The following is a 912810-nucleotide window of genomic DNA, read 5'->3' on the forward strand; positions in this document are numbered from 1 at the left end:
CGCCGCGCCGAGCGGGAGGCGCTGGCCGCCCGGAGCCGGGAGTCGGAGGAGGACGAGGAGCTGCGTCTGGCGGTGACGGACGGCATACCGGGGCCCCGCTGAGCCGCCGCAGGACGCGCCGTGCGGGTGATTTGGAAACGTCCGCCGCCGTCGGCTAGTGTTTTCTCTCGCGCCGCTGGAAGCAGCGGAGCAGGCGGATGTAGCTCAGTTGGTAGAGCGCAACCTTGCCAAGGTTGAGGTCGCCGGTTCGAGCCCGGTCATCCGCTCTGAGGCACCACCACCAGATGCCTCACGGTGGAGTGGCCGAGAGGCGAGGCAGCGGCCTGCAAAGCCGTATACACGGGTTCGAATCCCGTCTCCACCTCGCACTCGCGGGTCCACCGCGCAGGGACGATTGGCGCAGCGGTAGCGCGCTTCCTTGACACGGAAGAGGTCACTGGTTCGATCCCAGTATCGTCCACCAATAAGCCCCTGACCAGCAGGTATGCCGGTCGGGGGCTTTGGTGTTCCCGGCGCGCCGATCGACGCGTCGGCGCCATGCGCGAGGCTGTCCCACGGCCCCGTCCACCGCACCGAACCGAGGAGATCCGTTGGGCCATCCGCACCCTGAGCTGGGCGCCCCGCCCTCCCTGCCCCGCAACGGCCTGAGGGTGGTGGCGCTCGGCGGCCTGGGCGAGGTCGGCCGCAACATGGCCGTGCTGGAGCACCGCGGCAAGCTGCTGATCATCGACTGCGGCGTGCTCTTCCCCGAGGAGCACCAGCCCGGTGTCGACGTGATCCTGCCCGACTTCACCTTCCTCCAGGACCGGTGGCAGGACGTCGTCGGCGTCGTCCTCACCCATGGTCACGAGGACCACATCGGAGGGGTGCCCTACCTGCTCAAGGAGCGGGGGGACATCCCCGTCGTCGGCTCGCGCCTCACCCTGGCCTTCGTGAGCGCCAAGCTCAAGGAGCACCGGATCAAGCCCCGGACCACCCAGGTCGCCGAGGGTGACCGGCTCAGCCTGGGTCCTTTCGACTGCGAGTTCGTCGCGGTCAACCACTCCATCCCCGACGGGCTGGCCGTCATGGTCCGCACCGCGGCCGGGTCGGTGCTGCATACCGGGGACTTCAAGATGGACCAGTTCCCCCTGGACGACCGCATCACCGACCTGCGCGCCTTCGCCCGTCTGGGCGAGGAGGGCGTGGACCTGTTCATGGTCGACTCCACCAACGCCGAGGTGCCCGGCTTCACCACCGCGGAGAAGGACCTGTCCCCGGCCATCGACACCGTGTTCCGCACGGCGCCGGGGCGGATCGTGGTCTCCAGCTTCGCCAGCCACGTCCACCGCATCCAGCAGGTCATCGACGCCGCCGCGGCACACCGGCGCAAGGTCGCCTTCGTCGGCCGCTCGATGGTGCGCAACATGAAGATCGCCCAGGACCTGGGATACCTCGAGGTGCCGCGCGGGCTGGTCGTGGACGTCAAGGAGCTCGACAACCTCCCGCCCGAGAAGGTCACGCTCGTCTCCACCGGCTCCCAGGGCGAGCCGATGGCCGCGCTGTCGCGGATGGCCAACCGCGACCACCAGATCCGTATCGGCGAGGGCGACACCGTGCTGCTGGCCAGCTCGCTGATCCCCGGCAACGAGAACGCCGTCTCCCGCATCATCAACGGCCTGACCCGCTGGGGCGCGAAGGTCGTCCACCAGGGCAACGCCAAGGTGCACGTCTCCGGCCACGCCAGCGCCGGCGAGCTCGTCTACTGCTACAACATCATCCGGCCGCGCAACGTCATGCCGGTCCACGGTGAGTGGCGACACCTGCGCGCCAACGCCGACCTGGCCATCGCCACCGGGATGGACCCGGACCACGTCGTCGTCGTCGACGACGGCATGGTCGTGGACCTGGTCCAGGGGCGGGCCACCGTCAGCGGCAAGGTCCGCGCCGGCTACGTCTACGTCTCGGCGGGCAACGTCGGCGACGTCACCGAGGACGAGCTGCGCGACCGGCTCACCCTCAGCCAGCAGGGCACCGTGACCGTCGTCGCCCTCGTCGACGCCGACACGGGCAGGCTCACCGAGGCGCCGGACTTCCTGGCACGCGGTCTGGGCACCGACGAGCGCATGTTCGACGCCTCGGTCCCCGCGATCGAGAAGGCGCTCGCCGAGGCCGCCTCCCAGGGGATCGGGGACGTCCACGAGCTCGAGCAGCGGATCGCGCGGGCCGTCTCGCGGTGGGCGTTCCGCACGCACCGTCGCAACCCGTTGGTGGTGCCGGTGGTCATCGACGCCTGAGGGGCCTCTCCCTGCTCGTCCTGCGACCGTGGCAGACCGCGGCACCCGCCGCGCCACCCGTGGGGGACGCACCCGCTCACCCCGTGACGCCTCGGACGACCCGCACGCCTGTTGGCACCGACGCGAGCAGGGGGAGGGCGATGACGGTGCAGCTGAGCGCAGCCACGGTGACGGGATGGACGACGGGAGCGGTCGCACCCAGCAGGCCGATGCTGACTCCCAGGACTCCCGGCAGGACCGTCACGGCGCCGATGAGCCAGGCCGCGGTCCCCGTGGCGAGGGACTCGAGGAGCACCATGGCCACGAGCTGCCGAGGGGTCGCACCCGTGCGGTGGAGCAGGGCCAGCTCACGGCGACGGCCGGCCGTCGTGAGCACCAGGGTGTTGGCCGCCCCGAGCGCCACGAACGCCAGCAGCATGAGCAGCAGCCACGTCCCCAGGCGTTGCTGAGCCGTCCCTGGCGCGGTCGACGTCGCGACGACGTCCTCGGTGGTCGCCACCGGCAGGTCCAGGGCCTCGATCTCGGCGGCGAGGCGCTCGGTGCTGGTCGGCCCGCCCGACGGTCCGCCGACGAGGAGGGTCGTCGGTTGCTCCGGTGCGCCGTGGTCCCGGGCGGTGGACCCACCGATGAGGTACGGGCCCAGGCCCAGCCCCCGGTCGAAGACCGCGACGACCCGGAACGTGTGCTCACCGTCGGGAAGGCGCACCTGCAGGTCCTCGCCGACGCGGGCGCCGGTCTCGAGCGCGGCGTCGGAGCTGACCGCGATCGTGTTCGGGGCGGAGCGACACCAGCGACCCGTCGGACACCCCGGGGTCCAGCAAGGAGGCGGGCGCGTCCGGGGAGACCACGCGCATGGTCACCGTCTCCCAGGCCAGTCCGGCGAGGTCCTCGTCGTCGGTCCGGACCTGGGCCGGGGTGCTGGACAGCACCGTGGTCTCGTGGACGCCCGACATCGCGGCGACGCGCTCGGCGGTGCCCGCGGGCAGCGGCGACCCTGCGCCGACGACCAGGTCTCCGCCGAGCGAGGCGGCGAGCTGACGGTGGGCGGCCCGCTCCACGGCGGTGTCCGTGCTCGTCTGGATGACGCCCGTCGACATGACGAGGGCGAGCGGCACGACGACCGCTGCGAGCCGTCGCGAGAAGCCCCGCAGGTTGTCCATGGCCAGCTGCGTCGGTGGATGCCGGTGGCCTCCCAGCAGGGGCGTCAGGGCGTCGACGGACCAGGCCACGAGAGCCGGGCCGGCGAGGGCGGCGGCGCCGAGGAGGAGGAGGGCCGACGAGGCCGCCACCGCGCTGCCGATCACCCCGGGGAGGACGAGGGGCGTGAAGGCCGTGGCCAGCCCGAGTGCCGCGGTGCCGATCGCAGCGATCCGACGTCCCGTTCCGAGCGGGCCCTCCTCGACGGCGGAGTCGCGGACGGCGGAGGTCGCGGTCTGGCGGAGGGTCTCGCGCGCCGCCAGCCATCCCGCGGCCAGTGCGGTGGGCAGGAGCACCACCACGGCGCCGAGGACCGGCAGCGGCGAGAGAGCCGGCCGCGAACCCGGCACCAGCAGCCCGGCGTCCACGAGGACAGGAGTCAGAGCCTGGGCGAGCGCCAGCCCGGGCAGGGCTCCGAGGGGCACGGCCAGCAGGCCGACCTGGAGGGTCTCCCTGGCGATGATGCCCCGCACCTGTGCGCGGGTCGCCCCGACGGCACGCAGGAGGGCGAACTCCGGTCGGCGCCGGCGCAGGGCCAGGGACACGGTCGTGGCCACGACGACGAGGACCACGACGAGCGCGGTTCCCGCGAAGGAGGAGGCGAGGATGGTGAGCTGGGCTCCGGCGAGCGCCCCGGGCGACAGCGGGTCGCCCGTGCCGGCGCGGACGCCGGTCTCGAGGAGGACGCCCGTGAGCGTGAGCAGGGTGGCGGCGAGTCCGAGGGCGAGAGCGGTGCCGATGAGCCCGCCGCGATGCGCGCGGGCGCCGGCCCTGGCGAGGGTCCACATGGCGCTCACCGGCCGATCGCGAGGAGGCGGGAGGTGACCTGCTCGGCACTGGCGCCGGTCTCGTCGTGGACGACCAGGCCGTCGGCGAGGTACAGCACCCGGTCCGCGGTCGCCGCGACCTGGGCGTCGTGGGTGACGATGACGACCGTCTGGTCGAACCGGCGCGCGGTGGCAGCGAGCAGGCCGAGGACGTGGGCCCCGGTGCGGGAGTCCAGGGCGCCGGTGGGCTCGTCGGCGAACACGACGGCGGGACGGGCCACGAGGGCCCGGGCGATGGCCACCCGTTGTGCCTGTCCACCGGACAGCTCACCAGGGCGCCGCCCCACGAGGTCGGCGAGCCCCAGGGCGTCGACGAGCTGGCCGATCCAGTCCGGGTCGGCCTCCCGGCCGGCGAGGACGAGGGGGAGACCGATGTTGTTCAGCACGCTCAGGTGGGGGATGAGGTTGTAGGACTGGAACACGAACCCGATGTGCTCCCGGCGGTACCGGGTGAGGTCGTCGGCGGAGAGGCCGGTGGTGTCGTGGCCGCCGATGACGACCCGTCCGGAGGTCGGCACGTCGAGGCCGGCGGCGACGTGGAGGAGGGTGGACTTGCCTGACCCGGACTGGCCCACGACGGAGGTCATGGTGCCCGACGCGAGGTCGAGGGTGACCCCGCGCAGGGCAGCCACGGGTCTGGCGCCGCCCGGATAGGTCTTGTGCACGTCGACGAGACGAAGCGCTGTGGAGGTGGTGACGTCGTACGGAAGGGTGGGCATGGCGGTGATGGCTCCTGGTCGAGGGGGATCGGTCACCATCGACGGTAGGGAGCGGGGGAGGGCGGGACGAGCCGCTAAGGATGGAACCGCGGGGGTTCATCCTTTGGATGGAGGGCCGGCCGGTCCGGGGTGCCGCCCACGGTGACGAGCCCGGTCTGGTAGGCCCAGACCACCGCCTGGAGGCGCGAGGTGACACCGAGCTTGGGCATCATCCGGGCGAGGTGGGACTTCACGGTGGAGATCTCCAGGACGAGGGTGCGAGCGATCTCCTCGTTGGACAGGCCCTCGGCCAGCAGCAGGAGGATGTCGGTCTCACGGGGGTGAGGACGTCGCTGGCCCGCGCCGCGGTGACGGGGAGGGTGCGTCGGCGTCCACTCAGCTCGCCGATGACGCGGCGGGTCAGACCGTCGGTGATGGTGCCGTGCCCGGCGGCGACCGAGCGGACGGCCGCGATGACCTCGTCCGGCTCCGCGTCCTTGAGGAGGAAGCCGGAGGCGCCCGCGTCGAGCGCCCCGAAGAGGTGCTCGTCGGTGTCGAAGGTCGTGAGGATGAGGACGGGGATGGGGGGCGAGGCGTCGGGTCCGGCGAGCTCCCGGGTGGCGGCGACGCCGTCGAGACGGGGCATCCGGATGTCGAGGCACACGACGTCCGGATGCTCGGTCCGCGCCCGCTCCACCGCCTCGACGCCGTCGGCCACGGCTGCGACGACGTCGATGTCCGGCTCGGAGGAGAGCAGCGCCGAGAGACCGGCCCGCACCAGGGGCTCGTCGTCGGCCACGAGGATGCGGATCATCCTCCGTGCCCCGGGTCCGGGTGGTCGGTGCCGGCCTGCGCACCGGGAAGGGACAGGTCGACGCACCACCCACCGTCCTCGGTGGGGCCGTAGGAGAGGTGGGCACCCGTGAGGCTGGCACGCTCCCGCATACCCACGAGACCGTAGCCCGTGCCCGGCGATGTCGGAGCGTCAGCCGGAGCCGGGTGGTTGACCACGCGGACGCGGGTCGTCCGTGCGTCCCGGGTGTCGAGGACGACCTCGCACCGCGCGCCGGGGGCGTGCCGGGCGGCGTTGGCCAGCGCCTCCTGCACGGTCCGGTAGGCGCCGAACTGAGCGAGCGGACCCGACCGGCCGTCGAGGACGTCGCCGGGCCCGGGTCCGAGCACGGTGAGCTCGACGTCGGTGCCGGCTCGCCGCGCGCCCTCGACGAGGGCCGGGAGGGAGGAGAGGGTCTCCGGGGCGGTGGCGCCCGTCGGGCCGCCGTCCTCCCGCAGCAGGGTCACGAGGCTGCGGAGGTCGCGCAGCATGGCCTTGCTCTGGTGCCGCACCTGCTCGACGGCCCGCTTCGCGCCCTCCGGATCGGTGTCGATCTGGCGGCCCAGGGCACCGGTCATGACGGTGATCCCGGAGAGATGGTGTGCGGCGATGTCGTGCAGCTCACGAGCGGTCGCCGTCCGTTCCCGTGCGACGGCGACCTGCACCAGGGCGTCGTGCTCGCGGACGACGGCCTGGGCCTGCTCCGCTCGGGCGGTGACGACGTCGCGGCGGGCCCGGACGAACACGGCGGTGGCCAGGGGGAGGCCCACCGTCCCGACCCCCTGCACCACCGACGAGCCCAGGACCGCGAGGACGGCGCCGGCCTCGCTCCAGGACACGAACGCCTGGGCCGAGCCCACGAGGAACGCCGCGGCAGCGGCTGCCGGCAGCGCCCGGACCACCCCCATGAGCAGGACGGCGGCGAACGCCGCGACGATGACCGCCACGGAGGTGACCCCGGTGCCCGCGTCCATTCCCGCGAGCGCCGCCGCCGGGGCGCCGGCGGCGACGAGCACCAGGACGGACCGGGGGGCCCGTCGCCGCCGCAGCAGGACGAGCGCTGGACCGACACGAGTGCGAGTCCCGCCCACCAGGCCGCGCCTGCCACCGCCGGGAGCGAGTCGGCGGAGGCCGGCTCGCCCGCAGCGAGGAGCGGGAGGCAGAGCAGCACCGTCACGCTGAGGCCCCAGGAACCTGCGGCGACGAGGGCGTCGACGGTGCGGACCGGGTGCCTCGTCATCTCAGCGCATCCCTCCCCGGCGGGGGCGCGCCCGGGGCATCGACCGCCACCAGAGTGTCGTCGTCACGACCTCCAGGGTAGGGGACGACGGTCCGGGGAGACCGGACGGCGCCGGCACCTGCAGGCCGACGCACCCGCGCCGCATCACCCCTCGCGCCGTCGATGGCGGGCCAGACCGGCTTCGCGCCACCGGGGCACGACGCGCACGGCCAGGATCGCGGCACCGGGGAGCGTGGAGAGCAGCGCGAGGATCCCGTAGCCGATGGAGACGGTGACCCCGGTGCCCATGTCGAGCCCCCGCACCATGAAGATCCACCCCGCGGCGGCCTCACGCGTCCCCCACCCGCCGACCGTGACGGGGACCGACATCGCCGCGACGGACACGGTGGCGAGCCCCGGTGCCAGGGACACCTCCACGTCGGGTGCCACGACGACGACGGCCAGCACGAACATCCCGACGAAGGCGGCCCACCCGGCGACCGACAGCAGCAGGACGAGGGCGAGGTCCCGCAGCGGCAGCACCCGCAGCCACCTCCAGGCCACGGCCGCGGTGACGACGCCGCCGGCCAGGCAGGCGACCCCGACCAGCGGGACCGGGCCCAGCAGGGCCACCGCCGCCGCGACCAGCACCACCGTGGTCCCCACCAGGCGCTCGGCGGCGACGGCGGCGAAACCGCTGGCCAGCGCGCGCCGGCCGTCCGGCGCCTCGGCGTCGCTGCTGTCGTCGGCCGCACGGAGCGCGTCGCCGGCGACTCCTCCGGGCAGCACGCTGTTGAGGAAGGCGGCCTGCCAGCAGCGGGCGACGGCCGGACCCACGGGGAGGGAGATCTGGAGGTGCCGGGCGACGAGCCGCCAGCGCAGCGCCTGGAGCACCACGCCGGCCGCCCCCAGGCCGAGGCCGGCCACGACCGCCCACCAGGGCAGGGCACGGGCCGCGGAGGTGAAGGGGCTGAGCCCCCACTGCGTGACGACGAGGCCGAGCAGGCCCAGGGTGAGCCCGACCTGCAGCGTCGCACCGACCACGAGGCGGACGCGCCGGGGCCGTGGCCGGCTGGCGACCAGGGTGTCGCTCACCGGCTCCGCGGCGCCGCCCCGGCGCCCTCGTCGACGGGCTCGGGCGGCAGGCTCAGCAGGTCGAGGTGGCCGACGCGCGCCCGGAGCGAGCCGGCCTCGAGCTGGAGCGACCGCTCCTCGAGCCACCCCTGCACCACGGGAGCGAGCCCGGGGTCGTGCTCCACCGCCACCGCGGCGCGGTCGTGGAGATACCGGCGCAGGAGCGGCTCGTTCTCGGTGCCCAGGAGCCAGTCCGTCGCCCGCAGCTCCACGCGGGCGCCGCGACGGCGCAGGGCGCGGGCCATCACCTCCGCGGCGTCCGGCCCGGGCCGACCCTCCCTCCGCTGGTGCGCGTCGAAGGCGGTCGTGACGACCGCGTCGGCGGGGTGGCCCGGCGTGAGCACGACCTCGCCCGTGACGGTGAGGCTCAGCAGTGCAGCCGCTCCGGGCGCCGCGTCCGGTGCGACCACGTGGGCGAGCGTCTCGATCTCTGCCGCGGACAGCAGGTCGAGCAGGGCTGCGCACGCGAGCAGGGCCGTGCCGTCCTGCGGGACCAGGGAGGGCAGGTCCTCCACGGTCGCGACGGCGCGCTCGGTCGTGATGCGGTCGTCGGCCCCGGTCGAGGTCTCGTGCTCGAGCAGGTCGGCGTCGTGGTCGACCAGGACCCACCGCTGGTGTCCGGGCAGGCGCGGTGCGAGCCAGGCCTGGTTGGAACCGGTGCCGGCCCCCACGTCGACCACCACGAGCTCGTCGACCCCGCGGGCGCGCAGGTGGTGGGTCAGCAGCTCCAGCAGGTCGAGGGCGTCCTCGCGGGCGCGGTGGTCGGCGCGGCGTCGCAGCGCCAGCCAGTCGGCCGGGACGGGACGGGCTACCACCGCAGAGCCCGGGTGAAGTCCGTCGCGGTCGTGGCCCACCCACGGAGTCTATCCCGGTGGGCCGACGCGCCCGCCCGCCAGGCGCGCCTCAGGCCCTGGTCGTCGAGCCACCGGGCCAGGGCCGTGGACCAGGCCTGCGGGTCGGCTCCGTCGACCGTGGCTCCGGCCGGGGGCAGACCGTCGCGCTCGCCCGACCCGTGCAGCGCCTCGACGGCCCCCGTCCGCGCAGGGACCAGCGCCGGTATGCCGTGCGCCAGCGCCTCGGTCACCACCATCCCGTAGGTCTCGGCGCGGGAGGGCAGGGTCAGGAGGTCGGTGGCGCCCCAGATCTCCTCGAGGTCCTCGCCGCGGCACGGGCCCAGCGCCCGGACGCGGCCCTCGAGCTCGGCCGAGCGCTCCCGTACCGTCGCGACGTAGCCCTCGTCCGGGCCCTGAGGCCGACGAGGGAGGCGGTCCAGGGGCGGTCCATCAGCGTCCGCAGCGCGTCGAGCAGGACGAGCGGGTTCTTGCGGGCGGTGACCGCGCCGAGGAGGAGCAGGTGCGGGGGAGTGCTCCCGGCCGCCGGCGGCGCCAGGTCCACGCCGGGAGGCACGGAGCGCACCCCGGCGAGCCCGTAGCGGCGCAGCAGGTCGTCCCGGGCCCAGTCGCTGGTCGCCACCACCGTGCCCGCGGCGTGCAGCGCGGCCCGCTCCGTCTCCTCCAGAAGTCGGCGCTCCGGAGCGCTCGTGCCGCCCTCGGCGGGCAGCGGCAGGTGCACCAGCACCGCGACCCGGACGCCGTGCGCACGGGCCCACGCGAGCTCCTCGGGTGCGGCCGACCCGATGATCCCGTCGACCACCACGTCGGTATACCGTCCCAGCGCCTCGCGCAGCGCCGACCGGTCAGGCTCGGCCGGTCGGGGCCACGCCCCGGGCAGTCGCTCGACCGCCACCGCGAGCCCTCGGGCGTCGAGCTCGCGGACGACCCGGTCGTTGTAGTGGTTGCCCCCGCTGGGCCCGGCGAGGTCTCCGGGCAGGATCAGCGCCCGCGACGGACCCCGCTCACGAGCGGAGGTCGAGGTCATACGTCACCCAGGCCTGCGGATGCTCGCGCACGACGACCCCGATGCCGTCGATGGCGGGGTCGGCGCGGTCGGCCAGCGCGTGCGCGACGTGGGCCGCGACGGCCTCGGTCGTGCTGAGCCGGCCGGCGAACGCGGGGTGCTCGTCGAGGTTCTGGTAGCGCAGCGGGTCGAGCACCGCGGCGAGGTGGCCGCCCGCCTCGCCGATGTCCACCACCACCCCGTGCTCGTCCAGCTCGCGTCGGCGCCAGGTGGCCTCGACGACCAGGGTGGCGCCGTGCAGCCCCTGGGCCGGCCCGAAGAACGGGTCGGGCAGGCTGTGGGCGATCATGACGTGGTCGCTGACGGTCAGTCCGAACATCGTGCTCCTCGTGGGTCAGGGGTGTCGGGCGGGGGCGTCGGTCTCGGGGTCCTGCGCGTCGGGGTAGGACAGGACGACGCACCCGGAGAGGTCGTCGTCGTGCTCCAGCTCCTCGAGCGCTGCGGGCATGGCCGGGAAGGGTCTGACCCCGGCGAGGAGGGTCTCGAACGCGGGGTCGGACAGCAGGTCGAGGGCCGTGGCGAGCCGGGCCGCCGGGTCCCGCCGGTGGCGGCGGGCGTCACCGACCCTCGAGACCTGGCTGGCGACCAGCCGCAGCCGGCGGGAGTGGAAGTCCTCGCCGAGCGGCACCTGCGGTGCGGGGGAGCCGAACCACGACAGCTCGACCACGTCGGCGTCGTCCCCGGCGAGGGCGAGCGCCAGCGCGAGGCCCGGCTCGCTGGCCGAGGCGTGGAAGACCAGGTCGCAGTCGTCCAGCGCCTCCTCCGGCGGCACCGCGTCCAGGCCCGCGTCGACCAGCTCCCGGCGCCGGGTGGCGTCGGCCTCCACCACCTGGAGACGGCTCAGCGGGAAGCGGCGCAGGAGCAGGGCGAGGGCTCCGCCGATGAGCCCGGCGCCCACGACGGCCACGCGGTCGCCCACGCAGGCGGGGCGTCCCAGAGGGCGTTGAGCGCCGTCTCGGTCGGGCCGGCGAGGACCGCGCGGGACGAGGGCACGTCGTCCGGGACCCGGGTGAGGGCCGACACGGGCACGACATACCGGTCCTGGTGCGGGTGCAGGCAGAACACCCGCACCCCGACCCACGCGCGCGGGCCGCGCTCGACCACCCCGACGGAGAGGTAGCCGTACTTCACCGGGAAGGGGAAGCCTCCTTCCTGGAAGGGCGCCCGCATCCGGTCGACCTGCGAGTCGGGCACGCCGCCGCGGCGCACGAGCAGCTCGGTGCCGCGGCTGATGCCGCTGAACGACGCCCGCACGAGGGCCTCGTCCGGGCCCGGCTCCGGCAGCTGCTCCCGGCGCAGCTCGCCCCGACCCGGCGCGGTGGCCCAGTAGGCCAGGGCCGTCCCGGCTCCGCCGCTCACCCGCGCGCCTCGAGGTCGACGACGTCGCGCGCGAACGAGGCCGTGAGCGCTGCCAGGGCGACGGCGGTGCCCGCTGCGGCGAAGGGGGCGGGCACGACCGGCACGAGGGCGACCCACAGGGCGATGCCCTGGACGGCCGCGACGGTCCGTCGCGCCAGGCTCGGGGTCAGCTCTCCCCGCAGGGCCGGCCGCACCCAGGAGGCGAGCACGAAGAGGTAGCGCATGGCGCCGATCGCCACGACCCACCAGCCCAGCGTCACGGCCGCCAGCACCGACAGCACGAGGAGCAGGGCCGCGTCGGACTCCATGTCCAGCCGAGCCCCGGCCGCGCTCGCGGTCCCGGTCGCGCGGGCGAGCCACCCGTCGACCGCGTCCAGCAGCAGCGCGGCGCCGACGACCAGGGCGACGGCCCAGGTGCGGGCCGGCAGCTGGCCGGCGAGGACGAGCACGGTCGCGGTCCCGACCACACCCGTCAGCGCGACCCGGGCGAGGGTGACCACGTCCGGCGGGCTCACCGCCGCGGGACGACGCCGCACCAGCGCCCCGGTGGCCACGACCGGCACCACCAGGCCGGCGGCCACCGCGAGCACCCCCACACCGACACCGGGCCCCACCCGGGTGACCACCCCCACGCACAGGGCCAGGGGGAGGAGGACGACGGCCGAGCCGACCACCCCGCCGCCGCGGAGCCGCGTGGCGGGCGCCTGCGCCGACATCAGCTGGCGTCCGGGACGTCGGCGGCCAGCGCCGAGGGCACGGCGCCCCGGCGCCGCAGGTCCAGCTCGGTGACCATGTCGTCGCCGAGCTGGTAGCGGCGCGCGGGCGGGCGCAGGGCGTCCGAGAGCAGGTCCTCGCCGGCGACGCGCAGCCCCGGTACGCCGTCCCCGATGAGCACGGGTGCGGTGGTGAGGTAGAGCCGGTCCACGGTTCCGGCCCGGACGAAGGCCGACACCAGCCGCCCACCACCCTCGACGAGCACCCGGTGGAGACCGCGCGAGGCGAGCAGGTCGAGCACGGCTCGGGGCTCCATCGGCCCGTCGTCGGGCCAGCGGAGCACCTCGACGTGCTCACCCACCGGGCCGAGGGGGGTGTCGCCCCCGAGGACCCACAGCGTCGGCGCCGCGCCGTCGGTGAGCACCGAGGCGTCGGCCGGGGTCACGCCGCGCGGGTCCAGCACGACGCGGACGGGGTTCGACCCGCGCACCGCTCGGACCGTGAGGCGGGGGTCGTCGCAGGCCACGGTGGCCGCGCCCACGACGACCGCGTCCACGAGGGCGCGCAGCCGGTGGAGGTGCTCCCGGTCCTGCTCGCCGGTGACGAACGCGGCGTCGCCGGTGCGGCTGGCGATGAAGCCGTCGAGGCTCTGGCCGAGCTGGGCCAGGACGAGGGGGCCGCCGGCCCGGTTGAGGTGGCCGTAGCGGTGTCCGAGCTCACCGGACGCCGGGATCCGCCCGGCGAGCAGCTGCTCCCACTCGTCCTGGTCCGCCTCGTCGTGCCCCATCCGCGTCCGCTTGGTGGCCAGGTAGAAGGCGTTCTCCTCGCGGTCCGGGACGACGAGCGGCACCCGCTCCACGACCTCGATCCCGAGAGCGCTGAGCGCCAGCTCCTTGGCCGGGTTGGACGACAGCAGCCGGACGCGTCGCATCCCGAGGTCGAGCAGCATCGCGGCGCAGTGGTCGTAGGTGCGGGCGTCCGCGGGGTGCCCGAGGGCGAGGTTGGCGTCGACGGTGTCGACCCCCCGGTCCTGGAGGGCGTAGGCCCGCAGCTTCTCGCCGAGGCCGATCGCCCGGCCCTCGTGCCCGCGGGCGTAGACGACGGCGCCCCGGCCGGTTCGGGCGAGGAGGTGCAGCGCCTGCTGGAGCTGCTCGCCGCAGTCGCAGCGGCGGGACCCGAGGGCGTCCCCGGTGAGGCACTCGGAGTGCACCCGCACGAGGGGCGGCGGGAGGTCCGGGCCGTCGTCGTCGGTGACCCCGAGGCTGAGGACGACGTGGTCCATCCCCGTGTCGTCGCGGTATGCCGTCATCCGGAAGGTCGCGTGGTCGGTCGGGAGCCGGGTGTCAGCCACCCGTTCGACCCGCCGCGGTGCCGTTCTCGCCTGCTCAGCCATCCTCCACATTATGGTCGTGACCGGCGATCTTCTCCTGCGGAGAGGCGATCCGCGTGTCGACGATGAGTGCTGGAGGTGAGACAGGTGACAGGCTGGGTCCGTCGGACCTCCGAGGGTCGGAGCCGCAGGGAGCCTGCGCCGGTGGCGGTCACCGACGAGGTCGAGTCGCTCGCGGGCAGGGCCGTGGGCGGGGTGTCCGACGCCTGGGCGGTGCTCGGCGTGCGCCTCGTCCGGCGGCTGTGGGTCCCCTGCCTCGTCCTCGGGGTGGCGTGGGTGGTGTGGACCGGGACCACGCAGGACGTGAGCGAGCTGCGCCTCGCCACGGTGCAGGAGATCGTGGGGGCGCTGCTGAGCCCGTTCGTGGGGTGGTCCTGGCCCTGGGCCTGCGGGTGGCCTCGACGGTGCTGGGGGTGGTCGCGGCCCTGCCCGTCGTCCGCACGGACCTGCGACGCGCGCGTCGCCGGATGGCCACGGGGGTGGTGCACGTCGTCTCGGTGGCCATCGGGCTGCGCTGGCTGCGGACGACGACCGCCGCGCGGGACGTGGCGCTGTCGCGACTGCGTCCCCCGGTCGCCCGCACGATGCTCCTCCTCGACCGGGTCGAGACCGCCCTGGTCCCGGTCGCCGTGCTGGTCCTGCTGGTGGTCGTCGCTGTGGCGTCCGGCTGAACGCCCGTCCTACCGCGGGGACACGAGGGCGTCGACCCCGTCCACCGCACCCGCCGCGCCGGCGGCGAGCAGCTCGTGGCGTCGGCCCTCCTCCTCGGCCACCCCGACGACGGCCACGCCCGCCGCACGGCCCGCCTGCACGTCGGTCACCGAGTCCCCCAGGAACACCGACTCCTCGGGGCGATCCGGTCAGCCCCAGCGCCCGCACCAGGAGGTCCGGCCGCGGCTTGAGGTCGGCCACCTGCCCCGCCGACCGGCCCACGACATGCAGGCGCGCGGTGACGCCGTGGCGGGCGCGGTCCAGCACGCCCGCCACGACGGCGGGGGTGTTGTTGGTGACCACGGCGACGGAGGCACCTCGACCCAGGGTGTGCTCGACGAGAGCCACCGCCCCGGTCCGGGCAGACACCCGGGCGGCGGCCTCCAGCTCGAGCTCGGTGACGAGGGCCTCGAGGGGCTCCAGCAGCCGGGGCGAGTGGTCGCCGACCAGCCTCAGGCACTGCACGTGGTCCGCCTCGCCCTCGAGCCGCTGCGCCAGCTCGGGCCCGCCGAGCCTGCGTGCCTCCGCCCGCAGCCGGTCGCCCAGCTCGGCCCACCGGGCCCCGGGGAAGAGTCGGGCGAGGGGCCCGTCGAAGTCGACGAGCAGGGTCCGGGCGTCCTCGACGAGGCGGCGGGCGGTCTCCACCGACCGAGCCTACCCAGGGCCCGGTCACCGACCGGCCCGGGCGGGGTCGCCCGCACACCGGTCGACACCGCCCCGGGCGGTGCCCCCGCTGCTACCGTCGTCGGGTGGCTGCGGCGCCAGGGGACGGCCCGCCGTCGGGTGCTCGCCTCCTGACGGGGCCCTTCCTCGCCCTGGTCCTCGCCGAGCTGGCGTACTTCGTGGGCATCGGCGCGCTCATCCCCCTCGTCCCGGTCTACGCGGCCGACCGTCTGGGGGCCGGCCCCCTCGTGGTGGGCCTCACGGTCGCCACCTTCAGCCTCACCGCGCTGGTGCTGCGACCGGCCGCCGGCCGGGTGGTGGACCGGTGGGGACCCCGGCGTCCCTTCGTCGGGGCCTCGCTGCTCCTGGCGGTCGTGCTGGTCGCGCACACCCAGGCCGGCAGCGTGCCCGTGCTGCTGCTGCTCCGCGCGCTCACCGGGGTCGCCGAGGCGGTCGTCTTCGTCGCCGGCATGGCGGCCCTGCTCCACGTCGCGCCGCCGCGGCGCCGCGGTGAGGCGCTCAGCTACAGCTCGCTGTCGCTCTTCGTCGGCATCGCGCTGGGCCCCGCGCTCGGTGAGCGGCTGGTGGATCTCGGCGGCTACCGCACCGCCTGGCTCGGCGTCGCCGCCCTGGGCGTGCTGGCCGCCGCCGTCGGCACGGCGCTGCCGGGCGCTCGGCCGGGGGAGCCGCCGGACGGCGCCGCGCCGCTCTTCCCCCGCGCGGTGCGGCTGCCCGGGCTGGCGTTCGTGGTCGGGGTGGTGGGGTCGGCGGGATTTCTCGCCTTCGCGGCCCTGCGCGCCCGGGAGGTCGGTCTCGACGGGGCCGCGTGGCCGCTGGCGCTCTACGGCGGCGTCGTCGTGGCCGGCCGCCTGCTCCTGGCCCGCCTCACCGACCGGTATGCCGCGACGCGGCTCTCCGCGGCCGCCCTGGTCCTCAGCGGGGCGGGGCTCGTGCTGCTCGGCCTCGCGGGAGGCGCGGGGGCCTTCGGTGCCGGGACCGTCGTGCTGGCCCTCGGGGCCGTCCTGCTCACCCCGGCCTTCTTCCGGCTGCTCACCGAGCGCCTTCCCGCCGGGCGGCCCGGTGCGGTCGGCGCGACCTTCGGGGTGCTCGTGGACCTCGGGCTGGGCGCCGGCCCGGTGGTCCTCGGTCTGCTGGCCCAGGGCCTGGGACTGCGCGGCGCGTTCGCGGTGCTCGGGGCCGGTGCACTCCTCGGCGTCCTGCTCCTGACCGGCGGCGGGCGAGGCACGATCGCCGCGAGGTGACCGGCGCGAGGGCCTGACGGGCCTCCGGACGTAAATTCACGCAAACCCTTGTACGGCCCCGTCGCGGTGACCTATACCTGTCACGGCACGGCAACGCAAACGTTTACGCACCTTGAGGAGAGACAATGACGTCACGGCTCCGACCACTCCGGTCCCGGAGATGGACAGCCCTCACGCTCGCGACGACGGTCGGTGTCACCGGCCTCGCACCTGCCGCCCTGGCGGTCCAGCCGGCCACGCAGGAGGCCGGAGGGACGGACCAGCAGGCGGCGGACTTCACCGCCCTGCTCGACTTCGAGACCTACACCCCCGGCCCGCTCGACGGCCAGGACGGCTGGGTGGGCTCGGCGGCCGCCTCGGTGGTGCAGGACCCGCTCAACCAGAACAACTTCGTCGGCCGGCTCAACGGACCCGGCGAGAAGACCTACCGGGAGATCCCGCCCATCGAGGAGGGTGACACCGGCACGCTGTTCTTCCGGTTCCTGCGCACGGAGACGGTCGACACCTCCTTCGGGATCACCGACGTCGACGTGCCCGGCACCTACACCGACAGCCGGGCCTACGTGAACAACCAGAACGACGACATCCTGCGCGCCCGCGACGGAGGGGCGTTCGAGTCCGTCGGCATCTGGGGCAAGGACTCCTGGCAGTGCGTGTGGATCGTCGCCGACAACGACGCCGACGAGGTCGCCGTCTACAGCCAGGGCGGCCCCTACGAGGAGCAGACCCGCCTGCCCGACGGCGCCGAGGAGCAGTTCGACTTCCGCGCGCCGGTCTCCGGGGCCCTGGACCGGTTCTTCTGGATCAACGGCTCGCGCAGCCCGGGTGACCTCTACCTCGACGACGTGGGCATCGACACCGCGGGGGAGAACCTCGCCATCCCGAGCGGCAACCCCGCCGACTGCGAGGCCGGGGAGGTCCCCGAGCAGCCGCTGCTGAACCCGCTGCCCGACCCCGAGCCCTCCGTCCTCGGCATCGAGGTGGAGGAGCTCGTCCAGCTCCCGGAGTCCTCGACGACCCCGGCGGCCAGCGACCAGCGGCTCATCCGGCACAACCGCATCACGCACCTGGACGAGGTGCCGGACGGCTCCGGCCGGCTGGCGATCCCGGACATGAACGAGATGCTCTACATGGTGGACAAGGAGACGGGGGACTACACCCCCTACCTCAACGTCCGCGACCAGTTCGTCGACAACTTCCACAACCACGCGGGGCTCGGCACCGGCTTCGGTTTCGTCGAGCACCACCCGGAGTATGCCGAGAACGGCATCTTCTACACCGTGCACACCGAGGCGGGCAGCGCGCTCACCGAGGACGAGCCGGACTTCCCCGCCTTCGGGGGTACCGGCTACCACAGCGTCGTCACCGAGTGGACCGCCGACGACCCCGCGGCCGAGGTCTTCTCCGGCACGAGCCGCGAGCTGATGCGGGTGCCGTTCGCGGGCCGCGTGCACACCCTGCAGCAGATCGCCTTCAACCCGACCGTGAGCCCCGGCGACCCCGACTACGGGATGCTCTACATCCTCTCCGGGGACGGCGGCAACGGCGTCGGCAACGACAACCCGCAGGACCTGGCGACGCCGCACGGCAAGATCTTCCGGATCGACCCGATGGGTGACGACAGCAGCAACGGGCAGTACGGCATACCCGCCGACAACCCGTTCGTGGACACCGAGGGAGCCCTCGGCGAGATCTACGCCGTGGGCCTGCGCGACCCGCACCGCATCAGCTGGGACCCCGAGGGCGAGAACACGATGTACCTCGGGCACATCGGCGAGTGGCAGGTCGAGTCGGTGTATGCCGTCGAGCCGGGCGACAACTTCGGCTGGTCCGACCGCGAGGGACCGTTCGTGGCGCAGAACCGGCAGATCTTCCCGCTGCCCGAGGACGACGCCGAGCAGTTCGACTTCACCTACCCGGTGGCGGCCTACGACCACAACCGCGACCCCGGGCAGACCGGTGACGCGGGCGTGGCGCTGAACGGCGGCTTCGTCTACCGCGGCGAGATCGAGGAGCTGCAGGGCAGGTACCTCTTCACGGACCTGGTCCGGGGCTGGGTGCTCGCCACCGAGGAGGACGAGATGGTCCGGAACGACGGGGACCCCGAGGACCTCGCCGAGATCGAGCAGCTCACGGTCTTCGCCGACGGCGAGGAGACCACCTTCGCCGAGCTCGTCGGTGACAGCCGGGTCGACCTCCGGTTCGGCTCGGACGCCGACGGCGAGCTCTACCTCGTCTCCAAGGCCGACGGCCGGGTCTGGGAGGTGACCGGCGCCCGTGAGGACGTCGTGTCCTCGCCCTACGTCCTGGAGGACCTCGCCGCGGACGTCGTGGCCCGCTACGACTTCGACCACCCGGTCGAGGGCGACGCCACGAAGGAGGCCGATCAGGGCCTGTCCGGCACCGACATCGACCTCGTCAACGGCGGCGTGGAGATGCGGGTCGCGGACGCGGCATACCCCGGTGCGGGTGAGGCGCTGCAGACGCAGCAGCTGAGCCCTGACCAGGCGTCCAACGACGACTGGAAGGCCGGCGTCTACGACGCCGACGGCGTCCGGAGCCTGTCCCGCTTCGCCGGGGCCGAGGAGACCACGGTCATGGGCTGGTTCAAGCCCACGGGTGAGCTGCCGGCACCGAACACCAACACCACCGACCCGGACGACCGCTACAACGCGATCGGCCTGGCGGGCGTGCTCTCGGGCGACTCCGACGGGCACGGCGTGCGCGCGCTGCTGGAGGTCATCGACGTGGGCGGCGAGCAGAAGCTCGTGGCCCTCGGCCGCCGGGTCGACGGGGCGAGCTCGTGGACCTACGCCGCCGACCTGCCCTGGGACGAGATCCTCGAGCAGGGCGAGTGGGTCCACCTCGCGGCGACCTTCGACTTCGTCGAGGGCGAGATGGCGCTCTACATGAACGGCGAGCCGCTCGAGGGCGACTACACCGCGGCCAACCGCTGGGGCTCGGGTGCCACGTCCGACACCGACCCCGCCGGCATCAAGATCGGTGGCAGCTTCCCCCAGGACACGCAGGAGCGGAACCCCTGCGACTGCCGGATGGACGACCTGATGTTCCTCGACGCGGTGCCGACCGCGGAGCAGATGGCCGCGCAGTACGCGTTGTTCGAGGTCCCGGAGGAGCAGCCGGTGTTCGACCCGGGCTGCACCCCCGGCGACACGGTGGTCACCGATGTCATGGACGCCTCGAGCTGGGCGCCGCGGACCCCGGAGAAGTGGGAGTTCCCGGTGACGCGGTGGTGCTGGCCGAGGCCGGTGACAACCCGAACGACGGCATCCGCCGGCCGTTCGAGTACGCCGTGTCACCGAGGGCCCCGAGCTGGGCTCCCTGGTGATGGACGCGCAGGTGCGCCTGGACGAGCCGGTGTCGGTGAACAACCGCGACGTCATCCTCGTCTTCGGCTACCAGTCGGACACGGAGTACTACTACGCGCACCTGTCGCAGGACAACACCATCTACGCGCACAACGGCATCTTCAAGGTGGACGGCGCCGACCGGGAGCGGATCGACGACCAGTGGGACGGCACCATCGGTGCCCCGCCCGCGGTCACCGACGACGCCTGGCACGACGTGCGCCTGGTGCACTGCGCGGACACCGGTCGGATCGCGGTCTACCTCGACGGTCTGGGCACCCCCCTGCTGACCGCCACGGACGACACCTTCGGCTCCGGTCGGGTCGGCTTCGGCTCCTTCGACAACGTGGGCCGGATCCGCGGCGTCACCGTCACCGGTGACAGCGCCGAGGTCCCGGTGGTGCAGCCGAGCGTCACCATCACCGGTGGCGGCGGAGAGGTCGCGACGATCAGCCCGTCGAGGTGACGGGCGAGGCGACCCCGGGCAGCACCGGGTGGCGCGAGGGCAAGAAGTCGGTGTATGCCGAGCTCCAGGACGCCGAGGGCCGCAAGGTCGTCGGGTGCGAGGTACCCGTCACCGACGGCACCTTCGCCACCTCGTTCGACGTCTCCGGGTTCGCCCCCGGCGACTACACGATCAAGGTGTCGGTCCGGTCCCAGGGGCACGGCAACGCCTCGGACACGGCGGCGCTGACGCTGGTGGCGCCGGCTGCTCCACCGACGAGGTGGACCTGCGGGTGTCCGTGCGGGCCCAGTGCTCCAACAAGACGGCCGTGGTCGCGGTGCACGTCGTCAACGAGGACGGTCACCGGGTGGACGTCCGGGCCACCACCGCCTCTGGCGACAAGAAGTGGACCAACGTCAAGGACGGCAAGGCCGTCTACCACGTGTTCCGCTCGGGCGAGGGTGCCGTCGAGGCGGGCAGCGTCACCGTGGCGGGCTACGCCTGGTACGACGGCGAGGGCCACTACGAGCGCTACGAGCTCGACCACGAGGCGGTGAGCTGCTCCTGAGCCGGTCCTGATCCCCTGACGATGCCCCTCGGTGGTGGTGCTCCGCCCACCACCACCGGGGGGCCTCACCCGTGCCCGCCGGGCGGGGCTCCCGTCCGGGTGGCTCGAGAGACCGCCCCGAGCAGGGAGGATGGGGAGATGACTGATCACGCCGACCAGGCCCGCACCCGATGAGCGCCCAGGACGGCGACCTCGACCAGAGCACCGAGCCGGAGGCCGGCGGCCAGGGGGACGACTACGAGACCGTCGAGGTCGGGGGAGTGGCGCGCCGGCTCGAGGAGGAGCTGCACGAGGAATTCAACACCACCGTCTCGGAGGGGGAGGAACGGCTCAAGCGCACGCACCGCGGGCTGGTCGTCACCGGCCTCTTCGGCGGCATCGACGTCGGGCTCGGCATCATGGCGATGCTCGCGGTCATGCACGCCACCGGCAGCACCTTGCTGTCCGGGCTGGCCTTCGGCATCGGCCTGCTGGCGCTGCGGCTGGCGCACTCCGAGCTGTTCACCGAGGACTTCATGCTCCCGGTCAACGCCGTCCTCGCCGGGCACGGCACCGCCGGCCAGCTGTTGCGGCTGTGGTCGGTCACCCTGGTGACCAACCTCGCCGGGGGCTGGGCGTTCATGTGGCTGGTGGTGTATGCCTTCCCGCAGTTCCACCAGCACCTGGTCGAGTCCGCGGTCGGCTACGTGACGGCGGGCTTCACCATGGAGACCGTCGCGCTCGCCCTGCTCGCCGGGAGCACCATCACGCTGATGACCCGGATGAACCAGGGCGCGAGCTCCGACGTCATGACCGCGATCATCTCCTTCATCGGCGGCTTCCTCGTGGTCGGCCTCGAGATGCACCACGGCGCACTGTCGTCGGTGCTCATCTTCGGGGCCATGCAGGCCGGTGCGGAGATCACCGTCGGCCAGTGGCTGGGGTGGTTCTGGTGGGTCACCCTGCTCAACATGGTCGGGGGGCTGGTCATCATGACCGCCCTGCGCATCGTGCGGACCTGGGAGCTGGTGCGCGAGGAGCGCAGCCGCCGACTGTCCGCAGGGCAGGCCCACTAGCCCATGGCGCCGCGTCGCCCGACGACGACTGTCGGTCGTGGGCCTGTCGAGGCCCGTCAGCCCCGGCGCGGCGGCCCGCTGGAGTCCCGCTCCACCAGCGTGGCCGGCATGACCACCCGCCGGGGTCGCTTGGTGGGCGGCCGCAGGGCCAGCTCCAGCGCCTTCTCACCCATCTGCTGCATGGGCAGGCGCACCGTCGTCAGCGACGGCGACAGGTCGGCGGCCACCGGGACGTCGTCGAAGCCCGTGACGGACATGTCCTCGGGCACGCGCAGCGACCGTGAGCGGAGCACCGAGAGGGCGCCGATGGCCATGTCGTCGTTGAGCGCGAGCACGGCGGTGCGGTCGGGGTGGTGCTCCAGCAGCTGCAGGGTGGCCGCCTTGCCGCCGTCCCGGGTGAAGGGGGCCTCGACGACAGGGACGTCCGTGCGGGGGATGCCCGCCTCGTCGAGCGAGCGGTGCACCCCGGCGAGACGGTCGGCGACGGTGGTGAGGCCTCGTGACCCGGTGACGACGGCGATGCGCCGGTGCCCGAGCCCGAGGAGGTGACGGGTGACCGCCTGGGCGCCGTCGGTGTTGGCCGGCAGCACCGCGTCGGTGGCGTGCTGGTGGCGGCCGATCGCCACCACGCGACCTCCCGCCTGGGTGAAGCGGGAGAGCTCGCGCTGGATGCTGCGCTCCGCCTCGGGGTCGAGGTAGCCCGATCCCGCCACGACGATGACCCCGACCCGGTTGGCGATGAGGGTCCTCAGCTGCCGCAGCTCGATCTGCGGGTCACGTCCGCTGTGGCACATCTGGACCGACAGGCCCCGGTGGCCGGCCACCCGCATGACGCCGCTGGCGATCTCGGAGAAGTAGGGGTCGGCCACCTCGTGGATGACCAGGCCCACGCTGGAGCTGGTGCCGCCGGCCAGCGACCGGGCGTGGACGTTGCCGATGTAGCCCAGCGACTCAGCGATCTCCTTGACCCGCTCGGCGACCGCCGAGCTCACCCCCTGCCGGCCGCTCAACGCGCGCGAGGCCGTGGCCACGGAGACCCCCGCGGACTCGGCGATGTCCACCAGGCGTGGTGCCGCGGCTCCGGTCATCCTCGACTCCTCGTGCTCCTGTGCCTGCGCTCGTCGTGTCGCGCTCGGGCGCTGCTGGTGGTCGTCCTCGACCCGGTCGGGGTGTCGTCGCAGGACCTGGGCCGGGACCTCCTTGCCAACACCCACCACGCAGGTTATCGTACAACGCAATCGTTTGTGCAAACGTTTGCGTAATCGGTTGACCTCTCTCCGTGGGCCGCAAAGGAGCGCCAGATGAACGACACCACCCGCCGATCCGTCCTGACCGCCGACGACGACCGTGGGGAGGGGAGGTCGATCACGCACCCCAGCCGCGCCCGTCGCAGCGGCGCCCTGGCCGTCGCGGCCGCCGGCGCGCTGACGCTCAGCGCCTGCGGGCTCGGCGGCGGCGCCGGCTCCTCCGGGGGAGGGGAGGGTGGCGAGGGCGACGAGGGGCCGGTCACCATCGGCATCTCGCTGCCCCTCACCGGCGACTTCTCCGAGCCCGGCAAGGGCGTGCAGCGCGGCTACGAGGCCTGGGCGGAGTACACCAACGCCAACGGCGGCCTCCTGGGCCGTGACGTCGAGCTCATCATCTACGACGACCAGTCCAACGCCGACCGGGTCGCCTCCGACTACGAGAAGCTCATCAACCAGGACCAGGTCGACATCGTCGTCGGCCCGTTCTCCACCCGGCTGGTCGTGCCGGCGGCGCAGGTCGCCCAGGACTACGGCTTCCTCTTCGTGGAGCCGGCCGGCGCCGCCGAGGAGGTCTTCACCCAGGGCTTCGACAACCTCTTCTACGCCGCCCCCGCCATCGCGAACGACCACTACAACTACCTGGCCGAGCACATCCTCGCGATGCCCGAGGGGGAGCGGCCCACCACGGCCGCCTACGCCTCGATGGACGACCCCTTCGCCCAGGGCACCGCCTACGGGCTGAAGGAGAAGCTCGAGGAAGGCGGCATCGAGACCGTCGCCGACGAGGTCTACCCGCCCAACACCACCGACTTCTCCAGCATCGCCAACAAGATCGCCAACACCGACGCGGACATCCTCGTCGGCGGCACGCAGTACCAGGACGCGGTCAACCTCATCGTCGCCCTGCAGCAGCTGGACTACCAGCCGCGCATGGCGGCCTTCTCCACCGCGCCCACCAACCCGGAGTTCCCGGAGGCCATCGGGGAGACCGACGGCATCCTGTCGCCGACCGGCTACACCCCGGAGGCGGAGTACGAGACCAACGCCGAGTTCGTCGACTTCTACACCGAGCAGCACGGCAACCCGCCGAACGAGGACGAGGCCAACGCCTGGACCACCATGCAGGTGGTCGCCGCCGCGGCTGAGGCCAACGACTGCGCCGACCCCAGCCCGGAGTGCCAGCAGTCGATGATCGACTGGCTGCGCGAGAACGAGGTGGAGACCGTCGTGGGCCCGCTGTCCTGGGACGCGGAGGGTCGCCCGCAGGCCGCCCACCTCATCCAGCAGTGGCAGGACGACGAGATCGTCATCGTCCTGCCCGAGGACGCCAGCGACGCCGAGCTCTCCTTCCCCAAGCAGGACTGGTGAGCCCCATCCGCCTCCTGCCCCGCACCCACGACCGTCCAGAAGGGAGCCTCTCGTGACGGCCCTCATCACGCAGGCGGTGATCCTCGGCATCCTGCTCGGAGGCCTCTACGCCCTCCTCGCCGCCGGCCTGACGCTCTACTTCGGGGTGATGCGCGTGGTGATGATCGCCCACTCGGCGTTCCTCATCCTCGCCGCGTACCTCGCGTGGGCGTTCCACCGCGCCACCGGCATCGACCCGTTGTTCTCCCTCGTGGCGACGGTGCCGCTGTTCTTCGTCCTGGGCGTCGTCATGCAGCGGTTCCTGCTGTCCCGGCTCAAGCCCGCCACCCTGACCATGATGTCGGTCCTGCTGACCTTCGCCATCGCGCTCATCATCGAAGGGATGCTCGGCTTCGTCTGGACCGGGACACAGCGCCGGATCAGCCTCAGCTACTCGACCGCCAGCATCGAGGTCTTCGGCGCCAACATCGCCGTGGTCAAGCTGGTGGCCTTCGGGCTTGCGGCGGTCAGCCTGCTGGCGCTCTACCTGCTCATGAAGGCCACCAGCTTCGGCCAGGCCCTGCGCGCGACCATCCAGCACAAGGAGGCGGCCGCGCTGCTCGGCATCGACACCGAGAAGGTCGCCGGCTACGGCTTCGGCCTCGGGCTCGCCACCGCGGCGATCGGCGGGACCGCCCTGGCGCTGGACTCGACGATCTACCCGTCCCTGCACTGGCACTGGATCGGCCCGCTCATGGCGATCATCGTCGTCGGGGGCCTCGGCAGCATCCCCGGGGCCGCCATCGCCGCGCTGGTCCTCGGCCTGAGCCAGAGCCTGCTGCAGATCCCGCTGGGCACCACCTGGGCCCAGACCGTGTTCTACCTCGCCCTGTTCCTCACCCTGATGGTCCGTCCGCAGGGATTCTTCGGAGGTCGCCTTGCCCAACGCTTCTGACCTCGCCACCCCGACCCCCACGGCCCCGGCCACCGGGCGCCCGAACGACAGCGCCGGTCAGCGCTTCGACCGCCGTCTGCGCCTGGCCAAGGCCGGTCTGGGAGCCGTGGCGGTCGTGCTCGCGCTCATGGTGCCCTGGCTCGCGCCGGACGCCTTCATCCTGTCGGTGGCGGTCGTCATCGCCAGCTACGCCGCGTTCGCCGTCGGCTGGAACTTCGTCGGCGGCTTCACCGGCTACATCTCCCTGGGCCACGCCTCCTACTCGGGCCTCGGTGGGTATGCCGTGGCGCTGCTCACCACGCATACCGGCATCAACCCCTGGGTCGCGCTGGTGCTGGGTGCGGTCGCCGTCGCGCTGCTGGCGGTCCCCATCGGCATCGCCTCGTTGCGGGTCCGCGGAGCCTCCTTCGTCATCGTCTCCATCGCCCTGGTCCTCATCCTGCTCCTGGTGTTCCAGAGCTGGGCGTCGGTGACCGGCGGGTCGGAGGGGCTGCGCGTCCCGCGGCCGTTCGACAGCTCGGTGCTGCGCCCCGAGCAGCACACCCGGTTCTACCTCCTCTTCCTGCTCCTCATCGGCATCGCGCTCGTCGTGTGGTGGCTCATCGACCGCTCGCAGTTCGGCGCCGGGCTCAAGGCCATCCGCGAGGACGAGGACAAGGCCGAGGCGCTGGGGGTCCGACGTTCCGCTACAAGCTCGTCGTCTTCGTCATCTCCGCGTTCTTCACCAGCCTGGCCGGCGGCCTCTACGCCCTCTGGTTCGGCAACCTGGACCCGGTCTTCCAGTTCTCCATCCTCACCGGCTCCTACATGGTGCTCATGTCCCTCTTCGGGGGCATCCGCTCGCTCGTGGGCCCGGTGGTGGGTGCGGTGGTCGTCGGCTACGCGATGGAGGTCTTCAAGGCGCAGTACGGCGACAGCCAGTTTCACCTCGTGGCGCTGGGCCTGCTGCTGGCCGTCGTGGTGCTGTTCATGCCGGAGGGGGTGGTGCCCGCGCTGCTCGGCGTGGTGCACCGCTTCCGCCCCGCGGCCACCTCGATCCGCGAGGAGAGCGCCGCCGAGCTGCTCGAGCGCAACCGGGCCATCGACGCCCAGCGGCGGGCGCAGACCGAGGCCGACGCCGAGACCGAGGCGGAGCGCGTCGAGGACGCGCGCCACGCGACGACCGGGAAGGGACGATCATGAGCGTGCAGCAGGACGTGCGCCCCAGCCTGCAGACCGAGGGCCTGTCCAAGGCCTTCGGCGGCGTGCAGGCGGTGAACGGCGCCACGGTGACCTTCCACGAGGGCAAGGTCAACGCCCTCATCGGGCCCAACGGGTCCGGGAAGTCCACCTTCTTCAACATCGTGACCGGCATGATCGCGCCGGACTCCGGCACGGTCCGGTTCCGGGGGCGGGACATCACCCGCCGCGCGCCGCACCGCATCTGCGCCGCCGGCCTGGGGCGCAGCTTCCAGCTGTGCCGCACCTTCCCCCGGATGACCGTGCTGGAGAACCTGCTCGTGGCGGTCCGCCCCACCGGGCTGCGCCAGCTCGCCGGGTCCAGCCAGAACCGCCGGCAGGTGGAGCGGGCGCGCGAGCTGCTGCGGCGGGTCGGGATTGACCACCTCGAGGGCTCGCTGGCCCAGGACATCTCCTACGGGCAGCAGAAGCTGCTGGAGCTGGCCGGGGTGCTCATGGGCGACCCCGACACCATCCTGCTCGACGAGCCCGCCGGCGGTGTCAACCCGGCCCTCATCGGGCGGATCGGCACCCTGGTGCAGGAGCTCAACGCCGAGGGGAGGACCTTCATCATCGTCGAGCACAACATGGACATGGTGATGAGCCTGTCCGACCACATCGTCGTCTTCGACCGAGGTGCCCCCATCGCGGAGGGCACGCCGTCCGAGGTCCAGCAGGACCCCCGAGTGCTGGAGGCCTACCTTGGCGTCTGAGAACCTTCTCGAGCTCAACGACATCGAGGCCGGCTACGGCCGCGCCGCGCTCGTCCTGCGCGGGCTGACCGTCAAGGTGCCCGCCGGCTCGGTCGTCTGCCTCGTCGGTCCCAACGGCGCCGGCAAGTCCACCGTGCTCAAGGTGGCCAGCGGCATGCTGGCCCCCCGCTCGGGGTCCATCGTCGTCGACGGCGAGGAGGTGACCGGCTCCGGCCCGCAGTCGATGATCCGGCACGGCCTGTCGCACGTGCTCCAGGGCCACAGCGTCTTCAAGGAGATGACCGTCGCCGAGAACGTCTCGCTGGGCGCCTACACGGTCAAGGATAAGGCGAAGGTCCAGGAGCGGGTCGAGTTCGTCAAGAACCTCTTCCCCGTCGTCGCCGACCGGTGGGCCGCCCTCGCCGGCGCCCTGTCCGGAGGCCAGCAGAAGCAGGTCGAGTTCGCCCGCTCGCTCATGGTCAGCCCCAAGGTCGTGCTCCTGGACGAGCCGAGCATGGGCCTGGACCCGAAGACGACCTCCGTCGTCTTCGAGCAGGTCGTCCGGATGCGGGAGGCCGGGATCGCGGTGCTGCTCGTCGAGCAGAACGCCCGGCGCGCCCTGGAGACCGCCGACATCGGCTGCGTCCTCGACCTGGGCAGGGTGCACATCACCGGGCCCGCCCCCGAGCTGCTGGAGGACCCGCAGCTCGCCGAGCTCTACCTCGGAGGAGGCGGCGGCGCCCGCGACGCCGACCCGGCCGAGGACCCCACCCCCTCCGAGGCGCGCTCGCCCGAGCTGAGCAGCCCCGCCCCCGAAAGGACCTGACACCATGGCCACCTACACCACCCGCATCATCATGAACGGCGTGACCGGCCGCATGGGCTACCGCCAGCACCTCGTCCGCTCCATCCTCGCGATCCGTGACGCCGGGGGCGTGCAGCTGCCCTCCGGGGAGCGCATCCAGATCGAGCCGGTCCTCGTCGGCCGGAACGCCGAGAAGCTGGAGGAGCTGGCCCGGCGGCACGACGTCGCCGACTGGACCACCGACCTCGACGCGGCGCTGGCCGACGAGACCGCCACCGTCTACTTCGACGCCCAGGTCACGAGCGAGCGCAAGGGCGCCATCCTGCGGGCGATCGCGGCGGGCAAGCACATCTACACCGAGAAGCCCATCGCCGAGACGGTCGGCGACGGCCAGGAGATGGTGGACGCCGCGGCGCAGGCCGGGATCATCAACGGGGTGGTCCACGACAAGCTGTACCTGCCCGGCCTCATCAAGCTCAAGCGGCTCATCGACTCCGGCTTCTTCGGCAGCATCCTGTCGGTGCGGGGCGAGTTCGGCTACTGGGTCTTCGAGGGCGACGTGCAGCCCGCCCAGCGGCCCAGCTGGAACTACCGCGCCGAGGACGGCGGCGGCATGGTGCTCGACATGTTCTGCCACTGGAACTACGTGCTGGAGAACCTCTTCGGCGCGGTCGAGTCGGTCACCGCCCGGGCCGTCACCCACATCCCGACGCGGTGGGACGAGCAGGGGCAGGAGTATGCCGCCACCGCGGACGACGCGGCCTATGCGATCTTCGAGCTGGCGGGCGGGGTCATCGCCCAGGTCAACTCCTCCTGGGCGGTGCGTGTCGACCGGGGCGAGCTGGTCGAGTTCCAGGTGGACGGGACCCGTGGCTCAGCCGTGGCCGGGCTCTTCGGCTGCCGCATCCAGCCGGCCGTCAGCACCCCGAAGCCCGTCTGGAACCCGGACCTGCCGACCGAGGAGGACTTCCGGGCGCAGTGGGCCCAGATCCCCGACAACACCGAGTTCGGCAACGGCTTCCGGGCGCAGTGGGAGCAGTTCCTCACCGACGTGCACGCCGGCCGCCCGCACCCCTACGACATCGCGGCCGGGGTGAGGGGGCTGCAGCTGGTCGAGGCCGGCCTGCGCTCCTCCGCCGAGCGGCGCAGCGTCGACATGACCGAGGTCGCAGCCGCTTCCGTGGAGCCGGCGGCGAGCAGCCCGCGCCGGCGACGGAGCGGCAGCGCGCCACGGAGCCGGTCGGATGAGCACCGCCACCGTCACGGGTGCCGCCGGCACCTCCACCTCCGGTGCGGTGTCGCTGCCCGCGGCCGACGGCTCGTGGCGCACCGTGCACCTGCACGAGCCCCGCAGGTGGGAGGAGCACCCGCAGCCCTACACCCGCCGGGTGGCGTTCGCGGCCGCCCACGTGGTCGCCGACCCCTACGGTGACAACACCCCCGGGGCACCGGCCCGCGTCGACTGGGACGCCACCCTGGCCTTCCGCCGGGGGTTGTTCCGCCACGGCTTCGGCGTGGCCGAGGCGATGGACACGGCGCAGCGCAACATGGGCCTCGACTGGGCCGCGGTGCAGGAGCTGGTGACCCGCAGCGCGGCCCAGGCGCAGGAGCTGGGGGCGCGCATCGCCTCTGGCGCCGGCACCGACCACGCGCCCGGGGCCACCAGCCTGGGCGCGGTGCGGGAGGCATACCTCGAGCAGGTGGACTTCGTCCAGGGCACCGGGTCGCAGGTCATCGTCATGGCGTCGCGGCAGCTCGCGGCCGTCGCCGAGGGGGAGGCCGACTACCGCAGCGTCCTGGACCCGGTGCTGGACCGTGCGGAGGAGCCGGTGATCCTGCACTGGCTCGGGGAGATGTTCGACCCCGCCCTCGCGGGTTACTGGGGCAGCCGGGACGTGCCCACCGCCACCGAGGCCTTCCTGCGCCTCGTCCACGACCGCGCCGACGTCGTCGACGGCGTCAAGGTGTCCCTGCTCTCGGCCGAGCACGAGGTCGGTCTGCGGGCCGCGCTCCCCGAGGGGGTGCGCCTCTACACCGGCGACGACTTCAACTACCCCGAGCTCATCCGGGGCGACGGCACCCACCACTCCGACGCGCTGCTCGGCGCCTTCGCGGCCGTGGCGCCGGCCGCCTCCGCCGCGCTCACCGCGCTCGACGAGGGCGACGAGGAGGGCTACGACCGGGAGATGGCGCCGACCCTGCCCCTGTCCCGGCACCTCTTCGAAACCCCCACGTTCCACTACAAGACCGGGATCGCCTTCCTCTCCTGGCTGACCGGTCAGCAGCCCGGCTTCGTCATGGTGGGAGGCATGCAGTCGGCCCGCAGCCCGGTCCACCTCGCCAGGGTCTTCGAGCTGGCCGACGAGGCGCGCCTGCTGCCGGACCCCGAACTCGCGGCGCACCGGCTGCGGACCTGGCTCGCCGGAGCGGGCCTGACGCCGTGAGCGCCGACGTGCGCGCCGCGCTGGACGTCCCGTCCGGCATACCGGCATCGGTCCCTACGCCCGAGCCCGGGGACGCGCGGCTGCGGCGACTGTCGCTCAACCAGCGGACTTGCGCCGGCTGGTCGCTGCGCGAGGCGATCGACGGCTGCGTCACCGCTGCGCTGCCCTCGATCGGCGTCTGGCGTGAGCCGGTGGCCGAGGTGGGCCTGGACACCGCGGTGCGGTGGGTGCGGGAGGCGGGGCTCCGGGTGTCCTCGGTCTGTCGCGGCGGCTTCTTCACCGTGCGCGACGCCGACGCGCGGGCGGCCGCGCACGAGGCCAACGTCGAGGCCATCCGGGAGACGGCGGCGCTGGGCGCCGCCACCCTGGTCCTCGTGCCCGGAGGGCTCCCCGACGGCGACAAGGACCTCGCCGGGGCTCGGGACCGGGCGGCGCAGGCCATCGCCGACCTGGAGCCGGTGGCCGCCGAGCACGGCGTCCTGCTCGGCATCGAGCCGATGCACCCGATCTTCGCCGCGGACCGCGGGGTGGTCTCCACCCTGGGCCAGGCGCTCGACATCGCCGAGCACTTCGACCCCGCGACGGTGGGGGTCGTGGTCGACACCTTCCACCTCTGGTGGGAGCCCGGCGTCGAGGAGCAGGTCGCGCGCGCCGCCGGGCGGATCGCGAGCTACCAGGTGTGCGACTGGATCACGCCCTTCCCGGCCGACGCGCTGCTCAGCCGCGGGATGATGGGCGACGGTCACATCGACTTCCCGACGTTCACCTCCTGGGTGGCGCAGGCCGGCTACACGGGTGACGTCGAGGTGGAGATCTTCCACGCCGACGTCTGGGCGGCCCCGGGTGCCGACGTGGTCTCGACCATGGCGCGTCGTTACGTCGAGCTCGTGCAGCCCTCCCTCTGACGCAACCCGACTCCTACGCAGACGGTGTACCTCTGCGGTCATGCATCCTCGCAGAGGTACACCTTCTGCGTACGAGTGCGCCTCAGAGCTCGGGCGGCGCCTCGAAGAGGTCGACCCGCGCCGGGGCGAGGATGGAGCGGGAGACGTTCTTGAAGTCGAAGCGGTCCAGGATCCGCGCGGCGTCCTCGTCGCTCAGGTCGTAGGCGTGCGCGAGCATCCGCACGTGCTCGGTGTAGAACGCGTGCAGCTTGTCGACGCCCCTGATGAACTCCAGCTCCTTGGCCACCGGCCGACCGTAGCCAGCGCAGGTGGCGCGGCGGTGGACGCGACGTGAACGTTGGCCCGGCCCGCCGACTGGACACCGGGCCACCCGGTGCAGTGGGGTGATCGACGTGAGCTCGCTCCTGCACCTGCGCTCGGCAGGCACCTCCCTCGTCCTGGACCTCTCCGACGACCTGCTCCCGGTCGTCCGTCACTGGGGTGCCGACCTCGGCGAGCTGGGTGCGGACGACCTCGCCGCGGTGGTCATCTCGACGCAGGTCGCCCACGGCGACAGCCCGTTCGACCGCGCCGACCAGGTGAGCATGCTGCCCGAGCACGCCCGTGCCTGGCTGGGCCGGCCCGGCGTCGAGGGGAGTCGCGCCGGACGGGACTGGTCCCCGGCCTTCCGCACCGACGGGCCGCCCGACCGCACCACGCTGGCGGACGGCACCCAGCGGGTGGTCGTCCGCGGGGCCGACGCGGGCGCATACCTCGCGGTCGAGCTGGAGCTCGAGCTGCATCCGGGCGGGCTGCTGCGCACCCGGGCCACCCTGACCAACACCGGCGAGGAGACGTATGACGTGGGTGCCGTCCGCGTCGCGCTGCCGGTGCCGGAGCGGGCCGGGGAGCTGCTGGACTTCGCCGGACGCCACACCATGGAGCGGGTGCCGCAGCGCCAGCCGTTCTCCGTCGGCGTGCACAGCCGGGAGGTGCGCACCGGACGCACCGGCCTGGACGCGGTGCACCTGCTGTGCGCGGGGGAGCCGGGCTTCGGGTTCGGGCACGGCCAGGTCTGGGCGGTGCACCTGGGGTGGAGCGGCAACCAGATGACCTACGCCGAGCGGCTCTTCAACGGCTCCCGTGTCCTGGGGTCGGGGGAGCGGCTCGAGCACGGCGAGGTCCGGCTCGGGCCCGGGTGAGAGCCTGACCACCCCGTGGCTGTACGCCGCGCACGGCACCGGGCTCGACGAGGTCGCCGGGCGCTTCCACGCCTGGCTGCGCAGCCGACCCCACCACCCCGACCGGCCCCGCCCGGTGACGCTGAACAACTGGGAGGCGACCTACTTCGACCACGACCTCGACCGGCTGACGGACCTCGTCGACCGGGGTGCGCGGGTGGGGGCCGAGCGGTTCGTGCTCGACGACGGCTGGTTCGGCGGACGCCGCGACGACACGAGCAGCCTGGGGGACTGGGTGGTCTCGCCGGACGTCTGGCCGGACGGGCTGGACCCCCTGATCGAGCACGTGCACGCCGCCGGGATGGAGTTCGGCCTCTGGGTGGAGCCGGAGATGGTGAGCCTGGACTCCGACCTGGCGCGGGCGCACCCGGAGTGGATCTTCTCCGCCGGGGGTCGTCGAGGTCTGGAGTCGCGCCAGCAGCACGTGCTCGACCTGGGTCACGCGGGCGCCTACGCCCACGTCCGCGACCAGCTGCGGGCGCTCCTGGACCGCTACGACATCGCCTACCTCAAGTGGGACCACAACCGCTACCTGAACGACGCCGGTCACACCCCGGGCGGCGAGCCGGGGGTGCGGGAGCACACGCTCGCGGTCTACCGGCTCATGGACGAGCTGCTGGCCGCCCACCCCGGGCTGGAGATCGAGTCCTGCTCGGCCGGCGGCGGGCGGGTCGACCTGGGGATCCTGGAGCGGGCGGTGCGCGTCTGGGCCTCGGACTGCATCGACCCGCTGGAGCGCCAGCAGATCCAGCGCGGCACCATGCTCCTGCTCCCGCCCGAGCTCGTCGGCACGCACATCGCCTCGGGCCGCTCGCACACCACCGGCCGCCGCCACGACCTGGACTTCCGCGCCGGGACGGCTCTGTGGGGGCACCTGGGGATCGAGTGGGACCTGGCCACCTGCACCGAGGCCGAGCTCGCCGAGCTGGAGGCGTGGGTGGCCTTCCACCGCGCGCACCGCGAGCTGCTGCATACCGGGCGGGTCGTCAACGGCGACCACCACGACGAGGCGACCTGGGTCCACGGCACGGTGGCCCAGGACCGGTCCACGGCGCTCTTCCAGGTCGCCGCGCTGGCGCGGCCCGCCACCACCGGACCGCACCGGGTGCGGCTGCCCGGACTCGACGCGGACGCGCGCTACCGGGTGACCCTGGAGCGCCCCGGCCAGGATCCGCTGCGGGCGGGTCCCGGGGTGGTGCCGTGGGCCGTGGACGGGGTCGTGCTGCCCGGCCGGGTGCTCGCCGAGGTGGGCCTGCCGATGCAACCCCTGGACCCCGAGCACGGCCAGATCTGGCGGGCGGTCTCGGTCTGAGGCCGGGCCGCTGTCGGCGGTGCGGCCTAGGATGAGCCCATGAGCGGCGCGGGGAGCACGTGGGCCAAGAACCTCACCTACTCGGCGGTCGAGCTGGTCGAGCCCGAGGGCCTGGAGCAGCTGGCGGAGGTGATGTCGTCGGCCCAGCGCGTGCGGCTCCTGGGCTCCCGGCACTCGTTCAACCGCATCGCCGACACCACCGGCACCATGGTGGGCCTGGGTCGGCTGCCGGTCGACGTCAGCGTCGACAGCGACCGGCAGCGCGCCCGCGTCGAGGGCGGCGCCGCCTACGGCGAGGTCGCCCGCCGGCTGCACGAGCAGGGCTGGGGCCTGCACGCCATGGCCTCGCTGCCGCACATCACCGTCGCCGGCGCCGTGGCGACGGACACGCACGGCTCGGGAGACGGCATACCCTCCCTCGCCGAGGGTGTCGCGGCGGTGGAGATCGTCACGACCGAGGGTCGGCAGGTGCGGCTGGAGCGGGGCGAGGAAGACTTCGGGGGAGCGGTGGTCTCGCTCGGCACGCTCGGCGCCGTGGTCGCCCTCGAGCTCGACGTCGAGCCGACCTACGACGTCGCCCAGACGGTCTACGAGGGCCTGACCTGGGACGCGGTCGCGGCCGACCTCGACGCGGTGACCGGCCTGGGCACCAGCGTCTCGGTCTTCACCGACTGGGCCGACGCCGACGCCCCGCACCAGGTGTGGGTCAAGCAGCGCACCGACAGCACCGGCGGCGACCCCCGGGCGCTCGGGCTCACCGCAGCCGACGGGCAGCGGCACATGATGCGCGACGGGCCGGGGGAGCGGTGCACCCGCCAGGGAGGCGTGCCCGGCCCGTGGCTGGACCGGCTGCCGCACTTCCGGCTCGACTTCATGCCCTCCAACGGCGCCGAGGTGCAGTCCGAGTGGCTGCTGCCCCGCTCGCGCGCCGGTGAGGCCATCGACGCGCTGCGCGGCCTGGCCGATGCCCTGGGCCCCCTGACGCAGGCGTGCGAGATGCGCAGCGTCGCGGTAGGGCAGCAGTGGCTCGGGCTCACCCGGGGCGAGGACTGCGTGGCCTTCCACTTCACGTGGTCCCCGGACCAGCGGGCGGTCGAGGCGCTCATCCCGAGGATCGAGGAGGGGCTGGAGCCGCTGGGGGCACGGCCGCACTGGGGCAAGCTCTTCGACGAGCGCGCGCTCGCGCGGCGCATCGAGGAGCTCTACCCGCAGCGTGGACGGATGCTCGGGCTGGCCGCCCGACTGGACCCGCGCGGTGCGCTGCGCAACGACTACCTGGAGAGGGTGGGACTGTGACGGACGAGGTGCGGTGGTCGCCGGCGACGGCCGACGAGGAGGTCGAGCCGGACCTGCGGGCGGCGTTCGCGCGGGAGATCGGAGGTGCCCCCGACGGGGTGTGGGCCGCCCCCGGGCGGATCAACCTCATCGGCGAGCACACCGACTACAACGGCGGCTGGTGCCTGCCCTTCGCGTTGGCCCACCGCACCTACTGCGCGGTGCGGACCCGGCCGGACGGGCGGCTGCGGGTGGTCTCGCGGCAGGCGCCCGGACAGGCCTGGGAGGGCGAGGTGGACCAGATCCGCGCCGGGTCGCCCGGGGGCTGGGTCGCCTACGTCGCGGGCGTCGTCGCCATCCTGGCGCAGCGGGCGGGTGGCCCGGTGGGCGCCGACATCCTCGTGGACGGCCGTGTGCCGCTCGGGGCGGGCCTGTCCTCCTCGGCCGCACTGTCCTGCTCCGGCGCCCTGGCCCTGGCCGAGCTGGTGCCGGGGGCTGGCCGCGGTCGACCGGGCCGAGCTGGCGCAGGTGGGCGGGTGCTGCGCGCGGAGAACGACTACGCCGGCGCGGCGACCGGGGGGATGGACCAGACCGTCTCGCTGCGCGCGGTGGACGGGCACGCCCTGCTCGTCGACTGCGACGACTTCTCGCTCACCCCGGTGCCGTGGACCCTGCCCGGTCACGAGGTGCTCGTCATCGACACCCGGGCCCACCACAGCCTGGCCGACGGACAGTACGCCGCGCGCCGGAGCACCTGCGAGCGCGCCTGCCGCAGCCTCGGGGTGGCCAGCCTGCGCGAGCTGCACGGCGCGGACGTGGACGAGGTGCTGGGCCGGCTCGAGGGGGACGGCGAGGCGCAGCGCCGCGTGCGGCACGTGCTCTCCGAGAACACCCGGGTGCTCGACCTCGTCGCGGCCCTGGGCCAGGAGGACGCCGAGGAGGTGGGCCGGCTCATGGTGGCCTCGCACGTGTCGCTCCGGGACGACTACGAGGTGTCGTGCCGGGAGCTCGACCTCGCCGTCGAGGCGGCCCGGCAGGCGGGGGCGGCCGGCGCGCGGATGACCGGCGGCGGCTTCGGCGGATCGGCGCTGGCCCTGGTGCGGCGCGGCGACGTCGAGGACGTCGCTGCCGCGGTGCACGAGGCCTTCCTCGCCGAGGGTCTCCAGGCCCCTCACCTGCTCCGGGCCACGCCGAGCGCCCCGGCGCACCGGCTCTCCTGAGCCGGCCCGGCCGCATACCCACCGAGCGCCGTGAATGGTTGCTTCTCGGGTCCTCCGGTCGACGACCTCACGGTGCGAGGACGCCACCGTCGTCTCAGACGGCGGCGGTCATCAGGCGTTGTGCCAACCATTGGCGGCGTGCGGTGGGTGGTGTGCCAACCATGGGCGGCGCTCGGTGGGAGGGGGGAGGGGTCAGGTGCGGGTGACCAGAGCGGCGGCCTGCCGGGCGATCTCCCACTCCTCCGCCGTCGGTATGACGTAGCCCGCGACCCGGCTGTCCGCGGTGGTGATGAGGGTCTCGCCGTCGGCAGCGGCATTGGCGGGTGCGTCGAGGAGCACGCCGAACCCGGCCAGTCGCTGCAGGACGGCCGCGCGGAGCTCGACGTTGTTCTCGCCCACCCCCGCGGTGAAGACCAGCGCGTCGAGCCCGCCGAGCACCGCGGCGAAGGCCCCGACGTAGCGCAGCACCCGGTGCACGACCACCTCGAAGGCCAGCACCGCTGCCGGGTCCCCGTCCGCCCGCCGCGCCATGACCTGCCGGAAGTCCGCCGAGCCGGTGAGCCCGAGCAGCCCGGACTCCTTGGCCAGCGCACGCTCGACCTCCTCGGTCGACAGCCCGGCCACCCGGCCCAGGTGCCCGGCGACCCCGGGGTCGAGGTCACCCGGACGGGTGCCCATGACCAGCCCTTCCAGCGGGGTCAAGCCCATCGAGGTGTCGACGCTGTGGCCGCCGTCGACCGCAGCGGCGCTGGCCCCGTTGCCCAGGTGCAGCACGATGCTGCGCACCTCCTCCAGCGGACGGCCCAGGAGGTCGGCGGCCCGTCGGGAGACGTAGGCGTGGGAGGTGCCGTGGAAGCCGTAGCGCCGCACCCGGTGCTCCTCGCGCCACTGCCGGGGCACGGCGTAGGTCGCGGCGGCTTCCGGCATGCCCTGGTGGAAGGCGGTGTCGAAGACCGCGACCTGGGGAACATCGGGGAACGCCTCCTGCGTGGCGGCGATACCCGCGAGATTGCCGGGGTTGTGCAGCGGTGCGAGCGGCACGAGGCGCTCGACGGTCGCGATGACCTCCGGGGTGATGAGCGTGGGGTCGGCGAACTCCGCGCCGCCGTGCACGACCCGGTGCCCCACGGCGAGCAGGTCGACGTCGGCGAGGGTGGGGCCGTGCTCCTGGAAGGCGCGGGTCGCCAGCTGCAGCGCCGCCGCGTGGTCGGGCACGTCGAGGACCTGCTCGTGGGTCCTCCCGCCCACGGTGTGGCGCGCCACCCCGTCGCTCAGGCCGATGCGCTCCACCAGCCCCTTGGCCTGCGAGGCCCCGGTGTGCGGGTCGAGCAGCTCGTACTTCACCGACGAGGAGCCGGCGTTGACGACGAGCACGACCGGGTCGCCTCCCGCGGCGCCGCTCCCAGCGCCGCGCCCCGCGCCGCTCCGGCCGCCCGCCCCAGCGCCCTGGTCCGCGCTCATCGGCCCGCCCCCGCCTGGATCCCCGTGATGGCGACGGTGTTGATGATGTCGCGGACCGTCGCGCCTCGGGACAGATCGTTGACCGGGGCGTTGAGCCCCTGCAGCACCGGACCGACCGCCACCGCGGAGGCGCTGCGCTGCACCGCCTTGTAGGTGTTGTTGCCGGTGTTGAGGTCGGGGAAGACGAGCACGGTGGCCTGTCCGGCGACGGGGGAGTCCTTGAGCTTGGTGGCCGCGACGGAGGGGTCGACGGCGGCGTCGTACTGGATCGGCCCCTCGACCAGGAGCGAGGGCTCCCGCTCACGCACGAGGTCGGTCGCCGTGCGCACCTTGTCGACGTCGGCCCCGCTGCCCGAGCCGCCGGTGCTGTAGGACAGCATCGCCACCCGCGGCTCGACGCCGAACTGGGCGGCCGTCGCGGCCGAGGAGATCGCGATGTCGGCGAGCTGCTCGGCGTCCGGGTCGGGGTTGATGGCGCAGTCGCCGTAGACGAGAACCTTGTCGGCCAGGCACATGAAGAACACCGAGCTGACGACCGAGACGCCGGGGGAGGTGCGGATCACCTCCAGCGCCGGCCTGATGGTGTGCGCGGTCGTGGTGATCGACCCGGAGACCATGCCGTCGGCCCGCCCGGTCTTGACCATGAGGGTGCCGAAGTAGGCCGGGTCGGTGAGGATGTCCTGGGCCTGCTCGAGGGTGACGCCCTTATGTGCCCGCAGCTCGGCATACGTCCGGGCGAAGTCCTCGCGCCAGTCGCTGGTGAGCGGGTCGACGACCTCGGCGGCGTCGAGCCGCAGGCCCAGCGCCGCCCCCCGCTCACGCACCTGCGCCTCGTCACCGAGCAGCGTGAGCCGGGCGACCCCGCGGGCGAGCACGGTGTCGGCCGCCCGCAGGATCCGGTCCTCCCCGCCCTCGGGCAGCACCACGTGCGCGCCCGTCTCTCGCGCCCGGGCCATGATCTCGTGCTCGAACATGAGCGGGGTCACCACGCCGGACCGGCGACCGGTGTCGTCCTCGACGGGGAGCAGCCGGGTGAGGTCGACGTGCTGCTGGGCCAGGGACCGGGCGTGCTCGATCTTGCGCTGCGAGCGGGGGGTGATGCGGCCGACGACGTCGTGCATGGTCATCGCCGTGCGCATGGTCCCGCCCTCGCAGCCGATGATCGGCAGCTCCACCGCGAGGCCCTCGACGAGCCGAGACACCTGCTCGCTGGGGCGCAGCCCACCGTTGAGGACGATGGCCCCGAGCGAGGGGAAGGTCGAGGACCGGTGGGCGAGGATGGCGCCCAGCAGCACGTCCTCGCGGTCGCCGGGGCAGATGAGCACGTTGCCCTCGCGCAGCCGGTCCAGGACGTTGGGCATGGTCATCCCGGCGATGATGAGCCCGGTCGCCTCTCGCTCGAGGAGGGTCTCGTCACCCGCCCGGAGTATGCCGTCGGTCGCGGCCATGAGGTCGCCGACCGTCGGGGCGGCGAGCAGCGGGTCGGCGGGCATCGCGAGGACGACCGGGTCGCTGCCGCCGCCGGCCACCTGCTCGGCGACCGCGTCGCGGACCGCCGCGGACACCTCGTCCAGGTCGTCGTCGACGCGGTTGGCGAGCACGCCCGCGACCGCCGCGTGCCGGCTCAGCGCCTCCTGCACGGTGACGGCCGCAGCGGTGGCGGTGTCCTCCACGCCGCGGCCGGCGGCGGGGATGATGAGCAGCATGGGCGCGCCGAGGTTGGCGGCGATGCCGGCGTTGGTGGAGAACTCGGTGGGGGCGGTGACCCCCGTGTAGTCCGAGCCGACGACGAGCACCCGCTCGTGCTCGGCGGCATACCGGTGGAACCGGTCGACGATGTCGCCGATGGCCGCGTCGTGCTGGCGGTGCAGGTCGTCGTAGGTCACCCCGACGGCGTCCTCGATGGCCGACGCCGACGTCGAGAGCGGGTGCAGCAGGTGCAGGAGCGGGTCGTGCTCCCGGTCCTGCACGACGGGGCGGAAGACGCCGACCCGGCCGCCGAGGGCGCACAGCTGGGCGAGCAGCCCGACCGCCACCGCCGACTTACCGGACCGGGGCTCGGCGGACGCGACATACAGGGAGGTGCTCACGGGTCCCACGATAGCCACGTCTTACGCTGCGTCCATGGACACGTCGAGCTCGTTGACCGCTGCCGGTGGACTCTCCGCGGTGCGGGTGTGGGTCGACGGCGCCCTCGTCGGGCCGGAGGGCTCGGTGCCGGCGCTGGACCACGGGATCACCGTCGGCGACGGGGTGTTCGAGACGTGCAAGGTGGACGGGGAGGTCTTCGCGCTCACGCGGCACCACGACCGGATGGACCGGTCGCTCGCGGCGCTCGGCCTGGAGCCGCTGGACCGGGACCGGGTCGGGGAGGGCATCGCTGCGGTCCTCGCCGAGGGAGGTATGCCGTTCGGCCGCCTGCGCTACACCGTCACCGCCGGGCTCGGGCCGCTGGGCAGCGACCGGGTCCCGGGAGCCGCGACGTATGTCGTCACCGCGGTCGAGCAGGACCCCATCCCGGCGATGACCTCCGCGCTCGTGGTGCCCTGGGTCCGCAACGAGCGGGGGGCGCTCACCGGGGTGAAGTCGACGTCCTACGCGGAGAACGTCGTCGCGCTCGCGGCGGCGAAGGCGCGCGGGCACTCCGAGGCGATCCTCGCCAACACCGCGGGGATGCTGTGCGAGGGGACCGGCACCAACGTCTTCGTCGTGACCGGCGACACCGTGCGCACCCCCGGCCTCGGCTCGGGACCGCTGGCCGGGGTCACCCGCGGGCTGGTCGTCGAGTGGTTGCGCGAGGACGGCGTCGACGTGGTCGAGGAGGCGCTGCCGCTGTCGGTGCTGGCCGAGGCCGACGAGATCTGGCTCTCGAGCAGCATCCGCGACATCACCGCCCTGCACCGGCTGGGACGTCCACGACCCGGTGCTGCTGACGAGCGGTCAAGAGCTGGCCGTGCCCGGGCTGACCCCCCGTGACCTGGGGGAACAGCCGGCCCGATGGCGCAGCGGGCCCTGCGGGTCTTCGCAGAGCGGGCCGCGCGGACCCTCGATCCTTGACGGAGACTTGACCTGTCAGCGGTGACAACCGCACGGGAATGTGGCTACGTTCGAAGGAGCACGTCAGCGACGGCGTCCGTCCCTCTCACGAGGAGTAGACGTGTGCGTCCTGCTGGAAAGCGCACTCTGGCCCTCATCAGCACCGGTGCCGTGGCCTGCGGCGGCGCCAACTACGTGTGCTCGGGCACCGCGACCGAAAGCGCCAACGGCGACGTGGTGACCACGGACTAGGGCCTGACCTTCGACGCCTTCGGCTACCCGGCGGCCAGCCCCTACGACGGGGAGGAGCTGTGGCGCTGCTCCGGGGTCGCCGGACCGGACACGCGCGGCACCACCGACCACCGTCTGCCGTGCTCGATGACCGGCGGCTCCAGCGGGGTGGCTGGATCACCGGCGGCGTCCTCAACTGGGTGAACTCCTTCGTACCAGGTGGAGCGGGACGTCATGTACGGCCCCTACTTCGGGAACGTCGAGCAGCAGGTCTACACCGCCGGTAGCACCAGCTGAGGCACCAGCCGAGGCGATTTCGTCGCCCGGGCACGGGGAGGCTAGACTTCCTCCCCGTGCCCGAGGGCACGTCCGGACGTGTAGCTCAGCTGGTTAGAGCGTTCGCTTCACACGCGAGAGGTCAGGGGTTCGAGTCCCTTCACGTCCACCCGGTTCGAGGTGCGGTATGAGGCCCCTGGCCTGCGGAGACGCGGTCGAGGGGCGTTCGTCGTGGCTGGCGGCCGTCGCCTGTGGGGGCCTCGTCATCGCGTCACGTCGCGGCGCTGACCTCGAGGAGGCTGCGCCAGGGGTCCTCGAAGTGCAGGGTGCGGCCGTCGTGCTGGGCGGGGATCTCGTGGTGGCGGAGTCGCTCGGCGAGTGCGTCGACGTCCTGGGTGGCCGGTACCACGATGGAGACCTGCCCGAGGCCGATGGTGGCGGCCGGGCGCCTGCGCCGCGGCTGCCCCAGCTGTTCATGGCCATGTGGTGGTGGTAGCCACCGGCCGAGACGAAGATCGCGCCGTTCCACTGGGCGGTGACCTCGAAGCCGAGGGCGTCGACGTAGAAGGCCCGCGCGGTGGGGACGTCGCCGACCTTGAGGTGCACGTGGCCCACCTCGGCGGTGCTGGGGGCCTGCTCCAGGTGGTGGTCGCGCAGGAACGCCTGCGGGTCCAGGGGGAGGGAGTCCATGGCCACCCGGCCGCCGTGCCAGCTCCACTGCTCGCGCGGCCGGTCCCGGTAGAGCTCGATGCCGTTGCCCTCGGGATCGGTGAAGTAGAACGCCTCCGAGACCAGGTGGTCGGCGGAGCCGACGAAGATCGAGCGGGGTGCTGGCCTGCCCGGGCGACGACGTCCGCGAGCGCGGCTCGGTCCGGGAAGAGCAGCGCGGTGTGGAACAGGCCTGCCTGGCCGGGTGCCGGGGCGGGGAGGCCGGGGGTGTGGACGAGGACGACGAGTGCGTCGCGTCCGCGACCGAGGACGCTGGTGTCGGCCCGCCCGACGGCGGGGGAGCCACGGTCGACGGCGGTGCGCGCGGCGTCGCCGGGCAGCTCCTCGAGGCCGAGCGCGTCACGGTAGTAGTCCGTCATGCCCGGGAGGTCGGCCACGTGCAGGGTGACGGCGTCCATGGTGGTGGTGCCCGGCAGGAGGAGATCGGTGGTCATGATGGGCCCTCGGAAGTTGTCGTGTCAACTAATTAGGCCACCGTACCACCGCATAGTTGTCGGTACAACTGACCCCGCCTCGTCGGTGGCGGAGGTTGTCCCGTCAACCATCGGTGATACTGGTGCGATGACGACGACGTGGTTGACCGATGCCGAGCGCGCGGCCTGGGTCCGGATGGCAGCCGTGCTGGAGCTGCTGCCCGGTGTGCTCGACACGCAACTGCGGCGGGACAGCGGGCTCACCCACTTCGAGTACTTCACGCTGGCCATGCTCTCCGAGGCAGACGGCCGGACGCTGCGGATGACCGCGCTCGCGGCCCAGACCAACGCCACCCTCCCGCGGCTCTCGCACGTGGTTCGGCGTCTCGAGGGTCGAGGCCTGGTGTCGCGTATGCCGTGTCCCGAGGATGCCCGCGCCACGAATGCCCGGCTGACCGACGACGGGTGGGAGGCGGTCCGGGCAGCTGCGCCGGGTCACGTCGCCGCCGTCCGCGACGCCGTCGTCGACGCGCTGACCCCCACGCAGATCGAGCAGCTGACGGCTATCACCACGGCGATCCTGCGGCGTATCGATCCCGATGGGACCATGCTGGACCGGTCATGAACCGCCGCGGGTGGTCGGTGCACGACGTCGTCGCCCACCTCACCGACTCGGCCCTCACGACCCGGTTCGGCTTCGTGCGTCAGATGGTCTGCGCCCGCTTCGACGTCGACCGGGCGAACGAGGAGGGAGTGGCGGAGCGCAAGGCCACCGACCCGGTCCAGACGCTGGCCGCGTCCCGCGCTATGGCAGACCGCACCTGCAGCCCGCCGCCACCCATAGCCACCCGGCTGGGCGAGGCCAATGTGCACGGTGAGGACATCCGCCTTCCCCTGGGCATCCAGCACGCCTACCCGATGGAGCCCGTCATGATGGCGCTGACGCACATGGTGAGGACCAGCGCCGGGTTCGGTGGAGGCAGGGAGCGTGCCCGCGGCCTCCGTCTCTGCCCCCTTCCGCCCGAGGGTCAGATCGGCGACGGCCCGAGGTCCGCGGCGAGCCCATCGCGTGCATCGAGCCGGCGGCGTCCCCCAGCGCCGGTCGCTCCACCGCCAGCTCAACGGGGTGACGGCGGCCGCGACGACCAGCAGCGGCCACCAGGACCCCGTCGCACCACCGGACGGCCCGTCCGCAAGGGAGCGGCTCACCCCCTGACCACATGCGACAGCCCCGGTCGAGGACCGGGGCTGTCGTGGTGGTGCCGTGCTGGTCAGCGCAGGAACGCGGGGGCGGTCCGTGCCCACCAGTCGCCGAGCCCGAGGGTGCTCCACGCGGCCGGGATGGCGGCGACGGTGAGCAGCACCAGCGCGCCGGTGAGGTGGTCGTCCAGGAACGGGTTGTTCACGGTCGGGATCGCCGCGCCGTACATGAACAGGTACATCAGCGCTCCTGCCAGGGCGCCCACGCGGGCTCCGGCACCGGTGATGAGGGTGACGCCGATGCCCAGCAGGCCGAGCATGAAGAGCCAGTCGATGACGACCATGCCGGCCATGCCGTTGTAGAAGCCGGCGAGCGGACCCTCGACACCGCTGAGGTAGCCGGTTGGGGCTGCCGCCGTTGATCCAGGCGCGCTCGCCCGGGGTCGCGTAGCCCAGACCGAAGGTCTTGTCCAGGAACGCCCACAGGAAGTAGAAGCCGAAGGCGATGCGGGTGATGGCCAGCATCCAGGCACCGGCCACGGGCAGAACCTCGTGGTCCCGTGCCGTGAGGCGGGTGGCCGTGGTGGTGGCCGAAGCTGTGGCGGAGCTCATGATGCCTACTTTCGACGTGTCCGACTAGGTACTACACAGTGTAGCAGTCAGACTACGACGGTATGTAGTGCTTTGGTCGCCCACGCCGACACCTCGGTCGTCAGGGGAGTGCCAGACATGGCGGGGGCGTCCAGCCACGTCATCCCGTAGGTGTCCGACACCTGCGGCAGGCCGCCCGGGCCAGGCTCCCAACCGGGCCGCGGGACGGCGAAGTAGATGAGGTCGATGTGCTGGTGCGGCGGGTCCTGCGAGATGTCCTCCACCTGGATGCCCTCAGGGCGCACGAGCTGCCGGGGCGAGCCCGGTGCGTCGTGAGGTATGCCGGGGGAGCCGACGAGCTCGACCGCCAGGCCGGTCTCCTCGAGGGTCTCGCGCCGCGCCGCGTCGTCGGGGAGCTCACGCGGCTCGATGTGTCCGCCGGGCGGAAGCCACAGGCCGACCTTGGGGTGCGGGTGCAGCAGGACGTGCCCCGCGTGGACGACGAAGACCGCCACGGTGAAGTGCTTGGTGATGCCGTCCTCCGGCTCCCGGTCCTCGACTGCGCCCACGACCAGCACCCTAGGCGCTCTGCCCCGGGCCGGTCCGCGCGCCGTGCGCGACCCGATATCCGGTGCCAACGTCCGCGATCCGGCGGGTAGGGTTGGGCGACCGACGGGCGCGCGCGGCGCACGTCATACCCCATCGCCGAGGAGCACCAGCGTGTCCACCCAGATCACCGTCAGTGTCGCAGGCAGCGAGCGAGCGGTCGAGCAGGGAACGACCGCGGGCGACCTCGTCGGCGACGACCGTCAGGTGGTCGTCGCGCGGGTCGGCGGCGAGCTGCGCGACCTGCACCACGAGCTCGCCGACGGCGACGTCGTGGAGCCGGTGCTCGTCACCGAGCCGGACGGGCTGGACGTGCTGCGCCACTCGTGCGCCCACGTGCTCGCCCAGGCCGTGCAGCAGACGTGGCCCGAGGCCCGCCTGGGCATCGGGCCGCCGGTGCGCGACGGCTTCTACTACGACTTCGACGTCGCCGAGCCGTTCACCCCTGACGACCTCAAGCGCCTCGAGAAGACGATGCAGCGCATCATCAACTCCGGGCAGACCTTCGCCCGGCGCGAGGTCGACGACGAGGCCGCCCGGGAGGAGCTGGCCACCGAGCCCTACAAGCTCGAGCTCATCGGCCTCAAGGGTGGCGCCTCCGAGGAAGCCGCCGAGGGCGCGAGCGTCGAGGTCGGCGGCAGCCAGCTCACCATCTACGACAACCTCGACCGCAGCGGCGAGAAGGTCTGGGGCGACCTGTGCCGCGGCCCGCACCTGCCGAGCACCAAGATCATCGGCAACGCCTTCAAGCTCATGCGCAGCGCCGCGGCCTACTGGCGGGGCAGCGAGAAGAACCCGCAGCTGCAGCGGATCTACGGCACCGCCTGGCCGTCCAAAGACGAGCTCAAGGCCTACCTCGACCGTCTCGCGGAGGCCGAGAAGCGTGACCACCGCCGCCTGGGCGCGGAGATGGACCTCTACTCCTTCCCCGAGGAGCTGGGCGCAGGCCTGCCCGTCTTCCACCCCAAGGGCGGCGTCCTGAAGCGGGTCATGGAGGACTACCTGCGCCAGCGGCACATCGACGAGGGGTTCGAGTACGTCGGGACCCCTCACGTCGCCAAGGAGGGGTTGTTCCACACCTCCGGGCACCTGCCGTACTACGAGGACACGATGTTCCCGCCGATGGAGGAGGACGGTCAGCGCTACTTCCTCAAGGCGATGAACTGCCCCATGCACAACCTCATCTACCGCAGCCAGCAGCGCTCCTACCGCGACCTGCCGCTGCGGCTGTTCGAGTTCGGGCACGTCTACCGCTACGAGAAGTCCGGGGTCGTGCACGGACTGACCCGGGTGCGCGGGCTGGAGATGGACGACTCGCACTCCTACGTCACCCGCGAGCAGGCGCCGGACGAGATCCGGCACCTGCTGACCTTCGTGCTCGGGGTGCTGCGCGACTTCGGCCTGGACGACTTCTACCTCGAGCTGTCCACCCGCGACGAGGTAGGGGAGAAGAAGGACAAGTTCATCGGCACCGACGAGCAGTGGGCCGAGGCGACGGCCGTGCTCGAGGAGGTCGCGCGGGACTCCGGGCTGGAGCTCGTGCCCGACCCCGGTGGTGCCGCCTTCTACGGGCCCAAGATCTCGGTGCAGGCCCGGGACGCGATCGGCCGGACCTGGCAGATGTCGACGGTGCAGTACGACTTCAACCAGCCGGAGCGCTTCGGGCTGGAGTACTCCGCCGCGGACGGGAGCCGTCAGCAACCGGTGATGATCCACTCGGCCAAGCTCGGCTCGGTCGAGCGCTTCATGGGGGTGCTCATCGAGCACTACGCCGGTCAGCTCCCGCCCTGGCTCGCGCCGGTGCAGGTCGTCGGGGTGCCCGTGGCGGAGGACTTCTACGGCTACCTCGACGACGTCGCCGGCAGGCTCCGGGAGCACGGCATCCGGGTGGAGGTCGACCACGGCGACGACCGCTTCCCCAAGAAGATCCGCAACGCCAGCCGGTCCAAGGCTCCGTTCATCCTCATCGCCGGTGGCGAGGACGCCGAGGCCGGCGCGGTCTCCTTCCGCTTCCGCGACGGCTCGCAGGAGAACGCCGTCCCCGTCGACGAGGCGGTCCAGCGGATCGTCACCGCGGTGCGCGACCGCGTGCAGGTCTGAGGTCCGCGCCCGGCGCACCGGCATACCCCTGACCTAGGATCGGCTCACCCGACGGAGCAGGAGCAGGTATGCCGACACTGGGGGAGGCCGCGCAGGGTGTGCGCGTGCGCGCGCTCGCCGACGACGAGGCGCTGCTGCTCGGCGCGCTGCACAAGCAGGCTCTGGTCAGGGCCGGCACCGACCCGGACGCGGGCGAGCCGATGCACGTGCGTGCCTTCGCCAGCGCCTGGCACCGGCGCGCCGACGACCTCCCGGCCTGGGTCGCCGAGCACGACGGCGAGCACGTCGGGGTCGCGGTGGTCCGCCGCACGATGCTGCCCCACCTCGCGGGTGCTCCGCGGCTGCTCGTCCTCTCCGCACTGGGTCCGGCGGACACCGTCGGTGAGGAGGCGGTCTGTCTCGCCCTGGTCCGTCAGGTCATCAGCTGGGCGCGGGAGCGTGGCGACGAGCGGGTCGAGGTCGCGGGCGACGTTGCACTGCCGGCTCCCGTCCTGGATGCGGTCCGCGCGGTGGTGCGGCAGGCGACCTCGGTCAGCCTGCCCACCCAACCCTGAGCGGGTAGGACGCCCGCAGCAGGGTCAGCCGCCGAGTGGCTCGAGGACGAAGACCGGGATGAGCCGGTCGGTCTTCTCCTGGTAGTCGGCGTAGCTGGGGAAGGTCTGCACCGCGCGCTCCCACCACGCGTCCCGCTCGCGGCCCCGCCGAGCTCGCGCGCCCCGCAGCGCCTGCTGGCTGGCGCCGTCCTGGACCAGGACGTCGGGGTTCTTGGCCACGTTGTAGTACCACGCCGGGTGCTCGGGCGCCCCGCCCTTGCTCGCGACGGCGAGGTAGGAGCCCTCGTGCTCGACCCGCATCAGCGGGACCCGCCTGAGCATGCCGCTGCGGGCGCCACGCATGGTGATGACCACGACCGGTCGGTCCTGGATCGTCGCGGCGGCGGTGTCTCCCGCGGCGTCGATGTCGCGCAGCTGGGTGGCCACCCAGTCGCTCTTCTCCGGCAGGTATGCCGCCGGGTCGCCGATCGCGGCGGCGTCGAGGTCGTGCCGTGCGCTGCTGTCGTCCATGACCTGGCCAACTCCGGCCGGGCACCCAGTGTTCCCGCCGGTCACGTGTCGTCCGCACGGATGCGAGCCCTCACGAGGTCGGCCACCGCCGCGGCGCACCTCCGCGCCCCGTCCACGGCTGCGGGACCAGCGCTTCACCACCAGCGGTCCCTCGGCCGCTGCAACCCGCACCTGCTCCCAGGTCTGCACGACCCGGGACCGTGGCACGGGTATACCCCTGGCCACGAGGCGCTGCTCCAGCCGTTCCGAACGGCGGAGCAGCCGCACGCCGGGAAGCGGGTTAAGGCAGGGGATGCCCGCGCCCGCGAGCCGGGCGACCACCTGCTCCAGGCCGCGGTGAGGCGAGGATGAGAGGACGATGACGGCTTTCGCGACGGATCGCGACGGTGTCCCTAGACTGCGGCCCATGACCTCCGTGCCCGAGCCCGAGGACGCCATCACCTTCGCGGGGTCGCAGGACGGTTTCGAACGGCTCTGGACCCCGCACCGGATGGCCTACGTGCGTGGTGAGCGGCCCAGCCCGGACGCCGGCTCCGGGTGTCCGTTCTGCGCCGCCCCCGGTCAGGAAGACGCGGAGAGCCTCGTCGTGCATCGGGGTGAGCACTGCTACGTCGTGCTCAACCTCTTCCCCTACAACCCCGGGCATCTCCTGATCTGCCCCTACCGGCATGTCTCGCTCTACGTCGACATGACGCCCGAGGAGACCGCGGAGTTCACCGAGTTGACCCGGCAGGCGATCCACGCGATCACCGCCGCGAGCAACCCGGCCGGCTACAACATCGGCATGAACCAGGGCGAGGTCGCCGGCGCAGGCGTGGCCGCCCACCTGCACCAGCACGTCGTGCCGCGGTGGATGGGCGACGCCAACTTCCTGCCGATCGTGGCGCAGACCAAGGCCGTGCCTCAGCTCCTGCAGGACGTCCGCGAGCAGCTCGCGGGGCACTGGCCTGCGAGCTAGGTCACCCGTCGTGGCGCCAGGTGGCGGACACGCCATGCGGGTGGCACTCGGCGAGGAACTCGACCGCGCGGACTCCGTCGCGCCACCGGACCAGGTTGAGGTGGGTCGACTCGGGGTGGTCCGCATTCGGGTGCGGGAGGTCGGGCGTGACGTGTGGCGACTCGGCAAAGACCCACGAGAGGCCCCGATCAGCGCCGATCTGGTCGAGAGCCTCGACATAGTCGGACCGGCGTCGAGCGGTCAGATAGTTGAGCACCCACGAGTTCATCACGACCGGGTGGCCGTCGAGGTCGTCGACCGCGCTGGCCAGATCATCAACCGCATCGCCTCGCCGCACCTCGACGGGCTGGTGCTGCGCGATGGCGATGGCACCGTCCAGCCGGTCCAGTCGCTCGAGCTGGTCGGGCCACACGCAGGCTCGTAGCCAGCGGGCGGCGAGCGGGTTCGCCACGTCGACGGGGTGCTGGTCCAGGCCGAGCCTGTCGACGATCGGTGGCATCGCCCTCGGGACCGGGACCGTCCCGTCGGTGCGGCACGACACCCGGACAGCGCTCGGGCCGTCGACCGGATGGACGACACGTCCGTCGTAGTCGTAGGAGTACCGGTCGAAGTTGAGCACGAGGCCGGCGCTGGCACCGATATCCAAGAGGGCGAGCGGCCCGACCTCGTCGGCGAGGCGGGCGAGGACTGGCAGGAAGAGGGCGCAGCGCCCGACCTCGTTGGTCTGCGTGGAACGCGTCGCGACGGTGCGTTCCAGGTGGGTCCGGTGCGCCACGACGGTCTCCACGAAGGCCCGACCGGGGTCGTCGTCGCGCGGATCCGGGGCGATCGAGGGGTACCACTGCGCCAGCGGGAGATCGGGGTGTTGCAGCAGGAGGTCGTGGACCGCCGCGAAGAGGAGCACCGGGGTCCGCTGTTCGGGCACAGGACAGGCGAACAACAGCGACAGCACGTCGTCACGATCCAGGACGTGGCGCGCGATCCGGGTGTAGAAGGGCGCCTGGCGCTGCATCGTCCGGGCCCACTCCCGGAACGGGCGCCGGATCTGATCGAGCTCCTGGGACACCGGGGCCCTCACCCGGCTCGTGGCCGGGCAGAGCTGTCCCCCAGCGAGGGGAGCAGGGGAGGTGCCGAGCGGTGGTCGTGAGCCGGGCGATGGCGGTGTCGTTCGCGAGCCAGGTTGCACCGGTGGCAGAGCCCGCGGCCGTTGTCTGCGGTCGTCGCGCCGCCGTCCGAGTGCCGGACGACGTGGTCGACGTCGCGGATCGGCGCCCCGCACCAGCGGTTGCGGCAGGTCCGGTCCCGGCTGATGACGAACCGGCGCAGCTCGCCGGTGAACCGGCGCCGCCGTGAGTCCTGCTCGACCAGCACGTGGGACACCGGGTCGACCCAGAGCCGACGCAGCCACACGACGGCCTCGCGCCGTTCGGCGGTTGGCTCGGGGTCGCGGTCGGGTTCGCAGGACGGAGCTGGCCTCGAGGCGTCAGGAGACTCGTGGGCCGGCGAGTCGGTGGCGTGGGGAGGGACAGGACGTGACGGGGGAGAAGGGGCAGGAGGAGCAGGGAATCCCGGGTGTGCCGGTGGAGTGATCGGTGGCCCGTGGAGCAGGTCGCAGGACGCGTCCGTGCACCACCCGCTTTCCGGGCAGAGCTCTTGAGAGCTGCTGCCGGGGCCGCTGCCGCCGTCACGACGACTGCTGCTGCCACAGTCACGGCCGTCACCACCACGATCGCCACGGCTACGACTGCTGCTTCGGCCATCGACACCGTCACCGCGATCACCACTGCCTCGGCCATCGACACCGTCACCGCGATCACCACTGCCTCGGCCACCACCATTGCCGTCGCCAACCGCGTCCTCGGGACGCAACAGCTGCCGGGCGACCTCCGCCGGGACAGGGCCGTAGCCCTCGAGCTCCGCCGCGTCCGACGCACCGCCGAACAGCGCCTGGTCGGTGATGACCAGCCCGACCTCGATGTCGATGCCGTCGACGACCGCCCGGCCGGTGAGCCGCTGGTGCAGCTCGTCGGCCATGAGCTGGTTGAGTCCGCGCGGATCGCCGCTGGCGCGCGCCGCCGTGGCGTGCGTGCGCAGCGCCGCGTAGCACGCGACGGCCTGGTGCGCCGGCAGGTGGGCGCTGAGACGTGCCATGACGTCCGGCGCCGGGTGGACCGACACGCCACGGTCCTGCGCCGCCCTGCGGGCCCGCGCGACATAGGCCGCCGGGTCGATCTCGTAGACCAGGGAGCGTGCCGCACCGGTGATCTCCTGGGTCGAGGACCCGGGCAGGCGCGGCGCGAGCCGGCGGTCCACCTCGGCCCGGTCCTCCACCGAGAGACAGGTGGTGGCCTCGGTGTCGGCACGCGCCTGCAGCGCGCCGATGTGGCCACCGGTGAGCGCGGCGAGGGTCTGCGGCATCTCCTCGACGAGGGCCCGCGCACTGGAGAGCTCGCGCGAGCCCCAGTAGGGGGAGGTCATCCGGGCGTGTGCCAGCTCGTCGGCGACCACCTTGCCCCGTCGCGAGCGGGGCACGCCGGCAGCCTGCTGCTGCTCCATCTGGGAGTCGCGGAAGTCGACCTGCAGCCGGGCGCTCACCGCCGCCGCGCTCCGGGTCAGCTCCTCCAGCTGTCGCAGCAGCGCGAGCCGGGCGTCGTCGTCGAGGGCACGCAGGTCGTCGGCGCCCAGCGTCATCAGTGCGTCGCGGCAATCGGTCACCTCGGACAACGACCGAGATGGGCCGGGCGCGCAGGCGGCGGGCGAGGAGGCCCCGGAGCTCTGCTCGGAGGCAGCGCTCCGGTAGCAGGGTTGGACGGTACCGGCCCGCGAGTGCACGACCCCGTGGGTGCTCCCCGCGTCCAGCTCCGGCTGCGGTGCCGCCATCTCGCCCACCCCCTCGGTGCGCTCGGTCGACCAGACCCCCTCGATCTGGTTCCTGTCTCCGACACTACCCGAGGCCACCGACAGACTCGAACATCTGTCCACAGCGTGTCGCGGGGGGCCATCCCGCCCTCAGCATCCCCATCGCCGGCCACCCTGCGTCACCCACGCACCTCCTGGCCCGGTGGCCGCACCACCCCGCCGTAGACTTGACCTCATCCCGGTGAGGCCCACCCGTGCGGCCCCGCCCACGGCATACCCGCACCGCACGAGAGGCCACCCCCGCATGTCCGAGCCCACCCAGCACACCACCGGCACCACGCGCGTGAAGCGCGGCATGGCCGACATGCTCAAGGGCGGCGTCATCATGGACGTCGTCACCCCCGAGCAGGCGAAGATCGCCGAGGACGCCGGCGCGGTCGCCGTCATGGCGCTGGAGCGGGTGCCGGCCGACATCCGCGCGCAGGGTGGCGTGTCGCGGATGAGCGACCCGGACATGATCGACGGCATCATCGAGGCCGTCTCCATCCCGGTCATGGCCAAGGCCCGCATCGGGCACTTCGTCGAGGCGCAGGTGCTGCAGAGCCTCGGGGTGGACTACGTCGACGAGTCCGAGGTGCTGACCCCGGCCGACTACAGCAACCACATCGACAAGTGGGCCTTCACCGTGCCCTTCGTCTGCGGCGCGACCCACCTGGGCGAGGCGCTGCGCCGCATCACCGAGGGTGCGGCGATGATCCGGTCAAGGGGGAGGCCGGCACCGGCGACGTCTCCAACGCGACCACGCACATGCGCTCGATCCGGGCCGAGATCGCGCGGCTCACCTCGATGGCGCCGGACGAGCTGTACGTCGCGGCCAAGGAGCTGCAGGCGCCCTACGACCTGGTGCGCGAGGTGGCGGAGCAGGGCAAGCTCCCGGTCGTGCTCTTCACGGCCGGCGGCATCGCGACCCCCGCGGACGCCGCGATGATGATGCAGCTCGGCGCCGAGGGCGTCTTCGTCGGCTCGGGCATCTTCAAGTCGGGCAACCCCGGTCAGCGGGCCGCCGCCATCGTCAAGGCGACCACCTTCCACGACGACCCCGACACGCTCGCGGAGGTCTCCCGCGGCCTGGGCGAGGCCATGGTCGGCATCAACGTCGACGACATCCCGCAGCCGCACCGGCTGGCCGAGCGCGGCTGGTGAGCTGAGCCCGGGCGTTCAGGCGTCCCGGTATGCCTGTCGCGCCGCACCGGCCTGCCTCACCGCCCGTAGCACGAGGGCGACCAGCGCCACCAGCAGCGCGCCGCGCAGCAGCATGAGCACACGGCCCCGGTCCACCATGCCGGGATCGCCCACCTCGGCCCCGTCGAGCAGGTCGGCGGCGACGGAGATCTCGCCGACCGCGGCGCCGGTCCACCCGGGCTCGGCGACCAGCAGCTCCTGCGCTGCGCCGGAGTCGACGTCGACCGACCAGAGGTGGAGGCGGAGCGCTGCGGTCTCGGTGTCGTAGGTGGAGACCAGGATCCGGTCGGCGGCGAGCCATCCGAGCGGCTCGGCCATCCGTCCCGCACCGGCAGGCCTGTCGGTCGTCACGCTCAGGTCCAACGGGTCGGTCGACGTCACCGCCCCACCGTCGAGCGTGCTGACCTGCACGGACCCCGCGCCCCCCGTGACGACACGTCGCCCGTCCGGGCTGACGGCCGTCGGTCCCAGGTCCAGCCCCAGGTCGAGCCCCGTCGCCACGACCTGCATACCGTCCGCACTGCGCAGCTCGGCGCCGTCGCCGGTGGACACGAGCAGCCCGCCGTCCTGCGGTAGCGGGGCGATGCCCGTGGTGGCGGCGACCTCGGGCAGCCGCACCGGCTCGGTCCCCTCCGGCGCGTCAAGGTCGGCCCGACGCACGTCGTAGACCACCCGCGGAGGCGCGCCGTCCAGGTAGGAGTACCGGTGGGTGTCGTCCTCCACCAGGCCGACGAAGACCGACCGACCATCGCCCGACCACGCCAGGGGAGTGGTGGAGCGCCCGTCGGGCAGCGGCCAGGTGCGGACCGAGCCGTCCTCGAGGGACACCGTGGCGAGGTAGCCGTCGTTGCCGCGCCCACCGACCGCGACGCTGCGCCCGTCCGGTGACAGCAGCATGGGTCCGGGATCGCCCTGGTCGCTCCGCACGCTCGCGTCGTCGGCGGTGTCGAGCCGCCGGTAGGTTCCGCCGTCCGCCCCCACCGCGATCGCCTGCGGGTAGTCCATGAACTCCACCCCGTAGCCATGGGTGAAGCCCATGAGCGCCGGGCCCGCCGGGGACCGCTCCACGGTGGCGGGCAGGTGCGCGTAGGCGGGGAACGGGTCGGGCAGCGTCGACGGTGCCGCCCCGCCGGAGGGCGAGGGCGTCGGCCCGGAGAGCAGCAGCGGCAGCACGAGCAGCAGCGCCGCCACGACCGCGGCGAGGAGCAGCGCGCCGACCGGCCGGCGCGCTCGCGCCCCGCAGGACTGGCGGGCGGCACCTCGCGCAGGTCGGCCAGCAGCCCCCGGAGGGCGCGGAGGGCGCGGTCCTTGCGCGGGTCAGTCACGGTCATCGACAGCCTCCTTCATCCGGGCCAGCCTCCCACCGCGCGAGGTAGGCCCGGTGCCTCCACACACCTCAGTCTCCCGGGTCGGCCGGATCGTTCCCTGATGACCTGTTCCGGGACGACCTCGGTATACCCGCCAGGACCGGGCAGCGACCGCTCTACACTGCGGGCCGTGACCTCTGTGACCGTCGGCGTGCTCGCCGTCCAGGGCGACGTGCGCGAGCACCTCGCCGCGCTCCGGTCCGCCGGTGCCGACACCCGCGCGGTGCGGCGCCCGGCGGAGCTCGAGCAGGTCGACGGCCTGGTCGTCCCCGGCGGGGAGTCCACCACGATCGACCGCCTGTGCCGCATCTTCGGCCTGCACGAGCCGATCCGTGCCCGGATCGCCGGCGGTATGCCCGTCTACGGCTCGTGCGCCGGGATGATCCAGCTCGCCGACGAGATCCTCGACGGCCACCGGGAGCAGCAGACCTTCGGCGGCATCGACATGACGGTGCGGCGCAACGCCTTCGGCCGGCAGGTCGACAGCTTCGAGGCCGACCTGCACCTCTCCGGGCTGCGCGACCCGCAGCGCCCGGTCCGGGCCGTCTTCATCCGCGCGCCTGGGTCGAGCGCGTCGGCGACGGCGTGGAGGTCCTCGCCGCGACCGACGGTCATCCCGTGGCGGTCCGCCAGGGTGGCCTCCTCGCGACCAGCTTCCACCCCGAGGTGACCGGTGACCACCGGGTGCACGAGCTCTTCGTGCAGATGGTGCACGCTCAGCGCAGGTAGCGAGCCAGCCGATCCATCGTCGGTCTCGTGATGCCGCCGGTCCCGCCGAGGACGTACATCGACCGCGGCCGCAGGTGGCTCAGCGCCTGGTCGGCGCCGGCCGCGACGCGGTCACCCGGGGTCAGCACGAGCGGTGCGTCGTGACGGCCCGCCAGCGCGGCAGCCACGAGCGCGTCCGGGAAGTCGGTGCCGAGCGCCACGAAGGCCGGGTCGGGCCGCGCGGGAAGGTCGCCGCGATCCGGGCCGCGGTGCGGTAGCGGTCGTCCCCGGCCCAGCGCACGACGCCGCCGGAGGCATATTGCCGGGCCTGCCGCACGACGGTGTCGGTGACGGCGCCGTCGCCGCCGAGCACGACGATCTCGCGCGGCTGCAGGCGCCGCAGCGCGCGCGGATCGTGGTGCTCGGCAGACCTTCCGGTCGCGTCAGCAGCAGCGGTGCCTGCTGCCCGTTGGCGACCGCGGCCCCGGCGAGCGCGTCGGGGAAGTCGCGGCCGCTGGCCAGCAGCACCCGGTCCACCCGGCTCGGGTAGTAGCCCGCGAGCGCGGCGGCGGTGCCGTAGCGGTCGGTGCCCGCCACCCGGTCGACCCGGCCGGTGCGGGCATACCCGCGCAGGTCTCGCAGCACGCCACCCGAGACGGCGTCGGTGCCGCCGAGGACGACGAGCCGGTCGGGGCGGAGCCGCTCCAGGGCACGGGTCGTGGCGCCGGGCAGCCGGTCGTGGCGGGTCAGCAGCAGCGGGGCGTCGTAGACCCCGGCACGGGCCGACGCCGCCAGCGCGTCCGGGTAGTCCTGCCCGGAGACGACGTAGACGACGCCCACCCCGGGGCTCCACTGCTCGGCGACGCGCGCGGCGGTGCCGTAGCGGTCGGTGCCGCTGAGGCGCACCGGCTTCGTCGGGGTCGGCGCCGCCCCCGCGAAGGTGAAGTAGTCCGATGACAGTCCCTCGGACCACGTCGGCCAGTAGCGGGAGAGCATGAGGCCGGTCCCGGTGGCGTGCGCGTAGGTGTAGGCACCGCCGGAGGTGAAGCCCTCCACCCGGGCGGTGAGGATGCGGCCGCCCCACGCGCCGACCCCGTCCCGGGTGAGCACCTGGACCCGCTCGACGCGATGGATGCCGTAGCGCTGCTGCAGCGCGGTCCGGGGCAGCGATGCGCTCCACCGGTGCCGCGGGTTGGCCGGCGTCGCGTCGTAGGGGTCCTTCTGCGCGCGCAGGTAGTCGTGCCCGTTTCCGGCGGCGATGGTCTGGCCGCCGGTCGAGGCGGAGTACATCGTGGTCGCCAGCCGCCGGCCCTGCGGGAAGGCGAAGGTCAGCACCTCACCGGCGGTGTCGTCGACGGCGGCGTTGTTGGCGGAGTACTCGTAGGAGAGGAGGGAACCGTCGCCGCGGCGCACGCCACGACCGCGGTAGGCCTGGCACGCGGTGCTGTCGCAGATGTCGTAGTAGGAGGTGCTCGCGCTGCGGCGGGCGTAGGTGCGCGCGGCCACGGACTGCGCCCGCAGCGCCTCGGGGTGGAAGGACGGACCCATCTCGGCGGCCACGACCGAGCGCAGGTAGTGCTGCTCGGGCAGGTGGTTGACGGTGGCCAGGGCCGAGCTGCCGTGGTGGGTCGCGGTGAGGGCGCCGCGGTAGACCCGCCGGCTGCCGCCGGGCAGGTAAAGGTCGACCGTCCCCTCTTGCGCGGAGGAGAAGGTGACCGGGCAGCGGCGGGACATGCCCGAGGGCCACCAGGAGGACCAGGTGGAACCGTCATACCCCTCGAGCACGCAGGACGTCGCCGAGGAGGTCGTCGCGCGCACCCGCCACTGGCTGCGTCCGGAGGGCAGGGCGTAGGTGCGGCTGCCCGGTGCGGCAGAGACCCGCAGGCCGGAGCGGTGCGCCACCCGGGTGACCCCGTCGCCGTCGATGGTGATGCCCACCGAGATGTCCTGGGCGGACCAGGTCTCCAGCCGGGTGCCGGGGTAGTAGAAGTCGACGATCTCCTCGTGCGACAGGCCCTCGAGGCCCGCGCCGTGGGCCCCCCACTGCGACATGCCGATCCGGTGGCCGTAGCCGCCGCCGGTGATGTCGTAGCTGCCGTCGGCGGGCACCGGGTAGACCTCCGAGCCCGGCACCGGCGCCGGGAGCACGTCGTCGGTGGTGACGACCGTGGTCTCGCCCAGGTCCTCGGCGCTCTCCGGCTCGGGCGCGGCCTGCGCCTGCTGGGCCCAGGGGAGCGAGCTGCCGGACGCAGGGTCCGCGAGGTCGGGCTCGGGCGCTGCGGGGCTGGCGGACGCGGGGGCACCCGTGAGGGACACCACGAGTGCGAGCGCGAGCCCTGCGACGGAGGGACGTCGCACGATGACTCCTCGTCGAGTAGGGGTGGTCGAGCAGGGACCGGCCCGAGCCACCCTCCACTATGCGGCACCCGGGGGTGGTGGGACAAGAGTGAGGCGTGGGGTATGCCCGGCCCCGGGTCAGCCGGGCGGCAGCTGCATCAGCAGCAGGTCGGGGGCGCCCTCCGGCACCCAGTCCGGCCGGATCGCCCCGATCTGCGCGCCCGGATCTGCACCTCACGAGGGTCCCCCGGCATGCGGGTAGCCTAGGGCGTCGATCCCTGCCGCCGCGTCGAGGTCCCGAGGGACCTGTGCGAGCGGCATACCCCGAGACGACGGATGCGAGGACACCGGATGAGTGGTCACTCCAAGTGGGCGACGACCAAGCACAAGAAGGCCGCGATCGACGCCAAGCGCGGCAAGCTCTTCGCCAAGCTCATCAAGAACATCGAGGTCGCCGCGCGCATGGGTGGGGGAGACCCGACCGGCAACCCGACGCTCTACGACGCCATCCAGAAGGCCAAGAAGAGCTCGGTCCCCACGACAACATCGACCGGGCCGTCAAGCGCGGCTCCGGCGCGGAGGCGGGCGGCGCGAGCTACGAGGCCCTGGTCTACGAGGGGTATGCCCCCGGCGGGGTCGCGCTCTACATCGAGTGCCTCACCGACAACAAGAACCGCGCCGTCATGGAGGTGCGCACCGCGCTCACCCGCAACGGCGGCTCGATGGCCGACAGCGGCTCGGTGGCCTACCTCTTCGAGCGCAAGGGCCAGGTCGTGGTGCCCAAGGAGCAGGAGGGCGGCGAGACCGGCGAGGACGCGCTGCTCGAGATCGTGCTGGAGTCCGGGGCCGAGGAGGTCGAGGACCTCGGCGAGTCCTTCGAGGTCATCTCCGAGGCCGGTGACGTCGTGGCGGTGCGCACCGCGCTGCAGGAGGCGGGCATGGACTACGACTCGGCCGAGGTGACCTTCGTGCCGAGCATGCAGGTGCCGCTGGACGTCGACGGCGCCAAGAAGGTCATCCGGGTCGTGGACGCGCTCGAGGACTGCGACGACGTGCAGAACGTCTACTCCAACGCCGACATCTCCGACGAGGTCCTGGCGCAGCTCGACGAGGCCGAGTAGTCGCGAGCGGCGCGTGCTTGACTGCTCGGAGCAGAAAGGACCCGTGAGCGCAGCGAGGTCCACGCTGTCTCCGATGGTGTGTCGCGGCCGGGGAGCGGCGGCGAGGCTGTGTAGCGTGGAGTCCGAACATCTGTCCACACCTGCGGAACGGGAGCGGAATGCGCGTGCTCGGCGTCGACCCCGGCCTGACCCGGTGCGGTCTGGGGGTGGTCGAGGGGCTCCCCGGGCGCCAGCTGCGGCTCGTCGAGGTCGGTGTGGTGCGGACACCGCCGAGCGAGGACCCGGCGGAGCGGCTGCTCACCCTGCAGACCGAGCTGGACGAGTGGTTCGCCCGGACCCGCCCGGAGGCAGTGGCCGTGGAGCGGGTCTTCGCCAGCACGCGCAACAGCAGCATCATGGGCGTGGCGCAGGCCTCGGCGCTGCCGCTGCTGGCCGCAGCCCGGCTGGGGCTCCCGGTCGTGCTGCACACGCCGTCGGAGGTCAAGGCCGCGGTCACCGGCAACGGCCGGGCCGACAAGGGCCAGGTGACGCGCATGGTCACCCGGATCCTCACCCTGGAGCAGGCGCCCCGACCGGCCGACGCCGCCGACGCGCTGGCGCTGGCCATCTGCCACCTGTGGCGCGGGGGGTCGCAGGCTCGGCTGGAGGGTGAGGCCGGTGGCTCCGACCGCTTGAAGGACGCCGAGCGCGCAGCAGCCAGGGCGCGGCCCAACCGGCTGGCCCAGCTCCACGACGAGCACCGCACGGCGGCCCGGTCCGCTGCCGCCCGGGCCTCGGCCCGCGCTGGCGGTCGCGTCACCAGCACCGTCACCACCGCCACCAGCAGCAGGAGGAACCCCCGGTGATCGCCTCGGTCCGCGGCACGGTCCGCCACGTCGGCCTCGACCACCTCGTCGTCGAGGTCGGGGGCGTGGGGCTGCTCGTGCACACCACCCCCGAGACCGCCGCCGGGGCGAGCAGCGGCCAGGAGGTCTCGCTCGAGACGACCCTCGTCGTCCGCGAGGAGTCGCTGACGGTCTACGGCTTCGACGGCCCGGACGCCAAGGCGATCTTCGAGCGGGTGCAGACGGTCAGCGGCGTGGGGCCACGGCTCGCGCTGGCGATGCTCTCGGTCCACTCGCCCGACGACGTCCGCGCGGCGATCGCCCAGGGCGACCTCGTCGCGCTGACCAAGGTGCCCGGCATCGGCAAGAAGTCGGCCGAGCGGCTGGTGCTGGAGCTCAAGGACAAGATCCTGGCGGTCGGCGTCGACCCGGGTCTGCCGCAGCGGGCCGCCGGGACTGTCGCCTCCGCGGACGACGCCGTGCAGAGCCAGGTGCGGGAGGCGCTGCAGGGTCTCGGCTGGACGGCCAAGCAGGCCGACGGCGCGCTCGCCACCGTGACGAAGGACGAGGCGCCCGCCGACGTCGCCGCGCTGCTGCGCGCGGCCCTCCGGGAGCTGGGCCGGTGACCGAGGCGGCCGGTCGGCCCGACGACGCCTCCGACGACGACCGCTCGTCCGAGGACGGCTCCTACGAGGTCGAGGTGCCGGAGGAGGCGTTCACCGCGGCCGAGCGGGTGGTCGACCCTGCCGGCACCGACGAGGAGCGGCGGATCGAGGCGGCCCTGCGCCCGCGGCGACTGGCGGAGTTCCCCGGCCAGCGGCGGGTGCGCGACCAGCTCGGGCTCGTGCTCGAGGCGGCCCGGCGTCGCGGCAGCCCGCCGGACCACGTGCTGCTGTCCGGGCCGCCCGGCCTGGGCAAGACGACGCTCGCGATGATCATCGCCGGCGAGCTGGAGCAGCCGATTCGGATCACCAGCGGCCCGGCGATCCAGCACGCCGGGGACCTCGCCGCCGTGCTGTCGTCCCTGGTCGAGGGAGAGGTGCTCTTCCTCGACGAGATCCACCGGATGTCGCGGCCGGCCGAGGAGATGCTCTACCTCGCGATGGAGGACTTCCGGGTCGACGTCATCGTGGGCAAGGGCCCGGGCGCGACCGCCATCCCGCTGGAGCTGCCGCCGTTCACCGTGGTCGGCGCGACCACCCGGGCCGGGCTGCTCCCGGCGCCGCTGCGGGACCGCTTCGGCTTCACCGGGCACCTGGACTACTACGCCACCGAGGACCTCGTGGCGATCCTGCACCGCAACGCCGCGCTGCTGGAGATCGAGGCGGACGACCCCGGCATCACCCAGATCGCCTCCCGCTCCCGCGGCACCCCCCGCATCGCCAACCGGTTGCTCCGGCGGGTGCGGGACTGGGCGCAGGTGCACGGACAGGACGTCGTCGACGAGCCGGCCGCCCGCGCGGCGCTGGCGCTCTTCGACGTCGACGAGCTCGGCCTGGACCGGCTGGACCGGGCCGTCCTCGATGCGCTCTGCACCCGGTTCGGCGGCGGCCCGGTGGGGCTGTCGACGCTCGCGGTCGCGGTGGGCGAGGAGCCGGACACCGTGGAGACGGTGGCCGAGCCCTACCTCGTGCGCGAGGGCTTCATGGTGCGCACCCCCCGCGGCCGCGCCGCGCCGCGAGCCCGGCCGCCTGGGCCCACCTGGGCCTCACCCCGCCCGCCGGCGCCGGTGGCGGCGTCCCCGGCAGCACCGGCGGCCGCTTCGGCGCCGACGACGACCCGCCGCAGACGCTCCCGCTCGGCGAGTGACCGTGGAAGTCCTGCCGGGGCAAGATTTCCCCGGTCGGCGGGCATACCGGCAGTGGTGCTGACCGTGGAAGTCCTGCCGGGGCGTGCATTCGCCGGTCGTTGGGCCTACGGGGGATGGCCAGGGCCGCAATCGAGTGGCGGGGACACGGCACACCGGCCTCTTTGATGGCCCCAGCGGACTCACCTAGACTGCCCCGGGTGCCTGCCGCGCGCCTGGGCGCGGGCGGCGGGACGACGGCGTCGCACCCGGCGCCCCACGAGACACGCTTTCGAAGGGTCACTCCATGACACTGGCGACCGGCTCCGCTGCGGGCGCGGGGGGCTCCGGCCTCACGCTGCTCATCCTGGCACTGCCGATCATCTTCCTGCTGTTCCTCATGTTCAACCAGCGGCGGCGTGCCCGCTCGGTGAACGAGGCGCAGAGCCAGCTGCAGCCGGGCCAGGAGGTGATGACCACCTCGGGCATGTTCGGCGTGATCCGCGCGGTCGAGGACGAGGTCATCCACCTCGAGGCCGGGGGAGTGGTGCTGCGGTTCCAGCGGCGGGCCATCCTGCCGATGTCGATGGTCGGCTCCCTGGGCGGCCGGCCCGGCCCCGCCGCCACCGACCAGGGCGACGGCGGCACCGCCGACGGCGACACCCCGACCGACACCGACGGTCCGACCCGATGACGACCTCGACCCCGGCGCCCCGCCGGGACGAGGACCTGCCCGGAGCGGGTGAGGCGAGCGGTCGGCGCCAGCGCCGCTCCGGCGGCGGACGCCGGTCCGGGGGCCAGCGCAGCGCCCGCATCCGGGGCCCGCTGCGCACCCTGCTCAGCCTCCTCGTGATCACCGTGCTGCTCTTCGGCGGCATCGGCGCGGCGCGGCTGTGGGCCGAGCCTGCGGCCTCGCTGACCCCGCAGCTCGGCCTCGACCTCGCCGGTGGCCGCCAGATCGTCATGGAGCCGCTCACCGAGGACGGCACCAACGTCTCCGCCGAGCAGCTCGACCAGGCCATCGACATCATCCGCCGCCGCGTCGACGGCGGTGGGGTCACCGAGGCCGAGGTCACCCGCCAGGGCCAGAACGTCTCCGTGGCCATCCCCGGCAACCCGACCCCGGATCAGGTGGAGGCGCTCAGCCGCTCCTCGCAGCTCCGATTCCGTCCGGTGCTCGTGGCCCAGTTCACGGCGCCGGAGATGGAGATGCCGGAGCAGCGCACCCTGCCGCTGCCGCCCAGCCTCATCGAGGAGCAGCTCGAGGAGTTCGAGCAGCAGCAGCAGGACGCGCAGGAGGACTCCGAGACGCAGGACAGCGTGGAAGAGGGCACGAGCGACGAGGCGGAGCAGACCGAGGAGAACCGCGGCGGCACCCGGCTGCCCAGCTCCGGCAGCGACGACGCGCCCGCCACCGAGGCGCCCGGCGTCCCCGCGGAGGACGGCTCCGACAGCACCGCACCGCCGGTCCAGGAGGGCGAGCTGCCGGCGGCGAGCGACCCCTCGAGCCTGGCCCAGATCACGCCCGAGCTCCAGGAGGAGTTCAGCGCCCTGGACTGTGCCGCCGAGGGCGTCGCCACGCAGGTCGCCGCGGCCCCGACCGACCAGCCGACCGTGGCCTGCACCGTCGAGGGCGATGAGAAGTTCATCCTCGGGCCCGTCGAGCTCACCGGCAGCAGCGTCACCGACGCCACCGCCGGCCCGGAGACGGTCCAGGGCGGCGCGGTGACCGGCCGCTGGCAGGTCGTGCTCACCTTCGACGGGGAGGGCGGCCAGACGTTCGCCGAGATCACCTCCCGGCTCTACGGCTACCCGCAGGGCGAGGCGCAGAACCGCTTCGCGACGGTCCTGGACGGGCAGGTCATCACCGCCCCCACCGTCAACGGCGTCATCTCCGGCGGCACCGCCACGATCTCCGGCGACTTCACCCCGGAGGAGTCGCAGTCGCTGGCCAACCAGCTGAAGTTCGGTGCGCTGCCGCTGAGCTTCGAGGTGCAGACCTCGGAGCAGATCAGCCCCACCCTCGGCGGGGAGCAGCTGCGCTACGGCGTCATCGCCGGGATCATCGGGCTGCTGCTCGTCTTCGCCTACATGCTGGTGCAGTACCACGCGCTCGGCCTGGTCGCCATCGGCTCGCTGGTCGTGGCGGCGCTGCTCGCCTACGGCTCGGTGACGCTGCTCGGGTGGGCCAACAACTTCCGGCTGACCATGGCCGGGGTGACCGGTCTCATCGTCGCGATCGGCATCACCGCGGACAGCTTCATCGTCTACTTCGAGCGCATCCGGGACGAGGTGCGCGCCGGACGGCCGCTGCGGTATGCCGTCGACACCGGCTGGGAGCGGGCCCGCCGCACGCTCATCATCTCCGACGTGGTGAACCTCATCGCGGCGACCGTGCTCTACCTCCTCTCGGAGTCGGGCGTCAAGGCCTTCGCCTTCGCGCTCGGGCTGACCACGATCATCGACCTCGTGGTGGTCTTCATGTTCACCCACCCGCTGGTGAGCATCCTGGCCAACACCCGCTTCTTCGGCGAGGGCAAGAAGTGGTCCGGTATGGAGCCGGAGCGGCTGGGCGCCAAGCGCTCGGCCTACCTGGGCCGGGGACGCGTGCGGGAGCCCGAGGTCATCACCCCCGGGCGCAGACGGCATACCCGTGAAGAACTGGAAGGCGGTGTGGTCTGATGTCGCGCTTCTCCCGCCTCGGCAACGACCTCTACTCCGGCGCACGGTCCTACGACATCGTCGGCCGCCGGATGTTCTGGTACCTCCTGTCCGCGGTCCTCATCGCGGTCTCCCTGACCGGCCTGCTGGGCCGTGGCCTCAACTTCGGCATCGAGTTCAGCGGCGGCTCCGAGCTGCGGGTGAGCCAGGTCAGTGCCCAGCAGATGGAGGACTACGAGCAGCGCGCCGGCGACATCATCGAGGAGGTCGCCCCGGGCGGCACCACGACGATCACGCAGATCGGGGACTCCACCGTCCGCGTCCAGACCGGCGAGCTGGAGAGCTCGGAGGCCGAGACCGCCCGCGGCGACCTCGCCGACGAGTTCGGGGTGGACGTCGCCGACGTCACCAGCTCCTTCGTCGGGCCCTCCTGGGGCGAGACCGTCACCAACCGGGCGCTCATCGCGCTGGCGGTCTTCCTCGCGCTGGTGACGCTGGTCCTGACGCTCTACTTCCACACCTGGAAGATGGCGGTCGCCGCGCTGGTCGCCCTCATCCACGACGTGCTCTTCACCGTGGGCATCTACGCCCTCATCGGGATCGAGGTCTCGCCGGCGTCGGTCATCGGCTTCCTCACGATCCTCGGGTACTCGATCTACGACACCATCGTCGTCTTCGACAAGGTGCGGGAGAACACCGAGCACGCCTTCGAGACCAAGCGGCAGACCTTCGGCGAGGCGGCGAACCAGGCGGTCAACCAGACCCTGGTGCGCTCGATCAACACCTCGCGTCGTGGCGCTGCTGCCGGTCGCGGTCATCCTCGTCGTGGGCGTGACCCTGATCGGTCCGGGCACCCTGGTCGACCTCGCCTGGGCGCTGTTCATCGGCATCGCGGTCGGCACCTTCTCCTCGATCTTCATCGCCACGCCGCTGCTCGTGCACCTGCGCGAGGGCGAGCTGACGATCCGTCGCCACGACGCCCAGGTCACCAAGCGCCGTGCCCGGCAGGACGCCCGCGCGGCCCAGCGCGGCCGGGACCTGGACGAGGACGACGTCGAGGAGGGGTCGGACGAGGCCGACGGCGCGCTCGTGGGTGCCGACGCCACGACGGCCACGACGTCGGCGTCGAGGTCGGAGGGGACGAGCACCGGCCCGGCCCAGGGCCGGCAGCTGCACCCGTATGCCCAGCGCGGCCCGCGTAACCAGCCCAAGCGCAAGCGGCGCACCCGCTGACCCCCGAGGAGCTCCCCGCCATGGCCGATCCCGATCCCCGGCTCGCCGCCGACGTGCTCGCCGGGATGCGCGACATCCCGGACTTCCCGGAGGAGGGCGTGGTCTTCAAGGACTTCACGCCGGTGCTGCTCGACCGCGGGCTGCGTGACCGGATCGTCGAGGACACCGTCGAGCGCCGCCGCGGCCAGGTGGACGTGGTGGCCGGCATCGAGGCCCGTGGGTTCATCCTCGGGGCGATGATCGCGCACGAGCTCGGTGTCGGCTTCGTGCCGGTGCGCAAGGGCGGCAAGCTGCCGGCCGCGGTGCACAGCCAGTCCTACACGCTGGAGTACGGCACGGCCACCCTCGAGATCCACCAGGACGCCGTCTCGCACCACGAGCGGGTGCTCGTCGTCGACGACGTGCTCGCGACCGGCGGGACGTTGGCCGCGACCTGCGAGCTCATCGAGCGCTGCGGCGCGAGCGTCGCGGCCATCGAGCTCGTCCTCGAGATCGAGGAGCTGGCGGGCCGGGACAAGCTCACCGGCTACGACCTGCACTGCCTCACCAGCGTCTGAGCAGCCCTGGGGACCCGGCCTCGATCCGCGGGTCTCTTGCTGGTCACCGGCGTGCTGTGGACCGGTCCGCACCACCTATGATCTGTCCATGAACGAGCCGGCCGCGAGCACGCCCCCCGCCCGGGTGGGTGGTGGCCTGCGGCCGCGCTGGGCCCGGCTGGGCGGCACGCGGGCCTCGACCAACCCGGCGCTGGAGCCGCTGCTGCGCTCGGTGCGGGCGACCCACCCCAAGGCCGACCTGGCGCTCATCGAACGCGCCTACGCCGTCGCCGACGAGATGCACAAGGGCCAGCAGCGCAAGAGCGGCGACGCCTACATCACCCACCCGCTCGCCGTGGCGACGATCCTCGCCGAGCTGGGCATGACACCCTCGACCATCGCGGCGGCGCTGCTGCACGACACCGTGGAGGACACGCCATACTCCCTGGCGCAGCTGCGCAAGGACTTCGGCGACGAGATCGCGATGATGGTCGACGGCGTCACCAAGCTGGACAAGGTGACCTACGGCGACGCCGCCCAGGCCGAGACGGTGCGCAAGATGGTCGTGGCGATGGCGCGCGACATCCGGGTGCTGGTCATCAAGCTCGCCGACCGGCTGCACAACGCCCGCACCTGGCGCTACGTCTCGGCCGAGAGCGCCGCCCGCAAGGCGGGGGAGACGCTGGAGATCTACGCTCCGCTCGCGCACCGGCTGGGGATGAACACCATCAAGTGGGAGCTGGAGGACCTCTCCTTCGCCCAGCTCTACCCCAAGGTCTACGACGAGATCGTGCGGATGGTCGCCGACCGTGCACCGGCGCGCGAGGAGATGCTCTCCCGCATCCGCGGTGAGATCGGTGACGAGCTGCACGGGGCCAAGATCCGGGCCACGGTGACCGGGCGGCCCAAGCACTACTACTCGGTCTACCAGAAGATGATCGTGCGGGGGCACGACTTCGACAAGATCTACGACCTGGTCGGCGTGCGCGTGCTCGTCGAGTCCATCCAGGACTGCTACGCGGTGCTCGGCGCCCTGCACAACCGGTGGAACCCGGTGCCGGGGCGGTTCAAGGACTACATCGCGATGCCGAAGTTCAACATGTACCAGTCGCTGCACACGACCGTGATCGGGCCGAGCGGCAAGCCGGTGGAGATCCAGATCCGCACCTACCAGATGCACCGCCGGGCGGAGTACGGCGTCGCCGCGCACTGGAAGTACAAGGAGCAGAGCCCGGACGGCACCAAGGCCGTCGCCGGTCCCGACGGGGCGCCTGGCGCACTGGAGGGTATGCAGTGGCTCCGGCAGCTCATCGACTGGCAGCAGGAGACCTCCGACCCCGGCGAGTTCCTCGACTCGCTGCGCTTCGAGATGGGCGCCGCCGAGGTCTACGTCTTCACCCCGGACGGCGACGTCATGGCGCTGCCCGCCGGTGCGACCCCGGTCGACTTCGCCTACGCCGTGCACACCGAGGTCGGGCATCGCTGCGTGGGTGGTCGGGTCAACGGCAAGCTCGCCCCGCTGGACTCCGAGCTGGGCAACGGTGACGTCTGCGAGATCATCACGAGCAAGGCCCAGGACGCCGGGCCCAGCCGCGACTGGCTGACCTTCGTCAAGAGCCCCCGGGCGCGCAACAAGATCCGGCAGTGGTTCACCCGCGAGCGCCGCGAGGAGATGGTCGACTCCGGCAAGGACGAGATCGCCAAGGTGCTGCGCAAGCAGAACGCCCCGCTGCAGCGGCTCATGCGGCACGACACGCTGACGGCCGTGGCGCAGGGCCTGAATTACAAGGACATCGACGGGCTCTTCGCCGCCGTCGGCGAGGGGCACGTCTCGGCGCAGCACGTCGTCAAGCAGCTGCTGGCGACGCTCGGCGGCGAGGACGGCACCGAGGAGGACCTGGCCGAGGCGGTGCGGCCGCGCCGCGGCCGGATCGCGCAGGCCGACCCCGGGGTCACGGTCGTGGGCGCGGACGACGTCTGGGTCAAGATCGCCCGGTGCTGCACGCCGGTGCCCGGCGACCCGATCCTCGGCTTCGTCACCCACGGCAAGGGGGTGTCGGTGCACCGCACCGACTGCACCAACGCCGCGGAGCTGCAGAGCAAGTCGCCCGAGCGCATCATCCGGGTGGCCTGGGCACCGACGGCGAGCAGCCTGTTCCTCGTCAACATGCAGGTGGAGGCCCTGGACCGGTCGGCCCTGCTGTCCGACATCACCCGGGTGCTCTCCGAGCAGCACGTCAACATCCTGTCCGCGTCGGTGCAGACCAACCGGGACCGGGTGGCGCTGAGCAAGTTCACCTTCGAGATGGCCGATCCCTCGCACCTGGAGTCGGTGCTGCGGGCCGTCCGGCGCATCCCGGCCGTCCTCGACGCCTACCGGGTCACGGGCACGACGAGCACCGACCCGCACCGCCGGGAGGCTTCCGAGCCCTCCCCGTCGGCGTCCTGACCGGGCGCCTCAGGCGGGGGAGAGGAAGGCGGCCAGGGCTGCGGCATACCCCGCCTGGTCGAGGGTCCCGCAGACCTCCCGGGTGGAGTGCATCGAGAGCACCGGCGCGCCGAAGTCGACCGTCGTCGCACCGGTGAGGGCCGAGGTCATCGGGCCCACGGTGGAGCCGCAGGGCAGGTCCGAGCGGGTGACGAAGGTCTGCATCGGCACCCCCGCCTGCTCGCAGGCCAGGGTGAAGGCGGCCGCGCCGACGGAGTCGGTGGCGTAGCGCAGGTTGGTGTTGACCTTGAGCACGGGGCCACCGTTCATGAGGATCGGGTGACCCGGCTCGTGGCGCTCGGCATAGTTGGGGTGCGTGGCGTGCGCCATGTCGCCGGAGGCGATGACCGAGCCGGCCAGCGCGCGCCAGTAGTCCTCACGGGTGCCCCCGGCGGCCAGCACGATCCGCTCCAGCCAGGACGGCAGGAAGGTCGACTGCGCCCCGCGCTCGGAGGTGCTGCCCACCTCCTCGTGGTCGAAGAGCACGACGACCGGCACCGAGGCGGCCTCGCCGGGAGCGGCGACCGCCTGCAGCAGCGCCCGCACCGCGGCATACGACGTGGCGAGGTTGTCCAGGCGTGCCGACGCCACCAGCTCGCCCTCGCCGCCGATGCGGCGGGCGGGGGTGAGGTCGTGGGTCATGGCGTCGAAGCCCAGCAGGTCCTCGGGCGCGACGTCGACCTGACCCGCGAGCCAGTCCCGGAAGGTCGACGCCTCCGTGCCGGTGCTCCAGTGCGGGGCGAGGTGGTCCTGGTCGTTGAGCTTCAGGCCCTCGCTGCGCACGGTGCGGTCGAGGTGGATGGCGAGCTGGGAGACCCGCAGCAGCGGGTCGTCACAGCGCCACAGCAGCTGGCTGATCCCGTGCGGCGCCGTGGCGTCACGGACCGCGACGCGGCCGGAGAGCCCGAGGTCCCGGTCCAGCCAGGAGTGGGTCAGCGCGCCGCCGTAGACCTCGACGCCGAGCATCTGCCACCCGGCACGGGTCCAGTCCGGCTGCGGCTTGATCCGCAGGTTCGGGGAGTCGGTGTGCGCCCCCACCACGCGGTATGCCGTGTGCGCCGGCCGGTCCGCGGGCAGGTGGGCGGTGGACCAGGAGATGAGCGACCCGCCGCGCCGGACGACGTAGTGGCCCGGGGAGGACGGGGTCGGCGAGGTCTCGTCGAGCTCGGTGAAACCGGCGTCGGTGAGGAGCTGCTGCGCGGCGTGCACCGCGTGGAACGGCGAGGGCGAGGCGTCGAGGTAGGCGCACAGGCCCTCGGCGACCTCGCTCACCTGGGTCGCGAGGCGGGTGAGGCTGCTCACCGGCCGAGGCCGCCGCGCGCCGAGGTCAGCCACAGCTTCTTCGTGGCCAGCTCGGCCTCGAGGTCCTGGGCCTTCTTGTCCTCACCCGCGGCCTGGGCGGCGGCGAGGTCGGCCTCCAGGCCCTGGACCGCCCGCTCGAGCTGGTCGACCATCGACTGCGCCCGGGCGTTCAGCTCGGGGTCGGTGCGCTGCCACTGGGAGTCCTCGACGTCGCGCACCTTCTGCTCCACCGCGCGCAGCCGGTTCTCGACCCGCTTGCTGTCCGCCCGCGGCACCTTGCCTGCGGCGTCCCAGCGGTCCTGGATCTTGCGCAGCTCGGCCTTGGTCTGGTCCAGGTGCGCCTCGTCGACGGTGAGCGCCTCGGCCTCCTCGAGCAGGCCCTCCTTGACCTTGAGGTTCTCGGTGAACTCCGCCTCCTCGGCCGCCACGACCTCGTCCTTGGCGTCGAAGAAGGAGTCCTGGGCGGCCTTGAACCTCGCCCACAGGGCGTCGTCGTCGGCACGGGAGGCCCGGCCTGCCCGCTTCCAGTCCTGCATAAGCCGCTTGAAGGCACCGGCGGTGGCGCCCCAGTCCTTGCTGGTCGACAGCGCCTCGGCCTCGCGGACCAGGCGCTCCTTGGTGGCCTTGGCGCTGGCGTGCTCCTCGTCGAGGTGCGCGAACCAGGTCTTGCGCATCTTGTCGAAGTCGGAGCGCGCGTGGCTGAAGCGCTGCCACAACGCGTTCTCGACCTCCTTGTCGAGACGCGGACCGGAGCGCTGGTGTGCCTTCCACTCCTCGAGCAGCTCGCGGACGCGCCCGCTGCTCTGCTTCCACTGCACCTTCGCGGGCTCGGTGGCCGCGAGCTGCTCGGCCTCCACGACGAGCTTCTCCCGCTCCTGCGCGGCCTGCGCCTTGGCCTGCAGCCGCTCCTCCTGCTCGGTGCGGGAGCGGACCTTGACCTCCTCCTCGAGGTGCTTGACGACCGCGGACAGGGCCGCCAGGTCGCCGACCACGTGCGCCTCGCCGATCTGCTCCTTGAGGTGGGCCAAGGACTGCCGGGCGTCGTGGGCGGAGACGTCGGTGCCCGCGAGCCGGGCCTTGAGCAGGTCCGCCGAGGCGAGCATCTCGTCGTACTTCCGGGCGAAGTAGGCCAGCGCCTCCTCCGGGCTCGCGCCGGGGTAGGAGCCGACCTCACGCTCGGTGCCGTCGGCGGCGACGACGTAGACGGTGCCGTCCTCGGCGACGCGCCCGTGCTTCATGGACTCGCTCGGGTCCGGGTGCGGCTCGGGCGCCGCCACGGCGGCCCCACCGGCGGGACGGGCCGCCGCGGGCCGGCGCGCCGCGAACATCGCGGGGGAGGGCGCGGCCGGCTTCGGCGGCGCCGGGGGTGCGGGCTGCGGGGCTGCCTCGGGCTCTGCGGGTGCCTCCGGCGCCGGCTGCTCGGCCTCGGGCTCTGCGGGTGCCTCGGGTTCCGGCTGCTGATGCTCGGCCTCAGGGGAGGTGTCCGGCTCCGGCTGCGGTTCGACGTCCTCGGTGGCGGCGACCGTCGGCTCGGCGGCCGACTCCTCCGGCTCGGTGGGGGTGGGCGTCTGCTCGGACACGGTGGTGGCTCCTCTGACGGGGACCGCGAGCACGACCGTCGGGGCCGGCTCGACATGGCGTGGACGCCTCGACCCTACCGGTCGAGCCCGCGGTGGCCCTGCCGAGGTGCTCGGCAGCGGTGCGTAGGGTCGGCCCCATGTTCGTCCGCAGCATCGTCGCCGACGCCTTCGCCACCAACTGCTACGTCATGGCTCCCGCCGAGGGGGAGGAGTGCCTGATCGTGGACCCGGGCATCGGGGTGGAGGACCGGGTGCAGGACGTGCTCGCCGAGCACCGGCTGCGGCCGGCCGCCGTGCTGCTCACCCACGGCCACCTCGACCACGTGTATGCCGTCACCCCGGTCTGTCAGGGCACCACGGCGGTGAGCCCCTACATCCACACCGACGACCGGTATCGCCTGACCGACCCGCTCGCCACCATGAGCCCCGAGCTCGTCGCCGCCCTCGAGCAGCAGTTCGGCCGGCGCGCGACGTGGACCGAGCCGGAGCGGATCGTGGAGTTCGGCGCTGCCGGTGAGGACCACACGACCCTCGACCTGGCGGGCCTGCGGATCGAGGTGGCCCACGCCCCCGGGCATACCGAGGGCTCGGTGCTCTTCACCGCGCACGACGTGCCGGACGGCATACCCTCCGACGATCTGGACCGGACCGTGCTCTCCGGCGACGTGCTCTTCGCCGGGTCCGTCGGCCGGACCGACCTGCCGGGCGGTGACGCGGCGGCGATGCGGCGCAGCCTGCGCGACGTCGTGCTCCCGCTCGCCGACTCCTCGCTCGTGCTGCCTGGCCACGGGCCCGCGACCACGATGGCGCGCGAGCGCGGGACGAACCCCTACCTGACCTCGCTCTGACCGTGCAGCTCGCGGTGCAGCCGGTGCATCCGGGCATCCAGCTCGGCGGCGCTGTCCGCGGCGGTCTTGAGCTCGTCGAGCAGTGAGTCGGGCACGTTGCCGTCGTACTTGTAGTGGATCTTGTGCTCGGTGCTCGCCCAGAAGTCCATCGCGATGGTGCGCAGCTGGACCTCCACCGGCACCTCCACGCGTCCGGTGGAGAGGAAGACCGGGATCTCGATGATGGCGTGCAGGCTCTTGTAGCCGTTGGGCTTGGGGTCGGCGATGTAGTCCGAGACGCGGCGGATGGTGATGTCGTCCTGCTGCGTGAGCAGGTCGAAGATGCGGTAGGCGTCGGTGACGAAGCTGCAGGTGACGCGGATGCCGGCGATGTCGGTGATCTCCCGGCGGATCGTCGGCAGGTCCGTCGACAGGCCGCGGCGCAGGACCTTCTCCCGCAGGCTGTCCGGTGACTTGACCCGGCTCGAGACGTGCTCGATCGGGTTGTAGTCGTGCATGTGCGAGAACTCGTCGCGCAGGATCTCGATCTTCGTCTCGACCTCGCGCAGCCCGAACTCGTACTCCAGCAGGAAGCGCTGCAGCTGCGCCCCGACCTCCCGCAGCTGCGCCGGGGTGATGCTCTCCCGCGAGGCCAGCTCGAGGGACGGGGGCAACGCTGCTCCGGTGCTCATGGGGACCACTATGCCCCCTGGACGTGTGCACGGCCTGGGAGAGCGGCGGCATACCGGTCGATAGACTCGCGCGGTGATCTCCCCGCGCACGCCGTCCGGTGTCCTCGAGCTGCTGCCGCCCGAGCAGATCGCCTTCCAGCGGATGCTGGACTCGATCCGCTCCGGCTACGAGCGCTTCGGCTTCCTGCCCGTCGAGACCCCCGTCTTCGAGCGCTCCGACGTGCTCCTCACCAAGACCGGCGGCGAGACCGAGCGGCAGGTCTACTTCGCCCAGTCGACCGGGGCGCTGGAGAAGGCCCGGGCGCAAAGCCCCGCGGAGGGGACGCTGCCCGAGCTGGCGCTGCGCTTCGACCTCACGGTGCCGCTGGCGCGCTACGTCGCCGAGCACGAGCACCAGCTGACCTTCCCGTTCCGGCGCTACCAGATGCAGCGGGTCTACCGCGGCGAGCGGCCGCAGCGGGGGCGGTTCCGCGAGTTCTACCAGTGCGACGTGGACGTCATCGGCTCCGGCGAGCTGTCGGTCCGGCACGACGCCGAAGCCCCGGCGATCATCAACGCGATCTTCACCGACCTGGCGATCGGCGACTTCACCATCCAGATCAACAACCGGCGGCTGCTGCGCGGCTTCTACGAGGACCTCGGCATCGCCGACCCGCAGGCGCAGGCGGCGGTGCTGCGCGAGGTCGACAAGCTCGACAAGCGCGGGCCGGGCTACCTGCGCACGACGCTGACCGGGGACGGCTTCGGGCTGGCCGAGGAGGTCGTCGAGCAGATCCTCACCTTCGTGCAGACGCGGTCCACCGGGCACGACGACGCGCTGGCGCGACTCGACGACGTGGTGGCCGGCTCCGCCGGGAGCGAGGCGCTCGCCCAGGGTGTCGCCGAGCTGCGCGAGGTGCTGGGGCTGGTGCGCGCGCTGGGCGTGCCGGAGGCCAACTACTGCCTCAACTTCTCCATCGCCCGCGGGCTGGACTACTACACCGGCACGGTCTACGAGACGACGCTGGATGAGCACCCCGAGCTGGGCTCGATCTGCTCGGGCGGCCGCTACGACGACCTCGCAGGGCAGTACACGAAGTCGCGGCTGCCCGGGGTCGGGATCTCGATCGGGCTGTCGCGCCTGTTCTGGCAGCTGCGGGAGGCCGGGCTGATCGAGGTCTCGGCGGGGGAGTCGACGGTGCAGGTGCTGGTGCCGCAGGTCGACGCCGAGCTGCTGGACGACCAGCTCGCGCTGGCCTCGCAGCTGCGGCACGGCGGCATCAACACCGAGGCGGTGCTCGACGGCGGCAAGCTGGGCAAGCAGCTGCGGTATGCCGACCGCGCCGGGATCCGCTTCGTCGCGATCCTGGGTCAGCAGGAGGTGGCCGACGGGACGGTCACGCTCAAGGACCTGCGGCGCCAGGACCAGTTCACCGTGCCCCGCGACGAGGTCGTCAGCGCGCTGCGCGTGGAGCTCGCCCAGCCGCTCGTCTGACTCCCGACCGGGCGTCGTGAGTGGTTGCCCTGGGAGCGACCGGGCGTCGCGAGTGGTTGCCTCAGGCGTCGACGCTGACCGAGAGCAGGCTGATCGGCTGCGCCGGGGCGGTGCCGCCGCTGTCGTTGCCCTCGGCCGCGACCGTCTCGACGATGTCGAGCCCTGCGGTCACGCGGCCGAAGATGCTGTAGCCGCCGCCCCCGACGGGCAGCTGGGTGTCGTCGTAGACGATGAAGAACTGGCCGCCGTTGCTGTCCGGGTCCTGGGTGCGGGCCATGGCCAGCGTGCCCGGCGGGTAGAGACCGTCCGGTGGTGCGTTCTCGATGCCGAAGGCATACCCCGGACTGCCCTGCCCGGTGCCGGTCGGGTCGCCGCACTGGAGGACGAAGATGCCGCTGGTGACCAGCCGGTGGCACGCGCTGTCCTCCCAGTAGCCCTCCTGCGCCAGGAACGCGAAGGAGGCCACGGTCTGCGGCGCGTCCCCGGCATACAGCTCCAGCTCGATGTCGCCGCAGGTGGTCTCGATCGTCGCCGCCAGGGTCTCCCGCTCGCCGGACAGGGGCTCGGGCAGGTCGTCCTGGGTGTATGACCTCGGCTCGGCCGGTGGCGTCGGCGGCTGGGTGCAGGCCACGTCCGGCGTCTCGCCGCCCTGTGGTTCGTCCGCGGACGATCCGGGGTAGGTCGCCTCACCGCCGCAGCCGGCGAGCACGAGAGCGGTGACGGCGGGGAGGAGGGCGCGGCGCATACCAGTATCTTCGCATCGGCCGGGGGACAACCATTCGCGGCGCTCGGTGGGGGTGAGGGCAACCACAAGCGGCGCTCGGTGGGGGTGGTGACGTGGTCGGGCGCCCGTGTTAGCGTACTAGCGCGCTACGACATGAGCAGGCGGGACAGAAGCTTCTCCTGACCAGCCGACACCGACCACGACCAGGCGAGAAGGACACGACGAGATGAAGCAGCGGGAGGACGCCGAGGTCGGCGCGCGGGCGCGTGACGGCCTGGCGCGCGTGCTGGCTGCGCTCGACGGGCCGGACGCCGTCGACGCCTTCCTCGACGACCTGTGCACGCCGGCCGAGATCGAGGCCATGGCAGACCGCTGGTCCGTCGTCCCGTTGCTCGCGCAGGGCCTGTCCTACCGCCAGATCCACGACGAGACCGGCGTGAGCGTGACGACCGTCGGGCGGATCGCGCGGTGCCTGGACGCCGGGGCCGGCGGCTACCGCGCCGCCCTGGAGCATCACCACGAGCATCCGGCGGCGTTGCCGACGGTGTGAGGCGGCCGACGGCCCGCGCTGCGCCCTGCGAACCCGCACCCACCACCGAGCTCCCCGGCCGACCGGCCGAGCCACCCACCTGCCACGAAAGGTCCCGATGACCCCGCCTGCCCAGCCGCGCGACCGCCTGCGCGTGGCGATCCAGAAGTCCGGCCGCCTCGGCGAGCCGGCCCGCGAGCTGCTGGCCTCCTGCGGCCTCACCTGGCGCGAGAGCCGCGACAAGCTCTTCTGCTACGGCGAGAGCCTGCCGGTCGACCTGCTGCTCGTCCGGGACGACGACATCCCCGGCCTCATCGCCGACGGCGTCTGCGACCTCGGGATCGTCGGGCGCAACGTGCTCGTCGAGCACGGCCTGGCCCGTGAGGCCCAGGGGCGCGGCGTCGAGCTGACCGAGTGGCGCCAGCTCGGCTGGGGCACCTGCCGGCTGGACGTCGCGATCGCCGAGGACGAGGAGTGGACCGGGCCCGAGCAGCTCGCCGGGCTCCGCATCGCCACGTCCTACCCGCACACCCTGGGCCGGTGGCTCGCCGAGCACGGCGTCGACGCCGAGCCGGTCGTGCTCAACGGCTCGGTCGAGATCGCCCCGCGCCTGGGCCAGGCCGACGTGGTCTGCGACCTCGTCTCCACCGGCGGCACGCTGCGCGCCAACCAGCTCACCCCCGTCACGACGATCCTGCACAGCGAGGCCGTCATCGCCGGCCCTGGGCACCAGCTCGACGACGGGCGGCAGGAGATCGCCGACCTCCTGCTGCGGCGGCTCGACGGGGCGGTCCAGCTCAAGGAATCGCGACTGCTCCTGCTGCGCGTCGAGCGCGAGCTGCTCGACCGGGTCCTGCCGCTGCTGCCCGGTGGGCACGAGCCGACGGTCACGGCGGTCGAGGGCCGCGACGAGGTCGCGCTGCAGATGCTCGTGCACGGTTCGGTCTCGTGGGCCAAGCTCGAGGACCTCAAGCGCGAGGGCGCCCACAACCTCATGGTGCTGCCGGTCGAAGGGATGCTCGCATGAACGTCCTCACCTGGGACGACCTCGACGACACCCAGCGCGCCGAGGCGCTGCGCCGGGGCACCGCGGCCGCGGGCCCCGAGGTCACCGCTGGCGTCACCGACATCCTCGCGCAGGTGCGCGAGCGTGGCGACGACGCGCTGCGCGAGCTCACCGCCCGCCTGGACGGCGCGACCGTGGCCGACCTGCGGGTCACGCCGCAGGAGCGGGACACCGCCGCCGCGGCGCTGGACGCCGACCTGCGCGCGGCGATCACCGAGGCCGCCGGACGCGTCCGGACCTTCCACGAGGCCGGCATGCAGCAGGGGTATGCCGTCGAGACGGCTCCCGGGGTCGTGTGCGAGCGGGTGGTGCGCCCGATCCGCCGGGTCGGGCTCTACGTCCCCGCCGGGTCCGCGCCGCTGCCCTCGACCGCGCTGATGCTCGGTGTGCCCGCGCAGCTGGCCGGCTGCCCGGAGGTGGTGCTGTGCACGCCGCCGCGCCCGGACGGCACCGCCGACCCGGCCGTGCTCGCGGCCGCCGCCGAGTGCGGCATCGAGCAGATCTACCTCGTCGGCGGGGCCCAGGCGATCGCGGCGATGGCCTACGGCACCGAGACCGTCCCGGCGTGCGACAAGCTCTTCGGTCCCGGCAACGCCTGGGTCACCGAGGCCAAGCGGCAGGTCAGCACGGCCGAGGGCGGGCCGGGCATCGACCTGCCGGCCGGTCCCTCGGAGGTCCTGGTCATCGCGGACGCCGGGGGCGGACGCCGAGTTCGTCGCCGCCGACCTACTCTCCCAGGCCGAGCACGGCCCGGACAGCCAGGTCGTCCTGCTCACCGACTCCCGGCCGCTGGCCGAGGCGGTCGCGACCCAGGTGGAGGAGCAGGTGGAGAGCCTGCCGCGCGCCGACATCGCCCGCAAGGCGCTCGCGTCCTCGCGCCTCGTCGTCACCCCCGACCTGGCCACAGCTGTCGAGGTGTCCAACGACTACGCCCCCGAGCACCTCATCCTCGCCCTGCGCGACGCGTCGGCCTGGGTGCCGCGCATCGACCGGGCCGGGTCGGTCTTCCTCGGCGACCACACCCCGGAGACGCTCGGCGACTACTGCTCCGGCACCAACCACGTGCTGCCCACCGCGGGTGCCGCGCGCTTCACCGGCGGCGTCAACGTTGGCGCCTTCCAGATCGCCATGACCGTGCAGCGCGCCACGCCGCAGGGCCTGGCCGCCGTCGGCCCGTGCGCCGTGACGCTCTCCGAGGCCGAGTCACTGCACGCCCACCAGCGCGCGGTCACGCGCCGGCTCGCCCGCACCCAGGGGGAGCTGTGACCACCCGCGGCGACACCACCTTCCCGGCGCACCTGGTGCGCCCGGACCTGCGCGACTTCGCGGGGTACTCCTCGGCCCGCACCAGCGCGCCCACGGGCATACCGGACCGCATCTGGCTCAACGCCAACGAGTCCGGGGTCGCCAGCCCCGCGGACAGCGGCGGCGGGTCCCGGCGCTACCCGGACCCGCAGCCGGCCGCGCTGGTTGAGGCCTTCGCCGACCTGTGGGCGACCACCCCGGACCGGGTCGTGGTCGGCCGCGGCAGCGACGAGGCGATCGAGTTGCTCGTGCGCAGCCTGTGCCGCGCCGGCGGTGACGGCGTCGTCGTGACCTCGCCGACGTTCGGGATGTATGCCGTCTCCGCGCGGCTGCACGGCGTGCCGGTGACCGACGTGCCCCAGACCGACGACGGCCTGCGCTGGCGGGTCGACACCGCCGCCGTCGCGCGGGCGGCCCGGGAGCACGGCGCCCGCCTGGTCTTCGTGGCCTCGCCGGGCAACCCCACCGGCTCGGTCGTCCCGCTGCGCGAGATCGCCGCGCTCGCCGAGGAGCTGGCCGACCAGGCGGTCGTCGTCGTGGACGAGGCCTACGGCGAGTTCGCGCAGCAGCGCTCGGCGATCACCCTGCTCGAGGAGCACCCCACCCTCGTCGTGCTGCGCACCCTCTCCAAGGCGCACGCCCTCGCCGGGGCCCGGGTCGGCATCGCGCTGGCCCACCCGGACCTGGTGGCCGTCCTTCGGCGGGTGCAGGCGCCCTACCCGTTGCCCGCGCCGGTCACCGAGCTCGCGCTGCGGGCGCTGTCCGAGGACGTCCTGCACGCCACCGCGCAGCACGTGGGCGAGGTCCTGCGGCTGCGTGACCAGGTCGGCCGCTGGCTGCGCGACCTCGATGACGTGCGCACGGTCTACGCCAGCGAGGCCAACTTCTTCCTGGTGCGGTGCGACGACCCTGACGCCCTGCTGCATACCCTGGGCGCCGCCGGCATCGTGGTCCGCGACATGCGCCACCTGCCGGGCCTGCACGACGCCCTGCGCATCACCATCGGCACCGGCCCCGAGATGGCCGCCCTGCGCGAGGCGCTGACCGCGTCATCGAGCCCCACCACCAGCACGGACATCAGCACCGACACCAGCACCGAGGAGAGCCCCGCATGAGCCCCCGCCCGATCTGCTTCGTCGACCGCGACGGCACGATCATCGCCGAGCCGGATGATCACCAGATCGACGCGCTGGACAAGGTGGCGCTCGTCGACGGCGTGATCCCGGCGTTGCTGCGCATCCAGGGGGCGGGCTTCGACCTCGTCATGGTGAGCAACCAGGACGGCCTGGGCACGGAGTCCTTCCCGACCGAGGACTTCGAGGGCCCGCAGCAGTTCCTGCTGCGGCTGCTCGCCAGCCAGGGCATCACCTTCCGGGACGTCTTCGTCGACCCGCACCACGGCGGTCCGGAGGCGCCGTGGACCCGCAAGCCCGGCATCGGGATGGTCGCGCACCTGCTCAAGGACCGGGGGGTCGACTGGGACCGCAGCGTCATGGTCGGCGACCGGTCCACCGACCGGGAGTTCGCCGACAACCTGGGGGTCCCGGCATACCTCCTCCCGGGACGGGTCGACGGGACCGACGACCACCAGCCGCGGACCACCTGGTCGCAGATCGCGCACGAGCTGGCCGACGCGCCCCGGACCGCCCGGGTCGAGCGCGCCACCTCCGAGACGGCGATCACGGTGGAGGTCGACCTCGACGCGACCGGCGGCAGCGAGATCTCGACCGGGATCGGGTTCTACGACCACATGCTCGACCAGCTAGCCAAGCACGGCGGCTTCCGGCTGCATGTCGCGTGCGAGGGCGACCTGCACATCGACGACCACCACACCGTCGAGGACGTCGCGCTGGCCGTGGGCGAGGCGATCCGCACCGCGCTCGGCGACAAGCGCGGCATCGGCCGCTACGGCTTCACCCTGCCCATGGACGAGGCGCAGGCGACCGCGGCGATCGACCTGTCCGGGCGGCCCTACTTCGCCTACGAGGGCAGCTTCGACCGGGAGGCCGTCGGCGAGTTCTCCACGGAGATGGTCGAGCACTTCTGGCGCTCCTTCGCCGACGCCATGCGCTGCACCCTGCACCTGTCGGTGACCGGCGGCAACACCCACCACAAGATCGAGGTCGGCTTCAAGGCGGTCGCCCGGGCGCTGCGCATGGGCATCGCCCGCCAGGGCGACTCCGCCGAGCTCCCGACCACCAAGGGCGTGCTGTGAGGGTCGCCCTCGTCGACGGTGGTGGCACCAACATCGGCTCGGTCAGCTACGCCCTGGAGCGGCTCGGCGCGACCGGCCGGCTCACCGCCGACCCGGGCGACATCCTCGCGGCGGACCGGGTGGTCCTGCCCGGAGTCGGTGCAGCCGGGGCCGGCATGCGCCGGTTGCGCGAGCTCGGTCTCGTCGAGGTGCTCGCCCAGGTGCAGGCCCCGCTGCTCGGGGTATGCCTGGGGATGCAGCTGCTCTTCGAGCGCTCCGAGGAGGACGGCGGCGTGGCGACGCTCGGCCTCGTGCCGGGCGAGGTGGTCGGCATACCTCCGGCAGCCGGGGTCCGGGTGCCGCACATGGGGTGGAACGCGCTGACCGACCTCGCCGAGGACCCGCTCCTGGTCGGGATCGAGGAGGGAGACCGCGCCTACTTCGTGCACTCCTACGCCGCGGCGCCCACCGAGCACACCCTCGCCAGCACCGTCCACGGGCGCCCGTGGACCGCGGTCGTGCGCTCCGGGCTGCGGTGGGGCGCGCAGTTCCACCCCGAGAGGTCCTCGGCGGTCGGCTCCCGCCTTCTGCGAAACTTCCTGGTGGAGGTCGATCGATGACGCCTGACCTCCGCACCGACACCGGAGAGATACCAGTGAGCACCACCGGACCGTTCACCGTCTACCCAGCGATCGACGTCCGCGGCGGCGCGGTCGTGCGCCTGCACAAGGGTGACTACGAGCAGGAGACGCGCTACACCGACAACCCCGTGGCCGTCGCGGCGAACTACGCGCGCTGCGGTGCGGCGTGGCTGCACCTCGTCGACCTCGACGCGGCCCGGGCCGGGGGATATACCCTGCTGGAGACCCTGGAGACGATCTGCGAGACCACCGGGCTCCGGGTGCAGACCGGCGGCGGGGTGCGCAGCGCGGACGACGTGCAGCGGCTGCTCGACGCCGGCGCCGAGCGGGTGGTCGTGGGCTCGCTGTCGGTGCGCGAGCCCGCGACGGTCGTGGGCTGGCTGGACCGCTTCGGCGCGGACCGGATCACCGTGGCGCTGGACACCCGGATCGGCGAGGACGGGCGGTGGGTGCTGCCGACCGCGGGGTGGACCTCGGTGGGGGAGCAGGACCTCACGACGACGCTGCACCAGTACCACGGCTCGGGGCTGCAGCACGTGCTGTGCACCGACATCGGCCGCGACGGCACGCTCTCCGGGCCCAATTTCCACCTCTACACGATGCTCACCCGCTCCAACCCCGCGCTGCAGATCCAGGCCTCGGGCGGCGCCCGGTCGGTCGACGACGTGCGGGCCGCGAAGAAGCAGGGGTGCGCCGGGATCATCCTGGGCAAGGCGCTGCTCGAGGGGCGGCTCACGGTGGACGACGCGGTAAGGGAGGAGCAGCCGTGACCCTGGCACGCCGGATCCTCCCCTGCCTCGACGTGCGCGAGGGGCGGGTGGTCAAGGGCACCCGTTTCCGCGACCACCGCGACATGGGCGACATCGTCGAGCTCGCGCAGCGGTATGCCCGGGAGGGCGCCGACGAGCTCGTCTTCTACGACATCACCGCCAGCCCCGAGGGCCGGGGCGTCGACGTGGGCTGGGTGGAGCGGGTGGCCCGCGCGATCGACATCCCGTTCTGCGTCGCCGGCGGCATCCGCTCGGTCGAGACGGCGCGGGCGGTGCTGCACGCAGGTGCCGACAAGGTGTCGGTCAACACGCCGGCCACCCAGCGCCCCGAGCTGGTCGGCGAGCTCGCCGAGGCCTTCGGTGTGCAGTGCGTCGTCGTCGGCGTGGACAGCCTGCGCGACGAGGACGGGCACTGGCGGATCCGGCAGTTCACCGGGAGCCCGGAGGCGACCCGGGCGCTGGAGACCACGACGCTGGACTGGGTCCGCGCGGTCGTCGGTCTCGGCGCCGGGGAGGTCGTGCTCAACTGCATGGGCTCGGACGGGGTGCGCGACGGCTACGACCTCGAGCAGTTGGCCGCGGTGCGCGAGGTCTGCCCGGTCCCGCTCGTCGCGAGCGGCGGCGCTGGGGCGCCGGCACACTTCGTCGACGTCTTCCGGGAGGCGGACGTCGACGGTGCGCTCGCGGCGACGGTCTTCCACGACGGGTCCATCGGCATACCCTTGCTCAAGGCGACGCTGGCCGACCACGGGATCGAGGTGCGCGCATGAGCGACCGGACACCCCGTCTGTCCGGCGTCGAGGCGGACTTCGACGTCGCCGACGTCGACTTCAGCAAGACCGACGGGATCATCCCCGGCGTCGTGCAGCACGCGCGGACCGGGCAGGTGCTCATGGTCGGCTTCCTCGACGAGCAGGCGCTGACGACGACGCTGGAGACGGGGCTGGCGACGTTCTTCAGCCGCAGCCGGGGTGCGCAGTGGACCAAGGGTGAGACGAGCGGCAACGTGCTGCGCGTCGAGGCGGTGGAGCTGGACTGCGACCGTGACACCCTGCTGCTCCACGCCCTCCCGAGCGGACCCACCTGCCACACCGGCGAGGAGACCTGCTTCGACCCTGGCGCGCGCCCCGGCTCCTTCGTGCACGAGCTCGACGAGCTGGTGCGGGATCGCCGTGAGGAGTTGCCGGAGGGGTCCTACACGACCTCGCTCTTCGAGGGTGGGGTGCGCCGGATCGCGCAGAAGGTCGGCGAGGAGGGCGTCGAGACGGCCCTCGCCGCGGTGGCGCAGGACGACGACGCGCTGCTGGGAGAGTCCGCCGATCTCGTCTACCACCTGCTCGTCCTGCTGCGCTCGCGCGACCTCGGTCTGGCGGACGTGGAGCGGGTGCTGCGGCAGCGGCACGGCTGAGCGTGACCTGCTGCCGCGTCCACCGGAGCGCACGGAGGAGCAACGAAGGTTGACATTTGGCGGCCGTCAACGTAGGTTGACGTCATGTCGCAGGACGGGTCCGAGGCGGGTGCACTGATCCAGCAGGCCGTGAGGTCCGCGGACCCGGCCACCGGCCTGCGGGCCGTTGCGCGGCTCCGCCAGATCACCGATGCGATCGAGCTCGAGCAGGTCGAGGCGGCCCTGCGGTCCGGGATGTCGTGGGCGGACATCGCTGTCTGCCTCGGCGTCTCGCGGCAGGCCGCGCACAAGCGGCTGCGGCACCGGGTCCCGCCCGAGCTCGTCCGGGGCAGGAGGGGGAAGTCATGAGCTGGGCCACCACGATGACGTTGTCGCAGACCGCGTGGCAGGAGTGCGCGCTGCTGGGGCACCGCGAGATCGACGTCGAGCACGTGCTGCTGGCGACGATGCAGGACGAGGAGGTGGCCGCGCTGCTGCTGCGGCACGGCGTGACGAGGGAGGGCACCCGGGACGCGATCGACAGGGCGGTGGCCGACGAGGTGTCGGCCCTCGGCGTCGAGGTGGGTTCGCTCGGTGGCCCGCGGCGCCGCGCCGTGGATGATCTGCACCACGCTGCGGTCGGCGATCTGGCTGTGAGCGGGCGGGCGCAGTTGCTGATCGCCGGCTCCTCGTCACCGATCCAGGCGCTCCTTGCGGCGGCCGAGGACGAGGGAGGGACGGTGCGGCGGCTGCTGTCCGCCCAGGGCGCCGATCCGGCGTCGGTCGTCGAGGAGGCGAGACGTCTCTCGGACCGGGGCCCTCACGATGCGTCGGTCGACGTCGGCAGCGTGCCCGGCCTTGAACGGCTCGGTCGGGACCCGGGCCGGGCGGTGCGACGCAGCCAGGTCCTGGCGGTGCCGGCGGGCCAGGTCTGGCCGTTGTGCTCGACGGCCGCGGGCATCCGCCGGTGGCTGGACTCCGACCCGGAGGCCGAGGCAGAGATCATCTCGGAGCGCGAGCTGGTCGAGCGTCCGGCCCCCAGAGCGGTCGGCCGACGTATACCGGGCCTCTCGGTTGTCTCACTCACTCGGCACCGTGTCTTCCTGCAGGACGACGGCGTCGGCGGCGGGGTCGTGCTGTGGAGCGGCGAGGTCGAGGTGCGCAGGTTCGGACGCCGGGCCTCGTGGCCCGGTCGGTGGAACCACCTCACGGTCCGGGCCGAAGGCCCGACGGCGACCCGGGTGGAGGTGGTCTCCGGAGGTGCCCTGCAGGGACGACCGCGATGGCTGCGGGACCTCGTCAACCGCTTCGCGCTCAACGTCAGCACGCGCAACGCGGTCTACCGGTTGGGGCTGCTGGTGGAGGGTCCCGACGCAGACGGCTGAGCGCTACCGGCTGGTGCGCAGGCCGACGTCGGCCAGCTCCAGGTCCGCCAGCACCCGGATCGCCTCTGGGTCGCGGGCACGCCAGGCGGTGACCGGGTCGTCGAGCACCTCCTGGAGCCGCCGCGGGCGCTGGTGCACCAGGGCGCGCAGCGCGAGGAGCTCCTGCGCCTGCGGTTCGCCGAGCTCGTGGCCCAGTGAGCGCGCCCGCCGGGCCCAGGCCAGTCGCAGGGCTGCCCAGATCAGCATCGTCAGGAGGATCGGTGTCCCCGCACTGAGCAGGGTGACCAGCCAGGCGACGGTCGTGACGCCGCCCTCCAGCCGGTCGCCCGCCGTGACCAGGTCGGTCCCGACCCCGGCAGCGCCGGAGAAGGGCGCCTGGAGGCTGTCGCCGACGAGCGGGATCTCGACGACCCGTCCGGCGACGTCGGTCATCCGCGATTGCATGCCCGTCCCCGCCGAGCGTAGCGGGTCGGCCGGTGCGGCCAGGGTCATGACCAGCCCGAAGACCCACCGACCGACGAGGACCCAGAGCACCACCCAGGCCAGGACGAGCAGGTCCGCGGTGACCTGGCGGGACCGGCGGGCGGGAGCATCGGCATACCAGCGCATGGGGCTCATCCTCACCCACCACCCGGTCGGGTGCTGAGAGGATCGCGGTATGACCCCGCCCGAACCGCGCGAGAGCGCCGCCCCGTCCGGTGGCGTCTCCGCGGTGACCGGCACGGCCGGCGCCCCGACGACGCCGCTGGCACGAGCGGTGGGGGACTGGCTCGACCACCTCCGGGTCGAGCGGGGCCGCTCCGAGCACACGCTCGCGGCCTACCGGCGCGACCTGCGCCGCTACCTCGCCTTCCTCGACGCGCAGGGCATCACCGCACCCGACGAGGTCCGCCAGGCGCACGTCACCGACTTCCTGGCGCACCTGCGCAGCGGCGACGCCGACCACCCACCGCTCGCCGCGACCTCGGCCGCCCGGGCCGTGGTCGCGGTCCGCGGGCTGCACACCTTCCTGGCGGTGGAGGGGGAGTCCGTGGACGACCCGTCCCGCGATGTCGCCCCGCCCACGCCGCCGCGGCGCCTGCCGAAGGCGCTGAGCATCACCGATGTCGAGCGGCTGCTGCAGGCGGCCTCGGTCGGGGACACCCCTGCCGCCCTGCGGGACCGGGCGCTGATGGAGCTGCTCTACGGCTGTGGCGCGCGGGTCAGCGAGGCGATCGCGCTCGACGTCGACGACCTCGACCTGGCCCGGCCGGAGGCGGCCGCCGACGGCGAGCTCCCCGGCGTGGTCCGGCTCTTCGGCAAGGGTCGCAAGGAGCGGATCGTGCCGATGGGACGGTATGCCCGGGACGCCCTGGACGCCTGGCTCGTCCGCGGCCGACCCGAGCTGGCGCGGAAGGGGAGCGGGACGCCGGCCGTCTTCGTCAACGCGCGAGGCGGGCGCCTGTCCCGTCAGTCCGCCTGGAACGCCATCAAGGCCGCCGCCGACCGGGCCGACCTCCGGGCCGAGATCTCTCCGCACACGCTGCGCCACTCCTTCGCCACCCACCTGCTCGACGGCGGCGCCGACGTACGGGTGGTGCAGGAGCTGCTCGGCCACGCCTCGGTGGCGACCACACAGATCTACACCCACGTCTCCACCCAGCACCTGCGCGAGGTGTATGCCCAGTCCCACCCGCGCGCGCGGCGCTGAGCTGGCAAGGACTTCGACCTCAGGTCGAGGTCCAGGCGGATGACCGCACCTGGACCTGTGGATTAGGGTCGGACCGATCGGCGGGACGCCGACCACACCCGAACGGATCTGGAGACACCACGTGAGTCACGACCGGCTGCCCGGCACCGAGACCTCGGGCGTGGGCCAGGAGGGCCCCACCGGCCGTCCGCTGCCCGACTTCCCCGTGCCCGAGCCGCTGGCGAGCCACGGCCCGGCCCGCATCATCGCGATGTGCAACCAGAAGGGCGGTGTCGGCAAGACCACGACGACGATCAACCTCGGCGCCGCGCTCGCGGAGTACGGCCGCAAGGTCCTCATGGTCGACTTCGACCCGCAGGGCGCGCTGTCGGTCGGCCTGGGGGTGCGCACGCACGACCTCGATGTCACGATCTACAACCTGCTCGTGGAGCGCGGCCACGACGTGCGCGACGTCATCCAGACCACCTCGGTGCCCGGCATCGACATCCTCCCGGCCAACATCGACCTGTCCGCCGCCGAGGTCCAGCTCGTGGGGGAGGTGGCCCGCGAGCAGGTGCTCGCCCGCACCCTGCGGCCCGTGATGGACGACTACGACGTCGTCTTCATCGACTGCCAGCCCTCCCTCGGCCTGCTCACGGTCAACGCGCTCACCGCCTCGCACGGCGTGATCATCCCGCTGGAGACCGAGTTCTTCGCGATGCGCGGCGTCGCGCTGCTCATCGAGACGATCGAGAAGATCACCGACCGGCTCAACCCGAGGCTGGAGATCGACGGCATCCTCGCAACGATGTACGACGGGCGCACGCTGCACTCCCGCGAGGTGGTCCGCAGCGTCGTCGACCACTTCGGCGACACCGTCTTCCACACCGTCATCAGCCGCACCGTGAAGTTCCCCGACGCGACCCTGGCCGCCGAGCCCATCACCACCTACGCCAGCACGCACTCCGGTGCGGAGGCATACCGTCAGCTCGCGCGTGAGCTCGTCGCGCGCGGCGGCGCTCCCTGAGCAGGATGGGTATGCCGACCGCCCCGGCCGCGGACCCGTCGTCGCAGGCCTCTGGCCAGCCGGGCGAGGCGACCCCGGGCGGCGTCCTCACCGCGACCCGCGGCGGCTTCGAGGTCCACCTCGACGTCTTCTCCGGTCCGTTCGAGCTGCTGCTCGGGCTCATCGCCAAGCACAAGCTCGACGTCACCGAGATCGCGCTGGCCCGCGTGACCGACGAGTTCGTGGCCTACCTGCGCGCGGCGCAGGAGGGCGAGGGGGAGTGGGACCTGTCGCAGGCCAGCGAGTTCGTGCTCATCGCGGCGACCCTGCTCGACCTCAAGGCCGCCCGCCTGCTGCCCAGTGGCCGGGAGGACGACGAGGAGGACCTGGCGCTCATCGAGGCGCGCGACCTGCTCTTCGCCCGGCTGCTGCAGTACCGCGCGTTCAAGCAGGTCGCCGACGAGCTGCGGCTGCAGATGGAGGGCAAGGGACGCATCTTCGCCCGCGACGTCGGCGTCGAGGAGCGCTTCGCCTCGCTGCTGCCCGAGCTCGTGCTGACCGTCACGCCCGAGCAGCTGGCGATGATCGCCGGCCGGGCGATGATCCCCCGGCCCCCGCCCGCCGTCGGCGTCGACCACCTCCACGCCGCACAGGTCTCGGTGCGCGAGCAGGCCTCGATCATCGTCGGCCGGCTGCGGGAGCGGGGCAGCACCAGCTTCCGCGACCTCGTGGCCGACGCCGACTCCACGTTGGTCATCGTCGCGCGCTTCCTGTCGCTGCTCGAGCTCTTCCGCGACACCGTGGTCTCGCTGGAGCAGGACGAGGCGCTCGGGGAGCTCACGGTGCGCTGGACCGGGCCGGACTCCGGCGAGGTCGGTGGGCAGGTCGGGGCGGAGTTCGACGAGGAGGAGGCCGATGAGCCAGCAGGATGAGCAGCCCGACGAGCCCGTGGCGGGTGCCGACCAGGCGGAGCAGGAGCAGGTCGCCTTCGACGTCACCGACTTCCCGGGGGGCGCCCGCTCCGCGATCGAGGCGGTCCTCATGGTCATCGACGAGCCGGTGACCGAGGAGGCCCTCGCCAGCGCGCTGGAGCTGCCGCTGGAGGACGTGGGCGCCGTCCTCGACGAGCTCGCCCAGGAGTATGCCCAGGGCAACCGCGGCTTCATGCTGCGCCGCCTGGGCGGGGGGTGGCGTGTCTACAGCCGACCGGAATACGCGCCGGTGGTGGAGAAGTTCCTCCTGGGTGGCCAGCAGGCACGGCTCACCCAGGCCGCGCTGGAGACGCTCGCCGTCATCGCCTACCGACAGCCGATCAGCCGGGCCCGTATCGGCGCGATCCGCGGGGTGAACGTCGACGGCGTCGTCCGGACGCTGCTGGCGCGCGGCATGGTCACCGAGACCGGGCAGGACCCGACCGGTGGCGCGGTGCTCTACGGCACCACCGACCTGTTCCTGCAGCGCATGGGGCTGGACAGCCTCGACGACCTGCCCGCGCTCGCCCCCTATCTCCCCTCGGCCGAGGTGCTCGAGGAGCTCGCATCGGAAGGACTCGCATGACCAGCGGCAAGAAGAACCCCGGACCCCGTGGCGGGCAGGGCGGACGACCCGGGCAGGGCGGCAGGTCCGGCGGAGGCCGGTCCGGCGGCCGGGGCGGGTCTGCCTCGCGCGTGCCCTCGCAGGGCGGAGGCGCCGGACCGCGTCGCGCGGGTGGCACCCGGCCGCCGCGGCGGCGCCGTCCCAGCACACCGCCGGACCCGGCGACCCGCGACGTCCACACCCCGGACGGCGTGCGGCTGCAGAAGGTGCTCGCCGGCGCGGGCTTCGGGAGCAGGCGAGCCTGCGAGAAGCTCATCGAGGAGGGTCGCGTCGAGGTCGACGGCCAGGTCGTCGTGGAGCTCGGGGTGCGCGTCGACGCGGCCACCCAGACGGTGCACGTCGACGGTGACCGGGTCGTCGTCGACACCGAGAAGCTCTACCTCGCCTTCAACAAGCCGGCCGGTGTCGTCTCCACGATGGAGGACGAGGAGGGGCGGCCGTGCCTGACCGACTACGTCGGGCACCTGTCGCGCCGGCTGTTCCACGTCGGGCGGCTGGACGTCGACACCGAGGGACTGCTGCTGCTCACCAACGACGGCGACCTCGCGCACAAGCTGCAGCATCCGGCCTACGGCGTGCCCAAGACGTATGTCGCACAGGTGCACGGCGTCGTGGCTCCCGGCATCGGCAAGCAGCTGCGCGACGGCGTCGAGCTCGAGGACGGTCTGGCGAAGGCCGACAGCTTCCGGCTCGTCGACGACATCCCTGGCCACTCGATCATCGAGATCGTGCTGCACGAGGGTCGCAAGCACATCGTGCGCCGGATGATGGAGGAGGTCGGCTACCCGGTCGAGGCGCTCTCGCGCGTCCAGGTCGGCCCGATCAAGCTCGCCGAGCTGCGCCCGGGGAAGTATCGCGCGCTCTCGGCCGAGGAGGTCGCCCAGCTCTACCGCGCGGCGGGGGAGTAGGGCCTGCGCACGGCGGCCCGCCGAGGTCGGACCGCGGGCATGGCGGCCAGGGGCGACTCCCGCACCACTCGACGGTGATCGCCGGATGATCGTGCCGGGTAGCCCGCCTCCAGGCGGGTCAGCGTCGAGACGGCGAGGCGGGGATGGTCCCGTGGGAGTCGGGTATATACCCGATATCCACGGGACAGTCATGACATGCCGACCTAGGGTGGCCGGATGAGACCGAGGTTCCCCGCGCCGCTGCGGCCGGGTGCCGTCGTCGGAGTCACGAGCCCCTCCGCCGGCGTGCCAGCCGAGCTCCGGGCACGCCTGGACGTGGCCGTCGAGTCGGTGCGATCCCGCGGTTACCCCGTGGTCGTGGGCCGGTGCATGGACGGCGCGCGCCACGTCAGCGCGCCGGCCGCGGACCGGGCGGCGGAGCTGCAGCGGATGCTGCTCGACCCGGGCATCGCCGCCGTGGTCCCGCCGTGGGGCGGTGAGACGGCCATCGACCTGCTGCCCCTGCTCGACTGGGGCGCGCTGACGGCGGCGGAGCCGACGTGGATGGTGGGCTTCTCCGACATCGCCACCCTCATCACCCCGCTCACGCTCCGGGCCGGGTGGGCGACGATCCACGGGCAGAACCTCATGGACACGCCCTACGCCGTGCCCGACGGACTCGTGAGCTGGCTGGACCTCGTCGCTCTCCCGCGCGGGGCGACCGTGCGACAGACGTCACCGGGGCGCTACCGCGAGGGCTTCGTGGACTGGGCCGAGCACCCGGAGGACGACACCGACGTGCTCGACCACGCCGGGGCTTGGACGCGGCTGGACGGCGGGGGTGACGTCGACGTCACCGGGCGGCTCGTCGGGGGCTGCGTCGAGACGTTGGCGAGCCTGGCGGGGACGACATACCTCGACACCGGCGCCCTGGCGGACCTCGGAGACGGGCTGGTCGTCTACGTCGAGGCGGCGGAGCACGACGCCTTCACGATCTGCCGCCACCTGCACGGTATGCGCCTGGCCGGCTTCTTCGATGGCGCCGCAGCGGTGCTGGTGGGCCGGACGTCGGCACCGGACGGTGCCACCCTGACCCAGCACGAGGCGGTCATGGACGCGCTGGACGTCCTGGGCGTGCCGGTGGTCGCCGATGTCGAGTGCGGCCACGTCGCGCCGCACCTGCCGCTGGTCAACGGGGCGCTCGCCCGGGTCGAGCACACCGCGGCGACGTCCGCCATCACGCAGACGCTCTCCTGACGAGGCGGATCAGCCGCCGGCGCCTCAGACCGAATGCAGGACCACTGAGAGCCGGTATGTCACTCGAGAGCCCCCTCGAGGAGGCTGCCGAGTGACATACCGGCTCCCGGTGCCCCGATCGACCGGCGCGGGGTATACCGGTGCGACCGTTACGCTGGGTCGGTGCCTTCTCGTCCCCTCACCATCGCCATCGACGGGCCCTCCGGGTCCGGCAAGTCCTCCGTGTCCAAGGCCGTGGCGCGGGAGCTGGGACTGGGCTACCTGGACACCGGCGCGATGTACCGCGCGGTCGCCTGGCGGTGCCTCGATGCGGACGTCGACCTGACCGACCAGCAGGCCGTGGCCCAGGCTGCGCGCGACCTCCCGCTGGACATCTTGACCGACCCCGACGACCAGACCCTGCGGGTCGGTGGGACCGACATCACTGACGCCATCCGCGAGACCCGCGTGACGTCGCAGGTCTCGGCCGTGGCCACGAATCTCGACGTGCGCGCCGAGCTGCGCCGGCGTCAGCGGGAGATCGTCGCCGCGGCCCGTGAGCAGCAGGGCGGCATCGTCGCGGAGGGCCGCGACATCACCACCGTCGTCGCCCCCGACGCCGAGCACCGCATCCTCGTCACCGCCTCGGAGGAGGCGCGCCTGACTCGCCGCTCCACCGAGCTGCACGGCGGCGCCGACGCCGAGCAGGTCGCGGCGACCCGCGACCAGATCGTGCGCCGCGACCAGCAGGACTCGACGGTCAGCGCCTTCATGGAAGCCGCGGACGGGGTCGTGACGTTGGACACCTCGGACCTGTCGTTCGACCAGGTCGTGGCGGCCGTGCTCGCGCTGGTCCGCGGCGAGGTCGAGCCGGAGCGCTCACCCGAGCACGCGGGTGAGGCCACCTGACCTGCCGGGCACCGACCGCCTGCGACATACCCCCGACACCGACCTGAGGAGCACCAGATGAGCTCGTCCGCCTCCGACAAGATCTCCGCCTACGCCCACCCCGAGCGCCTCGTCACGACCGAGTGGCTCGCCGAGCACCTCGACGACCCGCAGGTCGTCGTGCTCGAGTCCGACGAGGACGTCCTGCTCTACGACACGGGGCACATCCCCGGCGCACGCAAGCTCGACTGGCACACCGACCTCAACGACCCGGTGACCCGCGACTACGTCGACGGCGAGCGCTTCGCCCAGGTCATGGGTGAGCGCGGCGTCGGTCGGGACACGACCGTGGTCATCTACGGCGACCGGTCCAACTGGTGGGCCGCCTACGCCCTGTGGGTCATGACGCTCTTCGGCCACGAGGACGTGCGGCTGCTGGACGGCGGCCGGGCGAAGTGGGTCGAGGAGGGCCGGGAGATGACGACTGACGCGCCCGAGGTGACGCAGGCGGCATACCCCGTGGTGGAGCGTGACGACTCCCGCGTCCGCGCCTTCAAGGCCGACGTGCTCGACCACCTCGGTCAGCCGATGGTCGACGTGCGCAGCCCCGGGGAGTTCTCCGGCGAGCTCCTGCACATGCCCGACTACCCGCAGGAGGGCGCCATGCGCGGCGGCCACATCCCGGGCGCGACGTCGGTGCCGTGGGCGCGGGCGGCCAACGAGGACGGCACGTTCAAGTCCCGCGAGGAGCTCGAGGCGATCTACCAGCAGGAGCAGGGGCTGGCGACCTCCGACGACGTCGTCGCCTACTGCCGCATCGGCGAGCGCTCCAGCCACACCTGGTTCGTGCTCACCCACCTGCTGGGCTTCGAGAAGGTCCGCAACTACGACGGCAGCTGGACCGAGTGGGGCAACTCGGTCGGTGTGCCGGTGGAGCGCTGAGGTATGCCGGAGACCGAGAGCGGCGCGCTCCCGGAGGCGATGGCCGAGCTCGCCGAGGACTTCCACGCGGTGAGCCAGCCCGAGCGGCTGCAGCTGCTACGGAGCTCTCCCGTGAGCTCCCGGGCTGCCCGAGCGCTACGAGGGCCACCTCGACCAGATGGAGCGGGTCGACGAGTGCCAGTCGCCGTTGTTCCTCGCGGTCGAGGTCGAGGACGACGCCGAGCGCACGGTGCGGCTCTTCTTCGACGCGCCCGCGGAGGCCCCGACGACGCGCGGCTTCGCCGGCATCCTGCACGAGGGCCTGGACGGGCTCGGCGCGCAGCAGGTGCTCGACGTCCCCGACGACGCGCCCTACCGCTTCGGCCTGGCCGAGGCGGTCTCGCCGCTGCGCATGCGCGGGATGGTCGGTATGCTCGGCCGGATCAAGCGGCAGGTGCGGCTGCGCTCGGAGGCCCTCGCGGCCGCGGGGGAGGGAGCATGAGCCAGCAGGACGGCACGCCCGCTCCGCAGGAGGACAGCGACCACGCCGAGGTCGAGGTCGAGTGGACCGCGGGAGACCCCGACGGGCTGCCCGACCTGCATGATGACGACGAGGCCAGCGAGCAGGACGAGGCGCTGGAGCAGGCCCTGCGCGCGGGTCTGGTCGACTTCGAGCTCTCGGACGAGGACCAGGCCCTCGTCGAGCGGGGCGAGCTGCCGCAGGAGGACCGGGAGGACGTGGGCGGTCGCCCCGTCGTCGCGGTCGTCGGGCGTCCCAACGTCGGCAAGTCCAGCCTGGTCAACCGCATCCTCGGCCGCCGCGAGGCGGTCGTCGAGGACGTCCCGGGCGTCACGCGCGACCGCGTGTCCTACGACGCGGAGTGGTCCGGGCGCCGCTTCACCCTCGTCGACACCGGCGGCTGGGAGGTCGACGCCACAGGCATACACCTGCGGGTGGCCGAGCAGGCCGAGGTCGCCATCGAGCTCGCCGACGCCGTGATGTTCGTCGTCGACGCCACCGTCGGCGCGACCGACACCGACGAGCAGGTCGTGCGGCTGCTGCGCCGCTCCGGCAGGCCCGTCGTGCTCGTCGCCAACAAGGTCGACGACCAGCGCTTCGAGGCCGACGCCGCGATGCTGTGGAGCCTGGGGCTGGGCCAGCCGTGGCCGGTGTCAGCGCTGCACGGCCGCGGTTCCGGCGACGCGCTCGACGCGCTGCTCGACGTCCTGCCGGAGAGGTCGGCCGTGGCCGGCGTGGCGCCGGAGGGCGGGCCGAGAAGGGTGGCCCTGCTCGGGCGCCCCAACGTCGGCAAGTCCTCCCTGCTCAACAAGCTCGCCGGCTCCGACCGCGTCGTCGTGGACGACGTCGCCGGGACCACCCGCGACCCCGTGGACGAGCTCATCGAGCTCGGCGACGACGGCCGGGTATGGCGCTTCGTCGACACCGCGGGCATCCGCCGGCGCGTGCACCAGACCAAGGGCGCGGACTTCTACGCCTCGCTGCGCACCCAGGCCGCCCTGGAGAAGGCCGAGGTCGCGGTCGTCCTGGTCGATGTGTCCGAGCCGATCGCCGAGCAGGACATCCGGGTCATCCAGCAGGTCGTCGACTCCGGCCGCGCGCTGGTCGTCGCCTACAACAAGTGGGACACCCTCGACGAGGAGCGCCGCTACTACCTGGAGCGCGAGATCGAGCGCGAGCTGGTGCAGATCACCTGGGCGCCGCGGGTCAACATCTCCGCCGCCACCGGGCGCAACGTCGCCAAGCTGGTGCCCGCGCTGGACACCGCGCTCGGCTCGTGGGACCGGCGCATCCCGACGGCCAAACTCAACGCCTTCCTCGGTGAGGTCGTGGCCGGCCAGCCGCACCCGGTGCGCGGCGGGAAGCAGCCGCGGGTCCTCTTCGCCACCCAGGCCGACACCCGCCCGCCGCGCTTCGTGATCTTCGCCTCCGGCTTCATCGAGGCGGGCTACCGACGCTTCCTCGAGCGGCGCCTTCGCGAGCAGTTCGGCTTCGTCGGGACGCCCATCGAGATCTCGGTCAGGGTGCGGGAGAAGCGGCGTCGCTGAGGGCCCTCGGGCCGCCTCGGCCGGTTGGGTCGGGGCGGTGCCGGTGGGGTAGCATTTCCCAGGTTGCCGCCTTGGCGGTGACAGCCACGGGCTGTGGCGCAGTTTTGGTAGCGCACTTGACTGGGGGTCAAGGGGTCGCAGGTTCAAATCCTGTCAGCCCGACCATCGGATGTCCTCGGACGATCGCACGGGGCCGGACCGACATCGCGCGGGTCCGGCCCTTTCGCATGGTCCCTGGTCGGCCCGGGGCGCTCGATCCGGAGAGGGCTGTTCGGGAGGCTGTGTCTCAGGCCTAGCCAGCAGGTGAATGTCTCGCTAGGGTCGATTGTCGACAAGTAGACAACTACCCTGGGATTCCACGTGGACGCTCTCGCACGACGACTCGGCCTGAAGACCAACCCCCAGATCTTCTTCACCTCAGCCGGCCTGATGGTGGTCATCCTCATCCTGCTGCTGCTCTTCCCCGGAGGCATCGGCGAGGGTTTCGCCGCGGCACGCTCGTGGGTGACGACGAATCTCGGCTGGTTCTTCATCCTCGGTGTCACCGCCTGGCTGATCTTCCTCATCTGGATCGCGATCAGCAAGTACGGCGAGCTGCGCCTGGGCAAGGGCGACGAGAAGCCGCGCTACTCGCGGCTGTCGTGGTTCACCATGCTCTTCGCCGGTGGCATCGGGACCGTGCTGATGTTCTGGGGTGTGGCGGAGCCGATCTCGCACTTCAGCGCGCCGCCGTTCCCGGGCGTCGAGCCCTACAGCGCCGCAGCCGCCGAGGACGCGATGAACATCGCGCTCTACCACCTCGGACTGCATACCTGGACGATCTTCACCCTCCCGGGGCTGGCCTTCGGCTTCTTCATCTACCGCTACGACCTGCCGATGCGGGTGAGCTCGGTCTTTTACCCGTTCCTCAAGGAGCGCATCCACGGGCCGATCGGCAAGAGCATCGACGTCTTCGCGGTGCTCGGCACGCTCTTCGGGCTCGCGGTGAGTCTCGGCCTGGGCACCTCGCAGATCAGCGCGGGGCTCTCGGAGCTCACCGGCGTCGGCGACGGGGTTGTCGTCAAGGTCGTCGTCATCGCGGTGCTCACGGCGGTGGCCACGGTGTCGGTCGCGGTCGGGCTCGACAAGGGCATCAAGCGGCTGTCGAACCTCAACATCGGTATGGCGGTGGGCATGATGCTCTTCGTCCTCTTCACCGGCGGGGCGACTGTCTTCCTGCTCCGCGAGCTGGTGGAGAGCGCCGGCAACTACCTCGCGGCGCTGCCCGAGCTGTCGTTCTGGAACGACGCGCTGGCCAACGAGACCACCGAGGACGGTTGGGGTTGGCAGGCCGGGTGGACCGTCTTCTACTGGGCCTGGACCGTGACCTGGGCGCCGTTCATGGGCGTCTTCCTGGCGCGGATCTCGCGGGGCCGGACGGTGCGTGAGTTCATCGGTGGCGTGCTGGTCGCGCCCTCGCTGTTCACCCTCGTCTGGTTCGTCATCTTCGGGTGGTCGGCGATGAACATCGACGGCATCGGTGGCGACGGCGGACCGATCTCCACCGCGGTCGGCGAGAGCGTGCCGCTGGCGATGTTCACCTTCTTCGAGAACTTCCCCTGGACCCCGCTGCTGCAGGGCCTGGTGGTCGTCATCGTCGCGCTCTTCTTCGCGACCTCGGCGGACTCGGCGGCGCTGGTCGTCGACATGCTCTGCAGCGGTGAGGACGAGGAAGGCCCTGTCGGCCAGCGCGTCTTCTGGGCGGTCTGCCTCGGCGCGCTGGCGGCGCTGCTCATCGTCCTCGGCGGCGACGAAGGGCTCAACGCCCTGCAACAGGTCATCACCGTCATCGGACTGCCGATCTTCATCCTCGTCTTCGCGATGATCCCGGCGCTCTTCGCCGGACTGCGGTCGGAGAAGCTGCGGGTCACTCGTGGGGACGACGACATCAGCCCGAAGGAGCACATCCACCGGCAGTCGGAGGAGACGACGGACGCGTGAGGCTGCGGCTCAGGTGTCGCCACGTGACGGGCCGGGCACGACGTCGGTGACCTCACCCTCGGCGTCCCAGGACACCAGCTCCTGGGACGGGCCGGAGGGGCGAGAGTCCAGGACGGCCACCGTGACGGTCAGGGAGTCGACCACCCAGATCTGCGCCTCCTGCGTGGGAGCGTCCGGGCTGACGAGGGCGGCACGCTCAGTGCCGTCGCGCACGACCCAGGCGTAGATCTGCTCGTCGCTCCACACGGGCGTCGCCTCGCAGGTGAAGGCCAGATCGACCGCGCAGGAGGGAGCGCCGTCGGACTCGATGAGACACAGGGCCGGCTGTCCGTCGATCGCATCGACCTCGAGGGTCCGGCCAGCCCCGCGATCGAGCCTGTCCGCGGCCTGTCCGCCTTCTCCTGCCGCCGGTTGGGTGCTCGGCGTGCCCGAGATGAGGTGGGCGAATGACCCTACGCCGCCTCAGTCGGCGACCTGGGGCGGCTGGCGTCGGCACCGCTGGCCGCCCTCGGTCTGACGTCGACTCTGGTGCCGGTCGGCCAGGGCGTTCACGTGAACGTCAGGGCCGATCGGGTCGGGCGTGTCGTCGGCCCTAGCGTTCACCTGAACGCTGGTGCCGATCGGGTCGGGCGTGTCGTCGAGAGGCCGAGGCCACCATGCGCGACGCCCGGTGGGGTGTGGGGCAACCACTCGCGACGCCCGGTGAGGTGTCGGCGGTGTGTTCAGAGGACGTCGGCGAGGGCCTTGCCCCACAGGTCGCCGGCCTCGTCGACCTGATCCTCGGTGACGACCAGCGCGGGGATGAAGCGCACCACCTGCGACCAGGCGCCGCAGGTGAGCAGCAGCAGCCCGTGGCGCGCGGCGGCCTGCTGGGCCCGGGCGGCCGTCTCGCCGTCCGGCGTGCCGTCAGCCGTGCGGAACTCCGCGCCGAGCATCAGGCCGAGCCCGCGCACGTCGGTGATGGCGGTATGCCCGTCCGCGACCGCCTGCAGCCGTCCCCGCAGCTGCTCCCGCGAGCCGCCGCATTGCCGACGAGGTCCTCGCGGCGCATGACGTCCAGCGTCGCGAGCGCGGCGGCGCAGGCCACGGCGTTGGCGCCGTAGGTGCCGCCCTGCGAGCCGGGCCAGGCCCTGCTCATGAGCTCCTCGGAGGCGGCGATCCCGGAGAGCGGGAAGCCGGAGGCGATGCCCTTCGCGGTGATGAGCACATCGGGAGCGACGCCGAAGTGCTCGTGCCCCCAGAAGCGCCCGGTGCGACCCCACCCGGTCTGCACCTCGTCGAGCACGAGCAGGATGCCGTGCCGGTCGGCCCGCTCCCGCAGACCGGCCAGGAACTCCGCCGAGGCCGGCACGTAGCCACCCTCGCCGAGCACCGGCTCGACGAGGAAGGCCGCGGTGTCCTGCGGGGAGCTGACGGTCTGGAGCTGGTAGTCGAGCTCGCGCAGCGCGAAGGCGGTCGCCTCCTCCTGGCTCCAGCCGTAGTGGGTGGGGTTGGGGAAGGGCGAGACCGCGACCCCGGGCATCAGCGGCGCGAACCCGGAGCGGAACTTCGTGCCCGAGGTCGTCATGGACGCCGCGGCGACGGTGCGCCCGTGGAAGCCCCCGTGGAAGGTGATGACGTTGGGCCGACCCGTCGCCTGGCGCGCCAGGCGCAGGGCGGCCTCGACCGCCTCGGACCCGGAGTTGACGAAGAACATCGAGTCCAGGCCGGCGGGCAGGACCTCTGACATCCGCTCGACGAGGTCGAGCAACGGGCGGTGCATGACGGTGGTGTACTGCGCGTGGATGACCTTGGCGACCTGCTCCTGCGCTGCGGCGACGACGTCCGGATGGGCGTGGCCGGTGCTCGTCACCCCGATGCCCGCGGTGAAGTCGAGGTAGCGTTCGCCCTGCTCGTCCCAGAGGATCGCTCCCTCACCACGGTCGGCGATGACGGGGGTGGCCTGCTTGAGCAGGGGGCTGAGGTGCGCCACGGTCGTCTCCTGCGATTGATAGATTGTTGACAATCCGAACGTACCGCATGAGGAGGCCGCTGTGAGCGAAGGACGAGAAGACGTCGAGGGGCTGGACCGGGACGGTGTCCTGCGACGGGTGCCGACCGACCTGTTCATCGGCGGTGAGTGGGTCCCGGCGGACGCGGGGGAGCGCTTCGACGTGCTCGACCCGGCGAGCGGGCGTGCCGTCGCCAGCGTCGCCGACGCCGGTCCGGACGACGGTATGCGCGCGCTCGAGGCCGCGGCCTCGACCCAGGCCGAGCTGGCGGCGACCTCGCCCCGGCAGCGCGCGGACTGGCTCACCGCTGCCTACGAGGCGGTGATGGACCGGGCCGGCGACCTGGCCCACGTGATGACCCTGGAGATGGGCAAGCCGCTGGCCGAGGCCAAGGGCGAGATCACCTACGCCGCGGAGTTCCTGCGGCACTTCGCCGCGGAGGCGCTGCGCATCGAGGGTGGCTATCAGACGGCGCCGGCCGGCAACGCCCGCTTCCTCACGATGCACCAGCCGGTGGGGCCCTCGCTGCTCATCACGCCGTGGAACTTCCCGATGGCCATGGGCACCCGCAAGATCGCGCCGGCGATCGCCGCCGGCTGCACCAGCGTCATCAAGCCCGCCGCCCAGACGCCGCTGTCGATGCTCGCGCTCGTGCAGATCCTGCACGAGGTGGGGGTGCCGGCCGGGGCGGTCAACGCCGTCACGACGACGCAGGCCGGCGAGGTGATGGAGCCGATGATCCGCTCGGGCCTGGCCCGCAAGCTGTCCTTCACCGGGTCCACCGCCGTCGGCAAGGTGCTCCTCGAGCAGTGCGCGCAGCGGGTGCTGCGGACCTCGATGGAGCTCGGTGGCAACGCCCCCTTCATCGTCTTCGCGGACGCCGACCTCGAGGACGCGGTCGCCGGCGCGATGGCCGCCAAGATGCGCAACATGGGCGAGGCCTGCACCGCCGCCAACCGGATCTACGTGCAGGAGCCGGTCGTGGCGGAGTTCGGGCGGCGGCTCGCCGAGGAGATGGCGGCTTTGACCGTCGGACCGGGGACGCAGCAGGGGGTCACGGTCGGCCCGCTCATCGACGACGCGGCGCAGACCAAGGTCGCCGAGCTCGTGCAGGACGCGATTCGAGCGCGGCGCGCAGGTGCTCACCGGTGGAGAGGTGCCCGAGGGCGAGGGCTACTTCTACCCGCCGACCGTGCTCACCGGCGTCTCGCCGGACGCGCGGATGGCCGATGAGGAGATCTTCGGGCCGGTGGCTCCGCTGACCCCGTTCACCACCGAGTCGGAGGTGCTGGGTCTGGCCAACGACACCCCCTTCGGCCTGGTGTCCTACGTCTACACCCGCGACCTCGACCGTGCCCTGCGCATGGCCGAAGGTCTGGAGTCCGGCATGGTCGGTCTCAACCAGGGGGTCGTCTCCAACCCGTCGGCGCCCTTCGGCGGGATCAAGGAGTCCGGCCTGGGCCGCGAGGGCGGTGCGGTCGGCATCGAGGAGTTCCTCGAGGTGAAGTATGTCGGGATCGCCGGTCCTCGCCCCGCCGCTCAGGACGGCTGAGGCCCGCCCGCCGCGTCGGTGACGGCCCCGGTCGTGGATCCGGTCAGCCGCCGCAGCGCGTCCCGCATGTGGTGCACGATCAGCGCATCGGTCCGACGGGGGTTCCCGTCCGCGAAGGACCGGGCGATCTCGCGGTGCTCGCCGACCCGGGCCTCGTCGACCGCATAGGTCGGCTCGAGCAGGTGGATGCACATGCGGGTCTCGGTCATCAGCGTCGCGTGGATGCGGGAGAGGTGCGGGCTCTCCGCGTGCTCGACGAGGACCTGGTGGAAGTGGATGTCGGCGTGGCTGACGTCCCGGACGTCCTGCCGGCGGCGGCTCGTGCCATCTCCTCGACGACCTCGAGCAGCGCCGCCGAGGTCGCGGCGGGGGTCGTCTCGTGGATCCGTCCTCCGGCGGCCCGCTCGATGGCCGAGCGAGCGAGGTAGAGGTCGCGCACCCGCTCGTCGGTCATCTCCACGACGAAGAGACCCCGGTTGGGGTGGGCGACGAGCAGACCCTCCTGGGTCAGCCGCTGCAGCCCCTCGCGCAGGGGGCCACGGCTGACCCCGAGGCGGGCGGCATACTCCACCTCGCCGAGCTGGCTGCCCGGCGCGATCTCGCCCAGCGCGATCGCCTCCCGGATGCGGGAGGCGACCATGCTCGGGGTCGACTCGCGCGGCACGGGGTGCAGCGCGGCGGAGGCGGACCGCGAGAGGGCGGTCATCGGGCGGCTCCCAGCAGTGCGGCGTCGCCGCCGGCGGGCACCGGGTCGGCGGTGAGGACGACGGTGCCGAGCGCGCTCTCGAGGTCCTCGACCCAGCGCAGCGTGTGCAGCGCGGTGTCCGGCACGAGGACCGCGTCGGCGCCGGTCCGGTCGCTGCCGGAGGTGCAGGCCCACACGAGCGCCGCGCAGCCCGGGGGCAGCTGGTCGGCGCCGGCCGCGAGCCGGTCCGGTCCGCCCAGGTCGAGGAGCGCGTCGACCCGGTGGACGTCCTCCCCGACGCTGGTGTGCACGAGCGCGAGGGCCACGTCGTGGCCGTGACCGCGCAGGTGCTCCTGTGCCCAGCCGTCGTCGTCCTCGGCGCTGTGGCCGGGATAGAGGATCCCGATGCTGGTCATCGCCCACACCCCTGTGCTCGCCGGCCGCCGGGCCGGACCTGGTTGGTGGTCTCGATGGTAGACAATCCGTTCCCCGTCGGCCCCTGCTCGCGCCGCTAGGCCGTCGCGCCCGGTCCGAGGAGCTCCAGGACGGTGCGGGCATACCCCCGGGCGGCGGTGACGAGCTCGTCGACCGCGACCGACTCGTCCGGGCGGTGCGCCTGCTCGGCCACGGACCCGGGCCCCTGCACCACGACGGGTATGCCCCACGCGTCCGCCACGAAGCCACCGTCGCAGGCGGCGGTCCAGCCGGCGAGGGGCGCCGGACCGCGCCCCGCGGCGGACATCGCCCCGTCCACCGCCGTCACGAAGGGGTCGCGCGGCGAGGTCTCGAAGCCGGGCATGTCCATGGGCGAGGAGAGGGTCCACGTCAGGCCACGCTCGTCCAGGTCGAGCCGGTCGAGCCGATGCCGCAGCGCGTCGAGCACGCCGTCGACCGGCTCGCCAGGAAGGAGCCGGCGGTCCACCTCGAGGCGGCACAGGTCGGGGACCGCCGAGCCCGAGGTGCCGCCGGAGATGACGCCCACGTTGAGCGTCGCGGGACCGACGAGCGGGTGCGCGTCGACGCGCAGCTCCTCGTGCCAGCGCTCCAGGTCGGCCACCACCCGGGCGGCGCCGCCGATCGCGTTGCGGCCGTCCTCGGGTCGACCGGCGTGCGCCGCGACCCCGCGCACCTCGACGTGCAGGTAGGACGCGCCCCGCGCCGCCACGACCGTCGTCAGGTCCGTCGGCTCCGCCACGACGCACCCGAGCAGGTCCGGTCGAGGGCCGGCGACGAGGGCCCGGATGCCGAGACCGTTCTGCTCCTCGTCGCACAGCGCGTCCAGGTGCACCGGTCCGGAGGGGACGAGCCGGGCCTCCCGGACCGCGGCGAGCGCCAGCAGCACGGCGGCGAGGCCGCCCTTCATGTCCGCGCTCCCGCGACCGCCCAGCCGTCCCTCGACGACCGACCCGGCATACGGGTCGCCGGTCCAGTCCTTCGGATCGCCGGGCGGGACCACGTCGGTATGCCCGAGGAACAGCAGCCCCGGGCCGTCACCCCCGGGCAGCGTGACGCGCACGTTGGGTCGCCCGGGCGCCACGTCGTGCTCGGCCACCTGCAGCCCCAGCTCGGCGGCCAGCGAGGTGAGGACCGCGGCCGTGGCGGCCTCCTCGCCCGGAGGGTTGGCCCCCGGGGCCCGGACCAGGGCGGTGGCCATCGGCAGCAGCCGCTGCGCGGTGATCGCGTCGAGGACGGCGCCCTCGTCCGGGGTCACCGGTGCGCCAGCGAGTCGACCGCGCGCGCCAGCCGCGCCACGCCCTCGCGGATCCGGTCCGGCGGGGTCGAGGCGAAGCACAGGCGCAGGTCGTGCGGGAAGCGCCGGGCGGGGGAGAAGGCGTTGCCCGGGATGTAGGCGACACCCTCCGCCAGCGCGACCTCGAACAGTGCCTCGGTGTCGACGTCGCCGCCGAAGCTCACCCAGAGGAAGAAGCCGCCCTCGGGGTCGGTCCACGTGGCCCGGCCGGCGAAGTGCTCGGTGAGCGCGGCCTGCATGGCCTCCTTGCGGCGGCGGTACTCCTGACGCTGGGTGACGAGATGATCCTCCAGGTGCCCGGCCCGGAGGAAGTCCGCGACCAGGCGCTGGGCGGGCAGGTTGGTGCAGGTGTCCATGGTCTGCTTGGCGTGGATGAGCAGCTGGCCGAGGCTGGGGTCGGCGTCCACCCAGCCGACCCGCAGCCCCGGGGCGATGATCTTGGAGAAGGTGCGCACCGAGAAGACCAACGGATCGCCGTCGGCCAGCTCGTGCAGGCTGGGCAGCGCCTCGCCGGCGAAGCGCAGCATGCCGTAGGGGTCGTCGTCCAGCACCACGCTGCCCCAGTCCTGGGCCAGGCCGATCAGCTCCTGGCGACGGGTGAGCGACATCGAGGTGCCCGACGGGTTCTGGAAGGTCGGCACGGTGTAGATGAGCTTGGGGGTGCGACCGGCCCGCTCGACCGCCTCCCGCAGCGCGTCGATGGACATCCCCTCCTCGTCCACGGGGATCTCGGCCAGCTCGGCCTGGTAGGCGAGCGCCGTGGCGCTGCCGTTGGTGTAGGTCGGGGACTCGACCGTGACGAGGTCACCGGGGTCGATGAAGAGCTTCGCCGCCAGGTCGAGTCCCTGCATACCCCCGGCGGTGATGGTCAGCCGCTCCGCGGTGGTGGCGTCGGTCGTGCCCTCCAGCATCTCCAGGAGGGCGGTGCGCAGCGGCGGGTCACCCTCGGTGGCGGCGTAGTCGAAGGCGTCGGCGCCGTGCAGCGCGCTCCGGGCTGCCTCGTTCAGCTGGTCGGTGGGGATGGCCTCGGCTGCGGGGCTGCCCATGGCGAAGCGGACGATGTCGTGCGTCTGCTGCGCGAGCAGCGAGGTGCTGGAGTCGATGACCGAGCCGACGAGCAGGTCGGCGCGGGAGGCCAGCGGCAGCGTGGTCGAGGCGGTCGTGACGGGGGTCATGCGTGGATCACCAGTCCTTGGTCGAGGGGGGCGAGCAGTTCGGGTCCGGCCTCGGTGACGAGCACCGACTCGGAGGTCTCGTAGCCCCAGCCGTCCATCCACATCCCGAGGATGAGGTGGAAGCACATGCCGGGCTCCAGCGCGGTGTCGTCCTCGGCGCGCAGGCTCACCGTGCGCTCACCCCAGTCGGGTGGGTAGCCGATGCCGATCGAGTAGCCGATGCGCGAGTCCTTGCGCAGCCCGTGCCGGGTCAGCTCCGCGGTGAAGGCGGCGTGGACGTCGGCGGCGGTGGCGCCGGGGTGCACCGCGCGCAGCGCCGCCTCCAGGCCGAGGCCGGTGGCCTCGGCCGTCCGGGCCAGCCGCGGGGGAGGAGGGCCGAGGCTGACGGTCCGCGCGAGCGGCACGTGGTAGCGGCGGTGGACCCCGGCCAGCTCGATCGTCGTCGCCTCCCCCTGGCGCAGCGGCTCCTCCACCCACGTCAGGTGAGGGGTGCCGGCGGTCTCGCCGCTGGGGAGCATGGGGACGATGGCCGGGTAGTCACCGCCCAGCGCCTCGGTGCCGTGCGCCTGCGCCTGCTGGATCTGCGCCACCACGTCGCACTGGCGCCGGCCGGCCCGCAGGGCGTCGATCGCCGCGGTCATGGCGCGCACGGTGACCTCCCCGGCCGCGCGCAGGAGGGCGACCTCGGTGTCGGACTTCACCACGCGCAACCAGTTGACCAGCTCCCGGCTGTCGACGACCTCGGCCTGCGGGAGCGTGGCCCCGAAGGCGAGGTAGGCGCGGGGGGAGAAGAAGTGGGCGTCCAGCTCCATCGCGATCGTCCCGGCGCCGGAGGGCAGGACCCCGACCTCCCGTCCGGTGCTCGCGATCCACTCCCACGGATGGATGTCGTGCCGGTGCACGTAGTGCTCCGGATAACCGTGGATCCGGTCCCGGGGCAGGGTCGCGGTGTGGTGACCGCCCTTGGCGTCCATCGCCCGCAGCACGAGATGGGCCTCGCCCTGCGCCGGCACCAGGAGAGCCTGGGGCATGTAGAACGACCAGGCATTGTAGCCGGTCAGGTAGTAGAGGTTGGCCGGGTCGGTGACCACGAGGGCGTCCAGGCCGCGCCCGCGCAGCACCTCCTGGGTGCGCGCCATGCGTCGCTCGTGCTCGGGACGCAGCGTGTGGGGATGGGCCGTCTGCGCGGCCCGCGTGATCTCGGTGAGCCCGCTCATACCCTCTCCTCGGCGCTGCTGGTGCTGACGGTCGAGCCGTCCCCGACCTCCGGCCGGTGGCACAGGAGCCCCTGGCCGGGGCCGACCGCCTCGACGTCGTAGGGCACCACGACACCGATCCCGGGCTCCGGCAGTGACGCCCCGGTCGCGACCGGTGCTGCGCTCGCCGGTCGCGGTCGTGCCGCGCCCACCGTCAGACTCTCCTGCACCCGCCCCACGATGCCTGACGGAGGAGATTGTTGACAATCCGACACGACCTTTCTACCGTCGCGCTGTGACCGGACACCGCCCCCGCGTCGTGGTGCTCACCGCTCCCGGCCTCGACCCACCGCCGCAGCTGGAGGAGGTCGCCGCGGAGGTGGACCTCGTGGTGGTCACCGCCGACGATCTGGCGACGGCGCTCCCGGGCGCCCGGGCACTCCTCCTGTGGGACTTCTTCTCCGCCGCGGTCGAGAATGCCTGGCCGGCGGCCGACTCGCTGGAGTGGATCCACGTCGCCGCAGCAGGGGTGGACTCACTGCTCTTCGACGAGCTGCGTGCCTCGCCGGTGATGGTGACCAACGCGCACGGGGTCTTCGACCGCCCCATCGCCGAGTTCGTCCTCGCCAGCATCCTGGCCCACGCCAAGCGGCTCCACGAGAGCATGCGGCTGCAGCGGGACCACGAGTGGGCCCACCGGGAGACCACCCTGGTGCGCGGCCAGCGGGTGCTCGTGGTCGGCACCGGGGGGATCGGCCGGGAGATCGCCCGGCTGCTCCGCGCCGTCGGGTGCGAGGTGCGCGGGGCGGGTCGACGGGAGCGCGCGGCGGACCCCGACTTCGGGACCGTGGTGCGCAGCGACGCGCTGGTGGAGCACGTGGGCTGGGCCGACCACCTGGTCAACGCCACGCCGCTGACGCCGGCGACGCGAGGGCTGCTCGACGCCGCCGTCTTCGCCGCCATGCGCCGTGAGGCCCACGTCGTCAACATCGGTCGGGGGGCGAGCCTGGTGGAGGCGGACCTGCTCTCGGCGCTCCGCGCGGGCCGCCTCGCGGGAGCCTCGCTGGACGTCTTCCAGACCGAGCCGCTCCCGGACGACTCGCCCCTGTGGGACGCGCCGGGGCTGGTGGTCTCCGCGCACCTGTCGGGAGACGTCACAGGCTGGCGGGACCGGCTGGCCGAGCAGTTCGTCGCCAACCTGCGGCGGTGGCGCGCGGGGGAGCCTTTGACCGGCGTCGTCGACAGCCGCCTCGGCTACGTCCCCGGGGCCGAGGCGACTGAGTCGCCATGACGTCCGGGCGACCGACCGTCTCCGAGTTGTCCGCAGCCTTCGCCTACGGCACGTCGACGCCGCTGGAGACGACCGAGCGTGCCCTGGAGGCGATCGACCGCTTCGACCCGGTCGTCCACGCGATGGTCCTGGTGGACCGCGAGGGCGCGCTCGCGGCCGCGCGGGAGGCGACCCGGCGCTGGGCGGCGGGCACCCCGCTGAGCCCGATCGACGGCATACCGACGACGATCAAGGACATCCTGCTCACCCGGGGCTGGCCCACGTTGCGGGGCAGCCTGCTCATCGACGAGGGGCAGCCGCAGGACTGGACCGAGGACGCGCCGGCCGTCGCCCGGCTGCGCGCGGCGGGATGCGTCCTGCTCGGGAAGAACAGCACTCCCGAGTTCGCGTGGAAAGGGGTCACCGACTCGCTCCGTCACGGACCGACGGGCAACCCGTGGGACCCCGGCCTCACCGCCGGCGGGTCCAGCGGGGGAGCGGCGGCCGCGGTCGCCCTCGGCATGGGTGCCTGGTCGATCGGCACCGACGGGGGCGGGTCCGTGCGCATCCCGGCCTCCTTCACCGGGACCGTCGCGCTCAAGCCGACGTACGGCCGGATCCCGCTGTACCCGGCCAGCCCGTACGGCACGCTCTCGCACGCGGGACCCATGACGACGAGCGTGGCGGACGCGGCGCTCCTGCTCGACCTCGTCGGCCGCCCCGACCCGCGCGACTGGTCGGCGCTGCCCGAGGCGAGCGGGTCGTTCCGGGAGGGTCTCGAGGACGGGGTCGCGGGCCTGCGGGTGGCGGTCTCGCCGCGCCTCGGCCTGGACGTCGACAACGACCCGGCGGTCGAGTCGGCGGTGCTGGCCACGGCGCAGCGGCTCGCCGAGGACGGTGCCCGCGTGGAGCAGGTGGACCCCGGCATCAGTGACCCCGTGGACGCCTTCCACGTGCTGTGGTTCAGCGGCGCCGCCAAGGTCATCGAGGGCTACGGTCCCGCAGCCCTGGAGCGGGTGGACCCGGGTCTGCGCGAGGCGGTGCTGCGTCACGGCGCCGGGGCGAGCGCGAGCGCCTACCTGGACGCGACGGCGGTCCGGATGGACCTGGGGCGGCGGATGGGGCTCTTCCACGAGACCTACGACGTGCTCCTCACCCCCACCATGCCGATCCCGCCCTTCGAGCTCGGGCACCAGGCCCCTCGCGGGGACGACGCCCTCTGGACGTCGTGGACGCCCTACACCTACCCCTTCAACATGACCCAGCAGCCGGCGCTGTCGGTGCCGTGCGGGACGACGTCGGAAGGTCGCCCGATCGGGCTGCAGGTGGTCGGGGCCCGGCACGCGGACGCCCTGGTGCTCCGGGTGGGCCGGGCGATCGAGCGGCGGGCCCCGGTCGGGCTGCCCCCGATGCTGTACGCCCCGTCAGCAGAGCGAGGGGAAGAGGCATGAGCAGATTCGTCACCGTCACCCTCGAGCAGCACGGCGTGACCTGCCGGGCCCGCCTCCAAGACGAGGAGGCGCCGCGCACCTGCGCCGCGGTCTGAGACCTGCTGCCGACCAGCGCGCAGGTTTACCACGGCAAAGTACGCCCGCAACGAGATCTACACCCTGCTCCCGCACCCGGGGCGGCAGCGCGAGCCGGACCGGGAGAACACCACGATCACCCCGATCCCGGGCGACCTGTGCTGGTTCACCTTCGACGGCGACCAGCTGGGCAACGCCGCCTACGGCTACGAGACGCAGGAGGCCCACCGGGCCGCGGGTGCAGGTGGCCTGGTGGACCTGGCGCTGTTCTACGGGCGCAACAACCTGCTGATCAACGGGGACCAGGGATGGGTGCCCGGCAACGTCTTCGGTGAGGTCGTCGAGGGTCTGGCCGAGATGGCGGCCGCCTGCCAGGACCTGTGGATGGGCGGTGTCCGCGGCGAGCGGCTCACGCTCCGGCGGGCGGAGGACTGAGGGCGGTGCCGCTGTCCTAGCCCTGCGGTCGCGCTAGCGTGGGCGGATGGCACGTCGTTGGGGATGGATCGCCGGGATGGTCGTCGTGGGTCTGCTGCTCACCCTGCCGCAGGTGGCCCTGTGGCGGCCGACCCCGGACACGCCGCTGCAGCAGGGGCTGTTCTGGGTCGCGGGCCTGTCCTACCACGTGTCGGGGCTGCTGCTCGGCGTGGCGCTGGTCGCGGCCGCGGTCCTGGTGGGCGAACGCGGCGGTCTGGTCCGCCTGACCGGTGGGTCGGCACCACGGCTGCTGCTCCTCGCGATGGCGCTGGTGGTGCTCGGCACGGTCGCCGGATGGGGTGTGCAGGGGCTCGCGCTCGGGGTGGAGGGTCAGGGTCTCGTGGGCTGGTCGCTGCTGCTGATCCAGGTCTTCGCCTGGGTGGTGGGACTCGGCTATGCCCTGGCAGGGGTCTGGCTCGCCGGCAGGCTCCCCGCACCCCACCGGGAGCACGCCCCGGCAGGACCGGTGAGAGACCCGTCACAACCGCGGTAGGGGGCGCGTCGCCGGGTCGGCGGGGTCACCCGAGCGCCTAGACTTCCGGGGTATGACGGGCGTCCAGGGGGATCGGCCCGGTCCGGCGCCGGAGCAGCGCGTGCTGCCCGTCACGGACCGGCTCTGGACCGTGCCCAACCTGCTGTCAATGGTCCGTCTCGCCCTCGTGCCCGTCTTCGTCTGGAGCCTGCTGCGGCACGAGCTGGGCTGGGCGGCGCTCGTGCTCGTGGTGGCGGGAGCCTCCGACTTCGCCGACGGCAAGATCGCGCGGCACTACGGACTGACCAGCCGGCTGGGGCAGGTCCTGGACCCGGTCGCCGACCGGCTCTACATCGCCGCGACCGTGCTCGGTCTCGCGGCCGTCTCGGTCATCCCGTGGTGGCTCGTGGCCGTGCTCTTCGCCCGGGAGGCCTTCATCGTCCTGATGTACCCCGTCGTGCGGCGCCACGCGCTGCCGATCCCCGAAGTGACCTTCATCGGCAAGGCGGCGACCTTCAACCTGCTCGGCGGTTTCCCCCTGCTGCTGCTGGGGCACGTCGAGGGGTGGTGGACGGTGCTCTCCCTGGCCTGCGGCTGGGCGCTGGTGTGGTGGGGCACGGTGCTCTACTGGGTCACCGGTGTGACCTACGGCTGGCAGGTGGCCCACATGGTGCGCCAGCGTCGCGACGCCGGGAGAGTGGTCCGGTGAGGTGGCGACGGGGCCAGGCCGACCCCGACCCTGCGGCGTCGATGGCGCTGCTGAACGAGGTGCTCGACCCGCCGCTCGGCCAGGGCTACGACTCGGCGGCCCGGTCGCGCACCCAGCAGGGGCTCCCCGCGTCGTCCGGCACGCGGACCTGGTTGATGTTCGGCACCACGCTCGTCCTGGGGGTCCTGCTGACCACGGCGGCGGTGACGCTGCGCACCCCCGACCCCGCGGAGGCCGCCGGCCGCGCCCAGCTCGTCGAGCGGATCGAGCAGGTGGAGCGGGTCGGCGACGAGCGGAGCGTGCAGGTGGACGCGCTCCGCGCCGAGGTGGGCGAGCTGGAGCGGGCGGCGATCGTGGCCGACAGCGGGGGCTCCGGTGACGCCATCGCGGCGGCCGCCGTGAGGGCCGGGGGCACCGCCGTGACCGGCCCGGGCGTGCAGATCACCCTCCACGACGCCAAGCAGCCCGCCGACGACACCCCGGGCGAGGACGCCGAGCCGGAGCGGATCAACTCCCGGGACCTGCAGCTGGTCGTCAACGGGCTGTGGCGGGCGGGCGCCGAGGCCGTCTCCGTCGACGGGCACCGGCTCACGAGCACCTCGGCCATCCGGTTCGCCGGGCAGGCGATCATCGTGGACTTCCGGGGTCTCACCCCGCCCTACGACATCGTGGCGATCGGCGCGCCGGAAGAGCTCACGACCGAGCTGACCTCGGGAGCGACCGGGGCCTACCTCCAGGAGATCGATCGCCAGCTCGGTCTCCGCTCCGAGGTGACCGCCGCCAGGGAGCTCACCGTCGGTCCCGGGGTGCGGCTCTCGACCCGGCTGGGCACCATCCCCTCCGGCGAGGCGCCCCCCGCACCGACCCCCGGCGTGCTGCCCGACCGTCACCCTCGAGGCGAGGAGCCACGATGATCCCTGTCCTCGGTCTGCTGGTCGGCGTCGTCCTGGGGCTGGTGATCAGCCCGGAGGTCCCGATCTGGCTGCAGCCCTACCTGCCGATCGCGGTCATCGCCGCGCTCGACGCCGTCTTCGGGGCGGCTCGGGCCTCGCTGGAGGGCATCTTCAACGACCGCGTCTTCGTCATCTCCTTCCTGTCGAACGTGGTCGTCGCCGCGCTCATCGTCTTCCTGGGCAACCAGCTCGGGGTCGGCGCCCAGCTCTCCACCGGTGTCGTCGTCGTGCTGGGGCTCCGGATCTTCTCCAACGTCGCGGCCATCCGACGGCACCTCCTGGGGGCCTGAGGTGACCGACGACCAGGCCTCGGACCTCGCCCCGGTCCCTGAGCGGACCCGTCGCCTCGCCGGGCTGGGCCGCGTCCGGCGACGCGCGGCCCCCACCACCGCGGAGGCCCGACGACGGCTGCGCCGGCTCGGCGGGTTCCGCGCGACCCGGGGGCAGCTGACCGCAGCCCTACTGACCGGTCTCCTCGGTGTCGCCCTGGTGGCCCAGGCCAGGGTCACCGAGCAGGCCGGCTTGGAGCAGCTGCGGGAGTCCGAGCTGGTGGCGCTGCTGGACGACGTGACCAACCGGGCAGCGTCGCTGGGGGAGGAGGTCGACCAGCTCGAGGCCGACCGCGAGCGGTTGCTGGGCGCAGACGGGGACGACGTCGCCGCGCAGGCGGCCCGCCAGCGGCTGGAGTCCTACCAGATCCTCGCCGGGACGGTGCCGGTCCAGGGCCCCGGGATCACCGTCCTCGTCGACGACGGCGGCTCGGTCGTCACCCAGACCATGGTGCTGGACGGCATCCAGGAGCTGCGGGACGCCGGCGCCGAGGCCATCCAGGTCGGGACGGTCCGGGTCGTCGCCTCGTCCTACGTGAGCACGGACGAGGCGGGCGAGATCCTGCTGGACGGGCAGCGTCTGGGCTCGCCCTACACCATCACGGCGGTGGGTGACGCGCATACCCTGGCCGGGGCGATGGCCATCCCCGGGGGGTTCACGGACTCGCTGCGCAGCGTCGGGGCCGAGGTGACCGTCGTCGAGGCGGACACGGTGGTCATCGACGCGTTGCACGAGCCGATCGAGCCTCGTTACGCTCAGCCTGTGCCCGCGACGGGGGGATCCCTGAGGTCGGGCCGCAGCGACACCGCCGTCCGTCCCGGCCGGCGCACCGTGTTCGAGCCGAGGAGAGCGATGAGCAGCCTGGACTACCCCGACGACCTGCGCTACACGACCGACCACGAGTGGATCCGTGACGTCGGCGACGGGACCGTGCGGGTCGGCATCACGTCCTACGCGCAGGACGCGCTCGGGGACGTCGTCTACGTCTCGCTACCCACGGTGGGCGAGACCGTCGCCCCGGGCGACTCCTGCGGCGAGGTGGAGTCGACCAAGTCGGTGAGCGACATCTACGCACCGCTGGCCGGGGAGGTCACCGCGGTCAATGACGCCCTCGACGCCACGCCGGAGCTGGTCAACACGGACAGCTACGGAGAGGGCTGGATGTATGAGATGAAGCTCGCCGACCCCTCGGTCCTGGAGACCCTGCTGGACTCCGAGGCCTACCAGGGCCAGCTCGACTGACCTGTCGGCGGCCTGACGTAGAGTTGGAGCGGACCGACAGACCATCGTCGGCCGGGCAGCAGAGCCATCCATCCCACCGACGAGGAGGTCAGCACCGTGAGTGGCGACGATCGTGACCGTGAGCACCACGACCTGGGTTCGGACCCGACCACGGCCCGGATCCCGGGCGGTACGGACCTTCCCGCCGCGGAGTACACCTTCGACGACGAGGCGCCCCGGCTCTCGGCCGACGACCAGCGCACCGTGGACGCCCTGCGGCCCGGGACCGCGCTGCTGATCGTGCTGCGCGGGCCCAACACCGGCGCGCGTTTCCTCCTCGACGCCGACGAGGTGACCTCGGGGCGGCACCCGCACAGCGACATCTTCCTCGACGACGTCACCGTCTCCCGCAAGCACGCGCAGTTCGTCAAGGAGCAGGAGGGGTATGCCGTGCGCGACGTCGGGTCCCTCAACGGCACCTACGTCAACCGCCAGCGGATCGAGGAGATGCCGCTCAACCAGGGCGACGAGGTGCAGATCGGCAAGTTCCGGCTGGTGTACTACCGCGGGCGCTCGTGACCTCAGCCGCCCCCGACCACGCCGGCGCGGGCAGGTCGGTCGCGCACCCTGGCGGGGTGTCCATCGGTGCGGTGCTCGGCGAGCTGCACGGCGACTTCCCCGACCTGACCCAGTCCAAGATCCGCTACCTCGAGCAGGAAGGGCTGATCAGCCCCGAGCGGCGCGCCTCCGGCTACCGGCTGTTCAGCGAGGCCGACATCGCCAGGCTGCGCTTCATCCTCACCGCCCAGCGGGACCGGTTCTGGCCGCACAAGGTCATCAAGGACGCCCTGGACCGGCTCGACCGCGGCCTGGACGTCCCCGGTCTGACCGGGCCCACCCCCCAGGCCGACGCCTCCTCGCCCGCGCCGCCCCCGGCGCCCGAGCCCGCGGCGCACGCGCCGGTCTCGGACCTCAGCGCGGGCGCACTGCGCCGTCGCCGCGCGGTGCGGCTCTCCCCCCTGGAGCTGCGGGAGCGCACCGGGCTGGACAGCGCGGCCTACACCCAGCTCACGTCCTTCGGCCTGCTGCGCACCGACGCCGGGGGCAAGCACCACGCCGACGACGTCGACGTGGCGGAGGCCGCCGTGGCGCTGGCCCGCTTCGGGCTGGAGGCCCGGCACCTGCGCCTCTTCCGGGTCGCGGCCGACCGGGAGATCGGGCTGACGCAGCAGCTCCTGGAGCCGCTGCGACGCCGGCGCGCCCGAGGTGCGTCAGGTCCGGACCCGGCCGAGCGCGAGGCCGAGCTGCTGTCCCACACGCTCGCGCTGCACGTCGCGCTGGTCCGGTCCGGGCTCAACCAGTCACGCTGAGCGCGGCGCTGCGCGCGCGCGGGGGCGGGGGCCGCGCGGTACCGTGGGAAGGGTGAAAGAGCTCGACGTGCTCGGAGTCCGGGTCGAGATGCCGACCAACAGCCCCATCGTGCTGCTGCGTGAGCGTGACGGACGGCGCTACGTCCCCATCTGGATCGCCGCGCCGGAGGCGACGGCGATCGCCTACGCCCAGCAGGCCGTCGAGCCGCCGCGACCGCTCACCCACGACCTCATGGTGTCGGTGATCGAGGCGTTGGGGCGGCGGCTGGACCAGGTGCGGATCACCGCGCTCCAGGACGGCATCTTCTACGCCGAGCTGCACTTCGACGGGGGCACCGTGCTGTCCGCCCGACCCTCCGACGCGATCGCGCTGGCCCTGCGCTCGGCGACCCCGATCCTCACCACCGAGGACCTCCTCGACGAGGTCGGGGTCACCATGGCCGTCGAGGAGGAGGACGAGGACGAGGTGGAGCGCTTCCGCGAGTTCCTCGACGAGGTGTCGGCCGAGGACTTCGAGGAGTCCCCGGACCGCGGCGACGAGGAGGGGCACCGATGAGGTCCCGGCGTGGCGCCGTTGACCGAGGGGCGACCGCGGCATACCGTCACGGTGTGCACCACACGAGTCACACGAGTCACATCATCGAGGAGGACCGGTGAACGCTGGAGCAGATGCACCGGGCGGACCGACCAGCCGGGCGGGGGAGGGCCCGGCCCAGGGGCTGCTGTTCTCCGACGACACGGCAGCGCTCGACGACGCCATCGGCTACCGCGGTCCCACCGTCTGCGGCGCGGCCGGCGTCACCTACCGCCAGCTCGACTACTGGGCGCGGACCGGGCTGTTGGAGCCCTCCGTGCGCAACCCCTCCGGCTCGGGCACGCAGCGCCTCTACAGCTTCCGGGACATCCTCGTCCTCAAGATCATCAAGCGGCTGCTCGACACCGGCATCTCGTTGCAGCAGATCCGGGTGGCCGTCAACGCCCTGCGGGAGCGTGGCGTGCAGGACCTGGCGCGCATCACGCTCATGAGCGACGGCGCCAGCGTCTACGAGTGCACCAGCGACGACGAGGTCATCGACCTGGTCCGGGGTGGGCAGGGCGTCTTCGCGATCGCGGTCGGCAGCGTCTGGCGCGAGGTCGAGGGCAGCTCGCCGAGCTGCCGAGCGAGCGGGCCGACGAGGTCCCGGTGGACCACCCGGGTGACGAGCTGTCGGCGCGCCGCCGCGCCGCAAGACCTCCTGAGGCGTCCGGGCTGCGGCGACGGTGACGTGGCCCCGGTGCTAGATTGAGCAGGCCGACGACGTCGCGTGGGAGAGTCCTCTCCGGCATGCGGTGAGGCGCCGAAGGGCAAACTCCCCAGCAAGCTCTCAGGCGCCAGGACCACGCGGAGCAGGCAGCTCTGGAACGCCCCGTCGGGGCCGGCAGAGGGGGAGGTGCCCGCGCAGGCCCACGCCCGAAGGAGTCCGTCCCATGAGTATGAGCGTGACCACCAGCCACCCCACCGCCGAGTTTGTCGGTCGTCACGTCGGTCCGCGGCCGGACGACGTCGCACGGATGCTGGAGGTGGTCGGCTACGACAGCCTCGAGGCGCTGGTCGAGGCCGCCACGCCCGAGGGCATCCGTGGCGAGGCCCCGCTCGACATCGAGGCGGCCGCGAGCGAGCAGGCGGTCATCGCCGAGCTGCGAGCGCTGGCGGCCAAGAACTCCGTGGTCACCCCCATGATCGGGCTCGGCTACTACGGCACGCAGACACCGCCGGTGGTGCTGCGCAACATCCTCGAGAACCCCGCGTGGTACACCGCCTACACGCCCTACCAGCCAGAGATCTCCCAGGGGCGGCTCGAGGCGCTGCTCAACTTCCAGACCGTGGTCACCGACCTCACCGGTCTGGCCGTGGCCGGCGCCTCGATGCTGGACGAGGGCACCGCGGCAGCGGAGGCCATGGCCCTGATGCGACGCAGCAGCAAGGTCGCGCAGGACGCCGTGCTGCTCCTCGACGAGCACGTGCTGCCCCAGACTGAGGCCGTGGTGCGGGCGCGGGCCACCGCCATCGGCTGGGACGTCGTGACCACCGACGTCACCACCGTGACCGACGCCGACAGTCTGCGGGGGCGGCAGGGGACCGGGACGTCTTCGGCGTCGTCGTGCAGTATCCCGGGGCCGACGGCCAGGTGCGGGACTTCGCCGCACTCACCGAGGCCGCGCACGGGGAGGGAGCGCTGGTGACGGTCGCCGCCGACCTCCTCGCACTGACCCTGCTCGCCCCGCCCGCCCGGTGGGGCGCCGACGTCGCGGTGGGCAGCAGCCAGCGCTTCGGTGTCCCGCTCGGGTTCGGCGGCCCGCACGCGGGCTACCTCGCGGTGCGCGAGGGGCTGGAGCGCACCCTGCCGGGACGCCTCGTCGGGGTATCGAAGGACGTCGACGGCAAGCAGGCCTACCGCCTGGCGCTGCAGACCCGCGAGCAGCACATCCGCCGGGAGAAGGCGACCTCCAACATCTGCACCGCCCAGGTCCTGCTCGCCGTGATGGCCTCGATGTATGCCGTCTGGCACGGTCCCGACGGGCTGAGCCGGATCGCCGCCCGCGTGCACGCCCAGACCCGGGCCCTCGCCGCCGCGCTGACCGGGCGGGGCTCGAGCTGGGCGTGGACCGCTACGTCGACACCCTCACCGTCCGGACGCCGGGCCGCGCGGACGAGGTGCTCGCCGCCGCCCTCGAGCGGGGCATCAACCTGTGGCGGGCGGACGAGGACACGGTGTTGCTGTCGTTGGACGAGCTCACCACCGAGGACGACCTGCGGGCCGTCGCCGCCGCCTTCGGCGCGGACCCGGACTCGGTCACCGTCGACGAGGACACCGCCCCCGACCACGGCGACCTCGCGCGGCGGGAAGACGAGGCATACCTCACCCACCCGGTCTTCACCAGCCACCGCAGCGAGACGGCGATGCTGCGCTACCTGCGAACCCTCGCGGACAAGGACTACGCCCTGGACCGGGGGATGATCCCGCTCGGCTCCTGCACGATGAAGCTCAACCCGACGACCACCATGGAGGCGGTGACCTGGCCGGAGTTCGGCTCGCTGCACCCCTTCGCCCCGGCCGACCAGAGCCGGGGGTACCGCGAGCTCATCGACCAGCTCTGCGGGTGGCTGGAGGAGATCACCGGCTACGACCGGGTGTCGCTGCAGCCCAACGCCGGCGCGCAGGGCGAGTTCGCCGGTCTGCTCGCGATCCGGAAGTACCACTTGGACCGCGGCGACGACCAGCGCACGATCTGCCTCATCCCCGCCAGTGCGCACGGCACCAACGCCGCCAGCGCCGTCATGGCCGGGCTCAAGGTGGTGGTGGTCAAGAGCACCGGATCGGGCGAGGTCGACCTGGACGACCTCCGGGCCAAGATCGAGACCCACGGTGACCAGCTGGCCGCCATCATGGTCACCTATCCCTCGACCCACGGCGTCTACGAGGACACCATCACCGAGCTGTGCGAGCTGGTGCACGAGGCCGGGGGGCAGGTCTACGTCGACGGCGCCAACCTCAACGCGCTGCTCGGCATCGCCAAGCCCGGCGAGTTCGGCGGCGACGTCAGCCACCTCAACCTGCACAAGACCTTCACCATCCGCACGGCGGTGGAGGCCCCGGCGTCGGCCCGGTCGGGGTGCGGGAGCACCTCGCGCCCTATCTCCCCAACCACCCGTTGGACCCGGAGGCCGGGCCCGAGAGCGGGCCCGGGCCCATCTCCGCGGCGCCCTTCGGGTCGGCCGGCATCCTGCAGATCCCCTGGGCCTACATCCGGCTGATGGGCGGCGAGGGGCTGACCCGCGCCGGGCAGGTGGCCGTCCTCAGCGCCAACTACGTCGCCCGGCGGCTGCACGAGCACTTCCCGGTGCTCTACACCGGCGAGCACGGCCTGGTGGCGCACGAGTGCATCCTCGACCTGCGGGGCCTGACCAAGAGCACCGGCGTCACCGTCGACGACGTGGCCAAGCGGCTCATCGACTACGGCTTCCACGCCCCGACCATGTCCTTCCCGGTCGCGGGGACGCTCATGGTGGAGCCCACCGAGTCCGAGGACCTCGAGGAGATCGACCGCTTCATCGAGGCGATGATCGCGATCCGTGCGGAGATGGACGAGGCCGCGGGGGACGTAGAGCACAGCGCCCTGCGCGGAGCCCCGCACACCGCCCTCAGCCTCGCGGGGGAGTGGGGCGAGGACCTCGCCTACGACCGGATGACCGCGGCCTACCCCGCGGGCGTCGACCCGGACCGGAAGTACTGGCCACCGGTGCGGCGGATCGACGGCGTCTACGGCGACCGCAACCTGGTCTGCTCCTGCCCGCCCCCGGAGGCCTTCGAGGACTGAAGCCCCGGTCTGCCGCGCGGACCAACGTCGCCTTCCTGCAACCTTCATCGCTCTCCAGGGCGATGAAGGTCACAGGAGGCCGACCGCACTCCGGGGCGGGGGATGTGTGGTGATGCAGGCCACAGTGTGTGAGGATTCTGCGCATGGGCCAAGAGGTGAGTCACAGCGAGTTCACGCGGGAGCAGCGCCTGGCGTTCCGGGCGAAGGTCCGTGACGACCTCGACTGCTTCGAGCAGATGCTCGAGGGGAGCAGGTTCGACTTCACCCGACCGCAGATGGGGCTGGAGATCGAGCTCAACCTCGTCGAGGAGGAGGGCCTGACCCCGGCGATGCGCAACCAGGAGGTCCTCGCCGACATCGGCGAGGGCGACTTCCAGGCGGAGGTGGGCCGCTACAACATCGAGCTCAACGTGCCGCCGCGACCCATGGCGGGGGACCAGGCGGTCCGGCTGGAGCGCTGGCTGTCGCAGTCGATGCGACGCGCCGGGGACGCCGCGCGGGCGCATACCTGCCGGGTCGCCTCGATCGGGATCATCCCCAGCCTGCGTGCCGAGCTCTTCGACGCGCCGTGGCTGTCCGAGGGGGTGCGCTACACCGCGCTCAACGACTCGCTCATCCGGGAGCGTGGCGAGGGCTTCGAGCTGGAGCTGGAGGGCCCGACGGGGGAGCGGGTGGAGAGTTTCCACGACACGATCGGGCCGTTGTCCGGGTGCACCTCGGTGCAGCTGCACCAGCAGGTCACGCCGTTGGACTTCCCGGTCTACTGGAACGCCGCCACGGTGATCTCCAGCCTCCAGATCGCCATGGGCGCGAACTCCCCCTACCTCTTCGGCCGGCGGCTGTGGGCCGAGACCCGAATCCCGCTGTTCACCCAGATGACGGACACGCGCTCGATCGAGCTCAAGCACCAGGGGGTGCGGCCCCGGGCCTACTTCGGGCGGTCCTGGATCACCTCGATCTTCGACCTCTTCGAGGAGAACGTCCGCTCCTTCCCGGCGCTGCTGCCCGAGGCCTCGGACGAGGACGCCAAGGCCGTGCTGGCCGCCGGGGAGTGCCGGAGCTGTCCGACCTCAAGCTGCACAACGGCACGGTATGGCGGTGGAACCGACCGATCTACGACATGTCCCAGGGCGTCCCGCACCTGCGGGTGGAGAACCGGGTGCTCCCGGCCGGCCCGACCGCCGTCGACACGGTGGCCAACGCGTGCTTCTACTACGGGTTGCTGGAGTCCTTCACCACGAGCGGGCGGCCGATCTGGACGAAGATGCCCTTCGCCGACGCCGACCGGAACTTCCTGGACGCCGCCAAGCACGGCATCCATGCCACGCAGACCTGGCCGGGGCTGGGGCCGCTCGCGGCGGTGGACCTCGTCGCCGACCACCTGCTCTCCGTCGCGGACGACGGGCTGGCGGCGCTCGGGCTGCGGCGCGAGGTGCGCAACCACTACTTGTCGATCATCGAGGGCCGCTGCCGGGCGGGCACCAACGGTGCGAGCTGGCAGGTCGCGGTCACCGAGGCCTACGAGGACGCCGGCTACGGCCGGGACGAGGCCCTGACGGCGATGTTCGGGCACTACCTGGACAACTCGGAGGACAACATCCCGGTCCACACCTGGGAGGTGCCCACCGTGGAGGCGCGGACGGCTGAGGGCGACCAGCCGGACCGCACGCAGGTGCGTCCCGCCTGACCGCGCCGCTCAGCGGTGGTTCCAGGCCTCGACCGTGGGCTGCTCGCGATGGTGGCCGAGGATGGCGACCGAGCCCACCTGGAAGGTCAGGTGCTGGCCGAAGCGCGGTGCCTGCCGCAGGTAGACGCTGGTGAGGATGCGCAGCGCGTGGCCGTGCCCGACCAGCGCGACGTCGCCGTCGAAGAGGTGCGGCCAGATGCGATCCAGGACGACGCTCGCGCGGGCGGCGACCTGCTCGACCGTCTCGCCAGGCGTGACCCCCGGGACGATCTGGTGGTGGAAGACGTTCCACCGGTAGCCGAGCTCGGACCGGATCTCGGGGGTGCTGCGCCCCTCGTAGCCGCCGTAGTCCCACTCCCGCAGGTCCTCGTCGATCTCGTCGATGCTCAGCCCCGCCAGCTCCGCGGTGCGGCGAGCGCGCTGCAGCGGTGAGCAGCGGACGTGCGAGAAGCTGCGGTCGCCCAGCACCTGCTGCAGACCGGCGGCGGCCTCCTCGCCCTCGGGGAGCAGCGGCAGGTCGGTCAGACCGGTGTGCTGACCGGACTTCGACCACTCGGTCTCGCCGTGGCGGATGAGGATGAGCTGGTGCGGGGGGATGGCGGGTCCGGGGATCTCGGGCGTGGTGTCGCTCATCGCTGGCAGACTACGGGTATGGCTGACGATCCGCACCGTTCGGTGTCCCTGACCCGCACCGGCCCGGGCCACTTCGAGGCCCGCAACGCCCGGGGAGGGAGCATCCCGGTCGGCGACGGGGCGGGCGAGGACGGCACGGCCTTCACGCCGGTGGAGCTGCTCCTGGCCGGGATCGCCGGATGCTCCGGGATCGACATCGACCTGCTGACCTCGCGCAAGGCCCGGCCCGACTCCTTCGAGATCTCCGCCGGTGCGGACAAGGTGCGCGACGAGGACGGCAACCACCTCGGGCCGGTCACCGTGACCGTCCAGGTGACCTTCCCCGAGGGTGAGGACGGCGACGCGGCGCGGGAGCGGCTGCCCGAGGCCGTGGCCATGTCTCGGGACCGCCTGTGCACCGTGTCGCGCACCGTGGCGCTGCCGACCCCGGTCGACTTCGACCTACGCTGACCATCCCGGATGTCCGGGAGCTCGCTGCGCCGCTCCCTGGGGGTCGGTGACGCCGTCACCGTGGGGCTGGGCGCCATGCTCGGTGCCGTTCTCGCCGGGCCGGGAGCGCGTTGCCGCCGTGGTCTCGGTGGTCGTGGTCACCGGGCTCAACCTGCTCGGCGTGCAGCGGTCGGCTGGCGCTGTGGGCGGACCCCGCCACCACGGCGGTCGAGATGGCGTCGCCGGCGCAGCCGCGGGGTGTGCTCGAGGGTGCCGGGCTCTTCTTCTTCGCCTTCGCCGGGTATGCCCGGATCGCGACTCTGGCGGAGGAGGTCACCGAGCCGGGCCGCGTCGTCCCGCGCGCCGTGCTGGTCTCGCTGGGGGTCGGGCTGGGGGTCTCGCGGACCACGGTGGCGATGGCGCGAGACGCGCACCTGCCCCGACGCCTCGCGCGGGTGTCGGGGGAGCGGGGTGTGCCCCGGGCCGCCGAGCTGGCCGTCGGCGTCGTCGTGCTCGTGGTCGTCCTGGTGGCGGACCTGCGTGGCGCCATCGGCTTCTCCAGCTTCGGCGTCCTGCTCTACTACGGGGTCGCCAACGCCAGCGCGCTCACACTGCGCGGCGACTGGCCGGGCGCGCCGGTCGTGCCGGCGCTCGGTCTGGCCGGCGCTCGGTCTGGCCGGCTGCGTGCTGCTCGCCGTGTCACTCCCGACGGCCGCCGTCCTGGGTGGGTCCGGCCTGCTCGCCCTGGGCCTGGTCGGCTGGCTGTTGACCGGGCGCCGGCACGCTGCGGGGTGAGGAGTCCGTGGCATTCTCCGGGCCCTTCTCCGAGGGAGGGGCCGCCCGCGGCTGGTCCGCCGGCCCGGCGTGCAGGTGCCCGGCATCACGCAGGTGCTCCTGCACCCGGTGGGCGCCCTTGACCCCGAGCAGCGCACGGGGGTGGATGGCCTGCCCGGCCCGGACCACGGAGATCTGCCCGTTCGGCTCCAGCACGACCAGCGCGGCCTGGGAGAGGTGGCTGACGCCGGCCTGGCGCAGCGAGCTCCACAGCATCGGCATGGTCAGCCCGTAGATGCGCAGCGCGTCGTTCTGCACCTTGCCGGCGACGACCAGCACCGCCGCGCGTGCCCGTGACTGCGCGTCGAGCTGCGGCAGCGGCAGCCGTCGCAGGTTGCGGAAGGTCACCTCGAGCCCGGCCAGCGTGCCCAGCGCGATGAGCCCGCCGGTGAGCGTCGGCACGTGACCCATCGTCGAGCGACCCACGATCGCGCCGAGGACGGTGACGATCGCGAGGTCGAGGCTGCGAGGGCTGGAGTAGAGACGTTGTCCCCACAGCCGCAGCACGGCGCCGAAGACGAAGTAGATCGTGATCGTGCTGAGCACCACGGCGATCGCCCCGGCGGGCGTGATGCCGATGTAGTGCCACAGGTCACGCATGACCCTCATCGTCGCAGATGGCGACGGGAAAACCGGTGGCGGTGCCGACGTCGTGTCGGGCACGCTTGCACCCATGGCACAGGACACGACGAGCGGGACGGCATACCGCTGGAGCACGCTGGGCGCCGCCGACGTCGAGGCGTGGTCGGACCTGGTGAACCACCTGGCGACCGTGGACGGCACCGAGGAGTTCCTGTCCGCGGAAGACCTGGCCGAGGAGCTGCAGGCACCCGGTCACGACCCGGAGCAGGACACGTGGGCCGCCTGGGACGGCGACACCATGGTGGGGTATGCCTCGGTCAGCGCACCCAGGACGCCGGACCGGGACGGGCAGTCGCGGGGGTACATCGGTGGCGGCGTGCGGCTGGAGCACCGCGGCAGGGGGCTGGGCAGCGCGCTGCTGGACCGGGCCGAGCCGCGGGCCGAGCACCTGGCCCTGGAGCGGCACCCGGACCTCACCGGGTACCTCTCGGCCGACGGCGGGCTGGAGGGGTCCAGCGCCCGTGTGCTGCTCGCGGACCGCGGGTATGCCGTCGCCCGCTACTACAACTACCTCACCCGGGGCCTGGACGACCTACCGGCCGTGGGGGAGGTCGCCGGTGTCGAGCTCGACGACCCCACCGACGCCGACCTGGAGGACACCAGGCTCGCCCACAACGCCGCCTTCGCCGACCACTGGGGGTCGGGGCCGGTCGACGCCGAGCGCTGGCGGGACATGTGGACCTCGCGCAGCTCGCGTCCCGCGGTGTCCACCCTCGCCCGTGGTCGGGGAGGTCCGCTGGACGGGCAGGTGCTGGCCTACGTGCTGCTGGGGCAGTGGGTGGACCGTGAGGCCTACGTGTCGATCCTCGGGACCATCCCGTCGGCCCGGGGCCGGGGGATCGCCGCCGTCGCGCTGGCGCGGTCGATGAGGCTGGTCGCCGAGTCCGGCGACTACGACCTCATCGGGCTGGACGTGGACTCCGAGAGCCTGACGGGCGCCACCCGGCTCTACGAGCGGCTCGGCTTCGGCCTCAAGCTGCAGACGGCGGCGATGCGCAGGCCGCTGCCACCGGTCTGACCCACCGGCCCCGGCGCCGGCACCTGACGCCTAGGGTGGGGCGGGTGAGCACCACTGACCCTGCCGGGCCGCTCGCGCAGACCGTCATCGGCGATCCCGGCAACCCGACCGTCGTCTTCTGCCACGGCCTGCTGGGCCGGGGCCGCAACTTCACCGGTGTCGCCAAGGCGCTGCAGCCAGACTTCCGCTGCGTGCTGCTGGACATGCCCGACCACGGCCGCTCGCCCTGGACCGAGCGCATCGACTACGCCACCGCCGCGGCGCTGCTCGTGGAGCAGCTCGAGCACCTGGCGACCGACGGGCCGGTGCACCTCGTGGGCCACTCCATGGGTGGTAAGACGGCGATGACCGCGGCCCTGCTGGCGCCGCACCTCGTGGACCGGCTCGTCGTCGTCGACATCAGCCCCACCGGGTCCGGGGAGGTGAGCGAGTTCGAGCACCTGCTGGGCTCGCTGCTGGCGCTCGACCTGTCGGCCGTCACCTCGCATGGGCAGGCGGACCGCGAGCTCGCCGCCTCGGTCGGGTCGCCCGCCCTGCGCGGCTTCCTGCTGCAGAACCTGCGGCGGGACCCGGGGACCCAGACCTTCGGCTGGCAGCCGAACCTCGAGGTCCTCCGTCGCGACCTGCCGACGATCACCGGCGACATCCCGCACGAGGACCGCACCTTCGAGGGGCGGGTGCTGTGGATCGCCGGGGGGGAGTCGCCCTACATCACCGAGGCGCACGAGGGGCCGATGCGGGCGCTCTTCCCCCGCACCGTCCAGGTCACCCTCAAGGGCGCCGGGCACTGGGTCCACTCCGAGCAGCCGGAGGCCTTCACCGCGACGCTGCGGCACTTCCTGGGCGGGCGTGCAGCGACCGTGAGAGCCTGAGCCATGGCACGCTTCCTCGACATCCACCCGGTCGACCCGCAGCCCCGGCTCGTCGCGCAGGTGGCGCAGGTGCTGCGGGAGGGCGGTCTGGCGGCCTTCCCCACGGACGCCTGCTACAGCCTCGGCGCGCATCTCGACGACCCGGACGCCAAGGCGCGCATCGTGGCGATCCGGCAGGTCGACGAGCGGCACCACTTCACCCTCATGTGCGCCGACTTCTCCCAGCTCGGGCAGTTCGTGCAGCTGGACAACGCCGTCTTCCGGGCCGTCAAGGCGGCGACCCCCGGGTGCTACACCTTCATCCTGCCCGCCACCAAGGAGGTGCCCCGGCGGCTCCTGCACCCCAAGAAGCGGACGGTGGGCGTGCGCATACCCCAGGACCCGATCTGCCGGGCGCTGCTCTCGGAGATGGGCGAACCGCTGCTCACCAGCACGTTGCTCATGCCGGGGGAGGAGGAGCCGCTGGGCTACGGGTGGGAGGTCAAGGAGCGGCTGGAGCACGTGGTCGACGTCGTCGTCGACGGCGACCAGACGGGCTGCGAGCCGACCACCGTGGTCGACCTCTCGGAGGGGTATGCCGAGGTGCTGCGCGTCGGGTCCGGCGACCCCGCGCCGTTCTCCTGAGCCGGCGGTGGCTCAGGCGAGGGAGAGGAAGAGCTTCTCCAGGCGGGCAAGGTCGACCTCGCCGTCCTCATCGGCCAGGCACTGGCGCAGACCGCTCGCGATGATGGTGTAGCCGGCCCGGTCCAGGGCCTTGCTCACCGCCGCCAGCTGGGTCACGACCTCCTCGCAGTCCCGCCCCTGCTCGAGCATCCGGATCACGGCCGCCAGCTGCCCGTGCGCACGGCGCAACCGGGTGATCGAGGGCCTGACCTGCTCCGGATCGAGCTCCACGGGGTCAGTCCTGCGAGCGTTCCCAGCCCAGGCCGCCGACGTCCGCGCCGAGCTCCTGGTCGACCTCGCGCTCGATGTAGTCGCGGCGCTCGGTCGTGGGGGCCTCGACCTCGAACAGCAGACCGGTCCGCTCGTCCTGCTGGACGGTGATGCGCACCTGCCCGCCGTCCCGGAAGGGCACGGTGTAGCCGTCCTGCTCGCGCAGCGACCCACGGTGCAGCTGCGAGCGCTCCATGTAGTCCTCCAGCACGGCGCCCGGCTCCGGCACCGACAGGAAGGCCGAGCTGCGCTCGTGGCCGGCGGAGGACACGGCCTCGAAGGTGTTGGGCATCGCTCTGGCACTTCCTCGTCGTCGGAGATGTCGCGGAGCCCCCATCATGGCAGAGACGCGGGTCCGGCGAGCGGACGACCCGCCTCAGCGGCGCGAGAGCAGGACGGCCACCTCGTGATGCCGGGTCTGGGGGAACATGTCGAACATCCGCGCCCGCCGCACCCGGTATGCCGGCATCCGGGCCAGGTCCTCGGCCAGCGTGGCCGACGCGCAGCTGGAGTAGACGACGTGGGGTATGCCGGAGGAGTCCAGCCAGCGGGACAGCGTCTCGCCGAGCCCTCGCCGGGGCGGGTTCACCACCACCAGGTCGGGCCGGTCCTGCGGGGGCGCGGCCAGGGCATGGTCGGTCGCGTCGGCGGCGACGAAGCGCAGTCCCGCGGCGGTGTCTGCGCCCAGGTCGGCACGGCTGCACCGGGCGCCGCGGACGGCCTCCGCGGACACCTCGACCCCGGTGACAGCTCGACCGGGCGCGGCCACGTGGACGGCGAAGCCCCCGACCCCGCAGTAGAGGTCCCAGACGGCGCTCGGGGCGAGGTCGGCCACCCACGCCGCGACCTGGCCGTAGAGCGCGGTGGCGACGGCGGTGTTGGTCTGGAAGAAGCTCCGGGTGCCGAGGTGGAGGATGACCTCGCCGACCCGCATGGGCAGGGTCGCCTCGTCGGTGAGCAGCTCCTCCTCAGGGCCCTCGAGCACCGCAGCATGCGCCGGCTGCAGGTTGATGCTGGCCACCCGGAGGCGAGGCAGGTCGGCGCGGGCGCGCACGGCGTCGACCAGCCCGGTCACCCGCCGCCGCTGGCCGGGGGAGCGCAGGACCACCCGCGCCATGAGCTCGCCGTCGGGGGAGTGGGTCAGCAGGACGTGCTTCAGCTCGCCCTGGCGGGTCGGCACGTCGTAGGGGGTCAGCCCGGCGTCGGCGAGCAGGGCGGGCAGGGACTCCACCACGGTGGCCAGGCCGGGTTCGTAGAGGCCGCACCCCCGCAGGTCGATGCCGTGGCCGGCGGCGTCGAGGATGCCCACGGTGGGGGCGGCCTTGCTCCCGCCGATCACGAGCTTGGCCTTGTTGCGGAAGTGGGACTCGCGGCTGGGCACCGCCTCCGCCCACGCCTGCCCGGCGACGTGCGCCGACAGGGTCGCGGCCACGGACGCCTGCTTCTCGGCGAGCTGGGCGGCGTACGGCTGCCCCATGAGGGTGCAGGACTGGCACGCTCCCGCGTCGAAGTAGTCGCACCGCACCGCGACAGCCTAGCGAGCGCCTAGGGGCGACCCCCGGTGCGCAGGCTGTCGACGGACCACCGTCCCGCCCCGGTGAAGGTCAACGGGAGGACGAGGGCCACGAGCAGCAGGACGGTCGCGCCGGTGAGGGAGCCGTCCTCGGCGAGCGGCCGGTAGCCCTCGGCCAGGAACACCCCGAGCGTCCACACCGCCGCGAGCAGCGCGGTGAGGAGGAAGGCGGACGGGCGGGTGAACAGTCCCAGGAGGAGCAGGACGGGCAGCCCCACGGCGGCGAGCATGAGCACCCAGGCGAAGAAGTCCGGGGCCTGGGAGCCGAGCAGGGTCTCGTCGACCCGGGCCGTGAACCGGGGCATGTCGGCCGCCGCGTGGAGTCCCTGCGGGACCAGCAGGAGAGAGCCGGCGCGCAGGAGCAGCAGGCCGAAGTCGAGCGACGCGCCCGTGCGCCTCCACCGGACCGGTGACGGCATACCCCTCGTCCCACAGGTCGCCGACCTCGCGGTGGTAGTCGGAACCGTCGTTGGGCCTGTCGCCGTGCTCGGGATCGGCGCTCTGGGTCATCGCCCCACTGTCCCAGGAAGGCGGCGCCTCGACCCGGGACCCGGCGGCGTGTCCGCGAGGTGGGTCAGGACCGGTTCAGCTCCTCCCGCAGCGCGGCGGCGTCCGCGGCGAGGTCCTCCTGGTCCCGCGGCCCCTTGCGGCCGAGGTCGAAGTCCCCCGGGTCGGAGGTGGGGAAGACGTGGACGTGCGCGTGCGGGACCTCGAAGCCCTGGACGATGACGCCGACCCTGTCGGCGCCGTAGACGCGCTGCTGGGCACGGCCGATGGTCGCGCAGACGTCCATCAGGTGGGCCAGGGTCTCCTGCGGCAGGTCCACCCAGTGGTCGACCTCCTGCCGCGGGACGACCAGGACGTGACCGGGGGTCAGCGGCTCGATGTCGAGGAAGGCGGCGCACACCTCGTCGCCCCACACGACGTGGCCGGGGATGTCGCCCTCGATGATCTTGGTGAAGATGGTCGCCATGCACCGAGCGTAGTGAGCCTCCGGGCGCCTTGCACTGGTAGCGCACCGGTGGTGTGCCTCAGGTGGCCGAGGTCGCGCGACCCGCGCGAGGCACAGCGGCCGGCTGAGCCTGTCGAGCTCGGTCGACCTCGACGCCGCCCAGGGCCTCGGAGGTCGGCGGGAGCGGGTGCGGCGGCGTGCCTGGCGGACCGTGCTCGGCGGGGTTGCCACACTGGGCGCCATGGCGGACCTGACCGAGCCCTGCCCCAACTGCGGCACCCTGATGCGCTGGGAGACCTCGCACGAGCGGTGCGACGGCTGCGGGTGGATCAGGCCCTGCTGCGAGGGCGCCCCGTGCCCGGGGTAGGCCGCGCGCAGGCCCTGGCCGCCGCCCTGGCGACCTGGTTCGTGCTCGTCCTGCTCCTGGGCGCCGTCGGCTTCAGCGTCGGGGTCGCCCTCGCGGCGGCCTGCGAGGGCGGCCTGGAGTGCCTGAACCACCTCTTCGGCGGAGCCCTCGTCGGGGCGCTCGCGGGAGCCCTGGTCGCGGCCGTCCTCGCCCGGCGGTGGATGCGCTGGTGGTGGCTGCCGACGACCCTGGTGCTGCTCGTGCCGGGCGCGATGCTCGCCGAGGTCGACGACACGCTCTCGATCGTGCTGGTCCTGCTCGCGCCCGTCGTGGCCGGACTCACCGCGGTGCGGCCGGGCGAGCGGGACGAGGACACGGGGGAGCGGCAGCCCGGCTGGTGGCCGGGCCTGGTCGCCCTGGGCGTGGCGGCCGCTCTCGCCCTGGGCACGTGGTTCGTCCTGGAGCGGCAGGACCGGCGGGCGGCGATCGCCGAGGTCGAGGCGGTCGAGGCGCTCGGTGTCGAGCTCGTGGCGCCGGTCGACCGCGACGATCTGCGCATACCGACGATGACGGCGCTCTCCGGGGACGACGTGAGGTACACCCTGGCACGCGGGGAGCACCCGGAGGTGTCCTACCTCGACGTGGCACTGCGTCCGGAGGGTGGCGACTGCGCCTCGCTCACCGAGCATCGTCCCTGCGAGCGGCTCGGCGACGGCCTCAGTGTCTACCGGAATCCCGAGAATGACCACTGGGTCGTCTACGTCGACCTCGGCGAGAGCCATGCACGCCTCAGCGACGGCACCGGCACCGGCCGTGCGCCGGGCTGGACCGAGGACGAGGCGGTGCAGCTGGCGCTCGAGCTGGAGCCGGTCGACGCCGCCTGGCTGGTCGACGCGGAGGAGCGATGACGTCGGGACGGGAACCCAGAACAGTCAGGCGACGTCTCGCCGACCGGGTGGCCGGGGAGCGACTCTGTGACGGCGACTTTACATAATGTCGCTTATCGGCGTTATACGCCGACCGGGCCAGTCGGGAGTGACCCACGGTCGCCCCTCACGGACCTGGGCAAGCCTGTGCACCAGATGCAGCGTCGAGAACGGCGCTTCGCGTGCACATCCTTGCCCAGGTGCCGGAATCCTCGTCCGGTGCACACCCGTCCTCAGGCGCCCGGAGGCTGGTCCGGGTCCGCCGGGCCGTCGACGTTGACGGTGGGCGCGCCGGAGCCGCAGCGCACGATGACCGCTCGTGAGGGTTGGTCGCCAGGGTTCGACTCGCGGTGGACCGCCCCGGCGGGCACCCGGACGAAGTCGCCGGGCCCGGCCTCGACCACCTCGGCGCCACCGGGTCCGGACTCCAGCCGGAACGTCCCCGAGACGATGTAGAGCGTCGTCTCGTGCTCGCCGTGGTGGTGCCACCCGGTGACCGCACCGGGCTCGGTGTCCACCGTGCCGGTCCACATCCCGTCGCCGTGCTCGGCCCGCCGTCGGCTCATGCCCGGCGTCGGGTCCGCCGCCACCAGCGACCCGTCCCCGATGAGGCGGCAGGGGGTCGCCGCGCTGCGATCCTGCGTCATACCTCATTCGACCGCAGGCGTCGTCCTGCTGTCCACTCCCCCGTGCCGCGGATCGACCGCCGACCGGGCACGCGGACCCCCGGGCACGGCCGGTATACCTTGTGCTCCGAGGAACGAGCGAGAGGGCGGGACGGATGCCGTAGGAGCAGGACGACGGCGTGGAGCGCAACCTGTTCTGGCGCGCTGTCCACCGGGTGGACACCTCGCGCCCGGTCCGTGCCTTCGTCCGCTACCTGCTCGTCCGGGGCAACCTGTCCGCGGGCGGGGTGACGATCTCGGCGCTGGTCTCCCTGGTCGCCCTCGTGACCATCCTCACCAACGGCTTCCGGGCCACCCTCGGCCGGCAGCCCGAGCTCTTCGACCGGGTGATCCAGGCGATCAACACCGCCTTCCCGGGCCTGGTCGACGACGGCAGCAACGACGGCATCATCGACCCCGACCGGCTGGTTCTGGAGCAGTCGCTCACGCTGGCGACGATCATCTCGATCCCGGTGCTGCTGTGGACCGCGACCAACGTCATGACCGGGCTGCGCAACAGCGTGCGGTCGATGTTCGGCCTGACCGGCGCGCCGTTGCGCCCGGTGCGCGGCAAGGGCTGGGACGCCCTCGGGGTGGTCCTGCTCAGCCTGGCGGTGCTGCTGTCCTCGCTGCTGCTCAGCGGCTCGACCGGGCTGGCCCGCTCGGTCATCGAGGAGCTCGACATCAGCGGCGGCGCCAGCGTGCTCCTCATCCGGATCGCCGCCGTGACGGCGGCCTTCGTCGTCGACGCCGTCGTCTTCTACCTCCTCTTCCGGGTCGCGGCCAAGGTGCGGATGCCGTGGCGCGACGCCCTCAAGGGAGCGCTGCTCGGCGCGACCGGCTGGGGGCTGCTGCGTCTCGCCGGCACCCAGGTCATTGGCGGCTGGGACAACCCGCTCTTCGCCTCCTTCGCCGTGCTGGCGACGCTCATCGTGTGGATCAACCTCGGCTTGCGCTGGGTGCTGTTCACCGCAGCCTGGACGGCCAACCCGCCGCACACCAACCTCCCCGTCGTCCCCACCGAGGTGCACGCCAAGGAGACCCCCAACTACGTGACCCAGAGCGCCCCGCACACCCTCGGCTGGCCGCACCACGAGGTCACCGGCACCCTCATCCCCCACAACGGCGTTGTCGGCCACAACGACACGGCCGCGGAGCCCAGCGACACTCCCCTGCGCGACTCGTAGGCTCCGGTCATGGACGCCGCGACCTACAGCATCTACGCGGTGCTGCTGCTGATCGAGTACGGCCTGAAGATCTGGGCCACCGGCGCCGTCCCGGAGAACCGCCGCCCGGCCGCGTCGTCTGCGTGGCTGCTGTTCATCCTCTTCGTGCCCGTGCTGGGTTTCCCGCTCTACTTCCTCATCGGCAGCAAGTACGTCTCCGGGCGGCGGCACGACATCCAGCGGCAGGCCAACCAGCTGCTGGCCGACCACGCCGACACCCTGCCCGACCTGCCGCAGGTGCAGCCCGAGCCGGACCTGGAGTCGATCCTGGGCATGAACCGGCGACTGACCGGCCTGTCCTGCGTCAGCGGCGCCTGCGAGGGGGTATACCCGGACACCGGTGACTTCTTCGCGGCGATCGCGGAGGCCGTCGACGGCGCGCGGGACTTCGTACACGTCGAGTTCTACATCGTGTCCTGGGACGGGAGCACCGACGTCGTCTTCCAGGCCCTGGAGCGGGCCGCCGCCCGGGGCGTCGAGGTCCGGCTGCTGCTGGACCACCTCGGCTCCCGCAAGTACCCGGGCCGCAGGGAGCTGCGCCGGCGGATGAGCGAGGCCGGCATCGACTGGCACCTCATGATGCCGCTCGAACCGCTGCTGGGGCAGTGGCGTCGGCCGGACCTGCGCAACCACCGCAAGCTCGTGGTCGTCGACGGCGAGACCGCCTTCGTCGGCTCGCACAACCTCATCGACCCGGCCTACGGGAGCGCGAAGAACGCCAGGATCGGCCGCGCCTGGAGCGACGTCTCCGTCGAGGTCAGCGGCGACGTCGTGCTCCAGGTGTCCGCCGTCTTCGTGACCGACTGGTTCACCGAGACCGACGAGGACCTGGACCGGGAGCGATTCTTCCCCGACCAGCCCGACCTCGTCCCGGGTGGCGCGGCGCACGCGATGCAGCTCGTGCCCTCGGGGCCCGGCTTCCCCACCGAGCCCAACTGGCGGCTCTCTTCCGATCCTTCGCGCTGACCTACGAGATCATGCTGCTCGCCTTCGGGGGCCGACCTGGTCCGGGAGCTGCAGACCAACGACGTGGCCTACCGCGCGGCCTCCCGGCAGCTCACGCCGGAGGAGTGGATGGCGCGGCCCTGGCACCAGCGCCACGTCGACAACGTCTGCCGCCTCACCGCCGCGCTGATGTGAGCCGGTGCAGGCGGACGCCCTCCCGCCTGCACCGGCGGCGGGCGCGGCCTACGGTGGGCAGATGCATACCCTCCGCGACGGCACCCCGGTCCCCCACGTCGGCTTCGGCACCTATCCCCTGCGTGGCGAGGAGGGGATCGAGGCGATGCTCTCGGCGCTCGAGGTGGGCTACCGCTACCTCGACACGGCGGTCAACTACGAGAACGAGCCGGAGGTGGGTGAGGCGCTGCGCCGCAGCGGTCTGCCCCGCGAGGACGTGCTCGTGGCGACGAAGATCCCCGGCCGGGCGCACCGGCGCGACGCGGCGATCACCAGCGTGGAGGAGTCGCTGGAGCGGCTGGGCCTGGAGCAGGTCGACGTCGCCCTCGTCCACTGGCCCAACCCCTCGCAGGGCCACTACGTCGAGGCCGTCGAGGCCCTGATCGAGTGCCGCGACCGGGGCCTGGTGCGGTATGTCGGCACCAGCAACTACACCGAGTCCCACCTGCGCGAGGTGCTGGCGGCGACCGGCGAGGCGCCGGTCCTCAACCAGGTCGAGTGCCACCCGCTCTTCCCGCAGCAGGAGATGCTCCGCGTCCACGAGGAGCTGGGCGTGCTCACCCAGGCCTGGAGCCCGCTCGGCAAGCAAGAGGCGCAGTACGACGCCGCGCCGGTGACCGAGGCCGCCGAGCGGGCCGGGGTCTCTCCCGCCCAGGTCATCCTGCGCTGGCACCTGGACCGGGGCGTCATGCCGCTGCCGAAGTCCGGGACGAGGAGCCGCCAGGAGTCCAACCTGGACGTCCTGGGCTTCGAGCTCGTGCCGGAAGAGGTCGAGGCCATCACGGCGCTCGGTCGCCCGGACGGCCGCCTCTTCGACGGCGACCCGGAGACGCACGAGGAGATGTAACGCCCGTCCACAGGGTCGGCCCGGGCCTCCCGCCGTCCACAGATCTCGGCGGTCCTCTCCCCCGCCGCCGTGCCGCGGCCCAGGGTGGTGGCATGGCGACGACGACGGCGGCACCGGCCAACGAGGTGCACCTCGCGGGGAGAGTCAGCGGTGAGCCGACCGAGCGTGAGCTGCCCAGCGGTGACGTGCTGGTGCAGCTGCGCGTGGTGGTCCCGCGACCGGCAGCACGCGGCCGCAGCGCCGCGGGGTCCCGGCAGCGCGTGGACACGATCGATGTGACCTGCTGGAGTGCCCGCTCGCGCCGGGCGGCGCTGCGGCTGGCCGACGGCGCGGGGGTCGAGGTCACCGGCGCGCTGCGTCGGCGCTTCTTCCGGACCGGCGCCGGCGCCGCGTCGCGGTACGACGTCGAGGCCACCTCGGTCCGCGAGGTGTCGCTGGAGTGACCCGTGTCGGGCGGGCCGGCCTGAGCGCGTCGGGACCGTCGCCGACCCGGCGTCAGCAGAGCCGGCGCAGCCCGGGCACCCGCCGCAGCAGCAGCACCAGCAGCCAGACCCGGTCGCGCAGGAAGTCGCCGGAGCCCCGGAAGCGGGCCGGGTCGAGCGCGAGCGCCCCGGACAGCATGACGAAGACCGGCACCACCCACAGCAGCGGCAGGTCGAGCGCCCGTGCGACCCACCCGTCGACCGCGCCCACCCCCGGTGGGTCCTGGGTCGCGGGCAGCCGCCGCCCGCCCCACGTAGCCTGGGCACCATGTCAGCCGAACACCTGCCCGCCCGGACCCACGAGGCCGGGCCCTCCCGTCTGGTGGCCTACGACCACGGGGCGCACCTGGCCACCTGGGAGCTGGCCGGGGCGCCGGTCGTGTGGTGCAGCGAGGAGGCCGTCCTCGACGGCAGCAAGGCGATCCGCGGCGGCGTCCCGGTGTGCTTCCCCTGGTTCGCCGACGGGCCCGCCGGGGACCTGTCCCCCGCCCACGGTGTCCTGCGCACCGCCACCTGGCACCTCGACACCGCGACCGGCGACGAGGTCTGGGCCTGGACGATCACGGACCAGGACGTCGTGGGGAGCCCCGGCGCCGAGCACGTCGCCGGTCCGTTCCGGGTGAGGTATGCCGTCGCGCTCGGGCAGGAGGACGACGCGCCCGCCCTCGACCTGCGCCTCACGGTGCACAACCCTGGCGCGGCGCCGCTCCCGGTGGAGGTCGCGCTCCACACCTATCTCGGTGTCGCCGACGCGACGACGGCCACGGTGCACGGCCTTTCCGGCGCGGAGGCCCTCGACAAGGTCACCGGGCGTCGCGGCCGGGTCGAGGGCGCCGTCGGGTTCGAGGGCGAGACCGACCTCGTCGTCGACTCCCCCGGCTCGCCGGCGGTCGAGGTCCGGGACGGCACCCGCGCGCTGCGCGTGCGCTCGCACGGAGCCACGCAGACCGTCGTGTGGAACCCCGGGGCGGAGAAGGCCGCCGCCATGAGCGACCTCGGCACGCAGGAGTGGCGCGAGTTCGTCTGCGTCGAGACCGCCGCCACCGCGGGCCTGGGCCTGACCCTCGACCCGGGCGCGACGCATACCCTGGGGTGCACGATCGCCGTCCACCCCGCGAGCTGACCCGGAGGCCCGAGCGCATGCAGGAGAACGCCACCGGCGACGACGCCCCGTCGCTCGACGAGGGGCACGGCCTGGCGGGCGACGAGACGCCCCCGGGCGAGGTGCCGCCCGCCGATCCTGCCCGCCGCGACGAGGACGCCAGCGCGGGGTCCTCTCCGACCGAGCCGGAGGCGGCCCGACCGGAGGTCGACCGCGGCGCGCTGATCCTGCAGGGCCTGCGGGGTGCCGCGGCCTGGTCCTGGCGGTTCCTGCTCGTCGTCGCGGCCGTCGTCGTCATCCTCTACGCCCTCGGGCGCGTGTGGGTGGGCGTGCTGCCCATCATCCTGGCCCTCATCGTCAGCTCGGTCCTCTGGCCGCCCGTGCGCTGGCTCCGCCGGCACCGGTGGCCGGGCGGCCTCGCGGCGGCGGCGGTGCTCCTCGCGGCGCTGGGGATCTTCAGCGGCATCATCGCCGCGATCGCCCCCGGCATCACCGGACAGGTGCGCCAGGTGGCCACCAACGCCGCGACCGGCGCCGACCTGGTGCTCACCTGGCTGTCCGGGCCACCGGTCAACCTGCAGAGCGACCAGCTCGACACCTACGTCGCCCGGGCCGCGGACTGGCTGCAGTCACGGGCCAGCGTGCTGGCCGAGGGCGCGCTGTCCACCCTCACGGCGGTCGGCTCGATCATGGTCACGACGATCCTCGTCCTGGTGCTCACCTTCTTCTTCCTCAAGGACGGGCACGCCTTCCTGCCCTGGCTGCGCAAGACGGTGGGTCGCAGCGCCGGGCTCTACCTGACTGAGGGGCTGGCCCGGGTCTGGGTGACCCTCGGCGGGTTCCTGCGCGCCCAGGCCGTGGTGGCTGCGGTGGACGCCCTCTTCATCTGGTGCTCTTCGGTGTGCCGCTGGCCTTCGCCCTGGCGGTCATCACCTTCTTCCTGTCCTTCATCCCCATCGTGGGCGCCTTCGTGGCCGGGGGCCTGGCCGTCCTGGTCGCCCTGGTGTCCAACGGCTGGGTCACCGCGCTGTGGGTCGTCCTCATCGTCATCGCCGTGCAGCAGGCGGAGAGCACCCTCGTGGCGCCGATGATGCACAGCAGGGTCATGTCGATGCACCCGGTGATCGTGTTGCTCGGGGTGGCGGCCGGCGGGACCCTGTGGGGTGTCCTCGGCGCCTTCCTGGCGGTCCCGGTCCTGGCCAGCGTGCTGACGCTGGTGCGCTTCGGCAGCGAGCACCTCGACCTGCGCACCGGTCAGCTGCACGCCGACGACCTGCGCAACGTGACGCCCCAGGGGCGCCAGGCCGCCGCGCTGGCCGAGAGTGCGGCACCCCTCTTCGCGCTCCGCGCCCGGCAGGCATACCTGCAGGCGGAGGACGAGCGCGGCGCGGCCCAGGTGGCCATGCTCGGTCGCACCGGCGAGCTCGCCGCGTCGCTGCGGGACCGCATCCTGTCCCCCATCCTGCGCCGCGACCGGGACCGGCACGCCGCCGACGACCAGGAGATGCGGCCCCCGACCTGACGCAGGACACCCCCGGCCCGAGGGGCCAGGGGTGTCGTGCGTGCGGCGGGCCACTCAGGGCCCGCGGTGGGTCACCGAGAGGAGTCCTTCCAGGCGTCCTTGACGTTCTCGCCCGCCTGCTTGACGTCGGCGCTCGTCTGGTCGGCCTTGCCCTCGGTCTCCATCCGCTCGTTGTCGGTGGCGTCGCCGAAGGCCTCCTTGGCCTTGCCCGAGGCCTCCTCGGCCTTGTTCGAGATCTTGTCGCCGATTCCCATACCGGCTCCTTTCGTCGTGGTCAACGACCTCAGCCTCGTCCCGGGTATGCCCGACCGCAAGCCGAAGAGGCACGTCGCGCCTCCCCCACGCCGGGGCCCGGGTCGCTAGCGTGTGCGCCATGACCTCTCCCCCGGTGCCGCGGGCCGACCCGGCGGCCGAGCGCACCCGGGCCCACCAACGGGCGTTCGGGTGGTACGACTGGGCCAACTCGGCCTACGTCACCACCACCGGCACGGTGCTCATCGCCCCCTACCTGACCGCGCTGGCGCGGGCCGACGCCTGCCCCGACCTCGCGGAGGGGCAGCGGTGCGAGCAGATGCTGTCCGTGCTCGGGATCCCGGTGGCCGTCGGGGCCGTGGCGCCCTACACCATCACCGTCGCGACCCTCGTCTCCGCCGTGGTCCTGCTCTTCGTCGGGGCGATCGCCGACCGCCACCCACGCCCGACCCGGCTGCTCGGCGGGCTCGCCTGGGTCGGCGCGGCCGCGGCCGCGTCCATGTTCTTCCTGCAGGGGAGCAACTGGCAGCTCGGCGTGCTGCTCATCGTCGTGGCGAACCTCTGCCTGGGCGCCTCGACCGTCGTCTACGACGCGCTGCTCGTCCGCGTCGCCGCGCCGGACGACCGCGACCGCGTCTCCTCCCGGGCCTGGGCCCTGGGCTACCTCGGTGGCGGCATCCTGCTCGCCCTCAACCTCGGTCTCATGCAGGCGCACGAGGCGCTGGGGATCTCCTACACCATGGCCGTGCGTCTCAACCTGCTCTCGGCCGGGCTGTGGTGGGGGTTGTTCACCCTCATCCCGGTGATCGGCCTGCGCCGCATCCGCGGCACCACCGCCGCCCCGGTGGAGCGCTCCGCGGGCGTCCTGGGCGGCACGCTCACCCAGCTCCGGGACACCTTCGGGGACCTGCGGGGCTACCCGCACACGCTGCTGTTCCTGCTCGCCTACCTGTTCTTCAACGACGGCATCCAGACCGTCATCTCCTCGGCCAGTCTCTACGGCAGCGAGGCGCTGGGCTTCGACACCAGCCAGCTCATCATCACCATCCTGCTGGTGCAGTTCGTCGCCTTCGGGGGAGCCTCGTGTTCGGCGCGATCGCCTCGCGCCTGGGCGCCAAGCGCACCGTCCTCGGCGGGCTGGTGATGTGGACGTTGGTCGTTGCCTTCGCCTACTTCGTGCCGACCGGTGCCTTCACGATCTGGCTGGTCTGCGCTGTCTTCATCGGCACGGTCATGGGCGGGACCCAGGCGTTGTCCCGGTCGCTCTACTCCCAGCTCGTGCCGGCCGGCAAGGAGTCGGAGTACTTCAGCTTCTACCAGGCGATGGAGCGCGGGACGAGCTGGTTCGGCACCCTCGCCTTCGGCCTGACCTACCAGCTCACCGGCTCCTACCGGCCGGCGATCCTGGTGACCATCGCCTTCTTCGTGCTCGGCGGCCTCGTCCTCACCCGGGTGAACATGCGGCGCGGCATCGAGATGGCCGGCAACGAGCAGCCACGCATCGTCTAGATCGGGCCTTTCGCCCGCCCCCCGGGACGACGAACGGGGCGCGGCACGCTCCTCGCGTGCCACGCCCCGTCCGGTCAGTCGTCCTGGTGCGACGAGCGGTGGGCCTCAGGCCGTGCGCTTGCGCCGCGGCTTCTCCCCGCGCATCTCGCGCAGCAGCCCGAGGCGCTCCTCGAGCAGCTCCTCCAGCTCGGGGATGGAGCGGCGCTCCAGCAGCATGTCCCAGTGGGTGCGCTGCGGCTTGGTCGCCTTGAGCTCCGGCTCCGGGCCGTTCTCGAGCTTGGCGTCCAGCCCGCACCGGCACTCCCAGATCGGGGGGATCTCGGCCTCGACGGAGAACGGCAGCTCGCTGACGTGCCCGTCCGGGCAGACGTAGCGGCTGATCTCACGGTCGCTGAAGGAGACGCCCTCGTCGCTCTCGAAGGACAGCCAGCTCAGGTTGGTGCCGCGAAGGGACCTCTCTGCCATGTGTGTTCCACTCCCATCGTGTCGTGATCGACACGCGTGCTCGGTCGGTCTGCTCTGGCCGGGGCGGCCCGGCAGGCGCGCGGTGTCTAGGCGTGTCAACGCCTTCTGCTCGCCCTGTGTTCCCCACAACGCGCGCTCGCGCTCCGGTATACGGTGCGGCGTCGCCGTGCGGCCCGACTGATCAGTGTAGCGCCGAAGCGGTCGACGGGGCCAGTCGGTGAACCGTCACCGATCGATCTGCGGGGGGCGCTCCCCCCGCCAGGGCGGCGGCTGCTCGTCGACGATCTCGCCGTCGATGACGGTGCCCGAGCCCGGTGCCCGCCGCGCCCGGCCGGGCCCCCCGGTCGGCGTTCCCCCGACGGTCGCCAGGGCCCGGCTGGCGACGAGGGCCTGCAGCAGCCGGCGCGCCAGCGGCCGGGTGAACGGCAGGATGAGGATGAGGGCGAGGATGTCGCTGACGAATCCGGGCAGGAGCAGCAGGAACCCGCCCACGGTCAGCAGGATCGCATCGGTCACCTGGTCGGCGGGCATCCGTCCCGAGCTCAGCGCCTGCTGCAGCTCCCGGTAGGTCCGGCCGCTCTCCCGGCGCGCCAGCCAGGTGCCTGCCACCGCGACCAGGATGATCAGCCCGAGGGTCCACCACAGGCCGATCGCGCGGCCCACCATGACGAGCACGGCGATCTCGATCACCGGGAGCAGCACGAGCGCCAGCAGGACCCAGCGCAGCACGGGTCGGCGTCGAGCCTGCGGTCGTCCGGACATCGCGCTCACGTGGCCTCCTCCAGGTGGTGCCATCGAGAACGGTCGCGGCGGGCCAGGTGTTCCCGGACCTGGCGGGCACGGCGCTCCCAGGCCCAGCCGCCGACCCTCACCACCGCCTCACGCACGATGGCGTCGGTCATCTTGGAGGCTCCCTCCACGCGCTCGACGAAGGCGATCGGCACCTCACGCACCTCGAGGCCCGCGTCGACGGCGCGCAGGGTGAGGTCGACCTGGAAGCAGTAGCCCTGCGAGGCCACTGGTGTCGCGAGCAAGGACGTGAGCCGGGGCAGGCGGTAGACGCGGAAACCGGCGGTGGCGTCCCGCACGGGGATGCCGAGGGACAGCCGCACGTAGGTGTTGGCGCCGACCGACAGCCCCCTGCGGTGCAGCGGCCAGCGGTGGACCGAGCCGCCGGGCACCCAGCGGGACCCGATCACGAGGTCGGCTCCCCCGTCGTCCTGGGCGGCTGCGAGGAGCGCGGGGAGCTGCTCGGGCTGGTGCGAGCCGTCGGCGTCCATCTCGACGACCGCGTCGTAGCCGCGCCCCGCAGCCCAGTCGAAGCCCGCGAGGTAGGCCGGTCCCAGGCCCTCCTTCGCCCGGCGGTGGAGCACGTGGATCTGCGGGTCCGTGGCGGCCAGGTCCTCCGCGAGGGCACCGGTGCCGTCCGGGCTGGCGTCGTCGATGACGAGCACCTCAGCGAGGGGTACGGCGGACCGCAGCCGGGCCACGACACCGGGGAGGGAGGCGCGCTCCTGGTAGGTCGGGATGCAGACGCAGACACGGCGCAGCGGGCCACGGGAGGTCACCGGGGCAGCCTAGTCAGCCGACCGCCGCCGGACCACCAGGCCGAGCAGGGCGGCGACCACGACGAGTGCCGCTGCCGGGACCACCCAGGGGCCGGTCGTCAGGGCCGGCGTCGGTGTCGAGCGCAGCGGCAGCTCACCCTCGAGCAGGGCCTGGCTGAACAGCGTCGTCTCCTCCTCGACCCAGCCGTCGGGGTCGATCAGCCCCGAGATGCCGACGTTGCTGATGTGGACCACCGAGCGGCCGTACTCGACCGCCCGCACCCGGGAGGTCGCGATGTGCTGAGCAGCCTCGTCACCCTCCCCGAACCAGGCGTTGCTGGTGGGCACCACGAGCAGCTCGGCTCCCCCGGCGACGGCGTCGCGGACCGCGGCGTCCACGACGACCTCGAAGCAGATCCCCAGACCCAGGCGCACCTGACGTCCGTCGGGCAGCGCGACGTCCATGACCCCGGGCTCGGTGCCGGGCTCCCAGTCGGGGATCCGGTCGACCCACTCCGACAGGTGCCGCATCACCGGGCGCAGCGGCATCCGCTCCCCGAAGGGCGCGAGGTAGATCTTCTGGTAGGTGTCGTCCACGCCCTGCCCCGGTTGCAGCTCGAGGACCATGTTGCGCGGGGCATCACCGGTGCCGTAGCTCGTCGCGCCCAGGACGACCGGTGCGTCGAGGGCCTCGACGCCCGGCATCATGCGGGCGACCGCCTCCGCGCCGCCGTCCGGGGCAAAGGGGTCCAGGTCGCTGGCTCCCTCGGGCCACAGGACCAGGTCCGGTGCCGGTGCGGCACCGTCGGCCACGTCGGTGGCGAGCCCCTCGGTCATGCTCGTGTAACGCTGGAGCATCGTGCCGCGCTCGGCGCTCAGCGTCCGGGTGAAGTCCGGTGGCAGGTCCCCCTGGACAGCGGCGACCTGCACCGGCTCGCCGCCGGTCGGCCGGGGCAGCGGCGCGGCCGCGCGAGGACCAGACCCGTGGCGAGCAGGGCCAGCCCCAGCGCGCGAGCGCGCCGTGGCTGTGGACGGTGGGCCAGGTGCTGCAGCGCGAGCGCCAGGAGTCCGCCGACGAGCGCCACGACGAACCCCAGGCCCGCCACCGACAACAGCGCCGCGACCCCGAGCATTGGGCTGTCGGCCTGGCTGAAGCCCAGCCTCGCCCACGGGAAGCCGCCGAAGGGGGTGACCGACCGGGCATACTCCATGAGCACCCAGGCGGCCGCCCCGACGACCGGGCGCACGCGACCACCACGCTGGAGCAGCGCCAGGAGCCCGCCCAGGGCGGCGGGATAGAGCGCGGAGGCCACGCTCATCGCGATCCAGGGCGCGGCACCGGCGTAGGTGCTGGCCCACACGAACATCGGGGTGTACCACGTCAGGCCGAGCAGCAGCCCCGCGACGAGCCCCACCCGGATGCCGGCGCCCGCGGTGGCGAGGGCGAGGACCGCGCAGCCGACGACCGCGAGCGGCCAGATGTCGTGGCTGGGGAAGGCGAGGTAGAGCGCACCTCCCCCGAGCGCTGCGAGCAGGAGTCGGAGAGGCCAGCGCACGCATCCAGCGTACGGCCGGGTCCGGACATGGCCGGACCCCGGCACCTTTGGGGCCGGTCCGTGCGCGGCTGGCGGCCCGCATGGTCCCGTTGTCTACTCGGTGCTCGGGGTCCTGGCTCCCCCGTCGGGCGCCATCACGCCCCAGGGACGCGTTCGAACGTAAAGGTCTGCCGGTGCTCTGTCAACACACCGCTGACCTGCGACGATGTGCAACAGAGCAGGTCAGCCACCGGGTCGCACGGCTGGACAGGGAGCCGACTTTCACGCCGCCTCGGCGTGTCGGCGAACGACACGCCGACGGGGCGCGGTGGGCAGGGTGGGCAGCGTCCAGTGAGCCGGATCTCGCCGCGCTCACACGCAGATCATCCGGTCACAAAGCGATACCACAAGAAACTATCCTGCAAACACGTGCATCCACCGGAAATGATCCGTAGCATGCTCGGTATGAGCGCACAGATCGAGCAGCCCTACGTCTACCGACGCCGCGAGCTGGTGGAACCCGACTGGACCCGCTTCCCCGGGTGGAAGGACGTCACCGCCGAGCAGTGGGCCGACGTGCAGTGGCAGCGGGTCAACTGCGTGAAGAACATCGGCCAGCTACGCACCGTGATGGGCGACCTGCTGACCGACGACTTCTACGCCGACCTGGAGCAGGACCAGACGCAGCGGGCCACGATGTCGATGCTGCTGCCGCCGCAGATGCTCAACACCATGGTCAGCGAGATCACCTGGGCCGACGGGCGGATGCCTGCTGCCGGGACCGAGTTCACCCAGGCCTTCCTCGCCGACCCGGTGCGCCGCTACATGCTCCCGGTCTTCTCCGACCGGCGCACCGACTGGTCGAGCCATCCCTACGCCACGCGCGACAGCCTGCACGAGCACGACATGTGGGTCGCCGAGGGGCTCACCCACCGCTACCCCACTAAGGTGCTGGCGGAGATGCTGCCGACCTGCCCGCAGTACTGCGGGCACTGCACCCGGATGGACCTCGTCGGCAACTCCACCCCCACGGTCACCAAGCTCAAGCTCGCGGGCAAGCCGGTGGACCGGCACACCGCGATCCTGGACTACCTGCGCGCCACCCCCGGCGTGCGCGACGTGGTGGTCTCCGGCGGCGACGTCGCCAACATGCCCTGGAAGAACCTCGAGGCCTGGCTGGACCAGCTGCTCGAGATCGAGAACATCCGGGACGTGCGCCTGGCCACCAAGGCCCTCATGGGTATGCCGCAGCACTGGCTCGCGCCGGACACCGTCGAGGGCGTGTCCCGCGTCGCCGGGAAGGCCCGCGAGCGCGGGGTCGGCCTGGCGATCCACACCCACATCAACGCCGCGCAGTCCGTCACCCCGCTCGTCGCCGAGGCGAGCAGGGCGATGCTCGACGCCGGCATCCGCGACGTCCGCAACCAGGGGGTGCTGATGCGCGGGGTCAACGACACCTCCGCGCAGCTGCTCGACCTCTGCTTCGCGATGGCGGACGAGGCCATGATCACGCCCTACTACTTCTACATGTGCGACATGATCCCGTTCAGCGAGCACTGGCGGGTCTCGCTCGCCCACGCCCAGCACCTGCAGCACTCGTTGCTCGGCTACCTGCCCGGCTTCGCGACCCCGCGCATCGTGTGCGACGTGCCCTTCGTGGGCAAGCGCTGGGTGCACCAGGTCGACACCTACGACACCGAGCGCGGTATCTCCTCCTGGCGCAAGAACTACCGCACCTCGATCGAGGGCGAGGACGTCGACGTCACGAGCGCGGAGTACGTCTACTACGACCCGATCGACACCCTGCCCGTCAGCGGGCAGGACTGGTGGCGGCAGCAGGCGGCGGAGGTGCACGGGACCGACGAGGCCGGTCAGCAGGAGAAGGCCGTCGCCGCGGCCGCGGCCTCCCGCCAGGCCTCGGTCGACCAGCTCGTCTGAGCACCCGCCCTACCCTGAAGGGATGGCGCGGACGAGGAGCTCGGGCGGGACCCCGGCGACGGTGGCCCTGGACCGGGCGGGCATCAGGTATGCGGTCCGTGCCTACGAGCACGACCCCGCGGCGGCGTCCTACGGGACCGAGGCGGCGAAGGCCCTCGGGGTGGCGCAGGCCAGGGTGTTCAAGACGTTGCTCGTGCAGGGTGAGCGCGAGCTCGCCGTGGGCATCGTCCCGGTGGACGGACAGCTCGATCTCAAGGCGATGGCGGCCGCCCTCGGGCTCAAGCGGGTCGCCATGGCGGACGTCGCCACCGCGGAGCGGGTCACCGGATACGTGGTCGGAGGGATCAGCCCGATCGGGCAGAAGCGGTCCCTCGAAACGGTGCTGGACGAGTCCGCGCAGCAGCACGATACGATCCTCGTGAGCGGAGGACGCCGCGGTCTGGACCTGGAGCTGGCACCCGCGGACCTCCTCGCCGTGACCCGCGGGACCATCGCCGGCATCGCGCGACGGTCGTAGGCCACCACACGCGACGCCCGGTGGGGTCGGGGGCAACCACAGGCGACGCCCGGTGGGGTGGGTCAGGTCAACTCGGGGGCGTGCACCGGCAGGCTGCCGAGGCGGTCCTCCCACGGGGTGGACAGCACGATGGTGGTGTTGGTCGAGCAGGAGCCCTGCTGCCGGATCCGGCCGAGCAGCTCCTCCAGGTCCTGCGGCCGGGGCACCCGGATGAGCAGCACGTAGTTCTCGTCGCCGGCGACCGACCAGCAGGCGACGATCTCCTCGATGTGCGCCAGCCGCTCCGGGATGTCGTCGTCGTCCGAGGGGTCGAAGGGCGTCACCGACATGAGCGCCGTCAGCGGCAGCCCGACCGAGGCGTAGTCGACGACCGCCCGGTAGCCGGTGATGATCCCCCGCTCCTCGAGCCGCTTGACCCGCTGGTGCACCGCGGACGTCGACAGCCCGACCTGACGCCCGAGGTCGGCGAAGCTGATGCGCCCGTCCTGCGCGAGGACGGTGACGATGTGGCGGTCCAGCGGCTCCATGCCGGTCAGCCTAGTTGTGGGTGCTCCGGATGGTCGGCAGCCACCTCGTGCGCGGCGTCGGTGGCGTCCCGACCGCCCGTCGGGCGCAGCAGCAGGAGCGCGCCCACGAGGGCGCCCAGGGCCAGGGTCGGGAGCGCGAGACGCAGCACCGCCGCGTAGTCGGGCCCAGGGGGACGGGTCAGCGGGTTCTCCCCCTCCGCGGTGTCCCAGAGCGGCCCGAAGAGCAGCCAGGCGCACACCCCGAGGCCCACGACCAGCAGGACGAGGGCGAGGCGGCGAGGCATACCTCACGCTACCCCGGGCCACTAGGGTGAGCGCCATGACCGCACCTGCCGACGATCGTGCCGTCGCCCCGCCGCAGCTGCTGCTGCTCGACACGGCCTCGCTCTACTTCCGCGCCTACTTCGGCGTCAAGGACCTGCGCGAGGCGCCCGACGGCACGCCGACCAACGCGGTCCGCGGGCTCGTGGACATGATCGCCACGCTCGTCGGACGCTTCTCCCCCACCCACCTCGTCTGCTGCTGGGACAACGACTGGCGACCGGCCTTCCGGGTCGAGGCGATCCCGTCCTACAAGGCTCACCGTCTGGTCGAGGGGCCGGAGGGCCGCGAGGACACGGAGGAGGCTCCACCTGAGCTGGAGGTCCAGGTCCCGATCATCCGGCGGGTGCTGGACGCCGTCGGCATCCCGATCCTCGGTGCGGACGGCTACGAGGCGGACGACGTCATCGGCACCCTCACCGCGCGCCACCGCCGGCGGATCCCCGTCGGTGTGGTCACCGGCGACCGCGACCTCTTCCAGCTGGTCGACGACGAGGCGGGGGTGACGGTGGTCTACACCGCCAAGCAAGGTGTCCGGGACGCCGAGGAGATCCACCAGGCCGACCTGATGTCCCGGTATGCCGTCCCCACCGGACAGGCCTACGCCGAGATGTCGATGCTGCGCGGGGACACCTCGGACGGGCTGCCCGGGGTGAAGGGCATCGGGGAGAAGACCGCTGCGGCGCTCATCGAGCAGTACGGCACGCTCGCCGCCCTGCGCGCGGCGGTCGACAGCGGTGACCCGGCGATCAAGGGCGCCCGGCGCACCAACCTGGAGGCGGGCGCCGACTATCTCGACGTCGCCCCGAAGGTCGTGCTCGTCGCTCACGACGCCCCGGTGCCCGACGTGCCGCTGACCCTGCCCCGGGAGATCGCCGACCCGGGCACCCTGCAGCAGCTCGTCGAGACCTACGACCTCGGCAGCCCGGTCGGCCGGCTCATGGCCGCGCTCGAGGTGAGCCCCTAGCGCCCACGCCACAGGCCACCCACAGGTCGCGCTCCTACGGTGGAGGCATGACCACGACGCAGGCTCCGCAGGCCGGTCCGGCCCCGAGCAGCCGGTCGACGACCGCGTCCCGGCTGCCCTGGGTGCTCCTCGTGGGCGCGGCCGTCGGCTTCGGTCTGATGTATGCCCTCGCCGTCCGGACGACGTCGGGCCAGCGCGTCGACACCGGCCTCATGGATGCTGTCACCGTGACCGGTGCGCAGCACCGGGCGCTCGACGCCCTGCTGCCCGACCCCTACCTGCTGCTCGCGCTGGCTCTGGCCGTGGGTGCCGTGGCGCTGGCGCGGCGGGTGCGCACGGGCCTCGCCGTGCTCGTCTGCGTGCCGCTGCTCGTCGGGGCGACCCAGGTGCTCAAGGCCGGGCTGCCGCGACCGCAGCTGGCCGACCCGTGGCTGATGTCGAACTCGCTGCCGAGCGGCCACACCGGGGCGGCCGCGGCGCTGGGGCTGGCCCTGCTGCTGGTCGTGCCCCGGCGGTGGCTGCCCCTCGCGGCGGTGCTCGGGGCCGGCGTGACGGCGTGGATGGGTGCCCTGGTCGTCATGCTGGGCTATCACCGGCCCAGCGACGTCCTCGCCTCCGTGCTGCTCGCTGTCGGCGCCGGTGGGCTCGGCCTGCTGGTGCGCGGCGACACCGGCAGCGGCGCGCGGCTCAGCTGACCCGCTCGAAGACCGCGGCCAGCCCCTGGCCTCCCCCGATGCACATCGTCTCCAGGGCGTAGCGGCCCTCCCGGCGGTGCAGCTCGTGCGCCATCGTCGCCAGGATGCGGGCGCCGGTGGCTCCCACCGGGTGGCCCAGCGAGATCCCCGAGCCGTTGACGTTGAGCCGCTCCCACTGGTCGCTGCCGGGCATGCCCCACTCGTGCAGCACGGCGAGCGCCTGCGCGGCGAAGGCCTCGTTGAGCTCGACGAGATCCATGTCGGCCAGCGTGAGCCCGGCACGCTCCAGGGCTGCCGCCGACGCCGGCACCGGCCCGATCCCCATCGTCTCCGGAGCCACCCCCGCGACGGCCCACGACCGCAGCGCGAGCATGGGCACGAGCCCGAGCTGGTCGGCCCGCTGCCGGGTGGTGACCACGCACAGCGCGGCCGCGTCGTTCTGTCCGCTCGCGTTGCCTGCCGTGACGGTCGCCTCCGGGTCCTGGCGGCCCATGATCGGCCGCAGCCCGGCCAGGGTCGCCTGGTCGGTGTCGGGTCGCACGTGCTCGTCGGTGTCGACGACGGTGACGCCCTTGCGGCTGCTCACCTCGACCGGGACCAGCTCGGCCTCGAACCGGCCCTCCCGCTGGGCGGCGGACGCCCGCTGGTGCGAGCGCACCGCCAGCTCGTCCTGCGCCTCCCGGGAGATGGCGTAGTCGCGTCGCAGGTTCTCCGCCGTCTCGATCATGCCTCCCGGGACGGGGTGGTGCTCGCCGCCCGCGGTCGAGCGCGCCCGGGCGAGCCGGTCGGCCAGCTCGACGCCGGCCCGGACGCCCTGGCGCAGCAGAGCGTAGTGCTCGACGCTGCTCATCGACTCCGCTCCCCCGGCGACGACGAGCCGGTTGCCACCACTCGCGACCTGCGACGCCGCGGTGAGCACCGCCTGCAGGCCGGACCCGCAGCGCCGGTCCAGCTGCATACCGGGCGCGGACTCCAGCCCGGCGTTGAGCGCGACGATGCGGCCGAGGGCCGGGATCTCGCCCGAGGGGTTGGCGTTGCCGAGGATCACGTCGTCGACGTCGCCGTCCTGCAGCCCGGTGCGCTCCAGCAGGACCTGCAGCAGCCGGGTCCCGAGGTCGGCGGCGGACAGGCTCGCCAGGCTGCCGAGGAATCCCCCGACGGGGGTGCGGAGCGGGGAGCAGACGACGATCTCGGCCATGGGCCAAGACTACGCAGCACAGGGACGGCCCGGCGCTCCCTGCGCTCGCGCGTCAGCTCTGTTCCGGGCAACCAGGCTCGCTGCGCGAGCATCCTCACCCGCACCGTTCGGTCCTCGCGTGCTCAGTCGAGCCGGTCGGCGGCGACGACACCGCGGAGCATCGCCGAGGAGGCGCGCCGCGCCGTGGCGGCGACCTCCTCGTCCGCGGCCTGCGCGATCTGCCCGAGCAGGTCGACGACCTGCTTCGCGCGGCGCACGAAGTCACCGGCCGACAGGTCGCCCGAGCGCAGCACCTCCTCCAGGCCACGGCCCGAGGCCCAGCGGTGCACCATCCAGGTGATGCCGGGGTCGAGCTCGCGGTCGCCGGTGAGGTTGTGCGCGAGCTTGCCCGACTGCACCTGCGTCCAGATCGCCGCCATCTCCCCCAGTGCCTCGGCGACCTCGACGCTGGGCGTGGGCGGGTCCCCCGGCTCGTCGCCGCGCGCCTCGTGGACCAGCGCGGAGACGACGGAGGCGAGGTCGGCGGGCGTCAGGCGCCGCCAGGTGCCGCGCCGCAGCGCCTCGGCCACCACGAGGTCGAGCTCGGTGTAGATCCGCCGCAGCCGCTGTCCCTCGAGCGTCACCTCCAGGCCGTCCTCGCTGAGGTAGCCGGTCGCCGACAGCAGGTCGCAGATCCGCTCGAAGGTCGCGGCGAGGGTGCCGGTGCGGTGCGAGACGCGGCGCTGCAGGTCGTCGGTCTCCTTGCGCAGCTTCCACCACCGCGCCGACCAGCGCGCGTGGTCCTCCCGCTCGGGGCAGCTGTGGCACGGGTGCGCGGCCAGCTGCGCGCGCAGCTCCTCCACCTGCGCCTCCACTCCGGCCGGTCTGCCGGCGCCCCGGTCGCGCCCGCGCTGTCCGGGGACCGGCTCGCGCACCGTGCTGCGCAGCGCCGCGGCGAGGTCCTTGCGGGCCTTGGGGCTGCGCTCGTTGAAGTGCGAGGGGATCTTGAGGCTGCCGATGACCTCGGGCACGTCGCGGAAACCCGCGACGGTCAGCCGCTGCACCCGCCCGTGCGAGGTGACCACGGTCGGCTCGGGCCCGGCGGAGCGGCCCTTGGCGCCCTTGACGACGACGGCCATCGTGCCGTGCCGACCGCCGTCGAGCTGCACCACCTGCCCCGGCTCCAGCTCCTCGAGGGCGTGGCCGATGTCGCTGCGGCGCTGCGCCTGCCGCGTGCGGGCGGCCTTCTTCTCCAGCTCGGACAGCTCGTGCCGCAGCCGGCCGTACTCCCGGAAGTCGCCGCGGTCGCACACCATGGACGCGGCATACCCCTCCAGCGCCTCGAGGTTGTGCCGGACCTGCGTCGTCAGCCCCACGACGGAGCGGTCGGCCTGGAACTGCGCGAAGCTCGACTGCAGCAGCTCGTGGGCGCGCTCCCGGCCGTACTGCGCCACGAGGTTGACCGCCATGTTGGAGCTGGGCCGGAAGGAGCTGCGCAGCGGGTAGGTGCGGGTCGAGGCGAGGCCGGCGACGTCCATCGGGTCCACGCCGCGGCGCCACAGGACCACGGCGTGCCCCTCGACGTCGATGCCGCGACGCCCGGCGCGCCCGGTGAGCTGGGTGTACTCCGCCGGGGTGACCGGTGCGTGCTCCTCGCCGTTGAACTTCACCAGCTTCTCCAGCACGACGGTGCGGGCGGGCATGTTGATCCCGAGCGCCAGGGTCTCGGTGGCGAAGACGGACCGGACCTGCCCGGCGGTGAAGAGCTCCTCGACGATCTCCCGGAACAGCGGCAGCATGCCCGCGTGGTGGGCGGCGTAGCCGCGCGAGAGGCCCTCGACGAAGTCGTGGTAGCCCAGCACCCCGAGGTCGGCGGGGTCGACCTCCGCCACCCGCTCGGCCACGAGCGCGCGGATCGTCTGCCCCTGCTCCTCGGGGATGAGCCGGGTGCCGCGCCCCAGGAGCTGCTGGACCGCGGCGTCGCAGCCGGCCCGGCTGAAGATGAAGGTGATCGCCGGCAGCAGCGCCTCGCGGTCGAGCCGGTCGATGACCTGGGCCCGGCTGGCGACCCCGCCAGGCAGGGACCCGCGCGCGAAGCCGGCGTCACCGCTGCTGTAGCGCATGCTCTGCGCGCCGTCGTCGCGGCGGCCGCGCTCGGCCGGGCGCGGGCCCCGGCCCTGAGCGCTGCCACGACCGCCCCGCCGGTCGTCCCGAGCCTGTCTCCGGCCTCCCTTGGCGCGCCGGTCCCCCCGTCGGCCGCGGGGCCCGCCGGCGTCCTCCCGGCGCCACCCGCCCTCGGAGCGGGCGGACCGCTCGGCGGCCGAGATCGCCTGCAGCAGCTCGGGGTTCACCCGGGTGGTGCCGTCGGTGCCGGGGTCGGCCCGGGTGCCGTCGGTGACGAAGAGGTCGTACATCCGCTGGCCGACCATCATGTGCTGCCACAGCGGCACCGGCCGGTGCTCGGAGACGATGACCCGCAGCGAGCCGGCGTCGCCGCGGCCACGGACCTGCCGCAGCCAGTCGCCGAACTCCTCGGCGTTGCTGACCGTCGCCGACAGCGAGATCACCTGCACCGACTCCGGCAGGTGGATGATGACCTCCTCCCAGACCGCACCGCGCCAGCGGTCGGCGAGGTAGTGCACCTCGTCCATGACGACGAAGCCGAGTCCCTCCAGGGTGGGCGAGGAGGCATACATCATGTTGCGCAGGACCTCGGTCGTCATGACGACCACCGGCGCCTCGCCGTTGATGGAGGAGTCGCCGGTGAGGAGGCCGACCTTGTCGGGGCCGTGGCGGGCGACGAGGTCGTGGTATTTCTGGTTGGACAGCGCCTTGATCGGGGTCGTGTAGAACGCCTTGCGGCCGGTCTCCAGGGCGAGGGCCACGGCGAACTCGCCGACCACGGTCTTGCCCGCCCCCGTGGGCGCCGCGACGAGCACGCCGGCGCCGCCCTGCACCGCCTCGATCGCCTCCAGCTGGAAGGGGTCGGGCTCGAAGCCGAGGGAGGCGGTGAACCGCCCCGCCGGGGTGGCCTCCCACCTCGCGCGTGCACGCGAGGCCGCATATCGCTCCGCGGGGGTGGACATGCCTCCAGGCTACGTCAGGCGGGGGTGAGCACCCGCAGGCTCGCGGGGTCGACCCGCACGCCCAGGGGCAGCGCCGCGAGCGGCTCGCCGTCCCCGTGGGCGACGATGTCCGGTGGGCCCTCGACGAGCACCTCCCGGGCCCGGGTGAGGTGCACCGCCGGGTGGGAGGTATGCCGTCCCGCCCGGATCGCGCGCAGCAGCCCGACCGCCTCGGGCGGCGAAACGGGGCTCACGACGACCAGGTCCAGCAGGCCGTCGGCCGGGTCGGCGTCGGGGGCGAGCGGGAGCCCGCCGCCGAGGTAGGGCATCGTGGCCGCGACCACGATGAGGGCGTCGAGGTCGCGAGTCCGGCCGTCGACCTCGAGCCGGTAGTGCAGCGGCGGCTGGCGGCGCAGCAGGGCGATCTCCACGAGCGCGGAGAGCGTGTAGCTGCTGGCGCCGAGCCAGCGTGGCCACTCGTTGGCGCGGGCGCGTTGATCCGGGCGTCCAGCGCGCAGCAGACCGAGCCGAGCACACGTCGGTCCAGGTCGCTGAGGTGCAGGGTGTCCACGGTGCGCGGGGTGCCGGTCAGGAGCACGTGATCGCGGCGTCGGTGTCGCGCGGCAGACGCAGGCTGCGGGCGTTGTCGTTGCCGGTGCCGGCGGGCAGGACGCCCAGCGTCGTGCCCGCGCCGGCGCAGACGTCGGCGCCCAGGCTCACCAGGCCGTCCCCGCCGGCGACCGCCAGCACGTCGACGCCGTCCGCCACGAGCGCCGCACAGGCCGCCCGCACCTGCTCCAGCGAGTCGCCGACGACCTCCACCACGTCGTGGCCCTCGGCACGGAGCCGCCGCACGGCCTGCTCGCCCAGGGCCGCCCCGCCCCGCCGGCCCGAGCGTCGGCCGTGGGCGAGCGCATACCTCATGACAGGGGGGTTGCCTCGTCGGGTGAGAGTCCGGCATAGCGGTCCGGGTTCTTCTTCGCGCGGCGGCGCTCCATGAGGAAGGCGACGCCGACCGCGCACCAGTAGAGGGCGAAGACCGGGGAGGCCATGGCCAGCATGGTCCACGCGCTGGGGTCCGGGGTCATGAACGCCGAGAAGACGAGGATGCCGAAGAGGACGACCCGCCAGCTGCGCAGCATCATCCGGGCGGACAGGACCCCGATCTGGTTGGCGGCCACCAGCACGACCGGCAGCAGGAACGCCAGGCCGAAGGCGAGCATGAAGTAGAGCCACAGCGTCAGGAAGTCCTGCGCATCAGGCAGGTTGGCCGCACCCACAGGGGTGAAGCTGAGCAGGATCGCGACCAGCCGCGGGAAGGTGAAGGCGGCCAGCGCCGCGCCGGCGAAGAACAGCGGGATCGAGATGAAGAAGTAGGACAGCGCGATCCGCTTCTCCGGGCGGGTGAGGCCGGGCAGCAGGAAGGCCCAGATCTGCCACAGCCAGATCGGGCTTGCCAGCAGGATGCCGCTGAAGACGGCCACCCGCAACTGCATGGCGAAGGGCTCGGTGATGTTGCGGAAGCGCAGCATCACCTCGTCATCTCCGCGCTCTCGAGCGACGTTGACGATGGGCGCGTTCACGAAGGAGAAGATCTCGTCGTACCAGTACCACCCCACCACCGAGAGCACACCGATCGCCAGCACGCTGATCGTCAGCCGGTTACGCAGCTCCCGGAAGTGCTCGGCCAGCGCCATCCGACCCTGGGGTCTCGGCGGCGCCGGCTCGGGCGGTCAGTGCGGGCCACGAGGAGGTCTGACGGGAGGCGAGCAGGACGCTCAGGCGCCGGTGCCGGCGCCCTCGCCGCCCTCTCGCCGCTTCATCGCGTCGTACTCGACGCGGGCGGTGTCGGTGTCGTCGCTCTTGCTGCGGTCGTCGAGGGCGGGCCGTTCGGAGTCCTTGGCGTCCTTCCGGGCCTCTCCGTCGTCCTTCATCTGGTCGACCTCGGACTTGAAGACGCGCAGGGATTCACCGACCGACCGAGCCATGCTGGGCAGGTTCTTCCAGCCGAAGAGGATCACGAAAGCGATGATGAGCACGACGATGTGCCAGAGCTTGAGGCCAGCCATGAGAAGTCTCCCTATAGTTCGCGCCACCAGGCGTGGATGCCCTGCAGTCTACGCCGTGGCCGAGCACCAGGTGCGTGGTTGCTGTAGCGCCAGCCTCATGGCAGGTCAGTACGCGCGATCTCGTCGCTGTCTTCGTAGCGGGTGAGTGGTTTGAGTCTGGGCTCTGCACCCAACCCATGGCCGTCGAGCTCATGGGTTGGGCGATTATCGCCGCACCTTCTACCGCGAGATGGTGTCGCGAAGTCCTCGCTTGCGACGTGCCGACTGACTGACTCTGCAGCCAACTTGGCGTGACCCAGACTAGTGCATCCGCCTGATGCCTCGGGATTTAGAACAGACCACGGCTGGCTTGAGTACCCACCTAGACGGTTTCGATTAGAGGGCACCCGGGCTGTCACTCAAGCCCCAATCCCGCACGCGAATGCACCCTTCACGGCATCGCCACGGCGTTCGCAACGGGAAAACAGTCGCCAAGCCGGTTATATGGTCCCATAAACGGTTTGGCACCGCCAACTCGTCCATACATCGTTGGTGTACGAGTTCTTAGATCGGGCGCAGACCTGCGATCCGCTTTGGACACTCGTGTTTATCTCCCACTCGTGGTACGACGAAAAAAGTACCGGGGGCAGGCAGGTGTCTAGATATCGGGTGTAGTAGGTGTATGACGAGTCACCCTTCTTCTTGAACTTGATGCCGTGTGCCCTGTCGCACATGTTGTTCACCGCCCCCCAGCCCGTAACGTACTCGCTACCAGCCCATCCTACGAAATTCTCGTATGTGCTGAGGTGAACGCACTGCCGAGTTCCTGCTGGCCCGGCGGCCCACCCACAGCTCTTGCTATTACCCAGAGCTTCGTAATCGCTCGACTGCGATGGCGGTTCCTGCAAGTCACCTGCTGCGCCACTGCTGGCTTGTGCATGTGCCGGTGACGCAGCGGCAGCCATCAACAAGAGGATAGCAGTACCAGTTGCCAGAGTGTTTTTCATTGCGCCTCCTTGTTGGACTGAGCAGCACTGCCAGCGTTGCGTAGCATGCAGAAGCCCCTTGGACTTACATGCGGCGTAGACGCATGGAGAATGTCTGGCAGCACGTACCCTCGCTTTCCGAACTCTATTAACGCACAGGGTCACAGAATTGGGTGCAACCAGTTTGCCAAAGATTTACTTAGTCTCCGGCTGAACACTTGCGCTAAGGGCAATGAGGGCGCTCTCAAGCACCGCGTCGACGAGGGCCGCCGGCTCGACGACCCGGACTCCCCCGCCCTCGCGCAGCACGAGCCGCAGGAGCCAGCGGGGGTCGGCGACCCGTAGCACCATCCGCACGGAGCCGTCGTCGCGCGTCTCGACCTCCTCGGCCGGGATCTGCTCGGCGACCCACGCAGAGCCGGCGTCGAGGTCGAGGGTGACGGCTTGGTCCTCAGGGTCGGGGCGGTAGACCCCGGTGCCGACGGCACGCTCGGGCAGGTCCTGCGGAGGGGTGGCCGGCACGTCGAGCACCTCGGCGGCCTCGATCCGGTCGAGCCGGAAGAGGCGCACGCCCCGGGCACGGTGGCACCAGCCCTCGAGGTACCACCGGCCGTCGACCGAGAGCACCCGCAGCGGGTCGACGTCGCGCTCGGTGGTCTCGTCGCGGCTGGCCGAGGTGTAGCGCAGGTGCAGTCGCCGTCGCTCGGTCAGGCCGGTGCGCACCCGTCCGGCGAGCTCGTCGTCGACGGGCTGCTCCAGGGCGACCTGCACCTGGGCGGCCCCCGTGGCGCCCTCCCCCGCGGCCGCCTCGAGCTTGGCCAGCGCCCGGTCGATGGCGTCCCGCTCGGCCAGCCCCGGTGTCGCCGCCAGGGCGCGGAGCGCGACGATGAGGGCCAGCGCCTCGTCGCGTCCCAGCCGCAGCGGGCGGGCGATGGTGTCGGCGTTGCCGACGAAGACCCGGCCGCCTTCCCAGGAGGCCTCGATGAGGTCGTCCGGGTAGTGCCCGGGCAGCCCGCACAGGAAGAGCACCTGCAGGTCCTCGACGACCTGCTCCTCGGTGACGCCGAGCTCGGCGGCCGCCGTGGACAGGTCGATGCCCTGGCGGTGCACCAGCCAGGGGACCATCGTCAGCATCCGGGACACGCGGGAGGTCGCGCTCTCGTAGGTGGCCATCAGCCCTCCTGCCCACCGTGCGCCGCGACCACGGCACGGAGCTGGTCGGCGACGAGCGTCGCCAGCTCCGGCGGGTCGACGACGCGGACGTCGGGGCCCGCGGCGCAGACCTCACGCGCCAGGCGCGGCCACGACCCGGCGGCCACGTCCACGAGACTCCAGCCCTCGGGTGCGTCCCCACCCGTCGTGGCCTTCCCCCGGCGGCGCAGCGAGGCCACCGCGCCGTCGCGCAGGAGCAGCCGCGCGGTCCGGTCCGACGGCGGGTCCTCCCCGGCGCTGCGCCGGATCATGGCGAGAGTGTCGAGGTCGTCGGGGACGGCATACCCCCCGGCCCGGCCGGAACGCTTCGGCGTGCCGACGACGCGGTCGAGCCGGAAGACCCGTGGCGCCTCGCGGTCGAGGTCGTGGGCCGTGAGGTACCACCGGCCGTGCCAGCTCGTGAGCCCCCAGGGCTCGACCCGACGGTGCGCGAGGTCGCCGCTGCCGCCGCGGTAGTCGAAGGTGATCGGCGTGCGGGTCAGGACTGCATCCCGGACCGGCTCGAAGGCCGGGTCGGGGGTGTGCAGCAGCGGCTCGATCCCGGCGACCGACGACTCGTCGCGCACCACCCCGGCGGCGTCCAGCTTGCGCAGCGCCTGCGCGGCCGGCCCGGCGAGGCTGGCCTGGCTCCAGGAGCGCGCGGCCAGGCCCAGCACCGCGAGCTCGTCCGGGGCGAAGTCGATCTCGGGCAGGGCGTACTCCCGCTGGTCGATGCGGTATCCCGGCTCGTCGTCGAAGAAGGCGTCGATCGGCTCGGTGCGCAGCGGGATGCCCAGCGCCCGCAGCTCGTCCTTGTCCCGCTCGAACATCCGCTCGAAGGCCTCGACGCTGCCCGCGGCGTAGTCGGGCACCGCCTGGCGCAGCTTGGCCTTGGACAGCGGCTGCCGCGTGTGCAGCAGGGCGATGACGAGGTTGAGCAGGCGTTCGGTCTTCGCCGTGGCAGGGCTGACCCCCGCGCTCGCCTTCGTCGCCATGGTCCGACAGGCTACCGTCCGGGCTCCCCGGACCCGGGCATCTATAGGCTCACCTGTCGTGATGACGTGGCGCGAGGGTCGGGTGCGCGAGCTGCTGCCCGGCTGGGACGGGGTGGTGGTCGTCTCCGTCGACCTGGACGGCGGCGCGATCGTGCGGGCGCTCGCCTACCTCGAGCTGGTCGGCGCCCCGGTGGTCGGCGACCGGGTGCTGCTCAACATCACCGCGCTGGAGCGGGGGCTGGGCACCGGGGGGTATGCCCTCGTCGTCGCGATCCCGGACCGGCCGGACGCCTGGCCGGGGACGACGCCGGACCAGGCAGCGGGTCACCTGGTCAAGGCGCGCTACACCCCGCTGCAGCCGATGGTGCTCGGCGTGGACGACCCCGAGGGCGAGCACCACGGCACGCTGGCCGAGGCCGACGACCTCGAGGGACTGCCCGTCCTCGCCACCGACCTGCACTCAGCGCTGCCCGCGGTGCTCGCGGGCGTCCGCGAACGAGCACCCCGCGCCCGGGTCGCCTATGTCATGACCGACGGCGGGGCGTTGCCGCTGGCGTGGTCGCGCACGGTGGCCGGGCTGCGCGACGCGGGGTGGCTCGCGGCGACCATCACCGCCGGGCAGGCCTACGGCGGCGACCTCGAGGCGGTCACGGTGCACACCGCCCTGCTCGCGGCCCGGCACGTCGTCGGTGCCGACCTCGCGGTGGTCGTGCAGGGACCGGGCAATCTGGGCACCGACACCCGGTGGGGCTTCTCCGGGGTGGCCGCGGGCGAGGCGCTCAACGCCGCGGGGGTCCTGGGCGGACGGCCGGTGGCCGGGCTGCGGGTGTCGCAGGCGGACGCCCGCGAGCGGCACCGCGGACTGTCGCACCACAGCGCCACGGCCTTCGGCCGGGTCCTGGCCCACCCGGCCGACGTGCCGGTGCCGGCGACGACGGACCGCCTGACGGACCCGCTGGCGAGCTGCCTGCGTCGGGTGCGGGAGGAGGCCCGGGCGCTGGCCGACGACGCACCCCACCTCACCGTGGTCGACGTGGACACCTGCGGGCTCCTCGACGCGCTGCGGGACGTCCCGGTGACCCTGTCCACGATGGGCCGCGGCCTGGAGGAGGACCCTGCGAGCTTCCTCGTCGCCGCCGTGGCTGGTCGGCACGCCGCGACGCTGGTCGGGGATCTAGGGTGACCGCCATGGACTCCCCCGGCGCCACGGCATACCTCGTGAAGTTCGCGGACGCCTGAGGCGGGTATGTCCTCCGACCTGGTCTTCCTGCTCGGCGGCGCGGTGCTGCTGCTCGCGGTCGCGCTGCCCAGCCTGCTCACCCGCGCCTGGCTCTCGGCGCCGGTCATCCTCATCGTCGTCGGCGCGCTCATCGGCCTGCTGCCGTTCGGCTCCGGCTTCTCCTTCGACCCCACCGACCAGCGGGAGACGATCGAGCACGTCACCGAGTTCACCGTGCTGCTCGCGCTCATGGGCGTGGGTCTGGCGCTGGACCGGCCGCTGACCTGGCGGCACCCCGGCACCTTCCGCACCTGGGCGGCGACCTGGAAGCTGCTCGGGATCGCGATGCCGCTCACCATCGCGGGCGTCTTCCTGCTGGGCTGGTGGGGGCTGGGGCTCGGCGTGGCCCAGGCACTGCTCCTGGGTGCCGTGCTAGCGCCGACCGACCCGGTGCTGGCGAGCGACGTGCAGGTCGACGGGCCGGCGATCCGCCGTCGCGGGCGCGATGACGAGGGCGGTGACGACGAGGCCTCGGGCGGCCAGCAGGACGCCGGTGACGTCGTCGACCAGCTGCACGACGACGAGATCACCGACCACGACGAGGTGCGCTTCGCGCTGACCTCCGAGGCCGGCCTCAACGACGCGCTGGCCTTCCCCTTCGTCTACGCCGCGATCTTCCTCGTGACCCTCGGGCCGGTCGCGGAGTGGGGGTGGCGGTGGCTGGGCTTCGAGCTGGTCGGCAAGGTCGTCATCGGGCTCGTGGTCGGCCTCGCGGTCGGGTGGCTCATGGCCTACATCGCCTTCCGGTCGCGCCAGCAGGCGCTGCGGCTCGCCGAGCAGGGCGAGGCGCTGCTGGCGCTGGCTGCGATGCTGGTGTCCTACGGCGTCGCCGAGGTGGCGCAGGGCTACGGCTTCTTGTCGGTCTTCGTCTGCGCGATGGCGATGCGCTCCCAGGCGCGCCGGCACGAGTTCCACGAGCACATGCACGGTGTGGTGGAACGACTGGAACGGCTGCTGACGCTCGTCGTGCTGCTCTTCGTCGGCATCGCGCTCACCGACGGGGCGCTGGAGCACCTCGACTGGCGTGGTGTGCTCGTCGGCGTCGCGCTGGTCCTGCTCATCCGGCCGCTGTCCGGGTGGGCCGCCCTGGCGGTCGGGCGCTGGCGCACGGCCGAGGACGTGCACCGACCGCTCGCGCGGCGCGAGCGGGCCATCACCGCCTTCTTCGGCATCCGCGGCGTGGGGACGCTCTACTACCTGTCCTACGCCCTCTCCGAGGCGAGCTGGACCGGCGAGCGGTGGCTCTGGGCCACCTGCGTCTTCACGATCGTGCTCTCGGTCGTCGTGCACGGGGTGCTCGCGACGCCGGTCATGGCGTGGCTGGAGCGCGACCGCGCCCGCCTCACCGACTCCTCCCCCTGACCACCGGGCGCCGCCCATGGTTGCCCCAGACCCGACCGGGCGTCGTGAATGGTTGCCCGGTATGCCTCCAGCTGGTCAGCGGACGTCGACCAGGTCCACGACGAAGATCAGCGTCTCGCCACCCTTGATGGCAGCGCCCGCGCCGCGGTCGCCATACCCCAGGTGCGGCGGGATGACGATCTTGCGGCGGCCACCGACCTTCATCCCGAGCAGACCCTGGTCCCAGCCCTGGATGACCTGACCGACACCGGCGGTGAAGGTGAGCGGCTCGCCGCGGTTCCAGGACGCGTCGAACTCCTCGCCGGTGGACCAGGACACCCCGACGTAGTGGGCCGAGATCGTCGACCCGGCGGTCGCCTCCGCGCCCTTGCCGACCTCGAGGTCCTCGACCTGCAGCTCGGTGGGCGGCTCGTCACCGGGGAAGTCGATCTCGGGCTTGGCCTTCTGGACGCGGCCGAAGGGGGAGTCAGTCATGAGGTGCTCCTTGTCGTGATGATGTCAGGTATGCCGTGCGCCGGCCGACCATTCGCGGCGCTCGGTGGGTTGTGGGGCCACCATTCGCGACGCTCGGTGGGTGATGGGTCAGGAGGCGCCGAGGATGTCGACGACGAAGACCAGGTCCTCGCCGGCGAGCTCGTGCTGCGGGCTCGCGGTCTCGCCCTCGGTCTCTTCCTCGGCCTCGCCGTAGGCCTCGGCGGCCGGGACGACGAGCAGCACGCGGGACCCGATCGGCTGGCCGACGAGCCCCTCGTCCCACCCGGCGATGACCGAGCCGACGCCGATGGGGAACTCGCTGGGCTCGCCCCGCTCCCAGGAGCTGTCGAACTGCTCGCCGTCGGACAGCTTCACGCCGGTGTAGTGGACCCGGATGGTCTGACCGGCGACCACCTCGGGGCGCTCCCCCTGGATCAGCTGCTGGGCCACGAGCTGGTCCGGTGCCTCGACGCCCTCGACGTCGATCTCCGGGCCGGTGTCGCCCATGGTCACGGTGGGTAGGCCCTCCTGCGGCTCGACCTCCTCGCCCTGCGCCTCGGTCAGCGGCTCCCCGGTGTCCTGGACACTCATGTAGAACAGCATCGTGTCGGTCGGGCCGACCCGAGCTGGGCGCTGCCGGCCTCGCCGAAGGCCTCGCTCGCGGGGATCGCCATGAGGAACTCGTCGCCCACAGCCATGCCGGGCAGCTGCTCCCGGAAGGCCGGGAAGAGCGCCTCGTCGCCGAGGTCGAGGGTGACCGACTCGTCGTTCGGGAAGGTCGAGACGAGTTCCTCGCCCGAGGTGCCGTTGACGGCGAGGTACTGCACCTGGACCTCGTGACCCTCGGCCACCTCCTCGCCGTCGCCCTCGGCCAGTGTGCGCGTCTCCGTGCCGGCCGCGACGAAAGGCAGGTCGCCTTCGGCGAAGGGCTCGTCGTCCCACGTCAGGGCCGGGGCCTCGCCCTCGGTGTCGACCTCCACGTCGGCCAGGTCGCCGTTCGGGGCGGCGCTGGTCGCGGCCGCGTCGTCCCCCGGCGAGCTGGTCGCGCTCGCGTCGTCGCCCTCGCCGGAGGAGTTCGGGCTGCACGCCGCGAGGAAGATGAGGGGTGCGGCCGCAGCCGCGAGGTAGCGCAGTCGGGAAGAGCGCACGGAGCGTCCTTTGCAGAATCGGGGAATCGTCGTCTCCCCGCCAGCCTAACCCGGTCGACTGGACGTCAGGTGGGAGCACCACCGGAGGCACGGACGTGCTCGAGCAGCGCGTCCACCCGCTCGTCCTGCCAGGCGAAGGGGTCCTTGCAGATCACCGTCCGCGCGGCGGTGTCGTTGAGCTTGAGGTGCACCCAGTCGACGGTGAAGTCGCGCCGGTGCTCGGCGGCCACCCGCACGAAGTCGCCACGCAGCCGGGCCCGGGTCTGCGGCGGGTCGGTCGTGGCACTCCTGATCCGGTCCTCGTCCACCACGGTCCGGGCGGCGCCCGAGCGCTCCAGGATCCGCACCAGCCCGCGCCGGGCGTGGATGTCGTGCCAGGCCAGGTCGAGCTGCTGCAGCCGTGGGTCCCACGCGTCCAGACCGTGGCGCGCGGCGTAGGAGTCGAGCAGCTTCTTCTTCATCACCCACTCGATCTCGGTGTCAACGAGGTGCAGCCGGTCGGTGGCGATCGCCTCCAGCCCGCGCCCCCACAGCTCCAGCACGTCCCGGTATGCCCCCTCTCTCCCGATCCCGGCGTCCTCGGCATACCTCGTCACCAGCTCGAGCAGCTGCTGCTGGACCTCCAGCGCGGTGACGGTGCCACCCCGGCGAAGCCGCAGCGGCACCCGACCCGTGGGGTCGCGGGAGATGTCGCGGATCGCCTGCATGGGGTTGGCGAGCACGAGGTCGGGCACGACCGTGCCGGCCTCGAGCATCTGCAGCACCAGGTCGGTGGCGCCGAGGCGCAGCAGCGTCGTGGTCTGGCTCATCGTGGAGTCGCCGACGATGACGTGCAGGCGGCGGTGCTTCTCCGGGTCGGCGTGCGGCTCGTCGCGGGTGTTGATGATCGGGCGGGACCGGGTGGTGGCCGAGCTGAGGTCCTCCCACATGTGGTCCGCGCGCTGCGAGACGAGGTAGGTCGCCCGTTGCTCGGTGACGTGCAGCCGGCCGGCGCCGGTGACCAGCTGCCGGGTGACGAGGAAGGGCACCAGGGTCTCGGTGACCCGCTCCATGCGGGTGCGGCGCTCGATGAGGTAGTTCTCGTGCGAGCCGTAGGAGTTGCCGCGCGAGTCGACGTTGTTCTTCAGCACATAGACGGTGGCGTCGAAGCCCTCCTCCGCGAGCCGCTGCTCGGCGTCGTCCGCGAGGTCCTGGACGATGATCTCCCCGGCCCGGTCGTGGGCGACGACGTCCAGCAGGTCGGTGCACTCGGCGGTGGCGTACTCCGGGTGGGAGCCGACGTCGAGGTAGAGCCGGGAACCGTTGCCGAGGAAGACGTTGGAGGAGCGCCCCCACGCCACGACCTTGCGGAAGAGGTAGCGCGAAACCTCCTCCGGCGAGAGCCGGGAGCCGCCCCGGAAGGTGGCGTTGACGCCGAACTCGGTCTCGACGCCCATCACCCGCTGCTTCACTCGCCGCCCTTCTGCACGAAGCCGTGCACGAACTCGGTGGCGTTGCTCTCCAGGACGCCGTCGATCTCGTCGAGGAGGGAGTCCAGCGCGGCGTCCCGCTCGGCGCTCTGCGCGGCCGGGGCGCTGGGAGGTGTAGCGCCGTCTGCGTCCGGGCCGGGTTCGCCGTCGCCGCCCGACTCGCGACCACGACGCTGGAAGTGCTGCTGCGACATGGTCCTACCCTAGGCCAGACCTCCCACGCACGCCCCTGGTCACGCCGTCGTCCCGGCGACACTCCCCTCTCGATCGGCCACAGCGTTCACGTGAACGCTGGAGCCGTTCGTCATGGGCGTGTCGCCGGCACGGGGAGCAGTCCGGGGTCAGACGTCCTCGCTGGCGAGCTCGGAGAGCAGGCTCGCCGCGGAGGTATGCCGGTCCAGCAGCCCGACGACGGCGGCCCGGCTGCCGCTGGTCGGCTCGTCCATGCGCACCCGGCGCAGGCCGCCCCGGTCGTCGACGAGCACCACCGAGTCCCAGGACGCCGCCCGGACTCCCCCGGCCGCGCCGTAGCGCCGCACCGCCTCGCCCCTGAACCAGGCCCGTGTGTCCGGCGGCGGCTCCGTGACGGCGGCGGCGACCTCCTCCGGTGTGACGAGCCGCTCCAGCTGGCCGGCGGCGCGCAGCTTGCGGGCCAGGCCCCGCGCGGGGTCGAGGTCGTGCCACTGGATGTCCATGGCCGCGATCCGGGGGTCGTCCCAGCCCGCGCCCGCGCGGTTCCGGAAGCGCTCCAGCAGCTGGTGCTTGGCCACCCACTCGACCTGCCCCGCGGCCTGCGACGGGTCGCGGCGCAGCGTGTCGAGGACCTCGCGCCAGCGGCCGAGCACCTCGTCGGTCTCGGTGTCGTCCGGGTCATCCCAGGCCTCGTGGCCCGAGGCCGCGGCACGCTCGGCGGCCTCGAGGTGCGCCTCGACCAGGTCCAGGCCGGTCATCTCGCGGCCGTCGGCCAGCGGCACGGTGACCTGCAGCGACGGGTCGTGGCTGAGGGCCCGCGCGGCGGCGACCGGGTGGGCGAGCGGCATACCCTCCAACAGCTCGGGGTGCGTCTCGATGACCCGGAGCACGGCAGACAGCGACCCCAGCGCCAGGTAGGTGGTGACGTCGGCCATCGTGGCGTCGCCGACGATGACGTGCAGCCGCCGGTGCAGGTGCGGGGTCGCGTGCGGCTCGTCCCGGGTGTTGACGATGGGGCGGCGCAGCGTCGTCTCGAGCCCGACCTCGGCCTCCAGGTAGTCCGCGCGCTGGGACAGCTGGAAGCCGGGCCGCTCGCTCGCCTGGCCGATCCCCACCCGCCCGGCACCGGCGATGACCGGTCGCGCGACGAGGAAGGGGATGAGCAGCCGCGCCAGCCGGTCGAAGGGCACCGAGCGCGGCACGAGGTAGTTCTCGTGGGTGCCGTAGGACGCGCCCTTGCCGTCGACGTTGTTCTTGTAGAGCCGCACCTCCAGCCCCTCCTCGGCCAGGGTCCGCACCGCGCCCCAGGCGACCTCCTCCCCCGCCCGGTCGTAGCGGACGGCCGCGAGCGGCCCGGTGACCTCGGGCGAGGAGTACTCCGGGTGCGCGTGGTCGACGTAGAAGCGCGCCCCGTTGGACAGGACGGACGTCGCGATCGTCGGGTCCTCGACATCGGTCAGCTGGGAGCGGTCGGCCAGCGCCCGCGCCATCTCGAAGCCACGGGCGTCCCGCAGCGGCGTCTCGTCGGCGTAGTCCCATCCCGCGCCGGAGGGGAGCGCCGCCCCCGGGGCGGCGCCGGCGGCATACCCCCGGACGACCTGGCCGGAGAGCACCATCGGGGTCACCGGGCGCCCGGCCGGGTCCAGCTGGGTGCTGGTGATCCCCAGCTCGGTCTCGATGCCCATGACCCGGCGGACTCCCATGGCGCCGATCCTGTCACGAGCCGTGCCCGCCCCCCGGTAGCGTGCCCCGGGTGAGCGCGACCTACCGCTACGACGAGGCCCTGGCCCGCGCCCGGGAGGTGCTGCCCACCCCGGTGCTGGAGTACCTCCTCACCGGCGCCGGGGACGGTGCGTCCGCCGCCGAGGCGACGGACGCCTGGGCCGGGGTCCGGCTGCGGCCCCGGGTGCTGCGCGACGTGACCACCGTCGACCTGCGCGCCCGGGCGCTCGGCGAGGAGCTGGCCCTGCCCTTCGCCGTGGCCCCCACCACCTTGCAGCGGGCCGTCCACCCCGAGGGCGAGGTCGCGATGGCGCGGGCCTGCGCCGCGGCCGGCCAGCTGCTCGTGGTGTCCAGCAACGCCGGCTCCACCTTCGCCGACATCGGCGCCACCGGGGTCCGCTGGTGGGTCCAGGCCTACCTCACCCAGGACCGGGACCTGTCGCTGCCGCTGCTCGAGCGCGCCGTCGAGGCGGGAGCCGGCGCGGTGGTCCTCACCGTGGACACCCCGGTCGTCAGCACCAAGAGGTATGCCGGTGCCACCGTCTGGGAGGCCACGGACCCGGCCTTGCTGCGGGTGAACTTCCCGCCCGACGAGCAGCGGACCCCCGGCGCGGAGAAGGCCACCGACCTCTCCCCCGAGGACCTCGGGTGGCTGCGGGAGCGCACCGGCCTCCCGGTCGTCGTCAAGGGTGTCCTGCGTGGCGACGAGGCCGTGCGCTGCCGGGACGCGGGCGCCGACGCCGTGTGGGTCTCCAACCACGGCGGGCGCCAGCTGGACCGGGTCGTGCCGACCGCGACCGCCCTGCCGGAGATCCGGGCGGCGGTGGCACCGGGGACCGAGGTCTACGTCGACGGCGGGGTCCGCACCGGTCTGGATGTGCTCGTCGCCCTGGCCTGCGGGGCCGACCTCGTGCTCGCCGGGCGTGCTCCGGTGCTCGGCCTGGTCGACGGCGAGGACGGGGTGCGCGGCTGGCAGCAGACCTGGGCCGCCGAGCTGGTCGAGGCCCTGCGGCTGGCCGGCGTGGCCGCCGCGGCAGACGTCGCCGAGGCGGACCTCCTCACGCCCTCCGGTGGACCGGGTGACCCCGGTCGGCAGCGACCCTGACCACGGCGGACTCACTCCCCTGCACTGCGCCGCATCGAACGCAGGGCACCCTCGCTCGCGACGAAGCCGGCGGCCTCCATCCGTGGCGTCGGCCACTCGCCGGAGAGGAAGCGGGCCGTCGTCTCCGGCGGGCCCGGGGGCGGCCACGGGAGGTCGGGGTCGCGTGCCTCGGCCAGCAGCTCGCGCCGGGTCTGGTCGGCCCCGTCGTCCTCCAGCTCCTGGGTGAGCTGCCACGCGGGCAGCGTGCCCTGCACCCCGACCTGCCAGGGGTTGGCCCCCGCCTCCAGGAGCAGGCCCGCGGACTCCAGGTCCCCGAAGGTCAGCGCGGACCCCAGCGGTGTCGCGCCGCTGACCGGCTCGGCCCGGTCGGGGTCGGCGCCGTGGTCCAGCAGCAGGCCGACCGACGCCGGCCGCTCGAAGAGGAGGACCTCCTGCATCGGTGGTGCCGTGTCGGGGCCGTGCGCGTCGGGGTCGGCGCCCGCCCCGAGCAGCTGCTCGGCGAGGTCGAGGTCGTCCGCGAGCAGGGCATACGTCAGGGCCAGGCCGGGGGCCTCGCCGTCCGGGTCGGCACCCAGGTCCAGCAGCGTGGCCACCATCTCGCCGTCACATCCGGCGACGGCGAAGGTGAGCAGGTCGCCGTCGTTGCCGTCCCCGGGCCGCACCCCGTCGGGCAGGACCACGCGCGTGCCCAGGAGCTGCTCGTCCCCGCGGACCAGCTCGGCGACGCGCTCCTCGTCCCCGTCCACGACGGCGTCGTAGACCTGCTGGCCCGCGGCTGCGTGGTCCAGGTGGTCCCGGACCGTCTCCGGCGTCGGCAGCGACGGCTGCGTCTGCGAGAAGCAGGGCGGCACCCCGTCCAGCAACCCGCAACCACCCATGGCAGGGGTAGTCAGGCCGACGACGAGCAGCACCCCCACCCCGCGTCGGCCCATGGGTCATGTCTACCGCACCGGAGGTCAGGCGTCCACGCGCGGACGCGGCACCCCGGTGACGATGTCGAGGTCGAGCGTCGTGGAGGTGGCTAGCACGGTGAGGGCACGCGACCGGGTCCGCCCGGTCCCGTGGTCGACCGCGGTGAGGACGTAGCGCCCCGGCGGCGGCAGCCCGATCTCGTAGTGCCCCTCCTCGTCGGTGTGGCAGGTGCCGACGAACTCACCGGAGTGCTTGATGAGCGAGATGAGCACCTCCGCCATCGGTGTCCCGTCGTCGGTGATGTGCCCCGACAGCAGCAGCCGCTTGGCCATCACGACGTCCTCCTCGTGGCCCACGGACAGCTCGACCAGCGCGGACTGCGGCGCCCAGCCGTCGGCCGACACGACGAGCAGATAGGGCCCGGGCTCCGGCAGCGCCAGGGTGTAGCGCCCGTGGTTGTCGGTGCGGCCCCAGTCGATGTGGCGGCCGTCGGGACGCAGCACGGTGGTGACCGCCTGCCGCAGCGGGCGGCCCTGCGGGCCCACGACCTGCCCCCGCACGAGCAGCTCGGGCAGCTCGCCGCCGAGCTTGACCTCGGTGCGCTCCCCCACCGGCTCCTGCGGGTCGCCCTCCACCCCGACGTGGGCCCGCTGCGGGCGGCGGATGAAGGCCGCGATGAGCGCACCTCCGAGCGAGGCCGCGGCGCCGGCCCAGAAGATGAGCTGGTATGCCTCGAAGCGCGGCGCCATCTCCCCGCTGGACGTCTGCACCATCGAGGCCGCGAAAACCGCCGCGACCAGCGCCGAGGCCGAGGAGGTGCCGAGCGAGCGCAGCAGCGTGTTGAGGCCGTTGGCCGACGCCGTCTCGGTGATGGGCACCGCCCGCATGATGAGGGTCGGCATCGCGGCGAAGGCCAGGGCGGTGCCGAGCGAGGCCACGCTGGAGGTGATGACCACCTCCAGCACGCTGCGGTGCAGCAGCGAGCGCCCGATGAAGCCGACGGCGATGGTCACCGCACCGGCGATGAGCACCGCTCGCGGCCCGTAGCGGGTGATGAGGCCCGCCGAGACCGGCGACATGGCGACCATGAGCAGGCCGGAGGGCAGCATGACCAGCCCGGTCGAGACCACGGACAGCCCGAAACCGTAGCCGGTCTCCGCGGGCATCTGCACCTGCTGTGCCGAGGTGAGGAAGTTGGCGAACATCGCGAAGCCGATGAGCACCGACGCGGCGTTGGTGAGCAGCACGGTGCGCCGGGTCGAGGTGCGGATGTCGACCAGCGGCTGCCCGGTGCGCAGCTCCCACGGCACCCACGCGGCCAGCACGAGCCCGGCACCGGCGAGCAGGCTGAGCGTGATCGGCGAGCCCCAGCCCCACGTGCCGGCCTTGCTCACCGCGAGCAGGAAGCAGGTGAGCGCGACCGACAGCAGCAGCGCACCTGTGAGGTCGAAGCGGCCGTGGGTCTTCACGGTCGACTCCGGGACCACGCCGTAGACCGCCACGAGCATGACGACGGCGAAGCCGCCGGAGACGTAGAAGAGGGCGTGCCAGTCGAGGTTCTCGTAGATCACGCCGGCCAGCGGCATACCGATGGCACCGCCGATGCCGAGGGTCGCCGACATCAGCGCGACGCCGGAGCCGACCCGGTCGGCCGGCAGGTGGTCGCGCATGATGCTGATGCCGACCGGCACCAGGCAGGCACCGAGGCCGCTCAGCCCGCGGCCCACGACGACGAGCGCGAGCTCGCTGCTGAGCGCGGAGACGACCGAGCCGGCGATGACGGCCCACATGCAGATGATGAGCATGAGCCGCTTGCCGAACATGTCTGCGAGCCGGGACACGATCGGGGTGCCGACGGCCGCGGTGAGCAGCGTGACGGTGACCAGCCAGGAGGCGTTGTCGCTGGTCGTGCCCAGGATCTCCGGGAAGTCGGGCAGCAGCGGCAGCACGAGGGTCTGCTGCAGCGAGACGAGCGTGCCGCACAGCGCGAGCACGACGATGATCGCCGTGGTGGGGGTGGCGGGCGGCGGCTGCGAGGCTGACCTCGAGGTGGTCTTCTCGTCCGCGCCGGCTGCCATGCCTCAGACCCTATCCCCGCCGCCGGACACACCCGCCCGCACGTCCGCGTCCGCGGGCGGTCCAGCCGCTCAGCGCTCCCCGAGGTCGACCGAGCGGCCCGGCTGGGTGCCGGAGGCGTCGCCGACGAGGGTGCGGATGTAGGTGATCCGCTCGCCCTTCTTGCCGGACACCCGGGCCCAGTCGTCCGGGTTGGTGGTGCCCGTCAGGTCCTCGTTCTCCTTGAACTCGTCGAGGTATGCCTGCTCCAGGTGCCGCTCCCGCAGCCCCTCCTCGCCGCGGGTCAGCACGTCCTTGATCGCCAGCTTCTTGGCGCGGTCGACGATGTTGTGGACCATCGCACCGGAGGCGAAGTCGCGGAAGTAGAGCACCTCCTTGTCACCGCCGGCGTAGGTCACCTCGAGGAAGGCGTTGGCCGGGGAGACGGCATACATCCGCTCCACGACGCCGTCGATGAGCGCCGCGACGCCGACCGCCCGGTCCCCGCCGTGCGCGTCCAGGACGCTGGGGTGCAGCGGGATGTCGGTGGTGAGGTACTTGCCGAAGATGTCACGGGCACCCTCCGCGTCGGGCCGCTCGATCTTGATCTTCACGTCCAGGCGCCCCGGGCGCAGGATGGCGGGGTCGATCATGTCCTCCCGGTTGGAGGCGCCGATGACGATGACGTTGTCGAGCCGCTCCACCCCGTCGATCTCGGCGAGAAGCTGGGGCACGATCGTTGTCTCGACGTCGGAGGAGACGCCGGAGCCGCGGGTGCGGAAGAGCGACTCCATCTCGTCGAAGAAGACCACCACCGGGTCGCCCTCGGCCGACTTCTCCCGGGCCCGCTGAAAGATCATCCGGATGTGCCGCTCGGTCTCCCCGACGTACTTGTTGAGCAGCTCGGGGCCCTTGATGTTGAGGAAGTAGCTGCGGGCGCCCGCCGCGGTGAGGCCCTTCTGCTCCGCCGCCTGCCGGGCGAGCGAGGCGGCGACCGCCTTGGCGATGAGCGTCTTGCCGCACCCGGGCGGGCCGTAGAGCAGCACCCCCTTGGGCGGGCGCAGCTGGTGGCTCTCGTAGAGCTCGGCGTGCAGGAAGGGCAGCTCGACGGCGTCCCGGATCTGCTCGATCTGGCCGCCCAGGCCGCCGATGTCGTCGTAGGAGATGTCGGGCACCTCCTCGAGCATGAGCTCGGTCACCTCGGGGCGTTCGATCCGCTCGGTGACGAAGCCGCTGCGGGAGTCGAGCAGCAGCGCGTCACCCACCCGCACCTGCTCCTGCGCCACCGACCCGGCGCGGTGGGCGATCCGCTCGTCCTCGCCCCGCACGAGCACCGTGAGCCGCCCGTCGTCGAGGACCTCCTTGCAGGTCACGACGTCCCCGGCCCGCTCGTAGCCGGCGACGCCGACGATCGCCTGGGCGTCGTTGAGCAGCACCTCGCGACCGGGGTGCAACGCCGTGCTGTCGACCTCGGAGGAGATCGTCGTGCGGATCCGGCGCCCTGCCACCGAGACGTCGGCGTCGCCGTCGACGAGCCGCAGCACCAGGCCCATGGTCAGCGGCGGCGAGGCGAGGGCGTCCAGGTCCTCGCGCAGCCCCTCGATCTGTTTCTTCGCGCTGGACAGCGTGGTGCTCAGCGCCTCGTTGCGCCCCCGCAGCTCGGTCACCCGGGAGGTGAGGGTCTGCACCTGCTGCTGCAGGTGCCGCTCGCGCGGCGTCGGGTCGGTCACGTCTCCTCCTCCGGCTCGGTGTCGGACCCGGTCACCCGGGTGGCGGTGGCCTCGGCGTCGCGCCGGGTGCGGCGCAGCTTCTTGTCCGACACCGGGCGTTCGCCCAGGTCGGCGGCCTCCCACTCCCCGGTGGCAGGGGTGTAGTCCTCCCCGTAGGCGCCGGGCGCCGGGCGCTTCTTGCGTAGCGGCGCGTCGGTGCCGGGCGCCAGCCGGCGCAGGCTCACGAGGAAGCCGGTATGCCCGTGCATCCGGTGCTCGGGGCGGACCGCGAGCCCTTCCAGGTGCCACCCGCGCACCATCGACTCCCACGCCTGCGGCTCGGTCCAGCCGCCGGCCGCCCTGGCCGCCTCGGCGACCCGCGAGAGCTGGGTGGTGGTGGCGACGTAGCAGATGAGCACGCCGCCCGGGGCGAGCGCCTCCCCACGACGCCGAGGCAGTCCCAGGGCGCGAGCATGTCGAGGACCACCCGGTCCACCGTGCCAGGCTCCACCGCGTCCGGGAGCGCCTCCACGAGATCGCCCACGGTCACCGTCCAGGCCGGGTGGTCCAGGCCGAAGAAGGACCGGGCGTTGGCCCGGGCGATGTCGGCGAAGTCCTCGCGCCGCTCGAAGCTCAGCAGCCGGCCGGACTCCCCCACCGCGCGCAGCAGCGACAGCGAGAGCGCCCCGGAGCCCACACCCGCCTCGACGACGACCGCGCCGGGGAAGATGTCGGCATACGTCACGATCTGTCCGGCGTCCTTGGGGTAGACGACCTGGGCGCCGCGCGGCATGGAGAGGACGAAGTCGGAGAGCAGCGGGCGCAGCGCGAGGTACTCGGCGCCGGAGGTGTGCCGCACGACCGAGCCGTCGGGGGCGTCGATGAGGTCGTCGTGCCGCAGGTGGCCGCGGTGGGTGTGGAACTCCTTGCCGACCTCCAGGGTGATGGTGTGCATCCGTCCCTTGGGATCGGTCAGCTGCACGCGGTCGCCCGCCCGAAAGGGTCCGCGCCGCATGTCGGCGCCCGTCGGCCTGCTCACCTGGTCAGTCTACGAGCGGTGCGCCGGTGAGCTCGTGCGTGCTCACCACGCCCCAGGGCCGGCCGTCGTCGTCCAGCAGGGCGACGACGCCGGACCCGGACCGGCGCATGACGTCGATGACGCCGTCGAGCCTCGCCTCGGGCGCCATCGGCACGGCCCAGCCGCCGGGGAGCCGGACCGCCACGGCCGAGACCGGCGTGCCGGCCCACTGCTCGCGCGGGACCCGCTGCAGCGAGGGCGGGTCGACGAGGCCCTCGGGGCGCCCGTCCGCGTCGAGCACGACCCACACCGGCCGCTCGGACCAGGCGACGGTGTGCAGCGGCTCGTCGTTGCGGACGACACCGGCGGGCAGGGCGGCGTCGCCGAGCCGTCGGCGGGAGGCACGGCGGCCGTGGACGCCGACCTTGATCGCCTGGCTGGCGCCCTGCCACAGGAAGAGCCCCACGAGGGCCACCCACGCGACGCGGGTGAACGGCACGCGATCCCCCTGCAGCAGCGGCGGGAGGAGCAGCGCGAGGGCCACGAGCACGACGACGGCGCGACCGGCCCAGCCGGCGGTGATGGTGCCGACGTGCCGGTCGCCGGACACCTTCCAGACCAGGGCCTCCAACAGGTAGCCCCCGTCCAGCGGCAGCCCGGGGACGAGGTTGAAGACCGCCACGAAGGAGTTGGCCCAGGTGAAGGCATACGCCAGCAGGAGCGGGACGCCGGTGCCGTCCACCAGGGTCCAGGACCACCAGCCGAGCACGGCGAGCAGCCCGTTGGCCAGCGGCCCGACCACCGCGACCGCCGCGCTGCGCCCGGGCGTCCCGCCGGCCCCGTCGTGCGCGGTGTGGCCGCCCCAGAAGTCGGCGACGATCCGGGAGACGCCGAAGCCGACGCGCTGCGCGACGAGGGCGTGCGCCGCCTCGTGCACGAGCACGGACACCAGCAGCAGCAGCACGAAGACCAGGGCGACGCCATAGCTCCACAGCCCCAGCTCGGGCAGGACGCGCCCCACCGTCGGCCCGAAGAGGGCGACCATGACGACGGCGACGAGGACCCAGCTGCGACCGAGGTAGATCGGGATTCCGGACAGGGTGCCGATGCGCCACCCGGGCTGTCGCTCCATCCTCCGAGCGTAGAGTGCGGCGCATGGAGCCGGGCACCGAGGACTGCGCCCGTGCCCTCTCCCCCTCGCGGGCGGCCGACTTCATGCAGTGCCCGCTGCTCTACCGGCTGCGGGTCGTCGACCGCCTCCCCGAGCCGCCGAGCGCGGCCGCCGCCCGCGGGAGCCTCGTGCACGCGGTCCTGGACCGCATCTTCGACCGTCCCGCGCAGGAGCGCACCCTGGAGCAGGCGACCGCCCTGGTCCCCGCCGAGTGGGAGCGCATGGTCGCGCAGGAGCCGGAGCTGGCCGGGCTCGCCGCCGCCGACACCGCCGGTGCGGCCGACGGGCTGCTGGCGCGCTGGTTCGAGCTGGAGGACCCGACGAGGCTCGAGCCGGCCGAGCGTGAGCTCTACGTCGAGGCCGACCTGGACGGGCTGGTCATCCGCGGGTATGTCGACCGCCTGGACGCGGCGCCGGACGGGGCGCTGCGGGTGGTGGACTACAAGACCGGTCGCGCACCCTCGGAGACCTTCGAGGGTCGGGCGCTGTTCCAGCTGAAGTTCTACGCGCTCGCGCTGTGGCGCAGCCGCGGGGTCCTGCCGCGGCGGCTGCAGCTGGTCTACCTGGGCGACCGGACGGTGCTGTGGATCGACCCCACCGAGGCCGAGCTGCGGGCCACCGAGCGCAAGATCCGTGCGCTGTGGGCGGCCATCGAGCAGGTCGCCGTCTCCGGTGACTGGCGCCCGCGGCGGGGCCGGGCCTGCACCTGGTGCTCCTTCCAGGAGCACTGCCCGGCCTGGGGTGGGACGCCGCCACCGCTGCCGGAGGGCGCGACCCTGCTGGCGCTGGACCCGCGGTCGGCGGGGCGGGTCGACACCGGGCAGGACGTGCGGTCAGCCGCGGGGTGAGCCGTCGTCGCGCCGCCGCAGGTAGCGCTCGAACTCCTTGGCGATCGCGTCGCCGGAGGCCTCTGGAAGGTCGGCGGTGTCCTGCGCCTCCTCGAGCTGGCGGACGTAGTCGGCGACCTCCTCGTCGGTCGAGGCGAGGTCGTCCACGCCGCGCTCCCAGGCCCGTGCCGACTCGGTGATCGCGGTGTCGTCGATGACGCAGTCGAGCAGCTCCTCCAGCTGCCCCAGCAGCGCCAGCGAGGCCTTCGGCGAGGGCGGCCCCCCGGCGTAGTGCGGGACGGCTGCCCAGCAGGACAGGGTGGGGACGTCCTGCTGCCGCGCCTCGTCCGAGAGCACGCCGACGATGCCGGTCGGGCCCTCGTAGGTGCTCGGCTCGATGTCCTCGCTGCTGGCCAGCAGCTCGGCGTCCTCGGAGCTGACGCTGACCGGGATGGGTCGGGTGTGCGGGACGTCGGCCAGCAGGCCGCCGAGCACGATCATCAGCTGGACGTCGCGCGACAGCAGGTAGGCGAGCAGGTCGCTGGCGAAGGTCCGCCACCGGACCGAGGGCTCGATGCCCAGCACCAGCAGCACGTCCCGGCCCAAGGGGGTGTTGCGGGCGAGCATCACCCGGGTGCTCGGCCACCGGATCATCCTGCGGCCGTCCACGGTGAGCACCTGCGGGCGGTTGACCTGGAAGTCGTAGAAATCCTCCGGGTCGATCGCGGCGACCACCTCGGCGTCCCACACCTGCGCCAGGTGCTCCACGACGCTGGAGGCGCACTCGCCCGCGTCGTTCCATCCCTCGAAGGCCGCGATGACGATCGGGTCGCGCAGCTCGCCCGTCTCCTGCAGCTCGATCACTGCCTCACCTTCCTGATCGGCACCGTGCGACCACCCTAGACGCTCTGCTCTAGCGTGGAGGCGTGACGCGCCAGCACCCCGACCAGCCCTCGCTGCCCGCCGCCGTCCTGTGGGACATGGACGGCACCATCGTCGACACCGAGCCGTCCTGGATCGCCGAGGAGTACCTCCTCGTCGAGGAGGCCGGGGGCACGTGGACCGACGACGACGCCCACGACCTCGTCGGGCAGGACCTGCTGACCTCGGCCCGGATGATCCTCGAGCGCACCCCGGTCCAGGGGGAGCCGGAGGACGTGGTGCGCAGGCTCCTCACCGGCGTGGTGCGGCGGACCCGGGCGCACGTCCCGTGGCGTCCGGGAGCCGTCGAGCTGCTGCGGGCCGTCCGCGCGGCCGGTGTGCCGTGCGCCCTGGTCACGATGTCGTGGACCGAGCTCGCCGACGTGCTCGTGGATCACCTCCCCGCAGGCACCTTCGACGCCGTCGTCACCGGCGACCAGGTGAGCCGCGGCAAGCCGCATCCCGAGGCTTACCTCGACGCGGCGCGCCGGCTGGGCGTGGAGCCGCGACGCGCGGTCGCCGTCGAGGACTCTTTCACCGGGGCCACCGCCGCGACGGCGGCCGGGGTCCCGACGCTGGTGGTCCCGCACACCGTCGCGGTGCCGAGCCTGCCCGGGGCGATGCAGGTCGGCACGCTGGAGGGGCTGTCGCCGACGGATCTCGCCGAGGTCGGGCGGACGCTGGTCTCAGAGCTGCACCCCGAGGAGCGCGTCGACCGCGCGCGGGACCAGGCCTGAGGCGGGCTCGCCCGCCGCGACGGTCGTCGCCCAGTCGTCGACCGCGTCGAGCGCGCCGGGGGTGTCGAGGTCGTCGGCGAGACGCTCCCGCAGCCGGAGGACGGTGGACCGACCGATCTCGGTGACCGTGTCGTGGGCAGCCATGTCGCTCGCCCGGCGCCACAGCTCGAGCCGTTCCACGGCCTCGCGCAGGACCTGGTCGGTCCACTCCCACTCGGTGCGGTAACGCTTCGAGAGCAGGGCCAGCCGGATCGCCATCGGGTCGACGCCGGAGGCCCGGAGCCGGGACACGAGCACGAGGTTGCCCCTGCTCTTGCTCATCTTGCCGCCGTCGAGCCCGACCATCGCCTGGTGCACGTAGGCACGCGCGAAGCAGTCGTCCCCGCACAGCGCGGCCGCCTGGACGGCGCTCATCTCGTGGTGCGGGAAGACCAGGTCGGTGCCGCCGCCCTGCACGTCGAAGGCGGCGCCGAGGTAGCGCTGGGCGATCGTGGAGCACTCGATGTGCCAGCCCGGGCGTCCCTGGCCGAGCGAGGCGCCGTCCCAGTGCGGCTCCCCCGCGCGTCCGGAGCGCCAGAGCAGCGGGTCCAGCGGGTCCCGCTTGCCCTCCCGGTCAGGGTCGCCCCGCGGTCGGCGAAGACCTCCATCATCTCCGCCCGGCTCCAGCCCGAGACGGCCCCGAAGCTCGGCTGGGTCGCCAGGTCGAGGTAGACGTCCTCGCCGGTGGCTCCCTCGCCGACCGGCTCCCCGTCGGGCACCGCCAGCCGGTATGCCGTGCCGGCCGCGAGCAGCCGCTCCACCGCGCTGACGTCGTCCGGGATGCCCTCGACCGCACCGACGTAGTGGTCCGGCGGCAGCACCCGCAGCGCCTCCATGTCCTCGAAGAACAACCCGATCTCGCGGGACGCCAGCTCGCGCCAGTCGATCCCGTCGCGCTCGGCCCGCTCCAGCAGCGGCTCGTCGACGTCGGTGACGTTCTGGACGTAGGTGACCTGGAGCCCCGCGTCCCGCCAGGCGCGCTGCAGCACGTCGAAGGTGACGTAGGTGGCGGCGTGCCCGAGGTGGGTGGCGTCGTAGGGGGTGATGCCGCACACGTAGAGGCGCGCCGGCCGTCGCCGTCGCCACCGCCGACCGGGACCAGGGATCCGGTGGCGGTGTCATGGACCCGGACGGGTCTACCGTCGTGGTCGATCGGCAGCCGTGGGACGTCGGTGGTCGACCAGGTCATCACGTCGGGGAGCCTAACCCTCGCCCCTGACGCCACCCCAATCGCCCGTCCTCACCAGTCCGTCCCTCCCCCAGAGCCCGGACCAACGGGAGCCGAGGCTGGACCGGGCGCTCACCAGAGCGGCCAGGGAAGGGGGTAACGGTCGGCCGACGGCATCGGCAGGATGCCCGCCTCCAGCAGTCCCTCCGTGCGGTGCCGCAGCGCGGTCAGCTCGGCCGGGCTCAGCAGGGTCGCGAGCAGGTCGGCCGTCTCCCCGGCCTCCGCCAGCACGTCGACCACGGCCGCCACGCGTCGCCGGTCCTCCTCGGGCAACGCCTCACCCGCGAAGCCCCACAGGACGGTGCGCAGCTTGTCGTCCTCGTGCAGCGCGAGGCCGTGGTCGAAGCCACGCAACCGGCCCTCGACGTCGATCGTCAGGTGGGCCGCCTTGCGGTCGGCGTTGTTGAGGACGACGTCCAGGGTGGCCATCGTCCGCAACCGGGGGTCGTCCGCGTGCGCCACCACGACCGGCGAGCCGTGCTCGTCCTCGGCCTGGACGACCGCCCGCCAGCCCGGCTCCAGGTCCTCGGGCGCGAGCACGTCGACCAGCCCGGCCGAGGGGTCGACGAGCCGCTCGGGCTCCTGCTCGACCCACCACTGCACCGACCCCTCCCCGAGCGGGCCGTCACGCAGGACCGTGGGCGGCACCAGGTCGAAACCACCGGCGCGGGACACGGCATACGCCGCGACCTCACGCGCGGCGAGCGAGGCGGGCGGGAAGTCGTGGAGCGGTCGCTCACCCCGCGCCGGCTTGTAGACGGCCCGGTGACCCGTGGCGGCGCCGTCCTGCGCGAGCTCGACGAGGAGGGTGAGGTTGGAGGCATGGGTCAGCCGTCCGACCGGCTCCAGCGCGCAGTCCCGCAGCAGGGCCAGCGACTCGTCCTCCCGCACGTCAGCGGCGGTAGCCGTTGGCGCGGGGGCAGATGTGGCCTCCGGGGTCGAGCGGCTGACCGCAGAACGGGCAGGACGGGCGGCCACCCTCGATCGAGGCGGTGCACCGCTGCGCGAAGGCGCGCGCCCGGCCGGGCTCCAGCACGATCCGCAGGGACTGCGGGGGCAGACCCGCCCACGGCAGGTCGGCCGGCTCCTCCTCGCTGCTCAGCTCGGCGACATCCTCCTCGCTCGGACGGTCGTAGGCCTCGAGCACGATGCGGCGCTGCCCCGCCTCCCAGGCGACGGAGAGCCGCTGCACGCGGAAGTCGTCCTCGATGGGGGTGTCGAGCGGCGCGTTGTCGGTGTAGGCCTCGGCGGCCTCCTCGCTGCCCTCGTCCCCGGCCACGTCGTCCAGCATCTCCACGAGGGACTCCCCCAGCAGGCGCACCTGCTCCTTCTCCAGCGAGACCGTCATCACCCGCTGGCCGTCGCTGGCCTGGAGGAAGAAGGTGCGGCCCCCGGGAGGACCGACGCTGCCGGCGACGCACCGCTCCGGCGGGTCGAAGACGTGCTCAGCCATGCCGTCAGCCTACGTCCTGGGAGGTCGGGAACCGCTGTCGCCACCGCCCCCGTGTCCCGCGCCACCTCCGACGTCGGCGTCCCCCGAGGCTCCCTCGCTGCTCACCCGGGCGACCAGCCCGGAGAGGTCCAGCGGGTCGCTGCCGGTGTCGTTGGTGCGCAGGACGAAGGGTCGGGCGGCCGTGCGGTGCACCAGGCTGAGCGAGGCCGGGTCGACCACGATGCGCTGGAAGTCGTCGAGCCGGGTGGCGAGGGCGTCGGCCAGGATCGCCTTGATGACGTCGCCGTGGCTCACCGCGACCCAGACCGCGCCCGGGCCGTGCTCGGACTCGATCTGCGCGTCCCAGCGTGCGACGGCGCGGACCGCCCGGTCAGCCATGTCGGCCATCGACTCGTGCGCGAAGGCCTCGTCCGCGGGGAAGGTCACCGACGAGGGCTCGTCCTGCACCGCCCGCCACAGCGGCTCGTCCGCCAGCTCCTTCAGCGGCCTGCCCGTCCACGCGCCGTAGCGCGCCTCCCCCAACCCGTCCTCGGTATGCCTGTCGACCGCACGGTCGGCGGGCTGCGCCGCGAGCAGGGCGGCGGCGGTCTCCTGGCAGCGCTGCAGCGGGCTGGCGACCACCGCGGCGAGCGGCGTCGCGGCGAGCCGCTCGCCCACGCGACGCGCCTGCTGGGCGCCGGTGTCGTCGAGCCCGAGACCGGGGCTCCACCCGGCCAGGACCCCGTCGGCGTTGGCCTGGGTGCGGCCGTGACGCACCAGGACGCAGATCGCCATCAGGACCCCCCGAGCCGGGAGTGCGCCTCGACGGCGGCCTCGAGCCCCTGCATGCGGGCCTCGAGATCCGTGCCCCACGGCGCCACCGTGAGGGTGGTGATGCCGGCGTCCTGGTAGCGCCGCATCCGTTCGGTGATCCGGTCGACGTCGCCGAGCAGGCTGGTGTCGTCGACGAACTGCGGCGGCAGCGCCGCCGCCGCCTCGGCCCAGCGCCGGTCGAGGTAGAGCTCCTGCACCTGCTGCGCCTCCCGCTCGTAGCCCATCCGGCAGGCGAGCTGGTTGTAGAAGTTGTGCTCCCGGCTGCCCATTCCGCCGACGTAGAGCGCCGGGTAGGGGCTCACGGTGCGGGCGCAGGCCTCGAGGTCCTCGCCGGTGGCGAGCGCGACGGTGGCGTCGGTCTGGAAGCCACCGTCCGGCAGCGGGTCGGCCCGCCGCCGCATCCCGGCCTCGAGGTGCTCGCGCTGCTCGGCGAAGAAGTCAGGTGCCACGAAGACCCCGAGCCAACCCTCGGCGATCTCCCCCGCGAGCTCGAGGTTCTTCGGGCCGACGGCGGCGAGGTAGATCGGGATGGACGGCCGGTGGACGTGCGTGAGCCGCAGGGCCTTGCCCGGCCCGTCGGGCAGCGGGAGGGTGAAGAACTCTCCCTCGTGGCTCACCGGCCGGTGCCGCAGCGCGGTCCGGACGATCTCGGCATACTCCCGCGTCCGGGCCAACGGCTTGGCGAACCGGACGCCGTGCCAGCCCTCGGAGACCTGTGGCCCGCTGACGCCCAGGCCGAGCCGGAAGCGTCCCTTCGACAGACTGTCCAGGCTGACTGCCGCCATCGCCGTCGCAGCCGGGGTCCGCGCCGGGATCTGCATCACGCCCGCGCCCAACCCGATCCGCTCGGTCTGCGCCGCGAGGTAGGACAGGATCGTCACGGAGTCGGGCCCATACGCCTCGGCGACCCAGACGACGTCCACCCCCAGCTCGTCGGCGCGGCGCACCAGCGCGAGATTGTCCTCGTCGCGTCCTTGCCCCCAGAAGCCGCAGCTCAGCCCCAGCCGCACGGATCAGTGCCGTCCCGAGGTGGTGTCGTCGAGATCCTCGTCGTCGTCCTCCACCTCCGGGTCGTCGAGCTCCTCGTCGAGATCGTCGTCGTCCAGGTCGTCGTCGAGGTCGTCATCGTCCTCGCCGTCATCTGCGTCCTCGTCGTCGTCGCTCGCGAGGTCGTCGTCGTAGACCTCCAGCGGCGTCACCTCGCCGTAGGCGTCCATGAGCGCGTCGTCGTAGGCGGTGAACGCCTCGGCGATCCGCTCATAGGCCTCGATCACCGCCGGGTCGTCCTCGCCGCGGCTGACGGCCGAGGTCTCCAGGTGGGTCTCGAGGGCGGCGACGAGGGCGGTCAGGGCGGCACGCGGGTCTGCGGTCATGGGGTGACGGTAGCGCGGATCGCTTGCGCGCGGCGGGTTGTCTCCCCAGGCCGAGAAGGGGTGCCTATGCTGGGCGGCCATGGTGGAGTACGAGTACCGCGAGCTCACCTTCCACCGCGACCAGGGGCGCGGTGAGGTGCGGCAGGCGCTCACCGAGCACGCGGAGTACGGCGCGTGGGAGCTGGCCCGGGTCCGGGTCTACCTCGGGGGCGTGCGCCGCGTGCTGTTGCGCCGCAAGATCATCCGCGTCCGCCGCACCGCCTGACCGCCTCTCGCGACCGGCCGCACGGTCTGCGACGACCGGCCGCGCGGTCTGTCAGCAGTCAGCGATCAGCTGGCCCAGCACCCGCGTGCCGAACCGGATGGCGTCGACCGGGACGCGCTCGTCCACGCCGTGAAACATGCCGACGAAGTCGAGGTCCTCGGGCAGCCGCAGCGGCGCGAAGCCGTAGCCGGTGATGCCGAGCCGGGAGAGGTGCTTGTTGTCGGTGCCGCCGGACAGGCAGTACGGCAGGACGTGCGCACCCGGGTCCTCCTTGAGCAGCGCGCGCTTCATCGAGTCGACCAGCTCGCCGCTGCTCGGCGCCTCCAGCGCGACGTCCTTGTGCTCGATCTCGACCTCGACGTGCTCGCCGGCCAGCTCCCGGATCGTGCCGAGCAGCTCCTCCTCGTGCCCCGGCAGGAAGCGGCAGTCCAGCGAGGCGGAGGCGCTCTGCGGGATGACGTTCATCTTGTAGCCGGAGTCGAGCATCGAGAAGTTCGAGGTGTCCTGCAGCGTGCCCTCGACGAAGCGGCGCGCCCCACCGAGCCGGGCCAGCACGTCCTCGACCCGCTCCTCGCTCCAGCCCTCCCCGGTGACGCGCTCGACCCCGTCGAAGAGCTCGCGCACCGAGGCGATGTAGGTGCGCGGCCACTCGTGGGCGTCGATCCGGGCGATCGCCTCGGCCAGCCGCACGATGGCGTTCTCGGGGTTGGGGACCGAGCCGTGCCCTGCGCGACCGCGCGCGTGCAGCCGCAGCCACGCGATCCCCTTCTCCGCCGTCTGCAGCAGGTATGCCCGCGTCGGCGCCCCGGTCGCGTGGTCCGGCAGGGTGATCGAGAAGCCGCCGACCTCGCTGATCGCCTCGGTGCAGCCCTCGAACCACTCCGGGTGCTCGGCGACGACGTGCCCGGCGCCCTGGGTGCCCCCGGCCTCCTCGTCGGCGAAGAAGGCCCAGACGATGTCGCGCGGAGGCTTCTCCCCGGACCGGGCGAGCTGGCGCAGGGTCGCCAGCAGCATGGCGTCCATGTCCTTCATGTCGACCGCGCCGCGGCCCCAGATCATCCCGTCCTTCTCCACGGCCTCGAACGGGTCGACGGACCAGTCCTCGGCCGCCGCGGGGACGACGTCGAGGTGGCCGTGCAGGACCAGGCCCGGTCGGGAGCTGTCCCGGCCCGGGGTCCGCACGACGACGCTGGTCCGCTCGGGGTGGTCCGCGGGCGCGGTGACCTGCGGGTCCAGCCCGACCTCCCGGAGCAGCTCTACGACGTAGTCCGCTGCGGCCCGCTCCCCCGGCCCGCTGCCGTCGCCGTAGTTGCTGGTGTCGATCCGGATGAGCTCCTTGCAGATCCGGACCGCCTCCTCCTCGGCGGTGCTGGAGGCGGCGAGGTCGTCGTGCGTCGAGGTCATGGCGCCACCCTAGTCAGCCTGGACACGGCATAGCGCGGAGGACCGGTCCAGCCGCACCGATGCTCACCGGTATGCCACCGCTTCACACGCGATCTCGTCAGCCGTCGCCGTGAACGGCACCGGCGTCCGGCTCACTCGTGCTCCTCGGCGAAGAGCTCGAGGTGGCGGCACTCCCGGCAGCGCAGCGCGCGGACCGGGTGCCGGGCGGCCTGGTCGAGCGCGGCGAAGCCGAAGATCTCGGTCGACGGCGGCTCCCCCACCCACTCCACGTGCCCGGTCGTGCCGTCGCCGCGACCGGCGAGGAACCCCTCGTCCACGAGGCCGACGCTGCCGCAGGCGGTGCACGTCGTCCGCGCCCGCTGCCAGGCGTCGTCGTCGCCGGCCGCCCCGGTGACGAGCCGGTGCATCCCGTCGCCGCGCGCCGGCTCCGCCGGCAGGTGCTCGCTCACGACCGGATCACGCCGTGAGCTTGCCCTCGATGCACTCGACGAACTGGCCGAGCAGCTTGTCCGAGACGCTCTGCATGACGCCGCGGCCGAACTGCGCCGGCTTGCCGGTGATGTTCATCGAGGTGAACACGTCGGCCTGGGTGCCGGTCCCGTCCGGCTCGAGCTGCAGGGTGACCGTCGCCGAGGCGTTGCCCAGGCCCCGCAGGCCCTTGCCGAGCCCTTCGATGACAGCCCGGTGCGCCTCGTCGTCGCGCTCGAGGAACCTGCCCTCGCCCTGGTAGGTGACGCCGATCGGGCCCAGCTTGACCTTGACGTTGCCCGTGAACTCCTGCTCCGTCGCCGAGGTGACCGTGGCGCCGGGGAAGCAGCCGCCGACCTGCTCCAGGTCGGTGAGCAGCGCCCAGGTCTGGTCCGGGGGTGCGTCGACGGTGAAGGTGTGGTGCAGCTCCATCGCCATGGGGTCAGGCCCCTGCCGCGGCCAGCACCGCGCGCCGGGTGAGCACGCCGGCGACGTGCTTGCGGTAGTCCGCCTGGCCGTTGAGGTCCGAGGGTGGATCGGTGCCCTCGCCCACCTGGGCGCAGACCTCGGCGATCGCCTCCTCGGTCGCCTCCTTGCCGACCAGCGCCTGCTCCACCGCGGTCGCCCGCAGCGGGGTGGCACCCATGTTGGTCAGCCCGACCTTGGCCTCGGCGATGGTGCCGCCCTCGGCCCTCACGGCCGCGGCGATGCCGATGATCGCCCACTGGTGCGACACGCGCACGAACTTCTCGTAGTGCGCACCCCACCCGGTGTGCTTCGGGATCTCCACCGCCACGAGCAGCTCGTCCTCGCCGACCGCGGTCTCGAAGAGGTCGACGAAGAAGTCGCTGCCCTCGACGGTGCGCTCGCCGTCCTGGCCCTGGATGACCATGCGCCCGTCGAGCGCGAGCACGGGCGCGCCGACGTCACCCGCCGGATCCGCGTGCGCCAGCGCGCCGCAGACCGTGCCGCGGTGCCGGATCTGCTCGTCGGCGACCTCCTTGAGGGAGGTGTGCAGCAGCGGGAGGTGCTCCCGGACGAGGTCGGAGTCGAGGGCGTCCTGGTAGGTCGCTCCCGCGCCGATCCGGATGGCGTCGCCGACCTCGGTGATGCCCTTGATCTCCTCGATCCGGGAGATGTCGACGACGATGCCGGGCGCGTTGAGCCGCATGCGCAGCACGGGCAGCAGCGACTGACCGCCGGACATGACCTTGGCCTCGTCGCCGTGCTCGGCGAGCAGCGCGAGCGCCTCGGCCACCGTCGCGGGTGCGGCGTAGTCGAACTCGGGGGGGATCATGCCTGACCGCCTTCCTGCGTCGTCGTGATCGTCGACGTCGGCGCGTCACCGGTGCCGGACGGACCAGGTGGGTCCTGGTTGGGCTCACCCTGGACGAAGTGACCGGCGGCGTCCTCCGCCGTCTCGGCCCGTGCTCCGGCGTTCCCCTCCTGGATGGCCCGCCACACCCGCTCGGGGGTGCAGGGCATGAGGATGTCCTCGACGCCGTACTGCCGGATCGCGTCGAGCACCGCGTTGACCACGGCTGGTGTGGAGGCGATGCACCCTGCCTCGCCCACGCCCTTGACCCCGAGGTCGTTCGACGTCGCAGGCGAGGTGGTGCGGTCGGTGACGAAGTTGATGGTGTCCGCCGTGGTCGGCAGCGTGTAGTCGACGAACGAGCCGGAGACCAGCGTCCCCTGGTCGTCGTAGACCGCCTCCTCCCACAGCGCCTGGGCGATGCCCTGGACGAGCCCACCGTGGACCTGGCCCTCGACGATGAGCGGGTTGACCACGTTGCCGATGTCGTCGACGCAGACGTAGGACCGCATCGTCGTCGCCCCGGTCTCGGTGTCGACCTCCATCGCGCACAGGTGCGTGCCGTGCGGGAAGGAGAAGTTGACCGGGTCGAAGGTCGCGTCGGCGTCCAGGCTCGGCTCCATGCCGTCCGGGAGGTCGTGCGCGGCGAAGACGGCGAGCGCGAGCCCCGCGAGCCCGATGCCCTCCTGGTCCTCGCCGGCGCCCAGGACGGTGAACTTCCCGTCGCGGAACTCCAGGTCGTCCACGTTGGCCTCGAGCTGGTGCGCCGCGAGCGGTTTCGCCTTCTCGATGACCTTCTTGGCGGCGTTGATGACCGCCTGCCCGCCGACCACGAGGGACCGCGAGCCGTAGGTGTCCAGCCCCTTGTGGCTGATCTGGGTGTCCCCGTGCAGCACCTCGACGTCCTCGAAGGGAACCCCGAGCTGGTCGGCCACGATCTGGCTCCAGGCGGTCTCGTGCCCCTGCCCGTGGGCGGAGGACCCGGTGATGACCTCCACCTTGCCGGTCGGCAGCATCCGCACCGAGGCGTGCTCCCAGCCACCGGCGCCGTAGTTGAGCGAGCCCAGCACCCGGGAGGGGGCCAGCCCGCACATCTCGGTGAACGTCGAGATGCCGATCCCGAGCTGGACCCGGTCGCCGCTCTCCCGGCGACGCCGCTGCTCGGCCCGCAGCTCGTCATACCCGAAGAGCTCCTTGGCGCGGTCGGTGGCGGCCTCGTAGTTGCCGGAGTCGTACTCCAGCCCGCACACCGTGGTGAAGGGGAACTCGTCGTGGGTGATCCAGTTCTGCTCGCGCACCTCCATCGGGTCGCGCCCCAGCTCGAGCGCGAGCTCGTCCATGATCCGCTCGATGGCGAAGGTCGCCTCCGGGCGGCCGGCGCCGCGGTAGGCGTCGGTCCACGTCTTGTTGGTGAAGACGTTGGTGCAGGCGAAGTGGTAGGCGGGGAACTTGTAGATCGAGTTGAACATGAAGGCGCCCAGGATCGGCACGCCGGGCGTGACCAGGCCGAGGTATGCCCCCATGTCGGCGAGCAGCTCCACCTTGAGCCCGGTGACGGTGCCGTCGGACCTCGCGGCGAGCGTGAGCTTCTGCCACTGGTCGCGGCCGTGGTGCGCCGAGAGCAGGCTCTCGCTGCGGGTCTCGGTCCACTTGCAGGGCCGGCCGGTGTGCCGGGCCATGAGGAAGGTGATGATCTCCTCCGGGGTGACCTGCAGCTTGCCGCCGAAGCCGCCGCCCACGTCGGGGGCGATGACGCGCACCTTGCCCTCGTCGACGCCCAGGGTCATCGCCAGCATGAGCCGCAGGATGTGCGGCACCTGGGTGGCCGACCACATGACGAACTGCTCGCCCGTGGGGTCGACGACGGTCGAGCGTGGCTCCATGAAGGCGGGGATGAGCCGCTGCTGACGGAACTCGCGCTCGACGACGACATCGGCCTCCGCGATCGCGTCGTCGACGCTGGAACCGGTGCCGGCCTCGGCCGAGTCGAAGACCCAGGTGGCCGAGCGGTTGGTGCCGAGGTCGGGGTGCGCCAGCGCCTCGTCGGCGGCCGCGGCCTTGAGGTCGAGCACCGCAGGCAGGTCCTCGTAGTCGACGTCGACCAGCTCGGCGGCGTCCCGGGCCGCCGCGGCGGTGCGGGCGGCGACGACGGCGACGATCTCGCCGGAGAAGGCGACGCGGTCGACGGCGATGGCCGGGTGGGGCGGTGCCTTCTGGTCCTCGGTGATGGGCCAGGCGCAGGGCAGGCTGCCCTGCAGGTCCTTGACGTCCTCGCCGGTCAGCACGGCGATAACACCCTGCGACTCCTGGGCCGCGGTGGCGTCGACGCCGGTGATCCGGGCGTGGGCGACCGGGCTGCGGACCATCGCCAGGTGCAGCATCCCCTGGAGCTGGAGGTTGTCGGTCCACTTGGTGCGGCCGGTGATGAGCCGCTGGTCCTCCTTGCGGCGCCGGTCGCGACCGACCTCCCCGCTCGGGGACGCCGCGTCGGTGGCCGGCCTGTCGTCGACCGCGGTCATGACTGCTCACCTCCGGTGGCGGTGCCCTGGCCGGAGGCCTGCAGGACCGCCTTGACGATGTTGTGGTAGCCGGTGCACCGGCACAGGTTGCCCTCCATGCCGACGCGGACCTCCGCCTCGGTGGGACTCGGGTTGCTGCTGAGCAGGTCGGTGGCCTGCATGATCATGCCGGGGGTGCAGTAGCCGCACTGCAGGGCGTGGCAGTCGCGGAAGGCCTCCTGGACCGGGGTGAGAGACTCCCCGTCGGCCAGCCCTTCGATGGTGGTGACCTCGTGGCCGTCGGCCTGGACGGCGAGGACGTTGCAGGACTTCGCGCTGCGACCGTCGAGCAGGACCGTGCAGGCGCCGCAGTTGCTGGTGTCGCAGCCCACCACGGTCCCGGTCTTCCCGAGGGTCTCGCGCAGGTGGTAGACGAGCAGGGTCCGGGGTTCTACGTCGTCGGTGTAACTGGTGCCGTCGACCTTCACGGTGATCTTCATGCAGCCCTCCGTCGGGCAGTCGGGACGTCGCTGTCCCTGCCGATCCTGCCGTGACCCAGGTCACCCTGCAACAGATGAGCGGACGCCCGGTCGCACCGGCATTCGGGCACGCGAAGGGGCGCTAAATCCGGCTCACGCGGTATGCCGGTGGATCTCGCCCTCGTGTCGCGCAGCGCTCCCCGCGCCCGCCCCAGCGCAGGGCGATCATCTCCGAGGCGATGCTCACCGCGGTCTCCTCCGGGGTGCGCGCGCCGAGGTCCAGACCGATGGGGCTGCGCAGCCGCTCCAGCTGCGGATCCGTCACGCCGACCTCGCGCAGCCGGGCCAGCCGGTCCTCGTGGGTGCGGCGCGACCCCATGGCCCCGATGTAGGCGAGCTCGGGCGTGTCCTCGCCGAGCAGGACCTCGAGCAGCGGCACGTCGAACTTCGGGTCGTGGGTGAGCACGCAGGCGACCGTCCGCTCGTCGAGCGCGCCCGCGGCGACCTGCTCCTCGACATACCGGTGCGGCCAGGAGACCACCACCTCCTCGGCCTCCGGGAAGCGGGACGCCGTGGCGAAGACCGGTCGGGCGTCGCAGACGGTGACGCGGTAGCCGAGGAAGGTCCCCACGCGCGCGACGGCGGCGGCGAAGTCGATCGCGCCGAAGACGAGCATCCGCGGGCGGGGGCGTAGGAGGCGACGAAGACGCGCATCCCCTCGCCGCGACGTTCACCGTCCGGGCCGTACTCCAGGGTCGCGGTGCGGCCCTGGGCCAGCATGCCCCGGGCGTCGTCGGACACGGCCGCGTCCGCCCGGTCGCTGCCGAGGCTGCCCGCGGTGTCCCTGCCCTCGGGGCGGACCACCATGCGGCGTCCGACGTGGCTGCCATCGGGATGGGCGACCACGGTGGCCACGGCCACCGGTCGGCCCGCGCCGATGTCGGCGGCCACCTCGCCGAGCCCCGGGAAGTCGTCCTGGGAGACCCGCTCGACGTAGACGTCGAGGATGCCGCCGCAGGTCAGACCTACCCCCATCGCCTCGTCGTCGGAGACGCCGTAGCGCTGGAGCACCGGGGTGCCGTCGGCGATGACCTGCTGGCCCAGCTCGTAGACCGCACCCTCGACGCACCCGCCGGAGACCGACCCGACGGCCTCGCCGTCCTGCCCCACCAGCATCGAGGCCCCCGGCTGGCGCGGCGCGGAGCGCCAGGTGCCCACCACGGTGGCCATCGCGGCGGTCTCCCCCGCCGCCCACCAGCCCTCGAGGCGGTCCAGGACATCGCGCATGGGTCCAATCGTGCCACGGACCCCCGGCGCCGCCCTGACGGTCCCGTGGGAGTCGGGACCCTTCCCGACTCCCACGGGACGCTGCGCGGTGATCGGATGATGCCGTCCGGGAGCGACGACGCAGGTCAGCGCTGGTATACCTGCGCCATGTCGACACCGCGCCGAGCGCGCCGCCTAGCCACCCCGACCTCACTCGCGCTCCTCGTGGCGCTGACGGTGGCACTGATGACCGGCTCCACCGGCCCCGCCGCGGCCTCGCACGACGACTACGGGCCCGGCGAGGTGATCCTGCGCGACGAGCCGGGCTCGCGCGACCGGGTGAGCGTCGTCTTCCCGGAGGACACCCCGCACGAGGACGCCGAGGCCCGGGTCCGCGACGTCGCAGAGGCGAACGGGCTGGAGGTCGCCGACCTCGACGTCGTCGACAACTCCGGCCCGGACACGGTGCGGGTGCAGGTCACCACGCCGGTCGGCACGGCCACCAGCCTGCTGGGCGCGACCGTGCCGGCGAGCATGGCACAGCAGTGGGCAGGACTGTCCGAGAACGGGGAGGTGCACCTGTCGCTGCCCCGGTGGTCCACCGTCGACGGGGACCCGAAACGGCACGACGGCGACGTCGTCATGGGCGGCGAGGCAATCTCCTATCGCCAGGCGTGGTGGATTCCGGTGCTGCCGGCGCTGCTCCTCGTGGTCCTGCCGGTCGTGATCCACCTCCTGCTGCGCGGGTATGCCCGTCGTCAGGTCGCGAGCGAGGAGGAGCGCGACGTGCGGGTGCACCGGCTGCGGGTGGCCACATCCGCGACGCTGCTCGGGGGGGATGCTGCTCCTCGTGGCCGGCTCCCTGCTGGGCGGCCAGGACGGCGTGACCCTGCTGCTCGCCGCGGTCGCCCCGGAGGCGCCGGGATGGCTCGCGATCGCGGTGCGGTTCTCGCTCTTGCTGCTGGCGCTCGTGCTGGTGGTCCTGGCGGTGCTCCTCGCGGTCGTCCCGGCGGACCGGGAGCTACGGCGGACCGAGCAGAGCACCGGCGGCGCCGTGCGGGAGGCGGTGAGGGCCTTCCTCGTCATCGGCGTCCTGGGAGGCGTGGTCGGCGGCATCGGCGGGGCGGTGATGGTGTGGGACACCTGGGCCTACCTCGCCTTCCTGGTGGTCGTGATGGTCGTCGTGGCGGTTCTGGGACCCATGCTCATCAGCCGCATGATGCGCACCCGGGAGTTGCCGGAACCGCACCGGTCCCGGCTGCGCGAGCAGCTCGAGGCGCACGACGTCCGCGTCCGTGACCTGCGGATGATCGACACCCGCGGCGGCAAGGTGGTCAACGCCGCGATCAGCGGTGTGCTGCCGCAGCTGCGCTACGTCTTCGTCACCGACCACGCGCTGGAGGTGCTCAGCGAGGAGGACCTCGAGGCGGTCCTCGCGCACGAGGCGGGGCACGGCAAGGGGCACCACCTGCTCATCAAGGCCGGCGCCGCACTGCTGCCCCTGCTGCTCATCGTCGGCGGCGGCTGGGCCGCACGTGAGCAGCTCGGTCGGCTGCTGGAGACGGTGCCGCTGTGGGGAGTGCTCGCGGCGGTCTGGCTGGTCGTGCCGGTCCTGCTCATCACGGTCCAGGGTGTGGTCGGCATCGCCCTGGAGAAGCGGGCGGACGACTACGCCGCCCGCACCGTGGGCGCCGAGCAGCTCGCCTCGGCGCTCGACGCCCTCGCCGAGGCCAACGTGGCGAAGCGGCGCACGGGCCGGCTGTGGAACCTGTTGCAGCAGCATCCCGGGCTCGAGGGGCGCATCGCGCGCCTGCGATCCGCGCCGCACAGCGAGGAACCCGCCGACGGGTGAGCGGGAGCCGCGCTGCGACCAGAGCGTCCCGTGAAAGTCGTGACCCTTCCCGACTCTCACGGGACGCTCTGACCGGCGGCGGGTCAGGCGCGCGCGATGACGTCCAGCAGCTCCTCGAAGGTCGCCAGCGAGTGGCCGGCGACGAAGTCGTCGACGTGCGGCAGGGCGGCGACGATGCCCGCCTGGACCGGGGCATACCCCGCCTTGCCGCGGTGCGGGTTGGCCCACACCACCCGGTGCGCCAGCGAGCGCAGCCGTCGCATCTGCTCCCCCAGCGCCTCAAGCGCCTGCCGCTCCCACCCGTCGCTGAGCACGACGACGACCGCACCGCGGGCCATCCCCCGTCGCCCCCAGCGCCGCAGGAAGACCTCGACGGCCTCGCCGAGCCGGGTCCCGCCCGACCAGTCCGGCACCGTCTCCCCCGCGGCCAGCAGCGCCCGGTCGGGGTCGCGCTCGCGCAGCGCCCGGGTGACGTGGGTGAGCCGCGTGCCGACGGTGAAGACCTCGGTGCTGGCCGGCGCGGACTGCACGACCGTGTGCGCCAGCCGTAGCAGCGCGTCGGCGTAGGAGCTCATCGAGCCGGAGACGTCCACGAGCAGCACCACGCCGCGTCGCCGGACCGCCTGCTCGCGCCACCGGATCCGGGTGGGCTCGCCGAGGTTGCGCAGGTGCGCGCGCACCGTCGCCCGGCCGTCCACCTCCCCTCGTCGCGACCGGGTATGCCGTCGTCCGCGCCGCGTGGGCGGGCGCGGGCGCAGCGTCGTGAACTGGCGGCGCAGCGCCGCCCGGTCCGCCGGTGACAGCCCGGCCACGTCGCGGTACCGCAGCACCTCCTGCGCGGACGCGAGCGCGTGCAGCATCTCCTGCCCGTCGGCGTCGTCCTCGCCCCGGCCGTCCTCCAGCGGCGACTGCACCGTCGTGGGCCGCGGCGGCTCCTCGCGGCTCACCGCGTCCAGCGGCACCCCGCCGAACCAGCCGCCGAAGACCCGGTCGTAGGCGCCCAGGTCGGCCGGCGAGGCGGTGAGGGTCGCCCGACCGGCCCAGTAGACCCGCGCCTGCTCCCCCAGCCCGACGGCGGCGCAGGCCTGCAGGAAAGTGCGCTCCCGGTCCGCGGTGACCGGGAGCCCGGCGCCCCGGCAGGCCCGGGCGAAGCCAGCGAGCACCTGGCCGGCGCCCCACCCCTCGGGCCGGGTCGAGCCGTCGGCCCCGGCGTCAGGGGCGTCGGCGCTCATCTCGACCCTCGCCCGGTCCGGATGCATCACGGCATACCTCTCAGCCGGCGAGCATCCGGTCGAGCGCGACGCGGACCCGCTCGGCGTCCTCGCGGTACTTCACCGCAGCCCCCATCGTCGCGGCGGCCACCTCGGGGTCGAGCCGGCTGCGCCCGAGCGCGGCCAGGGCGCGCACCCAGTCCAGCGTCTCGGCCACCCCGGGCGGCTTGACCAGGCTCTCGTCGTCCCGGACCTGCTGGACGAGGGTGACGACCTCGCGTGCGAGGGTCTCCTCCACCTGCGGCAGCCGGGCACGGACGATGGCGAGCTCGCGCTCCAGCCCGGGGTGCTCGATCCAGTGGTAGAGGCAGCGGCGCTTGAGCGCGTCGTGCAGCTCGCGGGTGCGGTTGGAGGTGAGCACGACGAAGGGCGGCGTGTCGGCGGCGACGACACCGAGCTCGGGGATGCTCACCGACCACGTCGAGAGCACCTCGAGCAGGAAGGCCTCGAACTCGTCGTCGGCCCGGTCGATCTCGTCGACGAGCAGCACGCACGGCGCCTCCCGCAGCGCCCGGAGCACCGGGCGGGCCTGGAGGAAGCGCTCGTCGAAGAGCTCGGCCTCGAGCTCCTCCACCCGCTGCCCCGCCGTCGCCTCCTGCGCGAGCGCCTCGACCGCGCGCAGGTGCAGGATCTGCCGCGGGAAGTCCCAGTCGTAGAGCGCCTGGCTCGCCTCGATGCCCTCGTAGCACTGCAGCCGGATCAACGGCACGTCCAGCAGCTGCGCGATCGCCTCGGCCAGCGCCGTCTTGCCGGTGCCGGGCTCCCCTTCCAGCAGCAGCGGCCGCTGGAGCGTGTGGGCCAGCCACGTCACCGTGGCGAGCCCGTCGTCCGCGAGGTATGCCGTCTCCGCCAGCGCGGCGCTCAGCGTGTCCGGGCTGGTCAGGGCGTCGGCGTGCATGTGCGCCAGCATTGCGGACGGCTTCCGCGTTGTCCACGGCGGGTGGTTGCGGGCTGGACGCCAGGGCGCTTATTGTATTAGTCAACAGTGACACAGAAGGGAATGGGGACATGTTCTGGTTCGTCCTGGCGATGTGCCTGGGAGTGCCGCTCGTGGGCTACATGACGCGCCGCTCAGACGCGCAGCGCCAGCTGCAGCCCCTGCGCGCCGCCGGATGGGAGCCGGATCACCCGGTGCTCGGGCGCGCGCGGGCAGCACTGGCCCGGCAGCAGATCTTCATGACCACGGGGGCGGGGCTCGGCGCCCTGCTGACGCTCTTCGCCCTGGAGGCCGCTGCCGAGCCGTCGACCTACGGGCTGCTGGGTTTCGGCTTCGTCACCGGAGCCATCCTCGGCAACGTCGCCGGTCATCTGTCTGGTGGCCGGATCGTGCCGGGACGCCGGGTGGCCGAGGCTGCGCCACGCAGGCTCGGCCACTACCTCGGCCGGGCGCACCTGGTCGCCCTCGCCATCTGGGCCGTGGTGTCGGCGGTCTGCGTGCCCTGGTCGCTCCAGCGCGCCGGCTCGGTGCCGGGCGGGGCCGCATGGGTGGTGCCTGCCGCCCTGCTGGTGGGGGCGATCTGGCTGCTGATGGTGGCCGTCATGGCCGAGGCCGTGCTGCGCCGCCCCACCAGCGCTCGAGCCGAGGGCGACCTGGTCTGGCAGGAGTGGCTGCGGGCGCGGGTCCTCAACGACCTCGCCGGGTCCCTCTGGCTCTCCGTCTGCTGCGTCGGCACGGCGCTGTGGGTCGCGCTGCTCGAGGGTTCTGGTGCGGCCATCGCCATGGAGCTCGCGGGGTGGGTCACCGCCCTGGCCGTGCTCGGTCTGTTCGCGTTCTGGTGGGCGCGCACCGGCATACCCGCCGCGGTGCAGGAGGCGGTGGCGTGCTGATCCGGATCGACCCCGACCTCGCCACCCCCGTCTTCGAGCAGATCGTGGACCAGGTGGTCGCCGGGGTGCGCGCCGGCGACCTCGTGCCCGGCGAGAAGCTGCCCCCGGTCCGTCAGCTCGCCGGCGACCTCGGCATCGCGCCCAACACCGTCGCCAAGGCCTACCGCCAGCTCGAGGAGGAGGGGCACATCGAGACGCGCGGCCGCGGCGGCACGCTCGTGCGGGACGAGCTCGCCCCCTCCCTGCCCAGCCGGGGTGAGGCCGAGGACTTCGTGCGCGCCGCGCGGGAGTCCGGTCTCGACCTCTCCCAGGCGATCGGCCTGCTGCGCCGGAGCTGGTGAGCCCCGTGCCCGCGACAACGGCACGATCGGCACTCGCCCTCGGGGCTCTCGTCGCGCTGTGCGGCTGCACCGGAGGTCAGGACCCACCTGCACCGGTAGGGGACGCCGCGGCCGCCTCGACGGCAGGCATGTCGGCCCTCGAGCAGCGGCACCCGGACGTGATCGAGGCCGAGCTCGTCCCTGCCGACGACGGCACCTACGACGTCGAGGTGACGATCTCCTCGCCCTACGACACGCCGCAGCGGTATGCCGACGGCTGGCGGGTCGTGGCGCCGGACGGCACGGTGCTCGGGGAGCACCAGCTGGCGCACGACCACGCCGGTGAGCAGCCCTTCACCCGGACCCAGCGCGGCCTGACCATCCCGGACGAGGTTGGCGAGGTGACGGTCGAGGGCCGGGACCAGCAGTTCGGCTACGGCGGCGGCACGGTCACCACCGACGTGCCCTGAGCGCTCAACCTGCCGAGTGGCCCGGTGGCGCGCCCGGCGACGCGCTGACCGTGCACCGAAGTGGGCCACCCGGAGACGGATCCGAGCCCGTCCCAGAGCCATCCGCTCATGTCGTCTCCTCCGGCTCGTCGACGTCGCGGCCGCCGGCCAGGTCGCCGCACTCGACGAGAGCCGGCCGGGCGCGACGCAGATACGTCCGGGCTCCTGCGTCGCCGCGCGCTCCCCCGAGCACCTGCTCCCAGTGCTCCTGACCGAGCGCGACCGGGTGCCCCGGCGTGCCCTGGTATGCCGCCCGCGCCAGGGTGGAGGGTCGGGTGCCGCCCTGCGCCAGCAGCCGGGCGACGACCTCGGCGCCGACGTCGGGCAGGTCCACGAGGTGCACCACCGCGACGAGCGGCACGGTGCGACCCCGCGCGACGAGGGACATGAGCCCGGCGCGCAGCGACTCCCCCATCCCCTGCTCCCAGGTGCCGCAGAAGGTGGTCGCGACCTGCGGCATACCGGAGGCGTGGCCGAGCACGCGCTCGACCCGACCCGCCTCGGCCCCGGTGACGACGAGCACGTCCCCGCAGCCCCCGTCGAGCAGGACCCGCGCGGAGCGGACCACCCACGCCTCGGTGTCACCCTCGGTCCTCGCCAGGGCCTTGGGCCCGCCGTAGCGGCGTCCGGCCCCGGCGGCGAGAAGCAGACCGGTGACGCGGGCGGCGGGTGCGGGCATGCACGACAGTGTGCCGTGCCGACCGCGGTGAGGTGCTCAGCCCTGGGTGATCGGCAGGCCTGCGTCCTGCGCGTCGCCGAAGCCCGCGTCCACGTGCACCGGCGAGCCGCCCGCGCGCTGGATGAGGCTGGCGGCCACCCCGGCGCGGTAGCCCGAGCCGCAGTGGACCCAGACCGTGCCGGCCGGCACCTCGTCCATCCGGGTGAGCAGCTCGTGCAGCGGCACGTTGACCGCACCCTCGAGGTGCGCGGCGGCGAACTCGTCCTCGCGACGCACGTCGAGCACGGCCTCGTCGTCGGCCCGGTCGCGGAGCAGCTGCTCCCAGCCGACGCGGGGATAGGACGCCGTCGCGGCGTCCGGGGCGAGCTGCGCGGGGTCGGTGCCGAGCGCGGCGTCCGGGGAGTCGATGCCGATGCGGGACAGGTCGCGGATGGCGGCCTCGACCTGCTCCCGGCTACCGGCCAGCGTGATGCGGTCGTTCCACGGCAGCACCCAGCCCAGGAAGGTGGTGAAGCTGGCCCCGTCGCCGTACTCGAAGCTCACCGCGCCCGAGAGGTGCCCGTCGGCGAAGGCGACGCGCTCGCGCAGGTCGACGACCCACTCCCCCTGCTCCAGGCGCCTGGTCAGCTCCTCGGCGTCCAGCGGCTCGGGGACGGCCAGGTCGACCGGCTGCGGGCCCTTGAGGTTGGCCGGACCCATGTGCGCGTAGTAGGTCGGGTAAGCCGTGAGGTTGGCGATGAGCTGCTCGACGAAGTGGGCCTCGTCCTGGTCGGTGAGGGCGTGGTTGTGCTCCCGCTGCTCGGCGATCGTCGAGCTCTCGGCGCCCGTCGCCGGCCCGCTGGAGCAGAACGACCCGAAGCCGTGGGTGGGGTAGAGCGCGGCGTCGTCCTGGGACTCGCCCACGAGCCGCCGCACGGAGGCATACTGCGCGTGCGTGAGCTCGGTCGTCTTGGCCGCCGCGACGAGGTCGGTGCGCCCGACCGAGCCGAAGAGCAGGCTGCCACCGGAGAAGACCGCCTGCTCGCCCTCGTGCGTGACGACGTAGGACAGGTGGGTCTCGGTGTGACCGGGCGTGGCGACCGCCTGCACCTGCAGCCCGCCGACGTCCACGCTCTCGCCGTCGCTGATCGGGGTGCGGTCGAACTGCACCGGGTCGGCAGCGTTGACGAGGTATGCCGCTCCGGTCGCCCGGGCGAGCTCGAGCCCACCGGTGACGTAGTCGTTGTGGATGTGCGTCTCCGCGACGTGGGTGATCCGCACCCCTGCCTGCGCTGCGGCGGCGGTGACGCGGTCGATGTCGCGCTGCGGGTCCACGACCAGGGCCACCTCGCCGTCGTGCACGAGGTAGGACCGGTCGCCCAGGGCTGAGGTGTCGATGACGGTGACGTCCATGAGGGGTGCTCTCTCTCCTTCGGTTTGGCGGCGTACCTAAATGTACGTACTATTGCTGCCCGGTGCAACAGCACCACCCCTGCACATCTTCCCCACCACTCGAGGAGCGAACGTGAGCAACACCCCCGCCAGCACGAGCACGACCGTCGACGCCCAGTGGCTCGCCGAGCGCCGCGCCGCCGGAGCCGACCTGCTCGTCCTGGACGTCCGCACCCCCGCCGAGTTCGAGTCGGCCCACATCGAGGGCTCCTACAACGTGCCGCTGGACACGCTCAAGGAGCACCGCGCCGACATCGCCCGCCACCTGGACACCGACGTCGTGCTCGTCTGCCGGTCCGGCGCGCGGGCCGAGCAGGCCGACGTCACCCTCAGCGCCGCCGGCAGCGACAACCTCCACGTCCTGCGCGGCGGGATGGGCGCCTGGGAGAGCTCGGGCCAGCGGGTCGTCCGCGGCGCCCAGCGCTGGGAGCTGGAGCGCCAGGTCCGGCTCGTCGCCGGCGGCATCGTCCTCTCCAGCATCCTCACCAGCACCGTCGTGCCGGGCGCCAAGTGGCTCGCCGGCGGCATCGGCGCCGGCCTCACCTTCGCCGCGCTGAGCAACACCTGCGCGATGGGGATGCTGCTCTCCAAGCTGCCCTACAACCAGGTCAAGGGGACCGACCCGGCCCAGCTCGTCGCCCAGCTGACCGGACGCTGACCGTGCTCGTCCTCGTCCTCCTCCTCGCCGCGCTCGTCGGGGTCACCCTCGGCCTGCTCGGCGGCGGCGGCTCGATCCTCATGGTGCCGCTGCTCGTGTACGTCGCCGGGATGAACACGAAGGAGGCGATCGCCACCTCGCTGCTCGTCGTCGGCGTGACCAGCGCCGTGGGTGCGGTCTCGCACGCCCGCGCGGGGCGGGTCCAGTGGCCGACCGGGCTCGTCTTCGGCGTGGCGGGGATGGCGGGGGCGTATGCCGGTGGCCGGCTCGCCGCCTACGTGCCGGGCCACTGGCTGCTCGTCGGCTTCGCGGCCATGATGCTCGCCACGGCCTTCGCCATGCTGCGCGGACGCCGCGAGGTGGACCCGCGCAAGGTGCACGACCACCTCCCCGTCCCCCAGGTCGTCCTGGAGGGTCTGGTCGTCGGGCTGGTCACCGGCCTGGTCGGCGCGGGCGGCGGCTTCCTCGTGGTGCCGGCGCTGGCACTCCTGGGCGGCCTGCCGATGCCGGTGGCCGTGGGGACCTCGCTCGTCGTCATCGCGATGAAGTCCGCGGCCGGCCTGGGCGGGTACCTCGCCTCGGTCCACATCGACTGGACCACGGCCGGTCTGGTGACGGCCGCGGCCGTGGTCGGCGCCCTGCTCGGCGGCCCGCTCGCCGGCCGCATCAGGCCCGACCGGCTGCGCACGATGTTCGGGTGGTTCGTCCTGGTCATGGCCGCGTTCATCATCGTCCAGGAGGTCGTCGTCCCGGCCCTGGCACGGTGACCTCTCCTCTGGAACCTCCCGTGGCTACCCTGGATGGAGTGAGACTCGACCGCACCAGCGCCGAGCCCCTCTGGGCCCAGCTGCACGCCGACCTCCTGCGGCGGCTGGAGGCCGGCGAGTTCACCCACGGGTTCCCCGCCGAGGCCGAGCTGCGCGAGGAGTATGCCGTCTCCCGGCATACCGTCCGCGAGGCACTGCGCCGGATCCGTGCCGCCGGCCTGGTCCGCTCCGGGCGCGGACGGCGCAGCGAGGTGCTGGCGACCACGATCGAGCAGCCGCTGGGCACCCTCTACTCGATGTTCGCGGAGGTCGAGTCGCGCGGGATGACGCAGCGCAGCCAGGTGCTCTCCGCCGGTCTCACACGCGAGGGACGGGCCGCGGACGCGCTGGGGCTGGCGCCGGAGAGCGAGCTCTTCGGGCTGGAGCGGCTGCGCCTCGCCGACGACGTGCCGCTGGCGCACGACTGCGTCTGGATGCCGGCGGCGCTCGCGGGGGTGCTCGTCGGCACCGACTTCACCCGGACCGCGCTCTACGGCGAGCTGGAGCGACACGGCATCCCCCGCCCCGACGGCGGCCACGAGCGGATCGCCGCCGCCGTGCTCGACGAGGATTTCGCGGCGCTGCTCGACGTGCCGCCGCCGGCCGCCGGGCTGGTCATCGAGCGCACCGGGACCCTGCAGGGGTCACCCGTCGAGTGCAGACGGACCACGGTGCGGGCGGACCGCTACGCCCTGACCCTTTCCTTCGACGCCGACGGCTTCACCGTCGGACGCTAGAGGCAGGATGTCCCCATGAGCATCGTGGTGGACATCGACGAACTCGCGGACGCGCTCCGGCGGCACCCCACGGCATACCTCCTGCTGTCCGGGGAGGAGCGCCCGCACGTGGGTGAGGTGCTGGTGAGCATGCGCGAGGACGTCCTCGTCGTCGAGCGGCCCGGACGCACCGCGTCGCGCACCGTCCCCGACCGTCCGCACGTCACGCTGCTGCTGCCGCCGGCCGAGGCGGGCGGCTACTCGCTGATCGTCGACGGCGAGGCGGCGCTGGTGGGCGAGGAGCTGCGGATCGAGCCGAGCCACGCGGTCCTGCACCGTCGCCCCCGGGAGGGCTCGCCGCCGTCCGCGACCGGCTGCGGCAACGACTGCCAGCCGCTGCCGTGAGCAGCGAGGAGGTCGTCGGCGGCACCGTGCTCGACGAGGACTGGTATGCCGCCGAGCTCGCCGAGGCGTCCTGGCGCGACTGCGTCTTCCGGGAGGTCGACCTCACCGAGGCGGTGATGACCGGGTGCCGCTTCACCGACTGCACCTTCGACCGGTGCCGGTTCAACGCCTCGGTGCACCGCGGCAGCGCCTTCGTCGCCTGCACCTTCACCGACACCTCGTTCTTCGACGCCACGCTCGAGGGCTGCCGGCTGGACGGGTCCAGCTTCGGCGGCTGCGACCTGCGGCCGCTGACCGTCTCCGGCGGCTCGTGGTGGGGCGTTTCGCTGCGGGGCGCCGACCTGCGCGACCAGGACCTGAGCGGGCTGCGGCTCACCGAGGCCGACCTGACCGAGGCCGACCTGCGCAAGACCACCGTGCGCGGGAGCGACCTATCGGGCGCGCTGCTGCGCGCGGCCCGGCTCGACGGGGCAGACCTCCGGGAGGCGAGCCTCGTCGGTGCCGACCTCACCGACGCCGCCGTGCGCGGCGCGAGGCTCGACCTGGCCGGGGCGCTGGCGCTCGCCGAGTCGCTCGGCGCGGTCGTCGACGCCTGACCCGCCCGGGCGTCGCGACCCGGTGCGGCACCGGCGCGTCGCCGGTAGGGTCGTGCGGTTGTGACCCCCTCGGCTGCTGCTCCGGTCGCGCCTGCCCCGGCGCGCGCCTACCTGCGGCTGCTCGTGGCGGGTTTCCGGCAGCAGAGCGCCTACCTCGCCGCGGCCGTCGGCGGGCTCGTCGCCAACGCCACCTTCGGCTTTCTCAAGGCGGCCATCCTGCTCGCGACCCTCGCCGCCGCGGGCGGCACCCTCGGTGGCTACGACACCGGCACGATGCTGGCCTACGTCTGGCTCAGCCAGGCGATGCTGGGCCTCGTCAACGTCTACGGTCGCGACGTCCTGGCCGAGCGCATCCGGTCGGGCGACATCGCGGTGGACTTCCTGCGCCCGCTCGACCTGCAGCTCGCCGGCCTGGCCACCTTTCTCGGGAGCCGGCTCTTCACGCTGCTCCCGCGCGGCCTGCCCACCCTGACCGTCGGCCTGCTCACGACGGGCATGGCGCTGCCCCGGGGGGTCTGGCCCTACCTCCTCGGGACGCTCAGCGTGCTCCTGGCGATGACGCTGTCCTACCTGTGCGTCTACGCCCTGTCCATGAGCGCGCTGTGGCTGGTCGAGATCCGCGGCCTGCAGGTGGCCTACATGGTCGTGGCCAGCTTCTGCTGCGGGCTCTACATCCCGGTGGGCCTCTTCCCCGGCTGGCTCGAGACGCTCGCCCGGATCACCCCCTTCCCATCGACGCTCATGACGCCGGTCGAGATCCTGTCCGGGTATGCCGCCGGCACGGACGCGCTGCGCCTAGTCGCCGTCCAGGTCCTGTGGATCAGCGTGGTCGCCGCGGGCGGGCACCTCCTCACCCGCGCCGGGCGCCGCCACCTGGAGGTGCAGGTGGCTGACACGGCAGCACTCGTCGCCGACCTGCGGCATACCGGGCGGTCCTGGCCTCCCGCGTCCGCGCGCAACGCTCCTACGCGACGTCCTTCCGGCTGGACCTGCTCGGCGCCGGTCTCATCACCCTCGTCGAGTTCGGTGAGGTGTGGGTGCTCTTCGGTCAGGTCGACGCGATCGGTGGGTTGACGCTCGCCTCGGTGATGCTGGTCTTCGGGCTGGCCGAGATGACGTTCAGCCTCGCGGACCTGCTCGTCGGGCACTGCGACCGGATGCCGACCTACGTGCGCGCCGGGACGGTGGACGTCTTCTACCTCCGTCCGCAGCCGGTGCTGGCCCAGCTGATGACCAGCGATCTCGACCTGCGCCGGATCGCGCGGGTGCTCGGGGGAGGCGTCATCCTCGTCGTCGGTCTCGCGGTGAGCGGGGTGACCTGGACCCCGGAGAAGGTCACCCTGCTCGTGCTGACGATCCCGGCGGCGACCGCGATCTACGCCGCGATCTTCATCGCCGCGGCGGGCCTCCAGTTCTTCCTCGTCAACGGGGCCGAGACCACCAACGCCTTCGTCTACGGCGGGAGGTATGCCGCGAGCCAGCCCGCGTCGGTGTGGCCGCGGTCGCTGGTGCTGGTCTTCGGCCTGATCTTCCCAGTCGTCTTCACCGGCTACCTGCCCGCCCTGGCGCTGCTGGACCTACCGGTGCCCTTCGGTCTGCCCGGCTGGATCGCCTGGCTCGCGCCGGTCGTGGCCGGCTGGACCTGGCTGCTGGCCCTCGGGTGCTGGCGGCTGGGGATGCGGCACTACCAGGGGGCGGGCGGATGAATCCGACCGGTACCGGCGGTCGTCCGGCGGGTGAGGGCGCCGTCGTGCAGGTCAGCGGTCTGACCCGCGACTTCGTGGTCCGCTCCCGCGGTCACCGGATCCGTGGCCGGCGGGTCCGCGCGGTGGACGACCTGAGCTTCACGATCCGGCCCGGTGAGGCCGTGGGCTACATCGGGGCCAACGGCGCGGGCAAGTCGACCACCATCAAGATGCTCGCGGGCATCCTGGTGCCGACCGAGGGCGAGGTGCGCACCTGCGGGCTGGACCCGGTGCGGCAGCGGCGCGCGCTGGCCCGGCAGATCGGGGTCGTCTTCGGGCAGCGCTCCCAGCTGTGGTGGGACCTGCCGGTCGCCGAGTCCTTCCGCATCCTCGCGGCCATCCACCACCTCGACGCCACGACCGAGCGGGTGCGCACCGGCGAGCTGGTCGAGCGCCTCGAGATGGGGGGCTACCTCGACACCCCGGTCCGGCAGCTCTCGCTCGGGCAGCGCATGCGCGCCGAGGTCGCCGCGGCGCTGCTGCACTCCCCTCGGCTCGTCGTCCTCGACGAGCCGACGATCGGGCTCGACGTGCTCTCCAAGCAGCGGCTGCGCGAGTTCCTCATCGAGGAGCGCCGCGAGCACGGCACGACGCTGCTGCTCACCACGCACGACATGGGCGACGTCGAGCGCCTGTGCCCGCGGGTCCTGGTCATCGACGACGGCCGGCTCGCCTACGACGGCACGCTCTCCGGGCTGTCGCGCACCGTCGGCGCCCGCCGGGTGCTCGTCGTGGACCTGGCGCGGCCTGCCGAGCCGCTCACGGGCATACCGTTGACCGAGCACCTGTCCAGCGAGGGGCACGGGCTGCAGCAGCGCCTCGCCTTCGACCCCGAGCGGACCACGGCTGCGGCCGTCCTCGCGGCGGTCTCGCAGCGTGGCGAGGTGCGCGACCTGGCGATCGAGGAGCCCGAGATCGAGGACGTCGTGCGCCGCATCTACGCCTCCCGGCGCTGAGCGAGATCGCCCCTCCGCCGCCCGCAGGGGTCCGACCCCTGCTCCTCGGCGGTCAGCGCCTGGACGGCGGGCCTCGATGACTTCGACCGCCGGTGCGGGTCGGTGCCCGTGGCGCTCATCACCCGGGAGAGCGGCCTGCCGATGGGCGTGCGGCACTGGACCGACGACGCGGACCGTGCCCACCGTCAGCTGCAGGAGGCGGGGGTGCGTTCGCACGAGAAGGTCCTGCGGCTGGAGGGAATGCCGCCGATGTTCACCTTCGACGACTCCGAGGGCAACGCCGTCATCGTGCTGGAGTTCTACCGCGCCGTCCTCGGCCGGGAGCCGGACGCCTCGCTGATGCCCGGTCTGGCGGAGTGGCACGTCGGCGGCGGTGCCCTGCAGGTCACCGTCGACGAGCGACACAGCGGCGGCGGCCTGGTGACGCTCCAGGTCACCGACCTGGGGCCGACGGTCGCTGCGTTGTCAGACCGGGGTGTGGAGGTCCGCGCGCAGGAGGGCGCGCCGGTGGCGGGGTTCGCCTTCCCCGATGACCCCGACGGCAACCTGGTCAGATTGGTGCAGACGGCCCCCTGAACCCACGGAAAAACCCCCGGACCGAGGGCCCGGGGGTTTCCCTGTCCTGAGACAGGACACAGTGTCCGGAGGGGGACTTGAACCCCCACGCCCGTTAAGGGCACTAGCACCTCAAGCTAGCGCGTCTGCCATTCCGCCACCCGGACAAGGGTGTCGCTGCGGCACCCGTGGGAGGTGCGCAACGACCGTCAAGACTAGCACGGTCACGGGGGTGGATCGCGCCACTCCGGTGGGTCGGCCTGGTGCAGCGCGGGGTCGTCCTCGCGGAAGCTGCGCACCGGGCCCGGCGCGGTGCGCGGACCCTCGAAGCGGACCGTCACGACACCCCGGCCGCTCCCCCACACCCAGCCGGTTCCGTGCTCGTCGTGCCGCACGTCCTGGCCGGTCCGCCCCCCGGCAGCATCCGGCCGGCAACGGCCCGCGGCGGCTCCTCCTCGTCCGCGGCGTCGCCTCCCTGCGCCACGACGTCGCGCGCGTCGGAGGCGTCCTCCAGCGCACCCACCGCGTCCGGGAGGGCGACCTCCCCCAGCTCGGGGTATGCCGTCTCCAGCGACAGCTCCTCCTGCGCGTGGGCGGTGAGCCCGGCGACGCCGAGCCCGAGCAGCCGCAGCCCCGACGTCACATCGACCGAGCGCAGCAACCGCCGACCCTCGCGCTCGATCACGCCGGCGTCGCCGGTGGCGAAGGGCAGCGTGCCGGACCGCGTCTGCGTCGTGAAGTCGTGCTGCCGGGCCTTGACGGTGATGGTGCGGGCGAAGACGCCGGTCCGCTCCAGCCGGCCCGCCAACCCCCGCGACATCCGGGCCAGCTCCGACTCGAGGGCGGACCGGTCGGACACGTCGTGCTCGAAGGTCCCCTCGACCGAGATCGACTTCGCCTCCCGCTCCACCACGACCCTGCGGTCGTCCTCGCCGCGGGCGAGCCGGTGCAGGGCGCCACCGTGCGCGGTGCCGAAGATCGAGACCAGGTCCGGTTCGGACATGCGCGCCAGGTCGGCCACCGTGTCGACCCCGAACCCGTGCAGCCGCGAGGCCGTCGCCGGCCCGATCCCCGGGATGGCCCGGACCGACAGCGCGTGCAGCACCTCCAGCTCCTCCCCGGGGCGCACCACCGTCACCCCCGCGGGCTTGTCCATCTCGCTGGCGAGCTTGGCCATCATCTTGGTGGTCGCCAGCCCGACCGAGGCGGTCAGCCCACCGGTCGCCTCCACGATGCCCTCCAGCAGCTCCCGGCACCACGCCTCGACGTCGTCGTCCCAGCCGAGCGGCCCGCCGGGCGGGGTCAGGTCGACGTAGGCCTCGTCCACGGACACCTGCTCGACCAGCGGCGAGCGCTCGCGCAACATCGCCATCACCACCTCGGAGGTGGTGCGGTAGGCGGCGAACCGCCCCGCCAGGAAGGCCGTCCCGGCGGGACAGCGCCGCCGCGCCTCGATGGTGGGCATCGCCGAGCGGGCGCCGTACCGCCGGGCCTCGTAGGACGCGGTCGCGACGACGCCGCGGCCGCCCAGCCCGCCGACGATGACCGGTCGCCCCCGCAGCGAGGGCTTGTCGCGCTGCTCCACCGCCGCGAAGAAGGCATCGAGGTCGAGGTGCATGATGCACTGACGCGCGTCCTGCGGCATACCGTCCACTGTGTCATGGCGCACCGACGGGCCAGGACGACGTGCGTGGCCGGGGGCACGCGGGTTAGGTTCGGCCCATGGACCTCGACCGCACCGCTCCCCCTCACCCCGTCGACATCCTCCCGGCCGCGCCGGCCTCGCTGGAGGTGACCAGCGAGGACTTCGCCGACGGCGAGGCGCTGCCGGACGACGCCGGCTACGGACACGGCAACACCTCGCCACAGCTGTCCTGGTCCGGCGCGCCCGAGGGCACGAAGTCCTACCTGCTGGTCTGCCACGACCCGGATGCGCCCGTCGTGGGCGGCTTCTCGCACTGGGCGATCCTGGGTATGCCCGCCGACGTCACCAGCCTCGCCTCCGGGGCGGGTGAGTACGGCAACCAGCACGGTGAGGGCGCCTACACGCTGGCCAACGACTTCGGCACCAAGGACTGGGGCGGCTGCGCCCCGCCCGAGGGTGACGTGCCGCACCGCTACGTCTTCACCGTGTGGGCCCTGGACACCGACGACACCGGGCTCGACGCCTCCAGCTCGATCGCCAAGGCGCAGTTCATGACGCTCGGCAACGTGCTGGCCCGGGGCTCGATCACCGGCACCTACCAGCTGTGACCCTCGCCTGGGCGCCCGCCCCGGACCGCCCGGACCTGCTGGCAGAGCCGGTGCGGCTGGCGCTGGAGGGCCTCCGCCAAGAGGGGACCGAGGCAGCGGGCGTCGACGTCGGCGGTATCGAGGTGGCCGAGATCGACCCGGACCAGGCCGACACCGCCGTGCTGGTCGAGGCGACCGGGTGGGCGATGGAGGACATGGCCAACTGCATCGTGATCGCCGGATCGCGCGCGGGGCAGGAGCGCGTGTGCGCCGCCCTGGTGCTCGGGCATACCCGTGCCGACGTCAACACGACCATCCGCAAGACGCTCGACGTGCGCAAGTGCTCGTTCATGGGCATGGACGACGCGGTCGAGCGCACCGGGATGGAGTACGGCGGCATCACCCCGGTCGGGCTGCCGCACGACTGGCCGGTGCTGGTCGACGCCCGCGTGCTGGACCGGGACCAGATCGTCATCGGGTCGGGTGTGCGACGCAGCAAGCTGCGCCTGCCCGGTGCGATCGCGGCCCATCTGCCCGGCGCCCGGGTCGTCGACGGGCTCGCCGTCTGAGAGCGACACCTGCGTCCCGTGGAAGTCGTGAACGGTCACGACTCCCACGGGACGCTCCGTCGTGGTGAGGGGCTGAGCACCCTGTCGCAGCCCACCACCGCCACCACGACGGAGGACCGCAGCGCCTACCGCGCGGTCACCCTGTTCCCGCTGCTGGTCCTGCTCGCCGGGGTCATCGGGTATGCCGTCGCCGGCCCGGTCTCCGGCGGCGCGGGCCTCATCACGCCGCTGCTCGGCCTCATCATGTTCGGGATGGGCCTCACGCTGACGCTGCGCAGCCGCTCGTACTCCTCCCCGCCCTCGGCGAAGCTGCCCAGCAGCCGGCTCATGACCTCCCCCGGTCCCGCACCGCCCAGAAGGCCACGGCGGAGGCGGCCGCCACGTTGAGGCTGTCGACCCCGCCACCCATGGGGATGCGCACGGTCAGGTCCGCGCTCTCCACCGTCCGCGGCGACAGGCCGTCGCCCTCCGTGCCGAGCACGAGGGCGAGGCGGTCGGGCGGGTCCGCCTCGAGCTCGTCCAGGCTCACCGCGTCGTCGGCGAGCGCCAGGGCGGCGACGGTGAAGCCGAGCTCGCGCAGCGTGGCCACTCCCCCGGGCCAGGGATCGATCCGGGTCCACGGCACCTGGAAGACGGTGCCCATCGACACCCGCACCGCGCGCCGGTAGAGCGGGTCGGCGCAGCGCGGGGTCACCAGCACCGCGTCCACCCCGAGCGCCGCCGCGGAGCGGAAGGCCGCGCCGACGTTGGTGTGGTCCACGACGTCCTCCAGGACCGCGACCCGCTGTGCGTCGTGCACCACGTCGGAGATCTCCGGGAGCTCGGGCCGGTGCATGGCGGCGATCGCGCCTCGGTGCAGGTGGAAGCCGGTCATCTCCTCGATCACCGAGGCGGTCCCGACGTGGACCGGTATGCCCGCCGCGAGCGCCGGCTGCACCAGCTCGGTCAGGTCGGCGGCCCAGCGAGGGGTGAGCAGCAGCGAGCGCATAAGGTGGCCGGCGGCGAGGGCGCGCCGGATGACCTTCTCGGACTCGGCGAGGTAGAGACCCTCGGCGGGTTCGAGCACCCGCCGCAGCGCGACATCGGTGAGCTGGAAGTAGTCCCGCACCCGCGGGTCGCGCGGCTCGTCGATCCAGGTGACGCCCTCGGGGACGGGGCGCTCATCCGTCACGCCGCTCACGTCACCAGCAGGTTGACGATCGCGACGGAGCCGATGACGACGATGACCGCCCGCAGCAGCGCGGGCGGCATCCGGCGACCGACCCGGGCGCCGACGACCCCGCCCAGCAGCGAGCCGATGCTGATGAGCAGCACCACCACCCAGTCGACGAGCTCGGGTGCGACGACGAGGAAGACCAGCGCGGCGACGAGGTTGGCGATCGTGGCGAGGACGTTCTTGATCCCGTTGATCTGCTGCAGCCCCAGCGGCAGCAGGATGCTCATGATGCCCAGGAGTAGGACACCCTGCGCCGCGCCGAAGTAGCCGCCGTAGACCCCGGCGAGCAGGATCCCCAGCAGCAGGGCGACCCAGCGCCCCGGGGTGATCCGGTCGGCGTGCTGCCGGGCGGCCCACCGCTGCAGCCGTGGGCCGAAGACCACGAGGAGCAGGGCTAGCAGGATGAGCGCCGGCACGATCGCCTCGAAGGCGGCCGGGGGGAGCCAAAGGAGCAGCAGCGCGCCGATGACCGAGCCCAGCAGGCTCGCGGGCCCGAGCCGACGCAGCATGTGCCCCAGGCTCCGCAGCTCGTGTCGGTAGCCCCATGTCCCGGTGAGCCCGCCGGGGACGAGCCCGAGCGAGTTCGACACGTTGGCGGTCACGGGCGGGTAGCCGAAGAGCAGCAGGGTGGGGAAGGTCACGAGCGTGCCGGACCCGACGATGGTGTTGATGGTCCCGGCCGCGAGGCCGGCGAGGATGATCGCCGCGACCTCGAGGACGCTCACCGCTGCCCGTCGCGGTCTGCGACGTCCGACGCAGGTTCCCCGGCCGGTGCGGCGGCGCGCGCCGCCCAGCGGTCCCCGTGCCGGTCCACCACCAGCGGCAGCCCGAAGGTCTCCGAGAGGTTCTCCGCGGTGAGGGTGAGCTCGATGGGGCCGGCCGCCACGACCCGCCCCTCGCGCAGCATGAGGATGTCGGTGAAGCCGGGCGGGATCTCCTCGACGTGGTGCGTGACGAGCACCAGCGCCGGCGCGTCGAGGTCCTGCGCGAGCACGCTGAGCCGCCCGACGAGATCCTCCCGGCCGCGCAGGTCCAGGCCGGCGGCGGGCTCGTCGAGGAGCATGAGCTCGGGGTCGGTCATGAGCGCCCGGGCGATCTGCACCCGCTTCCGCTCCCCCTCGGAGAGGGTGCCGAAGCGCCGCGTCGCGAGGTGCGCGACCCCGAGCGCGTCGAGCAGCTCACCCGCGCGCTGGTCGTCGGTCTCGTCGTACTGCTCGCGCCACCGGCCGACCACCCCGTAGGCGGCGGTGACCACGACGTCGCTCACCCGCTCCTCGGCCGGGATCCGGTCGGCCACCGCCGCGCTCGACACCCCGATCCGGGGCCGCAGCTCGAAGACGTCGACCGCACCGAGCACCTCACCGAGGACGCCCGCGACACCGGTTGTCGGGTGCATCCGGCCGGAGGCCAGCTGCAGCAGGGTCGTCTTGCCGGCCCCGTTGGGTCCGATGACGACCCACCGCTCCCCCTCCTCGACCGACCAGTCGACCTCGCTCAGCAGGTCCGTGGTCCCACGGCGGACACCCACGCCGGCGAATTCGAGGACGTCGCTCATGGCCGCCTACTCTAGTCGGCGCACCGGCACCTACCATCGCCCCCATGCCCGACCACGAGCTCCCGGCCAGCGTGCGCGTCGCCCTGTGGGCGACCGCCGCCTACGGGCCGGATCGACGTCTCCGGCGTGGCTCCTCGAGCGCTGCCGGACCTGGACCACGTCGAGGGTCTGGCTGAGCCGCTGGCGATGTGGCAGAGCCTCGGCGAGCGCGCCGTCCTCGTCGCCCTGCCCCGGCCCGGGGACCTCTCGGGTATGCCGTCCGCCACCGGCGACCTGCACGCCGCGGCCAGCGCCGCCCGGGAGTGCGTCTTCATCCCCGGCCTCGGGGGCGCGCTCGTGCCCGACTTCGAGCGGTTCGGCCCGGAGGGCGACCAGGGCTGGGCGGTCCGCTTCGAGCTGCACGGGGCCGACCCCTACCCGACGCACCGGGTCGAGGCGCTGGACCTCGGCCAGCTCGAACTGTCGCTGCGCACCGAGCTCGCCGCGCACACGCAGACCCTCGCCGCCACCGGTGGTGCGCCCTTCGGTGCGGCCGCCGACCGCGCCCTGGACCGTCTCCGGGCCCTCGCCGACGCCGACCGTTGGGGCCTACCCCCCGGCCTGCCGGGTCGTGCGGAACGGCTCATCGGGCTGGCGGCGACCGTCCTGCGGCTCACCGAGGCCGGCCTGGACCCCGACCTGGAGTCGGTCGACCTCGCGACCACCAGCGCACGGGGGCAGACCCTCCGCCGGCTGCACGCGCAGGCCGCGACCTCGCTCGCCGACGCGACCAACACCGCGGTGCTGCACCTCGCCGGTTGGCGCTGAGCCGGCGGGGCCCGGGCTCAGTCGGCAACGGCGAGCAGCGTCTCGCAGGCGTCCGCGCAGTCTCGGCAGGCCTGGGCGCACGCCGCGCAGTGGTCCATGTCGTGGCTGCCGCACTCGTCGGCGCACTCGCGGCAGACCGCGATGCAGGCCCGCACGACCTCCTCCCAGCTGTCACCGTTGGGGCCCGGCCGGGACATGACGTCGGCGGCGGCCCGGCAGATCGAGGCGCACTGGTTGCACAGGTCGATGCAGCGCGCCATGCCGCCCGGGTCGTCGCCGTGCAGGCACGCGTCGGCGCACGTGGCGCAGGTCGAGGCGCACGCCGACGCCGCGTCGATCGCGGCCCGCAGCTGCGGCTGGTCGAAGGTGTCCCGCGAGGGGTGGCTGCTCAGGATGTCGCTCATGCCCCGACGGTATGCCCGGGCCTGGCCCTCCGCGCGCCGAAGCGGGATCCTCAGCCGAGCTCGGGCAGGTCGGGAGAGCGACCCTCCAGGACCGCCCGGTAGACCTCGACCGTCCGCTGCGCCACGGTCGTCCAGGAGAACTGCTCGACCGCCCTGGCCCGACCGGCCTCGCCGCGCCGTTGCGCCTCCTGCGGGTCCGAGCACGCCTGCACCAGGGCGCGCCCCAGGTCGGCGACGAAAGCCTCCTCGTCGACCGGGGTGCCGGTGCCGTCCTGGACCTGCTCGATCGGCACCAGCCAGCCGGTCTCACCGTCCAGCACGACCTCCGGTATGCCGCCGGTCGCGGTCGCCACGACCGAGGCGCCGCAGGCCATCGCCTCGAGGTTGACGATGCCGAGCGGCTCGTAGACCGAGGGACAGACGAAGACGGTCGCGTGCGACAGCACGGCGATGACCTTGTGCCGGGGCAGCATGTCGTCGATCCACACCACCGGGGCCGCGCCCTCGCCGCGCTCGTCGCGCAGCTGGTCCACGAGCTCGATCACCTCGGCCTTGATCTCCTCGGTGTCGGGCGCGCCCGCGAGCAAGACCACCTGGACGTCGTCGTCGAGCGCCCGCAGGGCCTTGAGCAGGAAGGGCAGACCCTTCTGCCGGGTGATCCGGCCCAGGAAGACCACGCTCCGGGCCTCCGGGTCGATCCCCTGCGAGCGCACGAAGTCCGCGGCCTGCTCGCTGGTGTCCCGCTGCCACAGCTCGGCGTCGATGCCGTTGTGCACGACGTGCACCGTGGCCGGGTCCACGTCCGGGTAGGCGGCCAGGATGTCCCGACGCATCCCTGCGGAGACGGCGATGATCCCGGCGGCACCCTCGTAGGAGACCTTCTCCGCCATGGAGGAGACGGCATACCCCCCGCCGAGCTGCTCGGCCTTCCAGGGGCGCAGCGGCTCCAGGCTGTGCGCGCTGACGACGTGCGGGACCTCCGCGAGCGCAGCACCGAGGTGACCACCCATGTTGGCGTACCACGTGTGGCTGTGGACCAGGTCGGCTCCCCCGTCCGCGACGTCGCGGGCCATGAGGAGGTCGACCCCGAGGGTGCGCAGCGCCCCGTTGGCGTCGGCGAGGTCCTCGGGCACGGCATACCCCGTGGTGCCGGGCTCGTCGGCCGGCTCGTCGAACGCTCTGACCTGCACCTCCACCCCGTTCAGGGCCCGCAGCGCGCGGGTCAGCTCCGCGACGTGCACGCCGGCGCCGCCGTAGACGTTGGGTGGGTACTCGCGGGTCAGGATGTCGATGCGCACGCTCCCAACGTATCCGCTGCTCCCTCCCCTCGCCACAGGTTGACGGTGCGTCTAGGTTGGTGCCATGGCAGCGCAACGAGGCACACGGCTGAAGGTTCTCGCGATCGTCCTGGCCGGGGGGGAGGGCAAGCGGCTCATGCCGCTCACCGCCGACCGGGCCAAGCCGGCGGTCCCGTTCGGGGGGATCTACCGGCTCATCGACTTCGCCCTGTCCAACATCGTCAACTCCGGGTACCTCAAGGTGGTCGTGCTGACGCAGTACAAGTCGCACAGCCTGGACGCGCACGTCACCAAGACGTGGCGGATGTCGACCCTGCTGGGCAACTACGTGGCGCCGGTGCCCGCGCAGCAGCGGCTCGGCAAGAGCTGGTTCGCCGGGTCGGCGGACGCGATCTACCAGAGCCTCAACCTCGTGCACGACGAGCGTCCCGACATCGTCGTCGTCGTCGGGGCGGACCACGTCTACCGCATGGACTTCGCCCAGATGGTGGAGCAGCACGTGGAGACCGGTGCGGCGTGCACGGTGGCGGCGATCCGGCAGCCGATCGGGCTGGCCGACCAGTTCGGGGTCATCGACGTCAAGCCGGAGGACCCGAGGCAGATCCGCGAGTTCCTCGAGAAGCCGACCGACCCGCAGGGGCTGCCGGACGCCCCCGACGAGGTGCTGGCCTCCATGGGCAACTACGTCTTCACCGCCGAGGCGTTGGAGGCGGCCGTGCGGGTGGACGCGCTGAACGAGGACTCCAAGCACGACATGGGCGGCGACATCGTCCCGGCCTTCGTCAAGAAGGGCGACGCCTGGGTCTACGACTTCAAGGACAACGAGATCGCCGGGGCCACCGACCGGGACCGCGGTTACTGGCGCGACGTCGGCACCATCGACTCCTACTACGACGCGCACATGGACCTCGTGTCCGTGCACCCCGTCTTCAACCTCTACAACGACGCCTGGCCGATCTACACCAACTACGGCCCGCAGCCGCCGGCGAAGTTCGTGCACGGGTCCGGCGACCGGGTCGGGCACGCGCTAAACTCCGCGGTCTCCCCCGGGTGCGTGATCTCCGGGGCCACGGTCACCGACTCGGTGCTCTCGCCCGGCGTCATGGCCCACAGCTTCAGCCACGTCACCGGCTCGGTGCTCATGGACAAGGTCGGGATCGGCCGCTCCTGCCAGATCCACCGCGCGATCATCGACAAGGGTGTTCAGGTGCCCGCCGGGGTGCACATCGGTGTCGACCACGACCACGACCGGGAGCGCGGCTTCACGGTCACCGACTCCGGGCTCGTGGTCGTCGGCAAGGGGACCGTCGTCCCCGGGTAGCCCGCCTCAGAAACCGGTGGCGTGGAAGCCGCCGTCGACGTGCACGATCTCGCCGGTGGTCGCCGGGAACCAGTCGGACAGCAGCGCCACGCACGCCTGCGCCGCGGGCACCGGGTCCTTGACGTCCCACCCGAGCGGCGAGTGCTCGCTCCACCTCGCGAACTGGTCGAACTCCGGGATCGACTTGGCCGCCGTGGTCGAGATCGGTCCGGCCGACACGAGGTTGGAGCGGATGCCTTTCGGTCCGAGGTCGCGGGCGAGGTACCGGCTCGTCGCCTCGAAGGCCGCCTTGGAGACTCCCATCCAGTCGTAGACGGGCCAGGCGTACTGCGCGTCGAAGGTCAGCCCGACGACGCTGCCGCCCGCACTCATCCGCGGCAGCGCGGCCACCGCGAGAGCCTTGAGCGAGTAGGCGCTGACCTGCATCGCCGTCGCCACGTCCTCCCACTGCGCGCCGAGGAAGTCGAAGGCGCCCTGCGGGGCGAAGCCGATCGAGTGCAGCACCCCGTCGAGGTGGTCCACGTGCTCGCCGACCCGCTCGGCGAGGGTGTCCAGGTGCTCGGTGTTCTGCACGTCCAGCTCGACGACCGGCGCCGGCTGCGGGAGCCGCCGGGCGATGGTCTGGGTGATCCGCATGGTCCGACCGAAGGAGGTCAGCACCACCTCGGCACCCTGCTCCTGGGCCAGCCGGGCCACGTGGAAGGCGATGGAGGTGTCCATGAGGACACCGGTGATCAGGAGCTTCTTTCCCTCGAGGAGCATGAGGGGAACTCTAGTCCGTCCTGACGCGGCGGCAGTCGCGACGCGCTGCGGCCCGGCCCACGATCACGCCCGGCCACGGACCCTCGCCTCAGTGCCCCATGCCCAGCCCGCCGTCGACCGGGATGACGGCGCCGGAGATGTAGGCCGCGTCCGGTCCGGCGAGGAAGCGCACCACGCCGGCGACCTCCTGCGGCGTGGCGAAGCGCCCGGAGGGTATGCCCGCCAGGTAGGTCTTGCGCCGGTCCTCGGGGAGCTGCTCGGTCATCTCGGTCTCGATGAAGCCCGGGGCGACGACGTTGGCGGTGATGCCGCGACCGCCCAGCTCGCGGGTGATGGAACGGGCCAGCCCGACGAGGGCGGACTTGGACGCGGCGTAGTTGGTCTGCCCGGGCGAGCCGTAGAGGCCGACGACCGAGGAGATGAGGATGATGCGGCCCGCCCGCGCGCGGATCATGCCCGTGGAGGCGCGTCGGGCGCACCGGAAGGCCCCGGCGAGGTTGGTGTCGATCACCGCGTCGAACTCCTCGTCGCTCATCCGCATGAGCAGGGTGTCCTTGGTGATGCCGGCGTTGGCCACGAGCACGTCCACCGGCCGCCCGAGCAGCTCCTCGGCCTCGCTGAAGGCCTCGTCGACGCTCGCGGAGTCGGTGACGTCGCAGCGCACGCCCCGCAGCCCCTCGGGCGGCTCACCGCTGCGGTGGGTGATGACGACGTCGTCGCCGGCGTCGGCGAAGGCCCGGGCGATGGCCAGGCCGATGCCGCGGTTGCCGCCGGTCACGAGCACGGCTGACCGGGTGGTGTCGGGGGTGTCGCTGTGATTCGTCACGGAGCCACCGTAGCCGTATCCTGGAGGGGTGCCCAGCACCTCGACCACGACCGGCAAGGCGCGGCGTCCCGCCCAGGCGGTGACCGCCGCGAGGCGGTCGGTGGAGGAGGACCGGCGGCGCCGGATGTGGCAGTACCTCCTGGCGATGGGGGTGCGCACGGCGTCCTTCCCGGTGGCGGTGTGGGCCTTCATGACCGAGCGGTATGCCATCGCCTGGGTGGCCGTGGCCCTCGCCGCCCTCATTCCCGCCTTCGCCGTCATGCTCGCCAACGCGGTCGACCAGCGACGCGCACCCGGCGAGGCGCCGCGCTCCCCCACCCGGGGCCTGGGCGCCCCACCGACGCGGCCCGCACCGCGGCCGGGGAGCGCCGACACCGTGCTGACCGGCGAGGTGCTCAGCAGCAGGCATACCCGCAGCGACGCCGACGCGCCGTGACGGGGGCGGCCACCGGCCAGCTCGTCTGCAGCGCCAAGGCGTGCCGTCGTGCCGCCGCGCACGCGGTCGTGTGGCGCAACCCGCGGTTGCACGCGCCGGACCGGCGCAAGGTGTGGCTCGCCTGCGAGGACCACCGGGACCACCTGCGCGACTTCGTCCAGGTGCGCGGCTTCCTCCTCGAGGTCCTGGCGGTCGAGGAGCTGACCGAGGCGGACGGCTGAGGTGTGGCAGGTGCTACGCCGGCCGCGCTGGCTCGGCTATCTCGTCCTCGCCGTCGTCTTCGGGGTCGTCACCGCCGGCCTCGGTGCCTGGCAGTGGCAGCGGCACGAGAGCAAGGTCGAGCGACGTGCTGTCGTCGAGGCCAACTACGGCGGCGACCCGGCACCGGTGGACGCGGTGCTCCCCGTGGGCTCCGACCTCGGGGCCGGGCAGCGCTGGAGCCGGGTACGCGCCACCGGGACCTACCTGTCCGCCGAGCAGCACCTGGTCCGGAACCGGCCGCACCAGGGCGTCTACGGCTACGAGGTGCTGGTGCCGCTGCGGCTGGACGACGGCACGGTGCTGGCGGTGGACCGCGGCTGGGTGCCCAACGCCGCCACCGCCGCGCAGCTCCCGGACGTCCCGGAGGCGCCTGCCGGTGAAGTGACGGTGACCGGCTGGCTGCTGCCCTCCGAACCCGACCTCGGCCTGGACCCGGTGGCCGGGCAGCTCGGCTCGGTCACGCTCGACGGGCTGGCCGAGGCCACCGGACTGGAGCCGCGCGGCGCCTACCTCGTGCTGGAGTCCGAGGAGCCGCCCGCCACGACGCGGCCGGAGCAGCGCGAGGCCCCCGACACCGGCCTCGGCGCCCACCTGGCCTACGCCCTGCAGTGGTGGCTGACCGTGCCGGTGGGGGTGCTCCTGGTGCTCGTCATGGCGCGTCGGCAGGCGCAGGACGAGGGACTCGTGACCCGGAGCGCGACGACGACCACCCCCGCACATGGCCGCCGGGAGAAGAAGGTCCGGATCTGGGACGAGGAGGACGCCTGAGGCGACGGCAGCGACTCAGGTGCGGAACTGCGTGCGGTGGAGCGCGGCATACAGCCCACCCTCGGCGAGCAGCTGCTCGTGGGTGCCCCGCTGCACCACCTGGCCGTCCTCCAGGACGAGGATGAGGTCGGCGTCCCGCACCGTGGACAGCCGGTGCGCGACGACGATCGAGGTGCGCCCGTGCAGCGCCTCGTCCAGCGCCCGCTGCACGGCGGCCTCCGACTCGCTGTCGAGGTGGGCGGTGGCCTCGTCGAGCACGACCACCGCGGGCGACTTGAGCAGCAGCCGGGCGATGGCGAGGCGCTGCTTCTCACCACCAGAGAGCCGGTGCCCGCGGTCCCCGACCACGGTGTCCAGCCCGTCCGGCAGCCGGCGCACGAGGTCGGCGATGCGGGCACCCTCCAGCGCGTGCCAGATCTGCGTCTCGGAGGCCTCCGGGCGGGCGTAGCGCAGGTTGGCGCGCACCGTGTCGTTGAACATGTGCGCCTCCTGGGTGACGACCCCCACCGTGTCCCGCAGCGAGTCGAAGGAGACCTCGCGCAGGTCCACGCCGCCGATGCGCACGCTGCCCGCGGTGGGGTCGTAGAGACGGGTGACCAGGGTGGTCAGGGTCGTCTTGCCCGCGCCGGAGGGTCCGACGAGGGCGACCATCGAGCCGGCGGGGATCGTCGCGTCGATCCCGCGGAGCACGGTATGCCCGTCGCCGTCGTGGGTCTCCGCCTCCGGCCGCTGCTCCAGCGAGGCGATCGAGACCTCCTCCGCCTCGGGGTAGGAGAAGGCGACGCCGGACAGCTCGATGCCGACCGGGCCGGCGGGGATGGCGACGGGCTGCTCGGCCTCCTGCACCAGCGGGCGCAGGTCGAGGACCTCGAAGATCCGCTCGAAGCTGACCAGCGCGGTCATGATGTCCACCCGCACGTTCGACAGCGACGTGAGCGGGCCGTACATCCGGGTGAGGAGCACGGACATCGCGACCAGGGTGCCGGTGGTCAGCTGGCCGGCGATGGTCATGAGCCCGCCGAGCCCGTAGACCAGCGCCGTCGCCAGCGCCGCCACGAGGCCGAGCGCCGCCATGAAGAAGACCCGGTTGACGGCGATCGACACGCCGGAGTCGCGCACCCCGGCGGCGCGCTCGGCATACTCCTCGTCCTCGGTGGCCGGGCGGCCGAAGAGGCGCACCAGCAGCGCCCCCCCGACGTTGAAGCGCTCGGTCATCCGTGCCTGCATGTCTGCGTTGAGCGCCATCTGCCTGCGGGTGAGCGCGGAGAGGCGCGCGCCCATGAAGCGCGCCGGGACGAGGAAGATCGGCACGAGCAGCAGCGCGAGCAGCGTGATCTGCCAGCTCATCGAGAACAGCGCGACGAGGATGAGCGCGAGCTGCACCAGGCTGGAGACGAAGCCGGACAGGATCGAGGTGAAGGCCGTCTGCGCCCCGATGACGTCGCTGTTGAGCCGGGAGACGAGGGCGCCGGTCTGCGCGCGGGTGAAGAAGGCGATCGGCTGGCGCAGCACGTGCGCGAAGACCTCGCGGCGCAGGTTGTAGATCAGCCCCTCGCCGATCCGCGAGCCGAACCACCGGATGACCACCGTCACGACCGCCTCGACGACGGCGAGCCCGGCGACGAGCAACGCGAGCCGGACCACGACGTCGCGGTCCCCCACCTCGACACCCTGGTCGATGATCCGGCCCAGCAGCAGCGGGACGACCGTGACCAGGCCGCCGGCGAGCACGGTCAGCAGCAGGTAGACCACGATCCTGCCCAGGAACGGGCGGCCGTAGCCGGCGACGCGGCGTGCGGTGTCGCGGCCGATCCGGTGGTCCTTGACGGACTGGTCCTTGGCGAAGCTGCGGAAGGTGCCTCCGCGCAGGCCGACGGTCATCGGTGGTGGTCTCCTGACCCGCCCTCAGGCCAGGGCGATGAGTTCCTCGTAGTCGCGCCCCCAGAGGTCCTCCACCCCGTCCGGGAGCAGCAGGACCCGCTCCGGTTCGAGCGCCTGCACCGCGCCCTCGTCGTGACTGACGAGGACCACGGCACCTTGGTAGGAACGCAGCGCGGCGAGGACCTCTTCCCGCGAGGCAGGGTCGAGGTTGTTGGTGGGCTCGTCCAGGAGCAGCACGTTGGCGGCGGAGACGACGAGGATGGCCAGCGCGAGCCGGGTCTTCTCGCCGCCGGAGAGCACGCCGGCCGGCTTGTCGACGTCGTCGCCGGAGAAGAGGAAGGAGCCCAGGACCTTGCGGGTCTCGGTCTCGTCCAGGTCGGGCGCCGCCGACTTCATGTTCTCCAGCACCGTGCGCCGCACGTCGAGCGTCTCGTGCTCCTGGGCGTAGTAGCCGATCTTGAGCCCGTGCCCCGGCTCGACCGCCCCCGTGTCCGGGGCGTCGATGCCCGCCAGGAGCCGGAGCAGCGTGGTCTTGCCGGCGCCGTTGAGGCCCAGCACGACGACCTTGGAGCCGCGGTCGACGGCGAGGTCGACGTCGGTGAAGATCTCCAGGCTGCCGTAGGAGCGGGACAGGCTCTGCGCGGTGAGCGGGGTGCGGCCGCAGGAGGCCGGCGTCGGGAAGCGCAGCTTGGCGACCCGGTCGGCCTGCCGCTCCCCCTCGAGCCCGGCCATCATCCGCTCGGCGCGGCGCGCCATGTTCTGCGCCGCGACGGCCTTGGTGGCCTTGGCCCGCATCTTGTCCGCCTGCGCGAGCAGCGCGGCGGCCTTCTTCTCGGTGTTGGCGCGCTCCCGGTGCCGTCGCCGCTCGTCGGCCTCGCGCTGGGCGAGGTAGGCCTTCCAGCCCATGTTGTAGACGTCCATCACCTGTCGGTTGGCGTCGAGGTAGAAGACCTTGTTGACGACGGTCTCGATGAGCTCGACGTCGTGCGAGATCACCATGAGCCCGCCGGTGTGCGCCTTGAGGTGCTCGCGCAGCCAGACGACGGAGTCGGCGTCGAGGTGGTTCGTCGGCTCGTCGAGCAGCAGGGTGTCGGCGCCGGAGAAGAGGATGCGGGCCAGCTCGATACGCCGCCGCTGTCCGCCGGAGAGCGTGGCCAGCGGCTGCCCCAGGACCCGGTCCGGCAGCCCCAGGCTGCTCGCGATCGACGCCGCCTCGGACTCGGCGGCATACCCCCCGCGGGAGGTGAACTCGGCCTCGAGCCGGGTATACCGCGCCATCGCCCGGTCGCGTGCCTCCTCCTCGGCGCTGGCCATCGTCTCCTCGGCGGCGCGCAGCCCGCGGATGACCTCGTCCAGGCCGCGGGCCGACAGGATCCGGTCGCGCCCCAGCACCTCCAGGTCGCCGGTGCGTGGATCCTGCGGGAGGTAGCCGATCTCGCCGGTGCTCGTGATGGTGCCCGCGGCGGGCTGCCCCTCCCCCGAGAGCATCCGGGTCAGCGTCGTCTTGCCGGCGCCGTTGCGCCCGACCAGGCCGACGCGGTCCCCGGCCCCGACACGGAAGGTCACGTCCTCCATGAGGAGGCGGGAGCCGACACGGATCTCGACACCGGCGGCGCTGATCACGGGCACTCCTCCACGGGCGGACGGCAGCACGACGACGGGCGCTGCAGGGAACGGGTCTGCGGCTCGCCCGGGTGCGTCGGCTACACCTCCGGGGCCGCATGGCTAGTCTACGCGCTAGGCGCCGGTCACCCGACCGGCACGCACCCACCGAGAGGCAGCACCGATGACCTTCAGGGAGAACGCCAACATCGGCAGCGGCCGCGCGAGCCGCGGTGGTGGCGGCGGTGGCGGTGTCGCGGTCGGAGGTGGCCTCGGTGCCCTCGTCCTGGCGCTCGTCGTCATGCTCCTCGGCGGGGACCCGGGGCAGGTCCTGGGCGGCGGCCAGGAGCAGCAGGCCTCCCAGGCGGAGAACGTCGACCTCGCGGAGTGCCAGACGGGGGCGGACGCCAACGCCGACGTCGACTGCCGGATGCGGGCGACGATGGTCTCGCTCGAGGACTACTGGACCGCCGTCCTCCCGGACGCCGACCCGACGAACGCCATCCTCTTCTCCGGATCGGTGCAGACCCAGTGCGGCGGGGCCACCAGCGCGGTCGGCCCGTTCTACTGCCCGCTGGACCGACGCATCTACCTGGACACCAGCTTCTTCAACCAGCTCGAGGGCCAGCTCGGCGCGGACGGCGGCAACTTCAGCCAGATGTACGTCCTCGCGCACGAGTACGGCCACCACACCCAGAACTACACCGGCGCCCTGCAGTACTCCCAGCAGGACCCACGTGGCCCGGAGTCCGGCGCGGTGCGCGTCGAGCTGCAGGCGGACTGCTTCGCGGGGGCGTGGGCCGGCAACGCCTCGCGGACCCAGGACGAGGAGGGCCAGCTGCTGCTGGAGGAGCTGAGCCGCGAGGACGTCGAGTCGGCGCTCTCGGCCGCCTCGGCCGTCGGGGACGACTCGATCCAGGAGCAGATGCAGGGACAGGTCACCCCGCACACCTGGAGCCACGGCAGCTCGGAGCAGCGGATGGGCTGGTTCATGCGCGGCTACGAGTCCGGGGACGCCAACCAGTGCGACACCCTCAACGCCGGGAGCGTCGAGGACTACCAGGGGTGAGCGAGGTCACAGCCTCCGCCCAGGAATAGTCCGGGCATAACCTCCTGTTGGGATGTGAGGTCCCGGCGCGACGGTATACCGCGTGCCGGCCCCATGGTCCTGTCGTGGACCCGCCGCACGGTCGCGGCCCTCGCTCCTGTCCCTGCAACGGAAGGTCCTTCTCGTGCTGTCCCGCCTCCGCCGGGTCTCCTTCGGCACCCAGGTGCTCATCGGCCTGGTGCTCGGAGTCGTCCTCGGCCTCGTCGCCCGCTCCACCGGCGCCAGCGCCGACAACCCCACGTGGCTGTCCGAGACGCTGTCGATCATCGGCTCCTCCTTCGTCACCCTGCTGCGGACCATCGTGCCGCCGCTGGTCTTCCTCGCGATCGTGTCCTCGATCGCCAACCTGCGCGAGGTCACCAACGCCGCGCGGCTGGCCTGGCAGACGCTCCTCTGGTTCGCCATCACCGCGCTGGTCTCGGTGTCCATCGGCATGACCATCGGCTGGCTGGTCGACCCGGCACAGGGGGCGGGCGTCACCGCGGCCGACGCCGCCGCCCCGTCCAGCACCGGCGGGTGGCTCGACTTCCTCACCGGGCTCATCCCCGCGAACTCGCTGGGCATCTACGCCCGCGAGGGCGACGACGGCGTCAGCCTGAGCTTCAACGTGCTGCAGATCCTCGTCCTCGCGATCGCCGTCGGCATCGCCGTGGTCAAGGTCGGCAAGGAGGCGGACCCCTTCCTCGCCTTCACCCGCTCCGCGCTGACCGTGGTGCAGAAGGTGCTGTGGTGGGTCATCCTGCTCGCGCCGATCGCCACCGTGGGGCTGCTGGGCAACGCGATCGTCTCCTACGGCTGGGAGACCATCGGCTCGCTGGGCCGGTTCACCCTCGCCGTCTACGCGGGCCTGCTCATCGTGGTGGGTGTGCTCTACCCCGTGCTGCTGCGCCTGCACGGCCTCTCGGTGAAGCAGTTCTTCACCGGCGCCTGGCCGGCGATGCAGCTCGCCTTCGTGTCGCGCTCCTCCATCGGCACGCTGCCCGTGACCCAGGCGGTGACCGAGCGCAACCTCGGTGTGCCCCGCGCCTACTCCTCCTTCGCGGTGCCGCTGGGCGCGACCACCAAGATGGACGGCTGCGCCGCGGTCTACCCAGCGATCGCCGCCATCTTCGTCGCGCAGTTCTTCGGCGTGCAGCTGGGGGTCACCGACTACCTGCTCATCGCGATGGTGTCCGTCCTCGGCTCCGCCGCCACCGCCGGCGTCACCGGTGCGACCGTGATGCTCACCCTGACGCTGTCCACCCTCGGCCTGCCGCTGGAGGGCGTGGGTCTGCTGCTGGCCGTCGACCCGATCCTCGACATGGGCCGCACCGCGACCAACGTCACCGGCCAGGCGCTGGTGCCGACGATCGTCGCCAAGCGCGAGGGCATCCTCGACGAGGACGCCTACAACGGTGACCGTCGCGGTCTGCCCTGGGCCGACGACGCTGCCGACCGCGAGGACGCAGCCGCCACCGCCTGACCCCTCCCCCCACCGGGCGTCGCCTGTGGTTGCTCTGCCCAACCACGAGCGACGCTCGCTGGCGCCCAGGCCAACCACGAACGACGCTCGGTCGGCAGGTCAGGCGTTGTGGACCTCCATGAGCACCGCGCGGCCCCGCCGGACGGCGTCGTCGAGCACCGAGCGGCGGGGGTCGGGCAGGTCGTAGAGCTCGCGGCGCGGGAGCACGGCCAGATGGTTGCGGGTGCACGCCGGCAGGCTCGGACCGTCCTCGATCGCTGACATCACCCCGGCGATGAGCGACCGGTCGCCACCCAGCACCAGCCCGCCGAGATCGAGGGCGCTGAGCGTGCGGTCGGTCGACGCAGGCGGCGCGGCCGCTCGGCGCGCACCGTGGGGGCGGTCGGAGGGGGACGGCGGGTGCAGCAGCCGGGCGGTATGCCCGACCACGGCCTCGACGAGCGCGTCGGCCTGGTGGCCCCGTCGGCGGGCGTAGCGCTGCTGGCTCCAGCCCCCGGCGGCGGTGCGGGACTGCACGTGCCTGGTCCCCACCTTGTGGGCGACCAGGTCGCCGCTCGCGGAGACGAGCGCTACGGCATACCCACCCCGGCGCACGAGCAGCACGAGGAGCGGCGGCGGGGCCGCGAAGCCGGCCAGCCCCGCTGCGAGGTCTGCCTCCTGCCACCCGGTGAGGCGCGCCCACGACCCGTCGGCAGCAGCCAGGTGCAGGCACGTCGACGGGGAGGCCCCCGCCCGGTCACGCTGCGCGACCGACCTGGTGACCTCCCCGTGCGAGGCGGTGAACCGCGCGACCCACCCGTCGAGGCGCTCGGGGGCGACCTCGACCGGGTGGGTCGGGCTCATCGGCGGTGCGGGCTCAGACGTTGAAGCCGAGGGCGCGCAGCTGCTCGCGACCGTCCTCGGTGATCTTGTCCGGGCCCCACGGCGGCATCCAGACCCAGTTGATCCGGTGGCTGGCCACCAGACCCTCCAGGCTCTGGGCGACCTGGTCCTCGATGACGTCGGTCAGCGGGCAGGCGGCGGAGGTCAGCGTCATGTCGATGACCGCGTGGCTCGCGGCGTCCACGGTGACGCCGTAGACCAGGCCGAGGTCGACGACGTTGATGCCGAGCTCGGGGTCCACGACGTCGCGCAGGGCCTCTTCGACATCGGCGACGTTGGGCGGGGTGGTGGTCGTCATGATCCCTCCAGGGTAGGTGGTCCGGTCAGGTCGCGGCGCCGTCGCCGTGGCCGCTGGCCGCGGAGATGTCGGCACCGGCGCGCGCGAGGGCGTCGAGGTAGGCGGTCCAGGGCAGCAAGGCGCACTTGACGCGGCGGGGTACTTCGCGACACCGGCGAAGGCCACGGCGTCACCGATCTGCTCGGGGTCGCCCTGGTCCTGGCCCTTGCTCGTGAGCATGGCGTGCAGGTGGCGGTAGGTGGTCAGGGTCTCCTCGACCGGCCGGCCGAGCGACTCCTCGGCGAGGACGGAGGCCGAGGCGACCGAGATGGAGCAGCCGAGCGCGTCGTAGGACACGTCGCGCAGCAGCAGCCGACCGTCGTCGGCACCGCCGGTGACGGTCTCGAGGTGCACCCGCAGGCTGATCTCGTCGCCGCAGGTCGGGTTGACGTGATTGACCTCGACGTCGTACGGCTCCCGCAGCCCGGCGTGCTGCGGCCGCTTGGCGTGGTCGAGGATGAGCTCGCCGTACAGGTCCATCAGCGGTCCGTCTCCGTCATCGTCGTCACCCGGTCATCCCGAAGATGCCCGGCACCCGGTCGAGCGCCTCGGCGAAGGCGTCGATCTCCTCCAGCGTGGTGTAGACCCCGAAGCTCGCGCGGGTCGAGGCGGGCACCCGGAGCCGGCGGTGCAGCGGCCAGGCGCAGTGGTGCCCGGTCCGGACCGCGACGCCGGAGTCGTCCAGCACCTGGCCCACGTCGTGCGGGTGCACGCCGTCCACGACGAAGGCCACCGCGCCGACCCGGCGGGAGGCGCGCTCTGGGCCGAGCACGCGGACCCAGGGCCGGTCGGCGAGCAGGTCGAGGGTATGCCCCATGAGCTGCTGGTCGTGGGCGTGGACCAGGTCCAGGCCCGTCTCGGTGAGGTAGTCCAGGCCGGCGGCGAGACCGACCGCCTGCGCGGCCATGGGGACCCCGGCCTCGAACCTCGCCGGTGGCGCCGCATACGTGGAGCCCTCCATCCGGACGACCTCGATCATCGAGCCGCCGGTGAGGAAGGGCGGCATAGCCTCGAGCAGGCCGCGCCGCGCCCAGAGCACGCCGACGCCGCTCGGGCCGAGCGTCTTGTGGCCGGTGAAGACCAGGGCGTCGATGCCGGACCCCTCGGCGGTGAGGTCGGTGATGTCCAGGTGCGGCGCCGACTGGCAGCGTCGACGACGACGAGGGCACCGACGGCCCGGGCCGCGGCGACGACGGCGAGTCGGGGCCGAGGTCGTTGAGGGTGCCGAGGCACGTTCGAGACGTGCGTCAGGCCACGACCTTGGTCCGCTCGGTGATGACCTCGGACGCACGGGGTGCCGGTCGCCCGCTCCCTGCCCGGGCATAGTGTCCGTCCGGACGTCGAGCTCGCCGTCGTCGGTCACCCCGATCCACCGCAGCGTGGCGCCGGTGCGGCGGCACAGCTCCTGCCAGGGCACGAGGTTGGCGTGGTGCTCCATCTCGGTGACGACGACCTCGTCCCCGGGTCCGAGGCGCAGCCGCTGCGCCCACCCCGGGTCGCGCCGTCCAGTGCGCCGGGGGCGGCGGCGTTTGGAGAAGGCGTAGGCCAGCAGGTTGAGACCCTCGGTGCCGTTCTTGGTGAAGACGACCTCACCGGCGTCCGCACCGAGGAACCGCGCCACGGTCTCGCGCGCCGCCTCGAAGGCGTCGGTCGCCTCCTCCGCGAGTTGGCGCACCACGGTGCACGGCGGCGTTGTGCTGCTCGTAGAAGTCACGCTCGGCGTCGAGCACCACGCTCGGCTTCTGCGAGGTGGCCCCGCTGTCGAGGTAGACGAGCGGACGGCCGCCACGCACCGTGCGTCCGAGCAGGGGGAAGCCGCCCTGATGCGGGCGATCTCCACCTCGCTCGGGGGTGCGGCGGTCGGCCGTCCTGACGTCATACCCGTCTCTCCTCGCTCCCTCAGGCGCCGGCGGCGGTGAGGAAGCGGTCGTAACCCTCCTCCTCGAGCCGGTCGGCGAGGTCACTGCCACCTGACTCGGCCACGCGGCCGTTGACGAACACGTGCACGTAGTCCGGCTGGATGTAGCGCAGGATCCGGGTGTAGTGCGTGATGAGCATGACGCCGAGACCGGTCTTGTCCTTGACCCGGTTGACGCCTCGGAGACGACCTTGAGCGCGTCGACGTCCAGACCGGAGTCGGTCTCGTCGAGGATCGCGATCTTGGGCTCGATGAGCTCCATCTGCAGGATCTCGTGGCGCTTCTTCTCACCACCGGAGAAGCCCTCGTTGACGTTGCGCTCGGCGAACGCCGGGTCCATGCGCAGCGACTCCATGGCGACCTTGACGTCCTTAACCCAGTGGCGCAGCTTGGGGCCTCGCCGTCGATGGAGGTCTTGGCCGTCCGCAGGAAGTTGGACACCGTGACACCCGGCACCTCGACGGGGTACTGCATCGCGAGGAAGAGCCCCGCCTGCGCCCGCTCGTCGACGCCCATCGCCAGGACGTCCTCACCGTCCAGCAGCACCTGGCCGCCGGTCACGGTGTACTTCGGGTGGCCGGCGATGGCGTAGGCCAGCGTGGACTTGCCGGAGCCGTTGGGGCCCATGATGGCGTGCGTCTCGCCGGAGTTGATGGTCAGGTCGACACCGCGCAGGATCTCCTTGGCGGAGTCCTCGGTCTCGACGCTGACCTGCAGGTTCTTGATCTCCAGGGTGGTCATCGTTCTCCTTGTCGAAAGGATGGGAAAGGGGGTGTGCCGGTCAGCTGCCGGCGAGGGTGACGTGGACGCCGCCCTCGTCGTCGACCTCGAGCTGGTGCACGGCGATCGGGACGGTCGCCGGCAGCTGGACCGGCTCGCCCGTGGTCATGTCGAACTGCGAGCCGTGCAGCCAGCACTCGATGTGCTGGCCCTCGATCTCGCCCTCGGCGAGGCTGACGTTGGCATGGCTGCAGGTGTCGTCGAAGGCGTGCAGGTCGCCCGCGCTGTCCCGGGCGATGGCCACCCGACGACCCTCGATCTCGGCGACGACCGCCCCCACCTCGGAGGGCAGCTCGTCGACCGAGCAGACACGGACGGGCTCGCTCATGCGGCGGGGGTCCTCCCCATGGTGAGCGAGAGCTCCTCCTCGATCGCCTCCATGAGGGTGTCCACGACCTCGGGGACACCGATCTTGGCGATGATGTCGGCGAAGAAGCCGCGCACGACGAGACGACGGGCCTGGTCCTCGGTGATGCCGCGGGACATGAGGTAGAACAGCTGCTCGTCGTCGAACCGGCCGGTGGAGCTGGCGTGGCCGGCCCCCTCGATGTCGCCGGTCTCGATCTCCAGGTTGGGGACCGAGTCGGCGCGGGCGCCGTCGGTGAGCACGAGGTTGCGGTTGAGCTCGTAGGTGTCGATGCCCTCGGCCTCGGCGCGGATGAGCACGTCGCCGACCCACACGGTCCGGGCCGTCTCGCCCTGCAGCGCACCCTTGTAGGTCACCAGCGAGGTGCACCGCGGCGCGTTGTGGTCGACGAACGAGCGGTGCTCCAGGTGCTGGCCGGCGTCGGAGAAGTAGACGCCGAGCAGCGTCGCGTCACCGCCGGGCCCGGCATACCGGACGTTGGAGTTCATCCGCACGATGCCGCCGCCGATGGAGACCGCGATGTGCTTGTAGGTCGCGTCGCGACCCACCAGCGCCTCGTGCTGGGCGAGGTGCAGCGCCTCGTCGTCCCAGCGCTGCAACGAGACCACGGTGAGGTTCGCGCCGTCGCCGACGAGGACCTCGAGGTTGCCGGTGTGGTCCGCCGCGCCGGTGTGGTCGAGGATGACCAGCGCCGTGCTGTGCCGGCCGGCCTCGAGCACGACGTGCGCGTTGCTCCGGCGCCCGGCGCCCTGGCCCGCGATGTCGACGCGGGCGGGCTCGGTGAGCTCGGCCTCGGCGGCGATCTTGACGTGCAGCGCCTCGGTGGTGTTGGCGGAGGCGACGGCCGCGCCGCGGTCCTCGGGGACCAGCACGGTGCCGCGCGGCGCCTGGCCCGGTGCCAGCGTGGCGGTGCTCACGCCCTCCGGCGCCCGCACCGCGAAGTCCGCGGCGGGGTCGCCGTCCCGGTCGTCGGTGGCGGTGTCGCTGAAGACACCTCCGAGCCGGTCGACCGGGGTGAAGCGCCACTCCTCCTCGCGCCCGGTGGGGATGCCGAAGGCGTCCACGTCGAAGGACCGGGTGCGCGCGGCACGGGACTGGTCGGGTATGCGGTGGTCCCCGCCGATCTGGCCCTGGGGGTCCTGATGAGTCTTGTCGTCGACAAGAAGAGACATCAGCCGACGGCTCCTTCCATCTGCAGCTCGATGAGTCGGTTGAGCTCGAGGGCGTACTCCATGGGCAGCTCGCGCGCGATCGGCTCGACGAAGCCGCGCACGATCATGGCCATGGCCTCGGTCTCGGACATGCCTCGGGACATGAGGTAGAACATCTGGTCCTCGGACACCTTGGAGACGGTCGCCTCGTGGCCCATCTGGACGTCGTCCTCGCGGACGTCGACGTAGGGGTAGGTGTCGGACCGGGAGATCTGGTCGACGAGGAGCGCGTCGCAGACGACGGAGGACTTGCTGTGGTGCGAGCCCTCGTTGATCTGGACCAGGCCGCGGTAGGACGAACGTCCGCCACCGCGGGCCACCGACTTGCTCACGATGGTCGAGGAGGTGTGCGGCGCGGCGTGCACCATCTTGGAGCCCGCGTCCTGGTGCTGGCCCTCGCCGGCGAAGGCGACGGAGAGGGTCTCGCCCTTGGCGTGCTCGCCGAGCAGGAAGACGGCGGGGTACTTCATCGTCACCTTGGAGCCGATGTTGCCGTCGATCCACTCCATGGTCGCGCCCTCGGCGCAGGTCGCGCGCTTGGTGACCAGGTTGTAGACGTTGTTGGACCAGTTCTGGATCGTGGTGTAGCGCACCTTGGCGTTCTTCTTCACCACGATCTCGACGACCGCGCTGTGCAGGCTGTCGGTCTTGTAGATCGGCGCGGTGCAGCCCTCGACGTAGTGGACCGAGGACCCCTCGTCGGCGATGATCAACGTGCGCTCGAACTGGCCCATGTTCTCGGTGTTGATCCGGAAGTAGGCCTGCAGCGGGATGTCGACGTGGACACCCTTGGGGACGTAGATGAACGACCCGCCGGACCAGACCGCGGTGTTGAGCGCGGAGAACTTGTTGTCGCCGGCCGGGATGACCGAGCCGAAGTACTCGCGGAACAGGTCGCCGTGCTCGCGCAGCGCGGTGTCGGTGTCGAGGAAGAGGACGCCCTTCTCCTCCAGGTCCTCGCGGATCTGGTGGTAGACGACCTCGGACTCGTACTGCGCGGCGACGCCGGCGACGAGACGCTGCTTCTCGGCCTCGGGGATGCCGAGCCGGTCGTAGGTGTTGCGGATGTCCTCGGGCAGGTCCTCCCAGCTGGTGGCCTGCTTCTCGGTCGACTTCACGAAGTACTTGATGTTGTCGAAGTCGATCTCCGAGAGGTCAGCACCCCAGTGCGGCATCGGCTTCTTGTCGAACAGGCGCAGCGCCTTGAGCCGCTGCTCCAGCATCCAGGCGGGCTCGCTCTTCTTGTCGGAGATGTCGCGGACGACCTCCTCGGAGAGCCCGCGCTTCGCCGAGGCACCGGCGTCGTCGCGGTCTGCCCAGCCGTACTCGTACTTGCCCAGGTCCTTCAGGCCTGGGTTGAGCTCCTCGATGTTGGTGCTCATGTCACGTCCTCTCGTCGGCGAATCTGGGGCGGGATCTGGGTATGCGTGGTGGTCGGTGGGCCATCGATGTCGATCAGTCCCCGTCGTGCGGGCCGGGTCCGGTGTCGGACCGGGGCTCGCGGCGCAGGACGAAGGGTGGTGCGCTGGCGCGCTCGGCGGCGGTCGGCGGGGCCGACCCCAGCGCACCGGTCGGGACGAAGGTGGTGCAGACGTGCTCGCCGCCCGCCAGGGTGGCGAGCCGCTGGACGTGCACGTCGAGGATCCGCGCGATGGCCTTGGTCTCTGCCTCGCAGAACTGCGGGAACTCGACGGCGACCTCCCGGACCGGGCAGTGCCCCTGGCACAGCTGCAGCCCGGCGAGCCCGGTGCCCTCGCCCACCGGCCGGGTGGACGCGGCATACCCCTCGGCGGAGAGCGCCTTGGCCAGCGCCGCGGTCCGGGCCTGCAGGTCGTCGGTGCCGCCGGCCGCGAGCTCCTGATCGACCGTGGCGCGCAGGCGCTGCTCGAGCTCGGCGATCTGGGCCTCGGCGAAGTTCTCCACCTCGGGCGCGCCGGCCCGCTCGGCGAGGTAGTGCAGGGCGGCGTTGGCGACGCCGTCGTAGCGGGTCCGGAACTGCTCCTGGCCCAGCGTGGTCAGCACGTAGGCGCGGGCGGGGCGGCCCCGGCCGCGCGGACCCGGCAGGGGTCCGTCGTGCTCGGCGATGAGACCGGCGTCCTCGAGCGCGTCGAGGTGGCGTCGGACGGCTGCCGGGGTCAGGCCCAGGTCCTTGGCCAGGACGCTGGCCGTCACCGGCGCCTGCTCCCCCACGGCGCGACGCACGCGATCCCGGGTGCGGGACTCGTCGTGCACCTCCGCCATCGCGGGGTCCTGCGCCATATTCACCATGTCAGTGTGACCTATTGCGCACGGCGCTGCCAAGCAAGGCGACCCTCACCGCAGCGGTCCCGGGAGACCGGCCGCGGGGCCGGGCGGCGGTCAGTCCGACCAGCGCAGCAGGCGCCGCGCGAGCAGCCCGCCGAGGACCGCCCAGACCGCGAGGAGCAGCATCGCCCGCGGGTCCCACTCTCCCACGACCAGGGCCGCCCGCAGGGCCTCCCCGAGCGCGGCCGTCGGCAGCAGCGAGACGACGGCCTGGCCGGGCAGCGCCGACGCGGGCAGCACGATCCCGCCGAACCCCGCGAGCAGGACCCAGACGAGGTTGGCCAGGGCCAGCACCGCCTCGGCCCGCAGCGCGCCACCGAGGCAGGCGGCGAGCGTCACGAGCGCCAGCACCCCCAGCACCACGGCCACCACGGCCGGGGCGAGACCGGCGAGGTCCGGCCGCCACCCCAGGGCCAGCCCCACCGCGGCGACGACACCCAGCTGCAGGCACAGCACCGCGAGGACCGACAGCGCCTTGGCCAGGAGCAGACCTCCCCGTCCCAGCGGGGTGGTGCCGAGCAGGCGCAGGACACCCCACCGGCGCTCGAAGCCCAGCAGGATGGCCTGGCCGGTGAAGGCGGTCGACAGCACGGTGAGGGCGAGGACGCCGGGGGTGAGCACGTCGATGCGCTCCTGCCCGGCCCACGGTCCCACCGCGACGTCGGGCGAGGTCAGGAGGGACAGCCCGAGCAGGGCGAGCACGGGCAGGACGACGGAGACGAGGAGCTGCTCGCCGTGCCGCAGCAGCCCGGCGGCCTCGAAACGGGCCTGCGCGAGCACGCGCGCCGCCGGGGCTGCCGGTGCGCTCGGTCGCGGGGCCGCCTCGGTGCTCATCGCAGCGCCCCGTCGGTCAGCACGAAGTAGGCGTCCTCCAGGCTGCCCGTCCCGCTGCGGCGGCAGATGTCCGGCACGCCGCCCCGCTCGGCGACCTGGCCGGCGACGACGACCACGACGTGGTCGGCCAGCCGCTCGGCCTCGTCGAAGGAGTGGGTCGTCACCACGACCGCCGCGCCGTCCCGCGCGATCCCGGCGACGAGGCGGTGCACCTCGCGCCGCGCGTGCGGGTCCAGGCCGGCGGTCGGCTCGTCCAGGAAGGCCACCTCGGGCCGACCCACCAGGGCCGCGGCCAGGGCGACCCGCTGCCGCTGGCCGCCGGAGAGCCGGCGCACCGGCCTCCGGGCGGCGTCCCCCAGCTCGAGCCGGTCGACGAGCTCAGCCACGTCGACCGGGTCGGCCCAGAGCCGCGCCAGGTGGCGCAGCAGCGTCGTCGGGGTGACGGCCTGGGGCAGACCGCCGTCCTGCAGCATGACCCCGACGCGGGCCCGGTGGTCGGCATCCGCGCCCCACGGGTCCTGTCCCAGCACCCGCACCGTCCCCGCGTCCGCGCGCTGGAGCCCGACGGCGATCTCGACGGCGGTGGTCTTGCCCGCCCCGTTCGGGCCCAGGACGCAGGTGACCTCGCCCGCACGAGCCTCGAGCGTGAGGCCGTCGAGCGCCTGGGTGGCGCCGAACCGTCGCGTCACCTGCTGCAGCGACACCGCCGGCGTGCCTGGGTGGTCGCGACGTGCGTCCGGTCCTGCCGCCCCGCTCACGGCCCCGCTCACCGGGAGGCCACGAGGTCGCCGCTGCTGCGGCTCGGCTGCGGGACCGCGCTGACGGCATACATCTTCTCCACGGTCATCGCGGTGACCGCGCACAGCGCGGCCGCCCCGACGAGGTGGACGGCGACGGCCACGACGGGCAGCCCGGTGAAGAACTGGTAGTAGCCCACCGCCCCCTGTGCGACCACGAGGACCACCAGCAGGAGCAGCATCCGTCGCACCGGGCGGGGCCAGCCGGCACGCACCGCCAGCGCCAGGGTCAGGAACGAGGTCGCGACGAGGACGTAGACCGGCACCGCGTGCGCGCGGGTCACGAGGTAGGCGTCGAAGGTGTGGCGCGCGACGTCGCCGGAGTCGCCGGAGTGCGGTCCCGTCCCGGTCACCAGGGTGCCCAGGTAGACCGTCAGGGCCACCGAGACGGCGAGGACCGCCCCGAGCACCCGCATCGTCCGCCGTCCTGCGGTGACCTGTCCGGGGCGTTCGGCCCGGGCGACGCCCGGCAGGCTCGCCCGTCGGGCCCGGTCGACCAGGATCCCGCCGAGCGTGATGAGACCGGCGGAGACGAGGAAGTGCACCCCGACCACCCAGGGGTTGAGCCCGGTGATGACGGTGATCCCACCCAGCACCGCCTGCACGGGTATGCCCAGCGCCATCACCAGGGCGAGCACGAACAGGCCCGGGTGCGTCCGCCGCGAGCGCCAGACGGAGAGGAAGGTGAGCACGGCCACCCCCACGAGCACGAAGGTCAGCAGGCGGTTGCCGAACTCGATGACGCCGTGCATACCCATCTCCGGCGTGTTCGTCCAGGACGCGTCCGTGCAGCGGGGCCAGGTCGGGCACCCCAGCCCGCTCGCGGTGAGCCGCACCAAACCGCCGGTCAGCACGAGCAGCGCATTGGCGAGCAGCGAGGCCCACGCCATGGCACGGACCCAGGCCCCCGGGGCGTCGGGGAGCAGCCGCCCGAGCACCCGGCGCGCGCCGCCCTCCCCCGCGGTGCTCATGTCAGCGGCAGGTGTAGCAACGGGTCGACCGCCACACCGAGGAAGAGGAGGGTGAGGTAGCTGATGGAGAAGTGGAACAGCCGCATCGCCCCGAGCGGGGGGCCGGTCACCCCGGCCCGGGCCCGGCCCAGCAGCCGGTGCGACTCCACGACGAAGACCGCGCCGGCGACCCCTGCGACGACGGTGTAGACCCATCCCATCGGGGCGACCGGGACGAGCACGAGCGAGGTGAGGACAGTGACCCAGGCGTACACCACGACCTGGCGGCCCACGGCGATGTCCTCGGCGACCACCGGGAGCATCGGCACGCCCGCCGCGGCGTAGTCCTCCTTGAAGCGCATCGACAGCGGCCAGTAGTGCGGCGGCGTCCAGAAGAAGACGACGAGGAACAGCACCAGCGCGGCCCAGGACAGCCCGTCCGTGACCGCCGACCAGCCGATGAGCACGGGCATGCACCCCGCGACCCCGCCCCACACGATGTTCTGGCTGGTGCGCCGCTTGAGGACGATGGTGTAGAAGACGACGTAGAGCGTGATCGCGCCCAGCGCCAGCCAGGCGGACAGCCAGTTGACGACCAGCCCCAGCCACAGAACGGAGGCCACCCCCAGGACGGCGCCGAAGACGAGCGCGGAGCGCGGCGAGATCGCGCCGGTGACCAGCGGCCGGGTGGAGGTGCGGTGCATCTGCGCGTCGATGTCGCGGTCGAGGTAGCAGTTGAGGACGTTCGCCGAGGCCGCCGCGAGGGTGCCCCCGACGAGGGTGGCCACGATGAGCCACATCGGCGGGACCCCGCGCTCGGCGAGGAACATCACCGGGAAGGTGGTGACCAGCAGGAGCTCGATGATGCGCGGCTTGGTCAGTGAGACGTAGTCGCCCACCACCCGCCGCCACGGCCGGGCGCCCCGACCCGCGGGCCCGGGCCGCGTCCGTCCGGGACGGGCGGGGCGTGGGTGGAGCGTGGTCACGGCATCCTTCAACGGTCGTGGTGCGGGTCGCGCGAGGAGCGCTCAGGGGCTCGCGTCGCACCGTCCATCGTAGCCGCCCCGGGTGGTGGCCCGCGCCGCGGACCGGGACGGGGCGGCCCGGCTCGCGCCCGACCCCCCAGGGACTATGGTCGTGGTGTACCGGAGCGTCCTCGCGGCGCCGCGTCGTCACGTGCCCCCGCACCGTCAGGAGATGAACCAGTGACCACCTCCACCGAGACCTACACCGCCGGCCGCGACAGCGCGCTGGCGCGGCCCGTCTGCTCGCAGGTCGGCTGGACCGACGCCGACGTCCGGGCCGTCGACACCGCCCGCGTCTTGGCCGCCGACGCCGTCGAGAAGTGCGGCAGCGGGCACCCGGGCACCGCCATGAGCCTGGCCCCGCTCGCCTACCTGCTCTACCAGAACGTCATGGTGCACGACCCCGCCGACCCCCATTGGCTCGGCCGCGACCGGTTCGTGCTGTCGGCCGGCCACGCCGCCCTGACCCAGTACATCCAGCTGTACCTGTCCGGCTACGGCATGCAGCTGGAGGACCTGCAGCAGCTGCGCACGTGGGGCTCGGCCACCCCGGGGCACCCCGAGGTGCACCACACGACCGGCGTCGAGATGACCACCGGCCCCCTGGGCTCCGGGATGGCCTCCGCCGTCGGGCTGGCCATGGCGCAGCGCCGCCAGCGGGGGATGCTCGACCCGGACGCCGCGCCCGGTGAGTCGCCCTTCGACCACCAGATCTGGGTCATCGCCTCGGACGGCGACATCATGGAGGGGGTGACCTCCGAGGCCAGCTCGCTCGCCGGCCACCAGGAGCTGTCCAACCTCACGGTCATCTACGACCAGAACTTCATCTCCATCGAGGACGACACCGACATCTCCTTCAGCGAGGACGTCGCCCAGCGCTACGAGGCCTACGGCTGGGCCACCGAGGTCGTCGACTGGCGCTCCCAGGCCCCCTACACGGAGAACGTCGACGAGCTGTACGCCGCGCTGCAGGCCGCGCGGGCACGCACCGACCGTCCGACGCTGGTGCTGCTGCGCACCATCATCGCCTGGCCGGCGCCGGAGGCCCGCGACACCGGGGCGGCCCACGGCTCCGCCCTCGGGGCCGACGAGGTCTCGGCAACCAAGCAGCTGCTCGGCTTCGACGCCCGGCGCACCTTTGCCGTCGAGGACGAGGTGCTGCAGCACGCCCGCCAGGTGGGCGAGCGGGGTGCCCAGGCCCGGTCCGCGTGGGAGGAGCGCTACCAGGCGTGGCGCTCGGCCCACCCGGACAATGCGGCCCTCCTCGACCGCCTCCAGCGGCACGAGCTGCCCGAAGGCCTGGACGACGCCATCCCCACCTTCCCGGCGGACGAGAAGGGCATGGCCACCCGCAAGGCGTCCGGGGAGGTGCTGAGCGCGCTCGCCGACGTGATGCCCGAGCTGTGGGGAGGCTCGGCCGACCTGGCCGGGTCCAACAACACCACCATGTCGGGCGTGCCGTCGTTCGTGCCCAGCGGCAAGGCCACCGAGATGTTCCCCGGCGACGAGTACGGCCGGACGCTGCACTTCGGGATCCGGGAGAACGCCATGGGCATGATGCTCAACGGCATCTGCCTGGAAGGCCTCACCCGTCCCTACGGCGGCACCTTCCTGACCTTCTCCGACTACATGCGGCCCTGCCTGCGGCTGGCCGCCATCCAGCAGGTCAACCCGGTCTACGTGTGGACCCATGACAGCATCGGCCTCGGTGAGGACGGTCCGACCCACCAGCCGGTGGAGCACCTGGCCGCGCTGCGGGCCATCCCCGGGCTGGACGTCATCCGCCCCGCGGACGCCAACGAGACGGCCGTCGCCTGGCGCACCGTCCTCGGCATCCAGGACCACCCCGCCGCGCTGGTGCTGAGCCGCCAGAACCTGCCGGTCTTCGACCGGGAGGTCATGGAGTCGGCCGAGGGGACCGCGCGGGGCGCCTACGTGCTTCAGGAGGCGGGCGACGGCGAGCCGGAGGTCATCCTCGTGGCCACCGGGTCCGAGGTGCAGCTCGCCGTCCAGGCGCGCGAGCGGCTCGAGGCCGACGGGGTCGCCACCCGGGTCGTGTCCATGCCGTGCCGCGAGTGGTTCGCCCAGCAGGACCGGGCCTACCGCGAGCAGGTGCTCCCGCCGCGCGTGCGGGCCCGGGTCAGCGTCGAGGCCGCCGTCGGCCAGGGCTGGCGCGAGGTCGTCGGCGACGCCGGGCGGCTCATCAGCCTGGAGCACTACGGCGCCTCCGCGGACTACCAGCGGCTCTTCGACGAGTTCGGGATCACCGCCGACGCGGTCGTCGCCGCCGCCCGCGACTCCATCACCGACACCACCCGCGAGCCGGTCCCCGGCGGGGCCGAGGTCCCGGACGAGGGCGGCTCGGAGACCATCGGCGCCTGAGCGGCACCACGCGACGGCTTCCCCCCACCACCACCTGAGGAGCGAGATGACTGACACCGCCCGCACCACCCTCCACGACCTGGCCGACGCCGGGGTCTCGGTCTGGCTGGACGACCTGAACCGGCCGATGATCTCCTCCGGGGAGCTGCAGTCCTACGTGGACCGCGGCGTCCTGGGGGTCACCACCAACCCCACGATCTTCGCGTCCGCGCTGGCCGAGGGCGACGCGTACTCCGAGCAGGTGCGCGAGCTCGCCGCCGACGGCGCCGACGTCGATGACGCCGTCTTCGCCCTGACCACCGACGACGTGCGCGACGCCTGCGACGTGCTGCGCCCTGTCTACGACCGCACCGACGGCGTCGACGGCCGGGTGTCCATCGAGGTGGACCCCGGTGCCGCCAAGGACACCGAGCGGACCGTGCAGATCGCCCAGCAGCTCTGGGAGACCATCGACCGGCCGAACCTGTTCATCAAGATCCCCGCCACCGTCGAGGGTCTGCCGGCGATCACGCAGACGCTGGCCAGCGGCATCAGCGTCAACGTCACCCTCATCTTCTCCCTCGACCGCTACCGGGGGGTGATGAACGCCTACCTCACCGGGCTCGAGCAGGCCCGGGAGCAGGGCAGGGACCTGTCCACCATCCACTCGGTGGCCAGCTTCTTCGTGTCCCGGGTCGACGGGGAGATCGACTCCCGGCTGGAGGAGATCGGCACCGACGAGGCCCTCGCCCTGCGAGGGCGGGCAGGCCTGGCCAACGCACGGCTCGCCTACCAGGCCTTCGAGGAGGTCTTCGGCACCCCGCGCTGGCAGAACCTCGCCGACGACGGCGCCCGCCTGCAGCGGCCGCTGTGGGCCTCCACCGGCGTCAAGAACCCTGACTACTCCGACACGATGTACGTCACGGGTCTCGTGGCCCCGCACACCGTGAACACGATGCCGGCCAAGACGCTCGAGGCCACGGTCGACCACGCCGCTCTCGAGGGTGACACCGTGTCCGGCTCCTACGCCCAGGCCCAGCAGGTGCTGGACGACCTGGAGCGGATGGGCGTGTCCTACGCCGAGGTCGTCGACCAGCTCGAGGCCGAGGGCGTCGACAAGTTCGAGGCCTCCTGGAGCGAGCTGCTCGACACCGTGCAGGCCGAGCTGGACAAGGCGGCGACGTCCCAGGACGGTCAGGAGAGCTCCCGATGAGCACCCTCACGGTCCAGGCCCTCGGTGCGGCGGCCGCCGCCGTCGAGCGACACCTCCCGGTCCTGGTGCAGGATCGCGTCGCCTCCAGGCTGTTCGAGCGGGACGCCACCCTGTGGGGTGACGAGGCCGAGTCCGAGGCGTCCAAGCGGCTCTCCTGGGTCGGACTGCACCGCAGTTCGCGCCCGCTCGTCGGAGAGGTCGAGGCACTGCGCGAGGAGCTGCGCGAGCGCGGCGTCAGCCGCATCGTGCTCTGCGGCATGGGTGGATCCTCCCTGGCGCCCGAGGTCATCACCGGGACCGCCGGGGTGGATCTCGTGGTGCTCGACAGCTCTGACCCCGACATGGTCCGCACGGCGCTGGAGGACGGTCTGGAGCGCACGGCGGTCGTCGTCTCCTCCAAGTCAGGCTCCACGCTGGAGACGGACAGCCAGCGGCGCGCGTTCGTGCACGCCTTCACCGAGGCCGGCATCAACCCGACCGAGCGGCTCGTCGTGGTCACCGACCCGGGCAGCCCCCTCGACGAGCAGTCGCGCGCCGACGGCTACCGCGTCGTCAACGCCGACCCCGACGTCGGCGGGCGCTACTCCGCCCTGACCGCCTTCGGGCTGGTGCCCTCCGGCCTGGCCGGGGTGGACCTCGGCGCGCTGCTCGACGACGCCGAGGAAGTCGCCGACCTGCTCGCGGAGAATGACGAGGCCAACCCGGGGCTGCGCCTGGGCGCCGCCCTCGCCGGTACCCAGCCGCTACGTGACAAGCTGCTCTTCACCGATGCCGGATCGGGCATCGCCGGCCTGGCCGACTGGGCCGAGCAGCTCATCGCCGAGTCGACCGGCAAGCAGGGCACCGGTGTCCTCCCGGTGGTGACCCCTGCGGGGGACTCCCCCACCGCCGGGCTGAGCTCGACCGACGACTGCACCGTGGTGGTGCTGGCACCCGAGGACCAGGAGGAGCCGACCCCGGTCGAGGGCGCGGACTCCGTCGTGGAGGTCGCCGGTTCGCTCGGCGCCCAGCTGCTCCTCTGGGAGGTCGCGACGGCGGTCGCCGGCCGCCTGCTCGGGATCAACCCCTTCGACCAGCCGGATGTCGAGAGCGCCAAGCAGGCCGCCCGGGAGATCATGGAGGACGGTGCAGGTGCCGCCGGGGAGGCCGCCGTCACCGACGGTGCGGTTGAGGTGCGCACCGGGGGCGGTGACTGGCTGGGTCAGGACGTCGACACCCTCGACGGTGCGGTCAGCGCGCTGCTGGAGCAGCTCGACCCTCGCAGCGGCTACCTCGCCGTCATGGTCTACCTCGACCGGGTCGAGCACGCCGACCTCGCCGACGTGCAGGCCGGCCTGGTCGAGCGCACCGGGCGACCGGTGACCTTCGGCTGGGGGCCCCGCTTCCTGCACTCCACCGGTCAGTACCACAAGGGTGGCCCGGCCCAGGGTGTCTACCTCCAGGTGACGGGTGCTCCCGCCCAGGACCTGCCGGTCCCGGGCAAGGACTTCACCTTCGGTGAGTTCATCGCCGCCCAGGCCGCCGGCGACGCCGCGGTGCTGTCCGACCACGGACGCCCGATCCTGCGGCTGCACCTGACCGACCAGGAGCAGGGGCTGGCTCAGCTCCGCTCCGTGCTCGCCCGGTGAGCGGCTCCTCCCCCGCCCCCGTCACCGCTGACACCAACCCGCTGCGCGACCCGGACGACAAGCGGCTCCCCCGCATCGCCGGGCCGTGCAGCATGGTGATGTTCGGGGTGACCGGCGACCTTGCGCGCAAGAAGCTCATGCCGGCCATCTACGACCTGGCCAACCGAGGACTGCTCCCGCCGGGCTTCTCTCTCGTCGGCTTCGCCCGCCGCGACTGGGCGGACCAGGACTTCGCGAAGGTCGTCCACGACTCGGTACGCCGGTATGCCCGTACCGAGTTCCGCGAGGAGGTGTGGCGCTCACTGGCCGAGGGCTTCCGATTCGTGCCCGGCGCCTTCGACGACGCGGATGCCTTCGAGCTCCTCGCAAGGACCGTGCGGGAGCTCGACGACGCGCGCGGCACCGGTGGCAACCACGCCTTCTACCTCTCCATCCCCCCGGACTGGTTCGCTGCGGTCTGCACCCAGCTGCAGGAGTCCGGGCTGTCCGACCCCAGCCCCGGCACCTGGCGGCGGGTCGTCATCGAGAAACCCTTCGGGCACGACCTTCAGAGCGCACAGGAGCTCAACGAGATCGTCGAGGGCGTCTTCCCGCCCGACTCGGTCTTCCGGATCGACCACTACCTCGGCAAGGAGACGGTCCAGAACATCCTGGCGCTGCGCTTCGCCAACCAGCTCTTCGAGCCGGTCTGGAACGCCAACTACGTCGACCACGTGCAGATCACCATGCCGAGGACATCGGCATCGGCGGTCGTGCCGGCTACTACGACGAGGTCGGAGCGGCTCGCGACGTCATTCAGAACCACCTCCTGCAGCTCCTCGCCCTCACGGCGATGGAGGAGCCGGTCGCCTTCACCGCGGACGCCGTCCGTGCGGAGAAGGAGAAGGTCCTGGCCGCGGTGAGCCTCCCCGAGGACCTCGACGCGGCGACCGCCCGCGGACGCTACGGCGCCGGGTGGCAGGGTACCGAGAAGGTGCAGGGCTACCTCGACGAGGACGGCGTCAAGGAGGACAACCACACCGAGACGTATGCCGCTCTCAAGGTGGACGTGCGCACCCGCCGCTGGGCGGGGGTGCCGTTCTACCTGCGCACCGGCAAGCGGCTCGGCAAGCGGGTGACCGAGATCGCGGTCGTCTTCCGGCGGGCGCCGCACCTTCCCTTCAGCTCCACCGCCACCGAGGAGCTGGGCGCCAACGCCATCGTCATCCGGGTCCAGCCGGACGAGGGGATGACGATGCGCTTCGGGTCCAAGGTGCCGGGCAGCCAGATGGAGGTCCGCGACGTGTCGATGGACTTCGGCTACGGCTCCTCGTTCACCGAGTCCAGCCCGGAGGCCTACGAGCGGCTCATCCTCGACGTGCTCCTGGGTGAGCCGCCGCTCTTCCCCCGGCACGAGGAGGTCGAGCAGTCCTGGCGCATCCTCGACCCCGTCATCGACCACTGGGCCGCGAGGGACGAGGCACCGGAGGACTATCCCGCCGGGACCTGGGGCCCGGCAGGTTCGGACGAGATGATGCGCCGCGACGGCCGCGAGTGGAGGCTCCCATGATCCTGGACCTGCCCAGCTCCAGCGCGGCGGACGTCGCCAAGAACCTCGTCCGGCTGCGCAACCAGGTCGGGGCCATGGCGATGGGCCGGGTGCTGACCCTGCTGGTCGTCGTCGACGAGGAGCTCGCGGAGGAGGCCGTGGACGTCGCGAGCGAGGCCACCCGGCAGCACCCGGCCCGCATCCTCGTGGTCGTGAGCGCCAACGCGCGCGGCCGCGGGCGGCTGGACGCCCAGATCCGGGTCGGCGGCGACGCCGGTGCCTCCGAGATCGTGGTGCTCCGTCTCTACGGCGACCTGACCCGCCACGGCAGCTCGGTGGTCACACCGCTGCTGCTCCCCGACTCCCCCGTCGTGGCGTGGTGGCCCGGGGACGCCCCGGCCGACGTGGCCGGCGACCCGCTGGGGCAGATGGCGCACCGCCGCATCACCGACGCGGCGGCTGCCGGGTCGGCCACCGGCACCCAGCTGCGGCGCCGGACCAAGCACTACCGACCCGGTGACACCGACCTCACCTGGACGAGGATCACCCGGTGGCGGGCCCTGCTCGCGGCCTCCCTGGAGAGCGAGCCGTTCGAGCCGGTGCAGCGCGCCGTGGTGGCAGGCGAGCCCGACTGCCCGAGCTGTGACCTGCTGGCCGGGTGGCTCGCGTCGTCGCTGCGCTGCTCGGTCGAACGGGTCCGCACCCCCGTCGGGTCGGGCGTGCAGAGCGTCCGGCTGGAGCGCACCGCCGGGCCGGTGGACCTCGTGCGGCTGGACGACTCGGGCGACACGGCCACCTTGTCGATGGTCGGGAGCCAGCCACGCCTCGTGGCCCTGCACACGCCCAGCGTGCCGGGAGCGCTCACGGCCGAGCTGCGGCGGCTGGACGCCGACGAGGTGTATGCCCGTTCCCTGTGCGACGGTCTGCCGCGGGTCCGGCGGGGCGGAACCCGCTCGGCGGCTGCCCGGGCGGGCGACTCCCCCGCTGGTCCTGCGCGGGTCGACCGCAGCGGGTCGGCGCGGCTGGGCAGCCGGTCGCTGCAGAAGGCTGATGAGCCGGCGGACGGCGCGGACTCGGCCGCCGTGGAGGAGGCCGTCCAGGAGGGGCTGGCCGAGACCGAGGAGACCGGCTCGGGCTGAGGCCGAGGTGCGGGTCGGTGGCGGCTCAGCGGCCGCCGCCCACCCCGCGCTCCCGCATGCGGGTGAGGGCCTCGTCGAGCAGCGCCGCGCCGTCGGAGTCGCTGCGGCGCTCCTTCACGTAGGCCATGTGGGTCTTGTAGGGCTCGATCCGTGGCGCCTCGGGCGGGGTGGCTCGGTCCTGGCCGGCAGGAAGCCCGCACCGGGGGCAGTCCCACACGTCCGGCACCTCCACCTCCCCGTCCTGCGCGAAGCTCGGCCGGGTCTCGTGGCCGTTGGCGCACCAGAAGCTGACCCTGACCCGTGGCGCGGCGTCCCCGCGCTCGCTCTCCCCCATGGGGCCGGACCCCACGCGCGAGCCGCGGATGGCGTTCGTGTTGACCATGGCTGCCTCGTCCTTCAGAGCCGACCGGGTGCGGACGAGCACCACCCTACCCCCGACGCGCGACCTTCCTCCCCCGCAGGGGGGAGCTCAGCTGAACCGGACGAGCACGCCGAGGCCGACGATGACCGACACCCACACCAGGGCCATCGCCACGGTGATGCGGTTCAGGTTGCGCTCGGCGACCGAGCTCCCGCCCAGGCTGCTGCTCATGCCACCGCCGAACATGTCGGACATGCCACCACCGCGGCCCTTGTGCATGAGGATGAGCAGCACCAGGAAGCAGCTGGTGACCACCAGCAGGGCGTCCAGGAACCAGCGGACGAACTCCACGTGGGCACACCTTGTCGTCGAACGGTCGGAAGTCTGGTGCTCCGCGAGACGGCTCGCGGAGCACCAGACAGCCTAACCGACGCAGCGGTGCCCCGCCGACACTCGGATGCCGCTCAGCCGCCCGCGCCGGCGTGCTGCTGGTAGCGGCAGATGGACGCGAAGTCGTCCACCGACAGCGACGCACCGCCCACGAGGGCGCCGTCGATGTCGGGGCGCGCCATGATCTCGGCGACGTTGCCCGGCTTGACCGATCCGCCGTAGAGCACCCGCACACCGTCGGCCACCGACCGGCCGACCAGCTCGGCCACGGTCTCCCGGACCGCCGCGCAGACCTCCTGCGCGTCGTCCGGGGTGGCCACCTCACCGGTGCCGATGGCCCACACCGGCTCGTAGGCCACGACCGTGCGGGAGACCTGCTCGGCGTCGAGGTCGGCGAGGGCGGCCCGCAGCTGACCCACCACGTGCTCGACATGGGTGCCGGCCTGCCGCACCTCCAGCGCCTCGCCGACGCACAGGATCGGCGTCAGACCGTGGCGCAGGGCGGCCCGCACCTTGGACCCGACGAGCTCGTCGGACTCGGCGTGGCCCTCGCGCCGCTCGCTGTGCCCCACGACGACGTAGGTGCAGCCCAGCTTGGCGAGGAAGGCGCCGGAGATGTCCCCGGTGTACGCGCCCTCGTCGTGCGGGCTCAGGTCCTGGCCGCCGTAGCCCAGCGCGAGCTGGTCCCCCTGTACCAGGGTCTGCACCGAGCGCAGGTCGGTGAACGGCGGGAGCACCACGACCTCGACGGCGGCGTGGTCGTGCCGGCCGTCGCGCAGGGTCCAGTCCAGCTTCTGCACGTGGTGGGTGGCCTGGAGGTGGTCCAGGTTCATCTTCCAGTTGCCCGCCATCAGCGGGGTGCGTGCGCTCATCTCAGTCCTCCAGCACCGACAGTCCGGGAAGGTCCTTGCCCTCGAGGTACTCCAGGCTCGCCCCACCGCCGGTGGAGATGTGTCCGAAGTCGTCCTCGGTGTGCCCGAAGTCCCGGACGGCGGCGGCGGAGTCCCCTCCGCCGACCACCGTCAGGGCACCGGCGGAGGTCCGGTCGACCAGGGCCTGCGCCACCGCCTTCGTGCCCGAGGCGAAGGGCGCCATCTCGAAGGCGCCCATCGGGCCGTTCCAGAAGATGGTCTGCGCGTCGGCCAGCCGGCCCACGAAGAGCTCCTCGGAGTCCGGGCCGATGTCCAGCCCCATCCGGTCGGCCGGCATCGCGTCCGCCGGCACCACCTCGTGGGCGGCGTCGGCCGAGAAGCTGTCGGCGACGACCACGTCGGTCGGCAGGACGATCTCGACGCCCCGCTCGGCCGCGGTCTCCAGGTAGCCCTTGACCGTCTCGACCTGGTCCTCCTCCAGCAGGCTGGTCCCGACCTCGTGCCCCTGGGCCTTGAGGAAGGTGAAGACCATGCCGCCACCGATGAGCAGCCGGTCAGCGACCGCGATGAGCGACTCGATGACGCCGAGCTTGTCGCTGACCTTGGCGCCGCCGAGGATCACCGCATACGGGCGGCGCGGGTCCTCACGGAGGGTGCGCATGACCTCGACCTCGGAGACGACGAGCCCGCCGGCGGCGTGTGGCAGCAGCCGCGGCACGTCGTAGACCGAGGCCTGGGCCCGGTGGACCACGCCGAAGCCGTCCGACACGAAGCCGTCGGCCAGGCCGGCCAGCGCCTGGGCGAAGTCGGCCCGTTCCTCGTCCGTCTTGGCGGTCTCACCGGGGTTGAACCGGAGGTTCTCCAGGACCAGGACGTCGCCGTCCCCCAGGGCCTCCACTGCGGCGGTGGCGCGGTCCCCGACCGTCTCCTCGACGAAGGACACGGTGATGTCGTCGTCGAGGAGCTCGTCGAGGCGGGTCGCCACCGGGGCCAGGGAGTACTTCGCCTCGGGCGCACCCTTGGGGCGGCCGAGGTGGGCGCAGACCACGACCCGGGCGCCCTCGCGGGCCAGCCGCTCGATCGTGGGCACCGAGGCGCGCACCCGCCCGTCGTCGGTGATCTCCTGACCGTCGAGCGGCACGTTGAGGTCGCTGCGCACCAGCACGGTGCGACCCGCCAGCCCGCCGAGGTCGTCGCTGAGCTGATCGATCGTGCGCATCAGAGCGAGCTGCCCACCAGCGCAACGAGGTCCACGAGGCGGTTGGAGTAGCCCCACTCGTTGTCGTACCACCCGACGACCTTGACCTGGTCCCCGATGACCTTGGTCAGGCCGGAGTCGAAGATGCAGGACGCGGGATCGGTCTCGATGTCCTTGGAGACGATCGGGTCCTCGGTGTAGGTGAGGATGCCCTTGAGCTCGCCGTCGGCCGCCTTCTTCAGCGCGGCGTTGACCTCCTCGACCGTGACCTCGCGGGAGGCCTGGAAGGTGAGGTCGGTGGCCGAGCCGGTCGGGACCGGGACGCGCAGGGCATACCCGTCGAACTTGCCCTTGAGCTCGGGCAGGACGAGCGCGACCGCCTGGGCGGCACCGGTCTTGGTCGGGACGATGTTGAGCGCGGCGGCCCGGGCGCGGCGCAGGTCCTTGTGCGGCCCGTCCTGCAGGTTCTGGTCCGCGGTGTAAGCGTGGATGGTGGTCATCAGGCCCTTGACGATGCCGAACTCGTCGTTGAGCACCTTGGCCATCGGCGCGAGGCAGTTCGTGGTGCAGGAGGCGTTGGAGATGATGTCGTGGCTCGCGGGGTCGTAGTCCTTCTCGTTGACGCCCATCACGATGGTGATGTCCTCGTTCTTGGCGGGCGCGGAGATGATGACCTTCTTGGCGCCGGCGTCCAGGTGCGCCTTGGCCGTGGTGGCGTCGGTGAAGATGCCGGTGGACTCGACCACGACGTCGGCGCCCAGGTCGCCCCAGGGCAGGGCGGCCGGGTCCTTCTCCGCGAAGGCCTTGAACGCCTTGCCGTCGACGCTGATCTCGTCCTCGGAGCTGGTCACCTCGACGTCCAGGCGGCCCAGGATGGAGTCGTACTTGAGTAGGTGGGCCAGGGTCGCGTTGTCGGTCAGGTCGTTGACGCCGACGATCTCGACGTCCGCCCTGGAGGCCAGCACGGCCCGCATGAAGTTGCGGCCGATGCGTCCGAAGCCGTTGATTCCTACGCGAACGGTCATGGAAACCCTTCCTCGATGCTGGTGGTTCGCGGCCCGCCGGGTGCGCGCCGCACGTGTCAGACGCCGTCGTCCTACCCCCAACCTAGCGGGCAGAGCAGGCCCGCACCACATCGGTATGACGTAGCGTCAGTCCTCGAGCATGTCCGGGGTGATGTTGGCCTCGGTCCCCTCGATCCCGAGCTCCTCGGCGCGCTTGTCGGCCATCGCCAGCAGCCGGCGGATCCGGCCTGCGACGGCGTCCTTGGTCATCGGCGGGTCCGCCAGCTGTCCGAGCTCCTCGAGGCTGGCCTGCTTGTGCTCCAGCCGCAGGGTGCCGGCGACCCGGAGGTGCTCGGGGACGTCGTCGCCGAGGATCTCCATCGCCCGCTCCACCCGCGCGCCGGCGGCCACGGCGGCCCGCGCCGAGCGGCGCAGGTTGGCGTCGTCGAAGTTGGCGAGCCGGTTCGCCGTGGCCCGCACCTCGCGCCGCATCCGCCGCTCCTCCCAGGCCAGGACGGCGTCGTGGGCCCCCAGCCGGGTCAGCATCGCCCCGATGGCGTCGCCGTCCCGGATCACCACGCGGTCCACGCCGCGCACCTCGCGGGCCTTGGCCTGGATGCCGAGCCGACGGGCGGCGCCGACCAGCGCCAGGGCCGCCTCCGGCCCCGGGCAGGTCACCTCGAGCGCCGAGGACCGTCCGGGCTCGGTGATCGACCCGTGCGCGATGAAGGCTCCGCGCCACGCGGCCTCCGAGTCGCAGACCGCGGCGCCCACCACGCGTGGCGGCAGCCCGCGGACGGGCCGGCCGCGGTGGTCGATGAGACCGGTCTGGCGGGCGAGGGACTCGCCGTCGGAGGTCGCGCGGACGACGTAGCGCGTCTGCTTGCGCAGGCCCCCGGGGCTCATGACCATCAGCTCGCTGCTGGAGCCGTAGACCTCGGCCATGAAGGTGCGCAGCCGACGGGCGCTCTGCGCGGTGTCCAGCTCCGCCTCGATGACGATGCGACCACCGACGATGTGCAGGCCACCGGCGAAGCGGAGCATGGTCGAGACCTCCGCCTTGCGGCAGCAGGTCCTGCTGACGGGGAGTCTGCTGAGCTCGTCCTTGACCTTCGCGGTCATCGCCACGGCAGTCATCCTCCTGGGTCGGGCAGTGGTGCTCCCCGGGGTCCAATCCCCCGAGGACCCCGGAAGGCTACCTTCTGGTAGCGGTGCGGCGCTCACAGCCCCTGCTCCGCCATGACGTCCCGGTAGGCCGCCGCGAGACGCAGGGTGTCGTGCACGCCCGGGCGGTTCGGCTTGCCGACCGTCGTGAGGACCAGGCTCGCGCCCAGGCCCTCCACCGCGGCCTCCAGCGCTGCTCCCTCGGCCTCGGTGCGGGCGACCTGCGGGTCGGCGATGACGTGGTCGAAGCTCAGGTCCGGCGCGTGCGCCGCGACCGCCGCGACGTGCTCGGCGAGGGTGTAGCCGCTGGCCTCGTCGTCGCTGAGGCTGACGTTGAGCGTGAGGATCCGGCGCGCGGGGGTCTCGCACAGCGCCTGCCGCAGCTCGGGGACGAGCAGGTGCGGCATGACGGAGGTGAACCAGGAGCCCGGCCCGAGGACGACGAGGTCGGCCAGCTTGATCGACTCCAGCGCCTCGGGGCAGGCGCGTGGCGCCTCCGGGATGAGCCGGATGGACCGGACCGTGCCGGGGTGCCGCGCCACCGTGGACTGGCCGCGAACGGTGCTGATGCCGCCCTCGCCGGTCGGTCCCGCGTCCTGCATCTCCGCCTCGATCTCCAGCGGCTCCAGCGCCATCGGCAGGACCCGCCCGCGGGTGTTGAGCAGCCGCCCCACGAGGTCGAGACCCCGCACCTGCTCCTGGGGCCGGAGGTCCCACAGCGCCATGATGAGCAGGTTGCCCAGGGCGTGACCGGACAGCTCCCCCTCGCCGCGGAAGCGGTGCTGCAGCACGGCCGACCACTGGTGACCCCACGCGGTGTCCTCGCAGAGCGCGGCCAGGGCCATGCGCAGGTCACCCGGCGGCAGGATGTCGAACTCCTGACGCAGCCTGCCGCTGGAGCCCCCGTCGTCGGCGACCGTGACGACCGCGGTGATCGCCTCGGTCAGGTGACGCAGCGCCTGCAACGAGGCGGCCAGCCCGTGCCCGCCGCCCAGCGCCACCACCCGGCGGCCGCTCACTCACGCCCCAGGTCGCGGTGGAAGGTCGAGATCTGCACGTCCTGCTCCTGCAGGTCGGCCAGCCGACGGGTCAGCTCCTCCGCGGTCGCCACCGAACGGTGCTTGCCGCCGGTGCAGCCCACGGCCACCGTGACGTAGCGGCGTCCCTCGGCGAGATAGCCCTGCACGGCGGTGCGCAGCAGGTGCTCCGCGTGCCGGATGTACTCCTGCGCCAGGTCCTGCCCGAGGACGAAGTCGCGCACCGGGGCGTCCCTGCCCGTGTGCGGGCGCAGCTCGGGGTTCCAGTACGGGTTGGGCAGGAACCGCAGGTCGAGGACGACGTCGGCGTCCAGGGGGATGCCGTACTTGAAGCCGAAGGCCATGATCGCCAGCCGCAGCCGCACGTCGGCGTCCCCGCCGAGCAGCGCGTCGATCTTGGCCGCCAGCTCGTGCACGTTGTAGTTGGAGGTGTCGAGGACGAGGTCCGCGTCCGACCGGATGTCGCCGAGCATGCGCCGCTCCCGGCGGATGCCGTCGAGGAGCAGCCCCTCCCCCTGCAGCGGGTGCGGGCGACGGACGGCCTCGAAGCGCCGCACCAGGGTCTCGTCGGAGGAGTCCACGAAGACCACCCGGGGGCGCCAGCCGCGCTCGCCGAGCGTCTGCAGCGCCCCGGCGAGCTCGTTGGTGAAGTCCCGGCTGCGCACGTCCGCGACGACGGCGACGCGTTGCCGCTGCGGGTCGTCGGCGGTGAGGTCCATCAACCGCACGATCATCGCCGGCGGCAGGTTGTCCACGACGTACCAGCCGCGGTCCTCCAGCACGTCACCGGCCGTCGTCCGACCCGCACCCGACATCCCGGTGAGGATGACGACGTCCGAGCGCCCGACCGCTCCGGGCGGGACCGGTGGCTGCTCCCCCAGGTCGATGCGCCGTCCGGTCACGTCCGTCCTCCCGTCCGTCATCTCCCGCTCCGTCCCGTTCGGCCGTCCGGGGCTCATTCCAGGACCTCTCCGGTGCTCAGGTTAACGGCCGGGGCGACACTCTCGCCCGCGAGCCGCTCGTGGACCACCGCCGCCAGGGACGGACCGACCCCGGGGACCTCCTGCAGCTGCTCGACGCTGGCCGCGCGGACCGCCTTCACCGAGCCGAGGTGACGCAGCAGCGCCTGCTGCCGGGCGGGGCCGAGCCCGGGTATGCCGTCGAGCGCGCTGCTGGTCATGCTGCGGGAGCGGCGTTGCCGGTGGAAGGTGTTGGCGAAGCGGTGCGCCTCGTCCCGCACCCGTTGCAGCAGGTAGAGGGCCTCGCTCGTCCGGGGCAGGACGACCGGGAACTCCTGATCAGCGCTCCAGACCTCCTCGAGCCGCTTGGCGAGCCCCACGACGTTGACGTCCGTGACACCGACCGCGCTCAGCGCCTCCTGCGCGGCCCGGACCTGGGGCAGACCACCGTCGACGACCACGAGGTTGGGAGGGTAGGCGAACTTGGCGGGGCGGCCGTCGTCGTCGCGCGGGGGGCGGCGCCTGCGACAGGTGCCGGAAGCGTCGGGTCAGCACCTCGTGCATCGCCGCCGTGTCGTCCCCGGTGCCCTCGCGCACGATGAAGCGGCGGTACTCGCCCTTGCGCGGCAGGCCGTCCTCGAAGACGACCATCGACCCGACGACGTCGCTGCCCTGGACGTGGCTGATGTCGAAGGACTCGATCCGCAGCGGGGCGTCGTCCAGCTCGAGGACCTCCTGCAGCTCCTGCAGTGCCTGCGAGCGCAGCGTCAGGTCGCCGGACCGGGCCACCTTGTGCCGGGCCAGCGCCTGCTGGGCGTTGCGCCCCACGGTCTCCATGAGGGTGCGCTTGTCGCCGCGGCGCGGCACCCGGACCGAGACGCGTGCGCCCCGCAGCCCGCCGAGCCAGGCGGCGACGTCCTCGACGCCCGACGGCAGCACGGGCACGAGGACCTCGCGGGGCACCTCGTCGCCGCGCTCGCCGCCGTAGACCTGCTGCAGCAGGTGCTCGACGATGTCCGGGAGGTCCTCGGCCCCCTTCTCGCTGACCCAGCCACGCTGCCCGCGGATCCGGCCACCCCGCACATGGAAGACCTGCACCGCGACCTCCAGCTCGTCGTCGGCAAGGGCATACACGTCTGCATCGGTGGCGTCCGGCAGCACGACCGCGGACCGCTCGAGCGCCCGGCGCAGGGCCCCGACGTCGTCCCGCAGCCGGGCGGCGGTCTCGAAGTCCAGCTCGGCCGAGGCCCGGCGCATCCGCTCCTCCAGGTCCTTGACGAAGCGAGCGCTGTCACCGGCCATGAAGGCGCTGAAGTCCTCGGCGATCTGCCGGTGCTCCTCGGCGTCGACCCGGCCGACGCACGGCGCCGAGCACTTGTCGATGTAGCCGAGCAGGCACGGGCGGCCGACCTGACCGGCCCGCCGGAAGACGCCGGCCGAGCAGGTGCGGACCGGGAAGACGCGGAGCAGGGTGTCCAGCGTCTCGCGGATGGCCCAGGCGTGCGTGTAGGGGCCGAAGTAGCGGGTCCCGGGTCGCTTGGTGCCGCGCATGACCTGGGCCCGGGGGAACTCCTCGCCCAGGGTGACGGCGAGGTAGGGGTAGGACTTGTCGTCGCGGTACTTGACGTTGAAGCGCGGGTCGAACTCCTTGATCCAGGAGTACTCGAGCTGGAGCGCCTCGACCTCGTTGCGCACGACGGTCCAGTCCACGCGGGCACCGGTCGTCACCATCTGCCGGGTCCGGGGGTGCAGCGCGGACAGGTCCTGGAAGTAGGACGTGAGCCGGGACCGCAGCGAGCGCGCCTTGCCCACGTAGATCACGCGGTCGTGCTGGTCCCGGAAGCGGTACACCCCGGGGTCGGTGGGGATCTCGCCGGGTCGGGGACGGTAGGACTGCGGGTCAGCCACGGATCCCGACAGCCCTCGGGAGTCGTCGTCTCACGCGGTGGACCTCCGGTCGAGCCCGAGCACGGGCGCGAGGAACCGGCCCGTATGGCTCGCCTCCACCTGGGCGACCTGCTCGGGGGTGCCCGCCGCCACCACCGTGCCCCCGCCCCGGCCGCCCTCCGGGCCCAGGTCGAGCACCCAGTCGGCGGACTTGATGACATCGAGGTTGTGCTCGATGACCAGCACCGTGTTGCCCTTGTCCACCAGCCCCTGGAGCACCCCCAGCAGACGCCGGATATCCTCGAAGTGCAGCCCGGTGGTCGGCTCGTCCAGGACGTAGATGGTGCGGCCGGTGGAACGCTTCTGCAGCTCGGCCGCCAGCTTGACGCGCTGCGCCTCACCCCCCGACAACGTCGTGGCGGGCTGCCCCAGACGCACGTAGCCCAGGCCGACCTGGACCAGGGTGGTCAGGTGCCGGGCGATGACCGGCACCGCGGAGAAGAACTCCGCCGCCTCCTCGATGGGCATGTCGAGCACGTCGGCGATGGTGCGCCCCTTGAAGTGCACCTCCAGCGTCTCCCGGTTGTAGCGCCGGCCGTGGCAGACCTCGCAGGGGACGTAGACGTCGGGCAGGAAGTTCATCTCGATCTTCAGCGTGCCGTCGCCCGAGCAGGCCTCGCAGCGGCCGCCCTTGACGTTGAAGGAGAAGCGTCCCGGTTGGTAGCCGCGCACCTTCGCCTCCGTGGTGGTGGCGAAGAGCCTGCGGATGTGGTCGAACAGGCCGGTGTAGGTCGCCGGGTTGCTGCGCGGGGTCCGACCGATGGGGCTCTGGTCGACGTGCACGACCTTGTCCAGCTGGTCCAGGCCCTCCACCTTGCGGTGCCGGCCGGGCACGTGCCGCGCGCCGTTGAGCTGGTTCGCCATGACGCGGTAGAGGATGTCGTTGACCAGCGTGGACTTGCCGGACCCGCTGACCCCGGTCACCGCGACGAGGTTGCCGAGAGGGAAGGCCACGTCGACCTGCTGCAGGTTGTGCTCGCGGGCGCCGCGGACCGTGACCGCGCGGCCGTCCTGCGGCCGACGCTCAGACGGCGTCTCGATGGCCTTGCGCCCGGAGAGGTACTGCCCGGTCAGCGAGGTGCGGTGGCTGAGCAGGTCCGCCACGCTGCCGCTGTGCACCACGTGCCCGCCGTGCTCGCCGGCGCCGGGACCGATGTCGACGACCCAGTCGGCGGTGGCGATGGTGTCCTCGTCGTGCTCGACGACGATGAGCGTGTTGCCCAGGTCCCGCAGCCGGGTGAGGGTCTCGATGAGACGCCGGTTGTCCCGCTGGTGCAGGCCGATGCTGGGCTCGTCGAGGACGTAGAGCACGCCGACCAGCCCGGAGCCGATCTGGGTCGCGAGGCGGATCCGCTGCGCCTCACCCCCGGAGAGGGTACCCGCCGGGCGGTCCAGGGAGAGGTAGTCGAGCCCGACGTCGAGCAGGAAGCCGAGCCGGGCGTCGATCTCCCGGCTCACCTGACCGGCGATCGCGGCCTCGCGCTCGGTGTAGTCGACCGAGGCGAGGAACTCGGCGCACTGGTCGATCGGCAGCGCGCACACCTCGGCGATGCTGCGGCCGCCGACCAGGACGGCCAGGATCTCCGGCTTGAGCCGGGCCCCCTTGCAGGCCGGGCAGGGGACCTCGCGCATGAAGCCCTCGTAGCGCTCACGGCTGCTCTCGGACTCGGTCTCGGCGTGCTTGCGCTTGACGTAGGGCAGGACCCCCTCGAAGCCGGTGGAGTAGCTGCGCTCCCGGCCGAAGCGGTTCTTGTAGCGGACGTGCACCTTGTGCTTGTAGCCCTCCAGGATGGCGTCGCGCGCGCGTCCGGGCAGCTGCTTCCACGGCACGTCCAGCCGGAAACCGAGGTCGTCGGACAGCCCGCCGAGCACCCGCAGGAAGTAGTCGCTCAGCCCGGAGGCGGTCGACCAGGGCACCAGGGCGCCGCCCAGGATGCTGAGGTCCTCGCGGACCACGAGCTCGGGGTCCACCTCGAGCTCGACCCCGATGCCGGTGCACTCCGAGCACGCGCCGAACGGGCTGTTGAAGGAGAACGAGCGCGGCTCGACCTCGTCGATCGACAGCGGGTGGTCGTTGGGGCACGCCATCCGTTCGGAGAAGCGCCGCTCCCGCGGCAGCGGCTCACCGGACTCGTCCACCGGGGCCTCGCGACCGCCCGCCGCGGCCTCCCCCGCGGTGGCCGGCGCGTCGACGAACTCGGCCACCATGATCCCGCCCGCCAGCGAGAGGGCGGTCTCCACCGAGTCGGTGAGACGCCGGGCGTAGGCGCGGTCCACGGTCGGTGCGTCCGAGCCGTCCTCGCCCTCCCCCACCTTGCTCACGAGCCGGTCCACGACGACCTCGATGCTGTGCTTCTTCTGCTTCTCCAGAGTGGGAGGGTCGCTGAGCGAGACGAGCTCGCCGTCCACCCGTGCGCGGGCGAAGCCCTTGGCCTGGAGCTCGGCGAAGAGGTCGACGAACTCACCCTTGCGGCCGCGGACGACCGGGGCCAGCAGTTGGTAGCGCACGCCCGGCGGCAGCTGGAGCAGCCGGTCGACCACCTGCTGCGGCGTCTGTCGCTCGACCGGCTCGCCGCACACCGGGCAGTGCGGTCGCCCCACCCGGGCATACAGCAGCCGCAGGTAGTCGTAGACCTCCGTGATGGTGCCCACGGTGGACCGCGGGTTGCGGTTGGTCGACTTCTGGTCGATCGACACCGCCGGTGACAGCCCTTCGATGAAGTCCACGTCCGGCTTGTCCATCTGGCCGAGGAACATCCGGGCGTAGGCCGAGAGCGACTCCACGTAGCGCCGCTGACCCTCGGCGAAGATGGTGTCGAAGGCCAACGAGGACTTGCCCGATCCGGACAGGCCGGTGAAGACCACGAGCGCGTCCCGGGGGATGTCCACCGAGACGTCGCGGAGGTTGTGCTCGCGTGCACCCTGGACCACGAGACGGTCGTGCCGGGCGCGTGACACTGCGGACGTAGGAGGCGAAGATGGCACGACCCCACTGTAGGCCGCGCCACTGACACACCCGGTCGCGCACGGCTTTTCCGCGGGGGCAACTGCATAGGTATGCTGGACCCTGCATGATTTTGTCGCAGGGCCAGCGATGTCCCGTCCACACGCACCTCAGGTCGCTGCCTCCCCTCGGCACGGCCCCGTCCCGAAACCGGTGATCCCATGACAGAGACGATCGTCCCGACCGCCGCTGCCCTGCGTCCCGTGCCCGGCGCCGCCCCCGAAGGGCTCTACGACGGGGCCCACGAGCACGACAGCTGCGGCGTCGCCTTCGTGGCCCGGCTGGACGGCTCCGCCCGGCACGACATCGTGGCCCAGGCCCTCACCGCGCTGCACAACCTCGACCACCGCGGCGCGGTCGGGAGCGAGGAGAACACCGGTGACGGCGCGGGCATCCTCACGCAGGTGCCGGACGCCTTCCTCCGGGAGGTGCTGCCGTTCGACCTCCCGGAGCGCGGCCGCTATGCCGTCGGCATCGTCTTCCTCCCCGGGGACGGCCAGGCCGACGAGGTCGCGGCGCAGGTCGAGGAGATCGTCCGGGCCTCCGGGCTGAGCGTGCTCGGCTGGCGGGAGGTGCCGGTGGACGCCGGCATGATCGGCCCGACGGCACTGTCCGTCATGCCGGTGATGCGCCAGCTCGTCGTCGCGGCAGGTCAGGAGAGCCCGGACGAGTCCGGGCTCGAGCTGGAGCGTCGGGTCTGGCTGGCCCGCAAGCGGATCGAACGGCGCACGGTCGCCTACCCGGTGTCGCTGTCCACCCGCACCATCACCTACAAGGGCATGCTGACGACCGACCAGCTGCCGGCCTACTTTCCCGACCTCACCGACGAGCGCTACACCAGCGCGCTCGCCGTGGTGCACTCCCGCTTCTCCACCAACACCTTCCCGTCCTGGCCGCTGGCCACCCCTACCGCGTCATCGCGCACAACGGCGAGATCAACACGGTGAAGGGCAACCGCAACTGGATGCGGGCCCGCCAGTCCGAGCTGCGCAGCGACCTCTTCCCGGGCGACCTCGCCGACGCGCTGCCCATCTGCACCCCCGACGCCAGCGACTCCGCCACCTTCGACGAGGTGCTGGAGCTGCTCAGCCTCGGCGGCCGGTCCCTCCCCCACGCCGTGCTCATGATGATCCCGGAGTCGTGGGAGAACGACGAGACGATGGACCCCGACGTCCGCGCCTTCTACGAGTACCACTCGATGCTCATGGAGCCGTGGGACGGGCCGGCCAACCTCGTGTTCACCGACGGCACGCAGGTGGGTGCGGTCCTGGACCGCAACGGCCTGCGGCCCTCCCGGTACTGGGTCACCGACGACGGCCTGGTGGTGCTGGGGTCGGAGTCGGGCCTGCTCCCCATCCCGCCGGAGAAGGTCGTGCGCAAGGGCCGGGTCGCCCCCGGCCGGATGTTCCTCGTCGACCTCGAGGCCGGCCAGATCCTGGACGACACGCAGGTCAAGAAGGACCTCGCCGCGGCGCAGCCCTACCGCGCGTGGCTGGACCAGCAGCTGGTCCACATGGACTCGCTGCCGACCCAGGTCCACGTGAGGCACACGCACGCGTCCGTGACGCGCCGGCAGCAGATCTTCGGCTACACCGAGGAGGAGCTGCGGATCATCCTCGCCCCCATGGCCCAGGCCGGGGCCGAGCCGCTGGGCGCCATGGGCACGGACACCCCGATCGCGGCGCTGTCCGACCGTCCGCGGCTGCTCTTCGACTACTTCGTCGAGGCCTTCGCGCAGGTGACCAACCCGCCGCTCGACGCGATCCGGGAGGAGATCGTGACCTCGCTGGGCAGCTCCAGCGGGCCCGAACCCAACCTGCTCTCGGAGACCCCGGAGCACGCCAAGCAGGTCGTCCTGCCCTTCCCCGTGATCGACAACGACCAGCTCGCGAAGCTGCGCCGCATCAACGTCGAGGGTGAGCACCCCGAGTTCGCCGCCGTGGTCGTCCGCGGCCTCTACCGGGTCGACGGCGGCGCCCAGGCCCTGGAGCAGCGGCTCGAGGAGATCTGCGCCGAGGTGGACGAGGCCATCGCCGCCGGAGCCTTCTTCGTGGTGCTCTCCGACCGCCACGCCGACCGCGAGCGCGCCCCCATCCCCTCCCTGCTGCTCACCAGCGCGGTCCACCACCACCTCGTGCGCAACAACACCCGCACCCGGGTCGGGCTCCTGGTCGAGGCCGGCGACGTCCGCGAGGTCCACCACGTGGCGCTGCTCGTGGCCTACGGGGCTGCCGCCGTCAACCCGTACCTCGCCATGGAGACGGTCGAGAACCTCTGCTCCGCGGGTCAGGTGCTGGACGGGCTCGACCCCGACGTCGCCATCAGCCACCTCATCAAGGCGCTCGGCAAGGGCGTGCTCAAGGTGATGTCGAAGATGGGCATCTCCACCATCGCCTCCTACCGCGGGGCGCAGACGTTCGAGGCCGTGGGCCTGTCCCGCGACGTCGTCGAGCGGTGGTTCACCGGGACCACGAGCCAGATCGACGGGGTCGGGCTGGACGTCATCGCCGAGGAGGTCCGCCGGCGCCACGCGGTCGCCTACCCGCTCTCCGGCATCCCGCCCTACCACCGCACCCTGGACATCGGTGGTGAGTACCAGTGGCGTCGCGAGGGTCCGCCCCACCTCTTCAGCCCGGAGGCGGTCTTCCGGCTCCAGCACGCCACCCGGCAGGGCCGCTACGACGTCTTCAAGCAGTACACCGACCTCGTCGACGAGCAGGCGGCCGAGCTCATGACCCTGCGCGGTCTCTTCGGGCTGCAGCCCGACCGGGACCCGGTCGACATCGACGAGGTCGAGCCGGTGAGCGACATCGTCCGCAGGTTCGCCACCGGGGCGATGAGCTACGGCTCGATCTCGCAGGAGGCGCACGAGACGCTCGCGATCGCGATGAACCGGCTGGGCGGCAAGTCCAACACCGGTGAGGGCGGGGAGGACGTCGAGCGGCTGCTCGACCCGGAGCGGCGTTCGGCGATCAAGCAGGTCGCCTCCGGCCGGTTCGGCGTCACCTCCCCCTACCTCGTGCACGCCGACGACATCCAGATCAAGATGGCGCAGGGCGCCAAGCCCGGTGAGGGCGGACAGCTCCCCCCGGGCAAGGTCTACCCCTGGGTGGCGAGTACCCGGCACTCCACGCCGGGCGTCGGCCTCATCTCACCGCCACCGCACCACGACATCTACTCGATCGAGGACATCAAGCAGCTCATCCACGACCTCAAGAACGCCAACCCGAAGGCGCGGATCCACGTCAAGCTGGTGAGCCAGATCGGCGTAGGCACCGTCGCGGCGGGAGTCTCCAAGGCCAAGTCGGACGTGGTGCTCATCTCCGGCCACGACGGGGGCACCGGCGCGAGCCCGCTCACCTCGCTCAAGCACGCCGGGACGCCCTGGGAGCTGGGCCTGGCCGAGACGCAGCAGACGCTCCTGCTCAACGGGCTGCGCGACCGCATCGTGGTGCAGTGCGACGGGCAGCTCAAGACGGGTCGGGACGTCCTGGTGGCGGCCCTGCTCGGCGCGGAGGAGTTCGGCTTCGCGACCGCCCCGCTCGTCGTGTCCGGCTGCATCATGATGCGGGTCTGCCACCTCGACACCTGCCCGGTCGGCATCGCCACCCAGAACCCGGAGCTGCGCGAGCGCTACACCGGGAAGGCGGAGTTCGTGGTGACCTTCTTCGAGTTCATCGCCCAGCAGGTGCGGGAGCTGCTCGCACAGCTCGGCTACCGGAGCCTGGACGAGGTCATCGGCCGGGCCGACCTGCTCGACACCTCCCGCGCGGTGGCGCACTGGAAGGCCGACGGTCTCGACCTCGCGCCGGTCCTGCACCTCACGCCGATCCCCGACGGGGCGGCTCGGCACTGCACCACGCAGCAAGAGCACGGTCTCGCCGCCGCCCTCGACAACCAGCTGATCGAGCTGGCCCAGCCCGCCCTCACCCACGGCTCTTCCGTCACCGGTAGCTTCCCCATCACCAACGTGAACCGCACGGTGGGGACCTTGCTGGGTCATCACGTGACCCTGTCGGCAGGGCCGGACGGCCTGCCCGAGGGCACCATCGACCTCACTCTCACCGGGTCGGCCGGGCAGTCGTTCGGCGCCTTCCTCCCCCGCGGGATCACGCTGCGCCTGGTCGGTGACGCCAACGACTTCGTCGGCAAGGGTCTGTCGGGAGGCCGGATCGTGGTGCGGCCGCCGGAGGACTCTCCCTTCGTCGCCACCGACCAGGTGATCGCGGGCAACGTCCTCTGCTACGGCGCCACCGCGGGACAGGTCAATGTCCGAGGACTCGTCGGCGAGCGCTTCTGCGTCCGCAACTCCGGTGCGACCGCGGTCGTGGAGGGTGTCGGTGACCACGCGCTGGAGTACATGACCGGTGGGATGGCCCTCGTGCTCGGCCGCACCGGCCGCAACCTCGGCGCGGGGATGTCCGGCGGCACGGCCGTGGTCCTCGACCTCGACGAGGGCCGGATGAACCCGCTGGCCATGGCGGGTGGCGACCTGCTGCTCACCCCGCTGGCCGAGACCGAGCACCTCGACGTGGTCCGGGCGCTGATCGAGGAGCACGCCGAGCTCACCGGGAGCACGGTGGCCGGCGCGCTCCTCGACGACCCGGACTGGGCCCTGCGCCTGACGACCATCACCCACGCCAGTACGCCAGCGTGCTGCGCATCCGCCGCGAGGCGGAGGACCGCGGCGACGACCCCAACGGCCCCCACGCCTGGCAGATGATCCTGGAGGACTCCCATGGCTGACCCCAAAGGCTTCCTGACCCACCGGGAGCGGGAGAACCGCCCGACCCGGCCCGTCCCGGTGCGCATCATGGACTGGGAGGAGGTGCACGGCGAGCAGGCGACCTCCGTCCTGCAGCGCCAGGCGAGCCGCTGCATGGACTGCGGCATCCCGTTCTGCCACACCGGCTGCCCGCTGGGCAACCTCATCCCGGAGTGGAACGACCACACCCGCCGCGCCAACTTCGCCGAGGCCATCGAGCGGCTGCACGCGACCAACAACTTCCCCGAGTTCACCGGGCGGTTGTGCCCGGCGCCGTGCGAGACGGCGTGCGTCCTCGGGATCAACCAGCCACCGGTGACGATCAAGCAGATCGAGGTCTCGATCATCGACCGGGCCTTCTCCAACGGCCGGGTGACACCGCAGGAGCCGGAGTGGCTCAGCGGCAGGACCGTCGCCGTGGTCGGTTCGGGCCCCGCCGGGCTCGCCGCGGCACAGCAGCTGGGCCGCGCGGGGCACACGGTCGTCGTCTACGAGCGGGCCGACGCCGTCGGCGGGCTGCTGCGCTACGGCATCCCGGAGTTCAAGATGGAGAAGGCGGTCCTCGACCGTCGCCTGGTCCAGCTCCGCGGGGAGGGCATCCGCTTCGTCACCGGCGTCACCATCGGCGGTGACGGACCGGACGACGAGTCCCTCGACCAGCTGCGGGAGCGCTTCGACGCCGTCGTCCTCGCGACCGGCTCGACCGTGCCACGGACCTTGCAGGTGCCGGGCGCCGACCTGGATGGCGTCCACCCCGCGATGGACTTCCTCGTCCCGGCCAACAAGGAGGCCCTCGGCGGGGAGCGGGGCATCGACGCCGCGGGCAAGCACGTCGTCATCATCGGCGGTGGGGACACCGGTGCGGACTGCCTCGGGACGGCGCACCGGCACGGCGCGGAGTCGGTGCTGCAGCTGGAGATCATGCCGACCCCTCCGCAGGAGCGGCCGGAGGCGCAGCCGTGGCCCACCTACCCGATGCTCTACAAGGTGACCGAGGCGCACGAGGAGGGCGGCGACCGGAACTACGGTGTCTCCACCCTGGAGGTCCTGGGCGACGACGAGGGTCGGGTGCGCGCCCTGGTCCTCGTGGACGGCGAGTTCGTCGACGGACGTTTCGTGCCCCTGGACGGCACGGAGCGGGAGATCCCGGCCGACCTCGTGCTGCTCGCCATGGGCTTCGTCGGCCCGGACGAGGAGGCCGCCCCCGCCGAGGCGCTGGCCCGCACGTCGCGCAACACCTACGAGCGGGACGACTCCTTCGCGACGCCCCTGGACGGGGTCTTCGCGGCCGGGGACTGCGGTCGCGGACAGTCGCTCATCGTGTGGGCGATCGCCGAGGGGCGTGCCTGCGCCGCGACGGTCGACCGCTACCTCAGCGGCAGCACGACGCTGCCGTCGCCCATCCGGGCGAGCGACCGCCCGCTGACCGCCTGACCCGGACCGTCACCTAGGATCACCGGGTGAGAGCCACCGACCTGCGCGGACACGTCAGCCCGGGAGGGCCGAGCTGGACGCTCGACCTCGGTCCCACGATGGTGCGCAAGTGCAGCGTGAGCGAGATGGACAACAACGTCTACCTCATCACGTGCACCGCGACCGGAGCACGATTGCTCGTCGACGCCGCGGACGACGCCGACCGCGTCCTCCGGCTGCTCGACGAGGACGACCGGGGACGGGGCCGGTCGCTCGAGGCGGTGCTGACCACCCACCGGCACTGGGACCACCACCGGGCACTGACCGAGGTCGTGGCGCAGACCGGGGCCACCGTCCTGGCCGGTGCGGACGACGCCGAGGGCCTGCCTGTGCCGGTGGAACGGGCGCTGCACGACGGTGACACCGTGCGGCTGGGCCACCTGGTCATGGACGTCGTCCACCTGCGTGGGCACACGCCTGGGTCGGTGGCGCTGGCGCTCAGCACCGCCGCCGACCGGACCACCACCCTGCTCTTCACCGGTGACAGCCTGTTCCCGGGCGGCCCGGGGAAGACGTCCGGACCCGGCGACTTCACCTCGCTCATGGACGACCTGGAGGGCCGGGTCTTCGCCGTCTTCGACGACGACGCCCTCGTCCTGCCCGGTCACGGCGACAACACCACGCTCGGCGCCGAGCGCCCGTCTCTGCAGCAGTGGCGCGAGCGGGGTTGGTGACCTCGGCAGGGCGGCCCGGCACGGCCCACCCCGTCCTGCTGGTGCTGCTGGCGGTGGTCTCGGTGCAGTTCGGCGGCGCCCTGGCCGCCACGCTGCTCCCCCTCGTCGGCGTCGTCGGCTCGGTGGCGCTGCGCCTGACCCTGTCCACCGCGATGCTCTGGGCGCTCGTCCGCCCCCGGGTGCGCGGCCGCAGCCGAGCGGACTGGGCGGTCGTCGGGCTCTTCTCTGCAGCCCTCACCTGCATGAACCTCGCCTTCTACGCCAGCCTCGCCCGACTGCCGATCGGCGTCGCCGTGACCATCGAGTTCCTCGGCCCGCTGGCGCTCGCGGCGGCCCTCTCGCGGCAGGCCCGCGACGCCTTGGCGGTGCTCGCGGCACTCACCGGCGTCGTCCTGATCTCGGAGGCCCTCACCGTGCCGTGGGCGCAGCTGGACCTGACGGGGATGCTGCTCGCCGCCCTCGCCGGGGCATGCTGGGCGGCCTACATCGTGCTCAGCGCCCGCACCGGGGCGCGCTTCGAGGGCCTCGACGGCATCGCCATCTGTCTCGCCCTGGGTGCGGCGGTCACGCTGCCGCTGGGGCTGGTCACCGCGGGCGCCGACCTCTGGCAGCCGCGCGCGATCCTCACCGGTCTCGGGATCGCCCTGCTGTCCTCGGCGATCCCCTACAGCCTGGAGCTGCTCGCGCTGCGCCACCTGGCGGCGGGGACCTTCGGCGTCCTGCTCAGCCTGGAGCCCGCAGCAGCCCTGGCCGGGCTGCTGGTGCTGAGTCAGCTCCTCGGCCCGCTGCAGCTGCTCGGGATGGCGCTGGTGGTGGTGGCCAGCATCGCCGTCCTCGGGCGGAGGACGGGCAGCACGCTCAGTGCTGCTCCGGACCCTTCCGGGTAGCCGTGGAGGAGGCGGCGGACTCGCCGGAGCCGTCCGCAGACTCCTTGCCGTGGTGCTGCGTACCGCCGAGCAGGCCGACCTCGTTGATGTCGAGCCGTGCCTCGTCGCCCTCGTGGGTGATGCCGCGGGCCGCGTCCCGGCGCGACGTCATCAGGCTGGCCACGGCGGTCACGCCGAGGATGCCGACGATCGCGGTCAGGGACAGCCAGATCGGCACCTCGGGCACCCCGATGTGCTCGCCCCCGTTGATGAACGGCAGCTCGTTCTCGTGCATGGCGTGCAGGATGAGCTTCACGCCGATGAAGGCGAGCAGCACGGACAGGCCCAGGCCGAGGTAGACGAGCCGCTTGAGCAGGTCGCCGAGGAGGAAGTAGAGCTGGCGCAGCCCCATGAGGGCGAAGACGTTGGCCATGAGCACGAGGTAGGGCTCCTGCGTCAGGCCGAAGATCGCCGGGATGGAGTCGAGGGCGAAGAGCAGGTCGGTCGTGCCCAGCGCGAGGATGACGATCGCCATGGGGGTGAGGACCCGCTTGCCGCTCTCCACGATGCGCAGCTTGGTGCCGCCCTCCCAGGACTGGGTGACCGGGAAGCGCTTCCCCACCCAGCGCAGCAGGGCGTTCTCCTGGAAGTCGTCCTCCTCGTCGTCGTGGCCGATGTTTTCCATCGCCAGCTTGATCGCGGTGTAGATGAGGAAGGCGCCGAAGAGGTAGAACACCCAGGACCACCGCTCGATCGCCGCAGCGCCGACGAGGATGAAGATCGCGCGCAGGACCAGCGCCATGACGATGCCCACCATGAGGGCGAACTGCTGGTACCTCCGTGGCACGCCGAACTTGGCCATGATGATGAGGAAGATGAACAGGTTGTCGATGGACAACGAGTACTCCATCAACCAGCCGGCGTAGAACTCGGCGGCGAGCTGGCCGCCCGAGGTGATGAGCACGCCGAGCCCGAAGATGACCGCCAGGCCGATGTAGATGGACAGCGCGACCGAGACCTCCTTGCGGGAGGGCTCGTGCGGTCGACGGCCGAGGACCAGCAGGTCGACGGCGAAGACGAGGGTGATGAGGACCAGCGTGGCGGTCCACACCCAACCGGGGACGTCCATGCGCGGGTTCTACCTTCCGATCAGGGCACGCGGGCCGGATCGGAGGTCTCTCCCGCAGCCGGTCCCGCCCAGGTGGTGATCCGGGCGGACGGTGCCGATCTCGCCGGGCTCTGGGAGGCCGTGGTGACGACGAGGTCGCGAGGTGGGGATACTCCCCTCCGACGAACTCCCCCATGATGGCACGTCAGCCGGTCGCCTCCCGCATCTGACGCAGCTCCTTCTTGAGGTCGCCGATCTCGTCACGCAACCGGGCCGCCAGCTCGAAGTGCAGATCGGTGGCCGCCTGGTGCATCTGCTCGGTCAGCTCATGGATGAGCTGGGCGAGCTCGGTCGCCGGCAGCTGGTCACCGCTGCGCCGCTCGACCGCGCTCGTGCCCACGGTCGGCGTGCCCCGCCGGGAGGCCCCACCCTTGCCTCGGGACTGGCTGCGCCCGCTGCCCATGAGGGCCTGGGTGTCGGCGTCCTCGCGCTCCAGCATGTCGGTGATGTCGGCGATCCGCTTGCGCAACGGCGTCGGGTCGATGCCCTGGGCGGCGTTGTAGGCCAGCTGCTTGTCGCGCCGTCGGTTGGTCTCCTCGATCGCCTGCTCCATGGACGGGGTGACGGTGTCGGCATACATGTGGACCTGCCCCGAGACGTTGCGGGCGGCGCGGCCGATGGTCTGGATGAGCGAGCGGGCGGACCGCAGGAAGCCCTCCTTGTCCGCGTCCAGGATGCTGACCAGCGAGACCTCGGGCAGGTCGAGCCCCTCGCGCAGCAGGTTGATGCCGACCAGGACGTCGTACTCCCCCAGTCGCAGCTCCCGCAGCAGCTCGACGCGGCGCAGGGTGTCGACCTCCGAGTGCAGGTAGCGCACCCGCACCCCCTTGTCGAGGAGGTAGTCGGTGAGGTCCTCGGCCATCTTCTTGGTGAGCGTCGTCACGAGCACCCGCTCGTCCCGCGCGGTGCGCTCGCCGATCTCGTGCAGCAGGTCGTCGATCTGCCCCTTCGTCGGCTTGAGGACGACCTCGGGGTCGACGAGCCCGGTGGGCCGGATGATCTGCTCGACGTAGCCGTCGCTCTTGGCCATCTCGTAGTCACCCGGGGTCGCCGAGAGGTAGACGGTCTGCCCGATCCGCTCCAGGAACTCCTCCCACTTCAGCGGTCGGTTGTCCATCGCGCTGGGCAGCCGGAAGCCGTGGTCGACCAGGGTGCGCTTGCGCGACATGTCGCCCTCGTACATCGCGCCGATCTGCGGGACGGTGACGTGCGACTCGTCCAGCACGAGCAGGAAGTCCTCGGGGAAGTAGTCCAGCAGGCAGTTCGGCGCGGAGCCGGCCGACCGTCCGTCGATGTGCCTCGAGTAGTTCTCGATGCCGGAGCAGGAGCCGACCTGCCGCATCATCTCGATGTCGTAGGTCGTCCGCATCCGCAGCCGCTGGGCCTCGAGCAGCTTGCCCTGCTGCTCGAAGGCCTCCAGCTGGCTGGCGAGCTCGCTCTCGATCCGGGAGATCGCCCGCTCCATGCGCTCCGGACCGGCGACGTAGTGCGATGCGGGGAAGACATACATCTCCTGCTCCTCGCGGACCACCTCGCCGGTGAGCGGGTTGAGCGTGTAGAGCCGGTCGATCTCGTCGCCGAAGAACTCGATGCGCACCGCGAGCTCCTCGTACTGCGGGATGATCTCGACGGTGTCGCCGCGCACCCGGAACGTGCCGCGCGAGAAGGCCATGTCGTTGCGGGTGTACTGCATCGTGACGAAGCGGCGCAGGAGCTCGTCCCGCTCGACGGTCTCGCCCACCCGCAGCCGGGCCATCCGGTCGACGTACTCCTGCGGGGTGCCCAGGCCGTAGATGCAGGAGACCGAGGCCACCACGACCACGTCGCGCCGGGTGAGCAGCGAGTTGGTGGCCGAGTGCCGCAGCCGCTCCACCTCGTCGTTGATCGAGGAGTCCTTCTCGATGTAGGTGTCGGTCTGCGGGACATAGGCCTCGGGCTGGTAGTAGTCGTAGTAGCTGACGAAGTACTCCACCGCGTTGTGCGGCAGCAGCTCCTTGAACTCGTTGGCGAGCTGGGCCGCGAGCGTCTTGTTCGGCGCCATGACGAGGGTGGGCCGCTGCACCTGCTCGATCATCCAGGCCGTGGTCGCGGACTTGCCGGTGCCGGTGGCGCCCAGCAGCACGATGTCCTCCTCGCCGCCCTGCACCCGGCGCGCCAGCTCGGCGATCGCGGTGGGCTGGTCACCGCTGGGGCGGTAGTCGGAGACGACGCGGAAGGGACTGACCGTGCGTTGCAGGTCGGTGGTGGGGCGCATACCTCCACGGTAGCCCCCGGCACCGACAAGGGTGGCCCGGCCGCACGGCCGGGCCACCCTCGTCAGGTGCGCTCAGGAGCGCCTGCTCCGCTCAGGCTCAGCGACGCGGGGCCGGGTCCGGGACGCCCTCCATCTCGGAAGCCTCGATGGCGAGCTCGCGCGCCATGACCTTGCGCTCGATGCGCTCCTTCTCCCGGTCCTCGGCGACGAAGGCCTTGACCAGGGAGATGCAGATCCCGATCATCACCAGGGTGAACGGGGCTGCGGTGATGATCGCCATGGTCTGCAGCGAGGCGAGCCCGCCGCCCTCGACCCCGGCGACGGCGCCGGCCACGATGAGGACCGCGGCGATCGCGCCCTCCAGCACCGCCCACATGACGCGGCTCCAGACCGGCGGGTTCGGGTTGCCACCGTTGGCGATCATGTCGACGACGAAGGAGCCCGAGTCCGAGCTCGTCACAAAGAAGATGACGATCATGACGATCGCCAGCCCCGCGAGGAACGGTCCGCCCGGCAGGCCGTCCAGCATCTGGAACAGCGCCTCGTTGGTCGACACCGAGCCGTCCTCGCCGACCAGCGACCCGTCACCGAAGACTTGCCGGTGCAAGGCCGTGCCACCCATGATGACGAACCACGCCATCGTGAGCAGGGTGGGCACGAGCAGCACACCGGTGATGAACTCCCGGACGGTGCGGCCCTTGGAGATGCGGGCGATGAAGATGCCGACGAAGGGGGACCAGCTGATCCACCAGCCCCAGTAGTAGGTGGTCCAGCTCCCGAGCCACTCCGGGCCCTCCTCCTGGTAGGCGAAGGTGGAGAAGCTCATCGAGAAGAAGTTCTGCAGGTAGTAGCCGATGGACTGGACCATGTCGTTGAGCAGGAACAGGGTCGGACCCGCGACGAGCACGAAGATCAGCAGCAGACCGGCCAGCGACAGGTTGATGTTGGACAGCCACTTGATGCCCTTGTCCACACCGGAGACGACCGACGCGGTCGCCACCACCGTGATGCCCGCGATGAGCAGGACCTGCAGCCAGGCGCTGCTGTCCTCGACGAGGCCGACGAACTCCAGGCCGGCGGACACCTGGGCCACGCCGAAGCCGAGGGAGGTGGCGACCCCGAAGAGGGTGCCGACGATGGCCACGACGTCGATGACGTCACCGATCCAGCCGTCGGCGCGGTCCCCGAGGAGGGGACGCAGGGCGAAACGAATGGAGACGGGCAGCTTGCGACGGTGCACCGCGTAGGCGACGCCGAGCCCGACGATGATGTAGATCGCCCAGGCGTGCAGGCCCCAGTGCAGGAACGTCCTGCTCATGGCGGTGATCGCCATGTCGGCCTGGCTGCTGCCCTCGGCGGTTCCGGGCGGCGGCCCGGCGAAGTGGTTCAGGGGCTCCGCGACACCCCAGAACATCAGGCCGATGCCCATGCCCGCGCTGAAGAGCATGGCGAACCAGGAGCCGTAGCTGAAGTCGGGCGCGTCGTCGTCCTTGCCGAGCTTGATGTCGCCGTACCTGCTGATCGCGAGCCAGATGCTGAAGACGACGAAGAGGAAGGTGAGCAGCACGTAGTACCAGCCCACGGTGTTGACGATGTACTCGTTCGCCGCGGCGAGCGCGCTGTTCATGGTCGCGGGGAAGATGACCGCCGCCAGGACGAAGCCACCGACGATCGCGGCGGCAGGGTAGAAGACGCGTGGCGCCAGGCCGGTGCTGGCCGCCTCCTCCTGGGTGGGCGGGCTGTCGGTCGAGGTGGTCACGGATCGCCTCTCTTGCAGGGAAATCGTCGGTATCGATATCGTTCGCGCAGAAATTTTGGCAGCCTGCACATTATCACAGGAAAAAGTCAGCAAAATAGGGAAACGGGGCCCGACGAAAGAGTCGGACCCCGTTCCCGGGTCTGCCGGCGAGACCTGCTCACCGGCACCGGCTCAGTTGCCGGTCAGCTTCTCGCGCAGCGCGGCGAGCGCCTCGTCGGAGGCGAGGGTGCCGGCCTGGTCCTCCGGCTCGTCGGCGTTGCCGGCCGAGGAGGAGTAGGACGTGGACGCCGGGGCGACCTCGACACCGGTGGCGGCGTCGGCCTCGGTGGCCGCCTCGACCTGCGCCTTGTGCGCCTCCCAGCGGGCGTGGGCGTCGGCGTACTCCTTCTCCCACTTCTCCCGCTGCTCCTCGTGGCCCTCGAGCCACTCGTTGGTCTCCGGGTCGAAGCCCTCGGGGTACTTGTAGTTGCCCTGGTCGTCGTACTCGGCGGCCATGCCGTACAGCGTCGGGTCGAACTCGTTGGCGACCGCGTCGTTGGCCTGCTTGAGCGACAGCGAGATGCGACGGCGCTCCAGGTCGATGTCGATGACCTTGACGAAGACCTCGGCGCCCACGGTGACGATCTGCTCGGGCAGCTCCACGTGGCGCTCGGCCAGCTCGGAGATGTGGACCAGGCCCTCGATGCCGTCCTCGACCCGCACGAAGGCGCCGAAGGGGACCAGCTTGGTGACCTTGCCGGGCACGACCTGACCGATGGCGTGCGTCCGGGCGAAGGTCTGCCACGGGTCCTCGAGCGTCGCCTTCAGCGACAGGGAGACCCGCTCGCGGTCCATGTCGACGTCCAGCACCTGAACGGTGACCTCGTCACCGACCTCGACGACCTCGCCCGGGTGGTCGATGTGCTTCCACGACAGCTCGGAGACGTGCACCAGGCCGTCCACGCCACCGCCGAGGTCGACGAACGCGCCGAAGTTGACGATGCTGCTGACGACCCCGGAGCGGACCTGGCCCTTGGCCAGTTCCTTGAGGAAGGTGGTGCGGACCTCGGACTGGGTCTGCTCCAGCCAGGCGCGGCGGGACAGGACCACGTTGTTGCGGTTCTTGTCCAGCTCGATGATCTTGGCTTCGATCTCCTTGCCGACGTAGGGCTGGAGGTCGCGGACGCGGCGCATCTCGACCAGCGAGGCGGGGAGGAAGCCACGCAGGCCGATGTCCAGGATCAGGCCGCCCTTGACCACCTCGATGACGGTGCCGGTGACGACGCCGTCCTCCTCCTTGATCCGCTCGATCGAGCCCCAGGCGCGCTCGTACTGCGCGCGCTTCTTGGACAGGATCAGGCGACCCTCCTTGTCCTCCTTCTGGAGGACCAGGGCCTCGACCTCGTCGCCGACGGTGACGACCTCGGAGGGGTCGACGTCGTGCTTGATGGCGAGCTCACGGGAGGGGATGACACCCTCGGTCTTGTAGCCGATGTCGAGCAGGACCTCGTCGCGGTCGACCTTGACGATCACTCCCTCGACGATGTCGCCGTCGTTGAAGTTCTTGATCGTGGCGTCGATGGCCGCGAGCAGTTCCTCCTCAGAGCCGATGTCGTTGACAGCGATCTGGGAGGTGGCCTTCTCGGCCGTGGTGGCAGTCATGTAGTAGGGACTCCGATTGTGGACTGGAAGTATGGATGGATGTGTGCGGTGCCCGCCAGACCCCGTTCGCACCAGCGTCCGGGCACGCCGAAGGCGTTCGACAAGCCCGTCAAGACTATCCGGGCCGGGAGGCCAGGTCAAAGCGGTGCAGACTGGGGACATGGACGATCCGGCGCGCCCCGGCCCACCCGACCGTGTCGTACGTCGCAGCGCTTCGCACGAGGAGTCGCTCCGGGCGGGGCGCCGGTGGTGGGACCAGGAGGCCGAGGCATACCACGCCGAGCACGGCGAGGACCTGGGCGACGCCGAGCTGACCTGGGGTCCCGAGGGTCGCACGGAGACCGAGCTGCAGGCACTGGGGCCGCTGCGGGACCGGGACGTGCTGGAGGTCGGCGGCGGTGGTGGACAGGGGGCACGGTGGTGCGCCGGGCAGGGTGCCCGCGTGATCGGGTCCGACCTCAGCCTCGGGATGCTCGGGGTCGCCGCCCGGTTGGACGCGGCCACCGACGGCCCGGCCCCGGTGGCCCAGCTGCAGTGCGACGGTGCGGCCCTCCCCCTGGCCGATGCGTGCGTCGACGTCGTGTTCACGGCGCACGGCGTCCTGGCCTTCGTGCCCGACGTCGAGGGCGCGCTGCGTGAGTGGGCCCGCGTCGTGCGCCCCGGCGGACGCGTCGTCTTCTCCCTCCCCCACCCCTTCCGCTGGGTCTTCCCCGACGTGCCCGGTCCCGATGGGCTCCTCGCCCGGCACAGCTACTTCGACCGGCGGCCCTACGTCGAGGAGACGGTGAGCGGGCGGGCGACCTACACCGAGCACCACCGCACCCTCGGGGACCTCGTCCGGGCGGTCCGCGCGGCCGGGCTGGTGCTCGTGGACCTCCTCGAGCCCGCGTGGGCGCCCGGCCGCCGCGACTGGGGCGGATGGAGCGAGACGCGTGGGACGCTCCTGCCCGGGACCGCACTCCTGGTCACCGAGCGTCCCGGGTGAGCACCTCACGTGGCGGCAAGGTCACAGTTTGGTGACGAAGGCCTCCTGACCGGCCGTGATCGGCCTAGGCTGAAATCCCGTGGACGGGCAACGACGCCCCCCGAACCGAAAGAGGAACACATGCGTAGGACGACCCATCTCAAGGCGATGGCGGCACTGTCCGCCGTGGCCCTGCTCGCCGCGTGCGGCGACGGCGGCGAGGACACCGGTTCCGGCGACACCGCCACCGAGGAGAGCTCGGAGGAGGGCGCCGAGGAGGAGACCAGCGCGGAGGAGGAGGGCTCCGAGAGCGAGGAGCCGGCCGCCGGGGGCGACGGCAACACCTCTGACACCTTCACCTTCGGCTACGTCCTCCCGGAGACCGGACAGCTGGCCTTCCTCGGCCCGCCCCAGATCCAGGCCCTGGGCCTGGCCATCGAGGACATCAACGCCGCCGGCGGGGTCCTGGGCAACGAGGTGCCCGACGCGGTCGCCGGTGACGAGGCGGGACAGGAGGCCGCGGCGCAGCAGGCGGCCGACCGGATCCTCGCCGAGCAGCCCAGCGCCATCGTCGGCGCAGCGGCGTCGGGCATGTCCCTCGCGATCATCGACCGGGTGACCGGTGCCAACGTGATGCAGTGCTCCGGCTCCAACACGGCGCCGACCTTCACCGACTACCAGGACGACGGGCTCTATGTCCGGACGGCTCCCTCCGACGCCCTCCAGGGCCCGGTGCTGGCCAACACGATCGTCAACGACGGCTACAGCAACGTCGCCATCGTCGCCCGTGCCGACGACTACGGCTCGGGCCTGGCCGACGCCACGGCCACCGCGCTGGAGAACGCCGGAGCCACCGTCTCGCTCAACGAGACCTACGACCCGTTGGCCCGTGAGTTCAACGCGGTCGTGTCGTCGGTCGAGGCGGCAGAGCCGGACGCCGTCGTGGTCATCGCCTTCGAGGAGGGCGGCCAGATCCTGCAGGGCATGTTCGAGGCCGGGCTCACCCCGGACGCCGTGGGCGTCTACGGCGCGGACGGTCTGCGGTCGGCGGACCTGGGCAGCATCGTCAACGAGTCCGATCCCAGCGTCATCGCGGGGATGAAGGGCACGGCCCCCGCGTCCGCGGACAACCCCGACTTCATCACCCGGCTGCAGGAGTTCGCGCCGGACCTGGAGGAGACCCAGTTCGCCCCGCAGGTCTACGACTGCGCCGTCACCATGGCGCTGGCCGCCGAGGCCGCCGGGTCGGTGAACGCCGCCGACTTCAAGGCCGAGGTCAACGGCATCACCAGCGAGGGCACCGAGTGCACCTCCTTCGAGGAGTGCAAGGGGCTGCTCGAGGACGGTGAGGACATCGACTACAACGGTGCCAGCGGCCCGCTCGACTTCACCGACGCCGGTGAGCCGGGCACGGCGACGATCGAGGTCTACGAGTTCGACGACGCCGGTGAGCTGCAGTCGGTCGAGACCGTGGAGTCCAACCCGAGCGAGTGAGCGCTGCGGTCGGGGTGGTCCTCACAGCCGCCCCGACCGCCCGGACACACGAGCGGCCCGGCACCTCCTGGGTGCCGGGCCGCTCGGCTGCGTGGTGTGCCACCGGCGGGTGGTGCAGCTCTCAGTCGTCGGAGATCCGGGCCAGGGTGCCGAGGTAGAGCTCGATGACCTTCGGGTCGTTCGCCAGCTCCTCGCCGGTCCCGGTGTAGGCGTCCTGGCCCTGGTCGAGGACGTACGCCCGGTCCGAGATGTCCAGGCACTGCCGGGCGTTCTGCTCCACCATGAGCACGGACACCCCGGCCGAGTTGATCCGTGACACGGCCTCGAAGACCGAGTCCTGCATGAGCGGCGAGAGGCCCGCCGACGGCTCGTCCAGGAAGAGCACGTGCGGCCCGGTCATGAGGGCGCGGCCCATCGCCACCACCTGGCGCTCGCCGCCGGAGAGCGACCCGGCGCGCTGCGCCCGCCGGTCGGCGAGGAGCGGGTAGAGGTCGCTCACCTCGGCGAACCGGGCGGCATACTCCTTGGGCCGCAGGTAGAGGCCCATCTGGAGGTTCTCCTCCACGGTGAGCGAGGGGAAGACGTTGTTGTTCTGGGGCACGTAGCCCAGCCCGGTGGCCACAGCTTGTGGGCGGGGCGCGAGGTGATGTCCTCCCCGTGCAGCATCACCCTGCCCGAGCGCACCGGGACCAGCCCGAACATCGCCTTGATGAGCGTCGACTTGCCCGCGCCGTTCGGGCCGATGATGCCGATGAGCTCCCCCGGCCGTACCTCGACCGAGCAGCCCCGCAGGATGTCGACGTCGGGGATGTAGCCCGCGACGAGCTCCTCGGTCCACAGCACCGGCTCGGCGGAGGTGCCGCCCGTCGCCGAGTCCTCGAGCTGGCCGTCCACGCTCACCGCTCCTCCTCCGTCGGCAGTGCCCGGTGACTGCCCAGGTAGGCCTCGATCACGGCCGGGTCCTTGCGGATGTCGTCCGGACGGCCCTCCGCGATCACCTTGCCCTGGGCGAAGCACACCACCCAGTCGCTGATCGACATGATGACGTCCATGTCGTGCTCCACGAGCACGATCGTCATGCCCTCGTCGCGCAGCGCCTCGATGTGACCCAGCAGCGACTGGGTGAGGGCGGGGTTCACCCCCGCCATCGGCTCATCGAGCAGGATCATCTGCGGCTCGACCATGAGGGCCCGGGCCATCTCCAGCAGCTTGCGCTGCCCGCCGGACATGGTGCCGGCGAACTCGTCGCGCATGTGTGTGAGGTTGAACCGCCCGAGCAGCTCCTCGGCGCGACGGCGGATCGACGCCTCCTGGGCCGCCCAGGTCGGGCGGAGCAACGCGGCGATCAGGCCCTCGCCGCGTTGCCCGGTCGCCCCGAGCATGAGGTTCTCCAGGCTGGTGAGGCGGGTCAGGGCCTTGGTCAGCTGGAAGGTGCGCACCATGCCCTTGCGCGCGATGCGGTGCGGCGGCCGCCCGGTGACGTCGCTGGCGTCGAAGGACCAGCGCCCGCTGTCGGGCCGGTCGAAACCCGTGATGAGGTTGAAGAAGGTCGATTTGCCCGCACCGTTGGGCCCGATGAGCGCGGTGATCGTGCCCCGCTGCACCTCCAGGTGCTCCACCTCGACCGCGCGCACCCCGCCGAAGTGTCGCGCCATGTCGTCGGCGACGAGGATCGGATCCGGCTTGGCGACCCCGGGCGTGCTGGCGACCCCGGCGAGCGCCTCGGCGGCCCGTCGGGCCCCCACCGACGGTTCGGCTGCGGACGCGTGAGCACGCTCCTGCTCGTGCGCCGCCTCCCGTTCCGCGACGAGGTCGGCGTGGGTGTCATCGGACATCGAGACGCAGCTCCTTCCGGTTGCCGATCAGCCCGGCGGGTCGGAACATCATCAGCAGCATGAGGCCGAGCCCGACGGCCGCGAAGCGCACCGCCCCGATGTCGCTCGGCACGAGCAGGCCGCCGGGGATCCAGCCGGCGGACATGGCCGAGCGCAGGAAGGCGTCGAGGAAGGTCAGCAGGAACCAGAAGACGACCGAGCCGATGATCGGTCCCAGCACCCGGCTCGCGCCACCGAGGATCATGATCGTCCACAGGTAGAACGTGATGATCGGGATGAAGGCGTCCGGGGTGATGGCCTGGCTGTTGATGGCCAGCAGCGCTCCTGCCAGCGCGCCCAGGACGCCGCCGAGGACGAGCGCCTGCATCTTGTAGGCGAAGACGTTCTTGCCGAGGCTGCGCGCGGCCTCCTCGTCCTCCCGGACGGCCCGCAGGACCCGCCCCCACGGGCTGTGGACGAGCAGCCAGACGAGACCCGCCGCGAGGAAGGTCGCCCCCCAGGCCACGGTCATCAGCCACAGCGCGCGCTCACCGAAGCGCAGCGGCCCCAGCTCGAGCGGGCCGCTGAACGGGTTGAGCTCGTAGAAGCCACCGGCGAACTGGACGAGCCCGAAGACACCGCCGGTGACCGGCTCGGCGAACGAGGAGCGGTAGAGGTAGCGCAGCACCTCGGCGGCGGCGATCGTCGCGATGGCGAGGTAGTCCCCGCGCAGCCGCAGCGTCGGCACCCCGAGGATCAGCGCCAGCACCACGGCGCAGGCCATGCCGACGAGCACCCCCGCCCAGAGGGGGAAGCCGAAGGAGAGGGACCGAGATCGCGGTCCCGTAGGCCCCGACCAGCATGAAGCCGACTTGGCCGAAGTTGAGCAGCCCGGTGTAGCCGAAGTGGATGTTGAGCCCGATGGCGGCCAGGGCGTAGATCGCGGCCTCCGGGCCGAGAGCGCCCCGGATCGCCACCGCGAGCACGGACAGCAGGTCCATCGTCCTCCTCCTCAGCCGACCCGCTCACGCCGGCCCAGGATGCCCTGGGGCCGGACGAGGAGCACGATGATCATGACCAGCAGCGCCCACATGTAGGCCAGCGACGCGGGGAACCACAGGGTGGACAGCTGGGACACCAGGCCGATGACCAGCGAGCCCAGCATGGCGCCGTAGGCGCTGCCCAGCCCGCCGAGGATCACGCCGGCGAACATCAGCAGCAGCAGCTCGAAGCCCATCTCGCTGTAGATCGCCTGGGTCAGCCCGAAGAACACCCCGCCGATGGCCGCCAGCGCACCGCCGAGCACCCAGACCACGAGGATCACCCGCTGGACGTCGATGCCGGAGGCCTGCGCGAGGTCGCGGTTGTCGTTCACCGCGCGCATCGCCGTGCCGATCCGGGTGCGCTGCAGCATCACGGCCACGCCGATCATGATCGCGAAGGCCAGCACGGTGATGATGAGGTCGCGCGGGGTGATGCGGACCGGGCCGAGGGTGAGGGCGCTCTGCAGCGAGTACTCGTCGTACTGCTGGCGGCGCGAGCCGAAGACGATGAGGACGAGGTGGCGCAACAGCAGCGACAGCCCGATGGCCACGATGAACATCTGGATGAGACCGGCCCCCCGCCGTCGCAGCGGCCGCCACAGCGTCACCTCGAAGCCTCCGGCGACGGCTCCGCCGACGACCATGGCCAGGACCGCGGCGATGATGATGGGGAGGTTGCCGGGCGAGGTGCTGAGGAAGTAGGCGGCCACGGCGCCGATCGTCACGAACTCGCCGTGCGCGAAGTTGATGAGCTTGGTGGTCCCGAAGACCAGCGACAGGCCGACGGCGGTGATGGCGATGATCGCGCCGAACTTGATGCCGTCCACCACCAGCTGCAGGATCCTGGCGACCGGGATCCCTCCGCCGCCCTCGTCCACCTCGCCCGTGCCGAGCTGGAAGATGACGCCCTGCGAGGCGCCCGGCCGCACCTGGACGCCGTCGAGGACCTCGCCGCCCTCCTCGCGCGGGGCGACACCCTCGGGGAGGCCGGCGACGTCGAGGGTCACGGTGTAGGCCCCCGGTCCGGGCAGCGGGACCGACCACCTACCCTCCGCGTCCGTGGTGGCGCTGCCGATCTCGGCCCCGTCCTGGGTCACCGTGACGGTGACGCCCTCCACCGGCTCCCGGTCCGGGTCGCGCAGCGTGCCCTGCACGGACTCGGCGGCATCCGAGCTGCTGCTGGCCACGGGGGCGGCTGCCGAGGCGGCGGGCGTGCCGGAGGGCATGCCGACGCCGAGGAACAGACCCAGCAGGACGGCAGCGAGCGCTGCCCACAGGCGGGCGGTCACGGGATCTCCTTCGATGCGGACATCGGGAGTAAACCACACGTCAGGCGCCCTGCCCAGCACGGGGAGGTCACGGTCTGGGCTTGACGCCGGGGCACGTTGCGTCAAGCCGTCTCACCACTCGTCGGCCTCCTTCCCGGCGTTTCAGGCCTACCGCTGCTGACCGGCGGGACCGGGCCCCGACACGCGGCATGTGTGGTGTGGGCGGTGTGTCTGTACGCACCAGGGAGGCTCGCCGCGGAGCGGCACCGGGCAGGGAAGGTGAGCCCCTGCTCAGAAGGGAGGCTCGTCGCCGGGCGGGGTGCGCCAGCCGGTCGGATCCGGGTCAGCGGTGCGGCGTCGAGGCTCTGAACCGGCCCCGGACGCCGTTCTGGCCTCCTGTGCAGACCCCCTGCGCCGGGTCGGGCCGGCACACGGCAGCAGGCCCGGTGCCCGCATGGCCTGCCCCGGTCGTCTGCTCGGCAGTGCTCTTTTCTGCTCCGAGGACTGCTTCGGGGGTCGGGTGGTGGGGTCGGCGCCGTCGCGGCGGCGGCCGGTTGCTGTGCGGGTGACCCACATCCACCCCGACAGTGGCCCGCCGTGCTCACCGGTGCCGGGTGGTTGTTCGGCGTCGGTGAGGAAGGCGCCGGGACCCCGGTGGGCGAGGGCGGCGTAGAAGGCGCGGTTGAGCAGGTCGCGCCGGGTGTGCAGGTCCTGCCGCAGCGCCGGGTGCTCGTCGCCGCGGGCGGCGTCCACCGGCGCGGCCCGGTCCAGGAGGGCCTCCAGGTCTGGTGCTGCCTGTGCGCCTTCCGGCGCGGTCACCGGCGGCAGCCTTGCGGAGTCCGTGGCCGTACTGCCGGTAGTCGTGTGCCCGGGTCGTCTCGGTCTGGCCGAGCAGCGTGGTCCAGGTCAGGTCACGCAGGTCGTTGACCTCGGCGAGAGCGCGTCCGAGCGTCTTGAGCTGGTGGGCGGACTTGCCCAGCGCGAGGAGGTTGGTCTCCGCGGTCGGCCCACCGGATCCCTCCGGTCCCCAGGGGGTGACGTGGTCCAGCTCGCACACCGTCCCCGGCTGACGGGTGCCGGGTGCCCGGGAGAAGACGTCGGCGGCCAGGACCTGGCGGCGCATCGCCGCGTCCGGGCGGTACGTGGTCACAGACCGCTCGACCAACCGACCGTCCGCGGGATCGGTCAGCAGCCTGGCCATCGTCGTGCCAGGCATCAGCGCGAGCTCGCGGACCTGCCCCGGCCAGAGGTAGGCCGGATGCCGACCGAGCACCAGGCCGACAGGGCTGTCCACCGCGCCCGGATGGGCAGAGTCCTCCCGGCGAGGGGGGTCCACCGGATACCTGCCTGGGTCACCCGGGCGGGCCGGTGCGCAGAGTCCTCCCGCTGGATTGGGCCTGAGGGATCCCCCGCGGCGTCGTGAACGCCACCCGTCCCTGCGGCGCAGGTGGAGCAGGCGGCTCGGCCGGCCAGCGCGTCCCAGGGGACGACGACCTGCAGCTCGACGGTCGGCATGCCGGTCGCGACCCGCGCGATGGCCTCCAGGTCAGGCGTGACCAGATCGGCCCAGCCCTCCGGCGCGGCCCCGTCGTCTGCCGCCGCGGAGGCAACCGTCGAGGCGGACGTGGCACGCTCATCACCCAAGACGTCTTCCGCCAAGGGGGCCCGGGTGCCGCAGCCCCTCTGGAGCTCGGGGTCATCGACTCCATTCCCCCTCCCGGACTTGGGGTCAGGGGTACCGCCCACCGTGCCGCGCTCGGGGGCGCAGGTGCCGCTAGATGTCCCGGGCTCCAGGGCGTGCGCACCGGTCGCCGTCCCGGACTCAGGCTGGCGAGTGCTGCTCGCTGCCTGGGTCTCGGAGTCTCGGGCGTCGGTCGCCGTCCCGGGCTCGGGCGACCGGGCGCCTGGGCCTGCCTCGGACGGACTGCCGAGGTGGTCCGGCACCGGGAGCCGTCCGTGGACGATGAAGGCGGTGAGCACGTCGGAGCGGAGCTGGTCCAGGGTGCGGGGGTCGCCCTGCTTGCGCAGCAGCCGGGCAGCGCGCTCGACCCGGGCGTGCGCCGCGATCAACGAGATCGCGGGCCCGGTCGCCTCCAGGGTCGCCGTCCCGTCGTCGTGGACCGTGATCCTCGCGCGACGCTCCCGGTAGGCCCTGCTGCGCCGTTCCCGCTCGGCCACCACGTCGCTCCCCTCGGCCCGGGTCGCCTCCCGTGCCAGCGCGGCGGTGTAGTCCGCCTCGTGCCACGGCCCCTGACGCAGCTCACCCTCGGGTGTCAGCCGCTCGGCCACGACGACGTGCGGGTCCGTGCCGAACAGTCTCTCGGCGACCAGCAGCGCCCCGTCGACCTCCAGCGAGCCGCACCGCCGCCAGAACGCCCTCGCCATGTCCCACGACACCTCGCCCCGGTCCAAGGCACCCAGCACCGCCGCCCGCACCCCGACCGACGCGCACGCCAGACCCACCAGGTGCCGCGCCTGCGTGACACCCATCCCCAGCCGCGCCTGCACCTCGGCGCACGCCGCCCGCTTCGTCTCCGCCCGCCACCTCGCCCGCTGACCGTCGGTCAGCTCCTCCACCGAGACGAACCCCTTCTGCGCCAGCACCGCAGCACCGGTCACCGCCACCACCAACCGCGCCGCCTCGACCAGCCGCGCCTCCAGACCCGAACGGGCCGCCGCCACAGCCCCGAGCGCACCCAGCGCCGCCTCCTCCGCCGACCCCTCCGACTCGATCGCCGCGACCGCCACGCCCCTCACCCCCTCAGATGAAGCACCTCGTCCTGATCCCACCAGGCTAATCGAACACGTGTTCGATGTCAAGAGCCCCAGACGGACAGCGAGCAGGTAGGGCGATGCATGACGATGGTGGGCGCACCCCCGTCGATAGCGTGAGCCGAGTCCCGCACCCTGCGGCGTGTCTCCGACGCCTCGCCCGGGTCAGTGGGCGGCGTCGTGCCAGCTCCGGCCCAGGCCGACGCTGACGTCGAGCGGCACCGTGAGGTCGGCCGCCGCCCCCATCTGGGCACGGACCAGCTCCTCGACCTGCTCCTCCTCGCCGGGGGCGACCTCCAGGACGAGCTCGTCGTGCACCTGGAGCAGCATCCGGGAGGCGAGGTCAGCCTCCCGCACGGCGGCCTCGGTGCGCAGCATCGCCACCTTGATGATGTCGGCCGCCGAGCCCTGGATCGGGGCGTTGAGCGCCATGCGCTCCGCCATCTCGCGGCGCTGCCGGTTGTCGCTGGTGAGGTCGGGCAGGTGTCGCCGCCGACCCAGGATGGTCTCGGTGAAGCCGGTCCGGCGTGCCTCCTGGACGACGTCGCGCAGGTAGTCGCGGACACCGCCGAAGCGCTCGAAGTACTCCTCCATGAGCTCCTTGGCCTCGGCGGTGGAGATGCCGAGCTGCTTGGAGAGGCCGAAGGCGGACAACCCGTAGGCCAGGCCGTAGCTCATCGCCTTGACCTTGGAGCGCATCTCGGGCGTGACGTCGGCCTGGTCGACCCCGAAGACCCGGGCACCGACGAAGCGGTGCAGGTCCTCGCCCTCCCGGAAGGCGTGGATCAGCCCCTCGTCACCGGACAGGTGGGCCATGATGCGCATCTCGATCTGGCTGTAGTCCGCGGACATCAGGGACGCGTAGTCACCCGCCCCACCGCTCCCGACCACGAAGATCTCGCGGATCCGACGACCGGCGGCGGTGCGGATGGGGATGTTCTGCAGGTTGGGCTCGGTGGAGCTGAGCCGCCCTGTCGCGGCGATCGTCTGCTGGAAGGTGGTGTGGATGCGCCCGTCGTCGGCGACCGCCTTGATGAGGCCCTCGGCGGTCACCCGGAGCCGGGTCACGTCCCGGTGCCGGAGCAGTGCCTCGAGGAAGGGGTGCTCGGTCTGGGCGTAGAGGCCAGCGAGGGCGTCGGCGTCCGTGGTGTACCCGGTCTTGGTCCGGCGCGTCTTCGGCAGGCCGAGGGTCTCGAAGAGCACCGTCTGCAGCTGCTTGGGCGAGCCGAGGTTGACCGTGTCGTCGTCAATGGCGTTCCAGGCGTCCTGCTGGGCCTGTGCCACCCCGTCGGCGAATTCCTGCTCGAGGGCGGTCAGGGCCGGCAGGTCGACGGCGATCCCGGCGCGCTCCATGCGGCGCAGCACCCCCACGAGCGGCAGCTCGACCTGCTGCAGCAGATGCCGCTCCTCCTCGTCGGCCAGCTCGGCGTCGAGGGCGTCCGCCAGGTCGTGGACCGCCCGTGCGTGCACCATCGCCGAGCGTGCCGCGGCCTCCCGGGCGTCTTGCTCCCCCTCGTCGAAGGAGAGGTCGAGCTGGCCCTGCGGGGCCCGCGCCCCCGCCCCCTCGGCCTCGAGCCGCAGCTCGCGGTGGAGGTAGCGCAGGGCCAGGTCGGCGAGGTCGTAGGAGCGCTGGTCCGGCCGGACCAGGTAGGCGGCGAGAGCGGTGTCGCTGACGACCCCCTCGACCGGCAGCCCGACGGCCTCCAGCGAGGCCACCTGCTCCTTGCCGCCGTGCAGCGCCTTGGTCCGGTCCGCGTCGGCCAGCCAGGCGGCCAGGGCCGCCTCGTCCGTGGGCTCGAGGTCGGACAGGTGCAGGTAGACCGCCTCCTCCGGCCCGGCGATCGCCAGCCCGGTGGCCTCACCCGGTCCGGCGGCGGTCCGTGGGTCGGCGTCGACGACGACCGCCAGCCGGCCCTGCGCTCCCGGGGCCTCGAGCCACCCCGGGAGCGCACCGGCGTCGAGGACCGTCCCCGCGACCTCGATGCCCTCCTCGGCCTCGGTCTCCGCGGACTCCAACGTCGAGAAGAGCCGCTCGCGCAGCACCCGGAACTCCAGGCCGTCGAAGACCCGGTGCACCTCCTCCCGGTCCCATCCCCGCGCCTGCAGGTCGGCCACCGTCAGCTCCAGCGGCACGTCGGCCACGAGCTGGTTGAGCCGGCGGTTGCGCAGCACCTGGTCCAGGTGGTCCCGGGTCGCCTGCCCCGCCTTGCCGGGCAGCTGGTCGGCATGGTCCACGATGCCCGACAGGTCGCCGTGCTGGGCGAGCCACTTCGCCGCGGTCTTGGGACCGACGCCCGGCACGCCGGGCAGGTTGTCCGAGCTCTCCCCCACCAGGGCCGCGAGGTCGCTGTAGCGCTCCGGCCGGACGCCGTACTTCTCCTCCACCGCCTCGGGGGTCATGCGCCAGGTCTCGGAGACACCGCGGACCGGGTAGAGCAACAGCGTCCGGTCGTCCACCAGCTGGAAGGCGTCGCGGTCCCCGGACACGATGACCACCTCCATCCCCTCCTCCGCGCCTGCGTGGTCAGGGTGGCGATGATGTCGTCGGCCTCGTAGCCGTCGACGTCCAGGTGCGCGATGCGCAGGGCGTCCAGGACCTGCTTGACGAGGTCGACCTGCCCGACGAACTCCCCCGGCGTGCTCGATCGACCCGCCTTGTACTCGGCATACTCCTGAGTGCGGAACGTCTGCCGCGACTTGTCGAAGGCGACGGCGACGTGCGTCGGCGCCTCGTCGCGCAGCACGTTGATGAGCATCGAGGTGAAGCCGTAGACCGCGTTGGTGTTCTGCCCGGTCGTCGTGGAGAAGTTCTCCACGGGCAGCGCGAAGAAGGCGCGGTAGGCCAACGAGTGTCCGTCCAGCAGCAGCAAGCGACTCACGCATGGCAGCCTATGTCCCATGACCGACAGTCCGACGCCTCGGCCCCCGGCGGATGCCGCTGCGACCCCCGGCTCCCCCGCACCGGCCGACGTCCCCCGGGGCGCTCTCGCCGAGCGGATGGGTATGCGTCTTGTCCGGGTCGGGGCCGAGCGCACCGTGGCCACGATGCCGGTGGCCGGCAACACCCAGCCCTACGGCCTGCTCCACGGCGGGGCCTCTGCCGCTCTCGCCGAGACCGTGGGATCGGTCGCCGCGGCCATGCACGCCGGCGAGGGGCGGATCGCGGTCGGGGTGGACCTCAACGCGACCCACCACCGGGCCGTGCGCGAGGGGGTCGTCACCGCCGTCGCGACCCCGCTGTCCCTCGGCCGGTCGGTCGTGTCCTACGACATCGTCGTCACCGACGAGCAGGACCGCCGGGTGTGCACCGCACGCCTCACCTGCGCGCTGCGGGAGCGGCCCCCGGGCGGCTGAATCGGTCGCCCTGACCCGGTCGGCTCATGGCTACTTCTTGGGGCTACTTCGTGGGGCTACTTCTTGGCGGGCATGCCCGAGATCACCGCGTCGGCGACCTCGCGCATGGAGAGCCGGCGGTCCATCGCCGCCTTCTGGATCCAGCGGAAGGCGTCCGCCTCGCTCAGCTTGAGCTGGGACATGAGCAGCCCCTTGGCGCGGTCCACCTGCTTGCGGGTCTCGAACCGCTCGCCGAGGTCGGCCACCTCGGCCTCGAGGGCCTTGCGCTCGGCCCAGCGGGCCCGCCCGATGTCGATGGCGGGGAGCACGTCGGCGGCGTTGAAGGGCTTCACCACGTAGGACATGACCCCGGCGTCACGGGCCCGCTCCACGAGGTTCTTGTCGCTGAACGCGGTGAGCATCACCACCGGCGCGAGCCCGTCGCGGCCGATCTGCTCGGCCGCGGTGAGCCCGTCCATCCCCGGCATCTTGATGTCCATGACGACGAGGTCCGGCGACGTCTCCTGGGCTAGTGCGACCGCCTGCTCGCCGTCGGCGGCCTGGCCCACGATGGTGTGGCCGGCCTCGGTCAGCATCTCGGCGAGGTCCATCCGGATCAGCGCCTCGTCCTCGGCCAGCAGGATGCGCATCCCCGTCTCCGCGCCCTCCGCGCCGGAGGTCTGCCTCTCGTCGGCCTCGGGCACCGGCTGGTCCTGCTCCCCCTGCGGCGTCGTCTCACTCACGTCTGGCACCCTATCTGTCGCGTCTCACCCCGGCCAGCACGTCGCGGACCGGGGGCTGGTGCCGGGAGCGGGACTCGAACCCGCACGCCCTCTCGGGCAGAGCATTTTGAGTGCTCCGTGTCTGCCATTCCACCACCCCGGCAGGTGGTCGGCGCGGTCAGGCCCACGCCCAGAAGCCGGTCCGAGCATACCGGCACCACGCTCACACCTCGGGGTCCTGGGTGTAGGCCGGGGCCTCCCGAGGATGGCGTCGCCCACGCGGTGCATCCGCAGCGCGTTGGTGGTGCCCGAGACCCCGGGGGGCGAGCCGGCCACGATGACGACGACATCGCCCGCGGTGCAGCGCTCCTCGCGCAGCAGCGTCTCCTCGACCTGCTTGACCATCTGATCGGTGTGCCACACGAAGGGGACGAGGAAGGTCTCCACACCCCAGGTGAGAGCCAGCCGAGACCGAGTGAGCTGCTCGGTGGTGAACGAGAGCATGGGTGTCGTGGGGCGCACCCGGGCCATGCGGGTCGTCGTGTCGCCGCTCTTGCTGAAGGTCACGAGGAACTTCACCTGCTCACCGAGGGCGTCGGCGAGCGAGACCGCGGCTCGCGTGACCGCACCGCCGGGGGTCTTCGGCTTGGTGGTGATCGGCGGGATCCGGTGCATCCCGTGCTGCTCGGTGCTGCAGATGATGCTCGCCATCGTCTCCACCGCCCGGATCGGCCAGGCGCCGACGGAGGTCTCCCCCGAGAGCATGATCGCGTCTGCCCCGTCCAGCACGGCGTTGGCGCAGTCGCTGGCCTCGGCCCGCGTCGGGCGCGGGTTGTCGACCATGGACTCCAGCACCTGGGTGGCCACGATCACCGGCTTGGCCTTCTCCCGGCACAGCTGGATGGCGTCCTTCTGCACGAGAGGCACCTGCTCGAGCGGGAGCTCCACCCCCAGGTCGCCACGCGCGACCATGATGCCGTCGAAGGCATCGACGATCCCGGCGAGGTTGTCCACCGCCTGCGGCTTCTCGATCTTGGCGATGACCGGCAGCCGACGGCCCTCCTCGTCCATGATCCGGTGCACGTCTTGCACGTCGTCGGCCGAGCGCACGAAGGACAGGGCGATGAAGTCCACCCCGCTGCGGACCGCCCAGCGCAGGTCGTCCTCGTCCTTGTCCGACAGGGCCGGGACGCTCACCGCGGCACCAGGGAGGTTGATGCCCTTGTTGTTGGAGACGACCCCGCCGACCACCACCTCGCACACCACGTCGGTCGCCGTGACCTCGGTGGCCCGGAGCATCACCTTCCCGTCGTCGATGAGCAGGTCGTCCCCGGGAGCGACATCGCCCGGCAGGCCGGGGTAGGTCGTGCCGACGCAGTCCTGGTCGCCGGGGACCTCCCGTGTGGTGATGGTGAAGGTGGACCCCGAGCGGAGGGTCACCGGGCCCCCGGCGAAGGTGCCGGTGCGGATCTTGGGGCCCTGCAGGTCGGCCAGGACGGCGACCGCGTGGCCGGTGGAGTCGCTGGCCTCGCGGACCTTGATGTAGCGCTCGTAGTGCTCCTCGTAGGAGCCGTGCGAGAGGTTGAGCCGGGCCACATCCATCCCGGCGGTGACGAGCGCCTCGATCTGGGCGGAGGAGGCGGTGGCGGGGCCGAGGGTGCAGACGATCTTCGCGCGACGCATGGGGCAAGCCTAGTGGTGCGGGGGCCACTTCCCCGCATCGCCTGCCGCGACGTCAGGAGCCGTCGGCGAGCAGCTCCGCCAGGTCCGTGGAGCCCTCCATCAGACCCTGCAGCCGGGTGTCCTCCACCTGCTCGCCGTCGACGAGCAGCCGCGGGGTCCCGGTGATGCCGTCCCGGTTGGACCGCTCCTGCATGTCGGCCACGTAGTCGTCGTAGGTGCCGTCCTGGACGCACGCGGTGAACGAGCTCAGGGACTCCCCGGTGAGTCCGGCCGCCTCCCCGAACCCCAGGAGCTCCTCGTCGGTCCATCCCGCGCCCTCCTGCGCGGGCTGACCGGCGAAGGCCGCGGCGTGGTAGGGCAGGAAGGCCCCCTCGTCGTCGGCGCACAGAGCTGCTCCGGCGGCGCGACGGGAGGAGTCGTTGCCCAGGGTGCCGTCGAGGAAGGACATCATCGTCACCGTCAGCGTGATCTCCCCCGCCTCGGCCCGGGCGGCCAGGTCGTCACCCACCGCCTCCTCCAGCACGCCGCACCACGGGCACTGGAAGTCCTCGTACAGCTGCACCTGCGGCACGTCGTCCGAGACGGGCGCACCGACCTGTATGCCGCCGCCCTCCGGCAGCGCATTGGCGCTGCCGGTCGCCTCCAGACCCCCCTGCCGGGTGACGGCCCACAGCACCAGCCCGCCCACGAGCGCGACGACGAGCAGCACGACCGCGCCGATGAGGACCGGCGAGGGACCGGCGGAGGAGACCTGCTTGACCTCGGGTGCGGGGGGACGGGGCATGTCAGTCGCCTTTCCGGAGGAGGGTGTCGAGGGAGGCCGGGGAGCGGGGCCGGACGACGAGCCAGCCCGCCATCGCCAGGAACCCCACGTCGCGGAGCATCTCGGTGAGGTAGCGGGTGTCGTCGGGCGCCACCGGCCCGCCCGACCCGAAGCATCCGCAGTCGATGCTGAGGCCACGGGCCCAGGCCGAGGCGATACCGGCGACGAAGACGAGCATGAGCACGGCGGTGCCGAGCGCGGCGGCGCGGGTGAGCAGGCCGACCAGGAGCAGCAGGGCCAGCGCCAGCTCCACGACCGGCAGCAGCACCCCGACCGCGCGGGCCACGTCGTAGGGGAAGAGCTCGTAGGCCACGACGTTCTGCACCGAGCCGGTGAGGTCGCTGATCTTGGTCCAGCCGGCATAGCCCAGGACGGCGGCCAGCCCGAGGCGCAGCAGCAGCCCCACCACATCCAGCGCTGGCGACCGCGGACCCTGCACCGAGGTGCGCTCCTCCTGCACCGCGGTCACGCCCGGCGCACCCCGGCGGCCAGCTCGTCGGTCAGCTCGGCCAGGCGGCCCAGCGAGGTGTCCTCCCCGAGCGCGCGGACCAGGGCGGAGCCCACGATCACGCCGTCGGCGAAGCCGGCCACCTCGGCGGCCTGCTCGCCCGTGCTCACGCCGAGACCGACGCACAGCGGCAGGTCGGTGACCTCACGGGTCCGGGCGACCAGCGACTGCGCGGCGTCGCCGACGCTGGCCCGCACGCCCGTGACCCCCATCGTGGAGGCGACGTAGACGAACCCGCGGCAGGCCTGCGTCGTCGAGCGCAACCGCTGCGGCGTCGAGCTGGGAGCGACGAGGAAGACCGGCGCGAGCCCGTGCGCGTCCGCGGCGGTCAGCCAGTCCTGCGCCTCGTCGGGGATGAGGTCCGGGGTGATGAGGCCGGCGCCGCCGGCGGCGGCCAGGTCTGCGGCGAACCGCTCGACGCCGTAGCGCAGGACCGGGTTCCAGTACGTCATGACCACGGGGACGGCCCCGGCCGCGCGGGCCGCGGCGACGACCTCGAAGACGTGGCTGAGCCGGAACCCCGCCCTCAGGGCCGTGCTGGCGGCCCGCTCGACGACCGGACCGTCCATGAGCGGGTCGGTGTAGGGGACACCCACCTCGACGACGTCGCAGCCGTGCTCGGCGAGCGTGCGGACCGCCTCCAGCGAGGTGGGCAGGTCCGGGTATCCCGCGGGCAGGTACCCCACGAGGGCGGCCCGACCTTCAGCCCGGGACCGGGCGAAGACGTCGTCCAGGGTGCTCACGACACGGTCTCCTGGGCACCGGGGCCCGTCTCGCCGTCGACGTGCGCCTCGCCGTCGTCGTCCACGAGCCCGAACCACCGGGCGGCGGTGTCGACGTCCTTGTCCCCGCGCCCCGAGAGGTTGACCAGCACCGTCGTACCGGGACCGAGCTCCGGGCCGATCTTCAGGACGCCGGCCAGGGCGTGCGCGCTCTCGATGGCCGGGATGATCCCCTCGGTGCGGCACAGCAGCGAGAAGGCGTCCATCGCCTCCCGGTCGGTCACCGGCGCGTAGCTGGCCCGTCCGCTGTCGTGCAGGAAGGCGTGCTCGGGGCCGACCGAGGGATAGTCCAGCCCGGCCGAGACGGAGTGGGTCTCGCGGGTCTGACCATCCTCGTCCTGCAGCACGTAGGTCGCGGCGCCGTGCAGCACCCCCGGCTCACCGCCGGAGAAACGCGCGGCGTGCCGGCCGCTCTCGACGCCTTCTCCCCCGGCCTCGAAACCCCACAGCGCGACCGAGGGGTCGTCCCGGAAGGCGTGGAAGATACCCATGGCGTTGGAGCCGCCCCCGACGCAGGCGCAGACCGCGTCGGGCAGCCCGCCGACGGCCTCGTCGACCTGCTTGCGGGCCTCCTCGCCGATCACCGCGTGGAAGTCGCGGACCATGGTCGGGAACGGGTGGGGGCCGGTCACCGTGCCGAGCAGGTAGTGCGTGTGGTCGACGTTGGTCACCCAGTCCCGCATCGCCTCGTTGATGGCGTCCTTGAGCGTGGCGCTCCCGGTGGGGACGGCGACGACCTCGGCGCCGAGCAGCCGCATCCGGGCGACGTTGAGGGCCTGGCGCTCGGTGTCGACCCGGCCCATGTAGACCGTGCACTCCAGCCCCATGAGCGCGGCCGCGGTGGCGGTGGCGACGCCGTGCTGCCCGGCCCCGGTCTCGGCGATCACCCGGCGCTTGCCCATGCGGACCGCCAGCAGCGCCTGGCCGAGCACGTTGTTGATCTTGTGCGACCCGGTGTGGTTGAGGTCCTCGCGCTTGAGCAGGACGCGAGGGCCGCCGGCGTGCTCGGCGAAGCGGGGCACCTCGGTCAGCGGGCTGGGCCGCCCGGTGTAGTCGCGCTGCAGGCGGTCGAGCTCGGAGCGGAAGTCCGGGTCGGCCATCGCCGTGAGGCGGGCCTCGTCCAGCTCCTCGAGCGCGGCCACCAGCGCCTCGGGCACGTAGCGTCCGCCGAACTCGCCGAAGCGCTCGGCCGCGGTCACCTTGTCGCTCGTCGGGCTGCTCATCGGGTATGCCCCGCCCGAGTGGCGGTCGCGTGCACGGCCGGGTGCGCCCCCACGGCGACCATCTCCCGGACGGCCTCCTGCGGCGAGCCGGAGGTGACCAGCGCCTCCCCGACGAGCACCGCCTGGGCGCCGGCCTCGGCGAAGCTCATGACGTCGAGCGGGCCGCGCACCCCGGACTCGGCCACGGCCACGCAGCCGGCCGGGACGTGCGGCGCCAACCGGGCGAAGGTCCCACGGTCGACCTCGAGGGTCTTGAGGTCGCGGTTGTTGACGCCGACGATCCGCGCACCGGCGTCCAGCGCCCGGCTCAGCTCCTCCTCGTCGTGCACCTCGACGAGCGCGTGCATGCCGAGCGACTCGGTGCGCTCCAGCAGGCTCACGAGCACCTGCTGGTCCAGGGCGGCCACGATGAGCAGCACCAGGTCCGCACCGTGGGCGCGGGCCTCCCAGAGCTGGTAGGGGTCGACGATGAAGTCCTTGCGCAGCACGGGCACGTCGACCCGAGCGCGCACGGCGTCGAGATCGGCGAGCGAGCCACCGAACCGCCGCTCCTCGGTGAGGACGCTGATGACGCTGGCGCCCCCGGCCGCGTAGTCGGCGGCGAGCCCGGCCGGCTCGGCGATGGCCGCGAGCGCGCCCTTGGAGGGGCTGCTCCGCTTGACCTCGGCGATGACGTGGATCCGGTCCGTGCGGGACAGCGTGGCCCAGGCGTCCCTGGCCGGCTCCGCGGCCCGGGCGAGCTCCTGCACCGCCTCCATCGGGGCGGTGGCCCGCCGCCGGTCGAGGTCCTCGCGGACGCCGTCGACGATCTGCTCTAGCACGGAAGACACTCCCCCAGCGTAGAACGCGCCGCCGGGTGCGGTGACCACGAGGGGTGTCCGGTCAGCGGTGGGCGGCGTCGTGCTCCGGCTCGCCCATCCCGGCACGGTCCAGGAGGTACCACGCCAGGGCTCCGACGACGCCGAGCGCCAGACCGACGTAGAGCAGCCAGTCCGGGGACAGCACGACGCCCCAGACGGCGACCACGCTGCCGACGAGCATGATGGTCACGCCCACCCAGGCGGCGACGCTGTGACCGTGGCTGTCCTCGTGCATGTGGCGCTCTCCTCACTCGTCGGGCGACGGGCCGAGGGGTCCGTCGGGCGCCATTGTGCCAGCCCGTGCGCCCGGGAGGAGCACCAGCGCGCCCACCGCCGCGACGACGCCGGCGAGCAGGCAGACCCAGAACCATGCGGTGGCCCCGGCGGGCCGTGCCAGGCCGGTCGCGACCGCCGCACCTGCGGCGGCGAGCACCGTCAGCGCGCGGACGGCGCCACCGGCCCACCCGTTCGCCCGCGCCCCGGCGAGGGCGGCCACGGCCACGACGAGGAGCAGCGCCGTGACGAGGGGGGCGAGGTCGGTGCCCGTCCGGACCTCGTCCCAGGCGATGCCGGCCGCATCCACCCTGGTCCCGCTGGACCACGGCTGACCGGCAGCAAGCAGGGCCAGGCCCGTGGCGAGCAGGGTGACGGGCAGCACGGCGCGCCGCACCTCCGGCATCCTCAGACCGCCTGCTGCGCCGCCCAGGAGGCGTGCATCCTGGTGTAGACCCCGCCCCGGGCCACGAGGTCGCGGTGGTGACCGAGCTCGACGATCCGGCCGGCGTCCACGACCACGACGACGTCGGCCGCCTCCGCGGTCGACAGCCGGTGCGCGATGGCGACCGAGGTCCGACCGGTGGTCAACCCCTCGAGCGCCCGCTGCACCCGTACCTCGGTGGCAGGGTCGACCGCGCTGGTGGCCTCGTCGAGGACGAGCAGGTCGGGGTCGGCGAGGTAGGCGCGGGCGATGGCGACGAGCTGGCGCTCACCGGCCGACAGCGACTCGCCCCGCTGCCCCACCTGCGTCCGCAGGCCGTGCGGGAGACCCTCGACCCAGGCGTCCAGGCCGAGCTCGGTGACCGCGAGCCGCAGGTCGTCGTCGGAGGCCTCGGGGCGTCCGAAGCGGATGTTGTCGGCCAGGTCGGCATCGAAGAGGAACCCCTCCTGCGGGACCAGCACCACGCGCTGCCGCAGGCTGGCGAAGCTGATCTGCCGCAGGTCCACGCCGTCGAGGCGGACCACACCCTCGCTCGGGTCCATGAGCCGGGTGAGGAGCTTGGCCAGGGTGGTCTTGCCGGAGCCGGTCTGACCGACGACGGCCACCCGGGTGTGCGGCTCGATGCGCAGGTCGACCTCGCGCAGCACGCGCTCGCCACCGGGGTAGGCGAAGGAGACGTCCTCGAAGTCCACCGTGATGGGGCCGCGCTCGAGCACGACGCCCTCCTCGCCCGGGTCGGCGACGTCGGCCGGGGTGTCGATGACCCCGATGACCCGACGCCAGCCCGCGATGGCGTTCTGCATCTCATTGAGGATCTCCGTCGCCATGAGCACCGGCTGGGTGAAGAGGTTGACCAGGAAGAGGAAGCCGACGAGCTGCCCGAGCGTGAGCTGGCCGCGCGCCGCGAGGACGGTGCCGACGACGAGGACCACCGCCGTGGTGATGCCCGCGAAGGCCTGGCCCGAGACGAAGGCCATGACCGAGCGCACCTGGGCCCGGATGGCCGAGGACCGGTGCGCCTCGATCGCCTCGTCGATCCGGGCGGCGGTGCGGTCCTCGACGCCGTAGGCGCGGATCGTCGTGGCCCCGACGATCGACTCGCTGATCGAGCCGAGCAGGTCCCCCACCCGCTCCCGGACGGTCCCGTAGGAGCGCCCCAGGATCGGCTGGAAGCGGCGGACCAGGAAGACCAGCGGCACCAGGCAGAGGTAGACCACGCCGGCCAGGAGCGGGCTGTAGGCGACCATGAGGATGGTGGCCAGCACGATCTGGGCCGTGCTCACGAGCAGCATCAGCCCGCCGAACTGCACGAACATCGAGATCGTGTCGACGTCGCTGGTGACCCGGGACACGAGCGCACCGCGCCGCTCGGTGCTCTGGGTGAGCACGGACAGGTCGTGGATGTGCCGGAAGGCGCGGAGCCGTAGCGTCGCGAGACCGGACTCGGCCGCGGTGAACAACCGGACGTTGACGGCATACTGCGCCAGCGAGGTGAGCGCGACGACCCCGGCGGCGAGGGCGATCGCGCGGACGACGAAGTCCAAATCCGGACCGCCCGGCGCGTTGATCCCGTTGTCCGTGGTCTGCTGCACGACGAACGGGATGACCACCCGGCCGACGGTCGCGACCACCGCGAGGACCAGCGTCAGCGTCAGCCCGGTCCGCAGCTCCGGCGACAGCTCGAGCCCGCGCCGCAGCGTGGCCAGCGTCCCGAGCTGCGACCGGCCGTCGATCCGGCTGGAGACCGGCTCCTCCTGCTCGCGCTCTGCTGCCTCGCTCACGGGGTCACCTCCTCCTGCCGCGTCACCGCGGCACGCTCGGCGGCCTCGCGGGAGTAGGCCTGGACGAGGTCGACGTAGCCGCGGCAGCGTGAGAGAAGCTCGTCGTGCGAGCCCTGGTCGACCACCCGGCCGTGCTCGAGGTAGACGACCTCGTCGGCCAGCAGGATGGTCGCCATGCGGTAGGCCACGACGAGCGCGGTCATCCCGCCACGGGCCTCCCGCAGCCCGGCGAGGATGGCCTGCTCCACCGACGGGTCCACGGCGCTGGTGGCGTCGTCGAGGACGAGCAGCCGCGGCCGGCGCCAGATCGCGCGGGCGAGCGCGATGCGCTGCCGCTGCCCGCCGGAGAGGGTCCCGCCGCGCTCCCCGATGACGGTGTCCAGCCCGTCGGGGAGGGAGCGCACGAAGTCGTCGGCCTGGGCGATCCGCAGGGACTCCCAGACCGAGGCGTCGTCGGCGTCCTCACCCAGCGTGATGTTGCCGCGCACCGAGTCGTCGAACATGAAGGTCTGCTGCGCGACGAGCGCGGCGCTGGCGGGCAGCTCGCCGTGCGCCAGCTCGCGGGCCTCGACCCCGTCGAGGCGGACCGAGCCCGCGTCGGCGTCCACCAGGCGCAGCGCGAGGTTGGCCAGGGTGCTCTTGCCCGCGCCGGTGGGCCCCACCAGCGCCACCGTGCTGCCGCGGGGGACGGCCAGCGTCACGCCGCGGATCGTCGCCTGCTCCTCCCCGGCGTGGGAGTAGGTCACCCCGGCGAGTGCGGACTCCGCGGGGGCGCCGCCCCGAAGGGTCGCGGTGCCGTAGGGCATACCCCCGCGGGCCTGCAGCACGTGCTGCACCCGGTCGTGGCCGACCACCGAGCGCGGGATCTCGGCGAGCACCCACCCCAGCGCACGCACCGGGAAGGCCAGGATGGAGAAGAGGTAGGCCATCTGGACGACGTCGGCGGCGTCGAGCGCGCCACGGGAGACCTGCCAGGTGCCGACGCCCAGCACCGCCAAGGTGCCGAGGGTCGGGATGGCCTCGATCACGGGCTCGAAGACGCCGCGGGTGCGACCGACCAGGATGAGGGCATCGCGCAGCTCGTGCGCCTTGGCGCGGAACCGCCCGGTCTCCTGGTCCTCCCGCCCCATCGCCTTGACGACCAGACCGGCCTCGAAGGACTCGTGCGCCACCTCCGCGACCTCGGCGCGCAGCTGCTGCGCGTGGGTGATCCGCGGCGACATGACCCGTTGGAAGACGAGGTTGGCGGCGAACAGACCGGGGAAGACCAGGAGCCCCAGGACGGCCAGCAGCGGGTCGACCAGCACCATCATGGTGCCGGCGATGACGAGCATGAACACGACACCGATCGCCATGGGCAGCGGGTTGAAGACCTGCCACGTCGCCTCGACGTCGGCGTGCGCGTTGGAGAGCAGCTGGCCCGAGGGGTGGGCGTGGTGCCACGACAGCGGGAGCCGGAGGTACTGCCGGGTCACCCGACGCCGGTAGTCAGCCTGGAGGTTGAACCCCGCCATGGTCGCCCAGACGCGACGCAGGATCACGCCCGCGACATTGACGACCAGCACGGCGAGCAGGACCCCGAAGATGGTCCACAGGCCGGCCGCCTCGACCCGCTGGGCGCGCACCGAGGGCTCGACGACCTCGTCGGTCAGCCAGCCGATCGCCCACGCGGTAGCGACGGTGGCCCCGGCCCACAGCACCGCCCCGACGACCGCGACCGCCGTCGGGCCCCGCTGCCTGGCCATCCCGCCGCCGATGACCCGCAGCCCGCGGCGCAGCACCGCGCGGTCGGCGACGGGGCGGGGCACCGGTGCGGCGGCAGACGAGGGCATGGGGCAGGGGACCTCCGGTGACGAGGCGGGTGATGGTGGTTCCACCCATCCAACCACGCGGTCCTGACAGACCGTCGGCGTGGTTCGATGAGGGGTATGCGCCACTCCCCCGACCTGCTCCGCGATCTCGTCGCGCGCACCGCCACCGAGCTGGGACCGGACGCGCCGACGCTCTGCTCCCCCTGGACCGTACGTGACCTGCTCGCGCACCTCGTCGTCCGGGAGACGCGCCCGGACACGCTCCCGGGCATCGGTCTCCCGCTCCCACCGCTGCAGCGGCACACCGAGCGGGTGCAGGACGAGGTCGCCGCCCGGCCGTTCGCCGAGCTGGTCGACCAGGTGCGCAGCGGCCCGCCGCCGTGGTGGCCGACGCGGCTGCCCGTCCTGGACCGCGCGGTCAACGTGGCCGAGCTCGCGATCCACCACGAGGACCTGGCGCGGGCGCGACCCGGATGGGCCCCGACCGACCTGCCGGACCCGGTGCCTGCCCAGCTGTGGGGCACCGTCCGCACGGCCGGGCGCCTGCTCTACCGCGACGCACCCTGCGGCGTCGTCGTGGTCGCACCGGGCCACGGCCGCGCCGCCGTGCGTCGGCCGCCGGCGGGCCGCGGCAGCGTCGTGCTGACCGGTGCCCCGCTGGAGCTGCTGCTCCACGCCTTCGGCCGGGACCAGGTGGCGCGGGTGGAGGCGGCGGGCGAGGACCGCGACGTCCAGGCGCTGTCCTCCCACCGGCGCGGCGCCTGAGCCCTGCGCCGCGGGAGGAGTCGGTAGGACACACTGAGGGCATGAGCAGCGCCCGTGAGCACGCCCGGGCCGCCGGACACGTGGTCCTCGACCCGCTGCGCGAGGAGATCACCCCCGGCGCGGCACGGACCAGGGTGCTGCGGCTGCGCTCCCGGGCCTGGCTGATCCTGCAGGCGGCGACCGGTGCGGTCCTGGCGTGGTTCGTCGCCCACGACCTGCTCGGCCACGCGCTGCCCTTCTTCGCCCCGATCACCGCGATGGTCTGTCTTGGACTGACCTACGGCGACCGGCTCCGACGCATCGTCGAGCTGACCATCGGGGTGGCCATCGGCGTGGGCATCGGCGACCTCTTCGTCCACGTCTTCGGCACCGGGCTGTGGCAGATCTTCGCGGTCTGCGTCGTCGCGATGTCGCTCGCCGTCCTGGCCGGGGCCGGGCAGCTGCTCATGATGCAGGCCGGGATCCAGGGCGTCATCATCACCACCCTGGTCGCCGGGGACGGACAGGCCTTCAACCGCTGGCTGGACGCCGCGGTCGGCGGCGGGGTGGCGCTGCTCATCGCCATGCTGGCGCCGATGCGATCGACCACGAAGCGGCCGCGGGAGCGGATCATCGCCCTCGTGGGTCACCTCGCCGAGGTGCTCACCGACACCGCGCAGAGCCTGCGCAACCGGGACGTGGGCCGGGCCACCCGGGCGCTGCAGACCGCCCGGGGCCTGTCCGCCGAGCTGGAGGCGCTCCAGGACACCACCGCCGAGGCCGCGGCTGCCGCGCGCCTGGCTCCGCTGCTGTCCGGGGTGCACAAGGCGGAGGTCCAGGAGATCAAGGTGCTGCTGCAACCGCTCGACCTCGCGATCCGCAACATCCGGGTGCTCGCCCGACGCGCCGAGGCGGCGGTCGGGGCCGGGGAGTTCGTGCCGGACTCCTACACCGACATGGTCGAGGGGCTGGCCGAGGCGGCCGCCGTCCTGCAGGAGAAGCTGGAGCACCGGGAGCCGCTGGGCGGCGCGCAGGAGGACCTGGTGCACCTCGCCCGGCAGTCCACCTGGGGGCACTCCCGCGCCGGCCTGTCCGCCGAGGTGCTCCGCGCCCAGGTGCGCTCCACCGTCGTGGACCTGCTGGTGCTCTCCGGCATGACGACCGCCGAGGCGCGGCGCCGGGTGCCGCCGACCCGTGACGAGATCGACCCCGTGGAGTAGCTCAGCGCTGGTGGTGCTCGACCAGGGCCGCCAGCCGGGAGGCCTCACGCTTCGCCCGCTCGCCGTCCGCGCGCTGGATCGCCATGACGGCCAGCTCCTCGGTGTCGTTCAGCTCGAGCACCACCCAGGGCGCGCCGGGCGTGAAGGTCACCGAGGCGACCTGCGACCACTCCAGCTCGCGCCGCAGCACGAGGTTGACGACCACGAGCCCGGCGGCGGAGGGGATCGCGCGGATGAGGGCATACCGCCAGAGGAAGGCCCCCATGGCGAGGCCCAAGCCGGCGATGAAGATCCGGTTGAGCAGCGCCATCGTCGGGCTGGCACCGGCGTAGGTGGGACCGAGGACCGCCACGAGCCCGAAGATCAGCACCGAGGCGAGCCCCGCGACCCGAGCCACCCGCGCGCCGGTCACCGGGCGGAACGGCGCGTAGGGGTCGGTCGCCCCGCTCACGACCGCGCCCTGGTGTCACCCGCGGCCGGGCCGGCCCCGGTCACCGCGCCCTGCGGCGCCTCGTCCCGCGCGGCCCGGGACCACACGACGAAGCCCCACAGCACGAGCGCGCCGTAGACGGCATACATCACCGCGGAGGGGTAGTAGCCCGAGTGCCACAGCAGCGGCACCCCGACGAGGTCCACGGCGATCCACACCAGCCAGAAGTCCACCCAGCCGCGGGCCATGGCGTAGGTCGCCAGCATCGACCCCACGAAGATCCAGGCGTCGGTCCAGTAGTACCAGCGCGGTGCCGGCCAGCCCGCGCCCACCTGCGCGAAGACCCACTGGGCCAGCACGACGAGGAGTGCGGCGGCGAGCAGGTATGCCGTGCGCTCGCGCAGCGTCGCCCAGCGGGGGGTGATCGCCGGCTCACCCTTGGCGCGGGTGCGGCGGGAGGCCTGCCAGCGCCACCAGCCGTAGACGCTGGTCGCGATGAAGAAGACCTGCCGGGCGGCCTGCCCGAAGAGGCTGTGCTCCTGCGGGTTCGCGAACCACACCCCCATGAAGACGGTGAAGAGCAGCAGGTTGCCGACGATGCCGACCGGCCAGGCCCAGACGGTCCGTCGCATGCCGAGCAGCGCCGAGGCGAAGCCGAAGCCGTTGCCGACGACCTCGCGCCAGGCGACGCTGTGGCCCAGGACGGAGACCTCGGCGTAGAACAGGTCACCCCAGACGTCCACGCTCAGACCTCGGGCGAGGAGCTGAAGGAGGACGCTGCGGCGGCGCGGCGGAGGTCCGCGACGGCGCCGGCCACGTCGTCGGCGCCGTAGACCGCGGAGCCGGCGACGAAGACGTCGGCCCCGGCCTCGGCGCACCGGGCGATCGTGTCCTGCGCCACGCCCCCGTCCACCTGCACCCAGATGTCGCCACCGTGCCGACGCACCGCCTCCCGGACCTCGCGCACCTTGGCCAGCTGGTCGTCCATGAAGGACTGCCCGCCGAAGCCCGGCTCGACCGTCATGACGAGCACCATGTCGAGCTCGGGCAGCAGATCGGCATACGGGGCGAAGGGGGTGCCGGGCTTGAGCGCCATCGCCGAGCGCGCCCCCGCGGCCCGGATGGCCCGCGCGGTGCCGACCGGGTCCGCGGCCGCCTCGACGTGGAAGGTCACCGAGGAGGCACCTGCCTCGGCGTAGCCGGGCGCCCACCGGTCGGGGTCCTCGATCATGAGGTGGCAGTCCAGCGGGACCGGGCTGACCTGGGCCAGCGCCTCCACGACCGGTCGACCCAGGGTGAGGTTGGGCACGAAGTGGGCGTCCATGACGTCGACGTGCGCCCAGTCCGCGGTCTCGATGGCGCGGAGCTCTTCGGCCAGGTGGGCGAAGTCCGCGGCGAGGATGGAGGGGCTGATCTGCGGGTGCGCGGGCGGGGCCATGCGCTCAGTCTAGAGAGCGTGCCGCGCGGCGGAGCAGGGCCACGAACATCCCGTCCGTGCCGTGCCGGTGCGGCCACAGCTGGGCCCACGGGCCGTCCCCGGTGTCCGGCACGGGGGCTCCGGAGCGGTCGCGCAGCAGCGGCCGGACGTCCACCGGCTCGACGTCGGGCCGGCGCTTGAGCACGTCCTTGACGACCAGCTCGGTCTCGGCGAGGTGCGGCGAGCAGGTGGCGTAGGCCACGAGGCCCCCGGGCCGCACGGCGGTGAGCGCCGAGTCCAGCAGCGCGCGCTGCAGCGGACCGAGGGTGCCGAGGTCCTGGGGCGAGCGGCGCCACCGCGCCTCGGGGCGGCGGCGCAGCGCGCCCAGCCCGGTGCAGGGCGCGTCGACCAGGACGCGGTCGTAGGTGTCCGGCTCCTCGGCCCCCACGTCACGGCCGTCGCCGACGGTGACGTCGACCCGGGCCCCGGCGTGGACCGGGCCGACGAGGGTGTGCCGGAGGAGCTCGGCGCGGTGCTCGCTCACCTCGTTGGCCCGCAGCCGGGCCCCCTGCTGGGCCGCGAGCGCCGCCAGCAGCCCGGCCTTGCCTCCCGGTCCGGCGCACAGGTCCAGCCAGCGCTGCTCGCTGCCCTCGGCGAGCTCGGGCAGGGGCGCCTGCGCCAGGGCGATGGTGAGCAGCTGGGAGCCGGCGTCCTGCACCGCCGCGCGGCCCTCGCGGACCGCCGCCAGGGCTCCGGGGTCTCCCTGCGGCAGCTCCCACGCGGTCGGCGCGATGCCGGCGGGCCGGGCGCCGCCCGCCTCGAGCTCCTCCTCGGCCCCGAGACCGGGGCGGCCGACCAGCGTCAGCGGGCCCGGGGTGTTGTGGGCGGCCAGGAGCCGGGCGAGCTCGCCGGAGTCCGCGACGGAGTCCTCGGGGGCGGCGCCCCGGGCGGCCACCAGCGACGCGCGCAGCGCCCGGACGACCCACTCGGGGTGCGAGTGCTCCAGGGCGAGCCGGGCGAGCGGGTCCTCCAGACCCTCGACCAGGCTCGCAACCCAGGCGTCCCGGTCCTGGCTGCTCACCCGTCGCAGCACCGCGTTGACGAAGCCCCCCGCGCCCTGGCTCACCTGCTGTCGCGCCAGCCCCACGGTGGCGCTCACCGCGGCGTGGTCCGGCACCCGCATCCCCAGCAGCTGGTGGACGCCGAGGCGCAGGACGGTGCGGACCGGTCCGTCGATCTCCGCGACCGGGCGGCCCGCGGCCTGCGCGACGACGGCGTCGTAGAGCCCCCGCATCCGGAGGGTGCCGTAGGTCAGCTCGGTCGCGAAGGCGGCGTCGCGGCCGGTGAGCGAGGCCGAGCGCAGCGCCCTCGGGAGCACCAGGTTGGCGAAGGCCTCGTCGGTGTCCACCTGCCGCAGCACGCGGAAGGCGACCGTGCGGGCGGGGTCGGCCTCCCTGGTGCGCTGCGAGGGGGTCTGGGCCGACCGGCGTCGTGGCCCGCGCCGGCCGTCGCGGCCGCCCGTCCGGTCGCGGTTACCGCCGCCGGACCGACCCTGGCCTCCCCCACCACGGGCCGGGCGGTCCTCAGCCACCGAGCACCTCCCTGGGCCCGGGCCGCACGCCCCGGGCCCAGTCGGTCGCGGCCATCGCGCGCTTGCCCTGGGCCTGCACCTGCCCCAGCTGCACGGGGGTGCTGCCGGTGCCGACGAGAACCTGGTCCCTACCGACGTGTACCTCGCCGGGCGCGAGCCGCACCTCCTGCGGTCCCTGCTCCGCCGGCACGACCGGGCCGAGCTTGAGCCGCGCGCCCCGGAAGGTGGTCCAGGCGCCCGGTGCGGGTGTGCACGAGCGCACGAGCCGGTCCACCGCGTAGGCGGGGTGGTCCCAGACGACCCAGGCGTCCTCGACCGTGATCTTGGGCGCCAGGCTCACCCCGTCGGCGGGCTGCGGCTCGGGCGTCAGGGCCCCGGCCTCCAGCGCGTCGAGAGTGCTGACGAGCAGGTGGGCCCCGGCCTCGGCCAGCCGGTCGAGCAGGTCGCCGGAGGTGTCCCGCGGCCGCACGGTCTCGGTGAGCCGGGCGAGGACCGGCCCGGTGTCCATACCCTCCTCCAGCAGGAAGGTCACCGCACCGGTCACGTCGTCACCGGCACGCAGCGCGTGCTGCACCGGCGCCGCGCCACGGTAGGCCGGCAGGAGGGAGAAGTGGAGGTTGACCCACCCGTGCCTCGGGAGGGGCAGCAGGGCAGGTGGCACCAGCAGGCCGTAGGCGACCACCGGGCAGGCGTCGGGTGCCCAGTCTCGGAGCTGGTCCTGGGCCTCGGCGTCACGGAGCGAGGACGGGGTTGCGACGGGTATGCCTGCCTCGAGCGCGACCTCGCGGACCGGGGACGGGCGCAGCGAGCGGCCGCGGCCGGCCCGGGCATCCGGGCGGGTCAGCACCCCGACGACCTCGTGCTCCGAACGCAGCATGGCACGCAGACTCGGGACCGCCGCGTCGGGGGTCCCGGCGAAGACGAGACGCACGCGGGCTCAGCGACGCTTCCGGTCGCGGCCGTCGCCGACCTCGTCCACCTGCACGACCTCGGCCTCGCTGGAGGACTGGTGGAACTCCTCGGCGTCGACGTTGAGCTCGACGATCTCCTCGCCCTGCTCACGCAGCAGCTCGTGCCGGTCCCTCCGGCGACGTCCCTGCTCCACCGGGTCGGGCACCGGCGCGGCGGCGATGAGCCGCTGGGTGTACTCCTGCGTGGGATGCTCCATGATCTGCTCGCGCGGGCCGGCCTCGACGACCTTGCCGTTCTGCAGCACGACCACCTTGTGGGCCAGCAGGTCGATGACCGCCAGGTCGTGGCTGATGAACAGGCAGGCGAAGCCGAACTGCTCCTGGAGCTCGGCGAAGATCTTGAGCACCCGCGCCTGCACCGACACGTCGAGGGCCGAGGTGGGCTCGTCGGCCACCAGCAGCTCCGGGTCGAGGGTCAGGGCGCGCGCGACCGAGATGCGCTGCCGCTGGCCGCCGGAGACCTCGTGCGGGTAGCGGTTGTAGACCTCGCGCGGCAGGTGCACCGCGTCGAGCAGCTCGTAGACCCGCTGCTCGCGGGACTTGCGGTCACCGACCTTGTGCACGACCAGCGGCTCGGCAATGCACTCGCCGATCGGCAGCCGTGGGTTCAGCGAGGCGGCCGGGTCCTGGAAGATGACGCCGATCCGCCGGCGCAGCGGCTTGAGGTCCTTGCGCCTCACCCCGGTGATGTCCTGGCCGAGCAGCCTGAACTCGCCGGACGCGGCGGGGATGAGGCCCAGGGCGCACCGGCCGATCGTGCTCTTGCCCGAGCCGGACTCCCCGACCAACCCGACGATCTCACCCTGCCGCACGTCGAAGCTGACGTCGTCGACGGCGCGAAAGGGCGCCTTGCCGAGCCGCTGGTACTCGATGACGAGGTTCTTCAGCTCGATCGCCAGCGGCGCCTCGGCGTCGACCTCCTCCTTGACGCTGATGCCCATCTGCCCGCGCCCGGCGCCCATCCGGGGGACGGACCCGAGGAGCATCTTGGTGTAGTCGTGGTTGGGGTGCAGCAGCACCTCCTCCACGGTCCCGCGCTCGACGATCTCGCCCTTGAACATCACCGCGACGCGGTCGGCCATGTCGGCGACCACGCCCATGTTGTGCGTGATGAGCAGGATGCCGGTGTTGAGCTTGTCCTTGAGCGAGCGGAGCAGGTCCAGGATGTCGGCCTGCACGGTGACGTCCAGGGCCGTGGTCGGCTCGTCGGCGATGATGACCTTGGGGTCACAGCTGATCGCGATGGCGATGACCACGCGCTGCCGCTGACCTCCGGACAGCTCGTGCGGGTACTTCTTCATCTGCCGCTCGGGCTCGGGGATGCCCACCATGCCCAGCAGCTCGATCGCCCGGCTCCAGGCCGCGGCGCCGCGGGCGACGCCGTGCAGCTCCATGGACTCCACCATCTGGGTGCCGACGGTGAGGACCGGGTTGAGCGCCGTCATCGGCTCCTGGAAGACCATGGCCACGTCGTTGCCGCGCAGGCGACGCATCTTCGACTCGGTGAGCCCGCCCACGTCGCGCCCCGCCACGTTGACCTGGCCCCCGATCGTCGCGTTGCGGGGCAGGAGGCGCATGGCGGTCATCGACGTCACCGACTTGCCCGAGCCGGACTCGCCGACGAGGGCGACGACCTCGCCCGGGCGCACCCGCAGGTCCACGCCCTTGACGGCGTGCACGCTGCCGAACTCGGTGCGGAAGCGCACGTCGACGTCGTCGAAGGCGAGCACGACCTCCTCGTCGCCGGTCGGCGTGCCCGAGCCGGTGTAGACCGGCTGCCCCGAGCTGCTCTGCGTGGTCGTCGTCATCAGTCGGCCGTCCTGTTCTGCCGGGGGTCGAAGGCATCGCGCAGCCCGTCACCGAGGAAGTTCACCGAGAGCGCGATCGCGAGGATCATGATGCCGGGCCACCAGAACAGCCACGGCCGGGTGAGGAAGGCGTTCTGGTAGTCCGAGATGAGCAGGCCCAGCGAGGTGTCCGGTGGCCGGACCCCGAAGCCGAGGTACGACAACGAGGACTCCAGCAGGATGGTCGTGGCGATCGTGAGGGTGGCGCTGACGATGATCGTGCCGATGGTGTTGGGCAGGATGTGCTTGAAGATCACCCGGCCGGACCCGGTCCCGATCGCCTCGGCGGCGGTGACGAACTCGCGCTCGCGCAGCGAGAGCACCTCGCCCCGCACCAGCCGGGCCAGGCCGGTCCACGAGACCAGGCTGAGGACCAGCGCCAGCGACCAGATGCCCCCACCGGCCATCTTGCCGAGCACCGCGGCCAGGACCAGCAGCGGGATGATGATGAACAGGTCGGTCACCCGCATGAGGATCGCCTCGACCCAGCCGCGGTAGAAGCCGGCCAGCGCCCCGATGATCGTCCCGACCAGGGTGGAGAGCAACCCGACGGTGAAGGCCACGATCAGGGTCCGCTGCGTGCCCCGCATCGTCAGCGCGAAGTAGTCCTTGCCGATGGTGTCCTGCCCGAACGGGTTCTCGCCGACCTGGACCGGCCAGAGCTGCAGCGTCGGTCGGCCGCCGTCCACCGCGACACCGGCGTCGTAGAACGTCTTGTCCCACCAGGCCGGGATCCATCCGTAGCCGATGGACGTGAACGCCATGAGCGTGATGAAGACCAGGACGAAGAGCGAGACCATGGCGCCCTTGTGCCGGAAGAACCGGCGGCGGACGAGCTGGCCCTGCGAGTAGGACTTCTGGCTGAGGTCGATCTGCTTCTCGACCGAGTAGACCTCCTCCACCCGGCTGGCGGCCGCGTGGCTCCGGGTCGTCCCGGGCGCTGGCTGTCGGTCATCGGGTGGTCCTCTGCTCTGTCGGGTGGGTCGCGGGGCGGCGGCGGGTGGGTGTCACCGGGCTCACGCCGGATCCGCGGGTCGAGGGAGGCGTAGGCGATGTCGGCGAACATGTTCATGAGCACCGCCGCGCCGCCGGCCACGAGGTAGTAGGCCATGACCGGGTTGGGGTCGACGAACTGCAGCCCTTGTCGGAACATCGCGCCCAGCCCGCGCCAGCCGAAGACGGACTCGGTGACGACGGCGCCGCCGAGCAGCGAGGCGAAGTCGAAGGCGACGATCGTCGTGATGGGGATGAGCGCGTTGCGTAGCGCGTGCTTGGTGAAGACCACGCGGTCCGAGAGCCCCTTGGAGCGGGCGGTGCGGATGTAGTCCTGGTTGATGGTCTCCAGCATCGAACCGCGGGTGTATCGGCTGTAGGAGGCGATCGAGATCAGCGTCAGCACGATGGTGGGAAGCACCAGCTGGACCCCCCAGTTGTAGATGCCCTCCCAGAAGGTGCCGTCGAAGCGCTCCGGGATGAAGCGGTTCTCCCCGATGGTGCTGATCTGTCGGTCACCGGACATCTCGAGGAACCCGGCCCAGCCGCGCAGCAGGTGGTCCATGAAGATGAGGAAGCCCATGGCGAGAGCGGTCCCGACGCTGACGATCATCGCGGTCCGCCGCTCGTAACCACCCATGACCCAGCCCACGGCGAGGGCGACCGCCACCGTCACGAGAGCCAGCAGCAGGATCGTCAGCCAGCCTGACGGGTCCTCGAGGATCGGCCCGGTGACGAAGTAGCCCACGAGCCCCAGCCCGATGGTGACGAGCCCGGCGTACAGGATCTTGCGGTTGGCCAGGCCGACCGTCATGACGAGCATGAAGGCCAGCGCGGCCAGCGCACCCACGAGGATGAGCGGTAGCCCGAGCGCGGCTGGACCCACCAGTTCACCTGGTCGAAGGCGAAGACCAGCCCGAAGACGACGACGAAGGTCACGGCCCCGGTGACGAGTTGCCGCCGCAGGTCGCCGCCGAGCACCGAGGCCACGGCGAGGGCGAACAAGAAGGCGACGACGCCCATCGCTGCCGTCGACACGTCCGGGTCGGCCATCCAGTTGTTGAACCGGATCGCCCCGACCTCCTTGAGGAGGACCGCGGCCCAGAAGATCGGCAGCGAGAAGAAGAGGAAGGCGGCGAAGGTCACCGCGTAGTCGAAGCCGGAGTACTGCCGGATGGCCGAGAGGACACCGAGAGTGACGCCGATGAAGATCGCCAGGAAGGTCGCGATGGTCACCAGCCGCAGGCTCGCTCCCGCGGCGGACAGCAGCAGGTTGTTGACGCTTGCTCCGTCCCGCGTCATCCCGAGGTCGCACTGGAGCACGAAGCACCGGCTGACCCCGCTGAACCAGCCGAGGTAGCGCTCCCACCACGGGTCGTTGAGCCCCATGTTTTCGGTCCGGGCGTCCATGAGCTGCTGGCGGTTCTCGGCGCGCGACTCGCGCAGGTCCGCGAGCGGGTCGCCCGAGTTGATCGTGAGGACGTACATCAGCACGGAGCCGAGGAACATGATCAGCGCGGAGATCGCGATCCTGCGGAGGATGAACTGGAGCACGGGCCTGACCTTTGCAGTGAGAACGGTTCACGGCGGTGTGACGGACTGCCCGCAGACTCTAACCCCTCGGCAGGGGTGCTGACCACGGACGCTCCCGGCGCGTGTCGCCGCCGGAGCAGCACGCCGAGTGGGGAGGTGCCGGACGACGAACGGGGTGGGAGGGAGTCGACCCTCCCACCCCGTTCACCGGTGCCGAGCCGGCAGCGGGACCAGTCCCGCTGCCGGCTCAGCCGGGATGCGTCAGCTGGCGCGCACCCACTGGTCGGCGTTCCAGGAGACACCGGTCTGGACCGAGGTCGGCCGGACGTTCTCCAGGGTGCTGTCGTAGCCGACGACACCCGGGTGGGCGAACAGCGGGATGCCGTACAGGTTGTCCCACAGCAGCTTCTCGATCACCTTGATCTGCTCCATGTGGACCTCCGGGTCGTTGGAGCCTGCCAGGGTGTTCCACGCCTCGTCGACCTCCTCGTTGGAGAAGCCGCCGAAGTTCTGCCCACCGTCGGTGGAGTAGATCGGTTGGCCCGACGCGACCTGGCCCGAGCCGGCCCAGGCGAAGAGCGCGACCTCCCAGTCGCCCTGCTCCAGCGTGCCGCCGGCCTCGAAGAAGTCCTGGTTGCCCGCGTCGACGATCTCGAAGCCCGCCTCGTTGCAGGAGGCCTGGATCTGGGCCACCTCCTCGGTGCGGCGCTGGTTCGGGGCGGAGTAGCCGATCCGGACCTCGACCGGCGTCTCGACCCCGGCCTCCTCCAGCTTGGCGGTGGCGCCCTCGATGTCGACCTCGTCGTAGCGACCGTCGTAGGCCGCGTCCACGACCTCCTGGTAGTCGTCCTGGAACGGGAACTTCTCGCGGAGGTTCATCACCTGGGCGTCCGGGTTGATCGGCGCGATGAGGTTGTCGACGATGTTCTGCCGCGGGACGCACATGGCGAACGCCTCACGGGCCGCCAGACCACCGTTCTCGTCGTTGAAGACCGAGTCCTCGGCGAAGTTGTAGTCCAGGTGCTCCCACGTCATCTCGGCCGTCGTCTCGACCGCGACGGAGTCGCCCATGCCCTCGAGCTGCTGCAGCGTGTCGACGGTGGCCTGCGGCTCGATGACGTTGATGTCACCGTTCTGCAGCGCCTGCACGTGGGTCTCCGGGGCCGCGAACTTGTAGACCAGGTTGCCGGTCGCCGGCGCCGGGCCGAAGAACGACTCGTTGGGGACCAGCGCGAGCTGGTTGCCGCTCTCCCAGGCCGCACCCTCGAGGGTGTAGGGCCCACTCGAGGGCACCAGCGCCTCGTCCTCGACCTGGTAGTTCGGGAAGTTCCAGCCGGTGTTCCAGAACTCGGACACCTCGGCCACGGTCTCGCCGTCGCCGTCCAGGATCGCCTGGGCCAGCTCGGCCGGCTCCATGCCCGCCTGCTCCGCCGCGACGTGCGAGGGGAAGGCGTCGCTCACGACGAGCTCCCAGTCCGGGTAGGGCTCGGGGTAGACGACGGTGAAGGTCTTGCCGTCGACCTCGGCCTCCGGGACCTCGGGGACGTAGCGGCCGAAGGTGTCGGACACCGGGTCGAAGCCGAGGGCGTCGACGCCGCCGAGCGCCTCGGGGTTGGAGGACGCCCACTCCAGCAGGTAGTCGTTGGCGGTCACGGGGGTGCCGTCGGACCACACCGCGTCGTCGGAGATGGTGTACTCGATGGTGAGCGGGTCCTCGGAGGTCTGCTCGTAGGTGCCGTACCACTCGTTCGGGTAGACCGTGCCGTCGGTGCCCCAGTACCAGAAGCTGCTCAGCAGCTGGTTGTTGACGACCGCGTTGTAGGTCGAGTTGGTCGCCGCAGTGTCGTGGTTGTAGGCGTTGTACTCCTCGGCCCCGCTGGAGAAGGACACCGTGTCGTCGTTGGTGGTGACCTCGCCCAGGTCGGCCCTGGCGGTGGAACCCTCCTCGCCGCCCATCTCACCCTCGGACTCCTCGCCGGAGCCCTCGCTCTCCTCTGCGCCGTCGCCCTCGCCGCCGCCCTCGGCACCGCTGTCGGTGTCGCCGGAGCCGGAGTCGGACGTGCAGCCAGCCAGAGCCAGGGCACCAGCGGCCACAACGGCCATGGTCGCGCGCCTGATCTTCAATGTTCCTCCTAGTGAATGGGCGTCTCACGCCGGCGGACCGCCCTGGTCCGCCGCGCGCGTGTCATCGACGCGCCGGGGGTTGCGTGGACAACGTTGACACCTGCGTCCCCGCCACGCCACCGTCGTGCCCACACGGTGACGGGATCGTTACTCTTTTGAGACTTCCGTAGCGGTGACGCTACGTCAATCAGAACGGGCGTCCTGACGACCCGTCGTCGGGGCCCTTCAGGGCTACTGTGCGTGCCCGTCCAGGACCAGGCGGAGCGCCTCCGGAGCCTTGCGGGCGCTGCGCTCGGCGCGCACCGTGTGCACCGCCTGCGCGAGGTCGTGCCCGTCGCCCTCGCGCACGGTGGCCCGGGCCCGGCGCCCCTCCCCGTCGCCCCCGTCGAGCGGCACCGTGCCCAGCAGCCGGTGCCCGACCCGGGAGAGCGCCAGCCCGGCCTGGTCGACCGCGCCGACCGGGCCGCTCACCTCGACCTGACGCGTCGCCGGGGGAAGGCCGAGAGTGGCACGGTCACCGAGCTCACGTCGGGCGAGCCAGACCGGGTCCCAGCGCACCAGCGCCTCGACCGCGGGCAGGGAGCCGTGCGGAGGCACCCCGCAGAGCACGACGGCCGGCCCGCGCCGCGGCGGGGCGGGCTCGCCCCCAGGGTGGGCGCGGACCAGGGCGGCAGCGGCGCACCAGCGACGCAGCGCCTCCACCGGCGCGTCGAGGTCGGCCCGCTCCAGCAGCGACCAGCCGTCGAGGAGGACGGCGGCGGCATAGCCGGTCTCGGCCCACGGCTCGGCCCCCGGGGTGGCGACCACGAGGGTCGCACCCCCCTCGACCACGTCCACGACGTGCTCCCCGCCCGAGCTGACCACCCGGGTCCCGGGGAAGGCCCGCCCCAGCTCCTCGGCCGTCCGGCGCTCCCCCATCCCGGTGGCCCGCCGCCGCCGGGAGCCGCACTCGGTGCACGCATGGTCCACGGGGACCTCGGTGGAGCACCACCGGCAGGCCGGTGGTCCCTGGCTGCCGGCGACCGGACCGCCCGCGCCGACGGGCCCCTGGCAGCGCTCGCAGCGCACCGGGGTGCGGCAGTCCTGGCAGGCCAGGCCGAGGACATACCCCTGGCGGGGCACCTGCACCAGCACCGGCCGGTCGCTCTCCAGGCCGGCGCGCAGCGCCCGCCAGGCGACGCTCGGGAGCCGCGCCGTCCGGGCCGCGGGGTCGCGCTCCTCCTGGTGACCCTCCCCGGCCACCACGACGGCGGGGGCGACGCCGCGCACGCGGTCGGTGTCCGCGACCACCGGTGCGACCACCCCCTCGTCCACCCACTGCTGCACGACGACGCTCCGGGTGAAGCCGCCGACGAGCAGCGCGGCTCCCTCACGCCGTGCACGCCGACGGAGCACCTCGCGGACGTGGGGATAGGGCGCCCGCGGCTCCTGGTGCAGGTCGTCGGCCTCGTCCCAGCAGACCACCAGCCCCAGGTCGGGCACCGGGGCGAAGCCGCTGGCGCGGGTGCCGACCACCACGCGGGCGTGGCCGCGCAGGGCACGGAGGAAGGCGGTGTAGCGGGCCTCGGGCCCCAGGTCGGCGGTGAGCCGGACCACGTGGGCCTCCCCCACCGCCCGGGTCACCGGCCCCATGACGCGCTCCACGTCGCGGCGGTCCGGCACGACGACGAGCGCGCCACGACCCCCTGCGGTCGTCGCCGCGACCGCGGCAGCGATCGCGTCGGGCCAGTCGTCCCCCGGCCCCTGACCGGGCAGCGCGAGCCACGCCGCCGCGGGTGCCTGCCCGTCGCGCAGCCGCCGCAGCAGGGCCGGCCCCGCGGGATAAGCCGTCCACGCAGGGTCGATCGCGGTGTCACCGGCGGGATCGACTTCCGGCCCAGGCTCATGATCCTCGGCCTCGCCAGGCCCGGGACGCGGTGGCACCGCCCGCTCGGCCCGGGCGTGCCGCGGCGGCACGGCGAGCCGCACCGTGTCGGAGAGCGTCCCGCCGTAGTGGGCGCCGACCTCCCGGGCGGCGTCCAGCACGGCCGGCGTGAGCACGGGCTCGGGGCTCACGACCGAGCGCAACGGGGCCAACCTGCCCTCGTGCTCGGCGTGAGCCTCACGAGTCAGCAGGAAGCCGTCGTGGTCCCGTCCGGCGAAGCGGACCCGGACCCGCACCCCCGGCCGGGCCACCGTGTCCAGCTCGGCCGGCACGGCATACTCGAACGGGCGGTCGAGGTGCGCCAGGGGTGTCTCGACGAGCACGGTCGCCACCGGGTCGGTCTGCGCCAGCGGCACGGACGCCGCCGGGCCTCGTGCACGCCTGCGCGGCGAGGTCGGGCTCGCCGGCGCCGGGACCAGCTCCAGCTGCTCGGCCATGTCGACCCTGGGAACCCGGCGCTCAGACCGCGTCGCGCAGGGCGTCGACCCGGTCCAGCCGCTCCCAGGTGAAGCCGTGGTCCAGACCGGGGGCGCTGGTCCGCCCGAAGTGGCCGTAGGCGGCGGTGGGGCGGTAGATCGGCCGCAGCAGGTCGAGCTGCGCCACGAGCGCGGCGGGCCGCAGGTCGAAGACGCTGCGCACCGCCTCCTGGATGCGGTCCACGGGAGCGCTCTCGGTGCCGAAGGTCTCGACGTAGAGACCGACCGGGTGGGGGTAGCCGATGGCGTAGGCGACCTGGATCTCGCACCGGCGCGCGAGCCCGGCGGCGACGACGTTCTTGGCGACCCAGCGCATGGCGTAGGCCGCGCTGCGGTCGACCTTGGAGGGGTCCTTGCCGGAGAAGGCCCCGCCGCCGTGCCGCGCCATGCCGCCGTAGGTGTCGACGATGACCTTGCGCCCGGTGAGCCCGGCATCGCCCATCGGACCTCCGATGGTGAAGACGCCGGTGGGGTTGACGAGCATGCGGTAGCCGTCGGTCTTGAGCTCGACACCAGCCTCGTGAGCCTGGTCGAGGACGGGGGTGATGACCCGCTCCCGGATGTCCGGCGTCAGCTGCTCCTCCAGGTCGATCCCGTGGGCGTGCTGCGTGGAGAGCACGACGGTGTCGAGGCGCACCGCGCGGTCGCCGTCGTAGGCGATCGTCACCTGCGTCTTGCCGTCCGGCCGGAGGTAGTCCAGCTCACCGCTGCGGCGGACGGCGGCGAGCTGCTCGGCGAGCCGGTGGGCCAGGAAGGCGGGCAGCGGCATGAGCTCGGGCGTGTCGTCGCAGGCGTAGCCGAACATCAGCCCCTGGTCGCCGGCGCCCTGCTGGTCGTAGGGGTCGGCCTGCTCGGACCCGCGGCTGGAGACGGCGTCGTCGACACCGGTCGCGATGTCGACCGACTGGTCGCCGATCGAGATCTCGACCCCGCAGGTGCGTCCGTCGAAGCCCTTGTGCGAGTTGTCGTAGCCGATGTCCAGGATCGTCTGCCGGACGAGCTGGGCGATGTTGGAGTAACCCTGGGTGCGCACCTCGCCGGCGACGTGCACCAGGCCGGTCGTCACCATCGTCTCGACCGCCACCCGGGAGTGCGGGTCCTGGGCGAGCAGGTCGTCCAGGATGGCGTCGCTGATCTGGTCGCAGATCTTGTCCGGGTGTCCCTCGGTGACGGACTCCGAGGTGAACAGGCGGGTCATGGGGGTGCTCCTTCGGGGCAGCGGCTGCTGACTGACCTGCGCGAGTCTACGGTCCGGAACCGACACCTCCGGAGCCGCTGCCGCCTCAGCGCAGCAGCGGTGCCGCGTGGTCCCAGATGGCCGCTGCGACCAGCGCCTTGTCGCCCGGACCGACCGTGCGGACCTCCTCGGTCCCCGGCCGCAGGAGGTGTGCCGTGGTGGTGTCCTGGCCGAAGGTCCTGCCGTCCCCCACCTCGTTGGCGACGAGCAGGTCGCACCCCTTGCGCTCGAGCTTGGCGCGGGCCAGGGCGAGCACGTCGCCGGTGCCGTCCCCGGTCTCGGCCGCGAAGCCCACGAGGAAGGGCGAGGCGGCTCCCGCACGGCGCTCGACGAGACCGGCCAGGATGTCCGGGTTGCGGACCAGCTCGATCGTGGGGGCGCTGTCGTCGCCCTCGCCGTGGGTCTTCTTGATCTTGCTCTCGGCGTAGTGCGCCGGGCGGAAGTCCGCGACGGCGGCCGCCATGACCACGGCGTCCACCCCGCCACCGTCGACGAGGCGGTCGACGGCGCGCTGCAGCTCCAGCGCCGTCTGCACCGGCACGAGGTCGCACCCCGCCGGCGTCTCCAGGCTCACGTTGGCACCGACCAGGCTCACCCGCGCCCCGCGCCGGGCCGCCTCGGCCGCGACGGCATACCCTTGCTTGCCGGAGGACCGGTTGCCGAGGTAGCGGACCGGGTCCAGCGGCTCGCGGGTGCCCCCGGCGGTGACGACGACGTGCCGCCCGGCCAGGTCGTCGGCGGCGCTGCGGCCGGCGTCGTCACCGGTCGCAGCCGGCGTCACGGCCGCCAGCGCGGCGGCCACGATCTCCTCCGGGTCGGGCAGCCGGCCCGGGCCGGTGTCCGCCCCGGTCAGCCGCCCCGAGGCCGGCTCGACCACGTGCACACCGCGCTCGCGCAGGAGGGCGACGTTGGCCCCGGTCGCCGGGTGCGTCCACATCTCGGTATGCATGGCCGGCGCCAGCACGACCGGGCAGCGGGCGGTGAGCAGCGTCGAGGTGAGCAGGTCGTCGGCCAGGCCGTGGGCAGCGCGGGCCAGCAGGTCGGCGGTCGCCGGGGCGACGAGCACGAGGTCGGCCTCCTGGCCCAGCCGGACGTGCGGGACGAGCGGGACGTCGTCCCAGACCTCGCTGGACACGGGACGTCCGCTGAGGGCCTCCCAGGTGGGTGCGCCGACGAAGCGGAGCGCGGCGGCGGTGGGCACGACGATGACCTCGTGCCCGGCCTCGGTCAGGAGCCGCAGGACGGAGCACGCCTTGTAGGCCGCGATCCCTCCGGAGACGCCGAGCACCACGCGCATACCGGTGTGCCCTCCGTGCCCTGTGGGTATCAGCTCTCGGGCGAGCTGGTGTGCAGCTTGCCCTGGTCGATCTCGTGCAGCGCGATCGACAGCGGCTTGTCGGTGGCGTCCGCCTCGACCAGCGGGCCGACGTACTCGAGCAGGCCCTCGCTGAGCTGGGAGTAGTAGGCGTTGATCTGGCGCGCCCGCTTGGCGGCGTAGATCACCAGGGCGTACTTGCTGTCGGCGCGCTGGAGCAGGCTGTCGATCGGGGGGTTGGTGATGCCGTCGGGGTGGGCGATGGTGCCGGTTCCGCTCACGGTGCTCTCAGTCCTTCGTTCGTTCGGGTCTGTTCAGGGGTCGGGGCTGCGGTCTGCGCAGGGGGGTCGGCCATCAATGATACGAGTTCCTCGGCCGCCCGGGCGACATCGTCGTTGACGATGGTCACGTCGAACTCCTGCGCGGCCGCCAGCTCGGTGCGTGCGGTCTGCAGCCGCCTCGTCCGCTCGGCCTCGGTCTCGGTGCCCCGGCCGACGAGGCGCTGCACGAGCTCCTCCCAGCTGGGTGGCGCGAGGAAGACGAAGAGCGCCTCCGGCATCGCCTCCCGCACCTGCCGGGCACCCTGCAGGTCGATCTCCAGCATGGTGGGGCGACCGTCCTCCAGGGAGCGCTCGACCGGCCCGCGCGGGGTGCCGTAACGGGCGCGGCCGTGCACCGTGGCCCACTCCAGCAGCTGGCCCTCCCGATCCAGCCGGTCGAACTCCTGGTCGTCGACGAAGAAGTAGTGCTCCCCCTCCCGCTCCGCCGGTCGCGGCGGCCGGGTGGTCGCGGACACCGAGAGCCACACGTCCGGGTGGTGCTCGCGCACGTAAGCCGCCACGGTCCCCTTCCCGACCGCGGTCGGGCCGGCCAGCACCACCAGGCGGCGCGGGGCGCCGTCGACGTCGGCGTCGCGGCCCTGCGGCGCGCCGCCGGTCTCCCCGGCGCTCAGCGGTCGCTGAAGTGGTCGAGCAGGTGGTGCACCTGGTTGGCGCCCAGCCCGCGCACCCGGCGGCTCTCGGAGATCCCGATCTCCTCCATGAGCTGGCGCGCCCGGACCCGGCCCACCCCCGGCATCGACTCCAGGAGCGCGGAGACCTTCATCTTGCCGATGACGTCGTTCTCCTTGCCCTCGGCGATGACGTCCTTGAGGGACCCCTGGGAGTTCTTCAGGCGGTTCTTGACGGCTGCGCGCTCGCGGCGGGCGGCGGCCGCCTTGGCGAGGGCGTCGGCGCGCTGCTCCGGCGTCAGCTCGGGAAGGGCCACGGTCCTACTCCTTGATCGTCCAGTGCCAGGGGGCAACCCTGGTGCCGTCGAACATAGCGACCCTCTCCGTCCCGTGCCAACCCCGGTGTCGCCGCGCGACCCCGCTGACCTGCGGCGGTCGGGGGTCAGCCGTCGCCGAGCGCCCCGGCGAGACGCTGCGTCCAGCGCTCCAGCGCGCTCGCCACGCCCTTGGGGCCCTCGCGCAGGACACCCCGCGACACCGGCACGAGGACGCGACCTGCGGCGCCGGCGAAGGCGCGCGCGACGTCGTGCTCGTCGGCGCCCTGCGCCCCCACGCCGGGCGCGAGCACCGGGGCGAGCGACCCCGCGAGGTCCAGCCCCTCCGCGGCCGGGTCCAGCGTGGCCCCCACCACCACCCCGACGTCGCCGCAGGGTGCCTGCCCGGCATTGTCCGCGGCGACCTCCTGCAGGAGCTGCTGGGCCACGCTCGGGCGGCCCGCCGACTGGACCTGCCCGCCCTCGGGGTTGGACGTGCGCACGAGCACGAAGACACCGCGCCCCGTGGATCGCGCGAGGTCCAGGGCCGGGCGCAGCGCGCCGTAGCCGAGGTAGGGACTCAGCGTGACCGCGTCGGCGGCGAGCGGGGCGTCGTCCTCGAGGTATGCCTGCGCATACCCCGCCATCGTGGAGCCGATGTCACCGCGCTTGACGTCGAGCACCGTCAGCAGACCCCGGTCGCGGCAGCCGCGCAGGACGTCCTCGAGGACCGCCACCCCCGCGGCGCCGTGCCGCTCGAAGAAGGCCGACTGCGGCTTGACCGCCGCGCAGCGCCCTGCAGCGGCGTCCAGGACGACGCTGCAGAACTCGGCGACCCCCGCGGCGGTGTCCGGCAGGCCCCAGTCCTGCATCAGCTCCCGGTGCGGGTCCAGCCCGACGCACACCGGCCCGTGCCGGCCGAGGGCCTCGGTGAGCCGGAGCCCGAAGCGCTGCGGGGCGGCGTGGCTCCCTGGGCCGGGCGAGGTCGGGTCGTCGGTCATGGGAGCTCCTCCGTGCGGTCGGGTGGTTGGTCGAGGCGGCGGGTGAGGGTGTCGAGCAGGGTCGGGTCGGCCCACAGCGCGGTGCCGAGCTGCACCGCCACCGCTCCGGCGGCCAGGGCGCGGCGGGCGCTGGCGAGGTCGTGGACGCCCCCTGCGGCGACGAGGGGGACCGCGGGCCAGCGCTGCTCCTGCGCCGCGGCGGTCAAGGCGCGGACGCCGGCACGGCACACGGCACCGGTCGAGGGTCCGGACCACCAGCGCCCCTCGCCCAGCGCGATCGACCCGCACACGACCACGGCACCGGCGCCGCCGGCCACGGCGCCACGGGCGACGCCCACGAGGTCGGGCTGCAGCGCGGAGAGCCGGGCGAGGAGCAGCAGGTCGCGGGGGGTCTCCTCGCGCAGCCGGGCCATGACCCGCAGCGCGTGTTGGTCGTCGGCACCCCGCAGGTCGACCTCGACCGCGCCGACGCTGTCGCCCTCCAGCCCGCGGCACAGCCGCCCGGCCAGGGCCGCGGCCTCTCCGGTCCCGCTGCCGCGGACCGCGACCACGGCCCGCAGCCCGCGGGTGGCGCACCACCGCAGCCGGTCCACCGCGGTGAGCAGGGTGATCCCCGGGACCGACCCGTGCTCCAGCCCCCCGGGGCCGTGGCCGTGCACGAGCGCCGGCCCGTCGTGCTCCGGCTCGGCGACGACCGGCCCGACGGGCACGAGGACGCGATCCAGGGGCCCGAAGCGGATCAGACCCCGGGCGTCGTCCACGGCACCGGGGGCGACGAGCACCCGGGGCAGGGACGCCTCACCGCGCCGCATCGGCCACCCACTCCCCGGGGAGGACCGGCCCCTCGAGGCAGGGGCGCAGCCGCCGCGTCTGGCCGTCGACGACGACCCGCAGGTCGCACTGCCCGCACAGACCCGTCCCGCACAGGACCGGCTCCTGCAAATCCAGTGCGGCCACCCGGGAGGCCCTCCCCCGGTCCCGGGCCGCCGCCGCGACGTCCTGGACCTGGTCCCGCGAGCCGGTGGCGTAGACGACCCCGACGCCGTCCAGCTCGTCCAGCCGCCCGCCGACGGTCGTCGCGAACCGGTCGCCCTCGGTGAGCATCACGGTGCTCGCCTGCCGACGCAGCGGCCCGACCTCCAGGTGACGGTCCGGGTCGTCGGCGGAGAGCACGAGGTGGACCTCGCTCCCCCGCTCCCGCAGCAGCGCCACCAGCCAGCGCAGCGGGACGCTCCCCGCCTCGTGCCCGGCGACGAGGACCGGCACCGGATGCGCCGGCAGACCGAAACCACGGCCCAGCGGACCCAGCAGACGCTGGGCACGCCCCTCGCGAAGGCGCTGCCCGTCGGAGGCAGCCAGCACCACGTCGACGGTCGTCCCGTGCACCGGGTCCACCGACACCCCGGCGACCCACAGCAGCGTCGGCAGCGGCTCGCCACGGCTGAGCTCGCCCGGGACCACGACGAACTGCCCCGGCCGGCAGCGCTCCCACGCCGGGTCCGGTGGCACCGCCAGGCTGACGACGTCGTAGGCGCCGGACGCACGGGTCAGCGTCACCACGGCCTCCAGCACCGCCGCAGAGCGGTGGCCGGGTCGACCGGGAGCGGTCATGCCCGGGTCCTCAGCGCCCGCCGGACGCGCGGGCATACAGGTCCAGCGCCCGCGCGTGCTCCTGCAGCGGCGCCACACCGAGGGGGCCCGCGCGCATCGCCTCGATGCCGAGCACCGCGACCGCGAGCTGCTGGACGGTCGTGATGATCGGGCGGTCCAGCGACGTCGTCGCCGCCCGGATCGCATAACCGTCGGCCCGCGCGTCGCGGCCGGAGGGCGTGTTGATGACCATGTCCACCTCGCCGTCGGCGATCTGGTCCACGATCGTCCGGACCGTGCCGTCGGCGCGGCCCTCGCTGTGCTTGTGCACGACCTGGGCCGGTATGCCGTTGCGCCGCAGCACGTCCGCGGTCCCCTCGGTCGCGAGCACCGAGAAGCCGAGGTCCACGAGCCGCTTGACCGGGAAGATCATCGAGCGCTTGTCCCGGTTCGCCACCGAGACGAAGACCGTCCCTTGTGTCGGCAAGCTCGACCCGGCCCGCAGCTGGCTCTTGGCGAAGGCCGATCCGAAGGCCGCGTCGATCCCCATGACCTCGCCGGTGGAGCGCATCTCCGGCCCCAGGATGGAGTCGATCGCCTCGCCGGTCTGGGTGCGGAAGCGGCGGAACGGCAGGATCGCCTCCTTCACCGAGAAGGGGGCGTCGGCGGGCAGCGAGCCGCCGTCGACGCCCTGGGGCAGCACGCTCTCGTCGCGCAGCTGCTGGATCGTCGCGCCCAGCATCACCCGGGCCGCGGCCTGCGCCAGCGGCACGCCGGTCGCCTTGGCGACGAAGGGGACGGTGCGGCTGGCCCGGGGGTTGGCCTCGAGCACGTAGAGCACGTCCTGGGCGAGCGCGAACTGCACGTTGATGAGGCCCCGCACGCCGATGGCCTCGGCCAGGGAGCGGGTCGCCTCGCGCACCGCGTCCAGCTCGGAGCGGCCCAGGGTGAACGGCGGCAGCACGCAGGCCGAGTCGCCGGAGTGGATCCCGGCCTCCTCGATGTGCTCCATGATGCCGCCGACGTAGAGCTCGGTGCCGTCGTAGACCGCGTCGACGTCGATCTCCACCGCGGTGTCGAGGAAGCGGTCGATGAGCACCGGGTGCGCCTCGTCCTCCCCGGTCGCCGCGGTCGCCCGGCCGACGTAGGAGGTGAGCGACTCGTCGTCGTAGACGATCTGCATACCGCGTCCGCCGAGGACGTAGGAGGGGCGGACCAGGACGGGGTAGCCGATCTCCCGGGCGACGGCGAGCGCGTCGTCCACGGTGTATGCCGTGCCGTGCCGGGGCGCGGTGAGGCCGGTCTCGGCCAGCACCCGGCCGAAGGCTCCGCGGTCCTCGGCGAGGTGGATCGCCTCGGGCGGGGTGCCGACGATCGGGACCCCCTCGGCCTTGAGCGCGGCCGCCAGCCCGAGCGGGGTCTGGCCCCCGAGCTGGACCACGACCCCGGCGACCGGACCGGCCGCGCGCTCGGCGTGCACCACCTCCAGGACGTCCTCCAGCGTGAGCGGCTCGAAGTAGAGCCGGCTCGAGGTGTCGTAGTCGGTCGAGACCGTCTCCGGGTTGCAGTTGACCATGACCGTGTCGAAGCCGTGCTCGCGCAGCGTGAGCGAGGCGTGCACGCAGGAGTAGTCGAACTCGATGCCCTGGCCGATGCGGTTGGGCCCCGACCCGAGGATGAGGACCGCGGGCCGCTCGCGCGGCCGGACCTCGGTCTCCTCGTCGTAGGAGGAGTAGTGGTAGGGCGTCTGCGCGGCGAACTCGCCGGCGCAGGTGTCCACGGTCTTGTAGACGGGGCGCACGCCGAGCGCGTGCCGCACCCCGCGGACCACGGCCTCCTTGAGACCGGTGAGCTGGGCCAGCTGTGGGTCGGAGAAGCCGTGCCGCTTGGCGAGCCGGAGCAGCTCCGGGGTCAGGCGGCCACCGGAGCTGGTGCGCGCCTCCGCGCGGACCCGCTCGGCGATCTCGTTGATCACGGCGATCTGGTCGAGGAACCACGGGTCGATGCCGGTCGCCTGGTGCGCCTCCTCGACGCTCGCGCCGCCCCGCATCGCCTGCTGGACCAGCACCAGCCGGCCGTCGGTCGGGGTGCGGGCCTGGTCGAGCAGCGCCCGGGCCATCTCCCGCGTCGGCGCCTCGTCCTCGCGCCAGTGGAAGCTGGTGTGCGCGGCCTCGGTCGAGCGCAGCGCCTTCTGCAGCGCCTCGGTGAAGTTGCGGCCCAGGGACATCGCCTCGCCGACGGACTTCATCGTCGTCGTCAGCGTCGGGTCGGCGAGCGGGAACTTCTCGAAGGCGAAGCGCGGGACCTTGACGACGACGTAGTCCAGGCTGGGCTCGAACGCAGCCGAGTAGAAACCACGATCGCCGAAGGCGGACCGGGGGGTGCCCGGGGGGCGGAGCCCCCGGGGGGTGGTGATGTCGTTGGGCACCTCGTCGAGGGTGTAGCCGAGCGCCATCTTCGCGGCGATCTTGGCGATCGGGAAGCCCGTCGCCTTGGACGCCAGGGCCGAGGACCGCGACACCCGCGGGTTCATCTCGATGACGATGATCCGGCCGTCGGCGGGGTTGACCGCGAACTGGATGTTGCAGCCGCCGGTGTCGACCCCCACCTCGCGGATGACGGCGATGCCGATGTCGCGCAGCCGCTGGTACTCCCGGTCGGTCAGGGTCATCGCCGGGGCGACCGTGATCGAGTCGCCGGTGTGCACACCCATCGGGTCGAGGTTCTCGATCGAGCAGACGACCACGACGTTGTCCGCGCGGTCGCGCATGACCTCGAGCTCGTACTCCTTCCACCCCAGGATCGACTCCTCGAGCAGCACCTCGGTCGTCGGGCTGTCCTGCAGCCCCGCCCCCGCGATGCGGCGCAGGCTGGCCTCGTCGAAGGCGAAGCCGGAGCCCAGGCCGCCCATGGTGAAGGAGGGACGCACCACGACGGGGTAGCCCAGCTCGTCGGCGGCCGCGAGCACCTCCTCCATCGTGTGGCAGATCGCCGAGCGGGCCGACTCGGCGCCGCAGCGCTCGACGACGCCCTTGAAGGCCTGCCGGTCCTCGCCCAGCTGGATCGCCTCGACGTTGGCGCCGATGAGCGGGGCGCCCAGGCGCTCCAGCGCCCCCGACTCGTGCAGGGCGATCGCGGTGTTGAGCGCCGTCTGCCCGCCGAGGGTGGCCAGCACGGCGTCCGGCCGCTCTCGCTCGATGATCGACTCCACGATCTCGGGGGTGATCGGCTCGACGTAGGTCGCGTCGGCGACCCCCGGGTCGGTCATGATCGTCGCCGGGTTGGAGTTGACCAGGACGACCCGGATGCCCTCCTCGCGGAGCACCCGGCACGCCTGGGTGCCGGAGTAGTCGAACTCGGCGGCCTGCCCGATGACGATCGGGCCGGACCCGATGACGAGGACGCTGCTGATGTCGTCGCGCTTGGGCACTGGCTCAGGACTCCTTGGTCGAGGTCTGCAGGAGGTCGACGAAGCGGTCGAAGAGGTATTCCGCGTCGTGCGGGCCGGCCGCGGCCTCGGGGTGGTACTGCACGCTGAAGGCGGGTACGTCGACGCACGCCAGGCCCTCGACCACGTCGTCGTTGAGGGCGACGTGGTCGCAGCGGACGGCGCCGTAGGCCGTGTCCACCGGCTGGTCGGTCGGTATGCCGTCGGGCCAGGCGATCGCGAAGCCGTGGTTGTGGCTGGTGACCTCGACCTTGCCGGTGGTGCGGTCGAGCACCGGCTGGTTGATGCCGCGGTGGCCGAACGCCAGCTTGTAGGTGTCCAGCCCCAGCGCGCGGCCGAGCAGCTGGTTGCCGAAGCAGATGCCGAAGAACGGTATGCGCCGGTCGAGCACCTCGCGCAGCAGCGCCACCTCGTGCTCGGCGGTCGCCGGGTCGCCCGGGCCGTTGGAGAATAAGACGCCGTCCGGCGCGAGGGCCAGCAGCTCCTCGCTGGTGGTGCGGCTGGGCAGCACGTGCACCTCGATGCCGCGGCGCGCCATGAGCGCCGGGGTCATCCCCTTGATGCCGAGGTCGAGCGCCGCCACCCGGAAGCGGGTGGGGGTGCCCTCCGGCGGGGACACGACATACGCCTCCTGCGTGGAGACCTCGGCGGCGAGCGCCGAGCCGGCCATGCGCGGGGTCTCGGTGACGGTGCGCAGCAGCTCCTCGTGCGAGGCGCGCGCGGCCTCGCCGGAGAAGATCCCGACCCGCATCGCGCCGCGGTCGCGCAGGTGGAGCGTGAGCGCGCGGGTGTCCACACCGCTGATCCCCACCACCCCGGCGTGCTCGAGCGCCTCGCCGAGGTCGCCCTGGGAGCGCCAGTTGGAGGGGCGGATCGCGGGGTCGCGGACGACATACCCGGCGACCCAGATCCGCTGGCTCTCCATGTCGGCCTGGTTGACCCCCGTGTTGCCGATGTGCGGCGCGGTCATGACGACGACCTGGCGGTGGTAGGACGGGTCGGTGAGGGTCTCCTGGTAGCCGGTCATGCCGGTGCAGAAGACCGCCTCACCGACGGTGCGACCGCGGGCGCCGTAGGCCTCGCCTCGGAAGGTGCGGCCGTCCTCGAGGACGAGGACGGCGGCCTCGTGAGTCGTCGTCGTCACCGGTGGCTCTCCTCGTGGTCGGCTCCCCAGACGAGCCCCTGGCGCGCCGTCACCTGGCCCCGGAGCATCGTCAGGTGGACGGCGCCGGTCAGCTCGCGGCCGTGCCAGGGGTTGTTGCGGGACAGCGAGCGGGAGCGGGCGCGGTCCACGGTCTGGGTGCGGGTCGGGTCGACCAGGGTGAGGTTCGCCGGGGCACCCGCCACGACACCCTGGCCGTGGTGCGCGAGCCGGGCGATCCGCGCCGGGGCGCTCGACATGGTGCGGGCGACGTCGGCCCAGGTCATCCGGCCCTCGGCGACCATGGTCGTCGACACCACCGGCAGCGCGGTCTCCAGCCCGAGCATCCCGAAGGCGGCGTCGGCGAAGGCGTGCTCCTTGTCCTGACGGACGTGCGGGGCGTGGTCGGTGGCGACCGCGTCGATCGTGCCGTCGGCGAGCGCCTCGCGCAGGGCCAGCGTGTCCTCGACCGGGCGCAGCGGCGGGTTGACCTTGTAGGTCGGGTCGTAGCCCCCCAGCTCGGCCTCGGTGAGCATGAGGTGGTGCGGGGTCACCTCCGCGGTGACCGCGATCCCCTGGGCCTTGGCCCAGCGGACGACCTCGACGCTGCCGGCGGTGGAGACGTGCGCGACGTGCACCCGGGAGCCGGTGTGCCGCGCGAGCATGACGTCGCGCGCCACGATCGTCTCCTCGGCCACGGCGGGCCAGCCCGGCAGCCCCAGCCGCCCGGACAGCTCCCCCTCGTGGCAGCACGCCGAGCCGTCCGCCAGGCGCGGGTCCTGCGCGTGCTGCGAGACGACCCCGTCGAAGGTCTTGACGTACTCCAGCGCCCGGCGCATGAGGCGCGCGTCGTGGACGCAGCGGCCGTCGTCGGAGAAGACCCGGACCCGGGCGCGGGAGCGGGCCATGAGCCCGAGCTCCGCGAGCTCCTCGCCGGCCAGGGACTTGGTGACGGCACCGACCGGCTGGACGTCGACATACCCGGCGCGGCGGCCGAGATCGAGGACGGTCTCGGCGACCTCGGCGGAGTCGGTGACCGGCGTGGTGTTGGCCATGGCCAAGACCGCGGTGAAGCCCCCGAGCGCCGCGGCCTGCGAGCCGGTCTCGACCGTCTCGGCGTCCTCGCGGCCCGGCTCGCGCAGATGGGTGTGCAGGTCGACGAGACCGGGGAGGAGCACGAGTCCGTCCACGGAGAGGCGCGAGACGCCCTGAGGGGCCTCTGCGCCGGCGTCGGTGCCGACGGCGCGGATCGTGCCGTCGACGACGAGCACGTCGGCGGCACCCCCCCCGCGATGTCGGCACCCGTGATGAGCAGGGGCGGCGTGGTGCTCACGGCGCGTCTCCTTCCCCGGCGAGGAGGTGGTAGAGGATCGACATGCGGACGGCCACGCCAGCGCTGACCTGGTCGAGCACCAGCGAGCGCGCGGCGTCGGCGGCGTCCGCGGAGATCTCCAGGCCCCGGTTCATCGGGCCCGGGTGACAGATGACCGCGTGGTCCTGCAGCAGGCCGAGCCGCCGGGCCGTGAGGCCGTAGGTGACGGCATACTCGCGGGCGGTCGGGAAGTAGCCACCGCTCATCCGCTCGCGCTGCACCCGCAGCATCATCACCGCGTCCACCTGGGGGAGGACCTCGTCGAGGTCGTAGGAGACGTCGAAGCCGTCGGCGGCCGCCCAGCCGGTGACGCCGCTGGGCATGAGCGTCGGCGGTGCCACCAGGGTGACGTGCGCGCCCAGCGCCCGCAGGCAGAGCAGGTTGGAGCGCAGCACCCGGGAGTGGGTGAGGTCGCCGACGATCGCGACGTGCCGACCGGCGAGGTCGTCCCCGCCGAGCGCGCGGCGCAGGGTGTAGGCGTCGAGCAGCGCCTGGCTGGGGTGCTCGTGGGTGCCGTCGCCGGCGTTGACGATCGAGCAGTCCACCCAGTCCGCGATCTGCGCCGGGGCACCGCTCGCAGGGTGCCGGATGACCATCATGTCGACGCCCATCGCGTCGATGGTCAGCACCGTGTCGCGCAGCGACTCGCCCTTGGAGACCGAGGTGCCCTTGCCGGTGAGGTTGATGGTGTCGGCGCTCATCCACTTGCCGGCGATCTCGAAGGAGGCGCGGGTGCGGGTGGAGTCCTCGAAGAAGAAGTTGATGATGGTGCGGCCGCGCAGCGTCGGCAGCTTCTTGACCCGGCGGTCCTGGACCTCGTGCATGGACACGGCGGTGTCGAGGATCGAGGTGATCTCCTGCGGGTCGAGGTCGGCGATCGAGAGCAGGTGCTTCACGCGATCCACACCCCCTCGACCTCGTCACCGGCGTCGGTGAGCCGCACCATCACGCGCTCGGTGCGCGAGGTCGGCAGGTTCTTGCCGACGTAGTCCGCGCGGATCGGCAGCTCGCGGTGGCCGCGGTCGACGAGGACCGCCAGCCGGACCGCGCTGGGGCGGCCCAGGTCGGCGAGACTGTCGAGCGCGGCGCGCACCGTGCGGCCGGAGTAGAGCACGTCGTCGACGAGGACGACCACCTTGCCGTCGACGCCGCCGGCCGGGACGCTCATCGGCTCGGGAGCACGGGTGGGCTGGCTGCGCAGGTCGTCGCGGTACATCGTGATGTCCAGCGAGCCGGTCGGCACCGTGCCGCCCTCGACGCCGGCGATGGCCTCAGCGAGCCGCTGCGCGAGCGGGACGCCGCGGGTCGGGATGCCGAGCAGGACCAGGTCGGCGTGGCCCTTGTTGCCCTCGAGGATCTCGTGCGCGATCCGCGTCAGGGCGCGCTGGATGTCGTCGCTGGCGAGGACCTCACGTCCTCCGTGATCGGGCGGCCGGGTCGGTGACGGCGAGGCCGTCTCTCGGTCACGGGCAGGGCTCATGCGGGCCCACTCCTTCCCCGCCTCACAGGACGGTGGTTAAAGGACGTGTCGGTGCGCACCACCCTACAACCACGACACCCCGCTCTCCCCCACCCCCGAGCGGCCGCACGGTCTGCGTCGGCCGAGCGCGCGCTCGACCTAGGCGAGATCCGGTGGCGCCGTCACGCCCGGTATGTGACGGCATACCGCGCAGCGGTCGGTCAGACGATGGTGGGCTTGACCTCGGAGATGCGGGCGAGGAGGCCGTTGACGAAGCCGGGGGACTCGTCGGTGCTCATCCGCTGGACCAGCTCGACCGCCTCGGACACGGCCACCATGTCCGGGACCTCGTCGTTCCACAGGATCTCCCAGGTGCCGACGCGCAGCGCGGCGCGGTCGACCGCGGCCATCCGGTCCAGGCTCCAGCCCTGGGACCAGGTCGCGAGGACCTCCTCGATCTGGCCCCACCGGCTGACGACGCCGCGCACGACCTCGACGGTGTAGTCGGGTAGCGCGTGCTGGGTCGTGGGGGCCTCGATCCGCTGCTCGAGCAGCTCAGCGACATTGACGCCGCGCTGCTCGGCCTCGAACAGCAGCTCCAGGGCCCGCTTGCGGGCCCGGGTGCGTGCCGCCACGGGTCAGTTCACGCGGCCGAGGTAGGAACCGTCGCGGGTGTCCACCTTGACCTTCGTGCCGGTCTCGAGGAAGAGCGGCACCTGGATCTCGGCGCCGGTCTCCAGGGTCGCCGGCTTGGTGCCACCGGTGGAGCGGTCCCCCTGCAGGCCCGGGTCGGTCTGGGTGATCTCCAGCACGACCGACGGCGGCAGCTCGACGTAGAGCACCCGCCCCTCGTGCTGGGCGATCATGGCCCGGTTGTTCTCCAGCAGGTAGTTGGCCGCGTCGCCCATCGCCTCGGGGCTCACCGGCACCTGCTCGTAGGTCTTCTCGTCCATGAAGATGTAGTCGGTGCCGTCGTGGTAGAGGTACTGGTAGTCCGACCGGTCGACGGTCGCCGTCTCCACCTTGGTGCCGGCGTTGAAGGTCTTGTCCACGATCTTGTTGGTCAGGACGTTCTTGAGCTTGGTCCGCACGAAGGCGGGGCCCTTGCCGGGCTTGACGTGCTGGAACTCCAGCACCTGCCACAGCCCGTTGTCCATGTCCAGGACCATGCCGTTCTTCAGGTCGTTCGTGCTTGCCACGTCGTGTGTCTTCCTTCGGTATGCCGGTCTAGCGTGCTCAAACCCGGTCGATTCTACCCGGGCCGGGGCCACGCTCCCCCGCACCGGCCTTCCCGCCCGGGCGACCGGCATGCGGCGCAGTGCGCGGTATGAAGTGGAGCACCGCCCTGGCGATCCCCGCCGCCGGCCTCGCCGCCGTCGCGGTCCGCGACCTCACCCAGCGCCAGCACGCGATCCTGCGCAGCTTCCCGGTCCTCGGCCACGCCCGCTACGCCCTGGAGAAGATGGCCCCACGGGTGTGGCGATGCAGAACCGGTGGCTGACGCGTGGGCTGGACCCGGACCTCACGTCGGCTCGGGCGGCCAACTACCTGCGCTCCTGGCGGCGCGAGATGCTCAAGCTGGCGGAGGCCGGTGGCGTCGTGCACCCGGCCCTTATCACCGGCGACATGGTGGAGATCCTGCTCGGCCACCGGGCCTCGACGCCGCTGTGGCTGCAGGTCGGCTACGACTCCCCCGACTGGGGGCTGCCCTCGACCGCCCAGGTCGAGCAGCTGCGCAGCATCATGGCCGCGGCTCCGCAGGGCGGCTCCGCCGAGCCGTCGGCGACCGCGCGGCGCTGACCCGGTCAGCCGCAGACCGCGGCATACGCCGCGACGAGGTCCTCCTCGGGGGGAGCGACGAGCCGCGTGGGGCGCGCGAGGCCCTCGAGCGCCACGAAGCGCAGCGTGGCCCCGCGCGACTTCTTGTCGCGGCCCATGGCCGCCCGCAGCGGCTCCCAGCGCCCCGGGAGGTATGCCGTGGGCAGGCCGACCGACTCCAGCACCCGCCGGTGCCGGTCCAGGAGCGCCGCCGGCATCACCCCGGCCCGGTGGGCCAGCTCGGCGACGTAGACCATCCCTACGGCGACGGCGTCACCGTGCCGCCAGCGGTAGTCCTCCACCTGCTCGACGGCGTGGCCGAAGGTGTGGCCGTAGTTGAGGATCTCCCGCAGCGAGGACTCGGTGAGGTCGGCTGCGACGACGTCCGCCTTGACCTGCACCGCCCGGGCGATGAGCTCCAGCGTGCGGTCGGGGTCGGCGAGCGGGTCGCCGGCACCCGTCGGGTCCGCCTCGACGAGGTCGAGGATGACCGGGTCGGCGATGAAACCGCACTTGACGACCTCGGCCAGGCCCGACACGTAGTCGGCCCGGTCCTGGGTGGTCAACCAGGCCGGGTCGCACAGCACCTCAACGGGCGGGTGGAAGGCGCCGACGAGGTTCTTGCCCGCCGCCGTGTTGATGCCGGTCTTGCCGCCGACGGCCGCGTCGACGACGGCCAGCAGCGAGGTGGGCAACTGCACCGCCTCGACCCCGCGCAGCCAGGTCGCCGCGACGAAGCCGGCGAGGTCGGTCGTGGCTCCCCCACCGATGCCGACGACGAGGTCGGAGCGGGTGAAGCCGGCCTCGCCGAGCACGTCCCACAGGTCGACGAGGACGCCCGCGGCCTTGGCCGCCTCCGCGTCCGGGACCGGCGCGAGCCGCGGGCGGGCGCCAGCTGCGACCAGCACCTCGGCGGCCTCCTGCGCGAGTTCCTCCCGGCCCCGCTGGTGCACGACCAGCACCTGCCTACCCGGCTCCGGACCGGCGTGGACCGCCAGCCGCTGCACGGCGTCGGGGCCGACGTGCACGGCATACGGCTGCTCCCCGCTGACCGGGATGGTGCGGCTCAGCGGCTCAGCCACGCGCCCACCTCGTCGGCGATCTCCTCCGGGGTGCGACCGGCGGTGTCGACCCGCAGGCCGCTCACGCTCTCGTAGGTCTCGCGCCGGGCGTTCATGAGCCGGGTCCAGGCGGCGCGGGGGTTCACCAGGAGCAGTGGCCGCGAGGCGTCGAACCCGACCCGCTTCGAGGCGTCCGCGATGCCGACGTCGAGGAAGACCACGGCGTGCCCGGCCGTGAGCGCCTCGGCCACGTCCGGCTGCATCACCGCGCCGCCGCCGAGCGCGAGCACGCCCTCGTGACCGTCCAGGGCCCGCAGCACCTCGGCGCGCTCCATCTCGCGGAAGGCCGGTTCGCCGTCCTCGACGAAGATGTCGCTGATGGAGCGCCCCTGCGCGGCCTCGATCGCGGCGTCCGAGTCGTGCAACGTCACCTCCAGCCGGTCCGCGAGGACCTGGCCGACGGTGGTCTTGCCCGCTCCGGGAGGTCCGACGAGGACGACGACGGGGCGGCTCACCGGTCCCCCTCCGTCGCGGGCGTGCGCTGGTGCTCGGCCACCGCCGCGAGGTAGGCCGCGTGGTTGCGCGCGACCTCCGGCACCGAGTCGCCGCCGAACTTCTCGAGGACGGCGTCGGCCAGCACGAGGGCGACCATGGCCTCGGCCACGACGCCGGCGGCCGGGACGGCGCAGACGTCGGAGCGCTGGTGGATCGCGGTGCCCGCCTCACCGGTGGCGGTGTCGACGGTCCGCAGCGCGCGCGGCACGGTGGAGATGGGCTTCATCGCCGCCCGGACGCGCAGCACCTCGCCGGTGCTCATGCCGCCCTCGGTGCCGCCGCTGCGCAGGGTCGCGCGCCGGATCAGCCCGTGCTCGTCGCGGTCGATCTCGTCGTGCGCCTGGCTGCCGCGACGGGCCGCCGTGCGGAAGCCCTCGCCGACCTCGACCCCCTTGATCGCCTGGATGCCCATGAGCGCCCCCGCCAGCCGCGAGTCGAGCCGGCGGTCCCAGTGCACGTGCGAGCCGAGACCGGGCGGCACCCCGTAGGCCAGCACCTCGACCACCCCGCCGAGCGTGTCGCCCGCCTTCTTGGCGGCGTCGACCTCGGCGACCATCGCGGCGGACAGCTCGGGGTCGAGGGTCCGGACCGGGTCGGCGTCGACGCGGTCCACGTCGTCGGCGCCGGGCAGGCTCGCCGGGTCCGGCGCGTCGTCCTCGATGCCGGGGACGCCGGCGCGCCCGATGCTCACGGTGTGCGAGACCAGGCGTATGCCGGTGGCCTGCTCGAGGAAGGCGGCGGCGACCGCGCCGAGCGCCACCCTGGCCGCCGTCTCGCGGGCCGAGGCCCGCTCGAGGACCGGCCGGGCCTCCTCGAAGCCGTACTTCGTCATGCCCACCAGGTCGGCGTGGCCGGGCCGCGGCCGGGTGAGCGGCCGGTTGCGGGCCAGCTCCTGCGGGGCGCCGACGTCGTCGGCCCCCTGCAGGTCCGGCGCCGGCACCGGCTCGGGGCCCATGACCGCCTGCCACTTGTGCCACTCGGTGTTCTCGATCTGCAGCGCCAGCGGCGACCCCAGCGACAGCCCGTGCCGCATCCCGCCGAGGAAGTGCAGCCGGTCGGCCTCGAAGCTCATCCGGGCGCCCCGGCCGTAACCGAGCCGGCGCCGGGCGAGGGCGCCCTCCACGGCCTCTCGCTCCACCGTCACGCCCGCGGGCAGACCCTCCAGGACGGCGGTGAGGGCAGGGCCGTGGGACTCACCGGCGGTCAACCAACGCAGCATGGCGTCATCCTCCCACGCAGGTCACCCCACCCTGGCGGTCACCACCGCGGGCGTGCTGCTCAGGCCAGCCCGACGAGCATGCCCTGGCCGACGAGCAGCCCCAGGAGTGCACCGAGCATCATCGCCGGACCGTAGGCGAACTCGCCCTTCCAGCTGACCTTGCGCCCCACGAGCAGGCCGAGGGCGAACAGACCGCCGACCAGGAAACCGGCATAGATCCCCAGGACCGCCTCGGGCCACCCGAACCAGCCCAGCCCGGCACCCAACACCACGGCGAGCTTGACGTCGCCCAGCCCGAGGGCGAGTGACCCGCGCGCCAGCGAGAGCAGCGCGATGAGCAGGTAGAACCCGCCGGCACCCACACCGGCCAGCAGCGCCCGCAGCAGCGGGTCGACGCCTCCGCCGACGAGGGCGGCCACCGGGAGCCCGACCCCCAGCAGCCCCATCGTCGGCCACATGATCCGGTCCGGGAGCCGGTGGACGTCGAGGTCCATCGCCGCCAGGCAGACGCAGGAGAGCACGACCGGCAGCAGCGTCAGGCTCAGGACGAGCGCCACCGGCCACCCGGGCACGGCGTCGTCGGGCACCTGCCACACCCGGTGCAGGAGGGCCGCAGACGACAGGCCGAGGGTCACGGGCACCCATCAGCGGCGTCCGGGCGAGGGTTCGTCGACCTCGTCCGGCTTGCGGTAGGTCGTCCGCTCCAGCCAGCGCGCGACCGGGAGCCCCAGGACCGCGACCACGACCGCGACCACCGAGGGCAGCACCAGGTCGGTCACGAGGTCGCCTCGGCGGCGAGGTGCCGGCTGAGCGCCCGGTCCATCGCGGCGGTCGGCCCCGGCCGCCCCGTCATCAGCTCGACCTGGCGCACCGCCTGGTGCAGCAGCATCCGCGTTCCCCTCACGACCTGGACCCTACCGCCCGTCGCCGACAGCACCGCCGTCCCGACGGCGCTCGGCCAGGGGTCGTAGCTCACGTCCATCACGACCGGCAGCCGCCCCGTCGTCCCGACGACGGGTGGGGCGGGTGCACCACCAGGCAGGGTGCTGACGACCACGTCCACGCCGCCCAGGGGTATGCCCTCGGCCAGGAGACGCACGGTCGTCCCCATCCCGATCCGCTCGGTCAGCTCACGGGTCGCCGGTCGCAGGTCGTCCCGCACGCAGCAGGTCAGCCGGTCCACGCCGAGGGCGTGCAGGGCGACCACGACCGACCGGGCCGTGGCCCCGCCGCCGACCACCACGGCACGCCCCGCCCGTCCGACCCCCGCCTCGCGCAGCGCCGCGGTGAGCCCGTGGACGTCGGTGTTGTGGGCCGACCAGCCCGCCTCGCCCCGCACCAGGGTGTTGGCGGCCCCGACCGCCACCGCCTCCTCGCCCGCGACATCGGCCAGCGCGAGCGCCTCCTCCTTGCCGGGCATCGTCACCGACAGCCCGACCCAGTCCGGCCCCAGGCCGGCGACGTGCCGCGCGAGCCCACCGGAGCCGACCTCGGCCCGGTCGTAGGACCAGCCGCGGAGCCCGAGCTCGGCATACGCGGCCCGGTGCAGCACCGGGGACAACGAGTGGGCGACGGGTGAGCCCACGACGCCGGCGCGCCTCAGCACTGGTCCGGGTTGTCCTCGCACCACTGGAGGAACTCGTCCTGGTTGACGAGGTGCTCGTCGTAGGTCTCGGCGAACTTCGTCTCGCCGGTCGAGGGGTTGACGGTGACGAAGTAGACCCAGTCGCCAGGCTCGGGCTCGGAGGCGGCGCGCAGCGCGTCCTCGCCGGGCGAGTTGATCGGCCCCGGGGGCAGGCCCGGGTTCCGGTAGGTGTTGTAGGGGCTGTCCTCCGCGCGCTGCTCCTCGGTGGTGCCGGCGCGCCCGCGCTCCTGGAAGATGAAGTGGATGGTGGAGTCCATCTGCAGGAAGCCGTCGGTCTCGGAGTTGCCCTCGATGCGGTTCTCCATGACCCGGGCGATCTTGGGCAGGTCCTCGGCGAACTGCCCCTCGCCCTGCACGATGCTCGCCTTGATGACGACCTCGCGCAGGTCCTCCTCCGGTATGCCGATGTCGGAGTAGACCTGCTGCCCCTGGTCGATCATCGTCTGCAGCTGCTCCTGCGGCGTGCTGTCCGGTCCGAACTCGTAGGTGCTGGGGTAGAGGAAGCCCTCGAGCTCGCCCTCCGCGGCGGCGGGCAGGTCCAGGTCCGCCGGGTCGACGGACTCGTAGTCGGCCACCTCGTGGTCGGTGCCCTCGGCCAGCAGCTCGAAGGTCTCGGCGACCCAGAGACCCTCGCGGATCGTCACGCCGTTGCGCTCGCGGAACGCCGGGTCGAGCAGCCGTGCCAGCGCCGCCTCCGAGCTCATCTCGTTGGCCATGCGGTAGGTCCCGGGCTGGATCGCCGCGGCGTCCGGCTCGGCCTGCAGGGCGGTGGAGAACGCGGAGACCGAGCCCACGACCCCCTCGTCGGTGAGGATCTGGGCGATCTGCCCACCGGCCGCGCCCTGCGGGATCTCGACCATCACCTCGCCGCTGCCCTCGCCCTCGTAGTCCGTGGTGTCGACGGACTCGCCCGCGGACAGGTCGGGCAGCATCGAGCGCAGGGACCCGAAGGAGTAGACCGCCGCCACCACCACGACCACGGCCGCGAGGGCGAGCGCCAGACCCTTGAGCACCGGGTTGCGGCGCCGACGGCGTGGCCGGAACACCAGCTCCTCGTGCTCCTCGGGCGAGAGCACGTGGTCGGCGAGTAACTCGTCGTGGTGCCGAGCGCCGCGCAACCCGAGCACGTCGTCCTCGAAGTGTGCCGCGTCGTGCTCGTCGGCATAGCCCGCGCCGAGGTGCTGGTCGCCGGGTTCGTCGTGCGCGTCGCGCCCGCCGGGCGGCTGGCTCATGTGGCGTCCTTCGCGTCAGGGTCGCGAGACCGTCTGCCCCGTGGCTTCCTCGCCTTCAGGGACGAGCCGACGGGGCGGCCGGCTCGGCGAGCGTCCAGGGCTCCCTGGAGGATAAGCACCGCCGCCGCCTGATCGACGACGCCACGCTGGTCACGGCCCCGGACGCCGCTGCTGTGCAGCGCCCGGTGCGCGTCGACCGTGGTCAGACGCTCGTCCCACAGGCGGACCGGCACCTCCAGGCGCCGTTGCAGCCGATCAGCGTACTCCCGCGCCCGGGCGGCGGCCACCCGCTCCTGGCCGTCGAGGGACCGCGGGAGCCCGACGACGACCGCCACGGCAGCCCGCTCGTGGACCTCGTCCGCGACGCGGTCCAGGTCGGTGCTTCCCTCGTGGTCCCGCCGCAGCGTGTCGACGGGGTGGGCGAGCAGCCCCAGCGCGTCGGAGGCGGCCAGGCCCACCCGGGCCTCGCCGACGTCGATCCCCAGCAGGACGCCGGCCGGCCCCTCCGGCGACGCCCCGTGCGGATCGCTCACCCGCGCAACGCGTCCTCGACCGCGCGGAGTGCGGTGCCGGTGGCGGCAGCGTCCTGGCCGCCGCCCTGCGCGAGGTCGTCCTTGCCGCCACCGCCGCCGCCGAGCGCACCGGCACCGACCTTGACCAGCGCGCCGGCCGTGGTGCCGCGCTCCCGCGCCGCCTCGTTGGTGGCGATGACCACGACCGGGCGGCCCGACTGGACGCCGGTGAGGGCCACGACCGAGGGCCGGTCCTGACCCAACCGGGTCCGCAGGTCGGTGACGAGGCGGCGCAGGTCGTCCGCGCCGACGCCCTCACCCAGGTCGTGCCCCAGGAAGGTGGTGCCGTCGACGTCGCGCGCCTGGTCCACGAGCCCGGCCGCCGAGGACAGCACCTGGGAGGCCCTGGCCTGGGCGATCTCCTTCTCCGCGTCCTTGAGCCGCGACACCAGCTGGGCGACCCGGTCGGAGAGCTCGTCCGGACGCACCTTGAGGGTGTCGGTGAGCTGGTTGACGATGATGTTCTCCCGCGCCAGCTGGGTGTAGGCGTCCGCGCCGACGAGGGCCTCCACGCGACGGATGCCGGACCCGATCGAGGACTCGCCCATGATCTTGACCAGGGACAGCTGGGCGCTGCCCGGGACGTGGGTGCCGCCGCACAGCTCCAGGCTCCACGGGCCGCCCACGGAGACGACGCGCACGAGGTCGGGGTAGCGCTCCCCGAAGAGCGCCATCGCGCCCATCTCCCGGGCCTCGGTGAAGCTCATCTCGGCAGCACTGACCTGCAGGTCCTCCATGAGTCGCTCGTTGATCCGCGCCTCGACCGCGGCCAGCTCGGCGGCGTCCAGGCCCCGGGTCGAGCGGAAGTCGAAGCGCAGCCGTCCTGGGGCATTCTCTGAGCCGGCCTGCGTGGCGTTGTCGCCGAGCGTCTCGCGCAGCACCTTGTGCACGATGTGCGTGGCCGTGTGCGCGCGCGACACCGAGGCGCGGCGCACGACGTCGATCTCGGTGAACGCACCCTCGCCCACCGCGACCTCGCCCTCGACGAGGCGACCCCGGTGCACGACGAGCCCGGGCACCGGGCGCTGCACGTCGGTGACCTCGAAGAGTCCGCCGCCGCCGAGCCGGATGGTGCCGTGGTCGGCCAGCTGACCGCCGGCCTCGGCGTAGAAGGGGGTGCTGCCGAGCACGATCTCCAGCTCGGCACCGTGCTCGGCCGCGTCACCCCCGACCCGGGTCCGCTCGACCTCCTGCCCACCGGCGAGGAGCCCGAGCACGCGGTCCTCCCCCGTCATCTGCTCGTAGCCGGTGAACTCGGTCGCCGCGCCCAGCCGGTCGGCCAGCCCGCGGTATGCGCCCGCGCCGCCCCTGCCGGTCTTCTTCGCCTTGGCGTCGGCCTTGGCCCGCTCCCGCTGCTCGGTCATGAGCGTGCGGAAGCCGTCCTCGTCGACGCTCAGCCCCTGCTCGGAGGCCATCTCCAGGGTGAGGTCGATGGGGAAGCCGTAGGTGTCGTGCAGCGCGAACGCCTCGGAGCCGGCGAGCCGGGTCGAGCCCGCCTCCTTCGCCCGGGCGACCGCACCGTCGAGGATGCTCGTGCCGCTGGCGAGGGTGCGGCGGAAGGCCTCCTCCTCGGCATACGCGACCTCGCTGATCCGACCCCACTGCTCCTCGAGCTCGGGGTAGGACGCCTTCATGACGTCCTTGCTCACCGGCAGCAGGTGCGGCAGCGCAGGCTCGTCGACCCCGAGCAGCCGCATCGAGCGCACCGCGCGGCGCAGCAGGCGGCGCAGGACATACCCCCGGCCCTCGTTGCCCGGCACCACGCCGTCGCCCATGAGCATGAGCCCGGAGCGCACGTGGTCGGCGACGACGCGGAAGCGCACGTCGTCCTCGTGGTCCTCGCCGTAGGTCCGGCCGGCGAGCTCCTCGGCGCGCTCGATGACCGGGTAGACCTCGTCGATCTCGTAGAGGTTGTCCACGCCCTGCAGCAGGTAGGCGACCCGCTCCAGGCCCATCCCGGTGTCGATGTTCTTGCTCGGCAGTTCGCCGGCGACGTCGAAGTCGGTCTTGGAGCGCACCTCGGTGAGCTCCTCCTGCATGAAGACGAGGTTCCAGATCTCCAGGAAACGGTCCTCGTCGACGACCGGGCCGCCGTCAGGGCCGAACTCCGGGCCGCGGTCGACGTAGATCTCGCTGCACGGGCCGCCCGGTCCGGGGACGCCGGTGTGCCAGTAGTTGTCCTCCAGCCCCCGCTCCTGGATCCGCTCCGGCGGCAGGCCGGCGACGCGCTCCCAGAGCTCGCGCGCCTCGTCGTCGCCCTTGAGCACGGTGACCCAGATGGACTCGGGGTCGAAGCCCAGGCAGCCCTCGTGCTGCGACCCGGTGACGAACTCCCAGGCGTAGGAGATCGCCCCCTCCTTGAAGTAGTCGCCGAAGGAGAAGTTGCCGTTCATCTGGAAGAACGTGCCGTGCCGGGTGGTCTTGCCGACCTCCTCGATGTCGAGGGTGCGCACGCACTTCTGCACGCTCGTCGCACGGTCCCACGGCGGGGTCTGCTGACCGGTGAGGTAGGGGATGAAGGGGACCATCCCGGCGACCGTGAACAGCAGCGTCGGGTCCTGGCTGACCAACGAGGCGCTGGGCACCACCGCGTGGCCCTTGCTCTCGAAGAACGACAGCCAGCGGCGGCGGATCTCGGCGGTTTCCATGGTCTCCTCACGAGGCGGATCGGGACTGATCCACTCTAGATCACCGGCGCCACCCGGTATGCCCTCACTCCCCGCCGCGGAGGCGCCCGCGGATGACCCGGCGCAGCTCGGCCCAGCGCGGGCCCAGGCGCTCCTCCCAGCCCCGGTTGGTGGGCCGGTAGTAGTCGGCGTCGGCCGCGGCGAGGTCGTCGGGGAGGAACTGCTGCTCCCCCACCCCGGCGGGCTCGTCGTGGGTGTAGCGGTAGCCCTCGCCGTGACCGAGCCGCGTGGCCCCGGCATACCCCGTGCCCCGCAGGTGCGGCGGGACCGGGCCGCCCTTGCCGGCCCGGACGTCGGCGATCGCGGCGTTGACCGCGGCGTAGGCGGCGTTGGACTTCGGCGCCACGGCGTTGTGCACGACCGCCTGCGCGAGGATGATCCGGGCCTCCGGCATACCGATCTGGGCGACGGCGTGCAGCGCGGCGACCGCGGTCTGCAGCGCCGTCGGGTCGGCCATGCCGACGTCCTCACTGGCCGCGATGACGATGCGGCGGGCGATGAACCGGGGGTCCTCGCCGGCCTCCAGCTGGCGGGCGAGGTAGTGCAGCGCCGCGTCGACGTCGGAGCCGCGCATCGACTTGATGAAGGCGCTGGCGACGTCGTAGTGCTGGTCGCCGGCCCGGTCGTAGCGCACCGCGGCCTGGGCCATCGCCTGCTCGACCTGGGCGAGCGTGATCTCGGTGACCTCGTCCTCGCGCCCGGCGGCCCGCTCGTCCGCGGCGACCCCGGCGGCCGCCTCCAGCGTGGTCAGCGCCCGGCGGGCGTCGCCGCCGGCCATCCGGACCACGTGCTCGGTCGCCTCCTCGCCCAGGGTGTGCGCCCCGGCCAGGCCGCGCTCGTCGGTCAGCGCGCGGGCGACGACGCCGCGCACGTCGTCGTCGTCGAGCGAGGTCAGGGTGACGAGCACCGAGCGGGACAGCAGCGGGGCGATGATCGAGAAGGACGGGTTCTCCGTGGTGGCGGCGACGAGGATGACGGTGCGGTTCTCCACACCGGGCAGCAGCGCGTCCTGCTGGGCCTTGGTGAAGCGGTGGATCTCGTCGAGGAAGAGGACCGTCTGCCGGCCGTGCAGCGAGCGCTCGCGGACCGCCTGGTCCATGACGGCGCGCACGTCCTTGACCCCGGCGGTGACCGCCGAGAGCTCGACGAAGGTGCGGTCGGCGGCGTGCGCGACGAGGTGCGCCAAGGTGGTCTTGCCCGTCCCCGGCGGGCCCCACAGGATCGCCGAGAGCGGGCCGGCCGCTCCCCCACCACCCTCGATGAGCCGCCGCAGCGGTGAGCCGGGCCGCAGCGCCTCCCGCTGACCGACGACCTCCTCCAGCGTGCGAGGCCGCATCCGCACCGCGAGTGGGGCGACGAGCGCACCGCCGGCGTCCCCGGCCGCGGCGCTCTGGGTGGAGGTGAACAGGTCGGACACGGATGTCAGGCTAACGCCGTGGACCGACTGACCCGGCACGCCGACCTGCTGGCGCTCTCCGGGGGCGACCCGTGGGTGCGCTGGGCGTTGCCGGACCCGCTCGCGGGTGAGGTGTGGGTGCACGAGGACGTGGCGCTCGTGCAGCGGCTCGGCGAGCGGACCGGCTTCTGGGTCGCGCCGCTGTCGTCGGGTATGCCTGATGCCGGCGCCGACCCTCGGGAGGGCTCCCGGGTCCGGGCCGCCCTGACCCAGCTGCGCGACGGGGGTCACCTGCGGCGGCTGGCCGCACGGGCGGTGTCGGTGCCGCAGGAGCACGCGGCCGTGGCGCACGAGGTGCTGGACCTCGGCGGCGGGGGCGACTGGGAGTGGATGTGGACGCAGGAGCCACCCGAGGTCGACGTCCGCGAGCACGACGTCATACCCCTGGACGACGCGGCTGACGCGGCTGAGCTGGAGTCGTTCACGCGTGCCCACAACCCGCGGGTCTGGACCGAGATCGGCACCGGGCGGGTGCACCGGTGGGTCGGGCTGCGCGACCGCACCGGGGCGCTGGTGGCGGTCGGCGGTGCGGAGCGCGAGGCCACGGGCATACCCCACCTGGCCGGGATCGTCACCGCCACCGACCGTCGCGGCGCCGGGCTCGCGCGGGTCGTCAGCGCCGCGCTGACGCGGTGGGCGGTGGCCGAGCACGGCGTCTGCACGCTCGGCGTCTTCAGCGACAACGACGCCGCCCGGCGACTGTATGCGCGGCTCGGCTATCGCACCGCCCGCGCCTGGCACTCACGCATGCTCGCCCGTGGCGACTGACCCATGACGCCCAGTGGGCCACTCCGGTGTCCCGAGAGGCCTCTGACGTGCCCCGGAGTGGGCCACTCGGCACATGTCCTGGAGACCTCGCCCTGCTCAGGGGTGGCTGACGCCCACGACGCGGGTGACGATCTGGTCGACGGACTCCCCGGCAGTGATGCGCTCCTCCTCGACGAAAGGCAGCGGCTGCCAGCCGTGGTACCACCCGGCCATCTCCTCGACCCCGAACTCCCTGGCCTGCGGCCTGGTCGCGTGCCGGCGCACCATCTCCTCGAAGGCGAGGTCGAAGGCGAAGAACCGGGCGTCCCCGGCGTGCGTGGCCGACCGCTGGAGCATCGGCCCGTAGGTCGTGGCATCGAGGATGCCGTCGAGCACGACGTGGTGCCCGCGGTCGAGGCAATGACGGGCGGCGACCTCGAGCAGCTCGGCGTGCGCCACGCCCTCACCGGTGCGCTCGCGATAGACGACCCGCCGGAAGTGGTCCTGCTGGAGGATCGCCGTCGGGTGCGGCGCGAGGACCTCCTGGAGCCGACGCGCCACCGTGCTCTTCCCGGACCCGGAGTTGCCGCGGAGCACGATGAGCATGGTCGCCACCGTAGCGACGACGGGTCGGCCCCTTCTTGACAATCGTACATGTGTTCGATACCTTGAGGGTAGGAAACACAGACCACCGGAGGGGGTGGGGGACGTGGACGGCAGCCCGAGCAGCCAGGTGGAGCCGGCGAGTGGGGACGAGATCCGGGCGCTCACCAAGCGCCTCGCCGTGCCACGACCGGACTGCGGCGACGCCGAGCGACTGGAGCTCGTGCGGGCACTGGAGGACCTCACCCGGTCCGCTGCTGCCGCGCACGCCGTGCTGAGCGACGAGTTCGACCGCTCGCAGCGAGCCCGGCAGGAGGCGGAGGGCGTCCCGGCTGCCCGCGTCGGCACCGGCGTGGCCGACGACCTGGCTCTCGCTGGCAAGGTGTCCCCCGCACGCTCCTCGAACCGGCTCACCTGCTCGCGCGCCCTCACCCGGGAGATGCCGCAGACCCTGGCCGCCCTGCGCGAGGGGGTCATCGACGCGCACCAGGCCGAGGTCGTCACGCGCGCCACCGCCTGCCTCTCCGTAGAGGACCGCTCCCTCGTCGACGAGCGCCTGGCCGGTCGACTCTCCGGGTTGTCCACCAAGCAGCTCCGCGACGCCGTGACCGCCCTGGTCTACGACCTCGACCCGCAGGCCCACGTGCGTCGCGCCGCCCGGGCCGCGGAGGACGCCTACGTCGCGATGCGTCCGGCGCCGGACGTCATGTGCGTCATCTCCGCGATGCTCCCCGCCGCGCAGGGCGTGGCCGTGCATGCCGCGCTCAAGAAGCACGCGGAGGGCCTGCGAGCCTCCGGCGATCCTCGCAGCCAGGGCAAGATCATGGCTGACACCCTCTATGCCAACGTCACGGGGCGCGACCCCGTCACCCTGCCGGACATCGACCTCAGCCTCGTCATGACGGATGCCTCGCTGATGGCGGGCGACACCGTCGCGGCCTTCCTCGACGGCTACGGGCCCGTCCCGGCGCAGAGCGCCCGGGACCTGATGACGCCTCGCCGCGCTGTCGACACCGGAGAGCTGGCCTCGACATCGGATCCCGCCCATGGGGTACCGAGCTCTTCGGCAGAGGCGGAGCCGCAGACGCCAGCCGCCCGTGAGACCAGCTCTGCGGACCGGGCCGGCACCGGGGGCAGCGGAGGCACCTGCCGCGTGCCCTGCGGGGGCGCGCTGCGTCCGCTGGGCCTGCGGCCTGTCGCACGGTCCGGCGGTGCCGCCTCGCCCAGCGAGAGGATCAGCCACCGGCGCCTCGCCCACCCCAGATCCGGACGAACTCCACGAGGCGCGGGTCTTCGTCCGGCGGCTGTACGCCGACCCGGTGACCGGCGAGGTCTTCGCCCGCGACTCACGCCGACGCTTCTTCAGCGCCGCCCAGCGCGCGCTAGTGATCAGCCGCGACCGCTACTGCCGCACCCCGTGGTGCGGGGCTCCGATCCGGCACATCGACCACCGGGTGCGCCACCGTGACGGCGGGCGCACCAGCCCCGGCAACGCCCAGGGACTGTGCCAACGCTGCAACCAGGGCCGAGAAACGCCCCCGGCAGACCGCCGTGCCGCCCTCGCTCTACCTTCGCGCCAGCGCGGTCCTGCCCGGAGCGCGAGACGTCGGCTGCCCGCCGACCAGGGGTCCCGCTCGGACCGCTGACACCTGCGAGACCGCGCCCGCCCCTGCAGCCGACAGACCGCCGGTCGGGCTCGGTCCTCCGGTGGTGCGACAACCCGGCGCCGGCACAGGAGCCGCCTGACTCCCGCATCGACCTCCCCGGTCACACACGTAGACCGTGCCGGGGAGGCCGATGCGGGTGACGAGCGCGCGACCGCGACCGCCGCCAGCACCGCGGAGGAGGCCGATGCCCGTTCCAATGCGCTACTGCGTGGCGTCGGCGGTCGCCGAGCCCTGCGCGTCCGGGCCCGCCTCGGCCTTCGGCTCGGGACGGGCGTCCACGCCCGCCTCCTTGCGCTGCTCGGGCGTGATCGGGGCGGGGGCCGCGGTCAGCGGGTCGAAGCCGCCGCCGGACTTGGGGAAGGCGATGACGTCGCGGATCGAGTCGGTGCCGGCCAGCAGCGCCACGATCCGGTCCCAGCCGAAGGCGATGCCGCCGTGCGGGGGCGCGCCGTACTTGAACGCCTCGAGCAGGAAGCCGAACTTCTCCTCCGCCTGCTCGGCCGACAGCCCCATGATCGAGAAGACTCGCTCCTGCACGTCCCGCCGGTGGATACGGATCGACCCGCCACCGATCTCGTTGCCGTTGCACACGAGGTCGTAGGCGTAGGCCAGCGCGGACCCGGGGTCGGACTCCAGCGTGTCGAGGAACTCCGCCTTGGGCGAGGTGAAGGCGTGGTGCACCGCCGTCCAGGCGCCACCGCCGACGGCCACGTCACCCGCGGCCACGGCCTCGGAGGCGGGCTCGAAGAGCGGCGCGTCGACCACCCACAGGAAGCTCCAGGCGCTCTCGTCGATGAGGTCGCATCGCTGCGCGATCTCCTGCCGCGCCGCCCCGAGCAGCGCCCGCGACGACTTCGTGCCGCCGGCGGCGAAGAAGACACAGTCGCCCGGCTGCGCGCCGACGTGCGCCGCCAGCCCGTCGCGCTCGGCGTCGGAGAGGTTCTTGGCGACGGGTCCGCCCAACGAGCCGTCCTCGCCGACGGTGACGTAAGCCAGGCCCTTGGCGCCGCGCTGCTTGGCCCACTCCTGCCACGCGTCGAACTGACGCCGCGGTTGGCTGCCGCCGCCGGGCATGACGACGGCGCCGACGTAGTCGGCCTGGAACACCCGGAACGAGGTGTCCGCGAAGTAGTCGGTGCACTCGGTGAGCTCCACCTCGAAGCGCAGGTCCGGCTTGTCCGAGCCGTAGCGGCGCATGGCCTCGGCATACGTCATCCGCGGGAAGGGCGTGCTCAGCTCGACCCCGATGGTGCGCCACACGGCGGCGGCGATCGCCTCGCCGAGCTCGATGACGTCGTCCTGCTCGACGAAGCTCATCTCGACGTCGAGCTGGGTGAACTCCGGCTGGCGGTCAGCGCGGAAGTCCTCGTCGCGGTAGCACCGCGCGATCTGGTAGTAGCGCTCCATCCCGGCGACCATGAGCAGCTGCTTGAACAGCTGCGGGCTCTGCGGCAGGGCGTACCAGCTGCCCGGCTGGAGCCGCGCGGGCACGAGGAAGTCACGCGCGCCCTCCGGGGTGGACCGGGTGAGCGTCGGGGTCTCGACCTCGACGAAGTCACGCTCGGCGAGCAGCGTGCGGGCGGCGGCGTTGACCTTCGACCTCAACCTGAGGTTCTGCCCGGCGGTCCCGGCTCCCGGACGGCGCAGGTCGAGGTAGCGGTGGCGAAGCCGCGCCTCCTCGCCCACGCTGACCCGCTCGTCGATCTGGAAGGGCAGCGGGGCGGCCTCGCTCAGCACCTCGATCTCGCTGGCGACGACGTCCACTCCCCCGGTCGCGAGCTCGGGGTTGACGTCCTTGTCGGCCCGGGCGGTGACCTCACCGGTGACCTGGACACAGTACTCGCTGCGCAGGTCGTGGGCGGTGCCGGTCAGCACCTCGTCGCGGGCCACGACCTGGACGACGCCGCTGGCGTCGCGCAGGTCGATGAAGGCGACGCCGCCGTGGTCGCGTCGTCGGGCGACCCAGCCGGTGAGGGTCACTGTGGTGCCGACGTGCTCGGGCCGCAGGGTGCCGGCCTCGTGGGTGCGAAGCATGATCTCTCTCCTCTCGGCGCGGACCGCCGGAGCAGGAGGGGGAGACCACCGCCCGGCGATGCCGCTGTGGGCAGCCCGGGAGGTGTGGGCGGGGGCCAGGTCGCGGTGCCACCACACCTTCGCCGCACGGGGGACCCGCGTGGCGTCTCTCGTCGGTGTCGCCGGACGCGCGGCGCCGCGGATGGTCCCGCGCGATTGGCACAGGTATGCCGTCCGCGCGCGGCCGGCGGGTCGTCACGCCGCCCCGGGCACGGGAGCAAGTCTACGGCCGCGCCGACCGACGTCGCGACGGGATTCAGCGGCGCCGCCATAGCTCGACAGGACGCCCGCACCCTGTCGTGACAAGGTGACGGGATGTCGAGGGACGCCCGTGAGGTCGCGGAGGACGCGGAGTCGCGCATCACCCGTGCGGGGTCCGGTGGTCGCCGTCGCCTGCCTCTGAGGCCGTTGCTGAGCATCGTCGTCGTCGGGCTCTGGTCCGCGATGGTCATCGCGAGCCTCGCGGGCGGCTGGCAGCTCGTCGGTCAGTCATCGGCGGTCCGGGACGTCGCCGACGGTCGGATCACCAGCTACGCCCTCGTGGAGTCGAGGCCGGACATCTCCGGCGCGGGAGGGTGGTGGACAGACCCGCGGTCCGAACTCGTCGATGCCAACGGTTCCCAGGACAGCGATTTCGAGCTGATCTACACGCTCGCCGATGGACGGCCACGCATCGCCGTTCCTGGTCACGTGGATCCCACCCCCACGATGTGGGGCACCTGGTCGGAGCAGGAGCTGGCCTGGATCCAGCAGGAGTTCGTCGAGAGCCAGATCCCCGCAGGCACCGTGAACCTCGACCTCGGCCGGACGGAACGGGTTCACACCGTTCTCGCTCTGGTGCTGGCGGGCGGCATGCTGGCACTCGTGGTGGCGGGGCCTGTCCCCCGGCACGGGAACCGCTGGTTCTGGTTCTGGCTGATCGGCCTGCCGGGCGGGCTCGGGGTGGTGGCGTATGCCATCTGGGAACTCGGCGGGTGGCGCGACCACCGCGCCCCGCCACCGGAGCGTCGCTCGGGCGGCGGCTACGGGTTTCTTCTCCTCCTGCTCTGGGGGATGCTCGGCGTCATCGGCTGGCAGCTGCTGACCGGGCTGCTCGGCGCCACCGTCATACCCCTCTGAGCACCGCGTCGGTGTGCCCGCCCGCCGCGGCCTATTCAACCCCGCTCGAGCCGGCGCGCGAGCGCCGCACGGACAGCAGGAGCGGTCCGTTGCGCACCTGGCCTCCCAGCACCGCCGCGACGGCGTCGGAGAGCGTGACCCAGCCACACGGCATACCCGCCTCCTCGCCCTCCCGCGCGTGCCGCTCGGCCTGCGGCACGTCCGACAGACCGGTCGCGACGAAGACGTGGATCGTCTCGTCCAGGCCGCCGGGCGAGGGGGTGAAGCTGACCAGCGGCTCCCAGTGCTCGGCCCGCAGGTCCGCCTCCTCGGCGAGCTCACGCCGCGCGGCCTCCTCCGGCGGCTCGCCCTCGACGTCGAGCAGCCCGGCGGGGATCTCCCAGTCCTCGGTGCCGATCGGGTGGCGGTACTGGCGGATGACGAAGATCTCCGGCGCGCCCCGGTCCTCGCGCACGGCCAGGACGGCCACGGCGCCGGTGTGGTGGACGTACTCCCGCGTCGCGGGGCCGTCGTCCAGCTCGACCTCGTCGCGGTGGACGTTCCAGACGGCGCCCCTCATGGCGACCTCCGAGCGCCGCACCGCACGCCGGCCCGGCCGGTCGCGCAACTCGTCCGGGCCGAGCCGCGGCGCGTCGAGCGTCATGCGCCCGGCAGCTCGTGCTGGTGCTGCCGACCCTCGACCTCGACGAGCCGCTGGCTGCGCTGCGCCTCGAGCGCTGCGGCCACGAGCCCGGCGAAGAGCGGGTGCGCGTGGTCGGGCCGCGACTTGAACTCCGGGTGCGCCTGGGTCGCGACGTAGTAGGGGTGCGTCTCGCGGTCCAGCTCGACGAACTCGACGAGGGTGCCGTCCGGGGACAGGCCGCTGAAGACCAGGCCCGCCGCGGCGAGCTGCTCGCGATAGCCGTTGTTGACCTCATAGCGGTGCCGGTGCCGCTCGGTCACCTCGGTCTGGCCGTAGGCCTCGGCCACGACCGAGCCCTCGGTGAGCACCGCGGGGTAGGACCCCAGACGCATCGTGCCGCCGAGGTCACCGGCCCCCTCGACGAAGGACTTCTGCTCCTCCATCGTGGCGATCACCGGCGCCGGGCTGTCCGGGTCGAACTCGGTGGAGCTGGCGCCCTCGATCCCGGCGACGTGCCGGGCGTGCTCGATGACCATCGCCTGCAGCCCCAGGCAGATGCCCAGCGTCGGCACCTGCCGCTCCCGCGCCCACCGCAGCGCCCCGATCTTGCCCTCGATGCCGCGGACCCCGAAGCCGCCCGGCACGAGGATCGCGTCGACCCCGCCGAGCGCCTTGGCAGCCCCGGCCTCCGTGCGGCACTCGTCCGAGGCCACCCACCGGATGTCCACCTTCGCGTCGTGCCGGAAGCCGCCGGCCCGCATGGCCTCGGTGACCGAGAGGTAGGCGTCGGGCAGGTCGACGTACTTGCCGACCAGCGCGATCTGCACCCGGTGCTCCGGCTCGTGCACCCGCTCCAGCAGTGCGTCCCAGGCCGACCAGTCGACGTCCCGGAAGGGCAGGCCCAGGTGACGCACGACATACGCGTCGAGCATCTCCGAGTGCAGCACCTTGGGGATGTCGTAGATCGACGGGGCGTCGACCGCCGCCGCCACCGCGTCGGAGTCGACGTCGCACATCATCGAGATCTTGCGCTTGATGCCGGCCGGGATCTCCCGGTCGGCGCGCAGCACCAGCGCGTCCGGGGTGATGCCGACCTGGCGCAGGGCGGCGACCGAGTGCTGGGTGGGCTTGGTCTTCAGCTCGCCGCTCGGTGCGAGGTAGGGCACGAGCGAGACGTGCAGGAAGAACACGTTGCCGCGGCCGACGTCGTGCCGCACCTGGCGCGCGGCCTCGAGGAAGGGCAGCGACTCGATGTCGCCGACGGTGCCGCCGACCTCGGTGATGATGATGTCCGGGCGCTCGTCCTCGGGCCGCTCGGCGGCGGCGCGCATCCGCGCCTTGATCTCGTTGGTGATGTGCGGGATGACCTGCACCGTGTCCCCGAGGTAGTCGCCGCGGCGCTCCTTGGCGATGACGTCGTTGTAGATCTGCCCGGTGGTGACGTTGGAGCGGCCCCACAGGTCGGTGTTGAGGAAACGCTCGTAGTGGCCGATGTCGAGGTCGCACTCGGCGCCGTCCTCGGTGACGAAGACCTCGCCGTGCTGGAACGGGTTCATCGTGCCCGGGTCGACGTTGATGTAGGGGTCCAGCTTCTGCATCGTCACCCGCAGCCCCCGGCTGCGGAGCAGGAATCCCAGGCTGGAAGCCGTCAGTCCCTTCCCGAGCGAGGAGGCGACGCCTCCGGTCACAAAGATGTGCTTCGTCGTCGTCTCCGCCACGGGCTTGCAGTCTACGTGACGGCTCCGACGCCCGGCGCAGGGGTGCGCCCGCGGCGTGGCGCCGTTCCGGGCGCGCCATCTGGCCGTCGGCTGGGCGGCCGGGCCTGTGGCGGGTCACTCCCCCGTCGTGCTCCCCACGACCCGTCGGTATGCCTGCAGCACCGCGGTCAGCGCGTCCTGCTCCGTGGGCAGCCGGGCGGCGCGCTCCCGGGAGCGATCGGTCAGCGTGGTCCGGGCAGCCGGGTCCGCGAGCAGGCTGCCGACCGCGGCGGCGAGCCGGTCGGCGAGCTCGTCGCCGCCGTCCTCCCCCGGGACCAGCAGGCCCGCGCCGTCCAGCAGCGCTGCCGTCCCGCCGACGTCGGTGGCCACGACGGGAGCACCCGCGGCCAGCGCCTCCTGGAGCACGAGCGGCTGACCCTCCCAGCGAGCCGCGGAGACCACGACGTCGGCGCCGGCCAGCAGCCGGGGCACGTCGTCGCGCCGGCCCAGGAAGCGCACCTCGCCCGGTCCTGCGGCGGCCTGGGCCCGCAGCGAGGCCTCCAGCGGCCCGTCGCCGACGACCACGAGCACCGGCCGCGGCGACGGCGGTGCGCCGCGGGTGACGATCAGGTGGTGCGCGCGGATCACCGCCTCGACGCGCTTCTGCTCGGCCAGCCGTCCGGCGGTGAGGACGAGCGGGACCGCCCCGGCCAGCCCGAGCTCGGCCCGCAGCGTCCCGGCCGCTGCCTGGCGGGTCCGGTCGTCGGCCACTGCCGCGGCGCCGGACGGCACGACCGCCGCCGAGACGTCCCGCGCGCCACGTCGACGTGCCCGGTCCGCGAGGTCGTCGGACACGGTGAGCACGAGGTCGGCACGGTGGCAGACGATCCGCTCCAGGACCTCGTAGACCGCGGCGGCGCCCCGCCCGGGAGGTGGTGCGTTGTGCGAGGTGACGACGAGCGGCGGACGCGGGCTGAGGTGCCGGTGCTGGTCGGGCCCGGAGGGCAGGTTCGGGCGCGGCTGCCGCCCCAGCCCCGCGAGGGCGAGGGCCGCCCCGGCGCGCACGCCGTGGGCATGCGCGACGTCGGCACCGCGGAGGACCCGGCGCAGCGCCCGCTGGGCGGACGGGACCTGGGCCGGCCGCGTCGTGCCGACCTCGACCTCGAGGACCCGCGCCCCCGACCCGCCCATGTCGAAGGCCTCGGCGACGGACGCCGGGCAGGCCACGACCACGTCGTGCCCCTCGGTGACGAGTCCGTCGGCGAGCTGGCGCACGTGGCGGCCGACGCCGCCGGCGACGAGCGAGGTCGCGAGCAGGATGCGCACGTCACCCACCCGCCCGGGAGCCGGCGCGCCGCGCGAGGACACCGTCGCGCACGAGGGCCCAGGTCTCCCGATCGAGCAGCGCCACCGCCACGGCCACGCCCGCCATCGCCAGCACGCCTCGCACCGTTCCCCACGCCAGCGCGTCCCCCATCGTCGAGGCCTGCACCGGGAGCAGCTCGGCCAGCACCACCCCCAGGACCGCACCCGCGAGCGCCACGGCGCTCGTGCGTGCCAGCCCGGCGAGGGCCGGTCTCCCCCAGGCGCGGCGGGTGAGCACCAGCAGCGCGGCGCCGGACACCAGCATCCCGGCCGACGACGCCAGCGCCAGCAGCAGCAGGACGTCGCCGACACCCCCAGCGGCGGCCGGCCCGGCGAGCGCGATCCCTCCGGCGGCGGCCGCCAGCCAGCCGCCGCCGGCCCCGGCGGCGGCCCACCACGGCCGGTCGACGGCATACAACGACCGCGTGAGCAGGGCCACGAGCCCGAAGCCGAGCAGGCCAGGGGCCAGGCCTGCCAGCGTGGCGGGCAGCGCCTCCAGGGCCGCACGCCCCGCCCCATCGGCACCGCGGTCGAGCGCGAGGAAGACCGCACCCACCTCCGCGCGTGCGGCCACCAGCGCCGCGCCGCCGGCGAGGGCGCTCACCACGAGGGCCCGCGCGGTGCGCCGCAGCGTGCCGCGCGCCTGCTCGCGGTCTCCCGCCAGGCGGGGGAAGGCCGCGGTGGCCAGCGGCACGACGAGCACCGCGTAGGGCAGGAGGTAGACGGTCTGGGCATACGTCCACACCGGGACGGCCCCGACCCCGACGCTGTTGCCGACCACGAGCACGACGACGGTGAAGACCTGCTGCGCCCCGACGGTGAGCAGCCCGGCGACCGCCAGCGAGCCGGCGACCCGTCCCGAGCCCGCCGGGAAGCGCAGCGTCGGTCGCCACCGGACCCCGAGCCGCGAGGCGGGCAGGAGCAGCGGCAGGCTCAGCGCCGCGACCCCGAGCGTGGTGCCCAGGGCCAGGAGCACCAGACCGTCGCGCGGCAGCTCGGTGAGCGGCATCTGGGCCTCGTAGCGGGCACCGAAGACGAGGTAGGTGGCGATGACCACCGCGCTCGACACCAGCGGGGCCAGGGCGGCCGCGAAGAAGCGTCGGTGCGCCTGCAGCACGCCGGTGAGCACGATGCCGAGGCCGTAGAGGAGGACCTGCGGCGCGAAGAGCAGGAGCATCAGCCGGCCGGCAGCCCGTGCCTCCTCGGCGGAGCACGCCGCTGCCCCACCCGGGGCGTCCAGCAGGGCACCGGCGAGCGGCCCCGCGGCCAGGGCCACCAGCAGCGCCACCGGCAGCAGGACCACGACGGTCCAGCCCAGCAGCGCCGAGGCCGTCCGGTCGGCCAGGTCCTCCTCGCCGCGGTCCAGGTGCCGGGCCACCAGCGGCACGGCCACGGCGGCGAGCGCCCCGCCGGCCGCGATCTCGAAGAGGACGTTGGGGATCTGGTTGACGGTCGTGTAGACCTGGCCGACGCAGGTGCTCCCGACGCTGCTGGAGAAGGCGAACCAGCGGGCCACCCCGACCACCCGGGAGAGCAGCGTGACGACCGCGACGAGCCCGGCCGCGGCGAGGAGACCCTGCCCGCCGAGCCGGGTGCTCGGGGACGGGCTCACCGACGACCCCAGGCGTCCAGCTCCCGCAGGGCCGGGGTCGCCTCGATGACCCGGGTGAAGCTCACCCGCTCGCTCAGCAGCGTCAGGCCGGCCACGCCGGCCTGGCACGCCCACCGACCGCCGGGAGGCAGAGCCTGTGCCGCCGCCGCGCCGAGCGCCGCCCCGAGGGCGTTGGCCCCGGTGTCACCGAGCATGGTGCGGGCACGCAGGTCGTCGGGCAGCAGCGTCGCCGTGGCTCCGAGCACCGCGGCGGCAGGCGGTCGGCGGGCCAGCGGGACGGCGGCGAGCACTCCGACCTTGAGCGCCCGCCCCGGACGAAGGTCGAAGAGGTTGGCGAGGTTCGCGGCACCGGCGACGAGCCCCGCGGTCGCGACGCCCGCACCCACGCTCCGGCGCGAGGTATGCCGGTCGGTCGCCGCCGCGGCCACCGTCCCGGCGGCACCGAGCACCGCGATCTTCAGGACCCCCGTGGTCACCTCGCCCCGCCGCAGGGCCCCGAGGTGGCCGCGCAGGCCCTTGACGTCCGTCCGCCCGTCCAGGTCGTCCAGGGCCCCGGCGCCCGCGGCGAGCAGGACGGCGGCTGCCACCGGCGGATCGAGGACCACCAGGGGAGCCGCGAACCCCGACCGACAGTGCCACCCCCTCGATCAGAGTGACCTCGTCCCCGCGGTGGTTGCGCCGCAGCCATCGGCGGCCGCCGCCGGGGAGCAGACCCCGCTCGTCGGCGCGCACCACGGCGGCGCTGAGCGCGGCGGCCGTCAGGCCGACGAGAGCGCCCGAGAGCATCGTCCGAGCAGGAGGGGTCACGGGGCGGTCGTGACGGCGGGGTCCTCCGGCGCCGGCACGGGTTCGGCGGCAGGGGGCTCCTGCCCCGCGCCGGGGGCGGACGTGAGCCGGAGCGGTGGCGGTGCGGGGACCGGCGCCTGGGCACCCTCCCCCAGCCCGTAGTGCCCGGACTCCCCCTGCATCTCCCAGGCGAGGGCGAGCACGGCCGCGGCCCGCCCGCTGGCTCCCTCGAGGTCGTCGACGGTGGACACCTCGTCGCGCAGCGACCCGTCCTCGCGGATCGCGGTGACCAGGCCGTCCTGGCCACCGCCCTGCGCCAGCGCGCCCGACTCGGTCCCGGCCGCGGCGACGGCGAGCGGCAGCTCGAGCGAGGCCAGACCGGACACGAGCTCCTCGCGCAGCTCCAACCGGGGCTCGGCCCCGTCGTCGTCGGGGTCCAGCTCCTGGGCGCTCAGACCGCCGCCCAGCACGAGGACCACCTCCGGGGGACGGCGGTCGGTCACCGGCGCCTGGGCGTCCTGCCAGGTGAGCTCCAGCCAGCCCTCGTCCTCCAGGCGTTCCCCCGCAGCCAGCCAGGCCCCCACCTCGCCCTGCGCGTCGGCACCCGCCAGGGTCGCGGCCAGCACCGTCCCTGGGCCGGCGGCATCCCCGTCGTCGGCCTCCGGCAACGCCAGCCGTGACCCGAGCTCCCCGAGCACCTCGGGGTCGGTGTCGCCGCTCTCGAAGGACGGGTCCACCTCGGCCTGCAGCGCCAGGGTGCCGCCCGCGTCGGTCACCCGGTCCTCGAGCAGGGCGACGTGGTTGCGGTCCACCCCGGGCAGGAGCACGATCGCCACCCGGGTGCCGTTGAGGGTGCCGGCGACACCGCGTGGGCTCAGCAGGTCGACCGCCTCGTCCTTGGCCTCGGCCTGCTGAGACCGCACGTCGAGCTCGCTGCGCAGCTCGGTGCGCTCGGTGCGCAGCTCGGCCACCTCGTCGTCGAGCCGCTCCGAGATCCCCTCGCGCAACGGTCCGGCCCCGAGGACGATCCCGATCGCCAGCGCGATGAAGACGGCGACCAGCGACACCAGGTGGTAACGGAAGTCGACCACGTTCAGAACAACCCCTCGATCCAGGCCCAGACGTCGTCCCATCGTACGGCCAGCACGCCGAGCAGAGCCCGGCCTCCGGGAGTGACCGCGAGGGCCACGAGCAGGGCGAGCAGGCCGGCCAGGACCAGCCAGACCAGGGAGACGGTCGGGACGCGGGAGCGGTAGAGCAGGCTCACCCCCTTGGCGTCGACCAGCTTGCTCCCGACCCGCAGCCGGGTGAGGAAGGTGCTGGCCATCCCCTGCCTGCCCTTGTCCAGGAACTCGACGAGCGTGGCGTGGGTGCCCACGGCGACGATGAGCTCGGCGCCGAGCTCGTCGGCGATGAGCATCGCGATGTCCTCGCTGGTGCCCGGCGAGGGCAGCACCACCGCGTCGGTCACCCCGAGGGCCTCCACCCGCTCCAGGCCGGGGGCCCGCCCGTCGCGGTAGGCGTGCACGACGAGCTCGGCCCCGCTCGTGAGCGCGGCGTCGGAGACCGAGTCCATGTCGCCGACGACGAGGTCCGGGCGGTGCCCCATCTCCAGCAGCGCGTCCGCGCCCCCGTCGACCCCGATGAGCACGGGGCGGGCCTCGCGCAGGAAGGGGCGCAACGTCTGGAGGTCCTCCTTGTAGTGGTAGCCGCGCACGACCACCAGGGCATACCGTCCGCTGAAGTCGGTGCGCAGCGGTGGGACGCCGATGCCGTCGAGCAGCAGCTCGCGCTCGGCGCGGACGTACTCCATCGTGTTGTGCGAGAAGGCCTCGATCTGCTCGGACAGGTTGCCCCGCGCCCGCTCCCGGCGCTGCGCGACCTGCTCCCCGGTCAGACGGGTGGCCTCTGCCACGACGACGCCGTCGACCCGGACCTGGTCCCCGACGACGGTGGCGTGAGAGCCCTCGGCGAGAGCCATGACGTCGGGCCCGGCAGCGTCGAGCAGCGGTATGCCGGCGTCCAGCAGGATCTGCGGGCCCATGTTGGGGTAGGCGCCGGTCGTGGACTCCGCGGCGTTGACCACGGCCGCGGGGCGGCAGGTGACGAGCGCGTTGGCGCTCACCTGGTCCAGGTCGGCGTGGTCGATGACGGCGACGTCCCCGGCCTGGAGGCGGGCGGTCAAGCGCTTGGTCCGTGCGTCCACCCGCAGGGTTCCGGACCGCGGCGTGGCCGGGTCGGGGTCCCGGGAGCGGCGGGGGCTCACCGCGCGTCCACGGCGCCGCGCTGTTCGAGCAGCTCGCGGGCGTGCTCCAGTGCGGCTCCGGAGTCCGCGACCCCGCCCAGCATGCGGGCCAGCTCGGCCTCCCGCTCGGCACCGTCCACGACCACGACACCGCTGCGCGTGACCTGCCCGTCGGTGCTCTTGCGCACGACGAGGTGCTGGTCGGCATGGGCGGCCACCTGGCCCAGGTGCGTGACCACCACCACCTGGGCCTGCCGGGCCAGCCGGGCGAGCCGGGCCCCGAGGTCGAGGGCGGCGGCACCACCCACCCCGGCGTCCACCTCGTCGAAGACGAAGGTGGGGGCCGCCCCGGCCCCGCACACCAGCTCCAGGGCCAGCATGACCCGGGACAGCTCACCCCCGGAGGCCGCGCGGGTCACCGAGCGGGCCGGGGCGCCCGGGTTGGCCGCGAGCCGGATCTCGACGGCGTCGAGGCCGTGCCGCCAGGCCCGGACCCGGCGGCCGTCGGGGAGCTCCACGTCGGCAGCCCCGGCCTCGGTCGTGGCCTCGTCCTGCCCGTCGTCCCCGACGTCCTGGTGAGCGACGTCGACGAGCACCGTCGCCGACCCCATGGCCAGGTGCGACAGCTCCTCGGTGACCGCAGCCCCGACCCGCTCGCCCGTCTCGCGACGCAGCGCGCCGAGCTCGAGACCGGTCCGCGCGACCTCGGTGCGCAGCTGCTCCCGGCGGGTGCGCAGGTCGGCGAGGTCGTCGTCGGAGACGTCGATGGCCGCCACCTCCAGGGCCGCCTCGCGTGCGAAGTCGAGCACCTCCTGCGTCGAGGAGCCGTAGCGACGCAGCAGACCGGTCAGCTCGGCGCGCCGGGCGTGCACGGCGTCGAGCCGGCCGGGATCCACCTCCACCCCGGAGCCGTAGGCGGCCAGGTCCGGGGCCAGGTCGGTGGCGAGGTAGGCCACCTCGCGGACCCGGACCAGGAGGTCGGCGAGCTGCTCGTCGTGCTCGGCCGCCGGGGCGAGGGCGTCGGTGGCAGCGGCCAGCAGCGAGGAGACCGAGGGCACGTCGGCCGCGCCGCTGGCGGGGTCGGCGCCGACGAGCGCCTCGTGCGCCTCCTGGGCGGCGCGGCGCAGGTCCTCGGCATGGGTCAGCCGGTCGGCCTCGCCGCGCAGCGACTCGTCCTCGCCGGGCTGCGGGTCGACCTGCTCGATCTCCTCCAGCGCGCGGCGCAGCGCGCCCACCCGCAGCGAGCGCTCGGTCGAGGTGCGGCTGAGCTCCTGCAGCCGGCGGTGGCTCTCCTGCCACTCCTCCCACGCCTGGGCATACCGCTGACCGGCGGCGGCGAGCGTCGGACCTCCGGCGGCATCCAGGAGCAGCCGGTGCTGGTCGGCGTCGCGCAGCCGCCACTGGTCGGCCTGGCCGTGCACCGCCACCAGGTGCTCACCGACCTCGGTGAGCACCGAGACCGGGGCGCTGCGACCACCGACGCTGGCCCGCGACCGCCCCTCGGCCGCGACCGACCGCACCAGGATGAGCCCGTCGGTGGCGTCCCCGCCGGCCTCGACGACCCGCCGGGCCGCCGGGTGGTCCTGGGCCACGTCGACCTCGCCCTCCACGACCGCCCGCGCCGCACCGGCACGGACCATGCCTGCGTCGGCCCGGTCCCCCAGCAGCAGCCCGAGACCGCTCACGACCATCGTCTTGCCGGCGCCGGTCTCCCCCGTGATGACGTTGAGACCGGGCGCGAGCTCGAGCTCGGCCTCCTCGATGACCCCCAGCTGCTGGATACGGATGCGACGCACCGTCACGAGCGGCCCCCGTGCTGGCCGCCTGCCGGCCCACGCCACCCGGAGACGGGCAGCGCGAACTTCGCGACCAGCCGGTCGGTGAACGGCTCCGTCCCGAGCCGCGCGAGACGCACCGGGGTCGCCGAGCGCCGCACCTCGATGCGGGCACCGGGGGGCAGCTCGACGGTCCGTCGGCCGTCGCACCACATCACGCCCGTCACATGGCTGTGCGGCACGACCTCGACCGCCAGGTGCGCCTCCGGGCTGAGCACGACGGGGCGGGCGAACAGGGCGTGCGCGGAGATCGGGACGACCAGCAACGCTTCGACGTCCGGCCACACCACCGGCCCGCCGCCGGAGAAGGCATACGCGGTGGAGCCCGTCGGCGTCGCCATGACGACGCCGTCGCAGCCCCAGGTCGACAGCGGCCGGCCGTCCACCTCCACGGCGAGCTCGAGCATCCGCTCGCGGGACGACTTCTCCACGCTGGCCTCGTTGAGCGCCCAGTTGTGGCAGACGACACGGCCGTCGTGGAGGACGTCGACCTCGAGGGTCATCCGCTCCTCGACGTGGTAGTCGCGCGCGGCGATCCGCTCGATGATCGCGTCGATGTCGTCCTTCTCCGCCTCGGCGAGGAAGCCCACGCGCCCCAGATTGACCCCGAGCAGCGGCGTGCCCGCCGGTCGGGCGATCTCTGCCCCTCGCAGGATCGTGCCGTCACCGCCGAAGACCACGACGAGCTCGCACCCGGTGGCATCCACGTGCGGCGGCACCGGGCTCTTGAGCGCGACCACCTCGGTGTCGGTGACGACCTGGTGGGTGGGATCGGCCTCGGGGACGGTCTCCACCTCGATGCCGTGCTCCCCGAGCCGCTGCGCGAAGACGCCCGCGAGCTCGGGCATGTCCGAGCGGGTGGGGTGGGTGACCAGCATGATGCGCCGACTCATCCGTCCTCCTGTGCTCGGGTGCGTGCCAGGGCAGCCATCTGCGCGGGCCCGGGTCCGCACCCCATCATGCCTGGTGGAGAGGGGCAGGGCGCGGGGTGGGCGCACCGCCGGAGCCGCCACAGGAACTCCACGTTGCCCGTTCCCCCGCGCAGCGGTGAGCGCAGCAGGTCCTGCGGTGCGAGGCCGTGCTGCCGGGCGTCGGCGTCGAGGCGGAGCAGGACCTGCTCGCGCTGCTGCCACGAGCGGACCACACCGCCCCGCCCGAGCGCCTCGGCGCCGACCTCGAACTGCGGCTTCACCAGCAGCACCAGATCCCCCTCCGGTGCCGCGACGTCGGCGACGACGGGCAGGACCACGGTCAGCGAGATGAAGGACAGGTCGCCGACGATGAGGTCGAAGGGACCACCCAGGCGCGGCCGGTCGACGTCGCGCACGGAGACCCCGGACCGGTCCTCGACCCGCGGGTCGGCCGCGAGGGCGGAGGCCAGCTGGTCGTGCCCCACGTCGAGCGCAACGACCCTGCCGGCGCCGTGCTCGAGGAGGACCTGCGTGAACCCACCGGTGGAGGCGCCGACGTCCAGGCACCGGCGACCTCCCACCACCAGGTCGGGCCAGGAGTCGAGCGCGTGCGCCAGCTTGACCGCGCCGCGTCCGACCCACCCACGCCGGACCCACTCGGCCTCGGTCCCGGTGCCGTCGCCCGCGACCACGATCGCGCTGCCCTCCTGGACCGGGTGGGCCGCCCGCCGGACGGGCTGACCGTCCACCCGGACGAGCCCGTCACGCACGAGCAGCTGCGCCTGGGTGCGGCTCGGCGCCAGGCCACGTGAGACCAGCGCGCGGTCCAGGCGCACGCCCATCGACCGGGGCGTCAACCGGCCTCGGTCCCCGGCGGGGCGGCTGGAGCGGGATCGGTGAGGCGGGCCTGGAGCTCACGGTGGGCCCGTGCGAGGGCCTGCGTCGCGACCTCGTCGTCGGTGCCGTCGAGCGCCTCCTCGAGGCGCCGTAGGGCGGCGTCGACCTCGGCGTCGCCGGTGTCCGGTCGACCCTGCTGGTCCGGGTGCTCGCTCACGAGGTCCTCCAGAGGTCGGTGAGATCCATCATCGTCGCTGCCACGCGGTCCGGCCGACAGGCCGGCGGCGTCGCCTCGGCGTCGTCCCGGGTGGAGACCCCGGTGAGCACGAGCGCGCTCTGCAGCCCGGCCGCGACCGCGCCGCCGATGTCGGTCTCCAGCCGGTCGCCCACCATCAACGTCGCACCGGGCGAGGTCCCGAGACGGGACAGCGCCGTGCGGTATGCCGGGGCGTGCGGCTTGCCGACCACCAGCGGCGCCGCCCCCGTCGCGTGCGCCACCGCGGCGACCAGCGACCCGTTGCCCGGAGCCTCGCCGCGCTCGGTGGGGAGCGTCGCGTCGTCGTTGGTGGCGATCCACTCGGCACCGGCGCGGATCGCGTAGGCGGCCTCGGCCAGGTCGATCACGCCGACCTGTGGTCCGTAGCCCTGGACCACGGCCCCGATCTCCGGTGCGCGGCCGGATCCCGCGGCGTGCGCCACGTCCTGCGGGGCGAGGGTCTCGAAGCCGACGGCACCAAGGGCGTCGGCGACACCCGGGCCGCCCACGGCCAGGACGCGGCCGCCCTCCAGCAGCTCGGGACGCCGCTCCCGGAGCACCTCGGCGGCGACCTGCGAGGCGGTCATCACGTCCTCGTCCTCGGCAGTGACCCCCAGGTCCCGCAGCTGCGCAGCGACCTGCTGGGGGGTCCGCGAGGCGTTGTTGGTCATGTAGAGGACGCGCACGCCCGCGGCCCGGGCGTCGGCCAGCGCCTCGACCGCACCCTCGCACGGCTCGTGCGCCCGGTAGACGACCCCGTCGAGGTCGCAGAGCATCCCCTCGATCACGAGCCGGTCGTCCCGTGCGTCGCCGTCGGGCGATCGTCCGCAGCCTGCTCGGACGCACCCGGCTCTGCGGCGGCCGGTGCCGACCCACCCGCACGGGCAGCGTCGGCGGACTCGCCACCGTCACGCCGGGCCGGCTGCGTCGACGGTCTCCTCGCCGCCATCGTCGACCTCCTCGTCGCCGAGGTCGACGACCCAGCTCTCCTCCCCCCGCCCGAGCAGCTCGGCGGCGTCGGTCTCACCCAGCGCGTCCACCTCGGCGGCACGGGCATACCACTCCAGCGCCTGCTCCTCGCGCCCGTCGGCCTCCAGGGCTGCGGCGTAGGCGTAGCGCAGCCGCGCCGCCCAGGGTTGCTTCGGGGTGCTTCGCTTCGCGGGCTCCTCCAGCAGCAGCACCGCGGCGGCGTGCTGCCCGAGATCGGCCCGGGCGCCGGCCACGACGATCACCAGCTCCACCTGCTCGGCAGGTCCCAGCTGCGCCGCCTCCGGCGAGGCCGCCAGCTCCAGCGCCCGCTCCGGGCGACCCAGCCCACGCTCGACATCGGCGAGCAGCGGCAGCAGGTGCTGCGACCCGCTCAACCGGCGCGCCGTCCGGAGCTCGGCCAGCGCCTTGGACCACTCACCACGGCGGTAGTGGACCACGCCGAGCGCCTCGCGCACGCCCGCGATGCGCCCCGCCCGACGGGCCGCGGCCTCGGCGTGCGCCAGCGCCCGGTCGAGATCTTCGGCGTCGAGCATCCGGCCCACCATGACCAGGTGGCCACCCACTCCCTCGGCGTTCTCCTTGCTCAGCGTCCGCAGCTCGGAGCGCAGGCTACGATCCAGCCCTCCCGCGTCGGCGTCCTCGGGCAGCGGCGGCTCGGGGACCCGCGGCGGACGGCGGTTGTCGCGTTCGTCCCGTCCGACGTCGTCACGGGAGCCACCCCGGCCACGGACGGGAGCCCCCCTGCCGCGGTCCCGGTCCGAGCCGCCTCGACCCGCACGCCGGCGATCGTCGTTCACGTCCAGTCCTCTCGGTCAGCTGGTGTCCGGACCAGTGTCGCAGGTCTCCAGCGACGTCCGAACATACGAAAGGGCCCACCTTGGGGGGTGGGCCCTTTCGTTGAGTGGTGGTCCGGCGGTGTCCTACTCTCCCACACTGTTTCCAGTGCAGTACCATCGGCGCTGTCAGGCTTAGCTTCCGGGTTCGGAATGTGACCGGGCGTTTCCCTGACGCTATGACCGCCGTAACAATGTCGACCTCGTGGTCAACCACGTGCTGGGTGGTTGCGGGTCGGGAACCGTGCAGTGGACGCAAGCAAATGTTGTCTTGTGTTGCTGTGATGTTTGTTAAGTTGTCGGCTTATTAGTACCGGTCAGCTACGCACATTGCTGTGCTTCCACGTCCGGCCTATCAACCCAGTAGTCTAGCTGGGAGCCTCTCCACCCAAAGGGTGTTGGAAACCTCATCTTGAAGTGTGCTTCCCGCTTAGATGCTTTCAGCGGTTATCACGTCCGAACGTAGCCAATCAGCGGTGCTCCTGGCGGAACAACTGACACACCAGTGGTTCGTCCATCCCGGTCCTCTCGTACTAGGGACAGCTCTTCTCAAGTTTCCTGCGCGCGCAGCGGATAGGGACCGAACTGTCTCACGACGTTCTAAACCCAGCTCGCGTACCGCTTTAATGGGCGAACAGCCCAACCCTTGGGACCGACTCCAGCCCCAGGATGCGACGAGCCGACATCGAGGTGCCAAACCATGCCGTCGATATGAGCTCTTGGGCAGGATCAGCCTGTTATCCCCGGGGTACCTTTTATCCGTTGAGCGACGGCGCTTCCACGAGCCACCGTCGGGTCACTAGTCCCGACTTTCGTCTCTGCTCGACATGTCTGTCTCACAGTCAAGCTCCCTTGTGCACTTACACTCGACACCTGATTACCAACCAGGCTGAGGGAACCTTTGGGCGCCTCCGTTACTTTTTAGGAGGCAACCGCCCCAGTTAAACTACCCACCAGGCACTGTCCCTGATCCGGATCACGGACCGAGGTTAGGAATCCAGAACGACCAGAGTGGTATTTCAACGATGACTCCACAACCACTGGCGTGGCTGCTTCACAGTCTCCCACCTATCCTACACAAGCCGTACCGAACACCAATACCAAGCTATAGTAAAGGTCCCGGGGTCTTTCCGTCCTGCTGCGCGTAACGAGCATCTTTACTCGTAGTGCAATTTCGCCGAGTTCGCGGTTGAGACAGTGGAGAAGTCGTTACGCCATTCGTGCAGGTCGGAACTTACCCGACAAGGAATTTCGCTACCTTAGGATGGTTATAGTTACCACCGCCGTTTACTGGCGCTTAAGTTCAGAGCTTCACCCGAATGGGTTGACCCGTCCCCTTAACGTTCCAGCACCGGGCAGGCGTCAGTCCGTATACATCGTCTTGCGACTTCGCACGGACCTGTGTTTTTAGTAAACAGTCGCTTCTCCCTGGTCTCTGCGGCCCTCAACGCTAACCCGCAAAGGGTTTCACGCCTCGGGCCCCCCTTCTCCCGAAGTTACGGGGGCATTTTGCCGAATTCCTTAACCACGATTCACTCGATCGCCTCGGTATTCTCTACCTCACCACCTGAGTCGGTTTGGGGTACGGGCGGCTCGAACCTCGCTAGGAACTTTTCTTGACAGCATAGGATCACCCTACTTCCCGCATACGCGGTCACGATCAAGCCTCGGGCACTCATGGGGCGGATTTACCACTCCCCGGCCCTGCGCTCTTCGACGTGGACAACCATCGCCACGCGGAGGCTACCTTCCTGCGTCCTTCCATCGCTTACCTACTACCAGATTGGGTCGCGCGTTCCACCACCCGCCCCAACACCCGAAGGTGCCAGGTTATGGGTGGCTTCAGGCGCTCAGCATCCCCGGATTCAGTACTGGGCGGTTCTTCGCCGGTTCCGGAATATCAACCGGATGTCCATCGACTACGCCTGTCGGCCTCGCCTTAGGTCCCGACTTACCCAGGGCAGATTAGCTTGACCCTGGAACCCTTGGTGATTCGGCGGAAGAGTTTCTCACTCTTCTTTCGCTACTCATGCCTGCATTCTCACTCGTGCCGGATCCACACCTCGATCACTCGGATGCTTCACTCCCGGCACGACGCTCCCCTACCCACCAACACGCCTGAACACCACCCACAAAGGGGTGGCGCTGAGCAAAGTGTTGGTGCCACAGCTTCGGTGGTGTGCTTGAGCCCCGCTACATTGTCGGCGCGGAATCACTTGACCAGTGAGCTATTACGCACTCTTTCAAGGGTGGCTGCTTCTAAGCCAACCTCCTGGTTGTCTTCGCAACTCCACATCCTTTCCCACTTAGCACACGCTTAGGGACCTTAGCTGGTGATCTGGGCTGTTTCCCTCTCGACTACGAAGCTTATCCCCCGCAGTCTCACTGCCATGCTCTCACTTACCGGCATTCGGAGTTTGGCTGACGTCAGTAACCCGGTTAGGCCCATCAGCCATCCAGTAGCTCTACCTCCGGCAAGAAACACATGACGCTGCACCTAAATGCATTTCGGGGAGAACCAGCTATCACGGAGTTTGATTGGCCTTTCACCCCTACCCACACTCATCCCCTCAGTTTTCAACCTAAGTGGGTTCGGGCCTCCACGCGGTCTTACCCGCGCTTCACCCTGGCCATGGGTAGATCACTCCGCTTCGGGTCTAGACCCAGCGACTAAAACGCCCTCTTCGGACTCGCTTTCGCTACGGCTCCCCCACACGGGTTAACCTCGCCACTGAGCACTAACTCGCAGGCTCATTCTTCAAAAGGCACGCCGTCACCCACACACAAGGTGCAGGCCCCGACGGATTGTAAGCGCACGGTTTCAGGAACTATTTCACTCCCCTCCCGGGGTACTTTTCACCTTTCCCTCACGGTACTTGTCCGCTATCGGTCACGAGGTAATATTTAGGCTTAGCAGGTGGTCCTGCCAGATTCGTACGGGATTTCTCGGGCCCCGTACTACTCGGGTGGTCATGCACGCAGTCGAGGGTGTTTCGGCTACCGGGGTCTCACCGTCTACGCCAGGCCTTTCCAGACCCTTCACCTACACCACACGATTTCTCACTACGCACCAGGATGGTAGTCCCGGTCAACACAACTCCCACAACCCCGCAGCTGCAACCCCTACCAGGTCTCACACAACTACGGTTTAGCCTCATCCGCTTTCGCTCGCCACTACTCACGGAATCACATGTTGTTTTCTCTTCCTGTGGGTACTGAGATGTTTCACTTCCCCACGTTCCCTCCACACACCCTATACATTCAGGTGCGGGTGACCAGCGATGAAGCTGGCCGGGTTTCCCCATTCGGACACCCTCGGATCACAGTCTGGTTATCGACTCCCCGAGGCTTATCGCAGATTCCTACGTCCTTCTTCGGTTCTCGTGCCAAGGCATCCACCGTGCGCTCTTAAAAACTTAACAAAAAGCAACAAAGATACAGATGCTCGCGTCCACTGTACAGTTCTCAACCAACAACCAGCCACCCACACCGACACGATCACCACACACCCACACCCACCACACACAACGTGATGACCATGAACGGGTATGACCCACGGCACCAGGGCCCCAGCCACCGAAAAACCCAACCCCACCCCCCACCACCACACGGGTGATCAGGGGGTCACGGGGTCCGATCCTTCAGGACCCAACAGCGTGCTTGCACCACACCCCGACACCACCGCCCCACCTTTCCCCACCACCACACCCCACCCAGACCCCCACCACAGCAGGGATCCAGACAAACAGGGCGCGTGGTCGTACTCGACCAGACACAGCAGCACCAACAGTGCAGCGACAGTTCCTTGATGTTCCACCCACGAGCAACCCCGGGCACCACACTCGGGTGCACCACGAGGCCACCCACACCCACCACCACAAACGCGCCGGCGGGTGTGAACGATGCTCCTTAGAAAGGAGGTGATCCAGCCGCACCTTCCGGTACGGCTACCTTGTTACGACTTAGTCCCAATCACCAGTCCCACCTTCGACAGCTCCCTCCCCACAAAGGGGGTTAGGCCACCGGCTTCGGGTGTTACCGACTTTCGTGACTTGACGGGCGGTGTGTACAAGGCCCGGGAACGTATTCACCGCAGCGTTGCTGATCTGCGATTACTAGCGACTCCGACTTCATGGGGTCGAGTTGCAGACCCCAATCCGAACTGAGACCGGCTTTCTGGGATTCGCTCCCCCTCACGGGATCGCAGCCCTTTGTACCGGCCATTGTAGCATGCGTGAAGCCCAAGACGTAAGGGGCATGATGATTTGACGTCATCCCCACCTTCCTCCGAGTTGACCCCGGCAGTCTCCCATGAGTCCCCAACCACCCAAAGGTGTTGCTGGCAACATGGAACGAGGGTTGCGCTCGTTGCGGGACTTAACCCAACATCTCACGACACGAGCTGACGACAACCATGCACCACCTGTACACCAGCCACAAAGGGAAACCACATCTCTGCGATCGTCCGGTGTATGTCAAGCCTTGGTAAGGTTCTTCGCGTTGCATCGAATTAATCCGCATGCTCCGCCGCTTGTGCGGGCCCCCGTCAATTCCTTTGAGTTTTAGCCTTGCGGCCGTACTCCCCAGGCGGGGCGCTTAATGCGTTAGCTGCGGCACGGACCCCGTGGAATGGGACCCACACCTAGCGCCCAACGTTTACGGCGTGGACTACCAGGGTATCTAATCCTGTTCGCTCCCCACGCTTTCGCTTCTCAGCGTCAGTCATGGCCCAGAGACCTGCCTTCGCCATCGGTGTTCCTCCTGATATCTGCGCATTCCACCGCTACACCAGGAATTCCAGTCTCCCCTACCACACTCTAGCCTGCCCGTACCCACTGCAGACCCGGAGTTAAGCCCCGGGCTTTCACAGCAGACGCGACAAACCGCCTACAAGCTCTTTACGCCCAATAATTCCGGACAACGCTCGCACCCTACGTATTACCGCGGCTGCTGGCACGTAGTTAGCCGGTGCTTCTTCTGCCCCTACCGTCACCCCAAAGGGCTTCGTCAAGGCTGAAAGAGGTTTACAACCCGAAGGCCGTCATCCCTCACGCGGCGTCGCTGCATCAGGCTTGCGCCCATTGTGCAATATTCCCCACTGCTGCCTCCCGTAGGAGTCTGGGCCGTGTCTCAGTCCCAGTGTGGCCGGTCACCCTCTCAGGCCGGCTACCCGTCGTCGCCTTGGTAGGCCATTACCCCACCAACAAGCTGATAGGCCGCGAGTCCATCCACCACCAAAAAATCTTTCCACACCAACCCATGCAGGCTGATGTCACATCCAGTATTAGACACCGTTTCCAGTGCTTATCCCGAAGTGGAGGGCAGGTTACTCACGTGTTACTCACCCGTTCGCCACTCATCCACCCCAACAAGCTAGGGCTTCAGCGTTCGACTTGCATGTGTTAAGCACGCCGCCAGCGTTCGTCCTGAGCCAGGATCAAACTCTCCGAAAAAACCAAAAACCCATAAACATGAGCATCCGGAAAGCCAGACAAACCCGGCAAAAAAAACCACAACACCAACCACGGGGGTGACCAGTGCCATGGCCAAACAAACATGGCATCAAAAAACAAACACGCTGTTGAGTTCTCAAGAATCGGACACACACCATGATCCGGCGTTTGTGGCGCCGTGATGTCCGGGGCTTTCTTCCTTCAAGGTTACGCATCCCGACTCCGGCGAGTCAAACTCGCTCCCTGGCGTCTGCCAGAGGTCGAGAGGCGTGCTGCCGGACCCGGGACCGGCCACCTGTGCGGTGTCCGTGCCTCCCTGTCGGTGCGGCGAGGAGCAACTCTAGGTCAGGTCTCCCCGTGCACACAAATCCGCAGGTCAGGAGGCCTTTCGGAGCGCTGCCAGGCTCTTGCGGCCACGGCGGAGCAGCACCACTTGGCCGTGCAGGAAGTCGTCCTCGGCCAGCGAGAGCTCTGCGTCGCCGGTCTTGCGGTTGTTGACGCTGACTCCCCCGTCCGCGAGGAGCCGGCGGGCCGCGCCCTTGCTGTCGGCCAGGCCGGTCACCACCAGGGCGTCGACGAGCGGGGTGCCCGCCGGTGCCTCGGCGCCCGGGAGCTCGGCGGTGGCGTCCCGCAACGTCTGCTCGTCCAGCGCGTGCGGGTCCCCGCGCCCGAAGAGGACCTGGCTGGCCATCTCGACCTGGTGCGTCGCCTCCTGCCCGTGGACCAGGGTGGTGACGTCGGCGGCCAGCGCCCGCTGCGCGTCGCGCAGGTGCGGCCGCTCGCGTGCTGACTCCTCCAGACCGGCGATCTCCTCCTGGGTGCGGTCGGTGAAGACGCGCAGCAGCTTGGGCGTCTCGGAGTCGGCGACGTTGATCCAGTACTGGTAGAAGGCCCAGGGCGAGGTCATGTCGGCCGAGAGCCAGACCGCGTTGCCCTCCGACTTGCCGTACTTCATGTTGTTCTCGTCGGTCAGGAGCGGAGTCGTGAGCACCTGCACCGCGGCTCCCTCCACCCGGTGGATGAGGTCCACCCCTGCGGTGAGGTTGCCCCACTGGTCCTGGCCGCCGGTCTGCAGCGTGCAGCCGTACTCCCGGTAGAGGTGCAGGTAGTCCAGACCCTGCAGCATGGTAGCTGAACTCGGTGTAGGAGATCCCCTCCTGGCTCTCCAGCCGCGCCGCGATGGCGTCCTTGCGGATCATCTGGTTGACCCGGAAGTGCTGCCCGACGTCGCGCAGGAAGTCCAGCGCGCTCAGGGGGGCGGTCCAGTCCAGGTTGTTGACCATGAGCGCCGGGTTGTCGCCGCCGAACTCCAGGAACGGCCCGACCAGCTCCTGGATGCGGGCGACGTTGGCCGCCGCCTCCTCCTTGGTCTTGAGGGTGCGTTCGGCGGTGGCCTTGGGGTCGCCGATGAGCCGGTCGAGCCACCCACCAGGCAGATGACGCGGTGCCCGGCCCGCTGCAGGTGGCGCAGCACGACCAGCTGCACCAGGTTGCCGAAGTGCAGCGAGGGCGCCGTCGGGTCGAACCCGCAGTAGACCGTGACGGGCTCCTCGAGTGCCTCGCGCAACGCGGCCTCGTCGGTGGTCTGCGCCACCAGGCCACGCCACTGCAGCTCGTCGAGGATGTTGGTCACCGTTCCCGGTCCTTTCGTCGTCGGGGCGTGGCCGTCCGGCCACGCCGCCCGCACAGCCTAGCGGCGCACGGCGGCCCGGTAGGTCGAGACCGTCGGCTCGTCGTCCAGCCAGAACCGCCACGGGTAGCGGCGCCCGGACCCACCCTCGCCGCTGACGCCCACCCGGGGACCACGCCGCACCACCGGTGCCCGGCTCGCCGGCTCCGGATGCGTGAGGTATGCCGGTGCCCCGGCCGCGCAGAGGTCCAGGCCGTCCTGCTCCCGGCCCAGGCCGACCGCGCGCGCCAGGTTGCCCGGTCCGCGCGCCAGCTCCCGGTCGGTGACCACCGAGGCGGACCGGCGGGCACGCTGCCGCCGCTCGCGAGCGACCTCGTCGCCGCGGACCACCTCCCCGGCGCGGAGCAGGACCGCCGAGGCCCGGCCCGCCTCGCCCGTGACGACGTTGGCGGCCCAGTGCATGCCGTAGCTGAAGTAGCAGTAGAGGTGACCGGCCGGGCCGAACATCACCTGGGTGCGCGGGGTCGGGCCGCGGAAGGCGTGCGACCCCGGGTCGTCGGTGCCGGCATACGCCTCGACCTCGGTGATCCGGAGCGCCACCGGACCGTGGACCAGCAGGCTCCCGAGGAGCAGCGGCGCCACGTCCAGCACCGGACCGGCCAGCTCCGCCCGGGTCCACCGACGGTGACCGGCCACCGGCTCAGTCGCGCACGACGGGCAGCTCGCCGACCCAGTGCCGCAACCGGGCCACCTGCTTGAGCAGGTGGGCGCGCTGCTCGGTCACCCGGACCGGTGCCGTGCCGCCGTGGGCGTTGCGCGAGGCCAGTGACCCGGGCACGGACAGCACCGAGCGGACCCCGGGCGTCAGGTGCTCGCTGATGGCCGCGAGGTCGTCGTCGTCCAGGTCCGCCAGGCCGATCCCCCGCTCCTCGCACGTGCGGACGCAGGCGCCGGCGACCTCGTGGGCGACCCGGAAGGCCACGCCCTGGCGGACCAGCCACTCCGCGACATCCGTGGCGAGGGAGAAGCCCTGCGGCGCGAGCTCCTCCAGCCGCTCCTCGTGGACCTGGAGGGTCGCGACCATGCCTGACACGGCCGGCAGCAGCACCTCCAGCGTGTCGACCGCGTCGAAGACCGGCTCCTTGTCCTCCTGCAGGTCACGGTTGTAGGCCAGCGGCAGCCCCTTGAGGGTCGCCAGCAGCCGGCCAGGTCACCGATGAGCCGGCCGGCCTTGCCCCGGGCGAGCTCGGCGACGTCGGGGTTCTTCTTCTGCGGCATGATGCTGGACCCGGTCGAGAAGGCGTCGTCCAGCGTGACGAAGCCGAACTCGGCGGTCGCCCAGAGGATGACCTCCTCGCTCAGCCGGGACAGGTCCACCCCCACCATGGCGAGCACGAAGGACATCTCGGCGGCGAAGTCGCGCGAGGCGGTCCCGTCGATGGAGTTCTCGGCGGCCCGCGGCATCCCGAGGTCGTGCGCGACGGAGACCGGGTCGAGTCCGAGCGAGGAGCCTGCGAGCGCGCCGGACCCGTAGGGCGAGACCGCCGCCCGCGCGTCCCAGTCGACGAGCCGCTCGACGTCGCGCAGCAGCGCCCAGGCGTGCGCCTGCAGGTGGTGGGCCAGCAGGACCGGCTGCGCGTGCTGGAGGTGGGTGCGCCCCGGCATCGCGACGTCCGGGTGGGCCGCGGCCTGGTCGACCAGGGCCTGCACGACGTCCAGGACCTTCGCGCCGAGCAGGCGGGCCTGGTCACGCAGGTACATGCGGAACTGCGCCGCGACCTGGTCGTTGCGGGAGCGGCCGGCGCGCAGCCGACCCCCGACGTCGGCACCGGCACGCTCGATGAGGCCCCGCTCCAGGGCCGTGTGCACGTCCTCGTCCTCCGGCAGCGGCACGAAGGTGCCCGCGTCCACGTCGGCCCGGAGTCGCCCCAGCGCGCTGAGCATCGCCTCCAGGTGCTCGTCCGACAGCAGGCCCGCCCGGTGCAGGACGCGTGCGTGGGCACGCGACCCGGCCAGGTCGTACGGCGCCAGCCGCCAGTCGAAGTGCGTGCTCTTGCTCAGGGCTGCCAAGGCGTCGCTGGGGCCGCCGGTGAAGCGGCCTCCCCACAGGCTCACGGTCATGTCGGTCATTGTCCCTGACGGGACCGCGGTCTCAGTGCTCGGGCTCCGCGGCGAGTCCGAGGAGCCGCTCGGCGGTCGCCGGGCCGCCGTCGAGGTCGGTGGTGATGACCAGGATCGTGTCGTCGCCGGCGATGGTCCCGAGGATGTCCGGGGCGTCGCTGCGGTCGATCGCCGAGGCGAGGAACTGCGCCGCCCCCGGGGGCGTGCGCAGCACGACCTGGTTGCCCACCGAGCGTGCGCTCACGAGCAGTTCCTGGCACAGCCGCGCCAGCCGGTGGCTGACCTCCCCCGCGTCCTGGGCCGGGCGCGGCGTCGCGTCGCCGCCCTCCCCCGGCACGGCATACACCAGCTGGCGGCCGCGGCGGACCTTGACCGCCTCCAGGTCGACGAGGTCCCGCGACAGCGTCGCCTGCGTGACCGAGATGCCGTCCTCCCCGAGCAGGTCCAGGAGCTGTCCCTGGGACCCGACGGCGTGCCGCTCCAGCAGGTCGGAGATGCGCTGGTGCCGCGCGGCGCGGGTCATGGGGATGGAGGTCACGCTGCACGACTATACAGCGCACTGCATGAGTATGCGGTCGTGTCGGCTGGGCCGCTCTGGCCGCCGGTTCGTCATCCGGGAGCCTCCTCGAACAGGCTCGCGAGTGACCTCGGGGCGTCCAGACGCGGTCGTGGACCTCAGTCCGGCCAGAGCTCGCGCAGGAGAGCGACCGCCGCCTCGCCGCGGGACCGCTGGAAGGCGCGCAGCGTCGGCAGGCCCAGGGCCAGCCGACGACGCGGACCCGTCCGTCGGGCTGGACCAGCAGGTTGTCCGCCCGCACGTCGGTGTGGGCCACCGCGTCGCCACGCAGCCGGTCCACCGTGCGCCGCGACAGCTCGTGCAGCTGGTCCAGCCGCGCCGTCACCCAGGGGTCGAGGTGCTCCGGCGGGTCCGCGTCGAGGCGTGCCCAGCAGCCGAACTCGCCCGCCAGCTCGGCGGCGAGGTCGGGCCAGGCCTCGGGCGCCCGGTGTCCGGCGATCTCGCCCAGGGCGTCGAGCGTGGCCGCCAGCTCGGCGGTGCTCCACGGGGCGTGCGGGTGCCGACCGTCCACCTCCTCGGTGAGCAGCGCGACCCAGGTGCCGTCGTCGTAGGCGCCCAGGAGTGCCGGGGACAGCGAGGCCGTCCTGGCTCAGGCTGCGCAGCACCGCGACCTCCCGGCGGTGCAGCCCCGGGGAGTCCGGGTTCTGCTCGCTGCTCACGGCCTTGACGAAGGCGCGCCGCCCGTCCGCGGTCTCCACCCGGTCCGCCGATCCCGGCGAGAAGCCGGTGGGCTGCGACTCGGCCCGGACCACCCGCGCGCCCAGCACCTGCTCTGCCCAGTCGTGCACCCGCTCCGGCAGGTCCGCCCACCCGAGCCGGACGCCGAACTCGCTCACCGGGGCGCGGCCAGCGGGTCATCCTCACCCCACGGCCGCAGCCGCAGCATGCGCGCCCCCTCCCCCAGGCCACGGCGGGACCACTCGCGGAGGGTGTCGAGGTCGTCGGCGCCGGCCCGGACCATCCGCCCGGAGAAGCCGTCCAGCTCCCCCTCGGCGAAGGCCAGGAGCAGGGCGGTGACGTCCTCGGGGGCGGTCCACTCGGTGCGGCCCTCGTGCATCCGCATGGAGTGCGTCATGTCGGTCTCGACCACCCCGGGCGCCAGGTCGAAGGCGTGCACGCCGTGCTCCGCGCCGGCCTGCGCCACCCCGCCGGTGATCCGGGCGAGCGCCGACTTGGACGCGCAGTATGCCGTCAGGTCGGCCCGCTCGCGGGTGCCGGCCCCGGAGTTGAGGTTCACGACGCGGCCGCCGCCGGCGGCGATCATGTGCGGCACGACCGCGCGGGTGAGCAGATAGGGGCCGCGGACGTTGGTGACCATCACCTGCCACCACTCGTCCACGTCGGACTCCCACAGCGGCACCTCGGTCTCGATGAGACCGGCGTTGTTGACGAGCAGGTCGATCCGCCCGTGCTGCTCGACGACCGCCGCGACGACCGAGGCGACCTGGTCGGCGTCGGTGACGTCGCACGGCATACCCCGCGCGCCGTCGGCGACCGCCCCGGAGCGGGACAGGCCCACGACCACCCAGCCGTCGGCGAGCAGGGCGCGGACGAGCAGGTCACCGATGCCCCGCGAGGCGCCGGTGACCAGGGCGACCCGCTGCTGCGTCACCGCTGCACCGCCTCGTGGTCGGCGACCGCACGGCCCACCGCTGCGTCGCGGGCGGCGTTGACCTCCTGGGTCGTCAGCGTCCGGTCCGGGGCGCGGAAGTGCATCCGCCAGGCCAGCGAGTGCTTGTCCTGCGCCACCTGGTCCCCCGCGTAGACGTCGAAGAGCTCCAGGCTCTCCAGGAGTGTGCCCGCCCCCTCCCGCAACGACCGCTCGACCTCGCTGAAGCGCACCCCACGGGGGACCTCGAGCGCGACGTCGGAGGTCGCCACGGGATGGGTGGACAGCCGGGCGACCTGCGTGCGGTGGTCGCTGGCGCGCACGAGGACGTCGAGGTCGAGCTCGGCGGCGCTGGTCCGGTCCGGCAGGCCCAGCCGCTGCACCACCTTCGGGTGGAGCTCGCCGGCCCAGCCCACGCGGGTGCCGTCGGGGAGCGTCAGGTCGACGCAGCGACCCGGGTGGAAGGGCGCGCGGGTGCTCTGCTGCCGGCGGACCTCGACCCCGAGGGCGTCCGCGACCGCGTGCGCCCAGCCGACCACGTCGACCACGTCGACCGGGCGGCCCCGGCCCCACCATCCGGCGCGGTCGGCCTGCCCGGCCGCCATCACGGCGACGTGCCAGGGCTGCGCCGGGACCGCACCGCGGATCTGCGCCAGGACGTCGTCGGCGGGGACCTCACCGACCCCGGGGACCGGGGCCATCGCGTCCGGCTCGGGGTGGGTGACGGTGTCGATCTCGAAGAGCGCCACGTCGCGGTTGCCGCGGGAGACGTTGCGCAGCACCGCCTCCGGCAAGGTCTGCAGCAGCGCGGTCCGCATCAGGGGCGCCTCGTCGGACAACGGGTTCGCCAGCCGGACCGCCTGCCGGTGCGGGTCGTCCTCGGCGAGCCCCAGCTCGTCGAAACGGTCGGCGCCGACGAAGGGGTAGGTCAGCACCTCCTGCAGGCCCTGCCCGGCGAGGGCCGTCGCGACGGCGCGGCGGGCACGCTGCCCGTGGGTGAGGCCGCGTCCACCGATGGCGCGGGGCACCACGGAGGGGATCTTGTCGTAGCCGTCGACCCGGGCGACCTCCTCGACGAGGGTCGGCGCGTCGGTGAGGTCCGGGCGCCAGCTCGGGGCGACCACCGACACCCGGCGCGGGTCGTCGGTGTCGAAGACCTCGCAGCCGATCATCACGAGCACCTCGCGCACCCGGTCGAAGGAGTAGTTGACGCCCACGTAGGCGGTGGGCATGGTCAGGTCGAGCTCGATCGCGGCCCGCTCGGCACGCTGGTCGACGTCGGTGATCGCCGGGTCGGCGGTGCCCCCGCCGTGCTCGACCAGCAGGTCGACCGCGAGCTGGGCCGCGGCAGCCGTCACGTCCGGGTCGACACCGCGCTCGAAGCGCTTCGCCGCCTCGCTGGACAGCTTGTGCCGGCGCGACGTGCGTCCGACGGTCCGCGGGTCGAAGTGGGCCGCCTCGATGAGGACGTCGGTGGTGACGCCGGGCGTCACCTCGCCGTCCTCGCCGCCCATGACCCCGGCCAGCGCGAGCACCCGCTCGCCGCCGTCGGTGATGAGCAGGTCCTCGGGGTCGAGCGCGCGGTCCACGTCGTCCAGGGTGGTCAGCCGCTCCCCCGGACGGGCCCGTCGCACCACGACCGGACCGTGCAGCGTGGCCAGGTCGAAGGCGTGCAGGGGCTGCCCGAGGGCGAGCATGACGTAGTTGGTGACGTCCACGGCGAGCCCGATGGGCCGCATGCCGGCCTCGGTGAGACGGCGGGCCATCCACTCCGGCGTGGTGCGGGTCAGGTCGATGTCGCGCACGACCCGCGCCAGGTAGCGGTCGCACCCGGCGACCCCCTCCAGCGGCGTCTCGTCGGCGAGGCGGACGGCATACCCCTCGCCGCTGCCGGTGTCCACGGCGAGCGAGGCGGGGTCGGTGAAGGCCGCACCGGTGGAGTGGGAGTACTCCCGCGCGATGCCGCGGACCGAGAAGCAGTAGCCGCGGTCTGGCGTGACGTTGACCTCGACGGTCTCGCGGTCCAGCCCGAGGACGCCGATGAGGTCGTCGCCCGGCGCGAGCCCGGCGACGACGCCCTCGGGCAGGAGTCGGGGCAGCACGAGGATCCCATCGTGGTCCTCCCCGATCCCCAGCTCGCGGACCGAGCAGATCATGCCGGCCGAGACGTGGCCGTAGGTCTTGCGGGCGCTGATCGTCAGCGGCCCCTGCGGGGTCGGCAGCGTCCCACCCGGCAGGATGACGGCGACGAGGTCGCCGACGCCGAAGTTGTGGGCGCCGCAGACGATGCCCTGCGGCTCGCCGGTGCCGTTCGCGGCTCCGACGTCGACCTGGCACCAGTTGATCGTCTTGCCGTTCTTCTGCTCCTCGGGGGTCATCTCGAGGACCCGGCCGACGACGAGCGGGCCCCCGACACCGCTGGTGTGCACGCCTTCCTCCTCGAGACCGACGGCCACGAGGTCGGCGGCGATCTGCTCGCCGGTGACGCCCTCGGGCAGCGTGACGTAGTCGCCGAGCCAGTCGACCGGAACCCGCATCAGATCTCCATCCCGAACTGCGCGTTGAAGCGCACGTCTCCCTCGATCAGCTCCCGCATGTCGGCGATGCCGTGGCGGAACATCGCGGTCCGCTCCACGCCCATCCCGAAGGCGAAGCCCTGGTAGCGCTCCGGGTCGACCCCGGCCGCGCGCAGCACGTTGTGGTTGACCATCCCGCAGCCGCCCCACTCGATCCAGCCGGTCCCGCCGCAGGTCCGACAGCCTGGGTCCTCACCGCGGCAGACGAAGCACCGGAAGTCCATCTCCGCGCTCGGCTCGGTGAAGGGGAAGAAGGCGGGGCGCAACCGGCTGACGATCCCGGGGCCGAACATCGCCTCGGCGAGCCGGTCCAGCGTGCCCCTGAGGTGGGCCATGGTCAGGCCCTCGTCGATCGCGATGCCCTCGAGCTGGTGGAAGACGGGGGTATGCGTGGCGTCCAGCTCGTCGGTGCGGAACGTCTTGCCGGGGACGGCGACGTAGAGCGGGACGCCGCGGTCCAGCAGCGACCGCGCCTGGGTGGGCGAGGTGTGGGTGCGCAGCACCAGCCCGGCCTTGGCCGGGTCGACGAAGAAGGTGTCCTGCATCTGCCGCGCGGGATGGTCCTTGTCGAAGTTGAGCGCGTCGAAGTTGAACCACTCCGCCTCGACCTGCGGCCCCTCGGCGATCTCCCAGCCCAGGCCGACCATCGCGTCGGCCATCCGCTCGGCGGTGACGGTGAGCACGTGCCGTCGGCCGAGCGGCCGACGACCCGGGGCGACCGTCAGGTCCATCGCCTCCTCGACGAGGATCCGCTCGTCGCGCTGGGCCTCCAGCTCGACCTGCCGGGCGGCGAGGGCCTGGTTGACCCGGCCCCGGGCCTGGCCGACAAGCTTGCCCGCCGCGGCCTTCTCCGAGCCCGGCAGCGAGCCGATGGTGCGGTTGGCCAGGGCGAGCGGTGACCGGTCACCCGCGTGCGCCAGACGGACGTCCTTGAGCTGGTCCAGGTCGGCGGCCCGCTCGATGGCGATCAGCGCCCCCATGACGTGACCGTCGACCGTCTCGGGCGCGAGATCGGGGACGTGGGGGGCAGGCATACCGTCGGTCGGGTCGGGGGCATCGGCTGCAGACACGGCGGCCAGTCTAGGTGCGGACCGGTCCGCCCCTCGACCGGGTTTCGTCCGACACCCCACCGGCGTCGCCCTGTCGGGGACGGGATCACGGGAGGCGGGATCGCGCGGTGGCGGAGGCGTGCAGGCACACGGTGGCCGCCATGGCCAGGTTGAGCGACTCGGCGCGGGTGATGGGTATGCGCACCCGCGCGTCACAGCCGGAGCTCACCTCCGGCGGCAGCCCCCAGGCCTCGTTGCCCATGACCCACGCGTGCCGGCCGGTGAGCCCGGCGTCCGGCAGCACGGTCTCGCCGGAGCCGTCCGCGGCGAGCAGCCGGATGCCCCGCTCCCGGCAGGCCGCGAGCAGCTCCCCGACGGGCGTGCCCACGCTCACCGGCAGGTGGAAGAGGGCGCCGACCGTGGAGCGCACGACCTTAGGGTTGTGGACGTCGACCGAGGCGTCGCTGACCAGCACCGCGTCGGCCCCGAAGGCACTGGCCCCGCGCAGCACGGTGCCGGCGTTGCCGGGGTCGCGCACGTGGGTCAGCACCACCGCGAACCCGTCCTCCCCCACCGCGTCCAGCGCCTGCGCCAGGGGGACGTCGACCCGCTCGGCGACCGCCAGGACACCCTGGGGCGAGCCGGTGTCGGCCATCGCCGCCAGCACCGGCTCGGTGCAGCGGTGGACCGGCCGCCCGGCGGCCACGGCGGTGTCGACCAGCTCGCGGTGCCGCTGTGCCGCCTCGTCGGTGAGGTAGACCGCCCGGGCCCGCCCCGCGGCGTGCCGCAGCAGCTCCCGGACGGCCTGCGGCCCCTCCACCAGGAAGGTGCCGGAGCGCTCCCGGGCAGCACGACGCCCCAGCGCGGCGACCGCCCGGACCCGCTCGCTGCGAGGGTTGCTCAGCAGCGGCTGGTCGGGGTCGCTCATGCGCCGGGGCGTCGGTGGTGCCGGGGTCAGGCGTCGTGTGCCGTGGCTCAGGCGGCGGACTCGGCCTTCTCGCCCGCGGCCGGCACGTTGGCCTTGGCGAGCTCGACGAGGGTGGTGAAGGCCGCCTCGTCGTGCACGGCGAGCTCGGCCAGCATCCGGCGGTCGACCTCGACACCGGCGGCCTTGAGGCCCTGGATGAACCGGTTGTAGGTCATGCCGTTGGCGCGCGCACCGGCGTTGATCCGCTGGATCCAGAGGCGACGGAAGTCACCCTTGCGGGCGCGACGGTCGTTGTAGCTGTAGACCAGGCTGTGGGTGACCTGCTCCTTGGCCTTGCGGTAGAGCCGGCTGCGCTGCCCGCGGTAACCGCTGGCGCGCTCCAGGACGACCCGACGCTTCTTGTGGGCGTTGACCGCCCGCTTCACGCGTGCCACGTGAGTACTCCTTGACTAGTGCTGGGGGTGGGAAGTTTCAGGGGTGCCGGCTCAGAGGCCGAGCATCTTCTTGACCTTGCGGACGTCGCTGGGGGCGACCTCCTTGTCGTTCACGAGCCGGCGCGCCGCCTGGCTGGTGCGCTCCTGGAACTTGTGCACGTGGCGTGCACGCTGGTGCATGATCTTGCCGGAGCCGGTGACGCGGAAGCGCTTCTTGGCACCGCTGTGGGTCTTCATCTTCGGCATGAGCCGATCTCCTTCGTCGTCTCCGCCCGGGGTGCCGGGCGTGGTCCTGGGGTATGCCGTGGGTCCGGGGCCGCTGGCCCCGCACCTCACTGCGGGTCGGTGGCGAGCGTGGCCTCGTCCGACGCGGCCTGGGTGCGCTCGGCGTCGCGCCGCTTGGCCTGCCGGACCTGTGCCTTCTTGGCGGTCGGCCCGAGCACCATCACCATGTTGCGGCCGTCCTGCTTCGGGGCGCTCTCCACGTGGCCGAGCTCGGCCACGTCCTCGGCCAGGCGCTGCAGCAGCCGGAAGCCGAGCTCGGGCCGGGACTGCTCGCGGCCACGGAACATGATGGTGACCTTGACCTTGTCGCCGGCCTTGAGGAAGCGCACGACGTGGCCCTTCTTGGTGCCGTAGTCGTGGTCGTCGATCTTCGGACGGAGCTTGATCTCCTTGATGACCGTGTTGACCTGGTTCTTGCGGGCTTCCCGGGCCTTCATGGCGGTTTCGTACTTGTACTTGCCGTAGTCCATGAGCTTGGCGACCGGGGGGCGCGCCATCGGGGCGACCTCGACCAGGTCGAGGTCGGCCTCGGCCGCCAGCCGTAGCGCGTCCTCGACGCGCACGATGCCGACCTGTTCCCCGTTGGGGCCCACCAACCGCACTTCCGGGACCCGGATGCGGTCGTTGATGCGAGGCTCGCTGATGTGCCTGCTCCTTCGTCGTCGTGTCTGACGACCCCGGGCACCAGAAAGGCCTCCTGGCACCTGGGTGCGCAAGAGGCCTGTCCCCCACGGTCCGGCGCAGCACGCACACCCGAAGGTATGCGCTGCAGCCGCCGCTCGGAGGCGGTGGCGGACCGTGTCGGACCCGGCGACCCGGAGGTCGGCGCGGGTGGGGGCTGAGCCCCTCTTGCACGTCGGACGCCGTGGCGCCCGACTGGTCGATTCATCATTCTAGCAGACGGCAGGCCCGCCCCGACCGTGGTCGAGGCGGGCCCACCACCGGCATACGCCGGTGTCAGCGCCTGCTCAGCAGCCGATCTTGCGGAGGGCGTAGTCCTCCGTCACGATCCGCCCGCGGGGCACGCGGATCTCGTCCACGGTCGGTCGGTAGCCGTCCTTGGCGACGATCGCCTGGTACCTGTTGGTCAACACCCAGTAGGCGTATGAACCGTCCTCCTCGGTGATGAGGCTGTAGCCGGCGTGGTCGCCCCGTCGCGGCGTGAGGTCCACGACGGCACCGCCCAGCCCGACCTGTGAGGAGTCGCACTCGACACCCTCCACGCTGCCCTGGAGCTTGCCCCAGTTGCGCGGCGGGTTGACATGCATCGTCACGTCGATCGGGTCCAGGTCCTGCGGGGTGCTGGTCCGGATGCCGATGCCCGCGGTGTAGTCACCCGGCTGCGCCACGTTGGCGTCCGTGGTCACCCGCACCCGCACCCGGTCGCCCGGCTCGATGGTGAACTCCATCGGGTCCACCGTCAGCCAGTCGACGTCGGCGCCGGTGGCGCCGCAGTCGTCGTAGCCGGGCAGCTGCTCGGCCACGTCGATCGGGGTGAAACCACCGGTGGACCCGCCGACCTTGGCGATGCCGCAGGCGGCACCTCCGCGGTAGACGGCCGCACTGCTGGCCGGCATCTCGACCCAGTCGCCGCTGGCACCGTCGAACGCGAAGCTCGCGTTCGTGACCGCGCCGCCCTGGACACCGCCGTTGACGATCATCTGACCGTTGGCGCCGGCCGACTGCCCGGCCCACACGTCCACCGGGGCGTCTGGCAGCGCGGTCCAGGAGTCGTCACCCGGGTCGTAGGCGTAGCTGTCGGCGATGCCGCCGGCTCCGTCGTTGCCTCCGGCGCAGATCACCTGGCCGTCGACGCCACCGCACGAGGCGAAGGCGACCGCCACGGGGTAGTCGGCTAGCTGGGTCCAGCTGTCCGCTCCCGCGTCGTAGGCCATCACCGCGTCGGTCGCCGGCAGGCAGTCCGCGGTGGTGCACCCACCGACGGAGTACAGCAGCCCGTCCACCACGGCGGTCCCGGCAGCCGAGACCGCGACCGGGGCGTCGGCCCCGCCGGTCCAGGCGTCCGCGCCGGCGTCGTAGACGTGGGTGGCGGTGGACACGCCACCGTCGACCCAGCCGCCGCTGGACACGATCTGCCCGTTGACGGATCCTGCCGTGACCGCCGAGGCGGCCTCAGGCAGAGGCGCGACCGCGGTCCAGGCCATGCCCTCGGCGTCGTACCGGTTCACGTCCGCGAAGGCGGCCGTGCCGGTCGTCCCGCCGAGGGTGTACCAGGTGCCGTCGAGGTTGACGACGCGGTTGTCCATGGCCACGCGCGGGTAGTTGCCCAGCGGCGTCCAGGGATCGGCGGCGACCCGCAGCGGGTCGGCCGCACCGGCCTTGCCCATGCCGGAGGCTGCGGCGCCGAGCGAGGTCTCCACGTCCAGCGAGACCACCTCACCACCCTCGCCCTCGGCGGCGGGACCCATCGTGTCCCGGCTGCCGTCGACGCGGAGGATCTCCACCCCGCCGGCCTGCTCGGTCAGCGTGACCTCGGCCGAGCCGGACCCGGTGTTGGTGAACGTCACCCGGTGGCGACGCTCCGAGCCCAGCGGCTGGTAGACCTCGATCTCGTCGGTGTCCACCTCGATGAAGCCGGACCCCAGGCTGAAGTCGGCCCGGACGGCGGCGGAGTCCTCCACCGTGACGTCCTGCGTGACCGAGGAGTAGCCGCGGGCGCTGGCCTCGAACGGGTGGGTCCCCGGGGTGCCCGAGAACAACCAGTAGAAGCCGTCGTCGAGGTTCTCGTCCGCCGGCGTCGCCGTGGTGAGCGCGGTCTCCTCCGGCACGTCGAGGTTGGTCACCGTGGCGCCCACGACGCCGGTGCCGTCCTCCTCGGCGTAGACGTTGCCGACCACGTAGCCGCCCTCGCCCGTGGGCGAGCAGACGCGGTTGCCGAGGAAGACGTCGTCCACCTCCCACCACCAGTCGTACTCCGCCTGGTACATGTGGAAGGCGACCCGGACGTCGCTTTCGCCGGCCGCGTCGGGCAGCGGGATGACCTGCTCGTCCGGCCCACGCACCGAGGCGTCCTGGGACAGCACCGTGGTCCACGTCTCGCCACCGTCGAGGCTGACCCCGACGTCGGCGAGGTCGTCACCGAGGGCATACCAGTCCTGGCGGAAGCCGACCACCGGCTCGGACAGGTCCGACATGTCGGTGCTCGGGCTGATCAGCAGGCTGTCCTGCGATCCGCCCGAGCCGTAGAAGTCGGAGTCGAGGACGGCGAAGTTGCCCTCGCCGCCGGTGAGGTTGTCCCGACCGCCCGGGTTGTCGAAGGCCCAGACCTCGCCGGTGCCGGCGTTGTCCACGACCTCCCAGCCCTCGGGCGCGGTGGTCTCGTCGAAGCTCTCGGTGACACCGTCGACGACGAAGTCGTACCCCGGCGCGATGCAGGTGGCCGAGTCGACCGGGACCGAGACGTCGAGGGAGTCACCGGAGGTGGCCTCGACGGTCGGCGCCGTGTAGCCCGGGTACTGGACCTGCACCGTGAGGTCGAAGGTCTCCCCCTCGGGAAGGTCCAGCGAGAACTCACCCGTCTCCGGGTCGGTGAAGGTCGCCGCCGGCGTGCCCTCGGCGCTGACGCGGGCATACAGCGGGAAGCCGTATCCCGAGCCGTCCGTGACCGTGCCGGTGACCGCACCGCTCGCGACCGGGTCCAGCGCGGCGTCCACCGTGGTGGTCTCGCCCGCCGTGACCGTGGCGCTCGCCGTGGCGGTGGCGTAGCCGAACTTGCTCATCGTGAGGTCGTAGTCACCCGCCGAGAGCTGGGCCTGGTAGGTGCCCTCCTCGTCGGTGAGCGTGCTGCGCTCGATCGGGCCGACGATGTCCACCGAGGTGTCCGGCAGCGGGTCCCCGCTGGCGGCGTCGGTGACGGTGCCCTCCAGGGTGCCCGCGTCGCCGATCGGCGCCGAGTTCACCAGCTCGAGGGCGTCCAGCCGTCCCTCGCCGAAGACGTTGTTGTCCTCGGCCGTGCCACCGCACTGCAGGTCCTCGGTGTTGACGGCCGTGCCGTCGAGCAGCCCTCGGGTGCCGTCCACGTCGCCCACCAGGGCGGGCGCCCCGGACCAGGCGAGCGCCACCGCGCCCGCCACGTGCGGCGAGGCCATCGAGGTGCCCGAGTAGACGGCATACCCGTTGCCGGGGACCGAGGACCGGACCGCGCTGCCGGGTGCGGAGATGTTCGGCTTGATCTCGCCGTCCTGACCCGCACCGCGTCCGGAGGACCCGGAGATGGTGTGACCACTGTTGTAGTTGCCCACGGAGTAGGCCACGATGCGGCTGCCGGGCGAACCGGCGCTCTCGCAGGCTGGGCCGCTGTTGCCGTTGGCGAAGACGCCGAACTGGCCGCTCGCCGCCCAGGCCTCGATGACGTCCTCCATGAAGGGGGCCGTCGAGGGGCCCTGGGTGCCCCAGCTGTTGTTGATGACGTGGGGGCGCTTCGAGACGTCCGGGTTCTCACCCTCGAGGTCGCGCGGCTCGAGCATCCACTGGCCCGAGGCGATGAGCGCGGCGTCGGTGGGGCAGCAGCCGTTGGCCGCGATCCACCTCGCCCCGGGCGCCACCCCCACCTGGTTGTCCCCGCCGTCGTCGCCGACCATCGTCCCGGTCACGTGCGTGCCGTGCCCGTCGTTGTCGGCGGGCGCGTCGGGCGAGGTGCCCGCGGCGTCGAACCAGTTGTAGTTGTGGTCGAACGTGCCGTCACCGTTGTTGCCGCGGTAGGCGTTGACCAGGGCGGGGTGGTCGAACTGGGCGCCGGTGTCGATCGAGGCGACGACGACCCCCTCGCCCCGGATGCCGAGGCCCTCCCACACCGCCGGGGCGTTGATGTCGTCGACCCCCCACTCGACGGCCGCCGGGGCCATCTGCTGGTCCTCCTCCTTGAGGTCCGGCACCTCGATCGTCAGGGTCGGGTAGATCCCCTCCACCCCGCCGGCCGAGGCCATCGAGGTCACGAGGTCCAGGTCCGCGCCGCCGACCCGGATGGAGTTGGTGGCCCAGAACGCCTGGTAGTCCACGTCCTGCGTGTCCAACTGTTCCTTGAGGTCGGCCTGGCTGGCGTCGGCCGATGCCTGCAGAGCATCGACGACGGCCTGACCGCGCTTGTCCCAGTCCTGGATCGTGGAGAACTGACTCAGGTCGGGACGCGCGGCGAAGCGCACCCAGACATCGGCCCGCCCCGCTCGCCACTGCTCGTCGACCTGGGCGTCGATCTTGTCGTCCAGGCTCGGCTCGAGCCCCCTGGTGCCGCCATGGCCGGCACCGTGGCCGCCAGCCCTGAGGCAACGAGGGCGCGGCGGCAAGACCTGCGCACCAGCGTCGTCGCGGATTCGAATGCATGAACTGTCCTCTCCGTTGAGGTGTATGTCGGGTGACCTACGTCACCCTGACCCGTCGAACCTAGGGAGGCGGGTGTGCGCAGAACAACGACAGGACGTGCGCAACACGTGCACAAAGTGGGTAGTTGGCGGGGTCCCGGATCCGGCCGGACAGCACTGGATCGACGCCCCTGCCGGACGCCGATCCCCCTCCCGGTCACAGGCTCCTGAGGGCACCTCCGCGCAGCGGCGCCAGGGGCGCGAGCCGGAAGCCGACGCCGCGGCACGGCGGCGAGGTGGACCGGGGCGGAGACGGCCTCGAGCTTGACCCGCAGCCGCCGCACGACGGCGTGGAGGTGGGAGCAGTCGCCGGTGTATGTCGTCCCCCACACCGTGCTGGTGAGGTCGGCGAAGCTGAGCACGCGGCCGGGGTCGGCAAGCAGGGCCTCGAGCAGGCCGTACTCCAGGGGGGTGAGCTGCTCGCTCTCCGGGGCGTGCACCACGCTGCGGCTGTCGGCGTCCAGCCGGAGGCCGCGGGCTGCGGGAGCCGTTCCGGGACGTCGCCGGCGAGCGCCTCGCGGGCCTCGGCCACCGAGCCCACGACGAGGACGGTGCCGGGCCAGCCCGCCCCGGCCAGGCTGGCGAGGTGACCGGCGGTCGCCTCGGAGAGCACGAGCACCATGACGGGTTCGGTCTCGGTGTTCCCCTCGGGCACCGGCGCAGCGGGCACCCGCGAAGGTATGCCGTCCGTCACCGTCACCCGTCACCTCTCTACCCTCTGTGCGCCTCCCCGGCGCCACTCGTGCGATTCACGCTAGGAGGGGGTGGGGTGCATCACAAGGCCTTTGACCAACTCCATACCCAGGTTTTGCCCGGCCTTTGCGATGCGCGCCCCGATCACCGGCCGAGGCGACCGGTCAGCCTGCCCTAACTTGAGTGGTTCAAGTTGCGGTGGTCGGATCAGTGCATGAGCACGACCGACCTCGCCCCGTCCCTGCGTGGTGCCGGGCTGCGGGTGACCCGCCCCCGGCTGGCGGTCCTCGGCCTGCTGCAGGAGAACCCGCACGCGGACGCCGCCCAGGTGGTCTCGCTCGCGCGCCGGCGCGCCGAGGGGATCTCCGTCCAGGGGGTCTACGACGTGCTGTCCGTCCTGTGCGGGGCGGGCCTGGTGCGCCGTATCCAGCCGGCCCACGCCGTCGCCCGCTACGAGCTCGACCTCGGGGACAATCATCACCACGTCGTCTGCCGCTCCTGCGACGTCCTCGTCGACGTCCCCTGCGCCGTCGGCTCGGCACCCTGCCTCGAGCCCGCCCCCGCCCTCTCGGTCGGCTTCGACGTCGACGAGGCCGAGGTCATCTACTGGGGCCTGTGCCCGGACTGCCGACCCGACCCCTCAGCTGCCCGCATGTCCACCACCCCCAAGGAGAAGGTATGACCTACCCCGGATACATCAACGCCGAGCACTCCGGCGAGGGCCCCGAGCCCACCGGAGGCACCACCACCAACGGCGCGCCGCACGACTCCGACCGCAACAGCCTCTCGGTCGGGCCGAACGGCCGCTCATGCTGCACGACGTCAGCCTCGTCGAGGCGCTGGCGCACTTCGACCGCGAGAAGGTCCCGGAGCGCCTGCCCCACGCCAAGGGCTCCGGCGCCTTCGGCACCTTCGAGACCACCGAGGACGTGTCCGCCTACACCAAGGCCGGCATCTTCCAGCAGGGTGCCAGCAGCGAGGTCATCACCCGGTTCTCCACCGTCGCTGGGGAGCAGGGCTCCCCGGACACCTGGCGGGACGTGCGGGGCTTCTCGGTCCGCTTCTACACCGACGAGGGCAACCTGGACATCGTCGGCAACAACACCCCGATCTTCTTCGTCCGCGACCCGCTGAAGTTCCCGAACTTCATCCGCTCCCAGCGCCGCACGCCGGACAGCGGGCTGCGCGACCCCAACATGCAGTGGGACTTCTGGACCGCCAACCCCGAGTCCTCGCACCAGGTGAGCTACCTCATGGGCGACCGCGGGCTGCCCAGGACGTGGCGCGAGATGAACGGCTACTCCTCGCATACCTACATGTGGGTCAACGAGCAGGGTGAGCGCTTCTGGGTGAAGTACCACTGGCACAGCGACCAGGGCGTCCACAACATCAGCAACGAGGAGGCGGACCGCCTCGCCGGTTCGGACGCCGACTACCACCGGCGTGACCTCTTCGAGGCGATCGACCGTGGGGACCACCCGAGCTGGACCCTGTTCGTGCAGGTCATGCCGTACGACGAGGCCAAGACCTATCGCTACAACCCGTTCGACCTCACCAAGGTGTGGCCGCACGCGGACTACCCGCTCGTCAAGGTGGGCCGGATGACGCTGAACCGCAACCCGGAGAACTGGTTCGCCCAGATCGAGCAGGTGGCGTTCTCGCCGTCCAACCAGGTGGTCGGCACCGGCGTCTCCCCCGACAAGATGCTGCTGGCCCGGGTGTTCTCCTACCCGGACGCCCAGCGTCACCGCATCGGTGCCAACTTCACCCACCTGCCGGTCAACCAGCCCAAGGTGCAGGTGAACGCCTACCAGTTCGACGGGCCGATGGCCTACCTGCACTCGGGGAGCCAGCCCACCTACGTCACCAACTCCTACGGTCGCCCCTGGTCGGACCGGACCGGCCCGGTGGAGAACGGCTGGGAGGCGGACGGCGAGCTGGTCCGCCAGGCCTACGACCTGCGTGAGGACGACAGCGACACCGGGCAGGCCGCCCTCCTGGTGGGCGAGGCCTACGACGACGCCCTCGTGAGCGCCTCGCCCAGACGGTCGGCGGCATGATGGGCGCCTGCGACCCGATGATCCGCGAGCGGGTCTACGAGTACTGGCGGAACATCCACCAGGGCGTGGGTGAGCGGATCGAGCAGATCGCCGCCGAGGCCGAGGTCCGGGAGAGCGACGGTGGCACGCCGCAGGTCGAGTCCCTGGGCGAGTCCCGGTCGGACCTGGTCGGCAGCCACCGCTGACCCGGCGGCGCGCCGACGCGGCAGATCGACCGGAGCGCCCCACCGCCGCACCGCGGCCGGTGGGGCGCTCCCGTGTGCCGGGATCCCTCCACGTGGTGCGTCGGTCGTCGGCAGGCTCAGGCGGTGGCGAGCCGGAAGGTGACGGCGTCGATGCGCGCACGGGTCTCGGCGTCCACCGCGAGAGCCTCCCCGACCCGGGTGACGAGTGCCTGCACCTGCGGCCCGGAGAGGCCCGGGCGCAGACGGAGCTCGACCACGAGCTCCCCGCCGGACCCGGCGAGCCGGTGCGCCACGACGTCCCTCTCCTGCTGGACCGTGGCCGCCACGGCAGCGGCCACCTGTTCGTCCCGGTGCGCGGGCACCCAGTCGCGGGCCATCGCGAGGGCCCACACCATCGACCCGCTCAGCGTGTAGGCCGGTGGACCGGGTGCGGGGGCCAGGTCGAGGGGGATCACGGTGCAGCCCTCCTGGACGGCGGCCAGCGCCGCGCGCTGGGCGGTGACCGGGACGGGTCGGGCCTGGGGGTCCCACGCCCCGAGCGCCGCGGTGCTCGTGAAGGCCGGCAGCGCCCGCTGCCCGTCCGGCGCGACGAGGGTCACCGAGGCCATGTCGCTGCTCGCGTCGGCGGGGATGCCCGAGGAGGTGTCGACCTCGCCGGCGACCGCGACGACCGGGACGATCAACCGCGCCCGGGCCACCGCGGCGACGACGTCCTCGGCAGCCGGCTCGGGGTCGACGCCGCCGAGCAGCCGGGAGAGGCGCTCGTCGGCGGCCCCGGTGTCACCGTCGAAGCCGGTGCCGGTGAGGGTGCGTCCGGACCACGGGGTCCCGGCGGTGTCGGCGCCGTCCTGCGGCCGGTGGTCGGCGAAGCGGTGGCTCACGAGCAGACCTCCAGGGCGTCGGTCAGGGTGAAGGCGCCCTCGTGCAGCGCGGCGCCCAGCACGAGCTCGTCGACCGCGGGCGACTCGCGCAGCCGGACGACGTCCTCGAGGTCGGCCACACCACCGGAGGCGGTCACCGGCGACCCGACCAGCGCGGCGACGGAGGCGAAGAGGTCGAGGTCGGCGCCGGTGCGTCGGCCGTCCCGGGAGGCGTCGGCGACGAGCACGCGCACCCCGCCGTCCCGCAGCACCGGGTGGTCGGCGAGGACGTGCTCCGGCGGCCCGAGGACCAGCGGGGTGCCGCGGGCGACCACCTGCCCGTCCCGGACGTCGACCGCGACGACCAGCCGCTCCCCCAGTGCCGCTGCGGCGGACTCGACGAGGGCGGGGTCGGCCAGCGCCGAGCTGGCGAGGACGACGCGCCGGGCCCGGGTGCCGGCCGCCCACCTGACGTCGGCCTCGGTGGCGATGCCTCCGGACAGCTGCACCGGCACGGGAATGCCGTCGAGCAGCTCGGTCATGAGGTCCGGGTCCCCCCCGCGGCCGAAGGCCCGGTCGAGGTCGACGAGGTGCAGCATCGTCGCGCCCTGGTCCACCATCGCCGCGGCGACGGCCGCGGGGGCGTCCGCATGGCCGGCACGCACCTGGGTGGCCCGGCCACCGGCGACGTCCACGGCCGGGAGCAGGCTCAGCGTCCCCGTCACGACAGGACGCCCAGCTCCTGCCGGAGCCGCACCGAGTCGCGCACGGCGTCCTCGAACCACTCGACCTGCCGACGGTCGGGGACGACCCGGACCGCGCCGGGCAGGTCGTCGGCGCGGGCGGGCTCCTCGACGAGCCGGGTGCCGGGGAGCCCGAGCGTGGCCATGACCGCCTGGAGCATGCGGGCGGGGCGCACCCTCGTCTCGTGCAGCAGCTCCACCAGCTCGTCCCGGGTGCCCGGGTCCGCACCGGCCAGCCGCACCAGCTCGGCCGGACCGGCCAGGTCGAGACCCGGCGGGCGCAGCAGCCCCTGCTCGGGCTCCCAGACGACCCACCGCACGCGTCGGCGTCGACCCCCGCCGTGGACGGTGACCAGGGCGCGGCCGTCGACCTCGAAGAAGCCCAGCCCGGGTGCCGCCCTGGCGGGCAGCGCGCGGCAGGCGCTGACGAGGCCACCGTCCTCGTAGGGGGCACCGGCGCGGGAGGGACCGCGGGTCACCACACCCACCCATCCCTGGAGCGGGACGACCGAGACGGGGACGATGCTCGCCGCCACCCAGGCGTCCACCTCGTGCCGGGGCCCGGCCGCGAGGAGCACCCCCTGGGAGCGTCCGGACGTCGTCGGGTCGTCGGAGGAGCTCACCCGGCTCATCCTACGGACCGGCGGGGCCGCTCCCGCCCTCGCCACGTCGACCTCGTGACTCGCGGCCGAACGGGTCGCGGCGGGGCGGCGGGAAGTGCCCGGCGTCGCGCGGCGGTGACGCCGCGCGCGGGCGGCCGAAGCCGTCGGTGTGCCGGTCGCGGGACGGGGCGTCCGGGCGACCCCGGTGGGGCGCGCCCGTGGCGCGGCGCAGGGTCTCGCCGTCGCCGCCCGTCCCGGGCGGCTTGTTGCCGTAGAACAGCCGCTCGACGACCTCCCGCGCGTGCCGGGCGGTGCGCCGCCAGTCCTGCGCCAGCGAGGTGCCGGTGCCCGGGCCGCGACGCATGACCCGGGACATGCCCTCGGCGTCGCGCAGGTCGCTGGGCACGCTGTCCACCGGTCGCCCGCGCCAGACGATGCCCGCGTCGCGCAGCTGGGAGGCGACGCACCAGGCGTGGACCAGCGGCTCCTGGTCCTGCTCGGAGAGCAGCCCGGCCTCCCCGGCGGCACGCAGCGCGTCGATCGTGCTCGTGGTGCGCAGCCCCGGGTGGTCGTGCGCGTGCTGGAGCTGCAGCAGCTGGGCCACCCACTCCACGTCCGAGAGCCCACCCATGCCGAGCTTGAGGTGGGTCCGCGGGTCCGCGCCGCGGGGCAGCCGCTCGGCCTCCATCCGGGCCTTGAGCTTGCGGATCTGCCGGACCGCGTCGTCCCCGATGCCGCCGTCGGGCCAGCGCAGCGGACGGATCATCTCGCTGAAGGCCTCGCCCAGCCGGGGGTCCCCGGCGACCGGGCGGGCGCGGAGCAGGGCCTGCGACTCCCAGCCGGCCGACCACCGCTCGTAGTAGGTGCGGTAGCCCTCCAGGCTGCGCACGAGTGGGCCGGCCTTGCCCTCGGGGCGCAGGCCGGCGTCCAGCTCCAGCACCGGGTCCGGGCCGGTTCCGGTGAGCCCCTTGCGCAGCTCGGCGACGATGTCGGTGGCCTGCTCGGCAGCGAGCTTCGGCGTCGCCCCCGGGAGCGGGTCGTAGACATACATGACGTCGGCGTCGCTGGCGTAGCCGACTTCGCGCCCGCCGAGCCGGCCCATCCCCACGAGCAGCAGGGCCGCTGCCGCGTCCTCGCCGCGGCGCTCCAGCACCCGGCGGGTCGCGACCCCGAGCGCCCCCTCCAGGTAGGCGTCGGTGAGGTCGCTGAGCGCCTGCCGCACCTGCGGCCCGTCCCACCCGGCGGCCAGGTCGCCCAGCACGATGCGCACCAGCTCGCGGGCGCGGACCGAGCGCACGGAGGCGAAGGCCTCCTCCGCGCTCTCCTGCCGCGTGGCGGCGGCCGTCATCCGGGCGACCAGCGCCTGCTTGTCCGGAGCGACCAGCTCACCCTCGTCCCCCAGCAGCGCGACCGTCTCGGGGCTGCGGATGAGCAGGTCCACGGCATACCGGCTGGAGGACAGCACCCGCGCGAGGCGCTGCGCGGCGCTGCCCTCGTCCCGCAGCATCCCGAGGTACCAGTGCGTGGTGCCCAGCGCGTCGCTGATCCGGCGGAAGGCCAGCAGCCCGGCGTCGGGGTCGGCACCGTCGGCGAACCAGGACAGCATGACCGGCAGCAGGTGCCGCTGGATGGTGGCCCGGCGGCTGACCCCGTCGGTCAGCGCCTCGAGGTGTCGCATGGCGCCGGCCGGGTCGCGGAAGCCGAGGGCGGCCAGCCGCTCGCGGGCGGCCTCGGGCGACAGCCGCGCCTCGTCGTAGGAGAGCCGGGCCACCGCGGACAGCAGGGGGCGGTAGAAGAGCCGCTCGTGCAGACGCCGGACCTCCCGACGCACCTGCTTCCACCGCTGCATGACCGCGCGGTCGGCGTCGCCGCGCTCCCCCAGGGCGCGGCCGAGCCGCCGCAGGTCGGCCTCGCCGGTCGGCACGAGGTGGGTGCGCTTCATCCGGTGCAGCTGCACCCGGTGCTCCAGGCACCGCAGCAGCCGGTATGCCTCGTCCAGCGCGTGCGCGTCCTCTCGCCCGACGTAGCCCCCGTCGCGGAGCGCGGCGAGCGCCTCCAGCGTCGTCCGCGAGCGCAGGCTCGGGTCCGCCCGGCCGTGCACGAGCTGCAGCAGCTGCACGCTGAACTCGATGTCCCGCAGGCCGCCCGGGCCGAGCTTGATCTGCCGGTCGACCTCGTCACGGCGCACGTGCTGCTCCACCCTGCGGCGCATCGACTGCACCTCGTCGACGAAGTTGTCCCGGCCCGCGGCGTCCCACACCATCGGCTCGACGATGTCAGCCACCGCTGGCCCAGTTCGCCGTCCCCGGCCACCACCCGCGCCTTGAGCAGGGCCTGGAACTCCCAGGTCTTGGCCCAGCGCTGGTAGTACTCGCGGTGGGACTCGAGGGAGCGGACCAGCGGACCGTTCTTGCCCTCGGGCCGCAGCGCGGCGTCCACCTGCCAGAGGGTGCCCTCCGCCGTGGCGTCACCGCAGATGCGCATGACCGCCGAGGCCAGCCGGGCGCCGACCGCGACGGCCTCCGCCTCCTCCGCCCCGGCCTGCGGCGCGGCCAGGAAGATGACGTCGACGTCGGAGAGGTAGTTGAGCTCGCGCCCCCCGGTCTTTCCCATCGCGACGACGGTCAGGGCGCAGCTCTCCTCGTCCTCCACCTCGGCCCGGGCGAGCAGCGAGGCCCCCTCGAGCGCGGCCGCGGCGAGGTCGGCCAGGGCCCCGCCGACCGCCGGCATGAGCCGGACCGGGTCCGGGGAGCACAGGTCGGCCGTCGCGACCCGCAGCAGCTGGCGCCGGTAGGCCACCCGCAGGGCGTCGGCGCCGGCCCGGCCCGTCAGCCCGCGCACCGCCTCGACGACGGTCCACGGCTCGGGAGCGCGACCCTCGGCGACGTCGGGGACGTGCTCGGGGTGCCGCAGGAGGCCCTCGCCCAGGGCGACAGACCCGCCCAGCAGCGTCAGCAGCCGACGCCGCGGCTCCCCGCCGGAGGCCACGACCGGGAGCGTGGCCTCGTCGCACCGGGTCCCGTCCGCGCCCGTCGACCGCGGGTCGAGCAGCCGCACGAGCAGGAGCAGCGCCGCGTCCGGGTCAGCGCCCGCCCCCAGGTCCGCCACCAGGCCGGGCACGTCGACCTCGGCGCGGGGGGCGGGGGCGGTGCCGGTGTCGTCGTGCTGGTCGGCGTGTCCCTGGCCGGCGGAGTCGGTGCCGATGTCGGCGGCGTCGGTGTCGGCAGCCGCACCCGCCCCGCCGTCCGCCGCCGCGATGCGTTCCAGCACCTCGGCGAGCAGCCGGGCCGCCCGGCCGCTGTCCTGGAACCCGCCGCGGGCCAGCTGGGCGGCACCCAGCCGGTCCCCCTCGGGGCGGCCACCCGCACGCGGACGTCCGGGCGTCGCGGCGCCCGCGCGGGAGGTCTCGGGTGACGGCACGGCATACCCTCGCTCAGAGGTGCAGGAGGTAGCGGTCCAGCTCGAACTGTGTCACCTGGGACCGGTACTCGCCCCACTCCTGCCACTTGTTGCGCAGGTAGAAGTCGAAGACCTGCTCCCCCAGCACCTCGGCGGCGAGCTCGGAGCCCTCCATCACCGCCACCGCCTCGCCCAGGCTCTGCGGGAGCGGGTCGATGCCCATGGCGCGCCGCTCGGCGTCGGTGAGCATCCACACGTCGTCCTCGGCCTCCGCCGGCAGGTCGTAGCCCTCCTTGATGCCCCGCAGCCCCGAGGCGAGCACCAGCGCGTAGGTGAGGTACGGGTTGCAGGCGGCGTCGATGGAGCGCACCTCGACCCGCCGGGAGTGCCCCCGGCCGACGGAGAACATCGGCACCCGGGCCAGCGCGGAGCGGTTGTTGTGGCCCCAGCACACGTGCGCCGGTGCCTCACCGCCGCCCCAGAGCCGCTTGTAGGAGTTGACGAACTGGTTGGTGACCGCGCAGATCTCCCGGCTGTGCGCGAGGACCCCGGCCATGAAGCGACGCCCGGTCTGGGAGAGCTCGTAGTCCGCCCCCGGCTCGTAGAACGCGTTGGTGTCGCCCTCGAACAGCGAGACGTGGGTATGCATGCCGGACCCGGGGTGCTCGGCGAGCGGCTTGGGCATGAAGGTGGCGAAGGCCTTCTCGTGCAGCGCCACCTCCCGGACCACGGTGCGGAAGGTCATGATGTTGTCCGCCATCGACAGCGCGTCGGCGTAGCGCAGGTCGATCTCCTGCTGCCCCGGGCCGCCCTCGTGGTGGCTGAACTCGACCGAGATGCCCATCTGCTCCAGCATCTCGATCGCGGCGCGCCGGAAGTCATGGCCGTCGCCGCGGGCGACGTGGTCGAAGTAGCCGGCCTGGTCCACCGGCGCCGGCCCGAGGGTGCGGTCGTAGGGCTCCTTGAACAGGTAGAACTCGATCTCGGGATGGGTGTAGAAGGTGAACCCCTGCTCCCCGGCGCGGTCCAGGGTGCGGCGCAGGATGTTGCGCGAGTCGGTCGCCGCGGGGGTGCCGTCGGGCATGTTGATGTCGCAGAACATCCGGGCGGTGCGGTCCCGCCACGGCAGCACCTGGAAGGTGTCCGCGTCCGGCTGGACGATCATGTCCGCCTCGTAGACCCGGGTGAAGCCCTCGATGACGCTGCCGTCGATCCCGATGCCCTCGGTGAACGCCTGCTCGAGCTCGGCCGGGGCCACGGCGACCGACTTCAGGGTGCCCATGAGGTCGGTGAACCACAGCCGGACGAACCGGATGTCCCTCTCCTCGATGGTGCGGAGGACATACTCCTGCTGGCGGTTCATGGCCTCATCCTGCCGCATCGTCGAGGTCGGCCGCCGCCCGGGCGTAGTCCTCCCCCAGCCGCCCCAGATCGGCCCGGTGCTCGGCGAACCGGCAGCCCGAGCCGGCGGGCTTGAGGGCGATGCCCTCCTCCCGCCAGTGCGGCAGGGCCCGGGCCAGGAGCTCGGCCGGGAGGTCCCCGGCGACGTTGGTCACCCGCCACCAGGTGACGTTGCCGCCCCAGTGCCGCATGACCGACCCGACCTGGCGCGGGCCGATGCCGACGAGCGCGGCGAGGTCGCCGTAGCAGACCACGCGCCCGCGCGGCACCTGCTCCACCGCGCGCAGGACCCGCTCGACCAGCACCTCATCCACCCCGGGCACGCTACGCCCCGCTCGGCTGCCGGGTGTCGGGACGTCGGCATACCCTGGGCGGCATGAGCGATCTCACCGTCGGGTATGCCGCGATGCTGGAGCAGTTCCACCCCTCCGAGGCCGTGGCGCTCACCGCGGCGGCGGAGGAGCACGGCTTCTCCGGGTGCATGGCGGCGGACCACTTCGCCCCGTGGGTGCCGAGCCAGGGGCAGTCCGCCTTCGTGTGGAACGTCCTCACCGCGGTGGGCGAGCGCACGACCGGGGACCTGGGGCCGGGGGTCGTCTGCCCGAGCTTCCGCTGGCACCCGGCGGTGGTGGCGCAGGCGGCCGCGACGCTGGAGGCGATGTACCCCGGGCGCAGCTGGCTGGGGGTGGGCGCCGGCGAGGCGCTCAACGAGCACGTCCTGGGTGGCTACTGGCCCGAGGCCGGTGAGCGGTCCCGGAGGATGTTCGAGGCGGTCGAGCTGATCCGCCAGCTCTTCGACGCCTCGCTGGCCGACAAGGACACGAAGTTCGCCGGCGAGTTCTTCCGCATGGAGACCACCCGGCTGTGGACGATGCCGGAAGCCGCGCCGCCGATCCTCGTGGCGACCGCGGGGCCGGTCAACGCGAAGAAGACCGGGCGGCACGCGGACGGCATCATCACCGTCGGCGCGCCGCGGGAGAAGATCGAGATGCTCCTGGGGCGCTTCGCCGACGGGGCACGGGAGGCCGGCAAGGACCCGGAGGCGATGCCCAAGGTGCTGCAGCTGCACCTGTCGTGGGCGGAGACCGACGAGCAGGCGCTGGACAACGCGATGACGCAGTGGCCCAACGGCGGGATGAAGTTCGGCAAGGCCGACATCCGCTCCCCGCACGACTTCGCCGCGATGGCCCAGCTGGTGCGCCCCGAGGACTTCGAGGGACGGATGGTCATCTCCAGCGACCCGGACGTGCACCGCGCGCACATCCAGGGCCTGCTCGACCTCGGCTTCGACCGGGTCTACCTGCACAACGTCGGGCGCAACCAGCAGCAGTGGCTGGAGGTCTTCGGCGCCGAGGTGCTGCCGAAGCTGCACCGCTGAGGGCGAGCACGCCCGGGGCGCCTCAGCTCTGGTCGTTCAGCGGGTTGCTGTCCCAGTCGTCGTCCTCGCGGTCCTCCTCGTCCCACTTCTCGGTCTTCGCCGCCGCGATCTCGTAGGCCCGGGAGGCCTCCTGCTCGCTGTCGTAGGGACCCATGAGGTCGCCGCTGCGGGGGAGGTCCGGGTCGTCGCCGCGCTGCACCTGACCGGACTTGGTGTTGAACCAGTACTCCATCTGCTGACCTCCGAAGGCGATGCCGACTGCCTGCCGCCGAGGGTACGGCGGCACCTAGACTCGACCCTATGCCCACCCTCACCCCGATCGCCCCCGGACAGGTCAGCCCGCGCCGCCCGGTGCCGGGCTCGATCGTCCGCCCGGAGTATGTCGACCGCCCCGGCCCCGCCCCCTTCCGCGGGTCCGAGGTCAAGGACGCCGAGACCATCGAGGCGATGCGCGTGGCCGGGCGGCTCGCGGCGCAGGCGCTCCAGGCCTGCGGCGAGCTGGTCCGACCCGGGGTCACGACCGACGAGATCGACCGGGTCGGTCACGAGTTCCTGCTGGACCACGGCGCCTACCCCTCGACGCTGGGCTACCGGGGGTTCCCCAAGTCGCTGTGCACCTCGGTCAACGAGGTCATCTGCCACGGCATCCCGGACGACCGGGAGCTGCGCGAGGGCGACATCTGCAACATCGACATCACGGCATACCTCGGCGGGGTCCACGGCGACAACAACGCGACCTTCCTCGTGGGCGAGGTGGCCGAGGAGACCCGGCTGCTCGTGGAGCGGACCCGGGAGGCGCTCGCGCGGGCCATCAGAGCGGCGCGGCCGGGGCGCGAGATCAACGTCATCGGGCGGGTCATCGAGAGCTACGCCGGCCGGTTCGGCTACGCGTGGTGCGCGACTACACCGGGCACGGGGTCGGCGAGGCCTTCCACTCCGGGCTCGTCATCCCGCACTACGACGCCGCGCCCGACTACTCGACCGTCATCGAGCCCGGGATGACGTTCACCATCGAGCCGATGCTCAACCTCGGGACACCGGACTGGACCGAGTGGGCGGACGGCTGGACGATCCTCACCGCCGACGGGGCACCGTCCGCGCAGTTCGAGCACACCCTGCTCATCACCGACGACGGGGCCGAGATCCTCACCCTGCCCTGAGCGGGTCCCGGTGTCGCGTGGGCTGACGTTGCGGCATACTCCCGGAAGGTCTGTGACGAGGGAGGACACCATGGCAAAGAAGCACGGTCTGGGCATCGACATCGGTGGCAGCGGCATCAAAGGGGCACCGGTCGACCTCAAGGAGGGCGAGTTCGCGACCGAACGGCAACGCATCCCGACGCCGGAGGAGTCGACGCCCGAGGCGGTGGCCGAGGTCGTCGCCGAGATCGTCGAGCACTTCGAGGACGAGATCGGCAAGAAGCAGCCGGTGGGCATCACGGTCCCGGCCGTCGTGCACCACGGCACGGTGCGGACCGCGGCCAACATCGACCAGTCCTGGATCGGCACCGATGCCGACGCGCTCTTCACCGAGCGGGTCGGGCGGCAGGTGCACGTCGTCAACGACGCGGACGCCGCGGGCGTCGCGGAGATGCACTACGGCGCGGGGCGGGGCAACGACGGCGTCGTCCTGCTGACCACGCTCGGCACCGGGATCGGCACCGCGCTGTTCATGAACGGCGAGCTGCTGCCCAACACCGAGCTCGGCCACCTGGAGCTGGACGGGCACGACGCGGAGACGCGCGCCGCGAGCAGCGCCCGGGAGAACGAGGACCTGTCGTGGGAGGACTGGGCCGACCGGCTGCAGCGCTACTACTCCCACGTGGAGGACCTGCTCTGGCCCGACCTCATCATCGTCGGCGGCGGCATCTCCAAGAAGGCGGACAAGTACCTCCCGCTGCTGCACACGCGGGCGCCCATCGTGCCGGCCCAGCTGAAGAACGACGCCGGCATCATCGGCGCCGCCTGGCAGGCGCAGCACCTGGGCTGAGGGCCGCGGGATCGGTCCGGTCCAGCGCCTCCGTCCGTCCCCCCTCGTCTGGACGCCGGAAGGTCACTCGAGAGCCCCCTCGAGGAGGCTCCCGAGTGACATACCGGCGCACAGCGGACATACCGGCGTCCAGACTCGGGCCGAGGTGTCCACAGATCTGCGCAGGGCCCGCCACGACGACCGTCGGTGCGACAGCGTGGACCCATGGACCCCGAGCTCCAGGCCTTCCTCACCACGCACCACCACGTCGTCACCACCCGGGAGGCGGCGGCCCTCGGCTTCAACCGCGAGGTGCTGCGGCGCCCTGTGCAGCGCAAGGTCCTGGCCCGCGTGGCGCGGGGGGCCTACGTCCAGACCTCGGTCCTCCTCGGTCATCGGCACCTCGCGGACCGCACGTCCTGCGCGCCCGCGCCCTGCTCCGCTGGCACCCGGACGGGTGGGCGGCGAGCCACACGACGGCCACGCTGCTGTGGGACCTGCCGCTCCTCGACGACGGTCCTCGCCGACCTCGGTCTCGTGGTCGTCCCGCAGTACCGCATCGTGGACGACGGGCGCGTCGTCCGCGCGCCTCGACGTCACTCGTGAGCCTGCCCGGGGAGGCTCTCAGATGACGAGCGGGCTCGGAGATGACATACCGGCGCACAGCCGGGCGCCCGCCCCCCTCACCAGGAGGTATGCCGGGGGCGCCCCTCGTCGTAGCCCGCGGCACCCTGGATGCCGACCACCGCGGTGGTGTGGAACTCCCCGATCGTCCGCGCCCCGGCGTAGGTGAAGGCCGAACGGACCCCGGAGACGATCTGGTCGATGAGGTCCTCGACGCCCGGCCGGGCCGGGTCGACGAACATCCGCCCGGAGGAGATGCCCTCCTCGAAGAGCGCCGCGCGGGCGCGGTCGAAGGCCGACATCTCCCGGGTGCGGTGGCGGACCGCCCGGGCCGAGGCCATACCGAAGGACTCCTTGTAGTGCCGCCCGTCGGTGTCCCGGATCAGGTCGCCCGGCGACTCCAGCGTGCCGGCGAACCACGAGCCGACCATGACCGAGGCGGCGCCGGCGGCCAGCGCGAGGGCCACGTCGCGGGGGTACTTCACGCCACCATCCGCCCACACCTGCGCACCGAGCTCCCGCGCGGCGTCCGCGCACTCGAGGACGGCGGAGAACTGCGGGCTTCCCACGCCCGTCATCATCCGGGTGGTGCACATCGCCCCGGGGCCGACGCCCACCTTGACGATGTCGGCGCCGGCCGCGACGAGGTCCTCGGTGCCGGAGCGGGAGACGACGTTGCCCGCGGCGACGGCCACCCGGACCCCGGTGCGCTCCTCGTGCGCGTCCCGGGCCGCGACCACGAGCGGCAGCGCGTCGATCATCTTGTCCTGGTGCCCGTGGGCGGTGTCGACGACGAGGACGTCGGCGCCGGCGGCCAGCAGGTCGGCGGCCTTCGCCCGCACGTCCCCGTTGATCCCCACGGCGGCGCCGACGCGCAACCGACCCTCGCCGTCCAGCGCGGGGGTGTAGATCCCCGAGCGGACGATGCCGGTCCGGGTGAGGACGCCGAGGAGACGGCCGTCGACGACGACCGGCGCCATCCCCGCCCGGGTCTGCTCGAGCTGGTCGAAGGCGGTCCGAGGGTCGACCCCGTCCTCGAAAACCACCCGCGGTGGCTCCATGACGTCCCGGACCGAGGCGAAGCGGTCCACCCCCTCGGTGTCGTCCTCGGTGACGATGCCGACCGGGGCGCCGTCCTCGACGACGACCGCGGCGCGGTGGGCCCGCTTGGACATCACCGAGAGCATCTGCGCCACCGGCGCGGCGGGGTCGACGGTGATCGGGGTCTCGTAGAGCGGGTGGCTGGCCTTGACCTGCTCGATCGTCGCCCGCACCTGCGGCCGCGGGATGTCCTGCGGGAGGACGGCGATGCCACCGCGACGGGCGACGGTCTCGGCCATCCGGCGCCCAGCGACGGCCGTCATGTTGGCCACGACGAGCGGCAGCGTGGTCCCGGTGCCGTCAGCGGTGGTCAGGTCGACGTCGAGACGCGAGGTCACCGACGAGCGGGACGGCACCATGAAGACGTCGTTGTAGGTCAGGTCGTGCACCGGCTCGGTGCCGTTGAGGAACTCCACGGGCCCCAAGGGTAGGCCCTGGGTGCCTACAGTGAGGTATGCAGATCACGCACCTCGGACATGCCTGCCTGCTCGTCGAGGTCGCCGGGGAGCGCATCCTCGTGGACCCGGGCGCCTTCTCCGACCTCGACGGGCTGCGCGACCTCACCGCGGTGGTCGTCACGCACCAGCACGCCGACCACCTCGACCCCGAGCGGGCTGACGACCTACTCGGCGCCAACCCCGGCGCCCGGGTGCTCATGGAGGCCGAGACCGCTGGGAAGGTCGTCGAGGCGGGGTATGCCAACCGGGTCGAGGTCCTCGGCGCGGGCCGGACGGTCCAGCTCGGCGGGTCCGGGGTGACGCTCACCGGCGTGGGCGAGCGGCACGCCGACAACCACCCCTACGTGCCGCGCGTCGGCAACACCGGCGTCGTCATCCGCGCCGAGGGCGAGCCGGTGCTCTTCCACCCGGGCGACGCCCTGGACGGAGAGCCGGGTCAGGTGGACCTGCTGTGCGTGCCGGTCAGCGCGCCCTGGGGCAAGGTCGCCGAGAGCATCGCCTTCGTGCGACGCCTCGCGCCGGCGCGCGGGATCGTCCCGATCCACGACGGGCTGCTCAACGATCGGGGTCGCGCGATGTACCTGAAGCACCTCGGTGACTTCGGCGCCGACGGTGGGGTCGAGGTGCTGGACCTGCGTAGGGCCGGGGCCACGCGCTTCTGAGCAAGACCGTGCGGCCGGTCGGCGCACAGTGCGCGGCCGGTCGGGGGCGGTCAGCCGATGCCGGCGGCGCCGAAGGCCAGGCCGAGCAGGTAGGTGACGACGGCGGCGGCATACCCGATGAGCAGCTGGCGCACCCCCCGGGCCAGGGGCGAGGCCCCGGAGAGGACGCCGACCACGGCGCCGGTGACGAGCAGCGCCAGCCCGACCAGGAGCATCGCGATCCCTGCGGCGACCAGCCCGGACGCGCCGAGCAGGTAGGGCAGCACCGGGACCAGGGCGCCGGAGGCGAAGAAGCCGAAGCTGGCCAGCGCCGCGCCCCAGGGGTTGAGGACGGCGTCCTGGTCCTCGGCGTCCGTCGCCGCCGCCGGCACGGCGTCCGCCGGCGCGTGCCCGGCCCGGGCGACCTGCCCCAGCACGTCGGCGGCCCGGGCGCGGGCGTGGTCGCGGTCCATGCCCCGGGCGCGGTAGACGAGCTCGAGCTCGTTGGTCTGCAGGTCCAGCTCCCCCAGCGCCCGGTGGGTCCCGGTGGCGGGCTGCGAGGCGGAGAGCAGCTCCCGCGCCGAGCGCACCGAGATGTACTCCCCCGCCCCCATCGACAGCGCCCCGGCCAGGAGCCCGGCCATGCCGGCCGCCAGGACGACCGCCCCGGACACCCCCGTGCCGGCCATGCCCATGATGAGCGCCAGGTTGGAGACCAGGCCGTCGTTGGCACCGAAGACAGCGGCACGGAAGTTGCCGGACAGCTGCAGCCGACCTCGGGCGGCGAGGCCGCGCAGCACCTCCTCGTGGACCTGCTCGTCCGCCGCCATCGAGGTCGCCGCGTCCTGCTCCTCGGCATACTGGTTGTCCGACTTCGACCGCTGCAGCAGCGCGAGCACGAAGACCATGCCGAAGCGTCGTGCCAGCCAGGCCTGCACCCGGTGGCTGAGGTTGGCCCGCGGCGGAGGCTTCGCGTGGTCCCCCAGCAGCTCGATCCAGTGCCCGGCATGCCGCTCCTCGGCCCGCGCGAGCGACAGCAGGATGTCGCGCTCCTCCCCCTGCCGGCGCGCGGCGACGTCGCGGAAGACCTGGATGTTGGCGCGTTCGTCGGCGAGGTGGCGGCGCCAGCGACGCAGGTCGGCGGGCGCGGGCTGGCGGGTCGTCACGCGCACTGAGTCTACGTCTGGTCGACGGGGCGTCCGGCGCTCCCGGCACCGGTATGATCCTCGTCGTGGATGAGTCGGCCAGGCGGCCGCGGCGGGCACCCTCGTGGTGACCCGTCGAGGAACGTCCGGGCTCCACAGGGCAAGGTGGTGGCTAGCGGCCACCCGGGGCGACCCGCGGGACAGTGCCACAGAAAGCAGACCGCCCGCCCTCGTGGCGGGTCAGGGTGAAACGGTGGTGTAAGAGACCACCAGCACGCCAGGTGACTGGCGTGGCTCGGTAAACCCCACCTGGAGCAAGGCCAGACAGTGCGCGTCCGAGGGCTGCCCGCCCGAGCGCACGGGTAGGCCGCTGGAGGCGTGCGGTGACGCACGTCCGAGATGGATGGTCGCCACCCTCGCAGTGCCGGCGACGGCGCGAGGGGACAGAACCCGGCGTACCGGCCGGCTCATCCACCCCGCAGCAGCACGTCCAGGGCGCGGGCGACGCCGTCCTCGTCGTTGCTCGCGACCACCTCGTCGCAGACGGCGAGGACGTCGGTATGCGCGTTCGCCACGGCGTGCGCGCGTCCGGCCCACTCCAGCATCGGGATGTCGTTGGGCATGTCGCCGAACGCCCAGACCTCGGTGGCGTCGACCGGCCGGCGCTGCTCGGCGCACCAGGTCGAGATGGCCAGGGCCTTGGTGACGCCGCTGGCGGTGACCTCGGCCATCCGCACCGCGCCGGAGTGGGCCACCTCCGCCCGGTCGCCGACGACCTGCGCCACCCGCGCGCTCAGCTCCTCGGTCTCCCAGCCGTCGTGCCGGACGAGGATCTTGCCGGCCGGCTCGGCCGCCAGCTCACCCAGGCTCCCCCGCAGCCACTCGCCGTCGATCCGTCCGCTGGCCCGCTCGAAGTCGGGCTCCCGCGCGAAGCCGCGCAGCGACTCGGTCGCGAGCTGCGCACCCGGCACACCCTCCTTGATGTCCTGGAGCAGCCGGCCGGTGAGGTCGGCACCGATCAGCCGGTGGCCGACCACCTCGCGGCGGGCGACGTCATAGGTGAAGGCGCCGTTGCCGCACAGGGCCAGGCCGGTGACGCCCAGGTCACCCAGCTCGTGCATCCACCGGGGCGGACGGGCCGTCACGAGCACGACCACCACTCCTGCCTCGGAGCACCGGTCGAGGACGTCACGGGTATAGGGCGAGACGGTGCCGTCGGAGCGCAGCAGCGTGCCATCGCAGTCGGTCGCGACGACCCGGGGGGCCTGCGGCACGCGGCTCACCCGTCGTCCCGGCCCACGATCCGCAGGTCCACCTCGCCGGCCAGGATGTCGGCCCGCTCGACCCGGACCGTCACCGCGCTGCCGAGCCGGGCGCTGCCGGTGGCGACATCGCTGACCGGCGGGTCGAGCAGCTGCACCCGGACGCGGCCGCCGTCGACCCCGTCGACGACGACTGCCTCGAAGTCCGCGCCGACCCGGTCGCTCAGCACGGCCGCCTCGACAGCGGTCACGCACGCCCGGTCGACGGCCTTGGCGCCGCGACCGGTCTCCTCCATGAGGTCGGGCAGGTCGGGCAGCGCCGCGCGCGCCCAGGTCGGGACGTCGCGGCCCCCGCTCAGGGCCGCGCACACCGCGAGCCCGAAGCGGTCCACGAGCCGGCGCAGCGGCGCGGTCACGTGGGCGTAGGGGGCGGCGATGGCCGACTGCACCTGCTCGTCCTCCGGGGGCAGCTCGCCGTCGAAGGCGGTGTAGCCCGCGCCACGGAAGAGGAAGGTCGCGGCGTTGACGATGGCGAGGTGACGGGTGTCGCCCTTGTCCAGCGTGCGGAGGAACTCGCCGTACGGCATACCCTCCGGCCAACTGGCGCCGAGCGCCTCGACCTCCCGGCGGAAGCGGGCGACCGCGCCGTCGGTCGGCTCGGGCATCGTGCGCAGGATGCCCACGCCGCCGTCGAGCATGATGCGGGCGGCGACCATGCCGGTGAGCAGCGAGATCTGGGCGTTCCAGTCCTCGGCGGGCAGCAGCGGGCGCAGTGTGAGGTCGTACTCGCACTGCTCGCCCACCCCGACCTCCTGCTCGGGCATCGGCAGGCTGGCTCCGCCGCGGTCGATCTCGCGGGCGATCCGCAGCTCACCGACCTCCTTGAGCAGCAGCAGCGTCTCCTCCGCCTCGCCGCCGTCGACCAGCCCCTGCACCTCGTCGTAGGTGTAGCGCCGGCGCGAGCGCACCATCGCGCGGTAGAGCTCGGCGCTGCTGCGCTCCCCCTGCGCCGTGAGCCGCATGTCCCAGAGGTATGCCGGTCGCACGGCGTCCGGGAGCAGGCTCGCCGCCTCCTCGCTCAGGGCCGGCGGGTGCAGGGGCACCCGCGTGTCCGGGCAGTAGATCGTCTGCCCGCGCAGCCGCGTCTCCGCGTCCAGCGCACCGCCCTCGGCGAGGAACGCGGGGACGTCGGCGATGGCATACCGCACCCGGTAGCCCTCTCCGTCCCGGGTGATGTGCATCGCCTGGTCCAGGTCCATGGAGCCCGGCGGGTCGATGGTGATGAGCTCCAGGGCGGTCTCGTCGCGCTCCGGGAGCTCGGGCGCGGCGACGCCCTGCTCGACCTCGGCCAGCGCTGCGTCCGGGAAGGTCTGCCGCACGTCGAGGTCGGTGCGGATCTGCTCGAAGGCCTGCGTGAGCAGGCGCCCCGTGTCCGACGCGGACGGGTCGCAGGCGAGGGTGGTTGCGCGTTCGACCATGGCCGACACCCTACGTGTCGCCACCGACACCTGACCTACCCTGGCGCGGTGCTGATCCTGCTCCCCCCGTCCGAGACCAAGGCGACCCGGACGCGGGGCGCGCCGTTGCGCTGGGAGCGGCTCAGCGCCGCTGGGCTCACCACGGCACGGCAGCAGGTGGCGGACGCGCTGCGCGACGTGAGCGCGGCTGCGGACGCCCCCGCGCGCCTGGGTGTGAGCCCCAACCTCACCGACGAGATCGGGCGCAACACCCGGTTGCACGACGCCCCCACGCTGCCGGCCCGCGACCTCTACACGGGGGTGCTCTACGACGCGCTCGACCTCGGCTCGCTCGACGCCGCCTCCTCGCGTCGCGCCGGCGCCCGGCTCCGGGTCGTCTCCGCGCTCTACGGCTCGGTGCGCATGACCGACCGGCTCGCGCCCTACCGCCTGTCGATGGCCGTCAACCTCCCGGGCACCGGCCCGCTCGCGTCGTTCTGGCGCCCGCTGCTGGACCCGGTGCTGTCGGCCGAGGCGGGGCGCGGGCTCGTCGTGGACTGCCGCTCCAGCACGTATGCCGCCGCCTGGGCACCCTCCGGGCGCCTGGCCGAGCGCTGGGTCCAGGTGCGCGTGCCGGGCGCCACGCACATGGCCAAGCACACCCGCGGCCTCGTGGCGCGGGCGCTGTGCCAGAACTCGGCCGACCCGCGCCGGCCGGCCGCGCTCCTCGACCTGCTGATGCCGACCTTCGAGGTCGCACTGCACGAGCCGTCGCGCACCGGCGCGCCGTGGATGCTCGACGTCCAGCCGGCCTGAGCAACCGCGGCCCGCCCGCACCACCCGACCGAGCGTCGCGAATGGTTGCTTAGGGCCGGCGGGCGACGACGCTGAGCGCCACCGGCACCTGCGAGCGCCATGGCTCGGGCAGCACCCACGCGTCTCCCTCGACCGTCATCGACGGGTGCTGCGGCCACGGCAGGTCCTGGTGCTCGCCGACGGACACGACCTGCAGGCCGGCATCGACGAGCGCCATGAGGATCTCGGAGACGGAGTGGCTCCACTCGACGTTGCGCGGCTGGGTGATCGCGCTGGTGTCGCCGTCGGTGTAGGTCACCCCGTCGTCGTGGGTGAAGACCTCGCCCTCGGGGAGCGGGAAGTAGCCGTATGCGGGCGTCATGACGGCCGGGTCGGTGTCGAGCGAGGAGGCTCCTGAGTGACGAACCGGCTCCCAGACGCGGCTCGGCCCGGCCAGGGCAGACAGGTGCAGAGCGGGCAGGTCAGGCCCGGGCAGGCCAGGCCGGTCGCGATGAGATCAGGTCAGGTCGTGCAGGTGGTGCGTGTCGTTGACGAAGGCCACCTGCATCCCGCCGTCCGGCCAGAGCTCGACCGCGCTGAGCGAGGCAGGGCCGGTCGCGATGCTCCAGCCGCGCTCGTGGTCGACGCCCAGGAGCCGGCAGAGGACGGACATGATCACCACCCGGTGCGTGGCGACGACGACGGTCCCGCCCCCGGCCACGGCACGGTCGAGCGCCCCGGCCACCCGCTGGTCCAGCTCGCGACGGGACTCCCCACCCGGCCGGGAGAAGTCACGGTCGCTGCGCAGCCGTGCGAGATCCTTGGGGGACTGCGCCGCCAGGGCGGGCATGGCCCGACCGTCCCAGTCGCCGAAGCCCTGCTCGTCCCAGTCGCGGTCCACGTCCGGCTCCACGCCGAGCGCGCGGGCGACCACGTCCCCCGTCTCGCGGGCCCGGGCCAGCGACGAGGTCACCACGCGGGGCGGGCCGTGCTCGGCGCGACCCAGGAGCGCCGCGACGGCACCGGCGGCCGCCTCGGCCTGACGCCGTCCCTGCGCGTTGAGGCCCGGGTCGGCTCCCCCGCGCCCGTCCATCCGGTGCTGCACCGTGAAGTCGGTCACCCCGTGCCGCACGAGGACCAGCCGGGTCGGCCCGTCCAGCACCGGGACGGTCTCGTCCGACAGATAGGTCTCGACCTCGGCAGCCGTCCCGCCGTCCCCCTCGCCCCCGCCGTCCGGTGGCCCGACGGGGACGCGCGCCGTCACAGGCCGGACTCCGCCGTCCGCACCAGGATCCGGCCGCACTCCTCGCAGCGGACGACCTCGTCCTCGGCAGCCGCCGCGATCCGCCCCAGGTCGACCGCGTTGAGCTCCAGCCGGCAGCCCCCGCACCGGCGCTGCTGCAGCGTCGCCGCGCCCGACCCGGTCTGCGCCCGCATCCGCTCGTAGAGCGCGACCAGCTCGTCGGACAGGTCGGCCACGATGGCCTCACGCCCCGCGGCGACCTGCTCCCGCTCGGCGGCGATGCCCGCCGCCTTCTCGTCACGCACCGCGCGCAGCTCGGTCAGGCGTGCCGCGTGCTCGTCACGGGCCGTGGTGGCGCTGCGCTCGGCCGCCTGGGCCTGCTCGACCCGCTCCATGACCTCGAGCTCCTCGTCCTCGAGCACGCTCTGCCGGCGGCCGAGCGACTCCAGCTCGTGCTGCAACCCCTGCAGGTCCTTCGCGCTCCCGGTGCCGGCGTCCAGCCGCTGCTGGTCCCGGGCGGCGCGGTCGCGCACCTGCTGCACGGCGGCCTCGGCCTTGGCGACCTCGCGCTCGAGGTCGCCGACCTCGGTCCCCGTGCGCACGACGGCAGCCTCCAGCCCGGGCGCCTCGCCCTCCATCCGGGTGATGTCGACCTGCTCGGGCAGGCTGCGCATCCGGTGGTCCAGCTGGGCCAGGGTGGTGTCGAGCTCCTGCAGCTCCAGCAGGCGCGCCTGCATCTGGGGGGAGGCCTTCACGTCAGTGCTCCTCGCTCGGGTTGATCGGGGGCGTCGGGTCGGAGGAGGCGATCATCGCACCCGACGACGAAGTCCCAGGGGTCGGTGCGCACCGTGGACAGGTCGACCTGGACGTCGAGCCGGCTGCGCAGCAGCTCGCGCAGCCCCGGCAACCAGAGCCACTCGCTGGCCCAGTGACCCGCGTCGACGAGGTAGGGCGTGGGCGCACCACCGGCGCGCTGCGCCGCGCGCGCCTCCTCCCGCGCCTCCAGCGCCGGGTGGTGCCGCAGGTCGGCGGTGACGTAGACGTCGGCCCGCGCCCGCCGGACCGCGGCGAACTCGCCGTCACCCGCCCCGCCGAGCAGCGCCACCCGCGAGACCTGACCGTCGGGGTCGCCGCTCACCCGCACGCCCCCGGCACTGGCGGGCAGGGCCGCGGCCAGCCGCTCGGCGAAGGCGCGCAGGGTCACCGGTTCGGCCAGCTCGCCCACCCGTCCGAGCTCCTGGTCCTCGCTCACCGTCAGCGGTTCGGTGGCCGCGAGCCCGCAGGCGCTCGCGAGGGCCTGCCCGACCCCCGGGTCGGCCACGTCGGCGTTGGTGTGGGCGCAGTAGAGGGCGACGTCGTTCACGAGGAGCTCGGTGACGGTGGCCCCCTTGGCGCTGGTCGTCGCCACCGAGTGGATGCCGCGCAGCAGCAGCGGGTGGTGGGTGATCACCAGGTCGGCGCCCACCGCGACCGCCTCCGCGACGACGTCCAGCGTGGGGTCCACCGCGAGCAGCACGCGCCGCACCGGCTGCTCGGGGTCACCGGCGACGAGGCCGACCTGGTCCCAGGACTGCGCGGTCGCCGGGGGGTAGAGCTGCTCCAGGACGGACACGACGTCGGCGAGCCGCACGTCGGCTCCAGGTGCGGTGGCGTTCACGTGGGCCCGGCCGGGCTCGAACCGACGACCTACGCGGTGTAAACGCGCTGTTCTACCTTCTGAACTACAGGCCCAGACAGTGCGCTGACCTGCATCTATGCCGATCCAAGCCCGTCCCAAATATTGAGACTTTCGCCAAGATGCGAACCAGATGCGAACATCAGCGAACCGCGACACGCACGATACCTGATTCTTGGCCCGCTCCCGCTGTTTGCACCCGTTCGCAGCGCGGCGGTGCGCCTGCCCGTCACGACCGCCCCTTCTCACTAACGTTCCTCTTATGGACGACTACTGGACGCAGGTGCTCGCTGGCCTCACGGTGTTGCTCGTCGTCTACGTGCTCCGGGAAGCCCGAAGCCTGTGGCGCTTCTGGCAAGACGGAGCGGGCCAACGCGCAGATGAGGCGTTGGAAAAGGCCCGCACCGAGCCAAACACACACATTGCACGGATGGTGGAGCGTTCGGCGGATCAGACATCACACATGATGGTCTTCGTTGCCTCTGTCACCGGCACCATCTACGCCGCGATTTTGCCAGGCCTACTAGCAGAGGTTTCAGCATACGTCCTAAGTACCATTGCCGTGCTGGCCGTACTTGCGACCTTCATCGACCAAAGATCAATCGCGAAACTATCGCGCCTTATCGCTACAGCCGAGAACATGAAGGAAAAAGACGGTGGAAGCGCCTGACCCAGTGTGGTGGTGGTTAATAACTGCGCTATTCGTCCCGCAACTTGTCGCGCTGCTGATCGTGGCGATGAATCACCGTGGTCAGCGGACACGGGACCACCAACAATGGCTGCGCAACAAGCGCCTAGAGGTCTACACTGAGGCGCATGCCTTTTCCTGGATGCTCACGGACAAAATGCTTGATGGGAAGACGCTGACGAAATCAGACTGGGAAACCCAAAGGCGAATCGAAGCCGCAATTTCCTTGGTGGCATCCTCGCCGGTTCAAGATTATTGGCGCGACACAATCATCCGTGGACAAGGTGTGGACTGGGGCTTGGATAAGTCCATACCGCCTCCCAAACCACACCCGCCAATGAGCGAAAGGGCAAAAATGAGAGAGGCGCGCATAGATGCTTTCATCAAAGCCAGAGATTTGACTGAACGACTCATGGTAGATGAGATTCATGCCACCAAGCCCCCAGCGCCTGGTCTTCCAACGGTTGAGAGATAGAGGTACTATTTGGGTTATGGCCCCGGTGTGTATTTATCTTCACCTCACCGTGCTGTGAAGCCAATTCGGCTAAGCGGGGTGCATACCCAGGGGTCAATCAAGCCCAATCTGGTTTCGGCTGTTCGATCTTCATAATGTCATCCGCACCAAACGTCACAAGAAAATCATCATCCGACATATAGTACCCGCAATACGGTAGATAGACATGGTGCCTGTGGAAGTACCTCATCCATCGTGTCTCGTATGGAAATATCCTTTGTGGGTACTCATCTGATCCGTACCTCGACTTGATGACCTTTGGCTGCCTGCCTTCGCGCTTGCTTGCATTGCATCGTGCATGCACCAATTGACAATTGTCCTCATCGAACTCTGCTCCCCCTTTGGATACCGGAATGATGTGATCGACTTGCGGGCCGAAAGGATGGTTGCCCGGCAATGTCATATTGACTCTGGTCAGACACAAAGCGCAAAGATCAGTGTTGACGTCCCTGAGGAACTTCTTCCTAAAATTGATCCATTCGTTTGTTGCTGTTCTGCTCATTCATCCTCGCTCTTTTCTCTCGCTCTGAATTGGATTTGACCTACCCCCGGCAGAGCGAGTCGCCGGGGGTAGGTGCTTGGTCACGCTGCGGTGCTGATGCGCACGAGGCGGTTACCGTGAACAACGGTCCAGCCTGAGCGGAAGTCAACGCGGATCGCGACGGCATCCCTGTTGAATGCGTAGTCGTTGCTGCGCGCTACGCGCACCTGACCTGCTGCGCTGACGACGGCAGTCGTAGACCCAACCAGGATGCTGTCTGCTGGCATGGCGTTGGTGACGTGGACTGGAAGCCCATAGAGCACCGGCTCTGCCATGAGCGGCACGTTGGAGCCGGTCCCGGCCTTCAAGGCTGCGAGGTCTGCCATAGCGGACGGTGCGGCCAAGATGTAGTCGGCATTCGCTCCTGCCTCCGCAATCCCCCACACGGCTGCTGACAGGGCGTCCAGGTTGTCCCCTAGCGCTCCCCCATCCGTGATACCGGCGTCGTTCAGCATGCCTGCTGGCGCTGCTGCGTTGCCTAGTAGGGCGGCGTTGGCCTTGTTGGAGAGGTGCGTGCCAGTTCCCCGGCAGTAGGTCACTGGCGCTGTTGCGGTCCAACTCGTTGGACACGATGACCAGCGCGCCGACCTTGTGCGTGTTGACGACAACTTCTGAGAGTGCGCCTTCCTGCTCGGTGAACTCTGCACCTTCGGCTACGAACTCAGTATCAACGTCATTGACGGTCGGCACTCGCAGGGAAACTTCGTCTCCTTCGACGGCACCGGCGACCGTGGTGATTTCCGAGATTAATAGATTTGGCAGCACATCTGCTGCTACGAAGCCTTGCACATCGGGTGCCCAGGCTTTGCCACTGTTTGTGGTTGTGTTTGTCATTATGGATTTCCTTTACTTTTCGAAAGTTTAACGTCGCAATGGACGGGCAGGCGTAGCCTGCCTTCAACCTTCGCTTTTCAAGGACAAATCGAAGTCTAAACCGGACGTCCGTGGTTTTGTCAAAACCAAGTGAAAACTACCCATGCATGTGGTGATACAACTAGAGGCGGGGAGCCGAAGCCCCCCGCCCCCAACAAAAAGAGAAATGCTAGATATTAGCCAGCATTCGCCTGATAAGGCTAACTCTATTGTATCACGATTCTTGCAATTGGGTGGTCATTCACAATCCCTTCCCATCCATTCATGGTTCATTGGATAAGCGTGAAACGCTTTGTGAATGTCAACCATCGTCAGGCCTTCGTTTAGCAATGACTGCTCCCAATTCTCGACGTCGTTATCAATCATTTGTGAGATAACGAATCCTAGACGTTCATAATTCATAGTCCTACCTCCTTTCTCGCGCAACGCATCTCTACAGCGATATGCCGCCATTTGGCTGCCAGGGTCACGTATAGAGCGTCGCCAGGACGATCCGCGTACAGCCTGAACTGCTCATGCCCAACACACGCGGCGCAGGTCATGCGCCCTCCCCCTCGTCGCGGAAGTCGTCGATGTTCTCCCACACCCACAGCCCTCGTGACGGGCTGGTGAAGTTGCAGACGTCCAGCGCGCTACGTACGCGCTCCCAGTTGCGAGCGTCATGCTTGGCGTGAGCGTTCGCCTCGCGCAGCCCTAGGGCTACGACAATCTGAGCGGTCGTGACCGGCTCAGACCAGTCCAGGGCTAGCAGCATGCCTATGCGGGCGTCTCGCGCCCGTGTGAGGCCTTCCAGCACCACCTTGGGGACTCGGTGACCAATCTCGTCCGTGCCAAACGCTGCGTGCAAGTCACCAGCTTCAACGGGCCGTACCCTCAGGACGCGCTCGTGCTCCCACTCCTCGCCCGTGGCGTTGCCCGTGCCGACGATGGTGTGAACGCGGGTGCCATCGTGGCGGCTTACATTGAGTCGAAGCGCGTGGCGTGCGCGGTCGAACCGGCCCGTGCTTCCCTTAATCTGTGAGTTATCACCCTTCTTTGTGTGGGTGACGTCGATGAAGGCATCCTTCTCGCCCAGAGCGGACTCAATGTCTCCGATAAGTAGTTTCCAATGCTGATTCTGCACCGTGTCAGTTCCGCCATAGACTCGGAGCCTTTGGCTCGGGATGGACCCTTGGATATCCTCTGTGATGTAAAGCGTTGGAATTCCGTCCCCACGCAAGCGTTCAATAATTCCTACCAAGTCGAATTCGACTATATAGGCTTGATCGCCCGACCCGCTGCGCTTCTTCTGCTCATATCGAGCGGCAAACTCATTTGTGATTCCGTTCAGATCGAAGGTCTTATAGAGGTTGATCAAAGTCTCTTGCTCGGCATTCGATTCTTTGAGAACGAATCTCTTTGCTTCTTCGCTCGCATCCCAATCAAAGGCATGCATGTTTTCCAACTTGATGGGCATAGCGTCGAAGTATGCGATGCGTTGCGGGTCAAAATTGTGAGCAGCGGCGTAGACCCGTAGATCGACGGGCGTAGTCTCTTGTCCTGGCGAGACAAAGACGATTCGCTCAATTCCTCCTTCGAGCGCCTTGGGAATAATATGCCCGGCAATGAATGTAGACTTTCCGGCTCCCTTGTCGCCATAGAGCAGATGATACCGACCCTGTTCCAAACAGCCCGGAATAATCCAGGTGCGATTGGGTATTGGAATGTTGGGGATGATGTATTGGGTAAGGTCTGTCATTCAGATTTCACCTTCACCCATGTGCCGTAGCCCACCCAGACGGCGGGGTAACCGATCTGCCTGAGCCTTGTTTCAATATTTCGCTTCATGCCACTGCTGTCCGCAAGATAAAGGGCTTCCGCCATGGCAGGCGTGCCTGCCGTCTCATTATTCGCAAACAGGGCATCAAGTCGTGCTTCTAGTATTTCCATATTCGATTCTCCTTAATGTATTTTGCCCTTTCAAGCAATGAGTCCATTGTAGCATGAAGTCGACGTAGTGACCAAACTCTACGAAGTATTCTTGGAATTATTAGAGAATGCTGTCTGCTGCGTCATGTATGGGGGTGACAAGGGTGATAGTGGTGATAGCCGCATGAAAACAAAGGAAGCGAGGGTGATAGCAAAGGTGATAAGGGTGATAGGGATAGATGGTAACCCATTAGAGGGTGTTGGACTATCAAAGCAAAGAAAGATCACCCACTCGCAAGACAAAGGCTCAAGAAAAGGTAAAGTCTCTAAATCCATCTATCTCCGAAAACCCTTACTGGATTAGACAATCTTCTCTTTGCCTACTGATTCCGTTTAACATCCGCCAGGCTTGGCTTATCACCCTACTATCACCCAGGCATTTCGCATAAGACCGGGGTTATCACCCTTATCACCCTTGTCACCTAGGTATAGGTGGGTGATGCCGCCTTATTGCCCTGTGCTTGCTATAATAGGAATGGATGATGTATTGGGTTGTCATTAGGCGCGGGAAACCGCGTCTTTGGCATTTATGGGCACACTATCCCTTTGTCCAGGAATGTCTATCGCTGCGGTCTGGTCGTGACGTCGGATTTTTCACATTCAGTACAAAACACATTGCTTGACATTAGCGTAAAGTATGTTGATATTGTCTCTGTAACGGATGATGAATAAGTGACCGCCCTAGACCGCTCTAGGGCCTCAGAAGTCGCTCAGAAGGGCGTACAGCGGCCTATTTGGGCACAAAGAACTCCCCCAGCCTTGCGACTAGGGGAGATTCTTCGGTACTCAGTGCGCGGCGTCGTACTCCGCGATTACGTCCGCGCTAATACGGCCAACGTCGCTCACATCCTTGCCCTGCTCCTTTGCCCACCTTCTGATTTCCGGAAGGTCTGGTCGCGAAGCAGTCTTGCGGCTAGACGTGGTTGGGGTGCTACCTCGGTTACTCTCGCGCTCCGCTCCGTCCAGCACCGGATCAAGGAAGTCCGTCATCTTCTTCATGCCCTTATCGGACAGATATAGGTTGTAGGTCGCTCCCTGCCAGGAGAGGGTGACCGGCTTGACACCTTCCGGCAGGTCTTCTCCGGTCACGTCGCAAACGTAGGTGACTTTGCGTCCCATGTGTTGATCCTCTCGATAGTCCGTCTCAGCGCGACTCTAGCCGATCCCCTTGTTCAGAGCATCCATGAACGCGCTGTCGTCGCTGGGGAAGTACCCCGCGTACTGGTTCAGGGTGAACGCAGCGTTGGTGTGTCCAGCCCAGGTCTTGATCCGTGGCAGGTCTGCTCCGAGCCTGATCCAGTGAGTGATAGCGGTATGCCGGAGGTCATGCACGCGAGGATGCTTCTCGTCCAGGCCTCGCTCTGCGCGCTCGTCGTTCCACTTGCCTACGGCGTTCTTGAAGGTTCGCTCCCCAAAGTTGCTGACGTGAATCTGTGCTCCCCTACCCCCGGTGAACACGTAGTCGCCTGGGAAGCGCAGCATGTGCTCAGCAAGCATGGCCGTCACCTTGGAGGGCAGCGGCACCGTCCGCATGCCTGCATCGCTCTTGGGGCGTCCTGACGCCTTCTTGCCGCCTTTACCTACCGTCACGGTGCTGTCCACCCTGACCGTGCTAGCGATGGGGTCAATGTCTGAGCGCACAAGGTCTAGTGCTTCGCCCACTCGCAAGCCTCCATAGGCCAGTAGGTAGACCAGTGCCCGGTAGCGGGGCAGGATGCACGAGGCAAGGTGCTCAATCTCGTCATGATCGAGAATCACCATGTCTGCTCGTACGGCCTTGGGAAGCCGGATGCCCCGGCAGGGACTCAGAGTCAGCACCCCGGCAGTGACGGCAGCATCCAGGCTTGCGCTCAACTCCCCATAGTTGCGTCGCACGGTGGCCGGTGAGCCGGTCTGCTTGGTCACCCAGGTCTGCACGTCCGGCTGACTGATCCGCTGCACCGGCAGATGCCCGAAGGTCGGCAGCAAGTGAACCCTGGCGATGCTCTCTGCTCGGATGCGCGAGGACTCCCGAAGGTCGGGACGGTGCTGCATCCAATTGGCGTGCCAGTCGGCATAGGTGAGTCGTCTGTTGGTGGGGTCCAGCAGCGTGCCCCTGGCGGTGTCTACCTCAACCTCTGCCTTGAACGTCAGGGCGTCCCGGTGAGCCTTGAACGTCCGCTGCGCGTTGGTGCCCATCGGTGTCCGGTAACGCACCGTCCAGCCCTTGCCCCGCTGATGCACTGATGCCATGTTGCTACCCGTCTGTGCGTAGGTCGTCAGACCCCAAGCATGGCACGAGCGCGAACAACATGCGAACACCGAACCCGCAGTACGTCCCCGCAGGTCACAGTCTTGGAGAATCGTAATATGTTGCTATAGCCCCTTTGACCTGCATATTTATGGTTTTTGCGATGCTGGTCGGACCCCCCTGCCACGCACGACCTACGCGGTGTAAACGCGGCGCTCTACCAACTGAGCTACAGGCCCCTCTCCCGAGGGAGTGTGCGTCATTCTTACAGGTCGCGCACGGCCCGGTGGAGCGCGCCGATCTCGCGCGCCTCGCCGGGCGGGTGCACGAGGTTCCAGCGCACGGTCATCGTCGGGTCGACGAGGAAGGTGCCGCGCACCGACATACCGGACTCCTCGTCGAAGACGCCGTAGGCCCGCGCCGCCTCGCCGTGCGGCCAGAAGTCGGACAGCAGCGGGAAGCGGTAGCCCTCGCGCGCCGCCCAGGCCCGCAGCGCGTGCATCGGGTCGCAGGAGATGCCGTAGACCTGCACCCGGTCGTTGACGAACTCGTCGACGTTGAGCTGGATCTCCAGCAGCTCGCCGGTGCAGATCGAGGAGAAGGCGAAGGGGTAGAAGACCAGCAGCGCGTGCCGGTCGCGCACGACCTCGGAGAGGGTCCGGGTGGCGCCCTCCTGGTCGACCAGGCTCAGCTCCGGGGCGCGCTCGCCGACCTGCGGGTATGCCGACCCCGTCACGCTCACGCTCACTTGCGGCCCACCAGCCGCTGGCCGATCCAGCCACCGAGGTTGACCGCACCCGAGGCGACCATCGAGCAGGTCGTGCAGGCGTCCTGGACGTCGGCGGCCGGCACCCGGTCCTCGCGCCCGGCGCCCGGGGTGAGCAGGACGATCGAGCCGCCCTCCTCGAGCGTCGTCAGGGTGTCCATGAGCTCGTCGGCCAGGTCGCCCTCGCCGTCGCGCCACCACAGCAGCACGACGTCGACCACCCCGTCGTAGGACTCGCCCTCGACCGGGCTGCCCACCACCTGGGCCGCCGCGTCGCGGACCCCGGGCTCGGTGTCCTCGTCGTCGCCGTACTCCACGACGATCTGCTCCTCGCGCAGCCCCAGCTTGCGCATGAGTCCCACCAGGGGGTCGGTCCCCTGGTCCTCGCCGTCGGCCTGCTGCTCCGTCCTGGTCTGCTCGTCCATGGTGTGACAAGACAAGCACGCGGCCCGGCGTGAGGCAAAGGCAGCCCGCACCCGGGCGGCGGACGCCACGTCAGTGGTCGTGACAGACTGGAGCGGTCACCCCCTGAGGAAGGATCAACCCTGATGACGCAGGAGCGCTCCACTGGCCCTATCTTGAACGGCCTCCCGACCCAGGTCCCGGACTCGGACCCCGAGGAGACGCAGGAGTGGCTGGACTCGCTGGACGCGGCGATCGACAGCGGCGGTCGGCAGCGTGCTCGCTACCTCATGCTCCGGATGCTGGAGCGCGCGCGAGACTCGCAGGTGGGCATCCCCTCCCTCACGACCACGGACTACATCAACACCATCACCCCGGAGCAGGAGGCGACCTTCCCCGGGGACGAGGACATGGAGCGCCGCTACCGCGCCTGGGTCCGGTGGAACGCCGCGGTCATGGTGCACCGGGCCCAGCACCCGGACATCTCGGTGGGCGGGCACATCTCCACGTATGCCTCCCAGGCCACCCTGACCGAGGTCGGCTTCAACCACTTCTGGCGCGGCCGCGACCACGAGGGCGGCGGCGACCAGGTCTTCTTCCAGGGCCACGCCTCCCCCGGCATCTACGCCCGGGCCTTCATGGAGGGTCGGCTCACCGAGGCCGACCTGGACGGCTTCCGGCAGGAGAAGAGCAAGGGCCTGCGCGACGACGTCCGCACCGTCCCCTCCTACCCGCACCCGCGCTCGATGCCCGACTTCTGGCAGTTCCCGACGGTCTCGATGGGCATCGGGCCGATGAACGCGATCTACCAGGCGTCGTTCAACAAGTACCTCCACAACCGCGGCCTCAAGGACACCAGCCAGCAGCACGTCTGGGCCTTCCTCGGCGACGGCGAGATGGACGAGCCGGAGTCGCGCGGCCTGCTGCAGGTGGCCGCCAACGACGAGCTCGACAACCTCACCTTCGTCGTCAACTGCAACCTGCAGCGGCTGGACGGCCCGGTGCGCGGCAACGGCAAGATCGTGCAGGAGCTGGAGAGCTTCTTCCGCGGCGCCGGGTGGAACGTCATCAAGGTGCTGTGGGGCCGCGGCTGGGACGACCTCATCGAGAACGACACCTCCGGCGCCCTCGTCAACCTCATGAACACCACGCCGGACGGTGACTTCCAGACCTTCCGCGCCAACGACGGCGCCTGGATCCGGGACCACTTCTTCGGGCGCGACCCGCGCACCAAGGAGCTGGTCAAGGACTGGAGCGACGAGGACATCTGGTGGCGGCTCAAGCGCGGCGGCCACGACTACCACAAGGTCTTCGCCGCCTACCAGGCCGCGATGAACCACACCGGCCAGCCGACGGTCATCCTGGCGCACACCATCAAGGGCTACTCGCTGGGCACCCGCTTCGCCGGTCGCAACGCCACCCACCAGATGAAGAAGCTCAGCCTGGACGACCTCAAGGCCTTCCGCGACAGCCTCAAGATCCCGATCACCGACGAGCAGCTCGAGGCCGACCCCTACGCCCCGCCCTACTACCACCCGGGTCAGGACGACGAGGCGATCCAGTATCTCCAGGAGCGGCGCCGCGCCCTCGGCGGCTACCTGCCCAAGCGGGAGCCCGCCCGCACGGCGCTCCCGCTGCCGGCGGAGAAGGTCTACGACGTGGCCAAGAAGGGGTCGGGCAAGCAGGAGGTCGCCACCACCATGGCCCTGGTCCGCATCTTCAAGGAGTGGATGCGCGACAAGGAGTTCGGCAAGCACATCGTGCCGATCATCCCGGACGAGGCCCGCACCTTCGGGATGGACAGCTTCTTCCCGACGGCCAAGATCTACAACGTCCACGGGCAGAACTACACCTCGGTCGACGCCGACCTCATGCTCGCCTACAAGGAGTCCGAGCAGGGCCAGATCCTGCACGTCGGGATCAACGAGGCCGGGTCGGTGGCCGCCTTCAGCGCTGCCGGCACGTCCTACGACACCCACCAGGTGCCGATGGTGCCGTTCTACATCTTCTACTCGATGTTCGGCTTCCAGCGCACCGGCGACGGCATCTGGGCCGCGGCCGACCAGCTCGCCAAGGGCTTCATGATCGGCGCGACCGCGGGCCGGACGACGCTCACCGGAGAGGGGCTGCAGCACGCCGACGGCCACTCCCCGCTGCTCGCCTCGACCAACCCGGCGGTGGTCTCCTACGACCCGGCCTACGCCTACGAGCTGGCGCACATCCTCCCCGACGCGCTGGAGCGGATGTACGGCGAGAACCCCGAGGAGCTCATCTACTACCTCACCGTCTACAACGAGCCGATGCACCAGCCGGCCCAGCCCGAGGACGTCGACGCCGAGGGCATCGTCGCCGGGATGCACCGGATCGCCGCAGACGAGCCGCAGGAGGGCAAGCACGTGCGGCTGCTCGCCTCGGGCGTCGGGGTGCCGTGGGCGCTGGAGGCAGCCGAGCTGCTCCGCGAGGACTGGGGCGTGACCTCCGACGTGTGGTCGGTCACCTCGTGGTCGCAGCTGCGGCGCGAGGCGATGTCCTGCGACGAGGACGCCTTCCTGGACCCCGACGCCGAGCGCCGGGTCCCCTACGTCACCCGTCGCCTGTCCGAGGGCACCGGGCCGGTCATCGCGACGAGCGACTACATGCGGGCGGTGCAGGACCAGATCGCCCCGTGGGTGCCGGAGGACTACTACTCCCTCGGTGCCGACGGCTTCGGCTTCGCCGACACCCGGGCCGCGGCCCGCCGGTTCTTCCACATCGACGGCCCGTCGATGGCGGTCAAGGCGCTGCAGATGCTCGCCGACCGCGGCGAGATCGACCCGCAGGTCGCCAAGGACGCGGCGGAGAAGTACCGCCTGCTCGACGTGACGGCCGGCACGTCCGGCAACGTCGGCGGCGACGCCTGAGGCTGCGCTCAGCCCCCGAAGGCCCTAGGGTCGCGCACCGCCTGCACCACGAGGTCGGGATGGTCGGTGAAGATGCCGTCCACCCCGGCCGCCAGGTGCGCCCGCACCTCCGCGGCCAGGTCGCCGTGCTGGCGGTCCGGCCCCGGTGAGCCGTCCGGTCCGGTGCTGCGCAGCGGCGTCGGCAGGAAGCGGTTCTCCGCGCGGAAGGTCCACGCGTGGACGACCAGCCCAGCCGTATGCGCGTCCGCGACGAGCGAGGTCGGCTCCCCCAGCGCGCCCTCCGGGGTCCGGGGCAGCACCATCGTCCTGCTCGGGCCCACGCCGGTGAGGACGCCCTCGAGACCGCGCAGCCCCTCCGGCGACAGCAGCTCGGCATACGTGAGCCGCTCGCCGGCCGCCACGAGGTCGGCCGGCACGTCGTCGAAGGCGGTGGCCAGGAGCACTTGCCGCAGCGGTGACCCCAGCCGCTCCCGCAGGGTGCGCAGGCTCCCCGGCTCGAAGCACTGCACCCACACCGCCTCACGGCCCTCCTCCCCCAGCAGACCGCCGGCCTCCAGGTCGGCCAGCAACCGCTCCTCCAGCGGCAGGCCGGCCGCCGCGAGGTGGGTGGGGTGCTTGAGCTCGACGTAGAGCCCGATCCGCCGGCCGAGCTCGTCGCTCAGCCGCGCGCGCAGCTCGATGATCTCGGCGAAGGTCGGCACCGGCCACTCACCGTCGTGCTCGGTGCCGCGCAGCGCGGGCAGTCGCTCGCGGGCACGGACCGTGCGCAGCTCCTCCAGGGTGAGGTCCTCGGTGAAGACCCCGTCGACCTCCTTGCCGTCGACCACCGCCCGGCGTCGGCGGGCGGCGAGCTCGGGGTGGTCGGCGACGTCGGTGGTGCCCCAGATGTCGTTCTCGTGCCGGGCCACCAGCACGCCGTCCCGGGTCGGCACGAGGTCCAGCTCCAGGTGGTCGGCACCCTGCCGGGCCGCGAGCTCGTAGGCCGCGAGGGTGTGCTCGGGGAGGTAGCCGCTGGCGCCGCGGTGACCGAGGACGAGGGGTGCGGTGGTCGGCATACCCCGATCCTGTCCCATCGGGCGAGCACGCGGCGCTAGGCTCGCGCGGTGCCCCCGTCCACACGAGAGAGCCTGCCCCGCCGCGCGGGCGAGCTCGCCACCCGTGCCACCGGGCGGATGGAGGCCGAGCACCAGTGGTTCCGCGAGCTCGGCGCCGCGGACCGGTCCTGGGTCGGGCTCGTCGCCCAGGCGGGGATCTCGGCGCTGCTGGACTGGTATGCCGACGGCGCCCGCACCGACCCGCCGGGGCAGGTCTTCGCCGCCGCGCCGCCCAGCCTGGCGGGCACGATCACCCTGGCGCAGACGCTCGACCTCGCGCGCACCGCCATCGCGACCGTGGAGGACGCGGTGCCCGAGCTGGTGACGGCGCAGGAGGCGCCGGCGCTGCGCGAGGCGGTGCTGCGCTACGCGCGGGACATCGCCTTCGCCGCCGCCGAGCTGTATGCCCGCTCCGCCGACCACCGCGGCGGCTGGGACACCCGGCTGGAGACCCTGGTGGTGCACGCGGTGGTGCGTGGCGAGGCCAACGACGCGATGGCCTCGCGGGCCGCCGAGCTGGGGTGGGAGGGCGTAAGCGACGTGGCGGTCGTCGCGGGGGTCCTGCCCGCCGGCGACCCCACGCCGGTCGTCGCGGAGCTGCGGGCGGCAGCCGGAGCGCTCGGCCTGCGGTGCCTGGCGGCCGGTCACGACCGACGCCTGGTGTGCGTCCTCGGGGGGACGACCGACCCCGCGGCCGACGCGCTGCGGCTCGTGGACTCCTTCGGCGAGGGCCCGGTCGTGGTCGGGCCCCGCGTGCCGCACCTCTTCGCCGCCGGGCGCAGCGCCCGGGCCGCGCTCTCCGGGGTCGACGCCGCACCGGCGTGGACCGGCGCGCCCCGGCCGGTGGCGGCGGACGAGCTGCTCCCGGAACGGGCGCTGCTCGGCGAGGGCCCGGCGCGACGCGTCCTCGTGGACCGGGTCTACGTCCCGCTCCGAGACCACCCCTCGGCGCTGCTCGACACGGTCCAGGCCTACCTCGACCAGGGGATGGTGCTGGAGGCCACCGCCCGGCTGCTCTTCCTGCACCCCAACACGGTGCGCTACCGGCTGCGCCGGGTCGGCGAGGTCGTCGGGCTCGACCCGCACACCGCGCGCGACGCCTGGGTCCTGCAGGTCGCCCTGGCCCTCGGCCGCATGGGCAGCGGCCCGCGCCTGTGGCGCGGCGGCCGCTGACCCACCCCCGTCGAGAGCCGACCGGACACCCCGTGTGTCGGCCGGTAGGGCTTTGGATGATGTGCACAACGAAGGACCCCGATCATCGTGCGTCTTGGTGTCGCCCGATGGAGGGTCTCACCGGCAGAGTAGGGGCGTGCTCGTCATCGTCGCGCCCGGACAGGGCTCTCAGACCCCCGGCTTCCTCGCCCCCTGGCTCGAGGAGCCCTCCGTGCGGGGGCGGGTCGACGCGCTGGCCGCCGCGGCCTCGCTCGACCTCGTCACCCACGGCACCACCTCGGACGCGGAGACCATCAAGGACACCGCGGTCGCCCAGCCGCTCATCGTCAGCGCCGGCCTGGCCACGCTGCCGCTCGTGCTGGAGGGCGCGGACCTCCCCCGGCACGTCTCGGCCACCGCCGGCCACTCCGTCGGGGAGATCACCGCCGCGGCGATCGCGGGGGTCCTCACCCCCGACGACGCCGTCGGCTTCGTCCGCGAGCGCGGGCTGGGCATGGCCGAGGCGGCCGCCCTCACCCCCACCGGCATGGCGGCCGTGGTCGGCGGCGACCCCGACGAGGTCGCCGAGGCCCTGGAGCGTCACGGCCTGACCCCCGCCAACATGAACGGCGCCGGCCAGGTGGTCGCCGCCGGCACGACCGACCAGCTCGGCGCCCTGGAGCAGGACGCCCCGCACCGTGCCCGGGTGATCCCGCTGCAGGTCGCCGGCGCCTTCCACACCCACCACATGCAACCGGCCGCCGACCGCCTCACCCGGCACGCGGAGACGCTGCGCCCGCAGGACCCGCGCATCCCGCTGCTGTCCAACGCCGACGGCCGGGTCGTCGCCGACGGCACCGAGGTGCTGCGCCGCCTCATCGCTCAGGTCGCCGGGCCGGTCCGCTGGGACCTCACCATGGAGGCCTTTATCGACATGGGGGTCACCGGGCTGATCGAGCTGCCGCCGGCGGGCACGCTGGTCGGTCTCGCCAAGCGGGGTATGCGCGGGGTCGAGACCCTGGCGCTCAGGACCCCCGACGACCTCGAGGCCGCGGCCCGCATGGTCCGCGAGCACGGCACCGCCTGAGCACCACGACCGCCCGCCCCACCACGCATACCCAGGAGGATCCGACCGTGAGCACCCCCACCCTGTCGGCCCCGACCACGCTGCGCCACGCCCGCATCCTCGGCCTGGGCGGCTACCGCCCCGAGCGGGTGGTCACCAACGAGGAGATCCTGCAGTTCATCGAGTCCAGCGACGAGTGGATCCGGCAGCGCTCGGGCATCGTCACCCGGCGCTTCGCGCGGGACGACGAGAGTGTCGTCGACATGGCCGAGGCCGCCTCGCGTCAGGCGCTGGACCGGGCCGGGCTCGAGCCGGGCCAGGTGGACGCGGTGCTCATGGCGACCGTCACCCACCCGCTGCAGACGCCCGCGGCCGCCCCGATCCTGGCGCACCGGCTGGGCATCGAGGACCCGGCGGCGATGGACCTCTCCGCCGCCTGCGCGGGCTACTGCTACGCCATCAGCCTGGCCAACGACATGGTCCGGGCGGGGACCGCCGACACCGTCCTGGTCGTCGGGGTCGAGAAGCTCTCCGACTTCACCGACAAGCACGACCGCGGGTCGGCCTTCATCTTCGGCGACGGCGCGGGCGCGGCGGTCGTGGGCGTCTCGGACCGCCCCGGCATCGGGCCCACGGTCTGGGGCAGCCTCGGCGACCGCGCCGACGCGATCACCCAGCGCGAGTCGTGGACCGACCTGCGGCCCGAGATGGAGGCGGAGGGCCGCGAGGCCGGGATCGCCTGGCCGGCCTTCGTCATGCAGGGGCAGACCGTCTTCCGCTGGGCCGTCTTCTCGATGGCCCCGGTGGCGCAGCAGGCGGTCGAGGCCGCGGGCATCACGCCGGCGGACCTCGCCGCCTTCGTCCCGCACCAGGCCAACATGCGGATCACGGACGCGATGGTCAAGGCGCTCGACCTGCCGCCGCACGTCCCGGTCGCCCGGGACATCGCCGAGACCGGCAACACCTCGGCCGCGTCCATCCCGCTGGCGATGAGCCGCATGCTCGACGAGGGCGAGGCGCCGCACGGCGGCCTGGCGCTGCAGATCGGCTTCGGCGCCGGGCTGGTCTACGCCGCCCAGGTCGTGGAGATGCCCTGAGCGCGGCACACTGACTCCCGTGGCCCGGCGGGTGAGCAACGATCCGGGTCGGCAATGGTCCCAACGCTAGGAGGAAGCACATGGCACGCAGCGAGCAGGAGATCCTCGAGGGTCTGGCCGAGATCGTCAACGAGGAGACCGGGCTGGAGGCCGAGGAGGTCCAGATGGACAAGTCCTTCACCGAGGACCTCGACATCGACTCCCTCTCGATGATGACGATCGTCGTCAACGCCGAGGACAAGTTCGGCGTCCGCATCCCCGACGACGAGGTCAAGAACCTCACGCACGTCAAGGACGCGGTGTCCTACATCGCCAACAACCAGGGCTGACCGGACCGACCCGCCCGACCCGGCGTCGCCCAGGACGGCGCCGCCGGGTCGGCCAGCCCGCGGCATATCCTCGAGGTAGCCGCCACCATCCTTCTCGACCGCCGAGCAACCCAGGAGGCCGCCGCCCATGACCGACACCACCCAGACCTCGCGCCGCGTCGTCGTGACCGGCCTCGGCGCGACCACGCCCGTCGGCGGCACCGCACCGCAGACCTGGGAGGCCATCACCGCCGGGCGCTCGGGCATCGACACGCTGACCCAGGACTGGGTCGCCGAGCACGAGCTGCCGGTGACTTTCGCCGGGGCCATCCACACCGACCCGCTGGAGACGCTGGCCAAGGTCGAGGTGCGGCGCAACGACCCCTCTGGGCAGTATGCGCTCATCGCGGCGCGGGAGGCGTGGGCCGACGCCGGCGCCCCGGAGCTGGAGCCGGAGCGACTCGGCGTCGCCATCGGCTCCGGCATCGGCGGCGTGCACACGCTGCTCAGCCAGTGGGACGTGCTCAAGGAGAAGGGCCCGCGCCGGGTCTTCCCGCTCACCGTCCCCATGCTCATGCCCAACGGCCCGGCGGCCGCGGTCTCGCTCGACCTGTCCGCCCGCGCCGGCGCGCACTGCCCGGTCAGCGCGTGCGCCTCGGGCGCCGAGGGGATGGGCCTGGCCCTCAACATGATCCGCACCGGCCGCGCCGACATGATGGTCGCCGGGGGCACCGAGGCGGCGATCCACCCGGTCTGCATCGCCGCCTTCGCCGCGATGACCGCCCTCTCCGGGCGCAACGACGACCCGCAGGCGGCCTCGCGCCCCTACGACGTGGGCCGCGACGGCTTCGTCATGGGCGAGGGTGCCGGCGTCATGGTGCTCGAGGCCGAGGAGCACGCCCGGGCCCGTGGGGCGCGGATCTACGCCTACCTCGACGGCGTCGGCATGTCCTCCGACGCCTACCACATCACCGCGGGCGAGCCCGACGGCGCCGGCGCCGCGCGGGCCATGGAGGAGGCCGTCGCCGACGCGGGTCTGGCCACCGACGACATCGCCCACATCAACGCGCACGCCACCTCGACCCCGGTCGGCGACGTCGCCGAGACCAAGGCGATCCACCGGGCCTTCGGCGGGCATACCTCCGACATCGCGGTGACCGCGACCAAGTCGATGACCGGCCACCTGCTCGGCGCGGCCGGAGCGCTGGAGGCGGTCCTGACGGTGATGTCGCTGCACCACCGACAGGTGCCGGCGACGATCAACCTCGACGAGCAGGACCCGGAGATCGACCTCGACGTGGTCACCGGCGGGCCGCGGGCGCTGCCGGAGGGTCAGGTCGCGGCCCTCAACAACGCCTTCGGCTTCGGCGGTGTCAACGTCGCGCTGACCTTCACCTCGGCGTCCTGAGCGCCCTGGCGGCATAGGCGGCCCGCGTCATGCACATCCTGCGCGTCGCCAACTTCGTCAGCCCCACCTCCGGCGGCATCAAGACCGCGCTGCGGCACTGGGGCCAGCTCTACCAGCAGGCCGGGCACCGGGCCTCGCTCATCATCCCGGGGCCGGGCCCGGAGATCTCCGAGGAGGAGCAGGGGCTGGTCTACCGCGTGCCGGCGCGACCGGTGCCGGGCACCGGCTACTCCCTCATGTGGAGCCGGGTCGGACTGGCGCGGCTCATGGACGCGATCGCCCCGGACGCCCTCGAGGTGTCCGACCGGTCGACGACCCGGTGGATGGGCCGCTGGGCCCGGCGCCGGGGCATCGGCTCGGTGATGATCAGCCACGAGAACATGACGGGCATCATGGTGCGCCGCACCCCGGTGCCCGAGCGGCCCTCGCACTGGGCGGCCGACGTCATCAACCGGCTCAGCGCGCACGACTACGACGCCATCGTGTGCCCGAGCCGCTTCGCCGCCGAGGAGTTCCACCGCAACGGGCTGGCCGCGGAGGTGGTGCCGCTGGGGGTCGACGTCGACGTCTTCACCCCGGTGCGCGAGCTCACCGACGGGCCAGTGCCGGGACAGGACGGGCCGATCCGGCTCGCCCACTGCAGCCGGCTCTCCCGGGAGAAGAACCCGGCGCTGTCCATCGAGACGGTCCGCGAGCTGGTGCGCCGCGGGCACGAGGTGGAGCTCACCGTCTTCGGCGCCGGGCCGATGCTGGACGAGCTCGTCGCGCGGGCGCGGAACCTGCCGGTGACCTTCCACTCCTACATCACCGACCGCCGTGAGCTGGCGGCCGAGCTGGGTCGCGCCGACCTGGCGATCTCGCCGGGGCCGCTGGAGACCTTCGGGCTCGCGGCGCTGGAGATCCTGGCCTGCGGCATACCGGTCGTGTGCTGCGACGAGGGCGCGCTGCACGAGGTCGTCGGCGACGGGGGCGTGGTGAAGCCCTCGGCGCCCGCGGCCTTCGCGGACGGCGTCGAGGAGCTGCTGCGGCGGCGGCACGCGCGGGCGCGGGCCCGGGCGGCGGCGGAGCGGTTCAGCTGGCCGGTGAGCGCAGGTCGGATGCTCGACGTCCACACGGCGGTGGCGGCGGGGCGGCCTGGACCGCGCGACTGAGGGGACGGCGCTGCCTCACAGGCGGCCGCGCCGGTCCGTCGTCAGCCGACCTTGTGCAGCCAGGTGGCGGGTGCTCCCTCTCCGGCGTGCCGGTAGGTCTCGAGCTCGGCGTCCCACGCCGCCCCGAGCGCCCGGTCCAGCTCCGCGGTCAGCGTGGCGGCCGACCCGGCGGCGGACTCCATGATGGTCCGGAGACGGTCCTCGTTGACGACGACGTCGCCGTTGGCGGACAACCGGGCGGTGTGCAGCCCCAGGCCCGGGGTGTGCGTCCACCGCACGCCGTCGCTCCCGCGGCTGGCTTCCTCGACGACCTCGTAACGCAGGCCGTCCCAGCCGCGCATGGCGCTGGCGATGGTGGCACCGGTGCCGGCCTCGCCGGTCCAGGCGAACTCGGTGCGCATGGTGCCCGGCTCGGCGGGCTGGGTGACCCAGTCCAGCGAGACCCGGGTGTCGAGGACACCCTCGATCGCCCAGGCGATGTGCGGGCACAACGCGGTCGGGGTGGAGTGAATAAACACCACCCCGCGAGTCATGACTCGTGGCATGACAGCGGACATCCTGGCCTCCTGTGTGGTGAGGGACGTCTTCCCCAACGACCTCGACCACCGGCGGCGACCAGCAACATGCGCACGTAGACCGCGTGCTGAGCCCCATCATGCTCTCTCGTCACCGCAGGAGCAAGTGCATCGACAGATTCGTGTCGTCCCACCCGTCACAGGAGCACCGCGTCAGAACGGGTGACGCGACGTCAGCCGTCTGCTAGTTTCACGCCATGCGCGTCGCGGACCTCATCAAGAAGAAGGGCAGCACGGTCGCCACCCTGCCCGCCACGGCCACGCTCGCCGAGCTGCTCGAGGTGCTCGACGACCAGAAGATCGGTGCCGTCGTGGTGCTGGACGGCGAGGACGTGGTCGGCATCGTCTCCGAGCGCGACGTCGTCCACCACCTGCGCGGCGGCGCCGGGAGCGGGGCCGCGCTCAGCGAGCTCATGACGACCTCGGTGCAGACCTGCACCATGGACGACGACCTCACCCACCTGGCCACCACGATGACGCAGGGCCGCTTCCGGCACCTGCCCGTCGTCCAGGACGGCCGGCTCGAGGGGATCGTCTCGATCGGCGACGTCGTCAAGGCCCGGCTCGACGCGCTCGAGGCCGAGCGCGACCACCTGGAGTCCTACCTGCGGCAGTGAGCCCGGCGGGTGAGGGCCACCGCGCGTGCCGACCCGCTCCCCCGCCCACCTAGACTGACCCGCGAGGGCCAGTAGCTCAGCCGGTCAGAGCAGCGGACTCATAATCCGTCGGTCGTGGGTTCAAGCCCCACCTGGCCCACCGGCGGCCGACCTGGGCACGGATGTGCACGTCACGCAGCCCGCTCGACCCGGTTTCCGGTGCACAACCTCGTCCAGGTCGGGGACGGCCGAAGGTCACAATGCGGTGACAACCACCGCGAGTTGCCCATCTTCAGGGGCAGGCCCGTCTAGGGTGCGCGACATGACCGACTCCCGTGAGTCGCCCGGCTCCGGCCTGGGCGCACCCTTGGTCGTGCTCAAGGACGTCAACAAACACTTCGGCGACCTGCACGTGCTCCAGGACATCAACCTGACCGTGCACGAAGGTGAGGTGGTCGTCGTCATCGGGCCCTCGGGCTCGGGCAAGTCGACGCTGTGCCGCACCATCAACCGGCTGGAGTCCTACGAGTCCGGCACGATCACCATCCACGACGACGAGCTGCCCAGCGAGGGCAAGGCGCTGGCCAAGCTGCGGGCCGACGTGGGCATGGTCTTCCAGAGCTTCAACCTCTTCAGCCACAAGACGATCCTCGAGAACGTCACGATGGGGCCGATCAAGGTGCGCAAGAAGAAGGGCGCCGAGGCCAAGGCCCGCGCCATGGAGCTGCTCGAGCGCGTCGGCGTGGACCACCAGGCGGACAAGTACCCCGCCCAGCTCTCCGGCGGCCAGCAGCAGCGCGTCGCCATCGCCCGATCGCTGGCGATGGAACCCACCGTGATGCTCTTCGACGAGCCGACCTCGGCGCTGGACCCGGAGATGATCAACGAGGTCCTGGACGTCATGACCAGCCTGGCCAAGAGCGGGATGACGATGATCGTCGTCACCCACGAGATGGGCTTCGCCCGCAAGGCCGCCGACCGCGTCGTCTTCATGTCCGACGGAGCCATCGTCGAGGAGAACACCCGGAGGAGTTCTTCACCCACCCGAAGTCCGACCGTGCCAAGGACTTCCTCGGCAAACTACTGACCCACTGACCAGCAACGACACAAGGAGATCCCATGCGTTCCACCACCTTCCGGATCGCCGCGCTCGCGGCCGCCGCCTCCCTGACCCTCGCCGCCTGCGGCGGTGACGACGGGGGCGAGGCCGACGCCGGCGGCGGCGAGTCCAGCGAGGAGAGTGCGGCTGAGGGCGGCACCGACGGCGAGACCGTCACCATCGGCATCAAGTTCGACCAGCCGGGCCTCGGCCTCAACGAGGGCGGCGACCCGACCGGTATGGACGTCGACGTCGCCAAGGCGGTCGCCGAGGAGCTCGGCTACACCGAGGACCAGATCGAGTGGAAGGAGGCGATCTCCGCCCAGCGCGAGGACCTGCTGGAGTCCGACCAGGTCGACATGATCTTCGCCACCTACTCGATCACCGACGAGCGCAAGGAGCGGGTGCAGTTCGCCGGTCCGTACTTCGTCGCCGGCCAGGACCTGCTGGTGCCGACCGACAGCGACATCGAGGGCCCGGACTCCATGGGCGACGCCATCCTGTGCTCGGTGACCGGGTCGACCTCGGCCGCCCGGGTCAACGAGGAGTACGGCGTGGCGCTGCAGGAGTACGGCAGCTACTCCGAGTGCATGGAGGCCATGGCCTCCGGCCAGATCGGCGCCCTCACGACCGACGACACGATCCTCGCCGGCTTCGCCGCCCAGGACGAGTACGCCGGCCAGTTCAAGGTCGTCGGCAACACCTTCTCCGAGGAGAACTACGGCGTCGGCCTGCCGCAGGGCTCCGACCAGTGCGAGGAGATCAACGAGATCCTCAACGGGCTGTGGGAGGACGGCACCATGGACCAGATCATCGAGGACAACCTGGGCGCGGCGGACTACACCCCCAACGCCGACCTCAACCCGCCGGAGGCCGGCGGTCACTGCGCCTGAGTGCCTGACTGACTGACCCGTCTCGCTGCGCCGGGGCCCACGCGGCCCCGGCGCAGCCACCACCCTGGAGGGAGCAGCCCGTGCTGGAGCTCATCGAGCAGTTCAACGTCATCGGGGCGTTCTGGCTCAACATCAGGCTCGCGGCCGTGTCCTTCGTGCTGGCGTTGGTCCTGGGGACCGTCGTGGCGATCCTGCGCCTGGCTCCGGTGTCGGTGCTCAACTGGTTCGGCGCCACCTACGTCACGCTCCTGCGCAACACCCCGCTGACCCTCATCATCGTCTTCGCCAACCTCGGCATGTGGCTGCAGCTGGGGATCGAGTTCGTGCCCCGGGAGAACAACCCCAACTTCATCCTCGAGAACAACTTCTGGCTCGCCGTCCTGGGCCTGACCGTCTACCACGCGGCGTTCATCTGCGAGGCGATCCGCTCTGGGGTCAACACCATCCCTGTGGGCCAGAGCGAGGCCGCTCGCTCCATCGGCCTCGGCTTCGGCCAGAGCCTGCGCGAGGTGATCCTGCCCCAGGCGTTCCGGGGTGGCATCACCCCCATCGGCAACGTGCTCATCGCCCTCATCAAGAACACCACCGTGGCGGTGGCCATCGGCAACCGGGAGATCGCCTACCAGATGCGCAATATGATGGAGTTCCGCCCGGACGCCGGCATCCTCATCTTTCTCATCGTCGCCATCGGCTTCGTCATCCTCACCCTGCCGGTCGGGCTCGGCACGAGTTGGCTCTCCGCCAAGCTGGCGGTGAAGCGATGAGCGCGCAGCAGGTCCTCTTCGACATCCCCGGGCCCAAGGCACGGGCCCGCCACCTCCTCTACGGCGTGCTGGGCACCCTCGTGCTCCTGGGCCTGCTGGTGCTCGTCCTCATCCGGATGGCCAACAGGGGCCAGTTCGAGGCCGCGAAGTGGACGCCGTTCCTGGAGAGCAACACCTGGACCTTCTACCTCCTCCCCGGGCTGCTGGCCACCCTGCAGGCGGCCGCGGTGGCCGTCGTGCTGTCCATGGTGTTCGGCATCGCCCTGGCCATGCTGCGCATGTCGGACCTCGCCCCCGTGCGGTGGGCCAGCGGCGTCTTCGTCGAGTTCTTCCGGGCCGTCCCCGTGCTCATCATGATGATCTTCACGTGGCAGATGCTGGTGAAGAACTCCACGATGGTCCGCCTCATGGACTCCCTGGGGCTCACCGGGGCCAACGCGACCTTCATCGCCGTCGTCGTCGGACTCGTGCTCTACAACGCCTCGGTCATCTGCGAGATCGTCCGCAACGGCGTGGGCTCGCTGCCGGGCGGCCAGCGCGAGGCGGGGCTGTCCATCGGCCTGAGCTCGGCCCAGGTGCGCCGCTCGATCCTCGTGCCGCAGGCCCTCACCTCGATGCTGCCCGCGCTCATCAGCCAGATCGTCGTCATCACCAAGGACACGGCGCTCGGCTACATCATCACCTACCCCGAGCTGCTGACCATGACCCGGCGGCTGGGCTCGGCCAACGCCAACACCCTGGCCGCCTACCTCGTCGCCGCCGTCATCTTCATCCTCATCAACTACGCGATCACCAAGCTCGCCGAGTGGATCGAGGGCCGCCAGCGGCGCACGCGCCGCGCCACCCCCGGCGCCGACGCCCAGACCCAGGACGAGGAGCAGGCCGGCCAGCGCGCGGCCGGTGCCGCGCTCGGAGCCCAGGCCAGAGCCGGCGGCTGACCCACGGCCCCAGCCGCACAGGGCGCGCGGACAGAACACACCAGACGTGCGGTCGGAATGTACCGGACGCGCGCTGCACATACCCGGACGCCCGTAGCCCCTACCGGCACCCTGACTCGGCCAGCTCCTCCAGGTCCGCGATGGACGGTAGCTGTGTGAGCCACCAGGTGGCTTCCGCGCTGAGGCGGACGAAGGGCGCGCCGTGATCGTCCAGAGCCGTACGGACAGTCGTGTCCCAGCAGGTGAGAATCTCGTCGATGTCGAAGTTGTCCTTCGTGAACTCCTGATCCCCCGCCGTTCGCACGATCAGCTGGCTGGGCCAGTCCCCACGCGCCAGGGACTGGACCCGATCAGGGTTGTGGTCGCTCACGGCGACACAGCACGTGTGCCCCGCCTGGAGCCCCTCTGCACCGTAGGGACCTCGCAGTTCGTCCCCCTGAGCGCCGCCTCGGTACATGCAGCACAGATGCGTCCCGGGATCGACTTCGAGTCCATGGAAACTCATGGGTCCTCACTCACTCTCGGGGGCAGCCTTGTGCCCACCGGCGGAGCATGTGTGGGGAGTTGTGCACTCGACCCAAGTCACCCCCCGTGGCTTCGGCCTACCGTGCCCATGACTTCCTCGTGGTACGTTCCGAAAGCAAGGGATGTCGAAAAGTCACCACACACAACCATAGGAGATTTGCCATGAAGGCTGTCGTCTATCAGGGACCCAAAGATGTCGCGGTCACGGACGTTCCGGACGCGGAGATCGAGCGGCCCACCGATGTGCTGGTCAAGGTCACAACGACCAACATCTGCGGCTCTGACCTGCACATGTACGAGGGGCGGACCTCCTTCGAGAAGGGCCGGACGTTCGGTCACGAGAACATGGGGGAGGTGGTGGAGGTCGGCACCGGAGTAGAGAAGGTCAAGGTGGGCGACCGGGTCGTGCTGCCCTTCAACATCTCGTGCGGGTTCTGCAAGAACTGCGAGCGCGGGCTCACGAACTACTGCCTGACCACCCAGCCTGACCCGTCGGCCGCCGGTGCGGCCTACGGCTTCGCCGAAATGGGCCCGTACGGCGGTGGGCAGGCAGAACTGCTCCGGGTGCCCTTCGGCGACCACAACGCGCTGCGCCTGGGTGAAGACGCGCAGGACAAGGAGAACGACTACGTCATGCTCTCCGACATCTTCCCCACCGGCTACCACGCCACCGAGATGGCCGGCGTGATCCCGGGCGACAGCGTCGTGATCGCCGGGGCCGGCCCCGTGGGACTGATGGCCGCCCTGTCCGCGACGATCAAGGGCGCCGCGAAGGTGATGGTGGTCGATCGCCACCCCGACCGGCTCGCGCTGGCCGAGCAGATCGGAGCGATCGCCATCGACGACTCCAAGGTCGACCCCGTGCAGGCTGTGCTGGACGAGACCATGGGGCTCGGAGCCGACCGTGGCTGCGAGTGTGTCGGCTACCAGGCCCACGACCCTGAGGGCAACGAAGACCCGGCTGCCACCTTGAACATGCTCATCAACTCGGTCCGGTTCACCGGCGGGATCGGCACCGTCGGCGTGTTCGTCCCCGAGGACCCGGGGGCCAAGGGCGGATTGGCCAAGCAGGGCAAGGCGGCCATCGACTTCGGCACCCACTGGTTCAAGGGACAGACCATGGGCAACGGTCAGTGCCCGGTCAAGAGGTACAACCGCCGGCTGCGAGACCTCATCGCGGCCGACAAGGCGAAGCCGTCCTGGATCGTCTCCCACGAGATCTCGCTGGATCAGGCTGCCGACGCCTACAGGAACTTCGACTCCAGGTCCGAGGGTTGGACCAAGGTCGTCATCAAGCCCGGCATGTCAAACGGAAAGAAGGCAAACTGATATGGCAGCAGATCTTCAGGGCAAGAGGGTCGCGATCCTCGCCGCCGACGGCGTCGAACGCGTTGAGCTCGAGCAACCCCGCGAAGTACTGGACCGCGCGGGCGCTCAGACCGAGGTCCTCTCGATCCACGACGGCGAGATCAAGGCCCGTAAGAACGACCTGGATGAAGCGGGCACGTTCACCGTCGACGGGCTGGTCGCCGACGCCTCGGTGGGCGACTACGACGCCCTGCTGCTTCCCGGCGGCACGGTGAACCCCGACCAGCTCCGGGTCGACGAGGGCGCCGTTTCCTTCGTCCGCGGCTTCGTCGAGAGCGGCAAGCCAGTGGCGGCGATCTGTCACGGGCCGTGGACGTTGATCGAGGCCGGCGTGGCCGCGGGTCGCACCCTGACGTCGTACCCGAGCATCCGCACCGACCTGCGCAACGCCGGCGCCGACGTCGTCGACCAGGACGTGGTGATCGACAAGAATCTCATCACCAGCCGCTCGCCGGAGGACCTGCCGGCGTTCTCCGAGGCGATCGTGTCGCAACTCGCGGGCACCACGACACAGGAAGAGGAGAAGTCATGAGTGTGACCAAGGGACTGCTGGTCAGGTTTGACGCGTTGCCCGGCAAGGAGGACGACGTGAAGGAGTTCCTGGACAGCGGCCGTGCGCTTGTCGATGACGAGCAGGCGACCACCGCGTGGTTCGCGATCCGCCTCGGGCCGACCTCGTTCGGAATCTTCGACGTGTTCCCCGATGACGCCGGACGTGACGCCCACCTGTCCGGCCCTGTTGCGGTAGCTCTCGGCGAGCAGACCGGCACGTTGTTCTCCGAACCCACGATCGAGAAGCTCGACGTACTGGGCTCCAAGCTCCCCGCCTGACACCACAGACCGGGAGTACTGGCCCAGACAGGAGGGGTCGCTGAACGCGGTGACTTCGGGCTGACACAGCCCGTTGACGTCGTGGCAGCGGCCCCTTCTCTTGCGGCCGATCGCACATCACCAGCAGATCGAGGAACCGCGATGACAAGAACTGACGACGGCGTTGCCACGACGCGTTCACCCGAGGTAGCAGTGATCGGGGGCGGGATCGTCGGTCTGTCGACGGCGTACGCGCTGCAAGAGCAGGGCGTGCCGGTGCGGTTGTACGAGGCTGGTCTGCCCGGGATGGGTCAGTCCGCAGGCGAGTCGCGGATCTTCCGGCATGCCCACGACGACCCGCGACTCGTCACTTTCGCGCGCGAGAGCCGTGCCGTATGGGATGAGTGGGCCGAGCACTTCGACGTCGAGCTGGTCTCATCAGACGGCGTCGTGGCGATCGGCGACGGCGCGCTCGAACGGCTGCGAGTGCTCGACAAGGTCGGCGTGGCGGCACGTGAGATCGACGCGGACGAGCTCGCGGAGCGGATGCCGCTGCTCGCGGGGTACTCCGGGCCTGCGATGTTCGACGAGGCAGGTGGAGCGATCCGCACGCGCGCCGCGATCACGGCACTCACGGATGCGCTGGGGGATGCCGTCGTCACCGGTGAGGTGATCTCGATCGACCACCGCGCCGATGGGACGGTTGAGGTGCGCAGCGTCACCGACTCTGCCATCCATTCGAAGGTGGTCGTGTGTGCCGGACGTGAGACCGCCCGCCTGGCGCGCAGCGTCGGCCTCTCGTTGCCGGTCCGCCTTGCCGCACACGTGCGGCTGACCTTCGACGTGAGAAGCGCCCCGCCGGCGCAGGTCGCCTGCCTGCAGGACAGCAGTGGTGAGTTCGGAGAGGTCGGCGTCTACGCCGCCCCCCTGCCGGGCAACAGCCGGTATGCGGTCGGACTCAGCCAGACCGTCGGCGTCCGCGACGACGGCACGTTCATCGACCCGGCGGCCATTCGGTCATTGGACCAACGCGCGCACGACTACGTAGCGCGAGCACTGCCCGGCCTCGACCCGGAGCCGCGTGACTTCCTTCACTGCTGGGTGACCGAACTCCCGTGGAGTGAGGACGGCGTGGCCGTCTGGGAGGCAGGCAGCATCTCCTTCGTCGCCGGTCACAATCTGTTCAAGCAGGCACCGGCTCTAGGGCGCGCCCTCGCCCAGGCTGCGACCGGTGGCGGTCTCGCCGCCGAGCTCAAGTCCGAAGCGCGCTTGGGGGAACTGCAGTAGTGAGCTGTCGATGGTGACCGAGTCGATGCCGACAAGTCGGGCTCCCGCCTCGATGAGGTGCCGCGCCGTCCTCCGTCAGGTGGGGGGTGCCAGACGTCGCCATACTGCGCCGTGGCCCAGTACCGGTCCCATCCGGTGCGCACAGCGCCGCCGCGTCCTCGACGTCCTACCCGGCCACTGAGTCAGCCCCTATGGGTCCGGGCCCGGCGTCGATGACCACCGCCGGCAGGAGGGCGCACCGCTCCAGCGGCAACCCAGACAGGTCGTGCCCGTCCCGGAAGCGATGGGCAGGGGTGTCGAGGTAGGTGCAGTGGCCGCGCCCTCCCCTCGCTCAACTACACGGTCTGAGCGTGAAGGCGCCGAGGTCGCCGCCCGAGGCCAGGGCGCCGTCCGCAACAGCCAGGGGCTCCTCGGCGTGCCGCGGCGGGCCCGCGGGCATCGCAGGCAGCCTCCAACGGGACCCTGACAAGACCGCCCTCGTCGTCTTGTGGGGGCTGGCCATCTCCCACGTAGCCCCCACGCGAAACCCCCTCCAACCTATTTTTGCTGGTCAGAGGGGGTTTGAATGCGCTCCCCCGACTGGACTCGAACCAGTAACCTGCCGGTTAACAGCCGGCTGCTCTGCCAATTGAGCTACAGGGGATCGTGCAGCCGAAACTGTAGCAAGAGCCACCCCGGGCGCCGAAATCCTCAGGGCACCGGCGGCAGGCCCACCTGGTCGCGCAGCTCGACGCGGGCCGACCGGACCGCCGCCGCCAGCTCGGGGTCCTCCTGGTCCGCACCTCGGCCCCAGAGCACCTGCTCCACCAGCTCTCGGGTCGGCAAGACCTTGCGGATCGTCACCCGGGCGCCGCGCCGGGGGCCCAGGTCGACCGAGCGCAGCAGGACGACGCTGGCCGAGGTGCGCTCGCGGAAGACCTGCGGCACGGCCCCCGGACCGGTGCGCCGCTGCAGCACCCACTGACGCCCGTCCAGCCGGTTGACGAAGGCGACGCTCAGCGCCCACAGGTCCGGGTCCCACGCTCCGGTGTCGACCTCGTGCCACGGCCGCTCCAGCAGCACCCCACCGTCCTCCCCGACCTCCAGCAGCCGGAAGGTCGTGAGCACCAGCCAGGCGCCTCCCGCGTCCTCCTGCGCGCTGGCGAGGACCTGCTCGCGCGGCGCGAGGTCGGGCCGGACCTGCGCGGGAAGGTCGCCCGGCGCGCGCTCGGGTCGCGGCGTCTCACCGATGCGCCTGGTGCGCCAGAACCGCACGTCTCACTCCATCCTGGCCCGCAGCCGGGCCCGCTCGCGGTGCAGCTCCATGAGCCGCTCGTCCAACCTGCGCTTGTCGGTGCTGCCGTCGGGCGCCCGCGACTGCTGGCCGAGCAGATCGGCCACCTCCTGCTCAACCCCGGCCAGCCGCACCCGGAGTACCAGCCAGTCGACGAAGGCCTCGCGCGGCATCCCCGTCTCCGGGTCCAGCCGGTCCGGCAGCATGGCGACCGACAGCTCGTGCACCAGCGGGTGCACGGGCGGCGGGGTGCCGGCGAGCACCGCCTCGACCCAGGACCGCGCGCTGCGCTGAGCTGCGCCCTGCACTCCCCCGGCCTCGCGCATCGCGTGCCAGACCGCCCGGTGCATCGGCGCGCGCAGCGCCTCGGGCTCGAGCTCGTCCATGTCCTCGGCGACGATGGCGAGGGGATACTGCAGCGCCACCTGCACCAGCTGCCGCTCGGCCACCTGAACCGGGTCGCGCAGGTCGGGCTGCGGGAGCGAGGGCTGCTCCGGTCCCTCCCGGGTGGCCTCGTCGGGGGCGGGGGTGCGCGGCGCGGCCTGCACCGGCCGGCTCTGGGCGCGGTGCACCTCGGTCGCGAGGACGTCAGGGTCGACCCCCATCCAGCCGGAGACGTCGCGCACGACCTCGGGCCGGAGCGTGCGGTCGCGGATCTGCGCCAGGATCGGGGCGACGGCACGCATGGCCTGGACCCGCTGGGCCGCCTCGGACAGGTCGTAGGGCGCGAGGGTGGTGCGGACCGCGAACTCGAAGAGCGGGGTGGCGCTCTCCACCAGGTCCCGCACCGCCCGGCCCTGCTCCTGCCCCTCGGCATCCTTCGTCGCGATCCAGAGGTCGTTGGGGTCCTGCCCGTCCGCCGCCACCGCGACGTAGGACTGGGCCGCCCAGCGCTGGTCCTGCTCGAAGGCCTTCATCGCCGCCTTCTGCCCGGCGGCGTCGCCGTCGAAGGTGAAGATCACCTTGGCCGGCGCCCGCCCGGCCTCGTCGCGCAGGATGCGCCGCAGGATGGAGATGTGGTCACCGCCGAAGGCAGTGCCGCAGGTCGCCACCGCGGTCTCCACACCGGACAGGTGCGCGGCCATGACGTCGGTATACCCCTCCACCACCACCGCGGTCCGCTCGGTCGCGATCGGCTTCTTGGCCAGGTCGAGGCCGTAGAGCACGCCGGTCTTCTTGTAGATCGGTGTCTCGGAGGTGTTGAGGTACTTCGCCGGGCTCCAGTCGTCGTCGTAGAGCCGGCGGGCGCCGAAGCCGACGGTGTCGCCGGTGATGGCGCGGATCGGCCAGAGCACCCGGCCCTGGAACCGGTCGGAGAGCCCGCGCCCACGACGGTTCGCCAGTCCCCCGAGGACCAGCTCCTCCTCGGTGAAGCCGCGGCTGCGCAGGTGGGACACCAGCGCGGTGCTCTCGCGGGGGGCATACCCGACCATGAAGCGGGTGGCGTGCTCACCGGTGAAACCCTTGTCGCGCAGGAAGTCCCGACCCTTGCGTCCCTCGCCGGAGCGCAGCAGCGCCTCGTGGTAGAACTCCTCGGCCACCCGATGCGCCTCCATGAGCCGGGTCCGCTGCCCGACCGGCGCCTGCTCGCCCCGCCCGCGCCCGCCGGTGCCGATCTCCTCGTAGCGCAGCGTGATGCCGAGCTTGTCCGCGAGCCGCTCCACCGCCTCGGCGAAGGTCAGGTGGTCGATCTCCATGAGGAAGGAGATGACGTCGCCACCCACGCCACAACCGAAGCAGTGGTAGCTGCCGACCGCGGTGCGGATCTGGAACGACGGGGTCTTCTCGTCGTGGAACGGGCACAGCCCCTTCATCGCACCGACGCCCGCGGTCCGGAGGGTCACGTGCTCGCGCACGACCTCCTCGATGGAGGCGCGCTCCTTGACCGCCTTGACGTCCTCGTCCTTGATGCGGGGCATGCGCACCTCCCTTCACCGTCGTCGTCCTGCCGAGTCTAGGTCGGCCGGCCCCCTGACCCCGTCGCCGGGCGAGAACCTGGGGACGACGTGGGCCGTGCCCGGCTAGGATGGAATGCCCCGGTCCGCCGATGAGTTGACCCGGCCACGGCTGTCCCACCCCCATGATCCGCGAGGAGACCTCGTTGTCCGCGTCCGTCCAGGCCACCACCCAGGCGCCGTCGCCGGAGGACGCGCGGGTGCGCCTCGTGCTGCGGGTGCTCACGGCGGCCGCCTTCGTGGTGATCCTCAACGAGACGCTGATGCTCAACGCGCTGCCGCCGCTCATGGCGGCCTTCGGCGTCGACGCCGGGGCGGGCCAGTGGCTCACCACCGGCTTCATGCTGACGATGGCCGTGGTCATCCCCATGACCGGGTGGCTGCTGAAGCGGCTGTCGATCCGCTCGGCCTTCCTGCTCGCGATGAGCGTCTTCATCGTCGGCACGGCGACCGCGGCCTTCGCGCCCACCTTCTCGGTCCTGCTCGTGGGCCGGGTCATCCAGGCCAGCGGCACCGCGGTGATGATGCCGCTGCTCATGACGACGATCATGACGATGGTGCCGCCGGAGCGCCGCGGCAGCGTCATGGGCAACCTGACCCTGGCCATCTCGGTGGCCCCGGCGATGGGTCCGCCCGTCTCTGGGCTGATCCTGCAGCTCGCCGGTTGGCGCTGGCTCTTCCTCCTCGTGCTGCCGATCGCGGCGGCGATGCTCGTCGGCGGCGGACGGCTCCTGCGCGGCAGCGAGCCGGGGCGGGAGGCGCGCCTGGATGTGCCGAGCGCACTGCTCACCGCGATCGGCTTCGGGGGACTCGTCTACGGCCTCAGCGCGCTCGGCGAGGGCGCTCCCGGTCCGGCGGGGCCCGGCACCTCGCTGACCGTCGGCGTCATCGCGCTCGCCGTCTTCGCCTGGCGGCAGCTGCGGCTCGCCCGCCGCGACGAGGCCCTGGTCTTCCTCGACCTGCGCGCGCTCCGGGTGACCCGGTATGCCGTGCCGCTCGCCCTCATGTGCCTCGCCTTCATGGCGCTCATCGGGGCGATGCTGCTCCTGCCGATCCTGCTCCAGGAGGTGCGCGGCTTCAGCACCCTCGCCTCCGGCCTCATGCTCATGCCGGGCGGTCTCGCGATGGGGCTGCTGGGCCCTACCGTCGGCCGGCTCTACGACCGGTTCGGCCCCCGGCCGCTCGTGGTCCCCGGTGGCATCGGGCTGGCGACGGGCATGACGGGGATGGCGCTGCTCGCCACGCAGGTGCCCTGGTGGGGCCTGGTGGGCCTGCACGTGCTGGTCAGCCTGTCCCTCGCCTTCATCTTCACGCCCTGCTTCACCGCCGGCCTCGGGGCGCTGCCGAACCGGCTCTACAGCCACGGCAGCGCGATGCTCGGCACCGGGCAGCAGGTCGCCGCGGCCGCCGGGACGGCGCTCGTGGTGACCGTCATGGAGACCCGTGCACACCAGCTCGGCGTCGGCGGCCTGGGCGAGGTCGAGGCGCTATCCGGCGGCATCGGCGCCGGCCTCGTGGTCGCGACCGCCATCACCGTCGGCGTGCTCATCCTCGCGCTTTTCGTGCGCGCTTCGCTGCCGGAGCGGGCGGACGATCCTGCCGAGCGCAGGGACCAGGGGCACGACACCGCCGGAGGTGCGGGCACGGCATACCCCGAGCCCGTAGCCTGAGCCCATGCCCAAGGCGACCAGCCCCGCGACCGAGGTCGAGGTGGGCGGTCGCACCGTCCGGATCTCCAACCCCGACCGGGTCTACTTCCCCGACCTCGGGTTGACCAAGCTCGACCTGGCGCACTACTACCTCGCGGTCGGCGACGGCATCGTCACCGCGCTGCGGGAGCGGCCGTGCATGATGCACCGCTTCCCGGACGGCATCGGCGGCGAGCGGGTGCACCAGAAGCGGCTGCCGCGCGGCGCCCCGAAGTGGATGGAGACCGTGCACGTCACCTTCCCGCGCTGGAACCGCACCGCGGACGAGCTGTGCGTCACCGAGCTGGCGCAGGTCGTCTGGTCGGTGCAGATGAGCTGCGTGGAGTTCCACCCCTGGAACAGCCGCCGCGGGCACGTCGAGCAGCCGGACGAGTGGCGGATCGACCTCGACCCCGGCGACGAGTGCGACTTCGCGACCGTGCGCCGCGTCGCGGGCGTCGCCCACGAGGTGCTGGACGAGCTGGGCGCGACCGGATGGCCCAAGACGACCGGCTCCAAGGGGCTGCACGTGTATGTGCGGATCCCGCCCGAGCACGGCTTCGCCGACGTCCGCCGGGCGGCGCTCGCCTTCGCCCGCGAGGTGGAGCGGCGCACCGACGACGCGACGACGACCTGGTGGCGCAAGGACCGGGACCCACGTCAGGTCTTCGTCGACTTCAACCAGAACGCCCGAGACCACACCATCGCGGCGGCCTACTCCGTGCGGGCGACAGCCGACGCACGGGTCTCGGCGCCGCTGCGGTGGGACGAGGTCGCCGACTGCGAGCCGGGCGACTTCACGGTCCGCACGATGCCGGAGCGGTATGCCGAGCTCGGCGACCTGCACGCCGGCATCGACGACGCGGTCTTCGACCTCGCGCCGCTGCTGGAGTGGGCGCACCGGGACGAGGCCGCCGGCGAGCAGACCCCCGACGCGCCGGACTCCTGAACCGCCCCCGGACCTCGGCACACCCGCCCACCGACGAGGCTCGGAGCAGTCAGGGAGTCGCCGCCGCCCCGGTGTCGACATCGACGACGAGGCGCAACGGGTCGCCGAGGGTGAAGACCCGGTAGGGCCGGGGCTCACCGTGCATGCCGACGAACACCTGGAGCTGCCCCTCGAAGGGTGTGGTGCGGATGACCTCGACCACGGCACCCAGGGAGTGGGTGTCGAGACCGTAGTCACCGCCGTCGTAGACCGGGTCTCCCTCAGCCGGGTAGGCCATGCCCGCGAGCACGAGCTGCAGCACGCTGTCCCCCGCCACCCCCGCCGGCAGACCTGACCCGCCGCGGGTCGGCGAGGCCTCGTAGGACGCCACCCAGCCCGGACCGGTCGTCGGGCCCGCCCCGGTGAGGTCCACGACGACGCGGTCGAAGCCGTCGTGGCGACCGGCCCGCACCGACGGGGCGTAGAGCGCGCCGCCGGCGGCCACGCCTCCCCCGCCCTCGGTCCGCAGGACGGGGTCGGTCCACGGGAGCTCGGGCCCTGCCCCGCCGCCCGGGTCGACCCCGGTGCCCGGGTCGACGACGGGAGGCTGCGGCGCGGGGACGGGGGCGACGGGCTCGGTCTCCTGCGGCGACGGTTCCTGCGCCGACGGCTCCGGCTCCTGGACGGGGTCCGCTGGGTCCTCGGGGTCCTCCGTCGGCTCCACCGAGGTGGGCCCGGGCGGGTCCGGCTCCTGCGCTGCGCCGGTGGGGTCGGGCTCCGCACCGGTCGGGTCGGGGTCAGGGCTGGTGGAGTCCGTACGCACGGGGTCGGGGCCGGTCGGCTCGGGCGTCGTGGCGGCCACCGGCTCGTCGGTCGTGGGCGCGACCACCGTGAGCAGCAGCAGGCCCGCCTGCTCACCGCCGAGCCGGTGCAGCGAACCACCGCCGGCGAGCGCCTCCATCCAGAAGTCCTCCGCCGCCTGCACCTGCGCCGGGCAGCCGAGGTCGGTGGTCATGAGCTCCGGCGGCGCGAAGGCGCCGTCCGGCTCGAGCCGCAGGGCACCCGTGGCCATGGCCTGGCCGCAGCCGTCCACCGAGACGCCCCAGCCACCGCCGACCGCCGGGAAGGCGAGCTCGGTCGCGGCGTCCGCCCCGACGACCTCGGCGCTGTCCCCGCCGCGCCACAGGTCCTCCTGCAGGGTCCACCGGGTGCCGGTCAGCTCGCCGGCGTCCACGGGGGTCACCGCGGACAGGGCGGCGGGGTCGGGGGTCTGCGCGGACGGCGTCGCGGCGTCGGCGAAGACGAAGGTGGTGCCGCCGGGAGGGAACTCCGCCGCCACCCCGTCGAGCCCGTCACCGCCGCCGAGGACGCCCGTCTGCCACACCAGGGCACCGGCAGCCACGGTCGCCAGCGCGCTCGCGACCCCGCCGCCCACGCGCTTGCGGGTGCGGCGCCGTCGGCCTGCGCCCCAGGGCGCGTCCGGGACGACCCGCTCGTCGCCGTCGATCCTCGACGCACCCTCGAGCAGGCCCCGGACGTCCACCTCGTCGGTCATCCCAGACTCTCCTTCTCCTGCATCGCCCCGAGCCCCTGCGCGCCCAGCTCCTCGCGCAGCCGGGCGATGGCGTGGTGCGACAGGCTCTTCACCGTGCCTGGTCGCACCCCCATGACCTGCGCCGTCTGCGCCTCGGTGAGGTCCTCGAAATAGCGCAGCACGAGCGCCGCCCGCTGGCGGGGCGGCAGGGTCCGCAGCGCCGCGTGCACCTCGTCGTCGCGCGCCCGGGCCTCGGCGCCATCAGGTATACCGCGCTCCGGCAGGCGCTCCACCGCCACCTCCCGACGGGTCCGACGCCACCACGAGACCCGCTTGCGGTAGATGACGCGGCGCACGAAGCCGTCCGGGTTGTCCACGCTCTCCCACTTCTCCGCGAGGGCGATGAGGGCCTCCTGCAGCAGGTCCTCGGCGAGGTCGACGTCACCGCAGAGCAGGTAGGCGGCACGGCGCAGCCGCGGCCCTCGGGCCGCCACGAACTCGCCGTAGGCTGGATCCGCCGTCAGCACCGCGGCCTCCTCTCGTGCTCCACACCAGGATGTCGCACCAGGGCCGCGAATGGTTCAGTTCGCGGGATCTCGCTGCGACCAAGCGGCGCCGAAGGCGGGGTAGCCGGGCAGCTCCAGCCTGCCGCGCGCCGGCGCCCACGACCTCCTCGCCCACACCGTCGCCTCCTCGCAGAGCGCCGCGACGTCCGGCAGCTCCTCGGCACAGGCGCGCGCCACCCAGCCCCACCGGTGCAGCAGCAGCGCCCGGAAGGCCGGGCCGGTCCTGCCCTCCGGCGCCATCGTGCGGTCGGCGACCGCGCCGTCGAGGAGCCACAGGGTGCCGGAGAGCACCCAGAGCGCCACCGCCGCACGCACCTGCCGCGGCCAGCGGGGGTCGGCGGCCAGACCGGGCAGGCTGCGCTTCGCCTCCCGGGTGAAGGCGGTCAGGGTGGCCTCGGTCAGACCGGCGGGCGGCGTGAAGACGCACCAGCAGGTGCTGAAGGGCTCGGCCGCGTAGGCCGCCTCGTAGGCCACGTGGCGCACCCCGGCGCCCTCGACGTCGAGCAGCCGGACCCCGGGCGGCGTGAGCACCGCGTTGTCCGGGCAGGCGTCCCCGGGCCCCAGCACGTGCCGGTCGGTGTCGTGCCGCAGCTCGTCGACGACGTCCAGCGCCTGCGCGACCGCCGCGCGCCCGGACCGCAGGCCGGCGACGTCGACCAGGTGCTCCACCCCGCGCCGCGGGTAGTCCTCCTGCCACCGGCGGTCCTCGGCGAGCAGGGCGCTCCCGAGGTCGTCGCGCGCGTGGGCCAGCGACTCCGGCCCGGCCGCCAGGGAGCCGCCGAGCGTGCCCGCCCAGGCGACGGTATGCCCCCAGGCCGCCCCGGGGTCCGCCCCGAGCAGCGCGTCGGCGAGCGTGGCCCCTGCCCCGAGGTCCTCCATGACCAGCACCTGGGCCTCCTCATCGGCGAGGAGCAGCTCGGGGGTGCCGCGCAGGTGCCGGAGACCGACCATCTCCCGGCGCCAGCCCATCGCGGCGGACCGGCCCTCGGGCTGCGGGAGGAAGCGCTTGACCACGACCGAGGATCCCCAGGCGGCAGGTCCCCGCACCACCTCGCGCCGGGTGACCTCGGAGCGGGTCGACCCGCCCAGCGGCGACGGATCCCCCAGCCGCACCCCGTCCGGGAGCAGCCCCGTCAGGTCCGTCATCCGGCCAGCTCGCGGACGATCTCGCCGGCCGGCCGCTCCTGCGCTGCCCGCCACCCGGAGCCGGCCCAGACGTGGAGGCGCTCGACGTCGCCCTGCTCGGCCGCCGCGCGGCGCAGCGGCTTGGTCAGCTGGTCCACGACCGGGAAGGCGGCGGGGGCATCGGCATACTCACGGGTCCAGCCGTTGGCCACGGCACCGGCGACGCGCCCGGTGAAGGCCCGGGTGAGCACCCGCTCGGTGTGATGCTGACTCCGCAGCGCCGCCCGGTAGGTCCTCGACGCCCCGGACTCGTGCGCCAGCAGGATCGCGGTGCCGACCTGCACGCCGGCCGCGCCCGCGGCCAGGGCACGACGCACGTCACCGGGAGTCGTCACGCCGCCGGCCACCACCGCCGGGACACCGAGCCGGGGCAGCGCTGCCTCGAGGAGGCCGAGGTGGTCGACCGGCTCCGGCTCGACCGACGGGTCGTGCGTCCCCCGGTGGCCACCGGCCTCCCTCCCCTGGAGCACCACGACGTCGGCGCCCGCCGCCTGCGCCGCGACGGCCTCCGCGACGCTCGTCGCGGTGAGGTGCACCTCGCAGCCCGCGCCCTTCCAGCGCTGCACCACCGAGGCGTCCGGCAGCCCGAAGGTGCAGGACACGACCGAGGGCGCCAGGGTCTCCACCAGGTGCACCTTGGCCTCCCAGTGGTCGGTGTCGTGCCAGCTCGGGAGGCCCACCTCGGTCCCCAGCGCAGCTGCCTCCCCGGCGATGTGTCCGGCGAAGTCGTCCACCCGCGGCTCGAGCGCGGCCCGGTCCAGCGGTCGCGGCACGAACAGGTTGACGCCGAAGGGACGGTCGGTGAGGTCGCGGACGTGCACGAGGTCGGCCGCCACCTGCTCGGGCGTGCGGTAGCCCGCGGCGAGCATCCCGAGCCCGCCGGCGTCGCTCACCGCGGCGGCGAGCAGCGGGCTGGACACGCCGCCGGCCATCGGGGCGCCGACGACCGGTCGCTCCCAGGTCTCGACGAGGCTCATGCGACCTCCCGCATCCGTCCGTGGACCGCCAGCGCCCGCGCGTCGGACAGGCTCGCCACCTGGTCGACGACGGCCCGCAGCCGTGCCCGGTCCTCGCCCGCCTGCTCGGCGGCACGCACCGCCTCCGCGTGCAACGGGTCCAGCCGGCCCGGGTCCGTCGCGTAGTGCTCCACGAGCTCGGCGACGACCTGCTGCTGGTGCTCCATGGTGCTGCGCCGCTCCTCGCTGAGCATGACGAAGTGGGCCGCTACACCCTTGAGCGCGGCCGCCTGGGCGCGCACCCGGTCGGGGACGACGAGGTCCGCGGCATACCGGGTGAGCGGTCCGGGCCCGTGGCGCTCGCGCGTCGCCAGCTCGACGGTATGCACGAAGTGACCGATGAGCCGCGAGGTCATGTCCTTGAGCGCCGCCAGGTCGGCGCGGGTGCCCGTGTGGCTGGTCGGCACCCACCCGGTGCCGAGGATCTCCCCCAGCGCCTCGCCGAGCGCGCCCTCGGCGAGGTCGGGTGCATACCAGTCGTGCGCGAGCGCGGCCACCGTCCGCTGCACGTCGGCGGAGCGCAACGCACGCGGGTCGATGCGGCCCGAGGCGATCGCGTCCTCGACGTCGTGGACGCAGTAGGCGACGTCGTCGGCCCAGTCCATGACCTGCGCCTCGAGGCACCGGCGGTGGGGCTGACCCGTGGGCGCCCCCGACCGCACCCAGGCGAAGACGGGCGCGTCGTCGGGGTAGACGCCGAACTTGCCGGGCGGCGTGCCCTCGGGACCGGCACCACGGGACCAGGGGTACTTCGTCGCGGCGTCGAGGCTGGCCCGGGTCAGGTTGAGCCCGGCGGGACGACCGTCGTCGTGGCTGCGCTTCGCCTCCAGCCGGGTGAGTACCCGCAGCGACTGGGCGTTCCCCTCGAAGCCCCCGGCAGCCGCGGCGATCCGGTCCAGCGCGGCCTCCCCGTTGTGGCCGAAGGGCGGGTGCCCGATGTCGTGCGCGAGGCACGCGGTGTCGACGACATCGGCGTCGCACCCGAGGGCCGCGCCGAACTCCCGCCCGATCTGCGCCACCTCCAGCGAGTGGGTGAGGCGGTTGCGGACGAAGTCGTCGCTGGTCGGCGAGACCACCTGCGTGGTCGCCGCCAGCCGGCGCAACGCCGCCGAGTGCAGCACCCGCGCCCGGTCCCGGGCGAAGTCCTGCCGGTCGGACCGCTTCTGCGCAGGGTCCTCGGCCAGCCACCGCTCCCGGTCGGACGCGGCATACCCGCCCTGGCCCTCGCTGCTCACCCCCGCAGCGTATGCCGCGCGCCTCACCCGCCGCGGCGTGGCTGCCCCCCGCCGCCGACCGTGGCACCGGCGTCGAGCCCGCGACGCCCGGTGACCGCCGCCCGCAGCGAGCGCACGCCCCGCGCCAGCACCGGGCCGACCGGTCGCGTGGGCACGTCGACGTAGCCGCCCCGCTTCAGCCCCGCCCGGCGCTCGAAGACGCTGCGCGCCGCGCGGTCGCCGGTGCGCAGCCAGGACCACCCCATCGAGGCGAGGTAGAGCGGCAGAAACGGCAGCCCGAGGCAGGCGGCCCACTGTCGGCTGTGCGCCAGCTCGTGGTCGAGCAGCCCCGGCCGCAGCGCCCGCAGCGCGTCGAGGTCGTGCCGGCTGATGACGACGTCACCGACGGTGAACGCGCCGGCCACCGGGAAGGACCAGCGGTAGTGGTCGGCGAGGTAGCACCGGGAGGGACCACGACGGACCCGGGCACCACCCGCAGCGGCGACGCCGAGACCGAGCGGCGTCGAGAGGTTGACCCAGTTGAGCAGGTGCCGGAGTCGATCCGCCCGCGAGGCCATCAGGCCGAGGCGTAGCGCTTGGCCGCGCGGGCCCGTGCCTTGGTCGCCTCCACGTCCCGGTCCTTCGGCGGTGCCGACGTGACCAGGGAGTCGAGCAGGTCCTGCGTCGCCGCGGCGATCGTGGCGACCGCCGTGGCGTAGGCCTGCTCGTTGGCCTGCGAGGGCTTGCTCGCGCCGCCGACCTTGCGGACGTACTGCAGCGCGGCGGCCTGCACCTCGGAGCGGGTGGCGGGCGGCTCGAAGTTGTTGAGCGGGCGGATGTTGCGGCACATGCCGCCCACTCTGCCACGCCCCCAGCGGCCCCGTCCGGTGCTGCCGCTAGGGTCGGGACCATGGGCACCTTGTGGCATCCGTTCTCCGATATGGGCGCGGTCGAGCAGACCGGCGAGCTGATCCTCACCCGCGGCGAGGGGGTCCACGTCTACGACCGGGACGACCGGCGCTACCTCGACGCGACGGCGGGGCTGTGGTTCACCAACGTCGGCCACGGCCGTGGTGAGCTGGCCGACGCCGCCGCCGAGCAGATGCGCCGGATCGCGGCATACTCCACCTTCGGCGACTACGCCACCGACACGGCGGTGGCCCTCGCCGACCGGTTGGAGGGCATCGCCCCGGTCGCCGGGAGCAAGATCTTCTTCACCTCCGGCGGCTCGGACTCCATCGACACGGCCGCCAAGATGGCGCGCCGCTACTGGGTCGAGCAGGGACGGCCGGACAAGACGGTCTTGCTCTCGCGCTCCAAGGCCTACCACGGCATGCACTACGCCGGCACCGCACTGGCGGGGATCCCGGGCAACCGCGAGGGCTACGGCGAGTTGGTGCCCGACACCGCGCAGGTCGAGTGGGACTCCGCGGAGAGCCTGCGGTCGACGATCGAGGGCGTGGGCGCCGACCGGGTCGCGGCCTTCTTCTGCGAGCCGATCATCGGCGCCGGCGGGGTCTACCTCCCGCCCGAGGGCTACCTCGCGGAGGTCCGCAAGATCTGCACCGAGCACGACATCCTCTTCGTCGCCGACGAGGTCATCACCGGCTACGGCCGCTTCGGCGGCTCGTGGTTCGCCAGCGCGGCGCTCGGGCTGGAGCCGGACATGGTCGCCACGGCCAAGGGGCTGACCAGCGGGTATGCCCCGATGGGCGCCGTCCTCGTCGCACCCCGCGTGTGGGAGCCGTTCTTCCGGCCGGGGGCCGGGGTCTGGTTCCGGCACGGCTACACCTACTCCGGGCACGCGGCCTCGGCAGCCGTGGCCCTGGCCAACCTCGACCTCATCGAGCGGGAAGGCCTGCTGGACGAGGCCGACCGGCTCGCGCAGACCCTGCACCGTGAGCTGGCCCCGCTGGCCGGGCACGACCACGTCATCGAGGTCCGCTCCGGCCTGGGTGCCGTGGCCGCGATCCAGCTCGCCGACCCGGCGACGGCGATGCGCTTCGCCGTCGACGTGCGCGGGCACGGGGTGGCGACCCGCGCGTGCGGCGCCGGTGCCATCCAGGTCTCGCCCGCCTTCGTCATGACCGACGAGCAGGTGCAGGAGCTGGCCGGTGCGCTGCGCGCGGCCCTGGACGCGATGCCGGCGGCGGCATGACCGGCCCGCTGGTCACGACCACGCAGCTGCAGGGCATGCGGGTCGGGCCGGAGACGGACCGCCCGGTGCTCGTGGACGTGCGCTGGAGCCTCGGCGCGGGCGTCGCGACCAACCGGGCGGCCCATCTCGAGCTGCACCTGCCGGGGGCCGCCTTCCTCGACCTGGAGGGCGTCCTGTCCGACCCGCTCCCCGGCGACGGTCACGGCGGCCGCCATCCGATGCCCTCGGCGGAGCGGGTGCAGGAGGGGCTGCGTGCCGCCGGCGTCCGCGCCGACCGTCCGGTCGTGTTCTACGACGCCGGCCCGGGGCTGGGCGCGGCGCGGGCGTGGTGGGTCGCGGCCTACTACGGCCTCGAGCGGGCCGCGGTGCTCGACGGTGGGCTCGCCGCGTGGACCGCCGCCGGGCTGCCGGTCGAGGGGGGCGCGGTCCAGCCCGAGCCGGGCGACGTCGTCGTGGAACCCGGCGGCCGTGAGCTGCTCGACGCCGACGCGGTCCAGGAGCACCTCGCCGCGGGCGGCCAGCTGCTGGATGCCCGGCCCGCCGACCGCTACCGCGGTGAGAACGAGACGATCGACCCGGTCGCCGGCCACGTCCCTGGCGCGCTGAGCCTGCCGGCGCTCTCGCTCGTCGGTGAGCAGGGCTTCGTCGACGCCGAGCACGTCGTCACCGCACTGACCGGGGCAGGCGGGCGCACCGACCGTCCCACCGCGGTCTACTGCGGGTCGGGGGTGCAGGCCGCGCACCTCGCCCTGGCCCTGGAGGCACGCGGGGTCGGCCCGCGGCCGGCGGTCTACGTCGGCTCGTGGAGCGACTGGATCAGCGACCCCTCGCGCCCGGTCGAGCGCTGATCAGGAGCCGAAGGCCTGGACCAGCTCCCGGTTGAAGGCTGCCAGGTCGGCCGGGGTGCGGCTGGAGACCAGCCAGCTGTCGACCACGACCTCCTCGTCGACCCACGTGGCCCCGGCGTTGCGCAGGTCGGTCTGCAGCGAAGGGAAGGACGTCATCCGCCGCCCGTCGAGGACGTCGGCGTCGGTGAGGATCCACGCCCCGTGGCAGATCACCGCGACGGGCTTCGCCTGCTGGCCGAAGTGCCGGGCGAAGGCGACGGCGTCGGTCTCCATCCGCAGGTGGTCGGCGTTGCCGGTGCCGCCGGGCAGCACGAGCGCGTCGTAGTCCGCGGGGTCGGCGTCGCCGACGACGGCGTCCACGTCCTGAGAATGCCCGTTCTTCCCGGTGATCGACCCGCCCTCCGGCGCGATCATGTGGGCGCTCCCGCCCGCCTCCACGACGGCGTTCCACGGGCTGGTGAGCTCGCTGTCCTCGAATCCGTCCGTGGCCAGGAAGGCCACCTTCTTGCCGTCAAGTTGTCCCATGTCCCCCACGGTAGGAGCCGTCCGGCCGTGCCGCAGGGTGGAAGCGCTCAGCCCCCGCTGACCGACAGCTCGGCCTGCGCGACCTCGGCCTGCTGGAGCCCGTCGAGCTCACGGCTCTCGAGCCACCGGTCGGGCAGCGCCACGACGCGCGGCGACCCGGCGCGCCCCCGCTGGCCGTCGGCGGCCTCCCCCGGCCAGGGCTGGTCGAGGTCCAGGGTGGCGATGAGCTCGTCGAGGTCGGCGAGAGAGTCGACGAGCCCGAGCCGGTGCCGCAGCTCGCCCCCGACCCGGAAGCCCTTGGTGTACCACGCGATGTGCTTGCGGATGTCGCGGCAGCCACGACCCTCGTCCTCGTGGAAGTCCGCGAGCAGCTCGGCGTGCCGGCGCAGCACCCGGCATACCTCCCGGAGCGTGGGCTCCACCCGCACCCGCGAGCCGGCGAAGGCGGCCGCGAGGTCGGTGAACAGCCACGGCCGACCCAGGCAGCCGCGCCCGACGACCACGCCGTCGCAGCCGGTCTGCTCGACCATCGCCAGGGCGTCGTCAGCCGACCAGATGTCGCCGTTGCCGAGCACCGGGATCGAGGTGACGGCCTGCTTGAGCTCGGCGATCCGGGACCAGTCCGCCTGCCCGGAGTAGGCCTGCGCGGCGGTGCGGGCGTGGAGCGCCACCGCGGCCGCGCCCTCCTGCTCGGCGGTGCGTCCGGCGTCGAGGAAGGTCTCGTGGTCGGCGTCGATGCCGACGCGCATCTTGACGGTGACCGGTATGCCCGCCGGCGCCGCCTCGCGCACCGCGGCGCGGACGATCCCGCGGAAGAGGTCGGCCTTCCACGGCAGCGCCGCTCCCCCGCCCTTGCGGGTCACCTTGGGCACCGGACACCCGAAGTTGAGGTCGACGTGGTCGGCCCGGTCCTCCTCCGCGAGCATCCGCACCGCGGCCCCGACGGTGCCGGGGTCGACGCCGTAGAGCTGGATCGAGCGGGGCGTCTCCGCCGCGCCGTGCTCGATCAGCTTCATCGAGATCGGAGTGCGCTCGACCAGGGCACGGGAGGTGATCATCTCGCTGACGTAGAGGCACCCGGAGCCGGACAGGGTGGGCCGGTCGGGTGACCCGGCAGCGGCGAGCCCCTGGTCGCCGTACTCCCGGCAGAGCTGACGGAACGCCCGGTTGGTGATGCCGGCCATCGGTGCCAGCACCACGGGCGAGTCGATGGTGTGCGGGCCGATCTGCAGCGGCGGGAGGGCAGGGGCGGTGATCGTCATGGCGACCCCATTGTCCCATCGCCCGACCGGCGGCGGGCACGCGTCATCGCCTCCGCCAGCACCACCACCGGGACAACCACCGTCACCACGGGGCCTGCGCACAGCGCCTCCACAGGTTCGCCCGGTTGAGTGTCGGCATGACCACGAGGCAGCCGACCGGGTCGCGGTGCGGCCACGACCACCCGTGCCTCACCCGGCGCGCCGTGCTGGCGGTCGGGGGTGCGGCCGGCGTCGCCACGCTCGCGGCCTGCTCGGGGCCGGAGACCGGGGAGACCTCCGAGCAGGGTGCCGAGGCGATCGCGAACGTCTCCGACGTGCCGGTCGGCGGTGCCCTGGCGGCGACGACCGCTGCCGGAGAAGCGGTGCTCCTCACGCAGCCGACCGAGGGCGAGATCCACGCCTTCTCGACCGTGTGCACCCACCAGGGCTGCACCGTCGAGCCCGGCGAGGGCGAGCTGAGCTGCCCCTGCCACGGCTCCACCTTCGACCTGGGCAGCGGCGCACCGCTCGCCGGCCCGGCCGCGGCGGCGCTCCCCGGAGGTCACGGTGAGCGTCGGCGAGGACGGCTCGATCACCGGCTGAGAGCCCGCCGGGCGGCCACAGGGGATCGCGGCGTCGGACGGTCAGCGCTGGACCAGGGTGGCCGCGGCCCGCGCCGTCACGCACCGGGTCAGCACGTCCAGGGTGCGTGAGGGCAACCGTGAGCTCAGCCAGTGCAGCGGCACGTCGTGCTCGGCCCGAGAGCCGAGCGGCACCAGGTCGCCGTCGGCGAGCCAGTCCCGGGCCCACTCCATGGGGATCAGCCCCCACCCCATCCCGAGGCGCACCGCCTCGGCGAACTCCCGGCTCGACGCGATGACGTGGGCCGGCGGGTCGATGCCGCGGCGGGCCCACCGCCGGGCGACCCGGTGCTGCATCGTGTCCTTGTGGTCGAAGCGCACGATCGGCGCGGCGTCGAGCGCGGAGGCCCGCGGCCCGTCCGCGAACCAGCGGGCGTGGAAGTCCGGGCTGCAGGCCGCGACGTAGCGCATCGCACCCAGCCGCTCCAGCCTGCAGCCGGTGACCGGGCGCGGGTCGGCGGTCACCGCCGCCAGCGCGCTGCCCGCCCGGACCCGCTCCGAGGCGTGCTCCTCGTCCTCGCGCACCAGCTCCAGCACGATCCCGAGCTCCCGCTGCGCCCGCGCCAGCGCCGGCAGCAGCCAGGTGGCGAGGGAGTCGGCGTTGACCACGACCGCGACCTGCGGGTATACCCCCTCCCGCGCCTCCGGCACGAGCTCACCCATCGCCTCGTCGACGAGGAGGTCCCACTGACCGGCCAGCTTGAGGAGCACCTCCCCGGCCGCCGTGGCCCGCGCCGGCTTGGTGCGGGTGAGCACGATCTGCCCCAGCGAGGACTCCAGCGCGCGGATCCGCTGCGAGACCGCCGAGGGAGTGATGTGCAGCTGCTGAGCCGCCCGGTCGAAGGTGCCCTCACGCACCACGGAGGCCAACGTCCGCAGCCCGACGGGATCGATGTCCATGTGAAGCAAGACTAATGGTTGTGCAGAATCTTTTGCTGTGATCTGGTCAAGAGCACGGCACTGGCGGGCCTAGCGTGGAGACATGGACACCGTCACGCTCATCGCCACCGGCCTGCTCACCGGCATCGGTCTGATCGCCGCGGTCGGCGCGCAAAACGCCTACCTGCTCCGGCAGGGCCTACGCCGCCAGCACGTCGGCCCGTTGGTCGTGCTCTGCGCCGCATCAGACGTCGTCCTCATCGGCCTGGCGGTCCTCGGTGTCGGTGCGGCCGTGCAGGAGTGGCCGGCCTTCCTCGACATCGCCCGGTGGGGCGGCGGGATCTTCGTCATCGGCTACGGCCTCCACGTCGGGTGGCGCGCCCTGCGGCCCGGGGCCGGGCTGGTCGCGGGCGCGGGCGGTGGCCAGCTCTCGCTGCGCCGGGCGCTCACCACGATGGCCGCCCTGACCTGGCTCAACCCGCACCTCTACCTCGACGTCATCGTCCTGGGCTCGATCGCCAACACCCACGGCCCGGACGGGCGGTGGTGGTACTACGCCGGGCTGATCGCCGCGAGCGGCCTGTGGTTCGGCCTGCTCGGCTTCGGCTCGCGCGTCCTCGCCCCGCTGCTGTCCCGGCCCCGCTCCTGGCAGGTCCTCGACGGGCTCATCGCGCTCGTCATGCTGGCCATCGGCCTGGCGCTCATCACCGGCTGAGCAGCCCACAGGCCGAGGACGCGATCAGTCACCGGCGAGGAACCAGTCCCACGGGGTCATGACGCAGCAGGTATGCCCGCAGGTTGCCTCCGCGCGTGAACTCCTCGCGCGGACGCCACGGGCACCGGGACTCAGCAGCCGATCAGCCGCTGCGCGAGGTAGGACTCGACCTGGTCCAGGGAGACACGCTCCTGGCCCATCGAGTCCCGGTCGCGGATGGTGACCGCCTGGTCCTCGAGGGTGTCGAAGTCGACGGTGACGCAGTAGGGGGTGCCGATCTCGTCCTGGCGGCGGTAGCGCTTGCCGATCGCGCCGGCGTCGTCGACGTCGACCATCCAGTGCTGCCGCAGCCGCGACGCGAGGTCCTTGGCCTTGGGGGTCAGGTCGGCGTTGCGCGACAGCGGCAGCACCGCCACCTTGACCGGCGCGAGCCGCGGGTCGAGGCGAAGGACGGTGCGCTTGTCGACCCCGCCCTTGGTGTTCGGGGCCTCGTCCTCGGCATACGCGTCCACGAGGAAGGTCATGAGCGAGCGGGACAGGCCGGCTGCCGGCTCGATGACGTAGGGGACGTAGCGCTCGCCGCTGGCCTGGTCGAAGTAGGACAGCTCCTGGCCCGAGTGCTCGGCGTGCGTGGACAGGTCGAAGTCGGTGCGGTTGGCGATGCCCTCGAGCTCGCCCCACTCGCTGCCGGCGAAGTTGAAGCGGTACTCGATGTCGACGGTGCGCTTGGAGTAGTGCGAGAGCTTCTCGGCGGGGTGCTCGAAGTGGCGCAGGTTGTCGCTGTCGATCCCGAGGTCGGTGTACCACCGGGTGCGCTCGTCGATCCAGTACTGGTGCCACTCCTCGTCCTCGCCGGGCTTGACGAAGAACTCCATCTCCATCTGCTCGAACTCGCGGGTGCGGAAGATGAAGTTGCCCGGCGTGATCTCGTTGCGGAAGGACTTGCCGGTCTGGGCGATGCCGAAGGGCGGCTTCTTGCGCGAGGTGCCGAGCACGTTGGCGAAGTTGACGAAGATGCCCTGCGCGGTCTCCGGTCGCAGGTAGTGCAGCCCCGACTCGTCCTCGATGACCCCGAGGTAGGTCTTGAGCATCATGTTGAACGCGCGCGGCGTGGTCCACGCCTTGTTGCCGCAGTTGGGGCAGCTGATGTCGTCCAGCGGGACGTCGTCGGGGTCCACGTCCTTCCCCTTCTTCGCCGCCTTCTCCGCCACCGCCTCCTGCATGTGGTCGACGCGGAACCGCTTGTGGCAGGACTGGCACTCGGTGAGCGGGTCGGAGAACTCACCGACGTGTCCCGAGGCCACCCAGGTCTGGCGGGGCAGGATGATCGAGGAGTCCAGGCCGACCACGTCGTCGCGGGTCTGGACCATGGAGCGCCACCACTGGCGCTTGATGTTCTCCTTCAGCGCCACACCGAGGGGGCCGTAGTCCCAGGCCGAGCGCGTGCCGCCGTAGATGTCCCCCGAGGGGAAGACGAAGCCTCGACGCTTGCACAGGGACACGACGGTATCGACGGTGGAGGGAGCCATACCGCCAAGTCTAAGCAGCCGCGGGCGACCGTCCGGCCCACGCCACCCGAGCCGTCCACGGTGGGTCGACCGCGGACTACGCTGGTCCGGTGAGCACTCCCGATCAGCCGCACCCGACGCCCGGCCCTGGCGAGGGTGGCCAGGCCAGGCACGGCGAGGGGGCCGCGGTCGACGACCGCGGCCCGGGGCCGGTGCGGCTCTACGTCGAGCGGGCCAGCCGGCCGGCGCTGGAGGTGCTGGGGCGGCTGCCGGTGTGGCTGCCCTTCCTCGCGCTGCTGCTGCTCATCCTCGGCGGCGGAATCCTCGGCGGTCCCCTGGGGTGGGTCATGGTCGGCTCGGCCCTGGCCTTCGTCTGCTGGTTGCTCTACCTCTCCTGGCCGCGGATGACCCGTGTCGAGCGCCTCATGCGGGTCGCCGTCCTGCTCCTCTTCCTCGCCATCACCCTGGTCCAGCTCGTCCCCCGCTGACCACCCGGACGCGGCCGGTGGCCCGCGGTGGTTCGGTCGCCCTCCGCCAGGAGGCGCGGGTTCCCTGGCGTTTTGACAATCATTCTCAGTCTCGTGAGACTGTCGGTATGCCGCGTCCCACCCCTGCACTCGCCCTCACCGTGACCCTCGCCCTCGTGCTGTCCGGCTGCGGGGCGACCGAGGCCGCTACCGACGGGAGCAGCGGTGGTGACGCGAGCGGTGAGCTGCAGGTCGTCGCGAGCGTCTACCCGGTGGAGTTCCTCGTGGAGCGGGTGGCCGGGGACCACGCCACGGTGACGTCGCTCACGCCGCCCGGCGTCGACCCGCACAGCCTCGAGCTCTCCCCGCGCGACGTGGGTTCGCTCGGCAGCGCCGACCTCGTGGTCTACTCCGCCGGGCTGCAGGCGGCGGTCGACGAGGCCGTGGACAGCCAGGCCGGCGACATCGCCCTCGACGTGGCCCCGGCAGCCGACCTGCTCGCGCTCGACGAGACCGAGGAGGAGCACGCGGAGCACGCCGGCGGCGGGGAGGACGAGCACGGCGACGAGCACGAGGACTCCGAGGAGCACGCGGCCGACGAGCACGGCGCGGAAGAGCACGAGGGCCACGACCACGGCGGGGAGGACCCGCACTTCTGGCTCGACCCGGAGCGCTACGGGCGCGTGGCAGAGACGGTCGCCGACCGGTTCGCCGAGGTCGACCCGGCGCACGCCGAGGACTACCAGGCCAACGCCGCCGCCCTCGTCAGCGAGCTGACGGCCCTCGACGAGGAGTTCGTGGAGGGGCTGGCCGACTGCGCCAGCAGGGACGTCGTGACGACGCACGAGGCCTTCGGCTACCTGGCCCAGCGCTACGACCTGCACCAGCTCGGCATCACCGGCCTCTCCCCCGAGGCCGAGCCGTCCGCCGCGCGGCTGGCTCAGATCACCGCGCAGGTCGAGGAGCTCGACGTGCGGACCATCTACGCCGAGCCGATCCTCACCGATGCGGTCGCCCGCACCGTGGCGCAGGAGACCGGCACCCAGGTGCTGACCCTCGACCCGCTGGAGGGCATCACCGAGGAGTCCGCCGGGCAGGACTACCTCGCGGTCATGCGCGCCAACCTGCAGGCGTTGTCCGAAGGGCTGGACTGCTCGTGAACGGGGAGAGGGAGCCGGTCCTCGCCCTGACCGGCGCTGCCTTCGGCCACGACGGCACACCGGTCGTCTCCGGGGTGGACCTGACCGTCCGCCGCGGCGAGGTCGTCGCCGTCCTCGGGCCCAACGGCTCCGGCAAGACCACCCTCGTCACCGGCCTGCTGGGGCTCTCCCGGCACCTCGGCGGGCAGGTCGAGATCCTCGGCGCACCGCTGTCTCGCCTCTCCGAGCGGACCCGACCCGGCTACGTGCCGCAGCGGCATACCCTCACCGGCGGAGTGCGCGCCACCGTGACCGAGGTCGTCACGACCGGACTGCTGGCCTCCCGGCCCTGGTGGCGAGCGGCCGGTCGCGCCGACCGTGACGCGGTGCAGCGCGCGCTCGAGGCCGTCGGGCTCGCGGACCGGGCACGCTTCGACGTGGCGACCCTCTCCGGCGGGCAGCAGCGGCGGGTCCTCATCGCCCGCGCCCTCGTGGCGCGCCCCGAGGTCGTCGTCCTGGACGAGCCCACCGCGGGCGTCGACCGCGCCAGCCAGACCGTGCTCGCCGGGGTGCTGCAGCGCCTCGGCCGCGACGGCACCACGATGCTCGTCGTGACGCACGAGCTCGCCGCCCTGCACGGCGTCGTCGACCGCATCGTCGAGATCGACACCGGTCACCTCACCTTCGACGGCACGCCGCAGGAGTATGCCGAGCACCAGGCGCGGCGGGCCCGCGCGGCGGGACGGGGGGCGGCATGAGCGACATGCTGGCCCTGGACTTCATGCGCAACGCGCTGCTCGCCGCGCTCCTGGTCGGGCTCGCGGCGCCGATGGTGGGGATCTTCCTCGTGCAGCGCCGGCTGTCGCTCATCGGTGACGGGCTGGGGCACGTGGCCCTCGCCGGCGTCGCGATCGGCGTCATCACCGACAGCGCACCCGTCTGGACCGGCCTGGCGGCCGCGGTCCTCGCCGGGGCCGCCGTCGAGCTGGTCCGTGCGCGCGGCCGCACGTCGGGCGACATCGCGCTGGCGCTGATGTTCTACGGCGGCATCGCCGCCGGCGTGGTCATCATCAACCGCGTCGACGGCACCCAGACCGCCAACCTCACCGGCTACCTCTTCGGGGCGATCACCACGACCACGCGGGCCGACCTCGGCCTCTTCGCAGTGCTCTGCGCCGCCGTCGTCGTGGTCGTGACCGTCCTGCGGCAGCGGCTCTTCGCGGTCGCCGGCGACGAGGAGTATGCCCGCGCCGCCGGGTTGCGCGTCCTCGCCCTCAACATCACGCTGTCGGTCCTCACCGCCGTCACGATCGTCGTGGCCATGCGGGTAATCGGGCTGCTGCTCATCAGCGCGCTCATGATCATCCCCAACGCCGCCGCGCAGCAGGTCTCCGGCAGCTTCCGGGCCGCGACCTGGTGGGGTGTCGTGCTCGGGGTGGTGTCGTCGGTCGGCGGGGTGGTCACGAGCTACTACGCGGACACCGCCACCGGCGGCACGATCGTGCTGCTCGCCATCGCGCTCTTCGCCCTCGCCGTCGCGGCGGGAGCGGCGCGGCGCTCCCTCGCCGCCGCCCGTCACCGGCACGCCGAACGGCACCCGCACGAGCACGGCCTGGGCTGCGGCCACGAGGCGGTGGCCCACGGCGACCACGTCGACTACCTCCACGACGGCCACCGGCACGCGGCGCACGAGGGCCACTACGACGAGCACGCGGACCACGCGCATACCCTGGACGACCCGGAGGAGGTGCACCGATGAGCAGCCCACGACGACCCACCCGCCAGCAGAGCGCAGTCATCGACGCCCTGGGCTCGACCCAGGACTTCACCAGCGCCCAGGACCTGCACGCCACGCTGCGGGCCTCTGGCGACAAGGTCGGGCTGGCCACGGTCTACCGCACGCTGTCCACCCTGGCCGACGCCGGCGACGTCGACGTCCTGCGCACCGGGGACGGGGAGGCGGTCTACCGCAAGTGCTCCACCGGCCACCACCACCACCTCGTCTGCCGCGCGTGCGGGCGGACCGTCGAGGTCGAGGGCCCAGCCGTCGAGCGGTGGACCGACAGCGTCGCCGCCGAGCACGGCTTCACCGACGTCGCCCACACGCTGGAGATCTTCGGCACCTGCCGCGACTGCTCCTGAGCGTGACTGAGAACCGAGCCGGTTCGTCCACTCTGCGCCGGTTGGTCACATCGGAGCCTGTTCGTGGAGGCTCTCAGATGACGAACCGGCGGGACGTTGACCCACCGGCGTCCAGTCGGACGAGAGAAACTCGTTGCCCTCTCGCGCGGCGGCACCTAGCCTCACCGACACCACGGGCTTCACCCTCCGCGACTACGCCGACCTCGACGAGCCGTCCTGGCTCCGCTGCCGCGCCCTGTCTTTCCTCGGCTCGTCCTACTTCGACGACGTCAAGACGCACCGGACGGTCTTCGAGGGCGAGTCCCTGCAGCTGGTCGCGGTGTCACCCAAGCCGGCGGGGATGACGACCCCCGGCCCCGAGGAGGTCGTCGGCATCCTCGACGTCGAGCTGTGGGAGGACGAGGGCTCATCGGTCGCCACCATCGACACCGTCGCCGTCCACCCCGACCACCAGCGCGCGGGCGTCGCCGGGGCGCTCCTGGACGAGGCACTGGACCGGTTGCGGGGGCGCGACCTCGCCTGGATCGACGCCTGGACGCGCGAGGACCCGGAGGCCACCTCTTGGTATGCCGCGCACGGCTTCGTCGCCGACGAGACCTACCTGCACGTCTACCGCGGCGGCGACGAGCAGCACGCTGACGCGCACGGCGAGGAGGGCTTCGAGGCGCCCTTCGACCTCGGCGCGCCGGTCAAGGGCTTCTTCCACGGGCCGGACGAGGACCCGCAGCCCTGGCGGGAGCGCTTCGCCCGGGTGCACCAGTGCCGCCGCTACCTGCGCCGCCTCGACGTGACCGCGTGGCCGGAGGACCCGCGGCTCGCCGCGCTCTACGACCTGGAGAACTCCGGCACGTGGGACCACGACTGGTTCCGCGCCCTCGCGGCACGCGTCGGTGCCCGCCGCGTCACCGACATGGGATGCGGCACGGGGACGCTGACGATCGTGCTGGCGCGGGACGGGCACGAGGTCACCGGGCTGGAGCCCGCGCGGGCCAGCCTGGACGTCGCGCGGGCCAAGCCCGGCGCCGAGGCGGTCTCCTGCATCCACGGGTATGCCGACGCTCTCCTGGACGGGGCTGCCGACCTCGTCGTCATGACGGCGCACGTCGCGCAGTACTTCACCACGGACGAGGGCTGGGACGAGGTGCTCGGGCACCTGCACCGGCACCTCGTGCCCGGAGGTCACATCGCCTTCGACTCCCGGAATCCGGCGGCACGCGCCTGGGAGCGGTGGACCCCTGAGGCGACGCGGACGGCATACCAGCATCCGGACGGTGGCGACGTGACGGCGTGGGTGCAGGTCGAGCGGGTCGATGAGGTGCCCGGCGAGGTCAGCGGTGAGCCGCGGGGTCCGGTCGTCACGCACACCGGGCACACGGTCCTGCCGACGGCCCACCTCGCCTATCCCGAGAGCCTTCGCTTCCGCACCCGCGCCGAGCTGGAGGCCTCGCTCACCCGGGCCGGCTTCGAGGTGGTCGAGGTCACCGGTGACTGGGACGGCTCCCCCGCGACGCCCGACTCCCCCGAGCACCTGGTCCTCGCCCGGAGGACCTGACCCCTCTTCCCGCCGAGGGATCCCGGGTCCACCTCCGGCCCCCGACCTCCCCAGCGCCTCCCTGGGCCGCGCGGATCAGGACCCCGAGTCGCCGGGGGCATCCACCGCGCCGCCGTAACGCCGGTCGCGCGCGGCATACTGCTCGATCGCGCCCCACAGGTCGCGCCGGTCGTAGTCCGGCCAGAGCACGTCCTGGAAGACCATCTCGGCGTAGGCGCTCTGCCACAGCAGGAAGTTGGAGGTGCGCTGCTCGCCGGAGCTGCGCAGGAAGAGGTCCACGTCGGGGACCTCGGGGTGGTAGAGGTAGCGGCCGATCGTGCGCTCGTCGATGCCGCGCGGCGAGAGCCTGCCGGCCTTGACGTCCTCGCCGATCCTGCGGACCGCGTCGCCGAGCTCGGCCCGCCCGCCGTAGTTGACGCAGAAGTTGAGCGTGATGACGTCGTTGTCGCGCGTCTGCCGCTCCGCCGACTCCAGCTCGGAGATGACCGAGCGCCACAGCCGCGGCCGTCGACCGGACCAGAGGACGCGCACCCCCCAGGAGTCGAGCTCCTGGCGGCGCCGGTGGATCACGGCGCGGTTGAAGCCCATGAGGAAGCGCACCTCGTCGGGGCTGCGGCGCCAGTTCTCGGTGGAGAAGGCGTAGGCGCTGATGCAGGTGACGCCGATCTCGATGGCCCCGGCGATGACGTCGAGCAGCGCGGCCTCCCCGGCCTCGTGCCCCTGGGTGCGCTTGAGGCCGCGCTGGTTGGCCCACCTCCCGTTGCCGTCCATGACGACCGCCACGTGCCGGGGCACCAGGTCGCGCGGGACGGGGGGCGGTGTCGCGCCCGACGGGTGCGGGAAGGGCCGCCGCGGCTCCCGCGTGCTCACGGGGTCCGCTCCAGGTGGCGCAGCGAGCGCACGCCGCGTTCCAGGTGCCACTGCAGGTATGCCGCGACCAGCCCGCTCGCCTCGCCCCGGTGCCTGCTCTGGCTGGCGTCGGCGACGGTCCAGTCGCTGGTGAACAGCGCCCCCAGCAGGGCGAGGGTCTCCGGAGCCGGGGCGGTGGACCCCGGTGGCCGGCAGACCGGGCACACGACCCCGCCCGAGGGCACGTGGAAGGCGCGGTGCGGGCCGGTCATGCCGCAGCGGGCGCAGTCGGCGAAGCTGGCGCGCCACCCGGCGATCGCCAGCGCACGCAGCAGGTAGGAGTCGAGCACGAGGCGCGGGTCGTGCTCGCCCCCCGCGAGCGCGGCGAGCCCACCGGCGAGCAGCCGGAAGTGCTGCAGCGCGGGCGTGCCCTCCTCCGTCAGCTGCTCGCAGGTCTCCAGCATGACGCTGGCCGCGGTCCAGGAGGGGTAGTCGCGGGAGATCGTGTCGCCGTAGGGCGCCAGCCCGTCGGCCTGGGTGATGGTGTCGAGGCTGCGGCCCTCGTAGCACTGCACGTCGACGACCATCCCCGGCTCGAGCCGCGCGCCGAACTTGCTCGACGTGCGCCGGACGCCCTTGGCGACGGCACGGATGCGGCCCCGGGTGCGTCCGAGCAGGATGACGATCCGGTCGGCCTCGCCCAGCTTGTAGGTGCGCAGCACGATCGCGGCGTCACGGTAGGTGGGCATACCCCAGTGTCCCACCACGCCCCCGGCGGCGGTCGGCGCGGCACACCGCCCGATCCCTGGCGCAGATCGAACACGTGTTCTATGCTGAGGTGATGATGCTGCAGGGTTCGCTGCTGGACCAGGTCGACGAGGTCGGCCTCCGCCCGCTGGAGGCGCTGCGGCGCACCCGGCTCGACCACGGCGCCTGGGTCGACGTCCGGCCGGGGTGGCTGACCGGCTCCGACGAGCTCTTCACCCGGCTCGCGCTCGGCGGTCCCGCGGGCGTGGCGTGGCACGGGGAGGAGCGCCAGATGTGGGACAAGCAGGTGACCACGCCACGGCTGCTGCGCTTCTACCGCGAGGGCGAGCGGCTCCCGGACCCGGTGCTGGAGCGGGCCCGGGTGGACCTCAGCACGAGGTATGCCGACGAGCTCGGCGAGCCCTTCGTCTCGGCCGGGATGTGCCTCTACCGCGACGGCCGCGACAGCGTGGCCTGGCACGGGGACCGGATCGGGCGCAGCAAGGACCAGGACACGATGGTCGCGATCGTCTCGCTCGGCGCACCCCGGGCGCTGCTCCTGCGGCCGCGGGGCGGCGGCGCCAGCATCCGGCACGTCCTCGGCCACGGCGACCTGCTCGTCATGGGCGGGTCGTGCCAGCGCACCTGGGACCACTGTGTGCCGAAGACGACCACCCCGGTGGGCCCTCGCATCAGCATCCAGTTCCGCCCCCGCGGGGTCCGCTGAGAGGTCTCAGGGAGGGGTGAGCAGGAGCTCACGCACCGCGGCGGCGTCGCGGGCCGCGACGGCACCGGCGGCGAGGTCCTGCAGCTCCCGCAGTGACACGGTCCGCAGCCGGGCCTTCACGGTGGGCACCGCGCTCGGCGAGGCGCTGAGCTCGCGCACCCCGAGGCCGACGAGCAACCCGGCGACGTCCGGGTCGCTGGCGAGCTCTCCGCAGACGCTGACGACGACGCCCTGGGGCGCACGGTCGCAGATGTAGCGCACGAGCTGGAGCAGCGCGGGGTCCAGCGCGTCCGACCACCTGCTCACTGCAGGGTTGCCGCGCTCCGCGGCGAGGGTGTACTGGCTCAGGTCGTTGGTGCCGATCGAGACGAAGTCCAGCCCCCGGGCGAGCCGCGTGAGCCGCACCGCGACCGCCGGGACCTCGACCATGATGCCGACCCCGAGCTGGTGCGGCGGGGCGGACAGACCGACGCGACGCGCGGCCTCCTGGAGGCGGGCCCGGGACCAGTCGACATCGTCGACCGAGGTGACCATGGGGAAGAGCACGTTGATCCGGTGGGTCCGCGCCACCCGGCACAGCGCCTCGAGCTGGTCCAGCAGGAGACCTGGGTCGTCACGGAAGGCGCGGATGCCCCGGACCCCGAGGAAAGGGTTGGCCTCCTCGGCGACGGGGATGAAGTCCAGCGGCTTGTCGCCGCCGACGTCCCACGTGCGCACGGTCACCGGGTGCGGTGCGAAGGCCTCCGCCATGGCGGTGTAGACCTCCACCTGCTGCTCGACGGTCGGCGCCCGGTGCCACTGGGCGAAGACGGCCTCGGTCCGCACCAGCCCCGACCCCTGCGCGCCGAGCCCCGCTCCGAGGCGGGCGGTGGCCACCGATGAGACGTTGGCCTTCACTGCCACCCTGGCCCCGTCCCTGGTCAGGGCCGGCAGGTGGGCGTCGGCCAGGGCGCGCTCGCGCTCGCGGCGGCGCCGGTCCAGCATGTCGCCGAAGGCCGCCTGGACCTCGGCCGGCGGGTCGATCTCGAGCCGCCCGGAGCGCACGTCGAAGGCGATCATCGTGCCCGCTGTCACGGCCGCCCGGTCCCCCACCCCGGTGAGCACCGGGACGCCACGGGCCCGCGCGATGAGCACGCCGTGACCCAGTCCGCCCCCGCGTCGGGTCACCACCCCCTGGATCTCGGCCGCGTCCAGCGAGATGGCGAGTGCGGGATCCAGCTCGTCGACGACGAGGATCCCCTCGCCCAGCGACTCGGGCTCGGTGACCCCCAGCAGGAGACGCATCACGCGCTCCCCGATGCTCCGCACGTCCTGCGCCCGCTCCTGCAGGTAGGCGTCCGGCAGCCGCTCGAACCTGTCCGCCACGGCGTCGACCGCGTCCTGCCAGGCCAGTGCTGCCGGGCGGCCCTCCCCGATGCGCCGGTCGGCGTCCGCGCTGAGCTCGGGGTCGCGCAGCAGGGTCGCGTGCGCGTCGAAGACTTCCGCCTGTCCCTGGCCCAGGTGGCGCCGGGCGTGGCCCGCCAGCTCGCGCAGCCGCTCGAATGCCGCGTCCACGGCCTCGCCCAGCCGCCCCCGCTCCTCCGCGGGAGATCCCGTCTCCAGATCGCGCGGCTCCGGCACGGTCTGGTCGAGCACGGCCGGCCCCATGGCCGCCTCCAGCCCGGACCCGGCCACCCCCGGCTCCTCGGAGACCGCCGGTGCGGGCGTCTCCACATCGGCCATCGGCTCGGCGGGTCCGGGCTCGTCCCCGAAGGCGGTGCGGGCGAGCTCGGCGATCTGCGCGAGGACCTGCTCGGCCTCTTCGCCGGTGGCCTCCACCCGCAGCACGTGTCCCTGCTGTGCCCCGAGCGTCGCCACCCCGCTCAGGCTGAGCGCGTCGACCGGCCCGGTGCCGATGGTCTGGTTGCGCACCCGCACCCGGGTGCCCGGCGACACGGTTCCGGCCGTCGTGACGAGCCGTGCGGCCGGGCGGGCGTGGAGCCCGTGCTCACCGGTCACCGACACCTCGATGCAGTCCCACTCGCAGGGGTCGTCCGCGGCCTCGCCCTGGGCGTCGCCCGGCGTCTGATCCGCCGCGCCGGGCTCGCCGAGGTGGGTGCGCTTCGCGTCGAGACCCCGGACCGCCTCGGCGGCGCAGGCGTCGAGGTCCGCCCCGGTGCCGGCGGCGACCACGGCGGCGATGAGCCCCTCGACGAGCGGCGCGGCGCTGAGCCGCACCCGCTCGGCCACCTCGGGCTCGAGCATCTCGAGGGCCATCTCGCCGGACAACACCGCGCTGCCGAGGTCGAGCAGGACGAGCACGCCCTCGCCGCCGCTCGCGGCGTCGGCACGGGTGACTGCCTCGGAGATGGCGAGGGCGTCGGTGCCGGTCGTGTCCTCGTCCAGCCCGGCGGCGACCTCGACGGCGGGCCCCTCGGCCGAGCTCATCTCCGCGGCGAGCGCCGCCGCCGCCCGCGCCAGGGGGCGGCTGTGCGAGACGACGACCAGCGAGATCATCGGGAGGCGCTCACGACAGGGTCTGCGCGGCGGCCTCGATGAGCACGGTGGCGCTGGTGGCGCCGGGGTCCTGGTGTCCGGCGCTGCGCTCGCCGAGATAGGAGGCGCGACCCTTGCGCGCGATCATCGGCTCGGTCGCGTCCCGGCCCTCTGCGGCGGCCTGGGCGGCCGCCTGCAGCGACTCCCCCAGCCCGGCGCCGGTGGCCGAGGTCTCGTCGAAGGCCTCCAGCGCGGGTGCCAGCGCGTCATACATGGTCTTGTCGCCCGCCTCGGCCTTGCCGCGCGCCACGATGCCCTCGACCCCTGCCCGCAGGGCCTGCCCGAACTCACGGGGACCGATGTCGTCGCTGGAGGCCAACGGCCCGGCGAGACGCAGGAAGAAGGTGCCGTAGAGCGGGCCGGAGGCGCCGCCGACGGTGCTCACGAGCGTCATGCCGACCTTCTTCAGGTAGGCGTCCACGCTCGTGAAGTCCTCCTGCTCGGCGAGCTGGGCACAGGCGCCGAAGCCGCGCCTCATGTTGCTGCCGTGGTCGGCGTCGCCGATGGCACGGTCGAGCTCGGTCAGGTCGTCGGCGCGCTCGTCGATGCCTGCGGCGCAGGCGGCGATCCACGCCTGGAATGAGTTCAGGTCAGCCATGTGCTCATCCTCCCCATCGCAGGCCGGGAGTGTCCACAGGAGCGTCCCACAGGCGCGTCATCTCCTCGTCGGCGCGCAGCAGCGTGACTGAGCACCCCGCCATCTCCAGCGAGGTGATGTAGTTGCCGACGAGCGACCGGGCCACCTCGATCCCCGCGTCGTCCAGGAGGCGCTGCACCTCGCCGTACATGAGGTAGAGCTCGAGCAGCGGGGTGCCGCCCATGCCGTTGACGAAGGCGATCACCTGCTCGCCACGCTCCAGCGACAGATCCGAGACCACCGGCTCGACCAGTCGTGCGGCGATGTCCCGGGCGGGCGCGAGCTTCTCCGTGGACCGGCCCGGCTCGCCGTGGATCCCGATCCCGATCTCCATCTCGTCGTCGGCGAGCTCGAAGGTGGGCTTCCCCGCAGCGGGAACGGTGCACGAGGTCAGCGCGATCCCCATGGAGCGTCCCTGCTCGTTGACCCGACGGGCCAGGGCGGCGCAGGACGCCAGGTCCTGCCCCTCCTCGGCAGCGGCCCCGACGATCTTCTCCAGCAGCACCGTCACGCCGACGCCGCGCCGCCCGGCGGTGTAGAGGCTGTCCTGCACGGCGACGTCGTCGTCGGTGACGACAGCCTCCACCTGGATGCCGGACTCGCCGGCCAGCTCGGCGGCCATCTCGAAGTTCATGACGTCGCCGGTGTAGTTCTTGACGACGTGCAGCACCCCGGCGCCGCCGTCGACGGCGGTCGTGGCGGCGAGGATCTGGTCGGGGACCGGCGACGTGAAGACCTCCCCGGCGCAGGCGGCGGAGAGCATGCCGCGACCGACGAAGCCGCCGTGCAGCGGCTCGTGGCCGGAGCCGCCGCCGGAGACGAGGGCGACCTTGCCGGAGACCGGCGCGTCGGCCCGGAGCACGAGCTTGTGGTCGAGGTCGACGCGCAGCTGGTCGGGGTGGGCGGCCGCCATCCCCGCCAGCGCCTCGACGACCACGTCGGCGGGGTCGTTCAGGAGCTTCTTCATAGGCGTCACTCTGCCACGGATCGCGACCAGGGGCGCAGGTATGCCGATGTCGCGTCCCGGGGTCGGCCGAGGTAGACGCCGCGCCGCGCGGCGGATGCCGACCTGGGGCACGATGGCGGCGTGAGCAGCGAGCAACAGGGTGACGCCGTCCGTGCGGCACGCCCGCCGCGGGCCACCGTCGGCCGGGAGGCCGACCCGACGGACCGGTGCTGATCGATGACCACCTCACACCGGGCACGCTGCGCGCGATGCGACGGCCTCGACTTCGAGCGCATCGCCGACGACCCCGGCGAGGGCCCTGTCGTGGAGGACCAGTGGCACGGCATGACCGTCCGGTTCACCTATCGCTGCACCGCGTGCGGTGAGCAGACCCGGCTCATCCCTCCGGGACGGGACGAGCCCTACCCCACGCGGGGCTGAGCGCACGACTCACCCCGGTGTGAGCCCACCCCGGCTCAGAAGCCGAGCCGGTCCGGGCCTTGGGGTCGCGCTGCCAGTCCTTGGCCACCTTGACGTGCAGGTCGAGGTGCACGCGGTGGCCGAGCAGGTCCTCGATGCCGCGCCGGGCCTCGGTGCCGACCTCGCGCAGCCGTGAGCCGCCACGGCCGATGATGATCGCCTTCTGGCTGGACCGCTCGACGAAGACGTTGACGCGCACGTCCGACAGCGGGGAGTCCTCCGGGCGGTCCTCGCGCGGCACGATCTCCTCGACCTGCACGGCCAGGCTGTGCGGGAGCTCGTCGCGCACCCCCTCGAGCGCGGCCTCCCGGACCAGCTCGGCGATCTGCACCACGGTCGTCTCGTCGGTGATCTGGTCGGCGGGGTAGAGCGGGGGCGAGACCGGCAGGTGGGCCGCGAGCAGGTCGGCAACCTCCTCGACCTGGTCGCCGCCGGTGGCCGAGCACGGAATGATCGCGTCCCAGTCGCCGAGACCGTCGATCGCGACGAGGTGCTCGGCCAGCCGGTCCCGGCTCACCGTGTCGGCCTTGGTCGCGATGGCGATCACGGGCACCTTCCGGACCCGGTGCAGGTCGGCGAGATCGCGCGCGATGAAGGTGTCGCCGGGTCCGACCCGCTGGTCGCTGGGCAGGCAGAACCCGATGACGTCCACCGACAGCAGGGTCTCGCGCACCAGGTCGTTGAGCCGCTGCCCCAGCAGCGAGCGCGGGCGGTGCAGGCCCGGGGTGTCGACGTGGATCAGCTGCGAGCTGTCGGTGGTGCGGATGCCGCGGATCGCGTGCCGCGTGGTCTGCGGCTTGGAGGAGGTGATCGCGACCTTGCTCCCGACGAGCGCGTTGGTCAGCGTCGACTTCCCGGCGTTGGGTCGGCCGACGAGCGAGGCGAAGCCCGCGCGGTATGCCGTCTGCTCAGCGGACACGGGTGCTCACCTCGTCGTCGTGGCGGTCTCTGTCGCGATCACGGTGTCGAGGGCGGTCGCGGTCGCGAGGACGGACGGCCTCTGCCTCGTGACCCTCGCCACGCCTGGTCGCAGCCGCGCGGTCGCTGCCGTCGTCCTCGTCGGCCTCATCGTCGTGGCCGTCGTCGATGGCCTCCGGCTCGGGAACCCGGCGGACCAGGACCGTCGCCACCCGCCGCCGACGACCGGCCATGCGCTCGGCGGTCAGCTCCAGACCGGCGAACTCGCCGACCGCACCCTGGATGGGCACCATCCCGATGGCGGTCGCGAGCAGCCCACCCACCGAGTCGACGTCCTCGGTCTCGATCTCGACGTCGAACATCTCGGCGAGGTCGTCCACCGGCAGGTTCGCCGGGACGCGGGTGCGGGTCGTCCCGTCCTCGTCGACGACCTCCTCCACCTCGACGCTGTCGCGGTCGTACTCGTCGGTGATCTCCCCCACGATCTCCTCGACGATGTCCTCGATGGTGATCAACCCTGCCGTGCCGCCGTACTCGTCGATGACCACGGCGACGTGCTGCCGGCCCTGCTGCATCTCCTTGAGCAGGTCGTCGACCCGCTTCATCTCCGGGATCCGCTGCACCGGCCGCATCACCTCGGTGACCGGCACGGCGTCCGCGGACGCGGCTCGGCTGTTGACCGCCCGCGCCACGTCCTTGAAGTAGAGCATCCCGAGCACGTCGTCGGTGTCCTCGCCGACCACGGGCACCCGGGAGAACCCGGAGCGCAGCAGCAGCGACATCGCCTGCCGCAGCACCTTCTCGGCCTTGATGGTCACGAGGTCCGGGCGCGGCACCATCACCTCGCGGGCGACGGTGTCGCCCAGCTCGAAGATCGAGTGGATCATCTCCCGCTCGTCGTCCTCGATGACCGAGGACTCCCCCGCCAGGTCGACGAGCTCGCGCAGCTCGGTCTCGGTCGCGAACGGCCCCTCGGTATACCCGCGTCCCGGCGTCACGGCGTTGCCGAAGACGACGAGCAGCTTAGCGACCGGGCCGAGGAAGAGGCGCAGCAGCCGGACCACCGGCGCGGCGACCAGGGCCACCGACTCGGTGTGCTGCCGGCCGAGGGTGCGCGGCGAGACGCCCACGACGACGAAGGTGAGCACCGACATGATCGCGATCGCGATGAGCGCGGTCTGCAGGTGGGAGTCGGTGAGCACGTCGACCGCCACCGTCACCATGACGGCGGTCGCCGCCTCGGCGGCCACCCGCACGAAGGCCGCGACGGCGAGGTAGGGGGCCGGGTCGGCGCTGATCCGCAGCAGCGCCCGCGCCCCCGAGCGCCCCTCGTCGAGGAGCTGCTCCACCCGGCGGAGGGTCACGCGCTGCAGGGCTGTCTCCCCCGCCGTGAGCAGGAAGGCGATCACGGTGGTCACCAGTGCCACCAGGACCAGCGTGGTCACGCCTGGCCCACCACGTCGTCGTCCGCCGCCCGGGTGGTGCGACCCCGGTGGGCCAGGAAGGTGAGCAGCAGGGTGCGCTGCAGGTCGAACATCTCGCGCCGCTCCGCCTCCTCGGCGTGGTCGAAGCCGAGCAGGTGCAGGATGCCGTGCGTGGTGAGCAGCAGCATCTCGTCACCCACGGCGTGCCCGGCCTGCGTCGCCTGCTTCCGGGCGACCGACGGGCAGAGCACCACGTCCCCCAGCACCCCGCCAGGCTCACCCTCGCCGTCGCCGTGGCTCGACCCGCGACCTCCCGGACGCAGCTCGTCCATGGGGAAGCTCATGACGTCGGTCGGGCCGGGCAGGTCCATCCACCGCTCGTGCAGGTTGGCCATCGTGTCCTCGTCGACGAGCGTGATGGTCAGCTCCACGCGAGGGTTGACCCGCAGCTGGTCCAGGACGTGACGTCCGAGGTCGGCCAGCTCGCTCTCCGGGACCGGTGAGGGGATCTCCCCGGACTCGTTGAGGACCTCGATCATCCGCTGCCCTCTTCCGGCCCGGGTTCAGGACGGGGCGTAACCCGTGCCTCGCGCCGGGAGCCGGCGCGGCGCGCCCGGTCGTCGAAGCGGCCGTAGGCATCGACGATGTCGCTGACCAGCCGGTGCCGCACGACGTCCTGGCTGGTCAGGTGCGAGAAGTGGATGTCATCGACGTCGGCCAGGATGTCCTGGACCACCCGCAACCCGGACCGGGTGCCGCCCGGCAGGTCGACCTGGGTGGTGTCACCGGTGACGACCATCTTGGAGCCGAAGCCCAGCCGGGTGAGGAACATCTTCATCTGCTCGGGCGAGGTGTTCTGCGCCTCGTCGAGGATGATGAAGGCGTCGTTGAGCGAGCGCCCCCGCATGTAGGCCAGCGGCGCGACCTCGATGGTCCCGGCCGCCATGAGCTTCGACATCGAGTCGCTGTCGACCATGTCGTGCAGCGCGTCGTAGAGCGGCCGCAGGTAGGGGTCGATCTTGTCGGTGAGGGTGCCGGGCAGGAAGCCCAGTCGCTCCCCCGCCTCGACCGCGGGGCGGGTGAGGATGATCCGGTTGACCTCCTTGGCCTGCAGCGCCGCCACGGCCTTGGCCATCGCGAGGTAGGTCTTGCCGGTGCCGGCCGGGCCGAGCCCGAAGACGATGGTGTGCGCGTCGATCGCCTCGACGTAGTGCTTCTGGTTGAGCGTCTTGGGCCGGATGGTCTTGCCCCGGTTGGACACGATGTTCATCGTCAGCACGTCGGCCGGCCGGTCCGAGGTCGCCGTCCGCAGCATGCCGATGCTGCGCTCGACGGCGCGTCCGGTTGAGCGGCTGCCCGCGCCCCACGATCGCGAGCAGCTCGTCGACGAGGCGCTCGACCAGCGCCAGCTCGGCGGAGTCGCCGGTGAGCCGGAACTCGTTGCCGCGCACGTGCACGTCGACCTTGGGGAAGGCGCGCTCGACGGTGCGCAGGAGCTCGTCGCGGGGACCGAGAAGGGTCACCATCGGGACCTCGTCGGGGATGACGACGGTATGCGTGGGCTGCGGTGCGGCGGTCGGATCGGTCTGCGTCATGAGGGATCCCAGTCTAGACGGCGGCACGGACAGGCGCCGGGTCCGCGGGACGGGCCCGCAGCGCGCTGCCCACCGAGAGCAGCCCGACCGCGACCGCGACGACCAGGGTGCCGACGAAGGCGGTGTGGGGGGCGGTGGCGTACGAGACGCCGAAGACGACACCGGTGACCGCCAGGACGAAGGCACTGGTCAGCGCTTCTCCCACCTGCAACGAGGAGGAGTTGCGCCCGATCTCGGCCTCCGGCGACAGCCGCATCGTCAGCAGCGAGGTGGTCGGGTAGGCGATCCCCACCCCGAGCGTGGCGAGACCGTAGAGCGCGATGACCGCCCACCCGGGCCACGAGGCCGACACGGACACGGCCAGGAGCACCATGAGGACGGCATACAGCAGCGTGCCCGCGACCATGAGCCGATAGCGGTCGCGGCCCGGGCCGACGCGCGCCTGGCCCCACGATCCGAGCGCCCAGGTGCACGACGCGACGGCGAGCACGGCACCCGCCTGCGCCGGGCTGTAGCCGTGCTCGTCGCGCAGCATGAGCGGCAGGTAGGCCTCGGCCGCGATGAACGACCCGCCGAGGGCCGCGCGCACACCGACCACCGAGGGCAGCCCCCGCCGCAGCGAGAGCGTGCCCCGCGGCAGCAGGCGGCGGGCCGCCAGGACCAGCAGGACCAGGACGACCGCGCCGACGGCATACTCCCAGCGACTGAGCCGGTCGCCGGCGAGGTTGAGCAGACCCACGCCGAGCGCGGCGACCACCGCCCAGCCGATGACGGAGCCGCGCAGGTAGCCCGCGTCGTCACCGGGGTAGGTGGCGCGCAGCGCCGGGCGGAGGACCCAGACCGACAGCAGGACCACGGGCACCACGCCGAGGAAGACCCACCGCCAGGACAGGTGCTCGACCAGGGTCCCGGTCAGCAGCGGACCGGCGAGACCGGGCAGGACCCAGGCCGCGGCGAGCAGGGAGAAGACCGCGGGGCGCAGGCCGTCCGGCACCCGCTGGGCGATGACGACGTAGATCGCCACCGAGGCCAGCCCACTGCCCAGGCCCTGCAGCGCCCGCCCGACGATGAGGACCTCCATCGTCGGCGCGAGCCCGGCCACGAGCAGCCCGGCGGAGAAGACCGCGGCGCCGGCGACGACCACCGGCCGGGGCCCGGAGCGGTCGGACCACCAGCCCGCGAGGATCATCCCGACCACGCTGAGGGCGACGGTGGCGCCGAAGGCCATGTTGTATAGGTGGTAGCCGTCCAGCGCCTCCGCGACCGTCGGCATGGCGGCGCCGACGGCGATGTACTCCAGCGCGAACATCGCGATGAGCACGGTGGCGCCGACCGAGGCGCTGCGGATGCCCGGGGCGAAGACCGCCCCGCTGCGGGGAGCCGCCTCCCGCGTCGTCCTTGCGCTGCTGCTCACCGCCACCTGCCCGAGGCGCCGAGCACGGCGAGCGCCGCCGGGCCGGCGGTGGAGGTCCGCAGGACGGTCCGCCCCAGACGGACCGGTCGGGCACCGGCGTCGACCAGGTCGTCGAGCTCCTCGGGAGAGATCCCGCCCTCGGGCCCGACGACGAGCAGCAGGTCCCCGGAGTCCGGCAGGTCGACCGAGGCCAGCGGCTGGGTCGCCTCCTCGTGGAGCACCAGGGTCAGTGCGCTCCCCGCGACCCGGTCGAGCAGACCGGTGCGCCCGACAGGCTGGCCGAGCGCGGGCCGGCGCAGCCGTCGCGACTGCTTGGTCGCGCTCGCCAGCGCCTGGTCCCAGCGGCGCAACGACTTGGCGACGCGCTCCCCGCGCCACCGGACGACGCTGCGGTCGGCCTGCCACGGCACCACCTCGTCGACGTCTAGCTCGGTCGCGGCCTCGATCGCCTGCAGGTCGCGGTCGCCCTTGGCGAGCGCCTGGGCGAGCACCAGGCGCAGTGCCGGCTCGGGCTCGTCCAACCGCTCCACGACCTCGAGCTGCAGCTCGGACCGCTCCGCACCAAGCACCCGGCAGCGCGCGCCCCGACCCCGGCCGTCGGACAGCAGCACCGTCTCCCCTGCGGTGATGCGCTGCACGGTCGCGGCGTGCCGCCCCTCGGTGCCCTGCAGCCGCGGTCGGTCCGTCCCGAGCTCCTCAGGGTCGACGAGGAAGAGCGGGTCGCTCACGCCTCACCGGCCCCGCAGGGCGTCCCACAGGCTGTGCTTGCGACCGGCGCCACCGCCGGAGCTGCCCATGCGGCCGGTCGGGCTGGACTCACCGCGGCTCTCGGCGAGCTGCGCGAGCAGCTCGCGCTGCCGGTCGTCCAGCTTGGTGGGCACCTTGACGTCCAGGTGGACGACCAGCTCGCCCCGTCCCTGTCCGCGCAGGTGGGTGACGCCCTTGCCGTCCAGGGAGAGGGTGTGCCCCGGCTGCGTGCCTGGGCGCAGGTCCACCTCGACCGGCCCGTCCAGGGTCTCCACCGGCAGGGTCGCCCCCAGCGCGGCGGCCGTCATCGGCACCTCGAGGGTGCAGTGCAGGTCGTCGCCGCGCCGGGTGAAGACGTCGTGCGGCTCGACCGCGATCTCGACGTAGAGGTCGCCGGGCTCACCGCCGAAGGGACCCACCTCGCCCTCGCCGGCGAGCGCGATCCGGGTCCCGGAGTCGACGCCGCCGGGCACCTTGAGGGTGAGGTCGCGCCGGGTGCGGACCCGGCCCTCGCCGGAGCAGTCGAAGCAGGGGTGCTCGATGACGTCGCCGAAGCCGCGGCAGGCCTGGCACGGCCGCGAGGTCATCACCTGGCCGAGGAAGGAGCGCTGCACCTGCTGGACCTCACCACGTCCGCTGCAGACGTCGCAGCTGCGGGTGCCGGTGCCGGGCTGGGCGCCGGCGCCGCTGCACGTGCTGCACACCACCGCGGTGTCGATCTGCAGGGTCTGCTCGCCACCGAAGACGGCGGTCTGCAGGTCCACGTCCAACCGGATGAGCGCGTCGTGCCCGCGCTGGGTGCGCGAGCGCGGCCCGCGGGCGCCGGCCGCGGTGCCCCCGAAGAAGGCATCCATGATGTCGCTGAAGGTGAAGCCCTGCCCGAAGCCACCGGTCGCGCCGCCGTAGGGGTCCTGCCCCCGGTCGTAGGACGCGCGCTTGGCCTGGTCGCCCAGCACGTCGTAGGCCTGGCTCACCCGCTTGAACTCCGCCTCCGCCTCGGGGCCGGGGTTGACGTCGGGGTGCAGCTGGCGGGCCTTCTTGCGGTAGGCCTTCTTGATCTCCTCGGCGCTGGCCTCGCGGGCCACCCCGAGATCGGCGTAGTAGTCGTTCACGGCGTAGGACGTCCTTGCGGTCGTGGCGTGTGCGGTCTGGTCGGGTTCAACGATGGGCGAGGTCGGGGTATGCCGTGAGGTGGCTCACCCATCCAGGATGTCGGCGACGTAATGGGCGACGGCGCGGACGGTGGTCATCGCCTGCGGGTAGTCCATCCGCGTCGGTCCGACCACCCCGAGCCCGCCGGCGGTGCCGTAGGTGGTCGCGACGACGGAGGTCGTGCGCAACGGCTCGTAGGGGTTCTCGGCGCCGATGGAGACGGCGACGGTGCTGGCGTCGTCGAGGCTCGCCATGCTCCCCATGAGCTTGAGCAGGACGACGTGCTCCTCCAGCGCCTCGAGGACCTGCGAGAGAGACGTGGGGAAGTCGCTGCCGACGCGTGCCAGGTTGCCGGTGCCCGCCATGGCGATGCGCTCCTCGGTCTGCTCGTCGGCGGCGTCGGCCAGCGCGTCGAGGACGACCTCGGCGAGCGCGCGGTCGGCGGGGGCCACCCGGGTGCCGGTCGTGGCCGTGCCGGCGGCGACCGTGCTGAGCCGCTCGCCCACCGTGAGCTCGTTGACGACGGCCCGCAGCTGCGCGACCACCTCGGGCTCGAGGGTGAGGTCACGCGCGACGTCGACCACCCGCTGCTCCACCCGCCCGGTGTTGACGATGAGGACGATCATGAGGCGGGTGCCGCCCACCGGGACCAGCTCGACGTGCCGGACGGTGGAGCGGGACAGGCTGGGGTACTGCATCACCGCGACCTGCTGGGTGAGGCTGGAGAGCAGGCGCGTGGTGCGGGAGACGACGTCGTCGAGGTCGACGGCGCCGTCGAGGAAGCGGGCGATCGCGGTCCGCTCGGCCCGGGTCATCGGCTTGATCTGCTGCAGCCGGTCGACGAAGAGGCGGTATCCGGCATCGGTGGGCACCCGCCCCGCGCTGGTGTGCGGCGCGGTGATGAGTCCCTCCTCCTCCAGCACGGCCATGTCGTTGCGCACCGTGGCGGCCGAGACGCCCAGCTGGTGCCGCTCCAGCAGGGACTTGGAGCCGACCGGCTCCGAGGTCCGCACGTAGTCCTGCACGATCGCGCGCAGCACGTCCAGCCGTCGGTCGTCGCTCACCGGTCTGCCTCCTCCCTGGGCACTCATTGGCACTCGTCGGACAGGAGTGCCAGTCTACGGGAGCGGCGAGGGGAGGCATACCATGTCCGCCATGGACAGCGGAGTGCGCATCGAGACGGACAGCATGGGCGAGGTCGAGGTCGCCGCCGACCGCTACTGGGGGGCGCAGACGCAGCGCAGCATCCGCAACTTCCCCATCGGCCAGGACACCTTCGTCTGGGGGCGGCCGATCATCCGGGCGCTGGGGATCCTCAAGAAGGGCGCCGCCCAGGCCAACGCCGAGCTCGGGGAGCTCCCGCAGGACGTCGCCGATCTCGTCGTCCGGGCGGCCGACGAGGTCATCGCCGGCGACCTGGACGACCACTTCCCGCTCGTGGTCTTCCAGACAGGGTCCGGCACGCAGAGCAACATGAACAGCAACGAGGTCATCTCCAACCGCGCCATCGAGCTGGCCGGCGGCGAGATGGGCAGCAAGACCCCGGTGCACCCCAACGACCACGTCAACCGCGGGCAGAGCAGCAACGACACCTTCCCCACCGCCATGCACATCGCGGTGCTGCTGGAGCTGCGGGACCGGCTCGAGCCGGGGGTCACGACGCTGCGCGACACGCTGGCGGCCAAGGCGGAGCAGTATGCCGACGTCGTCAAGGTCGGCCGCACCCACCTGCAGGACGCCACTCCCATCACGCTCGGCCAGGAGATCGGCGGCTGGGTCGCCCAGCTGGACTACGCCCTGGGCGAGGTCCGGCACGCCGGGGAGGGGCTGCGCGAACTGGCGATCGGCGGCACGGCGGTCGGCACCGGGCTCAACGCCCACCCCGGCTTCGGCGCGCTCGCCGCGCGCAAGATGGGCGAGGAGGCGGGGATGGAGCTGCGCAGCGCGGACAACAAGTTCGCCGCGCTCTCCGCGCACGACGCGCTGGTGCAGACCTCGTCCTCGCTGCGGACCCTCGCGGGGGCCCTCATGAAGATGGCCAACGACGTGCGGTGGCTGGCCTCCGGGCCGCGCAACGGCATCGGCGAGCTGCTCATCCCGGAGAACGAGCCGGGCAGCTCGATCATGCCGGGCAAGGTGAACCCCACCCAGTCCGAGGCCATGACGATGGTCGCGACGCGAGTCTTCGGCAACGACGCGACCGTCGGCTTCGCCGGCAGCCAGGGCAACTTCCAGCTCAACGTCTTCAAGCCGGTCATGGTGCACGCGGTGCTCGAGAGCATCCGGCTCATCGCGGACGCCTGCCTCGCCTTCGACGCCGGCTGCGCCCAGGGCATCGAGCCGCACACCGAGCGGATCGAGGCCAACCTGGCCAGCAACCTCATGCAGGTCACGGCGCTCAACCCGCACATCGGCTACGACAAGGCGGCCGCGATCGCCAAGTCGGCCCACAAGTCCGGGCAGACGCTGCGCGAGGCGGCCCTGGAGAGCGGCCACCTCACCGCCGAGGAGTTCGACGCCTGGGTCGTGCCGCTGGACATGACCCGACCTCGGCAGGTCTGACTCGTCCGACGCCGCGACCGACCGCGTCGAGGGCGCGCCTCACCGACCTCATCAGTCACACGCGTTACGGTCGTCCGTTGTGAACGACCGCTATGGCACCGATGTCCTGTCGACCGACTGGCGTGCCCCCCGGCGTGGCCGCGCCCAGGAGGTGAGCGCCGATCCGGGCCTCGTCGTCGAGGACGTCGACACCGGATGGTGCGGCGCCGTCGTGGGGGTCGAGAAGGTCGGGGGTATGCAGGTGGTCCACCTGGAGGACCGGCGTGGGCGGCGCAAGGGCTTCCCGCTCGGACCAGGCTTCCTCCTCGACGGCAGCCCCGTGGTGCTTGTCGCGCCCGTCGACCAGCGGGCGAACGACCACCTGGCCGCCCGTCGTGAGACCGCGCGCCGCACCGCGAGCGGATCGGTGCGCGTCTCCGACCAGCCCGCCCGGGTCGCCACCGGTTCGCGTCTCTGGGTCGAGGGACGGCACGACGCCGAGCTGGTGGAGAAGGTCTGGGGTGACGACCTGCGGGTGGAGGGCGTGGTCGTCGAGATGCTGAACGGCGTCGACGACCTGGCGGCGGAGATCCGTGGCTTCGGTCCGACCCGGGACCAGCGGCTCGGCATACTCGTCGACCACCTCGTGCCCGGCACCAAGGAGACCCGCATCGTCCAGGAGGCGCAGCGGGTCAGCCCCTGGGTGCGGATCCTCGGTCACCCCTACGTCGACGTCTGGCAGTCGGTGAAGCCGGCCCGGCTCGGGCTGGAGGCCTGGCCGGTCATCGAGCGTGGTCGCTCGTGGAAGCACGGCATCCTCGCCGAGCTCGGCTGGCCGCATGCGTCGCAGGCGGACGTCGCCCAGGGGTGGAAGAAGATCCTGGGCACCGTGCGTTCCTACAGCGACCTGGAACCGACGCTGCTCGCCAGCGTCGAAGAGTTGATCGACTTCGTCACGGTTCCACCACCTCACGAGGAGTGAGCAGCATGACCCAGACACCACCTCCCCCGAGCAGCCAGCCCTGGCAGGACCCCCGGCAGGGCGACGGGAGGCAGAGCCAGCCGCAACCGGGGACACCGCCGGGGCCGCCACCGGGCCCGCAGAGCTACGGCGGATCGGACGGGTACGGCAGGGAAGCACGAGGCCCCGCCCTCGAGGGCGACGAGCGCACCATGATGCTGCTCGCCCACCTGTCGGCCCCGCTGTCGATGCTGCTCAGCGTCGGCTGGGTGCCCTTCCTCGGGCCGTTGCTCATCTGGCTGTTCTACAAGGACAAGTCGGCTGCGGTGCGGACCGCCTCTGCCGGCGCCTTCAACTTCAACCTCACGCTGGCGATCATCAGCGTCGGGCTGTGGATCAGCGTCTTCCTGACGCTCTTCATCGGGTTCGTCTGGGCGATCCCCGGCTGGATCGCCCTCTTGGTCATCCAGCTCTGGTGCCACATCAAGGGCGCGTTGCGCGCCGCGGACGGGCGGGTCTACGACTACCCGTTCCAGCTGCGCCTGCTGAGCTGAGACCCCACCAGCCACACCCCTCACCGCTGCTCGGCGTGTCCGCCGCGACACGCCGAGGGGCGAGAAATTCTCGGCCGCGACCTCTTGTGCGGGCAGGCGTCGAGGCGTAGACATGTCTGCACGCACTCCCCTCGGGGAGTGCGGGTCGCGAGACGGCCGAGGATTCGACCGCCCCTCGGGGCGGACCTCCCGGTGATGCGGGAGCAGAGCCTCTGGCCCCTTGCGCACCGCCAGCAGCATCACGGCTGGCCGTGGCCCGGTTCGCGAACTCATACTTCGCGAACCGGGCCACACCTCGTCCAGGGTGTTCAGGCCCTGCAGGCTCATACCCGGCAGGGTCTGCCCTCATTCTCGTGCTCGGAGGTGTCCGGTCCGGGGACCGACGGTGGCGTGTCGGTGAACTGCGTCGGACGGGAGAGCCCTATCTCGTGCGCGGCCGGAGCGGGGGCGGCCCCGGGGTCCAGGGCACGACGATCTCCTGCTCGACGGCGCGGGCGGCCAGGCCCCGGGCCCGGGTATGCCCGTCCGCCACCATCGCGTCCTCGATGGCCCTCGCCACCTTCTCCGGCTGGGGACTGCCCAGGAGCCACCACGCGTATCCGGAACCACGTCGGCCGTCCCGCGACGGGTTGCTCGCCGTATCCAGGCCGTTCACAGCCAGCGAGCGGTAGGCCAAGGGGCCGGTGCCGATCCGGTAGTGCGGGCTGACCTGCGGCATCCCCCGGTGCCGCGAGATCAGCTGCCCTCGGCGCAGCAGGCGCACGCGCCCCGGGTCGACGCTCGCCCAGGGGACGACATACCTCGCGCTGCGCGTGGGGCCGTAGCCCAGCACCAGACCGTGCTCGCACACCCGATGCCGTTCGAGGATCCCCGGCAGCGCCAGGGCTGAGCAGAGCAGCAGCATGAGGAACAGCACGAAGAACCGGAACCAGAGCGGGTCGTCCGGGACGGCCCACCACTGCCAGGCCACCACCCCGACCGTGATCAGGGTCATCACTGCCGACGAGATCGGTCCGGGCCAGCAGCGAAAGGTCTGCAGCACCCGACCCATGTCCGTCCCGCGCAGCGGGCCGGGGCACTCACTCACCGGCGCTGCCCAGGGAGGACGACGACGGGCTGCGCTGCGGCGTCGGGAGGAGGCGGTGGACCACGGTGTCGGCCAGCAGCCGCCCGCGCAGGGTCAGCACGACCCTCCCCCGCACCGCCGACCGACCGTCCACCAGCCCGTCGGCGACCAGCCCGGCCACCGCGGCACGACCCGACTGCTCGAGGGCGCCCAGCGGCAGCCCGTCGGCCAGCCGGACCCCCAGCAGGACGCGCTCGGCATACCGCTGCTCGTCGTCGAGGACCTCACGCTCGTGCACCGGGGCGAGGCCCTGCCCGATCCGGCCGGCGTAGGCGCGCGGATGCTTGACGTTCCACCAGCGGACCCCGCCGACGTGGCTGTGCGCACCGGGCCCGACCCCCCACCAGTCCGCGCCGTTCCAGTAGGCCACGTTGTGCCGGCACCGGTGCTCGGGCGAGCGCGCCCAGTTGGAGATCTCGTACCACCCGTAATCCGCGGCCGCGAGCAGCTCGTCGGCCAGCTCGTACTTGTCCGCCTCGTCGTCGTCCTCCGGCGCCGGGACCTCGCCGCGACGCACCTGTCCGTGCAGCCGGGTGCCCGGCTCCACGACCAGGGCGTAGGCCGAGACGTGGTCCGGCTCGAGGGCCACCGCCTCCTCCAGGCTCGTGCGCCAGTCCCCGAGCGACTCGCCCGGGGTGCCGTAGATGAGGTCGAGGCTGACCTGGAGCCCGGCCCCGCGGACGGCGGTGACCGCCCGCGCCACACCGGCCGGGTCGTGGGTTCGGTCGAGGGTCTGCAGCACGTGCGGGACGGCCGACTGCATCCCCAGGCTGACCCGGGTGTAGCCGTGCGCCGCGAGCTGCTCGGCGACCTGCGGGGTGATCGTGTCCGGGTTGGCCTCGGTGGTCACCTCGGCCTCGGGCGCCAACCCCCACCGGTCCCGGACCCCCGTGACCAGCGAGCCGAGCGCGGCCGGCGACAGCATGGTCGGCGTGCCGCCCCCGACGAAGACCGTCCGCACCGGCCCGGGACCGCCGGGAGCCAGCACCCGGGCGGCCACGTCGAGCTCGCCGTGCGCCGCCGCCAGGTAGCCCTCCGGCGCCGCACCGTCATCGAGCTCGGGAAGCGTGTAGGTGTTGAAGTCGCAGTAGCCGCAGCGGACCCGGCAGAACGGCACATGCAGGTAGACCGAGAAGGCGCGGCCGGGCATACCCTGCAGCGCGGACGGCGGCAGCGAGCCGTCCTCGGGCGCGGCCTCGCCCGGGGGGAAGGTGGAGGGCATACCGGCGATTCTCCCACCCGTGAGCTGTGTCGACGCCGATCCCGGGTCGTCCACCTGCGCGTCACCGGCGCGCGCTAGGGTCAGAGGGTGCAGCAGCGCCTCCGCGAGTACATCGACACCCTGCGGGTGCAGGGGTACACCGTCCGGGACGACCAGGGGTCGGACCCGGACCTCATCACGCCCGACGGCAGTGCGGTCGACACCTGGCGCGAGGACTACCCCTACAGCGAGCGGATGACCCGGGACTACTACGAGGTCGAGAAGTGGCTGCTGCAGGTGGAGCTGCTGAAGTTCCAGTACTGGGCCAAGGACCACGGCAGCCGGCACGTCCTGATCTTCGAGGGACGCGACGCCGCCGGGAAGGGCGGCTCGATCAAGCGCTTCACCGAGCACCTCAACCCGCGCGGCGCCCGGGTGGTCGCGCTCAACAAGCCGACCGAGGTCGAAGCCGGGCAGTGGTACTTCCAGCGCTACATCCAGCACCTGCCGACCGCCGGTGAGATGGTGCTCTTCGACCGGTCCTGGTACAACCGCGCCGGGGTCGAGCGGGTCATGGGCTTCTGCTCGAGCGCGGAGTACGACCGGTTCATGATCCAGGCTCCGCTCTTCGAGCAGATGCTCGTCGAGGCCGGGGTGTCGATCACGAAGTTCTGGTTCTCGGTCACCCAGACCGAGCAGCGCACCCGCTTCGCGATCCGGCAGCTGGACCCGGTGCGGCAGTGGAAGCTGTCGCCCATGGACCTGGAGAGCCTGGACCGGTGGGAGGCCTACACCGAGGCCAAGGAGGAGATGTTCCGGCGCACGGACACCGACTGGGCGCCGTGGGTAACGATCAAGAGCAACGACAAGAAACGCGCCCGCATCAACGCCATGCGCCACTTCCTGTCCCAGTTCGAATACGAGGGCAAGGACCACGACGTCGTCCTCCGGCCCGACCCTCGGTTGGTCAAGCGGGCCCGGGACAGCGCCGGCGACTGATCATCAGCTGAGCTGACGGTGGGACCGTCATAGGGTGAGTGCCGTCCGCCCGGTGGCGCTCTCCGGAGGTGCAGACCGGGCCGGCCGGGCGCAGGAGGGGGTGACGAAGCCGTCCTTGCTGCCGAAGGTCGTGATCTGCCGGTCGGCGTCCTCGAACGCCTCGCGGCACCCGATGTCGGCCTGGCCTCCACCCACGCCCGATCGGTGACGTGCGCCCGGGAACACACCCCTGGCCCCCCCGTCGCGGCGACCCGGGGTGGGCGATGCGCCGACCGACCGACGGGCGCCTCAGCCGCGCCGGTACGCCAGGTCGGTGATGTGCCGGCCGGCCTCGATGCCGCGGCGCTCGAAGCGGGTCAGGGGGCGCAGCGGGGCGCGCTCGGTGGACTCCAGCTCCCAGGCGGTATGCCGGTCCAGCACCGTGCGCATCGCGTCGGCGTAGTCGGCCCAGTCGGTCGCGAGCCGCCACAGGCTGCCGGGGCGCACGAGGTCGGCCACGGTCGAGGCGAACTCCGCGGAGACGAGCCGGCGCTTGTGGTGGCGCGTCTTGGGCCACGGGTCGGGGAAGAAGGTCCACACCTCGTGGGCGCAGCCCGGCGGCAGGATCGTCTGCAGCGCCAGCGCGGCGTCGGCCTCGACGAAGCGGACGTTGGTGAGCGGCTCCCCCTTGCCCATCTTGGCCATCGCGTGGCCGATCCCGGGCCGCCATACCTCCAGGGCCAGGAAGTCCCAGCCCGGCTGCTCGGTCGCGGCGTGCACCAGGGCGTCGCCCGAACCGGACCCGATCTCGATCACCAGCGGCGCCGTCCGCCCGAAGACTTCCTCCGGGTCCATCCGGTGTGCCGGGTCCACCCCGGTCGAGCCGTCCGCGCCGTGCGGGCGGGGGACGTCGAGGACGAGGGCGTCGGCATACCGGTCCCAGGCGGCCTGGTGGGAGTCCTTGAGCATCCGGCCACCGCGCCGGGTGAAGGACCGGGTGCGTGCCAACGGGCGCGGCCCCACGGCCGGGTGGCCGTGCGCCTGGTGACCCGTCGGGGCCTCGGGGCGGACGGACGGGGTGTCCGGTCGGGTCACTTCTTGCTCTTCGCGGGCTCGGCGCCGCTGCCGTCCTGGGAGAGCGCGGCGATGAAGGCCTCCTGCGGCACCTCGACGGAGCCGACCATCTTCATCCGCTTCTTGCCCTCCTTCTGCTTCTCCAACAGCTTGCGCTTGCGGCTGATGTCACCGCCGTAGCACTTGGCCAGGACGTCCTTGCGGATGGCGCGGATGGTCTCGCGGGCGATGACGCGCGAGCCGATCGCCGCCTGCACCGGCACCTCGAACTGCTGCCGAGGGATGAGCTCCTTGAGCTTGCCGGCCATCTGCACGCCGTAGGCGTAGGCCTTGTCCCGGTGCACGATGGCGCTGAAGGCGTCGACGGTGTCGCCCTGCAGCAGGATGTCCACCTTGACCAGGTCCGCCTCCTGGTCGCCGGAGGGCTCGTAGTCGAGCGAGGCATACCCCCGGGTCCTGGACTTCAGCGCGTCGAAGAAGTCGAAGACGATCTCCGCCAGCGGCAGGGTGTAGCGCAGCTCGACCCGCTCCGGCGAGAGGTAGTCCATCCCGAGCAAGGTGCCGCGGCGCGCCTGGCACAGCTCCATGATCGCCCCGATGAACTCGCTCGGGGCGAGCACGGTCCCGCGGACCACCGGCTCGGTGATGGAGGCGATCTTGCCGGCCGGGAACTCGCTGGGGTTGGTCACCTCGAGCTCGGTGCCGTCGTCGAGCCGCACGTCGTAGGAGACGTTGGGCAGGGTCGAGATGAGGTCGAGGTTGAACTCCCGCTCCAACCGCTCCCGGACGATCTCGAGGTGCAGCATCCCGAGGAAGCCGACGCGGAAGCCGAAGCCCAGGGCCCCGGAGGTCTCCGGCTCGTAGACCAGCGCCGCGTCGTTGAGCTTCAGCTTGTCCAGCGCGTCGCGCAGGATCGGGTAGTCCGAGCCGTCGATCGGGTAGAGCCCCGAGAAGACCATCGGCTTGGGGTCCTTGTAGCCGCCGAGCGGCTGGTCGGCCTGCCGCCGCTCCCCCGTCACCGTGTCGCCGACCTTGGACTGGCGCACGTCCTTGACCCCGGTGATGAGGTAGCCCACCTCACCCACGCCCAGGCCCTTCGTCGGCGCCGGCTCGGGGCTGATCGCCCCGATCTCCAGCAGCTCGTGGGTCGCCTTGGTCGACATCATCGCGATCCGCTCGCGCGGGGACAGGCTGCCGTCCACGACCCGCACGTAGGTGACGACGCCGCGGTAGGTGTCGTAGACCGAGTCGAAGATCATGGCACGCGCCGGGGCGTCCGCCTCACCCACCGGCGGCGGGATCTCGGCGACGATGCGGTCCAGCAGCTCCGGGACGCCCTCGCCGGTCTTGCCGGACACCTTGAGCACGTCCTGCGGGTCGCAGCCGATGAGGCCCGCGATCTCCTCGGCATACTTCTCCGGCTGGGCCGAGGGCAGGTCGATCTTGTTGAGCACCGGGATGATCGCGAGGTCGTTCTCCATCGCGAGGTAGAGGTTCGCCAGCGTCTGTGCCTCGATCCCCTGCGCCGCGTCGACGAGCAGCACCGCCCCCTCGCAGGCCGCGAGGCTGCGGCTCACCTCGTAGGTGAAGTCGACGTGACCCGGGGTGTCGATCATGTTCAGGACATACGTCCGCTCACGGCTCGGAGCTCCCTGCGGTCGCTCGCTCCCGCTGCTCCGTGGACCAGGCTCCTGCGTCGCGGTCCACGGCATCCGCACGGCCTGGCTCTTGATGGTGATGCCACGCTCGCGCTCGATGTCCATGCGGTCGAGGTACTGCGCCCGCATCTGCCGTTGGTCCACCACACCGGTGACCTGCAGCATCCGGTCGGCCAGGGTCGACTTGCCGTGGTCGATGTGCGCAATGATGCAGAAGTTGCGGATCACCTCCGGCGGGGTGGCCGCCGGCTGCGGGACGGTCTCGGGGCGGGCGAGCGGAGACAGGGCGGGCACCTCACAGGTATGCGGTCGCACGGACAGGGCGTGGCCTCCAGTCTCCCACGAGACCCGGTCGGGTCCGGTCACGCACGGGAACGACGCGCAGCCGGGCCGCCCCCACGGAAGAACGGGGACGACCCGGCTGCGCGCCGGGTGAGGGCACCGCCGCAGGAGGTCTCGGGCCCGCGGCGGTGCCGGCCTGGGGGTGGTCAGCCCTGCGGCATCAGCACACCGTCGATGAGGTAGACGGTGGCGTTGGCGGTCTGGACGCCACCGCAGATGACGGAGGCGTCGTTGACCATGAGCTCGTCACCGGAGCCGGTCACCTCCAGGGTCTCGCCCTGCGCGGTGGTCTGCTCGCCGACGATCTCGTCCGGGGTCATCTGGCCCGGGACGACGTGGTAGGTGAGGATCGACTCCAGCAGGTCGTCGTCCTCGGCGAGGGTGCTCATCGTCTCGTCGTCGATGGCCTCGAAGGCCTCGTCGACGGGCGCGAACACCGTGAACTCGTCACCGTTGAGGGTGTCGACCAGGTTGACGTCCGGGTTGACCTCGCCGGAGACGGCAGCGGTCAGCTGGGTCAGCAGCGGGTTGTTGGAGGCGGCCACGGCGACCGGGTCCTGGGCCATGCCCTCGACCGAGCCGGCGCCGTCCGGCACCTGCGCGGCGTAGTCCTCGCAGCCGGGACCGACCAGGCCCGCGGCCGGGTCCATGGCCATGTCGTCCTCGGTGGCCATCTCGTCGTCGGCCATGTCCTCCTCGGACTCCATGTCCTCAGAGCTCTCCTCCTCCGAGCCCATGTCCTCGCTGGCACTCTCGGCGGCGCTGCCGGCCTCGTCGGACATGTCCTCGCCCCCGCCACAGGCGGACAGGGCGAGCATCGAGGCCATGGAGACGGCAAGAATTCCCTTGGAGATACGCATCGTGCATTCCTTTCTGATGGGTCGGTGGTCAGCTGACGGTGACCGTCGTGCTGTGCCACCCGGTCGACCCGTCAGGAGCGATGGGCTCCCGCCGGGAGGTCTGTACCTTTCCCGCGTGATCGGTCACGCGGACCTCGAGCCGGCGGTTCCCCGGCTCGGCCGGCCACACCCAGCGCCAGGCGCGCCAGGTCTGGTCGGAGTCCTCGACGCCCAGCTCGGCGTCGTGCCACTCCCCCTCGTCGACGCGGACCTCGACCCGCTCGACGCCGACGGTCTGCGCCCAGGCGACGCCCGCGACGGTCACGTCCCCCGCGTCCAGCTGGGCGAAGGGGCCGGGCACGTCGATCCGGGAGGAGAGCTTGATCGGGGCCTTCGCGGCATACCCGCGGTCGGTCCAGTAGGCGGTGAAGTCCTCGAACCGGGTCACCTCCAGCTCGGTCAGCCACTTGGTGGCGGAGACGTAGCCGTAGAGACCGGGCGTGACCATCCGCACCGGGTAGCCGTGCTCGGCCGGCAGCGGACCGCCGTTCATCCCGAGCGCGACGAGGGCGCCGCGGTCGTCGGTCAGCACGCCGAGCGGGGTGCCGGCGGTGAAGCCGTCGGTGCTCACCGAGCGGACCGCGTCGGCGCCGTCCTGCACGCCAGCCTCGGCGAGCAGCTCACGCGTGGGTATGCCGATCCAGGTCGCCGTGCCCAGCAGGTCACCACCGACCGGGTTGCTCACGCAGGTCATGGTGATGCGGCGCTCGACGAGGTCGCGCTCCAGCAGGTCAGCGACGGTGAGCTCGAGCGGGCGGTCGACCATCCCGGTGATGCGCAGGACGTGGTCCCGTGCCTCCACCTGGGGCACCTGCAGCGCCGTGTCGACACGGTAGAACTTCTCGGTGGGCGTGATGTGCGGCGTGAGGCCGTCCACGTCGAAGCTCACCCCGGAGGGCACCGGGTCCGCCGGCGTGACCGGCTGGGGCAGGTCGAGCGACTGCGGAGCGGTGGAGCCGCCGCCGACCGTCCGGGCTGCGGCACCGACGGCGCCGACGGCGGCCACTCCCGAGGCCGCGGCCAGCACGCTGCGCCGGCGTGGACCGTCCTCGCGTGCCGGGGCATCGAGCGAGGAGAGCATCCACGCCAGTCCCCCCAGGCCGACCGCCAGCATCACGGCGACGCACGCGAGGATCTCCAGCGACCCGGCCCCCTGCGCCGGGTCGAGGAGCATCGCGGCGGCGGCGAGCGCGATGAGGACGGCCAGCCCGGTGAGCGCCGCCGCGCGGCGGCGCACCCCGACCATGCCGAGGACGGCGAGCGCGACCGCGAGGACGACGAGCACCCCGGAGAGCAGCACGAGCTTGTCCGCGCTGCCGAAGGTCTCGATGGCCCATTCCTTGACCGGGCGGGGCGTCAGGTCCACCACCCGGTTGCCGACGGCCACGACCGGTCCGGTGACGCCCAGGACCGCCGCCAGCCCCGTGCCGGCGAGCACGCCGGAGGCCCCGGCGAGCAGGCCGGAGCCGGCTCCGGCCGCGCGGGCCGTCCGGCGGGTGGGTGTCGTCGTCATGCCCAGGGTTCGGCCCCGGGCACTCCTCCGGATGTGTGACCTAGCTCACACCGGGCTGGCTGAGCTGCACGAAGGCCCGCAGCCGCCCCTCCGCGTGGTCACGGATCTCGGTCCAGCCCAGCGCCTCGTAGAACGCGCGCTGCCGCGGCTCGTCCTCAGTCAGGAGCACCTTCTGTCGGCACCCCTCGAAGGGCTCCAGCGCCGCGACCACGAGCGCCCGGCCCACGCCCTCGCGCTGTAGCTCGGGGCGCACGAGCACGTCCTGCAGGTAGGCGATGCTGGCCCCGTCGGAGATCACCCGGGCCAGGCCCAGGAGCTCCCCGCCGTAGCGGGCGGTGACGACCCGGGTGGACCCGGCCACGGCCGCCTCCAGGGCGTCGGGGTCGGTCGTGTAGGCGGACCAGCCGACGGCGTCGTAGAGGCCCAGCAGCTCCTCTCGCGCCGGTCGGTCGTCAGCGGTGATGACGATCTCGTGTCCGGTCACGGCACCGAGACTAGGTGAGCACGCGCGGGCCTGCCACAGGGCGCGGCACCACCGGTCAGGGCGTAGATATCTCCACGTCGAGACGATACTGTGTCTTCCGACCAGTGGATATCTGTTTCCCCTAGACGGAATGCCGAGGAGTCTCATGGCCAGCACCGACGCCCCCATCACCCTGGATCTGCCCGAGGGGGTGCTGGTCACCGGCGAGCTGCGTCCGGGCTACGACGAGATCCTCCCGGCCCGGCCCTCGAGCTCGTCGCGCAGCTGCACCGCTCGCTGGAGACGCGACGGCAGGAGTGCCTGGCCGCCCGCGCCGACGTGGTGCGCAGGGTCGCCGACGGCGAGGACCTCGACTTCCTGCCCGAGACCGCGCAGGTCCGCGCCGACGACACCTGGCGGGTCGCCGACCCGGCGCCGGGCCTGGTCGACCGCCGCGTCGAGATGACCGGCCCCACCGACCGCAAGATGACGATCAACGCGATGAACTCCGGGGCCCGGGTGTGGCTGGCCGACCAGGAGGACGCCAACACCCCGCTGTGGGAGAACGTCGTCGAGGGTCAGATCAACCTCCGTGACGCGATCAGCGGCACGATCTCCTTCACCTCCCCCGAGGGCAAGGAGTATGCCCTCACCACCACCGACCAGCAGCAGCTCCCCACCATCGTCATGCGCCCGCGCGGGTGGCACCTGGACGAGAAGCACATCACGGTCGACGGGCAGCGGGTCGCGGGAGGCCTGGTGGACGTCGCACTCTACCTGTGCGCCAGCGCCCAGCTGCAGCTGGACGCCGGCAAGGGTCCCTACTTCTACCTGCCCAAGATGGAGCACCACCTCGAGGCCCGCCTCTGGAACGACGCCTTCGTCCTCGCCCAGGACGCGCTCGGCATACCGCAGGGCACGATCCGCGCCACCTGCCTCATCGAGACCTACCCCGCGGCCTTCCAGATGGAGGAGATCCTCTACGAGCTGCGCGAGCACTCGGCCGGGCTCAACGCGGGGCGCTGGGACTACCTCTTCAGCGTCATCAAGACCTATCGCACCCGGGGAGCCGACTTCGTCCTGCCCGACCGGGCCGCCGTCACCATGACCGCCCCGTTCATGCGGGCCTACACCGAGCTGCTGGTGCGGACCTGCCACCGACGCGGCGCGCACGCCATCGGTGGCATGTCGGCCTTCGTCCCGGCCAAGGACGAGGAGGTCAACGCCGCGGCCTACGAGAAGGTCCGGACCGACAAGGAGCGAGAGGCGCGTGACGGCTTCGACGGGTCGTGGGTCGCCCACCCGGCGATGGTGCCCACCTGCCGGGAGGTCTTCGACGCCGTGCTCGGCGACCGGCCGAACCAGCTCGACCGCACCCGTGAGGACGTCCAGGTCCGCGCCGCCGACCTGCTGGACGTCGCCTCCACCCCCGGCGAGGTCACCGAGCAGGGGCTGAAGGCCAACATCGAGGTGGCCATCGCCTACCTCTCGGTCTGGCTCACCGGCCGCGGCGCCGTGGCCATCCACAACCTCATGGAGGACGCCGCCACGGCGGAGATCAGCCGCAGCCAGGTGTGGCAGTGGCTGCACCAGGGCATCACCCTGGACGACACCGGGGAGAAGGTCACCCCCGAGCTCGTCCGAAAGCTCACCGACCAGGTCCTGGAGGAGCTGCCCGGTGGCGCGGACGAGCACCGCGCGGCGACCGAGCTCTTCCTGCAGGTGGCCGTCGCCGAGGAGTTCGCCGACTTCCTCACCGTGCCGGCCTACGAGACCATGCCCTGAGTCCGTCCGCGCTGGCGGCTAGGGTGACAGGACGAGCCCGGACGGGGCCGTCGAGGAGAGTGACGATGACGCAGCACGAGCGGACCATGGACGATCTCCTCACGGACCTGCGCGGATCGCTGCCGGCGCACACGCTGGTCACCGACCCCTCGCAGCGGGACACGTATGCCTGCGACGGGCTCGCGGCATACCGCGTCCGGCCCGGGCTGGTCGTCCTCGTCGAGGACGCGGAGCAGGTCGCGACCACGGTCAGGGCGTGCGCGCGCCACGGCGTGCCCTTCGTCGCCCGTGGCTCGGGGACGGGGCTGTCCGGCGGCGCCCTGCCGCACGCCGACGGGGTGCTCGTCGTCACCAGCCGGCTCCGCACGCTGCACGACGTCCGGCCGCAGGACCAGCGCGCCGTGGCCGACCCCGGGGTCATCAACCTCCAGGTCAGCCACGCGGCGAACCCGCACGGGTACTACTTCGCCCCGGACCCGAGCAGCCAGCAGATCTGTTCGATCGGGGGCAACGTGGCGGAGAACTCCGGCGGCGCGCACTGCCTGAAGTACGGCTTCACCGCCGGGCACGTGCTCTCCCTGGACGTGGTCACGCCCGAGGGTGACCACGTCACCCTCGGCACCGAGGCACCGGACGCCCCAGGCTACGACCTGCTCGGCGCCTTCGTCGGGAGCGAGGGCACCCTCGGGATCGCCACCCGCGCCACGCTGCGGCTGACCCGGCTGCCGCACGACGTGCGGACCTGCCTGGCCGGTTTCGCCAGCACCGACGAGGCCGGCGCGGCGACCAGCGCGATCATCGCCGCGGGCATCGTCCCGGCGGCGATCGAGATCATGGACGCCCTCGCGATCGAGGCCGCCGAGGAGGCGGTGTCGTGCGGCTACCCGGAGGGCGCCGGCGCGGTGCTGGTGGTCGAGCTGGACGGCCCGGAGGTGGAGGTGGCGCACGAGCTGGAGCAGGTGCGGCGGCTCTGCGACGGGCAGGGTTGCTTCGAGTTCCGCGCCGCGACCGACGCCGCGGAGCGCGCCGAGATCTGGAAGGGCCGCAAGTCGGCCTTCGCGGCGGTGGGGCGGATCTCTCCCGACTACATCGTCCAGGACGGGGTGGTGCCGCGGACCTCGCTGCCGGAGGTGCTGCGCGAGATGGGGCGGATCTCCCGCGAGCGCGGCGTGCGGGTCGCCAACGTCTTCCACGCCGGCGACGGCAACCTGCACCCGCTGGTGCTCTTCGACGCGGCGCAGAGCGGCGCGACCGAGCGGGCCGAGGAGGTCTCCGGGATGATCCTGGACCTCTGCATCGAGCACGGCGGGTCGATCACCGGGGAGCACGGCGTGGGAGCCGACAAGGCGCGCTACATGCCCCGCATGTTCGGCGACCAGGACCTGGAGACGATGCAGCTCGTGCGCTGCGCCTTCGACCCGCAGCACCTGGCCAACCCCGGCAAGATCTACCCCACCCCCCGCATGTGCGGCGAGCGCCCGCGGGTCGTCCACGCCGCCGACGAGCCGGTGGTGGACGGCGCCGAGGTCTTCTGATGTCGGTGGTGGAGCGCCTCTCGGGGGCCTGTGCGGTGCGCCCGGCGGGCGAGGCCGACACGGTCGACGGGGTGCCGGCGCAGGCCGTGGCGCGACCGTCCTGCGCGGAGCAGACCTCGGCCTTGCTCGCGGCCTGCCACGCCGAGGGTCTTGCGGTCGTCGTCCGGGGCCACGGCAGCAAGCTCACCTGGGGGCGGGCGCCGAAGCGGGTGGACGTGATCCTCGAGACCGGCGCTATGGACGAGCTGGTCGAGCACTCCCGCGGCGACCTGGTCGCGACGGCGGGGGCCGGTATGCCGCTGGCCCGGCTCGGCGACCTGCTCGCCGAGGGCGGGCACCAGCTCGTCGTCGACGACCTCGCCGCGGGGCGCGGTGCCGACGGCGCGGGCTCGACCCTGGGGGGCGCGGTGGCCACCGGGCTGTCGGGGCCGCGGCGCCTGTGGGCCGGGCCGTTGCGCGACCTCGTCATCGGGGTGCGGCTGGTGCTCGCCGACGGCACGATCGCCCGCAGCGGCGGCAAGGTCGTCAAGAACGTCGCGGGCTACGACCTGGCCAAGCTGCTGACCGGTTCCTACGGCACGCTCGCCGTCGTCACCGAGGTCACCGTGCGGCTGCACCCCCTCCCCCAGGAAGAGGCCACGGTGCTCGCCCGGGTCCCCCATGACCGCCTCGGCCCGGCCCTGGCCCTCCTCGTCGCCTCCCAGCTCGCGCCCCGCACGCTGGAGGTCTCGGCACGGCCCGGGGCCGACCCGCTGCTGAGCATCGGGCTCGGCGGCTCGGTCGAGGGCACCCGGGAGCGGGCGCAGACGCTGGCGGCCGAGCTGGGGTCGCCCGACCTCGCCGGCCCGTCGGTGGCGGTGGTCGGCCCGGAGGGCCCCCCGGAGAAGACGGCCCAGCTCCTCGCCGACGAGACCGGAACGCACGGGACCGCCACCGACGAGACCGACGCCGACCAGTCGGCCCGTCCGACCCTGGTGCGCGCCACGAGCCGGCTCAGCGGCATACCCGAGCTGGTGCGGGAGGCCACGGACCGGGGGTTCGCGGTGACCGGATCGGCCGGGGTGGGGGTGCTGCACGCCCGGCTCCCCGAGGGCACCGCCCCGGACGCGGTCCGTCGCGCCGTCGAGGAGGTCCGTGCGCTCACCCTGCGGCTGGGTGGCTCCACCGTGGTCCTGGACGCACCGCCGGCGGTCAAGGCAGGGCTCGACGCCGAGGCCACGTGGGGTCCCGTGCCGGGTCTGGATCTCATGCGCCGGGTCAAGGCCGAGTTCGACCCCGTGCGCCTGCTGGCGCCGGGCCGTTTCGTGGGAGGACTGTGATGAGCACCGGAGGCCACACCCACCTCGGTATGCCCCGGGTCCGGGGGATCGAGTCCGCCGTGCTGGCGCAGCCCGCCTTCGACGCGCTGCGGCCGCCCGACCCGGACCTGCTCGACGACTGCGTGCACTGCGGCTTCTGCCTCACCACCTGCCCCACCTACCAGCTCTGGGGCGAGGAGATGGACAGCCCGCGCGGTCGCATCGACCAGATCAGGGCCGCGGCGCAGGGCGCGCCCCTCACCGCCGCGACGGTCGGCCACCTGGATGCCTGCCTCGGCTGCATGGCCTGCGTGACCAGCTGCCCGTCGGGCGTGCAGTACGACCGCATCCTGGAGTCGACCCGCGCCCAGGTGGAGCGCCGCGTCACCCGCCCGCGACGGGACCGCGCGCTGCGGCGGCTGATCTTCTCGCTGTTCCCCTACCCCACCCGCCTGCGGGCGCTGCGCGGCCCGCTGCGCGCCGCCCAGCGCTCCGGTGCGCTCGGCCTGGTGCGACGCAGCGGCCTGGTCGGGCGCGTCAGCCCCGAGCTCGACGTCATGCAGTCGCTCGCCCCGCCGCTGGGCCCGCGCGTCACGGTGCCGGAACGCACCCCTGCCGTCGGGACCCGCCGGGCCGTGGTCGGGATGCTCACCGGGTGCGTCCAGCGGGAGTTCTTCGGCGACGTCAACGCCGCGACCGCCCGCGTGCTCGCGGCCGAGGGCTGCGAGGTGGTCGCGCCCGCGCGCCAGGGCTGCTGCGGCGCCCTCTCGGTGCATACCGGCCGCGAGGAGGAGGGCATCGGCTTCGCCCGCCGGCTCATCGACACCTTCGAGGAGGCCGGCGTCGAGACCGTGGTGGTCAACTCCGCGGGATGCGGGTCGACGATGAAGGACTACGTCCACCTGCTCGCCGACGACCCGGCGTATGCCGAGCGTGCCCACGCGTTCAGCGACCGGGTGCGCGACCTCGCCGAGTTCCTGCACGAGCTGGGACCGGTCGCGCAGCGCCACCCGCTCCGCACCGGCGGGCTGGGTGGGCCCGAGCTGACGGTCGCCTATCACGACGCCTGCCACCTGCGGCACGCCCAGGGCGTGGTGAGCGCGCCGCGCGAGCTGATCCGGGGCATACCCGGGGTGGAGCTGGTGGAGATCCCGGACGGCGAGATCTGCTGCGGGTCGGCGGGGGTCTACAACATCCTCAACCCCGAGCCGGCGACCGAGCTCGGCGACCGCAAGGCGGCCTCCATCCTGCGCACCGGCGCCGAGCTCTTGGTCACCGCCAACCCGGGGTGCCTCATGCAGATCACCCAGGCGCTGGAGCGGGCCGGGCGGCCCCTGCCCTTCGTCCACACGGCCTCGCTCCTGGACGCCTCGATCCGTGGGGTGCCGGTGCGCTGACGCCCCGTCGCCTCACGCGCCCACGGGGGTGCGCGCGTCGCGGCGGCGCGCCCACACGACGAGCCCCACGAGCAGGGCGAGCAGCGCCACGAGCTGGAGCAGCCCGAGGTTGAGCCCGACGCCATAGATCCACAGGTAGCTGAGGGCGCCGCCGGCGAGGCAGTAGTAGGCCGTGACCAGGGCGGTCTTGCGGATGAGGTCGCCCTCGCGGCCCAGCAGCCCGACCGTCGCGGAGGCGGCGACGATGTTGTGGATCGCCACCGGGTTTCCACCGGCACCACCGATTGCCTGGGCGGCGACCACGCTCTCCGGCGCCACCCCGATCTCCTCACCGGTCGCGAACTGGAACAGCGAGAAGGTCAGGTTGCTCACCGTGTTGGAGCCGGCCACGAAGGCGCCCAGCGCACCGATCCACGGCGCGACGAGCGGCCAGTTGGAGCCCGCCACCGCCGCGGCGCCCTCGGCCAGGGTGACCGGCATGGAAGCCAGGCCGGACTCGGTGAACTCGGGACCGGAGCGGATGAGCAGCCGCACGAGGGGCACCGCGAAGAGCAGCGCGACCCCGGTGCCGAGAATCTGCCGACCGGCGACGGACCACGTCTGCCTGATCTGTCGGGCGCTCATGCGGTGCAGGGCGTAGGTGAGCAGACAGGTCAGGATGAAGACGGTCCCCGGGCTGTAGAGCCACTGCCAGGTCGTCGAGATCCCGGTGCCGAGCAGGTCCTCGAAGGGGAGGGTCACCGCGGGGTTCTCCGAGCGCAGCGCCGCGGTGAGCGGCTCCACCAGCCGCGTCGCCAGCAGCAGCAACGCGATGAGGACGTAGGGCAACCACGCCGTCACCAGGCCCATCCGACGGGTGTCCAGGTCACCGAGATGGTCGGTGTCCAACGTGCCCATCCAGCGCTCCTGCCAGCCGGACCGCGGCCCGAAGTCGAAGGTGTGCTCCCGGTCGGGCATGAGGAAGCCGCGCGAGGAGGTGAACATCACCAGCGCGAGCCCGGCCAGCCCGCCCAGGAGCGAGGGGAACTCGGGGCCGAAGAACCGGGCGACGAGCACCGAGGGCACGGTCATCGCGACCGAGGCGTAGAGGGCGAAGGGCCACACCTTCAGCCCCTCGGCGAAGCTGCGTCGCTCGCCGAAGAACCCGGTGAGGAAGACCGCGATGAGCAGCGGCACGAGCAGTCCGACGACCGCATGGATCGCCGCCACCTGGAAGCCGATCTCGGCGATGAGCCCGTCGTAGTCCAGACCCAGCTCGCCGGCGCGCTGCTCCACCCCGGCACCGCCCTGCAGGCCGGTGCCCACCCCCACGATGATCGGCGTACCGACGGCCCCGAAGGAGACGGGGGTGGACTGGATGATCAGACCCACCATGACCGCCGCCATCGCGGGGAAGCCCAGCGCCAGGAGCAGCGGGGCGACGACCGCGGCGGGCGTGCCGAAGCCCGAGGCGCCCTCGAGGAAGGACCCGAAGAGCCAGCCGATGATGATGGCCTGCACCCGGCGGTCCGGGGAGATCGCGGTGAACCCGGAGCGGATGGTGGCCATCGCCCCGCTGGCGATGACGGTCGCCAGGAGCAGCAGGGCGCCGAAGACGATGTAGAGCAGCGTGACCGCGATGATGAAGCCCTCGAGCGTCGCCGCGACGACGGCGGTGGGGCGCATCTGCCAGACCACGAGCGCGATGACGACGGTCACGGCATACCCCACCGGCATGGCCAGCTTCGCCGGCCACCGAAACCCGGCGAGGAGGACCCCCACGACGACGATCGGCGAGATCGCCAGCAGGCTCAGCACAGCCAGGTTGTCCACGTCGACACCTCTCCTCGCAGGGCGACGCCCCCTCCTCGGCGCGCCGTCACCTGGGCGCACTGTAGCCCATGACCGACCCGTCGCGCTGGCGACGGGCCCGAGGCCGTCCGGATGCGCCGGTAGGGTCCACACCATGGAGGACCGACCACGCCTCGGGTATGCCCCGGTGGCGGACGACCGGGCCGATCCAGGCGAGGTGGTCTGGGCCTGGGTGCCCTACGAGGAGGACGCCTCCCAGGGCAAGGACCGGCCGGTGCTGGTCATCGGGCGCGAGGGGCCGCGGCTGCTCGCGCTGCCGCTCACCGGCCAGGACCACGACCGGGACGCCGCTCAGGAGGCTGCGGCGGGCCGGTACTGGACCGACATCGGCTCGGGCGACTGGGACCACCGACGTCGGCCCAGCGAGGCGCGGGTCGACCGGCTGCTGCGGCTCGAACGCGACGCGGTGCGACGCACCGGGGCGCAGCTGGACGAGGACGTCTTCGACCGGGTCCTGGCCGAGGTCCGCAGGCATCTCCCCGACCTGTGAGGGCTGCGGTCACCCGTCGGCCGACCGTCGCCGACGGTCGATGCGACCGACGCGGTGCGCCACCCACCCGGCGCCGAGCAGGCATACCGTGCCCGCCGTGACGCAGGCCACCGCCAGCGGGGCGAGAAGGGTCAGGCCGGAGAGCGAGGAGGGTGAAGCCGATCAGGCCCTGGCTCAGCGGCAGGAGCAGCACCCCGGCACCGATGAGCAGCACACACCGTGACCGCGACGACGCTCCTGCCGTAGCGGTCCATCACCCAGCCGGCGGGGTAGAAGAGCAGGATCTCCGAGAAGGCCGCCAGCCCGAAGACGAGGGAGGTCGTGGCCGCGGACACGCCGATCTGCTCGGCCCAGAGGGGCAGCAGGGTGATCCGAAGGGTCCGGGCCCCGGAGATGACGACCACCGCGCTGCCGACCGAGGCGAGGGTTCGCCGGTGCTCCCAGATCACGGAGAGCACCCGGGTCGGGGCCGGCGTGCCGGGGGTCCGTTCGAGACCAGCGGTGAGGTCGGGCGCGGCCCGCACCACGAGCGCGGCCATGAGCCCCATCGCCGCACCGAGCCAGAAGACCGACGACACCTGGCCCGTGGCGCCGATGAGCACACCGGCCAGCACCGGCCCGACGAAGCCCCCCATTCGGTGGCTCCCGCCCAACGTGGACATCGCCCGGGCGCGAAGGTGGACCGGCGCCACGACGATGAGGAAGCCCTGACGGGCCAGCAGAAAGACGCTCCAGGCCATCCCCGTGACGACCACCGCGACCGCGAACCCCGTCAGCGTGGGTGCCAGGGCTGCGGCGACCATCGCCGCCGCGTCCACCAGCCCGGCCACGATGAGCGCGCGGCGCTCGCCGAGCCTGGCCACCAGCGCCCCCGCGGGCAACGACCCGAGCAGGCTGCCGAGGCCGAGCAGCGCCACGACGAGTGCGGCCTGCCCGACGCTGGCCCCCAGGTCGCGGGCGTGCAGCGCCAGGACCGGGGTGACGGCGCTCAGGCCGACCGCGTTGACGATGCTCGGGGGCGAAGGCCGGCAGGGCGATGTCCCGCAGCCGGAAGGCGTCCTCGTGCCGCGGCACCGACCCCCTCCTCTCACGCGTGCGGGCCGGACACCTGGTGGTGTCCGGCCCGCTCGTCCGGTGGAGCTGAGGGGATTCGAACCCCTGACCCCCTCCATGCCATGGAGGTGCGCTACCAACTGCGCCACAGCCCCGGGGTGGCCCCGTGAGGACTGGACTACTTTACCCAGCGCCCTCGGCAATCGCCAAATCCCTGGTCAGGGCACGGGGTGGGCGATCGTCGGCACCGCGTGGGCCTCCGGGACCCCCACGTTCCAGGCCTCGAGGCGCCATCCGGTGGCATGCTCCACGAGCTCGGCCCAGTGGCAGTTGCGCAACCCGACGAGGGCCTGCGAGGCCTGCTGGAAGTCCAGGCCGACGACGGCGCAGACGAGGGCGCGGGACGCTAGACCGTGGGAGGCCAGCACGGCGGGGCCGTGCTCGGGCAGGTCGGCGACGACCTCCTCGAAGGCCGCCCGGGCACGGGCCGCGACATCGGCCACCCGCTCCCCCGTCTGGCCCCGGACGACGTCCTCGCCGCGCTCCAGCGCCTGCTGCGCTTCGGGGTCGCGGGCGAGCACCTCCTGGTGGGTCAACCCCTGCCACCGGCCGACGTGGATCTCCCGCAACCGCGCGTCCGGCTCGGTCCGCAGCCCGGTCCGCTCGGCCAGGCAGGTCGCCGTCTGGACGGCCCGGGTCAGGTCGGAGGTCACCAGGCGCACGGCCCCCCGCGCGGCGAGCACCTCGGCCGCACGCCGGGCCTGCTCGCGACCGCGGACGGAGAGCTCGGTGTCCAGCTGGCCCTGGTAGATGCCGCCGGCGTTGTGCTCGGTCTCGCCGTGCCGCCAGACGATGACCCGCCGCATACCTCAGCTCTCGCCGGCAGGGGTGCCGGGCTCGGGGAGCAGCACGGGCGGGCAGTCCTTCCAAAGCCGCTCCAGGGCGTAGAACTCCCGGTCCTCGGCGTGCATGACGTGCACGACGATGTCGCTGAAGTCCAGCAGCACCCACCGGCCCTCGTGCTGCCCCTCGCGGCGCAGCGGCTTGGCCCCCAGTTGGAGCAGGCGCTCCTCGACGGCGTCGACGATGGCACCGACCTGCCGCTCGTTGGGCGCCGAGGCGATGACGAAGACGTCGGTCAGGGCGAGCTGGCCGGAGACGTCGAGACCGACGACGTCCTGCCCCAACTTGTCCTGCGCCGCGGCCGCGGCGGCCTGGGCGAGCTCGATCGCACGCTGCGTGGCCCTCACTCACGGTCCTTCCGGTAGAGGTCGTACTTGCCGATGTACTGGACGACGCCGTCCGGCACGAGATACCAGACCGGGTCGCCCTCCGCGGTGCGCTCGCGGCAGCCGGTGGAGCTGATCGCCATGGCGGGCACCTCGAGCAGGGTCACCTTGTCCTCGGGGAGCCCCGCGTCGGTGAGCACGTGGCCCGGGCGGGTGACCCCGACGAAGTGGGCGAGGTCCCACAGCTCGTCCACGCCCTTCCACGACAGGATCTGCGCCAGGGCGTCCGCGCCGGTGATGAAGAACAGCTCGTCGTCCGGCCGCTCCGCCCGCAGGTCGCGCAGCGTGTCGCGGGTGTAGGTCGGACCGTCCCGGTCGACGTCCACCCGGCTGACCGTGAAGGACGGGTTGGAGGCGGTCGCGATGACGGTCATGAGGTAGCGGTGCTCGGCGTCGGTGACCTTGCTCGCGTCCTTGCGGTAGGGCTGGCCGGTGGGCACGAAGACCACCTCGTCCAGGCCCAGCAGGTGCGCCGCCTCGCTCGCGGCCACCAGGTGGCCGTGGTGGATGGGATCGAAGGTCCCACCCATCACCCCCAGACGCATCAGTGCTGGGTTCGACCCATGTCGGGGTCGTGCTTGCCGTCCGCGACACCGTGCGGGTCGAGCGCCAGCGTGTTGCGGAAGGCCCAGAGGAAGCCCAGCAGCAGCAGGAAGGCGAGCATCGCGAAGACGCCGAACATGATCGGCGGGAACGGGAGCTCGTTGACGATGTGGTGGCCGCCTTCCTCGGCGGCCGCGACGAAGAACTGCGCGGGCATCATGGTGACACTCTACCTCCGCACCGGGACGGCTCGGCGTCAGCGCACCTGCCCGTCCCCCTCGACGACCCACTTGGTCGTCGTGAGCTCGGGCAGCGCCATCGGGCCGCGGGCGTGCAGCTTCTGCGTGGAGATCCCGACTCGGCACCGAAGCCGAACTCGCCGCCGTCGGTGAACCGGGTCGAGGCGTTGACGAGGACCGCTGCCGCGTCGATCTCGGTGGTGAAGCGTCGTGCCGCTGCCCGGTCGGCGGTGACGATCGCCTCGGTGTGGCCGCTCGTGTGCTCCTGGATGTGGGTCAGGGCCGCGTCGAGGTCGTCCACCACCCGTGCCGAGATGTCCAGGGAGAGGAACTCGGTGTCGTCGTCCTCCTCCGTGACCGGCTGGTATGCCGCCCCGGCGGCCTCGGCATACCCCCGCACGTCCACGTCGCCGTGCACGGTGACGCCGGCGGCGGCGAGCTCGCGCATGATCGGCGGCAGCACCCGCTGCGCCGCGTCCCGGTGCACGAGCAGCGACTCCGCGGCGTTGCAGACCGAGGTGCGGTGCGTCTTGGAGTTGGTGACGATCGCCGTGGCCATGTCGGTGTCGGCGCTGGCGTCGACGTAGACGTGGCAGTTGCCCACCCCGGTCTCGATGACCGGGACTGTGGACTCGGTGACGACCGTCTGGATGAGGCTGGCGCCGCCGCGCGGGATCACCAGGTCGACCAGGCCGCGGGCGGTCATCAGCGCACGCGCCGCGTCGTGGCCGCCCTCGGACAGCAGGTTGACGGCGTCCGGGCTGATGCCCCGCTCCCGGAGCGCGTCGCGCAGGATCGTGACGAGGGCGGCGTTGGTGGACCCGGCCGCCGAGCCGCCGCGCAGGATGACCGCGTTGCCGCTCTTGAGCCCGAGGCCCGCGGCGTCGACGGTGACGTTGGGGCGTGCCTCGTAGATCATGCCGACGACGCCCATCGGCACCCGGACCTGGCGGATCTGGAGGCCGTTCGCCAGGGTCGACCCACGCACCACCTCACCGACGGGGTCGGGCAGCCCGGCGACCTGGCGCAGGGCATCGGCCACCGTGCGCACCCGCTCCTCGTCCAGGGTCAGCCGGTCGAGCAGGTTGGCGGCCAGGCCCTTCTCCTGGCCGCTGCGCAGGTCCTGGCTGTTGGCCTGCACGACATGCGCCGCCCGCGCGTCCAGCGCGTCGGCCAGGGCCAGGAGGGCGGTGTCCTTCTCCGCCCGGGTCAGCAGCGCCAGCTCGCGTGCGGCGACCCGCGCGGAGCGGGCGACCGCGGCGACCTGCTCGGTGACGTCGGGGGCGATGGTGACGGTCATGTGCTGCTCCTGCGGGTGGGGGCTCGTGCTGGGTGGTCAGAGGACGACGAGGTCGTCGCGACGGACGACCGGGCGGGGGGCAGGGGTGCTGGAGCGCAGGGGCGGCGTCGCGGACCAGCCGACGCCCGACGAGCGTCCCGAGCTCCTCGGCGCCGTAGCCGACGAGACCCCGCGCCACCACGCTCCCGTGCTGGTCGCACAGGTCCACGGTGTCCCCGGCGCTGAAGCGTCCCTCGACGCGGGTGATGCCGACCGGGAGCAGCGAGGTGCGCCGGCGCACGACGGCCTCGACCGCTCCGTCATCCAGGACGACGCGACCGGTGGCGCTGCTGGCGTGCGCCAGCCAGCGGCGGCGGGCGGGGCTCTTGGTCCCGACCGGGGTGAACAGGGTGCCCACGTCCTCACCGAGGAGGGCCTGGTGCACCTGCTCGGCATTCGTCAGCAGCACGGGTATGCCCTCGGCGACGGACATCTGGGCGGCCCCCACCTTGGTCTGCATGCCGCCGGTGCCGACCGCCGACCCGGCGCGCGAGACGTCGACCTCGGCCAGCGCCTCGGCCCCCGCCACGAGCGGGATGCGCTCGGAGCCGGCCCGGGCGGGGTGCCCGGTGTAGAGCGCGTCGACGTCGGAGAGCAGCAGCAGGGCGTCGGCGTCCACGAGGTGGGCGACGAGGGCGGCCAGCCGGTCGTTGTCGCCGAAGCGGATCTCGTCGGTCGCGACGGTGTCGTTCTCGTTGATGATCGGGACCACCTCGAGCTCGAGGAGCCGCTCCAGGGTGCGGGAGGCGTTGACGTAGTGGCTGCGCCTGTGCATGTCGTCGGCGGTGAGCAGGACCTGGCCGACCTGGACCCCGTGCATCGTGAAGGCCCGGGTGTAGGCCGACATCAGCGCCCCTTGCCCGGCGCTGGCCGCCGCCTGCTGGGTCGCGAGGTCCTTGGGGCGGCGCTCCAGGCCCAGCGGCACCATCCCGGCGGCGATGGCGCCGGAGGACACGAGCACCACCTGGGTGCCGGACATCGCCTTCTTCGCCAACGAGGTCGCGAGCGCCTGCAGCCGGAACCCGTCCAGCCCGCCCTCCGGGCCGGTCAACGAGGACGAGCCGACCTTGACCACCATGCGGTGCGCGTCGCGGATGACGCTGCGGTCGACGGTCGAGCCCATGGGACGAATACTATTCCACTGTCACGCATACTCATGCATCCACGAGGTGGAGGGCTCCACACGGCTCAGTCACGTGCTCCTGCGCCGGCTCGCCGAACCGCTGCGCCAGCTGGTCACGCAGTGCGCGCGCCGCCAGCTCGGACCCCTCCATCGAGGTGCCCCGCCACAGGAACCAGAAGACACCGACGAACTCGTCCTCGAAGGTGCTCCAGCCGCACTGGACGATCCCCATTGCTCCGGGCCGGGGGCGACGGGGGTGCTCGATGGTGGGGCCGGGGCCGGAGCCTGGCTCAGGTGTCGTCGGTCCAGTGACCGGCGCGCCGCTCGGCCTCCAGCTCCTCGCGCGCCTCGCTCTGGGCGTCCTTGCGGTCGTGGAAGGCTTCCCGCCGCTCGGCGCGGGTGGGCCGGGAGCGGTCCTCCAGCCGGGCATCCGTGCCACGGCTGCCGAGCAGCTCGGCGCCGCCGGCCATGGTCGGCTCCCAGTCGAAGACGACCGCGTCCTGCTCCGGTCCGATGAGCACGGTGGACCCGGCGACGGCGCCCGCCTTGAGCAACTCCTCCTCCACGCCCAGCCGCCCCAGCCGGTCGGCGAGGTAGCCGACCGCCTCGTCGTTGGCGAAGTCCGTCTGCCGCACCCACCGCGTCGGCCGCTCACCCACGACCCGGAAGACCTCGCCGTCGGCGGTGTTCTCGCGACGCACCGTGAAGCCCTGGTCGTCGACGGCCCGGGGCCGGATGACGACCCGCTGCGGCTCGACCTCGATCTGCTCCTCGCGGGCCCGTCGCACATGACCCGCGAGCGCGAAGGTCAGCTCCTTGAGTCCTTGGTGGGCGACGGCCGAGACGACGTGCACCTCGTAGCCCTGCTCCTCCAGGTCCGGCCGCACCATCTCCGCCAGCTCCCGCGCCTCGGGCACGTCGGCCTTGTTGAGCACGACGACGCGCACCCGCTCGGCCAGGGGTATGCCGCCCAGCTCGCCGTGGGGCACGTAGGCGGCGAGCTCCTCCTCGATGACCTCCAGGTCGGTGAGCGGGTCGCGCCCGGGCTCGAGGGTCGCGCAGTCCACGACGTGCGCGAGCACGTGGCACCGCTCGACGTGCCGGAGGAACTGCAGCCCCAGACCCTTGCCCTCGCTGGCGCCGGGGATGAGCCCGGGCACGTCGGCGATGGTGAAGCGCTCGCCGCCGGCGGTGACCACCCCCAGGTTGGGCACGAGCGTCGTGAAGGGGTAGTCGGCGATCTTCGGGCGCGCCGCCGACAGCACGCTGACCAGCGACGACTTCCCCGCCGAGGGGAAACCGACGAGCGCCACGTCGGCAAGCGTCTTGAGCTCGAGGACGACCTCGGCCTCCTCGCCCGGCTCCCCGAGCAGGGCGAAGCCGGGTGCCTTCCTGCGGGGCGAGGCCAGGGCCTTGTTGCCCAGCCCGCCACGTCCGCCGCGGGCGGCGACGAGCTCGGCGCCGTCCCCGACCAGGTCGGCCAGGACCTCGCCCCCACGGGTGGTCACCACCGTCCCGGAGGGGACGGGCAGGACGAGGTCCTCCCCCTGGGCCCCGTTGCGCTCGTCCCCCTCCCCCGGTCGGCCGTTCGGGGCGGTGCGGTGCGGGCCGTGGTGGTAGTCGATCAGCGTCGTGACCTGCGGGTCCACCCGAAGCACGATGTCCCCGCCCCGACCCCCGTTGCCACCATCCGGACCGCCGAGCGGCTTGAACTTCTCGCGGTGGACGGAGGCGACGCCGTGCCCGCCCTTGCCGGCACGCAGGTGCAGCACGACACGGTCCACGAAGTTGGCCATGGGTGATCCTCTCAGGGTGGTGCAGACAGCGCGACGCCGGCGGAGCCTCGGGCTCCGCCGGCGTCGCTGCGGTCTGTCGTGCCGCGCCTCAGGCGTCGACGGTCTCCGTCGCGCCCGCGACGATGTTGACGGTCTTGCGGCCCCGCTTGGCGCCGAACTCGACCACACCGGGGACCAGCGCGAACAGCGTGTCGTCGCCGCCGCGCCCCACGCCCTCACCGGGGTGGAAGTGGGTCCCGCGCTGCCGGACGATGATCTCGCCGGCGCCGACGACCTGACCGCCGAAGCGCTTCACGCCGAGACGCTGGGCGTTCGAGTCACGACCGTTGCGGGTCGAGGACGCACCCTTCTTGTGTGCCATCTGCTGACTCCTTCGTGGCTCGTGACGACGCTCAGGCGTCGATAGCGGTGATCTTGACCTGGGTGAGCGGCTGGCGGTGGCCCTGCCGCTTCTTGTAACCGGTCTTGTTCTTGTACTTCTGGATGACGATCTTGGGGCCCTTGGCCGCGCCGAGGATCTCGGCGGTGACAGTGGCCTTGCCGAGGGCGTCGGCGTCGGTGGTCACGGTCTGGCCGTCGACCAGCAGCACGGGGGCGAGCTCGACGGTGTCGCCGGCCGTGGCGTCACCACCGACCTTGTCGATGGTCAGCACGTCGCCGACGGAGACCTTCTCCTGGCGGCCGCCAGCACGGACGATCGCGTACACGTTGAACTCGCTTTCTGACTTCTGGTCGCGGTGGGCTCGGACGCGCACCTGGTTGTGGCACGGTCGAGCCGACACGGGATGTCGTCTGCGAGACCGGGCCGACCCTCCAGGGCGAACCGACGCACCAGGCTACCGTGCCGACCGGCGTCGCTCCAAACTCAGGACTCGTCCTGCGGGGCGGCCTCGGAGGGCTCCGCGGAGCCCGGCGCCGGGTCGGTGCCGACCTCCCCGGTGGGCGGACCGGCGGGTGAGACCACCCGACCCCGACGACGGCGCTTCGGGCGCGGCGCGGCGGCGTCCTGCTCCGCAGCCGGAGCGGACGTCGTCGCCTCCTCGGCGGCGTCCGGGACCGTGGTCTGGTCGGAGGACGGTGCCGTCGGGGCGGCCGTCGGGTCGTCCGACCCGGCAGCCGCGTCGGCGCCCTGCGCCGGTGCCGGATCGTTCGTGGCCGCGGCGGCCTGCCGGGGCGCCTCCTCGGTCACCTCGCCGGCCGCGGCCTGCGCAGCGGCGTCCGCCGCCTCCGAGCTCGCGCCGGCGGTGAGGGCAGCGGCGTGCGCCGCCGCGGCGATCTGGGCCGGGGTCGGACCGTTGGGGTTGGGCGTGGGCAGCACGTTCTTCGGCTCGGCCGGGCCGGCACTCTTGCCCCGGCCCTTGCCACGACGCTTGCCGCCGCCGTTGCTGCCGCCCTCGTCGCTGCCGGTGCGGACCACCGGCTCGGACTGCACGACGACCCCGCGCCCGGAGCAGTGGGCGCAGCTCTCCGAGAAGACCTCGATGAGGCCCGAGCCGACCCGCTTGCGGGTCATCTGCACGAGGCCGAGCGAGGTCACCTCGGCCACCTGGTGCTTCGTGCGGTCTCGCCCGAGGCATTCCAGCAGCCGCCGGACGACGAGGTCCCGGTTGCTCTCGAGGACCATGTCGATGAAGTCGACGACGATGATGCCGCCGATGTCGCGCAGCCGCAGCTGGCGGACGATCTCCTCCGCCGCCTCGATGTTGTTCTTGGTGACCGTCTCCTCGAGGTTGCCGCCGGAGCCGGTGAACTTGCCGGTGTTGACGTCGACGACGGTCATCGCCTCGGTGCGGTCGATGACCAGGGACCCGCCCGAGGGCAGCCAGACCTTGCGGTCCATCGCCTTGGCGATCGCCTCGTGCACGCGGTGCGTGGCGAAGACGTCGGTCGTGCCGGTGTACTTCTCCACCCGCTCGGCGAGGTCCGGGGCGACCTCGTCGATGTAGCGCTTGACCTCGGTCCAGGCCTTGTCGCCGGAGACCACGAGCTTGGCGAAGTCCTCGTTGAAGACGTCGCGGATGACCCTGACGGTCATGTCCGGCTCGCCGTGGAGCAGCGCCGGGGCGTTCGCGGTCTTCGCCTTCGCCTCGATCCGCTCCCACATCGCGGTGAGCCGCTCGACGTCGGCCCGCAGCTCGGCCTCGGAAGCGCCCTCCGCCGCGGTGCGGACGATCACGCCGGCGTCGTCGGGGACGACCTCCTTGAGGATCTTCTTGAGTCGTGTGCGCTCGGTGTCGGGCAGCTTGCGCGAGATCCCGGTCATGGAGTTGCCGGGCACGTAGACGAGGTAGCGGCCGGGCAGGGAGACCTGCGAGGTCAGCCGGGCGCCCTTGTGACCGATCGGGTCCTTGGTGACCTGCACCAGGACGGACTCGCCCGAGCTCAGCGCGTTCTCGATCCGCTTGGGCTGGTTGCCCTCGAGCCCGGCGGCGTCCCAGTTGACCTCACCGGCGTAGAGGACCGCGTTGCGGCCCTTGCCGATGTCGACGAAGGCGGCCTCCATGCTGGGCAGGACGTTCTGGACCCGGCCCAGGTAGACGTTGCCCACCATCGTGGACTGTGCCGAGCGGGACACGTAGTGCTCCACCGGCACCCCGTCCTCGAGCACCGCGATCTGGGTGCGGTCCTCCAGGCCCCGGACGACCATGACCCGCTCCACGCTCTCGCGCCGGGCCAGGAACTCGGCTTCGGTGATGACGGTCCGGCGCCGCCCCGCCTCGCGCCCCTCACGCCGACGCTGCCGCTTGGCCTCCAACCGGGTCGAGCCCTTGACGGAGGCGACCTCGTCCTTGGCCGGACGCTCGCTGCCGCTGCGGGACCGGCGACGGCGACGCTTGGTGCCACCGCCGTCCCCCTCGGAGGCGGTGTCGTCGGCCGTGGCACGGTCGTCGGACCCCTCGCCGGAGCCGTTCTTGACGGCCGCGTCCTTGCCGGTGTCCTTCTGGGCCCCCTTGCCGGAACCGCCCTGCGAGCCGTCCCCACCGCGACGCCGGCCGCCGCCGGAGGTCGTCCCCTTCGCCGGCGTCCCGTCGTCACCCTCGTCGGCACCGTCCGCGGCCGCTCCGTCGCCCTGCTCATCGGAGCGCGCCTTGCGCCCCTTGCCCCCGCGCCGACGACGACGGCGGCCACGCCCACCCTGCTCGTCGTCCCCGTCCGCGTCGTCGGACGACACGGCGTCGTCCCCGGAGGGAGCGTCGTCGCCGGTCCCGCTCGGGTCCTCGGCCGCCGGCGCCGGCGCGGCGGAGGCCGCGGTCGCCCGTCGCGAGCGGCGCTTGGGCAGGTCGGTCAGGTCGGGGGCCTGGAAGACCAGCCCGAAGGACGGCACCGCCGAGGTCGACGCCTCGGGCTCGGGCCCGGGGGACGCCTCGTCGTCGGCCTCCGCGGGGGCGTCCTCGGGCTCTGTCTCGGACGTCCGGTCAGGCTCCTCGACAGTCTCCTCGTCGCTCTGCTCCGGGGCGTCCGACTCCTGGACTGCGGCGCCCGGGTCGGCTGGCGCCGTGTCGCTGGAGCCCGTCGAGGCGGCCTCGGGGGTCTCGCTCGTCAGTCGCTCGTCGGTGGGGGTGTCGGTGGTGCGCTCGTCAGACACGTCGTGTCCTTCCAGGCCGCGCGTGGCCAGTCCACACCTCGGGGCCGGTCGGACCGCCCCACTGCCCGCGCGGCGCGGGTGCTGTGTCGCCGCGACCGGCCGGCCGCGACGGAAGTCTTCCGTGTCACCGACGAGGACGGCTCGCGCACTCGCGCGGCACCGACCAGCGGTGCGGTGCGGGCCGGTCCGGGCTCACCTCGAGCAACCGTGTCCCGCGTGCCGACCTGCTTCCGGGCCGCACCGCGAGGGACTCGCACCGGGTCTCGCGCAGGTGTGGGTCCGCGCTCGACCGCTAAGCAGTATCGCACACGGGTGAGGTCCTCCCCGGCCACTCGGGCCGAGGCCGGGCGCGCCGTTCCTTGACGGTACGGTAGGTGCCCGTGCGAGTCTTCAACTTCTCAGCCGGTCCAGCCACCATGCCGCTCGAGGTGCTCGAGCGTGCCCAGTCCGAGCTCACCGACTGGCGCGGCTCGGGGATGTCGGTCATGGAGATGTCCCACCGCAGCCCCGAGTTCGTGTCCATCGCCGCCGAGGCCGAGCAGCGGGTGCGCGCCCTGCTCTCGGTCCCGGACGACCACGCCGTCCTCTTCCTGCAGGGCGGAGCCACCGGCCAGTTCGCCGGCGTGCCGCTCAACCTGGCCGCGTCCGGCCAGGCCGCGGCCTACCTCAACACCGGGTCGTGGTCGACGAAGGCGATCAGCGAGGGCGAGAAGTATGCCGACGTCCGGGTCCTCGCGGACGAGAAGGCGTCGAACTACTCCACCGTCCCCGCCGAGAGCTCGTTCGACGTCCCGGACGACGCGGCCTATCTGCACTACACCCTGAACGAGACGATCGGCGGGGTCGAGTTCCCCTACGTGCCCGACTCCGGCGACGTCCCGCTGGTCACCGATGCCAGCTCCACGATCCTGTCCCGCCCGCTCGATGTGTCCCGCTTCGGCGTGATCTACGCCGGGGCGCAGAAGAACCTCGGGCCCGCCGGGCTCGTCGTCGTCATCGTGCGCCGTGACCTGCTGGAGCGGGCCCGCGCCGAGGTGCCCGCCGCCCTGGACTGGAAGGCCATGGCCGCCGCCGACTCCATGCTCAACACCCCGCCCACGCTGGCGTGGTACCTCGTCGGTCTGGTCCTGGAGTGGGTCGAGCAGCAGGGCGGCGTGGCCGAGATGGGCCGCCGCAACCAGGCCAAGGCCGACCTGCTCTACGGCGCGATCGACGCCTCCGACTTCTACTCCAACCCGGTGCAGCCGCAGGCGCGGTCGTGGATGAACGTGCCCTTCCTCGTGCCGGACCCAGCGCTGGAGAAGCCCTTCGTCGCGGCCGCCGCCGGGGCCGGGCTCTCCGGGCTCTCCGGCCACCGCAGCGTGGGTGGCATGCGCGCCAGCATCTACAACGCCATGCCGATCGAGGGCGTCCAGGCCCTCGTCGACTTCATGACCGACTTCGAGCAGCAGAACGGCTGAGAACACCACTCCCATGACGCAGACCTACCCGATCCAGACCCTCAACGCGATCTCCCCCGTCGGCCTGCAGCGGCTCGACCGCGACATCTTCGACCTCGGCACCGACATCCCCGAGCCGCGCGGCATCCTGCTGCGCTCGGCCGACCTCCACTCAGCGCCGATCCCCGACTCGCTGTACGCCGTCGCCCGCGCCGGGGCGGGCACCAACAACATCCCCGTCTCGGAGATGGCGTCCCGCGGCATACCGGTCTTCAACACGCCGGGGGCCAACGCCAACGCGGTCAAGGAGCTCGTCATCGCGGGCATGCTCCTGGCCGCCCGCAACCTCTACCACGCGGCCGACTACACCCGCGGCCTCGTCGCCGAGCAGGAGCTGACCGGGGCCGAGCTGGACAAGCAGGTCGAGGCCGGCAAGAAGCAGTTCGCGGGCTACGAGCTCCCGGGCAAGACCCTCGGCGTCATCGGCCTGGGCGCCATCGGCGTGCTGGTCGCCAACGCGGCGCAGTCGCTCGGGCTCAAGGTCCTCGGCTACGACCCGGCCATCACGGTCGAGCGTGCCTGGCAGCTCTCCCCAACGTGGAGCAGGTGACCAGCGTCGAGGAGCTCTTCGCCCGGAGCAACATGATCACGCTGCACGTGCCGCTCGTCGAGGCGACCAAGGGCCTCGTGGACGCCGACCGGATCGCCTCGATGGCGCCCGGCGGCGTGGTGCTCAACTTCGCCCGCGGCGGCGTCGTGGACGAGCAGGCGGTGCTGGACGCGCTCGACGCGGGGCACCTGCACGCCTACGTCAACGACTTCCCCTCCGAGGCCGGCTCGGTGCACCCGAAGGTCATCGCGCTCCCCCACCTGGGCGCGTCCACCGGTGAGGCCGAGGACAACTGCGCGGTCATGGCGGCCGACCAGTTGTCGGACTACCTGCTGCACGGCAACATCCGCAACTCGGTCAACTTCCCGGAGGTCGTCATGGCCCGGACCCCGGGCACCACGCGGCTGGGCATCTTCAACGCCAACAAGCCCAACATGATCGGCCAGATCACCGCGGCCCTGGCGGACGCCGGCCTCAACGTGGCGGAGTTCACCAACAAGTCCAAGGGCGAGGTCGCCTACACCCTCGTCGACGTCGAGGGCGAGGTGCAGGACGAGCTCAAGGAGTCGATCCTGGCGATCGACGGCGTCATCCGCGCACGCAAGATCGACTGAGACCGGCTCCGACCCTCGCCCGGAGGTCTAGGGTGGCTCGTATGAGTCGAGCCAGCTACCCCTCCGGCGAGGGTTGAGGCCGGATCCGGACGCTCGCGGTCGCCCACCGCGCCACGCACGAGGCGATCCCGCTCTTCGGGATCTATGCCCTGCTCTTCGCCGACAGCGGCCTGAGCACGGCGCAGATCTCGGTGCTGCTGGCGGTCTGGTCGGTGAGCGCCTTCGTGCTGGAGATCCCCTCCGGCGCGTGGGCGGACCTGCTGGACCGCCGCCGGATGCTCCTCGCGTCCGGTCTCGTCTATGTCAGCGCCTTCGCCGTCTGGATGGTCTGGCCGACCTTCTGGGGTTTCCTGCTCGGCTTCCTCCTCTGGTCGTGCTCGGACGCGCTGCACTCGGGCACGTGGGAGGCCTACCTCTTCGACCAGCTGACCGCACAGGGGCACGCCGTCCAGTATGCCCACGTCAAGGCGCGCTCGGAGAGCATCGCCCTGCTCGTCATGGCCGGCGCGATCGCGGCCGCCGCGCCGCTGCACCACCTGGGGGGATATCCCCTGGTCGGCGCGGCGAGCCTGGCTGCGGCGCTCGTCCACGTCGGCGTGACCCTGCGCCTCCCCAGACCGGCGCGCCCAGGCATACCAGCGAGTGTGGAGCGGCTGACGTCCCCCCACCCGACGTCGCCCCGCGCCGTGGACCCGGTGCCCGACCCGGCAGCCGGTGCTGCGAGCGCCGGTTGGGCGGCGACCCTGCGGGAGGGCCTGGGCCAGGCCCGGGCGGCAGGGCCGGTGCGCAGGGTGCTCGTCGGGTATGCCGCGGTCGTGACCCTCGTCGGCGTCGACGAGTACTTTGCGCTCGTCCTCGCCGAGGACGGCCTGGCCGTCGGTCGGGTGGCCCTCGCCATGGCTGGGGTCGTGCTGCTCGAGGCGCTCGGCACCTCGATGAGCGACCGGATCGCCGGGCTCACCCGCTGGCGGCACGCCGGCCTGGTGCTCCTCGCCGGGCTGCTCCTGGGCCTGGGAGCCTGGGGCACCGGGTGGGCCGGGGCCCTGGCGCTGGGCCTGGGGTACGCCGCGGCGAGCAGCCTCTACCTGGCCGGTGACAGCCGCCTGCAGCACGCGCTCGGGGCGGACAGCCAGGTGCGCGCGACGGTGACGTCGGTGGCGGGGGTGGCCAGCGAGGTGGGTTTCCTGGTGACCCTGACGCTGGTCGGCCTGCTCACGCTGCACCTCGAGCTCACCCCGGTGGTCGCCGGCACCGCGATCGCGCTCAGCGTGCCCGCCGCCGTCGCGGCCTGGCGCATGCCGGCCGGCAGCCCGGAGGATGGCCACGGGTGCTAGCGGTCAGCCTCAGGCCAGCTCCAGCAGGGCCTGCGCCGTGTCGTGCGTGGTGACCAGGCCGTTGACCAGGTCCCCGGTCATGGCGGCGCGCAGCGCCTCGACCTTGCCCTCTCCGTGCGCCACCGCGATCACCGTGCCGATCGACCGGAGCTGGTCCGGGGAGAGGGCGATGAGCCGGTCGGTCAGGCAGGTGCTCACCAGGGTGCCCCCGGCGTCGAAGCAGGCACCGACGGACTCGCCCACGACACCGGCCTCGCGGACCCGGTCCCGGCACTCCTCGTCCACGGCGTCGAAGATCGTCGACCGTCCGGGCTCCCAGGCACCGACGCCCACCATCGCCACCGTCACCCGGTCGGCCGCCGACAGGGTGTCCCGGACCGCGGGGTCACGCCGCACGGCCTGGGCCGCCGCGTCGTCCGGCATCACGAGGGGAGCGAAGAACACCTGTCGTCCGCCGCCGGCGATCCGGCCCGCGCGACGCACCAGGTCGACGGCGCTGGAGTCCTCCCGGACACCGGCCAGGGCGCCGCTGAGCTGCACGATCGGCACCTGCGGCAGCGTCTCCAGCGCATCGACCATGTCGTAGACCGACCGGCTCCACGGCAGGCCGAGGACGTCGCCGGGCTGCAGCGTCCGACCGAGCAGCCGCGCGGCGGCCCGACCCACCTCGGCGCGCACCTCGGGCGCGGACGAGGGCATCGGGACGACGCTGCAGCACCGCAGGTCGAAGGCGCGCTCCAGCTCGCGCGCCAGGCCCCCGTCGGCGACGGGCTCGACGATCTCGATTCGCACGACCCCCGCCTCGTGGGCCAGGTCGAGCAGGCGGGCGACCTTGAACCGGCTGATGCCGAGCGCCTCGGCGATCTCCGTCTTGGCCTGGTGCTGCTCGTAGTGCCGCCTGGCGACCGCGACGGCCAGGACGAGGTCGTACTCGTCTTTCACCGGCACCCGAACCTCCCTGAGTCAGCCGCGGTCCGCGGCCTGTGAGCCACGCCATTATCTCGGCTCGAGCCGCTGACGTCCATGTCCTTGACAACCCGACCGGCGGCGGATTCACTGAGCATACTCATATGTGCGCACCCACGCGCTCTGATGAGCACCAGATGTGGAGGCTCGAGTGCACTTCGTCACCAGCCAGGGGCTCTTCCTGGCCAAGGTCTGCGCCGCCTCCTTCGTCGTCTCGCTGCCCGTGCTGGCGGCCGGCTTTGCGGCGCAGGACAAACTGGTGCAGGGTCTGTCCATGGGAGCAGTCAAGTGAGCACGGCACGGATCACCCTCGGCGACGACACCCTGCCCGGGCTCCCGGAGGAGGTAGCCCGCCCGACCTACGACCGGTCCAGGCTACGCCCGGGGATCGTCCACTTCGGCGTCGGCGGGTTCCACCGGGCGCACCAGGCGATGTACCTCGACACCCTCATGGACGAGCAGCCCGACGACTCCCTGGGCTGGTCGATCGTCGGGGTCGGCACGATGCCCGGGGACGCCCGGATGCGCGACGCCATGGCCGCGCAGGACTGCCTCTACACCCTCGTCGTCAAGCACCCGGACGGCCGGCTCGAGCCACGCGTCCTCGGCGCGATGTCGGCCTACCTCTTCGCCCCGGACGACCCGGAGGCCGTCCTGGCCCAGCTCACCGACGACCAGGTCCGCATCGTCAGCCTCACGATCACCGAGGGTGGCTACCACGTCAACCAGGTCACCGGAGAGTTCGACCCCGCCGACGAGTCGCTCCAGGAGGACATCGCCGCCGGTCCCGGGGACGCGCCCCGCAGCGCCTTCGGCTTCATCACCGAGGCGCTGCGCCGTCGCCGCGAGGCGGGCACCGAGCCCTTCACGGTGATGTCCTGCGACAACCTGCCGGGCAACGGCGACGTCGCCGGCCAGATGCTCACGTCCTTCGCCCGCATGCAGGACGAGAACCGTGAGGGTGCCGACCCGCTCGCGGACTGGATGGAGGAGCACGTGCAGTTCCCCAACTCCATGGTGGACCGGATCACCCCGGTGACCACCCAGGAGGACATCGACGCGCTCGCCGACCGGTTCGGCGTGGAGGACGCCTGGCCGGTCGTGTGCGAACCGTTCACCCAGTGGGTGCTCGAGGACCACTTCACCGCCGGTCGCCCCGCGGTCGAGGAGGTCGGCGTCCAGGTGGTCGACGACGTCGTCCCCTACGAGCTCATGAAGCTGCGGCTGCTCAACGCCGGACACCAGGCCCTGGGCTACCTGGGCTACCTCGCCGGGTACCGCTACGCGCACGAGGTGGCCCAGGACCCGCTCTTCGTCGACTTCCTCCTCGGCTACATGGAGAAGGAGGCGATCCCGACCCTCCCCGAGGTGCCGGACGTCGACCTGGCGGACTACAGCCGGACCCTCGTCGAACGCTTCGCCAACCCCGAGGTGCGCGACACGCTGGCCCGGCTCTGCGCCGAGAGCAGCGACCGCATACCCAAGTGGCTCGTCCCCGTCATCCGGCACAACCTCGAGCACGGCGGCCAGATCGAGCGCTCCGCCCTCGTGGTGGCTGCCTGGGCCCGGTATGCCGAGGGCGTGGACGAGCAGGGCGAGCCCATCGAGGTCGTCGACCGCCACCAGGACCGGGTCATGGCGGCCGCCGCGCGACAGCGGGAGGAGCCGCTGGCCTTCCTCGAGGACGAGACCTTCTTCGGCGACCTGCGCGAGCAGGAGATCTTCACCGCCGCCTACACCCACTTCCTCGAGCAGTTGCACGAGGTGGGGGCACGCGCCACGCTTGAAGGTCATGACTGGAGCTGACGGCACACTGGTCGCCGGGGTCGACACCTCGACCCAGTCCTGCAAGGTCGTCGTGTGCGACGCGGACACCGGCGAGATCGTCCGGGAAGGACGGGGCACCCACCCGAACGGCACCGAGGTCGACCCGGAGCGCTGGTGGACCGCCTTCGAGCAGGCGACCGCCGACGACCTGCTCGACGGTGTCGAGGCCATCGCGGTCGGGGGCCAGCAGCACGGCATGGTGCTGCTCGACGAGCGCGACCAGGTGATCCGTCCGGCCCTGCTGTGGAACGACACGCGCTCGGCGCAGGCGGCGGCGGATCTGGTCACGCAGCTGGGCGGCGCCACGGCGTGGGCGCAGCGTGTCGGGGTCGTGCCGCTGGCCGCGATCACCGTGAGCAAGCTGCGGTGGGTGGCCGAGCACGAGCCCGAGCACCTGTCCCGGGCCGCGACCTGCGTGCTGCCCCACGACTGGCTCACCGGACAGATCGCCCGTCGTCTGGGGGGCGAGGTCGACGGCTGGACGACCGACCGGGGTGACGCCTCGGGGACCGGCTACTACAGCGCGGCCAGCGGTGACTACGACCGCGAGCTGGTACGGCTGGCCACCGGCCGGGACCTGACCCTGCCGACGGTGCTCGGACCTGCCGACCGGGCCGGCACCACCGGGACCGGCGCGCTCCTCGGACCCGGTACCGGTGACAACGCCGCCGCCGCGCTGGGTCTCGGCCTGGAGCGTGGCGACGTGGTGATGTCCCTGGGGACCAGCGGGACCGCCTTCGCCCGGCACGACGCCCCGACCTCGGACGCCACCGGCGAGGTCGCGAGCTACGCCGACGCGACGGGACGCTTCCTCCCGCTCGTCTGCACCCTCAACGCCGCCCGCGTGCTGAGCGCCGGGGCAGCTGTCCTCGGCACCGACCTGGCCGGTCTGGAGCGTCTCGCGCTGGCTGCCGCTCCCGGCGCCGGCGGGCTCACGCTGCTCCCCTACCTCGACGGTGAGCGCACCCCCAACCTGCCGGACGCCACCGGCACGGTGTCCGGGATGACGCGGGACAACATGACCCCGGAGAACGTCGCCCGGGCGGTGGTGGAGGGCATGCTCCTCGGGGTGGGCGCGGGCGTCGACTCGTTGCGCCGCGAAGGGGTCCCGGTGGACCGCGTGCACCTCATCGGTGGCGCCGTCGCCTCCCGCGCCGTCCGCGAGATCGCGGTCGACCTCCTCGGCGTCCCGGTCGTCATCCCCCAGCCGGGAGAGTACGTCGCGCTCGGCGCCGCACGCCAGGCCGCCTGGACGCTGCGGGGCGGGGACCTGCCACCGTGGCGTGCCGGGACCGCCGAGCGGCTGGAGGGAAGTCCGTCGTCCGCAGGGCAGGACGCCCGCGACCGCTACCGGGACCTCGTCGCCACCATGCACGGCGTGTGAGAGCGGTTCCGGCTCCCGCGACCCGTCGGCCCGGCGCACCGAGGCCTGCCCGGCGGGTGGGGATCGTCAGCCGGTGTAGAACCGGTTGAGCTCGTCCTTGTACTTCGCCGTCACGGCCCGCCGCTTGAGCTTCATGCTGGGGGTCAGGTCGCCCTCCTCGATGGACAGGTCGTGGTCGAGGATGTGGAACTGCTTGACCTGCTCGTGCCGCGCCAGCTTCTCGTTGAGCTGGTCGACGTGCCCCTGCACCATCTCCCGTGCTGCGTCCGAGGTGACGATCTGGGCGTACGAGTCGCCGGCCATGCCGTTCTTGGCCGCCCAGCCGGTGATGGCGTCCTGGTCGAGGGTGATGAGGGCCGAGACGAAGTTGCGCCCGTCCCCCTCGACGATGAGCTGGCTGGCGTAGGGGCAGACCCCCTTGAAGAGCGACTCGATGCGCGAGGGTGCGACGTACTTGCCGCCGGAGGTCTTGAACAGGTCCTTCTTGCGGTCGGTGATGCGGACGTAGCCGTCCTCGTCGATCTCGGCGATGTCGCCGGTGGCCAGCCAGCCGTCCTGCAGCGCCTCGGACGTGGCGTCGTCGTTCTGGTGGTAGCCGGTCATGATGCCCGGGCCGCGCATCAGCAGCTCACCGTCGTCGGCGAGGCGCACCTCGGTGCCGGGCAGCGGCCACCCCACGCTGCCGATCTTGTTGACGCCGTCCTTGGGCCGGTTGACGATCGATGCGGCACTGGACTCGGTCAGGCCGTAGCCCTCGATGATCCGCAGGCCCATGGCGTCGAACCAGTGCGCGACGTCGTGGTTCAGCGCGGCGGACCCGGAGATGAAGAAGCGGATGCGGCCCCCGAAGCGCTCCCGGATCTTGGAGAGCACCAGCTTGTCCGCGACGGCGTGCTTGGCCTTGAGCAGACCACCGGGCTGCCCCCCGGCGGCCCGGATCTCGGCGACCTCCCGGCCGACGCCGCTGGCCCAGTCGAAGAGCTTCTCCTTCACCCCGCCCTCGTCGGCCATCATCGTGGTGATCCGGCCGTAGGCCTTCTCGAAGATGCGCGGCGCGGCGCCCATGAAGGTCGGTCGCACGACGCCGAGGTTCTCGACGATCTTCTCCACCCGGCCGTCCACCGCCGTGGGGAAGCCCATCTGCAGCGGCAGCACCAGCAGGCACTTGGCGAAGACGTGCGCCAGCGGCAGCCAGAGGTACTGCAGGTCGTCCGGTCCGAGCAGGCGCACCGCGTCGACGCTGGCGCCCTCGTAGGTCCAGGCGGAGTGCGGCAGCCGCACCCCCTTCGGTCGACCGGTCGTGCCCGAGGTGTAGATGATCGTGGCCAGGTGGTCCGGGGTGAGGCTGTCGATCCGCTCGTCCACGACACCGGGCTCGGCCGCCAGCCGGGACCGGCCGAGCTCCTCCAGCTCGGCGAGAGTCATGACGTCGCCCCCGTCCCCCTCGCCGTCGATGACGACGATCTTGAGCACGGCCCCGAGCTCGGCCCGGTGCTCGAGCACCTTGGCCACCTGCTCCTGGTCCTCGGCGACCACCACCCGGCTGCCGGAGTCGGTGACGATGAAGGCGACGTCGTCGGACAGCGTGGACGGGTAGATCGTCGTGGTGGCGGCGCCGGCGCACATGACTGCGAGGTCGACCAGGACCCACTCGATCCGCGTCGAGCAGGCGAACGCCACGCGCTCCTCCGGCTGCACACCGAGCTCGATCAGCCCTGCCGCCAACGCGTAGGCGCGATCACCGGTCTGGGACCACGTCAGGGCGGTCCAGCTCTCGCCCTCGGGGTAGAGGAAGGCGTCGGCGGCCGGGGTGGCCGCGACCCGCTCACGGAGGAGGTGGCCCACGCTCGGGGCGCGGTTCTCGATCACGGACAGGTCTGGCTGCTCATCGATGAGACGGGCCACGGCAACTCCTGAGGTCGAAGGGTCCTGCGGGTGCTCATCTTGGCAGGTTCGATCGGACCGGCCAAGACGGGACCGTCCGCGGCTCGCGCCGGCTGGCGCAGGCGAGCAGCCCCAGGGCCAGCCAGCAGGCGAGCATCGAGGACCCCCCGTAGGAGAGGAAGGGCAGCGGCAGCCCCGTCACCGGCATGAGCCCGAGGTTCATCCCGATGTTCTGGAAGATCTGGAAGCCGAACCAGGACGCCACCCCGACCGCCAGGAGCCGGCCGAACGGGTCCTCGCACCGCAGCGCCACCACCAGTCCTCGCATCACGAGGAAGCCGAGCAGCAGGATCAGGCCCCCCGCGCCGAGGAGACCGAGCTCCTCCCCGGCCACCGAGAAGATGAAGTCGGTGTACTGGAACGGGATGAACCCGCCCTGCGTCTGAGGCCCCTCCCCCAGCCCGGTGCCCGACCAGCCGCCGGACCCGATCGCCAGCCGCGCCTGTCGGGTCTGGTAGCCGATGCCGCCGGGATCCAGCGCCGGGTCCCGGAACGCCAGCAGCCGGTCCACCTGGTAGGGGTCGAGCAGCGGCACCCGGATCACGGCCACCACGGCGCTCACCGTCCCGACCAGGGCTGTCGCGGTCCAGCGCCACGAGGCGCCGGAGGTCGCGACCATCCCGATCGTGAGCACGCCCAGGACGAGGGCGCTGCCGAGGTCCGGCTGCAGCATGATGAGGCCCACCGGGACCGCGGCGAGCACCCACGCGGGCAGCACCTCGCGCCACCCCGGCCGGGCATAGGGGTCCCGACCCTCCGCCAGGATCATGGCCAGCCCCACCACCAGTCCGATCTTGGCGAGCTCCGCGGGTTGCAGCGAGAACCCTCCCGGGAGGAAGAGCCAGGACCGGGAGCCGTTGACCGTCTGGCCCAGAGGGGTGAGGACCGTGGCGAGCCCGACCAGCCCGGCGAGGTAGACCCACGGCGCCGCGGCGCGCAGCCATCGCACGTCCGTGCCGATCAGCACGAGGGCCAGCACGATGCCGACCGCGGTGTTGACAAGGTGGCGGACCGCCAGCGCCGACCCGGCCCAGGTATGCGTCGTCGACCACACGAGCAGCGCACCCACGAGGCTGAGGCCGAGGGCCGCGACGACCGGTGCCCAGTCGGTGCGCAGGTAGCGCTCGCGCACCCCGCGCTAGTCCTGCTGCAGGAGGTCGCGGCTGCGGTCGACGTCGGCGGCCATCTGTGCCATGAGCTCGTCGAGCGAGTCGAACCGGACGTTGCCGCGCAGCCGCTGCACGAAGTCGACCCGCACGACCTCGCCGTAGAGGTCGAGGTCGTCCCGGTCGAGGACGTAGGCCTCGACGGTCCGCTGCTCGACGTCGTCGAAGGTGGGGTTCGTGCCGACCGAGATGGCTGCGGGCAGCCGGCGGTCGGGGTGCCCGACGGGGAGGTCGGGACGCTCCAGCCAGCCGGCGTAGACGCCGTCCGCCGGGATCATGCCGACGCAGTCGAAGGCGAGGTTGGCCGTCGGGTAGCCGAGCTCCCGGCCACGGTGGTGGCCGTGCACGACCTCGCCGGACACCCGGTGCGGACGATCGAGGATCGCGTTGGCGGTGGCGAGGTCCCCGTCGGCGAGCGCCTGGCGCAGGGCGGTCGAGGACCAGGTGCGCAGGCCCCCGTCCAGGGCGCCGGCGGTGTGCTGCACCACGACGTCGAAGCCGTGCACCTCCCCGAGCTCACGCATGGTGCCGACGTCGCCGGAGTTGTGCAGCCCGAAGCGGGTGTCCTGCCCGACGACGACGACCTCGGCGCGCAGCCCGTCGACGAAGGTCTCGACGACGAAGTCCTCCGGCGAGAGCCGGGCATACTCCTTGGTGAACTCGATGACGACGACGGCGTCCAGCCCGGCCTCCTCCAGGAGGTCGAGGCGGTGCTCGAGACCGGCGATCTCCTGGGGTGCCCGCTCCGGGTGGAGCACCGCCACCGGGTGCGGGTCGAAGGTGACGGCGACCGAGGCGAGTCCCCGCTCCCGCGCGATCCCGGTCACCGTCTCCAGCACGGTCCGGTGCCCCTGGTGCACACCGTCGAAGTTGCCGAGCGTGGCCACGGTCGGCCCGAGCTCGGCCGGCACGTCCTCCAGGCTGGTCCAGCGATGCACGGGCGTCACTCTAGCTCTCGCCGGCCGGGACGAGGACCACGTGGGCACGGGCCTGCTCGGCCCGCTCGTCCAGGACGGCGACGAGCCTGCCGTCCGGGCCGAAGGCCGCCACGGGCTCCTCGCGTCCCGGGCGGGCGGAGGCCACGCGCTGCCCGTAGCCCAGGGCCCGTGCCTCCGGCTCGTCGAGCTCGCGCACCGCCAGCGCGCTCCGGGCCGCCACCGCGAGCGGGATCAGGTGCCTCTCGGCGCCGTCCGCCTCGAGCGACTCCAGGGTCACGGCACGGTCCAGGTCCAGGCCGCCGACCCTCGTCCGCCGCAGGGCGGTGAGGTGCCCGCCGACGCCCAGCGCGGCACCCAGGTCGCGGGCGAGGGCCCGGACGTAGGTGCCGGAGGACACCTCGACCCGCACGTCCAGGTCCAGGTGCGGACCCGACCTGTGCCTGTCCAGCACCTCGAACCGGCTCACCGTCACCGGCCGTGCGGTGAGCTCGACGTCCTGCCCGGAGCGCACCCTCGCGTAGGACCGCACCCCGTCGACCTTGATCGCGCTCACGGCGCTCGGGACCTGCTCGAGCTCACCGGTCAGTCCGCCCACGGCGGCGTCGATGTCGTCATCGGTGACGCCGGAGACGTCGGCACGACGGACGACCTCCCCCTCGGCGTCGTCGGTGACGGTGCTCTCCCCCAGCCTGATCGTCGCCTCGTAGGCCTTGTCGTGGCCGACGAGGAAGGTGAGCAGCTTGGTGCCGCGCCCGACGCCGAGCACGAGCACACCGGTCGCCATGGGGTCCAGCGTGCCGGCGTGGCCGACCCTGCGGGTGCGGCACAGCCGCCGCGCCCGGGCGACCACGTCGTGGCTCGTCCACCCGGTCGGCTTGTCGACCACGAGCAGACCGTCACCCACGCTGGGACCGGGCAGCCGCGCCTCGGCGGCGCTCATCGAGAGCGGTCCGCGCCCGATGCCTGGTCGTCGGGCAGTCCGTCCGGGAGCGGGTCGGCGTCGGCGACCTGCTCGTCGGTCTCGTCCGTCCGCGGCTTGCGATAGGGATCGGCCTCGCCCGCATACCCCGTCGCCACCCGGCCCGCCGCGAGCTCGGCGTCGCGCTCGGCCACCCGGCGCAGCAGGTCGTCCATGTGCTGCGCGTCCTCGGGCAGCGCGTCGAGGATGAACTCCAGGGTCGGCGTGAGCCGGATGCCGAGGCCCTTGCCCACGAACGAGCGCAGCCGGCCCCGGTAGTCCTGCAGGATCTCCGCGGCCGTCTCCCGGTCCGCGTCGTCCCCCAGCACGGTGTAGAACACGCTGGCGTGCTGCAGGTCGCCGGTCACCCGGACGTCGGTGATCGTGATGAATCCGACCCGCTCGTCCTTGACCACCTGTGACAGGCCCTGGGTGACCAGCTGCTTGGTGCGCTCGGCGATGCGTCGGGCGCGTGCCGGGTCCGCCATGACTCCTCCTCGACGTCGGTGACTGCTGCGGTGCCCGGCCCATCCTACGAAGGGGCAGGAGGAGGCACCGTGGGCGCGGGTCGGCCCCTCCCGGTGCAGGAAGGGGCCGACCCGGATCCGGTCCGTGCCGGGTCAGGTGCGCGGGATCTCGCGCATCTCGTAGGTGGTGATGAGGTCGTCGGCCTGGAGGTCGTTGAACGACCCCAGGTTGACGCCGCACTCGAAGCCCTCGCGGACCTCGGTGACGTCGTCCTTGAACCGCCGCAGCCCGGCGATCTGCAGACCCTCGGTGATGACGACGCCGTCCCGGGTGATCCGGGCCTTCGCACCGCGTCGCATCTCGCCGCTCCTGACCAGGCAGCCGGCGACGTTGCCGAACTTCGAGCTGCGGAAGATCTCGCGGACCTCCGCCGTGCCCGTCTCGACCTCCTCGTACTCCGGCTTGAGCATGCCCTTGAGGGCGTTCTCGATGTCCTCGATGGCCTGGTAGATCACCGAGTAGTAGCGGATCTCAACACCCTCCTTGTCCGCGTAGTCGGCGTTCTGCCCCTCCGCGCGGACGTTGAAGCCGAGGATCACCGCGTCCGAGGCGACGGCGAGGTTGATGTTGTTCATCGTGATCGCGCCGACGCCGCGGTCGATGATCCGCAGGTCGACCTCGTCGCCGACGTCGATCTGCAGCAGCGCGTCCTCCAGCGCCTCCACCGAACCGGACACGTCGCCCTTGAGGATGAGGTTGAGGGTCTCGACCTTGCCCTGCGCGAGGGCTTGGTTGAGGTCCTCCAGGCTGATCCGCTTGCGCGACTTGGCCAGGGCGGCCTGCCGGTCGGCGGCCTCGCGCTTCTCGGCGATCTGCCGTGCCGTGCGGTCGTCCGGAGCGACGACGAAGGTGTCGCCGGCCCGGGCCACCGTGTCCATGCCGAGCACCTGGACCGGGCGCGAGGGAGTGGCCTCCTCGACGTTGGTGCCGTGCTCGTCGAGCATCGCCCGGACGCGACCGTGGCTGCCGCCGGAGACGATGGCGTCGCCGACCCGCAGCGTGCCCTGCTGGACCAGCACCGTCGCGACCGCGCCGCGCCCCTTGTCGAGGTTCGCCTCGATGGCGACACCGCGCGCGTCCTTGTCCGGGTTGGCCCGCAGGTCGAGCGCCGCGTCGGCCGTCAGCAGCACCGCATCGAGCAGTTCCTCGATGTTGAGCTGGTTCTTGGCGGAGACGTCGACGAACATCGTCTCACCGCCGTACTCCTCGGCGACGAGGTTGTACTCGGTCAGCTGACCGCGCACCTTGGCCGCGTCCGCACCGTCGACGTCGATCTTGTTGACCGCGACCACGATCGGCACGTCCGCCGCCTGGGCGTGGTTGAGCGCCTCGATCGTCTGCGGCATCACGCCGTCGTCGGCCGCGACCACGAGGATCGCGATGTCGGTCACCTTGGCGCCACGGGCACGCATGGCGGTGAACGCCTCGTGACCCGGGGTGTCGATGAAGGTGATCGCACGCTCCTGTCCGTCGTGCTCGGTGTGGACCTGGTAGGCGCCGATGTGCTGGGTGATGCCACCCGCCTCGTCGGCACCCACGTCGGCCTGCCGGATGGCGTCCAGCAGCCGGGTCTTCCCGTGGTCGACGTGACCCATGACGGTGACCACCGGGGGGCGGGCCTCGAGGTCCTCGTCGGACTCGGCGTCGGCCTCGGCCTCCAGGTCGATGTTGAAGGAGCTGAAGAGCTCGCGCTCCTCCTCCTCCGGCGAGACGACGCGGATGGTGTAGTCCAGCTCGGCACCGAGCACACCGAAGGTGTCCTCGTCGAGCGACTGCGTCGCGGTCGCCATCTCTCCCAGGTGGAAGAGCACGGTCACCAGCGACGCGGGGTCGACGTTGATCTTGTCCGCGAAGTCGGTCAGCGAGGCACCACGGCGCACCGTGATGGTCGCGCCGTTGCCACGGGGGACGTTGACGCCGCCGATGGCGGGCGCCTGCATCGCCTCGAACTCGGCGCGCTTGGCCCGCTTCGACTTGCGCCCACGGACCTTGCCACCGCCACGACCGAACGCGCCAGCCGTGCCGCCGCGACCGCGGGGGCCGCCACCGCGACCACCTGCGGGGCCACGGAAGCCTCCGGGACCACCACCGGGGCCTCCGGGGCCACCGCCGGGTCGACCGCGGCCGCCGCCCCGCGCGGGGCGCTCGCCGGGGCGCGGTACCGCCGTGCGCTCGGGCATCATGCCGGGGTTCGGGCGCGCGCCACCGGGGCGAGGCCCGGCGGCGCCGGTGCCCTGGCGTGCGGCCGGACGCTCCGCACCGCCACTACCACTGCCACCGCGGCTTCCGCCCGGTCGCGGCATACCCTGGCTCGTCGCGAACGGGTTGTTGCCCGGACGCGGGGCGCCACCGGGGCGATCGCCCTGGCCGCCCTGACCACCGCGGCGGTCGCGCGACTGCCCCATGCCCTGGTTGGAGCTGTAGGGGTTGTTGCCCGGACGCGGACCCGGCTTGGCGCCGGGGCGCGGGGCCTTCGGCGTCGCCTTGGCGGCCGGCGCCTGAGGGGTGGGCGACTGCTCCGGGGCAGACGGCGTCGCCGGGGCCTTCTCCTCGGTCGCGCTGGGCGCGGTCTGCGACGGGGCGGGCTTCTCGGTCCGCTCCGGGCGCGCGGGCGCCTCGGTCTTCTCGGCCGCCGGTGCAACCGGTGCGGGCGAGGGCCCGGGGGTCGGCGTCGGCCCCGGCTTGGGGCCGGGAGCCTTCGGTCCCGACGACGTCGGGGTCGTGGTGGAGGGAGCCTTGGTCGCCTCGCCCTGCGCCTGGTCGGCGTTGGCGGGCGGGTTCTCCCGGATCTTGCGGACGACGGGCGGTTCGATGGTCGACGAGGCCGACCTCACGAACTCTCCCTGGTCCTTCAGGTGGGCGAGCAGCTCTTTGCTCTCGACCCCGAGCTCTTTGGCGAGCTCATAAACCCTGAGCTTTGGCACGGTGTGGTGTCTCCTTGGTGTTGGCGCCACGACCGAACCCGCTCGGGGAGGTCGCAGCTAGTGCTGGTGGGTGCTCATCGCTGAGTACTCATCGGGTGCTCATCAGCGTCAAACCCGCTTCCGGTGTCCTCGATGACAGGCCCTGTCGTCGGGCCCGCCGGTGGTCTCACCCGGGCCAGGTGGCCCGGGTGGTGCTCTCAGCCGTGCTGCTGCGCGTGCCGGCGGACGTCGCCCAGGTCCACCTCGCCCGACGCCGGGAGGCGCAGGGCGCGGAGGAGAGCACGACGGGTGATCGCCGACTCCACGCACTCCGGGGCGGGGTGCACGTATGCACCTCGGCCCGGCAGCCGCCGCCGCACGTCCAGGACCACCCGCCATCGTGCGGGGGCATCCTGTCGTGCGACGAACCGCAGCAGCACGGTCTGCTCGCAGCGGGTCCGACATCCGACGCAGGTCCGCACCGGCGAGTGCCCGACCTGCGAGGTGGAGACGGCTCCGCTCCGACCTTCCACTCTACACGCCGGCGTCGGTCGCCGCGGCGTCCACCCCGCCGTCGACCTGCTCCTCGGTGTCGGCCCGGATGTCGATCTTCCACCCGGTCAGCCGGTTGGCCAGCCGGGCGTTCTGACCCTCGCGCCCGATGGCGAGGGACAGCTGGTAGTCGGGGACGACCACGCGTACCTGCTTGACCCGACCGTCGACGATGGTGGCCGAGGACACCCTGGCCGGAGACAGCGCCGCGGCGACGAACTGCGCCGGGTCGTCCACGTAGTCGACGATATCGATCTTCTCGCCCTGCAGCTCGGCCATGACGGCACGCACGCGCTGCCCCATCGGCCCGATGCACGCCCCCTTGGCGTTGACCCCGGGCACGGTGGAGTGCACGGCGATCTTGGTCCGGTGGCCCGCCTCACGCGCCACCGCCTGGATCTGGACGGTCCCGTCGGCGATCTCCGGCACCTCCAGGGCGAAGAGCCGGCGCACGAGGTTGGGGTGGGTCCGGGACAGGGTGACGTGCGGCCCGCGCAGGCCGCGCTTGGCGCTGACCACGAAGCAGCGCAGCCGCTGCCCGTGCTCGTAGCTCTCGCCGGGCACCTGCTCGGAGACGGGCAACTCCCCCTCGATCGTCCCGAAGTCGACGAGGACTCGGCGGGGGTCGTTGGACTGCTGGATGATGCCGGAGACGATGTCGCCCTCGCGGCCCCGGAAGTCGCCGAGCACGGCGTCGTCCTCGAGGTCGCGCATGCGCTGGGCGATGACCTGTCGGCCCGTGGCCGCCGCCACCCGCCCGAACCCCTCGGGGGTGTCGTCGTACTCAGGTCCGGGCTCCCCCGGCGTGCCGTCCTCGCTCACGGGAGGGTCCTCGCGGGCCCAGACGGTGACGTGCCCGGAGGCGCGGTCGAGCTCGACCCGGGCGTGCCGCGCGTGGCCGTCGACGCGCTGGTATGCCGAGAGCAGCGCCTGCTCGATGGCCTCGACGATGACGTCCATCGGGATCTCGCGCTCGCGCTCGAGCATGCGCAGCGCTGCCATGTCGATATCCATCATGCGTCCTTCCGCTCGGGGCTGCTGAACTCCACCTGGACCGTCGCCTTGGCCACGTCGGCCAGCGGCAGCGGGTCGTGGCCAGCGATCGTGAGGTGCTCCGGTCCGGCCTCCAGCAGTCGACCTTCCAGGGTGCTCCCGTCGGACCGGCTGACCTTGAGCAGCCGGCCCACGTTGCGTCGGAAGTGGGCGAACTCGGTGAGCGGCCGGTCCAGCCCGGTCGACCCGACCTCCAGGGTGTAGGGGCGCTCGCCCATGACCGAGCAGGTGTCCACCGCGGCGGACACGCTCCGGGTCGCCTCGGAGACCTCGTCCAGGCTCAGTGGCTGCACGGTCGAGGTGACGTCGTCGGGCGACAGGCCCGACAGGTCACGTGCCAGCAGCACCCGGACGAGGCGGCGGCGTCCTGCCTCCTGGACGGTCACGCCGTCCACCACGACGTCGAGATCGGTGTCCGCCAGCGCCTCGGTCGCGTGCCGCGTGATCGTGGCGGCGGCCGCGCGTGCGTCCATGGCGTGCTCCTCGTCTTCTGCTGTCGTGCCCGCGACGGGCGCGCACGGGTGGGTGGGCGCGGCGGTGCCGTCCGGGGCACACACCCTACCGTCTGCGAGGATGACGGTCATGCCACCCGTCCCGGTCCCCCGGCGCACCGCGCTGCGTGCCGCGGCCTGGGCGGGCGCGGCAGCGATGCTGTCCGGGTGCAGCGGTGACCGGCTGCGGACCCCGTGGGCTCCCGAGCCACCGGCCCAGGAGTCCGGTCCGGACGCACCGGACCTGCCGCTGATCCGTGCCGCACGTCACCGCGTCGCCGGTTACCGCAGCGCGCTCGCGCAGGTCGAACCGACGTCGGAGCAGCGGGCGCTCGTGCGCCGCCTCGACGAGCTGTGGACGCTCCAGGCGGAACGGTTGGAGCTGTTGCTCACCGCGCTCGAGCGCCCCTCGGGCAGCGATGATCCCGCAGTCGGCACGAGCCCGCCCGACGACGCCGCGACGAGCTCCGCACCGTCGGACCTGCTGACCCTGGGTCGCACGGTGCGCGCGGACCGAGAGGTGATGGTCGAGGAGATCGGCGCGTCGACCGCCACGAACCGCCCCATGCTGCTCTCCCTGGCGGCCCAGCAGCTGTTCAGCGCGGACCGGGCGGGGGCGCCGGTCGACTGGCCGGCGCTCAGCGGGCCGACCGGTGCCGCGGCGGTGCCGATCCTCGCGACCGCCCGTCCCGCGGTCTACGCCCTCGAGGTGGTCGCCGCCCGGTCCGGTGGCGAGGAGCGTGAGGCCTACGAGGCGGTCCTCGCTCCGCTGCGGGGGATGACCAGGACCCTGACCACGCTGGCCGGCGACGCCGCCCCGGTGCCACCGCTCGGCTACGACCTGCCCGAGCCGCTCGCGAGCCGCTCGGACCGCGAGGGGCTGGCCCGGGCGGTGGTCGCGGACATCGCCCCCGCGGTCCTGCGGGTCGCCGACCGCGCCGGGTCCGACCCCGCTCAGGTCGGGTCCACCCTGCGGCTCACGGTCGAGGCCACCGCATGGTCCCGCCGGCTCGGGGCCGGCACCACGGCCTTCCCCGGCATGACCCTGCCCTGAGGACCGCTCGATCGCGACGGTCCTCAGGGCACGGTGCGCCGAGGACCGTCGCACGTTGTCGCTCGGGCCGGCACCCCACCGGTGAGATCGGCCGAGGCAGACTGGGTGCATGCCCAACCGCCTGTCGTCCAGCACCTCGCCCTACCTCCAGCAGCACGCGGACAACCCGGTCGACTGGTGGGAGTGGGGCCCGGAGGCCTTCGAGGAGGCCGGGCGTCGCGGGGTGCCGGTCCTGCTCTCGGTGGGGTATGCCGCCTGCCACTGGTGCCACGTCATGGCGCACGAGTCCTTCGAGGACGACGAGGTCGCCGAGGTGCTGCGTGTCGGCTTCGTGACGGTGAAGGTCGACCGGGAGGAGCGCCCCGACGTCGACGCCGCCTACATGAGCGCGCTGACGGCCCTCACCGGGCAGGGCGGGTGGCCCATGACGTGCCTGCTCACGCCCACCGGTGAGCCCTTCTGGGCCGGCACCTACCTCCCGAGGGACGGCTTCCTCCAGCTGCTGCGGGCCGCGTCGGTGCAGTGGCAGCAGGACCGGCCACGGTTGGAGCACGGCGGCGCAGAGGTCGTGCGGACGCTCACCGAGGCGCAGCAGCGCGCAGCGGCAGGCGGCGCGGAGGGGCTGGACGCCCGACTCGCCGACGAGGCGGCGCGCTCTCTCGCGGCGGATGCCGACCCGCAGTGGGGAGGCTTCGGCGGCGCCCCGAAGTTCCCGCCCTCGATGGTCCTGGCCTTCCTGCTGCGGCACCACGCCCGGACGGGCGAGGCGCGCTCCCTGGAGATGGTGCGCCACACCTGCGAGCGGATGGCCCGCTCGGGGATGTACGACCAGGTGGGCGGCGGTTTCGCGAGGTATGCCGTGGACCGGGCCTGGGTGGTCCCGCACTTCGAGAAGATGCTCTACGACAACGCGCTGCTGCTGGGCGTCTACACCGACCTCGCCCGCACCGACCCGGCGTCCCGCCCCTGGGCAGAGCGCGTGGTCCGGGAGACCGTCGAGTGGCTCCTGCGCGAGCTGTGGACCGAGCAGGAGGCCTTCGCCAGCTCGCTGGACGCCGACACCGACGGGGTCGAGGGCGCCACCTACACCTGGACCCGCGACGAGCTGGTCGCCGCGCTGGGCGAAGGTGATGGGGAGCGGGCAGCCGACCTGCTCGGGGTCACCCCCGCGGGCACCTTCGAGCACGGTCGGTCGACCCTCCAGCTGATCGCCGACCCCGACGACGCGCCCTGGTGGGCAGCCACCCGGCAACGCCTGGACGTGCAGCGCAGCCTGCGCCCCCAGCCCGGCCGGGACGACAAGGTCGTCACGGCGTGGAACGGTCTGCTCGTGGCGGTGCTGGCGCACGCCGGCTGGGCCTTCGACGAGGAGGACTGGGTCGACGTCGCGGCCCGGTGCGCGCGCTTCCTCCTGCGCGAGCACGTGGTCGAGGGTCGGCTGCGGCGCAGCTCGCGGGACGGGACCGTCGGTGGCGCCCTCGCCGTGGCCGAGGACCACGGCAACCTCGCCGACGGTCTGCTCGCGCTGCACCGGGCGACCGGCGACCCGTCCTGGCTGGCGGCGGCCGATGACCTGCTCACGGCCGCACGGTCGCTCTTCGTGCGGCCGGACGGATCCGTCGCCGGCACCGGGACCGACGCAGACCGCCTGGTGCTGGACCCGACGACGACCGGGGACAACGCGGAGCCGGGAGGACTCTCCGCGATCGCGGTGGCCCTCGTGCGCCTGGGCGCCCAGGGCGGACCTCCCGGATGCTTCGAGGCGGCACGGGACGCGTTGACGCACGTCAGCGAGCAGGCCCGGCAGGCGCCCCGGTTCACCGGGTGGTCCCTCGTCGCGGCCGAGGAGCTGACCGCGGGACCGACGGTCGTCCGGCTCGGGCCCTCGGCGTCGCCAGAGCTCGCGGCGACCACGCGCCGGGCACCCGTCGGGACCCTGGTCCTGCACCGGTCGACCGACGGGCCGGCCGCTCCCCCGCCGTCGGCGGCCGTGGTCTGCCACGGCACCGTCTGCGGGCTGCCGACCGAGGACCCGGCCGCCCTGCCGTGAGGCTCGGCGACGGGGCCGGAGTTTGCGAGGATGGGGGCGTGCGCACCTCACCCGTCACCGCCGGTCTCACCCTGACGCTGCTGCTCGTCGGCTGCGGCCCGGGCGAGCAGGTCACCTCCGACACGGCTCCGACCACCGCAGCAGCCACGGGGGATGCCACGACCCCCACCTCGGAGAGCTCGGCCACCTCGGCACCGGTGGCGCAGGAGGATGCCACGAGCACGCCTCCCGACAGCGCCGCGCAGGGCACGACGGGGGCGGAGACGGCGGCGACGACCGCGACGAGGACACCCGGGACGACCAGCTCCGCGGAGCCGCGCGAGACCACCCCCGACTCCCCGTTGGCGGACGGGCCGGTGACGATCCTGCTCATCGGCACCGACTCCCGGGACCCCGCGTCGATGACCGGCGCGTCGGACACGATCATGCTCATGCACCTGCCGGAGGACCGGAGCGAGGTGGCCCTGGTCTCGCTCACCCGCGACATGTGGGTCGACATCCCCGGCATGGGGCAGGGCAAGATCAACGCCGCCTTCGCCCAGGGCGGGACCGACACCCTGCGCCGCACCGTCTCCGACCTGCTGGGCGGGGTCGAGATCGACTACGTCGTCCAGTCCAACTTCCAGGGCTTCATCAACCTCACCCGCTGGCTCGAGGGCTTCGAGGTCGACAACAAGCACGCCTCCTCCGTCACGGTCGGCTCCACCGGGCGCCAGGTCGTCTTCGACGAGGGACCACTGTGGTTGGAGAACACCGACGGGCTCATCTACAGCCGGCAGCGCAAGGGTCTCCCGCTGGGTGACCTCGACCGCACCGAGCGGCAGCGAGCCGTCCTCGTCGGCATGATGGGCCGCTGCAGGAGCGGCTCGCGGACGACCCTCGCGCCTTCCCCGAGCTGGTCGCAAACCTGCACGGCAACGTCAAGGTCACCGTCGACATCGACCTCCAGGACTTCGTCGCCCTCACCCCGCTGCTGCGCGAGCTCGACCGGAGACACCATCTCGCTCATGGTGCCGATCACCGGCTTCGACATGATCCAGGGACAGTCGGTCAACGTCGTCGACCGGAGCAGACCGGAGCGCTCGGGGCAGCCCTGCGCGAGGACGACGTCGGGCTACGTCGACCGCTGGGGCACCGGCTACGCCCCATGGGGCCTCACGCAGGACCCCGACAGCCGCCCCGCGGCTGGCCGTGGTCCTGCTCGGCCCGATGGCGGTGCTCGGCTGCACCGGGCCGCCCCCGCAGGACGGACCGCCGACGACGGCCCCGACCCGGTCGGATCCCCGACGCAGTCCCCCACCCGCTCCCTCCGACGACGGCCAGGAGGCCCCGCCACTCCCCCGACGTCGACCTCAGCGGCACCGGAGTCGGCCCCGAGCACGCAGCGCCCCTTCGCGCAGCGACCCTTCGAGATCACCATCGCCGCCACCGGGGACGTCCTGGCCCACCACGCCGTCAACGAGTCGGCCCGCGAGTTCGCCCGGCAGTCCGGCGGCGAGGACGTCTTCGACTACTCCCCCATGTTCGACGACGTCTCCCCGCTGCTGTCGGAGGCCGACCTCGCCCTGTGTCATCTCGAGACGCCGCTGTCGTCGGACCACTCGTCGCTGACCGCGCCCGGGACCCTGACCTTCAACACCCCGCCCGAGCTCGCGACAGCGCTGGCCGGTGCGGGGATCGACGGGTGCGACTTCGCGTCGAACCACACGATGGACCAGGGGCTCGAGGGACTCGCGACCACCGAGGCGGTGGTCCGGGACGCCGGTCTGGGGTATGCCGGGCCGACCGCGTCCCGGGACCGCTCCGGCCGGGCGGAGACCTACCGGGTCCCGGTCGCCTCGGGTGACCCCGTCACCGTGGCCCACCTGGCCTACACCTACACCTACCCCAACGAGGGCAGCCCGACGACGCACATCCCCGCCGAGGCACCCTGGCTCGAGCTCGCGTCGTGGCCCTCGATCGGCGGCGAGGGCATCCGGGAGCAGGCCCGGGCCGCGCGCCGCGAGGGCGCCGACGTGGTGGTCGTGTCGATGCACTGGGGCCAGGAGTACCAGGTCCTCCCGACGCAGGACCAGACCCGGCTCGCACGCGAGCTGCTGGAGTCGCCCGACGTCGACCTCGTCCTGGGCACCCACGCGCACGTGATCCAGCCCTGCGAGCGGATCGGGGAACAGCACGTCATCCACGGCCTGGGCAACGTCCTGTCGAACCAGGGCTTCGACGTCAACCCGGCGCTGGCCCCCGGCACCCAGGAGGGCATGGTGGCTGTCGCGACCGTGCGGCGGGACGACGAGGGCCGGCTGAGCACCGGGTTCGCCTACCACCCCACCCGGGTCGAGATCGACCCTGTCGACGGTGCGACCCACGTCGTCCGGCTCGTGGGACCGGACACCCCGACGTGGGAGCGCACCACCTCGGCCGTGGACCTGCTCGGCGGGTGCGGTGCCCGCGCGCTGCCGCCGTGAGCCGTCAGCCGAGGAGCTGCCGCCCGGTGTCCCAGCCGATCTTGAGGATGAAGGCGACCACGATGACCACGAAGACGACCCGGACGAAGCCGCTGCCGCGCGCGACCGCGACGCGTGCCCCGAGGTAGCCCCCGAGGACGTTGGCGGCTCCGAGCAGCAGGCCGACCGACCAGATCACGGCGCCCTGCGGCACGAAGACGACGAGCGCCGCGAGGTTGGTGGCGAGGTTGGCGATCTTGGCCTTCGCGCTCGCCTCGAGGAAGCCATACCCCAGGGCGCTGACCAGGGCGAAGACGAAGAACGAGCCGGTGCCCGGCCCGAGGGCGCCGTCGTAGGCCCCGACGACCACCCCGATGACGACCGCCGTCCCCAGGTGCTTGCGACGCGCATGGCCGAAGCGCAGCGCCTGCAGCTGTCCCATGGACGGCTTGAGCAGGGTGTAGGCCCCGACCGCCACGAGCACCACGAGGATGATGGGGTTGAAGGCTTCCTTGCTGATGAGGAAGGCCAGCGCCGCTCCGCCCGCGCTGCCGGCGAAGGCCGCCAGGGCGAGGGGGACCGCCGTGCGCAGGTCCGGGCGGATCCGGCGGAAGTAGGTGACCGAGCTCACCGTGGTGCCGCAGATCGAGCCCAGCTTGTTGGTGGCGAGCAGCTGCACCGGTGTCGCGCCGGGAAGGCCGACGAGCAGCGCCGGGAGCTGCACGAGCCCACCGCCACCGACAACCGCGTCGATGAAGCCCGCGGCGAGTCCCGCCAGGGCGAGGAAGACGACGACCCGAGGCTCCAGGTCCAGGCTCTCCAGCACGCCGGGGTATGCCGTCAGCCGCGAGCGGGAGCGTCGCCGCTGTCGGCGCCACCGACCTGCGCCCGCACCGCCGCCACGGCGTCCGCCACCACCACCTCGCGCCGGTCACCGGTGCGCCGGTCCTTGACCTCCAGCACGCCGTCGGCGAGGCCCTTGCCGACGACGACGATGGTGGGCACCCCGAGCAGCTCGGCGTCCTTGAACTTCACGCCGGGGCTGACCTTGGGCCGGTCGTCGTAGATGACCTCGAGCCCGGCCTCGCCGAGCTGGGCGACGAGACCCTCGGCGTGCTCGAAGACGGCCGCGTCCTTGCCGGTCGCGACGACGTGCACGTCGGCGGGCGCCAGCTCGCGTGGCCACACGAGCCCGAGGTCGTCGTGCGTCGCCTCCGCGACGGCGGCCACGGCGCGCGAGACCCCGACGCCGTAGGAACCCATGGTCACCGTCACGAGCTTGCCGTTCTCGTCCAGCACCTGCAGGCCCAGGGCCTCGGCATAGCTGCGGCCGAGCTGGAAGATGTGCCCCATCTCGATGCCGCGGGCGAGGGTGAGCGGGCCGGCCCCGTCGGGGCTGGGGTCGCCCTCGCGGATCTCGCCGGCCTGGATCGTGCCGTCGGCGGTGAAGTCACGTCCGACGACGAGGTCGAAGACATGCCTGCCGTGCTCGTCGGCGCCGGTGACCCAGGCCGAGCCCTGCGCGACGGACGGGTCGAGGAGGTATCTGATACCACTGCTCCGCTGCTCCCCCAGCACGCCGGGGCCGATGTAGCCCTTGGCCAGCATCGGGTAGGCGGCGAAGTCGGCCTCCTCGAAGGGGCGCCAGGAGGCCGGCGCCACCTGGGCCTCGAGCCGCTTGGCGTCGACCTCGCGGTCGCCGGGCAGGCCGATGGCCAGCGGCTCGGTGCTGCCGTCCGGGTGCTCGAGCATGACGACGACGTTCTTCAGCGTGTCGGCGGCGGTCCATCCGCGCCCGTCCGCGCGCGGGTGCAGCGCGTCGGCCTGCGCCACGAGGGTCGCGATGGTGGGACTGTCCGGGGTGTCCTCGACGTGGGCCGCCGGGGTGGCCTCGACCGTGGCCACGTCGACCGCGGGAGCCTGGGGCACGACGACCGCCTCGACGTTGGCGGCATACCCGGACGCCTCGCAGCGCACGAAGGTGTCCTCCCCCACCGGGCTGACGGCGAGGAACTCCTCACTGGCCGAGCCGCCCATCGCCCCGGAGTCTGCGTAGACGATGACGTAGTCGAAGCCGAGCCGGTCGAAGATCCTGACGTAGGCCTCGCGGTGACGTCGGTAGGCCTGCTCCAGCCCCGCGTCGTCGACGTCGAAGGAGTAGGAGTCCTTCATGATGAACTCGCGCCCGCGCAGCAGCCCGGCGCGGGGGCGCGCCTCGTCGCGGTACTTCGTCTGGATCTGGTAGAGCGTGAGCGGCAGCTCCTTGTAGGAGCTGAACATGTCCTTGACCGCGAGGGTGAACATCTCCTCGTGGGTGGGGCCGAGCAGCATGTCGTTGCCCTTGCGGTCCTGCAGCCGGAAGATGAGCGGGCCGTACTCGGTCCACCGGTTGGTCGCCTCGTAGGGCTCGCGCGGCAGCAGCGCGGGAAAGCTCAGCTCCTGGCCGCCGATCGCGTCCATCTCCTCACGGACGATCGCCTCGACCTTGCGCAGCACCTTCAGACCCAGCGGCAGCCAGGAGTAGATGCCCGGGGCGGCCCGCCGGATGTAGCCGGCCCGCACGAGCAGCTTGTGCCCGGGCAGCTCGGCGTCGGCCGGGTCCTCGCGCAGGGTCCGCAGGAACAGGGTCGACAGGCGCATGACCACGTGGGGGCACTCCTCGGGGTGGCAGGGGGATTCGTCGCGGTATGCCGGTGCGCACCGGCGCTACGAGGGTACCCGGCGCGCGGCTCCCGCCTCGACGGGTTTGCGCGGGCGTCTCTCAGGCGGAGACCGCCTGCGCGACACCGTCCACGAGGCGGTCGACCTCTCTCGCCGTGGTGTAGGGCGCCATGCCGGCCCGGACGCCGCCGGCCGCGCCGAGACCGAGGCGGTGGGACAGCTCCCAGGCGTAGAAGTGCGAGGCCGGCGCGTTGACGTCCAGGCTCGCGAGGTGCCGGTGGATCGCCGCCGGGTCCACGCCGTCGACGGTGAACAGCAACGTCGGCGTCCGGCGCTGCGCCCGCGACCAGAGGGTGAGCCCCGGGATCGCTGACAGCCCCTCTTCCGCGCGTCGGCGCATGCCGTCCTCGTGCTCCTCGATCACGGTGAAGGCGGAGGTGAGCCGCTCCGGCCGGGTGGACCCCTCCCCCAGCGAGGCGATGAGGTCGACCGCGGCCGTCGCTCCCGCGAGCAGCTCGTAGGGCAGCGTGCCGAGCTCGAACCGCTCGGGGACGGCGTCGGTGGAGGGCAGCAGCTTGTCCGGCCGGAGCCGCTCCAGCAGCTCGGCGCGGCCGGTCTGCACGCCGAGGTGCGGCCCGAAGAACTTGTAGGGCGAGCAGGAGAGCAGGTCGGCGCCCAGGGCGGCGGTGTCGATCCGGTCGTGGGCCGCCAGGTGGACGGCGTCGACGTGGACGAGGGCTCCGACCTCGTGGGCTGCCGCGCTGATCGCCGGCAGGTCGGGCCGGGTGCCGATGAGGTTGGCGGCACCGGTCACCGCGACCAGGCGCGTCCGGTCGGACAGGACGGCGGTCACGGCCTCCACCGGCAGCTCGCCGGTGGCAGGGTCCACCTCGGCCCACCGGACGGTCGCGCCGACCGCGAGCGCGGCGGTGACCCAGGGACGGATGTTGCCGTCGTGGTCCAGGGAGGTGACGACCACCTCGTCGCCCGGACCCCAGCCCTGGCACCGGGCGAGGGTGCGGGCGAGGTCCATGGTCAGCGCGGTCATGCTGCGGCCGAAGATCACGGTCGCCGGGTCGACAGCCAGCAGGTCGCCCAGGGCCGACCGCGCCGCGCGCACCGTCTCCTCGGCCCGGCGCTCGGAGTCCGTTACCGTGCCGCGGTTGGACAGCGGGCTGGTCAGCGTGCTCGCCACGGCCTCGGCGACCACGGCGGGGGTCTGCGAGCCGCCGGGTCCGTCGAAGAACGCGGTCCCTCCGGCGAGCGAGGGGAACTGTGCACGGACGGCGTCGACGTCGAGCGGCATACCGCTCAGCCTAGGTCCTGGCAGACCGGAGGCCCGGCGGGCGTGTGCCCGCCGGGCCTCGCTCGACCAGCGTGGCTCAGTGCCTCACTGGTGCTCGTCCTCGTGGTCGTGGTCGTGGTCGTCGCCACCCAGCGGACCGGCGAAGGTGTGCTCGGGACCGGCGGGGGCCGGGATCTCGAACCTCCCGGGGACCGCACGCCCCGGGACGCCGTTCACCGCCTCGGTCGACGCGGCGTAACGGAAGACAGCGAAGGCCACGGCGTCGGCGTTGACGTCCAGGGCGCCCTCGTCCAGGTTGTCGATGGTGTCGCACTCCTGGTGGTAGCACTGGTCGAAGGACTCGCCCGCGACGCCGCCCCAGATCTCCTGCTGCTCCGGCGTCTTGACGACCTCGGCGCCGGTGAAGAGCCCACCGGAGGGGATGCCGTTGTCGATGAACGCCTGGTAGTCGCTCCGGCCGCTGAAGGCGGAGTCGTCGTAGGGCTCACCGCGCAGCGTGTAGAACGACTCGAAGGTCTCCTCGATGTCCTCCGAGCCCTCGGGGACGACGACCGGTGCGGCGAAGCTGGACTGGTCGGCGTCGTAGACGCCGAGGTAGTAGTTCGGCGAGCCGATCATGTCGAAGTTGAGGTAGAGCGCGATCTCGTCGAGCTCGGCCTCGCTGCGCTGGTCGACCCAGGTGCGGGAGCCCAGGAGGCCCAGCTCCTCGGCACCCCACCACGCGAAGCGCACGGTGTTGTGCGGGCGGCTCTTGGACATCTGCTCGGCCACCTCCAGCAGGCCGGCCGAGCCGGACCCGTTGTCGTTGATGCCGGGGCCGGCCGGGACCGAGTCGAGGTGCGCGCCGGCCATGACGACGTTGCCGTCGGTGCGTCCGGCGAGCTCGCCGATGACGTTGTATGACGTCGCGCCGTAGAAGTCGACGGCGATCCGGGCCGTGGAGCCCTCCTGCGCGAGCGACTCGCCGGCGGCGTAGGAGGTGCCGACGACCGGGATGTCGACGACGCCGTCACCACCCAGGGTCGGGTTGAGCACGCCGGTCCGGTCGGCGGCGTCGGTGTCGCCCTGGTTGAAGATGACGACCCCGGAGGCACCGGCGGCCTCGGCGTTGACCGCCTTGTCGGCGAACGGGCACGATCCCCGCTGGACGAGCGCGATCGCGCCGCTGGGGAAGCCCGCGAAGTCCTCGGCCTGGCAGCCGCTGGAGTTCGCGCGCGGCGGGTCGAGGTTGATGTCGACCGGCACCACCTCCGCGGTGACGTCACCCTCACCGGTCCCCGTGGCGTCGGCGTGCGGCCACTCCGTCTGCTGCGGGGTGAGCTGCTCGAGGGTGGAGTCGACGGCGTCGTAGGTGAAGGGCACGACCTCGGCCGACCACCCCGCCGACTCCAGGACCTCGACGACGTAGTCGACGCTGGCGTCGTAGCCGGGCGTCAGGGAGGCGCGGTTGCCCCCGTTGTCGTCCGCGATCTGCTGGAAGGTCTCGAGGTGCTCCATGACACCGTCGACACGGACGCACTCCAGGAGCTTGGCGTAGGTGTTGTTGCTGCGGTTGTCGCACCCGTTCTTCGACGGTGCGGCACCCGAGGGTGCCGCCACCAGGGCGGACGTGACCATGGCACCGGCCGCAGCGGCGGCCAGCGTCCCTCGACGACGGGACAGGCTCATGAGGACTCCTTCGTCTCTCGTGTGGTGTCGGCCCGGGACGGGACCGACACCACACCTCAGCAGACCGTTCCGACAGACGCCCACCGGACGGGCCTGTCCTAGCCTGGGGCGATGCAGCTCGACGCCTCGGACCTCCTGCCCGTCCGCGAGGACGGGATCCTCGGTGACCTGCGGATGTGGCCAGACCTGGAGCTGCCCCACCTGGACCGGCGCAGCAAGGTGTACGTCTGGCTGCCGCCCGACTATGACGGCTCGTCGGACCGCTACCCGGTGCTCTACCTCCACGACGGGCACAACATGTTCCTCCCGCGGGCCTCCTTCGCCGGAGAGGTGTGGCACGTGGACCGTGCCATGACCCGCCTGGCGGCCGAGGGCATCGAGGTGGTCGTCGTCGCGGTGCCCTGTCATCCCGAGCTGCGCGGTGAGGAGTACACCCGCTACGCGCACCCGGAGCACGGCGGCGGAAGGGCGGCCGACTACGGACGGTTCCTGCTCGACGAGCTCAAGCCGGCAGTCGACGACGTCCTGCGCACCCGGCCCGGGCCCGAGCACACCGTCGTCGCGGGCAGCTCGCTCGGCGCGGTGGTGAGCGCCGACCTCTGGGCGAGCAGGCCGGACGTGGTCGGCGGCGCCGGGCTCTTCTCCCCGGCCTTCTGGTGGCCGGGCGAGCAGGCGCTGGCCGACGTCGAGGACGCCGCCGTGACGAGGGCCGTCACGGTCCCGGGTCGGGTCTACCTGGACGTGGGCGGCCAGGAGGAGCCGGACGACCCGGAGATCCAGCAGCGGTACGTCCTCGACGCGGAGCGGCTGCTGGGTTCGCTGCGGCGAGCCGGTGTGCCCGTCCGCTACGTCTACGACTCCGGCGCCCGGCACGTCGAGGCCGCCTGGGCCGAGCGCGTCGGTCCGGCCATCGCCTGGCTGCTGCGCGGGTCCGTCACCGCGGTGTGATGGCATAGCCGGATGACGACCACCTCCTCCCCCGCCGATCCGCACCGCTGGCTCGAGGAGGTGGAGTCGGATGCCGCCCTCGCGTGGGTCCGCGAGCGCAGCGCGACCAGTGAGCGGACGCTCCAGGCGCACCCCCTCCACGACGAGCTGCACGCCGGGATCCAGGACGCGCTCGAGGCGAGCGACCGCATACCTCTCGTCGCCCAGGTCGGTGACCACCTCTACGGCTTCTGGACCGACGCCGAGCACCCTCGCGGCGTCTGGCGACGCACCACCTGGGAGTCCTACCGCACCGAGCACCCGCGCTGGGAGGTGCTCGTCGACGTCGACGCGCTGGCGGCGCAGGAGGACGTCCCGTGGGTCTGGCAGGGAGCCCGGGTGCTCCGGCCCGACGCCGACCGCGCCCTCGTGCACCTGTCCCGGGGCGGCTCGGACGCCGGCACCACCCGCGAGCTGGACCTGACGACCGGGGAGTTCGTGCCGGCGCCGGAGGGCTTCGCCAAGCCCGAGGCGAAGGGCAGCCTGACCTGGCGGGACCGGGACCACGTCTACCTCACCACCGCGGACGACCCGACGGGCGCGACCCGCTCGGGCTACCCCCGGACGGCCCGCCTCTGGCGCCGCGGCACCCCGATGGCGCAGGCCGAGGTCGTCCACACGATCCCCGAGGAGGACCTGGGACTCTTCGTCCAGCACGACCAGGAGCAGGGGCAGACCGTGCTCCACCACGCGGTGGCCTTCTACCGCAGTCACACGCTCGTGCTCACCGACGAGGGGGTGCAGCGCCTCGACCTGCCCGAGAGCGCCGAGACCTCGATCCACGGCGAGCACGTCGCGGTCCGCCTCCGGCACGCCTGGGAGCCCGGCCCTGGCACATCCTTCCCCGCGGGCTCCCTCGTCGTGGCCCCGCTGGCGGACGTCCTGGCCGACGCCGGCTCCGCGGCCTGGACGACGCTGGTCGCCCCGGACGACCGGTCGGCCCTGCTCGACCTCACCTGGACCGCCTCCCGGCTGGTGACCACCACCCTCGTCGACGTCCGGCACACCGTCCAGGCGCACCGGCATACCGATCAGGGGTGGGAGACCAAGGACCTGACGGACGCGTTGGACATCGGCCTGCGCACGGTCAGCGTCGCGGCGGTCGACCAGCACCGCAGCGACGACCTGTGGCTCGTGACGACCGGCTTCCTGCAGCCCATGCGGCTGTCGCTGGTCCGGACAGGTGCAGGCGCGGACGTCGAGGTCGAGGTGCTCAAGGCCGCACCGGAGCGCTTCGACGCGACCGGGCTCACGGTGACCCAGGAGTGGGCGACGTCCGCCGACGGGACACCGGTCCCCTACTGGCAGGTGAGTCCCGCCGACCTGCCCGCGGACGGCTCCACCCCGACGGTCCTGCACGGCTACGGCGGCTTCGAGCACGCCCTCACACCCGCCTACGACCCGATCGTGGGTCGGGCGTGGCTGGCGCACGGCCACGTCCACGTCGTCGCCGGCATCCGCGGCGGTGGGGAGTTCGGGCCGCGCTGGCACCAGGCGGCGCTGCAGGAGAGCAGGCACCGGGCCTACGAGGACTTCGTCGCGGTCGCGCGCGACCTGGTCGCCCGGGGCGTCACCTCGGTCCCCCGCCTCGGCACCACCGGGCGGAGCAACGGCGGCCTGCTGGTCGGCAACATGCTGACCGGATATCCCGAGGACTTCGGGGCGGTGGTGTGCCAGGTGCCGCTGCTCGACATGGCGCGCTACCACGAGCTGCTGGCCGGGGCGTCCTGGATGGCGGAGTACGGCGACCCCGACGATCCCGAGCAGTGGGAGTGGCTGCGCACCTTCTCGCCCTACCAGCGTTTCGACCCGGACCGCCCGACACCTCCGGTCTACCTCGCCACGTCCACCCGGGACGACCGGGTGCACCCCGGCCACGCGCGCAAGATGGCGGCGCTGCTGGAGGAGCACGGCCGGGACGTCACTTACTGGGAGAACACCGAGGGTGGTCACGGCGGGGCCAGCACGGCGGCGCAGTGGGCGACCTGGCACGCGCTGGCCTGGACCTTCCTGCACGCGCGGCTCACCGGCTGAGCCGGCGGGTCAGAGCAGCACGGTGGCGAAGGTGCCCGTCTGGACGAACCCGACCCGGCGGTAGGTCGCGACCGCGGGGGCGTTGAAGTCGTTGACGTAGAGCGTGACCACGGGGACGACGTGCTCGATCGTGTGCTCGACCACGGCGGCCATCGCGGGTGCGGCCAGACCTCGGCCGCGCCAGTCGGGGTGGACCCAGACCCCCTGGACCTGCGCCGCACCGAGAGCCACCGACCCCAGGTCGGCCTTGAAGACGACCTCGCCGTCCTCCACCCGGACGAGGGTGTGGCCCTGCTCGATGAGCCCCGCCACGGCGCGACGGTATGCCCCGCTGCTGCCGCGGTAGGGCGGGTAGCCGATCTCCTCGGTGAACATGGCTGCGGCCGCCGGCACCACGAGGTCCAGCTCGTCGGCCCGGGCGGGGCGCACCCGGTGGTCGATCGGCACGCCCAGGACGGAGGGGCGCTCCTGCATCGTCAGGACCAGCTGGTTCTCCCGCACCTCGCGGGCCGCTCCCCAGTGCGGCTCCAACCGGGACCAGAGGTCGAGCACCTGGTCCACCGGGCCGAAGATCGAGCTGGCGGACGCACGCCGCTTCACGACCTTGCCGGCCAGCGCACCGATCGCCCGAGGACTCGCCGCCACGGGGACGACGTTGGCCGCGCACCAGCACAGCGCGTGCTCCCCCGCGGCCTCGTAGCCGAACAGCGGGCCACGCGTGCCCACCAGGCCGCTCTCCTGGATCCGCGCCGCGACGAAGACGTTGGTCACCGGGTCCTGCGCGCACACATCCAGGGCACGCCGGACGTCCTGGAGCCCGTAGGCCCGCACGCCCCCGGTCCCGGAGCCCAGTGTGCGCAGCATGCCCCCAGCCTGCCGCACGACCGTCGTGGGGGCGACACCGGTGCGGCCGCGGTTCCGACCCCACGGCGCTGTTGCGCGGTGCAGCACCGCACGGCAGGATCGTGAGCGCGCAGTATCACCACGGACACGAGAGGCGACCACATGCAGCCACGATCACTCAGCCCCGCCAGCCGCGAGCAGGCCCTCCGGGCGCTCCGCGACTCCGCGACGGGTGGTGAACCGCTCGACGTGCTGGTGATCGGCGGTGGCGTGACCGGGGCGGGGACCGCCCTGGACGCCGCGACCCGCGGCCTGTCGACCGCGATCGTCGAGGCCCAGGACTGGGCCTCGGGGACCTCGCAGTGGTCCACCAAGCTGGTGCACGGCGGCCTGCGCTACCTGCAGATGCTCGACTTCAAGCTGGTCCACGAGGCGCTCACCGAGCGCGGGCTGCTGCTCAAGACCCTGGCACCGCACCTGGTCAAGCCGATGCCCTTCCTCATCCCGCTGGAGCACCGCGTCTGGCAGCGCGCCTACTACGGAGCCGGCGTCACCCTCTACGACCTGCTCGCCAACATCATGCCGGGCCGCCGTGCGCTGCCCATCCACCAGCACACGACGCGAAGCGGCCTGAGCAAACAGTTCCCGGACCTGCGGCACGACACCGCGATCGGTGCCGTGAAGTACTACGACGCGACGGTCGACGACGCACGGCTCGTGTCGACGCTGGTCCGGACGGCCCACACCTACGGCGCGCACGCCGCCAGCCGGACCGAGGTGGTCCGCATCGTCAAGGACGAGCACGGCACCGCGATCGGGGCCGAGCTGGCCGACCTCGAGACCGGGGAGCGTTTCGAGGCGCGCGCCCGGCACATCATCAACTGCACCGGGGTGTGGACCGACGACGTCTCCGACCTGGCCGACACCGACGGCGGCCTCAACGTCCTGGCGTCCAAGGGCATACACCTGGTCATCCCGCGCGAGCTCATCCAGGGCACCTCGGGACTGTTCCTGCAGACCGAGAAGTCGGTGCTCTTCTTCATCCCGTGGTCGCGCTACTGGATCCTCGGCACCACCGACACGCCGTGGGAGCTGGACCGGCAGAACCCGGTGGCCACGGCGGCGGACATCGACTACGTCCTGGACCACGCCAACGCGGTCCTCAAGACCACGCTCACCCGCGACGACGTCGTCGGCTGGTATGCCGGTCTGCGGCCGCTGCTCCAGCCCGGCACCAAGGAGGGCACCGACTCGGCGAAGGTCAGCCGGGAGCACACCGTCGCCAGCCCGGTGCCCGGCCTGACCGTCATCGGTGGCGGCAAGCTCACGACCTACCGCGTCATGGCCAAGGACGCCGTCGACTTCGCCCTCGGCGGTCGCGCCGCGGAGCTGCCCTGCATCACCGACCAGATCCCGCTGCTCGGCGCTGTGGGCGAGGCCGCGATGCGCCGCCGTATGCCCGCGCTGCGCGAGCAGTTCGGCTGGTCCGAGCAGATGACCGACCACCTGCTGCACCGCTACGGCTCGCTCGTCGAGGAGCTCCTGGCGATGATCGAGCAGGATCCCTCGCTCGCGCAGACGCTCGAGCACTCGACGGCCTACCTGCGGGCCGAGGTCGCCCACGCCTGCCGCACCGAGGGCGTGCTGCACCTCGAGGACCTCATGATGCGCCGCACCCGGCTTATCTACGAGGCGCCGGACAAGGGCCTGCACACGGTGCCGGAGATCGCCGCGATCGCCGCGGCCGAGCTCGGGTGGGACGAGGCGCGGACGCAGTCCGAGATCGAGGCCTACACGGCGCGCGCCGAGGCGGAGATCGCCGCGGCGGCCGAGCCGGACGACCAGAGCGCCGCCCGCGTGCGGGGGGACCTCGGTGAGGTCGCCCCGCTGGAGGCGATGGGCTCGGGGGCCGAGGCGTCCGACTGACGGGACCGGGCGCCCGCCCGGACCCGTAGGTGACACGAAAGGAAACATCCCGTGGGAGAGATCTTCGTCTCCGAGGTGCTCGGCACCATGATGCTGCTGCTCTTCGGCTGCGGCGTGGTCGCCAACGCGATCCTGCCCAAGACCAAGGGCACCGGCGGTGGTGCCAGCGCCGCCTGGCTGCTCATCAACTTCGGCTGGGGCCTCGGCGTCTTCGCCGGCGTGTTCACCGCCTACAAGTCCGGGGCGCACATCAACCCGGCTGTCACCGTGGGTCTGCTGGCCAACGGGGCCGAGGAGTTCGCGCCCGGTGTCGCCGCCAACGTCGGCAACATGGTCGTCTACCTCGCCGCCCAGATGCTCGGCGCCTTCCTCGGCGCGGTGCTGTGCTGGGTCGCCTACAAGCAGCACTTCGACGCCGACGGCGACCCCGCGGCGAAGCTGGGCGTCTTCTCCACCGGGCCGGAGATCCGGAACTACGGGTGGAACCTCGCGACCGAGATCATCGGCACCTTCGTGCTGGTCTTCGTCGTCATCATGTTCGGCAACACGCCGAACGAGCTCGGCCCGCTCGCGGTGGCGCTGCTCGTCGTCGGCATCGGGGCCAGCCTCGGTGGCCCCACCGGGTATGCCATCAACCCCGCACGAGACCTCGGCCCCCGCATCGCGCACGCGGTGCTGCCGATCCCCGGCAAGGGCAGCAGCGACTGGAGCTACTCCTGGGTCCCGGTCGTCGGCCCGCTCATCGGCGGTGTCATCGCCGGTCTCGTGGCTGCCCTCTACGGCTGACCGCACTCCCCCATCGACCATGCACAACGACGTGAAGGAGCAAGTCCATGGCTGACTACGTCCTGGCCATCGACCAGGGAACGACCAGCACCCGAGCCATCGTGTTCACCAAGAGCGGCGAGATCCACTCGGTCGGTCAGAAGGAGCACGAGCAGATCTTCCCCAAGGCCGGCTGGGTCGAGCACGACCCCGCCGAGATCTGGGAGAACACCAAGGAGGTCATCGGCACCGCGCTCGGCAAGGGCGGTCTCGGCAACGACGACCTCGCGGCGATCGGCATCACCAACCAGCGCGAGACCGCGGTGGTGTGGGACAAGAACACCGGTGAGGCGGTCTACAACGCCATCGTCTGGCAGGACACCCGGACCGACAAGATCGTCGCCGAGCTGGGTGGTGACGACGGCGCGGACAAGTACAAGGACATCTGCGGGCTGCCGCTCGCGACCTACTTCTCCGGCCCGAAGGTCAAGTGGATCCTCGACAACGTCGAGGGGGCCAAGGACCGCGCCGAGGCCGGAGACCTGCTCTTCGGCAACACCGACAGCTGGGTGCTGTGGAACCTCACCGGCGGCACGGAGGGCGGCGTGCACGTCACCGACGTGACCAACGCCTCGCGCACCATGCTCATGGACCTGAAGTCGCTGTCCTGGTCCGAGACGGTCGCCGGCGACATGGGCATACCGATGTCGATGCTCCCGGAGATCAAGTCCTCGGCCGAGGTCTACGGCGAGAGCACCAAGCTCAAGGTGCCAATCGCCGGGATCCTCGGTGACCAGCAGGCCGCCACCTTCGGGCAGGCCTGCTTCGAGAAGGGCATGAGCAAGAACACCTACGGCACCGGCAACTTCATGCTGCTCAACACCGGCACCGAGATCGTCCCCAGCGAGAACGGTCTGCTCACCACCGTCTGCTACAAGATCGGGGACCAGGATGCGGTGTATGCCCTCGAGGGCTCGATCGCGGTGACCGGCTCGCTGGTGCAGTGGCTGCGGGACAACATCGGCCTCATCTCGGACGCGCCGGAGATCGAGAAGCTCGCGACCCAGGTCGACGACAACGGCGGGTGCTACATCGTCCCGGCCTTCTCCGGGCTCTTCGCGCCCTACTGGAAGGACGACGCCCGCGGCGCGATCGTCGGGCTGACGCGCTACGTCAACAGGAATCACATAGCCCGGGCGGCGCTGGAGTCCACCGCCTTCCAGACGCGGGAGGTGTCCGACGCGATGAACGCCGACTCCGGTGTCGAGCTCACCGAGCTGCGCGTCGACGGCGGCATGGTCGCCAACGAGACGCTCATGCAGTTCCAGGCCGACATCCTCGGCGTGGACGTGGTCCGCCCGAAGGTGGCGGAGACGACGGCGCTGGGCGCGGCGTATGCCGCGGGCATCGCCGTCGGCTTCTTCTCCGGTGAGCAGGACGTCGTGGACAACTGGGAGGAGGGCCAGCGCTGGAGCCCGCAGATGAAGGAGGCTGAGCGCGAGCGGCTCCTGCGCCAGTGGAAGAAGGCGGTCACCAAGACCTTCGACTGGATGGACGAGGACGCCGAGGCCGCCGAGGAGGCGGTCGAGGAGGCCGCGGACGCCTGACAGGCATCGATTCGGTCACGATCCGGCCCGGGTGAGCATGTCTCGCCCGGGCCGGACGTATGGTGCGCCCATGACGAAGAATTCGCTCTTTCCCGTGATCGCGGCCAGCGCCCTGGCCTTCTCCCTCGCCGCCTGCGGCTCCGACGACTCCGATTCGGGTGGTGAGGCCGGCGCCGCCGAGATGGAGCTCATCACCGAGGGCACGCTGACGGTGTGTTCGGAGGTCCCCTACGAGCCGTTCGAGATGGAGGACTCCTCCACCGAGTCCGGCTACAGCGGCTTCGACATCGACCTGATGCAGGCCATCGCCGACGGGCTGGAGCTGGAGCTCGAGGTCAAGGACTCCTCCTTCGACGCCCTCGAGTCGGGCCTGGCCCTGAACTCCGGTGACTGCGACGTCGCGGCCTCGGCCATGACGATCACCGAGGACCGGCAGGAGAACCTCGCGTTCTCCGAGGGCTACTACGACTCCCAGCAGTCGCTGCTCGTCCCCGAGGACTCCGACATCGCCAGCATCGAGGACCTCGCCGGGGCCAGGGTCGCCGTGCAGCAGTCGACCACCGGCGAGGCCTACGCGCAGGAGAACGCCGCGGACGCCACCATCACCGCCTTCCCGGGCAACCCCGAGATGTTCCAGGCGATCCAGGCGGGCCAGGTGGACGCCATCCTGCAGGACCTGCCGGTCAACGTGGAGAACGCCCGCCAGGGCGGCTTCATGATCGTCGAGGAGTACTCCACCGACGAGCAGTACGGCTTCGCCATGCAGCAGGACAACACCGGGCTGGTGGAGGCGGTCAACGAGCAGCTGAGCGCGCTGCGGGACAGCGGCGACTACGACACCATCTACGACACCTACTTCAGCGCCGAGGGCTGAGTCGACGACGCAGATGCCTTCCTTGACCCGCACCCAGCGGCAGCGGGGTGTCCGGCTCTCGCTGTACGCCCTCTTCGTCCTCCTGGTCGGTGGCCTCGTCCTGGTCGCCGACCGAGAGGCGATCCGCGAGAACTTCTTCATGCGCGAGGGTTTCACCGAGAACTGGCAGGACTTCGTCAGCGTCGGTGCGCGCGCAACACCGTCCTCTACACGCTGATCTCCTTCGTCGGCGGCTTCGTGCTGGCGCTGGTCCTTGTGCTGATGAAGCTGGCCCCGATCGCCCCGTTCCGCTGGGTGGCCACGGCCTACATCGAGCTGTTCCGCGGGCTGCCTGCCCTGGTCGTCATCCTCTTCATGGCCTTCGGAGTGCCCATCGCCTTCGGATGGCGCCCGCCTGGGGGCACCATCGGCGCCGGGCTGGTCGCCCTGATGCTCGTGGCCGGCGCCTACATGGCCGAGACGCTGCGCGCCGGCATCGAGGCGGTGCCCAAGGGGCAGACCGAGGCGGCCCGGTCGCTGGGCATGAACGGTCCCTGGACCATGGCCACCGTCGTCATGCCGCAGGCATTGCGCATCGTGGTCCCGCCGCTGACCAACGAGCTCGTCATCCTCATCAAGGACACCTCGCTGCTCTTCGTCGTCGGGATGGCCGTCAACGAGAAGGAGCTCACGACGATGGCTCGGGACTTCATGACCAGCGGCCCCTCCGCCGGGACGGCGACGTCGCTGGTCTTCGCCTGCCTGCTCTACCTCGCGATCACGCTGCCGCTCACCCAGCTGGTCGCCTGGCTGGAGCGCCGACAGAAGAGGTCCCGCTGACATGACGGCACTCCACCCCACCCAGCAGGTCGACCCCAGCGCCCCCGCGATCGAGGTCCGCGACCTGCACAAGTCCTTCGGCGACAACGAGGTGCTCACCGGCATCGACTTCCACGTGGACGCCGGGCAGGTGGTCTGCGTCATCGGCCCCTCCGGCTCGGGCAAGTCGACGCTGCTGCGATGCGTCAACCGGCTGGAGGAGCCCACCGCCGGTCAGGTGCTCATCGAGGGCATCGACATCACCGACCCGGAGACCGAGCTGGACGCCGTCCGCTCCCGGATCGGCATGGTCTTCCAGCAGTTCAACCTCTTCAGCCACATGACCGTCCTGCGCAACCTCACCATCGCCCAGCAGCGGGTGAAGAAGCGCGGGCGCAAGGAGGCCGAGCAGGTCGCGCGGGCCAACCTGGAGCGGGTCGGGCTGACCGAGAAGGTGGACGCCTACCCCGCCCACCTGTCCGGTGGCCAGCAGCAGCGGGTCGCCATCGCGCGGGCGCTGTCGATGGACCCGGACATGATGCTCTTCGACGAGCCGACCTCGGCCCTGGACCCCGAGCTCGTCGGCGACGTGCTCGACGTCATGAAGACGCTGGCCGCCGAGGGCATGACGATGATGGTCGTCACGCACGAGATGGGCTTCGCCCGCGAGGTCGGCGACAAGCTGGTCTTCATGGCTGACGGCGTCATCGTCGAAGAGGGCGACCCGCGCGAGGTGCTCGGCAACCCGCAGCAGGCCCGCACCCAGGACTTCCTCGCCAAGGTCCTCTGACCCACCGAGCGTCGCGAATGATTGCCCTCCGGCAACCACGAGCGACGCTCGGTGGGGCGCAGAGCAATCACGAGCGGCGCTCGGTGGGTCAGGGCTCGATGAGGTCCTTGAGCTGGGCCAGGCCCTTCTCCAAGTCCTTGCCGACCAGCCTGTCCATCGACATCACCCGGGCCAGGACGCGCATGAGGCCGGTGTGCTCCCCCGACATGCTCCAGGTCACCATCGTCGCCACACCCAGGTCCTCCGGGTCCAGGTCGAAGCGGATGACGTTGTCAGCGGGGAACGGCTTCTCGAAGTGGAGGTCCAGGTCCACCCGCGAGGGGCGCTGCGCACCCGTGATGGTCATCGACCCCGACCCCGCCTGCTTGTCGCCGTCCCAGGCATACCCCGAGCCCACGCCCGACTTCGGACCCGAGTAGGAGCGCTCCATGTCGGGGTCAACGCCCTCCCACGGCGACCAGTCCCGCCAGCGGCGGAAGTCGACGAGCTCGGTGAAGACCCGCTCAGGTGCTGCCTCGATGCGGGTCGTCCGGGACACGCGGTAGGGCACGGGCGCCAGGGGCATGCGGTCAGCTCCTCGTCACTGCTCGAACCACTGCGGTTCGTCGGGGTCCGGCCAGACCAGCTCGGGGCGCTGGAGGTCGGTGTTGTCCAGGATCCAGTCGGGGGCCCAGGTGCGGGACTGGAGCCGGTAGATCTCCTGGGCCTCAACATAGCGCGCGTTGGACTCGTCGGCGGGATCGTCCGCCCCGGCGAGGCGGGGGAAGCGGGCGTTGCCGCGCGGCACGGTCACCGAGGGCGGGGCGCTGACCAGACCGGTGGCGTCCCACTCGCCGCGCAGCTCGGGGCGGCGCAGGAAGACGCCCTCGACGAGGAGCACGGCGTCCTCGGCCAGTGGCACCGGCTCGGGGAAGACCGGGACGTCGCGGGCGACGTCGAAGACGGCCGGCACGACGTCCTGGCCGGCGCGGAACGGCCACAGGACAGCGCGGCGCAGGGCGTCGTAGTCGTAGGAGTCCTCGTAGCAGGTCGTCCCCGTGCTGCCGCGGGCGTGCCGGTGCGCAGCGGGGTGGTGGAAGCCGTCGACCGAGACCACGTGTAGCTCCCGGCCGGCCACGTGCGGTGCCAGCGCCACGAGCTCGCGCGCCAGATGGCTCTTGCCCACCCCGTCCGGCCCGTCCAGGGCCACGACGGCACGCTCCCCCGGCCGCACCGCGAGCAGCAGCCCCAGCAGGTCGACCAGCACGAGCTGTCGCAGGGGCAGGAATCCGGGCGCACTCACCGCCTCAGGATAGGCGGGTGTCCCCCCACTCCATGTAGACGCCGTTCTCGAGTAGCGTGGCCCAGTCCGGTGGCTGCTTCTCCACGAATCCGACCGCGCGGTAGAGCGACCGCGCGCGGGTGTTGTCAGCGCTGACGTCGAGCCACACGCGGTGCACCCCGGGGTTGGCCAGGGCGTGCTCGAGCAGCTGCCGCAGCAGCAACCGGCCCAGGCCCTGCCCCCGGCCCTCGGGCGCGACCACCATGCGCCGGATCTCGACGACGTCGCCCTCGCTCACGCCGACGAGGACGCCGAAGGCGATGACCCGGTCGAGCCGGTCCACCAGCACCCAGTGCTCCAGGTCCGGGTCGTCCAGCGCCGCGCTGTGCCAGTCGAGGCCGCCCTGCCCGAGGAAGGGGCTGGTGTCCATGGCCTCCTCGAAGCGCACCACCGTCGAGAGGTCGCCGAAGCGCGTATGGCGCAGGTGGGAGCCCACGACGAGCCCGCCACGGTCCCGGCCCAGCGGACGCTCCCTGACGTGCGGCGTGCCGCTCGCCCGGGGTGTCGTGACGACGATCATCTCCAGGTCGTCCTCGGCGTCGTTGCGCATGTAGTGGTGCGTGCGCGGTGGCACCTCGATGCCCGACTCCGCCGGCACCCGCACCTCGCGCTGCCCGAGCGTCATCGTGCCCGTCCCGGCCAGGACGTAGAAGAACTGGCGCGAGCCCTGGTGGCTGTGCGGCTTGCCCGCCGTGCCCGGCGGCATGTGCTCGTGCACCACCGTGAGGTCTGCCCGCTCCACGAAGTGGTAGGCCTGGCACACCTCGTGCCACGTCGACTGGCGGGCGGTCTGCCGGCTGATGGGGTCGGGCGCCATGACCAGACGTTACCGGTCCCGTGTGTCGAGCGGGTTACCCGACGGTGACGGTCGGCGAGCCGGCGACCTCGTCCCCGGCCTCACCCTCGCCCATCTCCTCGGCGATCCGGGAGGCCTCCTCGATGAGGGTCTCGACGATCTGGCTCTCGGGCACCGTCTTGATGACCTCGCCCTTGACGAAGATCTGGCCCTTGCCGTTGCCGGAGGCCACACCGAGGTCGGCCTCCCGGGCCTCGCCGGGGCCGTTGACGACGCACCCCATGACCGCGACGCGCAGCGGGACCTCCATGCCCTCCAGACCGGCGGTCACCTCGTCGGCCAGGGTGTAGACGTCGACCTGCGCGCGACCGCAGGACGGGCAGGACACGATCTCCAGCTTGCGGGGCTTGAGGTTGAGGCTCTGCAGGATCTGGTTGCCCACCTTGACCTCCTCGACCGGCGGGGCCGACAGCGAGACCCGGATCGTGTCGCCGATGCCCCGCGAGAGCAGGGAGCCGAAGGCGACCGAGGACTTGATCGTGCCCTGGAAGGCCGGGCCGGCCTCGGTGACGCCGAGGTGCAGCGGCCAGTCCCCCCGCTCGGAGAGCATCTCGTAGGCCCGGACCATGACGACCGGGTCGTTGTGCTTCACCGAGATCTTGAAGTCGTGGAAGTCGTGCTCCTCGAAGAGGCTGGCCTCCCACACCGCGGACTCGACGAGCGCCTCGGCCGTGGGCTTGCCGTACTTCTCCAGCAGCCGCTTGTCCAGCGACCCGGCGTTGACACCGATGCGCAGCGAGACCCCCGCGTCCTTGGCGGCCTGCGAGATCTGCTTGACCTGGTCGTCGAACCTGCGGATGTTGCCGGGGTTGACCCGCACGGCCGCGCAGCCCGCGTCGATCGCGGCGTAGACGTACTTCGGCTGGAAGTGGATGTCGGCGATGACCGGGATCTGGGACTTCTGCGCGATGGCGGGCAGGGCGTCGGCGTCGTCCTGGGTGGGGCAGGCCACCCGGACGATGTCGCAGCCGGTGGCCGTCAGCTCGGCGATCTGCTGCAGCGTGGCGTTGATGTCGGTCGTCGGGGTCGTGGTCATCGACTGCACCGACACCGGTGCGTCGCCCCCGACCTCGACCTTGCCGACCTTGATCTTGCGGGTCGGACGCCGGGGCGCGAGCACGGGCGGCGGGGCCGAGGGCATACCGAGGGAGATGGGGGCACCAGCAGTCATGCCGTCATTGTCGCACCCGGCGCTGACGGATCCCTGGGTGGTCGCTGGACACCTCAGCCGAGCTGGATCGGCCGCACGATGTCGGCGTAGATGAGCAGGACGGTCATCCCGAGCAGACCGATGGCGACGGCGTAGGCGATGGGGAGCGCGGCCGCGGTGTCGACCGGACCCGGGTCCGGACGCCGGAAGATCCGCGCCCAGGTCCTCTTCGCCCCCTCCCAGAGGGCCCCCGCGACGTGGCCGCCGTCCAGCGGCAGCAGCGGGATGAGGTTGAACACGAACAGCGCCATGTTGAGCGAGGCGAGGACCGAGACCAGCAGCCAGAAGCGTTCCCCGGCGCTCTCCACGAAGCCCTCGATGCCGTCCTGCGTGACGTCGCCGGCGACCCGGCCGACACCCACCACCGACATCGGTCCGTTCGGGTCGCGCTCCTCGGTGCCGAAGGCCGCCTGGGAGACGTCCACGAGACGTTGCGGCAGCGTGAGCACGATGCGTGCCGTGCCGGTGAACATCTCCCCGACCATGCCGGGGACCGCGGTGATCGGCTGCGGCTCGTGCACGATCGTGGGCGAGGCGCCGAGGAAGCCGACCTCCCCGTAGACGTTCTCGCCCTGCTCGTCGAGCACCGGCAGCCCGTCCGCGCCGACCAGCGGGCGCTCCCGCAGCACCAGGTCCGCCGTCAGCTCCTGCCGGGCACCGTCCCGGTCCACCACGAAGGTGGCCTGCTCGCCGGCGTTCTGGATGGCATACGTGGTGTCGGCCCAGTCGTCCACGGGCGTGCCGTCGACCGAGACGATGGTGTCCCCGACCTCGAAACCGGCTGCGGCCGCGGGCGAGGGCTCCTGCCCGGTGCAGTCCTCGTCGGTGACGACGGTGTTGGCGCAGGGAGCGACCTCGCTGACGACCGGTCGGACGAAGGCGGGGCCCTGCATCGTCATCAGCAGCGTGATGAGCACGGCGCTGATCGCGAGGTTCATCAGCGGGCCGCCCGCCATGACGACCACCCGCTTCCACACCGGCAGCTTGTAGAAGACGCGGTCGGTGTCCTCGGGCCGGACCTCCTCCAGCGAGTCCTGGCGGGCCTGCTCGATCATGAGGTGCAGCGGGTTGGAGCTGCTCGCGCGCACCCGTCCGTCGTCACCGGGGCGGGGCGGGAACATCCCGATCATCCGGACGTAGCCACCGAGCGGGATCGCCTTGAGGCCGTACTCCGTCTCCCCGCGCCGGGTCGACCACAGTGTCGGGCCGAAGCCGACCATGTACTGCGTGCACCGCACGCGGAAGAGCTTGGCCGGGACGAGGTGCCCGATCTCGTGCAGCGCGATCGACGCGGCGATGCCGACGAAGACCACGACCACACCGAGCAGGTACAGCATGCGGCGAACTCCTAGTCAGTCCCGGGGACGTCGGTCGATGCTACGCGCGGCGGACTCGCGCGCCCAGCCGTCGGCGGCGAGCACCTCCTCCACCGTCAGGTCAACCCCTGACGGCGACGCGGAGTTCCCGCCGACGTGCTCGTCGACGACCTCGGCGACCACGTCGACGATGCCGAGGAAGGGCAGGCGGTGCTCGTGGAAGGCGGCGACGCAGACCTCGTTGGCGGCGTTGTAGACCGCGGGAGCGGTGCCCCCTATCCGTCCCACCTGCTCGGCCAGCCGCACCGCGGGGAAGGCCTCGTCGTCCAGCGGCAGGAAGTCCCACGTGGAGGCCCGGGTCCAGTCGCACGCCGGAGCGACGTCGGCCAACCGCTCCGGCCAGGACAGACCGAGGGCGATGGGGATGTGCATGGTCGGCGGCGAGGCCTGCGCGAGGGTCGAGCCGTCCACGAACTCGACCATGGAGTGCACGATCGACTGGGGATGCACCACCACCTCGATCGCGTCGAAGGGCACGTCGAAGAGCAGGTGCGCCTCGATCACCTCCAGGCCCTTGTTGACCAGGGTCGCGGAGTTGGTGGTGACCACCTGCCCCATGTCCCAGGTGGGGTGAGCCAGCGCCTCCTGCGGCGTGACGTCGGCCAGCTCGGCGCGGGACCGACCACGGAAGGGACCCCCGCTGGCGGTGAGCACGAGCCTGCGGACCTCGCCGCGCGCCCCGGCGCGCAGCGCCTGGGCGATGGCGCTGTGCTCGGAGTCGACCGGCACGATCTGGCCGGGTCGGGCCGCCCGCGTCACCAGGGTGCCCCCGACGATCAGGGACTCCTTGTTGGCGAGGGCCAGCGTGCTCCCGGCGGCGAGCGCGGCGAGGGTGGGACGCAGCCCGATGCTCCCGGTGATGCCGTTGAGCACGACGTCTGCGCCCTGGCCCGCCACCCGCTCGGCGGCGTCCGGCCCGGTGTGGATCTCGGGACGGTATGCCCGGAGCCCGGCGGCCCGGGCCGCCTCGCCCAGGGCGTCGGCCAGCTCGGAACGCGCGCCGGTGTCGTCCCTGGCGATCGCCACCTGGTCGACCCGCAGCTCGGCCGCCTGCCGGGCGAGCGATCCCAGGTCTCCCCCGCCCGCGGCGAGCGCCTGCACCCGGAACCGGTCCGGGTGGGCGCGGACGACGTCGATCGCCTGGGTGCCGATCGATCCGGTCGACCCGAGCAGGGTCAGGCTCCGTGGACTCACCGATTCATTGTGCCGTGCGGCGCCGCCAGGTGGCGGCCGGCCGGGACACCGGGAGCGCCAGCGCGGAGCCGATGAGCAGGCCGAGCGCGATCGAGGCCACGATCCCGACGGTCCCCAGCAGCGTCGCGCCGTCCCCGGTGCCGACCCCGATCTGGCTGACCCCCATGAGACCCACGGTCCCGGGGACGAGCAGCCAGAAGGAGGGCAGGAAGGCCACCAGCCGCGGCACGTCCTCCCGGAAGCGTCCCAGCAGCGCGGGGACGAAGGAGGCGACGACGGCGCCGGTGAACCCTCCGATGGGCAACGACGAGGCGCTCTGCTGCCCGGCCAGCTGGGCGGCGAAGGTCAGGACCAGGACCAGCGCCGACCACCGCAGCAACGACCACGGGAGGGCCTCGGAGAGGGTGATGCCGATCGTGATGAGCGCCAGCCCCAGGGGTGCGACCCACAGACCCGGGCCCTCGACCCGCACGTTGGCGAAGGCGCCCTGGTCCACCGCGAGGACCATCGAGGCGCCGACGACGCCGAGCGAGAACAGGCCCAGCTGCACCATCCCGTAGAACACGCGGGACGCCCCGGCGACCATCGCGCCCTGCGCCAGCTCGCTGACACCGGTGACCAGCAGCGCGCCGGGCAGCAGCACCGCGAGCGGGCAGATGAGCGTGCGCAGCGGGCCGTCCAGCAGACCCAGCTGGTACCCGCCGAAGGCCAGCAGCGCCACGGCGAAGGCAGCCAGCGAGGGCAGCAGCGAACCGAGCAGCGTGTGCCGCCCGGACTGCGTGAGGAGCAGGCTCACCACGAGGGACCCGAGCGCGGCGACGGCGACGTTGGGCAGGCCGGGCTGCAGGATGAGCGAGATCCCGACCGACACCCCCATGAGGCCGAGGTGACGCACCCAGGCGGGGTAGGGGTGCGGGAGGGCCCGGATGGCGTCGAGCTCGGTCTCGGCCTGCGCCATCGTCAGCCGTCCCGTGTCCAGGAAGTGGCGCACCGCGTGCACCGCGGCGCACTGGTCAAGCCGGAGCGGGCCGCGCACCGGGGCGATCGAGGCGGGCGTCCCGGCGCTGAGGCTGAGGAAGACCGCGGTCGGGCTGGCGGCGACCTGGACCCCCGGGTAGCCGGCCCGCGCACCCAGCGAGCGCACCGCCCGCTCGACGTCGACCACCGGCTCGCCGGAGGCGGCCAGCTCCCCGGCCATCCGCAGCAGCACGGTGCGGGTCAGCAGCGCCTGCTGCGGCTCGGGGGCGTGGTCGCTCACCGGCCTACGGTATGCCGTCCGGCGCGACCGGCTCCACGACGCGGTCCACCCACCCCCGCACGAGGTCACGCACGTCGCCGGGCGTGACGGGCTCGAAGACCGGCCCGCCGACCTCCCCGTCGGTGCCGGTCCCGGGCCGGGCCAGGTGGCAGCCGTGCTCGCCGACCGCCAGCAGGACCGACTCCTCCGGGCCGACCTCGGGGGTGGACCCTGGACCGGGCTCCGCGCCCGCGACGGGCTCGGGCCGCACCAGGGTGAGCTCCGCGAGCACCGATGCCCGCAGCCGCGCCGCCGCGGCGTCGGGATCGCCGAGGTCGAGGACCATCGCCTCGCCCTGCCCGGCCACCGCGTCCGGTGGCAGCACCGGCGCGAGGGCCCGGTCGGTCAGGTCGGACGGCTCGAGGCACAGATCCAGACCGTGCCAGCCGGTGTGGTGCTGGTCCTCGACCACTCCCCCGGCCTCGATCAGGTGCAGCAGCCGCAGGTCGGGACGGTCCTCCGCGCCTGCCAGGCGCCGCTCGACGACCAGGAGCGCACGGGCGGCGAGCCGCACGTCGAGCAGCAGGAGCACCAGCTCGGCCAGCGGCTGGTCCTCGACGAGCCGACCGTGGGCGTCGAGCAGGCCACGCCCCTGGAGCGAGCGCAGCGCCTCGTCCCGGGCACCCTCGCGCCGCTGGAGGTCTGCGCCTTCCGTCAGCGGCTCAGGTTGCGGGTCGAGCCCGAGGTGGGCCGCGTGCGCCCGTTCGAGCAGGTCGAGCTCCTCGGGCGTGACCACGAGCAGCGGGCCGGTGCCCACGCCCGGCACCTCGGCCGCGGAGGGATCGACGCCGGTCACGGTCCCCACCGGCCCAGGTCCACCGGCACCGGGAGTTTCGGTGGGAGGGGGACGACCGGCATGAGGATCGGGTCCCCCAGCTGACGCCACCAGTCGCGGACCGGCTCGATGTCGGGCAGCCGCCCGACGACCTGGTCGACCAGCTCCCGGGCGGGGAGGCGCAGCGGCGCCCCGGGCGGCAGCCCCACGACCCGGTGGCGCGGGTCGCGCAGCGGCTCCAGCACCGGCGCCACCGTCTCGCGGACGTCGGAGACCCGGCGCCCGACCTCGTGGGTCAGGGCGCTCCTGGCCCGGCCGAGCGCCACCCGCGCCGACCGCAGCCGGGTGAGCGCCCGGCCGTGCGCCCGCACCGTCGCCTCCCCCACCCGCCGCGCCAGCCGCGGGGCCTCCCGACGCAGGTAGCGAGCGGCGATGACGGCACCGTCGACCGCGGCGTTGCCGGCCGACCACGCCTGGTAGGCGGCCAGCAGCCCCACTCCGATCGGGCCGGCCACGGGCACGACCGGGGTGGCCACGACGAGCACACCCCCGATCAACCCACCACCGGCCAGCACCCGCGTGACGTCGCCCCGCCACCCGGAGTAGCCGCCGCCGTCCTTCACGTCCGACCAGGCCGTGAACCACGCCGCGACCATCCCGACCGGACCGGGGACCAGACGGACCCGCGACAGCAGCTTCGGCGCGTCCCGCAGCCGGCCCAGCGCGCGCAGCCGGCCCAGCGCCCGCTGGGCGCGCCGCAGGGCCACCTGACGCACCTGCAGGGCGCGGGCCCACCGGGCCCGGGCCCGGTGGATCACCACCTGCGTGGTCCGCACCACCCGCTCGACGGTGCCCCAGGCATACCCCACGGCGGCGAGTGCCTTCTTCGGGACCTCGGCGACCCGGCGCACGTCGTCGAAGAGGTCCACGGCCTCCCGGACCTGCTGCGCGCTGCGCTCCTGCGTGGTGCGGAAGTCCTCCTCGACCTCCTGGACCCGCCGGCGCGCGGTCTGCACCTCCTGCTCCAGCTGCTCGAGCCGTCGCCGCCACAGGGCCTCGAGCGCAGGCTCCGGCGGCGGCCCGGGCGCACGCAGTGCCGCGGACTCCCCCGCCGCGCGCTCCCCGGCCCGCTGCCACCGGAGCACCTCCTCGGTGGCGCCACGTGCCGCCGAGGCGCACTCGGCCACGGCGCGCGCAGCGTGCTGCGAGGGCCGTGCCGCGGACCGGGTCACCCGGTGCACGGTCTGCACGCGGGCGCGGGCCTGCCACGCGGCCAGGCCCGACCATCCGCCCTCCGTGGGGCTACTGCCCAGCACCTGCTCGGCCACGGACTCGATCTGGGCTCCTGCCTCGCGCAGCAACCGTGCTGCCCGCTCCAGCTCCTCCGGCGAGACGGTCAGCACCGAGCCGGTCACGGCGTCCACCCCGCCGGTCCGTGCGCACGCCACCCGCCGCTGAGGAGCCGCTCGACGAGCAGGTAGTCCTCCCGCGCCTGCCGGGTGGCCCGCGCGAGCGACCTGCCCTGCTGCCCCAGCTCGTGCAGCCCGCCGCGCCAGCGCCCGGTCACGGCCTGGGCAGCCTGCGCCAGCGCACCCTCGCCCGCCCCGTGCGCGACCATCGTCAGCACCCGCGCCACCCCGTCGGCGAGGTCCTCCAGCGCGGCCCCTGCCCCGTCCTGCTGCTGCGCCGCGGCGGCCAGCTGGTCGCCGTCCACGCGCACGACGTCTGCCATCTGCGCCCCTCCCTGTCGGTCCGGACCTGGAGCGTCCGGCTCGGTGTCGAGGCTAGGCAGGTCGGCGGCTCCGCCGCAGAAGTTGTCCACAGTGATGCTGTTGGTGCCGTCGTTACGCTCGATGGAAGTCCCGCCCGGCTGACCCTGTTGTCCACCGGCTTGGTGCCTTTGGCCTGATCTGTCGCCGGACGGGGCGCACGCACCAGCCAGACGGATCGTGACCTGATAGGAGCCTGGCGTAGGCCTCGTCACTGTGCTGTCCGCCCGACCGGTGGTGCGTGTCCAACCAACTGGATCAGAGTCGGAAGGACGCCAATCATGGTGACATCTACCGTCATCGGCGGGGTCGACACCCACGCCGACACGCACACCCTGGCCGCGCTCGACGCCCAGGGCCGGCTGCTGGGCACCAGGAGTGTCCCGGCGACCGCGGCGGGTAACAGGCGAGCCCTGGGATGGCTGAGCTCGCACGGGCAGGTCGACCGCGTCGGGGTCGAGGGCACCGGGTCCTACGGTGCCCAGCTCGCCCGCTACCTCACAGCCCAGGACGTGGACGTGGTCGAGGTCGACCGCGCGGATCGCAAGCAGCGTCGTCAGCGGGGCAAGAGCGACCCGCTGGACGCCGAGGCCGCAGCCCGGGCCGTGCTGGCCAGGACGGCCACGACGACACCCAAGACGCGCACCGGGCCGGTGGAGTCGCTGCGCGCGCTGAAGGCGACCAAGAGGGCCGCGATGAAGGCGATGGTCGCTGCCCGCTCCGCCCTGGTGCAGCTGGTCATCACCGCGCCGCACTCGGTCCGCGAGCAGCTGCACGGACTCAGCGGCACCACCCGCGTCGAGGCGTGTGCGCGGCTGCGCCCGGACCGCGACCGCCTGCATGAGCCTGAGCAGGCGGTCAAGCTCGCGCTGCGCCGGACCGCTCGCCGCTGCCTGGTCCTGGCCGAGGAGATCGCCGAGGCCGACGCCGACCTCGACGCCCTGGTCAAGCACACCGCCCCCGGACTGCTGGACCACTTCGGTGTCGGCCCCGATACCGCCTCTCAGCTGCTCATCACCGCTGGTGACAACCCCGACCGCATCCGGTCCGAGGCCTCCTTCGCCGCACTGTGCGGGGTCAGCCCACTGCCCGCATCCTCCGGACGCACCGACCGCCACAGGCTCAACCGCGGCGGTGACAGGCACGCCAACGAAGCCCTCTGGCGGATCATCATGGTCCGTCTCGGCCACGACGACAGGACCAAGGCCTACCGGGCCCGACGCAGCGAGCAGAACCTGAGCAAACCCGAGATCATCCGCTGCCTCAAGCGCTACCTCGTCCGCGAGCTCCTGCCCACCATCCGCGCCGAACTCGCCCACGACACAGCCCCACCGCAAGCACCATCAACCCTCGATCCAGCCGCTTGACAGGTCATAGGAGCATCAGGCCCGGGACGTCGTCGTCACGGACCGGTACGCCGACGCCTACTCGCGGAGGACCGTCCGCAGGGTGTCGAGGACGCCCTGGTCCTCGATGGTGGACGGCACCATCGGCGTCTCCCCGTCGGCGATCTGCCGCATCGTGCGCCGCAGGATCTTGCCCGACCGGGTCTTGGGCAGCGCGTCCACGACGTCGACCCGCCGCAGCGCGGCGACCGCCCCCACCTCGGAGCGCACCCGCGCGACGAGCTCCTCCCGCAGCCGGGCCACCCCGGCCTCACCGGTGTCGGTCCCCGACTTGAGCACCACCAGGGCCCGGGGGACCTGGCCCTTGAGGTCGTCGGCGACGCCGATGACCGCGCACTCGGCCACCGCCGGGTGCCCCGCCAGCGCCTCCTCCAGCGAGCCGGTCGAGAGCCGGTGACCGGCGACGTTGAGCACGTCGTCGGTGCGCCCCATGACGAAGACGTAGCCGTCGTCGTCGACATACCCTCCGTCGCCGGACAGGTAGTAGCCCTCGTGGGCGGACAGGTAGGAGTCGACGAAGCGCTGGTCGTCCTGCCACAGCGTGGGCAAGGTCCCGGGCGGCAGCGGCAGCCGCAGGCAGATGGCGCCCTCCGTGCCGGCCGGTACCTCCATCCCCTGCGGGTCGAGCACGCGGACATCGTAGCCCACGGTCGGCGGTCCGGGGCTGCCCGGACGGATCTCGAAGAGCGCGCCGTCGGGCCCGACCGGGTTGATCGCGATCGGCCAGCCGGTCTCGGTCTGCCACCAGTTGTCGACGACGGGCACCCCGAGGTGCTCGGTCGCCCACGACCAGGTGTCCGGGTCGAGCCGCTCCCCCGCGAGGAAGAGCGCGCGGAAGCCGGACAGGTCGTGGCCGCCGATCAGCTCCCCGGCCGGGTCCTGCTTGGTGACCGCCCGGATCGCCGTCGGGGCGGTGAAGGCCGCGACGGCGCCGTGCTCGGCCACCACCCGCCAGAGGGCTCCCGCGTCCGGGGTGCCGACCGGCTTGCCCTCGTAGAGGACCGTGGTCGCCCCGGTGAGCAGCGGGGCGTAGACGATGTAGGAGTGGCCGACGACCCACCCGACGTCGGAGGCGCAGAACCACGTCTCGCCCGGCTGCACGCCGTAGAGGTGCGTCATCGACCAGCGCAGCGCGACGGCATACCCGCCGCTGTCGCGCACGATGCCCTTGGGCCGGCCCGTGGTCCCCGAGGTGTAGAGGACGTAGAGCGGGTCGGTCGCGCGCACCGGCACGCACGCCGCGGGCGCGACGGCGTCCGGGTGCATCAGCGTGGCCCAGTCGAGGTCGCGCTCCCCCAGCTCGCACGGCTGCTGCTCGCGCTGCACGACGACGCAGTGGTCGGGGGTATGCCCGGAGCGCTCGATGGCGGCGTCCAGCATGGGCTTGTAGGGCACCACGCCGGAGGGCTCGATGCCGCACGAGGCGGACACCACGACGGTGGGCCGGGCGTCCTCGATCCGGGCGGCGAGCTCGGCCGGGGCGAAGCCACCGAAGACCACGGAGTGGACGGCACCGATCCGGGCGCAGGCCAGCATCGTGATCACCGCCTCCGGCACCATCGGCAGGTAGACCACGACGCGGTCCCCCTGCCCCACGCCGAGGTCGCGCAGCACGCCGGCGCACCGGGCCACGAGGTCGAGCAGCTCGGCATACGTGTAGCGCCGGGTGGTGCCGGTGACCGGGCTGTCGTAGATCAGCGCGGTCTGGTCGGCGCGCCCGTGGACGACGTGACGGTCGAGGGCGTTGTAGCAGACGTTCAGGGTCCCGTCGGGGAACCAGCGGGGGAAGTGCGGGTCCCTGTCGTCGAGGACCTGGGCGGGTCGGTGGATCCAGTCGACGAGCCCGGCGGCCCCGCCCCAGAAGTCGACCGGGTCGGTCAGGCTCCCGGCGACGAGGTCTCGGTAGGCCTGCGGGGACGCCGGGTCGCTGATCGCGCTCATGGGTCCATCACACACCCGCGCCGGACGCCGCGCCACACGTCACCGTCCGGCGGTCCCGATCCTGCGACGGGCGGCGGATAGGGTCGCGAGGTATGCAGCGCCGCCAGCCCGTCAGCGAGGACGTCTCCGACCTGCGGGTCGGTGCCGGGCGCACGGCGGAGGTGCGCTACCGCAGGGTGGAGCCGCGGGCCGGGGACGGCCCGCGCGAGGTGGAGGACCGGGCGACCTGGCGGCGATGGCTGGAGTCTGACGGGCCGCTCCCCCCGCTGCGGGTGCAGGGCCTGGACCTCACCGCCGACCGGGAGCTGCTCCTCGAGCGCGCGGACCTGGGTGGCCTGGTGGTCCTGGGCGGCCACCTCGACGACGAGGTGGAGGCCCACCTGCGGGCCGGCGGGGCCCTGGTCTTCCCCGCGGCACCGCAGGCGCCGATCGACCCCTACCGCGGGCACCTCTACACCGCCGAGGAGCTGTATGCCGGCCTCGAGCAGGACGGGTACGCCCAGACGCCCGACGCCCGGGCCTACCGCTGGTTCGAGGACGCCGTGCTGCGGCACGACGCCTACGTCACCGCGCTGCGCGCCATCCACGACGACGCGATGTCCGACGCCCTGGCCGGGGTGCTGACCGACCGGCGGGCGGTCGGGGTCATGGGTGGGCACGCGCTGCAGCGCGGCACCCCGGAGTTCGCCGCCGCAGCACTGCTGGGGCACCGCCTCGCCGAGGACGGCGCGGTGGTGCTCACCGGTGGCGGGCCAGGGGCGATGGAGGCCGCCAACCTCGGCGCCTGGGCCGCGGACGAGGAGCTGCTGCAGACCGCGCTCGACTCCCTCGGCCGGGTGCCCGGCTTCGCGCCGGACGTCCGCGCGTGGGTGGAGCCCGCGCTGGGGCTGCGGGCGAGATCGGGCGAGGCGGTCGTGCCGCGTCGGCTGCGCAGCGTGGGCATCCCGACCTGGTACTACGGCCACGAGCCGCCGAACGCCTTCGGCCAGCTCATCGCGAAGTTCTTCAGCAACGCGCTGCGTGAGGACCTGCTGCTGGCGCACTCCCGTGGCGGCCTCGTCGTCCTGCCAGGCGCGGCCGGCACGGTGCAGGAGATCTTCCAGATGGCGACCCGGCTCTACTACGAGGTGGACGCACCGGAGGAGGGACCTGCGCCGCTGGTGCTGGTGGGCCGCGAGCACTGGACCGAGCGGCTGCCGGTCTGGCCGCTGCTCCAGGCACTCGGTCAGGGCCGGTCCATGGGCGGCGCACTGCACCTCGTCGACACCGTCGAGGAGGCTGCCGACCTGGTGACCGGGCGCGGCTGAGGCACCGGGGTGCCCCGGGGCGGCGCGTATTTCCCGCAGTCCTCAGGAGCTGCAGAGCGGCGCGACGATCCCGTCGTCGGCGAGGCGTTCGGCATCGCCCTCGGTGACCCATTCCCCGTCCGGCGTGAGCCAGGCCGACGGGTCGTCCGCGGGCGGCGCGAGATCCATCCCCGACCACGTGGTCCTGGAGAAGGCCGTGCCGTCCTCACCGCGCACCACCACGGTGACCGGACCCTGCTCCCCGCTCGTCGGGGTGGCAGCGTCTCCGCTGAAGCCAGGTGGCGGCTGCCCCACCACCACGGTCTCCACCGTCCCGGTGCCCGCGTCGGCGACCATCCCCCACTCCTGCGCGTCCGTGCTTGCGTCCTCGCCCACGGTGACGTCCACGCCGGCCACACCAGCGCATTCACGCCCGGCCCAGAACTCGAGCCGGCCGTCGACCTGGCGCAGACCGACGAGGGATCCCTCGGGATCCTCGGGCGCGCTCCAGCATCCCGCCAGAGCTACCAGGAAGAGCGGAGCCACGGTCGCCCGGGGCATCAGTCGACGCACTGGAAGTATCCCCCGTCCTCGAAGCCGGCCTCTTCCTCCATCGGGTGACCGCACGGGTCCAGGGGGTTGTGCCACAGGTAGCGTGCGATGAAGCCCGAGTAGCCGTACCGTGCCCACTGCTGGGCGTGCACCTTCTCGTGGCGCAGCACCCGCCACAACGGATGGATCGAGTCGGGCGGGTCCTTGGTGTCGTTCTCGACCATGTCCCTCAGCCGTGCCGCCGGGTCGCTCGACTCGTCGTTGACCATGAAGATCTCGCCCCACATGGTCCCACCCTCGTAGGCGAACAGATCCGTCGTGCTGGGCATGAGCCGGTCCTCTCCCACCGCCATGAAGATGCCGTGGGGCGTCGCTGCCAGGGCCGCGCCGTCGTCGAGGACGAGATCGATGTCACCATCGCCGAACCAGGTGTCGAAGGTCCAGGAGTTGGCGTCCCGCCGCCAGGCGTTGCTCGAGGGCTCCCCGCCCGCGAGGAGCTCGGTCAGCTCGGCGATCCGTCGAGCGTCCTCACCGTGCTTCGTGGTGATGAGGAAGTAGGCGCGACCGTCCGGGTCGCGCATGACCTCGAGCTCCTCGAGGAGGTCGAAGGTCCGGTCGTCGACACCCTCCTGCTGCGCCAGCGCGACCGGATCACCGCCCTGGGCCTGGACGTGCTGGAGCCACTCGCGCAGGTAGGCGGCGGGTGGGTCGGCGAGGACGCCCTCGTCCACCAGCTCGTGGTATCCCTCGATCACCGCTCGGGCGTCCGCGGTGGGGACGGCGATATCGGCGTGCAGCCCCTGGGTGGCGGACAGGAAGTCGGCGAGCGCGACGGCGTCCTCGCCGTCCCCGGTCATGATCACCTCGGCGAGAGCCTCGGCATACCCCTCGGGCAGCTCCTCCGCCCGGGCAGCGGTCTGCAGGGCGAGCCGCAGCCCGCTCATGACGCCCCCGTGCGTGCGGGCGTAGTCGAGGTCGGCCTGCCCGGTCCGCTGCACCTCCATGTCCACGGACTCCAGGTATGCGGCCAGCTCTTCCGGGGACAGGGCGTCGAGCAGCGCCGAGGCGAAGTAGGGGTCGCTCGCATGCTCGCCGAGCTGCTCGGCCAGCCGCTGCGTGTACGGGCCGTCGGCGATCTGGTCGGCGAGCTCCTGCGCGAGCTCCTCGGCCTCCTCGGGTGTGAGCTCGGACAGCTGCGACTCGTCGATCTGCACGCTGGCCTGGATCCCCGGCGTCGAGGCCTCGACCTCCTCCGCCAGCGCCAGCCTGCGGCGCAGCATCGGCACCTGCGAGGTCAGCCAGTCCCCGGCCGTCCGCACCGCAGCGGCGTCCCCAGAGCCGAGGTCCGCCTGGTCCAGCAACCCGGAGAGCTCCCGGTGTGTGCTCTCGCCCTCGTCGCCGACGGCCCGCACGTCCTCGATGAGCCGCCGCATCGCCGCCAGGTGGATCTGGGTGAGGGGCACGACTACCTCGGCTCCCCCGCCGGGATCCGGGCCGGCGTGGTCGACCACTCGGCCCGGAGGGCCGTGGTGGTGGCCTCCGCGCCACGGAGCAGATCTCGTCGGGCCTCCTGCAGCCCCTCCTCGAACGGCCGCGCGGCGGATGACACCCAGGCGCCGGCGGCCAGGGCGTCCCGGGCCGGCCTCAGCACGTCGTCGAGCTCCTGCTCGATCGTCTCCGCGCGCTCCACCAGGCGGCGCAACTCGGCCTTGCGCGGGTTGGCCACGTCCTCCGACATCGGTCGACCCCCTCGTCGTCGTTCTCCCCCAAGATAGCCCCGGCGTCAGACCGAGGCGGCGAGCTGGCCGCAGGCGCCGTCGATGTCCGAGCCGCGGGTGTCCCGCACCGTCGTGGGGATGCCGTGAGCCAGCAGACGCTCGACGAACTGCTGCTCGACCCCCCGGCGCGAGGCGGTCCACCTGCTCCCGGGCGTCGGGTTGAGCGGGATGGGGTTGACGTGCACCCAGCCGCGGCCGCGGGCGTCGAGCTTGTCCCCGAGCAGGTCGGCGCGCCAGGCCTGGTCGTTGATGTCCCGGATGAGGGCGTACTCGATCGAGACGCGTCGCCCGGTCGCCTCGAAGTAGCGTAGCGTCGGCGTCCAGCGCCTCGTCCACCTTCCACCGGGTGTTGATCGGGACCAGCTCGTCGCGGAGCTCGTCGTCCGGCGCGTGCAGGGACAGCGCGAGGGTCATGGGTATGCCCTCTCCCGCCAGCCGGTCGATCCCGGGCACCAGCCCCACGGTGGACATGGTGATCCCGCGCGCCGACATACCCAGCCCCTCCGGAGCCGCCTCGACGAGCCGGTGGACGGCACCGAGCGAGGCCTTGTAGTTGGCCAGCGCCTCGCCCATCCCCATGAAGACGACGTTGGACACCCGCAGTGCCTCCTGGACGTCACCGCCACCCTCGTCGCTCTCCTCAGCGCCTCCACGGAGGTCCCCGTGCCGCAGCGCGCGGGCGGCGGCGACGACCTGCTCGACGATCTCCGCGGTGGACAGGTTGCGCGTCAGACCGGCCTGACCGGTCGCGCAGAACGGGCAGTTCATGCCGCACCCGGCCTGGCTGGAGATGCACATCGTCACCCGACCCGGGTAGCGCATGAGCACCGACTCCACCATCGCCCCGTCGTGCAGGCGGTGGACCTGCTTGAGCGTCTCCCCGTCGTCGGCGGACAGCGTGCGGACCGGCGTGAGCAGCGGCGGGAGCAGCCCGTCGACGAGCTCGCCGCGCCCGGCCTTCGGCAGGTCAGTCATCTGCTCGGCGTCGGTGACGAGCCGTTCGAAGTAGTGGCGGCTGACCTGGTCGGCGCGGAAGGCGGGGATGCCCAGCTCGCGCGCCCAGTCCTTGCGCCCGGCCAGGTCGTGGTCGGCGAGGTGGGTGGGCGCCTTGCCGCGCCGGGGCGCGCGGAAGGTCAGCTGGCCCGGGGCGGGGCGGTCGGTGGAGGGGGTGGGGAGCTCGGTGGTCATGGCGTCCCCAGTGTCTCAGGTCGGGCCCCGACCTGCCGCATCCCTCAGACGAAGAGCCGCAGCAGCGCCCAGCAGACGGGCGCCGTGACGACGAGCGAGTCCAGCCGGTCCATGACGCCGCCGTGGCCCGGCAGGATGCTGCCCATGTCCTTGATGCCGAGGTCGCGCTTGATCGCCGACTCGGCCAGGTCACCCACGGTGGCGAAGGCTGCGGCGAAAGCGCCGACGACGGCACCCGCCCACCAGGGTCCGTCGAGGATCAGCGTCACGCAGGCCACGCCCACCAGGGTGCTGGTGCCGACCGACCCCGCGAAGCCCTCCCACGACTTCTTCGGCGACAGCGAGGGTGCCATCGGCGTCCGCCCCCGCAGGACGCCCACGGCATACCCTCCGGTGTCCGAGGCCACCGTGACCAGCATGAACGTGATGATGCGGCCCACCCCGTCCGGCTGGGCGAGCATCAGCGAGGTGATCCCGGCGAGCAGCGGCACGTAGGCCACGATGAAGACCCCGCCGGCGACGTCCCGCGCCGCGTCCTCCGGGTCGCCGACGCTGCGCCAGGCCAGCACGAGGGCGGCTGCGGTCGCGAAGCCGACCGCGAGCGCGTCGGCGCCGCCGTAGTAGGCGAGCGGGACCAGCCCGACCGAGGCGAGCACCGGCGGCAGCGGCGGGGACACCCGGCCGCTGCGCAGCGCCCCGACGAGCTCCCACACGCCGACGACCGCGGCGGCGGTGACGAGGTAGACGAAGGCCGGCTTCCAGAAGACCAGGCTGGCGATGATGAGTCCGCCCAGGAAGACCCCCACGCCGATGGCGGCGGGCAGGTTGCGCCCGGCCCGTGGCGTGCGCCCGGGCTCCGCGGCCCGCGCGGCGCGTTGCGCGGCGCGCGCCTCCCGACGGGTCGTCGGCGCCTCCCCGGTCTGGGCCGGGGCGCCGGAGGTGGGCTCCGTCATGAGGGTGGGTGGTCGCCGGGGCTCGGGCTGCTCAGACCTCGAGCAGCTCGGCCTCCTTGTGCTTGAGGATGTCGTCGACGACGTCCACGTGCCGCTTGGTCAGCGACTCCAGGTCCTTCTCCCCCCGGGTGCCCTCGTCCTCGCCGATCTCGCCGTCCTTGACGGCCTTGTCGATCTGGTCCTTGGCGTGGCGCCGCACGTGCCGGACCGACACCTTGGCCTCCTCGCCCTTGGTGTGCGCCAGCTTGATGTACTCCCGGCGACGCTCCTCGGTGAGCTGCGGCATGACGATGCGGATGGCGTTGCCGTCGTTGCTCGGGTTGGCGCCGAGGTCGGCCTCGCGCAGCGCCTTCTCGATGTCCTTCATCGCGCCCCTGTCGTAGGGGGTGATGAGCACGGTGCGGGCGTCCTGGATGCTGAAGCTGGCCAGCTGCTGCAGTGGCGTCGGGGCGCCGTAGTAGTCCACCTCGAGCTTGCTGAACATGCCGGGGTGGGCCCGGCCGGTGCGGATGGACGCCATGTCCTCGCGCGCCACGTCCAGCGCCTTGTCCATCTTCTCCTCGGCCTCCAGGAGGGCCATCTCGACGACCTCGGACATGATGTCGTGCTCCTTATCGCGTATGCCGCCCGTGCGGCTGGTCGGTGTGCGGCGGCGGGTCAGCCCGCCGTGACGAGTGTGCCGATCCTCTCACCCTTGATGGCGCGGGTGATGGAGTCCTCGCCGTCCATGCCGAAGACGAGCATCGGCAGCGCGTTGTCCATGCACAGGCTGAAGGCGGCGGCGTCCACCACCCGCAGGTTGCCGGTGAGCGCCTCGGAGAAGGTGAGCCGGTCCAGCTTGCGGGCGTCGGCGTCGGTGCGCGGGTCGGCGGTGTAGACCCCGTCGACGCCGTGCTTGCTCATGAGCACCTGGTCGCACTTGATCTCCAGCGCCCGCTGCGCCGACACGGTGTCGGTGGAGAAGTAGGGCATACCGGCGCCGGCGCCGAAGATCACGACGCGGCCCTTCTCCAGGTGGCGCATGGCGCGGCGCGGGATGTAGGGCTCGGCGACCTGGCCCATGGTGATCGCGGTCTGCACCCGGGTGTCGACGCCCTCCTTCTCCAGGAAGTCCTGCAGCGCCAGGCAGTTCATGACGGTGCCGAGCATCCCCATGTAGTCCGCCCGCGCGCGCTCCATCCCCCGCTGCTGCAGCTCGGCCCCGCGGAAGAAGTTGCCGCCGCCGATGACGACCGCGATCTCCGCCCCGGAGCGGTGGGCGTCGGCGATCTGGTGCGCGATCCCCTTGACCACGTCCGGGTCCACGCCGACGTTGCCGCCCCCGAAGGCCTCCCCCGACAGCTTGAGCAGGACCCGCCTCGGGGAGTCGTCGGACTCGGGCGCGGCGGCGGTCTCGTGCTCGGGCACCGTCGTGGTCATGCGGATCCTCCTGAGGTCGTGCCGGGCGGTCGCTCGATCCTGCCACACCACCCCAGGAGCGGCGATCCGCACCGTCCCGGCCCCGGCTCTCGGCACACTGGGGGTATGCGCAGCCCCTCCCCGTCCGTGCTCGAGTCGTTCGGGCTGCGGGGCGGGACCTGCCCGGTCCGCGGCGGGCAGGGGACGTGCTGGGAGGTCGACGGGGCCGTGCTCAAGCCCGACCAGGACCCGGACCTCGTCCGCTGGCTGGGCACCGAGCTGGCCGAGGTCGACCAGGAGGGCTTCCTGCTGCCATCGGTCCTCTCGGCCACTGACGGGTCCTGGGTCGTGGACGGATGGTCCGCGAGCGCCTACGTGGGCGGCTCGGGCGCGGAGGACGGACCGGTCGACTGGCGAGCACTGGTCGAGGCCGCGCGCTGCTTCCACCGGGCGACGGCGCGGCTGCCGTGCCCCGACCTCGTGGCTCGCCGCGACGACCCGTGGGCGCGGGCGGACCGGGCGGTCTGGGGCGAGGAGACGCTGCAACCTCCCCCGGTGCTCGCGCCCCTGGCGGAACGGCTGCGTCGCACGATCGGGGCCGCCACGAGCCGACAGCGCCAGGTGGTCCATGCCGACCTGGCGGGCAACGTGCTCCTCGCTCCCGGCCAGACCCCCGCGATCATCGACGTCTCACCCGTGTGGCGACCGGTGAGCTATGCCGAGGGCATCGTCGTCGCGGACGCCGTGTGCTGGCACGGCGCCGACCCCGACCTCGGCCCGTCCCTGGACATCCCGACCGACGATGTCGCGCGCGGGCTGCTCTTCCGGGTGCTGGTGCTGGGCCTGCTGCACGACGACGGCGAGCGCGACGCCCTGGTGGACCAGGCCCGCCGGCATACCCGGGCGGCGGACGTGCTCGGGCTCTGACCGGCTCCCCGGACGACCGGAAGGCCGGGCCCCGACGGGGACCCGGCCTTCCGGCGACCGCTCAGGCTGGCGTCAGACGCCGACCTTGAAGCGGGCGAAGCCGGTCACCTGCGCCCCGGCCTCGTCGGCCACCTTGGCGACCGTCTTCTTGTTGTCCTTGGCGAACGGCTGGTCGAGCAGCACGTTCTCCTTGAAGTAGCCGTTGACGCGACCCTCGATGATCTTGGGCAGCGCCTGCTCCGGCTTGCCCTCCTCACGGGCGGTCTCCTCGGCGATGCGCCGCTCGCTCGCGACGGTCTCGGCGTCGATCTCGTCGCGGGTGAGCACCGAGGGGGAGAAGGCCGCGACGTGCATCGCGATGTCGCGGGCGACCTGCTCGTCCCCACCGGTGGTGGCGACGAGGACGCCGATCTGCGGGGGCAGGTCCGGCATCGTCTTGTGCAGGTAGGACACGACCTGGTCGCCCTCGACGCGGGCGACGCGGCGCACCTCGATCTTCTCGCCGATGGTGGCGTTGGCGTCGTCGAGGACCTCCTTGACGGTCTTGCCGTCCAGCTCCGAGGCCAGCAGGGCGTCGGCGTCGGTGGCCCCGACCGCGACGGCCTGGGCCAGGACGCGGTCGGCCAGCTCGCCGAAGTTCGGGCCCTTGGCGACGAAGTCGGTCTCGCAGTTGACCTCGACCAGGGTGCCGACGCCACCGTCGACCTGGGCGCGCACCAGACCGTTGGTGGCCGAGCGGCCCTCACGCTTGGTGACGCCCTTGAGCCCCTTGACCCGCAGCAGGTCGGTGGCCTTCGCGGTGTCGCCGTCGGCCTCGTCGAGCGCCTTCTTGACGTCCATCATCCCGGCGCCGGTGGACTCGCGCAGCGCCTTGATGTCAGCGGCGGTGTAGTTCGCCATGAGTGCTTCTGTGCTCCTTCGTCGAACGGTGCGTCAGGACTGGGTGGTCTGGGCGTCGGCCTCGACCGGCTGGGCCTCGTCGGCCTGCGTGTCGACCTGCGCCTCGTCGGCCTGCGTGTCGACCTGCGCCTCGTCCTGCTCGGCCTGCTCGGCCTGCTCGGTCGCGGCCGGCGTCGCCTCGGCGTCCTCCGTCGCGGCGGCCTGCGCCTCCGCGGCGGGGGCGGTCTCGGCGGGGGTCTGCTCGGAGGTCTCCTCCGCGCCGGCGAGCAGCTCGCGCTCCCACTCGGCCATCGGCTCGTTCTCGGCGCCCTCGCTCTCGGCGCCGGACTCGCTGCCACCGCCGGAGCGGGCGATGAGGCCGTCGGCGACGGCGTCGGCGACCACGCGGGTCAGCAGCGTGACCGAGCGGATGGCGTCGTCGTTGCCCGGGATCTTGTAGTCGACCTCGTCCGGGTCGCAGTTGGTGTCGAGGATCGCGATGACCGGGAGGCCGAGCTTGCGGGCCTCGGTGACCGCGAGGTGCTCCTTCTTGGTGTCGACGACCCACACGGCCGAGGGCACCTTCTGCATGTCGCGGATGCCGCCGAGGGTCTTCGCGAGCTTCTCGTACTCGCGGCTCATCATGAGGAGCTCCTTCTTCGTGCGGCCGCTGCCGGCCACGTCGTCGAAGTCGATCTCCTCGAGCTCCTTCATGCGGGTGAGGCGCTTGGAGACGGTCTGGAAGTTGGTGAGCATGCCGCCCAGCCAGCGGTGGTTGACGTAGGGCATCCCCACGCGGGTCGCCTGCTCGGCGATGGACTCCTGCGCCTGCTTCTTGGTGCCGACGAACAGGATCGACCCACCGTGCGCGACGGTCTGCTTGACGAAGTCGTAGGCCTCGTTGAGGTAGGTCAGCGACTGCTGCAGGTCGATGATGTAGATGCCGTTGCGCTCGGTCATGATGAAGCGCTTCATCTTGGGGTTCCAGCGACGGGTCTGGTGCCCGAAGTGGACGCCGCTCTCCAGGAGCTGGCGCATGGTGACGACGGCCATGCCGTGGTCTCGCTTTCTTCTCGGTTGCAGTTGTGTCCTGGCCCGGGGACGCTCCCCACCCGCCGGATCGCTGGTGCGAGATCCGTCGGGACCGCGGGGTGCGCCACCGGCCGCTGGCCGGCATACCTCGCAGGTATGCGGTGCGGACCGGTCGCGCCCGGGCGCGAATTCGCGCGTCACACCCGCCCGAGGGCAGGACGAGACGCACGTGCCTCCCATCGTACGGGACCGGGAGCCCCGGCCCCGAATCGTTACGGTGTCGGCATGAGCGATCCCCTCGTGCAGCGGCTGCGACCCTTCGGCACCAGCGTCTTCGCGGAGATGACCCAGCGGGCGCTGGAGTTCGACGCGGTCAACCTCGGGCAGGGCTTCCCGGACACCGACGGACCGTCGCAGATGCGGGAGATCGCGGCGCAGGGGCTGCGCGACGGGCTCAACCAGTACGCCCCCGCCCGCGGGCTGCCGGACCTGCGCCAGGCGGTGGCCGAGCACCAGGACCACTGGTACGGCATACCGCTGGACCCGGCCACCCAGGTGCTGGTGACGGTCGGCGCCACCGAGGCCATCGCCGCCTCCCTCATCGCGCTCGTCGAACCGGGCGAGGAGGTGCTGCTCGTCGAGCCGTCCTACGACTCCTACGGCGCCGCGGTCGCCATGGCCGGCGGCGTCCGGCGGACCGTGCAGCTGAGCTTCCCGGATCTGGAGCTGGACCTCGACGCGATGCGCGGCGCCGTCACCGGGCGCACCCGGGCGCTCGTGCTCAACACCCCGCACAACCCCACGGGCAAGGTCTTCAGCCGGGAGGAGCTGGAGGGGATCGCGGCGATCGCGCAGGAGCACGACCTGCTGGTTGTCGCGGACGAGGTCTACGAGCACCTGGTCTTCGACGGGCGGCGGCACACCCCGATCGCCACCCTCCCCGGCATGTTCGAGCGCACGCTCACCATCTCCTCGGTCGGCAAGACGTTCTCGCTGACCGGGTGGAAGACCGGCTGGGTCAGCGGACCGGCCCACCTCGTCGACGCGGTGGCGGCGGTCAAGCAGTTCCTCACCTTCGTCGGGGTGACGCACGTGCAGCCCGCCGTCGCGCACGGGCTCCGGATGCCCGACGACTTCTTCACCGGCTTCGCGGCGCGGCTGCAGGCCAAGCGGGACCTGCTCGCCGCCGCGCTGGCCGAGGTCGACGTGCCGGTCAGCCCGTGCGGCGGGAGCTACTTCGTCATCGCCGACCTGGCCGGTCACGGGGTGGACGACGCGGTCGACTTCTGCCGGCGTATGCCCGAGGAGCTCGGGCTGGTCGGCGTCCCGGTCTCGGTCTTCTGCGACGACCCCGGCCCGGTGCGGAGCCTGGTCCGTTTCGCCTTCTGCAAGCAGGACGAGGTGCTGCGCGAGGCGGCGCGCCGTCTGCAGGGTCTGGGACGGGCCTGACACCCTCACCGGTATGACCTCCCTCGCCACCTCCTCGTCAGGTGCGGCCCGGCGCCCGGCGCCGGTGGCGCGGGTGCGGTCGTGGCTCGGGGACTGGCTGGTGATCGGGGTCTGGATCGGTGTGCTCACGGCCGTCGGGGCGTTCCTCGTCCCCGTCTGGACCTGCCCGGGGCATCGGCGACGTCCGTGCGAGGGCTGCTCGTGGCCGATCTGATCTTCACCCTGATCACCGTCCTGCCGTGGTGGCTCTACCTCTCGATCACCGAGGCCTCGCGCCGGCGCGCCACGCTCGGCAAGCGGTGGGCGGGCCTCGTCGTGGTCGGGCCGACACCCGGGAGCGCCGGGAGAGCCGTGTGGGGACGCAACCTGGTCAAGGCGTCGCCCTGGCAGCTGGCCCATCTGGGCGTCAGCCGGATGCTCTTCGAGCTGCAGACGGGGTGGGCCGTGGTCTTCCTGGTCCTCTCCCTCGCGCTGCTGGCAGCCTGCGCTGTTCCGGCGCTGACGGGTGGGCAGGGCGTCCACGACCGGGTCGCCGGCACGCGGGTGGAGCGGGCGACGTGAGCGGCCCGCTGGGTGTGGCCGCGCAGCTGCAGGCCTTCGAGCAGCACCTGCGGGTGGAGAAGGGTCGGTCGGTGCACACGGTGCGCGCCTACCTCGGCGACCTCGACGCGCTGGACGTCTTCCTCGCCGACCGCGGGGTGCGGTCGAGCGCCGAGGTCCGCCTGCCGGACCTGCGGGCCTGGCTCGGCAGCATCGGGGCGGCCGGGGCCTCCCGCTCGACGGTCTCCCGGCGCGCGGCGGCGGCGAAGACGTTCTTCCGGTGGGCTCAGCAGACCGGCAGGATCACCGCCGACCCGTCGCTGCGCCTCGCCGCGCCGGGGAAGGAGAAGCACCTGCCGGGAGTCCTGCGCGCCCCGCAGGCGGGCGAGCTCCTGGACCTGGCGGCCGTGGCCGCGGACGACGACGACCCGGTCCACCTGCGCAACCGCGCGATGCTCGAGCTGCTCTACGCCTCCGGGATGCGGGTCGGGGAGCTCACCGGCCTGGACGTGGACGACGTGGACCTCGAGGCCGGCACGGCGAGGGTGCTCGGCAAGGGCGACAAGGAGCGGGTCGTGCCCTTCGGCGCCCCGGCGACCGAGGCGCTCGCCCTCTGGCTGGCGGGAGGCCGCCCGCGGCTGGCGACCGCCGAGTCCGGTGCCGCGCTCTTCCTGGGGCGTCGCGGCCGTCGGGTGGACCAACGGCAGGTGCGCTCCACCCTGCAGGCGCTGCTGGCGCACCTCCCGGACACCCCGCAGATGGGGCCGCACGGGCTGCGGCACAGCGCCGCCACCCACCTGCTCGAGGGCGGCGCGGACCTGCGCACCGTCCAGGAGCTGCTGGGCCACGCCAGCCTGGCCACGACGCAGATCTACACGCACGTGTCGGTGGACCGGCTGCGCGCGGCCTACCAGCAGGCGCACCCCCGGGCCTGAGGCATCCCGCAGCGGCCACCCTGACGCCGGCCCAGCGGCAGGTCGCGCCCCGCGGTCACCGGGTGAGCACCGACCAGAGCGCCACCAGGACCAGGACGCCGATCGCGATCCCGATCACCAGCGGCAGGACGATGAGCAGTGCCGCGAGCAGGAGGTAGACCGGACCCGAGCGCGTCGAGGTGCGTCCCTCGGCGAGGGACGCCTGCAGCAGCCGGTAGTTCTTCCGGTTGGCGCGGTGCGCGACGTCCGCGGCGTCACCCACGACGGGGACCAGCCCGAGAGCTGCGTCCAGCAGCATGTTCCAGGCCATCCGCGCGAGCACGAGAAGCGGGACCCGGCGACGGGCGGCGTCGTACATGATGGCCGCCGACATCCCGGAGCCGAGGATGTCTCCGGCCCCGGGCAGCAGCCCCAGGACCGCGTCGAGGCCGATGCCGATGCGGGTGCCCGGGATGGTCACCAGGTCGTCCATCACCCTCGCGAGGTGACGGCTCAGACCGGTGTCGGGCGCTGGGGTCCGCCGCGGCTGGGTCACCGAAGGAGTGTGCCTCACCCCGCGTCGTCGTGCGTGCCTGCCTGCCTCACCGGTCGACCGGCAGCAACGTCAGCTCGACCCCCAGCAGCAGCGGGGTGGGATCGACGTAGTCGTCCCGGTTCCGCACCGCCCCGAGGTGCAGGCAGGCCCGGATCACGCAGTGACCGCCCTCGTCGAGGTGTCCGAGCCGGTCACCACGCGCCACCCGGGCGCCGCGCCCCACGCGATCGGCCACCGGCTGGTAGGTGCTGCGCAGCCCGCTGGGTGGGTCACGCTCACGACGCCGACACCGGCCACCACCCCGCTGAAGGTGACGACCCCGTCGTCGACGGCGAGCACCGACTCCCCCGCCACACCGGCCAGGTCGATCCCGCGGTGACCGGCGCCCCAGCGCTGCCGCGGCGGGTCGAAGCCGTGCACGATGCCTGGCTCCCCCGCCAGCGGCCACCCCCACAGCGCGGTGCGCTCGCGGTCCTCGGATGCGGGCGCAGCCGTCCGGACACCGATCACCACGGAGGCCGTCGCCCCGGCGGTGCCCGCCTCGGGCCGCGGGGTCGGCACGGTCGTCGTCGAGTGGACCGGGGCCGGCTGGGCGGGGGCCGGCAGGGGCCACACCAGGCCGAGGGCGGCAGCCACCGTCACCGCGAGGACGTGGCGCCACGGTCGGCCGGCCATGCTTACCGCACCCCCGTGGGTCGGCGCTGCCAGCCGTCGAGGAGCTCCTCGGCCAGGCCCTCCCGCTCCAACGAGCGGAGCGCGCCGAGCGTCTCCGCCAGGCTCAGGCCGCTGCGCACCATGACCTCGTCGACCCCGCTGGAGGAGCGGGGTCGCAACCACTGCCACACGCGACGCAGCTCCTCCGTGAGGTCGTCGGCGGCCTGCCGGCCACCTCGCTTCACCGGGGCCAGGTCCGCGCCGATGTGCCCGACCAGCTCAGCGACCTCGGCTCCGTCGGTGACCAGCTCTGCCCCCATGCGGATCTCGGCGTGGGCACCCTGAGACATCAGGCTCTCGACCGACCCGGGGACCGCCATGACATGGCGGCCCAGCTCGCGGGCGTGCTTGACCGTGGACCGCGCGCCGGAGCGAAGTCCCGCCTCGACCACCACCGTGCCCTGCGCCAGCCCGGCGATGATCCGGTTGCGGGCCAGGAAGCGCATCCGGGCCGGGGCGCCCCCTGGGGGCGTCTCGCTCACGACCAGGCCGGTGCGCCGGACTCTCTCGATGAGATCGGCGTTGGCACGGGGGTAGGCGACGTCGACACCCCCCGCGAGGACCGCCACCGTGCACCCGTCCGCCGCCAGGGCCGCCCGGTGGGCAGCGGCGTCGATGCCGAAGGCTGCCCCCGAGACGATGGTGAAACCGCGGCCCACCAGGTCCGTGCACAGCACGGCGGTGACGTGGTCGCCGTAGGCCGTGCTCGCCCGGGCCCCGACCACCGCGACGCTGCGCCGCACCAGCTCGTCCAGGCGCCCCGGACCGGTGACCCACAGGCACCACGGCGGTTGCTCCAGCTCGTCGAGGCAGTGGGGCCACTCCTCGTCCCCCGGCACGAGCACCCTCGCACCGACCAGCCTCGCGACGTGGGCCTCGTCGACGGTCGTGGCCCGCTCGACGCGAGCGGCCAGCCGGTGCAGGTCCGGACCGCCCGGCACCCTGCCGCCCTCCAGCGCGTAGCCCACGACGGCCTCCACCCCGTCTTCGGCGACGACCTGCTGCACCTTCTCGTCGTAGGGCTCTGCGAGCCGCGAGAGCAGCATCCGGGCCCGCCGTTCAGGGTCCTGCACCTGGCTCACGCGACCTTCACCCCCGTCGGGGTGCGCAGGTCGAGCGCCAGCGTCACGTCGTCCAGCCCGGGCCGGGAGGCGCCGCGCAGGTCCGCGAGCGTCCAGGCCACCCGCAGGGCCCGGTCCAGCCCGCGGAGGGTCAGGGCACCGCGGTCCATCGCCAGCTCCAGCGGTCGACGCTCGCGCGCCGCCGGACGCCACGGCTCCTCGCGGAGCAACGCACCCGGGACCTGGCTGTTGAGCCGGTAGGGCAGCTCGTGCCACCGCTCCTGCTGACGCTGCCGTGCCAGAGCCACCCGCTCGGAGACCACGGCCGTCGGCTCGCCCGGCGGCAGCGCGAGGTCCCCTCGGGTCACGGCGCTCACCGCGAGCTTGAGGTCCACCCGGTCCAGCAGCGGCCCCGACAGCCGTCCGAGGTAGCCGTTGCGCCGGAACGGCGGGCACACGCACTGTCCGCCCGCGCTGCCGCACGGACAGGGATTGGCGGCCAGCACCAGCTGGAAGCGCGCGGGCAGACGCACGTGGCGGTCGGCACGGGCGATGACCACCTCGCCGGACTCCAGCGGCTGCCGCAGCCCGTCGAGCACGTCGCGGCGGAACTCCGGGGCCTCGTCCATGAAGAGCACGCCGTGGTGGGCGCGCGAGACCGCCCCCGGGTGCACGGCGCGCGAGCCGCCACCGATGACTGCCGCGGTCGAGGCGGTGTGGTGGGGTGCGACGAAGGGCGGCTCGGACACGAGCCGGTCGTCCACGGCGAGGGCGCCGAGCACGGAGTGGATGGCGGTGACGGCGAGCGCGTCCGGACCCTCCAACGGGGGCAGGAGGCCGGGGAGACGCTCCGCCAGCATCGTCTTGCCCGCCCCCGGCGGACCGACGAGGAGCAGGTGGTGCCCGCCCGCGGCCGCGATCTCCAGGGCCTGCCGTGCGACGGCCTGGCCCACGACGTCCCCCAGGTCGGGCACGGCCTGCACCGCTCGGGGCGTGGCCGGCGGCATCGGGAAGTTGACCTGGCCGCCCTCGGCCCGCGCCCGGAAGAAGGAGCGGACCTCCCCCAGCGTCCGCACCGGGTGGACCTGGACACCACGCACCAGCGCGGCCTCCCGGGCGGCGTCGGCGGCGACGAGGACGTCTGTGACACCACCGTCGGCCGCCGCGACGACCATGGGCAGCACCCCCGGGACCGGCCGGACGTCGCCGGCCAGGCCGACCTCGCCGATCTGGGCCACCCCGGCGACGGCGGTGGCCGGCACGTGGTCCTCGGCCGCCATCATCGCCACGGCGATCGCCAGATCCAGCCCGCTGCCGGTCTTGGGCACCCCCGCCGGCGAGAGGTTGATCGTCCAGCGCCGCGGCGGGATCGACATGCCGCAGTTGCGCAGGGCCGGGCGCACCCGGTCCGGGGCCTGCCGGCACGCGTTGTCCGCCAGCCCGGTCATCACCGTCGCCGGCAGGCCGTCGGCCCCCTGCGCCTCCACGGTGACCAGGCGTCCCTCGACTCCGCTCAGGGTGACCGCGTGGGTCCGGGCCAGGCCCATCAGGCCACCGCCCGCAGGTGGGTCAGGACCGGCTCGTCGTCATGCGGCCGCAGCACGCCCACGACGTCGATGCGGAAGGCGGCGCCCCGCCGGTCGTGAGCCTCCAGCCAGGCCCACGCCAGTGTCCGCAGGCGCCGCGCCTTGTCCGCACCCACCGCCTCCACGGGCTCACCGAAGCGCACCGACCGGCGCGTCTTCACCTCGCAGAAGACCAGGGTGCGCCCGTCCTCGGCGACGACGTCCAGCTCGCCCTCCGGACACCGCCAGTTGCGGTCGACCACCTGCCAGCCGAGCGACTCCAGGTGCGCGCAGGCGAGGTCCTCCCCCCGGTCACCGACCGCCCGGGCCCGCGCCCAGGGCATACCTGCTGCCATGTCCTCCCCCTCTCGGCGGACGCGTCGCGCGCCCGCTTCGGACCAGCAGACGACGCGTCGGCGTCGACCTCAAGAGGCCGGCGCCGATCTGTGGAGAAGGTCAGCGGCCGTCGAGGGGTGTGGACGACCCCCGGCCCTGAGGGAGCATCATGGGCAGCATGCAGACCGACGACGCTCCCGACCTGCCCCTCGTCGCGCACTGGATCGGCGGCGTCGAGACGCCGGGAACCGACCCGCGCACGGCGCCGGTGTACGACCCGGCGCGCGGGACCGAGAGCGCGCGGGTCGCCCTGGCGGGCCCGGCCGAGGTCGAGGCCGCGGTGGCGGCCGCGAGCGCCGCCTTCCCCGGGTGGCGGGACACCTCTCTCGCCCAGCGCCAGGCCGTGCTCTTCCGCTTCCGGGAGCTGCTGCACGAGCGCAAGGACGAGCTGGCGACGATCATCACCGCTGAGCACGGCAAGGTCCTTGCGGACGCGCTCGGGGAGATCCAGCGCGGGCTCGAGGTCGTCGAGCTCGCCACCGGGTTCCCGCACCTCGTCAAGGGCGCGTTCTCGGAGAACGTCTCCACCGGGGTCGACGTCTACTCCCTCAAGCAGCCGCTCGGCGTGGTCGCGGTCATCTCACCGTTCAACTTCCCGGCGATGGTGCCGCTGTGGTTCTTCCCGGTCGCGATCGCCGCCGGCAATGCCGTCGTCCTCAAGCCCAGCGAGAAGGACCCCTCGGCCGCGGTGTGGATGGCCCGGCTGTGGCAGGAGGCGGGCCTGCCGGACGGCGTCTTCAGCGTGCTCCACGGCGACCAGGAGGCGGTTGACGGCCTGCTGACCCACCCCGACGTCGCCTCGCTCTCCTTCGTCGGGTCCACCCCCGTCGCGCAGCACGTCTACGAGACCGGTGCCCGGCACGGCAAGCGGGTCCAGGCGCTGGGCGGTGCCAAGAACCACATGCTCGCGCTGCCCGACGCCGACCTGGACCTCGTCGCGGACTCGGCGGTCAACGCCGGCTACGGCTCGGCCGGCGAGCGCTGCATGGCCATCTCCGTCGTGCTGGCGGTGGAGCCGGTCGCCGACGAGCTGATCGAGCGCCTCACCGAGCGCATCGGGCGGCTCCGCGTGGGTGACGGGCGCCGCGATCCCGACATGGGGCCGCTCGTGACACGCGAGCACCGCGACCGTGTCGCCTCCTACATCGACATTGCGGCGGCGGACGGCGCCGACGTCGTCGTGGACGGGCGCGAGGTCACTCCAGACGGGGACCCGGCGGCTTCTGGCTGGGCCCGACGTTGCTCGACCGCGTGCCCACGAGCAGCCGTGCCTACACCGAGGAGATCTTCGGACCGGTCCTGTCCGTGGTCCGGGTCCCGTCCTACGAGGACGGGGTGGAGCTCATCAACTCCGGCACCTTCGGCAACGGCACCGCGATCTTCACCCGTGACGGCGGCGCCGCGCGCCGCTTCCAGCACGAGATCCAGGTCGGCATGATCGGCATCAACGTGCCGATCCCGGTGCCGGTCGCCTACTACTCCTTCGGCGGGTGGAAGTCCTCGCTGTTCGGCGATGCGAAGGCCTACGGGGTCCGGGCCTTCGACTTCTTCACCCGGGAGAAGGCCGTCACGGCCCGCTGGCCGGACCCCGCCACGCACGGCGGCATCGACCTCGGCTTCCCGCGCCACGACTGAGCCACGGCGGTGGCGCGAGGGCCGCCTCAGCCGTGGTCCGTGAGCCCCTTGACGTCCAGGTCGGACTTGGCCAGCTCCTCGACGTTGACGTCCTTGAAGGTGATGACGCGCGCCTTCTTCACGAAGCGCGCGGGCCGGTAGACGTCCCACACCCAGGCGTCGGTAGCGTGACCTCGAACCACGTCTCGCCATCCTTGGCCCGCACCTGCACGTCGACCTCGTTGGCGAGGTAGAACCGGCGCTCGGTCTCCACGACGTGCGTGAACAGCCCGACGACGTCGCGGTACTCGCGGTAGAGCGCCAGCTCGGCCTCGGTCTCGTACTTCTCCAGGTCCTCCGCGCTCACTCCGTCATCCCTTCCTCGCGCCCCACGACCGTACCCGCCGCGGCGATGTTCCAGCTGCGCCGGTGCCACGCGCACGGACCGAGACGGCGCAGCGCCTCCTGGTGCTCCGGCGCGGCATACCCCTTGTTGTGCTCCCAGAGGTATGCCTCGTGCCCTTCCTCGCGCGCGGCCTGCACCATGAGCCCGTCGCGCTCCACCTTGGCCAGGACCGAGGCGGCGGCGACCGAGGAGCAGCGCAGGTCGGCCTTGATCATCGTGCGGACCGGCGGCGGTGCGGCTCCGTCGACGAGCCCGAGCAGACCCACCCGCTCGGGGTCGGTGAGCCAGTCGTGGTTGCCGTCGAGCAGCACCAGGTCGGGTCGCAGTCCCCCGAGCTGCGCGAGGGCGCGCTCCCCGGCCAGGCGCAGGGCCGCCATGATGCCGATCGCGTCGATCTCCGACGGCCAGGCATGACCGACCCCGTGCCCGTGCGCCCAGCGGCGGATCCGCGGGACCAGCCCCTCGCGCGCGGCCGGGGTCAGCAGCTTGGAGTCCTTGACCCCCTGCGGGGCGCTGCGGCAGGTCGCACCGATGGCGACTACGCCCACGCTGACCGGTCCGGCCAGGGCCCCGCGCCCCACCTCGTCCATCCCGACCAGCAGCTCGTAGCCCTCCCGCTGCAGGGTGCGCTCCACCCGCAGGCTCGGTCGGCGGCTCGCTGGTCGGCGGGTCGTGGTGGTCACGGTGCGTCCGGGACGTCGGCGTAGGTCTCGGGCACGCCGAACCAGTCGAAGTGGTCGAACGGGTAGAGGAGCACGACCGCCTGGCCGACGACGTCGTCGAGCGGGACCGATCCCTGCTCCCCGGTGCCGTCGTCGTTGGCCCGCGAGTCGCGGGAGTTGGAGCGGTGGTCGCCCATGAGCCAGATGTGGCCCTCGGGCACGGTGATCTCGAAGTCGCTCGTGCTCGGCTGGTCCGAGGGGTAGAGGTAGTCCTCCTCCAGCGGCTCCCCGTTGACGCTCAACCTGCCGTCCTCGTCGCAGCAGGCGACGGTGTCCCCCGGCATACCGACGACCCGCTTGATGAGGTGGTTGCCCTGCGAGGAGGGCGCCACGCCCACGAACTCCAGCGCCCGCAGGGTCCCGTTGAGGAGCGGGCCGCGGTCGACCCGCTCGACCGGTGGCAGCCAGCCCCCCGGGTCCTCGAAGACGACGATGTCCCCCCGGTCCACCCCCAGGGACCCGACCTGGAGCTTGCTGACCATGACCCGGTCGCCGTAGACCAGCGTGTTCTCCATGCTGCCGGAGGGGATCCAGAAGGCCTGCGCCAGGAAGGTCTTGATGAGGAAGGAGATCACGAGGGCGGTCGCGGCGATGGCCGCGATCTCCCGCACCGCGGCGAGGAAGCCGCCCCGCCGCCGGGGCTCCTGCCTCTGCCCCTCCTCGCGCTCCGGGGCGGGCCGGGGCCCGAGGTCGTCGGACCCGCCCTGCGCCCGGGTGTCCCGCGTGGGGTCGCTCACCTGCTGCCGTCCTTGCGTCGTCCTGAAGTCGTCCCGACCCTAACCCGGGAGCCTGGTAACAGACCGATCCCCCGCCGGGGGCCGGCGAGGGATCGGGTGGTTCTGCGGCCGAGCCGGTGTTCAGTCCTGCTGGGCCGGTGCCTGGGCGGCGGGCGCGCCGCCCTTCATCGCGGGGACGCTGTCGCGGCGCTCGCGGATCTTGGCCGCCTTGCCGCGCAGGTCGCGCAGGTAGTAGAGCTTGGCGCGGCGCACGTCGCCGCGGCTCACGACCTCGATCTTCTCGATGTTCGGGGAGTGCAGCGGGAAGGTCCGCTCCACGCCGACGCCGAAGGACACCTTGCGGACGGTGTAGGTCTCGCCGAGGCCACCGCCGTGACGGCGGATGACGACGCCCTTGAAGACCTGGACACGGGAGCGGTTGCCCTCGATGACCTTCACGTGGACGTCGACGGTGTCGCCGGCGCGGAAGTCGGGGATGTCGCTCCGCAGGCTGGCGGCGTCGAGATCGTCGAGCTTGTGCATGGTTGTCTCCTGCTCGCAGGTGCCACAGGTCACCCGCGGCGATCGGTGCTCGGCGCCGCCGGTGGGCGGCACGGCACGGGTCGTCGTGGTGTCGTCTCCGTCGGGTGCCACCCGCACGCTCCCCCTGTGGCAGGGGCACGGGATGCTCGGCACGGACGCCGGGACGCGAGGATCCAGTCTGCCAGAGGGGCGCCACGGCCTCCAAGTCCGCGCCGGCCCGGTCGACGCAGGTGCGCGGGTATACCCGTCCGCCGCCTACGATCGGGCGGTGCCCCTGCTGACCCTGCTGAGCGACCCCACGGCCCGCGACCTGGGCGAGTCCGCGGTGCACGACGTGAGCGGCGACCGTGCCACGTCGTCGCCGCGCTGGCTGCGCCCCGGCGCCGCGGTCGAGGTGGAGCTGGACGGCGACGCCGGTCTGGAGGAGGGCACGTGGGAGGCCTGGCAGGCGCGGGGGATCGACGTGGTCCTCCAACCCCGGGGAGCACGGCGGCGCCGGGTGCTGCTCGCCGACATGGACTCCACGATGATCGAGCAGGAGTGCATCGACGAGCTCGCCGCGCAGGTGGGCGTGGGCGAGCGGGTGGCCGCCATCACCGCGCGAGCCATGAACGGTGAGCTCGACTTCGCCGAGGCGCTGCACGAACGGGTCGGGCTGCTCCAGGGACTGCCCGTCGACGTCGTCCGGACCGTCCTCGACGAGCGCATCACCCTCGCGCCGGGCGGACCCGAGCTGCTCGCCACGACGGCGGCGCACGGAGGGTATGCCGCGCTCGTGTCGGGCGGTTTCACCCACTTCACCGAGGTGGTCGCCGCACGGCTCGGCTTCGACGAGCACCGTGCCAACACGCTCGAGGTGGCCGACGGGCGGTTGACCGGCCGGGTGGTCCCACCGGTGGTCGGCCAGGACGCCAAGGTCGCCGCGCTGCGCGCGATCACGTCCCGCCTCGGGCTGACCCCCGCCGACGCCGTGGCGGTCGGCGACGGGGCCAACGACCTGCCGATGCTGCAGCTCGCGGGGCTGGGCGTCGCCCTGCACGCCAAGCCGGCGGTGGCCGCGCGCGCCCCGGTCCGGGTCAACCACGGCGACCTCACCGCCCTGCTCTACCTGCAGGGCTACTCCGACGACGAGATCGTCCGCCCCTGAGCCTTCTGGACCTTGGTTCGTGGGACCCGCCGCCCAGAAACGTCGGTCCAGAAGATCAGCGACCGGCCTGGTAGCGCTCCATGAGGTCCGGGCGGCGCTGCGCGGTGCGGGCCAGTCGCTGCTCGTGCCGCCAGGCCGCGATCTGGCCGTGGTGGCCCGACAGCAGGACGTCGGGCACCTCGTGCCCCCGCCAGCTCGCGGGCTTGGTGTAGACGGGATACTCCAGCAGCCCCCCGGTGTGCGACTCCTCGGCCAGCGACGCCTCGTTGCCGACCATGCCGGGCAGCAGCCGGGCGATGGCCTCGGTCATCGCCAGGACGGCGACCTCGCCGCCGTTGAGGACGTAGTCGCCCAGGCTGAGCACCGACAGCGGGTAGCGGGAGGCGAACTCGTCGTAGACCCGCTCGTCGATGCCCTCGTAGCGGCCGCAGACGAAGACCAGCCAGTCCTCCTGCTCCGCGAGCCGCTCGGCGGTCGCCTGCGTGAAGACCTCACCGCCGGGGCCCGGGACGACGATCCGCGGCGTCCGCCCGGGGACCGAGGTGCAGATCGCGTCCAGCGCCTCGCCCCACGGCTCGGGCCGCATGACCATCCCGGCGCCACCGCCGTAGGGCGTGTCGTCGACGGTGCGGTGCCGGTCGTGGGTCCAGTCGCGCAGGTCGTGCACCTGCACCTCGAGCAGTCCCTCGCGCCGCGCCCGCCCCAGCAGGGAGAGCTCGAGCGGCGCGAGGTAGTCCGGGAAGATCGTGACGACGTCGAGACGCAGCGGCATACCTCTCACTCCCCCAGCTCGAGCAGACCCGGCGGCGGGTCGACGACGACCCGGCGGGCGTCCTCGTCCACCTCGGGCACCAGCTCGTCGACGAAGGGCACGAGCACCTCGCCGCCGGGGGTGATGACCTCGAGCAGGTCCTGCACCGGGCGGACGTGCAGCGCGCTCACCTCGCCCAGCGGGCTGCCGTCGGGGAGGACGACGGCGAAGCCCAGCAGGTCGTCCTCGCGCCAGCCGTCCTCCTCGCCCTCGGCTGCGTCGTCCTCGTCGTCGGTGACGAGCAGCCGGGTGTCCCGCAGCCCCTCGGCCGCGGTCCGGTCGGTATGCCCCTCGAAGGCGAGCAGGTAGATCCCCTGGTGCTGCCGCACCGAGCGCAGCACCAGCGGCCCGGTCGCGGCCGGCTCGGTGGTGAAGCTCTCCCCCACGACGAAACGCCCCTCGGGGTCGTCGGTGTGCACCTGGACGGTGACCTCGCCCCGCAGACCGTGCGGCCTGCCGATCCGAGCGGCGACGAAGGCCTCGGTCATGGTGCTCCTGTCGGGTGTGCCGTCCTCCGGGACGGGCTGCGGGTGGGACGCGTGCGGCCCGCCCCGGCGGTGGTGCCGGGACGGGCCGTCAAGCGGGACGCCTCGCGTCAGCGGGTGCGGTCGGTGTCGACGATGTCGACCCGGACCTTGTCCCCGCCGGCGAGCGCGCCGACCACGGTGCGCAGCGCGCTCGCGGTCCGGCCCCGCCGACCGATGACGCGGCCGAGGTCGTCAGGGTGGACCCGGACCTCGAGGACCTCACCGTGGCGGGCGTTCTTGGTCCGCACGGCGACGTCACCGTCGTGGTCGACGATGCCCTTGACCAGGTGCTCCAGGGCTTCCTCGAGCACGCTCAGGCCTCGTCGGTCTTCGCGTCGCCCTCGGAGCCGGTGGCGGAGTCCTCGGTGGCACCCTCGCCGGTGCTGGCCGCGGCCGAGCCCTCGGTGTCGGCGGGCGGGGCGGTCTCCTCGGCGGGGGCCTCGGTCGCGGCCTCCTCGGCCTTCTCGTCGCCCGTCGCTGCGGCCGGGGCCTCGGTCTTCTCCGCCTTGTCGGCCTTCTTGCGCTTCTGCGTGGTGGCGCCCGAGGTGTCCTCGCCGTCGGCGGCGGCGAGCGCGGCCTCGTAGAGGGCCTTCTTGTCGGCCTTGGGCTCGCGGGTCCTCAGCGTGCCCTCGGCACCGTCCTCACCCTTGTACTTCTGCCAGTCACCGGTGACCTTGAGCAGCGCGGCGACCTGCTCGGTCGGCTGCGCACCGACGCCGAGCCAGTACTGCGCCCGCTCGGAGTCGATGTCGATGAGCGAGGGCTCCTCGGTCGGGTGGTACTTGCCGATCTCCTCGATCGCCCGGCCGTCGCGCTTGGTGCGCGAGTCCATGACGACGACGCGGTAGTACGGTGCACGGATCTTGCCCATGCGCTTCAGGCGAATCTTGACAGCCACGTGTGCGGTGTCTCCTCAGTCTTGTCTGTGGTGGGCTACCCGGCGTCCGCGTGGGGAAGAACACGCACGGCGCCGCGGTGGCGATGGACACATCCGGGCACGGTGAGAGGGCCGACCGCAGATGGGTACGGCCTCATTGTGCCACATCGGCACGCTCCCCCTGCTCCGGCGCGGCGTCGGTCGCCTCCCCGTCCTCGCCCTCGGGGGCGTGCCCCGCCACGAAGCGCAGCACCTCGGTCTCGTCGACCCCCGGGAAGACGCCCGGCGGCATGACGGCGAGCAGGTGCGAGTGCGCCCGGGCGCTGGGCCAGACCTGTCCGTCCCAGGCACGGGCCAGCCCGGCCGGGGGTCGGGTGCAGCACCGGGGGTCGGGGCACCGGGAGACCCGTCGCTGCGTGGTGTCCCGCCCGCGCATCCAGCGCACCTGGTCGAAGGGCACCCCGAGGCTGATCGAGAAGAGCCCGGCCGAGGTCGGTTCGGCGACCGCGGTGCACCAGTAGGTCCCGCGACCGGTGTCGGTGTACTGGTGGTAGACCGAGCCACGGGGCTGGTCGAAGACGACCCGGGCGGTCCAGGACCGGCAGACCCGCGCGCCCTCGATCGCTCCCGAGGCGTCCATGGGGAAGCGCACGCCGTCGTTCTCGTAGGCCTTGTAGATGACGCCGTCGGCGCTGGTCCGCATGAAGTGGACCTGGAGGTCGAGGTGCTCGGTCGCGAGGTTGCAGAACCGGTGGGCGGCCGTCTCGTAGGACACGGCGTAGGTGTCGCGCAGGTCCTCCAGCGCGATGTCGCGCTCGGCCTTGGCCCGGCGCAGCAGCGGCACCGCACTGCTCTCGGGCACGAGGGTGGCCGCCGCGAAGTAGTTGATCTCGACCCGCTGGGCGAGGAACTCGGCGTAGTCGCGCGGGGGCTGGTGGTCCAGCACGACGTGACCGAGGGCCTGCAGCGCCGCGGCCCGCGGGTCGTGCCCGCCGCCCTCGGGCAGGTAGATCCGCCGGTGCGCCAGGTCGGTGACGGTCCGGGTCGAGGCCGGCACGTCCGGGACGGCGACGATCTCGAAGCCGACGTGGCGCGCGATCCGGTTCACCGCCTCGCGGGACAGCGGGCCCTGGGTATGCCCGACCTGCTCGACGAGCGCCGCGGCGGCGGACTCGATGTCGGCGAAGTAGTTGCCGGCCTCGCGCATCCGGGCGCGCAGCTCGGCGTTGGCCAGGCGCGCGAACTCCGGGGTCGCCGCCCGCTGCTGCTGCAGCCCGACGACGCTCTCGTAGAGCCCGACCAGCGCCTCGAGGGCGTCGTCCGGCAGGCCGGGGCCCACCCGCACCGGCGGGATCCCCAGGGTCTGGAAGCCCTCGGCCCGTTGCGCCCGCTCCCAGCGCACCTCCAGCGCCGCCCGACGGCTCGGCGGCCCGCCGGTGAGCAACGCCGTGAGATCGACGTCGAGGGCGGTCGCGAGCCGGCCGAGCACGGAGGCACGGGCCTCGCGGCGACCGTTCTCGATGAGCGACAGGGCCGAGGTCGACAGCTCGACGCGGGCGGCCACGTCGGCGAGGGTCAGACCGGCCTCGCGGCGGTGGTGCCGCACCCGGCGGCCGACCGAGACCGGGTCGGCGGCACCGGAGGACGGACTGTCGGTGCCCTCCAGACGCTCGGAGGGACGGAACGGCAGCACCCGACGGTGGGAGGACGGCATACCTCCACCTTAGCGAAACTTCGGCGATTCTTGACACCGCGGAACCAGCACCGACCCCCGATCCGCCCCTCAGAGTGGTGTCACACACCCCGTCGCCACAGGGAAAGGGCACGACGATGACGACGACCACCGAGCAGAGCACCACCGCTCCCGCCGCCCAGCAGGCGCTGGAGATCGAGCGCGACTGGCAGACCAACCCCCGCTGGTCCGGGGTCGAGCGCCGCTACACCGCCGACGACGTCGTGCGGCTGCGCGGCTCCGTCGTCGAGGAGCACACCCTCGCCCGCCGCGGCGCGGAGAAGCTGTGGGAGGCGCTGGAGACCAAGCCGTTCACCCGCGCCCTCGGCGCCCTCACCGGCAACCAGGCGGTGCAGATGGTCAAGGGCGGGCTGGAGGCCATCTACCTCTCCGGGTGGCAGGTCGCGGCGGACGCCAACCTCGCGGGCCAGACCTACCCCGACCAGAGCCTCTACCCCGCCAACTCGGTCCCGGCCGTGGTCCGCCGGATCAACAACGCGCTGCAGCGCGCCGACCAGATCGCCTGGATGAACGGGGACACCAGCACCGACTTCTTCGCCCCGATCGTGGCCGACGCCGAGGCCGGCTTCGGCGGGCCGCTCAACGTCTTCGAGCTGATGAAGTCGATGATCGCGGCCGGTGCGGCCGGTGTGCACTGGGAGGACCAGCTCGCCTCGGAGAAGAAGTGCGGCCACCTCGGCGGCAAGGTGCTCATCCCCACCGGGCAGCACGTCCGCACCCTCAGCTCGGCCCGGCTCGCTTCCGACGTCCTGGGCGTGCCCTCGGTCGTCATCGCCCGCACCGACGCCCTCGCGGCGGACCTGCTGACCAGCGACGTGGACGAGATCGACCAGGAGTTCACCACCGGCGAGCGCACCTCCGAAGGCTTCTTCCGGGTGCGCAACGGCATCGAGCCGGTGCTGGCGCGGGCCAAGGCGTACGCGCCCTACGCCGACCTCATCTGGGTCGAGACCGGCACCCCGGACCTCGGCCTGGCGCGGGAGTTCGCCACCGAGCTGCACAAGGACTTCCCCGGGCAGAAGCTCGCCTACAACTGCAGCCCGTCCTTCAACTGGAGGTCGGCGCTCTCGGACAGCGAGATCGCCTCCTTCCAGGACGAGCTCGGCGACCTGGGCTACGCCTTCCAGTTCATCACCCTGGCCGGCTTCCACGCGCTGAACCACTCGATGTTCCAGCTCGCCCAGGGGTATGCCCGGACCGGCATGAGCGCGTATGTCGAGCTGCAGGAGGCGGAGTTCGCTGCGGCCTCCTCGGGCTACACCGCGGTCAAGCACCAGGCGGAGGTGGGCACCGGCTACTTCGACGCGGTCAGCACCGCGGTCAACCCGGAGTCCTCCACCACCGCGCTGTCCGGCTCGACCGAGTCCGAGCAGTTCCACTGAGCCGCAACCGCACCCACCGCGGTGGCCAGGTGCGGCCACAGCGACCGGAACCCACCGCGGTGGCCAGGGATCGCCCTGGCCACCGCGGCCGTCCACCCGAGAGGATGAGGTCATGGAGACCTACCCCGAGGCGCTGCTCGAGGACGAGCAGCTCGCGACGCTGACCGACCTCGAGCGCGCGCTGCGGGAGTCCCGCGCCGAGCTGCTGCGCGGCCGCAAGGAGCAGTCGCGGGGCGTGCGCGCCGGGACCGAGCTGCACACCCGCTCCGAGACCGCGCAGCTGCGCGCCGACGACGCCTGGCAGGTGGCGCCGCCACCGGCGGACCTGACCCACCGCCGTGTCGAGCTCGCGACCGCGGCCACCGCGGAGCAGGCCAAGGGCGCGCTCGCCTCCGGCGCCGACGTCTGGGTGGCCGACCTGGAGGACATGCTGGTGCCCACCTCGCGCCGGCTGGTGGCCGCCCAGGAGGTCATCCTCGAGGTGGCGGGGACCCGCACCGGTGACCCGGACCCCGGTGTGCCCACGCTCATGGTCCGGCCGCGTGGGCTGCACCTCGACGAGGCCCACCTGGAGGTGGACGGGCAGTCCGCGGCGGCCTCGCTCGTCGACACCGTCACCTTCCTCGCCCGCTGCGCGAGGCTGCTGCTCGAGCGGGGCACCGGCCCTTACCTCTACCTGCCCAAGGTCGAGTCGGCCGCCGAGGCGCAGTGGTGGGACCGGATGCTCACCGCCGCCGAGGAGGCGCTCGGCCTGCCCACCGGATGCACCCGGGTCAGCGTGCTCGTCGAGACGGTGCAGGCGGCCTACGAGCTGGACGAGATCGTCCACGCGCTGCGGGAGCGGGTCACCGGGCTGGCCGCCGGACGCTGGGACTACGTCTTCTCCCACCTGCGGACCTACGGGGACCGGCCGGACCACGTGCTGCCGGACCGGGACGCGTTCACCATGAACACCCGGTTCCTACGGACCTACACCGACCTCATCGTGCGCACCTGCCACCGGCGGGGCGTCCAGGCCATCGGTGGACCGATCGCGCTCGCCGCCAGCGGCCCCTTCGACGACTCGGCCGCGATGACCCACGCGCGGGTGCACCGCGACAAGGCCCGCGAGGCCAAGCAGGGCTTCGACGGCGCATGGGTGCTGCACCCCGCTCTCGTGCCGGTCGCCCGGCAGCCCTTCGAGGAGCGCGACCGGCGGCGGGGCGAGCGGCAGGCTCCGGCCGAGGACGCACCCTCGCCCGGCCGGGCGTCCGACGCGGCTCCGGATGCCGAGGCGCTGCGTGACGTCAGCGCGATCCCCGGCGCGTCGACCCTGACCGGGGTGCGCACGGCGATGCGCTCGTCGCTGACCTATCTCACCGGGTGGCTGGCCGGGGAGGGCACCGCCACGCTCGCCGGTCACGTCGAGGACTTCGGCACCGTCGAGCTGGCCCGCATGCAGCTGTGGCAGTGGCTCTCGCACGGCACCCGGCTGGCCGAGGGTCCGACGATGTCGACGCTGCTGCTGGACCGGATGCTCGAGGACGAGGTGGCGCTGCTGCGTCGCCGTGGGGCGCGCGAGGACCTGCTCGGGCACGCCGTGGAGCTGCTCCGGGACTCGGTGGTGGCGACCGAGCCGCCGGCCTTCCTCTCCCAGCGGGCCTACGACGTCCTGCTCGGCATCGGCGAGCCCGAGGACGAGTCCGCCGACGCGCAGGAGGCCACCTCCGGCGCCGCCTGACCGCGGTGGGGGGGTGGTGCCGGGACGACCCCCGGCCACCGCGGTGCGGATGTGCAGCCAGGACGACACCCAGCCACCCGGTCGGTCAGCCGGAGACCCCCGACCGGGGGTGCCGGTGCCCGCGCAGGACGACGTGCTCCGGATGGGCCAGGACCCTGACGTCCGCGCGCGGGTCCTCGCGGTAGACGACGAGGTCGGCCGACTCACCCTCGGCGATGCCGGGGCGCCCCAGCCACTCGCGGGCCGACCAGGTGGCCGCCCCGAGCGCCTCGGTCGCACTCATCCCGGCCCGGGTCAGCGCCTCCACCTCCTGGGCGACGAGCCCGTGCGGCAGCTGCCCACCCGCGTCGGTCCCGGCATACACCGGTATGCCCGCCTCGTGCGCCTTGGCGACCGTCTCGTGTCGCCGGGCGTAGAGGTCCATCATGTGGTCGGCGTAGGTCGGGAACTTGCCGCGCCCGGCGTCGGCGAAGCCCGGGAAGTTGTCGATGTTGACCAGGGTCGGCACGATCGCGATGCCCTGGGCGGCGAAGGTGTCGATGGTGTCGTCGACCAGCCCGGTGGCGTGCTCGATGCAGTCGGTCCCGGCGGCGGCGAAGTCGACCAGCGACTGCTCCCCGAAGCAGTGCGCGGTGACCCGTGCCCCCTCCTCGTGCGCGGCGGCGATGGCCTCGGTGAGCACGTCGACCGGCCAGCAGGTCCCCAGGTCACCGGTCTCCCGGTCGATCCAGTCGCCCACGAGCTTGACCCACCCGTCACCGGCGCGCGCCTCCTGGCGCACGTAGGCCACGAGGTCCTCGGGCTCGATCTCCCAGGCGAAGTTGCGGATGTAGCGCCGGGTGCGGGCGATGTGCCGGCCCGCGCGGATCAGCCGCGGCAGGTCCTCCCGGTCCTGCACCCACCGCGTGTCGGCCGGGCTGCCCGCGTCGCGCAGCAGCAGCGCGCCCGCGTCCCGCTCGGCCAGCGCGTGCTCCTCGGCCCGGGCGTCGTCCACCGCACCCTGGGCCTCGAGGCCGACGTGGCAGTGCGCGTCCACCAGCCCGGGGAGGGCATACCCCCGGATCGTCTCGACCTCGCCACCCGTCGGGGCGCTGAGGCTGACCCGGCCGTCGACCACCCAGATCTCGTCGTGCACCTCCTCGGGACCGACCAGGATCTGACCCGTGACGTGGAGCACCGGTGCGCTCATCGCTCGCCTCGCCTTCTTCGCCGTGGATCCTCACCGTAGCGTCGAGCAGTGCGGCCGTAGACTCCCCCTTCGTGTCCGACCCCGGTATGCCCACCCGCGAGCCGCTGCGTGTCCCGCGCGTCGACCTCGGCGCGATGCTGCGGGCGGCCGCCGACGGTCGGTTCCCAGAACCGGACGGCGGCTTCTCGCGCACCGCACCGTGGCGGGACGGGGTCGAGGGCGCGATCGCCTTCACCGGCCACGCCGTCATGGCCGTGACCGAGGACGTCACCGACGGCGAGCTCGCGGCCCTGGGTGTCCACGGCTTCGGCGGGGCGCACGACCCGCGGATCGCGACCACGCTCGCGGGTGAGGGCCCGATCGGGGTCCTCGACGCGCTGCTCGTGGGGCGCGGGACAGGGACCGGTGGGCCGCTGGTCCCCCGCCCCGACCTCGCCGGCACCGACCGCGCCGCGCACGCCGGCGAGTGGCGGACCGAGATCGACGTCTACGGCCTGCCCGACCGCGGCGTCAGCTCGCTGGCGACGCTCTCCCGCGGGATCGGCGGCCTGCCGGAGGTCGGCATCCAGGCCGCGGACGGCCACGCCGCCACCCTGCTCGACGGCATCCTGGCGCGCCGCCCGGCCGGTGAGGTGGTCCTGGCCTCGGTGACCCCGGGCAACGCCCGGTCGCTGCGTTTCTTCCTGCGGGCGGGCTTCGTGCCGGTCGCCAGCGAGCAGCTCTGGAAGCCGCGGAGGCCGGCCGGGCGCTGAAACCAGTGCGACCTTTGTCCATAGGCTTGAAGGACCCTGAATCAGTCGTGAAGAGAACTAATTCCTGGAACACGACAGAATGCATGACTTCCTCATGTGGGAGGCCCTGATGACGCTTCTTGCCACTCGGCGAAAGCTTGGAGACCAGCTGGATCCCCTTCCCTTAGGGCCGCTACCGTCACTTCGACGAGTGGAAGGCGAGGATCGCCTACCACTCGCAGCCGCTCAAGATTTGGCGAGAAGGACCAAGGTCCTGTCGACACACCCTTGCTCAAGAGAGCCTGCAACTCCGACCTCGCCGAGTCGCGGTCCTCCACTGAATGCGCAAAGAGGTACAGCCACAATTCGGCACGAAGCTCCTCGTTAGCAGGGTCTTCACTCAGTCGCTGAAGAGCGTCGTGGGTTAAGGCCAAACCAACGTCATCGGAACCGCGGCCCCATTCAAATTGAGCCCAGTTGCCCAGGCCTGCGGCGACTCGGTCCTGAACCCCTGGCGTTTCATCCGTCCCATAGCATGACTTCAGCGACTGATATGCCGCCACCGCTTCCTCTCCGCGCCCTAACATACCCAATGTGAACCCGCGATTCACCATCCCCGAGGCAACTCGCTCTCGAATCCCTGGCTCCTCGTCCTCCCCATACCGAGACACCAAGGACTCATAGACCGCAACCTCCTCCTCTCTAAGGCTCAATCCACCCAGAACGATCCCAAGGCTCACCATTCCCTTGGCAACCTGCTCCCGGACTCCTGGCGCCTCATCCTCACCATACCGAGACACCAACGACTCATAGGCCTTCACCGCTTCCTCCGGGCGCCCCAACGCACCCAATGTGATCCCGTGATTCCTCATTCCGGCTGCGACCTGCTCCCGGACTTCTGGCGCCTCATCCTCACCATACCGAGACACCAACGACTCATAGGCCTTCACCGCTTCCTCCGGGCGCCCCAACGCACCCAATGTGATCCCGTGATTCCTCATTCCGGCTGCGACCTGCTCCCGGACTTCTGGCGCCTCATCCTCACCATACCGAGACACCAACGACTCGTAGGCCTTGACTTCCTCCTCCCACGGCCCAACTCGCCCAACGTCACCCCAAGACCGACCATGCCCCTTGCGACCTGCGTCCGGACCCTCAGACACTTATCCTCCGCATACCGAGAAACCAATTCCCGAAAGGCGGCGACGGCTTCCCTCCCCCGGCCCGACTCAGCCAACGTCACCCCAAGACCGACCATGCCCCTTGCGACCTGCGCTCTTACCTCGGGTGTCTCATTACCCCCGTATCGAGATAGTAGCGACTCACAAGCCGCTTGCTCAGCTTCTCCGCGCCCAAAATCGCCCCGCTTGATAGTGAGGTTGGCCATCCCTGCGGCCACCTGCTCACGGACAGCTGCCGTCTCATCCTCCCCATACCGAGACACCAACGACTTATAGATCGAGACCTCCTTCTTTCGAAATCCCAACCCACCCAAGGTCACCCCGAGCGCAACCATCCCACTGGCGACCTGTGCCCTGATCGATGGTGCCTCATCATCCCCATACCGAGACACTAACGACTCGTAGACCTTGACCTCATCCTGTTCACGGCCCATCCCCCCAAACGTGATCGCGAGGTTCCTCATCCCTGCAGCGACCCGCTCCCGGACACCCAGCCTCTCATCCTCTCCATAGCGAGAGACCAACAACTCATAGGCCGCAACCTCATCCTCTCCGCGACCCAAGTCACCCATTGTCACCCCAAGGTTGTACTGACTAACCGCAGCAACCTCCGCGTCTGCGGCTTCCGCGCCTCGAGCAAACGCTCGTGCGGCAACCTCCAAGAGCCCGGTCGACACCGCTACGAGCCCGACCAAACCGGCCGAGAGACTCGTGCCGGTTTCGATCGCAAGATCCCAGGTATTATCCGAGGGGAGTTTTGAGGTGTCTTCGGAACGTATCCTGACAATGTAGTCGAAAGCGGAGTATCCCTGGCTATGTCGGAGCAAGCTAAGGCGTCCCGAAACTGGTTGAAGCGCCCACTGTTTCGCGGCGCTAAAGGCATCGTCCGTAGGAACGATGTGTTCGGGGGGATCATACTCCCACAGCTCCCGCAGCACTTCCTCGGAAATCGGGTCAGTGCGTCCGCAGCGGGCCCAGTCCACAGCCACCTCGACGAGGTGCACCCCCTCCCAACAAGGGGGGTAGCCATCGGCATGCTTGGCCGTCTCCAACTTGCGGATCAAGGCTGGCCCCGCGACCAGGCAGGCCGCCAAGCCGTGCTTACGAATCATACTGACCTGCTCTGCAGGCAACCGTTCCTCAAGCTCGCCGGGGTCGGTGTCTTCGGCAGCTGTAATGAGCGCAACATTGGCAAGCCGGCGCAGCTCGTCTAAAACTGAGGCAAATTCTTCCGGCCGCTCCGCCGCAACCACGGCCCCGCCAGCGGTTGCTGCAACAATACGTCTCGGGCCAGAGTTGTGCCACGCCCTTAAATGCTGCGTCGTCAGACCTTGATTTACAAAACGCTCAACATCATCAAGCCATAGGACCGCACAAGCCGTTTCCGGAATGGTTGGTTCCTGTCCCGGAACCAGTAGAGAAATTAGCGCATCAGCATCGACTGGGGCCACTACCACCGGAATCGGCTGCAGTGCCGACAGTGCCTCAAAAAGGGCTCGCGACTTGCCCACCTTCGACGGCCCTTGGACGAGCACAATCCAGAGCTTCCCGTCGCGGGCTGCTGCAACGTTGCCGCGGATACGCTCATCGAAGGGGCGTCGAATGTAGGCAGGAACCTCGCCCCCACCTAGCAGGTCATGATCCGCGGCGGCTACCCCAACGTCAATGGGATTGATCTCGGTGATGGGCACCACCTCCACCCGGAAGCGCCTAGCCAGGTTTTCGCGCTCCTGTCGGCTCTCGAGGCGGGCCCCTCCCAAAGTAAGCAGCCAACCACAAGCCGTGACGAATCCCGTCACGGCTGCACCCAGCCAGGGCCATTGATCGACACCTAGCGCTCCCAGAAGGAGGAATACGGCAGTCACGACCAGCCCGACGCCGGCGACAACTCGCTGCCGTCGTGCCCAACCGTCGGAGGTCGTCTCCCAATGCATACGTCATCCTCCATCAACAGGCAGCTGTCTATCAATGTCGGGGTTCGCCCCCCCCTTGGTCAACCAGCCCGTGATGCTGCTTCGCTTAGCCCCTCCCCCGCTGTCCGTCTCAGACGACCCCGGCCGCCCGGGCAGGCTCGGCGTAGGCGTGCGCCAGCGACTCCACCGTCTCGTGGGCGTTGAGCCCGCTGGGGTTGGGGACCACCCACAGCTCGGCACCCTCGAGCTGCTCGGGCTGGCGGCCGGGCGTCGCCCCGCGCACCCCGAAGGCGCTGCGGTATGCCGTGATCCCCGCGACGGCGACGACCGCCGGTCGCACCCGGCGCACCGTGTCGCGCAGCCGCTCGCCGCCCTGACGCAGCTCCACGGCGCTCAGCTCGTCGGCGCGGGCGGTGGCCCGGGGCACGAGGTTGGTGATCCCGATGCCCCGGTCGAGCAGGTGGTCACGGTCCTCGTCGTCCATCCCAGCAGCCGGGTCGATGCGACGCCCGCTGATCCCGGCCCGCTCGAGCGCGGGGTAGAACCGGTTGCCCGGATGGGCGAAGTGGGTCAGCGTCGCGGCGGTCCACAGGCCGGGGTTGATCCCGACGAAGAGCAGCCGCACCCTCGGCCCCGAGCCCGGTTCCGGGAGGAGGTCGGGGACCTCGGCCCCCCGGTAGGAGTGCAACTCCTCCCGCGTGAAGCGGGGCGTCACGAGACCGGCAGCCCCACGCCGTCCCAGGCCGAGAGCAGGGCGTCGAGCACCTCCGGGGCATCGGCATACCGCTCCCGCGCGGACTCCGCGGTGGCGGCGGCGAAGGTGGCGAAGTCGACGTCCCGCGCGATCCGGCCGCGGGTGGCGAGGGTGTCGTACCAGACCTGGCCGGCCCGCTCCCAGGCCCGTCCCCCGAGCCCGGTGGCGAAGAGGTGGAACGCCTTGTTGGGGATGCCGGAGTTGATGTGCACCCCGCCGTTGTCGTTGTCGGCGTCGTGCGGCAGGTCGACGTAGTCGTCCATGTGCGCCGGTTGCGGGTCCTGGCCGAGGGCAGGGTCGTCGTAGGCGGTGCCGGGAGCGGCCATCGAGCGCAGCGCCACGCCCTGGACGCGATCGGTGAGCAGGTCGGCGCCGATGAGCCAGTCGGCCGAGCCGGCGTCCTGCCCCAGGAGCCGCTGCCGCACCAGCGCACCCAGGACGTCGCAGACCGACTCGTTGAGCGCGCCCGGCTGGCCGACGTAGGTCAGGCCAGAGGTGTACTGCACCAGCCCGTGACCCAGCTCGTGCGCGATGACGTCCAGGCTCGCGGTGAACCGCCGGAAATAGACGCCGTCCCCGTCGCCGAAGACCCATCTGCCGGCGTCCCAGAAGGCGTTTGTCGTAGTCGCGCCCGTAGTGACCGTGGCCGCGAGCAGCATGCCCTGACCGTCGAGGGAGTCCCGGCCGTAGGAACGCGCGAGCAGCTCCCACGTCGCGCCCAGGCCGTCGTAGGCCTCGGTGGCAGCGACGTCGCCGGTTAGCGGGTCACCCTCGCCGCGGACCAACCGGCCGGGCAGCGTGGTCGCCCCACCAGCGTCGTAGATGCTGCGCCGGGGCGCCGCGTCGTCGGGGGCACGACGGTCCGCGCCAGGTCGGGGTCGACGACCGGTTCGGCGGGCAGCCGCGCAGCGGCAGCGTCGTGGGCAGGATCGTCCCCTGGGACGGCGGCTCTCCTCCCGGCCACCGGGTCGCCATCAGCTCCCGGCGCCCCCGCGTCCGCTCGCTGTCCTGCAGCGTGGCCTGGACGACCGGAGCGACCTCCGGGTCGGCCTGGGCGATCCGGGCCAGCAGGTAGCCCGGGATGATCGTGCAGCGTGTCCCCGTCATGCCTCCACTCTGGCACGCGGCACCCACAGATCACTGTTCGTCACGTGTCATCAGACATCCTCATGAGTGATGCTATGCTGTCACGATGCGCACCACGGTCACGCTCGACCCGGACACGGAGTCCCTGATCCGGCAGGAGATGCTGCGCCGGGGGTCTCCTTCAAGCGGGCCCTGAACGACGCCATCCGCGCGGGGAGCACCGGCCGCCAGTCACCCGCGCCCTTCCGCACCCAGGTGCACGACCTCGGTGAGCCGACGGTGAACCTCGACCGCGCGCTGCAGCTCAGCGGCGAGCTCGAGACGAAGAACTGATCAGACAGGCCAGGACCGGTCAGTGAGGGTCGTCGACGCCAACGTCCTCCTGTATGCCGTCAACCCGTCGGCGCGACACCACGAGGCGTCCCGCCGGTGGTTGGACGGTGCCCTCAGCGGTAGTGAGACGGTCGGGTTCAGCTGGCTGGTGCTCACCGCCTTCGTCCGGCTGTCGACCAAGGTGGGCCTGTTCCCCCACCCGCTCCAGCCTGGCCAGGCGATGGCGGTCGTGCGTGCCTGGTTGGGCGCTCCCGGGGCGAGGATGCTCGAGCCCGGCGGGGCACACCTCACCCTCATGGAGTCGATCCTGAGCGAGGTGGGTAGCGGCGGCAACCTGGTCAGCGACGCCCACCTCGCCGCCATCGCTCTCGAGGCGAACGCCGGCATCGTCAGCTATGACACGGACTTCTCACGCTTCGAAAGGGTGCGCTGCTCCCGACCGGATGACCTCCTCGGTCGCTGAGCGCACCCAGGTGGACCTCGACCGAGCGCTCAGCCCTTGCCGCCGTCGAGGTACTTCTCGAAGCCCGGCGGCAGCTTGAGCCCGGACAGGTCGTTGCCCTGCCCAGGGTCGTCCTCCAGCCCGGCGGCCCCACCGCCGAAGGCGCTCTCCAGCGAGCGCTCCCGGGCCGCCTGCTCCTTGGCCGCGGCCTCCCGCTCCTGCTGCGCCCGCTTGGCCGGGTTGCCCGACTTGCCCTTCTTGCGCTGCTGCTGCTTGCCCTTCTTGGCGCCACCCCCGGCGCCGCCCATGCCGGGCATCCCCGGCATACCGGGCATGCCGCCGCCCTTCTTGAGCTGACGCATCATCTTCTGCGCCTCGCCGAAGCGCTCGATGAGCTGGTTGACCTCGCCGACGCTCACACCGGAGCCGCGCGCGACGCGAGCGCGGCGCGAGCCGTTGAGGATCTTGGGGTGGCCACGCTCGAGCGGGGTCATCGAGCGGACCATGGCCTCGACCCGGTCGAACTCGCGCTCGTCGAGGGAGTCCAGCTGCGCCTTCATCCCCTGCATCCCGGGCATCATCCCGAGCATCTGCTTCAGCGAACCCATCCGCTTGATCGCCGACATCTGCTCGAGGAAGTCGTCGAAGGTGAAGTCCTCGTCGGAGAGGAACTTGCGGGTCATCTCCTTCGCCTGAGCCTGGTCGAAGGCCTTCTCCGCCTGCTCGATGAGGGTCAGCACGTCGCCCATGTCGAGGATGCGCGAGGCCATCCGGTCGGGGTGGAACAGCTCGACGTCCTTGACCCCCTCCCCGGTGGAGGCGAAGAGGATCGGCTGCCCGGTGACGGTCGCGACCGACAGCGCGGCGCCACCGCGGGCGTCGCCGTCGAGCTTGGACAGCACGGTGCCGGTGATGCCGACGCCGTCGGCGAAGGCCTTCGCGGTGTCGACCGCGGCCTGCCCGATCATCGCGTCGATGACGAAGAGCACCTCGTGCGCGCTCGTCTCGACCCGGATGTCGTGCGCCTGGCGCATGAGGTCGACGTCGACGGCCAGCCGGCCGGCGGTGTCGATGATGACGACGTCGTGGTTCTTGCGGCGGGCCTCCTCGACCCCGTCGACCGCGACGTCGACCGGGTCCCCGAAGCTGCGGGTCCCCTCCCCCGACTCCAGGGTCGCGTCGTGGCCGAAGATGTTGCCGCGCTCGGGCGCGAAGACCGGCACCCCGGCGCGCTCGCCGACGACCTCGAGCTGGGTGACGGCGTTGGGGCGCTGCAGGTCGGCGGCCACGAGCATCGGGGTATGTCCCTGGTCCGCGAGCATCCTGCCCAGCTTGCCCGCGAAGGTGGTCTTTCCCGAGCCCTGCAGGCCGGCGAGCATGATGACGGTGGGCGGGTTCTTGGCGAGGTTGAGCCGCCGCGTCTGGCCCCCGAGGATCGCGACGAGCTCCTCGTTGACGATCTTGACGATCTGCTGCGCCGGGTTCAGCGCCTGGTGCACCTCGGCGCCCAGCCCCCGCTCGCGGATCCGGCCGGTGAACTCCTTGACCACGGGCAGCGCCACGTCGGCGTCCAGCAGCGCCATCCGGATGTCGCGGATGGTGGAGTTGAGGTCGGACTCGGTGACGGTGCCCTTGCGCTTGAGGTTGCGGAAGGTCTGCGTCAGGCGGTCGGAGAGACTGGTGAACACCCGCCCTACGATACGTGCCGCGCGGCGCCGACCGGTCCGCCGCTGGGTCACCTCCGGCGCGCACCGGGCCCCTCCGGCTGCGCATACTGGGCCCGTGCCCTCCCCCCGACTCGCCGAGCAGGCCCGCAACCGCCTCGCCGAGGCGCTGCGGCAGCGGGTGGCGGGACCGGACGCCGCACCCCGGGCCGCGGCCATCTGGCTGGCTCCGGGAGAGCGCCGGTTCGTCCCCTCCGACCCGATCTGCCGGGTGCATGGCCACGCCGGGATGTATGCCGGGGGCATCCGCGCGCTGCTCCTCCAGGCGTTGCACCCGTTGGCGATGGCCGGCGTGGGCGAGCACTCCGGCTACCGCGGCGACCCGTGGGGCCGGCTGCAACGCACGAGCGAGTTCATCGCGATGACGACCTACGGGCCGGTGGACTCCGCGCAACGCGTGATCGACCGGATCAACAGGGTGCACCGCACGGTCAGGGGGACCGCGACGGACGGGCGACGGTATGCCGCCACCGACCCGCACCTGCTGCGCTGGGTGCACGTCGCCGAGATCGACAGCTTCCTCCTGGCCCACCAGCACTACGCGCGGACCCCGCTCACTCCCACCGAGGCGGACCGCTACGTCGACCAGGCGGCGTGGGCCGCCGAGGAGCTCGGGGTGCTCGACCCGCCGCGCACGGCGCGGGGTCTGGCCGAGTCGCTCGCGGCATACCGGCCCGAGCTGGAGGCCAGCGAGGGGGCGCTCGACGTCGCCCGCTTCCTGCTGGCCGAGCCGCCGCTGCCGTGGGCCGCGCGACCCGGATTCTGGATGCTCGCCGCCGGCGCGGTGCAGATGCTGCCCGGGTATGCCCGCGACCTGCTCGGGCTGCGTCTGCCGGGGCCGCTGCGCGCCCTGGAGCGACCCGCGCTGGCGGCGCTCGACCCGCTCGGCCGGCTCGGGACCGCGGCGGTCGGCTGGGCGCTCAGCAGTCCTGACGACCCGCGCAACTCACCCCAGAGCTCGGCCGTCGTCGACCGCACCGCCCGGGCACCCCACTCCTAGCCGTCAGCCGTCAGCCGTCAGCCGTCAGCCGACGATCCCACGGTCGGCTTCCGCGGCACCCTCCGGGCCTCCCCGCTCGTCCCTCGCGGCTCGTGTCCTCGGCCGCCTGTCAGCCGACGATCGCCGAGACGAAGGCCTCCGGGTCGAACGGCGCCAGGTCGTCCGGGCCCTCGCCCAGCCCGATGAGCTTCACCGGGACGCCCAGCTTGCGCTGCACGTTGACGACGATGCCGCCCTTGGCGGTGCCGTCCATCTTGGTCAGGACGATCCCGGTGATCGCGACCTCCCGGGCGAACTCCTCCGCCTGCCGCATGCCGTTCTGCCCCGTCGTGGCGTCCAGCACGAGCAGCACCTCGCCGACCGGGGCCACCTTCTCCACGACCCGCTTGATCTTGCCGAGCTCGTCCATGAGGCCCCGCTTGGTGTGGAGCCGCCCGGCGGTGTCGACGAGCACGACATCGACCTCGGCGTCCACCCCGCCCTTGACGGCGTCGTAGGCGACCGACGCGGGGTCGGCGCCCTCGGTGTGCGAGCGCACGGTGGGCACACCCACCCGCTCACCCCAGGTCTGGAGCTGGTCGGCGGCGGCGGCGCGGAAGGTGTCGGCGGCGCCGAAGAGCACGTCCTTGTCCTCGGCGACGAGCACCCGACCGAGCTTGCCCACCGTCGTGGTCTTGCCGGTCCCGTTGACGCCCACCACGAGGATGACCGCCGGGTGCTCGCCCTCGCGGCTCGCGGCGATCCGCCGGTCGAGGGTCGGGTCGACGAGCCGGAGCAGGTCGTCGTGCAGCCACTGCTTCACCTGGGCCGCGTCGGTCGTGCCGTCCACCTTGACCTGCGTCCGCAGCGAGTCGACGAGCTCCTGGGTCGCCTCCACGCCGAGGTCGGAGGCGAGCAGGGTGTCCTCGACGTCCTCCCAGTCCTGCTCGCTGAGGCCACCGCGTGACAGCAGCGCCAGGAGCGCGTTGCCGATGGCGTTGTTGGAGCGGGCGAGCCGGGCGCGCAGCCGCTGCAGCCGGCCGCGGGCCGAGTCCGGCCGCTCCAGCGTGGGCGCGGGCGCCTCGGGCTCCTCGACCGCGACCCCACCACCGCGATTCTCGACCTCGCCGGAGGGCTCGGACCGCTCCTCGGTGAGGACATCGGAGTCCTCCTCCCGCCGCGTGCCGGCGGGCGGCAGCGTCGCCGAGTCACCACCTCGACCGCGGACCAGCGCCACCAGCAGCGCGAGACCCCCGAGCACCACGACGGTGACGAGGGTCAGGATCTCCCAGAGCTCGTTGATCGGTCCCACGACGTCAGTCTCTCAGACCGGCTCGGCCGATCCGCACCGCGCGACCGGCGCCGGGCGCGCGCAGCAGCGTGCTGGGCGAAGTGTGTCCGCGCCCCGGCATACCGTGCAGGTATGCCGACGCCCCAGGAGCGCGCCCCGGTGCCGGTCAGACGGGTCGAGCGCGACCCGCAGTCCGCGCTGCCGGACGAGCACACCTGGCCGCGGACCATCCCGGCCGTCGCCCAGCTGATCGCCGAGGGCCTCGACCTCGGACGGGCCACGGTGCTCGTCGGGCCGAACGGCTCGGGCAAGTCCACCATCCTGGAGGCGGTGGCGATGACCTACGGCCTCAACGCCGAGGGCGGCTCCACCGGCGCGATGCATCGGACGCGCACGACCGAGTCCGACCTCGCGCAGTGGTTGCGCGTCGTGCGGGGCCCGGGGGCCTCCCGGTGGGGCTACTTCGTGCGGGCCGAGACGATGCACGGCCTGTTCAGCTATCTGCAGGACACGGTGCGGCACGACTTCCACCGGTTCTCGCACGGGGAAGCCTTCGTCGAGCTTCTGGGCTCGCGCCGCTACCAGGGGGACGGCTTCTTCGTCTGGGACGAGCCCGAGGCCGGCCTGTCCTTCGAGGCCCAGCTGCACCTGCTGTCCGAGCTCGTGGAGATCGCCGCCCGGCCGGGGGCGCAGGTCCTCATGGCGACGCACTCACCGGTCCTGGCCGCCCTGCCCGGGGCCGTGGTGCTCGAGTGCTCCGAGGAGGGGATGCGGGAGACCGCGTGGGACCGGCTCGACATGGTCGACCACTACCGGCGGTTCCTGGAGGCGCCGGAGCGCTACCTGCGGCACCTGCGCGCCTGAGAGCTCCTCAGCTGGCGGCGGGGTACTCACCCGGCGAGTCGTCCTGCGCCGACGGGGCGGTGGACGCCGAGCGGCGGCGCTCACGCAGCGCCTGGGTGCGCTGGGCGGCGGAGCGGCCGAGCTGCTCTCCGCGGCTCCGGACCTGCTCGCCGCGCCGACGCGCCCCGGCGATGAGCTCCTCCCCCTCGGGGGTCCAGAACTCTCCCCGGCCCTCGCGACGCGCCTCGATCATGACGTACCCCACGACCCCCGCGCCCAGGGCGACACACAGCAGCATGGCCAGGACTAGTGCAAGCATGTGACCAGTGTGCCGCTCGGTGTGCGCCGGAGCCGATCTGACGCCCGGCGTGTCGCGGGCGTGTCGCCCTCAGGGTGAGCGGAATCACACGACACAGACCGTGCGGCCGGTCGGGGAGTCAGCGGGCGAGGTCCCGCTCGATGCGGCGCAGCGTCTGCCGGGTGGAGGCGATGAGCCCCGCGTCGCCGGCGGCCTCCCGCAGCGCCAGGGCTCGCGACGCGGCCGCGTGCGCCTCCTCCGGTCGACCCTCGTCGAGGAGCACCTTGGCCCGGTGCTGGTGGACCAGGGCGGCCCGCGGGTCGTCGCCGGCGAGGATCTCCTCCGCGGCGTCGAGCAGCGCGTGCGCGGGCGCATACTCGCCCCGCCAGTGGTGCACGTGCGCCAGCCGGACCGCCGCGAGCGCCCAGGGGGAGGACCCAGCGTCCTGCTCGGCCAGGCGCGCCTGCCCCGCGGCCAGCGCCGCGTCGAGCTCGCCCAGCATCCGCAGCAGCGCGACGGCGTGCGGGTCCTCGGGCGTCTCCTCGACCCACTCGCGGGTCTCCTCCCCGTCGAGCAGCTCCTCGCGCAGCGTCTCGTCATCGATGACGTAGGCGGGGAACTCGGCGCCGCCGAAGACCACCGTCATGCGGGCGACGGCTCGGGCTCGGGGGCGGGCGCGCGGCGGCGGGTGGGCTGCTCCACCCCGTCGGCGGCGACGTCCTTGATCCGCTGGCTCACCACCGTGGTCACGCCGTCGCCACGCATGGAGACGCCGTAGAGCGCGTCGGCGATCTCCATCGTGCGCTTCTGGTGGGTGATGACGATGAGCTGGCTGGAGTCGCGCAGCTCCTCGAAGAGGGTGATGAGCCGGCCCAGGTTGGTGTCGTCGAGCGCGGCCTCCACCTCGTCCATGATGTAGAACGGGCTGGGCCGGGCCTTGAAGATCGCGACGAGCAGCGCCACCGCCGTCAGCGACCGTTCCCCGCCGGAGAGCAGCGAGAGGCGCTTGATCTTCTTGCCCGGGGGCCGCGCCTCGACCTCGATGCCGGTGGTGAGCATGTTGTCCGGGTCGGTGAGCGTGATCCGCCCCTCACCCCCGGGAAGAGGCGCGAGAAGACGCGCTCGAACTGCGCGGCCGTGTCGTGGAAGGCCTCGGTGAAGACCCGCTCCACCCGCTCGTCCACCGAGCGGACGATCTCCAGCAGGTCCTCCTTGGAGCGCCGCAGGTCCTCCACCTGCTCGGTGAGGAAGGTATGCCGCTCCTCGAGCGCGGCGAACTCCTCCAGGGCGAGCGGGTTGACCTTGCCGAGCTGGTTCAGGGCACGCTCCGCCTTGCGCAGCCGCTTGTCCTGGGCCTCCCGGACGAACGGCTGGGCCTCGGGCAGGTCCGCGTCCGGGTCGTCCGGGGCGGGGTCGTCCGGTCCGGGGATGACAGGGACGGGCAGGTGCGGACCGTACTCGTCCAGCAACGTCTGCGGGTCCACACCCAGCTCCTCGACGGACCGGGTCTGCAGCGCCTCGATGCGCAGCCGCTGCTCGGCGCGGGCGATCTCGTCGGCGTGCACGGAGTCGGTGAGGTCACGCAGGTCGTCGGCGAGCTCGCGGGCCTGCTGCCGGGCGGTCGCGAGCGCCTGGTCACGCTCCGCCTGCTCCGCCTGCCCGCGGGAGCGTTCCTGCGCCGCCCGCTCCACGACCTGCTCGGCCCGCGCCAGGAGGTAGCCCGCCCCCGCACGCACCGCCGCGGCGGTGTCACGCTCCCGGCCCCGGCGTTCCCGCCGCTGCGCGGCCTGCCGCCGGGCGGCGAGCTCGCCCGCGGCGGCAGACTCCAGGCTGTCGGCCCGGCCGGACAGCGCGGTGACGCGCTCCTCCTGGGTGCGCAGGGCCAGCCGTGCCTCGGTCTCCAGCGTCCGCGCCCGGGCGGCCGCCTCGGCGAGGCGCTCCCGCTCGGTGGTGTCCGGCTCCTCGGTCCCCTCCTGGCTGGCGAGCTGCTCGGCGTCGGCCAGCCGCTGCTCCAGCTCGGCGAGCTCGGCGCGGGTCGTGGCCAGGGACTCCTCGGCGGTGCCGATGGCGGTGGTGGCCCGCTCGTGCTCGGCCCGTGCCGTGCGCATCGTCTGGCCGAGCTGGGAGAGCTGCTCGGCCACCGCGGTCATCCGCGCGTCGGAGTCGTGCAACGCGTCCAGCGCCTCGTCGGCGCCGCGCAGCGCCTCCTCCAGGTCCTCCGTGGCCGAGCTCAGCGCGAAGGTCGCCCGCTCGGCGCGCGACGTCGCCTCCTGGACCCCGCTCTGCGCCTCCTCCAGCGCCGAGGTCAGCTCCAACATGCTGGGGGCGGCCGACGACCCCCCGCGGACCCATCCCGGGCCGTAGACGTCCCCGGTACCGGTGACCACCGTGATGCCGGGCAGCGCCCGCACCAGCAGCGCGGCGTCGTCGGCGTCGTCGACCAGGGCCACCTGCTCCAGCAGTCCGGTGACCGCTCGCCGCAGCGCCTCGTCCCCGTCCTTGGCGCGCACCATGTCGGCGGCCCACACGGCATACCCGGGGAGCTCGGGCCAGCGCTCCCGCTCGGCACCGTCGTCGGCCTCCCCCGTCACCAGCTCGGGGACCATGAGACCGGCCTGCCCCTGGTCCTGGTCGCGCAGCCAGGCCAGCGCGTCCTGCGCCTGGCCCAGCCCGTCGGCGACGAGCGCCTCACCGGCCCAGCCCAGCGCGGCCGCGACCGCGGCCTCGCGGCCGGCCTCGACCACGAGGTGGTCGGTCACGGTGCCGGTCACGCCGGTCACGCCGTCGGCCGACAGCAGCGCGCTCGCGCCGTCGGTGCGCCGCAGGCTCAGCGACAGCGCCTCCACCCGGGCCCCCCACTGCGCCTGCTCCGCCTGCGCCGCGCGCAGCTCCTCGGTCAGCCGCTCGACCTCCTCGCCCGCCTCGGCCCGGCGCTGCTCCGCGGCCTCGTAGTGCTCGTCGAGCCCTTCCTCGCCCTGCTCGACGTCGAGGACCGTGCCCTCGAGAGCAGCGTAGTCCTGCTCGGCCTTCTCCGCCCGCTGCACGACGGCCGCGGCCACCTGCTGCAGCCGGGTGACCTCGCCCTCGCCGGCCTCGAGCCGGGAGCGTCGGGCGGCCACCTGCCCGGACAGCCGAGCCAGCCCCTCGCGACGGTCCGCCGCGGCCCTCGCCAACCGCTGGAGCCGCGCCTGCTCCTGGGCGTGCGCGTCCTCGGCCTGCGCCCGCGCCCCCTCCGCGTCGGCCAGCGCGGCCGCGAGCTCGGCCACCCGGGCCTGCAGCGCGGCCTCCTCCTCCCGGACCCGCGCCGCCTGTGCACGCAGCTCCTCGGGGTCGCGGCCACGGTGGGAGCGACCGCTCTCCTCCGCGGCCAGCTCCTCGGCCTCCGCGCCGAGCAGGCGCACCCGCTCGGCGGCGAGGTCACCCAGGGCCCGGGCCCGCTCCACCAGGGAGGACAGGGCATACCACCGGTCCTGCACCGCGGTGATCGCCGGCGCCGCCGCGGCCCGCTCCTGCTCCAGCTCGGCGACCCTGGTCTCGGCGGACCGCGCCGCCTCCTGCACCCGGGTGCGTCGCTCGATGAGGGCCCGCTCGTCGGCGAGCTCGGCCTCCAGCGCGCTCGTGAGCTGGACGAGGTCGTCGGCGAGGATGCGCAGCCGGGCGTCGCGCACCTCCGCCTGGATCGTCGCGGCCCGCCGGGCGGTCTCCGCCTGCCGGCCGAGCGGCCCGAGCTGGCGGCGGATCTCGGTGGTCAGGTCGGTGAGGCGGGTGAGGTTGCCTTCCATCGTCTCGAGCTTGCGCAGCGCCCGCTCCTTGCGCTTGCGGTGCTTGAGGACGCCGGCCGCCTCCTCGATGAAGCCGCGCCGCTCCTCGGGGGTGGCGCGCAGCACCTGGTCCAGCTGCCCCTGGCCGACGATGACGTGCATCTCGCGCCCGATGCCGGAGTCGGAGAGCAGCTCCTGCACGTCGAGCAGGCGGCAGGAGGTGCCGTTGATGGCGTACTCCGACCCGCCGGTGCGGAACATCGTGCGGGTGATCGTCACCTCGCTGTAGTCGATCGGCAGCGCGCCGTCGGTGTTGTCGATGGTGAGCGAGACCTCGGCGCGACCCAGCGGCTGGCGGCCGGAGGTGCCGGCGAAGATGACGTCCTCCATCTTGCCGCCGCGCAGGCTCTTGGCCCCCTGCTCCCCCATCACCCAGGCGAGCGCGTCGACGACGTTGGACTTGCCCGAGCCGTTGGGTCCGACGATGCAGGTGATGCCCGGCTCGAGCCGCATGCTCGTCGCCGAGGCGAACGACTTGAAGCCCTTGAGGGTCAGGCTCTTCACATACATGTGGCTGGGTCTTCCGCACTGGTCGCCGGGTCGGTGGTCCGGTCAACATACCTGCCGGGTATGCCGCGACCCGGCCGCCACACCCGGCTCCTCGAGCTCGTCGGCGGGGTCAGCGCTCCAGGAACCCCGTCAGCCCCTCCCGCACCTGGTGCCACTGCACCACCACGCCGTCGACCCTCCCGGGGCGGCTGCGGGTGGAAGGGTCCTCGCGCAGCAGCCCCGCGAGCGCCTCCACCGCGACCCGCTCGCCCTGGGCGTTCACCTCGACCCGGCCGTCGGGCAGGTTGCGGGCATGCCCCACGAGGCCGAGCTCGAGCGCCCGCGCCCGCGTCCACCAGCGGAAGCCGACGCCCTGGACCCGGCCGCGGACGAAGATCAGCGCGCGCTCCATGCCACCGAGACTACGGTGGACCCATGACCGACCCGTCGACCGCGACCCCGCCGGCCTACACCCCGATCGCCGACCGGCCCGTGCGATGGGGGCTGCTGGCCGCCGGAGGGATCGCCCGGGCCCTGGCGCAGGCGATCGCCGCGGTCGAGGGGGGCGAGGTGGTCGCCGTGGCGGCGCGCGACGGCGATCGCGCCCGGTCCTTCGCCGAGGAGTTCGGCATCCCTCGCGCCTACGGCAGCTATGCCGAGCTGGTCGACGACGCCGAGGTCGACGCCGTCTACATCTCCTCGACCCACCCCTTCCACCGCGAGCAGGCGCTGGCCTGCGTCCGGGCCGGCAAGCACGTGCTCGTCGAGAAACCGACGACGCTGACCGTCCACGACACCGAGGAGGTGCTCGAGGCCGCCCGCGCGGCCGGGGTCCTCGCGGTGGAGGCCATGTGGACCCGGTGCCAGCCGATCGTCCTGGACGCGCTCGCCCGCGTCCGTCGCGGGGACATCGGCACGGTCCGCAGCGTCCACGCCGCCCTCCCGGTGCCCTTCGACTACGACGAGTCGCACCGCCTCTTCGACCTCGCGAACGGCGGCGGGGCGCTGCTCGACCTCGGGATCTACCCGGTCACCCTCGCCCACCTCTTCGCCGGTCACCCCACCCACCTGCACGTCCTCGGCTCCCGGGTCGCCACCGGCGCCGACGCGCTGGTGGCCCTGCAGTGGATGACCACCGAGGGCGCCGTGGTCCAGGTCCTCACCGACTCGCTCTCGCACGGCAGCACCGAGACTCTCGTGCGCGGCTCGGAGGGGTCGCTGCAGCTGCACGGGCCGATCAACAACCCGACCTCCTTCACGGTCCGCCGGGGCGAGGAGGAGCAGCTGGTCGACGGTGGTGACCGACGCGGCTACGAGCACGAGGTCGAGGAGTTCCACCGCTGCCTGGAGCTCGGCCTGCCGGAGTCCCCGCTGATCCCGCACGCGGATACGGTGGCGATCATGACCATCCTGGAGAGCGCCCGTCGCGAGCTCGGCGTCCGCTACCCCCAGGAGGACGAGCCGCTGCACACCGCCGACGTGGTGCCGTGATGGTCGAGCTGCTCCTCTTCCTGGTCCTGGCCGTCGGGCTCCTGGCCCTCCTGGGGCGCACCGCGACGCCGCCGTCCGAGCGGCTGCCGCTGCGCCGGTGGACCCCGGTCCACGTCGCCGACCTCGTGGCTCGGGCGTTCCGCCTCTTCCGCGACGCCGGCGCGGAGCGGGCCCGGCGCCAGGACGTCGCCCGCGAGTCGGTCGAGGGACGTCAGCCGCAGAAGCCGCGGCGCGGCCAGCTGCCGCCTCCCCCGCCCAACCCCGAGGACGAGCGGCGCTGACCGTTCACACCCGAGGGACCCGCGGCGCCGGCTGGCAGCGGGGGCAGAAGTGCGAGCTGCGGTTCGTGAACTCCTCGCGCCGGATCGCGGTCCCGCAGCGTCGACACGGGCGGCCGGTCTGCCCGTAGGCCTCCAGCGACCGGTCGAAGTAGCCGCTGGCCCCGTTGACGTTGACGTAGAGCGCGTCGAAGCTGGTGCCGCCCTGTCCCAGCGCGTCGCGCATGACGTCGGCGGCGTGGTCGAGCACCCGCCCGAGCGCGGGCTTCGTCTGGCTGGAGGCGAGCCGTCGCCCGTGCACCTGCGCCCGCCACAACGCCTCGTCGGCGTAGATGTTGCCGATACCGCTGACCACCCCCTGGTCCAGCAGGACCCGCTTGAGGGCGACGTCCTTGCCCTTCATCCGGCGCACCACCGCTGCCCGGTCGAAGGCCGGCTCGAGCGGGTCCGGGGCGATGTGCAGCACCGGCTCGGGTATGCCGTGGGGGTGCCCGCCGGGGTGACCCGGCGCGCTTGCCCCCGGCTCGTCGCGCAGCGGGGTGAGGGCGAGCCCGCCGAAGGTGCGCTGGTCGACGAAGCGCAGCTGGGGGCCGTCGTCGTCGAGGTCCAGGGTGGCGTGCAGGTGCTTCTCCCGTGGCGCCTGCGCGTCCTGCACGAGGAGCTGGCCGCTCATCCCGAGGTGCACGACCAGCGCCTGGGGGTCGTCGGCCGGAGGCTGGAGCACGAGCCAGAGGTACTTCCCCCTCCGGTCCGCGGCGAGCACCCGCGCACCGGCCACGCGCGCGGCCAGGTCCACTGGTCCGGCCGCGTGACGTCGGGCGACCCGCGCGCCGGTCAACCGGGCCTCGCGGATGCGTCGCCCGACGACGTGCGTCTCGAGGCCACGACGGACGACCTCGACCTCCGGGAGCTCGGGCACGCCTCAGCCGCTGCCGGGGCCGTCGCCGGTGAGGTCCTCGACCGTCGGTTCGGTCGCGACCACCTGGGCGGCGCGCTCGGTGAGCAGCCGCCAGCCCTGCTCGGCGGCCTGCTGCTCGGCCAGCTTCTTGGAGCGACCCACCCCGGTCCCGACCACCTCGTCGGCGACGACCGCCCGGGCGGTGAAGGTCTTGTCGTGGTCCGGCCCCTCGGCGTCGACGAGGTACTGCGGGGGGCCCAGGTCGCCCGCCGAGGCGACCTCCTGCAGGCTGGTCTTCCAGTCCAGCCCGGCGCCGAGCCCCGCGCTGCGGCGCATCAGCGGGTCCAGCAGGTGGTGGACGAAGGTGGCGGCAGCGGGCAGCCCGGCGGAGAGGTAGACGCAGCCGATGACCGCCTCGGTGGTGTCCGCGAGGATCGAGTCCTTGTCCCGCCCTCCGGTGGCCTGCTCCCCCTTGCCGAGCAGCACGAAGCCGCCGAGGTCCACGACCCGGGCGACCTCGGCCAGCGCGCGCGAGTTGACCACGGCCGCGCGGAGCTTGGCCAGCTGCCCCTCGGTCAGGTCGGGGTGGGTGCGGTAGAGCGTGTCGGTGACCACCACCCCCAGCACGGAGTCACCGAGGAACTCGAGCCGCTCGTTGTGCGGCTGCCCGTCGTTCTCGTAGGAGTAGGACCGGTGAGTCAGGGCACGCAGCAGCAGCGCCTCGTCACAGGACTCGCCGACCACCTCGGTGAGGTAGTCGGCCAGCTCGGAGACGGGACGCACGACGGTGCCCCGGGGTCAGCCCTGGTGCTCGGTGCGCTCGGCGGCCGCGTAGTGGCGGCCACCGTAGGTGCCGCAGGTGGGGCACGCCTGGTGCGGGGTCGCCACAGCCTGGCACTGCGGGCAGGTCGACAGCGCGATCGGCGCGGCCTTCCACTGCGAGCGGCGGTGCCGGGTGTTGGAACGGGACATCTTCCGCTTGGGAACGGCCACGTCAGGTCCTCTTCTCGTCGTCGTCTGCCGGCGTGGCCATCGCGGCCAGCGCCGACCACCGGGGGTCGATCACGTCGTGCTCGTGCTCCGGGTCGTCCGCCAGGCGCGCCCCGCACTCGGAGCACAGGCCCGGACAGTCCTCCCGGCACACCGGTTGGAAGGGCAGCTCGGTCACGACGGCGTCCCGGACGACCTCTTCGAGGTCCATCAGGTCACCGTCGAGCATGCGCTGCTCGTCCTCGTCGCTCGCGTCCTGGTCGCCCGAGCGGCTCCCCACCTCCTGGTGGTGCGCCGCGCGGTCGGGGTAGGCGTAGAGCTCCTGGAAGGTCACCTCGACGTCGTCGACGATCTCGTCCAGGCAGCGCACGCACTCCCCTCTCGCCGTGGCCTGTGCCGTCCCCGTCACCAGGATGCCCTCGACGACCGACTCCATCCGCAGCTCCAGCCGGACCGGGTGGCCCGCCGGGATCGCAATGACATCGGTGCCCAGGGGCTCCGTCGTGGTGACCTCGCGCGAGAGCTCGCGCATGGTCCCGGGCCGGCGGACCAGCTCCCGGGTGTCGAACACCCAGTCGCGCTCCGTCTGCTGGGCAGCCATGCCGAATTCCCTCACGTGTGGTCTGACCTGCTGAACGGGTTCGGCCCTCGTGCACGGCGAGCACGGGAGGGACACAAACCGACGCACCAGCCTACCGGGCCGGTGCGGCGCGCTCAAATCTGACGCAGCGCCTCCAGCACCGGCGCGGGCACCAGCGCGGAGACGTCGCCCCCGAGCCGGTGGACCTCCTTGACCAGCGAGCTGGAGACGTGCTCCAGCGCCGGGTCACCGGGCAGGAAGACCGTCTCGACACCGGTGAGGTGACGGTTCATCAGGGCCATCGGCAGCTCGTAGGCGAAGTCGGTGCCGCCGCGCAGCCCCTTGACCACCGCCTCGGCCCCGACCTCCTGGCACACGTCGACCAGCAGCCGCTCGGCATACGCCTCGACGCGGACGCGACCCGCGACCTCGCTCGGCAGCGAGGCGCCGACGAGCTCCAGCCGGGTCGGCACGGGGAAGCTGCCCTGCTTGGCAGGGTTGTGCAGGACGGCGACCACGACCTCGTCGTAGAGCGCGGCGGCCCGGGTCACGATGTCGACGTGCCCCAGCGTCACCGGGTCGAAGGATCCGGGGCAGACGCAACGGCGGGTCGACATGGCCAGGGAGCCTACCGGGCCGCGATCACCCCTCGTCCTCGAGCAACCCGTCCTTCCGGGCCCGCTCGACCAGAGCACGGACGGTCTCGGCGTCCACGCCCTCGTCGAGGTGCCGGCCGCGGACCTCGGCCGCGCCGAGGTCGCGCCGCTCCTGCTCGGGGACCTCCTCGCGGGCGGGGTTGAGGATCGTGAGCTCCTCCTCGGTGAGGTGGTGCTGCAGCACCTCGTTCATGGCCTCGACGGCGTCGTCGAACTTCTGCGTGTCCGTGCCGGCGCACTCGAGCAGGTCCAGCAGCGCCTGGTTGATCTCGGCGTGCTCCTCCTCACCGTGCTCGGCCTCGTGCGCGTCGATGGCGTCCTTGCGCCGCAGCCGGGGGTAGACCTTCTCCTCCTCGGCCTCGCCGTGGGCGATGAGGACGCTGGCGAAGGCCGCGCGGGCCGCGGCACGGTCGCTGGAGCTGTCGCGCAGGTCGCGCATGAGGGCCTCGAAGAGCCGGTGGTCGTCGAGGATCAGGTCGACGACGTCGCCGGACACGGGACGCGGGATGGTGTAGTCGCTCATGCCGCGATCCTCCCAGGGTGGCCGCTCAGGCGCCCGCCGGGCCGGTCGGCTCGGCCAGGTGCAGCGCGGTCTCGCCGTAGCGCCGGGTGTCGAGGTGGCGCAGCGTCTCCGGCCAGGGCGGCCGCGGCGACCGGGCGCTGCGCTCGACCACGACGAGCGCGTCCGGGTCCAGCCAGCCGCCCGAGCCGAGCGCGTGGAGGACGCCGGCGAGCTCGGCGTCGGGCAGCGGGTAGGGCGGGTCGAGCAGCGCGAGGTGGTAGGCGTGCCCGCCCGGGCCGGCGGCCAGCACCGGGCCGACCGGACCCACGACCACCTCGACGCCCGGCAGCGCCAGCTCCTCGGCGCTGCGCCCGATGAGCCGGGCGGTGGCCCGGTGCCGCTCCACGGCGAGCACACGGGCTGCGCCGCGCGAGGCCGCCTCCAGCCCGAGCGCGCCGGACCCGGCATACAGGTCCAGCACGGAGCAGCCCTCCAGGTCGAGCAGCGACTCGATCCGGGAGAACATCGCCTCGCGCACCCGGTCGGTGGTGGGCCGGGTGCCGGCGCCTCGAGGGGTATGCACGGTGCGCCCGCCGGCGCACCCCGCGATGATCCTGGTCATCGCCTCACCCCCGCTCCAGGAAGGCGGCGCTGGTCGCGTCCAGACGGGTCAGTGCGTCGGCCAGCTCGGGATGGCGACTCAGCTCGGGGTCGGACTCCACGGTGCGCCAGGCCGCCTCGTGCGCCTGCACGATGAGGTCCTCGTCGCGGGCCAGCCGCAGGAAGCGCAGGCCGCTACGGCCGCCGCTCTGGCTGGCGCCGAGGACGTCGCCCTCGCGCCGGCTCTCCAGGTCGATGCGAGCCAGCTCGAAGCCGTCGGTGGTGGCGGCCACCTGCTCCAGCCGCTCGATCGCGGCGGGGTCCACGCCCTCACCCTGCGTCACGAGCAGCGCCAGCCCGGGACGACCGCCACGGCCGACCCGCCCCCGCAGCTGGTGCAGCTGGGAGATGCCGAACCGGTCGGCGTCCAGCAGCACCATCGTCGTCGCGTCCGGGACGTCGACGCCGACCTCGATGACGGTGGTCGAGACCAGGACCTCCACCCGCCCCGCGGCGAAGGCCTGCATGACGGCGTCCTTGTCCTCGGCCGGCATCCGGCCGTGCAGCACCTCGATCCGCAGGTCGCGCGTCGCCGGCAGCTCGCGCAGGCACCGGGCGACCTGGTGGACCCCGTGCAGCCCGGGCGGTCCGGCGGACCCCTCCGGCATCTCGAGCAGACCGAGGAGGTCGGCGCCGTCCTCGCCCTGCGGCGCTCCGTGCCCGACCTCTCCGCCCAGCGGCAGGCCCGGACCGTCGGTGCCCGAGCCCGGCAGGTCCGGGTCGTCCGGATCCCCGATGCGGGGGCACACGACATACACCTGACCGCCACCGCGCACCTCCTCGGCGACCCGTTGCCAGGTGCGGCGCACCCAGTCGGGGCGTCGACCGTCGACGACGTGACTGCTGATCGGGCGGCGCCCGCCGGGCAGCTCGCGCAACGTGGAGATCTCCATGTCGCCGTAGACGGTCATCGCCACGGTGCGCGGGATCGGGGTCGCGGTCATGACCAGCACGTGCGGGGAGGTGCCCTCGGGAGCCTTGGCGCGCAGCGCGTCGCGCTGCTCGACCCCGAACCGGTGCTGCTCGTCGACGACGACCAGACCCAGCTCGGCGAACTGGACGTGCTGCTGGATCAGCGCGTGGGTGCCGACCACGATCCCGGCCTCGCCCGAGGCGGCGGCCAGCAGCGCCTGCTTGCGGTCCCCCGCCGACTGGCTGCCGGTGAGCAGGGCCAACCGGGTGCCCTCCTCCAGACCGCCGAGCAGCCCGGCCTCGGCGATCGGGCCGAGCAGCTGGCTGATCGAGCGGTGGTGCTGCGCGGCGAGGACCTCGGTCGGGGCGAGCAGCGCCGCCTGCCCGCCGGAGTCGACGACGGCGAGCATGGCGAACAGGGCGAGCACGGTCTTGCCCGACCCGACCTCGCCCTGGAGCAGGCGGTGCATGGGGACCTCGCGGGCCAGGTCGCCGAGGAGCTCGGCGAGGACGGCCTCCTGGCCCTCGGTGAGCGCGAACGGCAGCCGGTCGCGCAGCCGCTGCCCGAGCCCCTGCTCCGCCGGCACCCGGGGGCGGGCGGGCACCGCCTCGCTGGACCGGCGCACCCGGGCGAGCTGGGCCTGGACCGTGAAGGCCTCGCCGAACTTGAGCCGCCACCGGCCCCTGCGGTGGTCCGCCTCCGTGCCGGGCCGGTGGACCAACCGGTAGGCCTCGAGCAGGCCGGGCAGACCCACCTGCCGCCGCACCTGCGCGGGGACCGGGTCCGGCAGCTCGTCGAGCTGGTGGAAGACCAGGTCGAGGCACTGGCCGTGGACGATGGGTGACAGACCCTTGGTCGCGGTGTAGACCGGGACCAGACCGTCGAGGAGCCACTGCGCCCCGCCCTCGCCGCCCTCGCTCAGCGTGGCGTAGTCCGGGTGGGTCAGCTGCAGCGTGTCGCGCCACACCCCCACCTGCCCGGAGCAGACGACCCGGACCCCGGTTCGGAGCCGGTCCTGGTGCCCGTAGGGCTTGAAGAAGGTCAGCTGGATCGTCCCGCCCGCGTCGTCCGCGACGTCCACGACGAGCCGGCGGCCGCGCCGGTTGCGCATCTGGTGGGTGGTCGCGGTGCGCACCGTCCCCACGACCACGACGTCCTCGCCGTGCGGCAGGTCGCGGAAGGCCGTGGGCCGGGTGGGGTCGAGGTAGGTGCGGGGCAACCAGTCGAGCAGCTGGCCCACGGTCCTGATCCCCCGCGCCCGCTGCAGCGTCTGCGCACTGGCCCCGACGAGGTCGCGCAGCCCGAAGTCGAGCGGGTTGCCCTCGCCGTCGGCCACGGGGCGCAGGTGGGCGCGTCCGGCGCCCGCCATCACTCGACCCCCAGCAGCACGGTATAGGTGGGCTGGCCCCCGTCCAGCACGCTCTGCTCGACCTCGCTGCCCGCGCAGCGGTCGGCGAGGGCCTGCGCCATGACGTCGCGGACCTGTCGTCGGCGTCCTCCCCGAGCAGCGCCGTCAGCAGCTCGACCCCGTCGTGCCAGATCGTGTCGAGCACCCACCGCGCGGCAGGCTCCAGGTCGTCCTCGACGGCGACGATCGCGTGGTCCACGATGCCCAGCCACTGGCCCGGTCGGCACGGACCGACCGGGGTCTCGGCCGCCCGGTCGGCGCGGGTGAGCGCACCCCCGTGCACCGCCGAGGCCGCCGCCGTCATCGCGTCCAGGACCGGCCCCAACCGGCCTGCCGGGTCGAGCACGGCGAGCGCGGCCAGGCCCTCCAGGAGGGTGCGGGTCGGCACGACCTCGACCTCCAGGCCCTCGCGCCGCGCCTCCGCGGCGGCGGCGCGGGCGACCATGAGCGTGTCGCCGTCGTTGGGCAGGATGACGACCGACGCACCGGTGCTGGCGCGCACCGCGGCGAGCAGCTCTCCGGTCGGGGCGCGACGACGCGGACCGCTGGGCACCAGCACGGCGCCGCCGTCCGACATCAGCCGGGTCACCCCGTCGCCGAGGGCGCACGAGACCACTCCGATGCCCTGCGGCAGGGGCGAGACCGGGTGCGGGTGCTCACGTCCCTCCGTGCCGTCTCCGGGGCTCAGCGACGTCTGCCGCACCTCGCTGACGACCCCCGCCAGCCCTCCGGCCTCGATGGCCGCGGCGGTGTCCTCCTCCTCGACGTGCGCGTGGACCTGGAACTCTGCGGGGCCACCCGCGACGGCGACGGAGTCCCCGAGATGCGTCAGGTGGGCCCGCAGCCGCTCGGCGCGCTCGGGGTCGCTGCCGCTCAGGAGGTACATCACCTCGACGGCCTCCTCCGACGTCGTGCCCCGACCCGAGGTCGGCCCGGGCGTCGCGGCCCACCAGTGCGGCACCTCGCCGTCCGCGCCGGCGGGGCGCTCGTCGAGGACGGCGTGCAGCGCCTCGACGACGAGGACCAGCCCTGCCCCGCCGGCGTCGACCACGCCCGCGTCGCGCAGCTCGGGCAGCTGCTCGGGAGTGCGTGCCAGGGCGCGCTGCGCCGCCTCCAGCGCCGCGTCGACGACCACGAGGACGTCCTGCGCGCCCTCGTCGACCGCGCCCCGGGCGCCGACCGCGGCCGCCCGGGCGACGGTGAGGATGGTGCCCTCCACGGGTGCGGCGAGCGCCTCCCACGCGCTGCGCGAGGCGGACTCGAAGGCGTCGGCGACCTCGCGCGGGCCGGCCACGTCGACGTCGGGGGCCACCGCGTCGGCCAGCCCGCGGGTGAGCTGGGCCAGGATGACGCCCGAGTTGCCGCGGGCCGCCAGGAGCATGCCCCGCGCGATGAGGGCGAGCCCCTCCCGGAGCCGGTCGGTGCCGCCGCCGCTCTCGAAACGCACCCGCACGTGCTCCAGCGCGCCGTCGAGGGTGAGGTACATGTTGGTGCCGGTGTCGCCGTCCGCCACCGGGAAGACGTTGAGCGCGTCGACCTGCTCCCGCGCCGCCGCCAGCGACAGCCGCGCGGTGACCGCCCAGCGGCGGGCGGTCACGAGGTCGAGCGCGGGTCCGGGCACGGCACCAACCTAGTGCCCGGCGCCGACGCCGTCCGCGGCGCCACAGGCATACCGTGGAGGTGCGGCGACGCACGGTCGTCGTCCGCCGCGATGATTTGGGCGCCGTGTCGCGGTTCCGGTACGCTGGACCGGTTGCCCGCGCCGCGCTGCTGCGGGCCCGAGACCTTTCACCGGACGACCTTCAGGAGAACACCGTGGCTGCCACTTGCGACGTCTGCGGCAAGGGACCGAGCTTCGGTCACAGCATCTCGCACTCGCACCGCCGCACCAAGCGCCGCTGGAACCCGAACATCCAGCGTGTCCGCACCACCGCGGGCGGCACCGCCAAGCGGATGAACGTCTGCACCTCCTGCCTCAAGGCGGGCAAGGTCACCCGCTGACCCTCCGCTGACGGCAGGTTGCCGTCATCTGCCGGCGCTCCTCGTCAGGGGGGCGCCGGCTCTGCTGTGCCCGGCGGCAGCACCGGTCCCGGTCTCAGCCGCCGAAATGGTCCCAGCCGCCGCCGTCCGGGTCCAGGGCCTGCTCCCCCAGCCGCACGGTCGGCTCCCCCTGCACCTGCTCGGCACCCCCGAGGACGACCCACCCCGTCGGCACCGCGCCGACCGGGAAGGTCGCGAGCAGCTCGTGCTCCTCACCGCCGCCGAGCACGGCGCGCCGGGCCGCCTCCAGCCCCAGCTCGGGCGCGAGCCGGGCGGCGAGGTCGTCGACGGCCGCCTCGTCCAGCAAGAGGTCGACGCCGCTGGCGCGCGCCACCCGACCCCCGTCGCGGCCCAGCCCGTCCGAGACGTCGATCATCGCCGTGGCCCCGGCGAGCGCCGCCACCGGACCCTGCTCGAGGTCCACCCACGGCCGGAGGTGGTGGTCGACCCAGCGGCCCTGGCGCGCCCCGGCCCGGAGCTGCTCGAACCCCGCGTGGGAGCGACCCAGCGGTCCGGACACCGCGAGGACGTCGCCCGGTCGGGCGCCGCTGCGCAGCACCGCACCCGGTATGCCCTCGGCCAGCTCCCCGAGCGCCGTCACCGACACTGCGACCACCCCCGGGCCGGCGGCGCTGAGGTCGCCCCCGACGACGGGGACCCCGGCGCGGGAGCAGGCGCGGGCGAGCCCGGTCGTGAGGTCGCGGCACCAGGCGAGCGGCAGCTCCCGATCGCAGAGCAGGGTCACCAGCACCCCCGTCCCCCGGCCGCCCATCGAGGCCAGGTCGGCGAGGTTCTGGGTGACGATCTTCTCGCCCACGTCCTGACCGGTCGACCACGCGTCCAGCCAGTCCTGACCACGCACCATCGTGTCCGTGGTCGCCAGGACGGCGCCGGTGTGCACGCGCAGGTGGGCGGTGTCGTCGCCCGGCCCGACGACGACGTCGCGCAGGCTCTCCGCGGCCGCCCCGTGCTCGGCGAGCACGCCGAAGACCTCGCCGAGGATGCCGCGCTCCCCCACCTCGCCGACGGTCCGCCCGCCCTCGCCCACCTCGCCGACGGTTCGCCCGCCCTCGCCCGGAGGCTCGCTCGTGCTGCTCACCCCCGCACGGTAGCCTCCGTGCAACCGAGCAGGAGGCAGCACCGTGGTCAAGGCATACATCCTCGTCCAGACCGAGGTCGGCGTCTCCGCGCGCGTCACCCGGGCGATCCGCGAGCTCGACGGCGTCCAGAGCGCCGAGGACGTGGCCGGTCCCTACGACGTCATCGTGCAGGTGCAGGCACCGACGGTGCAGGAGCTGGGCCGCGGCGTCATCGCGCACGTCCTGGCGGTGCCCGGGATCACCCGCACCACGACGTGCACAGTCGTCGAGCTCTGAGGCCGCGGGCCGGGCTGCTGGCGGCCGCGCTCGGGCTGGTCTCGCTCACGGCGTGCGGCGAGGGCGCGGTGCGCGCGGTCCCCTTCGACGCCTCCGACTCCGCGGTATGCCTGGAGGTCGCCGCCCGGTGGCCCGGGACGATCGGTCCCTACGAGGCGCGGGTGACCGCGGTGCAGTCCGAGGGGGTCGCGGCCTGGGGCGAACCGCCGATCGTCGCCCGGTGCGGCAAGGCGCCGCCCGGGCCGACGACCGACCCCTGCATCGACGTCGGCGGGGTCGACTGGGTCGCGACGGTGCTCGACGACGGCGGCACGATGTTCACGACCTACGGACGGGACCCGGCGATCGAGGTCCTCGTGCCGGAGAGCTACGACAGCCACCCGCTGCTCCTGCCGCCGCTGGACGACGCCGCCCGGGTGGTCCCGCAGACGCTGGGCGAGTGCTCCTCGCCGCAGGGCTGACCGGCGGCGGTCTGCCGCTGCGCCGGCCTTGCCTGAGGCTCAGCGCAGACCGAGCGGACGCTCCAGCGCCAGCGTGATGAGCTCGTCGACCAGCTCGGGGTAGGAGACGCCCGAGGCCGCCCAGGCCTGGGGGTACATCGAGTAGGGCGTGAAGCCGGGCATGGTGTTGATCTCGTTGAGCACCACCTCGCCGCGCGGCGTGACGAAGAAGTCCACGCGGGAGAGCCCCTCCGCGTCGGCGGCCTCGAAGGCGAGCGCAGCGATCCGGCGGATCTCGTCGCGGACGTCGTCCGGGATGTCCGCGGGGGCGGTGATCTGCACGCTGGCCTCGTCGAGGTACTTCGCCTCGAAGTCGTAGAAGTCGTGCCCGCCGCTGACGACGATCTCCCCGCACTCGCTGACTCTGGGCAGCGCCGAGCCGCGCCCGCCGAGCACGCCGCACTCGATCTCGCGCCCGTCGATGCCCTGCTCGACGAGCACCTTGGGGTCGTGGTCGCGGGCCTTCTCGATCGCGACCTCGAGCTCCTCCGGGCGCTCCACCTTGGCGACGCCCACCGACGAGCCGGCCCGCGCGGGCTTGACGAAGACCGGGAAGAGCAGGGCGCTCGCGGCCTCCAGCGCCGCCTCGCGGTCTCGCTGCCACTGCCGGTCGGTGATGACGGCATACGGCGCCACCGGCAGCCCGGCAGCGGCGAAGACCACCTTCATGACGTGCTTGTCCATCATCGCGGCGGAGGCCAGGACACCGCAGCCGACGTAGGGCAGGTCGGCGAGCTCCAGCATCCCCTGGATGGTGCCGTCCTCCCCGAACGGCCCGTGCAGCAGCGGGAAGACGACGTCGACCTCGCCGAGGGAGTGCACCTGACCGTCGCGACCGGTCCAGGTCCACTCGTGGTCCACTCCGCCGAGCGGCACGAAGACCTGACGCCCGGTGTCCTGCACCTGCGGCAGCCGCCCGTCCCGGATCTCCAGCGCCTCCGGGTCGTCCTCGACGAGCACCCAGTGCCCTTCGCGGGTGATGCCCACCGGCACGACGGCATACCGCTCACGATCCAGCGCCCGGAGCACGCTGGCCGCGGTGGCGCAGGAGATCGCGTGCTCGTCCGAGCGCCCGCCGAAGACGAGGGCCACACGGTGCCGGGTGTCGGCGGACCGCTGCGTGCCGGCGCTGGTGTCCTCGTCGGGGCTCACGGCGGGGTCGGTGCGCTGGGTGGGGGCATCCATATCGGGACGAGCCTAACCAGTGAGGGGCGGGCCACCCCGCAGACCCACCGGGCACGACCTCCGACGCGTGAGGGCCGCTCTCCAGGTCGTCTCCGGGCCGGTTCGTCCACCGGGCGCCTCGACGTCAGATCGGAGCCTCCTCGAGGAGGCGCCGATCTGACGAACCGGCTCGCAGTGCTCCCCCGGGGCGCGTCGGAGTGAGACCGACACGGCTCGTCAGTGGCGCTCGTGCTTGCGCGCCCGGGTCATGAGGGCCCGGGTGAGGTCCTCGGGGGTCACCGAGCCGTCCACGACCGCGGTCACGCCCTCGCAGATCGGCAGGTCCACCCCCTGGCTGGCGCCCAGCTCCACCACGCTGCGGCAGCTCTTGACGCCCTCCGCCGTCTGGTGCGGCACGGCCAGCACCTCTTCGACGCTGCGCCCCTGACCGAGCGCGACGCCGACGCGGTGGTTGCGGGAGAGCGGGGACATGCAGGTCGCGATGAGGTCGCCGACGCCGGCCAGCCCCATGAGCGTGGCGGGGTCGGCGCCGAGCGCCTGCCCGAGCCGGGCGGTCTCGGCGAGCCCGCGGGTGATGAGGCTGGACTTGGTGTTGTCGCCGTAGCCGAGGCCCTCGGCCATGCCCACCGCGAGCGCGATGACGTTCTTGACCGCTCCGCCGATCTCGGCACCGACGACGTCGGTCTGGGTGTAGGGCCGGAAGTAGGCGGTCATGCACGCCTCGGCGACCCGGTCGGCGGCGTCGTGGTCGAGGGCCGCGACGACGCTGGCGGCCGGCTGGCGGGCGGCGATCTCCCGGCTGAGGTTGGGGCCGGTCACGACGACGATGCGCCCGGCCTCGACGCCGCTGTCCTCGACCACCTGGCTCATCCGCAGGCCGGTGCCCAGCTCGATGCCCTTCATGAGCGAGACCACCGGGGCCCTCGCCGGGAGGTGCTCGCCCCACTCGGCGAGGTTGGCACGCACCGTCTGCGAGGGGACGGCCAGCACCACCAGGTCGGCGCCCGCCGCCGCCTCCGCGGGGTCCGTGGTCGCGGTGACCACCGGGGCCAGCTCGACCTCGGGCAGGTAGTCCGGGTTGTGCCGTGAGTCGCGGATGCCCTCGGCGATCTCGGGTCGGCGGGCCCACAGGACGACCCGCTCCGCGCCCGCGTCGGCGAGGATCTGGGCGAAGGCGGTGCCCCAGCTGCCGGCGCCGAAGATGGCTGCCCGGGTCATCCCTCGGGCTCCGTGGGCCGACGGGCCGGGTCGAAGGGTTCGGCGGGAGGCTGCTCGCCACGGATCTGCGATAGCTGCTCGGTGATCGCGGCCATGACGCGGCGCGTGGCCTCGGCGTGCGCCCGCGGCTCCTGCGCGCGGTCGTAGAGGTCGGACAGCTCGACCGGGGCGCCGGCGCTGACGTGCTGGACCGGGCGCTTCAGCAGGTTGCCCGGGCGGCGGGCATAGTGCCCGAGCACCCCTTGGGCACCCCACTGGGCGATCGGCACCACCGGGGCCCGGCTGGTCAGCGCCAGCCGACCCACGCCCGACTTGGCCTTCATCGGCCACAGGTCGGGATCCCGGGTCAGGGTGCCCTCGGGCATGATCGCGATGCACCGACCGCCGGCGAGGGCGGCGCGCGCGGCCTCGAGCGCGTCACCGGCGCGCGAGCTGGAGCGGTAGACCGGGACCTGCTCCAGGTGTCGCAGCGCGGCGCCGAGCAGCGGCACCTCGAAGAGGGAGGACTTGGCAAGGAAGAAGGGGGCGTGCCCGTGGTCGACGAGGAAGTGGGCCAGCATGATCGGGTCCACCTCGGAGTAGTGGTTGCCGGCGACGATGAAGCCCTCGCCCCGCGGCAGGTGCTCGGCGCCGGACCAGTCGCGGCGGGTCACGCCCATGAGCACGGGGCGCAGGGCCGCGATGACCGCGTGGTAGGACCAGGGCACGGCCTGGCGCAGGGGCTGGCGTCTCACGCGGGTCATCTTTGCATCCGGGGGCGGTGCTGGCGAAGATGCTGGGGTGCGCGACAGGACGGGACGGGCTGCGGCCGGGCTCGACTGGCGGCTGGTGCTGCCGGTTCAACGAGCCGATCGCGCCAAGACCCGCCTCGTGGCACCGGACGGGGTCTCCCGACCCGAGCTGGCCCGCGCGATCGCCCTGGACACGCTGGACGCGGTATGCCGCGCCCTCCCGCCGGGCCGGGTGACCGTGGTGACCGCCGACGACGGTGCGGCCGACAGGGCGCGGGAGGTCGGGGCCCGGGCGGTCCCCGACCCCGGGCGCGGGCTGGACGAGGCGATCCGGCGCGGCCTGGACGACGCGGCCCTGCAGGTCGGGGGTGAGAGCGGCGCCGGCCGGCAGGCCCCCGGGTGGGCCGTGCTGCTGGGCGACCTGCCGGCGCTACGTCCGGAGGACCTCCGGGAGGCCCTGGCGCGCTGCGCCGCCCTCGACCGTGCGGTGGTGCCGGACGCCGAGGGCACGGGTACGGTCCTGCTGACCTCGACGCGAGGCATACCGCGGCCGCGCTTCGGTGCCGGGTCGGCCGCACGGCACGCCGTCGACGCCACCCGCCTGGACCTCGACCTGCCTCGGCTACGGCGTGACGTGGACCGGGCCGAGGACCTGCAGGAGGCGCTGCTCCTCGGCGTGGGCGCCCGCACCCGCGCGGCCCTGGGCTCGACCGCGGCCTGAGCCGGTCCCCCACCCGCGCCACGACCTACAGTGGACCCATGCAGGCCAGCGTGCACACCTACGACCTCGACGCCGGCAGCGGGACGGTCCTGCTCGACACCGGGCGGGTGCTGCCCTTCGCCGCCGCGGTGATGGACGCGAGCGGTCTCCGGCACCTGCGGGTGGGCCAGCGGGTGAGCATCGAGGTCGACGGTGACCCCGAAACCGCGGGCGCGAGCCTCACCCGGCTCTGGATCGTCGGCATCGGCGAGGGCGAGCCCATCGTCTGATCCACTCGTCCGCAGCAGGCGTCCCGCTGCGGTGATGCATCCCCGCACCGCAGCACCTTCTGCGCGGGGTCGGGCGCACAGCGGGTCAACGCTTCTTCGCGGCCTTCTTCTTCGTCGACTTCTTCCCCTTCTTGGCCTTCTTGCGTTTGCCGGAGTCGCCGTGTGACACGTCGTCGTTCTTGACCTTCGCCAGCTGCGCCTTCTTGGCCGAGATCATGTCGGCGGTGATGTCCTCGCCGCTGGAGAAGACCCGTCCGCCGCCGACCGACCCCGGCTGTCGTGGCTCCGAGCTCTCGTTCGTCGGGTCGGGCTTCTCCCGGCGCACGCTCGGCGGGGTCCCCGAGGGGGCACGCCGCTCCCGGTCGCGGTCGGACGACGCCCGGGCGGCGACCCGACCCTTCGGCTCGTGCCGAGGACCGCTGTCGTGGCGGCGCACCGTGCTCGGGGCTCCGGCGGAGCCGCCCTCGGAGTCACCGGCGGCCCGCGCCCCGGCCAGGCCCTGCGCGGGCAGCGTCGCCGGGTCGGCCACCACCTCCCTGAAGGCGGCTCCCGGCCGGAAGCGCGGGCTCCGGGTCTCCGGGATCGGCACCGCCTCTCCGGTCCTCGGGTTGCGCCCCGTCCGCGCTGCCCGGTCCACCCGCTCGAAGGTCCCGAAACCGCTGATGCTCACCGTGCCGCCCGCGGCCACCTCGCGCAGCACCACGTCCACCAGGGCCTCGACGGCGGCTCCGGCGGCGGCCCGGCCGCCCACGCGCGGAGCCAGCGCCTCGATCAGGTCCGTCTTGTTCATGCCCCCAGCCTCTCGCACGCTCCTTCGGCGCGCCAGCGTGCGGACCGGCCGGGCCGTCCCCTACACGCATGCGAACGGCCCCCACCGCTGCTGCGGTGAGGGCCGTTCGACACGGGTAGCCCCGACGGGATTCGAACCCGCGCTACCGCCTTGAGAGGGCGGCGTGCTAGGCCGCTACACAACGGGGCCGTGTCCGGCGCGCTCGGCGCCGAGGGGAGAGACTACCCGAGCGGGCAGGTCTCCACGAAATCCGGAGCTGGGCTCCGTCATCGCGCTGGGGTACCAGGACTCGAACCTAGAACAACTGAACCAGAATCAGCCGTGTTGCCAATTACACCATACCCCAAGGGGGTGTCTCCGCCCTGTCCCACTAACCGGGAAGCGCGGCGAACCGAGCAACAACTCTACCGCGCCCGGCGCACCCCACCCAAATCTGGCGCGACCGCACGGGTCAGAGCGACGCGCGCAGCCGGGCGAGCCGGTCCAGCGTCTCCTGCTTGCCCAGGATCTCCATCGACTCGAAGAGCGGCGGGCTGATCCGCTGCCCGGAGACGGCGGTCCGCAGCGGCCCGAAGGCGAAGCGCGGCTTGAGGCCCATCCCGTCCACCAGCGCCTCGCGCAGCGCCGCCTCGATCCGGTCGTGGGTCCACTCCACCCCACCGCCGAGTGGCTGCGGGGCGGCGCCCGAGATCGGCTCCAAGGCGGCCATCGCCGCGTCGAGGACGGCACCGGCGTCGTCCTTGAGCTGGCCGCGCGCGTCGTCGGCGATCTGCAGCTCCTCGCCGCTCACGTAGAACGGCCGCACCATGGGCACCGCCTCGGAGAGCACCTGGATCCGCGTCTGGATGAGGTCGGCGACCGCCTCCAGCCTGGCCAGCTCACCCATACCGGACTGCTCCCCCAGCACCCCGGCCTCGCGCAGCACCGGGAGCAGCCGGGAGGTGAACTCGGCGAGCGGGAGCCGGCGCAGGTGGTCGCCGTTGAGCGACTCGGCCTTCTTCTGGTCCCACCGCGCCGGGTTGGGGTTGACGTCTCGGACGTCGAAGGCCTCGACGAGGTGCTCGGGGTCGAAGATGTCGCGGTCCGGCCCGATCGACCAGCCCAGCAGCGCGAGGTAGTTGATCATCCCCTCCCGGACGAAGCCGCGCTCGCGGTGCAGGAAGAGGTTGGACTCGGGGTCGCGCTTGGACAGCTTCTTGCTCCCTTCCCCCAGCACGAGCGGCAGGTGGGCGAAGGTCGGCACCTGCTCGGCGACCCCGATCTCGACGAGGGCGCGGTAGAGCGCGATCTGCCGCGGGGTGGAGGAGAGCAGGTCCTCGCCACGGATGACGTGGGTGATCCGCATCATCGCGTCGTCGACCGGGTTGACGAGGGTGTAGAGCGGCTGGCCGTTGCCCCGCACGATGACGAAGTCCGGCACTGACCCGGCCCCGAAGGTCACCTCGCCCCGCACGAGGTCGGTGAAGGTGATGTCCTCCTCCGGCATCCGCAGCCGCAGCACCGGCTCGCGCCCCTCGTCACGGTATGCCTGCTTCTGCTCCGCACTCAGCTCGCGGTCGTGGTTGTCGTAGCCGAGCTTGGGGTCGCGACCGGCGGCGCGGTGGCGCGCCTCGACCTCCTCCGGGGTGCTGAAGGACTCGTAGGCCAGCCCGGCCTCCAGCAGCCGGCGGGCGACGTCGGCGTGCAGGTCGGCGCGCTCGCTCTGGCGGTAGGGGCCGTAGGGGCCGCCCACCCCCGGCCCCTCGTCGTAGTCCAGACCGAGCCAGTCCAGCGCGTCGACGATCTGCGCCATGGACTCCTCGGAGTCGCGCGCGGCGTCGGTGTCCTCGACCCGGAAGACGAGGGTGCCGCCGTGGTGCCGTGCGAAGGCCCAGTTGAACAGCGCCGTGCGGGCCAGGCCCACGTGCGGCGTCCCTGTCGGGCTGGGGCAGAAGCGGACCCGGACGTCGGCGCCGGTCGCCTCGTCGTGCTCGGTGCGGGACACGGGGGCGGAGTGCGTGGTCGTCATGATGCGCGCCAGCCTACTTCCAGCCAGGGGTCGGTGAGGCACGCCGACGAGGTATGCCTCAGCGCGCCATGAGCGCCAGCGTCACCGACTCCTGCATCCAGGAGAGGAAGTCGTAGTAGGCCATCTTCTGGGCCAGGGCCGGATCCAGCTCGCTCCTGCCAGCGAGCGCCTCCTCCAGCTCCTCGTGCAGCCGCTCGGAGTCCTCGTCGGTGCGCAGCCCGAGCTGCTCGCCGAGGATGAGCCGGGCGTCGGTGAGGGCCACCGCGAGCGCCCGACCCTGCTCCGGATCCAGCTCGACCCGCGGCGGCTGGGCAGCCTCCAGCGCCGCGATCGCGGTGGACAGCGTGGCGGCCTTGCGCTGGCGCAGCCCGTGCTCGGTGAGCCGCCGGAACTCGCTGGCCTGCTCGTCGTCGTCCCGCGAGGCCGGCGGCAGCAGCCGGCGCAGCGCCGGGTCGCTCGGCTCCTCCGGGTCCACCTCGTCGCCGAGCCCGGCGACCAGGTCGAGGAAGGGGTCCCCGGTGTCCGGCCGCTCCGGCGCGACGAAGTCACGGGTCAGCCGGAGCACGTGGACCACCACGGCGATCTCCTCGGCCTCGAAGGTCCCCACCAGCCGGTCCCCCCGACGACGGAACGCGCGCGCCATACCTCAGTCGTCCTTCTGGAAGGTGGCCCACAGGCCGTAGCCGTGCATGGCCTCGGTGTCGGCCTCCATCTTCTCGCGGGACCCGGTCGAGACGACCGCGCGACCCTGCGTGTGCACGTCCATCATCAGCTTCTCCGCCTTGCTCCTGCTGTAGCCGAAGTGCGTCTGGAAGACCCAGGTGACGTAGTTCATGAGGTTGACCGGGTCGTTCCACACCAGCGTGATCCACGGGGTGTCCGCCTCGGGGCGGTCGAGGACCGCGACACCGCCCTGCTCCTGCGGCGTGGTCTGCGGGTCGGCCGGCGGGGCCGGCGGGCTGGGGGTGTCGATCGGCACGACCCCACCCTAGGCTGCGGGGGTGAGCACGAGCACCGCCCTGCTGACCGACCACTACGAGCTGACGATGATCCAGGCGGCGCTGGCCAGCGGCCACGCCGACCGGCGCTGCGTCTTCGAGGCCTTCGCGCGCCGCCTCCCCGACGGCCGGCGCTACGGCGTCGTCGCCGGGACCGGGCGGGCGCTGGAGGCGCTGCGCGACTTCCGGTTCGGCGAGGAGGAGATCGCCTTCCTCGCCGAGCAGCAGGTCGTCGACCACCCGACCCTGGACTGGCTGGCCGACTACCGCTTCACCGGTGACGTCTGGGGGTATGCCGAGGGCGAGGTCTACGTGCCCGGCTCGCCGCTGCTCGTGGTCGAGTCGACCTTCGCCGAGGGCGTCGTGCTGGAGACGCTCTTCCTGTCGATCCTCAACCACGACTCGGCCGTGGCCTCGGCCGCCTCGCGGATGACGGCGGTGGCGCACGGCCGCCCGTGCATCGAGATGGGCAGCCGCCGGACGCACGAGGAGTCGGCGGTCGCGGCGGCGCGCGCGGCCTACCTCGCGGGCTTCGCCTCCACCTCCAACCTCGAGGCGGGCCGGCGGCACGGCATCCCGACGATGGGCACCGCCGCGCACTCCTACACGTTGCTGCACGACGACGAGCGGCAGGCCTTCGCCACCCAGCTGGAGAGCCTGGGCCTGTCGACCACCCTGCTCGTCGACACCTACGACGTCACCGGCGCGGTCGAGCTCGCGGTCGAGCTGGCCGGGGCGCGGCTCGGCGGGGTCCGGCTGGACTCCGGCGACCTGGTGAGCCAGGCCTTCGAGGTGCGCGCCCAGCTGGACGCCCTCGGCGCGACCGGCACCCGCATCGTGGTCACCAGCGATCTGGACGAGCACGCGATCGCCGCGCTGCAGGCCGCCCCGGTGGACGCCTACGGCGTGGGCACCAAGGTCGTCACCGGCTCGGGCCACCCCGCGGCGGGCATGGTCTACAAGCTCGTCAGCCGGGAGAACGGCGTCGGTCAGATGGAGGGCGTGGCGAAGGCGAGCAAGGACAAGGCCAGCGTGGGCGGGCGCAAGTATGCCCTGCGCCGCCGCTCCGCCGCCGGGCTCGCCACCGAGGAGATCGTCGGCATCCACGAGCACCCCGACGACGACGGCGACGACCGCTCGCTGCTCGTGCCGCTCGTCGAGGGCGGCGAGGTCGTCGCGCCGACCGACGTGCAGACCGCGCGGGCCCACCACGAGATGGCCCGCGCCGAGCTCCCGCAGAGCGCGCTGCGGATGTCGCACGGCGACCCCGCGCTGCCGACGACCTATCTCGACAACTGGAGCTGAGCGGTGACGGCGCTCGACGAGGCCTTCGCGCTCCTGGACGAGGCCGGGGTCGAGCGGGAGACCGGCCCGGTGATGTCACCCGAGGAGCCGCGCCACTCGTCGCCGACGATCGAGAGGACCGGCGCGCGGTGCACGACCGGTCAGCCGATCTCCACCCCGGCCTCGCGCAGCTGGGTCAGCGCCGCGTCCGTGGTCTCCGGGGCGACACCGGCGCACAGGTCGAGCAGGACGGTCGTCGCCAGCCGCTCGCGCCGGGCGTCCAGGGCCGTCGCGCGGACGCAGTGGTCGGTAGCGAGGCCGCAGACCTCGACCTCGTCGATGCCCCGCTCCCCCAACCAGTCAGCGAGGCCGACCTCGCGCCCGTCGACGTCGGTGCTGCCCTCGAAGCCGGAGTAGGCCGCCTCGTGCTCGCCCTTGCGGAAGACCGCCTGGACGTGCTCCAGCGCGCCGGCCAGCTCGGGGCGGAAGTCCGCGCCCTCGGTCCCGACCTCGCAGTGCACCGGCCAGGAGTCCACGAAGTCCGGCTCGCCGTCGGTCGCCCAGTGGTCACCGGGGTCGACGTGCCAGTCGGCGGTGGCGACGACGGCGGCATACCGCCCCGCGTGGGCGGCGACGTGCTCGCTGATCCGGGCGGCGACGGCGGTGCCCCCGGTGACGGGCAGTGAGCCGCCCTCGCAGAAGTCGTGCTGGACGTCGACGACGATCAGGGCGCGGGGCATACCGCCGATGGTGCCACGGGGCTGTCGTGCCCGCTCAGCGCGAGCGCACGACGTTGGTGCGCGCGGCCTTGTCGTGCAGCGCCTGCCTGTTCTTGTCCCACAGCGGCCAGAGCACGTCGAGCAGCGTGAAGAGGCCGAGCGAGCCGAGGATCGGCACGAGCGAACCCAGCAGGTTGGGCCCCTGGTAGACCGCCGAGCGCAGCAGCGTGGCGCCCCACGTGGGCAGCCCCGGCTGGTCGCGCAGCCGCACCCGCAGGCCGGTGAGCAGCTTGCCGACGGTGCCGCCGAAGAACTTCACCATGAGCACCTCGTAGGCGACGCCGAGGAGGGCGCTGATCAGCCCGATGCGCAGCAGCCAGTCCTCCAGGACCACGGGCATGGCGCCGGTGGGGTCGGGGTCGAGGGCGTAGTCCTGCAGCTCGGCGGTGAGCTCGGGGTCGGCGGTCACGGCGACGAGCACCGTGACGAGCCCGAGCCAGAGCAAGGCGTCGATGAGCCGGGCGCCGACGCGGTGCCACCAGCCGGCCAGCGGCTGGCCGTCCGGCGTGATCGTGCGCGGGTCGGGGCGGTAGCCGCCGGGCACCGGGCCGCCCTGCCACTCGCCCTGGTAGGGCTGCTGGCCGGTCTGCCCGGCGTAGGGGTTCGGCTGCTGGTATCCCTGCTGGCCGGAGCCCTGCTGGCCCCAGGGCGACTGGCCGTGCTGGCCCCAGCCCTGCTGGCCGGAGCCGCCCTGACCCCAGCCCTGCTGGCCGTAGCCACCCTGGGCCTGGTCGCTCCCACCCGGCTGCTGCGTCTGTTGGAGCGACTGCCCCGCCTGGGCGAGGTTGGGCTTCTGCTTCGGCGCGGTGTGCGAGGTCCACTGCACGCCGTCCCAGTAGCGGAGGTTCTGCTCGTCCTGCGGGTCGTCGTACCACCCTGCCTGCTGACTCATGGCGGCCAGACTAGCCGCGCAGCGCGTCTGGCCCGAGCACCTCCCTGGGCACGCCACACCAGCCCCAGGCATACCTGTGCACCGTTGCTGGACCGCGACTGACGATATTTCCTCAGCTCTGGCCGTAGAAGCGTGCTCAGGCTGGCCCGCCCCGTTCTCCGGACCCCTCGTTGTGGACAACTTCTACGCCCGGGCGCCCGTCTGCACGATGCTGCCAGACATGGAAGTGGTCATCGCCCACCTCGCGGCTCATGGTGGCGTCGCCAGCGGTGTCGGTCTGCGTGCTCTCGGGGTGACCCCGAGCCAGCTCACCACGCTCGTCCGGTCGGGTGTCCTGGTCCGGATCCGCCGGGACAGCTTTGTGGGCGGTGAGGCATGGCGGTCGGCAGCACCGTGGGAGCGTCTGGACCTGAGCGCCAGAGCCGTCGCGGCGAGCCTGTGCGGCCCCGGCAAGCCTCATGCCCTGAGCCACCACAGTTCCCTGGCGGTGCGCGGCATCGGCAGCTTCGGCGTCGATGGCCGCGTGCATCTCGTCCGCACGGATGGGCAGCGGGGACGCAGCGACGACGTGGTCAAGGTGCATCCACCGGTGCCTTCGGAATGGGCGACCGGGACCGACCCGCCCTCGGTCGAGCCGGCCCTGGCCTGCCTGCAGGTCGCCGGCTCGTTCGGGGTCGTCGCCGGGCTGGTCAGCTCGGACATCGCGCTGCGCCAAGGCGCGACGACCATGGAGGGGCTGCACCATGCGCACCGCGAGGGGTCGTTCGGGCACGGCGCGCCGTCGGTGCGCACCGTGCTCGAGCACGCCACGGGTCTCAGCGGGTCGGCCGGGGAGACCCGGTGCCGCTGGATCATGCTGGAGGCAGGACTGCCGATCCCCGAGCTCCAGGCGATGATCTGCGACGACGACGGCGACCTCGTCGGCTACGTCGACTTCCTGCTGCGTGAGGCCTGGACGATCGTCGAGTTCGACGGGGCACTCAAGTACGGCTCGGCGCAGGACCTCATGGCCGAGAAGTGGCGCGAGGACCGGCTGCGCGCCCTCGGCTACGAGGTGGTCCGCATTACCTGGGAGGACCTGGCACACCCGAAGCGCGTCATCGCCAAGATCCGGGCCGCCATGGCTCGGGGGCTGGCTCGACACACGACCTCTGTCTGAGGTGGGCTCTGGCTACTCAGGCTCGGGGCGGGCTCGCTCGCGGCCCCACCCCTGGCTCACCACCACGCGCGCGTCGTTGGGCAGAGCGACCTGCTCACCTGCGAGGAGTGAGTCCGTGAGCCGGATGAGCTCGGAGCAGCTCCTAGAGCGACCGTGCCCATCGTCTGACACCTGCGTCAGCACCCTGCGGTCGAAGGACCAACCATCGCCCCGTATCAGCACGAAGGGCTCGACCGCGTGCAGCACCAGCTCATCCAGTCCTTCGGACAACGAGCCGCTCCCGTCGTCGCAGGCACGCAACCGCAGTGAGGCAGCTGGCCCAGCAATACACCGGTCTCGCCCAGGGCGATCTCCACGCCGGCCACCAATCCGTCGCCGGCTCTGCCGTCGTGCTCGAGGAGCCAGAAGGGCTGTGCCCTTTCTACCGAGGTAGGAGGCTGGAGCAGGACAGCGCGCTCAGCCGCTCGCTGACCGCTGCCCAGGGGCGCCGGCACCTCCGAGAGGGTCCGCCCGACACGGTCTCGCAGGACCTCGCGCCACACCCTCGCTCGCGCGAGCAGGACCTCGTACCGCCCCGGATCGGTTACCCGCGAGTACTCCTCGTCCCGCGGCGACTCCATCGGTCCGCGCGGGGCGGGCCAGGAGGATTGGTCGAGAAGGGCATACCGGCGGACCACCTCGTCCTGCACGACCTCGCTCATGGCCGAGCACCCTAGTGATGCGGCGCACCCCGCGACACCCATGGTGATGCCGGTCCCAGCCTGGGCACACGAGGTGCAGCCTGGGCACGGTTGCTGGGGCGGAACTGAGGAAATATCCGCCGCTTCGCTCCAGGAAGCATGCACAGGTATGCCTGGGGCGGGTGTGGCGTGCTCAGGTTCGGGTGTGCGTGAGGGCCGGTGCCCCACGCCCGTGGCCGGGCATGCCCCGCTTCCCCGAGGCCGACCCGGCTCCCCCGAAGGCCCGCCCCCGCTCCCCGAGGGCCACCCCTCAGCGGCGGCCGACGAACCACCGCCGGATGGTGTCGATCCGGTCGCGGACCTGCCCCGAGCTCGCCGTCGCCAGCTCCGGGCCGCCGGAGGCGCGGCGCAGCTCGGCGTGGACGACGGCGTGCGGCTGGCCCTTCTTCTGGGCGTATGCCGAGACGAGCTTGTTGAGCTCCTTGCGGTGCTCGGCCAGCGCCCGGTGCGCCGAGACCGCCTCCGCGCGCTCGCGCCCGCCACCCCGGCCGACCTGCGTCTTCTGCCGCTCCCGCAGCAGGGTCGCGACCTGGTCCGGCTCCAGGAGCCCGGGCAGACCGAGGTAGTCGTCCTCGTCCTCCGAGCCCGGCATACCGCCGAGGCCGTACTGCTCGGCGTCGAAGAGCACGTGGTCGAACTCCGCGTCCGACCCGATCGCCTCGTAGCTGCCGGCCAGCTCGTCCGAGGCCCCCTCGTCCTCCTGCGCTGCGGCGACGAGCCCGTCCTCCTCGGACCACAGCTGGTCCTCGTCGGTCTCCTTCCGGTTGAGCGCGTGGTCGCGCTCCAGCTCCATCGACCCCGCGTGGCCCAGGAGCAACGGCACGTTGGGCAGGAAGACCGACGCGGTCTCGCCGCGCCGCCGGGCCCGCACGAAGCGGCCCACCGCCTGGGCGAAGAACAGCGGCGTCGAGGTGGACGTGGCATAGACGCCCACGGCGAGGCGTGGCACGTCGACGCCCTCGGACACCATCCGCACCGCGACCATCCACCGCGCGTCGCCCTGGGCGAACTCCTCGATCCGCGCCGACGCACCCGCGTCGTCGGACAGCACGACGGTCGCGGCCTGGCCGGTGATCTCCCGGAGCTGCTTGGCGTAGGCGCGGGCCGAGCGCTGGTCGGAGGCGATGACCAGGCCGCCCGCGTCCTCGACGTGCCGGCGCACCTCGCTGAGCCGCTTGTCGGCCGCCCGCAGCACCGCCGGGACCCAGTCGCCCGCCGGGTCCAGCGCGGTGCGCCACGCCTGCTTGGTGACGTCCTGCGTCAGCGGCTCCCCCAGCCGCGCCTCGAGCTCGTCGCCGACCTTGGTCCGCCACCGCATCGTGCCGCCGTAGGAGAGGAACAGCACCGGACGCACGACGCCGTCCCGGAGCGCGTCGGCATACCCGTAGGTGTAGTCGGCCGAGGACCGCAGCACGCCCTCGGCGTCCATCTCGTAGCGCACGAACGGGATCGCGGCCGTGTCCGAGCGGAAGGGCGTGCCGGTCAGCGCGAGCCGGCGCGTGGCCGGCTCGAAGGCGTCGCGCACCGCCTCCCCCAGGACAACGCGTCGCCGCCGTGGTGGACCTCGTCGAGGATGACCAAGGTCCGCGCGGCCTCGGTCCGGGCCCGGTGCAGCAGCGGCTTGCTGGCGACACCGGCATACGTCACCGCGACGCCGTCGAAGTCCCGGCTGTGGCGGCCCTGCGCGTTGGCGAAGCGCGGGTCGATCCGGATCCCGACCTTGGCCGCCGCCTCGGCCCACTGCGTCTTGAGGTGCTCGGTCGGCGCGACGACGCAGATCCGCTGCACCTCGCCGCGGTCGAGCAGCTCGGTCGCGACGCGCAGCGCGAAGGTCGTCTTGCCCGCCCCCGGGGTCGCGACCGCGAGAAAGTCGCGGGGCCGCTCGGTGAGGTAGGTCTCCAGCGCGGCGGCCTGCCACGCACGCAACTTGCCCGCCGTGCCCCAGGCGGCGCGCTCGGGGTAGGCGGGGGGCAGGTGGGAGGCGGCTGAGGTGGACATCGGCGACCCAGGATAGGTCGTTTCCGGATCCGACTCACCGGGGCTCGGGCTCAGTCCCCCGACACCCCGGCCGTGGTATGACGCCCGCCTCGCCCGTGCGCACGGCACGGGCGCGACGCCTAGAATCGGGTCATGAGCACGCGCATGTCGGACCAGCCCCTCGACGCCCCGGAGGCCCCCAGCGCCCCGTCGACGCAGACGGCCGTGCTGGAGCGGGAGGACACCCGGGTCGAGCCGGACCTGTCCGAGCCGGGCGACCACGAGCGCTTCTCCCACTACGTCCGCAAGGAGAAGATCATGGAGTCCGCGCTGAGCGGCAACCCCGTGATCGCGCTATGCGGCAAGGTCTGGGTGCCGGGCCGGGACCCGCAGAAGTTCCCGGTGTGCCCGCAGTGCAAGGAGATCTACGAAGGTCTGCGTGAGCCGCAGGACGGCGGCGGCTCGGACGGCGACGAGGGCTGAGGGGCAACCACACGCGACGCTCGGTCGGCGCAGGGGCAACCACACGCGACGCTCGGTCGGCGCAGGGGCAACCACAGGCGACGCCCGGTGGGCGCAAGGGCAACCACACGCGGCGCTCGGTCAGTTGCGCTCGGGTTGCTCGGTGAAGGTCACGAGGAAGGACGCGGCCGAGCGCTGGCGCAGCAGCACGTCGCGCCACAGGTCCTCCGTCTCCTCGCGGAAGGGGTCGCGCGGCTCGCGGGGCACGACGTGCCAGGCCCCCTGCCGGATCTCGGAGTCCAGCTGCCCGGCCGACCAGCCGCTGTAGCCGACGAAGATGCGGAAGGCCCCGAGCTCGGGCACGACGAGCGGTGCCGGCGCGTCGAGGTCGACCAGGCCGATGCCGCCGAAGAGCAGCTGCGTGCCCAGCGGCGGGTCGCCCGGGTCGTGGCCGGGCACGCTCACCAGCCCCATCGCGGTGTCGCGTCCGACCGGCCCGCCGCGGAAGAGCACGCCCGGCTCGGTGACGAACGGCTGCCACTCCGGCAGCACCGCGTCCACGGAGGCCTCCATCGGCTGGTTGAGCACCAGCCCGTGCGCCCCCTCCTCGTCGTGGTGCAGCACGAGGACGACCGACCCGGCGAACGGCTCACCCGTCAGCGGGGTCGCGACCAGCAGCTGACCGACCGCCAGCTCGGGGCTGGGCGTGGTCACCGGGACTCCCCCTGCCGCGCGTCCGCCGCGGTGGTCGCCGTCGCCATGCCCCCATCATGGCCCCACCGGCGCCTCGCCGTCGCGGCGATCCCGACCGCCAGCGCGATGCCGAGCAGGTCTGCGGCCAGGTCCAGCGGGTCCGCCTGCCGCATCGGGGCGAGCAGCTGCTGCAGCGGCTCGCTGACGAGGGCGTGCACCACCAGCACCGGCACCAGCCAGCGCGCCCGGAGCCAGCACGCGAGCAGCGTCGGGATGCCGAAGAGCAGCAGGTGGCCCACCTTGTCCAGGCCCGGTATGCCGTCCGGCCCGGGGGCCTGCGGGGCATACAGGCCGTAGCCTTGCACGAGCAGGGCCACGAGCAGCGCCACCCACCCGAAGAGCCGGATGAGGTCGAGACCGGGCTGCGGACCCGGGGCCAGCGAGGTCAGCTGGACCCCTGGAGCCTCGCCTCGGCCGCGGCCTGCACCGCCTGGGCGACGGCCCCCCCCTTGGTCGCCTTCGGGTTGAAGACGCTCGGGATGATGTAGGTGGGGTTGAGCTCGTCGGCGGACACCACGTCGGCCAGCGCCGTGGCAGCGGCGAGCAGCATCTCGTCGTCGATGTGGTCGCTCTGCGCGTCGAGCAGGCCGCGGAAGACGCCGGGGAAGACGAGCACGTTGTTGATCTGGTTGGCGAAGTCGCTGCGCCCGGTCGCGACGACCGTCGCGTGCTTGCCGGCCTCGACCGGGTCCACCTCGGGGACCGGGTTGGCCATGGCGAAGACGACGGCGTCCTCGTTCATCTGCGCGATGTCCTCGCCGGTGAGGATGCCGCCGGCGGAGACGCCGATGAAGACGTCGGCGCCCACGAGCGCGTCCTTGAGGGTCCCGGTCTCCAACGCCTGGTTGGTCTGGCTCGCGATCCAGGCGAGGTTGCCGTTGTCGCCGCGCATGACGTCCGCGCGGCGCGGGTGGATGATCCCGTCGACGTCGGTCACGATGAGGTCGCGGGCCCCGGCGCGGAGCAGCAGCCGCATGATCGCCGAGCCGGCCGCCCCGGCGCCGGACATGACGATCTTGACGTCGCTGATGTCCTTGTCCACGACGCGCAGCGCGTTGGTGAGCGCGGCCAGCGCCACGATCGCGGTGCCGTGCTGGTCGTCGTGGAAGACCGGGATGTCGAGCTCCTTGCGCAGCCGGGCCTCGATGGCGAAGCAGCGCGGGGCGGAGATGTCCTCGAGGTTGATGCCGGCGAAACCGGGCGCCAGCGCCTTGACGATCCGCACGATCTCGTCGGCGTCGGTGGCGTCGAGGCAGATCGGGAAGGCGTCGATGTCGGCGAACCGCTTGAAGAGCGCGGCCTTGCCCTCCATGACCGGCATCGCCGCGAGCGGGCCGATGTCGCCGAGGCCGAGGACGGCCGAGCCGTCGGTGACGACGGCGACGGTGTTGCGCTTGATGGTCAGGCTGCGGGCGTCCTCGGGCCTCTCCGCGATCGCCTGGCAGATCTTGGCCACGCCGGGCGTGTAGACGAGGGACAGGTCGTCGCGGTTGCGGATCGGCAGCTTGGAGGTGACCTCGAGCTTGCCGCCGAGGTGCGCCAGGAAGGTGCGGTCGCTCACGCGTCCGATCTCGACCCCGTCGACGCCGCTGACCGCCTCGACCACCTCGGCGGCGTGATCGGTGCCGTAGGTCGCGATCGTCAGGTCGGCCTGCAGCCGCTCGGTCCCCGAGTCGCTGATGTCGACCGCCGTCACCATCCCCCCGACGTCGGCCACCGCGGTCGTGATCTCCGAGACGGCGGTGACCCGGGCCGGCAGCTCCAGCCGGACGGTGATGGAGTTGGACACGGACGGAACGGGGCTCATGGGCGCCATTGTGTCCTACCAGGTCACCACCGTGTCGCACCACGTGCGGAGAAGTTCCTCGTCGTGCGAGGCCACGAGCACCCCGCAGCCCGAGCGGTGCTGGTGGGTGTGCACGGCGCGCACCAGGTCGCGCGCCGTGGCCCCGTCGACCATGGACGTCGGCTCGTCCAGCAGCAGGTAGTCGGCGTCCAGCGCGAGCGCCCGGGCCAGGACGACCCGCTGCAGCTGGCCGCCGGAGACCTCGTCGGCGCGCCGGCCGGCGAGGGCCGGGTCGAGCCCGACCCGCTCCAGCAGACCGGCCACGACAGCGCGGTCGTGCGGCATACCCGCGAGCACCAGCGGCTCGACCACAGCGCGCCCGAGCGTCCACCGCGGGTCGACGGACTGCCGTGGGTCCTGCGGCAGGTAGGCGATCCGGCGCCGGACGCTCGCCGGCACCTCGTGACCGGTGCCGCGCACCGGGCGACCGTCGAGCACGACCTGCCCCGCCGCCGGACGGTGCAGCAGCGCCAGGGTGCGCAGGAGCGTGGTCTTGCCCGCGCCCGAGGGCGCCATGAGACCGGTGACCTGGTCGGCGGGGACGCTCAGCGTCACCCCCTCGCGGACGAGGACACCGCGCCCGCGCCGCAGCGTGAGATCGACACCGGCGAGGGTATGCCCCGTCCCCGCGCCGCGCTTCCGACGTCGCCCGGCGTCGTGGTGCCGGGCGCCCCGCACCCGGGCGACCACCTCCTGCGGCGGACCCGCGGGGGCGGTCCGGCCGGCGTCGAGCTCGACGACCCGGTCGGCGACCTGCTCGGCCAGCGTGAGGTCGTGCGTCACGACGAGCACCGCCCGGCCCTCCTCCCGCGCGAGCCGGGCCAGCCCGGCCCCGACCGCCTCGGCGCGTGGCCGGTCCAGCCCGGTGGTCGGCTCGTCGGCCAGCACCAGCCGAGGGTCGCCCAGCAGCGACAGCGCGTTGGAGACCCGCTGCGCCTGCCCCCCGGAGAGCTGCGAGGGCAGCCGCGCGCCCCACGCCGGGTCGACGTCGTGCCGCTCCATGGTGGCCACCACCGCAGCGCCGACCTCGGGCCGCGGCACGTGCACCCGGGCCTTCTCGACCAGGTGGCTGCGGACGGTCAGCACCGGCGTGAGCGAGCCGACCGGGGCCTGCGGCAACCAGGCCGTGAGCCGTCCTCGCAGCCGCTCCCGGGTGGGGCGGCCCGGGTCGAGCAGGTCGACCGTGGCGGGCTCGCCGTGCCACCGCGCGCTCCCCCGCACCAGCGCGCCCGGCGGCAGCAGTCCGAGCAGCGCCGAGGCGAGGGTCGACTTGCCGGCGCCGCTGGGCCCCAGCAGCACGACGACCTCGCCCTCGCGCACGTCGAGGTCCACCTCCTCGAGGACCACCTGCTCCCCGCCGGCCCCGTCCGGCAGGGCGACGCCGAGCCCGCGCACCTGCAGGCCGCCGGTCATACCCGTCCCCTCCCCGCCGGTCGCAGCCGCTCGGCGACGGCGAAGACGAGCAGGCTCAGGGCGACGAGCAGCAGCCCGGGCAGCACCGCGGGCCACCAGTGCCCGGCGAGCACGGCGGAGCGGGACTGCTCGATGATCGTGCCGAGCGAGGCCCGGTCGTCCGGGAGGCCCAGGCCGAGGAAGCTCAGCGCCGACTCGTGCATGATCGCGTGCGGCACCATGAGCACGCTGGCCAGGAGCACCCGCCCCATGACGTGCGCGAGGAGGTGCTGGCGCAGCACCCACCAACGGCCCGCGCCGGCTCCGACGGCAGCCTCGACGAAGCCGGCCCGGTCCAGCGCGAGCAGCTCGGCCCGCACGAGGCGCGCGGTGGTCGTCCAGTGGGTGAGCGCGACGCTGATGACGACGCTGGACAGCGAGGGTCCGAGCAGGGCGACGATGACGATGCCGAGCACGAGGTGCGGCAGCGCGTTGACCGCGTCCACCAGGCGCATGAGCGTGGAGTCCAGCCAGCCGCCGCCCCGGCCGGCCGTCATGCCTGCGGCCGCGCCGACCACGACGCCGACGACGCTGGAGACGGCCGCCGCGACGAGCCCGACGAGCAGCGAGACCCTGGCGCCGGACAGCGACCGGTCGAGCAGGTCGCGCCCCGCCTGGTCGGTGCCGAAGGGGTGCTCGGGTGAGGGTGGGAGGTAGGCCCGGGCGAAGTCCGCGCCGCCCGCGCCCCCGACGAGGTCGACCGCGAGCAGGACGAGCAGGAGCAGGCAGGCCGCGACGGCCCAGCCGAACGGCGAGCGGCTGCGGGTGCGTCCGGCCCTGGCCACGGTCCCGGGGCCTCCGTCGCGCACCGGCCGCCAGGGCTCAGCCATCGCGCTGCCCCACCCTCGGGTCGACCCAGCGGTAGGCGAGGTCGGCCGCCAGGTTGCCGAGCACCACCAGCACCGTCGTGAGCACGGTGAGCGCAGCGAGCAGCGCGAAGTCGAGCCGCAGTGCCGCGTCCACCGTCGCGCTCGCGATCCCGGGCCAGGAGAAGACGGTCTCGACGAGCACCGCCCCCGTGATGAGCTCGGGCACGCGCACGCCGAGCACCGTGACCAGCGGGAGCAGCGCCGGGCGCACCGCGTGCGAGCGCAGCAGCCGGCCCCGGGGTATGCCGCGGGCCCAGGCCGCGCGGACCGGCGCCCCGACGAGCGCGTCCCGGGAGGCGTCACGCACGACGAGGACGAACCACGGCAGGTGCGCGAGGGCCAGCACGAGCACGGGCAACACGGCGTGCCGCAGGACGTCGCCCGGCTCGACCCCGCTGGCCTGGGGTGACGTCGCTCCCCCGGTCGGCAGCCAGCCGAGGGCCACGGCGAGGACCCAGACCGCGATCAGCCCGATCCAGAAGGGTGGCGAGGCCTGCACGGCCAGCATCCCGGGGCCCACGAGCCGGTCCAGGACCGACCCGGGGTGCGTGCCCGCCCAGCCGCCGAGCGCCACCCCGACCGGGATCGAGACGACCAGCGACGCGGCGACCAGGCCGAGCGTCCACGGCAGCCGCTGCCCGACGACCGTGCTCACCGGGGCGCGCTGGCTGCTGGAGTAGCCGAGATCTCCGGTCAGCGCGTTGCCCCACCAGGTGAGCCACTGCTGCACCGCCGAGGTGTCCTCCATGCGGGCGCGCATCGCCTCCAGCGTGGGCCCGTCCAGGGTGAGCGCCCGCTCGCCGAGGGCGGCGATGACCGGGTCGAAGGGCGAGCGCTGCGCCAGCGCGAACATCACCAGCGTGACCACCCCCGCGAGCACCGGCAGCAGCAGGAGCCGGCGGGCCACGAGGGCGCCGGTCCCGCCGCCTCTGGTGCCCGCTCCGGGGCGCGGCCGGGTCAGCCCGCGGGGTCGGTCGTGGTCCATGCCGGGAGGTTCCACCAGGGCCCGCCCTGGAGCCCGTGCTCGTGCGGCTCGACCAGCGGCACGTCCCAGCCGCTCCAGGTGTCGGCGCGGATCACGTAGTCGTGCTCGACGTAGGCGAGGAAGACCCACGGCAGGTCCTGCGCGAGCTGCTCCTGCACCCGTTGGTATGCCTGCACCCGCTCGTCCTCGGCCTGCGCCGAGCGCCCGTCCTCCAGCGCCGCGTCCATGGCCTCCGAGGCATACCCGCCGGGGTTGTCGAAGCCCTGGAAGGCGCGTGAGGAGTGGAAGAGGGGGTAGGTCGACAGGTCGGCGTTGTAGGGGTTGCCGCTGCCGTAGACGAGGGCGTCCTCGCGCATGCGGGGCTCGATCGCCTCCCAGCTCAGACCCTCCGGCTCGACCTCGATGCCGAGCTCGGCCGCCTGCGCCTGGACCGCCAGGGCGACGTTCTGCCGCAGCGTGTCGCCCGCGGGATACATCAGCGTGAAGCGGGCGCGCTGACCGTCGCGGGCGCGGGTGCCGTCGGCCTGCTCGACCCAGCCGGCCTCGTCCAACGTCGTCGTGGCGGCCTGGACGTCGGTCTCGACCTCCACGACGCCGGCGTACTCCGGCGCCTCGGGGGGGATGGGCCCGTAGGCGGGGCGACCGGCCCCGGCGAGAGCGCCGTCGACGAGCGCCTGCCGGTCCAGCCCCTGGTGCAGCGCCGCGCGGATCGCCGGGTCGCCGGCGACCGGGTGCTCCTCGGGCAGGACGAGCGCCCGGAAGTCGGCGGTGTCGCGTCGGACGACCTCGAAGTCGTCGTCCTGCTCGACCCGGTCCAGCGCCTGGGCCGGGAGCAGCGCGCCGTCGACCTCGCCGGAGGCGACCCGGGCGGCCCGGGCGGCGTCGTCCTCGACGAAGACGAAGGTCGCGCGCTGCACCTGCGGCTGCTCGCCCCAGTAGTCGTCGTAGCCCGCGAGGACCACGCGCTCGCCGGGGCGGTAGGTCTCGATGGCGTAGGGACCGGTGCCGACGACGTCGGCGGAGGCGGCGGGCTCGGGGTCCAGCGACTCCGCGGGCACGATGCCCAGCACGGTCGCGGCGACGAAGGACGACTGCGGCTGGGAGAGCCTGAAGCGGACAGTCGTCTCGTCCACCGCCTCGACCGCCTCCAGCGCCGTCAGGTCGGCAGCTACCGGCGACGCGGTCTCGGGGTCGATCGCGGTCTCGTAGGTCGCGACGACGTCCTGCGCGTCGAGCTCGCTGCCGTCGTGGAAGGTCACGTCCTCGCGCAGCGTGAAGGTATACGTCAGCCCGTCGGCGGAGACCTCCGGCAGGTCGGTGGCCAGCAGCGGTTCCTGCTCCAGCTCCGCGGTCAGGCGCACCAGTCCCTCGACGACCTTGCCGTCGCCCCACCGGGCATACCCGAGGACGGGGTTGAAGCTGTCCGGCTCGCCGCCGGTCGCGATGACGACCTCGCTCCCCGCGCCGCTGTCGTCGCCCTCGGTCGCCGCACCGCCCGTATCACCCGATCCCTGCTGGGTCGGGTCGGTGCAGGCGGTGACGGCGAGCAGGGCGCCGAGCACCAGGACGGGACCACGAGCGGCCTTACCGCGAGTCATTCGCATGTGGCGACGCTAGCAGGCAGCTCCCGCGGCTCGGAATCAGGCGGCGGACGTGCTTGTTGGACTGACCATGAGCACCGTAGACCTGACCGCCGACACCTTCGAGCAGACCGTCACCGGCAACGACATCGTGCTGGTCGACTGGTGGGCCGAGTGGTGCGGTCCGTGCAAGATGTTCGCGCCCAACTACGAGAAGGCCTCGGAGAAGTACGACGACGTCGTCTTCGGCAAGGTCGACACCGAGGACCAGCAGGCGCTGGCCCAGGGAGCCGGGATTTCCTCGATCCCGACGATCATGGCCTTCAAGGAGGGCGTCCTCGTCTTCCGCCAGTCCGGCGCCCTGCCGGCACGCGACCTCGAGTCCGTCGTGGACCAGGTCCGCGCCCTCGACATGGACGAGGTCCGCGCCAAGCTGGCCGAGGCCGAGGCGCAGGAGGCGCAGCCCGCCTCGCAGTCCTGACGGCGCCACGCCCGACGCCGACCGGCCCCAGCGTTCACGTGAACGCTGGGGCCGATCCTTGCGGGCGCGCCGTCGGCCCAAGGCGGTCACCGGGGTATGCCGAGGGCCCCGGCCGACGCTGCGGTCCGGGGCCCTCGGTGCGGCCGAGAAGGGGTCAGCCGACCCGACCGTAGCCGGAGACGCCACCGAAGACGGCGCGGTACTGGGTCGGGATGCCGGGGCGGCCCGAGTCGTACATCATGCCGTTACCGGCGTAGATGCCGACGTGGTAGGCCGGGTAGCCGAAGAACACCAGGTCGCCGGGCTGGGGGCTGCTGACCGGGGTGGCGTAGGACTGCTGGGCCGCAGCGGTGCGCGGCAGCGAGATGCCGGCCTGGCCGAAGACCCAGGAGGTGTAGCCGGAGCAGTCGAAGCCGGTGGCGGGGCTGGAGCCGCCGTGGGCGTAGGGGTAGCCGGTGTAGGCGGCCGCGATGTCCAGGATGCCACCGGTGGGGGCCGGAGCGGCGGGCTCCGGCTCGGGCTCGGCCTGGACGGCCGGCTCGGCCTCGACGACGGGCTCGGGCTGGGCCTGACGCTCGTTGTCGCGGCTGGCGGTGGTCTCCTCGCGGGCGGCGACCTGCTCGCTCGCCTGCTCGGTGACCGGAGCAGCCTGCTCGGTGGCCGGGGCAGCCTGCTCGGTGGCCGGGGCAGCCTGCTCGGTCTGCTCGACCGGGGCGGGCTCCTCCTCGACGACCGGGGTGTAGGCGGAGAAGCCGCCGACGCCGAAGGAGGCCAGGTCGACGTCCTCGGGCGCGGCCACGGCCTCGGCCGGGCGGTCCACGGTCACGGTGCGGTCGGCGTTCACGTCGACCCCCAGCGCGGCAGGCCCTCACCACGGTCCTGGGACAGGTCCGGGGCGGCGTTGGCGCTCAGGGTCGCGCCGGCCAGCAGCCCGGTCGAGGTGGCCGCGACGGCCGCCGTGCGGGTGAGAGCGGTGCTGGTCGTGCTGAGACGACCGGGCCGACGGTGGCGGCCGGTGATGCGCTGCGTCATGTAGATCCTCCAGTGCCTGCGGGGTGAGCTGTCGGGCTCGGGCTGGAGTGCCCCTGGTCCGACCGAGCCGGACCGTTCGCCCCGAGGAGCCAGGTCCGGCTCCAGAGGTGGTTCCCCCGCTCCTGTCAAGCGGTGTTCGTACGTGCCACGGCCCCGGGTGCGCGCGGACAGGACTAGGCAGTCACGCTTCGGGGATCCCCCCAGGGAGGAGGACCTGACGAGCGTAGCGACTGTCGACGTGGAATGTCACATTTCGATAACGGCGGCGACGGTTCCTCACCCCTGCCCCGCCCGCGACGACCCTGTTGACCTGCACAGATACGGTCGTGACCGGGGTCCGCGAGGTCGCGCGTGGGCCAACTCACGGCAGGCCCGTGTCGCGGGAGACGAGCACCGACCCCGCGGCGGGGTCCCCTGCATAGACGCGTGGTGGTCAGCTCCGATGGGCGACGACCTGCACAGCGTGAGACACGTGGGTGGAGGTGGCGGGAATCGAACCCGCGTCCGTTACCGAGAAATCAGGGCTTCTCCGGGTGCAGTGCGCTGTGGATTTTCTCGGCCCCAGGGCTCGCGCGCACACGTTCCCTGACAGGCCCAGTCGAGTGGGAGTCCCACGTGATCCCTCGAGCGCAGATCACGCAGCAAGTCATCTAGATGATGCCAGGATCTGAGCCGATGACGAGCTCAGGCTGACAGACTTCGGGCTCGCTCAGGCGGCGAGGGCGAAGTCGCTGCGCTTGGAATTGGCAGCTATTGGTTTCGCAAGGAGCGTTTGACGAGATGACCTTGCATCCTCGACCCGCTTCCCCTGAAGTGTCGAGCAACGTCGAAACCGATCACCCCCATGGGGGTGTCTCACGCTGTGCAGTTGTCAAACTGCGCGGCCGTAGCCGGGCAGACGATCATTCTAGTGGGTCAACGCGCGCCGGGCCACGCACATTCCGCACGCCGTGAGAGGGTCGCTGCCATGACCACCCCCACGGGCACGAGCGGCGCCCCGACCGACCTGAGGCCGTTGACGATCATGGTCGGCGCGATGGCCGGTGCGCTGGTCGTCATCGGTGTCGTCCTGACCTTCCTCGGGGCCGAGATGGCGGTGCCCTCGACGTGGGCGCTGCTCGTGGTCGCTGCCGCCACCCTCGGAGCCTGGGCGCTCGTGCTGGTCATGCCGCCTCCGCGAGCCCCTCAGGGCGCGTCCCTGGCCGCCGCCGTGTCCCCCGTCGTGGTCTTCCGCGCCGCGGTCCTGGAGGCTCCGGCGATCATCGGGCTGATGCTGTTCTTCATCAACGGGCCCTCGCTGCTGATCTACGCCCTGCCGGCGGTCTTCGCGATCGCGGGGATGGTGCTCTTCGCCCGCCCGTCGGTGGTGGCGCGGCGCCTCAGCCGTGCCGCTTGAGGTGGGCTGACATCGCCCGGTCGGCCTCGCGCCGGTCCTGCCGCTCGCGCAGCGTCTGCCGCTTGTCGTGCAACTTCTTGCCCTTGGCCAGCGCGATCTCGACCTTCGCGCGGCCGTCGACGAAGTAGAGCGAGAGCGGCACGATCGTGTGCCCGGCCTGCTCGGCCTTGGCGACCAGCTTGTCGATCTGGTCGCGGTGCAGCAGCAGTTTGCGACGCCGGCGCGCGGAGTGGTTGGTCCACGTGCCCTGGGTGTACTCCGGGATGTGCACCCCCTCCAACCACAGCTCGCCCTGGTACTGCGTGGCATACCCGTCGACCAGGCTCGCTCGCCCGTGCCGCAGCGACTTCACCTCGGTCCCGGTCAGCACGAGGCCGGCCTCGACGGTGTCCTCGATGAGGTACTCGTAGCGGGCCTTCTTGTTGCTGGCGATCAGCTTGCGTCCGGAGTCCTTGGGCATGGCCGGTCTAGTCTAGGTGAACCACCGGTATGCCGTCCGCCGGTTTCTGGCGTCGAGGCTGAGCGAACCACTCCTTGTGCCTTGGTGTACGTGGTCGAACGATGACGATCATGACCACGATGACGAGCAGCGCCGCTCGCGCCGGTCTACCCGAGATCCTGGATCGGGTCGCGGAGGGCGAGGAGGTGACGATCACGAGGCACGGGAGACCCGTCGCCGTGGTCGTCCGGCCCGATGTCCTGCGCATCCGGAGGGCGGAGGCCCTCATCGCGGACGCCGACGAGTTGCGGGACATGCTGGAGGCGGCGCGTCATGCGCCACTGTCAGCCGCGGGAACGATCTCCCCTGATCGGGCGCGGCAGATGGTCGCCGACCTCGCTCGCGACCGTGATCCTCGCTGACAGCTGATCCGCATGGATGCCTTCGATGCCGACGTCCTCATCTACGCAGCCGCCCCGGACGATCCTCTCGGGCGTCCGGTCCGTCAGCTGTTCGACGCGGCGACGACCGACGGCACTGTGGGAGTTGGTTCGGTCCTGCTCCTGCCCGAGGTGCTCACCGAACCTCGACGAGCCGGCCGGGACGAGGAGGTGTCGGCCCTGCTCGGCCTCCTCTCGCGCCTGACGCTCCTGCCTCTGGACGTGAGCACCGCTCGCCTCTCGGTGTCGCTCGGAAGTACCTACGGTCTACGGCCTGCCGACGCGGCCCACCTGGCGACGGCCGTGGTCGCCGGTGCGACGCGTTTCATCACCAACAACACCGAGGACTTCTCCCGCGAGATAGCCGAGATCCAGATCACCGATCCCGCCGACCTTCGGTCGTCCACGCAGGGCACGTAGACGGATGGTGCTCCGGTTGCCGCCGTGCCGGGGTCCGGGCAGGGTGGGGCGGCAGGAGAAGGACCGCCCGACCACGAGGAGTGAGCATGACCACCGCACGCGACATCATGACCCCGCAGGCCCATACCGTCGGCGACAGCGCGTCGCTGGTCGAGGCCGCCACCCTCATGCGCGACCACGGCGTGGGGGCGCTGCCGGTCACCTCGGACGACGGAGCCCTGGCCGGCATCATCACCGACCGCGACATCGTCGTGAACGGCGTCGCGGCCTCGCACGACGTGGGCGCGGTCGCCGTGGGCACGGTCACGCAGGGGATCGTCTCGACGGTCTCGCCCGACGAGGACGTCGACCGGGTGGTCGCGTCATGGGCGACCAGCAGATCAAGCGGCTCGTCGTCGTCGACGGTCACGACGTGGTGGGGATGATCAGCGAGTCCGACCTCGCCCGGAGCGTGGACGAGGACAAGATCGTCGACTTCGTCAAGCGGGTCTACGGCCGCAGCTGACTCAGAGCCAGCCGCGCGGGTTGGCCGGCGCGCCGTTCTCCCGCGTCTCGAAGTGCAGGTGGCAGCCGGTCGAGGAGCCGGTCGTGCCGACATACCCGAGCAGCTGCCCGCGGCTGACGGACTGACCGGCGGAGACCACCGCCGCGCTCTGGAAGTGCAGATAGCTCGTGGTGAGGTTCACCCCCCGCTGCACCCCGTGGTCGACGATCACCATGTTGCCGCCGCCGGCGTCGAAGGAGGAGCTGTAGACGACGCCGTCCGCGGCGGCGACCACGGGGGTGCCGCAGCCGGCGCCGAAGTCCATGCCCGCGTGCAGCCGCCACATCTGGTAGACGGGGTGGAAGCGGTTGCCGAACTCGCTGGTGATCGGGGCGTTGACCGGCGACGACAGCACCCCGGATGAGCCGGCCTCCGCCGCGCTGCGCTCCTCCTCGGCCGCCCGCGAGGCCCGCTCCTGCTCGGCGGCACGGTCCGCTGCCTCCCGCTGGGCAGCCTCCTGCGCCGCCTGCGCGGCAGCAGCGGCCTCGGCCTCCGCAGCCTCGGCACGGCGCGCCGCCTCCGCAGCGGCGGCCTCGTCCCGGAGCCGCTGCGCCTCGGCCTGCGCGGCGCGCTGACGCTCGGCCTCCCGCTCGGCGGCCCGCTGGCGCGCCGCCTCCTCCTCGGCGGCCTTCTTCGCCGCGGCCTCGGCGGCCGCCTTGCGACGCGCCTCCTCCTCGGCCTTGCGCCGGGCCTCCTCCTCGGCGATCCGCTGGAGCTCGGCCTCCTCCTCGGTCTGCAGCCCGTGCTTGGTCTCGGCCAGCGCCGCCAGCTCGCTCTCCAGGTCCTGGGCGCGCTGCTCCTCAGCCGCGAGGGACTCCTCGACCTTGGTCCTCTCGGTCTCCAGGTCGGCCTTGGCCTGCTCCTGCTGGGCCTCCAGCTCCTCGAGCTCGACCTTCGCGGCGTCCGCCGCCGCCCGCGCCTGCTCCTTGGCGATGACGTTGGCCTCGGCCTTGGCCAGCAGGTAGTCGATGTCGGACCGGATCCCGGTGAGCCGGTCCTGCTCGGCGACCTGCTCGGCCTCCTGGGTCGCGAGCTGCTGGATCTGCTGGTCCTGCACCCGCAGCACGGTCCGCGCCATCGACATCTGGTCCACCGCGTCCGCCTCGCCGGAGAGCAGCTCCAGGGTGGTGGCGAGCGAGCCCATACCCCCTTCCTTGTAGCTCTCCCGCGCGATCGCGCCGACCGTGGAGCGCGTCTGCTCCTGGTCGGAGGCGACCTGCTCGATCGAGTCCTCGATCTGCGCCTCGTTCTCCCGCGCGACCGCGAGCTCGCCCTCGATCCGCTCGGTCTCGGCCTCGGCGTCGGCGAGGTCCAGCTCGGCCTCGTCGAGCACGACCCGCGCCTGCTCGACCTTGCCCTCGGTCTCGGCCAGCCGGGCCTGCGCGGTCTCGAGCTCCGCGCTGAAGTGCTCGTGCTCCTCGTGCAGGTCCTCGACCCGCTGCTCCCCCGCATCCCGCTCGTCCGCGGCCGACCGCCGCTCCTGCTCGACCTTGGCGAGCCGCTCGCGGATGTCCTCCAGCTCGTCGGAGGCCAGGGCCGGGGTCGCGACCCCGAGCGCGCCGACGAGCGCGACGGCGAGCGCACGCCGGACCCGCGGTCGGTAGGTCGGTTGCCGGGTCGCGCCGCTCTCGCGCGGGGTGCGGGACGTGGGTGCCATGCGGTGTCTCCTTCTCAGACCCTGACGTGGCGCAGCAGCGCCATCCAGGAGGTCACGGCGGCGAGCAGGACGGCGCCGCCGACGAGGAACGGGGTGAGGAACCAGAGGTCGCGCTCGCCGACGAGGCTCACCAGGCCGCTCTCACCGGCGAGCAGCTCGGACAGGAAGCCGCTGATGCCGAAGCGCACGGTCGCCCAGAGCAGACCCACCGCCAGCGCGGCGCCGAGCAGCGCCGCGACGACGGTCTCGAGGACGAACGGCAGGTGGATGGAGAAGGCGGAGGCCCCCACCATGCGCTGGATCGCGGTCTCCCGTCGCCGGGTCCACGCGGTGAGCCGGATCGTCGTCGAGATGAGCAGCACGGCGCAGACGACCATCGCCACGGCGAGCGCCAGCGCGCCCCAGCTCAGGGCACCGAGGAAGGCGAGGAGCTTGTCGACCACCTCGCGCTGGTCCTCGACGCTGTCCACGCCGGGCGCCTGCTCGAAGGCGGCGCGGATGACGTCGTACTTCGAGGGGTCGGACAGGTTGACGCGGAAGGAGGCGGGGATCGACTCCTGCGGCACCGAGTCCAGCGCCGAGCTGTTGCGGAACTGCTCGGTGAAGCGCTCGTATGCCTCCTCGTTGGACTCGTAGAAGTACTCGGTGACCAGCGGCTCCAGCCCCTGCAGGTCGGCCTCGACCTGGTCACGCTGCTCCGGGGTGACCGCGCCGCCGGCGCAGCCCGGGGCGTCGGTCGAGTCAGGGGTGCACAGGAAGATCGAGACCTGGACCCGGTCGTACCACTCCCCCTTGGCCGTGTTGACCTGCGCCTGCGCGAGCAGCCCGACGCCGAGGAAGAAGAGCGAGACCATCGTCACGAGGACGACGGAGACGAACATCGAGAAGTTGCGGCGCAGGCCGTTGCCGACCTCGCCCAGCAGGAAGCCCGGCCTCACGACACGACCACCTGCCGGTAGCCGCCCTCGGCCTGGTCGCGCACGACCTCGCCATCACGCAGCTGGACGACGCGCTTGCGGAACTGGTCGACGATCGTCGTGTCGTGCGTGGCCATGAGCACCGTGGTCCCCGCCCGGTTGATCCGGTCCAGGATCGCCACGATCTCCTGGCTGGTGTCCGGGTCGAGGTTGCCGGTCGGCTCGTCGGCCAGCAGGATCGGCGGCTTGTTGACCATCGCGCGCGCGATCGCGACCCGCTGCTGCTCCCCGCCGGACAGCTCGTGCGGCAGCCTCCTGCCCTTGCCCTCCAGGCCGACGAGGGCCAGGGTCTCGGGGACCCGCTGCCGGATCTCGTGCCGGCTCGCGCCGAGCACGTGCAGCACGTAGGCGACGTTCTGGTCGACGGTCTTGCCCGAGAGCAGCCGGAAGTCCTGGAAGACGGTGCCGATCTGGCGCCGGAGCAGGTGCACGCGGCGGGCCGCCAGCTCCCCGAGGTCGTGCCCGGCGACGAGCACCCGCCCGGAGGAGGGCCGCTGCTCGAGGATCACCAGGCGCAGGAGCGAGGACTTGCCGGAGCCCGACTCCCCCACGACGAAGCAGAACTCGCCCCGGGTGACGTCGAGGTCGACCTCGCGCAACGCCCAGGGGTCGCCCTTGGCGTAGCGCAGACTGACGCGCTCCATCGTGATCATCCGGGCGGGACTCCAGAGGTTCGTGTGACAGATGTGACGAGAGGGCAGGGAGTGTCGACCGCGACACACGCTAACCGATGAGGTCCTAGGGTCAAGGGTTCCCACGCCGACCACGCCCGGAGCGATACCAGCCGGCGAACGGGGGGTGAAACCTCCCCTCACGCAGCGGGTCCTGGTCGCGGTTGTCGGTGCCAGCGGCTACCTTCACTGGCACCGGGTCCGTGGCGTCCCGGCATACCTGTCCCTTGCCCATTGGAGTGCAACAGATGCAGATCCCCCTCCGGCGTGCCGTCGCGGCCGCCTCGACGTGCGCGCTGGCCGTCACCGGCCTGGTCGCCCTCGCCCCCAGCAGCCTCGCGGCCGGGCCCGGTCTCGTGATCAACGAGGTCTACGGCGGCGGCGGCAACTCCGGTGCCGACTACACCCACGACTTCGTCGAGCTGTTCAACTCCACGGACGAGCCGATCGACCTCGACGGGTATGCCGTCACCTACTACTCCTCCTCCGGCAACCCCGGCGGCGGCGCGTGCGCACTGTCGGGCACCGTCGCCCCGGGCACCCACTTCCTGATCCAGCAGAACCCGGGCGCGGGCGGCACCACCCCGTTGCCCGACCCGGACGCCGAGTGCGGCGCCTCGATGAGCGGCTCCAGCGGCAGCGTCGAGCTCACCTCCGGCGAGGAGGTCGTCGACCTGGTCGGCTACGGCTCGGCCTCGCTCTTCGAGGGCAGCGCCGCGGCGGAGGGGCTGAGCAACACGACCTCGGCGAGCCGGACCGACGCGGTCGACACCGACGACAACGCCGCCGACTTCACCCGCGGCGAGCCCACCCCCACCAACAGCGGTGGAGGTGGCACCGACCCGGAGCCCGACCCGGACCCGGTCGAGGCGAGCATCGCCGAGATCCAGGGCACCGGCGAGGCCTCCGAGCTGGTCGGCCAAACGGTCAACACCAGCGGCGTGGTGACCGCGGCCTACCCCACCGGCGGCTTCAGCGGGGTCTACCTGCAGACGGCCGGCACCGGCGGAGCGGAGAAGGTGCCGGGTGACGCCTCGGACGGCATGTTCCTCTACAGCTCGTGGGCGGCGGACAACGCCGAGATCGGCGACTGCCTCCAGGTCGAGGGGGCCGAGGTGGTCGAGTACAACGGCCTCACCGAGATCTCCGGCGGCTTCGTCGACGTCGTCGAGGGCTGCGAGGCGGTCACGCCCACCGCGCTCTCGACGCTGCCGGTGACGGACGCCGAGAAGGAGGTCTACGAGGGCATGCTCGTGCAGCCCGAGGGGACCTACACCATCACCAACAACTACCAGCTCAACCAGTACGGCCAGATCGGTCTGGCGCTGGTGAGGAGCCGCTCTACCAGGCCACGGACCGCGTGCTGCCGGGCGAGGAGGCCGAGGCCTACGAGGCGGCCAACCAGGAGCGCTACATCACCCTGGACGACGGCTCGAGCTGGGACTACCTGCGCAACAGCACGGCCCAGTCCTCGGCGCTGCCCTACCTGTCCGCCGAGGAGCCGCACCGCACCGGCTCGCAGGTCACCTTCGCCTCGCCGGTGATCCTGGACTACCGCTTCCAGTGGAACTACCAGCCGGTCGGCCAGGTCGTCGGCTCGGAGAGCGCGGTCGACCCGATCACCAGCGAGAACGACCGCGAGGTCGACCCGCCCGCGGTCGGTGGCGACGTCCAGATCGGTGCGTTCAACGTGCTCAACTACTTCTCCGACCTCGGCCGGGACGAAGAGGGCTGCGACTACTACGCCGACCGCTTCGGCAACCCGGTCGGCACCGACTTCTGCGAGGTCCGGGGCGCCTGGTCCGAGCAGGCCTTCCTGGACCAGCAGGCCAAGCTCGTCACCGCCATCAACGGCACCGATGCCGAGGTCCTCGCGCTGATGGAGATCGAGAACTCCGCGGCGCTGTCCTACATCGACCACCCGCGCGACAAGGCGCTGGCCGACCTCGTGGCGGCGCTCAACGCCGAGGCGGGAGAGGAGCGCTGGGCCTACGCCCCGTCGCCGACGGTGACCCCGCCGGGCGAGGACGTCATCCGCACCGCCTTCATCTACGACCCGTCCGAGGTGTCGCTCGAGGGTCCCTCGCTGATCCAGCTCGACGACGCCTTCGCCAACGCCCGCTACCCGCTGGCGCAGGAGTTCACCACGACCGACGGCACGTCCTTCGTGGCGATCGCCAACCACTTCAAGTCGAAGGGGTCCGGCGAGGACGACGGCACCGGTCAGGGCCGGGCCAACCCGGCGCGCATCGCGCAGGCCGAGGCGCTCAGCGCCTGGTCGGAGGAGATGTTCGCGGACGAGGCGGTCTTCCTCATGGGCGACTTCAACGCCTACAGCCGCGAGGACCCGGTCCGGGTCATCGAGGACGCCGGCTACACCAACGTCGCCAGCGCCTTCGAGCCGGACTCGATGACCTACCAGTTCAGCGGACGCCTGGGCTCGCTGGACCACGTCTTCGCCAACGAGGCGGCCACTGAGCTGGTGTCCGGTGCGGGCGTGTGGGACATCAACGGCGATGAGTCGATCGCGTTCCAGTACAGCCGGCGCAACTACAACCTCGTCGACTTCCACAGCGACGACCAGTTCGCCAGCTCCGACCACGACCCCGTCCTCGTCGGCCTCACCGCCGACACCGACGAGACCGTGCCGGTGGAGCGCATCGCGGGCACCAACCGCTACGACACCGCGGCCAGGATCGCGGCTGCCTACCCCGAGGACGTGAGCACGGTCTACATCGCCACCGGCGAGAGCTTCGCCGACGCGCTCTCCGGCGCAGCACCCGCCGCCCGCGGCCTGCTGCCGACGACGAGCGGCGAGGTCGCCGTCGCCCCCGACGGCTCGCCCGCCCCGATCCTGCTGACGCGGACCGCCGGGCTGCCCCAGGCCACCATCGGTGCGCTGGAGGACCTCGAGCCGGACAACATCGTCATCCTCGGTGGCGAGGTCGCGGTCTCCGAGGACGTCGAGGAGGCGCTGGAGGGTTACGGCGAGGTCAGCCGGATCTCGGGCGAGGACCGCTACGAGACCTCCGCGCTGCTCGCGACGCAGTACGGCGACGTCGACCACGTCTACGTGGCGACCGGTCAGAACGGTGCCTTCGCCGACGCCCTGTCCGCGTCGTCGCTGGCCGCCACCGAGGGGGTGCCGGTCCTGCTGACCCGCACCGCCACGGTGCCCGGCTCGCTCACCACCGCCCTGGAGGCGCTCGGCGACCCCGAGGTGATCGTCCTGGGCGGCGAGGGTGCTGTCAGCGGAGACGTCTTCACCGCCCTGGGCGCGACCGAGCGTCTCGCCGGGACCGACCGCTACGGCACCTCGGTGGCCGTGGCCGAACGGTTCGGCTATGACGAGACCAACCCCGCCCCGGCGGTCCACGTCGCCACCGGCCTGGACTACCCGGACGCGCTGGCCGGCTCGGCCCTGGCCGGGGTCCAGCAGGTCCCCGTCATGCTGAGCCGCACGGACGACATCCCGGCGGACACGCTGGACGCGATCGTCGCCCTCGACCCGGCCCAGGCGTTCCTGCTGGGTGGCACCACCGCCCTGACGGACAACGTCTTCGACACCCTCGTCGCCGCCCTCAACGGCGACCAGGCGCCCTGACGGGAGGCGGCCGGTCACCGGCCTGACACGACGCGGCGGGCGGCATACCTCGAGGTATGCCGCCCGCCGGCGTTCGTCAGGAGGTGCTCAGAGGGTCAGGGCCGCGTGCCGGTTGACGTCCTTGTAGAGCAGGTAGCGGAACCGGCCGGGGCCGCCGGCGTAGCAGGCCTGCGGGCAGAACGCGCGCAGCCACATGAAGTCCCCGGCCTGCACCTCGACCCAGTCGCTGTTGAGCAGGTACATCGCCTTGCCCTCCGGGACGTAGAGCCCGTGCTCCATGACGTGCGTCTCGGGGAACGGGATGGCCCCGCCGGGCTCGAAGGTCACGATGTTGACGTGCACGTCGTGCCGCACGTCGGTGGGGTCGGCGAAGCGCTGGGTGCGCCACACCCCGTCGGTGTCCGGCATCGCGCCGGCCTCGACGTCGCGCTCGTGCGTGACGAAGGCCTCGGGCAGGTCCAGCCCCGGCACCCGCTGCTAGGCCTTGCGGACCCAGTGGAAGGTCGCGGTCTCCTCGCTCCGGTTGTGCAGGGTCCAAGCCGCCCCGGGCGGGAGGAAGGCGTAGCTGCCCGGCTCCAGCGCGTGCTCGGTGCCCTCGAGGGTGAGGGTGAGGGCGCCGTCGACGACGAAGAGCACGCCCTCGGCGTCAGCAGGCCGAGGAGCACGAGGATGCCGCCGCCCGCGGTGACGACCCAGCGCGAGCGGATGCCGATCACCGCGACGAGCCCGACGTTCTGCGCGAAGCCGGACTGGGGGAAGGAGTTGAAGACCGGCGCGGCCATGGTGGAGAGCATGTCGGCGCGCAGGCCGTTGGCGATGCGCCGCGAGTCGACCTTGGTGCGGACGATCTACCCGACGGCGATTTCCCTTCAGTGAAGTTCGATTCCGTATAGGGAGATCAGACCCGAGACTTCGGCGGCGTCAAGAGTCGCCCGCGGACGTTTCGGGTATGCCGTCGCCGGGCCCCGCAGGGCCCTGGCGTCAGGAGGGTCCGGTCAGTCCTGCTCGCGGTCGGCGGAGCGCTTCCACCGGATGCCGGCGTCGATGAAGTCGTCGATGTCGCCGTCGAGCACGGCCGCGGTGGAGCCGACCTCGTGGTGGGTGCGCAGGTCCTTGACCATCTGGTAGGGGTGCAGGACGTAGGAGCGCATCTGGTCGCCCCAGGAGGCCTTGATGTCGCCGGCCATCTCCTTGCGGGCGGCGTCCTCCTCCTGCTTCTTCAGCAGGAGCAGGCGCGACTGGAGCACGCGCAGCGCGGCCGCACGGTTCTGGATCTGGCTCTTCTCGTTCTGCATCGAGACGACGGTGCCGGTCGGGATGTGGGTCATCCGGACGGCCGAGTCGGTGGTGTTGACCGACTGCCCGCCGGGCCCGCTGGAGCGGAAGACGTCGACCTTGAGGTCGGCCTCGGGGATGTCGATGGTGTCGGTGCTCTCGATGAGCGGGACCACCTCGACGGCGGCGAAGCTGGTCTGGCGACGGCCCTGGTTGTCGAACGGGCTGATCCGGACCAGGCGGTGGGTGCCGGCCTCGACCGCGAGCGTGCCGAAGGCATACGGCACCTTCACCTCGAAGGTGGCCGACTTGAGGCCGGCCTCCTCGGCGTAGGAGGTGTCCAGCACCGCGGTCGGGTAGTCGTGCCGCTCGGCCCAGCGGAGGTACATCCGCATGAGCATCTCGGCGAAGTCCGCGGCGTCCACTCCCCCGGCGCCGGAGCGGATGGTGACGACCGCCTCGCGGATGTCGTACTCCCCGTTGAGCAGCGTGCGGACCTCGAGCTGCTCCACCGCCCTGCGCAGCGAGGCCAGCTCCTTCTCGGCCTCCTCCAAGACCTGGTCGCCATCCGCGCCACCTTCTTCGCGACCGAGCTCGACGAGAGCCTCCAGGTCGTCGATGCGGGAGTCCATGCCGGTGACCTTGTCGTGCTCGGCCTTGGCCCGCGACATCGCCGAGGTGACCTTCTGCGCGTTCTCGACGTCGTCCCACAGGTCGGGCTTGCTGGCCTGCTCCTCGAGGTCGGCGATCTGCGCCTGCAGCCGGTCGAGGTCGGTGACGTCCCGCACGGACGCCATCGTCGCGCGGAGCTGCTTGATCTCGGTCTCGAAGTCGACTGCCACGAGCGACAAGCCTACGCCCAGCGGGCCTCGACGAGGACGAGCGGTGCCTTGCTACGCTGGCTGCCGGGACGCGCACAGGAGGGGTAGCGCCGTGGCAGAGGACGACGAGCCGGAGACGTTCACCAACTTCTACCGCCAGGACATCGACGACGCCGAACGAGACATGGGAGAGATCGCCTCCGAGATGGCGGCGCTGCTCGACGGCGTACGGCGTGCCCTCGACAACGGAGCCTGGGTGAGCAGCAGCGCGGACGACTTCGCGGCAGCCCTGAGCGACAACCAGCGCCGGCTCCGCACCGGACCGGACCTCTCGCTGAGCGAGATCCGCGGGGAGCAGGGCCCGGCGCACCCGCACCAGATCGAGAAGGAGCACCGGGACTACGGGTGGGGCCGATGAGGGAGGTCAAGATCCACCTCGAGTTCTTCCACGACCTCATCAAGGGCATGGAGACCGCCGACACGGGCATACCCACCCAGGTCGGTCGCATGCAGCGGGTGATCCAGTCGGTCGACCTCTCCTCGGAGGGGCTCTACACCCCGGGCAGGGCGCTGGACTGGGTGATCGACGAACTTCCGGGTCTGCGGCGTCGCCTCGCACTGGCCGAGCTGGTCAACTCCATGCTGCCGCAGGGCATGGACGTGGTGACGATCGACGAGTCACAGCTGCCCACGCAGTCGCCGCACGAGGCGGAGGCGGACGCGCGGCGGGCGGCCGAGCTCATGACGATCTACGGCTCGCCCATGTATGAGGACAGCATCAACGAGGAGGGTGAGCTCCCGCAGGAGATCGTCGACCTGCTCAAGGAGAACGCCCACGACCCCTACTTCGCGGCGGAGCTCGCGGAGCAGACCGACCCCGCGGTCGTCGCCTCCTTCCTGGAGAACCTCGCGAAGGCCAACAACCGCTTCCTCCAGATGGAGGAGGATCCGCCCGACTCCTACGCCGCCGACTACGACACCATCGTGCAGGGCCTGGGCACGTCCCTGGGTCAGGCCACGAGCAACACCGGCGACCTGGCCCTCGACGACGACGTCCGGGAGCGCTGGCTCACGGCAATGACGACCCCGACGTTCGCCGCCGAGCCCGGTGAGCTGGCGACACCGGGCGACGACGCAGCGATCCTCACCTTCCTCACGACCACGGGCAACTGGGATCCGCAGTTCCTGCAGTCCGCGGTCGAGCGGGTGTATGTGCAGGAGCGCCACCACGAGGGCGGCCACGAGATGTGGTGGACCGGCACCGGTCCACCCATGCTCCCCGGCTTCGAGGACGGTCCGATGGACCCGATGACGCAGCTGCTCCTCGGGCTGCGCAACCACCCTGGGACCGTCCAGGCGCTGCTCGACGACGACGGCCTCAGACCAGGTCGGTCGACGGCGAGGAGATCGGCCTGGACGGTCTCACCCGGCACCTGGTGCGCCGCGGCTGGCCGATGGACGAGGGCCAGACGGTGGTCGGAACGTTCGCCGTCGCCACCAACCTCGGCGATCCGGCGGCCGGGAAGGAGATCGCCGGGGTTCTGGGCAGGGAGCTCGAGGACCTGCAGGCCGACATCGCCGCGGACAACAAGGAAGCGGAGCGCCTGGACCGGCACGTCGCGGCCGACTGGGCCTCAGTCCCCGTGATCGGCACACCCGTCGACGTCGGCAACGCGCTCTGGTATGCCTCCGAGGGCGACTGGGGTAACGCTGGCTGGTCCGCCGCAGGAATGGTGCCCTTGGCCGGTGACGGAGCTGTGGCGGTCCGCAACCTGGCCCGCAACGCCGACAACGTCAAGATCCGCGGTCTTCGGTTGACCGACCTCGTCGACGCCCAGCAGCTCGATGACTTCCTCACGACCCATGGTCGGCTGCCCACGGCTGGCGACTTTCCGCGGCCGGTTCCTCATCTCCCCGAGCGGATCGCGAATCTTCCGCCTGGCCTGCGCCACCTGGGACGCATCTTCAACGGGCAGGCGCATGACGCGGCCCTGACCGCCGCGACGAAGGACCGTGGCGGTTTCGGGCACGTGTACCTCAACGCGCCGCCGGGCTACGGCGGCCGCGGGAAGTACGTCGTGGTCGACGGATGGATCCCGCCCAAGGTGGACGAGCGAGGCAGAAGACTCAGCCCTGGCGCCATCCTGGAGTTCAAGGGCAGCCAGCTCAGCGAGATCAACCCCACCACCTGGAAGCGTTACGTCAACCAGATCGCTGATCGTTATCCGAGCGGCGCCACCATCGCCAACGTGCGGAGCTCGCGAGGGGCGCGGCAGGGCGGTTTCACCGCCATCGAGGGCGAGCTCCACATCGTCCTGCCGCGACAGCTCGATGACATCCCCAGTGATATGCGGAGGTATGCGAATGGACGAGGGGTGAAGATCTTGCAGGACTTCGAGCTGCCGGAGCAGCCGTGGTGGCGCCAGTGACGCAACCGGCGAGGCAGGATGGGCGTATGCGGGTGAGGTACGGACAGTTCTGGGACCGCTCGACCCACGACTTCAGCAGTGAGCTCGTCTCCGTCGATGAGGCCTGGGAGCTGTTCGAGACCGAGGGGTTCGTCAGTGTCGAGGTGACGGATGGCGACCGGACCACCATCGTCTACGCCTTCTCAGCCGGTTCCGGAACCACCGCTTGGTACGAGTCACGCACGCTGGTGCAGGAGCACGCGCTCTCTCGTTCGGCGCACGGGGAGCACGACCTCTTGGTCGACGACATCAACGAGCATCACGACGGCGGAGCGCGTGTCGTGGCCTGGGAGGTCTTCCCTTCCTACGGGGTGGCCTCCCGCCAGGTACGGCACTACCCGGCCGGTGAGCACGACGAGCGGACCTGGCACACCCTGACCGCAGCCGACCTCGACCTGCTCTCGGTGCCCGGCCCTATCGACCCCCGCGACGTCAACGCCCTGATCGAGCCGTCTCTTCTGGGGGTCACGCAGCGTCTCGACGCCCTGCCGCAGGCGGAGTTCGGTCCGCTGCCCGCGACCTGGGAACCTGTGCCGGCTCCGGGAGTGCCAACGTATGGAGCCCGCCGTGTCGGCGAGAGCAACGCGCTGTGGGGCTTCATCACGGCCCGAGAGGCCGAGCAGCGTCACGTCTCCGGCGAGCCCTGGTGCCTGGACCTCCAGCCAGCATGGCCCGGCACCGCCAGCAGCCCGCGGATCACGGTCGACGTGACAGGGGACAAGATCTTCGTCGATCTGCGCCACGGGCAGCACTCGATTCGCAGCGTCGATCTCGACCGCGCCGGCGAGTCTGCCCGGTTGAGCTGGATCGAGGAAACCCGCTGGGACGACACGGTCCGATCGCGCCCGCCGCGCTGGCTCTCGCTGCGTGACCCACACAGCTCACGGAGCCTCGTCCTACCGGCCGCCGGCACGGCTGAGCTGCGCCATACCGTCCACGGCGCCGTGCAGGAGCGCACCACTGTGCCCCCTCAACCAACCCGGCTCTATGCTGCCGCCACCGTCGAGGACGTCGCCGCTCTCGCGCTCGAAGCCCAGCACCTCACCATCGACGAACTCCTGGAGGACTGAAGGCAGGTTCAGGGGGTCGATGCAACACCGGCCTGTGGTGGGGAGGGTAGCTGCTCCTGGTAGACCTCGGCAGGAGTTCGCCATCCGAGGACCTTGCGAGGTCGTTCGTTGAGGGTGACGGCGATGGCTGCAACCTCCTCGGCGGACCATCGTGATAGGTCGGTTCCCTTGGGGAAGTACTGGCGCAACAGGCCGTTGGTGTTCTCGTTGCTCGGACGCTGCCATGGTGAGTGTGGATCGCAGAAGTAGACCGCGACGCCGGCGTCGATCTTGAGCTGGACGTGCTGGGCCATCTCCCCGCCCTGGTCCCAGGTCAGCGATCGGCGCAGCTGCTCGGGCAGGTCGCCCAGCTGGGCGGTGATCGCGTCCCGGACGGCCTGAGCGCCATGACCCGCCGGGGGTGGCCCGTTCTTGACATACGGGACCTCGCCGAAGCCCTCCATCCTGGGCAGGTGCAGCAGCATCGTGTACCGGCTGGTGCGCTCCACGAGCGTCCCGATCGCTGACTTGTCCAGCCCGATGATCAGGTCGCCCTCCCAGTGACCGGGTACCGCCCGGTCGCCAGCCTCGGCGGGACGTTGAGAGATCCTGACCTCGTCGGTGACCAAGGTGCGGCCGCTGCGGCCAGTCCTGGCGCGTGGCTCGCGCAGCGCCCGCCCGGTACGCAGGCACGCAGTCAGCTCCCGCTTCAGCGCGCCGCGGCCCTGAACGTACAGCGAGGTGTAGATCGTCTCGTGGCTGATCCGCATGGACTCATCGTCGGGGGAGTCGACCTTGAGCCGGTTGCTGATCTGCTCCGGGCTCCACGCGGTGCCCCAGCGGCGGTCCTGCCGACGCCCGTGCCGGCGACCGGCCCAGGGCACGTCCGGGCCGGCGATCGGTGGCCCATCGGCATCGGTGACCTCCCCGCAGAGCTTGTCCTCCACGTAGGCCCGCAGCCGCGGATTGGTCGCCAACTTCACAGGTTTGGGCCGCTTCGCGGCCTGCTGCGCCTTCCACTGCGCCACGCTCGCCCGGTAGACCTGCTTCCCGGAACGCGTGGCCGGGTGGCGCCAGTGACGCAACTGGCGAGGCAGGATGGGCGTATGCAGGTGAGGTACGGACAGTTCTGGGAACGCTCGACCCACGACTTCAGCAGTGAGCTCGTCTCCGTCGATGAGGCCTGGGAGCTGTTCGAGACCGAGGGGTTCGTCAGCGTGGAGGTGACGGATGGCGACCGGACCACCGTCGTCTACGCCTTCTCAGCCGGTTCTGGCGCCGTCGAGTGGTACGAGTCACGCACGCTGGTGCAGGAGCACGCGCTCTCTCGTTCGGCGCACGGGGAGCACGACCTCTTGGTCAGCGACATCAACGAGCATCACGACGGCGGAGCGCGTGTCGTGGCCTGGGAGGTCTTCCCTTCCTACGGGGTGGCCTCCCGCCAGGTACGGCACTACCCGGCCGGTGAGCACGACGAGCGGACCTGGCACACCCTGACCGCAGCCGACCTCGACCTGCTCTCGGTGCCCGGCCCTATCGACCCCCGCGACGTCAACGCCGTGATCGAGCCGTCTCTTCTGGGGGTCACGCAGCGTCTCGACGCCTTGCCGCAGGCGGAGTTCGGTCCGCTGCCCGCGACCTGGGAGCCTGTGCCGGCTCCGGGAGTGCCAACGTATGGAGCCCGCCGTGTCGGCGAGAGCAACGCGCTGTGGGGCTTCATCACGGCCCGAGAGGCCGAGCAGCGTCACGTCTCCGGCGAGCCCTGGTGCCTGGACCTCCAGCCAGCATGGCCCGGCACCGCCAGCAGCCCGCGGATCACGGTCGACGTGACAGGGGAAAAGATCTTTGTCAATCTGCGCCACGGGCAGCACTCGATCCGTCGGATCGGGTTCGTCCGCACTGGCGAGGCTGCCCGGTTGGGTTCGGCCAGGGAAACCCGCTGGGACGACACGGTCCGATCACGCCCGCCCTTGTGGGTCACGCTGCGTGACCCACACAGCTCACGCAGCCTCGACTTGCCGACCAACGGTGAGGCTGAAATACGCCGCACGGTCCGCGGCACCCTGGTGGAGAGCACTGCGATTCCCACGCGACCGCCTCGTCTCTATGATGCCGCCACCGTCGAGGACGTCGCCGCTCTCGCGCTCGAAGCCCAGCACCTCACCATCGACGAACTCCTGGAGGACTGAATGCACCTCGCTCTCAATGCCGTCAGCCCGGGTCGCCCGGTCGACACGCTCGCGACCGCCTCGCTCCACCCCGACCCCGCCGTGGCCCAGCAGTGGGTCCAGGTCCTCAGCGGTTCACCCGCCAGCTACGAGGGGACGGGCCCGCTGTCCGAGCTAGTGGCGGATCCCGACCGTTCTGCGGCAGGGATCTACGACGGGATCCCCTTCGTCGCCGGGCCGGTGCCGATGGACGCGACGATGGGCTGGCCTCCGCAGGAGGAGGACACCTGGTGGTCCGTGCTCTGGTCCTCCCCCGCGGACACGGCCGTGCTGCTGGTCCGAGAGCCTCCGGGCGACCTCGCGCGGCAGGTGGTTCACGCCGAGGGAGCCGTCGAGGAGGAGACGGGCAACGCGCTGCCGGATGAGCCTGACCACGGTGACACCGAGACCTACGCCTCGGCGGTCAGCACCGCGCTCTTCGGCTTCGACGTCACGACGATGTCACCCGGCCGCATCGACCCCGCCGCCCTCGAGGTGCACCACTTCCGGCTCTCCTGACCGCGAGGACGGTCACTCCCCCGTCTGCCCGTCGGCGAGCTCGCGCAGCAGGTCGGCGTGGCCGTTGTGCCGGGCATACTCCTCGACCATGTGGGTGAGGATCCACCGCACCGAGACGTGGCCCCGGCCGCCCCACGCCGGGTGCGTCACGCCGAGCGGGTCCTCCGCGTCCGACGTGAGCGCCTCGCGCAGGGCCCGCCGCGAGCGCCCGACCGACGTCTCCCAGGTCCTGCGGACGTCATCGGCCTCCTGCGACAGGGCGCTGTTCCACTCCCAGTCCTCGTCCGCCTCCCAGTCGACGTCCGCCCACGGCGCCGGCATGGCGGTCTCGGAGAGCACCTCGGTGAACCAGTAGTCCTCGACCCACGCCAGATGCTTGAGGAGCCCGGCCAGCGTCATGGTGCTGGTATGCCCGGGCAGCCGCGCGCGAAGCGCCTGCGTGTCCAGGTCGCGCGTCTTCCACTCCAGCGTCGCCCGCTGGAAGTCGAGGAAGCCGGCCAGGGTCGCCGGCTCGGGCGCGTCCAGGGGAGGCTCCGGCCGCCCGACGTCGTCGATCGTGATGTCGCTCATGCCCGGCACCCTAGGGCTCGCGCCGGACAGCGGGCGACCGCATTTCGGCCCCGGGCAGTGACGCGGCTCAGGTCTGGGCGGGCTCGTGCTGGTGCAGGTCGGAGTCCTGCAGCGACTTGGGCACCATCGACACCGCCGCGAAGGAGATGAGCGCGAGCACCGCGATGTAGACGCCGATGCTCCAGGACTGGCCGGTGCGCTGCAGCAGCAGCTCGGCGATGAGCGGGGCGAAGGCGCCGCCGATGATCGAGCCGAGGGCATACCCGATGGAGACGCCGGAGTAGCGCACCCGGGCGGGGAACATCTCGGCGTAGAGCGCCGACTGCGGGCCGTAGGACGGGCCGAGACCGACGGTGAGGACGAGGATCGCGAGGGTGAAGAGCGGCAACGAGGCGGTGTCGAGCAGGAACCACATGGGGATCGCCCAGAGGATGATGATGCCGTAACCGATCTGGAAGGTCAGCACGCGACCGATCCGGTCGGAGATGTAGCCGCCGTAGAGCGTGAAGACCAGCCATCCCACGCCACCGAGCAGCGAGGCGATGAGCGTCTGGGTGCGCTCCATGCCGAGCGTGTTGACGCCGTAGCCGTTGAAGTAGGCGATGACGAGGTAGCCCGCCGCGTTGTTGGCGGCGAAGATGAGCGCGGCGAGGATGACGTTCTTGCGGTGGTGCCGGAAGAGCTCGCCGAGCGGGGCCGACTCCTTCTGCCGCAGCCGGGCCATCTCGGCGAAGACCGGCGACTCCTCGACCTGGCGGCGGATCCAGTACCCCACGCCGATGAGCACGATAGAGAAGAGGAACGGGATGCGCCAGCCCCAGGTGAGGAACTGCTCGTCGGTCATGAAGGTGCTGAGGCCGAACATGAACAGCGTCGCGACGATCATGCCGATGGGGACGCCGATCTGCGGGTAGGCCCCGAACAGGCCCCGCTTGCCCAGCGGCGCGTGCTCGACCGACATGAGCGCGGCGCCGCCCCACTCACCGCCGGCGGAGAAGCCCTGGAGCAGCCGCAGGAAAATGAGCAGGACCGGGGCCGCGACGCCGATCTGGGCATACGTCGGCAGCAGCCCGATGATCGCGGTGGCGCCGCCCATGCCGACCAGGGTGAAGACGAGGACGACCTTGCGGCCGAAGCGGTCACCGAGGTGCCCGGCGACGACGGCGCCGAGCGGGCGCACGAGGAAGCTGATGCCGAGGGAGGCCCACGCCGCGAGCTGCGCGCCGCCCTCGCCCATGGGCGCGAAGAAGAGCTGGCCGAGGACGAGCGCGGCCGCCTGGGCGTAGATGAAGAAGTCGTACCACTCGATGGTGGTGCCGACCAGGGTGCCGGCGAGGACCTTGCGCTCCTCCCGCGCCCGGTCGGTGCGTGCTTCACTGCCGGTCATCCTCGACCCTCCTGACGGTGCGTGGTGCGCCACGGAGCGGTCCCTGCGAGGGGCGGGCCGGCGCGGCGGTGCGTCACCCGATGATAAGCACGCGCCGGGCCGGCGGGACAGAGCCTGCTGCTCAGGCAGTGTGCCGCAGGCCGGCCGCGGCGGGCACCTGCTCCTGCAGGTAGTCCAGCGCCTGCACCGCGGTCCAGCCCTCGGGGTGCCGCTCGATGAGTGCGGTGGCACCGGCGAGGTCCTGGCCGAGCGTGACGAGGGTGTCCTCGGCATACCCGTCCTTGCGCTCCTGCCCCAGGCCGATGTTGGCCATGAGCCCGTTGCACAGGCACTTGCGTCCGACGGTGTCGGCCTCGTCGCCGCCCTTCTTGAGATACATGTGCACCGGCTCGGAGGCACAGCGGTAGCCGATCTCGCCGTCCTCGCGCTCGTAGGGCTGGCGCAGGTAGGACAGGTCGCACAGCCGGGGGCGGGCCTCGTAGACCTCGACCTGGCTGGCGGTGCCCTCCAGCGTCGCGACCTTGAACGGGAAGCCGGTCGGGCTGGCGCGCGGGTCGTTGCGGACGGCGAGCTCGCCGGTGCGCAGCCGTCCGATGAGCTGCCCGCGCGGGCCGTCGGCCAGGCCGGAGTCCTGCGACAGCGCGAAGAGGGTGCCGACCTGCACCCCGACCGCGCCGGCGGCCAGCGCCTCGGCGACCTTGTCGGGGGTGGAGTAGGCCCCCGCCATCCAGAACGGCAGCCCGATGTCGACCATCTTGGCGAGGTTGGCCTCGTCACGGTCACCGTAGACGGGCTCGCCGGCCTCGTCGAGCTGCATCTTGCCGCGCGGCGGGGCGGAGTGGCCGCCGGCCGGGGGCCGCTCGACCACGAAACCGTCGGGGCGGATCTCGGGGTCGCGGTGCAGGTAGTTCGCCAGCTGGTCCACCGAGATGATCGCGAGGAAGTCGGGACGGGTCAGCGTGGGCAGGTCGTCGCCGAGCAGGTCGACAGGGTCGACGGTGATGGTCCGGCGCATCTTGCCCCCGAGCACGTCCGCGGAGATGCTGCCCGGCTCACCCGCGGCGAGGGAGCGCAGCAGCTGCGGGATCTCCCGGGGTATGCCCGCGCCCATGAGCACGTAGTCGACCCCGGCGATCATGGCGCCCAGGATCGCCGTGGGGTTGGCCATCTGAACCTTCTCGAGGCAGTTGATGCCGACGGCGCCCTCGGTGGAGTGCTGGGCCAGGTCCTCCTTGGCCAGCCACACCTCGGCGAAGTTGCCGACGACGCCCAGCTCCTGCCCGGCGCGGGCGGTCTCCAGGGTCAGCTTGGGGATGGGCTTGTAGGGCGTGCCCGGCGCCTTGCCGCCGTCGACGAAGTACTTGTCCAGCACCCGCTGAGCCATCTCCTGGCTGGGGAAGGCGGCCAGCGCCCGGCGGTAGTGCCCGCCCGGGTCGCCGTCCTGCAGGACCCGGCTGAGCACCGCGTCCATGGCCGTGCCGGAGACCACACCGAGCTGCCCGTTGCGCGCCACCTGTCGGGCCAGTCTCCATCCGGAGACGGCCACCCCCATGCCGCCCTGGATGATCGTGGGCCGGGGACGGTCGGTGTGGGTGGGCAGGTGGATGGGCTGGGCAGTGGGTGCGGCCATGCGAGGTGACACCTCTCTGGTCGGGGAGCAACCTACGCAGACGTAGGTTTCGCTTGCGTAGGTTACGGTAACGTAGGTAACCGCTCTTGTCAGGCCTCGCAGGTCAGCGGCGTGCCTGGGGGTGTGTCGGGCATACCCGAACCCGGAGCGATGGGGGTCGCCAACCGGCACTGAGCGCCGGTTCGTCACTCATGAGCCTCCTCGACTGGGCTCATCAGTGACATCCCGGCGTTCAGTGGACGACGCGGCTGCAAGCGGGGCTCGCGCAGCCCGGTCACCGCTCGGGCGCCGGGCGGGCGCCGTCAGCGCACCTGCAGGTGGACCCGCACTCCCCCGTCGACCTGCTCGAAGCGGATGTCGGCCAGCGACTCGGCCACCAGGTCGGCGTCGGGCTCGAGCGCGTCCTGCTCGGTCGTCGTCAGCAGCGCGAGGGTGGCCGCACCAGCCGCCCGGCCGGCCTTCAGCCCCGCGGGAGCGTCCTCGACGACCAGGCAGCGCGCCGGGTCGGCGCCGAGCAGGCGGGCCCCGGTGAGGTATGGCTCCGGGTCGGGCTTACCGGCGCTGATGTCGTCGGCGGTGACGACGACCGAGGTCTGGATCAGCCCGGCGGCACGGATCCGCACTCGGGCCAGCTCCCGGCCGGCAGAGGTCACGATGGCGCCCCGCTCCCCCACGGCGGCCAGCGCGTCGACCGCGCCGGGCAGGGCCACGATGCCCTCGACGTCCTCCAGCTCACGACGGTCGATGTCGGCGGTGGCGGCGTCCGCGTCGAGGTGCGGCGCGACCCGCTCGACGATCCCCCGGCTCGTCACCCCGTGGAAGTGGCCGAACCGCTCGAAGGGCACGTCGTGCTCGGCCGCCCAGGCACGCCACGAGCGCTCGACCGGCCCGCGGGAGTCGGTCAGGGTCCCGTCGTTGTCGAAGAGGACGGCCTCGAAGATCTCGGTCGTGATGTCTCGCACCGAGTCATCGTGTCAGGCGCCTGCCCGGTATGCCTCACCCCGCCACCTCCGAGCGCGCGGACGACGTCACGGTGATGGTCACGCCACCCCCGAAGGCCTCCAGCACCGAGCTGACCACCGGGATGCTGGCCCGGCCGGTGACGGTGACGACCGCCGTGCGGCCGTCCGTGGTGCCGGTGCCGCTGCCCAGCCCCCACTCCTCGATGCGCGAGGGCTGCACGCGTCGCGCCAGGTGCTCGGAGGCGGCGTCGATGACCGTCTGGTCGGTCACCGGGGGGCCGGTGCCGAGGCCACCCTCGTAGACCTGCTCGCGGGCCAAGGCGTCGCTGGCGTCCAGGGCCGCGGCGTCCGCCGCGTCCAGCAGCTGGATCCGGCTCAACTGCACCGAGGTCACCCCGATGACGGCGAAGATGATGGTGAGCGTCAGTGCGACCATGCCGATGAGCAGGATGCTGATCTGCCCGCCGTCGCGCTCCTCCGTGAGAGTCCCCGTCATCGTCCGCCTCCCCGGAACTCGTCCACCGGTTCGTGGTGGGTGGACGTGAGGGTGACGGAGGTGGGCACCCGGTCGCGCATGAAGTCCGGCACCAGCGGCAGCTCGACGCTGATCTGCGAGTCGACGAGCACCGTCGTGCCGGGAGCCAGGCACCCGCCGTCGGGGCAGGAGACCTGCACCCCACCCTCACCGTCCTCGAAGCCGTGCGAGCGGTAGACCAGGGCAGCCGCCACCTGGGCCCGGGACGAGGCAGCCTCGACCCCGTCGGCCGTGACGAAGGCGCGACCGGCCTCACGGGCCGCGGCGGTCACGGCATACGCGCCGGCCTGGACCCGCCCGACCGTGCCGACGAGGTAGAAGAGCGGGACGACGAGCAGCACGAGGAGGAAGGCGACCTCGACGGTCATCGACCCACGGTCCGACGCGATCCGCGGCGAGCTCGCTGCCGTGGCCGTCGCTCTCACTGGTCCTCCGCGAAGGCCTGCCCGACCACGGTCATCTGCCGGTCAGGGCCGAGCGGCCCGACGAGCGGCAGCCGCATCGTCGCGCTCACCTCGACCACCTCCACTCCGCCCACGGTGGTGCGACCGGACGTGACGGTCACTCCCGCTGCCCCGCCGGGCAGGCTCGAGGCCATCAGCTCCTGGGCCCTGCGGGCACCGTCCGCGGGGGTGCTGTCGACCCGGGCGCCCACCCGCGCCCCCTCGACGACGTGGGCGGTCGCGGTGTTGTGCAGGTGCAGCCCGAAGGCGAGCTGCATGACGCCGAGCATGAGGACGCTGACCAGTCCGGCCAGCATCGCGAACTCCGCGGGAGCCGCGCCCCGGTCGGTCGCGGCGCGGCGCATGTCAGCCCCCGACGGAGTTGACGGCCTCGGAGAACAGGCTGGTGAGGAGGGGCTCGGCGACCAGCAGCAGGGCGGTCACGAGCGCGGCGGTCATGATGGTGATGAGCACCCACCCGGGCACGTCGCCGCGCTCCGGCTCGGACAGCCACAGTCGGACACGGTGCCGCAGGCCGGCGGGGTTCACGCGGAAGCGTCGGGTCATGGTCGTTCTCCTTCTGGTGGTGGATCTCTAGAGACTCAGGCGCAGCAGCGGCACGCCGGGGAAGACGGCGAAGAGCACCGTGACGGGCAGGATGAGGAAGACGACCGGGATCATCATGGTGATCTCGCGCTTGCCGCCCTCCTCGATGAGCTGCTGACGTGCCGACTCGCGGGCGTCGGCGGCCTGGGCCCGCAGCACCTCGCCCAGCGGGGTCCCTCGCTGCAGGGCGACGACCAGGCCGTCCACGAAGCGGACGATCGGCGCGACACCGGTCCGGTGCCCGAGACCCTCGAGGGCCTCGGGGAGGCTGGCGCCGGTCCGGGCCTGGGCCAGGCACAGGTCGAGCTCGGCCGCCAGCTCTCCCCGGGAGAGTCGGGCCACCCGTTCCAACGCCTGGGCCGTGCCCTCACCCGCCGTGATCGACAGGGCGAGCAGCTCCGCGACAGCCGGGAACTCGGCCATGATCTGGTGCTCGCGACGGGTCGCCGCCCGACTGAGCATCCAGTCGCGGGCCACGACCCCGGCCAGGAAGGCAGCCCCCACCAGGAGCAGGACGATGGCGGGGCTGGTCCCCCGGGCGAACCAGAGCAGCGCTCCCAGCGCCACCGCGGCCGCTGCGGCCAGCACCCCCCAGACCACCTGCTGCACCCGGAAGCCCTCCACGTCACCGGCAAGGCCGGCACGGTGGAGGCGGCTGCGCACCGAGTCAGCCCCTCCCAGCAGCCGGTCCAGCAGGTGCGCGGCCCGACGTGCCAGCGGGGTCAGCAGGTCGCTGACCTCCCAGGGCTGCGGGTCGTCGAGGGCGAGGAGACGGGACTTGCGGGGCGGCCGGTCAAGGTAGGGCTCGATGCGGTCGGCCAGGTCGACACGACGGGCCACCGGCAAGCCGGCCCAGACGAGCACCAGGCCGGCACCCAGCGTCAGGCCGAGGACCGCACCCCACCAGGCCGGGTTCATCGCAGCACCCGTGCTTCCTCCGGCAGACGCCCGACGGCGACCATGACCCGGTAGGCCACCAGGGACAGCGCCGCACCGATGGCCAGCACCAGCGCTCCGGCGGGCGTGCCGTAGGCCTGCAACGTGCTCCCTCGCGTGGCCAGCAGAAGCAGCACCGCCCACGGGGCAGCCATCGCCAGCCGTGTCTGAAAAGCTACTTTCTGGTCAGCGTGGAAGTGCCAATGTGCGCCGCAACCTCCGAGTCCACACGGGTCACTTCAGCCCCATTCTGCACTCCTCTTTCATATAGCGGACCGGTGGGTGAAACTGCGGCATTGAAACCCGGCGTGTCTCTGCAGGGTATGTCAGTGGGACGTGCTCTCCTTGAAGTAAGACCTGGCGGCTCGATGAAGTGTCGTCACCGCAGACACTCAAGGAGATCTTCATGCGCTTCAGCGAGCATTTCAACATCACACGCAGCGGCGACGAAACATGGTTCGATCCGCTGCTAGATCAGGACACACCTCTCTACGTGGACCCGTTCCTCGTCTTCGACGACAAGAAGAAGCGATGGAAGAGTGCTCGGAGCGACGTTGTGGACTTCTTCGAGGTCGCGGCGCAACTTGTCAGTGCCGCCGGATCGGCCAAGGCAACGGCCGCGTACAGCAAAGCGACTTCCTTCCTACGGTTCCCGGAGCCGAACGAGTTTGCTCTCGGCGTGTCTATGGGTCGACCGAACGGGTCCGGCACAGGCGGCGGCTTTGCCGATGACATGGCGACCGTGCTGCAACTAGTCCACAAGCACAGCGATGTGGCTCACCTAGCCACCATCCAGGGGTTTGACCTCTTCTCGACGGGGATTGGTTTCGATCGCATAAGCGACATCCTGTGCAACATCCTCAAGGCCCGGTTCATCGACTACACCCAAAAGGTGGCGAAGAAGCATGGGGTCCCGATGGAACCGGTGATGGTCAAGCATGCCTCCTGGAGCAAGAGCAACGCGCGCTGGGAAAACAAGAAGGTCATGCTGCCGAAATCTCCCACCAGGGGGTGGCGTGCTACTCGTACCAGAACGGTTCTTGCGAGACATGCCAGAAGTCACGAAGGACGGCTTCTTCCACTGGGCCGATGCCAACGCCGCGGCCGCCCTTCGGAGCGACTTCGGCTACCTCATCACGGACGAGTTGAGCCAGCCGACGCGGCGATGGATCGCTCAGAAGTTCGCGGTGAAGCATCCCGACACAGCGATGGACTACATCAAGCATGTCGAGCAACTGCCCCACCTGCCATACGACGTAGAAGTAGATCCCCGGGGGCTCGTTTCCTGGCGTGAGGCCGGGGTCGCCGCCGGGCGTCAACTCGGCCTGACACCGGCTGACCAACCGCAGACAAAGCAAGATCTACACGACTTCGTAGACACGCTTGCAGATAAGTTCAAGCACGCCGTTGAGCACACAGACACCTGGCGAGCACTCTGGGCGGATAACCAGCCGCAGACGGAGAAGATCATCCAGGCGGTCGCGGCCCCATGTGGACTGAAGCGTGCCGTGCCGCTGACGTGGATCTGGGGCAAGAGGTCAACCGTGGCCGTGGGCCAGTGGACTTCAAGTTCTCGAAGGGCTGGGAGATGCGCGCACTGCTTGAGATCAAGCGCATCCACAGTAGTGGATTCTTTACCGGTGCCTCCAGGCAGCTGCCGCAGTACCTGAAGACGGAGCAGATCGACTACGGGGTCTATCTTTGCGTTGGTTACACGGACGAGGACTTTTCGGAATCACGCCTCAAGCGAGTCCAGGAGACGATCGACGCTCTGGGCAAAGAAGCGAAGGTCACGATGCGGCTCGTTGTCGTGGACGCTCGCAGGACCAACAAGACATCAGCGTCAAAGTTGAAAGATGGGAAGTCATGAACCGCTACAAGATCAAGTACATGCGCGGATACGGCGACGACCTACCGCAGGAGGTGGTCGCGGACTTCTATCGCCGCAGCGGACCAAACACCGATTTCATCCGTGGGCATGCAGTGTACGAACAGGTAACGCTGCATAGTCTCGCCACCAAGGTCATCGTGCACATTGCGTTGGTCGAGGAGGACGTGGATGAGTGACCGAGCGTTCAAGCCTGTCGGTGAAGGCGAGCCCTACCCCGTCTGGGACGACAACCTTCCCGACGGTTTCGAGAGGGTCGGCATTGGTTGGGTCTGCGCGACTTGCCGTGCGCTGGTCGTGGGCCGAGATGACGCCGCTGCGCATCGCGACTGGCACGCTGACCTGAAGGGGTGACCATGCCGAAGGACTACAACGTCGCGGCTAGGTTGTCCCGGTCGCTCAACGCCCTGCTGGAGCACGGCAGGGGACAGAACACCGCGGCAGTCACAGCTTGGGCCGAGGTCTGCGGACTGGACTGGCCCCACGACAAGGGCGAACTCTTACGCCGCGGGGCTCAGATGATCCTCGATGCTGATGAGATCCGCCGCCGCGTCGAAGCCCTCTCCGAAGAGGACGCCCAGTTCACGTTGCGCCACTTCGACCAGGTCGAGAAGACCGTCGCAAACTTCACGATGCTGCCTCAGAAGAACATGCAGCAGTTTTTCGCGTCGCTCGATGACGCGGGTCTGTATGGGCTGGATGTGTGCAGCCGAGCGCTTGCGCGAGAAGACCCGGAGCCGTCGCTCAGCGAAGACCGCCGGCGAGACCTGCGGTCTCAGGCGCAAGATCTGCTCGACCTGCTCGAGGAAGATGAAGGGATGGAGCCAGAGCTGCATGAGTGGCTCTTGGCCCGCACGCGCGAGATCATCCATGCGCTCGACAACTACGAGTTCTTCGGTACTAGGGCGCTGCAACGCGCTGTGGACGAGTACGTCGGCGGAGTCGTCAACCGCAGGTCCTTCTGGACTGAGTTGAAGGGAACTGATGCAGGGACGAAGGTCATGCTGCTCCTGCAGGCATGCACCTTTGCGCTTAGCGTTTGGACCGGGGTTGGAGCGCCCGCGCTGGAATCTTCGCCTATCCAGGTGATCATGATGCAGGAGATGGGAGTCGACCCAGCTCGTCCCGCCCTTGAGCAGGGTCCCTCGCCAGCAGGAGACAGCGAATAGTCGTCCCACGCCCGCAAGCTGTTACTCCTGTGACTGATGTGGCTGAAGTGACTAGCCCGGCAAGACACAAGATGTAGGGGTTACATGGATGTGGTTTCCCTACGTACGATGGAGGGGTCAGAAGCCAGACCCCATCCCATGACGGTGGTGGGGGTGGCCTCAGAGAGGAGAGGAGGTGGAGAGATGCGGTTCGTCATCGACAAGGCGCGCAACGGCCAGTACTACTGGAACTGTCACGCGCGCAACGGCGAGATCATCGCCACGAGCGAGACGTACGTCTCGAAGGTCGACGCCAAGCACAGCATCAACCTGATCATGAGTCAGGCCGGCGCGGCTGACGTGGTCGACCTGAGTGCCATGAGCAGGTACTGACAACAGCACGAGGCCCACGCGATCCGAAGTACTCGCAATACTTCGGAGCCGTGGGCCTTCGTGTGTCTAGAGTTGCACACCGTCCTGGTCCGATTCCAGAGTCCCGGCGCAAATGGCGTGTCACGAGTTCGCGTACGCGCCAGCCCCTGCCAACGCAGCATGAAGCGTCGTCCGAGCAACGCCCAGGTCACGTGCGATCCGCGACAGTGGGACGCCCGAGTCGCGACGCTCGCGCGCGCTCGCGATCTGCTCAGCCGTCAGAGCCGGCTTCCGGCCGGTGTAGACACCGCGCGCCTTGGCCTTGGCGATGCCGTCACGCTGGCGCTGCTTGATCAACGACCGCTCGAACTGAGCGATGGAGCCGAGGACCTGCATCATGAGCGTGCTGGCGGGGTCTTCCTCGTTCGGCTTGAACGTCAGCCTCTCGGTGATGAACTCGACCGTGACGCCGTTGCCCGTCAACTCACGGACGATGGACTCCAGGTCCAGCAGCGACCGCGCCAGCCGGTCGAGCGAGTGAACCCGCACGGTGTCGCCGTCACGGGCGAACCTCAGCATCTCGTTCAGAGCGGGCCGGTCTCGGTCCTTGCCGCTGACCTTCTCGGAGAACAGCCGGTCTATGTCCAGCCCGAGCTCTTGACGCGCAAGGCTCTGGGTTTCCGTGCTTACACGGGTGTATCCGATCAACATGAGTTATAGACCTCCGGACAGTTCCGATCAACAATGGCGATTTGGACTATATCCGTACAGTCTTGATCATGTTCGACTGGACTAGACCCTAAACAAACACCGTGCTAAATGACGATCTGAGCCTCCTGAGGACGTCCGGTGACAAACCGTCCAGACGCCAGCCGAACGGCCGTCAGTTCGTCGTCCAGCGCCCGTAGATCATCTTTAGCCACTCCTCGTGACGAACTAGACGGGTCCCCGGAGGCAGCGTTCCGTCGGCATACAGGCAGGCATGCCAGGGCCGGCACCCTCGGTGCAGGTCGATGCGGCACGTTCGGCACCGCTCGGCTGTCTCCTCGTCGCACACGATGCAGAGGTTGGGAGTGGTTTCGAGGCTTTCCGGCGGGGATGGTCTGGTCCAGTACCCCCTTCCAATGGTCGAACTCTCCAAAGCTATGCACGTCTTCGCGTGCTCGTTGCCGCACTCAGGAGTGAAGTGCACCGCTTCGCCGCAATCCTGAAAGCAGCCCGTTCTCGCAACCTCACCGCATGCTGCACACTTCCGCATCTTTCGTTTATCTCACGGGTTGACAGTTCTTCTCGTTGAGCCTTTTGGAAGTTGGCCCCCTTCTAGAAAGGGGGGCCAACTTCCACTGGGGTCGGGAACTGGGCTTCTACTGGGCCTTCCACAGGGCTTGACCTGCAACAATGGCACTCAGGGGGCACCCGGAAACTGGGCTTCCAACGGGCTTTCCACTGGGCTTGGGCCGATTCGGCTTCCACTGGGCCCGTGGAAGCGCCGGTTGCAGGGCCTTGACCTGCAAAAACGCCCAGTCTCCAGAGCTTCCACTGGGCTCCAACGGCGAATCAGCTTCCATTGGGCCGATACCTCTTCGCGATGCGGCCACCGCTGGTGTTGTGCCCACCGGCGACCTCCTGGACCCGCTCGGCCATGGCTCGCAGGCGCGAGCGGACCGTCTTGGACGACAGACCCGTCATGTTGACGATCTCGTCCACCGTCAGACCCGAGGTTTCCGCCATGCCAAGAGCGGCCTCGACGCTGAGCCGGACCGGCGCGGTGTGCAACCGAGAGCGCCCCGGGACGTGATCGTGGACGAAGTCCACCGGCCCGACCGTGTCGGCGGGCTGCTTCACGTGATGCATCGTCACTTCGTCCGAGCCAGGTTCGCCCTCGAGGACGGCCACCGACCCGAGGCCTGACGTCAACCAGGTCGAGCCGTAGATCGAGTCCAGAGTCACCTCGCGACGGCTGTCGCTGGACGCCTTGCGCTGGTGATGGAGCAACAGCACGTCGATGTCGTCCGCGATCAACGACTGGCACGCGAGGTTGATGGCTGATCCGACTTCATCGGTGTTGACGCCCGGGGCCAAGTCCTTCACCGAGTCGATGACCACGACCGACACGTCTGCGCAGACGCTGTGTACCCAGGCCAGCAGATCACCCTTGACGAGTGGGTCAACCGGCAGCGGGCCTCGCCAGACGTGCAGCCGGTCGTTGAGCAGATCGCGGCTTTCCTCTCGGACCATGCGCCGGAACGACCGCGCAGCCTGACGTGGGCGGTCCATCGCCAGGTACAAGATCCGGCCCGCACGCGGCGTCACGGGCATGCCGAGAAGCTCAGGAGGTGCGACGCCCACCATCGCGAGCACGAGTTGCTGCGCAAGAGTGGTCTTCCCGAGTCCTTGGTGCCCCGCGACCATGAAGGCTTCGCCTTCTGCCCACAGGACGTGCTGACCGTTGCCCCACAGCGCGGGTACTTCGTCTGGCTCGTCCAAGATGAACGAGCCGCCTGGGACCGCCCGACGCAGTTGCTCCGCCATGTGGGCTGCTTCCTGTTCCGTGACGCTCATAGCTGAGGCCTCCAATCCGGGATGACCTCACGAGCGCGCCGCCTCGAGGCGGACTCGTAAGCCTTGACGACCTCTGCCCACGGGAACGGGTGCGGCTCCTGCGCCGTGACCTGCCAAGCGCGGTAGAGCGTGCCGATTGCGACGTCGTAGGTGTCACCCAGCAGGCGCCACGACAGCCGATACGCGTCCTTGTTGCGGGAGCCGGAGAACCACCCGAAGCCGCGCTCGACAAACTCATGCGTCGCCGGGAGGCCTCCAGAGGCCCCCAGGCTGGACCCGCCGTTGAACTGGCCACGGTCGCCGTCCAAAGCCGCCAGGAGGACGTCTGGCACCACCGGCAGGGTCTCGAAAGGCACCCGCCAGCGGTAGGCGACGCCGTTGACCGACGAGGGCGGCGCAGCCACGTAGGTCCCGTCTGCCTTGACATCAACACCCGGCAGCCAAGGGCCCATGCGAACAGGTCGATCGGCTCGCCAGTAGTAGTGAAGACCGCCGCCGGTGGGTGTCTCAACACACGGCACGTCGCTGAGGTCGACGCCATGATCTGAGCACCAGCCCTGGAATGCCGATACGCCATCGCGCCCCGACAGCAGATCACCCAGGTTGACTGAGGCGGTGCCGGACGGCGGGAGCAGCGGCTCACTCCCGTGACGGTCGCAGTCGATCACGAGAAGCCGCGACGGCATCCCCGTGATAATCCCGACGTTGGAGTCGGCGAACTTGCTCCACCACAGGTCGATCATCCGCGGATCGTGCTGACCGACGAATGGCCGATCACCGTCTCTGCGGAAAGACCAACCGGACTTCAGCACGGGATGGGGCGCCTTCGGCCGGGTTCCATTTCGCGACCCGAGCGGAAGTAGCGAGAATCCTTGTCCTGCATACCCCAGAGCGGAGTCTCTAGTAGAATCCTTCATGTACCGGATTCCTTATCTGAGGTCTGGTTAGTGGAATGCACCTTCCGCACCGCTTCGCCCTCGGTGACACCGTCGCCGAGGGCGATGCTGTTCTCAGAACGTGAGTGCATGGACGTCCACCTCCAGATGCTTCACCGAGCAGGCCCGGCACAGGCGGATGTAGTAGTGGTTCAGGAAGGACGGGTAGACGTTCCACTGAAGGTGGACGTACCGACCCCGCTCGTCGCCGCAAACGGTGCACAGGGTCGCGTCACCGAAACGGTCGATCTCGGCCATGTCCCGCGCATGCGAGTGAGTCACCAGTTGGGGGATTGCGAAGTGCCGTTCGTCCTCACCGAAGAGGTTCGCCACGTGTTCCGTCACAGGCATCAGCTCCAGCTCGCGCATGAACGCGTCCTTGTCGCTCAACGTCCACCCGACTGCCGCCCCATTCTTGAGAGCCAGCCGGGCAACGCGAGCCATGAACTCGAAGCGCTTCTCGGACCAGAAGATGCCTGGCCCTTCACCATTCAGCCGGACGGCGGCAGCCCGGAAGTAGCCGCTATCTCTGGCTCGCGCGATGTCGGTCTCCAACATCTCCTCACGCGTCAAGCCAGCGTCGTACTGCTGCTTCGCGAGGGCGATGAACTCGCTGTAGATCCTCATCACCGAGCCACCGCCTCGACGTCCGCGGTCGCCCTGGCTGCCCGCTTGGAGTCGTACGGCTCCTTCAACATCTCCGGCGTGAACAGGACGGTGACGGAGGTGCCAAGCAGCTGCGGCAGCCGCTCACGGACCGCGTCCGAGGGGCGTACGCGGCCCTTGAGGACGTTCGACAGGTGGATGAAGGGGACGCCGATGGCGGCGGCCGCCTGACGCGTCGTGTAGCGCTGCTGCGACATGATGACGCGCGCTGGCTGCGTGCCTTGGTTTTGCATGGGAACTCCAGACAGATGGGTCTTGCACCTGTCGCTGGAGTTCTGGCCGGTACGTCCTGCGCGCCATGCGCGCCTTCTCCGGCGGTCCGAACTCGGGGTCTGACCTCGAACGGTTCCCGCATCGCTCACGAGGCTGGTGTGGACACCCCGCCGAGCATTCTCAGCGTGCGACGTGCGGACTTGCAAGGTGCCTAGTCGGCTCCGGGTCCGCCCGTCGTAAGACCAATAGTAGCCCCGCCCGGGGCCAGAACCGAGCAGCAGGTCACCCCCACTGACGTCGAGCCTTGACCTGCAACTTCACCCGGTCGGTTGACATCGAACACTTGTGCGGATTCGATCTGGACTCGAACGGACCGGAGGTACCGGTTCGGGAGAGGATAGCATGACCACCACCGACAAGTCGACCGCCACCCGCCGCACCGCCGGTGCAAAGAAGTCCGCGCCGGCGCCGAAGTCAACCGCGCCCAAGCCGGAGGTGGACCTGACGCGCAAGACGCCGCATGGCACGAAGTACCGCGTGGCTCGCACTGGCACCGCTGAAGTGAAGTCGGACTCGCCGTGGGTGGCCGTCTGCCTCGACCACGGCAAGCACGCCGGAGCCAAGTCGCTCAAGGAAGCGTGCCTGCTTGGCACGAAGGGGCGCACCGCCGAGTGGTGCCCCGCCTGCAAGCGCCTGGTCACGAAGGCTGAGAAGCCCACTGAGACGTCGAAGTCGTCCGGACGGCCAACTACCCGCGCTAACCGGTCCGAGGCCGCTGAGGAGGACTGAAAGGACGCAGAGGCGAGCCGGCACTAACCTCTCGGAGCTATGGCTTGACCTATGAAGAGCCATGGCTCATACTTGTCTGTATGGCGCCGCAACCCTGCGGCGCTCCCTCGAGAGGAAGTAGCATGAACAGTCAAAATGTCACCGTCCTTGTCCCGAGCGACAGGATCGCGGCCTTCTACGCGGCCTTCGCTCGTTGGCTCGAGGATGGGTCCGAGATGGCCCAGGAGGCCTCTTCGGTCTCTACGAGTGTTTGGACGGACGGCGACGAGACGTTGGCCGCTGAGGTCTGGAGCAAGTTCACCGTGGCCGCGCGCAAGGTCTTCGACGTCATGATCGACAACCCGGGAAAGCACTACGGGAGCGAGCGGCTCGCTGAGCTGGCGGGCCTGGAGACCATGTACATGCTGGCCGGGATGGTGTCGTGGCCCAAGAAGCACTGCGAGCGCGCGGGTAAGGAGCCGCTGTTCAGGACGCACAGCCTCTCGACCGGCGGGTCCAACTACTGGATGGAGGAGACGACCGCTCGCGTCTTCAGGGAGGCGCGCGATATGGCCTGAGGCGGCGTGGCGACAAGCAAGGACCCCCGGTATCCGAAGTACCGGGGGTCCTTGCATGTCGCAGGCTACTCAGCGCCTTCCGGCTTCTGAGGATTCGCCCCGTACGCGCTCCAGGACGGCGCGCGCTTCTGGTCATTCAGCGTCGCAAACATCACTCGCCGTAGCTCAGCACCCTCACCCTTACGGGGCTCTTCGTCTTTGAGGGTGGGGTGAGGGCGGCGCGCCGACGCGCTGGTTGAGGCTGGGGCGGGGTCGAGGTCCCCGATGATCAGAGGACTCTTACCTCTCCTGATCGCCAAGGACCTCGACGTGAATCAGCCTACGTCGTGCTGCCGTACCCCGGGCGCGGACAGCGCGTACTGCCACGACTGCGACCTCCTCCTCGGCCTGGACGGCCTGCACGTCCTCAAGGTCGACCGGGCGCCGGACCTGCTCACCGTCACGGTGGAGTCGGCGCCGGCCCCGGCTGGGTGCCCGGCTTGCGGGGTGGTGGCCGAGTCGCACGGGCGACGGGTGGCGCGGCTGGTCGATGCGCCGTGCTTCTCCACACCGGTGGTGCTGCTGTGGCGCAAGCGCCGGTACCGGTGCCGCGAGGACTCTTGTGAGGTGGGCACGTTCACCGAGCAGGAGCCCGCCCTGGCCCGCCCGCGCGGGCTGCTGACGACCCGGGCCGCGCGGTGGGCCATCGGCCAGATCCGGTCCGAGCACGCCTCGGTGCTGGGCGTGGCCCGTCAGCTCGGGGTGGGGTGGCGCACGGTGTGGTCGGCGATCAAGCCGATCCTGACCGACGCAGCCGACGATGAGTCCCGCTTCGTCGGCGTGAGCATCCTGGGGGTGGATGAGCACGTGTGGCACCATGTGTCCACCAAGCCGCCCGAGGAGGGTGGTCGTGGCCCGAAGGAGCTGACCGGGATGGTCGACCTGTCCACGGATGAGAACGGGCAGGTCAGGGCGCGTCTGCTCGACCTGGTCCAGGGCCGCACCCGCGCCGCGTACGCCGACTGGCTCACCGAACGCGGCGAGGGCTTCGCTGCCGGTGTGGACGTCGCGACCCTCGACCCGTTCCAGGGGTACAAGACCGCGATCGATGACGAGCTGTCCGACGCGACCGCGGTCCTGGACGCCTTCCATGTCGTGGCACTGGGCACCAAGTGCGTCGATGAGGTCCGGCGGCGGGTGCAGCAAGCCACGACCGGTCACCGGGGCCGCAAGGGCGACCCTCTGTACGGGATCCAGAACATCCTGCGGGCCGGGGCGGAGAACCTCACGGACAAGCAACGCGCCCGCATCGAGAAGGCCCTTGCCGCCCGGCCCGAGCACGAGGTCGTCGACCTGGCCTGGCAGTGCGCCCAGCAGCTGCGCGCCGCGTACAAGCAGGTCGACAAGGCCCAAGGCCGCAGGATCGCCGAGCGCATCGTCGCCTCGTTCCCCTCCTGCCCGATCCCCGAGATCGCACGGCTCGGCCGGACCCTGCGGAAGTGGAAAGACGCGTTCCTGGCCTACTTCGACACCGGCGCCACCAACGGCGGCACCGAGGCCATCAACGGCCTCATCGAGCTCCACCGCCGCATCGCCCGAGGCCTCACCAACTTCGAGAACTACCGCCTCCGCATGCTCCTCATCGGCGGAGGACTCAACCTCTGACCCCACCCCCAAAGACGAAGAGCCCGACACGTGGGCTCCCGCCGATGCGAGGAAGTTAGCAGGCAAACTACACGGTTGTCACCCACCTGAGCGCGAAACGTCACCCGCGCCGTCGCCCCGCCCGGTCAGTCTAGGGCGCCTCCCCCGCCGCTCAAGGGTCCGCTTCGCCGCTCCGCGCCCCTTGACCGGCTCCTCCGACTCTCAACGACGGCCCGGATCGGATCGACGCCCCCGTATAGTCACCAGGAACCCGCCCGAGTTGTGTTGCTATTTCAAGTCAAGCGCCGGCCCGGGGACCCTCCCGGGCCCCGAGCCGCCCCGTAACCGAACGTCAAGACGCCTGGTCTGCTTCCGCAGTTGGATGACCTTGCATCGCTTCGAGAGCCGCCGACGCAGCGTCATCGCGGACAGCTACGAAACCGCGGCGGAACTGAAAGCTGGAAAGACCCGTCCGCTCCTGAATGTTCTTTTCGAAGCGCAGGTACAGAGGACGTTCCAACTCCATGTCAACTGCAATGGGAATGACTAGACCGTAGCGATGTAGACCCTCTGGCCAAGGTGCCTCAGCCGCGCTGGCGGGGGGGCGAGTGGGCCCCAGGACGGCGGCGGTCGCGATGTAACCCTTGCCGGACTGCCACACCAGCAACCGATCACCTTCACGCGCGCGCGCCAACTTTGTCTTCTTGGCGTGGGTAGAAACGCCCCAAAGCCCAACCTCTTTACAAAGGTCCCAATTTCTCACGCTTGTGCGCGCAATGGTGCACAGAAACCAGCTCATGGGAAACTCCCTACCTTAGTTGAACTACGAATGAGGCCCTCTTCCCGCGTCAGTAATTAGGTCGCGTACGGCACTTAGGGAACCTCCGTAAGGCGCCATCCAAGAATAAGGACGATCGGCCTGAAAACCGAGCCAAGCAGTATCGCTTCCGGCAGCCCCCGTGTGCTGACCCATGTGTCCGATTACGTACTCGCGCAACACCGACTTCGGCAGCAGCCACGCGCTCGCGGCAAACGGCGACACGCCAATACAGAGGCAGTACTCATAATTCTGTTCGCGTATCTGTTGAAACTTGTACCCACCCGACTTCCACAAAGTCGAGAACTTGATCTCAACCCTGTGTCCCTCGATGATCCGATCTGCCTCACTGTCAGGCGAGCGAACGACATCGAATCCTTTGGTTGCACACCAACCCGCCACCAATTTCTCGCCGATGGCCCCCCGAGCGCGTGAGGGTTGCTGAAGGATCCACGCGAAGGGACTGCCGGCCCACGGGTCGTCATCACCTCGCGTGTAGTCGACCTCCATCGAAGCCGCCAAGCCCGCGAGAACCACTACCTCGGGGTCAGTGATGCGAGGAAAGACCGTCATCATGCACTCCTGTCAGGCTCAGCGATGAGGGCATCACACTCTGCCGAATCAACGAATCGCACCTGGCTCGTATCGAGTGCGTCGTCGGGCGCCAACCGCTGACGAATAACCTTGATTGCCTCGTCGTTGCTATCAATCAACACATAATTGCGACCCATCTGTTGTGCGACAGCCCCAAGCGTTCCGCTTCCCGCAAAGAAGTCCAACACCCAATCGTCGGGGCGGCTACTTGCCTCGACCATCCGCCGTACAATACCCATCGGCTTCTGAGTCGCGTAACCAGTCTTTTCCTTGCCGGTCGGAGACACGATAGTGTGCCACCAAACATCTGTTGGCAACTTTCCTCTGGCCGCCTTTTCGGGCGTAACCAATCCGGGAGCCATGTATGGCTCCCGGTCGACACCCTCACTATTGAAGTAGTAGGTCTTGGGATTCTTCACGTAGACCAAAATGTTGTCATGCTTAGCCGGCCACTTCTTCGTACTCCGGGCGCCGTAATCGTAAGCCCAGATCAACTCGTTCAAGAAACAATCGCGTCCAAAAAGTGCGTCGAGCAGAACCTTGGCGTAATGCACCTCTCGGTAGTCAAGATGAAGGTAAAGCGTTCCGTCGTCCGCCAGGAGCCGCCAAGCTTCCTCTAGACGAGGCTCCAGAAACGCCCAATAGTCGGCGAAGGAATCGTCGTACGACGTCACCAAGCCGCGAACCGTCTCGTACGTCTGGCCCTTGAATCCAACCCGTCGGCCGGTCTCGGACCGAGTCGTCGTAAGAGACTGCCGACGTTGAGAGCGCCCGGTGTTGAACGGCGGATCAATGTAGATCATCGTGAACTTGCCTGAAGGCAGCAGCGACAGCGCAGGGGCGTTGTCGGCGTGCACAACGAGGTTGGAGGTCAGGTCAAGGGAGGCCACGTCCTCACCCTACTGTTTGGCGGCCCGGTTCTTTCGCAGGCTCAGGAGCCACGTCGTGGCCTGGCAGCGAGCTTGTGGCTGATGGGTGTGTTTGGGAGTAGTGGCGTTGCCCGCCTGCGTGCCTCCGGCCACGAGGATGTTGAGCCCGCTGGCCACAGCGGCCTCGAGGAAACGTGCCGCCTGGGCGGAGAGCGTGCCCAGCCGCACCAGGTCGGCGAGCTCGTCGGCGGCGACGACGAACTTGCGGATGTTGACCGCCCAGTGCCGTCTGGTGATGTCCGGGATCGCCACGTGCAGACGGCTGCCGTCGGGCAGGCTCGCGTCCACGAAAGGGCTGCTCAGGTCGACCCGACGGCCGGAGCTGCGCAGCATGCGCTCCACCAGGTCGTGCACCTGCTGCTCGCTGAGCAGGGTCGGGGTGAGCTCGGAGCGACCGTTGCGGGCGACGAAGACCCTGGTCGGTTCGTTGATCCAGATCTCCTCGACCGCCGGGTCGTCGAGGTAGGGCTGCAGCGGCCCGAAGCCCGCCACCGACTCCACGAGGGCGCGGTGCGCCTCCTTGCGGTCGGTGATCGGCACGAGCCCGCCCACCAGGGAGCGGTCGTCGTAGTCGTCGAGCACCTCGCCGACCAGGTCGTGCACGGCCGCGTCGTCGCGGGTGGGGTCCAGGCGCCGTCGCCGGATGAGCTCGCGGACGTCGTCCTCGAGCAGTTGCAACGCCGTCGCCGACATCTTCCCCTGCCTCCCCGTCACTCTCCTGCGAGCTGCGCCTCCCGGCATACCCGCACCGGATGCTCCGGCCGATCCTGACACCCAGGCTGCCGACGCCGCAGCGGTGACCTCCGGCATACGGAGCGGATCCTCTTCGACCAGACGCGCGTAGTCCGGGTGGTATGCCCGCAGCTCATCACCGATCACCGGGTAAGGCGCGGGCGACGAGCCCCTGACCAGGCGGCTCAGGGCTTGGGTCTTGCCGGCACCCGGCTGGCCACCCACCAGCACCACGACAGGCTGACCGTTTCCCCGCGGCCACGCGTCGAGCTCAGGGGCGATGTGCTCGACGAACCTCGCCCGAAGCTCGTCCCGGTTCATCACAACAGAGCGTCGTACTCCGCCCGCAGCTCATCCGTCATAGACCTGACCGCACCCGCGTCGTCGACGTCGACGTCGAGCACGCGACGCTTCACGTCGAGGCGAGCCTGGCACAGGCGCGCTCGCTCACCTGGGTCCTCGGTAGCGTCCTGACGGGCGACCAACTGCCCGATCACGCGGGTCGCAGTCTCACGCATCACGTCGTACAGCACGACAGGATCGTTCGTGTGTGGTGCGGCAGCCAGTCGACTAGACATGTGGATCTCCTTGATCCTCGACGATACCAAGCAGGTCAGCCTCGGCGTCGTCCTCGAGGATCCGAAGCGTGGAGATCTCGCCCCGCGCCAGGCGCCCGACAGCGCCCCGGGACAACCCTGTCGCCGCGGCCGCTGCCCGTTGGCTCGCGCCCTCCCCGAGCAGGCGACGCACCATAGCCGCCTGTGCCGGCGTGATCGACGTCGGCCGGCCCAGCTGCTTCCCCGACGCCCGTGCGGCCTCCAGGCCCGCCGCAGTGTGCTCACTGATCAGGTCAGCCTCCAGCTGCGCGACCGCCGCGGTCACCGTGAAGAAGAACCGTCCCGTCGACGTCGTGGTGTCGATCGCGTCCCGCAACGAACGCAGCGCCACCCCGCGGTGCTGCAGGTCCTCCGCGACCTCGAGCATGTGCCTCGTCGACCTGAACAACCGATCCAGCCGCCACACCGTCAACCGGTCCCCCTCCCGTAGCTCCACCAGCAGCCGGTCTAAGCCCGGGCGCTGACCGCGGCCGCTGCCCGCTTCGGTCACGATCCCCTCAGCGGGCACCCCGGCAGCCACCATCGCACGGACCTGCAGCTCGGCCGACTGCTCCAGCGTCGACACCCGCGCATACCCACGCTCAACCATCAGACCCCTCCTCGTCACGGGGGCGCAGCAGCCACGCACGCCACGATGCGACGACCGCGGTTAGTCGGCTGTCGCGCAGCTCCATGACCCCGCCCAGCAGCATCGCGAACCCGGAGATCAAGGCCGCGACCCCAAACAGCAGTTGTCCAGCCAGCAGCATTGAGACACCGAACAGTAGGACCGAGACCCCGAGCAGCAGCACCGCGACCCCGGCCAGCACATCTCCACCGCGCAGCACCGCGACCCCGCCCAGCAGCACCGCGACTCCGGCCAGCAGGGCCGCGACCCCAACCAGCGGAACTCCACCACGCACGCCCGCGACCCCGAACAGCGGGCCTGCCACCCCGAGCAGCAGGGCCGCGACCCCAAACAGTGGAACTCCACCACGCACCACCGCGACCCCGCCCAGCAGGGCAGCGACCCCGAGCAGCAGCAACGCGACCCCGGCCAGCACATCTCCACCGCGCAGCACCGCGACCCCGCCCAGCAGCACCGCGACCCCGGCCAGCCAGGCCGCGACCGCGAACAGCGCAGCGCTACCGCGCAGCAACGCGACCCCGGCCAACAGGACTGCGACCCCGAGTAGAAGGAGCGTGGCCCCGCCCAACACCTCTCCATCGCGCAGGTATGCGACCCCGGCCAGCAGGGCAGCGACCCCGAGAAGGCCACCCGCAGCACCTGCAGCAACCTCGTCAGCGTCAGCCTTCAGCGAACTCGCTCCCAGAGCTACGACGGCCAGCCACAACGCCCCAAGGACTACGACCTGAACGCCCCACCCTGCACCAAGACTGCTCAACGCGAGTGCGCCGGCGAGAAAGACAACGAGAAGAAGAGCCGCGACGAGCCGCGCCAACAATGAGGTGCCGTGCCGCTCGCGGGCGAAGAACTGACCCGGTCTTGCCGCCGCGACGATGACGGCGGCGAGCAGCAGAGTCAAGTAGGTCACCCAATGGAGCAAGGAACTTCCCCGCTCCGGAGTCACGAATCCCAGGGCGACAGTCCCTAGCCCCATCGCCGTGACAACGCGAGCCGGAGTCCAAAGGCCCGATGGCGTGGGCGTGTCTTCGCTCATGAGTCACCTCCAGCCGCTACGAAAGTTGAATCGGTGACGGCTTTCGAGCCGACAGGGTTCCGAGTCAGCCTATCGAGCCACCGCTACCCCAGCCGTGGCTTGACTCGGCGCGTCCCGCCAGAGCCGGCTCGGAAACGATCGTCAGTGAGCCACCCTTGACACGCCGTTGACTCAAGAGGATTCGCTTCGCCTAGCCACCGACAGGGTGTCGGCGCGTCCAGATACGGTTTCGTTATGAAGAGGTGGGTAGTGCCGGAGCACTCCAACAAGGCCGTCCAACGTGCAAGTCGCGTGGTTGGCAAGGGGACTGGATCATTCGAGGACATCCAGACGGCCCGGGACATCCTCAGCAACTACCGCCTGGCCCACGCTTTTCCCTTGAACGCTGTGACCATGACCGTGCGGCAGCGCGCGCTCGACGTCAATCCGAACGCGGTCGTCGCCGAGCGTCGCAAACGCCTGCCCACGATCATCGACAAGTTGAAGCGCCATCCCAGGATGAGCGTGACGACCATGCAGGACCTCGGTGGTTGCCGCGTGGTCTTCGACACAGTCGCCGAAGTAGATCAGCTAGTCGGCATCCTGGTGGACCTGCCGCGCAGCAAGAACCGCGTCAAGAAGACATACGACTACCTGCGCGACGACCCAGGGCCGCGTAGTTCCGGGTACCGAGGTGTTCATCTGGTCTACGAGTACGGGGCCTCCAAGCGCGAATATCACGGCCTACGGATTGAGCTGCAGGTGCGCACGCAGCTGCAGCACGCCTGGGCGACGGCGGTTGAGACTATCGACCTGTTCTCCCGCAGTGAGTTGAAGTACGGGAAGGGAGATCCAGACATTCTTCGGTTCTTCGTCCTGGTGGCCTCCCTCATGGCCCACGACGAGCGCACCGCCCCGGTGCCTGGCGCCGAAGGGTCGCCCGAAGAGTTGACGGATGAGTTGGCGCAGCTGGAGGCCCGCGTGGGCGTCCTGGGCCGGTTCCGTGGCTATTCCAAGGTCGTGGGAGAGCACGCGAGTACGGACCGACGCAACATGCTGACGCTCGAGCTTTGGCGCCGTGAGGGGCTTCTCACCGTGACGGTCCACGAGACACTGGCCGAGGCCGAGGCTCGACTAACCAAGCTTGAGGCCCTGGATGACGAGAACTTGGATGCGGTGCTCATCAACATCGCGCGCATCAGCCAACTGCGCGACGCATACCCGAACTACTTCGCGGATACCGACCGGTTCACCAAGTTTGTGCGAGCTCATCTGGACGGCCGGCTCCCTCGAGGATCGTGACACACGAGAAGCTGCCTTTGAGGCGGCGGCCGGGCTGGTCATGCGACCTCGCCACAGCCAGGCTGGCCGGCGGTCCCGCCAAAGATAGAGAAAGGGCCGGCCCACGGGCGGCCAGCCCGGGGTCACGGCCCTCGAAGCGGTCTGCAGGTCTCGGTCGAGAAAAATACCCGGCAGACGTTCATCTGAGTACACGGGGAACAGGTTAATGTAGGCCAGTCCTCGTCAGATCTCCGCGCACGACACTTGGCTAGTGTCGCCGCTAAGAGTCGGCACCCAGGGCGCCTCTTCCATGTCTGTAGACTAGCAGGCCATAGAGGACAGGTCAATTGATGATACCGATGGGCCTTGACAATGTCAAATTTGACGCTATTGTGAAGCAACAGTATGCGTTTTTATAGCAGGGTACCCCTACGTTCGCGTACAGTGTGCCACATACGCTCACTAACAGAGGGATGGAGGCCTGATGATCTCGGTGGACCCCGACAAGAGGGTCGACGCGCAGGTTGGCGACTCGCAGAGCGAGCCTAGCGCGTGGGACCGCCATGAGCGCGCTGAGCGCCAGTTCGGCCTTACCGCTGCCTCTGAGGAGTCTGTACGCGCGGCCACGCACCTAGATCGTGGGGCTGCGCGTCGTGATGCCGCTCCCGTGCGGAAGACCTTCGTGCGGGGCTCAGAGGGCGCCCCCTCGCCGCTCGTGGAGCTCTACCGGGGAGGACGCAGCGGCGTCGTGCCTATCCGGCTGTTACTTGCCCTGTTGTGGAAATGCTCTTCCCCGCCGTTCTCGACCTCCCACCCCGCTCGAGGATGGGCCACTCTCCTAGACCTCGAGGATCCCCCAACAAAGGGTGCGCGACGGGTACGAGAGGCGCTGAACAAGCTTGAGAAGCGCGGCTTGATCTTGACGGAGACAACACCCGGACAGGTCACTGAGGTGACGCTGCTCCAGGAGGACGGCTCACGCAAGCCTTACCGGCCGCCCGCCGAGGCCTACCTGAAGGCACAGGCCAACCGCCGCGGCAAGGCCGCGGCGGAAGCACACCGCTACTTCAAGGTCAGCAACGCCCTCTGGACCCGGGGGCACTTGCAGGTGCTCTCAGGGCCCGCCCTCGTGATGCTGCTCATCCTCCTGTCCGAACAGGGCGGTGAGGGCAAGCCCGTCTGGTTCAGCACATCCGTGTTTGACGCCCGCTACGGCATCAGCTCCCGCACCCGCGCCGCGGGGGTTCGAGAGCTGGTGGAACGCGGCTTGCTGGTCGTCGAACGAGCCAGCCTCCCCACTCGACCCGGCGGGAGTGCTTTTGATCGCCAGCGCTACCGAGACGTCTACCACCTGACCGGCGCCGCGCTTGTCGACGACAAGGCTCGAGCTGCCTCCCAGGCGTGGAAAGACTCCGCCAAACTCGCCGGCGCGCCATTGCCTCGCGCTGACGCGATCGACGAGCTGCTCGGGCGCTGAACCCGAGCCTCCCCACGCCACCAGGTGAGTCGAGGGGCCTTGCCCGGGATCCTCGGGCCGTCCAAGCTCTGGCTGCGCTACGCGGGCCCTCTTGACGCCTGACAGCGTTAGGTCTAAGTTGTGATGTGCTGAGAACCGTGTGGCAGCCACCGCGAGTAGGTTCAAATCGATTTCTCCGCTGCCCACGTTATTTCATGCACATTTCGCAAGTGTGTGAAGAGCTCGCGACACGCCCAAGTTCAGCATCACCCGCCAGGAAACCCCTACCGGGGATTCTTATGCCCTCAGTGACTGAGCGGGAGATGAGCATGAACCAGAATGACCCAACGACTCTCTTGGTGAAGAGCCGTTATTGGGAACTCGTGGCCCGTGTGGCCGCTTCTCATCTCGAGCAGTACGCAGCCACGGTAGAGGCCAACCCGGAGAAGGCCTCTCTGACCGGCGTGCGCGAATGTCTTCGGCAGGCCGAGATAGAGGTAGCGACCCTCGCTTGCGCGCTGGACGGCGATGTGTGGTGAGCTCGGTGGCCCGCGCTTAGTGTGATCAGGAAGCGTCAATGCGTAGATGCAATGAGTTGCTCAAGTGCGCGTTCTGAAGTAACCCCGTTGCGACGCATCAGTCGACGCATCACCTCATCTACCTCTTCTACTGAAACCTGCCGTTCAGACGCAATATCAGAGTTATTATTTCCCTCTAGCCAAAGACCAACAACTTGTCGTTCCTCTGAGGTGAGGCGTAGATCCTCGACACTGAGCGCGTCGCCCCCCAACTTGCGCCGCCTGCCACGCGAGCTGACGGACATCAAGGCCATCGCCACCAGACGCCTCTGCAACTGGGCGTCCTCCTCAGGGCTCACCTGGGCGCGGTAGATCGCGTCGTGGAACGCGTAGGAGGCGGCCTCGAGGAGGTCCTCTTCCGGCTCGGTGCCCTCATGCTGGGGCTTCATGCTCATCGATCCTACTCCCTGGGCCAACGGACGCTAATTTTACGGCGCACGGCTGCCAACCGCGAACTCACACTGCTGTGCGGGGCGCCGGTTGACCGCGCGTACTCTGCCGCAGTCCACTGCATCAACTCGACGTGCACAAAAGCGTCGAGCTCCTTCACAGTCAATATCTCCTGCAGAGAAATGAGCAGTGCCGTGACCTCCAGGTGGTCGACCACCCTGTCCTCGGACGCCTGTACCACCGCTCGTGCGTAGACACTGATGTCGGCGACAGGATGCTCGCGTTCGCTGTTGCGGTTGCACCATCTGACGAAAGCATTGCGGGCCGTCTTCGCGAAGTAGTGCCCTGGCTTTCGAATTGCATGTCCAGCCAGACGTTTGTTGAAGATCGCCATAGTGACGTCCTGCAACGCGTCCTCCCAGTCAGAGCCCATCCTGCTTCTATAGGGAGCCATGTACCGGGAGGCATACGAGGAGACGGCTTCCGCGATCTCTGTGATCGAGGCAGGCTCATCCGGACGTTGCAGTATGCGGCGTTCGGCACTCCCCCACTCTTCAGGCATGGCCGTCAGTGTGCCAGCCTGCCGAGCAGACCGGGACACAACCGCGCCGGGGGTCGAGATTCGTCTCGACCCCCGGCGGGTGTCAGGGGAGATCAGCAGTAGCGAGCCACATATCCCTGCGTCGCCCACGGCCGGATGTCCAGCCGGAACGCCGAGCACAGTCCCCGGTTGGCGTAGGACCGGGCGAAGTACTTGTGCGCGTAGGCAGTCGGGTAGTAGGCCGCCTTGATCTGCCACGGCACGAACCAAGGAGCGGCCGGAACGGCACCGTTGCCCAGGGCTCGCGTCTCACGGTGGCTGAGGTAGATGGTGCAGCGACCGTTGCCGCAGCGGGCGCTGATGGACGGCAGCATGACCGACGTGCTCACCGGGGTCACGGCCGCGGTCTGCGCGACTGCGGCCGTGGAAGCCGGCGCGGCCTCAGCTCGCGACGGCAGGGCGGTCATGCCCGCGACCGACACCGCCAACGCCAGGAGAACGGCTACGATGGTGCGCAGCTGGGCGTAGCTCAGGTGAAGGATGTTGGTGGTCTTGTTCATCTTGATGCACCTTCTTCGGTAGTGGTCCGGCCTGGTTGCCGACACACCCCCTTAGAGCGGTGGACCACGTAGAATCACGATATATGTGACCTATGTCACACCACGTGTTCTCGCTAGCTTGTCGAGGCTGACCCGGCAGTACATGCCGCCACACCACCGGACCGGATCGACGGTGAGTCCAAGACGGTCTTGGTAGAGGTTCTTGGCCGTCGAGTAGTAGGCGTAGGCTTTGCCAAGGGTCTCGCCCTCTGCCCACGACTGTAGGTGGCCGAGCGGCATCGACGCCGGCCACGGTCCCACCTGTGGATAACTCGGGTGGGCCGCAGATCGACCTGCGCAAGATCGGGGTATGCGAGTCATCGTCACGCGGGCACGCCGGGACCGGGTGGAGCATCTCGCGGTCACCGCTCCCGACGGCGCGACCGTCGGCGACCTGCGCCGGCATGTCGACGGCCCGGCCTTCACAGGAGAACCCGAGGAGCGGGGCTCCCTGCCCCTGGAGCACGGCAGCGACCTCGACGACGGCGGGACGTCTCCGGAGGAGGCGGCGGGGCTGCCCCGGCTGGTCGTGACCACCGGTCCGGACGCGGGTGGCACCGCGGCCCTGCCTCCTGGGCGATGGGTCACCGTAGGCAGGGACCCGCGCTGCGACCTGACCATCGCCGACCCTGGGCTGTCGCGACGCCATCTGCGCGTGCGCCAGGACCGCGACGGCGTGCGCGTCGAGGATCTCGCGTCGACGAACGGCATGGCCTGGGAGAGCGGCACGCGGCAGCCGTCCGGCACGTGGCCGGTGGGTGACCGGCTGCTCATCGGCGGATCCGGTGTCGTGCTCGTGCCGCGCCCCCCGGCTCCGGCGCGTCAGGTGCGCGGCGGCGGGGTCCGCGAGGTGGTCCCGTGGCCGCGCTCGGCGCGTGCTGTCCCGACCCGCGAGCTCGCTACGCCGGCCGCGGCGGCGCGTCGTCGGGTCCGGCCGCCGAGCGCCTGGACGTGGAGCCTGCCGCTCGCCGTGGCGCTGGCCGTCGCGCTGCTCCTGCGGATGCCCTGGCTGCTGCTCTTCGGGCTGCTCGGCCCGGCGATGGTCCTGGGCCACTTCCTGGGCGACCGCCGGGCCGCGCGGCTGGAGCACGAGGAGGCCCTCGTGGAGCACGCACGGGTACGCCGCAAGAATGAACACCGTGCGCGGCGCTACCTCGCGGAGGAGCTGATGCTGCTGCGCGACAGGCATCCGTGCCTGGTCGGCGTGACCACCAGCCTCGTGCCGCACCCCTCGACGTCGCTCTGGGAGTGCTCGGCGGAGGACCTGGAGGTATGCCTGGGCGAGTACGCGTGTCCGTCGTCGGTGCGGCTCGAGGGCGAGGCGCTGTGGCACGACGCGGCTCCGCTGCCGCTCACCCTGGCAGGCCCGCTGGTGGTCTGCGGAGAACGGGCGCTCCGGGAGGCCTTCGCCCGGTCCCTGGTCCTGCAGCTCGCGACCCGTCACCCTCCGACGCAGTGGACGCTGCTGCTCGACCCTGCGCGTGCGCCCGGTGCGGCCTGGGACCTGCTGGGGTGGCTACCGCAGACCAGCACGAGCGGGTCGACTCCCGACGGGAGAACACTCCGGTGGGGGGAGGACCTCCTCCTGGTCGACGACGTCACGCAGGCGCCGGCGGGCGCCACCCGCATCGTGCTCACTTCCGGCACCCGAGCCGTCCTCCAGGTCCCTGGGCAGGACGAAGTGACCTTCACCCCGACCACGCTGGGCCTGGCCCGCGCCCGGGCGCTCGGGCACGCGCTCGCTCCGTTGCGCGCCCGGGACGCGGTGGACGGCGATCCCGACGCACCGGCCCTGCCGGGCGGCTCCCCGCCCCTGGGCGAGCTGGTGGGGTGGCCCGACAGTGTCGAGGACGCGCTCACCACGTGGGCGGGGCATAACCCGGGCCTCGCGGTCGACCTCGGTCACGACGCCGCGGGACGCCCCGTGACGATCGACCTGGTCCGGGACGGACCGCACGCCCTCGTCGCCGGGACGACCGGCGCCGGCAAGTCGGAGCTGCTGCGCTCCCTCGTGGTGGGGCTGGCGCTGCGCCGCTCGCCGGGCGACCTCGCGCTGCTGCTCGTCGACTTCAAGGGCGGCTCCTCGCTCGGCGACTGCGCGCTGCTCCCGCACGTCACGGGGATGGTGACCGACCTCGACCCGCACCTCGCCGGCCGGGTGCTCGCCTCGCTCCGGGCCGAGCTGACCCGCCGGGAGGGCGTGGTCGCCGCCGCGGGGGTCAAGGACGCCGCCGAGGTGCCCGGCCTGCCACGACTCGTGGTGGTGATCGACGAGTTCCGGGTGCTGGCCGAGGAGGTCCCCGAGGTGATGGGCGGCCTCATCCGGCTGGCCGCCGTCGGGCGCAGCCTCGGGGTCCACCTGGTGCTCGCCACCCAGCGGCCGGCCGGTGTCGTCGGACCCGACCTGCGGGCCAACGTCAACCTGCGCATCGCCCTGCGACTGCGGGACTCCGCGGACTCGCACGACGTCATCGAGACCGCCCAGGCGGCGCTGCTCCCCGAGGGCAGACCGGGCCTCGCGCTCTGGCGCACCGGCGCCGACCTCCCCCGCGCCGTCCAGGTCGCCCGCGTCGGCCCACCCCGCCGCCGGTCGTCGTCCGGGTGGGACGTCCGGGTCGTGCCGGACATCTGGTCCGCTCGACGGGTGCTGGACCGGCCCGCGGAGGCGGAGGCGGAGGCGGACGACCTCGGCACGCTCGCGACCACGCTGCGGGAGGCAGCCGAGCAGGCGGACCTGCACCCGCCGGTGGTCTGGCACCCGCCGCTGCCGGAGGAGCTGGGGACGCTCTCCGGGGAGCCTCGTGCGTGGGCGCTGGCCGACGTCCCGTCCCGGCAGGCGCGGGAGGCGCTGACCTGGGACGGGGACCATCACGTGGGTCTCGTCGGCGCGGCGCGCTCGGGGCGTACGACGGCGCTGCGGTCCCTGCTGAGCCGGGCCGACCGCGCGTGGCTCGTCGTGCTCGACCTCGGGCGCGGGCTGGAGGGCACGGAGGCCGCCGAGCACCCAGGTCTCGTCGGGTGGGTCCAGCCGGACGACCTGGCCCACGGCATCCGCGTCCTGGACCGACTCGAGGGAGTCGTACGCGCACGTCAGTCGGCCGGTGCCGGGGCCGAGCACGTCCCTGTGGTGCTGGTGCTCGACGGCTGGGACCGGTTCGTCGACCTCTTCGAGCCGGTCGAGCGAGGCCGTGCGGTCGACGTCGCCCTGCGCGTCCTGCGCGAGGGCCCGGCGGTCGGGGTCGTCGCCCTGCTCAGCGGCGACCGTAGCCTGCTGCTCGGCAAGGTCGCCTCGACCCTGCCGAGCACCTGGGCGCTGCGGCTCAACGACCCGAGCGACCTGCTCATGACCGGGTTGCGGCCGCACCAGCTCCCCTCGACACAACCGCCGGGGCGACTGGTGAGCATGCGCGACGGCACCGAGGCGCACGTCGTCCTCCCCTCCGCTGGCCAGCCGGTGAGCCCCGAGGGTCACCCGCCGCTGGTATGCCGTGCCCTGCCCCGCCGGTGGTCGGCCGGGAGCGGGCAGTGGGCGGTCGGCGGGGACGAGGCGGCACCGGTGCCGCGCCCCGCAGGCTCCGTGCTGGTGATCGGGCCGCCCGGCTCCGGACGCACCCACGCCCTCGCCCGGCTGCGCGACGGCCGGCCCGCGGTCGTCGTGGACCCCGCCTCCCCGCCGGAGGTCGAGGAGGTGAGTCGCGCCTGCGCCGGGCTCGGCACCGGTGGCCTGCTCGTGGTCGACGACGCCCACCTCCTGGCGGGGTCACCGCTGGAGGACGCCCTGGTCGAGGTGGCGACGGCATACCGCATGGAGCTGCTGGTCGCGGCGGACGCCGAGGCCGCGGCGGGCGCCTTCCGGGGGCTCGTCCCGCAGGCCGCCCGCGCCCGCACCGGCGTGGTACTGCAGCCGGGCAGCGCCAGCCACGGAGCCGTGCTGGGCGTCAGCGTCCCGGTCGGGGACCTCCCGCTGCCCGGCCGGGGCGTGCTGGTGCACCGCGGGCGCTGCACGCGGGTCCAGGTCGTCGCCCCGGACGGGTGAGACGGGGTCACGCGTGCTCCTCGTCTGGGTCGCGCGCTACTGCACTGCGAGCCGGTTCGTCACTCGACAGCCTGCACGAGGAGGCTCTCAGGTGACATCGGGGCGCTCAGTGGACGAACCGGCTCTCAGTGGTCCACTCACGGCCGCGGCTCAGGCGGTCTGGTCGCGATCCTCCAGCCGACCCATGAGGAAGGTCGCGGCCACGGTGACCACCCCGAGGGCGAGCGTGCCGACGCCGACCCACCAGGGTGCGAGCGGCAGCAGCGCGATGCCCAGCGGCACCAGCAAGAAGTTGAAGGCGATCGCGGGAGCCTGCGAGCGCGGGTGGCGGCGCGACAGGCCGAGCGCGGTGTAGCTCAGGCCGATGATGAAGACGACCATCGTCACCACCGACATGATGACGATCATGAGGTCCTGCCCCTGGCCCCGCACCAGCTCGACGAGGTAGAACACCGCGAACCCGGCGAGGATCACCGCCTCCAGCGCCACGAGTGAGGCGGCGACCTGCCCGGCGGTGCGCTGGCGCTCCGTCGCCGGCGGCATCGGGGCCGGCGTCGCTGGGGTATGCCGCTCGCTCACCCGACCATCGTAGGTCGAGTCCGCCTCAGGCCGGGTGGCCGGCCCGGGAGAGCTCGCGGGTGAGGAAGCGGTGCGCGGTGGCATACCCCAGGCGCTCGTAGAGGCGGATCGCCCCGGCGTTGGAGCTGAAGACCGACAGGGTCGAGACGCCGGCCTCCTGCACCGCCCGCGCGGTGAGCGCCTCGGTCAGCAGCGCGCCGATCCCCTGGCCGCGCAGCTCGGGGCGCACGACGAGGCCGGCGAGGTGGGGCATACCGGAGCCGAGCTCGTGCAGGGCCCCGACGGCGACGATCTGCCCCACCTCGTCGCGGGCGGCGAGCCACAGCGAGGCGAAGCCGTGCCCGGGGAAGCCCATGTAGGGATCCTCGCCATGGGTGCGACCGAAGGCGTCGAGCAGGTCGGCGTCCGCGTCGTCGGCCAGCTCGACGAGCTCCAGGCCCTGGGCCGAGAGACCGGCCGGGTCGACCGCGGCGGCGGTGCGCTCGCACCACATGAAGGACCACCGACCCGAGCCCGTGCCGAGGTAGGCCGGGGGCAGCGCCAGCTCTCGCCCGTCCTCGGTGGAGAACCACTCCAGCGCGAGATCAGGGGCGGCTAGCGCGATCGCCCGCAGCGCCGCGGTCTCGGCGTCCGCCGGCGCGTCCGGCCCGACGACGGCGGCGCCGCCCCAGTGACACGAGCCGGGGCGCCACGGACTGGCGCACGCCCAGCCGTGCGGGCCCGCGACCGCCACCAGCTCGTGGCTGGTCGCGAAGCGGACGAAGGGGTCCTTGCCGGAGCGGATGAGCAGCTCGTCACGGTCGACCTGGCTCCATGTCACGGCGCGTAGCCTGCCACATCCGTCACACGGGGTCGCGCGCTCGGTCGGAGCGGGGCGGTGCTCGCCGCTCGCGCCCGTCAGGACGCTGACCTACCCTGTCCAGGTGAACGCGGCGGCCAAGCGCATCGTCCTGGAGACCCTGGGGTGGGTCGTCCTGGTCGCGGGCGTCCTCATGCTGCTGCTCCCCGGCCCCGGCCTGCGGCACCTTCGCCGGGCTGGCGATCCTGTCGACGCAGTACGAATGGGCCCGCCGGTGGACCATGCCGGTCAAGATCCGGGCGCTGCGCGGCGCCGCCGAGAGCGTCGAGACCATCCCCCGCATCGCCCTGACCCTGCTCATCACCGCCGGGCTCATCGCGGTCGGCGTGGTCTGGCTGATCTCTCCCCCGCCGCCCGGGTGGTGGCCGCTGGACGACGCCTGGTGGCTCTTCGGCGGGCGCCCGGTGGCGATCACCATGCTCGCCTCCAGCGCGATCGCGATCGGGCTCATCGTCTGGAGCATCGTGCGCTTCCACGGCAAGCCCGAGGCACGCGCCTGGATCGACCGGGTGGAGGCCGACTATCGCGCCTCGGTCGCCCAGCACGAGCGCCGGGAGGCGCGCGAGGAGACCGCCGAGGCGCGCGAGGCGACCGAGCAGGCGCGCGAGGCCGACCGCCGGGCCGACCTCAGCGAGCGCACCGCCCGCAGCGAGGCTCCCTAGCCACGCCGCCCGGGCTCGCGCGGTCAGTCGGTGGGGCAGCAGGCACCCGCGGGCACGTCCGGCAGCGGCGGAGCACCGATCGTCGGTATGCCCAGGCTCACCGCCGGCTTCTTCACCGCGCCAGGCGTCCCGCCCTCCTGCAGCGCCGCCCAGGCGTCCCCGCCCGCGGTGCGGCGCACGGCATACGCCCCCCGCTGGACGCCGGAGTCTGCGACGAGGTGGTGCGGGGCGCCGTAGGTGACCGCGACGGTCACCGCGTCCCCGGGCCGGGGCACCTCGGCGCCCTCCGGGACCGCGAAGTGGACCAGCCGGTTGTCGCGGCCCCGACCGGAGAGCCGGTGGGTCTCGGCGTCCTTGCGGCCCTCGCCGGGCGCGACGAGCACCTCGACCTCGCGCCCCTCGAGCTCGCGGTTGCCGGCCCAGGAGACCTCCTCCTGCAGCGCGATGAGCCGGTCGAAGCGCTCCTGCACGACCTCCTTGGGCACCTGCCCGTCCATCTCGGCCGCCGGCGTGCCGGGGCGCATGGAGTACTGGAAGGTGAAAGCGCTGGAGAAGCGCGAGGCGCGCACGACGTCGAGCGTGTCCTGGAAGTCCTCCTCGGTCTCTCCGGGGAAGCCGACGATGAGGTCGGTCGTGATCGCGGCGTCCGGGATCTGCGCGCGCACCCGGTCGAGGATCCCGAGGAACTTCGTGGAGCGGTAGGACCGCCGCATCGCCTTGAGCACGCGGTCCGAGCCGGACTGCAGCGGCATGTGCAGGCTCGGCATGACGTTCGGGGTCTGTGCCATCGCGGTGATGACGTCGTCGGTGAAGGCCGCCGGGTGCGGGCTGGTGAAGCGCACCCGCTCCAGGCCCTCGATCTGACCGCACGAGCGCAGCAGCTTGCCGAAGGCGAGCCGGTCGCCGAACTCGACGCCGTAGGTGTTGACGTTCTGCCCCAGCAGCGTGATCTCGACGACGCCCTGCGCCACGAGCGCCTCGATCTCGGCGAGGATCTCGCCGGGGCGGCGGTCCTTCTCCTTGCCGCGCAGCGCGGGGACGATGCAGAAGGTGCAGGTGTTGTTGCAGCCGACGGAGATCGACACCCAGCCGGAGTAGGCCGAGTCGCGCCGGGTCGGCAGCGTCGAGGGGAAGGTCTCCAGCGACTCCAGGATCTCGACCTCGGCGGCCTTGTTGTGCCGGGCCCGGTCCAGCAGCGCCGGCAGCGAGCCGACGTTGTGGGTGCCGAAGACGACGTCGACCCAGGGCGCGCGGTCGACGATGGTGGAGCGGTCCTTCTGCGCCAGACAGCCGCCGACCGCGATCTGCATGTCGGGGTTGGCCTGCTTGGCCGGGCGCAGCTGGCCGAGGTTGCCGTAGAGCTTGTTGGCGGCGTTCTCGCGCACCGCGCAGGTGTTGAAGACCACGACGTCGGCGACGTCCGGGCGCTCGGGCTCCGGCACAGCGGCGAGATCGGTATACCCGGCCGTCTCGAGCAGCCCGGCGAGCCGCTCGGAGTCGTGCACGTTCATCTGGCACCCGTGGGTGCGCACGTCATAGGTCTTGGTGCTGCTCATGGCAGCACCCAGGGTACGGCGTTCAGCCGATCACGCCGACCAGCCCGCGGGCGAGCGCGAGCGCCGCACCGGCGCTGGCGATGCTGATGGCCAGCGCCCGCGCGACCCCGAGCGGCACCACCCGGGCCAGCGGTGCGGCCACCGCGATGCCGACCGGCACCGCCGCGCAGGCGAGCAGCCACGACCACCACGGGAGCACACCGGGCTCGGGGGTCGCGCCCATGACCGCCTTGGTGAGGATCGAGGCGAGGTTGGCGGTGAGGAAGATCGGCTGCAGCGTCGCGGCCAGCGAGCGGTGCCCCCAGCGCGAGGCGACGCCGTAGGCCGTCATCGCCGGCCCCGCGACCCCGGCCGTGGTGTTCATGAAGCCGGCGATGGTGCCGGTGGCCAGGACCGCCGCCCGACCGCGCACCACGAGGAAGCGCTGCAGCCCGAGCGCGGCCCCGATGGCGAGCAGGACGCACCCGCCGAGGACCAGGTTGAGCACGTCCGGCGAGACCACGCGGACGACATACGCCCCGAGCACCGAGCCGACGACGAGCAGCGGGGCCAGCGCCCGGAAGCGACGCCAGTCGATGTCGGCGCGCATGACGACCGCCAGCAGCACCGCCCCGACGACCGCGGCGACGTTGCTCAGCGTCACCCCCGCCACCGGGCCGAGCAGGACCGACATGACGGGCGCGACCGTCATCCCCAGGCCCATGCCGGAGACCCGCTGGAGCGCCGCCCCGAGCGCCACGGTCAGCGCGAGCACGAGGGCGAGGGTCATGGGCACAGTCTCACCCATGGGTCGGGATGCTCCCCCTCCCGGTGAAGGCGTCTCGGCGCTACTGTGTGCCCCACAGGCGCGAGCGAAGGAGCACCGTCATGAGCGACCAGGCCGACCGCGAGACCATCGGCGACGACCTCGGGGTGTGGAGCGTCGACGCGGAGGACCAGCTGCAGCCGGAGGACACGCTCGACGGCGAGGGCGATGTGCTCGACCGCGGCTACCAGACCGGCGAGCACTACGTCGGGTCCAGCGCCTTCGGGGTCACCGCCGACGAGCAGTCGCACGAGGAGAGCATCGCCCAGCGGGAGCGGCAGGAGGAGTCGCAGCGGTATGCCGACCGGCACCGCCCCGACGGCGAGGCCCGCGAGATCGCGCGCGAGTGCCGGACGACCAGCTGGGACTCCCCGGAGGAGTCCGCGATGCACTACCACGACCCCGATGCGAGTCAGGACGAGCTGACCGAGGTGGAGTGGGAGCCCTCGGACGAGCAGCAGCGCGGCGAGGACGAGTAGCCCCCCCAACCCCCATGCGCCGCGCCGCGCGGCGACGTAGGGTCGGCCGGGTGAGCACCGGATACCTGCGCTACCCGCACCTGCACGAGGACCTCGTCACCTTCGTCGCCGACGACGACCTCTGGATCGCCCCGGTCGACGGCGGCCGCGCCTGGCGGCTGACCACCGACCACGAGCCGGCGCGGAGCCCCCGCTTCTCCCCCGACGGCGCGCACATCGCCTACGTCAGCCACCGCGACGGCCACCCCGAGGTGATGGTCGTCGAGGTGGCGACCGCCGCCGCCCGCCGGCTGACCTGGTGGGCCGGTTCGGTCGCGATCGTCCTGGGGTGGACCGCGGACGGTCGGGTGCTCGTCGCCAGCAACGCCGGGGAGAGCAACATGCGGCACGCCGTGGTCAAGGCGGTCGCGCTGGACGGCTCGGTGCAGCGTATGCCGTGGGGCAGCGCCTGGGGCGTCGCCGTCCGACCCGACGGGACCGTCGCGCTGAGCACCGTCGGCAGCCGGGTGCCGGCGCAGTGGAAGAGGTATCGCGGCGGCACCGCCCCGCGGCTGTGGCTGGACGACAAGGGGCGCGGCGACTGGAGCCAGCTGCTCGTCGACGAGCCGGCCTCGCTGGTGGACCCGATGTGGGTCGGCGACACCTTGCTCTTCGTCTCCGACCGCGCCGCGCGCTTCCCCGATCAGGCGCACGAGCAGGCCAACCTGTGGGCGTGGGAGCGGCCCGGCGGCACCACCGGGCGGGTCCGCAAGTCCCCCACCGAGCCGCGGCAGCTCACCACCCAGGGCGAGCAGGAGGGCTACGTGCGGGACGCCAGCACCGACGGCACCCGGGTGGTCTGGCACTCCCGCGGCGACCTGTGGCTGCTCGACTCGCTCACCGCCACCCCGCGCCGGATCGAGGTGGACCTGCCGGTGGGGCCGCCGGCCAGGCATACCGTGGCGGCCGCGGAGCGGCTCGACCACCTCGACGTCGACCGCGGCGGTGACGCCAGCCTGGTCGGGACGCAGGGGGCGACGTTCTGGGTGAGCCACCGCTCCGGCCCGGCCCGTGCCCTGGTCGCGGACTCCGCGGTGCGCACCCGCGAGCCGGTCTTCCTCGGCCACGACGGGGCGCGCGCCGTGCTGGTCACCGACGCCGACGGCGAGGACGCCCTCGAGATCCACGCCGTGGACGGCTCGGCCGCACCGCGCCGGCTGGCCGGCGGCGAGCTCGGCCGAGTGCTGCACCTGGCCGCCTCCCCGGACGGCGCGCGCGTGGCGACGATCAGCCACGACGGCGCGATCCGGGTGCTCGACGTCGAGGGCGGTGCGGTGCGCGAGGTCGCACGGTCCCGGCAGGGCGAGGCGCTCACGCCGCGCTTCTCCCCGGACAGCCGCTACCTCGTGTGGAGCCAGCCCACCTCGGGAGAGGGCGAGCACCACCAGGTGGTGCTGCTCGACGTGCGCGCCGGAGACGACGCGGCGCCGGTCGCACTGACCAGCGGTCGCTACCACGACCGCGACCCCGACTTCACCCACGACGGTGCCGCGGTGGTCTTCCTGTCCGACCGCACCTTCGACCCGACCTACGACGCGCACGAGTTCGCGCTGAGCTTCGCCGGCGCGACCCGGCCGTGGCTCATCCCGCTCGCCGCCGACCGGCCGGCCCCCTTCGGACCGAGCGTGGACGGGTGGCGGATCAGCGAGGCGCAGGAGGACAAGCGTGCTGGAGGTGATGCGGGTGAGGCCGGGGAGACGCCTGGGGACGAGGCGGCGCCGGCCAGCCCGGACCTCGACGCTGACGGTGCCGAGCAGCGGATCACGCCCTTCCCGGTGCCGTCGGCCGACTACCGCGACCTGCGGGCCGCCAAGGACGGGGTGCTGTGGGTGCGGGTCGCCGGTGACGCCGGTGTGCTCGGCACGCGTCGCTCCGGCGTCGAGGGCGAGGCGGCGAGCGACAGCCTGGAGTTCTACTCCTTCGCGAAGCGGACGCTGACGACGATCTCCGACGCCGTGGACGACTACCGGGTCTCCGGCGACGGGGAGCGGGTCGTGGTGCACCACAAGGAGTCGGTGCACGTGCAGCCGGCCGACCGCAAGCCGGACGACGCCGACGAGAGCAGCGCCGACAAGGTGTCGGTCGACCTGGAGCGGGTGCGCGTCGAGGTGGAGCCCCGGGTCCGGTGGCGGCAGATGTTCGACGAGAACGCCCGCATCATGCGCGACCACTTCTGGCGGGAGGACATGGACGGGGTGGACTGGGCCGCGACGACGCAGCGGTGGGCCCCGCTCGTGGACCGGGTGGCGACCCACGACGACCTCCAGGACGTGCTCTGGGAGACCGTGGGAGAGCTCAACACCTCGCACGCCTACATCACGCCGCCGCACCCGCCGGGCGACCCGGACCGCAAGCTGGGGCTGCTGGGCGCGGACCTGTCGCCCGCGGCCGACGGCTGGCGCATCGACCGGATCCTGCCCGGCGAGTCCAGCGACCCGAACGCCCGCTCCCCGCTGCAGGCGGCCGGTGTCGGCGCGCGGGTGGGTGATGTCGTGGTCGCCGTGGACGGCCGCCCGGTCGACCCCGCGGTGGGGCCCGGCCCGCTGCTCGTGGGCGCCGCCGACAAGCCGGTGCAGCTCACGCTGCGCCGCGAGGGTGCGGACCGTCGGGTCGTCGTCGTCCCGGTCGCCGACGAGGAGGTGCTGCGCTACCAGGACTGGGTGGCCTCGCGGCGCGCCTACGTCGCCGAGCAGGCCGGCGGGCGCCTGGGCTACCTGCACATCCCGGACATGATGAGCCTCGGGTGGGCGCAGCTGCACCGCGACCTGCACCAGGCCACCCGCGCGGAGGGTCTGGTCGTCGACGTCCGTTACAACCGGGGCGGGCACACCAGCCAGCTGGTGCTCGCCCGGCTCGCGGGCCGGGTCGTGGGATGGGCGCCGGCGCGCTACTACGAGGCGGTTGGCAGCTATCCGGAGCAGGCGCCGCGCGGCCCCGTCGTCCTCGTGGCCAACCAGCACTCTGGCTCGGACGGCGACATCGTCAACGCCGGAGCGCAGGCCATGGGCCTGGGGCCGGTCGTCGGCGTGCGCACGTGGGGCGGCGTCGTCGGGATCGACGGCCGCTTCGACCTGGTCGACGGGACCTCGATCACCCATCCGCGGTATGCCTTCTGGCTCGAGGGCAAGGGCTTCGGCGTCGAGAACCACGGCGTCGACCCGGACATCGAGGTGGTCCACTCCCCCGCCGACGTGGCCGAGGGCCGCGACCTGCAGCTGGACCGCGCGATCGAGGAGGCGCTGAGTCTGCTGGCGAAGACTCCGGCGGCGGCGCCGCCGGAGCTGCCCGAGCCCACGGTGCGCTGAGCCGGTCGGTTCAGTCCCGACCGTGCTCGGGCAGGTCGTCCAGCGCCTCCCGGATGACCTGGTAGGACACCCCGGCGCCGTAGCCCTTGCGCCCGAGGAAGGCGGCCAGCCGGCGGGTCTGGACCTCGCGGTCCAGCCCGCGCATCGTGCGCAGTCGGCGGGAGACGAGTGCCCGTGCCTGCTCCTTCTCCTGCTCGGGGTCGATGTCCTGCAGCGTCGCGTCCACGAGCTCGTCGGCGATGCCCTTCTGCCGCAGCTCCTGACGCAGGGCGGTCGCGGCTAGCCCCTTGGTCTCCTGCTTGGAGCGGACATACATCTCGGCGTAGGCCTCGTCGTCGACCAGGCCGACCTCACTCATGCGGTCCAGCACACGGGCCGCGACCTGCGGGTCGCAGTCGCGGCCGCGCAGCTTGTCCTCGAGCTGGCGCCGGGTGCGCGGACCCATGGCGAGCTGGCGCAGCACGATCTTGCGGGCCACCGCGTGCGGGTCAGGCTCCGCCGACTGCTCCTCGCGCCCTTCTGGGTCTGGCGGCCGGGACCCGGGCCCGGCGGAGCGGAGCCCGTAGGCGCTGGCGGAGGCCTCCGCCGCCGCCAGCGCCTCCCGGGCCGCAGACATCCTGTCTGCGCCGGCCATCAGAAGTCGACCGAGACCTCACCCGTGACCGGGTCCACCCCGTCCGGGAGGTCCTCCGTCGGCGCGGGGGCGCCGATGCCGAGCTTGGTCTTGATGTTGCGGTCGATGGTGTCGGCGATGTCCGGGTTGTCCTTGAGGAACTGCCGGGCGTTCTCCTTGCCCTGACCCATCTGCTCGCCCTCGTAGGTGTACCAGGCGCCGGACTTGCGGACGAAGCCGTGCTCCACCCCCATGTCGATGAGACCGCCCTCGCGGGAGATGCCCTGCCCGTAGAGGATGTCGAACTCGGCCTGCTTGAACGGCGGTGACACCTTGTTCTTCACGATCTTGGCGCGGGTGCGGTTGCCGACCGCGTCGGTGCCGTCCTTGAGGGTCTCGATACGGCGCACGTCGATCCGGACCGAGGCGTAGAACTTCAGCGCCTTGCCACCGGTCGTGGTCTCCGGGGAGCCGAACATCACGCCGATCTTCTCGCGCAGCTGGTTGATGAAGATCGCCGTGGTGCCGGTCGAGTTGAGCGCGCCGGTGATCTTGCGCAGCGCCTGGCTCATGAGGCGCGCCTGCAGACCGACGTGACTGTCACCCATCTCGCCCTCGATCTCGGCCCGGGGCACGAGCGCCGCGACCGAGTCGATGACGATGATGTCGAGCGCGCCGGAGCGGATCAGCATGTCCGCGATCTCCAGGGCCTGCTCACCGGTGTCCGGCTGGCTCACGAGCAGCGCGTCGGTGTCGACACCGAGCTTCTTGGCATACTCCGGGTCGAGCGCGTGCTCGGCGTCGATGAAGGCGGCGATCCCGCCGCCCTTCTGCGCGTTGGCCACGGCGTGCAGCGCGACCGTGGTCTTGCCGCTGCTCTCCGGGCCGTAGATCTCCACCACGCGACCGCGCGGCAGACCGCCCACGCCGAGCGCGACGTCCAGCGCGATGGCCCCCGTCGGGATGATCTGCACCGGCGGGCGGTCCTCGTCGCCGAGGCGCATCACCGAGCCCTTGCCGTGCTGCTTCTCGATCTGGGCCATGACCGTGTCGAGGGCCCTGAGCCTGTCGTTGTTGATCCCGGTCGCACCGGTGGTCTTGCTTGCCTGCGGCATCTGCCAGCTCCTTCGTCTCGTGGCGGGCGCGCCTACCTTCGACCGACGGTCAGGGTCATCCAGACGGGTGATCCTGCGTCTGCGTCAGACGCTAGGCGCCCCCGCCGACATACCCCGGCCACCACGACGAATCTGTGGACGACCGTGCCGACGGCGACACCGTGTGGACGACGATAGTCGAAAGTCTGTACGACTCCGCGGAGGGGTGTCGGGCGTGTCGCAGCGGCCTCCGGGAGCGCTCAGGTGACGCTCACGACATACGCCGAGCCCTGGCGCTGCAGCTGCACGAGCCCGGCCGCGTCGGCCCCCTTGGCGAACTGCAGGAACGAGCCGTAGCCGAGCGGCTTCTCCGAGAAGCCCTCACGGCGGGCGCGCAGCTGGTCCTTGAGGCCGGAGAGCGCCACGCCCTCACCGTCGTCGAGCTCGCTCACGGTCTGTCGCAACAGCGCGAAGGCCTCCTGCCGGCCGCCCTCCTCGGGCAGCGTGACCTCCGGGTCACCCTTGGCGGGCCCGGCGCTCAGGTCGATGATGCCCCGGCCGGCGAGGTGCTCCAGGAGCTCGCCGAAGGCGCGGAAGCCGTAGGCCGCCTCAGAGAACGTCGAGTCCTTGCGCACCAGGGTCCGCTTGAGGACCGACGCGGTCACCGCTCCCCCGCTGCTGCGCTGCAGGCCCGAGACGGTCTGCGCGACCAGCGAGGCGAGGTCCGGGGCGGTGTCCTCGACCGTGTCCTCGCCCGGCTCGTCGGCGGTCTCGGTGCTCGGCTCCGGCTCCTGCGCGGGCGCGGCGCTGCTCCCGCCGCCCTTGCCCGAGCCGTTGCGCCTCTGTCCCTGCCCCTTGCGCCCCGACCCGCGTGCGGGCGTGTCCTCGGCGCCAGCCGGCACGACACCGTCGAGGTCGTCGTAGTAGAGGAACTCATCGCACGCCGGCGGCAGCATGGTCGAGGTCGAGTCGCGCACGCCGAACCCGATGACCCGCTTGTTGAGCTCGCGCAGCTTGTGCACGAGCGGGGTGAAGTCGCTGTCGCCGGTGCAGATCGCGAAGGTCGTGATGTAGTCGCGCTCGTAGGCCGTCTCGATCGCGTCGACCGCCATCTTGATGTCGGCGGCGTTCTTGCGCGAGGCCCCCATGCGCTGGGTCATCTCGATCAGCTCGACGTGGTTGCGGGTGAGCATCCGGCGGTCCTCGTCGAAGTAGGACCAGTCGGCATACGCCCGCCGCGTTACCACCCGACCGCGCTCCGCCAGCGCGTCCGCGACCGGGCGCAGGTCGAAGGGCACCCCCAGGTGGTCGCGCGACCCGAGCGCGAGGTTCTCGTAGTCGATGAGCAGCGCGATCCGGTCCTCGTCATCCATGGCCCGAGGGTATGCCGTGGGCCCCGCGTGCAACCACACCGGACGTCCTGCGGGGATTCTCCGGCGTCAAGGGCACGGGGACGCGCCCCCTAGACTTGCTCCTCGGACCCACGGGGTCGGGACGCCGCCGTCCGGCCTCACCGGTACTCGTATACCCCTGCACAGGAAGTTCCATGGCTCTGCTCGTGATGAAGTTCGGCGGCTCGTCGGTCGCCGACGCCGAGGCGATGCGCCGCGTCGCCCAGCGCGTCGTCGCCGCCCACCGGGCCGGCGACCGGGTCGCCGTCGTCGTCTCCGCGATGGGCGACACGACCGACGACCTGCTGGACCTCGCCAGGGAGATCGCCTCCGGTGCTCCCCCCGAGCGCGAGATGGACATGCTCCTGTCGGCCGGTGAGCGCATCTCGATGGCGCTGCTGGCGATGGCGATCGAGCAGCTCGGCGTGCCGGCCAAGAGCTACACCGGCGCTCAGGCCGGGATGCGCACCGACACCGCGCACGGGCGCGCCCGGCTGCTCGACGTGCAGCCCGACCGCGTGCGCCGCACCCTCGACGACGGCGCGGTCGCCATCGTCGCCGGCTTCCAGGGCATCTCGACCGACGACGACATCACCACCCTCGGCCGGGGCGGCTCGGACACCACCGCGGTGGCGCTCGCCGCTGCCCTCGGTGCCGACGTGTGCGAGATCTACACCGACGTCGACGGGCTCTACACCGCCGACCCGCGCATCGTCCCCAGCGCCCGCCGCGTCACCCGCATCACCATCGAGGAGACCCTCGAGATGGCGGCGCACGGCGCCAAGATCCTGCACCTGCGCGCGGTGGAGTACGCCCGCCGCTTCCAGGTGCCGCTCCACGTCCGCAGCAGCTTCTCCGACCAGGAAGGCACCTGGATCCTGGTCGGGCGACCCCTCACGGAGGACACCATGGAAGAGCCGATCATCTCCGGCATCGCCCACGACACCTCGCTGGGCAAGATCACCGCCGTCGGCATCCCCGACCGGCCCGGTGCCGCGGCCGCGGTCATCGGCGCCGTCTCGCAGGCCGGGGTGTCGATCGACATGATCGTCCAGAACGTCTCGACGACCGACGCCGAGACCTCCGACATCTCCTTCACGCTGCCCGAGAGCGACGGCCAGACCGCGGTCGCCGCGGTGCGCGGCCTGCAGGAGCAGATGGGCTTCGCCGACGTGCTCTGGACCAGCCACGTCGGCAAGCTCTCGCTCGTCGGCGCCGGGATGCGCTCCAACCCCGCGGTCGCGAGCAAGCTCTTCTCGGCGCTCGCCGACGCGGGGGTCAACATCGAGATGATCAGCACCTCCGAGATCCGGATCTCGGTGATCTGCGACCAGAGCGACCTGCAGGAGGCGGTGCGCTCGGTGCATACCGCCTTCGACCTGGACGCCGAGGAAGAGGCCGTGGTCTACGGCGGGACGGGACGGTGAGCACCATGACCGAGGCACAGCAGCAGGACACCGGTGCGGCGGACGGGCGGCGGCTGCACGTCGCGATCGTCGGGGCGACCGGGCAGGTCGGCGCGGTCATGCGCCGGCTGCTGGCCGAGCGCGACTTTCCGGTCGCCTCGGTGCGCTACCTCGCCTCCGCCCGGTCGGCGGGGAGCACGCTCGGCTGGGCCGGGTCGGCGGCCGCCGCGCCCGGGTATGACGTCGCGCGCGACATCGAGGTCGAGGACGTCGCGACCGCGGACCTCTCGGGCATCGACGTGGCCCTCTTCTCCGCCGGCGGCGGGGCCAGCAAGGAGCACGCGCCGCGTTTCGCCGAGGCCGGCGCGGTCGTGGTCGACAACTCCTCCGCCTGGCGGATGGACGACCGGGTGCCGCTGGTCGTCAGCGAGGTCAACCCCGACGACCTGGCGCTGGCGACGGGCGAGTCCGGCCGGCGCATCGTCGCCAACCCCAACTGCACCACGATGGCAGCCATGCCGGTCCTGCGCCCGCTGCACGAGCTCGCGGGGCTGGAGCGGCTGCGGGTCGCGACCTACCAGGCGGTGTCCGGCTCCGGGCTCGCCGGCGTCAGCGAGCTGGCCGACCAGGCCCGCGCCGCCCTCGGCGGGGACCTGCCGGTGGAGACCCTCACCCACGACGGGAGCGCGGTCCCGATGCCGGACCCGCAGGCCTACGTCGCGCCCATCGCCTTCAACGTGCTGCCGATGGCCGGCGACCTCGGCGCCGACGACGAGACCACCGAGGAGGCCAAGCTGCGGCACGAGTCGCGCAAGATCCTCGGCATACCCGGCCTGGCCGTCTCCGGCACCTGCGTGCGCGTGCCCGTCTTCACCGGTCACAGCCTCGCCGTGCACGCCGAGTTCGCCGAGCCGGTCACGCCCGAGCAGGCGCGCGAGGCACTCGCCGGCGCTCCCGGCGTCGAGCTGACCGACGTGCCCACCCCGCTCGCGGCGGCGGGCAAGGACCCCTCGCTCGTCGGCCGCATCCGGGTCGACCAGTCGGTCCCGGACGGCCGCGGCCTCGTGCTCTTCATCAGCAACGACAACCTGCGCAAGGGCGCTGCCCTCAACACGGTGCAGCTGGCCGAGGTGCTCCTGGAGCGCGCCCTGGTCTGAGGGATAGCGGTCGCGGGCTGCTCTGATAGCTGACCGGGCGTGGCCGGTCGCGCATGCCGCTCCAGGGGTTGGTTGGGCCGCGGCCGGTCGCACAGTGAAGGCCTATCGCGTCCCGTGCGTCACACGACGAGCACGCGCACCACAGTGCGGAGATGTGCACATCTGCGCGGGGTATTTCGCGGCCTTCGGGACATATCGGCGCAGACTGTGGCTCCTGCGACCATGGTGACTGCCGGTGGCTCCTGGACCATGTGCACGCCCACCGCAGCCGTGGCATCCGCCGCCAGGTCCTCTCGCCCGCTTCCATGGCTCGTCCGCTCCGTCTATGGCCCACCCCGCCGAACGGCTTCATCCGGCCCGGCCGCCGGGCGATGACGACCGCCTGGGGCTCCCCCTCCGACCCGAGGGGATCGCGCTCGAGCCGGGCGACCACCCGCATACCCCGCCGATCGAGCCGAGACGCGACGGCCTCCACGCTGCGGTGGTGCCGGTAGAGGGTCACCTGGTGGCCGTACGCAGCGAAGCCTCGGCCGATGTCGCGCACACCGTCGCCCACCTGGAAGGCCAGCAGGAGATGGCCTCCCGGGCGCAGCACCCGCGCCATCTCCGACAGCATCCGGTCCAGATCGACGTCCGGGCTGTGGATGGTGGAGTACCAGGAGAAGACCCCGTCGAGCTCGGCGTCGGCGAGGGGGAGCTCGCTGAGGCTCCCGACGGTGCACGGGTATGCAGGGTGGTCGGTCCGTGCCCGACGGACCATCCCCGGCGACAGGTCCACCCCCTCCGGCCGGCAACCGCGGGCCGCGAGCCAGGGGAGCATCCGTCCGGCACCGCAGCCGGCGTCGAGCACGCGCGGACGGTGACCGAGCAGCGCCACGAAGTGGTCGATCATCGCGAGCTCGAGCGGCTGCTCGGGCTCGGTCGCGGTGAACGTGTCGGCGTAGAGGTCGGCCACGGTGTCGTAGGCGGTCCTGGTCAGCTCCTCCCCCTGCTGCGGCATGGAGGCATCCTGCCGGAGGGCGGGCGTCGTGTCATGGTTGACGCGACCGTGCGCTCACGGCGGTCCCCGCCTGCCGTGACAGCGGCGGCTACTGCTCGTCCGGAGCGGGCGGGTCCGGCAGGTGGTGGTGCTCGGGCGGGACGTCCATGTCGCGGCAGACCGCTTCCCAGACCCGGCGCGGCCGCTCCCCCTGCTCCAGGGCGTCCTCGATGGTGCGCCCGCCCAGGCTCCCCAGCACCTGCGTCCGCGCGACGACGGCGCCGTAGCCGGAGCCGAACTCCTGCTCGACCAGCTCCCAGAACTCGCTCAACCGCATACCCGCAAGGCTAGTCACCCCAGGATCGCGGTCACGAGCAGCATCACCGGCAGCGACAGCACGGTGGTGAGGAAGACGCCGTCGCGGGCGATCCGCTCACCCCGGCCGTAGGCGACCGACAGCACGTAGACGTTCTGCGCGGTCGGGAGGGCCGCCATGACCACGACGGCGAGCACGTCCGCCCGGTCCAGCGACAGCACCGGGCCCGCGACGAGCCCGGCGACCAGCGGCATGAGCGCGAGCTTGACCAGCACGACCGTCACCGGCTCGGCGAGCGCGTCCCTGCGCGGCAGCGGCGAGAGCCGCAGCGACAGGCCGAAGGCGATGAGCATGCAGGGCACGGCGACCCCGCTGACCAGCTCGACCGGCGCGAGCACCAGCTCCGGCGGCGTCCAGCCGGAGAGGTTGACCACGAGCCCGAGCACCGTCCCGATCGTCAGCGGGTTGGTGAGCGGCGAGCGGACCACCCGCAGCCACGACACCCGGCCGGCCCGGGTCGCGTCCAGCGCCGCGAGCCAGCCCGGCTGCAGCACGAGCAGCTGCATGAGCAGCACCGGCGCGGACCAGGAGGCGTCGCCGAGGACGTAAAGGGCGATGGGGATGCCGAGGTTGTTGGCGTTGACGTAGCTCGCCGCCATCCCACCCATCACCGCGTCCGCCCACCGCCGGTGCAGCACGAGCCGCGCGACCACGAGGTATGCCGTCGCGCAGACCGCGACCGCCGCCACCGTCGCGACGAGGAAGCCGGAGAAGATCACGTCGACGTCGGCGCGGGAGACGATGAGGAAGAGCAGGGCGGGCGACCCGACCCAGAAGGTGAGGCGGGCGAGCATCCGCTGCTCGTCCCGGCTGAAGAGGCCGGTGTGCGCCAGCAGCCACCCCACGGCCACCACCGCGGCGATGAGCGAGAACCCCTCCAGGACGGCGACCACGGGCAGCCATTATCCGCCGTGGTCCTCCCCGGCCGGGCACCGCCCGGCTGCTAGCGTTCGTCCTCATGGCCGACCCCCGCGAGAGCCGCGATCCCGAGGACCACGATCTCGACCTCGACGACGTCTTCGGTGAGGGCGGCGTCACCCCGGACCTGCTGGACCGGCGGCCGGTCAAGCCGCGCACGGTCGCCAGCCTCTACGAGTCGCGCCCGGGCCTGAACCCCACCCAGGCGGTCACCCGCTTCATGGAGGCGGTCAACCTGCAGGAGCGCTTCGGGCACCTGCGGGTGGTCGACGACCTCATCGGCCTGCAGCGCCGCGTCGGGGACACCATCGAGCGCTACACCGACAAGCTGCGCAACGCCGAGGCCCGCTCGGGCACGAGCGAGTCGGCGCGCTTCGGCATCGGGCACTTCCACGGCGAGCGCGCGGTCGTGTATGTCGTCGACTGGTCCTTCTTCGCCGGCTCGCTCGGGGAGGTCGCCGGGGAGAAGTTCGTGCAGGCCGCCGAGCTGGCCGAGCGCGAGGGGCTGCCGCTCATCAGCATGGGCGCCTCCTCCGGGGTGCGCCAGCACGAGAACGTCCTCGGCCTGGTGCAGATGCAGCGGATGGCGGCGGCGGCCAACAAGTTCCAGCACACGACCAACCGGCCCTACATCTCGGTGCTCGCCGGTCAGGTCTGGGGCGGGATGTCGGCGAGCGCGGTGCCGGTGGCCGACCTCATCGTGGCGCTGGAGGGCACCGACTACGGCTTCGCGGGGCGGCGGGTCATCGAGACCTTCGAGGGCCGGGAGGTCCCGCGCGGGCTGCAGAGCGCGGAGGCCAACTACCTCGACCGCAACGTGGACGTGCTGGTCAAGGATGTCGACGAGCTCATCGACTTCGTCGGGCAGGTGCTCGGCTCGGGGCGGACCGGCAACCGGCTGCGGGTCAAGGACGCCGACGACGCGCTCGCCGAGACCGGCTCGCGCACCGTGACCGCGGGGCCCGAGGGCTTCTCGGCGGCGCTGTGGGAGCGCCAGGAGGTGGCCGAGCAGGTCGAGCTGCCCCGAGACCGCCGTGACCGTGACAGCGCCACCCCGCGGGACTCGCTCATGGCGCGCTACAACGAGATCGCCGCTGGCGCCGCCCGGCTGGACACCGAATACTACCTGCGGCACGTCTTCGACGGCGCCGTGCCGTTCTACAACCACGTCCGATTCGAGGACCAGAAGGCCTACCCGAGCATCATCGCCGCGCTGGCGACCCTGGGCGGGCAGTCGTTCATGGTCATCGGCGACCAGCCGTCATACTCGATCTCCGGGGGGTATGTCGGCAAGCGCCCGGCGAACCCGAGCCCGGAGGACTTCGAGTACGCCGTGCGCATGATGACGGCGGCCGAGCGCTGGGACCTGCCGATCGTCTTCTTCACCGACACCCTGGGCGCGATGCCGTCGATGGCGGCCGAGCGCCGCGGCCAGTCCCGCGCGATCGCGCAGAGCATCAAGCGGGCCGCCTCCCACCCCTTCCCCACGATCTCGGTCATCACCGGCGCGATGGGCTCCGGCGGCGGCCTGGCGACGACGCCGTTCGGCCGGGAGACGATCATGCTCGACAGCGCCCTGGGTTTCGTCTCCGAGCCGCGCTCCACCGCCTCGATCCTCTACAGCGTCGCCAACCCCTCCGTCGAACAGGTCGGCATGACCCTGGAGACGATGAAGGCCTCCGCGCTCGACCTCAAGGCCCAGGGTCTGGTCGACACCATCGTCCACGACGCCGACAACCCCGAGGCCACCGTCCGCGAGCTCCGCGCCGCGGTCGTCAAGGGCTACAACGCCCAGCACGGACTCAACCCACGACGCCTGCGCCGCCAGGCCGACGACCGCCTCCGCCCCCGCACCCTGGGCAAGCTCGCGACGACGGACGAGCGAGGCCCCGGCGGGCACGAGGAGCAGCCGCAGCAGCAGCACCAGGGCGCCGACCGGCCGGACTCCGAGCCTGCGGCTGCGCCGGCACCCGACCTGAAGGCGGATGCGGAGGCGGACGACGCTCCCGCGACGCCGCCGGAGCCGGCGTCCGACTGATCGCCCGGAGCCCCTGACCGGCCGTCGGCCGGTCAGTCGCACCGGCCCCGCGGGCGATCAGCTGGTCCAGGCCCGCCAGAGCGCGGCGTACTCCCCCTCGGCGGCCATGAGCTCGTCGTGGCTGCCGAGCTCGACGACGCGGCCGTCCTGCACCACCGCGATGCGGTCGGCGTCGTGCGCCGTGTGCAGCCGGTGCGCGATCGCGACCACGGTGCGCCCGGTGAGCAGGGCGTTCATCGAGCCCTCCAGGTGCGGGCGGTGCGCGGGTCGATGAGGCTGGTCGCCTCGTCCAGCACGAGCGTGTGCGGGTCTGCCAGGATGAGCCGGGCCAGCGCGATCTGCTGCGCCTGCGCGGGCGTCACCTCGTGGTGGCCCGACCCCAGGACGGTGTCCAGGCCCTGCGGCAGCGCCCGCACCCAGCTGAGCGCGTCCACCGTGGCGAGCGCGCGCCACACCCCGTCCTCGCCGGCGCGCGTCGCGCCCAGCTCGACGTTGTCGCGCACCGACCCGCGGAAGACGTGGTGCTCCTGCGTGACGAGCGCGACCTCTCGGTGCGCAGCAGCTCCAGCGGCAGCTCGGTCAGCTCCACCCCGCCGACCCTGCACCGTCCCGCCGTCGGTGCGTGGATGCCCGAGATCAGCCGGCCCAGGGTCGACTTGCCCGACCCCGAGGGCCCGACGATCGCCAGCCGCTCCCCCGGCTCCAGCCGCAGGTCGATGCCGTGCAGCACGTCGTGGCCGGGGCGGTAGGCATACCGCAGACCCTGCCCGATGAGGGTGCTGCCCTCCGGCCGGTCGTCGCCCGCGGTGCGGTCCGGCGGCACCTCGGCGATCCCCAGCAGACGCGTCGTCGAGGCGACCCCGACCTGCAGCCGGTCGATGGTGCCGACCAGCCGGTCGAACGGGCCGTAGAACGTCTCGATGTAGAGCATCGCCGTGGTGATGTCGCCGATCGTCACCGCGTCGCGGGAGTAGAGCCAGGCACCGACGACCAGCGTGATGACCCGCGGCAGCGAGAACGCCATGTCCATCACCGCGAAGAGCACGTTGCGCAGCACCAGCCCGTAGCGCTCGGCCTGCGAGGAGACCTCGATGTCGTCGACGCCGGCGCTGCGACGGTCCTGCTGCATCCGGTATGCCTCGACCGTCCGGGCGCCCTCCACCGTCTCGGTGAGCGTGGTGTTGATGTCGCTGTAGGTCGCGCCCTCCAGCAGGTAGCCGGCCGGCGCTTGCTGCAGGTAGCGCCGGATCTGCCACAGCGACAGCGACGCGGTGACCAAGGTCGGCAGCGCCAGCGCCCACGAGTTGAGCACCATGAAGACCACGGTCAGCAGCACCGTGACGACCCCGATGATGAACTCCGGCAGCGCCCACCGCACCGCCCCGCTCATCGAGCCGACGTCGCGGGTGACGCGGGTGACGAGGTCGCCGGTGCTGGCCGACTCGACCTTGCCGAGCGGCAGCCGCAGCACCGCCCGGATGACGTGCTCGCGGGCCTGGGCGAGCACGCCCTGGCCGAGCACCGCCGCGAGCCCCTTGGCGGCGTAGGTGAGGACGGCCTGCGCCACCAGCACCACGACGACGAGCAGCACGAGGTCGCGCACCACACCCGCCGCCGGGTCGCCGCCGGAGAGGTCCACGGCGTCGACGAGCCGACCCAGCAGCAGGGGCACGGCCAGCCCGGCCGCCGCCGCCAGACCGTTGGCGAGGATGACGAGCACGACGAGCCGGGGGCGCTCGCGCAGCAGCCCGCGCAGGTAGTCCACGACCGTGCGCGACCTCGCCACCGGCAGGCCGCGGTCCGGGTCCAGCGCCGTCATGAGGTGCGCCTGGGCCCGCTCGCGGCGCAGCGCGTGCCGCTGCCAGAGCAGCCGGTGCCGGTCCCGGAGCCTGGTGGTGCCGGGGTCCGGTGGGTGCAGGAGGTCCGGCACGACCGGGGGCCGGTCGTCCGCGTCGCGCCAGGTGCGCGCGGAGCGGGCGCGCAGCTCGGGGTCGAGCAGGTCGCTCACGGGGTCACCTCCTGTCCTTGGCGGTCGTGCCGGTCGTCGTCGTGCCGGTCGTGCTGCCGGCCGCCGCAGCCTCGGCGTCGCCGCGCAGCACGGTCGAGCGGTATGCCGGGTGCCCGGCGACGAGCTCGTCGTGCGTGCCGGTGGCCACCACCTGGCCGTCGACCAGGAAGGCCATCTCGTCGGCGTGGTGCAGCAGCAGCGGGGAGGCGGTCATCACCACCGTCGTGCGGCCGCGCCGGTGCGGGGCAGCCGGTCGGCGATCCGGGCCTCGGTGTGGGCGTCCACCGCCGACGTGGGCTCGACGAGCACGAGCACCGGCGGGTCGGCCGCGAGCGCCCGGGTGAGCACGAGCCGCTGGCGCTGGCCGCCGGACAGGCGCCCGCGCTCGTCCAGCACGCCCTGCCAGCCGCCGGGCAGGATGTCGTAGACGTCCTCGGCAGCAGCGGCGTGCAGCGCGGCCTCGGCCTGCTCGCGTCGCAGCCTGCGGTGCGGGTCGACGGCGCGTCCTGCAGCGTGCCGGCGAAGACGTGAGCGGCGGTGTCGCTCACGAGCACCAGGGAGCGCACCTGGTCCAGCGGCAGGTCGGCCAGGTCGGTGCCACCGAGGGTGACCCCCACGCCCCCTGTGCGCGCTCGGCGTCACGACCCTCCAGGTCGGCGCGGACCCGCGAGCGCTCCGCGGCGGCCCGGCGAGCGGCGCGCCCGTGGCCTCGTCGTCGCCGGAGGGGACGGTGTCGCCGGCGGGCAGGTAGCGGGCCAGGCGGTCGGCCAGGCGGGCGCTCTCGTCGGCAGCGCGCTGACGACCATCGTCAGCCGGCCGGGCCGCACCCGCAGCCCGGAGGACTCGTCGACGAGCTCGCCCTCGGCCAGGGCGCGGAGCTGGTCGGGCTCCAGCGGGGCCCGCTCCGGCCACGGGTCGGTGGTGCCGAAGACGCCGATCGTCTTGCGCGCGGAGACCACCGAGCGGGTGATCTGCTGGGCCGCCTCGAAGACGACGCGGATCGGCTGGACCAGGAAGAGGGCATACCCGAGGAAGGTGATGAGCTCGCCGATCTGGAGGTCGCCGTCACGCACCCGCTGCACGCCCAGCACCATGAGCGCGACGACGAACAGGCCGAGAGCAGCACGCCCACGGCCTCGACGAAGGCGCCCCACGAGCCGGCCTGCACCCCGGCCTGGCGCACCCGCTGGCTCTGCCGGGCGTAGTTGGCGCCGAAGATCCGCTCGCCGCCGATCCCGCGCAGGATGCGCAGACCCGCGACGATGTCGGTCGCCATCGAGGTCAGCTCGGAGTCGCGGCTGCGCTCCCGGGTCTGGGCGGCGGCCATCGGGCGCAGCAGGACCGAGGAGACGAGCGCCAGCACCGGCGCCACGAGGAGCACGACGAGGCCGAGCGGCACCGAGATCTGCAGCACGATGACCGCGACGAGGACGTAGGCGACGACATTGCCGACGAGGCGGGAGAAGATCTCGATGAAGTGGCCGAACTGTTCGCCGTCGCTGCCGTTGACGCTGAGCACCTCGCCGGTGGGCGCGCGCCGCGTCATGACGTGCCCCAGCCGGGTGACCTGGTGGGTGACCAGCCGGGTCTGGCCGTAGGCGGCATACAGCCAGGAGCGCACGACGACCGTGTGGTAGAAGACGCCGCTGCTCGCGCCGACCAGGGTGATGAGCAGCAGCACACCGCACCACAGCGCGGTGCGGCCGGCGTCGTCGGCGCGGATGCCCTCGTCGACCGCCTGCCCGAAGACCCACGGCGTCAAGGCGGTGGGCAGCATCCAGAGCAGGCTGCACAGGCACCCGGCGAGGACGAGGTCGCCCTGCTGGCGCAGCAGCCACCACAGGAAGCGCACCGGCCCCCGGGTGTCGGGTATGCCGATGCCGGCCCGGTGACCAGCCCCGTCGCGGGCCTCGGTCCAGGCGGTGACGGTGGGTGGGAAGTCGCGCATGGCGTCGCTCAGGGTATGCGGCGGGTCTGACACCGGACCAGCGAATATCGGGCGGGATGAGAGGATGTGAGCCGACTCACCGTCCCGGCGACCTGGAGGAACCCTCGTGAGCACTCGTGCGGACCTGGCCTGGTGGCAGAAGCTGCTGGTCGCGCTGAAGCTGTGGCGCCCCGAGCACCGGACCGACCACCACGCCAAGAAGGAGCTGGAGCGGCCGGAGATGCCGCCGGTGACGGGGGCCTACGGCAACCGGGTCGTCACCGCGACGCGGCGCCGCCTGGTGCCGCAGCGCGGCGACAACAGGCCGATCACCAGCACGATGGACTGACGGACGGCGCAGGTCTGTCGGTGCCCCGTGGCACAGTGACCGGGTGAGCGAACCCGACCCCGGCAGCGGCACCGGCACGTCCGCCGTCGACGACGGCGTGACGGGGCAGACCACCACCGACGACACCGTCGTCCCTGACGCCGCCGAGGTGCTGAGGCGCTTCTCCCCTGCCACCCGGGCCTGGTTCGACGCATCCTTCGCCGGACCGACCCCCGCGCAGCTCGGTGCGTGGGACGCGATCAGCCGCGGCGAGCACACCCTCGTCGTCGCCCCCACCGGCTCCGGCAAGACGCTCTCGGCCTTCCTGTGGGCCATCGACCAGATCACCGCCCACCCGCGCGCACCGCGACCGGCACGCCCGCCCGCGGTCGACGAGGGAAGGGCGGGCAGGAGCCCGCCACTCAACCGGAGGAGCCGGGCCGCTGCCGCGTGCTCTACGTCTCCCCGCTCAAGGCGCTCGCCGTCGACGTGGAGCGCAACCTGCGCAGCCCGCTGGTCGGCATCGGCCACGCCGCACGCCGCCTGGGCCAGGACGCGCCCTCGGTCAGCGTGGCGGTGCGCTCGGGCGACACCCCGGCCGCAGAGCGCCGCGCCTTCGCCAAGGACGGCGCCGAGATCCTCATCACCACCCCCGAGTCGCTCTTCCTGCTCCTCACCTCCCAGGCCCGCAGCGCCCTCACCGGGGTCGAGTCCGTCATCGTCGACGAGGTGCACGCCGTCGCCGGCACCAAGCGTGGGGCGCACCTCGCGCTGACCCTCGACCGGCTGGACCACCTCCCCCCCGCCCCGCGCAGCGGATCGGCCTGTCGGCCACGGTGCGCCCGGTCGAGGAGGTGGCGCGCTACCTCGCCGGCGGTCGCCCGGTGAGCACCGTGCAGCCGCCGTCCACCAAGAGCTGGGACCTCGAGGTCGTCGTCCCGATCCCCGACATGGCCGACCCGGGCGCCACCGAGCGGCCGGACGCACCCGGGGGCGGCCCGGCACAGCGGGGCACGGCGTCCGACGCCTGGACCGGACAGAAGGTCGACGCCGCGGACGACGACGCCGAGGGCGACGACGCCGGCGACGCGACGCTCGACGAGGGTCTCGATGACACCGGGGGTGCCGACTCCGGCGACGACCTCCCCCTCGGCACCGGGCCGGTGCTGCCCGACCTGGAGGGTGGCGGGCAACTCGAGGAGGACGTCTGGGCACCAGCCCCCGACCCGGAGGAGCGCGCCTCGATCTGGCCGCACATCGAGCGCCGGGTGACCGACCTGGTGTCGGCACAGACCTCGACGCTGGTCTTCACCAACTCCCGGCGGGTCGCCGAGCGCTTCACCTCCCGGCTCAACGAGGAGTGGGACGAGCGGCACAGCGAGGACGAGCCGGAGGAGGAGGACGCCGGGGCCGGCGACCGGCATACCTCGCGCTCGCCCGCCCAGGTGATGGCCCAGTCCGGCTCGGGCGGGGCAGCCCCGCCGGTGCTCGCGCGGGCCCACCACGGGTCGGTGAGCAAGGAGCAGCGCGGCGAGATCGAGGACGCGCTCAAGACCGGGCAGCTGCCCGCCGTGGTCGCCACCAGCAGCCTCGAGCTCGGCATCGACATGGGTGCCGTCGACCTCGTCGTGCAGGTCGCGAGCCCGCCGAGCGTCGCCTCCGGGCTGCAGCGCGTCGGCCGCGCCGGGCACCAGGTCGGCGCCACCAGCCACGGCGCCTTCTTCCCCACCCACCGGGCCGACCTCGTGCAGACCGCCGTCGTGGTCGACCGCATGCGAGCCGGCGCGATCGAACAGCTCTCGGTCCCCAGCAACCCGCTCGACGTCCTCGCCCAGCAGGTCGTGGCGATGCTCGCGATGGAGGACTGGTCGGTCACCGACCTCTTCGAGCTGGTGCGCCGCACCGCCTCCTACGCCGCACTGCCCCGCTCGCTCTTCGACGCGGTGCTCGACATGCTCGCCGGGCGCTACCCCGGCGAGGATTTCGCCGACCTGCGCCCGCGGATCGTGTGGGACCGCGTCACCGACACCCTCAGCGCGCGTCGTGGCGCCCAGCTGCTCGCGGTCACGTCCGGCGGCACCATCCCCGACCGCGGGATGTATGCCGTCATGCTCGCCACCGGCGAGGGCCCCGGCCGCCGGGTGGGCGAGCTGGACGAGGAGATGGTCTACGAGTCGCGCGTCGGCGACGTCTTCACCCTCGGCACGACGAGCTGGCGGATCGAGGACATCACCCACGACCAGGTGCTCGTCACGCCCGCCCGGGTCAGATCGGCCGGCTGCCGTTCTGGAAGGGCGAGTCGCTCGGGCGGCCCGCCGAGCTGGGCGCGGCCGTGGGCGAGTTCGTGCGCCGGATCGCGGGCCAGCCGCAGGAGGCCGCCCGGGGCGAGCTCGCCGAGCGTGGGCTGGACCGCTTCGCCGCCGACAACCTCGTCACCTACCTCGCCGACCAGCGCGAGGCCGTCGGACACCTCCCGGACGACCGGACCATCGTCATCGAGCGCTTCCGTGACGAGATCGGCGACTGGCGGGTCGTCGTGCACTCACCCTGGGGCAGCCCGGTCCACGCCCCCTGGGCGCTGTGCCTGGCGGCCCGGATGCGCGAGCGCTTCGGCACCGAGAGGTGCAGGCGCTGGCCGCCGACGACGGCATCGTGCTGCGCCTGCCCGACCTCGGCGGCTGGGACGACCCGGGCGAGGGCATACCGCCTGACGGGACGCCGGGAGAGGGCATGCCCTCCGGCGGCGACGCACGGCGCGACGGCGGCGACGCCGCGCGGCTGGACGCCGAGATCGCCGAGCTGCTGACCCTCGACCCGGACGAGGTCGCCGACCTGGTGACCCAGGAGATCGGTGGGTCGGCGCTCTTCGCCTCGCGCTTCCGCGAGTGCGCCGCGCGGGCGCTGCTGCTGCCGCGGCGCAACCCGGGCAAGCGGCAGCCGCTGTGGCAGCAGCGGCAGCGCTCGGCCCAGCTGCTCGAGGTCGCCGCGCGCTACCCGACCTTCCCCATCGTCCTGGAGGCGGTGCGCGAGTGCGTGCAGGACGTCTACGACGTCGACGCGCTGCGAGAGCTCATGCGCTCCCTGGCCTCCCGCCAGGTGCGGCTCGTCTCGGTCGCCACCCCGCGGCCCTCGCCCTTCGCGTCCTCGCTGCTCATGGGCTACATCGCGCAGTTCCTCTACGAGGGCGACTCGCCGCTGGCCGAGCGGCGAGCGGCCGCCCTCTCCCTCGACGCCGGGCTGCTCGCCGAGCTGCTCGGCCGGAGCGAGGGCGCGGCGCTGCGCGACCTGCTGGACCCCGAGGTCGTGGCCCGGACCGAGGCCGAGCTGCAGCGGTTGGCGCCCGACCGGCAGGCGCGCGACGCCGAGGAGGTCGTCGACCTGCTGCGCGTGCTCGGCCCGCTGAGCCGCGAGGAGGTGCGCGCCCGCACCGTCGAGGAGCGGCGCGCGCAGGTGGACGGCTGGATGGACTCGCTGGTCGAGGGGCGACGCGTCATCGAGGTGCGGGTCGCCGGGGAGCAGCGCCTGGCGGACGCGCAGGACGCCGCCCGGCTGCGCGACGCGCTCGGCGTGGCGATGCCGGTCGGGGTGCCCGCCGCCTTCCTCGAAGGGGTGGAGGACCCGCTCGCCGACCTCGTCGTGCGGCACGCGCGCACCCACGCGCCCTTCACGCTGGAGTCGCTCGCGACCCGGCTGGGGCTCGGCAGCGCCGTCGTGCGGGACGCGGTGCGGCGGCAGGTCTCGTCGGGCCGGCTCGTGATGGGGGCGCTCGCGCCGTCGGGCACCGGGGAGGACGACGTCTGCGACGCCGAGGTGCTGCGGCTGCTGCGCCGCCGTTCGCTGGCGGCGCTGCGGCAGGAGGTCGAGCCCGTCACCCAGGCGGCGTATGCCCGCTTCCTGCCCCGCTGGCAGTCCGTCGGCGAGCTGCGCGGGCTGGACGGCACGCTGCGCGCGGTCGAGCAGCTCGCCGGGGCCCGGGTGCCCGCCTCCGCGCTGGAGTCGCTCGTGCTGCCCGCCCGCGTGGTCGACTACAGCCCGGCGCTGCTGGACGAGCTCATGAGCTCCGGCGAGGTGCTCTGGCAAGGGCACGGCTCGCTGCCCGGTGACGACGGCTGGGTCTCCCTGCACCTCGCGGACACCGCGCACCTCACGATGGCGGTGCCAGAAGGAGAGGTGGTGGAGTCCGACGGCGCCGCGGCCCCGGAGGAGGGTCCGGCCGCTGCCGTGCTCGAGGTCCTGGAGCGGGTCGTCGGCGGCGCCTACTTCTTCCGCGCGCTGAGCGACGCTGTCGGCTCGTTGGACGACCAGCGGCTCGCGAGCACGCTGTGGGACCTCGTCTGGTCCGGGCGGGTGAGCGCCGACACCTACGCCCCCGTTCGCGCGCTGCTCGCCGGTGGGCGCACCACGCACAAGGCGCGGCGGACCCCGTCCCGCGGCGGCCGCTGGTCCCGGACCTCGGTGGCTCTCTCGGCCTCCTCCGGCTCCTCAGTATCTTCGCGCCCGGGGCGTCCCTCCCGTTCCGGGCCACCGACCACGGTGGGCCGGTGGGCCCTGCTGCCCCCGGTCGAGACCGACCCGACGGTGCGCGCGCTCGCGGGGGCCGAGCAGCTGCTCGACCGCTACGGCGTCCTCACCCGCGGCTCGGTCGTCGCCGAGGGCATACCGGGCGGCTTCGCGGGGGTCTACCGCGTGCTGTCCGGCGCCGAGGAGGCCGGCCGCGTGCGCCGCGGGTATGTCGTCGAGGGCCTGGGCGCCGCACAGTTCGGCAGCACCGGCGCCATCGACCGGGTGCGGGCGCTGGACCGGCAGCGCTCGGAGAGCCCGGCGCCCGGCGAGACGGAGGCCGTGCTGCTCGCCGCCACCGACCCGGCGAACCCGTTCGGCGCGAGCGTGCCGTGGCCCGCGCTCGACGACGAGGTGACCCACCGCCCGGCCCGCAAGGCCGGGTCGATGGTGGTGCTGGTCGACGGCTCGCTCGCGGTCTACCTCGAGCGCGGCGGCCGCAGCGCCCTGACCTTCCCGCCCCCGCCGGAGGCCCAGCCCGAGCAGGTCTGGCGCTCGGTGGCCGGCGCCCTGGTGGCCGCGGTGCGTCGCGGCACCCTCGGCGGCATCACGATCGCCAAGATCGACGGTGGCGGCGCCCTGTCCTCGACGCATCCGCTGACCGGGGCCCTGGCGGACGCCGGCTTCCACACCGCCCCGCAAGGCCTGCGGCTACGCCGCTGACCCGGGCGCCACCCCGGCGTGGCCCCGGTCATGCACGCCAGAGCCGGGAACTCGCCCGACCCGAGCGGCCCTGGCGTTCACGTGAACGCTGGAGCCGTTCGCGGCCCGCGAGTCGCCGGCACGATCAGTGCGCACGAAAGGCGCCCTAGCCTGGGGCGATGCACGAGCCGCCGCAGGACGTCAGCACCGAAGAGGTGCTGCAGCGGGTGCGGACCCTCTGGGACCCCGAGGTGACCGCGCTGGAGCACCTGGCCGTCGGTTTCGGCGGCTGGCACTGGCGGGCGGACGCGGGCAGAGGGCCGCGGTGGTTCGTGACCCTCGACCCACCGCTGTGGCACACCGCGGAGTCGGGCGAGGCGACGTACGCCGCGGCCGCCTCCCTCGCGGCCACCCTGACCTGCGTGCACGCGTCCGTGCCCTCCGCGCAGGGGCGCTTCACGAGCACGCTCGGGCCGGGATGGCTGAGCCTGACCCCGTGGGTGGCCGGGCGCCGACCGACGACGATCGACGCCGACGCGGTGCGGGCCGTGCGCGACCTGCACGCGGCACCGGCACCCGAGGGCATCCTGACCTGGGAGCCGGCCGTGCGCCCCGAGCTCGTCGACGAACTCGGGGCCTGGACAGCCGAGCCGTGGACCGCGGGGCCGCTCGGCGAGCCCGCCCGGCGCGCGGTGCGCGCCGGGCTGGCGGACGTCGGGCGCGGGCTCACGGCATACCTGCGCCTCCTCGACCGGCTCGACCCCTCCGCCTATGTCCCCACCCACGGCGAACCCGGCGTGCACAATCAGTGGCGGGCCGACGACGGTCGCCTGCTGCTCCTCGACTGGGAGACGCTGCGGCTCGCACCTCGAGAGCGCGACGTCCTCGCCGGGTATGCCGACCTCCTCCCGCACGACCCGGCGTTGCTGGACCTCGTCCGGCTGGAGTGGCAGCTGGGCGAGGTGGGCTCCTACGCCGAGTGGCTGCGCGGCCCGCACCAGGACGACGCCGACACCCGCACCGCGCTGGGCGGGCTTCGGGAGGAGCTCGCCGGGCTGGCTGCGACGCGATGAATGCGTGGCGGCGAGCCGCCACGGCACGTAGGGTGCGGCCCATCTGGAACCGCAGGGGTCCGCGACCCCGTCGTCCAGGTCGAACGCGCCGGCGAGGTGCTGGCGCGCGTCGACGACGGCGCCAGTGCTGCCATCGCCACCGCGCTGGAGTCGGCCCGACGGCACGACGCGTGGGAGATCGACCACCGGACGGACAAGGTCGTGCACGGGCTCGGTCTCGCACACCTTCCCCGCCGGCGCACCGCAGCCGACCTGTCCGGGGGTCAGCTGTCCCGGCTCTCGCTCGCCTGGACGCTGCTGCGCACCCCCGACACGCTGCTGCTGGACGAGCCCACCAACCACCTGTCCCTCTTGCTCGTCTCCGAGCTCGAGCTCGGCCTGCCCGACTTCCCGGGCGCCGTGGTGGTGGCCAGCCACGACCGGTGGCTCCGCGAGGACTGGGTGGGTGAGCGGCTCGAGCTGCCCGGCGAGACACTGGAGCGGTGACCACGACCCCCATCACCCGGCGCACCGGGCTGAACCGCACCGTGCTGCTGCGGGCAGGTGCGCCGTGGCACGGGCACCGGGCGGGACGGGTCCTCGGTGCGACCGGGCTGTCCGGCATCGTCGCGGACGCCGCGGCCGGGGCGGCGGTGGCCCTCGACGACGCCCCGCTGGTCACCCTCGACCGCGTGCTGCTGGCCGGGGAGCAGTGGGCCGAGGCAGTCGCGGAGCAGTGGACGGACGCGCTGGCGCACCTGCTGCAGACGTTGCGCCCCCACCGACGACGACCGGGCGGCACGGGAGGAGTGGGGCGAGGAGGACTGGGCGCGCTGGGCATCGGTGCGGCAGATCGTGCTCTGCGGCGGGGTCGTCGCCGGCGAGCTCGGGCGGCGGGCATCCCGAGACCCGCGCGTCGTCGCGCAGCGCGCCGACGTGGCCCCTGAGCCCGCCCGCGCACCCCTGCTGGGTCTGGCCGCCGGGGTGGCCGACGGGCTCGTGCTCGACCTGGGTCACAGCAGCATCAAGGCCGCGGCGGTCCGCGACGGTGTCCTCGCGAGCACAACGGGTATGCCGGTGCCCTGGCGGCCGTTTGACACCAGCACGTGGCCGTCGCCGGACACCGTCCTGGGTCTCGTGGTCGAGGCCGCGCGGGACGCCATGGACCCATCCGCTCCCGACGACAGAGACCTGGAGGTGCGCGTGGCGATCGCCAACTACGTCGTCGACGGCCTGCTCGACGACGACCCGACCTACGGCACCCTGCGCTCTCGCGGGCCGGACCCGCGCCGGGTCCTCGGGCATGCGCTGACCCGGGGCCTGCGTCGCCCCTGCGCGGTGACCGTACTCCGCAACGACGGTGCCGCCGCCGCACTCGGGGTGCGGAGCGCGCAGCCCGCAGCGGACGCGCGAGTGGGCCACGGCCGCCACGACGACCAGGGCCGGGGGGAAGCGACGACCGCCGTCATCAGCATCGGCACCTCGCTCGGTCTGGGGTTCGCCGATGCCTGAGGGTGACGCGGTGTGGCGCACCGCCCGACGGCTGCACCAGGGGCTGGCCGGCGTGGCCCTGGAGGGATCGGACCTCCGGGTGCCGGCGCACGCGACCGCCGACCTGTCCGGCCGCCGCACCCTCGAGGTCGTCCCCCGCGGCAAGCACCTGCTGCACCGGGTGGAGGGGGACATCACGGTGCACAGCCACCTGCGGATGGAGGGCTCCTGGCGGGTGCACCCGGTGGGGCGGCGGCACGCGCTGGGGCGACGGCATACCGTCCGGGCGCTGCTGTGGACGCCGCAGCGGGTCGCCGTGGGCGACTCCCTGGGGATGCTGGAGCTGGTCCGCACCAGCGAGGAGCACCGGGTCGTGGGGCACCTCGGCCCCGACCTGCTCGACCCCGCGTACGACGCGGACACGGCCCTGGCCAACGTGCGCGCAGACCCGGGCCGCACCATCACCGAGGCCTGCCTGGACCAGCGCAACGTGGCGGGCATGGGCACGATCTTCACCGCCGAACCGCTCTTCCTGCTGAGGATCAACCCCTGGACGCCCGTCGGCGACCTCGCCGAGGAGCAGGTGGTCGAGCTGCTGGCGACCGCCCGGCGGCTGCTGGTGCTGAGCTGCCGGACCGGCCGCACGACCATCACGGGCCGTGGGGACGTCAACGACGACGACGCGTGGGTGCACGGCCGGATGGGGCTGCCGTGCAAGCGCTGCGGCACGACGATCCGGCTCGCCCCGATCGGTCAGCAGCCGCAGCAGCGGGTGATGTTCTCCTGCCCGACCTGCCAGGGCGGCCTCGCCCCCACCGACGACGGTCGGCCCCAGTCGCCGCTCGGCCACGGCCGGCGCCCGACCTACTGAGGCCCGCGCCCGACACGCCCCGCGAGCGCCCGTCGCGCCCGGGCGCGCACGACCCGGCGCACCCGACCGACGGCACGCGGCACCAGGTCCTGCGGGGGGTGGGCGGCGAACCACGCCTCCAGCTCGGCCTGTGCCCGCGAGCGGTCCAGGCCGCGCACGTCGTAGGAGCGCACGGCGGCCTCCTCCTCGGCGCTCATGGGCGGCGCGACCCGGTGCAGGCGCTCGGCCACCTCCTGCCGATAGCGCTCCGGGACTAGCGCCAGAGCGGGCTCGTAGGACCGGTCCAGCCAGTCCATCGGGTCCGGCCCGGTCTTGGCCGCGACCAGCCGCATCAGGGCGCTGTCGCCGCCGTCGGCGAGGTAGCGGTGGACCGTGCGGGCGATCACCGGCTCGACCTTGATCGGGTCGGCCAGCAGATGGCCCCGCGGCTCCTGCCCACGCCACTGCCGCTCCAGCGACGGGGCGGAGGGCCAGGCGCCGGTGACCGCGCCGGCGAGCAGGGTCTTGCGGGCGCACTTGGCGCACCGCCCGCAGGGACGCCCGAGCCGACGGCCGCGCACGCACGACTGCGCCGCCTCCCCGAGCGGATGGGTGTGCACGATGCGGCTGGTCACGACCTCGGACACCCCGGCGACCGGCACGCACACCTCCAGCCCCACCGCGGCGAAGACCCCGCCCCACTCCTCGAGGAAGGGCGAGTCGGCGAAGTCGCGGTAGTAGCCACGCTGCAGCCGGTAGGTCGCCTCCAGCGGCGCGCCCCAGGCCACGGCGTCCAGCCGGTCGCGGTCGGCGTGGAGCAGCAACGGCACCGCCGTGGTGAAGTCGTGCGGGAACCCCATGGCGGCGCGGAGGTACTCCACGTCGCTGCGGACCACCTCCACCGGCCACCCCTGGGCGCGCAGCCGCTCGCACGACTCCTCGGCTGCCCGGGTGACGAACATCGTGGCCCGCGGGTCGCCTCGCGGGGCCCGCCGCAGCAGGTGGTAGGACCGGGTGCTGCCCGGCATGACCGCGAGCGTCGCGACGCTGTCGGTGCCACCGCTGAAGCACAACCCGGGCGCCCCGTCTCCCTCGGCGGGTCTCACGCGTGGCGCCACGTCGCGGTCCGCCGAGGTCAACCGCAGGCCCGGCCCCTCGCGCAGCGCCCGGGCGAGGACAGGACTCGCCGTCACCGAGGTGGTCACCGGGACCTTCCGGACGATCCAGGGCCGGGCCGACAGGACGGCCGAGAGCACGAGCAGGTCGGGGTGCACCTCGCCCGGGCGCACCCCCACCTCGAAGCACGCGGTATGCCGCGCCAGGGCGCCCTTGCGCTCGTCCGGCTCCCCCGCGCCGGGCACCAGCCGGACCTGCACGCGGCCGGGCTCGTGCGTGATGTCGAGGTGCATCAGCGCGCTCGGGCGACGGTGGCGGGCATGGCCCCGGAGCGTACCCGCCCGGCTGCCCGCCCCGCCCGGTGGACCGTGCGGCGGGAGGCACGACATACTGGCCGATCGTGCCGACCTCCACCCACACGCCCGCAGACCCGGTCCGCCTCACCCACCCCGAGTGGTCCAAGGACGCGGTGATCTACCAGATCAACCAGCGCCACTTCACCCCGGAGGGCACCTTGGCCGCCGCCGCGGAGCACCTGCCCCGGCTGCGCGACCTCGGCGTCGACATCCTCTGGCTCATGCCGATCAACCCGATCGGCGAGCAGAACCGCAAGGGCGGGCTCGGCTCCCCCTACGCCGTGCGCGACTACCTCGCGGTCAACCCCGAGTTCGGGACGCTGGAGGACCTGCGCGGCTTCGTCGACTACGACCAGCCCGGGCTGCGGGAGTACATGGCCGACGCCATGGCTCACTGGGTCCGCGAGGCCGACGTCGACGGCTTCCGCTGCGACGTCGCGGGCTACGTGCCGGTGGACTTCTGGGAGGCGGCGCGGGCCCAGCTGGAGCAGATCAAGACGGTCTTCCTGCTCGCCGAGTGGGAGAACCGCGACCTGCACGTGGGTGCCTTCGACGCGACGTATGCCTGGTCCTGGAACGAGACGATGCACCACATCGCGCACGGCCGGGCCAGCGCCACCGACCTCAAGGTCTAGGCCGGCAACGACCGGCGGCTCACCTTCTTCGACAAGGACGAGATCGTCTGGCGCGAGGACCCGCAGGGCAAGCTCTACCGTCGCCTCTTCGCGCTGAAGAAGTAGCACCCGGCGCTGTGGAACGCCGCCTGGGGCGCGCGCATGGTGCGGGTGCCCCACGACGGCGAGGACCGGGTCATCAGCTTCGTGCGAGTGCACGAGTCGGAGGACGCCGTCGTCGCAGCCTTCAACCTCAGCGACGCCCCGGCATCGGTCACCCTCGGGGTGGCTCCGGGCCAGGACCTCGCCTACGTCGACGCCACGGACGGCAGCACGGTCGAGTATGCCGAGGGCTCGGTCTGGCAGCTCCCGGCCTGGGGCTACCGGGTGGGGGTCACGCCGCAGGAGTGAGGCACCAGCGGTCGCTCGGGCGAGGGCCGGTCAGACGGGCGTGGTCAGGTGTGCGTCGCTCAAGCGGCGGAGACGACCGCGTCGCGGCGCGGCATCCGCCGGGTGTCGATCGTCGTGGCCAGGCCCTCGGTGAGCACCGTGGTCATCTGCGCCTCGGCCGTCTCGGTCAGGCTGACCCGGTCGGCGACCGTCGACAGCATCTCGGACAGCGGCACGTCGAGCGCCCGGCAGATCGAGGCGAGCAGCTCGGAGCTGGCCTCCTTCTCCCCGCGCTCGATCTCGGAGAGGTAGCCCAGCGAGCAGGACGCCGAGGAGCTGACCTCGCGCAGGGTGCGCCCCTGCGTCTGGCGCGTCTCGCGGAGCGCGTCACCCAGCTCACGTCGAAGTAGCACCATCGTCAACCCTCCTCGTCCTCTCTCCGGGTGTCCGTGTCGGTGGTCATCCCGTCGCCGTGCCTGCCCGGTGCGGCGGATGCCGTCGCGGCAGGTCGTGTCTCTACCGTACCCCGTGCGGCCGACAGACCCTCGGTCAGCCGTCCTCGCAGCAGCTCCAGCGCTGCCGTCACGGTGCCGGCGCGGATGTCGTCACGGTGTCCACGCAGGGTCAACACCTGGTGACCCAGAACCTGTTCCCCGTGGGCGAGCGCGAGGTGGACGGTGCCGACCGGGTGGCCCTCGCTGGGGTCCGGGCCGGCGACGCCCGTGGTGGCGACGCACCAGTCGGCGCCGAGCACCCGTGCCCCGCCGAGGGCCATCGCCTCGGCGCACTCCTGGGAGACGGTGCCGTGCTCACGGACGACCTGGGCCGGGACGCCGAGCACCGCCTCCTTCACCGCCGAGGCGTAGGCCACGACCGCACCGCGGACCGCGGCGCTCGCACCGGGCACGTCGGTGAGGGCGGCGCAGACCAGGCCACCGGTGAGCGACTCCGCGGTGCCCATGCTCTCGCCCCGCTCGCGCAGCGCGGCCACCACCTGGGCGGCCGGGCTCCTCACGACCCGCTCACGCGCCGGGCCGGGCGAACGCCTGGCGCACGTAGTCGATGCCGGTGACGACCGTGACGACGGCCGCGGCATACATCACCCAGAGCCCGAGGGTGTCGAGCACGCCGCCCAGCGGGGCCAGCACGACGGCGATGCCGATCGCCTGCAGCACCGTCTTGAGCTTGCCGCCGCGGCTGGCGGGGATGACGCCGCGGCGGATGACGACGAAGCGCATCAGGGTGATGCCGATCTCCCGGACGAGGATGACCACGGTCACCCACCAGGGCAGCAGGGCCAGCAGCGAGAGCCCGATGAGGGCCATCCCGATGAGCGCCTTGTCGGCGATCGGGTCCATGAGCTTGCCGAAGGCGGTGACGAGGCCGTGCTTGCGGGCCAGGTGCCCGTCCACCCAGTCGGTGCCGATCGCGACGAGGAAGACGACCAGCGCCCACCACCGCAGGCCCACGTCCTCGCCGCCCTCGGCGAGCAGCAGCCAGCCGAAGAGCGGGACGAGCAGGATGCGCAGCACGGTGAGCGCGTTGGGGAGGTTCCAGGACGAGACCCGCTCCGGCACCGCCGCGGTCGCGATCTCCGGGCCGTCGGGGTCGTGCGGGCCGATCACCGCTCGCCCCCTGCGGGTCCCTGCGGCACGGCCACGAGGTCGACACCCTCGGACCCCACCACGAGGGCGGTGACGAGGTCGCCGGGGGCGAGGTCGGGCATACCCCCGTCGCCGGTGACGAGATAGGTCACGCCGTCGACGTCGGGCCCCTGCTGCCCGGCGCGCCCCACCAGCCGCGGCTCGCCCTCCTCGTCGGCGTCGGCGTCGTCGGTGTCCACCGACTCCACGAGCACCTCGACGACGGTCCCGACGCGGTCGGCGGCACGCTGGGCGGTGAGCTCCTCGACCAGCGCCTGCACCTGCTCGACCCGCTCGCGGACGACGTCCTCGTCGAGCTTGTCGGCATACCCCTCCGCCTCGGTGCCGTCCTCGTCGGAGTAGCCGAAGACCCCGACGACGTCCAGCCGGGCCTCCACGAGGAAGGCGGTGAGCTCGGCGAGGTCCTCCTCGGTCTCGCCGGGGAAGCCGACGATGACATTGGTGCGGATCCCGGCCTCGGGGACCCGGGCGCGGACCTGCTCCAGCAGCCCGAGGAAGGACTCCCGGTCGCCGAAGCGGCGCATCCGCCGCAGCAGCGGGCCGGAGGCGTGCTGGAAGGAGATGTCGAAGTAGGGCACCACGCCCGGCGTGCCCGCCATCGCGTCGAGGAGGTCGGGGCGGATCTCGGCCGGCTGGAGGTAGGAGACGCGCACCCGCTCGACCCCGGGCACCTGCGTCAGCTCCGGCAGCAGCGCGTCGACGAGGCGCAGGTCGCCGAGGTCCTTGCCGTAGGACGTGGTGTTCTCGCTGACGAGGAAGACCTCCTTGACGCCCCGCTCCCCCAGCCAGGCGGCCTCGTCGAGGATCTCCTGCGGCGTCCGCGACACGAAGGCGCCGCGGAACATCGGGATCGCGCAGAACGCGCAGCGCCGGTCGCAGCCGGAGGCGATCTTGAGCGGCGCCCAGGGGCGGCCGTCGAGCCGCGCCCGCACGACGCGGGGCCCGGTGGCCGGGGCGACCTGCTCCAGCGGGACGTCGGGCTCCGCGACGGTCCGCTCGGGCTGGGCGGGCTGCTGGTGGCCGGGCAGCGCCACGCCCGCGGCGGAGGTGTGCCGGTCGCGGGGCGTGATCGGCAGCAACCGACGGCGGTCGCCGGGCACGTGCGAGGGCACCGTCTCCCCGGCCAGGATGCTGCGCAGGTGCGTCGACATGTCGCGGTAGGAGTCGAAGCCGAGCACCGCGTCGGCCTCGGGAAGCTCGGCGGCGAGCTGCTCGCCGTAGCGCTCGGCCATGCAGCCGACGGCCACGACCTTCTGGGTGCGGCCGGTCTCCTTGAGGTCGCCCGCCTCCAGCAGCGCGTCGATCGAGTCCTTCTTGGCCTGCTCGACGAAGCCGCAGGTGTTGACCACGGCGACGTCGGCCTCGGCGGCGTCGTCGACGAGCGTCCAGCCCTCGGAGGCCAGGCGGCCGGCCAGCTCCTCGGAGTCCACCTCGTTGCGGGTGCACCCGAGGGTGACGACGGCGACGCTGCGGGTGGACGTGGACATTCCTCGAGTGTAGGTCGGCGCGGGGGTCGCGACCTAGCGGCGACGCCGTCGCGCGGGGCGTGGTCTGATGGGCCGGTGACCGACCCCACCCTCCCCGACCTGCCGGTCCTCGACGGCCACAACGACCTGCCGTGGGCGCTGCGCGAGCTCGTCGGCACCGAGCGTGCGCTCGAGGTCGACCTCGCGACGGACACGTCGGCGCGCGGCCTGCACACCGACCTGCCGCGGCTGCGGCGCGGCGGGGTGGGCGGGCAGTTCTGGTCGGTCTACGTCCCCTCCGCGCTGCCCGAGGCTGACGCGGTCGTGGCCACGCTGGAGCAGGTCGACCTGGTGCACCGCATGGTCGCGAGGTATGCCGACCGCCTCGCGCTCGCGACGACCGCGGCACAGGTGGAGTCGGCCATGGCGGGCGGCCGGGTGGCCTCGCTGCTCGGGGCCGAGGGCGGGCACTCGATCGGTTCCTCCCTCGGGGTGCTCCGGTCGCTGCACCGGCTGGGGGTGCGCTACCTGACGCTGACGCACAACCACAACACGCCCTGGGCGGACAGCGCGACCGACGAGCCGGAGCACGGCGGGCTGACCGATCTCGGACGCGAGGTCGTGCGCGAGATGAACCGGCTCGGCATGCTGGTCGACCTCTCCCACGTCGCGGCCACGACGATGCGGGACGCGCTCGCGGCGTCGGCCGCCCCGGTGATCTTCAGCCACAGCAACGCGCTCGCCCTGTGCGGCTCGCCGCGCAACGTGCCCGACGACGTGCTGGTCACCATGGCGGGCCAGGGTGGGGTCTGCATGGCGACCTTCGTGCCGCAGTTCGTGGCGCAGGACTGCTGGGAGTGGAAGGTCGAGTCGCGCAAGGCCGCCCCGGCCGCCGGCGTCGACCCCAACGACCACCCGGTGATGACCGCCTTCAGCCTGGCCCGGCAGGAGCGGCACCCCCGGCCCGAGGCGACCCTGGCGCAGGTGGCCGACCACCTGGACCACCTGCGGGAGGTCGCCGGGGTGGAGCACGTCGGTCTCGGGGGCGACTTCGACGGCACCGAGCAGGTCGTCGTCGGGCTCGAGGACGTCTCAACCTACCCGGCGCTGCTCGCCGAGCTGGCCCGACGCGGCTGGAGCGAGCACGACCTGCGCGGCCTCACCCGCGGCAACGTGCTGCGCGTCCTGCGCGACGCCGAGGCGGTGGCCGGTCACGAGGGGTGTCCGGTCGGGTCCTGACCTCGGACCGAATTGCCGGGTGCGCTCGGTCCCGCCCGTGCGCTCAGTCCCGGCCGGTGAGGCCCCAGGCGTCCTCGCTCTCGGGCTCCTCGTCGTCCTCGACGTAGCTGCCGCTGATCGGGTCGCCGTCGTAGCGGTCCTCGCGCGGCGCTCGCCCGGCGCCGGGCGCGGAGCCGCCGGCCGCGGCATACCGCACCTCGTTGCTGTCGTCGCCCTCACCGTCGGCGACCTCGGTCGGGTCGGCGTCGAAGGGGGAGCTGTCGCTCTCGACGTCCGGGCGCGGCGGATCCTGGCCCTGCAGCAGCGCGAGCGTGGACTCCAGGTCGTCCGGCTTGACCAGGACGTCGCGGGCCTTGCTGCCCTCGGAGGGCCCGACGATGCCACGACTCTCCATGAGGTCCATGAGCCGCCCGGCCTTGGCGAAGCCGACGCGCAGCTTGCGCTGCAGCATCGAGGTCGACCCGAACTGCGTCGTGACCACCTGCTCGGTCGCCTGCAGCAGCAGGTCGAGGTCGTCGCCGATGTCCTCGTCGATCTGCTTCTTGGCAGGGGTCGCGAGGACCTCCTCGACGTACCTCGGCTTGAGCTGACCGGTGACGTGCGCGACGACGTCGTGGATCTCGGACTCGCTGACCCACGAGCCCTGCACCCGCATCGTCTTGCTCGCGCCCATCGGCAGGAAGAGCGCATCACCCATGCCGATGAGCTTCTCCGCGCCGGGCTGGTCGAGCACGACGCGCGAGTCGGCGAGCGAGGAGGTCGCGAAGGCCATCCGGCTCGGCACGTTGGCCTTGATCAGGCCGGTGACGACGTCGACGCTGGGCCGCTGCGTGGCCAGCACGAGGTGGATGCCGGCGGCGCGGGCGAGCTGGGTGATCCGGACCACCGACTCCTCGACGTCGCGCGGGGCGACCATCATGAGGTCGGCGAGCTCGTCGACGACCACGAGCAGGTAGGGGTAGGGCTGCAGCACCCGCTCCGAGCCCGGGGGCGGGGTGACCTTGCCGGCCCGGATCGCCTTGTTGAAGTCGTCGATGTGCTTGTAGCCGAAGGCCGCCAGGTCGTCGTAGCGGTGGTCCATCTCCTTGACCACCCAGGCAAGCGCCTCGGCCGCCTTCTTGGGGTTGGTGATGATCGGCGTGATGAGGTGCGGGATCCCCTCGTAGGCCGTCAGCTCGACCCGCTTGGGGTCGACGAGGATGAGGCGCACCTCGTCCGGCGTCGACCGCATGAGGATCGAGGTGATCATCGAGTTGACGAAGCTCGACTTGCCCGAGCCGGTGGCCCCGGCGACGAGCATGTGGGGCATCTTCGCGAGGTTGGCGATGACGTAACCGCCCTCGACGTCCTTGCCCACCCCCATGACCATCGGGTGCGTGTTGTTGCGTGCCGTCTGGCTGCGCAGGACGTCGCCCAGGCTGACGTTCTCGCGGTCCGCGTTGGGGATCTCCACACCCACCGCCGACTTGCCCGGGATGGGCGAGAGGATGCGCACGTCGGCGCTGGCGACGGCATACGCGATGTTCTTGGAGAGCGCCGTGATCCGCTCGACCTTGACGCCCGGCCCGAGCTCGACCTCGTAGCGGGTGACCGTCGGGCCGCGGGTGAAGTCGGTGACCTGGGCGTCGATGTTGAAGTCCTCGAGCACGCCGGTGAGCGCCTCGACCACCTTGTCGTTGGCCTCCGAGCGCTCCTTGTGCGGGGTGCCCGGCTTGAGCAGCACCGACTCCGGGAGGGTGTAGGTGACGTCGCCAGCGAGCTGCAGCTGCTCCACCCGCTGCGGGAGCTGGGTCGTCGGGGGCGCCTCGAGCTCGGGCTTGGCGGTCTGCTTGGACTTCTCGACGGCCGAGGGGGCCGCGGGACGCTTCTGGCCCGGGCGCAGCGCGGGGATTTCCTCGGTCGAGTCACCCTCGGCACGCGCGCCGCGCCGGCGGGAGCCGGCGTCGGCGGCGGGCTTCGAGGCGGGCTGAGGGGCGTCGCCGGTGCGGTCGGGGTCCTCCGCCGGGCGCTGGCGAGCAGCGGCACCGCGCCGGGGCCTGCGCCCCTTCGCCGCCCGGTCGACCTCGGCAGCCTGCTCGAAGGCGACGTCGCCGTCGCGGGGGCCGTCGAGGTCGCCGGCGCCGCGCCGGCCACGTGGCAGCGGGTTGCCGTCCTCGTCGACCCGGTCGAAACGGGCAGAGTCGAAGAGCTGCTGCTCGACCTCGCGGATGCGGTCGGGAATCCGGTGCACCGGGGTGCGGGTGAGCACGAGCAGGCCGAAGACGCCCAGCAGGCTGAGCACGATGTATGCCCCGGTCACGGTGATCGCCGAGGCGGGGATCGAGGAGGCGATGAAGCCGAGGATGCCACCGGAGCGCTGCAGCACGTGCGAGCCCTCGGCGTAGTCGGGGTTGCCGGTGGCCAGGTGCGTGATGCCGCTGGCCGCGACGAGCATGGCGGTGGTGCCGATGCTCATCCGGTTGGTCGCCTGCTGCTCGTCCGGCGCGCGGAAGAGGCGGACGGCGAAGAAGACGAGGACGGCGGGCAGGATGAGCGCCACCCGCCCGAAGGTGCCGGCCGCGGCCACGTGGATGACGTCCCCCACGAAGCCGTTCAGGCCCCACCACTCGCGCAGGGCGACGACCAGGGCGAGCGCGAGGAGCAGGAAGCCGGCGCCGTCGCGCCGGTGCTCGGGCTCGAGGTCGTGGGCCGTGTCGGTCATGGCGCGCACGGTGCCGCCGGTCACCCCGGCGATGCCGCGCATCGCCCGCCCGGGCAGCGACGGACCGTCGGAGGCGCGGGAGCGCGGCGCCGAGCTGCGGCCGGAGCCGGAGGTGCTCCGCCCCTGGGTGGACGTCGTCCGGCTCGCCGGGCGCCGGGAGGCGCTGCCGGAGCCGGCACGGGTCGAGGTCGTCGCAGTCTTGGCCACGATCGCACCGTACCCAATGTTCACCTCCGCCACAGGGGTCCCACGCCGGACGGCCTGGAGACCCACCCGGTGCCCGCGACCGGCTGCGCCCCGGAGCCGCGTCGCCGCCCCCTCCCTCCTGACGCGCCACCCGGCGACCTGCTGACATCTGTCACGCCGCTCGGCGAGCGTGCGGGCATACCGTCGGGATCACCGCAGCCGAGGAGATCGAGGAGCCGTCATGGACACGCAGGTGCCGCGCAGCCACCCCGTCAGCCCGCTCGAAGGTTCGAGCACCCCGCCGCCGCTGCCCACCCCGGGCACCGGTGGCCGCGAGGAGCTGCCGCAGGAGAGCACGCCGACGCAGGAGACCCGACCGGCCGGGTGCGGGAGCGGCCGGCTAAAGCACGGCCTTGGCGGCCACGACCTCGCCTCCAGCCGGTCCCGCGTGATCCGCGCGGCCGCCTTCATCGGCATGCTCGTCGCGGTGTGGGCGCTCAGCGGTGGCGGCCACTTCTGGCCGGGCTGGGTCATGATCGGGTGGGGCATCTGCCTGGCTCCCGACGTCACGCGGCTCGTCGAGGGTCGTCACGGCCGTGGCAGCGCAGCCCGCTGAGTACGCTGGGGCTGTGAGCCAGCCACCGCAGGGACCGCACGACCCGGTCGAGGACAGTTTCCCGCTGCAGCCCTACCGCCCGAGCATGGAGCTCGACCCGGAGATGCGCAAGCGGGCGCTGGAGCGGATCGAGGCCCGTCAGGCGTGGCGGCAGCACTTCACCGTGTATGCCCTGGTCATGACGCTGCTCACGGTCATCTGGCTGGTGACCGGCGGCATCGGGACCTATTTCTGGCCGGTCTGGCCCATGATGGGCTGGGGAGTCGGGGTCGCCATCCACGGGGCGAGCCTCGTGCTCGACAAGGAGCCCACGGAGAAGGAGATCGCCGACGAGGCCGCCAAGCTGCGCAAGCGGCTCGGCCGCCCTGACCACCCGGAGGACTGACCCGGCCGCTCCGGCGCGACCGCGGTCATCAGGGCAGCCGCAGCCGCGCCCAGACCGCCGCGTGGTCCGATCCGGTGACCGTCGCCGCGCCGGCGTCGACGACGTCAAGCCCGCGCACGAGCACATGGTCGATCTGCACGAAGGCCGGCAACAGCCCCTCCGTCGGCCAGGTGCGCACCCACCCCGACCCCGACGCCTCGTGCGCGTCCCGCAGCCCGGCGTCGTCCTTGACCTGGCGCAGCGCGGGGTGCCCGGTCGAAGCGTTGAGGTCGCCGACCACGAGCAGCGGGCCCTCGATGCCGGTGGCGTCCTCACCGAGCCACCCCAGCTCCTCGCGCCACGCCGCGGAGCCGGCCACCGCCGGAGGCCGGGTGTGCGCCCCGAGCAGCGTCACGGTCTGCCCGCCCCGGGTGATCGGGAGACGGACCTGGTCGAAGAGATACGGCTCGTCGATGACGTGCGCGCCGTCGGCGCCGGTGTCGTCGTCAGCGGACCCGGCCATGCCCTCGCGGGTGAGCACGAGGGTCCCGCCCGCGTCGGACCGGAGGGTGCCGCCGCGGACGGGCAGGGCGCGGTCGAGGGCCGACCCCTCGAGCCGCGCCTGCGCCTCCGGTGTCATCTCGACCAGCACGAGGGCGTCGACCTCGCGCTCGTCGACCAGCGCGGCGAGGTCCGCCAGGCTCCCCCGGCCGTACTCCAGGTTGGCGGTCGCGATCACGAGGTCGTCGCGACCGGCGGGCACGGTGTCCGGCAGCAGCCAGGGCGCCGCGAGGGCAGCGTGCCCCAGCCCCAGCAGCACCGCCGCGCCGAGCAGCAGCCGCCGGGCCAACGCCCAGGCGAGGACCGCGAGCGGCACCAGGCTCAGGCCGACGAGCACCAGACCGGACTGCAGCACCGGCACCGGACCGGCGGCGTCGACCCAGCGCAACGCGGTGAGGCCGGCCGCCGCCAGCCACCACGCCCAGGCGAGCGCGACGAGGACCCGGCGCACGGCATACCCCCCGGAGCCGGCGTCAGGCGTCGACGACGATCGGGATGATCATCGGGCGGCGGCGCAGCTTGTTGCCGACGAAGGACCCGACCGTCCGACGGATGACCTGCTGGAGCTGGCGGGTGTCCTGGACGCCGTTGCGCCGCGCCTCCTCCAGCGCCGCGACCAGCTTGGGCTGCACCCGCTCGAAGACGTCCTCGCCCTCGGCGAAGCCACGGGTCTGGATCTCCGGGCCGGCCGCGATGGCCCCGGTCGAGGAGTCGCGGACGACGATGATCGTCACGAAGCCCTCGTCGCGCAGGATGCGGCGGTCCTTGAGCATCGTCTCGTCCGCCGCCCCGACGAGCGAGCCGTCGACGTAGACGTACCCGCAGTCGACGGCGCCCGAGATGCGCGCCCGGCCGTCGACGAGGTCGACGACCACGCCGTCCTCGGCGATGACGACGTTGTCGCGCGGGACGCCCGTCTGGACCGCGAGGTCGCCGTTGGCGACCATGTGGCGCCACTCGCCGTGGACCGGCAGGACGTTGCGCGGCTTGACGATGTTGTAGCAGTAGAGCAGCTCGCCCGCGCTGGCGTGACCGGAGACGTGCACCAGCGCGTTCTCCTTGTGCACGACGTCGGCGCCGCGGCGGGTCAGCCCATTGATGACGCGGTAGACGGCGTTCTCGTTGCCCGGGATGAGCGAGGAGGCCAGCAGGACGGTGTCCCCCTCGCCGACGTCGATCTTGTGGTCGCCGTTGGCCATTCGCGACAGCGCCGCCATCGGCTCGCCCTGGGAGCCGGTGCAGATGAGCACCTGGTCCTCGTCCGGGAGCTTGGTGAGCTTGTTGAGGTCGACGAGCACCCCGTCCGGCACCCGCAGGTAGCCCAGGTCCGCGGCGATCCCCATGTTGCGGATCATCGACCGGCCGACCATGGCGACCTTGCGGCCGGACTCCTCCGCGGCGTCGAGGACCTGCTGGACCCGGTGCACGTGCGAGGAGAAGCAGGCGACGATGATCCGCCGCTCGGCGGTGTGGAAGACCCGCTCGATCGCCGGCGCGATCTGCCGCTCCGGGGTGGTGAACCCAGGCACGTGCGCGTTGGTGGAGTCGGTCATGAACAGGTCCACGCCCTCCTCCCCCAGCCGGGCGAAGGCGCGCAGGTCGGTGATCCGCCCGTCCAGCGGCAGCTGGTCCATCTTGAAGTCGCCGGTGTGCAGGATCGTGCCGCCGGAGGTCCGGATGAAGACGGCGAGCGCGTCCGGGATCGAGTGGTTGACCGCGACGAACTCACAGTCGAACGGGCCCAGCTCCTCCCGGCCGCCCTCCCGCACGCCCAGCGTCAGCGGGGTGATCTTGTGCTCCTTGAGCTTGGCCTCGATGAGGGCCAGGGTGAGCTGGGAGCCCACGAGCGGGATGTCCGGCTTGAGCCGCAGCAGGTAGGGCACCGCGCCGATGTGGTCCTCGTGCCCGTGGGTGAGGACGATCGCGACGATGTCGTCGAGCCGGTCCTCGATGGGGCTGAAGTCGGGCAGGATCAGGTCCACGCCGGGGTGGTGCTCCTCGGGGAAGAGCACCCCGCAGTCCACGACGAGCAGCTTGCCGCGGTGCTCGATGACGGCCATGTTGCGACCCACCTCGCCGAGCCCGCCGAGCGGGATGACGCGGACGCCCCCGTCCGGGAGGGGCGGGGGCGCGGTCAGCTCGGGATGCGGGTGGCTCATGGCGCACAGGGTAGACCGTCGGGCCGCGATGCCACGAAGCCTGCCTCCGTCTGCGACAGTCTCCCGTGGACGGGATCGTCCCGGGGCAGATGGCGTAGTGCGGCAGGAGGTGCGGTCGATGGGTATGGGTGTCGTGCTCGCGCTCGCCGCCGCCCTGTCCTACGGCCTGTCCGACTTCGTCGGCGGCGTCGCGTCCCGACGGAGCTCGCCCTGGCCGGTCGCGATCATGTGCGCCGTCGGGGGTATGGCGGGTGCCGTGCTCGTGGCGCTGACCCGCACCGGCGACCCGACCCCGGCGGACCTGGGGTGGGGCGCGCTCGCGGGGGTCGGGAGCGGGCTCGGCGGAGCCTTCCTCTACCGCGGCCTGGCCGCCGGGCGGATGGGCGTGGTTGCACCGGTCTCCGGGGTCGGCGCGGCGGTGCTGCCGGTGGTCGTCGCCCTGCTCGGCGGGGAGCGACCGGGGCTGCTGGTGTGGTGCGGCATCGCCGCAGCGCTGCCCGGGATCTGGCTGGTCAGCCGGGAGCCCGGCCACGGCGGACGCCTGGCCGACGGCTTGCTCGACGGCGTGCTGGCGGGGGCCGGCTTCGGGCTGCTCTTCGCCGCGATCGGCCAGGTGCCGCAGAGCGCCGGCTACTGGCCGCTGGCGGTGGCCCAGACCGTGGGGCTGGTCAGCGTCGTGATCACCGCCACGCTGCTGGGTGACAGCTGGCGGCCCCGGACCGCCCTGGAAGTCGGGGGTGGCCTGCTCGCCGGCGCGCTGGCCACGCTGGCCGCGCTCGGCTTCCTGCTCGCGACCCAGGCCGGGCTGCTGACGGTGGCCGCGGTGCTCACCTCGATCTACCCCGCCGTGACCGTGCTGCTGGCGGCGACCGTGCTCCGCGAGAGGCTCGGGGCGGCGCAGGGCGTGGGTCTCCTGCTATGCCTCGCCTGCGTGGCGCTCGTCGCGGCCGGGTGAGGCGGGCGCCGCTACGCTGACCTGCATGCAGGCATACCTCGACCTCCTGGAGCGGATCCGCACCGAGGGGGTGCGCAAGGAGGACCGGACCGGCACGGGGACGCTGTCGGTCTTTGGTCACCAGATGCGCTTCGACCTGACCGAGGGTTTCCCGGCACTGACGACGAAGAAGCTACACCTGCGCTCGATCATCGGCGAGCTGCTGTGGTTCCTGCGCGGCGACACCAACGTGCGGTGGTTGCAGGAGCGCCGGATCACGATCTGGGACGAGTGGGCCGACGAGCAGGGCGACCTGGGCCCGGTCTACGGCCACCAGTGGCGCTCCTGGCCGGCCCCGGACGGGGGGACGATCGACCAGATCCAGCGGCTCGTCGACGGCCTGAGGACCAACCCCGACTCCCGCCGTCACATCGTCTCGGCGTGGAACGTCGCCGACGTCGACTCAATGGCACTGCCGCCGTGCCACACGCTCTTCCAGTTCTACGTCGCGCCCGCCGCCGAGGGCGACCCGGACCAGCGCGGGTGGCTGTCGTGCAGCTCTACCAGCGCAGCGCCGACACCTTCCTCGGGGTGCCCTTCAACATCGCGTCCTACGCCCTGCTGACGCACATGGTGGCGCAGGTGACCGACCTGCGTGCCAAGGACTTCGTGCACACCCTCGGCGACGCGCACCTCTACCTCAACCACCTCGACCAGGCCGCCGAGCAGCTGACCCGGACGCCGGGGCCGCTCCCCACCCTGTGGCTGAACCCCGAGGTGCGGCAGGTCGACGCCTTCGAGCTGGAGGACGTCGAGGTGCGCGACTACGTCGCCGCCCCGACGATCACAGCGCCGATCGCGGTATGACGCAGGCCGAGCCCGCGCGCCGCTCCCGTCCGGCAGCGCTCGTCCCCGCGACCTACGTGATCCTGCGCCGCGAGGGGGCGTCCGGGACCGAGGTGCTGCTGCAGCTGCGGCAGGGCACGCCCTACATGGACGGCTGGTGGGCCTGCGGGGCCGCAGGCCATGTCGAGCCGGGCGAGAGCTTCTGGCGCGCCGGGGTCCGCGAGGCCGCCGAGGAGATCGGGGTCGGGCTGAGCGAGGACGACCTCGAGCACGTCGCGACGCTGCAGCGCACGGTGGCGCTGCCGTACCCGCGCGAACAACGGGTCGACGTCTTTGTCACCACCGAGCTGTGGGAGGGTCAGCCGCGGGCGGCCGAGGCGGACCGGGCCGCTGAGGTGCGGTGGTGGCCGCTGGACGACCTGCCCGAGCGGGTGGTGCCGCACGAGCGACGCGCCCTGGAGGCCCTCGCCGCGGGCGCGCGCGGGGCGCTGCTCACCCACGGCTTCGCGCAGCGGCTCGCGCTCATCGCGGCCGTCGGGCGCAACGGGGTCATCGGCGACGGCAGCGCGATGCCGTGGCACCTGCCGGAGGACCTGCGCTTCTTCAAGGAGACGACCATGGGGGGCGTCCTGGTCATGGGCCGCGGCACCTGGGACTCCATCGGCCGGGCGCTCCCGGGCCGGCGCACCATCGTCGTGACGCGGCAGCGCGACTGGTCGGCGCCCGGGGCAGAGGTCGCGCACTCCTGTCTCCTTCCGAGGCCTTGCTCATGGCCGGCGACGGCGAGGTCTTCGTCGCCGGAGGCGGCGAGATCTACGCCCAGACCATCGAGCACGCCCACCGGCTGGTGCTCACCGAGGTCGACCTCGAGCCGGAGGGCAGCACCCGCTTCCCCGAGGTGGACCAGGAGCGGTGGACGGAGACACGTCGCCAGCCTGGCTCCGGAGACATCAAGGCCTGGGTCACCTGGGATCGGCGGTGAGCCCGAGGCCGCGATGGTCCCGTGAGACTCGGGGACGGTCCCGACTCCCACGGGACCGTCGTCTGCACGCCGGCTCGTCACTCACGAGCCCCCTCGAGCAGGCTCCGGAGTGACGTCGAGGCGTGCAGACGGCTCGGACGAGCGGCTGACGGTCCCGGCGTAGGCTCGCGCAGGTGAAGCCCAGCGACCTGACGAAGATCCGCACGCTCTCCTCCCCCACGGTGCACCCCGACGGCCGCGACGTGGTCTTCGTCGTGAGCCGGCCGGACGTCGAGGACAACCGCTACCGCACCAGCCTGTGGCGGCTCGACCTGAGCACGGACGACGCCCGGCCCACCCGGTTGACCAGCAGCACGCGGGACTCGGCACCGGCATACTCCCCCGACGGCACGCAGCTGGCCTTCCTCCGCGCCGGCGACGACGGACCGCCGCAGCTGCACGTCATGCCTGCCGACGGCGGCGACGCTCGACGCCTGACCGACCAGCCGCTGGGCGTCGGCTCCGTCTCCTGGTCCCCCGAGGGCACGCAGCTCGTGTATGCCGCCCGTATCCCCGAGCAGGGTCGCTACGGCACCGACGACGCCGTCAAGCCCGACCAGGAGGCGCCGCGGCTCATCGAGCACAGCACCTACCTGGCCGACGGGCTCGGCTACGTCCTCGACCGCCCGAGCAAGCTCTTCCTGCTCGACCTCGCCGACCTGCCCGATCCCGATGGCCCGGACGCCGACGAGCTCCCACCCAGCACGCAGCTCACCTCGGGTCGAGGTGACGACAGCGCGCCCGTCTTCCTGCACGCCGGCACCCGGATCGCCTTCGTCGCCTCTCGCGACCGGCGCGGCGCCTGGACCCCGGACACCCTCGTGAGCGACGTGTGCTCGGTCGACCTGCGCGGCAAGGGCTTCCGCCGGCACACCGACCGCACCGGATCGGTCGGCAGCGTGCACGTCGGCCCGGACGGCACGGCCGTCTACGGTGCGGCCGACCTCGGCAGCTCGAAGCAGGACTTCGTGGCTCGCAACGCGGTGCTGCGCCGGCTCGACGGCCCGGGGGTCGCGCTCACCGACGCCGAGACCGACCACCTCGCCTGCGCCCCGGTCATCGGCGGCGACGGCGCGGTCGTCGCCGCCTTCGAGGTGCGCGGCGACACCGTCGTGCGTGACCTGACGGCCGACCGGGTGCTGCTCGAGGGTCACGTGGGCGTGACCGCCCTGGCCGCCGGCGGCGACGTCGTCGTCGCGGTCGCGGGCACGCGCGAGGCATACTCCGAGCTCTTCGTCGGCCGCTCCGGCGAGACGCTCACGCAGCGCACCGACTTCGCCCGCCACCTCACCGACACGGCCGCACCGATCGAGACCGAGGAGCTGGACGCGACCTCGGGCGACGGCTACCCGGTGCACGGCTGGCTGGTCCGGCCCACCACCAAGCCGCGGCGCAAGGCGGGCCACCCGGTGATCCTGCTCATCCACGGCGGCCCCTACGCGCAGTACTCCGGCAACCTCTTCGACGAGGCCCAGGTCCTCGCCGGCGCTGGGTATGCCGTCGTCATGGGCAACCCGCGAGGCGGCTCCGGCTACGGCGCGGCGCACGGACGGGCGGTCAAGGAGGCGATCGGCACCGTCGACGTGGCCGACCTCACCGCGCTGCTGGACCACGCGCTGACCCTGCCGGGCCTCGACGGCTCTCGGCTCGGCGTCATGGGCGGCTCCTACGGCGGGCTGATGACGACCTGGCTGGTCGGGCACACCGACCGCTTCACCGCGGCGATCAGCGAGCGCGCTGTCAACGCCTGGGACTCCTTCGCCGGCACCAGCGACATCGGCTGGTTCTTCGCCGACGAGTATGCCGGCGCCTTCCAGCACGAGCAGTCACCGCTGACCTGGGCCGACCGGATCACCACACCGACGCTGGTCATCCACTCCGAGCGCGACTTCCGCTGCCCGCTGGAGCAGGGGCAACGGCTCTTCGCGCGGCTGCGCAAGAACGGCGTGCCCAGCAAGCTGCTCGTCTTCCCCGGCGAGGGGCACGAGCTGTCGCGCTCGGGCCAGCCGCGGCACCGGCTGCAGCGCTTCGAGCACATCCTCGACTGGTGGGGCGACCACCTGCGCTGAGGCGCGGCGCTCCCGCGGGCCGGGTCGTCAGTCGGTCGCCGGGTAGCCGAAGCGGGACATCAGGGCACCGCAGGTGTGCTCGATCCGCCGCAGGTTGTCCTCGCCGAAGAAGGCCGCGGGGGTGACCTCGCGGTCTCCGCGGGGCTGGAACTGCCGGTCCTGCGAGCCGGTGATGTCGCGCACGACCGGTCGCCCCAGGGAGCGGGCCAGCGCCTCGATGCTGCCGCGCTTGTCGGCGCAGAAGTCCTCGTAGCGCAGCAGCGTCAGGTGCTCGGCGGCGTCGACGTAGGTCTGTGCGGCGCGCACCCACCGGTCCGCCAGCGCCTTCACGTACTGCCTCGGCCCGGTGGCCATCCCCGCGTTGGTGAGGATGGGGTACCACCCGGGCAGCCGCTCCCTCAGGTCGTCGTACTGGTCCGCCGTGAGGTCCGCCTGCGACCCGGGCAGGTCCACCCGGTTGAGGATGCTCCTGATGTTGTCCCGGGGTCGCGGACGACGAACACCACCTGGGCGTCCGGGAAGGCCGCCAGCAGCGAGGGCAGCAGGAAGATGACGTCGTTGTCCTTCACCACGTCCGCGGCGAAGACCTTGGGCCGGCGCTGCGCCAGCGTGGCGACCGCGTCCTCCTGCCCCAGCAGGTCGGCCAACCGGGTGCGGGTCTGGTAGAGCACGTCCAACGAGGCCCTCCCGCCGATGCACTCGGCCAGGAGGCTGGCGATCGCCGTGCTCCCCGACTTCTGGTTGCCCAGCACGAAGATGGGCGGGGCCGGGGCCGGGGGCGAGGGCTCGGCGGTGACAGCGGGCGCCGGCTCTGAGGCGCCCGCACGCGCCGGCTCCGCCGGCGGCTGCGGGCGGGGCGCCGCAGCGGCGGGCACCGTCGACCGGGAGACGACGCGGCTCACGTAGCCCAGCCTGCGCAGGGCCGAGAACTCGTCCTTGACGGACTGCCGGCCGAAGTTCTCGTAGGCGGCCACGGCGATCTGGATCTGGTCCTCGCTGCTGCGGGTCGGCCGGTAGACCGAGGCCTCGCCGGACATGAGGGTGCCCAGGCTGAACCGCACGGTCCGGGCCCCGAGCCCCTGCACCGCCTCGACGACCGCGCGATGGTCCGGGTGGTCGTCGTCGGGGTGGCCCGCGACGACCCACCGCGCCCCGCGGCGGTCCAACTTCTTCAGCGCCCGACCGACCTCCTCCGCCTGAACGTCACCGTCCGGGAGCCCGAGCCGGACGATGTGTCCTGCGCCCGCCGTCAGGGCCGACCACGCGGCGGCCTGCTCGGACCGGCGGAACTCCCTCTCGTAGGCCGGGGTCCACCCCTTGAGCTCCGCCCGCCGGGAGGCCCCTCCGTCGCTGACGGCGACCAGGACGACCGGGTGTTGGGTGCGCGCGCAGAGCCACGGGATGTAGGAGGCCAGCCGCAGGGTCTCGTCGTCCGGGTGCGGTGCGACGACATAGGTCACCGGCCGGGAGAACGCCTGGGCGACCCGTCGCGCTCCCGTGCGGGCACGCCTGCACAGTCCTGCCGTGCCGGGGGCGCCCCCGGGGGCCTGTCGACGGGTGGGGAGCATGCCGGGAGGCTAACAAGGGCGGCGCCGCGGGAGTCGGACCGCTCCCGACCCCGTGGCCACGCCCTCGGGCCCAGCCGGGGCCGTGGTGACGGATGGTCAGCTCGCCAGGTGCCGGGGCAGCCGGTCCAGCACGTCGTTCCACCCCTGCGCGGCACCACCGTCCGGCTCGTGCGCGTCGGAGGTATGCCGCACCGTCACCTCGGTGCCCCCGTCGACCGGGGCGAAGGTGACCTCGACCGTGTCCACCGCGGCGTCCGCGGGCACGCCGGCAGCCGGGTCGTCCACCCAGGTCCAGGTCATGACGAACCGGCGCGGGGGGTCGTGCTCGAGGAAGACCCCCTCCACGCCCACCCCGGCCGAGGGGGCCGTGATGCGCAGCCGCCCGCCCTGGAGGGCGTCGACCTCGTAGGTCGTATCCGGCCACTGCGGCCACCACCACCGGGCCAGCTCGGCGGGGTCCATCCACGCCCGGAAGGCGCGGTCGGCGTCGACCGGTACGACCCGCGTGACGGTGACGGTGCTGGCGCTCATGGCTCGCTCCTGTCGGTCGGACCTGCCAGGTGACCTGCCAGGCGGTCCAGGTGGTTGCCCCAGAGGAGGCGGTGCTGCAGGGCCCAGGTCGCCAGGGGGTCGAGGCTGCCGGGCACCAGCTCGACGGTGACGACGCGTCCGGCCTTGGTCCGGCGGACGATCCCGGCCTCCGCCAGGCGGTCGACGTGGCGCATGGTGCCGGGCACGCTCATCCCGAGCACCTCGGCCAGGGCGCTCACGGTGGCGGGCCCGTCGGCCAGGTGCTCGACCACCCGGCGGCGGGACTCGCTGGCGATGGCGCCGGCCGCCGCGTTGAGGGAGGACATGGCGCCCAGGCTACCGCATACTTAACGGTCTTGTTAAGTATGCGGTGAGGTCACCCCTCCCGGGACCGCCGACCCAGCAGGTAGCTGCCGAGGGCCAGGAGCACCGCGCCGACGCAGATGGTGATCGGCCCGACGACGTCCTGCCACACGAGGATCCGGACCGGCTCGACCGGCTGGTAGGCGAACCACCCGAACGACACCGGCGTGCTGAGGATGACCACCACGCCGCCGACGATCATGAGCGCGCCGAGCACGGCGAGCGCCGGGGCCCGCCCGCTGGATCGAGGGCGCTGTGCCATCAGACCGGGGGGATGCTGCGGTGGCGGGCGGAGAAGTGCCGGTCGCGGCGCGCGGCATACCGCAGCCGGTGCACGACCTCGGCGCGCAGGTCCTCCGGCTCGGTGATCGCGTCGATGACGAGGTCGGCGGCAAGCCGCTCGAGATCGACGTCCTCGAGGTAGTCCGCACGCCGGGCGTCGATGAAGGCCTGCCGCTCACCCTCGTCCTCGATCGCGGCGATCTTGTTGGCGTAGACCGCGTTGACCGCGGCCTCGGGGCCCATCACCGCGATCCGCGCCGTCGGCAGCGCGATCGTCGCGTCCGGGCCGAAGCCGGGGCCACCCATGGCATACAGCCCGGCGCCGTAGGCCTTGCGCAGCACCACGCACAGCTGCGGCACCGTCGCCTCCGAGACCGCGGAGACCATCTTGGCGCCGTGCCGGATGATGCCGCCGCGCTCGACCTCGGAGCCGATCATGAATCCCGGCACGTCGGCGAGGTAGATCAGGGGGATGCCGTAGGCGTCGCAGAGCCAGATGAAGCGGGACGCCTTGTCAGCCGAGTCGGTGAAGAGCACCCCACCCTTGACCGCCGAGTTGTTGGCGACGATCCCGACGCTCTGCCCGTCGACCCGTCCCAGCCCGACGACCAGCTCGGCGGCGAAGAGCGGCTTGACCTCGAAGAAGCTGTCGTCGTCGACGAGCCCCTCGATGACGTCGTGCACGTCGAAGGGCACCGACTCCGCCTCGGGGACGGTATGCCTGCCCAGCGGCACCGCGGGCTCCTCGCCCTCGTAGGCGGGCGCGGGGGCGCGCCACGACTCGGGCAGGTAGGAGAAGAAGTGCCGGGCCAGTTCGATCGCCTCGGTGTCGTCCGAGGCGAGCAGGTCGCCGACCCCGGAGACGGTGCAGTGCATCCGCGCGCCACCCATCTCCTCCAGCGAGACCCGCTCCCCCACGACCATCTCGGCCATCCGCGGGCTGCCGAGGTACATCGAGGCGTTGCCCTCGACCATGATGATCAGGTCGGTGAAGCTCGGGATGTAGGCGCCGCCCGCGGCGCTCGGCCCGAAGAGGCAGCAGATCTGCGGCACCTTGCCGGACAGGGCCACCTGGTTGTGGAAGATCCGCCCGGCACCGCGACGCCCCGGGAAGAGGTCCACCTGGTCGGTGATCCGCGCACCCGCCGAGTCGACGAACCAGAAGACCGGCAGCTCCTCGCGCAGCGCGGCCTCGGTGGCGCGGATGATCTTCTCGACCGTCCGGGCACCCCACGACCCGGCCTTGACCGTCGGGTCGTTGGCGACGACGATCGCGGCGCGCGCCGTCGACCTCGCCGCGGCCCGTGACCACGCCGTCGGCCGGCAGACCCTCGGCGGTGGCGTTGGCATACCGACCGTCCTCGACGAAGCTGCCCTCGTCGAAGAGCAGCGCGATCCGCTCGCGGACGTAGAGCTTGCCCTGGCCGTCCAGCTTGGCCCGGGCCCGCTCGCTGGGCTCCGCCGAGGCCTGGTGTGCCGTCGCGAGCCGCGAGCGCAGGTCGGCGACCCGGGGGTCGCCGGCGGCGTCGGCGGAGGTGGCGTCGTCGCTCATGCCGGTCATCGTGTCAGCACCCACCGACGGCTGTCAGCGGGCGGGGAGCCCGAGGCCGCGGGCGATGACCATCCGCTGCACCTCCGAGGTGCCCTCGCCGATCTCGAGGATCTTGGCGTCGCGGTAGAAGCGGGCGACCGGGTACTCCTCCATGAAGCCGTTGCCGCCGAAGAGCTGGGTGGCGATCCGGGTCGAGGTGACCGCTGCCTCGGTGGAGTAGAGCTTGGCGACCGCCGCCGCCTGCTTGACCTCGGCGACCGAGCGGCGCCCGGCCTCCTGCTCGTCCTTGAGCCAGGCCGCCTTGTAGGTGAGCAGCCGCGCCGCCTCGACCATGACCGCCAGGTCCGAGATCTGGAAGGAGACGCCCTGGTTGACCGCGATCGGCTTGCCGAAGGCGGTGCGCTCCTGGCTGTAGGCCGTGCACTCCTCGAGCATCCGCTGGGCGCAGCCGAGCGCGAGCGCCGAGATCGCGATCCGGCCATCGTCGAGGGTCTTGAGGAACTGCTTGAAACCCTCGCCGCGCTCGCCGAGCAGGTGGTCCTCGGGCACCCGGCAGTCCTCGAAGCTCAGGCCGTGGGTGTCGGAGATGTGCCAGCCGAGCTTGCGGTAGGACGGCTCGACGACGAAGCCGTCGGTGCCGGCGGGGATCATGATCGCGCTGATCTCCGGCCGGCCGTTCTCGTCCTCGCCGGTCTTGGCGGTGACAGTGACCACGGAGGTGATGTCGGTGCCGGAGTTGGTGATGAAGGCCTTGGCGCCGTTGACCACCCACTGGCCGTCCTCGACCCGGGCTCGGGTCTTGCTGGCGGCGGCGTCCGAGCCGGCGTCCGGCTCGGTCAGCCCGAAGCCCGCGAGGGTCTTGCCGGCGAGCAGGTCGGGGAGCCAGCGCTCCTTCTGCTCCTGGGTGCCGTAGGACAGGATCGGGTTGATGCCCAGACCGACGCCGGCGGACAGGGTGATGCCGATCGACTGGTCGACGCGACCGAGCTCCTCGATCGCGAGGCAGGTATACGTGAAGCCGCCGTGCTCGGTGCCCGCGCCGCCGAACTCCTCGGGGGCGTTGAGACCGAACAGACCCAGCTCGCCCATCTTGGGGACGAGCTCGGTCGGGAAGTGGGAGTCCCTGTCCCACTTCTCCACGTGCGGCGCCACCTCCCCCTGCGCGAACTCGCGGACCAGGCCGCGGAACTCCTCATGATCCTGGGTCAGTTCGAACATCGCCGTCCGCATCCTCGCTCGCGCTCGGGGGGTGACGGGGGCTCCCGGCACCGTCCCTCCATCGTGCTTGACGTTGACGCGAAGGTCAAGCAAGATGGTCCCGGACGACTTGACGTAAGGACAACCATGACCGACGCCACCACGACGTGGACCATCGCCCAGATGGCCGACGACTACGACGTCACCCACCGGGCGCTGCGCCACTACGAGCACCTCGGCCTGCTCGGGCCCGACCGCGAGGGGCAGCGCCGCATCTACCACCGCCGCGAGCGCACCCGCCTCGCGCTCATCCTCCGCGGGCGCCGGCTGGGCTTCTCGCTCGAGGAGATCGCCACCATCCTCGACATGTACGACGACCAGCCGGGCGAGGTCGGTCAGCTGCGCTACCTGCTCTCGCAGATCGGCGACCGTCGCCAGGACCTGGAGCGGCGCCGCCGCGACATCGAGGACAGCCTGCGCGAGCTGGACGAGCTGGAGCAGCGCTGCGCCGAGGACGTCGCGCGGCTGTCCTGAGCAGCGGCGACCGCTGCCGGCGAGGTCTGCGGGCGCGCGCCGGAGTCGCGCGCGTCGGGCATACCCCTGGGGCTAGGGTGACCCCCATGCCGATCAGCAAGGTCCTCATAGCCAACCGCGGCGAGATCGCCGTGCGCATCGCCCGCGCCTGCGCCGACGCGGGCCTGGGCTCGGTGGCGGTCTACGCCGAGCCCGACCGCGACGCGCTGCACGTGAAGGTGGCGGACGAGGCCTACGCGCTGGGCGGCAGCACCCCCGGCGAGTCCTACCTGCTGCAGGAGAAGCTGCTCGATGTCGCGCGGCAGGCGGGGGCGAACGCGGTGCACCCGGGCTACGGCTTCCTCGCGGAGAACGCCTCCTTCGCCCAGGCCGTCATCGACGCCGGGCTGACCTGGATCGGCCCCTCCCCCGAGGCGATCGACTCGCTCGGCGACAAGGTCAAGGCCCGGCACATCGCGCTGGAGGCGGAGGCGCCGCTCGTGCCCGGCACGACCGACCCGGTCGACGGGCCGGACGAGGTCGTGGCCTTCGCGACCGAGCACGGCCTGCCGGTCGCGATCAAGGCGGCCTACGGCGGCGGGGGCCGCGGCCTCAAGGTCGCCCGCACGATGGAGGAGATCCCCGACCTGTTCGACTCCGCGGTGCGCGAGGCGGTCACCGCCTTCGGCCGCGGCGAGTGCTTCGTCGAGCGCTTCCTCGACCGCCCGCGGCACGTCGAGACCCAGTGCCTGGCCGACCAGCACGGCAACGTCGTCGTCGTCTCGACCCGCGACTGCTCGCTGCAGCGGCGCAACCAGAAGCTCGTCGAGGAGGCGCCGGCGCCGTTCCTGAGCGAGGAGCAGCACGCCGAGCTGGTGCGGGCGAGCAAGGCCATCCTGCGGCAGGCGGGCTACGTCGGCGCCGGGACCTGCGAGTTCCTCGTCGGGCCGGAGGGTGACATCTCCTTCCTGGAGGTCAACACCCGGCTGCAGGTGGAGCACCCGGTGACCGAGGAGGTCACCGGCGTCGACCTGGTGCGCGAGCAGTTCCGCATCGCCGACGGCGAGGAGCTCGGCTACGACGACCCGGTGCCGCACGCGCACTCCTTCGAGTTCCGGCTCAACGCCGAGGACGCCGGTCGCGACTTCATGCCCGCGCCGGGGACGGCGCTGGTCTTCCGGCCCCCGTCGGGACCGGGCGTGCGGCTCGACTCCGGCGTCCTCGAGGGCGACACACGGTGGCCGGCGCCTTCGACTCGATGCTCGCCAAGCTCATCGTCACCGGGCGGACCCGGCAGCAGGCGCTGGAGCGCTCGCGCCGGGCGCTCGCCGAGTTCGAGCTGGAGGGTATGCCCACCGTGCTCGCCTTCCACCGGGCCGTGGTCGCCGACCCCGCGTTCGCCCCAGAGGACGCGGACCAGCCCTTCACCGTGCATACCCGCTGGATCGAGACCGACTTCGACAACACGATCGAGCCCTACTCCGGGCCGACCGCCGAGGACCCGGGCGAGCAGGGCGAGCGGCAGAACCTCGTCGTCGAGGTCGGCGGCCAGCGGCTCGAGGTCTCGCTGCCCGCCGGGCTGTCGCTCGGCGGTGGCGGCGGTGCCGCGTCCGGCGGCGGCCGGCGCAAGGCGCCCAAGCGCTCCCGCGGCGGCGGTGGCGCGGCGGCGGCCTCGGGTGACGCGGTGACCGCGCCGATGCAGGGCACGATCGTCAAGATCGCGGTCGAGGAGGGCCAGAGCATCGCCGAGGGCGACGTCGTCGTCGTGCTGGAGGCGATGAAGATGGAACAGCCGATCAAAGCGCACAAGGGCGGCACCGTCACCGGCCTGTCCGCCGCCGTCGGCGACACCGTCACCAACGGCGCCGCCATCTGCGAGCTCAAGGACTGACCGACACCCCGTCCGCCCTCCCCCACCGAGCGCCGCCCATGGTCGGCTCAACCCCCACCGAGCGCCGCCCATGGTTGCCCAGGACAACCACACGCGACGCCCGGTGGTATGCCTCGGGCCGGGTCAGTCGGCGATCTCGTGCAGCTGGCGGGCGGCCTCGGACAGCGAGCCGCTCATCGAGGGGTAGACCGTGAAGGTCGCCGAGAACTGGTCGACGTTGAGCCGGTTGGCGACGGCGAGCGCGATCGGGAAGATCAGCTCGCTGGCGCGCGGGGCCACGACCACTCCCCCGACGATCGTCGCGCTGCCGCTGCGGGCGAAGAGCTTGACGAAGCCGTCCTGCAGGTTCTGCATCTTGGCCCGCGGGTTCTTGGTCAGCGGCAGCATGACCGCGCGCGCGTCCACCCGCCCCTCGTCGACGTCGGCCTGGCTCACGCCGACCGTGGCGATCTCGGGGTCGGTGAAGATGTTGGAGCTCACCTTGCCCAGCGACAGCGGCGCCACCGCGTCACCGAGGGAGTGCGCCACCGCGATCCGGCCCTGCATCGCCGCGATCGAGGCGAGCGGGAAGACGCCGGTGCAGTCCCCCGCGGCATACACCCCGGGCGCGCTGGTGCGCGAGACCCGGTCGACCTCGATGTGCCCGGACGGGCTCACCCGGACACCGGCCTCCTCCAGCCCCATGTCCGAGGTGTTGGGGATCGATCCGACGGCGAGCAGCGCGTGGCTCCCCCTCACCTCGCGCCCGTCCTCTAGGGTCACGACCACGCCGTCCCCCTCGCGGCGCACGGCTCCGGCGCGCGACCGGTTGAGCACCGTCATCCCCCGGCGCCGGAAGACCTCCTCCACGACGTTGGCCGCGTCGGCGTCCTCCCCCGGCAGCACCCGGTCGCGCGAGGAGATCAGCGTGACCTGGCACCCGAGCCCGAGGTAGGCGTGCGCCAGCTCGGCGCCGGTGACGCCGGACCCGATGACCACCAGGTGCTCAGGCAGCTCCTCGAGGTCCCAGATCTGCTGCCAGGTGAGGATGCGCTCGCCGTCCGGCTGCGCCGAGTCCAGCACCCGCGGGCGGGCACCGGTCGAGACGAGCACGAGGTCGGCCTCCACCTCGCGCCGGGTATGCGCGTCGCCGCAGTCGTCGTCGTGCGGCGCCGGCTCCTCGCCGGACTCGACCTCGTCCACCCCCTCGACGATCTGCACCCGACCGTCCGGGAGCAGGCTGCCGGCGCCCTGCACGACCTCGACCCCGGCCGACTCCAGCCGCTCACCGATGTCGCGGCTCTGCGCCCGGGCGAGGTCGAGGATGCGTGAGTTGACGTCGGCGATGTGCGCGGTGACGCCCTGGTCGCCCGGCACCTGGGCGCCGTCGAAGTGCACGCCGATCCGCTTGGCGGCGCTGAACCGGTCCATGAAGTCGGCCGTCGCGATGAGCGCCTTGCTCGGCACGCAGTCGGTGAGCACCGCGGCCCCGCCCAGCCCGGAGCGTTCGACGACGGTCACCTCGGCACCGAGCTGCGCGGCGGCCAGGGCGGCCTCGTAGCCGCCGGGGCCACCACCGATGACGACGACGGACTTGTTGCCAGCACTCACACCCCTATCCAACCATCGCTACCCTGAGCCCATGACTACTGGTGCAGCCCGAGACCTCGCCCTCGACGACCCCGCGACCGACCCGCTGGCGGTGGCGCAGGCGGCGGCCGACGTCATCGCCGAGCGGACCGGGGTGCCGCAGCACGACATCGCGCTCGTCCTCGGCTCCGGCTGGAAGCCCGCCGCCGACGCGCTCGGGCAGGCCGACGCCGAGATCGACCACGCCGACGTCCCCGGCTTCGCCGCGGCGGCGGTCGCCGGGCACTCCGGCACGATGCGCTCGATCCCGCTGGCGAACGGCCGGCGTGTGCTCGTCTACGGCACGCGCACCCACTTCTACGAAGGCAAGGGGGTGCGCTCCGTGGTCCACGCCGTGCGGACCGCCGCGGCCGCGGGCTGCTCCACCATCGTCCTCACCAACGGCTGCGGCGGACTGCGGCCGGAGTGGGCCCCGGGCACCCCGGTGCTCATCAAGGACCACATCAACCTCACCGCGACCTCGCCGGTCGAGGGGGCGAACTTCGTCGATCTCACCGACCTCTACTCCCCCCGCCTGCGCGACCTCGCCCGTGAGGTCGACGCCGACCTCGACGAGGGCGTCTACGTCCAGTTCTCCGGGCCGCACTACGAGACCCCGGCCGAGGTCCAGATGGCCAAAGTGATGGGGGGTGACCTCGCCGGTATGTCGACCGCCCTGGAGGCGATCGCGGCGCGGCAGTCCGGGCTCGAGGTGCTGGGGGTCTCCCTGGTCACCAACCCGGCCGCGGGGATCAGCGAGACCCCGCTGGACCACCAGGAGGTCATCGACGCCGGCGCCGCGGCGGCGCAGCGCTGCGGCGAGCTGCTGGCCCGCATCGTCGAGCGCATCTGAGCGCCACCGCCCCGACGCCCCCACTGACACGCACGAGAGGTGACCCCCGTGAGCGACCCGACCGACCTGCTGCGCACCGCCCGCACCTGGCTGGAGGACGACCCCGACCCGGCGACCCGCGAGGAGCTGCAGCAGGTGCTCACCGCCGCCGAGGGCGGCGACGACACCGCGCTGGCGGACCTCGAGGACCGCTTCAGCGCCTTCCTCGAGTTCGGCACCGCCGGCCTGCGCGGCCGGCTCGGGGCCGGGCCCAACCGGATGAACCGCTCGGTCGTCATCCGCACCGCGGCCGGGTTGACGGCCTACCTCCGGGCGCGGCTGGCGGAGTCCGGCGACGCGACCCCGGGCCCCGCCGTGGTCGTCGGCTTCGACGCACGCCACCACTCCGACGTCTTCGCCCGCGACACCGCTGCCGTCGTCACCGCGGCCGGCGGGCGGGCGATGGTCCTGCCCCGGCCGCTGCCCACGCCCGTGCTGGCCTTCGCGATCCGGCACCTCGGGGCCGACGCCGGGGTCATGGTGACGGCGAGCCACAACCCGCCGGAGGACAACGGCTACAAGGTCTACCTCGGCGACGGCTCGCAGATCGTGCCTCCCGCCGACCGTGACATCGCCGAGCAGATCGACGCGGTCACCGCGACCGCCGACGTGCCGCTCGCGCAGGACGGCTGGGAGACCCTCGGCGAGGAGGTCCTCGAGTCCTACCTCGCGGCCGCGGTCGCCGTGCTCGACCCGACCAGCCCGCGCGAGCTGTCGGTGGTGCACACCGCGCTGCACGGGGTCGGGTCCGAGGTCGTGCGCCGGGCCTTCGAGCAGGCCGGTTTCCCCGCCCCCGCGGCCGTGGCCACCCAGGCCGAGCCGGACCCGGACTTCCCGACCGTCGCCTTCCCGAACCCCGAGGAGAGCGGGGCCATCGACGCCGCCCTGGAGCTCGCCGAGCAGGTCGGCCCCGACCTCGTCATCGCCAACGACCCGGACGCCGACCGGTGCGCGCTCGCGGTCCGCGACGGCGACGGCTGGCGGATGCTGCGCGGCGACGAGGTCGGTGCGCTGCTCGGCCAGCACGTCATCGACCGCGGGCGCGCCGGCGGCGACCGCCCGGTCCTCGCCCGCTCCATCGTCTCCTCCCGGTTGCTCGGCGCGATGGCCCGGTATGCCGGGCTGCAGGGCGAGGAGACGCTCACGGGGTTCAAGTGGATCGGCCGGGTCCCGGGGCTGGCCTACGGCTACGAGGAGGCCCTGGGCTACTGCGTCGACCCGGCGACCGTGCCGGACAAGGACGGCGTCACCGCGGCGCTCCTGGCCGCCGAGCTGACCGCCACCCTCGCGCAGCAGGGCCGCACCCTCGCGGACCTGCTCGACGACCTGGCGCAACGGCACGGCGTGCACCAGACCGACGCCTTCTCGGTGCGGGTGAGCGACCTGGCGCAGATCCCGCCGGTCATGGCGCGGCTGCGGGAGCAGCCGCCGCAGGAGCTGGGCGGCGTCCCGGTGGCCCGGGCCGAGGACCTCGCGGACGGTGTCGACGGGCTGCCGCCGACCGACGGGCTGCGCTTCCTGCTCGAGGACGACACCCGGGTCATCGTGCGGCCCAGCGGCACCGAGCCCAAGCTCAAGGTCTACCTCGAGGCCGTCGTGCCCGTCGAGGAGCGGGCCGCGCTGGCGGCGGCCCGGGACGAGGCGGCCCGACGGCTCGCGTCCGTGCGCGCCGGCATGGAGGAGCTCACCGCCGTCTGAGACCACGGGAGCCTGCCCCCACCGGGCTAGGATCGGTGCGTGGAGCAGGACGACCAGGGACTCACCGGTGAGGTCATCGGTGTCTACCGGACCCTGCCGGCACGCGTCCTGGGCTGGCTCATGGTGGCCGGTGCCGCGGTCCTGGCCGCCCTGACGATCTGGGACGTCGGGTCGGGTCGCACCGAGGGCCTGCTGGGGGCGGTCGCCCTCGTCCTCGGCATCGCCGCCGTGGCCTGGGCTCTCTTCCTGCGACCGCACGTCGTGCTGCGCGAGGACGGCGTGCTGCTGGCCAACGTCGTGGCGGACACGTCCGTGCCCTTCGCCGCCGTCGACGAGATCACCCACCAGTGGGCGCTGGAGCTGCACGACACCGCCGGCCGGCGGCACAGCGCCTGGGCCGTGCCGGCCAAGCGGGAGCGCGTCCGGCGTCAGCAGATCGACGACTTCGCCGAGACCACCCGCCGGCGCGGCGACGCGGGAGCGACGGCGCAGGGGGTGGCCGACGAGGCGCAGCGCGCGCTGCAGCGCTGGCGGCTGGACGGCGGAGAGCTGCACGGTGGCCTCGAGGCGGCGCGGACGCGGCTGGCCTGGCCGGCGATCGTCGTCCTCGGGGCGGCGATCTGCCTGGCGCTCGTCGCGATCCTCGCCTGAGCAGCCGTCGGTGCCCGTCGGGCACCCTCCTAGACTGTCCGCCCATGGACCCGGCCCCTCCTCCTGCCCGCGTGCTCGTCCTCGCCGGCCCCAGCGGCGCCGGGAAGTCACGGCTCGCCTCCCGCCTGCACGCCCGCCACGGCTGGCCCGTGGTCCAGCTCGACGACTTCTACCGCGAGGGCACGGACACCGGTCTGCCGATGAGTCCTCTGGGCCTGCCGGACTGGGACCACGTCGACTCGTGGGACGGCGAGGCCGCCCTGGACGCGCTCGAGCAGCTGTGCCGCGAGGGCATCGCGCAGATGCCGGTCTACGACATCGGCCGCTCGGCCGTCAGCGGCGCCCACGAGGTGCGCCGCGACGGGCATACCGTCGTCGTCGCGGAGGGGATCTTCGCCGCCCACGTCGTGGCCGGGCTGCGCGAGCGTGGCCTGCTCGCGGGTGCCTGGTGCATCCGCAACCAGCCCTGGAAGACCTTCGCCCGGCGCCTGGCGCGCGACCTCGCCCAGCGCCGCAAGCCCCCACTCACCCTGTGGCGGCGGGGTCACGTCCTGCGCCGCGCCGAGCCGGGTATCGTGGCCGCACAGCAGGCGCTCGGTGCCGCACCGATGACCGCGCGCGAGGCAATGGCTCGGGCCGGGGGACTCCAGCGACCACCGGCGACGCAGCCACGAGAGACCGACCGAGGAGGAGGGGGATGACCCAGCCACCCTTCGGCCCGCCGCCCGGCGGCCAGGGACCACCCGACCGCACGCCCCTGACCCCGCCGGTGCCCCCTGGTCCGATGGACCCGCCCCCTGGACAGGCGCCGGGCGCGCAGCAGTGGCAGCAACCGGCTCCCCCGCAGCAGTGGCAGCAGCCACCGCAGCAGCAGCCGCAGTGGCAGCAGCTGCCGCCCGAGCAGCTCGCCCGGATGCACCAGCCCGGCGTCGTGCCGCTGCGCCCGCTCACCCTGGGCGACATCTTCGGTGGTGCGCTGCAGACGATGCGACGCAACCCCGAGGCCACCATCGGCATGGGCTTCATCGTGCTCGCCGTCCTGCTCGTCCCCTCGCTGCTGCTCTCCCTGCTCCTGGGCAACGTGCTGACCGGCATGAGCGACCTCGACGTGCAGGCGCTGCAGCTGACGCTCGGGGCGATCTTCTCTGGCCTGTCCTCCATCGCGCTCACCGGCATGATCGTGCACGTCGTCGGGGAGGCCGTCCTCGGCGACCGCGCCGGTCTGGGCGACACCTGGCGGGCCGTCCGCAGCCGGTTGCTCGCGCTCGTCGGCACCGTGCTGCTCATCGGCCTCATGACCGTCATCGCCGTCGTGGCCCTGGTCCTGCTGATCGTGCTGATCGTCGCGGGGCTCGGGGACAGCGCGTTGTCGATCCTCCTCGTCGTCCTGCTCAGCCTCGGGGCGCTCGTCGGGCTCGTGTGGGCGGCCTGCCGGCTCAGCCTCGCACCGGCACCCGTGGTGCTGGAGCGGGTCGGCCCCTGGCGGGGCATCGCCCGCGCCTGGACCCTCTCCACGGGTGGCCAGGGCTGGCGCATCGTCGGGATCACGATGCTCGCGGGCATCGTCACCGCGATCCTGGCCAGCGTGATCCAGGTGCCTATCACCGGTGCCCTCATCGCGGCCCTCGGACCCGCCGGGCTCGACCCGCTCAGCCCGGCCGTGCTCGTCACCGACCACGCGCTCCAGCTCGTGGTGGGTGCCCTGACCATCCCGTTCACCGCCGGCGTCACCGCGCTGCTCTACCTCGACCAGCGCATCCGGCGTGAGGGTCTGGACGTCTCGCTCGTGCGGTCGGCTCAGGCGCGGGCCGCCCAGCGGTCGGGCTGACCAGGACGACAGGTATGCCCTTGCCCCGGCAGGCGGGACACCCCCTGCCCGCCGCTCCGATCGACCCGGACCGGGACGAGGCGCGACGCCTGCTGACCGAGGAGCTGGAGTCCGGCGACTACCGGCTGCAGGAGCCCTGGCTGACCCGGGCCTGGAGATGGTTCGTCGAGCAGCTGCCGGACGTCCCCGACCTGGGCGCGCTGCCCCCGTGGACGACCTGGGCGGTGCTCGGGCTCGTGCTCTGCGCGGTGGCGGCCGTCCTGGTCTTCGCCAGCCGCGACCGGTGGCGCGCGGGACGGCTCGCCCCGCAGGCCGCTGCGGGACCGGTCCTGGGCGGTGCGCGGCGCTCCGCGGCCGACTACCGCACCAGCGCCCGGGAGGCGCTGTCGGCGGAACGGGTCGACGAGGCCGTCCTCGACGGCTACCGGGCGCTCGCCGCCGGAGCCATCGAGCGCACGCTGCTCGACGACCGCCCCGGGCGCACCGCGCACGAGGTGGCCCAGGAGCTCTCCCCCGTCTTCCCGGTGCACGCCGACGACCTGCGGCGGGCCGGCGACGTCTTCGACGCGGTCCGCTACGGTGACCACCGCGCGAGCACCGAGCAGGCGCAGGCCGTGCTCGCGCTCGACGAGCGGCTGCTGGACTCACGACCCGAGCTCGCGGCGGCTGCACCGCGCTCGACGGTGCCGTCGTGAGGGCGCTGCGCCGGTATGCCCCGTGGGCGTTGCTCGCCCTCGCCGCCGTGGTCGTGGCGGCGATGCTGACGACCCCACGCTCAGGTGAGCTGCTGCACCCGATGAACCCCGGCCCGGACGGGGCGCAGGCGCTGCACGAGGTGCTGGTGTCCCAGGGCGTGGAGGTGGAGATCGTCGACGGGACCAGCGAGCTCGACCCGGCCGACCTCGGTCCCGGCACGTCGATGCTGCTGCCGCACACGGCATACCTCGGGCCGGAGAGCGGGCCCGACCTGCTCGCCGAGCTGGCGACCGCGGGACTCGACCGCCTGGTCGTGCTCACCGACGACCCGGGCCGCGACGTCGGCGCCGCGCTCGGGCTCGACGTCGACACGAGCAGCGGGTCCGGCATCTCCGTCGCCGCGGACTGCTCGCACCCGCTGGTCCGCGAGGGCGACCGGGTGGTCGGGTGGGACGTGCTCTTCTCGGCCGGCGGCGAGGACCGGGCGGGGACCACGGCGTGCTACCCGCCCGGGGCGGGTCACAACGCCGGCGGCGCGCGCGAGGGCGCCCTGCTCGTCCTCGAGGCGCAGCCGGACCGGCCGGTGACGGTGGTCGCCGGCACCGGCCCGGCCTGGACCAACGCGCAGATCACCGAGGAGGCCAACGCGGCGCTGGCGCTGCGTGCGCTGGGTGCCAGCGACCGGCTGCTGTGGGTGCTGCCGCAACCGCGCGACGCCGGGCTGGACGCCGCCTCCTCGCTGTGGGACGTGCTGCCCCGCAACCTCACCGCCGCGCTGTGGGTCGTCGCCGGCGGTGTGCTGGCCCTCGCCCTCTGGCAGGGACGACGCCTCGGGGCGGTGGTCACCGAGCCGCTGCCCGCCGTGGTCCGTGCCACCGAGACCACCCTCAGCCGCGGCCGGCTCTACCACCAGGCGCACGACCGCGACCACGCGGCCCGCGCCGTCCAGGCCGGGGCGCGACGCCGGATCGCGCCGGTGCTGGGGCTGCCGACCGGTGCCGGCCCGGACGCCCTGGTGCGGGCGGTGAGCGGGGCCACCGACACCGACGACGCCCGGGCCCGCCGGCTGCTCGTGGACGCGCCGGCGCTGCCCGACGACGCCTCCCTCGTGCGCCTGGTCCGGGAGATCCACGACCTCGAGGCGCAGGTGCGGCGACCCACGACGCGGGCAGCCGCACCGGCCGTCTCCGGACCGGCGACCCCCGAACCCGCTCCTGGTGCGCACCAGCGCCCCGACCGACTCGCGAGAGGACACCATGACCGACCAGCACGACCCGACGACGCCGCCGGAGGGGCCCGCCCCGACCTCGCCCGGCCCCTCCGCCGACCGTGCCGAGGCCGCCCGCACGGCGCTCCACGCCGTCCGCGCCGAGGTCGGCAAGGCCGTGGTCGGGCAGGACCAGGCCGTGTCCGGTCTCATCGTCGCGCTCCTGGCCCGCGGCCACATCCTGCTCGAGGGTGTGCCCGGCGTCGCCAAGACCCTGCTGGTGCGCACGCTGGCCGCGGCCCTGTCGATCGACACCAAGCGGGTGCAGTTCACCCCCGACCTCATGCCCGGGGACGTCACCGGGTCGATGGTCTACGACAGCGGTCGCGGCGAGTTCGAGTTCCGCCCCGGCCCGGTCTTCACCAACCTGCTGCTGGCCGACGAGATCAACCGCACCCCGCCCAAGACGCAGTCGTCCCTGCTCGAGGCCATGGAGGAGCGCCAGGTCACCGTCGACGGGACGTCCCGTCCGCTGCCCACCCCGTTCCTCGTGGCGGCGACGCAGAACCCGGTGGAGTACGAGGGCACCTACCCCCTCCCCGAGGCCCAGCTGGACCGCTTCCTCATGAAGGTCACGCTGCCGCTGCCGCCGCGCGAGGACGAGACCCAGGTGCTGGAGCGCCACGCGGCCGGCTTCGACCCGCGCGACCTCGCTGCCGCCGGAGTGCGCGCGGTCGCCACCCCGAGGACCTCGCGGCGGGTGCGGCCGCCGTCCGCGAGGTGCAGGTCTCCCCCGAGGTCATCGGGTATGTCGTCGACCTCGCCCGGGCGACCCGCGAGGCGCCCTCGCTGCAGCTCGGCGTCAGCCCTCGCGGTGCCACCGCCCTCATGGGCACGGCCCGGGCCTGGGCGTGGCTGTCCGGGCGCGACTTCGTCACGCCGGACGACGTCAAGGCGCTGGCCCGGGCCACCCTGGTGCACCGGGTGGCGCTCCGCCCGGAGGCCGAGCTCGAGGGCGTGACCAGCGACTCGGTGCTCGACTCTGTCCTCTCCAGCGTCCCCGTCCCCCGCTGACCAGGACACTGCGATGGTCGTCCGTGGTCCCGTCGTGGCACTGGCCCTGCTCGGGCTGGTGCCGGTCGTGCTGTGGCCGGACTCCGCCGGAGCCGTGGCGGCAGCGTGGCTGCTCGGGGTCGCGGTGCTGGTCGCCGCCGACGTCGCCCTGGCGCCCGCGCCGCGCTCGCTGCTGCTCGAGCGCGCCCCGGTGCCGCAGGTGCGACTGCTCGAGGAGACGCGGACGACGCTGACGGTCACCAACCCCGGCTCGCGACGTCTCCGGGGGCTTCTCCGGGACGCGTGGGTCCCCTCGGCAGGTGCGCAGGAGCCGACCCGGCACCCGCTGGACCTGCCGGGCGGTGACGGCGGACGGTCCAGACCGCGCTGCGCCCGACCCGCCGCGGCGACCGCCCTGCGGTGGGGGTGACGGTGCGCACCTTCGGCCCGCTGGGCCTCGGTGCACGCCAGCGGACCACGCCCGTGCCCGGGGTGGTGCGCTCGCTGCCGCCCTTCCGGTCGCGACGGCACCTGCCGGCCAAGCTGGCCCAGCTGCGCCAGCTCGACGGCCGGTCCGCGGTGCGCACCCGGGGTCAGGGCACCGAGTTCGACTCGCTGCGCGACTACGTCGAGGGGGACGACGTGCGCTCGATCGACTGGCGGGCCACGGCGCGGCGCCAGCACGTCGTGGTGCGGACCTGGCAGCCCGAGCGCGACCGGCGCGTCATCCTCGTGCTCGACACCGCCCGCACCAGCGCCGCCCGGATCGGTGACGAGCCGCGGCTGGACGCCGCGATGGACGCCGCCCTGCTCCTCGCGGCGCTCGCCTCCCGGGCGGGCGACCGCGTCGACCTGGTCGCCGGGGACCGCAGCATCCGGGCGAGGGTCGGGTCGGGCACCACGGCCGGCCGCTCGGGGCTGCTGCACCAGCTGGTCACGGCGATGGCCCCGCTGGAGCCGGTGCTGCTCGAGGCAGACTGGCCCCTCCTCGCCGGGGCGGTGACCTCGCTGACCCGCCGCCGCGCGCTCGTCGTGCTGCTCACCCCGCTCGAGCCCGCCGCGCTGGAGGAGGGCCTGCTGCCGGTGCTGCCCGGCCTCACCGCGCACCACCGGGTCGTCGTCGCCTCGGTCGCCGACCCGGCCCTGGAGGACATCCGGACCGGCACCGACCGGGTCGAGCAGACCTACGCCGCCGCCGCGGCCGAGCGCACCGAGTCGCTGCGGCATCGCACCGCCGTCGCGCTGAACCAGCTCGGCGTCACCGTGCTCGACGAGTCGCCCGAGGACCTGCCCGTGTGGCCCTGTCCGACCACTACCTGGCGCTCAAGGCCCAGGGCCTGCTCTGACCCTCCCGCTCCGCCGACCGGCCGCACGGTCTGCGTCGACCGGCGGCACCGCCGCGGCCTCCCGGTCACGGACTGCCTCGTCCTACGCCTGGGGTATGTGTCCGGTCAGGACGAGGTGGGCGCGGAGGCCGCCTGCAGCTCCTCGCCGACGTCACCGTCCGCCCCCGCAGCGCCGCCCGCCGGCCGAGCGTGAAGACATACACGAAGAAGAAGCAGCAGCAGGGCGAGGACACCGATCCCGACCCGCGCCCACGTCGGCAGCGGCGAGGGCGTGACGAAGCCCTCGATGACACCGGAGAGCAGCAGGACGAAGACCAGCCCGATCGCGACACCGGCCGCGGTGCGGCCCTCGGCCGCGAGGTTGGCCAGCCGCGTCCGGCGCCCGGGCACGACCCAGGCCCAGAACAGCCGCAGCCCGACCCCGGCCGCCACGAAGATCGCCATGAGCTCGAGCAGACCGTGCGGCGTGATGAGCCCCCAGAAGACGTCGGCGCGGCCGTGCCGGTGCATGAGCGAGCCGATCACCGCGACGTTGGCGATGTTCTGCCACAGCAGCCAGATCACCGGCACACCGAGCACGCCCATGCCGATGCAGCGCGCCGCCACCCAGGCGTTGTTGACCCAGACCAGCGTGGAGAAGCTGCTCGCCGCGTGCTCGGAGTAGTAGGACTCGAAGCTGACGTTGACCAGCTCGGTGACCTGCTCGGTGCTGAGCAGCGACTGCTCGACGACCGGGTTCTGCACCAGCCACCACCCCAGCACCAGGCCGACGACGACGTTGGCCGCGGCGGTGATCCCCCACCACCACCGCAGGCGGTAGAGCGCCGCCGGGAAGTCCTCGGCGAAGAACCGACCGATGCCCGCCCAGGACATCGTCGGCACGCGCGCCGCGCGGGCCCGGGCACGTGCCACCAGGGTCGACAGGTGCGTCACGACCGTGGCGTCGGGGGCGCTGGAACGCACGACCGACAGGTCGGTGGCGGCCCGCTGGTAGCCGTCGAGCAGCTCGTCGGCCTGCGCGCCGTCCAGCCGGCGCTCCCGCGAGAGCCGGTCCAGCCGCTCCCACGCCGCGCTCCGCCGCCCCACCAGCGCATCAAGGTCCACGGGACCACGGTAGGCCATCACCGGCGGCCCCAGGGATAGAGTGCGGCCATGGCGACGCGGGGGATCTTCGAGGCCCAGCGCTTCGTGACCAGCGAGGCGGTCGAGGTCGAGCTGCCCGCCGCCCAGGTCCCGACCCGGATGGTCTCCGGGATCATCGACCTGCTCCTCGTGGCCGTCGGCGTCTTCCTGCTCGTCTGGCTGGTGCCGGGCGAGGTCTTCGCCGCCGACGCCGCCCTCGGGCAGGTCTTCGTCATCGTCGTGGTGGCGCTGGTCATGGCCGGGGTGCCGATCACGCTGGAGACCCTCACCCGTGGCCGCACCGTGGGCAAGATGGTCATGGGGCTGCGGACCGTCCGGGACGACACGGGCCCGATCGGCCCTGCGGCACGCGATCATCCGCGCGCTGGCCGGCACCGTCGAGCTCTGGATGACCCTCGGCAGCGTCGCGCTCATCAGCGCCATGACCAACGAGAGGGCCAAGCGCCTGGGTGATTTCCTCGCCGGCACCTACGTCGTGCACGACCGGGTGCGGCTGCGGATGCTCACCCCTCCGCAGACGGCCCCCGAGCTGGCCGACTGGGTGGCCGGTGCCGACATCGGGGTGCTGCCCGACAGCCTCGTCGTGGCGACCCGGCAGTTCCTGGCCCGGGCCGGGACGCTCACCCCGGCCGCCCGGGCGCAGACCGGCAGCGAGCTGTATGCCGCCGTGCTCGGCCACGTCGCTCCCCCGCCGCCGGCCGGCGCCCACCCGGAGCAGGTCATGGCCAGCGTGCTCGCGCAGCGGCGGCGCCGCGACGAGGAGCGGCTGGAGCGCGCCGACGCCCTGCGCGCCCGGGTGCTCGGTCAGCCGTCGTAGGCGGGCTTGAGCACGTCCTCGATGATCGCCAGCCGCTCATCGAAGGGCAGGAAGGCCGACTTCATCGCGTTGACGGCGACCCGCCGCAGCTCGGTCCGGCCCCAGCCGCCGCGCTCCACGAGGAGCTGTGCCTCGCGGCTCATCGACGTCGCGCTCATCAGCCGGTTGTCGGTGTTGAGCGTCACCCGGAAGCGCAGTGCGTCCAGCAGCCGGATCGCGTGCTCCTCGATCGAGGGCGCCGCACCCGTCTGCACGTTGCTGCTCGGGCACATCTCCAGCGGGATCCGCCGGTCCCGGACGTATGCCGCCAGCTCGCCGAGCGCGAAGGCGCCCGGCTCCTCCTGCGCCCGGGCGATGGCCCCGGCCAGGTCGTCCGTGACCGGTGACCCGTCGAGGGTGATGTCGTCGACGATCCGGATGCCGTGCCCGAGCCGCTCGGCCCCGCACCACTGGATCGCCTCCCAGATGCTGGCCAGCCCGAAGGCCTCGCCCGCGTGGATGGTGAAGTGCGCGTTGGCCTGCCGCAGGAACTCGAAGGCACCGAGGTGCCGGGTCGGGGGGAAGCCGTCCTCGGCGCCGGCGATGTCGAAGCCGCAGACCTCGCTGTCACGGTGCCGGACCGCCAGCTCGGCGATCTCTCTGCTGCGCGCCGCGTGCCGCATCGCGGTGAGCATCGCCCGCGCCCGGATGCGTCCGGCCGGTGCCTCCGCCTCACCCTGCGCCACCTCGCGCTCGCCGTCCCGCAGCCCCTCGTTGACCGCCGCCACGACCTCGTCGAGACCCAGGCCCCCCTCGAGGTGCTGCTCGGGGGCATACCTGACCTCGGCGTAGACCACGCCGTCCGCCGCCAGGTCCAGGACGCACTCGCGGGCCGTGCGCCGCAGCGCGTCTGCCGTCTGCATCACCCCGACGGTGTGGGCAAAGGTCTCGAGGTAGCGCACCAGGGAGCCGCTGTCCGCGGACTCGGCGAACCACGCCGACAGGGACGCCACGTCGTCGTCGGGGAGCGCGGCATACCCCTGCTCCTGCGCCAGCTCGAGCACCGTCGCCGGGCGCACGCCGCCGTCGAGGTGGTCGTGGAGCAGCACCTTCGGCAGCGCGCGGATCTGCTCGGCGCCCAGCTCACTCATCGCGGTGCGCCCGCTCGGGGGTGAAGGCGGGGGCGCAGACGGCGAGGTATTCCGCGCCGCCGGGTCCGACCGAGTAGCGGACCCACTCCCCGGCGCGGGTCAGCACGCACTCCCCCGCGCCGACGTCGATCTGACCATCCTCGTGCTCGACCACGAGGTGACCGGCCAGGACGTAGGTCACCTCGTCGAACTCGGGCCGCTGGCCCGGCTCGTCCCACCCCGCCGGGGCGGTCATCCGCGCGACCGAGACACCGTCATGCCCGGTGCTCGCCGAACCGGCCAGCTCCTGGATCAGCTTCTCCCCGGTCCCGGGCACCCGGACCGGCCGCAGCATCGTCGGCATAGCAGTGATCCTAGAGTGGTGGTCATGTCGCACATCATCGCCCCCGGGACCAGCCTGACCGCGCAGGACGTCGCCGACCTCATCGACCACGCGCTGCTCAAGCCCGAGCTCACGCCGCAGGAGGTCGAGCAGACCTGCCGCGAGCTGGCCCAGGACGAGATCTGGTCGGTGTGCGTCCGGCCCTCGGACGTCCGGCTGGCGCTGCAGGCGGTCGAGGGGCACCAGACCCGGGTATGCACGGTCATCGGCTTCCCGCACGGCACCACCTCGACCGCCGCGAAGGTGGCTGAGTCGCGCCAGGCGCTGGCCGACGGCGCGACCGAGCTGGACATGGTGCTCAACATCGGGCGGTTGCGCGGTGGTGACGTCGAGGCGGTCAAGCAGGACATCGCCGCGGTCGTCGAGACCGGCCACGCGGCCGGAGTCCTGGTGAAGGTCATCTTCGAGACCGCCCTGCTCGACGAGGCGCAGAAGGAGGCGGCCTGCCGGGCGAGCGAGGACGCGGGGGCGGATTTCGTCAAGACCTCGACCGGCTTCGCCGGCGGTGGCGCGACGTTGCCGGACGTGCGGCTCATGCGGGCCACGATCCCGGACACGATGCAGGTGAAGGCCTCGGGCGGGGTCCGCGACATCGACACCCTGCTGGCGATGGTCGCCGAAGGCGTCACCCGGATCGGGACCTCCTCCACCGAAGCCCTGCTCGCGGGAGCGCGCGAGCGCGAGGATGAGGGGACGCTGGTCGTGCCCGAGCCGGGCGCCGACGCTCCCGGTGCCCAGGGCGAGGGTTACTGACCGCGCGGTCGGGTCGACCGACCGCGCACGTGGGTCGACCGACCGCGGCCAGCGCGTGCATACCGCGCGGCCGGTCCGTGCATACCGTACGTCCGGTCGGAGTGACCGGGCGCCGGGTCAGCTCACGCGGTCGATGACGATGCTGTCGGCGGTCTCGACCTGGTCGGCGGTGCCGATGGCCCAGGACCCCTCCAGCGCCTCGGTCGCCCGGCCGAGCCGCTGCTCCTCGTCGGTGTGCAGCGTCATGAGCGGCTGACCCTTCTTGACCTCCTCGCCAGGCTTGGCGTGCAGCACCACGCCGGCGGCGGCCTGCACCGGGTCTTCCTTGCGGGCACGTCCGGCCCCGAGCCGCCACGCGGCGACACCCACGGCGAGCGCGTCCAGCCGGGTGAGCACCCCGTCGGCGTCCGCGAGCACCTCCTGGCTCTCCTTCGCCTCCGGCATCGGGGCGTCCGGGTCGCCTCCCTGGGCCTCGATCATCCGCCGCCAGACGTCCATGGCGCGGCCGTCGGCGAGCGCGTCCGCGGGGTCGACGTCGGTGACGCCGGCGCCCTCGAGCATCTCCCGGGCCAGTGCCACGGTGAGGTCGACGACGTCCTGCGGGCCGCCTCCGGCGAGCACCTCCACCGACTCGGCGACCTCGACGCCGTTGCCGGCGGTCAGCCCGAGCGGGGTCGACATGTCGGTGAGCAGGGCGACCGTGTGCACGCCGGCGTCCTGCCCCAGCGCCACCATCGTTTCGGCGAGCTCGCGCGCATCTTCATGGGTCTTCATGAAGGCCCCGGACCCGACCTTGACGTCCAGCACGAGCGTGCCGGTGCCCTCGGCGATCTTCTTGCTCATGATCGAGGAGGCGATGAGCGGGATCGCCTCGACGGTCCCGGTCACGTCGCGCAGGGCGTAGAGCCGCTTGTCCGCCGGGGCCAGGCCAGACCCCGCCGCGCAGATGACGGCACCGACATCCTCGAGCTGGTCCATCATCTCCTCGTTGGACAGCGCCGCCCGCCAGCCGGGAATGGCCTCCAGCTTGTCCAGCGTGCCGCCGGTGTGGCCCAGACCCCGCCCGGAGAGCTGCGGCACGGCCACGCCGCATGCCGCGACCAGCGGCGCGAGCGGCAGCGTGATCTTGTCGCCGACCCCGCCGGTCGAGTGCTTGTCGGCCGTCGGCCGCGACAGCGAGGAGAAGTCCATCCGCTCCCCCGAGGCGATCATGGCGGCGGTCCAGTCGCTGATCTCGCGGCGGTCCATGCCGTTGAGCAGGATCGCCATCGCCAGCGCCGACATCTGCTCGTCGGCCACGACCTCCCGGGTGTAGGCGTCGATCACCCACGCGATCTGCTCGGGGCTCAGCTCGCCCCGGTCGCGCTTGGTGCGGATGATGTCGACGGCGTCGAAGGACTCACTCATGCAGGCCAGTGTGGCCTATCGACGATCCTCGCCGCCGCCGGGTGTGCCGAGCCGGTGGGCTCAGGCATACCGCCCGGTCTGCCCGAGCGCGCTGCACGTCTGGACCACGCGCGCTACCTTGCCGCCGGGCGGCTGCTCCCCGCGTGCCGCCGAGACCTCCCGCTCCAGCCGGCGCAGGCCCGCCTCGAACTCCTTGCGCCCGCTGCCCGGCACGCCGCTGGCCCCGTCGAGCATCATCAGCGACCGGCGGGTCATCTTCTCGATCTCGCCGAGGAGTCGCTGCGTGTCCGCGTCGGAGCCGGTGCGCGCCGCGGCGTCGAGCTCACGGGCGAGGCGGCCCAGGTGCAGCTGCCCGAGGGAGACGACCGGATCGGTCGACGTGCTGGAGGGGTATGCCGCGGCGCCGGGCGTCGCCGAGGCAGCGGGTCGGGTGGTCGGCGGCTCGGGCGTCGGCTGGTCCGCGCCGCTCGGGCCCTGGCCGGGCAGCGGAGGGGGCGATGACTCTCCGGGGAAGCGCGGCACGTCGATCCGGGGCAGCCCGCCGTCGTCCTCGGCTCGTGCTGCCGGGTCCTGCTGCGGCGCGGGCGGCTGCTGCCCCTGCGGCCGTCCACCGCCGACCTGCCGCGCCCGCCGCGGGCCGGTGACGATGCTGAAGATCACCGCGCCGATGATGATCGGGATGACCGGGAGGTCGAGGTCGGTGAAGATGTTGAGCAGGATGATCGCGAAGATGATCCCGGCCCACGGCACCTGCTTGCCCTTCATGGGGCACATCATGCCGCTCCCTCGGTGCGACCGGTGGTCGCACCGACCTCGTGTGACATCCTGAGCGGCGTGCTCGTGGCTGACCTCATGACCCTCGTCGCTCCTCCGGTGACCGATCTGCTGCGGCGTTCCCAGACTGGGACGCCGTCACCGCAGCCGATGTTCCCGACGATGGTGGCGGTCCGCAACGACCGCGTCGTGGCGATCGTCTCGACGCCGCGCATCGAGGCCACAATGTCGGCCGCCGCCAGCCTGGCCGTGGGGCTCGACCCGCAGGCGCTCGTCGTCGCGACGGAGGCACGCTTCGACGGTGAGCAGCCGGCGCTGACGTATGCCGTGATGACCCGGCAGCGGACCGCCCGATGGGTGCTGCAGGAGATCATCGGGTCCGGCGACGAGGTGCGCTTCTCGGTGCCGGTCGACGGGGGCGAGCCGACCGGGCAGGCGGCCGGGACGCTGCGGCTGCTGGCCGAGGCGATGGCGCAGCGGCCGGTCGACGTCAGCACGGTGGCCCGCACCGACCGGGGTGGCACCTTCGGCGAGGAGACCTTCCTGCCGCCCGAGCAGGGCCGGGTCGTCGTCGACGCCGGCACCCTGGCCACGCTGCAGGAGCGGGTCGCCCAGATCGGCGGTCGGGCGCTCTACGTCGCCCGCAGCCCCGAGGCCGGCCGGCTGGCGCTGTCCGCCGGCCTCCCCCGTGCCTGCCTGCTCGGCGGCGAGACCGCCGCCGACTGAGCGTACGGGGCCGGCAGTCGCGCGCCGGGCATGCTCGCCCGGCGGCGGTGCCGCCCGGCTCAGGAGCGGTCGAGGTCCTCGGCGCCGAAGGCCTGGGGCAACACCTCGTCCATCCGCAGCACGCCCTCGGGCGTCTGCAGCAGGCACTCCGCTCCCCCGTGCTCCCACACGAGCTGCCGGCACCGGCCGCAGGGCATGATGGTCTCGCCGCGCCCGTCGACGCACCACACCGCCACGAGCCGCCCGCCGCCACCGGCCACGAGGTCGGAGACCATGCCGCACTCGGCGCACAGCGTGACGCCGTAGCCGGCGTTCTCGACGTTGCACCCGGCGACGACCCGGCCGTCGTCCACCAGGCCGGCGACGCCCACGGGATAGCCGGAGTACGGCGCATACGCCCGCCGGGTCATCTCCACCGCCCGGTCGTGCAGCGGCTGCCAGTCGATCTGCTCCGGCACGGGATATGCCCCTCTCAGCTCTTGGTGTAGGGCACGCCCTCGGCGGCCGGCGGGCGGACCCGTCCGACGAAGCCGGCGACGGCCAGGATCGTGATGACGTAGGGCAGCATGAGCAGCAGCTCGGAGGGGACGCCGCTCCCGATGGTCGACAGCACGTTGCCGAGGTTCTTGGAGAAACCGAAGAGCAGCGCCGCCATGACGGCGCCCCACGGGTTCCACTTGCCGAGGATCATCGCGGCCAGCGCGATGTAGCCCTGCCCGGCGGACATCTCACGACCGAAGGCCAGCCCGGAGCCGACGGTGAAGAAGGCGCCGCCGAGGCCGGCGACCGCCCCGCCGAGGATGGTGTTCCACACCCGGCGCACGTTGACCTTGATGCCGACCGTGTCCGCGGCCTTGGGATGCTCGCCCACGGCGCGCGTCCGCAGGCCCCAGCGGCTGCGGAAGAGCATGAACTGCAGCCCGATGACCAGGACGTACATGAGGTAGACCAGGATCGTCTGGTTGAACAGCACCGGCCCGATGACGGGGATGTCGGCCAGCAGCGGGATCCGGATGCGCGGTAGCGGCATCCGCGTGTTCCACAGCGCCTTGTTGTCCGACAGCACCGTGGAGAAGAGGAAGCCGGTGAGCCCGATGATGAGCGTGTTGAGGACGACACCGACGATGATCTGGTTCACCCGGAACGACACCGCGAACCACGCCAGGGCCGCCCCGACCAGACCGCCCGCGATCGGCGCCGCGACGAGACCGAGGTAGGCCGAGCCCGCCGCCGAGGCGACCACGGCACCGGCGAAGGCACCCATGAGCAGCTGCCCCTCGATGGCGATGTTGATGATCCCCGAGCGCTCGCAGATCACGCCGGACATCGCGCCGAAGACCAGCGGCACCGACAGCGCCAGCGCGCCTGCGAGCAGCGAGACCATCGGGATGACCGTGCTGCGGCCGGCGCCGACGAAGGTCAGGAAGGAGATGACGAAGGCTGCGCCGACGACGACGTGCAACCACACCGGGACCGGCCGGCGGGCGCGGTAGCGCACCCACGCGAAGGCCGTCGCGGCGAGCATGACGACGAGCAGCACGACGAGGGTGGCCAGCGCCGGCAGCGGGATGTTCGGTATGCGGAACAGGTCGCCGCCGGTGCCGAACTGGAACGTCGTCCGGGCGTCCGCCGGGGTGTCCAGCACCCAGGCGAGCAGCGTCACCAGGGCGGCGAGGGCATACACGACGGTCGTCTTGATGCCGACCTTCGGGCGGCCGCGGGCCGGACCCTCGCCCTCGGAGGGGGTGGTCGGTGCCGGGGCCTGCGTGGGGGTGCTCATGCCGTGGCCTCCTGGGTCTTCGCGTCGCCGCGGGAGACGCGTCTGCGTCGTGGCTTGTCGGGGTCGGGCAGCCGGAAGACGCTGCGCACCAGCGGCGGGGCCGCGATGAGCAGCACGATGAGCGACTGCACGACGAGCACGATGTCGATGGGGGTCGCGGTCAGCGACTGCATGAGGAAGCCGCCGGCCTTGAGCGCGCCGAAGAGCAGGCCGGCGAAGAAGGTGCCCCACGGGCGGGAGCGCCCGAGCAGCGCCACGGTGATGGCGTCGAAGCCGAAGGAGGCGGCGACCCCGGCCGTGAGCGAACGCTCGGTGCCGAGCACCTGCGCCGTCGCGGCGAGCCCGGCGAGCGCGCCGGCGAGCACCATCGTGATGACGGTGATCCGACCGACCGACATGCCGGCCGCGGGCGGCGGCCGGGTTGGCCCCGACGGCGCGGATCTGGAAGCCGACGGTGGAGCGCTCCATGAGCCACCACACCGCGATGGTGGCGAGGATGGCCACGACGAAGCCCCAGTGCAGCCGGAAGCCGTTGTCCGGCCACAGCCACTGCGGCACCAGGAGCGGGTAGGTCGCGTCCGCCCCGACCGCCGGGCTGCGCTGCCCGGTCCGCCCCGGGTTGAAGCTCGGCTGCTTGAGCATGTAGCTGATGAGGTAGACCGCGATGTAGTTGAGCATGATCGTGACGATCACCTCGTTGGCGCCGAACCGGGCCTTGAGCACACCCGGGATCCCGCCCCAGACGGCGCCGCCGACGAGGCCGCCCATGATCGCCACGAGCAGGTGGATCACCGGGGGCAGGTCGAAGGCGAACCCGAGCCAGGCGCAGACGATGGCGCCGACGATGATCTGCCCCTGCGCGCCGATGTTGAACAGGCCCGCGCGGAAGCCGATCGCGATGCCCAGGCCCGCCAGGATGAGCGGGACGGCGAAGACCATCGACTCGGTGAGCGGGTCGACCATCCCGGCGAGGGTGTCGGCCCGCCAGTCGAAGACCGAGCCGCGGAACATCGCGACGTAGGCCTCCCACATGGCGGTCCACCCGGCCGAGATCGTGTCCAGCGGCCGGGCGAAGAAGTAGGTCGCGGCCTCGCGGGTGTCCTCGTTGGCGAAGGCGATGAGCAGGCCGCCGATGAAGAGCGCGAGCACGACGGCGAGCACCGACATCAGGGCGCTCCCGGAGAGGATCTGGTGCAGGACCGAGGGGCGCTCCTGCTCGCGCAGCGTCGGCCCGCTGCCGCCGGTGTCACCGGGTGGCGTGGCGGTGACCGACTGCTCCTCCCCCGCGTCGGGTCCGTGGGACTGGCTGGCGTGGGGCTGGTCGCTCACGGCTGCTCCTCCGTGCTCGTCGGGGCAGGGTCGGCGTGCTGATCGTGGTCCTCGTCCCTGGGCCGGCGCTGCCGCGCGTCAGGTATGCCGTCGCCGTCCAGGTCGGCCCGCCCCAGCACGGAGTGGTGCTGGGCGGCCTGCTCGCGGGCCTCCTCGAGCGGCACGCCGGCCATCATGAGGCCGAGGACGTCACGGTTGACCGGCGTGCCGTCCTCGCCGACGGCGTCGACGACGCCGATGATCCGGCCGCGGTACATCACGGCGATCCGGTCGGCGAGACCGAGGACCTCGTCGAGCTCGGTCGAGATGATGATGACCGGGGTGCCGTTGTCGCGCTCGGCGACGATCCGCCGGTGCACGAACTCGATGGAGCCGACGTCCAGGCCCCGGGTCGGCTGGGAGGCGACGAGCAGGCGCAGCGGCCGCGACATCTCGCGGGCGAGGACGACCTTCTGGGCGTTGCCGCCGGAGAGGGTGGAGATGGGGTCGTGGATCGAGCTGAGCCGCACGTCGAACTCCTCGGTGCGCTGCTCGGCGTTGCTCGCCACGGTGGCCGGGCTCATGGAGATGCCCCGGGCGAAGGGCTCGGTGTCGTAGAGGTCGAGCACGAGGTTCTCGGCGATGGAGAAGCTGGGGACGACGCCGTCGGTGGAGCGGTCCTCGGGGACGAAGCCGATCCCGGCGCGGAGCCGCTGCTTCACTCCCTTGCCCGCGAGGTCCTCGCCGTCGAGCCGCAGGGTGCCGGAGTCGGCCTCCTCCAGGCCGAGGATGACCTCGGCGAGCTCGGTCTGGCCGTTGCCCTGGACCCCCGCGACACAGAGGATCTCGCCGGCCCGGACGTCGAAGGAGATGTCGTCGACGAGCACGGTCCCGGCGTCGTTGGCCACGGAGAGCCCGTCGACCTCGAAGGCGGCGTCGCCCGGGGTGGCCGCCTCCTTGTCGACGGTCAGGCTGACCGAGCGCCCGACCATGAGCGAGGCGAGCTCGGTCTCGGTGGAGCTGGGGCTGGCCTCGCCGACGACGGCGCCGCGGCGGATGACGGTGATCCGGTCGGCGATCGCGCGGACCTCACGCAACTTGTGCGTGATGAAGACGATGGAGGTGCCGGACTCCTTGAGGTCGCGCATGATGCCGATGAGCTCGTCGGTCTCCTGCGGCGTGAGCACCGCGGTCGGCTCGTCGAGGATGAGAACCTTGGCGTCCCGGGAGAGCGCCTTGATGATCTCGACCCGCTGCTGCACCCCGACGGGGAGGTCCTCGATCTTGGCGTCCGGGTCGACGTGGAAGCCGAAGCGGTCGGAGATCTCGGTGACCCGGCCCGCGCCTCGTCCAGCTTCAGGGCCCCGACGGCTCCGGTGGGCTCGTAGCCGAGCGCGACGGACTCCGCCACGGTGAAGACCGGGATGAGCATGAAGTGCTGGTGAACCATGCCGATGCCCGCGGCGACCGCGTCGCCCGGCCCCTTGAAGGTGACCGGCTCGCCGTCAAGCAGGATCTGCCCGTCGTCGGGGTCGTAGAGGCCGTAGAGGACGTTCATCAACGTGCTCTTGCCGGCGCCGTTCTCTCCCAGCAGCGCGTGGATCTCGCCGGGTTCGACGACGAGGTCGATGTGGTCGTTGGCCACCAGGGATCCGAAGACCTTGGTGATGCCCTGCAGCTCGAGCTTCATCGCGGTTCCTGCTTCATGGCACCTCACGGGGACGGGCCGAGGGAAGGTGGGGTATGCCTGCACCTCGGGTGATGCGGTGGACAGCGTAGCGGCCCGACCCGGTGGGGTCGGGCCGCTACCCGGTGTGTCAGCCGGCCGGCTGCTGGCCGGACCGGCGCACGGTCACTGCTGCGGGCTGTTCTCGGACTCGACGGTCAGGTCGCCGGAGATGATCATCTCCTGCAGCGTCTCGATCGCCACGTCGAGCGTGACGTCCTCGCCGTCGGGGCCGGTGACCTCCTTGGCGGCGACGTCGCCCTCCATGTCGTGGTAGGGCGCCAGGCCGACGCCGTCGTTCTCGAGCGTGCCGACGTAGGGCTCGTTGGAGAAGCCGCCGTCGACGGTCTCGGTGATGGTCTGCTCGACGGCCGGGCCGATCTGCTTCATGACCGAGGTGAGCATGAGGGCGGAGTACTCCGGCGCGGTGAGGTAGCCGTCGGAGTCGACCCAGACGATCTTGACGTCGTCGCCGCCCTCGGCCGCCGCGGCGGCACCGAGGCCGACCGGGCCGGCGACCGGCATGACGATGTCGGCGCCCTGGGAGATGAACTGCTCGGTGAGCGTCTGCCCCTGGCTCTGGTTGTCGAAGTCACCGGAGAAGGCGCCCTCCTGGGCCTCCTTGTCCCAGCCCAGCAGGTTGACGTCGGTGCCGTTGTCCTCGTTGAACTTGGCGACGCCGTCGGCGAAGCCGTCCATGAAGACCGACACCGACGGGATCTGCAGGCCGCCGAAGGTGGCGACGGTGCCGGTCTCGGTCATGCCGGCCGAGAGATAGCCGGCGAGGAAGCTCGCCTCGGCGGTGTTGAAGAGGATCGGCTTGGCGTTGTCGAGCTCCACCGGCGCGGAGTCGGCGTCGCTGAAGGCGGAGTCGATGAGCGCGAAGTTGGTGTCGGTGTTGTCCTCGGCCGCGGTCTGGATCGCGTCCTCGAGGAGGAAGCCGACGCCGATGGTGATCGAGCAGCCCTGGTCCACCAGGCCCGCGACGTTGGTGGCGTAGTCGGTGTCGGCCTGCGACTCGACCTCGACGGTCTCGATGCTCAGGGCCTCCGCGGCGGCATCCAGACCCTCCTTGCCGGACTGGTTGAAGGACTGGTCGTCGAAGCCGCCGGCGTCGGAGACCATGCAGGCCTTGAAGTCGCTGGCCGCTTCGCTGTCCCCGCCTCCTTCGCTGCTCTCGGCGGTGTCGCCGCCTCCGGCGTTCGACTCGTCTTCGGTGGGGGCCTCGCCGCACGCGGCGAGGAGGAGGGTGGCCGCCGCACCGGCGGTGGCAAGCTTCAGGACCCGACGCACGGGAAACTCCTTTGTCCTGTGGGTATGACGCGAAGATGGTAACTCTCGTGACCGGCGAGTAGGGGTCAGGTGACGCGCACGTCAGCCACAACGTGATGCAAGCGTGACCTGGGCCGTCACATCAGCCACAGCAGTGCTGGAGCGTCACGTCCGTGACTCGCCGAGGGCGGTGAAGACCGACCCGGCGAGCAGCTTGGCGGCGACGAGGACGGAGCGCTCGTCCACGACCAGGTCGCCCTGGTGCAGCTCGTAGGTCGGCCCGCCGGGGGTGCGGGTGCCGAGCCGGGCCATCGCCCCGGGCACCTGCTGGAGGTACCACCCGAGGTCCTCACCGCCCATCGACTGCTTGGTCGGCTGCACCGCTCCCGCGCCGAGGAGCAGCATCGCCGCCTTGGACATCGCCATCACCGAGCTGTTCTCGTTGTCGACCGGCGGCACACCCTTGGTGTAGTGCACGGTGGCCTTGACCCCGTAGGGCGCCACGACGGCGTCGACGGTCTCGGTGAAGATCGGCTCCACGACCTCCCACAGCTCGGGGTCGAGCATCCGCAGGGTGCCGAGCGCCTCTCCCTGCGCGGGGATGACGTTGGCCGCCGCCCCGGCCCGCACCACGCCCCAGACGAGGACGGCCGCGGCGCGGGGGTCGAGCCGGCGGGTCAGCGCGGCCGGGACCTCGGTGACCACCTTGGCGAGGGCATACGTGATGTCCTGGGTGAGGTGGGGGCGGGAGGTATGCCCTCCGCGCCCGCTGATGACGACGTGCACCTGGTCCGAGGCCGCGGTGATCGGGCCGACGCGCAGCCCCACGCTGCCGACGTCGACCGAGGGGTCGCAGTGGACGGCGAGCATGCGGTCGACCCCGTCGAGGACGCCGTCGTCCATGACCTTGAGCGCGCCGCCCGGATGGGTCTCCTCGGCGGGCTGGAAGACCAGCCGCACCCCGACGCCGCGGGCGTGCAGCTCCTCGTCGAGGGCCAGCAGCGCGAGCCCCGCGCCGAGCAGGCCGATGGTGTGCACGTCGTGGCCGCACGCGTGGCAGGCCCCGGGGGTGCGGGAGGAGTAGGGCAGACCGGTGACCTCCTCGATCGGCAGCGCGTCGAGGTCGGCCCGCAGGGCGATCCGGGTGCGCGGCTCGGGGTGGCCGAGGTCGACCACCGCACCCGTGCCGGGCAGCGTCCGCACCCGTGCACCGGCCTCGGAGAGCACCCCGGCGACCAGCTCGGTGGTGCGGTGCTCCTCCCAGCAGATCTCCGGCTGCTGGTGGACCTCGCGGCGCCAGGCCAGCAGCTCCTCGGCCCGGGCGTCGACCTCGTCCTCGACCCGTCGCAGCACCTGGGCCAGCGAGCCGGGCTCGGGAGCGGCGGCGCTCTGGTGCAACGGGCGGGTCAGGTCGGTGGTCAACGGCTCTCTCCGGTCGGGTGATGGATCACCCATCAGGATACGCAGCCCCGCCCCAGACTCCCTTCACCCCCACCGGGCGTCGCGGATGGTTGCCCTCAACCCCACCGGGCGTCGCCGATGGTTGCGGCGACCGCCTCCGCCACCAGCGCGGGCCCGGCATACACCAGGCCGGTATACAGCTGGACCAGGTCGGCGCCGGCGTCCACCAGGGCGGCGGCGTCCGCCCCCGTCATCACCCCGCCGACGCCGATGAGCGGCAGGTCGGTGAGCGATCGGACCTGGCCCACCACCTCGCGCGCCCGGACCGTGAGCGGCGCCCCCGACAGGCCGCCGGTCTGCCCGTTCGCCAGCGCCATCTCCCCCGGTGCGACGCCGCCGCGGGCGAGCGTCGTGTTGGTGGCGACGAAGCCGGCGACCCCGACCCCCACCGACCCCCACCGCCTCCTCGAGCGCGGACCGGGTGAGATCCGGCGCGAGCTTGACCAGCACCGGGACGTCCCCGGCGGCCCGCACCACCGCCGTGAGCAGGGCGCGCAGCGGCTCGGCGTCCTGCAGCGAGCGCAGCCCGGGCGTGTTGGGGCTGGACACGTTGACGGCGAGGTAGTCGGCCAGCCCGTCCAGCGCGGCCACCGACGCGAGGTAGTCCGGCACCGCCTCCTCCACCGGCGTGACCTTGGACTTGCCGATGCTCACGCCCACGGGGATGCGCACCAGGCCGGCTCGCCGCGCGTCCCGCAGTCGCCGCGCCAGGGCGTGCACCCCCTCGTTGTTGAAGCCCATCCGGTTGATGACCGCTGCGCTCTCCGGGAGCCGGACCATCCGCGGTCGCGGGTTGCCGGGCTGGGCCCGGGCGGTGACGGTGCCGAGCTCCACGTGGCCGAGGCCGAGCGCCACCCACGTGGGCACCGCGCGCCCGTCCTTGTCCATGCCGGCCGCCAGCCCGATGCGGTGGTCGAAGCGCAGCCCCAGCAGGTCGACCGGGCGTGCCGGGGGGACGGCATACCCCGTGGCCGCGACCAGGGCCCGCGTCGGAGCCACCCTCCCGAGGAGGTCAGCGGCGACGAGGGTCGCGTGGTGGGCGCGCTCGGCGTCGAGGCGCCACAGGGCGGGGCGCGCCAGCCGCCGGTATGCCGTGCTCCCGGCGGCGGCGAGCAGGCGCCGGGTGGGCGGTGCGGGGACCGAGGACGCGCGCATGCCGGCAACCCTAGACTGACGCGGATGAGCACCCTGACCACCTCGCTGGACGGCTTCACCGCCGTCATCCCCGCGGGCGGGTCAGGGACCCGGCTGTGGCCGCTGTCGCGGCAGGACTCGCCGAAGTTCCTGCACGACCTGACCGGGACCGGCCGTTCCCTGCTGCAGGCCACCGTCGACCGGGTGCGCCCGCTGGCCGGTGACCGGGTCATGGTGGTGACGGGACGACGGCACGCCGACGCGGTGCGCGCGCAGCTGCCCGACCTGGGCGCCGAGGATCTCCTGCTGGAGCCTTCCCCGCGCAGCTCGATGCCGGCGGTCGGGTGGGCCGCCGCCGTCCTCGAGCGTCGTGACCCCGAGGCGGTGCTCGGCTCCTTCGCCGCCGACCACGTCATCGACGACGAGGCGGCCTTCGCCGCCAGCCTGCGACAGGCGGTCGTCGCCGCCCGGGCCGGGGCCCTGGTCACCCTGGGGATCCGGCCCCGCTACGCCTCGACCGCCTTCGGCTACATCGAGCTCGGTGAGGCACGGCCGCTGCCCGGCGCGCCGGACGCGCACCAGGTCCGGTCGTTCGTGGAGAAGCCGGAGCGCGAGGTCGCCCAGGGCTACCTCGAGGGTGGGCGGCACCGGTGGAACGCCGGGATCTTCGTCGTCCGGGCCAGGGTGCTGCTCGACCTCCTGGCGCAGGAGCGGCCCGAGATGGTGCGCCTGCTCCGGCACCTCGCGGCCGACCCCGGGCAGCTGGAGCAGGTCTGGGGCTCGCTGGACGCGCTCGCGATCGACCGTGCCGTCGCCGAGCCGGCCGCCCGCTCGGGTCACGTCACCGTCGTGCCCGCCGACGTCGGCTGGGACGACGTGGGTGACTTCGCCTCGCTCGCGAGCCTGCTCGAGGAACGGCCCGAGCACGGCGGCGTCCGGGTGCTGGGACGGGCCGGTGACGTCGTCGCCCGCGACTCCACCGGGGTCGTCGCGGCGCACGGCGAGCGCGCAGTCGTGGTGCTGGGGCTCGACGAGGTGGTCGTCGTGGACACCCCGGACGCCCTGCTGGTGACCACCCGCGAGCGCTGCCAGGACGTCCGGGGCGTGGTGGCGACCCTGCAGGAGCTGGGACGGGGGGACCTCACGTGAGCGACCGACCCGGCCGCGGTCCTTCTCGCCGCACGCTGCGCGACGGCGTGGGCCACCCGCTCGTCACCCGACGGCCACCCGACACACCCCCGCCGTCCGCCGACGGCATACCCGAGGCGCCCAGGCTGGACCACGTGCGCGTCGCCATCGTCACCGAGTCCTTCCTCCCCGCCCTCAACGGCGTCACCACCAGCGTGTGCAAGGTGCTGGAGTGCCTGCGCGAGCAGGGCCACGACGCCCTGGTCGTCGCCCCCGGCACCAGCCCGTGGAGCCCGGTCATGACCCCGGAGCACTACGCGGGCTTCCCGGTGCACAGCGTCACCAGCGTCCCGGTCCGCAAGTTCCGCGTCGGCCTGCCGTCGTACGAGATCGAGACCGTGCTGCACCGGTTCCGCCCCGACGTCATGCACGTGGCCTCCCCTTTCGTCCTCGGCGTCCGCGGCCTCGTCGCGGCCCGGGCGCTCGGCATCCCCTCGGTCGCGATCTACCAGACCGACATGCCCTCCTACATCCGCCAGCACGCCGGTCCGGCCGGCGACCTCACCGCCCGGGCGACGTGGCGCTGGATCCGCCGCATCCACGAGCAGGCCGACCTCACCCTGGCACCGTCCACGGCGGCGCTGACCGATCTCGCCGAGCACCAGGTGCCCCGGATCGCGCTCTGGGGACGTGGCGTGGACGCCGACCTCTTCCACCCCGACCGCCGCACCGACCCCGGCGCCCTCGCGCTGCGCGACCGGCTCGCGCCTCGCGGAGAGACGGTGCTGGGCTACGTCGGGCGGCTCGCCCCGGAGAAGGAGCTGCACCGGCTCACCGAGCTCTCCTCGCTGCCCGGCACCCGCCTCGTGCTCGTCGGGGAGGGGCCGAGCCGGGAGATCCTGCAGGCGCAGCTGCCCGAGGCGGTCTTCCTCGGTCGGCGCGAGGGGGCCGAGCTGGCGCAGGCGTATGCCGCCTTCGACCTCTTCGTGCACACCGGCACGCGGGAGACCTTCGGCCAGACGCTGCAGGAGGCCTCGGCCGCCGGGCTGCCGGTCGTGGCGCCCGCACGGGGCGGCCCGCTGGACCTCATCCAACCCGGCGGCACCGGTGAGCTCTTCGACCCGGACGTGCGGGGCGCGCTGTGCGCCGCCGTGACCCCCCTCGTGGGGCCCACCGCTGCCGAGGTCCGGGAACGGATGGGTGCCGCCGGTCGGCAGCGGGTGCAGGAGCGGTCCTGGCCGGCGCTGGTGGACCAGCTCGTCGACCACTACTCGGCGGTGGTTCACGCCGGCTCGCGCTCGGTGGCCTGACGGGCATACCCCTGGAGCGGATCCGCGACGACGCCGACGTGAGGGCGCGGGGCTACTCCTCGACCGGGTAGCGCTCCAGCCGCTGCACGAGCGACTCACCCGGGTGAGGCGTCAGGCGGTCTACCCGCAGCGCGGCGGCGTCGACCTGCTGGGCGAGATGGCTGATGTCCACCCGCCCGGCCGCACCGGCGAGGCTGATCTGCCCCTCCTCCAGAGCCGAGACGTGCAGCAGCGTGAGGACCTGCTCGTCGTCGACCACGTCGTCGGCGAGGAACACCACGCCGGGCTGACCCAGCTCCAACCGGCTCCGGCCCTCCTCGACCGCGGGGACCAGCTCTCCCTCGCCCTGGACGTAGGCCGGGTACTCGTAGAACGTCGAGCGCTGGCCCTCGCCCAGGGAGGTGATGGCGTCCGCAGCCGTCCAGATCACCTCGTCGACCTCCACCGTGACGTCCCGACCGACCTCGGGCGCCCCACCAGAGTCTCTGGGCTCCTCAGACCTCGGCGTCACGACCAGCACCTGGGACGCCCATCGGGCGATCTCGTCCTGGCTGTCGAGGTGGGCGATCGTGGTCCCTGACCCGACGACGACCAGCGTGGCTGCCGCCGATGCACCGGTGCTCGGAGTCGTGACCGGGGGGTCGGCTCCTCCCGCCGGAGGCGCACCCGGCCAGCAGCGCGCATCCGAGCGCGAGCAGCATCGCTCCGGCGCGGCACCGGGCGTGGTCGACCTCGCGCCGGATCACGGGCGAGCACCACTGCGTCGATCCGGCCATGTGCCTGCGACGCCTTCGGTCCGACCCGGGTTCCGCCGGAGCGGTGCGCCTCCCCCACTAGGCTGGAGCCGATGAGCCCTTCGGAGCACGACGAGCACGAGAAGGCGTCCCTCGTGGTCGGGGTGGCGCTTCCGGTCCCCGAGCCCTGGGGCAGCCACCTGCAGCGGCTGCGCATCGGCTACGGCGAGGAGCGCGCGGCCGCCATCCCGACGCACATCACCCTGCTGCCCCCGACCCCGTGCAGCGCGCCCGAGCTGGAGGCCCTGGAGGCCCACCTGCTCTCGGTGGCTCGGGACCACGCCGCCTTCGAGGTCATGCTGCGCGGGACGGGCACCTTCCGGCCGGTGTCGGAGGTGGTCTTCGTGCAGGTGGCCAAGGGGGTCGCCGACTGCGAGCGACTCGAGCGGGCCGTGCGGCGCGGGCCGCTGCAGCGCACGCTGGACTTCCCCTACCACCCTCACGTCACGCTCGCCCACGACCTGCCGCTGGCCGCCCTGGACCGCGCCTTCCGCGACCTCGGCGCCTTCAGCTGCACCTACCCCGCGGACGCCTTCCGGCTCTACGTCCACGACGGGGACGGCGTCTGGCGCACCCGCGCGGACTACCCGCTCACCGGGTGAGGATCAGCGGCGCGGGAGCTTGAAGACCTGCCCGGGGAAGATGAGGTCGGGTCGCTCGATCCCGTTGAGCCGCACCATCTCGTCGAGGTCCACGCCGCGCTCCTGGGCGATTCCGGACAGCGTCTGACCTGGCTGGACGGTGACCGTGGCATGACGCGGCTCCTCGGCCGGCACCGGCTCGGTCGTCCCCGATGCCGGCGACGCCGTCGAGGTGGGACGGCTGTCCTGCTGCCCGCCCGCTCGCGCCTCGCGGACGCCGTCGATCGCGCCCTTGATCCGGTCGAACAGTCCCATGTCTGGCTCCTCCACGTGCGGGCACTCGGGGCCGGACCGCCATGGCCGGGCACTGGCCCGGACGATGACGCGGCACCGGCTCGCTGGCACGCTAGCCCAGGGTCCGGACCGGGGGCCACTCGACCGTGGTGACGCTCGTCCAGGGTGCTAGCGTCGAGCGCGTCAGCGCACCGCAGTCCCGCCTCGAAAGAAGGTCCCTCTCGTGAACACCCCCGTCAAGGTCGCGGTCACCGGCGCGGCCGGCCAGATCGGCTACAGCCTGCTCTTCCGCATCGCCTCCGGCGAGCTGCTCGGCAAGGACACCCCGGTCGAGCTGCGGCTGCTGGAGATCACGCCCGCGCTCGGGGCGCTCGAGGGCGTCGTCATGGAGCTCGACGACTGCGCTTTCCCGCTGCTCGCGGGGGTCGAGACCGGGGACGACGCCGACGTCGTCTTCGACGGCGTCAACGTGGCTCTGCTCGTCGGCGCGCGCCCACGCACCAAGGGGATGGAGCGCGGCGACCTGCTCGAGGCCAACGGCGCGATCTTCACCGCGCAGGGCAAGGCGCTCAACGACCACGCGGCCGACGACGTGCGGATCACCGTCACCGGCAACCCGGCCAACACCAACGCGCTCATCGCGATGAGCAACGCCCCCGACATCCCGGCCGAGCGGTTCTCCGCGCTCACCCGGCTGGACCACAACCGCGCGATCGCCCAGCTCGCGGCCAAGGTCGGCGCCCCCGTCACCGACGTCTCGCACATGACGATCTGGGGCAACCACAGCGCGACGCAGTACCCCGACCTCTTCCACGCCCAGGTCGGCGGTCGCAACGCCGCCGAGGCGGTGGGCGACCAGCAGTGGATCGAGGACACCTTCATCCCCACCGTCGCCAAGCGTGGCGCGGCCATCATTGAGGCGCGCGGCTCCTCCTCGGCCGCCTCCGCCGCGTCGGCGACGATCGACCACGCCCGCGACTGGCTGCGCGGCTCCCCCGAGGGCGACTGGGTCTCGATGGCGGTCCGCTCCGACGGGTCCTACGGCGTCGAGGAGGGCATCATGAGCTCCTTCCCGGTGACCACCCGCGACGGCTCCTACGAGATCGTCCAGGGCCTGGACATCGACGACTTCTCCCGGGGCCGGATCGACGCCTCCGTCGCCGAGCTGGTCGAGGAGAAGGCCGCGGTCACCGAGCTCGGCCTCATCTGAGCGAACGCGCGGGCGGCCTCGGCGGTATGCCGGGGCCGCCCGTCCGGTTCAGACGATGCGCAGCGTCGAGGCGAGCACCGCGACCGCGGCGCCGAGCAGCAGGAGGGTCGCGACGTCGACCCACCGCCCCCGGACCGCCAGACCGCCGGCGCGGGCGGTGGGAAGCCCCGCGCGGAGCAGCGCGAGCACACCCAGGGTGGCGCCCAGGGCATACCCGTAGGCGCGCAGGTTCGAGGACAGCAGGAGCAGGGCCGCCACCAGCAGGCCGAGCAGGCTCAGCCACCACACCCCGAGCACCGGTCCGGACGGGTCGACGCCGCCGGGTAGCTCGTCGGGATCCTCCGCGGCGGGCGTCATCCGGCCGACGAAGAGCCCGACGCGGACCGCTCCGCCGCCTCGACGACGTTGGTCAGCAGCATCGCCCGCGTCATCGGTCCCACCCCACCGGGGTTGGGGGTCAGCCACCCGGCGACCTCGGCGACGCCCGGGTGGATGTCCCCGGCGATCTTGCCGTCGCGCCGCGCCACCCCCACGTCGAGCACGGCCGCACCGGGCTTGACCATGTCGGGGGTGATCATGTCCGGCACACCGGCCGCCGAGACGACGATGTCGGCCCGACGGGTGTGCGCGGCCAGGTCGCGGGTGCCGGTGTGGCACAACGTCACCGTGGCGTTCTCGCTGCGCCGGGTGAGGATGAGCCCCAGCGGGCGCCCCACCGTGAGACCGCGCCCCACGACGACGACCTCCGCTCCGGCGATCGGGACGTCGTAGCGACGCAGCAGCTCGACGCACCCGACCGGCGTGCACGGCAGCGGTGCGGGCTCGTTCATGACCAGGGCACCGAGGTTGGTCGGGTGCAGCCCGTCGACGTCCTTGGCCGGGTCGACCCGGGAGAGGATGGCGAACTCGTCCAGCCCGGTCGGCTGCTGCACCAGGAAGGCGGTGACGGCGGGGTCGTCGTTGAGCTCGTCGACCACGGCCAGCACCTCCTCGAGGCTGGACCCCGCGGGCAGCTCCCGGCGCACCGAGGTGACCCCGATCTGCGCGCAGTCCTTGTGCTTGGCGCCGACATACCACCGGCTGGCCGGGTCGTCCCCGACGAGGACGGTCGCCAGCCCCGGCACCACGCCGCGCTCGGCCAGGGCCTCCACCCGGCTCCGCAGCTCGTCCTGGATCGTCGCGTGCACGGCCTTGCCGTCGAGCATCGTGGCGGTCATGGGGGCAGTCTAGGGCGGCGGTCCCGGGCGATCGGACCGACAGGCGGCCTCACTCCCAGTCGACGTCGCCGCCCGGCTCGAAGCTGAGGTCGACCAGCAGCTCGGTGGCGATCCGCTCGAGACCGGCCCGCAGACCCGGCAGATCCGCCTCCGGCGGCACCCGGAGCCGCGCGCGCGCGGCGAAGAGGTCCCCGCCGGCCTGCGGGGTCGGGACCACCTTGGTCTGCAGGTCCTCCACCGACACCCGGTGCTCGGCCAGGGCCGCGGTGATCTCCTTGACGATGCCCGGCCGGTCGTTGCCGACGAGGTCGAGGTGCAGCAGGCCAGCGTCCTCAGCCTGCTCCGGCTGAGGGCGGGCGGTGTGCACCGTCGTGTCGAGCACCCCGGTGAGCCCGGCGAGGGCGTCCGCCAGAGCCTGCGCCGACGCCTCCGCGACGTCGACGGTGGCGATGCCGGCGAACTTCCCGGCCAGCTCCGCGAGCTGGCTGCGCTCCCAGCTGCCGCCGTGCTCCGCGATGACGTCGGCCAGCGCGCTGACCAGGCCCGGACGGTCGTCGCCGACAACGGTGATCACGAGGGTCGCCATGACGCCTACCCTACCGGCGACCTGCCCTTCCTCGTCGCCGCGGCACCCGGGACCCGCCGTCGCGACAGGGCCGCCCAGACCGCACCCAGGACCGCCAGCAGCACGCCGGTCACCACCCGTGGGCCCAGCACGTGGTCCGCGGCAGGGTGGAGCGCGTCGATCAGGATGCCCGTGGCGAGCTGGGTGGTCACCGCCACCAGGGCGAAGACCAGGACCGGCAGGTGCTGCACGGCGAAGGCCGCCGCGGCGATGTAGCCGATCCCGATCACGCCGCCGGTCCAGACCCACCACGGCAGACCCGACCCGGCGGCACGCAGCGGCGCGTCCTGCGTGGCCGCCACCACCCCGCCCAGCGCGAGCAGCATGAGCGTCCCGGTGAGGAAGTTGACCCATGCGGTGGCCAGCGTGGCACCGCCGACGACGGTCAGGACACCGTTGAACCCCTGCTGCACCGAGGTCAGGGCGCCGACGAGCGCGACCACGAGCAGGGGCAGCACGACGGCGGGGCCCGCTGCCGCGCCGTCTGCGCCGTCGGGTCCGCGTGGGGCGGTCGCGGCGACCGCCACCCCCAGGACGGCGAGCCCGGCCGCCAGCACCCTGCCCCGCCGCAGCCGCTGCGCCGGGCGCGGGCCCAGACCGAGCCGGTCCACGAGCAGAGCCCCGGCCGACTGCCCGCCGACCAGCGCCACGAGGAAGGCGGTCACGCCCACCAGCGGGACGGCATACGTCTGCCCCGCGACGAGCAGCGCCCCCGCCGTGCCACCGAGCACCTGCCACCACCGCAACCGGCCGGACCGCACGGCCGCCCAGACCCTCGCCGCGCTCCGCCGCAGCGTCGGCACGGCGAGCATCAGGGTGAGCAGCACCAGCCCGCTGCCGAAGGAGATCGTGGCGGCCGGGAGCCCGCCCAGCTGCTGCGCGAGGGTGCCGTTGACCCGCGACTGGAGGGCGAGCGCGGCCCCGCAGGTGGCGGCGGCCACGAGGGCGGGGGCGATCCGCTCGGGAGCCCCCGCCGAGGCGGAGGCCTCAGTGGGCAAAGTGGCGGGTCCCGGTGAAGTACATCGTCACCCCGGCGGCCTGCGCCGCGGCGACGACCTCCTCGTCCCGGATCGACCCACCGGGCGCGACGACGGCCCGGACCCCCGCGTCGAGCAGCACCTGGAGGCCGTCCGCGAAGGGGAAGAAGGCATCGGAGGCAGCGACCGAGCCGGCGGCGCGCTCATCCGCCCGGCTCACCGCGAGGTGGCAGGAGTCCACCCGGTTGACCTGACCCATACCGACCCCGACGGAGGCCCCGTCGTCGGCCAGCAGGATGGCGTTGGACTTCGTGGCGCGCACCGCCCGCCAGGCGAACTGCAGGTCCGCCAGGGTGGCGTCGTCGGCAGGCTCGCCCGCGACCAGCCGCCATCGCGAGGCGTCGTCGCCGCCGTCCTCGACCTCGGCGTCGACGGCGTCCACGGCCTGCACGAGCAACCCGCCGGAGATGCTGCGCGTCTCGATGCCGCCCGAGGACGGCGAGGGGACCCGGAGCAGCCGCAGGTTCTTCTTGGCGGCGAGCACCTCCAGGGCTGCCGGCTCGAAGTCGGGGGCGACGACCACCTCGGTGAAGACCTCGGCGACCTGGCGCGCCATCGCCTCGGTCACGGACAGGTTGGTCGCGACGATCCCGCCGAACGCCGAGACCGGGTCGCAGGCGTGTGCCTTCGCATGGGCGTCGCCGATGTCGCTCCCGACCGCGATGCCGCACGGGTTGGCGTGCTTGATGATCGCGACCGTGGGCAGGTCGCCGTGGTCGTGGGCCGCGCGGCGGGCGGCGTCGGCGTCGACGTAGTTGTTGAAGGACATCTCCTTGCCGCCCAGCTGCTCGGCCTGCGCCAGCCCCGGGACGGTCGCGTGTCCGTCGGTGTAGAGCGCCGCGCGCTGGTGCGGGTTCTCGCCGTAACGCAGCACCGCCGCCCGGTCCCAGGTCGCGCCCATCCAGGCGGGGAAGCCGGTGCCCGAGCTGGTGTCGATCAGCACGTTGCCCATCCACGAGGCGACGGCCACGTCATACGTCGCGGTGTGCACGAAGGCGTCGGCCGCGAGCCGCTGACGCTGCTCCAGCGTGAAGCCGCCGGCGGTGATCGCGTCAAGCACCTGCGGGTATGCCGAAGGGCTGGTCACGACGGCCACGCTGCGGTGGTTCTTGGCCGCGGCGCGCACCATGGACGGGCCGCCGATGTCGATCTGCTCGACGCACTCCTGCGCGGTGGCACCGGAGGCGACGGTGTCCGCGAAGGGGTAGAGGTTGCACACCACGAGGTCGAAGCCCTCGACGCCGAGGTCGGCGAGCTGGTCGACGTGCTCGGGGTTGGTCGTGTCCGCGAGCAGCCCGGCGTGCACGCGGGGGTGCAGCGTCTTGACGCGGCCGTCGAGGCACTCGGGGAAGCCGGTGAGCTCCTCGACGGGGTGACGGGCAGCCCGAGCCCTTCGATCCGGGCGGCCGAGCCGCCGGTGGAGACGAGGGCGACACCCTGGTCGTGCAGAGCGTTCACGAGCTCGTCGAGCCCGCTCTTGTCGAAGACGGACACCAGCGCCCGGCGGACCGGGCGGCGCTCGTCGGTAGTGGTCGTGGTGGACGACGTCATGGGATCGCTCCTCGGGGGTTCGACGGATCTGCCTGCCGTCAGTCGACGGGTGCGGGCACCCAGGCGGGCGATGCCCACGATCGTCACTTCCCGGTGGTTGCCCACCCGCGCCAGTCGTGTGCGGCCAGTCTAGCCAGCCGCGGTGGTCGGCGAACCGCCCGCGACGACGGGCAGCTCGTGCACGAGCATCTCTCGCTCGACCACCTTGATCCGCTCGTGCAGGGACTCCTCGGTGTCGTCGGGGAGCACCTCGACCGCGCGCTGGGCCAGGATCGGTCCGGTGTCGACCCCGGCGTCGACGAGGTGCAGCGTCGCGCCGCTCACCCGGACCCCGTGCGCGAGCGCGTCGCGCACCGCGTGCGCGCCGGGGAAGCTCGGCAGCAGGGCCGGGTGGGTGTTGACGACCCGGTGCGTGGCCAGGACCTGCGGACCCAGGATCTTCATGAAGCCGGCGCTGAGCACCAGGTGCGGGCGATGCTGCGCGAGCCGGTCGGCCAGCGCGGCGTCCCAGGCGTCGCGGTCCGGGTGGTCGGCCACCCGCTCGACGAAGGTCGGTATGCCCCTGGCGCGGGCCCGCGCCAACCCCTCGATGTCCTCCCGGTCGGCGCCGACGGCGACGACGGTGACGGCATACCCCGGGTCGGCGCACGCGTCGAGGACCGCCTGGAGCAAGGTGCCCGAGCCGGAGACGAGGACGACGACGCGTGCCTGGCGCGAGGAGATGGTCACCGTGCCAGCGTAGGGGCCGTCGGGGATGAGGCGACCGAGGGAGGTGCTGCCGACCTTCCGTGACGTCCAGGGACAAGACAGTGCTGTCGAACCTTGGGGCTGCCTCAGGGTGTCCAGGACCGTCGGCTCATGCCTCTGGTATCTTCGCGCACTTGGACCATCGGGCGGTCTGGCGAGTCCGTTGGTCCGGTGCCCACCTGGGTGATTCCGTGATCGGGGAGGGAAGGGTCCCGCGTGGGTAGTGCGGAAGAAGTAATAAGCGTGAAGTTGGTGGCTCAGCAGGATGAGGTTGAATCGGCTGCTTTCGGTGCGTTGCGCGAGTGGGTCGCTGAGGTGCTCGGGCGCCCGGTCTACGGGCTGATCAGTTCTGGGGTGGGGAAGGGGCTGCGCGCGCAGATGTCGCCCGGTCATACGGCGCAGGGAGCTCGAGCGTCTCAGTTGCTCCTTGGGATTGTGGTGCGTGGAAACTTTGGTCCTGATGGGCCAGCAGGGGAACGCGAATATGTGGTCGAGACGGTTCCCGAGGTGTTTCGGACTGTGACACAGATAGGTATCAAGACTGTCCGCGCCGGCGCGACCGGCCTGACGCTGCACATCTCGCTGGTGCCCCGGGTCGACTCTGATGGACTCCATCCTTCTCTGGAGTGGTGGCGGGAGCGTACGGCCCGGTTGCAGGCCGACATACAGGGGCTGGGTCACTGATCTCGGTGCGGGGCGAGACCGGGCGTGATCGGTGCTTTGACCCGCGCAACGTGGGCGCTTGACATTCGCACACATGTTCGATTAGACTGAGGGCCAGGAGCAACGCTTCATCTGAGGGGTGAGGGCATGGCGGTCACGGCGATCGAACCGGAGGGGCGCGCGGAGGGCGCCGCGCTCGATGCCCTGGGTGTCGTGGCGGCGACCCGGGCGGGACTGGACGCACGGCTGGTGGAGGCTGCCCGGTTGGTCGTCGCGGTGACCGGTGCTGCCGTCCTGGCTCAGAAGGACTTCACCTCGGCGGACGAGCTGACCGAGGGCCAGCGCACGAAGTGGCGGGCGGAGACCAAGCGGGCCGCCTGCGCCGAGGTGCAGGCACGCCTCGGCATGGGCGTCACCGAGGCGCGGCACCTGGTGGGGATGGCCTGCGCACCGGACGGGGTGCGCACCGCGGTGCTCGGTGCGTTGGACCGTGCGGAGGTGACGTGGGACATGGTGCGATCCTTCTGGCGTCGCTGCGGCTCGCTCCAGGTCGACGACGCACTCCTGGTCGCCGAAGGCCTCTTCGGGTGTGACCCTCATGTCGTCGTGGCCGAGCGGCTGACGCCGGAGGGTGACCTGCGCGAGCGTCCCTGGCACGAGGCGGACTACGCGGCGGCGCTCGCGCGGGAGGCCGCCCGGGCCGAGGGCGTCGACGTGGCGGCCGAGCGGGAGCGCCGGAGCAAGGCCTACCAGGCCCGCCGGGCGACGATCACCGTGCACGACGACGGCACGGCGACGCTGGAGACGACCGGCCCCGCGCTCTCGCTCATCGCCGCGCACAGCAGGGTCGAGCGGGCCGCTCGCCTGCTGCGCAAACAGGGTGATCCGCGCACCCTGGACCAGCTGCGCTCCGACGTGCTGATGGCGCTCGTCGTCCACGGACAGCTCCCGGTGCCGCAGGACGAGCCCGGCGGAGGCTACCCCCGCCCGCAGTCATCAGGCAGGGGTGCCCCGACCTGGGCGGGCCAGACGAGTCCGGTGGGAGCGACCCGCGCTCGCAGCCGTCAGGCAGGGTGACCCGACCCCGGGCGGGCCAGACGAGTCCGGTGGGAGCAACCCCGGCTCCGGTCCCTCGTCCAGGGACGAGGTGGCCGGATCTCCCGACGGGTGGGCGGACCTGCTGACACCCGACCTCGAGGGCATCGCGCGGGTCGTGAGCGGTATGCCGACCGTCGAGCTGCAGGTGGTCGTCCCCTGGGACGCGCTCGCCGGCAGGCCTGCCTGCACACCTGCGCCCCAACGGTGAAACAGGGACCGAGGGACGTGAGCAGCGACCGGGCAGACACGTGCCATGGAGAGGACTCTGACCACCCCGACCGGCCCGGACCACCATGTCCCGCATCCGACAGACACGTGCGACGGGCAGGACTCTGCCTTCGCCGGCGCCGACGATCATGGCCCCGGCGGACGACAGGGGGTGGGATTGGTGCTCGGGCGGCATCCGGCCTACCTCTCGCCCGGGCAGATCCGGGAGCTGGCGCTGACGCCTGGCACCACCCTGGCCCGACTGCTGACCGACCCGGCCGACGGGCGGCTGATCGAGCGGTCCATCGCCGCATACCGGCCCGACGCGGCCATGCGCCGACAGGTCCTCGCCGCCGACGTGTTCTCCCGGGCACCGGGCACGCGCCAACCGGGCGCCGTGTGCGAGCTGGACCACGTCACACCCTGGGCTCCGGAGGGGCCCGGCGGACCGACGTCAGAGACCAACCTCGTCGCGCTCGCCAAGTCGCCACACCAGCTCAAGACGCTCGGGAGGGCGCTCGCCCAGATCAACGACCTGCGCGACCTCACCTGGACCACGCTGCTCGGCCAGCGCGAGACCACCCGGGTGCACGACTACCGACAGCACGGCGCCGGCCCGGGCCGTGTCTCGACTGCATCCCGCACCGGCCAGCCGGGCGACGAGGGTGCCGATCGGTGGGCGACGGGACAGACCGCACCGGAGGGGACTGCCGCACCTGACCTGGCCGCTGCGCTCGACCGGACCGCACCGCTGGACGCTGCCCGCGGTGACGAGCACCCGGCGCAGCGGCAGGACCTGCACGCACGGCGCGACCTGCTGAACCGCGCCGTCTACGCCGCTCTCGCGCACCGCGGCCCGGGTGCCTTCCTCACCGACGCCGACGACCACCCCGGGACCGGCGAGCACGGCGGCCCGCTGTCCGGCTGGATGTGGGTCACCCGCACCCAGTCCGGTCGCCGCCGGGACGGCGCAGCGCCCGACACCCCGACGACAGAGGCTGTCCTCGGCCTGGACGGGACAGACACAGCGCATCCGACGTCGGGAGCCGACCAGGGCGTCCGCGCCGAGGACCGGCGCGGACCCGGTCGGCCCGCCGCGGACCGCGCGACCGGCGCGACCGGATGGCGCACCTCACCCGGAAAGCCCCCACCCTTCTGATCAGAGGCGGCGACGGCTCAGGTGGAGCACGGTCAGCACCAGCAGGCCGCCCGCGACCAGCTCGGCCAGCAACAGGCCGGACGTGCGCCACGCCTCGACACCGATCGTGCCGAGCAGCCCGGGCGTGAGGCCACCCGTCGCCAGCCAGGACAGGACGAGGACCACCAGGGCCACCGCGGTGCACGAGGCGAGCATGATCTGCGCCTTGGTCCACCAGGTCGCCAGCCGCGAGGCCGAGCCGGCCGCGCGGTAGCCCAGCCATCCCCCGGCGACCAGCGGCACCAGCGCCATGGCCCAGATCCCCGGCGGCATGGCCCCGGGCTCGGGCAGCGCACCGAGGACCGGGAGCACCGGCAGGTCGCCGGCGGTCGTCTCGCCCCAGCCGACGTGCACCGTGCCCACGGTGACCCCCGACCCGGTGGTCCACCCCAGCGCCCACACCATGAGGTTGGGCAGGGCGAGCAGCTGGCCCACCGTGAGCACGACGGTGCCGACCAGCCCGGCGTCGAGCGAGCCGTAGAGGGTGAGGATGCGCTCGCCCCGCAGCAGGAGCAGGCCGAGCACGAGCAGGAAGGAGACGGCGACCAGCCCGACGAGGACCTCCACGACGGGCGGCAGTGCGCGGCGCACGAGCACCGGGGTGCGTGCCTCGAGGAAGGCGAGACCGGCGTCCACCACCGGATGCTCCTCGCGCCGGTGCTCCCCCCACCAGACGAGACCGAGGGCCACGAGCGGCACGAGCACGACGCCGGGCACCAGGGTGGCCAGGCGCACCGGCGCGAGCCCGAAGCTGGCGGTGTGCGCCACGATCAGCCCCGCGACGACATAGCCCACGACGAAGGCCGTGCCGTCGGACCCGCCCAGCGCGCTCCACGCCGTGCGCCACCCCCCGATCCGGGGCACACGGGCGGTGAGGTGGTGCCGGCTGAGGACGACCTGGCGCGCGGCATACCAGCAGAGCGCGAGGAAGAGCGCCGTGAGGAGCAGCGGGGCGATCACGACCTCGGCGGCGGGCGTGCGCACCGCGGCGCGATGCGCGAGCGCCCACACGTCGACCCCCACGCCGACCGTCTGCCAGAAGCTCGCGGTGCCCCGTTGCTCGACCACCCACGCCAGGACCGTCGGGAGCACGACGACGAGCACGCCCAGCAGGACGCACACGACCCCGGCCACCCCTGCCCCGAGCAGCTCCCCGAGGCGCCGGACGGTCAACGTCGGACCGCGCCCCGGGATCTCCTCCCGCGACGCGGCACCCTCGGATCGCCCGCCACTCCTGGCCCGCTCCACCACAGTCATCGCCTCCATGGTCACGGACGGGGCGCGGAGCCACGGGGAGGCGCGCCGACCGGACAGCCTTGCGCCTGCCCCCGCCATGACAGAACACCCCTTGCGTCCGGTCGGTGCCGGACCCAAGGGGTGTTCGTTCGAGCAGGTGCGTCAGCCCAGGCCGGCGATGATCTCCTTCATCAGCTCGGCGGTCTCGGAGGGCGTCTTGCCGACCTTGACCCCGGCGGCCTCGAGGGCCTCCTTCTTGGCCTCGGCGGTGCCGCTGGAGCCGGAGACGATCGCGCCGGCGTGGCCCATCGTCTTGCCCTCGGGCGCGGTGAAGCCGGCGACGTAGCCGACGACCGGCTTGGTGACGTTGTCCTTGATGTAGGCCGCGGCCCGCTCCTCGGCGTCGCCGCCGATCTCACCGATCATGACGATCGCCTCGGTGTCGGGGTCGTCCTGGAAGGCCTGCAGGCAGTCGATGTGGGTGGTCCCGATGATCGGGTCACCGCCGATACCCACCGCGGTGGTGAAGCCGATCTCCTTGAGCTCGTACATCATCTGGTAGGTCAGCGTGCCCGACTTCGACACCAGGCCGATGCGGCCGGGCCCGGTGATGTCGGCGGGGATGATGCCGGCGTTGGACTGTTCCGGGCTGATGAGCCCCGGGCAGTTGGGGCCGATGATCCGGGTGCCGCCCTGCGCCTGGGCGTAGGCGAAGAACTCCGCGGTGTCCTGCACCGGCACGCCCTCGGTGATCACGACGGCCAGCGGCATACCGGCGTCGACCGCCTCGATCACGGCCGCCTTGGTGAAGGCCGGCGGCACGAAGAGCACGGAGACGTTCGCGCCGGTCGCCTCCATCGCCTCGGACACCGAGCCGAAGACCGGCACCTGCACGCCGTCCTCGAAGTCCACGGTCTGCCCGGCCTTGCGCGGGTTGACCCCGCCCACGACGCGGGTGCCCGAGCGCAGCATCCGCTGCGTGTGCTTCATGCCCTCGGAGCCGGTCATGCCCTGCACGATGACGGCGGAGTCGTTGTTCAGAAAGATCGCCATGGTGGTCTCTTCTTCTTCCTTCGTATGTCGTTGTCGCAGGTCAGCCGGCGGCCAGCTCGGCGGCCTTGCGGGCGGCGCCGTCCATGGTCTCCTCGATGGTGACCAGCGGGTGGGCGGCCTCGGCGAGGATGGCGCGGCCCTCCTCGACGTTGTTGCCGTCGAGCCGGACCACGAGCGGCTTGGTGGCGTCGTCACCGAGGATCTCCAAGGCCTTGACGATGCCGTTGGCCACCGCGTCGCAGGCGGTGATCCCGCCGAAGACGTTGACGAAGACCGACTTCACCTGCTCGTCGCCGAGGATGACGTCGAGCCCGTTGCTCATGACCTCCGCGGAGGCACCGCCGCCGATGTCGAGGAAGTTGGCCGGCTTCGCCGTGCCACCGGTGTGGTCCTCGCCGGCGTACGCCACGACGTCGAGGGTCGACATGACCAGACCGGCGCCGTTGCCGATGATGCCGACGTTGCCGTCGAGCTTGACGTAGTTGAGGCCCAGTCCCTTGGCCTTGTTCTCCAGCGGGTCGGCGGAGGCGGCGTCCTCGAGGGCGGCGTGGTCCTCGTGCCGGAAGTCGGCGTTGCCGTCGAGGGTGACCTTGCCGTCCAGCGCCAGGATCGTGCCGTCCTCGGTCTTGACGAGGGGGTTCACCTCGACGAGCGTGGCGTCCTCGTTCTTGTAGACGTCCCACAGCCGGATGAGGACCGGGGCGATCGCGTCGACGTCACCGGTGTCGAAGCCGGCCTGCTCGGCGATCTCGCGGGCCTTCGCGTCGTCGATGCCGGTGTTGGCATCGACCGCGACCCGGGCCAGGGCCTCGGGGCGCTCCTCGGCGAGCGTCTCGATGTCCATGCCGCCCTCCTTGCTGCACATGGCGAGCAGCGAGCGGTTGGTGCGGTCGAGCAGCAGGGAGAAGTAGTACTCCTCGGCGATCTTGGCGCCCTGGGCGATCATCACCGCGCCCACGGTGTGGCCCTTGATGTCCATGCCGAGAATCTGCTCGGCGGCCTCGACGGCCTCCTCGGGGCTCTTGGCGAGCTTGACGCCGCCGGCCTTGCCCCGGCCGCCGACCTTGACCTGCGCCTTGACGACCACGACGCCGCCGCTGTCGGCGCCGACCCGCTCGGCCGCGGGGCCCGCCTCGGACGCCTCGGTCACGACCTCGGCCGCGAGCACGGGCACGCCGTGCTTCTCGAACAGGTCACGTGCCTGGTACTCGAACAGATCCACAGTTGGGCTTCCCGTCTGTCGATGGTGGTTCCGGTATGCCGGTGCTCACCGCTCGACCGCGCCCTGGGCGCCGTCGGCGGCACTGCGTCGCACACTATCGCAGCGGCCGAAAGAGGCCCGCGCCAGCATCGAGCGGATCCCGTGCGTGGTGGGCGAACATCCTGGGTCCGTCAGAGCTTGACCAGCGGCGCCACCCGCAGCAGCAGCCGCTTGAGCCCGGCGTCGCCGAAGTCGACATGGGCCATCGTGTGGTTGCCGGTGCCCTCGACGAGCACCACGGTGCCCATGCCGAAGCTGTCGTGCGACACCTTGTCCCCGGCGGCCAGCCCGGCCAGCTCGGCCTCCTGCTCCTGCGTGCGATCCCGCTTCGGCGCGCTCCCCCGGGGGTCGAGCCGCACGGCGGCCGGTCGCCCGCCGCCGGACCAGCCGGACCCGCCGCGCGAGCCCCCGGCATACCCTCCGGACCAGCCGATCCCCTCGGCCGCGGAGCGCCGCCCGGTCATGCTCATCCGGTCGGCGTCGGTGCGCTCCCAGGTCACCAGATCCTCGGGGATCTCGTCGAGGAAGCGCGAGGCGGGGAACCACTGCGGTGCGCCGAAGGCCGACCGGCTGCCCGCGCGAGACAGGTGCAGCTGCTCGCGCGCGCGGGTGATGCCGACGTAGGCCAGCCGCCGCTCCTCCTCCAGCTCGTCCGGGTCGTCCAGACTCCGCTGGTGCGGAAAGGTGCCGTCCTCCAGCCCGGTGAGGAAGACGACCGGGAACTCCAGGCCCTTGGCCGTGTGCAGGGTCATGAGCGTCACGACGCCCTGGTCGACCCCCTCGGCGGCCCCGTCCTCGCCCTCCGGGATCTCGTCGGCGTCCGCCACGAGCGAGACCTGCTCGAGGAAGTCCACGAGACCGCCCTCCGGGTAGTTGTCGTCGAACTCGCGGGCCACGGTGACCAGCTCGGTGAGGTTCTCCACCCGGGTCTCGTCCTGCGGGTCGTGGCTCGCCCGCAGCTCGGCGAGGTATCCGGTGCGGTCCAGGATCGCCTCCAGCAGCGACCCGATCCCCGAGTCCTCCTGCCCGGCGAGGTCGCCCAGCTCCTCCAGCAGCGCGGTGAAGCCGCCGATCGCCGCGACCGAGCGCGACGCGATGCCCGGCGCGTCGCCGGCGCGGCCCAGCGCCGCGACGAAGGGTATGCGCTCGCGCTCCGCGAGCATCGTCACCGCCGCGACCGCACGGTCGCCGATCCCCCGCTTGGGGGTGTTGAGGATGCGCCGCAGGTTGACGTCGTCGGCCGGGTTGGCGATGACGCGCAGGTAGGCGAGCGCGTCCTTGATCTCGCGCCGCTCGTAGAACCGGGTGCCGCCGACCACCTTGTAGGGCAGCCCGGTGCGGACGAGCACCTCCTCCAGGGCACGGGACTGGGCGTTGGTGCGGTAGAAGACGGCCACGTCCCCGGGCCGCACCCCCCGCTCGTCGGCCAGCTCGTCGATCCGGCGGGCGACGAAGGAGGCCTCGTCGTGCTCGGAGTCCGCGACGTAGCCGACGATGCGCTGGCCCTCCCCCGCGTCGGTCCACAGCCGCTTCTCCCGTCGCTTGGGGTTGCGGGCGATGACCGCGTTGGCGGCGGTCAGGATCGTCGACGTCGAGCGGTAGTTCTGCTCCAGCAGGATGGTCCGGGCCTGCGGGTAGTCCTCCTCGAACTCGACGATGTTGCGGATCGTCGCGCCCCGGAAGGCGTAGATCGACTGGTCCGCGTCACCGACGACGCACAGCTCGGCGGGAGGCAGCGCGCGGCTGCCCCCGTCGACGATGTCGCCCTCGAAGCCCACCAGCTCGCGCACCAGGGCGTACTGCGCGTGGTTGGTGTCCTGGTACTCGTCCACCATGACGTGCCGGAACCGGCGCCGGTAGTGCTCGCGCACGGCGGGGAAGGCCCGCAGCAGGTGCACCGTGGTGGAGATGATGTCGTCGAAGTCCAGCGCGTTGGCCGCCCGCAGCCGCCGCTGGTACATCGTGTAGGCCTCCGCCACCTTGGCCTCGTAGCTGTTGCTGCCGACGGCCGCGGCGAAGGCCTCGTCGTCGATCAGCTCGTTCTTGGCGTTCGACACCTTGGCGAGGAAGGCCCGTGCCGGGTAGCGCTTCGGGTCGAGATCGAGGTCACGGATGACCAGGCCCATCAGCCGTTGGCTGTCGGCGGCGTCGTAGATGGAGAAGGAGCTCTTGAGCCCCGCCGTGGTCGCCTCGCGCCGCAGGATCCGCACGCACGCGGAGTGGAAGGTCGAGACCCACATCGCCTTGGCCCGCGGCCCGACCAGCTGCTCGACCCGCTCGCGCATCTCGGCGGCGGCCTTGTTGGTGAAGGTGATCGCCAGGATCTGCCCCGGGTGGACGTGCCGCTCGGCGAGCAGGTAGGCGATCCGATGCGTCAGCACCCGGGTCTTGCCCGACCCGGCCCCGGCGACGATGAGCAGCGGGCTGCCGTGGTGCGTCACCGCCTCGCGCTGCGGCTCGTTGAGCCCGGCGAGCAGCTCGGCCACCGAGGGGCCCTGCCCCCGACCGGGGCCCGACCTCCGCGCACCGGGCCCGTCCTCCCCGGCGTCGGCTGGGTCCTTCCCGGCGACGGCCCAGGCCGGCACCCCACGCTCGTCCACCCCACCAGGCCCACCGTCGCCCGGGTCGGCGTGGCCGCTCGCCGCGCGCGCGCTCATGGACGGCACGGGGGCGTCGAAGGGAAGGTGGTCGAACAAGCCGCTCATCGCCTCCCATAGTAGGCAGCCCGGGCGACATGCCCGGTCCGGTCCTCCACAGCCCGCGGCATACGCTGGTGGCGTGACCCCACCCCTCCCGACCGCCGTCGTGACCGGCGGCGCGGCGACCACCCCGAGCTCGGCCTACCTCGACCCGCCCACCCTCATGCTCCTGCTCGGCGGCCTCGCCATCGCCGTCGCCTGCCTGGTCGCCGGTCTCAACGGACGGCCACCGGGCCGGGTCACGGTGGGCCTGAGCTGGCTCCTGCAGGCCGGTGTCGTGGCCTACTGCGCCACCTACGCCGGGCGGCAGCTCGGCGGAGCCTCGCCGGTCGGACCGTCGTGGGAGCTGTGGGCCTATCTCGTCACGATCCTGCTGCTGCCCGCGCTGGCGCTGGTCTGGGCGGGTCAGGAGCCGACGCGGTGGAGCACCTTCGTGCTGGCGGTCGCGGCCTTCGTGGTCGCGGTCATGGGTGCCCGGACGGCGCAGATCTGGTACGGCGTCGGGATGGTCCCGTGAGGCGCCCGACGGCACATCCCGGTGACCGCCGGCACGGACCCGGCCGGGTCATCCTCGCGCTCTACCTCGTCTTCGTCATCGGCACCGTCTCGCGGTCCGCCGCGCAGATCAGCACTCGCTTCGAGGAGGCACCCCTGGCCTACGCCCTCTCCGCGATCGCGGCCGTGGTGTATGTCGTCGCGCTCGTCTCGCTGTCGCTGCGCGGCCGCGCCGCGTGGTGGGTCAGCCTGGTGGCGCTGTCGGTCGAGCTGGTCGGTGTGCTGGTCGTCGGCACGTGGAGCTACCTCGCGCCGCAGATGTTCCCGGACGCGACGGTGTGGAGCCACTTCGGCCAGGGCTACCTCTTCATCCCGCTGGTCCTGCCGATCGCCGGGCTGTGGTGGCTGCTCTCGGACCGGGGCGCCCGCGCCGTGTCGGCCGGGGACGCCCACACCGGTCCTGCCACCATGGGCCGGGTGGACGAGGGGACGGGGAGCGTGAGCGGTGCGGACGGCGCACCGGCGCTGCGTCGCCTGACCTGGCGCGACGGGCTCAGCTCGCTCCTGGGGATCGTCGTGGCGACGCTGCTCATCGCCTACGGCCTGCCGCAGTTCCTGGACACCTCGTGGTCGCAGATCGGGACCCAGCTGGGCCGGGTGCGTCCGGGGACCGCCCTGGTCATGGGGCTGCTGCTCCTCGCGGGGCTGTTCAGCTACACCTGGGTGCTCAGCGGGTCGCTCCCGGGGCTGGGCCACGTGCAGGCGCTCAAGGCCAACGCGGTCTCGGCCACCGCCGCCAACCTGCTGCCGCTGGGCGGGGCCGTGGGCATCGCCCTCATGGCCGCGATGTTCCGCTCATGGGGTTTCGCCCTGCGGGCGATCTCCACGAGCCTCCTCGTGACCGGGCTGTGGAACGTCCTGGCCCGCATCGCCCTGCCGGTCGTGGGCGCCCTGGTCCTCGTCGCCGGACCGGTCGACGCCCCCGAGGTCGTCGTCCGCGGTGCCTGGGTGGCCGCGGTCCTCGGGGCGCTGCTCGTGGTCGTGGCCGGGGTGTGGGTGCTGTCGGACACGGTGGCCGACCGACTCGCGGCAGGGGTGCGTCGTCTGCTGGGGATGGTCGGCCGGACCACCGTGCGGGGCCAGGCGCCGGACCGGCTGCTCACCGACCAGCGTCACCGGGTGGCCCACGTGGTCCGCACCGGTGGGCTCCCGATGGCCCTGGGGATGACCGGCCAGTTCGTGCTGCTCTTCGGGCTGTACTGGTTCGCCGCGCGGGTCGTCGGGCTCGACCTCCCGCTCGCCGAGCTGATCTGCGCCTACACCTTCCGCCAGCTCCTCACGGTCGTGGCGGTCACCCCCGGCGGCCTGGGCGTCACCGAGGTGGGCACCGCCGGGATGCTGGTCCTGCTCGGCGGGGACTCGGGAGCGGCGTCGGCGACGGCCCTGCTGTATGCCATCTACGCGCACGTCGTCGTGGTGCCCTTCGGCGTGGCCGCCCTCGTCGCGTGGTGGCTCGGCCCGAGCCGCGCCCTCGCTCCCGGCTCCGCTCAGGAGCCGAGCAACCTGCGCACCTGAGCCTCGTGCGCCCGGGTGGCGACGGTGTCGTCGATCTCCCCGGGCGACCACTGGCCGGTGGCGCGCCGGGCGGCGATCTCCAGCAGCCCGTCGGCCAGGGCCGGGTTGGCCGGCAGGATCGGTCCGTGCAGGTAGGACGCGACGACGTTGCTGGTGCGGGCGCCCTCGTGCCCGTCCGAGCCGTTGTTGCCCTTGCCGTGCCGCACCCGGCCGAAGGGCCTTTGCCCCTCCCCGAGGACGGTCGAGCCGGAGTGGTTCTCGTAGCCCACGACCGACCCGAAGTCGGTGTCCAGCACGACCGGGCCGATCATCCGAGTGGCGTTGCCGCGGGTGGTGACGTCCAGGATCCCCAGGCCGGGCAGGCGCTGGCCCTCCACCGTGATGAAGGCCTCGCCGAAGAGCTGGTACATCCCGCAGATCATGAGCATCGGCAGCCCGTCGGCCGCGAGCTCGCGGAGCCGCCCGGCGTGCCGCTCGAGGTCCTCGGTGACCCGCACCTGGCCGCTGTCCTGCCCGCCCCCGCCCAGCAGCAGGTCGACCCGCTGCGGCCACGGGGCACCCGGGTGGTGGTCGTGCACGACGGGCCGGTAGCCGTGCCAGCGCAGCCGGGCCGCGAGGCACCGGGTGTTGCCCAGGTCGCCGTAGATGCTCATCTCGCGCGGGTAGAGATGGACGAGGTGGACCTCGCCCTTGTCCGCGGGCACCTGCGCCAGGGCGGCGACGTCGTCGGGCAGGGCGTCCTCGGGTCGCTCACCGGTCCTCTCGCTCATGCGTCCGGGTCCTCTCCGAAGCGGGCCAGCCCGAAGCGCTCGGCCAGCCGTCGCCGCAGGTGCATCATGGCGGTGTAGGTGCAGAAGATGCGCATCGGCTCCCCGGCCGCCTCCCGCAGGAAACGGTCCAGCGCGACGTCGAGGTCGGGCTCGACGTCGCCCACGTCCACGCCGTCGTAGCGCAGCCGCAGGGCCATGTCCCAGCCGCGCACCCCGGAGGTCAGCGCCACGCCGCGATCCCGCAGCGACTCGAAGGAGACGTCGTAGAGCCAGGAGACGTCACGCCCGTCAGCGTAGTTGTCGTTGATCGCCACCATCGTCGCGACCGGTTCGGCGCCATAGGTCCCCAGCGCGACGGTGAAGCCGGCCGGGTTCTTGACCAGGACGAGCTCCAGCGGGCTCCCGCCGGCGTCGACGACCTCGCCCCGGCCGAAGGGCGGCGCGACCCGCGCCAGCGCCGCGCCAGCGTCGGTGGCGCGGAAGTCCTCCCCCAGCAGGTGGCGCGCCATGGCCGTCGCGGCCGTGGCGTTGATCATGGCGGCGAGCCCGCGTTGGCGCAGCCGCACCGGCCCGACGTCCTGCCCGCCCGGGAACCTCACCGTGAAGTCCTGCCCGCCCTCGGCGGGCAGCAGCAGCGCCGCGCGAGACCGCTCCTCCTCGTCGAGCACCGCCCCGCCCTCGTCCTCGGGGCGGACGTCGGCCTCCTGCAGCTCGGGCAGCCGGTCGGCCATGCTCGGGTCCACGCCGAACCACCCGACCGCCACCCCGGTCGCGACACGGCTGCGGATGCGGGAGATGAAGGAGTCGTCGGCGTTGAGCACGACACCCTCGGTCGTCTGCTCCGCCAGGGTGGTGAGCAGGCGCGCCGTGTGGTCGATCTCCGCGAACCGGTCGAGCTGGTCGCGGGCCACGTTGAGCAGCAACGCGTGCGTCGGCGGCACCTGCGCGCTGAAGTGCAGCGCGTGCGCCTCGTCCAGCTCGACCACGGCCACGTCCGCCGCGAGCCGGCCCCGCAGCCCGACCTCGCCGAGCATCGAGGAGATGACCCCCCGGGTGAAGTTGGAGCCGGTGGGATTGGTGAAGACGCGCAGCCCGTGCGCCCGCAGCAGCGCCACCAGCATCTTGGTCGTCGTCGTCTTGCCGTTGGTCCCGCTCACCACGACCACGCCGCGTGGCAACGAGCCGAGGGTATGCCGGAGCACGGCCGGGTCGATCCGCTCGGTCACCAGCCCGGGCAGGGCGGATCCGCCACCGCGCAACCGGGACAGCAGCCGCGCCCCCTTGCCGGCAGCGAGCGCGAGGGTCGTCCTCACTCCCATTCGATCGTCCCCGGAGGCTTGCTGGTCACGTCGAGGGTGACCCGGTTGACCTCCTCGACCTCGTTGGTGATCCGCGAGGAGATGCGCGCCAGGACCTCGTAGGGCAGCCGGGTCCAGTCCGCGGTCATCGCGTCCTCGGAGGAGACCGGGCGCAGCACGACCGGGTGGCCGTAGGTCCGCCCGTCCCCCTGCACGCCGACGGAGCGGACGTCCGCGAGCAGCACGACGGGGCACTGCCAGATGTCCCGGTCCAGCCCGGCGGCGGTGAGCTCCTCCCGGGCGATCGCGTCCGCGCGGCGCAGGACGGCCAGCCGGTCGGCGGTCACCTCGCCGATGATGCGGATGCCCAGGCCCGGGCCGGGGAAGGGCTGGCGCCAGACGATGCCCTCGGGCACGCCGATCTCGAGCCCCACCTGCCGCACCTCGTCCTTGAAGAGGGTGCGCAGCGGCTCGACGAGCTGGAACTGCAGGTCCTCGGGCAGACCACCCACGTTGTGGTGGCTCTTGATGTTGGCCGCCCCGCTGCCGCCGCCGGACTCCACGACGTCGGGGTAGAGGGTGCCCTGCACCAGCCAGCGGACCGGGTGGTCCCCATGGTCGCCGCCGCCCCCGTCCGACGGGCCTCCGTCCGAGGCGTGCGCGCGCACGACGTCGCGGGCCGCCTGCTCGAAGACCCGGATGAACTCGCGGCCGATGATCTTGCGCTTCTCCTCCGGGTCGGTCACCCCGGCCAGGGCGGCCAGGAAGCGCTCCCGGGCGTCGACGACGACGAGGTCGACCCCCGTCGCCTGCACGAAGTCGGTCTCGACCTGCTCGGCCTCACCCTCTCGCAGGAGTCCGTGGTCGACGAAGACGCAGGTCAGCTGGTCCCCGACGGCGCGCTGCACCAGGGCGGCCGCGACCGAGGAGTCGACGCCACCGGAGAGCCCGCAGATGACCCGGTCCTGACCGATCTGGGCCCGCGCCTGCTCGACCAGGCTCTCGGCGACGTTCTCGCTCGTCCACGACGGGGTGATCCCGGCTCCCGTGGTGAGGAAGTTGACGAGCACCTCCTGGCCGTGGGCGGAGTGGAGGACCTCGGGGTGCCACTGGACGCCGTAGAGCCGGCGCTCGTCGTCCTCGAAGGCGGCCACCGGCGCGCCGGGGGTGCGTGCGGACACGGCGCAGCCCTCGGGGGCCTGGGTCACGGCGTCGCCGTGCGACATCCAGACGACCTGCTGCTCGGGCTGCCCGGCGAAGAGCGTGCTCGGCGGACCGGTCACCGTCGCGTCGGTCTGGCCGTACTCCCGGCTCCCGGTGCGTTCGACCGTCCCGCCGAGGGCCCGCACCATCGCCTGGAAGCCGTAGCAGATGCCGAGCACCGGCACCCCCGCGGTGACGACGGCCTCCTCCAGCCCGGGTGCGCCGTCGGCATACACCGAGGCGGGCCCACCGGAGAGGATGATGGCCGCCGGGTCCTTGGCGAGCATCTCCGCGGCGGGCATCGTGTGGGGGACGATCTCGCTGTAGCAGTCCGCCTCGCGGACCCTGCGGGCGATGAGCTGGGCATACTGCGCGCCGAAGTCGACGACCAGCACGGTGTCGCGGCGCACGTCGAGCGAGGGGGCCGAGGTCACGGCGTCACCCTACCGGCGCCCGCACCGGCCTCCGCGATCCGGGCCGCGGCGTCGCCGGCGACGCGGTGCTCCACCAGAAGGAGAGGAAGGGCACGCACCCGGCGAGCATGACGCCCACCATCCTGCCCAGCCCCCAGCGCAGCTCGAAGCCCAGCAGGGCGGTCGCGAACGAGGTAGACCATGTAGAACCAGCCGTGCGGGAGGGCCACCACGCCAGGAGGTCGTTGTCGAAGCCGTAGCGCAGCACCATGTGGGCGACGAGCAGCAGCAGCCCGACCCCGACCACGAAGGCCATGACACGGAAGAACAGCAACTTGGCGCGGGGGGTCATCGTCGGGTCTCCTCGGTGACGGGTGCTGGTGCGGAGTGCGGCAGCGACGGAGGCTGCCTCGGTTTCCGGCCACGCCGGGCGGCGTCGTGCAAGAACCGGAGGTACATGAAGATCGCGAAGGCGGCGAAGACGAACCACTGCAGCCCGTAGCGACGTTGCGCCACACGATGCCGTCCTCGCCGAAGACCGGCGGCGGCACCCGTTGCACGGCGGGGTCGGTGAGCGCGGGCTGCTCCTCCACCATGAAGATGAAGGCGTCGTAGATGGGGGCGTCCCAGTCGTGGCCAGATCGGCGGTGTCGATGGAGCCGCGCTGTCCCGCGGGCAGGCCGAGGGCCCGGGCGACTCCCCGGCGCCAGCGTGCCGGTCAGGGACACGGTGACGCTGTCGTCGGGCGTGCCGGCATCCTCGGGCGAGGTCACGAAGCCGCGGACCACCGGGAGCAGCGCCTCCTCCGTCCCCGCGTCGGTCCGCACCGGGGTCACCACCCAGTAGCCGCGCTCCCCCTCCAGCAGCCGGTCCGGGACGAGGAACTGCCGGCCGGGGTCGTAGCGGCCCTCCACCGCGACGGGGCGGCCGGCCCCTCGGCAGGGAAGGTCGACCGGGGGGCGATGAGCTGCTCGACGGGCACCGTGGGGCGGCTCGCCTGCTCCTGCGAGGACTCGCGCGAGGCCGTGCTCGTGCTCACCCCGAGCTGCCACATCCCGAGCTGGTAGAAGGAGATGACCACGACCACGAGCAGCGCCAGCAGGGCCAGCCAGGCGGGCTTGAGCGCGGTGCGGATCACCGCTCCAGGGTAGGTGCTGCGGCTGGGCGTCAGAGCAGGGTGCTCTGGTCGTCGAAGACGTAGATCGACCCGCCGTAGCAGGCCACCCACACCGTGTTGGTGACCGGGTCGTAGTCGATGCCGATGGGGTTGGCGTCGACCGGGGCGGAGTCGATGACCTCCATGTCGGAGGTACGGACCTTGGCGATGCTGGCCTCGTTGTAGTTGACCACGTAGAGCGCCGTCTCGTCCGGGCTGAGCGCGACGCTGCGCGGCTCCACGCCGGGCTCGACCTGGTCCACGATCTCATCGGTCGCGGTGTCGATCTTGTAGATCGCGTTGCCGCCGCTCGTCGTGAGGTAGAGCGTGCGCCCCTCGTCGGCGAGGTTGAGGTGACGCGGGCGGGGCGCGGTCTCCATGACGACCTCGGCCTCCCCCGAGGCGAGGTCGACCTTGTAGAGCTGGTCGGCATACATCGCGACGACGTAGGCGGTGGTGTTGTCCGGCATGACGACCACGCCGCGCGGCGCGGCGGCGAGCTCGACGACCCCCGTCTCCTCGCCGCGCTCGGTGTCGACGACGGACAGCGTGGCGTCGCACCAGTTGCTCACCAGCAGCGTCTTCTGGTCCGGGCTGAGGGTGAGGTACTTCGGCACCGCACCCACCTCGAAGACCTGGTCCCAGGCCATCTCCTCGGCGTCGAAGCGGTAGACGAAGGACGCGCCGACGCCGCTGTCGCGGGTGCAGGCGTCGAAACCCTCGACGCCGAAGTTCTCGCCGTACATCGTGTACTGCGAGACGTAGGCGTAGCGCCCGTCCGCGGTCCAGGCCGCCTCCACCGGGGATCCCTGGGACAGGCCGGGGTGGCCCTCGATGCCGTAGTCGGCGAGGTCCACCTCGTCGGAGAGCACCTCCACCTGCTCCCGGGTGGTGCTGTCGAAGACGGTGGAGGTATGGCTGTACATCATGTTGTTGGCGATCATCAGCCCGTGCCCGGAGGCCATGACCGACTTCGGGGTGAGCCCCCGGTGAGGTAGTCCACCTGCTCCAGGGCGGTCAGCTCGCTGGCGTGCTCGCCCGGGACCGGCTCGCGCTGCCACTCCCCGGGCTCCTGCGCGGCGGTCTCGGCGTCCTCCTGCGCGGAGTCGGCCTCCTGCCCGCCGTCACCCTCGCCCTCACCCTCCCCCTCGGCGTCGTCGTCGCCCGGCGCCTCGGCCTCGGTGGGGCCGGCCTGGCTCGGCGCCGCGCCCTCGCCTCCCGGATCGCCGTCCGCGCCGAGGACCCTGGTGAGCCCCCACCCGCCGACGAGGAGGAGGACGAGCAGCACGGCGAGCACGACCCGCCGGCGGCGCACGTGCTCGGGGGCGTGGCTGAGGCTCACCTCCGGAAGGCCCGCGCCGCGCTGCCGGGCCGCGGTGTCGCCGGGCTCACCGCTCGCCATAGGGCGCCACCACGACGTCGACTCGCTGGAACTCCTTGAGGTCGGTATACCCCGTCGTCGCCATCGCCCGGCGCAGGGCCCCGGTGAGGTTGGTCGTCCCGTCGGCCGTCCGCGCCGGCCCGACGAGGACCTCCTCCAACGTCCCGACCGAGCCGACGTGCACCTTCTCTCCGCGCGGCAGCTCGGGGTGGTGGGCCTCGCTGCCCCAGTGGTAGCCGGCGCCGGGCGCCTCCTGGGCCCGCGCGAGCGCCGCTCCGAGCATCACGGCGTCGGCGCCGCAGGCCACGGCCTTGACGATCTCGCCGGACTCGCTGGTGCCGCCGTCGGAGATGACGTGGACGTAGCGCCCACCGGACTCGTCGAGGTAGTCCCGCCGCGCGGCGGCGACGTCGGCGATCGCGGTGGCGGCGGGGGTGTGGATCCCCAGCGCCGTGCGGGTGCGGTGGGTGGATCCCCGCCGAACCCGACCAGCACCCCTGCCGCGCCGGTGCGCATCAGGTGCAGGGCCGCGGTGTAGGTGCCAGCGCCGCCGACGACGACCGGCACGTCGAGCTCGTAGATGAATCGCTTGAGGTTGAGCGGCTCGGCCTGGCTGGAGACGTGCTCGGCAGACACGGTCGTGCCGCGGATGACGAAGAGGTCGACACCGGCGTCCACGACCGCCTTCCAGAACTGCTGGGTCCGCTGCGGCGAGAGCGAGCCGGCCACGGTGACCCCCGACTCCCTGATCTGCCGCAGCCGCTCGGTGATGAGCTCGGGTCGGATGGGCGCGGCGTAGAGCTCGCGCATCCGTGAGGTGGCGTCCTCGCCCTCGAGCCGGGCGATCGCGCCGAGCGCGTCGGTGGGGTCCTCGTAGCGGGTCCACAGCCCCTCGAGGTCGAGCACACCCAGCCCCCCGAGCCGGCCGATCGCGATCGCCGTGTCCGGGGAGACCACCGAGTCCATCGGCGCCGCGAGGATGGGCAGCTCGAAGTGGTAGGCGTCGATCTGCCAGGTGATCGAGACGTCCTCGGGGTCCCGGGTGCGGCGGGACGGGACGACGGCGACGTCGTCGAAGGAGTAGGCCCGGCGGGCCCGTTTTCCGCGTCCGATCTCGATCTCAGTCACCGGCTCAGGCTACCGTCCGACCCGCTGCCGACCGTCCTGCGCCACGCACCGCGCGGGGGTCAGCCGTAGTTGGGCGCCTGGGCCGTCATCTCGATGTCGTGCGGGTGCGACTCCTGCAGGCTGGCCTGGGTGATGCGGACGAACCTCCCCCTGGCCTGCAGCTCCGGGACGGTGCGCGCGCCCACGTAGAACATCGCCTGGCGCAGCCCGCCCGCCATCTGGTGGACCACGGCGCTGGCGGCCCCCCGGTAGGCGACCTTGCCCTCCACGCCCTCGGGGACGAGCTGGTCGTCGCTGGCCACCTCGGCCTGGAAGTAGCGGTCCTTGGAGAAGGACTTCTTGCCGCGCGAGCTCATGGCCCCGAGCGAGCCCATCCCGCGGTAGCTCTTGAACTGCTTGCCGTTGACGAAGATCAGCTCCCCCGGGCTCTCCTCGCACCCCGCCAGCATCGACCCCATCATGACCGCCTCGGCGCCGGCCACCAGGGCCTTGGCGATGTCGCCGGAGTACTTCATGCCACCGTCCGCGACGACCGGGACCCCGGCCTCACGGCATACCTGGGCCGCCTCGTGCACCGCCGAGAGCTGCGGGACACCGACCCCTGTGACCACCCGGGTGGTGCAGATGGCGCCGGGACCCACCCCCACCTTGACCGCGTCCGCCCCGGCCTCGACGAAAGCCCGGGCGCCCGCAGCGGTCGCGACGTTGCCGCCGACGACCTGCACGTGCCGGGTCGCGGGATCGCTCTTGAGCCGGGCGACCATGTCCAGGAGCATCCGCACGTGGCCGTGCGCGGTGTCGGCCACCAGCACGTCGGCGCCGGCCTCCACCAGCGTCGTCGCGCGCTCCCAGGCGTCGCCGAAGTAGCCGATCGCCGCGCCCACGAGCAGCCGCCCGTCCGCGTCCTTGGAGGCGTGCGGGTACTGCTCGCTCTTGACGAAGTCCTTGACGGTGATGAGACCGGACAGCCGTCCCTCCTCGTCGACCAGCGGCAGCCGCTCCCGCTTGTGCGCCCGGAGGATCGCGGTCGCCTCCTCGCGGGAGACGTCGGCCGGCGCGGTGACCAGCGGCATGGGCGTCATGACGTCACGCACCAGGGTGCTGTCCCACTCCGCGACCGGCGTGAAGCGCAGGTCGCGGTTGGTGCAGATGCCGAGCAGGTGTCCACCCCCGTCGACGACGGGGAGCCCGGACACGCGGTACTGCCCGCAGAGCTGGTCCAGCTCCCCCAGCGTGGCGTCCGGCCCGATGGTGACCGGGTTGGTGATGCGCCCGGTCTGGGTCCGCTTCACCAGGTCCACCTGGAGCGCCTGGTCCTCGATCGCGAGGTTGCGGTGCAGGATCCCGATCCCGCCCTGCCGGGCCATCGCGATGGCCATCCGCGCCTCGGTGACGGTGTCCATCGCCGCAGACACGAGCGGCACCCGCAGGGAGATCTCCCGGGTGAGCCTGCTCGTGGTGTCGATCTGGTCCGGGGCCATGTCCGTCTCCCCCGGCAGCAGGAGCACGTCGTCGTAGGTGAGGCCGAGCCGCGAGAAGGGGTCGGAGGAGCCGGGAAGGTCACCGGAGGTCATGGCCCCAAGTCTAGGGGCCGCCCCCGAGCAGGCCCGGCACCGGTCACCCGGCCCTATGCCCGCCGCGCCCCACCACGTAGAGTGACGTGACGACGAGGCACTCGTCGCGCTCGGAACCTCTCTGCTGACGGCCCCGATGAGGGCGGGCGCCAGGCAGGAGCCGGGTCAGCCCCCGAGAGGAGGATCCCGTGGTCGAGATCGCTCATCAGCCCGGTCCGGTAGCGGACCTGTGGGAGTGGCAGTTCGAGGGAGCCTGCCGCACGACAGTCCTGAAGTCTTCTTCCACCCGGAGGGTGAGCGGGGTCCCGCCCGCCGTCGCCGGGACGAACGCGCCAAGCAGGTCTGCGCCAGCTGCCCCGTCCTGGAGCAGTGCCGCACCCACGCGCTCGCCGTCAGGGAGCCGTACGGCGTCTGGGGAGGGATGACCGAGGAGGAACGGGCCGAGCACTACGAGCGGGTCGAGGCGGCCCGCCCCCACCAGAAGGCCCGCTGACGACGTCCTGCACCACCGACACGACGAGGCCCCGCCCGGATGATCCGGGCGGGGCCTCGTCGTACGTGGCGGCGGTCAGCCGGGTCGTCCGACCGGCCGCACGGCATCAGTGGCCGTGGCCGTGCCCGCCCTCGTCCTCGTCGTCCTCGGGCTTGTCCACCACGAGGGTGTCCGTGGTGAGCACCATCGAGGCGATGGAGGCGGCGTTGCGCAGCGCCGAGCGGGTGACCTTCACCGGGTCGATGACCCCGGCGGAGAACAGGTCGCCGTACTCGCCGGTGGCGGCGTTGAGCCCCTGCCCGGCGGTCATCTCGCCGACCTTGGTCGTGGCGACGTAGCCCTGCAGGCCCGCGTTCTCCGCGATCCAGCGCAGCGGCTCGGCGGCGGACTTGCGGACGATGGCCGCACCGACCGCCTCGTCGGCGGACAGGTCGAGCTCGTCCGCGGCCGGGGCGGCGTGCACCAGGGCCGAACCGCCACCGGCGACGATGCCCTCCTCGATGGCCGCGCGGGTCGCGAGACGGCGTCCTCGATGCGGTGCTTCTTCTCCTTCAGCTCCACCTCGGTGTGCGCGCCGACCTTGATGACGCAGACGCCACCTGCCAGCTTGGCGATCCGCTCCTGGAGCTTCTCGCGGTCCCAGTCGGAGTCGGTCGACGCCACCTCCGCCTGGAGCTGGGCGACGCGGTCGCTGACCGCCTGGGCCTCGCCGCTGCCCTCGACGATGGTGGTGGTGTCCTTGGTGGCCACGACGCGGCGGGCGGTGCCAAGCACCTCCAGGCCGACCGAGTCCAGCGACAGCCCGACCTCCTCGGCGACGACCTGGCCTCCGGTGAGAATGGCCATGTCCTGCAGCATCGCCTTGCGGCGGTCGCCGAAGCCCGGTGCCTTGACGGCGACCGCGTTGAAGGTGCCGCGCACCTTGTTGACGACGAGCGTCGACAGCGCCTCGGCCTCGACGTCCTCGGCGATGATCATCAGCGGCTTGCTCTCGCCGACGACCTTCTCCAGCAGCGGCAGCAGGTCGGAGACCTTGGAGATCTTGCCCTGCACCAGCAGCACGTAGGCGTCCTCGAGGACTGCCTCCATGCGCTCGCTGTCGGTGACGAAGTAGGGCGAGAGGTAGCCCTTGTCGAACTGCATGCCCTCGGTGAACTCCAGCTCCATCGCAGTGGTGGAGGACTCCTCCACCGTGATGACGCCGTCCTTGCCACCTTGTCGAAGGCGTCGGCGATGAGCTCGCCGATCTGCGGGTCCTGGGCGGACAGCCCGGCCACCTGGGCGATCTCGTCACGGCCCTCGAGCTCGCGCGCGGTCTCCAGCAGGCGGTCGTTGATCGCGGTCACCGCGGCGTCGATGCCGCGCTTGAGCGCGGACGGCGCGGCGCCGGCGGCGACGTTGCGCAGGCCCTCCTTGACCATGGCCTGCGCGAGCACGGTCGCGGTGGTCGTGCCGTCACCGGCGATGTCGTTGGTCTTGGTCGCGACCTCCTTGGCGAGCTGGGCCCCGAGGTTCTCGTAGGGGTCCTCCAGCTCGACCTCGCGGGCGATGGTCACGCCGTCGTTGGTGATGGTCGGCGCGCCCCACTTCTTGTCGAGGACGACGTTGCGGCCCTTGGGGCCGAGCGTCACCTTGACGGCGTTGGCGAGGGCGTCGACGCCCCGCTCCAGCGCCTTGCGGGCGTCGTCGTTGAACTGTAGCTGCTTCGCCATGGGCGAGCGCTCCTTTCAGGTATGCGGTCTGCGGCCGGGTGCGCGCCGCCCCGGCCACCCCGAGGGGGCGGCCGGGGCGGCGCGTGGGTGGATCGAGGGATCGATCAACCCACGATCGCGAGGACGTCGCGCGCCGAGAGGATCAGGAACTCCTCGCCGGAGTACTTCACCTCGGTGCCGCCGTACTTGCTGTAGATGACCCGGTCGCCGACGTTGACGTCCATGGGGACGCGGTTGCCGTTGTCGTCGACGCGGCCCGGGCCGACCGCCAGGACCTCGCCCTCCTGGGGCTTCTCCTTGGCGGTGTCCGGGATGACGAGGCCGGAGGCCGTGGTCTGCTCGGCCTCGACGGCCTTGACGACGATGCGGTCCTCGAGCGGCTTGATGGAAACCGACACGGTTACCTTCCTTCTCCTTCGGTGTCCGGCGCTGCGCGCCGGCCAGGTGGTCGCTGCTGGGTGGTGCTCACTCCACCGCGACCGCCCACCGCCGTCGCGGGGGTCGGTCGGCGCTCGCGGCTGGCACTGACGTGCCGAGAGTGCTAGGACGAATCTAGGCACGCTGTTAGCACTCGGTCAAGCCGAGTGCCAACACGCCGAGGCATCCCGCGCGGGGGCCGGCGCCCCCGGGTGGCGGGTCGGGGTCAGATGAGGACCTGCAGCGGCTGCAGCACCCCGCTCGACCACGCGGGTCCCCAGGCCACGCCCACCCCACTCCGCCAGCGTCAGCTCGTCGCAGTGCTCCAGGTCGGCCCGGAAGATGTCCTCCATGTGGGCGGCCTGGTCGGCGTCCACGATCTCGAGGTTGATCTCGTAGTTGCCCTGGAGGGAGAGGCGGTCGATGTTGGCGGTGCCGATGGTCGCCCAGCGACCGTCCACCGTCATGGTCTTGGCGTGGACCATGACGTCACGGTAGAGGAACAGCCGCACCCCGCCCTCGAGGAGGGTCTCGTAGTAGGACTGCGCGATGACGTCCGCCAGGACGTGGTTGGACTTCTGCGGCATGACCACCCGCACGTCGACCCCGCGGGAGGCGGCGTTGAGCAGCCCGTGGAGGATCTCCCGGTCCGGGATGAAGTAGCCCTGGGTGATCCAGATGCGGTGGACCGCCCGGTCGATCGCCTCGAGGTACAGCGCCCGCACCGGGTAGATCACCCGGCTGGGCTCGTTGCGCGCGGCCCGGATGCTCGTGTTCCACTCCACCGTCCCGCTGTCGAGGAGCTGCGGGCGGCGCCTCCCCTTGTGCCGGTTCCAGAAGTCGACGAAGGAGTTCTGCAGCTCCCAGACGCTCTTGCCCTCCACCCGCACGTGGGTGTCCCGCCAGCTCGTGGCGTAGAGGGAACCGATGTTGTAGCCGCCGACGAAACCGACACGACCGTCCACGACGAGGATCTTGCGGTGGTCGCGGCCGGAGGCCCGGATGTCGACGAGGGGCAGCGCCGTGCGCATCACCGGGAAGCGCAGCATGTGCACGCCGTCGGGGAAGCGCAGGAAGTCCCTGGGCACCACGAGGTTGGCGAACCCGTCGAACACGAGGCAGACGAGGACCCCGCGGTCGGCGGCCCGGACGACGGCGTCCTTGAAGGCGCGGCCCGTGTCGTCGGCCTTCCAGATGTAGGACGCCAGGTAGACGAAGTCCTCGGCCGCGTCGATGGCCGCGATCATGTCGTCGTAGAGGTACTGGCCGTAGGTGTACGTCGTCAGCCGCGACTCCTCCACCGTGGTGCTGACCGGCTCATGGACCGGGGCGTCCCGGTCGACGTGGTCGCGCCGCTTGCGGACCGCGTCCACCGCGACCACCCCGGCGGCGAGCGTCAGCTGGCCGGCCACGGCGGCACCGGCGGTGGCGAGCGCCACCCGGCGGCCACGGCGCAGCAGACGGCTCACCTTGCGGCTGAAGACACGGGGCATGGCCACAATCTACGTGCAGGCCACAATGGGCGCATGAGCGCCGATCCAGCCGTCGAGCTCATGACGCGGCTGGCCGGCGGCCCCGGGGCCGAGCTGCTGGCCTCCCTCCCTCCCTACGACGAGTCCGACGCGCTGACGCTCATGAGCAGGTTGCGCGCGCAGGGGCACGACGCGGAGCTGGTGTCGGCCGCGCTCACCCAGGCCCGGCTGCGGGCGAGCGGGCGGGCCCGGCTGGGGAGCGGGGTCGACGACCTGCTGCTGACCCAGGACGGCCTGGAGCAGGCCACCCGCCCCCAGGTGACGGCCCGGCGGGCCGAGCTCATGGTGCGCGCCGGGGTACGCCACGTGCTGGACCTCGGGTGCGGGCTCGGGCTCGACGCCATGGCCTTCGCCCGGGCCGGGCTCGCGGTGACGGCGGTGGAGAGGGACGCCGTCGTGGCGGCCGCCGCCCGGGCCAACCTCGCCCCGTGGCCGGACGCGCGGGTGGTCACCGGTGACGCGCTCGCGCTGCCTGTCGGGCCGGACGACGGCGCGTTCCTCGACCCGGCCCGACGCACCCCCGGGGTCGCCGACGTCCACGGCCGGACCCGCCGGGTGCGGGGGCTCGACCAGCTGTCCCCCTCCTTCGAGCAGGTCCGGGACGTCGCCGCGCGCGCCCGGGCGACCGTCGCCAAGCTCGGCCCGTCCTTCGACCCCGGCGACGTCCCGTCCGGCGCGGGCGCAGAGTGGGTGTCGCTGGACGGGGACCTGCTCGAGTGCGCCCTGTGGTGGGGCGCCGGGCCACGCGGCCGCCACGCGGTCGTGGGCCGCAGCGCGGGTGGGCCGGACGGGAGCGTCACCTGGCACGAGGTCACCGACCTCGGCCCCACCGCGCCCCTCCCCCGGGTGGAGGACCTGGGGTGCCACCTGGCCGCGGTCGACGACGCGGTTGCCGCGGCCGGCCTCACCGGCTCCCTCGCGAGCGTGGTCGACGGTCGCGAGACGGCGCCCGGGACCGGCTACCTCACCGCCAGGGAGCCCGTCCCCCACCCCGCGCTGCGGTGGTATGCCGTGCGCGAGGTCCTCCCGCTGCGCGCCGAGACGGTGCGGTCCTGGCTGCGGCAGCACCGGCAGCCGGCCGGCCCGGTCACCCTGAAGAAGCGGGGGGTGCGGGTCGACCCCGACGCGTTCCGCCGGGAGCTGCGGCTCCCGCGCCGGGCCCACGGCTCCGAGGAGGTCGTCCTCGTGCTGACGACGGTGGCGGACTCCCCACGGGCCCTCGTCGTGGACCGGCTGCAGGTCTGACCCGGCGTCAGCGCTCGGACACCGACCGTCGGTGCGGGGTCCGCGGCAGGGCGATGAAGCGCTCCACGTCGCTGATGCGACCCGAGACGACCAGCTCGTCACCCTCCTCGACCACGGTCTCGGGCACGGCATACGTGAACTCCTCGCCCTGCCGTTTGCGCCCGACGACGGTGATCGTGTGACGGGTGCGGACTCCGGAGTCCGCGAGGGTCCGTCCCCACGTCTCCGCCGGGGCGGTGCAGCGGGCGATGGCGAACTGGTCGTCGAACTCGAGGTAGTCCGCCACCCCGTCGGTCACCATGTGGGCCACCCGCTGTCCCATGACGTACTCGGGGTAGATGACGTGGTGCGCACCGATGCTGGCCAGGATCGTGCCGTGCTTGCGGGTGATCGCCTTGGCGTAGATGCGCTCCACCCCCGCCTCGTGCAGGGTGATGACCGACAGCACGCTGGCCTCGATGTCAGACCCGATCGCGACGACCGCGCGGCTGACCGAGCCGATGCCGAGCTGGCGCATGGCCTCCCCGTCGGTGGCGTCGGCGACCACCGTGTGCGTGAGGTCGTCGGCGTACTTCTGCACGCGCCGCTCGTCGGTGTCGATCGCCATGACCTCGACGCCCTGCCGGACCAGCGACTCGCAGACCGCCGTCCCGAACCGGCCGAGGCCGACGACGAGCACCGTGTAGGCGCCGCTGTCCGCGGGCCGCCTTCTCCTAGCCAACAATGGGTCTCTCCTCCGGGAGTCGGTAGTGGCGGTGGCGGGTGTTGAGCGCCAGGGCGGCGGCCACCGTGATCGGCCCGAGCCGGCCGAGGAACATCAGGACCATGAGGACGAGCTGGGCCGAGGGGGGCAGGCTGGCGGTGATGCCGGTGGACAGCCCCACCGTCGCGAAGGCCGAGACGACCTCGAAGCCGAGGTCGAGCGGGGGGAGGTCGGTGAGGATCATCAGGGTGATGGTGCTGGTGATGACGAGGCCCACCGCGAGCAGGGCGACCGACAGCGCCTGCCGCACGACCGGCATCCCGACCCGGCGGCGCCCGATGACGACCTCGGGCTCGCCGCGCACCTCGGACCAGATGACCGCGGCCAGCAGCAGGAAGGTGGTGACCTTGATGCCGCCCGCCGTCCCCGCGCTCCCGCCACCGACGAACATCAGCGCCATGGTGATCGCCTCGGTCTCGTCCGTGATCATCCCGTAGTCGACCGAGTTGAAGCCGGCGGTCCGCGGGAACAGCCCTCCCCCGAGCGCCCCCACCAGCTGCCCGCCCGGCGAGAGGTCCGCGATCGTGCCCCCGGGCTGGGCCTCGAACACCCAGAACGTGGCCACCCCCAGGACCATCAGCGTGAGCGAGCCCCACACGGTGAGCCGCGTGTGGATGGTCCAGGTCCCCGGCCTGCGGCCGCGGAGCAGCTCGCGCAGCACGGGAAAGCCCAGGCCGCCGAGCACCAGCGCCAGGCACACGGGGCCGATGATCCACAGGTCGCCCACGAAACCCATGAGGCTGTCCTGGTACAGCGCGAAGCCGGCGTTGTTGAAAGAGGAGACGGCGTGGAAGAGCCCGTGCCACAGCGCGGTGGGCCAGTCGTAGCCGTACCCCAGGTGGAAGCGCAGCGTGAGCATCAGCCAGGTCACCGCCTCGATGGCCAGCATGAGCTGCAGCATGCGGCGCAGGATCCCGCGGACGTCCCCGAGGGAGCGGCTGCGGGTGTCCACCTGGGCCGCCAGGGACGTGCTCAGCCGCAGCTTGCCACGGACGACCAGGGCGATGAGGGTGGCCAGCGTCATCACCCCGAAGCCGCCGATCTGGATGAGCAGCAGCAGGACGGTCTGGCCGAAGGGCGACCAGTAGCTGGCCGTGTCGACGGTGATGAGGCCGGTCACGCAGGTGGCCGACACGGTAGTGAAGGCGGCGACCACGAGATCGGCCTCGGCTCCCGGTGCACGCGAGACGGGGAGCATGAGCAGCGTCGTCCCGGCGAGCACGACGATGACGAAACCGAGGGTCACCGAGCGGGCCGGGTGCGCCCAGAAAACTCGCACGAGGGTCCATGGTGCGCCTCGCCACCACGAGGAGCAAGTCGCCCGCGCCGGGCCGGGCCGGAGGAGACCCCGGCTCGATCAGGACCGGACCTGCTCGACCGGCTGGGAAGAGTCGGCGGGCAGGTCCAGACCGGACGGCGGACGGCCTCTCATGACCATCTGCGCGCCCAGCGCGGCGACCATGGCCCCGTTGTCGGTGCACAGCCCGGGCCGGGGCACCCGGAGGCGCACCCCGCAGCGTCGCACCGCTCCTGCGCGAGGGCCCGCAGGCGACTGTTCGCCGCCACCCCTCCGCCGATGAGCAGGTCCTCGACGCCGTGCTCGGCGCAGGCGAGGACCGCCTTGCGGGTCAGGACGTCGACGACCGCCTCCTGGAAGCTCGCCGCGACGTCCGCGACGGGGACCGGCTCACCGGCGTCCGCGCAGGCCTGGACCCAGCGGGCGACCGCGGTCTTGAGACCCGAGAAAGAGTAGTCGAAACGGTGCCGCTGCATGTCCCGCCCGGACGTCAGACCGCGGGGGAAGTCGATCGCCACCTGGTCGCCCTCACGGGCGACCCGGTCGATGTGCGGTCCACCGGGGAAGGGCAGGCCGAGCACGCGGGCGACCTTGTCGAAGGCCTCCCCGGCCGCGTCGTCGATGGTCGCCCCCAGCGACCTGATGTCGTGGGTGACGTCCGGCACGAGCAGCAGGTTCGAGTGCCCCCCGCTGACGAGCAGACCCATGGTGGGCTCCGGCAGCGGGCCGTGCTCCACCACGTCGACGGCGACGTGGGCCGCCAGGTGGTTGACGCCGTAGAGCGGCACGCCGAGACCGAGCGCCAGCGCCTTCGCTGCGGCCACCCCGACGAGCAGGGCACCCGCGAGCCCCGGACCGGCGGTCACCGACACGGCATCCACGTCGTCCAGGCTCACCCCGGCCTCGCGGCAGGCACGCTCCACCGTCGGCACCATGGCCTCCAGGTGCGCCCGGCTCGCGACCTCGGGGACGACGCCGCCGAACCTGGCGTGCTGGTCCACGCTGCTGGCGATCGCGTCGAAGAGCAGCGTGCGACCGCGCACGAGGCCCACACCCGTCTCGTCACAGCTGGTCTCGATGCCCAGCACGAGCGGCTCAGACATCGCTCGACAGCTCCTTCCGCAGCACGAGCGCGTCCTCGCCCGAGCGGTAGTACGCGGCCCGGGACCGGACCTCGTCATAACCGCGCGCGGCGTAGAGCCCGCGCGCTGCCTCGTTGCCGCTGCGGACCTCGAGCATCATGCTCCCGGCCCCCGCCGACCGGGCCCGGTCGTGCAGGGACTCCAGCAAGATGCCACCGATCCCCCGTCCCTGCGACCCCGGGGCGACGGCGAGCGTCATGACGTCCGCCACGTCGCCGGCGAGGTCCAGGCCGGCATACCCGAGCAGCCGGCCCGAGCCCTGCTCGCACGCCACGAGATAACACCGTCGCGGGCGACCGGCCAGCTCGGCCCACAGCGCTGCCTCGGACCACGGCTCCTCGGGGAAGAGCTGCCGCTCCAGGTCGACCAGGGCCGGGATGTCGCGCCAGGTGGCCGGGCGCAGCTCAGCGTGGCCGCTCATCGGGCCGACTCGACGGCGTCGGGTCGTCGCAGGTAGAGCGGCTCGGGAGGAAGAAGTCCGCTCCCGGCGTCCGGGTGGTCGCCGGCCCGCAGCCGCACCGCGAGCTCGGCCAGGGCAGCGGGGCGGGCATCGGTGGCCCCCGCGAGCACGCGGCCGGTCAGTGCCTCCGGGTAGAGCGAGGCACCCCGCCCCGCGACCGGCAGCTCGCGCAGCCGACCGGGAAGATCGGCCGCCGCCGCGACGCCGGGGCCCGCGAGGCGCCGGGCGCCGCCGGACCCGATCAGGTAGTGCGCCCAGTAGACCTCTCTGCGCCGCGCATCGGTGGCGACGAGGATCTCACCCTCGTGGGCACCCACGACCTGGTGCGCCACCGCGTCGAGCGAGCAGACGCCCTGCGGCTCCGGGAGACCGAGGCTGTGCGCGAGGGTCAGCGCCGTGACGACACCGACGCGCAGTCCGGTGAACGGCCCCGGGCCGACCCCGCACACCACGGCGGTCACGTCCCTGACAGGTACCCCGCCTGGTCGAGCGCACCCTCGATCGCCGGGGCGAGCAGCTCACCGTGCCGCCGGGAGTCCTCGTGCACGACCTCCCCCCGCACCTGGCTCCCGTCGTGCAGGGCGGCGCCCACGGTCCCGGTGGCGGTGTCGATCGCGAGCAGCACGCGCTCAGGCTAACGTGAGGGGTGTTGGAGCCCCTCCCGACCACTGCAAAGGATGACTGATGTTCACCAGGTTCTTCGCCCCCACGATCGAGGTCAGCGCGCACTGCGACCTGCCGTGCGGCGTCTACGACCCCGCCCAGGCCCGGATCGAGGCCGAGTCGGTCAAGAAGATCTGCGAGAAGGTCGCGGACAACGACGACGCCGACTTCCGCATGCGCGCCATGATCATCAAGGAGCAGCGCTCGGAGCTGGTCAAGCACCACCTGTGGGTGCTGTGGACCGACTACTTCAAGCCGCCGCACTTCGAGCAGTTCCCGGAGCTGCACGTGCTGGTCAACGAGGCCACCAAGCTGGCCGGGGCCTCCGGCACCAAGGGCAGCTTCGACGTCGCCACGGCCGACGAGCTGCTCGGCAAGATCGACCGCATCGCGGAGATCTACGCCGAGACCAAGAAGGGCTGAGTCCCGCGCACCACGACACGAACCGCCCGCGACGCCACGGCGTCGCGGGCGGTTCGTGCTCTCAGTCCTGGAGCGAGGCCGCCTGCGCCGTCGACAGCACGCCCCGCCGGTCCAGCTGGCGGATGAGCGCGGCGACGACACCCGGGTCGTACTCGTGGGGGGTGGCGCGCAGGATGCGCTCCAACGCCTGCACCGGCCCTGCGCCACCCGCGAGGCGGGTGGCCCTCCCCGTGAGGTCGTCGTAGGCCGAGGCCACCCGCACGATGCTGGACGTCAGGGAGACGTCGCCGCGCTCGACCGCCCGGTGGTGCGGCAGCCCGACATCGGCGACGAGCGTCGCCAACCGGGACAGCTCGGCGGTGCGGGCCAGGATCGAGGAGCCGGTCGCGGCGATGAGCCGCTGGTCCCGCCCCGACACCTCCACGGTCGCGCCGTCGGGGACCGGGCGCGCCAGGCCGACCTGACCGATGTCGTGCAGCAGCGCCGCGGCCTCGACGTCCGGCAGGTCGGCGGGCTCGACGCCGAGGTCCCGGGCGATCGGCACCGCGAGAGCAGCGACCCGGGCTCCGTGGCCCGCCGCCGCGAAGCCCGCCTCCTCGGGGAGCCGGGCGAGGGCGAAGATCGTCTGGCGCTGCGCCTGGCGGATGTGCCGCTGGCGTGCCACGGCCGGCTGCAGCACGAGCAGCGGGACGAGGAAGAGCACCAGGCTGGCCGGACCGAGCTCGGTGAGGGCCAGCGACATGACCACGGCGGTGGAGGCTGCGGCGAGCGAGACCGGTCCCTGCCGCCCCAGCTCGGAGACCAGGGGCTGCCAGAGGGAGACACGACCACGGACCGCGGTCCGGACAGCCCGGACCACGACCGGGGTGCCCACGGCCACCACCGCCGCGACGAGGAGGGTGAGGGCGAAGAGCACCGTGTCGCCCTCCGGGTGCGCGATGCGTTCGAGGAGGGTCGACCCCGTCGGTAGCGGAAGACGCACCAGCACCCCGGCGACCGCCACGGCGGTGCCCAGGTGGAGCAGGTCCTGCGGGAACAGCGCGACCCGGCGGCGCCACAGGGCCACGACGAGGACAGCAGCAGCCGCCAGCAGCAGGGGTCCGAGCAGACCGACGAGCCCTCCGAGACCACCGGTGAGGGGCCAGGCCGTGGACAGGGCCAGGGCCATGGCGCAGGCCTGGGTGAGTGGTCCCTCTCGGACGGGCGTCGGCGACGCCTGTCGCCAGGCCTCGGTCAACACCATCGCGAGGAAGCCGACGAGGGCCAGCGACCACGTGAGCGTCACCAGCGTTCCTCCACCTCGTGCGGGCTCACGGAGCCTGCGCCTTCCGGCTGCCAATCGGCGAAGAGATCGCTGACCAGCGGGTCATCGTGATCGGGAAGGCGTCCCTGACCCCGGCGAGGTTGGAGCGGCGGTCGCGGCCCAGGCTCGCACCCCCCTGCCGGCCCAGCGCAGCGACCAAGGCCTCCACCACGCGCGGGTCCAGGTGGCTGCCGGCGCGACGCCGCAGCTGCTCGGCGACGACCATCGGTTCGGCTGACCCGTCGTCCGTGGCCGCCAGCCGGGCATCGAAGGCGTCCGCGACGGCGATGATCCGCGCGGCCAGCGGGATCTCCTCCCCCTGCAGGCCCGCAGGGTAACCCTTGCCGTCCCAGCGCTCGTGGTGGTGCGCAATCGCGGGCAGCGAGTCGTCGAGGAAGTCCAACCCGGCCAGCACGTTGAGCCCGGCGAGCGGGTGCGCGCTGAGCGCGGTGAGGTAGGCGATCTCGTCATCGGGGTCGTGCGGCAGCTCGGCGCGGACCACCATCATCCCGATGTCGTGGAGCAGCGCGGCATAACGCAGCTCCTCGGCGGCCTCCCCGGAGAGCCCGAGCTGGGCCCCGAGTGCATCGGCGACATCTGCCACCCGCGCACTGTGACCGACCGACGCGGGATCGGCCTGCTCGAGCGCCGCGACGAAGGTGGTGACCGTCTGCTGATGCTCGCGCCGCGCGAGGGCGTCACGGCCGATCGTCCAGTGCGCCACCAGCAGCGGCCCGAGGACGAAGAGCGCGGAGGCGGCGCCGAGACCGACCGGACCCCACAGCACGACGAAGAGGAACGCCGTGACGGCATGAGCGAGATACCCCCAGCCCAGACTTCGAAGGACTGCTCGCGCAACGGTCAGGACGCGAGTGCCCCGCACGGCGAACGACATCGCTCCGATGCACAGCGAGTTGACCACGGCCATGGCCGCGTAGGCCATCGCCAGCGGTCCGCCGACCCGGACCAGGAGGCCAAGCGGTCCGAAGTCGACATTCCCGACGAATACGCCCCCTAGCAGGCCGTAGAAGGCACCGCCGATAGCGCCCATGGCGGCGGTCATACTCACGTTGAACAACCGTGTTCGCAGCGTGCGAGCCCCCGGATCGGCCAGATAGGCCAGAGCACCGACAACTGCCGCCCCGAAGGCACCAGCGAGCGGGATGGTCGCCGCGAGCACCACCGTCGCCACGGAGACACCCCAGTGAGGTCCGAGCCCGCGCTCTCGGATGACGACGCCCACCATGGCCAACCCGATGAGGATGATCAGGCTGCCGGTCCCCACCGCACTGTCCGAGCCAGGTTGTCGTTGCGCCAGACCCCCGAGTACCACAGCTGTGAGGGCCAGACCGACGATGAGGAGCCAGACGCGCACGCCAGAGGGGCGCGGATCTTCTCGATCCACGCCCCTCGTCGTCGACTTGCGAGTCGTCAGTCCTCCCAGGACACGACGTCGATGAAGCCGAAGAACGCGTCGAGGGCGCCGGAGCTGAAGACGTCGGCGATGAGGTGCAGCACGATGGTGTCCTTCCGTTGGGTGCTCCTGACAGGGCTGGAGCAGGTAACCGGTTGACCTACCGGTCTAGTGAAAAGAGTGCCACAAACGACTGGGAGAGCGCGCTCCTCAACGCCAAGATCTGTCAAACCTTGAACAAGTCTTTACCCAGAGCGTGACCATGGTCACAACACAGGGTGCCGCTGCACGCTGTGGGAGGATGGTGACGACCCACCGACGTCAGGAGGACCCATGAGCAAGCGCGCCAGGAAGCGTCGCGACCGCAAGAAGAAGGCGGCCAACCACGGCCGCAAGCCCAACGCCTGAGCGCCGGGCACGAGAAGGGCCGACCAGGACGTCCTGGTCGGCCCTTCTTTGCGTCCGGTGCGGACGCTGGTCGACGCCCTAGCCCTCGGACCGGCGCACCACGGTCACGCTGGTGCTGGTGATCCTGGTGAGGATCTGCGCCCGCAGCGCCTCCGGGGCCGACTGGCGCACGCAGGCACGCCGGACCAGCGCCTTCAGCAGCAGCTCCCGGTCGTACTCCGCCAGGCAGGAGCCGCACTCGTCCAGGTGCTCGCGGATGCGCTCGCGGTCGACGGGGCCGGTCTCGTTGTCCACGAACTCGAACAGCCGCAGGAGCACGCCGGCGCAGTCGGTCGCCGTCGGGAAGTCCTCGTGCCGCTCCGCCATCACGATCCCTCCTCGGTCCGGACGATGCCGCGCTCGACGGCGTAGTCGGTCAGCAGGTCCCGCAGCTGCTTGCGTCCGCGATGCAACCGGGACATGACCGTGCCGATGGGCGTGTCCATGATCTCCGCGATCTCCTTGTAGGCGAAGCCCTCGACGTCCGCGAGGTAGACCGCCATCCGGAAGTCCTCGCCGATGCTCGCCAGTGCGCGCGTCACGTCGCTGTCCGGCAGGTGGTCCAGCGCCTCGGCCTCGGCGGACCGGAGCCCGGTCGAGCTGTGCGAGGCGGCCCGCGCCAGCTGGTAGTCCTCCACGTCGGCGGCGTCCGACTCCAGCGGCTGCCGCTGCTTCTTGCGGTAGCTGTTGATGTAGGAGTTGGTGAGGATGCGGTACATCCAGGCCCGCAGGTTCGTGCCGGGGCGGTACTGGTGGAAGGCCGCGAAAGCCTTCGCGTAGGTCTCCTGCACCAGGTCCTCGGCGTCCGTCGGGTTGCGGGTGGTCCGCAGCGCGGCGCTGTACATCTGGTCGAGCAGCGGCATCGCCTCCCGCTCGAAACGTGCGGCCCGCTCCGCCGGGGTCTCGGTGGCGACGTCGACGGTGGCGTCCGCCTCCGCCTGCTCCTCGGCGTCGACCTGGTCGAGCGCCGGCTGATCGGTAGTCATCACCGTCCAGCCTAGCCCGTGGGCGCGGTCGACAGCGAAGGCTCCGGCCACCTCCCCGGGTGCGGCGACTGACGTGAGCACGGTATGCCCTCCTTCGACGATGCTGGTCGGTGCGGTCAACACGCGGGGCGACGGTCGGCATTCCCACCCCGTCATCCGGATGGGAGCATGAGGCGGTGACCACGACCTCGCGCGCGCACCGGCTCCGTCCGCTGACCCAGCCGGCCAAGCTGCAGAACGTCCTCTACGAGATCCGGGGACCGGTGGCCGCCCGGGCCGCCGCGCTGGAGGCCGAGGGCCACCGGATCCTCAAGCTCAACATCGGCAACCCGGCACCGTTCGGCTTCGAGGCGCCCGACATCATCCTGCAGGACATGATCGCGGCGCTGCCCACGGCGCAGGGGTACTCCGAGTCCAAGGGAATCCTGTCGGCCCGTCGCGCCGTCGTCTCGCGCTACCAGGACGAGCCCGGCTTCCCCGACCTGGACGTGGACCGGGTCTACCTCGGCAACGGGGTGTCCGAGCTCATCATGATGACTCTCAACGCCTTGCTCGACACCGGAGACGAGGTGCTGGTCCCGGCGCCCGACTACCCCCTGTGGACCGCTGCGACCAGCCTGGCGGGGGGCATACCCCGGCACTACCTGTGCGACGAGGACGACGGATGGAACCCGCAGGTGGAGGACATCCGGGCCAACATCACGCCACGGACCAAGGCCATCGTGATCATCAACCCCAACAACCCCACCGGGGCCGTCTACTCGCGCGAGGTGCTGGAGCAGATCGTCGAGCTGGCGCGGGAGCACTCGCTGCTGCTCCTCGCGGACGAGATCTACGACCGCATCGTCTACGACGACGCGCAGCACGTGTCCGTGGCCTCGCTCGCCCCCGACCTGCTCTGCCTGACCTTCAACGGGCTGTCCAAGACCTACCGGGTGGCCGGCTACCGGGCGGGCTGGGTGGCCATCACCGGCCCGACCTCCCACGCCCGGGGCTTCCTCGAGGGCATCGAGCTGCTCGCCTCGACGCGCCTGTGCCCCAACGTGCCGGCTCAGCACGCCATCCAGGTGGCGGTCTCCGGGCACCAGAGCATCGAGGACCTGATCCGCCCGGGGGGCCGGCTCGCCGAGCAGCGGGACATCGCGGTCTCGATGCTCCGCGCGATGGACGGCGTGAGCTGCGTCGAGCCCCGCGGGGCCCTCTACGTCTTCCCACGGTTGGACCCCGAGGTGCACGAGATCCACGACGACGTGCAGCTCTGCCTCGACCTGCTCGAGCGCGAGAAGATCCTCGTCGTCCACGGGACCGGCTTCAACTGGCCCACCCCGGACCACCTGCGCGTGGTCACGCTGCCCTGGGGCGCCGACCTGCGGTCCGCGCTGGAGCGGATGGGCAACTTCCTCGCGGGCTACCGGCAGTGAGCGGGTCCGCCTGATGTGCGGCCGGTATGCCGCGAGCGCGCACCCGGGCGAGCTCATCGAGGCCTACGACGTCGAGCTCGACGCCACCGACCAGCCGTCCATGAGCCTGCTCAAGAACCCCCAGACGCCCCCACCGGGCCAGCCCGACCACAACGTCGCCCCGAGCAAGCAGGCGCCCGTGGTGCTGACCCGGGCACCACGGGGGACCTCGGGGGGCGCCGGCGCCGAGGACCAGCCGGCGGTGCGCCAGCTGCGCCTGCTCACCTGGGGGCTGGTGCCGTCGTGGGCCAAGGACCGGTCGGTCGGCGCGCGGATGATCAACGCCCGTCAGGAGACCCTGCTGGACAAGCCGGCCTTCGCCCGGGCCGCGCTCGCCCGTCGGGCCCTGGTGCCCATCAGCGGGTGGTACGAGTGGCAGAGGAGCCCGGTGGCGACGGACGCCCGCGGCCGGCCCCGCAAGCAGCCCTTCTACGTCACCCGGGCCGACGACCTGCCGTTGGCGCTGGCCGGGGTCTACGAGTTCTGGCGCAACCCGCAGGCCGCGCCCGACGCCGACGACGCCTGGCTCGTCACCTACGCCGTCGTCACGACCGCCGCCGAGCCGGGTCTGGACCGGATCCACGACCGGCAGCCGCTGGCCCTCGAGCCCGACCAGTGGGACGACTGGCTCGACCCCGGCCTGATGGACGCGGACGACGTCCGGTCGATGGTCGACGCGGCGCACGTGCCCGGCCGGTTCCAGGCGTGGCCCGTGGACCGGGCCGTCGGCAGCGCCGCCGCCAACGGCCCGGGCCTGGTCGAGCCGGTGCCGGCCGAGGCGCTCGTGGGGGTCGTCGACCCCGTCACCGGAGAGGTGCTCGGCGGGTGAGCCCGCGGTGAAGGTCGTGGTGGCTGCCATCGGCAGCCGGGGTGACGTGCTGCCCTTCACCCACCTCGCGGGGCGCTTCGCCGACGCCGGTCACGAGGTCACCCTCGTCACGCACGCGACGCTGGTCGGCGCCGGGCACCCCGGGCTGAGGGTGGCGGACGTGTCGAGCGACCCCGAGGAGCTGCTCGCCGGGCCGGCCGCCCGAGCCGTACGTCGTGGGAGCCCGCGGCAGCTCAGCCGCACCCGGCAGCTGTTCGCCGACTTCATCGACTCCGCCCGCCAGCCCTCGCTCGAGGCCCTGGACCGGGCGGACGTCCTGGTGGCGTCCACCTTCGCCATCGCCGCGGTCCACGAGGCCCTGGACCGGTCCGTGCCGGTGGTGCGGGCCCACATGTGGCCGGAGCACGCGGACCTGCGGGGGGTCATGCCCCTGCTGCCGTACTCGTGGTGGTTGCCGGCACCGGTCCGGGTCCTCGCCCGACGTGCCCTGCGTAGGGTGGAGCCCTACCTGGGCGGTGTCGACGGGGGGTGGCGGCGCGGGCGGCTGCACCTCGTCGCGCGACACCCGGTGAGCCTGACGACCTCCACGCTCGGCTCGCTCTACGCCTACAGCCCCGAGCTCGTCGCCGACGAGCCGACGGACGGCACGGTGACCGGGTGGTGGACGGGGAGCGGGCCCGACCGTCCGCTGACCCCGCGGGTGGCTCAGGCGCTGGACCACGGCGGGGACTGGATCTACGTCGGCTTTGGGTCGATGCACCAGCGCGACCCGGGCGCCCTGCTGCGCCGGGTGGACGCGGTGTGCGCCCGGCTCGGCGTGCGGGCGGTCGTGCAGGTGCCGGGTGCCCCGGCGGTGGACCTGCCGCACCTTCTGGCCGTCACGGACGAGCCGCACGACGAGCTGTTCCGCCGGGTGCACGCGGTCGTGCACCACGGCGGGGCGGGGACGACCGGGGCGGCGGTCCGGGCGGGTGCCCCGTCGGTCGTCGTCCCACACTTCGCCGACCAGTTCTACTGGGGCAGCCGTCTGCACCTGCTGGGGGTGGCACCCCGCCCGGTCCCCCGGGCCCTGGCGACGACCGGGGCGCTGGCGCGGGCGGTCGAGGCCGCCCTGGACGCACCCGTCCGCCGGCAGGCCCGCGAGCTGGCGGCGCGTGTACGCGGCCAGGACGGGTGCGGGGTCGCCGTCCGGCAGGTCGAGGAGTGGCTGGCCCACGCGGAGAGCAGGTGAGGCCCGCCCTCCCCGCGGCCTCCGACCCCGGCCCGCTGCGGGTCGCCGCGCCCCCGATGGCCCTCGTCGCGCTGGTGCTGCTCCTCGTTGCCCCGCGCTACGGGCCGCACTGGGACGAGCTCTACTTCGGCATGCTGCCTCCCCGGTGGTGGTACGTCGACCAACCGCCGCTGACGGTGTGGCTCACCTGGCTGCTGGGCCGGATGAGCGACGACCTGTGGGTGCAGCGCCTGCCGGGGGTCGTGGCGGCCGTCGCCGGCGCTTTCGTGGCGACCCTGTTCCCGCGAGCCCTCGGTGCCCCGACGTCGGTGCAGCGGCTGGCCGGGTGGGCGCACGCGTTCACCGTCTACCCGCTCATCATGGGCCACCTGTTCACCACCGCGACGCTGGACCTGCTGGCCTGGCAGGTGGTGGTCCTCCTCGTCCTCCGGGCCTGCCTGGGTCACCCGCACGCTCTCCTGTGGGCCGGCACGGTCGCGGGTCTGGCCTGCTGGAACAAGCTGCTGGTCGTCGTCCTCGCGGCGGCCCTGCTCGTCGGCCTGCTGCTGACCCGGCCTTCCCTGCTGCGGACCCGGGACGCCCTGCTGGGCTCGTCGGTCTTCGTCCTCCTCGGCGCGCCCCAGGTGCTCCTGCAACTCGTCCACGGGCTGCCGATGGCCGAGGTCTCCGGCGGCCTCGTGGACGAGCAGGGCGACCTCGTGCGGCTCGTGCTGCTGCCGGCGCTGGCGCTGTTCGCCGGGCCACCGCTGCTACGCGTCTGGCTGAGCGGGTTCCTCACGCCCTGGAGACGCCCCGACCACCCCGCCCGCTTCCTGCTGCCGACCTTCGTGCTCGTCCTCCTGTGGACCTTCGCCAACCCCTCGCAGCCGTACTACCCGGTGGGCGTCTTGCTGCCGGCCCTCGCGGTGGGGTGGGCCACCCCGGCGGTGGCGGACCGGTGGAGCCGCGCGAGGAGCCGGACGGTCGTCACCGCGAACGGCGTGGTGGCGTGCCTGCTCTGCCTGCCGGTCCTGCCGCCCACCGAGACGTGGGTGTCCGCCGTGTCCCGGCTCAACCCGACCATCCGCGACCAGGTCGGCTGGACCGGCTACGCTCAGCAGATCAGCGACCTGCGCCGACCCGGCGAGGCCGTCGTCACCGACACCTACGCCCTGGCCGGCGCCGTGCACCGCTACGGGAGCTCGGCCGACCGGGCCGCGGTGCACTCGGGGCACAACGCGCTCTGGGACCTGGGGCCGCCCGAGGGGGACGAGGTCCTGCTGGTCGGCGAGGACGCCGTCGCCCGACGGGGGGACTTCGGCCGCTGCGGGGCGGCGACGGAGCTCGACACCGGCCCGGTGGTGCATCCCCGGCTCGAGCACGTGCCCGTCCTGCACTGCGTGGACCCGGTCGCCGACTGGGCGACGCTGTGGCCACGGTTCCGCCGCCTGGGCGGATGACCGGGTCCCCCCGCGTCAGGGGGACCGGACGGCCAGCACACGCACGGACTCGACCACCAGGGTCAGCACCAGGCTGCCCACGATGATGATCTGCCCGGTGCCCTCCTGAACCAGGGCGGGCGGCACCTGGTTCTCCGCGCAGAACACGAGCGCCACCACGGCCAGCGTGCCCCGGACCGCTCGACCGCTCTCGAGCCACCGTGTCTCCGGGCGCACCGCCGAGAGCAGGAGACCGGCTGCCGGGACCACGAAGGCCATGACGACCCCGGCCAGGTGGACGGCACCGGTGTCACCGGCGGGGAAGACAGCGGCGACCACGAGGCCCAGCCCCATGACCACGACGCTGCCCGCGAGCAGGCGGCCCCAGCGCGGGGTCAGCGCCAGCGCGGCGCCCGCGAGCAGCACCCCGGTCGACGCCAGGCCGACGTTGAAGGCGGCCGACCCCGGCGAGCAGATCCACCGTCCACCCCGAGGACGGCACGCACCGTCCCCCAGGTCGCTGAACATGTTCACCGTCCACACGAAGGTCGTCCCGGTGGTCCGCAGGGCGACGACCACGGTGACGACGAAGAGGACGATGGCGACCAGCACACCCGCCGCACCCAGGACGGGCCATCGGGGCGAGACCGGGGGGCGGGTCATGTCGGGAGGTCCTCCGGCCTCGGCGGCCAGCGTCTGCAACGGTCGTGGCGGCCGGTCGGGGACGGGCCGCGCCCCTCCGCTGCGACCAGGGGCAGCCGGGCCGCCACCGACCGGTCGAAGTGGGAACGGTAGCACCGCGGGCCGTCGGGACCGCGGGGAGGCGCTAGGTTGGGCCCGGACCGAGACCGAGACGAGGAGGCGACCGCGATGAGCGCTGTGCCGACCTGGGCCGCCCCCCACGTCCAGGGCGCCCTCGACGCCCGGGTCCGCGTGCCCGGCAGCAAGTCCCTCACCAACCGGTGGCTGGTGCTGGCGCTGCTGGCCGACGGCCCCAGCACGCTGCGGCACCCGTTGCACTCCGACGACAGCCGGCGGATGGTCGACGCCTTGCGCGCCCTCGGGGCGGGGGTGGACGACGACGACCCGGCCGCCTGGGTGGTCCGACCGCCGTGGGGCGGACCGCGCGGCGACGTGGACATCGACTGCGGTCAGGCCGGCACCGTGATGCGCTTCGTGCCACCGGTCGCCGCGCTGGCGGACGGGCCGGTGCGCTTCGACGGGCACCACTCGGCGCGTGCCCGCCCGGTGGGGCCGGTCCTCGACGGGTTGCGGGCGCTCGGTGCCGAGATCAAGGAGGAGGGCCACGGCACCCTGCCCTTCGTCGTCAGGGGCGGCCCGTCCGACGAGTCGGGGTCCTCCGAGGGCGGCGGTGCGGCCGCGCCCCCCGTCGTGCGCATCGACGCCTCGGCCAGCTCACAGTTCGTCTCGGCGCTGCTCCTGGCAGGGGCGGCGTACCCGCGTGGTCTGCGGCTGGAGCACACCGGGACGACGCTGCCCAGCCTCCCCCACGTCGAGATGACGCTCGACGCCCTGGCCACGGTCGGGGTCGAGGTGGAGCGCACCAGCCCGACCAGCTGGCTGGTCCACCCGGGGGAGGTCCGGGCGGTCGACATCACCGTGGAGCCCGACCTCTCCTCCGCGGCCCCTTTCCTCGCCCTCGCGGCCGTCACTGGTGGCCGGGTCGTCGTGGCCGACTGGCCGGAGCGCACCACCCAGCCCGGCGCCCGGATGAGGGACGTGCTGGCGGCCATGGGCGCCAGCACCGAGCTCACCCCGCAGGGACTGGCCGTCCGGGGCGCACCCGCGGGACGGCTCGAGGGGGTGGACCTCGACCTGTCCGAGGTCGGCGAGCTCACCCCCGTCGTCGCCGCCCTGTGCGCCCTGGCCCGGACCCCGAGCCGGCTGCGCGGGATCGCCCACCTGCGGGGGCACGAGACCGACCGGATCGCGGCGCTGGTCACCGAGCTGGCCCGGCTGGGCGCCGGCGCCCGGGAGACGGCCGACGGCCTGGAGATCGAGCCCGCCCCCCTCACCGGGACGCGGCTGCGGACCTATCACGACCACCGCATGGCGATGTTCGCCGCCGTGCTCGGAGCGGTCGTCCCCGGGGTCGAGGTCGAGGACGTCGCCACCGCGGGCAAGACCTTCCCGGGCTTCGACCGGGTCTGGTCGGAGGCGGTCGCCACCGGTATACCGTCAGGGCCGCGGGCACCCGCGTCACCCGAGGACAGGGACGGCCGGGAGTCCCCGTGAGCGGGCGCTACGACCACCTCGACGAGTCCTCCGTCCGGGTGCGCCCCTCCCGCAAGGGGTCGCGCCCGCGGACCAAGGACCGCCCGGCCCACGAGGACGCCGTCGTGGGGGTCGTCACCACCGTCGACCGGGGGCGCTACACCACCCGCGTCCAGGACCGCACCGTCGTCGCCATGCGCGCTCGCGAGCTCGGCCGCAGCCGCATCGTCGTCGGCGACCGGGTGGGCATGGTCGGGGACACCACCGGCCGACCGGACACGCTGGCCCGGATCGTGCGGGTCGAGGACCGGCGCACCGTGCTCCGCCGGAGCGCGGACGACACGGACGCGGTGGAGCGGGTCATCGTCGCCAACGCCGACCAGCTCGTCATCGTCACCGCCCTGGCCGATCCGGCGCCCCGCGAGCGCATGGTCGACCGCTGCCTGGTCGCGGCCTACGACGCCGGGCTCGAGCCGCTGCTGCTCCTCACCAAGGCCGACCTGGCGGACCCGGCCGACTTCCTGCGCCACTACACCGCGCTCGACGTGCCCTCGGTGGTGACCGGCAGCTCCGGCACGGGCGAGGTTCGTGCCCTCGAGCCGGATGCCGTGGGCCGCGTCCGGTCACTCCTCCAGGACCGCACAAGCGTCCTCGTGGGTCATTCGGGCGTGGGCAAGTCCACGCTCGTCAACGCGCTGGTGCCGGACGCCCTGCGCGCGACGGGCGAGGTCAACGCTGTCACCGGCCGCGGTCGGCATACCTCGACCTCGGCGATCGCCCTGGAGCTGCCGGGGGGCGGCTGGGTCGTGGACACCCCCGGGGTCCGGTCCTTCGGGCTGGGACACGTCGACCCGGGCACCTTCGTCGAGCACTTCGACGACCTCGCCGGAGGGACCGCCGGGTGCCCGCGCGGGTGCAGCCACGACGAACCGGACTGCGCTCTCGACGCGTGGGTGGACGAGGGCCACGCCGGCCCGGCGGGGGCCGCGCGCCTGGAGTCGCTGCGACGGCTGCTGCGCAGCCGCGGCGGCGATGAGCACGGCTGAGCGCTGACCAGCGGCTACGGTGAGCGGGTGCCTGGATACGACGACGACCTGAGACTCGCCCACGTCCTCGCCGACGCGGTGGAGCGCACCTCGCTCGACCTCTTCGGCTCGTGGGAGGACGAGGTCGAGGTCGGCCCGGACGGATCGCTGCGCACACCGGCCGCGGCTCGCCTGGAGGAGCTGCTGCGGCACCAGCTGCAGCGCACGCGGCCGCGGGACCGGGTGGAGGGCCGCATGCTCGAGGCGACCGGTCACGGTGCGCGACGTTGGGTGATCGACCCGATCGACGGCGCCGCCAACTACGTCCGGGGCGTGCCGGTGTGGGCCACGCTCATCAGCCTGGTGGTGGAGGACCAGCCGGTGCTCGGCCTGGTGGCCGCACCGATGCTCTCCCGACGGTGGTGGGCCGGCGTCGGGTCCGGCGCCTGGACCGGCCGCACGCTGGCGCGGGCCCGGCGCATCGCCGTCTCCGAAACCCGCGTGCTGGGTCACGCCTCGCTGTCCGCGGACGACGTCGCGGGCTGGGTCCACGGGCCGCACGGACCTGGCTTCGCGGCCCTGACCGACCGGGTGTGGCGCACCCGCGCCTTCGGGGACTTCTGGAGCCACGCCCTGGTCGCCGAGGGCGCGGCGGACGTCGCGCTCGCGGCCTGGGCCGACCCGGTGCAGCTCGCGACGCTCGCCCCGCTGCTGCGCGAGGCCGGCGGGACGGTGACCGACCCGGAGGGCGCCCCCGCAGCCCTCCCGCTCGGGCCAGGCAGCACCGGTCACCCCGTCGTCGCCTCGAACGGGCACCTCCACGAGGAGGTCCTCACCACGCTGTCCGTCGGCGCAGAGCCGGTTCAGGGATGAGGGGGCGGGCCGCCGGCCACCTGGACGTCGGCGAGCCCTGAGCGGGCGACGCCCTCGAGTGCGACCGGGTCACCCACCACGACGACGGTCCAGCCCGGGCCGGTGCGCACCGCGTCCCAGGCGCCCGCCGCCCGCTCGACGGTGAGCGCCGCGAGGTCGGTCATGGTCTGCGTCACGACAGCGGGCTCGAGGCCGTCGTGCAGCAACGAGACCAGCTCGTCGGCGACCGTGTCCGCGGTGAGGTAGCGGGAGGGCGCGGTCATCGCCAGGTAGTCGGCCGCCTCCCGCACCTCGCGCCCGGTCAGCTCGGCGCCCGGCACCGCCAGGATGCGCAGGGTCTCCTCCAGGGCCGGCAGCGTGGCATCGGCTCGCACCGACCCGCCCACCATGCACTGACCGCCCTGCCGACGGGGACGGAACCCCAGCCGCATGCCGTAGGTGTAGCCGCGCTCCTCCCGCAGCACCCGGTCCAGGCGGGCGTGCGGTGCCCCGCCGAAGAGCATCCCGAGGGCCTGGTAGGTGCCCCAGCCGTGCTCCGTGCGACGGTCCGGCCCGGGGCGGCCGAGCATCAGCTCGGTCTGCGCCGCGCCGGGGCGGGGCACCAGCACCAGCCGCTCGGCGTCCGGGGCGCGACGTGACGCCCCGCCGACGGCGGCCGGCACGGCGGTGCTGCGCCAGGAGCCGAAGGTGCTCGAGAGCAGGCCGGCGGCGTCCGGGACGTCCGACAGGTCCCCGGCCAGCACGAGGGTGCCTCCCACCGGGGACAGACCCGCGTGGCGGTCTGCGAGCACGTCCGACGTCAGGGTGCCGACGGTGCTCGCCGAGCCACCCAGCGGCAGGTGCGCCCGGCCCTGAGGGTCGAAGTAGGCCGTGCGGAACTCGTGGCCGGCGCACCCGGTGGGGTCCGCCAGCTCGTGGGCGAGGTCGGTGAGTCGGTGCCGGACCAGTCGGGACACCTCGGGAGCGGGGAAGGTCGGCTCGGTCAGGCACTCCAGCAGCAGCTCGACCGCGGCGGGCAGGTGCCGGGCCGTGACCTCCAGCCCCAGGTGCACGCCCTGCTCCCCCGCGCCCGCTCCCAGGGCGATGCCGTGCCGCTCGGCGACCTCCGCGAGCTCGGTGGCGCTGTGCGTGGTCGTCCCCTCGTCCAGGCAGCGCGCCATGAGCAGCGTCGAGCCCTCGGTGCCCGGCGTCTCGTCGGCGACCGGGGCCGGCAGGGCGAGCCGCAGCGAGAGGACGTGCTGGCCGGGGAGGTCGACCAGCAGGATCCGCAGCCCGTTCGGGGCCACGGTGCTCTCCGCCTCGGGGAAGGCCCACGGGCGAGGTGGTCCCACCGGCGGACGTCGCCGGACGCGCGCGACCGTCATACCTCGGGCTCCCACCGGTAGACCAGGGTCGCGAGGGCCGACGGGACGAGATGGCGCGCGGCCGCGTCGCGGATCTCGTCGGCCCCGACCGCCAGGACCTCGTCCAGATGACGGGTGACCTGGGCCGGGTCCGCGAAGAGCAGGGTGGCACGGCTGAGCAGGTCGGCGCGTTCGTCGTAGCCCGCGAGAGCCTCTGACCAGGACCGCTCGCTGTCCGCCCGCGACGCCTCCAGCTCCACCGGCCGAGGCCCGTCCGCGGCGAACTCCTCGAGGATCTGTGCGATCTCCTGCTCGACCTCGCGGGGATCCGTCCCCTCCGTCACGTCGGCGACGATCAGACCGACCGACGTGCCGTCGCGCAGGCCGAGCACGGACGCCGAGGCACCGCTGGCGCTCTCCGCGCCGCGCAGCAGCCGCTCGTGCACCAGCGAGATGCCGAGCGAGGCGATCGCGTCCAGCGCGAGCGCGCACGGGAGGAAGCCCGGGTCGGTCGCAGCGGGCAGTCGGGCGGCGATGTAGAGGCGCTCGGACGGTGCCTGCGGGTCGGTCACGACGCGGCGCACCGGCTGCTCCAGCGGGGGCAGCGCCGCGGTGGGCGCAGGACGGGGCGTCGTGCCGTCGGTCAGGTGGCCGAAGTAGCGCTCGACGAGCTCGAAGCCCTCCTCCGGCCCGATATCGCCGACCAGGGTGAGGACGCTGGTCCGCGGCCCGTAGTGCGAGCGGTAGAAGTCGTGGGCGTCCTGCAGGGTCGCGGCGGCGAGGTCGTCCATCGACCCGATCGTGGGATGGGCGTAGGGGTGGTCCGGCGGGAACAGCATGTCGCACAGGGCGGCCAGGGCGGTGCCGTAGGGCACGGTGTCATAGCGCTGACGCTTCTCCTCCACGACCACGTCCCGCTGGTTGTCGAGGTTCTCCTGGGTCAGCGCCGGCAGGAGGTGACCGTGCCGGTCCGCCTCGAGCCAGAGGGCCAGCTCCAGGCAGGAGCTCGGGACGGACTGCACGTAGGCGGTCCGGTCGAAGTTCGTGGAGGCGTTGGCCCGGCCGCCGTGCGCCATGAGCGTGGCCATGTGCTCCCCCTCGGCCACGAGCTCGCTCCCCTGGAACATCAGGTGCTCGAAGAGGTGCGCCAGGCCGGTGCGGCCCGGCTCCTCGTGCCGTGAGCCCACGTCGACCCACAGGCTCATGCTCACGCTCGGCACGGCGTGGTCCTCGCTCACGACGACCTGCAGACCATTGGGCAGGGTCCGGTGGGCCACGGGAAGGTCGAGGGGCATAGGAGCGACACCCTATGCGGTCGGGCACGGAGGGTCGGGGCCGACACGACGAAGGCCCGGACCGAGTGGTCCGGGCCTTCGTGCGCGTCCGACGCGATGCGTAGCGGGGGCAGGATTTGAACCTGCGACCTCCGGGTTATGAGCCCGGCGAGCTACCGAACTGCTCCACCCCGCGTCGTGGTGAGCACTACTTTACGTGATGGTGAAGTGCACACCAAATCCGTGACAGGTCAGGGCTCCTCGGTCTGGGTGGCGGCGTCCTCGTCACCACCGTCGACGCTGACCGACCCACCGGCGGGGTCGGCCTCGACGGCCCGGTCGATCGCCTCGCGCAACCGCTCCTGGGCCTGGCCGTAGGCCTCCCAGTCGCTCTCGGCGAGAGCGGCCTGACCGTCCTCGTAGGCCGACTCGATGTCGGCGAGCGCCTGGGCCAGGGCGTCCTGGTCGACCTCGCCCGAGCCCTGCCCGGAGCCGTCGTCCTCGCCGCCGGAGCCCTCGCCCGATCCTTCCTCGCCCGACCCGTCCTCGGTCGGTCCCGAGTCGTCGGCGTCGCCGGCGGTCGCTCCGGAGTCCCCGCCGAAGAGCTCGTCCAGGGCGCCGTCGAGGGTGTCCGACCAGGCGAGGTCGTTGCCGAAGGCCACCACGACGATGCGCTGCAGCGGGTAGGCGTTGTTGCCCTGCGCCTGCACGTAGACCGGCTCGACGTAGAGCAGACCACCGCCCACCGGCAGCGTGAGCAGGTTGCCCAGCCGCACCGTCGAGTCGCTGCTGCGGTTGAGGTTGAGGAACTGGGACAGCGTCTGGCTGAAGGCGTCGGAGTTGGCGTCCGAGGAGTTGATGTCGTTCTGGAACTGCCCCGGTCCGCGGACGGTGGTGTCACGGGGCAGGACCAGCATGCGCATCTGCCCGTAGCCCTCGCGCCGCTCCCCCGCCGTCGCCCCGGCGTCGGCGTCCACGGCCAGATAACCGGTGAGGTTCTGGCGCTGGTTGCCGCGCGGGATGTAGGTCGTCGTCAGGCTGAAGGTCGGCTCCTCCTGCCCGGGCATCGCCACCGACAGGTAGTGCGGCGGGATGTCCGGCGGGCTCTCGCCGCCCACGCTCGGGTCCTCGGAGACCGCCCAGAAGTCCTGCCCGGTGAAGAAGGACCCGGCGTCCTGGACGTGGTAGCGCGAGAGGATCTCGCGCTGCACCTTGAACATGTCCTCGGGGTAGCGCAGGTGGTCCATGAGCTGTCCGTCGATCTCGGACAGCGGCTGGACGGTGTTGTCGAAGGCGGCGGACCAGGCCTGGAGCAGCGGGTCCTCCTCGTCCCAGGCATACAGCTCGATCGAGCCGTCGTAGGCGTCGACGGTCGCCTTGACCGAGTTGCGGATGTAGTTGACCTCGCCACCGCCGATGGAGGTGACGTTGCTCGCCCCGCTCTGCAGCGAGTCGAGGGTGACCTCGCCCAGCTCCTCCATCTGGCTGTAGGGGTAGCGGTCGCTCACGGTGTAACCGTCGACGATCCACTTCACCCGACCGTCGACCACGGCCGGGTAGGGGTTGCCGTCGAGCCGCAGCCATGGGGCGACCCGCTCGACCCGGTCCCGGGGCTCGCGGACCTCCAGCATCCGGGACTCGGAGTTGACCGAGTCCGAGAGCATGATCTCGACCTGGCGGTACTTCACCGCGTAGGCCGCCCGACGCAGCACGTTGCCGATGGCGACGCCCCCGTCACCGTCGTAGGTGTTGCGGACCTCACCGGTGTCCTGGCCGCTGGCCGGGTAGTCGAGCTCCCGCGGAGCCTGGTCCTCGGGCGCCCCCACGATGGAGTACTCCGGGGAGGACTCGCCGAAGTAGATCCGCGGCTCGTAGTCCCCGAGCCCGCCCACCGGCGGGATGTTGCGCTCGTAGAAGATCGGCTCGCCCTCCGGCGAGCGCCGGTTGCCGTAGCCGGCGACGACGCCGAAGCCGTGGGTGTAGACCGTGTGGTCGTTGACCCAGTTGCGCTGGCCCTCGGAGATGCCCTCGAGGTTGAGCTCGCGCACGGCGATGACCGTGTCGACGGTCTCGCCGTCCACCTCGTAGCTGTCGACGTCGAGCGCCTCGGGGAACTGGTAGTAGTTGCGGACGCCCTGGAGCTGCCGGAAGGTCGGGGACACCACCGACGGGTCGACGATGCGGATCCCGGGGATCGTGTCGGCGTCGCTGCGCAGCTGCCCGGACTCGGCCTCGGTCTCGGCGTCGTAGTCGATCATCTCCGCGTCGTCCAGGTCGTAGGCGGTGAGCGTGGAGTCGATCGCCCGCTGGATGTAGGGGGCCTCCAGCTGCGCCTCCGAGGGCCGTACCCGGAACTGCTGGACCAGCGAGGGGTAGGCGCCGCCCAGGACCAGGGCCACGACGAGCAGCCCCACCAGGCTGATGATCGGCAGCCGCCACGACCGGCTCCAGATCGTGGCGATGAAGAAGGCCGCGCACAGCAGCGCCGCCACCGCGAGGATGCTGCGCGTGGGCAGCAGCGCGTTGACGTCGGTGTACGTCATACCAGTGATGCGTTCGTGCTGCGTCATCGACAGCGTGTAGCGCTCGACCCAGTAGCCGGCGGCCCGGACGACGAGCAGGAGACCCAGCAGGACCGCGAGGTGGATGCGGGCGGCCGTGGTCGTGCGCTGCCCCCGGGACCCGGTCTGCAGCTGGATGCCGCCGTAGATGTAGTGGGTCAGCAGGGCCCCGATGAGACTGAGGCCCAGCACCAGGGTCCCGAAGGAGATGAGCATCTGCCAGAACGGCAGGCTGAAGACGAAGAAGCCCACGTCCATGTTGTGATGCGGGTCGACCTCGCCGAAGGGTCGACGGTTCAGGAAGAGCAGGACCGTCTGCCACTGCGCGGCCGCCGCGGTCCCGGCGAAGAGCCCGAGCACCACGGGCCCGGCGATGAAGACCAGCCGGCGGATCGGGTCGAGCGCGCTGCGGTAACGGTCCAGCGCCGCCTGCTCCGGCGTGGAGGGTGCGTAGATCGGCCGGTGCCGCCAGGCAAGCCACAGGCCGGACCAGACGACAGCGGTCGTCAGGGCCGCGGCGAGCACGAACAACCCGACCTGGGTGAGCAGGCGGGTCACCAGGACACCGCGGAACCCGACCGACTCGTACCAGAGGAACTGCGTCCACAGCGTGGCGCCCCATCCCGCGAGCGCCAGCAGGGCCACGACGATGAGGACGGTCGGCAGCAGTCGGCCGCGGGGCAGCCGACCCCCGGGACCCCCACGCTGCGGGCGCGGACGCGGCCCCTGTCCGCCACCCCCGCCGGAACCACCGGACCCTCCGGCGCCTCCGGCGGTGCCACCGGCACCACCCGCGGGCGTGGGGCCCGTACCGGCTGCGGAGGACCCGCTCCCCTGGGTCTCGTCCGGCTCCGGGCCCTGCTCTGGCTCGCGCTCACTCACCGGGCAAGCCTAACTGCCGTCCCTGAGGACCTGGCCCCGGTCCCCGGCCCGGATGCGACGATGGAGGCGTGCCGACCACCGAGACCTCCTCCCCCGACCAGGCCCACCCCGGTCCGCTGCTGCGTGCGGCCGTCGACGTCGAGAAGCACGTGGCGCAGGCCGGGTGGGACCAACCGCCCCGGCTCTTCGCCCTGGTGCGCACCAGCCTGCTCAGGGACCGCGAACCCGCCCTCGCCACCCAGCTGCGCACCCCGGACGACGAGGGCTACACCGCCGTCGAGCAGGAACGGCTCCCCCGACGCCGGACCTGGAGTCGCTGCTCGGGCGGATGGCCTGGCCCCCCGACGTCGAGGGGGTCGCCCTCGCCATCGAGCGAATCGTGGTGCCGCCCGAGGCAGAACGTGATCTGCCCGAGGACCGTCGGGAGGCGACCGACGCCCTGATGGCGCATCCCGCCCGCAAGGACGTCCGGTTGCTCGCCGCGTGCCTGCGGGACGGTGAGCGCACCTGCCTGCTGCGCCAGCGCGACTTCGACGAGGACGACGCGGTCGCGGTCGGCCAGGACCTCGCGCCCGGACTGACGCACGCCCTGGCCGCCACCCTGGTCGAGGAGGACTAACCGGTCTGCTCGGCCTCGTCCTCGAGCTCCTGCTCGCACGTGGGCAGACCCAGCTCGCCGAGCTCCGAGGGCTCGGCGGCCGACACCTCGTCGAGGACCGACAGGGCGTCGTCGAAGGTGGTCACGGGGATGACGGTCAGCCCCCGGGGGTCGGCCTCGGCGACCTCGCCGCAGTTGTCGCTCGGCGCGAGGAAGACCTCGGCGCCCGCCTCGCGGGCGGCATACATCTTCTGGGTGATCCCGCCGATCCCCCCGACACCCCCCGCGCCCGTGATGGTGCCGGTCCCGGCGATCGACCGCCCGCCGGTCAACGGGCCCGGGGTGATCTCGTCGTAGACGGCCAGCGAGAACATCAGCCCGGCGCTCGGACCGCCGACGTTGCCCGCGTCGATCGTGACGTCGTAGGGGTTGTCGTAGACCGGCGCGAGGTAGACGCCCACGATGGTGCGGCCACTCTCCTCGTCCAGCCGGGTCGGCACCTGGAGCTCGAGCTCCTCGCCCGCGCGACGCACGGTCACCGGCACCTCCTCCCCGGGCTCGAAGGCCTGGATCTGGTCCCGCACCGCGGTGGTGTCACCCACCTGCGTACCGGCCACGTCGAGGATCTCGTCCTCCACCTCGAGGACCCCATCGGCGGGCGCGTCGGCGATCACCTGGGCCACGACGACGCTCTCGGCGATCTCCACGCCCTGGGCCCGGAGGGCGACCACGGCGGCGTCGTCCTGGGAGTGCTGCATGAGCTCGGTGTTCTGCTCCCGCACCTGCTCCGCGGTGACGTCCTCGGGGAAGACCTCCTCGCGGGGGACCACGGACGTGGACGGGTCCAGCGCGCCCCGCAGCGCCTCCCACGCGGTGACGGTGTCCCCCGGGCCCCCTTGCAGCCGGATCGTGGTGAAGTAGAGGTGACCCGTGGCGTCGTCGTAGCTCTCGAGCTCCTGGTCCACGCTGACGACATCCGCGCCGTCGACCTCCCCCAACGTGTCGTAGACCGGGCCGGGCACGTAGATGACCCGTTGGACCGGGACGAGGTTGAGGAGCGAGCCGATCACCACACCGACAGCCACGACCACGAGGAGCAGGGCCGAGCGGCGACCGACCCGCGTGTGCGGCGGTTGCTCCAGGGGTGTCGTGCCGGCGTCCGGTCGGTCCGTGGCACCGCCGGTCACAGTCCCACCCACTCGTGCGCCTGGTCGCCGAACTGCTGTCGCTTCCAGACCGGTATGCCCTGCTTCAGCTCCTCGATCAACCGGCGGCCGGCCTCGAAGGCCAGGCCCCGGTGGTCGGCCGAGACCGCGCAGACGACCGCGAGATCACCCACCTCGAGCTGTCCCACACGGTGCACGGCATACACCCCGCGCACCTCCGCCGGCGCGGCCACGGCGGACGCCAGGTCACGCAGCCTCGCCTCGGCGTCGGGATGGGCCGAGTAGTCCAGCCGGGTCACCCCTTCGCGACCCCCGTCGTGCTCCCGGACCGTGCCCACGAAGAGCGTCACCGCCCCCGCGCGTGGGTGGCGCACCGCGGCGAAGGCCTCGTCCAGCGACAGCGGCTCCCCGCTGACGCCCGCGACGATCGTCTGGTCCTCGGTCACCGCGTCATCATGCCCCATCCGCCACCGGCCCGCGTCGCCCGGCCCGCACCTGGCCGCGGAGGGAACTCTGAGCGGTCCGCAGGTGTTGTCCCGGTGCCGACCGTCACGGCGGTGCGCGACCACGCAGGCCACCCGGTCACGGGTAGTGGCAGGCTGGGTGTCGAGATCGGACGAGAGAAGGACGAGGACGTGGCAGACCAGGAGAACCCCGAACGGCGGGACGAGCCCGACCCCCTGGAGGCGTTGTTCGGCGGCCCGGTGCCGCCCGAGCTGCGCGAGACCCTGAACTCGATGGGCCTGTCCGACCTGGGCCCGGACCAGGTGGCGCAGATGCGCTCACAGATGGAGATGCTGATGGGGTCCGGCGGGGACGACGGGCCGGTCAACTCCGAGCTGGCGCACGACGTCGCACGGCAGGTCGTGGCCGAGCACGGCGACTCCACGATCGGCGGGGCCACCCGTCGTGACGTCGACCAGGTCGTGCAGGTGGCCACGCTGTGGCTGGACCAGGTGACGGACATGCCCCGACCGGAGGGGAGCGCCGTGGCGCTGAGCCGGGCCGAGTGGGTCGAGCGCACGCTCCCGGTGTGGGAGCGGCTGACCACACCGGTCGCCGAGGGGCTCCAGGCGGCCATGACCTCCGCGATGGAGCAGCAGCTCGGCCAGCTGGGTGAGGACGGTGCGCCGTCGATCCCCGGGCTCCCGCCGGGCATGAACCCCGCCGCGATGATGGGCCAGATGACGCCGATGGTGCGGCGCATGGCGTCCAGCATGTTCGGCGGGCAGGTCGGCCAGGCGGTCGGCACCCTGGCCGGGGACGTCCTGTCCGGGACCGAGGTCGGCCTTCCGGTGCTCGGTGACGAGGACGTCGCCATGCTGCCGGCCAACGTCGCCGCCTTCGCCGAGGGGCTCGAGGTCGACAGCGGCGAGGTGCACCTCTACCTCGCGCTGCGGGAGGCCGCCCGGGTGCGGCTCTTCGCCGGCGTCCCGTGGCTCGGTCCGCAGCTCCTGACGGCGGTCGAGGACTACGCCCGGGACATCAAGATCAACACCGAGGGCATCGAGGAGGCCGTGCGGCAGGTGGACCCGCAGGACCCCGAGGCCTTGCAGGGCGCACTCGGGGACAGCCTCTTCTCCCCCGAGCCCAGCCCGGCGCAGCAGGCTGCCCTGACCCGCCTGGAGACGCTGCTCGCCCTCGTCGAGGGCTGGGTCGACGTCGTCGCGGACCAGGCCGCGGAGGGGCACCTCCCGCACGCCGAGGCGATGGCGGAGGCGGTCCGTCGCCGGCGGGCCACAGGCGGGCCGGCGGAGAAGACCTTCGCCTCGCTCGTGGGGCTGGAGCTCCGGCCCCGCCGGCTCCGCGACGCCGCCAACCTCTGGGCGGCCCTGGAGTCGAAGCATGGGCGAGACGCCCGGGACGAGGCGTGGGGTCACCCCGACGTCGCGCCGACCGGCGCCGACCTCGACGACCCGCTGGGCTTCGTCGACCGGCACGGTGCGCTCGCGTCCGGCCTCACCGTCACCGACGAGGACATCGAGAAGCTCCTCGGTGGGGCGGCCGCGCCGGAGGAGGAGTCCGACGAGGGCCGCGGCGACGAGGGCCCACGACACTCCTGACCTGTGGACAGCGGACCAGGCCCCCGGCCTGGACGTGGCAAGGTCGGCCCATGGGCGAGGGAGGGACCACGCAGCACGGGGTCGCCTGGTGGCCGACCGGGACCGACGGCCGACTCCAGGTGGGTGTCGGTGCCGGCGCCTGGAGGGTGGACGGCTGGGTGCGTCCGGACCATCCGGAGGACCCCGGATGGCAGTTCCTGCGCCGCCTCGGCAGCGCCTCGGCCGCCCCTCCCCGCGACGACCGGGTGCCCGTCGTCCGGGGCGAGGGCCCGGTGGCGGACGCGCTCCGACTCGCCCTGTGGGCCACGACATCAGGGAGGGTGTCCGGGCCCGGCGCGGCGGGACGGCGCCGGACGGAGCCCTCGCCGCGGGTGGTGCTCGTCCACGACCACGCCGTGCCGGTGGGCACGGCTCGCGCCCCGGGGGTGGTCGGCCGAGCCGTGCTGCCCGTGGTCGCGCAGACCGCCCGGATCGTCATCGGTCCGTGGACCGGGCTCCCCGGGTCGCCCTGCCTGCACTGCCTGGACCTCCACCGCCGGGATCGCGACCCCGGGTGGCCCGGTGCCGCAGCAGCGCTCGTCGACCCGCTCACCGCCCCGCTGCCGCCGGACCATCCGCCGGAGGTGCTCGACGCCGTGACCGCGCTGGTCGTGCTGCTGACGCGGTCAGCCATCCCGCCGGTCGTCGGCACCGCTCACGAGATCGGCGCCTCCCCACCGCACCTGGTGGCGCGACGGTGGCCACCGCACCCCGGCTGCCCCTGGCACGAGCCGAGGCAGCCGGGGCGGGTCGCCGGCGGGGGTGATGTCTAGGCCGCCACCTCGTCCTTGCGCGGGCGTCCGCGCGGGCGCTTGCGCGGCACCACCCGTCCCTGGAGCAGCAGCTGCCCGCCCCAGACACCCCAGGGCTCACGACGCTCCAGAGCGCCGGCGAGACACATCTCGCGCAGGGGGCACGGGCCGCACAGCTCCTTGGCGTGCTCGACCTCCGCTGGAAGCTCGGCGAACCACAGGTCCGCGGGCTGCTCCCGGCACGGCAGGTCGCCGTCCCCGCGGGCGACGAGGTGCGGGCCTGAACCGGTGTCGGTCATCTGCTGCTGCCGGCGCGCTGGGCGGTACACGGCGGTTCCTTCCTGATGTCGGTGCTGGTGCTCGTGCGAGGTGCTGGTCGTCACTGCGATCTCGATTCCGTGGAGGTGGGGTCCGAGGAGACCGCTCGTGACGCCGATGCCGGCGGGCAACGAGAACGGCCGCGGATCCTCGGGGAGGACTCGCGGCCGGAGAGTGGAAGGAAGGATGCCTTCTACGGTGTCCGGGAGGAGCCCAGGCCCAGGGCGGGGTCGACAGCGTGCGGGGACGTCGTCTCGACGGCGGGGCCGAAGGACCCCGGGACGAACGCACCGGACACGCGGAGGGCGTCGCGGTGGCGACGGCTCCGGAGGGTGGGCGTGTCGTCGGTCGAGCAGACGGCGAGTCCGCCGGTGACGATCATGTTCTCCATCGTGGTCCACCCTCCTCTCGTCTGTGCGCGACCCCAGCACCGCACGGGCGTGGGCTTGACTCCACCACTGTATTCCGGTGCCGCGACCGACCGCAACGGTATTTACCGGCGGGTCGGTCCCGACCGGTGCAGCCCGGGCTACGGGACCTCGTGACTGGTGCCCTCGGCCAGGATGCTGAGCACCGCCTCGCCGTAGAGATCGAGCTTGCGCTCCCCCACGCCGGAGATCTGCGCCAGCGCCTGCTGGTCCCGCGGTGCACGCTCGGCGATGGCGATCAGGGTCGCGTCGGTGAAGACGACGTAGGCCGGCACAGAGCCCTCCTGCGCGACCTGGCGCCGCCACTCACGCAGTGCCTCGAAGACCTGCTCGTCGTAGGTCGGCGGACAGTCCGAGCACCGGCCGATCTTGCGCTCGGCGGCGGCCGACAGGATCGCCGAGCAGGTCCGGCAGGTCCGCGGCGGGGCCGGCGTGCGGCGCCTCTCCCGACGGCGCGTCGGCCGGGTAGACGCCGGGACGCCCAGCACACCGGCTGCGGGGCCGAGGAAACGGGACAGCGACCGGGTGCTGCGCGCGCCAGGGGTGCGCGCGCCGGCCCAGCTGAGCTCGAGGCGCGCTCGCGCCCGGGTCAGCCCGACGTAGAGCAGCCGGCGTTCCTCCTCGACGCGCTCCGCGGTGTCGGCGAGGGTGATGGGCAGCAGGCCCTCGCTGCAGCCGACGAGGAAGACCGCGTCCCACTCCAGACCCTTCGCCGCGTGCAGGGATGCCAGCGTGATGCCCTGCACCGTGGGCGCGTGCTGCTCGGCAGCCCGCCGGTCGAGCTCGACGACCAGGTCACCGAGCCGGGCCTGCGGGGACTGGCCGGCCAGCGAGTCGGCCAGGAGGGCGAGCGCCTGCAGGCTCTCCCATCGCTCCCGGACCGATCCCGATCCCTGCGGAGGACGCGGGGCCCAGCCGGCCCCGGCCAGCACGTGACGCACCAGATCGCCGAGCGCGCTGCTGCCGTCGTCCGACCGCACGGCCCCGCGCAGCAGCAGGATCGCGTTGCGCACCTCGGAGCGGGAGAAGAAGCGCTCGCCGCCGCGGACCAGGTAGGGGATGCCGCCCCGGGCCAGCGCGTTCTCGATCACCTCCGACTGGCTGTTGGTGCGGAACAGCACGGCGATCTCGCTCGGCGGGACACCCTCCTCGAGCAGCCGCGACACGGCGTCGGCGGTGCCCTGCGCCTCCGCCTCGTCGTCCGCGTAGGAGACGAGCGTCGGCGCCGGACCGTCCGCGGACTGCGCGACGAGCGTCCCGGGGCGTTGTCCGCCGCCCGGGGCGGGGCGCGCGCCGAGCACGAGGTTGGCCAGGTGCACCACCTGCGGGGTGCTCCGGTAGTTGCGCACGAGCGCCACCCGGCGCGCCTCCGGGTACTGACGGGTGAAGCCCAGGAGATGGTCGGCGCTGGCCCCGGTGAAGGAGTAGATCGACTGGGCCGGGTCACCGACCACGCAGAGGTCCTGGCGCCGTCCGCGCCAGAGCTCGAGGAGCCGTTGCTGCAGCGGGTTCACGTCCTGGTACTCGTCGACGACGAAGTGGCGGTACTGCTGGTGGATCGCGGCGGCGATCTGCGGGTGCTCGTCCAGCATGCCCACGGTCAGCAGCAGGACGTCCTCGAAGTCGATGACGTGCCGCTCGGCGCAGACCTCGTGGTAGCTGTCCATCAACCGGGCCATCGCCGTCGCGTCCAGGTCGGCGACCTGCCTGCCCTGCCGCTGCGCGCGGGCCGGGTAGGTCTGCGCGGTGAGCATCGACACCTTGGCCCACTCGATCTCGGCGGACGCGTCCCGCAGCGCCGCCCGGTCGAGGCGCAGGTGGAGCCGCCCGGCCGCCTCCGCGACGGCCGGCGCCTTGTGCGCGACGACCGTGGGCGGTGGTCCGCCGACCGCCTGCGGCCAGAAGTACTGCAGCTGGCGCAGCGCAGCGGCATGGAAGGTCCTGGCTTGGACCCCGGCGACACCCAGCCCCCGCAGCCGGGTCCGCATCTCCCCCGCGGCCCGGGCGGTGAACGTCACCGCGAGCACCCGGTCGGGCGGGTAGGCGCCGCTGGCCACGCCGTAGGCGATGCGATGGGTGATGGCGCGCGTCTTGCCCGTCCCTGCCCCGGCGAGGACCACCATCGGACCGAGGGGCGCGCTCGCCACCTCACGCTGCTCCGGGTCGAGGCCGTCCAGCAACCGGTCGGGGTCGGGCGGGGCCGACCCGCTCACCGGGGGACCGCCGGGCCGTCGCCCGGGAGCGCCGCGCCGTACCACTCCTGGATCAGCCGGTGCGCGATGGAGACCCGGGAGGGCAGCGTCAGCCGGCCCGACCGTATGCCCTCGTCCAGCTCGGCGCGGGAGTACCACCCCGCGGAGCGCAGCTCGCTCTGCTGGACGCGCAGGTCGGTGTCCAGCGCGCGGGCGCGGTAGCCCACCATCAGCGACGCCGGGAACGGCCACGGCTGGTTGCCTCGGTAGCGCAGGTCGGTCACGGTGACGCCGACCTCCTCGGCAACCTCGCGGGTCACGGCTGCCTCCAGCGACTCTCCCGCCTCGACGAAACCGGCGAGCACCGACACGCGCCCCTCCGGCCAGGGCAGCCCGGTCGCGAGGAGCAAGCGGTCGTCCTCGTCGGTGACCGCCATGATCACCGCGGGGTCGGTGCGTGGGTGGTGCTGGGAACCGTCGCGCGGGCACCGGCGCACCCAGCCGCCCTGCACGACCTCGGTGGCCGAGCCGCAGCGCGGGCAGTGACCGTGCCGCGCGTGCCAGCCCTGCAGCGCCGTGGCCGCCGTCAGCAACCCCGCATCGGCGTCGTCGAGGTCTGCACCCACCTCCCGCAGACCGGCCCAGGAGCCTCCTGCGGCACCCGAGCCCCGCTCGTCGCCGTCTGCCTCTCGGGCGGTTGTCACCGCGACGTAGTCGACCCCCGCGTGCCTCCCGAGGAACCAGGGCTCCCGCCCGGGGTCCTCGGGCTCCGGCGCACGCAGCCGCAGCCGCGCAGGATCGCGCTCGACCGGGGCCGTCGCGCCGCGCAGCTCCAGCACTCTCGTCGCCGGACGTCCCAGCATCGCCGCCAACTCGGGGTCGTCGGTGCGGACGCTCGCCCACCGATCGACCCGTGACCGGGAGAGGGCGAGGTCGAGATAGGTCTCGTCGGCTGCCGTCACCCGTCCACTGTAGGCGTCCCCACCGACGAGCTTGGGGGCGTGCCGGGGGGATTGCCGCGCGTCGGCGTCGGCACGGCATACCGTGGGAGCCGTGATGCGTACAGACCTGGCCCTGGCAGCCCTCGCGAGCGCCGCTGTCCCGGGGATGAAGCCGGTGGCCGTGGCGGGGATGGGTGTCGAGCCGGACGAGGAGACCGAGCTCCAGCAAGCGGTCGTGGAGGACGCCACCGGTCGGCGCTGGCTGGTCCGGTCACCGTTGTCCGCCGTGACCGGCGCGAGGTTGCGCCGCAACGACGAGCTGGTGCGACAGCTCTCGCGCCACGTGCCCTTCAAGGTGCCCGCACCCGTGGGCTACGCGGCCGTCGGTCAGGAGGGCCACGCCGCAGTCTATCCGCACGTCGAGGGGTCGACGCTGGACTTCGCCCAGCTCCCGCCGGGGACCGGGCTCGCCCACGCGGTGGGTCGTGCCCTCGCGGCCGTCCACAACATCCCCGTCGCTGTCTTCGAGCAGCAGGACGTACCGTCCTTCGACGCCTCCGGCTGCCGTCAGCGGCTCATCTCCGAGGTCGACCGGGCCGCCGAGTCCGGACGGGTGCCGACCCGGCTGCTGGCGCGGTGGGAGGAGGCCTTCGACGCGGCCCCGCTGTGGCAGTTCGCCAGCACCCCCGTCCACGGCGCGTTCCGCGGCGGGACGGTCGTGGTGGCCTTCGCCGACGACACGGCCGACAGCGGCAGGGTCGTCGCCGTCACCGACTGGGACGAGGCGATGGTCGGCGACCCGGCCGCGGACCTGGCCGACCTCTACAGCCGTGCCTCGCCCGAGGCCTGGGACGCCGTGCTGGACAGCTACGCACTGGCCCGCGCCCAGCGCCCGGACCCCTACCTGCACGCCCGGGCCCGCCTCCTCGCCGAGACCCGGAGGTTGCGCGGCCTCGCGCATCACGTCTCGGTGGGCGAGGAGGATGCCGCCCGGCGGGTCGTCGCGCTGCGCCGGATGGACCGGCTCACCGAGGACGAGGACTCCCTGGTGCCGGTGACGGCGCGCGGCGCGGGGACGGCCGCCGTGACGACGGGCGGGCACGCCTCGTCGCCGCCGTCCGATCCGGAGGACGCCGGCCCGAGCGCGGACGACCCTGGGATGGACGGGCCGGAGCCGCAGCACCTCGACGGCTCCGTGGGCGATGACAGTGTCGAGACCCAGACCGCAGCCGAGGTCGAGAGCGAGGTCGAGGCCGAGCCCGAGGTCGTCGAAAGCACGGGCGACGACGACGTCGACAGCACGGACGACGAGGACGACGCGCTCGACGACCCCGGTCTCGACGACGCGGCGCAGCCCGATCCCTTCCTGGACGACGGCGACCCGCACCCGCACCCGGACGACCGGTCCTGCGAGCCCGACACGGACATCACCGCGGAGGTCCCGGTGCCGGAGCCGCAGAGGATCCAGCAGGAGCCCCAGGACGACTGTTCGCCGGGAGCCGAGGACGGGCCCAGGCCGGATGCCGACGAGGACGACTCCACGCCGGGAGCCGAGGATGGCTCCACGCCGAAGGCCGACGAGCGCTCATCCGGCGAGGAGCTGCTCGACGACGACACCCGACTGCACGACCTCTACGGCATGCCGCCGGAGGAGGACCCCCGCAGCTGATGGGGGTCGTCGACCAGGAGCTCCTCGAGCACGTCCTCGGTCGGCAGCTCCGGACGGACCGTGGTCCCCGTCGCCGCGTAGAAGAAGGCTGCGCCGACCTCCTCGACCTCCCTCCGGTCAGTCGTGCGAAGGCCAGCCGGTAGACGGCCAGCTGGAGCGCACGCACCCGCTGCTGGTCGGGGCTACCAGGTGAGCCCGTCTTCCAGTCGACGAGGGTGACCCGACCGTCGCCGTCGTCGAAGACGGCGTCGATCCGACCGGCGACGGTGCGCCCGGCCACCGTGGTCTGGACCGGGACCTCCACCGCGACCGGGGTGAGGTCGGCCCACTCGCTCGCGAGGAAGTGTTGTCGCAGCCCGCGCAGGTCCGGCGCCTGCGTCGATCTCGCCCCGGCGTCCAGGTCGTCGAGGTCGACGAGGGTCGCCGAGGCGTAGTGCTGCTCGACCCAGGCGTGGAACTCCGTCCCCACCCGCGCGTGCGGCGCAGGTGGGGTCGGTAGCGGACGACGCAGCGCCTCGACGAAGGCCGCGCGGTCGGCGGCGAGCTCCACGACAGCAGAGGTGGACAGGTGGGCCGGGAGGGACACCTCGGACTCCGGCTGGTGCCTCCGGGCCCGTTCGGCCAGGAGCAGACGGAGCGTCGACTCCCACGACTCCTCGTCGGGCTCGACGGTGCGCGTCGACTCTCGGGTGGCGTGCTCCGCCACCAGCGCCGCCGCCACGTCCTGGACCGCCGCCCCGTCGCTCGTCGCGGACCATCGGCCGGGGCCAGTCGGCACTGAGCTGCTCGTCCAGACGCGGGTTGCGCATCTGCGCCGGCTCGTCCGGGTCGGGCAGGTCTGCCCACGGACCGACCCGAACGTCGGGCCGGGCACGCAGCTCCTCCAGGAAGCGGGAGGTCACCCGTGGGCGCAGCCCGGTCGACCAGACCGGTGCGGTGAGGAGCAGTCGGTGCCGCGCCCGGGTGAGGGCGACGTAGGCCAGGCGGCGTTCCTCCTCGACGGCGTAGCGCCCCTGGGCGAGGTAGAGCTCCTCCAGCCGGGATCGCAGGTCGCGGGTGTGCACCACCGAGAACCAGGCGATGTCGGGGCGGCCGGCCCGGTCACCGCGCAGCGGCGTGGGAAGCTTGCCGATCCCGACGAGCCAGCCCTTCTCCGCGCGTGGCTTGACCCGCCAGGTGCCCTCGCGGTGCTCCGGCGTGGTCCGACCCGCCGGAAAGGTGCCCTCGACCATGCCCGGCACCGCCACGACGTCCCACTCCAGACCCTTGGCCGCATGCACGGTCAGCACCTGGACCGCCGCCGTGTCGACGGACACCTCGGCCAGCTCGGGCACCTCGGCGTCCTCCAACCCGCGCTCGTGCTCGCGAGCCGCGTCCAACCAGTCCAGGAACCCGCCCAGGCTCACCCGCTGGGCGCTGTGCGCATAGCCGGCCGCGACCTCCGCGAGGGCGTCGATCGGCGCCCTCCCCCAGGTGGGGTGCAGGTCGGGATCTGCCGCCACCTCGATGTCCAGCCCCAACAGGCGCTCGCTCTCGACGACGAGGTCGGCCAGCGGCAGGCTCGTCAACGAGCGCACCCGCCGCACCACCTCCGCCAACCACGACACCCGGCGTGCGCCGGTCTCCGACATCCGCTCGCCGCCGGGCCCGGTCCAGCCCTCGCCGGGCGGTCGCTCCACCGCCTCGGCCAGCACGGGGGCATGGTCACGCTCCCCCGGCACCGCGCCACCGCTCCGGGCGAGCTCGCCGGCCCTCGCCCACAGGGCGTCCACGTCCGCGGCACCGAGCCGGCACACCGGCCCGGCCAGCAACCGGATCAGCTGGTCGCCGCGCGTCGGCTCCTGCGCCACCCACAGCAGGGCGACGAGGTCGAGCACCTCGGGGGTGTCGAGCAGGCCCCCGAGGCCCACCACCTCCACCGGGAGGCCGCGGCGGCGCAACGCATCGACGACCGGGGCGAACTGCGAGCGGGCCCGGCACAGCACCGCGGCGGTGACACGGGACGAGCTCTCCCACCGCTGCCGCACCCAGTCGGCCACGTGCTCGGCCTCGACGACGTGGTCGGTCAGGCGGGCGACCTCGAGGAGCCCGGGCCCGGCGCCGGGACGGGCGCGCAGGGTCTCGACCGGGACCGCGGCCTCCTCCCGCAGCGGCGCGGCGACGACGTTGGTCGCGTCGAGCACGGCGGCGTCGTTGCGCCAGGACGTGCTCAGCTGGAGCACCGGGGCAGGCACCCCCTCGAGGGCGAAGTCGCGCGGGAAGCGTGTGAGGGTCGTGGCGCTGGCCCCGCGCCAGCCGTAGATGGACTGGTGCGGGTCGCCGACCGCGGTGATCGGCAGCTCCCGGCCCGCGAAGAGGGACGTGAGCAGCACCATCTGCGCCTCCGAGGTGTCCTGGAACTCGTCCAGCAGCACTGCCCCGTAGCGTGCGCCCTCCATCTCCGCGACCGCCGGCACGTCCCGCGCCAGTCGGGCCGCGAGCGCCATCTGGTCCCCGAAGTCGAGCGCTCCACGCGCCGTCTTGGCCTGCCGGTAGGCCTGGACCACGGGATAGAGCAGGGCTTGCCGGCGCAGGTCGGCCGCGAGGTCCCGCCCGGTCTTGAGCGGTCGTCCCTCGTGCGGGAGGTCCTCCACCCGGCGGGCCAGGTCGTGCAGGAAGGCGTGGGCGTCGTCAGCCTCGACAAGGTGCTCGCCGAGCTCGGCGGACAGGGAGATGACCGCACGGACGACGGTGCTCGCTGCGCTGGTCATGCCGCTCATGTCGCCCGTGTAGCGGGTCACCACGTCGTGGGCGAGCTGCCAGCAGGCGGCCTCCGACAGGAGCACCGCGTCCGGCTCGACGCCGAGCCGGAGGCCGTGCTCGGTCACGAGCCGACCCGCGTAGGCGTGGTAGGTCGAGATGGTCGGGAGGTCGAAGCCGTCCGTGCCGGACGCCTCGGTGCCCCCGGGGGACCACACCCCCGCCTCCCGCAGCTGCCGCAGCCGGGACGTGAGCCGCGACGCCAGCTCCAGCGCGGCCTTGCGGGTGAAGGTCAGGCCCAGCACGTCCTGCGGACGGACCAGGTCGTTGGCCACGAGCCACAACACCCTGGAGGCCATCGTCTCCGTCTTGCCGGAGCCGGCCCCGGCGACCACCACCCCGGGACGCAACGGCGCGGTGATGACCGCCGACTGCTCGGGGGTCGGCTCCGGGGCTCCCAGCGCCGAGGCCAGGTCCTGCGGGGACCACCGCGGCTGCGCCGTCGTCATCGTGAGGCTCCTTCGGGCTGGAGCGGGCAAGCGAAGCGCGCCGGGCAGCGCCGACAGCGACGCTCCAGGTCGCGCGCGGTGAACCCGGCGCCGGCCATTCCTGCGGCAGCCTCCCTGATCGTGCGTCTCGCTTGGGCCGGGTCATCCGCCTCGCCCAGGGGTGGCTGCGCCTGCTCCACCGCACCTGAGGCGCCGAGCTGCACCAACCGGGCACCGCCGCTGCGGGAGCCGAGCTCACCGAAGGCGCCCTCGGTCACCGCCACCTGATAGGCCGCGAGCTGGGCGTGCTGCTCCACGTCGGCCTTCGGCACCGGGGTGCTCCCGGTCTTGAGGTCCGCGACGACCAGGGCGCCCTCGCTGGTGCGCTCCAACCGGTCGACGGCCCCGACGAGACGTGCGTCCCGGCCGCGCTCGCGATCCTGGTCGTCCGCAGCACCGAGCAGCACCGACAGGTCGAGCTCGCTGCCGACGAGCTCCCGGCCGGCGGCCCGCGCCCGGGCGACGTAGTCGGCATACCTCTCCAGCATCCGTCGGGCGTCCTGCTGGGCGCGCTCCGAGACCCACCCCTCCACCAGCCCCAGGTCGTCCCAGCGCCGGTCCAGCTCGGCGGTGAGCTCGGGCACGGAGGCGTCCGGGGTATGGGCCACGATGTCGTGGACGAGGGTGCCGAGCTCGGCGCGGAAGGCCTCACCGGTCTCCGCCCCGCGCGAGGTCAGGAACCATCGCAGCTCGCAGTCCCGGAAGGTCTGCAACCGCGAGGGTGACACCCGCACCGGCCCTTCCGGGCGCACCGGTGCCGTGCTCGAGGTCTCCCGCAGCGTCCACCACGCCGCCGGGTCCGCACCCGGCACGTCCTCGACGGCGAGCCGCCGCAGCAGGCCCACGGCGGCGTCCCGGGTGCTGCGGTCCCCCTCGCGGTGCGACCGCACAGCGGCCCGCCGCAGCTCGGCGACCAGCCCGCGCAGCGTCATCGGCGGCGGCACCTCCGCGGGCGGGCGCTCCCGGAAACCCGGCTCGACCAGGTCGAGCAGTCCCGAGGGCTGGTCGTCGGTGGAGGCGACAGCGGTGACCAGCAACCCCTCGGTCGGCCGGCTCACCGCGACGTGGAACTGTCGCAGCTCGTCCGCGCGCACCGCCGCCTGGGCGGCACGCCAGGCCTCCGGACCGGCGACAGGCCACCCGTGGACCGCCGACACCAGCGCCTCGGCACCCAGCAGCGTGTCGCGCAGCCGCAGGTCGGGCCAGATGCCGTCCTGCACCCCGACGACGGCCACCCGCCGCCACCGACGCCCTGCCGCGGCATGGGGGGTCAGCACCTCGACGGCCTCGGTGCGACGCGCCCCCTGGACCAGGGTGTCGGCAGCCAGCTCGGCGCTGCGCACGGAGTCCAGGAAGGACCGTGGCCGGGCGCCGGGCAGCCGCTCCGCGTAGGACTCGGCGGCCTCGAAGAGCACCAGCACGGCATCGAGATCGCGGTCGGCACGGGCTCCGAGCGCTCCCCCGCCCGCGGCCTGCCGGCTCCAGGACGCGGCCAACCCGCTCGCCGACCACAGTGCCCACAAGATCTCGTCCGGTCCGGTGACGGCCTGGCCCGAGCCCTCGCCGCGACCAGGCGTGGACCCGCCTCGCACGACCGCCTCCCGGCCGGCGTCGAGGAGCCGACCCACCCGCGCGACCGGCGCGAGCTCCGGGGGCAGGTCGGCCGGGGCGGCGCTGCGCAGATCAGGGTCGTTGACCCGCAGGGCGACCAGGTCGTCCGCGCGTCGCAGACCGCCTGCCGCGAGCTCGGCACCCCGCAGCGAACGACGCAGCCGACGCAGCCCGACCGGGTCCATGCCCCCGAGCGGGCTCTGCAGCAGCTCCAGCGCCTCCTCCGGGTCCACGCTCCAGCCCGGTCCGACGCCGGGGGCCTCCCGGGTGACGATGTCGAGCGCGAGCAGCAGCGGTCGCGCCGCCGGGTCCGACCCGATCGGCACCGAGGACCGGTCCACCCGCACGGGCACCCCGCCCGAGGCCAACGCACGACGCACGGCGTCCTGCTGCTGCACGCTCCGGGCGATCACCGACAGCTCCTGCCAGGGGACACCCTCCACGAGGTGGGCGTGCCGCAGCCACCGCGCCACCAGCGAGGCCTCCTGGGCGGCGCTGCGGGTGATCCGCACCGATCCCGTCCCCTGCTCGTCGCCGCTGATCGGTCCGCGGTGCCGGGCGTCCCCGACGAGGCCGATCCGCTGCGCGACCCGGTCGACCACCTCGCCCACCGCGCCGCTGGTCCCGTGCCGCACCCCGAGCGTCTCCCGTGCCGGGCCGGCCTCTCCCGCCCATCGCTCACCGAGCTCCAGGAAGGCGCCGGGGACCGCGCCGCGGAACCCGAGGACCGCCGCGTCCGGGTCGCCGACGAGCACGCTGTCGACGCCTTTGGGTCGGACGACGTCCAGGAGACGTGCGGCCGAGGCCGTCAGCTCCTGCGCGTCGTCGACGCCCACGAAGCTCACCCTCTCGTGCACGACGGCGCGCAACGACTCGTCGCCCTCGAGGAGTCCCGCAGCCGCGGTGCAGATCCACGCAGGGTCATAGCTGCCGGGGTCGGCCAGTGCCGTGACCTGGTCGTACTCCTCCAGCACCTCCCCCGCGCAGGCCCACTCGGGCCGCCCGTGGACCCGGGACAGGTGCTCCAGGTCCGCCCGGCCGACCCCGTGCTCGACCGCGCGCATGAGCAGGTCCCGCAGCTGGTCCCGGAAGCCGGTGGTGCGACGGGCGAGCTCGAGGTCCGGGGGCCAGGACGGGCCGGTGCACTCTCCTCGTGCCCGGCGAGCAGCTCCCGCAGCACGGCATCCTGCTCCGCCCCGGAGATGAGCCGCGGTGCCGGCTCGTCCGCCCGCGCGGCGGCCAGCCGGAGCACGGCGAAGGCGAGGGATGCCGCCGTCCGGGCCAGCGGCTGGGTGTGGGTCGTTTCGAGGCCACGCGCGATCGCGGTGCGGACCCGGGTCGCCGACTGCCGGGTCGGCGCGATGACGAGGCAGTGGTCCGGGGCGAGGCCGGCGGAGATCCGCTGCTGGACGTGCCGGACCAGCACAGTCGTCTTGCCCGTGCCCGGTGCCCCCTGCGCGACGAGGACGCCGTCGCGGTAGGCCACCACGCGTTCCTGGGTGGGGTCGAGCGCTGCGCTCGGCCCTCGGTCGTTCACGGACATGACTCCATCTCATCACCCGGCGGAGACAGACCGTCCCCGCGACCCCGGGACGTAGACTGATGTCTCGAAGAAGGAGAGGGACCCGTGACAGCCCCCCGCCCCGTGACCGCAGGCTGCGCCTGCCCCGCGACGAACGCCGTGCCCAGCTCCTCGGTGCTGCCCAGGAGGCCTTCGCCGAGTCCGGCTACCACGCGACCGCGATGGACGACATCGCCGTCCGTGCCGGCGTGAGCAAGCCCGTGCTCTACCAGCACTTCAGCAGCAAGCTCGACCTCTACCTCGCCGTCGCGGAGTCGGTGTCGGACGAGGTCGTACGCACCATCGACAGCGCCCTCGACACGGGTCAGACCAACCACGCCCGCATCTCGGGGTGCCTCAGCCGGTTCTTCGAGTTCGTCGAGTCGCCCTCGTCGGGTTACTCGGTCCTCTTCCAGTCGGACATGGCGTCCGAGCCCGCGGTGTCGGCCATCGTCGAGCGGACCCGCCGGGCGTGCGGCGAGTCCATGGGACGGGTCCTGGCCGAGGAGACGGACCTGTCGTGGGACGAGTGCGTCCTGCTGGGCACCGCCATGGCCGGTATGGCCCAGGCGGCGGCGCTGAGCTGGTACAGCCGCCGCGACACGATGGCCCGCGAGCGCGTGCTCGAGCTGCTCTCGACCATCGCGTGGCGCGGCTGGGGCGCGGTCCCCCCACGGACGACGTCCGTCGCCCAGGGCTAGGCTGGCGGGGCACGGCCCGACCGGGTCGTCTGCACCCGAGCATGTCGTGGAGGTTTGTCGTGGAGGTCCGCATCGGTGTCCGTGACGTCGGGCGCGAGGTCACGTTCGAGTCCGCCCAGACCCCGGAGGCGGTCCGCCAGGCCGTGACCGAGGCTCTCACCACCCAGGCTCCGGTCGTGGAGCTGCAGGACGACAAGGGACGGACCGTCATCGTCCCCACCACGACCCTCGCCTACGTCGAGATCGGGGCGCAGGACAAGGGTCGGGTCGGCTTCGGGAGCCACTGACCGGCGGCACGCCGCCGGACGGGCCGCGTCACGGTTCGGTCACGAGTGCGCAGACACGCGGCGCCCGGAGTGGCGCCTGTGGTGTCTGCGCACTAACTTGAGCGCGGCTCATCGACGCGTGCCCGCACGACCGATGGGCCACCCGGGACGGAAAGCCCCGCCCGGGAGGCTTTTGCGAAAGGGGCATTCCCCATGATCACGACCATCATCGTCGCACTCATCGTCGGCTGCATCGTCGGCCCGCTCGCCCGGCTCATCCTGCCGGGCAAGCAGAACATCTCCGTCCCCATGACCATCCTGCTGGGCGCCGTCGGCTCGTTGCTCGGTTCCTTCGTGGGAGCGCGGTTCCTCGGCACCAGCGGCGCGCAGTTCAGCTTCTGGGGTCTCATCCTCGGCACGATCTTCGCCATCGTCGCCGTGCTGGTCTACGGCGCCATCACCGGCCGCAAGGCGGTCAGCTGACCGACCCTGCCCGCCCCCGGAGGGCGAGCACAGGCCGCGGCGGCGCGTCACCCACCGGGTGGCGCGCCGTCGTCGTGCGTCCGGGGCTGCCCGGCCAGCGGGTAGACTCACCTGTCGTACACCGGTGCCCGGTCGGCCGTCCTGCCACGAGGAAGCAGACGTCGTCGTGGGTCGGGCGTGGCGCCCGACCTCCCCATGGATCGTCTCCGATCGGCCCGGACCGTCCCCGCCGCACGGCGCTCGGACGGCCACCAGATCGAGAGGATGACCCATGCAGGAAGACCGCGCGTTCGCCGACTTCGACCTCCACCCCGACATCGTCCGTGCCTTGGCCGACGGAGGGATCACCCACCCCTTCCCGATCCAGGCCATGACCCTGCCCGTCGCCCTGTCCCGCCACGACATCATCGGCCAGGCCAAGACCGGCACCGGCAAGACCCTCGGCTTCGGCCTCCCCCTGCTCCACCACGTCGTCGCGCCGGACGACCCCCAGTTCTCCGCCCAGGAGCGCCCCGGCGCCCCGCAGGCCCTCGTCGTGGCCCCCACCCGCGAGCTCGCGGTGCAGGTGGCGGGCGACCTCACCAAGGCCAGTGCGCACCGGGGGATCCGGGTGCTGACGGTCTACGGCGGTCGCGCCTACGAGCCGCAGATCGAAGCCCTGCAGCGCGGGGTCGAGGTCGTCGTGGGCACCCCGGGCCGACTGCTCGACCTCGCCTCGAAGGGTCATCTCAGCCTGGCGCACGCCCGCACCGTGGTGCTGGACGAGGCCGACGAGATGCTCGACCTGGGCTTCCTGCCGGACGTCGAGCGGCTGCTGGCGCTCACCCCCGCCGGTCGGCACACCATGCTCTTCTCCGCCACCATGCCGGCGCCGTGGTCTCCCTGGCCCGTGGCTACATGACGCAGCCGACGCACATCCGCGCGGTCAGCGAGGACGGCGAGGGCCACACCGTCGCCGCCGTCGAACAGTTCGCCTACCGGGCGCACGCCATGGACAAGGTGGAGATGCTCGCGCGCATCCTGCAGGCGGAGGGACGTGGGCTGACCATCGTCTTCGCGCGCACCAAGCGGACCGCTGCCAAGGTCGCGGACGAGCTGTCGGACCGTGGCTTCGCGGCGGCCGCGATCCACGGCGACCTGGGCCAGGGCGCGCGCGAGCAGGCGCTGCGGGCCTTCCGCACCGGCAAGGTCGACATCCTGGTCGCCACCGACGTCGCAGCCCGCGGCATCGACGTGGAGGCCGTCACCCACGTCATCAACTACCAGTGCCCTGAGGACGAGAAGACCTACCTGCACCGGATCGGCCGCACCGGCCGGGCCGGCGCCACCGGCGTCGCGATCACCTTCGTGGACTGGGACGACATGCCCCGCTGGGGGCTGATCAACAAGGCCCTCGACCTCGGTTACCCGGAGCCGGAGGAGACCTACTCCTCCAGCCCGCACCTGTTCGAGCAGCTCGGCATCCCGGAGGGCACCCGGGGCACCCTGCCCCGCTCGGCCCGGACCCGGGAGGGGCTCGGCGCCGAGAAGGTCGAGGACATCGAGGCGCCCGGCACCGACCACCGGCGCGGTCGCGGGGGCCGCTCGGGAGGGCGCCGCGACCGCGGTGGCCAGGGCGGCCGCGGCCGCACCGGGCAGCGCGGCGGCGAGCGCTCGGACCCTCAGGGCAGCAGGACCAGCACGACCACCGAGTCCAGCGGCTCGGGACGTCGGCGTCGCCGCCGTCGGACGACGTCCGGTCAGGGGGACGCCCCGAGGAGCTGACCCGCGGTCTGCTCCAGGAGCGCACGCAGCACCTCCACCGAGGTGGTGTGCTCCCCGAGCCGGTTGGGCTTGCCGCTGCCGTGGTAGTCGCTGGACCCGGTCGGCAGGAGGTCGAGCCGCCGGGCGAGGCGAGCCGCCCGGTCGCGGTCCTGCGGCGTGTGGTCGCGGTGCTCCACCTCGATCCCGGCGAGCCCTGTCGCAGCCAGCTCCTCCAGCAGCGTCTCCGGCAGGGTATGCCCGCGCGCGGCGGCGAAGGGGTGCGCCAGCACCGGGGCGCCACCCGCGGCCCGCACCAGCTCGATGGCCGCCGTCGGGGACGGTGCGTAGTGCGCCACGTGGAAGCTGCTGCGCGAGTGCAGCACGTCCGCGAAGGCGGCGTCCCGGTCCGGGAAGCTGCCCTGGCGCACGAGGACGTCGGCGATGTGCGGCCGGCCCAGCGAGCGCACGTCGCCCGCCTGCGCCAGCACCTCCTCCCAGGTCACCGGGTAACCGGCGGACTCCAGCCGCCGCACCATGCGACGAAGCCGACCCGTGCGGCTCTCCCGGGTCCGCGCCAGCTCGGCGGACAACGCCTCGTCGCCCGGGTCGGGCAGGTAGGCCAGGAGGTGCACCGACCGTCCTTGCCAGCTGCAGGAGATCTCCACCCCCGGCACCACCACCACGCCGTGCTCGCGGCCGGCGCGGTCAGCCTCCTCCCAGCCGGACACGGCATCGTGGTCGGTCAGTCCCAGGACGTCCAGCCCGGTCGCCGCCGCTTCCCGCACCAGGTCGCCGGGCGTCTGCGTGCCGTCGCTGTGGGTCGAGTGCGTGTGCAGGTCGACCCGGGCGGTCGGCGAGAGGCGCGGCATGGAGGACACGGTAGGCGGTGGCGCCGACCGGTCATACTGGGACACGACCGACGACGACGGACCGGGACCATCCCGGCACGTGACGCGCCACGCGCGCCCGAAGGAGAAGCATGACCACGACCCGAGCCTCCCTGCGCACCGCCGGAGCCGCGAGCCTGCTGGCGGTGCTGTCGCTCGCCGCGTGCGCCGACGAGGAGCCGGTGAACGAGCCCCCGGCGACGAGCAGCGCGACCGAGGAGTCGGCCGCCAGCGAGGAGCCCAGCGGCGACGACGCCGAGCAGACCACCGCGGCGGACGAGTCGACCCAGACCGAGGAGGCCGCCGCCACCAGCGAGCCGGAGGAGCCCGAGGAGTTGGAGCTCGGCGCCACCGACGACACCTTCACGGTCACGCTACCCGGGACGTGGGAGGACGCCACGGCCACCGCCCAGGACCAGACCGAGGCCACGGTGCTCGCCGGCCGCGACGCCGAGCGGGTCGACGACTTCTACACCAACGTGGTCATCACGCAGGAGGAGTACGTCGGCAACCTCACCTCCGCCGTCGAGCAGGCCGCGGAGGACCTCGCCGGGGAGGACGGCGAGTACGAGCTGCTCGAGCCCGCCGAGGTCGACGGCAACCGGGCTCCCGGCTACACCCTGGTGCGCGAGGTGCAGGACGCGACGGTCCACCAGACCCAGCGGTGGGTGTCGCACGAGGGCACGCTCTACGTCGTGACCTTCTCGGCGGTCGAGAGCCAGGCCGAGGACGCCGCGCCGGTGCTGGACGACATGCTCGCCAGCTGGACCTGGACCGACTGACACCGTCTGCGACCGTGCGGCTCAGGCTCCGGCGACGTAGGTCCCGCGGGAGCGGCGGCGTGCCCGCAGGGCCGCCGGGTCGAGGCCGAACTTGCGCCGCGCGGCGAAGCTGCCGATGGCTAGGCCCGCGGCCAGACCGAGGCCGGTGGCCACCGCGCTGACGAAGTTGAGCACCGCCATGGGGACGCTCCCGGGGTCGTTCTCCATGATGAGGTAGAGCGCGCGGTAGACCGCGAGCCCGGGCAGCAGCGAGACGATCCCCGCCGTGGCGATGGCGTCCTCGGGCACCCGGAGGACCTTGAACGACGCGAAGGCGAGCGCCCCTACGACCGCCGCGGCCACGCCGACCCCGGCCGGCGTGGCCAGGCCCAGGTAGAGGGCTCCTTCCAGCACCAGCCAGGCACCCGAGGCGATGACGATGCTCAGCCCGATGACCCGCACGCCGGAGTAGGTGCTGAGGCAGAAGCCGAGAGCGATGAGCGCGGCGCCGAGGGTCGAGATGAGTGGGGTGCCACCGAGGGCCACGAAGGGCGCGGCCTCCATCGAGACCCCGAACCATCGGGCGATGCCGAGCACGAGGGCCACCCCGATCGCGATGCCGAGCGTCATCATCATCACCTCGAGACCGCGGGCACCGGCCGTGACGTAGTAGCCGTCGATGGCGTCCTGCGCCGCGCCGAGCACGCTCAGCCCGGCGAGCAGCACGACGATCCCCGAGATCACCACGACCGAAGGGCTCTCCCGGCCGATGCTGTACATCACCAGGGCGATGCCGGCCGGGATCGCCGCGCTCAGCACCTGGGTGAAGAAGGCCGCGATCCCCCAGATGTAGAGCAACCGCTGGACCCGGTCGACCAGCGCCGCGGAAAGGGCGGCGACCGCCCACATGACCGGTCCCGCGCCGTAGAGCATGACGACCCCGACGGACATGATGGCCGCCCCGAGGGTGACCACCCAGCGACGGTAGGGGTGCGGCGAGGAGAGCAGGTCCACGAGCCTGGTCCGGGCCGCATCCACCTCCATCGTCGGCACCCCGGACTCCTGCGCGGAGCGCTCGATGTCGTCGATGTGCCGCTGGACGGCCTGCAGCCGGGTGTAGTCCGGCGAACGGTCGGGGATGACCCGCATCACGGTGAGCGAGTCCTCGTCGACGCCGCGGTGCACCGAGACCGCGATCGAGGTGTAGGTGATGTCGATGTGCATCGAGCTGATGCCGTAGGCCTGCCCGAGCCGCAGGACCGCCGCGACGCAGTCCGCCGCCGAGGCGCCGGTGGACAGCAGTGCCTCCCCCACCCGCAGCGCCAGGTCGCAGACCGCCCGAGCATGCCGCTGGGTCGCCTCGTCCGCCGCGATCGACGTGCCGATGGCGGTGGTGGGCGGCGAGCTGGAGCGCACCACGCGCACCGCCTGGTACTTCAGCTGCCGACCGAGGCGGGCCGCCGGGATCAGCTGCGGACGCCCGATCCGCTGCGGTCCGGTGACGATGCCGGGCATGCTCGTGTAGGGGGACTGGTCGCTCATCGGGGGCAAGCCTAGGGCCGGCGGCTGACCGTTCGCTCGGTGTTCGCTGGGCACCGCCTACGATGGCCGGCGTGAGTGAGAAGCAGCACCAGGCAGAGCACCGCAACCGTCCCACCGGCGAGGCCTTCATGGCCTTCATGCGCGAGGGCTGGGCCCCCCGGTCGACCGAGCTGCCGGAGCTCACCGAGGCGGCGCGGTATGCCGCCGCCCGCCGCGAGACGCTCTCGGCCGCCTTCCCCGGGGAACGGCTGGTCGTGCCGGCCGGAGGGCTGAAGATCCGCAGCAACGACACCGACTACGTCTTCCGCCCGCACAGCGCCTTCGCTCACCTCACCGGCCTGGGTGCCGACCGCGAACCGGACGCGGTGCTCGTCCTCGAGCCCGCCGCCGACGGCGAGGGCCATGAGGCGCACCTCTACTTCGTGCCGCTCGCCGACAGGGACAGCGAGGAATTCTTCGCCGACCCGGTCCGGGGAGTTCTGGGTCGGGTCCCGCCCGACGCTCGCCTCGGCCGCCGCGGAGCTGGGTATGCCCACGCGTCACGTGTCCGAGCTCCCGGACGCGCTGGCCAAGGACGTCGGCCCCTCGGGGCTGGCGGTGCGGGTCGTGCGGGACGCGGACCGGGAGGTCGCACAGCAGGTCGACGAGGTGCGCGCGCAGGCCGGGCTGGGCGAGCAGGCGCAGGTCGAGGCGAGCACCGAGGCGGACCTGGAGCTGGCGCGCAGGCTGTCGACGATGCGGATGGTCAAGGACGACTGGGAGGTGGCGCAGATGCAGGAGGCGGTCGACGCCACCGCCACCGCCTTCGACGCCGTCGTGGAGCACCTGCCCGAGGCGGTCCGGCGAGGCCGCGGCGAGCGCTGGGTCGAGGGCGTCTTCGGGCTGCACGCCCGGCACGCCGGCAACGGGGTCGGGTACGACTCCATCTGCGCCGCCGGCGACCACGCCACGACGCTGCACTGGATCCGCAACACCGGTGACGTGCAGGAGGGCCAGCTGCTGCTGCTCGACGCAGGGGTCGAGACCGACGCGCTCTACACGGCCGACGTCACCCGCACGGTCCCGGTCTCGGGCACCTTCACCGAGCCGCAGCGCCGGGTCTACGAGGCCGTGCTGGAGGCGCAGCAGGCGGGCCTGGCCGCGGTGCGTCCGGGGAACCGGTTCAAGGACGTCCACGCCGCCGCCATCGAGGTCATCGCGCGGCACCTGCTCGACTGGGGCCTGCTGCCGCAGGACGTGACCCTGGAGCAGACGCTGGACGCGCAGGAGGGGCAGTTCCACCGCCGCTGGATGGTGCACGGCACGAGCCACCACCTCGGCATCGATGTGCACGACTGCGCGCAGGCGCTGCGTGAGGACTACGTCGAGGGCGAGCTGCGCGAGGGCATGGTCCTCACCGTCGAGCCCGGGCTCTACTTCAAGGCCGACGACCTGCTCGTGCCCGAGGAGCTGCGCGGGATCGGGGTGCGGATCGAGGACGACGTGGTCGTGACCGCCGACGGGTCGCGCAACCTGTCCGCGATGCTGCCGCGGACAGCGGACGAGGTGGAGGCCTGGGTCCGCTCAGGCGGCCGCCGCGGCTGAGCGCGACGAGGCAGGCCGGCGGGGCGTCCGCCGTCGAACCCGCTCAGGTGAGCCTGGACCCCAGCAGGTCCTTGGCCTGCTCGACGAGCTTGTGCTCGGTGAGGACCTCGTAGCGGGTCGCTACGACCTGGGTGACCGAGGTGAAGTCGCGCCGCCCGCGGGTGAAGGCATACCCGATCAGACCCCAGACCAGGCCGAAGACGGCACCGAAGAGCGCCGTCCAGCCGATCGTGAGCAGCGTGTCGCCCGGACCGGCGAAGAGGGCGAAGACGAGGCCGACGAAGAGCCCGAGCCACACCCCGGACAGCGCGCCGCCCAGCGCGACCCGGCCGGTCGTCAGGCGTCCGGTCACCCGCTCGACCTGCTTGAGGTCGGTGCCGACGATGAGCACCTGCTGGACCGGGAACTCCTGGTCGGAGAGGTAGTCCACGGCCTCCTGTGCCTGCTCGTAGCGGTCGTAGACGGCGATGCTCTTCGGGTAGTCGAGGTCGAGCGTGGGGCGCGCCATGGGGCGCGGGGAACCGGTGGGAGTGCTCACCTCGCCATTGTGCCAAGCCGCCCCGACCACCGCGACCGGCCTCGCCGCGCGGCCTCCCCACCGTCGTATTCTTCATCGCGTGAGCACCCACCGCGTCTTCGTCGCCCGCCTGGCCGGCCTGAGCGTCTTCGACCCGCTGGGTGACGAGGTCGGACGGGTGCGCGACGTGGTGGTCACCCTCACCGGTCGGGCCGCCTCCCACGGCCCGCGCGCCATCGGCCTGGCGGTCGAGGTCCCCGGCCGCCGCCGGGTCTTCGTGCCGATCACCCGGGTCACCTCCATCGACGCCGGGCAGGTCATCACCACCGGCCTGGTCAACATGCGCCGCTTCGAGCAGCGGGCCGGGGAGACCCTCGTCGTGGGCGAGCTCTTCGACCGGCAGGTCACCGTCAGCGACGGGGACGACCGGCTGCCGGCCGTGGTCGAGGACGTCGCCATGGACCAGCAGCGCGGGGGCGACTGGCGGCTGACCAAGGTCTTCGTCCGCAAGGGCCGCGCCGAGGCCCCCCGCCGGGGGCTGCTGCGGCGGCGGCGCGGGGAGACGCTGCTGGTGGACGTCGAGGCGGTCGACGGGCTGCAGGAGCAGGGTCCGCCGCAGGCCGCGACCGCGCTGCTGGAGGCCTACGAGGACCTCAAGCCGCCGGACCTCGCCGAGGCGATCCACGACCTGTCGGCGAAGCGTCGGGCCGAGGTGGCCGACGCCTTGGACGACGAGACCCTGGCCGACGTCCTGGAGGAGCTGCCGGACGACGACCGGATAGAGATCCTCACCCACCTCGCGACCGAGCGTGCCGCCGACATCCTCGAGGCGATGCAGCCCGACGACGCGACGGACCTGCTCTCCGACCTGCCCGAGGAGGTGCAGGAGGAGCTGCTGGCGCTCATGGAGCCGGACGAGGCCGCCGACATCCGGCGGCTGCTGACCTACGACGAGAACACCGCGGGCGGCCTCATGACCACCGAGCCGGTGATCCTCGGCCCGGAGGCCAGCATCGCCGAGGCGCTGGCGCTGGTGCCGCGAGGAGATGCACCCCGCGACCGCGTCGCTGGTCTACGTCACCCGGCCCCCGCACGAGACCCCCACCGGTCGGCTGCTGGGCAGCATCCACATCCAGCGCCTGCTGCGCGAGGCCCCACACCAGCCCGTGGGCTCCATCCTCGACACCGACATCGACCCGGTGGCGCCGGGCGCGAGCCTGGGCGTGGTCACCCGGGCCCTGGCGACCTACAACCTCGTGGCGCTCCCGGTGGCCGACCCCGAGGGGCGGCTGCTCGGCGCGGTCACCGTCGACGACGTGCTGGACCACATCCTTCCCGACGACTGGCGCGAGTCGGACCTGACGGAGGCCGGGGATGTCTGAGCCGACCCGACACACGGCGCGCTCCCGCGGTGGCTCGCGGCGGGGCGAGGAGACCAAGGGCGCGCGGCTGGACCAGCCCCTGGCGAAGCAGTCGCGCTGGATGCCGCAGGCCCGCATGGACCCGGAGAGCTTCGGGGCCTTCGCGGAGCGTTTCGCCCGCTTCATGGGCACCGCGCGGTTCCTCGTGTGGATGACCCTCTTCGTGCTGCTCTGGATCGCGTGGAACACGGTCCTGCCGGCCGGGGCCCGCTTCGACCCCTACGCCTTCATCTTCCTCACCCTCATGCTCAGCCTGCAGGCCTCCTACGCCGCGCCGCTGATCCTGCTCGCGCAGAACCGGCAGGACGACCGCGACAAGGTGCAGATGGAGCAGGACCGCTCCCGCGACGAGCGCACCCAGGCGGACACCGAGTTCCTCACCCGGGAGGTGGCCGCCCTCCGGCTGGCGATGCGCGACGTGGCGACCCGTGACTTCGTGCGCTCCGAGCTGCGGGACGTGCTGGAGGAGCTGCGGGAGCAGGACGCGGTCGCCGAGGACGCCGCCGACCCGTCCGCGTCGGGGCCTGACCGGCGACCTCCTCGCGACTGACCGGCGCCTCACCGTACGCCCACGGCCGGCGCGCGACCGCCGTCGGGGTGCCGCGCCGGGGCACCTACCATGGAAGGTATGCCCGCCCCCAGCACCGACGCCCTGCACGCTGCCCTCGCCCGGGTCAACGACCCGGAGATCAAGAAGCCGATCACCGAGCTCGGCATGCTCGAGGCGGTCGACGTCACCGACGAGGGCCACGTCCAGGTGACCGTGCTGCTCACCGTCCCGGGGTGCCCGCTCAAGGACACCATCACGCGGGACGTCACCGCCGCCGTGACCGAGGTCGAGCACGTCACCGGTGTCGACGTCCGGCTCGGGGTCATGAGCGACGAGCAGCGCGGGGCGCTGCGTGACCAGCTGCGCGGCGGGCAGGCGGAGCGGGAGATCCCCTTCGCGCAGCCCGACTCGCTGACGACGGTGTATGCCGTCGCCTCCGGCAAGGGCGGCGTCGGGAAGTCCTCGGTCACCGTCAACCTGGCGGTGGCGATGGCCGCCGAAGGGCTCCGGGTCGGGGTCGTGGACGCCGACATCTACGGCTTCTCGGTCCCCCGGATGATGGGCGTCACCCAGCCGCCGACCCAGGTCGACGACATGATCCTGCCCCCCGTGGCCGAGCCGAGCGGGGTCAAGGTCATCTCGATCGGGATGTTCGTCCCCGGCAACCAGCCGGTGGTGTGGCGCGGGCCGATGCTGCACCGGGCGATGCAGCAGTTCCTCGCCGACGTCTACTGGGGCGATCTGGACGTGCTCCTTCTCGACCTCCCGCCCGGCACCGGCGACATCGCCATCAGCGTCGCCCAGCTGCTCCCGAGCAGCGAGCTGCTCGTCGTCACCACCCCGCAGCAGGCCGCCGCCGAGGTGGCCGAGCGGGCCGGTGCCATCGCGCTGCAGACCCACCAGCGCCTCGCCGGGGTGATCGAGAACATGTCCTGGCTGGAGCTGCCGGACGGCACCCGCACCGAGCTCTTCGGCAGCGGCGGCGGCCAGGCGGTCGCCGACTCGCTGTCCCGCTCGATCGGCGCGCAGGTGCCGCTGCTGGGGCAGGTACCCCTGGACGTCGCGCTGCGCGAGGGCGGCGACCTGGGGTCGCCGGTGGTGGCCGCCGAGGGTCAGCAGGACTCCCCCGCAGCGACCGCGCTGCGCAGCGTGGCGCGGCAGCTGGCCCGCCGTGGTCGCGGTCTGGCGGGCCGCAAGCTCGGCATCACGCCCACCGCGCGCGTCTAGGTCGCGTCGAGGTCGAAGGGGGTCGGCAGGCTCGGGTCGTGGACCGGCAGCGCCGGCGTCATCCGCGCCGAGACCGGCTTCTCGTCGGGTCCGTCCCCCCGCGCGCCTCGGCCGCCCGACGAGGGCTCGGTGAGTGCCTCGCGCACGATGCGGCGCGGGTCGTACTGCCGGGGGTCGAGCTGGCGCCAGTCGATGTCGTCGAAGCCCGGCCCGAGCTCGTCGCGCAGCTGCCCCTTGGCGCCCTCGGCCAGGTCCCGCAGGTAGCGCACGCCCTGCCCGAGCTTCGCGGCGTAGCCGGGCAGCCGGGTCGGTCCGAGGACGAGCAGCGCGGCCAGCACGAGGAGCAGGATCTCTCCCCCGGCGAGGTTCCCGATCACGCCTCTCCTCCGGTCGCAGGGCCGCCGCAGCGGCGGGCGGCGGCCTGCACAGCCTACCTACCCGCCCGAGCCGGCGAGGGTGACCTCGACGGTGCGGCTGCCGTCGTCCCCGTCCCGGATCTCCAGCTCGACGGTGTCTCCGACCGCGTAGGACCGGAGCACCACGATGAGCTGCTGCGAGTCACGGATCGTCATCCCGTCGACGGCGAGGATGACGTCTCCCGGCCGGATCCCGGCCAGGTCGGCCGGCCCCCCGGGCACGACTGGCGGGTCCTCGCCGGCGGCCTCCTCGAGCACCCGGGCGCCGTCGCCGGTATACGTGAGGTCGACCAGGACGCCCATGACCGGGTGCTCGCTGGTCCCGGTCTCGATGAGCTGGGTCGCGGTCCGGTCGGCCTGCTCGGCGGGGACCGCGAAGCCGAGCCCGATGCTGCCGGAGGGCCCGCCGAAACCGGCAGCCTGCGGCACCTGGGCGATCGCCGAGTTGACGCCGACCACCTGCCCGGAGAGGTCCAGCAGGGGGCCGCCGGAGTTGCCCGGGTTGATGGCGGCGTCGGTCTGGATGGCGCTGATGTAGCTCGTGCTCTCCTGCGTCTCCCCGGCCACCACCGGCCGGTCCTTGGCCGAGACGATGCCGCTGGTGACGGTGCTGTCGAGCCCCAGCGGGGCGCCGACGGCGACGACGGTCTGGCCGACCCGGAGGGTGTCGGAGTCGGCGAAGGCGAGCGGGGCCAGGTCGGTGCGGTCCACGCGGAGCACGGCGATGTCGTAGGCCTGCTCGGAGCCCACCAGCTCGGCGTCCATCGGCTCCTCGCCGGGCAGCTCGACGACGATGGGGTCGTCCTCGCCGGCGACCTTGATCACGTGGTGGTTGGTGAGCAGGTAGCCGTCCTCCCGGACGACGAAGCCCGAGCCCAGCCCCAGCTCGCCGTCCTCGCCGATGGAGATGAGCGCGACGCTGGGCAGCACGGCCTGCGAGAGCCCGCTGATCGTGCCGTCGGCCTCCACCGGTGGCGCTGGGGCTGCCGCCTCGTCGTCGACCGAGGCAGACTCTGCCGCCGGCACCTGCTCCTCCGGCACGCTCGTGGTGTCCAGCCGGTCGGCCAGGACCGCACCACCCATCCCCCCGAGCAGACCACCCAGCACGGCGACGACCACCACGGGGGCGAGGCTGCGACGACCGCTCATGGCAGTCGATTGTGCCAGCGCACCCCTCAGCCCAGCGCGGCGGCCGGGCGCCCGAGGGCCGCGCCGCCCTGGCTGTGGCCGCGGCTGGGGCGGCGGTGGGCCAGCGACTGGCGCAGCAGTGCGCGCCCGCGGTGGATCCGCGACCGGACGGTGCCCATCTTGACCCCCAGCGTCTGCGCGACCTCCTCGTAGGAGTAGCCCTCGATGTCCGCGAGCACCACCGCGGCCCGGAACTGCGGCGGCAGGGCGTTCAGCGCCTCCTGGATGTCGCCGTCCAGGTGCGTCATGGCGTAGACCTGCTCCGGGTCGGTGCCCGAGGCGCACAGCGGCAGGCGGGCGGACAGCTCGTCGGTGAGCGCGTCGAACCGGATCCGCTGCCGACGGCGCACCTTGTCGAGGAAGAGGTTGGTCGTGATCCGGTGCAACCACCCCTCGAAGGTGCCGGGGCGGAAGGAGTCCAACGAGCGGAAGACGCGCACGAAGACGTCCTGGGTGAGATCCTCCGCCTCGTGCGGGTCGCCGGTCAGCCGGTAGGCGAGCCGGTAGACGCGGGGCGAGTGCTCGCGGACGATCTCCTCCCAGCTCGGGGGGACCCAGTCTGACGCCGACATGACCCCACGGTGGCAGGTCCGGCTGGGAGCCGGCTGGGCGGCGGGCTGGCGCTAGGCTGTCGGCCATGGCAGCACCCAAGGCCTCCTCGATCGCCTACGCCGAGGACTTCATCGCACCCCACCCGGTCATCGAGTCCGCGCAGCGACGCGGCGAGGAGCTCGGGGCCACCCCGCTCGGCAACGGCGCGGGGGCGACCTTGCGGCTGCTCGCGGCGGCCGTGCGCGCCGCGCACGTGGTGGAGGTGGGGACCGGCGCGGGAAGCTCCGGTCTGTGGCTGCTGCAGGGTATGCCCCGCGACGGCATCCTCACCACGATCGACAGCGACCCGGAGCACCAGCGGGCGGCTCGCGAGGCCTACTCCGCCGCCGGTATCCCGCCGCAGCGGACCCGGGTGATCAGCGGGGACGCCGCCGCCGTGCTGGGCCGGCTGACCGACGGGGCCTACGACCTCGTGCTCGTCGACGCCGACAAGGACGGCTACCCGGTCTACGTCGAGGCGGCGCTGCGCCTGCTGCGCCCCGGGGGCCTGCTGGTGCTGGACAACATGCTCTGGCACGACAAGGTGGCCGACCCGGCGGCGCGGGACGAGATCACGACCGTCCTGCGGGACCTCGGCAAGTCGCTGCGCGAGGAGGAGGGGCTGGTCCCGGCGCTGCTGCCGGTGGGTGACGGGCTGTTCGTCGCGGTCAAGCGCTGAGCGCACGACGACGGCCCCCGGACGCGATGTCCGGGGGCCGTCGTCGTGCGGGCGGTCGGTCAGCCCACGCAGTCCTGGATGGCCTGGCCGAGGGCCCCTGCCTCCTCGGCGTTCATCTCGACGACCAGGCGCCCGCCACCCTCCAGAGGCATCCGCAGGACGATGCCGCGGCCCTCCTTGGTGACTTCCAGCGGACCATCTCCGGTGCGAGGCTTCATTGCTGCCATGGTTGCCCTTCCTCGTGCGCGGCCGCGTGCCGCTCGCCCGCCGCGGTGTCGACGGAGCCGTACCTGCCTGCGATTATCCCCCCTCCCGGCCCGCCCGCATAATCGGGATACCCGCCGGACGGGACCGCTGGCTGCCCGTCGTGCGGCACACTGTCAGCGTGCAAGCCCGCTCCGCCGTCGTCGACCTCTTCGGCGACCACCTGCGACGACGTGGCTGGTGGGCGCCCGTCTCGGCCATCCTCACGCTCACCGGGACGGTCGAGGTGGCGGCCCCCGCCACGCGCACCGCGATCTCCCGGCTGGCGGCGCAGGGCTGGCTCGAGCCGCGCACCGAGACCGGATCCCGGGGGTATGTCGCGAGCGCCCGCGCGCAGGACCGCTGGCACCGCGCGCACGAGCGCATCTACGCCAGCTCGGCCCCGCCGTGGGACGGCCGCTGGCACGTCGTGCACGTGGACAGCGGGGGAGACCGGAGGCGTCGTGAGCAGGTGGCGGCGACCCTGGCCTACCTCGGCTACGGCCGGCTGGGCGGGGGCGGCTGGGTCAGCCCGCGGCCGAGCCCCGAGCTCGCGGCCTCGCTCGCCCCGCTCGAGATCGGCTGGGTCGCCGTGCACGGCGCGCTGGACCCGGTGCAGGACGGCTCCCTGCTCGCCGCGCGCGTCTGGGACCTCGAGGGGATCGCCGCGCAGCACCGCCGCTTCGAGGCGGGCCTGCCCGCCGTGGCGGAGGTCGCGGGCGCCGGACCGGAGCAGTCCTACCGCGACCGCACGCTCCTGGTGCACGAGTGGCGGCGGTTCCTCTTCCGCGACCCGGAGCTGCCGCGGCAGGTCCTGCCGGCGGACTGGCCCGGGCACCGGTCGCGGGAGCGATTCCTGGAGCTGGCCCGGGCGCTGGCCCCGGCGGCCGACCGTCACGTGGACGAGGTGCTGGGTCCTCCCACCGGTTAGGTTGGCCCGATGAGCACCGAGACCTTCCCCGTCCGCGTCGAGCACGACCCCGCGACGGGCGTCGCCACCCTCACCCTGGGCCGCCCGGAGGCGATGAACTCGCTCGACGTCGCCACCAAGGAGGTGCTCCTCGCGGCGCTGCAGCAGGTGGCGGCCGACCCCGAGGTGCGGTGCGTGGTGCTGACGGGGTCCGGTCGGGCCTTCTGCGTCGGCCAGGACCTCAAGGAGCACGTCGGACTGCTGGGCCAGGACGCCGAGGCGCTGTGGCGCACGGTCTCCGAGCACTACAACCCGGTCGTCGAGCTGCTCGCGACGATGGACAAGCCGGTGGTGGCGGCGGTCAACGGCGTCGCCGCCGGGGCGGGGGCAGCCTTCGCCTTCGCCTGCGACCTGCGCTACGTCGCCGCGTCGGCGGGCTTCAACCTCGCCTTCACCGGGATCGCCCTGTCCTGCGACTCCGGGACGTCCTGGTCGCTCCCCCGCCTCGTCGGCACCGCCCGGGCCAAGGAGCTGCTCCTCTTCCCGCGCACCGTGCCCGCGCAGGAGGCGCTGGAGCTCGGGCTGGCCACGGAGGTGGTCCCCGACGCCGAGCTCGGTGACCGGGTCGCCCAGGTGGCCCAGGAGCTGGCCGCGGGCCCGACGCTCGCCTACGGCGCGGTGCGCCGGGCGGTCGCCTTCTCCGCCGGCCACGGCCTGGCCGAGTCGCTGGCGGTCGAGGACCAGCTCATGACCCGGACCGGCACCAGCGAGGACCACCGCACCGCTGTCGACGCCTTCCTCGCCAAGGAGAAGCCCGTCTACCGCGGCCGGTGATCGTCCCGGCCTCCGGGGGTCACGGCGGGTAGTCGCTGGGCGGCTCGAAGCGGAAGAGGTACCAGCCCCACCACACCTGCGCCGCGACCATCAGCACGACCAGCGCGGCGGTCCGCGCCGGGAGCAGCCAGCGCGGGCGCCGCGGCCCTTGGCCCGGTGCCCACCCGGCACCCGCGAGCACCACGAAGAGCGGGAAGAGCAGCATGAGGTAGCGGTAGAGGCTCGTCCACGGGTCCAGGGCCGCGAAGAGGTAGAGCGCGTAGCCCAGGCACCAGGTGCGCAGCGCCAGCCCCAGACCGGCCGCCCACGGCCCCACGACCGCGAGCATCAGCAGCCCGATCCCGGCCGCCAGCACCAGCAGCCCGACGAGGTCACCCCACAACCACTGGGCGCGCTCGATGCTGGGAAGGAAGGGCAGCACCGCCTCACCGCCACGCCAGGCGGACATCGTCGCGGTGTAGGCGTCCGCCCGGCCCGTGCCCCACCAGGCGACCGCCGGCCACACGAGCCCGGCGAGGCCGCACCCGAGCAGCGCCGCGGCCATCCCGGCATACTCCCCCGCCGCGACCGGGCGGGTGCCCCGCTCGCGCCACCGCGCCACGACCACGACCAGGGCCACCAGACCCAGCGGGAGCGCCACCGGGCGCGCCAGCCCGGTGAGCAGCGCGACGACGCCGGCCGCCCACCACCGCTCGCGCACCAGCAGCCAGAGCGCGCCGGCCAGGACGAGCAGCGCCAACGACTCGGTGTAGGCGACTGGAAGGTCGGGGAGCTCGGGTAGGCGCCGAGCAGGGCCACCCCCGCCAGCGCACCGACGGTGCCGACCCGCTCGCGGAGCAGACCGGCGACGACCAGCGCCGCGGCATACCCCAGGACGGTGGCGACCACGGGACCGGCGACGGCGAACGGCCACCCCGTGAGACCCATGAGCCCCCGGGCGAGCAGCGGGAAGACCGGGTAGAACGCCCACGGGTTCTGCTGGACCAGTCCGTCCGCGCCGACCGGGAGCTCGACGGGGTAGCCCTCCGTCGCGATCCGCTCGTACCACTGCCCGTCCCACAGCGTGGCGAACTGGAAGTACAGCCCCACCCCGGCGTCGTCGTAGACCGAGGGGTCCTGGTGGTGGTGAGCCAGCCGCCACAGGATCAGCCCGCTCACCGCACGGAGCGCGGACCACAGCAGCAGGACGGTCCCGACGAAGCGCAGGTCGAGCGCGCGGCGACCGGTGCGGCGCCGCTCGCGGGACGCCGCCGTCATGACGTGCGGCGCATCTCCGTCAGCCGCGACCCGGACCGGGAGGAGCCGGCCCGGAAGCAGCCGACCAGATGGTCGTCGACCAGCCCGCAGGCCTGCATGGCGGCGTAGAGGGTGGTCGGACCGACCTGCTCGAAGCCCGCCTTGCGCAGCCGCTTGGCGAGCAGCTCGGACTCGGAGGTCTGCGTCGGCACGTCGGCGAAGCTGCGGGGGCGGGGTGTGGGCTCGGGCGCATGGGTCCAGAGCAGCTCCTCGAGGCCGCCGTGCTCACGTAGCTCGATCGTGGCCCGGGCGTTGGCGATGGTCGCCTCGATCTTGCGGCGGTTGCGCACGATCCCCTCGTGCTGCAGCAGCCGCTGCACGTCGGCCTCGGTGAAGCGGGCCACGACGTCCGCGTCGAAGTCCGCGAAGGCCTCACGGAAGCCGGGGCGCTTGCGCAGGATCACCACCCACGAGAGTCCGCTCTGGAAACCCTCGAGGCACAGGCGTTCGAGCAGGGCGCTCTCGCCGTGGACCGGCTTGCCCCACTCACGGTCGTGGTAGTCCCGGTAGTCGGCGTGGTTGATGCCGGGCCACCCGCACCGGGCGACGCCGTCCTGCCCCACGAAGAGATCACTGTCATCGGTGCGCTGCATCGCTCCCCCTGTCGTCGTCGATGGTTGGTGGCCCCTCCTCGCCGCGCAGCCGCGCGATCTCCGCGTCCCGCTCGGTCAGCTCGAGAGCCAGCCGCTCCAGCGTCCCGTCGACCTGCTCCATGCGGTAGCCGCGCAGGGCCTGGTCGAAGCGCAGCGACCGGACCTCGCCCGGCCCCACCGGACCGGCCGGGAGCCCCTGTGCCGACTGCGTGCCCACCGCCTCCGGCGTCCCGGGCAGGTCACGACGGGCGACCGCCCACGCCAGCACCGCGCCGAGGGCGACCACCCCAGCGACGACCCCGACGATGATCACGGCACCGATCATGGCACGTCGGTGGGCCGGTGGAAGAACCCGCCCCGGGCCTGCTCAGACGTCCCGCTCCCCGGGCGCCTCGCGGCCCTGCCGATGGCGGGTGACCCACCGCACGACCTCCTCCACGTCGTCGGTCACGCGCATCAGGTCGAGGTCGCCCGGCGAGATCATGCCCTCAGCCAGCAGGGTCTGCTCGAGCCAGTCCAGCAGGGGCGCCCAGTAGGACCGGCCGACGAGCACGATCGGGAAGTTGGTCACCTTGCCGGTCTGGATGAGGGTGACCGCCTCGAAGAGCTCGTCCAACGTGCCCACCCCACCGGGCAGCACGACGAAGCCCTCGGAGTACTTCACGAACATCGTCTTGCGCACGAAGAAGTAGCGGAAGTCGATCCCGAGGTCGACGTACTCGTTGAGCCCGGTCTCGAAGGGCAGCTCGATGCCGAGCCCCACCGAGGTGCCGCCGGCTCCCGACGCACCCTTGTTGGCCGCCTCCATCGCGCCGGGACCGCCCCCGGTGATGACGGCATACCCGGCCTGGGCCAACGCCTGCCCCACCTGGACCCCGAGCGCGTAGTAGGGGTGGTCGGCCGGGGTCCGGGCCGAGCCGAAGACCGCGACCGCCGGGCCGATCTCGGCCAGCGCCCCGAAACCCTCCACGAACTCGGCCTGGATCCGCATGACGCGCCACGGGTCGGAGTGGACCCAGTCGGTGGGCCCGGCGTCGTCGAGCAGCCGCTGGTCGGTGGTGGTACGCGGCACCTGCGTCCCCCGCAGCGTCACCGGCCCCTGGTGGTAGTCGCTGCGTGGTGTCACGGCACCGACCCTACGCCAGCCGCAGGGCCGTGGCGGATGCTCCCTAGACTGGTGCCGATGACCCGCTCCCGCGCCTCCCGTCTGATGGTGCCCGTCCTCGTCGTCGGCCTCACCGCAACCGGGGCGGTGCTCGGCACGCGGTGGGCCGCCGCCGAGCTCTCCCCCTCCCGCTGCGTCTTCACCGCCGCCGGAGAGGAGGTCCGGCTCACGCCGGAGCAGGCCGCCAACGCCGGCACGATCGCCGCGGTGTCGGTGCAGCGGGGGCTGCCGCCACGGGCCGCGACCATCGCGCTGGCGACCGCGATCCAGGAGAGCAAGCTGCGCAACCTGCGCTACGGCGACGCCGACAGCCAGGGCCTGTTCCAGCAGCGCCCCAGCCAGGGGTGGGGCTCGGTGGAGCAGATCACCGACCCGGTCTACGCCAGCAACGCCTTCTACGACGCGCTGGTCCAGGTGGAGGGCTGGGACCAGGGGGTGGTCACCGAGGTGGCGCAGGAGGTGCAGCGCAGCGCCTTCCCCGAGGCGTATGCCGACCACGAGCAGGAGGGCCGGGTGCTCGCCTCGATCCTCACCGGGCAGGAGGGCACGGGCACCGACCTCACCTGCCGCGTCGCCGACGGGACCCAGGCCGGGTCGGCGCAGGCGATCGCCGACAAGGCGCTCGCCCAGCTCGGGATGCCGGCCCAGGTGGACGGCCAGACGGTGGTTCTGGACCCTGGGGACGCGCGGCGGGCCTGGGCCGCGGCCACGTGGGCCGTGACGCACGCCCAGGCGGAGGACGTCAGCTCGGTGCGGGTCCAGGGCCGCGCCTGGGACCGTCGCTCCGGCGAGTGGTCGGACGTCGACGGCGAGGGGTCACCCACCGCCGTCGTCGTCGAGGTCGGCTGAGCCCTCCGGTCAGCCGCGCTGGTCGACGGGGACGTAGGAGCGCTCGCCCTCGCCGACGTAGACCTGACGGGGTCGGCCGATCTTGGTGGCGGGGTCGGCGATCATCTCGCGGTACTGCGCGATCCAGCCGGGCAGCCGGCCGATCGCGAAGAGCACGGTGAACATGTCGGTGGGGAAGCCCATCGACTCGTAGATCAGACCGGTGTAGAAGTCGACGTTGGGGTAGAGCTTGCGCTCCACGAAGTAGTCGTCCTCCAGCGCCTTCTGCTCCAGCTCGGCGGCCAGCTCCAGCAACGGGTTGTCGCCGGCCTTGGCGAGCATCTCGTGCGCGGTGTCCTTGACGATCGCGGCGCGCGGGTCGTAGTTCTTGTAGACCCGGTGGCCGAAGCCCATGAGCTTGACCCCGTCCTCCTTGTCCTTGACCTTGCGCACGAACTCGCCGACGTCGCCGCCGTCGGCCTTGATCTGCTCCAGCATCGCGAGGACCGCGCTGTTGGCCCCGCCGTGCAGCGGACCGGAGAGGGCGTGGATGCCGGCCGAGATGGAGTTGAAGAGGTTGGCCTCGGAGGACCCGACGAGCCGGACCGTGGAGGTCGAGCAGTTCTGCTCGTGGTCGGCGTGCAGGATGAAGAGCTGGTCCAGGGCACGGGCCACGACCGGGTCGAGCTCGTACTTCTCGGTGGGCTGCCCGAAGGTCATCCACAGGAAGTTCTCGACGAGGTTGTAGTCGTTGTCCGGGTAGAGGATCGACTGCCCCCGGCTCTTGCGGAAGGCGTAGGCCGCGATCGTCGGCAGCTTGGCCATGAGCCGGATCGTGGAGATCTCGACGGCCTCCGGGTCGTGCGGGTCCAGGCTGTCCTGGTAGAAGGTGCCCATCGCGGACACGCCGGAGGAGAGCACCGACATCGGGTGAGCGTCGCGGGGGAAGCCGTCGAAGAAGTTCTTCATGTCCTCGACCAGCAGGGTGTGCCGGCGCAGCCGCCCGTCGAAGTCCTCCAGCTCGGAGGCGCTCGGCAGGTGGCCGTAGATGAGCAGGTAGCTCGTCTCCAGGAAGGTCGACTGCTCGGCGAGCTGGTCGATCGTGTAGCCGCGGTAGCGCAGGATGCCCTCGCCACCGTCGATGTAGGTGATCTCGGACTGGCAGGAGGCGGTGTTGACGAAGCCGACGTCCAGGGTCACGTCGCCGGTGGTCTTCAGCAGGGCGCTGATGTCCAGGCCGTTGTTGCCCTCGGCCGCGGGCACGACGGGCAGGGACAACTCGTGCTCGCCGTGCCTGAGGCTGGCCGCGTTCGTGCTGCTGGTGGTGTCGGTCATCAGGTCCTCCTGGAGGTGGTGGGCCGTGCGAGGGTGTGCGGGTCGAGGGTCAGGTCACTCGTCGTGGCTCTGCGGCGGCAGCTGTGCCACGACCGGGTGGTCCTTGGCGATGACGCCCATCTTGGCCGCTCCGCCGGGGCTGCCCAGGTCGTCGAAGAACTCGACGTTGGCCTTGTAGTAGTCGGCCCACTCCTCGGGGACGTCGTCCTCGTAGTAGATCGCCTCCACCGGGCAGACCGGCTCGCAGGCACCGCAGTCGACGCACTCGTCGGGGTGGATGTAGAGCGAGCGCTCACCCTCGTAGATGCAGTCGACCGGGCACTCCTCGATGCAGGCCTTGTCCTTCAGGTCCACGCAGGGCTGGGCGATCACGTACGTCATGGGCACAGACTACGGCGTCGCCGGAGCCCGTGACGCCACGGGGTGGAGCGGTCCGACCGCGTCGCCCGACCGCTCAGGACCCGGCCTGCGGGTTGGTGCACACGATCTCGTCGGCGGCGTCGTAGGTCGTGGTGAAGTCGTCCCGGCCGACCTCCTCGCCCCCGCTGCGCAGAATCCTGGTGTTGCGGATGGTGAAGCCGTCGGCCGGGGCCTGCGGCACGCAGTCCGCGCGGTCGTCCACGCGCCGCTCGCCCGTCGTGACGTCCCGGCGAGCGCCGTCGACGGTCTCCACGGTGTACTGCCGGTCACCCAGCAGCACCATGACGATGTCGTCGCCGCTGATCCAGGTCTGCACCACGACGGGGGTGTCGGTGTCGTTGGTCCAGACGTTGTCGATGGACGGGATGGCCAGGGTCGCCTCCCGACCCGCCGGGTAGCGGGAGATGTAGAACGAGTGCGGCGTATGGGCGTCCAGCTGCACCCCGGCGAACCAGCTCGCGTTGAAGACGACGGTGGAGATCTGGGAGAGCCCCCCGCCCATGCCCATGACGAGCCGCCCGTCGACGATGACGGGGGCCTCGACATACCCGTTGGCCGCCGTGATGTCGCCGAGAGCGGCACCCAGGCTGAACTGCTCGCCCGGCATCACGACGGTGCCGTTGACGTTGGCGACCCCCGCGCGCAGGTTGGCGGTGCGGGCCTCGTTGCTCGCCCCGGTCGGGAAGGTCGAGGAGAAGGAGGCCATCTCGCTGAAGCTCCAGTCCTCCGACACCGAGGTGGGGATCTCGGGCTCGATCGTCTCGACGTCCGCGTTGATCGTGCGGGCATCACCCTGGGCCGGGAGCGCCTCGCGCACGACATCGACGAGCCCGTCCTCGGCGAGGGCGTAGCCGACCCGGGAGCCGACGACCTCCACGTCGGAGCCCGCGAGCCGCACCGTGGCGTCCCGCGGTCCACGCTCCAGGCGTCCCAGGTCCTGGCGGATGCGGGCGAGCGTGGCCTCCTCGTCGATACCGAGGGTGAGGTCCCCTCCGTCCTGCTGGACCCGCAGCAGCTGCAGCAGGTCGCGCCGGGCCAGCTCGGCCCGTGCCGTCTCCTCGTCGTCACCCTCTCCCCTGCTGGCGCGCACCACGACCGGGGCGTCCAGGGCCGGGTCGAGGTCCTCCTCGGTGAACCGGTCGATCTCCTGCGCCGTGAGCTCGGGGCGCTGACCGGTGGCGACCGCGGCGACCTCGCGCTCGTCCCCGCTCTCGTCGTCCCAGACCTGCCGCTCCCAGGCCTGCCCCACCTCGTCCGCCGTGCCCTCGACGTCCAAGGTGCGGCCGTCGCGGGCGTCCGTGACCTGCACGCCGTCGGCGGACAGGCTGATCTCGCCCTCGACGGGAGTGCTGTCGTAGTCCTCCGCGAACCGGCCCAGCTCGGCCTCGAGGACCTCGCGGTCCACGGCGCCGTAGAGCGGCAGGTCCCGGTCGGCACCGGCCACGTGGTCCCAGATGCGGACCGGGTTGAAGGACAGGCCCGTGACCCCGCGCAGGGTCCGGTCCAGGTCCAGCGTCAGACCCGCCTCCTGCGGCACCAGGTCGAGCTCCACGGGCTGCCCCGGCTCACCCTCGGCACCGTCGGCCTCCACCTCCAGCAGCAGCGGCTCGGTGGCGCGGTCCCCCAGCTCCCGCTCGAGCTCCGCCCGAGCCTCCGCCTCGGTGAGAGAGCCGATGTCCACCCCGGCCACGCTGACCCCCGATGCCGGTCGGTCCTTGAAGTAGAACGCCGCGCCGACGTAGATCACCGCGAGCACCAGCAGCGCCGCCGCCAGGCGGCCTACGACGGCCCACCAGCCGCGGCCTTCGCTCTCCTCCCGCAGACCGGGTCGGTCGGTGGCGTCAGCCATCAGCTCTCCGTCTCCTCGTGATGCGTCGCCCGGACACGGTGCCGGGTCGCGGTGCGGGCGCGCCGACCCGGCGCGGCACCGGCTACCGCAGCTCTCCCAGCCGTCCACGGTAGTGCACCAGCGCCCCGGTGTCGGTGGGGCGCGCCTCGAGCCCGAGCACCTCGCCCAGCACCAGGTGGTGGTCCCCCGCCTCCCGCACGTCGACGGTCCGGCACTCGAAGGTCGCCAGCGCGTCGTCCACGAGCGCCGTGCCGGTTGCCGCCCCGTGGTGGTGAGGCACCCGACCGAGCTGGTCGTGCAGCGGACGCCCGACCTCCCCCAGCCACTGTGCCACCCACCGTTGGCGCGAGGAGAGGACGCTGACCCCGAGCGGCGAGCCGTCCTCGACCGCCTCGAGCACCCGCGCCTCGGGGTGCAGGCTCACCAGGAGGAGCACCGGGTCCAGCGACACGCTGTCAGGGAGTCCACGGTGAGCGCCACGTCGTGGCCGCGCAGCCGGGCGGTGACCACCGCCACCCCGCTGGCGAAGCGACCCATCGCCAGGCGGTAGACCGCCGGGTCGACCGCATCCGGCTGGGCCGCGGTCACGACGGCACCCCCTGCACCTCGGCGAGCCGGTCGCGGGCCTGCGGCCAGCGGGCGTAGGCCTCGCGCCCGGGGAGCCGGGCCGCGACGTCGTTGGACAGGGTGTACCACCCCTCGTGCAGCGTCACCTGGGTCGGGTGCTCCCGCAGGGCCTCCCGCTGGCGGCTCAGCGCACCGGCGTCCACGACGGCGTGCGTGACCGCCGCGTCCTCGACGACGGAGGGTGGGTAGGGCTCGTCCGGCCCGGGGACCGTGGCGACGCCCCCGGCCGGGCTGCGTACCCCCTCGGGGACGTGCTCGGCCAGCCACCGGCGGTCCTGGGCCGCCCAGCTCGCGGGCGTGAGGACGACGAACAGCCGGGGCGCCGGCTCGGACGCGCCCAGCAGCTCGACCGCACGTACGGTGACACGGTGGGCCTGGACGTGGTCCGGGTGACCGTAGCCGCCCCAGGGGTCGTAGGTGAGCACCACGTCCGGCCGCAGCGGGCCGAGCTGCGCCGCGAGGGTCCGGGCCGCGACCTCCACGTCGGCACCGGCGAAGGCCCGCGGGTGCTCCGCGGCGGCCGAGCCCGCCATGCCGCTGTCGCGCCACCGCGGCCGCTCGCCGCCGAGGAACTGGTGCCGCACGCCGAGGGCCCGCATGGCGCGGTCGAGCTCACCCCGGCGGTGCTCGCCCAGACCTTCGGCGCCCTCCAGGTGGGCGAGCGCAGGGGTGATGACCTCACCCTCCTCCCCGAGGGTGCAGGTGATGACGTGGACGTCGTCGCCGGCCTCCACGTGGTGCGCCAGCGTGAGCCCGGTGGTCAGGGTCTCGTCGTCCGGGTGGGCGTGCACGGCGACCAGGCGCAGCGGCCGGTCCGTCGGCATCCCCGCACGCAGGTCCGGGCGCCCGTCCACGGCTCAGCCCCGGGACCGGGCGGCCTTCGCCCGCTGGTTGGCGTCGAGGATGACCTTGCGCACCCGCACGGCCTCCGGCGTCACCTCCACGCACTCGTCCTCGCGGCAGAACTCCAGCGACTGCTCCAGCGAGAGCACGCGCGGCGGGACGAGCCGCTCCAGGACGTCGGCCCCGGCGGACCGCACGTTGGTCAGCTTGCGCTCCTTGGTGATGTTGACGTCCATGTCGTCGGCGCGCGAGTTCTCCCCGACGATCATGCCCTCGTAGACCTCGGTGGTCGGCTCCAGGAACATCGTCCCGCGCTCCTGCAGGTTGAACATCGCGTAGGACGTCGCCACACCGGACCGGTCGGAGACCAGGGACCCGGACTGGCGGGTGCGGATGTCGCCGAACCAGGGGGCATACCCGTCGAAGACGTGGTGGGCGATGCCCGTCCCCCGCGTCTCGGTGAGGAACTCGGTGCGGAAGCCGATGAGTCCGCGGGAGGGTACGACGTACTCCATCCGGATCCACCCGGTCCCGTGGTTGGTCATCTGCTCCATCCGACCCTTGCGGGCCGCCATGAGCTGGGTGATCGTCCCCAGGTGCTCCTCCGGGGTGTCGATCGTCAGCCGCTCCACCGGCTCCTGCAGCTTCCCGTCGACCTCGCGGGTCACGACCTGCGGCTTGCCGACGGTGAGCTCGTAGCCCTCGCGGCGCATCTGCTCGACGAGGATCGCCAGCGCCAGCTCCCCGCGGCCCTGGACCTCCCACGCGTCGGGGCGCTCGGTGGGCAGCACCCGCAGCGAGACATTGCCGACGAGCTCCTTGTCGAGCCGGTCCTTGACGAGGCGCGCGGTGACCTTGCCGCCCTTGACCCGGCCCGCGAGCGGGCTGGTGTTGGTGCCGATCGTCATCGAGATGGCCGGCTCGTCGACCGTGATGAGCGGCAGCGGCACCGGGTCGGTCGGGTCGGCGAGGGTCTCGCCGATGGTGATGTCCGGTATGCCGGCGATCGCGATGATGTCACCCGGCCCCGCCTGCTCCGCCGGCTTGCGCTCCAGCGCCTCGGTGAGCAGCAGCTCGGTGATCTTCACCGGCGTCACCGAGCCGTCGCGGCGGCACCAGGCGACCTGCTGACCCTTGCGGATCTCGCCCTCGTGGACGCGGCACAGCGCCAGCCGGCCGAGGAAAGGGCTGGAGTCGAGGTTGGTCACGTGCGCCTGCAGCGGCGCGCCCGGCGTGTAGGTCGGTGCCGGGACCGTCTCCAGGATGGTCGCGAAGAGCGGCTCGAGGTCGGGGCTGTCGGGCAGCTCGCCGTCGACGGGCGCCTCGAGGCTCGCCCGCCCGGCCTTGGCCGAGGCGTAGACGACCGGGAAGTCCAGGGCGGCCTCGACCTGGGCCGGGTCGTGCTCGTCGAGCAGGTCCATGAAGAGGGCGTAGACCTCGTCCACGACGTCGCTGATCCGACTGTCCGGGCGGTCCACCTTGTTGATGCACAGCACCACGGGCAGGTGCGCGGCGAGCGCCTTGCGCAGCACGAAGCGGGTCTGGGGCAGGGGGCCCTCCGAGGCGTCCACCAGCAGCACGACGCCGTCGACCATCGACAGCCCGCGCTCGACCTCGCCGCCGAAGTCGGCGTGCCCGGGGGTGTCGATGATGTTGATCGTCATCCCGCCCTCGGGGGCCGAGGCGCCGGCGTAGCGGATGGCCGTGTTCTTGGCCAGGATCGTGATGCCCTTCTCGCGCTCGAGGTCGCCGGAGTCCATGACCCGCTCCACGTCGGAGGCGTCCCCCCGGTGGTCGGCGAAGGCCCCGCCCTGGGTCAGCATGGCGTCGACCAGCGTCGTCTTGCCGTGGTCGACGTGCGCCACGATGGCGACGTTGCGGATGTCTGCGCGCAGCGCGGAGGGCAGGCCGGAGGAGGGGTCACCGTGGGGCATGGCGCCAGTGTCTCACCCGGCCGGGGGCCCAGAGAACCACACGCGCGCCCCTCAGCGGTGCAGCAGCGGCTCGAGGTGACGGACGACCGGCAGGTCGTGCTCGAGCCAGGGGACCTGCCACAGCTCGTGCGCGCGCAGCCAGCGCAGCTCGTCGTGGTCCTCGAGCGGGAGCGGGGCTGCCCCGCCGGGCTCGGCGACCGCCCACCAGAGCCACATCTGCCAGGGGTCGGACAGCGGCCACGCCCCACCGACCCGCTCCCCGAGCCGCACCCGCACGCCCAGCTCCTCGTGGGCCTCCCGCACCGCGGCGTCCGCCGGGTCCTCGCCCGCCTCCACCTTGCCGCCGGGGAACTCCCACCCGCCGGCCAGCCGCGGCGGGGCGCTGCGGCGACCGGCGAGCACCTCCGTCGGCCGGTCCAGGTCGTCGCAGAGGGCGATCGCGGCGATGACGGGCATACCCCCATCCTGGCAGGCTGCAGTTGCCGTCAGGGCAGGTCACGGTCCCGTCACGAAGCGCCCGGCACCCTTGGCAACCGGCCCCCGGTGTGGTCTCCTCACCGGTTAGACCGGGAAAACCCACGCCCGGGCATCACCTGACGTAGGAGGCACGATGAAGAACCGCAGGGTCGCGATCGCCGCGACCAGTGCAGCTCTGGCCCTCGTCCTGAGCTCGTGCGCGGAGTCCGAGCGCGACTCGGGCTCGGACGCGGGCGGAGACGAGCAGGGCTCCGGATCGTCGGAGGAGGCCGGCGGCGGCGAGACCTCCGACGCGACGTTCGTCTTCGGCGCGGCGGGCGCCCCGGCGACCTTCGACCCGTTCTACGCCAGCGACGGCGAGACCTTCCGGGTCACCCGGCAGATCTACCAGAACCTCATCGGCATCGAGCCCGGCGGCACCGAGGGCGTGCCCGAGCTGGCCACCAGCTGGGAGAGCGAGGACGGCCTCACCTGGACCTTCGAGCTGCAGGAGGGCGTGACCTTCCACGACGGCACGGACTTCAACGCCGAGGCCGTCTGCGCCAACTTCGAGCGCTGGGCCGACCAGAACGAGACCGGCCAGCTCCCGGCCGCGGCCTACTACTACGGCAACGACTTCGGCTTCGGGGACGACAGCCTCTACGAGTCGTGCGAGGCCACCGACGAGCTCACCGCCACGGTGGTCGTCAGCCGCGTGACCGGCAAGTTCCCGATGGTGCTCTCGCAGTCCTCCTACGCCATCCAGTCACCCACCGCGATGGAGGAGTACGACGCCAACGGCATCACCGCCGAGGGCGACGCGCTCGTCTTCCCGGAGTACGCCCAGGAGCACCCGACCGGGACCGGGCCCTTCACCTTCGAGTCCTACGACAACGCCGGTGGCACCGTGACGCTCGCCCGCAACGAGGACTTCTGGGGCGAGACCGCCGGGGTCGCCACCCTCGTCTTCAACATCATCCCGGACGAGAACGCCCGCCGGCAGGAGCTCGAGGCCGGCACCATCAACGGTTACGACCTGCCCAACCCGGTCGACTGGCAGGCGCTCGAGGAGGCCGGTCAGCAGGTCCTCATCCGTGACCCGTTCAACGTGCTCTACCTGGCGCTGAACCCGGTCGCCGACGAGCAGCTCGAGGACCCGCTGGTGCGGCAGGCGCTCTACCACGCCATCAATCGCGAGCAGCTGGTCGCCAGCCAGCTCCCGGAGGGCGCCTCGGTGGCCACCCAGTTCATGCCGGACACGGTGAGCGGCTGGAACGGCGACATCGCCCCCTACGAGTACGACGTGGAGCGCGCGCAGGAGCTGCTCGAGGAGGCCGGCGCGTCCGACCTCACGATCGAGCTGTGGTACCCCTCGGAGGTGACCCGGCCCTACATGCCGGACCCGCAGCGCGTCTTCGACGCGGTCCGCACCGACTGGGAGGCCGCGGGCATCACCGTCGAGCCGGTCACCAAGCCGTGGAACGGTGGCTACATCGACGACACGACGAGCTCGCGGGCGCCCGCCTACTTCCTGGGCTGGACCGGTGACCTCAACTCGGCGGACAACTTCCTGTGCGCCTTCTTCTGCGGTGACGACAACCAGTTCGGGACCAGCGCCTACGACTGGAACTCCGACCTGCAGGAGCAGCTCCAGGCCGCCGACGCCGAGGCCGACGAGGCGACGCGCGAGCAGCTCTACACCGAGCTCAACGCCAACATCATGAGCGAGGACTGGCTGCCCGGCCTGCCGCTGTCGCACAGCCCGCCCGCGATCGTGGTCGGCCCGAACGTCGAGGGCCTGGTCCCCAGCCCGCTCACGGCTGAGGACTTCTCGACCATCACGCTGAGCGAGTGACGCAGGCGCTGCAGCGATGACACGCGTGGCGGGTCGGACCCTTGGGGTACGGCCCGCCACGCGTCTAGTCTCGTCGCCGGACGACACCGACACCTGTCCCTGAGACCCCTGCCGCCGACCGGACGGCACGCACAGAAGCGGAGCAGCCACCGTGCTCAGATTCATCGTCCGCCGGATGCTGCAGGCGGTGCTCGCGCTCTTCGTGCTCAGCGTGCTGCTCTTCGCCTGGCTGCGCTCGCTCCCGGGCGGCGTCGTCAGCGCGCTGCTCGGCGAGCGCGGGACGCCGGAGTCGGCCGCGGCCCTGCGTGCCGCGCTCGGACTGGACCAACCCCTCCCCGTGCAGTACTGGCGCTTCCTGGAGCGCGCGGTGCAGGGGGACTTCGGCATCTCGAACGGCGTCTACCGAGGTCAGCCGGCCCTGGACGTCTTCACGCAGCGCTTCCCCGCCACCATCGAGCTGAGCATTTTCGCGATGGCGCTCGCGCTGACCTTCGCGATACCGCTGGGCTATCTCGCGGCGCGACGCCGCGGGGGTGTCTTCGACACCGGCAGCATCATCTTCTCCCTGGTCGGCGTGGCCGTCCCGGTCTTCTTCCTGGCCTACGTGCTGAAGTACATCTTCGCCGTCCAGCTGGGCTGGCTGCCTCCCTCGGGCCGGCAGGACGTCACGATCAACGCCACGCACATCACGAACTTCTACGTCCTCGACGGTCTGCTGACCCGGGAGTGGGACGCCGCGTGGGACGCCTTCAAGCACCTCATCCTGCCCGGCATCGCGCTGAGCTCGATCCCCTTCGCGATCATCTTCCGCATCACCCGGGCAGCCGTCATCGACGTCATGGACGAGGACTACGTTCGCACCGCCCGTGCCAAGGGCCTCCGGCGGCAGACCATCCGCGCCAGGCACATCATGCGCAACGCCCTGATCCCGGTCGTCACGATCATCGGGCTGCAGATCGGCGCGCTGCTGGCGGGCGCGGTCCTCACCGAGAAGGTCTTCGCCTTCACCGGCATCGGTCAGGCCCTCGCCCTGGGCTTCGAGCTGGGGACTACCCCGTGCTGCAGGTGCTCATCATGATGGCCGCCCTGATCTACATCATCGTCAACCTCATCGTCGACGTGACCTACGCCATCATCGACCCGCGCGTGCGGACCTGACGAGGAGAATCCTGTGACCGACACGCACGACACCTCCCCCACCGCGGCACGCGACGACGACACCGCGCAGCGCCCCTCGCACCGGTCCGCGCTCGGTGCGCTCGGCGACCGGAAGAAGGAGCGCATCGACGCGCTGGCCGAGGCCGGCACCCTCTCCGCGGGCGAGGGTGTCAGCCTGTGGCAGAGCGCGTGGCGCCGGCTGCGGCGCGACCCGGTCTTCCTCGTCGGGCTCGCCATCGTCACCGTCTTCGTCATCATCGCGGCGATCGCCCCCTGGCTCGCGCCGCACGACCCCGCGGCCCGGCTGCTCATCTCCCAGGTCACGCCGGCGACGCCCATCCCCCCGGCCCAGGAGGGCTTCCCGCTGGGGGCCGACAACGCCGGGCGCGACACCCTCTCCCGGCTCCTCGTCGGCGCCCGGCAGACCCTCATCGTCGGCGTCATGGCCACCCTCGGCGGGCTGCTCGGCGGCATGACCCTCGGCACGATCGCCGGCGGCATCGGCGGGTGGGCGGACAGCGTGGTGATGCGCATCGTCGACGTGATGCTGTCGATCCCCTCGCTGCTCATGGCCTTCTCGATCGCGGCGCTCTTCGCCCGGCCGAGCCAGTGGACGGTCATCGCCGCCATCGCGATCATCCAGGTGCCGATCTTCGCGCGGTTGCTGCGCGGGTCGATGATCTCGCAGCGGCACAGCGACCACGTGCTGGCGGCGCGGGCGCTCGGGGTGCGGCCCGCGGCCATCGTCTTCCGGCACATGCTGCCCAACTCGCTCGGGCCGGTCATCGTCCAGGGCACCCTCGTCCTCGCGGTCTCGATCATCGACGCGGCGGCGCTGTCCTTCCTCGGCCTCGGCAGCCAGGACGACTCGGTGCCCGAGTGGGGACAGATGCTGGGCAAGGCACAGGTCTTCTTCAACTCCTACCCGCACGTCGCGGTCTACCCGGCGGTGTGCATCATCGTCGTCGCGCTCGGCTTCACCCTCATGGGCGAGTCGTTGCGGGAGGCCCTCGACCCGAAGTCCCGGCGCTGAGGAGGCCGACGATGACGCATACCGCGACCACCACGACCACGAACGGCCCCGGCCCCGGCTCCGGGGAGCCGCTGCTCAGCGTCGACGAGCTGTCGGTGACCTTCGGCAGGGGTCGACGGGCCTTCACCGCCGTCGACCACGTGAGCTTCGACGTGCGGCCCGGCCAGACCGTCGGCCTCGTCGGCGAGTCCGGCTGCGGCAAGTCGGTGACCTCGCTGGCGATCATGGGGCTGCTGCCCGCACGCGGCAACACCGTCACCGGAGAGGTCCGGTTCGACGGACAGGACCTGCTGACTCTGAGCCAGGAGCAGCTGCGCGAGCGGAGGGCAGCGAGCTGGCGATGATCTTCCAGGACCCGCTGTCCTCGCTCAACCCGGTCGTGCCGCTCGGGACGCAGGTGGCCGAGGTGCTCCAGGCGCACAAGGGCATGAAGCCCGGGCCTGCCGGCCGCCGGGCCACCGAGCTGCTGGACAAGGTCGGCATCCCCGACCCGACCCCGGCTCAAGGAGTACCCGCACCAGCTCTCGGGCGGGATGCGGCAGCGTGCCCTCATCGCCATGGCGCTGGCCTGCGAGCCGCGTCTGCTCATCGCGGACGAGCCCACCACCGCTCTGGACGTGACCATCCAGGCCCAGATCCTGGCGCTGCTGCGCGAGCTCGTGACCGAGTCCGGCACCGCGCTCATCATGATCACCCACGACCTCGGGGTGGTGGCCGGCCTGTGCGACCAGGTCAACGTCCTCTACGGCGGCAAGGTCGTCGAGCGGGCCCAGCGGCACGACCTCTTCGCCCGGCCCCGGCACCCCTACACCGGTGGCCTCCTGGCCTCCATCCCCCGGCTCACCGAGGAGCGCGGCCGCCGGCTCAACCCGGTGCCCGGGTCGGTCGCCGACAACATCCCGTGGGAGGGCGGGTGCGCCTTCGCGCCCCGCTGCTCCTCCGAGGTCGAGGCCTGCCGGAGCACCACGCCGGACCTGGTGCCGGACCGGGACGGGCTCGGGCCGGACCGGCTGCTGCGGTGCCACCACCCGTTGGAGGAGAACCCGTTGGACGACATCCGCACCCACGGCCGGGAGGACGCCCATCCCGACCACCCGCAGGAGGGCACGGCATGAGCACCGCCACCCGGGAGGAGACCGGCGCCAGGTCGGAGTCCGCGCAGGACCTGCTCGTCGACGTCCGCGGGCTCAAGGTGCACTTCCCGATCAAGAAGGGCGTCATCATGGACCGCACGGTCGGCCACGTCTACGCGGTGGACGGCATGGACGTCCAGATCCGGCGCGGCGAGACCTACGGCCTGGTCGGCGAGTCCGGCTGCGGCAAGTCGACGTTCGGCCGGGCGGTGCTGCAGCTCGAGCCCATCACCGAGGGCGAGGTCCACTTCGACGGGGTCGACCTGTCCACCCTCAAGGGCGAGAAGCTGCGCGGTCAGCGGCGGCACATGCAGATGGTCTTCCAGGACCCGCTCGGCAGCCTGGACCCGCGACAGACCGTGGAGCAGCTGCTCCTGGAGGGGATGCGCGCCCACGGCATGGCCAAGGACGGCAAGGCCGCCCGGCAGCGACTGTCCGAGCTGCTGACCGCTGTCGGCCTGCCCGCAGCCGCCCTCTCGAAGTACCCGCACGAGTTCTCCGGGGGCCAGCGCCAGCGGGTCGGCATCGCCCGGGCGCTGTCGGTCGACCCGCAGCTCATCGTCGCCGACGAGCCGGTGAGCGCCCTGGACGTCTCGGTGCAGGCCCAGGTCATCAACCTGCTCGGTGACCTGCAGGAGGAGTTCGGGCTGACCTACCTGGTCATCGCGCACGACCTGGCGGTGGTCCGCCACATCAGCGACCGGATCGGGGTGATGTACCTCGGGTCCTTGGTCGAGGAGGCGGACGCGCAGGACCTCTACGACAGCCCCTTGCACCCCTATACCCGCGCGCTGCTCTCGGCCGTGCCCGTCCCCGACCCCACGGTCGAGGACACCCGTGAGCAGATCCTGCTCGTGGGCGACCTGCCCTCCCCCGCCAACCCGCCGGCCGGCTGCCGGTTCCACACCCGTTGCCCCTGGCGCCAGGAGACCCGCTGCGACGACGAGCGTCCGCAGCTGCGCGAGGTGCAGATCGAGGGAGTCCCCGGCACCCACCGGGTGGCCTGCCACTACGCCGAGCAGATCGCCTCCGGAGAGCTGCCACGGCATACCGTCGACGCCGCCCAGGAGGGCGAGGACCAGCCCTACTGGGCCGGGCCGGAGGAGGACGAGGACGTCAGCAGCGCCGGCTTCGCGGCCCGCGACATGCCGGACACCGGCGGCTGATCCGCGTCCACCGGGTCTAGCCTGAGGCCCATGAGACCAGCGAGCGCACGGGTGCTCGTCGTCCAGCACGAGGACAAGGCGCCGCCCGGCCTGCTCCTGCCCTGGCTGGAGCGTGCGGGGTTGACCTGCGAGGTGCTCCCCGCGCACGAGGGGTATGCCCTCCCCGCGACCCTGACCGAGCACGTCGCGCTCGTCGTCCTCGGCGGCTCCATGTCCGCGACCGACGACCGCGAGCACCGCTGGCTGCTGCCGACCCGGGCCCTGATCACCTCTGTCGTCGCCGGCGGTATGCCCTTCCTCGGCATCTGCCTGGGGCACCAGCTCGCGACGGTGGCGCTCGGCGGGGAGGTGGCGGCCCACCCGCAGGGGCGCACGCGGGGCCTGCTGCCCTGGTCGCCCACCCCGGCCGGGCGGACCGACCCGCTCACCCACGTGCTCGACGAGCGGGACGAGCTGCTGCACTGGAACGGCGACATCGCGACGGTGCTCCCCAGGTCAGCCGAGGTCCTCGCCCGGGCTCCCGACGGCACGGTCCAGGCGGTGCGCCTCGGTGCCCGCGCCTGGGGGGTGCAGTTCCATCCCGAGGTCGACGCCGACATCGTCCTCGGGTGGACCGAGGGACAGCAGCCCGAAGCGGAGGTCGCCGCCCTGCACGAGCTGCGCTCCCGGCAGGACGAGCTCCACCCGGCGTGGGAGCGGCTGCTGCGTCGCTTCGGCGAGCTCGCGAGCGCCCCCGCGGCGCTGCCGGCCTGACGTCGGCGTACCGGGCGGTGAGGACCACCCCGTGCCCGGCGTGGGAAGATGACGTCACGAGACGAGGGGCCCGCGCCGTCAGGAGACCGCCATGAGCGACGCAGCGATCTTCATCGCCGCCACCTTCGTCGCCGGGCTGCTCGCGACGACCATGCGGCTGCCGGCGCTCCTCGGCTTCCTGCTCGCCGGCTTCGCCCTCAACTGGCTGGGTGTCGACGAGCTGCCCTACCTCGACTTCATCGCCGACCTCGGCGTCACGCTCCTGCTCTTCGGCATCGGGCTCAAGCTCAACGTCCGCAGCCTGCTGTCCCGGGAGGTGTGGGTCACCACGGTCGGCCATATGGCGCTGTCGGTCGCCGTGGGGACGACCTTCCTGTGGTTGGTCGGCCTTCTCGGCTACCCCCTCCTGCGCGGCCTCGACCTCCAGACCCTGGCGCTGGTGGGCTTCGCGCTCTCCTTCTCCTCGACCGTCTTCGTGGTCAAGGTGCTGGAGGAGCACGCCGAGCTGCAGTCGTTCTACGGCCGGGTCGCGATCGGCATCCTGGTCATGCAGGACCTGGCCGCGGTGATCTTCATGACCATCTCGGGTGGCCGGATCCCCAGCATCTGGGCGATCCCGGTCGTCCTCGCCCTGGTGCCGGTGACCTGGCTCGGTCGCTGGTTGTGGGACCGCATCCCGCACGGCGAGATGCAGGCGCTCTTCGGGCTGGCGATGGCGCTGGGCCCCGGTTACGCCGCGTTCGATGCGGTCGGCCTCAAGGGCGACCTCGGCGCGCTCGTCGTGGGCATGCTGCTCGCCGGGCACAAGGCGGCCAGCGACCTGTCGCACTCGCTCTTCCTGCTCAAGGACCTGCTCCTCATCGGCTTCTTCGTCTCGATCGGCTTCATCGGGGTGCCCACGACCTCCTCGGCGGTCCTGGGGATGCTGCTGCTGCTCCTGCTGCCGGCCCAGATCGGGCTCTACGTCTTCCTCCTCGACCGGCAGAAGCTGCGACGCCGCACCTCGGTGAAGGCCGGTCTCCTGCTCGGCAACTACTCCGAGTTCGGGCTGATCGTCACCTCGGTGGCGGTGTCCGGCGCGATGCTGGACGAGGAGTGGCTGGTCGTGATGTCGGTCGCGGTCGCGACCAGCTTCGTCGCGGCCACCCTCATCAACGAGAAGTCGGACACGATCCTGCGCTGGGCCCGTTCGGTCATGCCCATGCACCCCTCGAACGACGTGCACCCGCACGAGCTGCCGATCTCCTTCGGCGACGCGCGGGCGGTCATCATGGGCATGGGACGCATCGGTCGCAGCGCCTACACCGAGCTGTCCGAGGTCTACGGCCTGGACGTCCTCGGGGTCGAGAACCTCCCCAGCCGGGTGGGGAAGCTGCGCGAGCAGGGTATGCGCATCGTCGAGGCGGACGCCGCCGACGGCGACTTCTGGGGCCGGTTGGAGTCGACCCGGCAGGTCGAGATCGTCGTCCTCGCCATGCCCTTCCACGGCGCCAACAAGGTCGCGCTGCAGCAGCTCACCGAGAGCGACTACGACGGGGTCATCGCTGCCGTGGCGCAGTACGACGACGAGGTGGGTGACCTGGAGGCCCGGGGCGCCGACGTGGTCGTCAACCTCTACGAGGGTGCGGGCGCCACGATCGCCGAGCGGGCCGCGGAGGCGACGACCGGCGGGCTGTGAGCCCGGAGCGTCACGGCGCGCGGGACACGATGACCGGGCAGGGGGCGCTGCGCATGAGCCGCTGGCTGACCGACCCCAGCAGGCGTCCACGGATGCTGCCGCGGCCACGGCTGCCGAGGACCAGGGCGTCCCACCCCTGCGCGGCCCCCAGCAGCGTCGGCACGACCGGGCCGCGACGGACCTCCCACTCGACCGGCACGTCGGGGTAGGCCTCGACCGCCGGTTGCAGCACCCGCACGACGGTCTCCGCGTGGCGCCGCTCCACGGCCTGCCACTCCGGGCTGCCCGGCTCGGTGACGACATACCCGTCGACCACCTCGAGGAACCAGGTGGTGAGGGCGGTGACCGACGATCCCGTGAGCTCGGCCAGCGCGAGCGCGGCGCGGGCCGCCCGGGCGCTGTCGTCGCTCCCGTCCACCCCCAGCCCGACGACCCCGTGGTCGAGCCGGTCGACGTCGACGCCGGCGTTGACGACGGCCACCGGGCGACGGGCGTGGGCCGCCACGCCGAGCGAGGTGCTGCCGAGGAGGAACTCCTCGACCGCGCTGCGGGCCCCGGTGCCGACGACGAGGAGCGCGGCGTCGTCCTGGTGCGCGAGCAGGGCCGCGGCCGGTGAGCCGCGGGAGACGTCCGTGCGGGCGACGATGCCGAGCCGCTCGGCGAGCCCGGCGACGTGCTGCTCCAGCTCGGCGACCAACTCCTCCTCGGCCTCCAGCACCGAGGTCACCGCCACCGCCTCCCCACCGGCCATCCGGGCCGCGAGCGCCTCCGGCTCGCTCGCGTGGACCACGACCAGCCCCGCCCCGGTGCGCCGCGCGGTGCGCGCGGCCCACTCCAGCGCGGCGTCGTCCATCCCGGTCCCGGCCACACCCACGACGACCGGGTGCTCGAGTCGTGCTGCCACCGCGCTCACCTCCACGGGTCCTGCGACGAGTGGCTCCAGTCTACCGCCGCCGCGCCCGTAGACTCAGGCCCTGAACGTCCCGACCGCACCTGACCAGGGAGAGGCATGTCCACGATCATCTACACCCGCACCGACGAGGCCCCGCTGTTGGCGACGTACTCGCTCAAGCCGATCATCGAGGCCTTCGCCGGGGCGGCGGGGATCGAGGTGGAGACGCGTGACATCTCGCTCGCCGGTCGCATCCTGGCGCAGTTCGCCGACCGGCTGCCGGCGGACCAGCAGGTGGGCGACGCCCTCGCCGAGCTGGGCGAGCTGGCCACCACCCCGGACGCCAACATCATCAAGCTGCCCAACATCTCCGCCTCGGTGCCGCAGCTCAAGGCGGCCGTCGCCGAGCTCCAGGCCCAGGGTTACGACCTGCCCGACTACCCCGAGTCGCCCAGCACCGACGAGGAGCGCGACGCCCGCGCACGTTACGACAGGGTCAAGGGCTCGGCCGTCAACCCGGTGCTGCGCGAGGGCAACTCCGACCGCCGCGCCCCCGAGGCGGTCAAGATGTATGCCCGCGCCTACCCGCACCCCATGGGGGCCTGGAGCAGCGACTCGCGCACCCGCGTCGCCACGATGGAGGCCGGCGACTTCCGCCACAACGAGGACTCGGTGGTCCTCGACGCCGAGGACACCCTGAGCATCCGGCACGTGGCCGGCGACGGCACGACGACGGTCCTCAAGGAGTCGGTGCCGGTGCTCGCCGGCGAGGTCGTCGACGCCACCTTCATGTCGGCCAGCGCGCTCGAGGAGTTTCTCGCCGCGACCGTCGAGGAGGCTGCCGCCGACGACGTGCTGTGGTCGCTGCACCTCAAGGCCACGATGATGAAGGTCTCGGACCCGATCGTCTTCGGGCACGCGGTCCGCGTCTTCTTCGCCGACGTCTTCGACCGCCACGGCGAGGCGCTCGCCGCGGCGGGGCTGTCGCCGAACGACGGGCTGGGCGGCATCCTGTCGGGCCTGGACGCCCTGGGCGAGCAGGCCGCCGAGGTGCGCGAGGAGATCGAGGCCCGGCTGGCCGAGCTGCCCCGCCTGTCGATGGTCAACTCCCGCAAGGGCATCACCAACCTGCACGTCCCCAGCGACGTCATCATCGACGCCTCCATGCCGGCGATGATCCGCAACGGGGGCCAGCTGTGGGGGCCCTCCGACGAGACGGCCGACACCCTCGCCGTCATCCCCGACTCCTCCTACGCCGGCGTCTACCAGGCGGTCATCGAGGACTGCAAGGAGCACGGGGCCTACGACCCGACGACCATGGGCTCGGTGCCCAACGTCGGCCTCATGGCCAAGAAGGCGCAGGAGTACGGCTCGCACGACAAGACCTTCGAGATCCCGTCCGACGGTGCCGTCGAGGTGGTCGACGGCAGCGGCGAGGTGCTGCTGCGGCACGAGGTGAGCGCCGGTGACATCTGGCGCGCCTGCCAGACCAAGGACGAGCCGATCCGCGACTGGGTCCGGCTCGCGGTGAGCCGGGCCCGGGCGACCGGGGACCCGGCGGTCTTCTGGCTGGACGAGGAGCGGGCGCACGACCGCAACCTCATCGCCAAGGTCCAGGCATACCTGGCCGAGGAGGACACCGACGGCCTGGACCTGCGCATCCTCTCCCCCGTGGACGCGACCACCCTGTCGGTGCAGCGCATCCGCGAGGGCAAGAACACCATCTCGGTCACCGGCAACGTGCTGCGCGACTACCTCACCGACCTCTTCCCCATCCTCGAGGTCGGCACGAGCGCCAAGATGCTGTCCGTCGTGCCGCTGATGAACGGCGGCGGGCTCTTCGAGACCGGTGCCGGCGGCTCGGCCCCCAAGCACGTCCAGCAGCTGCAGGAGGAGAACTACCTGCGCTGGGACAGCCTGGGCGAGTTCCTGGCGCTGGCCGAGTCGCTGCGGCACCTGGCCGAGCGGGACGGCAACGCCAAGGCCCGGGTGCTGGGCGACGCGCTGGACGCGGCCACGGGGCGGGTGCTGACCGAGGAGAAGTCGCCGGCCCGCAAGCTGGGCCAGATCGACAACCGCGGGAGCCACTTCTACCTCGCGCTCTACTGGGCGCAGGCGCTCGCCGAGCAGACCGAGGACGCCGAGCTGGCCGAGCGCTTCGCGCCGGTCGCGGCCCAGCTGGGCGAGCAGGAGACCGAGATCGCCGACGAGCTCGTCGCGGTGCAGGGCAGCCCGGTCGACCTCGGCGGCTACTACCAGCCGGACGACGCCAAGGCCTTCGCCGCGATGCGGCCCTCGGCGACCTTCAACGCTGTGATCGACGCCTTGCGTGACTGACGGGCCGGGGGTCCGCCGCGACGGGTCCGGCGGACCCCTGCCTCACCTGGGGCTGCTCGCGCTGGTCGCGGTCGGTCTCGTCGCGGTCAACCTCCGGCCCGGCGCCACGTCGGTCGGCCCCGTGCTGGCCGAGCTCGAGGCCGGGATCGGCCTCAGCCCGGCGGCCGCCGGGGTGCTGAGCGCGCTGCCCGGGCTCTGCTTCGGGGCGCTCGGCGCACTGGCGGTGCCGCTCTCGCGCCGCCTGGGCCTCACCGGGACCATCCTGCTCGGGCTGGTCGTCGTCGCCGCCGGGCTGCTGCTGCGCGTCCTCACCGGTGGGGCGGTGACCTTCGTGCTGCTCTCCGCGCTCGCGCTGGGTGGGATGGCCGTGGGCAACGTGCTGGTCCCTGCGTGGATCAAGCGGCAACCCGCGGACCGGGTGCGGCTCATGACGGTCTACGGCACCGGGCTGACCGTCGGCGGAGCCTCCGGCGCGGCCCTGGCTGCCCCCGTCGCCGCCGCGGCCGGGAGCGACGGGTGGCGCCCGTCGCTGGGGCTCTGGGGGCTGGCCGCCGTGTCGGCACTGCTGGTCTGGCTCGTGGTCGCCCGCCGCGAGCGCGGCGCCGTGGTGCCGGAGGACGGCGGGGGTGCTGCCGGCCGACTGGTCCGCTCCCCCACGGCGGTCGCGCTGACCGCGATGTTCGGCGTGCAGTCGATGAACGCCTACGTGCAGTTCGGCTGGCTGCCGGAGATCTACCGCGACGCGGGGCTGTCCGCCACCGTCGCCGGGCTGCTCACCGCCATGCTCACGGGCCTGGGCATCGTCGGGGGCCTGGTCATGCCGACCGTCATCGACCGGTCGCGCACGCTCGCGCCGTGGATGGTCGCCTTCGGGGGCCTCGCGGTGCTGGGGTATACCGGGCTGTTCCTCGCCCCGGCCACCCTCCCCTGGCTCTGGGCCGGGTTGCTGGGGCTCTCCGGCTGGGCCTTCCCCACCGTCATCGCGCTCATCAACGCCCGCAGCCGCCACCCGCGGGTGACGGCGCGGCTCTCCGGCTTCGTGCAGCCGGTGGGCTACCTCATCGGCGCCTCCGGACCGTTCCTCGTCGGGCTCATCCACGCCTGGACCGGCGACTGGCGCCTGGTGCTGGCCCTGCTCGCGCTCAGCGGCGTGGCGCTCACGCTCACCGGCCTGCGGGTGTCCCGGCCGGTCTTCGTCGACGACGAGATGGCCCCGGCAGACCCCGGAGGCGCCCCGGCCTGAGCCCCTGTCCCGCGCTGCGGGAGACCGTCAGGCTCGCTGCGCCAGCCCCTTGACGTACTCGGCCTGCCCCAGGTGCTTGATCGCGTCCTCGAGCACCGAGAACACCCGCACCCCCACGGTCACCGGCGGGTCGAAGGAGTCGTCGAGCACCCGCTCCATCTCCTGCGCGTCCAGCCCGGCGACGAGGCGGTGCGTGAGCTCGTGGACGGCACCGGCATACCCCACGAGCAGGTCCGGGTCGCTCAGCTCGAACCGGCCGACCTCCGCGGGGTCCTGCCCGTAGCCCATCGCGTCCGGCGGGTAGGGCAGGTCGAGACGCTCGCTCCACCCCTGGTCCCACGCCTGCTCCTTCCCCGAGAGCTGGGCGAGCTGGGCGTCCTGCTGCCGGAGCAGGTGCCAGAGCAGCCAGCCCACGGGGTTCGCCTCGTCGTCCGGCCGCCACCGAAGCTGCTCGGGCGACAGCCCGTCGAGCACGGCACCCACCCCCTCCTCCACGCGGGAGAAGCCGTCGGCGAGCAGGTCCTGGAAGGTGTCCATCGGCAGCACGGTAGCCCTGCCCCCTGACAGCAGCCATGCGATCCGCGATGCTGGGGGCATGCAGACCACCACGTTGAACGTCTGGACGGGAGGCGAGGAGGTCGTCCTCGACCTCACCCGTGAGTGCGAGGGCTTCGTGTCGGGACGGGGCGACGGGCTGCTCCACGTCTTCGTCCCGCACGCCACCGCGGGGCTGGCGATCATCGAGACCGGCGCGGGCTCCGACGACGACCTGCTCGCGGCCCTGGGCGACCTGCTGCCGGCCGACGACCGGTGGCGGCACGCGCACGGCGCGCGCGGCCACGGCCGGTCGCACGTCATGCCCGCGGTCGTCCCGCCCTACGCCACCGTCCCCGTCGAGGGCGGGAGGCTGGCGCTCGGCACCTGGCAGAGCATCTGTCTCGTCGACCTCAACGTCGACAACGCCGAGCGGAAGGTCCGGCTGGACTTCCTCGAGGGCTGACCAGGGACGCGCTCGGCGCACCGCGCGGTCACTCGTCCTCGGGGAGGGACAGGTGGACGTCGCTTCGCGAAGACCACCGTGCCGACGTGACGTATCGTTCCGGCACGATCTCACCCCATGGTCTCGACGAGGAGAACGACACATGGCACCGAGACGACTGCCCTTCATCGTCACGCTCCTGACAGCTGCCGCCCTCGTGACGGGCTGTTCGGACGGGGAGGACTCTGGCACCGACTCCTCGGCACCGACCGCCGAGGCCGACGCGGCGGTGGACCAGCGTGTGACGGAGGCCGAGCAACGGGCCTCGGAAGCAGAGGCACGCGTCTCCGAGCTCGAGTCCGAGCTCGAGTCCCGCTCGGCAACAGGCGGAGGAGGCCGAAACCCGGGCCGACGACGCGGAGAGCCGGGCCGAGGAGGCGGAGGCTGCCGCGCTCGCCGCGGGTGAGGAGGCCGCGGCCGAGTCCTATCTCGAGTTCAGTGGCTTCTCGCGGCAGGGCCTCATCGACCAGCTGGTCTTCGAGGGCTACACACAGGAGCAGGCGACCTACGGGGTGGACCAGACCGGCCTCTGACGGCCAACCCACGCCACCGGGTACCGCGACGACGGGAGGACGACCCATGGACGACCTGGAACCCTTGCCCGCCGGACCTGCTCCCACCCGCGACGAGCTGCTGATGCTCGAGGGCACGGGATGGGACGGTTCCCTCGGCGACCTGCGCCGGGACCCCGTCACCGCGGTGTGACGTCCGCCCGGGCCCGACCCTGACGCCAGCCTGGGGCCTGTGTGGTCGGCCCCCGCTAGGCTGACGCGCCATGCAGCGCCGCCTCCCACGCCCCGCGGTGCTGGGGTATGCCGCCGGCAGCGTAGGCACGGGTGGGTTCAGCACGCTGCCGGGGCTGGTGCTCGCCTACTACCTCACCGACACCCTCGCCGTCCCCGCGCTGCTGGCCACCGTGGTGGTCGTCGTGCCGAAGGTCTGGGACGTGCTCATCGACCCGCTGGTGGGCGCGCGCAGCGATCGCGACGCCGCGACCAGGGCAGGCCGCACGCGCCTCATGCTCCTGGGCGCGCTGACCCTCCCGCTGGGTTTCGTCGGGATGTTCGCCGTCCCGACCGGGCTCGGGCCGGTCGCCGCGGGCGCCTGGGTGCTGGGCTGCTTCGTGCTGGCGACGACGTCCTTCTCCTGCTTCCAGGTGCCCTACATCGCGCTCCCCGCAGACCTCACCGGCGACTACGCCGAGCGGACCCGGGTCATGGCCTGGCGCATCGCCCTCCTCGCCCTGGCGATCCTGCTCGTCGGCGCCGGCGGTCCGGCGCTGCGCGACGCGGCGGGCGGCGGCCACCGCGGCTACCTCGTCATGGCGCTCGGCATCGCCGTGCTGCTGCTCGCCGGCATGCTCGCGACCGTCGCCGGTACCCGGCGGCATCTCTCCTCGACCCGGGCAGCCGGCTCGTCCACCTCAGCGCTCGCGGGCTACCGCGCCGGGCTCGCCGCGTGGCGGGAGGAGCGGGCATACCGCACGCTGCTGTCCGTCTTCGTGCTCCAGGCGCTCGCGACCGGCGTCATGCTCGCCGCGGCGCAGTACGTCGCGGCCTACACCCTCGGCGACCAGACCGCGCTGACCTTCCTCTTCGCCGCCCTCGTCGCCCCCGCGCTGCTGGTCATGCCGCTGTGGACGCGGTATGCCGCCCGCCGCGGCAAGGCGGGCGCGCTGCGGGTCGCCTCGCTCGCCTTCGCCGCGGCGACGCTGGCCCTGGTGGGGATGCTGTGGGCGCCGGGCTGGTGGGTCTACCTCGCGGTCGGCGTCGCGGGCGTGGCCTACGCCGGCATGCAGCTCTTCCCGCTCGCGATGCTGCCCGACGTCATCAGCGCAGCCGGCCGCGAGCGCGGCGGCGCCATGAGCGGGCTGTGGACCGCCGGGGAGACCACCGGCCTGGCCCTGGGGCCCGTGGTCGTGCTCGTGCTGCTCGGCCTCACCGGCTTCCGCTCCAGCGCGGCTGGGGAGGTCCTGGCCCAGCCTACGGCGGCGACCACAGCCATCGTGCTCGCCTTCTCGATCGTCCCGGCGGCTCTGGTCGCGTCGAGCCTCCTCCTGCTGCGGCGCTACGACGAGCCGGCCCTCACCACCGCCCCTTCGACGAGAGGTCTGCCGTGACACACCGTTTCACCGACCACGACGAGGCGGGACGTGACCTCGGCGCCGACGTGCTCGCCCGGCTCGACGCCTACCGGAGCGCCGACGCCCCCACCCACGGTGGTCGGGTGCTCAGCTACGTCTACGACAGCGGCCTGGCCGAGCTGGACGCGCTCGCCGGCGCGGCTGCCGCCCGTGTCCAGGCGGTCAACGCGCTCGACCCCACGACCTTCCCGTCGGTGGCGCTGCTGCAGGCCGACGTCCTCCGGTTCGCGCGCGAGGTGCTCGGGGGCGGCCCGGACACTGCGGGAGCGGTGACCTCGGGCGGCACCGAGAGCATCCTGCTCGCCGTGCTCGCGGCCCGGGAACGCTGGCGCGAGCGCCACCCGGGCAGCACCGCCACCCCCCGCGTCGTCGCGCCGAGCACGGCCCACGCCGCCTTCCACAAGGCCGCCCACTACCTCGGGCTCGACGTGGTCACCGTCCCGGTCGACCCGGGCACGGGCACCCTGCCCGCCGAGCGGCTCGTCGCGCGCCTCGACGACGCGACCGCATTGGTGGTCGTGAGCGCACCGGCATACCCGCACGGCGTGGTCGACCCGGTCGGGGCGGTCGCCACAGCGGCAGCCGAGCGCGGCATCCCGTGCCACGTCGACGCCTGCGTCGGCGGCTTCGTCCTGCCGTGGTGGCCAGGCGCTGGGGCGTGGGACCTGTCCGTCCCCGGGGTCACGAGCATCTCCGCCGACCTGCACAAGTTCGGCTACGCCCCCAAGGGTGCGTCGGTGCTCCTCTTCGCCGACCCCGCACTGGACCGGGCGCGCTACTACGCGCTCACCGGCTGGCCCGGCTACCCGGTGGTCAACCCCACGGCGTTGGGGTCGCGCTCGGCGATGTCGTTGGCGGCGGCGTGGGCGGTCCTCACCCGCCTCGGGCCGCAGGGGTATGCCGATCTCACGGCGCGCGTGGTCCAGGCGACGACCGCGGTGCGCGGGGTGGTGGACGGGATCGTCGGGCTGCGGGTGCTCGGCGACCCGGTCGGCCCGTTGCTCGCGGCGGCGGCGGACACCGAGGTCACCGAGGCGGACCGGGTGGACCCGCACGCGTGGGCAGCGGCGGTGGCGCGGCGCGGCTTCGTGCTGCAGGGGCAGCCCGGGATGACGCAGACCGACGGCTCGAGGATCCCGCGGTCGACGCACCTGACGATCACGCCCGTCACCTCGGGGGTGCTGGAGGAGCTGGGCGCCGCGCTCGTCGCCGGGGCGGACGAGGTCCGCGGTCGGGACGGCGCGGGCCTACCTGCGCAGGAGGTGGCGGCCCCACCGGATCCCGCGCTGCTCGCGCGAACGGCCTGGGAGAGCGGCGAGCTGGACCTGGCGTCGGTGCTAGGGCTCATCGAGGCGCTGCCCCGCGAGCGCAGCGCCGCCCTGCTCATGGACTTCCTGGCGGAGTTCGGCGAGGGGCCGACGCAGGCCTGAGGGCACCGCGGCGAGGACCGACCGCTGCCCGCGCGTTCCTCGCTCAGTCGCCGCGCCTGCGGCGCCGCCAGCCGTCCCAGAGGGCCGCGGCGAGGGCGAGCAGCAGGATCACCAGGGCCGCCCCGATCGCCGCACGCAGGCCCCCGCCGGGGTCCGACGTCTCGCCCGCACCCAGCTGGTAGGCCGTGATGAGCACGGCGGCGCCGATGGCCGAGCCGACGCGCTGCCCGGTCTGCAGCGCCCCGCCGGCCGCGCCACCCATGCGCGGCGGCACGTCGGCGAGGGTGAGGGTGAAGTTGGGCGAGACGACGGCGCCGCCGCCCAGCCCGGCGAGGAGCAGCGGCAACGCGAGCGCGGCCCACAGCCACGGCCGGTCCTGGGCCCAGCCGGCCAGCAGCGCCATGAGCACCAGGCCGGTCATCATGACGGCCAGGGCGTAGATGACGAGCGGGCGCCCGACCCGGGAGACCGCCCGCCCGGCCCACGGCGAGGAGACCGCGGAGCCGACGGCGAAGGGTGTGAGGAGCAGACCGGTCGCCAGGGTGGAGTAGCCCAGGCCGTCCTGGAGGTAGACCGAAAGCACGAGGAAGACCCCGGTGAAGCCGGTGAAGTAGAGCGAGCCGACGACGATGCCGTTGCCGTAGCCCGGCGTGCGGCGCAGCAGCGCGATGTCGAGGAGCGGAGCACCACCGGTCCGGCTGAGGCGGCGCTCCCAGGCGACGAAAGCCCAGCCCAGGGCCGGCACCCCGGCCAGCAGCACCAGCAGCCGCGTCTCCCCGGACTCCAGCGCCACTACCGGCAGCAGCAGGCAGAGCACGGCGAGGCCGAGCAGGACCGCACCGACCAGGTCCAGGCGGGCGTCCGCGGACTCCCCCTCGACCCGAGTGTCGGGCACCATCCGGGCGATCGCCACCAGCAGGACCGCGCCGATCGGCACGTTGACGAGGAAGATCCAGCGCCAGCCGCCGTCCTCCCCGGCCAGCGCGATGATGACCCCGCCGAGCACGGGCCCGACCGCGGAGGCCACCGAGACCACGAGGCCGAAGAGCCCGAACGCCCTCCCCCGCTCGGGCCCGTTGAAGAGCTCCTGGATGAGCCCGGTGTTCTGCGGCGACAGCAGCCCCGCCGAGACGCCCTGGAGGAGCCGCGCGGCGACGAGGACGCCCGCGGTCGGCGCCAGACCGCACGCCGCGCTGGCCAGGACGAAGCCGGCCAGCCCGATGAGCATGAGCCGCCGCCGGCCCCAGGCGTCGCCGAGCCGGCCGCCGGTGACGAGCACGAGGCCGAAGCTGAGGGCATACCCGGAGACGACCCACTGGATCGTGGCGGCCGAGGTGTCCAGGCCGCTGCGCATCGACGGGATCGCGACGTTGACGATCGTGACGTCCAGCAGCGACATGAAGCCGACCGCCAGCGTCACGGCGAGGATCCGCCAGCGTGCCGGGTCGGGAGCGGGATCGGCGGTCGTCGTGCCGGAGGTGTCCTCAGCCGTCACGGCGCGCCTTCATCACCCACCCATGCTAGGCGGGCGCACCGGCAGACCGCCCCTCGGGCTGGCTCTCCCGGCGGCCCGTCTGGGAGCCGGCTCGTCAACTTCCCGCCGGTATGTCACTCGACAGCCCCCTCGAGGAGGCTCGTGAGTGACATACCGGCTCACAGTTGTCCGGGCGGGCGGCAGCCGGCACCCCTCCCCCGGCTAACCTGGAAGGACCCCCACTCGTAAAGGAGCACCATGCAGAACTCGTCTATGCCGCGCACCACCCTGGTCCTGGGCGTCCTGCTCATCGCCGTGGGCGTCATCGGCTGGCTCGCCGCCGGCATGTCGAGTTGGACCGCCCTCATCCCGGCGATCCTGGGCGTGGTGCTGGCGGTCTGCGGCGTGCTGGGGCGCAGCAACCCCAAGGTGTGGATCCACGCCGCCCTGGTGGTCGCGCTCATCGGCGCACTGGGCACGCTGCGCAACGTCCTCGGGCTCGGCGACCTGCTCGCCGGCGAGGCCGAGCGCCCGCTGGCCGTGATCTCCGGCACCATCAGCTTTGTGCTGCTGGTGGGGTATGTCGTGCTCGGCATCCGCTCCTTCGTCGCCGTGCGTCGCGAGCGCCGCTCCGCCGTGAGCTGACACCTAGCCTCAGCCAGGGTCGCGAGGGTCCTCACTGACAGAATCGGTCGGATCGCCTCGATCTGCTTCCCCGCGGCGTCTTCTGCACGATCCAGCTCGTAGTGACTCTGCAGGTTGATCCAGAACTCAGCCGAGAGGTGCCGAAGTACTTCGCCAGGCGCAGCGCCGTGTCCGCCGTGATCCCTCGCTTGCCGTGCACGATCTCGTTGATGCGCCGGGGCGGCACCCCGATCGACCCCGCAAGCTTGTTCTGCGTGATGCCGAAACCCTCGATGAAGTCCTCCATGAGAACCTCACCAGGATGGATCGGGGCCATCTTGTCGGTGGTAGTCAACGATCTCACCTCCTCTGGTCCGGCGTCAGTCCACACGAAGCAGACCCGCCACTGGTCGTTGATCCTGATGCTGTGCTGGCCGGCCCGGTCGCCCTTCTGCAGCTCGAGCCGGTTCCCAGGGGGGACGCGGAGGTCGGCAAGCGACTCCGCGGATCCCACCTGCCGAAGCTTGCGCGATGCCACACGATGGATCCTCGGATCGATCGAGCGCACGCGCTCACGACGCCACAGCCGTTCGCTCTCCTTGCTGCCGAACGATCTGATCACGCGACTGGGTATATAACGCGATCCGTTATACCCCTAGACGTTGAACCGGAACTCCACCGAGTTCCGGTACGTACAGCCATTACGCGACCCGCCCCTCAGACGAACAGATGGGCGTCCAGGCCACGCTCCGCGAAAGACCTGCTACTTCGTCGTCGCGCCATCGAGCTGGCGATGAAGAAGACTGGCGAATCCGAGGTACTCCAACGCTTGCTGAGGATCCCGGGGCCGGAAGAGGTCGTGCGCCCTTGGGTTCCGCACTCCGAGCATCGCCCCACGGAAGAGCGCTGCGAACCCCTCTTGCTCGTCCTTTCCGCTCTGACCGGAAGCTGTGGACACGTAGACCCGCGGGTCCGAGCCGCCGAACACCTCGCCCATCAACTTGACACCGGACTGCGTGGATCCAGTGAGCTCCCGCACGCGGACTTCGATCGACTTGAATGCCTCGCTCACGGCGGCTTCGTAGTGCCCGTCGGCGAAGAGTTCGCTCGAGGAGCTGATGACCTCCTCATGAAGGTTTTCGATCGACAGTCGCCGCACGGGTGCTATGCGGCTCGGCGGCGCAGCGCCCCATGTCACGTGGATGTGCTCCATGCCGCGGAACGATGCTCCCGTGGGGTTGTTGACGTCGACGGTCGCCGCGACCTTCCGGGTCGTGCCGCCCCGTGGGTCTGGGAACTCCACGACATCGCCCTCGTAGATCGGAGTGTCTACAGCGAAGAACCCGGTCTTGGCCTGGATGTGCGCCTCCACATCAAATCGCTGCTCGTCTTCGGTACCGGGGTTGTGGACGATGGTGACCGTCGTAGTACCGAAAGTGCGGAAGTGAGACGGAAGCGGTGCCATGTTCCCAATGATGCCAGCGACTGCCGAGCACCGCCGGCAGTTCCGTGCCACGGCAGCCGCCCCTCGGCCGCTCCCTGGCGGAGGCATGCGAGAGACTCGCCTCATGGCCCGCAAGCAGCACTTCCCGACTGATCTGTCCCCCAGACACGGCATCCAGACACGGCATCGCGCTGCAAGATGCCTCCTCAGGAACGCCGACCGGCTTCTGCGGATCCGCCGAGGACCTGAAACCGTGATCCTGCTGCAACCTCTACGAGTTGCCCGCAGATCCCGCCAAGATGGATTCGTGCAAACGCCTGACGCCACAACGGAAACTGCAGAACGAGTGCGGCAGTGATCGGCGACTCCGTCCCTTGGAAGGAGGCCCTCGGTCGGATCGCTGTTGACGTCGAGAGGCGTGCGGGTCAGAAGCGATGGACGGACCGTACGGGCTTCCTTGTGGAGCGCGACGTCATGGTCGCGAGCTTCGCCATGCGGAAGCTCTTGGACACCCCTGGGAAGATTAGCGATGATGCCTCGGCCGAATACGTGCAGGTGCTCTCGCATCCTCTCGTCGGACAGCAGCCCGACTTTTGGAGCCGCCACGAGTTCTGGGAGATGTTCGACCTCGAGCAGGGCACCCACGAGCGGATCTCGGTCCGTGAGTTCTGCAACCGCGTCATCCACAGCGTTGTGTTCTCGTTCAACGGCAGCGAAGAGCCGCCACACAGGCTCGAGGGGATCTTCGTCGCATCCGACTGGAGCAGCAGGAGGTCGTTGACCTACATCGAAGTCTCAGAACTTGTCCGCGTGCTCAGGATCTATGCCGTAGACGACGTCGTCTACATGACGATGCATCGTGATGCGGACGGCAGCATGCACGTCACCAATGCATCCCGTGAGCGACCGCGCGACCCTGAGTATGGCTCACCGCAGGGAATCCAAGGGTTCATTTCGACCCTTGGCTTCCACCAGTTTCGGCACAGACGCACATCTACCGACCAGTGGTGACCTCCGAGGAACAGGTCGCTCAGGAGCCGGAGGCCGAGGTGACCAGCCACTCGCCCGAGGTCCGCGAAGTCGCCCTCAGCTGTGGGTGCTCCTGCACGATCTCTCGTTGCCGTTCCGCCGGCAAGCCAAGCTCGTGCAGGACGTTGAGGAGCACGACCGCGGTCGTCACTTCGACGACGGCGATCAGCTCATCGAAGGAATGGTTCGGTGTATTTCCCTCGTGCGCGAGGTCATTGCGGGCCCGCGTCGTCCTCTTCGCCCAGCGAGCGACGTCCGGCACCAGCAGTGCGATCGCTTCCTGATCGGGTCGCGCGGCGAGGGCATGGAGACGGTCCCGGAGCGTCGGATCATTGCGGATGGCCCCTTTAAACCTGTCCTGATGATCTTCGGGGACCTGGGCCAGCATCGCCTCACGCATCGCCGCGAACTCCGCCTTGGGGAAGGGCTTCTCGTCGATGCGGAGATTGCGGTGCAGAACCTCAGCAGCGCCCACGGCCGTCAGCAGATTGTTCTCGACGAAGCGAGCCGGCGCGTAGCGCAGGCCCAGGACCATGTTGGTCGCTGCCTGCAGGCGGCCATGGGCCTCGCACCAGCGGGGCAGGACCTCCTCGAACGGGAGCGAGGCGCAGGTGAAGAACACGCGGTGGTGGTCGACGACCTTCGCGTCGTGCTTGCCGAGCGCGGTGGGCGAGTAGAGCACGTCGGCTCGCCGGCGCGGCAGGGGCTGACCGTTCGGCAGGAGCGACTCGGTCCCGGCCACCTCGAGCCTAAGCCAGATCACGCCTGCCGCGCGGTGCGTCGCCAAGGCGATCAGGTCCTGCACCAGGCTCGCCGCTTTCAGCGCCTCGTTCAGCGCGAATGGTTCGGCTGGGAAGACTTGGATGGAGACGGTATCCCTCATGCGTCCGACGCTTCCGCCCTTGCGCTGGTCGAAGTACGGAAGCGTGTGTGTATGCGCGAGGCGATACTCGGTGCCGTCGACCACTACCGACTGAGCCTTGACCGGCTTCACCGAGATGCGCCCGGTCCCGTCGATTTTCCCGTCGGCAGCGCCGAGGAATCCTTCGAACACGGACGATGCCGCCCAGAGCCCCAGATCCTCGACCGAGATCTCGACCCCGGAGAACGTCTGGTCGTCCTCGCCGCTGACATGCGCGCCGATGATTGCGACCGCTGCGGTCACGGTTTGCGTGTCAGGGCTCGCCACGCGCGCGCCGAATGTTCTCTTGCTGCTTATCGGGACTGAGCCGAGGAGGGTGATCTCTCGCTGCTCGGCGACCCCGTGGATCAGGTCCCACGTCCTGGTGCCCTCGTGGTACGCCGTCACCCCAGGCGCAGGGTTCGACATGATCCGGTCCTCGAACGCGCCGATAAGCGAGAGCGAGAGGCCCCCATCAGCGTCGTAGCGGAGGACGCCCGGGACCTGGTCGTCAGGGTTGTCCGGCAACCACCACAAACCAGCCCATTCGCCGGTCCCGTCGAGGTTCAGTGGGTCGTTGGCCATCGTTCTCCCCTGCAAAGCTCATTCCCATCTCGCCGCCAGATGTCAGATTGAAAATCTAAACTCCACCGCGTTCCGGCACGTAGAACCATCACGGTGATCAGACCAGCGAGATCACGAATCCGTCGGCACAGGCGCGCCGGACAGGATGCTGTAGACGAACATGTCCTTCCGCTGCTGACCCACCTGCTGCCACGATCGCAAGAACCCTTCTCGCTGATATCCACATCGTTCGGCAGCTCGCCACGACCCCTCGTTCCAGGGCTCGACGAACAATTGAAGTCGCTCGACCTCATCCAACGTCAACGCCCAGTCCGTCAACGCTTGCAGAGCAGCTGTGAGATAGCCGCGCCGTCGATGACCGGGGCCGATCCAGTAGCCCGTGGTTGCGCGAGCCTCGTCGATGTCGCGCAGCCAGAGTCCGATCTGGCCGACGGCCGCATCGGTCTCCGAGTCTGCGATGGCGAAGGAATAGCCGGCACCTGACTTAAGGCGTGAGTGCTGCCTCGCGATGTACTCCACCGCGTCGCGTCGGGACCCACTGGTGGGCACCGTGGTGATCCAGGGGATCAGGTCATCAGAGGCAGCCGAGACGACGAGACCCGCATCTCGCTCCTCGAAGGCCCTGAGCACGACCGGTCCGCGGCGCAAACGCGGCAACGTGTCAGGCAGCGCCATGCAGTGACCAATCTTCGAAGGACAGGAGACTGCTCGCGCAGCATGCACGCACGTGGGTCACGGTCATGCGATCGGCAACGGGGTGATCGACGCGATCTGATCCCCCACGAGGTCCTCCGCGCGATCGAGCTCGTAGTGGCTCTGCAGGTTGATCCAGAACTCAGCCGAGGTGCCGAAGTACTTTGCAAGGCGCAGCGCAGTGTCCGCTGTGACCCCCCGCTTGCCGTGCACGATCTCGTTGATCCGCCGGGGTGGGACGCCGATCGACACGGCGAGCTTGTTCTGGGTGATGCCGAATCCCTCGATGAAGTCCTCCATGAGGACCTCCCCTGGATGGATCGGCGCGATCTTGTCAGTGGTAGTCAACGATCTCCACCTCCTCCGGTCCGGCGGCCGTCCACACGAAGCAGATCCGCCACTGGTCGCTGATCCTGATGCTGTGTTGGCCAACTCGATCACCCTTCAGCGGTTCGAGCCGACTACCGGGTGGGACGCGGAGGTCGTCGAACACCTCCGCGGATCCCACCTGACGAAGCTTGCGCAACGCGACCCGATGGATCCTCGGATCAAGGGACCGCACGCGTTCACGACGCCACAGCCGTTCGGTCTCCTTGCTGCCGAACGATCTGATCACGCGGCCAACATATAACGCAGACCGTCATTAACGCTAGACGTTAAACCGGAACTCCACCGCATTCCGGCACATACCAACCTGTGGTTGCGTGTCTGGCTGGCATCGCCTCGGCCCCCACCTCGCCCCTTCCGGAGACGCAGAAGGTGGGGCAGCGGGGGCACGCGACCCGATCTCGCGTCCGCCTCTGTCGGCAGCCCCTGATAGGACATAATGACAGGTGACTGCGACCCACAGGGAGGTGACTTGGTGCTGCCTGCACTTGACGAGCAGACGGGCCTGCTTCCGCTGGGCCGATTCGGCGCGTCGTTGGAAGAGATCAAATCCCACTACGTTGACGATCCCCGGTTCGCGAAGTCGGCGACCCGCGCCGAGATCTGGCAGCACTTCGAGTCCGCTACCGACGGCATCCGCTCTGTCGTCCCCGTGGTGTGCGTATGGGTGGGTGGCAGCTTCCTTACCGACAAGATCGATCCTGACGACATCGACCTCGTCTACTGGGGCGAAGACGTGCTCGTTGACCAGGTGACCGACCCCAAGGATCGGTACATCCTGCAGATGTTCGGGATGAACCAGGTCCGACCAGCGACGGGCCTGCGCGTTGATACTCGATACTGCCTATGGCACGTGTTCCCCGAGGCGGACCGCGCCCACTCAGTCGAGCACCAGTCATATGCGTTGAATCGTGGCTACTGGGATGACTTCTGGATGCGCAAGCGCAACGGCGCGAAGGAAGATCCTCCGCAACGGCCGGATGCCCTACCGCAGCGCGGCTACTTCGAAGTGACTCTGGACGGTTTCCATGGCGTTTGACTGGGAGCAGTTCAAGGCCAACGTCCAAGGCGAAGCTGAGTGGCAGGACGCAGATGATCTTGCGCGCATGAGCATCGAGACTCTGCGCGCTGAGCACGGCTTGCTGCGGCGCGACGCTTCTTCAGGGTCTCTGCGCCTGACTGGGCCAGGAATCACGATCCACTCGGGAGCGATCGACGGGATTGCTGACACGCTTCGCAATTTTCAGCGCCTGGTGCTTGCGACAGGCCTCGCGGTGAAGGGGCACAAGTCGTTGCGTGGGCAACCGCCCGCCGACGTCGTCTCGAAGACCCGACTGAACCTCAATGGTTCACCACTGCCGGGAAGCCTCATCCTGCAGATCGTGCCGACGACTTCGCCAGCGGACGAGATCTCACCCCATGGCCAAGTCGGGCTGTTCGGAGACGACAATGCAGAGCCCCAGTTGATCGACACCGCCATGAAGCGAGCACTGGGACTGCTCGAGGACGGACGTCGTCTCGGCCCAGATGCCGACACCAGTGACTTCTTGGCGCGCATCCGCGAGTACGGACCGCGCGTCGCCACGACGTTGCGCGACTTCTCGACAGGTCTGGTGAAATCAGGGTTCGAGCCTGATCTCACTTGGTCCCAGCCTCGCCAGGCGCGCCTGCGCACGCGCCTCTCCACGGCTGAACTCGCTCACATTGGAGAGCTCATCGCTTCTCGGGAACTCGAGCTCGAGCCGACCACCATCCGCGGCATCTTGCGGACTGTCAGCGAGATCAGCGCTTGGCAGCTGGAGATCGAGGACGGCGAGATCGTCAAGATCGACGCGAAGAAGATCCCTGCGGCGAACACTGCAACGCTGCGCACCGGCATGTCAGTTTCAGTCGATGTGTCAGTCACGGAAGAAACCGGCCCTGCCGGCGAAGTTAAGCCCAAGTACACGGCGACGTCGTTCACAGTGCTGAGCAACCCGTAAGGCCGAGTCGTTACACCACATCTAGTCCAACGGCTGGATCCGGAGGTTGGTCCGCGGCGGCAAATCCCAGCCGTGACGCGCATGAATTTCCCTAACCAACTCTTCCGCGTTGACCTGGAGCTTGGCAAGTGCAGCCGCGTCGTGGCCGACTGATCGTAAATGGCGCAGGTTGCTGCTCAGCGCGTGCGCCCAACTCATCAGCGGGTCGAGGTTCGCCACCCGCCGCTCAACGGTGTCGCCGGGCTTGGCGGCCTCCATCACCTGGCGGCCGACCTGAGTTAGGTCAAATGGCTTAGTGCCTTGGATCGGTCTGCCCGAGGTCGTTCAGGAGGGCGTGCTCGTCGGGGCCGAGTGCTGGTGGCAGGGTGCGGATGGCGCCGTTGGCTTCGATGGTGGCCGAGCGCAATGGGCGCAGCTGGCGCAGGACTCGGCGTAGCGAGAGCCCGGTGCGGGCCTGGACGGTGCGGGCGATGGCCAGGGCGGTGAACACGATGGTCAGGTGGGCCTCGATGGAGTCGCGACGTCGGGCGAACAGGGGCCGGGCCCGCAGGTCGCTCTTGGACATCCGGAACGACTGCTCCACGTGCCACAGGTCGGCGTAGGAGCTGATCACCTCGGACGCGGGCAGCACTGTGGTCGGGATGTTGGTGACCAGGCCCTTCAGCCCGGCGAGTCGTCGGGCCCGTGCCAGCGCTGCGTCGTCCAGGACCAGACCGTCGGTGCGGGTCTTGACGAACCGGGGCGTGCGGGCGGGTTTGTTGCCCTCGATCGCTGCCTTGGCGCGGTTCTCCTGGGCGGTGAGGGTCTTGTTGTCCCGTGCGAACCGTCTGGCCGAGTAGGACCACACCGCCCGCCACGAGGTCGGGTACTGCTCCGGGTCCCACACCGGCTCGGCGCGCAGGGCGGGGTCGTTCCCCTTGTTCTTGCCAGCCTTGGGGGTGAGGGTGTCGATGACCTGGCCGTCGGTGAACGCGTCCCCGTGCCAGCGGAAGTGCGAGGCCAGGTCGATCGGGGCCTTGGCGTTCTTGGACCCGACGATGAAGGTGTGCCCGGCCTCGTCCAGGGCCTTCAGATTGGCCGCGGACAGCATCCCGGCGTCCGCGACCACGACCAGGTCGTTGATCTGGTGCCGGGCGGCGAAGGCCTCGATGATCGGCACGATCGTGTGGGTCTCGGCCTTGTTGCCCTCCCAGCACCCGATCTCTAGTGGGAACCCACCCCGGTCAACCAGCAGGCCGACGATGATCTGGGGGTCGACTCGTCGTTCCTTGGAGTACCCGACCTTGCGCAGCGCGTCCTCGTCGGCTGCTTCGAAGTGCAGCGTGGTCACGTCGTACAGACACAGCGACACATCTTCGCTGGCCCGGGCGTGCTGGAAGCACAGCTTGGCGATCTGGTCCCGGTAGGCCCCGTCCTGGCAGCGCCTCAGCGTGCGACTGCGGGTCGACAGACTCGCGGAGACCCGGCCCAGGTCAGCCAGCACCCGGTCGGCGTCCAGCAGGCTGGTCGGCTCGACCAACCGGGCGATGACCAGGTCGCGGAACACCTCATCACCCAGGGCGTCGAACCCCAAGTCGGTGTACACCCCGGCCAGGGCGTCGTACAGCACCGCCGAGGAGGTGCGCAGCACCTGCGGTGCGGCCACCACCGCGCGCCGGCCCACCGGCCCGGCCGGGTCGTCGAACAGCGTCGCCGCGGACGGTGCCGGCACCATCGCTGCTCGGGGCACCGGTATCGACAGTCCCAGGTCCAGCTCGCCCTGAGCGTCGCCCTCGAGCAGTTGGCGTGCCTGAGCCATCAGCAACCCGAGCTCGGCCCCGTCGTGCGCTGATCCCACGTGGCGCACGATCCGCCGCCGCCCGTCCACGGACTCCGCAATCTGTACCGCGGTCGCCCCCGAGGCCGTCCGCACCCGCCGGATCCACGCCATCCCACGATCCTAGGACCCCGATTAGTGCCTCAACGACGCACTAAGCCACCACATCGTGCCAGGTCATAGACTCGCCGGCCCGATAATCACGGACCGGTGACCCAACTCAGGGCCGATGGTCGCGCCCAGCGTGCGCTCGGCCTCCAGCCACGAGTCGATACCATCCCAGCCGTCGAGCTGGTCGACGAGCGCGATCGACGTGATGCGCAGGTTGGCGAGCCGCTCCCCCACCGGCTCGGCCGTCGGATCGAACCCGATTAGGCGCTGCACGGCTTCCTGCACCGCGAACCAGCGTGCGTCCTCGGCCGCCTTGCGCGACTCGGCGAGTGCCTCGTTCGCGCGCTTGTTCGCTTGGTAAGTGCCGACGCCGGCGATCAGCAGCGACAGGGCCGAGATCACCAGCGCGAGGACATCCATGGCTCGATCCTGCCACTACAAGAAGCAGTTCCTGAAGCACTTCCGGCTATTGCTTGCCCGAGGCGCGTCAGCCGACTAACCCGCGCTCACTACGATGCTCCGCGCGGCGACCAATCCCTACAGCGCGAATCTCCACTCCACCGATTTCCGGTACATACCACCCTCTTGAGGTGTGCAGTGAAGCGCTCGGCCCCGCGTCCGGGACCGACAGCTTGCGTTCGACGTCAACGATAGGTCTCGTGCAACGCCTCCTCGATCTGAGACGGAGTCGGTGCACCGGCGTACCCGCGCTCAGTCGCGTAGACCCGGCACGCGAGCGAGCGAACCGGTTGCGTCGGAAACAGGTCGACGCCGTCGACGAGGATCGTGGGCGAGCCTCCGAATCGGGTGTTCGCCGCTTCGGTCTCGGTGTGGATCGTTACCAGCTCGATGGGCACTTCCGCGAGCTCGGCGGCATCCAGCGCGGCGCGCGCGTTTGCTTCGGCGATGGCCGTGTTCGGGCAGTCGACGATGTGCAGCAGTTCGACCTTCATACGATCTGCTCCTTCCGGGTCCGGGCCGCGCGCAAGCCATTGAGGATCACGATGACCTCCGCGATCTCGTGCACGAGCACCACGGCAGCGAGTCCCAGGACGCCGAAGAGGGCGAGCGGGAGCAGGGCGATGATGATCAGCAGCGACAGGATGATGTTCTGGTTGATGATGTGCCGTCCGCGCCGGGCATGGTCGAACGCGCGCGGCAGCAGCCGCAGGTCGTGCCCGGTGAACGCGACATCGGCCGACTCGATCGCGGCATCCGACCCGGTCGCGCCCATCGCGATCCCGATGTCCGCGGCGGCGAGGGCGGGGGCGTCGTTGATGCCGTCGCCGATCATCGCCACCGAACCATGCTGGCCGAGCTCAGCGATCGCAGCGGCCTTGTCCTCGGGGCGCAGCTCGGCGCGCACGTCCTCGATCCCGGCCTGCGCCGCGAGAGCGCGGGCGGTGCGGGCGTTGTCGCCGGTGAGCATCGTGACCCCGATGCACTGCGCGGCGAGCGTGCGGACGACCTCCGGGACCTCCAGGCGCAGCTCGTCGCGGACGCCGATCGCAGCGACCGGCTCGCCGTCGCGGTGCACGATGACGACCGTCATGCCCTGCTCCTCCAGCCCTGCGACCCGGTCGCCGAGCGTCCCGGCGTCCAGCCAGCGGGGGCTGCCGACCGTGATCCGCGCGCCGTCGAGCTTGCCCTCGATGCCGTGCCCGGCCTGCTCGGTCACGTCCTCGGCTACTGAGGCCCCCGGCGCGGCGGCGGTGATCGCGGCCGCGAGCGGGTGGGTGCTGTGTTGCTCCAGCGCGGCCGCCCACGCCAGCGCCTGCGCCTCGGTGGTCCCGTCGGCGGTGAGAACGGCGTTGACGACGGGCTCGTTTCGGGTGAGGGTGCCGGTCTTGTCGACGGCGACGTGGCGGATCACGCCGAAGCGCTCGAACGCGGCACCGGACTTGATGATCACGCCGAACTTGCTCGCCGAGCCGATCGCGGCGACCACGGTCAGCGGCACGGAGATCGCCAGCGCGCACGGCGACGCCGCCACGAGGACGACCAGGGCGCGAGTGACCCACAGCTCGGGGTCGCCGAACAGCGAACCGATCAGCGCCACCAGGACGGCGAGGACGAGCACACCAGGGACGAGGGGTCGGGCGATGCGGTCGGCGAGGCGGGCGCGGTCTCCCTTCTCGGCCTGCGCCTGCTCAACGAGCTCCACGATCGTGGTCAGCGAGTTGTCGGTGCCCGCCGCGGTCGTCTCGACTTCCAGCGCGCCGGCGGAGTTGATTGCACCGGCCGAGACTGCATCTCCCAGCTCGACCTCGACCGGGATCGACTCTCCAGTGATCGCAGACGTATCCAAACTCGAACGACCCGTGACCACGACGCCGTCGGTCGCGATCCGTTCGCCCGGCCGCACCAGCATCAGCTGGCCCACCTGGAGGTCTTTCGCGGCGACCTCGACCGACGCGCCGTCGCGGCGGATGGTCGCTGTCTCAGGGACGAGCTTGAGCAGCGCCCGGAGCCCGCCGCGGGCGCGGTCCATCGCCTTGTCCTCCAGCGCCTCAGCGATCGAGTACAGGAACGCCAGGGCCGCGGCCTCCTCGACGTAGCCGAGGATCACCGCGCCAATGGCGCTGATCGTCATCAGCAGGCTGATGCCGAGCTTGCGCTTGAACAGTTTGCGGATCGCGCCCGGGGTGAACGTCGACGCTCCCAGCAGCAGACCGAGCCAGAACAGCACCAGCGCCAGAATCTCGAGCCCGGACCACTCCAGGACGAGACCGGTCAGGAAAGCGACGCCGGAGAGGACCGGGACCATGATCCCGCGGTCCCGCCACCAGGGTCGCTCCTGCACCTCCTCAACTGCTTCGCCGACCGTGGTCTCGGGCTCGTCGCAGCCGCACGCCGCGCTCATGCGCCTGCCCCCGTCCCGCAGCAGCCCGGCACCGGGCACTGGTCATCAACGCATGGCGCGTGCTCGTCGACGGCCAGCGTCACATCCACGAGCGCCGTGAGCGCCGCAGCAAGGTGCGGGTCGGCGATCTCGTAGCGCGTCTGCCGTCCCTCGGGCTCGGCGGCCACGATGCCACAGTCGCGCAGACAGGTCAGGTGGTTCGACACGTTCGACCGGGTCAGCTCCAGCTCGCGCGACAGCACCGCCGGATAGCTCGGGCCGTCGAGCAGGGTCATCAGGATCCGGGATCGCGTCGGGTCCGCCATGGCTCGGCCGAGCCGGTGCATGACGTCGAGGCGTGAAGCAATGGTCAGCATGCACTGAACTGTACAGTGACTGCTGACCTATTTTGGTCATCGCATCGGCAGGTCAGACCACTCAATCGACGCCAGAGGTTATACGGCGAAACGAAATTCCACGACGTCCCCGTCGGCCATGACGTAGTCCTTTCCCTCCATGCGCACCTTGCCGGCCTCCTTGGCCTTCGCCATCGAGCCCAGCTCGTCGAGCGCCTCGAAGCTGACGATCTCCGCCTTGATGAAGCCGCGCTCGAAGTCGGTGTGGATGACGCCGGCGGCCTGCGGAGCGGTCGAGCCCTTGCGGATCGTCCACGCCCGCGACTCCTTGGGGCCTGCGGTGAGGTAGGTCTGCAGCCCGAGGGTGTCGAAACCGACTCGGGCCAGCTGGTCCAGCCCCGGCTCCTCGACGCCCACCGACTCCAGCAGCTCGGCGGCCTCTTCGTCGTCCAATTCGGCCAGGTCGGCCTCGAGCTTGGCGTTGAGGTAGATCGCCTCGGCCGGCGCGACCAGCTCGGCCAGCTCGGCGTGGAGCGCGTCGTCGGTGAGCCCGTCCTCGTCGAGGTTGAAGACGTAGAGGAACGGCTTGGTGGTCAGCAGACCGAGCTGCCGCGCGATGGCGACATCGACCCCCGCGGCCTCGCCACGGGCATAGAGGGTGTCGCCCGCCTCAAGCACCCGCTGCGCGGCGAGCGCGGTGTCGAGGACCTCCTTGTCGGTCCGCTTGCCCTTGACCTCCTTCTCCAGCCGCGGGATCGCGTTCTCCAGTGTCTGCAGGTCGGCGAGGATGAGCTCGGTGTTGATCGTCTCGATGTCGTCCCGCGGGCTGACCTTGCCGTCGACGTGCACGACGTCGTCGTCTCGGAAGGCGCGCACGACCTGGCAGATCGCGTCCGCCTCGCGGATGTTGGCGAGGAACTTGTTGCCCAGGCCCTCCCCCTCGCTCGCGCCGCGGACGATGCCCGCGATGTCGACGAAGCTGACCGTCGCGGGCAGCACCTTGGCGCTGGAGTGGATCTCCGCGAGACGGTCCAGCCGCCCATCCTTGAGCGGCACCACGCCGATGTTGGGCTCGATCGTCGCGAACGGGTAGTTCGCCGCGAGCACGGTGTTCTTGGTCAGCGCGTTGAAGAGCGTGGACTTGCCCACGTTGGGCAGGCCGACGATTCCGATGGTGAGTGCCACGGGGTCAGCAGTCTAGTGGTCCGCGGGGATGCGAAGATCGAGGTATGCGCTTCCTCTCGATCCAGAGCCACGTCGCCTACGGGCACGTCGGCAACTCGGCCGCCGTCTTCCCGCTGCAGCGCATCGGGCACGAGGTCTGGCCGGTGCTGACGGTGAACTTCTCCAACCACACCGGCTACGGCGAGTGGGGTGGCCCGCTCATCCCGGCCGACGACGTCCGCGCGGTCGTCTCTGGCATCGAGGACCGCGGCGTCCTGCCCACGGTCGACGGCGTGCTGTCGGGCTACCTCGGCGGCGAGGAGATCGTCGACGTCGTCGTCGATGCGGTCGGACGGGTCAAGGCCGCCAACGCCGAGGCGACCTACACCTGCGACCCGGTCATGGGCAACGCCACCTCCGGCTGTTTCGTCGCCGAGTCCATCCCGCCGCTCATCCGGGAGAAGGTCCTGCCGCACGCCGACATCATCACGCCCAACCAGTTCGAGCTGGGCTACATGACGCATACCGAGCCGGACACCCTGGAGTCGACGCTGGCCTCCGCCGACGCCGCCCGCGACCTCGGCCCGCGCACCGTGCTCGTCACCAGCGTGCTGCGGCCGGACCGGCAGGCCCAGCCGGACGGCGGCGAGACCATCGAGATGCTCGTGGTCGACGACGCCGGGGCCTGGATCGTCGCCACCCCGCGGCTGCCGATCAAGGCCAACGGCTCCGGCGACGTCACCAGCGCCCTGTTCACCGCGCACTACCGCGAGACCGGCTCGGCCGCGACGGCCCTGGAGCGCACCGCCTCCAGCGTCTTCGACCTGCTGCAGGCCACCCTCGACTCCGGCGAGCGCGAGCTGCGGCTGGTCCAGGCACAGGACGCCTTCGCCGAGCCGCGGATGCAGTTCAGCGCACGCCAGGTGAGCTGAGGGGTATACCGCCAGGGGTGCGGCGCACGAGCCCGACGACGCTCAGGCTCGTGGCGCGTGGACCCGCAGGCCCATCGTCTCCACAGCGCCCGCGAGGTGGCGGTCGTACGTGACCACCGCGTCCACGTCGAGCCGGATGGAGGCTGCCAGATGGAGTGCGTCCAGCGACCGCAGGTCAACGCCCGGCATCAGTCCGGCCTCGCGGAAGAGACTCGGTGGGAGGTCGTAGAGATCGACCCGCCCCAGGATGGCTGACACGTCCGCCTGCGGGAGATCGTGCCGGTTCGCGAATCGGCGCAGCTCGGTCTCGAGCAGGTGCGTCGACACCAGGGTGACGTCATCGCCGTCCGCCCAGGACGCCATGGAGGCACTCTCCGGCTCCTCCACCATGAGCTTCACCGCGGCCGAGGTGTCCAGGTAGTAGCGCGTCAACGCTCTCCCCGCAGGTCATCGAGCGTGGCGGCGGAAGGGGAGTTGATGCTGTGCCGCCTCAGCCCCGAGAAACCACCCCGAGCCACCGCCGGGCGAGAGAGCGGCAGGTCGGGGGTGGCCTGCGTCATCGGCACCAGCTGCGCAACTGGCTTGCCTCGGCTGGTCACCGTGTATGTCTCGCCGGCAGCGACGGCGTGCAGCACCTCCCCGCTGTGGTTGCGGAGGTCGCGGTGGCTCACTGTCGTGCCCATGCCCAGAAACGTAGCACGCGTAGCACACGGGTCCCGCGATCAGGATCAGGGGGCCGCACCACCCATTCCGCGATCCGCAGCGCGACGCCGGAGTCCGACATGACCTTGCCGAAGAGGGCGCCGAGCAGGAACAGCGGGAAGAAGCTCACGACGACGTTGCCCATGGCCGGCATGAAGACCTGGGTATAGGTCGCCAGGATCGGCGCGCCCGCGAAGATCACCGCGATGCTCGCCATGGTCGGGGCCAGGACGATGACGTTGAGGCCGCGGTAGGCCAGGACGATGAGCAGGGCCAGGGACAGCAGGATCCCGATCAGTCCGATCACGCGATCTCCTCCTCCAGGAGCGGCAGCAGCTGCCGCACGCCGCGCCCGCCGAGCATGACCGTGTAGTGGTTGACCCCCTCGACCGGGACCATGCGCAGCCGGGGCAGCCGGGAGGTCCAGTGCTCCCGGGCGGCGTCAGGGTAGAGCGGGGGCACCTCGTCCAGCAAGCCCCTGGGGGCGACCACCCAGGTCGCGGCGTGAGCCAGGCCGTCGAGCGCCTGCTCCACCGAGGCGCCGTCGACGAGCTCGCGGATGTCCTCGGCGAGCGCCTCCGGGCGCGTGGCGGGCGTGAGCGCGGGCTCCTCCCCCACGAGGTCGTAGTCGACATAGGCGGTGGTGAATTCGTCCCACCCCGGGCCCAGGGCAGGGTGCTCGCGCCAGAACTCATGGTATGCCTCACGGCTGGAGAAGGTCATCTGCAGCCGGTCCGCGGCCGGGCCGAGCACCGCGGCCGCCATGTCCTCCGGCGCGACGCCCGGGGGCGGGAGCAGGGGCATACCCCCGTCGACGAGGAGGAGGGAGCGGACGAGGTCGGGGTGCCGGTCGGCGAGCACGAGTGAGACGAAGGCGCCCATGGAGTGACCGACCGCGACCGCCTCGCGCACCCCGAGGTGGGCCAGCGCGGCGGCGACGTCGTCGGCGTGGCGCGGCATGCCGTAGGGCGCCGGCAGGTCGCGGGAGCGGCCACGGCCGCGCAGGTCGGGAGCGACCAGCCGGACGCCGGGCAGCGCCTGCGCCAGCGCGGCGAAGGAGACGTGCGAGGCGGTGATCCCGTGGACGAGCACGACGGTCGGGGCGTCGGCGTCCTCGCCCGCCTCGGGCTCCCAGACCCCGACGTGCAGGTCGCCGCCGTCGACCGGGACCTCGACGCTGCGGTAGCGCTCCCCTAGGACGGTCTCGACCGAGGACGGCAGGGGCGGTTCCGTGGGGCTCACTGGGCAGTCCACCCGCCGTCCATCGCGTAGGACGTGCCGGTCACCATGCCGGCGTCGTCGGAGGCGAGGAAGGACACCAGCGCGGCCACCTCGTCCGGCTCGATGAGCCGCTTCACCGCGGCGCGGGTGAGCATGATCTTCTCGACCACCTCGTCCTCCCCGATCCCGTGGGTCCTGGCCTGGTCGGCGATCTGCTTCTCCACCAGCGGGGTGCGGACGTAGCCGGGGTTGACGCAGTTGCTCGTCACGCCGTGGTCGGCGCCCTCGAGCGCGACGACCTTGGAGAACCCCTCAAGCCCGTGCTTGGCCGAGGACGTAGGCGACTTGAAGGCCGAAGCCCGCAGCCCGTGAGCCGAGGAGACGTTGACGATCCGGCCCCAACCCCGGGCATACATGTGCGGCAGCGCGGCGCGCGCCAGCAGGAACGGCGCCTCGAGCATGAGCCGGTGGATCAACCGGAAGTCGTCCGGCACGAACTCGTGCACCGGCGCCACCCGCTGCACCCCCGCGTTGTTGACCAGGACGTCGCAGTCGACGGTGGCGTCCTCCAGCGCCGCGGTGTCCGACAGGTCGACGGTCCACGCCTCTCCCCCGAGGTCGCCGGCCAGCGCCTGCGCGGCGTCGGCGTCGCGGTCGGCGACGACCACGCTCATCCCGTCGGCGGCGAGCCGGCGCGCGACGGCGGCGCCGATGCCGCTGGCCCCTCCGGTGACGATCGCCCTGCGTGTCATGTGCCCTCTCCTTCGTCCGTCGTGGTGGGTGCCAGCGCACCCTCGATGAGCAGCATGAGCTGCTCGAAGACCGGCTCGGGGATCTGCCCGCCCTGCTCCCAGAGCACCCAACGCATCCCGATGAGCTCGCCGGCGCCCATGAGCGCCCAGGCGGCGACGACGGGGTCGACGGCGCGGATCTGACCGCGTCCGATCGCGTCCTCCAGGCCCGCGGCATACCCCGAGCAGATGTCGTCGTAGTGCGTGCGCATGACCTCGGGCGAGACGAACTCGGCCTGCCGGATGATGCGGTAGAGCGCGGGGTGCTCGGCGGTGAAGGCGAAGAACGCGCGGAAGCCGTCGCGCTCGGCGGTGAGCCGGTCCGGCGCCGCCGAGGACGCCTCGCTCATCGCCTGCCGCACCCGGCGCGACAGGTGGAGCACGACCTCGTCGAAGATTTCCTTCTTGCCGGTGAAGTGCACGTAGAAGGTGCCGAGCGCGACCCCGGCGAGCTCCGTGATCCGCACGATCGAGGCGTCCGGGTAGCCGACGGTGGCGAAGACGTCCTCCGCCGCCTGCAGGAGCCGCGCCCGGGTGCGCGCACCGCGGGCGGTGCGCGGCGCGGGCCGGGCGACCGGGCCCTCCACGCTCATCGCTGCCCCTGCCGCTCGAGCAGCTGCAGCGCCAGGGCGCGCACGGCGGGCTGGTCGGTCTTGCCGATCCCGACCTGGGGTATGCCGGGGACGGCCAGGACCCGCTCGGGCACCTTGAAGCCGGCGAGCATCCCCCGGCAGTGCTCCAGGATGTCGTGCTCGTCGGTGGCCACCCCGGGCCGGAGCACCACGAGCGCGACCCCGACCTCGCCCCACCGCTCGTGCGGCACGCCGGCCACCGCGGCCTGCGCGACAGCCGGGTGCCGCCGCAGCACCGCCTCGACCTCGGCGGGCGCGACGTTCTCGCCACCGCTGATGTAGATGTTGCGCAGCCGGTCCACGATCCGCAGGTAGCCGTCCTCGTCACGGTCCGCGACGTCGCCGGTCCAGAGCCAGCCGTCGTGCAGCACCTGCGCCGTGGCCTCCTCATCGTGCAGGTAGCCGGTGAACAGCCCCGGGCCGCGGACCAACAGCTCGCCGGTCCCCGCTCCCTCGACGCGCTCCCCGGTGGCCGGGTCGGCCAGCGCCACCTCGACGTGCGGATAGGGCACGCCGGCCCAGCCCGCCCGGTCGGCGGCCTCGTGCGGGGGCAGGCAGAGCACGTTGGGCCCGGCCTCGGTGAGCCCGTAGCCCTGGGTCAGCGCCACCCCGCGGGCGTGGAAGGTCCGCAGCAGCGGCGGCGGCATCGGCGCCCCGCCGACCACGGCGCTGCGCAGGCTCGTCAGGTCGGCCGTCGCGAAGCCGGGGTGCTCGGCGAGCAGGAGGTACTGCGTCGGCACGCCCATCATCGTGCTCACCCGGCGCTCGCCCACCAGGCTCAGCACCCGGGCCGGGTCGAAGGTGCGCTCCAGCACCACGGTGGCCCCCGTCCACCACGCGAGCAGCGGCTGGATGTTCCACCCGCCGGCGTGGAACTGCGGCAGCACCGAGAGCACGACGTCGCGCTCGGTGAGCTCGAGCGTGCGCGAGAGCGACAGGTTGGTCCACCAGCAGGTGCGGTGCGAGAGCACCGCGGCCTTCGGGGCGCTGACGCTGCCGGAGGTGAAGACGACGAGCAGCGCGTCCTCGTCGTCGACCGGCTCGGGCCCGACGGCAGGACGGCCGGTCGCCGCGGCCAGGGCTCCCGGCCGCTCGATCTCCGTGAGGTATGCCGTGGGCACCGGGCAGGTGAGGCGCGCGGCCACCTCCCGGGCCAGGGCGCCGGTCTCCTCCTCGGTGACGAGCAGGGCCGGGTCCAGCAGCTGCACCTGGCGGACCAGCTCCGGCGGCGTGAGCCGCCACGAGAGCGGGCACAGGGCCGCGCCGACCCGGGCGCAGGCGAAGAAGAGGACCACCTGGTCGGCGCTGTTGCCGACCAGGGTGGCCACGCGCATACCCCTGCCGACGCCGGCACCGAGGAGCGCCTGGGCCGACCGGTCGACCCGGGCCTCCAGCTCGCCGTAGCGCAGCGCGACCCCGCGGTCGACCACTGCCGGGTGGTCCGGGGCGATGCGGGCACGGTCGGCCGGCCAGCGACCGAGCGTGTGCAGCCCGTCGGTCTGTGGGCCACCGGTCCCGGTGCTCATGGGCGGGCCGCCCCCGCACCCTCGTGCTGCGGCTCGCGCGCGTCGTCGTCCATCTGCTCCACCCTGTCAGCACCCGGCTCCGCGCCGCCACGCGACGGGCGGCGGCCCCGCAGCCGGGTCACGGTGCCCGCGATGCCGCCGGGCAGGAACATGACGACCAGCACGAAGAGCGTGCCGAGGATGAACATCGGCTCCGACAGCGGGATCCGCAGCACCGCGGGCAGGTCGTGCACCCACTCGGCCTGCGCCAGGACGGTGAGCCGCTGGTTGAGCAGGACGTAGAGCACGGCTCCGGTGACCGCGCCCCAGCGCGAGCCGACGCCGCCGATGACGACCATGAGCAGCAGCGAGATGGTGAACTCGGCGCTGACGATGGTGGGCACGGCGCCGGAGTTGAGCAGCAGGTGGACCATGCCCATCCCGATGGCGATGACCGAGGCCGCGACGAAGATGGCGAGCTTGACGACGAAGGGGCGCATCCCGAGGACGCGGACACGCAGCTCGTTCTCCCTTACCGCCTCGGCGACGTGACCGGCCCGGCTGCGCTGCACCCACGTGGTGAGCAGGAAGGCCAGCACGAGGGCCGCGAGCGCCAGCCAGTAGAGGTTGCGGGTGTTGGCGACCCCGATGAGCGCGTCCGGCACGTGCTCGGTCGGCAGCCGCAGCCCCTCCTCACCACCGGTGACCCGGCCCGGGTCGCGGCGGACCAGCACCGAGCCGGCCTGGGCGAAGGCGAGGGTGACCATCGCGAAGGGTATGCCGGTGACCCGCAGGCTGATCGCCCCGAGCAGGGTGGAGAAGACCACGCCGGCCACGAGCACGACGAGCGCCGAGGGCACCAGCCCCAGGTCGAGCTCGGACATGACGATGCCGAGCACGTAGGCGCCGAAGCCGAAGTAGAGCGCGTGCCCGAAGGACAGCAGCCCGGCCACCCCGAGGAGCAGGTGGTAGGACAGCGCCAGCGCGGCCATGACCATGGCGAGCGCCATCAGGTGCAGCGATCCGGGGGTGTAGGTCGGTCCCGGCAGCACCCCGGGCAGGTGCAGGTTGAGCAGCGGCAGGCAGGCCAGCAGCACGACCAGCGCCAGCGGCACGAGCCTGCCGAGCCACGAGCGGCGGGACGGCTGCGTCGTCGGGGTCGTCATGCGCGCCTCCCCATCAGGCCGGAGGGCCGGGTCAGCAGGACCACGGCGAGGAGCACGACGACGGCGAGGTCGCCGGTGCCCCAGAGGTAGTAGTTGGCGAACTGCTGCAGCAGCGCCACGAGCACGGAGGCGATCGCCGCCCCGGTGAGCGAGCCGAGCCCTCCGATGACCGTGACGATGAAGGCGAAGATGAGCAGCGTCTGACCGAGCAGCGGCGAGACGTAGCCGAAGTAGTGGCTCGCGAGGACGCCACCCAGCCCGGCCGCGATCCCGCCGATGGTGAAGACCAGGGTGAAGGCGGTCCGCACGTCGATGCCCAGCGCGGTGACCATGGCGCGGTTCTCCACCCCGGCGCGGATGATCATGCCGTAGCGGGTGCGCTGCAGGAAGAGCACCATGCCCAGCAGCACCAGGGCGGCGACCCCGATGGCGACGAAGCGGTCGTTGGGCACGTTGGCGCCGAGGATGTGGGTGGTCCGGCCCAGCCAGGCCGGTCCGGAGATGAACCGGGGGTCGGTGCCCCAGATCCCGTCGAAGAGCGCGACGGCGGCCAGGCCGAGACCGACGGTCACGAGCACCTGCTCGATGTGCCGCTCGTAGAGCCGTTGCACCAGCACCCGTTCGGTCAGCGCCGCGAAGACCGCGCCCGCGAGGGCACCGACGAGCAGCGAGACCGCGAAGCCGGTCTAGGTCGTGGCGCCCAGCCGGGTGGCCACCTCGAGCCCGAGGAAGGCACCCAGCGACAGGAAGACGCCGTGCGCGAAGTTGAGGACGTGCATGAGGCCGTAGATGAGGGACAGACCCGAGGCGACCAGGAAGTAGATCGCCCCCAGCCCGACCCCGGTGAACAGGAGCAGGACGACGGTGCTCACTCGCTGTGCTCCTCTCGGGTATGCCTGGCGCCGGCTTCGTCCCGGTCCTGGGCGTGCTCCTCGGCGGGATCGGACCCGCCCTCGCCGTGGACCCCCAGCAGCCGCTGGGTGAGGGCGTCGTCGGCGAGGAACTCCTGCGCGGGGCCGTGGTGGACGCTGCGGCCGTCGGTGAGGACGACCGCGTGGTGGGCGAGCTCGCGGACGACCTGGAGGTTCTGCTCGACCAGGAGGATGGGGGCGACCTGCGCCGCCCGGGCGAGCACCTGGCTCACCTCCTGCACCAGCTTGGGGGCGAGCCCCTTGGTCGGCTCGTCCACGAGGAGCACCTGGTTGTCGTTGAGCAGGGCCCGTGCGAGGGAGACCATCTGCTGCTGCCCGCCGGAGAGCGTCCCGGCGGCCTGGGCGCCGCGCTGCTTCAGCTCGGGGAAGAGGTCGTAGACGAGGTCGTAGCGGTGCTCGCCGCCGCGGCGCTCGGCCAGCCGCAGGTTGTCGGTCACGGTGAGGCCGGCGAAGACCTCGCGGTCCTCCGGCACGTAGCCGATCCCGAGCCGCACGATCTGGTGGGTGGGCAGGGGCACGAGGTCGGTGCCGGCGAGCTCGACCTCGCCCGCCCGGCCGATGAGGCCGAGGACGGCCTTGATCGTCGAGGTCTTCCCCACGCCGTTGCGCCCGAGGAGGGCGGTGACCCCGACCGGGGCGACGTCGAGGTCGACGTGCTCCACGACCTGCTGGCCGGCGACGTGGGCGGACAGCCCGCGCACGTGCAGGACCGGGTCGACGTCCTCGCTCCGGGCCGGTGCGTCGGTGAGGTCGCCGGTGGGCTGGGCGGGCGTCATACCGTCTCCCCCAGGTAAGCGCTCTGGACCGTCGGGTCGGCCATGACCGCCTCCGGGGTGTCCATCGCGAGCAGGTGGCCGAAGTGGAGCACGGCCACCCGTTCGACGAGGCCGAGCAGGACCTCCATGTGGTGCTCCACCATGAGCACGGTGCACCCGTGGTCGCGGTGCAGGCCGCGGATGACCTCGGTGAGACCCGGGACGTCGCCGGAGGCCACGCCCGCCATCGGCTCGTCCAGGAGCACGACCTCAGGGTCGGTCGCGAGCAGCATGGCGATCTCGAGCTTGCGCTTGTCGCCGTGCGGCAGGTCCCCGGCGCGGTGCTCCGCGCGGTGGGCCAGCCCGACCTCCTCGAGCAGCTCGCTCGCGCGGCGCGACGCCGCGTCGCCGCGCCGCGGGAAGGAGAAGAGCGAGATGGCTCGGCCCTCGGTGACCTGGGCGGCCAGCCGGGCGTTCTCGTGCACGGTGAGCCCGGGGAAGAGCGAGGACGTCTGGAAGGTGCGTCCGAGCCCGGCGTTGGCCCGTTGCGTGATGCTGGAGCGGGTGAGGTCCCGTCCACCGAGCAGCACCTGCCCCGAGGTGGGCGCGTGCACCCCTGAGACGAGGTTGAACAGCGTGGTCTTGCCGGCACCGTTCGGGCCGATGACGCCGACGATCTGGCCCCGCGGCACGGTGATGCTGATGTCCTCCAGGATCTGTGCCCCG

Annotated in this window: 830 protein-coding genes, 14 tRNA genes, 3 rRNA genes, 2 other RNA genes, 88 pseudogenes and 3 riboswitches (2 of these 940 running past the window's edge); of the genes and pseudogenes, 366 read left to right on the forward strand and 571 right to left on the reverse strand. The window is 72.4% G+C overall.

The features are described from left to right. The 5 genes from FU792_RS07130 to FU792_RS07150 form a co-directional block, all read left to right on the forward strand. Positions 1 to 102 carry the end of a YihY/virulence factor BrkB family protein gene (locus FU792_RS07130; RefSeq protein ID WP_052327725.1) on the forward strand. It extends 396 nt beyond the left edge of the window, so 102 of the gene's 498 nt are visible here — the last part of the coding sequence; its start codon lies off the left edge, out of view; the stop codon is at positions 100 to 102. Between the two features lie 91 nt (positions 103 to 193). After that, positions 194 to 266, forward strand: a tRNA-Gly gene (locus FU792_RS07135). A 27-nt stretch (positions 267 to 293) separates the two neighbouring features. Then, positions 294 to 364: transfer RNA gene (locus FU792_RS07140), tRNA-Cys, on the forward strand. A 24-nt stretch (positions 365 to 388) separates the two neighbouring features. Beyond that, positions 389 to 463: transfer RNA gene (locus tag FU792_RS07145), tRNA-Val, on the forward strand. A 127-nt stretch (positions 464 to 590) separates the two neighbouring features. Beyond that, positions 591 to 2276, forward strand: coding sequence for a ribonuclease J (locus tag FU792_RS07150; protein WP_022923819.1), 1686 nt, complete (start codon positions 591 to 593; stop codon positions 2274 to 2276). A gap of 76 nt (positions 2277 to 2352) precedes the next feature. Here the strand turns inward: FU792_RS07150 and FU792_RS07155 are convergent, their stop codons facing one another. The 15 genes from FU792_RS07155 to ribA form a co-directional block, all read right to left on the reverse strand. Beyond that, complete coding sequence (locus tag FU792_RS07155) at positions 2353 to 2982, reverse strand: FtsX-like permease family protein (protein ID WP_149814657.1); 630 nt, start codon at positions 2980 to 2982, stop codon at positions 2353 to 2355. Beyond that, complete coding sequence (locus FU792_RS07160; protein ID WP_238706084.1) at positions 2963 to 4261, reverse strand: ABC transporter permease; 1299 nt, start codon at positions 4259 to 4261, stop codon at positions 2963 to 2965. Before FU792_RS07160 ends, FU792_RS07155 begins: the two co-directional genes overlap by 20 nt. A 5-nt stretch (positions 4262 to 4266) precedes the next feature. Then, entirely contained in the window at positions 4267 to 5019 is a 753-nt protein-coding gene (locus FU792_RS07165; RefSeq protein ID WP_022923821.1) for an ABC transporter ATP-binding protein, read from the reverse strand. Positions 5020 to 5093: 74 nt separating this feature from the next. Then, positions 5094 to 5324, reverse strand: coding sequence for a response regulator transcription factor (locus FU792_RS18815; protein WP_338101183.1), 231 nt, complete (start codon positions 5322 to 5324; stop codon positions 5094 to 5096). After that, the gene (locus tag FU792_RS07170; protein WP_338101171.1) at positions 5249 to 5812 is read right to left on the reverse strand and encodes a response regulator; all 564 of its coding nucleotides are present in this window, start codon (positions 5810 to 5812) and stop codon (positions 5249 to 5251) included. Before FU792_RS07170 ends, FU792_RS18815 begins: the two co-directional genes overlap by 76 nt. Continuing rightward, complete coding sequence (locus FU792_RS07175; protein WP_149814660.1) at positions 5809 to 6921, reverse strand: sensor histidine kinase; 1113 nt, start codon at positions 6919 to 6921, stop codon at positions 5809 to 5811. Before FU792_RS07175 ends, FU792_RS07170 begins: the two co-directional genes overlap by 4 nt. A 293-nt stretch (positions 6922 to 7214) precedes the next feature. Beyond that, complete coding sequence (locus FU792_RS07180) at positions 7215 to 8144, reverse strand: lysylphosphatidylglycerol synthase domain-containing protein (protein WP_022923824.1); 930 nt, start codon at positions 8142 to 8144, stop codon at positions 7215 to 7217. Then, a complete protein-coding gene (locus FU792_RS07185; RefSeq protein WP_149814661.1) occupies positions 8141 to 9037 on the reverse strand; it encodes a class I SAM-dependent methyltransferase in 897 nt (298 codons plus the stop codon). Before FU792_RS07185 ends, FU792_RS07180 begins: the two co-directional genes overlap by 4 nt. Beyond that, on the reverse strand, positions 8992 to 9360 hold the full coding sequence (locus FU792_RS17020) for a glycosyltransferase (RefSeq protein ID WP_238706085.1): 369 nt from the start codon (positions 9358 to 9360) through the stop codon (positions 8992 to 8994). The genes FU792_RS07185 and FU792_RS17020 overlap by 46 nt, the downstream gene beginning before the upstream one ends. Continuing rightward, entirely contained in the window at positions 9303 to 10061 is a 759-nt protein-coding gene (locus FU792_RS07195) for a glycosyltransferase (RefSeq protein WP_149814662.1), read from the reverse strand. Before FU792_RS07195 ends, FU792_RS17020 begins: the two co-directional genes overlap by 58 nt. After that, positions 10039 to 10419: a 6-pyruvoyl trahydropterin synthase family protein gene (locus tag FU792_RS07200; RefSeq protein WP_022923827.1), complete on the reverse strand. Its 381-nt coding sequence runs from the start codon at positions 10417 to 10419 to the stop codon at positions 10039 to 10041. Before FU792_RS07200 ends, FU792_RS07195 begins: the two co-directional genes overlap by 23 nt. A 15-nt stretch (positions 10420 to 10434) precedes the next feature. Continuing rightward, positions 10435 to 11019, reverse strand: a complete 585-nt coding sequence (locus FU792_RS18820) for an MDR/zinc-dependent alcohol dehydrogenase-like family protein (protein WP_238706111.1) — start codon at positions 11017 to 11019, stop codon at positions 10435 to 10437. Next, positions 10941 to 11459 carry an MDR/zinc-dependent alcohol dehydrogenase-like family protein gene (locus tag FU792_RS18825; protein WP_238706074.1) on the reverse strand — a complete coding sequence of 173 codons (519 nt, stop codon included), beginning with the start codon at positions 11457 to 11459 and terminating at the stop codon, positions 10941 to 10943. The genes FU792_RS18820 and FU792_RS18825 overlap by 79 nt, the downstream gene beginning before the upstream one ends. After that, the gene (locus FU792_RS07210; protein WP_022923829.1) at positions 11456 to 12175 is read right to left on the reverse strand and encodes a CDP-alcohol phosphatidyltransferase family protein; all 720 of its coding nucleotides are present in this window, start codon (positions 12173 to 12175) and stop codon (positions 11456 to 11458) included. The genes FU792_RS18825 and FU792_RS07210 overlap by 4 nt, the downstream gene beginning before the upstream one ends. Further along, complete coding sequence (ribA, locus tag FU792_RS18470) at positions 12175 to 13566, reverse strand: GTP cyclohydrolase II (RefSeq protein ID WP_033418486.1); 1392 nt, start codon at positions 13564 to 13566, stop codon at positions 12175 to 12177. Before ribA ends, FU792_RS07210 begins: the two co-directional genes overlap by 1 nt. Before the next feature lie 365 nt (positions 13567 to 13931). Here ribA and FU792_RS07220 point away from each other — a divergent pair, with 365 nt between their 5' ends. After that, positions 13932 to 14234 carry a hypothetical protein gene (locus FU792_RS07220; protein ID WP_149814663.1) on the forward strand — a complete coding sequence of 101 codons (303 nt, stop codon included), beginning with the start codon at positions 13932 to 13934 and terminating at the stop codon, positions 14232 to 14234. A gap of 9 nt (positions 14235 to 14243) precedes the next feature. Here the strand turns inward: FU792_RS07220 and FU792_RS07225 are convergent, their stop codons facing one another. Then, the gene (locus FU792_RS07225; RefSeq protein ID WP_149814664.1) at positions 14244 to 14402 is read right to left on the reverse strand and encodes an HAD hydrolase-like protein; all 159 of its coding nucleotides are present in this window, start codon (positions 14400 to 14402) and stop codon (positions 14244 to 14246) included. A 97-nt stretch (positions 14403 to 14499) separates the two neighbouring features. Between FU792_RS07225 and FU792_RS16740 the strand changes: the two genes are divergently transcribed. From FU792_RS16740 to FU792_RS07235, 3 genes are all read left to right on the forward strand, one after another. Then, a complete protein-coding gene (locus FU792_RS16740) occupies positions 14500 to 15072 on the forward strand; it encodes a hypothetical protein (protein WP_161600218.1) in 573 nt (190 codons plus the stop codon). Continuing rightward, a complete protein-coding gene (locus tag FU792_RS07230; protein ID WP_022923832.1) occupies positions 15024 to 16199 on the forward strand; it encodes an MFS transporter in 1176 nt (391 codons plus the stop codon). The genes FU792_RS16740 and FU792_RS07230 overlap by 49 nt, the downstream gene beginning before the upstream one ends. 125 nt (positions 16200 to 16324) lie before the next feature. Continuing rightward, positions 16325 to 19948 (forward strand): PQQ-dependent sugar dehydrogenase, encoded by a 3624-nt coding sequence (locus tag FU792_RS07235; protein ID WP_168714889.1) that lies wholly within the window; start codon positions 16325 to 16327, stop codon positions 19946 to 19948. 68 nt (positions 19949 to 20016) lie between these two features. On the opposite strand, the gene FU792_RS18475 is transcribed toward FU792_RS07235, so the two are convergent. Then, positions 20017 to 20145 carry a hypothetical protein gene (locus FU792_RS18475; protein WP_275100760.1) on the reverse strand — a complete coding sequence of 43 codons (129 nt, stop codon included), beginning with the start codon at positions 20143 to 20145 and terminating at the stop codon, positions 20017 to 20019. Between the two features lie 147 nt (positions 20146 to 20292). Here FU792_RS18475 and FU792_RS07240 point away from each other — a divergent pair, with 147 nt between their 5' ends. Continuing rightward, on the forward strand, positions 20293 to 20580 hold the full coding sequence (locus tag FU792_RS07240; protein ID WP_161600219.1) for a hypothetical protein: 288 nt from the start codon (positions 20293 to 20295) through the stop codon (positions 20578 to 20580). A 170-nt stretch (positions 20581 to 20750) separates the two neighbouring features. Then, positions 20751 to 21635 carry a formate/nitrite transporter family protein gene (locus FU792_RS07245; RefSeq protein WP_022923834.1) on the forward strand — a complete coding sequence of 295 codons (885 nt, stop codon included), beginning with the start codon at positions 20751 to 20753 and terminating at the stop codon, positions 21633 to 21635. A gap of 56 nt (positions 21636 to 21691) precedes the next feature. Here FU792_RS07245 and FU792_RS07250 read toward each other — a convergent pair whose 3' ends face one another. Beyond that, on the reverse strand, positions 21692 to 22849 hold the full coding sequence (locus tag FU792_RS07250; protein ID WP_237739982.1) for a LacI family DNA-binding transcriptional regulator: 1158 nt from the start codon (positions 22847 to 22849) through the stop codon (positions 21692 to 21694). A gap of 87 nt (positions 22850 to 22936) precedes the next feature. Here FU792_RS07250 and FU792_RS07255 point away from each other — a divergent pair, with 87 nt between their 5' ends. The 8 genes and pseudogenes from FU792_RS07255 to FU792_RS07290 all read left to right on the forward strand — a co-directional run bounded on the left by FU792_RS07255 (position 22937) and on the right by FU792_RS07290 (position 31248). Continuing rightward, entirely contained in the window at positions 22937 to 24250 is a 1314-nt protein-coding gene (locus tag FU792_RS07255; protein ID WP_022923836.1) for an amino acid ABC transporter substrate-binding protein, read from the forward strand. A gap of 52 nt (positions 24251 to 24302) precedes the next feature. Further along, complete coding sequence (locus FU792_RS07260) at positions 24303 to 25184, forward strand: branched-chain amino acid ABC transporter permease (protein ID WP_022923837.1); 882 nt, start codon at positions 24303 to 24305, stop codon at positions 25182 to 25184. Positions 25185 to 25311: 127 nt separating this feature from the next. Further along, positions 25312 to 26366: pseudogene (locus tag FU792_RS07265) on the forward strand (branched-chain amino acid ABC transporter permease). Continuing rightward, positions 26363 to 27115, forward strand: a complete 753-nt coding sequence (locus FU792_RS07270; RefSeq protein WP_022923839.1) for an ABC transporter ATP-binding protein — start codon at positions 26363 to 26365, stop codon at positions 27113 to 27115. The pseudogene FU792_RS07265 and the gene FU792_RS07270 overlap by 4 nt, the downstream one beginning before the upstream one ends. After that, entirely contained in the window at positions 27105 to 27920 is an 816-nt protein-coding gene (locus FU792_RS07275; protein WP_022923840.1) for an ABC transporter ATP-binding protein, read from the forward strand. The genes FU792_RS07270 and FU792_RS07275 overlap by 11 nt, the downstream gene beginning before the upstream one ends. Before the next feature lie 4 nt (positions 27921 to 27924). Continuing rightward, a pseudogene (locus tag FU792_RS07280) lies at positions 27925 to 29067 on the forward strand (Gfo/Idh/MocA family protein); the annotation flags it as partial. Positions 29068 to 29143: 76 nt separating this feature from the next. Continuing rightward, positions 29144 to 30343, forward strand: a complete 1200-nt coding sequence (locus FU792_RS07285) for a dihydrodipicolinate synthase family protein (RefSeq protein ID WP_022923842.1) — start codon at positions 29144 to 29146, stop codon at positions 30341 to 30343. Positions 30344 to 30423: 80 nt separating this feature from the next. Then, positions 30424 to 31248, forward strand: coding sequence for a sugar phosphate isomerase/epimerase family protein (locus FU792_RS07290; protein ID WP_149814932.1), 825 nt, complete (start codon positions 30424 to 30426; stop codon positions 31246 to 31248). A gap of 82 nt (positions 31249 to 31330) precedes the next feature. Here FU792_RS07290 and FU792_RS07295 read toward each other — a convergent pair whose 3' ends face one another. After that, positions 31331 to 31534 (reverse strand): hypothetical protein, encoded by a 204-nt coding sequence (locus FU792_RS07295; RefSeq protein WP_022923844.1) that lies wholly within the window; start codon positions 31532 to 31534, stop codon positions 31331 to 31333. 106 nt (positions 31535 to 31640) lie between these two features. Between FU792_RS07295 and FU792_RS07300 the strand changes: the two are divergent. From FU792_RS07300 to galK, 3 genes and pseudogenes are all read left to right on the forward strand, one after another. Further along, a pseudogene (locus FU792_RS07300) lies at positions 31641 to 33780 on the forward strand (alpha-galactosidase). 39 nt (positions 33781 to 33819) lie between these two features. Continuing rightward, positions 33820 to 35076 (forward strand): FAD-binding protein, encoded by a 1257-nt coding sequence (locus tag FU792_RS07305; RefSeq protein ID WP_022923846.1) that lies wholly within the window; start codon positions 33820 to 33822, stop codon positions 35074 to 35076. Next, positions 35073 to 36275, forward strand: coding sequence for a galactokinase (gene galK / locus FU792_RS07310; protein WP_238706075.1), 1203 nt, complete (start codon positions 35073 to 35075; stop codon positions 36273 to 36275). The genes FU792_RS07305 and galK overlap by 4 nt, the downstream gene beginning before the upstream one ends. A 192-nt stretch (positions 36276 to 36467) precedes the next feature. Here galK and FU792_RS07315 read toward each other — a convergent pair whose 3' ends face one another. Together FU792_RS07315 and pta are read right to left on the reverse strand one after the other, a co-directional pair. Further along, entirely contained in the window at positions 36468 to 37736 is a 1269-nt protein-coding gene (locus tag FU792_RS07315; protein WP_084485042.1) for an acetate/propionate family kinase, read from the reverse strand. Then, a complete protein-coding gene (pta, locus tag FU792_RS07320; RefSeq protein ID WP_022923849.1) occupies positions 37733 to 39826 on the reverse strand; it encodes a phosphate acetyltransferase in 2094 nt (697 codons plus the stop codon). The genes FU792_RS07315 and pta overlap by 4 nt, the downstream gene beginning before the upstream one ends. Before the next feature lie 34 nt (positions 39827 to 39860). On the opposite strand from pta, the gene FU792_RS07325 reads away from it, so the two are divergent. Together FU792_RS07325 and FU792_RS18480 are read left to right on the forward strand one after the other, a co-directional pair. Then, positions 39861 to 40712, forward strand: coding sequence for an aminotransferase class IV (locus tag FU792_RS07325; protein WP_202980409.1), 852 nt, complete (start codon positions 39861 to 39863; stop codon positions 40710 to 40712). Between the two features lie 183 nt (positions 40713 to 40895). After that, the gene (locus FU792_RS18480) at positions 40896 to 41024 is read left to right on the forward strand and encodes a hypothetical protein (protein ID WP_275100761.1); all 129 of its coding nucleotides are present in this window, start codon (positions 40896 to 40898) and stop codon (positions 41022 to 41024) included. A gap of 41 nt (positions 41025 to 41065) precedes the next feature. On the opposite strand, the gene FU792_RS17145 is transcribed toward FU792_RS18480, so the two are convergent. Next, positions 41066 to 41239, reverse strand: a complete 174-nt coding sequence (locus FU792_RS17145) for a hypothetical protein (protein ID WP_193559857.1) — start codon at positions 41237 to 41239, stop codon at positions 41066 to 41068. 135 nt (positions 41240 to 41374) lie between these two features. On the opposite strand from FU792_RS17145, the gene FU792_RS07335 reads away from it, so the two are divergent. Beyond that, positions 41375 to 41448, forward strand: a tRNA-Val gene (locus FU792_RS07335). A gap of 102 nt (positions 41449 to 41550) precedes the next feature. Here FU792_RS07335 and FU792_RS07340 read toward each other — a convergent pair. Beyond that, a pseudogene (locus FU792_RS07340) lies at positions 41551 to 42442 on the reverse strand (VOC family protein). A gap of 127 nt (positions 42443 to 42569) precedes the next feature. On the opposite strand from FU792_RS07340, the gene FU792_RS07345 reads away from it, so the two are divergent. Continuing rightward, on the forward strand, positions 42570 to 43046 hold the full coding sequence (locus tag FU792_RS07345; protein WP_022923853.1) for a MarR family winged helix-turn-helix transcriptional regulator: 477 nt from the start codon (positions 42570 to 42572) through the stop codon (positions 43044 to 43046). Positions 43047 to 43692: 646 nt separating this feature from the next. Here FU792_RS07345 and FU792_RS17320 read toward each other — a convergent pair. Next, entirely contained in the window at positions 43693 to 43974 is a 282-nt protein-coding gene (locus tag FU792_RS17320; protein ID WP_202980410.1) for a hypothetical protein, read from the reverse strand. 306 nt (positions 43975 to 44280) lie between these two features. Further along, positions 44281 to 44781, reverse strand: a complete 501-nt coding sequence (locus tag FU792_RS07355; RefSeq protein ID WP_161600220.1) for an NUDIX hydrolase — start codon at positions 44779 to 44781, stop codon at positions 44281 to 44283. A gap of 151 nt (positions 44782 to 44932) precedes the next feature. Here FU792_RS07355 and thrS point away from each other — a divergent pair, with 151 nt between their 5' ends. Both thrS and FU792_RS07365 read left to right on the forward strand, forming a co-directional pair. After that, on the forward strand, positions 44933 to 46918 hold the full coding sequence (thrS, locus tag FU792_RS07360; RefSeq protein WP_022923857.1) for a threonine--tRNA ligase: 1986 nt from the start codon (positions 44933 to 44935) through the stop codon (positions 46916 to 46918). A 68-nt stretch (positions 46919 to 46986) separates the two neighbouring features. Beyond that, positions 46987 to 47472, forward strand: coding sequence for a GNAT family N-acetyltransferase (locus FU792_RS07365; RefSeq protein ID WP_022923858.1), 486 nt, complete (start codon positions 46987 to 46989; stop codon positions 47470 to 47472). A 24-nt stretch (positions 47473 to 47496) separates the two neighbouring features. On the opposite strand, the gene FU792_RS07370 is transcribed toward FU792_RS07365, so the two are convergent. Further along, positions 47497 to 47982 (reverse strand): nitroreductase family deazaflavin-dependent oxidoreductase, encoded by a 486-nt coding sequence (locus FU792_RS07370; RefSeq protein WP_149814667.1) that lies wholly within the window; start codon positions 47980 to 47982, stop codon positions 47497 to 47499. A 406-nt stretch (positions 47983 to 48388) separates the two neighbouring features. Between FU792_RS07370 and FU792_RS07375 the strand changes: the two genes are divergently transcribed. Continuing rightward, complete coding sequence (locus FU792_RS07375; protein WP_022923860.1) at positions 48389 to 48940, forward strand: HIT family protein; 552 nt, start codon at positions 48389 to 48391, stop codon at positions 48938 to 48940. A gap of 1 nt (position 48941) precedes the next feature. On the opposite strand, the gene FU792_RS07380 is transcribed toward FU792_RS07375, so the two are convergent. Together FU792_RS07380 and FU792_RS07385 are read right to left on the reverse strand one after the other, a co-directional pair. Next, complete coding sequence (locus FU792_RS07380) at positions 48942 to 50018, reverse strand: DUF2332 domain-containing protein (RefSeq protein ID WP_157609176.1); 1077 nt, start codon at positions 50016 to 50018, stop codon at positions 48942 to 48944. After that, a complete protein-coding gene (locus FU792_RS07385; RefSeq protein WP_161600221.1) occupies positions 50015 to 51655 on the reverse strand; it encodes an HNH endonuclease in 1641 nt (546 codons plus the stop codon). Before FU792_RS07385 ends, FU792_RS07380 begins: the two co-directional genes overlap by 4 nt. A 448-nt stretch (positions 51656 to 52103) precedes the next feature. Between FU792_RS07385 and pdxS the strand changes: the two are divergent. Next, positions 52104 to 53002 (forward strand): annotated as a pseudogene (pdxS, locus tag FU792_RS07390) (pyridoxal 5'-phosphate synthase lyase subunit PdxS). A 15-nt stretch (positions 53003 to 53017) separates the two neighbouring features. Here the strand turns inward: pdxS and FU792_RS07395 are convergent. Beyond that, entirely contained in the window at positions 53018 to 54232 is a 1215-nt protein-coding gene (locus FU792_RS07395) for a WD40 repeat domain-containing protein (protein WP_149814669.1), read from the reverse strand. A 237-nt stretch (positions 54233 to 54469) separates the two neighbouring features. Between FU792_RS07395 and pdxT the strand changes: the two are divergent. After that, a pseudogene (pdxT, locus tag FU792_RS07400) lies at positions 54470 to 55137 on the forward strand (pyridoxal 5'-phosphate synthase glutaminase subunit PdxT). On the opposite strand, the gene FU792_RS16745 reads toward pdxT, so the two are convergent. Beyond that, on the reverse strand, positions 55125 to 55337 hold the full coding sequence (locus FU792_RS16745) for a cell wall-binding repeat-containing protein (RefSeq protein ID WP_338101174.1): 213 nt from the start codon (positions 55335 to 55337) through the stop codon (positions 55125 to 55127). The pseudogene pdxT and the gene FU792_RS16745 overlap by 13 nt on opposite strands. Further along, positions 55249 to 57474 (reverse strand): SpoIID/LytB domain-containing protein, encoded by a 2226-nt coding sequence (locus tag FU792_RS07410; RefSeq protein WP_149814671.1) that lies wholly within the window; start codon positions 57472 to 57474, stop codon positions 55249 to 55251. Before FU792_RS07410 ends, FU792_RS16745 begins: the two co-directional genes overlap by 89 nt. A 330-nt stretch (positions 57475 to 57804) precedes the next feature. Here FU792_RS07410 and FU792_RS07415 point away from each other — a divergent pair. The 10 genes and pseudogenes from FU792_RS07415 to FU792_RS07455 all read left to right on the forward strand — a co-directional run bounded on the left by FU792_RS07415 (position 57805) and on the right by FU792_RS07455 (position 68063). Further along, positions 57805 to 58574: pseudogene (locus FU792_RS07415) on the forward strand (YebC/PmpR family DNA-binding transcriptional regulator). A gap of 158 nt (positions 58575 to 58732) precedes the next feature. Continuing rightward, entirely contained in the window at positions 58733 to 59419 is a 687-nt protein-coding gene (gene ruvC, locus FU792_RS07420; RefSeq protein ID WP_022923868.1) for a crossover junction endodeoxyribonuclease RuvC, read from the forward strand. After that, positions 59416 to 60024, forward strand: a complete 609-nt coding sequence (ruvA, locus tag FU792_RS07425) for a Holliday junction branch migration protein RuvA (RefSeq protein WP_022923869.1) — start codon at positions 59416 to 59418, stop codon at positions 60022 to 60024. Before ruvC ends, ruvA begins: the two co-directional genes overlap by 4 nt. 74 nt (positions 60025 to 60098) lie before the next feature. Then, positions 60099 to 61207: pseudogene (gene ruvB / locus FU792_RS07430) on the forward strand (Holliday junction branch migration DNA helicase RuvB). 284 nt (positions 61208 to 61491) lie between these two features. Then, the gene (locus tag FU792_RS07435) at positions 61492 to 61878 is read left to right on the forward strand and encodes a preprotein translocase subunit YajC (protein WP_022923871.1); all 387 of its coding nucleotides are present in this window, start codon (positions 61492 to 61494) and stop codon (positions 61876 to 61878) included. Next, positions 61875 to 63866, forward strand: a complete 1992-nt coding sequence (gene secD / locus FU792_RS07440) for a protein translocase subunit SecD (protein ID WP_022923872.1) — start codon at positions 61875 to 61877, stop codon at positions 63864 to 63866. The genes FU792_RS07435 and secD overlap by 4 nt, the downstream gene beginning before the upstream one ends. Positions 63867 to 63937: 71 nt before the next feature. Then, positions 63938 to 64573 (forward strand): annotated as a pseudogene (gene secF / locus FU792_RS18835) (protein translocase subunit SecF); the annotation flags it as partial. Between the two features lie 103 nt (positions 64574 to 64676). Continuing rightward, positions 64677 to 65078: a hypothetical protein gene (locus FU792_RS18840; protein ID WP_338101184.1), complete on the forward strand. Its 402-nt coding sequence runs from the start codon at positions 64677 to 64679 to the stop codon at positions 65076 to 65078. 20 nt (positions 65079 to 65098) lie between these two features. Continuing rightward, positions 65099 to 65635, forward strand: coding sequence for an adenine phosphoribosyltransferase (locus tag FU792_RS07450; protein WP_022923874.1), 537 nt, complete (start codon positions 65099 to 65101; stop codon positions 65633 to 65635). A gap of 88 nt (positions 65636 to 65723) precedes the next feature. Then, positions 65724 to 68063: a RelA/SpoT family protein gene (locus FU792_RS07455; protein WP_022923875.1), complete on the forward strand. Its 2340-nt coding sequence runs from the start codon at positions 65724 to 65726 to the stop codon at positions 68061 to 68063. Positions 68064 to 68072: 9 nt separating this feature from the next. Here the strand turns inward: FU792_RS07455 and FU792_RS07460 are convergent, their stop codons facing one another. Together FU792_RS07460 and FU792_RS07465 are read right to left on the reverse strand one after the other, a co-directional pair. After that, the gene (locus FU792_RS07460; RefSeq protein WP_052327747.1) at positions 68073 to 69404 is read right to left on the reverse strand and encodes a M18 family aminopeptidase; all 1332 of its coding nucleotides are present in this window, start codon (positions 69402 to 69404) and stop codon (positions 68073 to 68075) included. Next, positions 69401 to 70984 carry a DUF349 domain-containing protein gene (locus FU792_RS07465; RefSeq protein WP_022923877.1) on the reverse strand — a complete coding sequence of 528 codons (1584 nt, stop codon included), beginning with the start codon at positions 70982 to 70984 and terminating at the stop codon, positions 69401 to 69403. The genes FU792_RS07460 and FU792_RS07465 overlap by 4 nt, the downstream gene beginning before the upstream one ends. 137 nt (positions 70985 to 71121) lie before the next feature. Between FU792_RS07465 and FU792_RS07470 the strand changes: the two genes are divergently transcribed. Continuing rightward, positions 71122 to 71832 carry an MBL fold metallo-hydrolase gene (locus FU792_RS07470; RefSeq protein WP_022923878.1) on the forward strand — a complete coding sequence of 237 codons (711 nt, stop codon included), beginning with the start codon at positions 71122 to 71124 and terminating at the stop codon, positions 71830 to 71832. Here the strand turns inward: FU792_RS07470 and FU792_RS07475 are convergent. Next, positions 71814 to 72503: a GTP pyrophosphokinase gene (locus FU792_RS07475; RefSeq protein ID WP_052327726.1), complete on the reverse strand. Its 690-nt coding sequence runs from the start codon at positions 72501 to 72503 to the stop codon at positions 71814 to 71816. The genes FU792_RS07470 and FU792_RS07475 overlap by 19 nt on opposite strands. Positions 72504 to 72576: 73 nt before the next feature. Between FU792_RS07475 and hisS the strand changes: the two genes are divergently transcribed. Next, a complete protein-coding gene (gene hisS, locus FU792_RS07480; protein ID WP_022923880.1) occupies positions 72577 to 73977 on the forward strand; it encodes a histidine--tRNA ligase in 1401 nt (466 codons plus the stop codon). 61 nt (positions 73978 to 74038) lie between these two features. On the opposite strand, the gene FU792_RS07485 is transcribed toward hisS, so the two are convergent. Further along, positions 74039 to 74722 carry a peptidylprolyl isomerase gene (locus FU792_RS07485; protein WP_022923881.1) on the reverse strand — a complete coding sequence of 228 codons (684 nt, stop codon included), beginning with the start codon at positions 74720 to 74722 and terminating at the stop codon, positions 74039 to 74041. Between the two features lie 205 nt (positions 74723 to 74927). Here FU792_RS07485 and FU792_RS07490 point away from each other — a divergent pair, with 205 nt between their 5' ends. The 12 genes and pseudogenes from FU792_RS07490 to FU792_RS07540 all read left to right on the forward strand — a co-directional run bounded on the left by FU792_RS07490 (position 74928) and on the right by FU792_RS07540 (position 83978). Beyond that, a complete protein-coding gene (locus FU792_RS07490; RefSeq protein ID WP_022923882.1) occupies positions 74928 to 75251 on the forward strand; it encodes a YerC/YecD family TrpR-related protein in 324 nt (107 codons plus the stop codon). A gap of 97 nt (positions 75252 to 75348) precedes the next feature. Beyond that, positions 75349 to 76257, forward strand: coding sequence for an ATP phosphoribosyltransferase (gene hisG / locus FU792_RS07495; protein ID WP_022923883.1), 909 nt, complete (start codon positions 75349 to 75351; stop codon positions 76255 to 76257). Beyond that, positions 76254 to 76931: pseudogene (gene hisD / locus FU792_RS18485) on the forward strand (histidinol dehydrogenase); the annotation flags it as partial. The gene hisG and the pseudogene hisD, both read left to right, overlap by 4 nt. A gap of 124 nt (positions 76932 to 77055) precedes the next feature. Then, a pseudogene (locus FU792_RS18490) lies at positions 77056 to 77562 on the forward strand (histidinol dehydrogenase); the annotation flags it as partial. After that, the gene (hisC, locus tag FU792_RS07505) at positions 77559 to 78716 is read left to right on the forward strand and encodes a histidinol-phosphate transaminase (protein ID WP_022923885.1); all 1158 of its coding nucleotides are present in this window, start codon (positions 77559 to 77561) and stop codon (positions 78714 to 78716) included. The pseudogene FU792_RS18490 and the gene hisC, both read left to right, overlap by 4 nt. Further along, the gene (hisB, locus tag FU792_RS07510; RefSeq protein WP_022923886.1) at positions 78713 to 79816 is read left to right on the forward strand and encodes a bifunctional histidinol-phosphatase/imidazoleglycerol-phosphate dehydratase HisB; all 1104 of its coding nucleotides are present in this window, start codon (positions 78713 to 78715) and stop codon (positions 79814 to 79816) included. The genes hisC and hisB overlap by 4 nt, the downstream gene beginning before the upstream one ends. Further along, a complete protein-coding gene (gene hisH, locus FU792_RS07515; RefSeq protein WP_022923887.1) occupies positions 79813 to 80415 on the forward strand; it encodes an imidazole glycerol phosphate synthase subunit HisH in 603 nt (200 codons plus the stop codon). Before hisB ends, hisH begins: the two co-directional genes overlap by 4 nt. Next, a complete protein-coding gene (hisA, locus tag FU792_RS07520; RefSeq protein WP_052327727.1) occupies positions 80412 to 81206 on the forward strand; it encodes a 1-(5-phosphoribosyl)-5-[(5-phosphoribosylamino)methylideneamino]imidazole-4-carboxamide isomerase in 795 nt (264 codons plus the stop codon). The genes hisH and hisA overlap by 4 nt, the downstream gene beginning before the upstream one ends. Further along, positions 81203 to 81976 carry an imidazole glycerol phosphate synthase subunit HisF gene (gene hisF / locus FU792_RS07525; RefSeq protein ID WP_022923889.1) on the forward strand — a complete coding sequence of 258 codons (774 nt, stop codon included), beginning with the start codon at positions 81203 to 81205 and terminating at the stop codon, positions 81974 to 81976. The genes hisA and hisF overlap by 4 nt, the downstream gene beginning before the upstream one ends. After that, positions 81973 to 82614 (forward strand): bifunctional phosphoribosyl-AMP cyclohydrolase/phosphoribosyl-ATP diphosphatase HisIE, encoded by a 642-nt coding sequence (gene hisIE, locus FU792_RS07530; protein WP_022923890.1) that lies wholly within the window; start codon positions 81973 to 81975, stop codon positions 82612 to 82614. The genes hisF and hisIE overlap by 4 nt, the downstream gene beginning before the upstream one ends. Positions 82615 to 82698: 84 nt before the next feature. Further along, the gene (locus FU792_RS07535; protein ID WP_022923891.1) at positions 82699 to 82962 is read left to right on the forward strand and encodes a hypothetical protein; all 264 of its coding nucleotides are present in this window, start codon (positions 82699 to 82701) and stop codon (positions 82960 to 82962) included. Further along, positions 82959 to 83978: a Clp protease N-terminal domain-containing protein gene (locus tag FU792_RS07540; RefSeq protein ID WP_022923892.1), complete on the forward strand. Its 1020-nt coding sequence runs from the start codon at positions 82959 to 82961 to the stop codon at positions 83976 to 83978. Before FU792_RS07535 ends, FU792_RS07540 begins: the two co-directional genes overlap by 4 nt. Before the next feature lie 3 nt (positions 83979 to 83981). Here the strand turns inward: FU792_RS07540 and FU792_RS07545 are convergent, their stop codons facing one another. Then, positions 83982 to 84596, reverse strand: coding sequence for a hypothetical protein (locus FU792_RS07545; protein ID WP_149814672.1), 615 nt, complete (start codon positions 84594 to 84596; stop codon positions 83982 to 83984). Positions 84597 to 84636: 40 nt separating this feature from the next. Between FU792_RS07545 and xerD the strand changes: the two genes are divergently transcribed. The 12 genes from xerD to FU792_RS07605 all read left to right on the forward strand — a co-directional run bounded on the left by xerD (position 84637) and on the right by FU792_RS07605 (position 96228). Then, positions 84637 to 85668, forward strand: a complete 1032-nt coding sequence (gene xerD, locus FU792_RS07550; protein ID WP_022923894.1) for a site-specific tyrosine recombinase XerD — start codon at positions 84637 to 84639, stop codon at positions 85666 to 85668. 121 nt (positions 85669 to 85789) lie between these two features. Continuing rightward, complete coding sequence (locus tag FU792_RS07555; RefSeq protein WP_022923895.1) at positions 85790 to 86674, forward strand: ParA family protein; 885 nt, start codon at positions 85790 to 85792, stop codon at positions 86672 to 86674. An 11-nt stretch (positions 86675 to 86685) separates the two neighbouring features. Continuing rightward, entirely contained in the window at positions 86686 to 87585 is a 900-nt protein-coding gene (locus tag FU792_RS07560) for a segregation and condensation protein A (protein ID WP_022923896.1), read from the forward strand. Further along, on the forward strand, positions 87569 to 88210 hold the full coding sequence (scpB, locus tag FU792_RS07565; protein ID WP_022923897.1) for an SMC-Scp complex subunit ScpB: 642 nt from the start codon (positions 87569 to 87571) through the stop codon (positions 88208 to 88210). The genes FU792_RS07560 and scpB overlap by 17 nt, the downstream gene beginning before the upstream one ends. Next, on the forward strand, positions 88207 to 89157 hold the full coding sequence (locus tag FU792_RS07570) for a pseudouridine synthase (RefSeq protein WP_022923898.1): 951 nt from the start codon (positions 88207 to 88209) through the stop codon (positions 89155 to 89157). Before scpB ends, FU792_RS07570 begins: the two co-directional genes overlap by 4 nt. A 216-nt stretch (positions 89158 to 89373) precedes the next feature. Then, positions 89374 to 90393: a S66 family peptidase gene (locus tag FU792_RS07575; RefSeq protein ID WP_022923899.1), complete on the forward strand. Its 1020-nt coding sequence runs from the start codon at positions 89374 to 89376 to the stop codon at positions 90391 to 90393. A gap of 162 nt (positions 90394 to 90555) precedes the next feature. Continuing rightward, the gene (cmk, locus tag FU792_RS07580; RefSeq protein ID WP_022923900.1) at positions 90556 to 91281 is read left to right on the forward strand and encodes a (d)CMP kinase; all 726 of its coding nucleotides are present in this window, start codon (positions 90556 to 90558) and stop codon (positions 91279 to 91281) included. A gap of 57 nt (positions 91282 to 91338) precedes the next feature. Next, positions 91339 to 92202 (forward strand): sulfurtransferase, encoded by an 864-nt coding sequence (locus FU792_RS07585; RefSeq protein WP_022923901.1) that lies wholly within the window; start codon positions 91339 to 91341, stop codon positions 92200 to 92202. Positions 92203 to 92359: 157 nt separating this feature from the next. Beyond that, on the forward strand, positions 92360 to 92683 hold the full coding sequence (locus FU792_RS07590; protein ID WP_338101175.1) for a SufE family protein: 324 nt from the start codon (positions 92360 to 92362) through the stop codon (positions 92681 to 92683). After that, positions 92680 to 94248, forward strand: a complete 1569-nt coding sequence (der, locus tag FU792_RS07595) for a ribosome biogenesis GTPase Der (protein ID WP_022923903.1) — start codon at positions 92680 to 92682, stop codon at positions 94246 to 94248. The genes FU792_RS07590 and der overlap by 4 nt, the downstream gene beginning before the upstream one ends. Positions 94249 to 94335: 87 nt before the next feature. Next, a tRNA-Pro gene (locus FU792_RS07600) sits at positions 94336 to 94413 on the forward strand. A 195-nt stretch (positions 94414 to 94608) separates the two neighbouring features. After that, the gene (locus tag FU792_RS07605) at positions 94609 to 96228 is read left to right on the forward strand and encodes a BCCT family transporter (protein ID WP_022923904.1); all 1620 of its coding nucleotides are present in this window, start codon (positions 94609 to 94611) and stop codon (positions 96226 to 96228) included. Between the two features lie 9 nt (positions 96229 to 96237). On the opposite strand, the gene FU792_RS07610 is transcribed toward FU792_RS07605, so the two are convergent. Beyond that, positions 96238 to 96474, reverse strand: coding sequence for a hypothetical protein (locus tag FU792_RS07610; protein WP_022923905.1), 237 nt, complete (start codon positions 96472 to 96474; stop codon positions 96238 to 96240). Positions 96475 to 96950: 476 nt separating this feature from the next. Then, positions 96951 to 98200: pseudogene (locus tag FU792_RS07615) on the reverse strand (aspartate aminotransferase family protein). 91 nt (positions 98201 to 98291) lie between these two features. Here FU792_RS07615 and FU792_RS07620 point away from each other — a divergent pair. Continuing rightward, a pseudogene (locus FU792_RS07620) lies at positions 98292 to 99771 on the forward strand (NAD-dependent succinate-semialdehyde dehydrogenase). Here the strand turns inward: FU792_RS07620 and FU792_RS18845 are convergent. The 7 genes from FU792_RS18845 to FU792_RS07650 all read right to left on the reverse strand — a co-directional run bounded on the left by FU792_RS18845 (position 99759) and on the right by FU792_RS07650 (position 104807). After that, on the reverse strand, positions 99759 to 100049 hold the full coding sequence (locus FU792_RS18845; protein WP_338101185.1) for an FCD domain-containing protein: 291 nt from the start codon (positions 100047 to 100049) through the stop codon (positions 99759 to 99761). The pseudogene FU792_RS07620 and the gene FU792_RS18845 sit on opposite strands and share 13 nt — an antisense overlap. After that, a complete protein-coding gene (locus FU792_RS07625) occupies positions 99980 to 100477 on the reverse strand; it encodes a GntR family transcriptional regulator (protein WP_338101176.1) in 498 nt (165 codons plus the stop codon). The genes FU792_RS18845 and FU792_RS07625 overlap by 70 nt, the downstream gene beginning before the upstream one ends. After that, entirely contained in the window at positions 100474 to 100872 is a 399-nt protein-coding gene (locus FU792_RS07630; protein ID WP_052327729.1) for a hypothetical protein, read from the reverse strand. The genes FU792_RS07625 and FU792_RS07630 overlap by 4 nt, the downstream gene beginning before the upstream one ends. A 95-nt stretch (positions 100873 to 100967) precedes the next feature. Continuing rightward, positions 100968 to 102167, reverse strand: a complete 1200-nt coding sequence (locus tag FU792_RS07635) for a M20 family metallopeptidase (protein WP_022923910.1) — start codon at positions 102165 to 102167, stop codon at positions 100968 to 100970. Continuing rightward, complete coding sequence (locus tag FU792_RS07640; RefSeq protein ID WP_022923911.1) at positions 102164 to 103381, reverse strand: aminotransferase-like domain-containing protein; 1218 nt, start codon at positions 103379 to 103381, stop codon at positions 102164 to 102166. Before FU792_RS07640 ends, FU792_RS07635 begins: the two co-directional genes overlap by 4 nt. Continuing rightward, positions 103378 to 104598: a M24 family metallopeptidase gene (locus FU792_RS07645; RefSeq protein WP_022923912.1), complete on the reverse strand. Its 1221-nt coding sequence runs from the start codon at positions 104596 to 104598 to the stop codon at positions 103378 to 103380. The genes FU792_RS07640 and FU792_RS07645 overlap by 4 nt, the downstream gene beginning before the upstream one ends. Continuing rightward, positions 104595 to 104807, reverse strand: a complete 213-nt coding sequence (locus FU792_RS07650; RefSeq protein WP_149814673.1) for a hypothetical protein — start codon at positions 104805 to 104807, stop codon at positions 104595 to 104597. Before FU792_RS07650 ends, FU792_RS07645 begins: the two co-directional genes overlap by 4 nt. A 65-nt stretch (positions 104808 to 104872) precedes the next feature. Between FU792_RS07650 and FU792_RS07655 the strand changes: the two genes are divergently transcribed. From FU792_RS07655 to FU792_RS17885, 17 genes and pseudogenes are all read left to right on the forward strand, one after another. Then, a complete protein-coding gene (locus FU792_RS07655; protein WP_022923914.1) occupies positions 104873 to 105868 on the forward strand; it encodes a D-2-hydroxyacid dehydrogenase in 996 nt (331 codons plus the stop codon). Then, entirely contained in the window at positions 105865 to 107298 is a 1434-nt protein-coding gene (locus FU792_RS07660; protein ID WP_022923915.1) for an amidase, read from the forward strand. Before FU792_RS07655 ends, FU792_RS07660 begins: the two co-directional genes overlap by 4 nt. Then, a complete protein-coding gene (locus FU792_RS18850; protein WP_337587841.1) occupies positions 107295 to 107393 on the forward strand; it encodes a DUF3830 family protein in 99 nt (32 codons plus the stop codon). Before FU792_RS07660 ends, FU792_RS18850 begins: the two co-directional genes overlap by 4 nt. A gap of 64 nt (positions 107394 to 107457) precedes the next feature. Continuing rightward, on the forward strand, positions 107458 to 107808 hold the full coding sequence (locus FU792_RS07665) for a DUF3830 family protein (RefSeq protein ID WP_337587843.1): 351 nt from the start codon (positions 107458 to 107460) through the stop codon (positions 107806 to 107808). Between the two features lie 46 nt (positions 107809 to 107854). Continuing rightward, positions 107855 to 108340, forward strand: a complete 486-nt coding sequence (locus tag FU792_RS07670) for a hypothetical protein (protein ID WP_149814674.1) — start codon at positions 107855 to 107857, stop codon at positions 108338 to 108340. Between the two features lie 52 nt (positions 108341 to 108392). Continuing rightward, the gene (locus FU792_RS07675) at positions 108393 to 109028 is read left to right on the forward strand and encodes a CDP-alcohol phosphatidyltransferase family protein (RefSeq protein ID WP_022923917.1); all 636 of its coding nucleotides are present in this window, start codon (positions 108393 to 108395) and stop codon (positions 109026 to 109028) included. Beyond that, positions 109025 to 109942 (forward strand): DUF881 domain-containing protein, encoded by a 918-nt coding sequence (locus tag FU792_RS07680; protein ID WP_022923918.1) that lies wholly within the window; start codon positions 109025 to 109027, stop codon positions 109940 to 109942. Before FU792_RS07675 ends, FU792_RS07680 begins: the two co-directional genes overlap by 4 nt. Next, positions 109939 to 110271: a small basic family protein gene (locus tag FU792_RS07685; protein ID WP_022923919.1), complete on the forward strand. Its 333-nt coding sequence runs from the start codon at positions 109939 to 109941 to the stop codon at positions 110269 to 110271. The genes FU792_RS07680 and FU792_RS07685 overlap by 4 nt, the downstream gene beginning before the upstream one ends. A 277-nt stretch (positions 110272 to 110548) precedes the next feature. Continuing rightward, positions 110549 to 111058 (forward strand): annotated as a pseudogene (locus FU792_RS18495) (DUF881 domain-containing protein); the annotation flags it as partial. Positions 111059 to 111163: 105 nt separating this feature from the next. Continuing rightward, positions 111164 to 111553 (forward strand): glycine cleavage system protein GcvH, encoded by a 390-nt coding sequence (gene gcvH, locus FU792_RS17880; RefSeq protein WP_022924139.1) that lies wholly within the window; start codon positions 111164 to 111166, stop codon positions 111551 to 111553. 96 nt (positions 111554 to 111649) lie between these two features. After that, entirely contained in the window at positions 111650 to 112111 is a 462-nt protein-coding gene (locus FU792_RS07695) for an FHA domain-containing protein (protein WP_022923920.1), read from the forward strand. Positions 112112 to 112167: 56 nt separating this feature from the next. Further along, positions 112168 to 112902, forward strand: coding sequence for a transcriptional regulator FtsR (ftsR, locus tag FU792_RS07700; protein ID WP_022923921.1), 735 nt, complete (start codon positions 112168 to 112170; stop codon positions 112900 to 112902). Between the two features lie 52 nt (positions 112903 to 112954). Next, a complete protein-coding gene (locus FU792_RS07705; protein ID WP_022923922.1) occupies positions 112955 to 113458 on the forward strand; it encodes a bifunctional nuclease family protein in 504 nt (167 codons plus the stop codon). 97 nt (positions 113459 to 113555) lie between these two features. Further along, positions 113556 to 114166, forward strand: a pseudogene (locus FU792_RS07710) (MerR family transcriptional regulator). A gap of 31 nt (positions 114167 to 114197) precedes the next feature. Then, a riboswitch (glycine riboswitch) is annotated at positions 114198 to 114292 on the forward strand. 83 nt (positions 114293 to 114375) lie between these two features. Beyond that, a pseudogene (gene gcvP, locus FU792_RS07715) lies at positions 114376 to 117261 on the forward strand (aminomethyl-transferring glycine dehydrogenase). 329 nt (positions 117262 to 117590) lie between these two features. Next, positions 117591 to 118091: pseudogene (locus FU792_RS19490) on the forward strand (glutamate--cysteine ligase); the annotation flags it as partial. A gap of 221 nt (positions 118092 to 118312) precedes the next feature. Continuing rightward, entirely contained in the window at positions 118313 to 118948 is a 636-nt protein-coding gene (locus FU792_RS17885) for a hypothetical protein (RefSeq protein WP_238706076.1), read from the forward strand. Between the two features lie 9 nt (positions 118949 to 118957). Here FU792_RS17885 and FU792_RS07725 read toward each other — a convergent pair whose 3' ends face one another. Continuing rightward, a complete protein-coding gene (locus FU792_RS07725) occupies positions 118958 to 119581 on the reverse strand; it encodes a histidine phosphatase family protein (RefSeq protein WP_022923926.1) in 624 nt (207 codons plus the stop codon). A gap of 18 nt (positions 119582 to 119599) precedes the next feature. On the opposite strand from FU792_RS07725, the gene FU792_RS07730 reads away from it, so the two are divergent. Continuing rightward, entirely contained in the window at positions 119600 to 120031 is a 432-nt protein-coding gene (locus tag FU792_RS07730) for an OsmC family protein (RefSeq protein ID WP_022923927.1), read from the forward strand. A 55-nt stretch (positions 120032 to 120086) separates the two neighbouring features. On the opposite strand, the gene FU792_RS16750 is transcribed toward FU792_RS07730, so the two are convergent. Beyond that, on the reverse strand, positions 120087 to 120560 hold the full coding sequence (locus tag FU792_RS16750) for a hypothetical protein (protein ID WP_161600224.1): 474 nt from the start codon (positions 120558 to 120560) through the stop codon (positions 120087 to 120089). A 149-nt stretch (positions 120561 to 120709) separates the two neighbouring features. Continuing rightward, the gene (locus FU792_RS07740; protein ID WP_052327732.1) at positions 120710 to 121444 is read right to left on the reverse strand and encodes a DUF421 domain-containing protein; all 735 of its coding nucleotides are present in this window, start codon (positions 121442 to 121444) and stop codon (positions 120710 to 120712) included. 73 nt (positions 121445 to 121517) lie between these two features. Here FU792_RS07740 and FU792_RS07745 point away from each other — a divergent pair, with 73 nt between their 5' ends. From FU792_RS07745 to FU792_RS07755, 3 genes are read left to right on the forward strand one after another with little or no spacing between them, the layout of a single operon-like run. After that, positions 121518 to 122504, forward strand: a complete 987-nt coding sequence (locus FU792_RS07745) for a GNAT family N-acetyltransferase (protein ID WP_161600225.1) — start codon at positions 121518 to 121520, stop codon at positions 122502 to 122504. A gap of 44 nt (positions 122505 to 122548) precedes the next feature. Continuing rightward, positions 122549 to 123376 carry an alpha/beta fold hydrolase gene (locus FU792_RS07750; RefSeq protein ID WP_022923930.1) on the forward strand — a complete coding sequence of 276 codons (828 nt, stop codon included), beginning with the start codon at positions 122549 to 122551 and terminating at the stop codon, positions 123374 to 123376. A gap of 3 nt (positions 123377 to 123379) precedes the next feature. Next, entirely contained in the window at positions 123380 to 124000 is a 621-nt protein-coding gene (locus FU792_RS07755; protein ID WP_022923931.1) for an L-threonylcarbamoyladenylate synthase, read from the forward strand. Positions 124001 to 124012: 12 nt separating this feature from the next. On the opposite strand, the gene FU792_RS07760 is transcribed toward FU792_RS07755, so the two are convergent. From FU792_RS07760 to FU792_RS07780, 5 genes are all read right to left on the reverse strand, one after another. Next, entirely contained in the window at positions 124013 to 124270 is a 258-nt protein-coding gene (locus tag FU792_RS07760) for a metal-sensitive transcriptional regulator (protein WP_022923932.1), read from the reverse strand. Positions 124271 to 124274: 4 nt separating this feature from the next. Next, positions 124275 to 124601, reverse strand: coding sequence for a hypothetical protein (locus FU792_RS07765; protein WP_022923933.1), 327 nt, complete (start codon positions 124599 to 124601; stop codon positions 124275 to 124277). Between the two features lie 84 nt (positions 124602 to 124685). Further along, positions 124686 to 125834, reverse strand: coding sequence for a methyltransferase domain-containing protein (locus FU792_RS07770; RefSeq protein ID WP_022923934.1), 1149 nt, complete (start codon positions 125832 to 125834; stop codon positions 124686 to 124688). Positions 125835 to 125854: 20 nt separating this feature from the next. Then, positions 125855 to 126301 carry a DoxX family membrane protein gene (locus FU792_RS07775; protein ID WP_149814676.1) on the reverse strand — a complete coding sequence of 149 codons (447 nt, stop codon included), beginning with the start codon at positions 126299 to 126301 and terminating at the stop codon, positions 125855 to 125857. Between the two features lie 155 nt (positions 126302 to 126456). After that, positions 126457 to 126855 carry an HIT family protein gene (locus FU792_RS07780; RefSeq protein WP_022923936.1) on the reverse strand — a complete coding sequence of 133 codons (399 nt, stop codon included), beginning with the start codon at positions 126853 to 126855 and terminating at the stop codon, positions 126457 to 126459. 303 nt (positions 126856 to 127158) lie between these two features. On the opposite strand from FU792_RS07780, the gene FU792_RS07785 reads away from it, so the two are divergent. Further along, positions 127159 to 128088 (forward strand): hypothetical protein, encoded by a 930-nt coding sequence (locus tag FU792_RS07785; RefSeq protein ID WP_149814677.1) that lies wholly within the window; start codon positions 127159 to 127161, stop codon positions 128086 to 128088. A gap of 251 nt (positions 128089 to 128339) precedes the next feature. Here FU792_RS07785 and FU792_RS07790 read toward each other — a convergent pair whose 3' ends face one another. Continuing rightward, a complete protein-coding gene (locus tag FU792_RS07790; RefSeq protein ID WP_022923938.1) occupies positions 128340 to 128753 on the reverse strand; it encodes a cupin domain-containing protein in 414 nt (137 codons plus the stop codon). A 158-nt stretch (positions 128754 to 128911) separates the two neighbouring features. On the opposite strand from FU792_RS07790, the gene FU792_RS07795 reads away from it, so the two are divergent. The 4 genes from FU792_RS07795 (at position 128912) to FU792_RS07810 (ending at position 132466) form a co-directional block, all read left to right on the forward strand. Next, positions 128912 to 129958 carry a YihY/virulence factor BrkB family protein gene (locus FU792_RS07795; protein WP_149814678.1) on the forward strand — a complete coding sequence of 349 codons (1047 nt, stop codon included), beginning with the start codon at positions 128912 to 128914 and terminating at the stop codon, positions 129956 to 129958. A gap of 9 nt (positions 129959 to 129967) precedes the next feature. Then, a complete protein-coding gene (locus tag FU792_RS07800; protein WP_052327733.1) occupies positions 129968 to 130963 on the forward strand; it encodes a phospholipase D-like domain-containing protein in 996 nt (331 codons plus the stop codon). A 235-nt stretch (positions 130964 to 131198) separates the two neighbouring features. After that, the gene (locus FU792_RS07805; protein WP_028130813.1) at positions 131199 to 132023 is read left to right on the forward strand and encodes an aldo/keto reductase; all 825 of its coding nucleotides are present in this window, start codon (positions 131199 to 131201) and stop codon (positions 132021 to 132023) included. A 92-nt stretch (positions 132024 to 132115) separates the two neighbouring features. Further along, positions 132116 to 132466 (forward strand): single-stranded DNA-binding protein, encoded by a 351-nt coding sequence (locus FU792_RS07810; protein ID WP_022923941.1) that lies wholly within the window; start codon positions 132116 to 132118, stop codon positions 132464 to 132466. Positions 132467 to 132518: 52 nt separating this feature from the next. Here the strand turns inward: FU792_RS07810 and FU792_RS07815 are convergent, their stop codons facing one another. Continuing rightward, a complete protein-coding gene (locus tag FU792_RS07815; RefSeq protein WP_022923942.1) occupies positions 132519 to 132716 on the reverse strand; it encodes a hypothetical protein in 198 nt (65 codons plus the stop codon). Positions 132717 to 132773: 57 nt separating this feature from the next. On the opposite strand from FU792_RS07815, the gene FU792_RS07820 reads away from it, so the two are divergent. Both FU792_RS07820 and FU792_RS07825 read left to right on the forward strand, forming a co-directional pair. Further along, positions 132774 to 133628 carry a D-hexose-6-phosphate mutarotase gene (locus FU792_RS07820; protein ID WP_084485051.1) on the forward strand — a complete coding sequence of 285 codons (855 nt, stop codon included), beginning with the start codon at positions 132774 to 132776 and terminating at the stop codon, positions 133626 to 133628. 17 nt (positions 133629 to 133645) lie between these two features. Then, positions 133646 to 135129: pseudogene (locus FU792_RS07825) on the forward strand (AI-2E family transporter). 71 nt (positions 135130 to 135200) lie between these two features. Here FU792_RS07825 and FU792_RS07835 read toward each other — a convergent pair. Next, positions 135201 to 135383, reverse strand: coding sequence for a CsbD family protein (locus FU792_RS07835; RefSeq protein ID WP_022923944.1), 183 nt, complete (start codon positions 135381 to 135383; stop codon positions 135201 to 135203). Positions 135384 to 135502: 119 nt separating this feature from the next. On the opposite strand from FU792_RS07835, the pseudogene FU792_RS07840 reads away from it, so the two are divergent. Next, a pseudogene (locus FU792_RS07840) lies at positions 135503 to 136890 on the forward strand (MFS transporter). A gap of 105 nt (positions 136891 to 136995) precedes the next feature. Here FU792_RS07840 and FU792_RS07845 read toward each other — a convergent pair. The 5 genes from FU792_RS07845 to FU792_RS17895 form a co-directional block, all read right to left on the reverse strand. Further along, on the reverse strand, positions 136996 to 137355 hold the full coding sequence (locus FU792_RS07845) for an RNA polymerase-binding protein RbpA (RefSeq protein ID WP_022923946.1): 360 nt from the start codon (positions 137353 to 137355) through the stop codon (positions 136996 to 136998). A gap of 225 nt (positions 137356 to 137580) precedes the next feature. Then, positions 137581 to 138117: an FxsA family protein gene (locus FU792_RS07850; protein ID WP_028130814.1), complete on the reverse strand. Its 537-nt coding sequence runs from the start codon at positions 138115 to 138117 to the stop codon at positions 137581 to 137583. Between the two features lie 5 nt (positions 138118 to 138122). After that, positions 138123 to 138923, reverse strand: a complete 801-nt coding sequence (locus FU792_RS07855; protein WP_022923948.1) for a polyprenol monophosphomannose synthase — start codon at positions 138921 to 138923, stop codon at positions 138123 to 138125. Between the two features lie 9 nt (positions 138924 to 138932). Then, positions 138933 to 139832 (reverse strand): apolipoprotein N-acyltransferase, encoded by a 900-nt coding sequence (gene lnt / locus FU792_RS17890; protein WP_238706077.1) that lies wholly within the window; start codon positions 139830 to 139832, stop codon positions 138933 to 138935. Next, on the reverse strand, positions 139778 to 140458 hold the full coding sequence (locus FU792_RS17895; RefSeq protein WP_238706078.1) for a hypothetical protein: 681 nt from the start codon (positions 140456 to 140458) through the stop codon (positions 139778 to 139780). The genes lnt and FU792_RS17895 overlap by 55 nt, the downstream gene beginning before the upstream one ends. A gap of 444 nt (positions 140459 to 140902) precedes the next feature. On the opposite strand from FU792_RS17895, the gene FU792_RS07865 reads away from it, so the two are divergent. Together FU792_RS07865 and ybaK are read left to right on the forward strand one after the other, a co-directional pair. Further along, positions 140903 to 142375 (forward strand): KamA family radical SAM protein, encoded by a 1473-nt coding sequence (locus tag FU792_RS07865; RefSeq protein WP_022923950.1) that lies wholly within the window; start codon positions 140903 to 140905, stop codon positions 142373 to 142375. A gap of 22 nt (positions 142376 to 142397) precedes the next feature. After that, on the forward strand, positions 142398 to 142892 hold the full coding sequence (gene ybaK / locus FU792_RS07870) for a Cys-tRNA(Pro) deacylase (RefSeq protein WP_022923951.1): 495 nt from the start codon (positions 142398 to 142400) through the stop codon (positions 142890 to 142892). A 62-nt stretch (positions 142893 to 142954) separates the two neighbouring features. Here ybaK and FU792_RS07875 read toward each other — a convergent pair whose 3' ends face one another. Then, on the reverse strand, positions 142955 to 143419 hold the full coding sequence (locus FU792_RS07875; protein WP_022923952.1) for an Lrp/AsnC family transcriptional regulator: 465 nt from the start codon (positions 143417 to 143419) through the stop codon (positions 142955 to 142957). 5 nt (positions 143420 to 143424) lie between these two features. Next, entirely contained in the window at positions 143425 to 143703 is a 279-nt protein-coding gene (locus tag FU792_RS07880; protein WP_022923953.1) for a hypothetical protein, read from the reverse strand. A gap of 35 nt (positions 143704 to 143738) precedes the next feature. Between FU792_RS07880 and FU792_RS07885 the strand changes: the two genes are divergently transcribed. Together FU792_RS07885 and FU792_RS07890 are read left to right on the forward strand one after the other, a co-directional pair. Beyond that, a complete protein-coding gene (locus FU792_RS07885; RefSeq protein WP_022923954.1) occupies positions 143739 to 144707 on the forward strand; it encodes a 5'-3' exonuclease in 969 nt (322 codons plus the stop codon). Positions 144708 to 144754: 47 nt separating this feature from the next. Then, complete coding sequence (locus tag FU792_RS07890; protein ID WP_022923955.1) at positions 144755 to 145402, forward strand: phosphatase PAP2 family protein; 648 nt, start codon at positions 144755 to 144757, stop codon at positions 145400 to 145402. Here the strand turns inward: FU792_RS07890 and FU792_RS07895 are convergent. From FU792_RS07895 to FU792_RS07930, 8 genes are all read right to left on the reverse strand, one after another. Continuing rightward, a complete protein-coding gene (locus tag FU792_RS07895; RefSeq protein WP_022923956.1) occupies positions 145395 to 146600 on the reverse strand; it encodes an acetyl-CoA C-acetyltransferase in 1206 nt (401 codons plus the stop codon). The genes FU792_RS07890 and FU792_RS07895 overlap by 8 nt on opposite strands. Positions 146601 to 146722: 122 nt before the next feature. Then, positions 146723 to 149665: a DEAD/DEAH box helicase gene (locus tag FU792_RS07900; protein ID WP_022923957.1), complete on the reverse strand. Its 2943-nt coding sequence runs from the start codon at positions 149663 to 149665 to the stop codon at positions 146723 to 146725. Positions 149666 to 149679: 14 nt separating this feature from the next. Beyond that, a complete protein-coding gene (locus tag FU792_RS07905; protein ID WP_338101186.1) occupies positions 149680 to 150165 on the reverse strand; it encodes a hypothetical protein in 486 nt (161 codons plus the stop codon). Between the two features lie 67 nt (positions 150166 to 150232). Then, complete coding sequence (locus FU792_RS07910; protein WP_149814682.1) at positions 150233 to 150568, reverse strand: diacylglycerol/lipid kinase family protein; 336 nt, start codon at positions 150566 to 150568, stop codon at positions 150233 to 150235. Beyond that, positions 150565 to 151341: a twin-arginine translocase subunit TatC gene (gene tatC / locus FU792_RS07915; RefSeq protein WP_022923959.1), complete on the reverse strand. Its 777-nt coding sequence runs from the start codon at positions 151339 to 151341 to the stop codon at positions 150565 to 150567. Before tatC ends, FU792_RS07910 begins: the two co-directional genes overlap by 4 nt. Positions 151342 to 151422: 81 nt before the next feature. Continuing rightward, positions 151423 to 151713 (reverse strand): Sec-independent protein translocase subunit TatA, encoded by a 291-nt coding sequence (gene tatA / locus FU792_RS07920; protein ID WP_052327735.1) that lies wholly within the window; start codon positions 151711 to 151713, stop codon positions 151423 to 151425. A gap of 1160 nt (positions 151714 to 152873) precedes the next feature. Further along, entirely contained in the window at positions 152874 to 153851 is a 978-nt protein-coding gene (locus tag FU792_RS07925) for a helix-turn-helix transcriptional regulator (RefSeq protein WP_022923961.1), read from the reverse strand. Further along, the gene (locus tag FU792_RS07930) at positions 153851 to 154864 is read right to left on the reverse strand and encodes a helix-turn-helix transcriptional regulator (protein ID WP_022923962.1); all 1014 of its coding nucleotides are present in this window, start codon (positions 154862 to 154864) and stop codon (positions 153851 to 153853) included. The genes FU792_RS07925 and FU792_RS07930 overlap by 1 nt, the downstream gene beginning before the upstream one ends. A 58-nt stretch (positions 154865 to 154922) precedes the next feature. Here FU792_RS07930 and FU792_RS07935 point away from each other — a divergent pair, with 58 nt between their 5' ends. Continuing rightward, entirely contained in the window at positions 154923 to 156047 is a 1125-nt protein-coding gene (locus FU792_RS07935; RefSeq protein ID WP_028130816.1) for a DUF3866 family protein, read from the forward strand. Positions 156048 to 156110: 63 nt separating this feature from the next. After that, a complete protein-coding gene (locus tag FU792_RS07940) occupies positions 156111 to 157505 on the forward strand; it encodes a cation:proton antiporter (RefSeq protein ID WP_022923964.1) in 1395 nt (464 codons plus the stop codon). 75 nt (positions 157506 to 157580) lie between these two features. Here the strand turns inward: FU792_RS07940 and FU792_RS07945 are convergent, their stop codons facing one another. From FU792_RS07945 to dop, 6 genes are all read right to left on the reverse strand, one after another. Then, positions 157581 to 157979 (reverse strand): FKBP-type peptidyl-prolyl cis-trans isomerase, encoded by a 399-nt coding sequence (locus tag FU792_RS07945; protein ID WP_022923965.1) that lies wholly within the window; start codon positions 157977 to 157979, stop codon positions 157581 to 157583. 108 nt (positions 157980 to 158087) lie between these two features. After that, positions 158088 to 158570 (reverse strand): FKBP-type peptidyl-prolyl cis-trans isomerase, encoded by a 483-nt coding sequence (locus tag FU792_RS07950; RefSeq protein ID WP_161600226.1) that lies wholly within the window; start codon positions 158568 to 158570, stop codon positions 158088 to 158090. After that, positions 158567 to 159127, reverse strand: a complete 561-nt coding sequence (locus tag FU792_RS07955; RefSeq protein WP_161600227.1) for an FKBP-type peptidyl-prolyl cis-trans isomerase — start codon at positions 159125 to 159127, stop codon at positions 158567 to 158569. The genes FU792_RS07950 and FU792_RS07955 overlap by 4 nt, the downstream gene beginning before the upstream one ends. Before the next feature lie 65 nt (positions 159128 to 159192). After that, complete coding sequence (gene pafA, locus FU792_RS07960) at positions 159193 to 160578, reverse strand: Pup--protein ligase (RefSeq protein WP_022923967.1); 1386 nt, start codon at positions 160576 to 160578, stop codon at positions 159193 to 159195. Further along, positions 160575 to 160790: a ubiquitin-like protein Pup gene (locus tag FU792_RS07965; RefSeq protein WP_022923968.1), complete on the reverse strand. Its 216-nt coding sequence runs from the start codon at positions 160788 to 160790 to the stop codon at positions 160575 to 160577. The genes pafA and FU792_RS07965 overlap by 4 nt, the downstream gene beginning before the upstream one ends. 147 nt (positions 160791 to 160937) lie before the next feature. Next, a complete protein-coding gene (gene dop / locus FU792_RS07970; RefSeq protein WP_022923969.1) occupies positions 160938 to 162491 on the reverse strand; it encodes a depupylase/deamidase Dop in 1554 nt (517 codons plus the stop codon). 50 nt (positions 162492 to 162541) lie between these two features. On the opposite strand from dop, the gene FU792_RS07975 reads away from it, so the two are divergent. Next, entirely contained in the window at positions 162542 to 163615 is a 1074-nt protein-coding gene (locus FU792_RS07975) for an alpha-hydroxy acid oxidase (RefSeq protein ID WP_022923970.1), read from the forward strand. An 11-nt stretch (positions 163616 to 163626) separates the two neighbouring features. Here the strand turns inward: FU792_RS07975 and FU792_RS07980 are convergent, their stop codons facing one another. From FU792_RS07980 to FU792_RS08000, 5 genes and pseudogenes are all read right to left on the reverse strand, one after another. Continuing rightward, positions 163627 to 164547 carry an ankyrin repeat domain-containing protein gene (locus tag FU792_RS07980; protein ID WP_022923971.1) on the reverse strand — a complete coding sequence of 307 codons (921 nt, stop codon included), beginning with the start codon at positions 164545 to 164547 and terminating at the stop codon, positions 163627 to 163629. 24 nt (positions 164548 to 164571) lie between these two features. Continuing rightward, complete coding sequence (locus tag FU792_RS07985; RefSeq protein WP_022923972.1) at positions 164572 to 166605, reverse strand: MFS transporter; 2034 nt, start codon at positions 166603 to 166605, stop codon at positions 164572 to 164574. A 69-nt stretch (positions 166606 to 166674) separates the two neighbouring features. Next, positions 166675 to 168312, reverse strand: coding sequence for a proteasome ATPase (arc, locus tag FU792_RS07990; RefSeq protein WP_022923973.1), 1638 nt, complete (start codon positions 168310 to 168312; stop codon positions 166675 to 166677). Continuing rightward, positions 168309 to 169306: pseudogene (locus tag FU792_RS07995) on the reverse strand (tRNA (adenine-N1)-methyltransferase). The gene arc and the pseudogene FU792_RS07995 overlap by 4 nt, the downstream one beginning before the upstream one ends. A 28-nt stretch (positions 169307 to 169334) precedes the next feature. After that, the gene (locus FU792_RS08000) at positions 169335 to 170441 is read right to left on the reverse strand and encodes a site-2 protease family protein (protein WP_022923975.1); all 1107 of its coding nucleotides are present in this window, start codon (positions 170439 to 170441) and stop codon (positions 169335 to 169337) included. A 23-nt stretch (positions 170442 to 170464) separates the two neighbouring features. Here FU792_RS08000 and FU792_RS08005 point away from each other — a divergent pair, with 23 nt between their 5' ends. Further along, positions 170465 to 171328 (forward strand): RecB family exonuclease, encoded by an 864-nt coding sequence (locus FU792_RS08005; protein ID WP_022923976.1) that lies wholly within the window; start codon positions 170465 to 170467, stop codon positions 171326 to 171328. Here the strand turns inward: FU792_RS08005 and FU792_RS08010 are convergent. Beyond that, on the reverse strand, positions 171314 to 172171 hold the full coding sequence (locus FU792_RS08010) for a PAC2 family protein (RefSeq protein ID WP_022923977.1): 858 nt from the start codon (positions 172169 to 172171) through the stop codon (positions 171314 to 171316). The two genes, FU792_RS08005 and FU792_RS08010, sit on opposite strands and share 15 nt — an antisense overlap. Before the next feature lie 62 nt (positions 172172 to 172233). Between FU792_RS08010 and FU792_RS08015 the strand changes: the two genes are divergently transcribed. Continuing rightward, positions 172234 to 172965: an HAD family hydrolase gene (locus FU792_RS08015; protein ID WP_022923978.1), complete on the forward strand. Its 732-nt coding sequence runs from the start codon at positions 172234 to 172236 to the stop codon at positions 172963 to 172965. On the opposite strand, the pseudogene mshC reads toward FU792_RS08015, so the two are convergent. The 6 genes and pseudogenes from mshC to FU792_RS16755 form a co-directional block, all read right to left on the reverse strand. Beyond that, positions 172915 to 174196, reverse strand: a pseudogene (gene mshC / locus FU792_RS08020) (cysteine--1-D-myo-inosityl 2-amino-2-deoxy-alpha-D-glucopyranoside ligase). The gene FU792_RS08015 and the pseudogene mshC sit on opposite strands and share 51 nt — an antisense overlap. 108 nt (positions 174197 to 174304) lie before the next feature. Beyond that, the gene (locus FU792_RS08025) at positions 174305 to 175123 is read right to left on the reverse strand and encodes an SCO1664 family protein (protein ID WP_022923980.1); all 819 of its coding nucleotides are present in this window, start codon (positions 175121 to 175123) and stop codon (positions 174305 to 174307) included. A 1-nt stretch (position 175124) separates the two neighbouring features. Beyond that, positions 175125 to 175685, reverse strand: a complete 561-nt coding sequence (locus FU792_RS08030; protein ID WP_022923981.1) for a DUF3090 family protein — start codon at positions 175683 to 175685, stop codon at positions 175125 to 175127. A 9-nt stretch (positions 175686 to 175694) separates the two neighbouring features. Further along, a complete protein-coding gene (locus FU792_RS08035) occupies positions 175695 to 176459 on the reverse strand; it encodes an MSMEG_4193 family putative phosphomutase (RefSeq protein WP_022923982.1) in 765 nt (254 codons plus the stop codon). Continuing rightward, complete coding sequence (locus FU792_RS08040) at positions 176459 to 177508, reverse strand: LLM class F420-dependent oxidoreductase (RefSeq protein WP_022923983.1); 1050 nt, start codon at positions 177506 to 177508, stop codon at positions 176459 to 176461. The genes FU792_RS08035 and FU792_RS08040 overlap by 1 nt, the downstream gene beginning before the upstream one ends. A gap of 3 nt (positions 177509 to 177511) precedes the next feature. Then, complete coding sequence (locus FU792_RS16755; RefSeq protein ID WP_022923984.1) at positions 177512 to 177871, reverse strand: hypothetical protein; 360 nt, start codon at positions 177869 to 177871, stop codon at positions 177512 to 177514. A gap of 79 nt (positions 177872 to 177950) precedes the next feature. Here FU792_RS16755 and FU792_RS08045 point away from each other — a divergent pair, with 79 nt between their 5' ends. Then, positions 177951 to 178136, forward strand: a complete 186-nt coding sequence (locus tag FU792_RS08045; protein WP_022923985.1) for a DUF5703 family protein — start codon at positions 177951 to 177953, stop codon at positions 178134 to 178136. Positions 178137 to 178187: 51 nt separating this feature from the next. On the opposite strand, the gene FU792_RS08050 is transcribed toward FU792_RS08045, so the two are convergent. The 8 genes and pseudogenes from FU792_RS08050 to FU792_RS08085 form a co-directional block, all read right to left on the reverse strand. After that, complete coding sequence (locus FU792_RS08050) at positions 178188 to 179540, reverse strand: M20/M25/M40 family metallo-hydrolase (protein ID WP_022923986.1); 1353 nt, start codon at positions 179538 to 179540, stop codon at positions 178188 to 178190. A gap of 131 nt (positions 179541 to 179671) precedes the next feature. Then, complete coding sequence (locus FU792_RS08055; protein WP_022923987.1) at positions 179672 to 179989, reverse strand: hypothetical protein; 318 nt, start codon at positions 179987 to 179989, stop codon at positions 179672 to 179674. Between the two features lie 7 nt (positions 179990 to 179996). Further along, entirely contained in the window at positions 179997 to 180446 is a 450-nt protein-coding gene (locus FU792_RS08060) for an SRPBCC family protein (protein ID WP_022923988.1), read from the reverse strand. A gap of 4 nt (positions 180447 to 180450) precedes the next feature. Continuing rightward, positions 180451 to 181305, reverse strand: a complete 855-nt coding sequence (locus FU792_RS08065) for an FAD binding domain-containing protein (RefSeq protein ID WP_022923989.1) — start codon at positions 181303 to 181305, stop codon at positions 180451 to 180453. Beyond that, positions 181302 to 183842 carry a xanthine dehydrogenase family protein molybdopterin-binding subunit gene (locus FU792_RS08070; protein ID WP_022923990.1) on the reverse strand — a complete coding sequence of 847 codons (2541 nt, stop codon included), beginning with the start codon at positions 183840 to 183842 and terminating at the stop codon, positions 181302 to 181304. Before FU792_RS08070 ends, FU792_RS08065 begins: the two co-directional genes overlap by 4 nt. Beyond that, entirely contained in the window at positions 183839 to 184321 is a 483-nt protein-coding gene (locus FU792_RS08075) for a (2Fe-2S)-binding protein (RefSeq protein ID WP_022923991.1), read from the reverse strand. Before FU792_RS08075 ends, FU792_RS08070 begins: the two co-directional genes overlap by 4 nt. A 121-nt stretch (positions 184322 to 184442) precedes the next feature. Continuing rightward, positions 184443 to 185587 (reverse strand): annotated as a pseudogene (locus FU792_RS08080) (XdhC family protein). A gap of 189 nt (positions 185588 to 185776) precedes the next feature. After that, a complete protein-coding gene (locus FU792_RS08085) occupies positions 185777 to 186364 on the reverse strand; it encodes a hypothetical protein (RefSeq protein WP_022923993.1) in 588 nt (195 codons plus the stop codon). A gap of 40 nt (positions 186365 to 186404) precedes the next feature. On the opposite strand from FU792_RS08085, the gene FU792_RS08090 reads away from it, so the two are divergent. Beyond that, the gene (locus tag FU792_RS08090; RefSeq protein ID WP_022923994.1) at positions 186405 to 187418 is read left to right on the forward strand and encodes a M48 family metalloprotease; all 1014 of its coding nucleotides are present in this window, start codon (positions 186405 to 186407) and stop codon (positions 187416 to 187418) included. Positions 187419 to 187501: 83 nt separating this feature from the next. Here FU792_RS08090 and FU792_RS08095 read toward each other — a convergent pair whose 3' ends face one another. Both FU792_RS08095 and FU792_RS08100 read right to left on the reverse strand, forming a co-directional pair. Then, complete coding sequence (locus FU792_RS08095; protein ID WP_052327750.1) at positions 187502 to 188650, reverse strand: vWA domain-containing protein; 1149 nt, start codon at positions 188648 to 188650, stop codon at positions 187502 to 187504. Between the two features lie 40 nt (positions 188651 to 188690). Continuing rightward, positions 188691 to 189587, reverse strand: coding sequence for an AAA family ATPase (locus FU792_RS08100; protein WP_033418567.1), 897 nt, complete (start codon positions 189585 to 189587; stop codon positions 188691 to 188693). 110 nt (positions 189588 to 189697) lie between these two features. Here FU792_RS08100 and FU792_RS08105 point away from each other — a divergent pair, with 110 nt between their 5' ends. The 3 genes from FU792_RS08105 (at position 189698) to FU792_RS08115 (ending at position 191306) form a co-directional block, all read left to right on the forward strand. Beyond that, the gene (locus tag FU792_RS08105; RefSeq protein WP_022923997.1) at positions 189698 to 190516 is read left to right on the forward strand and encodes a hypothetical protein; all 819 of its coding nucleotides are present in this window, start codon (positions 189698 to 189700) and stop codon (positions 190514 to 190516) included. Then, entirely contained in the window at positions 190510 to 190857 is a 348-nt protein-coding gene (locus FU792_RS08110) for a GntR family transcriptional regulator (protein WP_022923998.1), read from the forward strand. The genes FU792_RS08105 and FU792_RS08110 overlap by 7 nt, the downstream gene beginning before the upstream one ends. Before the next feature lie 128 nt (positions 190858 to 190985). Next, a complete protein-coding gene (locus tag FU792_RS08115; protein WP_237739983.1) occupies positions 190986 to 191306 on the forward strand; it encodes a hypothetical protein in 321 nt (106 codons plus the stop codon). Positions 191307 to 191412: 106 nt separating this feature from the next. Here the strand turns inward: FU792_RS08115 and FU792_RS08120 are convergent, their stop codons facing one another. Both FU792_RS08120 and FU792_RS08125 read right to left on the reverse strand, forming a co-directional pair. After that, positions 191413 to 192024, reverse strand: a complete 612-nt coding sequence (locus FU792_RS08120; RefSeq protein ID WP_022924000.1) for a nucleotidyltransferase family protein — start codon at positions 192022 to 192024, stop codon at positions 191413 to 191415. Between the two features lie 36 nt (positions 192025 to 192060). After that, the gene (locus FU792_RS08125; protein WP_022924001.1) at positions 192061 to 193416 is read right to left on the reverse strand and encodes an MBL fold metallo-hydrolase; all 1356 of its coding nucleotides are present in this window, start codon (positions 193414 to 193416) and stop codon (positions 192061 to 192063) included. 112 nt (positions 193417 to 193528) lie between these two features. Between FU792_RS08125 and FU792_RS08130 the strand changes: the two genes are divergently transcribed. The 9 genes from FU792_RS08130 (at position 193529) to FU792_RS08170 (ending at position 199913) form a co-directional block, all read left to right on the forward strand. Then, on the forward strand, positions 193529 to 194113 hold the full coding sequence (locus FU792_RS08130; protein ID WP_022924002.1) for a rhodanese-like domain-containing protein: 585 nt from the start codon (positions 193529 to 193531) through the stop codon (positions 194111 to 194113). Next, positions 194110 to 194880: a sulfite exporter TauE/SafE family protein gene (locus FU792_RS08135; RefSeq protein WP_202804723.1), complete on the forward strand. Its 771-nt coding sequence runs from the start codon at positions 194110 to 194112 to the stop codon at positions 194878 to 194880. Before FU792_RS08130 ends, FU792_RS08135 begins: the two co-directional genes overlap by 4 nt. 38 nt (positions 194881 to 194918) lie before the next feature. Then, positions 194919 to 195656, forward strand: a complete 738-nt coding sequence (locus FU792_RS08140) for a GntR family transcriptional regulator (RefSeq protein ID WP_022924004.1) — start codon at positions 194919 to 194921, stop codon at positions 195654 to 195656. Between the two features lie 15 nt (positions 195657 to 195671). Then, complete coding sequence (locus FU792_RS08145; protein WP_022924005.1) at positions 195672 to 196040, forward strand: hypothetical protein; 369 nt, start codon at positions 195672 to 195674, stop codon at positions 196038 to 196040. Beyond that, the gene (locus FU792_RS08150) at positions 196037 to 196636 is read left to right on the forward strand and encodes a pentapeptide repeat-containing protein (RefSeq protein WP_022924006.1); all 600 of its coding nucleotides are present in this window, start codon (positions 196037 to 196039) and stop codon (positions 196634 to 196636) included. The genes FU792_RS08145 and FU792_RS08150 overlap by 4 nt, the downstream gene beginning before the upstream one ends. Positions 196637 to 196696: 60 nt before the next feature. After that, positions 196697 to 197710: an ABC transporter permease gene (locus FU792_RS08155; RefSeq protein WP_238705958.1), complete on the forward strand. Its 1014-nt coding sequence runs from the start codon at positions 196697 to 196699 to the stop codon at positions 197708 to 197710. After that, entirely contained in the window at positions 197668 to 198342 is a 675-nt protein-coding gene (locus FU792_RS08160; protein ID WP_238705959.1) for an ABC transporter permease, read from the forward strand. Before FU792_RS08155 ends, FU792_RS08160 begins: the two co-directional genes overlap by 43 nt. Continuing rightward, on the forward strand, positions 198339 to 199337 hold the full coding sequence (locus FU792_RS08165) for an ABC transporter ATP-binding protein (RefSeq protein WP_022924009.1): 999 nt from the start codon (positions 198339 to 198341) through the stop codon (positions 199335 to 199337). Before FU792_RS08160 ends, FU792_RS08165 begins: the two co-directional genes overlap by 4 nt. Before the next feature lie 108 nt (positions 199338 to 199445). Continuing rightward, positions 199446 to 199913, forward strand: coding sequence for a VOC family protein (locus FU792_RS08170; RefSeq protein WP_052327736.1), 468 nt, complete (start codon positions 199446 to 199448; stop codon positions 199911 to 199913). Positions 199914 to 199975: 62 nt separating this feature from the next. On the opposite strand, the gene FU792_RS08175 is transcribed toward FU792_RS08170, so the two are convergent. Together FU792_RS08175 and FU792_RS08180 are read right to left on the reverse strand one after the other, a co-directional pair. Continuing rightward, a tRNA-Leu gene (locus FU792_RS08175) sits at positions 199976 to 200059 on the reverse strand. 170 nt (positions 200060 to 200229) lie between these two features. After that, entirely contained in the window at positions 200230 to 201537 is a 1308-nt protein-coding gene (locus FU792_RS08180) for a DNA polymerase IV (RefSeq protein ID WP_238705960.1), read from the reverse strand. Positions 201538 to 201614: 77 nt separating this feature from the next. Between FU792_RS08180 and FU792_RS08185 the strand changes: the two genes are divergently transcribed. Genes FU792_RS08185 through FU792_RS17150 form a run of 3 tightly spaced genes read left to right on the forward strand, consistent with a single transcriptional unit; the run spans position 201615 to position 203080 of the window. Continuing rightward, complete coding sequence (locus FU792_RS08185; protein WP_022924011.1) at positions 201615 to 202145, forward strand: YbhB/YbcL family Raf kinase inhibitor-like protein; 531 nt, start codon at positions 201615 to 201617, stop codon at positions 202143 to 202145. Continuing rightward, entirely contained in the window at positions 202142 to 202693 is a 552-nt protein-coding gene (locus FU792_RS08190; protein ID WP_022924012.1) for a YbaK/EbsC family protein, read from the forward strand. The genes FU792_RS08185 and FU792_RS08190 overlap by 4 nt, the downstream gene beginning before the upstream one ends. Positions 202694 to 202720: 27 nt before the next feature. Continuing rightward, positions 202721 to 203080: a hypothetical protein gene (locus FU792_RS17150; protein WP_022924013.1), complete on the forward strand. Its 360-nt coding sequence runs from the start codon at positions 202721 to 202723 to the stop codon at positions 203078 to 203080. Here the strand turns inward: FU792_RS17150 and FU792_RS08200 are convergent. From FU792_RS08200 to FU792_RS08210, 3 genes are read right to left on the reverse strand one after another with little or no spacing between them, the layout of a single operon-like run. Next, a complete protein-coding gene (locus FU792_RS08200) occupies positions 203019 to 203873 on the reverse strand; it encodes a TrmH family RNA methyltransferase (protein WP_237739984.1) in 855 nt (284 codons plus the stop codon). The genes FU792_RS17150 and FU792_RS08200 overlap by 62 nt on opposite strands. Next, positions 203870 to 204634, reverse strand: a complete 765-nt coding sequence (locus FU792_RS08205) for a sulfite exporter TauE/SafE family protein (protein WP_022924015.1) — start codon at positions 204632 to 204634, stop codon at positions 203870 to 203872. The genes FU792_RS08200 and FU792_RS08205 overlap by 4 nt, the downstream gene beginning before the upstream one ends. Next, positions 204631 to 205464, reverse strand: coding sequence for an ABC transporter ATP-binding protein (locus tag FU792_RS08210; protein WP_022924016.1), 834 nt, complete (start codon positions 205462 to 205464; stop codon positions 204631 to 204633). The genes FU792_RS08205 and FU792_RS08210 overlap by 4 nt, the downstream gene beginning before the upstream one ends. Before the next feature lie 126 nt (positions 205465 to 205590). Between FU792_RS08210 and FU792_RS08215 the strand changes: the two genes are divergently transcribed. Continuing rightward, on the forward strand, positions 205591 to 206271 hold the full coding sequence (locus FU792_RS08215) for a hypothetical protein (RefSeq protein ID WP_149814687.1): 681 nt from the start codon (positions 205591 to 205593) through the stop codon (positions 206269 to 206271). Positions 206272 to 206288: 17 nt separating this feature from the next. Here the strand turns inward: FU792_RS08215 and FU792_RS08220 are convergent, their stop codons facing one another. Together FU792_RS08220 and glgA are read right to left on the reverse strand one after the other, a co-directional pair. Continuing rightward, positions 206289 to 206675, reverse strand: a complete 387-nt coding sequence (locus FU792_RS08220; RefSeq protein WP_022924018.1) for a four-helix bundle copper-binding protein — start codon at positions 206673 to 206675, stop codon at positions 206289 to 206291. A gap of 50 nt (positions 206676 to 206725) precedes the next feature. Continuing rightward, positions 206726 to 207973: a glycogen synthase gene (gene glgA, locus FU792_RS08225; protein ID WP_022924019.1), complete on the reverse strand. Its 1248-nt coding sequence runs from the start codon at positions 207971 to 207973 to the stop codon at positions 206726 to 206728. Between the two features lie 64 nt (positions 207974 to 208037). On the opposite strand from glgA, the gene glgC reads away from it, so the two are divergent. Continuing rightward, complete coding sequence (gene glgC, locus FU792_RS08230) at positions 208038 to 209294, forward strand: glucose-1-phosphate adenylyltransferase (protein WP_022924020.1); 1257 nt, start codon at positions 208038 to 208040, stop codon at positions 209292 to 209294. 6 nt (positions 209295 to 209300) lie between these two features. Here glgC and fabI read toward each other — a convergent pair whose 3' ends face one another. Together fabI and fabG are read right to left on the reverse strand one after the other, a co-directional pair. Further along, on the reverse strand, positions 209301 to 210056 hold the full coding sequence (gene fabI / locus FU792_RS08235; protein WP_022924021.1) for an enoyl-ACP reductase FabI: 756 nt from the start codon (positions 210054 to 210056) through the stop codon (positions 209301 to 209303). 88 nt (positions 210057 to 210144) lie between these two features. Further along, on the reverse strand, positions 210145 to 210882 hold the full coding sequence (gene fabG / locus FU792_RS08240) for a beta-ketoacyl-ACP reductase (protein WP_022924022.1): 738 nt from the start codon (positions 210880 to 210882) through the stop codon (positions 210145 to 210147). Between the two features lie 28 nt (positions 210883 to 210910). Here fabG and FU792_RS08245 point away from each other — a divergent pair, with 28 nt between their 5' ends. The 3 genes from FU792_RS08245 to FU792_RS08255 are packed head-to-tail and all read left to right on the forward strand — an operon-like array spanning position 210911 to position 212347. After that, the gene (locus FU792_RS08245; RefSeq protein ID WP_022924023.1) at positions 210911 to 211318 is read left to right on the forward strand and encodes a DUF3099 domain-containing protein; all 408 of its coding nucleotides are present in this window, start codon (positions 210911 to 210913) and stop codon (positions 211316 to 211318) included. Further along, complete coding sequence (locus FU792_RS08250) at positions 211315 to 211539, forward strand: hypothetical protein (protein WP_022924024.1); 225 nt, start codon at positions 211315 to 211317, stop codon at positions 211537 to 211539. Before FU792_RS08245 ends, FU792_RS08250 begins: the two co-directional genes overlap by 4 nt. 10 nt (positions 211540 to 211549) lie before the next feature. Continuing rightward, positions 211550 to 212347 carry an SURF1 family cytochrome oxidase biogenesis protein gene (locus FU792_RS08255; RefSeq protein WP_161600228.1) on the forward strand — a complete coding sequence of 266 codons (798 nt, stop codon included), beginning with the start codon at positions 211550 to 211552 and terminating at the stop codon, positions 212345 to 212347. Positions 212348 to 212362: 15 nt separating this feature from the next. On the opposite strand, the gene FU792_RS08260 is transcribed toward FU792_RS08255, so the two are convergent. Beyond that, positions 212363 to 214228 (reverse strand): ABC transporter ATP-binding protein, encoded by a 1866-nt coding sequence (locus tag FU792_RS08260; RefSeq protein WP_022924026.1) that lies wholly within the window; start codon positions 214226 to 214228, stop codon positions 212363 to 212365. A gap of 24 nt (positions 214229 to 214252) precedes the next feature. Beyond that, positions 214253 to 215851 carry an ABC-F family ATP-binding cassette domain-containing protein gene (locus FU792_RS08265; RefSeq protein ID WP_022924027.1) on the reverse strand — a complete coding sequence of 533 codons (1599 nt, stop codon included), beginning with the start codon at positions 215849 to 215851 and terminating at the stop codon, positions 214253 to 214255. 163 nt (positions 215852 to 216014) lie between these two features. Here FU792_RS08265 and ypfJ point away from each other — a divergent pair, with 163 nt between their 5' ends. Both ypfJ and FU792_RS08275 read left to right on the forward strand, forming a co-directional pair. Beyond that, positions 216015 to 216899 (forward strand): KPN_02809 family neutral zinc metallopeptidase, encoded by an 885-nt coding sequence (gene ypfJ, locus FU792_RS08270; RefSeq protein WP_149814688.1) that lies wholly within the window; start codon positions 216015 to 216017, stop codon positions 216897 to 216899. Positions 216900 to 217062: 163 nt separating this feature from the next. Beyond that, positions 217063 to 218400, forward strand: a complete 1338-nt coding sequence (locus FU792_RS08275) for a dicarboxylate/amino acid:cation symporter (RefSeq protein WP_022924029.1) — start codon at positions 217063 to 217065, stop codon at positions 218398 to 218400. A 99-nt stretch (positions 218401 to 218499) separates the two neighbouring features. Here FU792_RS08275 and FU792_RS08280 read toward each other — a convergent pair whose 3' ends face one another. The 14 genes and pseudogenes from FU792_RS08280 to FU792_RS08340 all read right to left on the reverse strand — a co-directional run bounded on the left by FU792_RS08280 (position 218500) and on the right by FU792_RS08340 (position 229766). Then, a complete protein-coding gene (locus FU792_RS08280; RefSeq protein WP_149814689.1) occupies positions 218500 to 219243 on the reverse strand; it encodes an acVLRF1 family peptidyl-tRNA hydrolase in 744 nt (247 codons plus the stop codon). Between the two features lie 13 nt (positions 219244 to 219256). Next, positions 219257 to 219580 carry a metal-sulfur cluster assembly factor gene (locus FU792_RS08285; RefSeq protein ID WP_022924030.1) on the reverse strand — a complete coding sequence of 108 codons (324 nt, stop codon included), beginning with the start codon at positions 219578 to 219580 and terminating at the stop codon, positions 219257 to 219259. A gap of 189 nt (positions 219581 to 219769) precedes the next feature. Further along, positions 219770 to 220099, reverse strand: a pseudogene (locus FU792_RS08290) (iron-sulfur cluster assembly scaffold protein); the annotation flags it as partial. Between the two features lie 25 nt (positions 220100 to 220124). Beyond that, positions 220125 to 220943 carry an aminotransferase class V-fold PLP-dependent enzyme gene (locus FU792_RS19190; protein WP_420876875.1) on the reverse strand — a complete coding sequence of 273 codons (819 nt, stop codon included), beginning with the start codon at positions 220941 to 220943 and terminating at the stop codon, positions 220125 to 220127. A 69-nt stretch (positions 220944 to 221012) separates the two neighbouring features. Next, positions 221013 to 221589, reverse strand: a pseudogene (locus FU792_RS19195) (aminotransferase class V-fold PLP-dependent enzyme); the annotation flags it as partial. After that, a pseudogene (sufC, locus tag FU792_RS08300) lies at positions 221519 to 222278 on the reverse strand (Fe-S cluster assembly ATPase SufC). The pseudogenes sufC and FU792_RS19195, both read right to left, overlap by 71 nt. Positions 222279 to 222318: 40 nt before the next feature. After that, positions 222319 to 222645 (reverse strand): non-heme iron oxygenase ferredoxin subunit, encoded by a 327-nt coding sequence (locus tag FU792_RS08305; protein ID WP_022924034.1) that lies wholly within the window; start codon positions 222643 to 222645, stop codon positions 222319 to 222321. Next, on the reverse strand, positions 222642 to 223856 hold the full coding sequence (gene sufD / locus FU792_RS08310; RefSeq protein WP_022924035.1) for a Fe-S cluster assembly protein SufD: 1215 nt from the start codon (positions 223854 to 223856) through the stop codon (positions 222642 to 222644). The genes FU792_RS08305 and sufD overlap by 4 nt, the downstream gene beginning before the upstream one ends. Beyond that, positions 223856 to 225277 (reverse strand): Fe-S cluster assembly protein SufB, encoded by a 1422-nt coding sequence (sufB, locus tag FU792_RS08315; RefSeq protein WP_022924036.1) that lies wholly within the window; start codon positions 225275 to 225277, stop codon positions 223856 to 223858. The genes sufD and sufB overlap by 1 nt, the downstream gene beginning before the upstream one ends. A 73-nt stretch (positions 225278 to 225350) precedes the next feature. Continuing rightward, the gene (locus FU792_RS08320) at positions 225351 to 226154 is read right to left on the reverse strand and encodes a helix-turn-helix transcriptional regulator (protein ID WP_022924037.1); all 804 of its coding nucleotides are present in this window, start codon (positions 226152 to 226154) and stop codon (positions 225351 to 225353) included. Between the two features lie 99 nt (positions 226155 to 226253). Then, positions 226254 to 227033, reverse strand: a complete 780-nt coding sequence (locus FU792_RS08325; protein ID WP_022924038.1) for an ABC transporter permease — start codon at positions 227031 to 227033, stop codon at positions 226254 to 226256. Then, on the reverse strand, positions 227030 to 227737 hold the full coding sequence (locus FU792_RS08330; protein ID WP_028130830.1) for an ABC transporter ATP-binding protein: 708 nt from the start codon (positions 227735 to 227737) through the stop codon (positions 227030 to 227032). The genes FU792_RS08325 and FU792_RS08330 overlap by 4 nt, the downstream gene beginning before the upstream one ends. Positions 227738 to 227799: 62 nt before the next feature. Beyond that, positions 227800 to 228801 (reverse strand): COX15/CtaA family protein, encoded by a 1002-nt coding sequence (locus tag FU792_RS08335; RefSeq protein WP_022924040.1) that lies wholly within the window; start codon positions 228799 to 228801, stop codon positions 227800 to 227802. Beyond that, positions 228798 to 229766: a heme o synthase gene (locus FU792_RS08340; RefSeq protein WP_033418495.1), complete on the reverse strand. Its 969-nt coding sequence runs from the start codon at positions 229764 to 229766 to the stop codon at positions 228798 to 228800. The genes FU792_RS08335 and FU792_RS08340 overlap by 4 nt, the downstream gene beginning before the upstream one ends. 219 nt (positions 229767 to 229985) lie before the next feature. On the opposite strand from FU792_RS08340, the gene tkt reads away from it, so the two are divergent. From tkt to FU792_RS08365, 5 genes and pseudogenes are all read left to right on the forward strand, one after another. Continuing rightward, positions 229986 to 232187: a transketolase gene (gene tkt / locus FU792_RS08345; protein WP_022924042.1), complete on the forward strand. Its 2202-nt coding sequence runs from the start codon at positions 229986 to 229988 to the stop codon at positions 232185 to 232187. Between the two features lie 46 nt (positions 232188 to 232233). Further along, entirely contained in the window at positions 232234 to 233379 is a 1146-nt protein-coding gene (tal, locus tag FU792_RS08350) for a transaldolase (protein ID WP_022924043.1), read from the forward strand. Then, positions 233376 to 235007 carry a glucose-6-phosphate isomerase gene (locus FU792_RS08355; protein ID WP_022924044.1) on the forward strand — a complete coding sequence of 544 codons (1632 nt, stop codon included), beginning with the start codon at positions 233376 to 233378 and terminating at the stop codon, positions 235005 to 235007. The genes tal and FU792_RS08355 overlap by 4 nt, the downstream gene beginning before the upstream one ends. Further along, positions 235004 to 236556 (forward strand): annotated as a pseudogene (zwf, locus tag FU792_RS08360) (glucose-6-phosphate dehydrogenase). Before FU792_RS08355 ends, zwf begins: the two are co-directional and overlap by 4 nt. Then, the gene (locus FU792_RS08365; RefSeq protein ID WP_022924046.1) at positions 236553 to 237674 is read left to right on the forward strand and encodes a glucose-6-phosphate dehydrogenase assembly protein OpcA; all 1122 of its coding nucleotides are present in this window, start codon (positions 236553 to 236555) and stop codon (positions 237672 to 237674) included. Before zwf ends, FU792_RS08365 begins: the two are co-directional and overlap by 4 nt. A gap of 25 nt (positions 237675 to 237699) precedes the next feature. Here FU792_RS08365 and FU792_RS08370 read toward each other — a convergent pair whose 3' ends face one another. The 10 genes and pseudogenes from FU792_RS08370 to uvrA all read right to left on the reverse strand — a co-directional run bounded on the left by FU792_RS08370 (position 237700) and on the right by uvrA (position 249564). Then, entirely contained in the window at positions 237700 to 238056 is a 357-nt protein-coding gene (locus tag FU792_RS08370) for an RNA polymerase-binding protein RbpA (RefSeq protein ID WP_028130831.1), read from the reverse strand. 87 nt (positions 238057 to 238143) lie between these two features. Further along, entirely contained in the window at positions 238144 to 238386 is a 243-nt protein-coding gene (secG, locus tag FU792_RS08375) for a preprotein translocase subunit SecG (protein ID WP_022924048.1), read from the reverse strand. Positions 238387 to 238499: 113 nt separating this feature from the next. Further along, positions 238500 to 239297: a triose-phosphate isomerase gene (gene tpiA, locus FU792_RS08380; RefSeq protein ID WP_028130832.1), complete on the reverse strand. Its 798-nt coding sequence runs from the start codon at positions 239295 to 239297 to the stop codon at positions 238500 to 238502. A 1-nt stretch (position 239298) separates the two neighbouring features. After that, positions 239299 to 240516, reverse strand: coding sequence for a phosphoglycerate kinase (locus FU792_RS08385; protein WP_022924050.1), 1218 nt, complete (start codon positions 240514 to 240516; stop codon positions 239299 to 239301). Further along, a complete protein-coding gene (gene gap / locus FU792_RS08390) occupies positions 240516 to 241520 on the reverse strand; it encodes a type I glyceraldehyde-3-phosphate dehydrogenase (RefSeq protein WP_022924051.1) in 1005 nt (334 codons plus the stop codon). The genes FU792_RS08385 and gap overlap by 1 nt, the downstream gene beginning before the upstream one ends. 126 nt (positions 241521 to 241646) lie before the next feature. Further along, positions 241647 to 242627 carry a DNA-binding protein WhiA gene (gene whiA, locus FU792_RS08395; RefSeq protein ID WP_028130833.1) on the reverse strand — a complete coding sequence of 327 codons (981 nt, stop codon included), beginning with the start codon at positions 242625 to 242627 and terminating at the stop codon, positions 241647 to 241649. 92 nt (positions 242628 to 242719) lie between these two features. After that, a complete protein-coding gene (locus FU792_RS08400; RefSeq protein WP_022924053.1) occupies positions 242720 to 243682 on the reverse strand; it encodes a gluconeogenesis factor YvcK family protein in 963 nt (320 codons plus the stop codon). Next, positions 243679 to 244659: an RNase adapter RapZ gene (gene rapZ / locus FU792_RS08405; protein ID WP_237739985.1), complete on the reverse strand. Its 981-nt coding sequence runs from the start codon at positions 244657 to 244659 to the stop codon at positions 243679 to 243681. The genes FU792_RS08400 and rapZ overlap by 4 nt, the downstream gene beginning before the upstream one ends. Continuing rightward, positions 244656 to 246567, reverse strand: a pseudogene (uvrC, locus tag FU792_RS08410) (excinuclease ABC subunit UvrC). The gene rapZ and the pseudogene uvrC overlap by 4 nt, the downstream one beginning before the upstream one ends. Positions 246568 to 246597: 30 nt before the next feature. Further along, positions 246598 to 249564, reverse strand: a complete 2967-nt coding sequence (uvrA, locus tag FU792_RS08415) for an excinuclease ABC subunit UvrA (RefSeq protein WP_022924056.1) — start codon at positions 249562 to 249564, stop codon at positions 246598 to 246600. A 207-nt stretch (positions 249565 to 249771) separates the two neighbouring features. On the opposite strand from uvrA, the pseudogene gltB reads away from it, so the two are divergent. The 4 genes and pseudogenes from gltB to FU792_RS08435 all read left to right on the forward strand — a co-directional run bounded on the left by gltB (position 249772) and on the right by FU792_RS08435 (position 257409). Then, positions 249772 to 254333 (forward strand): annotated as a pseudogene (gene gltB / locus FU792_RS08420) (glutamate synthase large subunit). Positions 254334 to 254348: 15 nt separating this feature from the next. Next, a complete protein-coding gene (locus tag FU792_RS08425) occupies positions 254349 to 255809 on the forward strand; it encodes a glutamate synthase subunit beta (protein ID WP_022924058.1) in 1461 nt (486 codons plus the stop codon). 26 nt (positions 255810 to 255835) lie between these two features. Further along, on the forward strand, positions 255836 to 256522 hold the full coding sequence (locus FU792_RS08430) for an MBL fold metallo-hydrolase (protein WP_022924059.1): 687 nt from the start codon (positions 255836 to 255838) through the stop codon (positions 256520 to 256522). Beyond that, positions 256516 to 257409 (forward strand): EamA family transporter, encoded by an 894-nt coding sequence (locus FU792_RS08435; RefSeq protein ID WP_149814690.1) that lies wholly within the window; start codon positions 256516 to 256518, stop codon positions 257407 to 257409. Before FU792_RS08430 ends, FU792_RS08435 begins: the two co-directional genes overlap by 7 nt. Here the strand turns inward: FU792_RS08435 and FU792_RS08440 are convergent. The 4 genes from FU792_RS08440 to rpsA all read right to left on the reverse strand — a co-directional run bounded on the left by FU792_RS08440 (position 257381) and on the right by rpsA (position 264210). Next, positions 257381 to 258517 (reverse strand): TerC family protein, encoded by a 1137-nt coding sequence (locus FU792_RS08440; protein ID WP_022924061.1) that lies wholly within the window; start codon positions 258515 to 258517, stop codon positions 257381 to 257383. The genes FU792_RS08435 and FU792_RS08440 overlap by 29 nt on opposite strands. 184 nt (positions 258518 to 258701) lie before the next feature. Further along, complete coding sequence (uvrB, locus tag FU792_RS08445) at positions 258702 to 260810, reverse strand: excinuclease ABC subunit UvrB (protein ID WP_022924062.1); 2109 nt, start codon at positions 260808 to 260810, stop codon at positions 258702 to 258704. Positions 260811 to 260907: 97 nt separating this feature from the next. Further along, a complete protein-coding gene (locus FU792_RS08450; RefSeq protein WP_022924063.1) occupies positions 260908 to 262569 on the reverse strand; it encodes a BCCT family transporter in 1662 nt (553 codons plus the stop codon). Between the two features lie 171 nt (positions 262570 to 262740). Further along, complete coding sequence (rpsA, locus tag FU792_RS08455; RefSeq protein WP_022924064.1) at positions 262741 to 264210, reverse strand: 30S ribosomal protein S1; 1470 nt, start codon at positions 264208 to 264210, stop codon at positions 262741 to 262743. A gap of 160 nt (positions 264211 to 264370) precedes the next feature. On the opposite strand from rpsA, the gene FU792_RS08460 reads away from it, so the two are divergent. Together FU792_RS08460 and FU792_RS08465 are read left to right on the forward strand one after the other, a co-directional pair. Next, positions 264371 to 265195, forward strand: coding sequence for a class I SAM-dependent methyltransferase (locus FU792_RS08460; RefSeq protein WP_022924065.1), 825 nt, complete (start codon positions 264371 to 264373; stop codon positions 265193 to 265195). Positions 265196 to 265315: 120 nt separating this feature from the next. Then, on the forward strand, positions 265316 to 266668 hold the full coding sequence (locus tag FU792_RS08465; RefSeq protein ID WP_022924066.1) for an ABC transporter substrate-binding protein: 1353 nt from the start codon (positions 265316 to 265318) through the stop codon (positions 266666 to 266668). Between the two features lie 121 nt (positions 266669 to 266789). Here the strand turns inward: FU792_RS08465 and FU792_RS08470 are convergent. The 8 genes and pseudogenes from FU792_RS08470 to polA all read right to left on the reverse strand — a co-directional run bounded on the left by FU792_RS08470 (position 266790) and on the right by polA (position 276444). After that, positions 266790 to 267511 (reverse strand): annotated as a pseudogene (locus FU792_RS08470) (ABC transporter ATP-binding protein). A 53-nt stretch (positions 267512 to 267564) separates the two neighbouring features. Beyond that, the gene (locus FU792_RS08475; RefSeq protein WP_022924068.1) at positions 267565 to 268503 is read right to left on the reverse strand and encodes an ABC transporter ATP-binding protein; all 939 of its coding nucleotides are present in this window, start codon (positions 268501 to 268503) and stop codon (positions 267565 to 267567) included. Continuing rightward, the gene (locus FU792_RS08480) at positions 268493 to 269278 is read right to left on the reverse strand and encodes a branched-chain amino acid ABC transporter permease (RefSeq protein ID WP_338101110.1); all 786 of its coding nucleotides are present in this window, start codon (positions 269276 to 269278) and stop codon (positions 268493 to 268495) included. Before FU792_RS08480 ends, FU792_RS08475 begins: the two co-directional genes overlap by 11 nt. An 85-nt stretch (positions 269279 to 269363) precedes the next feature. Next, positions 269364 to 269483, reverse strand: a pseudogene (locus FU792_RS18855) (branched-chain amino acid ABC transporter permease); the annotation flags it as partial. Positions 269484 to 269494: 11 nt separating this feature from the next. Beyond that, entirely contained in the window at positions 269495 to 270814 is a 1320-nt protein-coding gene (locus FU792_RS08485) for a branched-chain amino acid ABC transporter permease (protein ID WP_022924070.1), read from the reverse strand. 270 nt (positions 270815 to 271084) lie between these two features. Beyond that, positions 271085 to 271612: a hypothetical protein gene (locus tag FU792_RS08490; protein WP_149814691.1), complete on the reverse strand. Its 528-nt coding sequence runs from the start codon at positions 271610 to 271612 to the stop codon at positions 271085 to 271087. Between the two features lie 396 nt (positions 271613 to 272008). Next, positions 272009 to 273550, reverse strand: a complete 1542-nt coding sequence (locus FU792_RS08495; protein ID WP_161600229.1) for a hypothetical protein — start codon at positions 273548 to 273550, stop codon at positions 272009 to 272011. Positions 273551 to 273730: 180 nt separating this feature from the next. Beyond that, positions 273731 to 276444 (reverse strand): annotated as a pseudogene (polA, locus tag FU792_RS08500) (DNA polymerase I). 19 nt (positions 276445 to 276463) lie between these two features. Between polA and FU792_RS08505 the strand changes: the two are divergent. Continuing rightward, positions 276464 to 276919, forward strand: coding sequence for a hotdog fold thioesterase (locus tag FU792_RS08505; protein WP_022924073.1), 456 nt, complete (start codon positions 276464 to 276466; stop codon positions 276917 to 276919). A 56-nt stretch (positions 276920 to 276975) separates the two neighbouring features. Here the strand turns inward: FU792_RS08505 and FU792_RS08510 are convergent, their stop codons facing one another. The 12 genes and pseudogenes from FU792_RS08510 to FU792_RS08565 form a co-directional block, all read right to left on the reverse strand. Next, entirely contained in the window at positions 276976 to 277641 is a 666-nt protein-coding gene (locus FU792_RS08510; RefSeq protein WP_022924074.1) for an ANTAR domain-containing response regulator, read from the reverse strand. A 56-nt stretch (positions 277642 to 277697) separates the two neighbouring features. Continuing rightward, a tRNA-Leu gene (locus FU792_RS08515) sits at positions 277698 to 277783 on the reverse strand. A gap of 60 nt (positions 277784 to 277843) precedes the next feature. After that, positions 277844 to 279303, reverse strand: a pseudogene (pyk, locus tag FU792_RS08520) (pyruvate kinase). Between the two features lie 52 nt (positions 279304 to 279355). Further along, positions 279356 to 280087 (reverse strand): DsbA family protein, encoded by a 732-nt coding sequence (locus FU792_RS08525; protein ID WP_052327737.1) that lies wholly within the window; start codon positions 280085 to 280087, stop codon positions 279356 to 279358. A 1-nt stretch (position 280088) separates the two neighbouring features. Next, positions 280089 to 280595: a MauE/DoxX family redox-associated membrane protein gene (locus tag FU792_RS08530; protein ID WP_237739986.1), complete on the reverse strand. Its 507-nt coding sequence runs from the start codon at positions 280593 to 280595 to the stop codon at positions 280089 to 280091. Beyond that, positions 280592 to 281377 carry a tryptophan synthase subunit alpha gene (gene trpA / locus FU792_RS08535; protein WP_022924077.1) on the reverse strand — a complete coding sequence of 262 codons (786 nt, stop codon included), beginning with the start codon at positions 281375 to 281377 and terminating at the stop codon, positions 280592 to 280594. Before trpA ends, FU792_RS08530 begins: the two co-directional genes overlap by 4 nt. Next, positions 281374 to 282639, reverse strand: a complete 1266-nt coding sequence (gene trpB, locus FU792_RS08540; RefSeq protein WP_022924078.1) for a tryptophan synthase subunit beta — start codon at positions 282637 to 282639, stop codon at positions 281374 to 281376. Before trpB ends, trpA begins: the two co-directional genes overlap by 4 nt. Next, complete coding sequence (gene trpC / locus FU792_RS08545) at positions 282636 to 283469, reverse strand: indole-3-glycerol phosphate synthase TrpC (protein WP_033418583.1); 834 nt, start codon at positions 283467 to 283469, stop codon at positions 282636 to 282638. Before trpC ends, trpB begins: the two co-directional genes overlap by 4 nt. 52 nt (positions 283470 to 283521) lie before the next feature. Beyond that, positions 283522 to 283734 carry an HGxxPAAW family protein gene (locus FU792_RS08550; protein WP_022924080.1) on the reverse strand — a complete coding sequence of 71 codons (213 nt, stop codon included), beginning with the start codon at positions 283732 to 283734 and terminating at the stop codon, positions 283522 to 283524. A 12-nt stretch (positions 283735 to 283746) separates the two neighbouring features. Further along, complete coding sequence (locus FU792_RS08555) at positions 283747 to 284169, reverse strand: hypothetical protein (RefSeq protein ID WP_157609181.1); 423 nt, start codon at positions 284167 to 284169, stop codon at positions 283747 to 283749. An 11-nt stretch (positions 284170 to 284180) separates the two neighbouring features. Then, positions 284181 to 285998: an ABC transporter ATP-binding protein gene (locus FU792_RS08560; RefSeq protein WP_022924082.1), complete on the reverse strand. Its 1818-nt coding sequence runs from the start codon at positions 285996 to 285998 to the stop codon at positions 284181 to 284183. After that, a complete protein-coding gene (locus FU792_RS08565; protein WP_022924083.1) occupies positions 285995 to 287830 on the reverse strand; it encodes an ABC transporter ATP-binding protein in 1836 nt (611 codons plus the stop codon). Before FU792_RS08565 ends, FU792_RS08560 begins: the two co-directional genes overlap by 4 nt. A 96-nt stretch (positions 287831 to 287926) precedes the next feature. On the opposite strand from FU792_RS08565, the gene FU792_RS08570 reads away from it, so the two are divergent. Next, positions 287927 to 288574 (forward strand): TIGR03085 family metal-binding protein, encoded by a 648-nt coding sequence (locus FU792_RS08570; protein ID WP_028130842.1) that lies wholly within the window; start codon positions 287927 to 287929, stop codon positions 288572 to 288574. 41 nt (positions 288575 to 288615) lie between these two features. Beyond that, entirely contained in the window at positions 288616 to 289773 is a 1158-nt protein-coding gene (locus tag FU792_RS08575) for an FUSC family protein (protein ID WP_022924084.1), read from the forward strand. 1 nt (position 289774) lies between these two features. Here FU792_RS08575 and FU792_RS08580 read toward each other — a convergent pair whose 3' ends face one another. From FU792_RS08580 to efp, 26 genes and pseudogenes are all read right to left on the reverse strand, one after another. Then, positions 289775 to 290224 carry a PH domain-containing protein gene (locus FU792_RS08580; RefSeq protein ID WP_022924085.1) on the reverse strand — a complete coding sequence of 150 codons (450 nt, stop codon included), beginning with the start codon at positions 290222 to 290224 and terminating at the stop codon, positions 289775 to 289777. Beyond that, positions 290221 to 290946 carry a nicotinamide riboside transporter PnuC gene (gene pnuC / locus FU792_RS08585; protein WP_022924086.1) on the reverse strand — a complete coding sequence of 242 codons (726 nt, stop codon included), beginning with the start codon at positions 290944 to 290946 and terminating at the stop codon, positions 290221 to 290223. The genes FU792_RS08580 and pnuC overlap by 4 nt, the downstream gene beginning before the upstream one ends. A gap of 2 nt (positions 290947 to 290948) precedes the next feature. Continuing rightward, a complete protein-coding gene (gene rpe, locus FU792_RS08590) occupies positions 290949 to 291641 on the reverse strand; it encodes a ribulose-phosphate 3-epimerase (RefSeq protein ID WP_022924087.1) in 693 nt (230 codons plus the stop codon). Between the two features lie 4 nt (positions 291642 to 291645). Continuing rightward, entirely contained in the window at positions 291646 to 293211 is a 1566-nt protein-coding gene (locus FU792_RS08595; protein WP_022924088.1) for an RsmB/NOP family class I SAM-dependent RNA methyltransferase, read from the reverse strand. Continuing rightward, the gene (gene fmt / locus FU792_RS08600; protein ID WP_022924089.1) at positions 293204 to 294142 is read right to left on the reverse strand and encodes a methionyl-tRNA formyltransferase; all 939 of its coding nucleotides are present in this window, start codon (positions 294140 to 294142) and stop codon (positions 293204 to 293206) included. The genes FU792_RS08595 and fmt overlap by 8 nt, the downstream gene beginning before the upstream one ends. A gap of 6 nt (positions 294143 to 294148) precedes the next feature. Next, a complete protein-coding gene (locus FU792_RS08605; protein WP_022924090.1) occupies positions 294149 to 295990 on the reverse strand; it encodes an ABC transporter ATP-binding protein in 1842 nt (613 codons plus the stop codon). Further along, positions 295990 to 296931, reverse strand: coding sequence for an ABC transporter permease (locus FU792_RS08610; protein WP_149814693.1), 942 nt, complete (start codon positions 296929 to 296931; stop codon positions 295990 to 295992). The genes FU792_RS08605 and FU792_RS08610 overlap by 1 nt, the downstream gene beginning before the upstream one ends. A 176-nt stretch (positions 296932 to 297107) precedes the next feature. Beyond that, positions 297108 to 297845, reverse strand: a pseudogene (locus FU792_RS18860) (ABC transporter permease); the annotation flags it as partial. Continuing rightward, positions 297833 to 298576 carry an ABC transporter permease family protein gene (locus FU792_RS18865; protein WP_338101111.1) on the reverse strand — a complete coding sequence of 248 codons (744 nt, stop codon included), beginning with the start codon at positions 298574 to 298576 and terminating at the stop codon, positions 297833 to 297835. The pseudogene FU792_RS18860 and the gene FU792_RS18865, both read right to left, overlap by 13 nt. Positions 298577 to 298816: 240 nt before the next feature. After that, a complete protein-coding gene (locus tag FU792_RS08620) occupies positions 298817 to 300658 on the reverse strand; it encodes an ABC transporter substrate-binding protein (RefSeq protein ID WP_022924093.1) in 1842 nt (613 codons plus the stop codon). Between the two features lie 252 nt (positions 300659 to 300910). Further along, on the reverse strand, positions 300911 to 303040 hold the full coding sequence (locus FU792_RS08625; protein WP_022924094.1) for a primosomal protein N' family DNA-binding protein: 2130 nt from the start codon (positions 303038 to 303040) through the stop codon (positions 300911 to 300913). 22 nt (positions 303041 to 303062) lie between these two features. Then, positions 303063 to 304277: a methionine adenosyltransferase gene (gene metK, locus FU792_RS08630; RefSeq protein WP_022924095.1), complete on the reverse strand. Its 1215-nt coding sequence runs from the start codon at positions 304275 to 304277 to the stop codon at positions 303063 to 303065. A gap of 85 nt (positions 304278 to 304362) precedes the next feature. Continuing rightward, on the reverse strand, positions 304363 to 305613 hold the full coding sequence (coaBC, locus tag FU792_RS08635) for a bifunctional phosphopantothenoylcysteine decarboxylase/phosphopantothenate--cysteine ligase CoaBC (RefSeq protein ID WP_022924096.1): 1251 nt from the start codon (positions 305611 to 305613) through the stop codon (positions 304363 to 304365). A 29-nt stretch (positions 305614 to 305642) separates the two neighbouring features. Then, a complete protein-coding gene (gene rpoZ / locus FU792_RS08640; RefSeq protein WP_022924097.1) occupies positions 305643 to 305912 on the reverse strand; it encodes a DNA-directed RNA polymerase subunit omega in 270 nt (89 codons plus the stop codon). Further along, positions 305909 to 306511: a guanylate kinase gene (gene gmk / locus FU792_RS08645; RefSeq protein ID WP_022924098.1), complete on the reverse strand. Its 603-nt coding sequence runs from the start codon at positions 306509 to 306511 to the stop codon at positions 305909 to 305911. The genes rpoZ and gmk overlap by 4 nt, the downstream gene beginning before the upstream one ends. Positions 306512 to 306579: 68 nt before the next feature. After that, positions 306580 to 306897 carry an integration host factor, actinobacterial type gene (gene mihF, locus FU792_RS08650; RefSeq protein WP_010148593.1) on the reverse strand — a complete coding sequence of 106 codons (318 nt, stop codon included), beginning with the start codon at positions 306895 to 306897 and terminating at the stop codon, positions 306580 to 306582. 125 nt (positions 306898 to 307022) lie between these two features. Next, positions 307023 to 307895: an orotidine-5'-phosphate decarboxylase gene (gene pyrF / locus FU792_RS08655; protein WP_022924099.1), complete on the reverse strand. Its 873-nt coding sequence runs from the start codon at positions 307893 to 307895 to the stop codon at positions 307023 to 307025. Further along, positions 307892 to 308707 carry a hypothetical protein gene (locus FU792_RS08660; protein WP_022924100.1) on the reverse strand — a complete coding sequence of 272 codons (816 nt, stop codon included), beginning with the start codon at positions 308705 to 308707 and terminating at the stop codon, positions 307892 to 307894. The genes pyrF and FU792_RS08660 overlap by 4 nt, the downstream gene beginning before the upstream one ends. After that, complete coding sequence (locus tag FU792_RS08665) at positions 308694 to 309506, reverse strand: iron-sulfur cluster-binding protein (protein ID WP_149814694.1); 813 nt, start codon at positions 309504 to 309506, stop codon at positions 308694 to 308696. Before FU792_RS08665 ends, FU792_RS08660 begins: the two co-directional genes overlap by 14 nt. Before the next feature lie 10 nt (positions 309507 to 309516). Beyond that, on the reverse strand, positions 309517 to 312915 hold the full coding sequence (gene carB / locus FU792_RS08670) for a carbamoyl-phosphate synthase large subunit (protein ID WP_022924102.1): 3399 nt from the start codon (positions 312913 to 312915) through the stop codon (positions 309517 to 309519). Positions 312916 to 312919: 4 nt separating this feature from the next. Next, entirely contained in the window at positions 312920 to 314077 is a 1158-nt protein-coding gene (gene carA, locus FU792_RS08675) for a glutamine-hydrolyzing carbamoyl-phosphate synthase small subunit (RefSeq protein ID WP_022924103.1), read from the reverse strand. Then, a complete protein-coding gene (locus FU792_RS08680) occupies positions 314074 to 315345 on the reverse strand; it encodes a dihydroorotase (protein WP_238705962.1) in 1272 nt (423 codons plus the stop codon). The genes carA and FU792_RS08680 overlap by 4 nt, the downstream gene beginning before the upstream one ends. A gap of 58 nt (positions 315346 to 315403) precedes the next feature. After that, positions 315404 to 316342, reverse strand: coding sequence for an aspartate carbamoyltransferase catalytic subunit (locus tag FU792_RS08685; protein ID WP_022924105.1), 939 nt, complete (start codon positions 316340 to 316342; stop codon positions 315404 to 315406). Then, positions 316339 to 316926: a bifunctional pyr operon transcriptional regulator/uracil phosphoribosyltransferase PyrR gene (pyrR, locus tag FU792_RS08690; RefSeq protein ID WP_022924106.1), complete on the reverse strand. Its 588-nt coding sequence runs from the start codon at positions 316924 to 316926 to the stop codon at positions 316339 to 316341. The genes FU792_RS08685 and pyrR overlap by 4 nt, the downstream gene beginning before the upstream one ends. A 200-nt stretch (positions 316927 to 317126) precedes the next feature. After that, positions 317127 to 317540 carry a transcription antitermination factor NusB gene (nusB, locus tag FU792_RS08695; protein ID WP_022924107.1) on the reverse strand — a complete coding sequence of 138 codons (414 nt, stop codon included), beginning with the start codon at positions 317538 to 317540 and terminating at the stop codon, positions 317127 to 317129. A 3-nt stretch (positions 317541 to 317543) separates the two neighbouring features. Then, on the reverse strand, positions 317544 to 318104 hold the full coding sequence (efp, locus tag FU792_RS08700) for an elongation factor P (RefSeq protein WP_022924108.1): 561 nt from the start codon (positions 318102 to 318104) through the stop codon (positions 317544 to 317546). Between the two features lie 128 nt (positions 318105 to 318232). Here efp and FU792_RS16760 point away from each other — a divergent pair, with 128 nt between their 5' ends. Continuing rightward, positions 318233 to 318406 carry a hypothetical protein gene (locus FU792_RS16760; RefSeq protein WP_022924109.1) on the forward strand — a complete coding sequence of 58 codons (174 nt, stop codon included), beginning with the start codon at positions 318233 to 318235 and terminating at the stop codon, positions 318404 to 318406. Next, the gene (locus FU792_RS08705; RefSeq protein WP_149814696.1) at positions 318388 to 318705 is read left to right on the forward strand and encodes a hypothetical protein; all 318 of its coding nucleotides are present in this window, start codon (positions 318388 to 318390) and stop codon (positions 318703 to 318705) included. Before FU792_RS16760 ends, FU792_RS08705 begins: the two co-directional genes overlap by 19 nt. Positions 318706 to 318710: 5 nt before the next feature. Here FU792_RS08705 and aroB read toward each other — a convergent pair whose 3' ends face one another. The 10 genes from aroB to FU792_RS08750 form a co-directional block, all read right to left on the reverse strand. Beyond that, positions 318711 to 319805: a 3-dehydroquinate synthase gene (aroB, locus tag FU792_RS08710; RefSeq protein ID WP_022924111.1), complete on the reverse strand. Its 1095-nt coding sequence runs from the start codon at positions 319803 to 319805 to the stop codon at positions 318711 to 318713. Beyond that, positions 319790 to 320299: a shikimate kinase gene (locus FU792_RS08715; protein WP_022924112.1), complete on the reverse strand. Its 510-nt coding sequence runs from the start codon at positions 320297 to 320299 to the stop codon at positions 319790 to 319792. Before FU792_RS08715 ends, aroB begins: the two co-directional genes overlap by 16 nt. Beyond that, positions 320296 to 321558: a chorismate synthase gene (aroC, locus tag FU792_RS08720; RefSeq protein WP_022924113.1), complete on the reverse strand. Its 1263-nt coding sequence runs from the start codon at positions 321556 to 321558 to the stop codon at positions 320296 to 320298. Before aroC ends, FU792_RS08715 begins: the two co-directional genes overlap by 4 nt. Positions 321559 to 321617: 59 nt before the next feature. After that, a complete protein-coding gene (locus FU792_RS08725) occupies positions 321618 to 322193 on the reverse strand; it encodes a prepilin peptidase (RefSeq protein ID WP_149814697.1) in 576 nt (191 codons plus the stop codon). A gap of 9 nt (positions 322194 to 322202) precedes the next feature. Continuing rightward, complete coding sequence (locus FU792_RS18500) at positions 322203 to 322337, reverse strand: hypothetical protein (protein ID WP_275100661.1); 135 nt, start codon at positions 322335 to 322337, stop codon at positions 322203 to 322205. Beyond that, a complete protein-coding gene (locus FU792_RS08730) occupies positions 322334 to 323188 on the reverse strand; it encodes a shikimate dehydrogenase (RefSeq protein WP_028130847.1) in 855 nt (284 codons plus the stop codon). The genes FU792_RS18500 and FU792_RS08730 overlap by 4 nt, the downstream gene beginning before the upstream one ends. Continuing rightward, the gene (mltG, locus tag FU792_RS08735) at positions 323158 to 324435 is read right to left on the reverse strand and encodes an endolytic transglycosylase MltG (RefSeq protein ID WP_022924116.1); all 1278 of its coding nucleotides are present in this window, start codon (positions 324433 to 324435) and stop codon (positions 323158 to 323160) included. The genes FU792_RS08730 and mltG overlap by 31 nt, the downstream gene beginning before the upstream one ends. Next, positions 324432 to 324968, reverse strand: coding sequence for a Holliday junction resolvase RuvX (ruvX, locus tag FU792_RS08740; RefSeq protein ID WP_022924117.1), 537 nt, complete (start codon positions 324966 to 324968; stop codon positions 324432 to 324434). The genes mltG and ruvX overlap by 4 nt, the downstream gene beginning before the upstream one ends. Continuing rightward, entirely contained in the window at positions 324965 to 327655 is a 2691-nt protein-coding gene (alaS, locus tag FU792_RS08745; protein ID WP_022924118.1) for an alanine--tRNA ligase, read from the reverse strand. Before alaS ends, ruvX begins: the two co-directional genes overlap by 4 nt. 64 nt (positions 327656 to 327719) lie before the next feature. Further along, positions 327720 to 329111, reverse strand: coding sequence for a replication-associated recombination protein A (locus tag FU792_RS08750; RefSeq protein WP_022924119.1), 1392 nt, complete (start codon positions 329109 to 329111; stop codon positions 327720 to 327722). An 18-nt stretch (positions 329112 to 329129) separates the two neighbouring features. Between FU792_RS08750 and FU792_RS08755 the strand changes: the two genes are divergently transcribed. Continuing rightward, positions 329130 to 329918: a GNAT family N-acetyltransferase gene (locus FU792_RS08755; protein WP_022924120.1), complete on the forward strand. Its 789-nt coding sequence runs from the start codon at positions 329130 to 329132 to the stop codon at positions 329916 to 329918. Between the two features lie 96 nt (positions 329919 to 330014). Here the strand turns inward: FU792_RS08755 and FU792_RS08760 are convergent, their stop codons facing one another. Further along, a complete protein-coding gene (locus FU792_RS08760) occupies positions 330015 to 330503 on the reverse strand; it encodes an AAA family ATPase (RefSeq protein WP_033418594.1) in 489 nt (162 codons plus the stop codon). A gap of 103 nt (positions 330504 to 330606) precedes the next feature. On the opposite strand from FU792_RS08760, the gene FU792_RS08765 reads away from it, so the two are divergent. Together FU792_RS08765 and FU792_RS19200 are read left to right on the forward strand one after the other, a co-directional pair. Further along, positions 330607 to 331968, forward strand: coding sequence for a DUF222 domain-containing protein (locus FU792_RS08765; RefSeq protein ID WP_161600230.1), 1362 nt, complete (start codon positions 330607 to 330609; stop codon positions 331966 to 331968). Continuing rightward, positions 331955 to 332146: a hypothetical protein gene (locus tag FU792_RS19200; protein WP_161600231.1), complete on the forward strand. Its 192-nt coding sequence runs from the start codon at positions 331955 to 331957 to the stop codon at positions 332144 to 332146. Before FU792_RS08765 ends, FU792_RS19200 begins: the two co-directional genes overlap by 14 nt. 222 nt (positions 332147 to 332368) lie before the next feature. Here FU792_RS19200 and aspS read toward each other — a convergent pair whose 3' ends face one another. Then, on the reverse strand, positions 332369 to 334201 hold the full coding sequence (aspS, locus tag FU792_RS08775) for an aspartate--tRNA ligase (RefSeq protein ID WP_022924123.1): 1833 nt from the start codon (positions 334199 to 334201) through the stop codon (positions 332369 to 332371). Between the two features lie 354 nt (positions 334202 to 334555). On the opposite strand from aspS, the gene FU792_RS08780 reads away from it, so the two are divergent. Beyond that, positions 334556 to 335359 (forward strand): hypothetical protein, encoded by an 804-nt coding sequence (locus FU792_RS08780; protein ID WP_022924124.1) that lies wholly within the window; start codon positions 334556 to 334558, stop codon positions 335357 to 335359. A gap of 31 nt (positions 335360 to 335390) precedes the next feature. On the opposite strand, the gene FU792_RS08785 is transcribed toward FU792_RS08780, so the two are convergent. The 30 genes and pseudogenes from FU792_RS08785 to FU792_RS19205 all read right to left on the reverse strand — a co-directional run. Then, entirely contained in the window at positions 335391 to 336002 is a 612-nt protein-coding gene (locus FU792_RS08785; RefSeq protein WP_149814700.1) for an NUDIX domain-containing protein, read from the reverse strand. Then, positions 335999 to 337699 carry a CTP synthase gene (locus FU792_RS08790; RefSeq protein ID WP_022924126.1) on the reverse strand — a complete coding sequence of 567 codons (1701 nt, stop codon included), beginning with the start codon at positions 337697 to 337699 and terminating at the stop codon, positions 335999 to 336001. Before FU792_RS08790 ends, FU792_RS08785 begins: the two co-directional genes overlap by 4 nt. A 114-nt stretch (positions 337700 to 337813) precedes the next feature. Then, complete coding sequence (locus tag FU792_RS08795) at positions 337814 to 339013, reverse strand: glycosyltransferase family 4 protein (RefSeq protein WP_202980372.1); 1200 nt, start codon at positions 339011 to 339013, stop codon at positions 337814 to 337816. Next, complete coding sequence (locus FU792_RS08800; RefSeq protein WP_022924128.1) at positions 339006 to 340655, reverse strand: lipid II flippase MurJ; 1650 nt, start codon at positions 340653 to 340655, stop codon at positions 339006 to 339008. The genes FU792_RS08795 and FU792_RS08800 overlap by 8 nt, the downstream gene beginning before the upstream one ends. Beyond that, a complete protein-coding gene (locus tag FU792_RS08805; RefSeq protein ID WP_238705963.1) occupies positions 340652 to 341242 on the reverse strand; it encodes a hypothetical protein in 591 nt (196 codons plus the stop codon). Before FU792_RS08805 ends, FU792_RS08800 begins: the two co-directional genes overlap by 4 nt. A 216-nt stretch (positions 341243 to 341458) precedes the next feature. Beyond that, entirely contained in the window at positions 341459 to 342532 is a 1074-nt protein-coding gene (locus tag FU792_RS08810) for a copper transporter (protein ID WP_022924130.1), read from the reverse strand. Between the two features lie 2 nt (positions 342533 to 342534). Further along, complete coding sequence (gene steA / locus FU792_RS08815; protein WP_022924131.1) at positions 342535 to 343707, reverse strand: putative cytokinetic ring protein SteA; 1173 nt, start codon at positions 343705 to 343707, stop codon at positions 342535 to 342537. Then, positions 343704 to 345482 (reverse strand): DNA repair protein RecN, encoded by a 1779-nt coding sequence (recN, locus tag FU792_RS08820; protein WP_338101112.1) that lies wholly within the window; start codon positions 345480 to 345482, stop codon positions 343704 to 343706. The genes steA and recN overlap by 4 nt, the downstream gene beginning before the upstream one ends. A gap of 2 nt (positions 345483 to 345484) precedes the next feature. Next, a complete protein-coding gene (locus tag FU792_RS08825; protein ID WP_022924133.1) occupies positions 345485 to 346414 on the reverse strand; it encodes an NAD kinase in 930 nt (309 codons plus the stop codon). Further along, positions 346411 to 347274: a TlyA family RNA methyltransferase gene (locus FU792_RS08830; RefSeq protein ID WP_022924134.1), complete on the reverse strand. Its 864-nt coding sequence runs from the start codon at positions 347272 to 347274 to the stop codon at positions 346411 to 346413. The genes FU792_RS08825 and FU792_RS08830 overlap by 4 nt, the downstream gene beginning before the upstream one ends. A gap of 11 nt (positions 347275 to 347285) precedes the next feature. Then, positions 347286 to 347486 (reverse strand): hypothetical protein, encoded by a 201-nt coding sequence (locus FU792_RS08835; protein ID WP_022924135.1) that lies wholly within the window; start codon positions 347484 to 347486, stop codon positions 347286 to 347288. After that, positions 347483 to 348313 carry an HAD-IIA family hydrolase gene (locus FU792_RS08840; RefSeq protein WP_022924136.1) on the reverse strand — a complete coding sequence of 277 codons (831 nt, stop codon included), beginning with the start codon at positions 348311 to 348313 and terminating at the stop codon, positions 347483 to 347485. Before FU792_RS08840 ends, FU792_RS08835 begins: the two co-directional genes overlap by 4 nt. Positions 348314 to 348433: 120 nt before the next feature. Next, entirely contained in the window at positions 348434 to 349312 is an 879-nt protein-coding gene (locus FU792_RS08845; protein WP_238705964.1) for a tetratricopeptide repeat protein, read from the reverse strand. 110 nt (positions 349313 to 349422) lie between these two features. Then, positions 349423 to 349539, reverse strand: a 5S ribosomal RNA gene (gene rrf / locus FU792_RS08850). A gap of 96 nt (positions 349540 to 349635) precedes the next feature. Next, positions 349636 to 352770 (reverse strand): 23S ribosomal RNA (locus FU792_RS08855). A gap of 491 nt (positions 352771 to 353261) precedes the next feature. Continuing rightward, a 16S ribosomal RNA gene (locus FU792_RS08860) occupies positions 353262 to 354801 on the reverse strand. The 16S, 23S and 5S rRNA genes sit together here, the layout of an rRNA operon. A gap of 376 nt (positions 354802 to 355177) precedes the next feature. After that, positions 355178 to 356488: pseudogene (tyrS, locus tag FU792_RS08865) on the reverse strand (tyrosine--tRNA ligase). 3 nt (positions 356489 to 356491) lie between these two features. Continuing rightward, positions 356492 to 357127, reverse strand: a complete 636-nt coding sequence (locus FU792_RS08870; protein WP_022925534.1) for a DNA-3-methyladenine glycosylase — start codon at positions 357125 to 357127, stop codon at positions 356492 to 356494. Positions 357128 to 357131: 4 nt separating this feature from the next. Further along, positions 357132 to 358561 (reverse strand): annotated as a pseudogene (gene argH / locus FU792_RS08875) (argininosuccinate lyase). A gap of 22 nt (positions 358562 to 358583) precedes the next feature. Continuing rightward, positions 358584 to 359075 carry an arginine repressor gene (gene argR / locus FU792_RS08880; RefSeq protein ID WP_028131116.1) on the reverse strand — a complete coding sequence of 164 codons (492 nt, stop codon included), beginning with the start codon at positions 359073 to 359075 and terminating at the stop codon, positions 358584 to 358586. Positions 359076 to 359227: 152 nt separating this feature from the next. Further along, positions 359228 to 359965 (reverse strand): hypothetical protein, encoded by a 738-nt coding sequence (locus FU792_RS08885; RefSeq protein ID WP_149814702.1) that lies wholly within the window; start codon positions 359963 to 359965, stop codon positions 359228 to 359230. Continuing rightward, positions 359962 to 360741: an SDR family oxidoreductase gene (locus FU792_RS08890; protein WP_022925537.1), complete on the reverse strand. Its 780-nt coding sequence runs from the start codon at positions 360739 to 360741 to the stop codon at positions 359962 to 359964. The genes FU792_RS08885 and FU792_RS08890 overlap by 4 nt, the downstream gene beginning before the upstream one ends. After that, positions 360738 to 363275 (reverse strand): phenylalanine--tRNA ligase subunit beta, encoded by a 2538-nt coding sequence (gene pheT / locus FU792_RS08895; protein WP_022925538.1) that lies wholly within the window; start codon positions 363273 to 363275, stop codon positions 360738 to 360740. Before pheT ends, FU792_RS08890 begins: the two co-directional genes overlap by 4 nt. Then, a complete protein-coding gene (pheS, locus tag FU792_RS08900; RefSeq protein ID WP_022925539.1) occupies positions 363275 to 364348 on the reverse strand; it encodes a phenylalanine--tRNA ligase subunit alpha in 1074 nt (357 codons plus the stop codon). The genes pheT and pheS overlap by 1 nt, the downstream gene beginning before the upstream one ends. Before the next feature lie 121 nt (positions 364349 to 364469). Further along, positions 364470 to 365291 carry a TrmH family RNA methyltransferase gene (locus FU792_RS08905; RefSeq protein ID WP_022925540.1) on the reverse strand — a complete coding sequence of 274 codons (822 nt, stop codon included), beginning with the start codon at positions 365289 to 365291 and terminating at the stop codon, positions 364470 to 364472. Positions 365292 to 365338: 47 nt separating this feature from the next. Next, positions 365339 to 365725, reverse strand: coding sequence for a 50S ribosomal protein L20 (gene rplT / locus FU792_RS08910; protein WP_022925541.1), 387 nt, complete (start codon positions 365723 to 365725; stop codon positions 365339 to 365341). Between the two features lie 51 nt (positions 365726 to 365776). Beyond that, positions 365777 to 365971, reverse strand: coding sequence for a 50S ribosomal protein L35 (rpmI, locus tag FU792_RS08915; RefSeq protein ID WP_022925542.1), 195 nt, complete (start codon positions 365969 to 365971; stop codon positions 365777 to 365779). A gap of 86 nt (positions 365972 to 366057) precedes the next feature. Then, positions 366058 to 366714: a translation initiation factor IF-3 gene (gene infC, locus FU792_RS08920; protein WP_084485215.1), complete on the reverse strand. Its 657-nt coding sequence runs from the start codon at positions 366712 to 366714 to the stop codon at positions 366058 to 366060. Between the two features lie 264 nt (positions 366715 to 366978). After that, on the reverse strand, positions 366979 to 371313 hold the full coding sequence (locus FU792_RS08925; RefSeq protein WP_149814703.1) for a S8 family serine peptidase: 4335 nt from the start codon (positions 371311 to 371313) through the stop codon (positions 366979 to 366981). Between the two features lie 311 nt (positions 371314 to 371624). Continuing rightward, positions 371625 to 372128 (reverse strand): annotated as a pseudogene (locus tag FU792_RS19205) (winged helix-turn-helix domain-containing protein); the annotation flags it as partial. Between the two features lie 167 nt (positions 372129 to 372295). On the opposite strand from FU792_RS19205, the gene FU792_RS08935 reads away from it, so the two are divergent. After that, positions 372296 to 372763 (forward strand): Fur family transcriptional regulator, encoded by a 468-nt coding sequence (locus FU792_RS08935; protein ID WP_022925546.1) that lies wholly within the window; start codon positions 372296 to 372298, stop codon positions 372761 to 372763. Further along, a pseudogene (locus FU792_RS08940) lies at positions 372760 to 374326 on the forward strand (catalase). The gene FU792_RS08935 and the pseudogene FU792_RS08940 overlap by 4 nt, the downstream one beginning before the upstream one ends. A gap of 116 nt (positions 374327 to 374442) precedes the next feature. Here FU792_RS08940 and FU792_RS08945 read toward each other — a convergent pair. The 6 genes and pseudogenes from FU792_RS08945 to FU792_RS08970 form a co-directional block, all read right to left on the reverse strand. Next, the gene (locus tag FU792_RS08945) at positions 374443 to 375207 is read right to left on the reverse strand and encodes an SseB family protein (RefSeq protein ID WP_022925548.1); all 765 of its coding nucleotides are present in this window, start codon (positions 375205 to 375207) and stop codon (positions 374443 to 374445) included. Next, positions 375204 to 375911 carry a 1-(5-phosphoribosyl)-5-[(5-phosphoribosylamino)methylideneamino]imidazole-4-carboxamide isomerase gene (locus FU792_RS08950; protein ID WP_022925549.1) on the reverse strand — a complete coding sequence of 236 codons (708 nt, stop codon included), beginning with the start codon at positions 375909 to 375911 and terminating at the stop codon, positions 375204 to 375206. The genes FU792_RS08945 and FU792_RS08950 overlap by 4 nt, the downstream gene beginning before the upstream one ends. Further along, positions 375908 to 376552 (reverse strand): hypothetical protein, encoded by a 645-nt coding sequence (locus FU792_RS08955; RefSeq protein ID WP_022925550.1) that lies wholly within the window; start codon positions 376550 to 376552, stop codon positions 375908 to 375910. Before FU792_RS08955 ends, FU792_RS08950 begins: the two co-directional genes overlap by 4 nt. 10 nt (positions 376553 to 376562) lie before the next feature. Continuing rightward, positions 376563 to 379951, reverse strand: a pseudogene (locus tag FU792_RS08960) (bifunctional [glutamine synthetase] adenylyltransferase/[glutamine synthetase]-adenylyl-L-tyrosine phosphorylase). A 13-nt stretch (positions 379952 to 379964) separates the two neighbouring features. Then, complete coding sequence (locus FU792_RS08965) at positions 379965 to 381293, reverse strand: glutamine synthetase family protein (RefSeq protein WP_028131119.1); 1329 nt, start codon at positions 381291 to 381293, stop codon at positions 379965 to 379967. Between the two features lie 4 nt (positions 381294 to 381297). Then, positions 381298 to 381645, reverse strand: a complete 348-nt coding sequence (locus tag FU792_RS08970) for an MGMT family protein (protein ID WP_028131120.1) — start codon at positions 381643 to 381645, stop codon at positions 381298 to 381300. Positions 381646 to 381707: 62 nt separating this feature from the next. On the opposite strand from FU792_RS08970, the gene FU792_RS08975 reads away from it, so the two are divergent. Beyond that, positions 381708 to 382709, forward strand: coding sequence for a TIGR03557 family F420-dependent LLM class oxidoreductase (locus FU792_RS08975; protein ID WP_022925554.1), 1002 nt, complete (start codon positions 381708 to 381710; stop codon positions 382707 to 382709). A 22-nt stretch (positions 382710 to 382731) separates the two neighbouring features. Here the strand turns inward: FU792_RS08975 and FU792_RS08980 are convergent, their stop codons facing one another. After that, positions 382732 to 382995, reverse strand: a complete 264-nt coding sequence (locus FU792_RS08980) for a hypothetical protein (RefSeq protein ID WP_237740048.1) — start codon at positions 382993 to 382995, stop codon at positions 382732 to 382734. A 14-nt stretch (positions 382996 to 383009) separates the two neighbouring features. On the opposite strand from FU792_RS08980, the pseudogene map reads away from it, so the two are divergent. From map to FU792_RS08995, 3 genes and pseudogenes are all read left to right on the forward strand, one after another. Then, positions 383010 to 383869: pseudogene (gene map, locus FU792_RS08985) on the forward strand (type I methionyl aminopeptidase). A 70-nt stretch (positions 383870 to 383939) separates the two neighbouring features. After that, positions 383940 to 384698, forward strand: a complete 759-nt coding sequence (gene ppgK / locus FU792_RS08990; RefSeq protein WP_022925557.1) for a polyphosphate--glucose phosphotransferase — start codon at positions 383940 to 383942, stop codon at positions 384696 to 384698. A 204-nt stretch (positions 384699 to 384902) separates the two neighbouring features. Continuing rightward, positions 384903 to 385283, forward strand: coding sequence for a type IV toxin-antitoxin system AbiEi family antitoxin domain-containing protein (locus tag FU792_RS08995; protein WP_022925558.1), 381 nt, complete (start codon positions 384903 to 384905; stop codon positions 385281 to 385283). 77 nt (positions 385284 to 385360) lie between these two features. On the opposite strand, the gene FU792_RS09000 is transcribed toward FU792_RS08995, so the two are convergent. Further along, a complete protein-coding gene (locus FU792_RS09000; RefSeq protein ID WP_149814705.1) occupies positions 385361 to 386818 on the reverse strand; it encodes a GuaB1 family IMP dehydrogenase-related protein in 1458 nt (485 codons plus the stop codon). A gap of 38 nt (positions 386819 to 386856) precedes the next feature. Here FU792_RS09000 and FU792_RS09005 point away from each other — a divergent pair, with 38 nt between their 5' ends. Beyond that, positions 386857 to 387522 (forward strand): MBL fold metallo-hydrolase, encoded by a 666-nt coding sequence (locus FU792_RS09005; RefSeq protein ID WP_022925560.1) that lies wholly within the window; start codon positions 386857 to 386859, stop codon positions 387520 to 387522. 50 nt (positions 387523 to 387572) lie between these two features. On the opposite strand, the gene FU792_RS09010 is transcribed toward FU792_RS09005, so the two are convergent. After that, a complete protein-coding gene (locus tag FU792_RS09010) occupies positions 387573 to 388667 on the reverse strand; it encodes a VIT1/CCC1 transporter family protein (RefSeq protein WP_028131121.1) in 1095 nt (364 codons plus the stop codon). A 70-nt stretch (positions 388668 to 388737) separates the two neighbouring features. Here FU792_RS09010 and rnpB point away from each other — a divergent pair. Beyond that, positions 388738 to 389120, forward strand: an RNA gene (gene rnpB, locus FU792_RS09015) — RNase P RNA component class A. Here rnpB and FU792_RS09020 read toward each other — a convergent pair. Both FU792_RS09020 and FU792_RS09025 read right to left on the reverse strand, forming a co-directional pair. Continuing rightward, a complete protein-coding gene (locus tag FU792_RS09020) occupies positions 389114 to 389920 on the reverse strand; it encodes an HAD family hydrolase (protein WP_028131122.1) in 807 nt (268 codons plus the stop codon). The genes rnpB and FU792_RS09020 overlap by 7 nt on opposite strands. Positions 389921 to 389925: 5 nt before the next feature. After that, positions 389926 to 391386, reverse strand: a complete 1461-nt coding sequence (locus FU792_RS09025) for an RNB domain-containing ribonuclease (RefSeq protein ID WP_022925562.1) — start codon at positions 391384 to 391386, stop codon at positions 389926 to 389928. Positions 391387 to 391434: 48 nt separating this feature from the next. Here FU792_RS09025 and FU792_RS09030 point away from each other — a divergent pair, with 48 nt between their 5' ends. Next, a complete protein-coding gene (locus FU792_RS09030; protein ID WP_022925563.1) occupies positions 391435 to 392181 on the forward strand; it encodes a YaaA family protein in 747 nt (248 codons plus the stop codon). Positions 392182 to 392230: 49 nt separating this feature from the next. Here the strand turns inward: FU792_RS09030 and FU792_RS09035 are convergent, their stop codons facing one another. From FU792_RS09035 to FU792_RS09055, 5 genes are all read right to left on the reverse strand, one after another. Continuing rightward, a complete protein-coding gene (locus FU792_RS09035) occupies positions 392231 to 392542 on the reverse strand; it encodes a hypothetical protein (protein WP_022925564.1) in 312 nt (103 codons plus the stop codon). 135 nt (positions 392543 to 392677) lie between these two features. Beyond that, positions 392678 to 393424: a histidine phosphatase family protein gene (locus FU792_RS09040; protein WP_022925565.1), complete on the reverse strand. Its 747-nt coding sequence runs from the start codon at positions 393422 to 393424 to the stop codon at positions 392678 to 392680. Continuing rightward, a complete protein-coding gene (locus tag FU792_RS09045; protein WP_149814706.1) occupies positions 393421 to 394158 on the reverse strand; it encodes a zinc ribbon domain-containing protein in 738 nt (245 codons plus the stop codon). The genes FU792_RS09040 and FU792_RS09045 overlap by 4 nt, the downstream gene beginning before the upstream one ends. Further along, positions 394155 to 395060 carry a Nif3-like dinuclear metal center hexameric protein gene (locus tag FU792_RS09050; protein WP_022925567.1) on the reverse strand — a complete coding sequence of 302 codons (906 nt, stop codon included), beginning with the start codon at positions 395058 to 395060 and terminating at the stop codon, positions 394155 to 394157. Before FU792_RS09050 ends, FU792_RS09045 begins: the two co-directional genes overlap by 4 nt. Position 395061: 1 nt before the next feature. Further along, positions 395062 to 395134: transfer RNA gene (locus FU792_RS09055), tRNA-Val, on the reverse strand. Positions 395135 to 395340: 206 nt separating this feature from the next. Here FU792_RS09055 and FU792_RS09060 point away from each other — a divergent pair. Together FU792_RS09060 and FU792_RS09065 are read left to right on the forward strand one after the other, a co-directional pair. Continuing rightward, the gene (locus tag FU792_RS09060; RefSeq protein WP_022925568.1) at positions 395341 to 395748 is read left to right on the forward strand and encodes a hypothetical protein; all 408 of its coding nucleotides are present in this window, start codon (positions 395341 to 395343) and stop codon (positions 395746 to 395748) included. Then, positions 395735 to 396241 carry a hypothetical protein gene (locus FU792_RS09065; RefSeq protein WP_149814707.1) on the forward strand — a complete coding sequence of 169 codons (507 nt, stop codon included), beginning with the start codon at positions 395735 to 395737 and terminating at the stop codon, positions 396239 to 396241. The genes FU792_RS09060 and FU792_RS09065 overlap by 14 nt, the downstream gene beginning before the upstream one ends. A 97-nt stretch (positions 396242 to 396338) precedes the next feature. Here the strand turns inward: FU792_RS09065 and FU792_RS19210 are convergent, their stop codons facing one another. The 8 genes from FU792_RS19210 to FU792_RS09110 all read right to left on the reverse strand — a co-directional run bounded on the left by FU792_RS19210 (position 396339) and on the right by FU792_RS09110 (position 403083). Then, a complete protein-coding gene (locus FU792_RS19210; RefSeq protein ID WP_033418982.1) occupies positions 396339 to 396782 on the reverse strand; it encodes an HNH endonuclease in 444 nt (147 codons plus the stop codon). An 80-nt stretch (positions 396783 to 396862) separates the two neighbouring features. Continuing rightward, on the reverse strand, positions 396863 to 397468 hold the full coding sequence (locus tag FU792_RS09075; protein ID WP_338101115.1) for a phage major capsid protein: 606 nt from the start codon (positions 397466 to 397468) through the stop codon (positions 396863 to 396865). Between the two features lie 764 nt (positions 397469 to 398232). Continuing rightward, positions 398233 to 399432 carry an AAA family ATPase gene (locus tag FU792_RS09080; protein WP_149814709.1) on the reverse strand — a complete coding sequence of 400 codons (1200 nt, stop codon included), beginning with the start codon at positions 399430 to 399432 and terminating at the stop codon, positions 398233 to 398235. Then, positions 399429 to 399623: a hypothetical protein gene (locus tag FU792_RS09085; protein WP_149814710.1), complete on the reverse strand. Its 195-nt coding sequence runs from the start codon at positions 399621 to 399623 to the stop codon at positions 399429 to 399431. The genes FU792_RS09080 and FU792_RS09085 overlap by 4 nt, the downstream gene beginning before the upstream one ends. An 825-nt stretch (positions 399624 to 400448) precedes the next feature. After that, positions 400449 to 400781 carry a histone-like nucleoid-structuring protein Lsr2 gene (locus FU792_RS09095; protein WP_084485209.1) on the reverse strand — a complete coding sequence of 111 codons (333 nt, stop codon included), beginning with the start codon at positions 400779 to 400781 and terminating at the stop codon, positions 400449 to 400451. A gap of 36 nt (positions 400782 to 400817) precedes the next feature. After that, entirely contained in the window at positions 400818 to 401840 is a 1023-nt protein-coding gene (locus FU792_RS09100; RefSeq protein WP_022925571.1) for a tyrosine-type recombinase/integrase, read from the reverse strand. 317 nt (positions 401841 to 402157) lie between these two features. Then, on the reverse strand, positions 402158 to 402634 hold the full coding sequence (locus FU792_RS09105; protein ID WP_028131123.1) for a peroxiredoxin: 477 nt from the start codon (positions 402632 to 402634) through the stop codon (positions 402158 to 402160). Between the two features lie 2 nt (positions 402635 to 402636). After that, entirely contained in the window at positions 402637 to 403083 is a 447-nt protein-coding gene (locus tag FU792_RS09110; protein WP_022925573.1) for a DUF3052 family protein, read from the reverse strand. Positions 403084 to 403206: 123 nt separating this feature from the next. Here FU792_RS09110 and aceE point away from each other — a divergent pair, with 123 nt between their 5' ends. After that, positions 403207 to 405960, forward strand: a complete 2754-nt coding sequence (aceE, locus tag FU792_RS09115) for a pyruvate dehydrogenase (acetyl-transferring), homodimeric type (protein ID WP_022925574.1) — start codon at positions 403207 to 403209, stop codon at positions 405958 to 405960. Positions 405961 to 405968: 8 nt separating this feature from the next. On the opposite strand, the gene FU792_RS09120 is transcribed toward aceE, so the two are convergent. Continuing rightward, complete coding sequence (locus tag FU792_RS09120) at positions 405969 to 407015, reverse strand: glycerophosphodiester phosphodiesterase family protein (RefSeq protein WP_022925575.1); 1047 nt, start codon at positions 407013 to 407015, stop codon at positions 405969 to 405971. Between the two features lie 48 nt (positions 407016 to 407063). Between FU792_RS09120 and FU792_RS09125 the strand changes: the two genes are divergently transcribed. From FU792_RS09125 to FU792_RS09150, 6 genes are all read left to right on the forward strand, one after another. Continuing rightward, positions 407064 to 408227, forward strand: coding sequence for a PucR family transcriptional regulator (locus tag FU792_RS09125; protein WP_022925576.1), 1164 nt, complete (start codon positions 407064 to 407066; stop codon positions 408225 to 408227). A 136-nt stretch (positions 408228 to 408363) separates the two neighbouring features. Beyond that, positions 408364 to 409293, forward strand: a complete 930-nt coding sequence (locus FU792_RS09130) for an ACP S-malonyltransferase (RefSeq protein ID WP_022925577.1) — start codon at positions 408364 to 408366, stop codon at positions 409291 to 409293. Positions 409294 to 409340: 47 nt separating this feature from the next. Continuing rightward, positions 409341 to 410369 (forward strand): beta-ketoacyl-ACP synthase III, encoded by a 1029-nt coding sequence (locus tag FU792_RS09135; RefSeq protein WP_022925578.1) that lies wholly within the window; start codon positions 409341 to 409343, stop codon positions 410367 to 410369. Positions 410370 to 410449: 80 nt separating this feature from the next. After that, positions 410450 to 410698 (forward strand): acyl carrier protein, encoded by a 249-nt coding sequence (locus FU792_RS09140; RefSeq protein ID WP_022925579.1) that lies wholly within the window; start codon positions 410450 to 410452, stop codon positions 410696 to 410698. A 127-nt stretch (positions 410699 to 410825) separates the two neighbouring features. Beyond that, complete coding sequence (gene fabF, locus FU792_RS09145) at positions 410826 to 412085, forward strand: beta-ketoacyl-ACP synthase II (protein WP_022925580.1); 1260 nt, start codon at positions 410826 to 410828, stop codon at positions 412083 to 412085. Between the two features lie 29 nt (positions 412086 to 412114). Beyond that, positions 412115 to 413236 carry a glycosyltransferase gene (locus FU792_RS09150; RefSeq protein ID WP_022925581.1) on the forward strand — a complete coding sequence of 374 codons (1122 nt, stop codon included), beginning with the start codon at positions 412115 to 412117 and terminating at the stop codon, positions 413234 to 413236. Positions 413237 to 413277: 41 nt separating this feature from the next. Here the strand turns inward: FU792_RS09150 and FU792_RS09155 are convergent, their stop codons facing one another. Next, on the reverse strand, positions 413278 to 413793 hold the full coding sequence (locus tag FU792_RS09155) for a DUF3145 domain-containing protein (RefSeq protein ID WP_022925582.1): 516 nt from the start codon (positions 413791 to 413793) through the stop codon (positions 413278 to 413280). Positions 413794 to 414008: 215 nt separating this feature from the next. Between FU792_RS09155 and FU792_RS09160 the strand changes: the two genes are divergently transcribed. The 6 genes and pseudogenes from FU792_RS09160 (at position 414009) to FU792_RS09185 (ending at position 418101) form a co-directional block, all read left to right on the forward strand. Next, a complete protein-coding gene (locus tag FU792_RS09160) occupies positions 414009 to 414428 on the forward strand; it encodes a CBS domain-containing protein (RefSeq protein ID WP_022925583.1) in 420 nt (139 codons plus the stop codon). A 65-nt stretch (positions 414429 to 414493) separates the two neighbouring features. Continuing rightward, positions 414494 to 414567, forward strand: a tRNA-Ile gene (locus FU792_RS09165). Between the two features lie 162 nt (positions 414568 to 414729). Further along, positions 414730 to 415502: pseudogene (locus FU792_RS09170) on the forward strand (amino acid ABC transporter ATP-binding protein). Between the two features lie 24 nt (positions 415503 to 415526). Then, complete coding sequence (locus FU792_RS09175; protein ID WP_022925585.1) at positions 415527 to 416399, forward strand: glutamate ABC transporter substrate-binding protein; 873 nt, start codon at positions 415527 to 415529, stop codon at positions 416397 to 416399. Between the two features lie 80 nt (positions 416400 to 416479). Continuing rightward, complete coding sequence (locus FU792_RS09180; RefSeq protein ID WP_022925586.1) at positions 416480 to 417163, forward strand: amino acid ABC transporter permease; 684 nt, start codon at positions 416480 to 416482, stop codon at positions 417161 to 417163. Further along, on the forward strand, positions 417160 to 418101 hold the full coding sequence (locus tag FU792_RS09185) for an amino acid ABC transporter permease (RefSeq protein ID WP_022925587.1): 942 nt from the start codon (positions 417160 to 417162) through the stop codon (positions 418099 to 418101). Before FU792_RS09180 ends, FU792_RS09185 begins: the two co-directional genes overlap by 4 nt. Positions 418102 to 418201: 100 nt before the next feature. Here FU792_RS09185 and FU792_RS09190 read toward each other — a convergent pair whose 3' ends face one another. Further along, the gene (locus FU792_RS09190; protein WP_033418983.1) at positions 418202 to 418606 is read right to left on the reverse strand and encodes an MEDS domain-containing protein; all 405 of its coding nucleotides are present in this window, start codon (positions 418604 to 418606) and stop codon (positions 418202 to 418204) included. A gap of 182 nt (positions 418607 to 418788) precedes the next feature. On the opposite strand from FU792_RS09190, the gene FU792_RS09195 reads away from it, so the two are divergent. The 4 genes from FU792_RS09195 (at position 418789) to FU792_RS09210 (ending at position 422091) form a co-directional block, all read left to right on the forward strand. Then, a complete protein-coding gene (locus tag FU792_RS09195) occupies positions 418789 to 419955 on the forward strand; it encodes a glutathione-independent formaldehyde dehydrogenase (RefSeq protein ID WP_022925589.1) in 1167 nt (388 codons plus the stop codon). A gap of 1 nt (position 419956) precedes the next feature. Then, entirely contained in the window at positions 419957 to 420526 is a 570-nt protein-coding gene (locus FU792_RS09200; RefSeq protein WP_022925590.1) for a type 1 glutamine amidotransferase domain-containing protein, read from the forward strand. After that, complete coding sequence (locus FU792_RS09205) at positions 420523 to 420825, forward strand: putative quinol monooxygenase (RefSeq protein ID WP_022925591.1); 303 nt, start codon at positions 420523 to 420525, stop codon at positions 420823 to 420825. Before FU792_RS09200 ends, FU792_RS09205 begins: the two co-directional genes overlap by 4 nt. Before the next feature lie 141 nt (positions 420826 to 420966). Beyond that, a complete protein-coding gene (locus FU792_RS09210; protein ID WP_193559848.1) occupies positions 420967 to 422091 on the forward strand; it encodes an NAD(P)/FAD-dependent oxidoreductase in 1125 nt (374 codons plus the stop codon). A gap of 570 nt (positions 422092 to 422661) precedes the next feature. On the opposite strand, the gene FU792_RS09215 is transcribed toward FU792_RS09210, so the two are convergent. The 3 genes from FU792_RS09215 to dnaG all read right to left on the reverse strand — a co-directional run bounded on the left by FU792_RS09215 (position 422662) and on the right by dnaG (position 425283). After that, a tRNA-Asn gene (locus FU792_RS09215) sits at positions 422662 to 422734 on the reverse strand. A 47-nt stretch (positions 422735 to 422781) separates the two neighbouring features. Beyond that, entirely contained in the window at positions 422782 to 423345 is a 564-nt protein-coding gene (locus FU792_RS09220; RefSeq protein ID WP_022925593.1) for a hypothetical protein, read from the reverse strand. A gap of 3 nt (positions 423346 to 423348) precedes the next feature. Then, a complete protein-coding gene (gene dnaG, locus FU792_RS09225; protein WP_022925594.1) occupies positions 423349 to 425283 on the reverse strand; it encodes a DNA primase in 1935 nt (644 codons plus the stop codon). Positions 425284 to 425444: 161 nt separating this feature from the next. Here dnaG and FU792_RS09230 point away from each other — a divergent pair, with 161 nt between their 5' ends. Together FU792_RS09230 and ligD are read left to right on the forward strand one after the other, a co-directional pair. After that, positions 425445 to 426989: an MDR family MFS transporter gene (locus FU792_RS09230; protein ID WP_022925595.1), complete on the forward strand. Its 1545-nt coding sequence runs from the start codon at positions 425445 to 425447 to the stop codon at positions 426987 to 426989. A 4-nt stretch (positions 426990 to 426993) separates the two neighbouring features. After that, positions 426994 to 427956 carry a non-homologous end-joining DNA ligase gene (gene ligD, locus FU792_RS09235; protein ID WP_022925596.1) on the forward strand — a complete coding sequence of 321 codons (963 nt, stop codon included), beginning with the start codon at positions 426994 to 426996 and terminating at the stop codon, positions 427954 to 427956. 49 nt (positions 427957 to 428005) lie between these two features. Here the strand turns inward: ligD and FU792_RS09240 are convergent, their stop codons facing one another. Genes FU792_RS09240 through FU792_RS09270 form a run of 7 tightly spaced genes read right to left on the reverse strand, consistent with a single transcriptional unit; the run spans position 428006 to position 434300 of the window. Then, positions 428006 to 429490, reverse strand: a complete 1485-nt coding sequence (locus tag FU792_RS09240; protein ID WP_022925597.1) for an AMIN-like domain-containing (lipo)protein — start codon at positions 429488 to 429490, stop codon at positions 428006 to 428008. Then, entirely contained in the window at positions 429487 to 429996 is a 510-nt protein-coding gene (locus tag FU792_RS09245; RefSeq protein WP_022925598.1) for a SigE family RNA polymerase sigma factor, read from the reverse strand. Before FU792_RS09245 ends, FU792_RS09240 begins: the two co-directional genes overlap by 4 nt. Before the next feature lie 54 nt (positions 429997 to 430050). Beyond that, a complete protein-coding gene (locus FU792_RS09250) occupies positions 430051 to 431181 on the reverse strand; it encodes a phosphotransferase family protein (protein ID WP_022925599.1) in 1131 nt (376 codons plus the stop codon). Continuing rightward, a complete protein-coding gene (locus tag FU792_RS09255) occupies positions 431178 to 432197 on the reverse strand; it encodes a nitronate monooxygenase (protein WP_022925600.1) in 1020 nt (339 codons plus the stop codon). The genes FU792_RS09250 and FU792_RS09255 overlap by 4 nt, the downstream gene beginning before the upstream one ends. Next, positions 432194 to 433471, reverse strand: a complete 1278-nt coding sequence (locus tag FU792_RS09260) for a deoxyguanosinetriphosphate triphosphohydrolase (RefSeq protein WP_022925601.1) — start codon at positions 433469 to 433471, stop codon at positions 432194 to 432196. Before FU792_RS09260 ends, FU792_RS09255 begins: the two co-directional genes overlap by 4 nt. A gap of 23 nt (positions 433472 to 433494) precedes the next feature. After that, positions 433495 to 434028, reverse strand: a complete 534-nt coding sequence (locus FU792_RS09265) for a hypothetical protein (RefSeq protein ID WP_022925602.1) — start codon at positions 434026 to 434028, stop codon at positions 433495 to 433497. Beyond that, on the reverse strand, positions 434028 to 434300 hold the full coding sequence (locus tag FU792_RS09270; RefSeq protein ID WP_022925603.1) for a DUF2277 domain-containing protein: 273 nt from the start codon (positions 434298 to 434300) through the stop codon (positions 434028 to 434030). Before FU792_RS09270 ends, FU792_RS09265 begins: the two co-directional genes overlap by 1 nt. 60 nt (positions 434301 to 434360) lie before the next feature. Here FU792_RS09270 and FU792_RS09275 point away from each other — a divergent pair, with 60 nt between their 5' ends. Together FU792_RS09275 and FU792_RS09280 are read left to right on the forward strand one after the other, a co-directional pair. Then, positions 434361 to 435608, forward strand: coding sequence for an aminotransferase family protein (locus FU792_RS09275; protein WP_022925604.1), 1248 nt, complete (start codon positions 434361 to 434363; stop codon positions 435606 to 435608). Next, the gene (locus FU792_RS09280) at positions 435605 to 436456 is read left to right on the forward strand and encodes a sulfurtransferase (protein WP_028131126.1); all 852 of its coding nucleotides are present in this window, start codon (positions 435605 to 435607) and stop codon (positions 436454 to 436456) included. The genes FU792_RS09275 and FU792_RS09280 overlap by 4 nt, the downstream gene beginning before the upstream one ends. On the opposite strand, the gene FU792_RS09285 is transcribed toward FU792_RS09280, so the two are convergent. Together FU792_RS09285 and dusB are read right to left on the reverse strand one after the other, a co-directional pair. Further along, positions 436457 to 436981: a type 1 glutamine amidotransferase domain-containing protein gene (locus FU792_RS09285; RefSeq protein ID WP_022925605.1), complete on the reverse strand. Its 525-nt coding sequence runs from the start codon at positions 436979 to 436981 to the stop codon at positions 436457 to 436459. Positions 436982 to 437028: 47 nt separating this feature from the next. Further along, the gene (gene dusB / locus FU792_RS09290) at positions 437029 to 438243 is read right to left on the reverse strand and encodes a tRNA dihydrouridine synthase DusB (RefSeq protein ID WP_022925606.1); all 1215 of its coding nucleotides are present in this window, start codon (positions 438241 to 438243) and stop codon (positions 437029 to 437031) included. Positions 438244 to 438380: 137 nt separating this feature from the next. Here dusB and FU792_RS09295 point away from each other — a divergent pair, with 137 nt between their 5' ends. Continuing rightward, positions 438381 to 438935, forward strand: coding sequence for a QcrA and Rieske domain-containing protein (locus tag FU792_RS09295; protein ID WP_022925607.1), 555 nt, complete (start codon positions 438381 to 438383; stop codon positions 438933 to 438935). On the opposite strand, the gene FU792_RS09300 is transcribed toward FU792_RS09295, so the two are convergent. Further along, entirely contained in the window at positions 438867 to 439763 is an 897-nt protein-coding gene (locus FU792_RS09300; RefSeq protein WP_022925608.1) for a LysR family transcriptional regulator ArgP, read from the reverse strand. The genes FU792_RS09295 and FU792_RS09300 overlap by 69 nt on opposite strands. 82 nt (positions 439764 to 439845) lie before the next feature. On the opposite strand from FU792_RS09300, the gene FU792_RS09305 reads away from it, so the two are divergent. Further along, positions 439846 to 440457: a LysE/ArgO family amino acid transporter gene (locus FU792_RS09305; protein ID WP_022925609.1), complete on the forward strand. Its 612-nt coding sequence runs from the start codon at positions 439846 to 439848 to the stop codon at positions 440455 to 440457. Between the two features lie 131 nt (positions 440458 to 440588). Here FU792_RS09305 and FU792_RS09310 read toward each other — a convergent pair whose 3' ends face one another. Continuing rightward, complete coding sequence (locus tag FU792_RS09310; RefSeq protein ID WP_022925610.1) at positions 440589 to 441986, reverse strand: glycine--tRNA ligase; 1398 nt, start codon at positions 441984 to 441986, stop codon at positions 440589 to 440591. 89 nt (positions 441987 to 442075) lie between these two features. On the opposite strand from FU792_RS09310, the gene FU792_RS09315 reads away from it, so the two are divergent. The 6 genes from FU792_RS09315 (at position 442076) to FU792_RS17325 (ending at position 447265) form a co-directional block, all read left to right on the forward strand. Next, positions 442076 to 442453, forward strand: coding sequence for a DUF6703 family protein (locus tag FU792_RS09315; protein ID WP_022925611.1), 378 nt, complete (start codon positions 442076 to 442078; stop codon positions 442451 to 442453). A 107-nt stretch (positions 442454 to 442560) separates the two neighbouring features. Then, positions 442561 to 443592 carry a metal ABC transporter substrate-binding protein gene (locus tag FU792_RS09320; RefSeq protein ID WP_022925612.1) on the forward strand — a complete coding sequence of 344 codons (1032 nt, stop codon included), beginning with the start codon at positions 442561 to 442563 and terminating at the stop codon, positions 443590 to 443592. Continuing rightward, positions 443589 to 444329: a metal ABC transporter ATP-binding protein gene (locus tag FU792_RS09325; RefSeq protein WP_022925613.1), complete on the forward strand. Its 741-nt coding sequence runs from the start codon at positions 443589 to 443591 to the stop codon at positions 444327 to 444329. Before FU792_RS09320 ends, FU792_RS09325 begins: the two co-directional genes overlap by 4 nt. Next, a complete protein-coding gene (locus FU792_RS09330) occupies positions 444326 to 445330 on the forward strand; it encodes a metal ABC transporter permease (protein ID WP_022925614.1) in 1005 nt (334 codons plus the stop codon). Before FU792_RS09325 ends, FU792_RS09330 begins: the two co-directional genes overlap by 4 nt. After that, the gene (locus FU792_RS09335; RefSeq protein WP_022925615.1) at positions 445327 to 445713 is read left to right on the forward strand and encodes a Fur family transcriptional regulator; all 387 of its coding nucleotides are present in this window, start codon (positions 445327 to 445329) and stop codon (positions 445711 to 445713) included. Before FU792_RS09330 ends, FU792_RS09335 begins: the two co-directional genes overlap by 4 nt. Positions 445714 to 445846: 133 nt before the next feature. Then, on the forward strand, positions 445847 to 447265 hold the full coding sequence (locus FU792_RS17325; protein ID WP_022925616.1) for a GNAT family N-acetyltransferase: 1419 nt from the start codon (positions 445847 to 445849) through the stop codon (positions 447263 to 447265). A 75-nt stretch (positions 447266 to 447340) separates the two neighbouring features. On the opposite strand, the gene FU792_RS09350 is transcribed toward FU792_RS17325, so the two are convergent. Both FU792_RS09350 and recO read right to left on the reverse strand, forming a co-directional pair. Beyond that, positions 447341 to 448135, reverse strand: coding sequence for an isoprenyl transferase (locus FU792_RS09350; RefSeq protein WP_022925617.1), 795 nt, complete (start codon positions 448133 to 448135; stop codon positions 447341 to 447343). Further along, entirely contained in the window at positions 448132 to 448863 is a 732-nt protein-coding gene (gene recO / locus FU792_RS09355; protein WP_022925618.1) for a DNA repair protein RecO, read from the reverse strand. Before recO ends, FU792_RS09350 begins: the two co-directional genes overlap by 4 nt. Before the next feature lie 92 nt (positions 448864 to 448955). Here recO and FU792_RS09360 point away from each other — a divergent pair, with 92 nt between their 5' ends. Continuing rightward, positions 448956 to 449588 carry an alpha-ketoglutarate-dependent dioxygenase AlkB gene (locus FU792_RS09360; protein WP_028131128.1) on the forward strand — a complete coding sequence of 211 codons (633 nt, stop codon included), beginning with the start codon at positions 448956 to 448958 and terminating at the stop codon, positions 449586 to 449588. Between the two features lie 6 nt (positions 449589 to 449594). Here the strand turns inward: FU792_RS09360 and ptsP are convergent, their stop codons facing one another. The 3 genes from ptsP to dhaK are packed head-to-tail and all read right to left on the reverse strand — an operon-like array spanning position 449595 to position 453727. Beyond that, positions 449595 to 452084, reverse strand: coding sequence for a phosphoenolpyruvate--protein phosphotransferase (ptsP, locus tag FU792_RS09365; RefSeq protein WP_022925620.1), 2490 nt, complete (start codon positions 452082 to 452084; stop codon positions 449595 to 449597). A gap of 10 nt (positions 452085 to 452094) precedes the next feature. Further along, entirely contained in the window at positions 452095 to 452721 is a 627-nt protein-coding gene (gene dhaL, locus FU792_RS09370; RefSeq protein ID WP_022925621.1) for a dihydroxyacetone kinase subunit DhaL, read from the reverse strand. A gap of 4 nt (positions 452722 to 452725) precedes the next feature. After that, a complete protein-coding gene (gene dhaK, locus FU792_RS09375) occupies positions 452726 to 453727 on the reverse strand; it encodes a dihydroxyacetone kinase subunit DhaK (RefSeq protein WP_022925622.1) in 1002 nt (333 codons plus the stop codon). 216 nt (positions 453728 to 453943) lie between these two features. On the opposite strand from dhaK, the gene FU792_RS19215 reads away from it, so the two are divergent. Continuing rightward, complete coding sequence (locus FU792_RS19215) at positions 453944 to 454147, forward strand: hypothetical protein (RefSeq protein WP_022925623.1); 204 nt, start codon at positions 453944 to 453946, stop codon at positions 454145 to 454147. Between the two features lie 35 nt (positions 454148 to 454182). Here FU792_RS19215 and era read toward each other — a convergent pair. The 8 genes and pseudogenes from era to hrcA form a co-directional block, all read right to left on the reverse strand. Beyond that, positions 454183 to 455105, reverse strand: a pseudogene (gene era, locus FU792_RS09385) (GTPase Era). Then, the gene (locus tag FU792_RS09390) at positions 455095 to 456549 is read right to left on the reverse strand and encodes a hemolysin family protein (RefSeq protein WP_022925625.1); all 1455 of its coding nucleotides are present in this window, start codon (positions 456547 to 456549) and stop codon (positions 455095 to 455097) included. The pseudogene era and the gene FU792_RS09390 overlap by 11 nt, the downstream one beginning before the upstream one ends. Then, positions 456546 to 457067, reverse strand: a complete 522-nt coding sequence (ybeY, locus tag FU792_RS09395) for an rRNA maturation RNase YbeY (protein WP_022925626.1) — start codon at positions 457065 to 457067, stop codon at positions 456546 to 456548. Before ybeY ends, FU792_RS09390 begins: the two co-directional genes overlap by 4 nt. Beyond that, positions 457064 to 458123: pseudogene (locus tag FU792_RS09400) on the reverse strand (PhoH family protein). The gene ybeY and the pseudogene FU792_RS09400 overlap by 4 nt, the downstream one beginning before the upstream one ends. Positions 458124 to 458136: 13 nt before the next feature. Next, positions 458137 to 459537: an MFS transporter gene (locus FU792_RS09405; protein WP_022925628.1), complete on the reverse strand. Its 1401-nt coding sequence runs from the start codon at positions 459535 to 459537 to the stop codon at positions 458137 to 458139. After that, positions 459534 to 460265 (reverse strand): 16S rRNA (uracil(1498)-N(3))-methyltransferase, encoded by a 732-nt coding sequence (locus FU792_RS09410; RefSeq protein ID WP_022925629.1) that lies wholly within the window; start codon positions 460263 to 460265, stop codon positions 459534 to 459536. The genes FU792_RS09405 and FU792_RS09410 overlap by 4 nt, the downstream gene beginning before the upstream one ends. Positions 460266 to 460268: 3 nt before the next feature. Next, entirely contained in the window at positions 460269 to 461396 is a 1128-nt protein-coding gene (gene dnaJ, locus FU792_RS09415; protein WP_022925630.1) for a molecular chaperone DnaJ, read from the reverse strand. A gap of 84 nt (positions 461397 to 461480) precedes the next feature. Next, complete coding sequence (gene hrcA, locus FU792_RS09420) at positions 461481 to 462500, reverse strand: heat-inducible transcriptional repressor HrcA (RefSeq protein ID WP_022925631.1); 1020 nt, start codon at positions 462498 to 462500, stop codon at positions 461481 to 461483. Positions 462501 to 462591: 91 nt separating this feature from the next. Between hrcA and fumC the strand changes: the two genes are divergently transcribed. From fumC to FU792_RS17905, 3 genes are all read left to right on the forward strand, one after another. Next, positions 462592 to 463998, forward strand: a complete 1407-nt coding sequence (gene fumC, locus FU792_RS09425; protein WP_052327871.1) for a class II fumarate hydratase — start codon at positions 462592 to 462594, stop codon at positions 463996 to 463998. A 79-nt stretch (positions 463999 to 464077) separates the two neighbouring features. Then, positions 464078 to 464959, forward strand: coding sequence for a DUF3097 domain-containing protein (locus FU792_RS09430; protein ID WP_022925633.1), 882 nt, complete (start codon positions 464078 to 464080; stop codon positions 464957 to 464959). A gap of 5 nt (positions 464960 to 464964) precedes the next feature. Continuing rightward, positions 464965 to 465492 (forward strand): DUF4870 domain-containing protein, encoded by a 528-nt coding sequence (locus FU792_RS17905; RefSeq protein WP_022925634.1) that lies wholly within the window; start codon positions 464965 to 464967, stop codon positions 465490 to 465492. A 421-nt stretch (positions 465493 to 465913) separates the two neighbouring features. On the opposite strand, the gene FU792_RS09440 is transcribed toward FU792_RS17905, so the two are convergent. Together FU792_RS09440 and hemW are read right to left on the reverse strand one after the other, a co-directional pair. Continuing rightward, on the reverse strand, positions 465914 to 466486 hold the full coding sequence (locus FU792_RS09440; RefSeq protein ID WP_149814713.1) for a hypothetical protein: 573 nt from the start codon (positions 466484 to 466486) through the stop codon (positions 465914 to 465916). Between the two features lie 85 nt (positions 466487 to 466571). Continuing rightward, a complete protein-coding gene (gene hemW / locus FU792_RS09445; protein ID WP_022925636.1) occupies positions 466572 to 467840 on the reverse strand; it encodes a radical SAM family heme chaperone HemW in 1269 nt (422 codons plus the stop codon). Positions 467841 to 467927: 87 nt separating this feature from the next. On the opposite strand from hemW, the gene ppk2 reads away from it, so the two are divergent. Continuing rightward, the gene (gene ppk2, locus FU792_RS09450; protein ID WP_022925637.1) at positions 467928 to 468818 is read left to right on the forward strand and encodes a polyphosphate kinase 2; all 891 of its coding nucleotides are present in this window, start codon (positions 467928 to 467930) and stop codon (positions 468816 to 468818) included. 27 nt (positions 468819 to 468845) lie between these two features. Here the strand turns inward: ppk2 and FU792_RS16775 are convergent, their stop codons facing one another. The 6 genes from FU792_RS16775 to FU792_RS09475 all read right to left on the reverse strand — a co-directional run bounded on the left by FU792_RS16775 (position 468846) and on the right by FU792_RS09475 (position 474767). After that, positions 468846 to 469013: a hypothetical protein gene (locus FU792_RS16775; RefSeq protein ID WP_022925638.1), complete on the reverse strand. Its 168-nt coding sequence runs from the start codon at positions 469011 to 469013 to the stop codon at positions 468846 to 468848. A 93-nt stretch (positions 469014 to 469106) separates the two neighbouring features. Next, complete coding sequence (gene trmB, locus FU792_RS09455) at positions 469107 to 469892, reverse strand: tRNA (guanosine(46)-N7)-methyltransferase TrmB (RefSeq protein WP_022925639.1); 786 nt, start codon at positions 469890 to 469892, stop codon at positions 469107 to 469109. Continuing rightward, positions 469889 to 471814 carry a translation elongation factor 4 gene (lepA, locus tag FU792_RS09460; RefSeq protein WP_033419004.1) on the reverse strand — a complete coding sequence of 642 codons (1926 nt, stop codon included), beginning with the start codon at positions 471812 to 471814 and terminating at the stop codon, positions 469889 to 469891. Before lepA ends, trmB begins: the two co-directional genes overlap by 4 nt. A gap of 203 nt (positions 471815 to 472017) precedes the next feature. Continuing rightward, positions 472018 to 472731 carry a fasciclin domain-containing protein gene (locus FU792_RS09465; protein WP_022925641.1) on the reverse strand — a complete coding sequence of 238 codons (714 nt, stop codon included), beginning with the start codon at positions 472729 to 472731 and terminating at the stop codon, positions 472018 to 472020. A gap of 28 nt (positions 472732 to 472759) precedes the next feature. Continuing rightward, a complete protein-coding gene (locus tag FU792_RS09470) occupies positions 472760 to 474283 on the reverse strand; it encodes a molybdopterin-dependent oxidoreductase (RefSeq protein ID WP_022925642.1) in 1524 nt (507 codons plus the stop codon). 40 nt (positions 474284 to 474323) lie between these two features. Then, on the reverse strand, positions 474324 to 474767 hold the full coding sequence (locus FU792_RS09475; RefSeq protein WP_022925643.1) for a GNAT family N-acetyltransferase: 444 nt from the start codon (positions 474765 to 474767) through the stop codon (positions 474324 to 474326). A gap of 145 nt (positions 474768 to 474912) precedes the next feature. Here FU792_RS09475 and aceB point away from each other — a divergent pair. From aceB to FU792_RS09495, 4 genes and pseudogenes are all read left to right on the forward strand, one after another. Further along, positions 474913 to 476531, forward strand: a pseudogene (aceB, locus tag FU792_RS09480) (malate synthase A). A 65-nt stretch (positions 476532 to 476596) separates the two neighbouring features. Further along, positions 476597 to 478066: an FAD-linked oxidase C-terminal domain-containing protein gene (locus FU792_RS09485; protein WP_022925645.1), complete on the forward strand. Its 1470-nt coding sequence runs from the start codon at positions 476597 to 476599 to the stop codon at positions 478064 to 478066. A 5-nt stretch (positions 478067 to 478071) separates the two neighbouring features. Next, positions 478072 to 479385, forward strand: coding sequence for an FAD-binding oxidoreductase (locus tag FU792_RS09490; RefSeq protein ID WP_202804758.1), 1314 nt, complete (start codon positions 478072 to 478074; stop codon positions 479383 to 479385). Next, entirely contained in the window at positions 479385 to 480761 is a 1377-nt protein-coding gene (locus FU792_RS09495; protein WP_022925647.1) for a (Fe-S)-binding protein, read from the forward strand. Before FU792_RS09490 ends, FU792_RS09495 begins: the two co-directional genes overlap by 1 nt. Positions 480762 to 480773: 12 nt before the next feature. Here the strand turns inward: FU792_RS09495 and FU792_RS09500 are convergent, their stop codons facing one another. Continuing rightward, a complete protein-coding gene (locus FU792_RS09500; protein ID WP_022925648.1) occupies positions 480774 to 482573 on the reverse strand; it encodes an L-lactate permease in 1800 nt (599 codons plus the stop codon). 133 nt (positions 482574 to 482706) lie between these two features. Between FU792_RS09500 and FU792_RS19220 the strand changes: the two genes are divergently transcribed. Beyond that, positions 482707 to 483102 carry a type II toxin-antitoxin system PemK/MazF family toxin gene (locus FU792_RS19220; protein ID WP_022925649.1) on the forward strand — a complete coding sequence of 132 codons (396 nt, stop codon included), beginning with the start codon at positions 482707 to 482709 and terminating at the stop codon, positions 483100 to 483102. 131 nt (positions 483103 to 483233) lie between these two features. On the opposite strand, the gene FU792_RS09510 is transcribed toward FU792_RS19220, so the two are convergent. The 13 genes and pseudogenes from FU792_RS09510 to FU792_RS09570 all read right to left on the reverse strand — a co-directional run bounded on the left by FU792_RS09510 (position 483234) and on the right by FU792_RS09570 (position 494070). Continuing rightward, positions 483234 to 484193 (reverse strand): MFS transporter, encoded by a 960-nt coding sequence (locus FU792_RS09510; RefSeq protein ID WP_161600235.1) that lies wholly within the window; start codon positions 484191 to 484193, stop codon positions 483234 to 483236. Positions 484194 to 484237: 44 nt separating this feature from the next. Then, positions 484238 to 484310, reverse strand: a tRNA-Ala gene (locus FU792_RS09515). Positions 484311 to 484373: 63 nt separating this feature from the next. Further along, positions 484374 to 485021: a histidine phosphatase family protein gene (locus FU792_RS09520; RefSeq protein WP_022925651.1), complete on the reverse strand. Its 648-nt coding sequence runs from the start codon at positions 485019 to 485021 to the stop codon at positions 484374 to 484376. Between the two features lie 3 nt (positions 485022 to 485024). After that, positions 485025 to 485405, reverse strand: a complete 381-nt coding sequence (gene rsfS, locus FU792_RS09525; RefSeq protein WP_022925652.1) for a ribosome silencing factor — start codon at positions 485403 to 485405, stop codon at positions 485025 to 485027. Further along, positions 485402 to 485974: a nicotinate-nucleotide adenylyltransferase gene (nadD, locus tag FU792_RS09530; RefSeq protein ID WP_028131138.1), complete on the reverse strand. Its 573-nt coding sequence runs from the start codon at positions 485972 to 485974 to the stop codon at positions 485402 to 485404. The genes rsfS and nadD overlap by 4 nt, the downstream gene beginning before the upstream one ends. 14 nt (positions 485975 to 485988) lie before the next feature. Continuing rightward, complete coding sequence (locus FU792_RS09535) at positions 485989 to 486207, reverse strand: hypothetical protein (RefSeq protein ID WP_022925654.1); 219 nt, start codon at positions 486205 to 486207, stop codon at positions 485989 to 485991. A gap of 36 nt (positions 486208 to 486243) precedes the next feature. After that, positions 486244 to 487526, reverse strand: a pseudogene (locus tag FU792_RS09540) (glutamate-5-semialdehyde dehydrogenase). A gap of 178 nt (positions 487527 to 487704) precedes the next feature. Next, positions 487705 to 488688: pseudogene (gene proB / locus FU792_RS09545) on the reverse strand (glutamate 5-kinase); the annotation flags it as partial. Positions 488689 to 488719: 31 nt separating this feature from the next. Further along, the gene (locus FU792_RS09550; RefSeq protein ID WP_022925657.1) at positions 488720 to 488920 is read right to left on the reverse strand and encodes a hypothetical protein; all 201 of its coding nucleotides are present in this window, start codon (positions 488918 to 488920) and stop codon (positions 488720 to 488722) included. A gap of 58 nt (positions 488921 to 488978) precedes the next feature. Next, the gene (gene obgE, locus FU792_RS09555) at positions 488979 to 490484 is read right to left on the reverse strand and encodes a GTPase ObgE (RefSeq protein WP_022925658.1); all 1506 of its coding nucleotides are present in this window, start codon (positions 490482 to 490484) and stop codon (positions 488979 to 488981) included. An 88-nt stretch (positions 490485 to 490572) separates the two neighbouring features. Continuing rightward, positions 490573 to 490845, reverse strand: coding sequence for a 50S ribosomal protein L27 (gene rpmA, locus FU792_RS09560; protein ID WP_022925659.1), 273 nt, complete (start codon positions 490843 to 490845; stop codon positions 490573 to 490575). 31 nt (positions 490846 to 490876) lie between these two features. Continuing rightward, positions 490877 to 491191: a 50S ribosomal protein L21 gene (gene rplU, locus FU792_RS09565; RefSeq protein WP_022925660.1), complete on the reverse strand. Its 315-nt coding sequence runs from the start codon at positions 491189 to 491191 to the stop codon at positions 490877 to 490879. 158 nt (positions 491192 to 491349) lie between these two features. Continuing rightward, the gene (locus tag FU792_RS09570; protein WP_028131139.1) at positions 491350 to 494070 is read right to left on the reverse strand and encodes an Rne/Rng family ribonuclease; all 2721 of its coding nucleotides are present in this window, start codon (positions 494068 to 494070) and stop codon (positions 491350 to 491352) included. A 380-nt stretch (positions 494071 to 494450) separates the two neighbouring features. Between FU792_RS09570 and serC the strand changes: the two genes are divergently transcribed. The 4 genes from serC (at position 494451) to FU792_RS09585 (ending at position 498067) form a co-directional block, all read left to right on the forward strand. Then, positions 494451 to 495530, forward strand: coding sequence for a 3-phosphoserine/phosphohydroxythreonine transaminase (gene serC / locus FU792_RS09575; protein WP_022925661.1), 1080 nt, complete (start codon positions 494451 to 494453; stop codon positions 495528 to 495530). A 13-nt stretch (positions 495531 to 495543) separates the two neighbouring features. Beyond that, positions 495544 to 496119, forward strand: a complete 576-nt coding sequence (locus FU792_RS18510) for an NAD(P)-dependent oxidoreductase (RefSeq protein WP_202980373.1) — start codon at positions 495544 to 495546, stop codon at positions 496117 to 496119. After that, positions 496116 to 496733 carry a phosphoglycerate dehydrogenase gene (locus FU792_RS18515; RefSeq protein WP_202980374.1) on the forward strand — a complete coding sequence of 206 codons (618 nt, stop codon included), beginning with the start codon at positions 496116 to 496118 and terminating at the stop codon, positions 496731 to 496733. The genes FU792_RS18510 and FU792_RS18515 overlap by 4 nt, the downstream gene beginning before the upstream one ends. 191 nt (positions 496734 to 496924) lie before the next feature. Beyond that, positions 496925 to 498067, forward strand: a complete 1143-nt coding sequence (locus tag FU792_RS09585; protein ID WP_028131140.1) for an MFS transporter — start codon at positions 496925 to 496927, stop codon at positions 498065 to 498067. 9 nt (positions 498068 to 498076) lie between these two features. On the opposite strand, the gene FU792_RS09590 is transcribed toward FU792_RS09585, so the two are convergent. Continuing rightward, positions 498077 to 499009 (reverse strand): sugar-binding transcriptional regulator, encoded by a 933-nt coding sequence (locus FU792_RS09590; protein ID WP_028131141.1) that lies wholly within the window; start codon positions 499007 to 499009, stop codon positions 498077 to 498079. Positions 499010 to 499190: 181 nt separating this feature from the next. Here FU792_RS09590 and FU792_RS09595 point away from each other — a divergent pair. The 3 genes and pseudogenes from FU792_RS09595 to xylB form a co-directional block, all read left to right on the forward strand. Beyond that, positions 499191 to 499325 (forward strand): annotated as a pseudogene (locus tag FU792_RS09595) (carbohydrate ABC transporter permease); the annotation flags it as partial. Next, positions 499322 to 500839: a mannitol dehydrogenase family protein gene (locus tag FU792_RS09600; protein WP_022925664.1), complete on the forward strand. Its 1518-nt coding sequence runs from the start codon at positions 499322 to 499324 to the stop codon at positions 500837 to 500839. The pseudogene FU792_RS09595 and the gene FU792_RS09600, both read left to right, overlap by 4 nt. After that, positions 500826 to 502244, forward strand: coding sequence for a xylulokinase (gene xylB / locus FU792_RS09605; RefSeq protein ID WP_022925665.1), 1419 nt, complete (start codon positions 500826 to 500828; stop codon positions 502242 to 502244). Before FU792_RS09600 ends, xylB begins: the two co-directional genes overlap by 14 nt. Before the next feature lie 66 nt (positions 502245 to 502310). Here xylB and FU792_RS09610 read toward each other — a convergent pair whose 3' ends face one another. From FU792_RS09610 to FU792_RS09650, 9 genes are all read right to left on the reverse strand, one after another. Continuing rightward, the gene (locus FU792_RS09610) at positions 502311 to 504149 is read right to left on the reverse strand and encodes an AMP-dependent synthetase/ligase (RefSeq protein WP_022925666.1); all 1839 of its coding nucleotides are present in this window, start codon (positions 504147 to 504149) and stop codon (positions 502311 to 502313) included. A gap of 34 nt (positions 504150 to 504183) precedes the next feature. Next, on the reverse strand, positions 504184 to 505320 hold the full coding sequence (rodA, locus tag FU792_RS09615) for a rod shape-determining protein RodA (RefSeq protein WP_022925667.1): 1137 nt from the start codon (positions 505318 to 505320) through the stop codon (positions 504184 to 504186). Between the two features lie 6 nt (positions 505321 to 505326). Beyond that, entirely contained in the window at positions 505327 to 506292 is a 966-nt protein-coding gene (locus FU792_RS09620) for a bifunctional riboflavin kinase/FAD synthetase (RefSeq protein ID WP_028131143.1), read from the reverse strand. A gap of 10 nt (positions 506293 to 506302) precedes the next feature. Beyond that, positions 506303 to 507232: a tRNA pseudouridine(55) synthase TruB gene (gene truB / locus FU792_RS09625; RefSeq protein ID WP_022925669.1), complete on the reverse strand. Its 930-nt coding sequence runs from the start codon at positions 507230 to 507232 to the stop codon at positions 506303 to 506305. After that, the gene (rbfA, locus tag FU792_RS09630; RefSeq protein ID WP_022925670.1) at positions 507229 to 507738 is read right to left on the reverse strand and encodes a 30S ribosome-binding factor RbfA; all 510 of its coding nucleotides are present in this window, start codon (positions 507736 to 507738) and stop codon (positions 507229 to 507231) included. Before rbfA ends, truB begins: the two co-directional genes overlap by 4 nt. A gap of 132 nt (positions 507739 to 507870) precedes the next feature. Continuing rightward, positions 507871 to 510702: a translation initiation factor IF-2 gene (gene infB, locus FU792_RS09635; protein ID WP_028131144.1), complete on the reverse strand. Its 2832-nt coding sequence runs from the start codon at positions 510700 to 510702 to the stop codon at positions 507871 to 507873. A gap of 197 nt (positions 510703 to 510899) precedes the next feature. Further along, a complete protein-coding gene (locus FU792_RS09640; RefSeq protein WP_022925673.1) occupies positions 510900 to 511214 on the reverse strand; it encodes a DUF448 domain-containing protein in 315 nt (104 codons plus the stop codon). A 1-nt stretch (position 511215) separates the two neighbouring features. After that, positions 511216 to 512247 carry a transcription termination factor NusA gene (gene nusA, locus FU792_RS09645; RefSeq protein WP_022925674.1) on the reverse strand — a complete coding sequence of 344 codons (1032 nt, stop codon included), beginning with the start codon at positions 512245 to 512247 and terminating at the stop codon, positions 511216 to 511218. Then, a complete protein-coding gene (locus FU792_RS09650; protein ID WP_022925675.1) occupies positions 512247 to 512759 on the reverse strand; it encodes a ribosome maturation factor RimP in 513 nt (170 codons plus the stop codon). The genes nusA and FU792_RS09650 overlap by 1 nt, the downstream gene beginning before the upstream one ends. A 109-nt stretch (positions 512760 to 512868) precedes the next feature. Here FU792_RS09650 and FU792_RS09655 point away from each other — a divergent pair, with 109 nt between their 5' ends. The 3 genes from FU792_RS09655 to FU792_RS09665 all read left to right on the forward strand — a co-directional run bounded on the left by FU792_RS09655 (position 512869) and on the right by FU792_RS09665 (position 518346). Next, positions 512869 to 513831, forward strand: a complete 963-nt coding sequence (locus FU792_RS09655; RefSeq protein ID WP_022925676.1) for a ferritin family protein — start codon at positions 512869 to 512871, stop codon at positions 513829 to 513831. 109 nt (positions 513832 to 513940) lie between these two features. Further along, the gene (locus FU792_RS09660) at positions 513941 to 515881 is read left to right on the forward strand and encodes a thioredoxin domain-containing protein (protein ID WP_022925677.1); all 1941 of its coding nucleotides are present in this window, start codon (positions 513941 to 513943) and stop codon (positions 515879 to 515881) included. A gap of 38 nt (positions 515882 to 515919) precedes the next feature. Then, on the forward strand, positions 515920 to 518346 hold the full coding sequence (locus FU792_RS09665; RefSeq protein WP_149814714.1) for a CapA family protein: 2427 nt from the start codon (positions 515920 to 515922) through the stop codon (positions 518344 to 518346). A gap of 4 nt (positions 518347 to 518350) precedes the next feature. On the opposite strand, the gene FU792_RS09670 is transcribed toward FU792_RS09665, so the two are convergent. From FU792_RS09670 to FU792_RS09685, 4 genes are all read right to left on the reverse strand, one after another. Then, positions 518351 to 519151, reverse strand: a complete 801-nt coding sequence (locus tag FU792_RS09670) for a TSUP family transporter (RefSeq protein ID WP_022925680.1) — start codon at positions 519149 to 519151, stop codon at positions 518351 to 518353. 14 nt (positions 519152 to 519165) lie between these two features. Further along, the gene (locus tag FU792_RS09675; RefSeq protein ID WP_033419009.1) at positions 519166 to 520965 is read right to left on the reverse strand and encodes a proline--tRNA ligase; all 1800 of its coding nucleotides are present in this window, start codon (positions 520963 to 520965) and stop codon (positions 519166 to 519168) included. 121 nt (positions 520966 to 521086) lie between these two features. Next, entirely contained in the window at positions 521087 to 522292 is a 1206-nt protein-coding gene (locus tag FU792_RS09680; RefSeq protein ID WP_022925682.1) for a cysteine desulfurase-like protein, read from the reverse strand. Between the two features lie 84 nt (positions 522293 to 522376). Next, on the reverse strand, positions 522377 to 523960 hold the full coding sequence (locus tag FU792_RS09685; protein ID WP_028131147.1) for a M28 family metallopeptidase: 1584 nt from the start codon (positions 523958 to 523960) through the stop codon (positions 522377 to 522379). A 111-nt stretch (positions 523961 to 524071) separates the two neighbouring features. Between FU792_RS09685 and FU792_RS09690 the strand changes: the two genes are divergently transcribed. Together FU792_RS09690 and FU792_RS09695 are read left to right on the forward strand one after the other, a co-directional pair. After that, positions 524072 to 524908: an alpha/beta hydrolase gene (locus tag FU792_RS09690; RefSeq protein ID WP_022925684.1), complete on the forward strand. Its 837-nt coding sequence runs from the start codon at positions 524072 to 524074 to the stop codon at positions 524906 to 524908. 12 nt (positions 524909 to 524920) lie between these two features. Continuing rightward, positions 524921 to 526981, forward strand: coding sequence for a prolyl oligopeptidase family serine peptidase (locus FU792_RS09695; protein WP_022925685.1), 2061 nt, complete (start codon positions 524921 to 524923; stop codon positions 526979 to 526981). Positions 526982 to 526990: 9 nt separating this feature from the next. On the opposite strand, the gene FU792_RS09700 is transcribed toward FU792_RS09695, so the two are convergent. Then, positions 526991 to 527845: a GNAT family N-acetyltransferase gene (locus FU792_RS09700; protein WP_022925686.1), complete on the reverse strand. Its 855-nt coding sequence runs from the start codon at positions 527843 to 527845 to the stop codon at positions 526991 to 526993. A 141-nt stretch (positions 527846 to 527986) separates the two neighbouring features. On the opposite strand from FU792_RS09700, the gene FU792_RS09705 reads away from it, so the two are divergent. The 7 genes from FU792_RS09705 to FU792_RS09730 all read left to right on the forward strand — a co-directional run bounded on the left by FU792_RS09705 (position 527987) and on the right by FU792_RS09730 (position 534584). Continuing rightward, positions 527987 to 529750, forward strand: coding sequence for a glycerol-3-phosphate dehydrogenase/oxidase (locus FU792_RS09705; RefSeq protein ID WP_149814715.1), 1764 nt, complete (start codon positions 527987 to 527989; stop codon positions 529748 to 529750). Between the two features lie 51 nt (positions 529751 to 529801). Beyond that, complete coding sequence (locus tag FU792_RS09710) at positions 529802 to 530536, forward strand: MIP/aquaporin family protein (protein WP_022925688.1); 735 nt, start codon at positions 529802 to 529804, stop codon at positions 530534 to 530536. 47 nt (positions 530537 to 530583) lie between these two features. Next, a complete protein-coding gene (gene glpK / locus FU792_RS09715) occupies positions 530584 to 532122 on the forward strand; it encodes a glycerol kinase GlpK (RefSeq protein WP_022925689.1) in 1539 nt (512 codons plus the stop codon). A 70-nt stretch (positions 532123 to 532192) separates the two neighbouring features. Continuing rightward, entirely contained in the window at positions 532193 to 532996 is an 804-nt protein-coding gene (locus FU792_RS09720; protein ID WP_028131148.1) for a transporter substrate-binding domain-containing protein, read from the forward strand. Positions 532997 to 533009: 13 nt separating this feature from the next. Next, positions 533010 to 533213 (forward strand): hypothetical protein, encoded by a 204-nt coding sequence (locus FU792_RS17920; protein WP_238705965.1) that lies wholly within the window; start codon positions 533010 to 533012, stop codon positions 533211 to 533213. A 20-nt stretch (positions 533214 to 533233) separates the two neighbouring features. Next, a complete protein-coding gene (locus tag FU792_RS09725; RefSeq protein ID WP_238705966.1) occupies positions 533234 to 533815 on the forward strand; it encodes an amino acid ABC transporter permease in 582 nt (193 codons plus the stop codon). A gap of 1 nt (position 533816) precedes the next feature. Next, positions 533817 to 534584: an amino acid ABC transporter ATP-binding protein gene (locus tag FU792_RS09730; protein ID WP_022925692.1), complete on the forward strand. Its 768-nt coding sequence runs from the start codon at positions 533817 to 533819 to the stop codon at positions 534582 to 534584. A gap of 88 nt (positions 534585 to 534672) precedes the next feature. On the opposite strand, the gene FU792_RS09735 is transcribed toward FU792_RS09730, so the two are convergent. Genes FU792_RS09735 through FU792_RS09780 form a run of 10 tightly spaced genes read right to left on the reverse strand, consistent with a single transcriptional unit; the run spans position 534673 to position 544345 of the window. After that, positions 534673 to 535149 (reverse strand): SRPBCC family protein, encoded by a 477-nt coding sequence (locus FU792_RS09735; RefSeq protein WP_022925693.1) that lies wholly within the window; start codon positions 535147 to 535149, stop codon positions 534673 to 534675. A gap of 15 nt (positions 535150 to 535164) precedes the next feature. Then, complete coding sequence (locus tag FU792_RS09740; protein WP_022925694.1) at positions 535165 to 535866, reverse strand: nucleoside/nucleotide kinase family protein; 702 nt, start codon at positions 535864 to 535866, stop codon at positions 535165 to 535167. 4 nt (positions 535867 to 535870) lie between these two features. Then, on the reverse strand, positions 535871 to 536722 hold the full coding sequence (locus tag FU792_RS09745; protein ID WP_022925695.1) for a GNAT family N-acetyltransferase: 852 nt from the start codon (positions 536720 to 536722) through the stop codon (positions 535871 to 535873). A gap of 34 nt (positions 536723 to 536756) precedes the next feature. After that, a complete protein-coding gene (gene ispG, locus FU792_RS09750; protein WP_022925696.1) occupies positions 536757 to 537932 on the reverse strand; it encodes a flavodoxin-dependent (E)-4-hydroxy-3-methylbut-2-enyl-diphosphate synthase in 1176 nt (391 codons plus the stop codon). A 53-nt stretch (positions 537933 to 537985) separates the two neighbouring features. After that, the gene (locus tag FU792_RS09755) at positions 537986 to 539308 is read right to left on the reverse strand and encodes a M50 family metallopeptidase (RefSeq protein ID WP_022925697.1); all 1323 of its coding nucleotides are present in this window, start codon (positions 539306 to 539308) and stop codon (positions 537986 to 537988) included. 15 nt (positions 539309 to 539323) lie between these two features. Continuing rightward, a complete protein-coding gene (gene dxr, locus FU792_RS09760; protein ID WP_022925698.1) occupies positions 539324 to 540541 on the reverse strand; it encodes a 1-deoxy-D-xylulose-5-phosphate reductoisomerase in 1218 nt (405 codons plus the stop codon). A gap of 4 nt (positions 540542 to 540545) precedes the next feature. Further along, on the reverse strand, positions 540546 to 541799 hold the full coding sequence (locus tag FU792_RS09765; RefSeq protein ID WP_022925699.1) for a threonine/serine exporter family protein: 1254 nt from the start codon (positions 541797 to 541799) through the stop codon (positions 540546 to 540548). A gap of 4 nt (positions 541800 to 541803) precedes the next feature. Then, complete coding sequence (locus tag FU792_RS09770; RefSeq protein WP_022925700.1) at positions 541804 to 542643, reverse strand: hypothetical protein; 840 nt, start codon at positions 542641 to 542643, stop codon at positions 541804 to 541806. Further along, the gene (locus FU792_RS09775) at positions 542631 to 544061 is read right to left on the reverse strand and encodes a hypothetical protein (protein WP_022925701.1); all 1431 of its coding nucleotides are present in this window, start codon (positions 544059 to 544061) and stop codon (positions 542631 to 542633) included. The genes FU792_RS09770 and FU792_RS09775 overlap by 13 nt, the downstream gene beginning before the upstream one ends. Then, positions 544025 to 544345, reverse strand: a complete 321-nt coding sequence (locus FU792_RS09780; RefSeq protein WP_149814718.1) for a hypothetical protein — start codon at positions 544343 to 544345, stop codon at positions 544025 to 544027. Before FU792_RS09780 ends, FU792_RS09775 begins: the two co-directional genes overlap by 37 nt. A 318-nt stretch (positions 544346 to 544663) precedes the next feature. Between FU792_RS09780 and FU792_RS09785 the strand changes: the two genes are divergently transcribed. Continuing rightward, the gene (locus FU792_RS09785; protein ID WP_149814571.1) at positions 544664 to 545749 is read left to right on the forward strand and encodes an IS110 family RNA-guided transposase; all 1086 of its coding nucleotides are present in this window, start codon (positions 544664 to 544666) and stop codon (positions 545747 to 545749) included. Between the two features lie 57 nt (positions 545750 to 545806). On the opposite strand, the gene FU792_RS09790 is transcribed toward FU792_RS09785, so the two are convergent. Further along, entirely contained in the window at positions 545807 to 547729 is a 1923-nt protein-coding gene (locus FU792_RS09790) for an AMP-binding protein (protein WP_022926085.1), read from the reverse strand. Positions 547730 to 547821: 92 nt separating this feature from the next. Here FU792_RS09790 and FU792_RS09795 point away from each other — a divergent pair, with 92 nt between their 5' ends. After that, the gene (locus FU792_RS09795; RefSeq protein WP_022926086.1) at positions 547822 to 549036 is read left to right on the forward strand and encodes an LOG family protein; all 1215 of its coding nucleotides are present in this window, start codon (positions 547822 to 547824) and stop codon (positions 549034 to 549036) included. Positions 549037 to 549078: 42 nt separating this feature from the next. Here the strand turns inward: FU792_RS09795 and FU792_RS09800 are convergent, their stop codons facing one another. The 7 genes and pseudogenes from FU792_RS09800 to pyrH form a co-directional block, all read right to left on the reverse strand. Further along, positions 549079 to 549576: a hypothetical protein gene (locus FU792_RS09800; protein WP_022926087.1), complete on the reverse strand. Its 498-nt coding sequence runs from the start codon at positions 549574 to 549576 to the stop codon at positions 549079 to 549081. Further along, complete coding sequence (locus tag FU792_RS09805; protein WP_052327904.1) at positions 549576 to 551030, reverse strand: hypothetical protein; 1455 nt, start codon at positions 551028 to 551030, stop codon at positions 549576 to 549578. The genes FU792_RS09800 and FU792_RS09805 overlap by 1 nt, the downstream gene beginning before the upstream one ends. Positions 551031 to 551032: 2 nt before the next feature. Then, positions 551033 to 551305 carry a hypothetical protein gene (locus FU792_RS09810; protein ID WP_022926089.1) on the reverse strand — a complete coding sequence of 91 codons (273 nt, stop codon included), beginning with the start codon at positions 551303 to 551305 and terminating at the stop codon, positions 551033 to 551035. Between the two features lie 45 nt (positions 551306 to 551350). After that, a pseudogene (gene rlmN / locus FU792_RS09815) lies at positions 551351 to 552533 on the reverse strand (23S rRNA (adenine(2503)-C(2))-methyltransferase RlmN). Positions 552534 to 552577: 44 nt separating this feature from the next. After that, positions 552578 to 553486 carry a phosphatidate cytidylyltransferase gene (locus FU792_RS09820; protein WP_022926091.1) on the reverse strand — a complete coding sequence of 303 codons (909 nt, stop codon included), beginning with the start codon at positions 553484 to 553486 and terminating at the stop codon, positions 552578 to 552580. Between the two features lie 31 nt (positions 553487 to 553517). After that, a complete protein-coding gene (gene frr, locus FU792_RS09825; RefSeq protein ID WP_022926092.1) occupies positions 553518 to 554084 on the reverse strand; it encodes a ribosome recycling factor in 567 nt (188 codons plus the stop codon). A 59-nt stretch (positions 554085 to 554143) separates the two neighbouring features. After that, entirely contained in the window at positions 554144 to 554905 is a 762-nt protein-coding gene (pyrH, locus tag FU792_RS09830; RefSeq protein ID WP_022926093.1) for a UMP kinase, read from the reverse strand. Between the two features lie 105 nt (positions 554906 to 555010). Here pyrH and FU792_RS09835 point away from each other — a divergent pair, with 105 nt between their 5' ends. Beyond that, a complete protein-coding gene (locus FU792_RS09835; protein ID WP_022926094.1) occupies positions 555011 to 555811 on the forward strand; it encodes an aminoglycoside phosphotransferase in 801 nt (266 codons plus the stop codon). 72 nt (positions 555812 to 555883) lie between these two features. Here the strand turns inward: FU792_RS09835 and tsf are convergent, their stop codons facing one another. Continuing rightward, entirely contained in the window at positions 555884 to 556711 is an 828-nt protein-coding gene (gene tsf, locus FU792_RS09840; protein ID WP_022926095.1) for a translation elongation factor Ts, read from the reverse strand. 33 nt (positions 556712 to 556744) lie between these two features. After that, positions 556745 to 557743 carry a 30S ribosomal protein S2 gene (gene rpsB, locus FU792_RS09845; RefSeq protein ID WP_022926096.1) on the reverse strand — a complete coding sequence of 333 codons (999 nt, stop codon included), beginning with the start codon at positions 557741 to 557743 and terminating at the stop codon, positions 556745 to 556747. A 264-nt stretch (positions 557744 to 558007) separates the two neighbouring features. Here rpsB and FU792_RS09850 point away from each other — a divergent pair, with 264 nt between their 5' ends. The 4 genes from FU792_RS09850 to FU792_RS09860 are packed head-to-tail and all read left to right on the forward strand — an operon-like array spanning position 558008 to position 560646. Then, positions 558008 to 559171, forward strand: coding sequence for a pyridoxal phosphate-dependent aminotransferase (locus FU792_RS09850; protein ID WP_022926097.1), 1164 nt, complete (start codon positions 558008 to 558010; stop codon positions 559169 to 559171). A gap of 13 nt (positions 559172 to 559184) precedes the next feature. Then, positions 559185 to 559385, forward strand: a complete 201-nt coding sequence (locus FU792_RS16780; protein ID WP_161600236.1) for a hypothetical protein — start codon at positions 559185 to 559187, stop codon at positions 559383 to 559385. Further along, entirely contained in the window at positions 559373 to 559732 is a 360-nt protein-coding gene (locus tag FU792_RS09855; protein WP_161600237.1) for an RDD family protein, read from the forward strand. The genes FU792_RS16780 and FU792_RS09855 overlap by 13 nt, the downstream gene beginning before the upstream one ends. After that, positions 559729 to 560646, forward strand: coding sequence for a tyrosine recombinase XerC (locus FU792_RS09860; RefSeq protein WP_022926099.1), 918 nt, complete (start codon positions 559729 to 559731; stop codon positions 560644 to 560646). The genes FU792_RS09855 and FU792_RS09860 overlap by 4 nt, the downstream gene beginning before the upstream one ends. A 55-nt stretch (positions 560647 to 560701) precedes the next feature. Here FU792_RS09860 and FU792_RS09865 read toward each other — a convergent pair whose 3' ends face one another. The 5 genes from FU792_RS09865 to FU792_RS09885 all read right to left on the reverse strand — a co-directional run bounded on the left by FU792_RS09865 (position 560702) and on the right by FU792_RS09885 (position 564865). Beyond that, a complete protein-coding gene (locus FU792_RS09865) occupies positions 560702 to 561181 on the reverse strand; it encodes a DUF4112 domain-containing protein (RefSeq protein ID WP_237740065.1) in 480 nt (159 codons plus the stop codon). Between the two features lie 153 nt (positions 561182 to 561334). Further along, positions 561335 to 561856 carry a hypothetical protein gene (locus FU792_RS09870; RefSeq protein ID WP_149814720.1) on the reverse strand — a complete coding sequence of 174 codons (522 nt, stop codon included), beginning with the start codon at positions 561854 to 561856 and terminating at the stop codon, positions 561335 to 561337. Positions 561857 to 561858: 2 nt separating this feature from the next. Further along, on the reverse strand, positions 561859 to 562977 hold the full coding sequence (gene dprA / locus FU792_RS09875; RefSeq protein WP_022926102.1) for a DNA-processing protein DprA: 1119 nt from the start codon (positions 562975 to 562977) through the stop codon (positions 561859 to 561861). Continuing rightward, entirely contained in the window at positions 562974 to 564503 is a 1530-nt protein-coding gene (locus FU792_RS09880) for a YifB family Mg chelatase-like AAA ATPase (protein ID WP_028131222.1), read from the reverse strand. Before FU792_RS09880 ends, dprA begins: the two co-directional genes overlap by 4 nt. Then, on the reverse strand, positions 564503 to 564865 hold the full coding sequence (locus tag FU792_RS09885; RefSeq protein WP_052327905.1) for a YraN family protein: 363 nt from the start codon (positions 564863 to 564865) through the stop codon (positions 564503 to 564505). The genes FU792_RS09880 and FU792_RS09885 overlap by 1 nt, the downstream gene beginning before the upstream one ends. Before the next feature lie 161 nt (positions 564866 to 565026). Between FU792_RS09885 and FU792_RS09890 the strand changes: the two are divergent. Further along, positions 565027 to 566552 (forward strand): annotated as a pseudogene (locus FU792_RS09890) (CoA-acylating methylmalonate-semialdehyde dehydrogenase). A gap of 26 nt (positions 566553 to 566578) precedes the next feature. Here the strand turns inward: FU792_RS09890 and FU792_RS09895 are convergent. The 4 genes and pseudogenes from FU792_RS09895 to rplS all read right to left on the reverse strand — a co-directional run bounded on the left by FU792_RS09895 (position 566579) and on the right by rplS (position 568918). After that, positions 566579 to 566898, reverse strand: a pseudogene (locus FU792_RS09895) (DUF2469 domain-containing protein). Continuing rightward, positions 566895 to 567620 carry a ribonuclease HII gene (locus tag FU792_RS09900; RefSeq protein WP_237740066.1) on the reverse strand — a complete coding sequence of 242 codons (726 nt, stop codon included), beginning with the start codon at positions 567618 to 567620 and terminating at the stop codon, positions 566895 to 566897. Before FU792_RS09900 ends, FU792_RS09895 begins: the two are co-directional and overlap by 4 nt. Then, on the reverse strand, positions 567617 to 568396 hold the full coding sequence (lepB, locus tag FU792_RS09905) for a signal peptidase I (RefSeq protein ID WP_022926107.1): 780 nt from the start codon (positions 568394 to 568396) through the stop codon (positions 567617 to 567619). The genes FU792_RS09900 and lepB overlap by 4 nt, the downstream gene beginning before the upstream one ends. A gap of 120 nt (positions 568397 to 568516) precedes the next feature. After that, positions 568517 to 568918, reverse strand: a complete 402-nt coding sequence (gene rplS / locus FU792_RS09910) for a 50S ribosomal protein L19 (protein WP_028131226.1) — start codon at positions 568916 to 568918, stop codon at positions 568517 to 568519. 268 nt (positions 568919 to 569186) lie between these two features. On the opposite strand from rplS, the gene serB reads away from it, so the two are divergent. Then, the gene (gene serB / locus FU792_RS09915) at positions 569187 to 570065 is read left to right on the forward strand and encodes a phosphoserine phosphatase SerB (RefSeq protein ID WP_022926109.1); all 879 of its coding nucleotides are present in this window, start codon (positions 569187 to 569189) and stop codon (positions 570063 to 570065) included. A 55-nt stretch (positions 570066 to 570120) separates the two neighbouring features. On the opposite strand, the gene trmD is transcribed toward serB, so the two are convergent. From trmD to FU792_RS09940, 5 genes are all read right to left on the reverse strand, one after another. Then, positions 570121 to 570837 (reverse strand): tRNA (guanosine(37)-N1)-methyltransferase TrmD, encoded by a 717-nt coding sequence (gene trmD / locus FU792_RS09920; protein ID WP_022926110.1) that lies wholly within the window; start codon positions 570835 to 570837, stop codon positions 570121 to 570123. Positions 570838 to 570842: 5 nt separating this feature from the next. After that, on the reverse strand, positions 570843 to 571364 hold the full coding sequence (rimM, locus tag FU792_RS09925) for a ribosome maturation factor RimM (protein ID WP_022926111.1): 522 nt from the start codon (positions 571362 to 571364) through the stop codon (positions 570843 to 570845). A gap of 107 nt (positions 571365 to 571471) precedes the next feature. Next, positions 571472 to 571714 carry an RNA-binding protein gene (locus FU792_RS09930; RefSeq protein ID WP_022926112.1) on the reverse strand — a complete coding sequence of 81 codons (243 nt, stop codon included), beginning with the start codon at positions 571712 to 571714 and terminating at the stop codon, positions 571472 to 571474. Positions 571715 to 571716: 2 nt separating this feature from the next. Beyond that, entirely contained in the window at positions 571717 to 572301 is a 585-nt protein-coding gene (rpsP, locus tag FU792_RS09935; RefSeq protein ID WP_084485246.1) for a 30S ribosomal protein S16, read from the reverse strand. Positions 572302 to 572434: 133 nt separating this feature from the next. Beyond that, positions 572435 to 573994: a helix-turn-helix domain-containing protein gene (locus FU792_RS09940; protein ID WP_022926114.1), complete on the reverse strand. Its 1560-nt coding sequence runs from the start codon at positions 573992 to 573994 to the stop codon at positions 572435 to 572437. Between the two features lie 116 nt (positions 573995 to 574110). On the opposite strand from FU792_RS09940, the gene aceA reads away from it, so the two are divergent. Beyond that, positions 574111 to 575415, forward strand: coding sequence for an isocitrate lyase (gene aceA / locus FU792_RS09945; RefSeq protein WP_022926115.1), 1305 nt, complete (start codon positions 574111 to 574113; stop codon positions 575413 to 575415). Positions 575416 to 575527: 112 nt separating this feature from the next. Then, a complete protein-coding gene (locus FU792_RS09950; RefSeq protein ID WP_022926116.1) occupies positions 575528 to 577135 on the forward strand; it encodes an aldolase/citrate lyase family protein in 1608 nt (535 codons plus the stop codon). A gap of 85 nt (positions 577136 to 577220) precedes the next feature. Here the strand turns inward: FU792_RS09950 and FU792_RS09955 are convergent, their stop codons facing one another. Next, entirely contained in the window at positions 577221 to 578324 is a 1104-nt protein-coding gene (locus tag FU792_RS09955) for an amidohydrolase family protein (RefSeq protein ID WP_022926117.1), read from the reverse strand. Between the two features lie 71 nt (positions 578325 to 578395). Here FU792_RS09955 and FU792_RS09960 point away from each other — a divergent pair, with 71 nt between their 5' ends. Next, on the forward strand, positions 578396 to 579076 hold the full coding sequence (locus tag FU792_RS09960; RefSeq protein WP_202804770.1) for an N-acetyltransferase: 681 nt from the start codon (positions 578396 to 578398) through the stop codon (positions 579074 to 579076). Positions 579077 to 580052: 976 nt separating this feature from the next. Here FU792_RS09960 and FU792_RS09965 read toward each other — a convergent pair. From FU792_RS09965 to FU792_RS09980, 4 genes are all read right to left on the reverse strand, one after another. Further along, on the reverse strand, positions 580053 to 581936 hold the full coding sequence (locus FU792_RS09965; protein WP_149814721.1) for a tetratricopeptide repeat protein: 1884 nt from the start codon (positions 581934 to 581936) through the stop codon (positions 580053 to 580055). Between the two features lie 343 nt (positions 581937 to 582279). Then, positions 582280 to 582864 (reverse strand): mismatch-specific DNA-glycosylase, encoded by a 585-nt coding sequence (locus tag FU792_RS09970; RefSeq protein ID WP_022926120.1) that lies wholly within the window; start codon positions 582862 to 582864, stop codon positions 582280 to 582282. Continuing rightward, positions 582861 to 583688 carry a M4 family metallopeptidase gene (locus FU792_RS09975; protein ID WP_238705967.1) on the reverse strand — a complete coding sequence of 276 codons (828 nt, stop codon included), beginning with the start codon at positions 583686 to 583688 and terminating at the stop codon, positions 582861 to 582863. Before FU792_RS09975 ends, FU792_RS09970 begins: the two co-directional genes overlap by 4 nt. After that, the gene (locus FU792_RS09980) at positions 583669 to 584010 is read right to left on the reverse strand and encodes a hypothetical protein (RefSeq protein ID WP_149814723.1); all 342 of its coding nucleotides are present in this window, start codon (positions 584008 to 584010) and stop codon (positions 583669 to 583671) included. Before FU792_RS09980 ends, FU792_RS09975 begins: the two co-directional genes overlap by 20 nt. 334 nt (positions 584011 to 584344) lie before the next feature. On the opposite strand from FU792_RS09980, the gene FU792_RS09990 reads away from it, so the two are divergent. Continuing rightward, positions 584345 to 584785, forward strand: coding sequence for a type II toxin-antitoxin system VapC family toxin (locus tag FU792_RS09990; RefSeq protein ID WP_022926123.1), 441 nt, complete (start codon positions 584345 to 584347; stop codon positions 584783 to 584785). Positions 584786 to 584814: 29 nt separating this feature from the next. On the opposite strand, the gene ffh is transcribed toward FU792_RS09990, so the two are convergent. Next, positions 584815 to 586452 (reverse strand): signal recognition particle protein, encoded by a 1638-nt coding sequence (gene ffh, locus FU792_RS09995; protein ID WP_022926124.1) that lies wholly within the window; start codon positions 586450 to 586452, stop codon positions 584815 to 584817. Between the two features lie 94 nt (positions 586453 to 586546). Between ffh and FU792_RS10000 the strand changes: the two genes are divergently transcribed. Further along, entirely contained in the window at positions 586547 to 587488 is a 942-nt protein-coding gene (locus FU792_RS10000) for an oxygenase MpaB family protein (protein ID WP_022926125.1), read from the forward strand. A gap of 109 nt (positions 587489 to 587597) precedes the next feature. Here FU792_RS10000 and ftsY read toward each other — a convergent pair whose 3' ends face one another. Continuing rightward, complete coding sequence (gene ftsY, locus FU792_RS10005) at positions 587598 to 588779, reverse strand: signal recognition particle-docking protein FtsY (protein ID WP_022926126.1); 1182 nt, start codon at positions 588777 to 588779, stop codon at positions 587598 to 587600. A gap of 111 nt (positions 588780 to 588890) precedes the next feature. Between ftsY and FU792_RS10010 the strand changes: the two genes are divergently transcribed. Then, complete coding sequence (locus FU792_RS10010; protein WP_022926127.1) at positions 588891 to 589622, forward strand: AAA family ATPase; 732 nt, start codon at positions 588891 to 588893, stop codon at positions 589620 to 589622. A 7-nt stretch (positions 589623 to 589629) separates the two neighbouring features. Here the strand turns inward: FU792_RS10010 and FU792_RS10015 are convergent, their stop codons facing one another. From FU792_RS10015 to FU792_RS10030, 5 genes are all read right to left on the reverse strand, one after another. Next, positions 589630 to 589920, reverse strand: a complete 291-nt coding sequence (locus FU792_RS10015) for a hypothetical protein (RefSeq protein ID WP_022926128.1) — start codon at positions 589918 to 589920, stop codon at positions 589630 to 589632. Positions 589921 to 590038: 118 nt separating this feature from the next. Beyond that, entirely contained in the window at positions 590039 to 590545 is a 507-nt protein-coding gene (locus tag FU792_RS10020; RefSeq protein ID WP_022926129.1) for a hypothetical protein, read from the reverse strand. Further along, a complete protein-coding gene (locus FU792_RS19225) occupies positions 590542 to 590958 on the reverse strand; it encodes an AAA family ATPase (RefSeq protein WP_420876830.1) in 417 nt (138 codons plus the stop codon). The genes FU792_RS10020 and FU792_RS19225 overlap by 4 nt, the downstream gene beginning before the upstream one ends. Further along, on the reverse strand, positions 590868 to 594230 hold the full coding sequence (gene smc / locus FU792_RS10025; protein WP_420876831.1) for a chromosome segregation protein SMC: 3363 nt from the start codon (positions 594228 to 594230) through the stop codon (positions 590868 to 590870). The genes FU792_RS19225 and smc overlap by 91 nt, the downstream gene beginning before the upstream one ends. 109 nt (positions 594231 to 594339) lie before the next feature. Next, entirely contained in the window at positions 594340 to 594621 is a 282-nt protein-coding gene (locus FU792_RS10030; protein ID WP_022926131.1) for an acylphosphatase, read from the reverse strand. A 23-nt stretch (positions 594622 to 594644) separates the two neighbouring features. On the opposite strand from FU792_RS10030, the gene FU792_RS10035 reads away from it, so the two are divergent. Together FU792_RS10035 and FU792_RS10040 are read left to right on the forward strand one after the other, a co-directional pair. Beyond that, a complete protein-coding gene (locus tag FU792_RS10035; protein WP_022926132.1) occupies positions 594645 to 595700 on the forward strand; it encodes a Gfo/Idh/MocA family protein in 1056 nt (351 codons plus the stop codon). After that, positions 595700 to 595981, forward strand: a complete 282-nt coding sequence (locus tag FU792_RS10040; protein ID WP_022926133.1) for a hypothetical protein — start codon at positions 595700 to 595702, stop codon at positions 595979 to 595981. The genes FU792_RS10035 and FU792_RS10040 overlap by 1 nt, the downstream gene beginning before the upstream one ends. A 4-nt stretch (positions 595982 to 595985) precedes the next feature. Here the strand turns inward: FU792_RS10040 and mutM are convergent, their stop codons facing one another. The 9 genes and pseudogenes from mutM to FU792_RS19230 form a co-directional block, all read right to left on the reverse strand. Beyond that, positions 595986 to 596897, reverse strand: coding sequence for a bifunctional DNA-formamidopyrimidine glycosylase/DNA-(apurinic or apyrimidinic site) lyase (gene mutM, locus FU792_RS10045; protein ID WP_022926134.1), 912 nt, complete (start codon positions 596895 to 596897; stop codon positions 595986 to 595988). A 3-nt stretch (positions 596898 to 596900) separates the two neighbouring features. After that, positions 596901 to 597659, reverse strand: coding sequence for a ribonuclease III (gene rnc / locus FU792_RS10050; protein WP_022926135.1), 759 nt, complete (start codon positions 597657 to 597659; stop codon positions 596901 to 596903). Between the two features lie 15 nt (positions 597660 to 597674). Continuing rightward, positions 597675 to 597869: a 50S ribosomal protein L32 gene (rpmF, locus tag FU792_RS10055; protein ID WP_022926136.1), complete on the reverse strand. Its 195-nt coding sequence runs from the start codon at positions 597867 to 597869 to the stop codon at positions 597675 to 597677. 1 nt (position 597870) lies between these two features. Continuing rightward, positions 597871 to 598467, reverse strand: coding sequence for a YceD family protein (locus tag FU792_RS10060; protein ID WP_022926137.1), 597 nt, complete (start codon positions 598465 to 598467; stop codon positions 597871 to 597873). 113 nt (positions 598468 to 598580) lie between these two features. Then, on the reverse strand, positions 598581 to 599063 hold the full coding sequence (coaD, locus tag FU792_RS10065; protein ID WP_022926138.1) for a pantetheine-phosphate adenylyltransferase: 483 nt from the start codon (positions 599061 to 599063) through the stop codon (positions 598581 to 598583). A 25-nt stretch (positions 599064 to 599088) separates the two neighbouring features. Beyond that, entirely contained in the window at positions 599089 to 599625 is a 537-nt protein-coding gene (locus FU792_RS10070) for a hemerythrin domain-containing protein (RefSeq protein ID WP_149814724.1), read from the reverse strand. A gap of 25 nt (positions 599626 to 599650) precedes the next feature. Continuing rightward, positions 599651 to 600226: a 16S rRNA (guanine(966)-N(2))-methyltransferase RsmD gene (rsmD, locus tag FU792_RS10075; RefSeq protein WP_022926140.1), complete on the reverse strand. Its 576-nt coding sequence runs from the start codon at positions 600224 to 600226 to the stop codon at positions 599651 to 599653. A gap of 4 nt (positions 600227 to 600230) precedes the next feature. Next, positions 600231 to 602546 carry an ATP-dependent DNA helicase RecG gene (locus tag FU792_RS10080; RefSeq protein WP_022926141.1) on the reverse strand — a complete coding sequence of 772 codons (2316 nt, stop codon included), beginning with the start codon at positions 602544 to 602546 and terminating at the stop codon, positions 600231 to 600233. 160 nt (positions 602547 to 602706) lie between these two features. Next, positions 602707 to 604206: pseudogene (locus tag FU792_RS19230) on the reverse strand (DAK2 domain-containing protein); the annotation flags it as partial. Positions 604207 to 604400: 194 nt separating this feature from the next. Between FU792_RS19230 and rpmB the strand changes: the two are divergent. Then, positions 604401 to 604586 (forward strand): 50S ribosomal protein L28, encoded by a 186-nt coding sequence (gene rpmB / locus FU792_RS10095; protein ID WP_075812523.1) that lies wholly within the window; start codon positions 604401 to 604403, stop codon positions 604584 to 604586. A gap of 94 nt (positions 604587 to 604680) precedes the next feature. On the opposite strand, the gene FU792_RS10100 is transcribed toward rpmB, so the two are convergent. Continuing rightward, positions 604681 to 605724 carry a thiamine-phosphate kinase gene (locus tag FU792_RS10100; protein WP_022926144.1) on the reverse strand — a complete coding sequence of 348 codons (1044 nt, stop codon included), beginning with the start codon at positions 605722 to 605724 and terminating at the stop codon, positions 604681 to 604683. A 43-nt stretch (positions 605725 to 605767) separates the two neighbouring features. Between FU792_RS10100 and FU792_RS10105 the strand changes: the two genes are divergently transcribed. Further along, positions 605768 to 606001, forward strand: a complete 234-nt coding sequence (locus FU792_RS10105) for an Lrp/AsnC ligand binding domain-containing protein (protein ID WP_022926145.1) — start codon at positions 605768 to 605770, stop codon at positions 605999 to 606001. Beyond that, positions 605980 to 606462: a DUF3515 family protein gene (locus FU792_RS10110; protein WP_022926146.1), complete on the forward strand. Its 483-nt coding sequence runs from the start codon at positions 605980 to 605982 to the stop codon at positions 606460 to 606462. Before FU792_RS10105 ends, FU792_RS10110 begins: the two co-directional genes overlap by 22 nt. 39 nt (positions 606463 to 606501) lie before the next feature. On the opposite strand, the gene FU792_RS10115 is transcribed toward FU792_RS10110, so the two are convergent. The 3 genes from FU792_RS10115 to FU792_RS10125 form a co-directional block, all read right to left on the reverse strand. Further along, positions 606502 to 607686 (reverse strand): D-alanine--D-alanine ligase family protein, encoded by a 1185-nt coding sequence (locus FU792_RS10115; protein WP_022926147.1) that lies wholly within the window; start codon positions 607684 to 607686, stop codon positions 606502 to 606504. 216 nt (positions 607687 to 607902) lie between these two features. Then, positions 607903 to 608904, reverse strand: a complete 1002-nt coding sequence (locus FU792_RS10120; RefSeq protein ID WP_022926148.1) for an NAD(P)H-dependent glycerol-3-phosphate dehydrogenase — start codon at positions 608902 to 608904, stop codon at positions 607903 to 607905. Then, the gene (locus FU792_RS10125; RefSeq protein ID WP_022926149.1) at positions 608901 to 609647 is read right to left on the reverse strand and encodes a lysophospholipid acyltransferase family protein; all 747 of its coding nucleotides are present in this window, start codon (positions 609645 to 609647) and stop codon (positions 608901 to 608903) included. Before FU792_RS10125 ends, FU792_RS10120 begins: the two co-directional genes overlap by 4 nt. Positions 609648 to 609684: 37 nt before the next feature. Between FU792_RS10125 and cofC the strand changes: the two genes are divergently transcribed. Continuing rightward, complete coding sequence (gene cofC / locus FU792_RS10130; protein WP_022926150.1) at positions 609685 to 610356, forward strand: 2-phospho-L-lactate guanylyltransferase; 672 nt, start codon at positions 609685 to 609687, stop codon at positions 610354 to 610356. Between the two features lie 38 nt (positions 610357 to 610394). Further along, on the forward strand, positions 610395 to 610625 hold the full coding sequence (locus FU792_RS10135) for a hypothetical protein (RefSeq protein ID WP_022926151.1): 231 nt from the start codon (positions 610395 to 610397) through the stop codon (positions 610623 to 610625). A gap of 85 nt (positions 610626 to 610710) precedes the next feature. On the opposite strand, the gene FU792_RS10140 is transcribed toward FU792_RS10135, so the two are convergent. The 6 genes from FU792_RS10140 to clpS form a co-directional block, all read right to left on the reverse strand. After that, positions 610711 to 611415, reverse strand: a complete 705-nt coding sequence (locus FU792_RS10140) for an HU family DNA-binding protein (RefSeq protein ID WP_022926152.1) — start codon at positions 611413 to 611415, stop codon at positions 610711 to 610713. A 116-nt stretch (positions 611416 to 611531) separates the two neighbouring features. Beyond that, positions 611532 to 611604, reverse strand: a tRNA-Glu gene (locus tag FU792_RS10145). An 85-nt stretch (positions 611605 to 611689) separates the two neighbouring features. Further along, positions 611690 to 611761, reverse strand: a tRNA-Gln gene (locus FU792_RS10150). 105 nt (positions 611762 to 611866) lie between these two features. Further along, a complete protein-coding gene (gene gltX / locus FU792_RS10155; RefSeq protein WP_022926153.1) occupies positions 611867 to 613423 on the reverse strand; it encodes a glutamate--tRNA ligase in 1557 nt (518 codons plus the stop codon). A 58-nt stretch (positions 613424 to 613481) separates the two neighbouring features. Further along, positions 613482 to 614066 (reverse strand): DUF2017 family protein, encoded by a 585-nt coding sequence (locus FU792_RS10160; protein WP_022926154.1) that lies wholly within the window; start codon positions 614064 to 614066, stop codon positions 613482 to 613484. Between the two features lie 3 nt (positions 614067 to 614069). Next, entirely contained in the window at positions 614070 to 614402 is a 333-nt protein-coding gene (gene clpS / locus FU792_RS10165) for an ATP-dependent Clp protease adapter ClpS (protein ID WP_022926155.1), read from the reverse strand. A gap of 22 nt (positions 614403 to 614424) precedes the next feature. On the opposite strand from clpS, the gene FU792_RS10170 reads away from it, so the two are divergent. Then, positions 614425 to 615726: a nicotinate phosphoribosyltransferase gene (locus FU792_RS10170; protein ID WP_022926156.1), complete on the forward strand. Its 1302-nt coding sequence runs from the start codon at positions 614425 to 614427 to the stop codon at positions 615724 to 615726. Positions 615727 to 615866: 140 nt separating this feature from the next. Here FU792_RS10170 and FU792_RS10175 read toward each other — a convergent pair whose 3' ends face one another. Together FU792_RS10175 and FU792_RS17925 are read right to left on the reverse strand one after the other, a co-directional pair. Then, positions 615867 to 616445 (reverse strand): isochorismatase family protein, encoded by a 579-nt coding sequence (locus FU792_RS10175; RefSeq protein WP_022926157.1) that lies wholly within the window; start codon positions 616443 to 616445, stop codon positions 615867 to 615869. Between the two features lie 34 nt (positions 616446 to 616479). Then, complete coding sequence (locus tag FU792_RS17925; protein WP_022926158.1) at positions 616480 to 617376, reverse strand: RDD family protein; 897 nt, start codon at positions 617374 to 617376, stop codon at positions 616480 to 616482. A gap of 220 nt (positions 617377 to 617596) precedes the next feature. On the opposite strand from FU792_RS17925, the gene FU792_RS10185 reads away from it, so the two are divergent. Beyond that, a complete protein-coding gene (locus FU792_RS10185; protein WP_161600238.1) occupies positions 617597 to 618535 on the forward strand; it encodes a type IV toxin-antitoxin system AbiEi family antitoxin domain-containing protein in 939 nt (312 codons plus the stop codon). A gap of 215 nt (positions 618536 to 618750) precedes the next feature. Here FU792_RS10185 and FU792_RS19235 read toward each other — a convergent pair whose 3' ends face one another. Both FU792_RS19235 and FU792_RS10190 read right to left on the reverse strand, forming a co-directional pair. Then, on the reverse strand, positions 618751 to 619278 hold the full coding sequence (locus tag FU792_RS19235; RefSeq protein ID WP_420329320.1) for a DUF6226 family protein: 528 nt from the start codon (positions 619276 to 619278) through the stop codon (positions 618751 to 618753). A gap of 247 nt (positions 619279 to 619525) precedes the next feature. Continuing rightward, positions 619526 to 621273: pseudogene (locus FU792_RS10190) on the reverse strand (DEAD/DEAH box helicase). Positions 621274 to 621405: 132 nt separating this feature from the next. Between FU792_RS10190 and FU792_RS10195 the strand changes: the two are divergent. Further along, on the forward strand, positions 621406 to 621735 hold the full coding sequence (locus FU792_RS10195) for a DUF3039 domain-containing protein (protein WP_143553803.1): 330 nt from the start codon (positions 621406 to 621408) through the stop codon (positions 621733 to 621735). A 120-nt stretch (positions 621736 to 621855) separates the two neighbouring features. Here FU792_RS10195 and FU792_RS10200 read toward each other — a convergent pair whose 3' ends face one another. Genes FU792_RS10200 through FU792_RS10230 form a run of 7 tightly spaced genes read right to left on the reverse strand, consistent with a single transcriptional unit; the run spans position 621856 to position 629223 of the window. Then, positions 621856 to 622428, reverse strand: a complete 573-nt coding sequence (locus tag FU792_RS10200) for a YqgE/AlgH family protein (RefSeq protein WP_022926164.1) — start codon at positions 622426 to 622428, stop codon at positions 621856 to 621858. Then, entirely contained in the window at positions 622425 to 622796 is a 372-nt protein-coding gene (locus FU792_RS17160) for a VanZ family protein (protein ID WP_022926165.1), read from the reverse strand. Before FU792_RS17160 ends, FU792_RS10200 begins: the two co-directional genes overlap by 4 nt. Positions 622797 to 622852: 56 nt before the next feature. Continuing rightward, a complete protein-coding gene (locus FU792_RS10210) occupies positions 622853 to 624274 on the reverse strand; it encodes an NAD-dependent malic enzyme (RefSeq protein WP_149814726.1) in 1422 nt (473 codons plus the stop codon). A gap of 15 nt (positions 624275 to 624289) precedes the next feature. Then, positions 624290 to 625726, reverse strand: a complete 1437-nt coding sequence (locus FU792_RS10215; RefSeq protein WP_022926167.1) for an ABC transporter ATP-binding protein — start codon at positions 625724 to 625726, stop codon at positions 624290 to 624292. Next, complete coding sequence (locus tag FU792_RS10220; protein ID WP_022926168.1) at positions 625723 to 626595, reverse strand: ABC transporter permease; 873 nt, start codon at positions 626593 to 626595, stop codon at positions 625723 to 625725. The genes FU792_RS10215 and FU792_RS10220 overlap by 4 nt, the downstream gene beginning before the upstream one ends. Next, entirely contained in the window at positions 626588 to 627619 is a 1032-nt protein-coding gene (locus FU792_RS10225; RefSeq protein ID WP_022926169.1) for an ABC transporter permease, read from the reverse strand. Before FU792_RS10225 ends, FU792_RS10220 begins: the two co-directional genes overlap by 8 nt. Beyond that, positions 627592 to 629223: an ABC transporter substrate-binding protein gene (locus FU792_RS10230; protein WP_028131235.1), complete on the reverse strand. Its 1632-nt coding sequence runs from the start codon at positions 629221 to 629223 to the stop codon at positions 627592 to 627594. The genes FU792_RS10225 and FU792_RS10230 overlap by 28 nt, the downstream gene beginning before the upstream one ends. 67 nt (positions 629224 to 629290) lie before the next feature. On the opposite strand from FU792_RS10230, the gene trxA reads away from it, so the two are divergent. Continuing rightward, a complete protein-coding gene (gene trxA / locus FU792_RS10235) occupies positions 629291 to 629680 on the forward strand; it encodes a thioredoxin (protein WP_022926171.1) in 390 nt (129 codons plus the stop codon). Between the two features lie 154 nt (positions 629681 to 629834). Here the strand turns inward: trxA and FU792_RS10240 are convergent, their stop codons facing one another. The 3 genes from FU792_RS10240 to ssrA all read right to left on the reverse strand — a co-directional run bounded on the left by FU792_RS10240 (position 629835) and on the right by ssrA (position 631556). Then, positions 629835 to 630524, reverse strand: coding sequence for a C40 family peptidase (locus tag FU792_RS10240; RefSeq protein WP_238705968.1), 690 nt, complete (start codon positions 630522 to 630524; stop codon positions 629835 to 629837). Further along, on the reverse strand, positions 630521 to 630712 hold the full coding sequence (locus FU792_RS10245; protein ID WP_149814728.1) for a hypothetical protein: 192 nt from the start codon (positions 630710 to 630712) through the stop codon (positions 630521 to 630523). The genes FU792_RS10240 and FU792_RS10245 overlap by 4 nt, the downstream gene beginning before the upstream one ends. After that, a riboswitch (cyclic di-AMP (ydaO/yuaA leader) is annotated at positions 630711 to 630854 on the reverse strand. (Overlaps the previous gene by 2 nt.) Positions 630855 to 631186: 332 nt before the next feature. Continuing rightward, positions 631187 to 631556: a transfer-messenger RNA gene (ssrA, locus tag FU792_RS10250) on the reverse strand. Positions 631557 to 631679: 123 nt separating this feature from the next. On the opposite strand from ssrA, the gene FU792_RS10255 reads away from it, so the two are divergent. Then, positions 631680 to 632108 (forward strand): hypothetical protein, encoded by a 429-nt coding sequence (locus FU792_RS10255; protein WP_022924859.1) that lies wholly within the window; start codon positions 631680 to 631682, stop codon positions 632106 to 632108. Here the strand turns inward: FU792_RS10255 and smpB are convergent. Continuing rightward, on the reverse strand, positions 632092 to 632568 hold the full coding sequence (gene smpB / locus FU792_RS10260; RefSeq protein ID WP_022924860.1) for an SsrA-binding protein SmpB: 477 nt from the start codon (positions 632566 to 632568) through the stop codon (positions 632092 to 632094). The genes FU792_RS10255 and smpB overlap by 17 nt on opposite strands. 110 nt (positions 632569 to 632678) lie before the next feature. Between smpB and FU792_RS10265 the strand changes: the two genes are divergently transcribed. The 3 genes from FU792_RS10265 to FU792_RS10275 all read left to right on the forward strand — a co-directional run bounded on the left by FU792_RS10265 (position 632679) and on the right by FU792_RS10275 (position 633832). Next, positions 632679 to 632969, forward strand: a complete 291-nt coding sequence (locus FU792_RS10265; protein WP_161600239.1) for a type II toxin-antitoxin system Phd/YefM family antitoxin — start codon at positions 632679 to 632681, stop codon at positions 632967 to 632969. Positions 632970 to 632981: 12 nt separating this feature from the next. Beyond that, positions 632982 to 633407, forward strand: a complete 426-nt coding sequence (locus tag FU792_RS10270; protein WP_022924862.1) for a type II toxin-antitoxin system VapC family toxin — start codon at positions 632982 to 632984, stop codon at positions 633405 to 633407. Between the two features lie 86 nt (positions 633408 to 633493). Beyond that, positions 633494 to 633832: a CBS domain-containing protein gene (locus FU792_RS10275; RefSeq protein WP_202980375.1), complete on the forward strand. Its 339-nt coding sequence runs from the start codon at positions 633494 to 633496 to the stop codon at positions 633830 to 633832. Positions 633833 to 633913: 81 nt separating this feature from the next. Here the strand turns inward: FU792_RS10275 and FU792_RS10280 are convergent, their stop codons facing one another. From FU792_RS10280 to ftsE, 3 genes are read right to left on the reverse strand one after another with little or no spacing between them, the layout of a single operon-like run. Further along, positions 633914 to 635608 carry a M23 family metallopeptidase gene (locus FU792_RS10280; protein WP_022924864.1) on the reverse strand — a complete coding sequence of 565 codons (1695 nt, stop codon included), beginning with the start codon at positions 635606 to 635608 and terminating at the stop codon, positions 633914 to 633916. Between the two features lie 14 nt (positions 635609 to 635622). Continuing rightward, the gene (ftsX, locus tag FU792_RS10285) at positions 635623 to 636546 is read right to left on the reverse strand and encodes a permease-like cell division protein FtsX (RefSeq protein ID WP_022924865.1); all 924 of its coding nucleotides are present in this window, start codon (positions 636544 to 636546) and stop codon (positions 635623 to 635625) included. Further along, complete coding sequence (gene ftsE / locus FU792_RS10290) at positions 636543 to 637229, reverse strand: cell division ATP-binding protein FtsE (protein ID WP_337587852.1); 687 nt, start codon at positions 637227 to 637229, stop codon at positions 636543 to 636545. Before ftsE ends, ftsX begins: the two co-directional genes overlap by 4 nt. Before the next feature lie 275 nt (positions 637230 to 637504). Between ftsE and FU792_RS17930 the strand changes: the two are divergent. Together FU792_RS17930 and FU792_RS10300 are read left to right on the forward strand one after the other, a co-directional pair. Further along, positions 637505 to 637885, forward strand: a pseudogene (locus FU792_RS17930) (lamin tail domain-containing protein); the annotation flags it as partial. A gap of 731 nt (positions 637886 to 638616) precedes the next feature. After that, positions 638617 to 640860, forward strand: coding sequence for an ExeM/NucH family extracellular endonuclease (locus FU792_RS10300; protein ID WP_149814730.1), 2244 nt, complete (start codon positions 638617 to 638619; stop codon positions 640858 to 640860). A gap of 87 nt (positions 640861 to 640947) precedes the next feature. Here the strand turns inward: FU792_RS10300 and FU792_RS10305 are convergent. Both FU792_RS10305 and prfB read right to left on the reverse strand, forming a co-directional pair. Further along, a pseudogene (locus tag FU792_RS10305) lies at positions 640948 to 641627 on the reverse strand ((S)-ureidoglycine aminohydrolase); the annotation flags it as partial. 228 nt (positions 641628 to 641855) lie between these two features. After that, positions 641856 to 642977 (reverse strand): peptide chain release factor 2, encoded by a 1122-nt coding sequence (gene prfB / locus FU792_RS10310; protein ID WP_022924869.1) that lies wholly within the window; start codon positions 642975 to 642977, stop codon positions 641856 to 641858. Between the two features lie 91 nt (positions 642978 to 643068). On the opposite strand from prfB, the gene FU792_RS10315 reads away from it, so the two are divergent. The 3 genes from FU792_RS10315 (at position 643069) to FU792_RS10330 (ending at position 646494) form a co-directional block, all read left to right on the forward strand. After that, positions 643069 to 643374, forward strand: a complete 306-nt coding sequence (locus FU792_RS10315; RefSeq protein ID WP_022924870.1) for a hypothetical protein — start codon at positions 643069 to 643071, stop codon at positions 643372 to 643374. Then, entirely contained in the window at positions 643371 to 644603 is a 1233-nt protein-coding gene (locus FU792_RS10320) for a hypothetical protein (RefSeq protein WP_149814731.1), read from the forward strand. Before FU792_RS10315 ends, FU792_RS10320 begins: the two co-directional genes overlap by 4 nt. 808 nt (positions 644604 to 645411) lie before the next feature. After that, positions 645412 to 646494, forward strand: a complete 1083-nt coding sequence (locus FU792_RS10330; RefSeq protein ID WP_149814733.1) for a hypothetical protein — start codon at positions 645412 to 645414, stop codon at positions 646492 to 646494. A gap of 8 nt (positions 646495 to 646502) precedes the next feature. Here the strand turns inward: FU792_RS10330 and FU792_RS10335 are convergent. After that, positions 646503 to 647570: pseudogene (locus tag FU792_RS10335) on the reverse strand (IS30 family transposase); the annotation flags it as partial. On the opposite strand from FU792_RS10335, the gene FU792_RS10340 reads away from it, so the two are divergent. Both FU792_RS10340 and FU792_RS10345 read left to right on the forward strand, forming a co-directional pair. Beyond that, entirely contained in the window at positions 647541 to 648662 is a 1122-nt protein-coding gene (locus tag FU792_RS10340) for a hypothetical protein (RefSeq protein WP_157609201.1), read from the forward strand. The pseudogene FU792_RS10335 and the gene FU792_RS10340 overlap by 30 nt on opposite strands. After that, positions 648663 to 649199, forward strand: a complete 537-nt coding sequence (locus tag FU792_RS10345; RefSeq protein WP_022924875.1) for a hypothetical protein — start codon at positions 648663 to 648665, stop codon at positions 649197 to 649199. A 12-nt stretch (positions 649200 to 649211) separates the two neighbouring features. On the opposite strand, the gene FU792_RS10350 is transcribed toward FU792_RS10345, so the two are convergent. From FU792_RS10350 to FU792_RS10395, 10 genes are all read right to left on the reverse strand, one after another. Further along, the gene (locus tag FU792_RS10350) at positions 649212 to 649769 is read right to left on the reverse strand and encodes a DinB family protein (protein ID WP_022924876.1); all 558 of its coding nucleotides are present in this window, start codon (positions 649767 to 649769) and stop codon (positions 649212 to 649214) included. Positions 649770 to 649836: 67 nt separating this feature from the next. After that, a complete protein-coding gene (locus FU792_RS10355; RefSeq protein WP_022924877.1) occupies positions 649837 to 651156 on the reverse strand; it encodes an MFS transporter in 1320 nt (439 codons plus the stop codon). A gap of 121 nt (positions 651157 to 651277) precedes the next feature. After that, positions 651278 to 652786 (reverse strand): beta/alpha barrel domain-containing protein, encoded by a 1509-nt coding sequence (locus FU792_RS10360; protein WP_022924878.1) that lies wholly within the window; start codon positions 652784 to 652786, stop codon positions 651278 to 651280. A 302-nt stretch (positions 652787 to 653088) separates the two neighbouring features. Next, positions 653089 to 653748: an HAD-IA family hydrolase gene (locus FU792_RS10365; RefSeq protein ID WP_022924879.1), complete on the reverse strand. Its 660-nt coding sequence runs from the start codon at positions 653746 to 653748 to the stop codon at positions 653089 to 653091. Between the two features lie 34 nt (positions 653749 to 653782). Beyond that, positions 653783 to 654244, reverse strand: a complete 462-nt coding sequence (locus FU792_RS10370) for a pilus assembly protein TadG-related protein (RefSeq protein WP_022924880.1) — start codon at positions 654242 to 654244, stop codon at positions 653783 to 653785. Next, a complete protein-coding gene (locus FU792_RS10375; protein ID WP_052327820.1) occupies positions 654241 to 654651 on the reverse strand; it encodes a hypothetical protein in 411 nt (136 codons plus the stop codon). Before FU792_RS10375 ends, FU792_RS10370 begins: the two co-directional genes overlap by 4 nt. Positions 654652 to 654704: 53 nt before the next feature. Continuing rightward, on the reverse strand, positions 654705 to 655091 hold the full coding sequence (locus FU792_RS10380; protein WP_022924882.1) for a TadE family protein: 387 nt from the start codon (positions 655089 to 655091) through the stop codon (positions 654705 to 654707). 1 nt (position 655092) lies between these two features. Next, a complete protein-coding gene (locus tag FU792_RS10385) occupies positions 655093 to 655293 on the reverse strand; it encodes a hypothetical protein (RefSeq protein WP_022924883.1) in 201 nt (66 codons plus the stop codon). A gap of 27 nt (positions 655294 to 655320) precedes the next feature. Further along, complete coding sequence (locus FU792_RS10390; protein WP_022924884.1) at positions 655321 to 656250, reverse strand: type II secretion system F family protein; 930 nt, start codon at positions 656248 to 656250, stop codon at positions 655321 to 655323. After that, positions 656247 to 656423, reverse strand: a complete 177-nt coding sequence (locus tag FU792_RS10395) for a hypothetical protein (protein ID WP_022924885.1) — start codon at positions 656421 to 656423, stop codon at positions 656247 to 656249. Before FU792_RS10395 ends, FU792_RS10390 begins: the two co-directional genes overlap by 4 nt. Before the next feature lie 251 nt (positions 656424 to 656674). Here FU792_RS10395 and FU792_RS10400 point away from each other — a divergent pair, with 251 nt between their 5' ends. The 5 genes from FU792_RS10400 to FU792_RS10420 all read left to right on the forward strand — a co-directional run bounded on the left by FU792_RS10400 (position 656675) and on the right by FU792_RS10420 (position 659697). Then, positions 656675 to 657562 carry a hypothetical protein gene (locus FU792_RS10400; RefSeq protein WP_149814736.1) on the forward strand — a complete coding sequence of 296 codons (888 nt, stop codon included), beginning with the start codon at positions 656675 to 656677 and terminating at the stop codon, positions 657560 to 657562. A 225-nt stretch (positions 657563 to 657787) separates the two neighbouring features. After that, the gene (locus FU792_RS10405; protein ID WP_161600240.1) at positions 657788 to 658138 is read left to right on the forward strand and encodes a hypothetical protein; all 351 of its coding nucleotides are present in this window, start codon (positions 657788 to 657790) and stop codon (positions 658136 to 658138) included. Beyond that, positions 658135 to 658335 carry a hypothetical protein gene (locus FU792_RS10410; RefSeq protein WP_022924887.1) on the forward strand — a complete coding sequence of 67 codons (201 nt, stop codon included), beginning with the start codon at positions 658135 to 658137 and terminating at the stop codon, positions 658333 to 658335. Before FU792_RS10405 ends, FU792_RS10410 begins: the two co-directional genes overlap by 4 nt. 177 nt (positions 658336 to 658512) lie before the next feature. Further along, complete coding sequence (locus FU792_RS10415) at positions 658513 to 659325, forward strand: hypothetical protein (protein ID WP_149814738.1); 813 nt, start codon at positions 658513 to 658515, stop codon at positions 659323 to 659325. A gap of 183 nt (positions 659326 to 659508) precedes the next feature. Further along, complete coding sequence (locus tag FU792_RS10420; RefSeq protein ID WP_022924889.1) at positions 659509 to 659697, forward strand: YegP family protein; 189 nt, start codon at positions 659509 to 659511, stop codon at positions 659695 to 659697. A 120-nt stretch (positions 659698 to 659817) separates the two neighbouring features. On the opposite strand, the gene FU792_RS10425 is transcribed toward FU792_RS10420, so the two are convergent. The 5 genes from FU792_RS10425 to FU792_RS10445 all read right to left on the reverse strand — a co-directional run bounded on the left by FU792_RS10425 (position 659818) and on the right by FU792_RS10445 (position 664036). After that, positions 659818 to 660387, reverse strand: a complete 570-nt coding sequence (locus FU792_RS10425; RefSeq protein WP_022924890.1) for a recombinase family protein — start codon at positions 660385 to 660387, stop codon at positions 659818 to 659820. 846 nt (positions 660388 to 661233) lie between these two features. Further along, positions 661234 to 662238, reverse strand: coding sequence for an AAA family ATPase (locus FU792_RS10430; protein ID WP_022924891.1), 1005 nt, complete (start codon positions 662236 to 662238; stop codon positions 661234 to 661236). Further along, complete coding sequence (locus FU792_RS10435; protein WP_084485146.1) at positions 662235 to 663155, reverse strand: bifunctional DNA primase/polymerase; 921 nt, start codon at positions 663153 to 663155, stop codon at positions 662235 to 662237. The genes FU792_RS10430 and FU792_RS10435 overlap by 4 nt, the downstream gene beginning before the upstream one ends. A 93-nt stretch (positions 663156 to 663248) precedes the next feature. Next, positions 663249 to 663800: a hypothetical protein gene (locus FU792_RS10440; protein WP_033418819.1), complete on the reverse strand. Its 552-nt coding sequence runs from the start codon at positions 663798 to 663800 to the stop codon at positions 663249 to 663251. Beyond that, the gene (locus tag FU792_RS10445; RefSeq protein ID WP_149814739.1) at positions 663800 to 664036 is read right to left on the reverse strand and encodes a helix-turn-helix domain-containing protein; all 237 of its coding nucleotides are present in this window, start codon (positions 664034 to 664036) and stop codon (positions 663800 to 663802) included. Before FU792_RS10445 ends, FU792_RS10440 begins: the two co-directional genes overlap by 1 nt. Before the next feature lie 418 nt (positions 664037 to 664454). Here FU792_RS10445 and FU792_RS10450 point away from each other — a divergent pair, with 418 nt between their 5' ends. The 3 genes from FU792_RS10450 to FU792_RS10460 all read left to right on the forward strand — a co-directional run bounded on the left by FU792_RS10450 (position 664455) and on the right by FU792_RS10460 (position 667042). Then, positions 664455 to 664841: a hypothetical protein gene (locus FU792_RS10450; RefSeq protein WP_022924895.1), complete on the forward strand. Its 387-nt coding sequence runs from the start codon at positions 664455 to 664457 to the stop codon at positions 664839 to 664841. Positions 664842 to 665056: 215 nt separating this feature from the next. Further along, entirely contained in the window at positions 665057 to 665398 is a 342-nt protein-coding gene (locus FU792_RS10455) for a DUF6416 domain-containing protein (protein ID WP_161600241.1), read from the forward strand. Between the two features lie 309 nt (positions 665399 to 665707). Continuing rightward, the gene (locus FU792_RS10460; RefSeq protein ID WP_022924897.1) at positions 665708 to 667042 is read left to right on the forward strand and encodes an ISL3 family transposase; all 1335 of its coding nucleotides are present in this window, start codon (positions 665708 to 665710) and stop codon (positions 667040 to 667042) included. Positions 667043 to 667373: 331 nt separating this feature from the next. Here FU792_RS10460 and FU792_RS10465 read toward each other — a convergent pair whose 3' ends face one another. The 7 genes and pseudogenes from FU792_RS10465 to FU792_RS10490 form a co-directional block, all read right to left on the reverse strand. Then, positions 667374 to 667820: an EVE domain-containing protein gene (locus tag FU792_RS10465; protein ID WP_149814740.1), complete on the reverse strand. Its 447-nt coding sequence runs from the start codon at positions 667818 to 667820 to the stop codon at positions 667374 to 667376. Between the two features lie 590 nt (positions 667821 to 668410). Then, a complete protein-coding gene (locus FU792_RS10470; protein ID WP_022924898.1) occupies positions 668411 to 669322 on the reverse strand; it encodes a DNA-methyltransferase in 912 nt (303 codons plus the stop codon). Between the two features lie 99 nt (positions 669323 to 669421). Next, positions 669422 to 670054 (reverse strand): annotated as a pseudogene (locus tag FU792_RS17940) (ATPase, T2SS/T4P/T4SS family); the annotation flags it as partial. 87 nt (positions 670055 to 670141) lie between these two features. Continuing rightward, positions 670142 to 670414 (reverse strand): annotated as a pseudogene (locus FU792_RS19240) (zeta toxin family protein); the annotation flags it as partial. Then, entirely contained in the window at positions 670414 to 670626 is a 213-nt protein-coding gene (locus FU792_RS10480) for a hypothetical protein (RefSeq protein WP_022924900.1), read from the reverse strand. The pseudogene FU792_RS19240 and the gene FU792_RS10480, both read right to left, overlap by 1 nt. A 37-nt stretch (positions 670627 to 670663) precedes the next feature. After that, positions 670664 to 671299 carry a recombinase family protein gene (locus FU792_RS10485; protein WP_033418820.1) on the reverse strand — a complete coding sequence of 212 codons (636 nt, stop codon included), beginning with the start codon at positions 671297 to 671299 and terminating at the stop codon, positions 670664 to 670666. Next, the gene (locus tag FU792_RS10490; protein ID WP_149814741.1) at positions 671292 to 672236 is read right to left on the reverse strand and encodes a hypothetical protein; all 945 of its coding nucleotides are present in this window, start codon (positions 672234 to 672236) and stop codon (positions 671292 to 671294) included. The genes FU792_RS10485 and FU792_RS10490 overlap by 8 nt, the downstream gene beginning before the upstream one ends. A 384-nt stretch (positions 672237 to 672620) precedes the next feature. Here FU792_RS10490 and FU792_RS10495 point away from each other — a divergent pair, with 384 nt between their 5' ends. From FU792_RS10495 to FU792_RS10505, 3 genes are all read left to right on the forward strand, one after another. Beyond that, positions 672621 to 673652: a RelA/SpoT domain-containing protein gene (locus FU792_RS10495; protein ID WP_237740020.1), complete on the forward strand. Its 1032-nt coding sequence runs from the start codon at positions 672621 to 672623 to the stop codon at positions 673650 to 673652. A 931-nt stretch (positions 673653 to 674583) separates the two neighbouring features. Further along, on the forward strand, positions 674584 to 675108 hold the full coding sequence (locus FU792_RS10500; RefSeq protein ID WP_149814742.1) for a hypothetical protein: 525 nt from the start codon (positions 674584 to 674586) through the stop codon (positions 675106 to 675108). Positions 675109 to 675416: 308 nt separating this feature from the next. Beyond that, a complete protein-coding gene (locus FU792_RS10505; protein WP_149814743.1) occupies positions 675417 to 675626 on the forward strand; it encodes a hypothetical protein in 210 nt (69 codons plus the stop codon). 35 nt (positions 675627 to 675661) lie between these two features. Here the strand turns inward: FU792_RS10505 and FU792_RS10510 are convergent, their stop codons facing one another. The 3 genes from FU792_RS10510 to FU792_RS10520 form a co-directional block, all read right to left on the reverse strand. After that, the gene (locus tag FU792_RS10510; RefSeq protein ID WP_161600242.1) at positions 675662 to 676054 is read right to left on the reverse strand and encodes a helix-turn-helix transcriptional regulator; all 393 of its coding nucleotides are present in this window, start codon (positions 676052 to 676054) and stop codon (positions 675662 to 675664) included. Positions 676055 to 676065: 11 nt separating this feature from the next. Continuing rightward, positions 676066 to 676449 carry an RNA polymerase sigma factor gene (locus tag FU792_RS10515; RefSeq protein WP_161600243.1) on the reverse strand — a complete coding sequence of 128 codons (384 nt, stop codon included), beginning with the start codon at positions 676447 to 676449 and terminating at the stop codon, positions 676066 to 676068. 260 nt (positions 676450 to 676709) lie between these two features. Further along, the gene (locus FU792_RS10520) at positions 676710 to 677156 is read right to left on the reverse strand and encodes a hypothetical protein (RefSeq protein WP_022924908.1); all 447 of its coding nucleotides are present in this window, start codon (positions 677154 to 677156) and stop codon (positions 676710 to 676712) included. Between the two features lie 349 nt (positions 677157 to 677505). Here FU792_RS10520 and FU792_RS10525 point away from each other — a divergent pair, with 349 nt between their 5' ends. Next, positions 677506 to 681231 carry an FtsK/SpoIIIE domain-containing protein gene (locus FU792_RS10525; RefSeq protein WP_022924909.1) on the forward strand — a complete coding sequence of 1242 codons (3726 nt, stop codon included), beginning with the start codon at positions 677506 to 677508 and terminating at the stop codon, positions 681229 to 681231. 150 nt (positions 681232 to 681381) lie between these two features. Here FU792_RS10525 and FU792_RS10530 read toward each other — a convergent pair whose 3' ends face one another. Beyond that, the gene (locus FU792_RS10530) at positions 681382 to 681810 is read right to left on the reverse strand and encodes a hypothetical protein (RefSeq protein ID WP_149814746.1); all 429 of its coding nucleotides are present in this window, start codon (positions 681808 to 681810) and stop codon (positions 681382 to 681384) included. Between the two features lie 25 nt (positions 681811 to 681835). Next, on the reverse strand, positions 681836 to 682630 hold the full coding sequence (locus FU792_RS10535) for a GNAT family N-acetyltransferase (protein WP_022924911.1): 795 nt from the start codon (positions 682628 to 682630) through the stop codon (positions 681836 to 681838). Between FU792_RS10535 and FU792_RS19245 the strand changes: the two are divergent. Both FU792_RS19245 and FU792_RS10540 read left to right on the forward strand, forming a co-directional pair. Further along, positions 682593 to 682817, forward strand: a pseudogene (locus tag FU792_RS19245) (hypothetical protein); the annotation flags it as partial. The gene FU792_RS10535 and the pseudogene FU792_RS19245 overlap by 38 nt on opposite strands. 22 nt (positions 682818 to 682839) lie before the next feature. Next, a pseudogene (locus FU792_RS10540) lies at positions 682840 to 683331 on the forward strand (hypothetical protein); the annotation flags it as partial. A gap of 23 nt (positions 683332 to 683354) precedes the next feature. On the opposite strand, the gene miaB reads toward FU792_RS10540, so the two are convergent. Next, a complete protein-coding gene (miaB, locus tag FU792_RS10545; RefSeq protein ID WP_022924913.1) occupies positions 683355 to 684887 on the reverse strand; it encodes a tRNA (N6-isopentenyl adenosine(37)-C2)-methylthiotransferase MiaB in 1533 nt (510 codons plus the stop codon). Between the two features lie 22 nt (positions 684888 to 684909). Next, on the reverse strand, positions 684910 to 685656 hold the full coding sequence (locus FU792_RS10550) for a sulfite exporter TauE/SafE family protein (protein WP_022924914.1): 747 nt from the start codon (positions 685654 to 685656) through the stop codon (positions 684910 to 684912). 98 nt (positions 685657 to 685754) lie between these two features. On the opposite strand from FU792_RS10550, the gene FU792_RS10555 reads away from it, so the two are divergent. Beyond that, positions 685755 to 686171 (forward strand): hypothetical protein, encoded by a 417-nt coding sequence (locus tag FU792_RS10555; RefSeq protein WP_022924915.1) that lies wholly within the window; start codon positions 685755 to 685757, stop codon positions 686169 to 686171. Between the two features lie 50 nt (positions 686172 to 686221). Then, a complete protein-coding gene (locus FU792_RS10560) occupies positions 686222 to 689515 on the forward strand; it encodes a S41 family peptidase (protein WP_149814747.1) in 3294 nt (1097 codons plus the stop codon). Positions 689516 to 689525: 10 nt separating this feature from the next. Here the strand turns inward: FU792_RS10560 and FU792_RS10565 are convergent, their stop codons facing one another. From FU792_RS10565 to FU792_RS10575, 3 genes are all read right to left on the reverse strand, one after another. Then, on the reverse strand, positions 689526 to 690149 hold the full coding sequence (locus FU792_RS10565) for a regulatory protein RecX (protein WP_028130999.1): 624 nt from the start codon (positions 690147 to 690149) through the stop codon (positions 689526 to 689528). After that, the gene (recA, locus tag FU792_RS10570) at positions 690149 to 691243 is read right to left on the reverse strand and encodes a recombinase RecA (protein ID WP_022924918.1); all 1095 of its coding nucleotides are present in this window, start codon (positions 691241 to 691243) and stop codon (positions 690149 to 690151) included. The genes FU792_RS10565 and recA overlap by 1 nt, the downstream gene beginning before the upstream one ends. Before the next feature lie 239 nt (positions 691244 to 691482). Then, positions 691483 to 692595 carry an NYN domain-containing protein gene (locus FU792_RS10575; RefSeq protein ID WP_022924919.1) on the reverse strand — a complete coding sequence of 371 codons (1113 nt, stop codon included), beginning with the start codon at positions 692593 to 692595 and terminating at the stop codon, positions 691483 to 691485. Between the two features lie 173 nt (positions 692596 to 692768). On the opposite strand from FU792_RS10575, the gene FU792_RS10580 reads away from it, so the two are divergent. After that, positions 692769 to 694040, forward strand: a complete 1272-nt coding sequence (locus FU792_RS10580; protein WP_022924920.1) for an aspartate kinase — start codon at positions 692769 to 692771, stop codon at positions 694038 to 694040. Between the two features lie 5 nt (positions 694041 to 694045). Then, the gene (locus FU792_RS10585) at positions 694046 to 695176 is read left to right on the forward strand and encodes an aspartate-semialdehyde dehydrogenase (protein WP_028131000.1); all 1131 of its coding nucleotides are present in this window, start codon (positions 694046 to 694048) and stop codon (positions 695174 to 695176) included. Here FU792_RS10585 and FU792_RS10590 read toward each other — a convergent pair. The 3 genes from FU792_RS10590 to FU792_RS10600 all read right to left on the reverse strand — a co-directional run bounded on the left by FU792_RS10590 (position 695127) and on the right by FU792_RS10600 (position 697424). Beyond that, positions 695127 to 696176: a class I SAM-dependent methyltransferase gene (locus FU792_RS10590; RefSeq protein WP_022924922.1), complete on the reverse strand. Its 1050-nt coding sequence runs from the start codon at positions 696174 to 696176 to the stop codon at positions 695127 to 695129. The two genes, FU792_RS10585 and FU792_RS10590, sit on opposite strands and share 50 nt — an antisense overlap. A gap of 88 nt (positions 696177 to 696264) precedes the next feature. Next, the gene (locus FU792_RS10595) at positions 696265 to 696492 is read right to left on the reverse strand and encodes a DUF3046 domain-containing protein (RefSeq protein WP_022924923.1); all 228 of its coding nucleotides are present in this window, start codon (positions 696490 to 696492) and stop codon (positions 696265 to 696267) included. 14 nt (positions 696493 to 696506) lie between these two features. After that, the gene (locus FU792_RS10600) at positions 696507 to 697424 is read right to left on the reverse strand and encodes an AEC family transporter (RefSeq protein WP_022924924.1); all 918 of its coding nucleotides are present in this window, start codon (positions 697422 to 697424) and stop codon (positions 696507 to 696509) included. A 65-nt stretch (positions 697425 to 697489) separates the two neighbouring features. Here FU792_RS10600 and FU792_RS10605 point away from each other — a divergent pair, with 65 nt between their 5' ends. Next, a complete protein-coding gene (locus tag FU792_RS10605) occupies positions 697490 to 699487 on the forward strand; it encodes a carboxyl transferase domain-containing protein (RefSeq protein WP_022924925.1) in 1998 nt (665 codons plus the stop codon). A gap of 57 nt (positions 699488 to 699544) precedes the next feature. On the opposite strand, the gene FU792_RS18880 is transcribed toward FU792_RS10605, so the two are convergent. From FU792_RS18880 to FU792_RS17955, 5 genes and pseudogenes are all read right to left on the reverse strand, one after another. After that, a complete protein-coding gene (locus tag FU792_RS18880) occupies positions 699545 to 699724 on the reverse strand; it encodes a hypothetical protein (protein ID WP_338101116.1) in 180 nt (59 codons plus the stop codon). Further along, a pseudogene (locus tag FU792_RS10610) lies at positions 699721 to 701306 on the reverse strand (ABC transporter ATP-binding protein). The gene FU792_RS18880 and the pseudogene FU792_RS10610 overlap by 4 nt, the downstream one beginning before the upstream one ends. A 193-nt stretch (positions 701307 to 701499) precedes the next feature. Then, complete coding sequence (locus FU792_RS17945) at positions 701500 to 701709, reverse strand: hypothetical protein (RefSeq protein ID WP_238705970.1); 210 nt, start codon at positions 701707 to 701709, stop codon at positions 701500 to 701502. Next, positions 701709 to 702137 carry an ATP-binding cassette domain-containing protein gene (locus FU792_RS17950; protein WP_238705971.1) on the reverse strand — a complete coding sequence of 143 codons (429 nt, stop codon included), beginning with the start codon at positions 702135 to 702137 and terminating at the stop codon, positions 701709 to 701711. The genes FU792_RS17945 and FU792_RS17950 overlap by 1 nt, the downstream gene beginning before the upstream one ends. A 166-nt stretch (positions 702138 to 702303) precedes the next feature. Next, the gene (locus FU792_RS17955; protein WP_149814748.1) at positions 702304 to 703443 is read right to left on the reverse strand and encodes an ABC transporter transmembrane domain-containing protein; all 1140 of its coding nucleotides are present in this window, start codon (positions 703441 to 703443) and stop codon (positions 702304 to 702306) included. A gap of 106 nt (positions 703444 to 703549) precedes the next feature. Between FU792_RS17955 and FU792_RS10625 the strand changes: the two genes are divergently transcribed. The 7 genes and pseudogenes from FU792_RS10625 (at position 703550) to FU792_RS10665 (ending at position 712366) form a co-directional block, all read left to right on the forward strand. Next, entirely contained in the window at positions 703550 to 703771 is a 222-nt protein-coding gene (locus FU792_RS10625; protein WP_022924928.1) for a hypothetical protein, read from the forward strand. 97 nt (positions 703772 to 703868) lie between these two features. Further along, positions 703869 to 708973: pseudogene (locus FU792_RS17035) on the forward strand (Lhr family ATP-dependent helicase). 158 nt (positions 708974 to 709131) lie between these two features. After that, complete coding sequence (locus tag FU792_RS10645; protein ID WP_022924930.1) at positions 709132 to 710025, forward strand: phosphotransferase; 894 nt, start codon at positions 709132 to 709134, stop codon at positions 710023 to 710025. A gap of 96 nt (positions 710026 to 710121) precedes the next feature. Continuing rightward, complete coding sequence (locus tag FU792_RS10650) at positions 710122 to 710511, forward strand: ATP-binding cassette domain-containing protein (RefSeq protein ID WP_022924931.1); 390 nt, start codon at positions 710122 to 710124, stop codon at positions 710509 to 710511. Then, complete coding sequence (locus FU792_RS10655; protein WP_149814751.1) at positions 710508 to 710951, forward strand: hypothetical protein; 444 nt, start codon at positions 710508 to 710510, stop codon at positions 710949 to 710951. Before FU792_RS10650 ends, FU792_RS10655 begins: the two co-directional genes overlap by 4 nt. Further along, positions 710941 to 711516 carry a hypothetical protein gene (locus FU792_RS10660; RefSeq protein WP_149814752.1) on the forward strand — a complete coding sequence of 192 codons (576 nt, stop codon included), beginning with the start codon at positions 710941 to 710943 and terminating at the stop codon, positions 711514 to 711516. Before FU792_RS10655 ends, FU792_RS10660 begins: the two co-directional genes overlap by 11 nt. Further along, a complete protein-coding gene (locus FU792_RS10665) occupies positions 711509 to 712366 on the forward strand; it encodes a DNA-formamidopyrimidine glycosylase family protein (protein WP_022924933.1) in 858 nt (285 codons plus the stop codon). The genes FU792_RS10660 and FU792_RS10665 overlap by 8 nt, the downstream gene beginning before the upstream one ends. Here FU792_RS10665 and FU792_RS10670 read toward each other — a convergent pair. Beyond that, positions 712360 to 713754, reverse strand: coding sequence for a DUF6395 domain-containing protein (locus FU792_RS10670; protein WP_022924934.1), 1395 nt, complete (start codon positions 713752 to 713754; stop codon positions 712360 to 712362). The two genes, FU792_RS10665 and FU792_RS10670, sit on opposite strands and share 7 nt — an antisense overlap. A gap of 107 nt (positions 713755 to 713861) precedes the next feature. Between FU792_RS10670 and FU792_RS17355 the strand changes: the two genes are divergently transcribed. Both FU792_RS17355 and FU792_RS17360 read left to right on the forward strand, forming a co-directional pair. Further along, positions 713862 to 714452 (forward strand): alpha-amylase family glycosyl hydrolase, encoded by a 591-nt coding sequence (locus tag FU792_RS17355; protein ID WP_202804736.1) that lies wholly within the window; start codon positions 713862 to 713864, stop codon positions 714450 to 714452. A 141-nt stretch (positions 714453 to 714593) separates the two neighbouring features. After that, positions 714594 to 714842, forward strand: a complete 249-nt coding sequence (locus FU792_RS17360; RefSeq protein ID WP_052327823.1) for a hypothetical protein — start codon at positions 714594 to 714596, stop codon at positions 714840 to 714842. A gap of 59 nt (positions 714843 to 714901) precedes the next feature. Here FU792_RS17360 and FU792_RS10680 read toward each other — a convergent pair whose 3' ends face one another. The 4 genes from FU792_RS10680 to rimO are packed head-to-tail and all read right to left on the reverse strand — an operon-like array spanning position 714902 to position 717972. Next, entirely contained in the window at positions 714902 to 715237 is a 336-nt protein-coding gene (locus FU792_RS10680) for a helix-turn-helix domain-containing protein (RefSeq protein ID WP_033418823.1), read from the reverse strand. Positions 715238 to 715239: 2 nt separating this feature from the next. After that, positions 715240 to 715836: a CinA family protein gene (locus FU792_RS10685; protein WP_022924936.1), complete on the reverse strand. Its 597-nt coding sequence runs from the start codon at positions 715834 to 715836 to the stop codon at positions 715240 to 715242. Between the two features lie 7 nt (positions 715837 to 715843). Beyond that, a complete protein-coding gene (gene pgsA, locus FU792_RS10690) occupies positions 715844 to 716446 on the reverse strand; it encodes a CDP-diacylglycerol--glycerol-3-phosphate 3-phosphatidyltransferase (protein WP_022924937.1) in 603 nt (200 codons plus the stop codon). Then, positions 716443 to 717972 (reverse strand): 30S ribosomal protein S12 methylthiotransferase RimO, encoded by a 1530-nt coding sequence (rimO, locus tag FU792_RS10695; protein ID WP_022924938.1) that lies wholly within the window; start codon positions 717970 to 717972, stop codon positions 716443 to 716445. The genes pgsA and rimO overlap by 4 nt, the downstream gene beginning before the upstream one ends. 75 nt (positions 717973 to 718047) lie before the next feature. Here rimO and FU792_RS10700 point away from each other — a divergent pair, with 75 nt between their 5' ends. Continuing rightward, positions 718048 to 719190, forward strand: a complete 1143-nt coding sequence (locus FU792_RS10700; RefSeq protein ID WP_022924939.1) for a dipeptidase — start codon at positions 718048 to 718050, stop codon at positions 719188 to 719190. A gap of 43 nt (positions 719191 to 719233) precedes the next feature. Here FU792_RS10700 and FU792_RS10705 read toward each other — a convergent pair whose 3' ends face one another. Next, a complete protein-coding gene (locus tag FU792_RS10705) occupies positions 719234 to 721891 on the reverse strand; it encodes an FtsK/SpoIIIE family DNA translocase (protein WP_028131002.1) in 2658 nt (885 codons plus the stop codon). A gap of 427 nt (positions 721892 to 722318) precedes the next feature. On the opposite strand from FU792_RS10705, the gene FU792_RS10715 reads away from it, so the two are divergent. Continuing rightward, positions 722319 to 722693 carry a 2TM domain-containing protein gene (locus FU792_RS10715; RefSeq protein WP_022924942.1) on the forward strand — a complete coding sequence of 125 codons (375 nt, stop codon included), beginning with the start codon at positions 722319 to 722321 and terminating at the stop codon, positions 722691 to 722693. Between the two features lie 13 nt (positions 722694 to 722706). Further along, positions 722707 to 723078, forward strand: a complete 372-nt coding sequence (locus FU792_RS10720) for a 2TM domain-containing protein (protein WP_022924943.1) — start codon at positions 722707 to 722709, stop codon at positions 723076 to 723078. 28 nt (positions 723079 to 723106) lie between these two features. Here the strand turns inward: FU792_RS10720 and FU792_RS10725 are convergent, their stop codons facing one another. Both FU792_RS10725 and FU792_RS10730 read right to left on the reverse strand, forming a co-directional pair. Further along, entirely contained in the window at positions 723107 to 724069 is a 963-nt protein-coding gene (locus FU792_RS10725; protein ID WP_022924944.1) for an endonuclease/exonuclease/phosphatase family protein, read from the reverse strand. Between the two features lie 22 nt (positions 724070 to 724091). Beyond that, positions 724092 to 725777: a ribonuclease J gene (locus tag FU792_RS10730; RefSeq protein ID WP_022924945.1), complete on the reverse strand. Its 1686-nt coding sequence runs from the start codon at positions 725775 to 725777 to the stop codon at positions 724092 to 724094. Positions 725778 to 725895: 118 nt separating this feature from the next. On the opposite strand from FU792_RS10730, the gene FU792_RS10735 reads away from it, so the two are divergent. From FU792_RS10735 to FU792_RS10750, 5 genes and pseudogenes are all read left to right on the forward strand, one after another. Further along, positions 725896 to 726732 (forward strand): DMT family transporter, encoded by an 837-nt coding sequence (locus tag FU792_RS10735; RefSeq protein ID WP_202804738.1) that lies wholly within the window; start codon positions 725896 to 725898, stop codon positions 726730 to 726732. 25 nt (positions 726733 to 726757) lie between these two features. Continuing rightward, a pseudogene (locus FU792_RS10740) lies at positions 726758 to 727578 on the forward strand (thymidylate synthase). Continuing rightward, a pseudogene (locus FU792_RS10745) lies at positions 727575 to 728243 on the forward strand (dihydrofolate reductase); the annotation flags it as partial. The pseudogenes FU792_RS10740 and FU792_RS10745, both read left to right, overlap by 4 nt. An 83-nt stretch (positions 728244 to 728326) precedes the next feature. Further along, positions 728327 to 728539, forward strand: coding sequence for a dihydrofolate reductase (locus tag FU792_RS18520; protein WP_275100779.1), 213 nt, complete (start codon positions 728327 to 728329; stop codon positions 728537 to 728539). Between the two features lie 173 nt (positions 728540 to 728712). Continuing rightward, a complete protein-coding gene (locus FU792_RS10750) occupies positions 728713 to 730647 on the forward strand; it encodes a S9 family peptidase (RefSeq protein ID WP_022924949.1) in 1935 nt (644 codons plus the stop codon). A gap of 27 nt (positions 730648 to 730674) precedes the next feature. Here FU792_RS10750 and FU792_RS10755 read toward each other — a convergent pair whose 3' ends face one another. From FU792_RS10755 to FU792_RS10785, 7 genes and pseudogenes are all read right to left on the reverse strand, one after another. Beyond that, positions 730675 to 731100 (reverse strand): hypothetical protein, encoded by a 426-nt coding sequence (locus tag FU792_RS10755; protein ID WP_149814753.1) that lies wholly within the window; start codon positions 731098 to 731100, stop codon positions 730675 to 730677. Beyond that, positions 731046 to 732215, reverse strand: coding sequence for a PIG-L family deacetylase (locus FU792_RS10760; protein ID WP_149814754.1), 1170 nt, complete (start codon positions 732213 to 732215; stop codon positions 731046 to 731048). Before FU792_RS10760 ends, FU792_RS10755 begins: the two co-directional genes overlap by 55 nt. Positions 732216 to 732311: 96 nt before the next feature. Further along, positions 732312 to 732746 carry an SRPBCC family protein gene (locus FU792_RS10765; protein WP_022924951.1) on the reverse strand — a complete coding sequence of 145 codons (435 nt, stop codon included), beginning with the start codon at positions 732744 to 732746 and terminating at the stop codon, positions 732312 to 732314. Then, the gene (locus FU792_RS10770) at positions 732743 to 733072 is read right to left on the reverse strand and encodes an ArsR/SmtB family transcription factor (protein ID WP_022924952.1); all 330 of its coding nucleotides are present in this window, start codon (positions 733070 to 733072) and stop codon (positions 732743 to 732745) included. The genes FU792_RS10765 and FU792_RS10770 overlap by 4 nt, the downstream gene beginning before the upstream one ends. A gap of 50 nt (positions 733073 to 733122) precedes the next feature. Next, entirely contained in the window at positions 733123 to 733371 is a 249-nt protein-coding gene (locus FU792_RS10775) for a hypothetical protein (RefSeq protein ID WP_149814755.1), read from the reverse strand. Continuing rightward, positions 733371 to 734952: pseudogene (locus tag FU792_RS10780) on the reverse strand (acyl-CoA carboxylase subunit beta). Before FU792_RS10780 ends, FU792_RS10775 begins: the two are co-directional and overlap by 1 nt. Positions 734953 to 734976: 24 nt before the next feature. Further along, on the reverse strand, positions 734977 to 736161 hold the full coding sequence (locus tag FU792_RS10785; protein ID WP_022924955.1) for an acyl-CoA dehydrogenase family protein: 1185 nt from the start codon (positions 736159 to 736161) through the stop codon (positions 734977 to 734979). Between the two features lie 126 nt (positions 736162 to 736287). Here FU792_RS10785 and FU792_RS10790 point away from each other — a divergent pair, with 126 nt between their 5' ends. Together FU792_RS10790 and FU792_RS10795 are read left to right on the forward strand one after the other, a co-directional pair. Then, entirely contained in the window at positions 736288 to 736674 is a 387-nt protein-coding gene (locus FU792_RS10790) for a MerR family transcriptional regulator (RefSeq protein ID WP_022924956.1), read from the forward strand. A gap of 86 nt (positions 736675 to 736760) precedes the next feature. Beyond that, positions 736761 to 738544, forward strand: a pseudogene (locus FU792_RS10795) (acetyl/propionyl/methylcrotonyl-CoA carboxylase subunit alpha). Positions 738545 to 738667: 123 nt separating this feature from the next. Here the strand turns inward: FU792_RS10795 and FU792_RS10800 are convergent. Beyond that, a complete protein-coding gene (locus FU792_RS10800) occupies positions 738668 to 740134 on the reverse strand; it encodes an NAD(P)H-quinone dehydrogenase (protein WP_022924958.1) in 1467 nt (488 codons plus the stop codon). A gap of 31 nt (positions 740135 to 740165) precedes the next feature. Here FU792_RS10800 and FU792_RS10805 point away from each other — a divergent pair, with 31 nt between their 5' ends. From FU792_RS10805 to FU792_RS10845, 9 genes and pseudogenes are all read left to right on the forward strand, one after another. Further along, positions 740166 to 741005 (forward strand): purine-nucleoside phosphorylase, encoded by an 840-nt coding sequence (locus tag FU792_RS10805; RefSeq protein WP_022924959.1) that lies wholly within the window; start codon positions 740166 to 740168, stop codon positions 741003 to 741005. Positions 741006 to 741044: 39 nt separating this feature from the next. Next, positions 741045 to 742742, forward strand: coding sequence for a phospho-sugar mutase (locus FU792_RS10810; protein ID WP_420329308.1), 1698 nt, complete (start codon positions 741045 to 741047; stop codon positions 742740 to 742742). 39 nt (positions 742743 to 742781) lie between these two features. Beyond that, positions 742782 to 743393, forward strand: a complete 612-nt coding sequence (locus FU792_RS10815; protein ID WP_022924961.1) for a hypothetical protein — start codon at positions 742782 to 742784, stop codon at positions 743391 to 743393. 44 nt (positions 743394 to 743437) lie between these two features. Continuing rightward, entirely contained in the window at positions 743438 to 744094 is a 657-nt protein-coding gene (locus FU792_RS10820) for a uridine kinase family protein (protein WP_052327824.1), read from the forward strand. After that, positions 744091 to 745221 (forward strand): hypothetical protein, encoded by a 1131-nt coding sequence (locus FU792_RS10825; RefSeq protein ID WP_022924962.1) that lies wholly within the window; start codon positions 744091 to 744093, stop codon positions 745219 to 745221. The genes FU792_RS10820 and FU792_RS10825 overlap by 4 nt, the downstream gene beginning before the upstream one ends. Before the next feature lie 14 nt (positions 745222 to 745235). After that, entirely contained in the window at positions 745236 to 745916 is a 681-nt protein-coding gene (locus tag FU792_RS10830) for a DUF4129 domain-containing protein (protein ID WP_022924963.1), read from the forward strand. 101 nt (positions 745917 to 746017) lie between these two features. Next, a pseudogene (locus FU792_RS19250) lies at positions 746018 to 746521 on the forward strand (DUF4350 domain-containing protein); the annotation flags it as partial. 652 nt (positions 746522 to 747173) lie between these two features. Next, a pseudogene (locus tag FU792_RS10840) lies at positions 747174 to 748198 on the forward strand (AAA family ATPase). A 13-nt stretch (positions 748199 to 748211) separates the two neighbouring features. After that, positions 748212 to 749523: pseudogene (locus FU792_RS10845) on the forward strand (DUF58 domain-containing protein). Between the two features lie 105 nt (positions 749524 to 749628). Here FU792_RS10845 and FU792_RS10850 read toward each other — a convergent pair. Beyond that, positions 749629 to 750627, reverse strand: coding sequence for a stage II sporulation protein M (locus FU792_RS10850; RefSeq protein WP_149814757.1), 999 nt, complete (start codon positions 750625 to 750627; stop codon positions 749629 to 749631). Between the two features lie 48 nt (positions 750628 to 750675). Here FU792_RS10850 and FU792_RS10855 point away from each other — a divergent pair, with 48 nt between their 5' ends. Both FU792_RS10855 and FU792_RS10860 read left to right on the forward strand, forming a co-directional pair. Next, a complete protein-coding gene (locus FU792_RS10855; RefSeq protein WP_149814758.1) occupies positions 750676 to 751119 on the forward strand; it encodes an RDD family protein in 444 nt (147 codons plus the stop codon). After that, a complete protein-coding gene (locus FU792_RS10860; protein ID WP_149814759.1) occupies positions 751088 to 751483 on the forward strand; it encodes a hypothetical protein in 396 nt (131 codons plus the stop codon). The genes FU792_RS10855 and FU792_RS10860 overlap by 32 nt, the downstream gene beginning before the upstream one ends. On the opposite strand, the gene FU792_RS10865 is transcribed toward FU792_RS10860, so the two are convergent. Next, positions 751471 to 752613, reverse strand: a complete 1143-nt coding sequence (locus tag FU792_RS10865) for an adenosine deaminase (protein WP_149814760.1) — start codon at positions 752611 to 752613, stop codon at positions 751471 to 751473. The genes FU792_RS10860 and FU792_RS10865 overlap by 13 nt on opposite strands. Beyond that, positions 752606 to 752956, reverse strand: coding sequence for a cupin domain-containing protein (locus FU792_RS10870; RefSeq protein WP_022924970.1), 351 nt, complete (start codon positions 752954 to 752956; stop codon positions 752606 to 752608). Before FU792_RS10870 ends, FU792_RS10865 begins: the two co-directional genes overlap by 8 nt. Positions 752957 to 752980: 24 nt before the next feature. On the opposite strand from FU792_RS10870, the gene deoC reads away from it, so the two are divergent. After that, positions 752981 to 753748, forward strand: a complete 768-nt coding sequence (gene deoC / locus FU792_RS10875) for a deoxyribose-phosphate aldolase (RefSeq protein ID WP_028131005.1) — start codon at positions 752981 to 752983, stop codon at positions 753746 to 753748. A 117-nt stretch (positions 753749 to 753865) separates the two neighbouring features. Here deoC and FU792_RS10880 read toward each other — a convergent pair whose 3' ends face one another. Next, complete coding sequence (locus FU792_RS10880; RefSeq protein WP_022924972.1) at positions 753866 to 755155, reverse strand: thymidine phosphorylase; 1290 nt, start codon at positions 755153 to 755155, stop codon at positions 753866 to 753868. A gap of 60 nt (positions 755156 to 755215) precedes the next feature. After that, complete coding sequence (locus tag FU792_RS10885; protein ID WP_022924973.1) at positions 755216 to 755920, reverse strand: hypothetical protein; 705 nt, start codon at positions 755918 to 755920, stop codon at positions 755216 to 755218. Positions 755921 to 755989: 69 nt separating this feature from the next. Here FU792_RS10885 and FU792_RS10890 point away from each other — a divergent pair, with 69 nt between their 5' ends. After that, positions 755990 to 756655: a hypothetical protein gene (locus FU792_RS10890; protein ID WP_149814761.1), complete on the forward strand. Its 666-nt coding sequence runs from the start codon at positions 755990 to 755992 to the stop codon at positions 756653 to 756655. Positions 756656 to 756714: 59 nt separating this feature from the next. On the opposite strand, the gene FU792_RS10895 is transcribed toward FU792_RS10890, so the two are convergent. The 8 genes and pseudogenes from FU792_RS10895 to pyrD form a co-directional block, all read right to left on the reverse strand. After that, positions 756715 to 757113, reverse strand: a complete 399-nt coding sequence (locus FU792_RS10895) for a cytidine deaminase (RefSeq protein WP_022924975.1) — start codon at positions 757111 to 757113, stop codon at positions 756715 to 756717. 14 nt (positions 757114 to 757127) lie between these two features. Continuing rightward, the gene (locus tag FU792_RS10900) at positions 757128 to 758435 is read right to left on the reverse strand and encodes an ABC transporter permease (RefSeq protein WP_022924976.1); all 1308 of its coding nucleotides are present in this window, start codon (positions 758433 to 758435) and stop codon (positions 757128 to 757130) included. After that, positions 758432 to 759764, reverse strand: a pseudogene (locus tag FU792_RS10905) (ABC transporter permease). Before FU792_RS10905 ends, FU792_RS10900 begins: the two are co-directional and overlap by 4 nt. Beyond that, a pseudogene (locus FU792_RS10910) lies at positions 759761 to 761433 on the reverse strand (ABC transporter ATP-binding protein). The pseudogenes FU792_RS10905 and FU792_RS10910 overlap by 4 nt, the downstream one beginning before the upstream one ends. 162 nt (positions 761434 to 761595) lie before the next feature. Beyond that, a complete protein-coding gene (locus FU792_RS10915) occupies positions 761596 to 762762 on the reverse strand; it encodes a BMP family lipoprotein (protein WP_022924979.1) in 1167 nt (388 codons plus the stop codon). A 144-nt stretch (positions 762763 to 762906) separates the two neighbouring features. Next, positions 762907 to 764163, reverse strand: coding sequence for an amidohydrolase (locus tag FU792_RS10920; protein ID WP_022924980.1), 1257 nt, complete (start codon positions 764161 to 764163; stop codon positions 762907 to 762909). Positions 764164 to 764258: 95 nt separating this feature from the next. Beyond that, a complete protein-coding gene (locus FU792_RS18525) occupies positions 764259 to 764591 on the reverse strand; it encodes a dihydroorotate dehydrogenase (RefSeq protein ID WP_275100780.1) in 333 nt (110 codons plus the stop codon). 61 nt (positions 764592 to 764652) lie between these two features. Next, positions 764653 to 765357 (reverse strand): annotated as a pseudogene (gene pyrD, locus FU792_RS18530) (dihydroorotate dehydrogenase (quinone)); the annotation flags it as partial. A 24-nt stretch (positions 765358 to 765381) separates the two neighbouring features. Here pyrD and FU792_RS10930 point away from each other — a divergent pair. Beyond that, positions 765382 to 766485, forward strand: coding sequence for a mannose-1-phosphate guanylyltransferase (locus FU792_RS10930; protein ID WP_022924982.1), 1104 nt, complete (start codon positions 765382 to 765384; stop codon positions 766483 to 766485). Then, positions 766482 to 767774 carry a glycosyltransferase gene (locus FU792_RS10935; RefSeq protein ID WP_022924983.1) on the forward strand — a complete coding sequence of 431 codons (1293 nt, stop codon included), beginning with the start codon at positions 766482 to 766484 and terminating at the stop codon, positions 767772 to 767774. The genes FU792_RS10930 and FU792_RS10935 overlap by 4 nt, the downstream gene beginning before the upstream one ends. Positions 767775 to 767826: 52 nt before the next feature. On the opposite strand, the gene FU792_RS10940 is transcribed toward FU792_RS10935, so the two are convergent. Further along, the gene (locus FU792_RS10940) at positions 767827 to 768285 is read right to left on the reverse strand and encodes a hypothetical protein (RefSeq protein ID WP_149814762.1); all 459 of its coding nucleotides are present in this window, start codon (positions 768283 to 768285) and stop codon (positions 767827 to 767829) included. 336 nt (positions 768286 to 768621) lie between these two features. On the opposite strand from FU792_RS10940, the gene FU792_RS10945 reads away from it, so the two are divergent. After that, positions 768622 to 769170 carry a 2'-5' RNA ligase family protein gene (locus FU792_RS10945; RefSeq protein ID WP_022924985.1) on the forward strand — a complete coding sequence of 183 codons (549 nt, stop codon included), beginning with the start codon at positions 768622 to 768624 and terminating at the stop codon, positions 769168 to 769170. 3 nt (positions 769171 to 769173) lie between these two features. Here the strand turns inward: FU792_RS10945 and FU792_RS10950 are convergent, their stop codons facing one another. Next, entirely contained in the window at positions 769174 to 769464 is a 291-nt protein-coding gene (locus tag FU792_RS10950) for a LysM peptidoglycan-binding domain-containing protein (protein WP_022924986.1), read from the reverse strand. Positions 769465 to 769666: 202 nt separating this feature from the next. On the opposite strand from FU792_RS10950, the gene FU792_RS10955 reads away from it, so the two are divergent. Then, positions 769667 to 770653, forward strand: a complete 987-nt coding sequence (locus FU792_RS10955) for a malate dehydrogenase (RefSeq protein WP_022924987.1) — start codon at positions 769667 to 769669, stop codon at positions 770651 to 770653. A gap of 48 nt (positions 770654 to 770701) precedes the next feature. Here the strand turns inward: FU792_RS10955 and FU792_RS10960 are convergent, their stop codons facing one another. The 6 genes and pseudogenes from FU792_RS10960 to purN all read right to left on the reverse strand — a co-directional run bounded on the left by FU792_RS10960 (position 770702) and on the right by purN (position 775812). Continuing rightward, positions 770702 to 771010 (reverse strand): DUF3017 domain-containing protein, encoded by a 309-nt coding sequence (locus tag FU792_RS10960; protein ID WP_052327825.1) that lies wholly within the window; start codon positions 771008 to 771010, stop codon positions 770702 to 770704. Beyond that, positions 771007 to 771870, reverse strand: coding sequence for a bifunctional methylenetetrahydrofolate dehydrogenase/methenyltetrahydrofolate cyclohydrolase (locus tag FU792_RS10965; protein ID WP_022924988.1), 864 nt, complete (start codon positions 771868 to 771870; stop codon positions 771007 to 771009). The genes FU792_RS10960 and FU792_RS10965 overlap by 4 nt, the downstream gene beginning before the upstream one ends. 49 nt (positions 771871 to 771919) lie before the next feature. Next, a complete protein-coding gene (locus FU792_RS10970) occupies positions 771920 to 772456 on the reverse strand; it encodes a glycine cleavage system transcriptional repressor (protein WP_022924989.1) in 537 nt (178 codons plus the stop codon). Between the two features lie 5 nt (positions 772457 to 772461). Further along, positions 772462 to 773493, reverse strand: coding sequence for a DMT family transporter (locus FU792_RS10975; protein ID WP_084485157.1), 1032 nt, complete (start codon positions 773491 to 773493; stop codon positions 772462 to 772464). After that, positions 773483 to 775083, reverse strand: a pseudogene (purH, locus tag FU792_RS10980) (bifunctional phosphoribosylaminoimidazolecarboxamide formyltransferase/IMP cyclohydrolase). The gene FU792_RS10975 and the pseudogene purH overlap by 11 nt, the downstream one beginning before the upstream one ends. A 50-nt stretch (positions 775084 to 775133) precedes the next feature. Next, positions 775134 to 775211, reverse strand: a riboswitch (ZMP/ZTP riboswitch). Position 775212: 1 nt separating this feature from the next. Beyond that, positions 775213 to 775812 (reverse strand): phosphoribosylglycinamide formyltransferase, encoded by a 600-nt coding sequence (gene purN, locus FU792_RS10985; RefSeq protein WP_022924992.1) that lies wholly within the window; start codon positions 775810 to 775812, stop codon positions 775213 to 775215. A 261-nt stretch (positions 775813 to 776073) separates the two neighbouring features. Here purN and FU792_RS17045 point away from each other — a divergent pair, with 261 nt between their 5' ends. The 4 genes from FU792_RS17045 (at position 776074) to FU792_RS10995 (ending at position 778957) form a co-directional block, all read left to right on the forward strand. Further along, a complete protein-coding gene (locus tag FU792_RS17045) occupies positions 776074 to 776514 on the forward strand; it encodes a hypothetical protein (protein ID WP_168714880.1) in 441 nt (146 codons plus the stop codon). Between the two features lie 126 nt (positions 776515 to 776640). After that, positions 776641 to 777570, forward strand: coding sequence for a hypothetical protein (locus tag FU792_RS10990; protein ID WP_149814763.1), 930 nt, complete (start codon positions 776641 to 776643; stop codon positions 777568 to 777570). A gap of 70 nt (positions 777571 to 777640) precedes the next feature. Then, entirely contained in the window at positions 777641 to 777799 is a 159-nt protein-coding gene (locus tag FU792_RS16785; protein ID WP_161600244.1) for a hypothetical protein, read from the forward strand. 45 nt (positions 777800 to 777844) lie between these two features. After that, complete coding sequence (locus FU792_RS10995; RefSeq protein WP_161600245.1) at positions 777845 to 778957, forward strand: HNH endonuclease signature motif containing protein; 1113 nt, start codon at positions 777845 to 777847, stop codon at positions 778955 to 778957. Here FU792_RS10995 and FU792_RS11000 read toward each other — a convergent pair whose 3' ends face one another. The 4 genes from FU792_RS11000 to pcrA all read right to left on the reverse strand — a co-directional run bounded on the left by FU792_RS11000 (position 778958) and on the right by pcrA (position 785251). After that, entirely contained in the window at positions 778958 to 780253 is a 1296-nt protein-coding gene (locus tag FU792_RS11000; RefSeq protein ID WP_149814765.1) for a cell division protein PerM, read from the reverse strand. Positions 780254 to 780394: 141 nt separating this feature from the next. Next, positions 780395 to 781285, reverse strand: a complete 891-nt coding sequence (gene sucD / locus FU792_RS11005) for a succinate--CoA ligase subunit alpha (RefSeq protein WP_022924996.1) — start codon at positions 781283 to 781285, stop codon at positions 780395 to 780397. 40 nt (positions 781286 to 781325) lie between these two features. Then, positions 781326 to 782507, reverse strand: coding sequence for an ADP-forming succinate--CoA ligase subunit beta (gene sucC, locus FU792_RS11010; protein WP_022924997.1), 1182 nt, complete (start codon positions 782505 to 782507; stop codon positions 781326 to 781328). A gap of 170 nt (positions 782508 to 782677) precedes the next feature. Continuing rightward, complete coding sequence (gene pcrA, locus FU792_RS11015; RefSeq protein ID WP_022924998.1) at positions 782678 to 785251, reverse strand: DNA helicase PcrA; 2574 nt, start codon at positions 785249 to 785251, stop codon at positions 782678 to 782680. Positions 785252 to 785324: 73 nt separating this feature from the next. Between pcrA and FU792_RS11020 the strand changes: the two genes are divergently transcribed. Next, positions 785325 to 785762, forward strand: coding sequence for a hypothetical protein (locus FU792_RS11020; protein ID WP_022924999.1), 438 nt, complete (start codon positions 785325 to 785327; stop codon positions 785760 to 785762). Beyond that, positions 785759 to 787315, forward strand: coding sequence for a lysylphosphatidylglycerol synthase domain-containing protein (locus FU792_RS16790; RefSeq protein WP_161600246.1), 1557 nt, complete (start codon positions 785759 to 785761; stop codon positions 787313 to 787315). Before FU792_RS11020 ends, FU792_RS16790 begins: the two co-directional genes overlap by 4 nt. Here FU792_RS16790 and FU792_RS11030 read toward each other — a convergent pair. From FU792_RS11030 to guaB, 10 genes and pseudogenes are all read right to left on the reverse strand, one after another. After that, positions 787288 to 788085 carry a type 1 glutamine amidotransferase gene (locus tag FU792_RS11030; protein WP_022925002.1) on the reverse strand — a complete coding sequence of 266 codons (798 nt, stop codon included), beginning with the start codon at positions 788083 to 788085 and terminating at the stop codon, positions 787288 to 787290. The genes FU792_RS16790 and FU792_RS11030 overlap by 28 nt on opposite strands. Continuing rightward, on the reverse strand, positions 788082 to 789404 hold the full coding sequence (locus FU792_RS11035; protein ID WP_033418826.1) for a Mur ligase family protein: 1323 nt from the start codon (positions 789402 to 789404) through the stop codon (positions 788082 to 788084). Before FU792_RS11035 ends, FU792_RS11030 begins: the two co-directional genes overlap by 4 nt. Continuing rightward, entirely contained in the window at positions 789395 to 791020 is a 1626-nt protein-coding gene (gene guaA, locus FU792_RS11040; RefSeq protein WP_022925004.1) for a glutamine-hydrolyzing GMP synthase, read from the reverse strand. Before guaA ends, FU792_RS11035 begins: the two co-directional genes overlap by 10 nt. A gap of 4 nt (positions 791021 to 791024) precedes the next feature. Then, positions 791025 to 791351, reverse strand: coding sequence for a DUF3817 domain-containing protein (locus tag FU792_RS11045; RefSeq protein WP_238705972.1), 327 nt, complete (start codon positions 791349 to 791351; stop codon positions 791025 to 791027). A gap of 385 nt (positions 791352 to 791736) precedes the next feature. Then, positions 791737 to 791913: pseudogene (locus FU792_RS19255) on the reverse strand (SURF1 family cytochrome oxidase biogenesis protein); the annotation flags it as partial. Further along, a complete protein-coding gene (locus FU792_RS17965) occupies positions 791832 to 792137 on the reverse strand; it encodes a hypothetical protein (protein WP_238705973.1) in 306 nt (101 codons plus the stop codon). The gene FU792_RS17965 and the pseudogene FU792_RS19255, both read right to left, overlap by 82 nt. A gap of 29 nt (positions 792138 to 792166) precedes the next feature. Beyond that, on the reverse strand, positions 792167 to 793120 hold the full coding sequence (locus tag FU792_RS11055; protein WP_149814766.1) for a YncE family protein: 954 nt from the start codon (positions 793118 to 793120) through the stop codon (positions 792167 to 792169). Then, complete coding sequence (locus tag FU792_RS11060) at positions 793099 to 793557, reverse strand: hypothetical protein (RefSeq protein WP_149814767.1); 459 nt, start codon at positions 793555 to 793557, stop codon at positions 793099 to 793101. The genes FU792_RS11055 and FU792_RS11060 overlap by 22 nt, the downstream gene beginning before the upstream one ends. Further along, positions 793544 to 794664, reverse strand: a pseudogene (locus FU792_RS11065) (GuaB3 family IMP dehydrogenase-related protein). Before FU792_RS11065 ends, FU792_RS11060 begins: the two are co-directional and overlap by 14 nt. Before the next feature lie 59 nt (positions 794665 to 794723). Further along, complete coding sequence (gene guaB, locus FU792_RS11070; protein ID WP_022925009.1) at positions 794724 to 796238, reverse strand: IMP dehydrogenase; 1515 nt, start codon at positions 796236 to 796238, stop codon at positions 794724 to 794726. 188 nt (positions 796239 to 796426) lie between these two features. Here guaB and FU792_RS11075 point away from each other — a divergent pair. Beyond that, positions 796427 to 796731 (forward strand): annotated as a pseudogene (locus FU792_RS11075) (WhiB family transcriptional regulator). 106 nt (positions 796732 to 796837) lie between these two features. Here FU792_RS11075 and groL read toward each other — a convergent pair. From groL to FU792_RS11090, 3 genes and pseudogenes are all read right to left on the reverse strand, one after another. Continuing rightward, positions 796838 to 798443: pseudogene (groL, locus tag FU792_RS11080) on the reverse strand (chaperonin GroEL). A 104-nt stretch (positions 798444 to 798547) separates the two neighbouring features. Then, positions 798548 to 798841, reverse strand: a complete 294-nt coding sequence (gene groES / locus FU792_RS11085) for a co-chaperone GroES (RefSeq protein WP_022925012.1) — start codon at positions 798839 to 798841, stop codon at positions 798548 to 798550. Between the two features lie 177 nt (positions 798842 to 799018). Further along, positions 799019 to 800353 (reverse strand): phospholipase D-like domain-containing protein, encoded by a 1335-nt coding sequence (locus FU792_RS11090; RefSeq protein ID WP_238705974.1) that lies wholly within the window; start codon positions 800351 to 800353, stop codon positions 799019 to 799021. Positions 800354 to 800386: 33 nt separating this feature from the next. Here FU792_RS11090 and FU792_RS11095 point away from each other — a divergent pair, with 33 nt between their 5' ends. Continuing rightward, complete coding sequence (locus tag FU792_RS11095) at positions 800387 to 801637, forward strand: THUMP-like domain-containing protein (protein WP_022925014.1); 1251 nt, start codon at positions 800387 to 800389, stop codon at positions 801635 to 801637. A 7-nt stretch (positions 801638 to 801644) separates the two neighbouring features. Here the strand turns inward: FU792_RS11095 and FU792_RS11100 are convergent, their stop codons facing one another. The 6 genes and pseudogenes from FU792_RS11100 to FU792_RS17970 form a co-directional block, all read right to left on the reverse strand. Next, a complete protein-coding gene (locus tag FU792_RS11100) occupies positions 801645 to 802358 on the reverse strand; it encodes a potassium channel family protein (protein ID WP_237740021.1) in 714 nt (237 codons plus the stop codon). After that, positions 802351 to 803679: a TrkH family potassium uptake protein gene (locus FU792_RS11105; RefSeq protein WP_033418827.1), complete on the reverse strand. Its 1329-nt coding sequence runs from the start codon at positions 803677 to 803679 to the stop codon at positions 802351 to 802353. Before FU792_RS11105 ends, FU792_RS11100 begins: the two co-directional genes overlap by 8 nt. Positions 803680 to 803757: 78 nt before the next feature. After that, a pseudogene (gene tsaD, locus FU792_RS11110) lies at positions 803758 to 804800 on the reverse strand (tRNA (adenosine(37)-N6)-threonylcarbamoyltransferase complex transferase subunit TsaD). Beyond that, positions 804793 to 805260, reverse strand: a complete 468-nt coding sequence (gene rimI / locus FU792_RS11115) for a ribosomal protein S18-alanine N-acetyltransferase (protein ID WP_022925018.1) — start codon at positions 805258 to 805260, stop codon at positions 804793 to 804795. Before rimI ends, tsaD begins: the two are co-directional and overlap by 8 nt. Continuing rightward, on the reverse strand, positions 805257 to 805760 hold the full coding sequence (gene tsaB / locus FU792_RS11120) for a tRNA (adenosine(37)-N6)-threonylcarbamoyltransferase complex dimerization subunit type 1 TsaB (RefSeq protein ID WP_238705975.1): 504 nt from the start codon (positions 805758 to 805760) through the stop codon (positions 805257 to 805259). The genes rimI and tsaB overlap by 4 nt, the downstream gene beginning before the upstream one ends. Next, complete coding sequence (locus FU792_RS17970) at positions 805757 to 805924, reverse strand: hypothetical protein (protein WP_238705976.1); 168 nt, start codon at positions 805922 to 805924, stop codon at positions 805757 to 805759. Before FU792_RS17970 ends, tsaB begins: the two co-directional genes overlap by 4 nt. A 59-nt stretch (positions 805925 to 805983) precedes the next feature. Between FU792_RS17970 and sodN the strand changes: the two genes are divergently transcribed. Continuing rightward, entirely contained in the window at positions 805984 to 806385 is a 402-nt protein-coding gene (sodN, locus tag FU792_RS11125) for a superoxide dismutase, Ni (protein ID WP_022925020.1), read from the forward strand. 61 nt (positions 806386 to 806446) lie between these two features. Here the strand turns inward: sodN and FU792_RS11130 are convergent, their stop codons facing one another. Beyond that, a complete protein-coding gene (locus FU792_RS11130; protein WP_022925021.1) occupies positions 806447 to 807670 on the reverse strand; it encodes an HD-GYP domain-containing protein in 1224 nt (407 codons plus the stop codon). A gap of 25 nt (positions 807671 to 807695) precedes the next feature. Further along, on the reverse strand, positions 807696 to 808973 hold the full coding sequence (locus FU792_RS11135; RefSeq protein ID WP_149814768.1) for an HD-GYP domain-containing protein: 1278 nt from the start codon (positions 808971 to 808973) through the stop codon (positions 807696 to 807698). A 462-nt stretch (positions 808974 to 809435) separates the two neighbouring features. Here FU792_RS11135 and FU792_RS19260 point away from each other — a divergent pair, with 462 nt between their 5' ends. Continuing rightward, entirely contained in the window at positions 809436 to 809510 is a 75-nt protein-coding gene (locus FU792_RS19260) for a 50S ribosomal protein bL37 (protein ID WP_373288732.1), read from the forward strand. Between the two features lie 78 nt (positions 809511 to 809588). Here FU792_RS19260 and rsrA read toward each other — a convergent pair whose 3' ends face one another. Together rsrA and FU792_RS11145 are read right to left on the reverse strand one after the other, a co-directional pair. Further along, positions 809589 to 809876 (reverse strand): mycothiol system anti-sigma-R factor, encoded by a 288-nt coding sequence (gene rsrA, locus FU792_RS11140; RefSeq protein ID WP_022925023.1) that lies wholly within the window; start codon positions 809874 to 809876, stop codon positions 809589 to 809591. Then, positions 809876 to 810535 (reverse strand): sigma-70 family RNA polymerase sigma factor, encoded by a 660-nt coding sequence (locus FU792_RS11145; RefSeq protein WP_033418868.1) that lies wholly within the window; start codon positions 810533 to 810535, stop codon positions 809876 to 809878. Before FU792_RS11145 ends, rsrA begins: the two co-directional genes overlap by 1 nt. A 176-nt stretch (positions 810536 to 810711) precedes the next feature. Between FU792_RS11145 and FU792_RS11150 the strand changes: the two genes are divergently transcribed. The 4 genes from FU792_RS11150 to FU792_RS11165 are packed head-to-tail and all read left to right on the forward strand — an operon-like array spanning position 810712 to position 815494. Further along, a complete protein-coding gene (locus tag FU792_RS11150; RefSeq protein ID WP_022925025.1) occupies positions 810712 to 811956 on the forward strand; it encodes a pyridoxal phosphate-dependent aminotransferase in 1245 nt (414 codons plus the stop codon). A 13-nt stretch (positions 811957 to 811969) separates the two neighbouring features. Continuing rightward, positions 811970 to 812824: an SOS response-associated peptidase gene (locus tag FU792_RS11155; protein ID WP_022925026.1), complete on the forward strand. Its 855-nt coding sequence runs from the start codon at positions 811970 to 811972 to the stop codon at positions 812822 to 812824. 16 nt (positions 812825 to 812840) lie between these two features. Continuing rightward, positions 812841 to 814055, forward strand: coding sequence for a glycosyltransferase (locus tag FU792_RS11160; RefSeq protein WP_161600247.1), 1215 nt, complete (start codon positions 812841 to 812843; stop codon positions 814053 to 814055). Then, on the forward strand, positions 814052 to 815494 hold the full coding sequence (locus tag FU792_RS11165; protein ID WP_022925028.1) for a glycosyltransferase family 39 protein: 1443 nt from the start codon (positions 814052 to 814054) through the stop codon (positions 815492 to 815494). The genes FU792_RS11160 and FU792_RS11165 overlap by 4 nt, the downstream gene beginning before the upstream one ends. A gap of 15 nt (positions 815495 to 815509) precedes the next feature. Here FU792_RS11165 and FU792_RS11170 read toward each other — a convergent pair whose 3' ends face one another. Beyond that, positions 815510 to 816136, reverse strand: a complete 627-nt coding sequence (locus tag FU792_RS11170) for a DUF998 domain-containing protein (protein WP_022925029.1) — start codon at positions 816134 to 816136, stop codon at positions 815510 to 815512. A 207-nt stretch (positions 816137 to 816343) separates the two neighbouring features. Here FU792_RS11170 and aroA point away from each other — a divergent pair, with 207 nt between their 5' ends. The 3 genes from aroA to FU792_RS11185 are packed head-to-tail and all read left to right on the forward strand — an operon-like array spanning position 816344 to position 819606. Then, positions 816344 to 817729, forward strand: a complete 1386-nt coding sequence (gene aroA, locus FU792_RS11175; protein WP_022925030.1) for a 3-phosphoshikimate 1-carboxyvinyltransferase — start codon at positions 816344 to 816346, stop codon at positions 817727 to 817729. Next, positions 817726 to 818754 carry a ribosome small subunit-dependent GTPase A gene (gene rsgA, locus FU792_RS11180; protein WP_028131014.1) on the forward strand — a complete coding sequence of 343 codons (1029 nt, stop codon included), beginning with the start codon at positions 817726 to 817728 and terminating at the stop codon, positions 818752 to 818754. Before aroA ends, rsgA begins: the two co-directional genes overlap by 4 nt. Positions 818755 to 818781: 27 nt before the next feature. Next, entirely contained in the window at positions 818782 to 819606 is an 825-nt protein-coding gene (locus tag FU792_RS11185; RefSeq protein ID WP_022925032.1) for an inositol monophosphatase family protein, read from the forward strand. On the opposite strand, the gene FU792_RS11190 is transcribed toward FU792_RS11185, so the two are convergent. From FU792_RS11190 to FU792_RS11205, 4 genes are all read right to left on the reverse strand, one after another. Then, a complete protein-coding gene (locus FU792_RS11190; RefSeq protein WP_022925033.1) occupies positions 819597 to 820970 on the reverse strand; it encodes a M16 family metallopeptidase in 1374 nt (457 codons plus the stop codon). The genes FU792_RS11185 and FU792_RS11190 overlap by 10 nt on opposite strands. Beyond that, complete coding sequence (locus FU792_RS11195) at positions 820967 to 822244, reverse strand: M16 family metallopeptidase (protein WP_022925034.1); 1278 nt, start codon at positions 822242 to 822244, stop codon at positions 820967 to 820969. Before FU792_RS11195 ends, FU792_RS11190 begins: the two co-directional genes overlap by 4 nt. Positions 822245 to 822345: 101 nt before the next feature. Then, positions 822346 to 822419 (reverse strand) — tRNA-Met (locus FU792_RS11200). Between the two features lie 55 nt (positions 822420 to 822474). Continuing rightward, positions 822475 to 825666, reverse strand: a complete 3192-nt coding sequence (locus FU792_RS11205) for a UPF0182 family membrane protein (RefSeq protein WP_022925035.1) — start codon at positions 825664 to 825666, stop codon at positions 822475 to 822477. A 68-nt stretch (positions 825667 to 825734) separates the two neighbouring features. Here FU792_RS11205 and FU792_RS11215 point away from each other — a divergent pair, with 68 nt between their 5' ends. Further along, the gene (locus FU792_RS11215) at positions 825735 to 826109 is read left to right on the forward strand and encodes a PPA1309 family protein (protein WP_338101202.1); all 375 of its coding nucleotides are present in this window, start codon (positions 825735 to 825737) and stop codon (positions 826107 to 826109) included. Then, positions 825995 to 826285, forward strand: coding sequence for a PPA1309 family protein (locus tag FU792_RS18885; RefSeq protein WP_338101117.1), 291 nt, complete (start codon positions 825995 to 825997; stop codon positions 826283 to 826285). The genes FU792_RS11215 and FU792_RS18885 overlap by 115 nt, the downstream gene beginning before the upstream one ends. On the opposite strand, the gene FU792_RS11220 is transcribed toward FU792_RS18885, so the two are convergent. Beyond that, the gene (locus tag FU792_RS11220) at positions 826282 to 827451 is read right to left on the reverse strand and encodes a YlbL family protein (RefSeq protein ID WP_022925037.1); all 1170 of its coding nucleotides are present in this window, start codon (positions 827449 to 827451) and stop codon (positions 826282 to 826284) included. The two genes, FU792_RS18885 and FU792_RS11220, sit on opposite strands and share 4 nt — an antisense overlap. Next, positions 827448 to 827876 carry a molybdenum cofactor biosynthesis protein MoaE gene (locus tag FU792_RS11225; protein ID WP_022925038.1) on the reverse strand — a complete coding sequence of 143 codons (429 nt, stop codon included), beginning with the start codon at positions 827874 to 827876 and terminating at the stop codon, positions 827448 to 827450. Before FU792_RS11225 ends, FU792_RS11220 begins: the two co-directional genes overlap by 4 nt. A gap of 189 nt (positions 827877 to 828065) precedes the next feature. On the opposite strand from FU792_RS11225, the gene FU792_RS11230 reads away from it, so the two are divergent. Beyond that, positions 828066 to 829493 (forward strand): zinc-dependent metalloprotease, encoded by a 1428-nt coding sequence (locus tag FU792_RS11230; protein WP_149814769.1) that lies wholly within the window; start codon positions 828066 to 828068, stop codon positions 829491 to 829493. Positions 829494 to 829543: 50 nt separating this feature from the next. Next, the gene (locus FU792_RS11235; RefSeq protein ID WP_022925040.1) at positions 829544 to 830305 is read left to right on the forward strand and encodes a hypothetical protein; all 762 of its coding nucleotides are present in this window, start codon (positions 829544 to 829546) and stop codon (positions 830303 to 830305) included. Here the strand turns inward: FU792_RS11235 and FU792_RS11240 are convergent. From FU792_RS11240 to nudC, 4 genes are all read right to left on the reverse strand, one after another. Further along, positions 830302 to 830583: a WhiB family transcriptional regulator gene (locus FU792_RS11240; protein WP_028131017.1), complete on the reverse strand. Its 282-nt coding sequence runs from the start codon at positions 830581 to 830583 to the stop codon at positions 830302 to 830304. The two genes, FU792_RS11235 and FU792_RS11240, sit on opposite strands and share 4 nt — an antisense overlap. Before the next feature lie 212 nt (positions 830584 to 830795). Further along, a complete protein-coding gene (locus tag FU792_RS11245) occupies positions 830796 to 830993 on the reverse strand; it encodes a hypothetical protein (RefSeq protein WP_149814770.1) in 198 nt (65 codons plus the stop codon). A gap of 138 nt (positions 830994 to 831131) precedes the next feature. Continuing rightward, entirely contained in the window at positions 831132 to 833243 is a 2112-nt protein-coding gene (locus tag FU792_RS11250; protein ID WP_028131018.1) for an ATP-dependent DNA helicase UvrD2, read from the reverse strand. Next, positions 833240 to 834184: an NAD(+) diphosphatase gene (gene nudC, locus FU792_RS11255; RefSeq protein ID WP_022925044.1), complete on the reverse strand. Its 945-nt coding sequence runs from the start codon at positions 834182 to 834184 to the stop codon at positions 833240 to 833242. Before nudC ends, FU792_RS11250 begins: the two co-directional genes overlap by 4 nt. Positions 834185 to 834278: 94 nt before the next feature. Between nudC and FU792_RS11260 the strand changes: the two genes are divergently transcribed. After that, positions 834279 to 835832, forward strand: a complete 1554-nt coding sequence (locus tag FU792_RS11260) for a phosphotransferase (protein WP_238706088.1) — start codon at positions 834279 to 834281, stop codon at positions 835830 to 835832. Between the two features lie 175 nt (positions 835833 to 836007). Here FU792_RS11260 and FU792_RS18890 read toward each other — a convergent pair. The 4 genes and pseudogenes from FU792_RS18890 to FU792_RS19265 all read right to left on the reverse strand — a co-directional run. Further along, positions 836008 to 836706, reverse strand: a pseudogene (locus FU792_RS18890) (PD-(D/E)XK nuclease family protein); the annotation flags it as partial. Between the two features lie 73 nt (positions 836707 to 836779). Beyond that, positions 836780 to 839080: pseudogene (locus FU792_RS11265) on the reverse strand (ATP-dependent helicase); the annotation flags it as partial. Beyond that, complete coding sequence (locus FU792_RS11270; protein ID WP_420876876.1) at positions 839077 to 841998, reverse strand: PD-(D/E)XK nuclease family protein; 2922 nt, start codon at positions 841996 to 841998, stop codon at positions 839077 to 839079. The pseudogene FU792_RS11265 and the gene FU792_RS11270, both read right to left, overlap by 4 nt. Then, positions 841902 to 842273: pseudogene (locus FU792_RS19265) on the reverse strand (UvrD-helicase domain-containing protein); the annotation flags it as partial. The gene FU792_RS11270 and the pseudogene FU792_RS19265, both read right to left, overlap by 97 nt. A 59-nt stretch (positions 842274 to 842332) precedes the next feature. On the opposite strand from FU792_RS19265, the gene FU792_RS11280 reads away from it, so the two are divergent. The 4 genes and pseudogenes from FU792_RS11280 to FU792_RS11295 all read left to right on the forward strand — a co-directional run. Further along, entirely contained in the window at positions 842333 to 842992 is a 660-nt protein-coding gene (locus tag FU792_RS11280; protein WP_149814775.1) for a TetR/AcrR family transcriptional regulator, read from the forward strand. Between the two features lie 59 nt (positions 842993 to 843051). Further along, entirely contained in the window at positions 843052 to 843279 is a 228-nt protein-coding gene (locus tag FU792_RS11285) for a DUF3107 domain-containing protein (RefSeq protein WP_022925049.1), read from the forward strand. 192 nt (positions 843280 to 843471) lie between these two features. Next, complete coding sequence (locus FU792_RS11290; RefSeq protein ID WP_022925050.1) at positions 843472 to 843741, forward strand: GlsB/YeaQ/YmgE family stress response membrane protein; 270 nt, start codon at positions 843472 to 843474, stop codon at positions 843739 to 843741. A gap of 271 nt (positions 843742 to 844012) precedes the next feature. After that, a pseudogene (locus FU792_RS11295) lies at positions 844013 to 845487 on the forward strand (DEAD/DEAH box helicase); the annotation flags it as partial. Here the strand turns inward: FU792_RS11295 and FU792_RS11300 are convergent. Then, positions 845481 to 846353, reverse strand: a complete 873-nt coding sequence (locus tag FU792_RS11300; protein WP_022925052.1) for a PHP domain-containing protein — start codon at positions 846351 to 846353, stop codon at positions 845481 to 845483. The pseudogene FU792_RS11295 and the gene FU792_RS11300 sit on opposite strands and share 7 nt — an antisense overlap. Positions 846354 to 846463: 110 nt before the next feature. On the opposite strand from FU792_RS11300, the gene FU792_RS11305 reads away from it, so the two are divergent. Further along, on the forward strand, positions 846464 to 847153 hold the full coding sequence (locus FU792_RS11305; protein ID WP_022925053.1) for a DcrB-related protein: 690 nt from the start codon (positions 846464 to 846466) through the stop codon (positions 847151 to 847153). 21 nt (positions 847154 to 847174) lie between these two features. Here the strand turns inward: FU792_RS11305 and FU792_RS11310 are convergent, their stop codons facing one another. After that, complete coding sequence (locus tag FU792_RS11310) at positions 847175 to 848674, reverse strand: threonine/serine exporter family protein (RefSeq protein WP_022925054.1); 1500 nt, start codon at positions 848672 to 848674, stop codon at positions 847175 to 847177. 62 nt (positions 848675 to 848736) lie between these two features. On the opposite strand from FU792_RS11310, the pseudogene FU792_RS11315 reads away from it, so the two are divergent. Continuing rightward, positions 848737 to 850258: pseudogene (locus tag FU792_RS11315) on the forward strand (aminopeptidase P family protein). Between the two features lie 43 nt (positions 850259 to 850301). Here the strand turns inward: FU792_RS11315 and FU792_RS11320 are convergent. Beyond that, on the reverse strand, positions 850302 to 850796 hold the full coding sequence (locus FU792_RS11320) for a YflT domain-containing protein (RefSeq protein ID WP_028131021.1): 495 nt from the start codon (positions 850794 to 850796) through the stop codon (positions 850302 to 850304). 79 nt (positions 850797 to 850875) lie between these two features. Between FU792_RS11320 and FU792_RS11325 the strand changes: the two are divergent. The 3 genes and pseudogenes from FU792_RS11325 (at position 850876) to FU792_RS11335 (ending at position 853973) form a co-directional block, all read left to right on the forward strand. Continuing rightward, positions 850876 to 852157: pseudogene (locus tag FU792_RS11325) on the forward strand (magnesium transporter MgtE N-terminal domain-containing protein). Further along, positions 852150 to 852746, forward strand: a complete 597-nt coding sequence (locus tag FU792_RS11330; RefSeq protein WP_022925058.1) for a DUF1003 domain-containing protein — start codon at positions 852150 to 852152, stop codon at positions 852744 to 852746. Before FU792_RS11325 ends, FU792_RS11330 begins: the two are co-directional and overlap by 8 nt. A gap of 78 nt (positions 852747 to 852824) precedes the next feature. After that, a complete protein-coding gene (locus FU792_RS11335; RefSeq protein ID WP_022925059.1) occupies positions 852825 to 853973 on the forward strand; it encodes an Mrp/NBP35 family ATP-binding protein in 1149 nt (382 codons plus the stop codon). On the opposite strand, the gene FU792_RS11340 is transcribed toward FU792_RS11335, so the two are convergent. The 3 genes from FU792_RS11340 to sigE are packed head-to-tail and all read right to left on the reverse strand — an operon-like array spanning position 853970 to position 856149. After that, positions 853970 to 854350, reverse strand: coding sequence for a twin-arginine translocase TatA/TatE family subunit (locus FU792_RS11340; protein ID WP_022925060.1), 381 nt, complete (start codon positions 854348 to 854350; stop codon positions 853970 to 853972). The two genes, FU792_RS11335 and FU792_RS11340, sit on opposite strands and share 4 nt — an antisense overlap. A 57-nt stretch (positions 854351 to 854407) precedes the next feature. Then, the gene (locus FU792_RS11345) at positions 854408 to 855538 is read right to left on the reverse strand and encodes a S1C family serine protease (RefSeq protein WP_022925061.1); all 1131 of its coding nucleotides are present in this window, start codon (positions 855536 to 855538) and stop codon (positions 854408 to 854410) included. Between the two features lie 26 nt (positions 855539 to 855564). Next, entirely contained in the window at positions 855565 to 856149 is a 585-nt protein-coding gene (gene sigE / locus FU792_RS11350) for an RNA polymerase sigma factor SigE (protein WP_022925062.1), read from the reverse strand. 65 nt (positions 856150 to 856214) lie between these two features. Between sigE and FU792_RS11355 the strand changes: the two genes are divergently transcribed. Beyond that, on the forward strand, positions 856215 to 856847 hold the full coding sequence (locus FU792_RS11355; protein WP_022925063.1) for an O-methyltransferase: 633 nt from the start codon (positions 856215 to 856217) through the stop codon (positions 856845 to 856847). Positions 856848 to 856906: 59 nt separating this feature from the next. Here the strand turns inward: FU792_RS11355 and FU792_RS11360 are convergent, their stop codons facing one another. Further along, the gene (locus FU792_RS11360; RefSeq protein WP_022925064.1) at positions 856907 to 857074 is read right to left on the reverse strand and encodes a DUF3117 domain-containing protein; all 168 of its coding nucleotides are present in this window, start codon (positions 857072 to 857074) and stop codon (positions 856907 to 856909) included. A gap of 158 nt (positions 857075 to 857232) precedes the next feature. On the opposite strand from FU792_RS11360, the gene FU792_RS11365 reads away from it, so the two are divergent. Together FU792_RS11365 and FU792_RS11370 are read left to right on the forward strand one after the other, a co-directional pair. Further along, a complete protein-coding gene (locus FU792_RS11365) occupies positions 857233 to 858021 on the forward strand; it encodes a PaaX family transcriptional regulator (protein ID WP_028131022.1) in 789 nt (262 codons plus the stop codon). Positions 858022 to 858030: 9 nt separating this feature from the next. Continuing rightward, a complete protein-coding gene (locus tag FU792_RS11370; protein ID WP_022925066.1) occupies positions 858031 to 858834 on the forward strand; it encodes an enoyl-CoA hydratase/isomerase family protein in 804 nt (267 codons plus the stop codon). 19 nt (positions 858835 to 858853) lie between these two features. Here FU792_RS11370 and FU792_RS17980 read toward each other — a convergent pair whose 3' ends face one another. From FU792_RS17980 to FU792_RS11390, 4 genes are all read right to left on the reverse strand, one after another. Continuing rightward, positions 858854 to 859573: a hypothetical protein gene (locus FU792_RS17980; RefSeq protein ID WP_238705978.1), complete on the reverse strand. Its 720-nt coding sequence runs from the start codon at positions 859571 to 859573 to the stop codon at positions 858854 to 858856. A gap of 514 nt (positions 859574 to 860087) precedes the next feature. Continuing rightward, positions 860088 to 860723, reverse strand: coding sequence for a DNA-3-methyladenine glycosylase I (locus FU792_RS11380; RefSeq protein WP_022925068.1), 636 nt, complete (start codon positions 860721 to 860723; stop codon positions 860088 to 860090). After that, positions 860707 to 861048: a DivIVA domain-containing protein gene (locus FU792_RS11385; protein WP_022925069.1), complete on the reverse strand. Its 342-nt coding sequence runs from the start codon at positions 861046 to 861048 to the stop codon at positions 860707 to 860709. Before FU792_RS11385 ends, FU792_RS11380 begins: the two co-directional genes overlap by 17 nt. 42 nt (positions 861049 to 861090) lie before the next feature. Then, positions 861091 to 861849, reverse strand: a complete 759-nt coding sequence (locus FU792_RS11390) for an LOG family protein (RefSeq protein ID WP_022925070.1) — start codon at positions 861847 to 861849, stop codon at positions 861091 to 861093. Between the two features lie 57 nt (positions 861850 to 861906). Between FU792_RS11390 and FU792_RS17170 the strand changes: the two genes are divergently transcribed. Further along, positions 861907 to 862737, forward strand: a complete 831-nt coding sequence (locus tag FU792_RS17170; RefSeq protein WP_022925071.1) for a hypothetical protein — start codon at positions 861907 to 861909, stop codon at positions 862735 to 862737. A 9-nt stretch (positions 862738 to 862746) separates the two neighbouring features. Here the strand turns inward: FU792_RS17170 and FU792_RS11400 are convergent, their stop codons facing one another. From FU792_RS11400 to FU792_RS11430, 8 genes are all read right to left on the reverse strand, one after another. Beyond that, positions 862747 to 864051 (reverse strand): citrate synthase, encoded by a 1305-nt coding sequence (locus FU792_RS11400; protein ID WP_149814776.1) that lies wholly within the window; start codon positions 864049 to 864051, stop codon positions 862747 to 862749. Between the two features lie 54 nt (positions 864052 to 864105). Further along, entirely contained in the window at positions 864106 to 864432 is a 327-nt protein-coding gene (gene fdxA / locus FU792_RS11405) for a ferredoxin (protein ID WP_022925073.1), read from the reverse strand. Between the two features lie 73 nt (positions 864433 to 864505). Next, a complete protein-coding gene (locus FU792_RS11410; protein ID WP_022925074.1) occupies positions 864506 to 866320 on the reverse strand; it encodes a VanW family protein in 1815 nt (604 codons plus the stop codon). Positions 866321 to 866402: 82 nt separating this feature from the next. Next, positions 866403 to 866771, reverse strand: coding sequence for a flavin reductase family protein (locus FU792_RS11415; protein WP_338101119.1), 369 nt, complete (start codon positions 866769 to 866771; stop codon positions 866403 to 866405). Beyond that, positions 866741 to 866908, reverse strand: coding sequence for a hypothetical protein (locus FU792_RS18895; protein ID WP_338101120.1), 168 nt, complete (start codon positions 866906 to 866908; stop codon positions 866741 to 866743). The genes FU792_RS11415 and FU792_RS18895 overlap by 31 nt, the downstream gene beginning before the upstream one ends. After that, a complete protein-coding gene (mshB, locus tag FU792_RS11420) occupies positions 866905 to 867801 on the reverse strand; it encodes an N-acetyl-1-D-myo-inositol-2-amino-2-deoxy-alpha-D-glucopyranoside deacetylase (protein ID WP_022925076.1) in 897 nt (298 codons plus the stop codon). Before mshB ends, FU792_RS18895 begins: the two co-directional genes overlap by 4 nt. 3 nt (positions 867802 to 867804) lie before the next feature. Beyond that, the gene (typA, locus tag FU792_RS11425; protein ID WP_022925077.1) at positions 867805 to 869724 is read right to left on the reverse strand and encodes a translational GTPase TypA; all 1920 of its coding nucleotides are present in this window, start codon (positions 869722 to 869724) and stop codon (positions 867805 to 867807) included. Between the two features lie 51 nt (positions 869725 to 869775). After that, positions 869776 to 870180, reverse strand: coding sequence for an NUDIX domain-containing protein (locus FU792_RS11430; RefSeq protein ID WP_022925078.1), 405 nt, complete (start codon positions 870178 to 870180; stop codon positions 869776 to 869778). 154 nt (positions 870181 to 870334) lie between these two features. Between FU792_RS11430 and FU792_RS11435 the strand changes: the two genes are divergently transcribed. The 7 genes and pseudogenes from FU792_RS11435 to FU792_RS11465 all read left to right on the forward strand — a co-directional run bounded on the left by FU792_RS11435 (position 870335) and on the right by FU792_RS11465 (position 878956). Continuing rightward, complete coding sequence (locus FU792_RS11435) at positions 870335 to 872035, forward strand: ABC transporter substrate-binding protein (RefSeq protein ID WP_022925079.1); 1701 nt, start codon at positions 870335 to 870337, stop codon at positions 872033 to 872035. A 151-nt stretch (positions 872036 to 872186) separates the two neighbouring features. Then, positions 872187 to 873193 (forward strand): annotated as a pseudogene (locus FU792_RS11440) (ABC transporter permease). Between the two features lie 124 nt (positions 873194 to 873317). Next, positions 873318 to 874226 (forward strand): ABC transporter permease, encoded by a 909-nt coding sequence (locus FU792_RS11445; protein ID WP_028131026.1) that lies wholly within the window; start codon positions 873318 to 873320, stop codon positions 874224 to 874226. Between the two features lie 11 nt (positions 874227 to 874237). Next, positions 874238 to 875341, forward strand: a pseudogene (locus FU792_RS11450) (ABC transporter ATP-binding protein). Beyond that, positions 875338 to 876525, forward strand: coding sequence for an ABC transporter ATP-binding protein (locus tag FU792_RS11455; protein ID WP_022925083.1), 1188 nt, complete (start codon positions 875338 to 875340; stop codon positions 876523 to 876525). Before FU792_RS11450 ends, FU792_RS11455 begins: the two are co-directional and overlap by 4 nt. A gap of 30 nt (positions 876526 to 876555) precedes the next feature. Further along, a complete protein-coding gene (locus tag FU792_RS11460) occupies positions 876556 to 877278 on the forward strand; it encodes a type 1 glutamine amidotransferase (RefSeq protein ID WP_149814777.1) in 723 nt (240 codons plus the stop codon). Between the two features lie 91 nt (positions 877279 to 877369). Next, on the forward strand, positions 877370 to 878956 hold the full coding sequence (locus tag FU792_RS11465) for a cation:proton antiporter domain-containing protein (protein ID WP_022925085.1): 1587 nt from the start codon (positions 877370 to 877372) through the stop codon (positions 878954 to 878956). 10 nt (positions 878957 to 878966) lie between these two features. Here FU792_RS11465 and FU792_RS11470 read toward each other — a convergent pair whose 3' ends face one another. Beyond that, entirely contained in the window at positions 878967 to 879860 is an 894-nt protein-coding gene (locus tag FU792_RS11470) for a universal stress protein (protein WP_143554042.1), read from the reverse strand. A 105-nt stretch (positions 879861 to 879965) separates the two neighbouring features. Here FU792_RS11470 and FU792_RS11475 point away from each other — a divergent pair, with 105 nt between their 5' ends. After that, entirely contained in the window at positions 879966 to 882185 is a 2220-nt protein-coding gene (locus FU792_RS11475) for an NADP-dependent isocitrate dehydrogenase (protein ID WP_022925087.1), read from the forward strand. Further along, complete coding sequence (locus FU792_RS11480) at positions 882178 to 883428, forward strand: MFS transporter (protein ID WP_022925088.1); 1251 nt, start codon at positions 882178 to 882180, stop codon at positions 883426 to 883428. Before FU792_RS11475 ends, FU792_RS11480 begins: the two co-directional genes overlap by 8 nt. Before the next feature lie 27 nt (positions 883429 to 883455). On the opposite strand, the gene FU792_RS11485 is transcribed toward FU792_RS11480, so the two are convergent. Then, positions 883456 to 883965 (reverse strand): mycothiol transferase, encoded by a 510-nt coding sequence (locus tag FU792_RS11485; protein ID WP_033418889.1) that lies wholly within the window; start codon positions 883963 to 883965, stop codon positions 883456 to 883458. A 58-nt stretch (positions 883966 to 884023) separates the two neighbouring features. Between FU792_RS11485 and FU792_RS11490 the strand changes: the two genes are divergently transcribed. The 5 genes and pseudogenes from FU792_RS11490 to FU792_RS11505 all read left to right on the forward strand — a co-directional run bounded on the left by FU792_RS11490 (position 884024) and on the right by FU792_RS11505 (position 888040). Continuing rightward, positions 884024 to 884428 carry a YjbQ family protein gene (locus tag FU792_RS11490; RefSeq protein WP_149814778.1) on the forward strand — a complete coding sequence of 135 codons (405 nt, stop codon included), beginning with the start codon at positions 884024 to 884026 and terminating at the stop codon, positions 884426 to 884428. Between the two features lie 464 nt (positions 884429 to 884892). Beyond that, positions 884893 to 885000: pseudogene (locus FU792_RS17985) on the forward strand (Ltp family lipoprotein); the annotation flags it as partial. Between the two features lie 46 nt (positions 885001 to 885046). Then, positions 885047 to 885172: a hypothetical protein gene (locus FU792_RS18535; RefSeq protein WP_022925092.1), complete on the forward strand. Its 126-nt coding sequence runs from the start codon at positions 885047 to 885049 to the stop codon at positions 885170 to 885172. Positions 885173 to 885242: 70 nt separating this feature from the next. Next, a complete protein-coding gene (locus tag FU792_RS11500; protein WP_022925093.1) occupies positions 885243 to 886586 on the forward strand; it encodes an MFS transporter in 1344 nt (447 codons plus the stop codon). Further along, positions 886583 to 888040 carry a pyridoxal phosphate-dependent decarboxylase family protein gene (locus FU792_RS11505; RefSeq protein WP_022925094.1) on the forward strand — a complete coding sequence of 486 codons (1458 nt, stop codon included), beginning with the start codon at positions 886583 to 886585 and terminating at the stop codon, positions 888038 to 888040. Before FU792_RS11500 ends, FU792_RS11505 begins: the two co-directional genes overlap by 4 nt. A gap of 43 nt (positions 888041 to 888083) precedes the next feature. Here FU792_RS11505 and FU792_RS11510 read toward each other — a convergent pair whose 3' ends face one another. Beyond that, entirely contained in the window at positions 888084 to 889535 is a 1452-nt protein-coding gene (locus FU792_RS11510) for an MFS transporter (protein WP_022925095.1), read from the reverse strand. A gap of 237 nt (positions 889536 to 889772) precedes the next feature. On the opposite strand from FU792_RS11510, the gene FU792_RS11515 reads away from it, so the two are divergent. After that, on the forward strand, positions 889773 to 890159 hold the full coding sequence (locus tag FU792_RS11515) for a hypothetical protein (RefSeq protein WP_028131028.1): 387 nt from the start codon (positions 889773 to 889775) through the stop codon (positions 890157 to 890159). A 41-nt stretch (positions 890160 to 890200) separates the two neighbouring features. Here the strand turns inward: FU792_RS11515 and FU792_RS11520 are convergent. From FU792_RS11520 to FU792_RS16795, 3 genes and pseudogenes are all read right to left on the reverse strand, one after another. Next, a pseudogene (locus FU792_RS11520) lies at positions 890201 to 890493 on the reverse strand (HigA family addiction module antitoxin); the annotation flags it as partial. Further along, positions 890453 to 890760: pseudogene (locus FU792_RS18900) on the reverse strand (type II toxin-antitoxin system RelE/ParE family toxin). The pseudogenes FU792_RS18900 and FU792_RS11520, both read right to left, overlap by 41 nt. A gap of 141 nt (positions 890761 to 890901) precedes the next feature. Continuing rightward, positions 890902 to 891603 (reverse strand): TIGR02391 family protein, encoded by a 702-nt coding sequence (locus tag FU792_RS16795; RefSeq protein WP_161600248.1) that lies wholly within the window; start codon positions 891601 to 891603, stop codon positions 890902 to 890904. Between the two features lie 333 nt (positions 891604 to 891936). Between FU792_RS16795 and FU792_RS16800 the strand changes: the two genes are divergently transcribed. Continuing rightward, positions 891937 to 892593: a hypothetical protein gene (locus FU792_RS16800; RefSeq protein WP_022925098.1), complete on the forward strand. Its 657-nt coding sequence runs from the start codon at positions 891937 to 891939 to the stop codon at positions 892591 to 892593. 19 nt (positions 892594 to 892612) lie between these two features. Here FU792_RS16800 and FU792_RS11540 read toward each other — a convergent pair whose 3' ends face one another. From FU792_RS11540 to FU792_RS11555, 4 genes are all read right to left on the reverse strand, one after another. After that, a complete protein-coding gene (locus FU792_RS11540; RefSeq protein WP_022925099.1) occupies positions 892613 to 894097 on the reverse strand; it encodes an ApeA N-terminal domain 1-containing protein in 1485 nt (494 codons plus the stop codon). 111 nt (positions 894098 to 894208) lie between these two features. Continuing rightward, entirely contained in the window at positions 894209 to 894772 is a 564-nt protein-coding gene (locus FU792_RS11545) for a GNAT family N-acetyltransferase (RefSeq protein WP_022925100.1), read from the reverse strand. A 63-nt stretch (positions 894773 to 894835) separates the two neighbouring features. Then, positions 894836 to 895138: a HigA family addiction module antitoxin gene (locus FU792_RS11550; protein ID WP_028131029.1), complete on the reverse strand. Its 303-nt coding sequence runs from the start codon at positions 895136 to 895138 to the stop codon at positions 894836 to 894838. Continuing rightward, on the reverse strand, positions 895125 to 895406 hold the full coding sequence (locus FU792_RS11555) for a type II toxin-antitoxin system RelE/ParE family toxin (protein ID WP_028131030.1): 282 nt from the start codon (positions 895404 to 895406) through the stop codon (positions 895125 to 895127). The genes FU792_RS11550 and FU792_RS11555 overlap by 14 nt, the downstream gene beginning before the upstream one ends. A gap of 246 nt (positions 895407 to 895652) precedes the next feature. Between FU792_RS11555 and FU792_RS11560 the strand changes: the two genes are divergently transcribed. After that, complete coding sequence (locus tag FU792_RS11560) at positions 895653 to 896216, forward strand: DUF6932 family protein (protein WP_022925102.1); 564 nt, start codon at positions 895653 to 895655, stop codon at positions 896214 to 896216. Next, positions 896206 to 897159, forward strand: coding sequence for a hypothetical protein (locus FU792_RS11565; protein ID WP_022925103.1), 954 nt, complete (start codon positions 896206 to 896208; stop codon positions 897157 to 897159). The genes FU792_RS11560 and FU792_RS11565 overlap by 11 nt, the downstream gene beginning before the upstream one ends. Before the next feature lie 21 nt (positions 897160 to 897180). Here FU792_RS11565 and FU792_RS11570 read toward each other — a convergent pair whose 3' ends face one another. From FU792_RS11570 to ychF, 7 genes are all read right to left on the reverse strand, one after another. Then, positions 897181 to 897417 carry a hypothetical protein gene (locus tag FU792_RS11570; protein WP_237740022.1) on the reverse strand — a complete coding sequence of 79 codons (237 nt, stop codon included), beginning with the start codon at positions 897415 to 897417 and terminating at the stop codon, positions 897181 to 897183. Between the two features lie 34 nt (positions 897418 to 897451). Beyond that, positions 897452 to 899089 (reverse strand): IS1634 family transposase, encoded by a 1638-nt coding sequence (locus tag FU792_RS11575; RefSeq protein WP_022926331.1) that lies wholly within the window; start codon positions 899087 to 899089, stop codon positions 897452 to 897454. Between the two features lie 63 nt (positions 899090 to 899152). Continuing rightward, complete coding sequence (locus FU792_RS11580; protein WP_022926217.1) at positions 899153 to 899506, reverse strand: hypothetical protein; 354 nt, start codon at positions 899504 to 899506, stop codon at positions 899153 to 899155. A 224-nt stretch (positions 899507 to 899730) separates the two neighbouring features. Next, a complete protein-coding gene (locus tag FU792_RS11585) occupies positions 899731 to 900039 on the reverse strand; it encodes a hypothetical protein (protein WP_012397801.1) in 309 nt (102 codons plus the stop codon). Next, a complete protein-coding gene (locus FU792_RS11590) occupies positions 900036 to 901949 on the reverse strand; it encodes a heavy metal translocating P-type ATPase (RefSeq protein WP_052327915.1) in 1914 nt (637 codons plus the stop codon). The genes FU792_RS11585 and FU792_RS11590 overlap by 4 nt, the downstream gene beginning before the upstream one ends. Next, entirely contained in the window at positions 901946 to 902305 is a 360-nt protein-coding gene (cmtR, locus tag FU792_RS11595) for a Cd(II)/Pb(II)-sensing metalloregulatory transcriptional regulator CmtR (protein WP_012397799.1), read from the reverse strand. The genes FU792_RS11590 and cmtR overlap by 4 nt, the downstream gene beginning before the upstream one ends. Before the next feature lie 78 nt (positions 902306 to 902383). Then, complete coding sequence (ychF, locus tag FU792_RS11600; protein ID WP_022926219.1) at positions 902384 to 903469, reverse strand: redox-regulated ATPase YchF; 1086 nt, start codon at positions 903467 to 903469, stop codon at positions 902384 to 902386. 44 nt (positions 903470 to 903513) lie between these two features. On the opposite strand from ychF, the gene pdxY reads away from it, so the two are divergent. Next, complete coding sequence (gene pdxY / locus FU792_RS11605; protein WP_022926220.1) at positions 903514 to 904380, forward strand: pyridoxal kinase PdxY; 867 nt, start codon at positions 903514 to 903516, stop codon at positions 904378 to 904380. A gap of 42 nt (positions 904381 to 904422) precedes the next feature. Here the strand turns inward: pdxY and FU792_RS11610 are convergent, their stop codons facing one another. From FU792_RS11610 to FU792_RS11660, 11 genes and pseudogenes are all read right to left on the reverse strand, one after another. Further along, positions 904423 to 904812 (reverse strand): type II toxin-antitoxin system VapC family toxin, encoded by a 390-nt coding sequence (locus FU792_RS11610; protein ID WP_022926221.1) that lies wholly within the window; start codon positions 904810 to 904812, stop codon positions 904423 to 904425. Next, positions 904809 to 905063, reverse strand: coding sequence for a type II toxin-antitoxin system Phd/YefM family antitoxin (locus tag FU792_RS11615; protein WP_022926222.1), 255 nt, complete (start codon positions 905061 to 905063; stop codon positions 904809 to 904811). Before FU792_RS11615 ends, FU792_RS11610 begins: the two co-directional genes overlap by 4 nt. Further along, a complete protein-coding gene (locus tag FU792_RS11620; protein WP_022926223.1) occupies positions 905048 to 905389 on the reverse strand; it encodes a GntT/GntP/DsdX family permease in 342 nt (113 codons plus the stop codon). The genes FU792_RS11615 and FU792_RS11620 overlap by 16 nt, the downstream gene beginning before the upstream one ends. Continuing rightward, positions 905386 to 906324 carry an alpha/beta fold hydrolase gene (locus tag FU792_RS11625; RefSeq protein ID WP_022926224.1) on the reverse strand — a complete coding sequence of 313 codons (939 nt, stop codon included), beginning with the start codon at positions 906322 to 906324 and terminating at the stop codon, positions 905386 to 905388. The genes FU792_RS11620 and FU792_RS11625 overlap by 4 nt, the downstream gene beginning before the upstream one ends. Beyond that, complete coding sequence (locus FU792_RS11630) at positions 906321 to 907055, reverse strand: 3-hydroxybutyrate dehydrogenase (RefSeq protein WP_149814781.1); 735 nt, start codon at positions 907053 to 907055, stop codon at positions 906321 to 906323. Before FU792_RS11630 ends, FU792_RS11625 begins: the two co-directional genes overlap by 4 nt. Next, positions 907052 to 907687, reverse strand: coding sequence for a TetR/AcrR family transcriptional regulator (locus FU792_RS11635; protein ID WP_022926226.1), 636 nt, complete (start codon positions 907685 to 907687; stop codon positions 907052 to 907054). The genes FU792_RS11630 and FU792_RS11635 overlap by 4 nt, the downstream gene beginning before the upstream one ends. Next, positions 907684 to 909252, reverse strand: a complete 1569-nt coding sequence (locus tag FU792_RS11640) for a class I adenylate-forming enzyme family protein (protein WP_022926227.1) — start codon at positions 909250 to 909252, stop codon at positions 907684 to 907686. The genes FU792_RS11635 and FU792_RS11640 overlap by 4 nt, the downstream gene beginning before the upstream one ends. After that, positions 909249 to 910397 carry a branched-chain amino acid ABC transporter permease gene (locus FU792_RS11645; RefSeq protein WP_022926228.1) on the reverse strand — a complete coding sequence of 383 codons (1149 nt, stop codon included), beginning with the start codon at positions 910395 to 910397 and terminating at the stop codon, positions 909249 to 909251. The genes FU792_RS11640 and FU792_RS11645 overlap by 4 nt, the downstream gene beginning before the upstream one ends. Further along, a pseudogene (locus FU792_RS11650) lies at positions 910394 to 911269 on the reverse strand (branched-chain amino acid ABC transporter permease). The gene FU792_RS11645 and the pseudogene FU792_RS11650 overlap by 4 nt, the downstream one beginning before the upstream one ends. Further along, the gene (locus tag FU792_RS11655; RefSeq protein WP_022926230.1) at positions 911266 to 912105 is read right to left on the reverse strand and encodes an ABC transporter ATP-binding protein; all 840 of its coding nucleotides are present in this window, start codon (positions 912103 to 912105) and stop codon (positions 911266 to 911268) included. Before FU792_RS11655 ends, FU792_RS11650 begins: the two are co-directional and overlap by 4 nt. After that, positions 912102 to 912810, reverse strand: the 3' portion of a protein-coding gene (locus FU792_RS11660; RefSeq protein WP_022926231.1) for an ABC transporter ATP-binding protein. Its footprint extends 101 nt past the window's final position; 709 of the gene's 810 nt are visible here — the last part of the coding sequence; the start codon falls outside the window, past its right edge; it ends in the stop codon at positions 912102 to 912104. Before FU792_RS11660 ends, FU792_RS11655 begins: the two co-directional genes overlap by 4 nt.

This window comes from Serinicoccus marinus DSM 15273 (assembly GCF_008386315.1).
In the GTDB taxonomy this organism is placed as follows: domain Bacteria; phylum Actinomycetota; class Actinomycetes; order Actinomycetales; family Dermatophilaceae; genus Ornithinicoccus; species Ornithinicoccus marinus.

Bases quoted from the DNA above. Each gene is read 5' to 3' on its own strand.
- FU792_RS09310 (WP_022925610.1), bottom strand. From the start codon at position 441,986: ATGGCTCCCTCCACCGTCGATACCGTCGTGTCCCTGTGCAAGCGTCGA.
- FU792_RS09885 (WP_052327905.1), bottom strand. From the start codon at position 564,865: ATGCCCTGGGCGCGGGCCCGGGCGGTCGGTGACCGGGGGGAGGACCTC.
- sucD (WP_022924996.1), bottom strand. From the start codon at position 781,285: ATGGCGATCTTTCTGAACAACGACTCCGCCGTCATCGTGCAGGGCATG.
- FU792_RS07315 (WP_084485042.1), bottom strand. From the start codon at position 37,736: ATGAGCGCGGACCAGGGCGCTGGGGCGGGCGGCCGGAGCGGCGCGGGG.
- FU792_RS17925 (WP_022926158.1), bottom strand. From the start codon at position 617,376: ATGAGTCAGCAGGCAGGGTGGTACGACGACCCGCAGGACGAGCAGAAC.
- pheT (WP_022925538.1), bottom strand. From the start codon at position 363,275: ATGCGGGTTCCGGTCGACTGGCTCGGCGACTACGTCACGCTGCCCGAG.
- xylB (WP_022925665.1), top strand. From the start codon at position 500,826: ATGACTGGAGCTGACGGCACACTGGTCGCCGGGGTCGACACCTCGACC.
- FU792_RS10125 (WP_022926149.1), bottom strand. From the start codon at position 609,647: ATGACCCGCGTGAGACGCCAGCCCCTGCGCCAGGCCGTGCCCTGGTCC.
- FU792_RS09780 (WP_149814718.1), bottom strand. From the start codon at position 544,345: ATGGCAGACGTCGTGCGCGTGGACGGCGACCAGCTGGCCGCCGCGGCG.
- FU792_RS09690 (WP_022925684.1), top strand. From the start codon at position 524,072: ATGCAGCTCGACGCCTCGGACCTCCTGCCCGTCCGCGAGGACGGGATC.
- ispG (WP_022925696.1), bottom strand. From the start codon at position 537,932: ATGACTGCTGGTGCCCCCATCTCCCTCGGTATGCCCTCGGCCCCGCCG.
- FU792_RS11290 (WP_022925050.1), top strand. From the start codon at position 843,472: ATGATCACGACCATCATCGTCGCACTCATCGTCGGCTGCATCGTCGGC.
- FU792_RS11400 (WP_149814776.1), bottom strand. From the start codon at position 864,051: ATGACCGACACCACCAGCAGCACGAACGCGGCCAGCCTCAGGCACGGC.
- FU792_RS08075 (WP_022923991.1), bottom strand. From the start codon at position 184,321: ATGAAGATCACCGTGAAGGTCGACGGCACCAGTTACACCGACGACGTA.
- FU792_RS10465 (WP_149814740.1), bottom strand. From the start codon at position 667,820: ATGAGCTGGTTTCTGTGCACCATTGCGCGCACAAGCGTGAGAAATTGG.
- fabF (WP_022925580.1), top strand. From the start codon at position 410,826: ATGACCGACACCACCCAGACCTCGCGCCGCGTCGTCGTGACCGGCCTC.
- nusA (WP_022925674.1), bottom strand. From the start codon at position 512,247: ATGGATATCGACATGGCAGCGCTGCGCATGCTCGAGCGCGAGCGCGAG.
- FU792_RS10425 (WP_022924890.1), bottom strand. From the start codon at position 660,387: ATGTTGATCGGATACACCCGTGTAAGCACGGAAACCCAGAGCCTTGCG.
- FU792_RS10790 (WP_022924956.1), top strand. From the start codon at position 736,288: ATGACCGACGCCACCACGACGTGGACCATCGCCCAGATGGCCGACGAC.
- FU792_RS07345 (WP_022923853.1), top strand. From the start codon at position 42,570: ATGACGACGACGTGGTTGACCGATGCCGAGCGCGCGGCCTGGGTCCGG.
- FU792_RS07780 (WP_022923936.1), bottom strand. From the start codon at position 126,855: ATGGCGACCATCTTCACCAAGATCATCGAGGGCGACATCCCCGGCCAC.
- FU792_RS08220 (WP_022924018.1), bottom strand. From the start codon at position 206,675: ATGAGCGACATCCTGAGCAGCCACCCCTCGCGGGACACCTTCGACCAG.
- pdxY (WP_022926220.1), top strand. From the start codon at position 903,514: ATGCGCTTCCTCTCGATCCAGAGCCACGTCGCCTACGGGCACGTCGGC.
- FU792_RS07740 (WP_052327732.1), bottom strand. From the start codon at position 121,444: ATGCGTGACCTGTGGCACTACATCGGCATCACGCCCGCCGGGGCGATC.
- FU792_RS10195 (WP_143553803.1), top strand. From the start codon at position 621,406: ATGAGCACGCGCATGTCGGACCAGCCCCTCGACGCCCCGGAGGCCCCC.
- FU792_RS08280 (WP_149814689.1), bottom strand. From the start codon at position 219,243: ATGAGCCCGACCCACCCGGTCGAGGTCGCCCCCGAGCGCCTCGACGGG.
- FU792_RS08100 (WP_033418567.1), bottom strand. From the start codon at position 189,587: ATGCACGCCGACGCCCTGACCAGCCCGGACACGCTGAGCGCCGCGCTG.
- FU792_RS08325 (WP_022924038.1), bottom strand. From the start codon at position 227,033: ATGAGCACCGAGGCGGCCCCGCGACCGAGCGCACCGGCAGCCCCGGCG.
- FU792_RS07645 (WP_022923912.1), bottom strand. From the start codon at position 104,598: ATGAGCGGGCTCACCGAGATCACGCGGGCCGCGCAGACGGCCCATCCC.
- FU792_RS16755 (WP_022923984.1), bottom strand. From the start codon at position 177,871: ATGACCGCAGACCCGCGTGCCGCCCTGACCGCCCTCGTCGCCGCCCTC.
- FU792_RS10035 (WP_022926132.1), top strand. From the start codon at position 594,645: ATGACCGACCCGTCGACCGCGACCCCGCCGGCCTACACCCCGATCGCC.
- FU792_RS07255 (WP_022923836.1), top strand. From the start codon at position 22,937: ATGAACGACACCACCCGCCGATCCGTCCTGACCGCCGACGACGACCGT.
- aroC (WP_022924113.1), bottom strand. From the start codon at position 321,558: ATGCTGCGTTGGTTGACCGCCGGTGAGTCCCACGGCCCTGCCCTCACC.
- FU792_RS10705 (WP_028131002.1), bottom strand. From the start codon at position 721,891: ATGACCGACACGGCCCACGACCTCGAGCCCGAGCACCGGCGCGACGGC.
- FU792_RS07800 (WP_052327733.1), top strand. From the start codon at position 129,968: ATGGACGCCGCGACCTACAGCATCTACGCGGTGCTGCTGCTGATCGAG.
- FU792_RS11245 (WP_149814770.1), bottom strand. From the start codon at position 830,993: ATGGAGAACATGATCGTCACCGGCGGACTCGCCGTCTGCTCGACCGAC.
- FU792_RS08525 (WP_052327737.1), bottom strand. From the start codon at position 280,087: ATGCCCCGTCCCCCCGCACCCGAGGTCAAGCAGGTCTCCTCCGCCGGT.
- FU792_RS11155 (WP_022925026.1), top strand. From the start codon at position 811,970: ATGTGCGGCCGGTATGCCGCGAGCGCGCACCCGGGCGAGCTCATCGAG.
- FU792_RS10375 (WP_052327820.1), bottom strand. From the start codon at position 654,651: ATGACCGTCGAGGTCGCCTTCCTCCTCGTGCTGCTCGTCGTCCCGCTC.
- hisA (WP_052327727.1), top strand. From the start codon at position 80,412: ATGACGCCTGACCTCCGCACCGACACCGGAGAGATACCAGTGAGCACC.
- typA (WP_022925077.1), bottom strand. From the start codon at position 869,724: ATGCCCCACGGTGACCCCTCCTCCGGCCTGCCCTCCGCGCTGCGCGCA.
- FU792_RS10020 (WP_022926129.1), bottom strand. From the start codon at position 590,545: ATGACGGTGGTCTTCGGCGGCGCCGAGTTCCCCGCCTACGTCATCGAT.
- FU792_RS10225 (WP_022926169.1), bottom strand. From the start codon at position 627,619: ATGGACCACGACCGACCCCGCGGGCTGACCCGGCCGCGCCCCGGAGCG.
- FU792_RS09470 (WP_022925642.1), bottom strand. From the start codon at position 474,283: ATGACGACGACACCCACCCGCCGGACGGCCCGCGCGGCCGGAGCCGGC.
- FU792_RS10930 (WP_022924982.1), top strand. From the start codon at position 765,382: ATGAGCACCCTGACCACCTCGCTGGACGGCTTCACCGCCGTCATCCCC.
- FU792_RS10885 (WP_022924973.1), bottom strand. From the start codon at position 755,920: ATGAAGGGCAAGCAGGTGCCGTGGGCCGGGATCATCTTCGCGATCATC.
- FU792_RS16795 (WP_161600248.1), bottom strand. From the start codon at position 891,603: ATGGCACCGCTTCCGTCTCACTTCCGCACTTTCGGTACTACGACGGTC.
- FU792_RS10575 (WP_022924919.1), bottom strand. From the start codon at position 692,595: ATGGATGACGAGGACCGGATCGCGCTGCTCATCGACTACGAGAACCTC.
- FU792_RS07365 (WP_022923858.1), top strand. From the start codon at position 46,987: ATGCCGACACTGGGGGAGGCCGCGCAGGGTGTGCGCGTGCGCGCGCTC.
- FU792_RS09880 (WP_028131222.1), bottom strand. From the start codon at position 564,503: ATGGGCCTGGCCCGGACCCACGCGGTCACCCTGAGCGGAGTCGAGGGA.
- FU792_RS08370 (WP_028130831.1), bottom strand. From the start codon at position 238,056: ATGGTCAACACGAACGCCATCCGCGGCTCGCGCGTGGGGTCCGGCCCC.
- FU792_RS11370 (WP_022925066.1), top strand. From the start codon at position 858,031: ATGAGCACCGAGACCTTCCCCGTCCGCGTCGAGCACGACCCCGCGACG.
- FU792_RS07435 (WP_022923871.1), top strand. From the start codon at position 61,492: ATGACACTGGCGACCGGCTCCGCTGCGGGCGCGGGGGGCTCCGGCCTC.
- rplS (WP_028131226.1), bottom strand. From the start codon at position 568,918: ATGCACAAGCTCGACGATCTCGACGCCGCCAGCCTGCGGAGCGACATC.
- fabI (WP_022924021.1), bottom strand. From the start codon at position 210,056: ATGCTCCTCGAGGGAAAGAAGCTCCTGATCACCGGTGTCCTCATGGAC.
- FU792_RS19235 (WP_420329320.1), bottom strand. From the start codon at position 619,278: ATGGGTGTCGCGGGGTGCGCCGCATCACTAGGGTGCTCGGCCATGAGC.
- FU792_RS07625 (WP_338101176.1), bottom strand. From the start codon at position 100,477: ATGACCGCCCTCTCGCGGTCCGCCTCCGCCGCGCTGCACCCCGTGCCG.
- dnaG (WP_022925594.1), bottom strand. From the start codon at position 425,283: ATGCCCCGCATCAAGGACGAGGACGTCAAGGCGGTCAAGGAGCGCGCC.
- FU792_RS09200 (WP_022925590.1), top strand. From the start codon at position 419,957: ATGGCAGCAGATCTTCAGGGCAAGAGGGTCGCGATCCTCGCCGCCGAC.
- FU792_RS07195 (WP_149814662.1), bottom strand. From the start codon at position 10,061: ATGACCTCGACCTCCGCTCGTGAGCGGGGTCCGTCGCGGGCGCTGATC.
- FU792_RS07845 (WP_022923946.1), bottom strand. From the start codon at position 137,355: ATGGCAGAGAGGTCCCTTCGCGGCACCAACCTGAGCTGGCTGTCCTTC.
- FU792_RS09660 (WP_022925677.1), top strand. From the start codon at position 513,941: ATGCCCAACCGCCTGTCGTCCAGCACCTCGCCCTACCTCCAGCAGCAC.
- FU792_RS10525 (WP_022924909.1), top strand. From the start codon at position 677,506: ATGCGAGTCATCGTCACGCGGGCACGCCGGGACCGGGTGGAGCATCTC.
- trmD (WP_022926110.1), bottom strand. From the start codon at position 570,837: ATGCCGCTGCGTCTCGACGTCGTCACGATCTTCCCGGACTACCTCGCG.
- uvrB (WP_022924062.1), bottom strand. From the start codon at position 260,810: ATGCGCCCCACCACCGACCTGCAACGCACGGTCAGTCCCTTCCGCGTC.
- FU792_RS10680 (WP_033418823.1), bottom strand. From the start codon at position 715,237: ATGGTGCTACTTCGACGTGAGCTGGGTGACGCGCTCCGCGAGACGCGC.
- FU792_RS19220 (WP_022925649.1), top strand. From the start codon at position 482,707: ATGGAGGACCGACCACGCCTCGGGTATGCCCCGGTGGCGGACGACCGG.
- FU792_RS10820 (WP_052327824.1), top strand. From the start codon at position 743,438: ATGGACCCGGCCCCTCCTCCTGCCCGCGTGCTCGTCCTCGCCGGCCCC.
- xerD (WP_022923894.1), top strand. From the start codon at position 84,637: ATGACCCCGCCCGAACCGCGCGAGAGCGCCGCCCCGTCCGGTGGCGTC.
- FU792_RS10965 (WP_022924988.1), bottom strand. From the start codon at position 771,870: ATGACCGCCACGATGCTCGACGGCAAGGCCGTGCACGCGACGATCCAG.
- FU792_RS10445 (WP_149814739.1), bottom strand. From the start codon at position 664,036: ATGTCGCAGCAGCGCTACACGACGCGTCAGGCGGCCGCCGCCATCGGC.
- FU792_RS10485 (WP_033418820.1), bottom strand. From the start codon at position 671,299: ATGGTTGAGCGTGGGTATGCGCGGGTGTCGACGCTGGAGCAGTCGGCC.
- hisB (WP_022923886.1), top strand. From the start codon at position 78,713: ATGAGCCCCCGCCCGATCTGCTTCGTCGACCGCGACGGCACGATCATC.
- FU792_RS10555 (WP_022924915.1), top strand. From the start codon at position 685,755: ATGAGCGACCAGGCCGACCGCGAGACCATCGGCGACGACCTCGGGGTG.
- FU792_RS10510 (WP_161600242.1), bottom strand. From the start codon at position 676,054: ATGAAGCCCCAGCATGAGGGCACCGAGCCGGAAGAGGACCTCCTCGAG.
- FU792_RS11500 (WP_022925093.1), top strand. From the start codon at position 885,243: ATGCAGCGCCGCCTCCCACGCCCCGCGGTGCTGGGGTATGCCGCCGGC.
- FU792_RS10275 (WP_202980375.1), top strand. From the start codon at position 633,494: ATGACCACCGCACGCGACATCATGACCCCGCAGGCCCATACCGTCGGC.
- FU792_RS10770 (WP_022924952.1), bottom strand. From the start codon at position 733,072: ATGTCCTCCCTCAACGCGGCGGCCGGCGCCATCGCCAGCGAGTCCCGC.
- FU792_RS10995 (WP_161600245.1), top strand. From the start codon at position 777,845: ATGGAGAGGACTCTGACCACCCCGACCGGCCCGGACCACCATGTCCCG.
- FU792_RS07585 (WP_022923901.1), top strand. From the start codon at position 91,339: ATGAGCTCGTCCGCCTCCGACAAGATCTCCGCCTACGCCCACCCCGAG.
- FU792_RS11590 (WP_052327915.1), bottom strand. From the start codon at position 901,949: ATGAGCGCGGCGTGCGGCTGCGACGAGCCCGAGACCACGGTCGGCGAA.
- FU792_RS11580 (WP_022926217.1), bottom strand. From the start codon at position 899,506: ATGGATGTCCTCGCGCTGGTGATCTCGGCCCTGTCGCTGCTGATCGCC.
- ptsP (WP_022925620.1), bottom strand. From the start codon at position 452,084: ATGATCTCGCTGGTCGTCGTCTCGCACAGCCGCCCCCTGGCGCGGGCG.
- FU792_RS10960 (WP_052327825.1), bottom strand. From the start codon at position 771,010: ATGACGCCCGCCGCGGAGGATCCCGACGAGCTACCCGGCGGCGTCGAC.
- FU792_RS09305 (WP_022925609.1), top strand. From the start codon at position 439,846: ATGGACACCGTCACGCTCATCGCCACCGGCCTGCTCACCGGCATCGGT.
- FU792_RS07875 (WP_022923952.1), bottom strand. From the start codon at position 143,419: ATGGAGCCGCTGGACCGCCACATCGTCACCGTCCTCGCGCAGGACGGG.
- FU792_RS07730 (WP_022923927.1), top strand. From the start codon at position 119,600: ATGGCTGACGATCCGCACCGTTCGGTGTCCCTGACCCGCACCGGCCCG.
- FU792_RS09110 (WP_022925573.1), bottom strand. From the start codon at position 403,083: ATGGACGAGCAGACCAGGACGGAGCAGCAGGCCGACGGCGAGGACCAG.
- dhaK (WP_022925622.1), bottom strand. From the start codon at position 453,727: ATGAAGAAGCTCCTGAACGACCCCGCCGACGTGGTCGTCGAGGCGCTG.
- FU792_RS07835 (WP_022923944.1), bottom strand. From the start codon at position 135,383: ATGGGAATCGGCGACAAGATCTCGAACAAGGCCGAGGAGGCCTCGGGC.
- FU792_RS10595 (WP_022924923.1), bottom strand. From the start codon at position 696,492: ATGCGGTTGAGCGAGTTCTGGGAGCTGGTCGAGCAGGAGTTCGGCTCC.
- FU792_RS10670 (WP_022924934.1), bottom strand. From the start codon at position 713,754: ATGCACCTCGACATCACGCACGAGCCCGGCCGCGTGCAGGTCCGGCTG.
- FU792_RS09675 (WP_033419009.1), bottom strand. From the start codon at position 520,965: ATGCGCCTGTCGACCCTGTTCCTGCGGACCCTGCGCGAGGACCCGGCC.
- FU792_RS11235 (WP_022925040.1), top strand. From the start codon at position 829,544: ATGGGCGAGGGAGGGACCACGCAGCACGGGGTCGCCTGGTGGCCGACC.
- ligD (WP_022925596.1), top strand. From the start codon at position 426,994: ATGCCCAAGGCGACCAGCCCCGCGACCGAGGTCGAGGTGGGCGGTCGC.
- FU792_RS10060 (WP_022926137.1), bottom strand. From the start codon at position 598,467: ATGGCTGCCCAGCAGACGGAGCGCGACTGGGTGTTCGACACCCGGGAG.
- FU792_RS07370 (WP_149814667.1), bottom strand. From the start codon at position 47,982: ATGGACGACAGCAGCGCACGGCACGACCTCGACGCCGCCGCGATCGGC.
- rimI (WP_022925018.1), bottom strand. From the start codon at position 805,260: ATGAGCGGCCACGCTGAGCTGCGCCCGGCCACCTGGCGCGACATCCCG.
- FU792_RS09685 (WP_028131147.1), bottom strand. From the start codon at position 523,960: ATGAGCCTGTCCCGTCGTCGAGGGACGCTGGCCGCCGCTGCGGCCGGT.
- tal (WP_022924043.1), top strand. From the start codon at position 232,234: ATGACTGACACCGCCCGCACCACCCTCCACGACCTGGCCGACGCCGGG.
- ppgK (WP_022925557.1), top strand. From the start codon at position 383,940: ATGGCAAAGAAGCACGGTCTGGGCATCGACATCGGTGGCAGCGGCATC.
- FU792_RS07245 (WP_022923834.1), top strand. From the start codon at position 20,751: ATGAGCGCCCAGGACGGCGACCTCGACCAGAGCACCGAGCCGGAGGCC.
- FU792_RS10435 (WP_084485146.1), bottom strand. From the start codon at position 663,155: ATGAAGGATTCTACTAGAGACTCCGCTCTGGGGTATGCAGGACAAGGA.
- deoC (WP_028131005.1), top strand. From the start codon at position 752,981: ATGTCGCACATCATCGCCCCCGGGACCAGCCTGACCGCGCAGGACGTC.
- FU792_RS11000 (WP_149814765.1), bottom strand. From the start codon at position 780,253: ATGACTGTGGTGGAGCGGGCCAGGAGTGGCGGGCGATCCGAGGGTGCC.
- rsrA (WP_022925023.1), bottom strand. From the start codon at position 809,876: ATGGCGGAGCGGCACGAGGACTTCCCGACGGCGACCGACTGCGCCGGC.
- tpiA (WP_028130832.1), bottom strand. From the start codon at position 239,297: ATGAGCGCACGCACCCCGCTGATGGCGGGCAACTGGAAGATGAACCTG.
- ybeY (WP_022925626.1), bottom strand. From the start codon at position 457,067: ATGATCGAGGTCCTCAACGAGTCCGGGGAGATCCCCTCACCGGTCCCG.
- FU792_RS07270 (WP_022923839.1), top strand. From the start codon at position 26,363: ATGAGCGTGCAGCAGGACGTGCGCCCCAGCCTGCAGACCGAGGGCCTG.
- FU792_RS18520 (WP_275100779.1), top strand. From the start codon at position 728,327: ATGGCCGGCGACGGCGAGGTCTTCGTCGCCGGAGGCGGCGAGATCTAC.
- FU792_RS10185 (WP_161600238.1), top strand. From the start codon at position 617,597: ATGGAAGTGGTCATCGCCCACCTCGCGGCTCATGGTGGCGTCGCCAGC.
- FU792_RS09205 (WP_022925591.1), top strand. From the start codon at position 420,523: ATGAGTGTGACCAAGGGACTGCTGGTCAGGTTTGACGCGTTGCCCGGC.
- FU792_RS08760 (WP_033418594.1), bottom strand. From the start codon at position 330,503: ATGCTCATCGTGCTCCGCGGCAACTCCGGGTCCGGGAAGAGCACGGTG.
- FU792_RS10805 (WP_022924959.1), top strand. From the start codon at position 740,166: ATGACTACTGGTGCAGCCCGAGACCTCGCCCTCGACGACCCCGCGACC.
- FU792_RS08975 (WP_022925554.1), top strand. From the start codon at position 381,708: ATGAGCGATCTCACCGTCGGGTATGCCGCGATGCTGGAGCAGTTCCAC.
- FU792_RS07895 (WP_022923956.1), bottom strand. From the start codon at position 146,600: ATGGCCGAGATCGTCGTCTGCTCCCCGCTCCGCACCCCCGTCGGGGGA.
- FU792_RS09250 (WP_022925599.1), bottom strand. From the start codon at position 431,181: ATGACGGACCTGACGGGGCTGCTCCCGGACGGGGTGCGGCTGGGGGAT.
- FU792_RS08035 (WP_022923982.1), bottom strand. From the start codon at position 176,459: ATGGCGATCTGCGTCCTGGTGCGTCACGGCCGCACCCAGGCCAACGCC.
- FU792_RS08060 (WP_022923988.1), bottom strand. From the start codon at position 180,446: ATGGCGATGGAGCTGCACCACACCTTCACCGTCGACGCACCCCCGGAC.
- FU792_RS11045 (WP_238705972.1), bottom strand. From the start codon at position 791,351: ATGACCCCCCGCGCCAAGTTGCTGTTCTTCCGTGTCATGGCCTTCGTG.
- FU792_RS08780 (WP_022924124.1), top strand. From the start codon at position 334,556: ATGTCGAGGGACGCCCGTGAGGTCGCGGAGGACGCGGAGTCGCGCATC.
- FU792_RS09695 (WP_022925685.1), top strand. From the start codon at position 524,921: ATGACGACCACCTCCTCCCCCGCCGATCCGCACCGCTGGCTCGAGGAG.
- FU792_RS08565 (WP_022924083.1), bottom strand. From the start codon at position 287,830: ATGCCCTCGTCTGCCGCCGCACCGGTGCCCCGCCCCGTCGCCGACCGC.
- FU792_RS07165 (WP_022923821.1), bottom strand. From the start codon at position 5,019: ATGCCCACCCTTCCGTACGACGTCACCACCTCCACAGCGCTTCGTCTC.
- FU792_RS10865 (WP_149814760.1), bottom strand. From the start codon at position 752,613: ATGAGTGAGCTGGGCGCCGAGCAGATCCGCGCGCTGCCGAAGGTGCTG.
- FU792_RS08065 (WP_022923989.1), bottom strand. From the start codon at position 181,305: ATGATCCCCCCCGAGTTCGACTACGCCGCACCCGCGACGGTGGCCGAG.
- FU792_RS07200 (WP_022923827.1), bottom strand. From the start codon at position 10,419: ATGTTCGGACTGACCGTCAGCGACCACGTCATGATCGCCCACAGCCTG.
- FU792_RS07965 (WP_022923968.1), bottom strand. From the start codon at position 160,790: ATGTCGCAGCAGCACTTCCAGCGTCGTGGTCGCGAGTCGGGCGGCGAC.
- FU792_RS18880 (WP_338101116.1), bottom strand. From the start codon at position 699,724: ATGAACGCCCTGCTCACCGGGCGCACCGTGGTCGCGATCGCGCACCGG.
- FU792_RS11565 (WP_022925103.1), top strand. From the start codon at position 896,206: ATGGCGTTTGACTGGGAGCAGTTCAAGGCCAACGTCCAAGGCGAAGCT.
- FU792_RS09320 (WP_022925612.1), top strand. From the start codon at position 442,561: ATGCCGCGTCCCACCCCTGCACTCGCCCTCACCGTGACCCTCGCCCTC.
- FU792_RS11310 (WP_022925054.1), bottom strand. From the start codon at position 848,674: ATGAGCGACCAGTCCCCCTACACGAGCATGCCCGGCATCGTCACCGGA.
- FU792_RS08935 (WP_022925546.1), top strand. From the start codon at position 372,296: ATGAGCACGACCGACCTCGCCCCGTCCCTGCGTGGTGCCGGGCTGCGG.
- FU792_RS11380 (WP_022925068.1), bottom strand. From the start codon at position 860,723: ATGCAGCGCACCGATGACAGTGATCTCTTCGTGGGGCAGGACGGCGTC.
- FU792_RS09095 (WP_084485209.1), bottom strand. From the start codon at position 400,781: ATGGGACGCAAAGTCACCTACGTTTGCGACGTGACCGGAGAAGACCTG.
- FU792_RS11455 (WP_022925083.1), top strand. From the start codon at position 875,338: ATGAGCACCGCCACCCGGGAGGAGACCGGCGCCAGGTCGGAGTCCGCG.
- FU792_RS07790 (WP_022923938.1), bottom strand. From the start codon at position 128,753: ATGACGCAGGATCGCAGCGCGGCGACCCCCTGCCGCCTCATCGGGGAC.
- FU792_RS18885 (WP_338101117.1), top strand. From the start codon at position 825,995: ATGGCCTGGCCCCCCGACGTCGAGGGGGTCGCCCTCGCCATCGAGCGA.
- FU792_RS09485 (WP_022925645.1), top strand. From the start codon at position 476,597: ATGACGCAGCACGAGCGGACCATGGACGATCTCCTCACGGACCTGCGC.
- FU792_RS09940 (WP_022926114.1), bottom strand. From the start codon at position 573,994: ATGCCGTCCTCCCACCGTCGGGTGCTGCCGTTCCGTCCCTCCGAGCGT.
- FU792_RS07725 (WP_022923926.1), bottom strand. From the start codon at position 119,581: ATGAGCGACACCACGCCCGAGATCCCCGGACCCGCCATCCCCCCGCAC.
- FU792_RS10245 (WP_149814728.1), bottom strand. From the start codon at position 630,712: ATGACGCAGCGCATCACCGGCCGCCACCGTCGGCCCGGTCGTCTCAGC.
- dop (WP_022923969.1), bottom strand. From the start codon at position 162,491: ATGGGAGTCCGCCGGGTCATGGGCATCGAGACCGAGCTGGGGATCACC.
- FU792_RS07880 (WP_022923953.1), bottom strand. From the start codon at position 143,703: ATGCCTCGCCGCCTCGCCCTCGTCCTGCTGGTCGTGGGCCTCGGGGTG.
- FU792_RS10350 (WP_022924876.1), bottom strand. From the start codon at position 649,769: ATGAGCGACATCACGATCGACGACGTCGGGCGGCCGGAGCCTCCCCTG.
- FU792_RS10415 (WP_149814738.1), top strand. From the start codon at position 658,513: ATGCCGAAGGACTACAACGTCGCGGCTAGGTTGTCCCGGTCGCTCAAC.
- rpsA (WP_022924064.1), bottom strand. From the start codon at position 264,210: ATGACTGCCACCACGGCCGAGAAGGCCACCTCCCAGATCGCTGTCAAC.
- mltG (WP_022924116.1), bottom strand. From the start codon at position 324,435: ATGAGCCAGCCGCCCGGCGGGCGCGACGCGCACGACGAACCCGGCGAC.
- FU792_RS11585 (WP_012397801.1), bottom strand. From the start codon at position 900,039: ATGAAGGTCGAACTGCTGCACATCGTCGACTGCCCGAACACGGCCATC.
- FU792_RS11430 (WP_022925078.1), bottom strand. From the start codon at position 870,180: ATGCCCGTCATCGCCGCGATCGCCCTCTGCGACGACCTGGACCGGCCG.
- FU792_RS10775 (WP_149814755.1), bottom strand. From the start codon at position 733,371: ATGGCACAGCGCCCTCGATCCAGCGGGCGGGCCCCGGCGCTCGCCGTG.
- FU792_RS11615 (WP_022926222.1), bottom strand. From the start codon at position 905,063: ATGGGCACGACAGTGAGCCACCGCGACCTCCGCAACCACAGCGGGGAG.
- FU792_RS08570 (WP_028130842.1), top strand. From the start codon at position 287,927: ATGCGCCACTCCCCCGACCTGCTCCGCGATCTCGTCGCGCGCACCGCC.
- rsmD (WP_022926140.1), bottom strand. From the start codon at position 600,226: ATGACCAGGATCATCGCGGGGTGCGCCGGCGGGCGCACCGTGCATACC.
- FU792_RS08210 (WP_022924016.1), bottom strand. From the start codon at position 205,464: ATGAGCGACGTCCTCGAATTCGCCGGCGTGGGTGTCCGCCGTGGGACC.
- FU792_RS08045 (WP_022923985.1), top strand. From the start codon at position 177,951: ATGGTGGAGTACGAGTACCGCGAGCTCACCTTCCACCGCGACCAGGGG.
- FU792_RS11090 (WP_238705974.1), bottom strand. From the start codon at position 800,353: ATGCCCCGTGTCTTCAGCCGCAAGGTGAGCCGTCTGCTGCGCCGTGGC.
- FU792_RS08385 (WP_022924050.1), bottom strand. From the start codon at position 240,516: ATGCGCACGATCGATCAGCTCAGCGACGACCTCGGCGGGCTGGCGGGT.
- rapZ (WP_237739985.1), bottom strand. From the start codon at position 244,659: ATGAGCCCCGGACGGCCGAACGGGACGGAGCGGGAGATGACGGACGGG.
- FU792_RS11645 (WP_022926228.1), bottom strand. From the start codon at position 910,397: ATGACGACCCCGACGACGCAGCCGTCCCGCCGCTCGTGGCTCGGCAGG.
- FU792_RS18850 (WP_337587841.1), top strand. From the start codon at position 107,295: ATGAGCAGATTCGTCACCGTCACCCTCGAGCAGCACGGCGTGACCTGC.
- FU792_RS11170 (WP_022925029.1), bottom strand. From the start codon at position 816,136: ATGACCCGCCCCCCGGTCTCGCCCCGATGGCCCGTCCTGGGTGCGGCG.
- FU792_RS09240 (WP_022925597.1), bottom strand. From the start codon at position 429,490: ATGACCGACGAGGTGGACGTCCGGGGCCTGCTCGAGGGTGCGTCGAGG.
- FU792_RS17145 (WP_193559857.1), bottom strand. From the start codon at position 41,239: ATGACGTCCCGCTCCACCTGGTACGAAGGAGTTCACCCAGTTGAGGAC.
- FU792_RS10390 (WP_022924884.1), bottom strand. From the start codon at position 656,250: ATGAACCCGGCCTGGTGGGGTGCGGTCCTCGGCCTGACGCTGGGTGCC.
- FU792_RS10355 (WP_022924877.1), bottom strand. From the start codon at position 651,156: ATGACCGGCAGTGAAGCACGCACCGACCGGGCGCGGGAGGAGCGCAAG.
- FU792_RS08090 (WP_022923994.1), top strand. From the start codon at position 186,405: ATGCTGCTCCTCGTGGCCGGCTCCCTGCTGGGCGGCCAGGACGGCGTG.
- FU792_RS11300 (WP_022925052.1), bottom strand. From the start codon at position 846,353: ATGCCGCGCCTCTCGCCGACCGCCCGGGTCGACCTGCACACGCACTCG.
- FU792_RS16760 (WP_022924109.1), top strand. From the start codon at position 318,233: ATGAAGTGGAGCACCGCCCTGGCGATCCCCGCCGCCGGCCTCGCCGCC.
- FU792_RS07930 (WP_022923962.1), bottom strand. From the start codon at position 154,864: ATGGCGACGAAGGCGAGCGCGGGGGTCAGCCCTGCCACGGCGAAGACC.
- FU792_RS07490 (WP_022923882.1), top strand. From the start codon at position 74,928: ATGAAGCAGCGGGAGGACGCCGAGGTCGGCGCGCGGGCGCGTGACGGC.
- ftsE (WP_337587852.1), bottom strand. From the start codon at position 637,229: ATGGAGCGCGTCAGTCTGCGCTACGCCAAGGGCGACCCCTGGGCGTTG.
- FU792_RS11545 (WP_022925100.1), bottom strand. From the start codon at position 894,772: ATGGCGCTGCCTGACACGTTGCCGCGTTTGCGCCGCGGACCGGTCGTG.
- FU792_RS10550 (WP_022924914.1), bottom strand. From the start codon at position 685,656: ATGACCCTCGCCCTCGTGCTCGCGCTGACCGTGGCGCTCGGGGCGGCG.
- FU792_RS16740 (WP_161600218.1), top strand. From the start codon at position 14,500: ATGCAGGCGCGCGGTGACGCCGTGGCGGGCGCGGTCCAGCACGCCCGC.
- FU792_RS07805 (WP_028130813.1), top strand. From the start codon at position 131,199: ATGCATACCCTCCGCGACGGCACCCCGGTCCCCCACGTCGGCTTCGGC.
- FU792_RS16750 (WP_161600224.1), bottom strand. From the start codon at position 120,560: ATGGCGCCACGCAGGTCCGCCACCAGGACGACCACGAGCACGACGACG.
- FU792_RS17905 (WP_022925634.1), top strand. From the start codon at position 464,965: ATGACCCAGACACCACCTCCCCCGAGCAGCCAGCCCTGGCAGGACCCC.
- ybaK (WP_022923951.1), top strand. From the start codon at position 142,398: ATGGCGCGGACGAGGAGCTCGGGCGGGACCCCGGCGACGGTGGCCCTG.
- coaD (WP_022926138.1), bottom strand. From the start codon at position 599,063: ATGTCGACCCGCCGTTGCGTCTGCCCCGGATCCTTCGACCCGGTGACG.
- FU792_RS07890 (WP_022923955.1), top strand. From the start codon at position 144,755: ATGACCACGACGCAGGCTCCGCAGGCCGGTCCGGCCCCGAGCAGCCGG.
- FU792_RS10855 (WP_149814758.1), top strand. From the start codon at position 750,676: ATGGCGACGCGGGGGATCTTCGAGGCCCAGCGCTTCGTGACCAGCGAG.
- FU792_RS07885 (WP_022923954.1), top strand. From the start codon at position 143,739: ATGACCGCACCTGCCGACGATCGTGCCGTCGCCCCGCCGCAGCTGCTG.
- FU792_RS10515 (WP_161600243.1), bottom strand. From the start codon at position 676,449: ATGGCGATCTTCAACAAACGTCTGGCTGGACATGCAATTCGAAAGCCA.
- pheS (WP_022925539.1), bottom strand. From the start codon at position 364,348: ATGCCTGCCCCCCACGTCCCCGATCTCGCGCCCGAGACGGTCGACGGT.
- FU792_RS09785 (WP_149814571.1), top strand. From the start codon at position 544,664: ATGGTGACATCTACCGTCATCGGCGGGGTCGACACCCACGCCGACACG.
- miaB (WP_022924913.1), bottom strand. From the start codon at position 684,887: ATGAGCAGCACCAAGACCTATGACGTGCGCACCCACGGGTGCCAGATG.
- FU792_RS11240 (WP_028131017.1), bottom strand. From the start codon at position 830,583: ATGACCGACACCGGTTCAGGCCCGCACCTCGTCGCCCGCGGGGACGGC.
- FU792_RS08260 (WP_022924026.1), bottom strand. From the start codon at position 214,228: ATGACCGTCGGCCTGCGCGGAGGCACCTTCCGCAGCTTCGCCAAGGAC.
- sigE (WP_022925062.1), bottom strand. From the start codon at position 856,149: ATGTCGGCGTCAGACTGGGTCCCCCCGAGCTGGGAGGAGATCGTCCGC.
- FU792_RS10330 (WP_149814733.1), top strand. From the start codon at position 645,412: ATGCGGGTGAGGTACGGACAGTTCTGGGACCGCTCGACCCACGACTTC.
- FU792_RS09195 (WP_022925589.1), top strand. From the start codon at position 418,789: ATGAAGGCTGTCGTCTATCAGGGACCCAAAGATGTCGCGGTCACGGAC.
- FU792_RS18510 (WP_202980373.1), top strand. From the start codon at position 495,544: ATGACGCAGACCTACCCGATCCAGACCCTCAACGCGATCTCCCCCGTC.
- FU792_RS09005 (WP_022925560.1), top strand. From the start codon at position 386,857: ATGCAGATCACGCACCTCGGACATGCCTGCCTGCTCGTCGAGGTCGCC.
- FU792_RS10420 (WP_022924889.1), top strand. From the start codon at position 659,509: ATGCGGTTCGTCATCGACAAGGCGCGCAACGGCCAGTACTACTGGAAC.
- rpmI (WP_022925542.1), bottom strand. From the start codon at position 365,971: ATGCCGAAGATGAAGACCCACAGCGGTGCCAAGAAGCGCTTCCGCGTC.
- FU792_RS09085 (WP_149814710.1), bottom strand. From the start codon at position 399,623: ATGGAAATACTAGAAGCACGACTTGATGCCCTGTTTGCGAATAATGAG.
- FU792_RS11260 (WP_238706088.1), top strand. From the start codon at position 834,279: ATGCGTACAGACCTGGCCCTGGCAGCCCTCGCGAGCGCCGCTGTCCCG.
- FU792_RS09980 (WP_149814723.1), bottom strand. From the start codon at position 584,010: ATGACGGGGACACGCTGCACGATCATCCCGGGCTACCTGCTGGCCCGG.
- FU792_RS08605 (WP_022924090.1), bottom strand. From the start codon at position 295,990: ATGACGACGACCACGCAGAGCAGCTCGGGGCAGCCGGTCTACACCGGC.
- FU792_RS10520 (WP_022924908.1), bottom strand. From the start codon at position 677,156: ATGAACAAGACCACCAACATCCTTCACCTGAGCTACGCCCAGCTGCGC.
- FU792_RS07660 (WP_022923915.1), top strand. From the start codon at position 105,865: ATGACGTCCGGGCGACCGACCGTCTCCGAGTTGTCCGCAGCCTTCGCC.
- FU792_RS09835 (WP_022926094.1), top strand. From the start codon at position 555,011: ATGCGCAGCCCCTCCCCGTCCGTGCTCGAGTCGTTCGGGCTGCGGGGC.
- FU792_RS08180 (WP_238705960.1), bottom strand. From the start codon at position 201,537: ATGCCGCAGGACGCGCGTCAGTGCATCATGCACCTCGACCTCGATGCC.
- FU792_RS08125 (WP_022924001.1), bottom strand. From the start codon at position 193,416: ATGGACGTCACCGTCATCGACACCTCAGCCCTGGGCGACCGGTCCTAC.
- gltX (WP_022926153.1), bottom strand. From the start codon at position 613,423: ATGACGACCACGCACTCCGCCCCCGTGTCCCGCACCGAGCACGACGAG.
- FU792_RS17170 (WP_022925071.1), top strand. From the start codon at position 861,907: ATGACCCGCTCCCGCGCCTCCCGTCTGATGGTGCCCGTCCTCGTCGTC.
- FU792_RS10160 (WP_022926154.1), bottom strand. From the start codon at position 614,066: ATGGCGCGCGCGTTCCGTCGTCGGGGGGACCGGCTGGTGGGGACCTTC.
- FU792_RS10030 (WP_022926131.1), bottom strand. From the start codon at position 594,621: ATGGAGCGCGCGCTGATCTTCGTCCGCGGCCGGGTCCAGGGCGTCGGC.
- FU792_RS07560 (WP_022923896.1), top strand. From the start codon at position 86,686: ATGCCGACCGCCCCGGCCGCGGACCCGTCGTCGCAGGCCTCTGGCCAG.
- FU792_RS07235 (WP_168714889.1), top strand. From the start codon at position 16,325: ATGACGTCACGGCTCCGACCACTCCGGTCCCGGAGATGGACAGCCCTC.
- FU792_RS08995 (WP_022925558.1), top strand. From the start codon at position 384,903: ATGGACCCCGAGCTCCAGGCCTTCCTCACCACGCACCACCACGTCGTC.
- FU792_RS11055 (WP_149814766.1), bottom strand. From the start codon at position 793,120: ATGGCCTCCGGGCACGGGCTGATGATCGCCAACAACATGATGTACAGC.
- FU792_RS08425 (WP_022924058.1), top strand. From the start codon at position 254,349: ATGGCTGACCCCAAAGGCTTCCTGACCCACCGGGAGCGGGAGAACCGC.
- FU792_RS07670 (WP_149814674.1), top strand. From the start codon at position 107,855: ATGGCACGTCGTTGGGGATGGATCGCCGGGATGGTCGTCGTGGGTCTG.
- smc (WP_420876831.1), bottom strand. From the start codon at position 594,230: ATGTATGTGAAGAGCCTGACCCTCAAGGGCTTCAAGTCGTTCGCCTCG.
- hemW (WP_022925636.1), bottom strand. From the start codon at position 467,840: ATGCCCTCCACCTTCCCCCCGGGCGAGGCCGCGCCCGAGGACGGCTCG.
- FU792_RS09275 (WP_022925604.1), top strand. From the start codon at position 434,361: ATGGGCACCTTGTGGCATCCGTTCTCCGATATGGGCGCGGTCGAGCAG.
- FU792_RS09730 (WP_022925692.1), top strand. From the start codon at position 533,817: ATGACGGCACTCCACCCCACCCAGCAGGTCGACCCCAGCGCCCCCGCG.
- FU792_RS07675 (WP_022923917.1), top strand. From the start codon at position 108,393: ATGACGGGCGTCCAGGGGGATCGGCCCGGTCCGGCGCCGGAGCAGCGC.
- FU792_RS09810 (WP_022926089.1), bottom strand. From the start codon at position 551,305: ATGTCGGAGGACGTGGCCAACCCGCGCAAGGCCGAGTTGCGCCGCCTG.
- FU792_RS10450 (WP_022924895.1), top strand. From the start codon at position 664,455: ATGACCACCACCGACAAGTCGACCGCCACCCGCCGCACCGCCGGTGCA.
- FU792_RS09140 (WP_022925579.1), top strand. From the start codon at position 410,450: ATGGCACGCAGCGAGCAGGAGATCCTCGAGGGTCTGGCCGAGATCGTC.
- FU792_RS09025 (WP_022925562.1), bottom strand. From the start codon at position 391,386: ATGGTCGAACGCGCAACCACCCTCGCCTGCGACCCGTCCGCGTCGGAC.
- FU792_RS09160 (WP_022925583.1), top strand. From the start codon at position 414,009: ATGCGCGTCGCGGACCTCATCAAGAAGAAGGGCAGCACGGTCGCCACC.
- tsf (WP_022926095.1), bottom strand. From the start codon at position 556,711: ATGGCGAACTACACCGCCGCTGACATCAAGGCGCTGCGCGAGTCCACC.
- FU792_RS07485 (WP_022923881.1), bottom strand. From the start codon at position 74,722: ATGCGCCGCGCCCTCCTCCCCGCCGTCACCGCTCTCGTGCTCGCCGGC.
- FU792_RS09655 (WP_022925676.1), top strand. From the start codon at position 512,869: ATGCCACCCGTCCCGGTCCCCCGGCGCACCGCGCTGCGTGCCGCGGCC.
- FU792_RS09285 (WP_022925605.1), bottom strand. From the start codon at position 436,981: ATGGGACAACTTGACGGCAAGAAGGTGGCCTTCCTGGCCACGGACGGA.
- nadD (WP_028131138.1), bottom strand. From the start codon at position 485,974: ATGGGTGGGACCTTCGATCCCATCCACCACGGCCACCTGGTGGCCGCG.
- FU792_RS16780 (WP_161600236.1), top strand. From the start codon at position 559,185: ATGACCTCCCTCGCCACCTCCTCGTCAGGTGCGGCCCGGCGCCCGGCG.
- FU792_RS07850 (WP_028130814.1), bottom strand. From the start codon at position 138,117: ATGTCCGGACGACCGCAGGCTCGACGCCGACCCGTGCTGCGCTGGGTC.
- frr (WP_022926092.1), bottom strand. From the start codon at position 554,084: ATGTCCGAGGTCGTCGAGATGGCCCTCCTGGAGGCCGAGGAGAAGATG.
- FU792_RS11145 (WP_033418868.1), bottom strand. From the start codon at position 810,535: ATGACTACCGATCAGCCGGCGCTCGACCAGGTCGACGCCGAGGAGCAG.
- tatC (WP_022923959.1), bottom strand. From the start codon at position 151,341: ATGGCGCTGGCCGAGCACTTCCGGGAGCTGCGTAACCGGCTGACGATC.
- FU792_RS10645 (WP_022924930.1), top strand. From the start codon at position 709,132: ATGCACGAGCCGCCGCAGGACGTCAGCACCGAAGAGGTGCTGCAGCGG.
- FU792_RS08365 (WP_022924046.1), top strand. From the start codon at position 236,553: ATGATCCTGGACCTGCCCAGCTCCAGCGCGGCGGACGTCGCCAAGAAC.
- FU792_RS10210 (WP_149814726.1), bottom strand. From the start codon at position 624,274: ATGAGCCCCGTTCCGTCCGTGTCCAACTCCATCACCGTCCGGCTGGAG.
- FU792_RS10135 (WP_022926151.1), top strand. From the start codon at position 610,395: ATGCAGGCCAGCGTGCACACCTACGACCTCGACGCCGGCAGCGGGACG.
- FU792_RS08475 (WP_022924068.1), bottom strand. From the start codon at position 268,503: ATGTCCGATGACACCCACGCCGACCTCGTCGCGGAACGGGAGGCGGCG.
- coaBC (WP_022924096.1), bottom strand. From the start codon at position 305,613: ATGCGCGTGGTGCTCGGCGTCTCCGGAGGGATCGCGGCCTACAAGGCG.
- FU792_RS09175 (WP_022925585.1), top strand. From the start codon at position 415,527: ATGCGTTCCACCACCTTCCGGATCGCCGCGCTCGCGGCCGCCGCCTCC.
- FU792_RS10580 (WP_022924920.1), top strand. From the start codon at position 692,769: ATGGCTCTGCTCGTGATGAAGTTCGGCGGCTCGTCGGTCGCCGACGCC.
- FU792_RS17360 (WP_052327823.1), top strand. From the start codon at position 714,594: ATGGTGCGGGTGCCCCACGACGGCGAGGACCGGGTCATCAGCTTCGTG.
- FU792_RS10070 (WP_149814724.1), bottom strand. From the start codon at position 599,625: ATGAGCGACTACACCATCCCGCGTCCCGTGTCCGGCGACGTCGTCGAC.
- FU792_RS10140 (WP_022926152.1), bottom strand. From the start codon at position 611,415: ATGAACAAGACGGACCTGATCGAGGCGCTGGCTCCGCGCGTGGGCGGC.
- FU792_RS08320 (WP_022924037.1), bottom strand. From the start codon at position 226,154: ATGGCGCAGGACCCCGCGATGGCGGAGGTGCACGACGAGTCCCGCACC.
- FU792_RS09700 (WP_022925686.1), bottom strand. From the start codon at position 527,845: ATGCTGCGCACACTGGGCTCCGGGACCGGGGGCGTGCGGGCCTACGGG.
- FU792_RS09230 (WP_022925595.1), top strand. From the start codon at position 425,445: ATGATCCGCGAGGAGACCTCGTTGTCCGCGTCCGTCCAGGCCACCACC.
- FU792_RS10785 (WP_022924955.1), bottom strand. From the start codon at position 736,161: ATGTTCGAACTGACCCAGGATCATGAGGAGTTCCGCGGCCTGGTCCGC.
- FU792_RS11515 (WP_028131028.1), top strand. From the start codon at position 889,773: ATGCAGAACTCGTCTATGCCGCGCACCACCCTGGTCCTGGGCGTCCTG.
- aceE (WP_022925574.1), top strand. From the start codon at position 403,207: ATGACGCAGGAGCGCTCCACTGGCCCTATCTTGAACGGCCTCCCGACC.
- FU792_RS11635 (WP_022926226.1), bottom strand. From the start codon at position 907,687: ATGAGCGTGGAGGGCCCGGTCGCCCGGCCCGCGCCGCGCACCGCCCGC.
- der (WP_022923903.1), top strand. From the start codon at position 92,680: ATGAGCCAGCAGGACGGCACGCCCGCTCCGCAGGAGGACAGCGACCAC.
- FU792_RS10015 (WP_022926128.1), bottom strand. From the start codon at position 589,920: ATGCTTGCACTAGTCCTGGCCATGCTGCTGTGTGTCGCCCTGGGCGCG.
- FU792_RS09100 (WP_022925571.1), bottom strand. From the start codon at position 401,840: ATGGGCACCAACGCGCAGCGGACGTTCAAGGCTCACCGGGACGCCCTG.
- FU792_RS10270 (WP_022924862.1), top strand. From the start codon at position 632,982: ATGGATGCCTTCGATGCCGACGTCCTCATCTACGCAGCCGCCCCGGAC.
- FU792_RS10990 (WP_149814763.1), top strand. From the start codon at position 776,641: ATGGCGGTCACGGCGATCGAACCGGAGGGGCGCGCGGAGGGCGCCGCG.
- FU792_RS08285 (WP_022924030.1), bottom strand. From the start codon at position 219,580: ATGACGACCACCACCCCGCCCAACGTCGCCGATGTCGAAGAGGCCCTG.
- FU792_RS08105 (WP_022923997.1), top strand. From the start codon at position 189,698: ATGTTCTGGTTCGTCCTGGCGATGTGCCTGGGAGTGCCGCTCGTGGGC.
- FU792_RS07940 (WP_022923964.1), top strand. From the start codon at position 156,111: ATGTCCTCCGACCTGGTCTTCCTGCTCGGCGGCGCGGTGCTGCTGCTC.
- FU792_RS11345 (WP_022925061.1), bottom strand. From the start codon at position 855,538: ATGAGCGGTCGTCGCAGCCTCGCCCCCGTGGTGGTCGTCGCCGTGCTG.
- FU792_RS09745 (WP_022925695.1), bottom strand. From the start codon at position 536,722: ATGGCGCCCGACCCCATCAGCCGGCAGACCGCCCGCCAGTCGACGTGG.
- FU792_RS11630 (WP_149814781.1), bottom strand. From the start codon at position 907,055: ATGACACGCAGGGCGATCGTCACCGGAGGGGCCAGCGGCATCGGCGCC.
- FU792_RS08120 (WP_022924000.1), bottom strand. From the start codon at position 192,024: ATGCCCGCACCCGCCGCCCGCGTCACCGGTCTGCTTCTCGCCGCCGGG.
- FU792_RS09360 (WP_028131128.1), top strand. From the start codon at position 448,956: ATGATGCTGCAGGGTTCGCTGCTGGACCAGGTCGACGAGGTCGGCCTC.
- smpB (WP_022924860.1), bottom strand. From the start codon at position 632,568: ATGCCCAAGGACTCCGGACGCAAGCTGATCGCCAGCAACAAGAAGGCC.
- FU792_RS09680 (WP_022925682.1), bottom strand. From the start codon at position 522,292: ATGCCGCTCGACGTCGACGCCGTCCGTGCACAGTTCCCCTCGCTCGCC.
- FU792_RS11460 (WP_149814777.1), top strand. From the start codon at position 876,556: ATGAGACCAGCGAGCGCACGGGTGCTCGTCGTCCAGCACGAGGACAAG.
- sufD (WP_022924035.1), bottom strand. From the start codon at position 223,856: ATGTCTCTTCTTGTCGACGACAAGACTCATCAGGACCCCCAGGGCCAG.
- FU792_RS10665 (WP_022924933.1), top strand. From the start codon at position 711,509: ATGCCTGAGGGTGACGCGGTGTGGCGCACCGCCCGACGGCTGCACCAG.
- FU792_RS08830 (WP_022924134.1), bottom strand. From the start codon at position 347,274: ATGGGCGTGCGCCTGGACCGCGCGCTGGTCTCACGTGGCCTGGCGCCG.
- FU792_RS10120 (WP_022926148.1), bottom strand. From the start codon at position 608,904: ATGACCCGGGCAGCCATCTTCGGCGCCGGCAGCTGGGGCACCGCCTTC.
- FU792_RS10010 (WP_022926127.1), top strand. From the start codon at position 588,891: ATGCCGACGCCCCAGGAGCGCGCCCCGGTGCCGGTCAGACGGGTCGAG.
- FU792_RS08005 (WP_022923976.1), top strand. From the start codon at position 170,465: ATGGAGCCGGGCACCGAGGACTGCGCCCGTGCCCTCTCCCCCTCGCGG.
- FU792_RS11095 (WP_022925014.1), top strand. From the start codon at position 800,387: ATGAGCGCCGATCCAGCCGTCGAGCTCATGACGCGGCTGGCCGGCGGC.
- FU792_RS19210 (WP_033418982.1), bottom strand. From the start codon at position 396,782: ATGAGCAGAACAGCAACAAACGAATGGATCAATTTTAGGAAGAAGTTC.
- glgC (WP_022924020.1), top strand. From the start codon at position 208,038: ATGGCAGCGCAACGAGGCACACGGCTGAAGGTTCTCGCGATCGTCCTG.
- FU792_RS09465 (WP_022925641.1), bottom strand. From the start codon at position 472,731: ATGCGTATCTCCAAGGGAATTCTTGCCGTCTCCATGGCCTCGATGCTC.
- FU792_RS08095 (WP_052327750.1), bottom strand. From the start codon at position 188,650: ATGAGCGCCGACGCCCCTGACGCCGGGGCCGACGGCTCGACCCGGCCC.
- scpB (WP_022923897.1), top strand. From the start codon at position 87,569: ATGAGCCAGCAGGATGAGCAGCCCGACGAGCCCGTGGCGGGTGCCGAC.
- fumC (WP_052327871.1), top strand. From the start codon at position 462,592: ATGGACAGCGGAGTGCGCATCGAGACGGACAGCATGGGCGAGGTCGAG.
- FU792_RS09120 (WP_022925575.1), bottom strand. From the start codon at position 407,015: ATGCCGACCACCGCACCCCTCGTCCTCGGTCACCGCGGCGCCAGCGGC.
- FU792_RS10455 (WP_161600241.1), top strand. From the start codon at position 665,057: ATGGCCCAGGAGGCCTCTTCGGTCTCTACGAGTGTTTGGACGGACGGC.
- FU792_RS08000 (WP_022923975.1), bottom strand. From the start codon at position 170,441: ATGGAGCGACAGCCCGGGTGGCGCATCGGCACCCTGTCCGGAATCCCG.
- FU792_RS11570 (WP_237740022.1), bottom strand. From the start codon at position 897,417: ATGGAGGCCGCCAAGCCCGGCGACACCGTTGAGCGGCGGGTGGCGAAC.
- FU792_RS08965 (WP_028131119.1), bottom strand. From the start codon at position 381,293: ATGAACCGCCAGCAGGAGTATGTCCTCCGCACCATCGAGGAGAGGGAC.
- FU792_RS09335 (WP_022925615.1), top strand. From the start codon at position 445,327: ATGAGCAGCCCACGACGACCCACCCGCCAGCAGAGCGCAGTCATCGAC.
- FU792_RS10765 (WP_022924951.1), bottom strand. From the start codon at position 732,746: ATGAGCGCCAGCACCGTCACCGTCACGCGGGTCGTACCGGTCGACGCC.
- FU792_RS09060 (WP_022925568.1), top strand. From the start codon at position 395,341: ATGGACGACTACTGGACGCAGGTGCTCGCTGGCCTCACGGTGTTGCTC.
- FU792_RS09705 (WP_149814715.1), top strand. From the start codon at position 527,987: ATGCAGCCACGATCACTCAGCCCCGCCAGCCGCGAGCAGGCCCTCCGG.
- FU792_RS11030 (WP_022925002.1), bottom strand. From the start codon at position 788,085: ATGAGCGAGAGGACCGGTGAGCGACCCGAGGACGCCCTGCCCGACGAC.
- FU792_RS10860 (WP_149814759.1), top strand. From the start codon at position 751,088: ATGACCAACGAGAGGGCCAAGCGCCTGGGTGATTTCCTCGCCGGCACC.
- metK (WP_022924095.1), bottom strand. From the start codon at position 304,277: ATGACCCGCCTGTTCACCTCGGAGTCCGTCACCGAGGGACACCCGGAC.
- gap (WP_022924051.1), bottom strand. From the start codon at position 241,520: ATGACCGTTCGCGTAGGAATCAACGGCTTCGGACGCATCGGCCGCAAC.
- FU792_RS10395 (WP_022924885.1), bottom strand. From the start codon at position 656,423: ATGGCTGCCCCGTGGGCGGTGCTGCTTCTGCTGGCCACGCGAGGGAGC.
- FU792_RS09185 (WP_022925587.1), top strand. From the start codon at position 417,160: ATGAGCGCGCAGCAGGTCCTCTTCGACATCCCCGGGCCCAAGGCACGG.
- FU792_RS07570 (WP_022923898.1), top strand. From the start codon at position 88,207: ATGACCAGCGGCAAGAAGAACCCCGGACCCCGTGGCGGGCAGGGCGGA.
- FU792_RS07810 (WP_022923941.1), top strand. From the start codon at position 132,116: ATGGCGACGACGACGGCGGCACCGGCCAACGAGGTGCACCTCGCGGGG.
- FU792_RS10410 (WP_022924887.1), top strand. From the start codon at position 658,135: ATGAACCGCTACAAGATCAAGTACATGCGCGGATACGGCGACGACCTA.
- FU792_RS10220 (WP_022926168.1), bottom strand. From the start codon at position 626,595: ATGGCTGAGCCCTGGCGGCCGGTGCGCGACGGAGGCCCCGGGACCGTG.
- FU792_RS10605 (WP_022924925.1), top strand. From the start codon at position 697,490: ATGGCCGACCCCCGCGAGAGCCGCGATCCCGAGGACCACGATCTCGAC.
- FU792_RS07745 (WP_161600225.1), top strand. From the start codon at position 121,518: ATGGCACAGGACACGACGAGCGGGACGGCATACCGCTGGAGCACGCTG.
- FU792_RS10380 (WP_022924882.1), bottom strand. From the start codon at position 655,091: ATGCGCCGCGCCGCGACCGACCGGGGCGCGGCTCCCGCGGAGTTCGCG.
- FU792_RS11280 (WP_149814775.1), top strand. From the start codon at position 842,333: ATGTCTCGAAGAAGGAGAGGGACCCGTGACAGCCCCCCGCCCCGTGAC.
- FU792_RS08705 (WP_149814696.1), top strand. From the start codon at position 318,388: ATGCAGAACCGGTGGCTGACGCGTGGGCTGGACCCGGACCTCACGTCG.
- FU792_RS07160 (WP_238706084.1), bottom strand. From the start codon at position 4,261: ATGTGGACCCTCGCCAGGGCCGGCGCCCGCGCGCATCGCGGCGGGCTC.
- FU792_RS09210 (WP_193559848.1), top strand. From the start codon at position 420,967: ATGACAAGAACTGACGACGGCGTTGCCACGACGCGTTCACCCGAGGTA.
- trpB (WP_022924078.1), bottom strand. From the start codon at position 282,639: ATGAGCAGCCCGACGAGCGACAAGGTGACCGCGGCCGAGCGCTTCGGC.
- FU792_RS07945 (WP_022923965.1), bottom strand. From the start codon at position 157,979: ATGACTGACTCCCCCTTCGGCCGCGTCCAGAAGGCCAAGCCCGAGATC.
- FU792_RS09550 (WP_022925657.1), bottom strand. From the start codon at position 488,920: ATGGGGATCGTCCAGTGCGGCTGGAGCACCTTCGAGGACGAGTTCGTC.
- FU792_RS11355 (WP_022925063.1), top strand. From the start codon at position 856,215: ATGGCAGCACCCAAGGCCTCCTCGATCGCCTACGCCGAGGACTTCATC.
- guaB (WP_022925009.1), bottom strand. From the start codon at position 796,238: ATGACCTCCGGTGACCTTCCCGGCTCCTCCGACCCCTTCTCGCGGCTC.
- FU792_RS07455 (WP_022923875.1), top strand. From the start codon at position 65,724: ATGAACGAGCCGGCCGCGAGCACGCCCCCCGCCCGGGTGGGTGGTGGC.
- FU792_RS17955 (WP_149814748.1), bottom strand. From the start codon at position 703,443: ATGCGCGACTTCCCACCCACCGTCACCGCCTGGACCGAGGCCCGCGAC.
- FU792_RS11540 (WP_022925099.1), bottom strand. From the start codon at position 894,097: ATGGCCAACGACCCACTGAACCTCGACGGGACCGGCGAATGGGCTGGT.
- recA (WP_022924918.1), bottom strand. From the start codon at position 691,243: ATGCCGCAGGCAAGCAAGACCACCGGTGCGACCGGGATCAACAACGAC.
- FU792_RS09790 (WP_022926085.1), bottom strand. From the start codon at position 547,729: ATGAGCGCGATCAGCGACCCGGCGTCCCCGCAGGCCTACCGAGACCTC.
- FU792_RS07950 (WP_161600226.1), bottom strand. From the start codon at position 158,570: ATGAGTGTCCAGGACACCGGGGAGCCGCTGACCGAGGCGCAGGGCGAG.
- aceA (WP_022926115.1), top strand. From the start codon at position 574,111: ATGACGACGACCACCGAGCAGAGCACCACCGCTCCCGCCGCCCAGCAG.
- FU792_RS18535 (WP_022925092.1), top strand. From the start codon at position 885,047: ATGGACGACCTGGAACCCTTGCCCGCCGGACCTGCTCCCACCCGCGAC.
- FU792_RS09035 (WP_022925564.1), bottom strand. From the start codon at position 392,542: ATGACGCCCGCATACGGCTACTTCCCGCTCCCCGAGGGCGAGGTCTTC.
- pyrH (WP_022926093.1), bottom strand. From the start codon at position 554,905: ATGACCACGACGGTGCCCGAGCACGAGACCGCCGCCGCGCCCGAGTCC.
- FU792_RS10565 (WP_028130999.1), bottom strand. From the start codon at position 690,149: ATGGCCGGCGCAGACAGGATGTCTGCGGCCCGGGAGGCGCTGGCGGCG.
- truB (WP_022925669.1), bottom strand. From the start codon at position 507,232: ATGAGCGCCGCCGAGGCGCGGCTGCCCGGTCCCAGCGTGGGTGACGGT.
- FU792_RS08440 (WP_022924061.1), bottom strand. From the start codon at position 258,517: ATGGACGTCCCCGGTTGGGTGTGGACCGCCACGCTGGTCCTCATCACC.
- FU792_RS09440 (WP_149814713.1), bottom strand. From the start codon at position 466,486: ATGACCCTGATCACGGTCGGGGTGGTGGCCTGGCAGTGGTGGGCCGTC.
- FU792_RS10830 (WP_022924963.1), top strand. From the start codon at position 745,236: ATGCCCTTGCCCCGGCAGGCGGGACACCCCCTGCCCGCCGCTCCGATC.
- FU792_RS10825 (WP_022924962.1), top strand. From the start codon at position 744,091: ATGACCCAGCCACCCTTCGGCCCGCCGCCCGGCGGCCAGGGACCACCC.
- FU792_RS07775 (WP_149814676.1), bottom strand. From the start codon at position 126,301: ATGCCGTCACCGGTCCGGTGGAGGCGCACGGGCGCGTCGCTCGACTTC.
- dusB (WP_022925606.1), bottom strand. From the start codon at position 438,243: ATGACGATCACCGCCCCTGCCCTCCCGCCGCTGCAGATCGGCCCGCAC.
- FU792_RS10730 (WP_022924945.1), bottom strand. From the start codon at position 725,777: ATGAGCCACCCGCATCCCGAGCTGACCGCGCCCCCGCCCCTCCCGGAC.
- FU792_RS11360 (WP_022925064.1), bottom strand. From the start codon at position 857,074: ATGGCAGCAATGAAGCCTCGCACCGGAGATGGTCCGCTGGAAGTCACC.
- FU792_RS10080 (WP_022926141.1), bottom strand. From the start codon at position 602,546: ATGGCGGGCGCCGGACGCGCCCACCTGCGCCCCGTGGCCGACGGCGAG.
- FU792_RS09535 (WP_022925654.1), bottom strand. From the start codon at position 486,207: ATGATGCCCGCGCAGTTCTTCGTCGCGGCCGCCGAGGAAGGCGGCCAC.
- pyrF (WP_022924099.1), bottom strand. From the start codon at position 307,895: ATGACCGACGACCCGACCTCGCCCGGCCCAGGGAGCCACGCCGCCCCG.
- FU792_RS08185 (WP_022924011.1), top strand. From the start codon at position 201,615: ATGGACCTCGACCGCACCGCTCCCCCTCACCCCGTCGACATCCTCCCG.
- FU792_RS11640 (WP_022926227.1), bottom strand. From the start codon at position 909,252: ATGAGCACCGGGACCGGTGGCCCACAGACCGACGGGCTGCACACGCTC.
- FU792_RS09650 (WP_022925675.1), bottom strand. From the start codon at position 512,759: ATGGACGCACGCGCGGCCGCCGCCACGATCACGCGGCACGCGACCGAG.
- FU792_RS09080 (WP_149814709.1), bottom strand. From the start codon at position 399,432: ATGACAGACCTTACCCAATACATCATCCCCAACATTCCAATACCCAAT.
- FU792_RS08335 (WP_022924040.1), bottom strand. From the start codon at position 228,801: ATGAGCACCGCGGGGGAGGGCGGCGCGCGCCGGGTGCTCGGGCGGCTG.
- FU792_RS19190 (WP_420876875.1), bottom strand. From the start codon at position 220,943: ATGCCCGGGCAGGGAGCGGGCGACCGGCACCCCGTGCGTCCGAGGTCA.
- FU792_RS09850 (WP_022926097.1), top strand. From the start codon at position 558,008: ATGAGCGATCCCCTCGTGCAGCGGCTGCGACCCTTCGGCACCAGCGTC.
- FU792_RS10040 (WP_022926133.1), top strand. From the start codon at position 595,700: ATGGTCGAGCTGCTCCTCTTCCTGGTCCTGGCCGTCGGGCTCCTGGCC.
- FU792_RS07980 (WP_022923971.1), bottom strand. From the start codon at position 164,547: ATGGGCCGACGCGGGGTGGGGGTGCTGCTCGTCGTCGGCCTGACTACC.
- FU792_RS07470 (WP_022923878.1), top strand. From the start codon at position 71,122: ATGTTCGTCCGCAGCATCGTCGCCGACGCCTTCGCCACCAACTGCTAC.
- FU792_RS07575 (WP_022923899.1), top strand. From the start codon at position 89,374: ATGAGACCGAGGTTCCCCGCGCCGCTGCGGCCGGGTGCCGTCGTCGGA.
- pcrA (WP_022924998.1), bottom strand. From the start codon at position 785,251: ATGAGCGGCTTGTTCGACCACCTTCCCTTCGACGCCCCCGTGCCGTCC.
- sodN (WP_022925020.1), top strand. From the start codon at position 805,984: ATGTTCACCAGGTTCTTCGCCCCCACGATCGAGGTCAGCGCGCACTGC.
- FU792_RS07325 (WP_202980409.1), top strand. From the start codon at position 39,861: ATGGACACGTCGAGCTCGTTGACCGCTGCCGGTGGACTCTCCGCGGTG.
- rpe (WP_022924087.1), bottom strand. From the start codon at position 291,641: ATGGCCCCGCCCGCGCACCCGCAGATCAGCCCCTCCATCCTCGCCGCG.
- FU792_RS10385 (WP_022924883.1), bottom strand. From the start codon at position 655,293: ATGACCCGACGCTTCCGCGTGAACCCCGCCGGCCTGCGGCACCGTGTC.
- FU792_RS11385 (WP_022925069.1), bottom strand. From the start codon at position 861,048: ATGATCGGTGCCGTGATCATCGTCGGGGTCGTCGCTGGGGTGGTCGCC.
- FU792_RS08625 (WP_022924094.1), bottom strand. From the start codon at position 303,040: ATGGCCGAGCAGCTGGAGCTGGTCCCGGCGCCGGCGAGCCCGACCTCG.
- FU792_RS08665 (WP_149814694.1), bottom strand. From the start codon at position 309,506: ATGACCGCTCCCGGTCGACCCGGCCACCGCTCTGCGGCGGTGCTGGAG.
- rimO (WP_022924938.1), bottom strand. From the start codon at position 717,972: ATGTCCACGTCCACCCGCAGCGTCGCCGTCGTCACCCTCGGGTGCACC.
- FU792_RS19215 (WP_022925623.1), top strand. From the start codon at position 453,944: ATGACCACCTCACACCGGGCACGCTGCGCGCGATGCGACGGCCTCGAC.
- FU792_RS11410 (WP_022925074.1), bottom strand. From the start codon at position 866,320: ATGGCTGACGCCACCGACCGACCCGGTCTGCGGGAGGAGAGCGAAGGC.
- FU792_RS10950 (WP_022924986.1), bottom strand. From the start codon at position 769,464: ATGGGACTGTTCGACCGGATCAAGGGCGCGATCGACGGCGTCCGCGAG.
- FU792_RS08145 (WP_022924005.1), top strand. From the start codon at position 195,672: ATGAGCATCGTGGTGGACATCGACGAACTCGCGGACGCGCTCCGGCGG.
- FU792_RS11190 (WP_022925033.1), bottom strand. From the start codon at position 820,970: ATGACGGTCGCGCGCGTCCGGCGACGTCCGCCGGTGGGACCACCTCGC.
- FU792_RS09270 (WP_022925603.1), bottom strand. From the start codon at position 434,300: ATGTGCCGCAACATCCGCCCGCTCAACAACTTCGAGCCGCCCGCCACC.
- ypfJ (WP_149814688.1), top strand. From the start codon at position 216,015: ATGACCTTCAGGGAGAACGCCAACATCGGCAGCGGCCGCGCGAGCCGC.
- FU792_RS11330 (WP_022925058.1), top strand. From the start codon at position 852,150: ATGTCTGAGCCGACCCGACACACGGCGCGCTCCCGCGGTGGCTCGCGG.
- FU792_RS08355 (WP_022924044.1), top strand. From the start codon at position 233,376: ATGAGCACCCTCACGGTCCAGGCCCTCGGTGCGGCGGCCGCCGCCGTC.
- FU792_RS07375 (WP_022923860.1), top strand. From the start codon at position 48,389: ATGACCTCCGTGCCCGAGCCCGAGGACGCCATCACCTTCGCGGGGTCG.
- fdxA (WP_022925073.1), bottom strand. From the start codon at position 864,432: ATGACGTACGTGATCGCCCAGCCCTGCGTGGACCTGAAGGACAAGGCC.
- FU792_RS07545 (WP_149814672.1), bottom strand. From the start codon at position 84,596: ATGAGCCCCATGCGCTGGTATGCCGATGCTCCCGCCCGCCGGTCCCGC.
- FU792_RS08505 (WP_022924073.1), top strand. From the start codon at position 276,464: ATGACCGACAGTCCGACGCCTCGGCCCCCGGCGGATGCCGCTGCGACC.
- FU792_RS11060 (WP_149814767.1), bottom strand. From the start codon at position 793,557: ATGGCGAGCGGTGAGCCCGGCGACACCGCGGCCCGGCAGCGCGGCGCG.
- FU792_RS10440 (WP_033418819.1), bottom strand. From the start codon at position 663,800: ATGAGGATCTACAGCGAGTTCATCGCCCTCGCGAAGCAGCAGTACGAC.
- FU792_RS10870 (WP_022924970.1), bottom strand. From the start codon at position 752,956: ATGCCGACGATGCTGCGGCCGGTCCGGGTGCCCGGGACCGGGGAGAAG.
- FU792_RS09735 (WP_022925693.1), bottom strand. From the start codon at position 535,149: ATGCCCCTGGCGCCCGTGCCCTACCGCGTGTCCCGGACGACCCGCATC.
- FU792_RS17945 (WP_238705970.1), bottom strand. From the start codon at position 701,709: ATGACCGCCTCCCCGCTGCTGCTGCACCACGCCGACGAGATGGCCTTC.
- FU792_RS11195 (WP_022925034.1), bottom strand. From the start codon at position 822,244: ATGCCCCTCGACCTTCCCGTGGCCCACCGGACCCTGCCCAATGGTCTG.
- FU792_RS07765 (WP_022923933.1), bottom strand. From the start codon at position 124,601: ATGCCCAACACCTTCGAGGCCGTGTCCTCCGCCGGCCACGAGCGCAGC.
- cmtR (WP_012397799.1), bottom strand. From the start codon at position 902,305: ATGCTGACCATTGCTTCACGCCTCGACGTCATGCACCGGCTCGGCCGA.
- FU792_RS10760 (WP_149814754.1), bottom strand. From the start codon at position 732,215: ATGCTCCCCACCCGTCGACAGGCCCCCGGGGGCGCCCCCGGCACGGCA.
- ribA (WP_033418486.1), bottom strand. From the start codon at position 13,566: ATGGCTGAGCAGGCGAGAACGGCACCGCGGCGGGTCGAACGGGTGGCT.
- FU792_RS08305 (WP_022924034.1), bottom strand. From the start codon at position 222,645: ATGAGCGAGCCCGTCCGTGTCTGCTCGGTCGACGAGCTGCCCTCCGAG.
- FU792_RS08460 (WP_022924065.1), top strand. From the start codon at position 264,371: ATGGACGATCCGGCGCGCCCCGGCCCACCCGACCGTGTCGTACGTCGC.
- FU792_RS07755 (WP_022923931.1), top strand. From the start codon at position 123,380: ATGGCACGCTTCCTCGACATCCACCCGGTCGACCCGCAGCCCCGGCTC.
- rpmA (WP_022925659.1), bottom strand. From the start codon at position 490,845: ATGGCACACAAGAAGGGTGCGTCCTCGACCCGCAACGGTCGTGACTCG.
- FU792_RS09755 (WP_022925697.1), bottom strand. From the start codon at position 539,308: ATGCTGTACCTGCTCGGTGTGGTCGTGGTCTTCGTCGGCATCGCCGCG.
- FU792_RS08660 (WP_022924100.1), bottom strand. From the start codon at position 308,707: ATGCGGCGCGGTGAGGCGTCCCTGCCCCGGGTGCTCGTCGCCCCCGGT.
- FU792_RS10230 (WP_028131235.1), bottom strand. From the start codon at position 629,223: ATGCGAATGACTCGCGGTAAGGCCGCTCGTGGTCCCGTCCTGGTGCTC.
- FU792_RS11035 (WP_033418826.1), bottom strand. From the start codon at position 789,404: ATGGGAGTGAGGACGACCCTCGCGCTCGCTGCCGGCAAGGGGGCGCGG.
- FU792_RS07820 (WP_084485051.1), top strand. From the start codon at position 132,774: ATGTCAGCCGAACACCTGCCCGCCCGGACCCACGAGGCCGGGCCCTCC.
- glpK (WP_022925689.1), top strand. From the start codon at position 530,584: ATGGCTGACTACGTCCTGGCCATCGACCAGGGAACGACCAGCACCCGA.
- FU792_RS11435 (WP_022925079.1), top strand. From the start codon at position 870,335: ATGAAGAACCGCAGGGTCGCGATCGCCGCGACCAGTGCAGCTCTGGCC.
- FU792_RS08550 (WP_022924080.1), bottom strand. From the start codon at position 283,734: ATGCACGAGGACAGCCACGGTCACAGCGTCGCCGCCTGGGTGGGCGTG.
- FU792_RS07285 (WP_022923842.1), top strand. From the start codon at position 29,144: ATGAGCACCGCCACCGTCACGGGTGCCGCCGGCACCTCCACCTCCGGT.
- FU792_RS10970 (WP_022924989.1), bottom strand. From the start codon at position 772,456: ATGGCGACCCTCGTGATCACCGTTGTCGGCGACGACCGTCCGGGCCTG.
- FU792_RS09520 (WP_022925651.1), bottom strand. From the start codon at position 485,021: ATGCGGCGGGTCATCGTCTGGCGGCACGGCGAGACCGAGCACAACGCC.
- FU792_RS10505 (WP_149814743.1), top strand. From the start codon at position 675,417: ATGAACCAGAATGACCCAACGACTCTCTTGGTGAAGAGCCGTTATTGG.
- FU792_RS10715 (WP_022924942.1), top strand. From the start codon at position 722,319: ATGGACACGCAGGTGCCGCGCAGCCACCCCGTCAGCCCGCTCGAAGGT.
- FU792_RS09950 (WP_022926116.1), top strand. From the start codon at position 575,528: ATGGAGACCTACCCCGAGGCGCTGCTCGAGGACGAGCAGCTCGCGACG.
- FU792_RS09190 (WP_033418983.1), bottom strand. From the start codon at position 418,606: ATGAGTTTCCATGGACTCGAAGTCGATCCCGGGACGCATCTGTGCTGC.
- FU792_RS10590 (WP_022924922.1), bottom strand. From the start codon at position 696,176: ATGCCGCAGCAGGGGGAGGAGCTGACCAGGACCGCCTACGACACCGTG.
- FU792_RS07590 (WP_338101175.1), top strand. From the start codon at position 92,360: ATGGAGCGGGTCGACGAGTGCCAGTCGCCGTTGTTCCTCGCGGTCGAG.
- FU792_RS10265 (WP_161600239.1), top strand. From the start codon at position 632,679: ATGACCACGATGACGAGCAGCGCCGCTCGCGCCGGTCTACCCGAGATC.
- FU792_RS09800 (WP_022926087.1), bottom strand. From the start codon at position 549,576: ATGCCCCGGGCGACCGTGGCTCCGCTCTTCCTGGTAGCTCTGGCGGGA.
- FU792_RS09265 (WP_022925602.1), bottom strand. From the start codon at position 434,028: ATGGCCTCGCGGGCGGATCGACTCCGGCACCTGCTCAACTGGGTCAAC.
- FU792_RS09820 (WP_022926091.1), bottom strand. From the start codon at position 553,486: ATGACGGAGCCCACCTCCGGCGCCCCGGCCCAGACCGGGGAGGCGCCG.
- FU792_RS07910 (WP_149814682.1), bottom strand. From the start codon at position 150,568: ATGAGGTATGCGCTCGCCCACGGCCGACGCTCGGGCCGGCGGGGCGGG.
- FU792_RS11655 (WP_022926230.1), bottom strand. From the start codon at position 912,105: ATGACGCCCGCCCAGCCCACCGGCGACCTCACCGACGCACCGGCCCGG.
- FU792_RS11335 (WP_022925059.1), top strand. From the start codon at position 852,825: ATGCCCGCCCCCAGCACCGACGCCCTGCACGCTGCCCTCGCCCGGGTC.
- sufB (WP_022924036.1), bottom strand. From the start codon at position 225,277: ATGAGCACCAACATCGAGGAGCTCAACCCAGGCCTGAAGGACCTGGGC.
- FU792_RS08620 (WP_022924093.1), bottom strand. From the start codon at position 300,658: ATGGCCGTTGTGGCCGCTGGTGCCCTGGCTCTGGCTGGCTGCACGTCC.
- FU792_RS10430 (WP_022924891.1), bottom strand. From the start codon at position 662,238: ATGAGCGTCACGGAACAGGAAGCAGCCCACATGGCGGAGCAACTGCGT.
- recO (WP_022925618.1), bottom strand. From the start codon at position 448,863: ATGCCCACCTACCGTGACGCCGCGATCGTGCTGCGCACCTACAAGCTG.
- FU792_RS09495 (WP_022925647.1), top strand. From the start codon at position 479,385: ATGAGCACCGGAGGCCACACCCACCTCGGTATGCCCCGGGTCCGGGGG.
- FU792_RS08115 (WP_237739983.1), top strand. From the start codon at position 190,986: ATGTCGGCCCTCGAGCAGCGGCACCCGGACGTGATCGAGGCCGAGCTC.
- FU792_RS08905 (WP_022925540.1), bottom strand. From the start codon at position 365,291: ATGAGCGACCCCGACCAGCCGCTGCTGAGCAACCCTCGCAGCGAGCGG.
- FU792_RS09870 (WP_149814720.1), bottom strand. From the start codon at position 561,856: ATGGCCGGCCGACCGTGGCGCCACGTCCTCGCGGTGACGGTGGCTGCC.
- FU792_RS11475 (WP_022925087.1), top strand. From the start codon at position 879,966: ATGTCCACGATCATCTACACCCGCACCGACGAGGCCCCGCTGTTGGCG.
- hisIE (WP_022923890.1), top strand. From the start codon at position 81,973: ATGAGCGACCGGACACCCCGTCTGTCCGGCGTCGAGGCGGACTTCGAC.
- trxA (WP_022926171.1), top strand. From the start codon at position 629,291: ATGAGCACCGTAGACCTGACCGCCGACACCTTCGAGCAGACCGTCACC.
- FU792_RS10115 (WP_022926147.1), bottom strand. From the start codon at position 607,686: ATGGATGCCCCCACCCAGCGCACCGACCCCGCCGTGAGCCCCGACGAG.
- FU792_RS07305 (WP_022923846.1), top strand. From the start codon at position 33,820: ATGAGCGGCGCGGGGAGCACGTGGGCCAAGAACCTCACCTACTCGGCG.
- FU792_RS08465 (WP_022924066.1), top strand. From the start codon at position 265,316: ATGCGTAGGACGACCCATCTCAAGGCGATGGCGGCACTGTCCGCCGTG.
- FU792_RS11485 (WP_033418889.1), bottom strand. From the start codon at position 883,965: ATGGACACCTTCCAGGACCTGCTCGCCGACGGCTTCTCCCGCGTGGAG.
- FU792_RS10175 (WP_022926157.1), bottom strand. From the start codon at position 616,445: ATGCCCCGCGCCCTGATCGTCGTCGACGTCCAGCACGACTTCTGCGAG.
- rimM (WP_022926111.1), bottom strand. From the start codon at position 571,364: ATGACCGAGGCCTTCGTCGCCGCTCGGATCGGCAGGCCGCACGGTCTG.
- FU792_RS10320 (WP_149814731.1), top strand. From the start codon at position 643,371: ATGAGGGAGGTCAAGATCCACCTCGAGTTCTTCCACGACCTCATCAAG.
- FU792_RS17920 (WP_238705965.1), top strand. From the start codon at position 533,010: ATGCCTTCCTTGACCCGCACCCAGCGGCAGCGGGGTGTCCGGCTCTCG.
- tatA (WP_052327735.1), bottom strand. From the start codon at position 151,713: ATGGCTGGCCTCAAGCTCTGGCACATCGTCGTGCTCATCATCGCTTTC.
- FU792_RS10360 (WP_022924878.1), bottom strand. From the start codon at position 652,786: ATGGCCGCACCCACTGCCCAGCCCATCCACCTGCCCACCCACACCGAC.
- FU792_RS10585 (WP_028131000.1), top strand. From the start codon at position 694,046: ATGACCGAGGCACAGCAGCAGGACACCGGTGCGGCGGACGGGCGGCGG.
- dhaL (WP_022925621.1), bottom strand. From the start codon at position 452,721: ATGGCTGACCTGAACTCATTCCAGGCGTGGATCGCCGCCTGCGCCGCA.
- FU792_RS11490 (WP_149814778.1), top strand. From the start codon at position 884,024: ATGCAGACCACCACGTTGAACGTCTGGACGGGAGGCGAGGAGGTCGTC.
- argR (WP_028131116.1), bottom strand. From the start codon at position 359,075: ATGACCCGCGCCGCGCGGCACCAGCGCATCTCCGACCTGCTGGAGCGG.
- FU792_RS10900 (WP_022924976.1), bottom strand. From the start codon at position 758,435: ATGAGCACCCCCACGCAGGCCCCGGCACCGACCACCCCCTCCGAGGGC.
- secD (WP_022923872.1), top strand. From the start codon at position 61,875: ATGACGACCTCGACCCCGGCGCCCCGCCGGGACGAGGACCTGCCCGGA.
- FU792_RS08575 (WP_022924084.1), top strand. From the start codon at position 288,616: ATGAGCAGCGCCCGTGAGCACGCCCGGGCCGCCGGACACGTGGTCCTC.
- FU792_RS09720 (WP_028131148.1), top strand. From the start codon at position 532,193: ATGACGAAGAATTCGCTCTTTCCCGTGATCGCGGCCAGCGCCCTGGCC.
- FU792_RS10280 (WP_022924864.1), bottom strand. From the start codon at position 635,608: ATGGCACCCACGTCCCGCACCCCGCGCGAGAGCGGCGCGACCCGGCAA.
- FU792_RS09955 (WP_022926117.1), bottom strand. From the start codon at position 578,324: ATGAGCGCACCGGTGCTCCACGTCACGGGTCAGATCCTGGTCGGTCCC.
- FU792_RS07630 (WP_052327729.1), bottom strand. From the start codon at position 100,872: ATGACCAGCATCGGGATCCTCTATCCCGGCCACAGCGCCGAGGACGAC.
- hisG (WP_022923883.1), top strand. From the start codon at position 75,349: ATGACCCCGCCTGCCCAGCCGCGCGACCGCCTGCGCGTGGCGATCCAG.
- FU792_RS07170 (WP_338101171.1), bottom strand. From the start codon at position 5,812: ATGATCCGCATCCTCGTGGCCGACGACGAGCCCCTGGTGCGGGCCGGT.
- FU792_RS10345 (WP_022924875.1), top strand. From the start codon at position 648,663: ATGCACCTCGCTCTCAATGCCGTCAGCCCGGGTCGCCCGGTCGACACG.
- FU792_RS08785 (WP_149814700.1), bottom strand. From the start codon at position 336,002: ATGACGCTCGACGCGCCGCGGCTCGGCCCGGACGAGTTGCGCGACCGG.
- FU792_RS17320 (WP_202980410.1), bottom strand. From the start codon at position 43,974: ATGGCCGGCATGGTCGTCATCGACTGGCTCTTCATGCTCGGCCTGCTG.
- FU792_RS10370 (WP_022924880.1), bottom strand. From the start codon at position 654,244: ATGACGGGGACTCTCACGGAGGAGCGCGACGGCGGGCAGATCAGCATC.
- FU792_RS11575 (WP_022926331.1), bottom strand. From the start codon at position 899,089: ATGGCGTGGATCCGGCGGGTGCGGACGGCCTCGGGGGCGACCGCGGTA.
- gcvH (WP_022924139.1), top strand. From the start codon at position 111,164: ATGAGCAGCCTGGACTACCCCGACGACCTGCGCTACACGACCGACCAC.
- FU792_RS07450 (WP_022923874.1), top strand. From the start codon at position 65,099: ATGGCCGATCCCGATCCCCGGCTCGCCGCCGACGTGCTCGCCGGGATG.
- FU792_RS10945 (WP_022924985.1), top strand. From the start codon at position 768,622: ATGAGCCCTTCGGAGCACGACGAGCACGAGAAGGCGTCCCTCGTGGTC.
- FU792_RS09795 (WP_022926086.1), top strand. From the start codon at position 547,822: ATGCAGCGCCGCCAGCCCGTCAGCGAGGACGTCTCCGACCTGCGGGTC.
- FU792_RS07985 (WP_022923972.1), bottom strand. From the start codon at position 166,605: ATGGCAGCCGGCGCGGACGAGAAGACCACCTCGAGGTCAGCCTCGCAG.
- ruvC (WP_022923868.1), top strand. From the start codon at position 58,733: ATGCGCGTGCTCGGCGTCGACCCCGGCCTGACCCGGTGCGGTCTGGGG.
- FU792_RS08050 (WP_022923986.1), bottom strand. From the start codon at position 179,540: ATGACCTCGACGCACGACGACCTCGCCGCCTCCAGCACCGCCGAGGAG.
- aroA (WP_022925030.1), top strand. From the start codon at position 816,344: ATGAGCGCTGTGCCGACCTGGGCCGCCCCCCACGTCCAGGGCGCCCTC.
- FU792_RS07540 (WP_022923892.1), top strand. From the start codon at position 82,959: ATGAGCTGGGCCACCACGATGACGTTGTCGCAGACCGCGTGGCAGGAG.
- alaS (WP_022924118.1), bottom strand. From the start codon at position 327,655: ATGGAAACCGCCGAGATCCGCCGCCGCTGGCTGTCGTTCTTCGAGAGC.
- rbfA (WP_022925670.1), bottom strand. From the start codon at position 507,738: ATGGCGGACCCGGCACGCGCCCGACGCATCGCCGAGCGCACCAAGCAG.
- FU792_RS09280 (WP_028131126.1), top strand. From the start codon at position 435,605: ATGACCGGCCCGCTGGTCACGACCACGCAGCTGCAGGGCATGCGGGTC.
- FU792_RS11305 (WP_022925053.1), top strand. From the start codon at position 846,464: ATGACCACGACCCGAGCCTCCCTGCGCACCGCCGGAGCCGCGAGCCTG.
- obgE (WP_022925658.1), bottom strand. From the start codon at position 490,484: ATGGCCAACTTCGTGGACCGTGTCGTGCTGCACCTGCGTGCCGGCAAG.
- FU792_RS10880 (WP_022924972.1), bottom strand. From the start codon at position 755,155: ATGAGTGAGTCCTTCGACGCCGTCGACATCATCCGCACCAAGCGCGAC.
- FU792_RS11465 (WP_022925085.1), top strand. From the start codon at position 877,370: ATGAGCGACGCAGCGATCTTCATCGCCGCCACCTTCGTCGCCGGGCTG.
- FU792_RS07685 (WP_022923919.1), top strand. From the start codon at position 109,939: ATGATCCCTGTCCTCGGTCTGCTGGTCGGCGTCGTCCTGGGGCTGGTG.
- FU792_RS10255 (WP_022924859.1), top strand. From the start codon at position 631,680: ATGACCACCCCCACGGGCACGAGCGGCGCCCCGACCGACCTGAGGCCG.
- FU792_RS07900 (WP_022923957.1), bottom strand. From the start codon at position 149,665: ATGTCCACCCCCGCGGAGCGATATGCGGCCTCGCGTGCACGCGCGAGG.
- FU792_RS09255 (WP_022925600.1), bottom strand. From the start codon at position 432,197: ATGAGCCTCGTCGAGACCTGGGAGCGACCGGTCGTCGGCGCCCCGATG.
- FU792_RS09150 (WP_022925581.1), top strand. From the start codon at position 412,115: ATGCACATCCTGCGCGTCGCCAACTTCGTCAGCCCCACCTCCGGCGGC.
- FU792_RS08165 (WP_022924009.1), top strand. From the start codon at position 198,339: ATGAATCCGACCGGTACCGGCGGTCGTCCGGCGGGTGAGGGCGCCGTC.
- rpsB (WP_022926096.1), bottom strand. From the start codon at position 557,743: ATGGCCGTCGTCACCATGCGCCAGCTCCTGGAGAGCGGCGTCCACTTC.
- FU792_RS09330 (WP_022925614.1), top strand. From the start codon at position 444,326: ATGAGCGACATGCTGGCCCTGGACTTCATGCGCAACGCGCTGCTCGCC.
- FU792_RS07865 (WP_022923950.1), top strand. From the start codon at position 140,903: ATGAGCGCACAGATCGAGCAGCCCTACGTCTACCGACGCCGCGAGCTG.
- FU792_RS09295 (WP_022925607.1), top strand. From the start codon at position 438,381: ATGACCACGAGGCAGCCGACCGGGTCGCGGTGCGGCCACGACCACCCG.
- FU792_RS10735 (WP_202804738.1), top strand. From the start codon at position 725,896: ATGGGTATGGGTGTCGTGCTCGCGCTCGCCGCCGCCCTGTCCTACGGC.
- FU792_RS19225 (WP_420876830.1), bottom strand. From the start codon at position 590,958: ATGCTCACCACCGGCATCGAGGTCGAGGCGCGGCCCCCGGGCAAGAAG.
- FU792_RS07475 (WP_052327726.1), bottom strand. From the start codon at position 72,503: ATGAGCACCGGAGCAGCGTTGCCCCCGTCCCTCGAGCTGGCCTCGCGG.
- aspS (WP_022924123.1), bottom strand. From the start codon at position 334,201: ATGCTTCGCACCCACGAGGCCGGCACCCTGCGGCCCGAGCACGTCGGC.
- FU792_RS08825 (WP_022924133.1), bottom strand. From the start codon at position 346,414: ATGAGTCGGCGCATCATGCTGGTCACCCACCCCACCCGCTCGGACATG.
- FU792_RS07640 (WP_022923911.1), bottom strand. From the start codon at position 103,381: ATGACCCCCGTCACGACCGCCTCGACCACGCTGCCGCTGGCCTCCCGC.
- FU792_RS09155 (WP_022925582.1), bottom strand. From the start codon at position 413,793: ATGTCCGCTGTCATGCCACGAGTCATGACTCGCGGGGTGGTGTTTATT.
- FU792_RS07925 (WP_022923961.1), bottom strand. From the start codon at position 153,851: ATGGCCACCTACGAGAGCGCGACCTCCCGCGTGTCCCGGATGCTGACG.
- FU792_RS08030 (WP_022923981.1), bottom strand. From the start codon at position 175,685: ATGGCTGAGCACGTCTTCGACCCGCCGGAGCGGTGCGTCGCCGGCAGC.
- FU792_RS07210 (WP_022923829.1), bottom strand. From the start codon at position 12,175: ATGTCGGCGCAGGCGCCCGCCACGCGGCTCCGCGGCGGCGGGGTGGTC.
- FU792_RS07535 (WP_022923891.1), top strand. From the start codon at position 82,699: ATGTCGCAGGACGGGTCCGAGGCGGGTGCACTGATCCAGCAGGCCGTG.
- FU792_RS10400 (WP_149814736.1), top strand. From the start codon at position 656,675: ATGCGCTTCAGCGAGCATTTCAACATCACACGCAGCGGCGACGAAACA.
- pyrR (WP_022924106.1), bottom strand. From the start codon at position 316,926: ATGAGCCCTGCCCGTGACCGAGAGACGGCCTCGCCGTCACCGACCCGG.
- FU792_RS10215 (WP_022926167.1), bottom strand. From the start codon at position 625,726: ATGACCGGCGGCCTGCAGGTGCGCGGGCTCGGCGTCGCCCTGCCGGAC.
- FU792_RS09300 (WP_022925608.1), bottom strand. From the start codon at position 439,763: ATGGACATCGATCCCGTCGGGCTGCGGACGTTGGCCTCCGTGGTGCGT.
- FU792_RS08070 (WP_022923990.1), bottom strand. From the start codon at position 183,842: ATGACCGCGGTCGACGACAGGCCGGCCACCGACGCGGCGTCCCCGAGC.